Raw genomic sequence first — 879,348 nt, 5'->3', positions numbered from 1 at the left:
ACGGGGACTTCGGACCAATCACCGACGGTAGAGTCCGAGAATTCCAACGGCGCACCAAAATCACCGTTGACGGCCTGGTCGGGCCACAAACCTGGGGATCTCTGTTTCACGATCCAGCTTTGCAGCAGGGTTCTCAGGGTGTGGCAGTGATGCGGCTTCAGCAGCTCCTCAACGAGCGCACTCCGGATTTGGCTCCGATCGCAGTCGACGGGGACTTCGGACCAATCACCGACGGTAGAGTCCGAGAATTCCAACGGCGCACCAAAATCACCGTTGACGGCCTGGTCGGGCCACAAACCTGGGAAGCGCTCACACGGCAGGACGGTACGCCGTGAGAGCCAATCCGACATGGCAGCAGGACGTCTGGCTTGACCCGTCGGCGTTCGAGAGCCTGGACCACGTCTTTCACACGCTCTTCGATGACTTCTGCGACGCCGACGAGCCAGAGCGATACCTCGGTGTCAGTGAGTTCTTTCCAACCCCGCGTGCTAGCTGGGCAGTTGGCCTGACAGGCGAATGAAGCCCCTGGCAGATGGGTTTTCGACCAAGAGAACCGTCTCCACCAGAGGCTTCGCATGCTTGTCTACCCGTCCGGCACCGACGTGTCCAGCTCTGCCCTGCGCTTCCTTGCCGCCCGCCCGAGGGAACACCGCCGCGCTCTCGGAACCAGGTGGCAGCGCCTGAACGCCGGCCGACAGGCTCTGCTCACCCTCGCCCACCTGCGCAACGGCCAGCCCTACGCCCAGCTCGCGGCCGGATTCGGGATCGGCACCACCACCGCCTACCGATACATCACCGAGGCCGTCAACCTCCTGGCCGCCCTCGCCCCCACCCTCACCGAGGCCGTACGAGCGGCGTCGACGAAGGCGTACGTGGTCCTGGACGGGACGCTCTTGCCCATCGACCGGATCGCCGCCGATCGCCCGTTCTACTCGGGCAAACACAAGAAGCACGGCATGAACGTGCAGGTCATAGCCGATCCGAAGGGGCATCTGATGTGGGCTTCACCGGCCTTGGCGGGCGCCGTCCACGACGTCCGGGCCGCGCGCGAGCACGGCATCATCGAGGCACTCGCCGAGGCCGGCGTCCTCTGCTGGGCGGACAAGGGCTACCAGGGTGCAGGCGGCACGGTCCGTCTGCCTTACCGCGGCCGATGGGACAGCCTCTCCACCGGCCAGCAGGCCGTCAATCGCTCCCACGCGAAGATCCGCGCACTGGTCTCGCGCACCGGAGAACTGCTGGCCACCGTGAAGTTCATGCTCCAGGCCCTCGCCGCCGCCGGCGAACTCCAGCGCGACCTCCAACGCGAGCTGACCTACGACGGACTGCGCGCCGCCGAGGCCAAGGGCAACAAAGGCGGACGCCGCCCCGCTGTCGCGGCCACCAAGACCGCCGACGTACGCACCCGCGACCACGGCGTCAGCCGCGGCGCGATCCGCACGGCCGTCGGCGACCTCCTGCCCGACCACATCGCCATCGAGGAAGAGGGTCCAGCGCTGGAGCTGCCGGTCGCCCTCCACATGCCGGGCAAGGTCGCCGACTTCCTCCGCACCGCCGAGCTGGACCCCGTCGAGCGAGCCGCGCTCGACCAGGGTGTGACCGTGCGGCGCGGACCCGAAAGACCTCGGAGCCCCCGCACTGGACGGCCACCCGACGATCACCGCTGCCCGCATCCCGAAGAAACCCGCGCACCCCACGCCCGAAACCCGCGATCAGAGATATCGCCTCAGCCAGTCGGGCATGCTCGGCTCGTCAAGTCCCCAGGACTCCTGGAACGATTCGTCCTCCTGCCAGGTGTTCTCATTGCCGTCGAAGAACTTCTGCCGGTGGCACTTGTACTTGACGACGGTGTCGCCTTCGAGCCTGTACTCGTTCCAGTAGTAGTTCTGCTTCCCGTGGCCTTTCCACTCCCGGGTCTTGTAGATCGTCGTCATGACGTCGGAGGGTAGCCGGGGCGCTGAGGCGGCTTTGCGCCTTGGCTACGGTGTTGGCCGTCCACGGTGCACCCGTAGCCGTGGCCTGCGGAGACAACGTTTGTCAGCCCGTGATCGTTCTCACCGGGATTTCCTGTACCTCAACTACTCACACCCGGACTCCGGGAGCGGGAGGGTGTCTTGCCCCGCCGGGGGCCGTGGGGACGGCACGGCGGCCAGGCCACTGTCCAGGACCTCGATGCGCTGTCCGGGCCGGGCCTGTGCGGCGATGCGCCGCCGCTCCCCTTCGGAGGCGACGAACACCACCAATTGCGCGAGGCGGTCCCGGGCGGCGGCTACCCGACGGGCCACGGGGCAGATGACTCCGTACGGGGTCAGCCCGACGTACACCGGCACGCCCATGGCGAACTCGGCGGCGCCACCGTCCTCTATGAACGGGTGGACGCCGGTCTCCCGGCGCACGAAATCGAAGGCCGGTTTCTCCAGGGCCGCCTGCCGTTCGAGCAGGTCGTGAATGGCCGCCTCGTGATCACCGCGCGCTCTGGCCCGCTCCCGGTCCTCCTGTCGCAGGCGCTCTTGGTACTGCTCCCACCGGACCCGCTCTTCCTCCTGAAGGCGGCGCTGCTCCTCCTGTTCCAGGCGTTTGCGCCGTTCCTCCGCCTCCAGGTGGGTGGCCTCCTGCTGGGCGTACTGCGGGGCCGTCCACACTGTGGGCCGAGCTGACAGGGGGCTGCGTACGGGAGCCCGACGCGGATGCGACACCACCCGCCCGGCGAACACCCACCGCAGGAACTCCGCGAGCGGCACCTGCGGGCCCGCCTCCCACTGCCCACCGGAGAACTTCGCCAGGCCCTCCACCACGACCAGGCCGCCGCCTTCGACGCCCTTCACCCGTACCGAGGGCACCCGCCCGAACCACGTCGGCCGGTACCGGTCGCTAAACCACACCGAGGGCACGCCGTCCGCCTCCATCCGCTCCGTGCGGGCAGCGATGTCGTCCGGCGTGATGGGCGAGAGCTGTGCCTCCAGGGCCATCCGCCAGGCTCCGGCCGGATCGCTCGCCAGCACATCGGCACGCCATGCGCCCTCCGGCCCGCGGACCTCCAGCTCGGCGTGCGCCCCGGCGTCCCGCGCGGCGGCTGCCAGCTCCAGCTTCAGCAGGTGGTGCGCCAGCGTCTCCCCGGCAAGCGCACATTCCGGCGCCTCCGGGGCGTGGGCGAAGAACCGCAGGCCGCTGGGGGACCGCTTGGCGTGCATCGGGTGTTGGCACTCGTCGCAGGTCAGAGGCGCGGGCGGTCTCACCCTCCAGACCTGGTCCCACGAGCGCCCGCAGCCGAGATCGGGTAAGTGCGCGAAGACGGTCCCCCACTGCGCGTGCACGGCCCGGAACGCCATCGGCCCCTCCTGCTTCATCGGCGAGAAGGCCAGTGTGGCGCGGGCCACTGACAACGCATCAGACTGCGATCCGGTCGTACGGCATCACCAGCGGTGGCCGGGCCAGGGCCCTCATCGATAGCGCCTCCGCTCCCTCCTCGTCGACGACTGCAGCGCCATGGCGACGATCCGGTCCGGTGGGACCGGCGGACGACCGGCAGCGCGGCGCACCAACTGATCCAGCTCCTCGCTCAGGACCACCGTGGCCGTAACACGCGGGGGCTTCCACTTGACACCATCACCATATCGGTAACACTGTATCCATTATGAGTACCTGGTCTGAGCCCCAGCCCGATTCCCGGTTCGTCGAGGTGGACGGCCTGCGGATCCACTACAAGCGCGCTGGGCACGGCCCGGCACTCGTGCTGCTGCACGGCAGTGCCTCATCCCTGCAGCACTTCGACCGCGCGACGGATCTGCTGTCGGATTCGTTCGATGTCATCCGTCCCGATCTGCCGGCGTTCGGACTGACGGGCCCGCGCAAGGACCGCGATTACCGCATCCCGGCGTACGCCGCGACGGTGGCGGGCTTCCTGGAGGCGCTGGGCGTGCCGCGCTATGCGTTGGCCGGCAATTCCCTGGGCGGCAACATCGCCTGGAACCTCGCGCTGGATCATCCGGAGCGGCTGACCGGCCTGGTACTGGTCAATGCCACCGGCTACCCGGAGAAGACGGTGCCCGCAGGGATGCGCCTGACCCGCAACCCGCTGCTGCGGCCCCTGCTGAGGCGGGTGATGCCGCGCGGGGCCATCGAGCGCAACCTGCGCGAGACCGTCGGGCCGCATTCGCAGATCGTGGACGACGCGATGGTGGACCGCGCCTACCAGCTCATGAGCCGCCCCGGTAACCGCTCGGCCTTCGTCGACTTCTGCAACACCGACCAGCCGGACCGCTCCGCGCAGATCCCTCGCATCGCGGCGCCCACGCTGGTGCTGCGCAGCGCGAGCATCGACGGCCAGCACTTCGCCCGCGACATCCCCGGCGCTCAGGAGCTCGTCCACCCCCACGGCGGACATCTGCTGCCGGAGGAGGAGCCGCAGTGGGTCGCGGACGCGATCGCGAAGTTCCTCGGCTCCTGCGCCGACACCCCCGCGAACTAGGGCAAGGAGGCCCGTTCCATGAAGTACTTCGTCGCCTCGGGCGAGGACCGCAAGCTCACCGCCGACTCGCGGGCGGCGCTGCGCGGCAGTTTCATCGAGCTGTCCGACGGCGTCACCCACTACGAGTTGACGGGGCCCGAGGGCGGGGATGTGGTCCTGATGGCGGGGTCTCTGACCATCCCGCTGTTCTACTGGGACGGCCTCGTCGGCGAGCTGCACGCCCGCGGGCTGCGCACTCTGGCCTGGAGCGCCTACGGCCGCGGCTACTCCGACCGGGTACAGGCGCGATACGACGAGACGCTGTTCGCGCGGCAGCTGGCCGAGCTGACGGACCGGCTCGGCCTGACGGTGCGGCCCCTGCACCTCGTCGGAACTTCCATGGGCGCGCTGGTCAGCATGACGTACGCCGCCCAGTACCCCGCGTCCGTCTCCACCCTCACCATCGTGGGCCCAGCCGGTCTTGCGAAACCCCGCCTGACCTCCCCCCACCGGCTGTTGCGCAACGACCGGCTGGCCGGCCTCATCGCCCGGCGGCGGGGCCGACAGATCCTTCAAGGACACCTGGGACACAACGTCCGCGACCCCGAGCTCGGCGCGAGGCTGACCGAGATGGTCCTCGACACCTTCCGCTTCGAGGGCTCGCTGTACGCGGTCTTCGACACCCTGCAGCACCTGCCTCTCACCGGCCGTGACGACCTCTTCCGGCGGACGGGGGCACTGGGCATTCCGACGCTGCTGCTGTGGGGCGACGAGGACGACGTCACGCCGCTGGCGCAATGCGACAAGGCGCGCGCTCTGCTGAAGCCTCAGAAACATCATGTAATTAACAAGTGCGGACATATGGCCCCATTCGAACGGCCTCGCGACGTCGCTGATCAGCTCGTCTCATTCGTGTCCGCGCGCACCGAAAGGCTCGACTCATGAACAACCCGCAGGCCATCGACGTACTGATCATCGGTGCCGGCCCCTCGGGCTCCGCCTTGGCCATCGACCTCGTACGCCGCGGACTCGACGTCCGGATCGTCGACAAGTCCCCCCACGCTTTCGACGGCTCGCGCGCCAAGGGCATCCAGCCCCGCAGCCTCGAAGTCCTCGAAGACCTCGGCGCTCTCGACGACGTGCTGGCCGGCGGCGACATCTATCCCAAGCTCGGGCTCCATGCAGGACCCATCGGTGTGCCGTGGAAGATGTTCCCCCACAAAGAGGCAACCCCGGACGTCCCGTATCCGAACACCTGGCTGATCCCGCAGTTCCGCACGGACCGCGCCCTGCACGCCCGGCTCCGTGAACTCGGCCGCGAGGTCGAGTTCGGCAAGGAACTGACCGAGCTGACGCAGGACGAGGACACCGTGGTCGCCAAGGTGGTGGGCGCGGACGGGGCCGAGGAGATCGTCGCCCGCTATGCCGTGGGGGCCGATGGCGGCTCCAGTGCGGTGCGCAAGCAGCTCGGCATCGGTTTCGTGGGGACGACGGACGAGGCCGACCGCGTGCTGATCGTGGATGCTTCCGTGAGTGGCCTGGCCCGTAACCGGTGGCACATGTGGCCCGGCCTCGGCGGCAAGCTCATCGGCGCCTGTCCGATCCCCGACAGCGATATGTTCCAGTGGATGATCCGGCTCACGCCTGACGAGAAGCCGCCCCAGGAGATCGGCGCCATCATCGACCGGATCCACTCCCACACCCGCAACCGGCACATCCAGCTGCACGAGATCCACTGGAAGTCCGTGTTCCGGCCCAACATCCGTCTTGCGGAGCACTACGGCCGCGGACGTGTCTTCCTCGTCGGTGACGCCGCGCACGTCCACACCCCGGCCGGTGCCCAGGGCCTGAACACCGGTATGCAGGACGGCTACAACCTCGGCTGGAAGCTCGGCCAGGTCCTCGCCGGAGCCGATCCGGCCCTGCTTGCCACCTACGAGGCCGAGCGGCAGCCGATCGCCGCCGGGGTCCTGGGCCTGTCCACGGAGAAGTGGGGCGGCATCGCCAAGCTCGACCCCTCCAGCATGAAGCGCGGCAAGGACGAGCAGCAGCTCTCCCTGACCTACTACGGCGGCCCACTCGCCCCTGCCGACGGCGACAGCGGCGACACCAGCACGCTTCACGTGGGCGACCGCGCCCCGGACGCCCAACTGCTCGGCGCCGACGGCGCCGAGACCCGCCTGTTCACTCTCTTCCAGGGACCGCACTTCACCGCCATCGCCTACGGCCCCGGCGCCGCACGGGACCTCGAACTCCTCGACTGGCCGACGACGGGCGCCCAGCTGAAGCGGCTCACCGTCGGCACGCCCGCGGGCTTCTCCGACCCCGAGAACACGCTGCGCAGTGCCTACGGCCTGACCGGCGACACGCTGCTGCTGATCCGTCCCGACGGCTACATCGGACACATCGCCACTCGGGATTTCCTCACCACCACACAAGCCGCCGTGCGGGCCATGACCCCTCAGGCAATGACCCGCACCATGTCCCAGCCGAGCCACACCTCCCCCGGTTCGAGGGCCGCTGAATGAGCCGCATACTGCTGCGCGGGGCGCAGGTCATCACGATGACGCCGGACCGGCCGGACGCCGAGCAGGTCGACATACTCGTCGACGGCGAGACCATCGCCGCCGTGGGCGAAACCATCGAGGCGACCGACGCCGAGGTCGTCGACTTCTCCGGCCGTGTCATCATCCCCGGTCTGGTCAACGCCCATCTGCACACTTGGCAGACCGCGCTGCGCTCCGCGGGCGCCGACTGGACGCTGATGCAGTACCTCACCCACCTGCACGGCGAGTGCGTCGGGCACTACACCCCTGCCGACATGCACATCAGCAACCTGGCAGGCGCCCTGAACCAGCTCAACTGCGGTACGACCACAGTGGGTGACTGGTGCCACAACGCACTCTCCCCCGAGCACGCCGACGCGGCCGTCGAGGGACTGCTCCAGGCCGGGATCCGCGCCGTCTTCCTGCACGGCACGCCCTACCGCTCGCCGGACACACCCCACCCGCTCACCGAGATCGACCGGCTGCTCGACGGCCCCGTCCGTGACCACCCCCTCCTGACCCTGGGCATGGCCCTCCAGGGGCCGCAGTATTCCTCGTCGGAGACCGCGGTGGCCGACTTCCGGGCCGGCGCGGAACGCGGCCTCGTCGTCTCGATGCACCAGAGCGGCGGCGAACCTTCACCCGGCTGGGAAGCCGTGCGCGACGCCGGGCTCTTCAGCCCTCTGACCAACGTCGTGCACGGATCCGACCTGCCCGCGGACTGGCTGAAGACGCTGGTCGAGGCGGGCGTCACCTTCACCATCACCCCGGAGAACGAACTGGGCCAGGGGCACGGCACCCCCATCACCGGGTCCCTGCTGCGCCTGGGCGCGGCGCCCTCCCTGGGCACGGACATCGACACCGCCGTACCCGGATCGGTCCTCACCGCGGCCCGGTTCGCCCTGGCCCACCAGCGCAGCCTGGACCACGCCCACCACCGGCAGACGACCGGCATGTACGCCAACACACCGTCCGTCACCAGCAAACAGGCGCTTGCCTGGGCCACGGTCGAAGGAGCGAAGGCACTGGGCCTGGCCGACAAGGTGGGCCGCATCGAGGCCGGCATGCAGGCCGACCTGGTCGCCGTCGACGCCCGGGCGCTCAACCTGTGGCCGGCGCACGACCCCGTCGCCACGACCCTGCAGGCGGACATCGTCAACATCGAAGCCGTGATGGTCGCCGGCACCTGGCGCAAACGCGATCACGTTCTGCTCGCATCCGGCCTCGACGAGGTCAAGGACCAGCTACGCGAGTCCGGAGAGCGGCTGCTGCACAGCATCAGGCCCGCGGGCTCTCCCGGCTGACACGCCGCAACGGCCCCCACGCATGAACGGCGCCGACGCGCACGCCCCCCGTCCTCGTCGGCGCGATGGCCAAGCGCCCGAAGAGCCGCACGCTGCGGCCTCATTCCCACAGCAAGAAGGAGCCGTGAGCAGCCCCATCCCGACTACCGCGGGGATGCCCCGCGACCCTCTGCACCAAGAGCACATCATCCAGGCGGCCATCGCCCTTCTGGACGAGGGCGGCATCGAGAGTCTGACCATGCGAAGACTCGGCAGCCGTCTCGGCATCACCGCGGCGGCACTCTACTGGCACGTCAAGAGCCGACACGATCTGCTCCTGCTGGCCGCCGACACCGTCTGGGGGCAGACACCCCTTCCCGCTCTCAACGGCCTCGAATGGCGTCCAGCCCTCCTGGCCATGGCCGACAACCTGCGTTCGATGCTTCTCAGGCACCCCTGGCTGCTGGCCGCCATGACCATCCAGCCTCTCGACGGCCCGGCCAGGGACCGCCATGACGAGCACCTGCTCGCGGTCTGCGAGGCGTCCGGCCTCACCAGGCGGGACGCCGAGCAAGCCGCCCAGAGCGTCGTCACGTTCGCGATCGGTGCCGCCCTCGCAGCCAGCCCTCGCCCGTATGTGTCCTTCGGACTGCAGTCGCTTCTCGACGGCGTCGAAGCCGGGCTTGCCGCCCGCATCTGACCCGACCCAGCAGACGAGGCAGACGCTCAGGTCGACCGCCGTCCTCTGAACCTGGATCCACCGCGTGAATTCTGATCTTCGGTATCGGAGCGCGTCCACGGCACATGGCTGATCGCCACGCTCACCGCGATCTGAACATCGAACAGGACCTGGACATTGAGCGCCTGGCAGTTTATGAATACGGTGTAACCGAAATTGGTTAGGCGTGTCACTCACCTTCGCAAGGACGGACTCATGAACCGATCCAACTTCGACGTCGCCGTGATCGGCCTCGGGCCCGTGGGTGAACTGGCAGCGCTGCTGCTCGCCAGAGACGGGTTGAGCGTCTTGGCACTCGAGCGTGAGGCCGTCGTCTACCCCGAACCTCGCGTGGGCGTCCTGGACGGCGAGGCAATGCGGACGCTGCAAAAGGCTGGAGTGTACGAGCGCGCAATTGTTGACATGCTCCCAGGCACCGGTGCGCAGTGGATGTCGCCGCGTGGCAAGGTGGTCGTCACGACCCTTCCGACCGAAAAACCTCAGGGTCATCCGTGGATCACTCCGATCCACCAGCCTGCGCTTGATCGACACCTGCGCTCGGCGCTTGCAGAGTGCGGAGGGGCCGACGTACGCCTCAACCACACTGTCACTCGCCTGATCCAAGACAGTGGCGGTGTCGACCTCGAGTTCCTTGATGCACGCGGCGAACTCGGACAAGCTCGAGCAAGCATCGTCTTGGGGTGTGACGGCGCCAACAGCAAGGTACGTAAGCTCATTGGGGCCACGTTGGTCGGATCCGACTTCACCGACACATGGCTCGTCATCGACGCGAAACTCCCGGAACCGATCCCTCACATCCCCTACTTCCAGATGTGGCTCGATCCTGCGGCGCCGCGTCTGACCGGTCGGCTCGCGTCGGGTTTGCATCGCTGGGAACGCAAACTCATGCCCGGAGAAGACCGCGAGGAGATGTTGTCCGTAGAGGCAGCGCGACGCATCATCGGGCGGGACACAGATCCTGACAAGGCTGAGGTCCGGCGCCACCTCATCTACGACTTCCGAGCCAAGTGCGCAAGTCACTGGCGTGTCGACCGAGTCCTGCTGTGCGGGGACGCGGCCCATCTCATGCCGCCGATGGTCGGACAGGGGTTGAACTCCGGTATCCGCGACGTCACCAACCTCACCTGGAAGGTGGCGGCGGTGTTGCGTTCGGGTGCACCGCTTGAAAGCCTCGATACCTACGAAGCCGAACGGCGACCGCACGCGGAGGCGATCACCAACCTGTCTGTCCGGGCTGGGCAGTTGACCACGCTAAGGTCTGCGAAGGCAGCCGCAGCCCGAGACGTAGTAGCCGGGACGGTCTTGCGGATCCCAGCCCTTCGTACTGCCGCTCGACAGGGCCGATGGCGCAAGCCGGCCCGCTATCGTCGAGGCCTCTTGTCCGGCCGAACCTCACCTCTCTCGCCAGTCGGGCGCTTGTTTCCTCAACCGATCGTCCGGACCTTTGAGGGTGAAGAGCGCCTTCTCGACGACGTTGTCGGCACGGGGTGGCGCATCATCGGCTGGGGCGTCCACCCAGGGCAATCATTGTCGCCTCGTGGTCAGCACCTTGCGGAGACCGTCTTGCGCGCGACTTTCGTGACTTTCGCCGAAGCGGGAAGGCGTCCGACACATCCTGGCGCGAGGTCTGACGTCCTGGAGGACGTTGGAGGTGTCGCCCGCCCCTTGTTTCGGCGCAAGCCCATCCTGCTCGTTCGTCCAGACAACTACGTCTACGCGAGCCTGTCTCGTGAGCGTCTGGAGGAGGTCTTGGATCAGTTGGCGCGGCAGATCGCGCCCGAATGGGGCGGAAAATAGCTAATGTCTGCCTCAGCTCCGCCTGTCCGCAACCGGTTCGCACGGCGCCGCGCCGAGACCCGACAGGCACTCATCCTTGCCGCCCGCCACCGAGCTCTTTGACGCAGCGGTGGCCGACGCCCTTGACCAGTACGGTCAGGCCATCGACGAGCACCTGCGCGGCATCGAGGACCCGGCTGAAGTCATGGCCACCTCTTCGCGGATCGCCGCGCGGCTGGTCAGGACCCATCCGGAAGTGACCCAGGTCCTGCGCCTCGTCCCCCGCGCCCCGCGGGAGGTGGGGACTGAAGTCCGCACGCCCCGATGTCAGCGGGGACGAAGCCGCGGCTGACATGGCGGAAATGATCCTGTGCATGCTCGGTCTCCCCCGCGAGGAAGCACGCGAGGTCGCCCGGCGCCCCCTTCCCGCTCTCGACTGACCGAGCCGGCCTGGCCGTCGAGGCCGGTTCGGCATGTCCGGGGCGATCAGGGCTTTGCCAGGGCCGTTCGCAGAGCGTCGAGGGCGGCAGCGCGGAACGCGGTCATCGAAGGTGCTTTGCCGTCGAGCAGGGCATCAGCAAGGTGGTACATGCCTGGTTCGAGCCGTAGCTCACAGGCGACGCCGGCCTCGTTCAGGCGTCGGGCGTAGTCGACGTCTTCGTCGTGGAACAGGTCGATGTCGCCCACACCGATCCACGCGGGCGGCAGCCCCTCGAGGTTCTTACGCCTTGCCGCCGCAAGATAGGGGCGATCGTCGAGGTCCTGTGGCGGGCGGCCGAGGTAGGAGGTCCAGGCGAAGCGGTTGGAGTCCGGGGTCCACGTATAGATGGCGCTGCTGGGAGGGTCGACGCGTAGAGCCGTGCGGTCGTCCAGCATGGGGTAGATGAGGAGTTGGAACCGGACCGGCACTCCTGAATCGTGGGCGCGCTGGACTACGCAGGCGGCGAGTCCGCCTCCGGCGCTTTCGCCGCCGACGGCGATGCGGGCGGGATCGATGCCGAGGGCGGCTGCGTTGGCGTGAAGCCAGCGGAGCGCACCGAAGCAATCGTCCAAAGCAGCGGGGTACGGATTCTCGGGTGCGAGGCGGTAGTCGACGCTGACGACCAGAACTCCGAGTTCGTCGGCAACCCGGCTGCACCAGGTGTTCTCCTGCCGAGCGGTACCCATGACGGTTCCTCCGCCGTGGATCCAAAGCAGCGCTGCGCGCGGCGCTTGGCCTGATGGGTGGTAGGTGAGCACCTCGACGGGGAGGTCGTCGGTCGTGGCCGGCAGCGTGCGCTGCTCGACGCGGACGCCCGGCCTGGAGGCGGCTCCCGCCAAGGGCACGATGCGGCGAGCGATGGCCAGAGTGACCGGGTTGCCGAAGTTCCGTGGGAGGAAGAGCACTGGGTGCCGCAGCTCGCGGGGGACTGCCGCGAGAGCACGGCGACGTGTGCTGATCGCCGCAGCAACGCCGAGGGTTGCTGCGGAGCCCAGTCCGGCGAGGACTCGTCGGAGTGTCATGTACTGCGCACCTTTCGTTCGGCTGGTCACAGTTCTCGGGTTCAAGCAGTGGCGCCTTGCCGGTCGGCCGCGGTTTCCAGGTCGGGCAGTGGTTGCCGACAGATCTCGTGGGCCTGGTTAGTTCGGTCGGCCGCGGCCTGGATGTCGCGCCGCGTCCACGACCTCGCGGACGACGGTCAGTCCAGGTTGTCGTTCGAGGGTCATGCGCACGGCAAGGCGTGGCAGCAGGGGCTCGTCGTCGACGATCAGCGGGGTGGTCATGGTGCTGGTTCTTTCGTGGGGGACTGGCAGTACGGGCGACTATGGCACTCCCCGAGTACGTCCTACTCGTGTGCGATGTGAGCGCGGTGTTCGGCGAGTACGTCCAGTCCGAAGTCGGAAGTCAGGTCACGCCACACCGAGTGGGCGTGGTTGGCGTACCGCTGTGTGTTGTCGTACTCGATGAGGACGCGAGGGTCCTGCACCCGGTAGTAGTGCGGCTCCCCGCCGTCCGTGCTGCCCGCCCAGCCGAAATGCACCGCGTCGAGGACGGTGTCAGAGGCGTAGTGGGTGTCGTAGGCATCGGCGAGGAACTCGGGTGCCCGTCCGGTGTAGAGGGTGATCAGCCGGTGCAACAGGTGCCGCTGCTCGTCGTTCAGGTCGCGACCACTGATGCCTTTGGGGGGAATCGTGATGGCCACGCGCGCGTGATCGTTCTCGGTGTATCCGCTGCCTGCTTCCGCCCGGCGGTCGATGTCGTTGACGAGCCGGTCCAGCTGGGGGTCGGCGAATTGGCCGCGCCACAGGTCCTGCATGTGCATCCTCGTGTCGCCGTGTCCGACGCGTGGGCGGTTGCCGGAGACGATGTCCGAGACCGCGGACGGGTGGAGCAGGGCGCTTTGGAGTTGGCCCGTGTCCAGACTGCGGACCAGTTGACGGGCCGTCTCCTCAGGGCCTTGCAAGGGCCGCAGGGTGCCTCCGATCAGCTCGGTCGTGGCCGGGTCGGCACCGATGAAGCAGGGGGTCGTGGAGACGAGCCGGCCGGCGACGACGAGGTTGTTCAGAGAGATGTGGTGGCCGCCGAACCGCCACGCCCAGACCCGGTCGCCGGGGCGGCCGAAGATCCTCAGCCAGTACAGGCCGGGGTCCCGTCCGCGCTGCCGGCCCCAGTGGACCCGCCACCCTTCCAGCTGGTCGAGGACGTTCTCCAGCCCCATCACGGTGGTGACCGTGGCGTAGCCCGCGATGGACAGTCCGGTGGCCACCAGCCGCATGGCCAGGCTCTGTTGGCGGGGGTTCTGGTCCCGGACGGCGAGCCCGCCGTGGTCGGTGGGGGTGTAGAACCAGCGCAGCCGCTCGGCCTCCGCATCCGGGTGGAGCGGGGAGCCGTAGGCGGCGAGCGGGAGTTGGTCCTCGCTCAGGCTGTTCAGCCAGGCGGTGGCAGCATCGGCCATGGTGGCCGCCGCCTTCTCCCGCCCGGCTGCCAGGGCGTCGGGCACGGTGCCCTCTCGGTCACCGGTCACGGGTGGACTCCGGGTCCTCGGAGATGTCGAGCATGACCTTGATGGCGTTGCCCCGGCGCTCGGCGTAGGTGTCGAACGCCTCGGCGACGTCGGGCAGCCCGAAATGGTGGGTGATCAGTTCCGCGGTGCGCAGCCGACCCCGGGCGGCCAGGCCCACGGCGCGGGCCACCGAACCGGTGCCCTCTCCGCGGACCGTCTGGATCGAGATGCCGTTCATCACGGCATGGTTCAGGTCGGCCCGTACGGGCTCTTCGAAGAAGCCGACGAGGACCACTTTCCCGGACCGCTTGGCCATGCGCAGCGCGTCGTCCACCGCGCTCGGGGCGCCGGAGCACTCCAGGACGAGGTCGGCGCCGATCCCGTCGGTCGCCTCCCGCACCGCCGCTACGGCGTCCTCCTCTCGGGAGTTGACGACCAGGTCCGCGCCGAAGGACTTGCCCAGGGTGAGCCTGGCTTCCCGCGTGCCGGCCAGGGCTACGGTCCTGGCCCCGAGTTCACGTGCCACCTGTACCGCGAGCAGCCCTATCGGTCCGGGGCCGATCACCGCGACCGTGGATCCGACGAGCAGTGTGTCGAGCACGTCGAGGGCGTGCATCACGGTGCCCACGGTGGTGAGGACGACCGCGGCGTCGAAGTCCACGGTGTCCGGCAACCGGTGGAGGGTCGCTACATGGTTGAGCGCGTACTCCGCGAAGCCCCCGTTGACGGTCATCCCCTGCACGCGGTGCCCGGTGTGCCGCAGGCCGTAGTTGAGGCAGTCCGTGTAGGCCCCGGCCAGACAGTTGGCGCAGCGCATGCAGCCGCGGTGGGCTTCCGTCACCACCCGGTCACCGACCCGGAGCTCGTCCACGGCGCTGCCCACCGCGGCGACGACGCCGGCGTACTCGTGGCCGGGTACGAACTCGCCCGCGGCCGGGCCGCCGTCCTTGAAGAAGTGCCGGCTGCGGATCTTCAGGTCCGTTCCGCACAGGGACGCCCTGCGGACGTGTACCAGAACGTCTTCCGGTCCCACCCGCGGTACGGGCAGCGTCGTGACGGCGAGGGTGCCGGGCTCGCCCAGCACCGCGGCCTGCATTGTTTCCGGCAAGGACATCGGGGCCTCCAGTTACGGCCATGAACATGCGTCGGAAATCGAACCGAAACGGCCCTGTTCCCCACCTCATCTTGCACGCCGACAACGCCTACGCCCCATTCGCGGCGCATAGGCATCCCTTATGCATGTCGCGAGAGATTCTTATTGGAGACCCATCACGACTTCGTGGCAGTGTCGCTTGGAAACGACGAACGGGGCCACCGCCCGAGGAGCAAAGCTGTGGATCTGGGAATTTCGGGCAAGACCGCGCTCGTACTGGGCGGAGGTGGGGGTCTCGGCGGCGCGATCGCCCAGACTCTCGCCGCGGAAGGCGCCGCTGTAGCCGTCGCGGACATCAGCCCACAGGCCGCAGGGCGCACCACCGAGGCGGTGGCCGACGCCGGCGGGAAGGCCGTGCCCCTGGAATGGGATCTCGCGGACCTGGGCGCGATCGACCAGCACATCACGGCAGTCGAAGGGGCGCTCGGTCCCGTGGACATCCTGGTCAACAACACAGGAGGGCCGCCGCCCTCGCCGGTTGCGGGGCAGGACCCTGAACTCTGGCTGAAGCACTTCCAGTCCATGGTGCTGTCCGTCATCGCGATCACGGACAGGGTCGTGCCGCTGATGCGCAGCCGCGGCTGGGGCAGGATCATCACCAGCGCCAGCTCGGGGGTGATCGCCCCCATCCCGAACCTGGGGCTGTCGAACGCCTTGCGGAGCAGCCTGCTCGGCTGGTCCAAGACGCTGGCCCAGGAAGTCGCGGCCGAGGGCGTCACCTGCAACGTGGTCGTTCCGGGACGGATCGGCACCCAGCGGATCAAGTACCTCGACCAGGCCAAGGCCCATCGAGAGGGCAAGTCCGTCGCGGAGACGTCCGCCGAGAGCGTGGCGTCAATCCCCGTGGGCCGCTACGGCGACCCGCAGGAATACGCCGCCGCCGTCGCCTTCCTCGCAAGCGTCCCGGCCTCTTACATCACAGGCTCGGTCATTCGCATCGACGGCGGACTCATCGCCAGCCTCTGAATCTGAAAAAGACATCGGACTTCTGAGGAGGCAGAACAATGGCATCCCTGGACCGCAATACCCATGGTGTTTTCGCCATCGCACCGACGCCCTTCGACGAGGAAGGCGGAATCGATTTCGACTCACTCAGCAGACTCGTCGACTTCTACGGAGACGTCGGCGTCACCGGACTGACCCTCCTGGGCCAGATGGGCGAAGCACCCAAGCTGTCCCACGAGGAAAGCGTGCGCATCGTCCAGCACGTCCTCAAGCGCACCGATCTGCCGATCGTCGTGGGGGTCTCCGCACCCGGCTACGCCGCCATGCGGGCTCTCACGGTCGATGTCATGTCAGCCGGTGCCGACGGCGTCATGATCGCCCCGCCGAACACGCTGCGGACCGACGACCAGATCGTGAGCTACTACGAGGGAGCGGCGGGCGCCATCGGCGCGGACGTGCCGTTCGTGATCCAGGACTATCCGCTGTCGTTCTCCGTGATCATGTCCCCTGCCGTCATCGCCCGCATTGCGAACGCCGTGCCAGGGTGCGTGATGCTCAAGCACGAGGACTGGCCGGGCCTGGAGAAGATCAGCGCGCTCCGGCAGCTCGAAGCCGATGGAGCCATGCCCCGCCTGTCGATCCTGTGCGGAAACGGCGGCCTGTTCCTGGACTTCGAGACCGAACGCGGAGCCGACGGAGCGATGACGGGCTATTGCGTTCCCGAGCTCCTCGTGGACGTGGTGCGCCACACCGCCGTCGGCGATCGTGACGCCGCCCATGACGTCTTCGACGCCCACCTGCCCCTGCTGCGCTACGAACAGCAGCCGGGCATCGGCCTGGCCGTACGCAAGTACGTCATGAAGCGCCGCGGAATCCTGGCCTCCGACACCCAGCGCAAGCCCGGGGGCGTGCTCTCGTCGCGCGCCCGCACCGAGGTCGACTACTTGCTGTCCCGGCTCACCCGCAAGGACAGCAGGGTCACACTCACGGCATGACGCGCAGATAACAGCCCTCGTCGGAGTGGGGTCACGAGGGCAACGCTCGGCCGAGTAACTTGATCACATGCAGCTACGTCAGCTCGAGTACTTCCTCGCGGTCTGGGAGGCGGGCTCCTTCAGCGGAGCGGCTGCGCGGCTCTATGTCACGCAGCCTTCGCTCTCCCAGCAGATCGGGGCCCTGGAGAAGGAGCTGGGCGCGGTGCTCCTGGAGCGCGGCCGGCAAGGGGTGACGCTGACTCCCGCGGGCCGTGTCTTTCTGCCCCGCGCGCAGGACGTCGTCCGTGCGGTTCAGGACGCGCGGGACTCGGTGCGCGAGGTGGTGGAGGGCCGTCAGGGCGACGTCCACGTGCTGACCGTACGGTCCGTCGCCTCGGGGATCCTGCCGCCGTCCGCGGCGCGCTGGCACTCGACGTACCCCTCCACTGTGCTGAGACTGCACGACTACTCCCACCGCCGGGACCTCGAAGAGGCCATGCGCAGTGGCCAGGGCGACATCGCGGTCGGTCCACGGCCCGCCCCCTGGGAGGGGCCCGTCATCTCCCTGGGATACGAGGAGATGGTGGTGACCGGCTCGGCCGAATACCCGGCGGGGACAGCGGCTGATCCGGCCGAACTGGCCGCTGCCGACTGGGTGCTCTACGAGCAGGAACAGGGCATGAGCGAAGTGGTGGACCGCCTGGCAGGGCACCTCGGGTTCACGCCGCGCGCCGTCGCACGCACGGGCCAGGTCTCCGCAGCGCTCCTGTTCGCGGTCGAGGGGATCGGCGTGACGGTGACACCGGAGAACGCGGTGCCGCTGCGCTGGTCGAGGCACGCCCGGCGGATCGGGCCCGGCTATTTCCGGGAACTGGTGGTGTTCAGCAGAAAGCTCCCCTCCCAACTGGCGGAGCGATACCGGGACATGCTCACGACTTTGGAGTTGCCGCTGACCGCGGAGCGAGATCTGCCCGAAGGAGCACTCCGCTTCTAAGGGCCCGTAAAGAATCAACACTTGCTCTGCGATTGAGGGTGCTGTTCCCGCATCTGAGTGATCAGCGCCAACGGCCACTCAGTTCTCCCCGGAATGTCAATCAGCCTGCGGGCCAATACCAAGACGACCGGCTGCGTGAACGTCGTGACGCCCACGACACCGCGAACCCACTCCGAAGCCGACCCTCATAACGGTTACACTGTTTCCGTTATTGCGCTAGACTGAGCCGCTGCGCCCGCCTGGGCGCCGAGCGATGCACCCGGCCGGCAACTCGACCGCGCCCGACGTATCCCATAACGGTCTCGCGACGACCCGCCCGCCATCAGGCCGTCACCCTTGGCGCCCATGCCGCCACGACGCCGACACCCTGGAGATACCTCATGGTCCTCACCATCACCCTCGCCTGCGCCATCACCCTGATCTTCGGGGCGAGCGGAGTGCTCAATACACTCGCATTGCCGAAGGCGCGCGAGCTGGCCGCCGAGACCGGCTTCTCCGTCGCCGCCTACCGCCGCATCGGCGTGCTGCAACTGGCAGGAGTCGCCGGCGTGGTGCTCGGCCTCGCCATGCCGCCGCTCGGCGGCCTCGCGGGGACCGGGCTTCTCCTGCTGCTCGCCGGAGCCGTGGTCGTACACCTGCGCAACGGCGACCCGGTTGCCAAAATCGCGCCCGCCATCGTGTGCGCGGTGCTGGTCGCCTCATACCTCGCGGCCTTGTTCGCCTGAAGCGCTGCGGATGGGCTGGCAAACGGGTATCCGATCGCACACTGGACCCGAACCGGCTAAACGGCTACGTTGTAGCCAATATTGGAGGTCGCAGGAAACGCAGCCACCTGGGCTCAAGGGCGCTCAAACCGCGACCGCGCGGTCCGCCCTGCCTTCACCAGCGCCCCTTCGTCCACCGTGCCCACCCCCGAGGGGTAGACGATGCCCGTCCTGATCGTGATAGCGATCTACGCCATCCGGATCGCACGCGCCCCCTTGGACGCACGCCTGAAGAAGCGCCACGTCGGACCCCTGTCGGTCACGACCGGAGCGGTCATGCTCTATCTGGCCTGGGACTGGCTCAGGCCCGAGGGCCTCAGCGCTGTCTATTTCGTCGGCGAGTTCGCCGGCGTCCTGTCCGTCTACCTGATGTCCTGCACCCTGGTGCTGGCCACCCGCCTGATGTGGCTGGAGCAATGGTTCGGCGGCCTGGACCGCATGTACCGTCAGCACAAGCTGTACGCCGTATGGTCCATTCTCCTGCTCACCCCCCACCTGCTGCTCCACTTCTTCTCCGGTTTCGACGGGAGCCGGTTCGGCTACGCCCACCGGGCCGCGTCGGTAGGGATGGGCCATCTCCTCGGCGCCGTCTCCGCCATCGGCCTGCTGCTGCTCGTCCTCATCTCACTCGGCCAGGTCGGCCGCATCCTCCGACTGCCCTACGAGCGCTGGCTGTTCCTGCATCGCCTCACCGGCCTGCTGCTCCTGTCGGCGCTGGTGCACGGCTGGTTCCTCGATCTCATCATCGACGGATCCGCGCCCCTCCTGGCGATCTACGTCAGCATGGCCACCATCGGCATGACCGCCTACGCCTACGACGAACTGGTGCTACGACACAGGGAACCCCGGGCGGACTACACCGTCCACCGTGTCGAGCGGCCGACACCCGACATCCTCGACCTCACCCTCACGCCCACCGGCGGGACGACGCTTCCCGTGACCGGGGGCCAGTTCGTCTACCTGCGGGCCGGCGGCTGGCACGAACACCCCTTCAGCGTCGCGGGAACGCAGGCCGACGGCTCGGTGCGCCTCACCATCCGCGCCCTGGGCCGCGGTACACGCCGCCTCTACACGGACCTAAGTGAAGGACATCCCGCAACCCTCAAGGGTCCTTACGGCATGTTCGACCACACCCTCGGCGGACCCCGGCAGATATGGATCGCGGGGGGCATCGGTATCGCGCCCTTCCTCGGCTGGCTCACCCACCACGGTGCAGCCCCGCCCCGCACCGACCTCTTCTACTGCACCCCCACCGCCGAAGACGCGCCGTTCCTCCCGGAACTCGCCGCAGCGGCTGCACAGCGCCCCGAGTTCCGGCTCCACCCGACGTTCAGCCGCAGCCACGGCCGTCTGACCGCCGAAAGAATCCAGGCCGAGGCCGGACCGATCACCCCCGACACGCACGTCTTCCTCTGCGGCCCCGCCTCCATGATCGAAAACCTCACTCGCGCCCTCCACCGCCAGGGCGTCCCCCGCCAGCATCTGCACGCCGAGCACTTCGCCTTCCGCTGACGGGCCGCCGCAGGCGGGCGGCCTCAGGTTCGCATCGTCCTGGCTGGTCAGGCGTCGTCGCGCAGGTGGGCAAGCCCGCTGAGAAGGAGTTCGAGTCCGAAGGAGAACTCGTCCTCGATCGGAACGGGCATCGACTCGGCGACGGTGGCTGTTGCCGGGAACAAGGCTGGATCGACGCTCTGAAAGACGGCGGACGCTTGTGCGTCGTCGAGTTGCCCGCCGCCGCCATGACCGTTGACCTGTATGGCGAATCCGAGGACATAGCGGGAGAGGGTGGCAAAGGCGTGTGCGGCCATTCGCGGCGGGAAGCCGCTGTCGAGCAGCGCCGCGACACAGTGCTCCCGCAGCGCCATGGCGTTCGGCCCCAGGGGAATCTCTTCGACCATCAGGCGCGCAGCGTTCCGGTGCCGGGCCAGAGCCTCGAACATGGTGTGCGCGACCGTCCGCAGCGCTTGCTGCCAACCCATCGCAAGGAGTTCGTCACCCTTCAGTTCCACGGCGCCGAACATGCGGTCCACGACATGGGCGACCAACGCTGCCCGGTTGTCGAAATGCCGGTACAGCGTCGCCGTGCCCGAGCCCAGGCGCTGGGCCAGCGTCCGCATCGAGAGAGCGTCGGCCCCTTCCTCGTCCACGATCCGAAGTGCGGTAGAGACGATGCGCTCCAGCGGCACGGGTGGACGCCCTGGGCCCCGACCCGATGCCGTGGTCGCTCGCACAGGACCAGCTGCTGCCACTGAACGTCCACCTCCTCAGCCAGCACCATAACAGCAACACCGTATCCAGTATGAATATCGCCGTTGGGCATGGAGCGGCGGCCCCTTCGATCAGCCCATCGACGACCGCTCGTCAGCGGTCGGCGAACGCTCCGATACCGTCCGCGCCGGCTCCTCCAGCGCGGCTCGCTCTTAGGGAACTGAGCATCGCAGTTGTCCAGCCGGGCCACCTATCGCGCTCAGTCACAGACGGAAGGCGGAGAGCGCGCCGTCACCGAAGACGCCGGCAACAGCGAGCTGCGGCAGCTGAGCAAGGCGGAGCTGTATCAGCGGGCTGCCGAGTCTGACATCACCGGCCGCTCCAAAATGAGCCGGGAGGAGCTCATCGACGCCCTCGCCCGCGCCGGACGTCGCCACAAGAAGAGCGCCACCTGACCCGGCGATCGTGCCGCGCCCGTGTCGTGGACCCTGCCCTCCGCCCTTTTGGCGAGCTGTGGGTCCGCTGGTCAGTGGCCGCTGATGGCGAGTTCGGTGAGGTCGCTGGTGACGTGGGCGGCCATGTAGAGGCGGGAGTAGAGGACTTCGGCTCGCATCCACTCGTAGTCCTCGGCCCGGTGCGGGAAGAGGACGCTGAGGAAGGTGACAGCCGCGGCGGAGCCGGCGGCGTGCCGGGAGGGATAGGAGTAGGGGCCTTGGGCGCCGGGCTTGATGTGCTCGTGATCCAGTCCTGGGTGATCAATGACGGCGGCACCGTCCCGGTGGCGTCCGAGGCCCGCCCCGACCTCTCCCCCGCCGATGTCCCCCACGTGACGACGCCGCCGCGCTGACGGTGGCGCCGCGCAGCCCGCCCTTCGAGGCGAGGGAGATCTCCCTGCCCGCAGGAAGCCTGCTTGCATTGTTCACCGACGGCCTCTTCGCAACCCGGGATCGCGACCCGACAAGGGGCTCTCCGCCCTTCGACGAGCCCTCGCCCAGCCCAGACCCTCACTGGAAGAACTGTGCGACTCTTGGAGACCCTGTGCCCTGAACCAGCGGCCGACGATGTCACTATCGCCTTCCGGGGGCGCAGCACAGTCCCGGACAGCCACCAGACAGGTATGACGACGCAAGCTTCGGCGCCCTTCCCAGGGGCACCGAAGCTTGCGTCGTGCAAAAGGTCAGACGCGTCCGACCGTCATGTGCAGGTCAGGGCTGAAGGACCAGCCTGATCGGATTGCCTTCCTTGGTGTGCAAGCGCTGCACGGCCACCTTCGCCTGTTCCAGGGGCAGCACCTCCGTGACGGAAGCGGAGAAGTCGAGGCGCCCGCCTGCCACCAGGTCCACGAGCCGCGGCACCGAGTCGAGTTCCGTGCCGAAGTGCCCCCTGACCTGGTGCTTCAGGTAGCTGAAGGTGGTGCTGTCGCTGAAGGCGAGGGGACGCCCGGACAGCCCGACCAGGACGCCCCCCCGGCCCCAGAACGGTCAGCGCCTGCTCGTGGACCGCCGAGACACCGGCGAAGTCGAAGGCGGCGTTCAGTCCGCAGCCCTTGGTGATGTCGAGCACCTGCTCGCGGAAGGTGGGGTCCGCGGAGTCCGAGGTCTGCCCCCATCCGCCGAGCGCGCTCACGCGCCGCCGGGGCCGGGTCGGCCGCCACGATCGGGAAGGCGCCGACATAGGCGGCGATCATCCCCGATGCCGTGTCGACTCCTTGGGACGCCATCGTCCGCACCGCGGACATCCGGCCGGGCGAGGCAGCGGGTGTGTGGGGGATCGGAGGTCTGGGCATCCACGCGGTGCAGCTGCTGCGGGCCCCCGGGCCCGGGACAGGTGCTGGTCAAGGTGGGGTCGACTTCGACGGTGGGTGGGCCGAGTACGCCCTGGTGAGCGCGGGGGGCGTCGTCCCCCTGCCCGACTCGATCTCGGAAGGCGGCTCGCGGGACGAGCGCACGCGAATCGGCTGGTATTACTGGGGCATGCAGGAAGAGATTGCACGATCCGCGATCGACACGTTCATCTCCGCGTTCAACGCCTCGGACGACAGCTATGTGACTGCCCTGCTCGCCCAGGCTCTGACCTCAGACGTGGTCTTCTGGGGGCCGCTGGGTCGCAGCGAAGGCATCGCGGCGGTCGAACGGTTCGTGCTGGACATCCGGCGCCACCCGGCAGGGACCGGCACGATGGTGCGCTGCTCGGCGGTGGACATGCCTGACGAGTGGGCCCGGTACCAGTGGGTCTTCACCACGCCGGATGGAGGTCCCCGCCTGGCGGGAACGGACATCGTCCATCTGCGGCGGAGCCTCATCGACCAGATCATCGTCTTCGCGGGGGAGATCGAACCGTCCGCCTCCTGAGTCATCCCGCTGTAGCTGTCCTTCTCCTGAACTTGCCCCTTTCGGCGCTCGGGGCTTCGGTATGTGGTGGGTCAGGCTGCGGTGTTGAGGGGGCCGCCCGCCCCAGCGAATGCCCTTCTCGCTGCGGACGTCGGCGCGTTCGTTGCGAGGGGCGGTGAGTACGTCTGGGTGACGGGCGTTGGTTTTCAGCGCAGTAGCGGTGCAGTGCCTACGGGGCTTCTTTGAGGGGCCGCCGCGACGGCGGCCGCGGTCATCCCTTTCGCCCGGCGACGCGCTACCGCCGGCCGATGCGGGCGTGGTCAACCGGCTCGCGGGGTGTGGCCGCGCGGGGAACGGCACGGCGGACAGAGCGCCGGCGGATGACGTGGCGAACGAGACCGAACAAAGCAGCGTGGTTGTCACCGATGAGGCAAGCGGCTTGTCACCATGCTGATTCAGCGGCCTTCCAGTCACCACTACCGCGACTGGCTCCGTTCACAAGAGCGCTGCCCGGCGGCCACGGCGCTGGTGGTCATTCCACTGTCAGTAGGAAGATCACTGTTCCCAAGAGGAGGAAGAGCCCGCACACGAAGACCACGAGGAAGAGCGTGCCGGCGACACGGGCACTCAGCGTGCCCCAGAACTCTGTCCGCCGACCGTCGGGAGTGTCGGTGCGCCACTTTGACGGGATATCGACGTGTCCCTCGGCGATGGCAGGCGCGGCCCTGCGTACGTCCTCTGGGTGGAAGTGATAGAAGGTCGGCTCCGCCCCCCACGTGCCCCGGCTCGCCCCGCCGGATCTGCGGACGCGGACATCCGCACGATGGGCCGCACCCGGCAGCCAGTCCTTACGCACTGGCCACAGCTTCGCGACCTCGTCACTGCTGAGCCAGGGCTCCTCCTCATGCCCTGCCTCCGGTGTTCCCGGATCCGGCGTGTTCGGCATGGCTCCCCCTCAATGCGGTAGGCATCCAGTACACATCCGCTGCACTGCGTGCCGACAGAGTGCCTCGGCACGGCGCGATATGGGACAGGAACCAGTCCGACGGATACTTGTCGGATGGATGGATCAAGGGCTTCTTGGGTCAACACTACGCACGACTGGGCCGACATCGTGGACGCGGACCATCTCGCTCGGATTCGCCAGGGATCCGCAGAGTTCGCGCCGGGCGGGCCAGAACACCTTGTTCTTGAGATCGTTGCTTACGCCGCTGACGAGGCAGCGAGCCGGGGCGGCGGACGGTGTGTGGTGACGCTGCATGCCGACGGCTCGGTGTCAGTGAAGGATGACGGCCGGGGCACCGACACGCGCGTCGACGAGCATGGCCAAGTCGTGAAGAAGCCGGTCATGGCCACGAAGGATCTTCGGTTCTTCGACATCCCGGAGGCGGAGCGGCTTCCGGACGGACATCCGCGTCGCGGCATGTCCGTCGTCGCAGCGCTCAGCGAGTGGCTGATTCACACCAACCGACGTCTCAACGGATCCTGGAGCCAGCGCTATGAGCACGGCGTCCCGGTGACCGATCTGGAGCCCGTCGAAGCTGACGGAACCACGGGGACCTGCGTCCGCTTCCTGCCGGACAAAGCCCTGCGTTCGCGGTGGTCGTTGACCGCCCGCGATGTGGTGCGGTGGTCCGAGCACTGGCCCCACCTGACTGCCCGCCTCGACGATCAGCGCGACAACGAGGACCAGTCAGGTCGGTGACCACAGGGTGCCGCGAGCGGGCTGCACCGAAGAGAGCAGCCCGGCCAACTCCCAACCTGTGATCCTGGGGCTCGAGCGGGCCACTGATTCACCTGAAGGCGACCGGGCATCCCGGGCATCAAAGACATCTAAGGGGGTTAACAAGTCAAGCCATCTGCCTGGTCGGAGTGACGGCAAGCCGAGGCGTGCTTCAACGATCGGCATACGTCACCATGGTCTGCCGGGCGGAACAGCATGTGGTCGTCCGGTAGGAGCGGTCTGTCGGTGAGGGTGGGTCCGTGGATCAGAGCGAAGACCAGATCTTGGCTGAGGAGCTTGCTGCTCTCGGCGCAGTTGGTGGGGGTAGTGGTCGCTTGGTCCGGATAGTGGCCAAGCTGATGAGGAAGAACGTCCATGAGGTTGATCTGATTGTTCCCTTGCCTTTCGACGATGCGGTGAAGCGCGTCTCCGGTGTGCTCGGGAAGGCGGGCCACGTTATTGAGACCGTGCCAGTTCGCCTTGGTGAGGATGAAACTATCCGCATCATCGCCAGCGGCGGTGCCGGCGGTCTGAACCCCGTAGTGGTGACCGCGCGAGTGCTGAAGGCCGATGGGGACAGCTCGGAGGTCTGGCTTCGTGCAGCTGCCAAAGAGGGTCTGATCAGGCAGCGAGCCGGGGAGAAGACCGCCGTCCGTATCGCCGCCCAGTTGAGCAGGGCAACCGGAGCGGAACAGGCAGGCGGGTGAGTGGCAAGCCGATAGCGGCCCTGACTATGTCTGAGCGCTCGACGCTTCCGGAGACAGAGCCATCGGCGGATGTCGTTACGTCGCTCCCATCGGATCCGCAGGCGGCGAAAACCGTGGAGCCAGGCGATCGTGCGCTCGACCACCCAACGGAAGATGCCCAGGCCAGAGCCATGCTCCACGCCTCGTTCGGCGATGACGGGCCGATGCCGCGAGCAACCGCCGGGATCTTGTCGAGCAGGGGCAGAAGTTGGGTGACGTCGTTGCGGTTTCCGCCGGTCAGCGACACTGCGAGCGGGATGCCCTGAGCGTCGGTGAGGACGTGGTGCTTGCTGCCCGGCCGTGCGCGGTCGACCGGACCGGGGCCGCTTCTGGGCCCCGCCGGGCCGCCCGCACGTGGGAGGAGTCGACCACCGCCCGCGACCAGTCCAGCTTCTTCGCCGTCACGCCAGCCGGTCATCCCGGAGCCGAAGCCCAACTCCTGCGGCAGGTACTCCCACTGGATGCCCGTGTGCAGCACAAACAGGATCCCGCACAAGGCCTGCCGGTCCGGGATCCGCGGCCTGCCCTCGACCAGCTTCGGACCCGGCTCAGGCAGCAACGGCACGAGGAGCGACCACAGTTCGTCCGAGACGATCCAGGGCCGCGACTCCCTCTTCCCCACAACAGGACCAACGAGCCATCCGGAAGGTCTCTATGAGTTTTGACATCTTCGTGTGCCGGTTCGAGAACGGTGAGCCGGCGACGCTGAACATGAAGGCTGCGCACGAGGTCCTCGATCCCTATGCGGTGGTGCGGGATCCCGGGACGGACTTCCTGCTGGTGAGTACGGCGGAGGGGGAGGAGGCGGGTGTGTACTTCAACAACCCGACCGGCATCACCTTCAACCGCTTCGGAGGGGGCGGGATCATGGACCTCTTGGCCGTCCTGCTGCGACGGCTGGATGCCGTTCTCGTCGTCCCGGGCGGGCCGACCATGATCCAGCGGGACGAGGACCGCGAGCTTCTGCCCGCCTCCCTCGGGGAGGAGTGGCCCGTCGTCGTGGCCCGTACCGGCGCGGAGATCGACCGGGCGATCCGGGCTTCCTGAACAAACGGGCGAGGGGCCCGACCCCGGTACGTGTCACAGGGAACGGCTCCGTCGTCTCCGCGCGGGCGCGGCCGTCGGCCAGTACGCCCCCGCCGCAGCAGCCACGCCAAGATCCGATGCATCGGCCAGCAGGCCATGGCCGTGCCGTCTCGGCGAATCGCGCAGTTGCGCGCAGCGAGTGTCGGAAGATTGCGGTGCGGCTGGACGTTGGCCGAAGGTATGAAGATCGGCGAGGCCTCCAGAGTCAGCGGTGTGAGTGCGCGGTCGTTGCGGCATTACGAGGACGAGGGCTTGATTGTCCCTGGGCGTTTCAGTAATGGGTTCCGTGACTACTGCCAGTTCACGATCGATCGGGTGCTCCTCATCCGGTCGCTGCTGGAGTCCGGGTTGCCCGTGAGGTTGATCAGGGAAGTCCTGCCCAGCCTCAGTGACGGATCCGATGCCGGCACCGACGTGGTGTGCGCGGAGTTCCTGCACGAGGTGGAGGGCTATCGCGATCGGCTCGCTGCTCGCATCGCCGTTCTCAGCGGTCAGCAGGCGGCACTCGATGCCTACCTGAGAGAGGCCCGCCGTACTGATCTCTGACGGCCGCTTGACCTTGACATAAGTGTGAGGTTCCTACGTTCAGTTCATGGAGACCAACGAGCAGCAGAACACCGCCGAGCCGACCGTTCGAGCGCTGGTCCAGCACTCGCGCCGTGGGCCGAAGGACCTCACTCTGGTGACGGATCACCGCCGCCCTGCCCCGGAGCCCGGCGAGTACCTGATCCGCGTCGGCGCCGCCGGGGTCAACTTCGCCGATGTCATGCAGAGCCATGGCGCCTACGGAGGAGGCCCGCAGGCTCCCTACGTGGCGGGCTTTGAGGCGGCCGGTGAGATCGTGGGGGTCGGCGCGGACGTCGAGAAGCCGCTGCCACTCGGTACCCATGTCGTCGGAGCCGGCCCGGGCGCCTTCGCGCAATACATGACGATGCCGGCCGCGGGGGTACTTCCCGTGCCTTCCGGCTGGACCGATGCCCAGGCTCTCGGTCTGGTGCTGAACTGGGCCACCGCGTTGGCGGCACTGCAGCCGTTGGGTGAGATCAAGGCGGGTGAGGCGGTGCTCGTTCATGCCGCGGCCGGCGGAGTCGGGCAAGCTGCCGTTCGCCTCGCCCGCCACTACGGTGCGCGGGTGATCGCGACGGCCTCGCCGCAGAAGCACGACACCGTCAAAGCTCTCGGCGCCGACGAGGTGCTGGACAGTCGACGCCCCGATCTGGCTGAGGAGATCACACGCCTGACCGGCGGGGTCGACCTGGTCCTGGAATCGGTGGGCCAGGCCACGTTCGAGACCAGCCTGTCGGTCAGCAAGCCCTTCACCGGACGCATCGTCGTGTTCGGAGCCGCCTCCGGTGACGCCACTCTGACCACGCACGACCTGGTCTTCACCCACCAGGTTCAGATCAAGGGCCTGCACATCGGCGCGCTGGCGGTCGCGGCCCCATCCCTCTACGAGTCGTTGCTCGTCGAGATCGAGGCTCTCATCGCCGACGGCGTCTACCCGCCCGGCACCCCCGACGTGCATCCCCTGGCCGAAGGATCGGCAGTGCTCCAGCAACTCGAAGCGGGCCGGACCCGGGGCAAGCTGGCCCTCGATCCCTGGCGCTAGGAACGCCTGTGCTTCACCGCAATGCTCCGGCGTCCCCCGAGGGACGCCTTCGGCTCGTGCGGCTTTGTCAGCACCGCCCGATCGCCCACGTGGCAGCCGAGATGGGGATCTCCCGTGCCTGCGCGTCGAAATGGGTCAACCGCTACCGTCAGCACGGTGAAATCGGGCTGCTGGACCGCTCCTCCACACCCAGGCGCCAGGCAACGGCGACGAGCTCTGACGTCGTCGTCAGGATCGAGGCACTCCGCCGTGCCGAGAAGTGGTCCGCCTCCCGGATCGCATTCGAGCTCCAGGTCGAAGGGATCGCCACCGGGTACGGCCCAGTGAACGCCGCGTGCTTGACGGTCTTGCGGTGCAGGTTGATCCGGGTCCGGGAGATGACCGCCGCGCGGATGCCCTAGACCATCGCCTTGATCACCGAGACGGCGATCGCCGGCTCGGGGTCGCGCTGGCCAAGCTGCGCGAGCACCCGCCCGGTGAGGGCTGGCGGCCGGGCGAGCCGTGGCGGGCGCTGTCCCGGCCGACGTGGCGGCCGGACCCCCTGGAGGCACACTCACACGTCGCGGCGCCTCACGACGAGCACTGCGAGTGCGACCGTCATCAGCGGCCAGAGCGTGTACACGAGCCAGGAGCCGGGGACCGTGGCGGTGTAGCCCAGGGATCCGGGATCCGGCTCCCAGGGTTGGACCAGACGGTTCCAGGCGGCCGCCACCAGTGTGTGCTTGATGTCCGCCGACCAGCGGTTCCCCTCCGAGAACATGGGGGGCAGCATCAGCAGGGCGAAGACGGCGGTGACCATGGTCCCGGCGGCATGCCGGAGCAGAACGCCGAGGCCCAGACCGACCAGGGCGCAGACCGGGGCCAGCAACGCGGAGGCCACCAGCGCCCGCGACACCCCGGGGTGAGTGATCGGAACGCCGGCGTGGTGCCCGTCCAGGACGGCCTGGGAGACCAGGAAAGAACCGGTGGAGGCGGCCGTGCCGACCGCGGTCCACAGCGCGGCGGTGACGGCCGCCTTGGCCAGCACCACCGAGCCGCGGGCCGGGACGGCCACGGTGGTGGTGCGGATCAGGCCGCTGCTGTACTCGCTCACGACGGTGAGGGCGCCCATGCTGCTGGCGACGAGCATCAGCGTCCAGTAGCCGGCCGCCGGGTAGGCGTCGAAGGGCCGGAACTCAGCGGGGCCGGAGACCGCGCCCTTGTCCGACAGCGAGGCCACGGCGGCGGAGCCGATGACGAACAGGACGGTGAGCGCGAGCGTCCACGGGGTGGAGCGCAGGGACCGCGTCTTGATCCACTCGGAGGCGAGGAGGTCGCGGAAGCGCGCGGGCACCGCGGCGGCGGGGGTGGCCTGGGGGGCGGAGGTGAGTGTGCTCATCGGGGCTGTCCTGCCATGTATTCGGTGCTGTCGGCGGTGAGTTCCATGAAGGCCGCCTCCAGTGAGGCGGTACGGGTGGTCAGTTCGTCCAGCCGGATGCGGTTGTCGAAGGCGAGCGCGCCGATCCGGTCCGCCGGGAGCCCGGTCACGGCGAGCTTCTCGGTGCCCGCCGAGCCCTCCGGCTCGACCGAGGCGCCCGCCGCGGTGAGCACCGCTGCCAGCTCGGCGGCCTGCGGTGTCGCGACCACGACGCTGCGACGGGTGCCGCGGGCCGCGAAGTCCCGTAGCGGCTCGGCGGCGATGAGGCGGCCCCGGCCGATGACGACCAGCTGGTCGGCGGTGTTCTCCATCTCCGACATCAGGTGGCTGGAGAGGAAGACCGTGCGCCCCTCGGCGGCCAGGCGCCGGAAGAGCCGGCGCACCCACAGCACGCCCTCCGGATCCATGCCGTTGATCGGCTCGTCGAACATGAGCACGGGCGGATCGCCGAGCAGGGCGGTGGCGATGCCGAGACGCTGCTTCATGCCGAGGGAGAATCCGCCGATACGGCGGTTGGCCACCTCGGCCAGCCCCACCTCCTGAAGCACCCCTTCCACCCTGCGCCGCGGTATGCCGTTGCTGCGGGCCAGGGCGGACAGATGGGCGGCAGCACTGCGTCCGCCGTGGATATGTCCGGCGTCGAGGAGGGCGCCGACGTGTCGCAGTCCGCGCGGGTGGCGGTGGAAGGGGACGCCGCTGACGGTGGCGGCGCCGGTGGCGGGCGTGTCCAGGCCGAGGATCATCCGCAGGGTGGTGGACTTGCCGGCGCCGTTGGGGCCGAGGAATCCGGTGACCTGGCCCGGCCGCACGGTGAAGGACAGATGGTCGACGGCCGTCTTGCTGCCGTAGCGCTTGGTGAGTTCGCTGACTTCGATCACGGCACCCACACTGCCGAGAGGACCCCCGCCCGGACATGAGGCCGTGGGCGGCAATCGTGCGGGCGGGCCCGCCCCTGGGCGTACGTCCCCGGGCTGATGCCGCGCCAACCGTGGCCGGTTAGTCTCGCGGCGTGAACCCCATGACGATCACTTTGCTGCCTACGCGCGTCGCGGACCGCGGAGTTGTTCCCGGGAGGGAATGCCACCGATGACGAGAACCAAGGCTGTGGCCTGGGCGGGGGGCGCCTCCTACCTCCTCGTGGTGGGTCTGCTGGTGGGGGGCGCGACGCGGGCGTCGGGCACCGTTCACGGTGTCGGGGCACTGCTGGCCGTGAGCCTGCTCGCCGGCGTGGTGCGAGGGATGCCGCTGCTGGCTCTGGCCATGGCACTCTTCGGATCCACCGCTGTGGTGGCGGGCACTCCGAGCTCCGTCCATGAGAGCCTGGCGGTCGCGTATCAGGGCCAGTTCCTGTCGTACCTGTCGGCGGACCTCGTCCTGGGCTTCATCGTCACCACCTGTGCACGGCGCGCTTCGGTGGTGGCCGTAACCGTGTCTGCCGCCGTGCAACTCCTGGTGATCGGCGTCTTCGCGCACGGGGACAACCTGACCATCAACGGGGTGATCGCCCTCCTGGCGCTGGCCGCATCCTGCATGGCCGGTCTGCTCAGTCGCGAGCGCCGCGAGCACGCCGTGGCGCTGCGAGCCCAGGAGGTGGCCGAGGCCGTGACCGCCGAACGGCTGCGGATCGCACGGGAGCTGCACGACATGGTCGCGCACAGCATCGGCATCATCGCCATCCAGGCCGGTGTGGGCAGCCGGGTCATCCAGACCCAGCCGGCACAGGCGCACGAGGCCCTGCGCGCCATCGAGGCCACCAGCAGAGAGACCCTCTCGGGCCTTCGGCGCACGCTGGTCTCGCTCCGCCAGGCCGACCGGGGTACGCCCCCCTCTAAGGAGTCACCGCTCGCACCCTCGCCGGGGCTGGCCGACGTCGAACGGCTGGCGGCAGCGACCGCGGGCGCGGGGGTACACGTCGACGTGCGCCGCAGCGGGGAGCAGCGTCCCCTGCCGACCGACATCGATCTGTCCGCCTACCGCATCGTGCAGGAGGCGCTGACCAACGTGGTCCGGCACGCGGGCACCGGGCGCTGCCGGGTGGCCATCAACTACGGAGACGGGGAACTGTCCGTGGAGGTCGTCGACAACGGGCGCGGCACCCCCGGGAACGGCTCGGCCCGCGGCTTCGGCATCATCGGGATGCGGGAGCGGGTCGGTCTGCTGGGCGGCCACCTCAGCGCCGGGCCCCGCCCGGAGGGCGGCTTCCGGGTGGCGGCCAGGTTGCCGCTGCCCGCACCCGTCGGAGTCCCGGTGGAGACCCGATGACCACCGCGGGCCGTCACCCCGGCTCTCGCCGGCATCTAACCGTGGGCACCTTCTCAGAGCCCGCAGAGAGGAGGGTCCACCAGTGACCGTCCGCGTTGTCCTCGCCGACGACCAGCCCCTGGTGCGGTCCGGTCTACGTGTGCTCATGGCCGATCACAGCGACCTGGAGGTCGTCGGTGAAGCCGCCACCGGCGCCGAGGCCGTCCAACTGGTCAGGGATACCAGCCCCGACGTCGTGGTCATGGACATCCGAATGCCCGGCATGGACGGGATCGAGGCCACCCGCCAGATCACGGCCGGTCCGGCAGCCACACGCGTTCTCGTCCTGACCACCTTCGACGAGGACGACCACGTCTACGGCGCGCTCCGGGCCGGCGCGAGCGGCTTCGTGGTCAAGGACATGGCGCTGGACGACATCCTCGCGGCGATCCGCGTCGTCGCCGGCGGCGACGCACTGATCGCGCCGGGTGTGACACGCCGTCTGATCGCGGACTTCATCGGGCACCCCGCTGCTGCCCCTCAGCGCTTCCCACAGCCGGTCGAGGGCATCACCGAGCGGGAACGGGAAGTGCTGACCCTGGTCGGACGCGGCCGGTCGAACACCGAGATCGCCGAGGACCTCTTCATCACGGTGGCCACCGCCAAGTCGCACGTGTCACGGCTGCTCACCAAACTGGGCGCCCGCGACCGGGTCCAGCTCGTCATCACCGCCTATGAGATGGGGCTCGTCACCCTGCCTCGCTGAAGCATGCGGGTCATGTCGCCGGGGCCTGCTCGTCCTCCAACACGCTGACGTCGACGTCGAGGTGGGTGCCGTAGTCCTCCGAGGCGACCTCTGTCTCGTGGGTGGAATGGACGTCGAACCCAGCGGGTTGGCGAGCGAAGAGGTGAACTTCACGTCCTTCTCCCGCTCGACCGGATCGCTGGCCGCCACCGTGCCACGCCTGCCAGCATGGATCGTGCCCGGCCGCGTGAAGAACGCATGCAGCTCACGCGCGGCGATCAGCGGCTTGAACCGCGGGTACGCGGTCCGCTCGATCGAGGTCATCCCCACCCCACCCGACGCCACCCCTTGGAAGCGCCACACCCGCCCGCGCGATCATCCCCGGCCCCACAACACTGCATGAAGAGAACGCAGGAGCGGTCGAACGCCATCTGGCATGATCGCGCGGTGAGTAATGCAAGGCTGCTGGCCGCGGAAGGCGTGGAGTCACATGTCCGGGCGTTCTTCGCGGGGCATTCCGTGGAGGTCGTCCACTACGACCTCGGGCCGGAACGGCGAGAGGCGGTTCCCGACCTGCGTGTTCTCGTAGTAGGGCCCGGTCCCCGCAGCGACAGCTGGGCCTATGTGACCGCCGGGTGCTGGGCCGCGATGGAGAAACACGGTCATGGGCTTGAGTTCGTCATGACCGCCCACGTCCGCGACCAGCGGTTCATCGACCTCATGGCAATGATCGCCTACTACCACTGCGGAGGGCACCGGCTCGACCTGGAGCACAGCATGCCGATCGGCGAACCGTGGGTGCCGGGCTCGACCTGCGACCACCTGCTCATCAGCCTGCCCTACCTCCACGGCCCCGACCTCGAACACTGCCCCCTGCCCGAGGGGCACGCCCGCATCCTGTGGACCCTGCCGGTGACGACCGCCGAGATCGAGTTCCGCCGACGCCACGGCCACGAAGCATTGGAGCAACGCTTCGACGAGGCAGAGATCATTCCGACGGATCCGTTCAGAGCGTCTGTCGTCTGAGTTCGGGTCCGCACCACTCTCGTGGGGCCGCTGAACGCCAGGCAACCTAACTCCGACTGAGCACCGCGCCGCGAGGTGCTCGGCAGTTCTGCAGGGCGCCCGCGCTGGCCCAGCCCGTCGGCTCATGAGGGAGCGGCCAGGTCCTCATGGGACCTGGCCGCTGTGCTGTGCAGGGGCGGCAGGATTTGAACCTGCGGCATGCGGGTTTGGAGTCCGCTGCTCTGGCCGGGCTGAGCTACACCCCTCCGGTGGATGGAGCCTGACACGGCCGTGATTCTCTCTGCCACCGAATTTCGGCAAGGCGCCCCTCGCCCGATCAGGTGGCAGGGGGCGTACCGGCCTCACTCTGCCATCGGAAGACGCCTGAGGACGGGGCCCGGCGCTCCGCGCCGCGTGTTGCCCTGCCGCCCTCACCACCGGGTCAGGACGAGCTCGATGGCGAAGCCCGGGCCCATCGCGGCGATGAGGCCCGGGGCGCCCGCGGGAGCCGGGGTCTCCATGGCCGCGGACAGTACGTCCAGGACGGATACGGAGGAGAGGTTGCCCTTGTCGGCCCAGGACCGGCGGGTCCAGGCCAGCGAGTCGGGTGGCAGGTCGCATGCCTGCTCGAAGGCGGTCATCACCTTCGGGCCGCCGCCGTGGACGATCCAGGTGGCGATCTCCCCCGGTGTGAGCGCGTGCCGGCCCAGCAGGTCGTAGACGGCCTTGGGAAGGTACTCCGCGGTCAGCGCGGGGACCTCCGGAGCCAGGAGGATGCGCAGACCATGTGAGCCGATGTCCCAGCCGAGGACCTCTTCGCTGTCGGGGACCAGGTAGCTGTGGGAGTCGACGAGTTCCGGTCCGTTTCCGGCGCACGGCCGCTCCGCGCCGACGGCGACGACGGCTGCCGCGCCGTCCCCGAAGAGGCTTCCGGCCACGATGTTCGCCATCGAGGTGTCCTGGATCTGATACGCGAGCGAGCACAGCTCGACCGACAGCAGCATCGCGGTGTGGCTGGGGTGGCCGATCAGGTATTCGCGCAGCCGCGCCAGGCCCGCCGCGCCTCCCGCACAACCGTTGCCGAAGAGCGGGATGCGCCGCACGTCGGGCCGCAGGCCGATCCGGTGCGCGAGCCGTGCCTCGATCGACGGCACGGCCAGCCCGGTCACCGTCGTACTGATCACGGCATCGACGTCCCCAGGACGTACCCCCGCCTTCTTCAGCCCCTCGGTCAGTACCCGTTCGCCGAGCTCCAGCGCGGTCTCGAGCCAGGCCCGGTTGGCGTCGGTGAAGTCGGTGAGGGTGCGCAGCTCGTCGAGCGGCCGCGCGAAGTGACGCGTGGCCACACCGGCGTTCGCCTGGATCCTGCGGAGCATCAACGCGCCGGTCGCGGAACGCCCCAAGGTCGTGCCCGCCAGGCATTCCATGATCTCTTCCTGGGTGAAGCGGTGGGGCGGGAACGCGGTAGCGATGGCGGACACGCGCGGACCCGGTCGGTCCGGCCCCCGGACTCCGGCGTCCGCCGTCGCCTGTCGCGCCGTCGTCTTCTCTGTCGCCACCCGGCGTACGTCCTTTCCACTGTGCGGTGCGTTGTCGTGCGGGGTCCCGCGGGCGGTTAGCCGGCGCTGGTGAACAGCAGGACCGCGTTCTGGCCGCCGAAACCGAAAGAGCAGCTGACGGCCGTGTCGGCGGTTGTCGTACGCGGGTGTCCCGCGACGATGTCCAGCTTGTGATCGCCGTCCTGCCCCTCGAAGTTGGCGACCGGTGGGACGGCCCCGTGGCGCAGGGCGAGAACCGTGTACGCCGCCTCGATCGCCCCGGTCGCCCCCAGCGAGTGACCGATGACGCCCTTGGACGCGGTGACCGGAGGCATGTCGTCGCCGAAGACGCGCGCCAGGGCCGCCGCCTCCGCGGCATCGCCCAACAGGGTGGAGGTGCCGTGCGCGTTCACATGCCCGATGTCGCGAGCCCGGCATCCGGCGTCCGCCAGGGCGGCCATGATGGTCCGGGCGGCACCTTCCCCTTGCGGGTGAGGAGCCACCGGGTGGTGTGCGTCGGAGCCGGCGCCGTAACCGCGCAGCACGGCCAGCGCGGGAGCCCGGCGGACGCGTGCGTGGTCGGCCCGCTCCAGGACGAGGACGGCGGCGCCCTCACCGAGCACCAGCCCGTCGCGCCGGGCATCGAACGGCCTGCTGGCCAGCGCAGGTTCGTCGCGACGCCGCGACAGCGCCCGCATCCGCGTGAAGCACGTGACCGTCATCCGGGAACGGCCCGATTCGCTGCCGCCCGCCAGGACGATGTCGCAGCTGCCGGACCGCAGCAGATCACGCGCCACCCCGAGCGCGGTCGCGCCCGAGGCGCAGGCGCTGGCGGTGGTGAAGTTGGGCCCCTGGGCGCCGAGATCGATCGCGACCTCGCCGGCGGCCATGCTGGGCACGCTGCGCGGCAGCGCGAGCGGCGAGACCCGCTCCGGCCGGCCCGCCCCGAGATGCGTGAACTCGGTGACGTAGGTGCTCAGGCAGTTGGATCCGACGCCGAGGACGACCCCGACGCGTTCGCCGAGCGGCCCGCGGTCGGCGAGACCGGCGTCGGCGACGGCCCGGCGTGCGGCGACGAGCGCGAACCGGATGAACGGGTCCACCCGCCGCGCCAGTGACGGCCCGAGTTCCGCCCCGGCGTCGAAATCGGTGACGTGGCAGGAGAAGTCCACCGGCAGACCGGCGAGCTCGGGGTCGCGACCGGCGAGCGACCGTGCCCTGCACAGCGCCGCCCAGTTCTCCTCCGGGGTGTGCCCGGCCGGGGTGACGAGCCCGAGCCCGGTGACGACGATCTCAGCGGGCATCGGCGAAGGCACGGGCCGCGTCGGCGAGGGTGGCGGACGGGGCGAGGTCCAGCGCCGCCTCGGGCAGCACGATCCCGAACCTTTCCTCCGCCGCCACCACCAGTTCCATCAGGGCCAGCGAATCCATACCGAGACTGTCGAACGTGGCGTCCGGCCGGAGGGGTTCGCGGTCCGACGTGTCCGAGAGGTGCTCGGTGATCAGGGCCACCAGCGGCTCGGGAAGGGTGTCCGGTTCCGTCTGGGACATGTGGGTGCCTCCTGTGGGGGTCAGTAGTCAGTACGCGTTCGTCACGCGGTCGTTCATGCGGTCGAGAGGGCCTTGGCGTTCATGCGTTCGAACAGTTCCTGGGCCCGGGCCGCCCGGGCCGTGAGCTGTTCGACGTGGGCGCCCAGCCGCTCCTGGGCCTGCCGTCCGGCCGGTCCCAGGTCGGGCATGGACAGGGCCTTCAGGGTCCGCAGCAGGGGAGCCACCACGTGCTCCAGGTGGACGTTCAGGTTGTAGATGCCGGCGGCCGCGATGCGCGCCGCCCGGGCCCGGAAGCCGGGGATCGTCGCGCCAGGCATCGCGAAACCGTCCAGCACATCCGCCAGGGAGGTCAGGGTCGCGTCCGGGAACAGGGCGAGCGCGTCGGCGAGCAGCCCGCGGTAGAGGAGCATGTGCAGGTTCTCGTCCGCCGCGATCCGCGCCATCAGCTGTTCGCCGACCACGTCACCGCACGCGGCTCCCGCATTGCGGTGTGCCTGCCGGGTGGCCAACTCCTGGACGGTCACGTATGCCAGCGAGTGCAACAGCGTCGGCAGGCCGGTGTGGTGGCCGACGCCCATGTGGGCCATCCGCAGCTGTTCCAGAGCGACGGGGTCCACCGCGCGTCGGGCGTGGACATAGGCGCGCAGTGCCGAGGCGTGCCGGTCCTCCTCGGCCGTCCACCGGTGCACCCAGGTGCCCCAGGCGCCGTCCCGGCCGAACCGGGTGGCGATCTCGAAGTGGTAGCTCGGCAGGTTGTCCTCGGTCAGCAGGTTGACGACCAGCGCGTCCCGGACGGCCTGGGGCATCGGGGACTGGTCCGGGGTCCAGGCCGTGCCGTGCAGCGGACCGTCGTAGTCCTGTGCCGCGCTCCACGGCACGTACTGGTGAGGGAGCCAGTCACGGGCGGCGGTCAGATGCCGTTCCAGTAGCCGTTCCACCGATGGCTCCAGCTCTCGCAGAACCTGCTCTGTTCGGACGGCGACCTCAGCCATGCACTCCGCTCCTCTCATCGCTCCTGTGCGGCGTATCGCGCGGCGACCTGCGTTCGATGTGCAAACGCCGTCGGAGGAACCGGGAAACGATCATTCACTCATTCCGGTCTGTGGTGCGTACGTGCTCACCGAAGCTCGTTCTTCGGAGGGAAACCCGTTGCTCGCACGGACCGCGAGCCGGAAGCGGCGGGACTGGCGGGATCGGCGGGTTCGGTCACGGCCGGGGCGTACGGACCGATGGCGTCAACATGCGTGCCGTGACACGCGGCATTCGGATCACGGTGGCCACTCGCCATCGAGCCCGCCGGTAGTACTTGCCGGGTGATCGCCTCACTTTCTTCCCCGCCCCGTCCCGCAGGGCCCATGAGCGGAAAGGCCCCCTCCGGAGTCCTGTCCTCCATGTGCCTGGCGGTGGCCCTGGTCACCGCGTCCATGGCCGCCCTCAACCTCGCGCTGCCCGACCTTGCCGTCGGCCTGTCCGCGTCCATCACCTCGCTCACGTGGATCGTCGACGCCTACGTGCTGGCGCTGGCCGGCCTCGTCCTGCCGCTGGGCGCGCTCGGGGACCGGGTGGGGCGCCGGGCCGTGCTGCTCGCCGGTACGGTCGTGTTCGGCGCCGCGTCCCTGGCGGGCTCGTACGCCTCCGATACGACTGCTCTGATCGCCTGGCGTGCGGTGATCGGGGTCGGGGCGGCCATGATCATGCCCGGCACGCTGTCCACGATCACAGCGGTTCTCCCTGCCGACCAGCGCCCCAAGGGCGTGGCCCTGTGGGCCGCCTGTTCGGCGGCTGGGGTCATCCTGGGGATGCTCGTCACGGGCGTGCTCCTGCAGTGGTTCAGCTGGCGGTCGGTCTTCGTCGCCGGCGCGGCGGGCGCACTCGCGGCCGGAGTCGCGGCGCTGCTGCTCGCCCCGGAGACGAGGGACACGCACCGAAGCCCGTTCGACGTCCGAGGCGCGGTGTGCACCGCGCTCGCCCCGGCGGCCCTGGTGTACGCGCTGATCGAGGGCAACGACGGGGGCTGGGGCCGGCCTCAGGTCGTCACCGCTCTGGTCGTGACCGTGCTGGCCCTCGCCGCGTATGTGGTGTTCGGACTGCGCTCACAGCACCCGCTCCTCGACCCGCGTCTCTTTCGCATCGCGGGCTTCCGCACCGGGACCGCGACCATCGCCGTGCAGTTCATGGCGGTGTTCGGCTTCTACTTCGTGGGACTGCAGTACCTGCAACTCGTCCTCGACTACAGCGCCTTGAAGACCGCGGTCGCCCTGGTGCCCGTGGCGGTGGTCATCGTCCTCGTCTCGGAGGCGACCCCCTGGCTCGCCGCACGACTCGGCGAGCGGACCGTGATGATCGGAGGGCTGCTGCTACTCGGTTCCGGGCTGGTCGCCATGTCCCTGCTCGACACCGACTCCGGCTATCTTCCCTTCCTCGGTGGCCTCGTGGTGGCCGGGCTGGGGATCGGTATGACAGGCGTCGTCGGCACCTCGGCGATCACCAGTTCCCTCAGCCGGGACCAGCAGGGTGTCGCCTCGGCGATGAACGACATCACGCGCGAGGTGGGCGCGGCCGTCGGCATCGCCCTGATGGGCTCGGTCTTCGGCAGTCACTACCGCCGCGCCCTGCCCGACGTATCCCCCCTTCCGCCGGCCGCCGCCGACGCCGTACGGCACTCACCGGTGGGTGGTCTCTATGTCGCCGACCGCATCGGCCCCCAAGGCGCGGCGCTCGGGGCCGCCGTCAAGGACGCATTCACGAAGGGCATGTCCGCGGCCCTCATCGCGGTCGCGGTGGTCATCGCCGCAGCGGTCTGCTTCCTCCTGCCGTCCCCGAACAAGCGAAAAAGCACTGCCCTCGCGGAGACCACATCCCCCGAGTGACACGCACCCGCAAGCCTCTCGATCCTGCACCTTTCGGGTGAAGGGCAATGTGAGACGCAAAAGGTTCGCGGTCTGGCGTGCGCGCACCAGCGCCGTCTCCCTCCTTACTGAAGCGCACACTCACTGGAAGGAATAGCCCACCGTGATCCAGCCGGGCACCGTTCACCTGCCCGCAGGACTGGCAGTTCTCCTGGCGGTCATCGCCGGTGAGCGTCTGCTGGAACTCGTGGTGGCCCATCGGCACGCGCGCCGGGCCACGGCTCGTGGAGGCAGGGAGTACGGCCGCGGCCACTATCCCGTGATGGTCGCCCTTCACCTCGGACTCCTCCTCGGCACCCTCGCCGAAGCAGTGTTGGGGCACCACGCGTTCGTCCCCGCCCGGAGCTGGCCCGCCCTGACCGCGGTCATCCTGGCGAACGTCGGGCGCTGGTGGTGCATCCGCTCCCTCGGCCCTCAGTGGAACACCCGCGTCATCATCGTCCCGAACCTGCCCTTGGTCAGCAAAGGCCCCTACCGCTGGATGCGCCACCCCAATTACGTCTTCGTGATCGTGGAAGGCCTGGCGCTGCCGCTGGTCTACGGCGCCTGGCTGACAGCCCTCCTGTTCACGACCACCAACGCGGCACTACTGACGGTACGCCTGAGAGTAGAAAACGAAGCGCTGCAACTGGCCGCGTAGAGGCTGCTGATGGCCGACACTCATGCTCCTACCGCAAGCCGCCGGGGTTGTTGGAACTCGGCAACACCGATCCGCGCCAACTCACGGTGTTGCTGCCGCTAAACGACAGCCCGGGACTCGTAGCGACGGAACATCGCGACGATCATCCCGTCCCGGACCGGCTTGCGACCTTGCCGCCGCTCCCCCAGCGGATCTCCGCGACCGCATCCTCAAACCACGCCAGCGTCTTGTCCCGGGCAAATTCAACTTCGATGTCAGAGGACACCACCGATGGCGTCGCTGAGGATGTGGTGGAGGGCAGGCCCTCGGGCGACGCGAATTCGTTGCCCTCGAGATCCTGCATGGATCAGGCACGTAGCCAAGGGCCTGGGCCCAGACGATCCGCTTTCGCACCTCTGCTGCTCCGTCAGCCTGTAACCCGGCGCCGGCCGCTGTGTCAGCGCAGCGTCGCCTCTCAGCTCTGCTACAGATCGCAGCTGTGATCTCGTATCGCTCCCTTCTGCGCACGGCCGCCGCTCTTGCCTCAGCTGCCGTTCTGGCTGCCTGCGGCACCGCGTCGCTCCCTGCGAAGCCGAAGCCGAAGCCCAAGCCGTCCGCGAGTCCGTCCCGGGCCGAGCCCTACCCAGTGGACTGTCGCAAGGCCAAGTGCGTGGCGTTGACCTTCGATGCCGGCCCGGACCGTTACACGGCCCAGTTGCTGGACATCCTCAAGGCCAAACGCGTCAATGTGACCTTCTTTCTGCTCGGCAAGACTGGCGTCGCCCGCCATCCCGAGCTCGTACGCCGGGAAGCGTCTGAGGGTCATGAGCTGGCCAACCACACCTGGAGTCACCCTCGGCTCACAGAGGTCTCGGAAGCCGAGATCCGTCGCCAACTCACGCGTGTCCAGGAACGGGTGGAACAACTCACTGGTCGCGCACCGTCCCTGATGCGCCCACCGCAAGGGCGTACCGATCAGCGGGTGGCAGAGGTCAGTCGCTCCCTCGGACTCGCCCAGATTCTGTGGAGCGTCACCGCCAGCGACTACCGCGATCACGACCCGAACGTGATCACGCAGCGCGTACTGGCGGGTGCCGAACGCTACGGAATCATTTTGCTGCACGACGTCTACCCGGGCACCGTCCCAGCCGTCCCCGGCATCATCGACGGCCTCCGCAAGCGCGGCCTGACGCCGGTTACCGTCTCGCAGCTCTTCGCCCCCGACAAGCCCCAGCCTGGGCATGCCTACTGGTACGCACCGCAACGGGACAGCCAGAGCAGGGGGCGGGCGCCGGCCCAGAATGATCAGTGAGCCGGCTCCGTGCTCCGGCGAGGCGGATGCGACATCGGAGCCAGGGGCGCTTCAGCTGCATACGGAACCGTCTGGTCGGTCCGGCAGGTAAGCCGACCATTCCGCCGGCGTGAGATCGCGGCGGACGGCCTGGCAGATCTTCTTGATTGCCGCCGATGGCTGGGGGAGGACGACGTTCCACAACCGCGCGGTCTTGTCGGTACTGGCGGTGGCGAGGGCCAGCAGACCGGCCAGGATCGTGTTGAGGCGTCGGCTGCGGGCTCTTCGGTGATCGCCTCGGTCCTGGTGCCCGCGGTCGGCGCCGGAATCTGTAGCATCCGGCGCATGGACGTGGCGACGGGTGCACTGCCCAGAGGGCTTGGGCTGGTGGAACGGGTTGTCCGGGGGGAGCTCGACAGCCGAGGGGGACCCGGGGTGGTCCGGCTGGCGGAGGAGAGCGGGCTGGACAAGGGGCAGGCGTCGCGGTTGCTGCGGGATCTGGTCGGCACCGGGACACTCGCCCGGGACGGGAACGAGTTTCGTGCCGGGGCGGATCTGCTGGCCGTCGCGGCCGAAGCCGGGCCATGGGGCGTGGAGAGCCGGGCGCTGCTGCGGGAGTTGGTGGTCCGGTTCGGGGCGTGCGCGTACGTGGACGTGCTCTGTGAGGCGATGGTGCTCTCGGTGCGGGCCGAGCTGGCGGCCTGGGCCGAGTTCTCCTGGGCGCGGGCGGGGCGGCTGACGCCTGTCTGGTGCACCGGGGCAGGGCGGGCACTGCTCTTCGACCACGCGCGGGCGGAGGTGGCGCAACTCCTGGGCGGTGAGGACTTCATCGGGGCGGGAGGCCCCTACGCGCCGCGGACCGTGGACGATCTGCTGGCGCGGGTCGCCGCGGACGCCGGGCGCGGCGTCGCGGTGTGCGAGAGCGAGTACGACGAGGACGTGCTGGAGGTGGCCGCGCCGGTGCGGGATCCGCGCGGGGACATCGTGGCGGCCGTCAGCGCGGTCGTACCGCACGCGGCGGCCAGGGACGACCGGGGCGAGATCGTCGCCGCGATCGGTGACGCGGCGGCGCGACTGGCCGCCCTTCTCGGCTGAGCTGCGGCTGGGTTACGGCTGCTCAGTCCCCGTCCGTCTCATGGTCCGTTGAGCGCAGCGCCGCAGTCAGCCAGTCGCTCCAGCGGACCACCGATTCCGCACAGGCCGCCGTCGCCGGCTCCAGACGGCGGCGCGGGCCGACGACCTGCACGGCGGCGACGATCTCCCCGCGGAAGTCCCTGACCGGCGCGGCGAGCGAGTACAGACCGGGTTCAGCTTCCTGGTCGACGATCGAGTAGCCCCGCTTGCGGGCCGCGTCCAGGCGGGCCAGGAAGTCGTCCAGGTCGGCGGGGGTATTGGGGCCGTGCCGGACGAAGGCGGTACGGGCGAAAACTGCGGCGACCTCGGTGTCGTCCGCGTCGAACAGCAGGGCCTGTCCGGCGTCGCTGCAATAGGCGGGGTAGGCGCGGCCCACCCAGGAGACGAACGAGGACAGCGCCGCCGGCATCGATTCGAGGATGGTCACCGAACTGGCGCCCCGCAGGACTCCCAGATAGGCGCACTCCCCCGTGTCGGCGGCGACGCCCTCCAGCGCGGTGCGGCCGTCCCGGCGCAGGCGTGCCTCGGTGATCTGCTGGGCGCGCGCGTACAGCTCCCAGGAGACGGAGTAGCGCAGCGACGCGGGATCACGGCGCAGGAACCGGGCCGTCTCGAGGCTGCGCAGGATGCGGGAGACCTGGCTTCGTTCGCGGCCCAGCAGCGCGGCGACCTCGGCGGCGGTGTGGCCGCGCGGGTCCTGCGACGGGTGTTGGGCGAAGAGTCGGAGCACGGCCAGGCCGCGTTTCAGGCTGCTGTCGGTGGTCATCGGGGGCCGAGCATAGCGCCAGGCGGCAGTGCCGCTGCGCCCCCTTCATTGCGGGAACATTGCAGCTTCATGGCGCGATCCGTGCACCATGGGCAACTGGACTTGCCTATTACGCATCCGGGGATAGTCTCCAGCCATCCTTCGCACTTCATGCTCATCAGGAGTTCGCCTTGTCCGCTCTGCGCCCGCTAGTTCTCCTCGGTTCCGCGACGCTGCTTCTGGCGGGCTGCGCCGACCCCTCCCAGTCGGCCGACGCCTCCTCCAGCTCCGAGCCCGGCGCCTCTGCCGCCGCCTCGATCGCGAAGAACGCCGCGCTCGCCGCCAAGGTCTCGGCCACGCTGAAGGCGAACGGGATCAAGATCGCCAGCGATGTCAGCTACCCGCCGATGGACTTCTTCGCCTCCGACAACAAGACGGTCGTCGGCGCCGAGGCCGACCTCGACAAGGCCCTCGGCACGGTCCTCGGCATCAAGGTCACCATCGTCAACGTGCCCTTCGACTCGATCCTGCCCGGCCTGCAGTCGGGCAAGTACCAGGTCGGCGTCTCCTCCTTCACGGACACCGCCGAGCGGGAGAAGGTCGTCGACTTCGTCACCTACTTCGACGCGGGCACGTCCCTGCTGGTCCCGGCCGGCAACCCCAAGGCGCTCAAGCCCGGCGGCGACTCGCTGTGCGGCCGTACCGTCGCCGTCGCCAAGGGATCCACGCAGGCCCTCGAAGACGTGCCGGCCCGCGCCAAGACCTGCAAGACGCCGATCAAGGTCAGCACCTTCCCGGACGGCACCGGCGTGAACCTCGCCGTCACCAGCGGCCGCGCCGACGCCGCCCTCGCCGACTCCCCCGTCGCCGCGTACGCCGCCAAGCAGTCCGGCGGCAAGCTGGAGGTGGCCGGCGACTCGTACGGCAACGCGCCCTTCGGCATCGCCGTACCGAAGAACAGTGAGCTGACCGGGCTGCTCAAGTCGGCTCTGGAGGACCTCAAGGCGAGCGGCGGCTACGAGCAGGTCCTCGCCAAGTGGGGCCTCCAGTCCGGCGCCCTGGACAAGTTCGAGATCAACGCGGCCTCATGAGCGAGGAGTTGCCGGTCTACCGCCGTCGCAGACCGGGCCAGTGGGTGCTGACCCTCGTGGTCGTGCTCCTGGCCGCGAGCCTGCTCCAGTCGCTGATCACCAACCGGCGCTTCGGCTGGGACACGGTCGGCGCCTGGCTGTTCAGCCGGACCGTGATGACGGGTCTGTTGACCACCCTGGAGCTCACCGCGGCCGCCATGGCGATCGGGCTCGTGCTCGGCATCGCCCTGGCGCTCATGCGGCTGTCGGACAACCCCGTGGCCAGGAGCGTCGGTTGGGCGTACATCTGGCTGTTCCGGGGCACCCCGCTCCTCGTCCAACTGCTGTTCTGGGGCTTCATCTCCGCGCTGTACCCGACGCTGTCGCTGCACCTGCCCCTCCTGCCGGCGATCGGTGACGTCCCCGCGAACTCCGTCATCACGACCTTCGCCGCGGCCCTGCTCGGTCTCGGCCTCAACGAGGCCGCCTATCTCGCCGAGATCATCCGGGCCGGGATCGTCTCCGTCGACCCCGGGCAGCTGGAAGCGGCGGACGCGCTGGGCCTGTCGCGGGCCAGAACACTGCGCCGGATCGTGCTGCCGCAGGCGATGCGGGTGATCATCCCGCCCGTCGGCAACGAGACCATCTCCATGCTCAAGACGACCTCCCTGGTGAGCGTGCTGGCCTATGCGGAACTGCTGTACTCCGTGCAGATCGTGTACGCCCGCACCTACCAGACGATCCCGCTGCTGATCGTCGCCAGCATCTGGTACCTGGCCGTCACGACCGTGCTGAACGTCGGCCAGCACTACCTCGAACGGCACTTCGCGAAGGGCGGCAGCCGATGATGATCGAGGCCACCGGAGTCCGCAAGTCCTTCGCCGGGCGTGAAGTGCTGCGCGGCATCGACCTCTCCGTACCGCGTGGGTCGGTCACCTGCGTGATCGGGCCCTCCGGGTCGGGGAAGTCCACCTTCCTGCGGTGCGTGAACCGCCTGGAGCGGCCGGACGGCGGCCGGATCCTGGTGGACGGCGAACCGATCGGGTACGAGCCGTACCGGGACGGGCTGCGCGAACTGCGCCGCCGTGACCTGGCCCGGCAGCGCCGTGACATCGGCATGGTCTTCCAGCGCTTCCACCTCTTCCCGCACCTGACGGCCCTCGCCAACGTCGTCGAGGGCCCGGTCGGCGCGGGCCGCCCGCGCGCCGAGGCCGCCAAGGAGGCGCTGGCGCTCCTGGACCGGGTCGGTCTCGCCGACCGACGCGATGCCTACCCCGCCCAGCTCTCCGGCGGCCAGCAGCAACGGGTCGCCATCGCCCGCGCGTTGGCGATGCGGCCGAAGCTCATGCTGTTCGACGAGCCGACCTCGGCCCTCGACCCGGAACTGGTCGGCGAGGTGCTGGACGTCATGCGTGGCCTCGCCGCCGACGGCATGACGATGCTCGTCGTCACCCACGAGCTGGGCTTCGCCCGCGAGGTCGCCGACGAGATCGTCTTCTTCGACCACGGACAGATCCTGGAATCCGGACCGCCTTCCCGCGTCCTGACCGCGCCCGAACATCCCCGTACCCGCGACTTCGTGACGAGAGTGCTGTGACGACCTTCCGCGACGCCCTGGCCGCCGGTCCCCTCATCCTGGACGGCGGCATGTCCAACGAACTGGAGGACCAGGGCCACGACTTGAGTGGCACTCTCTGGTCCGCCCGCCTGCTCCGCGACGACCCCGACGCGATCGCGGCCGTCCACCGCGCCTACTTCGCGGCAGGCGCACAGGTCGCCATCACGGCCGGCTACCAGGCCACCTACGACGGTTTCGCCCGACTGGGCATCTCCCGCTCCGAGACCACGGCACTACTGCGACGCAGCGTGTCCCTGGCCCGCGAGGCCGCCGACGCTGCCGAGGGCGCTTTCGCCGGGCAGCGCTGGGTCGCGGCATCCGTGGGACCGTACGGCGCGATGCTGGCAGACGGTTCGGAGTACCGGGGCGACTACGGCCTCACTGTCTCCGAGCTGACCCGCTTCCACCGGCCCCGGCTGGAGGCGCTGGCCGAGGCGGCTCCCGACGTCTTCGCCGTCGAGACCATTCCCGACCTGCGGGAGGCTGAGGCCGTGCTGATCGCCCTGGACGGGCTGGGCATCCCGGCCTGGCTCTCGTACAGCATCCGCGGGACGACCACCAGCGCGGGTCAGCCGCTCACCGAGGCCTTCGCCCTGGCCCGCAGCAGCGATGCCGTCGTCGCCACGGGGGTGAACTGCGCCCCCGCCGCCGACGCGAGCGCCGCGCTTGCCCTCGTCTCGGGACTGCCCGGAGTCGTCTACCCGAACGGTGGCGGCATCTGGGACCCCGAGTCCCGCAGCTGGCTGGGGGCGCAGGACGAGATCGCGGACCTCGCGCCCTCCTGGCTCCGCGGCGGCGCTGCACTCGTCGGCGGCTGCTGCCGGGTCGGCCCGGGCGAGATCAAGGAGCTGGCCGACCGCGTAGGCGCTGAGCCGGCAGACCGCTGAGCGGCGTCCCAAGACCGACCGCACGCCCACACGCCCGAGCACCCGCATCCCCGAACACCCCTCCTCCGAACCCGCACCGCCCACAAGGAACGCCACCCATGTCCCACCCCACCTCCCTCCCGGTGATCGACCTCTCCGCCCCCGACCGTGAGGCGCTGCACCGGGCCGCCCGCGACGTCGGCTTCTTCCAGTTGGTCGGTCACGGCGTCACCCCCGCCGAACAGGACCGGCTGCTCAGGACCGCCCGCGACTTCTTCGCCCTGCCCGAGGCCGACCGGCTAGCCCTCGACAACCTCAACTCGCCCCACTTCCGCGGCTACACGCGGATCGGCAACGAGCACACCCAGGGCCGACGGGACTGGCGCGACCAACTCGACATCAGCAACGAGCTGCCCGCTCGCGTCCCGGCCTCGGGCGAGCCGCCCTACTGGTGGCTGGAGGGGCCGAACCAGTGGCCCGCGGCTCTGCCGGTGCTGCGAGAGGTCTCGCTGGAGTGGATGGACCGGCTCAGCTCGGTCGCCCACCGGCTGTTGCACGAACTGCTCGCGGCCGTCGGCGGCCCCGAGGACTTCTACGACGACGCATTCTCCGGCCACCCGCGCAACCACCTCAAGCTGGTCCGCTACCCGGGGCGGGCCCCGCAGGGGGACGACCAGGGCGTCGGCGTGCACAAGGACTACGGCTTCCTGACCCTGCTGCTGACGGACGAGGTGCCCGGCCTCCAGGTGGAGACACCGGACAGGCAGGGCTTCATCGACGTGCCGTACCTGCCGGGCGCGTTCGTGGTGAACCTGGGCGAGCTGCTGGAGGTCGCGACGAACGGCTACCTCAAGGCGACGAACCACCGCGTGGTCTCCCCTCCCGGATCACGCGAGCGCTTCTCCGCGCCGTTCTTCTACAACCCCCGCCTCGACGCCCGGATCGCCCCGCTCCCCTTCCCCGGCGCATCGCACGCGACAGGCGTGACGGAGGACCCGGACAACCCGCTGTTCGCGGAGTTCGGCTGGAATGAACTCAAGGGCTGGGTCCGCGCCCACCCCGCGGTGGTCAGGAAACATCATCCGGAGCTGGTGATCGCATGACGATCAGCGCAACAGGGGCAGCAACTGGTATCCGACACGGCTGATCTCCTGCCAGTAGGGGGTGTCGGAGAGGGCGAAGTGGGTGATGCCGAGCTTGCGGTAGTTCTCCAGCGCCGTGGCGAAGTCGGCGGCGGAGCCGACCAGCCACCTGGTCCCCGCTCCCCCGCCCGCGTCAGCCCGAATTCGAGCGGCCGGCGCCTGCGGCTTGAAGGTGGTCGTCCGGGCCGCCGGCGTGAGGGCGACCGTGAAGGTGGCCGGGCGACCCCGCCCCGTTCCCAGGAGTGCGCCGCCCCACCCGTGTTCCTCGACTGCGCGGGCGAGACCGGTGGAGTACTCGACCGCTGATGGCTGGCCGCAGCCGTTTGTCAGGCGCCGGTCACATTCGGAGCGTGATGGGTCAACGGTCGGACGGATCCAGGTTTTCCATTCGGGAGAGCCAGGCTGTGAGCAGCCCTTCGAGGGCTTCGGTCTCGGCGGGAGTCAGCAGGTCCAGCAGACGGCGTTCGTTGCGCATGTGGTCGGTGAACGCCCGGTCGATCAGTTCGCGTCCGGGTCGGGTGAGAGCGACGATCCGGCCACGCTGGTCGTCGTGGGAACGGCGGCGCGTGACGAGCCCGGCCCGCTCCAGTCGGTCGATTCTCTTCGTCATTGCCCCTGTGGTGACCATGGTGTGCGCGGCGAGTTCGCCGGGTGCCCGCTCGAAGGGCTCACCGGCGCGGCGCAGGGCGCACAGGACGTCGAACTCTCCCTCGGTCAGGCCGTAACGGCCGTAGACGAGACAGAGCTCCTCGGTGAGCTGGTCGGCCAGGCGGTGCAGCCGGCCGATCACGCCTTGCGGCGTGATGTCGACATCGGGCCGCTCACGGCGCCAGTCGGCCTGGATACGGGCTACGCGGTCCAGCGGTCGCGGGTCGTTCATGCGCACATAATAGCTTCCAAGGAAGCTATATTGTCTTCCATGGAAGCTAACATGCGGTGGGTAGCACTGACCGCTGTCGCGCCGGTGGCCTGGGGAGCCAACTACTTCGTCACCCACGAGTTCCTGCCGGCGGACCGCCCTCTCTACGGCGCGGCCCTGCGAGCGCTGCCCGCCGGTCTAGTCCTGCTGGCCCTGTGCAGGCAGCGTCCGCGCGGCGCGTGGTGGTGGCGGTCCGCAGCGCTCGGGCTGCTCAACGTGAGCGTGTTCTTCGTGCTCGTCTACGTCGCCTCCCAGCTGCTTCCGACCAGCATCGCCTCGACCGTCATGGCGGTGTCCCCACTGGCGATGATGCTCATTGCCTGGGCCCTCGTCTCCGAGCGGCCCGGCATCGCGCACCTGGCCGGCGCCACCATCGGGCTCGGCGGGGTCTGTCTCATGCTGCTCACGGGGACGGGAGGAGCGAGCGTGACGGGCGTTCTCGCTTCGGCCGCAGCCATGCTGGTGTCGTCCTTCGGCCATATCCTCACCAAGTGGTGGAGCGCAGGTGCGGACGTACTCGCCTCGACCGCCTGGCAGTTGATCGCCGGAGGCCTGTTCCTTCTCCCGGTCGCCGCAGCCATGGAAGGGCCCCCTCCCGCGCTCTCCACGTCGGCGCTCCTCGCCTTCGGCTACGTCTCGTTGGTCGCCACCGCGCTGGCCTTCACCGCCTGGTTCACCGGTCTGCGGCGCCTTCCCGCGGGAACCGTAGGCCTGATCGGCCTGCTCAACCCGGTCACCGGCGTGCTGCTCGGCACGGCGGTCGCGGGAGAGGTGCTGACCGTCCAGCAACTGTGCGGGCTGGTACTGGTCCTAGCCGGAGTCGTCCTCGGCCGACCCACCCGCGCGGACCAACGCGACAGCAGTCAAGCCCCTTCGCCTCCCTCGTCCGACCGGCGTCCCGCATACGAGTCCTCCGCCGACCATCCGCGGTGAGGCCCAGAGGCGGCCTCATGTCCTTTCCTCTGCGCGTTTGTGTCTGCGGCGCCTCTGCGGAGGGCGCTTTTTCTGATCATGCGGAAGGGGGGAGTTGTTTGCGCACCCATTCGGGATCGGGGTTGGTGTGTGGCCGGCCCGCCACGACGACGGTGGGCACGGTCTCGTTGCCGTCATTGACTGCTCTTACCGCTGCGGCTCCCGCAGGGTCGCGCCAGATGTTGACCCAATGCACCTGGCCGGCGCTACGGCCCAGCCGCATGCGCAGTCGTATGCAGTACGTGCAGCCCGGCCGCCAGAAGACGACCGGCCGGCCGTCGACCGCGTTGCGGCGTTGTGCCTCCTGCACAGCGATCGACCTCGGGAAGATCAGGGGCGAGTTCACGCTGGCCAGCGCCAGGAACGCCAGCAGGACCGCTGCGGCCGTGCCGGGGCTCCCATCGAAGATCTGACCAGCCGCGACGACTGAGCCGCTGAGCACAAACAGCATCGGCAGGATCCAAGCGCGCATCATGGGACGCAGGCTATCGATGAGTCGAAATACTCCTCGAACCAGGCCGCCCACCTGGGCGTTCGCCGGCCACTGTGGCGACCTTCGTCTGATCATGTGCTCCGACCAAGGATGCACGAGACCACGGCGAAGACCGTGAAGGTGAGTTCGCTGCCTGATCAATGTTCCAGGAGAGGTGTTCGCAAAGGCGTCACGCTTCCGGGAGGACTTATCCGACTGTCTGTGGCGGTGGTCGCCGGCCACCAGTCTGAGTGGCGAAGACGTCGACGTGCGCTGGCAGGCGTTCCTGCGTCGCTTCGACCTGGAACACACCTTCCGGCTGATGAAGCAGACCCTGGGGTGGGCCCGCCCGAAGATCCGCGCTCCCCGCGCCGGAGACCGCTGGACGTGGCTCGTGATCGCCGCCCACGCCCAGCTCCGGCTCACTCGTGAGGCCGCCGCCGACCCCCGTCGCCCTGGGAGAAGCCGGCCGAGCCCGCACGGCTCACCCCGGCCCGTGTCCGCCGAGGGTTTCGGAACCACCGTCCGCACCTTCCTGTCCGGCCCTCGCACCGAAACCCTCAACACCAGGACGAGGAAGGCCACTTAGTGGTCGGCTCCGGAAGTCCCTCGGGGGTTGACGTCCAGGGCCGGGTGGTGCGTGTCGCATCGTTGGACGTCCAGGGCGCGGGGTGATGGCTGTCTCAGCTGCCTGCGGAAGGGGGCTCTGGGAGACCCAGGTTGTTTTGGGCCTGGTTGGCCCGAAGGCTGGTAGCGAGGCTGTGGTCATGACCGACAGCAACAGCGATGTGACCGGCTTCCACAACCGTGTCGTACTGATCACCGGCGGAACCAGCGGGATGGGCTTGGCCACCGCGCGTCTGCTCCTGGAAGCCGGCGCCGATATCGTCATCACCGGCCGCGACGATGCCCGCCTCGACCACGCGGCCGAACAACTGGACAAGGTGTCCGACCAGGGTGCCCGGCTGTTCACGGTCCGGGCCGACTCCGCCAGCCTCACCGACCTCGACCGCTTGGCTGCCCTGATCCGTGAACGCCACGGACGTCTGGACGGGGTGTTCGCCAATGCCGGGGTCGGAGTGTTCCAGCGCAGTGGCGAGGTCACTGAGCAGGACTTCGACCTCAGCGTTGACGTCAACTTCAAGGGGGTGTTCTTCACGGTCCAGAAGGTTCTGCCGCTGCTCGAGGCGGCGGGTGGCGGTTCCATCGTGATCAACGCCTCGTGGACACTGCACCGGGGCCTGGCCGTCGCACCGGTGTACGCGGCCACCAAGGCCGCCGTCCACAATCTGGCCCGCACGCTGGGCAGTGACCTCGCCGGGCGCGGCATCCGGGTCAATTCGATCAGCCCGGGCTACATCGTCACCGAGATGTTCGATGCCGCCAACCCGGACCCTGCCTCGCACGATGCCATCCGCTCCCAGGTACCGCTGCGGCGGCTCGGCCAGGCCCAGGACATCGCCGAGACCGTGGCCTTCCTTCTCTCCCCGCGGTCGTCGTACATCACCGCCCAGGACATCGCCGTCGACGGGGGCCTGGTGACCGCCATCCCAGCCTCCTGACAGCGGGTGGTGGCTGCCTGGCCCCGGCAGGGCCAGGCAGCCACCCATCACGACCGGCCACAATCGTCGTATGAGCACAGCGAACAACCTGGGCGAGTTTCTGCGCACCCGCCGCTCCCTCCTGCACCCCGAGGACGTTGCCCTGCCCGACTTCGGAGGTCAGCGCCGGGTCGCGGGCCTGCGCCGCGAGGAGATCGCGCAGCTCGCCGGAGTGAGCGTCGACTACTACACCCGGATGGAACAGGGTCGCGTGCCCAACCCCTCGGGCGCGGTTCTCGACGCCCTTGCCCGCGCACTTCGGCTGGACGGGGAGGCCAGGCGGCACCTGCACCGCCTTGCCCGAGCGCAGTCCGCCGCCCGGCACATTCCCCGGCGCCAGACCCGGCCGCAATGCGTGCGCCCCATGCTCCAGCGGTTGCTGGACGATCTGGTGGACATGCCGGCGATGGTGATGGGCCGGCGCATGGACATACTGGCCTGGAACACGGCAGCGGTCGCCCTCTTCGGCGACTACGCAGCCCTGGACCGAGCCGAGCGCAACATCGCCCGGATCACTTTCCTCGACGAGACGTCCCGGGAACTATATGCAGACTGGACCTCGTGCGCCCGCGAGAACGTGGCCTACCTCCACCTGGAGGCGGGACGGCACCCCGAGGATCCCCAGCTGGCGAGCCTGATCGGCGAACTGTCGATGAAGAGCGAGGACTTCCGTCGCTGGTGGGCTGAGCACCCGGTGCAGGACAAGACCTCGGGGACCAAGCGATTCCGTCATCCGGTGGTCGGCGATCTGGAACTGGCCTACGAGACTCTGCGCGCAGCGGACGACCCCGATCAGGCCTTGATCACGTATGCCGCCGAGCCAGGCAGCCCATCGCACGACGGCCTGCGGATGCTGCTGGCCTGGGCCACTGAGGCCCCCTTCCCCTCGCCGATGCCGGACGACGACCGCGCGCGCTGACCTTCTGGCCAGTCCGGGCCTCACCGCCGGCGACCACACCCGCGTCACACGCGCCATCAATGCCCCGACCAGCACATCGACGAAGCACCGTAGACCGGCAGGCCCGGTCCCGGCGGATTCCATGTTGCGTGGCGAGCCCCGCTCGCCGAGGCGAGTGCAGCACTCGACGGGGTGGCGTGATCCACCTCTCCCGATCAGTCCGCCCACCATGCCTGTTGCCCCGGCCTGCCCGGTGGAAGATGCTGGACGGCACCCTCGCGGGCATCGAGGAGGCGGGCGCCGAGGCACCGGCCGCGATGCGCCGGGTCGTCGGTCTGCTGCGCGACACCGACGACGTGGTCACCACCTCACCCCCCGCCCAGGGCGTGGACCAGCTGACCGAGCTCGCGCTCGGGGCTCGGTGAATGGGCCGGGAGCCGCAGCCGTTCCGTCGACCTGCACATCCACCGCATCCGCCCGCAAGCTCGGCCCCCGTGCCGCGGCTCTGCTGACGATGGAACGCGGCGTCGGCTTCCGCCTGCGGGCGGCACTGGCACCGATCGAGGGAGGCTGACGGTACAGGTCACGACCGTGCCGTGGCCGGATGGCTCCGCCCCCGGAAGGTCCCCCGTCGGCTGCTTTCTCTTCCGTAGGTCAACGCGGCGCGAGAAGCCCTCCCCCGTTCTGCAAGACGTACCGTGCGACGTTCGTGCCGAGCGTGATGCCTGCCTCGTCAGCAGATCGGGTGTGGATGCCGGAGAAGACCCGGGCGTCGACGTTCTCGTCCGAGAGCTGCTTCCAGGCGGTGTAGGTCCGGGTGACCCCGGGCGCGGTGGGGCTGGTGAGCTCGAAGGGGGCGGTGCGCGGCCCGACGAGGGCCGACAGGACGGTCTGCGCGGCGCCCGCGTAGGTGTTGTGGCCGCTCGGGTAGTCCGGATGTGCCGGGGTGGTGTGCAGCGGCGTCCAGTCGGGGTCGGGGTCGATGGTGCCGGTGCGGATCGCGGTGACGGGGCGCCAGCGTTCGTAGGCGTACTTGCTGTCGGAGGTGGCGATCTGCGTGTCCACCAGCGCCGCATGGAACAGCGCGACCAGTCGCGTCTGTCCGGCGATCCCTTGATCCGTTCGGGAGAGCGCCACGCGCAGCGGTTCGGTGTAGAGGGTGAGGGAGGAGCCGAGCCAGAAGGTGGCGGTCTCGGTCTGGTGGGCGCTGCGTGCCGTGCTGTCGACGGACCCGTACGCCCGCACCTCCGCGAGGTCGGCGGCGTAGCGCCGTGAGCCGAGGGCGGGTGGCGGGGCGAGCCGGAACTGGTTCTGCGTCCTGAGCAGGAACGGCTTGGCGAGGCGGTTGCCGGACTGGGCCGCCGGCGCGTACGCGGGCGGCGTCGGCTGCCACACGCCGGGCGCCGCGGGCTTCACCGGATAGGGCGCGTTGACCGAGGCGGGGTCGAGCCCGTCGCCCTGCCTCGACGCGAGGAGCAAGTCGGCCTGCCGTTCTCCCGCCGCGACGCCCCGTTCCTCGGCCGGGCCGTCGGGTATCGCATCGAGGGTCTCCTTGAACGTCGCGTCGAGCTGCTCCGTCCGGCTCGGAGCCAGCGTCACCAGCGCACGGTGGACGGCCCCGGCCAGCGCCGCCCGCTGATACGCGCCGCGCTCGACACCGCTCGGCACGCTTCGGACAGCTCTGGCGGCGGCCAGCCAACTGATGGCCCACGTACGGTTGTTGGTGATCTGGGTGGAGGCTCCGGCCGTCGTGATGGTCTCGGCCGTGGCGTCGTACCAGGCGAGTGCCGTGGACGAACGGCCTGTTGCCGCCGAGGCCTGCGGAACAGTGAGGGACGCGGTGAGCAGCGCCGCCGAGCCCAGGACGATCAGGGCCGGTCGGGTTCTGGTCGAACTCACTTCTTCTCCTTGGGATTTGGTGGAGGTGAGGCGTTGGCTGATGGCGGACCTACGCCACGGGTGGTCAGGTCGTCTCTTTGGAGCGGGGGACCACGACGGTGTGGTGCGCCGACGCGGGTGCTGGCGGGCCGGGTGGGGTTGCGGCATGGCGCCGGAGGGACAGCAGCAGGGCCGTGGTGAGCAGGCCGGCGCAGACGCAGGAGGCGAGCGCGTACCCGGCCTCGGGACGGCTGCCGCCCGGAGGGCCGGACGCGGCGTGCAGGTACACCGCGGGGACGGCGCTGAGGCAGACGGCCGCGGCGATGCGCTGGGCCATCTGCAGGATGCCGCCGCCCACTCCCGCGGCCTCCGCCGGGGCGTGCTGGAGCACCTGCGCCTGGTTCGGCGAGACGGTGAGCCCGCCGGCGACACCGGACATCAGCTGCGTCCCCGCGAGAGCCACCGGCAGCACCGGCGCCGGTACCCACAGGGCGACCGCCGCCGCTGTCAGTGCGGCGCCGATGCCCAGGGTCAGGCCGACGGTCACCGTGTGTGGCCCGATCCGCCCGACCACCCGCCAGGCGAGGGCCGAGGAGATGCCCATCCCGATCGCCCCGGGCAGCGTGACCGCCGCCGTGAGCAGGGCGGATAGGCCGAGCCCGTCCTGGAGGAAGACGGTGAGCACGAGGAACGCGGCCAGGGAGGAGCCGAACTGGGCCATCGCGACAGCCGTGCCGAGCGCGTACGGCTTCGACGAGGTCAGCGTCGGGTGCACCAGCGGCTGACGCCCCCGCCGTACCCGCAGACGCTGGTGCGCGGCGAGGACGGCGGCCAGCGCGCACACGGCGGTGGCCCACAGCAGCGCCTCTCCCCCGGTGTCCGGGGTGCGGATGAAGGGCACCATCAGCGCCAGCGTGCAGCCGCACAGCAGAGTGAGGCCGAGCAGGTCCAGCCGGGCGTCGCGGGCGGTGCGCCGCGGCGGGGGCAGCCAGCGGGCCGCGAGGGCCAGGGTGAGCACGGCGCACGGTCCGCTCAGCAGCAGGCAGCACCGCCAGCCCGCCTCGTGGCCGAGCCCGGCGACGAGCGCACCGCCGAGCGGCGGGCCGAGGGCCGTGGCCACACCGCCGGTGACCGCGTACAGGCCCAGGGCCCGGCCTCGGTCAACACCGTGGAAGACGTCCTGAATGGTGCCGATCACCTGTGAGTTGACGATCCCGGCCGCCGCGCCCTGCACCAGCCGGGCGGCGATCAGGGTTCCCGGCCCGCCACCGGTCGCGGCCGTCACCCCGGCCGCCAGGAAGACCGCCATCCCGGCCAGGAAGAGGCGTTTGCGCCCGTGGAGGTCGCCCAGGCTGCCGCCGGGGATGAGCGCCAGGCCGAAGGCCAGCGAGTAACCGGCCACGATCCACTGGACGTCGGCCCCGCTGGCCCCCAGCGACTGGCGCATGCTGGGCACCGCGATGTTCAGGACGGCCTGGTCGAGCAGGGTCGTGGCACCCGCGGCCATGCACACCAGCAGCACCCGTCGTGCCGCGCGGTCGTCTCCCGGGAGCATCTACGCCTGCCGGGACGGCCGCGGCAGGCCCAGGTGGTCGCGCAGCGTACGGCCCGTGTAGTGGGTGCGGAACAGGCCGCGGCGGCGCAGCTCGGGGATCACGAGCTCGGCGAAGTCGTCCAGGGTGCCCGGCAGATACGGGAAGACCACGTTGAAGCCGTCGGCGGCACGGCCGTGGAACCACTCCTCGATGTGGTCGGCGATCTGCTGGGGCGTGCCGGTGATCGTGCGGTCGTCGTTCGCGACGCGCCGGACGAGGTCGCGGATGGTGAGGTGGTCGCGCCGGGCGTCCTCGTAGATCTGCTGCTGGGCGGTCTGCGACTGGTTGGAGACGGGGAGCTCGGGCAACGGGCCGTCCAGCGGGTAGCCGCTGAGGTCGAAGCCGCCGAGCCAGTACGACAGGTCGGCCAACGCGACCTGCGGGGGGAGGAGTTCGGTGAGGCGGGCCAGTTTGTCGCGGGCCTCGGACTCGGTGGGGGCGGTGACGACGGACAGGGCCGGCAGGACCTTGAGGTGGTCCGGGTCGCGGCCGTGGGCGGCGGCGCGCTCCTTGATCTCCGCGTAGAACTCCTGGGCTCGGCCGAGGTCGTTGATGCCGGAGAAGATCACGTCGGCGATGCGGGAGGCGAGGTTCTTGCCCGCCTCGGAGGCACCGGCCTGCACGATGATGGGGTGACCCTGCGGCGGCCGGGCGATGTTGAGGGGACCGGCGACCTTGAGGTGTTTGCCCTCGTGGTTCAGGGCGTGCAGCTTGGCGGGGTCGAAGTAGACGCCGCTGGCCTGGTCGTGGCGGAAGGCGTCGTCCTCGAAGGAGTCCCACAGCCCGGTGACGACGTCGTGGAACTCCTCGGCGCGGTCGTAGCGGGTGGCGTGGTCGAGGTGGGCGTCGAGGCCGAAGTTCTGGGCCTCTCCGTCGTTGAGGGAGGTCACCACGTTCCAGCCGGCCCGGCCGCCGGAGATGTGGTCGAGCGAGGCCAAGGTGCGGGCCACGTGGTAGGGCTCGTTGTAGCTGGTCGAGGCGGTGGCGATGAGGCCGATGCGGGAGGTGCCGGCGGCGAGCGCGGCCAGCAGGGTCGTCGGTTCGAAGGAGTCGTTGACGACGCTGACCCGGCTGAGGACGTCCTCGCTCGCGAACGGCACGCCGACGAGGTCGGCGAGGAACACCGCGTCGAAGGCGGCCCGTTCGGCGGTCCGCGCGAAGGAGAGGACTTCCCGGATGTTGACGCCCGCGTCGGCTGCGGTGTCCGGGTGCCGCCAGGCGGCCAGGTACTCCCCCGGCGGCTTGAGGAAGGCGTTGAGGTGCAGGTGTCCGGTGCGGCGGCTCATCGTCCGGTCTCCTGGAGGTGTCGGTCACGGACGGCGGGCCGCGGCAGCCCGAGGTTCTCGCGCAGGGTGGTGCCCTCGTACTCGCTGCGCAGCAGCCCGCGTCGCTGAAGCAGGGGCACGACCTGGTCCACGAAGTCCTCGGCGGGGCCGGGCAGATAGGGGAAGGAGATGTTGAAGCCGTCGGCCGCGTAGGAGCGGAACCAGGTCTCGATGTGGTCGGCGATCTGCTCGGGCGTCCCGGCGACGGCGGAGCCCGCCGCGAAACGATGCGCGAGCTGACGTATCGTCAACTTCTCGTCGTGGGCGAGCTTCAGCAGCAGATCGCGGCGCGACTTGCTGCGGTTGGTGTCGGGGATGTCCGGCAGCGGGCCATCCACCGGGTGGTGGGTCAGATCGAGGTCACCGATGTTGTCCTGGACCAGGCGCCGGGCGACGTCGTCGTGGATGAGGTCCTGAAGCTCGGCGAGGCGCCGCCGCGCCTCCGTCTCGGTGGACGCGACGAGCGGGGACAGGCCCGGCCAGACCAGCACGTGAGCGGGGTCGCGGCCGTGGGCGGCGGCCCGTGCCTTGATGTCGGCGTAGAACGCCTGGGCGGCGCCGAGTTCGTGCTGGGTCGTGAAGAGGACCTCACCGTGGCGGGCCGCGAACTCCCGCCCGGTCTCGGAGGATCCGGCCTGGAAGACCACCGGGTGCCCTTGGGGCGGGCGGGAGATGTTCAGGGGGCCGCGGACGGCGAAGTGCTCACCACGGTGGTGCGGGGTGTGCAGTCCCGTGGGGTCGTAGTAGCGGCCGGTCGCCTTGTCCCGGACGACCGCCTCGTCGTCGAAGCTGTCCCACAGCGCCTTGACGACCTGCACGAACTCGTCCGCGCGGTGGTAGCGCAGCTCGTGTTCGAGGTGACGGTCGTAGCCGAAGTTCGCCGCCTCCAGGGGGACTACGGAGGTGACCACGTTCCAGCCCGCGCGGCCGCCCGAGATGTGGTCCAGGGAGGCGAACTTGCGGGCGATGTGGAAGGGGTGGTTGTACGTCGTGGTCGCCGTCGCCGCCAGGCCGATGTGCTCGGTCACCAGCGACAGCGCGGCCAGCAGCGTCAGCGGTTCGAAGTGCTCGGCGCGGCCGGTGCGGGACAGCGAGTCGAGCTGGTGGCCCCAGAGGGCGACGACGTCGGCGACGAACAGCGCGTCGAACCGGCCGCGTTCGAGCGTGCGGGCGAGGTCGGCGTGGAAGGCGAAGTCGAGCTGTCCGTCGGGGCGGGCGTCCGGGTGCCGCCAGCCGGCGATGTGGCCGCCGGAGCCCTGGACGAGGGCCCCGAGGGTGAGTCTGCGTGCGGTGGGGTCGGTCATGTGGTCCTCCCGGTCATGCGGGCAGCCGGGGTACGGCGGCCAACAGACGGCGTGTGTACGGGTGTTGGGGGTCGGCCAACACGGATGCGGCCGAGCCCTGTTCGACGGCGCGGCCGTCCTTCATCACCAGCACGTCGGTACACAGACGCCGTACGACGCCGATGTCGTGGGAGACGAGCAGCAGCGTCAGCCCGTACGCCTCGGCGAGGTCGTCGAGGAGGGCGAGGATCTGGGCGCGCACGGACACGTCGAGGGCGCTGAGCGGTTCGTCGCCGACGAGGACCTTCGGCCCGGGGGCGAGGGCGCGTGCGAGGGCGATGCGCTGCCGCTGTCCGCCGGAGAACTCGTGCGGATACCGGCCGCGCACGGAGGGGTCCAGGCCGACCGCGCGCAGCAGTTCGTCGACCTTGTCGTCGTGGTCGCCGGGCAACCTGAGGCACTCCAGCGGCTCGGCCACGATGTCGCGGACGGTGGCGCGCGGGTCGAGGGAGCCCATCGGGTCCTGGAGGACGACCTGCACCTCGCGCCGGAACCACGGCAGCCTGCCCGGTTTCACCTCGCGCCCGCGGTAGTGCACCGTTCCGGTGTCCGGCCGGTCCAGGGCGAGCAGCAGCCGGGCCAGGGTCGACTTGCCGGAGCCGGACTCCCCCACGATGCCGAGGCTGTCGCCTTCCCGCAGCTCCAGGGACACGTCCTGGACGGCGTGGCGGTGGACGGCCGGCGCGAACAGCGAGGTGCGCGGCAGCCGGAAGCTGCGGCTGAGGCCGGTGCCCTTGAGAAGCTGTGTCATCGAGGGACCTCCTCGGCCCCTGTGGCGCGCGCGGCGGCCACCAGCCGTTGCGTGTAGGGATGTTGGGGACGGCGTACGAGGGTGTCGGTGGCGCCTTCCTCGACGAGCCGGCCGTCCTTGAGCACGGCGGCCCGTGAGCAGAGCTGGGCGACGACGGCGAGGTCGTGGCTGATGAACAGCAGCGCGGTGCCGTGCTCGCGGACCAGTTCGTCGAGGAGCTTGAGCATGTCGGCCTGGACGGTGACGTCGAGGGCGGTGGTGGGTTCGTCGGCGATGAGCAGGGCCGGGCGGGTGGCGAGGGCCATGGCCAGGCCGACGCGCTGGCGCTGGCCGCCGGAGAGCTGGTGCGGCCAGGAGCGGACGATGAGTTCCGGGTCCGGCAGGCCCACCTGTGCGGCGAGTTCGACGGCGGCGGTCCGGGCCTGGCGCCGGTTGAGCCCACGGTGCAGTCGCAACGGCTCGGCGAGCTGCTTGCCGATGCGCATCAAGGGGTTGAGGGCGCTCATGGGTTCCTGGAAGACCATGGCCATGCGCTCGCCGCGCAACCGGGACAGCTCCCGGTCACCGAGGCCGAGCAGTTCCTGACCGCCGAGCCGGATGCTGCCGGTCGCCCTGGCGCCGTCCGGGAGGAGGCCCAGCACGGCCAGTGCGGTGAGCGACTTGCCGGAGCCGGACTCGCCGATCAGGGCGAGGCGTTCACCGGGGTCCATCGACAGGCTCACCTCGTCGACGACGGTCGTCCCGGCGATCCGCACGCTGAGGTCGGTGATCGTCAGCAGGCTCATGACGCCTCCCGCAAACGCAGGCGGGCGTCGGCCGCCTCGCGTACTCGCAGGCGTGCATCAGCCGCCTCGCGCAGCCCGTCGCCGAGCAGGTTGAACCCGAGCACAGAGGCGGCCACGGCGAGCCCCGGCCAGATGACCAGCAGCGGACGGGCCGCGATGTACTGCTGCTGCTCGTGCAGCATGCGCCCCCAGGAGACCGCGGGCGCCGGCGCGCCGAACCCGAGGAAAGACAGGGCCGCCTCGGCGAGCACCGCCACGGACAGCACCAGCGAGAGCTGCACAACCAGGGTGGGCGCGATGTTCGGCAGCAGGTGCTTGCGGACGGTGCGCCAGGTGCCGGACCCGGCGGCGTGCGCGGCCAGTACGTAGTCGGTGTTCAGCACCCGTCCGGCCTCGGCGCGGGCGACCCGGGCGAGGTTGACGCCCGCGCCGACGCCGACCGCGGTGACCACCGTCCACGTGGAGCCGCCGTACACCGCGGTGAGGATCATCGCGATCAGCAGCACTGGGAACGCGATGAGCACGTCGGTGAGCTGGACGACGGCGGCGCCGATCCAGCGCGGCACGAGCACCGCCGCCAGTGCGAGGGCGAGCCCCACGACAGCGGCGATCGCCGCCGCGAGCAGGGCGGTCAGCAGCGTGCCGCGCGCTCCGGCCAGCAGCTGGCTCAGCTCGTCGCGCCCCAGCCGGTCGGTGCCGAGCAGGTGCCCGCCGGAGAACGGCAGCAGCCAGCCGTCCTGCGGACGCGCGAGGGTGGGGTCGTACGGCGTCCAGACGAGGGAGACCAGGGCGGACAGGACAAGGAGGCCGACGAGGACCAGGCCGACCGCGCCGCTGCGGTTCTTCAGGAGCGCTCTGGAGACGGTCATACGGCGCTCCGCAGCCGGGGGTCGATCAGCCGGTGCGCGAGGTCCACGAGGAATCCGATGACCAGGACCGCCCCCGTGAGCAGCAGGATCTCGCCCTGCACCTTGTCCAGGTCCCGGTTGCCGACGTCCGTGATCAGCATCTGGCCGACGCCGGGCAGCACGAACACCTGCTCCACCACGACCGCTCCCGCGACCAGCGCCGCGATCTGGAGGCCGAGCACGGACACCACGGGCACGGCCGCGTTGCGCAGCCCGTGCCGGACCAGTGCGCCGGTGCGCGTGTGGCCCTTGGCGCGGGCGGTGCGCAGCCAGTCCTGGTGCAGGACGTCCAGTACGGCGGAACGCACGAACCGCAGCAGGACGGCGCCCTCGGACAGGGCCAGCGTCAGCCAGGGCAGGACGAGGCTGCGCAGCGCCTGCCCCGGCTCGGCCCAGCCGTCCACGGGGAACCCCTGCGCGGGCAGCCAGCGGACCTGGACGGCGAACACGAGGACGAGCAGCAGCCCCACCCACAGGGTCGGCAACGCGATGCCGAGCTGCCCGAAGGCGTTCACCGCGCCACCGAGGCGCGAGTTCCGGCGCACGGCGGCGACGATGCCCAACGGCACGGCGAAGGCGAGCGCGAGGACGACCGCGCCGGCGGCCAGCGGTCCGGTCACCGCGAACTTCTCGGCGAGCTGCCCCGACACCGACGTACCGTCGAGGACGGACCTCCCGAAGTCGCCGGTGACGACTCCCCCGATCCAGCTGCCGTACTGCGCGGCCAGCGGCCGATCCAGGCCCAAGTCATGGCGTACGGCGGCGACTTGAGCGGGCGTGGCCTTGATGCCGCCGATGGTCTGGGCGATGTCGCCGGGCAGCAGCCGCAGCACCAGGAAGATCAGCACGCTGGCGGCGAGCAGGGACACCATCAGCAGTGCGGCCCGGCGCAGCACATACAGGGTCACGCGGGCCTCACTTCTTCTTCGCCACGGCGAGGTCCGCGAGGTCGTACCGGTTGCTGGTGAAGTTGCGCGGCACGCCGGTGACCCCGCTGCGCACGACGGTGAGGGTCTGGTTGACGAACAGCCAGTCGGCGGCGGCGTCCTGGGAGACCTGCCGGGCGGCCTTCTTCAGCAGCGCGTCCCGCTCGGCGTCGCCGGTGGCGGTCTGCGCGGCGGCGTACCACTTCTGGACGTTCGCGTTGTCGTAGCCGAAGTAGTAGGCGGGGTTGGCGAAGTTGTTGAGGTCGCGGGCTTCGGCGTGGTCGACGAGGCTGAGCTGGTAGTCGTGCTTGGTGTAGACGGCGTCGAGCCAGGTCTGGAACTCCACCTGGCGCACAGTGAGTTGGATGCCCACCTGCTTGAGCTCGGAGGCGAGGTAGTCGCCGATCTCCGTCGGGTAGATGTTGGGGATCTGGACGGTGAGCTTCAGACCGTCGCCGTAACCGGCCTGCTGGAGCAGCTTCTTGGCGGCCGCCGGGTCGTGGGCGTCGATCGCGGTGAGGTCCTCGTAGCCGGGGTCGGTGGCCGGAACGGGGCCGCCGACCGGCTTGGCCGCGCCGCCGAGGGTCTTGATGAGACCGGCGTTGTCGATGGCCCGGCGGATGGCGCGCCGTACCCGCACGTCCTTGGTCGGGCCGGCGGCGTTGTTGAAGGCGAGGGTGAACTTGTCGGTGGTGTCCCCGCGCAGGACGGTGTACTTGCTCTTGTCGGAGAACGGCTGGAGCAGGGTCGCGTCCGCGGCGGTCTCGATGTCGGTCTGGCCCGTCTGCTGGGCGTTGTTGGCCGCGTTGTCGTCCTTGATGTAGTGGAAGACGACCTTGGCGACCTTGGCCTTCTTCCCCCAGTACGCGTCGTTGCGGACGAAGGTGACGGATGAACCACGCTTCCAGCCGGACAGCTTGAAGGGCCCGGTGCCGTTCTCGCTCCCGGCGAGGGAGGCGAAGTCGGTGCCCTTCTTGAAGACGATGCCCGCCCGGCCTGTCAGACCCCAAGTGAAGCCCGTGTCACGGTGCTTGAGGGTGACGACGACGGTGTGGTCGTCGGAGGCGGAGACGCTCTTGACCGAGGCGAGCGCCGCGGCGTCGGGGTTCTTCGAGCCTTTCGCGGTGACCTGTTGCAGGGACCAGACGGCGTCGGCCGCGGTCACCGGCGTGCCGTCGTGGAAGGTGGCGTTCTTCGCGAGGTGGAAGGTGTGGGTGAGCCCGTCCGGCGAGGTCTCGTACGACGTGGCCAGGCTCGACTCGATCTTGTTGTTCTCGTCGCGGGTCAGCAGGCCCTGGTAGACGTTGTCGAGCAGGATCTGGTCGAGGGCAGCGCCCGCCGTGGAGGCGATGTCGAGGCTGGTCGGCTCCAGGACGAGGCGTACGTCGACCGTGGCGCCGGTGTCGATGGCGGCGGGCTGGGCGGCCTGGCTGGTCTGTCCGGCGTTCGCGGGGTCGTCCGTCGAACCGGTGCCGCACGCCGTCGCGGCCAGGCCGGTGAGGACTGCGGTGGCGGCTAGCCGGAGGGCGGTGGTGCGGCGCATGGCGGATCTTGCTCCCTGGGTGTGGGCGGTGGAGGTCATACGGCGGCGGCTGCCCGCCAGCCCGCTTCGCGCGGTGGGCTTCATACGGCGGCCGCCCACAGGCCGGTTTCGAGGTCTGCGATCAGGTCGCCGACGCCTTCCAGGCCGACCGACAGCCGCACGAGGCCGGGCGTGACCCCGGCCGCGGTCTGCTGACGGGGATCCAGCTGGGCGTGGGTGGTCGAAGCGGGGTGGATGACCAGACTGCGGACGTCGCCGATGTTGGCGAGATGGCTGAACAGCCGGACCCCTTCGACGAACCGTTTGCCCGCCTCCAGGCCGCCCGCCAGCTCGAAGGCGAGGACCGCCCCGGCGCCGCGCGGCAGATACCGCTTGGCCGGCACGTGCCAGGGGCTGGAGGACAGTCCGGGGTAGTGCACCCGCGAGACCTGCGGCTGCTGCTCCAGCCATTCGGCGAGCGCCTGGGCGTTGGCGACGTGCCGTTCGATGCGCAGGCTGAGCGTCTCCAGGCCCTGGAGGAGCAGGAAGCTGTTGAAGGGCGAGACGGCAGGTCCCAGGTCCCGCACCAGCCGGGTGCGCAGCCGCAGCGCGTAGGCGAGGCCGAGGTCGGAGAAGGAGTCCCAGAACGACAGCCCGTTGTACGTCGGATCCGGGCGGGTCAGCCCCGGCCAGCGGTCGGGATCGGCGCCGAAGTCGAAGCGGCCGCTGTCCACTACGGCCCCGCCGATACCGGTGCCGTGGCCGGACAGGAACTTGGTGGTGGAGTGCACGACGATGTCGGCGCCGTGCTCGAAGGGCCGCAGCAGGTAGGGCGTGAGCACGGTGTTGTCGACTACGAGCGGCACGCCGGTCTCGTGGGCGATGCCGGCCACTGCCTCGATGTCGAGGACGTTGCCGCGGGGGTTGCCGATGGTCTCGCCGAAGAACGCCTTCGTGGTGGGGCGCACGGCCGTGCGCCAGGCGGCCAGGTCGTCCGGGTCGTCGACGAAGGTGACGTCGATGCCGAAGTCGGCGAACGTGTGCTCCAGGAGGGTGCGGGTGCCGCCGTAAAGGGACGAGGAGGCGACGATGTGGTCGCCCGCGCGGGCGAGGTTGAGCAGGGCGAGGGTGGTCGCGGCCTGGCCGCTGGCCACGGCGACCGCCGCTGTTCCGCCCTCCAGGGCGGCGATGCGCTCCTCGGCCACGGCGGTGGTCGGGTTCGACAGCCGCGTGTAGGCGTGGGTGGTGAGGTCTTCCAGTTCGAATGCCGCGGCGGCGTGCGCGGTGTCTCGGAAGACGTAGCTGGTGGCCGGGTGGATCGGCACCGCCCGCGCGCCGGTGGCCGGGTCGGGGACGGCTCCGGCGTGTACCTGCCGGGTCTCGAAGGCCCAGTTGCTCATCGGCTCTCTCGCTTCTCCAGTACGTCGGACCACCAGCGCTCGGCGACCCGGGGATGGGAGCGCAGCCAGCCGACGACGGCGTTCTCCCCGAAGGCGGCCAGCAACGGGTTGTCCGGGTCGTCCGTGACACCCCGACTCAACGCCGCCAGTTCCGGCGGGAGTTGGAGCGGCTTGACGACCGCGTCGAGGCGCGGACCGAGGAAGAAGGGGATGGAGTAGCGGTGCACACCCGGCTGCGGACTCACGACCCGGTGCTGCGTGGCTTTCAGATAGCCCTGGGTGGCGATCTCCAGCATCTCGCCGATGTTGAACACGAAGGCGTCGGGCACCGGGACCGCATCGATCCACTCGCCGTCCTCGCGCTGCACCTGGAGCCCACCCACCTCGTCCTGCTGGAGCAGCGCGAGATACCCGTAGTCCTTGTGCGCGCCCACCCCCTGGTCGGTGTCCGCGGCGGGGCGCGGCGGATAGTGCACGATCTTCACGTGGACGGCCGCCTCGTCGTCGAACCACTGGTCGAAGTAGTCCTCGTCCTGACCGAGCGCGGCTGCCAGGGCCCGCAGCACCTCACGGCTCACCCGCAGCGCCTCCGCCTGCCAGCGCAGCACGATGTCCCTCAACTCCGGTAGCGCGGAGGGCCATTGGTTGGGGCCGATCAGACGCAGGTAGTCGGGATCGTCGGGGCCGACATCGAGCGCCTCCCGTTCCGGTCCGATGTCGATCTGCTCCCGCCAGTCGGCGCTGCCTGCCGTGTACTCGGTTCCGGTGCGCGTATAGCCGCGGAACTGGGGCGAGTTGAGGTTCTCGATCTCCAGCCGCCGCTCCTCGGGCAGCGCGAAGAAGGCGCGGGCCGCGCTCAGCACCTCGTCGCGCAGGGATGCGGACACGCCGTGCCCGGTGACGTAGAAGAAGCCGACTTCATGAGCGGCGGCGCGGAGTTCGGCGAGGAAGGTGTCACGGTCGGCGTCCGGGGCGCGGAAGCGGGAGATGTCGATGACGGGCAGGGCTGTGGGCTGGGCCATGGGTATTCCTTCGCGGCATGGCAGGCCGACTGCGCATCACAACTGCCCAGCTATGTGGGCTGGTTGAAGGGCAGAAGCGGGCTCAGGCGGAAAGAGGAAGAGAGAGGGTGCGGGTCGCGGGCCGGGGAACGGCGATCAGCAACAGACCTGGTCGAACTGGTCGGCGCGGCGGCTCACCCAGAACGGGTCGAGCAGCACCGTGTGTGCCGTGCCAGTGGTCTCCATGACCGGATCAAAGCACACCCCGGAAGGTGCGTCCACCACACATCCCGCAGGGTGAGACACCGCCGCAATGCTGGTGAATTCCGCCGCCGTTGTGGTTATCTGGCTCCATGACCGTGCTCGTGACCCGCCGCCACGTGGACTACGTGCGTGTCACCACCACGGGTTGTTCCGCCGTGAGCTGACGCCGCGCTCCGGCTTCTGACCAGCATCTTTCTCACCGCTTCACGCTGACCGCGGCCCTTTCGGCGGCGTCTTCCAGCGCTGCGGTTCCTTCACACCTCCCCACCCTCACCCTCCGCACAGGGAGCAGCACCATGAGCCAGCCCATCGACTCCGTCACCGCCGGCCACACCCCCGAGGAGACGCCCGCCGGGCCCGACACCTCGGCCTGGTCGTTCGAGACCAAGCAGATCCACGCCGGTGCCGCGCCCGACCCGACGACCGGAGCCCGGGCGACGCCGATCTACCAGACGACGTCGTTCGTGTTCCGCGACACCCAGCACGCCGCCGACCTGTTCTCGCTGGCCGAGCCCGGCAACATCTACACCCGCATCCACAACCCCACCCAGGACGTCTTCGAGCAGCGGATCGCCGCGCTGGAGGGCGGCGTCGCGGCCGTGGCGCTGTCCTCCGGGCAGGCGGCGGAGACCCTGGCGATCCTGACGCTGGCGAGCGCGGGCGACCACATCGTCTCCAGCACCTCCCTGTACGGCGGCACCTACAACCTGTTCCGGCACACGCTGCCCAAGTTCGGCATCGAGGTGTCGTTCGTCGACGACCCGGACGACGCCGAGGCCTGGCGGGCGGCGATCCGGCCGAACACCAAGGCGCTGTTCGCGGAGACGCTGGGCAATCCGCGCGGCAACGTGCTGGACGTGCGGGCGGTCGCGGACGTGGCGCACGAGGCGGGTGTGCCGCTGATCGTGGACAACACGGTCCCGACTCCCTACCTGCTGCGGCCCATCGAGCACGGCGCGGACATCGTCGTGCACTCGGCGACCAAGTTCCTGGGCGGGCACGGCACCGCGATCGCGGGTGTCGTCGTGGACGGTGGCACCTTCGACTTCGGTGCGCACGCCGAGCGGTTCCCCGACTTCACCGAGCCCGACCCCAGCTACCACGGTCTGCGGTACTGGCCCGCCCTCGGTCCGGGCGCCTTCGCCATCAAGCTGCGAGTGCAGTTGCTGCGCGATCTCGGCCCGGCGCTCTCGCCGCACTCCGCGTTCCTGCTGCTCCAGGGCGTGGAGACGCTGAGCCTGCGCATCGAGCGGCATTCCGCGAACGCCCAGGCTCTGGCCGAGTGGCTGGAGCAGCGCGACGAGGTCGCCGCCGTCCACTACCCGGGACTCGAGTCCAGCCGCTGGTACGAGGCCGGGCAGAAGTACCTGCCGCGCGGTGCCGGTGCCATCGTCTCGTTCGAGTTGCGGGACGGCATCGAGGCGGGCAAGCGGTTCGTGGACGCCGTCGAGCTGTTCAGCCACCTCGCCAACATCGGCGACGTCCGCAGCCTCATCATCCACCCGGCGTCCACCACCCACAGCCAGCTCGACGAGGAGCAGTTGGCGGCCACCGGCACCTCCCCCGGCCTGGTGCGGCTGTCGGTGGGTATCGAGAGCCTGGCCGACCTCAAGGCGGACCTGGAGGCCGGGTTCCGCGCGGCCAAGGGCGCGTCCTGAACACCGTATTGACGCCCTCCGAGGTCCCCCTCCCGCCGGCCACCGGGGCCTGGCGGGAGGGGGACCCGCCCGGGCGTCGCCAGTGGTACGCCCGGGAGAAGCCGCTTGCGTTGGAGGCGGGCGGTGAACTGCCGGGCGCGCGGCTGGCGTTCGAGACGTGGGGGCGGCTCGCGGCGGACGCGTCCAACGCGGTCCTCGTCCTGCACGCCCTCACCGGAGACAGCCACGTGGTCGGCCCTGCCGAGCCCGGGCACCCCACCCCCGGCTGGTGGGACGGCCTCATCGGACCGGGGCGGGCCCTGGACACGGACCGCTGGTTCGTAGTGGCGCCGAACGTGCTCGGCGGCTGCCAAGGCAGTACCGGGCCGTCGTCGCTCACCCCGGACGGCCGCCGCTGGGGCGGCGACTTTCCCTTCCTGACCCAACGTGACCAGGTCGCCGTCGAGGCCGACTTGGCCGACGCGCTGGGCATCGACCGGTGGGCGCTGGTGATCGGCGGCTCGATGGGCGGGATGCGGGCACTGGAATGGGCCGTGTCGTATCCCGAGCGCACCGATGCCCTGCTGCTGCTCGCCTCGCCAGCCGCTGCGAGCGCCGAGCAGATCGCCTGGGCCAACATCCAACTGCACGCCATCCGCGCCGACCCGCACTGGCGCGGCGGCCACTACCACGACACCGGTCAAGGACCGCACGCCGGACTCGGCCTGGCCCGGCGGCTCGCCCACGTCACCTACCGCAGCGAGCCGGAACTCGCCGTCCGCTTCGGCCGTACACCCCAGGGCGCGGAGGACCCTTGGAACGGCGGCCGGTACCAGGTCGAGTCCTATCTCGACCATCACGCCGCCAAGTTGGTGCGCCGCTTCGACGCGGGCAGCTACGTCGTCCTGTCCGAGGCCATGAACAGCCACGACATCGGCCGGGGCCGCGGCGGCACCCGCGCCGCCCTGCGCCGGGTGACGGCCAGAACACTCGTGGCCGGGGTCGACTCCGACCGCCTCTATCCACCCTCACAGCAGGCGGAACTGGCGTCGGGCATCCCCACGGCCGACGACCTGCGGCTGATCGAATCCCCCTACGGCCACGACGGCTTCCTCATCGAGGTGGAGCAGGTCGCCGCGCTCGTGGCAGAGCTCGTCCGCTGAGCGGGTCCGGCGAGTCCCGGCCCGCCGAACGGCTCAGCGGGTACGGGGAGCCCCGGCCCGCCGAGCGGCTCAGCGGGTACGGGGAGCCCACGGCCCGCCGAACGGCTCAGCCGCCGAGTTCCAGCGGCCGCGCCGGGTCCTTGGACCACTCCTCCAGTGAGCCGTCGTACAGCGATACGTCGTCACGCCCGAGCAGCGTGAGCGCGAGCGCCGCACCCGCCGCCGAGATGCCCCCACCGCAGTACAGGACGACCGGCGAGTCGCCGGCGTCCAGCACGGCGCCGACCCTGGCCGCGAGGTCGGCGTCGGGGAGCACGCGGCCCGCGGAGTCCAGCAGTTCACGGCCCGGAAGGCTGCGGCTGCCGGGGATGTGCCCGCGGCGGCTGTAACGGGTGGGAGCGGAGCCGTCGAAACCGCCCACCGGCAGGGCACACACGAGGGCGCCAGGCTGCTCGCCACGGCTGATGGCCGTCACTTCGTCCACGCTCGTCCACATTCCGGGACGTACCACCGGAGTGACGGGAGTCCCGGCAGGCTCGGGAGTCTCCTGGCCGGAAGCGACCGGACGCCCGGCCGCTTCCCACGCCGCCAGCCCTCCGTCCAGCACGGCCGCCGGCACGGAGATCGCCCGCAGCATCCACCACAGCCGGGCCGCCCAGATCCCGCCGCCGTTGTCGTACGCGACCACCGCGCTGCCCTCCCCCACGCCGAGCCGGGCGAGCGCGGCGGCCAGCGCCTCGGGGGTGGGGACGGCGAAGTGGTACGGCGCGTCGTGGTCGGAGAAGTCGCCGGTCAGGTCGGCGTGTCGGGAGCCGGGGACGTGCCGCTCGGCCCAGGCGGCGCGGCCGCTCGCACACCGGTAGTCGCCGTCGTGCCGGGGCGAGGGCAGCAGGGCGGTGGCGTCGAGGACGACCACCCGGGGGTCGTCGAGACGGGCGGCGAGCCAGGTGTCGTCGACCAGGGGGCCGGGCAGCAGGGAGGTCATGGCGGCCGATCGTACGCCTGTGAGCTGGGCGTATCGCCGGTCGAGCCAGATCGTCCCATATTTCGGACTGCGCTTGCGTGGCGTCCCGGGTATGCCGTTATGGTTTCGGCCATCTACGCGGGAGCCCCTACCCGGCTGGGCTGAGAGGGCGTCTGGGATCCGTTCCTTCGAACGCGGTCCCCATGGGGACGCCGACCGCACCAACCACGCCAGCCAGGCGTCCCGCGTAGGAGTTCACGTGTCTGCAGCAGTCGAGCCGAAGCGACCGGTGTCCCACACCCCGGTGCGCTGCTCCTGTTGTTGTCGCTGACGCTCCTCACCCCCCTCTCACCGTTCACCTCGCGCTCTCGCGCACCCTCTTCGGAGTACCGCCATGCCGCACATCCGGGTCATGCTCGATTATTTCCACCCTTGGCCGAATTCAGCAGGTCTGTACGTCTCCCGTGCCCGTGGCTGGTTCGCCGAGGCCGGGCTCGACGTGGAACTGGTCGTCCAGGATCCGGGACGTGGTGACACCCTCGAGTACCTGGCACGGGGCGAGGTGGACTTCGGGATCTTCCCGCCGAACCGGCTGCTCGCTCGCCGCGCCACCCACGGTCAGCCGCTGATCGCGGTGGCGGCCGTCAACCACCGTGGCCTGGAGGCGATCCAGACCACCACCTCGACCGGCATCACCCGCCCCCGCGACCTCGCCGGCCGACGCCTCGCTCTCAACCCGACCCCACGCGGCCGTGCCATGGTCCGCCACCTGGTCGCGGCCGACGGCGGCGACCCCGACGCCGTGCTCCTCGTCGACGCCGGCACCCGCGAGCTGACCGTCGACGACATCGAGGCCGGCGAGGCCGACGCCACCTTCGGCAGCTACTGGTCCTGGGACGCCCTGCGCGGCGACCTGCCCGAGGAACGGCGGCTGACCTGGCCGGTGGACGAGATCGGCGCACCCCGCTACCACAGCTATCTGCTGGGCACGAGCGAGTCCCTGCTCGCCGAACGACCCTCACTCGTCCGGGACTTCCTCGCCGTCACGGCCCGGGGCTATGCCGCCGCCGCACGTGAGCAGGACGACACTCTGACGCTGCTGGAGGGCGTGATCCCGTACTTCCCCCGCCCGCTCATCGCCCGCTCGCTCGCCCTGATCGCCCCCACCTGGACGGATCCGGACGGCCGTTGGGGCGTCATCGACGAGAGCCGGATGGGCCCGTACGCGCACTGGCTCGCGGAGAACGGCGCCATCGCGCACGACCGGGACTGGGACAGGTCCTTCACCAACGGCCTGCTGGACGTGGCCGCGTGACGTTTCTGACCCGGCGGCTCGCCGTCGACTTCAAGCGAGTGGCCAGCGCGCTGTGTCGGGCCTGACCGCCTCGCACAGCCTGCCTGTCTCCCCTCCCTACGAAGGACCCGTCATGCACCGCCGTACCCTGCTGTCCGCCATAGCCGCGACCTCCCTGCTCGCCGTCACCACGGGATGCCAGGCCGACTCCTCGGCCGCCGCGAAGGACGGCACCACGACCGTCACCCTCGCCCTGGACTGGACGCCCAACACCAACCACACCGGCATCTACGTCGCCCAGGCCAAGGGCTGGTTCAAGGACGCCGGGATCGACCTGAAGATCGTGCCGTACGGCTCCACCGCGCCCGAGACGCTACTCGCGAACCACAAGGCCGACTTCGGCATCTCCTACCAGGAGGGCGTGACGACCGCACGGGCGGCCGGCGCGGACATCACCTCCGTGTACGCGGTCACGCAGAAGACGAACGTGACCATCGCCGTACGCGCGAGCCGCACCGACGTCGCCTCTCCCAAGGACCTCGACGGCAAGACGTACGCCGGTTTCGGTGCCCCCTACGAGAAGCCGCTGCTCCAGAAGGTCATCCAGAACGCGGGCGGCAAGGGCGACTTCAAGCAGTTCACCCTCAACACCTCCGCGTACGCCGCCCTTTACGCGGGCAAGGCCGACTTCGCGATGCCGATGCCGACCTGGGAGGGCCTGGAGGCGGAGCTGAGCGGCAAGCCGCTGAAGAACTTCCAGCTGTCGGACTACGGCTTCCCGGCGATCTACTCCACGCTCGTCGCGTCCTCGGACCAGTTCCTGAAGAAGAACCCGGCGGTCGCGAAGAAGTTCGTGGCGGCCCTCGACAAGGGCTACCGCTACGCCGCCGACCACCCCGACCAGGCGGCCGACCTGCTGATCTCCCAGAACAAGAGCGTGCTCACCAACACCGAACTGGTGAAGAAGAGCGAGGCGCTGCTGGCCAAGGAGTACTACAAGGCGGCGGACGGCACGATCGGCACCCAGAGCGCCGAGCGCTGGCAGGCCTTCACCGACTTCGAGTACCAGGCGGGGCTGCTGGTGGACGCCGACGGCAAGAAGCTCACCAAGGCCCCGGACACCTCGGCCTTCTTCAGCAACGACTACCTCCCGGCCGCCAAGTGACCTCGCTGCTGCGGTCGTTGTGGCCGCCGCTGCTGGTGCTGACCGTCGTGGTCGGCGGCTGGCAGCTGTATGTGAGCGCCGCCGGGGTCGATCCGATGACGCTGCCGTCCCCGGCTCGCGTGGTGGAACAGGGCTGGCTGAACCGTGCGGAGCTGTGGACGCAGACCCTGCCCACGCTCCAGGAGACCCTCCTCGGCTTCGCGCTGTCCTTCGCGGCGGCCTGGCTGGTCGCCGTCCTGCTGGACTTCTCCTCGGCGGCCCGCCGGGGCCTGTATCCGCTGCTGGTCGCCTCGCAGACGATCCCGATCGTCGCCGTGGCGCCCCTGCTGATCATCTGGTTCGGTTTCGGGCTGCTGCCGAAGATGCTGGTCGTGACCCTGACGACGTTCTTCCCGCTGGCCGCCAACCTGGCCGCCGGCTTCGCGGCGACCGACCGCGAGGCGATGCGACTGCTGCGTTCCCTGGGCGCGGGCCGGTGGCGGGCCTTCCGTCTGGTGCGCGTCCCGAGCGCGATGCCGTACTTCTTCGCCGGGCTGCGGGTGAGCATCACCTACGCCGTCGTCGGAGCCGTCTTCGCCGAGTACGCGGGCGCCGAGGCGGGCCTCGGGATCTATATGCAGGCGCAGAAGAGCGCGTTCCGTACGGACCTCGTGTTCGCGGCGGTGGGGGTGACGGCGGCGCTGAGCATCGCGCTGTTCGGGGCCACCTATCTGCTGCAACGGCTGGTTCTGCCGTGGGAACGGAAGGTGGGCAAGTGAGTAGTCTGCGGATCGAGGGCGTGGGCAAGTCCTTCGACCAGCTCGAAGTTCTGCGAAACCTCGACCTCACCGTCGAACAGGGCGAGTTCGCGGCGGTCATCGGACCGAGCGGCTCCGGCAAGAGCACCCTGTTCAACCTGATCTCCGGTCTCGACCACCCCACGTCGGGACAGGTCCTGGTGGAGGGCGAACCGGCCTCGGTGGAGTCCGGCAAGGTCGCCTACATGCCGCAGAAGGATCTGCTGTTCCCGTGGCGGACCGTCCTCGACAACACGGCACTGGGCCTTGAGGCCCAGGGGGTGCGGAAGCGGGAGGCGCGGGCGCGGGCCGACGCGCTGTTCGCCGACTTCGGGCTCGACGGCTTCCAGAAGGCGTATCCGTCCCAGCTCAGCGGCGGCATGCGGCAGCGAGCGGCGCTGCTGCGCACGGTGGTGCTGGAGCGGCCGGTCCTGCTGCTGGACGAGCCGTTCGGCGCACTGGACTCGCTCACCCGGACCGACATGCAACTCTGGCTGGCCGACATGTGGCAACGCCACCGCTGGACCGTCGTCCTGGTCACCCACGACATCCGCGAGGCGGTCCTGCTCGCGGACACCGTCCATGTGCTGTCCCCGCGCCCCGCCACGGTCGTGGAGCGCGTCGACGTGCCACTCCCCCGCCCGCGCGGCGCTACGGACTTCACCGCACCCGAGTTCGCGGCGACCGAACGCCGGGTCCTGGAGGCTCTGCGCGGCACAACGGCGGTGAAGACGGCGTGAGTTCACATCTGGCGCACGGCCTGGGCACCGACCCGGTCGAACCCGACTGGACACCGCTCACGGACGCCGAGGTGACCGATGTCGTCGGCCCGGCACGGGTGGTGTGGCGCAGCCCGCGTCCGCTGTCGGCGGCGGCGGTCGTCGAGCGGGACGGGCGGCGCCTGTTCGTGAAACGGCACCACATCACCGTACGAGCCCTTGAAGGGCTGGCCGAGGAGCACGCGTTCCTGCGCCATCTGCGACGCCACGGCGCCCCGGTGGTGGAGGTACTGGACGCGGCGGAGCGCGGTGAGTGGACGTACGAGGTCCACTCGGCCGGCGTCGGCATGGACCTGTACCGGGACGCGCTGTCCTGGTCGCCGTTCCGGTCCGCCGTGCACGCGCGCGCGGCCGGTGAAGCGCTCGCCCGGCTGCACCTGGCGGCGGAGGGATTCGACGCGCCACGCCGCCAAGTGCAGCCGCTGGTCGCTTCGTTCACGGTGTTCGCGTCCAGCGAGCCCCTGCTCGCCCTGGAACACCATGTGGCCGAGCGGCCCGAACTGGCCGCAGCCCTCAAGCAGTTCCCGTGGCGCGAGGACACCGAACGCGTCCTGCTACCACTGCACGAGCGGCTCACCCCACACCTCGACGGACTCGCCCCCCTCTGGACCCACAACGACTGGCACGCCTCCAACCTGCTGTGGGACGCCGACGGCCAGGTGGCCACGGTCCTGGACTTCGGCATGAGCGACCGCACCACCGCCGTGCACGACCTCGCCACGGCCATCGAACGCAACGCCGTCCAATGGCTCCAACCCGGCTACCCGGTACGCGAGGAGGACGCCGTGGCCCTCCTGGACGGCTACCGTTCCGTGCGACCACTGACAGCCGACGAATCGGCCGCACTCCCCGCGCTACTGCCGTTGGTCCACGCGGAGTTCGCGCTCTCCGAGCTCGGCTACTTCCACGGCATCACCCGCTCGGCGCCCAACACCCGCCTGGCCTACGACTATTACGTCGGCCACGCGGAGTGGTTCTCCGGCGCTGAGGGCAAGCGCCTCCTGCGGCGACTGACGAAAGGCTGAACCGTGCTCATCGTCCTGGGCGGCCTGCCCGGCACCGGCAAGACCACCCTCGCCCGTCTCCTGGCGGCCCGGATCGGTGCGGTCCACCTGAGGGTGGACACCATCGAGCAGGCGATCGTCCGCTCCGGACTGGCACAGCACCCCGTCGGCCCGGTGGGTTACGTCGTTGGCTACGCCCTGGCCGAGGAGCATCTGAGGCAGGGACTGACCGTGATCGCCGAGTCGGTGAACCCGCTGAGTGTGACGCGGGACGCCTGGCGGGCCACGGGCATCGGGGTAGGTGTGCCCGTCTTCGAGGTGGAGGTGGTCTGCTCCGACCCGGCAGAACACCGACGCCGCCTGACCTCACGGTCCGTCGACATTCCTGACCTGCCGTTGCCGGATTGGCAGCAGGTCGTCGACCGGGAATACGAGCCATGGGACCGCGAGCGCGTCGTCGTCGACACGGCCGGGCAGGAACCGCGCGAGTCACTGGCCGCGCTGCTCGCCCGCATCCGGTCGGGCTGAAGGGCACCTGGCTGCGGTACGACGCGCGGTGCACAAGCGCCCTTGACATTCGCAGGGGTCAACGACGTACGTTGAACAAGCAAGTTCCTGACCGGTGGAGGCCTTCGATGGACGTACCTGGCGCGGCACCCCAGGGTGCGTGCACGGGTGCGCGGCTGATCACCCGGCGGCATGTCGACTACTGCCGTACCTCCTCCGCCGTCTGTCCTTCCGTACGCGTCTGACCCCTGCCGGCCCGTCCCGCCGGCTGTCTCGTCGTGGCCTCGCGCCGCGTGCCTTACGGCGACGAGTTCGCGTACATCTCGGAAGGAACGCCCCTTGTCCGGTCCTGCCCTGCACCTCGCCGTCGAGCTCGACGGTGACGGCGCCCACCCCGCGGCCTGGCGCCGCGCCGCCCATTCGCCCGACCAGTTGCTCTCCCCGCGCCGCGTGGCCCGGGTCGCCGCCGTGGCCGAGAACGCCGGGTTCACCCTGATCACCCTGAACGACGGCGTGCTGCCGCCCGGGGCCTCGCCCGATCCGGTGGGCCGTATCGGCGCGGTGGAGCGGGCGGCCTTCGTCGCGGCGTCCACGAGCACCATCGGCATCGCGCCCGTCGTCCCGGTCACGTATGCCGAACCCTTCCATGTCTCCAGCCAGTTGGCGTCCCTGGACCACATCTCCGCCGGCCGCGCCGGATGGGTGGTGGCGGAGGAGGAACGTCCCGAGGCAGCCCGTGCCTGGGGGCGGCCGCCGGTCGCCGACGCCGCCGCGCGGGCCCGGGAGTCCCGGGACGGAGTCGAGGTGGCCCGGGCCCTGTGGGACTCGTGGGAGGACGACGCGGTCATCCGTTCCGTGGCCACGAGCCGCTACCTCGACCGCGAACGGCTCCACTACATCGACTTCACCGGCCAGACGTACGCCGTCAAAGGCCCAGCGATCGTGCCGCGCCCGCCGCAGGGCCAGCTCGTCGTTCTGGGCCGGCCGGACCGGGTGCCCGCCGCGCAACTCGACGTCGCTCTCGTCGAGGGCCGCGACCTCTCGGCAGTCGGCGCGGCCGCCGCAGCCGCGGGCACGCCCCGCGTCTTCGCCGAGGTCGAGGTGGCGCTCGACACGCCCGGCGCCTCGGCCGCCGAGCGCGTCGCCGACCTGGAACGGCACGCGCCATGGGCCGACCGGGGAAGGCTGCGCCACGTCGGCTCCGCCGACCAACTGGTCAGGCTTCTTGGCGAGTTGAGTCGTCGCGCGGACGGCGTACGGCTGCATCCGCTGGTGCTGGACGAGGACCTGCCCGTCCTCTCCCGCCTCGTCCTGCCGGCCCTCTCCGAGCAGCGCCTCACCGCCCGCCCGCTGCCCGGTACGTCCCTGCGCTCGACCCTGGGGCTGGAGCGCCCCGCCAACCGCTTCGCCGCCGCAGCCGTGGCCGCCCAGGAGGACGCCCGATGACCCGCACCGATCCCCTCGACGTCCCCCGCCCGGACGCCCAGCTGCACTTCGGGGTGTTCTTCCAGGGGGTGAACCACTGGACGATCTGGTCCGCCCCGGACAGCGGTTCGCAGATCGACCCCGCCTCCTTCCGCAAGGTCGCGCAGACCGCCGAGCGGGGCCTGTTCGACGCGTTCTTCCTCGGTGAGGGGCTGCGGCTGCGCGAGGTCGACGGCAGGATCCACGACCTCGACGTGGCCGGACGGCCGGACGCCATCACCCAGCTCGCGGCGCTGGCCGCAGTCACCCGCCGGATCGGCCTGGTCTCCACCTCCAACTCCACCTTCAACGAGCCCGCCGATCTCGCCCGCCGCCTCTCCGGGCTCGACCTGCTCTCCGAGGGCCGCGCCGGCTGGAACGTCGTGACCACGGACAACGCCTGGACCGGCGCGAACTTCCGCCGCGGCGGCTATCTCGACCACGCCGACCGCTACCACCGCGCCGAGGAGTTCCTCACCGTGGCCCGCGCGATCTGGGACGGCTGGGAGGACGGAGCGATCGCCGACTCCGCGGGCGCACGGAGTTGGTCGGTGCCCGGTGCCGTACGCCAAGTGCGCCACCGCGGACCGCAGTTCGACGTGAACCTCGCCCCGACACTCCCGCGCAGCGCCCAAGGCCACCCGATGATCTTCCAGGCCGGTGACTCGGGTGAGGGACGCGACTTCGCCGCCCGCAACGCCGACGTCATCTTCTCCGCGCACGGCAACGACTTCGACGACGCGCTCGCCTTCGCCGTGGACATCCGCACCCGCCTGCGCGCCGTCGGCCGCCCCGACGACGACCTGCGGATCCTGCCCGGCACCGAGATCATCATCGGTGCCACGGAGGAGGAGGCCCAGGAGAAGAAGCGCTGGATTCGCCTCCAACAGGTCACCCCCGCAACGGCCTTGGGCATCGCCGGGCTCCTGTGGGGCATCGACCTCTCCGACCGCGACGCCGACGGGCCACTGCCCAAGGAGGACCCGGTCGTCGCCGAGAACGACGGCTCCTTCGGTGCCCGGCGCATCGCCGACCCGCGCGCCGTCGTGGCCGAATGGCGGGCCAAGGCGGAGACGCACGGCTGGTCACTGCGCGAGACCGTCATCGCTCTCGGCCCGCAGCGCGGCCACGTGGGCACCCCGTCCGCCCTGGCCGACAAGTTCGCCCACTACGTACGGCACGGCGCGGTCGACGGCTTCAACGTCACGCCCTACCTCATCCCCGACGGCCTCGACGACATCGTCGACCTGCTCGTCCCGGAACTGCAGGAACGGGGCGTCTACCGCACCGACTACACCGGCACCACCCTCCGCGACCACCTCGGCCTGCGCGAACCCCTCACCCACCGATCCGCCCCCGACCGCAGGCAAGCGGGCTGACCGCCTCACATGACCGACATGAAGCTGTCACACACGAACTGGAATGCCGGTTCGCCAAACACCCGTTCTGGCTGACATGACTGTTGGAGTAGCCCTCAACGCGTCCGACGCCCCAAACCAGGTCGACGCCACCGTGCGGCTGGCCCAGGAGGCCGCGGCAGCGGGTCTGCGGTCGGCCTGGTTCGGGCAGACCTTCGGCGCGGACTCACCCCAGCTCGCGGCCATCGTCGGGCGCGAGGTGCCCGCACTGCAGGTGGGCACCTCCGCGATCCCCGTCTTCGGTCGCCACCCGCTGCTCGTCTCCAGCCAGGCCCAGACCGCCCAGGCCGCGACCCACGGCCGCTATCACCTCGGTCTGGCCCTGGGCACGAAACTGCTGACGGAGACCGGCTTCGGCCTGCCCTTCGAACGTCCCATCGCGCGCCTGCGTGAATTCCTCACCGCTCTACGGCAGTTGACCGAGACCGGCACGGCCGACTTCCATGGTGAGCTGCTCACCGCCACCACCCCGATCCCGGCGCGTGTACCGGGCGCGGAGAACGGCGTACCCCTGCTGGTCGCCGCGATGGGGCCGCAAGCACTGCGGGTCAGCGGTGAGCTGGCGGACGGGATCCTGCCCTATCTGGCGGGACCGCGGGCCCTGGACGAACACATCGTCCCCGCCCTGACCGCCGCGGCCGAGGCAGCCGGCCGTCCCTCGCCCCGGATCGTGGCCCTCGTACCGGGCGTGGTCACGGACGACGTGGAGTCGGTGCGGGCGAAGGCCACCGAGAACCTCGCGTTCTACGAACGCATCCCGTCCTACGCACGCGTCATCGAACTCTCCGGCGGCCGACGCGCCGCCGACCTGGCCGTGATCGGCGACGAGAAGGCGGTGGCGGCCGAGGTACGGCGTTACCGCGACGCCGGGGCCACCGAGGTCGTCTTCTCCGGCACCGAGATCGCCGGAGAAGCGGACCGCCGACGCACCTGGGCACTCCTCGGCGAACTGGCCGAATGAGTACGCCTGTCGGGCCACCGGCCCGGCCCAACGCCCTCCACCCTTCAAGGAGAACTCATGACCACCGAGGCCACCGCAACGGATCTCCAGGCCTTCATCGACAACTGGCGGGAGTGGCACGACGCCCACGAGGCCCGGCTCGCCGCCCCGCACGGGTTCCTGGCGATCACCGGCCTGCACTGGCTCGACGACCGGCCGCAGCGCTTCCCCGACGCGCCCGGCACCTGGCGCACCGGCCCCGACGGAGTCGTCGTGAACCTCGCCGACGGTGAGGAACTGGTCGTCGACGGAACGCCGGTGCGGGGCGAACACCACTTCGGTGTGCTTCCCGAACGCGGCGGCGTCGACGCGGTCTGGGGCGACGCCGTCATCGAGGTCGCCAAGCGCGGCGGCAACGACATCGTCCGCCCCCGGCACCCGGACGCGCCGCTGCGTACGGCGTTCACCGGGACACCGGCCTACGCGCCCGATCCCCGGTGGGTCGTGAGCGGCCGCTACCTTCCCTTCGACGAGCCCCGCCCGACCACCGTGGGCGCCGCGGTCGAGGGCCTTGAGCACGTGTACGACGCTCCGGGCAGGATCGAGTTCGAGCTCGACGGACGTCAACTGTCCCTGACCGCGTTCCCCGGACATGGTGCTGGCCGGCTGCTGGTGCTGTTCACGGACGCGACCTCCGGAGTCACCACCTACGCCGCCAACCGCTCCCTGGCCCTCGAACCGCCCGCCGCCGACGGCAGCGTCGTCCTGGACTTCAACCGCGCCACGAACCTGCCGTGCGCCTACACGGACCTGGCCACCTGCCCACTGCCCCCGGCCGAGAACCGCCTTCCGGTGGCGATCGAGGCGGGCCAGAAGATCCCCCGCGAGCGCGGCGGGTCCTGAGCCGCGCTCAGTCCTGCACGGCGTCTCGGGCGGACAGCTCATGGGGAACGCGGCTGAGCCCCGCCCGTGCACGCCCAGGCACGGCTCGTCCCGGTTGCGGCATTGACGCACGACAAGTCCGCTCCGTACGATCAAGAACGGCATTGAGTGTCAGCGTCAAGCCCTGGCTGGCTGACCGGCAACCCTCCCGCGCGGTGGGGTGCTCCAGGTGAAAGCCCGGCGGGATCATCGATGATCCCGCAAGCGCGTGGCCCCCTTGAGCGGGCCCGGAGATGGGGAGGACCGGCATGCGTCGTCACAGCGATGACCTCAGCGCCTCCTTCGCCGTCGCCACGGTGTTCTCCCGGCTCTCGCGCCGCCGGCACATCGACCTGAAGCGCTCGACCAGCTGTCTCTGTCAGGCCTGACGGGCGTTCCCACCGCCGGTCGACGTCCGGCACCGGTCGTCGCCGCACCCGTCTCCGCCTGATCCCGCTCTTCTGCCGGATCCCCGTTTCCCCTGATCCCTGTCTGCACAGCGCTCCCCGCCACCGGCACCGCGCCGGCCGGGGCCGCACAGCCATGCGCGCCCGTGCCTCGTACGGCACCCCGTGCCTGGTGACATGAGGAGGAGAACCACTCCGTGACAGCACTTCCGGATTTCAGATCCCCCCGATGGGCGACGCTGACCGCCCTTCTCACCACCAGCGTGCTGCTGACCGCCTGCGGATCCGGCTCCGACGGCTCCGGCGACAGCAACGGCAAGCCGACGTCCGGCGGCACCCTGACCTTCGCGGTGGGTTCGGACGCCGGCTGCGTGGACCCGCAGCAGGTCGGCAGCAACGAAAGCATCTACTCGGTACGCCAGACCGTGGACTCCCTGACCGACCAGGACCCCGAGACCGGCAAGATCGTGCCGTGGCTGGCCAAGAGCTGGGACATCAACTCCGACGCCACCCAGTTCACGTTCCATCTGCGCCCGGGTGTCACCTTCAGCGACGGCTCCCAGCTGACCGCGCAGGTCGTCAAGGACAACTTCGACGCCGTGCCGAAGCTCGGCGCCCTCGGCGTCCTCGCCCAGGGCTATCTGAGCAGCGTCAAGAGCACCACCGCGGTGGACCCGCTCACCGTCAAGGTGACCTTCAAGGAGCCCAACGCCCAGTTCCTCCAGGCGACTTCGACCCACTCACTGGGCATCGAGTCGTCGGCGAGCGTCAAGAAGACCCCGCAGCAGAAGTGCAGCGACGGCGTCGTCGGGTCGGGGCCGTTCGTGCTGAAGCAGTACGTGCAGAACCAGTCGATCACCCTGGCCAAGCGCACCGGATACGCCTGGGGCTCCTCGCTGTGGTCCAAGAAGGGCGAGGCATACCTGGACAAGCTGGTGTTCAAGGTCGTGCCGGAGGCGGGGGTGCGGGCCGGCAGTCTTCAGTCCGGGCAGGTGGACGCGATCAGCAGCGTCGGCAAGGCCAACGAGGCGGCCCTCAAGGGCGGTCAGGTGACCCTCCTGCGCCGGGCCAACCCGGGCGTGGTGTTCGGGCTGGGGATCAACAACTCGCGGCCCGTCCTGAAGGACGTGAAGGTGCGCCAGGCGATCCTCGCCGCCGTCGACCGCAAGCAGATCGCCGATACCGTGTTCCCTACCGGCACCAAGCCGGCGACCAGTGTCCTGGCGCACACCACGCCCGACTACACCGACCTCTCCACGGACCTCGCCTTCGACGCGGCCAAGGCCAAGTCCCTGCTGGACGCGGCCGGTTGGCAGCCGGGCAGTGACGGCATCCGCGCCAAGGACGGCAAGAAGCTCAGCCTGGCCATCAGCTGGTTCCCCAACGCGGCCACCAACCAGCCCGCACTGGAACTCGTCCAGCAGCAGCTGAAGGCCGTCGGGATCGACGTGACGCTCAAGCAGGGCCAGGTCAGCCAGTTCGCCACCACCCTCCAGGGCGGCGACTTCGACCTGGTGTGGGGCAACGTGACCCGCTCGGACCCGGACATCCTGCGCAGCTCCTTCTCCACGCAGCTGGCCAACTTCTACCGCCTGCCCGCCAGTTCGCTGGACACCACACTGTCCGGGCAGGCCGCGACCACGGACACGGCCAAGCGCAAGCAGCTGGTGGCCGAGGCGCAGAAGCTGATCGTGCAGAACGCGTACAACGTGCCGGTGGTGGAGCTCCAGACCCAGCTGGCCGTGACGAAGAAGGTGCACGATCTCGCCTTCGACTCGGGCAGCCGCATCCAGCTGCACGACACCTGGATCGGCTAGCGCATGCGCCGCTATGTGATCAAGCGACTGGCGCAGGCGGTCGGGGTGCTGTGGGCGGCGTACACGGTGTCGTTCCTGGTGCTGGACTTCCTGCCCGGTGACCCGGTCACCGCGATGGCCGGTGCCGGGATGGACTCGGGGGACGTCGACCCGGCCCGGCTGGCCGCGCTGCGGCACGAGTACGGCTTCGACAAGCCGATCCTGGCGCAGTACGCCGACTATCTGGGCCGGGCGGTGCGCGGGGACTTCGGCGACGCGGTCTCCACGGGCCGCCCGGTGACCTCCACGCTGGCCGACGCGCTACCGCAGACCCTCCAACTGACCGGTGCCGCACTGCTGTTGGCGGTGCTGCTCGGCGGGGGTCTCGCGGTGGTGGCGACGTACACCTCGCGGCGGTGGCTGCGGCAGCTCCTGCTGTCGCTGCCCCCGCTGGGGGTGTCGGTGCCGACGTTCTGGGTGGGGCTGCTGCTCGTCGAGGTGTTCTCCTTCCGGCTGCACTGGTTCCCGGCATTCGGCAACGACGGACTGCGAGGACTGGTGCTGCCCGCCGTCACGCTGGCGATCCCGACCGGCGCGCTGGTCGCCCAGGTGCTGGCCAAGAGCCTGCTCACCGCGCTGGACCAGGCTTACGTGGAGACCGCCCGGGCCAAGGGCGCCGGCCGGTGGCGGGTGCATCTGCGGCACGCGCTGCGCAACGCGTCCCTGCCCGCGCTGACCGTCGTAGGCCTGCTGGTCGGGCAGCTGATCGCCGGTTCGGTGGTCGTCGAGACGGTGTTCTCCCGCGACGGCCTCGGCCGGGTGACCGCGGCGGCGGTCACCGTGCAGGACATCCCGCTGGTCCAGGGGGTGGTGGTGTTCGGGGCGCTGATCTTCGTGGCGACGAATCTGCTCGTCGACCTGATCTATCCGCAGCTCGACCCGCGGATCGTGGTGGCCTCGGACAGAAGGGCGAGCTTCGCATGAGTCAGAGCCTTGTCGACGACATCGACGACCCGGCCGACGCCGCCCTCGGCCTCGCCCGGCCGGTCGAGACAGGACCGAAAACGGCCTCGGCGCCGGGCCGCCGTGCGGACCTACGGCGGTTCCTGCTGCGCCGCCCCGGTCTGCTGCTGTCGGGGACCGTCCTCCTCCTGGTGGTGCTGGCCTCGTTCTGGCCGGACCTGTTCACCTCGCAGGACCCGTTGAAGGGGGTGCCCTCCGAGAACTTCCGTGCTCCGAGCGGCAGTCACTGGTTCGGTACGGACGAACTGGGCCGCGATGTCTTCTCCCGTGTCGTCCATGGTGCCCAACTCTCCCTCAAGGCAACGATCATCGCGGTCCTGGTCGCGTTCGTGGTCGGCGGACTACTCGGCGTGGTCGCCGGGTTCGTCGGCCGCTGGGTGGACGACGTACTGATGCGCTTCGTCGACGTCCTGCTGTCCATTCCCGCGCTCTTCCTGTCGCTCGCCCTGGTCACCGCGCTCGGGTACGGGACGGTGAAGGTGGCGTTCGCGGTCGGCATCGCCAGCGTCGCCTCGTTCGCCCGGGTGGCGCGGGCCGAGGTCCTGCGGGTGCGGCAGGCGGTGTTCGTGGAGGCGTCACGCGCGTGCGGGGCCCGCTGGTACTCGGTGCTGGGCCGGCATGTGCTGCCCAACGCCGCCGGCCCGGTGATCGTCCTGGCCACCCTGGACTTCGGCACCTCCATCCTGGCCGTGTCGGCGCTGAGCTTCCTCGGCTACGGCGCGCCGCCGCCCGCCCCGGAATGGGGGACGTTGATCTCCGACGGCCGCAACTACCTCGCCAACGCCTGGTGGCTGACCGCGCTGCCGGGGCTGACGATCGCCGCGACCGTACTGGCCACCAACCGCATCGCCCGAGCGCTGGACGGCGAATGGTCCCGGCAGCGATGACCGACGAACGTGAGAACGGTGAGGACGTGACCACACCACTGCTGGAGATACGCGGCCTGTCCGTGTCGTACCGCACCCGCGGCGGCACGGTCCCGGCCGTCCGGGGCGTGGACATCGATGTCCTGCCCGGGCAAGTGACCGCCGTGGTCGGCGAATCCGGCTCGGGCAAGAGCACGACCGCCCACGCCGTCACCCGCCTGCTGGCGGCCAACGGCACCATCGACGCGGGCACGGTCCGCTTCGGCCGGCACGACCTGGCCACACTGTCGGAGGCGGAGCTGCGCACCGTGCGCGGCGCGCGGATCGGGCTGGTCCCCCAGGATCCGACGGTCTCCCTGAACCCGGTCAAGCGGATCGGCGACCAGGTCGCCGAGGTGCTGCGCATCCACGGCCTGGCGACCCGCCGCTCAGCCCCGGCCGAGGCGATCGCCGTCCTGGACCGGGCCGGGCTGCCCGACGCGGCCACCCGCGCACGGCAGTACCCGCACGAACTGTCCGGCGGCATGCGCCAACGCGCCCTGATCGCCATCGCCATCGCGGCCAGACCCGAGCTGATCATCGCCGACGAGCCCACCAGCGCGCTCGACGTCACCGTGCAGCGGGTCATCCTCGACCATCTCCAGCGCCTCACCGAGGAGTCGGGCACCGCGGTCCTGCTCGTCACCCACGACCTCGGGGTCGCCGCCGACCGAGCGCAGCGCCTGGTGGTCATGTCCCAGGGCAGGGTCGTGGAAGCGGGCCCGACCCATGACATCCTCGCCAACCCCCAGCATGAGTACACCCGCCGACTGCTGGCCAGCGCACCGAGCTTGACCACCGCCCGGCCCCGCACCCCGGCCTCCGCGCCGAAGGCCGATGCGGTCCCCCTGGTCGAAGTCCGCCATCTCGTCAAAGAGTTCAGGCTGCCCCGCACCGGGGACGGCCCCCAGGTCCTGCGCGCGGTCGACGACGTCAGCTTCACGCTCCATCGCGGTCAAACCCTCGCGTTGGTCGGTGAGTCGGGCTCGGGCAAGTCCACCACCGCCCGCCTGGCCCTCCGGCTCACCGACGCGAGTGCCGGACACATCCTGTTCGACGGCAGCGACGTCACCACCGCGCGCGGCGCCCGGGCCAGAGAGCTGCGCCGCCGCGCCCAGCTCGTCTATCAGAGCCCCTACGCCTCCCTCGATCCCCGCTTCTCCATCGGCGAGGTGATCACCGAGCCGCTGCGCGCCTTCAAGGTCGGCGACCGCACGTCCCGGCTCGCCCGGGCCCGCGAACTGCTCGACCGGGTGGCACTGCCCGCCGCCACGCTGGAGCGCCGTCCTGCGGAGTTGTCGGGCGGGCAGCGGCAGCGGGTGGCGATCGCCCGCGCCCTCGCCCTCTCCCCCGACCTGGTGGTGTGCGACGAGCCGGTCTCCGCGCTCGACGTGTCCGTACAGGCCCAAGTCCTGGACCTGCTCGCCGAGTTGCAGGCCGACACGGGGGTGGCGTACCTCTTCATCTCCCACGACCTGGCCGTCGTACGCCAGATCGCGCACCAGGTCGCCGTCATGCGGTCCGGCCGGATCGTCGAGACAGGCCCGCCGGAGGAACTGTTCACCCGCCCCCGCCACGCGTACACCCGCGAGCTGCTCGCGGCGATCCCCGGCGGCCGCGTCCCCTTCCCCGCCACCGCCGAATCCACTACGAGCTGAGGGCCGCATGAGCACTCCCACCATCACGTCACTGGCCTTCCTCACCCCCGGCAACTTCGCCGACGACGACCCGTACACGGGCCTGGAGGAGACGCTCCAACTCTTCGAGTACGGCGAACGGTTGGGCTTCGACGGCGCCTGGATCAGACAGCGTCACCTCGAACACGGCGTCGGCTCGGCCGCCGTTTTCCTCGCCGCGGCCGGCCAACGCACCGAGCGCATCGAACTGGGCACCGCGGTCATCCCGATCGGCTACGAGAACCCCTTCCGCCTCGCCGAGGACCTGGCCCTGGCCGACGTGCTGTCCCGGGGGCGCCTCCAGATCGGCTTCAGCACCGGCATGCCGCACGCCGACCTGCTCGGCGACCTCGTACACGACGGGAACTGGCGCGACTACGACCTCTCGTACGGCAGGATCGCCCGCGTCCTCGACCACCTGCGCGGCGACTACCTCGGCGGCCCGGACACGGTCATCCACTCACCGGGCAACGTCCAGCGACCGCGCCTGCAACCGCACAACCCCGCTCTGACGCACCGCGTTTGGTACGGCGGCGGAAGCCTGCGCTCGGTCCGCTGGGCCGCCGAGAACGGCCTGAGCCTGCTGACCGGCAACATCGTCACCGGCGAAGGCACCGACGACTTCACCACGGCCCAACTGAGCCTGCTGACCGAGTACCGCCGCACGCTCTCCGCGAGCACTCCGGCCCGAGTCGCGCTCGGCCGGGTCATCGTCCCCTTCGACAGCGCCGACGCGGCCGGCCGGGCCCGCTACCGCGCGTACGCGGCCGGCCGCCACGCACGGACCCTGGCCCCTCAGGGCCCGAAACGCACCCTGTTCGCCCCCGACGTGGTGGGCACCGCCGAGCAGATCCTGGAGCAGCTGACCGCCGATCCCGTCCTCGCGGAGGTGTCGGAGCTGCGCCTGGAACTGCCGTACGAGTTCCATCGGGAGGAGTACGAACAGATCCTGCATGACGTACGACACCTGATCGCACCAGAGCTCGGCTGGCACCCGGCGTCCCTGACGGCGCAGGAGGCAGCCGTCCGATGAGTCCCCTTCCGGAACCGGCCGTGCGACTGGAGGTTCACACCCGCGAGCCGCTCGCGGACGGCCACCGCTTCACCGAGGCGGGGCGGCTACGCCGATGAAAGAGACGCAGGAACGATCGCCGACTTCGTCACCATCGCCGCGACACACGCATCGAGGACCGAGCCGAGTGCCGGTCTCGAGGACCTCCTGGTGAGCGTCGCCGACAAGGTCTGGACCGTTCTCGCCAGGAGTGCCCTGTCCACCATCCAGCCAGTGATCATCACAGCCGACCACGACGTCCGGCTCGCCTTCTGACACGAAATTGTTCGACGCGAGGAGATCTTCCGGGTGCCGGCGGACGGCCCGGCCGTCTATGTCGGCTTGCGCGGGTGATGGAGCTGAGCGGCTCGATCGGCGGCCCCAACGACCTGCCGTAGGGACGGCGCGTCGCCCACACGCGACCCCGACTCCGGCTCGGCGTAGGCCGCCGGACAGGATGATGCGCGGGATGCACCCTCGTGGCGCCAACTGATGTGAGGTATCTGGGGTGTTGGGCAGCTGTTGTTGGCACGATGGCCTTGTGGAGAATCGTGAGAACAGTCAAACCCCGTCTGCAGGCCGGACTTTGAGAGTGCGGGTATCGGCCGAGCAGGGTGTGGAGACAGAGACGTATCTGGTGTCGCTGTCGGATTGGCTGGTTGCGGAAGAAGCGCTGCGCGGCCGGGTGGAGCTGCCGGCCCGGACGCCGCAGCCGGGGCAGATGGGGGCCGCGCTGGGCTCCGGCGGAGCGGGAGCCGTGCTGGCCCGGTCCCTGTCGACCTGGCTGGTGCAACGCCGTGCGGACCTCAGGTCGCCGGGAGTCCAGCCGAACCGACCGGGCGCGCCGCCGGGACGTCCCTGGCACGGACGGCTGCGGGGGCCGGGCACCTCGAGCGCTGCACGCTCGCCGAGGCACCTGTACCAGCCGCCGGGCGCGGCAACTGCTCTGCCCTTTTCCGGAGGGGGGTGCGGTGCCGCCCGAATGCATGCCGGTCGGCGGTGCGGGACGCGGCAGGCGGTCCCAGTGCGCTGCGCGCCCTGCTCCCTCGCTTCGCGCTGCCGACCTCCCTTGCCCTCGGCGCTCTGCGCCTCATGGCCCCGGCTCGCAACCGGGGGGCGCCGCGCAGCTCTGGTGCGGAGCAACGTGATCGCCCAGCTGGCGAACCTGGCGACGCATCCTTGCGTCGGCCGGGGCCTGGCCGCGAAGACGCTCACGCTGCGCGGCTGGGTTTACGGCATTGCCACCGGCGCGGTCGACCAACTCGGCCCCGGCACGGGTTCACCCGCCGCCCTGGCGGCCTGAGCCGTCTTGTCCCTCTCCTCCAGGCCGCCGTCCGGCAGTCTGGTCCCCCGACCGTTCGCGTCCGCTGTGCCCGCCGTGGTGCCGGCGCGTAGGAAAGGAACACCTCATGGTGCACGCCCAGTTCGACCCCGCTGCTCGCCAGGCTCTGGCCGCCGAAGTCGTCGAGGCCAAGACGCGCAAGGACCTGTCCTGGCAACAGCTCGCCGACGCCAGCGGCCTGTCGGTCGCATTCACCACCGCCGCCCTGTTGGGTCAGCATCCCCTGCCGGAGGCCGCGGCGAAGGCGGTCGCCGAACTGCTGGACCTGGATGAGGAGGCGGCCGTACTGCTGCAGACCATCCCGGTCCGCGGCTCCATCCCCGGCGGCGTCCCGACCGACCCGACGATCTACCGCTTCTACGAGATCGTCCAGGTCTACGGCACCACACTCAAGGCCCTGATCCACGAGCAGTTCGGCGACGGCATCATGAGCGCGATCAACTTCAAGCTCGATGTGAAGAAGGTCGCCGACCCCGAGGGCGGCGAGCGCGTGGTGATCACCCTGGACGGCAAGTACCTGCCCACCAAGCCCTTCTGACCCAGCCGAGCGACCAGGGCCGCCACTACGGGCCCCCGCCGCCTCACCGGGCCCCAGCACGGCATGGGGTCGCGGTGAGGCGGCGGGGCCTTGCGCTCACTCCGGCCACGGGATCAGTCAGAACGACAGCCGCTAGGCCATGCCTGGCAGTCGTTAGTGAGCGGGTCGGCGGAGCCAAAGGATGAGTGAGGCGATGTGGAGTCCGGCCCGGTAGCGGGTTGCCAGCTTGTCGAAGCGCGTTGCGATGGCTCGGAATTGCTTGAGGCGGCTGAAGCAGCGCTCGACCACGTTGCGGGCTTTGTAGAGCTCGCGGTCGAAGGCCGGTGGTTTGCCACCCGCTCTGCCGTGGCGCTGCCGATTGGCCCTTCGGTCGGTCCGCTCCGGGATGACTGCGCGGATGCCCCGGCGCCGCAGGTCCTGTCGGACCTCCCGTGACGAGTACGCCATGTCGGCGATGACCGTCTCGGGTCTTCGATCGCCTGGAGCCGCACCGCCCTCATAGACGCCGCCGATACGGCTCTAGGCAATGTCAGTCCCGTGCCTCAAGATGCCGATCCAGACGTCCAGCAGCCGGCTGCATCCGCTGCCGCGTCCGGCACCACCCGGCGCGTCAGCTGGAAGTCCACCATCACGGTCGAAGCAGTCCGCTACTTTGTTCCGTACGAGCTGATCGACAGCCTGGTCTGGGTCGCCCGTCACCGGCGAGGCCGGCACGGCGAACCGGTCTTGGAAAGCGTACTCGGTGAGCCCCATGGGGCGGTGACAAGGTCGACCTCGGCCGATGTTCATCATGGCGCCGCCCGGATCCCCAGGACCCGGGCGGCGTCGTGTGGTCGGCGTGGGTGTCAGGGAGTCAGCTGCCAGCGGGCGATGTAGCCGACGTCGATGGCTGCCCAGTCCTGCACGCGCAGGGTCCAGGTGCCGTTGATCGGTTGCGCGGAGGCGTCGACGGTGAAGGTCTGGTCGACGTTGTCGGCGGAGCCGCCGCTGCGGTTGAGCAGGGAGTAGACGGTGCCGTTGGGGCCGACGAGGTCGACGGTGAGGTCACCGCGGTAGGTGTGGACGATGTTGACGTAGACCGAGGTGGTCGCGGAGGCGTTGCCGTCGCGGCCGGTGATGGTCAGTGGTGACTCCACGGCGGGCCCGACGTCGGGGATGTCGACGCGGGTGTTGCTGGCGTAGACGTAGCCGATCTTCCAGGTGAAGGTGTCCGTGGCGGTCGCCCCGGTGCTGTCGGTCACGGTGATCGTGACGTCACTGGTGCCGACGGTCGTCGGGGTGCCGCTGATCAGACCGGTCGGGCTGATGCTCAGGCCGGCGGGCAGTCCGGTGGCCTCGTAGGTCAAGGCGGCGCCGGTGTTGGTGGTGTAGGCGTCGAGCTGGAGGCTGACGCTCTGGTTGATGCCGCTGATCTGGTCGGCGGTCGGGGCGAGGTTGACGCCGAGGGCGATGCGGTGGCCGACGTTGATCGCGGCCCAGGCGTCGGCGACGGCGAGGTAGGTCGGGCTGTAGGCGCCGAACAGGTCGGTGGCGGCCGACAAGGTGGCGGTGCGGGCGCCGGCGTAGTTGGTCGTGGAGGTCATGTACGTCGTCAGCGCGCGGTACCAGATCGCGGCGGCGTTCTGGATGCCGATGCCGGTGACGGGCTGCCCGTCGTACGTCGGGCTGTCGTAGGCCACGCCATTGACGGTCTTGGCGCCGCTGCCCTCGGAGAGCAGGTAGAAGAAGTGGTTCGCGGGGCCCGAGGAGTAGTGGACGTCGAGGCCGCCGAGGGTGGAGCTCCAACTGTCGCGGGAGGCACCGTCCTTGGAGGGCTTGTCCATGTAACGCAGCGGTGTTCCGTCACCGTTGATGTCGATCTTCTCGCCGACGAGGTAGTCGCCGGGGTCGGCCGGGAGGTTCTCGTAGAACTCGACGGCGGCGGCGAAGATGTCGGAGGTCGCCTCGTTGAGCCCGCCGGACTCCCCCGAGTAGTTCAGGCCCGCGGTGGCGGCCGTGACCCCGTGGCTCATCTCGTGGGCGGCCACGTCGAGCGCGGTCAGCGGATGGGTGTTGCCCGAGCCGTCGCCGTACGTCATGCAGAAGCAGGCGTCCTGCCAGAAGGCGTTGACGTAGTTGTTGCCGTAGTGGGCGCGGCTGTAGGCGGCGACACCGTCGTTGCGGATGCCGTTGCGGCCGTAGGTGTCCTTGTAGTAGTCCCAGGTGGCCGCGGCGCCGAACGCCACGTCGACGCCGGCGGTCTGACGGTTGGACGGAAGTCCATTGCCCCAGACATCGTTGTCGTCCGTGAACAGGGTTCCGGTGCCCGAGGTGCCCTGGTTGAGGTCGTACGTCCGCTGCCCGGCCCGGTCGGGGTCGACGAGCTGGTACGTCGAACCGGACAAGGTGGAGCCGACCGGGACCTCGCCGGCGTACTGGCCGGTGCCGGAGCCGGTGTGGACGTGCTCCGCCGCCAGGAGCTCCTTGCCGGTGTCGGCGTCGGTGACGACCTGGAGTTCGCTGGGGGTGCCGTCCTTCTGGACGCCCTCGACGAGGGTCTCCCAGGCCAGCACGGGCTTGCCGGTCCCGGCCCAGACCACCAGGCGGGGCGCCCGCTCCGTCTCGGCCCCCTTGACCTTGTCCTTCTTCGAGACGCCGAGGGCCTTGGTGGCGGCACCGGCGGCGGTGAGCTTCGGACGGAGCGAGGGGAGTTGGAGTCGGGCGGGGCTCGCCTTGGTGACGGTCGTACGACCGCTCTTGTCGTGGACGACCAGGTCGCCGCCGAGGACGGGCAGCCCGGCGTAGGTGCGCTCGTAGCGGGTGTGCGTGGTGCCGTCGGCGTCCTTGATGACGTCCTTGACGACGAGCTTCTCCTGGGTGCCGAGGCCGATCCGCTGTGCCGTGCGGGGCGCCGCGGACCGGGCGCTCTTCATCAGGGCGGCGCGGCGGGCGGGCGTCAGGGACGACTGGGCGGCGCCGGCCCTGGGGGTGGCGGTGATCTTCGTGGGGCCCGGGTCCGCCGGGACCGCGGTGGCGAGACCGGGGGCGGCGAGGGCGAGCAGGGAGCCTATGGCCGTGAGGGCGAGGGCGGTGGTGTGTCTGCGCCCGACGAGAGCGCGGCGTCGCAGGGACAACGGGTTCTCCTTCGATACAACGGACGGCCCGTGGTGGGGGGTCGTGGAGGTGACGGAGCGGCGGTGTGTGCCGGTCCGGAGTGCTGCACGGCATGCGGGTTGAAGGAGGTGGGGGGTGGAGGGCGGAGGCTTGCTCCGTGTGGGGATTTGGTCAAGGAATGGTGAACTTCCGCAGAAGAGTGGCACTGCGCACACAGTTTTGTCATGGGTGCGCCAAAGCAACGGCTGGAATTGACCTTGCCGGGCGGGCATATCGGCACAGACGGCACCGGTTTTCGGCCGCACGCCAAGGGCAGGGTGAGGGTCGCCATCGGGTGGGTTTGATCTACGGCGCGAAGCCGCCGGCGTGCGGCGCCGCGGCGGGCGTGCCCTCGATGACGGGGTTCGTCGTGCTGTGCTCTGCTCAGTCGTCACCGGCCTCGCTTGTCGCGGTGGATGCTTGGTTGGTGCCGCCTCTATGTCACCGCGATCGAAGATCCTTTCCCGGAGACGGAGTTGGGCAATTGCTGGGAGTGGCTTCGGGAGGAAGCTGGGATGCTGCTGGGACGTCAGCCCCGAGGAGGCTGAGGACGGCCCGCTGGTAGACGGCGTACACCGTGGGGAGTTCGGGAAGGTGGGCGCGTTCGTCGATGCCGTGCAGGCCCTCGTACGGCACGCCGAAGCCGGCGGTGGCGGCGATGCCCTCCCCGGCAGCAGGTTGCCGATGTTGGACGGGCCCGCGCCTGCTGCCCGGCCGGCCGCACGGCCGCCCACGAAGCACAACGGGTCTCACTGCTCTCTGAACCAGCACGGCCTGCCAAGCCTGAGCGCCCGCTACTCGGCCATGATCGAAGTGGTGGCGGACATGCCGCCGATCGTCATCAGCGATCTGTTCGGCGTCAGCTCCCGCACAGCCCACAAGTGGGCCCCCTTCGCACGGGGCAGCTGGGCAGACTACCTCGGCGTCCACCAGAGCGAGGAAGAGATGGTCGGGACTACCAACCCACCGGGAGCGGACCGGAGGTCGCGCTGCAGCTCCGCGCCATTCTAAGGGGACGGTGCGGGGCCGTCGTCAGTCTCCTGCCATGTACTCGTGTCCGGATTCCAGCGCAGGGTCTTTCCACGCACTTGCTCCGAGGAAACATCGAGTTCTATGACGGCGAGTCGGGCCTCCTCGGTGAAATCGTCCGGCAGAACTAGGGTCGTGGAATTGAACGTTTGTGGATCCTCGATCTCCAGATTCCTGGAGGTTCTATTGCGTCTGCGCGTTACCTTAATACGCCCGAGCGCCTGACTGGTGGACTCTCCAAACCTTTCTCCGAGCTTCGTTGCAAACGTTTCGAGGAACGGCCCCAGCAGCTTGACGGCCAGGAACCCGACGACGATCTCCTCAAAGGCCGAAGCGGGCGCCGCATGGACGTCGTCCCACTGGCCTGATGCACCGTCCTGGGTTTCCTTTACTATCTCTGCGGCGCACGGCGACGTTGAATGAGACCGCTCCCGGCTCGGAGAGTCGTCTTCGACCGAGGGTCGGGGCACCAGCGGACCCATTAGGTTCCTGATCCGTCGAGGGAGGGTTTCCCGCTTCCAGAGAGCCGCATTCCTGGCCTGCTCCTGCGTGCCAGCCTTTTGGAATATCCTTGTGGCCTGGCCAAATGCACATCCGGCGCCAGAAAGCGCCCATTCACGTTGCCTGATGATGCCAGCGTTTCGTTCGTCTTTTCCGAACCAATTTCCCCACGTGGTTTCGGGATCACCCCCGGTCTCCGCTAACTCAATGCCGCGCTTCATCAGAATCTCCGCTTGGAACAGTCGGACGTCTGGGCTGGGGGCAGTTTCATCGGCCTGGTCATGGAAAAACCTTGCTTCCTCGATGCGGCCAGCTTCCTCCAGGGCCTGACCGAGCACAGTCAGGGCCAACGCTTCGCCAGCGACATCGCCGCGTTCCCGAGCCTTGGTGACAGCTTCCCAACCAGCATCGACGTCGAACGCGATGTCTGTCCGACGCTGAACTTCGCGGTGAGCGGAACCGCCGCGGTTCCTGAGGGTCGGCTCTGACTCCAAGGCGCCGTCCTGCGGCGATGACTGCCCCGGGACCGGTTGACTGTTCGATCGGCGAGCCGGCTGTGTGGGGCGAGTCTGCTCCGACTCCAACTGGCCATCCTCATCTGCTCTCACCAGAAGCCTCCTTCGGAACTCGACGCAGCAACCAGTGAATCAGTCCGAATAGTTCCCTCCCACACCCTGTTTCAGCGACTCCGGAAGTGACGCGGTGCGGTACGACTGTCCAGTCTTTCGTGAGTCCACCTGCGCTGGTCCGCCGCAGTATCCTCCCCGACATCAGCAGCCATGAAGGCCGCGTGATCCGCGGCGTTCACCCTTGCGGCCTCTGATCCGGCACCGAACTGGCCGCTCAAAACGGGGGCTTCCGCTGCCTGTTTGACGACGGCGGGAAATAGCGCAGGGTCGGAACACTGCCTCCTCACCAGTAGGACGTCGAGGCGAAGGCGCCGTCACGAACCCGGTCGCCGTGCCTTCCTCCGGGGCGACCGACAGCGCGAGCAGCGCTGTACCTACCAGGACCGCGAATCCGAACGCCATGACGACCGCATGCGCCGGATGCGCGGCGGGGGCACTGCCCCGGAGCCTGCTTCCGGCGGTCGGGCGTCAGGGAGCCGTCAAGAGTCGGCGGAGGCCGCGTCCAACGGGGCCCGTGACCAGGCCCGCAACCAAGTACGGCACCCTGTGACGCGTGTCCTCCCTGCCTCGCCCGTCTCAACTCACGCCGCCAAGCAGCCACATGGTCGTCTGCGATGACGACGCGCTCGCCCACCGGCTCGCAGCCGAAATGCAGGAGGTCCGCTGGGAGCGGGTCACGCTCGTCGTTCCCGAAGCCGACGACACAGGCGGAACCGGCCGCACGGGCGCGGAGTCGGCGCACTGCCCGGGCGTGATGACCAGCGAGAGCACCCTGTAGCGGCCGTCCGCGCTCAGGTGGATCTTGGGGCCGAGAGGACGTCTGAGTAATGCCTACTCCCCCTCGCACCCAGGCATTGAACCGAGCGCCGGCGACGTGTTCTGTGACCCGTATGGTTCCCACGGATCGCCTTCTCGCCTTCACGGCCATGTCATTCCTGCTCATCGTGATTCCCGGCCCCAGCGTGCTCTTCGTGATCGGGCGTGCTCTCGCGCAGGGTCGACGGGCCGCCCTGACCACGGTTGTCGGCAACACCCTCGGGGCGTACCTCCTGGTCGTGGCCGTGGCGTGCGGGATCGGATCGATCGTGGAACGGTCGGCCGTGCTGTTCCTGTCGCTGAAACTGGCCGGTGCCGCCTATCTCGTGTACCTGGGGGTGAAGGCACTGCGCACACGACGGTCGATGCGCACTGCGTTCGACGGTCACCAGGCCGGCCGCGGTGGACTGGTCACCCTCTGGGAGGGGTTCGTCGTCGGGGTGTCGAATCCCAAGACGATCGTCTTCTTCGCCGCGGTCCTCCCCCAGTTCGTCGATCGCGACCGGGGGAATGTCGTGACGCAGATACTGCTGCTCGGTCTGGTGTTCAACCTCATGGCGGTCGTCTTCGACAGTCTGTGGGGTCTGACGGCCGCGACGGCCCGGGACTGGTTCGCCCGCTCGCCCCGGCGTCTCGCGGCCATCGGCGGCGTCGGCGGGCTCACGATGATCGGGCTGGGGGTCACCGTGGCCGCGACCGGACACACGGACTGACCGGCTCCCGCGCCGCGACGTGTCGGTCTCAGGAGGAGCCTTCAAGGGCGGTAGCGAGGTGACTGCGGTGGCTGGTGCCCAGCACTCTCCGCTCGGCGGGTGGCAGTCCCTCGGCGACGAGAGCCCGGGAGAATTCGCTGAGCAGCAGCGGTTTGCCTCCGGTGGCCTAGGGCCTGTCCGGCGGATCAGGTCGCAGGATATCGGCGGGACCTCGTCAGCGCAGGTGAGCGGGGCCTGGTGCGGCCAGCTGCAAGGCGGAGGAGCGCGGCGATGCGGAGCATCGGCAAGCGACGACAACGCCGCAGATGGGCGTGCCAGGCCCCGCGTCTGCGGCATGATCCGCCGGACAGGCCCTAGTGGCAGGCGGCGGCGAAGGCCGGGGCGGGTTCCCTGCTGGTCGGACAGCAGCAGGTCGGTCAGATGCTCGGCGGCGGCGCCCTGCTCGCCGAGGCGCGGGGTCACGACGAGCAGGAGCCGCAGGTCCGGCAGGCGCGGCAGCAGATGGGCGAGGAACCGCAGCGATGTCTCGTCGCCCCAGTGCAGCTCGTCGACCGGGTCGCAGAGTGCAGCAGCGGCTCGTAGAGCTGTCGTACGAGTCTCAGCGACGGACGGGGCCGGGCTGATCATGGCCGGACGTCGAGTGTGATGCCGCGGGCTCGGAACGCTCCGGTCAGGTCGTCGGACAGGAAGCGTCGCGCGTCGGTGTCGCCCTTGAGATGCCCGTCCATGTGGGCGGTGCACAGCGCGCGCAGGGTGTCGCCTCCGTGCGCGGCGGGGCACAGTTCCGCGAAGGGCCGCGATGCCTCGGCCAGGGCGACCAGATCCATCCCCGCGATCCTCATCTGTCCGCTCAGCCACATCTCCCGGACCGAGTCGTGCGCCACCTCGGCGTCGTCGTTGAAGTGGGTATGGCCGGCGCCCCGCAGCGCGGCGAACTGTTTGGGGGCGGCGAGGTGTCCGTGGAGGTCGAGCATGTCGTCCACGGAGATGACGGCATCCTGCGCGCCCGCGAGGAGGAGGACGGGCACCGGTCTGCGCCAGGCCGCCGACCTGAGCAGGGAGCCGAGCAGCGGGGACTGCGGAAGTCGGCCGCGACTGCCGGTGGGGACGGCCACCGCGAGGACGGCACCGATGCGGTCCTCCTCCTCGACGACCTTCAGGGCGGTCCACCCGCCCAGGGAGATCCCGCAGATGCCGATCCGCTCGGGGTCGACGAGGTCCGCCACCCGTGTCGGCCCTGCTCCTTTCAGCAGGCTGTCCAGGAGGAAGCGCACGTCGGCACGGCGGTCGCGGAGGGTCTGCGGCAGGCCCGTGTCGAAATCCAGTTCGGCGCTTCCGGCGGCGGTGAGGGCGTTCTGAAGGTCCTCGGCCGTGTCCCCCGTGAAGTCGGGGGCCGCCACGACGTATCCGCGTGCGGCCAGGTGGGTGCACAGGTGGGAGGCGTTGCGGCGGTGCCCCCAGGCGCCGTGGCAGTACACCACGAGCGGGAAGCGGCCCTCGGCCGCGGTGGCGTCCCGTACGGCGTGCTGGGTGGCCGGGGGCAGTCCCGGGGCGGCAACGTAGTGGTCCGCCGTCCGGTCGTCGAGGTCCTGGCCGCGGTGGGCGGCCGTCGCGGGGTACCAGATCTCGACGGGCAGCCGGCGCTCGCGTGACGCGTCGACGAGGTGGGTGGTGATCACGCCCGCCGGGGCCGGACCGCGGGCGAAGGGGTCGTAGGGCATGTCGCTCCTCGAAGCCGTGCCGGAGTGCGTACGGCCGTCAGCCGGCCGGGAGTCCGGACGCCGCCAGTTGGCTGCGTCGGCTGATGCCGAGCTTGCGGTACGCCGCCGACAGGTGGACCTCGACCGTCTTGGGCGTGACGAACAGTTCCTGTGCGATCTGGCGGTTGGTCAGTCCTCTGGTGGCCAGTTCGGCCACTCTGCTCTCGCTCGGAGTGAGGGACTCCGGCCCGCTGACCGCGGAGGTGCGCGGGCGGGCTCCCGCCGCCCGCAGTTCGTGCCGGGCGTGCTCGGCGAGCGGTGCGGCACCGCACCGGTGTGCGAGGTCGAGTCCCTGCGCGAGGTAATCGCGTGCCTCGGCGCGGGAGTTGCCCCGGCGTGCGTCGGCTCCGAGGTCGATCAGGGCCCTGGCGTACTCCAGCCGGGCCGGGGTGTCGCGCAGCACGTCCACGGCCTCGCGCAGGAGTGCGGTGCTCTCGGCGCGGGGCGCGACCAGACCGGCGACGCGCAGGGCGCGGCCCTGGGCGTGGGGAGCGCCCCAGGCGCGCGCCAGGCGCAGTTCGTCCGCCGCGTACCAGCGCGCCTCCTGTTCGCGGCCCAGCGCGCGCAGCACTGTCGCGGCCAGCGAACGCCAGGGCAGGACGGCCGGGTTGCGCCGCCCGTAGATCCCGTAGCGGCGCCCGGCCTCCAGCACGGCCGCCAGGGCTTCCTCGTAGCGGCCTTGCTGGGCCAGGACGACGGCCTGCGCGTACCGCGAGTAGTAGAACGGGCCGACCTCCTTGAGCGCGTCCGCGGGCGGCAGTTGCCCGAGCACCTCTTCCGCCTCGTCCACGCGTCCCTGCTCGGCGAGGGCCTCGGCCAGCCAGGCCAGTGTCGTGGGCCGCGTCATGGACACGTTGACGGCCATCGCGGTCTTCAGCGCGTCCCGCAGGTCGGTCGTGGCCTCCGCGAGGTCCCCTCTCAGCAGCCAGCCCCAGCCCCGGTACGTCTGCGCCGCACTGATCGACAGCAGGGACCCGGTCGCCCGCGCCTGAGCCAGCATGGCGTCGCACGCTTCAAGGCCCTCGTCGAGGTCTGCGGAGAGCAGGCACATGGAGATCGCGACCTGGATGAAGGCCGAGTCGGTGCCGGGCGCCCGGCCGGGGGCGCGGGCCGCGACCCGGCGTGCGCGGTCCCTGCTCGTGGGGTCGCAGCGGTGCATGTCGTAGGCGGCGATCATCGTGTCGAGGGCGCGGGCTCCGGGCGTATGGGCCTCGGGCAGCAGGCGCAGGTGGGTCACCCGCTCCAGGACGCCGTCCCATCCGGTGGCGAACAAGGCGACGACCATCAACGTGGCCTCAAGGCCCCGCTTGAGGTCGTCCTCCTCCTCGGGGAGGGCGTCGACGGCCTGTGTCAGCCGGGACACAGCCTGGTCGGCGTCCTTGAAGGCGAGCAGACGTGCCATTTCCCGTATGCCCGCGTGACGGCCGGCGACCACCGGGTCACCGGACAGCTCGGCGGCGGTGTCCAGGTACTGCACGGCGGAGCGCACGTCGGCCAGGAAGCCCGCCTCGCCCGCCTCGGTGAGGACGCCGACGCGTTCCTCGACGTCGCGGGGAGGCTCGGCGAGGGCGCGGCGCAAGTAGGCGAGCGCGGCTTCCGGGGCGCTGGTACGCACGGCGTCCGCGGCGGCCCTGCGCAGTGCGGTGACGATGTCCGCGTCACCGGCCGGCGGCAGCTGGAGCAGATGAGCGGCGATCTGTTCCGCGCGTGCCCCCTCCTCCGCCAGCCGCGTCGCGGCCCGGCGGTGCAAGCGCGAACGGTCGAAGGCCGCCGTCGATTCGTAGACGGCGGCCCGCACCAGGGGGTGGACGAACTCCAGCCGGGCGCCGCCGGCGAACGCCGTGTCCTCCCCCGGTTCCGGGGACTGCAGGAGGTGGACGGCCTGGAGGTGGGCCACGCACTGCGGCACCTCGCTCATGGCCAGGTCGGCCACCGCTCCGGCGAGCTGCGCGGTCGCGCCCGGGCCGAGGGCGGCCACCGCCCGGGCCAGAGCGGTGGCCTGCGATGACAGTCGGCCCAGTTCCACCGCGACCCGTCGTGACACCGCGCGCGAGCCGATCAGTTCCACGCGCTGCGCGGTCGCCGCGTCGGGTTCGAGCCCCTCGCCGCTCACGGCACGGGACACCTCGTCCAGCAGCAGGGGGTTGCCGCCGGTCGCGGTATGGCAGGCCGCGGTGAATTCCGGGGCCGGCGGTCGCCCGAAGTGGGCGGTGAGCGCCTGGGCCACCGCCTCGGTCCCCAGCGGGACGGGGCGCAGTACGTCCCACTGCTGGTCGGCGAGCAGGACGTTCAGCAGCTGTTCGGGCCCGCCGGGCTCGTCGGGCCGGAGTGCCGCCACGACCAGCAGCGGCAGGCCCGTCAGACGGGGCATGAGGTAGAGCAGGAAGCGCAGGGACGATTCGTCCGCCCAGTGCAGATCGTCCACGAGCAGGGCCAGGGGCTGGTCCTGGGCGATGTTCGACGCCAGCCAGAACAGCGAGTTCAGGAGGGCGAACTCGCCCGGCGGAGTCGTCAGGGAACCGCCGTACCCCAGAGCCGCCCCCGCCGTCGCGGCGGGTCCGGACAGCCAGCGCTCGCGCTCGTCGTCGGGGGCCGTCAGCAGCAGCCGGTCGAACAGCTGGCGGACGAGTCCGAAGGCGTACTCGCGCTCCAGTTCGGAGCCTCGCGCCGAGAGCACGCGCATGCCGGCGTCCCGGGCGAGCGCACCCGCCGCCGTCAGCAGCCGTGTCTTCCCGAGCCCCGCGGGTCCCAGCACCTGCACCGGTCCGCCGTCGCCCGAGCCCACCCCCGCCACGGCGGCGCGCAGCCGCTCCAGCTCCGCCTCACGCTCAAGGAGAACACCTGGCATGCCCTCATTCTGCGCCTGATCCGGTTCCGGTGGGGGTGGGTGCTGTATGGGGCGGGCATGCCCGGGCGCGCGGTAGGTGCTGTTCGCGAACCGTTGGAGCGTGGCTCTCCCACTGAGCCATGCCCCGCTCCGCCGTACGGCAGGTTGAGTAAGAGTTGCTGAACCGGTCCCGCTCCCGCCTGCCTACGTTGGAGGCGACGACGGACGGTAGCCGCCCCGGTCCGGATACTCCAGGCCCCCACGCCCGCGGCCGTCTGCACCTCCGCGCCCCTCAGGAGCAACCCGATGGCCACACATCCCTCAGCATGGCAAAGCGTTCCCCTGCCCCAACGGCACGCCTGGAGCCGACGGCAGATGTGGCTCACCGCCGCCACCGCCGCACAGCTGCCCGACCTGACCGGCATGCGGCTCGCGGCGGCGGTCCACCTCGACATCAAGGCCGCCGTCTTCCTTGAGGCCTTCGCGGACGTCGGCGCCCAGGTCGCCGTCATGCCGGTGAACCCGGCTACCACCAGAGCCGATGTCGCCACGTACCTGAACGGCCGGATGCGGGTGTTCGCCATGGACGTCGCCGACGCTCCGCCCGTCGAGGCATGCCTGGACTGGGGGCCCACCCACACCCTCGAAATGGGCGCCGACCTCACCACGGCCGCGGTGGCGCGCGGCCACGACGGGCTCACGGCCGCCATCGAGGTGACCCGCTCCGGCATCACCCGGCTGCGGGGCCTGGACCTGCCGCATCCGGTGTTCGACCTGGACCGCGTCCCGCTGAAGAACAACGTCCACAACCGCTACGCCGTGGGCATCAGCACCTGGCAGGCGTTCATGAGCCGCACCAACCTCACCCTGCACGGCAGCGTGGTGGTGGTCGTCGGCTACGGCGAGGTCGGCTCCGGTCTGGCGCGTGCCGCCGCCTCCCTGGGCGCACGCGTGCTCGTCGCCGAGGAGTCCGCCGAGCGCCGTCTGATCGCCGAGTACGAGGGCTACGAGACCGGCACCCTCGCTCTCCTCGCGGCACGGGCGGACGTCCTGGTGACCGCCACCGGCCGGGAACGCGTCATCTCCGAGAACGTGCTCCCCCTGCTGACGAGCGGGTGCTTCGTCCTCAACGCGGGCCACTCCGCGGACGAGATCGCACTCGACGTGCTCGGCCCGGGTACCGAGGTGCTGCCCCACGTCACCAGCCACCAGCCCTTCGCCGGCGAGATCCTGCTCCTGTCCGGCGGCCACCTCGTCAATCTCGCGGCCGGGGACGGCGACAGCCTCAACTCCTTCGACCTGACCTCCGCGTTGCTGGTCTCCGCCGTGGGCTGGGCCAGTTCCCGGGCAGTCGGCCACCCGCCCGGCGTCCACCCCCTGCCGCCCGAGGCCTGGGCACCCTCCATCGAAAACTACTGACCCGGCGCCCCCGCCGGACGGGCATGCGCCGGCCCGATCGCAACGGCACGCCCCAACCCGAAGGCCCAAGGGCGCCCCCAAAGCTTGGGGTCCCGCCCCGACGCGGCGGGCACGCCCTGACGGTGTGCTGGTTCCAGCGGGTGCCGCGCGGGTGGGAGCAGCGTCTCACGGCACCCGCCTCCCTCAACTGCCACCCGATCCATTCGATCGACCCCGCCTCTCCCTCTTTGCCTCCGCATCGCGGAGCAAGCCATCTCTTGGAGGAACCATGTCCCCCTACGCTCCCCTCTCGACGGACGGCGGCGCCCCCGGGCCCGAGCCCGGCCCCGCAGGCAGCGCCGCCGAGGCCGGAGGGGCCGCGGGTGCGCGTACCGGCCACGGGCCCTCCGGCCTGAGGCTCGCCGTCGTCCTGGCCTGCGCGCTGGCCATCGTTCAGCTCGTGATCGTCATCGCCTTCGCCTGGCCCAACGCCAGGTCGGGCCCCCATGACGTGCCGGTGGTGCTGGCCGGACCGGGCAAGGCGGTGGCGGCCGTCGAGGACCACATGGCCCGGGCCAAGCCCGGCGCGTTCGACACGTCGAGCGTGGGTGACGAGAAGGCCGCCCGTCAGGCCATCGAGGACCGTGACGCGTACGCGGCCATCGTCGCCGACCCGGCAGGCCCCAAGGTGCTGGTCTCCTCAGCCGCGAGCGCGGCAGTCGCCGCCGCCTTCACGCAGATGGCCGGCGAGATCGAGGAGCAGAGCGGCAAGCCGGTCGCCGTCGAGGACGTCCGGGCCGCCCCCGGGAAGGACCCGCGCGGTGCCGGCTTCGCCTCCTCGCTGCTGCCGCTGGTGCTCACCGGGCTGATCGGCGGAGTCCTCATCACCCTGAAGGTCACGGGTCTGCGCAACCGGCTGGCGGCGGCCGCGACGTTCGCCGTGGCGGCGGGCCTGTGCACCACGGCGGTCGTGCACGGCTGGATCGGCGCGCTCGACGGGAACTACCTGGCCGAGGCGGCGGCGGTGGGACTGGTCGTGTTCACCATCACCGTGACCGTGGCCGGACTGGGCACAGCGCTGGGGCACCAGGGCATCGGACTCGCCCTGGTCACCATCCTGCTGCTGGGCAACCCGCTGTCCGGCGTCTCCACGGCACCGGAGATGCTGCCCCAACCCTGGGGCGCCCTGGGCCAGTTGCTGCCGCCGGGCGCCGGAGCCTCGCTGCTGCGGTCGACGAGCTTCTTCGACGGCGCCGGTTCGGGCGGCCCCCTGGCCGTACTGCTGGCCTGGGCCTCTCTCGGCCTCACCCTCCTCGTGGTGGCCGGCGCCCGGGCGGGACGGGCCAAGCACCTCACCGCCGCCGTCTGAGCCCTCGCACCGCCGCGTGTGCCCGCGTCCCGACCGGACGCGGGCACTTCGCTGTCCGGCTTCCACCGGCGAGGAACCACCGCACCCAAATGCTGGGGTGCCCCTAGGGGACTCTCCCTCATGCTGGGGTCCTCGGGTGTGGCGTTCGCTGGACGGGTCAGTTGCTCCCGACTCCCGAGGTCAAGACCATGTCATCGCTGCTCCATCGACTCGGACGCTCCAGCGCACGGCACCCATGGCGTGTGCTGACACTCTGGCTGCTGGTCATCTGCGCCGTCTTCGGCATCGCAGGCGCGAGCGGAGGGTCCGACTACATCGACCAGTTCAAGGTTCCCGGCAGCGACTCCACGCGCGCCCAGGAAGTCCTGGAGAAGGAGTTCCCCGAGGCGTCCGGGACGTCCGTGATCGTGGTCTACCACGCGGAGAAGGGCCGTCTCGACGAACCCGCCCGCCGCGCGGCCGTCGCCGAGGCCGCCCACCAGGCGCAGTCCCTCGACCACGTCGTGGCCGCACCCGACCCGCTCACCCCCGGCAGCGGTGCCCTCTCCCACGACGGCAGGACCGCCCATACGACGGTCACCTACGACGTCCCCATCGACGAGCTGGGAGAGAAGGACTTCGCGGCCCTCGAAAAGGCCAACGCCGTCGCCGAGCACGCGGACGTCGAACTCTCCTACGAGGGCGCCCTGGTGGACAACTCCACCAAACAGGAGTCGATGTCCGAGCTGATCGGCCTGGTCGCCGCCATGGTCATCCTGCTGGTCTCGTTCGGCACCTTCGTCGCCATGGGGCTGCCGATCCTCACCGCGCTCCTGGGCCTGGCCCTGGGCACCGGCGGCAACATCATCCTGTCGCAGCTGACCACCATCGGCTCGGCCGCCCCCACCGTCGCCACCATGATCGGGCTGGGCGTCGGCATCGACTACGCCCTGTTCCTCGTGACCCGGCACCGCACCAACCTCGACAACGGCATGGACCCCGAGGAGTCCGCGGGACGGTCCCTGGCCACCGCCGGACAGGCGCTGATCTTCGCCGGATTCACCGTCGTCATCGCGCTGATGGGCCTCCAGATCGTCGGCATCCCCTACGTGGGGTCCTTCGGCTACACCTCGGCCGTCGTGGTGACCGTGATGGTGCTCGCCGCCATCACCCTGCTGCCGGCCCTGCTGGGACTGGTCGGCCATCGCATCAACAAGCTGCGGGTGCTGACCGTCCGCCCGGCACCCCACGGCAGCGCCTTCTGGCGCCGCTGGGCCACGGCGGTCACCCGGCGCCCCAAGACGGCGGTCGCGGCCTGCCTGGTCCTGATGGGACTGCTCGCCGTCCCGGCCCTCGACATGCGGCTGGGCCAGCCCGACAACGGCACGAAGAACGAGAACACCACCCAGCGCATCGCCTACGACCACCTGGCCGATGCCTTCGGCCCCGGATTCAACGGACCGCTGACCATCTCGCTCAGCACCCCCGACCCCGCCGCGCTGAAGAGCACGGGAGGGGACGTGGTCGAGGCACTCCGGCAGGACCCTGGCATCGCCACCGTCGGCACGCCCATACCCAACGAGAAGGGCACCACCGCCATCGTCACGGCGGTGCCGAAGACCTCGCCCCAGGACGAGGCCACCTCGAAACTGGTCGACCGCATCCGCGACGACGTCCTGCCCGGCGCCCTCGACGGCGCCCGCGGCCAGGCCCACGTCACCGGACCGACCGCGGCCAACATCGACATGGCCGAGCGCATCAGCGAACGCCTGGTGCTGTTCATCGGCGCGGTGGTCGGCATCTCCCTGCTGTTGCTGGTCTTCGCCTTCCGCTCGGTCTGGGTGCCCGTGAAGGCGGCCGTACTGAACGTGCTGTCCGTGTTCGCGTCCTACGGAGCGGTCGTGACCGTCTTCCAGAACGGCCACGGCAGCAAGCTCATCGGGCTCGACGGAACCGTCCCGATCATCAGCTTCGTGCCGATGATGCTCTTCGCCATCCTCTTCGGTCTGTCGATGGACTACGAGGTCTTCGTCGTCAGCCGGATCCGTGAGGAGTACGCACGGACCAAGGACGCCGCGGCGTCCGTCGTCGAAGGCGTGGCGCACACGGGACGCGTCGTCAGCGCCGCGGCGATCATCATGGTCACCGTCTTCGGCTGCTTCGTGATCGGCGACGACCCGATCATCAAGATGTTCGGTCTCGGTCTCTCCCTGGCCGTGGCCCTGGACGCCTTCGTCATCCGCCTGGTCTTGGTGCCCGCGCTGATGAAGCTCATGGGCGACGCGTCGTGGCGGCTGCCCCGCTGGCTCGACCGCGTCCTGCCGCACATCGACCTGGAAGGCGGCGGCCACGCCCCCAAGGCGCAGCCGCGCCAAGTCCCGCCGCCCATCGGCCCCGACCGGTCCGACGAGCCCACCGACGAGGACTTCGCGCCCGTCGGGTGACCTGCTCGCCGACCGCAGCCCGTGGCCCGGCCCCCGCACAGGGCGCCGGGCCACCGGCACCCCCGTCACATGCCCGGGGAGACACCGATGAACGAACGCAACGCAACCGGCGTGGACGCGGACCGCCCTCGGTCTGGACGAGCGCATCCGGGCGCAGTCCCTGGCCGAGTCCCGGACGGGCCAGCGCACGCGCGACGGCCGTGGCTGTCCCTCATGGACGGCACAGCCCGGGGAAACCCGAACGGCACCGCTGTCATGATCCACCGGACGGCGCTACTGGACACGCTCCCCGCCGCACTCCCCGCCGGCGTCCCGCGCACCGGCGTAGAGGTCTGCCACGCCGACCCGGACGGCCGGGTCCTGCACTCCGAGGCTCCTCCACCGCGGACCTGGTCGTTGGCACGGACGGTATCCGCAGCGTCGTACGGCGCACCCTGTGGCCCGAGGCGCGGGGCCGCGCTGCGCGGGCTACCTGGTATACGCCACCGCACCGGCGCCGCCGGGCGCGCTGACGCCCCCACAGGCGAGTGTCCCGGAGCCCTGGCAAAGGGCTCCGGGACACTCGCCTGTGCGGGTCCGGTCTCCTGGGGCGGACAGTGGTCCAGCCTCAGACGCCGCAGGTCTGAAGCGTGACGGGACTGTCAGTGGTGGCGGGCTTCGTCGTGTCGGGGGCCGGCGGGAGTGCCGTCTCCCGGATGTGGACCACCACGGCCGTGCCGTCCTCACCGGGGACGGGGGCGAGGAAGAGGTCCTCCACCAGCGCGTCCGCAACAGTCAGGCCGTGCTCCGCCACGTACGCGGACAGGTCCGTCGGCCCGGCGGCAGGAGAGGCACTGCGGACGGCCAGCGCGATGAGACCCCGGCCGCGGGCGAGCTCCAGCGCCAGGGGCGGCGCACTGTGCTCGACCGCGCTGGAGACCAGCTCCGCGGCCGCCATCGACGCCAGGGCGGCCACGGCGTCCTCGACCTGCCACAGGCCGAGCAGACGTTCCACGAACCGTGCGGCGGCCGCTGCCGAGCGGGGGTTGGGGCGGACGTACCAGGTGTACGCGGCACCGAGGACTCCGCACATCGGAGGCAGGGCCCACACCAGGTCCTCGTCCCTGACGGTGTACTGGCTGGTGGACTGGTCGGTGGTCATGTCCCACACCCCCTGACTCGGGAACCGGACGTTGCACCTCCCACTGCACCGCCCGGGCCCTCGTCGGACATCGAGGCAACCCCCAAGCCCACCCCCCAAGGTTGTGACCCCACCCCCGGACGCGCGGCGGCCTCCCCGGCCGTCACCGTCACCGTCACCGGCTCGGCCCGCCGAGCCCGTCGAGCTCGCACGGCCCGGCGCACCAGCTCCGTCAGCATCAGCACTCCGGCAGCCGTCGCCTTCGACACCACCACCGCGACCCAGAGCCGGTCGCTGAACACCTGCCCTCCCACGAAGCCGAGCGTCGCCGCCCAGGCCGCCCACAGCGCGGAGGCCAGCAGGGTGAGCCTCAGGAACCGTCCCGGCGGGAACCGCATCGCACCGGCGGCGAAGCTGACCACGGTCCGTCCGCCGGGGACGAACCGGGCCGCGACGAGCACGTGCCCTTGCCGGGCCGTCAGAGCGCGGCGCAGCCGGCGCAGCACGGCGGACTCGCCGCGCGCGCCCGGACGGCGGCCGCGGCGCCGTCCCAGGACCCGTCCGGTGCGGTAGGCCAGCGCGTCGCCTGTCCACGCCCCGACGACGGCCACGGCGATGACCAGGAAGATCTCGACATGACCCGCCGCCGCAAGGACACCGCCGGTGATCACGGACGTCTCGGCGGGCAGAACGGGCACGAACACGTCAAGCAGGGTCACCAGGGCGAGGCCGGCGTAGGCCCAGGACGCGGCGGCGGTCATCGCCACGGGACCGAACACAGTGTTTCTCCTCCCCGCGGGCACCGGATGCCCTGCGGTCGGCGACAGGCCGGAACGGCATCGGAAGCCCCTCGCCTCCGCGCCGCTTCCACCAGACCGTTCGCTCCTACCGCCCGGCGTCGGGGACACCCCCCAAGGTTTGGGCCCCGGCCCCGGTTCCGGCCCGCTTCCCTTACGGGGAGCGAGGCACCGGCGGCGAACGCCGCGCCCAGAGCGCGATCGCCACCTCGCCGAGGGGGGATCCTCGAGCCAGGTGGCGATCACGGTGACGCGGGCGGCCGTGCCTCAGGCGTCGGCCAGGACCGGTTGCCCCTCGGGATCGGCGGCCGGCACGGGCACGGCCCGTCGGCGCCCCGCCATCCGGCACCCCAGGCAGTCGCCGTGCCGCCGCATCGGGTCCCTGACCCGCCAGTCCCACTCGGTGCGGGGACGCGGCCCGCCGGGTTTGCCCCAGCCGGCCAGGTGCAGGACCCAGGTGACGAGCGCGGCCAGCACGACGATCGCCAAGCCGCCGCCCAGGCACAGGGCCGAGCCCAGGCACAGACCCGTGCCCGCGACAGCGCTGCCCAGAACGGCGACGACCGTACCGGTCCATCCCGCCACCGTGTGACCCATGTCGACGTCGCCGTGCGCGCTCATCTTCTCCCGCTCTCTGCTGGGTACTCGGACTGCTCTTCGACGGTTCCAGCCACCCGGACCCGGCACATGAGTAATCCGTGCTCCTTCGGCGACCACCGGGCCGCTCCGGGCGTACGCCGGCCGCCACCGCCCGCACATCGCCGACCCTTACGCCACGCTGCCCCCCGACGGCTTAAGTTCGGGTGGGGGGCCAGGGTCACCACCGAGGCGCCCGGGGTCACCGCCGTCTAGAAACGGAGGTGGGAGAAAGGACATGCCCCGATGAACCACGTGAAGGTCCGCGATCTGATGAGCGACGCGGTCGTCCGCGTCCAGGGCGGCACACCGTTCAAGGAGATCGCCCACCTGCTCCGGGAGTACGACATCACCGCGGTGCCCGTCGTCGACGACCAGGACCGCCCCAGGGGGGTCGTGTCCGAGGCGGACCTCCTGCACAAGATGCGGGACGGCCACGGCGACGACCCGGCCGCCACCGGCAGCCCCTCCGGGCCGGCGAAGGCCGGCGCCACCGACGCGGCCGGACTGATGACGTCACCACCGCTGTGCGCGCGGGAGGACTGGAGCGTCGTCGACGCCGCCCGCGAGATGACCCGGCACGGCGTCAAGCGGCTCCTCGTCGTCGACGACGAGGGCCGTCTGATCGGCGTGGTGAGCAGGAGCGACCTGCTCCGGGTCTTCCTGCGCACCGACCGGGCCATCCGCACGGAGATCCTTGAGGAGGTCCTGGTCAAGACGCTCGGCGAGGCGCCCTCGGCCGTGCAGGTGGACGTGACGCACGGCCACGTCGTGCTCAGTGGACGTCTGTCCTCCCCGGCTGTCGTCACCGACCTGGTGGAGCTGTGCCGCGAGGTCGACGGAGTGGTGGCCGTGGAGTTCCGGCCGGCTGCGGCGGCCGACGCCGAAGCGTCGCGGGAGCTGCCGGCCCGCTCCGCCTGAGTTCACATCCCGGGATCGAAGCCCGTGATCCTCTCACGGGCTCCCGCCCGGGCTTCCCGTCCCAGCGCCACGGCCCGCCGGCCCACCAGATCGAAGTGCACACCGGTCACTACGGTGACCGCACACACCTGGCCGCTGACGGCGTCCTCCATCACGTGGCGGAACCGCAGCGACGTGGTGCCGACGGACAGTACGCCCGAGCGGACCAGCACCACGTCCCCCGCGCGCAGCTCGCGCCGGTAGGAGATCCGCTGATCCACCGCGACCATCCCGCGCCGCTCCTCCCGCAGGCGGGCCGGGGTCAGTCCGATCCCGGCGAAGAGCTGCCAGGTGGCCTCGTCGAACTTCCCCACGTACCACATGACGTTCATGTGACCCATGTGGTCGCAGTGCCAGGGATAGATGGTTCCCCGGTAGGTGATCTCCAGGTCGGACACGGTGACGGGCTCCTCGGGTGCGTTCGCGGATCGTTCACGGGGACAGCAGCCGGCGCAGGTGCCGGCGGTCCGTGGCGCCGACCTTCTGGTAGACGCGGTACAGGGTGTTACTCACGGTGCGCGGTGACACCACCAGCCGGTGGGCGATCTCCTTGTCGGTGAGTCCCTGCGCCGCCAGCCGGGCCACCGTCCGTTCCCGCTCCGACAACTGCGCCGGATCGCCCAGGAAGTGCAAGGCCGGTGTGCTCACGTCGCCGCAGTCGCGCAGCAGTGTGCGCGCCTGCACGGTCGAGGCCGTGGCCGTGCGTCCCTGTCCCGAGCGCCGCTGGAGCCGGGCGAGTTCGGCGTATCCCTCGGCGGCGTACAGGTGCGCGCCCGCGTCCGCGAGAGTCCGGCAGACCCGGGCCAGCAGCTTGGTGTCACCGGTGCGCACGGCTCGCGCGAAATGAAGACGGCTGGTCAAGTAGGTGCCCTGGACGGGCAGTTCCTCCTCGACGGCGGTGTGGGCCGGAAGTCCGAGCCGTGCGGTCTCGTGCAGGAGCACGACGGCGTCACCGTAGGTGCCTGAGTCCAGGGCCGCGTCGATGGCGGTGTGCAGCACCAGCCTCGCTCGGTCCTGCTCGCCTTGCCGATGGGCCTGCCAGGCGCGTGCGACGGCGAGTTCGGCGGCGTACGGGCCCGGTAGGAGACTGTCCGGGAGTCCGGACGCCGTGTCGCGCCCGCCGCCCGGCAGGCAGTGGGCCGCGATCGTGGCGTGGATGGCCGCCCGGATGTTCCAGGGCCGCCAAGCCGCCTGGTAGGCCGGGGTGAAGGAGAAGTACGGCAACGCCTCGCGGATCCTGCCGCGTTCGAGCAGGACGAGACCGACGCCGAGTCCTCGCCGGGCGTCGACACCGACGCGGTCACTCTCCAACGCCGTACGGTACTCGCGCACCAGGATGCCCTCGGCCTCGTCCAGGCGCCCGGCGTAGAGGCGGGCGAGGGCGTGGGCCTCCTCCACGGCGTCCGCCTCGAACAGGCAGCCCTCGTCATTGGAGGTGCGTCCGGGCAGATCCTCGTACAGCCTCAGGGCGTCGTGGGGGCGGCCCAACCGGGCCAGGGCACCGGTCGCGATCAGGGCGGACTCCGCGTGACAGGGGGACGCCGGGTCGCGCAGCACCGCGCGGGCGTGCTCCAGGGCGACCGTGAAGCGTCCCCGGAACGCGGCGGCGAGGGCGAGGTACGCGGAGCGCTCCGTACCCGTCAGCTGCTGGGCGCTCTCCTCCGCCCGGTCCTGCCGGCCCGCGAAGAGGTGGGCGCGGGCCTGGGCCGGGGCGAGGGCACGGAGGTGCTCGGGTTGGCCTGCGGCCACCTTCTCGGCGAAGGCGTGCAGGTCGTCGAAGGCGCCGTCGGCGAAGAGGGCACGGGCGTGCAGCTCGGCCGCCCACGGCGCGCCGTGGCCGTACCAGGCCGCCGCCGACAGCCGGATCGCGGCGGCGGCGTCGTGGGCGCGCAGCGCGCACCGGACGGCGTCCCGCAGCGGTTGCTGTTCCGGGAGGTCCCCGGCGTCGAGGTGCCACTGGGCCACGCGGACCCGCTCGGCCGGTGACAGGAGGGACTCGGGCACGTTGCGCGTCCAGGTCCGCAGGCAGTGCCGGCGGCGCAGGGGGCCGACGTCCTGACGGAGCACCTGCGCGACATAGGGGTGGGCGAGGGCGACCGAGGGGGTTGCGCCCGGCACCGGTTCGGCACGGGGGTGCGAGACACGTACCGCTCCCGCGTCCTCCAGGGCCAGCAGGGTGTCAGGGGCCACGATCCTCTCCAGCACGTCGAGCCGTACGGGTTCGGCGAGCGCGATCAGCTCCAGGGCCCGGCGGTCGTGGTGGGTGACGTCGGCGAGCTGCCGGGCGACCAGGTCCCGCAGTGCACTGGAGACAGGCACGGCGTCGCCGAGCCGCCATGTGCTCCCCTCCGAGGTGATCAGGTTCTGTGCGAGGGCCGCCCGTGCCAGTTCGCGCAGCAGGGCCGGGTTGCCGTGCGACATGGCGGCCAGGCGCACCACGCCGGGCCAGGCGAGCCGGTCCGCGAAGAAGGCGCTCGCCAGGCGCCGTGTGGACAGCACGTCGAGCGGGCCGAGCTCCAGGCGCGCGACGAGCTGGTCCTTCCACAAGGTCTGGAGCCGGGGGTGCCCTTCGGTGCCGTCCATGGCGAGGAGGACCTTGTGCGCACGCCGTCGGGTCAGCTCGCGCAGGCACTCTGCGGCCGGCTCCGGCAGCAGGTGTGCGTCGTCGATCCACAGAGTGCGGGGCCGGGCCGAGCCCGACCGCAGCAGGCGCTGGACGACGGTGGCCACCGCCGCCGGAGCGAGCCGCTGGACACCGCGGGCCGCACCGGGTGACCCGCCCCCGGTGTCGCTGGCACAGGACGTCCTCGCTGCGGCCTCCTCGCCCAGGCGCGTCTTGCCGACACCCGGCGCACCGACGATCAGCACACCGGCGGGTCCCGTGGAGGCGCGCAGCACCTGGAGCGCCGCACTCAGCTCACGGTCGCGCCCCACGAGGGCCGGGGGGTGGAGGGGCAGGAACTCGTCGAGTCCCGCCGGGCCGCCGGGGGCGGCAGGCAGGGCGGGATGTTCGGGAGAGGCCATGGTGATTCCCCAGATCGGACGGTGCGGTGCGGGTGAGGGGGCGCGTGGGGCGCCTGCCACCGATGCTCCGGCTCCGACCGCCTCCTTCGCGTTGGGGGAACGCCCCTAGGTTTTCGCTGCGTCCCGCGCACACGGCGACCGAGGCGCCGCGCTCGCTTCACCGATAACGGATTCCGCGAACCGCGCCCCGTGTGCTGTCAGCCCGGGCGTCACGCCGCCCGCGCCGATCGCACAGAGGGAAGCACACAGGCCGCCGTGCTGATCGCTCTTCGCCCACCGGCCCGGCAGCGTCTCCGCTCAGGACGCCGGGGCCGGGTGGACGAGGAGCCCGCGGTCGGCTTCCCGGGATGCGCCGCGGCCTGGCCGAGCCGTCCCCACGTCTCAGCCACGCACAGTCAACCGCGAACGGCCGCGGCCGCCATGAGCGATGACTACTCTCACCGGCGCTTCTGCGCTCCGGGTCTATGTCCGGTCATGCCGGTGGGTGTGGTTCGCACTGAGCTTGTTCTTTCTGGTCTGAGCCGGTTTCGTTCGGTGATGCTCTCGGGTCGTTTCACGGTTTTGCCGACGTCGTAGAGGGTGGCGGGCCGCCGATTCTTCGAGCCAAGTGGCCTGCCAGGGCTGGGGGTTGATCCGCCTTGCTTCGGCGGTCGGCCGCCCCTGGGGATAGGCCAGGGCGTACTCCTTGAGCGTGGGTGTCGGCCGTCGCATGACGCGGTCGGAGCGCATCCGTACGAGTACCTCGACCGGGAGGCCGGCCAGGAGATGGCCATGCGCAGTGCGTCGTAGCCGGCGTCGAAGACGATGAGGATGTCGCGGTCGCCGACGTGCCAGCGGCTCATCTCGATCAGGTCCTCGACCACGCGGCGGAGCTGGGCGGCGGTGATCTCGGCGACGTCATCCTCGGGTCCGAGACGGACGGCGTCCAAGAGCTGGCACCAGGACGTCCGGCCCGATTCGAGGGCGGCGACGAAGGAGTACGGCCAGCCTGGGATGAACTGGTCCGAGGACCGTCCGCTGCGGCCGTAGACGTGGCCGAACAGGCGGTCCGCGCTGGTCGGTGCCTCCGGCCGGAGCCAGTTGCTGACGTCGACCGCCAGGACCAGGCGGCCGTCAGCGGCCCGCGGATCGGCAGACCGGCCAGTACCTGCGGCAGCCGTGGCACGTCCACACTCCCGCAGTTCAGAGCCTCGTACATCGCGCCGTGTCCGCGGCGGTGCTCGGCCACCAGCGTGAGGCCCGAGCACATGACCAGACGAAGGCCGCTTCAATGTCCGGTGAATGCCCAGGTGAGTGATCCAGTTCGAGATGTCGCTCGACGCCGGAAGCCAGGCACGGGCACTGATGCCTCAGCCAGCGAGCAGTGCATGCATCCACTGGTCTTCGCGTTGTTCGATGTATTCGGCGTCGTTTCGCCAGGCGTCGCCGTGTCCTTCAGCCCACAGCCTTGCCCAGGGTTGAACTCCTTGGGCTGCCTGGTCACGCAGGAAGTCGTGCATGGAACGCGTACGGCGCCCCAGCACAGGGACCAACCGACGACGTTCGGACTCAGCGAGACCGTAGGCGTCGGCGAAGACTCGCAGTCGGTCCGCCGCGTCCGGGCGCTGCCAGTCCGGATGTGCGGACAGCGGGATGAACCCGTGAATGGCATATGCGACATCCCACAGGCGCGAGCCGGGACCTGCAGCGTCCCAGTCGATGAAGGCCCACCGCGCCTCGCCTGCTACCACGAGGTTCCAGGGGGCCAGGTCGTTATGAGCGATGATGTCACTGTCCTCAGCGGGGATCAGCGTCTGCCACTGCGCATCGGACGGCGGCGTGAAGTCCTGCACGGCGTCGTGGAAGTCCCGGATCAGCCGTGCAACGCGCGCCAGCTGTTGAGCGGGTTCCATCAGCGAGAACCGTTCGGGCCAGACCACATCTCCCGGCATGAAGGTCAGGACCTCGCGCCCCTGATCGTCAATGCCGAGTGGGCGAGGCGCCGCGCCGAATCCCGCCTCATGCAGGTGGGCAAGCAGGGCATGCACAGCGGGAGTCCATGGTCCGGCTGGACGGCGAACTGTGTCCCCAACGCGAACGACACCATCGCTGACGTTGCCGCCGGACAAAGGCTCTTCATCATCGTGCCGCATCGAAGCAGTGTGTCGGATCAGCCCGTCATGATCACCCCATTAAGAGGGAGCGTCAGAGTCGGGACGGAGGTTAAAGGACAAGCTGAGTATCTGTTCCTGCAGGAAACATGGCGACGACTCGGTTGATCTGCTGGTCTGCGTAAAAGCGGTCGCACCGGCTGTACTGGGCTGCTGGGGTGGATCAGTCCGCTTCGGCGGGGCCGAGTGTGCGGCGTCGCGGGGTGACGGATGTGGCGGTGCTTTCGCGCAGGGCCGTCGTGCTGGCGGCGGCGTGCTGGTACCGGCGTCCGTTGAGGAGACCGGACACGACCGAGGCCCAGGTGGGCCGAACCAGCCGACGTAGGCCACGGTCGGGCGCCTTGGGTCTGCTTGCGGTCAGGGCGAGCGCGACCGGGACCATGCGGATCACGATCAGACTCAGCACGGCGTATGCGATGATCCGCCAGCTGAGGTGCTCCAGGGCGGGGCCGAGCGGGACGGCGCCGAAGAACAGCAGGCTCAGCATGGCCAGCAGGCCGCCGAGGTCTTCGGCGAGCTCGGTGGTGCGGGTTACCTCGCCGGTGGGCCGCTTGCCGCGGCGCAGAGGGCCGTGGCCAGGGCGCAGGCGCTGGTGGGAGGAGCGGCCAGGCCGGCAGCCATCCGGCGGCGACGGTGAGAACGAGCCCGAGCGACAGCAGCCGCCCGGGCAGCGCGCCGCCGCTGCGCAGGTCCGCGGGGCGCACGGTGGTTGCGTCGGTGAACAGCACCAGGGTCAGGGCGGCTTCCCCCGGGGTGCGCAGGGGCCGTGCCGCAGGCTGACCAGACCTGCCCAGGCCGACGGGTCCGATCGCGATGCCGCAGCCGGTGAAGGCCATGGCGGCGGACACCGGCGAGGCGGCCAGCCGCCGGGAGGTGAGCGCGTAGGCGCCGGTGACCCCGGACACCGCCGCGACCGCTCAGGAGCCGCTACTCACCGCACACCGTGCGTCGGCCCTCCATGGCCGGTGTGCTCCCGGCCGAGGCCCACGGGTGGCCACCTGGGCGCCGGTGTGCCCGTGGCGGGCTCGTGTTCCATCGCCGCAACCGGGCCGCAGAGGCGATGGGAGACCTCACTGTCCCCGTCCGGCGCGTACGCCGCGCTCACTCGTCCGGGCGCCGCCCGCCGCGTCCTGAGCGGCTTCGGCCGGGCTCCGACCTAGATTCGACAGCATCCGTACCGGTCCGCGCGCACACGGCCACGGCGAGGAGCCGCACGGTCCGCAGGCGGCGCGTGGTGAGCGAAGGGCAGTTCGTGACCAGTCGCCCCAACATCCTGCTGATCGTCACCGACGAGGAACGCCTCCGCCTCCCGCGGGCGCAGGGCTACTCGCTGCCCGCCCGGGAGCGGATCGCGGCCCGTGGGACCACCTTCGAGCGCTACTACACCGCCTCCGCGCAGTGCAGCTCCGCCCGGTCGGTGATCTACACCGGCCAGCACCTGCCGATCACCGAGATCTACGACAACGACAACATGCCGTACATCCGCCCCCTGGACCCCGCACTGGGCACACTCGGGACCATGCTGCGCTCAGCCGGCTACTACACGACCTACCAGGGCAAGTGGCACCTGTCCAACTGCTACGTCACGCCCGAGAACCCCGGGCCCACGACCGACGCGCTGGAGCCCTATGGATTCAGCGAGTTCAACGACTGGGGCGACATCGACGGCGGCGCGTGGGCCGGTCTCAAGCTTGACCCGGTCATCGCCGGCCAGGCCGTGAAGTGGCTGCGCAACCGGGCCCCGGTCGTCTCCCAGGACCAGCCGTGGTTCATGGCCGTCAACTTCGTGAACCCGCACGACATCATGAGCTTCGACTACGGCGGCCGCGCCCAGGTCCAGCTCCCGCCCGGACTCGCCCACGCGGTGGTGTCCCGGGCCGCGGCGGACATCCCCGTCTACCGGCGCCGCTGGGACTTCGACCTGCCCGCCAGCCTGCACGACGACCTGTCGGGCGCGGCGCCGGCCATCACCGAGTACGCGCGCGTGACGGACACGGTCTTCGGCCCGGTGGCCGATGAGCAACACTGGTACGACGGCCTGAATTTCTACCTCAACGCCATCCGTGACGTGGACCGCAGCGTCGAGTTCGTCCTCGACGCGCTGGAGGCCTCCGGCCAGGCGGACCGCACCGTCGTCGTCTTCACCTCCGACCACGGCGAGATGGCCGGCGCCCACGGCCTGCGGCAGAAGGGCAACCTCATCTACGACGAGAACTTCCACGTCCCCTTCATGATCACCCACCCCGACGTCCCAGGCGGCGGCCGCACCCAAGCACTCGCCTCCTCCGTCGACATCGCGCCCACCCTGCTGGAGATCGCCGGCCTGGACCCCGCACAGACGGCCACCCGCCACCCGGCCCTGAAGGGCCACTCGCTGATGCCGGTCCTCCACGGACACCCGGTGCGCGAGGGAATCCTGAACGCGGTGGAGTCGATCATGATGCTCGACGCCTCGTTCTGGTTCGAGTTCGCCGACCCCGAGGCACCCAAGCGCGTCGCCTCCGGCGACCTGCGCCCCGACTGGACCAAGCGCGGCTTCCTGCGCGGCTACACCGACGAGCGCTACACCTTCGGCCGCTACTTCTCTCCGCTCAGCCCCAACCGGCCGACCAGCGCCCAAGCCCTGCTAGCGGAGAACGACGTCGTCCTCTACGACCACGAGCAGGACCCGGACGAGATGAACAACCTCGCCGGCGACCCCGCCCACCGCGACCTCGTCGAGCGCTACCGGGCCCTGCTGGAGGACCTCATCGACGCCGAGATCGGCGCCGACACCCGCGCCTGGGTCACCGAGCGGCCCCATCTCCTGGGCTGGCCCACCTGGCACGGCGACGACACGCGCCCTGAGACACTCGCCGCCGCACAGCAAGGACGCTGACCGGAGGGCCGGAACCGCTGGTCCAGAGCCCCCGGGACACCGAGCTCCTGGGACCCCCGACACCAACGTGTCCTCGGGAGAACCAGGGCAGCCAGTGACCGGGGCACGCGAGAGCTACGGCGCCCGGCGGGGGCCGGCACGCTGAGCCAGACCGCCCCGCGCGACGAGCACGTGATCGTCTCGCGACCTTGCGACGGGGGCCAGAGGTAGGACTACGGAGTCAAGAACGACGGTTGCCGCAAGCCGGCATGGAGAACCGGCTGCCGGGCCAAGGACGGTTACAGGCCACCTGGACCCGCTGTGTCACCCTCGCCAGGCTCGCCCACGCACCGTGCACCGGTGATGTCCATCCGGTCCTTCACCAAGCGCCGGCACACCCCCTCGATCACGCCTGTCGCGATCGCCCAGCCCTCCGCCAGCGCGAAGTCATAGCGGGGGTAGGGGAGTTTGGCCCGCAGGTGGCAGACCGCCTTGTCCACGCCGAAGCGCCGCTGCCCGTCCAGTTCCACCGCGTCCGCGTGCGCTTCGAGGGTGTCGGCGACCTTGTCTCACCCGCTCAGTCAACTTGGCCAGTCGGGACGAACGACGAGCCCCACCCAGCCCAGCTGCCGGGTGACCACGAACGAACGAGCGATCATGAACCGGGAGGGGAGGGACGTCACGCCTCCTTCAGAGGTTGTTACGGGCGCGGAAGGCGCTGGGACTCACGCCTCGATGGCGTTTGAAGGCAGCGCTGAAGCCGAAGGCATCGGCGTAGCCGACGGACTTGGCGATCTGAGCGATGGAGGAGTCGGTGTCGGACAGGAGTGCCTCGGCCTCGTCCATACGGCATTCGGTGAGGTAGGTCAGTGGGGGGCGGCCCATCACCTTGGTGAAGTGTTTGGCGAACAGCGCGCGGGAGACAGCGGCTTCGGTGGCGAGCGCCTCTACCGTCCATCTCCTGGACGGCCGGGCGTGGAAGGCTTCGAGAGCGGGGGCGAGGATCGGGTCGGCCAGGCTGCGATACCAGGCGGGAGCCTCCGAGCCTGCCTGCTCGAACCAGGTACGCAGCGTGCACACCAGGGCCCAGTCCAGCAGTCGGTCCATCAGAGCCTGGGAGCCGGCCGAGCGCAGGGCGGCGTCGGCGGCGGCCGTCTCCAGCCAGTCGCAGACCTCCGTGTCCTCGTTGATCACGAGGACCGGCGGCAACGCGCGGAGCAGTCGTTCATGGCGATGGCCCGATGCACGGTACGCGCCCACGATCAGTGCGGTTGCTGCGTCCGGTTCGTTGCCCCAGCGGATGCCGCCGAGGTCTTGGGCAGTGCATTCGGCATCCGCTGCGAAGCACGCGATTTCGTACTCGACACGTGGGCGGTCGGGGGTGGCCGACCGGTCCACGAGGTCAAACGTGTCGGGGCCGCGCACGATGACCGTGTCGCCGACGCCGACCGCTTGTTCGGTGCCGTCGGGCAGCAGCAGAACGCCACCGCCCCGCAGCACGCTGACCATCGTGAGCGGGGCGCCGTCGACGAAGCGGATGGTCCAGGGTGCTTCCAGCACGGCGTGGCATACGACCGAGCCCTCGGCCCGGATGCCACTGAGCAGCGCACTCAAAGGATCCACAGCCGTCATCGTAGACGAACTCCTATGCGGCAGAGCGTTTCCCCTATGGATCGTCTAAAGGATCACGGCTGTACTGGACTGGTCGAACTGACCGAGACCAGCCAGGAGAAGACGTCGTGTCGCACCGCAAAAGCGCTGCCAGGACCGCACTTGTGGTCATCGCACACCACCGGGCCGATTCCCTCACCGCGCACACCGCCCGCCGTACCACCGCGCTACTCGAGACCGCCGGTTACCGCGTCGACCTGCTCGACCTGCACGCCGAAGGGTTCGACCCGCGGATGAACGTGGCGGACCAGCCGGACTGGGGCAACCGGGAAAAGCCGTACTCGGACGAAGTCCAGGCCCATATGCGGCGCGTTCTCGACGCCGACGTCGTCGTCGCCGTGTTCCCCGTGTACTGGCAGAGCGTGCCCGCCCTCCTCAAGGGCTGGATCGACCGCGTGTGGAACTACGGATTCGCCTACGGCCGCAGCAAGCCCCGCCTGGCGGGCAAGCGCATGCTGTGGCTGGGCCTGGCCGGCGCAACCTCCGACGACCCCATCACCGAGGGAATGCAGGCCGTGCTGGAGACCAACCTCAGCGAGGGCATCGCCTATTACTGCGGATTCTCCTACTCCTCCGTAGCCCTGCTCCCCGACGCCGAGGAGCGCCCGCAGCGCATCGACGCCAAGGGCAATCTGCTGGTCGGCGACGCGGTTGCGGGAGTCGAGCGTGAGGCGCAGTATGCCGAGTTCGACCGCCGCGCGCGGAAGGCCGTGGAAGAGTTCCTCGCAGCGGAACGGGCGGCGGCCTGAGGACCAGGAACCTCTAAGGTGCAGCGGGTCATGATGGCGGCTTCGGCGCCACCGACGAGAGCGCGACTGGCGACGGACGGTCCGGGCCCTGGGGACGAGCGCGTCCACGCCCGGAACATCCGCGAAGTGGTCCTGCATCAGCGGCTACGGCGACGCCGCTACGCCCCACCCGCGACCCCCGACTCACGCAGTGCCGTCTCAAGGAGCGCCCCCGCCGCCCAGCGCATGACCTCCTTCGCCTCCTCGGGGCCAAGGCCGCAGACGTCACGTGTGGAGACGAGGGCCTCGACGCCGTAGACGAGCACGACCGCCATGATCAGCCGGCGGTGTGCGGCGGGCGGGAGGGTGTCGGCGAGGGGCTCCAGGGCGGCGCGCGTCAGGTCGAGGCGGGTCCGGTTGCGGATCGGGGTGTCGTCGTCCGGCTGCTCACCCTTGTCGGCGGACTGGGCCCAGCGCTCCAGGCTGACCCGCAGCAGCGCCCGCCACATGGCCTCGTCACCGAACTGGGTGTCGGCGATCCGGGAGACGACCATGTCAAGCCGCTCGGCCGGGTCGGCCGGCAGGTCGGCCAGGACGTCCGGGGTGCGCACGAGGGTCTGCGCCTCCTGCAGCAGCACCGCAGGGCTGGAGAAGTAGCGGTACGCCGTGGCCGTGGAGACCTGCGCCGCCTCCGCGGCGTCGGCGATCGTGACCGTCCGCCCCTGCCGGAGCAGCGTGACGGCGGCGTCGATGAGGGCGCGGCGGGTGCGCAGCTTCTGGTTCCGCCGGCCATCGCCCACGCCGTGCGCTCCCCCTGCCGCCCCCTCCGTACTCCTCACGCCCTGCCCACTCATGAGAATTGCCCCTTGTTATGAGAAAGCTCTTCTCATTACGCTATCACTGTCTCACTACGGGGGCTGCGGCCCGGTCCGGGCGCGCAGCGCGAGAAGAGAGGGGACGCGATGTCCTCCACGACCACACCCGCGGACATGGAAGCTCTGATCCAGGCCCATATGGCGGCCGAGGAGCGCGGCAACCCGGAGGGGTCGGTCGCCGTCTACACCGATGACATCGAGCACGACGTCGTGGGAGAGCCCGGCGGCCCGAAGCACGGCATCCCGGCGGCGCTGGAGTTCTACCGCGGGTTATGCCAGGACTTCCGCGCCGAGAAGGAGGAACGGACCCGCACGTACTACGCGGACGACGCCGTCACCATCGAGAACGTGATGACGGGCACCGTCCCGGGCTCCATGCTCGGCATCCCGGGCAACGGCCGCCGCATCTCCTTCCGGGTCCTGCACGTCTTCGAGTTCCGGGCCGGGAAGATCTCCCGCGAGAACGTCTGGCTGGACAGCGCGGCGATCATCGCCCAGCTGACGGCTCCGGCCCAGGAAGGGCAGCCGTGATGAGGGTCCGCACGGAAGAGACCGAGCACGCGGGCCGCCGGGCGTTCCTGCTGCGGAGTGCCGGCGTGACCGCGGCCATCGCCCTGGCCACGGTCCCCGCGCCCGAAGCCGCCGCCGCCTCGGGGCTCCAGGACCGGTGGCGTTTCTGCACCAAGTGCTACGGGATGTTCTACGACGGCTACATCCTCCCCCCTTCGGGATGCCCCGGCAGCGCCAACGGGCACGAGCCGGCCGGGTACAACTTCACCCTGCCCTACGGCACGGACGAGAACCCCAACGCCCAGCAGAACTGGCGCTACTGCTCACGCTGTTACTGCCTCTTCTACTTCGGCTACCCGAGCGGCGGCTGGTGCCCCCTGGGCGGCTCCCACAGCGCGGCGGGCTACAACTTCGTCATCCCGCACGACGTTGTCGAGACGCCCGGCTCCCAGGCGTACTGGCGTTTCTGCACCAAGTGCTACGTCATGTTCTATTGGGGCTACCCGACCAAGGGCCGCTGCACCGCCGGGGACGCCCACAACGCGGCGGGCTACAACTTCGTCATCCCGCACAAGTAACAGGGGCACAAGCAACGGGACCGGCGGGCGCAGCGGCTCGGGGCTTCTGCCTGGCCGCATCCCCGGCGGGCCGCCGATCTCCTCGGCCATGACGCGGCCCGCCTCGAACTCCGGGTTCTCGCCGGGTCGGTGTCGAGGCCGTCCAGTTCCCCCGTGGAGCAGCGCGGCTGCGTAGGACACGGTCTGCTCGGGCGGGGCGTCCGCGACCGCTGCGGGAGGCTGCTATCTCCGTGCGGCCGCGGCGATACGGCCGGGCTCGGAAGCGGCCAGACCCGCTCCCACACGCGCCGCGGTCTCTCGCAGCCAGATGTGGGCCGCGTCGTGGGTGTGTACCGGGTGCCACCACAGTGCCTCCTGGAGAGGGACCGCACCGTAGGGCGGTTCCATGAGGCGTACGGCGGCCACGCCGCGCATCAGTTTGGCGCTGCTGTACCAGGGCGATCCGGCGGGTGCCGGCGACCAGGAAGGGCAGCGCCTGGAAGCTGTCGACGGAGATCTCCACGCGGGGATCGACGCCGAGCATGCTCAGCTGCCGGGCGGCCGGAGCGTCGTAGGCGCGCTGGTAGACGACCCAGGGCAGCCGTGCCAGGTTGTCCATGGTCAGCCGGTCGCCGACCTCGTCGTTCGTCTCGGCGACCAGGAAGGCCCAGCGGTCGGGGAACAGGTCGACGGCGGGGACCGTCGTCGTCACCGGCGCCGCGCGCGGCCAGGGCGCCGCCGAGGCCGAGGCCCTGACCCGCGAGGGCGCCCACGTCATCGCCACCGACGTGACCGAGGCCCCAGGCTGCCGCCGCCTCGACGTCACCGACGAGGAACACTGGGCGGAACTGGCCGCCGAACTGAGGGAGTCGTACGGCCAGGTGCACGGCCTGGTCAACAACGCGGGCATCACCTGGCGCGCCCGCCTCGGCGAAGTGACCCCCGACGACTTCGCCCGAGTCCACACAGTCAACGTCACCGGCCCACTGCTGGGCATCCAGCACCTGACGCCGCTCATGCCACGAGGCTCGTCCATCGTCAACGTCGGCTCCACCGCCGCGCTCAGCGGCCACTACCCCGTCGCCTACACCACCAGCAAATGGGCCCTGCGCGGCCTGTCGAAGACGGCCGCAACCGAGCTCGGCCCGCGCGGCATCCGCGTCAACACCATCCACCCCGGCTTCATCGAGACCGAGATGACCGCCTCCGCCGCCCCCGCCTTCCGCGAGGCCAACATCCGCGAGACCCCGCTCGGCCGCACCGGCACGGTGGACGAGATCACCCCGCTCGTGATCTTCCTCCTGTCCGACAAGTCCTCCTTCATCACCGGCGCCGAAATCCCGGTCGACGGGGCCTCACCGCCCACGGCGGCGTCAAGTCCATCTCGGACGCACTGAGTTCAGCTGCTGGGAACTCGACGCCTCCGAGTCCGGAGGTGAATTGAAACGGCTGGAAGGAAGACGGCCCTGCTGTCGTCGGCGGCGACCTGCGGCGTGAGCCCGTGCGGAAGAAGGAGCCCCGTACGGCATCCGCGCGAACCGCGTCAGCCCCGTGGGTCATCGACACCGAAGCCACGCGCAGCGACCTGACGACCGGCGACCGAATCCATGCGGACCATCGCCCACCGCATCCCCCTCGGCCGCGGAGGGCTCCCCGAGGAGGTCGCCGCTATCTTCCGCCTCCGACGAGGCGTCCTACATCACCGGCTTCATCCGGTACTTCCTGTGCCGATGTGGGCGAGCAGTGAAGCGGTGCCGTCCTCTGCGGCGATCCCCCGGGCGAGTTCGGCCGCGCGTCGGCGGTGAGCCGGCTCGGAGAGGCTGGCCGTGATCGCGTCGCCAAGGGCTTCCGCGGTGAGGTCCTGGAACGGCACAGGCCGCGGGGCGACTCCCAGCGCACACAGTCGAGATGCCCAGAACGGCTGGTCGGCCATGACGGGAACGGGCACAGCGGGCACGCCGGCGCGCAGTCCGGCCGCGGTGGTGCCTGCCCCGGCATGGTGGACGACGGCGGCGACGCGGCGGAACAGCCAGTCGTGTGGAACGTCTCCGACGACCAGGATGTCGGAGCCGCAGCCGCTCAATTCCGCCCACCCCGCCTGCACCACCGCGCGCACGCGTGCCCGCCTCACCGCCGCGGCCACCAGCTCGCTGAGCCGTTCCCCCTGTCCCGCCGCCATACTGCCGAACCCGATGAACACCGGGGGCGGGCCGGCTTGGAGGAAGTCGACCAGTTCGGCCGGGGGGTGCCAGCCGTCCGGCCGCGCGGGCCACCAGTAGCCCGATACTTCGGCCCAGGACGGCCAGTCCTCGGGGCGCGGCACGACCAGCGGGCTGAAGCCGTGGAAGACCGGCCGGGTGTCCCCCGGCGCCAAGGACGTGCCGGCGGGCAGCCCGAGGCGGGCGCGCAGCCTGGTGACGGCGCCCGCGAAGGCTCCTTCCGCGCGCCTCAGCACATCCCGGCCCGCGGCAAAGTTGTCCTCCGGCCTCAGGCCCTCTGTGCTCCGCGCGTTGGGCAGCGGGAACTGCCTGGTGGCGAAGGCAGGTACGAGGTAGGTGCCGATGACGGGGACGCCGAACGCTTCGCCGGCCGTCCGACTGAGCGGTGCCGGGCCGAAGGCCGTGAGGAGCAGGTCGGCTCCGCCCGCCATGGCCTCCGCCACGCCGTCGGCGAGCCCGTCCGTGTAAGCCCTCGTCAGCGCTTGGACCTCCTCCCGCGACGTCGCTCTGTCCCAGTCCCGGATCAGTCCCTGCGGGTCTCCCGGCACAGGCCGGTAGTCGAGACCACACCCGCGGACGAGTGCCTCGAAGCATGGGTGAGCAGCCACGGAGACCTGATGACCGGCGTCCAACAGTCGCCGCCCGAGGCCCGTGTAGGGCGCGACGTCTCCCCGCGACCCGGCGGTGGTGATCAGAATGCGCATGGAGTGATTCTCCTCGGCGGTCGTCCGACCACGGTCGCCTGCCGCGGAGCTCCCTCGGCCCATCTGACGGCTGCGACGCCGAGTCGATGTGTGCTGTCGTTACTCAGGTGCTGGAAGGGCTGCTGTTTCCATCGGTCGCGGGTGTCGCGGTGCTGTCGGCCGACGTGGACGTTGAGTCGGTGAACGTTCGGATCAAGTCCTTCGTCGAGCGGATCGAAGGGCTGACGCGGCGCCACGGCAGGTGGACCGAGCAGGTACGGGCGGTGCTCGCCGCGGTCGGGCCGGCGATGGCCGGGGCCGTGGGCGGTCTGCCGTCCCCCGACGCCCTGGCCGAGGAGCTGGACCTTCGAGGAGGCGTGGCTCAGGGAACGCGCAACGCACGTGGGATCTGGGAGAGTTGAGGCGGCCCGAGGGGGGAGTCGACGTTCCGGGGACGCCGGACGGGGAGGGGTGGCGGGGCGATGCGGGTACTCGTGGTCGAGGACGACGAGGAGATGGCACAGGTCGTAGCGGTGGGGCTGCGCCGCGCGCACATGGCTGTCGATCTGGCATTCGACGGGACGGAGGCGCTGGAGCGGATGCTTGGCGCCGACCGCGACGCGTACGACGTGGTCGTCCTGGACCGGGACTTGCCCGGGACGCACGGCGACGACGTCTGCGCGTCGCTGATCGCCGCCAGTTGCCGCAGCCGTGTGCTGATGCTCACCGCTGCGGCCACGTCGGACGACATCGTGGACGGGCTGGGCCTAGGGGCCGACGACTATCTGCCGAAGCCCTTTGACTTCCCGGTCCTCGTCGCCCGGATCGCGGCGCTTGCTCGCCGCGCCCACCCGGCCCTGCCGCCCGTGGTTCGCCACGGTGACCTCATGGTCGACACCGCCCGGCGGACCGCCGTCCGGACCGGCCGGCCGTTGGCGCTCACGCCCAAGGAGTTCGGCGTTCTTGAACTGCTCCTGACCGCCGGGGGCCGTGTCGTGTCCGCCGAGGAACTGCTCGAACGGGTCTGGGACGAGAGAGCCGATCCCTTCACCAGCGCTGTGAAGATCACCGTGAGCCGTCTGCGGGCCAAGCTCGGGGCACCGCCAGTCATTGAGACGGTGGCCGGTAGCGGTTACCGGAGGATCTGAGGGGTTGTCCGGCCGCACGTCGTTGTGAGCAGCAGAGGACCCAGCCGAAAGGTCGCCGCGTTCGTATGCCCACCCACATCCGTAGCCTCGTCCGCGGCCTGATCCGCGCCTTTCGCGAACTCCGAGGCCTCGTCACCACCGCCGTCCGCCGGTTCACGGGCCGGAGCGTTCGCGCCGGCTGGCCCCGCCGTACCGTGCGGCTGCGGCTCACTGCCCTGTACGGGGGGCTGTTCCTGGTTTCCGGCGCGGCACTGCTGGCGGTCACCTACGGGCTGGTGGTCGGCGCCGTCGACCGTCCGCCCACCGTCGTCAAGCACGCGGTGGCAGTGGGCGGTCCCAGCCCTGGCGCGGTCAGCGGCCCGGCGCCCCACAGCTGGGAGCCGCCGCGCGCCACGCCCGGCGACCAGGCCGCCACGGAGGACTCCGTGCAGAAGGAGGTACAGCGGACCGTGGACCACCAGAAGTCCGCCATGCTGCACACGCTGCTCGTCCAGTCCGGGTTCGCCCTGGCGCTGATGTCACTGACATCCGTGCTGCTCGGATGGGTGGTGGCCGGCCGTATCCTGCGCCCGCTGCGGACGATCACCTCCACCGCACGGGACATCTCGGCGACCAGCCTGCAACGAAGGCTGGCCCTGAACGGCCCGCGGGACGAACTGCGTGAGCTGGGCGACACGTTCGACGGCTTGCTGGCCAGGCTCGACCGTTCCTTCCAAGCGCAACGGCAGTTCGTCGCCAACGCCTCCCACGAGCTGCGTACGCCGCTGGCACGCCAGCGCGTGCTGGGCCAGGTCGCCCTGGCCGATCCCGAGCCGACCGTCCAGTCCTTGCGGACCGCGCACGAGCGCATACTCGACGCGGGAAACGAGCAGGAACGGCTCATCGAAGCGCTGCTCACCCTCGCCCGCGGCCACGCGGGCATCGACGTGCGGCGACCCTTCGACCTGGCCCGGCTCGTCGAGGAGGGCGTCGCCGGGCGCAGTACGGAGCTGCGGGAACGGCGGGTGACACTGCGCGCTTCGACCGGCGCGGCCGCCACCTCCGGCCATCGGGCGCTCGTCGAACGGCTGGTCGCCAACCTGCTGGACAACGCGATCCGCTACAACGTGCCCGGCGGGCAGGTCGAGGTCACGACTGGTACGGAGGCCGGTCGCGCCGTCCTCACCGTGGCCAACACCGGCCCGGTCGTGCCTGCAGACGCCGTCGAGCGCCTACTCCTGCCCTTCCAGCGACTCGACCCGACCCGCCCTGCCCGCACCAGCCGCACCGCATCGTCCCAAGGGCTCGGCCTGGGCCTGTCCATCGTCTCGGCCATCGCATCCGCCCACGACGCCACGCTCACCGCCGCCGCGCGACCCGAGGGCGGTCTGGTCATCACCGTCGCCCTCCCCGCGGCAGCGACGAAACCGCGCTGAAACCGCCCGCTCTGTAGAACGTCTGTCGGCGCAGCCGCATCCGCAGCGGCGACGCTCCGTCCGTAGGACTGACGCGAGTTCGGGAGCACCCCACATGAGCAACGACATGCCCACTGCCGACATGCCGGCTGAACCAGCCCGGGCCGCACCGGCCGAAGCCCGAGGAACAGCATCCGAAAGGGACGAATCCGGGCTGCTCCGAGCCCTGTTGGCCGACCCCGCGCCGGCGAGCCGGCAGGCCGGCCGCCGCCGGATCCGGATGACCCGACATCGGCGCGCAGTGACCGCGGCCGGCGCGACCGTACTGGCCGGCGGCATTCTCATCGCCGGCAGTGTTCTCGATCTGGACATGGCCGCCTCCGCCGATCCGGCGACCACGACAGGCGCCGTCAGGCCCGCCGCCTGCGTACCGCAGGACCCGACTCGTCCCCAGCCGCCCGCGCAGCAGCCGCTCCCGACATCCGTCAGTACGGTGGGGCAGGCGTACTACTGCCTGTTGGACCACTACTACGGCGGTTCCCGGCTCGACGACCGCGAACTGCTCCAGTACGCCTTCCAGGCCGTGGTGCGGGAGATACGCAGACGCGGGGTCGACCAGCCGAACGCCGTGCTGCCCGCGCTGACCGGCCACCGCGACAAGGACTGGTCGCTCTTCGCCAGGCGGCTCCACAAGGTGCTGGACGCGGTGCCTGGCGACCAAGCGCTGCACTCGTCGCTCGCGGTCGCCGCGGTCCAGGGGATGCTTGCCGCCCTGCACGACAACCACGCCGGGTACCAGGGCCCTGGCGGTCCGGGCGGCCCCCTGCAGGACCCCCACCCGTGGGGCCTGGGCATCGGCCTGAACTACACCCTTCCCCGGGCGGAGACTGCCCCGGACTTCACCGGGCCGCTCTTCCTCAGCACGGTCGGCGCGGGCACCCCCGCCGCCGCTGCCGGGCTCAAGCCGGGCGACATCATCGAGTCGGTGAATGGCGTCCCGGCCTTCACCAACGGAAAGCTCAACTCCGGAATCCTGGACTACCTCCGCCCGCCGTACCCGCAGCGCGCTCCGGTGACCCTTACTGTGCGGCGGCCCGCGACCGGCGAGACCCGGCAGGTGAGCGTCACCCCCGGCGAGCTGGCCCCGCAGCCCAAGCCGCATGTGGACGCCACCCTGGTGAACGGCAGCGTCGCCCGCATCCGCTTCGACGCCTTCTACCCGGGCGTCGCCCAGGATGTCCTCAAGGCCATCGCCGATCTTCAGGCGACAACCAAACTGACCGGCATAATCTTCGATGTGCGCGGCAACCGCGGCGGGGTCGCCGCCGAGGGCAACGTACTGCTGGGTGCTTTCGTCCACGACGCCACGGTCATGTCCTTCTGCGACGCCAACGGCACCTGCGAGCCCCAGCGCGTGGACGACAGCACTCCGCTGCTCCACCTGCCGATGGTCACGCTCACGGACGACGGCTGTGCCTCCGCATGCGACGCGTTCGCGATGGGCGTCAAGGATCTCCACCTGGGCACGCTCGTCGGCACCCGCACCGCGGGGGCGAACTCCGGCCCCGCCCAGCTGTACGCGCTCAACGACAACACGAGCGTGATCCGGTTCCCCTCGCAGCGCGCCATCGGTGCCAACGGCGAGATCATGGACGGCATCGGCGTCCCCCCGGACTTCTACGCGCCACTGACCGCGGCGGACGCGTCCGCGGGCAATGACCCGGCCCTCGCGAAGGCGGCAGCGATCCTCAAGCCGTAACCCCGTCCAGCCCACCTGCCCCTCCCGATGTCCCCGCACGGTCACACGGTGCGGGGACATCTCGTGCCGGCGGCCGTACCGATGAGTTTGGTGCGTATCCGCAGTCGATACCGCTGGGTCCGCCGACAGCGGTGGACCTGTGCTGGAAACGTTCCAGCGCGGGGGAAGCACATGGAGGCAGTGATGAGCGTCGACCACTCCGAGCAGGGGACCCGGGTGAGCGGTCCCAGGGTGTTGGTGGCGGGGGCGAGCGTCGCGGGACCCGCGCTGGCCCACTGGCTGCGCCGGTGGGGGGCCGAGGTGACCGTGGTGGAGCGGGCTCCTGAGCTACGTCCCGGCGGGCAGGCCGTGGACGCGCGCGGGGTCGCCAAGGAGGTCATCGCACGTATGGGGCTGGACGCGGCGGTCCGCGCGGCGTGCACCGACACCGCCGGCGCGCACACCGTGGACGTGGACGGGCGGGTACTGGAGACCTTCCGCGCGGACGACCACGGTGGCGACGGGTTCATCGCGGACATCGAGATCCTGCGCGGGGACCTGTCCCAGGTGCTCTACGACGCCACCCGCGACGGAGTCGAGTACGTCTTCGGAGACCGGATCGCCGTGCTCGCCCAGGACGCGGACGGGGTCGATGTGGTCTTCGCGAGCGGCGACCGGCGGCGCTTCGACCTGGTGGTCGGGGCCGACGGGCTGCACTCGGAGTTGCGGGCGATGGTCTTCGGGCCGCATGAGCGGTTCCTGCGCCACCTCGGGCACATGCTGGCCTTCTACAGCGTGCCCAACGAGTTCGGGCTGGACCGGTGGCTGCTGGAGTACCAGGACCAGGAGTCCGGGCGTTCAGCCCTCCTGCGACCCATCCAGGACGCCACGCGGGCGATGGCCATGTTCTACCTCGCCTCGGCCGACTTCGACGTCGACTACCGTGACGTCGCGGCCCAGAAGCGCCTGCTGCGTGAGCGGATGGCGGGCCTGGGCTGGCTGGCCCCGGACATCCTCGCGCACCTCGACGACACCCCGGACTTCTACCTCGACCAGGTCGCCCAGGTGGTGATGGACCGCTGGTCGAGCGGACGGGTGGGGCTGCTCGGGGACGCGGCGTTCAGCTCGTCGCCGATGTCCGGGCAGGGCACCGGGCTGGCACTGGTCGGCGCCTACGTGCTGGCCGGAGAGCTGGCCGCCGCCGCGTGGGATCCCGACACAGGGTTCACGCGCTACGAGGCGCGGATGCGCTCGTTCGTCGAGGCCAACCAGGAGATCGGCCGGTTGAACGCCCGCAGCCGTGAGGTGCCCGGGCCAGACGCCGAGCCGCTCCCCGATTTCGCCGGCGAATGGTTCACCGATCTGGTCGGGCGCGCGATCAACGGCATCGAGCTGCCCGATTACGCGGGGGCGCCGAGCTCCGCAGCCCCGGCCGGGTCGCCGATCACCTCGTCAGCAAAGCCGTAGGTGTCACAGTAACCGCCCGGCGGCAGCCCGGCTGGGGCCTGGCTCCTCAGGAAGTGCCGTCCGCGGGTACGGGTTCGGTGAGGGAATGCGGCAGGTCGCCGCCGCCTCAGCAGCACTGGCGCAGCCCCGGGGCATCCCGGCACACCTGCCTGTCCACGTCCTGGTCGGCGAACTGGATCCGCTCAACGCCGGACTCACGCTGAGTGACCTGCTCGTCGACCGCTACCGGCAGGCCGGCCTCACCGACATCACGTACCGCGTCTACCCCGGTGCGCGGCACGAGCTGTTCAACGAGACCAACCGCACGGAAGTCGAGAGCGACCTGCTGGCCTGGCTGGAGCGGATACGCCTTCCGACGTGCCCGTGACCGCACGGGTCGTCCAAATCAAGGGCATCACCCAGCGAATGCTCACCTCGGCGGCCTAAGTTGCCGAGGTGATGGCGCAGTTCGAGGCGCGTCTGACTACGCCGCCGTACCGGCTGGTCGCCCACCACGCCTCCACAGAAGCCGGAGTCGTCGCCCCCAACCCTGCGGTCGCGGCCGACCGACGCGCGGAGATCCTGGGCCGCCTCAAGGGACACGGCATCGCGTCGCCTGACGTCCTTTCAACCCCGTAACACCCTCTTGCCGCAGTGCCCTGCTTGGGCGAGACGGGCGGGCTGATGAACCCGTGCTTCCCTTCCGCGTCGAGTCCACCGGGCAGGATCCCTCCCGTACAGCGGAGGCCCAAGCTCTCTGTGGTCTGCCGGAAACTGATTGATCCGTTTACCCTCGGGCAGTGTGTGCAAAGGACTCCTCACAGGCACCGGGCGCATCGCTCCATCCTCCGCCGACTCACTCAGGTGCCAGGCACGTTATGCCGCCCGGTGACCTCCCGGGAACCGCTGTGGCCGGCGGATGACCGATGAGCAGCGCCCGGCGTGGCTGACGCGCAACGTCAAGGTCCTGTGCGGGGTGTCCTTCCTGCAGGACGCGGCCAGCGAACTCCTCTACCCGATCCTGCCGATCTTCCTGACCGTTGTGCTCGGTGCCCCACCCGCCGCGGTCGGCGCCATCGAGGGCCTGGCCGAGGGAGCCGCGTCGGTCACCAAGGTAGCCGCCGGGCGTCTGGCCGACCGATTCACCCGCCGGCCGCTCATCGGCACGGGCTACGGGCTGGCCGCGCTCGGCAAGCTGCTCCTCGCCCTCGCCACCGCCTGGCCCCTTGTCCTGGTGGCCCGGGTGGTCGACCGGCTCGGCAAGGGCATGCGCGGCGCCCCCCGCGACGCCCTCCTTGTCGAAGGCGTCCCACACCGGCAGCGCGGCAAGGTGTTCGGCCTGCACCGGGCCGCCGACACCGCCGGCGCCGTGGTCGGTCCGCTGGTGGGCCTGGCGCTGTATGAGGCCCTCGACCACCATCTGCGGCCCCTGTTCTGGGTCGCCGTCCTCCCGGCCGTCGCGTCCGTCGCCCTGGTCGCCGCTGTCCGTGATCCCCGATCCCGCACGGCCGGCGACGGGACAGCAGCCGTGGACGCCCGTACACCATGGCGTGCCCTGCCCCGTCGCTACTGGCGCGTTCTGACCGTGCTCCTCGTCTTCAACCTGGTCAACTTCCCCGACGCTTTGCTGCTGTTGCGCGCCCACGACCTGGGCCTTTCCACGGCCGGTGTGGTAGGCGCCTACGCGGTATACAACCTCGCCTACGCGGCCTTGTCCTACCCGGCGGGCGCTCTCTCCGACCGGCTGCCCCGGCCTCTGGTCTTCTCCGCCGGCCTGGCCTTCTTCGCGGTCGGCTATCTCGGGCTGGGTCTCATCGGCAACCCGTGGATGGTGTTCGTGGTGCTGCCCTTGTACGGCGGCTTCAACGCCTGCACCGACGGCGTCGGCAAAGCCTGGATCTCCACGCTGGTTCCCGCCCGCCAACAGGGCACCGCCCAAGGCCTCTACCAGGGCGCCACCGGTGCGGCCGTCTTGCTCGCCGGCCTGTGGGCGGGGCTCGCCTGGGGCACCGACGGCCGCCTCCCGCTGCTGGTTTCGGGCGGCGTCGCGCTCGCCCTCGCCATCGCGCTCGCGGCCCGGGCCATCAAGTTGACCCGCCCGCCCAGGAGTTGGTGACAGGTTCCGGTCAAAGATTTGTCCAAGTGCCGGACGTCTTCTGTATGCGGTGGTCGGGTTCTCCACGACGGCCGTACGCCCACCCGTTTTCGGAGGATCTGGTGTCAGCACCAACCCGTAAAAGACGATGGCTCACGATCTGTGCCATCTCCGCATCCGCCGCACTCGTCGCGACACCCGCAGGAGCTGCGGCAGGCAACACAAAGCGCCCGTTCGGGGCCCGCACCCTCGCCCAGCTCGCCGCCGAACGCGCGCACTCCATAGGCGCCATGAGCCCCAGGCTGACGGCCGACGACGGCGGAGACGATGGCAACGAGGCGGACGAGATAGCCGAGGGTGCGGATCAGTACGCCGAGGCCCGCACCTCGCCCGGCATCGTCTCCCCCGGGGCGTACGGCGCCGCCTGGACCAGCCTGACCAAGCTTCCGAGGACCAAGGGCAGTTGGCGCAATGTCACCGACCTGCCCTACAACTCCGACGACTCCCGCTACCGGGACATCGACTCCAACTCCAGCGGCGGCTCGGGCAATGTCACCGGCCGCATGGCCGCGGTCGCGGCCGACGACGACGGATACGTGTACGCGGGCAGCGCCGGCGGCGGTGTGTGGCGCTCCCAGCGGGGCGGCGGGCACTGGAAGCCCATCAGCGACAAGCTGCCCTCGCAGTCGACCGGCGCGCTCGCGCTGGACGGGGCCGGCCGGCTGTGGCTGGGCACCGGCGAGGCGAACACCAACGCTGACGCCTACCTCGGCAGCGGCGTGTACGTGCTGACCGACCCGCACCACGACACCTTCTCCACCCGCAGCCGGGTCGGCGGTGACGAGCTGGAGTCCACCACCATCCGTCAGCTCCGGTTCGGCGGCGGCAAGGTGTGGGCGGCGACCAACGAGGGCGTGTGGAGTCACTCCACCAAGACACTCAAGGGCGCCTGGAAGCTGGAGTACGCGCCCAACCCCGACTATCTGCCGGGCGGTTCGAAGGCGCACGACGACGCGGCCGCCTACAAGAACATCACCAACGACATCGCGATCGACCCCCAGCACCCCTCGAAGGTGATCCTCGCGGTCGGCTGGCGCAACGGAGACGACTACAACGGCTTCTACACCAAGGTGGGCGGTGCCTGGACGCGCGTCACCAGCGGCTTCGGTGACCTGCCCACCGACGCGGACAACGTCGGCACGGTCACCTTCGCCCCGGCCGCCGACGGCTCGCGCTACTACGCCATCGACCAGTCGCCCGAGCAGATGGCCTCCAACCCGGACAGCGGCCTCATGGGCATCTACAGCGCCGCCTCCCCGTTCGGGCCCTGGACGAAGATCGCCGACTACAAACAACTGGCTGCCGACGGCTCGGCGCTGACCTCCAGCGGCTACATGCCCGGCGTGCAGGCCTGGTACAACCAGTTCCTGACCGTCGACCCGAGCGACCCCAAGCACGTGTACGCGGGCCTGGAGGAGGTCTACGAGTCCAAGGACGGCGGCACCACCTGGTCCACCGTCGGCCCGTACTGGAACTTCACCTTCTCCTGCTGGAGCATCGACCCGGCCAAGCAGAGCGGTGACTGCAACCAGACCACCCACTCCGACCAGCACGGCGTCGCCATCGGCCGCTACCACGGCAAGAGCTTCGTGTACGTCGGCAACGACGGCGGCGTCTACAAGCGCCCCGTCAACGGCTCGCAGGACGCCTCCGGCCACGCCACCGACTGGACCTCCCTCAACGACGGCACCATCGACACCCTGCAGTACTACTCGGTCGGCGTCGGCAAGGACCTCGACCACGGCGGAGTCTCCGTCACCGGCGGCCTCCAGGACAACGGCCAGTCCGTGCTGCGTAGCAACGACACCGTGATGGGCTCCAACTTCGGCGGCGACGGCGGCGACACGCTCACCGACCCCGCCAACGGGTGCAACATCGCGGAAGAGTACGTCTACCTCGCCGTCCAGATCACCCAGAACTGCGCGGTCAACGACGGCAGTTGGGTGACGGACCCGAGCAAGGCGACGTCGTACAACGTCGCCCCGGCCGACAACACCACCAGCGAGGCCCGCTTCATCGCCCCGCTCGCCGCGGACGCCAAGGACAGCAACACCTGGATCGCGGGCGGCCGACACATCTGGGTGCAGACCCACGGCTACGCCATCCGCAGCGGTTCCGAGTGGAAGAGCGTGTACGACCTGGGCGCCGGACGCGCCGCGACCGCCGTCGCCGCCTCCGGCGGCAAGGTGTACGCGGCCTGGTGCGGCCCCTGCAACAACCAGGGCTTCGCCCGCGGCATCTCCGTCGGCAACGCGGACGGCACCGGCTGGCACGACATCACCCTGCCGGTGAACGGTACGGTGCCCAACCGTTACCTCAGCGGCTTCGCCGTCGACCCGAGGAACGCCGACCACGTCTACCTCGAGGTCAACGGCTTCTCCCGGCATTGGACCGAGGGTCCGGGAGCGGGCGTCGGCCACGTCTTCGAGTCCACCGACGGCGGCACGACCTGGAAGGACATCTCCGCCAACCTGCCCGACGTGCCGACGAACTCCGCCGTCGTCACGGCGAACGGCGGCCTCGCCGTCGCCACCGACCTGGGTGTCGTCTACCGCGCCCCAGGCCACACCCAGTGGCAGCGCGTCGGCGAGCTCCCGGCCGTCGCCGTGCTCCAGCTCAAGCTGAGCCCTGACGGCCGCACCCTCTACGCGGCCAGCCACGGGCGCGGCATCTACACCACCAAGGTGCGCGACCTGGACTGACGTACCCCGTGAGATGCGGGAGGGGCAACCCGGTCTCTCCGGGTCGCCCCTCCCGCGCTCCTCCACGTACGACGCAGTGACTTCGTTTTGTCGCGGACGGACCGCCGTATGTTCGGCTCACTGCACCGGGTACGCCGCCACACTCAGCCGGAGGGTGAAGAGGGTGGCGCTCTGCGGACCCCAGGTGACGGTCGCTGAGCCGGTGCGCGCGGCCCGCACCGTGACCCTTGCGCCGCCCCTGCTGTCCGTGGTGGCCGAGGTCACCAGCGCGAACATGGGGTTGCTGCTGCGCGGCTGCGGCCAGGCACGCTGGGCCCGGGGCTTGAGGATCACGGTCACTGTCGTACCCGATCGCACACACAGGGTGCGGACGGAGGGATCGTCGACGCCATGGGTGATGGTGACGGGCCCCGCGAGACATCCCGTGGACGCGGAGGATGTCCCCTGAGGGCTCGGAGCCCGCGTCGACTCCGATGCCTGCGGTTGTGCCGTTGCCGACTCCGTCGGGGAGGGCGAGTTGGGGGTGCTCGGCGTGCTGAAGCTGCTCGCCGAGGGCTCGGTCGTGGGCGGGGTCGCGGAAGGGCGCGGCGGGGCTGAGTCCGCCTCTGAGTCACCGCCGCTGCCTCCACAGGCGGTCAGGAGACAGCAGAGGGCGACCAGGACGGCCGCGAGTAGGGGGCGGGTCCGTCGGCCGCGTCTGCTGTCCTCCATCGTCATGACCACTCCCTCGCGCCACTGGACGTCGCGCCACTGGACGTCACTGCGACGTCCGGAGCCGCAGTTCGGTTCCCGTCATCCCTGGCAGCTTCCCGGCACGGCCTTCCGCCCCGACACGGCGGCCGGCTCCACCACCGGCCCCTACTTCTAGGACACCTCGGTGTGCTTCGGCGCCCCGTGCGGACTGGTTCAACCGGGCCAGGTGCCGGTCAGACTGCGGGTGGCGGTGGCGCCGGCGCGGTCGACGGCAGCCTTGACGGCGGCGAAGATCGCGCCCTGAAGGGCGGCGGCCACGACCACTTCGCTCCAGGTCCGTTCCTCGTCGGTGGCGTCGGGGGCGTCCTCGTCGTGGCCGAGCACCTTCCACGCCTGTTTGAACAGGGCGCCGGCGACGACGCCGCTGACGGCACCGAGCGCCAGGCCGACCGGCTTGTAGGCGATCTTCGATGCCTTCACCGCGGTGACTCCCTCCGGCGGTAGGCCAGCCACACCAGCACGGCGGCACCGGCGGTCGCCAGCAGCAGGGCGCGATGCTCCCGAGCCATCCGCGCGCCTTGTGCGGTGGTGTGCAGTACGGGTTCCGGGGCCTTGTCGTGCCACAGCTGTCCGGCCTGGGCCGCCTTGGCGCGGGCTTGCTCAGCTGTGTGGGCGGCTTTGTCCTTGACCGGGTCGGGCAGCTTGTCCTGCGCCTGGTGGGCGAGATCGGTGGCCTTGGTCTTCAGTTCGCCGGCCTTGGCTGTGGCCTGGTCCTTCACCGCGGTCGCCTTTTGCTGGGCGCGGGCCTTGACGTGGGTCTTGGCGGCGAGCGCCTCGACGGTCTCGCCGAGTTCGGCGCGGGTCTGCTCGACCTGCTCGCGCAGCTCTTCCGGGGTGGCGGTGGGATCGTCGTCGGATGCCTGGGTCATCGCTGTACGCTCTCCTTGATCGTGGCCACGTCGGCCTTCACGTCCTCGAACGTCTTCTCAGGTACGGGCGGTGCGGCCTGGCTGACCTGCTTCTTCCCACTGAGGGCCATCACCGCGGCAACCAGCCCCAGCACGGCGGTCACGATCAGCGCCGCAGCCCACACAGGCAGCGGGACGGCCAGGGCCGCGATGGCGGTGGCCACCAGGGCCTGCAGCATCAGGAAGCCGACCACTCCGGCGCCACCGAACAGCCCGCCGCCCTTGCCGTAGCGTTTGCCCTTCTCCTTCATCTCCGCCTGCGCCAAGCGCATTTCCCCGCGCACCAGCTCCGTCAGCTGTTGCGAGGCCCGCTGCACCAGCTCGCTCACCGGCTCCTGGACGGAGTGGTGCGAGCTGGGGTCGGGCCCGGACGCATACGGCTGCGTGCCCGTCACGACGTTCACCTCCCGCTCTCGTTCCAGTCGGCGGGCCGGGCACTCCGGCCTTCGCTCAGCGCGCGAGTACCCCGTATGCCCAGATGGGGTAACGCAGCCGGCCCCGGGAATCGGCTGTGAGATTTTTGGCGCGCCGGGCCTGGTAAAACACTGACCTGTGGGTATCCAGGAGCGCGAACGCAAGGTGTATCGGCCGCTGCGGAGGGCCGGCCTTGAGGTGATCCCGAACGCCGTACCGGACGGCACGATGCCGTTCGTCTTCGGATTTGGTCCCGAGGACATCGTCGGTGGCTTCTCTCACCGGTACGAGACCCCACGGCTTGTCGAGCGTCTCAACGACGACTGGTACGACCTGGCGGTTTCCTCAGGTCTTTTCGACCAGCGGCGCGAGTTCCTCGTCCTGCTTCCGGAGGGCACCCGTACGCACGGCGCCTTCTTGCAGGACTTGCGCTGGGGCCGCCGTGGCGCACCGGCGGTCTGGACGAAGGTCCGGCTCCTCGAGCGCTGGGACATCATGGGCCGGGGTGCGGCATCGGCGTTCCTCGGCATCCGCGCGGGCCATCCGGGCTTCGGCATGATGGCGCTCGACAGCAGTGTGTACATCAGTTGCTCGACGGGTGAAAGGGGCGTCGACGTAGTGGCGGTGAGCCACCCCGACCGCTCGGAGAACATCCTGCGGCATTTGGAATGGCTCGCGTCGCGGAGGGACAGTCCCTACTCCGACCGCGAGTTGCAGGAGCGGATCGCCGTATGGCTCGCGGGCCGCGCACCCAGTGCTGTCAGCTGTTCCGACCGATGACCACGCGGCCCGGTGGACGAGGCCGGCGAGGTTGCCGTTGTCCGGCTGATCATGTGACGCGCCGCTGGGAGCGGCTGCTTCAGCAGGTGAGGGTCATGATTCGTCCAGCCGCCGCACATCCTGTTCCTCCCACTTCCGGGTGTCGCGCGGCTGGGTGTAGGGCTCCTTCTCGGGCGGCATGCCGCCGGCGATCGCCCGCTGCCGCACAGTCTCCGCGTCGAACTCCAGGCCCAGCAGGATCGCCAGGTTGCTGATCCACAGCCACAGCAGGAAGACGATGACGCCGGCCATGGTGCCGTAGGTCTTGTTGTACGAGGCGAACTCGGCGACGTAGAACGCGAAAGCGGCGGACGCGACCAGCCAGATGACCAGGGCGAGGACGCTGCCCGGTGTGACCCACCGAAACCCCTTCACCCGGGCGTTCGGCGCGGCCCAGTACAAAATCGCGATCATGATCGTGACCAGCACCACCAGGACGGGCCACTTGGCGATCGACCACACCGTCAGCGCGGTGTCCCCGATCCCCAGCGTCTTCCCGGCCTCACGGGCCAGAGCGCCGGTGAACACCACGATCAGGGCGCTGACCACGGCCAGCACCAACAGCACCACCGTCAACCCGACCCGCAACGGCAGAATCTTCCACACCGGCCGGCCCTCCGGCATGTCGTAGACGGCGTTGGCAGCGCGGATGAAGGCGGCGACGTATCCGGATGCCGACCACACCGCCAGGACGATGCCGACAAGGGCCATGATCGAGCCGATACCGGCGTTGTTCTGCAGTTGCTGAACGGCACTGGTGATGATGTCCCGGGCTGAGCCGGGAGTGAGATGGCGGAGATTCTTCAGCACCGCGTCCGTGGCGGACTTTCCGGCCAGACCGAGCAGCGACACCAGGACCAGCAGGGCCGGGAACAGTGACAGCACGCCGTAGTAGGTCAGCGCGGCGGCCCGGTCGGTCAGCTCGTCGTCCTTGAACTCCCGCAGGGCACCTTTCAGCACCGCCCCCCACGCCGTCTTCGGCAGCTGCGTCGGCGTATCCGGCGCGCGCCGCTCCACCGCGGGCCCCGGGCCCACCTCCTCGGGCGGCGGGACTTCGCGTTCGGGAGCCTCGTCGCTGCTGTCGTGTGCTGTCCGATGCGGAAGATGCAGCTTCATGGCCGCCGAGTACCCCCACGCTCCCACGACCCAACCAGGCCATAGACGCGGCTGGCGTCGCGTGGGCGGTCCGCGGCCCCTCCCCTTGGGCCTGACCTGCCCGCCCCCGCCGGGCCTGGGCTGCGCCCCCGCCGCACCTGGGCTGATTCCTCTCCAGTGGCGGCCGACGTGGATCTGCGTGCCACTACGCTGATCACCGACGATCGCCAGGCTGCGCGAGAACACCCGCGGCGGTGACTTCGCCTTGGGTGGGCACCGGCAGCTTCCACCTGACCGGCCTCTCCGACCGCGACCCGCGGCACAAACTGCCGGTCGTCGAGCAGCTGGCGGCCGCGCTCTGCACCGCCGCCCTGGTCGCCCTCGCCGCCACGCGCACCTTCCCGGTGAAGCAGCCGCCCTCGGGGACGCTGATGAGCGCCATGCATCTCCGCCCGCGAGGGAGCGAAGGACGAGGTCGCCCGTCTGATCCTCGACTACGCCGAGAAGCTGCGCGAGGAGGAGGGCAACCTCGTCTTCCACGTCCTGACCAAGCAGGCGAATCCGCGTGCTTTCTGGATCTACAAGGTCTACCGGGACGAGGACGCCTTCCAGGCGCACCTCAAGGCTCCTTACGGCGGCCCGTTCAACACCGTGCTCCCCCCTGATCGAGGAGGATGCCTCGGTGCTGACCTTCCTCGTCCCGGTCGGCTGACCTTCGCCCGCTCAGCCGTCGATACGGTGCGTGCTCCAGAAGGACGTGAGATCCGTGCTGGTCGCCGCCTGGGCCGCCGCCTTGAACTCGGCGGTGGTCGAGACGCCGTACCAGTGTGAACTCGCGTAGCTCTTCAGCAGGTTGGTCATCGCCGTGTCGCCGATCAGCCGCCGCAGATCGTGCAGGGCGCACTTGCCGTAGCCGTAGACGACGGTGGAGTACCGGGACGAGTGGGCGTCCCAGTAGGCCATGGAGTTGGTGATCTTCTCCGCCGAGGAGGCCCAGGAGACACTGTTCCAGCAGCTGGTGCCGGTCTTGCCGAGGGCGAGGTCGGTGGCGTAGTCGGTGAACGCCTCGTCCAGCCAGGGGCTGTTGTACTCGTCGTCGCCGACGATGCCGTACCACCACTGGTGGCCGATCTCGTGGGTGAGCGCGGTGGTGCTGACGAGGTCCAGGACGAAGCCCGGGTACTCCATGCCGCCGAACCAGTAGTTGTTGTCGATGACCGCGTCCAACTCGCCGTAGGGGTACGCCCCGAAGCGGCCGGCGTGTGCGTCGACCGCCGTCTTGGCGGTGCTCAGCATCGACTGCGCGTCGGAGGAGCTGATGCCCGAGACGGAGTAGATGTTGATGGCCGTCCCGGCCGCCGAGGTACCGGAGATCTTGCTGAACGGGCCCGCCGCCCAGGCGAAGTCACGCACCTTCGTCGCGGTCGCCGTGGTGACGGTGCGCCCGCTGGATCCGGGGGTGTCGGCCGAGGTGCCGGTGGCCGGGACCAGGAGCGAACTCGGGTGGTCCAGCGTCACCTTGAAGTCGGCGGCCAGGGAGTAGAACGACTCGCCGTTGTTGGTGTACGGGTCCAGGTGCCAGCCCGAGCCGTCCTTCACCGCGAGCACGGGCAGCGCGTTGCCGATGTTGTTGAACGCTCCGTCATGGCCGAACCGGTCGGCGCCGCTGGGCACGGTGATGCCCAGGTCGAAGCCGATCGTGGCGGACTGACCCTGCGTCAGGGGTGTCGGCAGGGTGATCTTGAGCGCCGTGCAGGCGACGGAGAGTGAACCGGCCGTACCGCCGGTGACGTTGGTGACCGTGATCGGCATCGCGTCGCAGGTGCCGTGGTAGTTGTCCCACAGGCGCAGGTACACCTCGCTCAGCGCGGTCGAGGAGGCGTTGGTGAAGGTGGCGCTCTCATGGCCGGTCCAGACGGTGCCGGAGGTGTTGCTGCTCAGGTTCACCGTGTACGAGGGCGCGATCGGCGTCCGGGTCGAGTCCGCCGGCGGGGCGGTGTCGCCGGAGGTGTCGAGGGCGATGTCGTCGAGGACGAAGCTGGTCTGGAGGCTGGAGTCCTCGGTGCCGGTGAAGGCGAGGGTCACGGTCTGCCCCGCGAACGTCGACACGTCCAGGGTCTTCTTCACGTACCCCGTGGCCTTGTCGAGGTTCGAGTACGTCGCCAGCGTGGTGCTGCCGATCTTCGCCGTCAGCTTGTCGTAGGCGGTGGACGAGGTGGTCTCGGTGGTGTCGATGTGCAGCCAGAACGACAGGGTGGCGGTGCTGCATCCGGACGGGATCGTCACGCTCTGGGAGAGCGTGTCGGTGTGCGTGCCGCCGGTGCCGTCGAGCCAGGCGAAGCTGGTGCCGCCGTGCGCGGACTGGCCGGAGCGGCTGGTGATCACGCTCGTGGACGACTGTGTCCAGGGCGAAGTGCCGCTCTCGAAGCCGCCGTTGACGACCGCCTGGGTCGGCGTGCAGGCCGCAGCCGCGTCGGTGGCGGCGGATGCCGGGTGGACGGGGAGCAGGGAAACCCCGGCCAGCGCGGCGACGGCGAGGGCGCGCGCGGCGACAGATCTGTGGGGGGTGGTTCTCACGCGTAACTCCTTTGCGGCGACCGGGATCCCGGTCTGCTCGGCGGCCACCCACCGGCTGGGGTGCGTCGGTGGGTGGTCGTGGGCTGCGTGTATCGATTGACGAGAGCATGCCATATGGGAGGGTGTGATGGGGATGGGCACACCGGTTCGGGCCAATTCACCGGGCGTGGATCTGGTGGGCCGGGATCAGTCGCCGGCGTCGTCCCCCGTGAGATGGCCGCTGCCGTGGCCCGTCGCATGGCCGCTCTCGCCCTGGGCGACCTCGATGCCGTTGTGCAGGTCGGTGGCCGCGTCCAGGGGCGCGTCGGCGACAGGGGCACACAGGCGAGGAGAGGTCCGGTCAAGGCGCCGGGAAGCATGCGGCCGGTGGGGGCAGGCTGATTCAGGAGCGCCTTGACCCGGCAGGGACCGGACCCGGGGTGGCCGTGAGGGTGAGCCGGCTCGCGGGGCCGGTGCCGGTCAGCGACATCGCGAGCGGGATCCCCTGACCGTCGGTGATGATGTGGTGCTTGCTGCCCGGGCGTGCGCGGTCGACCGGGCTGGTCCGCTTAGCTGAGTGCAGGGGTTGAGTACGGGCATTGAGTACACGTACTCATGGCCCAGGCGGTGGTGCGCGGCGAGGATTGACGCAACGGCGCGGGAGAACGCGCCGGGACTACAACGGCACGCCGGGCCAACGGAGTTGGCGCCGACCGCCGCCATCACCCACGGGGGAACCGACCATGTCCCGACGCATCATCCTTTCCGCCACCGCCGCCGTCGCCGTCCTCGGCGCGGCCGGGGCCTTCGCCCTCGCCCAGGCCGGCGAGCAGTCGCTGGCCTTGAAGGACAGTGCCGTCCGCTACACCGCCCCGGCTGCGGGCCACGACGGCTCCTTGTCCTTCACCACGCAGGTCACGGCCCCGTCCGGGCTCAAGAGCCTGAAGGTGCTGGCTTGGCCGAAGGGCGCCTTCGCCGGCAAGCCGCTCACCGAGAAGGACATGAAGAACGTCGAGTCGGCCACGTGCACGCCCACCGGCGACGACACCCTGCGCTGCAGCTACCGGACCCCGGTGACCGCCGCCGACGCAGCTGAGGCCGCCGGGGCCGGGCAGGACACGTGGTACGTCGCGACGCTGGCCACCGGCAAGAACGGCGACACGGCGTTCGCGGACAAGTCGGCCACGTTCAGGACGCGTTGACTGACCCGCGGGGCGGCCCGTCAGCACGGGCCGCGCCGCCGCCACAGACTGGTGGGCCGGGACGGGCCGGTGGGCTGAGGGGTGAACGCGTCGGCGGCGCAGCACCCGGACGGCCAGGCGCAGCAGCCGTTGCCCGCAGAACCGCCGTTCCACCTGACCCTCCTGTCAGACCCTGCTGCGAAGATCACGCCCATGGATCTCGCTGACGCCCTCGCCGACCTCGACGCCCACCCGTGGGCCTCCGTCTCGCACGCCTACGGCCCTGCCGAGGACCTGCCCGACTTGTTGCACGCTCTCGCCGAGGGCGGCGGGGATGCGGAGGAGGCGATCTCCGAGCTGTACTCGTGCATCCTCCACCAGGGCACGGTGTATTCCGCCAGCGTGGACGCAGTCCCGTACCTCGCCCGGATCGCCGCTGCTGCGCGGCCCGGGACGGCTGAAGTCCTCTGCCTGCTCGGCGGGTTGGCCGAGAGCGATGACGAATGGGAGATCGCGCCGGGCGCCGTCCGGGCCGCCGTTGCCGCCCACATCCCGCTGCTGACACCGCTGCTGGCACATGAGGACGTGGATGTTCGGCTGGTCGCGGCCTGGGTGCTCGGCCACACCCGGAATGCCGAGGCCGCCCCGGTCGCCCTGCGAAGCCGGTGGGCGGTCGAGGCCGATCCCGGTGTCCGGGCTGAGCTGCTCATCGCCCTCGGCCGGGTGGACCTCTCCGCCGCCTCCGCCGAGACCCGCGCACTGCTCGGCGCGGACACGCCCGCGCCCCTGCGTCTGGCCGCGCTCCTCGTCGCTCTGGCCGCCGGGGAGCCGTGGACCGACGCCCACCACGATGCCGCGGTCGGCCTGCTGCCCGCCCGCGAATTCACCGTAGACCGGTACAGCATGCACCGCCGAGAGCCGCTGCACGCGATCGTCGACGGCCTGCTGCACCGCGAGACCGAGGCAGACCGCGAGAGCGCCTTCGCCCTGCTGGACGTTGCCCTTCGTGACAGCCGCCCCGAGGTACGAACCGAGGCGCTCTCCGCGGCCGACCACGCCTGCTACCTCTCCCGCAGGGCTCCCCAGCGACTCGTCCCGGCCATCGCCCCACTCGCCGCCGAGTACTCCGCCTCCAGCCTGCTCGGCAAGCTCGGCCCGGCCGCCGCCGAGGCCGTGCCCGTCCTCGCCGAACTCGCCGCCCAACCCGACGACGAAGCCGCTGACCAGGCCTTGGCCGTGCTCGTCCGGGTCGCGCCCCGACAGGCCGCCCCGCTGTTGGCCCAGAACCTCGACCGGCGCCCCCGCGCGCTCGACGCCGCAGGAGACTTCCAGGCCCCCGCCTTCCCCTTCGACCCGGCCCTGCTCACCGCCGTCCGCTCACGCCTGGCCGCAGACGGCCTCGCCAACAACGAGACCGCCGACCTGGTCCACCTGCTGCGCCAGTGGGGCCTGCGGGCCGCTGCCGCCCTGCCCGAGCTCTACGCCGTGCTTCCGCGCTTCCCTTACGCGGCCACCGCCATCACCGCCGTGGCAGCAGCCGGCCCGCAGGCGGAGCGTGAGCGGGCCGGCGCGGTGCTGCGTGCCGCCGCCGGGTCGCTGATGGTGGCGCGCGCCCACCACGACCTGACCGGCGAGACCGACGTCCTGCTCGACGCCGTCACCAAGGCGCTCGCCGCCGGCCCGCGCGAGGCCGCCGAGGCAGCTCAGGCCGCCGCCACCCTGGGCGCGACGGCCGCCGGACTGCTCCCCGCCCTGCGGGCAGCCATCAGCGAGGACGCCGAACCGACCACCCCGCAACTGGACCGCGACATCGCCATCGCGACCGCCCTGTGGCAGATCGACGGCGACGCCGAGGAAGCCGTCAGGATCCTGGCCTCCGTCCTTGACCGCACCACTGGCAACCAGCTCTGGTACCGGTGGACCGCCGTCCGCGCCATCCGCGCCACGGCCCTCCTCGGCGCAGCCGCCCGACCCCTGATCCCGCGACTGGAACAACTGCTCGCCGACCCCCAGATGGCCCCTGCAGCCGCCCTCGCGCTGCTCGCCATCACCGACCCCGACGTCGTCGACCTCGGCCAACTCGCCGAGGCAGCCCTGCACTCCGCCGAAACCGGAGCGGACGTCTCCGGCGCCTGTGAGGCTCTCCAAGCCCTGGGCGCTGCTGCCTTGAGCACCCACCAGCGCCTGCGCGTCGTCGAACTGGCCGAGGGAGACCGGCGCATCGTCGGCTCAGGCCTCGCGAACAACATCATCCGCGAGGACGAGCGGCTGCGGGCCATCCTGACCGGCATCTGATCCCGAGGCCGGGGCGAACGAGCAATCGATCACCGCCCCGGCCCGGCCCGCCGCGGTGGGTGTGCTGCCGGATGGACACGGCCGCTGCACTGCGCGCCGCCAGCGCCGGGAAGGTAGCCGAATGCGGTATTTCTCGGCCCGCCAGGATCTGCGTCCGGCACGCGTCCCGGCGACCGGGCGTCAGTGCTGGTTCACCGGAAAGACGGCCGCCGGATCGCAACGTGCCGGGCAGGCCAGCAGGTAGACCTCGTTGCCGAGGAACAGGAGGTACGCGTCGTCCCGGATGCTGTAGGGCTGCACCGGGGCCCCGGGGTGGACGCCGAACTCCTGGTAGTCGGGTACCTGGCAGAGGAACGCCATCTCCGTGCCGCACGCGCACCGGTACCCCTCGGGCGACTGCGCCCAGGCCGCCGTACCACCCACCTTGAAAGGCGCGCCGAACGGCCCACGCGCGTCCACCAAGGGCCGCAGCGTCAGGGGCAGGGCGCGCACGGCCGGTTCGCGCTCCGCTTCCGGCACCCCCGGGTCACGCTGGAGCAGCACCCGCCAGAACGAGCCCGAAAACGGCGGCTGCGGAGCCTCCCAGAACCGGGGCACGAGGCGGCCGTCGGCCGTCACCGGGTCGGACGCGTCGTGGTGGTGGGCGCAGTGGAAGACCGACAAATGTTCTCCGCCGAAGAATTCGATGTCATCCGGCACGTCCAGTTGGAAGAACAGGGCCATCCGCTCGCCGCAGAAGCAACGCGGCCACTCCTGGTCGTCGTCGAAGTAGGGCCACCCGCCCAACGAGTTCCGGGCCGGCCGAGTCAGCGGTTCGGTGCCGATCTCGACCCTGTACGCGGGCAGCGGCGCCCACATCTCCTCCACTCCGCCGTCGCTCACCGGGCGCTCCCGGCCGTCCGGTCGCTGTCCAGGTCACCTTCGAGGACGGTCCGGGTGATCAGAGGGCGGTCCCACAGGGCGAGGAGCTCGTTGGCGAGGTCGAGGACCGGCAACGGGGGCTGTTCACCCTGCACATCGATGCCGGCGGCCGACAGGCTCCGGGGGACGGCGCCCGCGTCGAGCAGGACGCGCCACTCCTCGGGGCCGAGGCTCAGGTACTCCAGACTCGTCAGCCGGGCGATCTCCAGAGGGTCGGCCAGCGTGCCTGGGGAGGCGGTGAGCGTCCGCAGGCGGGGAAGGCCGGCGACCGGACCGAGGCCGACCGGCTCACCCTGCCGACCACCGATCCGGAGCACCTCCAGCTCGGGCCGGGCGACGGCCGGCATGTCACCCAGGCTGTGGGTGCTCACCTGGGCCACGACCGGCGGACGGTTCCCGGCATCGTCCGAGCGCCAGTCGTCGCGGTGGTTGACCACCATGTCGGTGAGGGAATCGGCGCGCAGTGCGGCCCCGATGCTCCGCTCGTGGTCGATCATGATGACCTGCCCGACGTGCCCGCCCGGGCCTGGTGTCAGGTCCAGGGCCAGCCGGTCGCCGCCGCCGTTGTCGCCGAAGGCGATCCAGCCGGGCGAGCCGACGAGACCCTGCACGGCGGCGTCGGATGCGGTGACCACCGCGTCCATGGCGGCGAACTGCCAAGGGCAGGGACGGGACCGGGCATCCGCGACATAGAGCCCGTCCAGGGGGAAGAGCTCACAGCCGACCGCTTCGCTGACGCGTTCCTGCGCAGCGTAGTCGCCGCTCCAGTCCTGCCACCGCGCACGGGTGACGCGGTAGAGGGCCTTGAGTTCGTCGGGCAGCGTGACACCGAGGCGCGCCTCCGCTGCGGCTATCTCCTCCTCGCTGGCACCGATGGCGTCGGGGAGCCGGTCGCGAAGGGTCCGCTCCAGCAGCGCCGGGTCCGCCGACGGCGCCGGCGCCGCCCCCGGGAACTCCACGGGCAGACGCCGCCAGGGCTCGGGAACGGCGCCCTCCACCAGGAGCAGCGCTCCCACAAAGGGGCTCCTGACGCCGTGCTCCACGGCGGGCCCCGCGTCGATGACATGGAGCACCACCTTCCCGTCCGGCGCCGTCTCGACCATGTACGAAACACCGCTCGCGCCGTCGGCCCTGAGGGCGGCCTGGACCCGTTCCACAGCGTTGAACTGGTCCTGCATGTCCGCCACTTGCAGACCTCGCCCTGGCATCGAGCGCGGCTGCGGCGCGGGCAGGGTCCAACTGCCGAGACTGATCTGGCCCGTGAAGCAACCACCCGGTGCGGCAAGCTGCTCCGCGTGGGAATCCCGCACCAGCCGCAGCAACGGCTCCCAGGTCGCGAAGTCATGTATCGAGGACAACGGCGCTCTCCGCTCGGTCGTTTGGTTGGCAGGCAGACGCCCGATCACTGCGTGCGAAACGATCCTAGGACCGGCCACTGACACTGCCGCTCCGTCTGACGTACCGTCCCCCCGAGGCTCTGCCAGCTCTTCTGCCAGCATCGCCGTCGTGACAGACACACGTGATCAGCGTCCCACCGAAGCCACTCTCGACTTCCTGCGCTCCGCGTTCCCCCCGGAATGGCGCGAGCCGGCGCTCGGGCATGAAGCCGTCGCGGCGTGGGAGGAGGAGAACCGGGTGGTTCTCCCGGAGCCGTACCGGACGTTCATCGCGGAGATCAGCAACGGGTCCAGCCTCGGCCCCGCCGACGACGGCGGTCTCCAGCCGCTCGGCCGACTGCCCGACGCGTGGCCCGACCTCGGCCCGCGACAGCTGGGCGCACCCTTCCCCCTGGAGGCAGCTTGGCCCTGGGAGGACGACGAGAACGTCGACCCCGAAGACCCGCGGATCGACGCCGCGTTCAACAACGGATCCATCGTCCTCGGATCTGAGGACGGGCAGTCGTTCTGGCTTCTGCTGACCACTGGCCCCCGCCGCGGCGAGGTCTGGATGATCGCCGACGTCGGCGCCACCCCGGCGCCCGGCGACCAGGCATGGGGCTTCGAGGAGTGGGTGCAGCGCTGGCACGCCGGCGACGACTGGTGGGACTGAACCCTCCGTACCCCCAGGTGGGGTGGGTGGCCGTCGCTCGTTAGGCATGCTCGGGCCGTCGGTGCGGGGCGTGGTCAGAGGTGGCGGATGGCGTCGGTGCTGGAGCGGCGTGAGCGGGTGGCGTTGGCCCGCCCGGGCGGAGGAGCTGAGGGCCGAGCAGGAACGGCTTCAAGCCGCTGTCGCGGCCGATGAAGCCGCTGTATCCGAGGCGCCGACGGCCGTTCGGGGCTGGACGCGGACGGAGCACGCACGCCACAGTGAAACACCCGGGCCTCCTGATGGTTCGTTGACTCGACATCACCGAACTGTGCGGGAGGCCCTTCTCCTATGCGCCGGCTGCGGAGCGATCAACGAACGAGGCTGATGCGCGCGGAAGTTCGGGCAGCAGCCCATCCCTCGGTTTGGAGATCGCTTCATACACCATCAAGCGCCCTGTCCGGTCATCCCTGGGCATGACGCGGCCTTCTGCCGTGTCCGGCTAACTTCGCGCGGGTTACAAGATCCGTTCGAAACGGGGAGAGTGCATGACCAGCACACTCAAGAAGTTCGCAACCACTGTGTCGGCGTCAGGCCTGCTGGCCACGGGACTGATGTTCGGTGCCACGACCGCGGCCCAGGCCGCCCCCGGTGGCCCGTCCGGCTGCACCGCCTACGTCTCGCAGTCCAACATCCACCAGGCCGTCGGATGGTGCAGGAGCGGCAGCGGCAGCTGGAACGTCCAGGGCCTGTGCGCCGGTCCGGGCAGCGCCCACGGCCCCTACAAGGGAGACCCCGGCTACCGCAGCCGTGGCACGGAGAAGGCGGCCACGCTCAACTGCGGTTCCGGGTACCCGACCAACCTGAAGGTTGTCGACATCAAGTCCTGAGCACGGGGCCGCACGGCCATACGCTGAGGACATCTTGCGGGGTGGCGCACGGCATGACGCCGTACGCCACCCCGCTCCTTCGTGAACGAGGTGCCCCTCCATCGCCTCGGCCGAACTCCTTCAGCCGCAGCACGGCCTCTTCCGATGACCGGGAGGCTTCCGGCACCAGCGACCTCACCTCCCTTCGGGCACAACCATCACGCCTGCCCGCGTGGTGACGTGTTCCCCGACGTCACACCGGCGAGCATGTCCCGACCTGGCCCTCTTCTGGTACCGAGGGGATGCGATGCCCGACCGCGCCGACCGTGCCCTCCCCGCACGCGCCGCACCACAGCAGATCAGGCGGCGACAGCCGCCGGAGCAGTGGCTGTTCAGCGGCATCTACGGACTCGTGCTGGCCAGCGCCATGGTGGCCGCGCTGGACGCCACGGGAGAGAACGCCGATCCCGGTCCGGACGCGCTGTGGGTACTGATCACCGCGCTGGCCTCCAGCGCCGCCCACGGATACGCCCACGTCATCGCCCAACGCGCATCCGCCGACGAGGCGGCCACCACGAGCAGACTCCGATCGGTCCTCGCCGAATGGCCCCTGGTCGCCGCCGTGCTGCCCAGCATCGGGATACTGCTCGCCGCGGTAGCCGGCTGGTGGGCAGAAGCCACCGCCGCGGACGCGGCCCTGCTGTTCAACACCATCGCCCTGTTCGGCCTCGGCACCTGGGCCGCCCGCGCGGCCGGGCACACATGGCCGTCCTCATGCCGGTCAGGCGGCCTCGACATGCTCATCGGCCTAGTGATCATTCTGATGAACACCATGATCCACTAGCACCTGGGTTTGTCGGGAGTAGAGGCGTCCCGACGTAACGCGGAGCCGGCCTCCGGCCGGTGCCGGAGGCCAGCTTTCTGTGGGGGGCGTTGGTCGGGTGTCGGGTGTGGGTTGGTTCAGCCGAGGGTGTTCAGCATCGCTGCTTCGACATGGTTGGCGGCGTTGCGGTGGCCGAGGGCGTTGGGGTGTACGAAGGACAGCTGGTCAGGGGGTGTGAGGAAGCCTTCCACCCACTTGCCGGCGTCGCAGACGCTGTGGTTGCGGGAGGAGTCGTAGAGGTCGACGAAGCTGGCGGCGTCCTGTGTGCCGGTCGACTTCTCGACGGTCTTGTTGAGAGGTTCAAGGACGTCCTGGCGCAGCCAGTCGAGGTCACCTGGGGTGATCGAGCCGAACTGCGTCGGGTCGTTGTAGCGGCACTTGGAGGTGTCGCCGGGGACGATGGCGGGGTAACCGACGGCCAGGATCTTCGCGTGCGGGGCGCGCTCGTGGAGCACGGTGAGCATCCGGTCGTACTCCCGGCTCACCTTGTTCAGCCGGGCCGGGATGCCGGCGGCCAGGGCGTCCTTGCACGGGGTACCAACGCCACCGCTTCCCTCGCCGAGCTTGGGACACTGCATGAGGATGCCGCCGAAGCCGAGGGTGTTGCCGCCAACGCCGACGGTGATCACGTCGGTGCCGGGGCCCACCGCCGCGGACTGGGGCGGCACCGAGGGGAACGGGTAGTCCGGGTCCTCGGGGAAGGGCGGCGGCAGGTGACGGCCGATCGGCTCCTGCGCCTCGTCGGTGACGTTCTCGATGGTGGCGGCCCCGCAGCTGACGTTGGTCAGGTCGAAGAGCGAGCCGAGATCGCGGTCGATGAGCTGGGGGTAGGACTGGTCGGTGCGCTCGCAACCGTCGCGCGGAACCTCGAAGACATCGCCGGCGGCCGGGATGACCCCGGCGGTGTAGGAGTCACCTAGGGCGACCCACTGGAAGTCCGCAGCGGCGGCGGGTTGAGCCCCGGCGAACTGCGCGGGGACCAGAGCCCCGACGGTGAGGGCTGCGGCCGAGCCGAGCAGGGCCAGACGAGTGCGGAAGCGTGCCACGAATCCTCCGTAGATACGTTTTTGGCGGCACTTTGACCATAAAGAGACCGTCACTCCTTGCACTAGATCCAATGCGGACAGTCACCAGCGAGTGGTGGGGTGCGTCTCTGTGGGTGACTGGGACTCGGTGTCCCGACCACTCGCGCGCTACGGGCGACCGCTCTGGTGCGGTACTTGCGCAGCGCAGGGAAGGTTCTTGATCGACTGCAGGATCCCGGCCGACCACTCGTCCCCTCGGCGGCTGTCTTGTTCTCGATCACCGGGAACCTCAGCTGTTTGTATGTCTCGGCGTCGAAAGCTGGTGGCCGACTGCCGGTAAGGCCTCGCCATAGGCGGTGGCGGACCTCGGATGCCGGCCATGACGGCCTCGAAGGCCGGTGCGTCAGGCGCCCCTTTTTCCTGGCTCCCCCGGCGTGCTGGTGGGCTCGGCAGACGGTGGAGTCCACCGACACGGTCCAACCGGGTCATCAGCCACATCGGCCGCTACCAGGAGCGCGGCAAGAATCCGTTCCGGTCCCGGCCACGGCCCACCGGATCACCCGTTTGAGAGCGGTCTGGAACGAGCCCAGCCCCATCGGCCGGCATCAGCGGCTTGATCCGATCCCACATCGCATCAGTGATCACTAACCGAACGGATACGTCCGACCAACTGATGGGCAGTCAAGGCGACCCGCTCCAGCCCTGCATCCGCCCCCGACGGCAGGGCGGTTGGGCGCGCCGGCATCTCGCGCACATACGCACAGGCGCGAGCACGTCCTCAGGCGTACGGCTGCTGCGGCGATACGCCGGGCGAGCGGGGCCGCCCGAACCACTGGATCGCCGAGCGCTGACTGAGCAGAACGACTACGGCGATGGCGCCGCCGAGCGGAACGATGCCCCCGGCATTGTGGTTCGCCGCGCCGCCCACGCCGAGGAGGATCTGCAGGACGGCCAGCACCACGGATGCGATCCGGACGCCGTTGCCCGCCTTCGAGTACAGGAACGCCAGGACGAAAAGCACGAGCGCCGTCAGATACCCCGCGAAGGAACGTCCGGCGGCCTCCGCGCCCGCCACGGCACCCACGACGACAGTGAGCAGCAATCCCAGTCCCGCGATGGCGAAGTTCACCACCTGCGCGCCCCGCACCGAGGCGGGCATGGTGAGCGGGAAGAGCGGAGCGAAAGGCTGGGCGTGCGCACCCCACGTCCCCGGCCCGTACGCTCCGGGAGCGCCGTAAGGACCAGGAGGACCGTAGGGTCCGGGGCCGTACGCGGCCTGCGGCTGTGGGGGGACGGGAGGGGTGCTCGCCGTCTGCTGCGCAGGGGGCTGGGACGGCCAGTACGGGCCCTGTGGGCCGGACTCCGCCGGTTGAGCGTTCGACATGACACGCACTGTAGCGACGAGCGAAGTCAACGCACCTGTCCGGGGATTGGCAGCGGAAGGCGGTGAGGGCGCAGCGAGCAATGCCCAAGGCCTACGGATCGGCCTCGGGAAGTACACGAAGGGCGTACGGAAGAACTTTTCAGCCGCCCCGCGGGACTGTCCGACACGCTCGTCTCCCTCGCCGCGCCCATCACTCGCTCCCCCTCCAGATGTCCGTGAACCGGTCCAACAGTGCGGCCGCCGCCGTCACGTCGTCCGTGAGCGGCCGGTCGGCCTGGTCCTCCTGCAGTACGGACTCGGCGAGCCGGAACGCTCGGCCCACCGGAAGGTCCGGATCGGGCCTGAGGTCGCGCTGGCGCACCGCCCTTACGGCAGCGACGAGTTCACAGCCCACGACGAGCCGGAACGCGCGGCAGGCGCGCACGGTCTGACGTGCGGCGAGCGAGGCGAAGCTGGCCTGTTCCTCGACGCCCCGGGAGAGTACGGCGTGCCCGAGCGATGCGGGAGCGGAGAACGCGCGCAGGTCCCCGAGGGCGGCCCCGGCGGCGTACTCGAGGATCATCACGCCGGAGGAGGCCGGCTCGCGGTCGGCGAGGAAGGGACGCAGACGGGTGTAGGCGGGCTCGTTGAGGGTGGACAGCCGGGAGGTCGACAGACGGGCCACCTGGGTCAGGGCGAGCCTGAAGTGATCCAGGGCGAGGGCCAGTTGGGCCTGGTAGAAGCCTCCGTGATGGTAGGCGGTCATGTCCTCGGGCGAGATGAGGGGGTTCTCGGCGGCCGCGTTGATCTCTATCGCCAGCACCTCCTCCAGGGCGTCGGCGGCGTCGTGCGCCGGGCCGTGGATCTGCGGCAGGCAGCGGAAGCCGTACGGGTCCTGGATACGGCCCAGCGGCGGGGTTGGCCGGTCGGCGGCGCCGATCAGCTCCCGCATGCGTCTCGCGACGCGAGCGCTCCCCCGGTGCGGGCGGGCGGCGTGCACGGGGGCGGCGTACGCCTCGTGCGAGCCGTCGACGGCGAGCAGGGACAGCGCGGCGACGACCTGCGTGGCCTCGATCAGCCCGCGCAGTTCGTGCAGGGCGAGCGCGGACTGCCCGAGGGTGAGGGCGTTGCTGCTGATGAAGGCCAACGCGTCGTTGTTGTCGAGGGGTTGCGGTTCCGGGGCGCCGACAGCGGCGGACCCAGGGGCCCCGACGGCGGTGGCCCCAGGGGCGCCGACAGCGGTGGCCCCAGGGGCGCCGACAGCGGTGAACCCGGTGACACCGACCGCAACGGACCCAGCGGCGCCGACCGCACCGGACCCATGAGCGCCGGCCACCCCGGACCCATGAGCGTCGCTCGACCCGCCGACGGGCCTCTCCCCGAGGCCGCCCGACGGTCCGCCCGCACCCGCGCCGGTCCCGCTCGCTCGCCACGGACGCTCCCCCGCGAGCGCCAGCCCGACCTGCGCCAGGGCCGCGATATCCCCGGTGCCGACCGACCCGAACTCGTTGACGACCGGATACGCCCCGTTCTCCAGAGCCTCGCACAACGCCGTCACTACCGTCGGCCGCAGGCCCGCCCCGCCCGCGAGCAGTTGGTTGGCCCGTACGGCGAGCATGGCGCGCACCTGCCGGGACGGCAGCTCGTCTCCGATCGCGCCGGCGTGGCTGCGCAGCAGCCGCAGTCCGTGTTCGGCGGCCGCCTCGGTGGGCACGTCCTCGTTCCGGTTGGCGCCGACGCCGGTCGAACGGCCGTAGACGCGACCGGTCGCGGCGATCTGCCGGGCCGCGTCCCAGGATGCGGTCACCCGCTTCATCGCGTCGGTCCCCGGGACCGGCCGCGCGGCGCCGTCGGCGAGGCGGACGACGTCCGCGACGCCCAGCCCGATCCCGTCGAGGACCACCAGTCCGGTGTGCGCAGCATCCGGCACGTCCACGATCTGAGACGATATCAAGCCCAAATCCTTCCTGACCGGACATTCAATCTCGCCGTGCGGTCATCCGTTACTCCGGATGAACACCAAGTCGCCGACAAGGTATTCAGCCACAAAGAACTCTGCATGACGATATACAGCCGGGCAAGGGACGTCTCATGATCCGGTTCGATGCGGTCCACAAGCGCTTCCCCAACGGCACGACGGCAGTCCACGATCTCTCCCTCCGCATGCCGGAAGGCGGCATCACGGTCCTCGTCGGATCTTCCGGTTGCGGCAAGACGACGACCCTGCGGATGATCAACGGGATGACAGAGCACACCTCGGGCACCATCCGGGTCGGCGGCAAGGACCTGACCCGGTGGTGCGCACCCAGCTCCAGGACGAACTGCTCCGGCTCCAGAAGGAGTTGAGCAAGACCATCGTCTTCGTCATCCACGACGTGGACGAGGCCGTACGCCTGGGCGACCAGATCGCGATCTTCCGATCCCGACCGGCCGCGCCCTGCGGGCGGTAGATCGGCCGTCTCCACGGCGCCTTGCTCGCCCGCACCCCCGCTCGTTATCGCCCGAACGCTGAACTGGTTGTCCGGTCGATGCCTGGGAGCACTCCTTCATCGGCGACGCACCGAGCGTCACAAGAACGCACCTCGACCGGGTCCCACGAGGTCACAAGCCCCTTGACGCTGGGGAACCGGCGCCCCAGCATGGTCGCTTCCGGCTGTGGCGGGGGCCACCGGACCGGGAGGGGGGACGTTGTGGAGGCGGAGAGCACTCGGTTGACACTGGGGCCGGAACAGACGTGGCGGTTGGCCCAGTTGTGTGCACCATGGCGGTCGGCCGCGGCCCTGGACTGCCCTGTCGACGAGTCCCTTGCCGAATGGGCGTTCGCGGAGCTGTACACGAGCCAGGGGCTGAGGTGTCCACCGGTCGTGTGGGTCGACTCACCGGGAGAAGCCGCCCGAGTGATCAGCGAGGCGGGCGCCCACGTTCGGGACCCGCTGCCGACCCCCGCGGAGTTCGCCAACCAGTGGTCGCCGGGTGGCCCCGTCCAGGTCATGCCGGGCGACCACGGGCTGATCGAGGCCCTCGGCTGGGTCCTCGGAGAGGACGTCGACGAATCGGCGCTCCTGCGGGTCGCGGAGGAACTCGGGCTGGCGCTCCTCAATTGGTACGCCCCGCCCGTGGAGTGCACCGACGGCTGGTCCGTGCACACGCTGCTCTCGGACTCCCTGCGGCTCGCGCTGGAGGCGCGTCCCGAGGTCCCGCAGGGGTGGTACGGGGCGTGGAGCGCGGCGCAATGGGTCGGTTTCTACGACGTGCTGCAGGAGCTCGGGCTACTGAAGGTGGCTCCCTTCCTGAAGCGTCACCTCGCCATCCTGACCGACCTGGCCCGCTCCGGCTGCGGATGGTGGTGGCCCTACCGCGACCTGTGCGTCGTCTCACGGCGGCCGGTGGCGATGCGGACGCAGGAACGGCTGGGGCTGGCCGGGGGGACCCGGCTGCACTGCGCGGACGGCCCCGCGCTGACGTTCGCCGATGGCTGGACCTGCCACGCCTGGCGGGGAGTGGCCGTGCCGGGCGACCTCATCGAGGAGGGCTGGTCGGCCGAGCGGATCCTGGCCGAGCCCAACCCGGACATCTGCCGTTCCGCCGTGGAACGCGTCGGCTGGCCCGAGTTCCTCGACGCGGCCGGGATACCTCCGGCGCACCCGCCCGTGGCTGACCCGGCCGTCCCGGGCGGGACCCTCACGCTGTACAAGATGCCCGAGGGGATGCCGCTGCGGCACACCCGAGTGCTGGTGTTCACCGATGCAAGGGGTGGCCGCCATGGCTGGGAGACATCGTGCCCCTACGACGACCCCGTCGAAGCCGCGGCCTGGAAACTCCGTCTCCAGCGCGAGCAGTATCCCGCCGTGAACCGCGCGACCGGCTGCGAGGCCACCCGGACCCTCACCTTGCCGAACGGGCAGCCGGTGACTGTTCCCGTGCGGCAGGGCCCGCAGCGCCAAGGCGCCGTGGCGGTCGTCCCCGTCGCCATGGTGGTGGGAGGCTATCCGTCCGCCGGTCCCGGCAGCCCCGTCCCGGCGGAGGGCGTCATCGTGCCCGGCGGCCACGAGGGCGGCCCCTACCGGCTCCACGCCGACGGGACGGTCACATGGCACGCGCTCAGACAAGTTGACGCGGACGGCGGTCTCTTCACCGTAGGGCCGGATGCCGTCGGCTACCTGGTGCCGTCAGACGGAACTCCCCTGGCCTGCGCGCCGGGAACGTACCTGATAGCGCATCTGCAGATGCCGATGGACAACGGACTGCAACTGAGGGGCGTTTGGCGCCGACCGGGTGTCGAGCACCACGTGCTGTAGGGGAGACGGCTGTGATCGACTGGCTGGTGTTCGGCGGATGCTTGGCCATGCTGCTCGCTGTGTGTCTGGTCGAGGGGCTCATGGCGGACCGCGTGGCGGCCGGCGCCCGGGATCGCGCGCTGGCCACGGAACGGCGGGAGGCCGAAGCCGGGGACAGGGCGTCCGAGGAACTCGGTCCGGTGGAGGTGGCCATGCTGGCCGGCGGTGAGCTGCGCGCCGAGGACGTCCTGCTGGCGGGGCTGGTCGCCGACGGCGTGCTTCAACGCGTCGCACGGGACGCGGACCCTCCGGAGCGCTGGGTCGCGGCCAGTCCGGTACCCGCGGCGACAGCGGAGCCCGACGGCCTGGAGAGGGAGGTCCGGAATGCCGCCGCGGGACCTGGCCTGTATCTGTGGGAGCTGAGGCATCGCTGTCTGCGTCCTGCCCTGACATCCGTCGAGGAGTCGCTGCTCGCGCGGGGCTTGCTGCGCCCGGCTCGGGGAGCGGGCCCCGCGTCCGCCGGTCGGTCGACCGACCCGCCGTATCCCGTTCCCGAGGTGCGGGGACGGCGCGGGGCCCTCGGGATGGCGGGGGGCATCGCGCTGTTGTGCGGTGCGTTCCTGTCGATCGACGGCGCCTGGGTGCGGGCCACCGTGTCCGTCCTCACCGCAGCCGTAGTCGTCACGGCGTCGTGGCGGGAGCCGGCCCAGCTGGCGTACCGGACCCGCCCTCTGCCCACCGTGACCTGGCGGGGCACTCTCTGTCTTGAGCGCGCCCTGGCCCGTCACGCGGGACTGGATCCCCGCTCACGCACGGCATCGCGGCCGTACGACCCTGCCGAGGCCCGTATGGCCGTCGCCCTCTTCGGCTCGGCGGCTCTGCACCACCTCCACCCCCGCCTGCTCGCCGACCGCACCGAACCCGTCGTGTACGTGGACGGCCCCGGCGAATAGCGCGGCATCCTCACCGACGCCATCGGCCTCATCCTCGCCGGCGCGTGCTCAGTCCGCGTCGGCGACGACCGAGCCGACGCGTTCGGCCAGGGTCGGGTCGCGGCGGGCCAGCAGGGCCGCGTAGCCGACCGCGGTGAGCAGGGCGGCGATCGCCGCGTAGGGGAACCAGTTGTACGGCGCGGGCTGGCCGGGCTTGGCGAGGTAGTACAGCGGGACCAGGATGGCCGCGGTGCCGAGTGCGGGCAGGAGGAGGTGCCGTACCGGCCGGAACTCCTGCGGGCGGTATCTGCGGTAGTACAGCGGCAGGGCGATGTTGGAGGCGAGGTAGACCAGCAGGATCAGGATGGCGCCGAGCGTCGAGGACTCGGTGAAGAAGACCACCGGGTTCATGGAGCCGTCGGCGGAGCCCAGCAGGTGGCCCAGGGCCCAGCCGCCGATGATCAGCAGGGCGGTGGCGGTGAAGGTGACGATCGCCTTGTTCGGCGTACGGCGGGTGGGGTGGACGTAGCCGAGGAAGGACGGCAGAAGCCCCTCACGTCCGGCGTTGAAGACCAGGCGGGCCTGGGAGTTGATGCCGGCGATCAGTACGCCGAGGGTGGAGGTGAGACCGCCGAGGTAGGCGAGGAACGCCAGCGCTCCGAGGGTGTCGTGGGCCACCTCGATGAAGGGGATCCGGGAGTCTCCGAGTCCGGTCACGTCGTAGCCGAAGCCGGTGACGGTGGCGTAGGCGAAGAGGACGTAACTCACCGTCATGATCGCGACGGAGGAGAACACCGCCCGGCCGACGTTGCGCCGCGGATTCTCCGTCTCCTCGGCGAGGGCCGCCGAGTTCTCCCAGCCGATGAACAGGTACACCGCCAGCGGGAATCCCGCCGCCAGCCCGTTCAGGCCGTGGCGGATGTGGCTGGGCAGGAACGGGTCGAAGGACAGGCTGCCGTGGTGTTCCACCAGCGCCGCGACCGAGACCACGACCAGCACCAGCATCTCCGCGCCGAAGAAGTAGCCGGCCCACTTGGTGGAGACCACCACGCCCCGCAGCATCAGGACCACGGCCAGCCCGGTGAGCAGCAGCGTCCAGATGATCCACGGCAGGTCCACGCCGGTGTAGTGGTGCAGGGTGATCTGCACGAACCCGCCGGAGATCGAGATGACGCCGGCCATCGCGATGATGTAGCCCAGCGCCGCCAGCAGGGCCGTGGTCACCGCGCTCACCGGTCCGAAGGTCCTGCCCACGAAGGTGATGAAGCTGCCCGCCGAGGGATGCGCGCGGGAGAACTCCGCCAGCGTGTTGCCGAGGAGCGCGACCGCGATGCCCGCGGCCACGATGGTCAGCGGTGACGCCACGCCCGCGGTGGTGGCCAGGAAGGCGAATCCGAAGAAGAAGCTCATGGCCGGGCCGACGTTGGCCATCGTGGCGGCGGCGATGTCCGCCATGCCGAGGACGCCGCCGCGCAGCCGCTGCGGTGCGCCGTCGACGGGGCCCGGCGGGGACAGCGGACCGGCTCCGGGGCTGGGCATGGCGGCGACTCCTCGTGCGGTGTGGCGGCGGAAAAAGTGCGCGGGCTGTCGGGCGTCGCGCGGGCGCGGACAGGGCGTCAGCGGTGCCGGGAACGCTGGTGTTCCTTCACCGCCTGCACCGCCGGATCGGTCGCGGCCCGCCCGAGTTCGGCGAGCAGTTCGGCGTGGCAGCGGTTCTGCGCCCGTAGCACCGCGGGCTCCGGCGGGGGCATCAGCAGGCACATCCGGCCGAGCAGATCGGCGGCGAACTCGCGGATTCCGGCGCCGCCGAGCGCCTCCGCGAGGTCCAGGTGGAACCGGGTCTCCAACTCGGCCATGCGGGCCGGGTCGTCGGTCAGTTCCGTCTCCTCCACCAGTGCGCGCAGTGCGTCCAGCCGCTCGGCCGGGACCTCTCCCGAACCGTGTGCCACCAGTCCGCATTCGAGCAGCAGATGGAAGGCGTCCAGTGAAGCCGCCTCCTCGGCGTCGTGCATCAGGGCTACGACGGTGTCCCAGCCCTGCGCCACGAAGGTTCCGCCCGCCCGTCCGCGACGACGGTCGAGCAGGCCGTCCTGGCACATACCCTCCAGCGCGCGGCGCACCGTGATCTCGCCGATTCCCAACTCCTCGGCGAGGACCCCGGCATCCGGCAACCGGTCACCGGGCCGCACGGACCGCAGGCGTACCCGCAGTGCGATCCGCGACCGGACGAGATCGGATCCGCTCTGTCCCCCGAGGGGCAGCGCGCGGGCGTGTGCCACGCCGGTGAGCGAGGTCGTAGGAGCCTGGCCTGGCTGGTTGTAAGGCCCGAACTTGCCCGCTGCATTCACCACGACGCCACCCTAACGGCCTGCTGGCCGCGGTAGGGGCCCGCGTCGGCCGCGGCCGGGTGTGCCGCCGGGGCGGGCTCGGAGCGGCCCGCGGCGAGGGGGATGCGCCGCCGGTGGTTCCCGCGACGACGCCACGGTGGGGTGCATGGGGGCTCCCAGGGTGAGGGGAACGTCGGGGGAGGTTCCGAGTCTGCCCGCTTTGCGGAGAGAGTCGGCCCGCGATGCAGAAAAATTAGAGCAAGGTGAACAGTTAAACAAGACCCCTCCGGGAGCCGTCCGGCCGTGCGGGAGAGGGGTAGGCCGACGGGCGGGTCACCGTAGGCCTGAGCAGGGCATTCGCACCTCGGAGCGGACCGTCGCCAGGGTGCCGGGGTGTCCGTGCGGGGTGCGCGTGCCCCTGGGAGTCGGCGCACGGGTGCCGTGCGGCGGACGAGCGGACCCCTTGTTTTATTCGATCGCCCTGAACTATTTTCCTGAGCGTCACCGGCCCGACCGGTCCAGCAGACACCGGGTCCGGAGGCCGTGGTCCACCATGCCTTCCCCGCGGCCATGATCGCCACCCGCTCCGTCACCCGGCACCCGCCACCCGCACGTCCCGCCCGGCGTCATCCATGCGGCCACCCCGACCGATCCCGCCGGAACCTTCCCCCGTCCCCACTTGCTCCCTGGATGTCGACATGACAACACGAGCTCCTCTTCCCTCCCCCGACACGGTGACCACCGGCGCAAGCACCGCAGAAGGATCCGGCCTGCAAGCCGGGCTGAAGAACCGTCACCTGTCGATGATCGCGATCGGTGGCGTCATCGGCGCCGGCCTGTTCGTCGGCTCCGGCTCCGGCATCGCCGCCGCCGGTCCCGGCATCCTGATCTCCTACCTGCTCGTCGGCACCCTCGTCGTCCTCGTCATGCGAATGCTCGGCGAGATGGCCGCGGCCAACCCCACCTCCGGATCCTTCTCCGCCTACGCCGACCGCGCGCTGGGCCGCTGGGCCGGCTTCACCATCGGCTGGCTGTACTGGTTCTTCTGGGTCGTGGTGCTCGCGGTGGAGGCGACCGCGGGGGCCAAGATCCTGTCCGGCTGGATACCGGCGGTGCCGCAGTGGGGCTGGGCCCTGATCGTCATGGTGGTCCTCACTGCCACCAACCTCGCCTCGGTCAGCTCCTACGGCGAGTTCGAGTTCTGGTTCGCCGGCATCAAGGTCGTGGCCATCGCCGCGTTCATCGTGATCGGCGGGCTGGCGATCTTCGGCCTGCTGCCGGGTTCGGACCACCCTGCTTCCGGGTTCTCCAACCTGACCGCGCACGGCGGGTTCCTGCCCAACGGACCCGGCGCGATCCTCACCGGCATCCTGATGGTCGTCTTCTCCTTCATGGGCAGCGAGATCGTCACCCTCGCCGCCGGCGAGACCGCCGACCCGCGCGCAGCGGTCACCAAGGCCACCAACAGCGTCATCTGGCGGATCGCGGTGTTCTACCTCGGTTCGATCCTGGTCGTGGTGTCGCTGCTGCGCTGGGACGACCCGGCGATCCTCAAGGACGGCTCCTACGTCGCCGCGCTGGACTCCATCGGCATCCCCCACGCCGGCCAGATCATGAACGCCATCGTGCTCACCTCCGTGCTGTCCTGCCTCAACTCCGGGCTGTACACCGCGTCCCGGATGGCGTTCTCCCTCGGCCGCCGCAGCGACGCGCCGGCCGCCTTCGCCCGCACCACCCGGCGCGGAGTCCCGCAGGCGGCCATCCTGGCCTCGGTGGTCTTCGGCTTCATCGCCGTCGGCTTCAACTACCTGTGGCCGGACACCGTCTTCCAGTTCTTGCTCAACTCCTCCGGTGCCATCGCCCTGTTCGTCTGGCTGGTGATCTGCTTCTCCCAGCTGCGGATGCGCAAGACGCTGCAGCGGGAGACGCCGGAGAAGCTGGTCGTCAGGATGTGGCTCTACCCGTACCTGACGTGGCTCACCATCGCGATGATCACGTTCGTCCTGGGCTACATGCTCACCGACACCGCCGACGGCGGCGGCCGCGAGCAGGTCGTCCTGTCCACCCTCGTCGCGGTGGGCGTCGTCGCCGTCGCACTCGTCCGCGACCGCCTGGGCCGCAACAAGGCGCACGACACCGTCACCCCGTCCTAGGGACCGGCTCTCCCCAGGGCGACAGCCCACCCTCGACCGGCGGCGGTGCACTCCCCAGCACCGCCGCCGCCCCACATGCCCCGGGCCCGATCCGCAGGCTTTCACGGCGCTTGCGACGGCCGGCAAGCTCCTCAGTGGAGTGACGGGCGTCACTTTCGTGTCCTGTCACGTCGCTGCGCTCGCAGGTGTCTTGGGGGCATGACTGAACACAACACCTCACACAAGATCGTGGTCATCGGCGGCGGGTACGCGGGAACGGTCGCGGCCAACCACCTCAGGCTGCGCGACGACGTCGACATCACCCTGGTCAATCCCCGCTCGACGTTCGTCGAACGGATCCGGCTGCACCAGTTCGTGGCCGGTAACTATGACGCCTCGGTCGACTACGGCACATTGCTCGGCGACGGCATCGAGTTGGTTGTCGACAACGCCACCCGCATCGACACCGCCTCCCGCACGGTGGAGCTGGCCTCGGGCCGCACGCTTGATTACGACTACGTCGTCTACGCGGTCGGCAGCACCGGCGCGGTCCCCTCCTCTGTGCCGGGCGCGGCCGAATTCGCCCACTCCGTCGCCGAGTTCGAATCCGCCCAGCGGCTGCGCGCCAGGTTGGCGGAACTGCCGGCCGATGCCGTGGTCACCGTGGTCGGCGGCGGGTTGACCGGCATCGAGACGGCCGCGGAGCTCGCCGAACAAGGGCGCAAGGTCACTCTGGTCGCCGGGCGAACCCTGGCACCCACGCTCAGCGCTCCCGGCCGCCGATCCGTCGCGAAGTGGCTGTCGGAGAACGGTGTCACCGTGCTGGAGGGGACAACGGCGGCTGAGGTCCGTCAGAACGCGGTCGTCCTCACCGATGGAGCGGTACGGCAGAGCGCGCTCACCATCTGGACGGCCGGTTTCGGCGTGCCGGGTCTGGCGGCGGCCAGTGGGTTGCGCGTGGACGAACTGGGTCGGCTACTCACCGACGAAACGCTCACCAGCATCGACGACGACCGTATTGTCGCGGCGGGTGACGCCGGTTCACCGTCGGGCCGGCCGCTGCGGATGAGCTGCCAGGCCGCGTTACCTCTTGGCGTGCAGGCCGCCGACACCGTGCTCAGCCGCATCGCGGGAACCGCCCCGGCGGTGCTGGATCAGGGCTTCAAAGGGGTGCTCATCAGCCTGGGCCGACACGCCGGCATACAGCAGCTCGTCAGCGCGGACGACACTCCCCTGGACACCTGCTTCGACGGGCAGCAGGGAGCGCAGACGAAGGAGGAGCAGTGCCGCAAGACGCTGATGGGCATCGGGATGGAGGCACGCAAACCGGGCACCATCGTGTGGTCCAAGCCGGGACCGCGACGCGAGCAGATGGCGGCGGCGGCCCGATGACCACCGACGAGCACGCCGAGCGGTTCACCGTACTGCGGCCACTGCTGTTCACGATCGTCTACGAGATCCTCGGCTCGGCGACCGAATCCGACGACGTCCTGCAGGACAGCTACCTGCGATGGGCCCAGGTGGATCTCGCGACGGTACGGGACACCAAGTCGTACCTGGCGCGGCTGGTGACCCGCCAGGCGCTCAACTCCCTGCGTGCCGGCAAGCGCCGCCGCGAGGAGTACATCGGCTCCTGGCTGCCCGAGCCGCTGCTGCTCAGCGAGGACGACGCGTCGGCCGATGTGGTGCTCGCCGAGTCGGTGTCGATGGCGATGCTGGTGCTGCTCGAAACGCTCACCCCCGATGAGCGCGCGGTGTTCGTGCTGCGCGAGGTGTTCGGGTTCGACTACGACGAGATCGCCGCGGCGGTGAGCAAGTCCGTGGTGACGGTGCGCCAGATGGCGCACCGCGCCCGCGGGCACGTGCAGGCACGGCGCAGGCGTTTCGACCCCGTCGACACCGAGACGTCCATGCGGATCACTGAGCAGTTCATGGCCGCGGCGGCGACCGGTGACATGGAGGGACTGCTTTCTCTGCTCGCACCGGATGCCACGTGGACCGCCGACGGCGGCGGCAAGGTCTCCGCGGTACGCCGGCCGGTGGTGGGCGCGGAGAAGGTGGCCGCGCTCGTCAAGGAACTGTTCCGCAGGGGACGGGTGCCGGACCTGCGTATCGAGATGGTCAACTGCAACAACGCGCCCGCGATGGCGGCCTACCGCGGAGACCGGCTGGAGGGTGTCTTCCTGGTCGACGTCGTCGACGGGAAGATCAACTACTTCTACGCCATCCGCAACCCGGACAAACTCGTCGCGCTGACGACTCCGCGTCAGATCAGCAGGTGAGGCATCCTGTGAGTGGTTCAGGTGGCGGGCGAGGATTGCCTCAGCGTGGCCAGGCGTAGCCCTTGTCCGCCCAGCAGGGCAGGCCGGTGTCGGCGAGCGCGTCGATTGCCGCTGTAGGGCGCGTACGGAAGTCGATCAAGCAGGAGGGGCGAGCTCGACGAGGTGACGGGCTGTGCCAGCAGGGTCGATGATCTGATGGAGGTGTGCGCCAGGCAGGTGTGCCACACGCCAGCCGCGTTCGCCCGCCTGGGCCGCGAGGTCGTCATACGGAGGGCCGAACAGCAAGTAGGAGCAGGGATGGTCGTCCCAGCCGTCGGGGACCGGGATGTGCTGCTCGTAGTAGGACAGCGGCAGGGTGGGCTGCTCCTCGATGACTGTCTTCCGCATCGTCGGATCGGTGAACATGGGTGCGACGTCTGCCTCGTCCCACCAGTCGGTCCAGCGCGGCAGCCTGCCGTTCACCGCCATCGGACGGAGGAACTCCAGCAAGTCGGGTGTGGCGACGGGGGTCGGTCCGGTCCGGTCCGGCAGCGCGGCATCCACGAAGATGGAGCCGACCACTGGATGGTCGAGGCCCGAGCGAATCGCCGGGAGAAACAGGCCCGCGTTGCTGTGAGCGACCAACGTGACGGGGCTGTCGGCCGGAACCTGCCGGAGGTCGTCGCGGACGGCGTCGACGATGCGGGGCCAGAAGGGCGGAGCGCCGGCGCCTATGTGCAGCAGCGACGGCACCCGCACCTGGTAGCCCGCCGCCGTCAGATGTTCGGCCACAGGGTGCCAGGTCGAGGGGCCTACGGACGGGCTGTGCACGAGAACGAAGATCGGCTGCATGTGACGATCCTGTCGCTCATGCCTTCGGAGACGCGACAGTCTTGGCTGACAGCAGAACGGCTTCGCTTCGAAGAAGCTCGGCGCGGCGCCTTTTGAGGCGGTTGATGTCGCACTCGACGGCGTGGCGAGCCTTGTAGTCCTGGGGGTCGAACGTCGGCGGCCGGCCGCCGCGCGAGCCGCGCTTCTTGCGGTTGCGGGCCTGGTCGGGGGCTCGAACTGCGGGGGATCGCGGAGACACTCGTCCCCTCTGGGCGAGGGTGAGCAGGAGCTGTCGGCCCGCGCTCAGGCGTCGTCACGAACGCCTCACCCAGCCGGCCAGGCAAGCGGCACCCGCCAACTGCTGAGGTCGCCGCACGGCAGAGCGGGGTCGGCCGGGACCGGCGGGCGCCGGGTGAGAAGACGATCACTCTCCGGAAGGGCACGCCGACGGACGGAAGGCGCTCAGACACCGAAGACTGACGGGCCGACCCCGCCACAGATCATGTTGATGCATCTCAGTTGTTGTTGCAAGTCCTTCGCAATAGAGGCGTAGGCTGTCCCAGGACGATCACTCACGCCGAAAGGGGACGTGCCTGATGAGCGCTTACGCGCTTCCCGACCTGCCCTACGACTACGCCGCACTGGAGCCGGCCATCACCGGGCAGATCCTGGAACTGCACCACGCCAAACACCACGCCGCCTACGTCAAGGGCGCCAACGACACCCTGGAGCAGATCGCCGAAGCCCGCGACAAGGACCAGATCACGCCCACCGGCCTGGTCGGGCTGGAGAAGACCTTCGCCTTCAACCTCTCCGGCCACGTCCTGCACTCGATCTTCTGGCAGAACCTCTCCCCGGACGGCGGCGACCGCCCCGACGGCGCCCTCGCCGACGCCATCGACGAACACCTCGGAGGCTTCGAAGCGTTCAAGAAACAGCTCACCGTTGCCACCGCGTCCGTCCAGGGCTCGGGCTGGGGCGTCCTGGCCTGGGAACCCCTCGGCAAGCGCCTGATCGTCGAGCAGGTCTACGACCACCACGGCAACGTCGGCCAGGGCACCACCCCGCTGCTGGTCTTCGACGCCTGGGAGCACGCCTACTACCTGCAGTACAAGAACGTCCGCCCCGACTACGTCACCAAGCTCTGGGACCTGGTCAACTGGGAAGACGTCGCCGCCCGCTACAGCGCGGCGATCGGCACCTGACCCACCATCACGACATCGCCCGACGGGTCGGGAAGCCACAGCATCCCGACCCGCCAACTCGCTTCAGCGACCGCTCGGTTGGCTGCCTGAGACCTCGGGGATGCTTTCCACGAAGGAGCGGAAACACTCCGGAGGAGGGGCGATGACGCAGGCTCCATCGGCCGAGGTACTCGAGCTCGCCCGGACCCGGAGCCTGGGCTCCCACGTACGGTCGGGGTACCTGCACGCCATGGAGGACGGCGAGATGCGGGCCCTTACGGTCACCGCGACAGCACTCGGCCTCGGCGTGGTGATCACAACCGTCCTCCTGATGCCGCTGCTGATCCCTGCCGCGCTGCTGCTGGCGATCGCGCCCGAGGCAATCCGCCGCTGGCGCCTGCGGCAGCCGAGACCCCGCTTGCACTGTTTCGAGGGCGGCGTGGTGTTCGCAGGAAACCAGCGTGACCAGCGCATCGAGGTGTACGCCTGGCGGGAGCTGCGTCTGGACGTCGTGCGGACCCACTACGACTCCGACTACGTGCCGGGGTTCAACGCGGAAAGCACCCACGTGATCATCCGCACCAAGGTCGGCAACACCACCGTATGTCGCGTCCCGGACTCTCAACTGCGCCACACTGTGCAGACTCTGGCGCACTGAGTGCGTCGACGGCCGCTTCCCGCTTACCCATCGTGTCGCCGACCCCCGCACCACGAGCTGAGCGTTCAACCGAACGGTTGAATCCAAGGGCATCCTACGGACGACGCGGAACGGCGCGGCCGGTCGGCAGACTGGCCGCGCCGCCGCGTACGGAAGGTGGCGGCGGAATCAGGAGGACCCCCCACCATGCCCAGCAACTTCAGCAGGCGTCGGCTGCTCACGACCGGTGCCGGTGTCGCGCTCGGCGGTGCCGCCGCCGTCGCCACGCGGAGCACTGCGAGCGCCGCCCCGGCCGTCGGCTCGTCGCTCACCGGTGTCCGCGAGGAGACCCGCTCTCTCGACGAGCTGTACGAGGCGGCGATCGCCGAGGGCGGCAAGCTCGTCCTGTACCAGGGCGGGGACGTGGACAGCCAGGCGGCCGGGGTGCGTGCCGGGTGGGCCGCGCGCTTCCCGAAGGTCGAGCTGACGGCCGTCGTGGACTACAGCAAGTACCACGACGTCCGCGTCGACAACCAGCTCGCCACCGGCACCCTGGTCCCCGACGTCGTCCAGCTCCAGACGCTCCAGGACTTCACCCGCTGGAAGCGTGAGGGCAAGCTGCTGCGCTACAAGCCCGCCGGGTTCTCCAAGGTCCACCAGGGCTTCAAGGACCAGGACGGCGCATGGACCGCCCTGATGGTCATCGGCTTCAGCTTCATGTACGACATCCAGGGCGCCGGCGCCAACGCGCCGAAGACCCCGCTGGACCTGCTCGATCCGCGCTGGAAGGGCACGATCGCGTCCTCGTACCCGAACGACGACGACGCGGTCCTCTTCCTGTACACCCTCTACCAGCAGCGGTACGGCTGGGACTGGGTGGCGAGGTTCGCGGCGCAGCAGCCGCAGTTCGCGCGGGGCACGAACACCCCCGGCGCCGCGGTCAACGGCGGGACGAAGACCATCGGGGTCGGCGGCTCGGGCAGCCTGCTCTCCTCGTCTACGACGGTCAAGTGGGTCGTGCCCGAGGGCGACCACCCGTTCATGGCGTGGGGCCAGCGTGCCGCCATCCTGAAGCAGGCGGCCCACCCGGCGGCCGCCAAGCTGTACATGAACTGGCAGCTGTCCGAGGAGCGCCAGAAGGCCGCCTTCAACGGCTGGTCGGTGCGCACCGACGTCACCCCGAACCCGAGCCTGAAGCCGGTGTGGGAGTTCCCGAACGCCCACGTCGACGAGTTCCCGAGGTTCATGGAGGACCGGGCGACGGTCGAGCGGATGAAGCAGACGTTCTCCCTGTACTTCGGTGAGGTCCAGGGCGCTCCCTCGCCCGGCTGGCTCGGGCTGCACCCGGGGGCCTGACATCAGCGCGAGCACGGCTTCGCCCGGGCGTTTACAGCGATCACACGGGTCACGGCGTACCATCCGTGCCCTGTTGTCACCGCCGCCCGGCCCGCCCCAGGGAGCCGCAGCCGTGCCCGTCACCGCACTCGCCGTCCGCCGGTCCGCCGTGTCCGCGCGGCACCTGCCGCACCTGGTGTTCCTGGTCGCGGCCGGCGGCACCCTCGTCCGGCTCGTCCAGTTGAACAACGAGCTGTGCTGGCGGGTCGCGCCGCCCACGACGGCCATGGCCCTGCTGTACGCAGTCGGGCTGAGCCGGTGGGACCGGCTCGGCCGGGCCAGGACCCTGCTGCTCGGTGTCCTTCTGCTGCTGTGGGCTTCGGTCGCCTGGACCCTGTGGGGCCCGCTCGCCTCCGGGTACGCGTGGCTGGCGGTGCCCTTCGCGGTCCTGGCGATGCGGATGCCCACGCGCGCGGAGCGGACCGTGGCTCTCGGCGTGATCACGGCCCTGCTGCTGGCCGTCCTGGTGCGGGCGCACGGCGCCGTCGACCCCGAGGTGCTGGCACCGCCGGTCACCGCCGTCTGGGCCACCGCGCTGCTGTACCGCGACCAGCAGCGGCTCACCCAGGAGCTGGCCGGCACCCGCGGGGCGCTCGCGCGACAGCAGCGTGAGGCCGGGCGGCTGGCGGAGCGGGCGCGTATCGCCCGGGACCTGCACGACACGCTCGCGCAGGAGATCGCCGGCAGCCGGATGCTGCTCCAAGCCGCCGAGCGCGACTGGGAGCGCCGTCCGGAAGCGGCCCGCAGGCAGGTGCGGGTGGTCACCGAAGCGCTCGGCGACCATCTCGCGCAGACCCGCGGCATCATCCAGGACCTCACCCCGCCGGTGCTCGCCCAGGACGGTCTGGAGTCGGCGCTGCGCGACCTGTGCGCCCGCACGGACACCACGGCCAGCACGCCCCGGATCTCCTTCCGCACCGAGCACGACGCCCACCCGCTCCCGACCGAGCACGCGGTCGCCCTGCTGCGGGTCACCCAGGGGCTGCTCGCCAACGCGTGCGAGCACGCGAGCGCCGACCAAGTGCAGGTGACCCTGGTGTACGGCGAGGAGGGGGCGGCGGCCGTCGAAGTGCGCGACGACGGGACCGGCTTCGACCCGGACGCCGTGCGATCCGCCGGGGACAGCCGGGGCTTCGGGCTCGGCGGGGCGCGGGAGCGACTGGTCGCGTTGGGCGGTTCGCTCGCCGTCGACAGCGCGCCGGGACGGGGCACACGCGTGCGTGCGTCGCTGCGGAACCCGGCGCACGCGATGGACCGGACCCCGGTGGGCGCCCGATGAGCGAGGCCGTCGAGCCCACGCTGCGAATCCTGATCGTCGACGACCACACCGTCGTACGAGCCGGTCTGCGCGCCCTGTTGGAAGGCGAGCCCGGTTTCGACGTGGTCGGCGAGAGCGGGGACGGGCTCGAAGCGGCACGGCTGGTCAAGCGGCTCGGTCCCGACGTCGTGCTCATGGACCTGCGCCTGACGGAGCCGGGCGCGGCGGGTGACGCCATCGACGGCATCGAGGCGACCCGCCGGATCCTCGACGTCGACGCGCGCGTACGGGTCGTCGTGCTCACCAGCTACGGCAGCCAGGCCGACGTACTCCGGGCCGTGGAGGCGGGGGCACGCGGGTACGTCCTCAAAGCGGGCCCGCCCGAGGAACTGTTCCGCGCGGTGCGGGCCGCGGCCGCCGGGGGTCTGGCGCTGGCCCCGGAGGCCGCCGCCAGTGCCCTGGGGCGCGCGGCCGAACCGCCGCTCAGCGAGCGGGAGATCGAGGTCGTACGGCTCCTCGCGCAGGGGCACAGCAACCGGGCGATCGCCGGTGCGCTCTTCCTGGCCGAGGCGACGGTGAAGACCCACCTCGTCCGCATCTACCGCAAGCTCGGCGCCGAGAACCGCGCGGCCGCGGTCAGCGAGGCCGTCCGCCTCGGGCTGATCGAGCTGGTCTGACGCACCGCCCATGGGCAGGCCTGATTCCAGCGGGCCTGATGCCGGGCGTTGCCCTCTCCCGGGCCGTGATCTGCCACCTCCCCCACCCCTAGACCTGTGACGCGGCAAGCAACTGCAAAGCTTTTTCCTTCAGTTGGGGACTGGCCTCAGCGGCGTTGCCGGAGTGGAAGGGAGGTTGGGGGTCGTATTCGATGGCGAGTTGGATGGCCTTCGCGGTGTCGTCGTCCGCGATCAGGGACGCGAGGTACAGCGCCATGTCCACACCCGCCGACACCCCGGCCGCGGTGACGATCTTGCCGGAACGTACGTAGCGCTGCGGCAGGTAGGTGACATCGAACGTGGACTGCAGGTAGTCGGCGGAGGCCCAGTAGGTCGTCGCCTCCCGGCCGTCCAGCAACCCGGCCGCCGCGAGGACAATGCTGCCGGTGCAGACGGAGGTCGTCCACTGGGTGTGGCGGTGCATCTCGCGGATCCAGCGCAGGAGCGCCTGGTTGTTCATCGCCCCGACGGTGCCGCGGTTGCCCGCGCCCGGGACGAGCAGGACGTCGAGACGGTCGACCTCGGCGATGGAGCGCTCGGCGACCACGGCCACGTCTCCCGTGTCCGTGCGGACGGCCCCGCGTCTCTCGGCGATCATCGTCACGGTGGCGTCCGGCAGCCGGGACAGGACCTCGGCCGGGCCGGTGGGGTCCAGCAGGCTGTAGCCGTCGTACAGCAGGATGCCGATGTTCGGGCCCGTTCCGCCGCCGCGCGGCGCCGCGTACGCCGTTGCGGTCTGGGCGGCTGCAGCCGTGGCCGCGAGCGCGGCGGTGGCCACGGTCCCGCGCAGGACGTTTCTGCGTGTCGTGGAATGGCTCATGGGCCAGGAGTCTTCTGCCTCGGCGCGACACGTGGGGGTGGCATGTCCGGCATCCTGCGAAGTCTGTCCCCCGTGACCCCGTAATGGTCGAGGAACGCCTGCCGCAACGTCTCCGCCGACCCGAAACCGCAGCGCCGGGCGATCGCTGCCATGGACAGTGCGCTGGAGCGAACGAGGTGCGCCGCCGCTTCCGTGCGTGCCGCGCGTACGGCCCGCGCGGGAGTGGTACCGAGGTGCGCGGTGAACAAGCGGGTCAGGTGCCGGGGGCTGACCCCCGCACGGGCTGCCAGGGCCGCGGGGGTGAGGTCTTCGGCCAGGTGGCCGGATATATGGCCCATCAGATCCCGTACCAGCCGGTCCTCCGGCGGTGGGGCGGCAAGGAACATCGATATCTGAGCCTGGTCGGCGGGCCGGTGCAGATGAGTGACGAGTTCACGGGCGACGGTCCGGGCGAGGGTCGGACCGTGGTCGTCCTCGATCAGGGCCAGTGTCAGGTCCAGGGCGCTGGTGACCCCGGCCGAGGTGTAGACGTTGCCGTCGCGGATGTAGAGGGGGCTTACGTCCACGGCCACCGTGGGGTGACGCTCGGCGAGTCGGTCTCCCCATCCCCAGTGGGTCGTCACCCGTCTGTGGTCGAGCAGTCCGGCGGCGGCCAGGACATAAGCGCCGGTGCATACGGAGGCCACACGCCGGCTGTGCGCGGCCAGCCGACGTACCTGGCCCAGTAATCCCTCGTCCGCCGCCGCGTCCTCGCAGCCGATGCCGCCCACGACCATGAGCGTGTCCAGCCGTCCTACGAACGTCTCCAGGCCCTGCCCGGGTCCCAGCAGAATCCCCGCCGAGCTGCGGGCGGCCCGGCGACCGAGGGTGCCCAGTTCGATGGAGTACGGCGGCTGTGCACCGTACCGGTTGGCGATGTCCAAGGCGCCGCTGGGACAGGCGATGTCGAGGATCTGCGCGCCGTCGTAAGCGACGATGAGAACGCGTCGCCGAGGCCTGTGGCCCGTCACCTCTTCGGTGATGCTCGCCGCGCGGTGGCCGCAGCTCATGCGGGACACGGTGCAGGTCTTCTCAGCCATGGTGGTGCTCCTGTTCTCTGTTCTCTGTTCTTCCAGCGGTTGTGCGGGGCTGGGCCGTGTGCAGCGCGGGGCGAACCGGGTCGCTGCCGCCCGGACCACGGCCGAGCGGCAGCAGCGTGCGGGCCGTCAGGCAGCGGCGGGTACCGGGGTGCAGCGTTCGGCGTCGTCCAGCCACTCGATCAGCGAGGTACGGGCGCGGGCGACCCGTGAACGCACCGTGCCCACCGGGCAGTCGCTGACGCCGGCCGCCTCCGCGTAGGGCAGGCCCACCAGTTGGGTGAGGACGAATGCCTCGCGGCGGTCGTCCGGAAGGGTGTCCAGCAGCTCGGCGAGGGCGATGCCGTCGTCGAAGCCGGGCAGATGGCGCGGCTGGGCGCGTTCAGCGGCCGACTGCCAGTCGTCGGTGTCCGACAGGCGGGGGCGGGTGGAGCTGTGGCGGATGCTGTCGATCACCGCGCGGCGGGCGATGGACAGCAGCCAGGTGCGGGCCGAGGAGCGGCCTTCGAAGCGGTGCAGGCTGCCCAGGGCGCGCAGGAACGTGTCCTGGGTCAGGTCCTCCGCACTCTGGGGGTCGGCGCCGAGGAACGTCACATAGCGGCGGACGTCTCGGTGCAGGGCGCGGACGAAGAGGTCGACGGCCTCGGGGTCGCCACCGCGGGCGGCCAGTGCCCAGGCGGTGACCGAATCGTCTCTCGGCCCTTCTGCCGATTCATCGCGCGGGGCGGACAGGGACAGGGCAGGAGTGAGCACCTGGTGTCTCTCCTTCTCAGGAATCCAGGGACCGGTGTCCGGGCCGGCGCGCGCAGAGCATGGCGAGCGGCATGGCGGAACCGGCGAGTGGGTGATGGGGTGATCGGCCGGGCGCGGGTGTGCGCGGCCGATGCCCGAGGCGCGGAAGCCGACGATTCGTCATCTCCGTCTACGGCCTCGGGAAGCCGGCTGTCGTCAGGCGACAGCGGTCCCCAGGGGTGGACCCCGAGAAGTGATCGCGTAGGTGAGAAGAAGCCGCCGCGGCTTTCGCTCCGAACCGCCTCGGCGGGCGCGGACGCGTGGCCGGTGCGGCGGCACGGGCAGCAGGAGGATCAGGCGCAGCGGAGCGACGAGCCAGCCTGCGAGAGCTCGCAGGATGCGGAACGCGGCGCGCTCGCCATGGGCGAGCCACAGGCCGCACAACAGCGCGGCCAGCAGGTGGGCTGCGAGCATGCCGGTCGAGGACATGCCGCCCATGCCGTGGTCCAGAGCGTGCCCGGCCCCCATGTGGCCCATCGACCCCATCGACCCCATGGAGTGCATGGCACCCATCCCGTGATCCATGGGATTCATGGACATCGGCATGGCACCGCGCTCCCCGCCCGAAGGCGAACCGCACAGCAGATGGCCCAACCACTGCTGGACCAGCGACCTACCGCCGGACGTCTGCGGGTGTACGACTGCCTGGGCGAGCGAGAACGACGCGTGGAGTACGGCCTGGGCGGCGACCGTGACGGAGCCGACCGCGACCTGCCCGCGCTCCCGGCCGGCCAGCAGCCAGGCCGTGCCGCCGGTCGCCACCACTCCCGCGGCCATGGCCCACCAGGGCACCGCGGTCCCGGACATCATGACGTGCCCCAGGGAGGCGAGCAGCACGCAGACGGCCGCGAACACGGCGGCCCTGAGCGTGCGAGTACACCCCCCAGCGGTCATAGCGCCTCATCCTCGCAGTCCGGGTCTCACGCGTCACGGGAGGGTACGGAGCCGGCCCCGGTGTCCGGCTCAATCCAGCTGCCGTGATCCACGCCATAGCGACAAGAGGGAACCCGCTGTCGGCTTCGGTGGAGAACTGCTCAACCCCGCAACCTGCGCGGCGCCACCGCAGGCAGCCCCTCCACAGTCGCCGCGAGCACGGACAGCAGCCGGATGAGTTCTCCCTGGTCGTCCACGGCGTCGAGGAGCCGGGCCTGGTCGGCGTGGACGCGTCGGGCGGCGCGGTCGTGGAGCATGCTGCCGCGAGCGGTCAGGTAGAGGAGGACGCGGCGGCGATCGTCGGGGTCGGGACGACGGTAGACCAGGTTGCCGGCGACCATGCGGTCGACGAGTTTGGTCAGACTGGGCGCCGGCATGAGGACGTGCTCGGCTATCTCGGTCATCGGATGGCCCTGCCCGTCGGCGACGGCCGACATGACGCGCCACTCCTCCACCGAGCAGCCCTCCTCCGCCAGCACCCCCGCCAAGCGCTGGACGAGGCGTCGCTCGGCACGGCTGAGCAGCTGGGCGAGGTCCGGCGAGGAGGGTTCGGACGGCATTGCCGGTGTCCTTCCACTAGGTCTACTGTTCCGGCACATTACGAGCCTCTGCGAGGGCGCCGGGGCCCGGACCGGGATCCGTGCACCCCATGCCCTCACGGAGGTGACCTGTGCATCCGGTGCCGCCCAGCAGGAACGGCAACTCGAACACGACGCTGGTCGTGGCTCTGGTCGTACCGTTGCAGGGGCCGGCGGGAGTCTTCGGCCCGTCGTGCGAACTGGCCGCGCAATTGGCCATGGAAGAGCTCAATGCCACGGGCGGCGTACTGGACCGGGAGATCCGGCTCGTCACGGTGGACGGCGGGAGACCGCCCGAACAGGTGGCCGCCGAGGTCGAGGCCCTGGTGTCGCTGGGCGCCGTCGACGGAGTGCTGGGCTGGCACACTTCGGCGGTCCGCCAGGCACTGCTGCCGCGGATCGCCGGCCGTGTGCCCTACGTCTACACCGCCCAGTACGAGGGCGGCGAGCGCACCCCCGGAGTATTCCTGACCGGCGAAACCGACGCCGATCAACTGCTCCCGGCCATGCGGCTGCTGGCCGAGGCGACCGGGACGCGACGTTGGTGCACGGTGGGCAACGACTATGTGTGGCCGCGCGTGACCGCCCGCGCCGCGCGCCGTTACGCCCGGGCCTGCGGAGGCCTGGTGCGGGACGAGGTCTTCGTGCCGCTGGAGACGTACGAGTTCGGGCCGGTGCTGCGCCGGATCGAGCGGAGCGATGCGGACGCGGTGCTGATGCTGCTGCTCGGGGACGACGCGGCCCGCTTCAACCGGGCGTTCGCCGCATACGGCCTGCACCAGCGATGCCTGCGCCTGAGCACCCACATGGACGAGAACATCCTGCTGGCCACCGGCGCCGAGGCCACCGACGGGCTCTGGGCGACGGCCGGCTTCTTCGAGACGCTCGCGACCGCGGAGAGCCTGGACTTCAGCGCCCGTTACGCGGCCCGGTTCGGGGTGCAGGCACCCGTCGTGGGGAGTCTGGGCGAGTCGTGCTTCGAAGGGGTACGGCTGCTTGCAGCGCTGGTCGAGCGGACGCGGTCGCTGGATGTCCAGGCGATGTGCGCCGTCGCGGACACCGTGTCCTACGAGGGCCCGCGGGGCGTGCTGCGACTGGACGGCAACCATCTCACCCAACGGCTGTATCTGGCGCGGGCAGATGCCTTCGACTTCCACATCGTCGCCCAACTCTGATCTCTCGCCCTCCAGTTGGTGCTGGTCAGCGCGCCTCCAGGCTGCTGTCCCGGTGGGCCGTTGACAATACCCCGCCGCAGAAATATTTTCTATGGGAAGTATCAAGCCAAGCAAGTCGCCGCCCCGACCGTACGCAATCGCCCGCCCAGCCGTTCGACAGAGTGCTGCCGGAAATCCGCATGGCACACCCACCCGCACAAACCGGTCCGGCAACAAGTGACCAGCTCAGGGCGCGCATCAAGAAACCCGGAGCGGGTTGCTGAAACCCTTTACGCCCTACTTCTACGCGCGTCACATAAAGGCCGCGTCAAAGAACTTCCTTTTAAAGGACGCGAAACGCTCAAGAAACAGCGGGCCCTGACTCTTCCGTGAAAACACCCGGGGTCATCCGGGTTGTGGCCCTGCGCGCGGAAGAGGGAAGAGTCGTGACGGAGATCGTCGACAAGGAAGCGCCACCGGCGAGTGCGGGCGGACGGACGTACAACACCTGGGCGCAGAACGACACGTTGGAGGACTACTCGCTGCGCTACGCGCCGAAGTCCTTCCGCCGCTGGACCCCCTATGTGGTGGCCACGACGGCGCTGGGCGGCATCGCCTACCTCGCCGACTTCGCCATCGGCGGCTCCATCGCCATCTCCAACGGCTTCTCCAGCGCGATGGTGGCCATCCTGGCCGCGGCGGTGGTCATCTTCCTGACCGGCATCCCGATCTCGTACTACTCGGCGAAGTACTCCATCGACATGGACCTGTTGACCCGGGGCGCGGGCTTCGGCTACCTCGGATCCACGCTCACCTCGGTCATCTACGCCAGCTTCACCTTCATCTTCTTCGCCCTAGAGGGCTCGATCATGGCGCAGGCCCTGGAGCTGGGCCTGCACATCCCGCTCGCCGTCGGCTACTTGATCTGCTCCCTCATCATCCTGCCGCTGGTGATCTACGGCATGACCGCGCTGTCGAAGATGCAGGTGTGGACGCAGCCGGTCTGGCTGGTGCTGATGGTCGCGCCGTTCGTGTCCATCGCGATCCAGGAGCCGGGCAAGTTCTCGCAGTTCACCCACTTCGCCGGCGACTCCCCCACCGGCTCCAGCATCAGCATGCTCGGTGTCGGCGCGGGCGCGGGCGTGGCGCTTTCGCTGATCGCGCAGATCGGTGAGCAGGTCGACTACCTGCGCTTCATGCCCGACAAGACGCCGGAGAACTCGAAGAAGTGGTGGGGTGCTGTGCTCAGCGCGGGCCCGGGCTGGGTGGTGCTCGGCGCGGCGAAGCAGATCGGCGGGGCCTTCCTCGCCTTCTACATCGCCGGCAGCGTGGGCCTGTCCAAGGCCAACGAGCCCATCCAGCAGTACGTCCACGGCTTCAAGACCTTCGCCGCTCCCGTCGCGCTGGGCGTGGCCACCTTCTTCGTGATCCTCTCCCAGATAAAGATCAACTCGACGAACGCGTACTCGGGTTCGCTGTCCTGGTCGAACTTCTTCTCGCGGCTGACCCACCGTCACCCCGGCCGGGTCGTCTACATCTTCCTCAACGTCGGGATCGCCCTGGCCCTGATGGAGGGCGGCGTGTTCGGCTTCCTCAACACGGTGCTCGGCTTCTACTCCAACGTGGCCATCGCCTGGATCGGCGCCGTCGTCGCCGACCTCGTCATCAACAAGCCGCTGGGACTCAGCCCGTCGTACATCGAGTTCAAGCGGGCCCACCTGCACAACTTCAACCCCGTCGGCTTCGGCTCGATGCTCATCGCCTCGGCCGTCTCCATCGCCGCGTACTTCAAGGCCTTCGGTGACTACGGCAAGGCGTACTCCCCGTTCATCGCGCTGTTCCTGGCGATGGCGCTCTCGCCGCTGTTCGCGGTCCTCACCAAGGGCAAGTACTACATCGCCCGCGTCGACGACCTGGAGGAGCCGCTGCTCGGCGCCGACGGTCTGCCGTCGGCGGTCACTCTCACCTGCACCGTGTGCACCACCGACTTCGAACGGCCCGACGTGGCCAACTGCTCCTTCCACTCCGGGGCGATCTGCTCCCTGTGCTGCAGCCTGGAGAAGGACTGCCACGACTCCTGCAAGAGCGGCACCGGACCGGTCGCCCTCGCCATGCCCACGGTCCGAACCGTGGACTGACAACGACGGACGCCTGTGCACCGCATGACGACGGCCCCGCGCGGACTCCGGTGCGGGGCCGCTGCACGACGCCTCAGTATCCCCGAACCACCAGGTCAGTGATCTTGACGGACACCTTCGTTTTCGACGACGCGGTACTGATCGAAGTCGGGTGGTAGTTCAGACTCGTCTGGTCCGACAACTCGGCCGTCTCGATGATCGGGCCGGACTCGTCACCCCGGACCTCGTAAGTGATCTCGTACACCGCATCCGGGTCGATGTCCTCGATACCCACGTAGGTCAGATTCGGCTCCACCGTCACATTGCAGCCAGCTGACCCGAAACACTGCCGTCGGGTGGTCCGCAGCTCCATGGTGAAGTCGTCGACCCCGAGCTCCGCGTACGTCGGCTCCGGGTCCGGTTTCTCCGCGGCGTCAGTCACGACGTCCTTGTTCGAGGCGCTCGGCCCGGCCGTGGTGGCCGGCTTGCTGTCGTCGTTTGCGGCACAGCAGCGGCCGACCCGATGATGATCGCGTTGGTGCGGGACTTCTTCGGCGGTGTCGGCGGTGCAGGCGGGAGTGGCGGCGGAAAGTCGGGCGATGGTGGTGTGGCGTTGGCCATGAGTCCCCCCTTGTGCTGGTGCGTGGGGTGAATCATGCGTGCATGTGAGGCGGCGTGAAGGCGCTGTCATCGGTTCGTGACTCCATACCACCCGAAGGAGCGGCAGCAGCCGAGTGGCGGTGACGCGGGAGGAGGGAGGCGGAGCGCCCCGTGAGGCTGCCGTGAGCCTAGAGAGCGGCTCCTGTCACCCTTCTCTCCGCATGCGGCCCCGTCCGGATGGTCGCCGGACGGGACCGCGCGCCCCGACCTACTCCGGGCTCGGGATGTCCCCGGCGTAGTGCATCTGGACGCCCGGCTCGACGCCCTCCTGCTCGTGGGGTGTTCACCTTGTAGCGGCAGTGCACGCCCGGCGTGTTGGGGTGCGGCAGATGGATCTGGCCGACGCCCTCGGACATCGTGCCGGTGTCGCCCCGGTGCGGGCCGCTCATCACGTAGCGAATCGAATCGCGACAGCCGCGGCGCTCGCGTTGCTGGTCACTCGAACCGAAAGCGGGTCGGGTGACAGGCGAGGGTAAGCGCCGAGCTCAGTACCAGACGGAGAACGTGGCGTCGGCTCTGCCGGTGGTCGTGGAGATCGGGTCGATGCGCAGCGCGTAGTTGAAATGCCTGATGTAGCGGTCCGGGTAGTTGTGGGAGCGGAACGACGACCACGAAGGGTCGGCGAGGCCGGACGTCTTGTGGAAGGTGGCGTCCTGGGCGAACTTCGCGGTGCCGTCGTTGGTGTCCAGTCGCAGCTGGAAGTAGGAGTGCCGCAGATAGCGGGTCGGGTCGGTGACGGACTGGAAGGAGACGCCGGAGGGGTCGGCCAGTCCCGGCACCAGCTTCCATTGCGAGTCGGTGTAGGGGTCGAAGGGGTAGGGGTCGATGCGGCCGAGGGAGTCGACCTGCCGCCAGTATCTGTCCGGGAAGTTGTAGGACTTCAGCCGGTTCCAGGCCGGCCTTCCCCACGTGGCGACCATGTTGTCGTACACCGTCTGGGGAATCTGCTTGATGTCGGCGTGCTTGGAGTTCAACGGCTGGGTGTAGACGCGCCGGTCGGTGGCGGTCCAGGTACCGGTGGAGAGGTCGTTGGTCTGGTAGGCGTAGAAGAGCGCGTTGGCGTCGCCCCACAGGTACCAGGTGCCGGCGGCCTGGGCGAGTATCGGGCCCTCGATGCCTCCCTGCGGCGCCAGGCCCGAGGTGAACTGGGTGAAGCTGCCGGGGGCGAGGGAGGTGGACTTCGCTCCCACCAGGCTGTTGTGGCCTTTGTAGTACAGGTAGTTGACGCCGTTCACGTCCTTGGCCAGGGTGCCGTCGATGATGTCGTAGCCCGGGTCGAAGAAGACCTGCGGTGCCGTCACCGTCTGGAAGTCGGTGGTGTAGTTCACCATGATCACGTTGTGGCCACTGCTGTTGACGGCCGAGTAGGTGATGGCGTACTGGCTGCGGGAGGGGTCCCAGAAGGCGTCGGGCGCCCAGGTGTGGGTGGCCATGTCGTGCAGTTTCAGCAGACGGTAGTTGTCGAAGGAGCGCAGGTCGGCGGAGTCCCAGACATGGATGTACGGGCTCTTCTTGGTCCAGTCGGTGCCCTTCAGGTTGGTCGCCATGACGACGTAGGTGCCGTCCTGCTTGGGCAGGATGAAGGGGTCGCGCAGACCGCCGTCGCCGGCGGTCGGGGTCACGACGGGGTTGTTCTGGTTCAGCGGCATCCATTGCAGCGCGTCGGTGCTGACCGCGAGGTGCAGGCCGTAGTCCGTGCCGAGGTTTCTCGGTGACTGGGTGAAGTAGGCCATAACGAAGGGGGAGGCCGTCGCGGCGCTCGCGGACCGGCTGCCGAGGGTCAGCACGCCGGTCAGGGACAGCGGCACGGCCGCGGCCATGCCGAGGAACAGCCGGCGCGACGGGAGGGGTGTTGCGCTCATCCGGTACCTCCGGGGCGTAGGAAGGTGCGGGCGGATCGAGAACCCGTGGGCGGCCCCGGCCCGGAGCCGCCCACGGGTTCGGTCCCTCGTCAGTTCCAGGGAGCCGCGGTGAGCCAGCTCGTGTCCTGGGCCCATGACTGCGTGTTGTCCCAGGCGTTGGTGCCGCCGTTGGCGGCGATGTAGGCCGTGTAGTTGTAGTGGCGGAGGTACTTGGTCGGGAAGTTGGCGGACTGGAATGAGGTGCCGACGCCGCTGTTGCCCGGGGTGGGGCAGAAGGTGGCGTCCTGCGCGAACGCGCTGCCGCCGTCGTCCGTGTTCAGGTAGAGCTGGTAGTTGAAGTGGCGCAGGAACTGGCCAGGCTTGTCGGCGGACTCGAAGGACCGGCAGGAGGTGTTGGCCAGTCCGGCGCGGACGATCCAGGTGGCGTTGGCCTTGTCGGTGGCCGAACTGGCGGAGTTGATGCTGGAGATGACGACCTTGGTGTCGGCGCTGTTGTGGCGCAGGTAGTGGGAGGTGCAGCAGGGCGAGGTGGTGGCCTGCAGGGAGATCCGGGAGCCGGGGGTGAGGGTTCCGGTGCTGGTCGAGCCGCTGTTGTAGCCGGCGGCGGTGATGTTGGCCTGGACGGCGTTCTCAGTGGCGTCCGAGGGGTAGCCCTGGGTCATGACGCCTTCGTAGAAGGTGCCTTGGCCGGTGTTGCTGTTGTCGCCGCCGATGCCGAGGATGATCGCGCCCTGCTTCTTCATCGGGTTGTAGCCGGTGTCGTTGGGGCGCACGCCGTCGTAGAAGGTGGACAGGCCGCCCGACTGGGCGTTGCCGCCGCGGATGGCCCAGTGGTTCGGGCCGCCCTTGACGATGGCAGTCGTGAACCGGTGGTTGATGGTCGGGTCACCCGCGTTGAGGCCGCGGTTGACCCCGGAGAACAGGCCGTTCTCCAGGTCGGCCATGATCCAGGGGCCGTTGCCGCTGCCCCAGCCCCACCCCTTGCTGGTGCCGAAGTAGATGGCCTCCATGGTGCCGTTGCCGTCGTCGTTGCCGGTCGTCTCGGCGTTGCCGTAGTCGAAGCAGCAGCCGCCGTTGACGTGCGTGCCGTCGAAGATGGCGTACATGCCCTCGGGCTGGTCGCCGGTGGCGATGCCATTGGTGTTGTTGTTGCGGTAGCCGGTGCCGGGGGCCACGTAGACGCCGTACGCCTTGTGCCCGCCGACCGTGACCGGCGCCTCGAAGGCGTTGGCCGCGTTGTCGTTCCCGTTCTCCGCCGGACCGGGCCAGTGGCCCTTGAGCGCCCGGGAGATGTCGTTGTGCTTGGGCGACTGGTCGTAGATGACGGTGATGACACAGCTGGTGTTCGCGCAGAAGGAGTCCTGCTGCGCGGCGTCGGCGTAGCCGCCCGCGCTCAGCAGTCCGATGTCCTTGGTCGCGTTGTCGGAGGCGCGCTTGACCTGGTACAGCGGGCCGTTGTACGTCCCGTACAGGGCGCGGGTGGTGCTGTGCGCGGCGACGCAAGGGGTGTTGCCGGCGGCGTAGATGTCGCACGGCCCCTGGGTGGCGGCCTGTGAAGGGGCGGCCATGGCGGTGAGCAGGCCGGCGGCGAGGGCGGCGGTGGCACCGGCCGCCAGCAGTGCGCGTCTGGCGCGGTGCATCCACTGTTTTTTGATCATGAAGAACTCCTACGCAGAGTGGAGTGGGAGGTGAGGTGGAACTCCCGGCTGAGGCGCTCGGGTCAGTTCGTCACGCGGAAGGTGGCGTCACTGCGGGCGGTCGCGGTGGTGATCGGGTCGAGGCGCAGTTGGTAGGCGTAGTGGCGGATGTAGCGGTCGGGGAAGTTGTACGACTGGAACGACGACCAGGTGGCGTCGGCGAGGCCGGCGACCTTGCGGAAGGTGGCGTCCGCGGCGAACCGGCTGCTGCCGTCGTTGAGGACGAGCTGGAAGTCGTAGTTGGCGTGGCGCAGGAAGTAGCCCGGGTAGTTGACCGACTCGAAGGAGACGGTGCCGGTGCCCGCCAGGCCGGGCCGGAGCCGGAACTGGGAGTCCTCGACGGGGCTGACGTTCGGATCGATGCGCACGTCGAAGTCGAGCTGGCGCACGTACCGGTCCTGGAAGTTGTACGACTGGAGCCGCTGCGCGGGGGTGTTGGGCCAGCGGGCGAGCACGCGGCTCTCCTCGCCAGCCGTGAGGGTCATGATCGCGCCGTGCCGCTTGGCGGTGCCGCCCATGTCGTAGCTGGTCGTCGGCTGCAGCCGGTAGGTGCTGACGTCGAACGGGTTGGTCGTCAGGATCGGCCTGTACTCGCGTACGCCCTGCGGGTTGTTGTAGTCGATGTAGAGGGCCCACTCATTGCGGTCCCTGAACTTCATCCAGACCGGGCCTTCGACCACGTTGCCGGTGAGGCCGATGCTGGAGAGGTTGCCGAGGTTGGTCCACGACCCGAGGATCGAGTTGCTGCCCTCGACGTTGTTCTGGCCGTCACCGGAGACGCGCAGGTAGCGGTAAGGGCCGGTACCCACGGGCACCTCGGTCATCTGGGTGTCGACGACCGGGGTGCTGCCGGGCGGGTCGATCCAGATCTGCGGGGTGGTGATGGTGCGGAAGTCCTTGGTGCGGGCGGAGTAGATGCGGTACTTGAAGACGCCGTTCACCGTGGCGTTCGTCGCCCAGTACAGGACGTAGTCGTTGGTCTCGGGGTTCCAGATCGCCTCCGGCGCCCACGCGTTCTTTCCGCCGGGGATCAGTCCGGCGGCGCCGAGCAGCCACGGCTTCGACCAGGTCACCAGGTCCGTCGACTCCCACACCACGAAGTTGGGGCTGCCGTTTTCGTAGGTCGAGCCGCAGCGGACGCACAGGTCGGTCGCGATGATCCAGTACTTGCTGCCGTCAGCAGAGCGCACCAGTGCGGGGTCGCGCACGCCCTTCGTGCCGATCTTCGAGTTGAGGATCGGCGCTCCGCCGTTGAGGTCGTTCCAGTGCAGGCCGTCCGTGCTGTGCGCGAGGTACAGCATCTGACCGGTCGCGGAGTCGCCAGTGAAGTGCACCATCAGGTAGCCGGGGTCGGCGGCGGCCGCCCGCTGGGGTGTGGTGAGGGCTTGGCCCGTGAAGAGGAGGCAGACGGCGAGCAGTATCACCGTCAGCCGGGCGCGGAGCGCAGACATCGGATCTCCTGTCGGGTGCGGGTGCTATCGCCGAGCGATCGGGGGAGCTGGGTTGCGGGGGAACTTGGTCTCGGAATGGGCGGGACAGGACCCGGACACCCGCGCCGGCCGGAAGGGGGATCCGAACGACGGCGTTTCACCGCTTCGCCCAGGGCCACGTGGTGACGGCGGGTCAGAGCGCGCGAGCACGTGCGTCCGCCCAAGTGGGGCGGATTGCGGCACGGGCCGGCTGTCTGTGCTGCTCAGCGCCCGTGAAGGCGTTTGAGGTGGGCGGCGCTTCGGCCGGAGGCCTTGATAGTCAACTCCCTGTCCGATCAGGCGCGTTGGACGATATATCGAACACTGTTCGCGAAATCGAGCAGAGGCTAAGTCGGGAAAAGAGAGCGCGTCAACACATCCGACACATCCGATTAACCGAACGTACAAATGAGCGATCCGATACTCCCCCGGCCCCCCGGTCCGGCTCCTACGGCCCCGACAGCCGGAAAGAATTTTGTCTGCACACGGCTAGACAGAGGCAACGTCCGTATCCCTTAATCCATCCCATGTGTCACCGAAGACCCGTGTTCCATATGTCGGACAACGTTTGAACAGTCGAACCACGTGAGGTCCCAGCAGTCGCTCTGCCGTCTCGAAAGGCTCAAGATGTCTCCCTCCGTCAGCAGGCGTCGTCTCCTGCAACTGGCCGGGGCCACCGTGGCCGCCTCAACCACCGGATCGTTCCTCGGCGCGTCTTCCGCCCAAGCGGCCATCGCCCCCGCGAGGACCGACATCGGGGTCTTGGCGCATCCCTTCGAACTCGGCCAGGTCCGGCTCACCGCGAGCCGATGGCTGGACAACCAGAACCGCACCCTGAACTACCTGCGGTTCATCGATGTCGACCGGCTGCTGTACAACTTCCGCGCCACCCACAAGCTGTCCACCAACGGCGCGGCCGCCAACGGCGGTTGGGACGCGCCGAACTTCGGCTTCCGCACCCACATCCAGGGGCACTTCCTCACGGCATGGGCACAGTCGTACGCCGTGACCGGGGACACCACCTGCCGGGACAAGGCCACCTACATGGTCGCGGAACTGGCCAAGTGCCAGGCCAACAACAGCGCCGCCGGTTTCAACGCCGGATACCTCTCCGGCTACCCCGAGTCCAACTTCACTGCCCTTGAGCAGGGAACCAGTGGCGAGGTGCTCTACTACACGATCCACAAGACCCTCACCGGCCTGCTGGACGTATGGCGCCACATCGGCAGCACACAAGCCCGGGACGTGCTCCTCGCCCTGGCCGGTTGGGTCGACTGGCGCACCGGCCGGCTGACCACCCAGCAGATGCAGACCATGCTGCGTGTCGAGTTCGGCGGCATGAACGCCGTGCTGACCGATCTCTACCAGCAGACGGGCGACGCGCGGTGGCTCACCGTCGCCCAGCGCTTCGACCACGCCGCGGTGTTCGACCCCCTGGCGGCCAACCAGGACCAACTCAACGGAATCCACGCCAACACCCAGGTCCCCAAGTGGATCGGTGCCGCCCGGGAGTACAAGGCCACCGGCACCACCCGCTACCGCGACATCGCCACCAACGCCTGGAACATCACCGTCAACGCGCACACCTACGCCATCGGCGGCAACAGCCAGGCGGAGCACTTCCGCGCCCCGAACGCCATCGCCGGCTACCTGACCAACGACACGTGCGAAAGCTGCAACACCATCAACATGCTCACCCTCACCCGGGAGCTGTTCACGCTCGACCCGAACCGCGTCGCGCTGTTCGACTACTACGAGCGGGCGTGGCTCAACCAGATCATCGGCCAGCAGAACCCGTCCGACAACCACGGCCACGTCACCTACTTCACCCCCCTCAAGCCAGGAGGCCGGCGCGGTGTCGGCCCGGCGCTGGGCGGCGGCACCTGGAGCACCGACTACGGCACCTTCTGGTGCTGCCAGGGCACGGGCCTGGAGATGCACACCAGGCTGATGGACTCCATCTACTTCCACGACGACACCACGCTGACCGTGAACATGTTCGTGCCGTCGGTGCTCACCTGGACGCAGCGCGGTATCACCGTCACCCAGACGACGACCTTCCCCGTCAGCGACACGACGACCCTTCAGGTCACCGGCAGCGTCAGCGGAACGTGGGCGATGCGCATCCGGATACCGAGCTGGACCACCGGGGCCACCATCAGCGTCAACGGCGTCGCGCAGAACATCACCACCACGCCCGGCAGTTACGCCACCCTCAACCGCTCGTGGACCTCCGGCGACACGGTCACCGTCCGCCTGCCCATGCGGATCGGCGTCCAACCGGCCAACGACAACGCGAACGTCGCCGCGATCACCTACGGCCCGGTCGTCCTCGCGGGCAACTACGGTGACTCCACACTCAGTGCCCTCCCCGCGCTGACCCCGTCCTCGATCAAACGGACCAGCAGCAATTCACTCGCCTTCACCGCCACCTCCAGCGGCTCCACCGTCAACCTGGGCCCGTTCTACGACGCGCACGGCTTCAACTACACCGTCTACTGGAACACCAACGGCACCACCGTCCGTCTCGTCAACGCGAGCAGCGGTCTCCTGCTGGGCATCCAGAACATGTCCACGGCCAACGGCGGCCGCGCGCTGCAATGGACGGACAACGGCACCGCCGACCACAACTGGGAAATGATCACGGACGGAAACGCGGTCCGCTTCCGCAACGCCAACAGCGGCAAGGTGCTCGGCGTCCTGAACATGGACACAGCAGACGGCGCGACCGTTCTGCAGTGGGACGACAACGGCACCGCCGACCACAAATGGACCCTGCTCGACCAGGGCGACGGGACCTACAAGATCCGCAACGTGAACAGCGGCAAGCTGCTCGCCATCGCGGGCAACTCCACCGCCATCGGCGCGTTCGCGGTCCAGGACGCGGACGACGGCACGGCCGACAACCGCTGGCGCATCGTGCAGAACTAGCGCACCGGACAAAGCTTGTGGCGGTGCCTCTCGGACCCGCCACAAGCGGCTTCCGGTGCACGGTCTCGTCGTGGCCTCTCAACGGGGCCGGGAATGGCGGTGACCGCGTACGGGCGATGTCACCGAGGGTTCGCAGTTCCTGCGGCGCGGGGACGGAGACCAACCGCGCCTGGAGTTGGGTGAGGACGGTTGTCGCGACGTCGTCGTCCTCGATCGAGGCCAGGGTGCGGGCACCGTCCAGCCTCTCCAGCTCGCGGGCCGGTGGTGTGGAGCAGGGCAGCCGATCTGTCAGGGCATCGGGCGGACAGCGTTGAGTGCGCGACTTGTACATGGCCGGGGAGTTGGGCGGTACCACAGCAGCAGCGTCGGGGCGTTCCGGCGCCGTCCGCGCTCCTGAAGCACGTCAGCTGCTGCCATGAGCAGACAGAGCCCCGTGAAGAGGATGAACGGTGCCAGGTAATACTTCTTCGGCACCGTGATCGAGTCGGCGATGACACTGACCGCGACCTCGCCGGTCACCGCGATCAGTGCGCTGGCGGCATAGCCCCGGACCCGGCTCATTGGCCTCACCCCCGTCTTCTGGCTCCTGAAGGCGGCCGGGCACACTCGCCGCAGCAAACAAGCCATCCGTCTGACCAATTAACCCAGGGTTGCGGAACTGGCGGTCGATCACTGCCGGCGAGCCGCTAGGATCACGGCATGGTTACGGCTTGGTCGCCTTGGCGTATCGTCAGGACCCGTTCTGGTGCGGGTCCTCTGCTGCGCGCGCTGGCCCTGGCCGTACTTCTGTCCGGCTTCCTCGGGGCGCACGGTATCCACGTGGAGAGTGTCCACGGACACCGCTCCACCAGCGCAACCACCCCCGCCGCACTGCCGGTCGATGGCGTGCGGCACGCAGTCGGCGAGCCCGCACGCCTGTTCGCCACTGACGCGGAAGCGGACCCGGACGCTGACGCGGACGATCATCATGGCGACCATGGGACGTCACACCCTGGCGAGCATTGCCCGTCCGGACAACCTCAACAGGGTTCTGCCTTGGTGTCGCCCTGCTTTGCAGCGTCGGTTCGCGAATCGACCAGTTCCTACGGCGCCTCAACCGTGCGTGGGCCGGCCCCTGGTGGGTTCATGGACGGTGCGTCTCCCGTAGCGCTGAGAGCGGTCGCTGTGGTGCAGCAGGTCTAGGAGCAAGGACTCCTCCAGCTGGCCGACCAGTTGTCACCGGTTCGGCTGGCATCGCGCGACGAGCGTCCTGTCCCGTGCTCATGATGGGTTGTCACGTTCGTCGAAACTGTCCTGCCCTCACCCATGTCTGCGCCACCCTCCGCCCTTACCGGATATGTGGCAGCAGCGCGGAGGACCTGTGCCGACATATTCCCGTACGCACGCGCACCCCCCAGGGGCCTTATACGGCTCGCCCTCATGGCGCCGACTGGTCTGGGCGATTCACGGCGCTTTCGTCATGGCGCTCATTCTGTGCGCCCTCGTGCATGGCGCGTCTGACGAGACGCATGCGTCCGCGTCCGTGCCGACCGGCTTCTCGGCGATCGCTGCGGGCGGGGACTCTCATGACCCCCACGCTCCGCACACTCCCCACGGGGACGAGGACTGTGCGGCGAATGTGATCGTGCGTACCGTGGCTCAGTCGAGTGAGGATCTTCCGCTCGGCGCGCTGATCGTCGTCGCATTCCTCGCTGTGTCCCTGTCGCTGGGACACCCCCTCGTACGGCAGGAATCTCGCAGACGTCGCAGCGCACACTCGGGTCGCGCGGCGCTCGCCCGAACATCGCGGTGGCGGATCTAGAGCACCCGCTCGCAGCCGACACGCTTCCCGGCTGCCGCGTGCCCATGCCCGGGCGCGGACCCTCGGTCTGCCTCATGGCATGACACGCGAGATGAACCCACACCCGGTATTCATCGAGCGAGAGTGAACACACAGACATGCAGTCATTGACCAAGGCCGCAGTCGACCCGAGCCGGTCCGCCCTGTCCGGCCGGTCCACCCTGTCCGGCCTGGTAGGCAAGACCCCGCTGCTGCGGGTGTCCGAGCCGCTGGCCCCGGCAGGACGTGGCTTCTGGGCGAAGCTCGAAGGGTTCAACCCCGGCGGCATCAAGGACCGTCCGGCGCTGCACATGGTGGAGCGGGCCCGCGCGCGGGGTGACCTGCGGCCCGGCGGACGGATCATCGAGTCCACCAGCGGGACCCTGGGTCTCGGGCTGGCGCTGGCCGGGATGGTGTACGGCCACCCGGTCACCCTGGTCACCGACCCAGGGCTGGAGTTGTCCATGACCCGGTTGCTCACTGCGTACGGTGCCCAGGTCAACGTCGTCTCGGAGCCGCATCCCACGGGCGGCTGGCAACAGGCCCGCCGCGAACGCGTGCAGCGGCTGCTGGAGCAGCATCCGGAGTCGTGGTGCCCGGACCAGTACAACAACCCCGACAACGTCGCCGCCTACACCCCGCTGGCCCTCGAACTCGGCTCCGAGCTGGGTCACATCGACGTCCTGGTGTGCAGTGTCGGCACCGGCGGCCACTCCGCCGGCGTCTCCCGGGTGCTGCGCCAGCTCTACCCGGAGTTGACCGTGGTGGGTGTGGACACGACCGGTTCGACGATCTTCGGCCAGCCCGCCCGGCCTCGTCTGATGCGCGGACTGGGCTCCAGCATCTATCCCCGCAACGTCGCCTACGAGCAGTTCTCCGAGGTCCACTGGGTCGCCCCGCACGAAGCCGTGTGGACATGCCGCCAACTGGCCGCCTCCCACTACGCCACCGGCGGATGGAGCGTCGGGGCGGTCGCGCTGGTGGCCGGCTGGCTGGCCCGGACGATGCCCGCCGACGCACGGATCGTCGCGATCTTCCCCGACGGCCCGCAGCGATACCTGGGAACCGTCTACGACGACGACTACTGCTCCGCACACGGCCTGCTGGACTCACCACCGGCGCCCGAACCGGAGCTGATCGGCCGCCTGGACGAGAAGGTGGTCACCCGCTGGACCCGGTGCACCACCGTGGTCGATCCCCTCGTCCTGCGAGGCGCGAAGCACGACGTCGACGAGGCCGCCGCCGCTGCGGAGTCCGACTCCTCCGAGGAGCGTCGGTGATGGGGCTGGTCACCCAGGTCCGGTCGTACGAGCGCAGTGTCCAGCTGCTGATGGTGAACCAGTTCACCATCAACGTCGGCTTCTACATGCTGATGCCGTATCTGGCCGCTCACCTGTCCGGAACGCTGGGACTGGCCGGCTGGGTCGTGGGACTCGTCCTGGGCGTACGGAACTTCAGCCAGCAAGGCATGTTCCTGGTTGGCGGGACGCTCGCCGACAGGATCGGCTACAAGCCGATGATCGTCGCCGGGTGTGTGCTGCGTACTCTCGGCTTCGCGACGCTCGGGCTGGTGGACTCGCTGCCCGCGCTGCTGGCCGCGTCCGCGGCCACCGGGCTGGCCGGGGCGCTGTTCAATCCGGCCGTACGGGCGTATCTCGCGGCCGACGCGGGAGAGCGCAGGGTCGAGGCTTTCGCCCTGTTCAACGTGTTCTACCAGGCCGGGATCCTGCTGGGCCCCCTCGTCGGTATGGTGTTGACCGGGGTCGATTTCCGTGTCACCTGCTTGGTGGCGGCCGGGATCTTCGCCCTGTTGAGCCTCGTACAGATCCGCGCGTTGCCCGCCCGGCGGGCCGAGGACGCCGAGCCGCAGGAGCGCGACGGTGGTCAGGGCGTCCTCGCCCAGTGGCGTGGCATCCTCGCCAACCGGCCGTTCGTCCTGTTCTCCGTCGCCATGATCGGCTCGTACGTCCTGTCCTTCCAGGTCTATCTGGCGCTGCCGCTGGAGGTACGCAGGCTCGGTGGCGACGGGGAGTTCGGCACGGCGGCGGTCGCGGTGCTCTTCGCGGTCTCCGGGCTGAGCACGATTCTCGGCCAGTCGCGGCTGACGGCGTGGTGCAAGGCGCGCTACGAGCCCGGGCAGGCGCTGGTGCGCGGGCTGGTGGCGATGGGCCTGGCCTTCGTGCCCCTGCTGCTGGCCACCGCCGTGCCGGTACCGGAGTCCGGGATCGGGCTGTGGCTGCTCGCGGCCGTGCCGCCGACGCTGGCCGCGTTGCTGCTGGCCGTCGGAACGATGATCGCCTACCCGTTCGAGATGGACACCATCGTCCGCCTCTCCGGTGACCGCCTCGTCGCCACCCACTACGGGCTGTACAACACGATCTGCGGCATCGGCATCACCGTCGGGAACCTCGGCACGGGCGCCGCGCTCGACGCCGCCCGCGCGGCCGGGATGCCCGCCCTGCCGTGGATCACGCTGTGCGCGCTGGGCCTGGCGTGCGCGGCCGCTCTGTACGGCCTGCACCGCACCGGCCGACTGGCGGCGCGGCCCGCTTCCGAGCCGCTCACCGCGACCGTCTGATCCACCGGCCCTCCGGCCCAGGGGTGGGGCACCGCGCGGTGCCCCACCCCTGCTGGGCCTGCCTATCACCGGGAGCTTTCGATGCCCGCCCCTGTCGTTTCCCTGCCCCGGCCGAGCCCATTGCGGCTCCGGCCCTTCCGCGCGGTGCGCTACGACACGGACCGCAGGGCGCCGCCCGCGAACTGGGGCGCCGGCTTCGACGCGGCCGGAGTGCTGTTGCCCCGCAAGTCCACATCGTTCGGTCCCAAGCCGACGGCCGGTCTGGCGATGCGCGTGCTGGGCCTGTCGTAGCGCCGCTCCAGTGATCTCGGGAATACGGATCCGCGTTTGATCTCTGAACTGGTGGCACGGTCCGCGCCGGTCCTCTGGCGCGCGGCCGTACGAGCCTTGTGCCTTGTGCCTTGTCCGAGCGAGAGAGTGCGGTGACACGCGATGCAGGCGGTGCGTTTTCACGAGTACGGCGGGATCGATGTGCTGCGGGTGGAGGAAGTGGAGCGGCCGGTTCCCGGTCCCGGGCAGGTGCTGGTCGAGGTCCGCGCGGCAGGTATCCAACCCGGCGAGGCGCACATCCGCGCGGGGGCGCTGCACGAACGCTGGCCGGCGGTGTTCCCCTCCGGGCAGGGCAGCGATCTGGCCGGTGTCGTGGTGGAGACAGGCCCGCACGTGCGGGGTTTTACCGTGGGTGACGAGGTGTTGGGCTTCACTCACCGGCGGGCCAGTCATGCGCAGTTCGTCGTCGTCGACGACGTGAACCTGGTCTCCCGTCCGGCCGGATTGGCCTGGGACGTGGCCGGGGCCCTGTACGTGGCCGGCACGACCGCCTATGCCGGCGTGTTCGCGGTGGACCCCGGCCCGGACGACACGGTCGTCGTCTCCGGCGCGGCGGGCGGCGTCGGGTCACTTGCCGTACAGCTCGCGCGGCGGCGCGGCGCCACGGTGATCGGACTGGCCAGCGAGCGCAACCACGCCTGGTTGAAGGATCACGGGGTCCTCCCGGTGGCATACGGGCCAGGTGTGGCCGAGCGCATCCGTCAGGCGTCGGACGGCAGGGTCGACGCGTTCATCGACACCATCGGCGAGGGCTACGTGGCACTCGCCGTGGAGCTGGGCGTGCGGCCCGAGCGCATCAACACCATCCGCGACTGGCAGGCCGCCACCAAGATCGGCGCGCGGACCTACGGAGAAGGCGCGGCCGCGTGTGCGGTCGTGCTCGGCGAACTCGCCCGGCTGGCCGCGCGCGGGGACCTGGAGGTGCCGATCGCCCGCACCTACCCGCTGCGACAGGTACGCGACGCCTTCCGCGAGCTGGAACAGCAACACACCCACGGCAAGATCGTGCTCCGACCCTAGCCAGGGCGACGCGACGACCGTACGGCCGCCCCTAGGTCCGTCCCTGGGGGCACCGTCTCAAGCCGATGCAGTCGACGAGATCAACTCTTGCAACTTGTCGAGGCCCTGAGTCCAGCCTTCCTCGTGAAGAGCGCGGCGCCGCTCGGTTGCGAAGTCACCCTGCCTCAGGATCAGTTCCGCCGACGTACCGTCGATATCGCGAAGCGACAGCGTCACGACCGTCTCGCGGTCCTCTGGATCGGGGTCCTCCCACCGGAACGTGTACGACAGGCATTCCGGAGGATCGACCTCAAGGTACTCCCCCACCAGGTAGAACAGGTCGCCTTCCGGAGGCTGCATCGCGATCCGGTAGCCGCCTCCCGGCCGGAGGTCGCTTCGCACGCTCGGGGTGGTGAACCCGTCGGGGCCCCACCACTTGGCCAGTTCCTCAGGTTGGGTCAACGCCCGGAATACGACGGAACTTGGCGCGGTGAGAACACGCTGCATGTGCAGGTGCAGTCCACCCTCGTGCGTCATCGCGAACTCTTCCCCACAAAGGCCCCGAGATCGACCACTACATCCATTTTAGTGCGCATCAAGGACAGAGGTAGGTGAAACCCGCCGTCGCCTCCATCGGGGTCCCCTGGTGGGCGATCCTCAGGCGGGCCGTGCCCTGGAAGCTGCCCGGACCGCGGACCGTCCAGCGCAGGTGCACCCTGACCTGGCGTTCACCGCGGTGGGCGGTGCGGATCAGCTCGCCCGAGTCCTGACCGTCCGCGCGCAGCCACTGGTAGGTGACGGGGCCGCCGTGTCCGTCGGTGGTGACGACACCGACCAGGTCGGCCGTCTGACCGCAGTGCAGCGGCCCGGCGGGAGCCTGGACCTGGACGGAGACGACTTCGGGGACGGGGGCTGGGCGCAGCAGCAGCCAGAGCAGGACGGCGGCGATCGCGACGACGGCGGTGGCGACGATCCAACCTCGCCGTCGGTGCCGCGAGCGGCGGGCGGCGGGAACCGCTGTCTCGGCCCGCCACCGGGCACGCAGCACGTCCTGCTCCTCCTCGGGGATCCCGGGCCCGAACCGGAGCAGGATCTCGCCGGGGTCCTCCCCCGCCACCACGGGAGGCACGGTGACACGGTTGCGCTTGCCGAGGACGGTTGCCTGGGTGTCCGGGGCGGTGGAACGCCCGGTGCGGCCGACCGTGGTGAGCTGGTCGGCGACGGCTGACGGGTGGGGTCCGGTGGCCGTCAGGGGGGCTCGCGGGTCCGTACCCGTGGTGGTGGCGCGGTCCGCCGTGACGGGTTGGCGGGTGGTGGTCGGTGCCGGGGCCTTCGGCGGCGCGAACTCCGGGGTCGACGCCGTCGCCGCGGCGCGGAGCGCGGTGCGGCGCAGGAAGTCCGCCGGGAGCGCCCCGCGTCCGGAGACGAGGGCGGCTCTGGCCGCCGCCAGCCCCTCCGCCTCGGCGATGGCGGAGCAGCGGACGAACAGATCCGCCGCGGGGGTTCCTGGCTGGGTCCAGGCGGTGCCGAGAGTGCGGGCCAGGCTGGCCCAGGCGGCGGTGGCGAGCGCATGGGGGTCGGCGTGCGGGATGGGCGGGGTGTGCGAGGTGGGCGGCGTGTCCCCCGACGCCGGTGCGGCGGCCGCGTCGTCCCGTACCGAGGCCGCATCCTCCGATACGGAGGCCGCATTCTCCGATACGGGGGCCGCATCGCCCAGCACCGTGCTCAGTTCCGCCTCCGCCAGCAGAGCGACTCCGTCCGGGTCGAGTACGACGGTGTCGGGGCCGAGCGAGTCGTGCGTCAGGCCTGCCGTGTGCAGGGCGAGGAGGGTCTGCGCGGTCTCGTTGAGGATGCTGGCCACGCTGCCCGCGTCCGGGCGAGGCCCGTCGACCGACGACAGGACGTCGGCGAGGGTGGGCGCCGGGGGCTGCGCCGTGAGCAACCACACCTCACCGGCCTCGGCCACGAGGTCGACCGTGCGGAGCAGTCCCGGCAGTTTGAGCTTCGCCATGGCGAGCACCGCGGCCGCCAGGCGCTCGCGCGTGCCCTCGGGCGCCAGCAGGGCGCGGTCGATGCGCAGCGCGCCGAGGGTGCGCTCGCCGGACCGGGCGGGGAGCAGGGCGTGCCAAGTGCCGTGGCGGGCGGGCCGTGACCAGCCGGACAGGGGCCGGCCGGCCACTGTGGTGGCTGTCGTCATGTCGATCCGTTCTCGTCGCGGTCTCGAGGGAGGCTGGTCAGCACGGCGGTGCGTCCAGGGAGGCCGTCTGGGGGCCGTTCGTCGGCGTCGGGTCGCTGCTGAGCGTGACCTTCCAGGTGCCGCGGCACGGGTGGTTGGAGAAATCGGCCTCGAAGGTGAGGTCGTACCGCGTACTCCCGGACAGGTGCTCGGCCTGGGAGCCGTACGGCTGGGCGGGTGTGTCGACGTAGTAGTTCGCGGTGACGGTCAGCGGACCGGTGCCTGTCGTGTCGACCGTCACCGCCGCGATGAGCGTGCCGGGTCTCTGTCCACGCTGCCAGGAGCCGATGGTGAGGCTCACCGTTCCGGGGCCGGCCGCGCTCGGGGACGCGGTGGCCGGCGGCTCGGCGGTCGGGGTCGCCGCCGTGGACACGGTCGGCGAGGGCGACGGGCTGTCCGTGGGCGTGATGGAGGGGGACGCGTCGACCGTGGGCGTCGGGGAGTCGGTCGGAGAGAGGGACGGGGAGGGTGAAGGGCCCGGTTTGGTGGGCGAGTCGACCGGCGAAGGCGTTGAACTCGCCACCGTCGTCGACGTCTCGTGCGGGCGGCCCGTCGCGTACGTCGTTCCGCCCGCGACGACGGCCAGCGCGGCCACCCCACCGGTCGCCACCTTCCATCCGCCGCGCTTCAGCCGGCCCAGCAGGGTGAGCGCGGTGGCGGAGCCGTCGAGCGTCGCGGTCGTCATGAAAGGGAACAACAGGGCCAGCAGCGCGGCGAGTTCGGCCAGTCGGCGGCGGCCGCGCTCCTCCCAGCCTGCGCCGTAGCCCTCCGTGGCGGACCGTTCCAGGTCGGCGAGGAATCTCTCGACGCCGGGCCGGTCCGCCGGATTCTTCGCCAGGCCCGCGCGCAGCAGCGCACGCACCGGCGCCGGTACGTCGTCCAGCGGGGCCGGGGCGCGCAGGTGCTGCAGACGCAGCGCGGCCATGTCGTCGCCGGAGAACGGCCGCCCACCGGTCAGGCACTCGAAGAACACCACCGACGCCGCGTAGACGTCGGCCGCAGGGCCGGCGGGCTCGCCGTTCCATTGCTCCGGCGCCATGTAGGCGGGCGTGCCCGCGGTCTCGGCCTCCCGGCCGCCGCGTACCGCGATGCCGAAGTCGGCGAGCGCGCTGGTGCCGTCGGCGCGGACCAGGACGTTCTCCGGTTTGTAGTCGCGGTGCACCACCCCGGCCGTATGGGCCGCGCCCAGCCCCAGCAAGGAGCCCTTGAGCAGGACGAGCGCGGCCTCGGGGCCGGTCGCTCCGTGCCGGCGCAGGAGTTGGCGCAGGCTGACGCCGTCCACCGCCTCCATCACGATGGCGGCTCCGGCGCGTGCCTCGACGTACTCGTACAGCCGCACCACGCACGGGTGCCGCAGCTCGCCGAGCAGCCGAGCCTCGGCGCGGAAGCGAGCCAGGAACTCCCGGTCGGCGCGCAGCCGTTCGCTCAGGTACTTGATGGCGACGGGCACGCCGGTCGCGGTGTGCCGGGCAAGGACGACCCGGCCGCCGGCTCCCTCGCCGAGCGTGCGGACGGTCTCGTAGCCGGGTACGGCCCAGGCCGTCTCATCGGTCATGCCGTCCCCTCCACGGGCGTGGCGATCCCGCCGCTGTACGGTACGTCCTTCGCGTCCCGCCGGCGCCGTACCCTGCGCAGCAGCCAGCGCACGGGCGCGGACCACACCGGGAAGGCGACCAGGGCGACCACGCCCGCCTCGAGCACCGTGGTCCACGGCTCGGCCAGCCGGCCCTCCAGCAGGTCGCCGATGCGCGAGCGCCAGGCCAGCAGGGCGAGGCCGAGGAAGCCGTAGGTGCCGACGACGACCGCGAGGCCGTAGGCGGCCAGGCCGGCCTGCCGGGCGCCGGGCCGTTTGCCCCCGCGCAGGTCCCGCCACATGCCCGTACGGAAGTACGCGCTCGCCTCCTCGCGCAGCCGGGGCACGCGCAGGGCGTCGGTCAGCGCCTGGTAACCGTCCAGCGGCATCAGCGGATTGAAGTTGTACAGCGTGTTCAGGTAGAGGCCGAAGGCCAGATGGTAGAGGACGGCCGAGGCGGGTCCCCCGGGCAGCAGCGCCGCGCCCGTGGCGCACCAGCCGGCGAGCGCCGCCGTGGACAGCGGCCCGGACAGCGCCACCACCACCCGTGACCAGCGGGAGCCGAACCACATGTCGCTGGTGTCCACGAACGCGAACGGCATACCCATCATGAGCAGGAACCCGCCGCGCCTGACCTTGCGGCCGTACGACTTCACGGCCAGCGCGTGCGTGAGTTCGTGGACGAGCAGCGCGCTCACATATCCGGCGGCCAGCAGGACCGGGCCCCAGACGCCCGCCCCGCCGAAGTCCAGCAGATCGTGCCGGCCCTGCGCCACGAAGAACGCGACGAGGCCGCCGACCACGGACAGCCAGGCGAACAGCACCCCGGTCCGGGTGAACAGCCGCCAGCCGAACGCCTGGTAGAGCCGGGAGACCAGCCCATCGAGGCCGGGGACGGAGACTTCCAGTTTCAGCAGCGCCCGGTACACGGCACGCGCCGCCCGCCGCCAGCCCTTCGGCCGTTCCTCCTCCGACCGACCGGGCAGGCCGCGCAGCAGCCCGGCGTCGGCGAACGCGGCGAGCGCGGACTCGATGCGGGGCAGGGCGAGTTCGCCGTAGCGTTCGGCGTAGGCGAACAGCAGATCCCGTACGGTGTTCTCGCCGTCGACGGCGTGCCACAGGAAGACCTGGCGCTCGTCCAGTTCCAGATAGCGGCCGGTACGAGTGGAACTGAGCACCCAGCGGGGTGCGCCGCGTTCGGTGGGGATCTGCTTGAGGGCCCAGCCGGAACGGCGGCGGGGGCGCGCGGTGAGCGGGCCCTGCGCCTCGGGGGCCTCCTCCGGCCCGGCCTGTCCGGCCTGTCCGGCGGTGGGCAGCTCGGTCAGCTCGGTGCCGACGACCATCGTGCGCGAGCCGATACGGGCGTCGCGAGGCTGCTCGAACACCAGGCGTACGTCGCCGACGGACAACTCGGTGCCGTCGGCGAGACCGGCCGCGCCGCCGTACAGGTCGACGCCGCCGACGGCGGTGCCGTTGAAGGAGTCCAGGTCCTCGATCCGGAAGCCCTCAGTAGTGCGGACGATACGGGCATGGCGGCGCGAGACGCTGGTGTCGGACAGGACCAGGTCGTTGTCCTCGCCCCGCCCCAGCGTGGTGACCGGGCCGGTCAGCGCGACGAGCAGCGTGGGGTCGTCGAGGCCGCGCAGCCGGGGTGCGGCGAACGAGGTCGGTGCGGCACCCCGGCGCGGGGTGCCGCAGTGCAGGCAGTACGGGAAGTCGCGCCGCACATGGATGCGGCAGACATGGCAGAGCATGCGGTGACTCAGCCCGCGCCGGAACCGCTGGCGAACGTTCCACCGTCGAAGCCCGCGTCGCCTTCCGCGGCGGGGCCCGACTCCGCCAGGTGCGTGGCGGCGTTTCCTGGGCCGGAGGCGGTCAGGCCGCCCTGGACGATGATGCCGCTGCCGCCTTCGCCCGAGGTCGGCAGGCCGCCCTGGACGATGATGTGATTACTACTGCCGCCCTCGCCCGAGGTGGGCAAGCCGCCCTGGACGATGATGCGGTTACCGCCGCCGGGCTCGCCGAAACCGCCGGGACGCCTACCGACGTTCTCCTGGCTGCCTCCGCCGCTTCCGTCACCACCACCGCCGCCGCCTTCACCGCCGCCGCCGTGGCCACGGCCGCCGCTGGGGCGGTTGGTGTTCTCCGGGTCACCGCCACCTTCACCACCGCCGCCGCCTTCACCGCCGCCGCCGTGGCCACCACCGCCACTGGGGCGGTTGGTGTTCTCCGGGTCACCGCCACCCTCACCACCGCCACCACCGCCGCCTTCACCGCCGCCGCCGTGGCCACCACCGCCGCTCGGACGGTTGGTGTTCTCCGGATCACCACCACCCTCACCACCGCCACCACCGCCGCCTTCACCACCGCCGTGGCCACCACCGCCACTGGGGCGGTTGGTGTTCTCCGGGTCGCCGCCCCCTTCGCCACCGCCACTGCCGCCACCTTCACCACCGCCGCCTTCGCCACCGTCACGGTCGTAGATGCCGCCGTGGCCGAAGTGAGCGGCATCCCCGCCGCCCTCGCCTCCGGCGCCGCCGAAGCCGCCATGGCCCCCGAGGCCGCCGAACCCGCCAGAACCGACGCCACCCTCGCCGAAACCACCGTCGCCAGGGCCGCCCGCGCCAAAGCCGCCGGTGCCAAGTCCCCCATCGCCGAGTCCATCCCCGGCACCGCCACCGAACCCACCATCGGCACCGCCACCGAGCCCGCCGTCACCGAACCCGCCGAAGCCCCCTTCGGCACCGCCGAACCCGCCGTCGCCCCCAACACCGAAGTCCCCGAAGCCGCCCTCCGCGCCACCGCCGACATGCTCCCCGAAGCCGCCGAAGTCCGAACCCGGACCGCCCTCGCCTCCGAGCCCTCCGAAGTCACCGAACCCTCCGAAGTCGCCGAAGTCCCCGACCTGGCCCGGCTCGCCGGCCACCTCGGCCGGGGACCGGTCCAGCAGGGGGCCGCCGAGCAGGCTGTGGGTGCCGGAGTCGGCAGTGTCCAGGCCGCCCGCGGCCTCCTGGCCCACCCCGTGATCCGACAGGTCGTGACCCTGGTCGACGGAAGCCGCAGCACCGGCATCGTGGTCGCCGGAGACCTGCTCCCCCGGGACGGCATGGTCGGCCGTGATGTCGTGATGGGCCAGCGCATGCGCCGCGCTTCCGAAGAACAGGGACGACTTGGACAGCCGTGGGTCGAGAGCGGCCGGTCCGCCTTCGGTGCCGGACTCGACGCGGAGGGAGCGGAGTTCGGCGACCTGGGCGGGCGACAGGCCGAATCTTCGCGCCACCTCGCCGGTGTCGCCGTCGAGTTCGGCACGGAAGGCCGGATCGACGGCCAGGCGGGTCAGGGCAGCGCGATAAGCGTCGTCGGTCATGATTCGGTCTCCGTCGGTCTGCGGGCAGTGATGCCGATCGCGGCGGAGCCGAGGATCCCCCTGGTCGGCGGCAACTGCCCTTTCCGGCCATCCCCGCCGATACCTGCAGAGACGTTATAGAGCCTTGGCCCGGACGACGCAAGATGCAGTGAGCAGGGCGGTTCACGTCCGTATGGCGTGCCGGCCGTGCCGCCGACCACCGATCAGATACAGCCACCGACCCGCCGACCCGCCCACGAAATGTCGAACAGCCGGAGCCGACCCCTGACCTGACCGTCTAGGTGGACGGAGCCAGGGTGCGCACGACATCGAACTCGTTACCCTCGGGATCGGCCATGACCACCCAGCTCTGGCCGGGGTCCTGGCCCACGTCCACCTTGGTGGCGCCGAGACCGAGCAGCCGTGTCACCTCGTCCTCGGTACTGCCGTCGATCGGGCTGACGTCGAGGTGAAGCCGGTTCTTCACGGTCTTGCCCTCGGGCACCCGGATGAACATCAGGGTCGGCGGCATCTGGCGGGCCCGGACCTCCTCGACGGTCGGTACCCAGGAGCTGATCTCGACCTTGTCCTCGCTCCGGTCGATCACCTTGAAGTCCAGGACCTCGCACCAGAAGGTCGCGAGCCTCTCCGGATCGTGGCAGTCAACGACCAACTCGGTGAACCTACTTGTCATGACGCTCCCAGATAGTGCGGACGGGGCTCAGCCTATGAACCGTCGTGCCGCCCGTCCGGCGATTCGGCGATCACTACGACCACCGCCCCCTGGAATCGGCCGACGGCCGCCCGGCCCACCATGACGGAGTCAGTCTCCTGCGGCAGGGGACGCGGGCTTGCGCAGCAGCCACTGCCCGAGGGTTCGGCGCGGGGGCCGCACGACCACGCGACCGTGGACCTTCTGACCGACCAACTCGACTCGCAGAGTGAACGGTACGTCTGGATTCCGGCCGGTCCGAACGTGCTTGATCCTGCTGTGCACCAGTTGCAGACCATCCGTATCGATCACGATGCCCGGCCCCGTGATCAGCGTCAGCGTCTTCCCCGTCATGGCCAGGTCGATCCGCAGGGTGTCGTGCGTGATCACCGCGTCGGTGAAGTCGAGCGTCACCGCGCAGAACGTCACCGCGAGGTCGAGCGTCCGCGGCACCACCCAGCGCCCCACGCGCTCGACCGGACCGCTGTGGATCTGTTCGATGCGGACTACGTCCTTGACCTCGGCGACCGTCATGCCACCCGTAGCCGATACGGGCGGCAGGTCAACGGTGAGCGCGGCCAACTCGCCCAGGGTCCGCGCCGACAGGGCGGTCTCCAGGCGCTCGTCCAACTCGTCCGCGGTCAGCAGGCCGTCCCCCGCCGCGATGCGCAGCACATCCACCACTCGGTCCCGGTCCGCGTGAGAGGCCCGGAGCTCGGGGGACGAGCCCGGGCCGGAGCCCTTCCCGCTGTGCGACACCTCTGCCGACATGCTTCCGCCCCGTCCCGTCGAACGTCGTCGAACACCTCGGCGCAACGCAGGCCCGCGGCGCAAGGAGAAGACTAACGCTATATCGCGACAGGGGTTCCGGTCGGGCGTTCATCGCGGAGAGGCTGCCTGGAAGCGAGGCCAGTCGAGAGCCATCACATGCCCCGTCCGCCCGTCCCGCCCTCCGATGGCGTCGGGTGTCCGCCGACCTGTGCGATGCCCGCCTCGTAGGCGAACACCACCGCCTGGGCGCGGCTGCGGAGGTTCAGCTTGGTCATCAGTCGGTGCAGGTGGGTCTTGACGGTGGACTCGCTGACGGACATGTGCTCGGCGATCTCCTCGTTGGCGAGGCCCTTGGCCACCCAACCGAGCACCTCGACCTCGCGTCCGGTGAGCGGGTTCGTCGCGTCGGCCTCGGTCCGGGACGGCTGCTGCTGCACGACGTGCTGTTCCACGAGGCGACGCACGCGGGCCGGGGCGACGAGGAGGTCGGCGGACAGGGTCGCCCTGACGGCGCTGAGGAGTTGCTCCGGCGGCATGTCCTTCAGCAGGAAGCCGCTGCAGCCGGCGCGCAGGGCCGCGTAGACGAACTCGTCGTCGTCGAAGGTGGTGAGGACGACGATGCGCGGAGCCGGGTCGAGGCCGAGTGCGAGGATGCGTTCGGCGGCGGCGAGGCCGCTGAGCCGGGGCATCTTGATGTCCATCAGGATCAGTTCGGGGTGGTGCTCGCGGGCCGCGGCGACGGCCTCCTCGCCGTCCGATGCCTCTACGACCGTGCCCAGCCCGTCCATCGTGCGCAGCAGGGTGACGATGCCGGAGCGGATGAGGTGCTGGTCGTCCACCACCAGGATGCGGGCCACAGCGCTCCTCGGCCTCGGGGATGTTCAGGTCACGGATCAGCCGCGGGGACGTCCGCCTTCAGAGGAAGACGGAGCCGTACCTGGAATCCACCCCCCGGGCGTGCTTCGGCGGTCAGCGAGCCGTGCCAAATCTTCGCCCGTTCCCGCATTCCGATCAAGCCGTGCCCGGATCCGTGGGCCCGGGCGGCGGGCCGTAGGGCGGTACGTGTGGGCGACAGCGCCGCTCCCTCGTCCATGACGGTCACGCGCAGCTCCTGGTCCCGGTAGTCGACGCCCACCTCGGCGGCCTGCGCCCCGGAGTGTTTGACGACGTTGGTGAGGGCTTCCTGGACGACGCGGTAGGCACACAGTTCGATCCCCGGGTGCAGGGAGCGGCGTTCTCCGGAGAAGCGGACCGTGACGCGCAGGCCGGCTGCTTCCAGACGTTCGGCGAGCGCGGGAATGCGGTCGATGCCGGCGAGCAGGTCGTCGGGCAAGGGGGCGGACGGGTCCTCCGCCACTGCCCGGCCCTCGGCGCCGGTCGCGCCGCCGAGATCGTACGTACGCAGGACGACCAGCAGCCGGCGCAGCTCGTCCAGGGCATCCCGTCCGGCCGTGGCGGCGGCACCGAGGGCCTGGTGCGCGGCGGCGGGGTCGGAGCGGAAGGTGTACTGCGCGAGTCCCGTCTGCAGGGTGACGATGGTCATGTGCTGCGAGATCGTGTCGTGGAGTTCGCGCGCGATGCGGAAACGCTCGTCGAGCACGGCGCGGCGGGCCTCCTGGCGCTGCTGCTCGTCGAGCAGGGCGGTCAGCCGCCGCAGCTCCGCGTTGCGCTGGGCTAGCCGGCGCTGGGTGAGCCCGACGGCGCAGGCGACGGCGGGCACGATCAACGCCTGCACGGCCACCACGGGCCAGGGCAGTCGGCCGCACGCTCCGCTGAGCGCGATGACCGCTGCCAGCAGCACCGCGCCGCCGGCGACCCGGCCGCGCCGTTCCCTGGCGGCGACGGAGACGAACGCGACGGCCGGGCACCAGAAGTTGAGCGAGGGCTGGTAGCCCAGCAGCAGATACCCGGCGAATCCCGTCGCGGAGACCACGAGCACGCCGAACGCACGCTTCTCCCGCAGGGCGAGTGGCAGGGCGGTCAGGAGGGTCAGCAGATAGGCCCCCGGGCCGAACGGCCGCCAGGGCGCCGGGTGGTAGAGCGCGCCGGCCAGGCAACCGGCCACGGCGAAAGCGACGGCGAGGGCCACCTGCGCCGGACGCGGGCGGAGGGCTCGCAGTTCAGGGGCCAGGCGCCGGAGGTGGTAGCTGAGGGTCCCCAACTGATCTGCCCCCACCGCGAGTTGAACGTGATCACCGGCCGGGCCGGATGACAGCCGCTGCGCATCCAGCCAGTACGCCGAGATTAGGGAGCGCGGACGCGGCAGGCATCCCACAGTAGTCCACCAGTCCCGTCAACTTCGGGCCGGATGCGTCAACCTGAGTAGTACGGCGCGAGGTGGAGGCACCTGCGAGATCGGGCGGTGGTTGGCGCGGAAGTTCAACCGTGTGTGGGACGCGGGCCCGATGGGGCGGACCGTACCTTCTGAACACACGACGCCCCGGAGGGACCACCGGCATCGCGTCCGCAGAGCCGTTCCGCATCGCGTGACGGCCGTCGTACCACCGCAGTCAGCCAACCGCACACGGGGGAACCACCATGCGCACCGCACGCCGTACCTGGAAGTCCTACGCGCTGGGAGCCGCGGCCGTCGCCGCGCTCCTGTCCAGCTCCGCCTGCGACACCGACACCGCGACCGACGACGCGCGGACAGCGCCGAGCGGCACCGCGAGCGCGACCCGGTCCGCCACGCCCGGCGGCAGCAACGGCGGCACCGGCTCCGCCACTCCCCGCACCGGCGGCGGCAGTTCGCGGGGCTCGGGCGCCGGAGCCGGGAAATCCGCAGGATCGGGCAGCACCGGCGACGACGCCGAAGGTGATGCCGGGGGCGACGGAGTCCCCGGTACCCCGTGCACCGACGACACCTTCACGATCACCGCGTCGACCTCGCCGCACGACTCGCTCCAGCACGTGCTCCTCACCGCGACCAACACCGGCGACAAGGCATGTGTCCTGGGCGGGTATCCCGCCGTGTTCTTCGAGGACGCGAAGCACCAAGCCCACCTCATGAAGTCCCAGCTCGAAGAGTTCCTGGTCCAGCCGGGCGGGAAGGCGTACGCGGGCATGCGTCTCTTCCGCGTGGACGTGCCGACGTACGCGATGAAGTCGATGGGCGTCAGCCTGCTCCCGGACGGCCACGAGCAGGACGTGCCGCTGCCCGGCGGCGCCGGCTTCGTGAACATCGACGACAGCCCTCAGGTGACGTACTGGACCGGCAGCGAGGACCTGGCTGTGAAGCAGTCGCTCGCCGAGTGATCCGCGTGGGTGGTGCGGCGGCCGAGATCGAGGTGTCAGTGGAGCTCGGCGAGTTCCTCGCTCGGGCATCGAGGCCGCCGCCGCCCCGCTCCGCGCGGAAGCGTGACAGCCGCCGCCCGAAGGCCGCGCGACCGTAGCTCCCGGCTCTTGACATGCCCCGCACACATCCACACACTGCACTACTGGAGAGCGCTCTCCGGCTGCTCTTGCACACTCTCCGCTGCGCGTCCCGCCCAACCGACCGCAAGCGCGCCAGAGGAGCCGCCGCATGCCCGGATCGCAGCCCATACTCCACCGGAGAGCGCCGCTGCGCACTCTGCTCGCCGTCATCACCCTGTTGGCGAGCCTGTCGCTCTCGTTCGCGCACGAACCGACCGCCCACGCCGCCGCCACCCTGCTCTCCCAGGGCCGGCCCGCCACCGCCTCGTCCACCGAGAACGCCGCGACACCCGCGTCCGCCGCCGTCGACGGCGACGCCGGCACCCGCTGGTCCAGCGCCTTCAACGACCCTCAATGGCTGCAGGTCGACCTCGGCGCGAGCGCGTCCGTCAGCCAGGTCATACTCAACTGGGAGTCCGCGTACGCCCGTTCCTTCCAGATCCAGCTCTCCACCGACGGTGCCACCTGGACACCCGCCTACGCGACGACCACCGGCACCGGTGGCACGCAGACCCTGAACGTCACCGGGACCGGTCGCTACGTCCGCCTGTACGGCACCGCACGCGCCACCGGCTACGGCTACTCCCTGTGGGAGTTCCAGGTCTACGGCACGGCCGGCTCCGGCGACGGAACGACCTGCGGGACCGCGGACGCCGCGCTGAACCGGCCCGCCACCGCCTCGTCCAGCGAGAACGCCGCGACACCCGCGTCCGCCGCCGTCGACGGCGACACCGGCACCCGCTGGTCCAGCGCCTTCAGCGACCCGCAGTGGCTGCAAGTGGACCTCGGCAGCAGGCAGAGCGTCTGCAAGGTGGTCCTCCAGTGGGAGACGGCCGCCGCGAAGACGTTCCAGATCCAGGTCTCCGACGACGCCGCCACCTGGACCACCGTCCACTCCGGCGCCGGCAGCGCCGGCGGCAGCCAGACCGTCGACGTCACCGGATCCGGACGCTACATCCGGATGTACGGCACGACGCGCACGACCCAGTACGGCTACTCCCTCTGGGAGTTCCAGGTCTTCACGGCGGGCTCCGCAGGTGGCAGCGACCCGTTCTGGGGCGACACCAGCACCATCCCGCCCGCGCGGAACGTGCTGATGGTCAAGGTGCTCAACCGCACCAACGGCGCCTATCCGGACAGCCAGGTCTACTGGTCCTTCAACGGGCAGACGCACTCGATCGCCGAGCAGCCCTACCTCGACATGCCCGTCAACTCCTCGGGACGGATGTACTTCTTCCTGGGCTCACCGAACAGCCAGTACTACGACTTCATCGAATTCACCGTCGGCCCGGACGTGTTCAACGGCAACACCACCCGTGTCGACGCCTTCGGCCTCCCCATCGCCATGCGGCTGCACGCCGAGGACGGCTACGACGTCCAGGTCGGCGAGACCCAGCAGGTGTTCGACGAGGGCCGCGCCCAGCTCTTCCAGGACTTCATCGACGCCGTGCCGCAGGAATTCAAGGTCCTCGCACAGACCCAGGCCCCCTACCGGATCATCGCCCCGGGCAGCGACCCGAGCTTCCGCGCCGGCGGGGTCAACGCGAACTACTTCTCCTCCTACGCCGGTTCGGTCGGCGTGACCGCGTCCACCTCGGACATCTTCGGCTGCGCCGGGCCGTTGGCCGGTGAGCCCGATCTGTGCGCGGCCCTCAACCGCCATGTCGCGACGCTGCCCCGGGCCCAGTGGTCCGATCCGACGAACTACTACCAGGCGGCACCCGCCAACCACTACGCCAAGTTCTGGCACGACAAGTCCCTGCACAACCTGTCCTACGGCTTCCCCTACGACGACGTCGCCGGCCAGTCCACGTACGTCTCGCACAGCAACCCTCAGTGGCTGGAAGTAGCCGTCGGCTACTGAGTGTTGCCCCGGATGCCCACAGCCCCGGAAGACGTGGCCGACAGCCGCGTCTTCCGGACCTACGCCGAGTCCCTGACCACCAGGACCGGGTCGAAGACCACCGACGTCGGCTCTCCACGCACACCCCGCACCTGCTCGTCCAGGAGCCGTGCCATCTCGGCGGCCATCTCCTCCACCGGCTGGCGGACCGTGGTGAGCCCGGGTCGGCAGGCGGCCGCGGCGCTGGAGTCGTCGAAGCCGACGACCGCGACGTCGTCGGGGATCCGCCGGCCCCGCTCGCGCAGTACCTGGCAGACGCCCTGGGCCATGAGGTCGTTGGCGACGAACACGCCGTCCACGTCCGGATGTCCGGCCAGCAGGTCGGTCATCGCCGCCACACCGCTGTCCAGCGTGAAGCCGCCCTCGGCGACGGGGACGTAGGCATGACCGTGGCGGGCCAGCGTGTCACGAAACCCGGCGAGGCGTTCCTGGCTCGCCAGGACGGCCAACGGGCCGGAGACCGTGGCGAGTCTGCGGCAGCCCCGGGCGAGCAGGTGCTCGGCGGCGAGACGTCCGCCGTCCCGGTGCGCGAGGTCCACATAGCTGAGCGGTACCGGGCGAGGAGGCCGGGCGAACAGCACCGCCGGCAGTCCGGCCTCGGCGAGCAGCGCGGGCAGCGGGTCGTCGGCGTGCGTGGAGACGACGAGCGCACCGTCGGCCCGACCCTGCCGCAGGTAGGTCACCACCTCCTGCCGGGCCTGCGGTGTCTCGGCGAACATCAGCACCGGGTGCATCGAGCGGGGCCGGAGGAAACCGACGACCCCGCCGACCACCCGCCCGAAGAAGGGGTCCGCGAACACCCGTGCGGCGAAGGCGTTCTGGGTCGCCTCGGAGGTGTCGCCCGCCCCGGACACGACGAGCGCGACGGTCTCGGCGCGACGGGTCACGAGCGCGCGGGCGGCCCGGTTGGGTGCGTAGCCGGTCTGCTCGATGGCGCGACGGACCAGCTCCTGGATCGCGGGATCCACGTTGCGCACGCCGTTGACGACGCGGGACACGGTGGCCCGCGAGACGCCGGCCTCCCGGGCGACGTCCTCCAGCGTCGGGGCCTGTCTGCTCATGACCGCACCCTAACGGCAGGGCACAACGGGGCACAGGGCGCTCTTCCGCAGCCCGGCCCCGGGCGCGCCCGGCGCGGTACAGCCGCCTCAGTCCGCCAGCAACGCCGACAACTGCGGGGAGTAGGTGGCGTGCAGGACCAGCGCCGCGCTCCCCACCACCGCCGCGTCCACACCGAGCGGGGAGGCCTCGACCCCGACGACCCGCACGTGGCGGGACAGCGGGCGGCTCGCCAGGGCCGCGGCGACCACCTCGACGTAACGCGATTCGACGTGCTGGATGCCGTGTCCGCCCAGGATGATCAGGTCCACGTCGATGAAGTTCGCGATGTCGACCGCGACCGAGGCGACGTGCTCGGCCGTCTCGTCGATGACCGCCGCGGCGACCGGGTCGCCGGCCGCGGCGGCCAGCTGGATGGCCGCGTGGTCGACCGTTTCGGGGTCCTCGGCGAAGGCGCGTGCCAGCGCGCTGTCCGTGTGCGGTCCGGCGGCGAGCCGCCGGTGCACCTCGGCGACGATCGCCTCGGGGTTGGCGAGCCGCTCCAGGCAGCCCCGGTTGCCGCAGTAGCACTCCGGGCCGTCCGGCAGCACGGAGGAGTGGCCGAACTCGCCCGCATTGAGGGAACCGCCGCGGTACACCTGGTGGTTGAGGATCAGTCCGCCGCCGATACCGGTACCGAAGAAGAAGTAGGCGAAGTCCGCCACGCCTCTGCCCGCGCCGGACCAGCGCTCGCCGACGGCGGCGGCCGTGGCGTCGTTGTCCAGGGTGACCGGCAGGCCCGTCGCCTCGCTGAGCATGTGCTGGACCGGAACCCTGGTCCAGTGGGTGAGCTGGGGCGCGCCGACGATCGCGCCCTGCTTGACGTCGATCGGCCCGGGCGTGGCGAGGCCCAGTCCGAGGACCTTGGCGCGGTCGACACCGGTTTCGGCGAGCACGTCGGCGACGAGCTCGGCCATGGCTTTCACGACCTCGGCCGGGTCGGTGCCCGGATGCATGGGGCGTCGCTTGACGACCAGCGGCCGGCCGAGCAGGTCGACCACGGTGCAGCCGAGTTCCACGGGGTCGAAGTGAAGGCCGACGGCGCTGCCCGCCTCGGCGTTCAGGCGGAGGGTGGTGCGCGGCTTCCCGCCGACGAAGCCCCTGCTGGCGCCGTCCTCCCGCACGATCCCCTCGTCGAGCAGCCGACGCACGATGCCCGAGACCGTCTGCGGGGTGAGCCCCGTGTGCTGGGCAATCTCGACGCGGCTGATGCCGTCGGCGAGCTGGATCTGGTCCAGGACGACGGCCCGGTTGTATCGCCCGACCTTGGGGAGGTTCGTTCCTGCCTGCCGCACGCCGGTCCTCTCTCGTGATCCCCCTACAACATATCCTTCCTCCCCCATTGACTTAGTAAAACAAATGGATTTAGTGTCCCGCCGCAGATGAACCCACCCGGACACGAAGGCACAGCGCAGTGCCATCGGAGGCAAGTTGATGTCCATGGAATGCCTCAGGCCCGACGGCCGGAGGGCGCCTCGGCTCGCTCCCGGCAGCGGGGAGCCGCGCTCATGACTCCCACCGCGACGACGCTGCTGGAGATGCGGTCGATCACCAAGACCTTCCCCGGCGTGACAGCGCTCGCCGACGTGAACCTTCTCGTGCGGGAGGGCGAGATCCACGCCATCTGCGGCGAGAACGGGGCCGGCAAGTCCACGCTGATGAAAGTGCTGAGCGGCGTGCACCCGCACGGCAGTTACACCGGCGAGATCGTCTACTGCGGCCGGCAGGTCCGGTTCCACGACATCCGGGCCAGCGAGCAGGCCGGCATCGTGATCATCCACCAGGAGCTGGCCCTGGTGCCCGGCATGTCGATCACCGAGAACATCTTCCTGGGCAACGAGCCGCGCCGGCGCGGTGCCATCGACTGGAAGACGGCCCAGCGTCGCGCCGTGGAACTGATGGAGCGCGTCGGACTCCGTGAGGATCCCGACACCCTCATCAAGGACATCGGTGTCGGAAAGCAGCAACTAGTCGAGATCGCCAAGGCGTTCGCGAAGGACGTGAAGCTGCTGATCCTCGACGAGCCGACCGCGGCCCTCAACGAGGCCGACTCCCGGCACCTGCTCGACCTGCTGCGCGGCTTCCGCGAGCGGGGCATCACCTCGATCATCATCTCGCACAAGCTGAACGAGATCGAGGCGGTCGCCGACACCATCACGATCCTGCGCGACGGCCGCACCATCGAGAGCCTCGATGTGCGGGCCGACGGCGTCGACGAGGACCGCATCGTCCGGGGCATGGTGGGACGTGAGCTCGGCAGCCGCTTCCCCGAGCGCACGCCCGACATCGGCGAGGTCTTCTTCGAGGTCCGCGACTGGACGGTGCGTCACCCCAGTTCGGACGACCGGCTGGTGTGCAAGGGCGCGTCGTTCCACGTGCGCCGCGGTGAGATCGTCGGCTTCGCGGGGCTCATGGGCGCCGGCCGCACCGAACTCGCGATGAGCCTGTTCGGCCGCTCCTACGGCACCTGGCTGTCCGGCAGGGTCTTCAAGGACGGCGAGGAGGTCCACCTCAAGACGGTGCCGGACGCCATCCGGCACGGACTGGCCTACGTCAGCGAGGACCGCAAGTCGATCGGGCTCAACCTCCTCGACGACATCAAGTCCTCGATGGTCGCCGCCAAGCTGTCCAAGATCGCCCGACGCCGGGTCGTCGACCCGGTGCGGGAGCGCCAGGTCGCCGAGGAGTACCGCGCGAGCCTGCGGATCAAGACGCCCAGCGTCGACGAGGGCGTGGTCAAGCTCTCCGGCGGCAACCAGCAGAAGGTCGTCCTGGCGAAGTGGATGTTCACCGACCCGGACCTGCTGATCCTCGACGAGCCCACCCGGGGCATCGACGTGGGCGCCAAGTTCGAGATCTACGGGATCATCCAGCGGCTCGTCGCCCAGGGCAAGGGGGTCATCGTCATCTCCTCCGAACTGCCCGAGCTGATCGGCCTGTGCGACCGCGTCTACACGGTGTTCGAGGGCACCGTCACCGGCGAGGTCGCACGCGCGGACGCCGACCCCGAACTCCTGATGAAGCAGATGACCGCTACCAAGAAGAGCCCCACTTCATGAGCCGAATAACCGACCTCCAGAAGAACCTCTTCGGAGGCACCACCTCCAACGCCCGCCAGTTCGGCATGATCTCCACACTCGTGGCGATCGTCCTGCTGTTCCAGATCTGGACCGACGGCCTGACGCTCACCTCCGGCAACCTCATCGCGGTCGTCAGCCAGTACTCGTACATCCTCATCCTGGCCATCGGCATGCTGATGGTGATCGTCGCCGGGCACATCGACCTGTCGGTCGGCTCGGTGGCCGCCTTCACCGGCATCGTGGTCGCCAAGGCGATGCAGGAGTACGACCTGCCGTGGCCCCTCGGTATCGCGCTGGGCCTGCTCGTCGGCGCGCTGATCGGCGCCTGGCAGGGCTTCTGGGTCGCCTACGTCGGCGTACCGGCGTTCATCGTGACCCTCGCCGGCATGCTGCTGTTCCGCGGCGGCAACCAGTACATCGGCAACGCCGACACGGTTCCCGTACCCGAGGGCTTCCGCAAGATCGGCGCGGGCTTCCTGCCCGAGGTGGGGCCGGACACCGGATACAACAACCTGACTCTGCTGCTCGGTGCGGCCGCCTGCGCCGGTGTCGTGTGGCGCGAGTGGAAGGCGCGGCAGACCCGCCGCGAGATGCGGGCCGACCTGGCACCGCTGTGGGTCACCGGCATCCGCTTGGCCGTCATGATCGGCGTCATCGTCTTCGCGACGCTGCGCTTCGCCGGCGGACGGATCGGCACCAGCATCCCGATCTCGGGCATCATCCTGATCGTCCTGGTCCTGCTGTACTCGCACTACACCCGCAACACCATCGGGGGACGGCACATCTACGCCGTCGGCGGCAACGCCCGCGCCGCCGAACTGTCCGGAGTGAAGCTCAAGCGGGTCAACTTCCTCGTCATGATGAACATGTCGGTGCTGGCCGCGCTGGCCGGCATGATCTTCGTGGCCCGGTCTTCTGCCTCCGGCCCCCAGGACGGCCTGAGCTGGGAACTGGACGCCATCGCGGCCGTGTTCATCGGCGGCGCGGCGGTCTCCGGCGGTCTCGGCACCGTGAGCGGTTCGATCGTCGGCGGCCTGGTCATGGCACTGCTCAACAACGGCCTCCAACTGGAGGGCGTGGGCTCGGACATGGTGCAGATCATCAAGGGCCTGGTCCTGCTGCTCGCCGTCGCCTTCGACGTCTACAGCAAGAAGCAGGGGCGCTTCTCCGTCATCGGCGCGCTCGCCCGGCAGCTACGCAGCGACACCCCGGCCGCCCCGTCGACACCGGCCGCCGACCCCGACTCCGACTCCGGCAAGGCCAAGGTCGCGGGCTGACACGATCCGCCCACCCCCGACGTCGCACCGGCAACCAGCACCGTACGAAAGGTTCTCCTCCACCATGCGCACACCCCTCCTCAGAAGCATCGCCGCCGTCGGCGCCGCCGCCCTGCTCACCCTGGGCACGGCCTGCTCCAACGAACGCGAGGGTTCCACCGGCAGCGACAACGCCGACGGCAAGGGCTTCGCGAAGGACGCGCTGATCGGCGTGGCCCTCCCGTCCAAGACCTCGGAGAACTGGGTGCTCGCGGGCGACCTGTTCACCAACGGACTCAAGGACGCGGGCTTCAAGTCCGACGTGCAGTACGCGGGCGCCTCGACCACCGTCGCCGACCAGCAGGCGCAGATCTCCTCCATGATCACCAAGGGTGCGAAGGTCATCGTCATCGGCGCGACCGACGCCTCCCAGCTCACCACCCAGGTGAAGCAGGCCAAGGAGGCGGGCGCCACCGTCATCGCCTACGACCGGCTCATCACCAACACCCCCGACGTCGACTACTACATCGCCTTCGACAACTTCAAGGTCGGCCGGCTCCAGGGCCAGGCGCTGATCGACGGCATGAAGGCGAAGAAGGCGAAGGGCCCCTGGACCATCGAGCTGTTCTCCGGCTCCCCGGACGACAACAACTCCAAGGTCTTCTTCGACGGCGCGATGAGTGTGCTGAAGCCCTTGATCGACAAGGGCGACATCGTTGTCGGGTCCGGGCAGACCGATATCAAGCAGACCGCCATCCAGGGCTGGAAGGCGGAGAACGCCCAGCAGCGCATGGACTCTCTGCTGACGTCGGCCTACAGCGGCAAGAAGACCCTCGACGGCGTCCTCTCCCCCAACGACACCCTCGCCCGCGCCATCCTCACCTCGGTGAAGGGCGCCGGCAAGCCGGTCCCGGTCGTCACCGGCCAGGACTCCGAGGTCGAGTCGGTCAAGTCGATCATGGCGGGCGAGCAGTACTCGACCATCAACAAGGACACCCGCAAGCTCGTCGCGGAGACCGTCAACATGGTCAAGTCCCTCCAGACGGGCGGGAAGCCGACCATCAACGACACCACGTCGTACAACAACGGCGTCAAGGTCGTTCCGTCGTTCCTCCTCCCGCCCGTTATCGTGACGAAGGCGAACGCGGCCGAGGCCTACGCGAACGACCCCAAGCTGGCACCGCTCACCAAGTAGCCCCGGCCCGCCACGCCCTCGCCCGTCCCAGCGGGCGAGGGCGCCTGCGCGCGGTGGGGTCAGCCGACCGCCCAGCCGGTCAGTCCGGCGCCGTAGGGGTAGAGCGGATTGCCGTAGGTCGTCGGGACGGTCTGGCCGGCGTCGATCCTGGCCCGGATGTCCGTCCGCTCGGCGTCGGTCGCGCCCAGGTCGTAGGGCAGGTCCCAGGCCTCCTTCGCGTCGGCCTGGTTGTCGCCGCCGCCCGGCTTGAGCACCTGGTCCAGGCTGCGCGGCAGTTGCCACGGCAGCCGACCGTGCGGGGTGTAGTCGCCGAACAGCAGGCTCGCGGTCGCGGGACCGACCTCCTCACCGCCGCGGTAGGTCACCACGATGGCGTCGGCCAGGTTGTTCCAGTCGCTGATCACGATGGGCCTGGGCAGTGTCAGCACGACGACCACCTTGAGGCCCTGGTTCTTGTAGTTCTGGATCAGGGCCGCCTGGTCGGCCGGCAGGTACGGCTGGGTGTCCGGCCAGGCGGTGGCGTGCGTGTACGACGGCTCACCGACGTACACCACCGCCACCTTCGGGTCGGCGGTGCTTCCCTGGGCGACGTTCACCCCGTTCCGCGCGGCTCTCGCCCTCAGGGCGTCCAGCTGGTTCAGCGACCCGTAGTCCGTGTGGAAGTAGCTGGACCAGATGCAGCAGGCGGCGCTGTCGGTCGCCCGGTCGCCGGACACGACGACGGTGTCGCCGGGGTTCAGCTTCAGCGGCAGCACCCCGTCGTTCTTCAGCACGGTGTTGGACTCGCGGGACGCCTGGTTGGCCAGTTCGGCGTACGACGGCTGGTGGAAGCGGTAGGGGCCGTTGACGGGGTCGCCGTACGGGTGCTCGAAGACACCCAGCTCGAACTTGAGCCTGAGGATCCGGGAGACCGCGTCGTTGATCCGCGCCGAGGGCACGTTCTGCTCGAACGCCGCCATGGTGAAGCCCGTGGCGCCCGGGTCGGCGCCGCCCATCACGTCGGAACCGGCGTTCGCCGCGTTGATCCAATTGCCGGGCGGCAGCCAGTCGGTGGTGATCAGACCCCGGTAACCCATGTTCTGCCGCAGGTAGTCGAGGATCTTCGCGCTGTCACCCGCCCCGGGACCGCCCGGGTCGAGGTACGAACTGCCCGCGTAGCCCGGCATGATGTTGACCGCGCCGGCCTCCATCGCCGCCCGGAACGGGATCATGTGGTACTTGATCGTCGTCGCGTCGTAGACGATGCCGGCCTCGCCGCCCGCGCCCTCGCCCGGCCAGTGCTTGACCGTGGCCAGCACCGACGAGGGGTTCAGCTCCGGGCCGCCCTGCAGGCCCGCGACCAGGGCCCGCAGTTGTGCCGCCGCGACGTCGGCGTTCTCGCCGCCGCCTTCCTGGATGCGCGGGTAGAGCACCTTGGTGCCGACCTCGGCGAGCGGCGACAGGGTGCCGCGCGCGCCGACCTCCAGTTGCTCCCTGCGCTGCATGTCGCCGAGCCGGTGGTCGAGCGGGTAGTCCCGGCCGGCGGCGAGGGTGCTCTGCAGCGGGTACGTCGTCTGGTACCCGGCCGTGGTGTCGCCCGCGGTGACGGGTGGGATGCCGAGCCTGGTGGCGGCCGTCGACCTCAGCACGTTGTCGAGGTCGGCGGGCTGCGCGGGGCCGAAGTGCCAGCCGGACATCGGGTAGGTCTGGACGTTGTAGAACATCTGGTACGCCTTCTCCTCCAGCGTCATGCGGCTGAGAAGGTCGGTGACCCGCGTGTCGACCGGCTGCCGCCAGTCCTCGTACGGCTCGATCCGGCCGTTCTTGTCCAGGTCGCGGGCCCCGTCGACGATGCTCACGCCGTCAGCGACCTGCTCCAGGTCCGGCAGGTAGACGCTGAACGTACGGATGGTGGAGGTGCTCTTCGCGCCGGAGCCGGAGACCGCCACCACGAACCACTGGTACGTCCAGCGGTCGGTGATGTCCCAACTGGGCGTGTACGTCGTGCCGGTGGGTTCGGCCACCTTGGTGTACAGGTCCAGCAGGTTGCCGGATGCCGTCCAGTCGTAGTCGGTGCGGCTGATGTTGAGCCACACCTCGTAGTGGGCGGTGCCGGCGACCGCGTTCCAGCTCAGCTGCGGGCGGCGGGTCGTGGTGACCATCGCCTTGTCCGCCGGCGCGGCCAGCTGGAACTGGCCCGTCGTGGCGGGGGCCTTGGTGGGTCCGGACAGCAGCGGCGGGGCCGCGACGGAGGTGTCGAGCGTGCCGTAGACCTGGAACTCCCACAGGGAGTAGCCGTATCCGGTGGCGCGGGCCGTACCGGTGAGCCGCACATAGCGGCCCTTGCCGGTCAGCGGCAGCTTCTCCACACCGCCCCTGCCGGTCGTCGTGGCGTACAGCTGGGTCCACGACGTGCCGTTGTCCGAGACCTCGACGCGGTACCCGCTGCCGTACGCCGCCTCCCAGTCGAGGACGATGCCGCTGAGGGTGCCCGTGGTGCCCAGGTCGACCCGGAGCCATTGGTCGTCGGTGGCGAGACTGGACCAGCGGGTGGTGGTCCGGCCGTCGAGGGCGGCGGCCGGGGCGTTGCCGCCCTCGTACGAGGATGCCGTCACCGGCTTGAAGGCGGAGATCACCGTGCCGGAGAAGTCGCCGCCGGGGTCGGGCGGGGTGGTGCCGCCGCTGGTGTACACCCGGAACTCCCAGAGGGAGTAGCCGTATCCGGTGGCGCGGGCGGTGCCGTACATCCGCACGTAGCGGCCGGTGCCGGTGACGTCGAGCGTCTGGTTGCCGCCGGTTCCGGTGGTGGTGGAGTAGACGTCGGTCCAGGTCTGCGCGTCGTCCGAGACCTGGATCCTGAAGGCGGAGCCGTACGCCGTCTCCCAGTCGAGGCCCACCCGGCAGACCGTCGTGCTCACGCCGAGGTCGACGCGCAGCCACTGCGGGTCGCTCGCGGCGCTGGACCAGCGGGTCGCGGGGTCGCCGTCGACCGCCGCGGAGGCCGGGGTGCCGGCATTCTCGACCGAGGACGCCGTCGCGGTCCTGCCCTGCGCGGCGTTGGAGGTGCCGCAGCCGCCGGCGGTGCCGTAGACCTGGAACTCCCACAGGGAGTAGCCCCATCCGGTGGCGCGGGCGGTGCCGTACATCCGCACGTAGCGGCCGGAGGCGGTGACGGGGATCGACTGCTGCCCGCCGGTGCCGGTGGTGGTGGAGTAGGCGTCGGTCCAGGTCTGGCCGTTGTCGGAGACCTGGATCTTGAACGCTGTGGCGTACGCCGTCTCCCAGTGGAGCGAGACGGAGCTGAGGGCGGCGCTGCCGCCGAGGTCGATCTGCAGCCACTGCGGGTCGCTCGCGGTACTGGACCAGCGGGTCCCGGGGTCGCCGTCGACCGCCGCGGAGGCCGGGGTGCCGGCGTTCTCGGTGGAGGAAGCGGTCGTGGTTCTGCCCTGCGAGAGCAGTGTGGGCGCGGCGTGCGCGGTGTCCGGCGTGGCGGTGAGGGCCCCGGCGACCGCGACCACGGCGGCGACCACGACGGTCGATAAGGGTCTTCTGCGCCGGACGCTCCGCCGAAACGGGGACAGGAGGCTCATCTGCATCTCCCTGAGGGGTTGGGCCCGGTCCTTGGACTCGGAGAGCGCTCTCCGAGCCGGAGTCTCACGGAGGCCCCCCACCGTGTCAATGCCCCGCGCACAGACCGCCGGGACCGGCCCACCCCGGATTGACGGCGCGTCAGACAGGCACGGCGGGCAATGAGCCCCCGCGTCGCGATGTGTGTCATGTCACGTATCGGAAGGAACATCCGAGTTGCCCAGATCACAGCGTAAATGCCCCTTTGGCGTCCATGCTCGAAACGGACACAAGCACTCGAATCGGTGTTCATCGTCATCGACTTGGCTGCGCGGTCGCCGAAGTGACCCGCGAGACAGGGTTCGTGACGTTCCGCCCAATTCCCCGGAGAAAGGTGCCGACCATGGCCGCTTACCTGTGCCCGCCCGCCGTGATCCACGGCGAGCACACCGTGAAGACCAGCCAGATCGTGGCGGAGGTGCGCGACCGGCACCCGCACGCGGCATGGGCGCCGCGCATCGACGGCATCGCGGCCAGTACGGGCATCGAGACCCGTGGCTGGATGCTGCCGCTGGAGACCGCCGTCGCGCCCGGCAACGGGAACGGCCTGCCGGCCGCCGGCATCGGACCCACGAGAGAGGCACTGGCCGACGGCGGGTTCACCGAGCAGGACGTGGATCGTGTGATCGCCGCCCTTGAGTCCATACCCGCGCCGCAGACCGTCCAGGAGCGCACCGCGCCGGCCTGGGCGGCCGTACAGTCCTACGGCGAGCGCGCGGCACGCGGCGCCCTGCAGGCCGCCGGGCTCGACCCCTCCGACGTCGACTGCTTGATCACCAGTCACTCCACCACCCCCGCCCTGCCGGGGCTGGACGTGGCCCTGTCCAACAGGCTCTCGCTGCGCGACGACGTGATGCTGCTGCCGGCCACGCAATGGGCCTGCATCGCCGGAACCCGCTCCCTCGCGCTGGCGGCGGACCTCGTGGCCGCGGACCCCGACCGGGTGGTCCTCGTCGTGATCGCCGAAGCGCTGAGCACGACCTACCAGCCCGCTGACGACACGCTGGAGTCCCTGATCGTCCGGCTGCTGTTCGCGGACACCGCCGTCGCCGCGGTGGTCACCGGCCGCCAAAGGTCCGAGTCGGTACTGCGGCTGGACTCCGCCTGGCACCACACCCTGCCCGACACCCAGGATCTGCACCGGCTGGAGACACGGCAGGACGGCACCCACTTCGTGATGGACCGTCGCGGGCCGCGCGCCGTACAGGAGACCGTCACCGCCATGTGGGAGTGGCTGGGCGCCCGTTACCAGGACGACCCCGACGCCTGGCACCCCGACGTCCTGCTCGCGCACCCCGGCGGGACGCGCGTGCTGGAGTACATGGAGCAGACGATGCCCGACGCGTGGCCGTCGGGGCTGCTGGAGTACAGCCGCGACAGCTACACCAGCGGAAACCGCGGAGGCGCCGCGGTGTTCGACATCATGCGCAGGGCACACGACGCCGGGCAGGAAAGCGGCAGTCGTGCCGTCCTGTACGCGGCGGCCCCGGGCCTCACGGCCACCGCTCTGGAAGGGCAGTGGCTGTAACCCGTACCTCTGGCCCCCGCCCGGCCGCCCGGGGCCGCGTCACCTCTCCACGCACGCCCACACCACCTTGCCGGTGTCCGTCCACCGCACGCCCCACCGGGTGGTGAGGCCATGTACGACGCGCAGGCCCCGGCCGCCGTCGTCGAGCAGCTCCGGGCGGTGCAGCCGCGGCCTGCCGTTGCCGGTGTCGCCCACCTCGCACAGCAGCCCCGGGCCGGACCTGATCAGCCGTACCGTGATGGGTCCCTCGGCGAAGCGGACCGCGTTGGCGACCAGTTCGCCGACCACCAGCAGCACGCTGTCCCGGGTGTCCTCCCTGATGCCCCATCGCGCCAACAGCCCCGAGACAAGCGTGCGGGCCCGGGCGGCCGCGTTGCGGCGCGCGGGCAGGCGCCAGGTCGCGGTGTCGCCCTTGCGGTAACCGATCATGCGCGCGAGCAGCAGGGTCACGTCGTCGCGCGGGCTCGCGGGCGCCAGCGCGGAGACCACGCGCCGCGCGGCCTGCGGCAGGGCGTCCCACGGGTGCACCGTGGACACGGCGTCCGCCAGCCGGTCGATGCCCTCGTCGATCGACAGGGCGGGATCTTCCACCAGTCCGTCGGTGTAGAGGGCGAGCAGCGAGCCCGGCGGTACGGGGAACACGTACACGTCGAACGGCTCCCGCAACGCGAACTCGGCGCCCAGCCCCGGGTGGGGACGGACCGGCACCGGCCCGGCGGGCCCGTCCGGGGGCACCAGGACCGGGGGGAGGTGGCCGGCGCTGGACAGCGCCACGCGGTGGCTGACCGGGTCGTAGACGGCGATGCAGCAGGTCGACCCCAGGGCGCTGTATCCGGCCGCCAGCCCGGACTCCGCGTCGTCCAGCAGTGACACGGTGTCGTCCAGGTGCTCCAGCACCTCGTCGGGCGCCAGCCCCGCGGACAGCAGTGCGCGGGCCTCCATGCTCAGCTGCCCCATGGTCGCCGCGGCTCCCAGGCCGTGCCCGACGACGTCGCCGACCACCAGCGCGGTACGGCCGTCCGGCAGCGGGAAGCTGTTCACCCAGTCACCGCCGACGCCCGCGCTGTCGGGGGTGGCGGGCTGGTAGACGCTGGCCGTCTCGATGGTGTCGCCGCCGGACCGGGGCAGCAGCCGGCGCTGCAACGCCAGCACCTGCGTGTGCTCGCGCTGGTGCTGACGGGCCAGGTCGACGTGATGAGAGGTCCGGGCCACCAGCTCCTGCAGATCGAATAGCTCACCGTCGTCGAAGGGCCGGTCCGCCCGCCGCCAGACCTCCGCCACGCCCAGGACGACGGGCGGGTCGCCGTCCAGGACCAGCGGTATGCACGCCACCGCCGCCGCCCGGTCACCGGGCACCAGAGCACGTACCAGCTGCGGACTGCCGAGCACCCGCTCGATCGTCTCCCGGTCGGGTATGACGATGGCCTGCGCGGCGTCGTCACGCTGTATGGCCTGCGACAGCAGGCGGCTCGCGTCGCCGGGCAGGTCCTCGCCCGGCGTCACGTAGCCGTCGGGCCAGGCCCGGTCCGGCACCAGCGCCGCCCGCCGCAGCCGGATACGGCCCTGCGGCTGCTCGGTGACCACCTCGCCCGTCCACACCGCGAAGTCGAGATCGATGGCGGCGACGTCTCCCCAGGCCAGCAAGGACTCCGCCAGCGACTGCGCGGTCTCACCGATGTCCAACGAGGTGCCGATCGCGGTCTCGGCGGCGTACAGGTGCAGCCGCTTGGCCATGGCGATCAGTGAGACGGTCAGGCCCTCCTCGGGCGGCGCGGCGGCCAGGATGCTCATCGAGACCACCAGCTCCGAACCGTCGCTGCGCCGCAGGCGCTGGACGCGGGCGACGTGCGGCTCACCGGTCTCGACGACCTGCCGCAACCGCCGCGTGACGGTCGGCACGTCCCCGGGCGGCAGCAGATCGACGAAAGGGCTCCCGGTCGCGGCCTCCACCCCCGCGAAGACGGAGGCGTTCAGATTGCAGCGGACGATTCTCAGATCCGGGTCCAGGTTGACCGCGCCGAGAATCTGCTCCTGACGGCCCGGGGGCGGAGCGGCGTGTACGGGCTGCGACGCGGCACGATCGCCCCGCGACTCGCCGGAACCGGCGGCCGCGGACGCTCCGCCCCGTGGGATGTACCGCCCCAAGGCACTGCTGACCATGTCGAACGGCGACGGGGACGAGGGGGAGGATGTGGAGTCCATACGGCTCCCTCAGCTCGCTCACCTGACCCGGTACGGCGCCGGGGCCGTTCCAGAGCCCGGGCGACGGTGTCCCGGCGTTCCCGACCGCACACCTCATTCAATAACACCCCGGACCGCTTCGCCTGCGCCATGAGGGCACCGCTCGAACGCCTCGGAGATCCCTGATCCCCTTCACGCCCCGCCGGTGTCCGCGCCCGGCCCGCCGGTCACACTCGGACGACGCGAGGAGCATCACGGAAGAGGGGTGTGACGATCCCGGCGGTGCCGGACACGAACGGGACATGAGCAACGACGAGATCTTCGCCGCTGCCTATCGCGAGCACTACTGGGCGGTCAGCCGCTATGTCGCGAGACGGCTGCCCGGGCGGGCCGACGAGGTGGAGGAAGTGGTGGCGGAGGTGTTCACGGTCGCCTGGCGGCGCCGTAGCGACCTGCCGGACGAGCCGCTGCCGTGGCTGTACGGCGTGGCACGCAACTGCCTGGCGAACGCGGTACGCGGCCATGGCCGGCGGCGCAGGCTGGTGGACCGGCTGGGCAACGACCAGGCCGCGCACGCCCGGCACATCGTGAACAGCCCCGACGCGGAGTCGCCCGGCGCCTGGGTGCATGACGCCCTGAACCGGCTGTCCCCGGCCGACCAGGAGATACTGCGCCTCGCGGCCTGGGAGGAGCTCGACGTCGAGAGGATCGCCGTCGCCCTGGGTTGCGGCAGGCGCGCGGCGTCGATGCGCCTGCACCGCGCCCGCCGCCGACTGCGCACCGAGATAGAACGCATCCGCCCGGCACCTCGTGGCCGGGGCGGGACCGACCGCATCCGTCTGACTGGCCCGCCGGCTCACGACCAGGGCGAGACCGACCGCATCCATCCCGCCGACCCGGCGCCCCACGCCCAAGGCGGCACACCCCACATCGATCCCACCGACCCGGCGCCCCACGACCAGGGGGGCCGGTCGGCCGACGCGGGTCGCGGGGCCCGGCGGGGCCCGGCTCGCGATGGCGATGGCGATGGCGATGGGATCGGTGAAGGTGAGGCCGACCGGCCGTCGTCGGGTTCCGCTTCCGTCTCCTCCCCCGGCCTCCCCCTCCGCAAGGACCCCCACCATGCCTGACGAACTCGACCTCCTCCGACAGGCCAACCCGGTACCGACCCATGGCCCGCACTTCGGCGACGGTCCGCTGGATCACCGCGCCGAACGACGTCTGGAGTCGCTGCTGGGCGAGGACGATCGCCGGCGCCTCCGGTTTCGGACACCGCGCGCCCGGCTGCTGTGGGGCCTGGCCGCCACCGCCGTCGTCCTGGCCACCACGCTCACAGCGCTGCTCGGCGGCCAGGGTGGACCGCCCGCCGTCGCGGCGCCGCGGCCCCTCGCCGTACGGGCCCACTCCACCGTCGTACCGCTGGATCAGATGTCGGCGTTGGCCGACGCTGCCGCCGCGGACGGTTCGCCCGGCCTGCGCAAGGGAACCCATGTGCAGTCCTGGAGCCTCGGCATGAGCGACGACGAGCCGCCCGTGACCCTCCCCGAGGAGCGCGTGGTGCGGTGGAACGCGGACGACAGCCACACCGAGCTCGTCGTGGCGACCGACCCGCGCCACCCCGGCCGCCCGGTCCTCACCGACGAGGGCGACGCTCCGCGCCTGGTGGCGGACGGTCAGGTGCTGAGCCGGACCACCTACCCGCCGAGCTGGAGCGACGCCCCGCCCGAGGCGCGCCCGCCGCACGACCCGGCCGCGCTGCGGACCTATCTCACCGAGACGGCCCACGCCGGCGCCGACGCCTTGACCACGCCGGAACTGCTGGACTCTGTCCGTGAGTTGCTGGACCACTGGATGCTCGGCGCGCGCGAGTCCGCCGCGCTGGTACGGGTTCTCGTCGGCGCCGAGGGACTCCGCCCGGTCGGCGAGGTGACGGACCGGCTCGGGCGCCCGGGGCAGGCGTACGCGTACGACACCCAGGGCACCCGGCGCATGCTGATCCTCGACCCGGGCACCGGCGCCGTCCTCGGTCTGGAGACCACGTTCACCCGCGACGATCCCCGGTACGGGGTCGAGGCCGGGGAGGTGATGGACTACAGCGCCTGGATGCGCTGAAGCAGGTCCCGGACCGTGTTCGCTTGCCCAGCGCCAGGGCACCGGCCTGCTGGTCTCGGATGGCGCGAAACCGGTCAGATCGGCCACGCCATCTAGAATGAAGCATGTCTGCGGACGGGCTGGTCGGTCGGCGGCCGGTGGTCGAGGCGCTGCGTGCCGCCGTCGACGGCGCGGTCGCGGGTACTGGTCATGTCGTGCTGCTCGTCGGCGATCCGGGGATCGGCAAGACCGCGTCGGCGACCGCGGCGGCCTCGTACGCCAGAGCCCGCGGCGCAGCGGTGGCGTGGGGCTCGTGCTGGGAAGGCGGCGGCGCTCCCGGTTACTGGCCATGGATCCAGGTCGTGCGTTCCCTGGCCGCGGACGCGACCGGGGCGGGCGACGACGGCGCCGAGGAACTCCTCGCCGGGCTGACGGGCGCCGCCCCGTCGGGCGAGGGCGTCCTCGCGGACGATGCCGGGACGCGTTTCCGCATCTATGACCTGACGGCCTCTCACCTCAGGCGCCGCGCCCGGAGCCGGCCGCTCGTGGTGGTCCTCGACGATCTCCACTGGGCCGACCTTTCCTCGGTGCGCCTGCTGCTGTTCCTCGCCCGCCAGCTCCATGACGCCGCTTTGGCGGTCATCTGCACCTACCGTGACATCGAGGTCGCCGCCCCTGACCATCCGTTGCGCCCCCTGCTGGGGGACCTGGCCGGGCAGGCCGAGCTGCTCCCGCTGACCGGATTGGCGGTGGACGAGGTCGGCGAGCTGCTGCGGAACGTGTGCGGCCACACCGCACCCCCAGCGCTCGCCGAGGCCGTGTACGACCGTACGGGTGGCAATCCGTTCTTCGTGCAGCAGATCGGTCGCCTGTTCGCCGTGCGCGGCGGGTCGCTCGATCGGGCGCCGCTCGGCGGTGTGCCACCCGCTGTCGGCGAAGTGCTCGCGCGTCGCCTGGCCCGCCTTCCCCAGGACGTCGTGGACACGCTGGCGGTCGGTGCCGTGGGCGGCAGGTCCTTCGCGATCGCCGATGTCGCCGCGGTCGCCGGCCTGTCCGCGGAGCGGGTGACGGCGGTGACCGACGAGGGGATCCGGGCCGGGGTCGTCGAGCGCGGTGCGATCGGCACCGCTCGCTTCGCCCACGACCTGTTCCGCGAGGTGCTCTACGGGGCTCTGTCCGCCGAGCGCCGTTCCCAGGTGCACCTGGGATTCGCGCAGGTGCTGGAAGGGCGCGGCGATCCGTCGACCTCGGCCGCCGAACTGGCCCACCACTACCTCGCGGCGCTGCCGTTCGGTGACCGGTCCCGGGTGATCGCCACTCTGGTCACCGCGGCGGGAGAGGCAACGGCGCGGACCGCGTTCGACGAGGCGGCCCTTCACCTCGGCCGGGCGGTGGCGGTGGAGGGAGGCCCGAGCGCCGCCGGACTCGACCGGCTGTGCGAGTACGGTGACGCGCTGCGCCGCGCGGGAAACGGCGACGAGGCCCGTGCCGCGTTCCTGACCGCGGCCTCCCGTGCCCGGGTGGCAGGCGACACAGCGTTCCTGGAGCGCGCCGCGTTCGGCGCCCACCGTGTCACGACCGTGACGGACGCCTCGCGGGCGGAGGTCATCGCGGTGCTCGAAGAGGCGCTGGTCGCGGCGGAACGCGACGAGCGCGGCCGGCCGTGGATGCTCACCGCGGCGCTCGCGCGTGAGCTGGCCGACGGCCCGCATGCCGACCGCGATCGGGCCGGAGCGCTCGCCACCGCCGCGGTCGAGGGAGCGAAGGCCGACGGCGACCTCGCCGCGCTCGCCTACGCGCTGTTCGCCCTGTGCGACGTGCAGTGGGCTCCGGGCACGGCGAGCGAGCGGCTGGCCACCGCCGAGGATCTCATCAGCGCGGCGACCGACGTCGGGGAGAGCGAATTGCTCCTCGAAGGCCATCTGGCGAAGCTGGTCGCGGTGCTCGAACTCGGTGATCCGGCGTTCGCCGCCGTGCTCGACGAGTTCACCCGCGTGGCCGATCGTGTCGGCCTGCCCCGCTACGTCTACCTGGCCCGTTCCCGCCGTGCGACCCGGGCGTGTCTGACCGGCCCGGTCCGCCTGGCCGACGAGCTGATCGAGTCGGCCGCGGCCTACGGCGAGCGCGTCGGTGAGCCCGACGCGTGGGGGGTGCAGGCCAGCCAGCTCGTGGGCTTGGCGTCCCTGCGTCACGACTGGACGCGCATCACGGCGTTGGCCCAGGCGCGGGGCCAGGCGCTGGTACCGCCCGAGCTCGCCGCCGTACAGCAGGCGTGGCTGTACTGGGAGCAGGGCGATCGCGCGGCCGCGACAGGCATCGTCGCCGGGTTGCCCGACCGTTCCCAGGTGATCTACCGGTGGCGATGGGGAGCGTTTCTCGCGTGCGAGGCCGAGCTGGCCGCAGCCGTGCGGGACCGGTCCCGATGTGCCGCGTTGTATCGGCAGCTCCTTCCCCTGGCCCACGAGTTCGCTGTCGTCGCTTCGGCCGTCCTCACCACAGGACCGGTGGCCTTCCAGCTCGGGCTGCTCGCCGGCACCCTCGATCGGTGGGACGACGCGGTCGACCACCTCGAGGAGGCGGTGGCACGCTGCGATGGTCTTGCCGCCCGCCTGCATGGCGTGCGCGCCCGGGAGGCACTCGGGCACGCGCTGCTCGCCCGTGGCCGAACGGGCGACCGCGAGGCCGCCGACCGGCTGCTGGCCGAGGCGAGTTCGGCCGCCGCCGAGCTGGGCCTGCCGCCGGTGGCGCAACCGGCGGCCCAGGCCGAAACGAACCGCTTCTCCCGTGACGGCGACACCTGGACACTGCGCTTCGCCGGGCGCACCGTGACCCTGCGTGATGCCAAGGGGCTGCGCGATCTCGCCGTGCTGCTGTCCTCGCCCGGCCGCGAGATCGCCGCCACCGATCTGCTCACCGTCCGCGCGGGGACGGCGCCGGCCGCTGTGCTCGGCGCAGATCCGGTGCTCGACGAGCAGGCCCGCGCCGCTTTCCGTGCCCGGCTGGCGGAGCTCGACGGGGCGCTGGCCGAGGCCGACGCCCGCGACGACAGCGAGCGCTCGGCCCGCGCCGCCGCCGAGCGCGAAGCCCTGATCGAGGAGTTGGCGCGCGCGACGGGCCTCGGCGGTCGTCGGCGCCGTCTCGGCGATCAGGCCGAACGGGCGCGCAGCACGGTCACCGCACGCATCCGCGACAGCATCGTCCACATCGAGCGCGTACATCCCGAACTGGGCCGGCACCTGCGTGCCGCGGTGACGACCGGCACGCGGTGCTCCTACCGTCCCGCCGAGACCGTGAGGTGGACGATCTCACACCTGTGAGCCGCGTTCTCACGCCCTTCGGGTGGATCCCATGAGAGGGAGGACCCGATGGCCATCAACGAGCAGCAAGTGGAAGCGGCGGCAGGCAAGGTGTTCGGCGAGCTGGGCGTGGCCGCTACGGGCCCGCTGATCGTGCTCGGCGACCGACTCGGCCTGTGGGCGGCGCTGGCCGGTGCCGGTCCGCTCACGCCGCGGGACCTGGCGGACAGAACCGGCACCGTGGAGCGCTACGACCGGGAGTGGCTGCGCGGCGTCGCCGTCGCGGGCTACGTCGACTACGACCCGGCCGACGGCACCTTCACGCTCTCCGACGAGATGGCGCTGGTGATCGCCCGTGACGACGGCCCGGCGTCACTGATCGGCGTGTTCTCCGGCTTCATCGCCCTGTGGCACGACCTCGACACCATCGAGGGCTTCTTCCGGACCGGCGGTGGCATGCAGTGGGGCGATCACCACCCCGCGCTCAACGACGCCAACGCGCGGTTCACCCGCCCGCTGTACGTCACCGCGCTGGTCGACGGGTGGATCGCCGCCCTCGACGGCGTCAGTGACCGGTTGGGCGCGGGCGGCCGGGTGGCCGACATCGGCTGCGGGCAGGGCGTGTCGGCGATCTTGATGGCGGAAGCCTTCCCGAACTCCACGATCGTCGGGTTCGACCACAGCGACGCACTGGTGGCCACCGCGCGCAAGGCGGCCGCTGACACGCACGTCGCCGACCGGGTGAGCTTCGAGGTGGCCGACGCCACGTCCTTCCCCGGCCATGACTACGACCTCGTCACGTTCACGGACTGCCTGCACGATCTCGGCGACCCGGTGGCAGCGGCCGGCCACGCCCGTTCGACGCTGGCTCCCGGCGGCGCCGTGATGGTGATCGAACCGCTGGCCGCCGATCGCCTCGAAGACGACTTCACCAACCCCTACGCCCGCATCGGCTACGCGATCTCGACGCTGGTGTGCACCCCCTCGGCCCTGGCCCAGCCGGGTGCCGCCGCACTGGGTGCGATGGCCGGCGAGGCCCGGTTGCGCGAGGTGCTGGCGAGCGCCGGTTACACCAGGGTTCGGCGCGTGGCCCACGACACCGCACCGTTCAACATCGTATTGGAGGCACGATCATGACTACCCGTCAGAACGGTTACCTGGGAGCGATGTACTTCGACGGCGACCCCGACGAGCTGCTGTCCGCCTATCGTCGGCTGCTCGAACGATTCCCGCTCGAGACGCTCGACGCCCACCTGTGCGTGTCACGCGACGACGGCATCATCGTGTTCGACGCCTGCCCGACCAAAGACATCTACGACGCCTTCACCGCCGGAGACACGTTCCTCGACGCGGTGGCCGCGGCGGGCCTGCCGACACCGCGCGTCGAGGGACTGGGCACCGTGCGAACCGCCCACCTGCGCGAGGAGGTCCTCCCATGAGAGACGACCTGTCGTCGCTCGACGCCACCGCCCAGGCCGAGCTGGTGCGCTCGGGCGAGGTGACGGCCGTGGAACTGGTGGAGGCCGCCATCGAACGGATCGAGGCGTTGAACCCGACGCTCAACGCCGTCGTCACGCCGATGTTCGACCAGGCGCTGGCGGCGGCGCGGGCTCGCCCCAGCGGCCCGTTCGCCGGCGTTCCGTACCTCCTCAAGGACCTCATGTGCGAGTGCGCCGGCGTGCGGTTCACCGAGGGCTCCCGGTTCCTCGCCGGCAACGTGTCGGGCTTCGACCAGGAGCTCGTGGTGCGCTTGCGCCGGGCGGGGCTGGTGATACTGGGCAAGACGAACACACCCGAGTTCGGCATGGCCCCCGCCTGCGAGCCGGTGCTGTTCGGACCGACGCGCAACCCGTGGGACCTGGAGCGCTCCACGAGTGGTTCCAGCGGCGGGTCGGCCGCCGCCGTCGCCTCCGGTATGGTGCCGGCCGCGCACGGCAACGACCTGGGCGGCTCCCTGCGCTACCCCGCGTCGGCGTGCGGACTGTTCGCCCTCAAGCCGACCCGGGCCCGCACGCCCCTCGGTCCCCAGTACGGCGACATCGCCGCGGGAGCCGCCGTCGAGCACGCGCTGACCCGCTCGGTGCGTGACAGCGCAGCCCTGCTCGACGCCACGGCCGGGACCGCTCCCGGCGATCCGTACTGGGCGCCGCCGCCGGCGCGCCCCTTCGCGCGGGAAGTCGGAGTGCACCCCGGCCGGCTGCGCATCGGCTACACCGCTCGCACAGTGGAGGGCGATCTCGGCCATCCCGACTGCGTGAGGGCCGTGGAACAGGCCGCCAGGCTGTGCGCGTCGCTCGGCCACGAGGTGGTGGACGCGGAGCTTCCGGGCCTGACGTCCGACGTCGGTTCGGCCATCGGCACCATGATCTACGCGGCGACGGCATGGATCGTCCGGTACTGGATACGCCACACCGGCCGCGAGCCCGGAGCGGACGAGATCGAGCCGCTCACCCGGGCGCTGTGGGAAGCCGGCGAGCGGGTGAGCGCGGCGGACTGGCTGCTGGCCATCGAACAACTCCAGCGTTTCAGCAGGAAGGTGGCCCAGTTCCTCACCACCGTCGATGTCTACCTGACCCCGACGATGTCGACGCCGCCCCTGCCGCTCGGCACGATGGTCTCGACGCCCGATGATCCATGGCAGTCGCTGCGCGTGAGCGGGCAGACCGTCCGCTACGCGGGCGTGGTGGCCAACCTCACCGGCAACCCCGCGATGTCGGTGCCGTTGTGCTGGAACAGCGAGGGCCGGCCCATCGGCGTGCACTTCCTCGGCCGTTTCGGCGACGAGGCGACCCTGCTGCGGCTGGCGTCGCAGCTCGAAGCGGCGCAGCCCTGGTCGGACCGGCTTCCCCCCGTCCACGCCACCACGCTCTTCAGTACCCGAGCGGCCACGTGAGCCAGGACGCGCACGGCGATGTCCCGGAGACGGCGGTCCGGCCGCCTCCGGGACGGCATGGGTCAGGCGACGCCGGGGATCCCCCGGGCCTGGAACGCGGTGCGGACCGCGTCCGCCGCGGCCTTGCCGTACATCTTCTGCGCCGTCGCGACCGTGGTGGTCGCGGCGGCCGCGAAGCTGGTGTCGGGCGCGAAGCCGAACTGGGCGTTGACGATGATCCGGTCGGCGACGCGCGCGCCGAGGGCGGTGCGGATGTCGAACAGCGCGCGGGACCAGATCTCGCCGTCCGCGTGGACCTCACCGACCCGGTCCGCGTACGTCTTGTCGGAGTCGATCCGGCGCAGGCAGTGCGGGGCCTGGCTGTACGTGACGGAGTCCCAGTCGGCGACGCAGGCGACGTCCGTCTTCAGCGGCCAGCCGTACCGGGCGGCGGCGTGCCGGCCGACGGCGACGGCCAGGTAGTCGCCGAAGGCCTCGCCGATGGAGCCGGCCTCCAAGGAGCTGCCGAACCCGGGCACCTGGGCGTTGTGCACGGCGTGGCCGTACTCGTGCACGACGACCTCGGCGTCCTCGGCGTCGTCCACGCCGCCCTTGCCGAAGCGGATCTCGTCCTTCTTGTCGGTGAAGAAGGAGTTGTCGGCACCCCACTGGTTGATCCGGACCGGCTGCACGCGGTCGTTGGCGCCGGGCAGCTCGCTGCCGAAGCCCAGGCTCTGGAGGTACTCCTGCGCCTCGTTGACCCAGAAGTACGCCATGACCTGCTCGAACTGGTCGTCGTGCCGGTCGTACGAGGTGGCGTCGGCGAGGCGTGCCGAGGCGCCGGTGTCGGAGCGGACCGAGACCCAGCGGCCGGAGAGCCCGCCGCTGCCGTCCAGGTTGCGCAACGTGACGGTGGCGTAGGCGCCGGCGGGGACCGCGGCGGCGGCGTCCTTGTCGTCGGTGAGACTCTGGTCGCCCGAGGACTGGACGGGGTTGACCATGAAGACCCGCGCCTGCGGGCCGGACGCGGCCGGGACGGTTCCCGTGGCGGAGGCCGAGCCGGCCGTGACGATCAGGGACACGGTGGCGGTGGCCGCGGCGAGCAGACCGCGGGGTGTGCGGCGAGCCATGTACATCCTCCGTTGGGGATGGCGTGGAAGCGGTGGCGCGGGGGGTGGGCGTGATCTTCGCGCATCAACGCCGCTTTGGCCAGGTCCATGGCAAACCCGACGCCTCCCTGGCGTCCGGACGCCGCGCACAGCAGGGCGCGGCCTCATACGTCGCGGCTGCCCGACCCCCCTTGGCCGAGCGGGTCGGCGCACAGGTACTCCCGCACCGGGGCGGGCAGTTGTCGTCCGGTCACCTCTGGCCAGGTCCGGGCGACGTGGTCCACGCCCAGGTCCCGGGCCAGCCGCCTGAGATGTTCGGGTCCCGTGCCGGTGAGGGGATGCGGTACCTGGTCGAAGAGCGCCACGCATCTGATCGTCCAGCTCAGGGCCTCCGCCGGCCGTCCCCGCTCCTCGGCGAGGAGTCCGAGCTGTGCGTAGGCGATGGCCAGACCGGGACGGTCATCGAGGGATTCCCTGACGGCGAGGGTCTTGCGGTACCAGTCCTCGGCCCGGTCCAGCTCTCCGCGGTCCTGAGCCAGGATGCCGAGCTGGTGACAGCTGTCGGCGAGGCCGCGGCGGTTGTCGAGGGACCGCTGCAGGTCGAGGGCCTTGTGGTACCAGCGCTCGGCGTGGTCCAGGTCTCCCCGGTCCTGATCCACCAGGCCGAGATGGTGATAGGTGGTGGCCTGGCCGTGGCGGTCGCCGAGTTCCTCATAGAGGGAGAGGGATTGGCGGTACCACTCCTCGGCCACGTCCGGCTCCCCTCGTAGCCGAGCGGCGACCGCCAGGCCCTGGAAGGTGTTGGCGAGTCCGGGGCGGTCGTCGACCGCCTTCTGGAGCGCGAGGGCCTTGTGGTACCAGTCCTCCGCCTGGTCCAGGTCACGTCGCATCCGGGCGACGATCCCGAGACCGTAGTAGCACTGGGCGCTGTCCGTACGGTTGTCGAGCTGGGTGCTGAGAGTGAGGGATCGGTGGTACCACTCCTCGGCCTTGTCCAGGTCGCCGCGGTCCTGCGTCACACGGGCGAGCTGGTGGCAGGTGCCGGCCACGCCGTGGTCGTCGCCGAGAGTCTTCTGGAGGGCGAGGGCCTTGTGGTACCAGTCCTCCGCCTCGTCCAGGTCGCTCCGCTTCCGGGCGACGTTGCCGAGATTGCGGTAGGCGGCGGAGAGATCCCCTTGCACCGTGGGTGTCGCCGGCTGCTGTTCCAGGACGCGGAGAACCGCGCGGAAGGCGCGTTCGGCCTGCTCCAGACGACCGGCCTCGGCCAGATGAATGCCGTCGGCGCCGGTCAGGAACAGCCACAGCGCGGCGGCGGGGTCGGAAGGGAGAGAAGCGGTCTCCTCGGGTGGATCCAGGACGGCCAGGGCCCGATCCAGCCATGCCCTGGTCTCCACGGCCCGCCCTCGCGCGTCCCAGTACATGATCAGCAGCGACAGGATGCCCATGGCGCTGAACCACAGCCGCTGTTCCAGGGCGTAGTTGAGCAGATCGCCCAACGTGTGGCGCATGTGGTCGGTGACGGCAAGGGCGAACTCGGCGTCCCGCCCCTTGCTCATCTGTTGGGCCAGCACGAGGCAGAAGGCGGCATGTGCTTCCAGCAGGGCGTGACGTGTCGCGGTGGCGTCCGCCCCGGGCGCGAGGTAGGCGGGCAGAGCGGGGTGGATGCGGTACCAGCCCGCCCCGAGAGGGGTGAGCAGACCGACGCCCGCCGCCCGGTCCAGCACCGCCGCCCATCGCTCGGCGGTCCGGTTCCGGTACTGCTGGGGCACCCCCCGCATCGCGGAGAACGCCGCCAGCACCCAACTGCTGGTCACACCGTGGATCTGCCCGAGTGCGCCGAGCGCCTTCTGGTCGTCCGGGTCCAGATGAGTGAACGAGTAGGCGACGCAGGCGGACAAGGAGCCGGTCCGGCCGCCGTCCCCGGCACCGCCGCTCGGCAACGGAGCCGTTCCGCGCAGCCCGGCCAGCAGCTTCTGCGCGCTGGTGGTCTGCAGGTGCGGCAGGGTCAGCCGCATGCTCAGCGGATGCCCGTCCAGCCACTGCATCAGCTCCGCGAACGCCACGGACTCACGGCGCCGGCGGGCATTCGGATAGGGCGCGAGGAGCTGGTCGGCGTATTCGTTGGCCTCCTCGGGCTCCAGCCCGCCCACCGCCACCCGGGCCACCGCGTCCGGTCCGCCGAGCCAGTCCTCGGTGGTGCGGCTGGTGATCACCACGGCACTGAGCCCCTCGGCCGCGATGCGGTGCAGGAACCGAAGGAATTCGGTGCGCTCCGCCTTATCCAGGGGCGGGGTGGCCTGGTGGGGGTCGGGCATGGTGTGCACGGACTCGAAGTTGTCCCAGATCAGCAGCAGCCGGTGGTCGGCCAGGAGTCGCTCGACCCGGGACCGGCCCTCGTCGCGGTCGAGCGCGGCGAAGCGGTCGCCCCACACGCGCTGTCCGATGGCGTCGATCACCGTGTCGAGGCCGAAGGAGACCAGGCCGGGCTCGAAGGAATACCAGATCACCAGGGACGGGTCGTCCACCGCGCCGGTGTCGCGGTACCAGCGCCCGAACGCCTTGGCCAGCTCGGTCTTGCCCGTCCCCCCGGGGCCGTGCAGCACCACCACCCGCTGCTGCCGGGCGGCGACGTCCAGCAGGTACAACGGCGCGTCCCGGCCGACGAACTCCCCCACCCCGGCGGGCAGTCCGTCATCGGCCGCCGCTGCCACCTCCCCCACCCCGGTCGGCAGGCCGTCACCGCCGGCCGCTGCCACCTTCCGCCGCCGGTCCGCATCGGCCGCGCCTCGACGCATGTGGTCCAGCAGGTCTCCGACCGGTTCCCGGTTGCCGCGTTCGGTGTGCAGGCCGGGGAACCGCACGTCCCCGCGTGCGTACAGCACGGGGACCATCCAGTCGGCCAGCGGCAGCGGTCCCTTGCTGGAGGGCCGCCGGTCCGCCCTCGCCAAGCGGTGACGGCCGGCTGCCACCGCCTCGGCCAGTCGGTCACCGGCGAACAGCCGCTCGTAGAAGGCGGTCATGAACTCGGCCGCCGCCACCGTGTACACGCGGTAGGCCATGGCGACCACGGCGGCCGTGCCCTCCTGCAGCAGACGGGTCGCCACCGCGGCCTCCACCCGTGAACCGACCGTGGCCGACCGGCAGGCGTTGAGCACCACCACCGGTACCCGGGCCGTGGCCAGCACGCGCGCCACCCGTCCGGCCTCCACCCAGTCAGTGCCGCCCGCGGGACCCTCGAAGGCCAGCATCCCCTGCGGGCCGTCCCCGTACGAGCCGGTCCGCTCCCAGCCGAGGCCGCCCGCTGGGCCGGCGGGCCGGCTGAAGTCGCCATGACCGTCGAAGTGCACGATCTGGAACGGCTCGCCCGCCTCCTGCGCCGTGCGCAGCACGTCCTCCAGGTTCTCCAGGGTGGGCGGGCGCAGCACCACCAGCTCCACCCGCCCGCGGACCGCCTCCAGCCGTCGCAGCAGCGGGCGGGCGATCATCCGGTAGCTCACATCCGCGGTGCCCTGCGGCCGTGAAATCACCATCAGCACCCGCAGCCGGGACCCGTCCACCCCGAACACCTGCCGCAGATCGGCAGCGGGCAGGCTGCGGGTGATCGCGGCCCCGTCCAGGACGAGCGGCGTCGGCCGGGCCGGATCGGCCATCAACTCCCAAGGCAGGCCCAGCAGATCCGCCGATGCCGAGCGCACCACGATCTCCACCGGGCCCCCGCCCCGGGCCTCCGCCCGTGCCCGCGCCCGCACCCACGCCTCACGGGCCGCACCGGAGGGAAAGGCCGCGTCGAAGATCTGCGCACCCCACGCGGGCAGCCGCGCCGCCGTCTGCGGGCCGCGCTCGCCGTACACCCCCGACGGCACCCGCAGATACTCCTCCAGATACCAGCGCAGCTCCGCCAGTTCGGCGTCCGTCAACGGCCATGTCAGGGGCACGGGACCACCCACCGTGCTGGGGTACTCGTCGGACGGGCAGCTCTGCAGCGACACCTGGCCATCCGGTAACAGGTCCACCAGCAACCGTTCCGTCGGACGTTCCGCCATATCCGCCCCTCACGTCGGTGGACGCCCCCGCCACCGTGACGCCCGCGCCGCCAACAAGTCCTGTGCGCCTACGTGATGGGCCTTACCCAGAGGACGCGCCTCCAGACGTGACGCCGGGCCTCGTCAAGGTCGCCGTCACGCATACGGGGTGTCAGGACGGGGCGAGGACGCAGAACTCGTGGCCCTCCGGGTCGGTCAGGCACGTCCAGGGGACGTCACCCTGGCCGATGTCGAGGTCGGTGGCGCCGAGGGCCCGCATCCGGGCCACTTCCTCGGCCTTGTCGTCACCGGGGTAGGGCAGCAGGTCGAGATGGACGCGGTCCGGCACCGTCTTCCCGTCGGGCGTGCGGAGGAACTCCAGATACGGGCCGACACCCTTGGCGGAGCGCAGCCGCGCGTGATCGTCGGTCACCTCGTGCAGGGTCCAGTCCAGCGCCTCGTCCCAGAACCGGGCCATGGCCCGCGGGTCCACGCAGTCGACCACCACCGCGGCGACCGGTCCGGTGTCCCGGTAGATCTCCCGGGGTTCCAGTACGCAGAACTCGTTGCCCTCGGGATCGGCGAGGACCGTCCACGGCACCTCGCCCTGGCCCACGTCGACCGGCGTCGCGCCGAGCGCCCGCAGGCGGGCGACCAACTCCGTCCGATGGGCCGCGGAGGTCGTGGCGAGATCGAGGTGCACACGGTTCTTCGTCGCCGTCTTGGGTTCGGGGACGGGAACGACGTCGATACCGACCATGACCGGGTCCGGCCACACGAGACCGCCGGCGGGGCCTACGTAGGTGGTCACGCCGGGACGGTAGGCACTCCAGCCGAGCGCCTCCGCCCAGAACCGGCCGACCGCCGAGGAATCGACCGCCTTGATGTTCACCTGAACAGGTCGCAGCGCCATGCCCGTCATCTTATGCACCCACGAACGACGTGGATACGGCCGTTCATCCGATGTATCCACGACGCCGAGACGTTACGGCGTCGTCGTGGCGTTGGCGTGACATGCATGGTTGGGCAAATACACCCGATGAATCCATTGTCAGCGGCGACATCCGCATCCTAAGGTCGCAGTGCGCCATACCTCCGATGACTGCGCCTGACAGTCGACCTGGCCACCACCTCTCGGATCAACCCCGCGCGCCAAGGGAGCTTGCCCAGTGAAACTGCTACGAGTCGGAGCCCAGGGACAGGAGCGGCCCGCCGTCCGCACCGACGACGGCCGGCTGCTGGACCTGTCCTCCGTGACTCACGACGTCGACGGGGCCTTCCTCGCTTCCGAGGGAGTCGAGCGAGCCCGCGCGGCCGTCATGGCGGGAGAGCTGCCCGAGCTGGACGCGGACGGTCTGCGGATCGGCGCGCCCCTCGCGCGCCCCGGCAAGATCGTCTGCATCGGCCTGAACTACCGCGACCACGCGGCCGAGACCGGCCTTGCGATCCCCGAGCGCCCGGTGGTGTTCATGAAGGACCCGAGCACGGTCGTCGGCCCGTACGACCAGGTCCTGATTCCCCGTCACTCGGCGAAGACCGACTGGGAGGTCGAGCTCGCGGTCGTCATCGGCCGCCGGGCCCGCTACCTGGACGGCCCCGAGGCCGCGCGGGGCGTGATCGCGGGGTATGCGATCAGCCATGACGTCTCCGAGCGGGAGTTCCAGCTGGAGTACTCGTCGCAGTGGGACCTCGGCAAGTCCTGTGAGACCTTCAACCCCCTCGGCCCCTGGCTGGTCACCGCCGACGAGATCGCCGATCCCCAGGACCTCGGCCTGCACCTGAGCGTCAACGGCGTGAAGCGGCAGGACGGCCACACCAGCGACATGATCTTCACGGTGGACCACATCGTGTCGTACCTGAGCCAGTACATGGTTCTGGAGCCGGGCGACGTGATCAACACCGGTACCCCTGCGGGCGTGGCTCTGGGTCTTCCCGGCACCCCCTTCCTGCGCCCCGGCGACACGGTCGAACTCTCCGTCGACGGCCTCGGCAGCCAGCGCCAGACTTTCACCCAAGCGTGAAAGGCAGCACGACCGTGACGGCAACTGGTGCAGCACCTGTCGATGTTCGACTACCTGGCGCTGTCCGGTACGACCGAGAACCGTGTGCTCGAGTTCGTCGACCATCTCCATGAGCGCTTCACCACGCCGGTGGTGATGCGCGACGGCCACTACACCGCGCCGCTCGCCCCCGGCTTCTCCGCCACCATGAAGGAAGACTCCATCACCGCATACCGCTACCCGCACGGCACGTTCTGGGTGGCCGACCGCGCCGCACAGGGTGGGACCGCATGACCGATCTCTCAGGACTCCGAGCCGTCGTCACCGGCGGCGCCTCCGGCATCGGGCTCGCCACGGCCCGCGCACTGGCGCAACGCGGCGCGGCGGTCGCCGTGTTCGACCTCGATCCGGACCAACTCCCCGCACCGCTGCTCGGCATCACCGCCGACGTCACGGACGACGCCTCGGTGCGCGCCGCCGTGGAACAGGCCGCCCATCGGCTCGGTGGCCTGGACATCCTCGTGAACAACGCGGGCATCGGCGCCATCGGCACCGTAGAGGACAACTCGGACGAGGACTGGCACCGCGTTCTGGACGTCAACGTCGTCGGCATGGTCCGCACCACCCGCGCCGCCCTGCCCCATCTGCGGCGCGCTGCCATGGCCCGTCCGGGCACTGCGGCGGTCGTCAACACCTGCTCGATCGGCGCCACCGCGGGCCTGCCGCAGCGCGCCCTGTACTGCGCCAGCAAGGGCGCCGTTCTCTCCCTGACGCTCGCCATGGCCGCCGACCACGTCCGCGAGGGCATCCGCGTCAACTGCGTCAACCCCGGCACCGCCGACACCCCGTGGGTCTCCCGACTCCTCGACGCCGCGGACGACCCCGAGGCCGAGCGCGCCGCCCTCAACGCCCGCCAGCCCATGGGGCGCCTGGTCACCGCCGACGAGGTCGCCGCGGCCATCGTCTACCTCGCGAGTCCGGCCGCCGCGTCCGTCACCGGCACCGCGCTCGCCGTGGACGGCGGCATGCAGGGACTGCGGCTGCGCCCGGTGGACCCGTCATGAGGGCCACCACGCTGGGCGGCAGCGCGGTAGCGGTCTCGGAGCTGGCGCTGGGCTGTGCCGCCCTCGGCAACCTCTACCACCCGGTCTCCGACGAGGCCGCCCACGCCACGGTGGACGCGGCCTGGGACGCCGGCATCCGCACCTTCGACACCGCACCCCACTACGGTCTCGGCCTGTCCGAGCGGCGGCTCGGCGCGGCACTGCGCGACCGCCCCCGGGACACGTACACCGTGTCCACCAAGGTGGGCCGGCTACTCGTGCCACATCCGCAGGGCGACGCCGGTGACGACCTCGCCCAGGGCTTCGCCGTCCCGGCCACCCACCGCCGCGTCTGGGACTTCAGCGCCGACGGGGTCCTGCGCTCCCTGGAGGCGAGCCTGGACCGCCTCGGCCTCGACCGCGTCGACGTGGCCCTCCTGCACGACCCGGACGACCACGCCGACCAGGCGTTGCGCGAGGCGTACCCGGCGCTGGAGCGGCTGCGCGCCGAAGGCGTGATCGGGGCGATCGGCGTCGGGATGAACCAGACCGCGCTGCCCGCCCGGTTCCTGCGCGAGACCGACATCGACGTGGTCCTGCTCGCCGGCCGCTACACCCTCCTGGACCACGACGGGCTGACCGAACTGCTCCCGGAGGCGGCCGCCCGCGGGCGTAGCGTCATCATCGGCGGCGTGTTCAATTCGGGGCTGCTCACCGCGCCCCGGCCCGGCGCCACCTACGACTACGCACCTGTTCAGCAGCCGGTGCTCGACCGGGCGCTGCGGCTGCAGGCGGTCGCCGAACGCCACGGCGTGCCGCTGCGGGCCGCCGCGCTGCGCTTCCCCTTCGGCCACCCCGCGGTGGCGAGCGTCCTGACCGGCGCACGGTCGCCGCAGGAGGTGCACGACACCGTGGAGCAGCTGCGACGCCCCATCCCCCGCGCCCTGTGGAACGAGCTGCGCACCGAGGGCCTGCTCGACGTGGACACCCCCGTTCCGCCGACTACGTCGACCGGGCCGGCCGCATCGCCGAAGGAGCCGTCATGAGGGTGGCCCTGCGGCGCCTGCGCATCGACCTGCCCGCCCCGCCCCGGAAGTCACTGCGCGCCTGGTGGCGCCGTACGAGAACACCCACGCGAGAAGACGGCCGTACAGCGGCGGGAGGGAAGCGATGACGACGAACGACCGCGAGCGGGTCCTGAGCGCGGGCCGGGGAACGCTGTCCGGTGTTCCCGGCTCCGAGCGTCCCGATGACCGGCCACCTGCGCACGGTCGCCGCGCCGACCACGCGGTGGACGACATCGTCGGGCTGTTCGCCGAGCGTGCCGCCGAGTACCGCGCCACGGTCGTCCGGGTTCCGGCGTCCGATGCCGGGGCCGCCATCGTTCGCGCGCGCTCGCCCTTACCGGAGCACGGTCCCTCCCCGACGCTGCTCCCGGACCAGCACATCTGCCTGGTCCGAGCCGATCAGATCGCACCCGACGTGCCCGAGGCGCTCCCCCGCCTCGACCCGTCCCGGCCGCTGACACTGATCTCGGACCCCTCGGCGACGAGCGACCTGGCCGCGCCGCAAAGCCGGCCTTGAACGGACGCGAGCCGCGCTCCGTCAGCGCCCTGCCCATCGGGCGCCACACGGCATGGCGGTGGTCAGCCTCGTAGCCTCGATGTCATGAAGCTCGTGCGTAACGTGATCGTATTCGACGCGGCCGATCTGCCTGCCGAGAGCGCGTTCTGGGCCGGGATCTTCGGCGGGCACGTCGTAGAGGACGAGGCATGGCACAGCGTTGTCGACGCCGATGGGCAGTGGCGGATCGGCGTACAGCTGGCACCCGACCACGTTCCTCCTGAGTGGCCGCACGGAGTCCCTCAACAAGTGCATCTCGACCTGCACGTCGAGGACCCACGAGCCGCGCACGAAGAGGCGATCGCCCTCGGTGCCCGCCTGCTCCAGCCGGCTCCTGACCTGGACAGCGAGGAAGGCCATCAGGTGTACGCCGATCCGGCCGGACACCCGTTCTGCATCGGCTGGGGGCACCCGTCCCAAGAGGCGCTCGCCGCATTCGTCGCCGACAGGTTCCAGCGAAAGAACCACGCTCGCGGGTAGGGCTTCTTTCTACGCCTCGGCAGCCCCGCGACCAGCGGCGGCCTGGGAACCGAACCCGAGCTATCCGAACAGGCGCCGCTGGATCTCCCGCCGGTAGTCCTCCAGCGTTCTGTCGAGATGGGCCGCCGTGGCCTCGGCCGCCTCATCGGGCCGGCCGTCCCGAATGGCCCGGTAGATCACCTCATGCTCCACGACGGCGGACTCGGTGCCTTCACCGAGGTGGTCATGGATCCCGATCGCGCTGGACTGCCGCTGAAGGCGTCGCGCGTCACGCACCGCGCTGACGAGGAAGGCATTGTGCGAGGCCGCGGCCACGGCCCCGTGGAAGTCCTCGTCCGCCTGGTTGAACTCCTCGACCTGACCGTGGACGAAGCCGTGCCGGCACCGCTGCATGGCCACCTCGATGGTCCGCAGCTCGGCGGGCGTGGCACGGGTGGCGGCCAGACTGCTCGCGGCCATCTCCTGAACCCTGCGGAACTCGAACAGCATGAACACGTGATCGAGGTCGACCGGGCGGAAGAAGCCGCCCCAGCGGCTGGTGACGAGCATGCCCTCGTCGTCCGCGACGAACAGTCCGCGCCCTTTGTGTGCCCGGACCCGGCCGAGCGCCGAAAGGATCTTCACGGCCTCCCGTACCACGGCCCTGCTGGTGTTCAGCCTCTGGGCCAGGTCGTTCTCCGTGGGCAGCCGGTCACCCGGCACCAGACGCGACTCGGCGATGAACTCGAGAATCCGCTCCGCCACGACCTCGTAGCCGGGCCGGTACTCGGGCCGCGCGTCCGCGCCGTTCACCGTCGCTGCCGCAGCGGGAGGGGCCTGCGGCGGCGAGGCGGCTTCGGTCGCGGGTGTGTCGTTCATCTGTCCTGCCTTCGGGATGACTGCTGCGAGGGCGGTTGATCGATGTGGAGCCGTGCTCATCGTACCCCAACTCCATAATGAGTCGTACTCATCCTGCGAAGGGCTCTACCGCAGAGTTGCGGTACGAATACACCGCATACGCGACATGTAGGGCTCTATCTCATGCCGGTACGGGGTACCAGCCGTAGATCGCAAGGAAAAGGGCTGCTCACACCCTTGACGGATCCCTTGATAAGGCGCCTAATTTTTTCCGCGACGGCAAGCGGCACGGCCGTCCGCGGTCCCCGACGCCCGACCGGTACGGCCCGGCGTCGCCCAACCACGCGCCACCTACCCGCCTGCTCGTGGCGCCCTGTGAAACCAGTGGAGTCGCACATGACCGTCAACAAGCCTTCGACCGGCCAGGAGAGAGCGTCCAGCAAGAGGCGTGCGACGTTGCTGGCCGGCTGCGCGGCCACCGTGTTGCTGACCGTGACGGCCTGTGGTGGCGGCGCCACGGGTACGACGAACAAGGACGGCTTCGCCCAGGTGCCGCAGAAGGACGGCGCGCTGACCGTCTGGGTGGACGCCACCCGCGTGGCGGCCGCGAAGCTGTACCAGAAGCAGCACCCGGACGTGAAGCTGAACATCGTCACCTACGACGGCGACGCCAACGGCTCCAACTACCTCCAGACCAAGGTCCAGCTGTTCAACCGCACCGGCAAGGGCTGGCCGGATGTCGTCTTCAGTTCCCAGAACAACGAGGCTTCCTGGGCGGTCGACCAGAACTTCGCCGCTCCGCTCAACAAGGGCCTGTTCCCGCAGGCGACCCTGGGGCAGTTCGCCCAGGGCGCCAACGACGTCTGCACCGTCAACGGCACCCTCTACTGCCTGCGCAACGACCTCTCCCAGGCCGTGCTCTGGTACAACGCGCCGCTGCTGAAGCAGTTCGGCTACACGGTGCCGACGACGTGGGAGGAGTACCAGGCGCTCGGCGAGAAGGTGGCCAAGGAGCACCCCGGCTACCTGGTGGGCGACGCGGGCGACTCCTTCACCCCCGAGATCTACCTGTGGGCGAGCAAGTGCGGCGCCAACCACATCACCGGCCCGAAGGCTGTGTCCGTGAACACCAGCAGCGAGGCCTGCACCAAGATGGCCAAGCTGATGGACGTACTGATCCAGAACAAGTCCATGTCCATCACCGGGGTGTTCAGCACCGACTTCGGCAAGAACAAGGCCAACAAGGTCCTGCTCATGCCGGGCCCCGCCTGGTACGGCGGCGCGCTGTTCGAGGGCACCTTCAAGACGCCGGCCAAGCAGATCGCGGCCGCGCCCATCCCGCAGTGGAAGGGCGAGACCGCGCCGTCCACCGGCAACGTCGGCGGCGGCACCTGGCTGCTGTCCCAGCACTCCCCGCACATCAAGGCGGCCACCGACTTCCTGAAGTGGGTCACCACCGACAACGCCTACCAGGGCGAGAAGGCGCCGGGCTTCCCCGCCTACGCTCCGGCCGCCGAGGTCTGGCTGAAGGGGCAGAACGCCTCCGGCTACTACGCCAGTGACCTCAGCGCCCTCAAGGACGCCTCCTCCCAGGTCTGGAACGGCTGGGGCTCGGGCCAGTTCAGCCAGGAGGCCATCTGGGCCGCCACCGTCAAGCCCGGCCTGACCCAGGGCAAGAGCGTCGTCTCGATGCTGCCCGCCTGGCAGGACTCCATCGTCAAGTACGCCAAGTCCAACGGATACAAGGTCTCCCAGTGACCCCCACCCACGCCCCGGCCGGCTCCGCCACCCGGCGCCCTCGCGGCACCGCACGGCAGAGCCGGGCCGGTATGGTCTTCGTCGCCGCCTACGTGGTCCTGCTGGTCGCCTTCGGCGTCCTTCCGACCGCCTACGCGATCTACTTCGCCTTCACCGAGGCCGGGGGCAAATTCACCGGCTTCGGCAACTTCGTCACCACGGCACAGGACTTCCGCTTCGCGGACGCCGTGGGCCACGTCGCCGTCTACCTCGCCTTCTGGCTGCTGTCCCTGGTGGTGTTCGTGGTGGCCCTGGCGCTGCTGCTGCACCGCCTGACCTCGGCTCCCGCCAGCAAGGCGCTGCGTTTCCTCTACTACATCCCGGGAGCGCTCGCCGGCGCCGCGAGCGTGCTGGTGTGGCTGTTCATGCTCGACCCGACGGTCAGCCCCGTCAGTTCCCTGCTGGACGCGCTGGGCTTCGACACGTTCGGCGAGGTGATCGCGCCGGGCAACCTGCCCGTGCTGTTCACGATCATCGCGTTCTGGACCGGCGCGGGCGGGTGGATCGTCGTCATGTACGGGGCGCTCAACAACATCCCCAGTGATGTCATGGAGGCCGCGCGCATCGACGGCGCGGGCGCCTGGCAGACCGCCTGGCACATACAGATCCCCATGCTGCGCAAGTGGATCGTGTACATGGTGATCCTGGCGTTCGCGGGCGGCGCCCAGCTCTTCGTGGAGCCGCAGCTGCTGTCCCTCGCCAGCGTGGGGGTGGCCGGACGCGACTACTCGCTCAACCAGCTGACGTTCGACTTCGCCTTCCAGATGAACAACATCAACGGCGCCGCCGCGGTCTCGGTGGAGCTCCTGGTCGTCAGCGTGTCGGCCGCCGCAGTATTCGTCGCACGGTCGGGGTTCTTCGATGCCGAATAAGTCCTCTGCCCTCCCGGTCGCCGCCACCCGACGTGCGGAAGGGGAATCACGCGGCACGAGCCGCACGCACCACCCGGCTCCGGAGCGGCGGCGCCCCCGTCCCCAGCGGCGCGTGGCGTCCCGGCTGCTGACCGGCACCGTACTGGCCGTGTTCGCGGTGTTCTTCGTCCTGCCGGTGCTCTGGCTCGTCCTCGCGGCGACCAAGACCGACCAGCAACTGGTCCACGGCAACCCGCTCTCCTTCGGCTCCTGGCACGCGCTGAAAGCCAACTGGCACGCGCTCACGGCGTTCCAGGACGACGCCGTCATGCAGTGGCTGGGCAACTCGGCCCTCTACGCGGTGATCTCGCTGGTCATCACGCTCGCCGTCGCCGTACCCGCGGGATACGCGCTGGCGATGACCGAGTTCCGCGGCCGGCACACCCTGCTGATCGCGACCCTGGTCGTGATGCTCATGCCGAACGCCACCCTGGTGGTGCCGCTGTTCCTGGAGATCAACGCGGTGCATCTGATCGGCACCATGTGGTCGATCATCCTGCCGTACTCGTTCTACCCGTTCGGCGTGTATCTGACGTACATCTACTTCACCACCGCCGTCCCCAAGGACCTGCTGGCGGCGGCACGGATCGACGGCTGCTCGGAGTTCCGCGTCTTCTGGCACGTCGCGCTGCCGCTGGCGACGCCGGTCATCGCGCTCGTGGGCTTCTTCAGCTTCGTCGCCAACTGGACCAACTACTTCCTGCCGTACGTCATGCTCCCCGAGAGCGACCAGATGCCCATCCAGGTGGGCGTCGGCACCCTGCTCAGCAACGTGCCGTCCTTCAACCCGGCCGTCGGCGACCTGGCGATCGAGCGCCCGCAGCTGGCTCTGGCGACGCTCGTGGCGATCACGCCCGTGCTGATCGTCTTCCTCTTCGCCCAGCGCTTCCTGGTCAGCGGGATGCTCGCCGGCGCCACGAAGGAATGACACCGGCCTCGCCCGCCCGGCCGTCGTCCCCGGCGTGCGCCGCCCATGCCGCCCGCCCCGAACGGAGATCTCCCATGCCCTTCAGCCCCGCCGACCGCACGTCGGCCGATGACGCCCCCAGCGACCAGCCGGTCGCGCCACCCGAGATCGAGGCGGGGGTGCCGCTGCTCGAACCACCCGGCTGGGCCGTCGCCCAGCGCGCCCTGTTCGACCTCCTCGACCACGCCTGGCGGCGCTTCGCCCGCGACTTCACCGGCCCGGACGGACGCCTGAACTACGACGGCCCGCTGACCACCCGCGACGGCGTCGACGACTTCTATGAGGTGTTCTTCAACTGGCCCCAGCTGTACCTCCTCGGCGGCGCCGACGACCTGCTGCCCGCCAGCGAGAAGCACTGGGAGGGCGTCACCCGGCAGCTCACCGAACTGAACATGCTGCGCGACGAGTACGAGCGCGGCTACGACTGGTTCCACCAGGGCGAGAGCCTGCTGCTGCTCTACTTCCTGTGCATGGCCGCCCCCGACCGCTGGCGTGAGCGCGCCCTGCGCTTCGCCGAGCTGTACGTCGACCCGGCCAAGGGCAACTACGACCCCGCCCACCGCATCATCACCCGCCCGCACAACGGCAGCGACCCCGACCGCACCGGCCTGTTCGACGGAGACGTCTACCCCTGGCTGCTGAAGGAGGCCGAGACCTACGGCTTCCCGCTCGACTGGATCCCCGAGGCCGCGAACGGCCCCTTCCCCCTGTCGGCGGACCCGCGCCTGGGCGACCAGATGCGCGACCGGATGGGCGTCGGCGACACCGCGGTGAACCTCGCCGCGGCCGGGCTGGTCCTCAACGCCTGGATCCTGTCCGGCGAGGAGCGCTACCGCGACTGGATCGTCGAGTACGTGGGCGCGTGGCGGGAGCGCACCGAGGCGAACGGCGGTCTCGTCCCGGACAACGTCGGCCCGGACGGCGGCGTCGGCAGCCTGCTGGAGGGCCGCTGGTACGGCGGCCACTACGGCTGGTCCTGGCCGCACGGCTGGCACAGCGTGGGCCACGCGGCCTGTGTGGCGGCGCTCGCGGCGGCCACGGTCACCGGCGACGACGACTACCTCTCCATGGTGGCGACCTCGCTCGACACCCTCATCGGCCACGCCAAGGTGATGCCCTACACCGAGGCGGACTCCAGCCTGCCCTCCAAGTGGGCGGTCGAACTCGGCCCCGACGACGTCCACACCCCCACCCCGCACCTGCCGTTCCGGCACAACGACTCGGGCTGGTTCGACTACAACCCGGCCACCCCGCCGGTCCCGGTCGCCCTGTGGCACCACACGGCCTCCGACGCCGACCGCGCCCGGCTGGAGCGGCTGCGCGAGGCCGACGGCATCGACTGGCGCACCCTCCGGCCCTTCCGCGCCAAGGAGGAGTCCGGGCACGAGAAGGCGTGGTTCGCCTTCCTCGCCGGTGACGACCCCGGCTACCCCGAGCGCATCCTCGCCACCGCCCAGGCCCAGGTCCGCCACCGCCTGCGGCGCATCGACCGCTACCGCGACCTGGACGTGCCCGAGGCCGACATCCACGTCTGGCAGCTGTGCAATCCGGTGGTCACCGAGGCCCTCGTCCAGCTGACCTGGGGCGGCCCCCAGGTGCTCTACAACGGCGGTCTCCAGCAGGCCCGGCTGCGCTACCACGACGCCGAGGCCCGCCGCGCCGGTCTGCCTCCGGAGGTGGCCGCCCTGGTCACCTCCATCGACCCCGAGGCCACCACCGTCGAACTGGTGAACCTCTCCCCCGAGACGGACCGCACGGTGATCGTCCAGGCGGGCGCCTTCGCCGAGCACACCATCACCGCCGTCCGCTACACGACCTGCGAGGACGACGGCTGGATCGGCGACATGTACGACTACGGCCACACCGAGCCCGTCGTCACCGAGGCGGAGCGGAGCTGCGACAGCGCCTTCCTGACGGTCCGGCTGCCCGCCTCCACCCGCATCCGGCTCACCCTGAGCCTGCGGCTGCGCGCCCACACCCCCAGCTACCGGACCCCCTTCACCCCTCAGGAGGGTGCGTGATGGAACGCATCGCCCAGACCATCAGACTCCGGCCCGAGCACCGGGAGAAGTACCTCGACCTCCACTCGGCCGTCTGGCCGGGCGTCGAGGCCGCCCTGCACCGGGCGAACATCCGCAACTACAGCATCTTCCTGCACGGCGATGTGCTGTTCGCCTACTTCGAGTACCACGGCGACGACTTCGCGGCCGACATGGCCGTCCTGGAAGCCGACCCCGAGACCCAGGAGTGGTGGAAGCTCACCGACCCCTGCCAGGAGCCCTGGCCCGACCAGGGCGACTCCCGCCAGTGGACGCCCCTCACCGAGATCTGGCACCTGAGCCCGCCCCCCGGGACCCCGTCATGACCGCCACCCCCGTCCCCGGCATCGTCGACGCCCACCACCACCTGTGGGACCTCGACCAGCGTCCGCAGTCCTGGCTCGACGACCCCGACCTGACCACGATCCGCCGCACCTTCACCCCCGACGACCTGCGCACCACCGCCACCCGCACCATCGCCGGCCGCCGTCTGCACAGCACGGTGGCCGTGCAGTGCATCCCGGACGTGGCCGAGACGGAGGACCTGCTCGCCCTCGCCGAGCACGAGCCGCTGATCGGGGCGGTGGTCGGCTGGGCGGACCTGACATCGCCGGCGATCGGCGAGGTGCTGGACCGGTTGCTCGCCGGGCCGGGCGGGACGTATCTGCGGTCCCTGCGCCACCTCGTCCAGGGCGAGACGGACCCGGGGTGGCTGCAACGCCCTGATGTGGAGCGGGGGTTGGCGGCCGCCGGGGACCGCGGGCTCTGCTACGACGTGCTCGTCCGCAGCCACCAGCTCGACCAGGCGATCCGGCTGGCGGAGCGTTTCCCCGAGCTGCCCCAGGTGCTCGACCACGCGGGCAAGCCGTCGATCGCCGACGGTGACCTGGACGACTGGGCAGGCCGCATACGTCTGCTGGCCGCACATCCGCACGTGGTCTGCAAGGTGTCGGGGCTGATCACCGAGGCCGACCACGAGAAGTGGACCATCGCCGACATCCGCCCGGTGTGGGACGTCCTGCTGTCGGCCTTCGGCCCCGACCGCCTGATGTTCGGCTCGGACTGGCCGGTCGCGAACCTCGCGGGCGGCTGGAACCGCTGGGCCGCCACCGTGGACGACCTGCTCGACGGTTGTTCCGCCACCGAGATCGACGCGGTGCTGGCCGCCACCGCGACCGCCTTCTACCGCCTCCCCGCCCGCGGCTGACCCTGACCTTCGACGCTCGTGCTGAAGACCGTGTCACCCCACTGACAACACCCCCGGAGCCGCCGCATGAACGCATTCCCGACTGCCCGCGCCCACCACAGGAGGGGCAGACGATGAAGCCCGCCGCCTCCACCCGCCGCACGATGTCAGCAGCGCTCACGACCGCTCTCTCCGCGGCCCTGCTGACCTCCCTCACGACGCCGACCCCGGCCTCGGCCGCGACCCAGGCGACCTACTACGTCGCCCCCGACGGAAGCGACGCCAACCCCGGGACGATCACCGCGCCGTTCAAGACCCTGCAGCACGCCCGGGACGTCGTGCGCACGGTCAACGACAACATGACCGGAGACATCACCGTCTATCTCCGCGGCGGCACCTACCCGGTGAGCAGCACCATCGGCTTCACGTCGGCCGACTCCGGGACGAACGGCCACCATGTCGTGTACGCCGCCTACCAGAACGAGAAGCCGGTGCTGAACGGCGGCGTCCAGGTGTCCGGTTGGACCCAGCACAGCGGGAACATCTGGAAGGCCACGCTGGACCGCGACGACAAGCTCCGCGCGCTCTACGTCAACGGCAAGCGCGCCCAGATGGCCTCCAAGACTATCAACTCGGCCGGATGCTACGGGACTTACTCCATCACGGCGGGCCAGGCTCCCTGGGCCTGGGAGTCGGGTTCGCAGTGCGACGGAGCCAAGTACAGCCTCTCCGACCTGCCCGCCGTCGCCTCCAACCAGGACGACGTCGAGATCAAGTCGATGAGCACCTGGAACACGGCCATCGTCGGAGTCCGCCAGATCACCACGAGCTCGGACGGCGCCAACCGCGTGGCCCTGTTCCAGCAACCTGGCGCGGCCATGGCCCAGGGGTCGGCGTACGCGGGCTTCGTCGCCGGCAGCGGCAGCCACACGATCATGAACGCGTTCGAGTTCCTGGATCAGCCCGGCGAGTTCTACTTCGACAAGGCGAAGCACACGGTCTACTACTACAAGTCCGGCTCCGAGGACATGTCGACGGCGCAGGTCTTCGCGCCGAACCACGTGTCCACCCTCATCAGGATCGGCGGCACGTCCACGACCGACCACGCGCGGAACATCACGTTCTCCGGGCTCACGATCGAGCACTCCGACTGGAACCTGGTCAACGTCGCGGGCTCCGTCTTCCGGCAGGGCCAGCAGGGCAACGCCAGCACCAACGTGTACGCCAGGAAGAACTTCCACGCGTACACCTACCGCAACGTCGACCTGCCACCGGCCGCCGTCCAGATCGAGAACGCCGACGGGATCGTCCTGTCGCGCAACACCGTTCAGCACACCGGCGCCGACGGCATCACCCTGGCCAACGACGTGACGGACTCGCAGCTGACCGGCAACGTCACGAACGACATAGCCGGATCCGCCCTCACGGTGGGGCACCCGCAGCACGTGTACATCGGTGACTACACCTCGACCAACAACGAGAAGTACCCGGTGAACGTCGAGGGCGTCTGCAAGAACATATCGATCACGGACAACTACCTCGACGACAGCGCCGTGTTGTTCCAGGGATCGAGCGCCGTGTCGGCGTACTTCGTGGACTCCCTGTCCGTGCAGCACAACCGGATCGAGAAGTCCCCTTGGGCGGGCATCACCCTCGGCTGGGGATGGTGGAACTTCGACGGATCGACGAGCTCCGTCAATCCCGGGAACCCCACCACCACGGCCAGGAACAACACCGTCAAGTACAACGAGCTCGTCGACACCATGCAGGTGCTCGGCGACTCCGCTCCGATCTACACGCTGGGCAGCCAGCCGGACACCGAGATCAGCAACAACTACATCCAGGGTGTGCCGGCCGGCCACAAGTACGGAATGCACCCGGATGAGGGTTCCGCCTTCCTCAACGAGCACGACAACGTCCTCGACGTGGACCCGAAGGTCGCGTACACCATCAACTCCGGCACCTGGGGGCGGCAGCACGACCTCACCATCACCAACACCTACGGCACCCTCAACAAGATCTTCAGCAAGAGCGTCCCGAACAGCACCATTCAGGACGTGCGGGCGTACCCGGACAAGGTGTGGCCGTCGCAGGCGTACAGCATCGCCGTGAACGCGGGCCTCGAGGACGCCTACAAGGACCTCGTCCCCCGCAGCAGTGTGGCTCTGCAGGACTACGCCCTGCCCGCCGGCACGTTCACCGGCAACGGCATCTCGTCCATCCCCGTCCGCCCCCTCGGTGACGCGACCAGGACGCTGTGGCTGGCCCCCTCCGGTACGACGACGTTCGCCGTCGGCCCCACCATGACGAAGGCGGCCGGAACCGCGACGACCATCGCCGTCCCGGCGAAGCCCGGCGACTACCGCCTCTACGTCGTGGACGCCCAGGGCAACGCGTCCGCCGCGTCGAAGGCGCTCGTCCGGCAGCGATGGACCTACGTCGACGACAAGGACTCCGGCCTCACCTACTCCACCAGCTGGTCGAACTGGAACGACTCCAAGGACTTCAACGGATCCGAGAATTACACCAACAGGGCGGGCGACTCCGTCCAGTACGCGTTCACCGGCTCGGGAGTGCGCTACCTCAGCATGAAGCAGCCCAACATGGGCAAGGTCGATGTCTACCTGGACGGCACCCTGGCGCAGTCCGGCATCGACGCCTATGCCTCGACGGTGACCAAGCAGGTGCTGCTGTTCGAGAAGACGGATCTCGCCGTGGGTCCCCACACGATCAAGGTCGTGTGCACCGGAACGAAGAACACGGCCTCTTCCAACACCGTCTGCGCCCTGGACGCGTTCGCCTCCCTCTCCTTCCCCACCCCGAGCGTGCTCTACAAGGTCGTCAACAAGAACAGCGGCAAGGTGATCGACGTCTCGGGCGCATCCACCGCCGCAGCGGCGAACGTCATCCAGTGGAACGACACCGCAGGGCAGAACCAGCGCTGGCTGTGGGTCCCGGTCGGTGGCGGCAGCTACGAGATCGTCAACGAGAACAGCGGTCAACTCCTGGACGTCACCGGCGGGTCCACCGCGGACGACGCGACGATCATCCAGCAGCCCGACAACAACGCCGCGAGCCAGCACTGGACCCTGACCGCCGCCGGAAACGGCTACTACAAGATCAAGAACGCGAACAGCGGCAAGCTGCTCGCGGTGTCCGGCTCCTCGACATCGGTCGGCGCCCAGCTCGTGCAGACGACGGACACCAACGCCAACAGCCAGCTGTGGCAAGCCGTGGGCTCGGACTGACTCCCTGGAAGGAGGGACATCGTGGACATCACCAGAAGACAGCTCGGCCGGCTCGCCGCAGTCGGCACCGGGGCCCTCCTGCTGCCGGGTCTGCTGCCCGCCGGCAGGGCCGCGGCGGCCACACCTCCCGCCGGCACGTGGGGGGACCAGGGCGACGGCACGTACGTCAACCCCGTCCTCCCGGGCGACTTCAGCGACTGGGACTGCATCCGGGTCGGCACCGACTACTACGGCATCACCAGCACGTTCGGGTACTCGCCCGGCGTGGCCGTCCTGCACTCGAAGGACCTGGTCAACTGGCAGACGCTCGGCGGCGCGGTCAGTGATGTGACCCAGATCGGCCCCTTGCTCAACTGGGACAAGATGAACCGCTACGGCCGTGGCGTGTGGGCCGGAGCCATCCGCTACCACGCGGGTCGGTACTGGGTGTACTTCAACACCCCCGACGAAGGCTTCTTCATGACGTCGGCCGCGTCGCCGGAAGGGCCGTGGGACCCGCTGACGGCGGTGTGGCGGACCTCCGGCTGGGACGACCCGTGCCCGTTCTGGGACGACGACGGCCAGGGCTATCTGGTCACCTCGCACTACTCGGACGGCTACAAGATCAACCTGTTCAAGCTGTCCGAGGACGGCAAGTCACTGGTCGGCTCGCCCACGGTCATCCACCAGTCGTCGGGCAGCGAGGCCAACAAGCTGTACAAGATCAACGGCCTCTACTACCACCTGTACAGCGAGGTGAAGTCCGAGGGCCGGGTGCTGATGATGAACCGCGGCTCCAGCCTCTACGGCCCGTTCGAGACCAAGCAGCTGGAACACGTCAACGCCTCCGTGGACCGCGAACCCAACCAGGGCGGGCTCGTGCAAACCCCGGACGGCGCCTGGTACTTCGTGACCCACCACGGCCACGGCGCCTGGGAGGGGCGGCCGCTGTCCCTGCTCCCGGTGACCTGGGTCGACGGCTGGCCCATCCTGGGCCAGGTGGGCACGGACGGCATCGGCACCATGGTGTGGACGGGCAAGGTGCCCGCCGGCGGCACACCCGGCCTGCCCGTCGACGCACTGCCCCCCGTGGTGACCAGCGACCTGTTCACCGACACCCGCATCAAGCCTCAGTGGGAGTGGTACTACCAGCCGCGCGCGGGCTATTGGTCGCTCACCGAGCGCCCTGGCTATCTGCGGCTGAAGGCGTTCGCCCCGCTGGCGACCGACAATCTGACCAAGGTCGGCAACACCCTCACCCAGCGAGTACTGCGTACCGCGGGCGGCGCGACGGTGACCGTCCGCCTCGAACTGGCCGGCCTCGCCGACGGCCAGCACGCCGGACTGTGCCACTACGCCGCCACCTACGCCGGGTTGGGAGTCCGGCGCTCGGGGACCACCACCACGATCGCGCACAACGCCGGCGGAACCCTGACCGACGGACCGGTGGTCACGCAGAACGCCCTGTGGCTACGCACCACTTGGGACGTCAACGGGGTCAGTCAGTTCTCCTACAGCCTCGACGGAACGACGTTCACCTCGTTCGGCGCCACCTACCAGCTCACCTGGGGCGGTTACCGCGGTGACCGGGTCGGCCTCTACACCTACAACCCCAACAACACCGGTTACGTCGACGTGGACTCGGTGCAGTACACCGTCGCGCCCACCAGGGCCTACAGGTGCGTCAGTGTGCGCAGCGGCAAGGTCGCCGACGTCTCCGGCGGCTCCAAGACGGACGGCGCCTCCGTGATCCAATACACCGACAAGGGCGTACCGAACCAGCAGTGGGCCTTCCAGTCCACCGGCGACGGCTACCACACCATCATGTGCGTCAACAGCGGCAAGGTCCTCGACGTGGCGGGGTCCTCGACGGCGGACGGCGCGCGGGTCGTGCAGATGCCCGCCGACGGCCGGACCAGCCAGCAGTGGCTGCTGCGTCCCGTGACCGGTGGCGTGTTCGTCGTGGTCAACCGCAACAGCGGCAAGGTCCTTGACGTCAGCGGAGGCAGTACGGCCGACGGTGCCGCGCTGATCCAGTACTCCGACAGGGGCAGCACCAACCAGCAGTGGACCTTCTCCCGCGTCACCGGCTAGTGCACAGGCGGCGGGGCCGGAAAGCCATGGCTTTCCGGCCCCGCTGTCTTGTGCCCGGCGTCGGGTCACCCGGTCACTGAATCGTCCAGGTCTGGTTGGACTGGTTCAGGGGCATGTACTGGCTGATGGTGGCTCCGTTGGCCGTCGATCCGCCGCCGACCTCCAGGACCTGCCTGCTCTCGAAGTTGCGGATGACGTACCCACCGCTGACCGGCTCGAAGTACCACAGCTGGTTGCTGCCGCCGTTGTAGCCGTACTGCTGCACCGCGGTCTCCCTCCAGTGGCTGGCCCAGCCGAAGTCGAGGACCTTGCCGCTGTTGCGGTTCACGATCCTGAAGAGCTGACCGCTGACCGGGACGATGCTCCACTGCTGGTTGGCTCCACCGGTGCTCGGCCACTGGATGACGCTCCCGCCGTCGGCGGTGGACCCGCCGGAGACGTCCATCAGCAGTCCGCTGTTGACGTTCTTGATCGTGTAGTACGTCGACGGGTTGGTGTTCGGCGTAGCGGTCGCGTCCTCCAACGCGCCGCCGGCCTGCTGCACGCTGAAGTCCGCGATGAAGAAGTACGCGCCGTCGGTCTTGGCGACCCGCACGTAGCGGAACTTCTGGCGGACGTCGATGTCGCCGGTGAGTGTCGAGGCGAGCGGCAGGTTGTCCGTCTGGCGTCCTATGACGGTGTAGGTGCCGAAGGACGGGTCGTTGGAGGCCCGGATCTCGAAGTGGCCGCGGGTCTCGGACTGGTCCAGGTCCTGCCGGGTGGTCAGGGAGAACTGTCCGAGCTGGTAGGCCTGCCCGAGGTCGACCTGCCACCAGGCCGAGGTGTCGCTGCCGGTCGGCGACCAGCCGGTCGAGCCGTTGTTGTCGTCGGCGTTCGCCGCCGTCCAGCCCGAGCCGTACACCGAGGACGAGGACGCCGGCTTGTTGTAGGCGAGGTTGAGCTTCGCGGCCAGCCCCTGGTAGGCGGGCTCGAGACCGGAGGCCTTGATCACCGAGTCGCCGGAGGTCGTGTTGTTGGTGAGCGTGACGTGGGTGCCGTTGCGGTTCTGGTTGATGAATCCGTCCGTGCGCGACAGCACGTTGTTCGACAGGGTCATGTTGTCCGACCCCTCGTCCGTGTAGAGGCCGGCCACCGCCGATCCGCAGGCGGCCGGCGTACGCAGCACGTCGTGGATGTAGTTGCCGTTGAAGACCGTGCCCGGGTCGTTGGAGAGGTGATAGATACCGGCGGAGTCGCACAGCCGGTTCATCACGTTGCCGATCCGGTTGTAGCTGACGCTGTTGTTGCCTTCGGCGTTGGCCGCCGACTGCCAGCCCCAGCCCAGCGAGATGGCGGCCCATGGGGCGTCGGAGATGTCGTTGTGGTCGATGGTGGTGCTGTTGACGAAGCCCGCGTCGATGCCGGCGGTGCCCAGGTAGTCCTCGCCGATCCGGGTGATCAGGTTGTTCTTCACGGTGACGTTCTTGACCACCTCCCGGGCGTCCTCACCGGCCGGTGAGGTGGGCGGGTCGTAGACGGTGTGGTACTCGACGGTCGGGTCGGAGAACTTGCCGACCATGATTCCGTTGCCGGCGATGTCGTGGACGAGGTTGCCGGTCACGGTGCTGCCGTGCACGCCGTGGTGCAGGTCGAGGGCGGTGGCACCCATCTGGGTGAAGGTGTTGCCGGTGAAGGAGACGCGGTCGGCGTCGGCGACCTGGACTCCGGCCGGCGGCCTGCCTACGTACTGGTTGTTGGAGGTGTCGGCGGAGAGGTTGTAGTTGCCGCCCTGGCCGTTGAGGTAGCCATTGTTCGTCGCCTCCATCCAGGTGGTCTGGGCGAAGGTGATGCCGGAGAAGCGCAGGTCGTGGGCGGGACTGTCGAGGTTCGTGCCCTTGATGTCGAAGAGCGTCTTGAGCGTCGGCGCCTGCACCGTGGCCGTGGACATGTCCTCGCCGGGGCGGGGCTTGTAGTAGACGGTCTGCGCGGCCGTGTCGACGTAGAACTCGCCCGGTTCGTTGAGGAATTCGTGGGCGTTCTCGAAATGCAGGGGAGAGCCGCTGGAGAGGACCGGGAAGGGGCGCGGGAACAGGATGCCCGCCTCGTGGTCCTGGATCGACACGTCGGCGATGCCGTTGGCGGAGCTGATCGACTTCAGCCGCAGGTAGCTCTCGCCCCACTGGGTTTCCAGCATCAACTCGACCTGGCTCAGGTGGTTCCAGTTGGAGACCTGCGAACTGAGCACCTTGAGCAGCTTGTTGGTCTTGTCGCTGCCCTGCAACTGGAAGTCCGAGCCGACGTCGGGGAAGCGGGCCCGGTTGGCGCGGACCCCGTTGACGTACAACTGCCGGAAGTCGAGGCTGCCCACGGACGCCTTGTACTCGCCGTTCGCGGCCGCGGTCCAGCCGGTGATCGCCTTGCCGCCGCTGATCACGGGCGTCTCGCCGTTGTACGCCTGGTAGACGACCGTGTGGCCGTTCGTGCCCGAGTCACTGGTGCCGAAGGTGATCGGTGCGGTGAGGGGGTAAGTGCCTCCACGCAGGTTCACGACGATGTCGTCGGACATGTTCGCATTCACCGCTCGGACCGCGGCCTGGGCGGCCTGGATGGTCTTGAACGCTGCGGCGGTGCTGGTGCCCGAGTTGCTGTCACTGCCATTGACAGGGTCGACGTAGAAGTTCGTCGTGGCCGCGTAGGCGGGTTGAGCGGGCAGCACGGCCGCGAAGACGACAGCCGCCGCTGCGAGCGCTTTGACCGTCCCCGCGCCGATGCGTAGGGGTCTCATCTGTGGTGTCCCTCCTCCAAGCCCTGGCTTCCTGTGAGTTGCATTTATCAATGCGAGAGGGCACACCCGTCAAGACAATAGGCAGACTTATTTTCAACTGGAGCAACATGGATGACACACGGACATGGCAGGCGCGACGCTGTGCGCTCCGCCTACGACAGCCAATCAATGCAGGTAGCAGGCCTGTGACGATCGCCCCCCGACCGCATCCCACTCAACCTGCACAACGAAACAGCCTTCCCAAATGAGTAGTACTCATTTCCCGGGGGCCGCTGCCGGGGGCGCTGCGTGTGCGCGCGGTTGGGCAGCGGCCCCGAGCCTCTGCCGGAGCCTTCAGCGGTCCGCCGTGGGACGGGCCGGCGTCACTTCGCCAGGAAGGCGAGGAGCGCGGAGTTGACCTCCTGGGCGTGGGTCCAGAGCAGTCCGTGCGGGGCGCCCTCGATCTCGACGTAGTCGGCGGCGGAGAGCGCCTTGTGGAAGGGGCGCCCGGTGCCCTCGATGGGGAGGATGCGGTCGCCGGTGCCGTGCAGGATGAGGGCGGGCACGTCGATCGCGGGGATGTCGGCACGGAAGTCCGTGTACCAGGTGGACGGCGCCGCCGACGCCGCGAAGGCGCCGCCTCCGGCGGCGGTGTTCCAGCTGTTGCGGACCGCCTCCTCGCTGATGCGGCCGCCCAGGTTCTCGTCGAGGTTGTAGAAGTCCTTGAAGAACGCCGTGTAGTAGGCGTAGCGGTCCGCCTTCACCGCCGCGACGATGCCGTCGAAGAACTCCTTCGGCGCGACGCCGTTGGGGTTGTCGTCGCTCTTGAGCAGGCACGGCTCGAGCGAGGCCAGGAAGGCCACCTTGGAGACCCGGGCGGAGCCGTACCTGGCGACGTAACGGGCGACCTCGCCGGTGCCCATCGAGAAGCCGACCAGGACGGCGTCGGTCAGGTCGAGCGTTTCCATGACGGAGTTCAGGTCGGCGGCGAAGGTGTCGTAGTCGTAGCCGGTGGTGGGCTGGGAGGACTGGCCGAAGCCGCGGCGGTCGTAGGTGATGACCCGGTAGCCGGCGTCGAGCAGCGCGGCGCTCTGGAGTTCCCACGAGTGCCCGTCGAGGGGGAAACCGTGGATGAGGACGACCGGCTGCCCGGTGCCGTGGTCCTCGTAGTAGAGGTCGATGCTGGTGGAGTTCTCCTGGCCCACGGTGATGTACGGCATGGGTGCGTTCCTTCGTTCGCGGTGGTACGGATGGCACCACGCTAGGTGCGAAGGGCCGGTGCCGCTTGTCCGGCAGCGCACCGGTCGTGGTCCGGAAGTGTCCGGCGCCCGCGACGCGTCCGGGACGCCCGACCTCCACGACCGGGCGGGGCCGGCCCTCAGTCCGGTCGGGGCACGGGGCCGAGCACGTCGCGCAGCTGGGCGCGGCCGGTGATGCCGAGTTTCGGGAAGATCTTGTGCAGGTGGAAGCCGATGGTGCGCGGGGACAGGTAGAGCCGGGCGCCGATGTCGCGGTTGGTCAGGCCGCCCGCCGCCAGCTGGGCGATCTGCAGCTCCTGCGGCGTCAGGTCGGCGACGGCTTCCGGTGCGGCCGCGTCCGCCGTCGTCACGCCGACCGCCCGTAGTTCGGCCGTGGTGCGCTCGATCCACGGGCGCGCGTCGAGCCGTTCGAAGGTGTCCAGGGCGGCGACGAGCAGGGGGCGGGCCTCGGCGGCCCTGCGACGGCGGCGCAGCCACTCGCCGAAGTCCAGCTGGGCCAGGGCGTGTTCGAAGGGCCACCGGGCGCCCGCCGGGTCGGCGACCGAGGCGCGGAAATGCGGCTCGGCCGCGTCGGGATCGCTCAGCAGGGCGCGGGCACGGTGGACGATGGCGTCGAGCCGTGCCGAACGGGGTGTGTCCAGGGTCGTCACGGCGGCCTGGAGCACCGCCCGGGCGTCGTCGGTCCGCCCCGCCCGGACGGCGGCCGCGGCCAGGTCGGCGAGGTGGTAGAGCGAGGCGTGGTGGTGCACGGGGGCGGCGCGGACGTCCCGGGTGAAGGCGCGGCGCAGATGCTCGTAGGCCGTGGCGTGGTCCGCCTGCGCCGACGCGGCGAGGGCGAGCGCGTGGCAGTGTCGGACGAAGAGGCTGCGGGAGGCGCGCAGGTCGCGGCCCTGGACGGCCGCGGCGGCCTGGGCACGGGCGCCCTCGTGGTCGCCGCGGGCGGCGCGCAGCGTGGCGTGCAGGATCGGCGCGCCGACGACGACGTTGTCCGCGCCGGCCTCGGACGCCACGCGGAACGCCTCCTCGGCCGCGGCACCGGCCGCCGTCCAGGCCCCGCTCTCGAACAGGGCGAGCGCGAGGGCCTGGAGCACGGTGCAGTTGGTACCGGCCGTGGCGGCGCGACGATGGTGGTCCACGGCCTGGCCGAGGAGCCGTACGGCGAGGTCGGTCTCGTCCAGGATCCACGCGCCCGCCCCGAGCACCACGAACTCGGAGAGGGTGGCGTCGGCGAGCGCGTCGACCAGCCGCGTCAGCTGCTTCACCGACGCCTCCCGGTCCGCGAACGGATCCGCGACGAGCCGGGTCCACAGTCCCCCGGTCCGGTCCGGCTGCGGCGGTATCAGGCCGCTGATACGGCGGAGTTCGGCGCGGTGGGAGGCAGCGCCGGAGTTGTAGGCCGGGGTGGCCGCGGTGCTCAGGGCGTCCATCGCCAGGGCGGGTGCCGCAGTGGCCATGGACGCGGCGACGGGCAGCAGGAACCCGAGGGCGTCGTCGTGCCGCAGGGTGACGGCCAGCGACCAGCCGCCCCGCAGGGACGCCTCGGCGAGCATCCTCGGGTCGTCCGTCAGGGTGGTCACGCGCGCGGCGATCTCACCGACCCACTGCGGGTGCCCCGCGTACATCGCGGACTCGGCGGCGGCGAGCAGCCGGCCGGCGCGGCGTTCGGTGTCCGGGGTCAGGTCGGCGGCGCGTTCCAGGGCCGTGGCGGCGGCCGCGTATCCGCCGCGGCGCCGGGAGCGTTCCGCGCTCTCGGCGAGGGCCTCGGCGACCTCCTCGTCGGGGCCGGGCGCGGCCGCCGCCAGGTGCCAGGCGCGCCGGTCGGGTTCGTGTACGAGGGCGGCGGCGAGCGCCAGATGGGCCGCACGGCGTTCGGTGTAGGAGGCGGCACGGTAGATCGCGGAGCGGACGAGGGGGTGGCGCAGGTGGACATGGCCGTGCTCGACCCGTACGAGCCCGGCTCGTTCGGCCGGCTCCCACACTCCTGGATCGTCGACCGCCGGGGCGGCGCGCCGCACGTCGGAGAGGCGTTCGGTGCAGGCGGCCGCCACCATGAGCAGCGCGCGGCGGGTGGCTTCGGGCAGGGCGGACAGGTCGGCGGCGAACAGGCGCTCCAGGCGGGCGGTGAGCGGGAGCGCGTCGACCGGTCCCGCCCCGTCGGACGCCGGGGTGCGGGCCGCGGCCCGGGCGAGTTCGATGAGGGCGAGAGGGTTTCCGGCCGCCTGTTCGAGGATCAGGGCGCGGGTCCTGCCCTGGGGCGGGTGCGGTTGGGCGTCGAGGAGGAGTCCGGCCGCCACCCGGTCCAGCGGGGCGACGGTCAGATGGTGGAAGTCGTGGTCGAAGCGGGCCGGCACCGCGTCGTCCCGTGCCGCGAGCAGCAGGGCGACACGTTCGCCTTCGAGCCGCCGGGCGACGAAGGCGAGGACGTCGAGCGAGCCCACGTCGAGCCACTGGGCGTCGTCGACGGCGATGAGCAGGGGGCGTTCGGTGGCCGCGTCGGAGAGAAGGGTGAGCACACCGACGCGGATCATCAAGGGGTCCGGGTCCGGGTCCGGGGCAGGAGCGGCGGTGCCGTCCTCGCCCGCACCGAACAGGCAGCCCAGGGCCTCCCGTTGCCGTACGGGCAGCCGCTCCACGCCGTCGAGGACCGGCAGCAGGAGCTGGTGGACCCCGGCGAAGCCGAGTTCCCGCTCTCCCTCGCTGCCCCGCACCCGCAGTACGTGCAGTCCACGCGCCGATGCCTCGCCGACCGCCCGGTCCACGAGCGTGCTCTTGCCCGCGCCGGGTTCCCCGGTCAGCACGAGGACCTTCGGACAAGTGCCGTCGGGCTCGCCCGTGACCTCGGGGCCGGTGCCCTCCGCGTCCGCCGCGGCGGCGATCAGCCGCCTGATCGAATCGAGTTCGCGGTCCCTGCCCCGGATATGGCGCGTGGGTGCCCCTGCTCGGCCGAGGTCCATGTTCTCCCTTGTCCGTCCGGCGCCCGAGCCCGGCCCGCCCAGCGGATCGGAAACGACGAAACGCCAGTTCACAGCTTCGCCGTCATGATGCCAGGCGCGTGCGCGGCATGACTGGTCACATGACAGAAGCGCGCCCGCCGACCGACTTGGAAGCATGCGCCGGGAGGCGGGAGAGTTCCGCCTCTCGCGGGGAGTCGGAGTGCGATGACGTGGGACGAAGCGGCGGGCGCGGCCCCACCGACGGGCGAGGACACGGCCGTCTCGTCGGGCCGGGGTGCGGCCGTGCCGATCGGCAGGGAGACCGAGGCCGAACGCATTCTGCGGGTCCTCGATGGCGAGAGCGGACCGCGGGCGCTGGTGCTGCTCGGGGCGACCGGCATCGGAAAGTCCCGGCTCCTGCGCTTCGCCGAGGAGTCGGCGGCGGGCCGGGGCACCAGGGTGCTCTCGGTCAGCGGCTGGGGCGGCGAAGAGCGTCAGGCGTACGCGTCACTGCACCGCCTGCTCCGACCCGTGCGGGCCGACCGCGTACCGCCGTTTGGTGAGCCCGACACCGGTGCCCGGGAGCGGGACGCACGCTGTGCCCTCGTAGGGGAACTGCTGGGCGGGCTCGCCCGGTCCGGGCCGGTTCTGCTGACCGTGGACGACGCCCAGGACTGCGACCCGGCGTCTCTGGACGTACTGTGCGCGGCGGGGCGACGGCTCGACGACCCGAACGTGACCCTGCTGTTCGCCGTACGGGGCGGCGCGCTGCCCGCCGCGATGCCCGCGGACCTTCCGGTGCTGTCGCTCGACCCGCTCTCCCCCGCCGCCGCGGCTCGGCTGCTCGACGCACAGCCGGGGGCTCCCACGGGCGGGGCGCGGCTCGCCGTGCTGCGGCGCGCCGAGGGCAATCCGCTGGCCGTGCTGGAGTTCGGGCGGGCGGCGGCTCCCGGCCCTACCGGACCGGTGCCCTTGGCGGGCGAGCCGGGCGACCGGGCCTGGCGGATCCGGGAGATGTTCGCCGCGCCTGTGGACGCGCTGCCCGGGGTGGCGCGGCGGGCGCTGCTGTACGCCGCGGCCGCGTTGCCCGAGGACGGGCTCCGTGGGGTGATGGCTGCTCTGGGGACCGACGACCTCTCGGTGTGGACACCCGCAGAGGAGGCGGGGCTGATCGGCGTCAGCGGCGGCCGTATCGCTTTCGGCCATCCGCTGATCCGCGCCTCGGTGTACCTCCGGCACCCCGTCCGGTCGCGGCAGCAGGCGCACCGCGACCTGGCGGACGTGACGGGTCAGGACCGGGTCCGGCGGGCCCTGCACCTGGCCTCGGCGGCGATCGGTCCCGACGAGCGGGTGGCCAAGGCTCTGGAGGAGGCCGCCGCCCTGGCCGGTGAGGCCGGTGAGCTCTTCGTCGCGGCTCGGGCGTGGGAGGACGCCGCGCGGCTGAGCACCGGCGACGACGACCGGGCGCGGCGTCTGGCCCGGGCCCTGGAGGCCGCGGGCGACTTGGGCGACCCGCAGTGGGTCCGTGAGCTGTACGCGCGGTTCCGCCAGGTGAACCGAGACCCAGAGCTGGACTGTGCTGCCGCCTGCGTCATGGCGGGCGCGTTGTCGCTGCTCTCCTTCCAGCGGGAGGCATTCGGCCTGCTCCTCGACGTCCGGCGCCGCTCGGCCCCGCGCACGGCCGCCGTGTCCTTCGCGCTCGCGGCGACCGCGACGGCGATCGCCCGCCAGTCCGGACTCGCGGAGCACCGGCGGGAGTTGCCGTCGCTGCTCGCCCCTGCGGTGAGGACGGTGACGGTCGGGACGGACGCGCCCTCGGAGGTGTGCGCCGAAGAGACCGGGGACCGTGCACGGTCGAGCAGGCCCCCCGTAGGCCGGCATCTCGGCTTCCCCGGGCTGGCGGAGGCCGGAGACCTGGTGTCCCTGGATGCCTTCGTGACGACCGGCCTGGACGCGCCGTCCGGTGGGATGGACCCCGCCGCGCTCGCCGAGGCCCTGGACGTTCCGGGCGGCGTGGCTGCGCCGGTCCGGCTGCTCGCCGCCGCCTCCGTGGCGTACCGCACCGACGAGTCGGAGCTCTGCGCCGAGCTGTACCGGCGGGCGGACGCGGCACGCGGTGGGCGCGGGCACCGTGGGTGGACGCTGCCGGCCCGGGTGGACGCTCTGATCGCGATCGGCCGGTGGCCGCTGGCGGAGGCGCTGATCGAGGAGGGGCGCCGCGACGCGCTAGTGCACCGGCTGCCGCGCCTCGACATGGACCTGGAGTCCCTGGAGGTGACCCTGGGCGCGCTGCGCGGCGACAGGGTGCCGGAGATCCCGTTCACCGGGCCGTACTGGCGCTCGGTCGGCCTGGACGAGAACCGGTCCACGCGGGCCCGGATGCTGCGCGCCTGCGGTCTCGCGGCGCTGGCCCTGGGCGACGCGGACCGCGCGTACCGTCATCTGCGGGATCTGTTCGGAGCGGACGGCTCGCCGCTCGATCCGTTCCTCTCGCCGCGCTCCGTGGCCGACCTCGCCGCCGCCGCGCAGCGGGTCGGCAGGCGGGCGGAGGCGGCGCGGGTCCTCGACGCGGTGCGGGAGCGTCTGGGCGAGCGTCCGACGCCCCGGATGAACCTCCTGACGCATCACGCGGCGGCCCTCGTCGACGAGCGCTCGGACCCCGAGCGTTATTTCCGGCTCGCGCTGGTCGACCCCGCCGGTGAGACCTGGCCGCTGGAACGCGCCCGGGCCCGCCTGCACTACGCGATCTGGCTGCGCCGGCGCAGAAGACCTCTCGACGCGCGGGCCCAGCTGGCCGCGGTGCTGGAGACAGCGGCCCGGTTCGACGCCCGGCAGCTCGCGGAAGCGGCCCGCGGCGAGCTGCGGGCGGCCGGCGCGGCGCGGGCCCCGGTGTCGGCGGCGGCCGGCCGACTGGCCGAACTGACCGCGCAGCAGCGGCAGATCGCTCGTCTCGCCGCGTCGGGTCTGTCGAATCGAGAGATCGGTCAGCGGCTGTTCCTCTCGCCGCGTACCGTGGGCTCGCATCTGTACAACGTCTATCCGAAGCTGGGTATCAGCAGCCGCCATCAGCTCAAGGACCTGCTGCGCGACGCGTGACGGCGCGTGGAGACGGAACCAGGCAGGGCGTGAGCGAGAGGCGGACCGCATGCGACCGGACCCGGACGGGCCGTCGGGCGGCACGCCGTCGCCCGTGGTGCTCGACCCCGTGGTGCAGCGGCTCGTGGACGCGTCGGCGATGCCGCCCCATCTGCACGAACTCGGCCCCGACGACGGCCGGATCGCCCTGCGGGAGTCGCAGGTCCACCGGATCGAGGACATCGACGTGGACGCCGCGTTCCACACGGCGCCGGTCGGGCCCACCGGTCTGGTGGGCTTCTGGCTGCTGCGGCCGCGGGGCGCCGCGGGGCCGTTGCCGTTCGTGTTCTACGTGCACGGGGGCCGCTGGATGCTGGGCGACGCCCACACCCATGCGCGGCTGGTCGGCGAACTCGTACGGGGTTCGGGCGCGGCGGCGGTCGTACCGGAGTACAGCCGTACGCCGGAAGCACGCCATCCCGTGGCGCTGGAGGAATGCCGCGCCCTGCTGGACTGGACGGTCGGCCGGTCCGCCGAGCTCGGCCTGGACGGAGCCCGCGTGGCGGTCGCGGGCGACTGTGCCGGGGCCACCCTGGCCACGGCGCTGACCATGCCGACCAAGGAGCTCGGGGGCCCGCGCGTCCGCGCCCAACTGCTGTACTACCCGCTGCTGGACCCGCGCTGCGACAGCGACTCCCAGCGGCGCTTCGCCCACGGGTACCTGCTGACGCGGGAGGCCCTGCGTGCCTACTGGAAGCTGTACGCCCCCGATCCCGCCGTACGCGACCATCCCACCGTCGCTCCCCTGCGCGCGAGCCGGGCCGTGCTGGCGGGGCTGCCGCCCGCGCTGCTGGTCACGGCGGAGGCCGACGTGGCGCGGGACGAGGCCGAGGAGTACGCGCGGCGGCTGCGCGGGGCCGGCGTCGAGGCGACCGCCGTCCGGTTCCGGGGCACCGTGCACGACTTCGTCACCCTGCACGCCCTGCGCACCAGCGCACCGACGCGGGCGGCACTCCGCCTGGGCGCCACGTTCCTGCGTCGTTTCCTGGCCTAGCGGAAGAGCCGGTGCCACGGCTCACCAGACGGCGGTACGTCCGCCCGCTGGGGGTAGTCCCCACGCACGGGCATGAACATGTCCCGTCGCTCCGGTTTCCGACACGGCACAATGGGATCATGAACGCCGGATCGAGCGACCCCGAGTTGGAGCAGATCCTCGACGGCATCGGGGGCCGGCTGCGCAGGCTGCGTCGGGAACGGGGACTCACGCTGGAGGCACTCGCCGCCACGACCGGCATCTCGGTCAGCACCCTGTCCCGGGTGGAGTCGGGCAAGCGGCGCCCGACGCTCGACCTGCTCATCCCCCTCGCCCGGGCACACCGCGTCGCCCTCGACCAACTCGTGGCGGCGCCGGCCAGCGGTGACCCTCGGGTGCACCTGCGCCCCCTGCACAAGCAGCGCGGCAGCGTCCTCGTACCGCTGACGCAGTACCCGGGCCGCGTGCAGGTCTTCAAGCAGGTGCTGGCACCCCGCGATCCGGAACTGGTCACCCACGAGGGCTACGAATGGCTCTACGTTCTCGCCGGCCGGCTCCGTCTCGTCCTCGGGGAGCGGGACTTCACGCTGAACCCCGGCGAAGTGGCCGAGTTCGACACCACCGAACCCCACTGGTTCGGCCCCGCGGACACCAACGCCGTAGAGATCCTGCACCTGTTCGGCCCCCGAGGAGACCAGGCCGTCGTGCGCGCCGGACCGTCCACGACGGATCCGGCCACGCCGAACCCACCGTCGGCGACGACATGATCCCGCGACAACCGGGCGGTCACCGCGGCCGGTCGGACCAGTCGGCCGACTGATGCGTGCCGGTCCGGTGCGGCGGCAGGCTGGCGTCATGTCGAGCGATGTCGATGAGGTTCCCGCGTCCGGCCGCGGGCGGGGCCGGGTGCTGTCCACCAGGACCGTTCCCGCCGGCGAGAGCCTGGCGTACTGGCACGACGCCGTACTCGCCGAACTGGTGGGCATGGAGATCGCCACGCCGGGCGGCACGTACGACGCCATGATGCGCACCGACCACCTGGGCGAGCTGCGGATCGCCACGGTCGAGTGCGAGCCGGGCACGGTCCACCGGGCGCCGAGATGCATCGCCCGCGGCGACGGCCGGGAGGTGTTCGCCGCGGTCCTCTCCAGTGGTCGCGCCCATGTCGAACAGGACGGCAGGACCACCGAGATGCGGCCCGGCGACGTCGTCTTCTTCGAGACGGTCCGCCCGTTCCGTACGCATTTCCCGCGGCGCTTCCGGCTGGACATCTTCGCCGTGCGGCGGGACCGGCTCGGCGTGTCGGAGGGCGATCTCGGGCGGATCACGGCGTGTCCGCTGCGCCGCACGGACGGCGTGGGCACCGTGCTCGCTCCCTTCATGACGCGGTTGGCCGACACCTCCGAGTCGTACGACCGAGCCCTCGCCGAGCGGCTCGCCGACAGCGCCGTGGATCTGCTCGCCGCCGCGGCGGCCCATCAGGCGGGCGCCGAGCTGGCCGAACTCCCCGGCGCCGATCGGGTTCTCCTGCTGCGCGTGCGGCGCTTCGTACGCTGGCATCTGGCCGACCCCGAGCTCACGCCCGAGGTGATCGCCCGGGCCCACGGCATCTCGGTGCGGTATCTGCACCGGCTGTTCGAGGGCGAGGGCACCACCGTCGGCCGCTGGATCCGTGAGCTGCGTCTGGAGGAGTGCCGCCGGGAGCTGGCGGCGACCGCGCCGGGCGGGGGCGTGGCCGGTGTCGCCCGGCGCTGGGGATTCGCCGGCTCCTCGCACTTCGGGCGGGCCTTCCGACGTGCGTACGGGGTCTCGCCCAGCACCTGGCTGCGCGACGAGCGCCCGCGGCAGGGGGTCAACTGATATGCGGGAACGTGCTTCCCTGGCCGCTGTCGAGCCACGGCTGTCCCTGTCCACGGCGTCGGTGCCGCCGCAGGAGCGGGCGGCGTACTGGCGGCGGGCGCTCTCCCGGGCGTATGTGGAGGTGGACGCCCTCGTGCGGCAGGATCCTCGGACGTGGGGCGCGACCCTCACCGCGTACCGGACGGGCACGCTCCAGGTCACGGCCGAGGAGTCCGGTCCGGTGCGGATCACCCGCACCACGGCGGGGACGACGGCGGACGGACGCGGCTATCTCCTCGCGCGGGTGCAGCGGGAGGGGTCGGCCGTGCTGGTCCAGGACGGCCGCTCGGTGCGGCTGACGCCGGGCGTGCTCGCCTTCCACGACGCGAGCCGCCCGTTCACTCTGACCCTGCCCGAGCCCCAGCGGGCCCTCGTGCTCATGGTGCCCCGGCCCCTGCTGCGTCTGGACGACCCGGAGGTGCGGTGCGTCACGGCGTCGCCGTTGGCCGACGACGCAGACGGGCCGGCCGGACTGCTCCTGCCGCTGCTGCTGGGCCTGGCGGCGGACATCGGGACGACGTCCGCGCAGGCGCGCGAGCGGCTGGCCCGTTCGATGACGGGTGTGCTGGCGACGCTGGCGGCGCACCGCGTCGAGGTGACGGCCCGGCATGGATCCGAGGCGGGTTCCGCCGGCGTGCTCGACCGGATCAAGGCCTGTGCGGAGTCCCGTCTCGGGGAGCCGGAGCTCTCGCCGCGGTCGCTGGCCGCGGAGCACCGCATCTCGCCGCGCTATCTGCACAAGCTGTTCCACGCCGAGGGCACGACGTTCGGCGGCTGGGTACGGGCGCGGCGCCTCGCCGCATGCAGGGCGGAACTCGCCCACCCCGACACGGCCGGACTGCCGATCGCCGCGGTGGCGGCCCGCTGGGGCTTCCCGAGCGCGGCCCATTTCAGCACCGTCTTCCGCCAGGCGTACGGGATGTCGCCGAGCCGGTGGCGGCGGAGCGTCCAGGAGGGGTGAGTCGGGAACTCCGCCTGGACGACGGGCCGTTCATCTCGTGCGAAGGGAAAAGCGTTTGAGCGGCCCCGTGAGGCGCTGCTATGTTCGCGGTGGACCGTCAATCGTCGTAGGGAGGTGAGCCCCGTGAACACAGTCACCCGTGGGTGCTCCCTCTCTCCGTCACGGTCCGACGGCTGACCATCGGTGTCGCCAGGAGCGCCTGAGATCGAGGCACTCCTGAGAGGAGACTCCGATGAACACAAAGCCCTTCACATCCGGCCGGAGCGAGAACGCCGTGGTGATCACGCGCGTCGCGGACCGGCAATGGCACGCACTGGACGACGACCTGGTGGTCGGTCGCGGATATGCGGCGGAACGGCCCGACGGGCGCCTGTTCGTCAGCGTCGACGCCTGGCACGACGCCGCCTTCGACCGGCTCGCCGAGGCGCTGCTGACGGAACTTCCGGCACCGCTGTACACGATGGTGGACGAGGCCGACGTCGAGCTGACGGCCCGCTGGCGGCGGGCGGGTTTCACGGTCCGGCGCCGCGAGTGGGAGTACGTCGTGCCGACCAACCCACGGGTCACCGGGCTGGAAACGGTCCTGCCGCCTTCGGGCGTGACCATCGTGCCCGCCGGTCGGGCGGAGGAGGGTCTGCTGCGGGCGGTGGATCGCGCGATCCGTGACGAGGTCGAGGCGAGCGTCGGATGGCAGTCGATGCCGGCGGAGGTGATTCCGCTCCCCGCGGGCGACACCATCGTCGATCCGTCGATCTACGCGGTGGCCGCGACGCCGGACCACTACCTGGGTCTGATCAGGGTGGTGAGGGTGAAACGGCCGCGCATCGGGCTGCTCGCGGTCCGGGCCGGGGAGCGGCGCCGCGGCATCGCGCGGGCGCTGCTGGCCCATGCGCTGGGCACGCTGCACCGCGCCGGGTCCGACGCCGCCTGGGCCGAGGTCCAGGAGTCCAACCAAGCGGCCTTGGCACTGTTCGAGGGCATCGGCGCCCGGCCGGTCGGCAGCAACCTGGAGCTGGTGCGATGACGAAGCACAAGAACGTCATCGAGGTCGAGGGCAAGGTCGTCGAGTGCCTGCGCAGCGCCATGTTCACCGTGGAGCTCGAGAACGGCCATCAGGTGCTCGCCCACATCAGCGGGAAGATCCGCAAGAACTACATCAAGATCATGCTGGAGGACCGGGTACTGGTGGAACTCCCGCCGTACGACCTGACGCGCGGCCGGATCGTGTTCCGCTACCGGAACTAGGGCCTTTCTTTCGGATCTAGCCGGCTCCGAGCGACGGCTCTTCCCGGCCGAGCCGAGCGGGGTCTGGTGCGTGCAGCTGCAAGGCGGAGGAGGGCGGCAACGCGGAGCGTTGACAACCGACGACAACGCCGCAGATGTGCGTGCCAGACCCCGTGACCCCGGCAAGATCCGAAAGAGAGGCCCTTGCGGCGCCCGGCACCTTCCCGGGTAGCTGATCCCGGGCTCCGGTCATGGCGTTACCGTGACCGGAGCCCCTCGCCCAGCGGCCGCTGAGACCGCTCACCTTGGGGACTTCGCGGCCAGGGAGTTCAGAAGCGCGGCGCCCCGTTCGGCGTCGTCCACGCTGACGGCGAAGTCCTTGCCCTTGGCTCGGATAACGAGGCACTCACCGCGGCGCAGCATCACGGTGGTCCCCAACCCGCTCAGCCGGTACCCCCATCCCCCCACCTGCGCCGGTGTGCGGTGCTCGACGCGGGCCGATTCGATGTCCTCGACGGCCCAGCGTCGCGCCGGCAGGCCGAGCGGACCGAAGGACACCTTCAACCCCTCCTCGCTGACCCGGGCCTGCACCGAGGCGCAGCCGAGCACCACGACAGACGTCAGCGCGAACGGTGTCATCAGCGTCAGTGCCGGAACGAGACCGGCCAGGCCCCCAACGGCGGCCACGACAGCGGCCAGGGCCACCAGCCCCGTGACGGCGGAGGTCATCTGCAGCCACGGGTTGGACGTGCGGGAGAGCCACACCAGCCGCTGGCCTTCAGGGATGTCCATCGTCGGACCGTCCGCCACCCGGTCGTGCGGCGCGGGCCGCTGACGGGACGCCAGCCAGGCGAGCGCACCCGCCGTGACCGCCACCCCGACGGTCGCCACGACCCAGCCCGTCACCGAGCCGGCCTCCCGCCCATCGGACCGGTCGAGGTTCGCCCGTACGACCGACGCCTGCCCGCCCACCAGAAGGGACCCCCCTGCCACCAGCGTGACAGCCGTCCACCCCCGCCCCCGACCCGTGCGCCTCGATCCGATGACCACCCCGGTGACCAACACCGCCCAGATCAGAGCGGGGAAAGCCGCTGCCGCCCACAGCGGCATGAATCCGTCGGGCCTCCCCGCCGCGTTCCAGTGCGTGGCCGGCCTCTCCGGCAGCCGTCCCCGCGCGGCGAGAGGCATGCCCACCAGGAGCAGCAGGACCCCGGTGCACCACCCGGCGAGTCCCCACCTGGTTCCGCTGCCGCTACCCGAGTGCTCGGTCACGGAATCCCCCTGATCATTTCGATGAGATCGGTCTTGCTGTAGCCCAGGCGTGCCGCGTCGGCCACCAGATCGCCCAGGCGGTCCAGCAGTACCGAGCGCTGGTCCGCCCCCTCGGCCACCGTCACACCCCGGCCGCGCCGGAACTCCAACACACCCTCGTCACGCAGGGCCCGTAGGCCGCGCAGCACGGTGTTGACGTTGATGCCCAACGCCTGGGACAGGTCTCGCGCCGGAGGCAGCCGCTCCCCCGGACCGCACTCCCCCTCAGCGATTGCGCGCCGGATCGCGCCTGCCACCTGCTCGTGCAGGGGGCGATGGTCCGCGACATCCAGTCTCAGCAGCATGGTGCTATTGACACTAGCACCATTGGCTCCATGTGGCGCTCCCTTGGCTTCCTGGGTTCCTTGGCTTCCTGGGCTTCCTTGGCACCGCACATGCCCCCGCCCGCCATGCCCCACCCGCCCGTCCTGAATACTGCTGCGATGCCGCAGACGCAGCCCGCCGTGCTACCCGAGCCCATATCGGCCGACCCACCCCACCGCACGGACCGCACCCTGCTCACCCAGTCCTGGCTCGACCTGGCCTTCCTGCACTGGCCCGTGGATCCCGCCGAGGTGGCCCCGCTCCTTCCGGCCGGGACCGTGCCCGACACGCTGGACGGCCTCACCTACGTCGGCCTCGTCGCCTTCCGGATGCACCGCGTCGGATGGTTCCGCCTTCCCGGGTTCCCGTACCTGGGGAGCTTCCCGGAGACCAATGTGCGCCTGTACTCCGTGGACGGTCACGGCCGCCGGGGTGTGGTGTTCCGCTCACTCGACGCGTCCCGCCTCCTGCCCGTGGCGATCGGCCGGTGGGGGGTCGGCATCCCGTACGTGTGGTCCAAGATGACCATCCGCAGCGACGGCTCGACGATGACGTACACCAGCCGGCGGCGGTGGCCGGGGCCGCGCGGGGCGCACAGCGCGATCAGTGTGGAGGTCGGCGAGCGGGTCGAGGAGCCCACCGCGCTCGAACACTTCCTGACCGCCCGCTGGGGCATGCACAGCTCCTTCCACGGGCGCCCCCTCTACCTCCCGAACACCCATCCCCGCTGGCCACTGCACCGCGCCCGGCTCCTGTCCTGCGACGAGACCCTCCTCACCGCGGCCGGCCTGCGCCGCCCCGAGGGAGACCCCGTGAGCGTGCTCTACTCCCCAGGCGTCCCCGTACGCTTCACCGGCCCACCCCCACTCCCCCGACCCGCGTCATCGGTACCGCACCCGAGAACCGCCAGCGACTGACGCCTCCGGACATCAGCTGGCGGTTCTCTTCACTGCCTCACCCGAGACCAACTCGCGGCCCCGGCACCGTCATGCGTACCGGGGCCCGTTGGAGCGTCCGCTTGAAGGAACGAAACGTGTCGGCCTACCGCACGTAGAGACTCGGGCTGCCGGTGGTGCTGTAACCCGTCGGGCACTCCACCCTGTTGTAGTTCAGCCGCCAGGTCGCGTAGGGCTGGCCAGGGCCGCCGCTCCAGTAGGAGTTGCCGTCGGTGCAGTGGATACCGATGCGGACGCGGAAGCCGTCGCACCGGTAGTGCGCGCGGCCCTTGCCACCGACCCAGTCGGCCCAGTAGCTGCCACCGTTCGGGCAGGGGTCGGCGGTGATCGCCGACGCCTGCGTCGACTGGACGGATCCGTCGGCAACGGCCTGGGCGGGCACGGACACGGCCCCGAGCACGAGCGCGGCGCCGAGCCCCGTGGACGCCAGGAGATTACGCATACGCATGGCTTGCTCCTTGTCTGGAGGGGATCTTCGGGTGACCCCCGCTTCGGTGGTGGAACGACCATGCATGACCGGGTTTGTGAGTAACCTTCCAAAAACCTTGAATCAGCTGGTGACAGCCCATGCTGTCGCTTGCCGCATCCGGGGCCGCGAAACAATCATGGCTGTCATGGAACGACCGAGTTCGATCATCGAGTGTGGAGACTTCGCCCTGCAACGTTGGCGGGGGGAGGACGACTTCGTTCGCGCGTTCACGCTGATCGAGGAGTCTCTGGACCACCTGCGGCCATGGATGGCATGGGTGGCCGGTCACAGTGAGGAGAGGACCCGGGACTTTCTCACGAAGTCCGAGGCGAATTGGGCGAGCGGCGAGGTATACAACTACGCCATCGCCAAGGGCGGTTCACTTGTCGGTATGTGCCAGGCCTACCGTGGAGCCGAGCCCCGGGGCTGGAGAATGGGGTACTGGCTGCATCCCGCGGCCACCGGACAGGGCATCGCCACGCGGGCCACGGCGGCCATGGTCGCAGAGTTGTTCGCCCTTCCGAACGTGGAGTACGTGGAAATAACGCATGACCTGGCCAACGTCTCCAGCAGCGCCGTGCCCCGCCGACTGGGTTTCACCGAGATCCGGCGAGAAAAGGCAACCCCGCCGACGGCACCCGCAGGCAGCGGCATCGACGTGGTCTGGCGCCTGGACCGCCCGACAGCGACTCGGGACGATCTCTGATCCAAGCGATGATCCGCTGTCGGTGGCTTACACGCGGAAAATCGCCACGCCGTCATGGGCGCGCACGGACATACGATCGCGATGTGACCATCACGTACGAATGGCGAGGCGACTTCGACAACGCCTCCCTCAACGCGTTGCACGCCGACGGCTTCGGCCCGCCTGTCGCGGAGACCGACTGGCGAGCACGACTTGAGCGCCACAGCCTCGGCTGGGTCTGCGCATGGGAAGACGGCTCCCTGATCGGCTTCGTCAACGTGGCCTGGGACGGCGGTGTTCACGCCTTCGTCCTGGACACGGTCGTCGCGCGGCATTGCCGCTCAAGAGGAGTCGGAGCGGCGCTCGTAGCAACCGCAGCCGAAGAAGCCCGCGCCGCGACGTGCGAGTGGCTTCACGTCGACTTCGAAGAGCACCTGCGCTCCTTCTATTTCGACGCCTGCGGCTTCAAGGAGACAACAGCCGGCCTGATCGCCCTATAACGCCGTGGGCCAAACTCTCGGTCGGCTACAGGGAATTCAGCGTCACGCAGACCTGCCGCCCCGCAGCCCAGACCGACCGGACGCCGGCAAGCCCACCTCTCGGTCCCGTTCCTCTTCGCCGGCTCCCACACCCCGGACGACGTGACACCGCGCCGACGACCATGAAGGCGGTCCACCGCCCGTGGTACGGCCTCGCCGTGGTGCGCTATCAGCCCCCGTCGACCGGCGACAGCACCATGGACCAGGTCGACCTGCCGTGGACCCCCGACTTCGCGGCGTGGACCGGCGTGGTGCGACGGCCGGCCGCGGCCTACGGTCACCGCGTGCGTCTGCTCGTGACCGAACACGACCGCGTGCCCTCGCCGGTGGTGCGCGCCGAACGGATCGTGTTCGTCGGCATCATCGACCTTTGAGATGCCGACCGGAGGCCGACCTCCCGGTCCCCCGGCCGGGAGGTCGGCCCCCGTCTCCCGATGGGGCTGATCAGGCGTGCGGGTGGGCGTTGTACAGCGTCGTGCAGTGGCTGCTGCCCCCGAGGGTCATCCAGTGCCACTTGAGCGCGTCGCGGGTCTGCGGGCCGTAGATGCCGTCGGCGGACAGGCCGAGGCTCGCCTGCACGCGGGCCAGGGCGGCCGCGGTCCTCGAGCCGAAGATGCCGTCGATCTCGCCGAGGTCCTGGCCGTAGCAGTAGTTGAGGGTGTCCTGGAGGTAGTACACCTGGTCTCCCCGGGCCCCGGAGCGCAGGGTGCAGAAGTTGGTGCCGCCGGTGCCGATCGTGGGGATCTTCGCGTAGAAGTCGCCGCTGAAGTACGTCGTGTAGGTCGTGCAGCCGGCGATGGCGGCCTGCGCGGGCGGGCTGATGGTGAACATACCGCCGGTGATCGCGGCGGCGGCGCCGAGAGTGGCGAGCGTGCGCTTGAGGTTCATGGTGGGTCGTCCCCCGGGAATGCGGTCCGGTGCGAGCGGAACTCGATCGGACGCGAACGGATGTGGTCGATGCGGTCGGCGAGTCGCCGTCCGACGCCGAGAAACCTAGCAACGGCCCGCCAGACCGGATTGCGCCAATCTTCGGCGTCCCAGGCAGGGTCGGCGTCCCGGGAAGGGGCGCCGGGACGACCACGGCGGCGGGCGCGGGGGCCCCGATCGCCCCATGGACCGCCGCGCACCCGGCCCGTCCCACGGCGTCCCAGGAACGTCCCGCATACGTCCCGACACGTCCCCGCGGACGTCGGCCCACGGCGGCCCGTGCGACGAGCACCTCGCCGGCACCGCGCCCGACCCCGTTGTCAGTGGTGGGCGGCAGGATGCCGGTCATGACAACACCTGCAGCAGTGATCGTGGATGCCGCCGCCTACGCGCGGGCGGTCGAGGACGCCGTACGGGCGGCGGCCGCCTATTACGCGGGCGGCACCTCGCCGCTGGACGACGATTCCTACGACCGCCTGGTGCGCGGGATCGCCGCGTACGAGGCGGAGCACCCCGATCAGCTGCTGCCCGACTCCCCCAGCGGAAAGGTGGCCGGCGGCGCGGTGGAGGGCGATGTCCCGCACTCGGTGGCGATGCTGAGCCTGGACAACGTCTTCTCCGCGGAGGAGTTCACCGCCTGGACGGCGTCCCTGGCCCGTCGTATCGGGCATGAGGTCACCCGCTACCACGTCGGGCCGAAACTGGACGGGCTCGCGATCGCCGCCCGCTACACCCACGGCCGCCTCACCCAGCTGATCACCCGTGGGGACGGAACCGCCGGGGAGGACGTCTCGCACGCGATCGGCACCATCGAGGGACTGCCCGAGCGACTCGCCGAACCGGTCACCGTGGAGATACGCGGCGAAGTCCTCATGACCACGGCCCAGTTCGAGCACGCCAACGAGGTCCGCACCGGCCACGGCGGGCAGCCGTTCGCCAACCCGCGCAACGCCGCGGCGGGCACCCTGCGGGCCAAGGAGCGCCTCTACACGGTGCCGATGACGTTCTTCGGCTACGGCCTGCTGCCCCTGCCCGGCACCGACCGGGCCCTGGCCGAACGCCTGGACGCGTCCGCCCACAGCTCCCTCATGGACCTGACGGCCGAACTCGGCGTGCACACCAGCGCCCGCACCGCGGTCCCGGACACCGTCGCCGAGACCGTCCAGCAGGTCCTGGACCGGGTCCAGGAGATCGCCGCCCTCCGCGCCGGGCTGCCGTTCGGCATCGACGGCATCGTCATCAAGGCCGACCTCGCCGCCGACCAGCGGGCCGCCGGGTCCGGCTCCCGCGCGCCCCGTTGGGCCATCGCCTACAAACTCCCCGCCGTGGAGAAGATCACCCGGCTGCTGGAGGTGGAGTGGAACGTCGGCCGTACCGGGATCATCGCTCCGCGCGGCGTCCTCGAACCGGTCGTCATCGACGGCTCCACCATCACCTACGCCACCCTGCACAACCCGGCCGACATCACCCGGCGCGACCTCCGGCTGGGCGACCAGGTGATGGTCCACCGCGCCGGTGACGTCATCCCCCGCATCGAGGCCCCGGTCGCCCACCTGCGCACCGGTGACGAACGGCCCATCGTCTTCCCCGAGCAGTGCCCGCGCTGCGGGTCCGACATCGACAGGAGCGAGGAACGCTGGCGTTGCGCCCAGGGCCGCAACTGCCACCTGGTCGCCTCCCTCTCCTACGCCGCCGGCCGCGACCAGCTCGACATCGAGGGGCTCGGCGGCACCCGCGTCGTCCAGCTCGTCGACGCCGGGCTGGTCACGGATCTCGCCGACCTGTTCGCCCTCACCCGTACGGCACTGCTCGGCCTGGACCGGATGGGCGACACCAGCACCGACAATCTGCTGGCCGCGATCGAGAAGGCCAAACGGCAGCCGCTGTCCCGGGTGCTGTGCGCGCTCGGCGTACGCGGAACCGGCCGCTCCATGTCGCGGCGCATCGCCCGCCACTTCGCCACCATGGACGCCATTCGGGCAGCCGACGCCGAGGCGATGCAGCAGGTCGAGGGCATCGGCCCGGAGAAGGCTCCCTCGATCGTCGCGGAACTGGCCGAACTCGGGCCGCTCATCGACAAGCTGGTCGCCGCGGGCCTGACCATGACGGAGCCGGGTGCCACCCCGCCGCCGCCCCGGGCGGCCGACGACGCGGACCCCGGCGACGGAGTCTCCTCGGCGGAGAATGGTCCGCTGGCCGGGATGGCGGTGGTCGTCACCGGCGCGATGACCGGGCCCCTGGAGAAGCTGTCCCGCAATGAGATGAACGAACTCGTCGAGCGGGCCGGCGGGCGCTCCTCCTCCAGCGTCTCCAAGAGAACGACCCTCGTCGTCGCGGGCGAGGGGGCGGGCTCCAAGCGTGCCAAGGCCGAACAGCTCGGCATCCGGCTCGTCACCCCCGACGAGTTCGCGGACCTCGTCGCCGACCTGCTGCCCTGAGCCACCGAGCACGGACGCGGGGGTCCGCCCCCGCGTCCGTGGCTCAGCAGGGAACGTCCACAGGTCAGGCCGTGGCTCAGACGGGAGCGACGCCCCGCACCGGCGAGCGAGGCGGTGCCCGTCAGCGGTTGACGGTGCGCATGCCCGCCTCGTCGTAGCGCTCGCCCGCCGCCTCGGGCAGCTCGGCGTCGATGCGGGCCAGGTCGTCCTTGGTCAGCGTGACGTCGACCGCGGCGGCGTTCTGCTCCAGGTAGGTGCGGCGCTTGGTGCCCGGGATCGGCACCAGGTCCTCGCCCTGGGCCAGCACCCAGGCGATGGCCAGCTGGGCCGGGGTCACGTCCTTCTCGGCGGCGATCTCCTTGACCGTCGCCGCCAGCCGCAGGTTCGCCTCCAGGTTGGTGTCCTTGAAGCGCGGGTTCTCGCGACGCCAGTCGTTGGCGTCCAGCTCGTCCGGCGAGGAGAACCGCCCCGCGAGGAAACCGCGGCCGAGCGGCGAGTACGGCACGAAGCCGATGCCCAACTCGCGGCAGGCGGGCAGCACCTCGGCCTCGACGTCGCGCGACCACAGCGAGTACTCGCTCTGCACGGCGGTGATCGGATGCACGGCATGGGCGCGCCGGATGGTCGAGGCGCTCGCCTCGCTCAGCCCGATGTGCCGCACCTTGCCCTCGGCGACCAGCTCGCCCAGCGCGCCGACCGTCTCCTCGATGGGCACGTTCGGGTCGACCCGGTGCTGGTAGTACAGGTCGATGTGGTCGGTGCCCAGACGCTCCAGGGAGCCGTGGACCGAACTCCGGACGTGCTCGGCCGAGCCGTCCTGCGCGCCGACCGTGCTCATGTCGCCGGGTACGGCCTTGTCCATCCGGTAGTTGAACTTCGTCGCGACGACGTACTCGTCGCGCCGGCCCCGGATCGCCTCGCCGACGAGCGACTCGTTGGTGAGCGGCCCGTACACCTGCGCGGTGTCGAGGAAGTTCACGCCGAGGTCCAGCGCGCGCCGGATGGTCGCGATGCCCTCCTCCCGGTCGGTAGATCCGTAGAACGCGGACATGCCCATGCACCCGAGGCCGACGGCCGATACCCGCAGATCTCGCAGACTACGCTTCCGCATGCTGTGTCCCAGCCCTTCTCGCCACTCGTTCATCATCCGCACGCCACGGCAGCCCCTCGTCCATCCAACGACGGATTCCGCCGTCCGGCATCCCGCGCGGGCACCCCGCACGGGTCCGAACCCGGCCGCCACGGCATCTGCGACGCTACGACCTGGAGCGCGCTCCAACGCAAGTCGACGTGGGTACGCGGAGGCGCGCGATCGCCTCCCTGGAGATCCTCCCGGTCGGTACTCTGCTGGGCGTTCGGCTCGGCGTGCGTTCAAGGGCGGGGGACGGCATGACAGTGAGTGGACGGGACGACGCGCTGCGCCTGATCGACGAGTGCCGGCGGAACGGGTCGGACGTTCTCGACATCGGCCGTCTCGATCTCGACGAAGTGCCCGAGGAGATCGGCGAGCTGACCGGACTGACCAGGCTGCACCTCAACGCCAACCGGCTCACCCGGCTACCGGAGGTCATGGCCCGGCTCACCGGCCTCACCACGCTGCATCTGGAGGACAACGGTCTCGTCGAACTGCCGGACTGGCTGGGCCGGCTGAAGAAGCTCAGCTTTCTCTACCTGAGTCGCAACCACCTCACCGATCTCCCCGCCTCCCTCGGCGCCCTCAGACGGCTGGTCGTCCTGGAGGTCGACGACAATCCGCTGGTCACCCCGCCGCCCGAGATCGTCGCCGGCGGCCGGTCCGCCATCCTGGCCTTCCTCGCCTCACAGGCCCAGGGCTCCGAGCGGCAGTGGACGTCCAAGGTGCTCCTGGTCGGCCAGGGGCGGGCCGGCAAGACCTCACTGCTCAAGGCGCTGCGCGGTGAGCCGTTCGACCTCGGCGAGAACAGCACCCATGGACTTGAGGTCTCCCGGCTGCGGCTGCGCCATCCCGACCCGCCGACGCCCCACGCCGACATCACCATGGACCTCACCACATGGGACTTCGGCGGCCAGGACATCTACCACGCCACGCACCAGTTCTTCCTGACCGACCGCTCCCTGTTCCTGCTGCTGTGGGACGCCCAGGTGGGCTGGCAGGAGAGCAAGCTGTACTACTGGCTCGACCTGATCAAGGCACGTGCCCCGCAGGCACCGGTGATCCTGGTCGCCACCCACCTCGACCCCCGCCCCGCCGACTTACCGCTGTCCTCCATCCGGGCCGACTACCCGGGCATGATCGTCGCCAGCCTGTCGGCCGACTCCGCCACCGGCGAGGGCATCGCGGCGGTCCGCGAACGCATCGCCGTCGAAGCCGCACGTCTCCCGCTCATGGGGGTGCGCTGGCCCAGCAACTGGCTGAAGGCCGCCGACGCGGTGCGCGCCCGCTCCGAACGGTATGTCACACCGTCTCAGCTGTACGACTTCATGGCCGAGAAGAACGTCACGGACCGACTCCAGCAGACCGAACTGGCCTCGGCCCTGCACAGTCTCGGGGACATCCTGATGTACTCCGACGACGAGGAGCTCAAGGACCTCGTCGTACTCCACCCGCAGTGGCTGACCTCGTACATCAGCCGCGTTCTCGACGCCCGGCAAGTCCGCGAGAACCACGGGGTGTTCACCCCCGCTCACCGCAGGGAGCTGTGGGCCGACCTCGATGTGGCCCTGCACCAGCACTTCATCAGCATGATGGAACGCTTCGACCTGTCCTACCGCACGACCGACCGCCACAGCAGCCTGGTCGTGGAACTGCTCCCCTGGGAACCACCCGCCTACTCCTCCGAGTGGGAGTCGGCGCTGCGGCGCTACCGCCGCGTCATCCGCTTGCGCTACCGCCTGAACACCGTCCCGCCCGGCATCCCCACCTGGTTCATCGCCCGCGAGCACCGGTTCACCACGGGGCTGCACTGGCGCAGCGGTGCGCTGTTACGGGACCACGACGGCGCGCATCTGGGACTGGTCACCGTCGACCGGCACACCAGGACGGCCGAGATCGCGACGTGCGGACCGTACCCGCACGACTTCTTCGCCGTCCTCAAGAACGGCTTCGAGCAGACCCTGCGCCGCTACCCGGGCCTGGACGTGGTCCGGCTGGTGCCGTGTCCCGAAACCGTTGAGGGAAGGCCGTGCCCGCACGAGTTCCCCCACGAACAGCTCCTGCGCAGGCTCACCCTCTCCCCGCCCCGCGAGGTCGTGGAGTGCCCGGTCCACCTGGAGGACCTCGATGTGCGCACCCTGCTCCTGGGCACGGGCACGTCCGCGCCGGACCGGATGACCGAGCTGGCCTTCTCCCTCCAGCAACGGGTGTCCGACCTCAGCAGCACGATCGAGGGGCGGCTGGCGCAGATCGAGAGCCGCGGCGACGACATCCTCGACGAACTGCGCGAAGCCCGGGTCCAGCAAGCCGCCATCGCGGCGGACCAGCAGCGCACCTTCCTCGCCTCCCTGCGGCAGCGCAACTCACAGGAGTCGGCGATCTGTCCGAGCATCATCTCCGTGGCCAAGGTGCCCCGGCGCCGGATGCTCGGGATGCTGCCGGGCCATGTGCTGAGGCTGCGCCTGTACTGCGAGGCACCCGGAGCCTGGCATCGTATGCCCGCGGCCGAGGGCTACGAGGTCAGGGTCACCTCGCAGATGGAGTCCATGCTGCTCTCGCACGCGGAGCGCGTGTTGAAGGTGCTTCGGTACGCCGTTCCGCTGGCCGGCCCCGTACTCGGCGTGGCCGCGGCCGACCTCGGGGAGATGCTGAAGGACGACCTGGAGCTGATGAAGGCCGTGCTCGACGCCGTACCCGCCGAGGGGCCCTCCGTGCACCGCGCGCCCGACGGCTCCGAACTGCGCATGAGCACGCGGCTTCGCGGCGACCGCCACGCCGATTACCGCGCGCTCTACACGCTGCTGAAGGAGCTGGACCCCGAGGAGCGGTGGGCCGGACTCGACAAGGTCACCACCCCGGAGGGCGAGACCTACTGGCTGTGCAAGGACCACTCCCTGCCCTATCGCAGGGCGCTCGGCACCCCCCTGCCGGACGCCTTCCTCCTGCCGGGCCAGCAGATCGCGGGCCGCCGCGTCCCACCCGAACTCACTCCCTGACCGCGCTCCCGCCGACGCGCGGTGCATGGCGGACGACGGCGGGCGAGACTTGAGGGGAGCGATCACCCGGGAGGCGGTGCGCCGTGAGTCGGATTCTGGTGACCGGTTCCGCGGACGGCCTTGGCCGTGCCGCGGCGGACGCTCTGCTGTCCGCGGGCCACGATGTCGTGGTGCACGCACGGAACCCGCGGCGCGCGGCGGCCCTCGAAGCGTTGCTCGACCGCGGGGCCCACCTCGTGGTGGGCGACTTCACGGAACGCGACGCCGTACGACGCGTCGCGGCCGAACTGAACGACGCGGAGCCCTTCGACGCGGTCATCCACAACGCCGGTGTGTGGAGCGGGCCGGCGGTCATGCCGGTCAACATCGTCGCGCCGTACCTGCTCACGGCACTGCTCCCCGAGCCGCGCCGACTGGTGTACCTGAGCAGCGGCTCGCACTTCAGCGGCCGCCCCTCCCTCGCCGGCGTCGACTGGCGAGGGCGGAGCGCGGGCTCGTACGCCGACAGCAAACTGTTCGTCACCACGCTCGCGGCGGCGGTGGCCCGGCTGCGCCCCGGAGTGCTGAGCAACGCCGTGGATCCGGGCTGGGTGCCTACGAAGATGGGCGGCCCGGGCGCGCCGGACGATCTGGAGCTCGGCCATCGGACCCAGGAGTGGCTCGCCTCCAGCGACGATCCCCAGGCGCTGACCACCGGAGGCTACTGGTACCACCGCCAACGACAGGAACCGCACAGCAGCGTGCACGACGAGACATTCCAGGACCACCTCCTGGCCACGCTGAGGGAGGAGACCGGCGCCGCCCTGTGAGAGCGGCTCGGTACGCCGTCCGCTCCCGGAGATCAGAAGGGTTCAGCGGCCTCCAGGATGTCCTTCGGGAGGTAGGGGGACTCCACGCGGACGGTCCAGCCCCGGCGGCGGGCGTGGCAGGTCAGGGCGAGGATGTCGAGGTTGAGGGAGGCGTCGGGGTCGTCGGCGCGGTCGGCGACCCGGTAGTGGTCGCGGTGGGCTTCGAGCGCGTCGGCCAGGGCGAGGTTGAAGCTCTCCTCGTCGCCCTCCACGAGCTGCGACAGCAGCACGGCCGGCGGCATGGCGAAGCCCCAGTCCTTGGCCTTCTCGTCCTGTCGCAGTGCTCGCTGCGCGGCCGCTTCGGCGTCGGTGCCCTTCAGATAGGCGTGGAGGGCTTCGCGGTACGGGGCGAAGGCGGAGCCGTCCGGGCGGGCGAAGGTGGGACCGGTGAGGACCAGCGGGGCGAGGTCCTCCCGTGCGCCGGTGACGAGGGCGAGGGCCGTGGCCTTGTGCCAGTTGCCGGGGCCGGCCTCCTCGCCCCGCTCGGCCGGGTAGCGCAGCGTACGCCCGTCGATGGCCACCTCGACGTCCGTGCCCGGCTCCGCCCGCGCGATACGGAACACGGCCGCCCCCATCTGCGAGGCCAGCCGGAGGTTCGCCGACCGGGCGTCCGGGACGCTGCTCGGGTCCTCCGCGCGCCATGCGAAGAGTCGCTGCTGGTCTTCCATGACGCTGCCGAGCCGCCAGAGGGCGAGGGGCTTGCCGTCGACCGGGGTGAGCGCCTCCCGGAGGTGTTCCTCGTACATGGCCTCGAGCTGCGGGGGCACGGTCCGGTCGCGGGCGGGCCGCTCCACCACGAGCGGGCCCGCCGCGAGCGCGGCGACCGCGTCGGGACGCCGGTCCTGGCCGAACCCCCCGACGCGCGGACCACGCGCCTCGAAGCCGGTGATCAGCGCGTGCGGGAGGTAGTCGGTGCGGACGGACGGCTCCCAGCCCAGCGTCCGGTACGCGAGCGCGGCGAGGGCGTTGGGGACGAGCGGGAGGAGCGTCCTCGGGGAGGCCCCGGGGCCGTGCAGGGTGGTGTGCCTGACCAGAAGGTCGGCCAGCGCGGCGTCGAAGGCCTCCCGGTCCTCGGCGGCCAGGGCGCGCAGCGCGTGCAGCGCCACGCCGGCCGGCCGGTCCAGCAGAGGCTCGCCGGACTCCTGGGCGCGGGTACGGACGCGGTCCAGGGCCGCGTCGACGGCGGCGAGCTTGGCCCGCGCGCTCGGCGGATACTCCTCGTCGTCGCCGGTGTCGTCCAGGACCACGGCCATCATTCCCGTGGCCAGCTCACCGACGGGCGTCCCCAGTGCCTGCTCGGCGAACTTCTCCCGGGCGAAGTGGAAGGCCTCACCGTGCCACTTGGCCTTGTCCCTGAGGACCGCCAGGCACAGCGCGTCGATCCACTCCCCCGGCGTGACACTCTCCTCGGGGGCGTCCGCACCCGGGTCGTAGCTCATGCCGAAGTTCACGTAGTCCAGGAAGATCTGGAAGCTGCAGTGCGGGTGGTACGCGGCGTACGCGACGGCGCCCGCCGCGGCCTCGGAGGCGTCTTTCAGGGCGGCCTTGGCCTCGGGCGTGTGCAGGTCGGGTGTCTCGACGGAGAGGGCGCCCAGGTAGTCGAGGAACTCGTCGGCGATCGACTGCCATTCGTAGGTGGCCATCCGGTCGGCCCGCGACATGGACCGCACCTGCCCCCCGATGCGGTTCGTGAAGTCCTCACGTGCCGCCGACACGGCCGCCCCGCCCACCTGATGACGCTCAATCCGCATGACCCCGCTCCTTGATCGACTCTCTGCGACAGCCTAGGCGCAGGGTCTGACAGGCCGACGGCCGCAGCTGTGGTGGTCGCGCTCAGGCACGCGTTCACGGTCGGTCCACCGTGTCGCGACTGGCCCTGTCCCGGCCCCCGGGGCACCCTCTGGAATGGAACCGACCCACCTCCGCCGACAGGCGGACGCGCCGCGTCCGCCGTCGCCTCCGCGCTCCACGGGAAGGCCCATGACCATGCCGCGTTCACGCTCATTCATGCAGGTCGACGTGTTCTCCGCGCTCCCCTGCCTCGGCAACCCGGTCGCGGTCGTCCTGGACGCGACGGGCCTGACCGACGAGGCCATGCGGCGCCTGGCACGCTGGACGAATCTGTCCGAGACCACGTTCGTGCTGCCGCCCGTCTCACCGGAGGCGGACTACCGGCTCCGGATCTTCACGCCACAGGCCGAGCTGCCCTTCGCCGGGCACCCCACGCTGGGATCCGCGCGCGCCTGGCTGGACGGCGGTGGCACGCCCCGGCACGCCGACCGACTCGTGCAGGAGTGCGCCGCGGGTCTGATCACCGTGCGCCGCGGCGAGGACACGCTGTCCTTCGCGGCCCCGCCGCGCCTGCGCGAGGGTGCGCTCGACGACGCCTATCTGGATCAGATCGTGGCCGCGTTCGGGATCACACGTGAGCGGGTTCTGGACCACCAGTGGGTGGACAACGGGCCCGGCTGGGCCGTGATCCGGCTGGCCACCGCCGATGAGGTCCTCGCCCTCGAACCCGACCTGTCCCTCATCCCGACCGCGATGGTCGGCGCGATCGGGGCCTACCCGGAGGGCGCCGAGCACCACTTCGAGATGCGCACCTTCGCCCCCGGCGTGGGTGTGCCGGAGGACCCCGCCTGCGGCAGCATGAACGCCGGCGTCGGGCAGTGGCTCACCGGCACCGGCGCCGCACCCTCCACCTACCGGGTGTTCCAGGGCGCGAGGGTGGGACGGGCCGCCACCATCGAGATCAGCGCCGACCCGGACGGCACCGTCTGGGTCAGCGGCGCGGCCACGGTCCGCGTCCGCGGCACCATCACCCTCTGACCACGTCGCCGCACGGCCCTCTCGGGGGGCGATCTTTCGGGGCCGAACCGAGAATGGCCCTGGGGACCTGCCCACGGGAGCGGACGCTGATGTCGGAGGAGAGAGCCGAGCACGTCGCGGAGGTCATGCTGCCTGCGCGGGTGACGCCGGGTGCGAAGGAGAAGCAGCCCGGCGGCTTCGGCCTGGCCGGCTTCGGCAGCGAGCGGTTCACGGCCCGCCGGGCGGAGGGCGCGGGCGGGCGTCCGTGACCGGCCCGCGCGGCATCCACGGCGTGTCGGCCCGGCTGCGTGCCGTTCCCGGGGTGCGTGCCGCGTCCTCGTACCGGCGCGAGTGGCTGGTCAAGGACCTCGTCGCGGGCGTCGTCCTCACCACCCTGCTGGTGCCGCAGGGCATGGCCTACGCCGAACTCGCGGGTCTGCCGACCATCACCGGCCTCTACACCACGATCCTCTGCCTGCTCGGCTACGCGGTGTGCGGGCCGTCACGGATCCTGGTGCTGGGCCCCGACTCCTCCCTGGGCCCGATGATCGCCGCCACGGTGCTGCCCCTGGTCGCGGCGGACGGCGACCCCGATCGGGCGGTCGCCCTGGGCTCGATGCTGGCGATCATGGTGGCGGCCATCATGATCCTCGCCTCGGTGGCGCGGCTCGGCTTCATCGCCGACCTGATCTCCAAGCCCACGATGATCGGGTACATGAACGGCCTCGCCCTGACCATCCTGATCGGGCAACTGCCCAAGCTGCTCGGCTTCAAGGTCGACGCCGACAACCTGATCGGGGAGTGCGTCGGGCTCGTGGAGAAGCTCGCGGACGGGGCCCTCGTGCCGGCCGCCGCCGCGGTCGGCGTCGGCGGGATCGTACTGATCCTGGTACTGCAACGGCTGGCGCCCAAGATCCCCGCCGTGCTCGTCATGGTCGTCCTGGCGATCGCCGTGGCCGCACTCCTCGACCTGGATGAACACGGTGTCAGTCTGGTCGGGGAACTGCCTGAGGGCTTCCCGCCGTTCACGATCCCCGACGTCCACGCCTCCGATCTCGCCCCGCTGTGCGGGGGCGCCCTGGGCATCGCCCTGGTGTCCCTGGCGGACACGATCTCCAACGCGTCCGCGTTCGCCGCCCGCACCGGCCAGGAGGTCCGCGGCAACCAGGAGATGGCGGGAGTGGGAGTCGCGAACCTGGCGGCCGGTCTCTTCCAGGGCTTCCCCGTCAGCACCAGCGGTTCCCGCACGGCGGTGGCGGAGCGCGCCGGCGCCAGGAGCCAGCTCACGGGTGTGGTGGGAGCGGCGCTGATCGTGCTCATGCTGCTGCTGGCCCCGGGCATGTTCCGCAACCTTCCCCAGCCCGCCCTCGCCGCCGTCGTCATCACCGCCTCGCTGTCCCTGGCCGACCCGGCGGGGACCGTACGGCTGTGGCGGCAGCGCCGGACGGAGTTCCTGCTGTCGGTCACCGCGTTCCTCGGCGTGGCGCTGCTCGGCGTGCTGCCGGGGATCGCTCTCGCCGTCGCCCTGTCGGTGCTCAATGTCTTCCGGCGCGCCTGGTGGCCGTACAACACCGTGCTGGGCCGGGTGCCAGGGCTGGAGGGCTACCACGACATCCGGTCCTACCCGACGGCCGAGCAGCTGCCGGGACTGGTCATCTACCGGTTCGACGCACCGCTGTTCTTCGCCAACGCCAAGACCTTCCGCGACGAGGTGCGGCGGCTGGCCGGCGCCGAGCCCCGGCCCGAGTGGATCGTCGTCGCGGCGGAACCGATGACCGACGTGGACACCACCGCCGCCGACGTACTGGTGGACCTCGACGAGACGCTCAACGCCCAGCACATCCACCTGGTCTTCGCCGAGCTCAAGGATCCCGTACGGCGCAAGATCGAGCGGTACGAGCTGACCCGCACCGTCGACCCGCGCCACTTCTTCCCGACCGTGGAGGCGGCGGTGGCGGCGTACCGCCGGCGCGCCGAGGGCGACCGGCGGGGGCAGGGGATGTAGGTCGCGGCAGGCCGGCAGCACGTGCTTCCGGTCCGCCGGCAGCGCGGCCGCCGTCGTCAGGACGACTCGTGCCCCGCCGCCACCCGGCGCATCGTCAGGGCCAGGCGCCGTACCCGGCGCCAGTCCATCGGGGGTGCGCCGCGCGGGACACCGGGTCGTTTGCGGGGCACGCGGACGCGCAGCGCGCCGGGTTCCACACGGCAGCGCACCGGCACGGGCAGCAGCAGGGCCTCGCCGTCGACCCCGACCGGGACGACGGGCGTGTCGGCGTCGATGACGGCTTCCCGGGCGACAGTGGCGGTCAGTCCGCGGCCCTGTCGGCCGCGCAGCAGCAGGTCCGTCGCCTCGGCGGCCCCGCCGACCTGGACGCCCAGCACGCCCAGTTCCCCGGAGTCCAGCCGCTCGCGGCGCCCCAGTCCCGCCGAGTCGCCGGTCCGGTAGGGGTTGTTGCTCACCAGCACGGCCTGCGGCCCGTCCAGGGTCTGGGCGCCGACCCGGACGGTCAGCCGGGCGCCGCTGTGGTGGGTGAGCAGATCGGGCAGCATCTCCAGGATGGTGCCGGCCTTGTCGTCACGGTAGGCGGGACTCTGCACCACGGCCGCGTAGACGCCGAACGAGGCGTTGTTGACGAAGACGCGCGGAGTGGGTGCGTCCTCGGGCCGCCCCGCCTCGATGTACCCGAGGTCGCACCGCAGTTCCACGCCGTCGGACAGTGCGTCGAGACAGGTCGAGGGGTCCTGCCGGTCCAGGCCGAGATCCATGGCGAAGTGGTTGCGCGTGCCGGCGCTGATCACCATGAAGGGCACGTCGTGCTCCGCGGCGACACCGGCCACCAGCGCCTGCGTGCCGTCACCGCCCGCGACGCCGAGCAGATCGGCTCCGTCGCGTACGGCCCGCCGGGCCAGCGCGGCCACGTCCTCGTGATGGCCCGGGTCGAGGACGACGACCTCGGCGCCCAGCTCCCTGGCCCGTTCCACCAGGTGGAACTTCTCGACCTTCCCGCCGCCGGAGCGCGGATTCATGATCAGGAAGGGGTGCCGCGGCGGATCGACGGACCGCTCCGGCATGCCGGCCGGGGCGCCCTCGACCAGAGCGGACCGGCCCGCGGTGACGGCGAGGGCCCACAGGCCGAGCGAGACCAGCACGACCCACAACAGCCCCGCGAGCACGTACAGCACGATGACGGTGACCGGCGCGGCGACGACCAGCAGCGCGGCCAGCGCCCGGATCCAGCCCCGGTTCGCGAGGGCCCACCAGGCAGCGGCGGCCGTCAGTACGATGCCGGCCAGCCCGACCGCCACCAGCGCGACCCCGCCGGCGAATCCGGCGAAGACCAGCAGTACGACGATCGCCGCCAGGCCCGAGACCAGCGCCAGGCGCGCGGTCCAGCGTCCGCCCATGGGGCACACCTCCCGCTCGGCTTCAGGGTACGAGCGGCCGTTCGGAACGGCATGTCCGCCGCTTCCCGGGCGTTCGGCTGGCGGGACCCGCCCCGCGGGGTGATGCTGACCCCGGAGCACGTCATGCCGTTCGACCCGCCCGAAACCCCGCCGCGCGAACCGCCGTCACGAAGAGACGTGGACGGAGGTGGCGGACCCGGCGGTCCCGAAGCCGCCCCCGCCGAGCCGTCCCCCGGCCGCGGGAAGGCGCGCCGCATCTTCCATGTCACCGTGCCCGGCTGCTGGGGCGCCCTCGTCTTCGCGTGTCTGTCCTTCACGCCGTCGCTGCTGCCCCGCGGAGGTGTGCTCCAGGGGCTGATCTGCGGCATCGCCGCGGCGATCGGGTACGGCGTCGGCGTCGTCCTGGCCCTGATCGGGCGGGCGTTCGCCGACCGCGAGACCCGCCCCGCGGCGCGCCGGTCCTGGTGGATCCTGCTCGGCGCCGCGATCGTACTGTTCGGCGTGTCGTTCGGTTTCGGGCAGTACTGGCAGCACGAGATCCGCCGCATCATGGGCGTCACGGACTACAACGTGCTCACGGCCGTCGCCTGCCCCTTCATCGCCGCCGCCGTGTTCTGGATCCTGCTGCTGACCGGTCGAGGCATCCGGCGCGGGTACCACTGGACGGCCCGGCTGCTCGGGCGGTGGATCGGCCCTCGGGCGGCGGCAGCGGTCGGCTGGCTCCTGGTCACGGCCCTGGTGTGGTCCGCGTTCAACGGCCTCCTGCTGAACGGATTCGTCAACGCGGCCAACGAGGCGTTCTCCGTGCGTGACACCGAGACGCCGGCGGGCGTGCACCAGCCGACCACGACCCTGCGCTCGGGCGGTCCCGGTTCCCTCGTGCCGTGGGACTCGCTGGGCAGGGAGGGCCGCGCGTTCATCGGCGGCGGACCATCGGCCACGGACATCGGCGCGTTCACGCACCGCCCGGCGCTGGAGCCGGTCCGCGCCTACGCCGGCCTCGCGACCGCCGACGACACGGAGACCCGTGCGGCGCGCGCCGTCGCGGACCTCCAGCGGGCGGGCGGCTTCTCGCGGGCCAATCTCCTGGTGGTGACGACCACGGGGAGCGGCTGGGTCGACCCGGCCGCCGTTGATTCCTTCGAGTATCTCGGCGGCGGCGACTGCGCCACCGTGGCGATCCAGTACTCGTACCTGCCGTCCTGGTTGTCGTACCTGGTCGACCAGTCCAAGGCGCGCGCGGCCGGCCGTGACCTCTTCGACGCCGTCTACGACACCTGGTCCAAGCTGCCCCACGACTCCCGCCCCCGGCTGTTCGTCGCGGGCGAGAGCCTGGGGTCCTTCGGCGGGGAGACGGCGTTCAGCGGGGAGTACGACCTGCGCAACCGCACCGCCGGCACGCTCTTCGCGGGACCGCCCAACTTCAACGCCCTGTTCCGTGAGTTCAGCGACGATCGCGACCCGGGAAGCCCCGAGATCCAGCCGGTGTACAAGGACGGACGGACCGTACGGTTCACCGAGGACCCCGCCACCGCACTGCCCCCTGCGGGCGAACCGTGGAACGGCACCCGGGTGCTCTACCTCATGCACCCCTCGGATCCGATCGTCTGGTGGAGCCCTCACCTGGTCCTGTCCGAACCCGACTGGATCGGCCAGGCACCCGGCGACGACGTCCTGGAGGAGATGGTGTGGATCCCCTTCGTGACGTTCTGGCAAGTCACCGCGGACCTGCCCTTCTCCACCGACGTACCGGACGGCCACGGCCACAAGTACAAGGCGGCCTACGTCGACGCCTGGAACGCCGTCATGCGGCCCAGCGGGTTCACGGCGGCGGACCTGGACCGGTTGAGGGAGATCGTGTGGCCGCAGCGATGAACGCTTGTCAAGACCGTTCCCTTGAGCCGCTCGGGCAACCCACGTACGCCCCGTCCCACCAGGGGTGCCTGTTTTTCGCCCCAAGGCTTGCGACCTTCTGATCCGTCGGATCGGGCCGGTCGTTGGGCGGGGGCTCCGCCTTGCTCCCGGGTGTTCGCTGATGGTCGTGATCAACAGTCTCTGTGTGCCGTCCAGTCCATGCCCGGCATCGGCCCCGTCCTGGGCGCCGAATTCCTCGTCGCCGCAGGCGACCTGGCCGCCTACACATTGACCGGGCGTCCTCTCGTGGGAGGCACCCCTCGTCACCCTTGGGACGCACTCCGCTTGCCGCCCACTGGCACGCAGCGCAGGGTGATCTAGGCACTCGGTATCACCCGCTGGGATCTCCATTCCCATCGAATGATGTGCCTGGCCCGAAACCCAGTGAGAGTGAAGCGATTCATGGCCCCCACGGACGCCAATGGCGACGCCAAGAGGATCTGCCCGAGCGCTCATCCCGAAATGGCTGGAGGCTCTGTCATCGGGGTGGTCGGCGGCTCCGTCGACGAGCCACGAGTCCTCTATCTGACGGAACCACAACCTCCCAGTGACCGCCTCTTGTCCCTGGCGGAACCAGTCGATCCCCAAGAAGTATTCCGCTTCGCGGCGGACTGCGCCGGTCGTGGCTGCCAGAACTTCGACGGGACCGACTGCACTTTGGCGACACGCATTACGCGAACGCTTCCTGTCGTCGTCGACAGCCTTCCGCAGTGCCACGTCCGAGCACACTGCCGCTGGTGGCACCAAGAGGGCAGAGAGGCGTGCCTGCGCTGCCCGCAGGTCGTCACCAAGGTCTGGGGGCCGTCGGAAGTACAGCAACGAGTCGCACAGCCACCCCAGGAAGGAGTGCGCGATGGCAGTAAGTGAGAAGCCCGGCCAGGTCGACTTCGGAGAGTTGATCGAGGCAACAACGCGCGCCGTGCAGCGCGCACAGGTCATCCAGGACCACCGGCCACCGTTCAACGTGACTCTCGGCGTCATCTTCGAGCCCACATTTCCCGGCCCATCCGGGAACGGCACCCAAGACGGCGGAGTCCTCCGTAGAGGCGAAAACATCGTAGTGACCCAGGAATTCCTGCGCGCCTGGGCTCGCTCGGCCGGGGAACTGCACAACAAAATGGTCGAGTTGGCCCTGAAGAACGGGATGTCGCGGGCCGAGAGAAGCCGAATGTATCTGGAGAGGATGCAGAAGGTCGGCGTGCTGACCGAGGCGGAAACGCGTGGCCTGACGGAAATGCTCGACGTGGTCCGCAACGGCGGATCTTCTTCGGAAATCGCAGAAGAAACGCGAAGGATCTACACCGAGCAGTTCAGCGACGCACAGGCCGGCCTGGTGGGTCAGGGCATCGCCGGCGTCATCGCCGCGAGCGCCGATCAAGTCCACGCCAAGGCCGACGGAGAGCCGAGGGTGGCCATGAGAGCCAAGGGCGTCGCGAGCGCGGATGCGGACGGGGCGGTCGAGGGCGGTGGACTCGGCGCCATCGCCGGCGCGGAAGTCGGCGGTGCCCCGACTGTAGGCGCCGGAGCCCTCCCCGGAGCCATCGTCGGCGGCCTGATCGGCGGTGTCCTGGGAGGCGGCATCAAGTCCGTCGGCGCCTGGCTCGACAGCTAGCCGGACACCCGTCGAGGCCCCAGTGCTCCTGCTGGGGCTGGCGCGGACCTCTCCCCGAAGCAACTTCGGTGGGCGTCCGAAACGACAGAGGCCCCGGATTTCTCCGGGGCCTCTGTGCTTGCGACGCGGCAGGATGCGAACCGGCAACCTTCTGATCCGTAGGACCGGGCGGGCCGTTGGGTGGGAGCTCCGCCTTTCTCACGCGTGATCGCTGACGGTCGCGATCGGCGTTATCTGAAGGGCTGACTCGCCAGGACCCAGCTCGTCCAAAACCCACTCACACCGAGGCTTCTAGCCCTGACATGCTGGCATGTCCGAGTATCAGACCGCAGCCCCAGGGGGACAGCTTGATCGTGAACCGGCGTATCGGCAGCGAACAGCCTGATGAGTACGACGAGCTGGAACAGCACCTCACCCAGAAGCTCAACGTCCCTCTCGGCTGGCCCGAAGACAGCGGCCTCGCTGTCAGCCACGTTGCCGAAATCGCTGCTGCTGCAACCTGTGACACCGCGTACAACCAAGCTGCCAACGGTCACTTGATCGACCTGTTCGCGGCGCTTCCGTTGCCGGGAACCACAGAAGGGAAGGACTTCTGGGAGCGCATCCGCGACACCGGAGGCAGCGCAGCCTGGAACATCCGCCCTGCCAACATGGGCGGGCCCTTCTTCGACCGTATCCAGGACGGCAACGAGGGCGGCATCGCCTCCCGCGTCCTGAGCTTCTTGGAGGAGCTGACGCCAGCTCAGCGCACCGCTGTGGCAGAAGCCATCGGTTCAGTCCTCGACAACGGCACCATTGGCGTTAGCGGTCGCTACGGGGGCGAGCTGTGGCTACGGGACGCAGAGATAAGCGCATGGCGTGTCGCGCTGGCCAGTCGACGGGAGTCCGAAACGGCACAGGACCGTGAGCGATTCTTCGAAGCATGGCGCCGCGCCTGACCGCCTGGCGCACCTCAGGTCGCGTACAGCAGAGAAGTACCGCAACGACAGCAACAGCAACCCACCCCGTCTAACAGGATCCACCCATGGCTCCTCAACGACCGGTCTGACCCTCACTGACCGATCCACATAGAGCTATTGATCAGAAGGGGTGTCGCTGTCTGTGGGCGTCGAGAGCATCGGTGTAGCACCGTAGCTTCGCCCCGAGTTCCTCCTAGAGGAGGCTTGCCGCTTGGCGGGCCTCCTCCAGATCACCGGCTGCGCAGAGTTCGACGAGTTCGGCTGCGTCGGCGGAGAGAATCCTGAGGGTGTCGCCCTGGACCAGGACTCCAGGAAAGCGACGGCCAGGCAGGCGCACCACAGCGTCGTGGCCAGCATCGGTGAACAGCTCGGCTTCCACTCGTTCCATCGGGTCCCCGTCTCAGTTTCGGTCTCATTCAGCTTGGTTCAGGGCCGTTCGCAGCGGACCCGAGGCCGATGCCAGTGGCACTCTCGGAAAGGGGTGAACGCAGCTGAACGCCCCTGAACGACGCCCACCATCCCACCAACACAGTTGGAAAGCGTGTTGGCGGTGCGAGGCTGCAGCGGGTGTCCGGTGGTGCCGCGCCCAGTTGGGATCGGCGGACGCCAATGCACGCCACCAGCGTGCCGCCGTGATCGGTCACGGCCCTGATGCCGTGGTCTTTCTCAAGCTTCTCGTTGATCGCGTGGACACAAGCCGCGTAATGGGTGCCACCACGCGCGCCCCCACTCGCCGCGCCCATCTGCGCGGAGAACAACACGGCAATGCAATGTGCCCTCACCTGCATGCCTTTGGGGGGATCATGCATATTCGCACCACCGTAGCCGGGCTCGCGTTCGTCGGAGCGCTGTTGGTCGGCTGCAACTCCACCAGCTCGACCGACACCTCGTCGAGCACATCGCCGAAGAGCACGAGCTCCGTGGACGCAGCCTCGACCGAGAAGTCAGACTCAATGAGCGCACAGCAAGCCCTGGCTGCGCTGGGGAAGTCCATCCCGGAGTTGAAGCTCGTCCGGGTCTATACCGAGGCCAACGACCCGAACCGCCTGCTCGGGCGGCCGGGCGGCTACACCAGCAAGGCCGCCTTCTCTGACAGCGTCGAAGTCTTCAAGACCGAGGACGAGGCAAAGGCTCGGGCGAAGTACATCGAGACGATCGCCAAGTCCATGTCCGGCGCAACTGAGTACCACTACATCGTCGGCGGCATCCTCATCCGTGTTTCGAACCTGCTGACACCCACTCAAGCAAGGGACTACGCGGCGGGGGCCAAGAGCCTCTGACTTGCGTAGTACGAAGCGCTCCCCCTTGGGTTTGTCGGACTACCCCGCATGGATCGCAATGGGCCACTCTCTCGCAGATGCGGTTCAGTGATGGAGTGCTCGTCGCGTATCCCGCCTAAAGCCGTGCTCGGCTGGCTGTGGACTATCCGTGGACTCACCTTGCCCGATCTGCCGCGTGTAGGCCCGTGACTTGCTGCGTTGTCCAGGACCCAACTGGCCCCCGGAGACGTGTGCAAGAGGCATTCTCCGCGTCCTCGGTTGCGACTGCCGAAGCCGGGCGTGCGGCTAGACCGCGGGCTGATGGAGTTGAGCTATGACGCTGCTGTCAGGCGTCAGGGATGCCTTGTTCTATGCCGAAGTGGCGGGACACCTCTTCGATCGTGAATCGGGCGCGGAGCTTACAGGCGGAGTTCTGGTTGGCGAAGAAGCCCGTACGCCACAGTGCCTCTTCGCGCGGCACGGCCCGCTCCCAGGTAACCGGGACTATCCACTCACGAGGATCTTCCCCATCCGTCGCTGCCTCCTCAGAGCGTCGATACGTTCCCTCCAGCGGGAGATCAGCCAGCCGTCGGCTTTCACCGTCGATGCTGAGGACGGCGGCCTCGAACGGTTGCGGTTCGCCCGCGACCGTGCCGACCCCCACATAGCCCACCTTGGGGATATGCGTGAACACCCGCGCTCCAAGCGGCAGGGACCGAAGCGTCCGTGAGAACCACTCTCCCCCACCGGCCGAAACGAATCCGTAGTTGAGGGCGTCGCCCCAGTTCCGACCGCCGGGCTCATCGCCGAAGGACACGTACCAATCCGTCCCGTTCCACGGCTCCTGCTTCCCGCGTCCCTTCGACCCGGCCGAGGGCGCCACGGCCTCAACCTCGTCGATCAACCAGGTGCGTGCCAGGTAGGAACGCCCCTCGTCCTCAAAGTAGCGAAAGAAGAGCACGTTGACCGGAACCTGGAACCCAGACGCCAGGTAGGTGACGATCCGCTCCGTCGCCGCATCGATCTCACTCGCGACGATAGTGAGAGCGTGAGTCGAGTTGAGGGCTTCCGGCGGAGTGCCGCCGAACCGCAGCGCGAACGCCTCATCCAGTTGCTCAGCCAGTCCCCGACTGCGGGCATAGGACGCATAGATGTCGCGTATCTGGTCGTTGGTGAGCTCCTGGACCCAGGAACCGTAGTCGAGAACCTGAGCCACCACCTCACGAGGCGTGCGATCCCGCTTGAGCTCCAGAACGTGCAGGCTTCCCTCGGCATCCATGCCCAGCAGGTCGACGACCTTGCCATGCTGCGTGAGCACCTGCCGGCCGATCAGCAGCAGCGGATGCCCCAGGATGCCGGGATCGGCCTCGATGAGTTCCTCGAGCCGAGACTCCAAGGGCATCGGCCGCGTAGCGACTCGCACTGGCTTGTCGTCTACCCTCCACAGTCCGAACTCCAGCGGCATCGCCGTTTCCCCCTCCGCTCAGACGACAGAGCCCAGCTGCCTAGGCGTGGCGACAGAGCGTATGACGCCGAAGCACCGATGACCAGTTAACGACCGGTGGACCAGTAGTACGTGATGGCCGTTGCGGTACAGCAGCGAAGTACAGCAACCATCGTGACCACAGGCGACCGCAACAGCTATCAATGGCCGACTGACCAGCTCACCAGGCCCCGATGCCTCCCAGCCGAGAGCGCGTGGGACGAAGAGGTCGTGCCAGATCGTGCGGGGAACCAGGGGGAATGGCGGGGACCAGGTCATCGGAGAGTCAGGTCCCGTAGTCGGTCCACCGGAGGTCAGCGTGGCAGCCATGCCAGAGAACCCAAGCTTCCCAAGCTGAGGGCTCGTTGACGTGATCGGAGTGAGAGCGTGAAGTCGGCTGCCAGCGTCGCGCAAAACTCATGGTTCCCCTGGAATGCGACAGTAAAGTGGCGCCAGGTAACGGGAGTTAGGGAACAAAGTGGACTTCTCTGACCAGATTAGCCGACTGAAGCGAGCGCATCAGCTCGGAGCGGAGCTGTCGGCCGACATCCAGGCATGGGGCAGCAGTAGTTCTTGTGGTGCACGAGCAAGTGTCGCCGAAGATCGGCTTAGCTGGGAGCTGCAACTCCAGGTGTCTCAGCCTCCGCCACTCGCCGATTGGGGCTTCCGCTTCGGTGAAGCCGTTAACCACCTTCGGGCCGCCGTCGACAATCTGGTCGTGGCCATCACCCGACAATCTGGCATGACGGATGAGAAGCAGCTCAAAGCGCTCATGTTTCCTATTTGCGGCACACCCAAGGAGTGGAAGAGCCGGCAGAAGGCGCTCGCTTGCTTGCCCGACTGGTGTCGCGACGCTCTGGAGCAGGTGCAACCGTTCCAGCGACCTGAGCAAGGCGGCGCCCTCGAAGAAGACCTCCTGCTGGCTCTGCGCGACCTAGATAACAGCACCAAGCACCACCTGCAGGTCAAGCCGGATCTGGCACCACAGACCATCGAGCACGCGCCAGCGGTCGAGTTCGAAACCGAAGAAGGGGCAGCCGCTAGCGTGCCGCCAGACACCGAGGTGATGGTTGCTCCCTTTGAAGACGGTGCCGTCTTGCTCCGGCATCGGACCAATGGCCGCATCAAGTCCGTCCAGGGACAGTACAGCTTCGCGGCTCAGGTTCAGGCCGTCTTGCCCGACGGCCGCATTTTCGGCGTCACGGACCTGCTGGCAGCCATGTGGGAGTACACGCGAGTCGTTATGGAGCACGTGATCGGCGCGGCCGAGCAAGCCGAAGGCAAGTCTGTAGGCTAGCTCGGCGGTCCATCCCAGTTTCCGTCTCATTCAGCCCGTTCACGGCCGTTCAGGCGAGGCCCGGAGCCGTTCCCCCACCATCCGCCAGCCGCGCCTGCACGCAGGTGGAAGCTCCTGCACCCAGCCCAAACCCCCACCACCACAGTTGGAAAGCGTGTGGTGAGGGAAATCCACCTTCCTCCGGCTGGCCGCTGATGATCGTGAGCAACGGCCTCTGTGTGCCGCCGTGGCGATCGGGGTCGCCGTCACCGCAACCTCAAGAGGCCAGCCGAGATACGGCCGATCACGGTGCTCCAGGAAGTGGCGGATCCGGAGTCGCTGCGTGTGGTGCATCGGCAGTTGATCAATCTCGTCTGCCCGGACGAAACGCAGCTCCGTGGACTCGTCCGAGATCGCGATTCGGCCGCCGACCACGCTGGCGGTGAAGCAGATGTTGAACTGTCTGCGCACCGAAGAAGACCTTAAGACGTCTCCCACATTCGCCCTGCTCGCCGACAGCGTCGATCAGAACCTTCGCCTGTCGCACGCTGCGCCGGCCACAGCATCGCGGTTCTGTTCCGCTTCTACGCCAAAGCCCTTCACCGCAACCAGCAGCACTCAAACGAACGCGTCGAGCGAGCCTTGGACGCAAGCGACTGAGTTCTGCCACCACACGGAGAAGGCCCTCACCCCTGGAATCCGCCCAGGGGAGTGAGGGCCTTCTTCACGTCGTGGGAGCGTCAGCTGTGTGCGCCCCACCAGACCCAGCGGTGTGAGTCGATGCCGGCTTCGCCGATGTAGTTGGTGGTGTAGACGGCTGCACCATTGCCCGAGGTGCGGAGAAACACCCCGTTTCCGGTGTCGCATTCCAGGTAGTTGCCATCGTTACTCCACCACTGCCCAGGGGCGTTCCCGCAGTCGCTCATCCAGACGGCGTTGACCGAGGTCTTGTTGTCCGTGGTGAGGCACATGCCGTTGGCCTTGCTCACCAGTCGGCGGAACACAACGCCGTCGTAGTTGCGGGTGTAAGAAGACGCACCCCAGTACCAGTTCCGGGTGGAGAGCGAGTCGTTGCAGGTGTCCGACCAGACCTTGTCACTCACGGTCGAGGAGACCAGGCACTGGCCCTCGTAGTCGTTCATGTACGTCCAGTACGTCGTCGCCGAGGCGGTGGACATCGCGCCTGCCACGGTGAGCATGAGGGCGGCGAGTCCCATGGGCACAGCCAGTTTCAGGGTCTTCATGATCGGCAGGATTGAGGGCAGAGAAGGTTCCCACGCAAATCAAGCGTGAACATGCCATGTCATTTTGGTCATGTCCGTGCGCCAGATGTTGATCCACGTCTGGTCCACACCCAGTGATCCACAGCGCGACAGGGTTGCGTCAAGGTGAGACTGCCTCACGCTGGACGGGCGCCTCCCAGGGAGAACCACCCCTTCTGACCTGTAACACTTCCACTTGCGCGGAGACAGTGGGATTTGAACCCACGGCGACATCGCTGCCACGACGGTTTTCAAGACCGTTCCCTGACCGCCCTTCACCACCCCCCGCTGCCCCGAACAGCGACCACCACGGCCGCACGACCCAAGGCAGCCGCAAGGCCTCAAAATAAAGTGCAGCCACCAAATGGGGGGTGCCATGAGTCCGCCGCGATCACTTGGACGTTGCGTCACCACGGCTGGGCGTTTTGCAAGGTAGCCGATGACTAGGGCGAGGCAGAGGTGATCAGGAGCTGGCTCGAAGAAGGTCAGTGATCTCGGACCTAGTGACGCAACAGCCGGAGTTCTAGGAGATCCGCTAACGCACCGTGCCAGGGACTTCCTGACCAGTAGCACTCCACACGCGGCACGCAGTCTCGGTACCGTCAAGGGTAAAAGCCCGACGGATGGAGCACGATGCCTCGCCGCCTGCCGTACTGCCGGCGCCTCACCGACCGGGGGGCGCGCTGATGCTGGAAGAAGCCGAAGAGATCGGCCGTCGCGCACGCCGTGCACGGCTCCGCCTCGGCATGACGCAAGCTGACCTCGCTGCCGCCCTGGGCAAGACTCAGGGGTGGGTCTCGAAGATGGAAGGCGGGCTCATCGAGCTGGACCGCGTCGGCCTGCTCAGCCTGCTTGCCTCGGAGCTGCATGTACACCCGAACGACTTGATCGGGCGGCCGTACAACAGCTCCCCGGCAGAGAATCAGTGGCAGGTATCCGCCGCCGCGATCATGCGTGAGCTGCGCCGCTACGACCTCGCACCCGTCTTCGACGGAACCCCCCGGCCTGCCCGCCAGCTCTGGCTGGAAACCACCCGCCTGCACCGCCTGCGTGACGCCGCTGCCAACGTGGCGATCATGGAAGTGCTCCCCGATATTTTCCGTGAGGCACGCGCCCTCGCCGAAGTCTCCTCGGGACACGAGCGGGAAGAGGCGTTCGCTATCTACGCCGTATGCTGCAAGTTCGCCCACACGGCCGCGCATGCCCTTGGACACCCTGAGCTGATCGCCATGGCGTGTGAGCGGGCCGCCTGGTCTGCCCGACAGTCCGGCGACCCTGTTATGCCTGCTGTCGCCGACTGGATGCGGGTCTGGGACATGTGGGCCACGGCGGACTGGGACGACTCCATCGCCCTGTCCGACAAGGCGATTCGCAGCGTCCAGCAGGAGTACGACCGGGGTGATCCGCTGGCCGTACGGGCGTGGGGAACGCTGCAACTGCGCGCGGCTGTCTCGGCTGCGCGGGGCGGTCGCAAGGCGGAAGCGAAGGACCGGATCAAGCACGCCCGGAGTGCAGCCATGAGGATCGCGGACGCCGCCGGGCCTCCGGTCTACGACCGTCACAGCTTGACCTTCTCGCCGGGCAACGTGCAGATCCATGCGATCAGCGTCGCTCTGGAGATGCATGAGCAACGTGAGGCCCTGTCGATAAACCGGCGCACGAGCAAGGAGTTGGTTGAGGCGCTGCCCAACTCCCGTCAGGGACACCATCACATGGACCTGGCCCGCGCTTGGTTGTGGGATGGGAACCGCGACAAGGCGCTGAAGGAACTGGAGAAGGCCGAGCGCATCGCTCCCCAGCTCGTCCGCAACCACCCCATCGCCCGGTCAACCCTGCGCAGCATCGTGTACGCCGAGCGGGCGAGTACTCGTGAGAAGCTGCGGCGCATGTCAGACCGCTTCCATCTCGACGGGTGAGGATCGTATTCCTGCGGTTCATATTGGGCCCCGGAGATATTCCTAGCTTCGGAGCATGGCCGAACGAACCGCGAAGCAACTTCCCGCACATGGCGCCGAGTTAAGCACTGGCGCCCCGTTCCACCCCCGCCTCGGCGACCTGGCGCTCGACCTCGCCAAGGGCGGAAAGATCGGCGTATGCGTCGCCTTGCCGAGCGACACCTCGGCGTCGTACCACCTGCGCCCGCCGGGCGGGGGTGAAGACTGGCGTGCCAAGTCGGACGGGACCACCCTGCGCCCCGTGCCGGTCCCGGTCACGCACGTCACGCCAATGCGGCGAGACGCCGTCTACGACCGCCGCGCCCAGCAGGCCGCCCTGCCCGTAACCGTCCACTACGAAGACGGCGGCACCTGTGAGACGGTGCTCGTGCTCACCCCGGCGCAGGTTGAGCTGTACTCCATCCAGTTCACACAGCTCATCGCCGCCAGGGAATCGGCTAGGGAGCATGCGCGGTGAGTCGGGCCGTGCTGATGCTCGCTCCGTCGGCCTCTGCACGTCCTCCGATGCGGTCGCCCATCGCCTTCCGCTGTGAGGCGACCGCCCACGACCTCAGCGGCACCCGCGAGATTCTGCTCGCCAACCACCGCGGCCGGTCCCCGCGCCTCGCCGCCCGCTGGCTTCGCGTCCAGGCATTTCGCCTCGCCTGGCTGCTGTCCCCGGACCCTGGAGCCGTATGCCTCCGGGATGCACCGCTCGCCACCGCAGGGCCGGACGTACCCCGCCCTGATGTCGAACTGCGCGCATGGGCCGACAGCGAGCAGGCATACGAGCACGCACTGCGCGCCCTCGCCGCAGGCCGCCCGTTCCTGTTCACCGTGACGGACTGCGACGCCCGGTACTCCCTCCGGGTGTATCCGCTGCCCACGCACCGCCCGGTGCCCCCGCCAGCCCCCGTCCCCGCCCGGTGCGCACCCCACTTCCCGGCGGGGTCGGGCCGGCATCGCACACCGAGAGGGCGGGGCATGTCCCGATGACCCCCGCCCCCGCGTCGTTCCTGGTTCCCCCGGCGCGGGGGCGTGTCCACTCAACCGGAGCTCTACCGCTGAACGTACACCCGCCGCTCTGCGGCGCAGTCCTGCCCACCCATCGAGGGGAAGACGCGGTGACCACCTATCCCGTATCGCCGAACACCGTGCTGGCCAACGCGCTCACGCACGCTGAGGACCTGCTCAGGCCGCACATCGTCAACGCGGTTCCTGAGCGGATCGTGTTCGTGGTGGGAACGCAGATCAACGGAGCCCCGCACGTCGGAACGTCCCTGGTTCAGTCGCTCACGTTCGCCACCGCAGCCCGGATCCGGGAGAAGTTCGGTGTCCCGGTCGAAGTCCAGTTCGGCGCCCTCGACAACGCGCCGTACGCCATCGTCACCGACAAGGAGACCGGTCACCGCTACCAGCGGGCCTACGCGCACGCCTTGGGTGCCACCGGCATCTCGGAACAGGTCGACAAGCTGTACCGCCCGCTGTTCACGGCCCTGTCCGAGCGTTTGCACGTGTCGTACTCCGTCGAGACCTACAGCGAGCAGCAGGCGGGCGAGCACTTCCGCCGTACCTGGCTGCGCGTGCTGCCCCGCATGGACACTGCCCGCTGGTTCCTATCCCCATCGTCCGGCGTCCCGCACGTCCGTGTCCCCTGCCCACGCCCCGGCTGCGGGTGGGCCGAGAAGTACGCGGAGCGAACCCGTGTCTGTGACAACGGCTTCGAGCGGGCAACCGTCTCGGCGATGTGCCTGCACCACGGCGCATACGAGGTCGTCATCGAACCGGCCAACGGTGGCTACCTGGACCTGGCCACGCTGTATCGGAACCTGGTCAAAGAGCTGGCCATCACGGGAGCGGTCGGCACGCTTCACATCATGGTCAAGGGCGGCGACTGGATGCCCGGCTGCCTCCTCGTCGACGGCGCCCTACAGGCTGTCGGCCTTACCGGCGGGCAACTGCCTGCCCGGCTCTTCTGCCCTCAGATTGTCACGGACACGGGCGCGAAGCTGTCCAAGTCCCTTATCCGGGAGGGGCGATCGCCCTTGCCCGACGGTGCGGCCCCGTGGATGCTCGACACCCGAGAGTGGCCGGGCTCGTTGGCTGAATACGTCGACCGCTTGCTCGGTCTGACGGACGTGTTACTCGCCGACCCCCGCCACTTCTTCCGCTCGTACTCAGCCGGTGAACTCGGCCGACTCATGACCACTGCAACAGCTAGGAGCGTTCCCGCCCCATGACGGAGACTGCCGCCGCGCGCGTCCGCGAACTGAACCTCTATCGCCGGTATTTCGACCTGGTGGCCGCCGGTCAGAAGACGATCGAGGTGCGGGTGAAGTACCCCCACCTCGAAGACCTGGCCGCCGGAGACGTCATCCGCTTCCGCATCAAGGGCACGGACGAGACGTGTGATGTCCTGGTGAAGCGGGTCGCGGAGTACAAGACGTTCGGGGAACTGCTCGACGGGGAGGGGCCGGCGAACGTCAACCCGACCTCCACCCGTGAGCAGCAGCTCGCCAACATCCGCGAGATCTACCCAGCGGAGAAGGAAGCGCTCGGCGCGCTCGCCGTCGAAATCGAGCTCCTGCCGCAGTAGCCCGCCGCGCGGCCCCCGCCCCCCGGGGGGAGGGGACACGCGGCTTCCTCGGTGCCGTCGTTCGTCGCCCGTGCTGCGAGCGGAGGGCGCCAACCATGAGACCGGACCACCCCTCAGCCTGGACAGCGATCCAGGCCGGTCGGCGTGCTCGAATGCGGGGGCGACTCCCCCCGAGTTCAACGCAGCAAGTAGCCCACAAGATAGCCAAGCGCGTTGACCGCCCAGTGCAGCCCCATCGGAGGCAGGAGGCTGTCGCTGCGGCGGCGTAGTTCGCAGAAGAGGACGCCGGCCGCGCCGGTGAACAGGACGGCCCCCAGCACGGCGACGGCGGCGCCGAGCGCGGAGTCGCCCAAGGCGCCGGTGAGCGCGGGTTTCGCGGTCGCCAGGTGCAGGGACGGCAGGACGTGCCAGAGCCCGAACAGCACACTGGACACGGCGGTCGCCCATACAGTGCCCCGGGCCCGGCGCACCAGGCCATAGAGCACGCCGCGGAAGGCGGTCTCCTCCAGCAGGACCGTCCCGACGGGGACCAGCACGAAGGCCCGCAGGAGTACGTCGGCGCCGGTGAGCCGGTCGTACCGCTCGTCCTCGAAGAGCGTGCGGGTGGCCGGCAGCAGGGCACCGGCCAGGTAGACGACGCCGACCAGTCCGATCAGGGTCAGGGCCCATCGGGCGCCGCGGGCCAGGGTGGCTCGGGCGAGACCCGCGTCCGCCCATGTCCCGCCGGCCGCGCGCAGGACACCGAGCAGCAGGGCGCTGCCCACGACCGCCGTCACCAGCGTGGCCGGACCGCTCCAGCGGTGTACGGCGAAGTTGGCCGCGACGAGGATCGCGATGGTGAGCGCCACGGCCGGCCCGATGCCGAGGGTGCGGCGCCGTCGTACGTCGGGCCGTGGAGCCGGGTCGGGTTCGGGGCGGGCCATGGCGAGTCCTCCGGTGCCCCGAGGGAGCGGGCGCCCTCGCGCCGGCGTCCCACGGAACGGGTACCCCACCAGCAGACCAGACGTCCGGGCCACCGCGCATGTCGCCGCGACCGCGGCCACCGGCCGGCCGCTCGGCCCCTTCAGGCGCTGGAGCGGTGGACCAGGTGCGTGGGCAGGATCAGCGGGGTGGGGTCCTGGCCGTTGACGAGGGCGACGAGCATGCGCGCCATCTCGCGCCCGAGGGCCGTTATGGGCTGGTGCACGGTGGTGAGCGGGGGATCGGCGACCTGGGCGACGGTGAGGTCGTCGAAGCCGACCACGGCGATGTCGCCGGGTACCCGGCGGCCGGCCTCACGCAGGGTGCGCAGTGCCCCCGCCCCCATGTTGTCGTTGGCGGCGAACACCCCGTCCACCTCGGGGCGGTTCGCCAGCAGCGCGGCCATGGCGGCGGCTCCACCGGGCTCGGTGAAGTCCCCCTCCTCCGGGGGATACGGCTGGAGGCCGGCCGCGAGCATGGCGTCCTGGTAGCCGCGGTACCGGGCGCGCCCGACCTCGGTGTCCATCCGCCCGCAGATCGTGACCACCCGGGTCCGGCCGAGCGAGAGCAGGTACTCGGTGGCCTCGCGCGCCCCGCCGACGTTGTCCACGTCCACGTACCACCGGGGAGCGGAACCGACCGGCCGGCCGCCGAACACCACGGGCATCCCCGCCTCCTGTGCCATACGGGTCAGCGGATCGCCCTCGCGCAGGGCCATCAGCATGACTCCGTCGACGCCCCTGGAGCGAAAGAGCTCGGCCACCCTTTTGCGGCCCCGGTCGGAGGCGGCCAGACACAGCATCAGATGCAGATCGGCCTCTTCCAGCGCGGTCGACGCCCCCACGATCACCTGGGCGAAGAAGGGGTCCGCGAAGATCGACGGATCCTCTCCGGCGATGACCAGGGCGGCCGCTCCCGTCTGGCGGGTGGCCAGAGCGCGTGCGGTCGGGTCGGGCACGTAACCGAGCTGCTCCACGGCCCGTTCGACCGCCTCGCGTTTGGCGCGGCTGACGTGCGGGGCCTTGTTCAGGACGCGGGAGGCCACCGAGCGGGAGACTCCGGCGCGTTCGGCCACCTCGGCGAGGGTCGACTTCCCGCGCGGCACATCATCTGCCATGAACCATGAGCCCCTCTCTCGGCCTGCCGGAAGGCTTCCCTCCGCTGGCTGGAACCGCTTCCGGTTTTCGTGACTCTAGAGCCTCGTTCTCGCCCTGTGAAGGCATGGGAAGCGCCCATTGCGCATCGACTCTTGACAGTTGAACCAGGGAGCAACACGCTATCGACCACATCCCAAGAGTCCTCAGCACTATTGGGAGCGCTTCCAGTGGGAGCGCTCCCAAGATCCGTCGCCGGGCTCCCGGGAGTGCGCCCCCGCCGGACCCCGGCCAGGCACGCGGGGGCGTCGTACCACCCGCACTCCCTCAGCGCGTCGCACGCTCCCGGACGAGAGCGCGCGGCGCATCCCTGCCAGGAAATCGAGGTTTCTTCATGCGCCGCAGCCTCCGCGCCCTCGCCACGGGGCTCCTCGCCCTGCCGCTCGCGCTCGCCGTCGCCCCCTCCGCCCACGCGGCCGACCCGACCACCATGACCAGCGGCTTCTACGTGGATCCCGACTCCTCCGTGAAGCGGTGGACCGCTGCCAATCCCGGCGACGGCCGGACAGCCGCGATCAACGCCTCCATCGCCAACACCCCGATGGCCCACTGGTTCGGCTCCTGGAGCGGCTCCATCGGCACCGCCACGGGTGCGTACGCGGGCGCGGCCGACCAGCGGGACAAGCTGCCCATCCTCGTCGCGTACAACGTCTACAACCGCGATTACTGCGGCGGGCACTCCGCCGGCGGCGCCTCCTCGCCGTCCGCCTACGCGACCTGGATCGCCCAGTTCGCCGGCGGGATCGCGAACCGCCCCGCCGTGGTCCTCCTTGAACCGGACTCCCTCGCCGACTACGGCTGCATGACCCAGGCACAGATCGACGAACGCAGGGGCATGATCTCCGGCGCTGTCTCCCAGTTCAGCCGCCAGGCCCCCAACACCTGGGTCTACCTCGACGCCGGAAACCCGGGCTGGGCGAGCCCGGCGACCATGGCCCAGCGCCTCGACGGAGCCGGCCTGCGGCAGGCCCACGGCTTCTCGCTCAGCATCTCCAACTACTTCACCACGGCCGAGAACACCGCCTACGGCAACGCCGTCAACAACGAGCTCAGCGCCCGCTACGGCTACACCAAGCCGTTCGTCGTGGACACCAGCCGCAACGGCAACGGCTCCAACGGCCAGTGGTGCAACCCCTCCGGCCGCCGTATCGGCACTCCCACCCGGACGGGCGGAGGCGCCGAGATGCTGCTGTGGATCAAGACGCCGGGCGAGTCCGACGGCAACTGCGGCGTCGGAAGCGGCTCTTCGGCCGGACAGTTCCTCCCCGAGGTCGCCTACAAGATGATCTACGGCTACTGATCCGGGACGGCCCGGCGCCGCGCGGGCACCCCGCCTCGCGACCGGGCAGCGCACACCCCTCCACCCCTCATCGACCAGGAACAGCCTTGAAACCACGCACCTTCCGACGCACGACGGCCTCCCTCTTCGCGGCACTCACCGCCTGCGCCGCCCTCACCGCGCCCCAGGCACACGCCACGCCCACACGGGACGCGAGCACCCCCTCCACCCGGTTCTACGTCGACCCGCACAGCAAGGCCGCGCGGCAGGCCCTCGTCGACCTCAGGAACGGGGACCTCCAAAACGCCACCAACATGGCCAAGGTGGCGAGTTGGCCCCAGGCCGACTGGTTCACCGAGGGCACACCCCAGGAGGTGCGCGTCAAGGTGAACAAGCTCGTCCGGCGCGCCCACGCGGTCGACCGGACCCCGATCCTGGTCGCCTACGACATCCCCGGGCGGGACTGCTCCCAGTACTCCAGCGGCGGAGCCTCCTCCTCCGCCGCGTACCGCCAGTGGATCGACGCCTTCGCCGCCGGCATCGGGAACAGCAAGGCGGAGGTCGTCCTCGAACCCGACGGACTGGCCCTCCTCCCCCGGGAGTGCGGGCCCGCCGTGGACCCCACCGGCGAGCTCACGGCCGCCCGTATCGCCGACCTGGCCTACGCCGTGAAGACCCTGAAGGCCCGGCCGCACACCGCCGTCTACCTGGACGCCGGCAACGTCCAGTGGCGGTCGGTCGGCGACATGGCCCGGCGGCTGCTGGACGCCGGCGTCCAGTACAGCGACGGCTTCTCCCTGAACGTGTCCAACACCCACCCCACCGACCACAACACCCGGTACGGCACCTGGATCGCCCGGTGCATGTGGTTCGCCACCCGGGGCCCCGAGCAGGCACGCGGCCACACCGACTGGTGCGCCAGCCAGTACTACTCGTCCGCCGCTCCCAACGACGGCGCTCCCGGCAACGCCGTGTCCTCCACCGACCCCACGACCTGGCGGTGGACGGACGCCTGGTTCGACCAGAACGTGGGCGCGGCACCGGCCGACGAGCTGCGTCACTTCGTGATCGACACCAGCCGCAACGGATTGGGCGCCTGGTCGCCGGAGCCGGGCAAGTACAGCGGGGACCCGGAGATCTGGTGCAACGCGCCCGGCCGCGGTCTCGGCCTGCGTCCGACCGCCGACACGGGCGTCCCGCTCGTCGACGCCTACCTGTGGATCAAGATCCCCGGTGAGTCGGACGGCAGCTGCACGCGCAACACCGGCGGCACGATCGACCCCGAGTACGGCATCGTCGACCCACCCGCCGGCACCTGGTGGCCCGACCAGGCCCACACCCTGGCCCGCAACGCGGCGCCGCGCCTGACGTTCAACCGCTGAACACCGTGGGCACCGGTACCCGACCGGTGCCCACACAGGTCACTCCGGGTGCCTCAGCCGGTAGGCGCGGGACGCCGTGCCGCCGAAGACCTCGGCGCGCTCGGTGTCCGTGAGGCCCGCGGTCAGCTCCTCGGCCACGGTGACGACCTCCTCGTACGAGGCGGCCAGCAGGCACACCGGCCAGTCGGAGCCGAACATCACCCGCTCCGGGCCGAAGGCGTCCAACGCGACGTCGGCGTACGGGCGCAGGGCGGATGTGCTCCAGTGCTCCCGCTCGGCCTCGGTGACCATGCCGGACAATTTGCAGAACACGTTGGGATGCGCCGCCAGTTCGCGGATCAGGGACGCCCACGGCTGGAGGTCGCCCCCGGCGATGGGGGGCTTGGACAGATGGTCGAGGACGAAGGTCAGCTCGGGCAGCGCCCGTACGGTGGCGATGGCGGCGGGCAGTTGGTGCGGCAGGGTGAGCAGGTCGTAGGCGAGGCCCGCGGCGCCGACCGCGCGCAGGCCCTGACGTACGTCGGGCCGGTTCAGCCAGTCCGGGTCCGGTTCGCCCTGCACCAAGTGGCGTATGCCCACCAGGAGTTCACCGCCGGGCCCGGATCGCAGGGCGGCCAGGGTGTCGGGGAGGCGGTCCGAGGTGAGGTCGGCCCAGCCGACGACGCCCGCCACCTGGTCGGATCGGCCGGCCAGGGCCAGGAACTCCGCCGTCTCGTCCGTCTCGGGCAGCACCTGGACCAGGACCGTACGGTCGATGCCCGCGGCGGCGGTCTCCCGCGCGAGGTCCGCCAGGGTGAAGTCCCGCCGCACGGACGCCATGTCGGGTGCGTCGAGCCAGTGGTGCGCGCGGCGGCGGGGGCCGGAGTCCGCCGTCGGCTCGGTGGCGGACGCCGGCTCGGTGGCGGACGCCGGCCGCCAGATGTGATGGTGCGCGTCGATCCTGGTCACGGTCTCTCCGGTCCGGGGGATGCGGCTGAGGGGCGTGCGGAGCGGTGTCGGCGTACGCGCCGGTCAGCTCGACGCCGTGCCGAAGGGCAGGGCCTCGCCCGAGCGCAGGTGTTCTTTCAGCCACTGCTCGGTGTTGCTCACGTGCAGCAGCGCGGCCGCCTGGCTGAGGGCGGCGTCGCGGGTGCACAGGGCGTTGAAGATCGCCTCGTGCTCGGCGAGGGTGCGGCCCCCGGCCTTGTCGTCGACCAGGCCGCGCCAGATGCGGGCGCGCAGGGTGCGGCCGGAGATGCCTTCCAGGAGCGTGAGGAGGGTCTCGTTGCCGGTGGCCGAGACGACGGCGCGGTGGAAGGCCGCGTCGTGGGCGTTCAGCTGCTCCACGTCGTCGCGGGCCTCGCGCATGGCGTCCAAGTGCCGCTTGACTTCGGCGAGTTGCTCATCGGAGATACGGAGGGCGGCCAGGGCCGTGGCGACCGGTTCGAGGAGCCGCCGTACCTCCATGAGGTCCCGCAGCGCCACCGAGTCGCCTTGCAGCAGCTCCACCGCGCCGCCGACGCCGGCCAGCAGCAGGCTCGGCTGCAGGCTGGTCACGTAGGTGCCGTCGCCCCGGCGGACCTCCAGGACCCGCGCGACGGCCAGCGCCTTGACGGCTTCGCGGGCGAGGTTGCGCGAGAGCCCCAGCTGGGCGGCCAGGTCCGGTTCCGGTGGCAGCTTCGACCCCGGCGGCAGGGCACCGGTCCGGATCAGCTCACGGATCTGCTCGATGGCCTTGTCCGTCAAAGACACCGCGCGTCCCCTTCCCCACGGTGCTCCGCGAGCACGTCCGGCCTGATCAGCCCCTGAGCGCGGAGATCGTCCCAGAGACCGTCCGGGACGCGCTGATCATGGAGTTCCACGTTCCGTCCGACCTGTTCCGGGGTCCGCATGCCGAGGGTGACGTTGATGATACTGGGATGCGTGTACGGGAAGGCGATCGCGGCGGCGGGCAGGGTCGTCCCGTACGCCTCGCAGACCTCGGCGATCGCCCGCGCGCGGGCGACCAGCGCCGGCGGGGCGTCCTGGTAGTCGTACTTCATGCCGTCGGCGGGCCGGTCCTGGGAGAGCAGTCCCGAGTTGAACACGCCCACCGCCACCACGCTCTTTCCGAGTTCCCGCGCGGCGGGCAGGACGTCGTCGAGGGCCGACTGGTCCAGGAGCGTGTAGCGCCCGGCGAGCATGACCACGTCGGCGGCGGTCTCGCGCAGGAACCGGGCGAGCATCGCCGACTGGTTCATGCCGGCGCCGATCGCGCCGACCACGCCCTGGTCGCGCAGTTCGGCGAGGGCGGGCATGGCCTCCTCGGCGGCCTGCCGCCAGTGGTCGTCCGGATCGTGCAGATAGACGATGTCGAGGCGGTCCAGGCCGGTGCGCTCCAAAGTCGCCTCGATGGAGCGCAGAACGCCGTCCCGGCTGAAGTCCCACTGGCGTCGCAGGTCGTCGGGGACGACGAAGCCCTCGGTGTCGACGCCTCGCGGCTCCTCGTTGGGCACCAGCAGCCTGCCCACCTTGGAGGAGACGACGTACTCCTCGCGGGGGCGGCCGCGCAGGGCGGCGCCCAGACGGCGCTCGGAGAGGCCGAGGCCGTAGTGCGGCGCGGTGTCGAAGTACCGCAGGCCGGCCTCCCAGGCCGCGTCGACGGCGGCTGTCGCCTCGGCGGCGGGCGTGACGCGGTAGAGGTTGCCGATCACGGAGGCCCCGAAGCCGAGCTCGGTGAGCGAGACGGACGTGTTGTGGATCTTCCGCTGGTGCAAGTCGTGCTCCTGGGATACGTGCGGTGGGGTGCCGGTCAGCGTCTGACGTGGGGGGAACCGCCCGCGATGAGCGCCTCGACCTCGGCGAGCGAGGCCATGGAGACGTCTCCGGGCGTGGTCATGGTGAGCGCGCCGTGGGCGGTGCCGTAGGCCAGGGCCCGCTCCAGGCCGGCGCCGGTGAGCAGTCCGTGGATGAGGCCGGCGGCGAAGGCGTCGCCGGAGCCGACGCGGTCCAGGACGTGCAGGCCGGTCATCCGGGGGCCGGTGACGACGCCGGTGTCGGCGGACCAGGCGGCCGAGGACCAGTCGTTGACCCCGGCCGAGGGCACCTCGCGCAGCGTCGTGGCCACGACGCCGACCTGGGGCAGCAGGCCGGCGACCTCGGTGAGGACGTCCGTCACCTCGTCGGCGGCGATGCGCGTCTGTCCTGGGTGTGTCCCGGCCAGGCCGAGGGCGCCCACCACGACGTCGGCGTGCCGGGCGAGCCGCAGGTCGGTCTCGCGGGCCCGGTCGGCGCCGCCCCGGCCGGCCCAGAGGCTGGGGCGGTAGTTGGGGTCGTAGGAGACGGTGACCCCGTGCCGGCGGGCCGCCGCCATGGCTTCGTCGGCGACGTCCACCGTGGTGTCGGACAGGCCGGCGAAGATACCGCCGGTGTGGAACCAGCGCACCCCGGCCGAGAAGACCGCATCCCAGTCGACGTCCCCTTTGCGCAGCTGGGAGACGGCGGTGTGGGCGCGGTCGCTGACGCCGAGCGCGCCCCGGATGCCGTAGCCGCGTTCGACGAAGTTGAGGCCGTTGCGGGCGGTGCGGCCGATGCCGTCGTCGGGCACCCAGCGGATCAGTGAGGTGTCGACACCGCCCTGGAGGATCAGGTCCTCGACGAGCCGACCCACGGCGTTGTCGGCGAGAGCGGTCACGACGGCGGTGCGGTGTCCGAAGCAGCGGCGCAGGCCGCGTACGACGTTGTACTCGCCGCCGCCCTCCCAGACCTGGAAGGTGCGGGCGGTGCGGATACGCCCCTCGCCCGGGTCGAACCGCAGCATCACCTCGCCGAGGGCCACCACGTCGGTCACGTCCCGCTCCTCTCCACGGCGTCGGCGGTCAGCCGGCGGATCTCCGCGTAGTCACCGCGGCGAAGGTGGTCGGGGGTGGCCATCCAGCTGCCGCCGACGGCGAGGACCGCCGGGTCGGCGAGGTAGGCGGCCATGCGGTACGCGTCGATCCCGCCGGTCGGCACGAACCGCGTCCCGGGGAAGGGAGCCGCGAGCGCTCGCAGCGTCCGCAGGCCGCCGAGCGACTCGGCGGGGAAGAGCTTCACGGTGTCCAGGCCCGCCTTCAGGGCGCGCATGAGCTCGGTGGCGGTGGCGATGCCGGGCACCACGGGCACGCCGAGCTCACGGCATTTCGCGACGACCTCCTCGTCGAAGCCGGGCGAGACCACGAAGCGGGCCCCGGCCGCCACGGCCCGCTCCGCCTGCTCGGCCGTGAGGATCGTGCCGGCGCCGACGGCCAGGCGAGGGTGCGCGGCCATCGCCTTGACCACCTGTTCGGCGTCGGGCGTGCGGAAGGTGACCTCGGCGCACCGGGCGCCGCCCGCCGCGAGGGCTTCGGCCAGCGGGCTCGCGGTGTCGACGCGGGGCACGGTCAGGACCGGCATCACCCGGGCACCGGCCAGCACGGAGGCCAGATCGGTGCCGCTCATCGGCCGAGCCATCCGCCGTCGACGGGCAGGACGACGCCGTGCACGTAGGCGGCGGCGTCCGAGGCGAGGAACACGGTGGCGCCCGCGATGTCGTCGGCGTCGCCCCAGCGGGCGGCCGGGATGCGGTCCAGGATCGCCTTGCTGCGCACCGGGTCGTCCCGCAGCGCCTGGGTGTTGTCGGTGGCGATGTAGCCGGGGGCGATGGCGTTGACGTTGACGCCGTGCGGGGCCCACTCGTTGGCCAGCGCCTTGGTCAGACCCGCGATGCCGTGCTTGGCGGCGGTGTAGCCGGGGACGGTGATGCCGCCCTGGAAGCTGAGCAGCGACGCCGTGAAGATGATCTTTCCCTGGCGGCGTGCCACCATCGGCGCGCCCACCGCGCGGGTCAGCGCGAACTGCGCGCTCAGGTTGACCTGGAGCACCAACTCCCAGTCGGCGTCGGAGTGTTCGGCGGCCGGAGTACGGCGGATCGTGCCCGCGTTGTTGACCAGGATGTCCACCGGCCGCTCGCGTGCGGCGAGGTCCGCGCCCAGGGCCCGTACGGCCTCGGGATCGGCGAAGTCGGTCCGGATCGCCTCGAAGGTGCGGCCCGCGGCGAGGACGTCCTTCTCGACCGCGCTGCCGGACTCCTCCAGTGATGCGCTGACCCCGATGACGTCCGCGCCGGCCTCGGCGAGGGCGCGGGCCATGGCCCGGCCGATGCCGCGCCGGGCCCCGGTGACGACGGCGAGCTTCCCGGTGAGGTCGAAGGCGGTCATACGGCGTCTCCGTCGGCGTCGGTGGTGCAGTCCACGAGGATCTTCATCACGTCGCCGCCGCCCTCCAGGGCCTCGAAGGCGGCGGGGGCCTGGGTGAGCGGCACGACCTTGCTGATCAGTCGGCCGGCCGGGATCGTGCCGTCGGCCACCAGGGTCACCGCCTTCTCGAAGTCGCCGCGGTCGTACAACCGGGCGCCGACCAGGGTGAGTTCGCGCCAGAAGAAGCGGTGCAGGTTCACTTCGCGGGGGCGCGGATGGATGGCGACCAGGCACAACCGGCCGCGCACACCCAGCACCTCGACGGCCGTGTCCACGCCGCCCGCCGCGCCGGACACCTCGAAGGCGACGTCCGCGCCCGCGTCGCCGGTCCACTCCCCCACCAGCGCCGGCACGTCGTCGGCGGCCGGGTCCCAGGTCGCCAGGCCCAGCTCCTCGGCAAGCAGCCGCCGGTGGGCGCTCAGCTCGACGACCCGCACATCGGCGCCCGCGGCCCGCGCCACCAGCGCGATGAGGATGCCGACCGGGCCACCGCCGACCACCACGACGCGCTCGCCGTCGCGGACCTGGGCCCGGCCCACGTCGTGCACGGCGACCGCCGTGGGCTCGACGAGTGCGGCGTGGTCCAGGGCGAGGGTGCCGGGCAGCCGGATGAGCGTCGAGGCGGGTACGGTCCAGCGCTGCTGCATCGCGCCCGGGGAGTCGATGCCGATGAAGTCCAGGTGCTGGCAGATGTGCTGATGCCCGGAGCGGCAGGCCGGGCAGGTGTCGTCCCAGCGCAGCGGCATCACGGTGACCGCGTCGCCGGGCGCCCAGCCCTCCACGCCCGGCCCCACCTGCGTGACCAGGCCGGACATCTCGTGTCCCAGGACGGCGGGCGTGTGGACCCGGGCGTCCATGTCGCCGTGGAAGATGTGCAGATCGGTGCCGCAGATGCCGACGTAGGCGGGGGCCAGCTCCACCTCGCCGGGTCCGGGCGGCGTACGGGTTGCGGGCGCCGTGTCCAGGGTGCGGGCGGCCGTGTAGCGGACGGCGAGTGTCATCGTGTCGTCAGGGTCCCTTCAGCGCGGACGCCGATGGTCAGCAGCAGGTTGGCGTAGGTGCGGATGTCGGCGGTGACGATCGCCAGCGCCAGGTCGGGCGAGCGGGCGGCGTCGTAGAAGTCGAAGCGGCCGAGCGTGTCGACCGGGACGGGCGCCAGCATCGAGCGGTACTCGGCGATGGCCGGTGGCTCGGGCTCGCCCTCGGGCGGGACCATCACGTGGGCCGACTCGACGGGCAGGGCGCGCAGCAGGACGTCGAGCACGGTGGTGACGTCGAGGAGGCCGGGGGCCAGGTTGAGGTGGACGGTCCGGGCGCGCGGGCCGGTGGCGGTGCTGGCCGGGTAGTGGCCGTCGGCGAGCAGGACGCGGGCGCCGTGACCGGCTCCGGCCAGGGATTCGAGGATGCCGGGGTGCAGTAGTTCGGTCAGGAGCAAGGGAGTTCGCTCTCCTTCTTGTCGGCGCCGGACAAGGCGGAAAAGGTCTATACCTGTCCGGCGCCCGGTGCAAGGGCTCTTGCTGACAACCGGCGCAAGGGCCTGTCAGGCCTGTTCCTGTCAAGCCGCCGGAGGGAGGCGGGAGGACCAGACCGGGCCGTCGGGGTACGCGTACTCCTTGAGGGACTCGGGGTGCATCTGCGCGCTCAGTCCCGGCAGCGTCGGCGCCAGGTAGTGGCCGTCGACGATGCGCACCGGGTCGACGAAGTGCTCGTGCAGGTGGTCGACGTACTCGATGACGCGGTCCTCGGTCGTGCCGGAGACGGCGACGTAGTCGAACATCGACAGGTGCTGGACCATCTCGCACAGTCCGACGCCGCCCGCGTGCGGGCAGACCGGGACGCCGTACTTCGCGGCGAGCAGCAGGATCGCGATGTTCTCGTTGACGCCGCCGACCCGCGCGGAGTCGATCTGCACGATGTCCACCGCGCCGGCCTGGAGGAGCTGTTTGAAGACGACCCGGTTGGCGATGTGCTCGCCGGTGGCGACCTTGATGGGGCCGACGGCCCGGCGTACGGCGGCGTGGCCGAGGATGTCGTCGGGCGAGGTGGGCTCCTCGATCCAGTACGGCTGGTAGGGGGCCAGGGCGCGCATCCAGTCGATCGCGTCCTGGACGTCCCATCTCTGGTTGGCGTCCACCGCGATGCGGATGTCGTCGCCGACCGCCTCGCGGGCGGTGCGCAGGCGCCGTATGTCGTCCCCCAGGGACGCGCCGACCTTCAGCTTGATCTGGGTGAAGCCGTCCGCGACGGCCTCGCGGGACAGGCGGGCCAGCTTCTCGTCGGAGTAGCCGAGCCAGCCGGGTGTGGTCGTATAGGCGGGATAGCCGGTGTCGAGCAGGTGGGCGATGCGCTGTGCGCGGCCGGGTTCGGCGCGGCGGAGGATCTCCAGGGCGTCCTCCGGGGTGAGGGCGTCGCTCAGCCAGCGGAAGTCGACCTGGGCGACCAGGTCCTCCGGGGACATCTCGCCGAGGAACCGCCAGACGGGCTTGCCCGCCCGCTTGGCGGCCAGGTCCCAGGCGGCGTTGACGACCGCGCCGGTGGCCATGTGGATGGCGCCCTTCTCCGGCCCCAGCCAGCGCAGTTGGGGGTCGTGGACCAGGCTGCGGGAGAACGCGCCGAGGTCGGCGCAGACCTCCTCGACCGGGCGGCCCACCACGTGCGGTGCGAGCGCCGCGATGGCGGCGGCCTGCACATCGTTGCCGCGGCCGGTGGTGAACGCCAGGGCGTGGCCCTCCAGTCCGTCTCCGGCGTCGGTGCGCAGGACGACGTAGGCGGCGGAGTAGTCGGGTTCCGGGTTCATCGCGTCCGACCCGTCCAGGTGCTCGGACGTCGGGAAACGCACGTCCAGCACGTCCAGGGCGGTGATACGGGCAGCGGCCGGGGAGGCGGACAGGGCGGATGGCATGACGGCGACTCCTGTGAGAGCAGGGGCGGTTCGGCCCGTGCGACGAGAGGTGGGGCGGCGGAGGGGGCGGGCGGCCGGGCGGCCGCCCGGCTCACTCCTGGACCTTGCCGCCCGTGATGCGGGAGATCGTCAGCGCGACCAGGATGATCAGGCCGTTCAGGGCGCCGATCCACTGGGCGGGGACGCCTCCGAGGGTGAGCACGTTCTGGATCATGAAGAGCAGCAGGATGCCGCTGAAGGCGCCGAACATGGTGCCCTTGCCGCCGTTGAGGCTGATCCCGCCGATGACGGCGGCGGCGAAGACGGTGAAGATGTAGCCGTTGCCCTGCGCGGAGGCGACGGAGGCCAGCCGTCCGGAGAGCATCAGCCCGGCGAGGGCGGCGAGCACACTGCCGGTGACGATGACGATCCACAGCACCCGGTCGGTGCGGATGCCGGCCGCCTTCGCGGCGTCGACGTTGCCGCCGATGGCGTAGAGCGAGCGGCCGAAGCTGGTCCAGCCGAGGACGACGATGGCGACGGCGAACAGCAGCAGGCAGATCCAGATGGACGCGGGCATCCCGAACCATTCGGCGGTGCCGAGGTAGAGCATCGACTCCGGCAGCTGGAAGAAGGTCTGACCGCCCGATATGCCGGTCAGGACACCGCGTACGACGATCAGCATGCCGAGGGTCACGATGAAGCCGTTGAGGCCGAAGCGGATGATCAGCAGTGCGTTGATCACTCCGATGAGGGCGCCCACGGCGAGCGTGACCGGGATCGCCCAGGCGCCGGACAGCAGCCCGAGGCCGTGTCCCGCACCCGTCGGCACCACGAACCAGGCCGCCACACCGGGCGCGAGGCCCATGGTGGACTCCAGCGACAGATCCATCTTCTTGACGATCAGGATCATCGACTCGGCGAGAACCAGCAGCGCCATTTCCGACATGGTCTGCAGGACGTTGATGAGGTTGTCCGTCTGAAGGAAGACGGGGTTGATGATCTGGCCGACGACGGCGATGACCACGATCGCCGGTACGAGTGCCAGATCGCGCAGTCGGGCCAGGGGTATCCGTCCGCCGAGCAGGGCCGTCCGCCTGGCCCGCGGCTCGCCGGACGGGGCGGCGGCGGTGTCCGCGCGGGCGGTCTCGGGCATCACCTCAGGCATGCAGGTCCACTCCTTCCATCGCGGCCACGAGGTCGTGGTCGTGCCAGCCGCGGGCGATCTCCGTTGTCACACGGCCCTGGAACATCACCAGGACCCGGTCGCACATGCGCAGGTCGTCCAGTTCGTCGGAGGCGATGAGCACTCCGGTGCCGGTCTGCGCGATCTCCTCGACCTTGCCGAGGAGGAACTCCTTGGAGCGCACGTCCACGCCCGCGGTCGGGTTGATCAGCACCAGCAGGCGCGGGTCGTCCGCCAGGGCGCGGGCCATGACGACCTTCTGCTGGTTGCCTCCGGACAGGGCGGAGACGGGCAGGTCGGGGCCCGGTGTCTTGATCGCGAGCTTCTCGATCATGCCCTCGGCGAGCCGGTCCCGGCGGGCACGGCTCAGGAGTCCGTAGGGGCCGAGCCGTCTCGGCACGGACAGCGTGGCGTTGTCGGCGATCGACATGTCGGGAACGAAGCCCTGGTGGTGCCGGTCCTCGGGAACGAACCCGGCGCCGGCGGCGAGCGCCGCGGGCACACTGCCCGGCCGTGGCCGCTTCCCGGCGATCTCCACCTCGCCCGCCGCCGGCGCCCGCAGTCCTACGACGGTCTCCGCGACCTCCGTGCGCCCGCTGCCGGCGGCGCCCGCGAGCCCGACGATCTCGCCGGCCCCGACATGGAGGCTGACGTCGTCGTACCCGTCGCCTCGCAGAGCGCTGACGCGCAACGCTGCGGTGGCGCCCGGATCGAGGGTGGTGGCCCGTTCCTCGCGCCGGTCGGCGGCCGCCTCGCCGGTCATGGCGGCGACGAGGTCGGCACGGGGCAGTTCCGCGACCGGCGCGGTCACGATGTGCCGGGCGTCGCGGAAGACCGTCACCACGTCGCAGATCTCGTAGATCTCCTGGAGATGGTGGCTGATGAACAGGAAGGTCACACCCTGGCGTTGCAGGTCCCGGATGCGGCCGAAGAGACGGTTGATGGCGGCGCCGTCGAGCTGTGCGGTCGGCTCGTCGAGGATGATGAACCGCGCCCCGAAGGACAGCGCACGGGCGATCTCGACGAACTGCCTCTGCTCGACGCTCAGTTCACCGGCCAGGGTCTGCGGGTCGACCTCCACCGACCACGTCGACAGCAGGTCCCGCGCGCGGCGACGGGTGTCCTGCCAGCTGATGAGCCGGTTGCGACCGTGGTCGTGCCGGTTGAGGAACAGGTTCTCGGCCACGGTCAGGGTGGGGATGATCGTCGACTTCTGGTAGACGCAGGCCACGCGCTGCCGCCAGGCGTCGCGGTCGCTGGGCCGGGGGGCGGGCTCGCCGCCGAAGGTCACCGTTCCCTCGTCGGGGGTCTGCAGACCGGTGAGGACCGACACCAGGGTCGACTTGCCCGCTCCGTTGCGGCCGACGAGCGCGTGGGTCTCGCCGGGCCGGATGGTGATCCGGGCGCCGTTCAGGGCCACCGTCGGACCGAATCGTTTGACTATGCCCGTCGCCTCGACGACGGGCGGGTCCGCCGGGACCCGTCCGTCGTCCGCCGGGGCGGGCGCGGGGGTGATCGCTCGCTCCCCGTCGCTCATCTCAACCGCCTTGTGTTCGTGAGCCGTTGGATACCGGAAGGCATCAAGGGATCAGCCGAGGTTGTTGCCCCACAGGGACTTGTCGTCGCTCTTCAGGCTCGGGACCCCGCCGTAGGTGGCGCCGTCCGCCGTCACGAGCGGGGCGGAGAGCTGGTCCTCCAGCAGGTCGTCGCGGACCTTGATGATGGTGCTGCCGTGGTCGGTCTTGCCGGGCTGGAACGTCTTTCCGTCGATGGCGGCCTTCAGGTAGTACAGGGCGTACTTGGCGTAGAGGTCGGCCGGCTGGGAGACGGTGGCGTCGATCTTGTTGGCGGCGATGTCCTTCAGTTCCTCGGGGATGCCGTCGTTGGACACGACGAAGACGTGCTTCTTGTCCTCCGGGCCGACCAACAGGCCCTTCTGCTTGAGCACTTGGAGCGTGCCGGACAGGGCGAAACTGGACTGCATGTAGATGCCCTTGATGTCCGGGTTGGCCGTCAGATCGGTCTGCAGCTTCTGCGCCGCGACCGCCCCGTCCCAGTTGGTGGCCTCGCCGAACACCTTGATGCCCGGGTAGTTCTTCTTCATGCAGTCGTTGAACGCCTCGGTGCGGTCGCGGCCGTTGATGGAGGCGAGATCGCCCTGGAGCATGACGACCTTGCCCTTGCCGCCGAGCTTGGTGCCGAGGAACTGGCAGGCCTTCTCGCCGTAGGCGCGGTTGTCGGCGCGCACGACCATGTAGACCTTGCCGGTGTCGGGGCGGGTGTCGACGGTGACGACCGGTATCTTCTTCGCCTCCATCTGCGCCAGGGTGGGCGCGATGGCGGCGGTGTCCTGCGGTGCCATCGCGACGCCCTTCACGCCCTGACTGATGAAGGTCTGGGCGTTGGCGGTCAACTTGGCCACGTCGTTCTGCGAGTTGGTGGTCTTCAGCTCCAGGCCCAGCTCCTTGGCGGACTGGGGCGTGTACTTGATGTAGGAGTTCCAGAAGTCGGTGTCGGAGCGCGGGTAGTCGACACCGACCAGCGGTGCGCCACCCGACGACCCCGCGCTGGTGGAGCCACTGCCGCACGCGCTGAGCAACGCGAGTGCGGACAGCGTGGTGACGGCGGAACAGAGGGCGTTTCTGACTCTCATCGGTGCTTCCTCGCGCCGGTCCCGTAGCGGGAGTTGTTGCGCCTCGGCGACATCTGCGGCTCGCCGTGCGCTAGAGATGGGATGTTTATAGAGGCGTTCCGGGCCGCCTGTCCACCCTCTGAACAAAGAAACCATGAAAAGCCAGTTCAGGCGGCCACCTGGCGAGTACGGGTGACGCACCAGGACGGCCATCCATCCCATCAATCTCGCCCGCTTGATGAATCGAACCGGCCATGAGGCATCACGAGACATGCCATGTTTACGCAACCGTAAAACCCGAGGAGAGCTATCAAACAGGGACAACTCGCCCATGGATACAGCCACTTTCATCCCTGCACACCGATTGACATCCCCGGGAGACATGGCGGACCTTCATATCCGTCTCCCCTGCCCCCTTCGCACCAGGGATGTCTCCATGTCGAGTTCGATCAACAGACGCCACTTCCTCGCCGGTGCCACCCTCGTGGCCGCGGCGGCCGTTGCCGGAGGTGTCTTCGGCTCCGGCGTCGCCCAGGCGGCGCCCAGCACGTACACACCGGACTGGAACTCGGTCGACCAGCACCCGCCGGCCCCGGAGTGGTTCCAGGACGCCAAGTTCGGGATCTACTTCCACTGGGGCGTCTTCAGCGTTCCCGCCTTCGGCAGCGAGTGGTACCCGCGCAACATGTACCGGTCCGGAGACAGCGTCAATCAGCACCACATCGCGACCTACGGCCAGCCCTCCGCATGGCCGTACCACAACTTCATCAACGGTGCTCAGGACCTGGCGGGCAACTTCGTGAAGTTCGCGCCGAAGCTGAAGTCGGCCGGCGGGAAGTTCGACCCCGACGAGTGGGCGCAGCTGTTCGTCGACGCCGGCGCCCGGTTCGCCGGGCCGGTGGCCGAGCACCACGACGGCTTCTCCATGTGGGACAGCCAGGTCAACGAGTGGAACTCGGTGAAGAAGGGCCCAGGTCTCGACCTGCTGAAGCTCTTCTCCACGTCCATCCGCGCCAAGGGCCTGAAGCTCCTGGTGGCCATGCACCACGCGTACAACTTCACCGGCTTCTACGAGTACGCCCCCGCCCAGACGGACCCCAGCCTCAAGAAGCTGTACGGGCAGCTGGGCTCGACCGCGCAGAACCAGCTCTGGTTCGACAAGCTCAAGGAGGTCATCGACCGCGCCCAGCCCGACATCCTGTGGCAGGACTTCAAGCTGGACGCCGTCGACGAGACCCAGCGCCTGAACTTCCTGTCGTACTACTACAACCAGGCCAACAGCTGGGGCCGTGAGGTCGTCGCCACCTACAAGGACGGGTTCAACGGCAAGGGCGAGGTCTTCGACTACGAGCGCGGCGGCCCGGCCGACATCACCAGCCCGTACTGGCTGACCGACGACAGCATCTCCAGCTCCAGCTGGTGCTACACCCAGGGCATCGGCTACTACAGCACCCAGCAGATGCTGCACGCGTTCATCGACCGGGTCAGCAAGAACGGCAACATGCTGCTGAACATCGCGCCGATGGCCGACGGCACCATCCCGCAGGCGCAGAAGGACATCCTGCTCGGCATCGGCGACCACCTGAAGCGCTTCGGCGAGTCCATCTACTCGACCCGCGCCTGGACACAGTACGGCGAGGGCCCGACGAAGATGGGCGGCGGCGCCTTCACCAATCCGACGGCCGGCACCGCACAGGACATCCGCTTCACCCGCAACAAGACCAACAACGTCCTGTACGCCACCGTCCTGGGCTGGCCCGGCAGCTCCCTGACGATCAAGACGCTCAGCTCGGACCGGATCAACCTCTCGTCGCTGACGTCGGTCAAACTGCTCGGCTCCACCTCCGGCACGTACATCGACCTGCCCGCGCCGGCGCAGAGCTCCTCCGGCCTCACGGTCACCCTGCCCTCCTCCGCGCCGTACAGCGCGAACGCCTACGTCCTCAAGCTCTCCTTCTCCGGCACCATCCCGACCCTGGCACCCCTCGCCGGCGCCGTCGCCTTCGCGGACGTCAACTACACCGGCAACTCCGCCTTGTTCGCCCTCGGCGACTACACCGCGGCCGACCTGACCGCGGCCGGGCTGGGCGCCCGCACCATCTCCTCCCTCCGTCCGAGCCCCGGCTACCAGGTGATCGGCTACTCCGGAGACAACTTCACCGGCACCGCCTGGACCTTCACCGCCGACAACCCCGACCTGCGAAACACCGGCAACAACGACCAGATCACCTCGCTGAAGGTCCAGTTCAACCCGTCGACGTACTTCCGGCTCACCAACGTCACCGACGGCCTCGCCCTGGACAGCGGCGGCAATGTCGCCTCCGGTGCCAACCTCAAGCAGTGGACCTGGGACGGCAGCCCCAACCTCCAGTGGCAGGCGGTCGACGTGGGCGGCGGCTACTACCGGCTGGTCAACCGCACCAACGGCATGGTCGCCGACGGCTGGGGCGCCACCGCGGACGGCTCCCCTGCCCAGCAGGCGCCGTGGAACGGCGGCCCGAACCAGCAGTGGAAGATCACCCCCAGGGGCGGCAACACCTACTCGATCGCCAACCGCACCACCGGCCTGGTCCTCGACGGCGGCGGCAACGTCGCATCGGGCTCCGTCACCAAGCAGTGGACCTACGGCAGCAGCACCAACCTGTTGTGGACCTTCACCGCGCAGTAGCCGGCGAAGCCTGCCACCCCCGCGGCGACCGGACGGGGACACCGTACACACGGGTGGCATGCATATGACACACCACTGCCGCGGTGGCGGGGCGCCCGGACGCCCCCGTTTCACCGCGGCAGCCGGTCGTCCGGGTGGTACCGGCCGGGGAGCCGTGGGGCGGAAGCGGATCTAGCCTGGAAGCTGTCGCTGGGAACGGCTGGGCTCGCCCTGCCGGGCACATCCATCCGGACGGAGGTGTCGCGCGTGGACATGGCCGGTGAACGCGATGCCCCCGTCGCCGCCGTCGTGGTGGACCCGGATGGCGTAGTGAGCGGCTGGAGCGAGGGGGGACGGCTGCTGCTGGGCTGGACGGCGCAGGAGGTGGTCGGGCGCCCCGTGACCGACCTGCTCGCCGGTCCCCCGCCACCCGGCTTCACCGAGAGCGACGACACCGCCCAGGGCCACCCGGGACCCGTCCCCCTGCGCCACCGGAACGGATCCACCCTGGACGCCGTGGTGACGCGCCAGCCACTGTCCGGCCCCGACGGCCGCTCCCTGGGCCACGTGGTGACCGTCCAGCGCTGGGGACGCCGCCCGGTGATCGCCGACCGGGCCTTCGAGCAGTGCCCCTTCGCTCTCGGCGTCTACGACCCCGAGCTGCACTTCCTGTGGATCAACGCCTCCTCGGGCCGGGTGATCGCACACTCCGAGGAGCAAGTGCTGGGGAAGAAGTACCGCGAGGTGCTCCCCGAATTCGACCGCTCGCTGTTTCCCGAGAGGGACGACAGGCCGTACACCGACAAGCTCGCCGAGGTGGCGAGGACGGGCGTGCCCGCCCGCCTCATCACCGTCTTCCAGCCGCGGGGCAGCGACTACGCCAACGCCTGGGCCACCAGCATCTGGCCCGTCCGGGATGCCGAGGGCCGGGTCCGCGCGATCGCCAACTGGGGCTTCGACATGAGCGCCGAGTACTGGGCCCGCCAGCGCCTGCTCCTGCTCAACGAGGCCGGCGGCGGCATCGGCCGGACCCTCGATGTGATCGGCACCGCCCGAGAGCTGGCCACGACCCCGGTGCCGGGATTCGTCGACCTCGTCACCGTAGATCTGTTCGACGAGGTGCTGCGCGGAGAGGAACCGCCCCGGTCTCCCGCGTTCACTCCCGGCGAGACCGTCGCGCTGTGCCGGGCCGCCCGGCACAGCGCGCGGGACGACACCGGCCGGGCTCCCGAGCCCCCCGTGCCGATCGATCACGCCCCCGAGTCCGTCGCCGCCCGCTGCATGGCCACCGGCCGGTCCACGGTCCAGCTCTCCGCCGAAGCCAGCCAGGGCGGCGAATGGGCCTTCGGGCCCGGGCTCGCCGCCGACCCGGCCCACTGGCCGCCCGGCAACCCGGTGATCGACGAGTCCCTGGCCGAGGAAGGGCTGACGGGCCGGATCACCGTGCCGCTGCGCGCCCGCGGCACGCTGCTCGGCGTCGTGGCGTTCTCCCGCAACGACCGGCCCGAGGCCTTCACCGCCGACGATCTGATCCTCGCCGAGGAACTGGCCGCGAAGGCGGCCGTCGCCATCGACAACGCCCGCCGCTACTCACGCGAGCGCACGACCGCGCTGACGCTGCAACGCAGCCTGCTGCCGCAGCGGCTGCCGAACCAGGAAGCCCTCGAGGTGGCGTCCCGCTACCTGCCCGCCGGGACGGGCGCGGAAGTCGGCGGCGACTGGTTCGACGTCATCCCGCTCTCCGGCGCCCGGGTCGCCCTGGTCGTCGGCGATGTCGTCGGCCACGGGCTGCACGCCTCGGCCAGCATGGGCCGGCTGCGCACCGCGGTACGCACCCTGGCCGATGTGGACCTGCCGCCGGACGAGCTGCTGACCCACCTCGACGACCTGGTCATCCATCTCGCCAGCGACCTCCAGCCGGCCGGCCCCTTCCAGCCGACCGGCGAGTTCGGGGCCACCTGCCTGTACACCGTCTACGACCCGGTCTCCCGCCGCTTCACGATGGCGAGCGCCGGCCATCCGCTGCCGCTGATCATCTCGCCGGACAGCAGCGGGCCCCCGCAGTCCGTACAGCCCGGACCACCGCTCGGCATCGGTGGGCTGCCCTTCGAGGCGACCGAGATCGAGCTGCCCGAGGGCAGCCTGCTCGCCCTCTACACCGACGGGCTGGTGGGCAGCCAGGAGCGCGACGTCGAGCAGGGCGTCGACGAACTGCTGCGGGTCCTGGACCACTCGACCGCCTCGCTGGAGAGCCTGTGCGACACGGTGACGGACGCCCTGCTCCCCGAACGCCGCACCGACGACGCCGCGCTGCTGCTCGCCCGCACCCACGCGCTGGATCCCCAGCACGTCGCCGACTGGGAGGTCGAACCCGACCCCGCGCAGGTGCCGCTCGCCAGGAAGTTCACCCTCGACCAACTGGACGCCTGGGGGCTGGAGGAGGCCGCGTTCGTCACCGAACTGGTCGTCAGCGAGCTGGTCACCAACGCCATCCGGTACGGCACACCCCCGATCAGGCTGCGGCTGATCCGTGACACCTCCCTGATCTGCGAGGTCTCGGACGGCAGCAACACCGCCCCGCATCTGCGCCGGGCGCGCGCCTTCGACGAGGGCGGCCGGGGCCTGCTGCTCGTCGCTCAGCTCACCCAGGGGTGGGGCACCCGGCACACCACCTACGGCAAGACGATCTGGTGCGCGCAGGCCCTCACCGAGTGAACTCCGCCGGGCGCGGCCCTGTCGAAACGACGTCGAACGAACCCCATGAGACATGGGATGTCGTCGCGTCGACGCCCGTGATCGGGCAGCCGCCATTCGGCCATTTCAGCGGCTGACGCAGGACGAATCGGCCCAGAAACCGCCCTCCCGGCGCGCCGCTCCGAAATCCCCCACTCATGGGATGTCCGCCCGCGGATCTCCGTGCTATCTGTACGAGTGCTGAGGGGCCGTCACTGCCGGCGCCCCCTTCACTCAGCACCCACTCATAGCGGAGGACGCCGCATGAAAAGATCTTGGCTTCGCCCCCTGATCACGCTTGCCGCTGCCGCGCTCGGGGTGGCGGCGGCAGGTGTGAGCCCTGCTTCCGCAGCCCCCAACACCCCTTTACGGGTCATGCCGTTGGGCGACTCCATCACCTGGGGCGTGGGCAGCAGCACGGGCAACGGGTACCGGGGTCCGCTCTGGGACCGCCTCGCGGCGGACGGCCACGCCCCGGACTTCGTCGGCACAGTGCGGGGCGGTTCGATGTCCGACCCCGACAACGAAGGCCACTCCGGATACCGCATCGACCAGATCGCCGCCCTGGCCGACGCCTCCCTGACCCGCTACCGGCCCAACGTCGTGACGCTGCACATCGGTACCAACGACCTCCAAGGGGCCTCCGAGGTCAACACCGCCATCTCCCATCTGAGGTCGCTGGTCGGCCAGATCACCGCCGACGTCCCCGACGCGACCGTCCTCGTCGCCTCGCTGGTCGTGTCCACCAGCAGCTCGGAGGAGCAGTTCCGGGGCGCGTACAACCAGGCCACCCGGCAGATCGTCAGCGACGCCCAGGCCGCGGGCAAACACGTCGCCTTCGTCGACATGAGCGGCCTGACCACGGCCGACCTCGCCGACCCCCTGCATCCCAACGACGCGGGCTACCAGAAGATGGCCGACGCCTTCCACCGCGGCATCCAGTCCGCGGACGGCGCCGGCTGGTTGAGGAACCCCGCGCCGGCCCCCGCCCGCGTGCAGTCCGGCATCGCCGGCAAGTGCCTGGATGTCAACGGCGCCAACACGGCCGACGGGACCGCCGTCCAGATTTGGAGCTGCGGCGACAGCGCCAACCAGTTCTGGTCCGCCTACACCGACGGCACCCTGCGCTCCCTGGGCAAGTGCCTCGACGCAGCCGGCGGGGCCACCGCCAACGGCACCAAGGTGCAGCTCTGGGCCTGCCACGGCGGCGGCAACCAGGTCTGGCAGGCCTACAACGGCGGCTATCGCAACCCCGTCTCCGGCCGCTGCCTCGACGATCCGGGCAGCTCCACGACCGACGGCACGCAGCTCGTGCTGTGGGACTGCAACGGCGGCGCCAACCAGAAGTGGACCGCCCTGACCCCCGGCTGACCTCCACGCATGGCACCGCCGGTGCTCCGGGGCGGAACCGGCCCGTCGGAATCCGCCCCGGAGCCGCTTGCCGGTCGGGTCAGGTCACGGTGCAGGGGCTGCCGTTGAGGGTGAAGGCGGTGGGTGCCGAGGTGTCGCCGGTGTGGGTGGCCTGGAATCCGATGCCCACGGACGCGCCCGGCGCGAGGGTCGCGTTGTGGGACACGTTCCTGGCCGTCACCGTGCCGGAGGCGGGCGAGTAGTCCGCGTTCCAGCCGGAGGTGATGGTCTGGCCGCCGGGCAGGGTGAAGGCCAGGGACCAGCCGTCGATCGTCGTCGTGCCGGTGTTGGTGACGGTGATGTTCGAGGTCAGGCCGGTGTTCCAGGCGCTGACGGCGTCGGTGATCCGGCAGGACGCCGACTGCGGCGGCGGGGTGGAGGTCTGGAACTGGGTGAAGAACTTCCACACCTCCGCCGGCACCCATGTCCGGCCGCTGTCACCGGGAGCCCCGTCCTGCGGTGCGGCGATGTGGCCCTCGTCGAACGCGGCCCAGGCGACCGGGTGTCCGGCCGAGCAGCCCGAGTAGGTGGTGAGCCGGTGCGTCAGGCTGCCCTGGGCCGGTTCCGGCGGATTCTGGGCCGTGCAGCCGTTGTTCCTGACGAACCTGTCCCGCATCGCGCGTCCGCCGGCGATGCCGAGGACGTTGTCCCTGAGGCCGTGCACCCCGAGGTAGGCGATGGGCTGGGTGCCGCCGTTGCATCCGCTGAGCTCCCCGCCGCTCTGGATCGCGACCGCCCGGAAGACGGTCGCCCTGCTGCAGGCGAGCGCGTACGACATGCCGGCGCCGTAGCTGAAGCCGAGGGCGAAGCGCTGGGTGGTGTCGACGCACAGGTCCGACTCGATCCGCCGGATCATGTCGTCGACGAAGGTGACGTCCTCGCCGCCGGAGTTGGCCCAGCCGTTGTTGAAGCCCTGGGGCGCGACGAAGATGGTGCTGTTGCCGGCCAGTCGCTGCAGTCCGTAGTAGGCCCAGGTGCCCGTCTCCACGGTACGGCCCGTGGAGACGTCGTCGGCCGTGCCGCCCAGCCAGTGGAAGCCGAAGATCAGCCGGTACGGGTGGTTGCGGTCGTAGCCGTCCGGGATCCTCAGGTTGAAGGTCCGGGTCTTGCCGCTGCTCTGGATCGTATGGGTACCGCTGGTCAGGGTGGGGGTCTTCCCGCATCCGGCGGTCGGCGCGGCCGCGCCGGTGAGCGGGGTGCTCCCGCCGTGGCCGGCGGCGAGTGCCGTGCCTCCCGAGGCCAGCACCAGCAGCACCGCGAGCACCGCCCGCCATAAGGGGAACCATGTCCCCGCCCTTGCCGTTGCCCTTGTCATCGTGCGACTCCCTTCTGTGGGCGGCGAGATGTGCCTCGCCGCAGGGCTAGCGGGCGAACTGCCACCAGTTCATGTTGAGCAGGTAGCCGCTGCCGCCGGTGAACCGCAGGTACAGATCCTGGGTTCCGGTGGCACCGCTGACCGGGCAGGTCACCGTCGTCCAGGTCTGCCAGCCGCCGGTGCCCGGTACAGTGCAACGGCCCACGACCGTCCCGCTCGGGGAGCCGAGGCGCAGTTCGACGGTGCCGCCGCCGCTGCCCGAGGCCACCCGGGCGGCGAAGGAGGAGGCGCCCGTGCCGAAGGCCACGCCCTTGACCTTGACGTAGTCGCCGTTGTCGATCCAGCCGATGTTCATGCCGCCCTCGCTGGACGGTTCGGTCTCGATCCCGGAGCCCCAGGCGATCGTCTCGGCCTCCTGGCGTACGTACGGGTCGAGCGTGCCGGCCTGGGGTGCGCCGGTGCTGGTCATGTTGATCGTCGGGATGGTGCCGTCGGCGTTGTAGGAGAACTTCTCCACCGCGACCGAGCGGGTGTAACCGCCGCCTCCCGGCAGTGCGCCGTTGTGGTAGAAGAAGTACGAGTTGCCCTTGAAGTCCACGAGCCCCGGGTGGTTGGTGAAACTGCTGCCCTGGGTGGGCATGACCGTGCCCCGATAGGTCCAGGGTCCGGTGGGGCCGGGCGCCGTGGAGTAGGCGATGAACTCCGAGCAGCACTTGGCCGCGAACACCAGGTAGTACAGGCCGCCCCGCTTGTACACCCAGGGGCCCTCCTCGTACAGCGTGGGGCGGTTGGGGTCGCCGGTGCGGGTGCCGAATCCGGCCGTGGTGAGCGGGATCCTGGTGACGCCGCCCGTGTAGGAGGTCATGTCGGCGTTGAGCCTGACGTAGGACAGATTCGGGTTGCCCCAGTACAGGTAGGCCTGGCCGTCGTCGTCGATGAAGACGGTCGGGTCGATCTCGCCGTTCTCCACGAGCGGGTGGCCGAGGGCGTCCCGGAAGGGTCCGGTGGGGCTGTCCGACACCGCGACGCCGATGGCCATGCGGCCGGTCGAGCGGTTCTTCACCGGCACGTACCAGTAGAAGTGTCCGTTGCGCTCCACGGCCTGTCCGGCCCACGCGTCGGCGGACGCCCAGCTGAAGGTGGTCAGGCTGAGCGGGGAGCCGTGGTCGGTCCAGTTGACCATGTCGGCGGTGGACCACACCCGCCAGTCCTTCATGGTGAAGTAGGTGGAGCCGTCCTCGTCGTGCCCGGTGTAGAGGTAGACCCGTCCGTTGTGCACCAGCGGGGCCGGGTCGGCGGTGTAGACGTGCTGAACGATGGGGTTGTCGGCGCGAGCCGCGGTGGGGTGCACGACGGCGGGAACGGCGGCGAACGCCAGCAGCAGACCCACCACCCAGGCGGCCGCCCGGGCGGGCCTCACGCCCATCACGCCCGGCTCCACTTCTGGTTGTTCTGGCCGTTGCAGCTCCACAGCACCAGCGGGGTTCCGTTGGCGGTGGCGGCCCCGTTGGCGTCGAGGCACAGTCCGGCGTGGACGTTGCGGATCGTCCCGTCGGAGCCGACGGTCCACTTCTGGTTGTCCTGGCCGTTGCAGGGCCAGGTGATGACCCGGGTGCCGTTGGTGGTGCCCTGGTTGTAGGCGTCGAGGCACTTGTCGCCGTAGACGCGGATCTCGCCGCCGGCCCAGGTGGTCCACAGCTGGTTGGCGGCGGTGTGGCAGTCCCAGAGCAGCGTCGTGGCCCCGGCCGCCGTGGAGGCGTTGTCGACGTCCACGCAGCGGCCGGAGGCGGTGCCGCGCAGGCGAGAGGTGGTGGCGGTCAGCGGGCTGCCGCCGGTCACCCGGAACACGGCGACACCGTGCGCGGGGACGCTCGCCGAGATCTGGCCGGAGGTGCTGGAGGTGCCGCCGGTCCACAGGTCGGTGAGGGTGAACGAGCCGCCGGACAGGCCGACTTGGGCGGGCGTCGTGCTGATGGTCGCGGTGCTGTCGCCGCGGTTGAACAGGCCCACGGCGACCGAGCCGTCGGCGAGGGGCTTGGCGAAGACCTCGGTGGCGCCGTCGTCGCGCACCCGGCGTCCGCCCGCGCCCAGCGAGTCCTGGTTCACCGCCAGCAGGCGCGGGTTGCGCAGGATGGCGCTGACGTCGGCGGACATGGTGCGGATGTCGTTGCCCGCCATGAGCGGGGCGCTCATGAGGGCCCACAGGGCGAAGTGGGAGCGGGACTCGGTCAGCGACAGTCCGGGTCGGCCGACGACGAGCATGTCGGGGTCGTTCCAGTGGCCCGGGCCGGACTGCGCGGCCAGCGGCGCGGTGATGTCCAGGACGTTGCCGACGCCCATCGGGTAGCTGTTGGTGTTGCCGTTCTGCCAGATGTCGAGCAGGTCCTCGGTCGTCCGCCACAGGTCGGCGACCTCGCCCCAGTTGTACGTGGAGCCGGTGATGGCGTGGAAGCTGTTGGGGTTGATGCTGTAGACGATCGGCCGCCCGGTGGCGCGCAGGGCGTCGCGCATGATCGTGAACCGTGCGACCTGCTCGTCACGGGTGCCGCTGGAGGAACACCAGTCGTACTTGAGGTAGTCGACGCCCCACGAGGCGAATGTGGCGGCGTCCTGGGCCTCGTGGCCCTGGCTGCCCGTCGACCCGGGGTAGGCGCCGGTGCCCTGGGCGCAGGTGCGCTCGCTGGGCACCTCGTAGATGCCGAACTTCAGGCCCTTGCTGTGGATGTAGTCCCCGAGGGCCTTCATCCCGCTGGGGAACTTGGTCGGGTTGCCGCGCAGGTTGCCCGCGGCGTCGCGCTGCGGGTCGAACCAGCAGTCGTCGACGACGACGTACCGGTAGCCGGCGTCCCGCATGCCGGAGGAGACCATCGCGTCGGCGGCCTGGCGGACCTGTGTCTCGGTGATCCCGCAGCCGAAGCTGTTCCAGCTGTTCCAGCCGAGCGGCGGGGTGAGGGCGGGGCTGCCGGGGGCGGCCGAGGCGGTGATCTGGGCGGAGGCCGTGAGGGAGGCGGTGACCGCCAGCGCGGCGGCCGCGACGACGCGGAGCAGTCGTCTGCCTGAGGGTCGGGGCACCGTGGGCTCCATTCGGGAGGAGGGATCGGCGAGCGACGCGTTCGTCGGCCGCCCAGGGACAGACTGCGGATGACACAGGAGCGGGACCGGCCCAGGTCACGTCCACCGCACACACGGGCAGTTCGAAATTTCGGTCCGGTTTCCGGAGCGCGGCCTCTCACGGATGCTAGAGAGAGTCCTGGGCATGTCAACACCACTTGGCCGGTCAGCTGTATACCGGTCATCCCCGTCGACCGTCAATGACGGGCCGTCAGAACGCGCTTGAACAGTGCGTTCACTACGGGGGACTTCGAAATATTTCGAAGTCAACACCGAATCATGCGAAACATATTGACGGGATGTGTCAGCCCCATATCATCCTGGTTATTCGACAGCTCAGTCAGCGTTCACACTCTCGAACGAGCAGCCCCGCCCCCACAGCAGCCCTCCTCGGAGAGAACGACACATGGATCTGTCATGCCCTCGCCAATTCCCGACTCGCCGGCAGGCGCTGACCGCCGCCGGCGGCCTGGTCACCGGCGCCTTCCTCTCGCTGGCGGGACCCGCCCCCACCGCCGCATCCGCTCCCGCCCGGGCACCGGCCCTCGCCACCGGCACGACGTACACGAACCCGGTGATCTGGCAGGACTTCGCGGACATCGACGTCATCCGCGTCGGTGACACCTACTACGCCTCGGCCTCGACGATGCACTACTCGCCGGGCGCCCCCGTCCTGCGCTCCTACGACCTGGTGAACTGGGAGATCGCGGGCCACTCGGTACCCGTCCTCGACTTCGGCGCCAAGTACGACCTCAACGGCGGCCGAGGCTACGTCCGGGGCATCTGGGCGTCGTCGCTGGCCTACCGCCCGAGCAACAGGACGTTCTACTGGCTCGGCCAGATCGACTTCGCCAAGACGTACGTCTACACCGCCCCCGCCGCCGAGGGCCCCTGGAACAGACTGACCACGATCGGCACCCCCTACTACGACGCGGGGCTGCTCGTCGACAGCGACGACACCCTCTACGTGGCGTACGGGAACACCACCCTCAACGTGGCCCAGCTCTCGCCCGACGGTCGCAACCAGGTCCGCACCCAGCAGGTGTTCACCACGCCGTCCAGCGTCGGCACCCTCGAGGGCTCCCGCTTCTACAAGATCAACGGCCAGTACTACATCTTCGTGACCCGCCCGGCCAACGGCCAGTACGTCCTGAAGTCCACCAGCGGACCCTTCGGCCCGTACACGATGCGTCAGGTCCTCCTCGACCTGCGCGGGCCGATCCCCGGCGGCGGCGTCCCGCACCAGGGCGGACTGGTGCAGACCCAGGGCGGCGCCTGGTACTACATGGCCTTCGTCGACGCGTATCCCGGCGGCCGGGTACCGGTCCTCGCGCCCGTCACCTGGACCTCGGACGGCTGGCCCGTCGTACAACTCGTCAACGGCGCCTGGGGCACCTCGTACCCCAGCCCGGCCGTGCCCGCTCCGCCCCGCCCGGTCACCCCCATGACCGGCGTCGACACCTTCGACACCCCCGCCCTGAAGCCGCGATGGGAGTGGAACCACAACCCGGACAACACCAAGTGGTCGGCCGGCGACGGACTGACCCTGCGCACCGCGACCGTCACCCGCGACCTGTACGCGGCCCGCAACACGCTCACGCACCGCATCCAGGGGCCCACCTCCACGGCCACGGTCCTCCTCGACCACTCGGCGATGCGTGACGGCGACCGGGCCGGGCTCGCGCTGCTGCGCGACTCCTCCGCGTGGATCGGCGTCCAACGCGACGGCGGGGTGACGCGCGTGACGATGGTCAGCGGGCTGACCATGGACGGCAATTGGAACACCACGGGCACCGGGACCGAACTGGCGAGCGCGACCGTCCCCGGCGGCCGGATCTGGCTGCGCGCGGCCGCGGACATCCGCCCCGGCGCGGCCCGCCCCGGAACCTTCTCCTACAGCACCGACGGCACCACCTTCACGCGCCTCGGGCCCGCCTTCTCCATGGGCAACGACTGGCGCTTCTTCATGGGCTACCGATTCGCCCTCTTCAACCACGCCACGCAGACCCTCGGCGGCGCGGTCCGTGTCCTGCGGTTCGAGCTGTCGACTCCCTGACCCCATCCCATCGAGCGCACGGCGCAACCCCCCACCCCCCACCGTACGAGGAGAACGATGAACCCGCTGAAACGGCTCGGCCGACGCCGAGCCTCGGTCCTCTCGCTCCTGGCTGTGGCCGCCCTGGCGACGCCCGTCGCCGCGGCCGCCGCACCCGGCGCCGCACCGACCGCACCGGACGCCGTCCGGGCCTCCACCCTCGGCGCCCAAGCGGCCCAGTCGGGACGGTACTTCGGAACCGCCGTGGCCGCCGGAAGGCTCGGCGACGGCACGTACTCCGGCATCCTGGACCGCGAGTTCAACGCGATCACGCCGGAGAACGAGATGAAGTGGGACACCACCGAACCGTCCCGCGGCTCGTTCAACTTCGGCCCCGGCGACCAGATCGTCAACCACGCGACGGCGCACGGTCAGCGCATGCGCGGCCACACACTCGTCTGGCACTCCCAACTGCCCGGCTGGGTCGGCTCCATCAGGGACGCCAACACCCTGCGCACGGTGATGAACAACCACATCACCACGGTGATGAACCACTACAAGGGCAAGATCTACGCCTGGGACGTGGTCAACGAGGCCTTCGCCGACGGCGGAAGCGGCCAGCAGCGCGGTTCGGTGTTCCACGACGTGCTGGGCAACGGCTTCATCGAGCAGGCCTTCCGCACCGCGCGGGCCGCCGACCCGGCCGCCAAGCTCTGCTACAACGACTACAGCATCGAGGACTGGAACTCCGCCAAGACCCAGGGCGTCTACCGCATGGTCCGCGACTTCAAGTCGCGCGGCGTGCCCATCGACTGCGTCGGCTTCCAGTCCCACTTCGGCACCGGCGGCCCGCCCGCCAACTTCCAGACCACGCTGTCGAACTTCGCCGCGCTCGGCGTGGACGTCCAGATCACCGAGCTGGACATCGCGCAGGCGCCGACGAACGCCTACGCGAACACCGTGCGGGCCTGCCTGAACGTGGCGCGCTGCAACGGCATCACCGTGTGGGGCATCCGCGACAGCGACTCCTGGCGCAGCGGTGAGAACCCGCTGCTGTTCGACCGGAACGGCAACAAGAAGCCCGCCTACCAGTCGACGCTCACCGCGCTGGGCGGCAGGGCCGCGGCAGCGCGGACGGACGCCGGACCGGCCCGGGCCGCCGCCGCGCTCCCCTCCTCCTTCCGGTGGAGCTCCAGCGGAGTGCTGATCTCCCCGAAGCCGGACGCGACCCACCGGATCGCCGGGATCAAGGACCCGTCGGTCGTCTACTACAACGGCAAGTACCACGTGTTCGCGAGCGTCGCCAGCTCCTCCGGGTACAACCTGGTGTACCTGAGCTTCAGCGACTGGTCGCAGGCCGGGTCGGCCACCCACTACTACCTCGACCGCACCGCCATCGGCAGCGGGTACCGGGCCGCGCCCCAGGTCTTCTACAACACCCAGCAGCGCCTGTGGTACCTCGTCTACCAGACCGGCAACGCGTCGTACTCCACCAACGCCGACATCAGCAACCCCAACGGGTGGAGCGCGCCGCGCAACTTCTTCGCGTCGATGCCGGACATCATCCGCCGCAACATCGGCAACGGCGCCTGGGTCGACATGTGGGTGATCTGCGACAGCGCCAACTGCTACCTGTTCTCCTCCGACGACAACGGGCACCTGTACCGGTCGCAGACGTCGCTGAGCCAGTTCCCGAACGGTTTCACCAACACCGTCATCGTGGCCCAGGACTCCAACAGGTTCGCGCTGTTCGAGGCGAGCAACGTCTACAAGGTGCAGGGCAGCAACCAGTACCTGCTGCTGGTCGAGGCCATCGGCGGCGACGGCCGGCGCTACTTCCGCTCCTGGACGGCGAGCAGCCTCGCCGGCTCGTGGACGCCCCTGGCCGCGTCCGAGGGCAACCCGTTCGCCAAGTCGGGCAACGTGACGTTCCCCGCCGGTACGTGGAGCCGGGACATCAGCCACGGTGAGATGATCCGCGCGGGCTACGACCAGACGCTCACGATCCCGGCCTGCAAGCAGCAGTACCTGTACCAGGGCAAGGACCCCAACGCCGGCGGTGACTACAACCTCCTGCCGTGGCGACTTGGTCTGCTGACCCAGACCAATTCACCCTGCTGAACCGCACGGCACCGCGGGCGGGGAGTTCTCGGGACTCCCCGCCCGCTCATGACGTGACGCGCTCGCGGCGGCGCCGGAGGCGCGGGGTGGGTACGGAGGGGGCGGCGGTGCCGCGGACCGCCGCGCGCGCGGGGCCGTCGGGGACGGTGAAGGCGAAGGCCGCCGTCACCGCCGCGATCGCGGCCAGGACGAGAAACGTGTGCTGGTACGCGATGGTGGGTGGATCCGCTGCGGCCGCCGCCGGGGTGCCGAGCACGAGGACCGTGGTCACCACCGCCGGGGCGAGCGCGCCGCCGGTCTGGCGTACGACGGTGTTCAGCATCATCGCCTGGGACACGTCCTTCCGGTCGACGGTGGCGAGCGAGGCGACGGTCGTCGGCATGAAGAAGCAGCCGATGGCGACGCCGAAGAGGAACATCCAGGCGCGGAAGGTCCACAGGCTCGTGCCGGTGTCGGAGGTGGCCAGGACCAGCAGGACCGCGGTGACCCCGGTCAGCCCGAAGCCGACGATCAGGCGCGGACCGACCCTGCCGTAGAGAAGGCCGGTGATCTGGACGGTCAGCAGGACGCCGAACGCCTCCGGGAACGTGGTCAGACCGGACTCCAGCGCCGTACGGTGCTGCCCCTGCTGCAGGAACAGAGGGCTCAGGTACAGGGCGCCCAGGATGGGGATCAGGCCGACGAGGTTGATCAGGTTGGTGTCCCTGAAGAGCCGGTCCGTGAACAGGCGCAACCGCAGCAGGGGGCGGGCCGTGCGCAGCTCGACGACGACGGTCGCCGCCAGCAGCACCGCGCCGAGTCCGAGGGAGAGCAGGACCTCGGGTGAGGACCAGCCGCGGTTGGGTCCCTCGCAGACCCCGAACATCGCCGCGCCCAGCGCCCCCGCGCTCAGCAGCAGCCCGGGCACGTCGAAACGTCCCGGCCGGCCGCCGCGGTCGGTCACCAGGAACAGCGCGCCGAAGACGACCGCGGGCAGACCGATGGGCAGATTGACGTAGAAGACCCATCGCCAGGACAGATGGTCCACCAGCAGGCCGCCGAGGACGGGGGCCGCGGCCGGGGCCATCTGCTGGGGAATGATCAGGTGACGCGAGATGCGCAGCTGCTCGGCCGAGGTGAAGGTGCCGAAGAGCAGGGCGCTGGAGGCGGGGAAGAGGACTCCGGCGGACAGCCCCTGTACGGCGCGGTAGGCGACGAGTTGGCCGAGTCCGGCCGCCGTCCCGCACAGCAGGGACGAGACGAGGAATCCGGCCAGGGCCGTCAGCAGGACGCGTTTGCCGCCGAACCGTTCGACCAGCCATGCCGAGGCCGGGATGGCCATGGCCAGACACACCGGGTAGACCACGACCACCCCGTCCAAGGCCGCGGTGGTCAGCCCGAACTGACGGGCGATCGAGGGCAGCGCCACGGTGGTGATCGCTCCGTCCACGATCGCTACGAAGGTCACGCTGACGCACACGACGGGGACGACCAGACGTTGGCTGAGACGCGACCGCAGGGCGGAGAGTGTCAACTGACGGCGAGGCATATACTGAGCATACTCACTATGTGCATCCTCAGCGTACGGTTTCTTGACGAGGACAAGGCAGACTGGGCGCATGGCAGTACAGGGCAGCAGCGACGTCCTCATCGACGAGCTGTACGAGACGACCAACCAGCTACGGCAGTTCGTGGAGGCCCGGCTGCGGGAGAAGGGGGCGTCCGTGGCCCGACTGCGGGCCCTGCGCATGCTGGCCCGGGCCGAACAGCCGCTGCGCATGCGGGACTTGAGCGACATGGCGGGCATCGCGGCCCGTACCGCCACCACGATCGTGGACAGCCTGGAACGCGACGGCCTCGTGGAACGGGTGCCCCACCCGCAGGACCGCCGGGCCCTCCTGCTCCGGCTCACCGAGGAGGGACGGCGCTGTCACCGCGAGGCGGAGGAGACCGACCGCCGGGCCCTGGCCGAGGCCACCGCCGCCCTCGACACGGCCGACCGGGCACAACTGCGGGCCCTGCTCGCCCTCATCCGCGACAGCACCGCCTGACTGCTCCTCCTACGTCCTCGGGATCAGCAGGGGAAGGTGCCGCTGTAGAGGGCGTGTCCGTAGGAGGAGCTCCCGGAGCCGAAGCCGTAGCTGCCGTCGTCGCTCCAGACCGCTTCGCGCAGGCCGTTGGCGCAGGTCGAGGCCGGGGCGATGGCGAAGCCCTCCAGGTTGTCGACCGGCATGACGGCGGGATTCGTGTAGGTCGCGTCCGCAACGATCGCACCGCCGGCGTCGACCTTGAGGAAGGTGTGCGTCTCGCCGCAGGTGTTGTCGCAGGTCGCGATGACGCGCTGGGTTCCGGCGTCGAAGGACACGTCCATGACGGACGCCTTGCCGGTCGGGATCGCGCCGAACGTGGTGAACGTACCGTCGGAGTTCAGGCCGTAGACGTGCAGCGTGCCGTCCCACTCCAGACCGGCGAAGAACAGGCCCGCCCCGTGCGACGGGTAGTCCGCCGGGTCGTAGACGGCCCCGGTGAGCGGGTCGACCCAGCCGTTCGCGGTCAGCCAGCTGTCGGGTACGTAGCCCACGCCCTCGAAGCCGAGATTGGCGTCGTCCTTGCTGCCGGTGTCGAGCTGTGGGAACTGCGCGGTCATGTCCCACTGGCGGACCGGCGTCAGGGTCGAGCCGGGCGCGGCCGGGTCGAACTCCATGATCGTGTCCTTGGGGACCGTGTTGGTGGCGTTGTCGCGCTCGGAGGTCACGTAGATGTGGCCGTTGCCGCCGACCGTCAGACCCTCGGAGTCCGGCTGGCCGACACCGCCCGCGAAACGGATCTGCTTGCCGGTGGAGCTCCACGACGCGTCCGGGATCCACATGCCGTTGCTCTTGACCAGCTTGTACAGCCAGTTCTTGTTCTTGGCGGCCCACAGCACCGACGAATTCGCCGGGTCGAACGCCAGACCGCTCAGGTCCCGGCCCTCCGGGCCGGTGGACGTGGTGAACGCGCAGACGTGGTCGGCGATCGTGACGTCCAGCCCGCCCGGCCACGCCAGGGTGCCCGCCGGGGCGGACCCCGCACCGGAGGGCGCCTCGGGGGTGCAGCCGCTGGTCAACGAGCCGCCGCCACCCAGCAACCGCCCGGTCTGGCCGCCACCGCCGCCGCTGCCCGAGCAGGAGTTCGCGCCGCCGAGCGTCGCGGTCGTGGAGGTCCGGAACCAGCCGGTGCCATTGGCGCAGCGCTCGTCGGACGGCTTGGCGCCGTCGGTCGCCCAGGTCACCGAGTCGACGGTGGTGCCGTTGCCGTCGAGGACGACGACCGAGTCGTTGTCGCCGAGACCGAGAGCGGCGTCGAAGGTGACATGGCCGCCCGCGGGGATGCTGGTCGCGCTCGGCGAAGAGGACGAGATCGAGACCGGGGAGTGACTGGTGTCGTTGTCGACGTACTTCCACGACGCGATGCTGACCGCGCTCGTGCCGCCGTTGTACAGCTCCACGGTGTCGGCGCCGTTCGAGGTGACCTCGTTGACCCGTACACGGCTCGCGGCGGGTACGGACGACGGGCAGCCCGAGGCGTTCCCGGCGCCGAAGGTGGCCGCCGTGGTCGTGGTCACCCACGCCCCGGTGCCGTCGCCGCCGCACCGCGCCATCGCCGGCTTCGCCCCGTTGGCGGCCCACTCGACGCGGTCGACCACGATGCCGTCGGACGCGTAGATCACCAGCTTGTCCGCGTCACCGAGCCCCTTGGGCGAGTTGAAGGTGACGAAGCCTCCGGCCGGGACGGTGCCGGCGGACGGGCTGAACGACTGCGGCGAGAAGCTGTCGTCGGACATCCTCCAGCCGCTGAGACTCACCGCCGTCGAGCCGGCGTTGTACAGCTCCACGGTGTCGTTGTTGGACGACGTGACCTCGTTGATCCGGACGTTCTGGTAGCCGACCGCGGTCGTGGCGGCCGCGGGCCGCGCGGCGACCACCCCGGTGACGACCAGTCCTGACAGCGTCAGAGCCGCGGCGCACACGGAGGCGACACCGGCACGCGAGTGTGAGATAGGCACGAGGCCGAACTCTGATCACGTGATCTTGAAACGGCGTGTACGCCGGCTGAACACCACCTGCTGACCTCCGGAACGCCGGGCGCGGGGGCGGACGGCGGTCGGCGTCCCGCGCCTACGCCGCGAAGCCGATGGTGGTGACGTACTCGTACTGGCCCCACTGCGAGCCGAGGTCCACGACGGCGTCGTTGACCCACGCGTCGTCGAGAGCCGCCGGGTCGTTGTCTGCCCACGCCTGGACGATACGGTCCCAGCGGCGGACGTTGAGGGTGCGGTACTCCACCACGCGTTGGCGGGGCCGGTCCACCTGGGACTGGTTGAGGGGGTGGAACTCCACGCGGGTGCCGCGGCCCTCGCGGTTCAGGCGGGCGAGGAGATAGCGGGCCACGTTGTGCCGGCGCACCGTGCGGTAGGCCTCCTCGACCCGTTCGAGGTTCCGCTTCGACGGGCTGCGCCTGCCCTCCAGCCACGCCTTCAGGGTGCGGTCGGTGACCGTCAGACCCGCCGCACGGGCCGCGGCGCGGGCGTGTTCGGTGCGGGTGAGGTAGTGCAGACGGGCGAGGAGACCGCGGCCGGTGGTGATGGGGGTGGCGACGAACCCGGCGAGCGCGTCGAGCTGACGGGCCACCGCCTCATGCCCCTTGACGCCCCGGGCGCCGTACTTCCCGAAGTCGATGTTGCGTTCCGGCATGCCCGCCTCCTCCTGACCGCTCCCAATCTATCGGTTCCGACCGGCGCGAAACCCTTCATTGATCAAGGTCCGGTACCCCCATCCGCACAGGCGTTGACCATTCTTTACCCGGCCGATGAGTGGATTGTCGGCCATTGCCGCTCGCGGGAGCCGCAGGCCGGGGAGATCGGGAACCTGGCATTCCGGGGCGTGTCGGCCATGTCCGTCTCGCCCTGTCACTGATGTCCACGGCCGACCCCGTTCAGTCGAGCAACCATTGCTGGGGCGGGAGATCGCTCAGGGGAAACGGCAGGCGGAGGAGGTGGACAGGAAAGATGTGCCATGCGGCGGCCACCCCGCCCGGTGCGACCGGACGGCCGCGCCGCGCTGTCGTCATATGCGGATGTGAAGTGCGGCGGCCGCGCGCCGGCGCACCGGCGCGCGGGCCGGCCCGCCCGACTCCCCTGCACGCCCGCACGCTCCTGACCAGTCGGTCCTCGGCCACATGTCCCGCTCTCGCGGCGACGATTGCGCACCGTGCGGCCCTTGTCGCCGCAGAGCCGCCATGGCTAGGCTCCCGCTCACTTTCACGCTTCACGCACATTTCCGACACTTGAGGCCGGCCTCAGCGGCGCGGCCTCACTGCCGTACGGGGGGGGTGGGGAACGTCGACGCGTCACCGATGCGCGAGCCGTCAGGCCCGCCCGTCACCTCCTACGGCGAGCACTCCCCCACCGCCGAGCGGCCGCGCGCAGAGGAGCGGTCGGGCCCGGCGCCCTCTCGAACACACCGCGACCTCAGGATCCTGTGGTGGGTCAACGCGGTCGACGGGCTCGGCAGCCAGGCTTCCGGGCTGGTCCTCCCGCTGCTGCTCCTGGAGCTCGGGCACAGCCCCGGCACGGCCGGTTCGCTGGCCACCGTCGCCGCGCTGACCGGTGTCGTCCTCGGGCCGCTCGTCGCGGTACCGGCGGACCGGGGACGGCGGCGGCGCCTGATGACGGGGTCGGCGGCACTCGCCTCGCTGGGAACGGGGGTACTGGCCCTGACCTGTCTGGGCCGCCCCACGTTATGGGTCGTGGTGGCCCTGGCCCTGACGGAGCGGCTGTGCGCCATCACCTATGAGGCCGCCTCACGCGGAACCCTCGCCCATCTGGCCACCGTCGACGAACTGCCCCGGGCGGCCGCCGGGATGCAGGTGGGCGACCAGGTCGCCCTCGTCGTGGGACCCGCGCTCGGCGGCGCCCTGTTCCAACTCGCCCGGCCCGTGCCCTTCCTGGCCGACGCCCTCTCCTACGCGGTGGCCGCCGTGGGCGTACGGGCGATCCGCACCCCCCTCGACACTCCCGCCGCCCCGCACAGCGCACCGGCCGCCCCCGGTCCGCGCCGCCGCCGGATGGTGCCCGAGCTGCTGGTCAGCGCCAGGGCCGGCGTGGCCACGGTGGCCGGGTCCCCGGTACTGCGGCTCGTCCTGGTCTGGACGTCGACGGCCGGGGGCGCCTTGACGCTGCTGTTCTACACCGCGCTGTTCCGGCTGGGCGCCGACGCACGCGGCGCGGCGGCCGGTCTGGTCCTGGCCGCGTCGGGCGCCGCCGGCCTGGTCGGCTCGCTGATCGCGGCCCCGGTCGTCCGACGCCTCGGGGCGACGCGGCTGCTGACCCTGGCCGCCTGGTTCCTGCCCGTGCCGTGCGGCTCCCTGCTGTGGGCGGACGGGGCGGTCGGCTGGGGGGTGGCGTTCGCGGGGCTGTCCTTGCTGGTGCCACTGATCACCGTCGTCCTGTCCAGCGTCGCCATCGCGTGCACACCGGCGCGGTTGCAGTCGCGGACCGCGAGCGTGCTCGGCTCGGTGTCCGCGCTGGCCGCGGCCGGGGCACCGGCGCTCGCCGCGGTCCTGGTGACCGCCTGGAGTCCGCGTACGCCCGCACTGCTGTGCACCGCGCTGTTCGCCGCACTGGCCCTCTACACCCAGGTGAGAGCCCCCGGCGTCCTGCGGGCGGGCGCAGCGGCGGCGGCTGCGACAGCGACCGCGACCGCCGCTTCCCCGTCCGCGCCCGATGCCGACGGCACGGGAGGCAGCCGTGAGTGACGCCTTCAAGGTCTTCCTCAGCGCCCTGCCGGAGGTGTGCCCGCGCGATCCGCGTCGCATGGTGCTGACCGCCGACGCCGACGGCCGGTGCGAGGTGTTCACGTGGGACGCGGCCACCGGCACGGCCCGCCAGGTCACCGACCGGCCCGAGGGCACGGTGCACTGTGCCGTCGACGCCGACGCGTATGTGTGGTGGTTCGACGAGGACGCCGAGGGCCGAGGGCGCTGGTGGTTCGAGCCGTTCGGCGGGGGGTGCCGACTGCCCGGGCTGCCGGGGGCGCCGGCCGGGCTGCCGCGCGGTCTGGCGGTGACGGCCGACGGGACGGTCGCCGCGGCGCTCGCGCTGCGCGACGGCGGGACGGCCGTGCTCGTGGGACGGCGTGGGCGTGCCCCGCGCGAGGTCGTGCGCGTCGCCGGGGAGGGCCGGCTCGGCGGCATCACACCGGAAGGCGATCTGGTGGCCCTGGCGACGGTGTCCGACGGCGAGGCGACCGTCACCGTCGCCACCTCCGCCGGCCGGATCGTCGCCACGCTGCCCCACCCCGACGGCCCCGGTGACCCCGATGGTTCCGCCGGCAGGCTCTGGTGCCGGGGCTTCTCTCCGCGTCCGGGCCGGTCCGAACTGCTGCTGGTGCACGAGCTTCAGGACCGCTACCAGCTGGCGACATGGACGCCGCGCCGCGGTCTGGTCACCCACTCCTGGTGCCGTTTCGACACGGAGATCACCGCGCGCTGGTACCCCGACACCGACGAGGTGCTGGTGCGTCAGGAACGCCACGCCCGTTCGCTGTTGCACCGCGTCTCCCTGCGCGACCGCACCCGACGCGTTCTGCCCACTCCCGCCGGCAGCCTGCTCGACGCCGCCCCGCGTCAAGGAGGGGCCCTGCACTATCTCTGGACGGACACCGCCCACCCGCCCGTCCTGTGCGCGACCGACGGGATCGCCCTGCCGACGAACGGCCCCCTGCCCCAGGTGCCCGGCCGGCACACCGAGCTGTGGACCCCGACGCCCGATGGCCCGGTCCACACCCTGCTCAGCCTGCCCCGCGCCGAGGACAGCGGCCACGCCGGCGCGGCCACCGCTCCCCCGCCGGCCGTGTTCCTGGTGCACGGCGGACCCGCCGACCACGACCGGGACGCCTACGACGCCACCGTGCACTCGCTGGTGGCCTCCGGCTACGCCGTGGCCCGGGTCAACTACCGCGGTTCGACCGGCTACGGCCCCCGCTGGCGGCGGACGCTGGCGGCCGGCGTAGGCCATCCCCAAGTGGACGACCTGGCCGCCGTACGAGCCGATCTCGTCCGTCGCGGACTCGTCGACGACCGGGCCACCGCCCTGTGGGGGGTGTCCTGGGGCGCCTATCTGGTGCTGCTGGCCCTCGGTACCCGACCGCGGCTGTGGCAGGCCGGTGTCGCGGTGAAACCGGTCGCCGACTGGGTGACCGCCCACCGGATGACCACACCGGCGCTGCGCGCCCTGGACGTGCGCTGGTTCGGCGGCACCCCCGAGCAGGTGCCGGAACGATACGCCCGCAGCTCGCCGCTCACCTTCGCGGACCGGGTGAGCGCACCCCTGCTCGTGGTCGGCGCGGACCGGGACGTCAAGTGCCCGCCCGAGCAGATCCGCAGCTACCTCGACGCGCTGACCGCCGCGGGCGTGGCCCATGAGCAGATGTGGCTCGACACCGGACACGACGGCTACGACGGCGCGACGCACGTCGCCGTCCTGCGCCGCTCCCTGACCTTCCTGCACCGGCACCTGCCCGCCCCGGCGCCCGCCGCCCCCTCGCGTCCCCCGGCCCGTCCGGGAGGACCCCGGCCCCGCTGACGAACACAGCGGGGCCGGGTCGTGCACAGCACCACCCGCCCGAAGAACACGCCATGAACCCGAGAAGGAGGACAACCGTGCAGAAGGACATCATCCACAACGACCCGCTCGCCGGCGACGAGGAGAACCGCAAGCCCGGCATCGGCATCACCATCACGATCCCGTTCCGCAACGCCGCCGAGAGCGACGACGAGGAGTGACCCGCGGCCCGGCCGGCCCGACCCGACAGGGGCCGGCCGGGCTCCCTCCGCCCGCGTCTCCCGTCCGCCAGCCGCCCGTGCGCAAGGAGCCCACCGTGCGCGTTCTTCTCGTCAACATGCCCTGGTCACCGATCGACCTGCCCTCCCTGGCGCTCGGCATCCTGAAACGGAGCGTGGACGAACACGTCCAGGACGCCACGTGCGAGGTGCTGCACGCCAACCTGGAATTCACCGACTGGATCACCAGCCGCACCGAGTTCACGGCCGAGGACTACGACTACTACGCCCTGTCCTCCTACTTCCTCGGCTGCGGCGACTGGGTGTTCTCCTCGGCGCTCTACGACGACCCCGAGTGGCGGGAGTCGGAGTTCGTCGAGGTGATGGCGTCGAAGCTGCGCCGGTCCCGGATGCGCATGACCCGCGAACTGCACCGCCTCGTACCGGAGTTCGTCACCGAGGTGGCCCGCCGCGTGGTGGATCTGGCGCCCGACGTGGTCGGCTTCACCTCCACCTTCCAGCAGAACACCGCGGCGCTCGCCGCGGCCCGGCAGATCAAGCGCCTCGCCCCGGACATCGTGACCGTCATGGGCGGCGCCAACTGCGACGCCGAACAGGGCGCCGCGGTCCACCGCAACTTCCCCTTCGTGGACTACGTGGTCCGCGGCGAGGGCGAGGACGCCTTCCCCCGTCTGCTGACCGCGCTGCGCGACGGCGACCCGGCCGCCGCGGCCTCCATCCCCGGACTGTGCCATCGCACACCTGAGGCCGCGCACATCGCCAACCCCATGCCGACGGGCCCGTTGCCGCCCGCGGCGATCCTGCCCCCCGACTACAGCGGCTACTTCGAGCGTCTCGCCGCGTCCGTGGCGCGCAACTGGGTCGAGCCGAAACTGGTCGTCGAGGGCGCGCGCGGCTGCTGGTGGGGCGAGAAGCACCACTGCACCTTCTGCGGGCTGAACGGCTCCTTCATGGAGTTCCGCAGCAAGAGCCCCGACACCTTCTACCGCGAGATCATGGACCTGGCGGAGCGCCATCAGGTGCTGGACATGTACGTCGTCGACAACATCCTGGACATGCGCTACCTGACCAGCGTCCTGCCCCGGATCATCGACAGCGGCTACGACCTGCGCATGCACATCGAGATCAAGGCCAACATGCGGCGCCCGCAGCTCCAGGTGCTGGCGGACGCCGGGCTCATCTACGTGCAGCCCGGCATCGAGAGCCTCAACAGCCGCGTCCTCGACCTCATGGACAAGGGCGTGAGCGGCTGCCAGAACGTCCGCATGCTGCGCGACGCGGCGGAGACCGGACTGTCGGTGTCGTGGAACTACCTGCACGGCTTCCCCGGCGAGACCCCGGAGGACTACGAACCGGTCATCCGCCAACTCCCCGCCCTGGAGCACCTCAACCCGCCGGTCGACCTGTCCGCCCGCATCGCCATCGAACGCTTCAGCCCGTACTTCAAACGCCCCGAGCTGGGCTTCACCGGGCTGCGGCCCGAGGAGCACTACCTGTTCACGTACGACCTGCCCGAGGCGGAACTCCACGACCTGGCCTACGTCTTCCAGGCCCCGGAGCGCGGCATCTCCGAGCCGACGGTGACGCTCCTCAACGACGGCATCGCCGCCTGGAAGAAGCACCACGCCGACGCCCGCCTCACCCACACCGACCTGGGTGACCGGATCGTGCTGGTCAGCAGGCGACCGTCGTTCGACTGGCGGACCATGCAGCTCACCGGCCCGTTGGAGACGGCTCTCTTCCGGCTCCTGGACCAGCCGCACACCGTCGTGGCGCTGCACCGCAAGCTGGCGTCCACCGGCGAGGGCACGCGGTGCACGCCTCAGGACATCGAGGCCCTCCTCAAGGAGTGGGTCGCGTACGGCGTGGTGTTCACCGACGCGGGCCAGTACGTCCACATCGCCCCCGCCGCCGTGAACCAGGACCTGCTGCGGCTGGACTACATGCGCCACGCCCACGCACGCGGCGAGGCCACGACCGAGGCCATGGCCGGGACCGGGGCGGGGGCGGAGCCCGCGCCCGCCCTGTCCTGAGCGCCGCCGCCCGCCTCCCGACCCGGACGAAGGACCGCACATGACCGTCACCGCACCGGCCCTCGCGATACGTGCCTGGCGCGACCTCGACCCGCAGGCCCGTGACCTGCCCGGCATGTCACTGGGAACCCTGCCCGTGGCACCCGGGGCCCAGGAGGCCGACCGGCTCTGGGACCTGGGCGTGCGCCACGCCGAACTGGACCTGGCCGTCGACCTGTCCTCCGACGACCCCGCGACCCATCGAAGGGCCGTCGACCGGCTCTGCCTGGTCCGCGATCTCACGGCACGCGCCGTCTCCGTCGACTGGGACCTGCGCCTCGCGCCCGAGGAATCCGCACACCAGTGGAAGGTGCTGTCCCACCTTCAGCCGCCTCGCACGATCACCGGTCTCCAGGAGGACGGGCAGGGCGGGGAGGCGCTGTACGCGTGGCGGACCCGGCACTACCTCTGCAAGCTGGTCTGGCGCCAGGGGCCCGGTTTCATCCAGATCCGTGACCGCCGCTGGGGGGACCTGCGCCGCTTCACCGCCGACGAACCGCGCTACCGGGAGGCCATCGCCCTGCTCGACGCGGGGGTGCGCCACACCGCCCTGCCCGGCGACGTACTGGAGGAGTTCACCGCCGAACACCTCGTCCTGCGCGTCGGCGAGCTGGCGTGGTGGCTGCCCTACCGGGTCTCCCGCTGGCTCCAGGAAGCCATGGCCGTGTGACGTCCCCGATGCGCGGCCGCCGGTGACCATCTGCCCCGGCGACCGCGCCCGCGAAGGCGTGCGGTGGGGGCGATCAGAAGAAGCGGCGGACGAAGACGTCCGATCGGCCGTTGGTGTCGCCGGGCACGAGGTCGTCGGCCGTCGACTGGAAGACCACGTCGCGCCCACCGGCGCTGACCGAGTCGGTCCCGGCCGAGGCGGGCCGGTCCGAGACGATCTCCTCGGTGCCCGTCTCCAGGTCGCGCAGGACGAGCGACGGCCCGCTCGTGTCGTACGGGGCGTACAGCAGGTGGCGGCCGGTGGGATCGATGGCCAGGCCCTGTACGTCCGTCAGCAGTTGATCGGTGCCGGATGCCTCGTCGTGGACGTAGGTGTCGGTGCCCGAGAGGTAGACGACCTTGCTGCCGTCCTTGCTGAGCTGGACGAGGGTCGCCGCCTTGGCCGGGCCCTCGACGGGGCCCGAGGTGGTGCCGTCGGTCCGGTCCCACACGAAGACGTCCGCCGCCTGGCCGTCCTGGTAGGCGACGAAGCGGCCGTCGCCGCTGATGGACGGCCGGGCCGGGACGGTGTGGGCGAACTCGGCGACGGTCCGGGCGGTGTCGGTGTGCCAGTCCCGCACCTCGACGCGCTGCCGGGACGGCGGTCGATTGAAGGTGGCGGCCTGGGCGATGGAGCGACCGTCGGTGCTCAGCGACGGCTGACCGCAGCTGAGGCCCGGGCAGTTGATGCCGATCGTGCTTGCCGAGCTCACCTGGGACAGGAACGTCTTGGTGTCCCTGAACAACTGCCCCCACAGGGCGACGTACTGCCCGTCGCCGCTGATCACCGGGTGCTGGATCGGTGAGGTGAGGGTGCTCATCTGCGTGGTCGTACTCGTCGCCCGGTCACGGACGAACACCCTTTCCCCCGTGGCCGAGTTGGGGGGTGTGAGGTTCTTCGCGAATGACGAGAAGGCGATACGCCCGCCGTCGGCCGTGATCGTGGCGCCGGCGGAGTCGCCGTCGCCCTGGGTGCCGTCGGACGCGACACTGATCCGCTCGACTCCGGCTCCGCTGTCGCCCGCGACGCCCGCCACGGCCCTGGGCCCGGCCGAAGCGGCTCCGGGCAGCGCCAGCGTCACCGCGCAGACCACGACCGTGGCGCCTAAGGCGGCCCGGACACGTCTGGCGGCGCTCCGCTGCGTGTTCCCCCTCATGTTCCCCCCAAGACAGGACATGGCCCTGCGTCCCGGTTCCCCACCGGAGGGCCATCAGCATGCAAGCGCGCCGACGCGGTGGGGTCAATGTGTCGCACGGCCAGGGAGAGGCACGGTTCCGGTCAGATACGGCGGGGGCGCGCTCTACGGTGTGCCGGAGGCCTCCAGGAGGCGCTGGAGCACAGCCGCCTCCGCGTGAAGGCGCGCGACGTGGTCGGCGTGGGCGGGTGCCGTGAGCTGTGCCGCGGCGTCCAGCCGTTCGTCGGCCTCGGCTCGTACGATGTCCGCCACCTCGCGCTCGCTCAGTTCGCGCCGCGCCGCTTCGGTGGCACCGGCGCCGACAGGTGACGCTTCGAGGGCCACGCCGCGCGACGCGACGTCGTCCACCGGCACCGCCTCGGCGTTGTCCAGCGCGGCGAGCGTCGCCCGCAAGGCGCTCACCGCGGCCTTGTCACGGGCGCGCATCGCATCGGGAAGGGCTTGGCGCATACGCGTACGAAGAGACATGCCCGGACCCTATGGCCGTATCGCCGACCCCTCCAACGAGATATCCCTCCGGCGACAGCGACAGCCGCTCTTACTCCGCGGCCGCTTTGATCAACAGGTCGTACAGCGTGGTCAGTTCGTCCGGGGAGAGCCGGCCCAGGGACGCGGCCAGCACCCCCTCCACGAGGTCCGCGCCCTTGCCGTACGCCGCTTCGCCCTCCTCGGTGAGGCGGTGCCGCACGACCCGCCCGGGTCCCTCCTGGCGGGCGATCAGGCCGCGGTCGACCATCCGGCGGGCCAGCTCACCCATGGACTGGTCGGTCTGGAAGGTGAGTTGGGCCAGGGCGTGGAGCGAGGTGTCGGGCTGCCGGTGGAGGTGGCGCAGCACGTCCCACTGGACGAGCGACAGCCCCGCGGCCGCGCTCAGGGCCTTGTTGGTCTGGCGGTGATGGCGCCACTGGAGTCGTTTGACGGCGAGGCCCACATCCTGCAACGACGGTGTCATGCGCCCATTCTATCAAGGCTCCTTATATAAGGACCCTTGCATGAGCGAGTGGCGCAATCTAAGGTTCCTTACATAGGGAGCCGCGACCGGCTTCCGTCCGTCGGCACGCGCCCGGGAAACGGAGCCCCACATGACCACCGTCCTCACCCTCCACGACACCCCCGTCACCTTCACCGACCACGGAACGGGCCGTCCCGTCCTCCTGCTGCACGGCGGCGGCGGACCCCTGACCGTCGAGCCCTGGGCGAACCGCCTGGCCGCCTCCCGCGCGGCACGGGTCATCACCCCCACGCACCCCGGCTTCAACGGCACGACACGCCCCGACTCCCTGACGTCGGTCACCGGCCTCGCGACCCTCTACGCCGGCCTGTTGGAGCAGCTCGACCTGCGTGACGTCACCGTCGTCGGCAACTCGGTCGGAGGCTGGATCGCCGCCGAGATGGCCGTACGCGCCCCCGCCCGCGCCACCGGCTACGTCATCGTCGACGGAGTCGGGGCCCAGGTCCCCGGCCACCCGGTCGCCGACTTCTTCTCCCTCACCCCCGCCGAGGTGGCCGCGCTCGCCTACGCCGACCCCGCGGCCCACTTCACCCACCCCGACAGCCTGCCGCCCGCCGCGCGCGAGGCGATACCCGGGAACCGGGCCGCGCTGGCCCTCTACGCCGGACGCGCCATGAGCGACGCCACGCTCCTGGACCGGCTCGCCGGCGTCACCGATCCGACGCTGGTCGCCTGGGGCGAGGCCGACCGCATCTGCTCCCCCGACTACGGGCGCGCCATCGCCGACGCCATACCCGGCGCCGCGTACACCCTGATCAAGGGCGCGGGCCACCTCCCCCAGATCGAACAGCCCGACCAACTCATCGACCTCGTATGGAACTTCATCACCCAGCACACGGACGCGTGATCACCACGTTCCCCCGCTGACCCCGAGCGCGGAAACCGCGTGGCTGCCGTGTCAGCGGTGCCGGTAGGGTCCGGTCTCCCGGCCTGCCCTCCCCGTGGCGGCCACGTACGGAGGGCGATACGGATGACCAGTCGGCGACCCACGACGACCCTGTGGCGCCCGACCGGACCCACGGAGCTGGACCTGGTCCGGGAGCTGAACTGGCGTGCCTGGCCGCCCCGGCTGCCCGAGCAGCCGATCTTCTACCCGGTCCTCAACGAGGACTACGCGATCAGGATCGCCCGGGACTGGAACGTGAAGCACGACGGCGCCGGCTTCGTCACCCGGTTCGAGGTCGAGTCGGAATTCTTGAGCCGGTATCCCGTCCAGCGGGCGGGCGGACGGACGATCCTCGAACTCTGGGTCCCGGCAGAGGAGTTGGACGACTTCAACGCCCACATCGTCGGCGAGATCCAGGTGGTCCACGAGTTCCGCTGAGTTCCGCTGGTCAGCGTGACACGCGGTAGCGGACATATACGACGTTCGACCGGCTGAAGGTGCGGTTCTCGACGAGTTCCAGGTTCACGCGGCGCTCATGCCGGGGGAAGAACGGGATGCCGCCGCCGACCAGCACCGGGTAGATCCTGGCCGCGTACTCGTCGATCAGGTCCGCCGCGGCCGCCTCGGCGGCGAGCGTGGCGCCGCCGATCGCGATGCTCCCCTCGCCCGGTTCCGCGCGCAGCCGCTCGATCTCCTCGGTCAGGCCACCGGAGGCCAGACGGGCGTTGCCCCGCACCGAGGACAGCGTGGTGGAGAACACCACCTTGGGCAGCGGCTTCCAGAGGGCGGCCCACTCCAGCATCGTCTCGTCCAGCGTCGGATCCTGGTCGGCGGTCTCCCAGTACAGCATCGTCTCGTACAGCCGTCGTCCCAGCAGATGGACGCCGACCTCTCGGAACTCGTCGGTGACGAAGCGGAACACCTCCTCGTCGGGCTCCGTCCAGTCGAAGCCTCCGTCCGGTCCGACGATGTAGCCGTCGAGCGAGACGCCCATCGAATAGGTCACGCTGCGCATCGGAAGTCCTCCTCGGGGCGGGATTCGACAGTACGGCCGCCGGACGCCGCGGGCCCCTCACGGCTCGCGGGACCGCCCGTCCGGACGTCCACCGCCACCCCCGCAATTCCCCGGAAGGGTGACACACCCTCACACGGGTGGTTCGAACATGGCATTGCGGCCCGATTCTCAAGCGGCGTCCGGGCCGCGCCGGTCAACTCGCACATACGACCGACGCTTCGCCCGCGCCGACCCGTTACACGCGGTTGATCAGGGACGTTGTCGGGGCACTCAGCGTTTTTTCCGTCGAGTCGAGGAGGACTCATGCATACTCGGCCTGCCCCCACCACCCTTTGCCCCGCGTTCGAATCCCGCCCTCTCGGCGCCACCGGCCCCACCGGCCTCGGGCTCACGGTTGACGGCGCGCGCCACGCCTCCGCCTCCTCCTCGCGCGCATCATCAAGGGGGCGAGCATGAACGAGGCGACGCGGCACTTGGCCGAAGAGCCGCAGGACGCCTCGCCGTCCGCCGTCGTGGTCCCGGGGGCGCGGCAGGCCGTTCCCCGGCCGTCACCGCCGCCGGAGCTCGACTACAAGGGCCGCCGGCACCGCAGGGCGATGGAGGACGCCGGTCTGTGGGAGATGGCCCGCCGGATCCCGCAGGCCCTCGCCCAGACGGCCCGGCTGGCCTGGTCGGTGGACCGCCGCATGGTGATCACGATCGTGGTGTGCCAGCTGCTGTCCGGCGTCGGCACGTACCTCATGCTGACCTCGGTCTCCGCCGCGCTGGGCCGGTTGCTGGGCGCCGACGACCCGCGTGCCGGGCTGGAGCAGGCGCTGCCGGCGCTGACGGTGGCGGTGACGGCGATGGCAGGAGGTTCCGCGGCGTGGATCCTGGCGGACTGGGCCACCCGGCGCCTCAACCCGCAGGTCGCCTCAGCCGCCGACCTCACCATGATCGATCTGCACATGCGGGTCGAGCTGTCCGCGTACGACCAGGAGGGGTTCAAGGACGCCAGTCAGGCCGCGGAGATCGGGGCGATGCGGGCCGTCGACCTGGCCGACGACGCCAAGACGCTCACCCAGGGGTTCGTCCAGCTGGTCTCCGCCGCGAGCGTGCTCACGAGTCTGCATCCGCTGCTGCTCGGCGTGCTGCTGCTGTCCGTCGTCCCGCGCGGCCTGGGCGGTGTCATCGCCGCGCGCATCGACTACCGGGTGCACGACCGGACCATCTCCGCGCGCAACGTCCGCGGGATGATGCGGTGGTGGCTGACAACGGCCGAGCTGGCCGACGAGCTGCGCGCCAACACCATGCGGCCGTACCTCCATTACTGGTACCGCACGATGTGCGAGCGGGTCGAAGGACGCGAACTCGCCGGGGCCCGGCCCTACTTGCTGGTCACCCTGCTCGCCGCCTCGCTCTCGGGGATCTTCACGCTCGGCATGTGGGCCTCCCTGGCGGGCCTGGTCCTGGCCGGCTCGATGAGCACGGCCGTCGCCGGGACGGCCGTCGTCGCCTCCCAGACCTCCGGAAGAGCCCTCAACAGCATCGTCCGCTACGGGGCCGTCATGTTCCACCACGGCCTCTACCTCCACGACTACGTGGAGTTCATCGACACCTACCGGTCCTCGGCCGTGCGACGCGGCGACACCCGGGCCGACGCGCCCCACGAGGTCCGGCTGGAGGAGGCCTCGTACACCTATCCCGGCAAGGACACCCCCGCGCTGCATCCCCTCTCCCTGACCTTCCGGCGGGGCGAGGTGGTCGCGGTGGTCGGCGAGAACGGCGCCGGCAAGTCCACGCTCGTACGGCTGCTCACCGGACTGACCGTGGCCGGCGGCGGCACGGTCAGGTGGGACGACACGGATCTGGCCACCGCCGACGCGGAGTCGGTGTGGGCGCACGTCGGTCTCGTCCCCCAGCGGTACGGCCGCTGGCCCCTGGCCGCCCGCGAGAACATCAACCTGGGCCAGCCACGGGAGCACGGCGACGAGAGGGTCTGGGAGGCGGCCGAACGGGTCGGCATGGCCGAGGTGCTGCGCGCGGCGCCCGACCAGCTCGACACCCTGCTCGCCCGCTCGGTGTGGGGCGGGCACGAGTTGTCCGGCGGGCAATGGCAGCGACTGGCCTGTGCCCGCGCCCTGTACCGGGAGCCGGCCGTGCTCGTCCTCGACGAGCCGACCAGCGAGATGGACCCCCGCGGTGAGCACCGGATCTTCCACCAGCTCAAACAGCAGGCGGCCGACCGGATCACCATCGTCGTGACCCATCGGCTCGACAATGTGCGCCTCGCCGACCGGATCATCGTTCTCGACCGGGGACGCGTCCGCGAACAGGGCACCTTCGACGAGCTGATCGCCACGGAGGGCGGCCTCCTGCGGGAGCTGTACGCCTTGGCCAAGGACCGCTGAGATGCCTCGGCGGGGCCGCACCGACCGCGGCCCCGCCGGTGGCGGACCGGGGGCCGTCCAGCTCACCAGAACTCTCAGGGCACCTCCGGGCCGCCGTACTCGCTCATCGCGTCGATGAGCCAGCGGGCGAGGTGGTCGGCGAACGAGGAGCGCGGGAACAGGCGGTAGGTCGGTGCTTCGTCGGTCTGCCAGAGCAGTACCCCGATCGGGCCCACCGTGGTCGACACCGCGCGGCCGGGGCCGAAGGCGCGGGGGTGGAGATCCGCCGGGCAGCCCTTCTCCAGCACCTGCCGGGCGGCCGGGCCGCTCAGTTCCAGGGTGGTGCGGTTCGCGGAGACGTCCACCACCGAGCCCGGGGCGCCGCCCAGCGCCTCCGTCAACTCCGCGGTCAGGGAGGCTGGTTCGGCCCGGGACACGACGAGCCACTCGTCGGGGCCGAGCCAGACCGCCGTGTGCGGTCCGGACGTGCCGGTGCCGCCGCACTGCCGGGGCAGCGGCGCCCCCAAGGTCTTCCCGACGCGGTCCGCCGCCTCGGACGCGGGATCGACGCGCACGTTCACCATGGTGAGGAACGGCCGCTCGGTCAGCGTGACGCCGCGCGCCCCGGTGACCGTGGCGGCGCGCATCCGCTCGTCCAGATGCGCCAGGGGGCTCACCCGCAGGTCGGTCGTCGGCTCAGCCATCGCGTTTGGTCCCTTCGGGGTCGTAGAGGACGGGGTCGGTCACCGCGACGGGCACCAGTTCCTCGCCCACCGGCGCGAGCAGCGTCTCGCCGATCCTGTCCCGCCCGCCGGCGACGAGGGCGAGGGCGAAGGGCCGGCCGAGGGCCGGGCTGTGGTAGCTGGAGGTGACGTGGCCGAGCATCGGCACGGGCACGGTGTCCAAGGAGGCGTCCGGAGCGACGAGTTGCGTGCCCTCGGGCAGTCGGGTCGTACGGTCGCTCGGGAGCAGGCCGACGAGGTGCCTGCGGTCGGAACGGGAGGTGTCGGCGCGGGAGTGGGACCGCTTGCCGATGAAGTCCTTGTGGGGAGAGACCGCCCAGCTCATGCCCGCGTCCTGCGGGGTGACCGTGCCGTCGGTGTCCTGGCCGACGATGATGTAGCCCTTCTCGGCCCGCAGGACGTGCATGGTCTCGGTGCCGTACGGGGTGATGCCGTACGGCTGCCCGGCCGCGTACACCTGCTCCCAGACCGCCAGGCCGTACCAGGCCGATACGTTGATCTCGTAGGCGAGTTCGCCGGAGAAGGAGATCCGGCAGACGCGGGCCGGGATGCCGGAGGCGAGGGTGGTCTCGCGGAAGGCCATGAAGGGGAAGGCCTCCGCCGACAGGTCGATGCCGGGGGCGAGTCGGGCGAGGACCTGGCGGGACTTCGGGCCGACGACGGCGATCGTGGCCCACTGTTCGGTCACCGAGGTGCAGTGCACGTCGAGTTCGGGCCACTCGGTCTGCAGCCACTCCTCCAGCCAGTCCAGGACGGCGGCGGCGCCGCCGGTCGTGGTGGTCATGAAGTAGCGGTTGTCGTCGAGGCGCAGCGTCACCCCGTCGTCGAAGATCATCCCGTCGGGCTTGCACATCACGCCGTAGCGGGCCGTGCCGGGCTTGAGCCTCTTGAAGGCGTTGGTGTAGATCCGGTTGAGGAACTCGCCCGCGTCCGCGCCCCAGATCTCGATCTTGCCGAGGGTGGAGGCGTCCATGAAGGCGACCCCTTCGCGGGCCGCCCGGCACTCGCGGGCCACGGCGGTGTCCCTGTCCTCGCCGGGCCGGGGGTAGTACCAGGGGCGCTTCCACTGGCCGACGTCCTCGAACTCCGCGCCGTGGGCGACGTGCCAGCGGTGGATCGACGTCGTCCGCTCGGGATCGAACAGCTCACCGCGCTCCCGCCCGGCGAGAGCGGCGAAGGCGACCGGGGTGTACGGCGCCCGGTAGGCCGTGGTGCCGATCTCTCCCGGTGAGCCGCCGAGGAGGGCTGCGATGACGCCGATGGCGTTGACGCCGGACGTCTTGCCCTGGTCGTTGGCCGTACCGAGCGAGGTGTAGCGCTTGACGTGCTCCACGCCGCGCATCCCGGCGCCGGTGGAGCGCCGGATGTCGGCGACGGTGACATCGCGCTGGAGGTCGACGAAGTGGGTGTCCCAGCCGTCGTCGGGACCCGGCACCAGCCACAGGGCGCGCACCTCGGGCCGTGCGTCCGGGTGGGCGACCGCGGGCACCGGCACCGGGAACCCGGCCTCCGTCGCCGCCAGCGCACCGGCGCGCGCCCCCTCGGCCACACAGGCGTCGAGGTCGTACGTCCCCCGTGCCGCGCCCACGACCTGCTGGTCCCGTACGGTCCCGTCCGGGACGAACGCGGCGAGTCCGGTGTCCCAGCGCAGCCGTCCCTGGCGCTGGCTGTGCAGATGGACGACCGGACTCCAGCCGCCCGAGACGGCGAGCAGGTCGCAGTCGAACCGCTCGGGGGAGCCGGCGAGTTCACCATCGGCGTCGAGGCGCCTTACGGTGACGCCGGTGAGCCGGGCGTCGCCCGAGGTGTCGACGACCGCGCTGCCCGCCAGCACCCGCACGCCGGTCGCCGCGGCGGCCTCGGCGGCCCGCCGGGACAGTTCGGCGCGCGCGTCCACGACGGCGGCCACCGCGACGCCCGCGGCGTACAGGTCGGCGACGGTGTCGTAGGCGCTGTCGTTGGTCGTGGCGACGACGGCCCGCGAACCCGGGGCCACCGCGTACCGGTTGACGTAGGTGCGCACCGCGCCGGCGAGCATCACGCCGGGCCGGTCGTTGCCGGCGAAGACCAGCGGACGCTCGTGCGCGCCGGTCGCCAGGACGACCTGGCGGGCGCGGATGTGCCACAGCCGCTGCCGCGAGACGCCCTGGGGGGCCTGCGCGCCGAGGTGGTCGGTGCGCCGTTGCAGGGCCAGCACGTAGTTGTCGTCGTATGAGCCGAAGGCCGTGGTGCGGTGGAGGACGATCGCCTCGGGGGCGGCTTCGAGAGCCGCGCGCGGCTCGGCGGCCCACTCCCCGTCGTCGGGCTCGGGCCGCTCGTCGACGAGGATCACGCGCGCGCCGGCGCGTGCGGCAGCGGCGGCGGCCGTGAGTCCGGCGGGGCCGGCTCCGACGACCAGGACGTCGGTGTGGACGTACTTCTTGTCGTAGACGGCCGGGTCGGGGGTCGGGTCGAGCCGGCCCAGGCCGCGGAGCGTGGTCGCGGACAGGCCGTCGTACAGCTCCACGGTCGTGGCCGGGAGCATGCCCTCCGAGCACGAACCGTGCAGCTGGATCAGGGCGTTGGGCTCTTCGACGCCGGCGGCGACGATGCCGCGCGGGCGGCCGCGGTAGAGCGAGGGCGCGACCTGGACGAGGCCGTTCGCCAGCATCGCCGAGGCGACGGTGTCGCCGGGGTGGCCGGTCAGTTCCCGTCCGTCGACGGTGAACCGCAGGACGGTGTCGCGGTCGATACGGCCGCCCTGCGCGAGCCGGTGGGGCTGGTCGGTCATCGGTCGCCTCCGGGGCGGGGCTCGTCGAGCCGGTAGGAGGTCAGCACCTCGTGGGTGGCGGTGTCGCGCAGGACGTTGAACCAGCGCCGGCAGCCGGTGCTGTGCACCCAGCGCTCGGCGAAGGGGCCCTTGGGGTTGTCGCGGTAGAAGACGTACGCGGCCCACTGGTCGTCGGTGAGGCCGGCGGGGTTCTCGGGGTAGGGAACGTGGGCCTGTCCGCCGTAGTGGTACTCGGTCTCGTCCCGGGGGCCGCACCACGGGCAGGTGATGAGCAGCACGGGGTCCTCCTCAGTGGGCCACGGCTGCGGCGCCGTGCTCGTCTATCAGCGCGCCCGTCCGGAAGCGGTCGAGGGCGAAGGGGGCGTTCAGCGGATGCGGCCGGCCGGTCGCGAGGGTGTGCGCGAAGGTCCAGCCGGCGGCGGGGGTGGCCTTGAAACCGCCGGTTCCCCAGCCGCAGTTGACGTACAGGTTCTCCACCGGGGTGGCGCCGATGATCGGGGAGGCGTCCGGGGTGACGTCGACGATGCCGCCCCAGGTGCGCAGCACGTGCGCCCGTGCGAAGACGGGGAACAGCTCGACGGCGGCGGCCATCTGCTGCTCGATGACGTGGAAGGAGCCGCGCTGGCCGTAGCCGTTGTACGCGTCGACGCCCGCGCCCATCACCAGCTCGCCCTTGTGGGCCTGGGAGACGTAGACGTGTACGTGGTTGGACATGACGACGGTCGGGTGCACCGGTTCGTGCAGTTCGGAGACGAGTGCTTGCAGCGGGTGGGACTGCACCGGAAGCCGTACGCCCGCCCGCTCGGCGAGCACGCTGCTGTGCCCGGCCGCCGCGAGGCCGACCCGGCCGGCGTGGATGCGGCCGCGGTCGGTCTCGACGCCCACGACCCGGTCGCCGTCCTTGAGGAAGCCGGTGACCTCGCAGCCCTGGATCAGGTCCACGCCCAGCTCGTCGGCGCGGCGGGCCAGCGCCCAGGCGACGTGGTCGTGCTTGGCGATGCCGGCGCGGGGCTGGAAGGTGGCGCCGAGGACCGGGTAGCGGGTGCGCGGCGAGACGTTGAGGATGGGGCAGACCTCGGCGACCTGGTCCGGCTCCAGCCACTCGGCGTCGACGCCGTTGAGGCGGTTGGCGTTGACGCGGCGCCTGCCCTCGCGGACGTCCTGGAGGGTGTGCGCGAGGTTGAGGACGCCGCGCTGGCTGAACAGGAAGTCGTAGTCCAGCTCCTCGGGGAGCCGCTCCCACAGTTTGAGGGCGTGTTCGTAGATCGCGGCGCTCTCGTCCCACAGGTAGTTGGAGCGGATGATCGTGGTGTTGCGGGCCATGTTGCCGCCGGCCAGCCAGCCCTTCTCCAGGACGGCGACGCGGGTGATGCCGTGGTTCTTGGCGAGGTAGTAGGCGGTGGCCAGGCCGTGGCCGCCCGCGCCGACGATGACGACGTCGTAGGAGGAGCGCGGCTCGGGGTTGCGCCAGAGGAAGTCCGGGTGTTCCGGGAGGGGTTGGGTGCTCATGCCGTGGCTCCGTCGGCGTAGAGGGGGAAGGCGGACGTCAGTTTCCCGACGCGGGCGCGCAGTTCGTCGTCCGGCCGTTCGCCCTTGAGGGCCTCGGCGATGATGTCGGCGACCTCGCGGAACTCCGGCGCGCCGAAGCCGCGGGTGGCGAGGGCGGGGGTGCCGATCCGCAGCCCCGAGGAGATCATCGGCGGGCGGGGGTCGAAGGGCACGGCGTTGCGGTTGACGGTGATGCCGACGCGGTGCAGCAGGTCCTCGGCCTGCCGTCCGTCGAGCGCGGACCCGCGCAGGTCGACGAGGACGAGGTGGACTTCGGTGCCGCCGGTCAGCACGCTGATCCCGGCCTCGGCCACGTCGTCGGCGAGGAGCCGTCCGGCGAGGATGCGGGCGCCGTCCAGGGTGCGCCGCTGGCGTTCCTTGAACTCCTCTCCCGCCGCGACCTTGAAGGCGACCGCCTTCGCCGCGATGACGTGCTGCAGCGGGCCGCCCTGCTGGCCGGGGAAGACGGCCGAGTCGATCTTCTTGGCGAGGTCCGCGCGGCTGAGGATCACCCCGCCGCGCGGGCCGCCGAGGGTCTTGTGGGTGGTGGTCGTGACGACGTCGGCGTAGGGCACCGGGTTCGGGTGGAGCCCCGCTGCCACGAGTCCGGCGAAGTGCGCCATGTCCACGAGGAGGTACGCGCCCACCGCGTCGGCGATCCGGCGGAACGCGGCGAAGTCCAGCCGGCGCGGGTACGCCGACCAGCCGGCGACGATCATCTTCGGGCGGTGCGCGAGGGCGAGCCGCTCGACCTCGTCCATGTCGACGCGCAGGTCGGACGGGCGCACGTGGTACGGCACGACGTCGTACAGCTTGCCGGAGTAGTTCAGGCGCATGCCGTGGGTGAGGTGACCGCCGTGCGCGAGGTCGAGGCCGAGGATCGTGTCGCCGGGCTTCAGCAGCGCGAACATGGCGGCCGCGTTGGCCTGCGCGCCCGAGTGCGGCTGCACGTTGGCGGCCTCGGCGCCGAAGAGCTCCTTCACGCGGGCGATGGCCAACCGCTCGATCACGTCGACGTGTTCGCAGCCGCCGTAGTAGCGGCGGCCGGGGTAGCCCTCGGCGTACTTGTTGGTCAGGACGGAGCCCTGCGCCTGGAGGACGGCGGCCGGGACGAAGTTCTCCGAGGCGATCATCTCAAGGGTGGCCTGCTGGCGGTGCAGTTCGGCGTCGACGGCGAGGGCGATGTCCGGGTCGAGGTCGCGGAGCGGGCTGGAGAGGGACGAGGTGGGCGAGGTGTTCGCTGCCATCTGTGCACCATCCTGGGGGACGACATCCTGGGGCCCAACTAGTGCGCAACTGATATATCAGACTCTGCGGTACGGTATGGGAGCTCGCCGGAGAGGTCAAGGGGGCATCCATGCATCAGGTGGCGACCGAGTCGGCCGGCGAGGAGCCGACCCTCGCCGAACGCGCCTACCGCGCCATCCGCGACCGGCTCGTCATGCTCGACATCCGCCCCGGCGCGCCGATCAACGAGGAACAGCTGGGGCAGTCCCTGGGCGTGGGGCGCACGCCCGTGCGCGAGGCCCTCAAGCGGCTCCAGTACGAGCGGCTGATCACCACGTATCCCCGGCGCGGCACCTTCGCCACCGAGGTCAACATCACCGACCTCGCCCATATCTCCGAGGTGCGGCAGGAACTGGAGCCGCTGGCCGCGGCGCAGGCCGCGCGGCGCGCGACGGCGGCCGACCGGGCGGCCCTCACCGCCCTGCGGCGGGAACTGCAGAGTGCGGACCACGGCCGGCGGGACGCCGCCGCGCTGATGCACCTGGACCTCCAGGTCCACCGCGCCATCTACACCGCCGCGCACAACCCGTACCTGGAGGACACCCTCGTCCGTCACGACAACCTGGCCACCCGCATCTGGTGCCTGTTCATCGACCGCCTGTCCGACATGGCCGGCCATGTCGAGGAGCACGGGCCGCTGATCGACGCGATCGTCGCCGGTGAGCCCGAGAAGGCGGCGCGGCTGGCCCGCAGCCACGTGGAGGAGTTCGAGCGGGCGATCCGCGCCGCGATCTGAGGCGCGAAGGGCTCGACCGGCTCGGGCTTGTGCCCGTCGTTCAGCGCACCGGGAAGCCGAACGAGTAGCCCTGCTGCTTGAGCCAGGGGAGGATCCGGCGCAGGGCGGCGACGGTCTGGGCGCGGTCGCCGCCCGCGTCGTGGAAGAGGATCGTCGGCCCGTTGGGCACCTCACGCTCGACGGTGGCGACGATGGCGTCCGCGCCCGGCCGCTCGAAGTCCTTGGAGTCCACGTTCCAGCCCAGCGGGCGCATGCCCCGCGAGGCGGCGAGCTGACGGCTGTAGGGGGTGAAGGCGCCGCCGGGCGCCCGGTAGTACATCGGCCGCACGCCCCCGGACGCCTCGGTGATCATGCGCTCGGCGTCGAGTATCTGCTGCGACTGGTAGGCCTGGGACTTCTTGTCCATGGCGGTGTCGTGGGACACGGAATGGTCGCACAGCCGGTGCCCGGCCGCCACGACCTGCTTCACGAGGTCCGGGTGGGCCTGCGCCTGCGTCCCCACCATGCAGAACGTGGCCTTCACGCCGAACTCCCGCAGCACGTCGAGCACCTGGGGCGTCCAGACGGGGTCGGGGCCGTCGTCGATGGTGATGTTGACGCCGTGCGCCCCCTGGTCCGAGGCGTGCACGATCGTCACGGCCACCGGCTTGATGGCGCTGCCCGGCGTGGCGGACGCGGACGCCCGGGGCGAGGCGCCGCCCACGACATCGGCCTGCGCGGTCCACACCGCGGCGCCGGCGGCCAGCACCGTCACCCCGAGCGCCGACCCGACCACCTTGCCGTACCAGCCCCGCCCGCCGTGCCGCGCCATGTCCGCCCCGCTTTCCCGCAGTTGCTCGCCATCCCTGGTCGCCTTCCGACCACCAGGCAGGACGAGCGACGGCGGCCCGGGGATCCGTCCGTTACGGATCACGGACAATTCCGTGGGTGTTCACGGACAACTCGGCGGCGTCACCCGGTCGGAGCAGCGCACGGTGCCGGAGGTGGGCCGCGCGGCTAGCGTGGTCGGTATGTCCCGGAATCGCCGGTTGATCCTGAGCTCGCCCTCCAAGGTCTGGGGCTTGCTGTCCGACGGCCATCGCTACGGAGAATGGGTCTCCGGAACGCAACGCGTCATCACCGCGGACCCGCACTGGCCGGAGGTGGGCGCCCGCCTTCAGGTCCGCGTCGGCGTCGGCCCGCTCGTCCTCGACGACACCTGTGTCGTACGGATCTGTGAGCCGCAACGCCGTCTGGAGCTGGAAGCGAAGGCAGGTCCCTTCGGTGCGGCCCGCATCGCCATGAACCTGATCCCCTGGGGCGAGAACACCCTGTTCGTTCTCGACTGGCATCCCCTGCGGGGCCCCGGCATCCGGATGCACGGGCTCCCCGTGGACTACGTCGTATCGATCCGCAACGGCATGATGCTCACCAAGCTGGCCCGGATCGCGTTGCGCGAGGAGCACGGCATCTCCTGAAAGCGCGCCCGCGATGCCGTGAGTATCCCTATTCTGCTGCCATTTGAGGCGTGCTCATGGGGGGAACGGCGTGGCAGCAGCATCTCCGACGGCGGACGCGTGCCGCGACGCCGTCGTCGTCCTTCCCGGGATCATGGGCAGTGAAATCGTGGAGACGTCGACCGGGCGCGTCCTGTGGGGTGCCTCGGACGCCCGTTGGTACGCCGATGCGTGGACGACCGGGAACGCGCTGGCCGCGCTGCACGTCACCGACGACGAGCGCGACGGACGCACCGACCGCGTCACGGCCACCCGGCCACTGCGCTTCCCCGCCTTCGCGCCGATGCTCCGCGGCTTCGAGCCCTACACGAGGCTGCTCTCCGCCGTCCGCCGGACGGTGGCCCACCCCGACGCCGTACTGCCCTTCCCTTACGACTGGCGGCTGTCCGTGTCGCACGCGGCGGCCCGGCTGGCGGATGCGGCCGACGATCACCTGAGGGCGTGGCAGGCGCACCCTCGGGGCGGCCGCGAGGCTCGGCTCGTCCTGGTCGGCCACTCCCTGGGCGGGCTGGTCGCCCACGCGTTCATGACCGACCTGGGCGGCGCCCGGGACGTGCGGATGTCGATCACGCTGGGCACGCCGTTCTCCGGCTCGGTGCTGGCCGCCGGCCTGCTGGGCTCGGGGCGGGGCGGCCCCCTGCCGCTGCCGCGACGCCGGTTGCACGCCCTGGCCCGGACCCTGCCGGGGCTCCATGAACTGCTGCCCGGATACCGCTGTGTCAGGGAACCCGGCGGCACCTTCAGAAGGTTCACCGCCGACGACGCCGCGGCGCTCGGCGGCGATCGCGAGCTGGCCCGGCAGGCGCTCGACCGCCAGGACAGGATCCGGGCGCGTCCGCTGCCGCAGCTGCGCGCGGTCGTCGGCGTCGGCCAGCGCACCGGCCAGAGCCTGACACTGTCGGCGGGCACGGCGGAGCTGCACGAATGCGTACCCGACGGGACGGGGGTCACCGACCGGCGCGGTGACGGGACCGTCTACCGGGACGCGGCCGCTCCGCCGGGCGAACGCCCCTTCCACGTCCCCCAGAGCCATGGAGCCCTCGCGCGCAGCGACGAGACGCTCGCGCAGGTCGGCGCGCTGCTGACGGAACGCCCGCTCGGGCCGCCCCTCGGGGCCGCCGAGCCCGGTCTGCACGTGCCGGACATGGTGTCGGCGGGGCAGCCCTTACCGATCGAGGTCGACGTGGCGGGCGGCCCGGGAGCGGCGGTCTGCCAGGTGTTCGACGCCGCCACGCAGTTGGAGACCGACCGACCCCGGCTCGCCGCCCGCGACGGCCGGTTGTGGGGCGAGACCCGGCCGACCCGTCCCGGGCTGTACCGGATCGAGGCCACCTCGGGCGGCTTCTCGGCGGTACGGCAGCACGTCCTGGTGGTGGCGCATGGGTGACTTCTCCTTCGTCCCCGTGACGATCGACCGCTACGACCACTTCTCCGCCCTCGACGCGGGCCAAGAGGCCGACCGCATCGCCGAGTTGCTCGAACCGTTCGGTGGACGCCAGGACCGGTGGCAGGCGGAGGGGCGTGATCTGTCCTCGGTCGGCCGGCGGCTGCGGTCGTGGGCGCATCCGCCGGCGCCCCGCAGTTCGCTGCTGTACTGGGCCGGGCACGGGGAGGCCCGGCCGGGCGCCGCATGGCTGGCGGCGCAGGACTCCCCGTCACCGATGACCGACGGCGCGGTCAACCCCGAGTCCTTCGCCGAGTACGTGGCCTCGGAGTGGCGCTCCCGCTCAGCGGACGAGAACGCCTGGGCACTGATCGTCGTGGAGGCCTGCGGAGCACAGCGGTTCATGGAACTGCTGTACTCCCGGCTCCTCAAGACCGAGGGCATCGACCGTCTCGCAGTCATCGGCGCGGCGGGGTACGGAGCGGCCTACCTGGGCCTTTTCCGTCAGGCGCTGAAGGCGGCGCTGGCCGGCTACTCCGACAACGACCCCACCGTTCCGCTGCGCGACCTGGTGGGCCGGGTGGAGCGCCGGCTCGGCGACCAGGGGTGGGTGCAGGACCGCGGGCTGTTCCGGGCCGCGCCGCTGATCCGCCGTCCCCTGGCCGGGCCGGTCACCGCGCCGCTCGACGTCCACGCGGAGTTGCGGGCCTTCCTCACCACCCTGTCGCCGGACGAGCGCGGCCACTTCCTGCCCAAGGCCCAGGGCGCCGAACAGGGCGAGCTCGCCTGGTACTTCGTGGGGCGCCGGGAGGAGAGCGGACATATCGCCGACTGGCTGCGCGCGCGGCGCACCGGTCTGCTCGTCGTGACCGGCGAGGCGGGTACGGGGAAGTCGGCACTGCTCGGCCATCTGCTCATGCGGTCGCGCCCCGAACTGAGCACGCTTCTGGAACGCGCCGGGATGATCGAGCCCGCCGACGCCGCGGGCGCTCCCCCACCGCATGTCTTCGACACGGTCCTGCACCTGACCGGGGCGACCACCGCCGAGGTGGTGCGGCGCCTCGCGGACGCGCTGGCGCTGCCGGCCGAGGTCGACACCATGGAGACGATCCTCGCGGCGCTGCGGCGGCGGACCGAGCCGTACACCGTCCTGGCCGACGCCCTCGACGAGGCCCAGGAGCCGACGGCCATCGCCCGGGAGGTGCTGGCGTGCCTCGCCGGGGTCGACGGGGTCCGCGTGGTCGTGGGTACCCGCGCCTCCACCAAGGAGGGTCCTGACGCGCCCGCCCCGCTGGACACGGACCTCCTGGACGCCCTCGGCGACGACGCCGACCACCCGGTCACCCGGATCACGGTGGGCCGGGACGGCGCCGCGGCCGCCGCGTACGTCCGCCGCCGCCTCGACGCCGCCTTCCCCGACGCCGGATCCGAGCACCAGGCGGTGAGCGAGGAGATCGGCAAGCGGGACCGGCCCTTCCTCTACGCCCGGCTGGCCGTCCACGAGCTCATCGCCCAGCCGGAGTTGCTCTCCCCCGCCCGCCGCGACCGCCGTACGCGGCTCCTCGCCCATGAGTACCGGGACCTGTTCGCCTTCGCCGCCGAGCGGATCGCCCGGCGCGGGCCCGCGTTCGGGCCGCTGCTGGAGGCGCTCGCGTGCGCGGCCGGCCGCGGTCTGCCCCGCGCGGACGGGATCTGGCTCACCGCGGCGCGGGCGCTGGCCCCGAACCACTCCGCCCGCGCCGCCGTCGGCGAGGAGTCCCTCGACGCCCTGCTGGAGGAAGCGGCACCCTACGTGATGCTCGACGCCGAGCACGGCCAGAGCGTCTACCGGCTGGCCCACCGCACGTTCGAGGAGCACTACGCCGCCGCGAAGGGAGCGCGGCCCGCCCGTCGGCACCGCCGCATCGCCGAGGCGCTGGCCGGGACCGCCGAGGCCGCTCTGCCCGCCCCGCCCAACCCCTACCTCGTCCACCACCTGGCCACCCATGTCGCCAGAGCCGACGCCTGGCAGTCGCTGGCGGACCGCCCGCACCTGCTCGACCAGTTGGATCCCGGCGCGGTGGCCGTCCAGGCCGTACGGTCCCGGGCACGGGGCGCGGCCCTGCCCGGCGCCATCGCCGCCGTGTGCGCCGCGCACCCCCGCCTCGCGGGCGCGGCCCCGGCCGAACGCGGGGCCCTGCGGGCGCTCGTCGAAGCGCGGCAGAACGGCTCTCTGCCCGACCCGTCCGGATGGCGCGCAGCGGGTCTCCCCTGGCAGCCGCTGTGGGCCGAGTTCACGCGTCTGCAGAGCCGCGGCACACGGGTGTTCACGGTCGACTGCGGCAGACTGACCGCGCTGGCCACGCTGAGGTGGAGCGACGGCCGCACGGTGGTGGCTCTGCTGGACGACGGTCACCCACCCCGGGTCCATCTCTGGGACCCGGTCGCCCTGGAGCCGGTCGCCGATCCGCACGTCCTGCCCCGCCAGGTGAACTCCCGCCGGCTGCTCACCGTTCCGAACGGGCGGGGGCACGACTGGCTGGCCCTGCCCGAGTGGCCGCGCTGGGAGATCTGGGATCCGACGACGTGGCAGCGCGTCGACGTGGTGGACGCTCCCGTCGGCACAGAGGTTCACCTCCGCGTCGCGGCGATGTGCACCGGCGACGGGGACACGCTCATCGTCCAGTGCCTTCCTCGTGAAGGGCCGCTCGTCTTCCAGAACCTGCGCACCGGGGCACGCACCATGGTCCACCTCCCCAGCGGCGGATGCACCGGTCTCAGCGTCTACGAACAAGAGGACGGATCGCCCGGCCTCATCGCGGCCGTGGACAGCCGCACGGCGTCGGATCGGCGTTTCGTCTCCGACGCCCCCGTTCCCGTCCGCCTGTTGGGCGCCAGGATGTACGGCAGGGCGGTGGCGGTGCCGGGGTTGCCGGGCCACCTGGTGCTGTCCCCCGCGCACGGACACCGGGGCACCCTGGATCTCTGGCGCGCGGCGACGGGCCTGCGGACGGCGCTGTTGAGCGTCGCCGACGTCCCGCCCCACGGCAGTGACGGCGGTCTCGGCGTCGCCCGCGGAACGGGCGACGAGTTGCTGCTCATGTCCCTGACGGGCAAGGACAGTACGGTCACGATCACCGGGGTGACCGACCTCGGCCACCAGCCGGAATACAGCGGCTCGCCCCGCGGCCACAATGTATGGGCCGTCCGGACGCCGGATCACGGCGACGCCTTCGCCTTCCATACGGCCCGCCACGTGGGCTTGTACCACGCCACGACAGGAGAGCTGCTCGCCGAGGAGGAGGCCTGGCGGCTTCACCTGCACGGGATGAGCGCCCCTGACCCGGAGATCTCGCCCATGTGGTCGGAGACGGAGGAACTGAGACACCTGGTGCAGGAGATCACCGCATCCGCAACCAAGGTGCCGTTTCGCGGACCGGACGGCACCACGTTGTCCGCGCAGTGGACCCGCGGGGACATCAGCTGTCCGGTCGACCCCCGCCACGTGGCCTGGTGGCGCCGGTGGGGTGTGGTCCGCGACGGCGTCCGGACCTGGCGACTCGGCCACCGTACCCATCTCGACGCCGTGCTGGCGAAGCCCGGCGGAGGTGCCCTGGTCCTGGCGACCCGGATCCGGATCAGGCGGCATCGGGGCATCGAGCGCCTGGAGCAGGTCACGTTCCTCCTCGACACCGACCGCCCTCGGCGGGTGTGGAGAATGCCGCACACGGGGCTCTACCCGAGCCTCGGCGCGGCGCTCCTCCAACTGCCCGAGCCCGTCCTGGCGCTCTGTGACCATAGGTCCGTCACGTTGTGGGACGTGGCCGGTCGCAGGCGTGGTGGCACGCTCGGCGACGGCGGTCAGGAGCCCATCGCGCGGATGACGCCCCTGCGGGTCGGCTCCGCCGGAGCGACGCGGGATCTGTTGGCCGTCTCACACACGGACGGGGTCCTGCGGTTGTGGGACCCGACGACCCCTCAGGATCCCCTCGCCGTACTGGACCTGGACTTCCAGGCCGAGGCCATGGCGGCGTCAGGAGCCCTGATCTGCCTCCTCAACGCGGATGGCGCCATCTGCCTCGACGTGGACGGCTGCACGCGGCCCTGAGCTACGCGATTCAGCCGGCGTGGGAGGGAAAGTTCCCGTTCCGCAGCAGGGCGTCGAGGGAGTCCAGGATCCAGAGCCAGGACGCCTGGGAGTCGACCGGGGTGTGGCTGAAGCCTCCGGCCGACTCCAGGCTGACGTAACCGTGGAAGACGCTGCCCAGCATCCGGACCGCGTGTGTCTGGTCCGGCTCGGTCAGGTCGTAGCCCCGCAGGATGGCGCGCGTCATCTGTGCGTGCCGGACGCCCGCGCTGGCGGCCGCCGTCTCGGTGTCGAGTCGCAGCCGGGCGGCGTCGTAGCGGCCGGGGTGCTCCCGGGCGTAGTCGCGGTAGGCGTTCGCGAAGGCGGCCAGCGCGTCCTTGCCGGCCCGCCCGGCGACGGCGTCGGCGGCCCGGTCGGCGAGTTCCTCCAGGGCGAGCAGGGCGATCCTGGTCTTGAGGTCCTGCGTGCTCTTGATGTGCGAGTACAGGCTCGCGACCTTGACGTCGAACCGCCGGGCGAGCGCCGAGACGGTGACCTGCTCGAAGCCGACCTCATCGGCGAGTTCCGCCCCCGCCCGGGTCAGCCGTTCCGGAGTCAGCCCCACTCGAACCATGATCTCTCTCCCATCCAGCTACAGCCAGTATGGAGTTGCCTAAACACTTTAGGCAAATTAGCGTGCTGCTCATGAGGCCACTGACCGAACAAGAGATCCGCGGCGCGTTCGTGAACTGCACGAAGGGCGAGGCGAAGCGCCTGAACGTCCCCCGCGACCTGGCCGAGCAACCCTGGGACGACCTCGACTTCCTCGGCTGGCGGGACCCCCAGGCCCCCGACCGGGCCTACCTGGTCACCGAGCTCGACGGCCGCCCGACCGCGCTCGCCCTGCGCAGCACGGGCGCCGCGTCCTGGCAGACGCGGCGCAGCATGTGCTCGATCTGCATGACCACCCACACCGGCGGCGTCTCCCTCATGGTCGCCCCGAGAGCGGGCAAGGCCGGTCAGCAGGGCAACACCGTGGGCGCCTACATGTGCGCGGACCTCGCCTGCCCGCTGTACGTGCGCGGCAAGAGGGACGCGGGCATGGGCGCCCGGCTCCACGAGACGCTCACCCTGGAGGAGAAGATCCGGCGCACCACAGGGAACCTCGCCGCGTTCATCGCCAAGGTCACCGCCTGAGGCGACCGGCCACGCCGGGCCCGGTCCGCCGCCGGGGCGCTCAGTCGAGGCAGAACTCGTTGCCCTCGATGTCCCGCATCACGATGCAGGACTCGTTCTCCTCATCGGCGAGCAGCACGCGCTCGCACTCCGCGCCGAGCGCGACCAGTCGATCGCACTCGGCCTGGAGCGTGGCGAGGCGCTCCTCACCCACGAGCCCGGTGCCGGCCCGGACGTCCAGGTGGACCCGGTTCTTGACGACCTTGCCCTCGGGGACGCGCTGGAAGTAGAGCCGCGGGCCCTCGCCCGAGGGATCGCTGCACGAGAACCAGGCCCCCCGCTGCTCGGGAGGCAGCGAGCGCCAGTAATCGTCCCACGTGGCGAATCCCTCCGGCGGCGCCGGTGCGACGTACCCCAGCACCTCGCACCAGAAGCGAGCGACGCGCTCGGGGTCCGCGCAGTCGAAGGTGACCTGGATTTTCTTGATCAACGACATCGGCGCACCCTAGCAGGGGGCGATCCGGCGCTCGTCTCCCGGTGCGGACGGACGTCTTCGTGCGCGGGGGCTCAGATCGGGAGCGTGCCCGGGAAGGCGCCGTGGCCGACGCCCGGTGCCGTGAGGGCGAGCCAGCCGTGGCCGCGTACCGCCGTGTCCGGTCCGACCTCGCCGGGGTCGACCGAGAGGTACCGGCAGGCGGACCGGGCGCCCGCGGTGCCCGCGTTGGGCGGGGCTTCGTCGTACTCGGGGTCGAAGTCGGGGTCGTCGGCCGCGAGGGTCTCCCACGGCAGCGGATCGCCCTCCCATTCGGGGTCGCTCTCCGCCGCGTACCGACGGATCACCGTGCCGTTCTCCGCGACCATCCACACGTCGGAGCCGCCGGCGTCGTCGAGGAAGAAGAGCTGGGCCTGGCCGCAGTGCGCGCTGAGCCGCTCGACCGTCTCGATCATGCCGTCCCAGGGGTCGTCGCCGACCAGCAGGTCGAAGGGGCCGAAGACCAGGCGCCAGCCGTCCAGTTCCGGGGTGACGAAGACCCGCCCGACGCTGTGGCCCGTGCCGTCCGGCCCGGGTATCCGGATCTCCCGGCTCTCCGTCGCCTCGACACCGGCGACGACCGTGACGGGCCGCCGGTCGTGCAGGTCCAGGGCCTCGAAGACGCCCTCGTACGACGCCCCGGGCACGGCCATCCACCAACCGCTGAGGGTCGACGCGGGGAGCCTCGGAATCTCGTGCGGGATCTTCACCCGGATCAGCCGCTCGATCGCCGCGCGGTCACGCTCGTCCAGCGCGTCGACGCCACCGCCCGCCACCAGCGCCGCCATCGCGCCCCGTCGTGTCCTCGGGGACGCGGCGGGGTCGCGGCGCAGGGCACGCAGCCGGGGCCCGAAGGAGTCGTGCAGCAGGCGGGCGTAGTCGACTGCCTTGTACGGGACGAGGCGGCCACGGGCGTAGCTCTCCACCAGGGCCCGCAGCCCCGCCTCGGAGTCCGTCCGCAGTCTGACCAGTCCCTGGAAGCCGTTGCCGGACGCGCCGTAGTTCGGGTCGGCCGCCAGGGCCGCGTACTGGTCGGCGGAGCGCTCGTCGAACACCCCGAGGAACCGCCCCGCCTGCCAGTCCGCCACTTCCTTGCGGCGCCAGGCCGCCAGCAGGGCGTCGAAGGCGGGCGGCCCGATGTGCCTCAACACCCGCATGACCGGCTGCAGATCGGTGGTCCGCCGCACACCGGCCACTTCCCGCAGCAGCGTGGGCACCACGACGTCGGCCTGCTCCGCCAGGCGTGCGGCTGCGGCCTGGACGCGCGTGGTGTCGTCGCTCTCCAGGTCCTCAAGAAGTGATTCGATCTTCATGCGGCTGCACAGTAGCCCGGGCCACTGACGATGCGGGGTGCCCTCGGAGCTGAGCCGGACCCGGGCCGGACGATCATTCAACTGTGTACAACCCATGGCGAGTTCCGAGGGTCATAGCTTCCAAGACGACGAATGGGACTTCTCGTCCACCAGGGGGCTCGCATGACCACGCGCGCGATCAGACACACCTCGCTCACGATCGGAACCGCCGTCGCGCTGGCTGTCGGCGGACTCGGCCTCTCCCCCGGCCCCGCGGCGGCCGCGCCGCGAGCGGCCGACGACGAGATCGTGTTCCCGCTCGGCACCAGGGGCGACCTCAACGGCTATATCGAGACCCTCGCGCTGGGCGGCGGGAAGCTGAGCGTGCTGGGAACGGCCGACCCCGAGGAGAAACGCGGCCTGTGGGAGTTCGACCTCCCGGCCGTCGGCACCCCGCAGCCGGGGCCGCGGCACCTCGCGGCCTCCCAGGTCTGGACGGACTACCCCTGCGAGAACGTCGACCCCGCCGAGTACACGTGCAGCGGGTTCTACTCCGATCTGTGGGCGCTGGGCGACGGCCGGGTCGCCTACATGACGCCGTTCGGCGGCCAGGACGCCATCGGCGGCGGCGCTCCCAAGAGCGAGCTCGGACTCGGCCCGTTCTCCTGGGAGTCTCCGGACCGCGTGGTGGCGGCCGGCGGTTCGTACGTCGCCGTCAACGACCGGGACACCCAGCGCATCGGCTCCTTCGACCCGGCCGTGCCCTACCCGGGGCAGATCCACACCCGCCCGGTCACCGCCGTGTCCATCTGGGGCACGAAGATCTGGAAGCCGGGCAGCACCGCCGGCACGGTCAACTCCTACGACCTGGTCACCAAGGCCGACTCGGCGAACGTGACACTCGGCTCCGGCTGTGTCCCCGACGACCTCCAGGCGGTCGGGCGGTGGCTGTACTGGCGCTGCTCCGCGTCGGGCAAGGCCGGGGTGTGGGACCACACCACCGGCAAGAACATCCCCGTGCCGGGCGCGCTGCCCGCCAAGGTCGGCGACGGCTACCTGATCCAGCGGTCCCAGGACGGGCGCACGGTGACCCTCACCGACTTCCACCTCGGCGGCGGCGCCCCGGCCACCACCACCCCCTTCTTCACGGTCCCCGAGGGGGCGTGGATCGGCATGCTGACCGTCGACCGGTACGGCGGCCATGTGGCCTACGCCGACGGCGAGCGGCTGATCCACATCCGCCCGGTGACGGTGCCGCGGTCGCGGATCAGCCTGTTCGACTGGCGCGCGGACCCCACCGTGGACCTGCGCCAGGCCGGCGACCACCTGTGGGAGGGCACCTGGCGGCTCACCCGCCCGCCCGCGTCCTGGAAGCTCACCCTCAAGGACGCGTACGGCACCACCGTGCGCACCCTGACCGGCACCTCCCACGAGGGCGCCGCCGTCCGCGCCACCTGGGACGGCAAAAGCGACGCGGGCGAGAAGGTGGTGAGCGGCCGCTACCACTGGACCATGACCGTGGACCCGGGCGACGGCGGCGCCGTCCGCACCCTCCCGGCCGGGAGCCTGTGGCTCTCCGGTGGCCGCTCCGCCGTCCGCGACGCCGACACCGACGGATACGGCGAGCTGTACACGATGACCGACTCCGGTCTGCTGGAGGCCCATCGGTTCTCCGACGGCACGCTGTCCAGCTCCCGCGGCTGGTCGGGCTGGAGTCCGGGCACCCGCCTCGTCCCCGTCGGCGACATGACCGGCGACAGCTGCTCCGACCTGCTCGGCAGGACCACCGACGGCAACCTCTACCGGTACTCCGGCGGCTGCACGGGCGTCTACCTGCCGGACGCCGAGCGCACGCTGGTCGGCTCCGGCTGGGGCGGCTTCGACGCCGTCGTCGCCGCCGACGACTTCACCGGCGACCACCGCCCCGACCTGCTGGCCCGCCAGGCCGCGACCGGCTACCTCTATCTGTACAAGTCCAACGCCTACGGCCGTTTCGACGCGGGGGTGCGCGTCGGCAGCGGCTGGAAGGGCTACACGATCGTCGGCGCCGCCGATGTGACCGGCGACGGCATCGGCGACCTCATCGCGCGGGACGCCGGCGGCGAGCTGTGGCGCTACGACGGCAACGGCACCGGGGGCTTCAAGCCGCGGACGCTGGTGTTCCGGGACTGGGGCGCCGGCCGCAACGCGATCATCGCGGTCGGCGATGTGACCGGCGACGGCTTCCCCGACCTCGTCTCCCGTACGACCGACGGCAAGCTCCTGCGGAACAAGGGCTGGGGCGACGGCACATTCGGCTCCACCTACACCCTCGCCTCGGATTGGCAGACGTATCGCGCGCTGTTCTAGACGACTAGTTCCGATGTGAAGCAATGAGCGAGCGTGTGATCGGTGCGCTGGTCTGATTCGCCGGGCCACCAGGATCGCGACGCCCTCGACTTGGACGTGATGCAGTTCACGGGGAAAAGGTGACAGGGTGTTGTCGCAGACAGCTGCGACTGTCGACGCATGACGATCACAGATGAGGACTGCCTCGCCGAGACCCTGACCTTCAACGCCCAGTTCGAGGCTACTGCCGCGAGCCGTCCACCTCGTGGGCAAGCGGTGGATGCAGACGTGCTGGCGCTTCTGCGGCGCAACCGGCTCGGTGGCGACACGCCACCCGTGCGACTGCCGCAGGGCCAGAACCGCGTCGTCGCGGGCGGGGTGAAGGTCCGGGCGTTCGTGCCGGATCACGTCGACGGCGTGTATCTGCACATCCACGGCGGTGGCTGGGCGTTCGGCTCCGCGGACGGGCAGGACGAGAAGCTGTGGCGGCTTGCCGTGGAAGCCCGGCTGGCCGTGATGAGCGTGGACTACCGCCTGGCGCCGGAGCACCCGTTCCCCGCCGGCCCCGACGACTGCGAATCGGCCGCCCGGTGGCTGGTGGACCACACCGAGACCGAGTTCGGTACGGGGCGGCTGTTGATCGGTGGTGAGTCGGCCGGTGCCCACCTGAGTGTCCTGACCCTGCTGCGGCTTCGCGACCGGCACGGCATCACCGGCATGTTCCGTGCGGCCCACCTGGCCTTCGGCCCGTACGACCTGTCGATGACACCGAGCCAGCGGCTGTTCGGCTCCCGGCGGTTGCTGAGCAACTCCGACTCGCTGCGGGGAAGTTACGAGCTCCTCACGCCGGGAATGGGCCCGGAGGAGCGCCGCAACCCGGAGGTCTCGCCGCTGTACGCCGATCTGACCGGCCTGCCGCCCGCCCGGATCGTCGTCGGCACCCAAGACCCGCTGCTGGACGACTCACTCTTCCTGGCTCAGCGGTGGCAGGCGGCCGGGGCGCCCGTGCAACTCGGCGTCGTCGCGGGCGCGATGCACGGCTTCACCCTGTTCCCGTTGACCATCACCGCCCGCGAACAGCAGCGGGAGCGGGACTTCCTGGTCGGCGCGTGACGGTAGCGTCGGGCCCATGAACCGCACTCCTCGGCTCTACGCACTGGTGGAAGAGTTGCGCGCGGCGGCGCCGCGATCGTTGACGGTCGCCGCGCTCGCCGCGCGGTTCGAGGTGAGCACGCGCACGGTGCAGCGCGATCTCCAGGCGCTGATGGAGGCGGGTGTCCCGGTGCGCACCACAACCGGGCGGGGCGGCGGCTGGTCGATCGACCAGGCGATGACTCTCCCGCCGATCCGTTTCACTGCCGAAGAGGCCGCGGCGCTGGTCGCAGCGCTCGCCGTCGCCGACGCCTCCGCCCTCTACGCCGGCGCGGTCCGTACGGCGTCCCAGAAGATCGCGGCCTCGATGACCGGCCCCGCCACGACGGCTGCCGAAGAACTCGCCGCCCGGATCGTCGTGCTGCCGACGCGGACCGCGGAGTCGGTCCGGACCGCGGTGGAGCAGGCTCTCAGCGACGGCACGGTGCTGCGGCTGTCCTACGTCGACGCGGCGGGGCAGGAGAGCGACCGCGACGTTGAACCGGCCGGGCTGCTCACCGCCGACGGCAAGTGGTACCTCATCGCCTGGTGCCGCACGCGGCAGGCGGGTCGAGGCTTCCGACTGGACCGAATAACCACGGCGGCTCCGACCGGTGAGCAGGCGCGCCCCCATGGACTGGCCGACCTGCTGCTCGGCTCGGCCGCCGCCAGCGCGGTGCCGCCCACCGCACTGGCCGCACTCATCCCCCCGTCGTGACCATCGGAACCACTCGTCCGGGAGTCGACGGTCGCTGTCACACGGTCGCGGCCATCCATCCGAAGTAGTTGGTCACGAAGCGGGGGATCTTCTGCCAGCCCCGCTTGGCGCTGCCCCAGGTCCATACGTCGATGTCGAGCCAACTCCCGTTGTCCGACGGGACGAAGGGCCCGGTCATGAGGACGTAGTGGTCGGGGAACGCGATGCCCGGGAACGGGAGGACGTCCGGGCCGGGGCCGGGCTCGAGGTCGTAGATCGCGTTGGCGTTGACGAACAGGACGATGTCGACGTCGCTGGTGGGGATCAGGTTCAGGAGGGGGCCGAGGTCGCCCGGTCCCGCGAGGGCCGTGTTGTCGGCCACCGACGAGTAGAGGTTCGTCGCGCTGAGCCAGCCGGCCAGGGTCCCGGGGAGCGTCAGGCCGGCGACCGAGTCCCCCAGGGTGAAGGGCTGTCCCAGATAGTCGAAGAAGACGTTCTCCGAGTCCCGCAGGGCGCTGAGCAGCATCCAGTCGGTACATTCCGGCATGGCGTTGGGGTGCTGCCCGTTGGTGTTCGAGCGCAGGGAGTTGTAGTCCTGCTCCCGCAGGTCCGTGTCCGGCGCGACCACCAGGGAACCGATGGACGCCGAGCCGCTGCGGAGCATCTCGCACGCGAAGGACGCGGCGGCGACGGGGTCGCGGGCCAGCCAGATACGGAAGAACACGGCGGGCGCGCAGGCGTTGAGGCCACGCTGGTCGAGCAGATCCGGGTTCTGCACCAGTTGCTTGAGCCGCTGGATGACATCCTCCCGGTCGAGCCCCCAGGCGACCGATCGATCCGCTTCCGCGCGGAACGCGTCGACATTGGCCAGAGCCGTGAGGACGTCAGCCATACGGCCACCTTCCATCGAGACCACCCACTCGAAGATGCCCCAAATTACCGCCCTCCATCACGCCTTGCCGGGTTTTCCCCCAAGGCACCGCGCGCCAATTGGTTCGTGTCGGACTATGGTCCTGGCCACATACCGGCCGGTATACAAGCGCAGTCGAACAAGTGCGGGACGTGTCCGGGGTGCGGGCGCGGAGCGTGCCATGACCCGATCCCAGGGGGAGGACTGCGATGGTGCAGAGCACGGCCGGAGCCGGCGGACCGATACGGCGTCGGCGGGCCATCACGCTGGCCGCGGCACTGGGGGCGTGCGCTCTCGTCGCCGCCTCGCCCACGCCCGCGGCGGCCCACGGCACGGGCCATCGCACCGACTACGTCGCGCTCGGCGACTCCTACACCTCCGGCCCCCTGATCCCGCGCCAGGTGGACCCCACCTGCGGGCGCTCGGACCACAACTACCCGTCGGTCGTCGCCGCCTCCCTGCCGTCGATCTCCTTGACCGACGTCAGCTGCGGCGGCGCGACGACCGCCGAGATGTGGCAGCCCCAGGGCACCCACGGCCCCCAGCTCGACGCCGTGAACCGCGACACCGATCTGGTGACCGTGCAGATCGGTGGCAACGACGTCGGATTCGGGTCGATCATCTCCACCTGCGCGGGCGTCGCCGCGCAGGACCCGACCGGCGATCCGTGCCGACGCCACTACGGCGCGTCCGGTGTGGACCAGCTCGCCGTCGCCATCGCCCGGACCGCGCCCAAGGTCGCCCGCGTCCTCAGCGCCGTACACGCTCGCGCGCCGCACGCGCGCGTGCTCGTCGTCGGCTATCCGTCCCTGCTCCCGGACGACGGGATCGGCTGCTTCCCCACGGTGCCGTTCGCCGCCGGCGACTTCACCTATCTGCGCGACACCGAGAAGCGCCTGAATCTGATGCTCCAGCTGGTGGCCCTCTGGAACCGCGCCGAGTACGTCGACACCTACGGACCCACCGTCGGCCACGACATGTGCAAGGCCCCCGAGGACCGCTGGATCGAGCCGCTGCGACCGGCCTCCCCCGCCGCTCCCGCCCACCCGAACGCCAAGGGCGAGGAGGTCATGGCCGGTGCCGTGCTGAAGCGGGTGAGCAAGGGTCGCGGGCCCCGCTGACCGGGGTGCTCGGGGGCGGGGGCACGGGGGTGGCGCGACCGCGCGACGCCGAACACGTGCCCCTGCCGTCACGGGCCGGCCGCTCGACGATAGGTTGACCCGTATGAGCGACAATGTTTATTTCGATATCACCATCAACGACGAGCCGGCCGGACGCATCGAGTTCCAGCTGTTCGACGACGTGGTCCCCCAGACCGCCAGGAACTTCCGTGAGCTGGCCACCGGCCAGCACGGCTTCGGCTACGCCGGCTCCTCGTTCCACCGGGTCATCCCGCAGTTCATGCTCCAGGGCGGCGACTTCACCGCGGGCAACGGCACCGGCGGCAAGAGCATCTACGGCGAGAAGTTCGCGGACGAGAACTTCACGCTCAAGCACGACCGCCCGTACCTGCTGAGCATGGCGAACGCCGGCCGGAACACCAACGGCTCGCAGTTCTTCATCACCACGATCGTCACGGACTGGCTGGACGGCAAGCACGTCGTCTTCGGCGAGGTCGTCAGCGGCCAGGACGTCGTCGACCGGATCGAGTCCCTCGGCAGCCGCAGTGGCTCGACCAGCGCGAAGATCACGATCGCCGCGAGCGGCACGGTCTGACACACCTGCCGGAGCCCCTCGGCGGACGCCGGGGGGCTCCGGGGCACGGGTCCTCAGCGTCCGGTCGGGTCGGCGGGGCCGCCCGGGAGGGGCGGGAGGCGATCGGGGTCGTCGAAGAGGATGGCCAAGTGACGGCCGATGTGGTTGTCCCCGTCGGGGGAGCTGGAGGCCAGGGCCTGGCGGCGCAAGTGCATGACGCGCTCGGCCAGGCCGTCCATGCCGTCCTCCAGGAGCTCGGCGACCGCTGCTCGGAAGGCGGGGTCCGTGCAGTCCTGGTGGTGCCAGATCATCACGGGGACACCGGCGCGTAGTCCGGCCAGCAGCTCGCGGAGGCCGTCACCGGACGGATCCCACGGCGGCCGGCTGAGGATCAGGCACACCACGTCCGGGTCCTCCCTCAGTTCGCGCTCCAGGCGGAACGCGTACTCGGCGTCCTCACGCGGCTCGCTCCAGTGAACGCGACTCTCCCGGGGGTGTGCCTCCAGCTGACGCCACCTGTTGCGCCAGGACCGGTGCCAGGCGGCGCGCCGCAGGCGCTCGAAGCTGCGCACCACGACCGGGTAGTCCAGGGCCAGCGGGATCGCGGCGGCGAAATCGGACTCCCTCACCCACCACTCGACGGGCTCGTTGAGCAACTCCCACGGCAGAACGAACTCGAGTTTCATCGGCTGGCGCAGATCGGCCCACTGCGCCTCGACATCCTCGATCAGCCGCGCCACCGCACCCGGCAGTTCCTCCCGCCTCAGGAACAGCGTCTCGCCGGGTGTGGGATGCCAGCCTCCGGTGTCGGACTGACGCCAGTGCGAGACCACGTAGTGGTCCGCCTGGACGGGGTCCGGCTCGAACTGGATGAGTACATAGGCGGGTGCCATGGAGGGTGCCGGCCCCCAGGGATCCATCTGGCCCCAGACCGCGATTGTTTCGGCCTCCAGGCCCATTTGTAGGGCGCAGGCGATGCTGAACCGGCGCAGCACCTCGGCGGAGTCGGCCTGGCCCTCGTCCACCAGCCGGTCGGTGGCCAGCTTGAGGAAGGCCAGGCTGGGCGGCAGCTCACCTGCCGCGAAGTACATGCCGGCCAGACGCAGGAAGACCTGCCACCCCGTCCGGCACCACGTGGGCAGTTCCTGGACGCGGGACTGGGTAGCGCGGCGGGTCATGACGGCCAGGTCCGAGGGCGGCAGGGAGGACAGCGCGGGCCGCAGGCTGCCGAGGTCGGCGGTGCCGAAGAGGGCGACGGCGTCCCACTCGTCCACCAGTGGCCACAGGGCGGCGAGTACGGACGACTCCCCCTCGATGTACTCCAGGGACCGGGCCAGGCAGGCGAGCCCCTCCGGGACCTCGGTGCAAGTCCTGACCACCTTCCACAGCCAGACACGGTGTGGCTCCGAACCGGGTGGCTCGACACGGAAGCCGAGTTCACGCGAGAGCAAATGGAGCCAGAGGTCCCGTGAGGCGGGATCCCGCGTCGTGGCCGATTCCGTGAGCACTTCCGCCACCTCGGCCAGCAGAGCGTGGCGTACCCCCACCGGACGGTCCGTCGTCCGGGTCGGGGTCTGCGGGGGTCCGGTCTCGGGTTCCGCGGGTTCCGGGTGGCTCGTAGGCGGTTCAGGGCGAGGGTCCGAGCGGGAGCCGTCCGCCGTGCCGCGCAGGGCGATCTCCGCGAAGGGCCGGCCCGGACCGGCCACGGGGACGCCTTCGTCGCCGGTGGGCAGCACGGCGAGGGCCTGGGTGTCCCGGGCATCGCCGGCGTGGGCCGCGAGATAGGCGGAGACCTCGTCGTGGACGCGGTGGGAGTCGGAGCGCCGCAGCGTGCTCAGCAGGATCTCCCGGACGCCGTCGGCGAATTCGTACTCGGGGGTGGCGGAGGTCGGGTCGGTGTGGTGGACGAGGCCGCTGAGAAGGACCTCGGCCAGGTGGGCGGGGCGGGCGTCACGGAGCATGACGCGCTGTACGAGGCGCATGACGGGGAGCGTGAGGGGTGCCGCGGCCAGGCAGCCGGCGAGGCGGTAGGCCTCGGGGGAGGCGTGGGCGCGAAAGGCACGGACCAGGCTGCGTGGGTCGTCGGGAAGGGGTTCGGCGGCGGGCGGGCCGCCCTCGGAGGGGCCGTCGGACGCGCGCGACGCATCGGTCGTCGTGACCATCGCCGGGATGCCGCCGGGCGCGTTCGCGGTAACCAGGTGCACCCAGAGGGCCAGCCAGGAGGGGTGGAGTTCGAGGACGGGTACGGGAACGCCGGCGGCGGGGCCGCTCTGGAGGACGGACAGGTCGGACGAACTCACGCGGAGCAGGGAGTTGGCGCGGCCGGGCGTGTCGGTGTGCAGGCGGACGGGTTCGGGACGCAGCCCGGTGCGCCGCCAGAGCCGTTGCGGGAGGGGCTGGATGATCGCCAAAGGGCCGGCGTGGCCCCAGAGTTCGAGGAGGCGGTCGGCGCGGCCGTCGTACCAGAGGGCCGAGACGCAGTCGCTGACGCACCAGATCGCCTGCCGCCCGGTCGGATCGAGGATCTCGCGAGGGCTGTGCGGTGCGCCGGTGGGTGCGGCCTGGGGCAGCAGACCCGGCGAGCCGTCGAGGGCGGTGTGCAGGTACCAGAGGCGGATGTCGCGGAAGGCGCCGGTGCGTCGGAGCAGGGCCATGAGTTCGCCCACGAGGGGGTGCCAGACGTTCATGGTGGGCCCGGCTTCCACGATGAGCGCGAGACTGAGCCAGCGCTCGGGCTCGGGGCGGGTCGCGGGCAGGAACAGCCGTTCCTCCGCGCTGCGTTCGGCGGTGGCGGTCTCGTCGAGGACGACCCCGTGGCGGGAGGGGACCCGCCGCTTGAGCGGACGCAGAGCGCGCAGGAGGTCGAGCTCGTGGGTGAGCGCCGGTGCGTCGGCGACGCGGACGGAGACGGCCCGTACGGGGCTCGGGCCGTCCGCCGGGGCGGACGCGGTGGCCGTGGTGGGGGCGTGCAGGGTGGCGGGCGTGACGGCCTTGGCGGGTCTGGGGCGGCGAGGCACCCGGCGGGTACGCTCGACGGATTCGGAGGCCGGCGGGTCCACGGGCTCGTGCGGGCTCGTGCCCGGCGCCCCGGCGATATGGGTGGCGAGCCAGAGCGCTTCCGCCGCCTCGCGAGCGGTGGGTTCGACGCCGATCGCGTCGAGAGCGGCGAGGATGTTCTCGAAGTCGGGGTTCATGTCGCGGGCGGGCGGAGCCGGCCGAAGAGCTGATGGGCGAGGTGGTGGCGGTCTCCTCCGCCGCGGGCGGCGTGGAAGGTGAGGTAGAGGGCGTTCAGCAGGTGGTCGGTGGCCAGGTCGTCGGCGTCCCGCCGGTGCAGGAACTCCGTCACCAGGCCGTCCGCCTCCGCACCGATCTCGGCGTCGAGCCTTGCCTCGACGATGCCCATCAGTTCGTCGTGGTCAGGGGGCAGGATCTGTAGCGGGACACAACGGCGGAGGAAGGCGGGCGGGAATTCCCTCTCCTGGTTGCTGGTGAGGACGACGAAGGGAAACGCCCGGCAGCGGACGCGCCCACCGTGGACGACCACACCGTCGGGATCGCGGTCGGCGGTGGACACATGGACCCGCGTCTGTTCGCCCCGGGCGGCGCGCTCCAGTTCGGGGACGGTGAACTCGCCCTCCTCGAAGACGTGGAGCAGGTCGTTGGGAAGGTCGATGTCGCTCTTGTCGATCTCGTCGATCAGCAGCACACGGGGCCGCTCGCGGGGAAGCAGGGCGGTGCCGAGGGGGCCGAGGGTGATGTAGCGGCCGATGTCGGTCTCGGCGTCGTCCTGGTCCCGGGCGGTGGAGACGTCGTGCAGGCGCCGGATGGCGTCGTAGGTGTACAGGCCGTCCTTGAGCGTGGTGCGGCTGGTGACGGGCCAGCGCAGCACCGGGCCGAGGCCCAGTTCGTGGGCGACGGCCAGGGCGAGGGTGGACTTGCCGACGCCGGGCTTGCCGGTCACGAGCAGGGGCCGGCGCAGGTACAGGGCCGCGTTGACGAGGTCGAGGATCTCCGGGTCGGCCTGGTAGCGCGAGGCGCGCACGATGTCGACGGCTGACCACTCGGGCAGTTCGGCGGTGATCGGCGGTCCGCCGTCGAAGGCACGCCATTCCTGCGGTGCCGGGAGTCGTGTGATCCCGTCGTGCGGTGTGCTGGTTCCGCGGAAGATCCGCCAGTCGGTCAACTCGGCTGCCCTCCTTGGGCGGTGTGCTGGGGGTTCCGCAGGGCCGGGGCGGTGTGCTGGGGGCTCCACAGGGCGGGGGCGGTGTGCTGGGGGATCCGCAGGGCGGGGCCGTCGCCGGGCAGTTTGCGGGCGGCGTCGTCCCACAGCAGGACGACGTTCTCCCCGCAGTGGCCGGGGTCGGCGGCGGTGACGGCGTCGATCCGCAATTTCATGATCAGTTCGGGCAGGTCGGCGAAGTCGACGCGGGCGAGTTCCGCGTCGACGGCGGCGCGAAATGTCCCGCCGGCGCAGGCGTCGGCAGTGTCGCCGCATACGGGGGCGGCTGCCTGTCGCCGGCCCGGCGCCGGTCTGAGGCGGCACTGCGCCGGGCACCCGGCGCGGGTCCACACGGCCACCGGGATGCCCGCGTACAGGGCCGTCTCGATGACCTGTTGACGTGCCGTGGTGTCCGGGCTGAAGGGGAGCGCCAGCACGGACAGGGCCGGCTGCTGCTGCAGCCACGCGTAGAACCGTTCGGGGATGACGTCCTCATGACAGTCGACCCAGTCCATCGTCGCCGCGACCCCGTCCGGGGAGCCGTGGCACAGGCGTCGCCAGCGTGCCGTCCAGGACGGGTAGGTCTCCGGTTTCCGGTCCAGGACGCGGAGCACCACGGGGTACTGCCGGCTGACCGGCGCCCACGCCTGGGACAGGTACCAGGTGTCGACGTCGACGGCGCTCAACTCGGCGGTGGGCAGGGCGAATTCCATGAGCACCGTGCTGCTGATCTCGGCCAGTTCCCCCACCGCCCGGGGCACCACGGCCCGGAACTCCTCCTGGGCCTCGGCGAGGGTGAGCGGCCGGTCGTCGCACAGCACCGCGTACGGCGGCTCGGTCACGTCGGGGTACTTCCAGACGCGAAGGAGATAGCGGTCGCCGTCAAGACCTTGGGTGTCCAGATGCACGCTGATCGCCGCGACGCGGTCGGAGGCGGGCCCGGACGGTTCGGCGGCCGGGGGTGGAACCGGCACCCCCAGCCGCTCCGCCACCAGCGCGACCAGCCGGGTGAGGAACGTGGCGTCCCGCCGCGGTACCGCGTCGGCGACCTGCTGGATGAACCGGAGGAGGGGGTGCGGCCCGTCGGGCAGGGGCGGCGCGTCCGCGACTTCGCGGAGGACGTCGGTCATGGTGTCGAGGCGGGAGGCCGGCTCGCCGTAGTCGCGGTGGACCGAGCGCCAGTACAGGGCGGCCGGCGCCAGCCCGGAGCGTTGCGCCGCGCGCAGCAGCGCGGCCTCCTCACGCAGGGACAGCACGCTGCCCGCGGCGTACTCGTGCTGCAGTGCGGCACGCAGCATCCACAGCGGCGTGTCCGGGGGGTTCGGGGCCTTGTTGGCCTTCCACAGCTCGGGAAACTCGTCCCGTAGGACGGACACGTCGAGGGCCAGACCGCCCATCGGCAGGTTCTGGCGGCGGGCGGCGGTCACGACCCCGCACACCTCGCCCCGTTCCAGGTCGAGCACGGGTCCGCCGGACCCCCCGGGCGCCAGCTCACCGTCCCTCATCCGCAGGAGGACCTGTCCCACTCCCGGGATCTCCTGGGGCCCCTCGTACTCCACGGCGCTGACCCCGAGTCCGGGGACCGGGCCGTAGACCGTGCTGAAGCCGACGGCGTAGAGGCGCCGGCCCGGCTGCGGTGGCTCTTCGGCCATCGGGATCCACGGGTGGTCCGGCAGCGGCTCGTCCAGCGTGATCACCGCCACGTCCGGCGGCGTCCACAGACCCTCCCCGCTGTGCGCCGGCGGCAGCGCGACCACCGATCCCTCGGCGCGGCCGTGCGACCAGATGACCTCGGCCCGCCCGGCGGTGGCCCGGCGACCGCCCTCGGACGGCTGTGCGACGACATGGGCGCAGGTGACGACCAGGCCACGGCCGGCGAAGAATCCGGTGCCCCCGCGCAGGCCGGGTCCGGCCACTCTGACGACGAAGCCGCCCAGCAGCTCGAAGACTTCGCGCGGTCCGGCGCCTCTGCGCGTCATCGGCTGCCGGAGACCGAGCCGTTCTGCCATTCCAGCCGTACGCGCAAGGTGGCCGTGGCCTCCCCGTCGACCAGCAGGCACATCACCTGGGAGCCCTTCAGGGCGAATTCGAGCCCGAACTCGGCCTCCACCACATCGGGTCTCACCGACTGCAGGGCGTCCTGCACGGTGGTCGCCACGCCGCGCAGCGCGGCGCTGACCGCGGTGAAGGACAGCGCCTCGCGCAGCCCGACGTTCACCGGCCCGCCGTCATCGAGTCCCGGATCGTCCTCGCCGGCCGCAAGGGGCAGCGCCCTCACCAACACCGCGCCGCCGTCCGGCAGTTGGAGTTCGACGACCTCCGGCTCCGCCATGTGTCCCCCCGCGCGTGCGTGCTGCCGGCCGGAGGACATCGTGGCACGAACGGTCCCCGTGACGACGCGTGTTCCCGCGAATCCGATGAGGGTGGGGGATGCCTGACCCACGGCGCTCCCCCACCCCGGCCGCCGTCAGTGAGCCTGGATCTCCCGCTTGAGGATCTTGCCGCTCGGGCCCATCGGCAGGGCGTCCACCAGCCAGACGTGGCGGGGGTACTTGTAGGCGGCGACCCGCTCGCGGACGAATTCCTGGAGTTCCTCGGGCGTCGCGACGGCGCCGGGCCGCAGGACGACCGCCGCGGCCACCTCCTCGCCGAGCCGCTCGTCGGGCACACCGAGGACCGCGGCGAGGGCGACGGCCGGGTGCTCGTGCAGGACCTCCTCGATCTCGCGCGGGTAGACGTTGTAGCCGCCGCGGATGACCATGTCCTTCTTGCGGTCGACGATGTAGAGGTAGCCGTCCTCGTCCTGGCGGGCCAGGTCGCCGGTGCGCAGCCAGCCGTCGGGGACGGCGGCGGCGGTCTCCTCCGGGAGGTTCCAGTAACCCTTCATCAGGTTCGGTCCGCGCACGGCGAGTTCCCCGATCGCGCCGGGCGCCACGTCCTGTCCCTTGTCGTCGACGAGCCGTACCTCCACGTCCCGGATGGGGGTGCCGATGGAGCCCGGCTTGCGGGGCCGGTCGGGGTGGTTGAAGGAGACGACGGGGCTCGTCTCCGACATGCCGAAGCCCTCCAGGATCACGCAGCCGAAGCGCTCCTCGAAGCCGTGCAGGACCTCCACCGGCAGCGAGGCGCCGCCGGAGACGCACATGCGCAGGCTGGAGACATCGGCCTCGGTGGCGGCCGGGTGCTGGAGCAGCGCCGCGTACATCGTGGGCACCCCCTCGAAGATCGTGGCCCGGTGCTCGGCGATGGCGTCCAGCACCGTCTGCGGGTCGAACCGCGGCACCAATATGAGGGAGGCGCCGCTGCGCACGGCGACGTTCATGGTGCAGGTCTGGCCGAAGATGTGGAACAGCGGCAGACATCCGACGACGACGTCGTCGGGCGTGATCCGCTGCACTTCGGTGACGTTGACGTCGGTGTTGTGGCGCAGCCCGGCGTGGGTGAGGGCCGCGCCCTTGGGGCGGCCGGTGGTGCCGGAGGTGTACAGCAGTACGGCGACGTCGTCGCCGTCCACGGCCGCGGTCTCCGGCAGCGGCTCCCGCTCGGCCAGCACCGCGGCGAAGGCCGCCGGCTCGACACCGATCCGCCGCACCCCGGCGGCGTCCGCTCCCCCGGTTCCCTCGCCGGGCGCCGCGTGCCACTCGAAGAGCAGCACGGCGCCGGAATCACGCAGGTGGTACTCGGTCTCCCGGGTCTTCAGCAGCGGATTGAGCGGTACGACGATCCCGCCGGCGCGGAGGATGCCGTAGTACAGGACGACGAACTCGGGCACGTTCGGCAGCATCAGGGCGACCCGATCGCCGTCGCGCAGGCCCTCGGCCCGCAGCAGCGCGGCGGCCTGTGCGCTCAGCCGGTCCAGCTCCGCGTAGGTGAGGGTCGTCGTCCCCTGCCGCAGCGCGGGGCGCTCGGGCTGCCGACGTGCCGTCTCCACCAGGAATTGAGCCAGATTGGCCATGCTTGCCTCCTCGCATGCATGATCGCGGCGCTTCCGACGCCGCCGATGCTCACGGCATGGTGGCCGCCGGGTCGGCGGTCGTCCATGGCCGGGCACACAGCGCTCGCCGGGGAGGAATTGTGCCGGGGAACAATTCCTCCCCTCTATGCTGCGACGATGGATCTTTCCGAGGTGGGCGGGGCGCTGCGCGAACGCCTGCCCGAACTGGGTGAGCGCATGGCTGAGCGCATCCGCACGGAGGTCGAGTCCTATGCGAACGAGTCGCTGATCCCGTTCGCGTCGCTCAAGGAGTCCTGCCAGGGCAACGCCGACCTGATCCTGCGGCACTTCGCGCTCGGCACGGACGCCGACGTGCGGCCGGCACAGGACACGGGGCGGCTGCGCGCCGAGCAGGGCGTGCCCCTGGCCGACACCCTGCACGCCTACCGGGTCGGCTTCGAGTTCCTGTGGTCGCAGATGGTGGCGGAGGCGCCCCGGCATCCCCAGGTCACCGACACGCATCTGGTGGCCGGATCCTCGGAGATCTGGGCGCTGTTCGGCCGCTACGCGGAGGCCGTGGCCGCCGCCTACCGGGAGTCCAGCGCCGAGCTGGCGCTGCGGCGCGAGGCCCGGCGGTCCGCGCTGGTGGAGGCGCTGTTCACCGGTGCCCTGGCCGGCTCGACCACGCTGTGGGAGGTGGCGCAGCAGCTCGGCCTGCCGGAGCGGGGGCCCTACGCCGTGGTCGCGGCGTCCGTCCCGGATCCGGGCGAGGAGCCGCTGCCCGGCATCGAGGCGGCGCTGCGCGAGGCGCGGCTGCCGTCGGCCTGGCGGTTGCTGCCCGAGGAGCAGATCGGCCTGGTGGCGCTGACCCGGCCCGACGCGGAGGCGGTGGCCCTGAGGGCGCTACGAGGTCGGCGCGCGCGAGTCGGGGTCAGCCCGCGGTTCGACTCGCTGCGGGACACCCCGCAGGCCCTGCGTTTCGCCCGGCTGGCGCTGGCCGGACTGGGCGGCGACGGGCCGGGGGTGGCCTTCTTCGACGACTCCCCGCTCGCCATGGTGGTCGCCGCGGCGCCCGCGGAGGCGGCCCGTCTCGTGCGGGTCGCGCTGGGGCCGCTGCTCGATCTGCCCGAGGCGGAGCGGGCCCGGCTGCTGTGGACCCTGGGGCACTGGTTCGCCGCGGGCGGCCTGACCGCGGAGGCGGCCGAGCGGCTCTACGTGCACCCGAACACGGTTCGTTACCGGCTGCGCCGGATCGAGCGACTGACGCGGCGTTCGCTGACCGATCCGGCGGCCGTCGCCGACATGGGCGCCGCACTGCACGCGCTGCGGCAGATGCCGCGATGACACCGATCGCGGCGAGCGCGGATCTTGCCGCGTCGGCCGGGGGGCGTGGTCAGCTCCCGCCGACCTCCAGTGCGGCCAGCAGCACCAGGACCAGGGTCGTGGCCCCCAGGAGGCCGTGGGCGACGACCACGGGGACCGGCAGATGCCGCTCGGGCGGTGCCGTGGCGCCCGGTGTCGTCGGTGGGGCGGTGCGCCGTACGGGCAGCCAGCGGGCGAAGAGCGTGAAGCCGAGCAGGGCGACGACGACGAGGACTGCGAAGGACGTCCAGGCCAGGCCGTCCTTGTCGGCGGCGAGGTAGACGATCCAGAGGACCAGTCCGGCCGCCGCGAGCAGGAAGTGACCGAAGACGACCGGGGCCGGGAAGTGGGTCCGACCGGTCTCCCGGCCGTGCAGAGCGCCGCCCCCGATCCAGCGGGCGAGCAGGACGAAGCCGCCGAGAGCGGTGATCACCCAGGCGACGAGAGCGGCGATCTCCATGTCGGGCTCCAGCGATGGGGAGGGGAGGGAGGAGCGGCGTCAGGGGGGCGGAGCGGCGCGGAACCCCTCGGCCTGCACGGACTCGTCGGCCACGCGCACGCCGTAGCGATAGGCGAGCTTGCCGCCGAGGTAGCCGGAGACGCCGAGGAAGGCGAGGGACACGGCGGAGAGCGTCAACTGCCCGGCCCCCACGCCCCGTCCCTCGGCGTAGCCGTCGCTCTGGCGCCAGGCGAAGCCGATCGCGTAGGCGATGGTGACGGCCAGGTTCAGCGCCATGTGCACCAGCGCCGTACGGAAGGCGGGGGTGCGGGCGGGGATGGCGAACAGATCGAGGAAGCCGACGCAGGCCGCGGCCAGCGCGCCGAGCACGCCGATAGCGATCAGCCAGGCGGACCCGTGGGCCAGGAAGCCGGGCCGGTCCACGATCTTGGAGGAGATGTCGAAGAGCAGGCTCGACACCCAGGCTCCGATCGGCACGGTGACCATGATCGGATGGAACGGATGCCCGTACGGGCCCGCCAGGGCGCCGCTCACCGGTTCTTTCGCCCGATGAGGATCGTGTAGCTCACTGTGTACCGTCATACGGCACCTCACCTGCGAGTAATTTCACCAACAATTGTTGGTCTTATCCGGACACCGGTCAAGCCCGCTCCGAGTACCCCGCGGGCTGGGCTACGGCTGCTGCTTCCGCTCTCCCTGCGCGGCCTTCAGGTCGGCCAGCAGCTCGGCCTGTCCGGCCAGGACGCCGGAGAGGATGGTGCGGGCGACCCGGAGCAGCTCGGCGACATGGGGGCTGGTGAGCGAGTAGTACACCGTCGAGCCCTCCTTCCGGGTCACCACGAGGTTGGCCCGCCGCAGGACGGCCAGCTGCTGGGAGAGGTGCGCGGGCTCGATACCCACCTGCGGCAGCATCTCCGCGACCGCGTGCTCGCGCTCGCTCAGCAGCTCCAGGACCCGGATGCGGGCCGGATGGCCGAGCGTCTTGAAGAACTCGGCCTTCAGTTGGTACAGCGGCTTGCTCATCGTGCCGTCGCCTCCCCGGCACGACACCGCGACGGCCCCGTCGGCCCGGCCACGGCGCCTGGCATCCACACACTCGTCAACAGCATGCGGCCATCCTCGCGCGCGGCACCGGGAACACCGAATCCGGCGGTGACGCCGCCGTACAACGTCGGGGCCGGCTCACAGGGGCAGGGTGATCCAGATGCTCTTGCCCGAGCCGTCGGCGTCGGCGCGGACCACGGCGGTGCCGCCCAGGGCGAGGACGAGTTCCATGACGGTGGCCAGGCCCCGGTGGCCGGTGCGGTCGGCCGTGCCGTTCAGCGACGGCCGGTGGGGGTGGCGGTCGTGGACGGCGAAGGCCAGGCAGTCCGCGCCCGCCGCGTAGATCACCGTCACCGTCGGAGAGACGGCGGCGGCGTGCCGGACGCTGTTGGTGACCAGCTCGCTCAGGACAGCAGCGCCGGGTCCACGGCGGGATGCCGCAACCCGATCCCCCACTCGGTCAGGGCCTGCTCGGCCGTCTCACGGGCGATGCGTACCGCGGACGGTTCGGTGGGCAGGGTGAGCACGTGCCGGTAGGGCAGGACGTCGAGCTGGAGGGACATCACGCCTCCACGCGGCCGGGCGCGGAGCCGGGACGCGACGGGGTGGCGTACGGGCCGCGCGCCCGTCCGGTGGGGGTCCGTCGGCACGGGGCGGCAGGCGGGGTGCTCATCGCAGGGCTTCCTCGGCGGAGGTTCGGGAGGTGGGGGCGGGCAGCACTCCGGCGGTCTCCAGATGCCGGCGGGCGGCACGGATCGCCTCGGGGGTGGTGGCGTACTCGCGGCCCTCGTCGCGCAGCAGGTCCAGCGCGCCGACGGAGTCCAGGGCCTGGCGCTGGCCGGCGCGTATCCCCGAGGCGAGGACCGTGATGCCCCGGCGCCGCAGCTTCCGCACCGCGTCCTTCAGGACGAGGGCGCCGGTCGCGTCCATGGTCGACACCCGGGACATGCGCAGGATGACCACGCGGACGTCGGCCACCTCGGTCAGCTCCAGCAGGAAGCGGTGGGCGGCGGCGAAGAACAGCGGGCCGTCGATGCGGTACGCCACGATGTGCTCGGCGAGCAGTGTGTGCTCCTCGGCGCTGTGATCGCCGCGGTCCAGGGGCACCTGGTCGAAACGGGCCTGCTTGGCCACCGCGCGCAGCGCCAGGGCGCCGGCGACGACCAGCCCGATGACGACCGCGTAGACGAGGTCGAGGGCGAGCGTCGCGGCGGCGGTCAGGACGAGGATCAGCGCGTCGGAGCGGGTGGCCTTGGCCATCGCCTTGAGCGAGCCGACCTCGACCATGCGGATCGCCGTGGCCAGCAGGACCCCCGCCAACGCCGCGAGCGGGATCTTCGAGACCAGGGGCGCCGCCGCGAAGACGATCGCCGCGAGGATCACGGCATGGGTGAGGGCGGCCAGCCGCGAGCTCGCGCCGGTACGGACGTTGACCGCCGTACGCGCGATCGCGCCGGTCGCCGGTACGCCGCCGAACAGCGGGGCGGCGATGTTGGCGAGGCCCTGGCCGAGCAACTCCCGGTCGGGGTCGTGTTTCTGACCGACCGTCATGCCGTCGGCGACGGACGCCGAGAGCAGGGACTCCAGGGCGGCCAGGGCGGCGACGGCCACGGCGGGGGCGAGCAGGGTGCCCAGCGAGCCGAGGTCGAGGAAGGCCAGCGAGGGCGCGGGCAGGCCGGAGGGCAGGTCGCCGATCGGCTTCGCCGCGTCCAGCCCGGCCGTCCGGGCGACGGCCGTCGCGGCGATCACGGCCAGGATGGAGAAGGGGACCGTGGGCCGCAGCCGGGCGCCGATGAGCATGACCGCGGCCACGGCGACCGCGAGGACGAGAGCGGTCCCGTTCGGGTGCCGAGCGAACTCCTCGATCGCCCGCCAGGTGACGACGAGGACCCGGTCGCCCTCGGGTTTGGGCACGCCGAGCGCGTTCGGGATCTGCTGCAGCCCGATCACGCAGGCGATGCCGAGGGTGAAGCCCTCGACCACGGGGGCCGGAACGTACTGCATGTAGCGGCCGGCCTTCAGCGCGGCCAGTGCCACCAGCATCACGCCGGCCATCAGACCGACGGTGAGGACGCCGGTGGGGCCGTGCTCGGCCGCGATGGGCACGAGGACGACCGTCATGGCTCCGGTCGGCCCCGACACCTGGAGATTCGATCCGCCGAAGAGCGCGGCGAGCGCGCCCGCGACCACGGCGGTCGCCAGGCCCGCCTCGGCGCCCAGTCCGGAGGAGACGCCGAAGCCGAGCGCGAGGGGCAGCGCCACGATCGCCACGGTCAGACCGGCGAGGAGATCCCGGCGCGGGTCGCGGCGCATCTCGGTGAGATCGGTGCGGGTGGGCAGCAGGGCCGTGGTCCGGGCCAGGAGCCGGCTCATCCGCGAGGTCATCGGGCGGTGACCTCCGCTTCCCGCAGTTCGGCCAGCAGCTCGTTCCGCCCGGCGAGCATCTCGGTGAGGATCCGGCGCGCGGCCTTCATCAGCTCGGCCACATCGCCGCCGGCCGGCTCGTAGACGACGGTGGTGCCCTCGCGGGTCGCGGTGACGATGCCCGAGCGGCGCAGCACGGCCAGTTGCTGGGAGAGGGCGGAGGGCTCCACCTCGATAGCGGCGAGCAGGTCGCGCACCGGCATCGGTCCGTCCTGGAGGAGCTCCAGCACCCGTATCCGTACGGGATGGCCCAGCATCCGGAAGAACTCGGCCTTGGCCTGGTACAGCGGAACGGACACGACCCTCGGCCTCCCTGCGGGTCCCGCCCCGGAGGGCGGACGCGTGAGGCTGTGCCCGCGGCTACCTGCGAGCACAGCCAACGTAGCATCTAACCAATTGCGAAATTTAGCAATTCCGCAGCGGACTGCCGCGCCGGGTTCCGGCCCTCGGCGGGGCCGGCGGGTCGGGCCCGTACGGCCCGTCAGCCCTTCTTGACGACGCTGGACTTCAGCTGCATCGCCCCGAAGCCGTCGACCTTGCAGTCGATGTCATGGCCGTCGACACCGTCGACCAGACGGATGTTGCGCACCTTGGTACCGGCCTTGATGCCCGACGGGCTGCCCTTGACCTTCAGCGCCTTGACGACGACCACGGTGTCGCCGTCCTGGAGCACATTGCCCACGGCGTCCTTGACGACGCGCACCCCGGGGGCACCGCCGCCTTCCGCGCCGCTCTCGGCGGGCACCCACTCATGGCCGCACTCCGGGCAGACCACGAGGGCGTTCATCTCGTACGTGTACTCACAGGAGCACCGGGGACAGGGGGGAGGATTCTCGATCACGGGGCCAGGGTAACGGCCCTCCGATCCGCGCGGCCGCGCCACAGCCGGGCGTCGGGCGCCGAGCTGTGCTACTGTTGTGGTGTTGCAGTTGTGGTACCCATGAACCTATGTGCGCCTGACGGGAATGTTTATCCTTCGGGCGCATTATTTGTTTTTCCGGCATCTCCGGATGGGGCCTCTGCCTACAGAAGGAGAAGGTCATGGCACAGGGAACCGTGAAGTGGTTCAACGCCGAAAAGGGTTTCGGCTTCATCGAGCAGGACGGCGGCGGCCCCGACGTCTTCGCCCACTACTCGAACATCGCGGCCCAGGGCTTCCGTGAGCTTCACGAGGGCCAGCGGGTCAGCTTCGACGTCACGCAGGGCCAGAAGGGCCCGCAGGCGGAGAACATCGTCCCCGCCTGATCGCCGGACGCGTATCCACTCACCGGGGTCCGCACCGTCATGGTGCGGACCCCGGTTTGTGCTGTTTTCAGGAAGGCAGATAGCTGCATGTCCCGCAGGTCCCAGAAGCCGAACCGGCGCGCCTCTTCGCCCCGACCGTCCGCCTCGTCGCCCGGATCGTCCGCGCCGTCGACGAGGGAATTCCGGTTGCCGGAAAGCACGACACCCGCACTTCCCCCCGTCGAGGACTTCGCCGGTATGGACATGCCCGCGGGACTGCTGAAGACCCTCACCGCGCAGGGCGTCACCACCCCCTTCCCCATCCAGGCCGCCACCCTGCCCAACTCACTGGCCGGCCGCGACCTGCTGGGGCGCGGACGCACCGGCTCCGGCAAGACGCTGGCGTTCGGACTGGCGCTCCTGGCCCGTACGGCCGGTCGGCGCGCCGAGCCCAAGGCCCCCCTCGCTCTCGTCCTGGTGCCCACCCGGGAACTCGCCCAGCAGGTGGCGGACGCGCTGACCCCCTACGCGACGGCCGTGAACCTGCGGCTGGCCACCGTGGTCGGCGGACTGTCCATCACCAAGCAGGCCGGTACGCTCCGGCGCGGCGCCGATGTGCTCGTCGCGACGCCCGGCAGGCTCAACGACCTCGTGGAACGCGGCGACTGCGTGCTCGACCAGGTCCGCATCACGGTGCTGGACGAGGCCGACCAGATGACCGACATGGGCTTCCTGCCGCAGATCACCAAGCTGATCCAGCAGGTGCGGCCGGACGGCCAGCGCATGCTCTTCTCGGCCACCCTGGACCGCAACATCGACCGCCTGGTGCAGCGGTTCCTGACCGACCCCGTGGTGCACTCCGTGGACCCCTCCGCGGGTGCGGTGACCACCATGGAGCACCATGTGCTCCACCTCTTGGACGAGACCGACAAGAAGGCCGTCACCACGCGCATCGCGGCCCGCGACGGCCGGGTCATCCTCTTCCTCGACACCAAGCGATCCGCCGACCGGCTCGCCAAGCGGCTCCTGGCCGTCGGTGTCCGCGCGGCGGCACTGCACGGAGGCCGCTCCCAGCCGCAGCGCAACCGCACCCTGGAGCAGTTCAAGAACGGCCAGGTCACCGCGCTGGTCGCGACGAACGTCGCGGCGCGGGGCATCCACGTCGACGACCTCGACCTCGTCGTGAACGTCGATCCCCCCACCGATCACAAGGACTACCTCCACCGGGGCGGCCGCACGGCCCGGGCCGGCGGTTCCGGCAGCGTGGTCACGCTGGTCCTGCCCGACCAGAAGCGGGACGTCACCCGCCTCATGTCCGACGCGGGCATCCGGCCCCGGACGGCCCGGGTCACGTCGAGCGACGCGGAACTGGCCACCATCACCGGTGCCCGCGAGCCGTCCGGCGTGGCCATCACCATCGAGGTCCCCCAGCCGGCGGCGCCCCGTGAGGACCAGAAGACCGACGCCAAGCCCGGTAGGCGATCCAGCCGCCGACGCCGCAACGGCGGCGGGACGGACTCGGCGGCGGGCACCGCCACGAGGACCGGCAACCGGGACTCCGGTGGTCGTGATTCCGCCCGCCAGGCAGGAGCGGGTGGTCGTGGCTCCGCCCGCCAGGCGGGATCCGGCGGGGCGACGGGCGGGGCCGGTGCGGCAGGCGGCCGCGGCTCCGACCGCCGGTCCACTGGCGGTGCGGCGACCGGTGCGGCCTCCGGCAAGCCTGCCCGCGGATCCGGCGCCCGGACGACGGCCGGCGGATCCCGCGGCGGCGCCGCCGGAACCGGCGGGAGCAACCCGAACCGCCGAGGCGGCCGCCGCACGGCCTCGAAGTAGCGCCCGACGAAGGATGGACCGGCCGGACCCCGACTGGCGACGGCTTCGGGGACGGTCGCCTGACGCCCGGGCCGGTTCGCCCCGTCCCCCGGGGGTCCGTCGCCTTCGCGACCGGTCCGCCCAGCCCCGTCCCCGGGAGTCCGTCGCCTTTGCAGCCGCGACGCCCACCCCGGGGGGTCACTCGCCTTCACGACCGCGCCGCTCAGCGCCCCCCGCGATCACAAGCGGGCGACGCCACGCGACCCGGTCATGCCACCGTCAGGACGATCTTGCCGGTCGTGCGGCCCTGTTCGCCGAGCTCGTGGGCCTTCGCGGCCTGGGCCAGGGGCAGGACCGTCTCGACCACCGGCTTCAGCTCGCCCCGGTCCACGAGGGCCGCGATCTCGCGCAGGCCCAGGTGGTCCGGCTCGACCAGGACCCACTGGGCCCGTACCCCCGCGTGGGCGGTGGGGAGGTCGTCGGGACCGGGCAGGGTGATCAGGCGGCCGCCGGGCCTGAGCACCTTCAGTGAGCGCTCGGCGGTCTCCCCGCCGAGCCCGTCCAGCACCACGTCGATGTCGGACACGACGTCCTCGAACCGCACCGCGCGGTAGTCGACCATCTCGTCCGCGCCGAGCTCCCGCACCAGGTCGTGCTTGCCCGCGCTGGCCGTGCCGATGACGTACGCACCGCGCGCCTTGGCGATCTGCACCGCGAGGTGGCCGACGCCGCCGGCCGCCGCGTGCACCAGCACCCGCTCCCCGGGGCGCACGTCCGCCGCGTCCACCAGGGCCTGCCAGGCGGTCAGCGCGGCGAGCGGCAGCGCGGCCGCCTCCACGTGCGTCAGCCCCGCCGGCTTCGGGGCGAGGTGCCGGGCCGGCGCCACCACGTACTCGGCGTACGCGCCCGCCTGGCGCGGGAACAGCGGCATCCCGTAGACCTCGTCACCGGGCCGGAAGATCCCGACGCCGGGCCCTACGGCCTCGACGGTGCCGGACACGTCCCAGCCGACCGTCGGGGCCGGGCCCCACTCGATGAGGGCGCCGCTCGCGCGGGTCTTCCAGTCCACCGGGTTCACTCCGGCCGCGTGGACCCGGACCAGGACCTCGTTCAGTCCCGGCTCGGGGCGGTCGACCTCGCGTTCGACCAGGTTCTCGGGTCCGCCCCACTGCTCCACGACCACCGCGCGCATGCTCTCTGCCTCGTTTCCGTACGTCGATTTCGATCGGATCGTCGCCGGGAGGTGCCCGGGCGACGTGCTCCACGATCCGGTAGGCGGGCCCGCCACGGTGTTGGCCGTCCGGCCACCATGTGACAGGATCTGGCCATGAGCGAGATGTGTCGGCCGGTACGGGGGCAGAACGAGGCGGGCCGGACGGCTCCGGCGGGGCGGGCCGACCGCGCGGTCCGGCGGCATCGGATCGCCGTGCTCGCCCTGCCCGGGGTCCCGCCGTTCGAGCTCGGCATCCCGTCCCGTGTCTTCGGCAGCGTGCAGGACGCCGAGGGCCGCCCGCTCTACGAGGTCACCGTCTGCACCGCAGACGGCGAGCCCGTGCTCACCGACGCCGGTTTCAGCCTGCAACCCGCGGCCGGCCCCGAGGCCCTGTCCGCCGCGGACACCGTGATCGTGCCGCCCACGCACGCCATGCCCGAGCTGGGCCGCGGCGGTCCACTGCCGCCCGAGGTCACCGCCGCCATCGCCGGCATCCGGCCCGGCACCCGGCTGGTGTCCATCTGCTCCGGCTCCTACGTGCTCGCCGCGGCCGGACTGCTCGACGGCCGGCCGGCCACCACCCACTGGAACCTGGCCCCGGAGTTCCGCCGGGCCTACCCCGGCGTCAAGGTCGACGAGGAGGTCCTCTTCGTCGACGACGGCGACGTACTGACCTCCGCGGGCGTGGCCGCCGGTGTCGACCTGTGTCTGCACATGATCCGCCGCGACCACGGCGCGGCCGCCGCCAACCGGGCCGCCCGCATGTGTGTCGTGCCGCCGTGGCGGGACGGCGGACAGGCCCAGTTCATCGACCGCCCGGTCCCCGCGCCCACCGTCGCCAGCACCACCGCCACCCGGGCCTGGGCCCTGGAGCACCTCGGTGAACCGCTGTCCCTCGCCCAGCTCGCCGAGCACGCCCGGATGAGCCTGCGCTCCTTCACCCGGCGTTTCCGGGACGAGGTCGGCATGACCCCGGTGCAGTGGCTCACCGCTCAACGCCTCGAACTGGCCAAGCAGTTGCTGGAGACCACCGATCTGCCGATCGACCTGGTGGCGCACCGGTCCGGCTTCGGCTCCGGCAACTCCCTGCGGGCGCACATGAGATCGTCCTTCGGCGTCTCCCCCGCCGCCTACCGCCGCACCTTCAGCCCCCATGACAGGCCTGAGGCCTCACCCGTGGCCGCCGGTCACGGGTGAGGCGCGAAGAGACGGTCAGGCCATGCCCTGGAGGCGCCAGATCTGGTTCTTCTTGGTGCTCAGCGCGCTCGCCGGGTCACAGGTCCACTGGTGGACCAGCGCGCCTGCCGTCTTCGAGACACCGCTGACGTCGACGCATTTGCCGCTGTGCGCGGCGACCAGCTGGTAGTCCTGGCTGATGCCGAGCGCGGTGACCGGGTTCAGGGTGAACATCTGGTTGGCGGCGCCGTTGCAGGTGTACTGGATGACGGCGGCGCCGTCGGCGGTGGAACCGCTCGCGACGTCCAGGCACTTACCGCTGTGCTCATTGACGACGGTGTAGGTGTTCGGCCGCCCGGGGACCGGCTTGAGGTCGAGCATCTGCTGGTAGCCGCCCTCGCAGTAGTACTGCTGGTACTGGGTGCCGTTGGCGGTGCTGAGGTTGGTGTCGTCCAGGCACTGGAGGCTGTTCTCGCTGAGGGCGACCGTGGAGATCGTGGTGCTGGACGGCGGGAGCAGGGTGATGGTGTAGCCGTCCGTGGCGTTGGTGTAGGGCAGGGTCACCGAGGCGGCGTTGTCGCTGACGGTCAGGTCGGAGTCGGAGACGGTGGTGGGTCCGGCGACGCCGTTGCTGTTGGGGAGGCGCTGGATGACGGCTCGGACCCGGCCGTTCTCCACGACCGAGGTGGTGTCGAGCCGGTTGAGGTGGACGGTGACGGTGCCCGTGTTGCCGTTGCTGCCCAGGAGGATCTTGGCGTTCTTGGCGGTGTTGTCCTTGGTGGCGAAGCCGTCGATGTTGGTGCCGGGCACGAGGTTGACGACGTTGCCCGTCTGGGAGCCGTAGTAGCGGTACGTGAACCACTCGCCGCGCGGCAGGTACTGGCCGGAGCTGTTCTTGGTGAGCAGGTTGGCCTCGTAGTCGTGCAGTGCGGTGCCCGACCCCCAGTTGCCGCGCAGGCCGTCGGCGCCGGCCCGCTCCAGGCGGCTGATGTACCAGGCGCCGCCGCCGGGGCTCTGCAGGGCCTTCCTGGCGTATTCGTTGATCTGGTACGGCCGGTGGTTGGTGAGGCCGTAGGTGGCGAGCAGACTGTTCATGGCGCCGGCGTCGGCGACCGGGTCACCGTCCTCGGCGTGCCAGCTCCAGATGTCGGGGACGGCGTTGTTGGCCTTGACGTAAGGCATGTACGCCTGCCACCAGGTGTTGTTCTCGGGGTTCTGGGAGTAGCTGGGGCCGACGATGAGCTGGCCGGGGAATTCGGCGCGGACGGCGGCGTAGAACCGGGACCACATCTGGAGGTACTGGCTCTCGGGCCGCGGCCAGAATCCCTGGCCGTTGGGCTCGTTCCACAGGTCCCACTGGACCGTCATGTTGTTGGCCTTGACGTCGGAGAAGAGTTGGTGGACGAAGTTGTCGAACTGGGTCCAGTCGCCGTTGTCACCGGGGAAGGGCTGGGTCGTGGTGCTGTCGGAGCCCCACAGGTCGTGAGGCAGGAGGATGAAGGTGCCGCCGAGCGCCTTGGTGCGCTGGTACTGGGCGAGGGTGGAATTCCAGCGGGTCCGGTAGGCGGCGAGGCTGGTGCCGTAGCCGCCGCTGTTGAGCTGGGCGCCGCCGGCCCGCTCGAACTTCCACTTGATGTCCTTGAAGAAGTGGTCCTGCGGCAGCGAGCCGTCGGGGGTCATCCCGTACAGGGTGCCCGAGGCGCGGTAGGTGGGGGCGCCTCCGGCGGTGGCGAAGTCGACGGTGACGGCGGTGTCCGCGGCCTGGGAGGGGGTGGCGGGGAGCAGGGTCGTGGCCAAGGCGGCCAGGAGGACGGCGACGGCCGAGGCGGCTCGGCGTCCGGTGCGGGTGGCGGGCCGGGGAGGTGCCCAGGGCGATGTCATGGTGCGGCTCCTGTGTGAGCGGGGAGGGGGGTCCGGGCGGACCGGGCGGGGGCTGTCTGCCGTGCCGGCAGCCCCCGCCCGGGAAGAGGTCAGCGCATGCCCTGGAGGCGCCAGATCTGGTTCCGCTTGTTGTTCAGCGCGCTCGCCGGGTCGCAGGTCCACTGGTGGATCTGCGCGCCCGGTGAGGTCGAGACACCGCTGACGTCCACGCACTTGCCGCTGTGCACCGCCACCAGCTGGTAGTCCTTGCTGTAGCCGAGCGCGGTGACAGGGCTGAGGGTGAACATCTGGTTCGTGGTGCCGCTGCAGGTCCACTGGATGACGGCGGCGCCGTCGGCCGAGGAAGCCCCCGAGACGTCCAGGCACTTGCCGCTGTACTCGTTCACGACGGTGTACGTGTTCGCCCGTCCGGCGACCGGCTTGAGGTCGAGCATCTGCTGGTAACCGCCCTCGCAGAGGTACTGCTGGTACTGGGTGCCGTCGGCGGTGGAGAGGTTGGTGTCGTCCAGGCACTGACCGCTGTGCTGTACCACCGCGACCGTGGAGACGGTCGTGTTGGACGGCGGCAGCAGCGTGACGGTGTAGCCGTCCGCGGCATCCGTCCATGGCACGCTCACCGAGGCGGCGTTGTTGCTGACGGTCAGGGTCTGGTCGGAGACGGTCACGGGACCTGTCACCGCGCCGCCGCCGTTGTTCGGTATGCGCTGGACGATCGCGCGCACCCGGCTGTTCTCCACGACCGACGTGGTGTCGAGGCGGTTGAGGTTGACGGTGACGTTGCCTGTGTTGCCGTTGGTGCCCAGAAGGATCTTGGCGTTGCGGGCGTTGTTGTCCTTGGTCGCCAGGCCGTCGGTGTTCGCACCGGGCGTGAGGTTCACGATGTTGCCGGTCTGGGAGCCGTAGTACCGGTAGAGGAACCACTCGCCCTTCGGCAGGTACTGACCGGAGCTGTTCTTGGTCAGCAGATCGGCCGCGTAGTCGTGCAGGCTGGGGCCCCCTCCCCAGTTGGAGCGCAGGCCGTCGGCGCCGGCCCGCTCCAGGCGGCTGATGAACCAGCCGCCGCCACCGGGGTTCTGCTGCTCGCGCCCGGCGTACTCGTTGATCTGGTACGGCCGGGTGTTGGTCAGGCCCGCGGCGGCGAGCGTCGAGTTGGCGTTGTTGACGGCCGTGACGGGGTCGTGCGGGATGGCGTGCCAGCTGTAGATGTCGGGGGCGACGTTGTTGGCCTTGACGTGGTTCAGGAAGGTGGTCCACCAACTGTTGGAGGAACTGGGCGGGTTGGCGATGCTGGGGCCGACGATGAGCTGCCCGGGCAGGTTGGCCCGCACGGCGGCATGGAAGCGGGACCACATCTGGAGGTACTGGCTCTGGGACCGGCCCCAGAAGCCGCTGAGGTCCGGCTCGTTCCACAGGTCCCACTCCACCGTCATGTTGTTGGCCTTGACGTCGGAGATGAGCTGGTTGACGAAGTTGTCGAACTGCGTCCAGCTGCCGTTGTCGCCGGGAAAGCCCGTGTTGGTGGTGCCGTCGGCGCCCCACAGGTCGTGCGGCAGGATGACGAAGGTTCCGCCGAGCGCCTTGGTGCGCTTGTACTGGGCGAGGGTGGCGTTCCAGCGGGTCCGGTACTCGGCGAGGCTGCTGGCGTAGCCGCCCCCGTTGAGCTGCGCGCCGCCGGCCCGTTCGAGGTGCCACTTGATGTCTGTGAAGAAGTGGTCCGGTGGCTGGGACCCGTCGGCGGTCAGTCCGTAGATCATGCCGGAGGCGCGGTAGGTGGGGGCGCCTCCGGCGGTGGCGAAGTCGACGGTGACGGCGGTGTCCGCGGCCTGGGAGGGGGTGGCGGGGAGCAGGGTCGTGGCCAGGGCGGCCAGGAGGACGGCGAGGGAGGCGGTGGACCGGCGTCGGGATCTGCGGGGTGTGCGGGGTGATGTCATGGTGCGGCTCCTGCAAGGGTGGGGGTGGGCCCCGGGCCCGGTCGGACCCGGGGTAGGTGCAGGAGGCGACCGGTCAGCGGCCGCCTCGGTGTGTGTGGGCTTCGGCGAGGAAGAGGTAGGCGGCCGCCGTCCAGGTGTAGGCGCGGTCGCGCAGGCCCGTCCCGGTGAGGGCGTCGAAGTTCTCGGCGAAGCCGTGGGTTTCGCACAGGGCCCGGAAGCGGGCGCTGATGTCGTCGGCGAGCCGGTGGTGGCCGGCCCGGCGCAGGCCGTCCTCGACGAGGACGGTGGCGGGGGCCCAGATGGGGCCGCGCCAGTAGCCGTCGGGGCGGTAGTGGGGTGAGGTGGGCAGTTCGGTGGCCAGCCCGTGGGGGGTCAGATGGTCCTCGATGCGGGCCGCCAGCACGGCGGAGACCTTCTCCGGCAGGTGCTCGCCGAGGGCGATCGGCATCAGGTCGAGCAGGCTGGAGCTGCTCCAGGTGCGGCCGCTCTCGACGCCACGGGCGACGAAGCGCTCTCCCGTCCACAGCTCCCGGAGCAGCGCGGCCTGGGTCTCCTCGGCCGTACGCGTCCAGCGGCTCGCCTCGTCGGGGAGGTCCAACGCGGCTGCCAGGGAGGCGAGTTCACGGAGTTGGAGGGTGAGGAACACGGCCAGGTCGGCGGTGACGACGAGCCGCTCGGGGTCGAAGGTGGTGGCATTGTCCCAGCCGCTGTCGTTGCCGTGCTGGTAGTGGGGCAGGGCGGCGCCGGGTGCGCGGCGCGCGGTGAGCCAGAAGTCCGTCCAGCGCACCAACCGCCCGTAGATCTCGGCGAGTTCGGCCCGTAGGAGAGGTTCGGGGAGGCGCCGGCGCAGGTGGCCCAGGGTCCAGCCGTGGATGGGGGGTTTGACGAAGTTGTAGAGGACCTCCGAGTGGGTCACCGAGTCGGGCAGGGCGCCGCTCTCGTCCTGGTGGTCGAACGGCAGGGAGAACTGGTCCAGGGCGAGGGCGGGCGATCCGGGTGCCAGGGCGAGGGCGTTGAAGCAGTGGTCCCAGCTCCACACCTTGTCCATCCAGTGCTTGGACATCAGCACGGCGGGACGGGTGACCAGGGACCGGGGGCGGACGGTCGCCGACCACAGGACGTACGCGGCGAGTTCGGCGGCCGGGGTGTCGGGCGAACGCCAGGGGGCCACGGTGTCGACGAAGGCGGCGAAGGCACGCTCGGCGCTCTCCACGGCCTCGGCGAAGCTCCGGGACGGGGTGAACGGACGCCGTGCGCTGTCCAGTTCCTCCAGCGCCGCCTCCCATACGCCGTTCCCGTCGCCGGTGAGGGTGAGGCCGCGGTCGGCCCGGCCCAGGGCCTGGCTCCCGGACACCTCGGCCACGGATCCGGACAGCACGGTGAGCCGGTAGCGGCGGCCCGTCTCGTACGAGGTGAAGGTGTGAGCGCCGGTCACCGGGTCGCGCAGGGAGTACGTGCCCGTGAAGGGGGTCAGTTCCTCGGCGGCGGCGGCGACGCGCAGTCCGATCCCCTCGCCTCGGAGGCGGACGGTGTCCGGGGTGTCGTAGACGCACGCGATGCGGCCGCCGGGCGCGGTCCAGGTGAGCAGGCTCGGGGTGGTCTCGACGCGGGTGTCGGCCCGGGTGCCCGTCGAGGTGTCGAAGGGGATGAGTCGGAGCACGGCGTGCATGCCGTTCTGGTGGGAGACCAGGTGGAGGTCCTCGGCGCGGGTCCGCTCCGCCGTGACGGGCGAGATGCCGAACCAGGAGCCGTGGGTGCTGAACGGGATGTCGTGGACGGAGAAGGCCGGGCCGGATCGGGCGGCGGTCATGTGGTGGGACTCGTTTCTTCAGCGGGGGTGGCCGACGGGTCGCGCGGTGATCAGTCCTTCACGGCTCCGGCCGTCACGCCGGCGGCGACATAGCGCTGGGCGAGGACCAGGATCACGGTGGCGGGAAGTGAGGCCACGACGGCGGTCGCCATGATGGCGTTCCACTCCTGGTTGTTGTTGCCGATGTAGTGGTAGATGCCGAGGGTGATCGGCTCGTGGGCGCCGCCGTTCGCGAGGGTGGCGGCGAAGACGAAGTCGGACCAGGACCACAGGAACGCGAACAGGGAGACCGTGACGACGGCGTTGCGGCTCATGGGCAGCACCACCGACCAGAAGGTGCGCAGGGGGCCGGCTCCGTCGGTCTTCGCGGCCTGGAGCAGCTCGTTCGGGATGCCGGACATGAAGGCGGTGAAGATCAGGACCGCGAACGGGACGGCCAGCGTGGAGTCCGCGACGATCAGGCCGGGGACGGACTGGAGCAGGTCGAGTTGGAGGTAGATGGCGTAGAAGCCCATCGCCATGATGATGCCGGGGATCATCTGGGCGACGAGGAGCAGGAAGCTGACCGCCCCGCCGCCGCGGGGGCGGAGTTTGGCGAGCGCGTATCCGGCGGGCGCGGCCAGCGCCACGGTGAGGGCGACGGTGCCGAGGCCGATGACGAAACTGGTGCCGAGGTAGGGCAGTTGCTGGTCGAACACGGCCCGGTAGCCGGCCAGCGTGCCGTGCACGGGGAGCAGGTCGGGCGGGGACTTGCGCATGTCCTGGTCGCGGGTGAAGGACACGTTGAGCATCCAGTAGACCGGGAAGAGCATGACGGCGGTGAGGGCGAGGCCGATGGCCGTCTTCCACCAGGTGCGGGCGGTCCCGGTCATGACAGTGCCTGCTTTCGCTGGACCCTCAGATACACCAGGCCGAAGACCAGCGCGGCGGCGACGAGCAGGTTGCCGACGGCCGCGCCGGGGCCGAAGGCGGGCAGCATATTGCCGAAGCCGAGCTGGTAGGACCAGGTGGCGAAGGTGGTGGACGCGTCGGCCGGGCCGCCCTTGGTCATGATCCAGATGATGTCGAAGACCTTGAGCGTGTAGACCAGGCCGAGCAGGAGGGTGACGGCGGACACCGGGCGCAGCAGCGGGAAGGTGATGTGCCGGAAGCGCTGCCAGGCGTTCGCGCCGTCGAGGGCCGCGGCCTCGTAGAGACTGCGGGGGATGGACTGCAGGCCGCTGTGGAGCACGACCAGGTTGAAGGGCACGCCGATCCAGATGTTGGCGATGATCACCGAGGTCAGCGACCAGGACGGCGAGGTCAGCCAGTTGATCCCGTCCAGGCCCACGGCGCGCAGGGCCGCGTTGACGACGCCGGAGTCGCTGTTGAGCATCCACGACCAGGTGGACGCCGACACGATGAGCGGCAGCAGCCAGGGCACCAGGAACAGGGCGCGCAGGGTGGCGGAGAGCCGGAAGTGCTGGTTGAAGAAGACCGCGAGCGCCAGGCCGATGACGTACTGGAAGAACAGGCAGACGGCGGTGAACACCACGGTGTGCGTCAGGGCGGGGCCGAAGGTCGGGTCGTCGAAGACCGTCCGGTAGTTCTTCAGGCCGGTGAACGGCGCGTCGCCCTGGACGAAGGAGCGCACGGTGTAGTGGCGCAGGCTCAGGTCGAGGTTGCGGTAGAGGGGGTAGGCGTAGAAGAGGACGAGGTAGAGGGTGACCGGGGTGAGGAAGGCCCAGGCGGCCCACTGCGGGGAGGCCGGGCGGCGGCGGGGCGCGGGGCGGGACGGGCGCGGGGTGGGGGTGTCCGCCCCGGGCCGGTCGGGGTGCGTCCGGCGGCCCGGTGGATAGGTGGTCTGCTTCATCGGGTCCACGTCACTTGACGGAGGACTGCGCCGAAGTGAGCGCGTCCTGGGGGGACTTGGCTCCGCTGAGGGCGGACTGGACCGCCTTCCACATCTGCTCGGAGATCTTCGGGTACCGGGTGCCGAGGTCGTCGCTGGTGCGGCCCCTGGCCGCCTTGACCGCCGCGACCCAGGGGGTGAGCTTCGGGTCGGCCGCGACCTGCTTGTCCCGCACCTCGGCGGTGGGGGCGACGTAGGAGAGGGTGGTGTCGGTGGCGTAGAGGTTCTCGGTGCTGGTCAGGCAGGTCACCAGCTTCTGCGCCGTGGTGTAGCGGTCGGTGTCGCCCTGGACGGGGAGGGTGACGAACTCGCCCCCGGTCGGGGCGGCCGCGTCGCCTCCGCCCGAGGCGGGGATGGGCAGGACGCCGTAGTCGAAGCCGGCCTTCTGCGCGTTCGCGAGCTGCCAGGTGCCGTTCTCGGCGAAGGCGTAGTCGCCGCCGGCGAACTCCTGCCAGCTGGTGGTCTGGGTGTTGTTGATCACCGAGTTCGGGGCATAGCCCTTCTTCAGCCAGTCGGTCCACAGCGACAGCGCCGACACGCCCTGAGCGGAGTCGAGTCGGGTGAGCTGCGCGCCCGATCCCCAGAACCACGGCAGGAACTGGAAGCTGCCCTCCTCGGTGCCGATGGCGGAGAAGGTGATGCCCTTCTTGCCGGCCTTCTTCACCTTCTCCAGCGCCGCCGTGAGCGACGGCCAGTCCTTGACCGAGGCGATGTCGACGCCGGCGTCCTTCAGGACCTTCTTGTTGTAGTAGAGGGCGAGGGTGTTGGCGCCGATGGGTGTGCCGTAGGTCTTGCCGCCCGACTGGCCCGCGGCGAGCAGATTGGGGTCCGCCTTGGAGGTGTCCAGTTTGTTGTCGTCGGTGGTGGTGAGGACGCCGGCCTCGGCCAGGGTCGACACGACCGGGTTGTCGACGATGAGGACGTCCGGGGAGTTGTCCTGCTGCGCCGCCAGGAGCACCTTGTTCGTCAGGTCGCTGGTGTCGAACGCGGTGCGCTTGATCTTCACGCCGGCCTTGCTGCCGCAGCCGTCGATCAGCTTCGCCCAGGCGGAGTCCTTGGCGAACTGCGGGTACGGGTCCCAGACGGTGTACGTGCCGCTGTCCTCGCTCTTCGCGGAGGAACTCCCGCCGGAGGAGCAGGCGGTGGTGCCGGTGGCGAGGGCTGCGACGGTCAGGGCCAGTGCGGTGAGCCGTCGTCCGCTGGTTCTGTTCATGGGGTGTTCCTTTGTGATCACGGCGGGTTGGTCGGGGCAGCCCTGCTGTATGGCATGGGCATGCCAATGAAGCAATGACTCGGCCCGACCCGAAGCCGGGCCGGTGAAGGGGCGGCCGACCTCGGCGAGGGCCGAAGGACGGACGTGCGTCGGTGTCAGGCGTGGGTGTCGGTGTCAGGCGTCGGTATCGGTGCGCAGGTGGGCGGGGCCCGTGCTGGCACGGAGGGAGATGGGGGGCGTCAGCAGGTGGTGACGCGGTGACGCGTCGGGATTGTCGAGGCGCTCGACGAGCAGGTCGACGGCGAGACGCCCCAGTTGCTCGGCCGGTACGTCCGCCGAGGTGAGCTGGGGGGTCACCGTCTCCGCCCAGCGGGCGGCCGCGACCCCGGTGATGGAGACGTCGCGCGGCACATGGCGGCCCGCGGCGGCCAGGCCCCGGTAGAGGCCCCCGAGCGCGGCCTCGTTCAGGGTGACGAGTGCCGTGGTGTCCGGGTCGTCGTGCAGGATCCGTTCCACACACGCCTGGCCCGAGGGCGCGTCGTCGCCGCAGCAGTACGTCGCCACGGTGAGCCCGCGCTCGGCCGCCGCCTTGGTGAAGCCGTCGAGGCCGCGGTGCGCCGACTCGTATCCGGCCCGCAACAGGTGCTCCGGCCGGTTCACGAAGGCGACCCGGCGATGTCCCAGGTCGGCGAGGTGGTTGACGCACGCCTCCACCAGCGCGGTGTGGTCCACCCCGACCCACCAGTCCCCGTCGGAGTGGGCGGTGCGGCCGATGCAGACGGCGGGGAAGTTCTCCTGGCCCAGGTGGTCGACCCGGTCGTCCCGGAGCCTGATCTCCATGAGGATGGCGCCGTCGACCCTCCGCTCAGCCAGCAGACGCTGGAACGAGCGGTCGCTGTCCGCGCCGCTCGGGGAGAGCAGCACGTCGTAGTCGTAGGCCGCCGCGGCCTCCACCACACTTCCGATGAAGTCGAGCTGCATACCGGTGTAGTGGTTGCCGGCCGGCGGGAAGACCAGGCCGATCGTGCTGGTCCGGCCGTTGGCCAGGGCACGCGCGCTGGCGTTGGGCCGGTAGCCCAGCTCGTCGATGACCTGCTGGATCCTGCGCCGGGTCTCCTCGGACACCGTGCGCTTGCCGCTCAGGGCATACGACACGGTGCTCCGCGAGACACCCGCCCGCCGGGCGATCTCACCGATGTTCACGCGACTCCTTCGTCGAACCGGTTCGAACGCGACCCGGTTGTCGAACCGGTTCGCGAGAAGGGAAGTTAGGAGGAGGCGAAGTAACTGTCAATGCCTCGCGCACACTTCGCCGGAACACAGGGTCAATCCGTGCCACGGGTATTGCTGGGCGATTTGCGGCGGTGCTAGCTTCCGGCGGACAGCTGTCGAACCGGTTCGCATCAGGGGGGTGGCGAAGGAGGCGCCGAGGCGGGCGACGCCGGCCTCCCAGCGGTCGCAGGAGAAGGCGGCGGGCATGCGCTGCTGTGCGCCGCCCGGCGGGCGGGCACAATCGGGCGTCGTACGGCCTTGACCGCCCCCCTCGATCAGGAGTTTCCGGTGGACATCTCGCCCGGCGCGCCGCACCGTATGGATCCCTCGGGCGGCTGTCCGCACGCCGTCAACGCCCGACTGCTGGCGCGGGACGCGGTCGCGTCCGTCGTGCTGCCCGGCGAGGTGGAGGGGATGGCCGTACTGGGACACGAGGCGCTGCGGGAGTTCCTGGGGCATCCCGATGTCGCCAAGGACGCACGGCACTTCACCGCGTTGCGCGAGGGGCGGATCGGGAAGGGCTGGCCGCTGCTGACCTTCGCGACCGTGCAGGGGATGACCACCGCCGACGGGGAGGATCACCGGCGGCTGCGGTCCCTGGTCAGCCGGGCCTTCACCGCGCGACGGGTCGAGGAACTACGGCCCCGGATAGAGGAGTTGACCGAGGAACTGCTCGACGGTCTCGCCCGTGCGGGCGAGTCCGGTGGTGGAGTCGCCGATCTGCGGCGGCACTTCGCGCTGCCGCTGCCGATGGGCGTCATCAGTGAGCTGCTCGGCGTGGCGGAACACTACCGGGAGCGGCTGCACCACCTGTCCAACCAGGTCGTCGCCACCGACATCGCACCCGAGGAGGTCGTCGCCGCCAACCGGGACCTCGTGACCGTCCTCGGCGAGATCGCCGCCGCCAAGGCCCGGCAGCCCGGCGACGATCTCACCAGCGCCCTCATCGCGGCGCGCGACGAGGACGGGGACCGGCTCAGCCAGCAGGAGCTGATCGGCACGCTGATATTGATGATCATCGCCGGGCACGAGACCACTCTCAACCTGATCACCAACGCGGTACGGGCGCTGTGCGGCCATCCCGACCAGCTCGACCTCGTCCGCGCGGGCGAGGTGAGCTGGGGTGACGTCGTGGAGGAGACGCTGCGCTGGGACGCGCCCGTGAGTTACTTCCCGTTCCGTTATCCCGTACGGGATCTGGTCGTCGGCGACACCGTGATCCCCAAGGGCACGCCCGTCCTCGCGGGGTACTCCGCCGCCGGGCGGGATCCCGACGCGCACGGCCCGGACGCCGACCGGTTCGACGTCACCCGACCCGAACGGTCCGGAGCCGTACGCCATCTGTCCCTCGGGTTCGGCGCCCACTACTGCCTCGGCGCTCCCCTGGCCCGGCTGGAGGCGACGATCGCCCTGGAGCGCCTGTTCACCCGCTTCCCGAAGCTGGAGCTCGCGACGCCCGATGACGAACTCCCGCGGCACTCCAGCTTCGTGGGCAACAGCGTGCGGGCACTTCCCGTCAGGCTCGGTCGGGCGGCGACGCCGCGTCCGTCGTGACGGCCGCGGTGGCCCCCTTGGCCGCCGCCGAGGCCAGTGTCCTGATGGTGGGCAGTGCGGCGTAGAGCTGGTCGCCCGGGCACTGGGTGTTGAAGCCGTCGCGGTGGCCGTGGATGGTCGGGAAGGTCAACTGGGCGCCCAGTTTCCAGGACTTGCGGAAGTAGTTGGTGCCGTCGGCACCCGCGGTGAGCGTGGTGGTCCCGGCCGGGTCGATCCCGTAGAGGCCGAGCTTCCAGGCGGCGAGCCGGGCCACCCCGGCCACGGCCGCCTCGCTGGGGACCGTGTCGGTGAAGTTGCCGAGGACGGCGATGCCGGTGGTCTGGGAGTTGAAGCCGTAGGCGTGAGCGCCCTGCACGGCGCGGTCGACACCGCCCTTGCGGCCCTCGTAGAGCGTGCCGCACTTGTCGACGAGGAAGTTGTAGCCGATGTCCCGCCAGCCCAACTGCAGGACGTGGTACGCGAAGATCCCCCGGATGACCGAGGGCGCCTCCGCGCAGGTGTAGCTGTTGGAATCGGCGGTGTGATGCACGACGGCCGCCTTGATCTTCCCGCTCGCCACGTAGACGGCCGAGGCGGGGCTGATCGATTCGTCCGCGCCCCAGCCGGCGCGGGAGACGATCGTCGGCCGGGGAGCGGTCGCGCTGCCCGGCGCGCCGGGGGACCGTGGGATCGGGGACGCGGAGACCTCACCGCGGCCGGGGTCGATCAGGTCCAGGCGCAGTCCCTCGGGCAGGGCGGACACCTTGTCCGCCGTCACGGCGACACGGACCTCGGCGCCGTCCGAAGGGCCCACCCAGAGGGGATCGGTGCCACCCCGCAGGGCCGACTCCTCCCCGTGGCCTTCCTCGCTGTCCAGACGCGACCAGCCCGACCACAAGCCGGTGCCGACGGACCGTGTACGGACCTCCACCGTCCCGATCAGCGGTGACCGCGGATCGTCCCAGGTGACACCGAGCAGGCTGAACGGCTCAGTGCCCTCGGCCCGCAGCGCCGCACCGCGCCCGTCCGGAGCGACCCGGACGGCACGCTGCTGACTTCGTGGCCCCGCCGGCGCCGATGGCCCCGGATCGCCCGAGCCATGCGCGGACGGCACGACAGCGACCTGGAGCGCCGCCATTCCGACCACCGCCACCGAGACCAGGCGCGTTCTGCTCCACACGTGTGAACTCCCTTGCCGACCGTGAACCTTGTGCGAACGGCGGTCAGCGTGCCAGCCGGAATACGATCATCGACAAATCGACACGGGAGACTCCCGGGCTATACCTCTCGCGAGCGACAGCGACTCGACCGAACGGCATGGCTCGGGAGTTCGCTCGTCTTTCCGAAATTACAAACCGAGAGCGCCCGTCGAAGGGCGGGGCGGCTCAGTGGTGGGTGGTGGTCAGGGCGGTCAGGACGCGGCGGGTCTTGTTCTCGGGGTTGTCGGAGATCGCCACGCCACGGTCGCGTACCGCCGCTTCGAGCTTCTTCTGCTTGCGTTCGACCCGCGCCTCGAACGCGTCGGGCTTCTCGTCGTCCTTGGGCCTGACCCGGATCGACACCTCCAGGAAGTCCAGGCCGGCGACCGACCACCGCTCCAGGTCGACCCGCAGGTCGTCGAGCGGCACATCGCTGAACTTCATCGAGTCGATCGGCCCCAGGGCGACGAGTTCGGTGAGGTGCGCCGCGGGTGCGCAGTCCTGGACGAACCGCAGCTGCCGGGGATCGAGCGGTGCGGCGGCGTCGGCTCCTTCCGCCACCGCGTCCAGCAGGGCGCCCTGGGGGTGGCTGCTCGTGGCGGACGCGGCGAGTACGTGCCGGCTGCCCGACCAGTCCTCCTCGATCTTGTACTCGAACGAGTCGTCGTCGAAGGGGCGGGAGAACTGGCCGACCAACTGGTCCCGGGTGCAGGGACGCAGCTTGACGGTCAGTTCGTCCGGCGTGTCGCCGCTCCTGAGCCGCACCACCACGCCGCTGTCCAGCAGCAGCCGCCCCTCCGCGAGACCCTCGCGGTCCTCGGCGAACCAGATGAGACGCTTCTGCGCCGGGGGCTGTGTCCCGGCCAGCGCGGCGACGGCGTCCTGGACACCGCCCTCGATGTTCACCTTGATCTCGACCGGAAAGTCCACCGCATCGCTCCCGTCACCGCCCGGCTCTCACCGAGTGTGGTCATATGTCTACTGACAGTACTCATTCCCTTGCCCGGGCGGGGAGGTTCGGCCGTCCGGGTGGACCCGTAGCGGTGAGTTCCGGCGAGTGTCGAGAAACGCGGCGCGGCATCGACGTCTCCTGTGCGAGGACCCCCACCGGGGGTACGGCAGACACGAGGAGAGACGTCATGAAGTACCTGGTGATGGTGCAGGGCTCACAGGCCGACTACGACGCCATGAACGGCAAGGCCTCCGCACAGCACCCGGCGTGGAGCGAGCAGGACCTCAGGGCGATGTTCGCCTACATGAACTCGATCAACGACGACCTGGCGGAGACCGGGGAGTTCATCGACGGGCAGGGGCTCGTCGAGCCGGCGCGGACCCGTTTCGTGACCGCTGACGCGCAGGGCCGGCCGGTCGTCACGGACGGCCCGTACGCGGAGACGAAGGAGGTGCTCGCCGGGTACTGGGTGCTCGACTGCGAGAGCCTGGAGAGGGTGACCGAGATCGCGGCACGGGTCGCGCAGTGCCCGGCGCCGGCCGGTTCGCCGGTCTACCCGGTCGTGGTCCGGCCGATCGACGAGAGCGGCGGGAGCGATCTCGGGGGAGGTGAGATCGGTTGACCGTACCCGTACCCGCCGAGCGGGACATCGAGGACCTGCTGCGCCTGCACGCGCCGCAGGTTCTCGGCGCGCTCGTGCGCCGGTACGGGCACTTCGACGCCGCCGAGGACGCCGTACAGGAGGCGCTGCTCGCCGCCGCCGGGCAGTGGCCCGGGGACGGTGTGCCGGCCAATCCGCGCGGCTGGCTGATCCGCGTGGCGTCCCGGCGTCTGACCGACGAGCTGCGGGCCCGGGCGGCGCGGGCCCGGCGGGAGCGGGCCGCGGCACGGCTCGAACCGCGCGAGGTGCGGGCCGCGCCCGCCGAGGACGACACACTCACCCTGCTCTTCCTGTGCTGCCACCCGATGCTGCCGCCCGCCGCCCGCACCGCGCTCACGCTGCGCGCGGTGGGCGGGCTGACCACGGCGGAGATCGCCCGCGCCCATCTCGTCCCGGAGGCGACGATCGCCCAGCGCATCAGCCGGGCCAAGGCGAAGCTGCGCGCGGCCGGCGCCGACCGGCCCTTCCGTCCGCCCGGCGAGCACGAGTTCGAGGCGCGCCTCGCGTCCGTCCTGACGGTGCTGTACCTGATCTTCAACGAGGGCCACACCGCCACCTCGGGGCCCGCCCTGCACCGCGCCGACCTCGCCCGCGAGGCGATCCGGCTGACCCGCGCGGTGCGCCGGCTGCTGCCCCGGGAGGGGGCGGTGACGGGCCTGCTCGCCCTGATGCTGCTCACCCAGGCCCGCAGCGCGGCCCGCACGGGACCGCACGGGGAACTGATCCCGCTCGGCGAACAGGACCGCACCCGCTGGGACCGCACGGCGATCGCCGAGGGCACCGCCCTGGTCGAGGAGGCCCTCGGCGAGGGCCCGCCCGGCCCGTACCAGCTCCAGGCCGCGATCGCCGCCCTCCACGACGAGGCCTCCGGCCCCGACAGCACGGACTGGCCGCAGATCCTCGCCCTCTACGACGTCCTGATCGCCCGCTCTCCCGTCCCCGACCCGATGGCGGAACTCGGCCGCGCGGTCGCCCTCGCCATGGTCGAGGGCCCCGAGGCCGGTCTGGCGGCCCTGACCGCCCTGGAGCCCCGCCTCACGCACACCCACCGTCTGCACGCCGTCCGCGCCCACCTCCTCGAACGCACCGGCGCTCACCAGGCCGCGGCCGACGCCTACCGCGCCGCCGCCCGCGCCACCCATAACGTCCCCGAACGCCGCTACCTCCAGACCCGAGCCGCCCGCCTCGACCCCTGAGCCGGACTCTCAGCGGCCGACGAGCGCGAGGAAGCCGATGAGACGGGGCCGCGGTGAGCGCGTGGCGTCAGAGGATGGGGAAGGTGCCCGTGCCGTAGCACTCCTGTGGCAGGGGGTCCCGGGTCGCGTCGGGGTCGAGGAGGTGGGCTACGGCGGACGCGGCGGTGCGGTGCCAGAAGCCGTTGCGGCGCAGCATGGCGTGGTCCCCGCCCGCGACGACGGCCATGCCGGCGCGGGCCGCCGTGCCGCTCGCCCGGCGTACGCAGTCGGCGGTCTCGGCGGGTGAGGTGATGCGGTCGCGGTCGCCGTGCAGCGCGACGACATGCCGCCCCGTCAGCTGCTCCACCGGCTCGCCCGGCGGCCACCACGGGGCCAGGGCGACGATCCCGCACACCTGGGGGTGGCCGGCGGCGCGCAGGGCGGCCCGGCCGCCCATGGAGTGGCCGACCAGCACCGTGGGCAGCGGGCCGGCGAGTCCGGTGAGCTGGTCGAGGGCGTCCTCGGTGTCCCGGGCGGGGTCGGCCAGCGGGCCGTTCCAGCCGCGCAGGCGGTAGCGGACCTGGGCGATCAGGACGTCCTCGCCGGGCAGCGCGGCGGCCACCGACCGCACGAAGGGCTCCATGCGCAGGGCGGTGAGCTGCCAGGGCCGGGTGGGGCGTCGGCTCGTCTCCTGGCCGCCGTGCAGCACCAGGACGGCCGCCCGGGGCCTGGGCGGGCATCGCCGGGGCAGCAGCGCGCCCCCGGGCCGTGCAACGGATCCGGTCGTCTCCTGCCGCGCCATGTGGCCGCTCCCCTTCGCTGTCGCCGTCGTTCCAGTCCTACCCGGCTGTTCGTGTCGTACCTGTCGTTCCGGTCACGCCCGGTGCCGGGGCGGGCGCGGGAAGAAGCCGCTCGTGCGCGCCTGGTACGCCGCGTAGCCCGGCCGGCCGGCCATGTGCTTCTCCAGCAGCCGTTTGCCGCTGCCCCGCGTCAGCAGCAGGCTCATCACCACCGGTGAGACGACGCACACCGCGGCCGCCGCCGGGGATCCGCACGCCAGCAGGAACAGGCCCCACCACACGCAGAAGTCCCCGAAGTAGTTCGGATGCCGGGTCCACGCCCACAGCCCCCGGTCCATGATCTTCCCCCGGTTGGCGGGGTCGGCCCGGAACCGGGCGAGCTGGGCGTCCCCGACGGCCTCGAAGGCGAGGCCGACGGCCCACAGCGCCACACCGGCCCCGTCGAGGACCGACAGCGGGCCGGGCACGTACTGCGCGGCCTGTACCGGCAGCGACACGAGCCAGACGAGCGCGCCCTGGAGCAGATAGACCATGCGCAGGGCGTACGCGTTCCGGTTGCCGGGCGCCTTGGCCAGCATCGCCTCGTAGCGCGGGTCCTCGCCGTGGCCCCGGCCCCGGCGGGCGATGTGCGCGGCGAGCCGCAGCCCCCAGACCGCCGTGAGCGACGTGACCAGCAGCCGCCGTACGAGATCCCCGTGCCCGGCGGAGGCGGCGAGGGTGGCCGCCGCCACCGCCGTGAAGCCGACGCCCCAGGCGGCGTCGACGATCCGGTGCACGCCCGCGCGCAACGCGATGGCGAAGGTGACGAGCATGACGGCGAGGGCCGCGGCCGCGCCCCAGGCCAGGTTGACCGCGAACGCGCCCCACGGGAAGTCGCTCACGGCCGCTCCAGGCCCTCGTACCACGCCTGCGTGGTCGCCGGCAGTCCGCTGTCGCCGCCGGGGCCGGGCCGCACGCTCAGGATCTGGTCCACGCCCATCCGGCCCTCCTCGAACGCGAGCGCGCCGCCGACCAGGTACAGCCGCCACACTCGCGCGGTCTCCTCGCCCACCAGTGCGACGAACCGCTGCCAGTTCTCCTCCAGGGTGCGGTGCCAGGCCTCGATCGTGCGGACGTAGTGCTCGCGCAGCGATTCGACGTGCCGGACCTCCAGACCCGCCTCCTCCAGCAGGGTCACGGTCTCGCCCAGCGGCCGCATGTGCATGTCGGGGGCGATGTACGCCTCGATGAAGGGCCCGCCGCCGGGGGCGTTGCGGCCGCGGGACATCTGCTGCACGAGCACCCGGCCGCGTGGGCGGACGAGCCGGTGCAGGGCGGCGGCGAACGCCGGGTACTCGGCGTCGCCGACGTGCTCGCCCATCTCGACGGTGGCGACGGCGTCGTACGCGTCGCCCGCGATGTCGCGGTAGTCCTGGCAGACCACCTCCACCAGGTCGCTGAGTCCGCGCTCGCGCACCTGTGCGCGCACGTGCGCCGCCTGCTCGCGGGCGAGCGTGACGGCGGTGACCCGGACGCCGTGCCACTCGGCGGCGTACAGGGTGAGCGAGCCCCAGCCGCAGCCGATGTCCAGCAGCCGGGAGCCGGGCGCCAGGGCGAGTTTGCGGCAGATCAGCTCCAGCTTGGCCCGTTGGGCGTCGGCCGGTCCGCAGTCGTCGCTCGCCCAGTAGCCGCAGGAGTAGGCCATGGTGTCGTCGAGCAGGAGGCGGTAGAAGTCGTTGGACAGGTCGTAGTGGTGGCTGATGGCGGCGCGGTCGCGGGCGCGGCTGTGCAGGCCGCCGCGCAGCCGGGCCTGGGAGGCGGGGGCGGGCGGGGGCGGGCCGACGACGCCCAGGCGTACGGCCGTGGCGAGCGCGCGGGCCCGGTCGGCGGCGGTGAGCCGGGGCGGGCGCAGGCCGTGTTCGCGCTGCGCCGCCCATACCGTGCGCAGTCCGTGCGCGAGATCGCCCTCGACGTCGAGTTCGCCGGTGACGTACGCCTGGGCGAGGCCCAGTTCCCCGGGCTGCCACAGCAGCCGGCGCAGCGCGCGCCGGGAGCGCAGGACGACCACGGGGGCTCCGGCCGGACCGGCCTCGCTGCCGTCCCAGGCGCGCAGCCGGACGGGCAGGGGGCCGCCGAGCGCCTCCTCGGCCAGGGCGGTCAGCCGGTGGGCGGCACCGGTGCGGGCGGCGGTGGGAGTGCTCGTCATCGGTCCGCGTTCTCCTTGGTGAACAGGTACTGCTGGACGTCCAGGTAGCCGGACCGGAACCCCGCCTCGGAGTAGGCGAGATAGAAGGTCCACAGCCGGCGGAAGACCTCGTCGAATCCGAGCGCGTCGACCTCCTCGGCGCGTTCGGTGAAGCGTTCGCGCCACAGCCGCAGGGTCTCGGCGTAGTGGGCGCCGAAGGCGTCCCGGCGGGCCAGGCGCAGCCGGGTGTGGTCGCGGACGGTCTCCTCGACGGCCCGCGTGGACGGCAGGAGGCCGCCGGGGAAGACGTACTTGTGGATCCAGGTGAAGGTGTCGCGGCTGGCGAGCATGCGCTCGTGCGGCATGGTGATGGCCTGGAGCGCGACGCGGCCGCCCGGTACCAGCCGCTCGTCCAGGACGCGGAAGTACACGGGCCAGAACTCGGCGCCGACCGCCTCGATCATCTCCACGCTGACCACGGCGTCGTACTGGCCGCTCGACTCGCGGTAGTCGCACAGCTCGATCGAGACCCGCTCATCGAGCCCCGCCGCGCGCACCCGTTCCAGGGCCAGGGCGCGCTGCTCCCGGGAGAGGGTGAGGGAGGTGACCCGGGCGCCGCGGGCGGCGGCCCGCAGGGCCAGTTCGCCCCAGCCGGTGCCGATCTCCAGGAGCCGGGTGCCCTCGCCCACGCCGGCCAGATCGAGGAGCCGGTCGATCTTGCGGTGCTGGGCGGCGGCGAGCAGGTCCCAGTCGGCCGGGAGGTCCTGGAAGACGGCGGAGGAGTACGTGAGGGTGTCGTCGAGGAAGAGCGCGAACAGGTCGTTGGACAGGTCGTAGTGGCGGCTGATGTTGGCGCGGGAGCCGTCGGGCGTGTTGCGCTCCTCGTGCGGCTGGCGGGGCGCCCACAGTCCGCGCAGCCGTTGCAGCGGGGCCGGTATCAGGTCGGCGGCGTGGCCGGCGAGCACGGTGAGCGCGGCGACCAGGTCGGGCGCGTCCCACTCGCCGGCCATGTACGACTCGCCGAACCCGACCAGGCCGCCGGTGCCGACACGCGCGTGGAAGGCGGCCGGGTCACGCACCTCCAGGAGCGGCCCGCCGAGCCCGATCGTGGCGCCGCCGGAGAAGCGGGCCCGCAGGGGCAGTCCGCGCAGGGCCCGGCGGACGAGGGCCGCGGTCACGGCGGTGCGGGGCCGGGAGGAGGCCGGTACGGCGGCGATGTCGGGCCATCGGGCGGGGTCGACGGGGATGGCGCGGGCGTCAGGGGTGGCGCGGGCGTGTGCTGTCCTCATGTCTGTTCTCCGGGGTGGGTCGGTGGGGTCGGGGCTGGACGGGCAGTCCCCGCAGGTACAGGCGGATGCCGTGGACCCGGATGGCGGCCGACACGGCGAGGGTGGACCAGGGGTGGCGCAGCGCCAGCCGCAGCAGGGCCGTGGCGGTCGCCTCGCGCCGGGTGCCCCGGACGGTGGCGGTGAGGGTTCTGCCGCCCTCGCGGTCCAGGTGGACGGCGAGGTCCAGCCGCTGCCCCGGCAGGGGGAGCCGCATGCGGTAGCGGCCGTCGACGGGGAGGAACGGGGAGACGTAGAACTCCTTGGCGGCGCGGTAGGTGCTGTCCGCGTCGCGGGGCTCGGGGTCCGTCCCGGCCTCCTGCGGGCCGAGCAGGTAGGAGTGCCGTCCGCCGTAGGTGTTGTGGACCTCCGCGACCACGCAGCGCAGTGCGCCGTCCGGGCCGTGGCACCAGTACAGGGTCAGCGGGTTGAACACGTATCCGAAGACGCGGGCGTGGGTGAGCATCACGACGCGGCCGCCGTCCAGACGCACGCCCCGCTCGGCGAGGAAGGCGTCCAGCGCGGCGCGGATCGAGGGCTGGTCCCCGGTGAAGTGGTCGCGCGGGTCGAACCGGGCCAGCGGCCGCAGCGGGAGCGGCAGCCGGGGCGGGCGGTCGGGGTCGACGAGCCACAGGTAGGTGCGGTGCCGCAGCGCGTAGCGCCAGGGAGTGGTCCGTACGTGGGCGACCGTGCAGGAGTACAGCGCGGGCAGCCCGTTCACCAGTGCGCTCCCAGCGCCGCCGCGGCCTGGACGCCGGAGCGGCAGCCGTCCTCGTGGAAGCCCCAGCCGTGGTAGGCGCCCGCGAACGCGCAGACGGGGCCGTTCAGTTCGGGCAGGCGTCGCTGCGCGGCGACCGACTCGGGGGTGTAGACGGGGTGTTCGTAGACCATGCGGGCCAGCACCCGGCCGGGGTCGACGCGGTCCTCGCCGCCCAGGGTGACCACGAACGTCTCCTGGGCGTCGAGGCGTTGCAGCCGGTTCATGTCGTAGCTGACGCGCACCCGGTCGGCGCCGGCGGCGCAGGACGGCATGAGGTAGTTCCATGAGGAGCGGGCGCCCCGGGCGCGCGGCAGCAGCCGGGTGTCGGTGTGCAGGAGGGTGGCGTTGCGGGAGTAGCGGAACGCGCCCAGCAGCTGCCGTTCCCGCTCGCTGGGGTCGGCCAGCAGCCGCAGCGCCTGGTCCGGGTGGGTGGCGATCACGACCGCGTCGTACGTGTGGGTGGTGCCGTCGTCGGTCGTCACGTCGGCGCCGTCGGCGTGGCGTCGTACGGCGCGTACGGGCGTGTCGGCGCGTATCTCGTCCACGTGCTTGGCGACCTGCTCGACGTAGGCGCGCGAACCGCCGCTCACCGTGCGCCAGACCGGCGAGCCGGTCACCGAGAGCATGCCGTGGTGCGCCAGGAAGCGGAACAGGTAGGCGGCCGGGTAGAGCTGGGCGGTGGCGGCGTCGCAGGACCACACGGCCGACACCACCGGGGTCATGAAGTGGGAGCGGAAGTAGGCGGAGAAGCCCTCGCGGTCCAGGAACTCCCCCAGCGTGAGCGCCTCCTGGCCGCCCTCGGCGAGCAGGCGCCGGGCCGCGCGGTGGAAGGCGGGCACCTCCCTCAGCAGGCGCAGATAGGGGCCGTTCAGGAGGTTGCGGGGCTGGGCGAAGAGTCCGGCCGGTCCGCGGGCGCCGGCGTATTCCAGCCCGCACCCCTCGCACCGCACCGACATGCTCATCTCGGACTCCTGTGTGGCGACGCCGAGTTCGTCGAAGAGCCGGAGCAGATGCGGGTAGGTACGCCGGTTGTGCACGATGAACCCGGAGTCGACCGCGTGCACCCGGCCGTCGTGGGACGACGTCAATTGATGGGTGTGGGCGTGTCCGCCGAGCCGGTCGTCGGCCTCGTACAGGGTGACGGCGCGGCCGGCCCGGCTCAGGACGTACGCGGCGGTCAGCCCCGCCACCCCGGAACCCACCACGGCCGTCCGCCGCCGGTGGCGTGTCGTGCGCTCCGGGTCGTGCCGGGCGTCTGTCGACGTCCGTTCCATCGCCTGTCCTCCCGCCGTCGTGATCAGACTTCCGCGGCTTATCCGTAGCAGGCCGGGCGGTGGATTGGCGGGTCAAAGGATCACCCGGGGCCGGGAGTGACCAGCGGCTCCGCGTGTCGCGGCTGAAACCATTCGCCCGCGACACTCCCGGTGGGGCGCGGGGTCGGTTTTCGGCACGGGACGGGCGGGGCTCGCGGGGGTGCCCGAGGGGGTGGGGCGGGGCACGCGAGAGGCTCGTCGCGGCCCGGGCGTCACGACCGGCGCGTCACGGCCCGTGCGTCAACCGGCGCGTCACGCCCCGCGCCTCACGCCCCGTCAGCGGTCAGAAGGGCCTGCACGGCCGGTGCGTAGCGCTCCACCACGGCGTCCAGCTCCGCCCCGCGCAGCGCCTCGCTCCGGGCGATGCCGTACATCACGCCGAGGCCGAGCAGCATGCCGACGGCGAGGTCGGCGCGCAGGGCGGCGTCCGGCCCCTCCAGACGGGACGCGAGCCGGTCGCCGACCTGGGTGCGGAAGTTCTCGCGCAGGACGTCGCCCTGGCCTCCGTGGAGGGGGGCGAAGACGACCCTCAGCAGCGGGTCGATGCCCTGTTCGATGTGGCTGCGCAGCACGTGGGTGACCATGTGCCGCCCGAGGTCCGCCGTGGGCGCGTCCAGCAGGGCCGCCGCGTCCTCCTCGAAGGACATGACGTGCGCGAAGAGGCGGTCCTTGTTGCCGAAGTACTTCATGATCAGGGGCGGGCTGACGCCCGCGCGCTCGGCCACGTCCTTGAGCGTGATGTCGGCGTGCGCGGACCTGGCCAGGAAGTAGCGGGCGGCTCGCACAATGGCCGCCTTGGTCGCCTCGGCGTCCCTCTTCATGTCCTCGCGGTTTCCGGCTGCTTCCTCGCTCAGGGCGGTCATGCGCGGCGCCGCACGGTGGGGGCCGGCCCGTCGTCACCGGGTATGAGGAGGGCTGTCGCGCATCCGACCAGGGCAACTGTACCCGCCAGGGCGAAGGCCACGAGGTAGCCGTGGAGGGTGGGGAAGGGGGCGCCGGACCGGTCGCTGACGTGGTGTGCCAGGACGGCGGCCACGGCCGCGCTGCACAGCGCCTGACCGATCGTCCGCATGAGGACGTTGACGCCGTTGGCGGAGGCGGTCTGCGTGGCGGGGACGCTCCGCAGGATCAGGGCGGGCAGCGCCGAGTAGGCCAGCGCGGTGCCGGCGGAGACGATGGCACCGCCGAGGATGATCACCCACAAGTGGCGGCTGTCCAGCATGCGGATGACGTATCCGAAGGCGTTCACGCCGGCCCCGACCGCCAGCGTGACGCGCGGGCCCCGGACGGTCGACATCCGGGCGGAGAGCGGCGCCAGTACGAGCATCAGGAGGCCGCCCGGGAGGAGGCACAGGCCCGCGGCGACGATCGACAGGCCCAGTCCGTAGCCCGTACCGGCGGGAGCCTGCACGAGTTGGGCGGTCACGAGCGAGTTGGCGTAGAACGCGAACCCGACGAACAGCGCGGCGATGTGCGGCAGGGCGACACGCGGACGCCTGGCCAGGTCCAGGTCGACGAGGGGCTGACGGGCGCGCGACTGCTGCCAGGTCCACAGGCCGCCCGCCACGACGCCGGCGACGAGCAGTCCGAGCGTCCGCCCGCTCCCCCAGCCCCACTCCCCGCCCTGGGAGACGGCGAGCAGCAGGCACACCAGGGCCGTCGTGAGGCCGAGCGCTCCGAGGGTGTCGAACCGGCCGGGCTGCCGTACGGGTGACTCCGGTACGGCCCACACGGCGAGCAGCAGTCCAGCGGCGCCCAGGCCGCCGGAGACCCAGAACATCATGTGCCAGTCCGCGTACTGGACGATGAGGGCCGCCATGGGCAGGCCGAGTGCCGCGCCGATTCCGACGGTGGAGCTCATGAAGGCGACGGCGGAGGTCCTGCGTTCGGGCGGCAGTTCGTCCCGCAGGATGCTGATCGACAGCGGAACGACGGCCGCCGCGGCTCCTTGCAGCGCCCGTGCCGCGATGAGGACGCCGATGGCGGACGTCGTGGCGGACAGGAAGGAGCCGGCGGTCATCAGGGCCAGTGCGAGCAGGAGCACCCGCCTCTTGCCGTACATGTCGCCGGCGCGGCCGAGCACCGGGGTGAGGACCGCGCCGCTCAGCAGGGTCGCGGTGACCGTCCACGACACCGTGGCGGCGGAGGCGCCAGTGAGCCGGGGCAGGTCGGGCAGCAGGGGCACGACGGCGGTCTGCATGACCGCCATGAGGATGCCCCCGAAGGCGAGGACCGGCACGGTGAGCCGGCCCCGCAGCCGCTCCGCCGCTCCCGGCGGGCCAGGCACCGCGACCTCGGTCACGACGCGCGCGCCCTCCGGCTCCAGGTCGGTCTCACGCGGATCAGGCACACGGACTCCCTGGCCAGACGGATGATCGAGGCGTCACATCACCGAGTGAATTCCCATTCACTCCGTTTGGATGCTCCATTTATAGTACAGGTGAATGGTTATTCACCAACCTGCGCCGTCGCGCCTGGGAACCGCCCGTCCTCCCCGAGGAACAGCCGCCGCCCGGCGGACCGATCCGGGTCGGTCCGCCGGGCGGCGGGGAGACTGCTGCCCCGGGTGGGGCCTGGGGTGTCAGCCGCGCAGTGCGGAGGCGAAGATCCTCGGCAGGGCGGACCAGCGCGGGGCGGCCGCGAAGTCCGTGAGGAGCCGGCCCGTCGTGGCCGCGGTGCGGTTGGTGACGAACCACGGGGGCTTGGGCGTCATCGCCAGTTCCCCGTTCAGGACCGACCGGGGCGCGGGACGGAACGGGCCCCGTACGACCGTGCGTTCCGGCCCGTCCAGCAGCAGGGCGTTGTGCACCACGCCGATGCCGCTCTGCACGTCGTCGAGCGTGTGACCGGGGAAGGCGCCCCAGGTGGCGGTCGCGGTGAGGTAGCCGACGGCCGTCCAGGCGTTCAACGCGACCGTGCCGTACCGGAGTTCGGCGATGGCCTCGTCGAGCGCGGCGCCGAGCGCGGCGATCGTGCGCGGGTGCGCGACGAGGTTCGCGCCCAGCGTGCCGGTCAGCTTCTCGTTGGCGGTGCGGACCGCCTCGTCGAGGAATGTGCGGGCGTTGCCGGGCAGTTCGAGGACGGCGAGCACCGGGCCGAAGTACTCGGTCGTCAGGGCCGGACCCGACTCGGTGGCGCCGAGGTCGCCGATCAGCACCCGGCCGCCGTCGAGGTGTTCCGCGCCGTCGTACGCCTTGAGCGCCCCCGTCACCCTGTCGTCGCTGCCGGGGTAGTAGGCGGGGCGATGGGGCGCCCTGGACAGTGCCGTGCGCAGATGGGCCAGGAAGCGGTCCTTCTGCGGCCACGCGGAGCTGACGACGACCACCTGGCTCGCGACGCAGTTGTAGCCGCCGTTGTGCAGTTTCTGGGTGGCGATGTGCTCGGCCTGGAACCGCAGGTCCGCCTCGGACCAGTCGCCCGGCAGGACGATCGTCGGGGAGACCCCGCCCAGTTCGCTGGTGACCGGCTTGTCGAGCAGGGGTGTGCCCGCCTTCTTGCGGGCGGCGCCCTCCGCACCGGGACCGAAGACGATCGCGTCATGGGTGATCGCGCTGCCGGTCATGTGGACGTGGCGGACCTTCGGGTGGTGCACGAGGTACGTGCCGACGTCGGCGCCGCCGGTCAGGATGCGGACCGCGCCGAGGTCGACGAGGGGGGCCAGCACGCGGCTGAAGACGTCGCGGAGGCCGTCGGTGACCGGGTTGAGCTTGAGGGCCACCACACGGTTGTTCGCGTACAGCTCGTAGAGCACGTCCAGGACGGGGATCGAGGTGATGTTCCCGGCGCCGAGCACGACGCCCACTCCCCCGGTGTCGGCCGGGCGGCGCAGGGCGAGGCCCGCTCGGTCGCGTACCGTCTCCTCGCTCGTGCCGGGCGGCATCCAGACCTCGGCGGTGAAGCCGCTGAGCAGCAGCCGGTCCCAGACGCTGTGCGGCAGGACGCGCACCGCGAGGCGTCCACCGGGTGCCCGGCCGACGGAGAAGCCGTCGACGGGGCTGCGGCCCTGCTCCAGGGCGGTGATGGTGGTGGCGAGCGCGCCCGCGGAGGTCTGCACCGCGTACGGGCCGCTGATCCACTCCTCGCCGACCAGCGGGCTGTCCAGCGGCAGGCGCTTGTAGGCGGCGGCCGCGCGCACCCACGCCTCGGCCTGCGCGGTGATGGCCGCGGACACCTGCTCCAGCAGTTCCCGGCGCCGGGCCAGTCCGCAGGCGGCCCAGGCGGACTCGCCGGCGGTCAGGTCGTCGAGCGCCCGGTCGATCGCCGCCGTGCGGTCGGCGGTCAGGGATTGCGTCATCGCGAGGTCTCCTCGGTGGTGTCGCCGCCCGCCGTGATGAGGTCGGCGGCCTTCTCCGCGGCCATGATCGTGGGTGCGTTGGTGTTGCCGCGCGGGACCGTCGGGAACACCGAGGCGTCGACGACGCGCAGGCCCGCCACGTCGAACACGCGCAGCTCGGGGTCGACCACAGCGCCGATGGCGCAGGTCGACGTCGGGTGGTACAGCGTCTGCCCGGTCCTGCGGGCCCAGGCGAGGAGGTCCGCGTCGGAGTCCGTGGGCGCGGGCGCGTCGCCGAACGGTGCCGTGACCAGGTCGGCCACCGAGCGCTGTACCGCGATGTCGAGGGCGATCCGGGTTCCGGCGACGATGCAGTCCCGGTCCTCCGCCGTCGTCAGGTAGTTGTGCACGATGCGGGGCGCGGTGTCGGGTCGCGGGGAGCGCAGGGTGACCGCGCCGCGGCTGGTCGGGGCGAGCACACAGGGCCCGAAGGCCATGCCGTGCTCGGCGACGGGGCCGAGCCCCTCCTGGTGGAAGATCGCCGGGGCGGCGTGGAACTGGACGTCCGGGGCGGCCAGCCCGTCGCGGCTGTGGAAGAAGCCGCCGGCCTCGCCGATGTTGGAGGTCAGGGGGCCGCGTCCCTCGCTCTGCAGCAGCGCGGCGTTCTCCGGGGTCGCCGCGCCGATCAGCGACTCGGCGTCGGTGCGGAAGTTCAGCAGGGTCATGTAGTGGTCCTGGAGACCCTGGCCGACGGGCAGATCGCGTAACACCTCGATGCCGAAGGCGGCCAGGGCGGCGGCGGGCCCGATCCCGGACAGCATCAGCAGCTTCGGGGACTCGTAGGCGCCCGCGGACAGGATCACCTCGCGTTCGGCGCGGACGACCTCCACTGTGCCGCCCCGCTCCACCTCCACGCCGGTCGCCCGGCCGCCCTCGATCACCACGCGGTGTGCGCGGGTCGCGGCGAGCACGGTCAGGTTCGGCCGTTCGAGTGCGGGGTGCAGGTAGGCGACGGCGGCGCTGCAGCGCAGGCCGCCGCGCTGCGTGAGCTGGTAGCGGCCGACGCCCGACTGGGTCGCGCCGTTGAAGTCGTCGTTCGCCTTGTGTCCGGCCTCCACGGCGGCCTGTACGAAGGCCGTCGTGAGCGGGTGGACGGATCTGCCGTCGCTGACCGTCAGCGGCCCGCCGACGCCGTGGAAGGCGTCCTCGCCGCGCTCGTTGTCCTCCGAGCGGCGGAAGTACGGCAGCACCTCGTCGTACGACCAGCCGGTGGCCCCGGTCGCGGCCCAGCCGTCGTAGTCGGCGCGGTGGCCGCGGATGTAGATCATCGCGTTCATCGAGCTGGAGCCGCCGAACATCCGGCCCCGGGGCAGATAGGTCCGCCGTCCGTCGAGGCCGGGCTCCGGGTCGGTGTCGAGGTCCCAGTCCAGGGCGGACTTGAAGAGTTGCGGGAACGCGGCCGGGATGTGGATCTCCTGGGCGGTGTCGGGACCGCCCGCCTCGATCACCGCCACCCGGACGTCGGGATCCTGCGACAGCCGGGCCGCGAGGACACAGCCCGCGGATCCGGCGCCGACTATGACGTAGTCGTACGTGCTCAATTCCATCCCCTTTGAAGGAAGTTCGAAGGAATGCGGTGCGACGCGCCGCGCCGGGGCGCGACACGGTCGAACGTTCGACCCGCACCAGAATCGAGCACGCCGGGCCTCCCGCGCAGGCGACAGGCCGATTCCGGCCGATCGTCATGGGGCCCGCGAGCGGGGTGGGGGGGTTACCGCGCGGGCCGCGCCCGCAGACAGCGTCGTAGTTCCTCGGCGTACGGGGCGACGACGCCCGCGCCGATCACGGCGGCGAGCCCGGCGAGGTACCCGGCCGACAGGGGGCGTTCCTTGCGGCGCAGGCGCCAGTCCTCGGGATGCGGACCGCCGCGCAGTGTCGAGCGGACCTGGTCCGGGTGGAGGCAGGCGGTGAACGCCAGAGCGGTGAGCGGCAGCACTTCGAGGAAGCTGTGGATGTGCTGCTCGACAGGCCGGATCTCGCGCTCGCCGGTGGCCAGCGACACGTCGTACAGGGCGGTCGCACCGTGCGCCACGGCGGCGGCGCCCATCGTGGTGAGCACCAGGGGATTGATCCGGGCGAGCAGCCCCATGACGACCGGGACGCCGGCCTCGGTCATCATCAGCGCGTGGACCGCGGACTCCTTGGTCCCGCTGGTGTGCTCGATGCCCGTCCTGCGGTGCATCCACCAGTCCGCGAGGCCGGGGACCACCCACAGGGGGAGGATCCCGAGCAGCAGGAACCGGCGGGCCGCGGTCTCGACGTCGTCCGTGCCCTGGCCGGGCCACGGTTCGTCCACGCGCCGCCACTGACGCCGGACCTTCCGGGGAAGAAAGCGCACTGCTCCCATGACACCTCCTGTGATCCCCCGCCCAGTACCCTCCCCCACGGCCCGGACACGCGCATGTCCGACGCCGTTAGGGGCGCCGGATCATCGGGTACCCGGCAGCGCCGACCCGGGGGTGTACGGCTGACGCAAGGTGTACTGAGCATGGACCGGCGGACAGGTTCGACGGGGCTCGCTCTCATCGTGGTCGACATGATCAACACGTACGACCACGAGGACGCCGAGCTGCTCGTACCGTCCGCCCGGCGTGTCGTGCCCGTCCTGGCGGAGCTGATCGGGCGGGCCCGTGCGGCGGACGTGCCGGTGATCTACGCGAACGACAACTTCGGGCTGTGGCGCTCCCACCAGGACGAACTCGTCGACACCGCGCTGGCCCGGCCGCACGCCGACCTGGTCGAGCCGATACGGCCCGACGAGGAGTCGCTCTTCGTGGTGAAGGCCCGCCATTCCGTCTTCTACGAGACGCCCCTGTCCTACCTCCTGTGGCGGCTGGGCGCCGGCCATGTGGTGCTGACCGGCCAGGTCACCGAACAGTGCGTCCTCTACTCCGCCCTGGACGCCCACATCCGCCACCTGGAGGTCACGGTGCCCAGGGACGCCGTCGCCTCCATCCACCCGCATCTGGCCCGGGCCGCCCTGGAGATGATGGAACGCAACATGGGCGCCGACATCCTCACGGCACGGGAGATCGCCTTTCCCGGCCCGGAGTGACGTCCCGGGAGTGCCTAGAGGGCCAGGACCGCCTCCGGGAACGCCGCCGGTCCGCTCTCGCCCAGCTCCGCCCAGACCGTCTTGCCGTTGCGGGCGTGGCGCGTTCCCCAGTGTTCGGCGAACCGGGCCACGAGGAGCAGCCCGCGCCCGCCCTCGTCGAAGGTGCGGGCCCGGCGCAGATGGGGCGTGGTGCCGCCGGCGTCGGACACCTCGCACAGCAGGGCGCGGTCGTGGATGAGGCGCAACCGGATGGGCGGCCGTCCGTAGCGGATGGCGTTGGTGACCAGTTCGCTCACCACCAGTTCCGCGGTGAAGTCGAGTTCCTCCAGTCCCCACTCGCTCAGCTGCCGGGCCACGCTCGCCCGGGCCCGGCCGACGGCTTCCGGAGCGGCGTCCACGTCCCAGCCCGCGACCTGGCGTTCCCCGAGCGCGCGGGTGCGGGCCAGCAGCAGGGCGACGTCGTCGGGCGGCCGCTCGGGCAGCATCGCCGTCAGTACGGTGTCGCAGGCGGCCTCCAGGGAGTCGGTGGGCTGGGCGAGCGCCTCGCGCAGGAGGGCGAGGCCCGTCTCGACGTCGTGGTCGCGGGCCTCGACCAGGCCGTCGGTGAACAGGGCCAGCACGGTGCCGTCGGGCAGGTCGACCTCCGTCGCCTCGAACGGCAGGCCGCCCAGACCCAGCGGCGGGCCGGGCGGCAGATCCAGGAGGTCGACGGTTCCGTCGCCGTGCACCACGGCGGGCGGCACATGGCCCGCCCGGGCCAGGCAGCAACGCCCGGAGACGGGGTCGTGGACGGCGTACAGGCAGGTGGCGCCGATGTCCCCGGCCGCCTCCATGTCGGGATCCGCGGAGGCTTCGGCGGACAGCCTGATGACGACGTCGTCGAGGTGGGTCAGCAGTTCGTCGGGGGGCAGGTCGATGTCGGCGAGGGTGCGCACCGCCGTCCGCAGGCGGCCCATGGTGGCGGCGGCGTGGATGCCGTGGCCGACGACGTCGCCCACCACGAGGGCGACCCGGGCGCCGGACAGCGGGATCACGTCGTACCAGTCGCCGCCCACGCCGGCCAGGCCGCCGGCGGGCAGGTAGCGGAAGGCGACCTCGACGGCGGACTGCTGCGGTGTGTGCCGCGGGAGCAGACTGCGTTGCAGGGCGAGGGCCGTGGCGCGGGCGTGCGTGTAGCGGCGGGCGTTGTCCACGGCGACGGCGGCCCTGGCCGCGATCTCCTGGGCGAGGAGCAGGTCCTCGCCGTCGAAGGGGTCCGTGTCGCCGTCGCGGGAGAACCGCGCGACGCCGAGGGTGGCGCCGCGGGCGCTCAGCGGGACCACCAGGAGGGAATGGGCGGGGTCGGTGGCGGTGGGAGCCACCGTGTGGCGGGAGGGCTGCCCGGTGGCGAGGGCGCGCGCCGACGGCGATCCGGGCGGGCAGACGCGAGGCTCCTGCGACACGACCGCCGACGCCTCACCCTCACCGGCCCCTCCGGCGTCACCGGCCCCCACAGCCTGACCCGAGGCCCCGCCCTCCCCCGCCGGCGCCCGGGCGACCCTGCGCAGTACGAAGGGGCCTTCCTCGGGGAGGTCGTGGCCCTGGACGACGGCGTCGAGCATGTCGACGGTGACGGTGTCGGCGAAGTGCTCGGTGGCGAGGTCGGCCAGCTCCTGAGCGGTGCGGGTGATGTCCAGGGTGGTGCCGACGCGCATCCCGGCCTCGTTGACCACGGACAGCCGCCACCGCAGCCGTCGGTCCCGTTCCTCCTGGAAGGCCATGACGCCCCGCTCGGAGGTGCGGTCCACGTATCCGCTGCCGACCGCGAGCAGCCGGCGTGTGGCCGCGCCGACCAGGCGGGCGTCGCTCGTCAGCCGCGGCATCTGTGCGAGCAGCGCGTCGAGGACGACGCTCTGCCCGAGCCGGTACGCCCGCAGTATCTCGGTGACGGACGTACCGTGCCGGGCGAGCCGCCGGGCGCGTTCCACGTCGGCGGTCGGCGAGGGGATCCGGCCGGCCCCGAAGCCGTTCTCCAGGCCGGCCAGCACGCCGCGGATGTGGTCGGCGACGCTTTCCTCGCTGATCCGCGCGAGCTCCGGGTCGGCCCACAGATCGGGAACCTCGCGGCGCAGGCATCGCACGACCTCGGCGGTCAGCTCGTCCGCTCTCGGCACCAGCTCACGCGCGGCGCGGGAGACAAGGCCCTCGGCCGTGGAGTCCACACTGTCGACGGTACGCCGGATCGGCCCGCCGCTCCGCCCGCGGCCGTCGACCGGCCCCGGCGGCCGGTGGTCCGCCCGGGGCGCGACGGGCTCTTGCCTGGTCCGAGTCGTCCTGTGGTGCGACGCTGGGAGGGTGAGGGGGTCCGCGCAGGACGACCCTGGAGGGCCCATGGGACGGGACGTCCCGGCGCTGGTCTTCACCCGTGAGGACCGCCGCCGGTACCGGATCAAGATGCAGGAATGCCTCGACGCCCTCGCGCAGATGCTGCGCGAGGCACGGTTCGAGACCGAACGGCCCCATGTGGGGCTGGAGATCGAGCTGAACCTGGTCGACGGCACGGCGGAGCCGGCCATGCGCAACAGCGACGCCCTGGCGGCCATCACCGATCCCGCGTGGTCCACCGAGCTGGGCCGGTTCAATCTGGAGATCAACATCCCGCCCCGCCGGCTGATCGCGGGCGGCCCCGACGCGTGGGAGTCCGAGATCCGCGCCGCGCTCAACCACGCCGAGGAGCGCGCCAGGTCGGTCGGGGTCCATCTGATCATGGTCGGCATCCTGCCCACGCTGCGTCAGGAGGACGTGGGCGAGGGCTCGCTCTCGGAGAACCCGCGCTACCGCCTGCTCAACGACCAGATCTTCGCGGCCCGCGGCGAGGACCTGCTCATCGAGGTGAACGGGGAGGACCGGCTGCGCACCTACGCGGACACGATCACCCCGGAGGCCGCGTGCACCAGTACGCAGTTCCATCTCCAGGTCTCCCCCCAGGAGTTCGCCGGCTACTGGAACGCGGCGCAGGCGATCGCCGGGGTCCAGGTGGCACTGGCCGCGAACGCGCCGTTCCTGTTCGGCAGGGAGCTGTGGCACGAGACCCGGATCCCGCTGTTCGAGCAGGCCACGGACACCCGCCCGCAGGAGATCAAGGTGCAGGGGGTACGGCCCCGGGTGTGGTTCGGCGAGCGGTGGATCAACAGCGTCTTCGACCTCTTCGAGGAGAACCTGCGCTACTTCCCGGCCCTGCTGCCCCTGTGCGACGACCAGGACCCCCTGGAGACCCTGAACCGCGGCGACATCCCGGAGCTGTCCGAACTCACCCTCCACAACGGCACCATCTACCGCTGGAACCGCCCGGTCTACGCCGTCGCCCACGACCGGCCGCACGTGCGGGTGGAGAACCGGGTGCTGCCGGCCGGCCCCACCGTCGCCGACACTCTCGCCAACGGCGCCTTCTACTACGGCCTCACCCGGGCGCTCGTGGAGGAGAACCGCCCGGTGTGGTCACGCATGTCCTTCGCCGTCGCCGAGGACAATCTGCACGCCGCCGCACGGCACGGCATCGAGGCGAACCTGTACTGGCCCGGGGTGGGCGAGGTCCCCGTGCCCGAACTCGTCCTGCGGCGCCTGCTGCCCCTGGCGCACCGGGGCCTGGAGCACTCCGGCATGGACGCGGCCTGGCGGGAGCCGCTGCTCGGCGTCATCGAGCAGCGGTGCGTCACCGCGCGCAACGGGGCGGTCTGGCAGAAGGAGACGGTCCACCACATCGAGGAGCGCGACCACTGCGACCGCCATGAGGCCCTGCGGCGCATGACCAGGCAGTACATCGACTACATGCACCTCAACGCCCCGGTGCACACCTGGCCCGTCGAATGAGGCGTCGCGCGCGACGGGGTCGACGTGGCCGTCAGGGTCCGAGCGCGGTGGCCTTCAGGAGCCCAGGTCGTCGGCGAAGTGGCGGAAGCCGTGCCGGTCGCGGTGCATGGCCCACAGCGTCTCCGCGAGCGCGGCCGGGTCCTTGCGGGGGTGGCCGGGGGTGATCGCACCGGGGACCACGAGCTGTCCGACGTGGATGCCCTCGCCGGCCAGTGTGTCGTGCAGCAGGTGGCCGTAGGCGCTCTCGGCGGCGAACGCGATCGACGTGCCCGCGCGGTCGGGGTGCGGGACGACGGCGGTGCCGCCGTTGACGAAGAGGATCGTGCCCCGGCCGAGGGCGCGCATGCCGGGGAGCACCTGGCGTACGGCGGCGACGGGGCCGTAGACGGAGAACTCGATCGGTCCGCGCAGGTCCGCGGGGGACGTGTCCAGGACCGGCCGCATGAAGTCCCGGTGCGGTACGGGGCTGTACTGCAGGATCTCGACGGGGCCGAGGGTCGCGTGCGCCGCGTCCAGGGCCGCTTCCAGCGCCTTCGTGTCGCGGACGTCGGCGGCGAATCCCCGGGCGGTGACGCCCGCGCCGGACAGGTCCGCGGCGAGGGCGTCCAGCCGGGCCCGGTCACGGGCGACGAGGGCGACGTCGTGCCCCTCCCGCCCGAACCGCCGGGCGACGGCGGCGCCGAGGCCGGGACCCGCTCCGATGACGGCGATGGTGGTCATGGTTCAGTAACCGTGCGGTGCGCGTTTCGGGTCCGCCTGTTGGACGCGGGCCGCGAAATTGGACCCCGCGTGATTCACCCCGTACCGATCCCGCACATAGTTGACGGTGGCGCACATGTCGGCGACGACGTCGTAGGGCGTGGTGGCCGTTCCCGCCTGATGGTAGGCGGCGAAGGTGGACGGAATGCACTGGGTGGCGCCACGGGAGCAGTTCTGCGGATGGCCGTCGGGCATCTTGCGGCCGTGCGCATTGGAGTCCACCGTGTTGACCCGCCATCTCCGGGCGTTGTAGGCGGATTCCCGCCCGCTGATGGTGACGAGGGCCGGCACGCCGAAGCGCGGGTCCATTCCCGTCAGTTCGCACGCCTTCCGCGCATAACCCTCCATGGCCGCTTTCCCCGCGTGGTCGCCGGGGTCGGTGTACGTGACCTGGTCGAGCGTGATCCGCCCGGGACGGGCCGCCGCACCTGCGGCGCCGTGGCAGTCGACGGAGAATCCGGCGTGCCGGCCGAGTTCCGTCAGGGACGTGCAGCCGGGCACGCCGTCGGCGTCGGCACCTTTGAAACCCTGGGCCCGTTGCTCGGCCGCGTAGGCCGCCTTGGTCTGTTCGCCGAAGAATCCGGTGGGGCCGCCGGGAATCGGATGGCCGCGCGCTATCAGAGCCCGCTGAACCTTACGGATGTCTTCGTTCGTCTTGCCGAATTTGATGTTCTGCAACAGCACCATCGGTCGTCGCCTCCTCCGTCGCGCGAACTCCTTCCGGTGCGGCGAACTCCCTTTATCGTGGCACTCCCCCGATACCTCTGTAAATGCGCGCATTCGCCCACTTTCCCCATAGCACAACTCCGGTGGCCGGGCACGCGGACGGAGTCTACGATGCGTAGCAGAAGGGTTTCCACCGGTGCGGCGGTGTGGGTAATTCAGCCTCGGTAATTCCGCCCCGGAAGGCGTGGTGTCGACCATGGTGAAACTCGTCAATGTCCAGATCGGAAAGACCAATGAGGACGTGCGGGCGGTGCAGCGCGCGCTGATCTCGCGCGGCCATCCGCTTCCGGGCGGCGCCACCGGGTTCTTCGGGCCCCAGACCAAAGCGGCCTACGCGGCCGAGCAGCGGGCCCAGGGTTTCAAGGGGGCGGACGCGGACGGCGTGCCCGGCTGCACGTCGCTGACGGCGCTGGGGCACAAGTGCGGCTTCGCGGTCGACTGTGCCGGCCGACCGGCCGCCACGCCGGCCGGTAAACCGCCCGCCGGCCACCAGCGGGTGCCGTCGCCGGTCCCCGGACACGGGGTGACGTTCCCCTTCTTCTCCAAGGGCCCCTACGCCTGGAAGCCCGACGGCGTGGGACGGCACACGGGACACGACTTCGCCGCGCCGACCGGCGCCCCGGTCGTGGCGGTACGCAAGGGAACCATCGCCTGGTCCAACGGCCAGGGCGGCGCCTATGGCAACTGGATCGGCCTCAGTGCCGACAACGGCCACATCTACACCTACTGCCATCTGTCCGCGCTCCAGGTCAAGGCCGGCCAGAGCGTCCACGCCGGTCAGCAGCTGGGCAAGGTGGGCGCCACGGGCAACTCCACCGGCCCCCATCTGCACTTCGAGATGTCCAAGGGGCACACCTGGTCGTACGGCAACGTGCAGAAGCCCGAGTGGTGAGCCCGGCGGACCGTGGCCGCGCCAACCCCGTTGTCGGACCCCGCTGTTACGGTCCCTGGCCATGGCAGACAACGATGGAAACGATGGAATCGCATGGCTCGGCGAGCGATGGCCGCGCGGCTCCGACCCCGTCCTCGGCGAGCAGTCCGGTCTCGTGTTCGCGCAGGGCATCGCCCCACAGGACCTGGCCGTCGTCTTCGGCGCCGTGCCCTGGGAGCTCCCCGAGCCGGTCGGCGCGGAGGCCAAGGCCGTCTACGACCGCACCCACCCCGCGACACGCGTCCCCGACGACCCCTATGTGACCGTCTACGGCAAGGAGGGCGACTGGTCCTTCCTCGCCGGTGACTTCGACTACCTGCTCCACTTCCACGAGGGCTTCGCGCTGCCGCGGGGAACCGGCCGGGTCGTCCTGCTCTACCGCATCGCCGCCAAGGGCATGTACTGCATGGCCTACTACGAGAACGGCCGGCCCGTGTGGAAGGGCGAGATCTACGGCTACTTCGACCAGGAGACCACCCGGGACGGCGGGCACTATTTCGACTTCGCCCCGCGGATGGCCTTCCTCAACTGGGCGATGCACGAGGCGCGTTGCCGCCCCGACGTGCGCTACGTCGACGGACGGCCGGTCTTCGCCGACGACGGCTGGATACCCGACTGGCAGCAGCGCTTCCTCAAGGGCCTGGAGATCGCCTTCGGCATCTCGGTCTCCCGGGAGACCTTCGACGCGGGCGGATACCCCTTGGCCGCCGTCCACTGGACCTGACTCCTGCCGGACGACGGAGACATCCTAGGATCCCGGGATGAGCGACGAGCCCTTCACCCTCACGGTCCTGGGGTGCGCGACCCCGTATCCGAGCGCGGACAACCCGTGTTCCGGCTATCTGGTGTCGAGCGGGGCGACCCGCGTCTGGATGGACGCGGGCACGGGAACGCTCGGTCCGCTCCAGCGGCACGTGCGCCTGGACGAGCTGGACGCGATCTGGATCTCGCATCTGCACGCCGACCACTGCGCGGACCTGCTCACCGCCTACTACGGCGCCCTCTACGCGGACATCCGGCTCGCGGCGCCGATCCCGCTCTACGGGCCGCCCGGCATCGCCGACCGGCTGGCCGGCTTCCTCACCAACACAGCGGCCCGCAGTCCGATCGAATCCGCCTTCGCCGTCACCGAGTTGTACGACGGGCACCGGGCGGCCGTCGGCTCGCTGCGGCTGACCAGCCGGGCGGTGGCGCACGGCCTTCCGGCGTTCGGCGTGCGCGTCGAGGCGGCCGACGCGTCGCTGGTGTACTCCGGGGACACGGCACCGTGCCCGAGCCTCACCGAACTGGCCCGCGGCTGCGACGTACTGCTGTGCGAGGCCGAGAGCGCCCAGGCGCCGGACGACGGGGAACAGGTGCACCACACGCCCGAGGACGCCGGCGAGACGGCCCGTGCGGCCGGGGCGGGCCGGCTGATCGTGACGCATGTCGGTCGCTTCCTCACCCCGGTGCAGGCGGCGGCCCGCGCGGCGACCCGCTTCGACGGCCCCGTCACCCACGCCACCCCGGACGCCACCTTCCCGATCGGCTGACCACCGGCACGGCACTGCCCTCCCTCACCGTTCGGCGGCCAGGGTGCATCCAGGAATCGTCCAGTTTGGGCTGTCATATTCATCACCGGCGGGACGAGTGCCTGTATGGGGCACTCGGCGCCCCACCCCGTCACGCGCCAACCCGCCCCGCCCCGGACCGTCTGACGACCGGCCCTGCACCTCCACGCCCCAGCACGCGCGGCCACGAGCCGCTGCGCACCGGACGGAGACAGACCGCATGACGACGCAACAGACCACCTCCCTCCTCGTCGGCCTGGCCGTCATGGTGCTGCTCGCGCGGCTCCTCGGCGCGCTGGCCCGGCGTCTGGGCCAGCCCGCGGTGATCGGTGAGGTCCTCGCCGGTATCGCGCTGGGGCCGACCTTCTTCCACGGGGCGATCTCCGACTCCCTGTTACCTCAGGACATCCGGCCCCTGCTCGGCGCCCTGGCCGCGGTGGGTGTGGCCGTGTTCATGTTCATCGTCGGGCTGGAGTGGGACGCGGCCCTGATCCGGGGCAGCGGGGCCATCGCGCCCAGCGTCTCGTTGAGTTCGATCCTGCTGCCGTTCGGCCTCGGCACCCTGCTGGCGCTCTACCTGATGGACGATCACGGCACCCACGACAAGACGGCGTTCATGCTCTTCATGGGCATCGCCATGTCGATCACGGCGTTCCCGGTGCTGGCCCGGATCCTCACCGACCGGGACATGGCCCGTACCCCGCTGGGCGTGGTGGCGCTGGCCTGCGCGTCCATCGACGACGTCCTCGCCTGGTCGCTGCTCGCCGCCGTGGTCGCCATCAGCGGCTCGGCGGGTCCCGACCAGTGGCGGATCCTGCTCGCCGTCCCCTATCTGCTGGGCATGCTGTTCCTGGTGCGTCCCGTGCTGCGCCGCCTGGTGGAGCGCAGGCCCGCGCCGCGGCTCACGCCGACCGTGTTCGCCTGCATCCTCGCAGGTCTGCTGCTGTCCGCCGCCGCCACCGAGTGGGTGGGCCTGCACTACATCTTCGGCGCGTTCCTCTTCGGCGTCGTCCTGCCGCGGTCCGGCACCGAGCGGCTCCGCCATGAAGTGCACGAGCGGCTCGGCCAGATGAGCGGAACCCTGCTTCTGCCGGTGTTCTTCCTGGTCGCCGGCCTCAAGGTCGACCTCTCGGGGCTCGACGCGAGCGGGCTCGGGGACCTCGGGCTCATCCTGCTGGTGGCCGTGGGCGGCAAGTTCCTCGGCGCGTTCGCCGCCGCCCGTCTGAACCGGATGCCGGTCCGGCAGTCGGCCGCGCTGGCCACCCTGATGAACACCCGCGGCCTCACCGAACTCATCGTCCTGAACGTGGGTCTGCAACTGGGCTTCCTCAAGCAGGAGTTGTACTCCCTGATGGTCGTCATGGCCGTGGTGACGACGGCGATGGCGGGTCCGCTGCTGACCTGGCTGCTGGGACGGCCCGCCGGCAAGGACGGCGCCGAGGCCCCCTCCGCCGACGTCTCCGAACTCACCGGCTCCCACGAGCGCGCGTGAGCGCCACCACGCGGACCACGTCCCTCAGCCTCGTCGTACGACGAGGCTGAGGGCGTTGGCGGCCACGACGGCGCCGATGCCCGCCCACTCCGGACCGCCCAGCTCCTGGCCCAGTCCGATCCGGCCGACGAGGGCGGCGAGGAGCGGATTGACGCTCATGAACAGCCCGAACGCCTGGGCGGGCACCCGGCGCAGGGTGAACAGGTCGGCGAGGTAGGGCACCGCGGAGGAGAGCACACCGGCGGCGACGGCACAGCCGACGGCCCCGGCGGTCGGCGGCTGCCTCAGTGCGAGGACGACGCCGACCGGAAGGAACATCAGCGCGGAGATCCCGGCCGCCGCGGCGGAGCCCTGCGCGCCGGGGATACGGCGGCCGACGCTGCGATTGAGCAGGATGTACGACGCCCAGCAGCACGCGGCCAGCAGGCCCAGACCCAGGCCCACGTAGTCGGTCGAGGGCCGGGGACGCATCAGAGTGACGACGCCCGCCGCGGCGACGGCCGCACAGCAGGCGTCGACGCGGCGCCGGGCGGCGGTGAGGGCGATCGTGAGCGGGCCGAGGAACTCCAGCGTGACCGCCAGGCCCAGACCGACGCGGTCGATGGCGCTGTAGAGCGACAGGTTCATGGTGCCGAACACCACGGCCAGCGCGAGCACCGGCCGCCACTGCTCGCGGGTGAAGTCCCGGGGTCGGGGGCGGCCGACGGCGAGCAGGACCAAGGCGGCGACGTACTGGCGGACCGCGACCACGCCCAGCGGCCCGAGGACGGGGAAGGCGAGCGAGCCGAGCGCCGCGCCGACCTGGTTCGACAGACCGCTGCCGGCCATCGTGGCCACGCCGGCGAGCCGCGCGCCCGACGTCACGGGGGCGGTCGTCCGCGAGGACGGCACGGAGGACACGGGAACCGTGGCGGGAGCGCGACGCATGCCCCGATCGTGCGCCGCGCCGACGCTTGCACAAAATGCGTCGACACCGCGATCCATACACTTCAGTCATGGATGTGGAGCTACGGCAGCTGCGCTGTCTCGTGGCCATCGTCGAGGAGGGCACCTTCACCGACGCGGCCATCGCCCTCGGCGTCTCCCAGGCGGCGGTCTCCCGGACCCTCGCCTCACTCGAACGGGCCCTGGGCGTACGGCTGTTGCGCCGCACCTCGCGCTCGGTGACGCCGACCGCCGCCGGGCTGCGGGTGGTGGACCGGGCCCGGCGGGTCCTCGGCGAGGTGAACGACCTGGTGCGGGAGGCCACCTCGGGCCACACCAGCCTGCGGATCGGCTACGCCTGGTCGGCGCTCGGCCGGCACACCCCGGCGTTCCAGCGCCGCTGGGCCCAGGCGCACCCCGGGACGGATCTGCACCTGGTCCGGGTCAACTCCGCCACCGCCGGGCTGGCGGAGGGCTCCTGCGATCTCGCCGTCGTCCGCAAGCCCCTGGACGACCGCCGCTTCGACACGGCCATCATCGGCCTGGAGCGGCGCCTGTGCGCCCTGTCCGCCGACGATCCGCTGGCCGCACGCCGTTCGCTGCGGCTCGCCGACCTCGGCGAGCGCACGCTGCTGATCGACCGGCGGACCGGAACCACCACCCCCGAGCTGTGGCCGCCGGGCTCCCGGCCGGCCACCGAGGAGACCCATGACGTCGACGACTGGCTGACCGTCATCTCCAGCGGGCGCTGCGTCGGTATGACGGCGGAGTCCACCGCGCACCAGTACCCCCGGCCCGGCGTGGTCTACCGGCCGGTGCGCGACGCCGAACCCATCGCCGTACGCCTCGCGTGGTGGCGCGACGACCCGCACCCCCTCACCCAGGCGGCGATCGAACTGCTCACCGCTCTCTACCGGGGCGACTGACGGCCCGAGGCCCGCCGGCTCGACCGAGCCGGCGTTCCCTTGCGCCCCTTGCGCTGTGCCGGGGACTACTTCCAGAGGTGCGGCCACGGGAGGTGGCCGGGCAGATGGGCGAGGAGGAGGTTCGGGTCCCGCCCGGTGAAGTAGGCGGCGCTCGGCACATAGACGGAGTGGTCGCGTACGGCCACGGAGGTCGGGTTGGACAGGCCGTCCTGCTGGGTGAGGACGACGACACGGCTGCCGTCGGGGCGGATCCGGATCACCTGGTTGGCCTGGATCAGGGCGGCCAGCACGGTGTCGCCGCGGCCGGTGAACGCGAAGTCGTCGATCGCGCCGAGTCCGCTCGCCCGGGTGGCGATCAGGCCGGCGGACCCGTCGGGGCGCACCGGGATGCGCAGCAGTGTCCCGCGATCGGTGTTGGACACCCACACGGCGTCGCCGTGGAACTTGAGGCCGTTGGCGCCGAAGCCGCTGGCGGGGGGTGCCGGGAGCGGGTCGAGCGCGGTGCCCGTCGCCCAGGCCGTGGGCCTGCCGCCCCGCTGGGGGATGCGCCAGACCGTGCCCCGTACGGAGTCGGCGGCGTAGAGCACGCCCCGGCGTTCGTCCAGGGCCAGGCCGTTGGGCAGGCCGTCGGCCGGCAGCTGGGCGATCTGGCGGGGGGCGCTGCCGTCGGGGGCGAGGCGCCAGACGCCGGTCCTGGGGGTACCGGTGGCGTAGTTGACGTAGAGCGTGCCGTCGTGGGCGCGGGCGATGCCGGTCACGATCGCGTTGTGGATGATCGGCGTGTTCGGGTTCGCTACGGCGGGGAGGGTCGCGAGGATCCGGGTGTCGCCCTGCCGGGTGACGTTCGCGATCTGGCGGGCGAAGGCGAACGTCAGATCGGCGGAGCCGTCGGGCTCCAGGGCGATGTTCTCCGGGGTCTGCCCGGCGGACAGGTCGAAGTGGGCGATGATGCGGGTGATCTGCGCGGTCGACTCGCCACTGGCCGCGGGAACCGCGGTGAGCAGGCCGAGGGCGAGAGCGGCCGTGGCGGCACCGGCCAGGCGGGACGGTCTGGGCATGCGGACCTCTTCTCGAACGGGGCATGAGGCACCGGCGGCGCGGCGCCCGAAAGAGAATTGACGGCAGTCCGGGGGCCCGGAACGGTAACCGTGGCCGGGGATTCGCCCGAGCGGGCCACGCCAGGGGCCCGGTTGCCGCGCATGCGGGTGACCGTCGAGGGTGGTCCATCACGGGGGGGGAGCGTCTCGCCCCGTGCCTGCGCGGGGGCCGATCAGCCTCGGCGGTGCGGGGTCGTCTCGCGGTGGTGCGACAGCAAGCGGGTCATGACGGCAGGGGGCAAGGACGGGTTGCTCGCGGCGGCCTCGGCGACCTCGTCGTCGGCGTCGGTGTCGGTGAGGAGGTCCACGACGGTGGCCGGCGGCAGCGCCGGATGGGCCGCGGCCAGGGGGCGGGCCCGTACGTCCGCCAGGCAAGCAAGCAGCGCGGGGGCCGCAGCGCGCGGGTGCCGGGCTATTTCGCGCAGCGCCCTGGGCACGGGAGGCCGCTGCCGGGCCAGATCGTTCAGCAGCGCCGGTGAGGCGTCGGGGTTGGCCGCCACTCGGGCGACGACCCGGGTGCCGTGCCGCTCGGTCATGGCGCGCAGCAGGGCGTCGGAGAGGCCGGGGTGCGACGCGATGGCGGCGACGACCTTCGCGTCGGGGTCCACGGCCAGCCGGTCGCGGATCGCGGGCGGCAGATCGCGCCGCACGGCCAGCAGCATCCGCAGCGTCGGATCCGGGGAGGCGGCGAGCTCCGCGACCTCGGCGGGGGACGCGGCGGCCACCCGAGGCAGCAGCGTCGGACCGATCCTGGTGACGGCGGCCACGTCGGCGAGCACGTCGAACGGCAGGCGCGGATTGTGCGCGAGAGCCCGCCGGACGTCCGGGTCGGGATCGGCGGCCAGCGTGCGCGCCACGGTCTCGTCGATCGCCGGATTCTCCGCGAGGTCGGCGCGCACCCCCGGAACGGGATCCCGGGCGAGCCGCCGGTACACGGCCGGGGGCAGGTCCGGGCGGGCCGCCAGCGGAAAGCGGAGCAGCATCGAGGGGTGGCCGGCGAAGCCGGCGACGGCCGCGGCTGGTGTGGCCGGGTTGCCCAACGCCCTCGCGTACATGGTGTGCGTGGTGGACTCGTGGGAGCCGTCGCAGGAGGCACCGGGCGGCAGCGTGCAGTCGAGGCGCGGGCAGTCCGGGGCGTGCGTGAAGGGAGTCGGCTCGCGGTCGCAGACCAGGCACGCCCGGGCCGGCTCCAGCCCCTCCCCTGTGATCAGCGTCGCCAGCACGGCCGGCGGCGTCGCCTCGTTGACCGCCACCGCGCCGCGCACCTCCGCGTGCGGATGCCGCGCGAGCCGGGCGGCCGTCTCCGGGCCCGCCCACAGGGCCAGCTCGGCGACGACCTCCGCGTCCGCGTCGGCGGCGAGCGTCTCCACGACATCGGGGGGCAGACCGGGGCAGGCCGCCAGCTTCTCCCGGTGCTCGACGACCGGATCGACCGCGAAACGGCGGGCCCAGTCCGGGTGGCCGGCCCCCTCGTCCAGGAGGGCCAGCGCGGCACGCGGTTGCGTCACGGGGTCGACATCGGCGACGGTCAGCCTGCGGTCGTAGGCGAGGCGCACCGCCAGGTCCGGGAACCGCCGGACGAGGGCGACGGCCTGGTCCCGGCCGAGATCCACGCGGCAGGAGAGGACCTCGGCGAGATCGTCGTCCGCGAGGCCGATCAGCTCGTCGACGAGCTCGGTCGGCAGGGCCGGGTTGGCGGCGAGCCCGCGCAGCACAGGGGTCACGGGAGCATTCTGCCGGGCGGGGTTCCTGCGCCGCCGCCCGGTTTTCGCCCGGGCCGGCGGCGGGCGAGATGGGGACGCCGCGCCCAACTGCGCCGTACGGATGAATTCGACACTCCGTCAGAGGTCAGCCCCGGCGCGGCGCGGAAGGCTCGCATGCATGACCGGTAACGCACACCCCCCGTACCGCGCCGGGTTACAGCGAAGTTCCCGGCCGCGGCGACCGCGCACACCGTCGGCCGCGGTCGTCGCCGTCGTGTCGCTGATCGCCGCGCTCCTCCTCGGCGGGGCGGCGCCCGCCGCCGCTCTGGTCAAGCCGGTCGTCAACGGCCCCGTGTTCAACGATCCGCTGGGTGCTCCGGCGCAGCAGAAGGCGATCTTCACTCAGCTCGTCCAGCTGATCGACGCCACGCCGGCCGGGGAGCAGATCCGCGGTTCGGTGTTCGAGTTCGCCGACCAGGAGGTCGCCGACGCGCTCCTCGCCGCTCACCGCCGGGGCGTCGACGTCCGGCTCGTCGTCGACGACTCGACGTATGTCGGCAGCGACGGCGCCGAGTACGCCAACGCGCCCTTCCGGTCCCTGCGGGCCGGGCTGGGGACCGATGACACCGCGCGCTCGTGGATCGTGGTCTGCGACGACCGGTTCGAGGACGCCGACGGCGTGGACGACGTGCGGCGCGGCTGTCTGAGCGTCGCCCCGCCCCAACCGGCGTACAACCACAACAAGTTCTTCCTCTTTTCGAGGATCGGGCCGTTCGCCGACGGCACCCGCTACTCGAAAGTCGTCTTCCAGACCTCCTCCAATCTTTCCGACTGGTACAAGGTCGAGTCGTTCAACGACGCCGTCACCTTCTCCAACAGCACCGTCTACGACGGCTACGCCGCGTACCACGAGATGCAGCGCCGCGGCCGGACGCTCGCCGGGGGCGACAACCGGGCCCACTTCTCCACGGCGAGCAGCGCCGGCTTCCGCGCCTCCTTCTTCCCGCGCGGCGACAGCTCGTACCACAACAAGGCGACCGACAACATGGTCGCCGCGCTGAACGAGATCGGCTGCGCTCACACCGGCGCGGACGGCAAGCGGCACCAGACCGACATCCGCATCGTGACGCACAGCTTCTTCGGCTCACGCGTCCAGGTCGCCGACAAACTGGCCCAACTGCGCGGCCGGGGCTGCTGGATCGACATCCTCTACGCCGAGAGCGACAGCACCGTCACCGCCAAGCTGACCGCCGCCGGCATCCAGCACCGCAGATGCCGCATCCCTCACGGCCCGGGCATCGACGTGCGCCCGCACAACAAGGAGATGCTGGTCGACGGCGATCACGGCGGTGACATCACCCCGCTCGTCTACACCGGCAGCGCCAATCTCACCGGGTCGTCGCTGCGGTCGGCCGACGAGGCGCTCGTACGGATCACCAGCGCGGCCTACCACGCGAAGTATCTGAGCGCCTTCTACAAGATCCGCACCGCCTGCGGCGGTTGACTACGCCGGCTCGGCGCGGGTGTCCGGGCGGAAGAACACGGCTGACGAGAGTCCCACCTTCGATCCGGGGGTGAGGAGTTCCACCGTCTCGGGCCAGACGGCCGGTTCGGGGAGGTCGAGTGCGGCGGACAGACGGGCGGCGAAGCGGGGCATCACCGGCGCGGCGGTCGCCGCCAGCAGTCGGGCGGCGGCGAGTTCGAGCGCGAGGGAGGTGCGGTTCTCGTCGCCCCACGCGTCGTCGTCGGCGACCGGTCGCTCCGCGGCGCTGAACCGCACCACGTCGTCGACGATGCCGTCCAGTTCGGCGGCGGCCCGGCGCAGGGAGAACCCGCCGGGGCCCAGGCTCCGGGTGAGCGCGGCGAGCCGGCCGCCCAGGAGGCCGAGGAAGGCGGAGTGTTCTGGCGTCCAGTTGCCGGCGTCGGGCGCGGTGCCGCCGTGGTGTGCGTCGATCCGCCGGCCCAGGTCGGTCAGCCAGGCCTGCCAGGTGCCGATGAGGACGTCGTGCAGGACTCTCTCGTAGGCGGCGGGGGTGAAGTCGGTGCGGGTACCCTCCGGCCGGGTGCGGGAGAGGAAGTAGCGCACGGCGTCGACGCTGTCGGGGGTGAGGATGTCCTTGCCCCACACGGCGTGCCGGCGGCTGGTGGAGAACTTGCCGCCGTCCAGGAGGTAGAACTCGTTGACGTGGTAGTCGATGTCGGGGGTCCAGTGCGGGAACGCCAGCCGGTAGAGCGCCGGGTAGAGCACGGAGTGGTAGAAGCTGTTGTCGTAGCCGAAGAAGTGGACGATCTTCCAGTCGGGTTGCGGGGTGAGCGCCTCCCATGACTCGCCGAGCCGCCGGCCGAGGGCTTCGATGCCGTGCAGGAAGCCGTAGGACATCTCCGGCCACACCCAGATGACCTGGTCCGCGAGGGTGGTCTCGGCGGGGGTGACGCCCCAGGTGGAGGGGTGGGTGAGCGGCAGGTCCAGCCGGGGCCGGTCGAAGACGCGGCGCGCCAGGTCCCGCAGCCGGGCGGGCACGCGTCCCAGCCGGTGGTGGTCGGCCACCGCCGTGCGCAGTTCGTGGAGCGGCAGGGAGTAGCGGCTGACGGGGGCCCGCCGGGGCGCGGCCGGGCTCAACGCGGAGTCCGGGGCCCTGAGGTCGGTGACGAGGTTGGGTTCTCCGCACTCCTCGCAGATGTTGCCGCCCGTGCCGGCCGCGCAGTGCGGGCAGCCGCCGCTGACGTCCCCCTCGTAGAGGTAGTCGTCGGTGGTCGCGTCGAACAGCGCGTCGTCCTGCCGTACGGTCACCGGGCCGGATTCCAGGAGGCGGGTGAAGAACCGGCGCAGGCCGTCGGGATAGGTTCCGTCGGTGCTGGTCACGGTGTACTGGTCGGGATGGATGTCCATCAGCCGCAGGGTCTCGGCGATCTCGTCGCTGTAGTGGGCGGCGGTCCGCGCGGGGTCGCGGCCTTCCTTCCGGCTCGCGGCGAGGACGTAGCTCTGGTAGTCGTCGCTGCCGGTCAGGTGCCAGGCGCGGGCGCCGTTCATGCGCTGGAACCGTACGTAGGCGTCGGCGCCGAGGTAGGGGCCGGACAGGTGTCCGAGGTGGAGGTCCCCGTTGGGGGTGGGCGGGGTGGAGAAGACGAAGACGGGGCGTTCTCCGGCGGCCCTGCGGTCGGCTTCGGTGACCGCGGCCAGTGCCCGCCGCGCGTCGCGCCAGTACTGGGTGAGGAAGACCAGGTCCGTGTCGCCGCGGTTCTCCAGCACATGGGACTCGAAGGGCTCGCACACGACGACGGTGCCGGGCTCCAGCGGGTGGCTGTGGTCGTCGGTGACGAGGGCGCCCCGGCCCGCGACGATCACGAAGCACTCGGTCTCGTCGTGATGGTGGCTCCGCGTGCTGCCGCCCGGGGGGATCCTGCCCCAGGCGGCGCCCACGTCCAGCCCCTCGACGTCGCTCATCCCGATGCCGAACGCCTCGTGCAGCCGGTCCCGGTCGTACCTGTCGATGATCACGTGTGAGTCCCCGTCCTGTGGTGAAGAGGCGGAAGCAGCCCCACGGCCTCGGCGGCCATGGCGGGTGCGAGGCGATAGCCGGAACCGTTGGCGGCGCCGACGAAGACCGTGCGGCGGTGCTCGTCCAGGGCGGCGACCACGGGCTCCCTGGTGGGGCTGTAGGCGTCGCAGAAGACACGGCCGGAAGTGCACCGCTCGACGAGTCGCGGCGCGTAGCGCGCCAGTACGGTCCGCGCCTGGTGCAGGTCCCGTGCGGAGATGCCGCGTGCGACCGTGTCCGGATCGACGTCCCACTCCTGGCAGGTGTAGCTGAACAGCCAGTGCCCGCGGTGGTGCAGGGGCAGCAGGAAGGCGTCCTCGTCGTGGAAGACGAGGGCGGGGTCGTCCCGGTCCGGGGCGATGTCCAGGTGCAGTGCGACGACCTTCTTCACGCGCAGGCCCAGCGGGGCGACGAGCTGCCGCCACGCGGGCGCCGCGAGCCAGGGGCCGGGGGCGAGCACGGCACAACTCGCCGTCACCGTAAGGCCGTTGGTCAGGTCGAGTGCCACGGCGTCCCGGGACGGCCGGACCGCGACCACGCCGACGCCCTCGTGCCAGGCGGCCCGGTCGCGCAGGGTGCGGACGAGGTCGTGGGTGAGCCGGGGCACGTCCGCGTACTGGCAGCCGTCGCCCTGCCACACCGCGCAGCCCGCGGGGACGCGCAGCCAGTCGCGCGGCGGCCGGGGGACGCGCCGCAGGGCGGCACGGTCCAGATACGCCTCGCGCAGCTCGTGCTCCGCGTCCTCGGCGGCGATCACCGTCATGGCCAGCGGGCGGATGGGCGCGTCGGGGCGCTCCCGGCGCAGTCCTCGGTAGAAGTCCTGGCTGTAGGCGGACATGCGGCGCACGCGTTCGGTGGCGCCACGGGGGAAGTGCAGTCCAGCCGACCGGCGGGTGGCGCCGGAGGCGACGGTGTCCCGGTCGAGGACCAGTAGCGCGCTGTCCGGGTGCCGGGTCAGGATCTCCCGTGCGGTCATGGTCCCGATCACCCCCGCGCCGACGACGGCGACGTCGACGTGGGTGCCGGCCGCCGTGGTCATGAGGCCGGCCAGGGGTTGCGCGGAGCGGCCTTGGACGACCACTCGATGAAGGACGGCAGTTGGTCGTTGCCGCGCAGTCCGCGCAGCCGGTCGGCGATGCGCCGGCTGCGCCAGGCGTTCAGGCTGAGATTGGGATCGGCCAGGCCGCGCTGTCGGCGCGCGGCGTTCTGCAGGAAGATGTCGCGGTGCGGCGGGCCGTCCCAGTACACGGCGAAGTCCTGGTCGATGCGGGGTTCGTCGTGCTCCACCTCCAGCCGGTGGGCCAGCGGGGCGAGGAAGTCCATCGGCGCGGGCCGGAAGCCGGTCGCCCAGACGACGACGTCGGCCTCGTGCTGTTCCGTCGCGTGCGGATGGTCGTTGTGCCGGGCCGTGACGACCCAGCCGCCCGCGATGCCCCGGGTGATGGCGGTGACCTCGCGGTTGGGGTACAGGCCGACGAGGTCGGGCAGTTGGTCGATGAACCGGCGAACGTACAGCTGCTGGTAGATCGACCGCAGCGTGTCCTCGGAGATCCCGTCGCTGGTCAGGACGTGCCGTTCGTTGAACTCGTGCCGGGCGTGCGGCGGCAGGCCGTAGAAGTAGTCCGAGTGGCTCGGCGTGTAGAAGTCGTTGGTGAAGGGCGAGTCGTCGATCGGGAAGTAGTTGCGTCGCCGGGACAGCCAGCTCACCCGCCGGGGCATGTCGGCGGCCGGCCGGGACACCAGGTCGAGGAACGCCTCGGCGCCCGACTGGCCTCCGCCGATGACCACGATCCGCTTGCCGCCCATGTGTTGGGCGCGGTCCAGGAACTCGCTGACGTGGAAGCTGGTGGGCCCGAGGGACGCCCGTGCCTCCGGCGGGAGATGGGGGCGGCTGCCGACGCCGACGACGATGTTGTCGGCGGTCACGGTCCGGTGGGCGGTGCGCACCCGGAAGACGCCGTCGAAGGCGACCTCCCGGACCTCCTCCCCGAAGGCGAGGTTCGGGTTGCGACGGCAGGCCCAGGCCAGGTAGTTGCGGAACTCCTGGCGCGGCACGCTGGAGAACTGGGCGTTGAGGAAGTGGTAGACGCGCCCCTGGTCGTGCAGGTAGGAGAGGAACGAGAAGGGGCTGCCGGGATCGGCGAGGCTCACCAGGTCCTTGAACAGGGAGACCTGGAGCGTGGTGCCGGGGATCTGCTGGCCGTCGTGCCAGTCGAAGGAGTCCTTGCGGTCGAGGAAGAGGCTGGACACCTCCGGGTCGCCGCACAGGAGCGAGGCGAGGCTGAGATTCGCCGGCCCGGCTCCCACTCCGACGCAGCGGTAGTGCGCCGCGGTGCCGCCGCCGGGACTGTCATGCGCCATGTCGTGACCTCTCTTGGATAGGCGTCGGCCGGTGCGGGGCCGCCGCGGGCCGCGGGCGGCTCCTCACGGGGCCGCGGAGCAGGCGGGCGTCAGGGATGCCGGGCGCGGGGCGTGCGACTCCCACCACTTCCGGCCCTCCGGGGGGAGCGTGTAGAGGGGGTCGTAGTACTCGTGCAGCCGGGTCAGGTCCTCCGGTTTTCCCTCGTCGAGGGAGGTGCGGTAGTTCTTGGACCAGTAGGAGATGCCCCGCACGCGGTCGTAGGCGGACAGCTGGTGGACCCAGCGTTTGCCGACCATGGGCACGTCGCAGACGATGCGCGGGGTAGCGAAGCCCGGCAGGTATCCCATGATGGCGTGCTGGAGTTCCTGCGCCTCCGCGACGGAGGTCCGCCAGTGCTCGCTGTGCGGGATCATGTCGCACAGGTAGAAGTAGTACGGAATGACGCCCGCCGAATCGAGCAGGGCGAAGCACAGGTCGAGCAGGGCGGCCGGGGTGTCGTTGACCGTGCGCAGCAGGACGGCCTGGTTGCGTACGTCGCGCAGGCCGGCCTCGATGAGCTGCCGGGCCGCGCGGGACACGCTCTCGGTGACCTGCTGGGCAGCGTTGGCGTGGGTGTGCAGCGCGATCTGGACGCCACGGGAGCGGGCGGTGGCGGTCAGTCGCGCGATGCCGTCCAGGACGCGCGGGTCCGTCCAGTGCTGGGGCAGGCCGATCAGTGCCTTGCTGGCCAGGCGGATGTCCCGGACGGAGCCGACGTCCAGCAGGGCCTGGACGAACGCCTCGACGCGGGGCCAGGGCACGTTGGCGAGGTCGCCGCCGGACACGACGACGTCCCGCACGCCGGGGGTCTTGCGCAGGTATTCGATCATGGCCTGGAGCCGCGCCTGGGGGGTGAGGGCGAACCGTGTCTTGGTCACCGACGGCGTCGAGTTGCCCACCAGGTCCATCCGGGTGCAGTGCCCGCAGTACTGCGGGCAGGTGGCCACCAGTTCCGCCAGCACCTTGGTGGGGTAGCGGTGGGTGAGGCCCTCGGCCACCCACATGTCGCGCTCGTGCAGGGAGTCCCGCTCCGCGTACGGGTGGGAGGGGAAGTCGGCGCGGCGGTCGGAGAAGACCGGCAGCATGTACCGGCGCACGGGGTCGGCGTAGAAGGCGTCGGTCAGGCTCCCGGGTCCGCGCGGGGGTGTGCCGGGCGCCATGGTGTTGATCATGTGCGGGGTGACGAGCAGGGACATCGTCGCGCGTTCGCGTCCGTCGCGCTCCAGGTCGGCGAAGAAGGTGTCGTCGACCAGGTCCCCCAGGACGGCGCGCAGTTGCCGGACGTTCTTGACGCAGTGCGCGCGCTGCCACTGGGGGGAGTTCCACTCGGCGGCGGAGACGTCGCGCCATCCCGGTAATCGCCGCGGGTCGGGCTCGCCGGCCTCGCGGTACTGGTACGCGTAGGGCTGCAGGACGTCGGACATGTGAATCCTCTCGGCTGCCCGTGGCAGCGGGCTCGGGCCGTGGCGTACGGGGTGGCCGGCCGCCACGGCCCGGGCCGCCGATGCCGGGACGTGCGCCCGGCCGGCTGTCACCGGGTGATGAAGGCGGGCGCGCACACGCTCGCGCCGGTCGAGACCTGCTCCAGGCGGGTCGATCCGCCGAGGATGCGGCGGTAGGGCTCGCTCAGCCCCACGAGGACGTCCCGCAGCGGCTGGTCGGTGGTGGCGACCCAGGGCAGCGCCGCCTCGATCCGTTCGCGCCAGTCGCGCCGGATGCCCGGGTCGGCGCCCTGCTCGGTGGTGACCTGTCCGCGGCAGCGGGGGCTGCGGCAGCGGCATCGCATGCTCCAGCCGCTGTCCTCGACGAAGGTGGCGTAGTCGCAGGTGATCTCCTGGCCGGGGGCGATGTCCCGCACGGCCAGGCCGAAGTCGAGGCCGAAGTCCAGCACGTTGGCCTCGCAGGAGTGGTTCATCAGATAGGCGCCGAGGCACGGCAGGAGCAGGCTGCCGTCGGCCAGCAGGTGTCCGTAGGTGTCGAGCGCGGTGAAGCGGTCCGGGGGCAGGGCCGCGACCTCGTCCTTGTCCCACCGTGAGCACTTGGTGCACGGCAGCCAGACCACCGTCCCGGTGGGGACGGTCTCGGTCGCGAACAGTCCCACGTTGTGCGTGGTGCTGGCACGGACGTCGATTCCGCTCGTCAGCATGGCCTCAGTCCAGCTTCAGCGCGTCGGTCAGGCGTGACTCCAGCTCGTCGACGTGTTCATGGCTCGTCCCGAGCACGAGATAGCGCCACTTCCCGTCGAAGGCGAGGGTGTCGGAGGTCAGGACGACGCCGGCCTCGGCCCCGGGCGTGAAGTCCAGGCCCGCCTGCCGCAGCCGGGCCAGGCCCGCCGTCAGGTCCGGTTGTGTCCCGCCGGTCCGGGAGTCGGCGATCCACACCGAGCGCCCGGCGCGTTCCTCCCCGAGCAGCCGCCCGACCAGCAGGTCCAGGTAAGTGCAGCCGGTCTTGCGGACGTTGCTCTCGGTCGAGTAGAGGACGTCCGCGTCGGTGATGCCCCCGTCGATGTCGAAGGGGCCCCGGTATCCCCGCCGCCGCAGGTGCTCTCCGAGGGCCAGGCCGCCGCGCACGAGTTCCTCGGTCGCGGACGAGCTCGCCACCAGGGGGGTGACCTGGCCGCTGAAGCTGCCCTTGGGGGTGCGCATCTCGCCGACGTGCATCACGCGCGGGCCGGCGTCGTGGACCTCCATCTCGACGGTGACCACGCGGGTGAAGTCGAGGCGCTCCTCGACCACCCAGCCGGGCGGCTGTTCGGTGACGGTCGCCAGATAGGCGTCGAGCTTCGTCCGGAGCGCGGGGAGGTCGGCCGACTCCCAGAAGCTGACGCCGTAGCCGTTGGAGCCACGGGCGGGTTTGACGACCGCCGCCCCGCGGTCCGTCAGCACCTTGCCCAGCGCGGTGTGCAGTGCGTCGGGGTCGGCGCAGCTGAATCCGTGCGGGACGCGGATCCCCAGCTCGCCCGCCAGTTCCCGGAAACCGGGCTTGGTGTTGACGTCGTAGACGGCGTCGACGGCGGACGCGGGGGGCTGTCCGTCCGCGTAGCCTTCGACGGGTACGCCGATGTCGGCGGCGGCCGCGAGCGCCGGGCGGTCCTGGGCGAACGCCTGGAGCCGGATGCCGGGACGTTTCCGCGCCTCGCCGCGCAGGGTGTCGAGCAGCCCGTTGCGGCGGACCGCCTCCGTGAGGGTGGCCAGACCGTCGGTGGGCGCCTCGACGACCGTCACCTCGTCGGGGGAGAAGCCGAGCAGTTCGCAGGCGTAGTCCCGCAGGGGCTCGGACATCGCCTTGGGGATCACCAGGACGTCACCGGGCTGGGTCAGCCAGATCTTGCGCGGGGAGACGGCGACCAGGGCGTCGGCGTGGCGGTGCACCGGCACGCTGGTCATCAGTTCGTTCACGAAGTTGCCGAAGACCATCAAGGGGTAGTCGCGCCGCACGTGGCTTCTCCTCACTTTCCGGGCTTCACGCCGCCGTAGATGGCGTGACCCGCCCTCATCCAGTAGGTGTCCACCTCGTCGAATCCCGCCTCGCGCAGCCAGCCCAGCTGATCGAAGAGCGGCGAGGGCTTGTCCAGCTCGTCGGGGTATTCGAAGCAACTCCATTGCAGGTCGTGGAACTTCTGGTACGGCTTGAGGTCGCCGTATCCCGTGAGGCTCTGCTCGCGCACGGCCTCGTTCCACGCCCGGCGCGCGAGGGCCACTCCCCTGTCGCCCACCGGCTGGACCAGATCGGCGAGCAGCAGGACGCCACCGGGCCGCAGCAGGGCGAACACATCGGCGAACAGCTCGCGTTTGCCGTCGCCGTCCAGGTGGTGCACGGCGAGGGAGGAGACCACCGCCGCGGGTGCCGTCTCCCGCCGCCGCCAGTCCTTGTCCGCCAGATCGAACCGTTCGGTGCGGAAGCGGCCCTGGTACGCCTTGAGTTCCCGCTCCGCCGCGGTGAGCATCGTGGGGCTCAGGTCCAGGCCGACCACGGTCGCCGACGGGAACGCCACCAGGAGCGCCTCGCTCAGCCTGCCCTGGCCGCAGCACAGGTCCAGCATCTCGACCGGTTCCCGCGGTTCGGGTATCAGGGAAACGATCGTGTCCATCTGCCTCTTGCGATCGGGAACGAAATATTCCCCGAACTCGACGAAGTCGCTGGAGTCCTCTTCCTGCCAGTCCTGCTGAACGGTCACACCACAGCCTTTCGTCAGGGTGAATTGGTCGGGCCGAGCACTCGGTGAGCACCGGGGAATTCCGGGCGTCGGCATGGCGAAGGCACACACCGAACACACATCAGAATTCAATGCACAAAGGCCGGAACAACGCCGCGGGAGCGCGCTCCGAGAAATTGCCCGCTGTACGGACGGGCCGGTTGAGCTGCTCGGACCTGATGATCCTGGGAGGTGGGGGGCTACTTCTGACACATACCGTTGGTGGTGCCATGTAACGCCATCTTGTCACAGCATCAACGACCATGGAATCGTGCCCGATAGGACAGGCGAGAAAACAGCGGTTCCTTGACCTTCTCCCGCAGCGAAGGACAGCATGAAACCCCCTGGTCTCCCCGGCATCCCGCCTCAGCCGCGCCCCACTTGGCCCACGGATCGTATACAGACACTTTCCCGGATGTCCGAAACGACTCTGCCGATCGAACGCCGGATGCGTTATCCGCGCACACCGAATCCGGTCCGGTATCGAGAACCTGGAGCAGCCGTACGTGTTGACTGAATCGACGTCCTCACCGTCCACGCCGCGCGACCGTCACGCCGCCCACCCCCTGGATCCGGTCACCGCGGAGGAGATCACGACCACCCGCGAGGTGCTGGCCGACGCCGGCAAGGTGAGCGGGACGACCCGCTTCACGGTGATGCAGCTCAGAGAGCCCGCCAAGTCCGAGGTCCTGGCCCACCGCCCCGGTGACCGGGTCGAACGGGCCTTGGACGCCGTCCTGCTGGACACGGCGACCGGCGCGGTGCACGAGGCCACCGTCTCCGTGACCCGGCGGGAGCTGCTCTCCTGGCGGCCGGTCGACACCAGCCACCACCCCTATGGACAGCCGCCCCTGGTGATGGAGGAGGGCGAGACGGTCACCCGGGCCGTCAAGTCCGACCCCCGCTGGCAGGCGGCCATGGCCGAACGCGGCATCCACGACACCGAGTTGTGCGTGATCCTCTGCCTGCCACCCGGCAACTTCGGCCATCCCGGCGAGCGGGGGCGCCGCGTCCTGCGGGCGCTGACCTTCTGGCGCGCCCACGAGCAGGACAGCCCGTGGGCGCACCCGGTGGAGGGGCTGGTCGTCAGCGTCGACGTCATCGAGCGGCGCGTCATCGCGGTCCACGACCACGGCAGCGCCCCGCTGCCCCGGGAACACGGCAACTTCCGCGAGGGCGACTGGGGTCCGCCCCGCACCGATCTGCGCCCCCTGGAGATCACCCAGCCGGAGGGGCCGAGCTTCCGGGTCGACGGGCGGTGCGTGACCTGGCAGAACTGGAGCTTCCGGGTCGGTTTCGACCAGCGCGACGGGCTGGTGCTCCACCAGCTCGCCTACCGCGACGGCGACCGGGAGCGGCCGATCCTGTACCGGGCGTCCCTGGCCGAGTTGGTGGTCCCCTACGCCGATCCGCACCCGGCCCGCTACTGGGTGACGTACTTCGACGAGGGCGAGGACCTCCTGGGCCGGGTCGCGGGCTCGCTGACCCTCGGCTGCGACTGCCTCGGGGTCATCCACTACTTCGACGCCGTGCTGCCGGACGACCACGGGCGCCCCTACACCGTGCCGAACGTCGTCTGCATGCACGAAGAGGACTACGGCGTGCTGTGGAAGCACGACGACTACTTCACCGGGGTCAGCGAGACCCGGCGTTCCCGGCGGCTCGTCCTGTCGTCCTTCACCGCGATCGGCAACTACGACTACGGCTTCTTCTGGTACCTGTACCAGGACGGGACCATCCAGTTCGAGGCGAAACTGACCGGCGTCGTCTTCGCCAACGCCCAGCGCGACGGCACCGCGAACGCGCACGCCACCCCGGTGGCCCCGGGTGTCGTCGCCCCCTTCCACCAGCACCTGTTCAACATGCGTCTGGACATGACGGTCGACGGGGTCCACAACTCCGTGGAGGAGGTGGACGTCGTCCCGCTGCCCCTGGGCGAGCACAACCCGCGGGGCAACGCCTTCACCGTCTCCAGCACACCGCTGCGGCGCGAGTCCGAGGCGGCGCGCCTGGCCGACGCCTCGGTCGGCCGGGTGTGGAAGGTGGTCAACCACGAGTCCCGCAACCGGCTCGGCGAGCCCGTGGCCTACAAGCTGGTGCCGAACCAGTCCCCCGTGCTGCTGGCGCAGCCGGGCTCCCCCCTGGCCGAGCGCGCCGCCTTCGCGACCAAACACCTGTGGGTCACCCGGTACGACCCCGCCCAGCGGTACGCGGCGGGCGACTATCCCAACCAGCACGCCGGAGGCGCCGGACTGCCCCAATGGCAGGCGGCGGACCGGGAGTTGACCGGGCAGGACGTGGTGCTGTGGCACACCTTCGGCACCACGCACATCCCGCGTCCCGAGGAATGGCCGGTCATGCCGGTGGAGTACACGGGGTTCACGCTCAAACCGGTCGGCTTCTTCGACCGCAACCCCAGCCTGGACCTGCCGCGTTCACCGCGCCCCGGCGAGGGCGGCGGATCCTGCCACGCCCCGGCCGACGCCGCGAGGAGGACCGCGTGAAATATGGCATCTACGTGCCCAACTGCTGGTCGTTCGGATCCGTGGCCGCGCTGACGCGCCTGGCCCGCGAGGCCGAGGCGGCGGGCTGGGACGGCTTCTTCGTCTGGGACCACCTCTTCGTCGCCGACGACATCCCGGTGGTGGACCCGCAGATCGCGCTGGCGGCGGTGGCGGCCGCCACCGCGCCCGACGGGCTGCGGCACCTGGGCGCGCTCGTCACCCCACTGGCGCGGCGCCGCCCCTGGAAGGTCGCCCGGGAGACCGCCGCGCTCCAGGAGCTGTCCGGGGGCCGGCTGGTGGTCGGCGTGGGTCTCGGCAGGCCGCCCGAGTACGACTTCGCGACGTCGGAACCGGCCACGTCGGCCGAGCGCGCCGCGGCGCTCGACGACGGCCTGGAGCTGTTGCGACGCTTCTGGGAGGGCAAGCCGGTGCACTGGCGCCGCCCCTCGGGCACGGACGGGCCGGAGGTCGACGCCCCGGCCTTCCTGCCCGTCCCCTCCCCCACCCCGCCCATCTGGGTGGCGGGAGCGATCCAGTACGACGAGCCGGACGCGGAGCGGGCGGCCACCGGTCCCTCGGCGGGCGGCGGCGGCCGCAGGTCCACGGAGCGCCGGGTGCGGCAGCCGGGGCGGCCCTTCCGGCGCGCCGCGGCCCACGACGGGCTCTTCCCGGTCCGGATGCCGTGGGACAACACCCGTCCCCTCAGCCCCGAGGACCTGGACCGGGCCGTACGCCTCGTGTTCCCCTCCGGGGCGCCGCCGGCGGGCTACGACATCGTCGTCACCGGCCGCACCGGGGGCCCGGACGCCCCCGTCCCGCTGAGCGCCCTCGACGCCTACGAGGCGCGGGGCGCCACCTGGTGGCTGGAGGCTCCCCCCGACCTGGCCACGCTCGACCAGGCACGCGCACTGATCACCGCCGGGCCGCCTCGGCGCTAGTGCCTCTCGGGCGAAGACGCGAGGAGACCGAAGGCAATTGAAGGAAACGAACCAGCAGGCAGGAGCGAGTGTGAGTGCCATCCAGCTTCTCTCCCTGGCCGAGGCGCAGCGGTCACCGGACTGGGCGGACCTGTGCGGCTCGGCGGACCTTTTCGCGCACCCCACATGGCTCGCCGTCGAGCGCGCCGAGGCCGGCCCCTGGATCCCCACCCGCAACGGGTGCCTGGCCGTGTCCGAGGAGGGGCGTGCGACGGCGGGGGTGACGCTGCAACAGTTCGGCCCGGGCGTCGACGACGTGATCGTACGGGCGGACAAGATGATGCGGTCGCATCCCGCGTGGAGCGGGCTCGGCGAGGAGGAGCTGCAAAGCGCCCTGCTGCCGAATCTGATGTGCGGGGGGTGGTTCAACTCCCGGATCCTCCAGGCGGACGACGTGTCGCCGGAGCGGGCCCGGGCCGACCGGCGCGCCCTCATCGCCGAGAGCGTCGAGGTGGGCCACCGCTGGGGCTGTGCCTCCGTGGTCTACCCGTATCTCGACGCCGGCCGCACGGAGCTGCGCGCGGATCTGCGCGCCGCGGGCTTCGTGGAGATACCCGCGCCGAACCGGCACGTCTTCCACAGTGACTACCCGAGCTACGAGGAGTACTTCGACCATGTCATCCGGAAGAAGACCCGGAACCAGATACGCCGTGAGCTCAAGCGGTTCGACGAGGCCGGGGTGCGGACCGCGCACGAGCTGATGGACGACTCCAACGTGGAGAAGCTGGCGCAGCTCGCGCACAACCTGGAGCTCAAGTACGGGCAGAAGTCGACGTATGAGCAGATGGCCGAGTGGTTCTCCGCCATCGCGCGGCACACCCGCACATCCGCGTTCACGGCGGAGCTGGAGGGCCGGCTGTTCGCCATGAGCATGTGGGTGCACCACGCGGGCCGTATGTACGGCTTCCACTGCGGCTTCGACTACGAGGTCGGCGACCGGCTGCACACCTATTCCGTCGTCGTCTACCGCCTGCCCATCGCCTTCGCCTGCGCCGATCCCGGCACACGGCACCTGGAGTACGGCGTGGGCGGTGACCACGCGAAACTGACCCGGGGCACGGAGGCCGTGCCGCAGGTGCTGAGCGTCAAGCCGCTGACCGACCGCGCGGAAGCCGTCGTAGCGCGCCTGCGAGAGGTCCCGGAAGGGGCGGCGGGGCCGGTGGGGACGTGGGTATGAGCACGCGGACCGCGTCGCCCTCCCCGCCCGCCGGGACGCTGATCGGTCATCACGTCCACGGACCGGCCGGGGGCGACCGGCCGACGGTGCTGCTGGTGCACGGCTGGTCCTGCTCCCGCCGCCAGTGGAAACACCTGCTTCCGGCGCTGTCCCGGCGCCACCGCACCGTGGAACTCGACCTGCCCGGCCACGGGGACACCCCGGCCGGGGTACTGTCCGGACCGCCGAGCGTCGAGGCGCTGGCCGACTGCGTCGTCGCCCTCCTGCGGGCCCGGATCCCGGACGGGCCCGTGGTGATCGTCGCGCACTCGCTCGGATCCGCCGTGGCACTCGAAGTGGCCCGCCGGTGCCCCGGCCGCGTGACGCACATCGTCTGCCTCGACGGGCTCGTCCATCTGGGGGTCTACGAGAAGCAGGACGCGACCGCCGAAGCCGCGCTGCTGGAGCCGCTGGTGAGGGACTTCCGCGACTGCGGGGACTTCGGTGCCGCCGCCCTGCGCATGCTCGACGGTTTCGTCCTGGCCCGCGAGCGGCTGCCGCGTGACGAGCTGGCGGCGGCGGTCACCTCGCTGGACGCCGGCTTCGGACTGGCTCTGTACCGGTCGCTGCTCGCCTGGGACATGGCCGAGGCGCTGGCCGCCACGACGGTCCCGGTGACCGTGGTCTGCGCCGCGGCCACCTTGTCACCCGAGGTACGTCGGCGGTACGGCACCCGGCTCGCCCTCGTCCCGGTCGCGGGCGTCGGTCACTTCCCGCACCTGGAGGCTCCCGAGGCCGTCACCCCGCTGGTCCAGGGGCTGGTCGACACGGTCGCCGGATAGGACGGGCGGGACGGGCGGCTCCTGGCGCGTGGCCGCGGATCGCGTCGCCGGTCCGCGGCCGGCGGTCGTGAAGGCCACGTAGCACGCGGCGGCCAGGAGCTCGAAGCCCGCCGCGATCAGCAGGGAGCCGGGCAGCGACCAGGACGCCAGCGGTCCGCCGAGGGCCGCCCCCACGGAATAGCCGGTGATCTTCAGGCTCGCGCCGGTGGTGAAGATCTGCCCGCGCAGCCGCTCGGGCGCCTCCCGGTGGCGGATCGCGAACAGCGCGGTCAGCTGGGGCCCGGCGCCCACGCCGGCCAGGACCAGCGCGCCGAACAGGGCGACCGGCGACACCGTGGCGGCGAGGAGGAGGGACACGGCGAGCACCAGGGTGCTGGCGAGGACGGCCTGGTCGGGGCGCAGGGTGTCGGGGCGCTTGGCCACCACGGCGTTGGCGGCGAGCGACGCCCCCGCGAAGACCGCCAGCAGGAAGGTGCCGGAGTTCGCCGAGCCGAGGGTCTCCTCGCCGAGCACGGGGCTGCACGAGACGAGCATGCCGACGCCGATGAAGGAGAGCACGGAGGTCGCGGTGGCGCGGGCCAGTCGCCGGGCCCGCACGATGGCGACGAAGCCGTCGACGAGGTCGCCGGCGACCGAGGTCCGGGGTCCTTGGCGGGAGGCCGTGGGTTGCGCGGGCAGCGTCCAGGCGGCGGGCAGGGCGAGCAGGATCAGGGCGATGGCCGCGGCGACGGCGGCGGGCGCGCCGGCGAGCAGGGCGATCGCGCCGGCGAGGGCGGGGCCCGCCAGGCTGGCGAGGTTGTAGGTCATGGCGTCGAGCGCGTTGGCCCGGGGCAGCCGGCCGGGGTCCACGACCCGGGCGAGCTGCGAGGTCCATCCGCCGGCCAGGGCGGGACCGACCAGGCCGCCCAGCACGGCGGTGGCGATGACCAGGGGCAGCGGCAGTCGCCCGAGGCCGAGCAGGATGATCGCGAGAGCGACGGAGTAGGCGGCCAACGCGCCGGTCAGTAATCTCCCGGGCCGCGCCACCCGGTCGAGCAGCGCGCCGAACACGGGCCCGCCGACCGCGGCCGAGATGGTGATGCCGGACAGCAGCGCGGAGCCGGTCGAGGGCGAGTCGGTGACTTCGACGCCCACCAGCAGGAGAGCGGGTCCGGAGATCTCGTCACCGGTGCGCGCCGCGGCGGCCCCGGCGACGTAGAGCGGCAGTCCGTAACGTCCCTTCATGCTTTGCACGTTACAGGGTAACGGATATATTTCATATACGCGTTACCAGCAACCCGCGGGACACCGACCCCGCGGCACCGAGAGCGGGCGGGACAAGGACGTATATGAAGAACACGGACGACTGGGACACGCGCCACTCCGTCCTGCGGATCGCGCAGCGCGCCGCGGCGCTCGTCAACGTCCTGGGCGAGCGGGAGGCCGGACCGGGGGACATCGAGGCGGTGCTGCACCGCTTCGGCGAGGTCGGCGGGCTGGACGTCTCCGCCGACGACGTCCGGGAGATGCGCGCGGTCGCCGAGTCCCTGCGGAGCGTGTTCGCCGCGGCCGACGTCGACGAGGCGGCGACCCGGCTGAACGGGCTCCTGGCCGAGGGATCCGGGCCCGCGCGGCTGACGTCCCACGGGGGCCTCACGCCGTGGCACATCCACCTCGACAGCGACGACGCGGCGCCGTGGGCGGAGTGGCTCCTCGCCTCGTCCTGCATGGCCCTGGCCGTGCTCATCTGGGACCGCCAGCGCCTGCCGGGAGGCGTCTGCGCCTCCCCCAGCTGCTCCAACGTGTACGTCGCGGCGGCCGGCGGCACGGCCCGTCGGTACTGCTCACCGCGCTGCGCCACACGGGAGCGGGTGGCCAGCCACCGTTCCGCACGCAGACACGCGGAGGCGGACGCGCCGTAGGGGCACTACGGGGGTCCCGAGGCGTCAGGCCGGCGCGAGGAGGGCCAGGTCACAGCGTCGGAGAGGGCAAGGTCACAGCCGCCCCCTCTGCTGTCCCTTTAGCGCTCTGCCCTAGCATCCGAGCATGACGGTCCTGCCTGACGACGGGCTTGAGCTGGCCGGCGAGTTCCCTGACGTGCCCCACGAGCAGTGGCAGCGCCTTGTGGCGGGTGTCCTGCGCAAGGCGGGCAAGGACGTCGAGGGCGCCGAGGCCGAGAAAGCCCTGTCCACCGCCCTGGAGGACGGGCTCACCACCCGGCCTCTCTACACCGCGCGCGACGCCGCGCCCGAGCCCGGCCTGCCCGGGTTCGCACCCTTTGTCCGGGGTGCCCGGGCCGAGGGGAACACCCTGGGCGGCTGGGACATCCGGCAGCGGCACACGGTGGCCGACGGCCCCGCGGTGCTCGCGGACCTGGAGAACGGCGTCACCTCGCTGTGGCTGGCCGTCGGCGACGGCGGCATCCCGGTGTCCTCCCTCGGCCGGGTCCTCGACGGCGTCTACCTCGACCTCGCCCCCGTCGTCCTCGACGCGGGCGCCGAACTCGTGCCCGCCGCACAGGAGTTGCTGCGCCTGTACGAGGAGCGGGGCGTCGCCGGGGAGGCCGCGCGCGGCAATCTGGGCGCCGATCCCCTCGGCCACGAGGCCCGCACCGGACAGGCGCAGGACATCGCACCGGTGCTCGAACTCGCCCGCCGGTGCGCCGAGGAGTATCCCGGGCTGCGGGCCCTGACCGTGGACGCGCTGCCGTATCACGAGGCCGGGGGTTCGGCCGCACAGGAGCTGGGCGCCTCGCTCGCCACCGGCGTGGCCTATCTGCGGGAGCTGACCGGGGCCGGGCTGAGCGTTGAACAGGCTTGTGCGCAGCTGGAGTTCCGGTACGCGGCGACCGCCGACCAGTTCCTGACCATCGCCAAGCTGCGGGCCGCGCGCCGGCTGTGGGCCCGGGTCGCCGAGGCCAGTGGCGCACCGGGCGCCGGAGCGCAGGTCCAGCACGCGGTCACCTCGCCGGTGATGATGTCGCGCCGCGACCCGTGGGTGAACATGCTGCGGGCGACCGTCGCCACGCTGGCGGCCGGGGCGGGCGGCGCCGACTCCGTCACCGTGCTGCCCTTCGACCACGCGCTGGGGCTGCCGGACGCGTTCGCGCGGCGCATCGCCCGCAACACCTCGACGATCCTCATCGAGGAGTCGCACCTGGCCCGGGTGATCGACCCGGCGGGCGGCTCCTGGTACGTGGAGCGGCTCACCGACGAACTCGCCCACGCGGGCTGGCAGTTCTTCCGGACGATCGAGCGGGACGGCGGCCAGGCGGCCGTGCTGCGCTCGGGCCGGATCCGCACCGACCTGGCGACGACCTGGGCGGAGCGCTCCAAGAAGCTCGCCAAGCGGCGCGAACCCATCACCGGGGTCAGCGAGTTCCCGCATCTGGCGGAGAAGCCGGTCGTCCGCGCCGCCGCCCCCGAGCCGCCGTCCGGCGGTCTGCCCCGGGTGCGCCGGGACGAGGCCTACGAGGAGCTGCGCGCCCGCTCCGACGCCCACCTCGCCGCGACCGGCTCCCGCCCGCGCGTCTACCTGGCCGCGCTCGGCCCGGCCGCCGCGCACACCGCCCGTCTGACGTTCGCCTCGAACCTGTTCCAGGCCGGCGGCATCGACCCGGTCACCGAGGGGAGCTTCGAGGACAGCGGCGCCACCGAGGCGGTGCTGTGCTCCAGCGACGCCGTGTACGAGGAGCAGGCCGAATCCGTGGCCGCGCGGCTGAAGGCCGCCGGTGCCACGCATGTGTTCCTCGCCGGCCGGGGCGAGTACACCGGCGTCGACGCGTACGTGTTCGCGGGCTGCGACGCCGTCACCCTTCTGTCCGCCACCCTCGACCGCATGGGAGTGTCCTGATGACCGCCCCTTCCGGCCCCTCCATCCCCGACTTCTCCGGGATCGAGCTGGGGACCCCGGCCGCAGCCGGTGACGCCGACGAGTGGCGTGCGGCCGTGAAGAAGGCGGCCGGCGGGGACGACCTGCTGTGGGAGACCCCGGAGGGCATCCCGGTCAAACCGCTGTACACCGGGCAGGACCTGGAGGGCCTGGACTTCCTGGGCACCTACCCGGGCGCCACGCCGTATCTGCGCGGCCCGTACCCGACGATGTACGTCAACCAGCCCTGGACGATCCGCCAGTACGCCGGCTTCTCGACGGCCGAGGAGTCCAACGCCTTCTACCGGCGCAACCTGGCGGCCGGCCAGAAGGGCCTGTCGGTCGCCTTCGACCTGCCCACGCACCGGGGTTACGACAGCGACCACCCGCGCGTGACCGGTGACGTCGGCATGGCCGGCGTGGCCATCGACTCGATCTACGACATGCGGCAGCTGTTCGACGGCATCCCGCTGGACAAGATGACCGTGTCGATGACGATGAACGGCGCCGTGCTGCCGGTGCTGGCGCTGTACATCGTCGCCGCCGAGGAACAGGGCGTGCCGCCCGAGAAGCTGGCCGGGACCATCCAGAACGACATCCTCAAGGAGTTCATGGTCCGCAACACCTACATCTATCCGCCGAAGCCGTCGATGCGGATCATCTCCGACATCTTCGCCTTCACCTCGCAGCGGATGCCGCGGTACAACTCCATCTCGATCTCCGGCTATCACATCCAGGAGGCCGGAGCGACGGCCGATCTGGAGCTGGCGTACACGCTCGCGGACGGCGTGGAGTACATCCGGGCGGGCCGTGAGGCCGGCCTGGACGTCGACGCGTTCGCGCCCCGGCTGTCGTTCTTCTGGGCGATCGGCATGAACTTCTTCATGGAGATCGCCAAGCTGCGGGCGGCGCGCCTGCTGTGGGCGAAGCTGGTCAAGCAGTTCGACCCGCAGAACTCCAAGTCCCTCTCCCTGCGCACCCATTCGCAGACCTCCGGCTGGTCGCTGACCGCGCAGGACGTGTTCAACAACGTCACGCGCACGTGTGTCGAGGCGATGGCCGCGACCCAGGGGCACACCCAGTCGCTGCACACCAACGCCCTCGACGAGGCGCTGGCGCTGCCCACCGACTTCTCCGCGCGCATCGCCCGCAACACCCAGCTGCTGATCCAGCAGGAGTCCGGCACCACCCGGGTGATCGACCCGTGGGGCGGCAGCGCGTACGTGGAGAAGCTGACGTACGACCTGGCGCGCCGGGCCTGGCAGCACATCCAGGAGGTCGAGCAGGCGGGCGGCATGGCCAAGGCGATCGACGCCGGCATTCCCAAGCTGCGCATCGAGGAGGCCGCGGCCCGCACCCAGGCCCGGATCGACTCCGGCCGCCAGCCGGTCATCGGCGTGAACAAGTACCGCGTCGACAGCGACGAGCAGATCGAGGTGCTCAAGGTCGACAACTCCTCCGTGCGCGCCCAGCAGATCGAGAAGCTGCGCCGGCTGCGCGCGGAGCGGGACGAGCAGGCGTGCCAGGACTCGCTGGACGCGCTCACCCGGGCCGCCGGGGGCGAGGGCAATCTGCTGGAGCTGGCGGTGCGCGCGGCCCGCGCCAAGGCGACCGTCGGTGAGATCTCCGACGCCCTGGAGAAGGTGTACGGCCGGCACGCGAGCCAGATCCGTACGATCTCCGGTGTGTACCGCAACGAAGCAGGCGAGTCCCCGTCCGTGGACCGCACGCGCACCCTGGTGTCCGCCTTCGCGGAGGCCGAGGGCCGGCGCCCGCGCATCCTGGTCGCCAAGATGGGCCAGGACGGCCATGACCGCGGCCAGAAGGTGATCGCCACCGCCTTCGCCGACCTCGGCTTCGACGTGGACGTCGGCCCGCTGTTCCAGACCCCGGCCGAGGTGGCCCGCCAGGCCGTCGAGGCGGACGTGCACATCGTCGGGGTCTCCTCGCTGGCCGCCGGTCACCTCACCCTCGTACCGGCGCTGAAGGAGCAACTGGCCGAGGAGGGGCGCGAGGACATCATGATCGTGGTCGGCGGGGTGATCCCGCCGCAGGACGTGCCGACGCTGCTGGAGATGGGCGCGGCGGCCGTCTTCCCGCCCGGGACGGTGATCCCGGACGCGGCGTACGACCTGGTGGGACGGTTGTCGGCGGACCTCGGGCACGAGCTGTGATCGATGTCGACGCCTATGTGAAGGGTGTGCTCGACGGGAAGCGGGCGGTCATCGCCCGCGCCATCACCCTCGTCGAGTCCACCCGCCCGCAGCACCGGGCGCTGGCGCAGCGGTTGCTCACCGAGCTGCTGCCGCACAGCGGCAGGGCCCGGCGGATCGGCGTCAGCGGGGTGCCGGGGGTCGGGAAGTCGACCTTCATCGACGCGTTCGGCACCCTGCTGACCGGGCTGGGCCACCGGGTGGCCGTCCTGGCCGTGGACCCGTCGTCCAGCCGTACCGGCGGCTCGATCCTCGGCGACAAGACGCGGATGGAGCGTCTCGCCGTGGATCCGGCGGCCTTCGTACGGCCGTCCCCCACCGCGGGCACGCTGGGCGGTGTCGCCAAGGCGACCCGTGAGTCGATCGTGGTGATGGAGGCGGCCGGCTACGACGTGATCCTGGTGGAGACGGTCGGCGTCGGCCAGTCCGAGACCGCGGTCGCGAACATGGTCGACTCCTTCCTGCTGCTCACCCTCGCCCGCACCGGAGACCAGCTGCAGGGCATCAAGAAGGGTGTGCTGGAGCTGGCCGACGTGATCGCCGTCAACAAGGCGGACGGGCCGCACGAGCGCGACGCCCGCGCGGCCGCGCGTGAACTGGCGGGCGCGCTTCGGCTGATGCACGGCGGGGACGCGATCTGGACCCCGCCGGTGCTGAGTTGCAGCGCGCGCGAGTCGACCGGTCTGGACAGTGTCTGGGAGCGCCTGGAACAGCATCGCACCCTGCTGGACTCGACGGGACGGCTCACCGCCAAGCGCCGCGACCAGCAGGTCGACTGGACATGGACCATGGTCCGCGACGAACTCCTCGACCGCCTGCACGCCGACCCGTCGGTCAGGGCGCTCGCGCCGGCCCTCGAACAGCGCGTCCGGGACGGCGAGTTGACACCCACGCTGGCGGCGGAGCGCATCCTGGGCGCCCTGCCGGGCTGGACCGACGGGGCCGGGTCGTCCTGACGCGGTCGAGGGCTCACGCTCTCAGGTAGGCCAGGACCGCCAGCACCCGGCGGTGGGTCTCGTCGGTCTGCGGCAGGTCCAGCTTGGTGAGGATGCCGCTGATGTGCTTGCCGACCGCCGCCTCGGTCACCACCAGGGCGCGGGCGACCGCCCCGTTCGACCGGCCCTCGGCGATCAGCGCCAGCACCTCGCGTTCGCGCGGGGTGAGCCGCTCCAGCGGATCCCGGCGGCGGCGCAGCAACTGGCGTACCACCTCGGGGTCGACGACCGTGCCGCCGTCCGCGACCTCGCACAGCGCGTCCACGAACTCCTCGACCTGTCCCACGCGTTCTTTCAGCAGATAGCCGACGCCTGATCCGTCGCCGGAGTCGAGCAGGTCCGCGGCGTACCTCCGCTGCACGTACTGGCTGAGGACCAGCACCGGCAAGGCGGGCCGGCTCTCCCGCAGCCGCACGGCCGCGTGCAGCCCCTCGTCCTGGAACGCGGGCGGCATGCGCACGTCCGTCACGACGACGTCGGGGGCGTGTTCCGCGACCGCGGCGATCAGCGCCTCGGCGTCGCCGACGGCCGCGACGACCTCGTGACCGCATCGCTGGAGCAGCCCGACGAGCCCCTCGCGCAGCAGCACGCTGTCCTCGGCCAGCACTACGCGCAGCGATCGGTCCACTCGCAAGGAAACTCCATACGCAACAGGGTCGGTCCGCCCGGCGGGCTGGTCAGGGAGAGTCTGCCATCGAGCGCCGACACCCGGTCCGCGAGTCCGGTCAGCCCGCTGCCCGCCGCGGGGTCCGCTCCGCCGCGCCCGTCGTCGCGCACCCGCACCACCAGACGGCCGTCGCGGTGCTCGCCGCTCACCTGGGCCCGGCTCGCCCCGCTGTGCCTGCCGACGTTGGCGAGCGCCTCGCAGACCACGAAGTAGGCGGCGGCCTCGACCGCTCGGGGCAGGCGCCCCGGGAGTTCCAGATCGACGTCCACGGGGACGGCCGAGCGGTCGGCGGCGTCGGCGACGGCCGCCGCGAGGCCGTAGTCGGCGAGGACCTTGGGGTGGATGCCGTGGATGAGTTCGCGCAGCTCCGCCAGGGCCTTGCCGGCCTCGTCGTGCGCGGTGGCGAGCCGATCGGCGAGCGGTCCGGGCGGTGCGTCGAGGCGCGCCAGGCCGAGCGCCATCGTCAGCGCGACGAGCCGCTGCTGGGCCCCGTCGTGCAGATCCCGCTCGATACGCTGGCGTTCGGCCTCGAAGGCGTCCACCAACCGGACGCGGGAGCGCGTGAGTTCGACGACCCTGTCCCCCAGCTCGGCCTCGCGCGAGGCCACCAGCAGGCGGGTCAGTGCGGCACGGGCCCCGGCGGCGACGCCCAGGACGTAGGCGCACAGCGCCATGAGGACGAGCCCGAGCAGGGCGACACCGACGGCGGCCGGCCAGCTGGTGACCGTCCACACCTTGAGCACCTTCGTCTCCCGGCCGTCGCCCACCGTGGCCATCAGCAGCGGGGCCGCGACCAGGGACAGCGGGAGGAGCAGGGCGACCGTGACGGCCAGGGCGTCGACCGGCCACAGCAGCAGCGCGAACAGCAGGGCGTAGCCCAACTCCCGCCAGGTGGCCCGCTCGTGCAGCCGGGTCGTCACCCAGGACCGCAGTCCCGCTCCGGCGGGCGCCCGGTGCTGAGCGGGCGTCGGCTCCCGGTCGACGAGGCGCAGCCGATGACGCTCGGCCCAGCCCACCGGGAGTCCGGCGAGCGCCGTGAGGGCGAGCAGCGGCAGGCCGACGAGCACGACCGTGAGGACCCCGCCGACGACGGCCAAGGTCAGCAGCGACACGAGGACCAGCACGCCGGCGACCGCACCGGTCAGCAGATAGCCGGCCGACCGCCACGGCCACGACGACAGGGGGTAGCCCGGCCGGGACATGGCCTGCCACACATTCCGAGGGTGCATGCGGATCACCGTAGAAGGGCCGCCCCGGCCGGGGCCATCGGGCCCGGGCGAGCATCGGGGTAGGCCTGGCCCTACCCCCAGGACTCGGCCCAGGCGCAATGTGCCCGCCGGTCCTGTCGCGGTTTCGTGGAGCCACGATCACCGGCACCTACCGAGGCGGGGACACATGAACCGGGGACGGATGAACGCGTGTTGCGGATGGACAGTTCGCGGATGGGCTGGTTGCGGAGGAACTCGTCGCGGACGAACTCCGGGCAGCTCGACGTCGGGTGCACGACCTCCGCGCGGACGGGCGGCGACGCGATCCGGTTGCGTTCCGTCAGCAGGCGGTACGGTTCGGGCAACAGCGCGGTCACGGCACTCGACCGGGTCTCGCTCTCCTTCGCCCAGGGGACGTTCACCGCCGTCATGGGCCCCTCCGGTTCGGGCAAGTCGACCCTGCTGCAGTGCGCCGCCGGCCTCGACCGGCCCACCTCGGGGTCGATCACCCTGGGCGGCACCGAGCTGACCGAACTCAGTGAGACCCGGCTGACCCTGCTGCGCCGCGAGCGCGTCGGCTTCGTCTTCCAGGCCTTCAACCTGCTGCCGTCCCTGACCGCCGAACAGAACGTGGCCCTGCCGCTGCGCCTGGCCGGCCGCCGCCCCTCCCGGTCCCGGGTCCGCGAGGTCCTGCGGCAGGTCGGCCTCGCCGAGCGCGCACGGCACCGTCCGGCCGAGCTGTCCGGCGGCCAGCAGCAGCGGGTCGCCCTGGCCCGCGCGCTGATCACCCGCCCCGAGGTGCTCTTCGGCGACGAGCCGACCGGTGCGCTGGACTCCGGGACCGGCCGTGAGGTGCTCACGCTGCTGCGCGGCATGGCCGACGGCGACGGAACGACGATCATCATGGTCACGCACGACCCGGTCGCCGCCGCCTACGCCGACCGCGTGGTCTTCCTCGCCGACGGCCGGGTCCACGGCGAACTGACCGGCGCGGACGCCGAGACGATCGCCGCCCGTATGACCGGTCTGGAGGCCGCGCCGCCCAGCGGGCAGCGGTCCGTCGGAGCGGAGGCCGTGTCGTGCTGAGGATCGCCGTGCGGACCCTGCGGACCCGCTGGGTCGCCTTCGTCGGCAGTTTCGTCGCGCTGTCGCTCGGTGTGGCGCTGATCGCCGTCATGGGTCTGGTGCTCGCGTCCTCCCTGGACGCACCGCCCCGGGCACCGGAGCGGTTCGCCGCCGCGCCGGTCGTGGTCAAGGGGGCGGACACCCTGCGCGTGCCCACACCGGCCGGCGACCGGGTGCGGCCGCTCACGCACCCGCGGGCCGTGCCCGCCGCGACCGTAGCCCGGCTGAGGAGGCTCGGCACCGTCGTCGAGGACCGCTCCTTCGCCGTGCGGGCGCAGGGCGCACCCGGCGCTCTGATCGGCCACCCCTGGTCCACCGCCGCCTTCGCGCCGTACGAGATCACTGCGGGCCGGGCGCCGCGCGCGGCCGACGAGGTCGTCGTGAGCGGCGGCTGGGCCCGGCCCGGCGAACGCGTCCGGACGGACCACGGCACCGTACGGGTCGTCGGCACCGTCGCCGGGCGCGGATCCCCGCCCTTCGAGAACGCCGTGTTCTACGACGACCAGCGCGCCGCCGCCCTGCAACCGGCCGTCCTCCAGCTCGTCGTGGACGCCGACCCGGCTGCCGTACGCGAGGCCGTGCGCGGCGCCGACGGCGTACGGGTGCTCACCGGTGCGGCGCGCCGGCTCGCGGACGCCGCTCCGGAGCGGGACGGGCAGGCCATGACCGCGATGAACGCCCTGTTCGGCACGGCCGGCGGCGTCACCGCCTTCGTCTCGGTGTTCGTGGTGGCCTCCACCTTCGCCTTCGCGGTCGCCCAACGCCGCCGTGAGTTCGGGCTGTTGCGCGCCTCGGGGGCGGCCCCCGGGCAGATCCGCCGGATGGTGTTGGCCGAGGCCCTGCTGGTCGGCGTGCTCGCCTCGGCCGCGGGCTGCGTGCTGGGGGCCGTCGGTGCGCCCCGGCTGGCCGCGTGGGCGGTCGACGGCGATCTGGCTCCGCGGTGGTTCACCGTGGGCGGCCATCTGTGGCCGTATCACCTGGCGTTCGGGGCGGGGCTGCTCGTCGCGCTGTCCGGTGCGGTGGCCGCGTCCTGGCGGGCGGGACGCACCGGCCCCGCGCAGGCGCTGCGCGAGGCATCCGTGGACGGCGCGGCGATGACCCGGGGCCGCCTGCTGGCGGGCGCGGCCCTGCTGCTGACGGCCGCCGTGACCCTGACGACGGCCCTTCTGCGCGATCCGGGCGACCTGCTGCACCGCAAGACGTACGTGAGCCGGCCCATGCTGCTGATCACGGCGGTGGCGCTGCTCGCACCGGTGCTGGCGCCTCCGCTGACCCGGCTGCTCGGCCGGCTGCCCGGGGCCGGCGGCATGCTGGTGCGCGAGAGCGCGGCCGCCGGTGTGCGGCGCACCGCCGCCGTGGCGGCGCCCGTCCTGGTCACGGTCGCTCTCGCGGGCTCGCTCCTGGGCGCCACCGCGACCCTGAACGAGGCGAGGGCCGCCGAGGCACGCGAGCGGACGGCCGCCGACTTCGTGGTCGTACCCGCCGGTGGTACGGGATTCGACGCGGCGACGCTGCGCAGGCTGCGCGCGGTGCCCGGCATCGAGGTGTCGGCGACCGCGTCGAGCGCCGTCCATGTCCTGGAGGACGGCGGGGCGCTCGTCACGTCCGAGGCCCGTGCCGCGGAACCGGGGCCGCTCGCCGCCACCACCCGGCTCCCGCTGGCCGCCGGACGGACGGGCGACCTCGACGACGGCTCGATCATCGTCAACGAGGAGTGGCAGCGGCACACGGTGGGTCAGTACGTCGACGTGTGGCTCGGCGACGGCACGAGGAGGTCGCTGCGGATCGCCGCGGTGATGACCACCGGCACGGGAGACAACGGCGTCTACGTCACCCCGCGCAACGCCCCGGGCGCGCCCGTCGACCGGGTCGACGTCACCCTCACCGACGGGGCCGACGAGGGCCGGGTGGCCCAGGAGCTGCGCACGGCGACGGACGGGCAGGTCCTCACCAAGGAGCAGTGGATACGGGCGAGTCGTCCCGGGACCGACCGGACGACCGGGCTGGGGGTGCTGCTGGTCCTCGGCATCGCCCTGCTCTACACCGGGATCTCGCTGGCCAACACCACGGTCATGGCGACGTCCGACCGGGTCCGCGAGCTGGCCGCGCTGCGCCTGGCCGGGGCGACGCGATGGCAGGTGGTGCGGCTGGTGGGCGCCGAGGCGGTGCTGGTGGTCGCGGTCGGCGCGGTGCTGGGCACCGTGGTCGCCGGGATCGACCTGGCGGGGATGTGGGGCGCGTTGGGCCTGCTGTCGGTGCGGACGTCGGTCGAGATGCCGTGGCCGGCGCTGGGCGCCGTCACGGGTGGGTGCGCGGTGCTCGCCGTGGTCCCGTCGACGGTGTCCGCCGCCGCGGCCCTGCGCCGGGGGGTGGTGGAGCTGGCGGGCGTACGGGAATGAGGGCGCCATGTTGGTAATGGGATCCATTTTCATGTAGCGTCCTCGTGTCCCTCACCCCTCCCAGGAGAACCTCATGGCCGTCCCCAAGCGGAAGATGTCCCGCAGCAACACCCGCCACCGCCGCGCCCAGTGGAAGGCGAGCACGCCACAGCTGGTGCCGGTCACCGTGGACGGCGTACGGCATCTGGTGCCGCAGCGGCTCGCCAAGGCGTACGAGCGCGGTCTGCTGCGGCCCGAGGGCTGACGCCCGATGCCCGACCACCGACTGCCCGTCACCGTCCTGTCCGGCTTCCTGGGCGCGGGCAAGACCACCCTGCTGAACCATGTCCTCGCCAACCGCGAGGGACTGCGCGTCGCGGTCGTCGTCAACGACATGAGCGAGGTCAACATCGACGCCGCCCTCGTCCGGGGCGGCGAGGCGGCGCTCTCGCGCACCGAGGAACGTCTGGTCGAGATGACCAACGGATGCATCTGCTGCACCCTGCGCGACGACCTGCTGCTGGAGGTCGACCGACTGGCCCGCGAGGGCCGCTTCGACTATCTGCTCATCGAGTCGAGCGGTGTCTCCGAGCCCATGCCGGTCGCGGCCACCTTCGCCTTCGCCCGCGACGACGGCGCCACCCTCGGCGACGTCGCCCGCCTCGACACCATGGTCACGGTCGTCGACGCGGCCGGCTTCCTGCCCGAGCTGGCCGGCGGCGACGAACTCGCCGAGCGCGGCCTCGACCAGTACGAGGACGACGGGCGCACGGTCAGCGATCTGCTCATGGACCAGATCGAGTTCGCCGACGTCCTCGTGCTCAACAAGCTCGACCTGGTCGACACCGGTACGGCCGAGCGGCTGCGGGCGACCCTCGCCCGTCTCAACCCGGCCGCCCGTGTCGTACCGGCGACGCACGGGCGGGTGCGGGCCGCCGACGTCCTGGGCACCCGCCTGTTCGATCTCGAACGGGCCCAGCAGGCCCCGGGCTGGGTGAGGGAGCTCAACGGCGACCACGTGCCCGAGACGGAGGAGTACGGCATCTCCTCGACCGTCTTCCGCTCCCCCGTGCCCTTCCATCCCGGGCGGTTGTGGACGTTCGTCAGCGACCGGCTCGGCAGCGGCGTCTTCGGGCACGTACTGCGCTCCAAGGGGTTCTTCACCCTGGCGAGCCGTCCCCGGGTGACGGGGCTGTGGTCGCAGGCCGGGTCGGTCGCCCGCTTCGAGCCCTCGGCCGTCCGCGACCCCGCCGACCCGGCCGCCCAGGAACTGGTCTTCATCGGCACCGATCTGGACCCGGAGTCCCTACGAGCCGCCCTCGCCGCCTGCCTCATGACAGCCGGCGAGGACCTCCCGCCCGACGACCCGTTCCCCGCGTGGGACACCTACGGCGTGGACGACGTCTGCGTACACGAGGACACGGATCATGCGGATCATGCGGCGCTCGTGACGAACGGCTGAGGCTGCGGACCGCCTCGGCGCCCCTCGAACGCTCGGGTAGCCCTCGGGGTCACCGCTCCGGGGGCAGCGAGACGTACAGACGCGTGCCCTGCGGCCGGAAGCCCACGCGCTCGTAGACGCGCCGGGATCCCTCTCCGGAGTACTCCAGCCAGACCGATCCGGCGCCCTGGCCGAACATCGCCTCGGTCACCGCGGCCGTCACCGCTCCGGCGATGCCGCGGCCGCGGTGGTCGGGGCGGGTGCCGACGCCGGACAGCTCGGCGGTGCCCTCGGCCGGCGGGGAGCAGGACGCCCCTCCGGCACAGCCGCCCCGCGCATCGGCGACACAGCGGACGGCTCCGCCGCTCTCCTGGATGCGGCGGAGCCGGTCCACGCCCTCCGGGGAGGAGGCGAAGGCGCCGCCGAACGCCTCGGACAGCGCGGCGTCGAGCGCGGCGTACTCCGCGTCGGAGGCAGGAGTCCGCACGCGAGGCGCGTCGGCGGACCGGGGAACGGTCAGCCAGTCGGGGGTGCACACGAGGTAGGTGTGCACCGCCTCGGTGGTGAAGCCCGCCGCCCGCAGCGCCGGTTCCACTCCGGGGGCGGCCTCGGGGACGAACTCCAGCCGGGGCAGCAGGCCGCGCTCCCTGAAGGCGCCGATCAGGGCCGCGACATCCCGCTCGCTCGGCTCGGCGCCGGGCAGCGGGGTGGCGTAATTGAGGTAGGGGCTGTCGGTGCCGGGGGTGAAGCCCACGACGAAACCACCGGTCTCGACGGCCGACGGGCGGCGGCGGAGGTGGGTGACGGCAAAGCTCTGGACCTGGGTGTCCATGACGGGTGATGACCTCACGAAGTCTCAAAGGGAGTCGCTGAAGGCCCCGGGGAATCCGGCGGGGGATCCGGGGAGTTCAGGGCACGACCGAGTGGCGATGCGTCAGGCATCGCGTCGTGGGGCCGCCGTGGAGCACGACGTGGCAGGCTGAGGCCGCTCGAACGCGCGGGCTCAGTTCCTACGGCGGCCGCTGGGGGACGCCGAGTTCATTGGCTTTCGTTCCTCACCGTGAAGGCGCCCGCACGGTCGCGGGCCCGGCAGACTCTGCCACGGCCGGCCGGAGCGGGCAAGCCGTTTTCCGACGCGGCCGATCCGCCGCCCGGCCTCCGGGCGGCGGATCGCGGGGTCCGGTACGGATCCCTGTCAGACGAGGTGGGCGCGGGCCACCCAGTGATGGTCGCGGGGCGGGCACAGCCGCTCGGGCGGAGTCGGCAGCCACGCGCAGGAGCCCGCCGCGAGTTCCCGCAACGTGTACGCCTCCGCCTGCCAGCCCCGGTGGCGCAGGAAGCCGCCGAAGTCGTCCAGGCCGAGTTGGAACGCGGATCCCCGGGACTTCATGAAGGCCAGGAACTCCGCGTTGGCCGGATCCGTGAAGTAGTCGGCGTGCGGGGCGTCGATGAGCAGAACGGAACCACTGCTCGACAGCTTCTTCACGTTCTCGATCAGCTCGGTGAAATGTTCGAGCTGCAAGTACGGCAGCAGACCCTCGATGATCCAGACGGTGGGCTGGTCGGAGTCATGGCCGGCGGCTTCCAGGCGCCGCGGCCAGGTGTCCCCGCGCAGGTCCTCGCTGAGCGCGACCCGACGGCAGGTCAACTGGTCCTCGACGGGCGCGAGAAGCAGCTCCTTCGCTTCCAACTGGCCCGGCAGATCGACTTCGAAGAACAGGGTCCCAGGAGGAAGGCCGAGACGCCAGGCACGTGTGTCGCTGCCCGCCGCGAGACAGACCACCTGGGTGATGCCCCCGGCGACGGCCTGGTCGAGCGCGAGGTCGCCGAAACGGCCGCGCACGATCACGGACCCGACCGTGCCCCCGGCGCCGAGCGCCTCCTCCGCCATCCTTCTCGACCGGGGCGTGCTCAGCAGTTCCGCGTGCCGATCCACCAGATACGCGTCGGGGCGGTCGTTCTCCATGGCCCTGATGACCGCGGTGATGAAACTGGTCTCCTTCACGGCCTCGGACTTGTCGTCCCGCCGGGTCGTCTCTGTCACTCTGCACTCCGGTTGTTGAGCCGCACGGTCGGCCGATGACGACGGCCGACGGACAGCGAGGGCCGTGAATTGACCCAGTCCTGATCGAACTTCCCTGTGACCGCGTAGCTGCGGGAGATCTCTTCGAGTTCCTCCTCGCTGAAGATGTCCGACACGTCGGCGAATCCCTGCGGGGCGCGCTCATGAGCCAGGTTGAGCACTCTTTCCGGCCCCATGGAGCGATTGCTCTTCTGAAGATCCGTCATCTGCGGTCGGCGCTCGTCCTCATAAGCGCGCAAGGCGTCGCCCACGGTCGCGTGCGTCGCGAGATGCCGTGCGAGCACGCGACCGTCGATGATGGCCTGCGTCGCCCCATTGGAGCCCGCCGGGTACATCGCGTGGGCGGCGTCGCCGAGAAGCGTCACCTTGTTGAACGTCCACTGCGGGAGAGGATCCCTGTCGATCATCGGATACTGCTGAATGTCCGGCGTGGCGTCGAGGAGAACCGACAGGTCCAGACCAGGAGGGGACCAATGGCCCAACCGGTCCAGAATGGCCTTGCGTTTCTCGGCGGCGTCGTGCGAGGTCCGCAGGCGCTCGTCGTCCTCGCCGCCGGGAAATGCGGCCACCCAGTTGACGAGCGTTCTGTCCGTGGTCTCGTCCCACTCGATGGGATAGAGGACGAGCCGCCTCCGGTCGTCGCCGAGAACGGCCATCGAGCTTCCGGTGAGGAATTTCTCCGACCAGGCGGTTCCTCGGTACAGGGTCATTCCGTTGGTGACCGGCGGGCCCTCGGTGGGATACAGCGTCGCTCTCACGGTCGAGTGAATGCCGTCCGCGCCGATCAGCAGGTCGGTCTCGACGGTCCGCGGGGAACCGCCCTGGTCCGCGAACGTCGCGGTCGTCCTGCCCGGGTCCGTGGTCAGGCCGACGAGACGGGCATCATTGACGACGGCGTCGTTCCCGAGGCGGCGGCGCACCTCGGCCGCCAGGGTCAGGACGAGATGGGAGCGCGATATCGACAACTGGGGCCAGATGTAACCGGCCGAAACTCCGCGATCCTCCCGCCAGACGAGATTGCCGTGCGGGTTGTACATGGCCAATTCACGGGTCCGTACGGCCCGCTCCTCCAGCGCGTCCAGCAGCCCCAGTTCGGCGAGTTCACGTACGGCATTGGGCAAGATATTCAGTCCAAGACCGACCGGCCGGAGCTGACGATCGGCCTCGAAGACGGTGACGTCGTCGAAGCCCGCCTCGTGAAGACTGATCGCCGTGGCGAGTCCACCCACTCCGGACCCAACGATCGTGATGTTCATCGACTGCACATAACCCCTTCGGATCGCACGCGAAAACTCTTTTCCTCACCGCTCCGCCGCTTCATTGCACCGCCGGGCGGCCCATCATCGAGCCGTTCTGCCGGGTGAGGGCGAGGATCTCTTCGAGGAGATCCACGCTGCCTCCGCCACTGCCGAGTTCATAGAGCCGGACCTCTTCGTGGTAGGCGCGGCGCGCCATCACCAGATGCTTTCCGCGGAACGAGGTGAGTGATCTGAGGGCTTCCCGCAGACACTTCGCACTGGACCGCACATGCTCGTTCGCGGACGACGCGCGGGAGTCGTCGAGGGCCTCCGCGATGCGAGAGGTCAGGGACGGCATCCCCGACCACTCGGAATAACGTTCCTGCCAGTCGGGAAGGGTGTGCAGAGCGACTTCGTCGCAGAAGTCCAGGTACCCGCGGCTGCCGCGGTCGGAGGCCCAGAGCAGGACGTCGATGAGGAAGAGGGGGACATGGGCCGCCGCCGGCCCCATGTAGTTCTGGCCCGCTATGTCGATGTCCTCGAAGTACGGTCTGAGCACCTGGGCGAAGAATTCGGGGGTGACCTTCTCCAGTACCCCGCGCATCGCCCGGTCGGCTCCCGTGATGTAGGTGGCGAGGGAGGCCAGCTTCTCGGCGTGGGCGGGACTGCCCAGCTCCTCGCCCTGGAGAGCGCAGCCGACGTCGATGGCGTTGGCCAGATCCGGGATGCAGGTGCGCACCGCGTTGATCAGGTCGCGCTCCATCTGGTGCCCGCTGTAGAGGCGCTCGCGCTCGCCCACCGGATTCCAGCACGTGTAGTGGTACACGGTGTCCCGTGGGATCATCCGGGTGCGCTGCCCGAGGAGTTGGAAGGATCTGGTCGCCCCCGGAATGATGTCGAAGGCGGACACCCCGTGTCTTTTCAGACTCCCGAGATACATGCCGAGGTCACGCATGGCGGCGAGACACTCGGGTGGACTGAGCGCGGCTATGCACTCCTCGGAGGGAAGCGCCTGGCCGAGAATGCAGGCCAGCGCGGCGACGTCCGCGGCGTCATTCATTTTGGGCAGCGCCCGGATTTCCTGGTCCAGTCTCAGGGGGTCGAGCTGCCTGACCTTCTCGTTCCGTTCCTCGGAGGTCACATCTAAGTGCGCACTGCAGTGCATATGAACCAACCCTTCCGGCAGGATCCATTACCACGTGACGTCGGAGAAGCAGAGAATGAGCCATCGCACGAAAGGTGAAAGGGCCTACTCCGGGAGCGGAGTGGTGGGGCCGATCGTCCGCCAGCACCAAGGTAGGCCTAATCGGCCAATGGCTTCCTTGGTAGAAGCCGACAAGATTCCCCGTCCGCCCGACCTGAATCCTGACAAGGTGTTTTTCATGACCCGGGACATCCCCGCCCCATTCCCCCAAGGCGCGCCTATCAGTGCAGAGCAGGCCATCGAAATCGTCCGCGCCCGCTACGCCACACCCCGGCTCCCGGACGGCACCGCCGCCGAACTGCACGTCCATGAATTCGACATCGGGTACCTGGTCCACGCGGTTTTCCCACGCCACACCGAGGTGTCCCACCCGAGCCGGCCGGCCCCGCCCGGCGGAGCCAAAGTGGTGGTGTCGAAGGAGACGGGCGCCACGGTCACCGTCCCCAACTACCCGACGGACCAGGCCATCGCCGTTTACCGAAAGACCGTCACCCGCACGACGTGACTGACCGAACAGCGGCCCCTTGGGCCCCAGGGAATGCGGTTTTACGGAATCCGAAATTCCCACCTTGACCGTCACGCACGGTAGGTCCATTCTTGCAGCACGTTGATCCGAATACGGGTTATTTGTCTGCTCTATGCACGTAGGGGCGACTCGCTCATCGGGCCGCACGGGATCATCAGCGCGACGGGGGGCGGGCCCATCCATGTGCAGTGACGTCGGCAGGCGCGTGCCGGGCTTCGACCCGCTCGGCGTCGATCCCGAACGATTCCCCCGGTTACCGCGGCTACCGCGACTGCCCGTGGATCCACGGCTCCCCATCGACCCTCGCCTGCCGAAGGTCCTGCCCAGGAAGACGCTGCCCCCGTGGGCGCGCCCGCGCCGCGTCCCGTGGGACGAGATCGTCGTCTGGCCCTGGCCCTGGTCCGGCATCGTCCTCAGCCGCTTCGAGCTGACCGTCCCCATCGCCCCCGGGGGCACCCCGACCGACGCCGATGTCTTCGAGAGCCCGGACGGCACCGTCCGTATGGCACTCCCCCGCTACGCGCTCGTCTTCGAGCGCTTCGGCGCCGTCGACGAGCCGCGTATCGCCCTCGGCGCCCGCGACGGTGTCGACACCCTCCTCGTCACCCTGACCCGTACCGCCTCCCCCGCCGACGGCCCCGCCATCGGCCAACTGCCGCACACCCTGGCGGTGTCGATGAAGTACCGGCTGCCCGTCCTCGAAGGCGGAGAGGTCGTCCACGAGCTGGCCTTCCCCACCGTCATCCCGAACGGCGCGACGGTGACCGCCGAGATGCCCCTCGCCGCACCCGGACTGCGCGAGCAGGTGCTCGCCGCCCTGTCGTCGCTGAGCGCGAGCGTGTCGCTGACCGTCGGCCGCGGCATCACCGTCGGCGTGCCCACGGGAACAGCGACCCCCGCCGGACTGCCCGGTTACGAGCAGCAGTCACTGCGGCTGGACTGGGCCGCTCCGCCGACCCCGCTGGTGATCTCGCCGGCCCAGCGCGACCGGCTCGGCGGCGGGGACGCCGGCGTCGCCCCGATGAGGCGGCTGCGGATCCCCTACGAGGGGCACGGTCACTCGTACTGGCAGGACCCGGTGTGGCCGCAGCGCTTCTTCTTCGTACCCGACCGCTTCCGGCTGGCCCGCTCCGCCTCCGGACCGGCGCTGCGGGTGCGCGCCGCCGACGCGGACACCGAGGAGGACATCCAGGTCACCCTGGAGTTCCTCGCCCGAGCGGTGACCGACCCGCGCCGGCTGGAGAGCGCCCGGCCGACGCTGGAGGAGCAGGCCCGGGCGCGCGGCGCGAGCGCACCGATCGAGGTGAGCGTCCTGCCCGAGGCGCAACCGGTGCTCCGCCTCGCCCTCCCGCGCGACGGCGCCCCGTCCACGGCCCTCACCGACCGGCCCGGCGCGCTGATCGACCTGGAGTTCGGGCTGACCCACGCCGAGACGCTGAGGCTGGACGACTTCCGACTCGTCTACGAGGCCCTGTTCGGCGCCTCGCTCAGTCTGCTGCGCGGCGAGATCCGGATCGGCGCGGGCGGCGACCAGGCCGAGGACCTGCCCCTGGAACTGCGGCTGGAGACCATGGTGGGCGATGTCCTCGCCCTCGCCCTGACCGAGGTGAAGCCGGACCGGATCGCCGCCACCCTCACCAACGCCGCCGAGAGCCCGGCCCGCGTCGACCGGCTCTCCGCGACCGCGCTGCTCGGCGACCGCGAAGTGCCGCTGCGCCTCGACGGCCTCCCGCCCGCGCACCGGCTCGCGCCGGGCGAGCGTCTGGACATCGCCCTGGTGCCCGCCGAGACCCTCCCCGCGGCCGGACCGGACCGGATCGTGCTCGACCAGAGCGGAGTGGTCAGCGAGCCGGACCGACAGGCCGTCTGGGAGCGCGTCTTCGACCGCACGGCGAACCCTCACCTCACCCAGGTGGTCCACGTGGAGGCGCTGCCCGCCCAGTTCACCGGCCCGGACCGGCCGGACGACCGGGTGGTGGCCTTCGTCGTGGTCGTCGAGAACGGCGGCACGGTACGGCTCACCGAGGCCGAGCCGACGGCGAGCACCACCATCCGGCTGCCGATCCAGCCGATCCTGACGGGTGCTCCGGTTCCGCCGCTGCGCTACCGGACCGAGACCTGGTGGCAGTCCGGCGGCGTCGGGGAGAGCGCCTGGCGGGTGACGCCCGGGACGATCCTGCTGCCCGTCAGGACGGCGCCGCAGCCATGACGAGCCTCGCCGGACTGCCGGACCTGGGCCGACCGCTGTCCGCCCTCCCCGGGGACGTGTACCAGGCGTACGACCGCCCCGGTCTCGGGGTGGCCCTGCCGTCCGTGCTCGACCTGGCCCGCCAGGACGACGGCACGGCGGCGCTGCTCGTCACCCTGCTGCGGGAAGGGCCCACCCCCGTCAGCCGGTTCGAGGCCGGATTCGCCCTCGACACCCCGCTGACGCCGGCCGGTGAGGCAGCCGCTACGCGCGGGCTGCCCCTGCTGCTGGCGGCGGCCGAACCGCTGGGCGGCGTCCTCGTGGTCACGGCCCGGTTCCGTCCCCCGGGCCGTACGCCGATCCCGCCCCTGGTCCTCGGACCGGAGGAGCTGACGACGGCCCGGGTCGTCGCGGAACTGCCGGCCGACGAGGCGACGCTCGCCGCCGACCTCGTACGCGAGGCGGTCCTGCCGGTGGAGGCGGCCCTGCGGCTCACGTTCCGGGCCGTGGCCCCGACCGTGCCGGCCACGGCGACCGTCGATCCGCCGGCGCTGCTGGCCGCGCTGGCCCACCGCTTCGGCGCCACCGCGGTCCTCTCCTTCGACCGGCTCACCGCCGCCCTCGACGAGATCGTCTTCGGCGCCCCGACGGACCCCGCCCGGGCGCTGGCCCTCGGGCTGCGGCTGCGCGCCGTCGTGTCCGAGCCCGAGCAGGTCGCCGAGCCCCTGCACCGGCTGCTCGCCGAGGTGCCCGCGGGGACGCGCACCCTCGATCTGGCCGAGCCGGAGCCGGTCGTCGTGGAGCGGATCCTCACCCTCGCCCCGGACGCGGCGGAGCGCGCGTTCGCCGGGAGCGACCCCCAGCGGTATGTGCGCCTGGTCGACGCGCCGGGCGTGCCCACGGGCCGGACCAGGGTGACGTTCGCCGCCAACCTGCCCGCTCCCGTCGCCGGTCTGGCCGCCCTCTTCGCCGACCTGCGGGTCCCCGCGTCACCCGTACGCCCGCAGGAGGTCACCGTGAGCGTCGCGCTGACCGCGCCCGCCGGGGTGGCCGACGCCCGGATCGCCCTCGCGCCCGGCGAACGCCTGCGGGGCGAGGTGCGGCTGCGCGCCGTCCTGGAGGGAGCCGGTGAGGTGGAGGGACCCTGGCGGCCCGCCGACACCACCCTGCTGCTGCTTCCTCCCGAGGCGTTCCCCACCCCGCTGGCCGTGGTCCGCGCGACCCCGGCGCTGACCGCGCTCGCCGTCGCCGAGGTGCGCACCGCGCGGGGCGACGTGGTCGGCCGGGTCGACGCGGGCCGTCCGGTGCTCGCCGTGCCGATCACCGGGGACGCCCCGCCCACCGGAGTGACCGTCAGGCCGCTCGGCCCCGGCAGCCCCGTCGAACTGCCCCTGGACGGACGGCGGATCGACCTGGACCCGGCCGTCCTGCCCGGCTTCGGGGCGCACCGCGCCCGGCTGCGGCACGCGCCGGCCGGCGGCCCGCTCGTCGTGGAGTGGCGGGCCGAGGGCGACCCCGGAGCGGAGCCGCGGTCGGTGCGGCTGAGCGCGGACCGGCCGCAGACGGACATCGGCTGGATCGCCACCTCGCCCTTCCAACCGGGACTCGTCTGGCGGACCGTGCCCGGCGACTGGTCCGACCCGGTGCCGCCCGGGGAGCGCCTGGTCGTCGACGTGGACCCGTCGGTCACCGTCGACGGAGTCGAGCTGCGGCCCGACCCGGGGCGGCCCGGCACCTGGACCTACCTGCCACCCGGCCCCTTCCTGAACGGCCCGGACGCGATCGGCCTCATCGAGGCGGGGCCAGTCGCGTTCCTCCAGCTGACCAGCCGTATCGATGTGCCGGACGAGCGGCGGGCCGCGCTGCTGTCCGCGCTCGGCCGGGACGCGGCCGAGGTGCGGCCGGTCGACGTCCGGGTCACCCGGGTCGCCGTGGAGACGAGGGCCCCGGACGGCGGCTGGACGGCCGTGGCCGAGGGCACCAGCTCGGGCATCCCGCCGTGGATCACCGCCCTGTCCGCCTCCCTCACCGCCGATCAGGGCGGCGCCGCCCGCGACGCGCTGAAGGGCGTCGCCGGGCGTATGCGCCTGGTCGCCGAACTGACCGCCGCCGGACGCCCTGTGACGCGCATCCGGGACGTCACCGACCTCATCACGCCGCCCGACCACTGAGGAGACCACCATGCTGCAGTTCCTCGGGGCGCTGGATCTGCCCGACGCCACCGTGTACCTGGACGACGCCGACGAGCTGCTGGGGTACGTCCTGCCGAAGAACGTGGTGCTGCGCCGGGACGCCGGCAACAAGGCGATGTTCAGCCTGCTCAAGTACCGCACCCTCAACCCGCTGCCCAACGGCGACTTCGGCGCCGGGCTGGTGTTCATGGACGTCGAGCTGTCGCTCACCACCGTCCAGGAACAGGCCGTCCGGGCACGGCTGGCGGAGCTGGTGACCGCGCGCCGCGGCCAGGGCGCGCCGCCGGTCTCCCCGGAGCAGATCGCGCTGGCCAAGCCGCCGGTCACCAAGGCGGCCGTCACCGTCGACATCCTGGCGGCCGGCGACACCCTGGTGCAGCGGATCAACCACGCCGGCACCCCGTCGATGTACGGCAACAACGTCGTCGCGATCTCGGGGGAGCTGACCCAGCTCGGCGTGGCCGTGTTCGAGGCGGCGATGAGCGGCCAGGGCGCCGGCGGTGTACGCGTCGAGTACGCACTGCACTTCGCCGGCCGGGTGCCGCCGGTCACGATCACCGGCAGGTGGAACGCGACCAAGTTCTACGGCTTCGTGCAGGACGTCGACTTCAATGAACGCTGGTACCACGAAGGCGACTTCAGCGAGCGGATCTCCGAGATCTTCATCAACTCCGAGTCCCGCCACATCCATACGGACGCGGGCACCCTGGAGACGGCCGATCCCGACGTCGCCAAGATGCTGACCACGCTGGAGACGGCGGTGGGCCAGCAGCTGGACGACGCCGTGAAGCGGAATCTGCTGGAGACGATCCCGCCGGCGAACCGCGACTTCTCCACGATCCATGACAAGGACATCGAGAACATCCGCCGGGAGGCGACCACCCACAAGATCAGCGATGTGTCGGTCGACGTCACCCACAACCAGGTCCTCGGCATCGAGGTGCACCCGCAGAGCAACATGGCGTCCCTGACCAGCCAGGGCTTCAAGTGGGTGGAGTACGCGCACGAGGTGGACACCGACCAGGCGTTCTTCCGCCGGCTCGATCTGCGGCTCAGGGTGAACGCCGACTTCGAACACCTGCCGATCCACAGCGTGGAGGTGAAGATCGACTATCCGCCGCACACCGCGTCCCACGGCATCGAGACGTTCATCTTCCGCACGGCCGACGACACCGCCAGGTTCACCGCCTTCACCGACGGCGGACCGACCGACTTCACGTACCAGTACGTGGTCAACTACATCGGTGACGCCCGCCGGTTCACCTCGCGGCCGAAGACCGACAACACCACCGAGCTGACCATCGACGTCGACGAACTCGGGCTGTGGCTGGTCGACATCGAGATCGGCGACATGAACTTCGACCAGGTGTCCCGGGCTGTGCTGACCCTGGAGCACCCGCCCGTCAACGGCACCCCCCTGATCGCCCGGTTCCAGATCGACCAGCACACCACGAAGCTCTCCGTCCAGGAACCGCTGCTCGAACCGGTCCGGCCCTACAGCGGATCGATCAAGTACTTCATGAAGGACGGCCGGGAGTTCCTCAAGTCCCTCAAGGACCTGACCGGCCGGCGTTTCTACGTGGACGACCCGTTCTCCGCCAACAGGGAGGTACGGGTGCGCACCCGCGGCGACTTCGACCACCTGGTGGAGAGCATCTTCCTGGAGCTGGCCTACGAGGACCCGGACAACGACGGCTACCGGCAGACCACCTCGATCACGCTGTCGAAGGACAAGCGTTTCCTGGACTGGAAGTTCCCGGTGATCGACGAGCGCAAGGGCAAGGTGACCTGGCGGGCCGTCACCACCTACTTCGGAAACGAGGAGGGGGAGGACTCGGACGAGCAGACCCTGATCGGCTCACTGCTGCTGCTCGGGCCGGCCTCCGACACCCTCACCGTCACCGTCATCCCCGACCTGGTCGACTGGTCCACCTACAAGCTCGTCGACCTCACCCTCCACTACACCGACCCCGGCCACCACATCGACGACACGAAGGACCTCGTCTTCCGCAAGGGCGACCCGGAGAAGACGTACGAGAGGTTCATCCGGGACCGGGAGAAGAGGCAGTACGCCTGGACCGCCCGTTTCTTCCCCCTGGCCGGCGGGCGCCCGACGACGGTCGAGGGAGTCGGCACCGACGAGGTCCTGGTCCTCACCGATACCGTCTGAGGAGGACCCGATGCTCCAGGAGAAACCGCCCTACTACCGGATCGACGACAAGCTGATCCTGGGCGACCACGCCGACCCGCGGCAGTTCTACTGCATGCCGCTGGCCCCGCGGTTCGTCACCCGGACGGACGGCGCGCTCGACGTACCGGCGTTCCAGCTCGTCAAGTTCCGCTCCGAGAGCCGCAGTGGCGGCCTCGCCGACTTCGACGTGCACCTCGGCATGACGGCGGAGGAACTGGCCGAGGTGAGCGCCGCGTTGAAGTCGCTGGCCGGGCTCGCGCAGACACCCCTGCTGGCCCCGCTGCCGGTCGTGGACGGATCCGTCTCGCTGATGCTGTTCGGCCGCGCCGACGCCGACGGCGGCGCCGGCTTCGTCCGCACCGCCCGGCACCCGGCCAAACCCTCGCTGTACGGCGACAACCGGGCCGCGTTCTCGGTGGAGCTCGACGAGCGCGGCACCACCGTCCTCGACCGGGCGATACGCGGCGAACTCTCCCCCATCGGGATCGTCTACAGCCTCGACTACCTGGCGCTGCGCCCGGCCTACCACGTACGGCTGTCCATCGACTGGAACCGGGTGCAGGAGATCCTCGACGAGTCGTTCGGCCACGAGGGCATGTTCGACTCGCTCCAGATCCAGAACGTGATGGAGCGGCTGGAGGAGCGGCGCGCGATCGTCTACGAGGTGGACACGTTCGTCCCGGAGGACGACGACACCGGCACGTTCGCCCAGCGCCGCGACGCGGCCGCCGCACGCGCCCGCGACGTGATCACCGACGCGTTCTTCGAGTGCTCCCTCGACCCGCTGCGCCGGCCGCCCGACGGCTGGGACCGGGCCCACGACGTCATCACCTCGTTCGCCCCGAACCGGACCACCCCGGCCGGGGTGTTCACGTACAAGAGGACCCACTACGCGCGGGTGGACCGCAAGCGCCTCGACGTCGACCTGTCGGAGCGGACCACGGTCCGCCGCACGATCTATCCGCAGGGTCATCTCGACGGCCTGTTCCGGGTGTTCGGCGCCGGACTCGACCCCCACCGGCTGATCGTCGAGGTCGACGCCGACGACCCGTGGTTCAAGCGGCGCCGCCTCAAGGTCCTCTCCCAGGCTGACTTCACCCGTGATCCGGTGCGCTCGATCACCGCGGCCCTGACGTACGGCGGCACCGTCCAGACCGTGCGCCTGGACCCGCAGCACCTGGACGGCGAGGCGACCTGGCCGTCCGACGTGCGGGACGGGGTGATGATCCAGCCGGTGGACCTCACCTACACCGTGGACCTGTCGCCGGCGGAGGGCGGTGAACGGCCCGGCACACTCGTGTCCGAGCCGGTGAAGGTCCTCGGCGAGGTCACGGCCGTCGAACCGCGCGAGCTGTTCGGCCTGGAGACGATCCCCCTGCTCACCCGCCCCGGCTTCCCCTTCGACCGCTACCCGCGCGTCGACGTACGCCTGCGCTACGACGACCCCGCCCACCGCGTCCGCCAGGACGACCTGATCCGGCTGACCGCCGAGCGGCCCGAGGCCACCTGGCGGCGTTTCCTCGTGGGCGAACCCGCCGGGCCGGTGTTCGTCGAGATCACCTACCGGGGAGCGGACCGGCGGGACCACGTCCTGCCGTCCACGCCGCTCGCCGCACCCCAGGTCGACGTGGGCGACCCGTTCCCCCAGCGGCTGCGCGTGGACGTGATCGCGGCACTGGACTTCCACCAGGTCGACAAGGCGTGGGTGGACCTCTCCTACGAGGACCCGGCGCACGGCATCCACATCGAGGAGACCGTCGAGCTCACCGAGGACGCCAGGGCCCGGCCGTTCCTCGTGGACTTGGTCGACCGGCGGGCCGCGCTGGTCCGATACCGGGTCACCCTGCTGATGCGCGACTCCACCGTGTTCGAGGGACCGTGGTCGACGACACTGCGTCCACGCGTCCTCGTCCGGGCCGACCTGCGCGGCCATCGCTCGGTGACGCTGCGCTCCCCCGCGGACTTCACGACGAAGGGCCTGGAGCGCATCCACATCGAGGCGCGCGCGGAGGATCCGCTCGCCGGGCTGTCGTTCGCCGACTCCTTCGACTTCACCGCCGCCGGCACGAGCGGAGTGTTCGAGTTCGACTTCGTCGACCCGGCCCGCGACTCCTACGAGCTGAGGGTGCGGCGGTTCTTCGGCAACGGCATGTCCACCGAGCAGGACTGGCTCCGCTACGACGACGACACGGTCACCGTCCCCGCGACCACCTGACCCTCGGGAGGAACCATGCTGCAACTCGGCTCCGACACCTTCGAGGTGGACGGCGTCCAGGTGTACCGGGACGCCTTCGACCCCGCCCAGTTCTGGTACCTGGCCACCCAGGTCCGCCTGGGCACGCGCCCGGACGGGGCACCGGCGTTCACGTTCATCCGCTACCGGCCGAACGTCAACGACGCGGGCGTCAGCGGCGGCGGGTTCCTCATGTTCGCGTCCGTGGTCGCGCTGCCCGCGCCCACCCGCGCGAAGATCCTCGCCCGCGCGGCGGGGCTGACCCATGGCGACGATCCGAAACTGGCACCGGCGCCGCTGGACACCGGCACCGTGCGGTGCGTCGCGCTGAACCTGTCGGGCTCCGGGCAGGTGGCGGCGACCGAGCCACCGCCCGGCGCGTTCGTCCCGGTCACCACGATCCTCGGGGCGACCACACCGTCCCTGGTGGGCGACGAGACCGCCATCTTCTCGCTGTCGCTGTCCCAGGAGGGCGCGGTCATCCTCGGCCAGGCCTTCGAGAAGGGCACCGCGCCCGTCGGGGTGATCTACGACCTCTGGTACTCGGCGCTGACCCCCGACCTGCATGTGGAGATCACCGCCGACCTCCAGCGGGTCTACACGCACTTCTCGGCCGCGGTGGACGCGCAGATCTACTGGCTGCGGGCGGGGATCGACGCCGGGTTCGAGAAGCTGGTCGAGGACCGCGCGATACGCATCGAGGTCATCGACTTCGACAACGCCGAGGACCGCCAGGAGAAGGAGAAGTGGGCCCTCGACTTCTTCAAGAACGACCTGCTGGCCAAGTGGTTCGAACCGTCCCTGAATCTGGGGCAGTTGAAGGGCGCGAATCCGCCGGAGGGGCTGGACGCGGTCCTCGATCGGTTGAAGAAGCTGCGAGGGGGTGGGGCGGGGGGCGGTGCTTCTGGGGGCGGTGCTCCGGCGGGGGGCGCTGGTGGCTCAGGGGGTGCGGGGAAGCCGGGCGGTGCGGACGGTGCTGGGGGTGCCGGCGGGGCGCCCGGGGGAAGCGGGGCTTCCGGGGCGCTGCCCGCCGCCGCGCTGATCACCCTCGCGACCGAGCCCGGCCCGCTCCCCACCGGATACGCACTCGCCCTCGTTCCCGGAGCCACCGGCACCACCGAGACACTGCGGGTGCAGGGTCCGGCCGGGGCCGTGATCACCGTGGACGGTCTGCCCCGCCCCGCCGACGCCTCCGGCAGGGTCACGGTCGAGGTGCAGCCGGGCAGCATCCATCCGGTCACCGTCAACTGGCCCGCGCCACCCCCGGTGACCGAGACGTTCAAGCTGCTGTTCACCTTCGATCAGCCGCACGGACAGGGCTTCTCCGCCACCCCCGGCAACCCGGTCTACGGCTCGTATCTCCTCGACTCCCCGCTCCCCCCGGACCCGCGGTTCACCCAGAGCGCGGCACCCGGCCACAGCCCGCCCCCCGGCGGGGCAGCGGCCCTGCACGCCTGGCTGGACCGGCTGGCCGAGCCGAAGCAGGTGACGATCACCGCGCACGCCAGCTTCGAGGGCAGGACCGAGCCCGACATCGTGGCGCTCAACCAGCGGCTGTCCGAGCGCCGGCTGGCCGTGGCCCGGGGCATCGTCGCCAACCGGGCCACCATCACCTCGGCGCAGGCGACCGGGTTCAGCCGGGCGCGGGCCGAGGGCGCGGTCAAACCGGAGGACGAACGCGCGAACGACCGGGTCACCGAGATCACCGGATCGGTGGCCGCGCCGGGCCGGGCCGTCGCCCTCCAGGCGACCCTGTCCCGCCCCGCCCGCCCGGTCACCCCCGCACCCGACCCGAAGCCCACGCCCACGGGCACACCCGCACCGGCCCCGGATTCCGACCAGGGCACCGGCACCGGTTCCGCCACCTCCACCCCCGCCCTGGTCTCCTTCCGGCTGAAGTTCGTCCACCAGGAGGAGCTCAGGACGCTGAAGCTGGTCTACGACCGCAAGAAGGCCGTCCAGCGGACGTATGCCCCACAGGGCTTCCTCGGGCTGCTGCTCGACCAACTGCCCGACAAGAGCAAGCACTTGATCGACGTCGATCTGGACGATCCGTTCTTCCGCAGGCTCAGCGTGGACGTCGTCTCCCCCACCGACTTCCAGCGGATCGGCCTGTTCTCCACCGACGTGGCCATCGACTACGGCGATCCGGCCCACGCGGCGGCCCACCGTCACCAGGAGTTCCGTCTCACGGGGGCGGACCCCGGCCCGAGACGCTTCGACGCCTTCCTCAACTCCGCCCACGAGCTGGACTTCCGGGTCGGGGTGCAGCACCACTTCGACGCCAACTCCGACTGGATCGGCGAGAAACTCACCTACGAGCTGCCGGAACGCCGCAGCACCGACCGTACGCTCAGCGTGGATCCGGGCGAGGACCTGGGCTTCCTGACCGTACAGGTCTTCCCGGGCCGGATCGACGCGGGCATCGTGGAGGCGATCGACGTGCGGCTCGACTACGACGACGGGTCCACTTTCCGGCGCGCCGACACCTTCAGGATGGTGCCCGGCGGCGACACCCGGCTGTGGCGGCTCCGGCTGAGCGACCCGACGCACCGCGCCTGGACCGCCCGACTGACCCACCGTCTCAGGAACGGCACCACCCGGACCGGCGAGCCGTTCACCGGCGAGACCTCGTTCCTGCCGGTGGACGACCCGTTCACCGACGCGTTGGACATCCGTGCCGTGCCGATGTTCGGCGCGGGCGAGATCCGGGTCGCGTTCCTCGACGTCGAGTACCACGATCCGGCGCACTCCTACGACCGGTTGGAGCGGCTGGAGATCCCGGGCACCGCGACGGAGCCGGTCCGTTTGCGCATCGCCCTGCTCGACGCCGCGCCGCGCACCTTCCGGCACCAGGTCACCCTGGTCACCACCGACGGCCGGCTGGTCCAGCGGGAGCCGGTGGACGGGGAGACCACCATCATCGGCATCGGCCTGCCATGACACCGGACGCCCGCCTCCGCGACCGTGTCGAGGCACTGCTGGCTCCCCTGAACGCCCACCCACCCGGACCGGGCCGGACGGCCGTCGCACCGGCCGTCCGGCTCCCCGTGCAGCTCGACGCGGCGCTGGCCCGGCTGGAGGCGAGCGTCTGGCCGGAGGTGGTCGCCTCCTGGAGCCGGCTCACCCCGTCCGGTTTCCCGCTCGAAGTGACGGTGCTGCCGGACGGTTCATGGCAGTGGACCGCCGAGGTCGCCGGCCCGGAACTGCCGGAGGCCGCCCGGCTGCCCCGCGTACTCGCCCTGCTCGACGAGGCGGGCCGACCGGTCGCCCCGGCCACCCGCCGAGCCCTCCTGACCGGACAGGCCGGCCGGGAGCTGCGCTTCGGCGCGTGGCTCGGCGGCCGAGGCCACCTGCTCAAGCTCTACGCCGAAGTCGGCGCGGACCCGCCCGAGTCATCGCTCGTCGGCCGACTGGGCGGCCTGGTACTGCCCGACCCGGTGTCCGCCGCCCTGAGCCGACTGCCGTACGGCACGCTGCCCCGGATGTACGGCGTGACGCCGGGCCGGGGGACGTCGGAGCTGTATCTCCGGCTGCCGGACATCGAGCCCGTCGACCTGCTGCCCTTCCTCCACACCACCGGACACGCGCGCTTCCTGGACGCGCTGCGGGACGGCCTGCCGGACGGGCTGCGCCGGCTGTCGGGCCGCCGGCTGGGCCTGAGCCTCACCTGGACCACCGACGGCGTGACCGTACCGGCCCTGTTCGTCTCCGCACGCACCCTGTTCCCGGCCCACCCGGCGGGGTTGCTACGGCTGGCCCCACAACTCACGCTTCTAGCTGCGGAGTTCGGAGGATGGCATCCCTGCGGTGTCACCCTGACACCGGGTCCCTCGCGCGCCGCCCCGCTGATCGCGGTGGGACTCTGCCCGTCCCGGTGCTGAGTGGCCCCGCCGTAGCAGACGGTTCCCGCTTCAGTCCCCGACGAACACGAGGTGACCGCCGGGGGTTTGCGCGCATTCCCGCGGAGTGCGGCTTCCGCCTCCTGCTCGTTGAATGTCGTGTCCCGGTAGGGGTCGACCGTCGTGAGCCTGCCCGGCGCGTCGGCGGGAAGGCCCGCGAGGACCCGCGCCAGCGCCTCGCCGTGCGCGTGGGACTCACGGATCAGAGTCGGCTTGCGCTTCGAGCGTCGCTTGGGCCAGTACGGGCGCCCGTCGTGCAGTTGGAGGTCGATTCCCATGACACAAGTCTCCCGTGCCCGCTCGGCGTCGCGGATGAACGCGCTGCCGCGGTGGACCCGATGGTTTGCGATCTTCCCGATTCGGCGCGACGCTGGCGTCACCACCCTCGTAACGCCGGAGGCGACATGCCGAGTGACTTCGGAGCGGACGACGGCGGACTTCCCCCGGGCGGCGCCCCCGAGCAGCAGCCCTGTTTCGCCGGACCGTGTCCCGCGTGCAGCGAGGACCGCCAGGTCTCGTCCCCCTGCGTTGCCCTGCTGGGGCACGACGGTTACCACCAGTGCCCCCAGGGGGACTACTGGGAGCAGGCGGCACCGGATGCGACACCCGAACGCAAGTACTGCGGCGGGCCGTGTCCCGAGCCGGCCTGCGGCAAGACATGCACCCGCGCGTTCATCCACGAACCTCCCCACATGTGCCCGCTGGGCCACACGTGGTAGCGCACAACACAAAGGCAAGGAGTCTCGGTCACGCACTCCTTGCCACTCTCAACGTATAGCGCACTGGGGGGCTTGCGGCAAGGCCCCCGTCGTACCGCAGAATCGCCGCCTCAGGCACGAATCCGCGGACAGGGGAGTCACTCAGTGCGGGTGTTGTTGTCGACCTACGGGTCGCGGGGGGACGTCCAGCCGATGGCGGGACTCGCGGTGGCCCTTCGGGCACTTGGCGCCGACGTACGGGTGTGCGCGCCGTCGGACGAGGAGTTCGCGAAGCTGCTGGCCGACATCGGCGTGGAACTGGTCCCCGCCGCCGATCCGGTGCGCGCGATGGTGACCGGTACGACGCCGCTGCCGCCGGAGGGCCTGCCCCGGCGCGCGGCCGCGATGCTCGCCGCGCAGTACGAGACGGTCGCCGCGGCGGCCGAGGACTGTGACGCGGTGGTGGCGACCGGCCTCTTCCCCGCCGCGGCCGGCGCACGGCTGGCGGCCGAGACACGGGGCCTGCCCTATGTCTTCGTGGCGTTCTTCCCGTCCTACCTGCCGTCGCCGTACCACCCGCCGCTCGCCCGGCCGGGCCAGACGTTCCCCCCGGGCGTGACCGACAACCGGGTGCTGCACGACCTGGACGTGACGTTCATGAACGAGGCGTTCGGCCCGGGGCTCGCCCGCCGGCGGACGGCGCTCGGCCTGCCCCCGGTGGACGACTTCCGCGCCTACGTCCTCACCGACCGGCCGTGGCTGGCGGCGGACCCGGTCCTCGGGCCATGGCAGCGGCCGGCCGATCTCGACGTCGTACAGACCGGGGCGTGGATCCTGCCGGACGAACGCGCGTTGCCCGCCGACCTCCAGGCGTTCCTGGAGGCCGGTGAGCCGCCCGTGTACGTGGGCTTCGGCAGCATGGCCCTGCACGGCTCGGGCGACATGGCCAGGGCGGCCGTGGAGGCGGTGCGCGCGCGGGGCCGCCGCGTGGTCGTGGGGCGTGGCTGGGCGGACCTGGGGGCGGCCGGTGACCAGGACGGCTGCTTCGCCGTCGGCGAGGCGAACCATCAGGCGCTGTTCCGCCGGGTGGCCGCCGTCGTGCACCACGGCGGCGCCGGCACCACGACGACGGCCGCGCTGGCGGGTGTGCCCCAGGTGGTGGTGCCGCAGATGGCGGACCAGCCGTACTGGGCGGCCCGGGTGGCCGAGCTGGGCATCGGCGCCGCGTCCGACGGACCGGCCCCCGGCCCCGCGTCCCTGTCGACGGCGCTCGACACGGCCTTGTCGGCCCAGACACGCGCCCGTGCGGCGGCCGTGGCGGACACGATGCGCACCGACGGGGCGGCGGTGGCCGCACGCCTGCTGCTCGACCGCATCGCCGGAGCCGACACACCGCATCCCTCATCGCCCTGAACCGACGACCGACCACCGACCACCGACCCGGCAACGCCACCTCACCGGCCCCCACACACAGACCCCGTAATCCCACCCCACCGGTCCCCATACACTGACCTGCACCCCACCGGCCCCCAGCCGACCCCGACCGGCAAACCCGTCTCGCGGCCGCGCGCGGAGCCTCATCCCGGAGCTGATCACGTGAATTCGCGCACCACCAGTGCGTTCGCCCTTCCCGACCGTCTCTCCCCCAAGGCCGATCCGGCGCTGATCGGGGGCGACGAGGCGCACTTCGCGGCGCTCGCGGAGTGCCTGGAGCGGTCGGTCGCCGAGCTGACCGCCCAGCTCGAAGCCGCCCGCAAGGCGCCCGGCGGCATCGGCCGGCAGGCGCTGGACCGGGACCTGGAGATCCACCGGCTGACCGCTCGCCTGCGCACCCTGCGCCGCTACGGCCTGGACCTGTGCCTCGGGCGCATGGTGGGCGCCGACGACCCCGAGCCCGTCTACGTCGGTCGGCTCGGCCTGACGGACGGCGAGGGCCGCCGGCTGCTGGTCGACTGGCGCTCCCCGGCGGCCGAACCGTTCTTCGCGGCCACCCACGCCCACCCGATGGGCCTGGCGAGCCGCCGCAGATACCGCTGGACCGGCGGCCGGATCGGCGACTACTGGGACGAGGTGTTCACCCCGGACGGCCTGGTCGGGCATGCCGCGCTCGACGACCAGTCGGCGTTCATCGCAAGCCTGGGCAGCGACCGTTCGCCCCGGATGCGGGACGTGCTCGGCACCATCCAGGCCGACCAGGACGCCATCATCCGCGCGGAGTCCCGGGGCGCCCTCGTCGTCGACGGCGGCCCCGGCACCGGGAAGACGGTCGTGGCCCTGCACCGCTCGGCCTACCTCCTGCACGCCGACCCCCGTCTCGGTCACCGGCGCGGCGGCGTGCTGTTCGTCGGTCCGCACCGGCCGTATCTGACGTATGTCTCGGACGTTCTGCCGAGCCTCGGCGAGGAGGGGGTGCAGACCTGCGTCCTGAGGGATCTCGTCGCCGAGGGAGCGACCGCGCAGGCCGAGACCGACCCGGAGGTGGCCCGCCTGAAGTCGTCCGTGGGGCTGGTGCGGGCGATCGAGAAGGCCGTCAGGTTCTACGAGGAGCCGCCCACCGAGGGGATGATCGTGACGACCCCCTGGTCGGACATCCCGCTCGGCGCCGCCGACTGGGCCGAGGCGTTCGACGCGGCGGAAGGCGCGCCGCACAACGAGGCGCGCGGCCAGGTCTGGGAGGAGCTGCTCACGATCCTGGTGGACCGGCACGACGGCGACGCCCCGGAGAACCTGCTCCGCAAGTGGCTGCGCCAGCACCGGGAGTTGCTCACCGCCTTCAACCGGGCCTGGCCGCTGCTCGAAGCGGCCGATGTCGTCGGCGACCTGTGGTCCGTACCCGCCTATCTGCGGATGTGCGCCCCCTGGCTCGGCCCGGACGACGTCCGCAGGCTGCAGCGCGCGGAGCCGCAGCGCTGGACGGTGTCCGATCTGCCGATCCTGGACGCGGCCCGGCAGCGGCTCGGCGACCCGGAGGCGGCGCGCCGCAAGAGCCGGCACGACGCCACGGTCGCCGCCGAACGCGAGCGCATGACCAAGGTCGTGGACGATCTGATCGCGGTCGCGGACGACGAGTACGGCATGGGCCTGGTGACCATGCTGCGCGGCGAGGACTTCCAGGACGCGCTGGTCGACGAGACCGCGTTGCCGAGCGCGGACCCGGACCGGCTCGCCGGCCCGTTCGCGCACATCGTGGTGGACGAGGCGCAGGAACTGACCGACGCGGAGTGGCAGATGCTGCTGCTGCGGTGTCCGTCCCGGAGCTTCACCATCGTCGGGGACCGTGCCCAGGCCAGGCACGGTTTCACGGAGTCGTGGCGGGAGCGGCTGGAGCGGGTCGGGTTCGACCGGATCGAGCTGGCCTCGCTGAGCGTCAACTACCGGACGCCGGAGGAGATCATGGCGGCGGCCGAGCCGGTCATCCGGGCGGCCCTGCCGGACGCGAACGTGCCGGCGTCCATCCGCAGCGGCGGCGTCCCCGTGGTCCACGGGCCGGTCTCCGATCTGGCCTCGGTCCTCGACGGCTGGCTCGCCGCGCATCCCGAGGGGACGGCGTGCGTGATCGGCGATCCCGCGTTCCGGTCGACGTCCCGGGTACGGTCCCTGCCCCCGGAGCTGTCGAAGGGCCTCGAATTCGATCTGGTCGTCCTGGTGGATCCGGAGAGGTTCGGCGAGGGGGTCACGGGGGCGGTCGACCGCTATGTGGCGATGACCCGGGCGACCCAGCAGCTCGTCGTCCTCACCCGTTCCTGACCTGCCCGCACCGACGCGCGTCGGCGGCCCGGGGATGGTCATCCGCCGCCGGGCAGGCGGGCGCTCGCCAGGAGGGTGCCCGTCCCGGTGGTGAGGGTCGTGGTGCTCGCGGTGCCGGGGTCGACCGGGGCGGGGGCGGCCCAGTAGCCGTAGCCGTCCCTGAGGGTGAAGGAGCCCAGGGTGACCTGGGTGCCGTCGGGCCGGCTGAGCCGGCAGGTGACCTCGGCCGTGGTGCCGTCGTCCAGGTCGACGGACATGTACAGCCAGCCCTCGGGGCCGGGGTGGGCGTAGACGGTGCCGGCCCGCTGGTGGTCCGGGGTGGTGAGGGCCGCCGACACCAGGGCGGGGCCGGACGGGCGGTCCGTGCCGTACCGGCCGGCCGTCCAGCCGGCGAACACGGACACGACGGCCAGCGCGAGAGCGACGGCGGCCAGGCGCAGTCGTGTGAAGGGGCGGCGGCGGGGCGGGGAGAGCCGCAGCCGGTCCAGGACCCGGGTCTCGAATCCCGCGGGGGGCTCGCTGCCGGGCAGCAGCCCCAGCAGGCCGTCGCCGACCGGGGTGAGCTGTTCGACCCGCGCGCGGCATCCCGCGCAGTGGTCCAGGTGGGCGATGGCGCGCGCCCGCTCCCGGGCGGGCAGGACGCCCAGGGCCAGCTCGGCTTCGAGCTCCCGGAGCTCCTCGCAGGTCAGGGCCTCAGACATGACGGCCTCGCTCGGTTCCCAGGGCGGTCCGCAGTTTGATCGTCGCGGCCCGGATGCGTGTCTTGGCTGTGCCCAGCGGGATGCCCTCGCGCTCGGCGACCTGCTGGGCGGTCATACCGTAGATCCCGGCCATCACCAGCGCGCGGCCCTGTCCCCTCGGCAGCTCGGCCAGCGCCGCCCGCAGCCGGGCTGCCGACTCCCCGGCCACCGCCCGCTGCTCCGGGGTGTCGGTCATGGCGTCGAGGAGGGCGTCCAGCTCCTCGGGGGTGACGGGGGTGGGGCGGTGGGCGCGCGCGGTGTCGACGGCGAGGTTGTGGGCGATCGTTGTCATCCAGGTCCGCACCGAGCCGCGCCGCGAGTCGTACATCTGGGCGTGCCGCCACGCCCGTTCGAACGCCTGCTGCGCCACGTCCTCGGCGAGCTGGAGGTCGCCGAGGACGGCGAGGGCCACGCCGAAGACGGTGTGCTGGAACCGGCGCACGAAGGCCACCGCGATCGCGGGATCGCCCGTGGCGAGCCCGGCCAGCAGTGCTTCGTCGGTGGCCCGGTCCAGGGACGCACCCATGTGCCGCATACCTCTCCTACGGTCGGACCCCGCCGCAGGGATTGCAATCCGTCCCGGTCGCTTCGCCGTACCTGATGCAGAACGGCATCAGCGGAGGAAGCGGTGAGGAGGTCCCGCCATGAGCGTGACGGGAAGGATCAGCGGGAGCGGGGCGGCGGCCGGGGTGTGCGCGGTGGCGCTGGCCGCCGTGCTCGCGGGGTGCGGGGGCTCGGGCGGCGGTTCGGGAAACGCGTCCCCCACGGAGAAGGGCGGCGGTGCGGCGGGGGCGAAGGTGGTGACCGTGCGGATGACCGACTACCGGCTCACCCTGTCGTCGACGACGTTCACCGCCGGTGACTACACCTTCGAGGCGCACAACGACGGGCACACCAAACACTCGCTGGAGGTCGAGGGCAAGGACGGCGAGAAGCGGCTGCCGAACGACCTCCAGCCCGGGCAGTCGGGGAAGCTGACCATCACCCTCAAGGACGGCGACTACGAGCTGTACTGCCCCGTGGACGACCACAAGGGCCTCGGCATGAAGACCGAGATCACGGTGGGCGGCGGAGGCGGGGGCGGGAGCGAGACCACCTCCCCGGGGAACGGCTACTGAGCGCCTTCTCCGGCCGCCCCGTGGGCAGGCCTCCGGAGCACGGCGGCCTGCCCACCAGGGCTGACGCGGGTCCGGCCTAGACCCTGGGCGCTGCGCAGGCGCCCGACGCGCACGCCGTGAGCCAGGCGTCGAAGTCGGCGTCGTAGGAGGTGCCGATGTCCTGGGCGTAGACGGCGTGGCCGCCCGGGTAGTCGCCGACGCGGAAGCGGGCGAGCATCGCGGCCACATCGTCCGGGTGCCGTTCGATCATGTAGCGCGCCGCGAGGTAGCCCCACGGGTAGGTGCGGACGACGTCGCTGTTGGCGTACGTGCTCTGGAAGAGGGTGCTCAGGGTGTAGGTGTGCTTGCCGGCTTCCTCGACCGCCTGGGTGTCGGTGAGGCCCCGGTAGCTGTAGGAGACGTACTCGGCGATGCCCTCGATCCACCACACGTCCGGAACGGAGATCTGCGCCGAGAAGTCGCCCTTCATGTCGTCCCGGGCGTCGAGATAGTGCGTGTACTCGTGGTTGAGGTTCCAGATCCGTGCCGGGAAGCCGTCGTCGTAGGCCTTCTGGTACATGATCGACACGGGGGTGTTGGCGGGGTCGGCCGGGTTCCCGACCAGGGTGATGCCGCCGTTGTCGGTGTCGACGTCGAAGATCCTTCCGGCGTACGTCTGGTAGTCGGCGCGGCTGGCGAACACCACCAGCTCGATGGTCGATTCGTACTGTCCGGGGATGGGGCCGGTGTCCTTCACGATGCCGTGGACGTACGCGTCCTGGCCCAGCACACTCGCGCAGGCGGCGTCCATCTCCTCGGCGGTCAGCGACTGGGCCCTGAGGGTGTGGGTCGCGTCGCAGGAGTGGGTGAGGGGCAGGGCGGCCTTGAGCAGCTTCGCGCGCAGACCGCACACGCCGTACCAGGAGCAGCGGGCCTGGTCGTAGTAGTCGGCCTGGGACGCCACGGTGACCCAGAGCGGCGCGGTCGGGCCGGTGATCCGCGAGGCCGTGAGGAGCCTGCGGACGTACGGCCGGACGGTGGTCCGCAGCGCGGGGTGTTCGAGGTAACGGCCCACGATCAGACCGGCGTTGGAGACGAGGTAGGACTGGGGGCCGCCCAGCATGTCGCGATGGGCGAGCGCGAAGCGGAAGAGGGTGTCGGCGATGCGCGGGTCGACGGTGACCGCGTCGACGTAGGCGGGGTTCCAATTGCCGCGCCACAGCGGGGTGTAGACGGCGTTGACCGCGGCGAGCATGCTCGGGATCGCGTCGTAGGAGGGGTCGTAGGCGGTGATGATCCGCCGGTACACGCCCAGGTAGCGCGCTTGCTCGTCGGCGCTGTCGGTGAGGATCACCACCTCGCCGAGGACGTCCCCGTTGCCCGAAGTCACTTGCCGGGACCGCCGGTTGGCGAAGAAGCGGTCGAGTCCGCGCCGGGTGGCCGTGGCGAGTGCGGGGCCGTAGGGGCCGACGTCGGTGGGGTGGTTGGACTGCACGTAGTAGCCGGCGCGCAGGAAGAGGACCAGTTGCCAGGTGCGGGCCGAGTTGTCGCCGGGGTACGTCGTGGCCCCGTCGGCGAAGGCGTCGGCCACGGTGACCATCTGCTCCTCGCGGAAGACGTCGTGCGCGGTGCCGCCGGAGACGCCGAACAGTGTGTTCATGCAGCCCGTGGTCGCCGCCTCGACGAAGGCGACCAGCTCCGGCCCGGTGCGGCGGCCGAAGTCGGCGGGATCGCAGTCCGCGCCGGCCTGCGCTGTGCCGCGCGACGGCCGTAACGCGGCGTCGGACCGCGTCGCGTCGAGCGGCGGGAGCCGGTCGGGGCCGACCGGCTCGCGCCGTAGCGCGGGTCGCTCGTCGGGGACGGTGGATGTCGCGGCCCGCAGGGCCGGGCGGGGGGTGGCCTCGGATGTCACGGCCGGGGGCCGGGGGCCGGCCGGGGTGCGCGGGGCGGCCGCGGCCGGTGCGGCGAGGAGTCCGGCCACCGTGACGCACACGGCGAGGCCGCCGACGGCGCGTCCGGGCAGGGTGAGGCGATAACGCATCCGTGCTCCTTCGTGGCAGCTGCGCCTCGGGGGGTGGGGCTGAGACGCGAGTGCACCTTCGCAGCGGGGCACGGCGCGGACAATGCGATGTGACATAGCACTTGCCGACGGTCGGCCATAACGCCGGTGCGCCGAGGGCCGGTTGGCTGTCGGTGGCGTCCGCTAGGGCCTGTCCGGCGGATCAGGTCGCAGGATATCGGCGGGACCTCGTCAGCGCAGGTGAGCGGGGCCTGGTGCGGCCAGCTGCAAGGCGGAGGAGCGCGGCGATGCGGAGCATCGGCAAGCGACGACAACGCCGCAGATGGGCGTGCCAGGCCCCGCGTCTGCGGCATGATCCGCCGGACAGGCCCTAGGGCCGGCTGATGCTCCATGTGCGGGTGGCCCACGCGCGGAAGTGGGGTGACTGGGCGATGAGTGCCCGGTAGGAGGCGGTGGCGCAGGAGAACAGGGTGTCGGCCGCCGCGTCGGCGGGGCCGGTGCGGCGCCAGGTCAGCACGTAACGGCACCACAGGGGGACGCCGGTGAGCGGTTTGACGATGACTCCGGCGGACGGGCGGAGGGTCGCCTGGACGATGGAGACCCCGAGTCCGTCGGCGATCATCGTCTGCAACTGCTGGGGGTCGCCCAGGTATTCATGGACGGTGGCGGGGACGAAGCCGGCCGTCTCGCACGCCGCGTAGAACACCCCCGGCCATCCCGCCCCGTCGTCCGGCGTCACGAACCACGCGTCGTCGGCGAGGTCGGCCAGCGCGACCTCCTGCTCCCGCCGCAGCCGGTGCCCGGCGGCGAGCGCCACGAACGACGGCTCGGTGGCGATGCCGCGATGGGCCAGGGCGGGCGAGTGCCGCAGTTCGCGCCCGGGGTAGTCGGCGGCTATCCCGGCGTCCACCTCGCCGTTCTCCAGGAGCTCGATGATGTCCGAGGTCGCGTAGACGCTGGTCACCGTGACCGCGAGGTCGGGCCTGCGGCCGCGCAGCCGGGCGAGCAGGCCGGGCAGGACGGGCGAGTTGGTCGCGGCCAGCCGCAGGGGACGGCTCGGCTGCGCGTCGGCGGCGGGCCCGCGCCCGATCGCAGCCACACGGGCGAGCACGTCGCGCGCCTGGGCCACCACGTCCGTGCCGTACGGTGTCGGCTCGACGCCGGATGCCCCCCGCTCGAACAGCGGCCGGCCCAGGTGCCCCTCGATGCGCCGGAGCTGACTGCTCAGCGCGGGCTGCGTGTACCCGAGGTCGGCGGCGGCGCGGCCGATGCTGCCGGCGTCGGCGATCGCGCAGAGCACCTTGAGGTGCCGAAGTTCCAGCTCCATGGCGCGGATCGTATGGAGCGGGGGCGGTGCCCCGGAAGGGGGGCCGGGCGTGAGGGCGCGCACGAGCGCGCTTCCAGCGGTCGGCACGGCGGCCGTGGCACGGGCGTGGACGCGACCGGCCTGTGCGTCGGGGGCGCACCCACGGGCGTGAACGCGACCGGCCCGTACGGCGGGGAGCTCACCCCCGATGCCCCGCATGGGTGATCGCCTCACCGTTCGGCGGGCCTTCGCGTGGCGCCGGTACATGACATACGGCGTGCATCACCCGAGGCACCCGGCGTGAGGCCGTGCCGCCGACACGGCGAAACCGGACGGTTGAGCGGGTGAAGCCTGGGCCGTCGCCGTACGGGCGGGGCATGGATAGGTCCCGGCCGTACCCGGCCGGTCCACCGACATGACGCGCTGGAGGCGAGTGATGACCCCAAGAGCCGATAGAGCCGATTCCACCGACGACACAGTCCACCGAGTGCCCGTACTGATCGTGGGCGGTTCCCTGGTCGGCCTGTCCACCTCGCTGTTCCTGGGCCGGCTGGGGGTGCGTCACACCCTGGTGGAGCGCCACGCCGGCACCTCCATCCATCCGCGCGGCCGCGGCAACAACGTCCGCACGATGGAGCTGTTCCGGGTGGCCGGCGCCGAGCCGGGGATCCGGCAGGCCGCCGCGACGCTGGCCGACAACCACGGCATCCTGCAGACGCCCACCCTGGTCGGCGACGCGGGCGAGTGGCTGTTCCGGGACATCGACCCGGGCGGCGGGCTGGCCCGGTTCAGTCCCAGCTCCTGGTGCCTGTGCAGCCAGAACGACCTGGAGCCGGTCCTGCTCGACCAGGCCGTACGGCAGGGCGGCGACCTGCGCTACGCCACCGAGCTGATGTCCTTCGACGCCGACGCCGACGGTGTCACCGCACGAGTCAAGAGCCGGGAGACCGGCGAGCACACCACGATCCGCGCCGACTACCTCGTCGCCGCCGACGGCCCCCGCAGCCCGGTGCGCGAGCAGCTCGGCATCGGGCAGAGCGGCCCCGGCGACCTCTTCCACAACGTCAGCGTCACCTTCCGCTCCCGGCGCCTCGCCGACCTCGTGGGCGACCGCCGGTTCATCGTCTGCTACCTGACCACCCCGGACGCCGACGGCGCGCTGCTGCCCGTGGACAACCGGGAGAACTGGGTCTTCCACGCCCCGTGGCACCCCGAACACGGCGAGAGCCTGGAGGAGTTCACGGACGAGCGGTGCGCCGACCACATCCGCCGTGCGGTCGGGGACATGGGCCTGGACGTGGAGATCACCGGCCGGGCGCCCTGGCACGCCGCCCAGCGCGTCGCCCGCGCCTACCGGTCGGGGCGGGTCTTCCTGGCCGGCGACTCGGCCCACGAGATGTCGCCCACCGGGGCCTTCGGCTCCAACACCGGCATCCAGGACGCGCACAACCTCGCCTGGAAGCTGACGGCCGTGCTCGGCGGCTGGGCCGGCGAGGGGCTCCTCGACACCTACGACGCCGAGCGCCGCCCGGTGGCGGAGGCGACCAGCGCGCGGGCCGCCGCGCGGTCGGTCGAGCACAGCCACCCCGGTTTCGCCCCGCCTCCCGGAGCGGGCGGCGGGGGTCCCCAGCGCGGCATCCTCAACGTGGCCCTCGGCTACCGGTATCCGCAGGGCGCCGTCGTCGGCGGTGACCCGGAGGGCCCGGTCGTCCCGGACGGCCTCGATCTGAGCGGCCGGCCCGGCACCCGGGCGCCCCACATGTGGCTGTCGCACCGCGGGGAGCGGGTCTCCACCCTCGACCTCTACGAGCGCTCGCTCGTCCTGCTCAGCGACGCCGGCGAGGCGGCCGGCTGGCACGAGGCCGCCCTCCGTCTCGCCGAGGAGCTGTCCGTCCCCCTGACGTCGTACCGGATCGGCACCGGATCCGACGCCGAGCTGACGCCCGAGGACGACGCGGACTGGGCGGCCTGTCACAGCACCGCTCCCGGGGGCGCCGTGCTCGTGCGGCCCGACGGGTTCGTCGCATGGCGGTCGGAGGGTGCCGTCCCGGATGCCGTGGCGGAGCTGCGCCGGGTGCTGACGACGGTACTGGCCATGACCTGACCCCGGGACGCGCCGGGCGGCCCAGGGCCGGCGCGCGCCCCGTCCACGGCACCGTCCGCTGTCCGCGTCCGCGCGGCAGCGGACGGTGCCGTTCGTTTTCCGGCCTCAGTTGTCTTGTCGCGGCACCGAATTGACGGCGTGGGAGTTCCGCCATCCGCACCGCGGCGTCACCCGAGCGATCGCCCTGAGTGGCGGCGGGCCGCGTCCTGGCTGACGGTGAATCACGTCGAGGGCGGGTCACCTCAGCTGACAACGCGACAGCTGCCCGTCATCGGCGGAAGGAATGTCAGATGCGCTCTGCTCGCACGATCATGGTCACCGCGGCGGCCTCGGCCGTCCTGGTTCTCGGCGCTCCCGGCGCCTACGCCGCCGGAGGCGACTGGAACCCCGACGACTCCTCCTCTTCCTCCTCGTCCTCTTCTTCCTCCTCGTCCTCCTCGTCCGGCAAGGAGCACGGCAAGGAACACGGCAAGGAGCACGAGGCCGACAGCGGACACGACTCCCCGCACGGCGGCGTGCACACCGGCGGCGGTGCGCTGACCGCGGTCACCCAGGACGCCGGCGGCAGCGCGCGCGACCCGAAGGACCCGGAGACCTACAAGGACCACGGCTCCCAGAAGGACAGCGGCTGGCAGAAGGACGACAGCGGCTCCCAGAAGGACGACAGCGGCTGGCAGAAGGAGGACAGCGGCTCCCAGAAGGACTCCTCGGACTCCTGGAGCGGCGGCGACCACGAGAAGCCGCACGGCGGGATGCACACGGGCGGCGGCGCGCTCGCCTCGCCGACGATGACCGCGGGCGGTCTGGCCGTCCTGGCGGTCGCCGGAACCGGCCTGTACGCGGCGCGTCGTCGCAGGGCCGCCGGAAGCGTGGCCTGACCCATGCCGGATGACATAGCCGCTGCGGCCGCCACGCGCGTGCCGCGTGGCGGCCCGGCCGGCTACCCCGGTGTCCCGGCCGGTCCTCCCGGTGCCCCCTCCGGCACCGCCGGAGTCCCGGCCGGTCCCTCTGCTTCTCCCGGTGCCCCCTCCGGTCCTCCCGGTGTCCCGTCCCTTCCGCTGCCGTGTCCTCGTGAGGTGGTGTCCGATGGCAGCTCGTCCTTCTTCCCCCACCGACAACGAACCGGATCCGGCCCGTTCGGGATCCCGCGCCAACTGGATGATGACGGGGGGCGTGGCCCTCCTGGTGGTGGCCGTGAGCCTGGTCGGCGGCCACGACGAGTCGTCCGACGGCAACTCCCGCCCGGCGCGCCCCGCGACCGTCACCGCGGCCGCACCGCCCGCCGGACAGCCCGTGCGCAAGGGCCTGCCGCGCTCGAAGCCGGTGCGTCTGATCATCCCGAGGATCTCGGTCGACGCCCCGTTCACGCAGCTGTCCCTCGGCTCCACCGGGCATCTGAACCCCCCGCCCGCCGCCGACGTCAACCTCGTCGGCTGGTACGCCGGGGGCGCCTCGCCCGGGGAGGCGGGCACGGCGATCATCGCCGGGCACGTCGACACGGCGACGTCCGCGGCCGTGTTCGCGAACCTCGGGGAGCTCCGCAAGGGTGACGTCTTCCGCGTCGAGCGCGCCGACGGACGTACGGCCTCCTTCGTGGTCGACGACACGGAGACGTTCGCCAAGGACGACTTCCCCGACCAGCGCGTGTACGCCGATACGGCGCAGCCCCAGGTCCGTCTCATCACCTGTGCGGGTGACTACGACCGGTCGGTGAAGGACTACACCGACAACCTGGTGGTCTTCGCACACCTCGCCTGAGCCGTCACCCGCGCAGTTCATACGAGTCGCGCGCCGGTGGGGACGGGCACAGGATCGAGGAACGCTGACGTCGCATCACCGCGGCCGGCGTTCACCTCTGCCCCGCGAAGGAGATGTGCCCGGATGACCACTACGTCCGAACGAGTTGAGACGTCACGCACGCACCATGTGTCGCAGCGGGTCTCCCAGTCCGTGTTCGACGGCTCCCGGCTCCGTGTCGTCCTGCTGGTGGACGTCCACGACGGAGCCCAGCAGCAGTTCCTGGAGGCGTACGAGCAGCTGTGCAACCAGGTCGCGTCCGTGCCCGGGCACGTCAGCGACCAGCTCTGCCAGTCCATCGAGAACCCCTCCCAGTGGCTGATCACCAGTGAGTGGGAGAGCGCCCCGCCGTTCCTCACCTGGGTGAACAGCGAGGAGCACGTGCGGATGGTGCAGCCGCTGCACTCCTGCGTGCGCGACACCCGGTCGCTGCGCTTCCACATCGTCCGTGAGACGGGCGGCGCGGCGGTGGGCGCCGCGCCCGGCGACCGCCGGCTCCAGACGGCGCCCCGGATCGGGGACGGCCTGATCCGGCACGCGCTGACCTTCACGGTCAAGCCGGGCCACGAGGAGACCGTCGCAAAGATCCTCGCCGACTACGCGTCCCCCGAGCCGAAGGTCGACGACACCACCCGGCTGTGCCGCACCTCCCTGTTCATGCACGGCAACCGGGTGGTGCGCGCCATCGAGGTGCGGGGCGACCTGCTCGCCGCGCTGCGCCACGTCGCCCGGCAGCCCGAGGTGCGGGCCGTCGAGGAGGCCATCAACCCCCATCTGGAGCAGGACCGGGACCTCAACGATCCGGAGTCCGCCCGGGTCTTCTTCACCCGTGCGGCCCTGCCCGCCGTCCACCATGTGACGTCGGGCCAGGACAGCGCGCACGCCGAGCGGCACGCGCTGTACTACCCGGCCCGGGAGGGCTGCGGCATGCGGCTGGCCGAGCTGCTCGCCGAGCAGGACTCCGCGGCGGCGGACGACCCGAACGGCCCCGTCCTGCGCAGCACGATCTTCCAGCGGGACGATGTCGTGGTCCGGCTGATCGACGTACGCGGCGGGCTGGAGGCCGCTCCCGGCCCGGCGTTCGGGCTGCGGGACCGCGAACGGGCCGCCGAGCTGGCCGGCCTCCTGGACATGGCGGCCCTCGGTGCGGACGCCTCCGCGCTGAAGGACGGCGCCGCCGACCGTCTCCTCACGCTCGCCCGCATGGACTTCATCACCGACCGCCAGGCTCCCGACGCCTGATGCCGGCGCGCCCGCCGCGGCGGCCCCGTCCCCATGTCATGCAGCACCTGATCGGAGGAACGTCGTGACCAAGCCCCACCCGAGAATCGTGGATCTCAGCGAGGTCGAGCCCAACACCCGCCGCGGCGGCGATCTGCGCGCCCTGCTCACTCCCACCACGGTCGGCTCCACCAGCGGTTTCATGGGCGTGGCCATCGTGCAGCCGGGCGACCGCATCGGTGAGCACTACCACCCGCACTCCGAGGAGTTCATCTACGTGCTGTGCGGGCAGCTGGAGGTGGACCTGGACGGCGAGCCGTACCCGCTCCAGCCCGAGCAGGGTCTGCTGATCCCCGCCTTCATGCGCCACCGCTTCCGCAACGTCGGGAAGGTGGAGGCCCGTATGGTCTTCCACCTCGGTCCGCTGGCCCCGACGCCGCCGGAGGGCCATGTCGACACCGAGGAGACCCCTGCCGTCGCCGAGGTCCGTTCATGACGCGGCGCGTGGCGGTCACCGGCATAGGTGTCGTCGCCCCGGGCGGCATAGGTGTCCCCGCGTTCTGGGATCTGCTGGCGGGCGGGCGCACCGCGACGCGGGGCATCACCTTCTTCGACCCGTCCGGACTGCGCTCCCAGATCGCCGCGGAGTGCGACTTCGACCCGGCGGCCCACGGACTGGACGCGGACCAGATCGCCCGCTGCGACCGGTACATCCAGTTCGCTCTGGTCGCCGGCGAGGAGGCGGTCCGGGACTCCGGCCTCGACCTGGCCCGGGAGAACCCCTGGCGGGTCGGGGTCAGTCTGGGCACCGCCGTCGGCGGCACCACCCGGCTGGAGCACGACTATGTGCTGGTCAGTCACCGGGGCGAGCGCTGGGACGTGGACCACCGGAAGGCGGGCCCGCATCTGCACCGCGCGTTCTCGCCCAGCACGCTCGCCTCCACGGTGGCGGAGCGGTTCGAGGCGCGCGGGCCGGTGCAGTCGGTCTCCACCGGCTGCACCTCGGGGCTCGACGCGGTCGGGTACGCCTTCCACACCATCGAGGAGGGCAGGGCGGACGTCTGCATAGCGGGCGCGTCGGACTCGCCGATCTCCCCGATCACGATGGCCTGCTTCGACGCGATCAAGGCCACGTCCCCGAACAACGACGACCCCGCGCACGCCTCGCGTCCCTTCGACGCCGACCGCGACGGGTTCGTGATGGGCGAGGGCGGCGCGGTGCTCGTCCTGGAGGAGCTCGAACACGCCCGGGCACGCGGGGCGCATGTGTACTGCGAGATCGGCGGGTACGCGACGTTCGGCAACGCCTATCACATGACCGGTCTGACCACCGAGGGCCTGGAGATGGCCCGGGCCATCGAGGTCGCCCTCGACCACGCCCGGCTCGACCCCACGGCGATCGACTACGTCAACGCGCACGGGTCGGGCACCAAGCAGAACGACCGCCATGAGACCGCCGCGGTGAAACGGGCCCTGGGACAGCACGCCTACGCGACGCCCATGAGCTCCATCAAGTCCATGGTGGGTCACTCCCTCGGCGCGATCGGGGCGATCGAGGTCGCCGCCTGTGTGCTGGCGCTGGTCCACCAGGTGGTACCGCCCACCGCGAACTACGAGACTCCGGACCCCGAGTGCGACCTGGACTACGTCCCGCGCGTCGCCCGCGAGCGAGCGCTGGACAGCGTGCTCTCCGTGGGCAGCGGGTTCGGCGGGTTCCAGTCCGCGGTGGTCCTGACCGGGCCGAGGGAGAAGGCACGATGAGCGAACCCCATCCACGGCGCGCGGCCGTCACCGGAATCGGCGTGGTCGCGCCCAACGGAACCAGCACCGAGACCTTCTGGAAGTCCACCAAGGAGGGCATCAGCGTCCTCGACCGGGTCACCCGCGAGGGATGCGAGCAGCTGCCGCTGCGGGTGGCCGGTGAGATCCGCCAGTTCGACCCGTCCGGAGCGATCGAGGAGCGCTTCCTCATCCAGACGGACCGGTTCACGCACTTCGCGATGGCGGCGGCCGACCAGGCGCTGGACGACGCCGGCCTCGGCCGCCGCGAGACGGACGCGGCGCCGTTCTCCGTGGGCGTGGTGACGGCTGCCGGGTCCGGCGGCGGCGAGTTCGGCCAGCGCGAGCTCCAGCAGCTGTGGAGCAAGGGCAGCCGCTATGTCGGCCCGTACCAGTCCATCGCCTGGTTCTACGCCGCCAGCACCGGCCAGGTGTCCATCCGCCGGGGCTTCAAGGGCCCCTGCAGTGTGGTCGCCTCCGACGAGGCCGGCGGTCTGGACGCCCTGGCGCATGCCGCGCGTGCCGTCCTGCGCGGCACCGACATCCTCGTGGCCGGTGCGACCGAGGCACCGCTGGCCCCCTACTCGGGGGTGTGCCAGCTCGGCTACGAGGAGCTGAGCACCGTCGCCGAACCGGACCGGGCCTACCGCCCGTTCACCTCGGCCGCCTGCGGTTTCGTACCCGCCGAGGGCGGCGCCATGTTCGTCGTGGAGGACGAGGCCACGGCCCGGGCGCGGGGCGCGACCGTACGGGCCGTCGTCGCGGGGCACGCGGCGACGTTCACCGGCGCCTCGCGCTGGGAGGAGTCCCGCGAGGGCCTCGTCCAGGCCGTCCGGGGCGCCCTGGACGAGGCCGGCTGCTCCCCCGAGGAGATCGACGTGGTCTTCGCGGACGCGCTCGGCGTGCCCGCGGCGGACCGCGCCGAGGCGCTGGCGATCGCCGACGTCCTCGGCACCCGCGTGCCCGTCACGGCGCCCAAGACCGGCATCGGGCGGAGCTACGCGGCCGCGCCCGTGCTGGACACCGCGGCGGCGGTGCTGGCGATGGAGCACGGCCTGATCCCACCCACCCCCCATGTCTTCGACATCTGCCATGACCTCGACCTCGTGACCGGCCGGGCCCGTGCCGCCGAACTGCGCACGGCGCTGGTCCTGAGCCGGGGGCTCATGGGGTCGAACTCGGCCCTGGTGCTGCGGGCACCGGCCGTGACGGAAAGTCCCTGAAGGAGAGGCACCGCATGAGTGACCGAATCACCGTGGAAGAGCTGTCCGAACTGATGAAGAAGGCCGCCGGCATCGCCGTCGACCCGGACGAGCTCCAGGACCAGTGCGACTCCGGCTTCGATGTCTTCGGCATCGACTCGCTCGGGCTGCTCGGCGTCGTCAGCGAGCTGGAGAAGCGCTACGGGACGGCGATGCCGCCCGACGCGGAGCGTTCCAAGACGCCCCGGCAGTTCCTCGACCTCGTCAACTCCGCTCTGATGGCGGGAGCCTGAGATGTCCGGACACACCCAGAACGAGATCACCATCGGCGCGCCGGTCGACCTGGTGTGGGACATGACGAACGACGTGGCGAACTGGCCGCGGCTGTTCAGCGAGTACGCCTCCGCCGAGATCCTCTCCCAGGAGGGGAACAAGACGACGTTCCGGCTGACCATGCACCCCGACGACAACGGCACGGTGTGGAGCTGGGTGTCGGAGCGGGAGACGGACCGCGACACGCTCACCGTCAAGGCCCGCCGCGTCGAGACCGGGCCCTTCGCCCACATGAACATCCGCTGGGAGTACGAGCCGGTGCCCGAAGGCACCCGGATGGTGTGGACGCAGGACTTCGCGATGAAGCCGGAGGCACCCGTCGACGACGCGTGGATGACGGACAACATCAACCGGAACTCCAAGGTCCAGATGGCTCTGATCCGGGACCGCGTCGAGAAGGCGGCCGCCGAGCAGGGCTACGCGCCCGGCCTGACCGACTGAGCCCTACGGAGGACAGTCCCCATGCATCAAGCCCTGATCGTCGCCCGTATGGCCCCGGGATCGGCCCCCGACATCGCCAAGCTGTTCGAGGAGTCCGACCGGGGCGAGCTGCCCCACCTCGTCGGGGTGGCGCGGCGCAGCCTCTTCCAGTTCGGCGACGTGTACCTGCACCTCATCGAGTCCGAGCGGGACCCCGGGCCGGCCATCGCCAAGGTGGCCGGGCATCCCGAGTTCCGGGACATCAGCGAGCGGCTGACGGCGTACGTCAGCGCCTACGACCCCGCGACCTGGCGTTCCCCGAAGGACGCGATGGCGCACTGCTTCTACCGGTGGGAGCGGGACGCCGCCCCCTGAGCCGTCGCGAGCCGTCGGTCGCCGGGCCCGCGCGCCGTGCGGGCCCGGCGGTGTGTGCCGGTCCGTCAGGAGACGGGGTTCACCGGGACGATGCAGTCGAAGGCGTGGAGGTAGGGGTTGACCGGACGGATCTCGTCGATGACGAGGCCCGCGGCGGTCAGCCGGCGGACCATGCTCTCGGTGGTGTGCTTCGCGCCGCCGACGTTGAGCAGCAGCAACAGGTCCATGGCGGTGCTGAACCGCATCGACGGCGTGTCGTCGACGAGGTTCTCGATGACCACGACCCGTGTGCCGGGGCCGCCCGCCCCGATGACGTTGGCCAGGGTGCGGGCCGTGGAGTCGTCGTCCCACTCCAGGATGTTCTTGATGATGTACACATCGGCCTCGACGGGGATGGCCGCGCGGCAGTCGCCGGGCACGATGCGCACGCGGTCGGCGAGCTCGCCTCCCGGGCGCAGCCGGGGGTCGGCGTTCTCCACGACCTGCGGCAGGTCGAGCAGGGTGCCGCGCATCGACGGGTACTTCTCCAGCAGGCTGGCCACGACGTGCCCCTGGCCGCCGCCGATGTCGGCCACCGAGGAGCTGCCCGACAGGTCGAGGAACTCCGCGACGTCGCGGGCGGACTGGCGGCTGGAGGTCGTCATGGCCCGGTTGAAGACGTCCGCCGACTCGGGGGCGTCCTCGTTGAGGTAGGTGAAGAACTCCTTGCCGTACAGGTCCTCGACGACGTTGCGGCCGGTGCGCACCGCCTCGTCCAGCATCGGCCAGGCGTCCCAGGTCCACGGCTCGGTGCACCACAGGGAGATGTAGCGCAGGCTGTGCGGGTCGTCCTCACGCAGCAGGCGGGACATGTCGGTGTGCTCGAACGTCCCGTCCGGCCGCTCGGCGAACACGCCGTAGCAGGACAGGGCCCGCAGCAGCCGTCGTAGCGGCTGGGGTTCGGTCTTCACCGCCGCCGCGAGGTCCTCCACGGCGAGGGGGCTGTCGCCGAGGGCGTCGGCGACGCCCAGCCGGGCGGCGGCGCGGAGGGCGGCGGCGCACGCCGCCCCGAACACGAGCTCCCTCAGCCGCATGGACGGCGGCGGGGCGGTCTGAGCGGTCGTCATGGCCGCTTCCTTCCTACGAGGTTGGCGGTTCGTGAGCGCACTGACGGGAGTGCGCGGAGGGGGACGGCCGGGGCGGCGGTCAGCACAGTCCCGCGGGCCTGGACGCCCGGCAGGTGTTGCCGTCGAAGGTGTTGCCCTGGCCGGTGTCGGCGTTGACGAGGTCGGCCGGGGAGTTGCCGGACAGCCGGTTGCCGGTGATCCGGTTCTTGTCGCTGGTGGCGCCGACCAGACTCTTGAACAGGACGATGCCGCCCGACATGGGCGAGGTGCCGACGTTGTCGGTGATCACGTTCCGGGTGATCAGGGTGTCCTCGGCGCCGGTCAGGACGATGCCCGAGCCCTGGATGGCGTCCAGGCGGGCGGTCTTGGGGCAGGACTTGTTGTTGCGCGCGATGCGGTTGTCGCGCACGGTCAGAGCGCCGGCCTTGGGCTTGTTCTCGTCCCCGACGACGAAGACGCCCGCGCAGTTGCCGGTCATACGGTTGTCCGCGACGGTGAGGTTGCGCAGGCGGCGGACGGTGACGCCGATCCGGTTGCCTTCCAGGCGGTTGCGCGCGACCACCGTTCCCTGGGTGTCGGCGGCGCCCGCCTCGGCCTTGATGGTGTTGGCGAGGAACAGGCCCGCGTCGCCGTTGTCCCGGGCGGTGTTGCCCCGGAACACGCCGCGCACGGAGTGCTCCTGGGCGATGCCCCACACGCCGTTGCGCACGGCGGCCACGTTGCGCACGGTGAGCCGGTCGGTGTCCGTGGCGTACACGCCGGTCCGGGTGAAGCCGGTCACGGTCAGGGAGGCGACGGTGACGCCCTCGACGGGGTGGTCCTTCGTGCCCACCACGCAGATGCCGTTGCCGCCCTCCGCGCACGTGCCGGCGGCCTTGGTCGCGGACGGTTCGATCACGGTGCTGCGGCCCATGCCCCGCAGGGTCACGCCGGACGTGCTCACCGTGACGCTCTCGTGGAACGTGCCGGAGGTCAGCAGCACGATGTCGCCGGGTCGGGCGGCGTCCACCGCCCGCTGGATGGATTCGCCCGGGGTGACCACATCGATCATGGGGGCGGAGACCGGCGCGGCGGCGCCGATCCCGCTCCCCATGAGCGCCGCGGCGCACGCCATGTAGGCGATATGACATTTCTTCATATTCCGCACGATATGACCCGACCCCTCGCGGACCGGGCGCATCGCCCATCCGGGGGCGTGTCACGGGAGACCTCGACACTCCCGCCCCGGCGGGACACCGGCGCACACTGGAGGGGCACTGGAGGGCTCACACCCGGGAGGAGCCATGGCCCACCTGCGCCGCCACCGCTCCCCCATCGCGGGCCCGCCCCGGGCCGCCCAGCTCAGGGCGCTGCTGGCCGTCCTGGACGAGGCCGTCGCCGCCCAGCGGTCCGCCGACGCCGCGGTGGCCGCCTGCGGCGCCCCGGACGGGGTGAGCGGGCGGGAGGCCCAGGACTGCGGCCGCGCCGGGAGACGGTTCCACACCCTCCAGGGCCGCCTCCGCGAGGTGCCCCTCACCGATGCCGACCTGGTCGAGACCCGGGCGCTCGCCGGACGGCTGCTGGCCTACGACCAGTGGATGCTCCGCCAGGCCATGGACCTGGCCTTCACGGCCCAGCCGGACGCCCGTATCGAGGCCGCGCGCCTCCAGCTCAACGGCCTGGGCCGCCCCGCGGACGACCTGCGGCGGCTGCGGGACGCCCTGCGCCGCGCGAACGCGCAGGTCCTCGGGGCCGGATCCGAGGGCCCACCGGGGATCGCGGCGAGCGACGCGAAACAGAACTGAGTGAGCTCAATTCGAACGGGTACTCGCGCCTCGCATCCCCGTTAAGAGCCCCGCATCCACGTAAGAGGTGATATCGCCCTCATGGAGATCTCAGGCGTTCTCAGTGCCATCGTCATAGGCATTGTCATCGGCGTGCTCGGACGGCTCGTCGTTCCCGGCCGTCAGCGCATCGGCATTCTGTGGACGATCGTGATCGGCATCGTCGCCGCGTTCATCGGAACCGCCGTCGCGTCCGGTCTGGGCGTCGCCGACACCAAGGGCGTCGACTGGGTCGAATGGCTCATCCAGATCGCTCTGGCGGCCTTCGGCGTGGCCGCACTCAGCAAGGTGAAGCTGCGCCGCTGAACGGGCCCGACCAGGGCGCCGACCGAACAAGGATCAAGAGAAGGTGACCGACCACGAGTGACAGCGAGCCACGCAAGGCACCACGCAAGGAACGTTCCTCGTCGCGGCAGGAGTCGTCCGACCAACGCGTGTCCGCCCCCGAGGCGATGCGCTCGGCCATCGAGCAGCTGAGCCAGCTGCTGGGACGGGCCCCGGAGTCGGTCTCCTCGCTGAAACCGACGGAAGAGGGCTGGGAAGCCGAGGTCGAGGTCGTGGAGCTGGAGCGCGTACCGGAGACCACCAGCGTCATGGCGAGCTACCAGGTCGTCCTGGACCCCGAGGGGAAGCTGCTGGCGTACGAACGAGGGCGCCGCTACTCGCGAGCGCAGATCGACAAGCAGGACGGCCGCAGGTAGAGGGCCGTCCCACACCGGAAGGAAAGACACCGTGACCGTGGTACCGCAGGGCAACGGTGGCGCAGTGCCCGGAACCGCCGGCGGCGGTTCGGGGAATCTCTACGACGTCCTGGAGCTCGTCCTGGACCGGGGGCTGGTCATCGATGCCTTCGCCCGGGTGTCCCTGGTGGGCATCGAACTGGTGAAGATCGACGCACGCGTCGTCGTGGCCAGTGTCGACACCTACCTCCGCTTCGCCGAGGCGTGCAACCGGCTGGACCTGGAGTCCGGCCGCAAGGCGCCCGCGCAACTGTCCGACATCGTCGAGGGCACCACCGAGAGCGGCGCCCATGGCAAGGCCAAGGGGGCACTGACCGGCGCGGTTCAGGCCGTCACGGAGTCCCTCGGGAAGAAGCGCGACGACGAGGACGACGACCGTGAACGGCGGCCGAAGCATGCCGAACGGAGCTCCAGCCGCCGCTCCTCAAGGGACCGGGAGGAGTGAGCCAGTCCATGTCCCTCTACATCTACGCGATCACCAAGGACACCCACCCGCTGCGCCTGGACGGTCTGGAGACCGTCGGGGGCACGGACACCAAGCTGCGCGCCATACACAGCGGCTCCCTCTGCGCCGTCGTCAGCGAGGCCCCCGCGGACCTCTCCGTCGCGCGCCACGACCTGGAGGCGCATCACGAGGTGCAGCGGCGGCTCTGGGAGGACGGCCCCACCCTGCCGCTGGGCTTCGGTTACGTGGCCGAGGACGAGGACGGCGTCCGTGCCGTGCTGGACGAACGGGCCGAGGCGTTCGAGCAGCGCCTCGACGAGCTCGCCGGGCGCGTGGAATTCAACGTCAAGGCGATTCCGGACGAGGACACCGTCCTGCGCACCATCCTTCAGGAGAACCCGCAGGCCCAGGAGCTCAACGAGCGAACCCGTGAGGGCGGCAGCTACGAGGACCGAATGGCGCTCGGCCAGCTGGTGTCCGAGGAGATCCAGCGCCGCCAGGCGGCGCTCGCCGAGGAGGTACGGGCGGCGCTCCAGCCGCTCACCCTCGCCGAGAAGCTCGCGTCCCCGTCCCAGTCGTACGCCCTGAACGCCGCCTTCCTGGTCGACGACGACAAGTCCGAGGAGTTCGCCCGGGCCGGACAGGAACTGGCCGACCGCTACGGCGAGGCGGTCGAGCTGCGGATGCGCGGACCGCTGCCGCCGTACAGCTTCGTGTGAGGGCCTCATGGGACTGATCACCGAGATCCTGGCGCTGCCCGCCGCTCCTGTGCGGGGCGTCCGCTGGGTCCTCGACAAGGTCGTCCGGGCGGCCGAGGAGGAGTACTACGATCCCGCGCCCGTGCAGGAGGCGCTCGTGGAGCTGGAGCGGGCGCGGCAGGAGGGCCAGGTCGACGACGAGGAATTCGCACGCCGTGAAGAGCAACTGCTGCACCGCCTGCAGGAGATCAGCGCCTATCAGGCGCAGCGCCGAGGATGACAGCGCGGTCTCCGAGGCCGGGCAAGGAAGGAAAGAAGACGTGTCATGAACAACGCCAAAGTCGGCGCAGCTGTCCTGGGTGGATATGTGCTGGGCCGGACGAAGAAGGCCAAACTCGCGCTGAGCCTGGGCGCCCTGCTGGCCGGCTCGCGGATCAAGCCCGGGCAGCTCGGCAAGGTTCTCCAGGAGTCGCCCTTCCTGAACACCATCACCCAGCAGGTGCGTACGGAGCTGACGGACGCGGGCAAGGCCGCCGCGACGTCCGTGATGGACGCCAAGGCGGACACGCTGGCCGGCGCCCTGCACGAGCGCACCGCCCGGCTGTCGGAGAAGGCGCATCCCGACGGCGAACGCGAGGCCGACGCCGAGGAAGAGGACGACGCGGCAGCGGAAAAGGAAGAGACGGACGCGGACGAGGACACCGGACCGGACGAGGAAGCCGCCCAGGAGTCCCCCAAGGCGCGGCGCACCACGGGCGCGAAGGGCGGACGGTCCGGCGGCCGGAAGACCTCCACCACCTCCCGCTCGCGCAGCGGCGCCTCACGATCGAGGAGTACCGACGATGGCTGAGCGCAAGGCGAGCGCGCGCGGCTCCTCCGCCCCCGCCAAGGCGGACGGCGCAGCGCGCCAGGCGAAGAGTTCGAGCACCGATCGGCTGAAGGAAGAGCTGGAGCACTACATCGAGGCCCGGCTCCAGGTGATGCTGGAGGGGGTGGGCCGGCGCATGGGCGAGGGCGCACGCCGGCTGGGGGAGGCGCACCTCCCCAGCGCCCAGGGGCTGGCCACCGCCGTGGCCGGGGGCGGCAAGATGCTCCGCGAGCACCTCCCGTCGGGGGCGGATGTGCTGAAGGCGACCGCGTCGCAGACCAAGGACGCTGTGCTCCAGAAGGCGCAGGACGTCACCGGGAAGGGAGAGGGCCACAGCGGCGAGAAGGCTCCCGACGCCGCGGGCAAGGGGCTGACCATCATCGAGGACATCGACGTGGGCGTCCCCGTCCGCGAGGCGTACAACCAGTGGACCCAGTTCCAGGACTTCGCCCGGTTCTCCAAGGGGGTGGTCCAAGTCGAGCAGGAGGACGAGACCACCACCAAGTGGCATGTGAAGGTCGCCAAGGCGAGCCGCCGCTGGCAGGGCGTCATCACCGAGCAGATCCCCGACGAGCGGATCGCCTGGACGTCCGAGGGCGAGAAGGCGACCACCAAGGGCGTCGTCACCTTCCACCCGCTCGGCGACAACCTCACCAAGGTGCTGCTCGTCCTGCGGTACTTCCCCAAGGGCATCGTCGAGCGGACGGGCAGCCTGGTGCGGGCGCAGGGCCGGCGCGCCCGGCTCGACCTGAAGCTCTACCGCACCTTCGTGATGCTGCGCGGCGAGGCCACCGGCGGCTGGCGCGGCGAGATCCGCGACGGCGAAGTGGTCGACGAGGCCGAGGACGCCCAGGACGAAGCGGAGGAAGAGGAGCCGGAGGAGGCCGACGAGCGGTACGACGACAAGGCTCGCGCCGAGGACGAAGACGAAGAAGCGGGCGAAGAGGGCGAGGAAGAGGACGAGAACGAGGCCCGCGACGAAGACGAAGAAGCGGGCGAGGAAGAGGACGAGGACGAGGCTCGCGCCGAATACGAAGACGACGAGGACGAGGCTCGCGACGAGGACGAAGAGGAAGACGAGGAAGACCGGGAAGACGACGAAGACGAAGAGGACCGGGACTGGGAGGAGGACGAGGAGCAGACGCCCGACGACACCGAGGAAGCACCCCCGAGGTCCCGCCGACGCCGTGGGTGACCGCCGACGCCCGACGCAGTGTGAATCGAGGTCGAGTGTGCCGTGACCGAATCCGACTCCGCCGTCCCCACTCGGGCCTTCTCCCCCTACGGTCAGGAGACCGGCGCGAATCTCGCCGACATCCTCGAACGCGTGCTCGACAAGGGCATCGTCATCGTCGGTGACATCAAGATCAACCTTCTCGACATCGAGCTGCTGACGATCAAACTCCGTCTGCTGGTGGCCTCGGTCGACAAGGCCAGGGAGATCGGTATCGACTGGTGGGAGCACGACCCCGCCCTGTCCTCGCGCGCCGACGGCGACCGGCACACGCTCGAAGAGCAGAACCGGCGTCTGCGGGCCGAGGTGAAGGAGCTGCGCGAGCGCGTCGCGCACTCTCCCGCCGAACTCCCCGAACGCGAGGCGAGCGACCGTCGCTCCCGCTCGTCCAAACGCGACCCCGACGCCCCGCCGAAGCGTGCCACCGACGCGGCACCCAAACGCGCCCGGCGCAAGGCGGCCGATGACGAGGACGGAGGCACGGAGTCGTGAACGAGCGGCTGAGCTACGCCTACGCCGTGCTGCCGGCCACCGCCCCGGTGGAGCCGCAGGCGCTGGCGGAGGTCCGAGGGGTGGCGCAGGCACCCGTGCGGCTGGTCACCGCGGGCGAGGTGGCCGCCGCGGTCAGTCCGGTGCCCGGTGAGGAGTTCTCCGAGGCGGCCCTGCGGACGCGCCTGGAGGACCTCCAGTGGCTGGAGACGACCGCCAGGGCGCACCACCTGGTCATCGAGACCCTGGCCGCCCACACCACGGTCCTCCCCCTGCGGCTGGCGACGGTCTACCTGGGCGAGGACCGGGTCCGCGGGATGCTGAACGAGCGCCGGGAGGAGTTCGCCGCCCTGCTGGATCGGCTCGCCGGCCATGTGGAGTGGGGTGTGAAGGTGTACGCCGAGGTACCGGCCTCCTCCTCCGCTCTCCCGCCGTCGGGCGATCCGGCCGGCGACCCCGATCCCGGACGCGCCTATCTGCGGCAGCGCAGGCGCCAGCACCAGTCCCGCGAGGACGTCCGGCGGGCCGCCGAGGAAGCCGTACGGCGCACGGAACTGGAGGCCAGGGGCCTCGCGGTGGAGCGTGCCCGGCACCGCCCGCAGCAGGGCAACCTCGCCCCCGTCCCCGGCGAGAACGTCGCCAATGACGCCTATCTGGTCCCCAGCGGTCTGGGCGAGCGGTTCCGCGAGCGGATGGAGCACGCCGCCGAGGGCCTTCCGGGGGTACGGGTCGAGGTCACCGGCCCGTGGGCGCCGTACTCCTTCGCCCTGCCTCCCGTACGGCCGGGGGCGACGCAGCGGTGACCGACTTCGGCATGGACGTCGACCGCCCGATCAGCCAGCGGCAGGTGGCGCTGATCGACCTGCTGGACCGGCTGCTGAGCGGAGGAGTCGTGATCACCGGTGATCTGGTCCTGTCGATCGCCGACATCGACCTGGTGCGGGTCTCGTTGCGGGCGGTCGTGGAAGGCGTACGCGAGCGGGCGGAGGAGCAGTGGGAGCCCCTCGCGCCCGCGCGGACGACGAGGGGATACGGCGGCGCCCATGACGTATCCGGCTGACCGGCGACCTCCCGACCGGCTGAGGGAAGTGGCCGACGCCGCGTCCCGCGCGTTCTCGTTGCTGCCCGCCCGCCCCGACGACATCGCCGCGCCGCCCGCGGGCCGGGGCGCGGCACGGCGTCTGCGCACGGACCCGGAGACGGTGGAGCGGGACCTGGTCAGACTGGTTCTCACGGTCGTCGAGCTGTTGCGCCAGCTCATGGAGCGGCAGGCGCTGCACCGGGTGGACGAGGGCGATCTGACCGAGGAGCAGGAGGAGCAGCTGGGCCGGACCCTGCTGGCCCTCCATGACGCCATGACCGACCTGTGCGGGCGCTACGGCCTCACCCTGGAGGACCTCAACATCGACCTGGGGCCGCTGGGCCCGTTGCTGCCTCCGTGAGGGCGTCACCTCCTGCCGGACGCGGAGCCGCGGCCGGCGAGGTGGTTCAGGTGTGCGGTGGCGTCCTCGGCGTGCTTGCGGGCCTCGCGGAGCGTCCGGTCGGCGGCGCGTGCGCGGTCGACCGCCTCCTGGGCGGCGGTCCGGGCCTGCTCGTACTCGCCGTCGAGGCGCTTCAGCTCCTCGGTGAGCTCGGTGCGCCGGCGGCGCAGCCGCTCGACGGGCCGCTCGGCGTCCTCGGCGTCCCGGCGGGCGCTCGCCGCCTCGGCCTGCGCGTCACGGAGCTTCCGGTCGGCCTCCGTGGCCTTGCGCCGGGCCTGTGCGAGCCGGCGCCGACGCTCTTCGTCGGCCGGCCCGGGTCGTGTGGCGGTCGCGGTGGACGCGCGAGGCGTCTCGGAGCGGCGCGGGACGGCGGCCGCGGTGGCCGGGAAGCCATGGCTTCGGGTGAGGGGCTTGACCAGTCGGCCGGTGGCCCACTCCTCGGCGGCCGCGGGGTCGGCGAGCACCGCGCGCAGCGTGCTCTCCACCTCGTACTGGGCGGCGTCGCCGATGGGGTGGCCCGCCGACCGCGCGAGCTGACCGGCCTGCCGGGCGAGGGCGCTGACCAGACGGTGCTGGCGGTGGCTGAGTTCGCGCAGCTGGGCCTTGTCGAGGTCGTGGTGCGCCTCGCGCAGAGCCTGGCCGAGCTGGAGCAGGGACACGGTCTCGGCGTGCCGCTCACGGACCAGGAGATTGCCGGCCCAGGCGGACAGGGTGGGCCGTCGGAGCGCGCCGATCCGCTCGGCCAGGGCACGGTCGCCGGCGGCCCGGGCCTCGGCCGCGCGCGCGTCACGGGCGGCGGTGAAGTCCTCCGGCCGCAGCCCGTAGAGCTCGTCGGCGACAGCGTCCAGATCCACCAGCGCCCCCTTCCGCTCTCAGCCCTTTATGACCCGCCCACCGCGCCACCGCAAGCGGGGCCCGGCGGGCACGGCTCACCCACCACCGCTCCTCGAGCGGGACCACTCGTCCGCTAGGGCCTGTCCGGCGGATCATGCCGCAGACGCGGGGACTGGCACGCCCATCTGGGCTGACGGGGCGCCGTCACTTTCCTACGACCTGATCCGCCGGACAGGCCCTAGTGCTCCGTGGGTGCGGGCACCCGGTCGGGCCGGGGCTCGTTCGTGGAGTCGACGTGAGGGGTCTTCGGTGGTGTGGCCGTCCGGGGGGTCGTGAAGCGGCGTACGCCCGGTACCGCCGCGGTTCCCGCGCAGGCCAGGCCCACGGCGACGGCGGCGGCCCACAGGGGCGCCTGGGTGCCCCAGGCGTTCGCGGCGAGCGGGGCGAGGACGTACCCGAGGGGCATGGCGCCCAGGGAGAGCAGCCAGTCGTACGAGGTGACGCGGGCGAGGACGCCGGGCGGGATGGCGGCCTGGACGGCGGTCTCCCAGACGGGGTTGAGGAAGCCGAGGCCGGCCAGGGCGAGGCCGTAGGCGGCGATGACGGCGACGGCGGGGGCGTCGGCGGCGAGGAGGGCGAGCGGCAGCGCGTACGCCGCCAGGCCGAGGTTGGCCACGAGGATGGGGTGGCGGGGGCGGGCGCGGCCGGCGAGCAGGGAGCCGAGCAGCAGTCCGACCGCGCCGGCCTGGAGGATCGCCACCCAGATCTCCTCGCCGCCCATGCGCTGTACGGCCAGGGCGGGGCCGAGCGTCATCAGTACGGCCGCCGCGCCGTTCCAGACGCCGTGCGCGAGGAGGCTCGTCCAGTACCAGTCACGGGCGCGGACCTCCCGCCAGCCCTCCACGAGATCGGCGCGCAGGGAGCGGGACTCGGCCGGGACGTGCTCGACGCGCAGGGGGACGAGCAGGGCCGCGCTGACCGCGAAGGACACCCCGTCCAGGACGAACGCCCAGCCGGGTCCCGCGACGAGGATCAGCACACCGGCCAGCGCCGGGCCGCCGAGGCGGGTGGCGCTTCTGACGACGCCGAGCGCGGAGTTGGCGGCGTGCCGGTCGTCGCCGGGCACCGACCCGGTGATCAGCCGCGGCAGGGTGGGCATGGCGAACGCGGAGGCGGCCCCGCCGATGGCCTCGGCGACGGCGATCTGCCACAACTGCGGCGCACCGCCGAGGAGTTGGACGCCCACGCAGAGCTGCGCGGCACAGCGCACCACGTCGGTGGCGAGGGCCACGGTGCGGGCGTCGAACCGGTCTCCGACGACACCGCCGAGAGGCAGCAGCACCAGCCTGGGCACCATCGCGCACCCCAGGACGAGCGCGAGCGCGGACGTGGATCCGGTGGCGCGCAGCACGGCGAGAGCCAGCGCCGCGGGGACGACGGCGTCGCCGATGAGGGAGAGCGACTGCCCCAGGAAGAGCAGCCGGAAGGCGCGGTTGCGCACGAGTCGGTGTGGCATGGCGCCGAATCTATTTCGGCACCGAACTTTCGTCAACGAAATATATGGTGCCGAATTATCAGAGGCCGAAGCTCCGACGCGTAGGGTGGGGCCATGGAGCGCACGGAGCCCGGGGGCCGCGACTGGACGGACGAGCACGTCACCCGGTGGATGGCGGTGCTGCCCGACCTCGATCCGGACATCGAGGGCGCGGTGACCCGCATGCAGCGGATCACCCGGCATCTGAGCAGGGTGCGCGAACAGTCGCTGGCCGACTACGACCTCGAACGCCATGAGTTCGACACCCTGCACAAGCTCGCCGCCCGCCAGGGCCGGGCGACGCCGTCCGAGCTCGCGGCCGACCTCGACCTCGCCCCGGCCTCGGTCACCGGCCGCCTCGACGCCCTGGAGCGCCGCGGCTTCGTACGCCGTACGCCGTCCACGACGGACCGGCGCCGCGTCGACGTCGAGCTGACCGGACCCGGGCGCACGACCTGGCTGGGCGCGATGGACGTGATGGGCGACGAGGAGTCCCGGCTGCTCGGCGTCCTCTCCCAGGACGAGCGCCGCACGCTGTCCGCCCTGCTGCGCCGCGTCGCCCTCGCCGCGGAGAGGCACGACGACGCCTCCTGAGGGGCGAGGCGCAGACGACGCCGCCCGACGGTCCCGTCACGGCCAGGGCTCGGTGGGCCGGACCGTGTCGAAGGCCAGGCCGCTGGAGCTCTCCCCCGTGCCGGGGGACTTCTCCCTGCGGACCCAGCTGTGCCAGGAGCCGTCGTACCAGCGGGCGAGGACCGGGCGGCGGAGCACGTTCGCCCCGTCGCGCGGCACCTCCTCCTCGTACACCGTGAGACCGGGCGTGATCAGCCGGCCCTCCGGGCGCGCGTCGAGGCCGGGGCCGGTCAGCTCCGCCAGGCGGAACCGGATGACCGCGGGCCGCACCTGCTCCGGGACCAGCGGGAACCAGTAGTCGGGGACCAGCGTCTGCACGCCGTACGCGGGCAGCTCGCCGGCGGTGACCGGCTCGGGGGGTGCGAGGCGCGCCCACCGGTCCCGGCGGTCCACCGGTTCGCCCCGGTCGTCGGTGTAGCGGTGCTGCACGGCCCAGGCCAGGTTCGCCAGTTCGTCGCGGGCCAGCGTCACCTGTTCCAGCGGCTCTCCCGTGTGGCCCCGGCCCCCGGGCAGCATGAGCAGACCGGCCGCCGCCGGGTGGTCGGGGTCCTCGCTGTGCAGGGTGAACATCGACCACGACGGATCGTCCCGGCCGGCCCGCTGCACCAGGTGATGGCGGCCGAACACATCGCGCACCAGCAACTGGTCGAGCGCGGTCAGCGAGGCGGCCGGCACCTCCAGCGGCACCAGGAACCAGTCGTTGCCGTACACGGTGGCGAAGGAGATCAGCAGCAGCCGGCCGGTGTCCAGGGCGGACACCTCCGCCGAGCCGAGGTCGACGCGCGCGTCCTCCATCTCCCAGAAACGGTCGGCGGGCAGACCGCCGTAACGCACCGTCGTGGGCAGTCCCTCGGCCAGGAACTCCCGCCGCGGCCCCGGCGGAGCGGCCTGGACGTCGGGATCGGGGTGCACGTCGGCGACGTACCAGTCCAGCCCGTCGCCCAGGTACTCCTCGGCTCGCAGCACCGAGCCGCCGGTGGACAGCTCCGCCGCGTACTCGAAGCGGTGCGGGTCGAAGCAGTCCGGACCGCGCTCGGCGAGCTGCCCGGCCCACCAGCTCCGCCAGCGGGCGGCCACCGCGCCGAGCGCCGGGTCCGCTCCCGCGTCGAACGTGCCCGCGTCCAGGGCGGCCGCCACCGACGCGGCGTCCGGCACCCGCCCCTGGAGCAGGCCGACCAGGTCGACGGCGGGCTGCCCCGCGGGGAGCGGGTGGGGGGCCAGTGCCGTCAGGGCGGCGGTGAGCAGTCCGGCGTCGTCGGCCATCCGCAGCAGCGCGGCACCGCCCTCCGCGCGCAGCCGCTCGTCGACGCGTACGGGCTCGTCCTCGACCTGGGTGTCCAGCGGCCCGGCGCCGGGGTCGTAGCGCACCCAGTCGGGCGACCCGGCCGGCCGCCAGGCGTCGACGGGAGCGCTGGCGCCGGTCATCCGGACGACGGCCGGGGAACCGGCGTCCTGGGCGGCGAACTCGCCGAACTGCCACTGCCGGGTGAGCAGCCACAGGGGGTCGTGCACCCGGGCGGCCAGGCCGGACTCGACATCGCCCGACCGGTACCCGGGCTCCAGCCGGAAGGGCCCGTCCGGGTCGGTGTTCGGGCGGCGGGTCTCGATCCTGGCGAGGGCCTGCCCGGTCGCGCCCTGCTGGGGGATCCGGATCGCCGGCAGCAGATCGTCGAGGCGGGGCAGGTCGGCGATGTCGACGGCGCGCAGCTTGGCCAGTTCGAGGGTCTCCCGCAGGACCTGGACCAGGCCGTCGGAGGTCCAGCCGCGCGTGAGATCGGGGGGCACGGCGACGAGCACGCTGTGCGGGGCCTTGGCGTCCGGGCGGTCGTAGTGGAAGGCGACGCCGGTCAGTTCGGTCTCCGGCGCGTCCTCGGCCGGACGCGGCTGGTCCGAGCCGGGCAGCAGCTCGATCCACTCGTCCAGCAGCAGACCGGTCACGGCGGCGCCGGGCGGGGTGTCGGCCGGCGCGTGCCAGACCAGGTGGGCCGTGGCCGCCGGGCGCCGCCCGGCCGGGAAGGTGCCGCCGATCCACGCGTCGGCGTCGGCGCTCGGGCTCTGCGCGGCGCGCAGCCGTTCCGGGCGACCGGCCCGGGCCCCGGCCAGCAGCAGCGACTCGTGCAGGGCGCGGACCACCGGGCGTACGGCCGCGTTGCGCCGCAGCCAGTCCTCGACATCGGCGCCGGGCAGGCCGTCCCGCCCGGCCGGCACCGCCGCGGCGAGGTCGGGCAGCAGCGGGATCTCCGCGCCGAGCACCTCGGCGAGCGCGGCCCGGGCCCGCGACAGCCAGCCCTCGATCGCGTCGGGACCGACCGCCTCCACGGCCAGCGCGCGCAGGGCGGGAGCGCCGGGGTGCGCGGTGAGCAGCGGATCGTCCGCGAAGCCGGCCAGCCGGGCCTGGAGGTCGGCCGTCGCGGCCGCGGCCGGGCTGTCGGCGAGGTGCGCCGGCAGCAGCGGCTGGGCGGTGGCCAGCAGCGAACGGATCCGCACGGCCCGGCCGCGCAGCCCGGCCCAGCCGGGACCGGTGAGGGCGAGCGGTGTGTCGGGCGGGAGGCCGTGCGCGTCGAGGAACGCGCGGCGCAGCCGGGCCGGTTCCGCGGCGGCCAGGTCGAGTACGGTGCTCAGCGCGCCCAGTCCGGCGCGGTCGGCGGTGAGTTCGACGGCCTGGCCGTCGCCCGGCGTGCCGGTCAGCGTCCAGGCGGCCGCCGGGCCGAGCAGGTGCGCCACCCACGCCTCCACCGCCGGTTGCAGCCGGGCGAGCGGGTCGGCGGGCCATCCGGTCGGGCCGGACGGCTGGGCCGGCAGCAGCGCGGCCACCCGGTGCGTCAGGGCGCGCGCCCGGTACGGCGAGCGCAGCACATGGAAGGTGTCCGGTACGTCCTCCCCGCGGCCCAGGGTGTCGGCGGTCAGCCCGGCCCGGATGGGGTTGCCGCCCACCAGCTGGTGGACGCTCTCCGCGAGCACCAGGTCGCCCACCGCGTCGAGGGCGTCGGCGACGTCCTCCAGCAGCGCCAGCGCCGCGTCGTGGTCGGCCGGGGGCGCCACCGGCGCGCCGTCGATGACGCTCGGCTGGTCCAGGGCGCCGGTACCGGCCCGTACGAGGGCCATGCCGTCGACGACGTTGCGCGCGGCGATCGCCTCCGCGCTGCGCGCCCACAGCTCCTGGTCGGTCTCCTGCCCTTCGGGTTCGGGCACCACCGGGAGGGGGAACTGGCGGCGGAACCGCTCGACGAGATGGTCCAGTCCGGCGTCATGCAGGGCCCGTTCGAAACGGTAGCCCAGCAGGGCTCCCAGGTTCTGCCCGTGGCGCACTCCGCCGAGCAGCCAGCGGGCGACGCGGGCACGGCGCGAGGTGAGACCGACGGCGTAGGTCCGCTCGCCGGGGTGGCCGAGGAAGCCCGAGCGCAGGACCGCCGCGGTGGCCGCGTGCTGGAGCGACGGTGCGTGGATGTAGCCGTCCTGCGCGGACATCTCGACCGTGGTGGTCTCGTCGTCCAGTTCGATGTCGACCTGTTCCCTGGCCACGGGCGGGCGCAGGTTCTCCACCCAGCCGTAGCAGCCGTAGCGGACGCCGTGGACGCCGGCGGTCCGCAGCTCGGCGAGCCGGCGGGACGCGAGGGAGGTGACCCAGGCGTCGAGGCGGTGCGCGTAGCCGTCGATGACTTCGAGGAGCAGTTCGGGCAGTCGGGTCACCGGCGTGGCGGCGAGCGTGCGCAGCGCCTGTTCCAGCCGGGGCAGCGCGGCCGCGGCGCGGGTGGCGGCCGCGACGCGTTCGGCGCGTTCGCCCTCGTTCAGGCCTTCCAGTACGTCGGCCACCAGCTGGTCCACGTCGCTGGTGACGGCCAGCGCCCGGCGCAGGGGGTCGTCCTCGCCGTCGTCGCCTTCGAAGAACGCCCAGTTGGGCAGGAGCAGCAGCGCGTCGAGGACACCGCGGGCGTCCGGCGGGGGCTCGGGCGGGAACTCCTGGGGCTCGCCGTCGTCCTGGGGCTGCTCCCCTCCCTCGCCCGGTGTGTCGCCGGAGGGCTCCTCCTCGGGGACGCCGGGCAGGTCGAAGAACGTGCTGGGCCGGGGCGGGGTCTCCCGGCCGTCGGACAGCTGCACCGGCCAGGCCCGGTCGTAGGCCGCGGCGTCCAGCTCGCCGGCCAGGAAGGCCCGCACCGCGTGCAGATAGTCCGCCGTGGCCGCCGCCCGTGCCGGGAAGGCGACCGGGTCGGGGGCGAGCCGCTGCACGAATCCCGGGACGCCGGTCGTCTCGTCCAGGCCCCACCCGAGATCGGTCCAGCCGTCGCCCCTCGTGGTCCAGCGCAACGCGCCCTGGGGCGACAGACCGGGCAGGCCCGGTTCGGCGGGAGGCTCGTCGCGCGGGGTCTTCGGCACCGCGAACCCGGGGCCGTCCATGCGGCGCATGGCCAGGCCGGTGGCGACGGGCAGGCGCTGCAACGCGTCCACCGCGACCTGGTCGACCGGCTGGTCGGGACGTACCCGGGGGATGGTGTCCTCTTCGGCGAGCACCTCGCGCCAGCGTTCCCGCAGCCGGAGCAGCCAGGGCGCCAGCAGGCCGTCCACGTCCCGGTCGCGGTCGGCCCGCCAGTCGCCCAGCGCGGTGACGGGCAGCACCCCGTACGGCTGGCGGCCGACCCGCAGCATGGGCAGCGGGCCGCGGCTGCGGACGTGCTCGGCGAGGTGGTCGCGGATCGCGCGCCAGGGCCGGGCCGGGGCGACCTCGCTGACCGCCCGGGTGCCCAGGTCCAGTTCGGTCACCGCGGCCTCGGCGAAGCCCTTGCCCAGGGTCGGCCAGGTGAGCAGGGCCAGCGCGGCGACCGCCGAGGGCTCCGCGTCGGCGGCGCCGGGGCAGCCGCGCAGGAAGCCGGCGTCCGGCAGGCCGAGGGCGTCGGCCAGCGCGTCGGCGACCGGACGCTCACCGGCACCCGGGACCGGCTCCGGCCCCGGGTAGGCGGGGGCGGAGGACCAGCCGGAGCGGGCGCGCGGGGTGTTGTTGGTCGCGGTGCCGGGCGGCAGCAGGCCGAGCCCGCCGGCGAACCGGTGGCCGTGCAGCAGGTCGCGCAGCCGGGCCGCGCCGTCCGCCGGCGAGTCGCCCCGTACGCCTACGACGATCAGCTCGTCGAGGTGGTCGATGCCGTCGGGGAGGTTCAACTCGACGCCCATACCGGCCTTGAGCGCCTCGAACCAGTCGGTCTCCCAGCCCTCCTCGTCGGCGCGCAGCAGGCCGATCGGCAGCGGGTCGGGCACCGGGCGGCCCGGTTTGTCGACCACGATCTGGCCGTCGATCAGGCCGAGGAAGCGCCAGCGCTTCGGCATCGCGACGACCCGCCGGCGGTGTTCGCCCGGGTCGTCGGGGCGCACCACGGGCGGCGGGGAGCCGGGGCGGCAGGCGTCGACCGCCCAGGCGGCCCGGGCCGGGCGCAGAGCGCCGAGCACCTTCTCCCAGGCCCGCGGGCTCGGGTCCTGCCAGTACTCGGCGGCGGCGGCCGCCTCCGCTGGCGTGAGGTCGGGGTCGAAGTGGGAGAGCAGGATGTCGTCCGGGTAGACCCGTACGCGCAGGGTGCTCGGCTCCCACCAGATGGTCTCCACCCGGACCGGCAGGAGCGCGATCGGAGCGGTGTTGTCGTCGGGGAACAGCGCGGGGGCGGCGTCCAGGGCCTGCGTCAGCTCGTCCTGGGCGCCGCGGACGAAGCCGTTCAGCTGCTCGGCCGTGCGTTGCAGTTCCGCCTGGGCGGACTCGGCGGCGGCGAGGAGCTCGGGGGTGGCCCGCTCGTCGCCGGCCCGGATGGCGTCCTGCAGCCTGCGCACCACGGCCAGCTGCTCGTCCGCGCGGGCCTGCGCGGTGTCCGCGTCGGTACGGGCCCGGTCGAGCTGCGCGCGGGCGGCGAACGCGTCGGTCATGTCCGGTGTGCTCCTGTGTTCAGCGGCCTGGCGGTGAGCGGTCGGTCGGCCCGGCGGTTGTGTTCAGTGGGCGGGCGGTTCGGTGGTCGTGTTCAGCGGCCGAGCAAGGTGGCGGCGCGGAAGGCGAGTTGGAAGGGCTGTTGGAAGGCGATGCGGGCCATGTCGGCCGCGTCCCGGGCCCACACCGCCGCGTCGCCCGGCGGCAGCGCGCTCGGGGTGGCGGGCGGCGGGCTGAGGCGGACGAACCGTCCGGAGTCCACGGTGACGCCGCTCCAGGTGAGGTCGGCCCAGGTGCTCAGCTCGATCGGCCCGCCGGAGTCGAATCCGAACTGGGTGCCCCGCATGGGCTCGCGGAAGACGAAGAACCAGTCCTCCGCGACGGCCCGCTCCTCGTCGATCCCGGAGAACAGGTAGAGCACGGTGGACTCGTCGAGGGGGAGCGGTGTGGCCGGTACTCCCCCGAAGTCGGCGGGCAGCCTGCCGTTCTCCCCGCGCACGGCGAGCAGCGCGGTGCTGGGGAAGCGGTGCAGCAGTTCACCGCGCACCAGCAGGGCCAGGCTGCCCTCGCCGCCGGTGCGCATCTGGCTGCCCAGCGGGGCGTCCGAGGGCCAGCCGGCGATCTCGTCGATGTCGGCCTCGTCACCGGGCCAGAACCGCGCGAACGGCGTGCCGCGCTGGTCGGTCGGGAACTCCCGCCACAGCAGCTCCCGGTTGAACTCCTGGTTGAGCCCGACGAGCAGGGCCGCGGCAAACTCCGGGTTGGTCTCCAGGAGCGTGACCGTGTCCGGCGGGAGCGTGCTGATCCCCGGGATCGCCCACTCCGGCCAGCGGGTGAGGAGTTCCCGGGCCATCGGCACGGTGAACGTGGGGTGGGCCATGACCGGCCGCAGCGGGCGGGCCTCGGTGTCGCTGCGGCGCGCCCAGAACGCGGCGGGGATCCGGTCGGTCAGCCGCAGGACCTGCAACCTCGGCGGGCTGATCCCGGCGCGCAGTTCGCCCGGCAGCCCGGCTTCGGGCGCGTCGGCGTCGAACATGCCCATCTCGCCGAGCTTCTGCTCGATGACCGGCGCGGGCGCCTGCCCGTCGGGGGCCTGGCCGGTCGCGACACGGTCGGCGCGGCGGGCCAGCGCGCCGGTGCGGCGGGTCAGCCGGACGAAGGAGGTGCTGGCCGTTCCGGTGGGAAGGGGCGACGCGGCGAGCAGGCCGGCCAGGGTGGTCGGGGCCGCGACCGGTCCGGTGGCGGCCAGCGGCATACGGGCGCTCACCGGTGCCATGACGGTGACGAGGTCGGCCACGCTCAACGGGTCGAGGTGCTTGCGCTGGGCCTGTTCGGCAGCGGCGGCGGCCAGCTCACCGACGGCGAGCAGCCGGTTCGCCCGCCGGATCTCGCCGACCTGCTCCCAGGCCCGCGCCATCAGGAACTCCTGCTCCAGCTGCACGTAACGGGCCCCGAGCGCGGCGGCGACCCGGCGCCGTACCTCCAGATTGAGCGTGCTCATCCAGGCGTCGGGGTCGGTGGGCACGGTCTGCTGCCCGGTGTGGTGACTGCCGTACAGCGGCGGCGCCACGGCGACGAGGTCCCGGTCGTCGACCGGCTGCCCGGCACCCGCGCCTGGCTCCTCCCCCGGCTGTCCGGTCTCGGCGCGGCGCCGGGCCGGGGCGTCGAGGCGTCGGCGGAGCAGGTCGCGGAAGTGGTCCTGGGCGGCGGGGTCCGACCAGGTCTCGGGCCCCGTCGGCCCCGGCACCCGCAGCGCGCCGTCCATCGCCACCGTGGCCCGCCCCACCGGTGTTTCGGCGGGCCAGGGGCGGCTGACGTCGATGGTCCTGGTGCCGAGTCCGGCGTCGGCGGCCGGCTGGAAGTGCAGTCGCCGCGCCAGTTCCTCGAAGGTGCCCGCCGCCCCGGTGCGGAAGGTCCACCAGTGGTAGACGGGCAGGTCGACGGTGTCCCCGGCGCCGGCCGGCCAGGCGTCGGCCCCTCCCGCCGCGTCCACCGCGGCGTTCAGTCCCGCGGCGCGCCCCGCCGCGGTGGCCGGTACGACGGCGGCGATCCAGCCCCGGTCGGGCTCCAGCCTGCGCGGGCACACCAGGCGTGCGACGACGTCGGCCGAGTGGGTGCGCAGCCCCTGCTCGGTGAGCTGCTGGGCGGCGCCGAGGTCGGTGACGGTGTCGGGCAGGCGGGCCTCCACATGCGCCCAGGCCCAGCGCTCGGCCAGCGGGGGCAGCGCGGCGACCGGGGCGGTGAGCACGGGCAGCGGGTTGCCGTCGCGCGGTGGGGCCGCCTCGTCCTCGGCCAGGACGATCAGCACGAGCCATGGCTGCGGGGTCGGCCCCGAGAGGGTGCCGGCCGAGCCCGGGGACAACAGCCAGGGCAGGTCGGCGTGGGCGAACTCGACGGCGGCCAGAGTGTTCTCGGCCGCCTGGGCGGTGTCGCGGGGCGGTTCCTCGCGCAGCACCATCGTGCGGTCGAAGCCGAGCACGTGCCCGGGGCCGATCAGCGACAGGGTGGGGCCCGGCGCCGGCTGTTCCTCGTGCCGGCCGCCGATCTCGCGGGCGAACGTCACGCCCGTCGGCAGGGCCGGGCCCGTCGTCGAGGCGGCCGCGCCGAGCCGCGCGGAGGAGAAGAACCATCGCGTACTCATGTCACGCTCCCGCTGCGGCCGGGGTCCGGTTCCCCGAGGGGTTCATGCGCCGTGCTCCCAGCTCTCGACGAGCCGAACGGCGGCGTGCGGATCGTCGAGGCGCAGGCGCGTCGCCTCCCAGGCGTCCGCGGTGGCGTCGACGAGGGACACGTCGGCGAGCAGGGGGCTCAGGTCGCCGGCGGCCACCACGCTGAGCGTCGGCGGGCGCACCTGGACGGCCGCTTCGGGGACGCGCCAGCGCTCCAGCCGTTCGGCGGCGCTGAGCGCGTAGGACGCCTCGCGGTGGAAGAGCCCCGGCCAGGCGGTGAACTCCGGTGCGTGCAGGGGCGGTTCGTAGCCCGTCTCGTAGCCGTCGTCGACGCGGTGGCCGGTGCCGAGCCGGGCGCCGTCGGTGCCCGCGCGGACCCCGCCGGCGTGGCTGACGAACGCGGGGGTGCTGAGCTGCTGGTCCTCGGTGAGGTCGAAGAACTCGCCGGGCACGAACCGCTCGGGCAGCGACGGAAGGCCCTGGGCGGGGCGGGGCGTACCGAGCGTGATCTCCTTGATCGTCCACGTCTGCGCGGGCACGGGCCGGCGCTCGAAGCGGGAGATCGGCACGCCCAGCGGGAGCACTTCCTGGGTGACGCGCAGGGTGGCGTCCGGGTGGACGAGCTCTCCCCTGGCCAGTTTCTCGTTCGCCGCGGGCGTGAACACCAGGGCGGTGCGTTCGACGGCCGGGCGTTCGGCCACCCATGCCTTCGGCTGGGCGACGGCGAAGCGCAGCGGTTCCAGCGGGTCGCGTCCGGCACGCGGGGCGACCGCGGGCGGGGAGCCCCAGCGGATGTCGAAGTCCAGGTCGACGTCCCAGAACAGCACGGAGATGCTGCCGGTGCCGAAGGCGTGCCAGGGGGCGGGGCCCTCCAGAGTGAAGTCCAGGCCGATCCCGGCCAGCCGGTGGCCGAACGCGCGCACCGCCACCCCGGCCCGTACGTGCACGGCGAAGGCGAACACCGGGTCGAAGACGAACAGGGCGTCCAGGCCGAGCCAGCCCTGTACGCCGCAGCCCGCGATCGTCGCGTCCAGTTGCACCTGGCCGCCGAACATCACCGCGTTGGACGTGACCGCGAAATAGGCCTCCATGCGCAGCCCGAAGCCGCCGCCGGGGGCCAGGTCGATCTGGAGCCGGCGCAGCGCGGGGACGCCGGCGGGGCGCGGGTAGCGGGGGTGGAAGCCGCCGGCGGACAGTACGAACTCCGGCTCCTGACCGCCCCGTACGAGCAGGTACATCTCGCCGCGCACGGCCAGTCCGACGATCCAGGAGCCGGCCAGCGACACCAGCAGCTCCACCACGGGAACCGCCGGGTCGATACGGCCGACGACACTGGCCTGAAGCCGGATCAGGGGGACGACCGGATCGGGCACGCCGACCAGGAGGCGCCCCACCAGGACGGCGCGCGCCGGGGCGGGCAGGTCGAGGATGAGGGCGCCGGACAGCTGCACCATCCGCCCGCCCCAGGTGATGCGCACCATGGGCCCGACCAGGAACCGCCCGGCGGCCACCGGGTACGCCGAGCCCAGCGCGTCGACGATCTGTCCGGCGCGCTCCACCGCGTGGTCGGGGAAGAGCACGCGGTCGGCGTTGCCGTCGCAGACGAGCTGCTGGAGCGCGGTGACGTCGACGCGCCGGTTGACGCCGACGAGCCCGCCGATCGCGTCGAGGGCGAAGCCCAGCCCCAGTTCGATGCCGGGTGGCGGGAACTGGGCGGCGAGCAGCACCAGGAAGCTGGTGGGGGTCGCTCCGGCCGGTGGCCGGAAGAGGGCGACGGCCTGCAGGCGCAGCACGCCGAGGTCGATCGAGATCAGCCCGGCGTAGCCCTGGTCCGGTGTGCGGCGGACCAGGCCGCCGCCGGACACCGGGGGCAGGGTGAGTTCGGTACCGATGCCGTCGGGGAACAGCTCGCGCAGCCGGGTGGGGTCGAGGCCGGGCCTGCTCGCCGGGGACAGCGCCACGGGCAGGTCGATCCCGGCTCCGTCGAGGAAGACGCGCAGGGGCAGCCCCGGCAGTCCGGCGGTGAGCGACACGGACAGGGCCAGCCGGGGCTGTCCTGTCTCCGCGGTCAGCTCCAGGGCGGCTCCTCGGGTGCGTACGCCGGGAGCGTTCAGCCGTAGCGGCAGTACGACGCGCAGCGCGCCCGTGGTGGTGAAGCGCAGCCCACCGGCCCGGTCCGCGCGCAGGTCGACGGTGACCGACCCGGATCCGCCGGTCAGGGGCGCGGCCCCGCCGGCGCCGACGAGCCGGGCCAGGGCGGCAGGCAGGACGGCGGCGTCGAGTTCGCGTAGCTGGATGTCAACGGCCGGCGGCGCGGCCGGGGCGGCGGTGACGGTGAGCGCGATGCCGTTGACGCTGACGCCGGGGCCGTCGGTCATGCCGGCGGTCAGTCGGCCGGTGCGCTGGAGGCGGACGGTCGCGGTGCCGGCGGGTGGCGCGGGCGGCAGGCCGGGGCCGACCGCGGCGTCCCAGCCGTCCGGCGCGGCGATGTCCGCCTGGGCGCTCCAGGGCCCGGTGGCCGTCGGCGGCAGGGACAGCACGGCCCCGGGGGTGACCACGATGTCGAACACCGGTCCGTCCGGGGTGATCCCGAGCACCGCGCGCCCGGCGGCGGGCCCGGCCGGTTCGGTCAGTACGAGGGCCACGCCGAGGGGTGCCCCGGGGGCTCGCCGCCAGCCGTGCAGCCGTACCGGCGCGCCGGCGCCGAGGTCGCCGAGCATCTCGCGGACGAGCTCCACGAGAGAGTTGCCGGCGGGCAGCCGGTCGTGGACCGCGAGGAGCCGTCCGGCCAGGACGGTACCGGCGGCCGAGGGCTCGTCGCCGACCTGGGGCAGCTGGTGGACCAGCCCGTCGACCGCGTCCCGGACCAGGGCGCGCAGCTGGTCGGCCACCTGGTGCAGCAGCTCCTGCGGATTCATGGCACCTCACCCGTGTGGCCGGGTTCGCCGTTGTCGATCACCAGGGCGCGGCCGAAGGTGCCGATGCCCAGCCAGCGTCCGTCCGGGCTGAACCCCATCGCCAGGACCTCTTCGGTGGAGACCGTGTAGTACTCCTTGCCGTCGAGGTGGAACACGCGCACCACGTTGTCGATGGAGGCGCTGGCGGCGAGCTTGCCGCCGGGGTGGAAGGCGACGTGGGTGACGGCCCCGAACTCCGCCTCGGGCCCCCCGGGTGGCTGGCGGGGTGCCCGGCCCTTCTCCACCCCGGACGCCGCTTCCAGAACCCGCGCGAACCCGTCGGCACCGCCCACGACGGTCCAGCGGCCCTTGGGGTCGAAGGCGAGGCAGTTAGGGGCGGTGACCTGGTCGTCGACGTCGTCCTCGGTCGGCCAGACCTGTGCTCCGCCGTCGGCGTCGAACAGCCGGGTGGTGTCGTCGGCGGCGCAGCACAGCACCTGGGAGGCGTCGGGGCTGAACGCGACCGCGAACACGGCGTTGTCCGGCGTCAGCCTCCCGGTCTCGGTGCCGGTGGCCAGATCCAGCACCCGGGCGGATCCGGCGAAGCGGTGGTCGCCGCCGTGGCGTTCGTCGATGGCGAGCGCGATGCGGGTGCCGTCGCGGCTCAGGTCGGCGTCGGCGATCAGCGGCTTGTCGACGGGGATCCGCTGGACCGTGGCGCCGCTCGCCCCGTCGAGGACGAAGACGGCCGTGTCGGTGGTCGCGACGACTTTGCCGTCCGGCGTGAAGGCCACGGTGTTCACCGAGTTGCCCGGCTGGAGCGGCCCCTGCCAGAGGACCGCTCCGGTCGCGGCGGAGCGCAGGAACACCTGCTCGAAGTCGGCCACCGCGAACGCGGCGCCGTCGGGCCGGAAGGCGATGGCGGACACGGAACCGTCACTGGCCACGTCCAGCGGGGCGCCGACGCCGATGGTGCGCACCCGCAGCACGGAGTCGTCGCCCCCGCTGGCGAACCGGGTGCTGTCGGGGCTGAAGGCGAGGGCCTGGACCGAGCCCTCGTGTTCGACGGTGAGCGCCACGGTGCCCGGCCGACTCGTCTGCATTCCGCAACCGTAGCGTCACGCATGGTGCCCGGCGTAGAGGCGGGCCGGAGGTCTTCGCGGCTTTTCCACGGGCCTTCCGGGGAGGGCCATGATCCTTCTCCGTTGGCCGAAACATGACGTACCGCGACCGGCTTCGCTCGGTTCACCGGAGTTTTTCGTACGCGTGCCATAAATTGTCTTCCGATGTCGAGGTGGGTCGTCAGGGGGACGGCTCCACTGCAACGGGGGTGCACTCATGCAGGTGCTTGTGGTGGAAGACGACACTCGGATCGCGGAGGCGCTGACGGAGGCCCTGCAGCGATTCGGACACGACGTCGACTGGGTGGACAGCGGCGTCGAGGCACTGGAAGCGGCACAGCGCAGCGAGTTCGTGCTGCTGGATCTGGGGCTGCCCGACCTGGACGGTCAGGAGGTGTGCCGGCGCGTGCGCGAGCAGTCGGCCGTGCCGATCATCGCGGTGACGGCCCGGGCCGAGGAACTGGACCGGGTGCTGCTGCTCCAGGCGGGCGCGGACGACTACCTGGTCAAGCCGTACAGCATGCGCGAGCTGCTGGCGCGCATGGAGGCGGTCGCCCGCCGGGTGCACGCCCCGTCGCCGACCCGGTCGGCCGGCGGCGGCGAGGCCGAGGAACGGTGGGTGTTCGGGCCGCTGACGGTGGACCCGCGGGCGCGGCAGGTGGAAGTGGACGGCGCCGCCGTGCATGTGACGCGCCGTGAGTTCGATCTGCTGGCCGCCCTGCTCGCCGACGCGGGCGCGGTACGGCAGCGGGAAGACCTGATCAACGAGGTGTGGGACCCGAACTGGCACGGCTCGACCCGCACGCTGGACGTGCACATCGGCTCGCTCCGGTCCAAGCTCGGCGGCCGGGAATGGATACAAGCGGTGCGGGGGGTGGGATTCCGTCTGGTGCTGCCGGGGCAGGTGTGACCGGGGCGAGAGCGACGATCGCCACATACGTGCGCCGCGCGGTGCCGCGGCCACGCCATATCGGGGGAGATATCGTGCGGCATCATCTGATCGCGGCACTGGTGGCCCTGCCGGCGGCGGTCATCGCCGTCCTGGGGCTGCCACTGGCGATGCAACGAGGCGACGAGGCACTGCGCCACCTGGTGCACACCCGCGTCGAACAGGCCCGGGAGCTGTCACCGGTCGCGGCCAGGGCGCTGCGCGACGGGGACGAGCGGGGGGTCCTGCGGGACCACATCGCGCAGCTCCAGGACCATACGGGCGGCTGCGCCCATGTCCTCGACGCCCACGGCCGGTACGTGGAGGGCGCGCTGTGTCTGCTCGCGCCCGAGGAGCTGGCCCGGCAGAAGGTGGTCCAGGACGCGCTGCGCGGCCGGTTCACCGACTCGGCCGACGGGGAGACGACGAGACTCGCCGACGAACTGGTGGTGGCGGTGCCCGTCATCGACGACGGGCGGCTCATCGGCGTCGTCGCGGTGTGCTCGTCCCTCGACGATCTGCACGTCGAGCAGGTGACCACCTGGACGCTGGTCGCGGTGATCTCCGCGCTGGCGCTGGCGGCCAGCGGCTTCCTCGCCGAGCCGCTGGCCCGGTGGATCCTGCGCCCGGTGCGCTACCTGGAGGCGGCCGCCCGCCGGTTCGCGTCCGGCGACCACGACGCCCGCGTCCCCGTCCATCTGGGGCCGCCGGACCTGCGGGTGCTGGCGGAGACCTTCAACCACCTGGCCGAACAGGTCCAGCAACAGGTGAAGGTGCAGAAGGCGTTCGTCTCCGACGCCTCCCACCAGCTGCGCTCGCCCCTGGTCGCGCTGCGGCTGCGGCTGGAGAACCTGGAGCCGCACATGCGGACGCAGGGAGCCCGCAGCCTGGACCAGGCGCTCACGGAGGTCGACCGGATGACCGGCATCCTCAACGCGCTGCTGCTCCTGGCCCGCGCGGAGGCCGGTACCGACCCCGCGCGGGCGGTGGACGCGCGGGCGGTGACCGAGGAGCGGGTCGCCACCTGGCGGCTGAGCGCGGAGGGCAAGGGCATCACCCTGGCCGTCGAGAGCGAGAGCGAACCCGAGGTACGGGCCGTGCCGGGCACGGTGGACCAGATCCTGGACGTCTTCCTGGACAACGCCCTGCGCGAGGCACCGGCCGGCAGCACCATCCGGGTGCGGCTGATCGAGGACGCCGCCACCGTGGCCATCCAGTGCGTCGACAACGGCCCCGGCATGAGCGCGGAGGAGCGGGCGCGCGCCTGTGACCGCTTCTGGCGGGGCCCTCGGGCGGTGGCCGGCCAGGGCACGGGGCTGGGCCTGGCGATCGCCGCCAGCCTCGCCCGGGCGAGCGGCGGCCAGCTGCTGCTCCAGGAGGCACCCGAGGGAGGGCTGCACGCCGAGGTACGGCTGCCGGCCTGGGCCCCCGCGGCAACCGCCCCACCGGCGGACGCCGCCCTGCACTGCTAGGGGATGTGAATCGGTCGCTCCCCTGCACTGCCAGGGGAGGTGAATTCCCGGTCGTTCCCCTGCACTGCTCGGGGAGATGAATCTCCGGTCGCTCCCCTGCACGCCCGCTGCATCTGCACTGCCCGAGTGCTGCAGCCGGCGTTCCTAGGCTGACGCCCCGGAGGTGCCGCCCGCCCGCACGCGCCCGTGCGGGCGTCGGCCCCAGGGCGCCGGCCGGCCCTCCGGTCCTCCGGCTCTTCGTCCCGGCGGCCGCGTGCGCGTGGGCGCCTCTACTCACCTCCAAGGAGGCGGCGTGGGTTCCCCATCCACCGTGCGCAGTGAGACCCCGCCCGGCGTCGTACCGCCCGTCCCCGCCCGGGGGTTGGCCGCACTGGGCCGCTGGCTGGCCCGCCGTCGGCTGATGGTCCTGCTGCTCACCCTCGTGGCGCTGATCGTCGCGGTCCCGTTCGGGTCGGACGTGGAGAGCCGCCTGTCGGAGGGCGGCATCACCGTCCCGTCCTCGGAGGCGGCCCAGGCCGACGAGCTGCTCAACTCCCGCTTCGCGAGCGGCTCCCCGCACCTGGTCTTCGTCGTCGAGGCCGACGCCGACATCGACAGCCCGCCGGTCAGCCGTGAGGGCACGGCGCTCACCGAACGGCTGGCCCACGAACGGGGGGTGGTGCAGGCCGCCTCGTACTGGACGCTGGACAAGGCGTCCACGCTGCGTTCCCGGGACGGCCGCACCGGTCTGATCATGGTGCGGCTGGCCGGTGACGAGGACCAGATCCGCAGGACCGCCGCGCGGATCGTGCCGGACGTGGTCGGGCGACAGGGCGGGCTGGAGGTCACCGCGACCGGGGTGACCGGCGTGCGGATGGAGATCGAGAAGCTCAGCGAGGAGGACCTGACCAAGGCCGAGCTGCTGTCCGGGCCGCTGGTGCTGATCATCCTGCTGCTGGTGTTCGGCAGCGCCGTCGCCGCCGGGACCCCGCTGGCCGTCGGCGTCCTCGCCGTCATCGGCTCCTTCGTCATCCTGCGCCTGCTGGACATGGTGGTGCAGGTCTCGGTGTTCTCCGTCAACATCACCACGGCCCTCGGCCTGGGCCTGGCCATCGACTACAGCCTGTTCATCGTCACGCGGTACCGCGAGGAACTCGCCCGGGGCCGTGACGTGCCCGAGGCGATCGCCGAGTCGGTGCGCACCGCCGGCCGGACGGTGCTGTTCTCCGCGCTGACGGTGGCGCTGTCGCTGTCGGCGATGCTCGTCTTCCCCATGTACCACCTGCGATCCTTCGCCTATTCCGGCATCGCGGTGGTGGCGCTGGCCGCGCTGGGCTCGGTGGTGGTCCTGCCGGCCCTGCTGGCCGTCCTCGGCCGCCGGATCGACGCCCTCAACGTACGGCGCCTCGTCCGCCGGGGTGCCTCGACGGCCGCCGCGCGCAGCGACCGGGAGGGGTTCTGGCACCGGCTGGCGATGGCGGTGATGCGCCGCCCGCTGCCGTTCGCCCTCGCGGTCGCCGCGCTGCTCGTGTTGCTCGGACTGCCGTTCATGCGGGCGGAGTTCGGGGACAGCGACGACCGGGTGCTGCCCGCCGGCTCCCCGGCGTACCAGGGCGCGCAGGTGCTGCGCGAGGAGTTCGACAACCGCGAGGGCTCGCCGCTGAACGTGGTCCTGCCCGACGCCGATCCGGCCGCGGACGCCTCCAGGATCAGTGCCTACGCCCTGCGGCTGTCGCGGCTGCCCGGCATCACCCGGGTGGACGCGCTGACCGGTTCGTTCAGCTCGGGACGGCTGGTCGCCCCACCCGGCAGGGCGTCCGAGCGCTTCCGCGCCGAGAAGGGCACCTGGCTGTCCGTGGTCTCCGACACCGAGCCGTACTCCCAGCGCGGCATGGACCTCGTCGACACCCTGCGCCGACATCCCGCCCCGGGCAAGGTCCTGGTCGGGGGGCAGGCGGCCCTGCTGGTGGACTCCAAGGCCACGCTGGGCGACAAGCTGCCGTGGGCGCTGGGGATCATCGCGCTGTCCACGATGGTGCTGCTGTTCCTGTTCACCGGCAGCCTGCTCATCCCGCTGAAGGCCATCGTCCTCAACCTGCTGTCGCTGACGGCCACGTTCGGCGCCATGGTCTACATCTTCCAGGACGGTCATCTGCGCTGGCTGGTCGGCGACTTCACGGTCACCGGACTGCTCGACATCGACACCCCGATCCTGATGTTCTGCGTCGCCTTCGGGCTGTCCATGGACTACGAGGTGTTCCTGCTCTCGCGGATCAAGGAGGAGTACCGCCGCACCGGCGACAACGTCTCCGCCGTGGCCTGGGGGCTGGAGCGCACCGGCCGGCTGGTCACCGCGGCGGCCGCGCTCGTCGCCACCGTGCTGCTGGCGTTCGCCACGTCGTCGCTGACGCCGCTCAAGCTCCTCGGGGTCGGCCTCGCGCTCGCCGTCATCGTGGACGCCACGCTGGTACGCGGCGTCCTGGTGCCGGCCTTCATGCGGCTGGCGGGACGCGCCAACTGGTGGGCCCCGGGCCCCTTGCGCCGCCTCCACCAGAGGATCGGCCTCGACGACTGACCACCTCCCACCGCGCACCTCTCCACGGCCGCCCCGGTCCCACCGACCGGGGCGGCCGTCGTCGTCGGCGGCTGCCGCGGTCGGTGGTGTGCGGGAGATCCGGCGGCGCGCCATACAGGGCACCTCACAGCACCTCATGTCGAACTGATAGGCGAAAGCTGCATCTTCATTGCACGGCCGCTGCATGGGCGACTCGTAGCGTGGTGCGTGCCGTCGGGGCCTTCCGCCCGCGATCCGAACCACGGGCGCCACGACGGTGGATACATGTCAGGCAACCAGGTGGGGGGACCCGGTCCATGCGGTATCTGCAGCGTGAACGTGCCATCGTCGAGGAAATGCTGCCCGGGCTGGACGAACGCCTGGCCGCCACCGCGCTGCCGGAGCTGGAGGCTCCCGGCTCCCCCGGGATCCGGCTGTTCACCGAGGCCGGCGGGCCGGGTCTGCTCGTACCCGCCGAACACGGCGGCCGCGGCGCGGACCTGCTCACCGCGATCCGGGTCCAGCGCGCGCTCGGCTCCCGCTCGCCCTCGCTGGCGGTCGCGACCACCATGCACCACTTCTCGGTGGCCTCCCTCGTCGAGGCGGCGGCCGTCAGCAGCGGAATGGAGTGGCTGCTGCTCGCCGCGATCGCCAAGGACAACCTGCTGCTGGCCTCCGGCTTCGCCGAGGGCCGCACCGGCCAGGGCATCCTCAACCCGTCGCTGACGGCCCGCACCGAGGGCGACAAGGTGTTCCTCAGCGGGTCGAAGAAGCCGTGCAGCCTGGCCCGTTCGATGAACCTGCTCACCGCCTCGCTGCCGCTGCCCGCCCCCGACGGCACCGAGCGGCTCGCCATCGCGCTGATCCCGGCCGAGGCGCCGGGGCTGTCGGTGAAGCCGTTCTGGGGCAGCCCGGTGCTGGCCGGGGCCGAGAGCGAGGAAGTCGTCCTCGACGATGTCGAGGTGCCCGGTGAGCTGCTGGTGCGGACGGACGTCACCGACGACGGCCGCCTGGACCAGTTGCAGACCGTCGGCTTCGTCTGGTTCGAGGCCCTGATGACGGCGAGTTACCTCGGCGCTGCCTCGGCGCTCGTCGAGCGCACCCTGGCCAACGACCGCGTCGAGGCGGCCGTACGCGCCGACGCCGTCACGACCGTCGAGGCCGCCGCGCTCACCCTGGAGGGACTGGCCGCCGACGTCGCCGCGACCGGCGTCGACGAGCACACGCTGGCCCGTTCGCTGATGTGCCGGTATGCCGTCCAGGACGCGATCGGCCACGTGCTGTCGGTGTGTGTGGAGGCGCTGGGCGGCATGGCCTTCATCGGCTCGCCCGACATCGCCTATCTGCACTCCGCGTGTCGCGCGCTGGCCTTCCACCCGCCGTCCCGGGCCCGTATGGCCGCCCCGCTGGCCGAGTACTTCACCGGCCGGGCACCCCTGCGGATCCCCTAGCGGATCCCCTGGCGGATCCCCTGGCGGATCCCTTGGCGGATTCCTGAGGGACCGCCGCCGGGACGCGTCCCACGGCACCGGGCCGCACCCCGGCCCGCCCGGCCGCAGTCCACGCCCGCTCGACCGGGCTCACCCGGATGACGATGGCCGGGGCCCGTCCGGCCCGTCGTTCTCTTTCACCGCTTGCCCCCGTCCCGGCCCGCCGCCGTGCCGGGCGGGCTCGCCGGTGCGGCCCTCGGCTGCCGTCTTCCATCGACTCCTGTACGCCCGCTGACCCGTCCGTGAGGTGCTCGATCGTGCCCTGCCATCGAACCGTTCTGCTCACCGGGGCCTCCGGTGTCCTCGGCAGCGCGCTGCTGCCCCGACTCGGCGACTGCCATGTCATCGCCCTGACCCACCGGGCCGAGGTGCCCGGCGCCGACGAGCGGCTCGCCGGGGACCTGACCGCGCCCCGGCTGGGTCTCGACCCGGCCGCCTACCGGCACCTCGCCTCCCGGCTGGACGCGATCGTGCACTGCGCCGCCATCACCGGCTTCTCCCACGGCCCCGAGGCCACCAACGCGCTGAACGAGGCGGGCACCCGGCAGATCGCGCGACTGGCCGCCGACGCCGATGCCGTGCTGTACCACGTGTCCACCGCGTTCGTGGACCGCACCGACCTCACCCGCGCCAGCATGGGCCAGGACCACGGGGACGCCACCGCACGCCCCGAGGACTACCTGGACTCCAAGCGGGCCGGTGAGCGGGTGGTGCGCGACGCCGGGGTGCCGGCGGTGATCATCCGCCCGTCGGTCGTCATCGGGGACGCGGCCACCGGCGCCATCTCCTCCTTCCAGGGCATGCACGGCATCATCCACGGCCTGCTCAGGGGCCTGCTGCCGCTCGTGCCGCTCCCGGCCGACTCGCCCGTCGACTTCGTCCCGCAGGACGCCGTGGCCGCGACCGTCGCCGCCCTGATCCGGCAGGACCGCCGCGAGGGCGAGGTGTGGGTGACCGCCGGCCCCCAGGCGCTGACCGCCGAACGCGCCCTCGACGTGATCCTCGGGACCGCCCGCGAGCTGGGCCTCAGCCCCGTCGCGCCCCGCATGGTGGGCCCGGAGATGGTGGACCGTCTGATCCGCCCGGTGTTCATCTCGGGCCTGCATCCCCGGGCGCGGCGCCGGTTCGACGACATGCTCGCCATGACCGCCCTGTTCGCCCACGGACACGTCTTCCCCACCACACTCGGCGAATTGCCGGGGCTACCCGGCGCGCCGAGCGGCGAGGATCTCGAAGCCGCGCTGCGCACCTCGGTCGCCTACATGGCCCGGGCGAAGGGCATGGTCCGGGCCGCCGCGACACCGCGAAGCGCGCAGGTGCCGGCATGAGCGAGCTGACCCTCCCTTCCGCGGCCCTCCCTTCCGCCGCCGTCCCTTCCGCGGCCCTGCCCCCCGTCGCCTCGTCCGCCGAGGTCCTGGCCCTCTACCGGCGGCACCTCAGCACCGGGCGGGCCCGGCTCGCCTCGCTGACCGGTGCCGCGCTGGAGGTCGCCTCCGACGGCAGTCGGGTGTGGGACGCGGACGCCACGGAGTATCTGGACCTGGGCGGCTACGGGGTGTTCCTGCTGGGCCACCGCCACCCCCGGGTCGTACAGGCCGTCATCGAGCAGATCCAGCGCCACCCCATGGCCACCCGGCTGCTGCTGGAGCCGGTCGCCGCGACCGCCGCCGCCGAGCTGGCCGGCGTCACCCCGCCGGGACTGGAGCGGGTGCACTTCGTCAACTCCGGCGCGGAGGCCACCGAGACGGCCATCAAACTGGCCCGCGCCCATGGCAGGCACCGGCTGATCTCCGCCACGGGCGGCTACCACGGCAAGACCACCGGCGCCCTCGCCGTCACCGCCAAGCCCCTCTACCAGGACCCGTTCCGCCCGCTGCTGCCCGCCGAGCACATCCCCTACGGCGACGCCGACGCCCTGGCACAGGCGCTCGCCTCGGGTGACCCGGCCTGCGTGATCCTGGAACCGGTCCAGGGCGAGGGCGGTGTGGTCGTACCGCCGCCCGGCTATCTCACCGACGTGCGGCGCCTGTGCGCCGAGCACGGGGCGTTCTTCGTGCTCGACGAGATCCAGACCGGGCTCGGCCGGCTGGGCACCTGGTGGGGCGCCGACGCCGAGGACGTGCGGCCGGACGTCCTGCTGGTCGGCAAGAACCTCAGCGGCGGGGTGATCCCGGTCGCCGCCGCCGTGGCGACGGCCGAGGCGTACGCCCCGTTCGACAAGGACCCGTTCCTGCACACCTCCACGTTCGCCGCCGCACCCGTGGCGATGGCCGCCGCGGCGGCGGCCGTCGCCGCCATCCGCGACGAACAGCTCGTCGAGCGCGCCCGCGTCCTCGGCGGTGAACTGATGGACCTCCTGCGGCGGACGCTGGCGCCGCTCGTCGGCGGACCCGTCGTCGACATCCGCGGCCGCGGCCTGCTGATCGGCATCGAGCTGTGCGACGAGCACGCCGCGGGTGAGCTCGTGCTCCATCTGATGGAGGCCGGGCTGCTGGTGAACCACTCCCTGAACGCCCACCGCGTGGTGCGTCTGACGCCGCCCGCCGTGCTCACCGGTGCCGACCTGGACCGGATCGGCAGCGCCTTCACCACCGCCGCCCACGCCCTTGCCCGCTCGACCGCCTCCCGGAAGGAGACGCGCTGACATGCCCGAGGTGATCCTCGACGCCCACGTGCCCGACACGGCCCCGAGTGAGGTCTTCGACCGGCTGCGGGACTTCGCCGCCTACCCCAAGTACACCGACGCGGTCCGGGAGGTGACCGTCACCGCCACCGACACCGACGTCGTGGACTCGCAGTGGTCGGTCAACTTCCGAAACGGCGTGCTGTGCTGGTCCGAGCGCGACCGCATCGACCTCGACCAGCTGACCATCGACTTCGTGCAGACCGACGGCGACTTCGACCGCTTCGAGGGCAGCTGGCGGGTCCAGCCCGGCGAGGACGCGGTCGTGGTGCGCTTCACCGCCGTCTTCGACCTCGGTATGCCGAGCCTCGCGGCGATCATCGACCCGATCGCCTGCGACGCGCTGGTGGAGGCCATCGGGCTGATCCTGCGGGGCCTGCTGGGCGAGGACATCGTCCTCACCACACCCGAGCCGGTCCCGGCCGCGGCCGCCGCGGGGGACGCATGAGCGTCAGCGGCTTCCTCACCCTGCGCTCCGCCGCGCCGCCCGCCGCCGGTGAGGCCGCGCCCGACGCGGTCGACGACCGGGCGTTCAAGGACCTGTTCGCCCAGGTGCCGAGCGGCGTCACGGTCATCACCACCAGCGCACCCGACGGGACGGCTCCCGCGGGGATGACCGCCAGCGCGGTGTGCTCGCTGTCCCTGGACCCGCCGCTGCTGCTGGTGTGCGCGGCCAACCACAGCCGTACGCTCGCCGCGATCCGCTCCCGTGGGGCCTTCGCCGTCAACATCCTGCGCCACGACCAGGCCGGCGTCGCCGAGCGGTTCGCCGACCCCGGCCTGGACCAGGCGGCCCGGTTCGCCGACGGCTCCGCCTGTCATCGCGTCGACGAACTGCCCGTCCTCGACGAGGCGCTGGCCTGGCTGACCTGCCAGGTCGAACGCGCCTACCCCGGAGGGGACCACACCGTCCTGATCGCGGCCGTCCACCGCCTCCACCATCAGGGCGGCGAACCGCTGATCTGGCACGACCGCACATTCCGCACGCTCACCTGACCGATCCGGCCGCGTCCGGCACACCGCATCACTCGGGAGGACCCTGAATGGCCAGGGACATCAGCAACAAGGTCATCGCCATCACCGGCGGCAGCCGCGGCATCGGCCGGGCCACCGCAGAGCTGTTCATCAGCCAGGGCGCCAAGGTCGCCATCGGCGCCCGCAACCTGGACTTCGCCGCCAAGGTCGCCGCCGACATCGGCGCCCGCGCCTACGAGCTGGACGTCACCGATCCGGCGAGCGTCCGGAAGTTCTGGGCGGCCGTCGAGGCGGACCTCGGCGAGATCGACATCTTCGTCAACAACGCCGGCGAGATGATCGTCAGCCGCTTCGAGGACGAGTCCGACGAGGACACCGCCCACCAGGTGGGCGTCAACTTCCTCGGCACCCTCAACGGCATGAAGACGGCGATCGGCCCGATGCGCCGGCGCGGCCGCGGCCACATCATCAACATGGTGTCGGCGGTCGGCATGGTCGGCCTGCCCGGCTGCGCCACCTACTCCGGTGCCAAGCACGCCGTGGTCGGCCTGTCCGAGGGGGTCCGCGCCGAACTGCGGGGCTCCGGCGTCGATCTGTCCATCGTGCTGCCCATCCCCGCGCAGACCGAGCTGACCTCCGGTGTCGGCAAGGGCCGTTTCGTGCCGCTGCTCACGCCGCAGGACATCGCGAAGGCCGTGCTGCGCACCGCCCGCCGTCCCGTCTACAACCGCTACGTGCCCGGCTGGACCAACCCGGTCACCCGCTCCCTGTTCCTGCTGCCGCAGCCCTGGCGGGACGCGATGGGCCGGCTGCTGAAGGCCGACCAGCTGCTGCGCACCACCGACTACCAGGCCCGTATCGCCTACGAGACGCGGGTGAAGACGGCGAACGCGGAGGGGGCCGGACTGTGAACGCCCCCACTCCCGCCCGTAGTTCCTCGCGCTACAAGGGCGTCGTCCGCCGCGGGAACGCGCCCGCGGTGGTCGGCTGGGCCTGGCTGGACAACATGATCCACATCCATCCGGCCGTGACCGCCCTGCTGTTCACTCCGGTCGCCGTGGCCGCCACGGTGCTGGCCGTCGGTGACGCCTCCGGGCTCGCGCTGGCGGGCTGGGCGGGCGCCGGGTATCTGGCGTGGACGCTGTCGGAGTACTGGGGTCACCGGATCGTGCTGCACTACGAGCCCGAGCGCGGCTTCGGCGCCAAGCTGCACTACATCCTGCACGGCATCCATCACGACTATCCGCAGGACGCCCGCCGTTCCATCCTCAGCCCGCTGCTGAGCATCCCCATGGTGGGGCTCACGTTCTACCTCTCCAGCGGTCTGGGCGGGCTGCCGCTCACCTTCGGCGCCGGGTACACGATCGGCTATCTCGCGTACGACCTGTTCCATCTCTACCTGCACCACGGCAAGCCCACGAACCGGCTGCTGCGCACGCTGCGCGAGTACCACATGCGCCATCACTACCGGGACGACACCAGGGGGTTCGGCATCAGCGCCCCGTACTGGGACGAGGTGTTCGGCACCTCGATCGCCCGGCAGCAGCGGACCCGGGAACCCGGTGGTGCTGCCACGGGCTGACCGGCCCGCCCTTCGCGCGTGGGCGCCCGCGGACGAACTCCCGGGCCGGCCCCTGCCCCCGTCGATGCCCGTCGAAGGGGCCGTCCCGGCCGGGCCCGCGGGCGCCCACGCAATCCACGGCAGCCCTGGAAAGAGGCGCATGCCGCCCAGCCGTGAGCCTCACCCGCGCACTCCGAAGGACACGCCATGACCTCGCACACGCTTCCGGCGCCCGCTCCCCTTTCCGCCTCCGCCCCGGTGCCGCCCGGGCCGTACGACCCGGACCTGGACGCCGTCCTCGACGAGGCCGAGGACTTCCTCGCCCAGTACCACGCGGAACACCCCGACCAGCCGCGGTCGTTGAGCGGCCGGCTGGACGAGGTCCGCCGCGAGCTGAAGGACACCGGCACCTATCGGCAGACGACGGCCGAGCTCACCTTCGGCGCCCGCGTGGCGTGGCGCAACAGCAGCCGCTGCATCGGCCGGCTGTACTGGAACAGCCTCCAGGTCCTGGACCAACGCGACGCCACGACCCCCGAAGCCATCCACCGCCATCTGATCGACCATCTGCGGCGGGCCACCAACGGCGGCCGTATCCGCCCGACCCTCTCCGTCTTCGCCCCGAACGCCCCGGGCCGCCCCGGGCCCCGCGTCTGGAACGACCAGCTGATCCGCTACGCCGGTCACCGCGGCGCCGACGGGGCCGTGATCGGCGACGGCGCCTACGTCGAGTTCACCGACGTCGTGCGGCGGATGGGCTGGAACCCGCCCGGTACGGCCTTCGACGTGCTGCCGCTGGTCATCGAGACCCACGACAGCAAACCCCAGCTCTTCGACCTGCCGCCCGAGGACGTCCTGGAGGTCGAGCTCCACCACCCCGACCACGCCTGGTTCGCCGACCTGGGCCTGCGCTGGCACGCCGTCCCGGCCATCTCCAACATGCGGCTGCGCGTCGGCGGCATCGACTACCCCCTCGCCCCGTTCAACGGCTGGTACATGGGCACCGAAATCGGCGCGCGCAACCTCGTCGACGAGGACCGCTACCACCTGCTGCCGCTCATCGCCGAACGTCTCGGCCTCGACACCGGCAACGAGGCGACCCTGTGGCGCGACCGGGCCCTGGTCGAGATCAACATCGCCGTGCTGCACTCCTTCGCGGCCGCGGGCGTGCGCATCAGCGACCACCACACCGAGTCGCGGCACTTCCTCACCCATCTGGACAAGGAGGAGCGCAACGGCCGTATCGTCCCCGCCGACTGGACGTGGATCGTGCCGCCCGTGTCCGGTGGCATCACTCCGGTGTACCACCGCTACTACGACGAGGCCGACCAGCGCCCCAACTTCTATCTCGACGACCACGCCAAGGCCCTCGGCCGCGGCCAGTGCCCCTTCGGCCACGGCTGACGCGGGGAGGGCCGGCCATCAGGGCGCGGGCGGGCGCAGGCCGTCGAGGGCGGTCCGGAGGATCGGTTCGACGTAGTCGGGGTCGCCGTGGATCGCGGCGATGGCGATGACCATGTCGCAGATCTGCTCCAGCGTGAGGTCGTCGCGGACCTCGTGGGCCCGCTGCGCGGCGACGAGGAGCGGGCGGCCGGCGGCCAGCACCCGCCGGCGGTTGTCGCTGAAGACGGGGCTCTCGCTGTCGGTGTGCGTCAGCAGTTCGGCGGCGATGTCGTGCTTGCTGGTGAAGAAGCCGAAGAAGCGGTGCAGCCAGGCCGCGAGCACCGCTCCCGGCGTCTCGCCGCCGACGGTCCGCGCGGCCTCGCAGACGGCGTCCACCTCGTCGGTGTAGAGGGCTTCGAGGAGCTCGCGGCGGCCGGGGAAGTTGCGGTAGAGGGTCGCCATGCCGACCCCGGCGCGGCGCGCGATCTCGGCCATGGAGACGGGTGTGCCGGGTTCGTCGAAGGCGGCGCGGGCGACCGCGAGGATCTTGTCGCGATTGCGCTCGGCGTCGGCGCGCCGGGAGGGTGCGGGCGGCTGGTCCGTGGTCATGACTTCCTAAGTGGACAGGCTATCCGTTACGGTGAAGTGGACAGGCTCTCCACTTCTTCGGGGAGCCCGATTCTACCCATGCCCGCGACCGCTGCGCGGCCTGTGAGAAGGAAGCTCCATGGACTACCGCCCCCTGGGACGCACCGGCGTCTCGGTCAGCCACCTGACCCTCGGCGCGATGATGTTCGGCGCCTTCGGCAACACCGATCACGACGACTCGATCAAGATCGTCCGGACCGCCCTCGACGCCGGGATCAACGTCGTCGACACCGCCGACTTCTACTCCGGCGGGGAGTCGGAGGAGATCGTGGGCAAGGCCCTCGCCGGCGGGCGACGCGAGCACGTGGTGCTGGCCACCAAGGGCGGCCTGCCCTTCGGCACCGACCCCAACCAGCGCGGGGGCTCCCGGCGGTGGATCACCCAGGCGGTCGAGGGCTCACTGCGCCGGCTCGGGACCGACTGGATCGACCTCTACCAGATCCACCGCCTCGACCCGGCCGTCGACATCGACGAGACCCTGGGCGTCCTGTCCGACCTGGTGCGCGCCGGGAAGATCCGTATGTTCGGCGCGTCGACGGTCCCCGCCTCGGAGATCGTCGAGGGGCAGTGGACCGCCGAGCGCCGGGGCCGTGAGCGCTTCCGCACCGAGCAGCCGCCGTACAACCTGCTGACCCGCGCCGTGGAGTACGACGTGCTGCCGACCTGCCGCCGGTACGGCATGGGCGTGCTCGTCTACAGCCCCCTGGCGGGCGGCTGGCTGACGGGCCGCTACCGCAAGGGACAGGCGGCGACCGGCCCCGGTTCGGCGGTCCGGCAGAGCCGTTTCGCCGCCCACTACGACGCCGCCTCCCCGGCGAACGCGGCGAAGCTCGACGCCGCCGACGCCCTCGCGGCGCTCGCCGACGAGGCCGGCCTGACGCTGATCCAGCTGGCCCTCGCGTTCGCCACCCGCCACCCGGCGGTCACCTCGGCGATCGTCGGCCCGCGCACGATGGACCACCTCGACTCGTACCTCACGGCCGACGGCATCGACCTCTCCGACGACCTGCTCGACCGCGTGGACGAGATCGTCCCGCCCGGTCACACGATCAACATCACCGACAACATGTGGCACACCGGCACCACGGCGTTGGACGCCGTGTCCCGCCGCCGGTAAGGACGCTCCGGCCGATCAGCGACGGGACGCGGCGGCGGCCGCATCCCGGCTCTGCTTCTGCCAGAACAGCACCAGGAAGAGGGCGAGCAGCAGCCCGTCGGTCAGGGTGTCGCCCTCGCCGTGCAACCGTGCCCGGATGGGCCGGCTGCCGTGCCGGTCGTAGAGGATCTCCAGCGGTCCGACCCCGCGCACCCGGCTCCCGTGCCGGTCGTAGGTCAGCTCATAGGGGCCGAGCCGCAGCATGCGCGCACCGAATCTGCTGTGTTCGCAGGTCCAGGGCCCGACCGAGACCGGTGTGGCGCTCCATCGCCGATAGGTGATCGGGGCACCGCCGACCGCGCGCAGCCGCGTACCGCCGAGTGAGTCGTAGTCGAGCGACCACGCACCGAGCGTCTGCGGCAGCCCGGTCCAGCGGCGATACGTGATCCTCGCGTCACCGATCGCGCACAGCCGGCTCCCCCACTTCTCGTACGTCAGCTCGATGTCCATGCCTCGGCTCATCCCGTCCGCGCACCCGGGGCTCTTCCAGGCTAGGAGGCGTGCGGGGCCCGCGCATCCGTGCGGCGGGGCGCCTCTCGCGCGTGGCCCCGACCTGCCTACCGTAGAAGGAGATCAGCACCTGCCCGGGAGTGCGCATGGCCGGTAGACGTCGGAAGTCACCCCCCGACACGCTCGGGGCGATCCAGCCGCCCGGCGACGTCGAGCTGGTCGTCGGCGTCGTGTCGGTGACGGTGCTCGTGGAGGTGCTGGGTGTGCTGTCCGGGTCCGAGGTGTGGCTCCTCGGGCTGCTGGTCTTCCTGCCGGGGACGGCCTCCGCGTTGTGCACGGTCCGGCAGACGGCGTTCGTCGCCGTCTGGACCACCCTTTTCGTCGGCGTCACCGTGCTGGTGCGGGCCGGCGACAGGGGGGACTGGCTCGACCGTTCCCTGCTGGTCCTGCTCACCCTCGCCCTCGGCGCGGCCTCCGTCTACGCCTGCCACCGGCGCGTGAAGGGCGAGCGCGAGATGCTGCGGCTGCGCTCCACCGCGGCGGCCATGCAGCGGCACATCCTCCACCCTCTCCCCCTCGTCACCGACGACGTGCTGGTCAACGGCGTCTACGAACCGGTGCACGAGGACCGGCTCGTGGGCGGCGACATCTACGACGTCGTCGCCTCGCCCTGGGGGACGCGCGTGCTGATCGGCGACGTGCAGGGCAAGGGGCTGGCCGCGGTGGGCGCCGCGTTCGCCGTCATCGGCGCCTTCCGGGAGGCCGCCCACCGCGAGCCCACCCTCACCGCCCTCGTCGACGCCCTGGACGCCGCCGTCGTACGCCACAACGCCTACGCCGAACAGTCCGGCGAGGACGATCGGTTCGTCACCGCGCTCATCGTCGGGGTCGACGCGGGCGAGGAGGCGCAGATCGTCAACTGCGGGCACGTCCCGCCCCGGTTGATGGACGACGAGACCGTCGGCACACCGCCCCTGGAGTCGGGCGTCCCGCTGGGGCTCGGTGAGCTGGCCGCCGAGCCCACGACGGTGAACTGGTGCGACTTCCCCGCCGGTTCGACCCTGCTGCTCACCACCGACGGCCTCACCGACACCCGGGCCGCCGACGGCACGTTCTACCCGCTGGACGAACGGCTGACGAAGCACCTCGGCCTCTCCCCCACCGAACTGCCCCGGGCGCTGCACCAGGACGTCCGGGCGTTCGCGCGGGAGGGCCGCCACCAGGACGACATCGCCGTGCTGACCGTGCGCCGGTCGCCGCGCCTGTGAGCACCAGCGGCCCGGGTCAGCCTCGGGTGGTCCGCACGACGTCGGCGAGGGGGGTGGCGGGGTGGCCGGTGAGGCGGGGCACGGCGTCGCTGACGCCGTCGAGTTCGCCCGCGGCGATGGCGGTGTAGGTGGACACCCAGGCGTCCAGCTGCCACTGCGGGGCGTCGTAGGAGGCGCGGGAGGCGTACGCCTCGTCGATCGTCTGCTGCTGGTAGGTGACGGTACGTCCGAGCTGCTCGGAGACGATCGCGGCGGCCTCGTCCAGGGTGAGGGACTCCGGTCCGGTCAGGTCGTAGGTGGCGCCGGCGTGGTCGCCGGGCCGGGTCAGGACCGCGACGGCGGCGTCGGCGATGTCCTCCTGGCCGACGAACGCGGCGCGCCCCTGGCCGCCCGGGCCGCGGATGACACCGTCCTCACCGGCGAGCAGGGGCACGAACTCGGCGTACATGTTGTCCCGGAGGAACGTGTACGCCAGGCCGCTCGCGCGGATGTGCTCCTCGGTGTGGAAGTGGTCGCGCGCCAGGGTGAACGTGGCGTCGGGGGCCGCGCCGAAGAAGGAGATGTACACCAGGTGGCGCACCCCGGCGGCCGCGGCGGCGTCCACGCACGCCCTGTGCCGGGCGAGCCGGTCGGCGCTCTCGGAGGCGGACACCATGAGGACCGTGTGCGCGCCGGCGAGGGCCCGCTCCATGGCGGCGCCGTCGCCGTACTCGCCCCGCACGGCGGTCGCCCCGGGCAGGTCGGGGGCGCGTTCGGGACGGCGGGCGATCAGCCGCTGGGGGATGCCCCGGTCCGCCAGGCGGCGGGCGATGTGCCCGCCGAGACGGCCGGTCGAGCCGGTGACGGCGATCGGGGGGACGGATACCTCGGACATCGTGGGCGTCGCTTTCTGTGGTCGGGGCCGGCCGGCCCGGCTCAGGCCGGGCGAGGCGAGTCCCTGCCACGGGACGTGCTCCACCGGCGGCCGGTCCCCACCGTACGAGGTGAACCGCCCGGGGGCCCGATACGCTCCCGACCGCCGATGGCCGGAATCGGACAGGTTTCCCCGGGCGGGCGCCAGGAGTCCGGACCGCGGTGTTCTAGGTCGTGGCCACCAGCAGTTCCTCCGCGCTGGACGGGCGCAGGCCGTCCGAGCGGTCGGCGAAGTAGCGCTGGGCGAGGCTCGCGGCCGAGACGTGCCGGGTCGTGCGGAAGCCGGCCTCCTGGGCCAGCTCCAGCATCTCGGGCGGGGAGAAGTAGCTGATGAAGGGCGTGCCGGCCGCCCGGGCGGCGGTCTCCGTCGCCTCGAACACCGGGCGCTCCTCCGGTGCGACCCAGTCCAGCGGCACCATGAACGTCATGGCCAGCGTGGAGCCGGGCGCGAGCCGCGCGACCTGGCGGAGCGTGGCCGCGACGGTCTCCTTGGTGAGGTACATGGTGACGCCGGTGGAGGACACCACGGCCGGCCGGTCCGGATCGAAGCCGGCCCCCACCAGCCGCTCCCACCAGGACCTGCCCGCCTCGAAGTCGACCGGTACGAGCCGGAGCCAGTCGGGGACGCCGAAGCCGAGCTCGATCAGTCGCCGCCGCTTCCAGGTCTGCGGACCGGGCTGGTCGACCTCGAACACCCGCAGGCCGGAGGCGATCTCGGGGCGGCGCTGGGCGAAGGTGTCCAGCCCGGCCCCCAGCGCCACGTACTGGGCGACCCCGACCCGGGCCTGCTCCTCGACGAGATCCTCGATGAAGCGGGCGCGGCCCACCATGGATGCCCGCCAGTGGCTCGTCGTCCGCTCGTCCATGTCCGGTCGGCGGCTCCAGCCGTCGTCGAGCGCCGCCAGTTGCAAGCCGACCTCGTCCTCCAGCACATGCGGCGGTGGATCGACCCGGACGTGCATGGCCCGCCACAGGGCGACCCGCAGGGCGGTGTCGTCCACCGCTGCAGCTCGCTCGTCAGGCATGGTGTGTCCCCTCTCGTTGCACGGCTCTCCCCGGCGCGTCACACGCCGAGGAAGGACAATCGCGACAGTTCTCGGTTATCGCCCTTTCGATCATGACCTCGAGGCCCCCGGGCGAAACGCGGCACGCGGGGACACTCAGCGGATCCCAAGAAAAGGACTGTCACCCCGTTCGAAGTTCCCAGAAGTCGCACCGCCACGATCAAAATCACTCCCGGCGGCGACACTTGAGGCGAAGACCGGGCATCTTCGGCCACTCCTTGCCCCCTCCGACACCCCTTCACTACGGTCCGTGACGGGCCGGTCGCCAGCGGCCCGCCCTACGACGCAGGGGAGGCCACTCCGTGACCGAGCGCTCCCGTCCCACCGCTCCGAGCGTTCCCGTGGAGCGGCTGCGGCCGGGCGACCACTCGTGCATGAACTTCACCGACGTGGAGGCCCGTTGGCAGGTGCTCACCGCGTACACCCGCTCCGGGCTGGCCCGCGGCGAGAAGGTGCTGCTGGTGCTCGACACCGACGACCTCGACGACGAGACGGCCACCGCGCGCCTCGACGGCGGCGAGGGCCATGCGCGGGCCGCGCGGGCGAGCGGTCAACTGGAGCTGCGCCGCAACGCGGCCGTCTACGTCCCCGACGGCCGCTTCTCGGGGGAACGGCAGTTCAACGCGTACGACACGGAGGTCAGACGGGCCCGCGGCGAGGGCTACCGGGGGCTGCGGGTCGGGGCCGACATGGCCTGGGCGGCACGGGCGGACGTGCACGAGGAACAGCTGCTCGACTACGAGACGTTCGTGGAGCCGCTCTTCGCCGACCGGCTGCTCACGGCGATCTGCTGGTACAACCGGGACCTGTTCACCGACCATCTGGTGACCGCGCTGCGCAGGATCCATCCGCTCCAGGTGCTGGAGCGGCTCGACGCGCTCGACGTCACCCCCGTCCCGGGCGGCGCGCGCATCACGGGGTCGGCGGAGCTCGGCACCCGCGAGGACTTCTCCGCCGCGCTGCGCGACATGCTGCGCGGCCGGTCCGGCCGGTCCGCGTACCGCTTCGAACTCGATCTGACCGACCTGGGCTACATGGAGGCCCACTGCGCCTGGGAGTTGATCCGCTTCGCCGGGACGCTGCCGGAGACGGGCAGGCTCGTCGTGCGGTGCGGTCCGATCCTGGAGACCGTGCTGCGGGGGCTCGGCTCCGACGACGTAGGGCAGTTGGAGCTGCGCACCGAGGGCGAGGGGTACGACATGGCGGCGACGCGCGCGACGGGGCGCGGGCGATGAGCGGGAGCCCGCCGGGGAACCATCTGCTGCACCGCGAGTTCACCCGCGCCGATCTGCCGCTGCTGCGGCTCACCCTCACCGAGACGCTGGAGCGGGCCGGGCTGCCCACGGCGGCGCGCGACCGGTTCGTCCAGGCCGTGCTGGAGATCGTGACCAACGCCGTCCTGCACGGTGGGGGCCGTGGCACGCTGGCCGTGCTCGACGAGGACGGCACGGTCCGATGCGTGGTGAGCGACTCCGGTCCCGGCTTCTTCGCCGCGCTGCGCGGTCCCGCGCGCGACCGGGAGGCGGCGGCGGGCGGGCACGGACTGCTGCTCGCCCGGACCCTCGCCGACCATCTCGACGTGCTCCCGGGCCCCGGCAACCGGGGCACCACCGTGATGCTCGACGTGCCGCGGACGAGCGCTACGCTCCGGGCCGTCCACTGACCCAGGCGGCCACCTGGCTGCGCCGGGAGCAGCCCAGCTTGGCCAGGATGCGCTCCACATGCCCCTCGGCCGTGCGCCGCGAGATCACCAGGGCCTCGGCGATCTGCCGGTTGGTCATCCCCTGGGCGATCAGTTCGGCGACCTGGAGTTCCCGCGCGGTCAGCCCCACCGGCGGCGGCACGGCGGCCCGGTCCGGGCCGGCGGGCGCGGGAGCGGATCCCTCCCCGGGGCCGGCGGCGAGGCCGTCACGGGCGGGCAGGCCGGGCCGTTCGCGCAGGGCATGGTCGACGGCTTCCCGGGCGGTGAGCGCGTACCCGAGCCCGTGGGCCTCCTCGTAGCCGCGGTCGCCCAGGGCCCGGCGCGCCTGCCGCTCGCTGACCGGGACGCGTCCGGTCCGGCGCCGACCGCTGAGCGGGTCGTGGCCGATGTCGTACCAGATCCGGTCGGCGGCGCCCCGCAGCACGGCGGCCTGCTCCGGCTCGCCCCGGGCCGCCATGATCGCGGCGAGCACCTCCAGGGTGCGGCCGATCGCGTGCGGTTCGCGGGCCACGTACTCCAGGCGCAGGCACTGCCGCGCGCTCTCCAGGGCACCGTCCTGGTCGCCCAGCGCCCACCGGGCGGTCGCGAGGGTGCGCAGGGCGTAGGAGCGGATCCAGGACTCGCCGTGCGCCTCGCACACGTCGAGGGCCTCGACGCACAGCGGCACGGCGCTCTCGGGACGGCCGTGGAGGACGAGCGTGCAGGCGACCTCCACCCGGTTCAGGAGGTGGAAGGTCAGCAGCCGCTCCCCCGGCTCGCGCCGGGTGGCGAGGACCTCGGCCAGCGGTCTGAGCGGCGGGATCTCGTCCGGCCGCAACGTCGCGGCGGCGGGGACGCCGTCGAGGAGGACGGCGTTGCCGCGGCTGCGGATCACGGGGATCGCGGCGGCCACCCAGTTCGCCCTGGCCAGCGCCTCCGAGGGGCGGGCGCCCTCCCGTTCGACCAGGCGCTGCCACCAGTGCCGCATCTCCGCCCAGGCGCCGCGGGCGACCCAGTAGAACCACAGGTCGCCCACGAGACGCAGGCCGCGGCGCGCCTCGCCCGGCACGGTCAGGCAGAAGTCGAGGGCCGCGCGCAGGTTGTCGTGCTCGGCGCGCAGCCGGGCGACGATGGCGGGCTGGTCCGGGCCGAACCACCGCTCCTCGTACGCCTCGGCGAGGTCCTGGAAGTGGTCGCAGAGCCGACGCCGGGCCGCGGTGGTCTCCCCCAGGGTCGCCAGGCGCTGCTCGCCGTACTGGCGCAGTGTCTCCAGCATCCGGTACCGGGCGACGCCGTCCCGGTCGTCGCGGACCAGGACGGACTTGTCCACGAGCCCGCCCACGGCGTCCAGGACCCACTCCCGGTCCTCGGCCGGGTCCGCGCAGACCGCCTCGGCGGCGCGCAGGTCGAAGCTGCCGGGGAACACCGACAGACGGGCCCAGGCCAGCCGCTCCCGCGAGGTGCACAGCGCGTGGCTCCAGTCCACGGCGGCGCGCAGGGTGCGGTGGCGCGGGGGTGCGGCGGGGCTGCCGGTGGTGAGCAGCCGGTAGCTGTCGTCCAGCCGCTCGTCGAGCTGCCGGGCGTCGAGCACCCGCATCCGGGCGGCCGCCAGTTCGATCGCGAGCGGCAGGCCGTCCAGCCGGCGGCACAGCCGGGCGACGGCCGCCCTGTTGTCGTCGGTGATCTCGAAGCCGGGGGCCACGGAGGCGGCCCGGTCGGCGAACAGCTGGAGCGCCGGGAACTGGGCCAGGGTCGTCCCGGACAGCCGCGCGCGGGGCGAGGGCACCCGGAGCGGGGGCACGGGCAGCACCTGTTCCTCGGTGAGGCCGAGCCGGTGGCGGCTGGTGGCGAGCACCCGTACACCCTCGGCCGCGGCGAGCAGGCTGCCGACGAGGGTGGCGCACAGGTCCGGCAGATGCTCGCAGTTGTCGAGGAGCAGCAGGAGCCGTCTGCTGCGCAGATGCGCGATCAGCGCCTCCTGGGGGGAACCGCCCGTCTCGTCGCGGATGCCGAGCGCGTCGGCGACGGCCTGGGCGACGAGGCGGGCGTCCCGCACCGCGGCCAGCGGGGCCAGCCACACGCCGTCGGGGAAGGCCCGGGTCACCTGGCGGGCCAGCTGGCCGGCGAGGCGGGTCTTGCCGACCCCGCCCGGGCCCGTGAGCGTCACCAGGCGGGAGCCGGACAGCAGCCGCTTCGCCTCGGCCAGCTCCTGCCGCCGGCCCACGAAACTGGTGGCCTCGGCCGGCAGACCGACAGGAGTCCGTGCCCCGGCTCCGCCCACGATTCGGCCACGCCCCCGGTGAGTTGTGCAGAAACGAGATGGCACGAGTCACCGCGCGCCACGGCGACCCGAGCCAGGCTCAAAAGGCTAGTCCTTCGGGCTCACCCCGTGGCGCGCTCGTCGAAGTACACCCGTTCGGGTGACGAACCTACGACGCGTCGGACGGGCTCCGGCGCGGCTCCCCGGAGCCCGTCGCGAGCAGTCCGTTGACCACGAGGGTGGCCAGGGCCTCGGCGGTGGCCGCGAGCTGGTGCGGCGAGGCGTGCTCGGCCCGGCCCAGGCGGCGCGCCAGCGGCAGGTCGAGCATGCCCGAGACGGGCGGGATCACGGCGAAGAACAGTACGTCCAGCGGGACGGGCGCCATGCGTCCGGCGGCGACGAGCCGCTCGACGCTGGGCGTCATGAGCCGCAGCGTCGGGGTGAGGTAGTGCTCGTAGAGGTAGTCCAGCCGCTCGGTGTCCCGGCAGAACTCGCCGACGAAGACCTGCCCGACGAGCGGAGTGTCGGCCGCAGTCCGGTAGAAGCCGGCGAGGAACAGGCGCAGTTGCTCGGCGTCGTCGAGCGAGGGGTCCACCTGCGGCAGCCGTGCCATCTGCGCACTGAGGGCGTAGTCCACAGCCGCGCGCCAGAAGGCCGCCTTGGACCCGTACCGGTCGTTGATGAAGTTGTGGCTGACGCCCAGCCGGCGGGCGAGTTCACGCGCCGAGGCGCGGTCGTACCCGAGTTCCGCGAAGGCCTCCAGACCGCGCCACAGGATGCTCTCCTCCTCGGGGACGGCGGGCGTGTCCGCGCCGGGGCGCCCCGGGCGGCGGGCGGATTCGGCTCGTGCTCCCACGTGTGCCTCCCTGACTGCTGGCCGGTCCGTCCCGCGATCATCCCAGGGTCCAGGAACCAGCTTACTTGACACCTGTCAGGTTATGGCTAATCTGACAGGTGTCAGATGAACCTCGGTGTGCTTCGGAGAACGGCCTGACCGGCTGTTTCCCCCTTCGGGCCGAACCGAGCGGGTCACGACCATCTCTGGAGCATCCGTCATGCCACACGCCCCCACCGGCGCGCCGGACACGGCCGCCGTCTCCCACCTCCCGTCCGGCGACGCGCCGCCGCGCCACCGCTGGTGGATCCTCGCCGTCATCGGCATCGCCCAGCTGATGGTGGTGCTCGACGGCACGATCGTGAACATCGCCCTCCCCTCGGCCCAGCGCGACCTGGGCTTCTCCGACGGGGACCGGCAGTGGATCGTGACCGCCTACGCCCTCGCCTTCGGCAGCCTGCTGCTGCTCGGAGGCCGTCTGGCCGACCTGTTCGGCCGCAAGATCACGTTCCTGGTCGGCCTGGTCGGCTTCGCCGGAGCCTCCGCGCTCGGCGGCGCCGCCGGGAGCTTCGAGGTGCTCGTCACCGCCCGCGCCGTCCAGGGCCTGTTCGGCGCCCTGCTCGCGCCGGCCGCCCTGTCGCTGCTCACCACGACGTTCACCGACGCCCGGGAACGCGCCAAGGCCTTCGGCGTGTACGGCGCCATCGCCGGCGCCGGCGGTGCCATCGGCCTGCTCCTCGGCGGGGTGCTGACGGAGCACCTCGACTGGCGCTGGACCCTCTACGTCAACCTGTTCTTCGCCGCCGTCGCCTTCGCCGGAGGCGCCTTGCTGCTGCGCCGCACCGCCCGCGACAGGTCCGCCGCCCTCGACATACCCGGCGCCGCCCTGGTCTCCGCCGGACTGTTCTGCCTCGTCTACGGCTTCTCCAACGCCGAGAGTCACGACTGGGGTTCACCGGCCACCTGGGGCTTCCTGGTCGCCGCCGTCGTCCTGCTCGCCGCGTTCGCCGTCCGGCAGACCCGCGCCACGCACCCGCTGCTGCCCCTGCGCGTCCTGCTCGACCGCAACCGCGGCGCGTCCTTCCTCTCCGTACTGCTCCTGGGCGCCGGCATGTTCGGTGTCTTCCTCTTCCTCACCTACTACCTTCAGCAGAGCCTGGGCTACACGCCCGTCAAGACCGGGTTGGCCTTCCTGCCGATGGTCGGCGGGCTCATGCTGGCCTCCACGCTCGCCTCGACCGCGCTCCTGCCCCGGGTCGGTCCCAAGCCGGTGGTACCGCTGGGCATGGGGACCGCCGCGGCCGCCATGGTCTGGCTGACCGGCCTCGACCTGAACAGCTCGTACACCAGGGACATCCTGCCGCCGCTGGTCGTCGCGGGGCTCGGCCTCGGCCTGGTGATGGCTACGGCCATGAGCCTGGCCACGGCGGGCGTGCGGCCCGAGGACTCGGGTGCCGCCTCCGCCACCGTCAACGCGATGCAGCAGATCGGCGGCTCCCTCGGCACGGCCCTGCTCAACACCCTCTCCACCAGCGCCGCCGCCGACTACCTGGCCGGCCGGAACCCCAGGGACCCCGCCGTCCTCGCCCGGGCCGGCCTGGAGGCCTACTCCACCGCCTACTGGTGGTCCGCCGTCTTCTTCGTCGCCGGCCTGGCCGCCAGCTTCCTCCTCTACCGGCGCGGGGTGCCCGAGCAGGACGCCGACGCCGCACCGGTGGTGCACATGTGACGTCACATCAGGGTTCGACGTGACCCCGATGACCCGCTCCCGGCCGGCCACGCGCCAGGGGCGGGCATATCGCTCGCCCCGGGGACCGGGCGCTGTTAGCTTGCGGGCGTGGACCTCTTCTCGCGCTCATGGGCGGCGCTGCGCGCTGCGGTCGCCGCGCTCTCCGACGAGGACTTCGCTCGGCCGTCGGGCTGCGCCGGCTGGCTCGTACGGGACCTGGTGTGCCACCTGGTCATCGACGCGCAGGACGTCCTGATCACCCTCGTCACCCCGGCCGACGCGGAACCGACCCGGGACGCGGTGACGTACTGGGAGATCGTCGAACCCCCGACCGGCGACGATCCGCTGGACGCGCTGATCGTCCGGCTCGCCGCCGCGTACGAGGAGCCGTGGCTGCTCCGGTTCCATCTGGACGACGTGGGTTCCGCCGCCGGCCGGGCCGCCGGGCTCGCCGATCCCGCGCTCCGCGTGAGCACCCGCGACATGGTGCTCACGGCGGGCGACTACCTCTCCGCGTACGTCCTGGAATGGACGCTGCACCACCTCGATCTGATCGCCCATCTCCCCCACGTCGCGGGGCCGCCCGCCGAGGGGCTGGCCCACGCGCGCGATCTGCTGGAGAGGATCGCCGGTACGGCGCTGCCCGCGTCGTTCTCCGACGCGGACACGCTGCTGATCGGCACCGGGCGGCGTGCGCCGACCGATGCCGAGAAGGCCGAACTGGGCGAGCGGGCACAGAGGTTCCCGCTCGCCCTCGGCTGATGTGCCGTCCGGTCAGCCGGCGGCGAGCAGGGTGAGGGTGTCGATCACCCGGTTGGAGAAGCCCCACTCGTTGTCGTACCAGGCGACCACCTTGACGTGGCGGCCGTCGACCCGGGTGAGCGCCGAGTCGAAGATCGACGAGGCGGGGTTGCCGGTGATGTCGGCGGACACCAGCGGGTCCTCCGAGTACTCGAGGATGCCGGCCAGCGGACCCTCGGCGGCCGCGCGGTAGGCGGCGAGCACGTCGTCGCGGGTCACGTCGCGGGCGACGGTCGTGTTCAGCTCGACGATCGAGCCCACCGGCACGGGGACGCGGATCGAGTCGCCGGACAGCTTGCCGTCGAGGTTCGGCAGCACGAGGCCGATCGCCTTGGCGGCGCCGGTCGTGGTGGGCACGATGTTGACGCCGGCGGCCCGGGCGCGGCGCGGGTCGCGGTGCGGGCCGTCCTGGAGGTTCTGCTCCTGCGTGTAGGCGTGCACCGTCGTCATGAAGCCGTGCTCGATGCCCGCGAGGTCGTCGAGGACCGCGGCCAGCGGCGCGAGCGCGTTGGTCGTGCACGAGGCGTTCGAGACGATCGTGTGCAGCTCGGCGTCGTAGGCGTCGGTGTTGACGCCGTAGGCGAGCGTGACGTCAGCGCCGTCGGACGGGGCGCTGACGAGCACCTTGCGCGCCCCCGCGTCGAGGTGGGCGCGGGCCGCCTTGGCCGAGGTGAAGCGGCCGGTGGCCTCCAGCACGATGTCGACGCCGAGCGCCGCCCACGGCAGCTGCGCGGGCTCCCGCTCGGCGAGCACCTGGATGCGCCGGCCGTCGACGACGAGGACGTCGCCGTCGACGGAGACCGGGCGGCCGAGCCGGCCGGCCGTGGAGTCGAAGGCGAGCAGCCGGGCAAGCGTGGCGGGCTCGGTGAGGTCGTTGACGGCGACGATCTCCAGGTCGGTGTCGCGTTCGAGAAGAGCGCGCAGCACGTTGCGTCCGATGCGGCCGAATCCGTTGATGGCGATGCGAGTCATGAGAGATGTCCCTTAGCGGTGCGAGTGCGCCTTCGGTGTCGGAACCAGCCTCTCGTGCGGCGTCCGCCGGTGACCTGGGCGCGAGCGCCATGGTTCGCAAGGATCTCGCCAGGGCCGGGCCCCCGGGACGCGCCTACTCGCCGCGGGTGAAGGTGCGCCGGTACTCGCTCGGCGTGGTGCCGAGGATCTGCTGGAAGTGCATCCGCAGGTTCGCGCCGGTGCCGAGGCCGACGTCGCCCGCGATCTGCTCGACGCTGCGCGCGGAGCGCTCCAGCAGCTCCCGGGCGAGGTCGATACGGGCCCGCATGACCCACTGCATGGGCGTGTAGCCGGTGTCCTCGACGAAGCGACGCGAGAAGGTGCGCGGTGAGACGGCGGCGTGCCGGGCGAGCACATCGAGGGTGAGGGGCTCGTCGAGCCGGTGCAGCGCCCACTCGCGGGTGGCGGCGAACCGCTCGCCCATCGGCTCCGGCACGCTGCGCGGCACGTACTGCGCCTGGCCGCCGCTGCGGTAGGGGGCGGCGACCAGGCGCCGGGCCGCGTGGTTGGAGGCGGCCACGCCGAGGTCGGCGCGCAGGATGTGCAGGCACAGGTCGATGCCCGAGGCGGCGCCGGCCGACGTCAGCACGCTGCCCTCGTCGACGAACAGGACGTTCTCGTCGACCTGGACGAGGGGGTGCCGGGCCGCCAGCGCGCGGGAGTAGTGCCAGTGCGTGGTGGCGCGCCGGCCGTCGAGCAGTCCGGTGGCGGCGAGCGCGAAGGCGCCGGTGGAGATGGCGGCCAGCCGGGCGCCCCGGGTGTGCGCGGTGAGCAGCGCGTCGACGACCGCGCGCGGCGGGTCCTCGCGGTCCGGGAAGCGGTAGCCGGGGATGAAGACGATGTCGGCCCAGGCGAGCGCCTCCAGACCGTGGGCGACGTGGTACGACAGCCCGTCACCGCCGGTCACCAGGCCCGGCGCCGGGCCGCACACCCGCACCTCGTACGGCATGCTCGCGCGGGTCGTGAACACCTGCGCGGGGATTCCGACGTCGAGGGGTTTGGCCCCTTCGAGGACGAGGACGGCGACGCGTCGCAGGCGGGAGGTCGGCACGGGGACAGCGTACGGAACGGGCGGCGGTGCCCTTTCCCCGGAGCCGGCGGTCCCCTTCCCCCGGACGCCAGGTCAGCTCCTGGTCGCGACGTAGTAGACGTTGATCGGATCGCCCTCGACGGACTTGGTGTCGACGGTGTCGAACCCGGCCTCGCCGAGCATCCGGACGGCCGTCTCCTGCCCCCAGGCGGTGCCGAGGCCGGCTCCGCCGGTGCTGAGGGAGGTCGTCATGCAGTAGAAGACGGAGAAGCCGAACAGCGCGGGCCCGAAGGGGTGGTCGACGTTCTGCTCCAGCTCGCTGGAGGCGGCGATGTCGCCCATGAGGAAGACGCCACCGGGGCGCAGCGCGCGGGCGATCGCCGTGAGCGTCTCGGCGGGCCGGGCCAGGTCGTGGATCACGTCGAAGGCGGTGACGAGGTCGTACCGGCCGGTGATGTCGGTCGAATCCGCCACGGTGTAGCCCACGTTGGGGACACCGGTGCGTGCCGCCTCGGCGCGGGCGACCTCGATGGCGGACTCCGACTGGTCCAGGCCGTGGAAGCGGCTGGCGGGGAAGGCGCGGGCGAGGACGAGGGGCGCGTGGCCCTGCCCGGTGCCCACGTCGAGGGCGTCGATGCCGTCCCGGAGGCGGTCGGTCAGCCCCGGCACCAAGGGCACGATCGCGTCCACGAGGGCCAGGTCGTAGACGCGCGCGGTCTCCTGGGCCTGGAGCGCCTGGAAGCGCGGGTAGGCCGAGTACGGCACTCCGCCGCCGTCGCGGAAGCAGCGGACGACCTGCTGTTCCACCTCTCCCATGAGCGCGATGTACGGCATCATGCCGGCCAGGTTGTCCGGGCCGGCGGCGCTGGTCAGCGACGCCGCGTGCTCCGGCGGCAGGTGGTAGGTCCGCCCCTCGGGTTCGTACGTGACGAAGCCGCCGACGACCATGCCGCCGAGCCATTCGCGTACGTACCGCTCGTCCAGGTCGGCCGCCTTGGCGATGTCGGCGCTGGACGACGGGGGAAGGCCGGCCAGGGTGTCGAAGAGACCGCACTGGTGGCCGACGCTGATGAGCAGCGCCAGGGCCGCCTTGTTGAGCACGTCGACGACCTCGCCGGCGAACGCCTCCCGCGCCGCCTCGTCCAGCGGCGCCTGCTGTGCTTCGGGACTCGACATGATCGCTCCTTGGGACGGCTGCTGACCGGACATAACCGGCTAATTGACTGTTTCCACACTATTTCGGATCGAGGGTGGCAGCCCTTACGAAACGAGGACGCCGCGAGGCGGCCTACGCAGTGGGGCCGGTGGGGCGCAGCAGGAGGATCGTGATGTCGTCGGTGGGCTGGGCGTCGGGCCAGGCCCGGTGGACGAGGCTGTCGGTCAGGGCGTCCAAAGGTTCGTCGGTGTCGGCGAGGTGGCGGGCGAGCGCCTCCGTGGTCAGGGCCGCGTCGGCGCCCGGGATCTCGGTGAGGCCGTCGGTGTAGAGGGCCAGGACGGCTCCGGGCGGCAGGGGTGCGGTGGTGACGGGACAGCGGGCGTCGGTGTCGATGCCCAGCAGCGGTCCCGATTCGATGTCCAGCACCCGGGCATGGTCCGGCGCCTCGCGCAGCAGGGGCGGTACATGCCCGGCGCTGGCCACGGTGAGACGGCCACGGGCCAGGTCGACGTGGGCGTAGAGGCAGGAGACGAGGAGCTCGGAGTCCATCTCGGTGAGCAGCCGGTTGGTGTGGGCGAGCACCTGGTCGGGAGGCGCCCCGGCCCTCGCGTGGGCGTGGAGGGCGGTGCGGACCTGACCCATGAGCGCGGCCGCGGCGATGCTGTGGCCCTCGACGTCGCCGATCACGGCCGCGGCGGTCGTGTCGTCGAGGCGGAGCACGTCGTAGAAGTCGCCGCCGACCTGGAGGCCGTGGGTGGCGGGCAGATAGCGGGCCGCGATGTCGAGGCCGGCCACCGTCGGCAGCGTCCGTGGCAGCAGGGCGTCCTGGAGGCACTGGACGAGGGAGTGCTGGGCGTCGTGGAGGCGGGCGCGGTCCAGCGCCTGGGCGATGAGTCCCGCCAGGGAGGTCAGCACGGCGCGTTCGTCGGCGGTGAAGGGGTGGGGACGGTCGTAGGAGAGGACGCAGCAGCCGACCGGGCGGCCCGTGATGATCAGCGGGAGGAACGCCCAGGCCTGCTTGCCGCTGATCCGGGGAGCGCCCGGATAGGCCTCGGCCATGTCGGCCGGTTCGGCGAAGAACGCGGGGACTCCGGTGGCGAGGACCTGTCCGGCGGGGGTGAGGCCGGTGTCCAGGGGCAGGCCGTCGAGGCGCCGGATGACGTCGGGGTCGTACCCGTGCGAGCCGATGATCTTCAGCCGGCCGGCGTCCGCGGCGGACAGCACCAGGCCCTGGGCGGCGAACGCGGGCAGGACCTCTCCGGCGATCAGCTCGACGAGGTCGCGCACGCTGACCACCTCCGTGAGCATGGCCGCGAGATGGACCAACTGGTAGAGGCGTCCGGTGGCGGCGGTGGCGGAGTCGCGGGAGCCGGTCGGCGGCGGGGCGGCCGCGGTCTGCTCCTGCCCCGGGGTGATGCGTACGCTGATGCCGCTGGCGTCCGGATAGAGCTGGAAGGTGAGCCAGTGGTCCGGGGGGCGCAGGGCGATGAAGGAGACGGGGGCGCGGCTGACGACCGCGGTGCGGTAGCGGTCCTCGTAGCCGGGGTCGTCCAGCCACGGCAGGGCCTGCCAGGGGCGCGTGCCCAGCAGCCGGCCGGTGTCCCGGCCGAGGAGTCGGGCGGCGGTGCTGGTGAGGAAGGTGATCCTGCCTTCGAGGTCGAGGGCGACGGCGCCTTCGGGGAGTCGTTCGGCGTAGTCGGCGGCCGCCGGTCCGGTCTGCGGGGGGCGCGGGGTGGTTCTGCCGGGGACGACGCGCGGCCGGTCGGGCAGGGAGGGCGGGCGGGCGGTGCCGTCCAGGATCCGGGCGAGGGCGGTGGCGTTCGTCGTGATGTGGGCGCGTTCGCGGGCCGTGAGGTCCCGGGGATGGTCGGCGGGCCACATCAGGACGACGCCGCCCCAGCGGCGGCGCACGCCGGTCACGGGGAACGCGGCGAGGGTGAAGCGGTACGGCAGGACCACGGCGGCGCGCGGATAGCGGCGGGCCATCTCGTCCTGGCCGCCGACCCAGACGAGCCGGTCGTCCCGGATCGCGTCGGCGACCGGCACGGGGGCGGTCAGCGGCAGCCGCTGCCAGGGGACGGTGAACTCCACGGGCAGCCCGCACACGGCCACCAGGCGCAGCGTGCCCTCCGCCTCGTCGATCAGGTAGAGGGCGCCCACCGAGGCGCCGGTGCGGTGCACGGTGCCGCCGAGCACCTCGTCGAGGGCGTCGTCCGGCGTCCCGATGAGACCCGGTGGCTCCTCGAACCCGGCCATCCCGACCTCCGCACGCCGCGCCGCGGTGCTGCTCTGACCGGCCCCGCGCGGCCGGCCCCACGGTCCCCATTGTCGTGCGCCGGGCGGGCTCGGGCATGTGCCGCGGCGGGCGGCGTCGCGGCACACGCCCGTGGTCAGTGCAGTTCGGCGGCCTCAGGAGTGTCGTCGAGGAAGCCGCCCGACTGGTGCTGCCAGAGCTTGGCGTAGGCGCCGTCCGTCGCGAGCAGCTCCTGGTGGGTGCCCTGCTCGACGATCCGTCCTCGGTCGAGGACCACGAGCTGGTCCATGCCGGCGACCGTGCTCAGCCGGTGCGCGACGACGAGCGCGGTCCGCCCCTCCATCAGCCGCCACAGCGCCTCCTGGACCAGGAGCTCGCTCTCGGAGTCCAGGGCGCTGGTCGCCTCGTCGAGCAGGAGGATCGGCGCGTCGCGCAGGATGGCCCGGGCGAGGGCTACGCGCTGCCGCTGACCGCCGGAGAGCTTGATCCCCCGCTCGCCCACGAGGGTCTCGAAGCCGTCCGGCAGCGTCTCGGCGAACTCGACGACGTGCGCCGCCTCGGCCGCGCGGCGGATCTCGGCGTCGGTGGCGTCCGGCCGGGCGAAGGCGATGTTGTCGCGCAGCGTGCGGTGGAACATGGCGGGCTCCTGCGGCACGTAGGCGATCAGTCCGCGCAGATCGGCCTGGCGCATGCGGCTGATGTCCTGGCCGCCGATCAGGATGCGGCCGGAGTCGATGTCGGTCATCCGCAGCAGCAGCCGGGTGAGGGTGGTCTTGCCGCCGCCGGAGCGGCCGACGAGCCCGATCTTCGTCCCGCTGGGCACGGCCAGGTCGAGGCCGTCGAACAGCCGCTCCGCACCCGCGTGGGTGAAGGTGACCTGTTCGAAGCGGACGTCGGCGGCCCGCAAGCCGAGCGGCTCCGGCGCCGGCGGGTCGACCACGGTCGGCCCGGTCAGCAGCAGTTCGGTGAACTGCGCGGCCTCCGTCATCGAGCTCTCCAGACGGCGGTAGATCTGGTTGAACTCGAACATGATCCGGGTCGCGTTGGAGTAGTACGTGAAGGCGACCACGACCGCCTCCACGCCGTGCCCCCTCCCGGCGAGCGCGACCGCGAGGACCAGCCCGAGCGCGCTGGTCAGCACGGACATCGGCGCGATGAAGGTGTCGATGCGCAGGTTCTGGTAGTCCCAGGAGCGCAGCGTGAGCCGCCGTGACGCCGCGACGCGGGACCGGTGTTCCGCGGCCTCGCGGGCCTCCGCGGCGAACGCCCGGACCGTGTCCATGTTCATCAGGACGTCGGCGACATGGCCCGACACCCGGGCGATGGCCTCCTCGCGCCGGTCGACCAGGGCCTGACGGCGACGGATCAGCGGCACCGCGCCCAGCGCGGTCACCACGATCATCGCCAGGAGCCCCACGACGAGCAGCGGGTCGTAGCGCCAGAGCATCACCGAGCCGAACGCCAGCGGCACGAAACTGCCCACGATCTGGAACGCCAGTGTGTCGGCGAACTCCTCGAAGCGGGAGGCGAAGCCGAGGACCCGCTTGGTCAGCGATCCGGCGAAGTTGTCGTGGAAGAACGCGGCGTCCTTGGCGAACAGTTCGTCCATGCCGATGACGTACAACTGCTCGATGCCGAGGGCGTCGAGGCGGTTCAGGCAGTGCATGCCGATGCGCCACAGCGTCTCCGCGAACAGCAGGACGCCGGTGAAGCCGAGGACGTACGGCCAGGTCGTACCGACGCCGATGTCCTGCTCGTCGGCGATCCGGGCGACGAGCTTCGCCACGATCAGCGGCGCGATATAGCTGATGCCGATGTTTCCGAGCGCGGGCAGCAGCAGTCCGGGCAGTGTGAGGCGTCGGAGCCGGGCCAACTCCCTTCCGTAGTAGCGCAGCGCGAGGAGCACGGAGCCCTTGCGCACCGATTCACTGGACGATTGAGGCGATCCCATCCCAGCCCTGTGTTCTCGTACGGCAGTTCGCCACATGGCTCACGTCGGACCGCTCGCGCGACGCACGGCGGCACCAACGTGTGAATCCGGGCCAATCAGACATCGCAGTGTCCCGCGAGGGCGCCATCGGAGTCCACGCGTTTTTCCGCCCGCCGAGGGGGGCGCGGCGGGCGCCGCTCGTTCAACTGCGCAGATATGAAGCCCCGTTGAGGTCGAGGATGGTTCCCGAGGACCATTCGGCGGCGGGTGAGGCGAGCCAGTGGACGGCCTCCGCGATCTCCTCGGGGGTGGCCACCCGGTTGAAGGGGCTCTGGGCGCGGATCGCGGCGCCCTCCTCCCCTTCGAGGCGGGAGGAGACGCGTTCGGAGGTGAAGAATCCGGGGGCGACCGAGGCGACGGCGATGCCGTAGGGCGCGAGGGAGACCGCGAGCGACTGGCCCAGGGAGTGCACCGCGGCCTTCGTCGCCCCGTAGGCGGGGTGGTCGGGCTCGCCCCGGAAGGCGCCCCGGGAGCCGATGTTGACGATCCTGCCGCCGGTGCCCTGGTCGATCATCCGCCGCGCGGCGAGGTGGCTGAGGTTGGCCGTGGCGAGCAGATTCACGGCCACGTGCTGCTGCCAGACGGCGACCCACTCGTCGTAGGGCGTCTCCGGCAAGGGGTGGCGGAAGCCGACGGCCGCGTTGTTCACGAGGACGTCGATCCCGCCGAGCGTCTCCGCCGCCTCGTCCACGACCGCGGCCGCACCGCGCGGGTCGGCGAGGTCGCCGCCGACCAGGATGTGGCCCGTTCCGGCGAGGGAGGCGAGGGTGTCGCGGGCGTCCTCGGCGCGCGAGCCGTAGTGGACGGCGACCCGGTCACCGCCCGCCGCGAACGCCTGTGCCACGGCGCGGCCGAGACCCCGGGACGCGCCGCTGACGAGGACGCGCCGGCCGGAAGCGGGCAGTTGCATGCGGATGCCTTTCGATCGGACGAGGGCGACCGCCGGGACCTCACGGCCCCGGCGGCGAACAGGCGTTCCTTGCCGCCGTCAGAATACGGTTCGGCTCCTCGTGAAGATCATCCGGCGTGGGCGCGCGCGGCCCGACGGCGAGGGCGCCCGCGGCCTCGCCGGTCCGGCGCGGGCATGCGCGGCCCGACGGCCAGGGCACCTGCGGCCTCACCCCGTCCGGCGCGGGCGTGCACGGCCCGACGGCCAGGGCGCCCGCAGCCTCACCCGTCCGGCACAGGCGCGGGCGGTCCGGCCGCCAGGGCGCCCGCGGCCTCACCCGTCCGGCTCAGGCGCGTCAGGCGCGGCCGACGAGCTCGTATCCGGCCTCGTCGACGGCGGCCCGGACGGCCTCCTCGTCGAGCGGGGCGGCGGAGACGACGGTCACCTCGCCGGAACTGGCGACGGCCGTGACGGAGGTGACGCCGTCGAGCGCGGAGATCTCCCCGGACACCGCGCCCTCGCAGTGGCCGCAGGTCATGCCGGAGACCTTGTAGACGGTGGTGACGCCCGGAGCCTGGATCCGGAGCTCGGACGAGGCACCGGAGCCGCACGAGCCGCCGCAGCAGGAGCCGGTGGTGGTCGTGGTGTTCGCCTCAGTGGTCATGGCGTGATCCTCGCTATGGGTACGGGCATGGACTGCCGGAGGGCCACGGGAACGCCGCCCTCACACACCCGGACTATACCCCCAGGGGGTATGGAAGGGAAGCGGCGCCCGGGAGAGCGCGGCGGTCAGTGGGCGTGCGGCACGCCGGTCGGCTGCGGCCTGGTGTGCGGTACGAGGACCAGGCACACCAGGGCGGCCAGCGCGGCCACGGCCGCGCTGAGCGCGAAGGCGTCCCGGAACCCGTCGGCCGAGCCCCGCTCGATGCCGGAGGCGGCGACGGTGGACAGCACCGCGACACCGATCGACCCGCCCACCTCGTGGAAGGTGTTCACGACGCCGGAGGCGAGACCGGCCTCCTCGGGGGCGACGAGGGCGAGCGCGGTGGTGGTGGCGGTGACGAAGACGGCGCCGACCCCGAGCGAGGCGACGGCCAGCCCCGGCAGCAGCCGCGCGTAGACGCTGCCGTCCGCCGGGAGCCAGGCCAGCGGAAGCGTCCCGGCCGCCGCCAGCGCGAGCCCCGCCACCGCGGTGACCCGGCTGCCGATCCGGCCGACGAGCCGCGAGCCGAGGTGCGCGCCGACGCCGGTGGCCACGGCGACGGGAAGGAAGACCAGCCCGGTCCGCAGCGGGCTGAAGCCGCGCAGGTGCTGGAGGTAGACCGAGCCGAGGAAGAAGAACCCGATGAGCAGGGCGGTGGCGACGAGCATCAGGAACGCGCCGGCCACCACGGGGCGCCGGGTGAGCATCCGCAGGTCCATCAGCGGGGCCCGGCTCGCCCGCTCGACGGCGGCGAACGCGGCGTAGAGCACCAGGGCGCCGAGCAGGGGCAGGACGGCGGTCGCACTCCCCCAGCCCGCGTCGCCCGCCTCGACCAGGCCGTAGATGAGCGCCCCTGTGCCGGAGGTGACCAGCAGGGCGCCGGGCAGGTCGAGGCGCGCGGGCCGGGGTGCGCGGCGCGGGAGCAGTGCGGGCAGCGTCACGAGCGCGAGGACGCCGACGGGGACGTTGACGAAGAAGACCCACTCCCAGCCGGGGCCGTCGGTCAGCGCGCCGCCGACCAGGACACCGACGGCCGAGCCGGTGCCGCCGAGGGCCGCCCAGACGCCGAGGGCCTTGTTGCGCTCGGGCCCGTGGAAGGTGGTCGTGACGAGGGAGAGCGCGGCCGGGGACAGCAGCGCGGCCCCTATGCCTTGCAGAACGCGGCCGGTCAGCAGCAGGGGTGCGCCGTCGGCGAGCCCGGTGACGAGGGACGCGCCGGTGAACACCGCCAGGCCGGCGAGGACGGTGCGATGGGCGCCCAGCGCGTCGGCGAGCCGTCCGCCGAGCAGCATCAGTCCGCCGAAGCACAGGGTGTAGGCGGTCACGACCCAGGTGAGGGCCTCACGGCCGAGGTGGAGGTCGGCGGCCATGTCGGGCAGGGCCACGTTCACCACCGTGACGTCCAGGACCAGCATGAACTGGGCCAGGCAGAGCACGGCGAGCAGGGTCCAGCGGCGCGGTACGGGCGGGGGCGCCGGGGCGTGTTCCGCGGGCAGGGTGTGCGGGGCGTGGCTCATGACGATTCCTCCGTACGGCCTTGAGGGGGCGTGGCGCGGCGCGGCGGCCGGAGGGACGGCGGCCCGGTTCTCTCCGCCACCCTCATCAAGTGAACTGTACGGCTCAGTTCATATGAACTCAACCGTTCAGTTCAGATGCTGGGTAGACTGCCGTCATGACCGCACCGAACGCCGCCCCGTCCGCCAGACAGCGCCCCGCCGGCCCGCGTGCCGAGGCCAAGCGGCAGGCGATCGTGACGGCGGCCCGCGAGCTGTTCCTGCGGGAGGGCTTCGAGGTGAGCGTGGACGCGATCGCGGCGGCCGCCGGAGTGTCCAAGGTGACCGTCTACAACCACTTCGGCAGCAAGGAGGCCCTGTTCATCGGGGTCATCAAGGACGCGCTCGACGCCCCGCTCGGCGCCGCCCCGGTCGACGCCCTCGGCCGTCTCACCGAGAGCGACGACCTGCGCGGGGCCTTCGTGGCGGTGGCCCGGGCCTGGGTGGACGGCATCCGCGCCAACCCGGACATCATCACCCTGCGCAATGTCGTCGCCCGCGAACTGCACCGCTTCCCCGAACTCGGCACGGTCTGGCACGGCTCCGGACCCGAGCACCATCACCCCGCCGTGGCCGGGGCGTTGCAGCACCTGGTGGATCAGGGGCGGCTGGACATCCCCGACCTGGAGGTCGCCATCCTCCAGCTGTACGCGCTGCTGCTCTACCCCCACCTGGTGTTCGGCGCGTACGGAACGTCCCTGGAGGACGACCTCAGCGAGCGACTGATCAGCGGCGGCGTCGACATGTTCCTCGGCCGGTACGCGCCGGGCCACGACCGGGACTGACGGCCGCCGCCCCGAGGCCGGCGCTCCGCCGCGTCGGGAGGGTGTGACATACCCCCTGGGGGATACTCACCCCCAGACCGTCCGGCACGGCGAAGGGTCCCCATGATGGAGGCGATCACAGACGCCCTGTTCATCGCCGGCTCGATGACCTGGGAAGTCACCTGGGCGCTGATCCTCGGCTTCACGCTGTCGGCCGTGGTGCAGGCGGTGGTGCGCCGCGCGACCGTCGTACGGCTGCTCGGCGACGACCGCCCCCGCACCCTCGCGGTGTCCGCGGGGCTCGGCGCGGCCTCGTCGTCCTGCTCCTACGCGGCCGTCGCCCTCGCCCGCTCCCTGTTCCGCAAGGGCGCGGACTTCACGGCGGCCATGGCCTTCGAGATCGCGTCGACCAACCTGGTGATCGAACTGGGCGTCATCCTGGCCCTGTTGATGGGCTGGCAGTTCACCGCCGCGGAGTTCACCGGCGGCCCGGTCATGATCGTCGTCCTCGCCGTGCTGTTCCGGGTGTTCCTGCGCGAGCGGCTGCTGCGCCAGGCGCGGGAACAGGCCGAACGCGGGATCGCGGGGTCGATGGAGGGGCACGCGGCGATGGACATGTCGGTGCGCGGCGAGGGGGGCTTCGCCCGCCGGCTGCTGTCCCGCGACGGCTTCACGTCGGTGTCGCACATCTTCGTCATGGAGTGGGCGGCGATCGTGCGCGACCTGGTGGCCGGACTGCTGATCGCGGGCGCGATCGCCGCGTGGGTGCCCGACGACTTCTGGCGCGCCTTCTTCCTGGAGGGCCACCCGCTGGCGGCCAAGGTGGTCGGGCCGCTGATCGGACCGCTCGTGGCGATCGCCGCGTTCGTGTGCTCCATCGGCAACGTCCCGCTCGCGGTCGTGCTGTGGAAGGGCGGCATCAGCTTCGGCGGGGTGATCTCCTTCATCTACGCGGACCTGCTGATCCTGCCGATCCTGAACATCTACCGGAAGTACTACGGGGCCCGCATGGCGGTGTTCCTGCTGGGGACGTTCTTCGCCGCGGCGGCGGTGGCCGGGTACGCGGTCGAGTTCGTGTTCGGGGGCCTCGGCCTGGTGCCCGACCAGGCGGACGCGACGATCCCCGAGGAGGGCGTCGGCTGGAACTACACCACGTGGCTCAACATCGCGTTCCTCCTGCTGGCCGCGGCCCTGGTCGTACGGTTCCTGCGCACCGGCGGCCCCGCGATGCTCCGCATGATGGGCGACGCGCCCGCCCACGAGCCCGCCCACGAGCACGAGCCCCATCATCACTGACGGCCGGCACACCACCGCCGGTACCGCCGGTCCGCACATCGCCGCCGCGCGGAGTTACGGTGATCGTGTGACGTCCGATGCAACGCCGGCCGCCTCCCCGCCGCCGACCGGCGTCGACGCGATGGCCGCGCTCGCCGTCCTGGGCGACGAGTCGAGGCGACGGCTGCTGGAGTTCGTGCGGCGCGCCCCACGCCCGGTGACCCGCGAGGAGGCGTCCGCCGCGGTGGGCATCTCGCGCAAGCTGGCCGCCTTCCACCTGGAGAAACTGGTGGCGTCGGGGCTGCTCCAGGCCCGGCACGGACACGCCGGTGCGCGCCGCGTGGGCCGTACGCCGAAGGTATACGTGGCCAATCCCCACACGGTCGCGATCAGCCTTCCACCCCGCCGTCACGAACTGCTCGCCTCGGTCCTGGCCGAGGCGGTGACCAGCCAGCGCCCCGGCGAGAGCGCACGTGACGCGGCCCTCAGGGTGGCCGGGGAACGCGGCGCGGCCATGGGAGCCGAGGCCCACACCGGCGATGTCACCGCGTTCCTGGAGATGCTGGGCTTCGACCCGGCGGACGCCGGGGGCGGGCGGACCGTGCTGCACAACTGCCCGTTCCACCCCGTCGCCGAGCAGGCGCCCGAGCTGGTCTGCGGCATGAACCACGCCTTCCTGTGCGGCTATCTCGCCGCCTCGGGCAACACGGGGACCACGACCGCCGTCCTCACCCCTCACCGGGAGACCTGCTGCGTCGAACTGCGGACGGGTGAATCCCCCGAGTAGCGGGTCTCCACAGGGCATTTACACACCCCTTGAGGGGCATTGCCCGATTTGAGCCCGTATGGAGGAATGCGGAACTCCTATGGCGCACTTCACAAGTCGGGCCAGGATTTCCTCAACCTCGCCCCAGCACATACGCAATTGAGAACACCAGGGCCTCTTGAACCCGCCCTCGCGGTATCTCCGACGGTTGCGATCAGGAATTGACTCGCGCAAAAGTCCACTCCCGTTCGGGCCATTCCCGACACGACCACCATCGGACTGCGGGGAAAGGTCCAGCACCACATGCACATGCCCCATGGAAAACGACGCCGCCCCCGACGCACCCTGGCCCGGAAGGCGGCGCCCCTCGTACTCGCCGGCGCGATCATCGCCGCCGGAAGCACGGCGATGGCGACCCAGTCGACGTCGACATCGACGTCGGCCGATGTGATCGTCGACTCCCTCTCCGTGTCGCCGGTGTCCGGCGGACAATTCGCGGCCACCGCGACCCTGCATTCCGCTCGCACGATCAAGGTGCAGGAACTGGCGGTCAAGGCGCGGTCCGCGAGCGGTTCGACCGTCGATTTCCCCGGTGCCACGGCGGCGAGGGTGGATGCCGTCCCCAGCACCTACACCTCGGGGAGCCGTACGTTCCCCACCGGCACGTACACCTACTTCGTGGCGTACAAGACCCACGGCATCTGGCACGACCTGTCTCCGGTGAAGACGTTCGCCTCCGGCACCGCGTCCACGACCACGTCACCGAGCCCGACCGCCGCGCCCAGCACCTCCGCGACACCGACGCCCACGCCGACGCAGACGCAGACGCAGACGGCGACACCGGCGCCCACCTCGACCGCCCCGACCGGCTCGGGCGCGCCGCTGGGCATCCCCGGCACCTGGCACCAGGTGTTCGGTGACGAGTTCAGCGGCACCACGCTCGACTCCACCAAGTGGAACCCGAACTGGCTGGGCTGCCCCACCTGCATCACCAAGCCGGTCAACTCCGCCGAGCAGGGCGCCTACGCGCCCTCCCAGGTCAGCGTGAACGGCGGCGCACTGCATCTGACGGCCATTCAGCAGCAGACCACGGCGAACAACGGCACGACGTACCCGTACCGTTCGGGTCTGGTCGAGAGCAACGGCAAGGCCCAGTTCACCTATGGCGCCTTCGAGGCGAGGATCTACTCGCCGGGCTCCAACTCCCAGATCTCCAACTGGCCGGCATTCTGGACCGACGGTCAGCAATGGCCCACCGACGGTGAATTGGACGTCATGGAAGGGCTGAGCGGTCACGCCTGCTATCACTTCCATTCCGACGCGGGCGGCCCCGGCGGCTGCGCCTCCGGCGATTTCACCGGGTGGCACACCTACGGCGCCGAATGGAAAGCGGGCTCCGTCACGTACTACTACGACGGAAAGCAGGTCGGACAGATCACCACCGGAATCACCTCGCAGCCGATGTACCTGATCCTCAACAACGGGGTCGGCACTCAGAACGGCGGTCCGACGGTCACTCCGGCCGACATGATGGTCGACTACGTGAGGGTCTGGCAGCACTGACCCGACGAGGCGTCCGCGTGGCCTCCTCGCTCCCCCGTGAATGGCGCGTACAGGTCGTGCGGCGGCTTCCGTGGCCGCCGTACCGTCGCCGAGGGAACCCCCACGGGCGGGTGAGGAGGCCACGACATGCCGCGTCGGGCGGAGGTCGCCGTCATCGGCGGCGGAAGTGCCGGGATCAGCGTCGCCGCCCGGCTGCGCCGCGCCGGCGTCATGGACATCACCGTCGTCGAGCCGTCCGACACCCACTGGTACCAGCCGCTGTGGACCCTGGTGGGCGGCGGCCAGGCGCCCCTGCGCAGCTCGCGCCGCCCCGAAGGGTCCGTGATGCCGGACGGCGTGCGCTGGATCCGCCGGCGCGCCCTCGCCGTCGACCCCGACGCCCGCACGGTGACCCTCTCGGGCGGCGCCCGGCTCCCCTTCACGCACCTGGTGATGGCGCCGGGCCTGCAGCTCGACTGGGACGGCGTCCCCGGTCTCGCCGAGGCGATCGGCCACGACCGGGTGAGCAGCAACTACGCGCCGGAGTACGCCCCGCGCACCTGGCGGCTCATCCAGAGGATGCGCTCGGGCACCGCCGTCTTCACCCATCCGGCCACCCCGCTGAAGTGCGGCGGCGCCCCGCAGAAGATCGCCTACCTGGCCGCCGACCACTGGCGCCGCCAGAAGGTCCTGGACCGCATCCGCGTCGTCCTGGTCATCCCCGACCCCGCGCTGTTCAAGGTGCCCGCGTGGTCCCGGGTGCTGGAACGGGCGGCCGAGCGCTACGGCATCGAGGTCCGCCTGAACTCCGAGGTGACCGCCGTCGACGGCGCGAACCGCCGGGTCACCGTCACCGACCGCGCGCACGGCACCGAGGAGACCATCGGCTACGACCTCCTGCACGCCGTACCGCCGCAGAGCGCGCCCGACTGGGTGAAGGCGAGCCCGCTCGCCGATCCGGCGAGCCCGCAGGGATTCGTCGCCGCCGACCGGCACACCCTCCAGCACCCCCGGCACGGCCATGTCTTCGCCCTCGGCGACGTGGCCCACCTGCCCACGTCCAAGACCGGAGCCGCCGTCCGCAAGCAGGCGCCGGTGGTCGCCGCCAACCTGCTGGACGTCCTCAACGGCCGCGCGCCCTCACGCCGGTACGACGGCTACACCTCCTGTCCCCTGGTCACCGCCCGCGACCGGATGGTGCTCGCCGAGTTCGACTACGACCTGCGTCCCGCACCGACGTTCCCGCTGATCGACACCTTCAAGGAACGGCGGGACATGTGGCTGTTCAAGCGGTACGTGCTGCCGCCGGTGTACTGGCACGGGATGCTCACCGGCCGCCTGTGAGGGCCTGATTGGCACGGTCTCCCAGTGGCGCGCCGCTCAGGTGAGGAGTTCGGCGAGTCGCGCCATCTCGGTGGGCGGGTCGATCACCGGTTGGATGAGGAGTTCGTCGACGCCCGCCTTCTCCAGGGCGGCGACGCGGGTGCGGAGGTCGTCGCGGGTGCCGACGAGGGCCACGCTGTTCATCAGCGACGGCAGGACCAGATCCCGGTCCCGGGGTGCGATGCGTCCGAGGTAGTTGGGGTAGAGCCTGGTGTACCGGTCCGGCGCGGTGGCGGTGGTGCCACGCCGGTCGAGGAGTTGTCGCACCGCCTCCCGCAGTTCGGGGCCGAGTTGTTCGGCGAAGGCGGGTGTGTCGGCGGCGAAGCCCAGCAGCGACAGGACGAGGTGATCGGTCGCGTCCCGGGCCGCGTCGCTGTCGGCGTCCTCGTCGTCGCCCAGCAGATGGAGCGCGGTGACCACGTAGGAGTACGCGGAGGAGCCGGGGTCGCCGAGCGTGCCGTGGGCCGCCCGACGGCGGGTGTCGTGAAGGGCCTGCCAGGCGGTGGGATCGAGCAGGCCGAACGAGATGAGGCCGGCACCGCGGCGGCCGGCCACGGCCGCGGCCTTGGGTCCGTGCAGCGCGGCCACGACGAACTCGATCGGATCGGTGGTGTTCACCTGCGCCCCGGCGTGCAGGAACCGGATGTCGCGGACCCGCTCTCCTTCGCGGTACTCGGTCGAGCGCCCGGCGCACAGATCCTGCAGCGCCGCGGTGAAGCTCTCCAGCTCGGCCGAGGTGGTCGGCCGCATGCCCAGGGTGCGCCGGGCGGTGTTCCCGGTACCGACCCCGCAGATGATCCGGCCCGGTGCCAGGGCGTTGAGGCTGGCGAACCCGCTCGCCGCGGCCGGGGCCGAGCGCAACGCCGGTGAGGTCACGCCGATCCCGAGCCGGATGCGACGGGTGGCCTTCGCGCACAGGCTCAAGGCGACGAAAGGGTCACCGTGGACCATCGGCGTGTCGTTGACCCAGAAGCTGCGCAAGCCCAACTCCTCGGCCCGTACGGCGAGTTCCTCCACACCGGGGTGCGCGGCGACGACGACACCTGCACGCATCGAGCCTCCAGGGCAGAGGGATCGGATCGAGCTCGCTCATGCTGGCAGGTTCCCGGGTCGAAGCCCAATCTCAGTTGATCCGGCCCCTGGCGTAGAAGAGCATGTGAGAGATGACCATGCACGCCGACCAGGTGGACGTGACCACCGAAACCGTTGCGGCCCTGATCCGGGAACAGTTCCCTCAGTGGAGCGACGAGCCGATCCGCCGTCTGTCGTCGACCGGGACGGTCAACGCCATCTTCCGCATCGGGGGCGACCTCGCGGCGCGTTTCCCGCTGCGTGCGGCCGATCCCGTCGAAGCGCTGGCGGCTCTGCGGCAGGAAGCCCGGGCGAGCGCGGAGCTGGCGCGGGTGTCCCGCTTCCCCGTCCCGGAACCCGTCGCCCTGGGAGAGCCGGGAGCGGGTTACCCCCTGCCGTGGTCGGTCCAGACCTGGCTGCCGGGCACCGTCGCCTCCGATGCGGACCCGAGTGGGTCGAACGCCTTCGCCGAGGACCTCGCGGCCTTCATCGCCGGCCTCCGGACGGCCGAGACACGGGGGCGGCTCTTCGACGGCGAGGGTCGCGGCGGTGTTCTCCCCGACCACGACGACTGGATGGCGCAATGCTTCGAGAAGAGCGAGGGGATGCTCGACGTTCCCCGGCTGCGCCGGGTGTGGAGCCGCTTTCGCGAGTTGCCGCGCACCGGTGCCGACGTGATGAGCCATCGTGACCTGATCCCCGGCAATGTCCTCGTCGCGGGAGACCGGCTCACCGGCGTACTCGACACCGGCGGCTTCGGCCCGGCCGACCCCGCGCTGGATCTGGTCGGCGCCTGGCACCTCTTGCAGCCGGGTCCTCGGGAGGTGCTGCGGCGGGCACTGGGCTGTGACGATCTGGAGTGGGAGCGCGGCAAGGCCTGGGCGTTCGAACAGGCGATGGGTGTGGTCTGGTACTACGTCGACAGCAATCCGGCGATGAGCGCGATGGGGCGCCGGACGCTCGACCGCCTCCTGGAGTCGATGGAGTGAGGCGGCGCCGGCGCCCGTGCGCACCCTCGGGCTGAAGCCGGCTCCGGCCGTCAGGAACAATTCGGGCACGGCCGGCGCTGTTCCTGACGCCCCGCCCGGTGGGACGGGGGCGGGTGGATCGGACCGGCGTAGGAGCGGGAGAGAGAAATGGCGACGGCAGGACGTGAGTGGGCCCGTGCGGCCGAGGACGGCGCTGTGGTGACCAGGTGCGGACGGAAGATCGCCGTCCGCTGTCTGCGGATCGCGCCCGCCGACCGACCGATCACCCGGCTCGCCCTGGACGTGGGCCGCGACCGGGGCGACGAGCCCGGGGCGTGGGCCGCGCTCACCCCCGACGAGGCACGCGACCTGGCCCACCTGCTGCTGCGCCAGGCGGGGGCTGCCGAACACGGCGGCGAGGCGGCCTGACGACGGCCGCTCAATAGGCTTCCGGGCGGCCGCTCGCGCTCGACCCACCGGTCGACCCTCAGCCTCGCCTGGGTCGTGCTCAGGACGCGTCAGGCTCACCACCCATCCGGCGAATGCTCAGCGGTCGCGCAGTGTCGCCAGTGTGGCGGCGAGGGCGGCCGGGCGGGGGCGGTTGTGAGGGAGTCCGGCGAGCAGGGCCGCCATGCCGCAGGTGTCGGTCAGGGCCGAGAAGACCAAGCCGCCCGCGATGCCCGCCGAGAGCAGCTGGAAGGCCGGATGCACGAGCAGACCGAGGGCGAGGCCGAGGAGCACCACCGTGCCCGCCGTGAACCGGACTTGGCGTTCCATGCTCCAGCGGACCCGCGTCTCGCAGGCCGCCGGCCGGTGCAGATCGTGTCCCCCGGCGGCCCACGCGCCGGTGCCGCCCGCGAGGGTGGCGGTCACGATGCCCTGCTCGGCCAGGAGCGCGCACGCCTTCTCGGAGCGGACGCCGGACGCGCACACGACGAGGACGTCTCCGCGTTCCGCCGCGTGCCGGATCTCGGGCAGCGCGCGGCGCAGCTGGTCCAGGGGGATGTTCAGGGCGCCGGGCAGATGGCCGGAGGCGTACTCGCCGGGCGTGCGCACATCGATGACGGTGAGCTCGTCGAGCCGGGTGCGGGCCTGCTCGGTGTCGAGGGTGACGGGGGCGAGGGGGGCGGTCATGTCGGTGGGTGATCCTTCGTCGTCGACGCCGTCCCGAAGCGGGACGTACAGTACCCCTAGGGGTATTTTTCAAGGAGTGATCGTGCAACTGGAGCTAGAGGGCAACGACCTGAAGGCCGTGCTGAACCGACTGCGGCGCGCGCAGGGACAGATCTCCGGGGTGATCCGGATGATCGAGGAGGGGCGCGACTGCGAGGAGGTCGTCACCCAGCTCGCGGCGGCGTCCCGCGCGCTCGACCGCGCCGGGTTCGCGATCATCGCCACCGGTCTGCAGAAGTGCGTGATCGATATCGAGTCCGGCCGCGCGAACGGCGAGGACCCGGCCGCGATGCGGGCCCGCCTGGAGAAGCTGTTCCTGTCGCTGGCCTGATCGCCCAGCCGTCGGGTTGCTCCCGGGTCGCCGCATGCCGCATGCCTCACATCACCGCGTCGATCAGCATCGCGGCGGCCACCGTGAGCAGGACCATCGCGAAGATCCGCTGAAGGCCGCGCCCGGACAGCTTCGCGGCGAGCCGCTTGCCGTCCCACGCGCCGAGGACCGCCGCACCGGCGAACGGGCCGATCACCGCCCAGTCCAGGCCGTCGACCGTGCCGGCGCGGGCCGTCAGCGCGGCCAGCGAGTTGACGGTGATGACGAGGAGGCTGGTGCCCACGGCGGCCCGCATCCGCAGGCCGAGCACTCCGACCAGGGCCGGTACGGCGAGAAATCCGCCGCCGACACCGAGGATCCCGGTGACCGCGCCGAGGCCGGCGCCGGCCGTCGCGGCGCGGCCCGCCCGTACCGGCGCGGCGGAGTCGTCCGCCGCGGGGCGCGCGCGGAGCATCCGTACGGCGGCCGCGCCCGCCACCACGGCGAAGGCCGCCGTCATCGCGGCCTGCGGCAGCCGGCCGGCGAGCGCGCCGCCCAGCAGTGCCGGGCCGATGCCCGCGGCGGCGAACAGCAGTCCGGTACGCCAGCGCACATGACCGTCGCGGGCGTGTGCGGACAGTGCGGTCGCCGAGGTCGCGGTCACGATGACCAGGCTCGCGGTGGTGGCCGCGACGGGGCTGAAGCCGAGCAGATAGATCAGGGCGGGGACGGCCAGGACGCTGCCGCCGCCCCCGAGCGCGCCGAGCGCCAGACCGATGACGGCCCCGGCGGCCAGGGCGAGTATCAGAGCGCTCACGCGACGGTGCCGTTCCGGCCGCGCCCGTCGATCACGGGCAGTCCCGCCGCGACCCAGTCCAGCATGCCGCCGACGACGTCCACGGCGTCGGCGCTCCGGTCGGCCAGCAGTGCCGCGGCCTGCTGGGAGCGGTTGCCGGACCGGCAGATCACGACCAGCGGCCGCGCCTGCGCCTCGGCGGGCAGCCCGGCACCGGCGACGAGCGCGGAAAAGGGCAGCGACACGGCACCGGGCGCGTGCCCGGCGTGCCACTCGTACGGCTCCCGCACATCGAGCAGTACGGCGTCGGGGAGACCGGCGGTGCTGTCGCGGTCCGCCGAGCTGTCATGGTCGTCGTTCCGCTCCTGAGCGGTGATGCCGCCGGGGCCTGCGGCCCGGTACGTGGCAGGTGCGTGGCCCGTGTGGGCGGCCGCTTCGTGGATGTTCAGCCGGGCCGGGGCGGCGGCCCGTTCCCGTCGGGTGATGCTCATCGCGGGGGCTCGTTCCTGTTTCTGGTGGGGGTGCCGGCGGGCGTCAGGGGACGCGGACGGTCAGTCCGGCCTGCTCGGCCGCGCCGAAGGAGTCGTCGACGGCGACGACGTCCCGGCCCGCGGCGTCCAGCAGTGACGCCGCGATCGCGGCACGCATCCCGCCCGCGCAGTGCACCCACACCTCACCGGCGGGGACCTCGTCGAGGCGCCGGTGCAGGGAGTGGAGCGGAATGTGGATCGACCCGTCGATGAATCCGCCGGCGCGTTCGGCGGTACGGCGGACGTCCACGACGACGACCCCGTCCCCGGAGCGCTCGGCGAGGCCGGCGAACGTGGCACGTCGGAAGGAGGCGAGGTCCTCGCCGTCCCGCACCCAGCTCGCCGCCTCCCCGGTGGCCGCGGCGGCCGGGCGGTCGATGCCCACCCGCACCAACTCACGCTGGGCGGCGGTGAGTTGTTCGGCCGACTCGGCGAGGAGCGTGACGGGCCTGCCCCACGGGATCAGCCAGGCCAGATAGACGGCGAGCTGCCCCTCGGCCTCGATGTTGAACGAGCCCCGCACATGGCCCGCGGCGAAGGCGACGCGGTTGCGCAAGTCCACCACCCACTCCCCCGCGGCCAGCCGGGCGGCGATCTCGTCGGCGTCGGCCACGGCGGGCGGCGTCAGGTCGACCGGCGCCGGTCCCGTGGCGTTGGCGGGTCCCATGTGGGCGTAGTAGGCGGGAATGTCGTCGAGCCCGGCGAGCAGATCGGCGACGAAGGTGTCGACGTCCCGCAGGAGTGCCTGGTTGGACGTCTTCTCCTTGCCGATCGTCGTGTCGGCGCCGCCGCCGGCCCGCGCGGAGGAGCAGAAGCTGCCGAAGCCGTGCGTGGGCAACACCGCGGTCTCGTCGGGGAGTTCGGTGGCGAGGCGGTGTGCGGAGGCGTGCTGGGCGCGGGCGAGCCGCTCGGTCAGGCGCGGCTCGACGAGGTCGGGGCGCCCGACGGTGCCGATCAGCAGCGAGCCCCCGGTGAACACCGCCACCGGGGTGCCGCGCTCCTCCAGCACGTACGACGTGTGGTGCGGGGTGTGGCCGGGGGTCGCCACGGCGCGCAGGTCCAGCCCGGCGGCGGCGTCCACCTCGGTCCGGTCGCCGTCGGAGACGGGGGTCCGCTCGTAGGAGACGCGGGCGGCGGCCGGCACCAGGTAGGCGGCGCCGGTGATCCGGGCCAGCTCCAGGCCGCCGGTGACGTAATCGTTGTGCAGGTGTGTCTCCACGACGTACGCGATCCGCACCCCGCGCCGGGCCGCCGCCGCGATCACCCGGTCGATGTCCCGCGGCGGATCCACCACGACCGCGGTGTCCCCGCCGCCGGCGAGATAGCTGCGATTGCCGAGGCCGGACACCTCGATCGTGTCGACGAAGAACACGAGGACTCCCTTCCAGCGAAGCATTACCCCCGGGGGTATGTATCGACGGTAGCACGAGTACCCCCGGGGGTATTTTCGGCGGCAGGGAGCGCCCCGACAAGAAGGGTCAAAGCCATGTCATCGGGTCATCGCGGCCCGCAGTGCCTCGTAGTCCTCCAGGGCCAGCGGGACGAGGCCGAAGCGCAGGCCGTAGCCCCAGCCGCGCTGCTGGGTCAGCAGGAGGTCGCCGGTGACGCCGGACAGATCGACGGGGTGCGCGGGCACGAAGTCGACGGCGCGCCGCCAGGGCCGTATCACCCCCTTCGCGCCCATCTGCATGGGCTGCTCGGCGAGGTACGGCTCGTCGTCGGCGATGACGCCGAGCGCCGTGAACGCGCGGAGCCTGGCCTTGTCCCCCCTGCGCTCGGTCGGCGAGTAGAAGACGAAGCCGTCGCCCCGGCTCATCCTGGCCAGGTTGCGCCGATCACCGTGATTGAGCTGGATCCACCCTTGCCCGGCCGCCCGCCGGGCGTGCTCGGCCGACACCACACCGAGCCAGGCGCGGGCGGTCTCGACGAGGGTGGGGGGTTCGCTGGTCATGCCATCTCCTGAAGGTATGGGAAGCCCTGCCGAAGGTCTGTGATCCCTGCTGAAGGACTGTGATCCCCTGCGGACGCGCACAGCCTCCCGGCCATACCTGACACTTTCCGTCAGGTATGCGTCATGCGTCGCCCCTGGCGGGAGCGGTCCAGCATGAGCGCCGTCGTACCCGCGGTGGCGGCCAGCAGTGCGGCGGCGAGGGCGAAGGCCACCCCGGCGCCGTGGCCCGGGCCGCCCCGGGAGTGGAGGAACGCGGTGCCGAGGACGGCGATGCCGAGCGTCGCGCCCCACTGCTGGACGGCGTTGAGCAGTCCGGCGGCGGAGCCCGTCTCATGGGGCCGGACGCGGGACAGGGCGGTGGTGAAGAAGGGGACCGTGAACAGGCCGTTCCCGGTGCCGACGGCGGCGAGCGCGACGAGGAGCGGCCAGGGGAGGCTGCCGGGGCCCTCCGTGGCGTAGACGGCGATGGCACCGAGCAGGCCCGCTAGCATCACGGCCAGCCCGGCGAACATCAGCCGTGGTCCGCAGCGCGGCACCAGCCGGGCACCGGACACCCAGGAGGCGACGGCCATCGCGGCGGACCAGGGCACCAGGGTGAACCCGGCGGTCAGCACATCGCGGCCGAGGCCGAGTTGGACCTGGAGCACGACGACCACCATCAGCCCGTTCGTCACGGCGAAGAACAGCGTGGACGTCACGAGGGCGGCTGGAAAGCCGCGGTCACGGAAGAGGCCGGGCTCGATCAGCGGAGTGCGGCCCGTCCGGTCGCGATGGCGCTGGTGGAAGCCGAACAGCGTCAGCAGCGCGCAGCCCGCGGCGAACGCGTACCAGCGCCAGGCCGGACCGCCCCCGTCGCCGCCCTGGACGAGCGGCCAGACGATCAGGGTGGCGGCGAGCACCGCCAGGCCGGTTCCCATGAGGTCCAGGCGCCGGAGCCGGCCGCGCGGTTCGGCCGCGCGGGCGGGCAGCCGGGGCGTCAGGACGAGCACGACGACCGCCAGGGGGACGTTGATGAGGAACACGGCCCGCCAGGAGGAGCCGAACAGGTCGGCGTGGGTGAGCCCGGCCCCCAGCACCGGTCCCACGATCGCCGCGAGGCCCATCACCGGGCCGATCATGCCCATGGCCCGGGCCAGTTCGGCGCCGTCGAACAGGGTGCGGATCAGGCCGATGGTCTGCGGGACGACCAGGGCGGCCGCCGCCCCCTGCACCGCCCGGGCGCCGATGAGCGGACCGGCCGCGGGCGCGAGCGCGCACAGCACGGAGGCCAGCGTGAAGCCGACGACTCCCACGGTGAACACCCGGCGCCGTCCGAGCAGATCGCCCAGCCGGCCACCGGTGATCAGCAGCACGGCGAACGGCAGGGTGTAGGCGGCGCCGAACCACTGGATGTCGGCCCGGCCGCCGCCGAGATCGTCGTGGATCACCGGCGCCGCGACCGTCACGACCGTCGCGTCCAGCAGGTTCATCGCCTCGGCGATCAGCAGCGCGGCCAGCGCTGTCCAACGCCCTCCATGGGCCCGGGTGACCTGGGCACTCTTCTCCAGCAGCACGGCTCTCCCTCGATCCGGTGGTCGACTCGGGACCAGAGTCGGGCCGCGCCGGGTCGCGTTCCATCCACGGCGGCTGATTCGAGGGTTTCTTCCGTCAACCCGGCCTGGATGAAAGAGTGTTCCCATGCTGGACGATCTGGAGCGGGGTCTGGTCCACGCCCTGCACATCGACGGCCGGGCTCCGTTCAGCCGGATCGCCGACGTCCTGGGCGTGTCCACGCAGACGGTGACGCGCCGCTACCAGAAGCTGCGGGCCGAGTCGGGGCTCCGGGTGGTCGGCCTCACCGATCGCGATCGCGCGGGCGAGACCCAGTGGATGGTCCGGATCACCACCACCCCCGCCGCCTCCCAGGCGCTCGCCCATTCCCTCGCCCGGCGCCCCGACACCTCCTGGGTCAAGCTGACCTCGGCCGGCACGGAGATCTTCACCCTCGCGCACGCCCGACAGGCCGCACAGCCACCGCTGCTGGGTGACGTGCCGCGCAGAGCGGGCATCACCGCGGTCTCCGCGCACTGCCTGCTGCACACCTATCTGGGCGGCCCCACGACATGGCGCGGCCGGCTCCGCACCCTCACCGAGGAGCAGCGGGAGCGGCTCCGGCCCGTGCCGTCCGGCACGTCGGCCCCACGGCCGCTGACCCCGGCCGACCACGCCCTGGTCGACGCGTTGCGTCACGACGGCCGGGCCTCGTACGCCCGGCTCGCCGCGGTCACCGGCTGGTCCCAGGCCACCGTGGCGCGCCGCCTCGCGCAACTGCGGGCCGGCGGGACCGTCTTCCTCGACGTGGAGATCGACGACGCCGCCTTCGGCGTCACCACCCAGACACTGCTGTGGATGGCGGTGGCGCCCGCCCATCTCGACCACGTCGCCAGGACGCTCGCCGGCCATGACGAACTCGCCGTGGTCGTCGCCACCACCGGGCGCACCAACCTCCTCGCCCAGGCCCTGTCCTCCGACCCCGCCGATCTGCACCGCTATCTGACCCGACGGCTCGGCGCGCTCGACCAGATCCACACGCTGGAGACCGCCCCCGTACTGCGCACCCTCAAGGCAGCGGGCCCGGCGAGGGCACCGGGCCCCGGTTGACCCTCCCCCTGCGTCAGGCCCGAGGCTGAGGGCCGACGAAAGGGCGGATGATGAGTTACTCCGTGGGACAGGTATCGGCTTTCGCCGGGGTCACGGTGCGCACCCTGCACCACTACGACAAGGCGGGGCTGCTCTCCCCCAGCGAGCGCACCCACGCCGGATACCGGCTCTACACCGACGCCGACCTGACCCGGCTGCAACAGATCCTCTTCTACCGTGAACTCGGCTTCTCCCTCGACGGGATCGCCTCGATCCTCAAGGACCCGCAGGCCAACGCCTTGGAGCAACTACAGGCCCGGCAGCGGCAGTTGAACGAGGAGATCGCGCGGCTGCGACGGCTGGCCGAGGTGGCGGAACGGGCCATCGAGGTCCAGCGGACCGGCGTGTCGCTGACCCCTGAGGAGCGCTTCGAGGTGTTCGGGGAGATCACCTTCGACCTGAGCTACGCCACCGAGGCGGAGCTGAAGTGGGCGCGCTCCAAGGGGCGGCGCGAGGCGATGGCGCGGGCGGCCGCGCACACCAAGGAGGACTGGCGGCGGCTCATGGGTGAGGCCGCCGCCTGGCGCGGGGAGCTGCTCGCGGCCTTCGACGAGGGCGAACCCTGCGACGGCGAGCGGGCGATGGACCTCGCCGAGGAGCACCGCCTGCACGTGTCGCGCTGGTTCACGTCCTGCCCGCCGGACATGCATCGGCGGATCGCGGACGACTTCGCCGATCCGCGCGCCTTCGCACTGGTCGTGCCTCCGTCGCAGCAGCGCCCCGGCCTCGCCGCGTATCTGCGCAAGGCCGTCCACGCGAACGCGGCCCGCCACGACGGTCATCGCGCCGACGCCGTGACGGAGGGCGACCGATGAGGATCCTGATCGCGGCGGCCGGCTCGCGCGGCGACGTCGCGCCCTACACCGGCCTGGGCGTGGCACTGCGCCGCGCCGGGTACGACGTCGCCCTCGCCACCACCGACTCCTACGCCCCCCTCGTGCACGCCGCCGGTCTGGAGCACCGCTCCCTGCCCGGCGACCCCCGCGCGCGGGGCGACGTCACGGACCGGCGTCACCTGCTGCGCAGCGCCGCCGCGTTCGTCACGGACCTCGGCCAGGGCTTCGCCGACGCCGTGGACGCCGGCACGGATCTGCTGCTGTTGTCGGCCACGACCGCCCCGCTGGGCTGGCACCTCGCCGAGGCCACCGACGTCCCCGCCCTCGGCGTGTACCTCCAACCCACCGCGCCGACCGGCGACTTCCCGCCCGTGGTCACCGGCTCCCGCTCGCTGGGCCGCCTCGGCAACCGCGCCGCCGGACGCTTCGCGCTGCGCATGACCGACCGGGTCTACGAGCGGGCGGTGTCGGAGCTGCGGCAGCGCCTCGGGCTGCCCCCGCTCTCCCCCTCCGCAATGCGCCGGCGCCAGGAGCGGGCCAACTGGCCCGTGCTGTACGGCGTCAGCACGGCGCTGGTGCCGCGCCCCGCCGACTGGCGCGACGGCCTGGAGGTCGTGGGCACCTGGTGGCCCCACTACGACACGGCCGAACCGTTGCCGACGCGGCTGGAGGAGTTCCTGCGCGCCGGGCCCCGGCCCGTCCTGATCGGCTTCGGAAGCATGGCGTCGGGGGACGGGGAGCGGCTGAGCGAGATCGCCGTGGCCGCCCTGCGCCGCAGGGGGCTGCGCGGCATCCTCCAGTCCGGCGCCGCGGGGCTCGCCGCCGACGGTGACGACGTGCTGACCATCGGGGACGTGCCGCACGCCCCGCTGTTCCCCCGGCTGGCCGGGGTCGTGCACCACGCCGGGGCCGGCACGTCGGCCGCCGCGTTGCGGGCGGGAGTTCCGGCGGTCACGGTGCCGGTGACGGCGGACCAGCCGTTCTGGGCGCGGCGGCTCGCCGCCCTGGGCGCCGCGGCCGAGCCGATCCCCTTCCGCTCCCTCACCGGCGAACGGCTCGCCGAGGCGCTCGATCTGATCGTGAGTCGGCAGACCTACGCCCGGGCCGCCGCGCGGGCCGCCCGGCACATGACGGGGGAGGACGGCACGGAGCAGGTCCTCAGGGCCGTCCGGAACCTGGTTCGTCGGCCCGCAGAAATGTGACCGTGCTCACAGCAGGGGTTCGGCAACCTTTTCCCTCCCGGCGGCCACTGGAGGGTGCATGATCGCCCCGAGCCTCCGAACGGATGGGCATGAAGGAAACACGAACGAGAGTGGCCGCAGGGCGCCGCAGGCGCCGGATCCGGCTGATGACGGTCTCTCCCCTGGCGCTGGCCGCCGTGGCCGTCCTCGCCTACCTGCTGGTGGCGCTCCCCGCCGACGACCAGAAGTCCGAGGCGGGCCACAGCGCGTCGGCGCCCGCTCCCACCTCCGCGCCCACGTCCGCCTCCGCGTCGGCACCCACGCCCGCCCGATCGGCCGTGGCGACCCCGACGCGTTCCGCGACGCCGTCCCCGAGTGCGAGCTCCGCGGCTCCGTCCCCCTCGGCCACGCGCGCCCCCCGCGCGGCGTCCGCCGGGCCGGGGCTCGCGGGACGCATCCGGCCGGGGTCGAGCCACAGCGGAGTGGCCACCGCCTACGACGCCGGTTCCGGCGACGGCGCGTGTCTCTTCGGCCCGAGCGACGACCTCATGATCGCGGCGATGAACACGACCGACTACGAGGGCTCGAAGGCGTGCGGGGCCTACGTGCTCGTCCGCGCGTCCAACGGCAGGTCACTGACGGTCCGGATCACCAACGAGTGCCCGGCACCCTGCGCGCCCGGTCAACTCGACCTGAGCACCCAGGCGTTCGCGAAGCTCGCCGACCTCTCGGTCGGCCGGATCCCGATCACCTGGAAGCTGCTGAGCCCGGGCTCCGTGGGCACGCTGTCGATCCGCTACAAGACCGGGTCCAGCCAGTGGTGGTGCGGCATCCAGGTCATCGGCCACCGCAACCCCGTGGCCCGGCTGGAGGTCCGCGCCGGCGGCACCTGGCGCAGGCTGCCCCGCACCGACTACAACTACTTCCTCTCCGAGGACGGCGGCGGGTGCGGCGGCGCGATCAGGATCACCGACATCTACGGGGAGCGCCTGACCGCCGAGGGGATCGCGGTACGGCCCGACGTCGTCCAGCGGACCGGACTCCAGTTCGCCCAGCACTGACGGCGCGATCTGAGTACGCGTGCTCAGGTCCACGGCACGGGGCCGGGCGATGATGAGGTGAACGTCCTCGCGCCCTCGGGCGCCCCGTGCCCAGGAGAAGCCGATGCTCAGCCCGCTCGCCCACGCGCTCGTCCCCGCGGCCGGGCAGCTGACCGTCAGCGCGGACCCCGGCGCGGACTTCCCGCCGGGGTGCGTCATCGCCGCCAACCACACCTCGCTCGCCGACCCTGCGGTCGTCCTGGCGGCGCTGCACCGTCTCGGCGTCCGGCCGACCGTGATGGCCGCGGCCGGCCTGTGGCGCGTGCCCGTGCTCAGCGCCCTGCTGGCCCGGGGAGGGCACATACCCGTGCACCGTCGGGACCGGCGGGCGGCCGACGCGCTGCGCCTCGCCGCCGAGACGCTGGAACAGGGCGGGCGCCTGCTCATCTACCCCGAGGGCGGCCTGCCCGATCGCACCGACGCCGGCGAGAGCGCGCCCCGCGCCTTCCGCAGCGGTCTGTCCCGGCTCACCGAGGCCACCGGCGCCCCGGTCGTCCCCCTCGGTCAGGCGGGCGCCCGCCGCATCACCTCCGGCCGGCCCGCCAAACAGCTGGCCGGCCTGCTCACCGCGCCCGTGCGCCGTCCCCGGCTGCACGTCCACGCCGGCCCGCCGCTCACCCTGGAGGGCGACCGCCGCTCCCGCACCGCCCAGGCCCACACAGCGGTCACGGCGGCGTGGAACGCGGCGACGGAGCGGCTGGGCCGGGCGGCGGAGTGAGGCGGCGCGGCAGCGCTGCCGGGCCGAAGGCTACGACTTCGGTTGCTGGTTGATGCGCACCATGTTGCCCGACGGGTCGCGGAACGCGCAGTCGCGCGGGCCCCAGGGCTGGTCGATGGGCTCCTGGAGCACCTCCGCGCCGGAGGCCCGCAGCCTTTCGAAGGTGGCGTCGAGATCGTCGGTGCGGAACACCGTCGACGGCAGCACCCCCTTGGTGAGCAGCTCCTGGAGGGCGTCTCCGTCGGCCTGCGACCGGCCCGCGTGCGGCTCCGAGAGGACGATCTCCAGGCCCTCCTGGGTCGAGCTGCCGAGGGTGACCCAGCGGAAGTCGCCCGAGGCGACGTCGTTGCGCAGTTCGAGGCCGAGGGCGTCGCGGTAGAAGGCGAGCGCCTCGTCCACGTCGTTGACGGTGATGTGGCAGTACTGGAGTGCGATGGTCATGCGGGCAACGCTAGGCGGCGGTCTCGCCCCCCGCTTCTCGAATCCTGCTCGGTGTGATCCTGGTCGGCCGGGTGCGCACCTTCGCCACGCACGGAGGCATCGCCTCCACGGCGTGATGCTCCCGGGCCCGGTACGCGCTCGGGGTCTCCCCCACGATCTCGGAGAAGCGGGAGCTGAAGGACCCGAGCGACGTACACCCCACGGCCATGCACGCGTCGGTGACGCTGACCCCGGCGCGCAGCAGCGCCATCGCACGCTCTATCCGGCGGGTCATCAGATAGCTGTACGGCGTCTCGCCGTAGGCCGCGCGGAACTGGCGGGAGAAGTGCGCGGGCGACATCAGGGCGTGCCGGGCCATCGCCGGAACGTCGAGCGGGCGGGCGTACTCCCGGTCGATGAGATCCCGCGCCCGGCGCAGGAGGGTGAGGTTGGCCAGCTCTTCCGGGGTCATGCCAGCAACGTACCACCGCCCTCCGACAACGCCGCCGGCCTGCGAGGACGCCGGGGTGCGGTTCCACCGGCCCACCCTCTTCGGCGACCATGGGGCAGACCCCGCCGGCCACCCGAAGGAGCCTCACCCGTGGGACACCCCGCACCCCAGTGGGACGCGTACGACACGAGCGGCCGGTCCTTCCGGCGTCTCGGTGACGCCGAGCGCGAGCTGTTCGCCACGCGTCTGCCGGCACCGGCCGGCGGGCTGGCGCTGGACATCGGCTGCGGGCTCGGGGAGCTCGCCGGGTTTCTCGCCGACAGCGGGTACGAGGTCGACGCCGTCGACCGCAGCCTCGCCGCCCTGGACCGGGCCCCCGGCCACGACGCCGTCAGCTACCGGGAGTTCGACATCGAGCGGGACGATCCGGACGGCCTGCCGCATCCGTCGTACGACCTGATCACCTTCCGTATCGGCTGGGCCTTCCTGCGCGACCGCACCCGGGTCATGAACCGGCTGCGGGAGCGGCTGCGGCCCGGCGGGGCGGTGTGCGTCATCACCCCCGCCGCCTCCACCGTGCCTAAGGGAGAGCGGGGTATCGCCCTGGACGAGGACGAGCTGGCTCTGCTGGGTGCGGGGTGGGGGGTCGTCGAGCGCCACGACGCGGACGGCCTGGCGTTCGTCGTGCTGCGCGATCCCGTCGCGGTACGGCCTTCGTACGCCGGGCGGGGCAAGCCCTCGCCGCATGCGCTGACCGGCGCCGGCGTCGTCGTCACCGACCCGGCGGGGCGCGTCCTGCTGGGCTGGTCGGTGCGCGGGGTCTGGGAGCTGCCCGGCGGCAAGACCGATCCCGGCGAGGGTTTCCTGGAAGCCGGTGTACGGGAGTTGGCGGAGGAGACCGGGCTGCGCGTCGAAGCCGGTGACGCGCGGGTCGTGGCGCTCCTCATGGACTCCGTGCACGGCATCCCCCGTGTGACGGCCGCCGTCCGGGTCAGCGCGTTCAGCGGTGAACCGGCCGTCAGGGAGCCGCACTTGGTCCACCGGTGGGAGTGGCACGAGATCACCGACCTGCCCGCCCTCGCCCAGCCGCTGTTCACGCCGAGCGCGCACGTCCTGGACACGGTCCGGCCCGGCCTGCTCACCGGCCTCCCACCGGTGCACCGCTACCCGGTCGCCGACGACTTCACCGCGCTCTAGGAGCCGGTCCGGCCGTCGGCCATCTCGCGCAGGATGTCGAGATGGCCGTTGTGGCGGGCCGTCTCCTCGATGAGGTGCAGCAGGATCCAGCGCAGGTCCACCGCGCTGCCGTCCCTCCGCGTCCGCTGCGCCTTGGTGTCCAGGTCGTGCGCGGCCACCAACGCGTCGTAGCGGGCGGACTGTTCGGCGTACTCGGCGAGGAGCTGCGAGACCGGGAAGTCGACCGCGATCCGCATCTCGCGGTCGGGGTCCTCCTCGGTCCACGGGCCCTCGTCCTCCTCGCCGAGGAAGACGACCTGGAACCACCAGTACTCCACCCAGCGCAGATGGTTGATCACTCCGCTGAGGGTCATCAGGGGCGAGCCGGGCAGGTGCGCCTTGCGGGCGTCCGTATCGGACAGTTCCTCGCACTTCGCGCGTGCGGTGGCGCGGACGTAGTTGAGGAAGGTGGTCAGCTGGGTGCGCTCGTCCCAGGCGGGAGGCGTATCGGTGCGTGTCATCGACGCGAGCATGCCGGGCCGTACGCGGCCGTGTCGAGCGGATTTACGCGGCCTCACGGGACGACGCCGTCGGCGCGCAGGGTCCGGATCTCGTCGGGGCCGTAGCCCAGTTCGGCGAGGACGGTGTCGGTGTGCTCGCCGGCGCCCGGCACGGCGCCCATGCGCGGGGTCACGCCCGCCAGGTCCACCGGCGGGAGCAGGGACGGGACCCGGGCTCCTCCGGGCAGGACCACGTCCCGCCATCGGTCCCGGGCCGCGAGCACCGGATGGTCGAGGAAGGCGGCGATGTCGTTGACGCCGGCGTTGGCGATGCCCGCCTCGTCCAGTGCCTTCATCACCTCGGCGCTGTCCGCAGCGGCGCACCGCTCGGCGACGATCGCGTTGAGCGCGTCGCGGTGGGCCACCCGGGCGGAGCCGGTCTCGAAACGGGGGTCATCGGCAAGGCCGGGGGCGTCGAGGAACCGATCGCACAGGCGGACCCATTCGCGTTCGTTCTGCACGGAGAACAGGACGTCCTTGCCGTCGGCGCAGGTGAAGGCGCCGTAGGGGGCGATGGTGGCGTGCTGGGTGCCGATCCTCGGGGGCTGGGTGCCGCCGAACCGCGTGTAGTAGGCGGGCTGGGCCATCCATTCGGCGAGGGCCTCGAACAGCGACACCTCCACCGCGCGTACGGCCCCGGAGGTCGCCCGCGTGAACAGGGCCGTGAGGATGCCCGAGTACGCGTACATGCCGGCGGCGATGTCGGCGACGGAGATACCGACGCGGGCGGGCGTGTCGGGGCTGCCGGTGAGCGAGACCAGGCCGGTCTGGCACTGCACCAGCAGGTCGTAGGCCTTGCGGTCGGCCCAGGGGCCGGTGGTGCCGTACCCGGAGATCGTGCAGGGGATCAGCGACGGGAAGCGTTCGCGCAGCGCGTCCGCGCCGAGGCCCAGTCGTTCGGCCGCCCCGGGCGCGAGGTTCTGCACGAACACATCCGCGCGGGCCAGCAGCCGTTCCAGGACCTGACGTCCGGCCTGCGCCTTCAGGTCGAGGGTCACGGACTCCTTCGAACGGTTCAGCCAGACGAAATAGCTGGACTCGCCGTGCACGGTCGTGTCGTAGCGGCGGGCGAAGTCGCCGCCGCCCGGGCGCTCCACCTTGATCACCCGGGCGCCGAGGTCGGCGAGCTGACGGGTCGCGAAGGGGGCGGCGGCCGCTTGTTCGAGGCTGACGACGGTGATGCCGGAGAGGGGCAGGGCCTCGCCGTGCTCCGGCTCGGGCCAGCCTTCCGCGTGCTCGGGCATGTGCTGGCCTCCGGGGGTGGGCTCGACCGGCTGGAGTACCATCATGAGCACTCAAGACGGCTTGAGCGAAACTCCTGTTGATGGAATCAGGCCCGGTGCGCTGGCGGTGCGGAGCGATCAACCCCGCTGGGCCCCGCAGCCCCCGGAGACCCGATGACCCGCCTCGTTGGACACACCGTCGCCCGTGCCCAGGACGGCACCGGCCTGGCCTGCCGGCGCGAGGGGGACGGGCCGCCGCTCGTCCTGCTCGCCGGGCAGGCGAACAACCACCACTGGTGGGACGGCGTCCGGACCGACTTCCATGGCACGCACAGCATCGTCACCCTGGACTACCGGGGCACCGGGGCCAGCGACAAGCCCCACGGGACGTACTCCACCCGGCAGTTCGCCGCCGATGTGATCGCCGTCCTCGACGAGCTGGGCATCGAGCGGGCCGACGTGTACGGCACGTCCATGGGCGGCCGGGTCGCCCAGTGGGTCGCCGCCGACTTTCCGCACCGGGTGCGGCGGCTCGTCCTCGGCTGCACCTCGCCGGGCGGCACGCACGCCGTGGAGCGGGACGACGCGGTGCGGCGGTCCCTGGCCCAGCCCGACCCGGAGGCCGTACGGCGAGCGCTGACCGACCTCATGTACACCCCGGCCTGGCGCGCCGCCCACCCCGGCCCGTACACGACCCTCGGCGACCCCGACATGCCGCCGCACGCCCGGTTCGGCCACCTGTGGGCCAGCAACCGCCACGACGCCTGGGACGCGCTGCCCAGGATCGGCGCCCCGACCCTGATCCTCCACGGCGACCAGGACCGGCTCACCCCCGTCGACAACGTCGCCCTGCTCGCCGCCCGCGTCCCCGACGCCCGCACGCATGTCTTCCCCGGCGCCCGGCACGCGTACTTCCAGGAGTGCCGCGCCGAGGCGAGCGCGCTGGTCACGGCGTTTCTCAGCGAAGCGGCGTGACCGCGGACGCCGTCCCGCACGACGCCTCGACCCGGCCGAATTAAGATTTCGGTCTCGGGCCTCCAAAGTCCTTGGAGTAGACGTATGAGCGATGTGGGCCGCGGCCCCGGCAGAGTGGTCGTGAACAGGGCGATGTCGCTCGACGGGTTCATCGCCGGTCCCGGCCACGCGATGGACTGGGTCTTCGAGTACCTGGCCCCGGATGCGTTCCCGGAGGTCATGGCGGCCACGGGCGCCATGCTCGTCGGCCGGGGCACGTACGAGGTGGCCCAGCGCATGGCCGGCCAGGACACCTCCTACGAGGGGGGACCGCAGTTCGTCCTCACCCATGAGCCTCCCGACGAGCCGGACCCCACCGTCACGTTCCTCACCTGCGACATCGAGGAGGCCGTCGCCACGGCGCGCGGCGCCGCGGGCGGCAAGAACCTGGAGATCCTCGGTGCTGACGTGGCCGCCCAGTGCCTGGAGCGCGGGCTCGTCGACGAGATCCTGGTGTATGTCGTTCCGGTGCTGCTCGGCGACGGTGTCCGCTTCTCGCCCCCGGGCCTCGGCAGGATCGACCTGGACCCTATCGGCAACACCCAGTCGGGCGCCGTCACGATGCTCCGCTTCCGCGTGCGGAAGTAGGCGTCCCGCAGTCGGTGTCGAAGCGCTGGCGGGGCCGGGGGGCGGCGGCCGTCGTGAGGGCCTCGGCGGTGGTCCGGTCCGCGGGCAGGAACGCCTCCAGCTTCAGCTCGGCGAGGGTCACGTCGACGGCGGTCGCGAAGGTCGTGATCGTCGTCATCAGGTTCAGCTCACCGTACGAGGAGCCCAGCCGGAGCGGCACGGCGAAGCCGAGCTGTCCGGCCCCCGGCCCCAACTCAGGGACGTACGCGGCCAGTTCGTCGCGCAGCTCGGGCAGGTGGTCGAGGCGGGCCAGGATGTGGCGGGCCCACTCGGCCAGATTGCGGATGCGGGGGGCCAGGCCGTCGGGGTGCAGTGCGAGGCGGTAGACGTTGGCGCCCGTGCCGACCAGCTCGGCGGCCGCGCCCTCGGTGATCAGGTCGAAGGCGGTGTTCGCCGCGATCAGGGCGCCGCCCCGGTCCACGACCAGCGCGGGATACGGCAGATGGCCGCGCAGGATGTGGTCGATCGCCGTGCGCACGGGAGCCAGCAGGGGGTCGTCGAGGGAGCTCTCGGGGTACGCGGGCGCGTATCCGGCGGCCAGCAGCAGCTCGTTGCGCTCCCGCAGCGGCAGTTCCAGCGACTCGGCCAGCCGGACGACCATGTTCCGGCCGGGCACGGATCTGCCGGACTCGATGAAGCTGAGGTGCCGCTGGGTGGTGCCCGCCCGGAGTGCCAGGTCGAGCTGGCTGAGATGACGTCGGGTCCGGCGGTCGCGCAGGGCGCTGGGGAAGTCCACGGCCCTGTTGTAACGGGAAGGACGGGTGCCGGGCCATTCCCCGCGGGGAATTGTCGATCAGCACACCCGGTCGCGACGATCGGCGGCATGGACATCGGCGTACTGCTTCCGACCGGAGCCGCCCAGTGGGGCCCGGCCGACGACCCCCGCGAACTCGTGGACTTCGGCCGCCGGGCCGAACGCTCCGGCTTCTCCTCGCTCTTCGTCAACGACTCCCTGATCAGCCCGCGCATCGAGGCCCTCACGATGCTCGCCGCGCTCGCCCCGGCGACCGGAACCGCGACCCTGGGGACGGCGGCCCTGCTGCCCTTCCTGCGCCGGCCCGTCCAGACCGCGCAGTCGCTGGCCTCCATCGACCTGCTGTCCGGTGGCCGGCTCGCCGTGACGGTCGGCGCGGGCTTCCCGGGCCGCTTCGGCAGACCCTTCTACACCCTGTCCGAGGTGCCGTGGGAGCGGCGCTTCGCGCGTCTCGACGAGACCGTCGCGCTGTGGCGGGCCCTGTGGGACGGCGCCGACTCCTTCCACGGCGAGATCCTCCACTTCACCGACATCCCGCCCGCGACCAGGCCGTTCCGGGCCGGCGGGCCGCCCGTCTGGCTCGGCGGGGCGACCCCCGCGGCGCTGGCCCGCACCGGCCGGATGTACGACGGATGGCTGCCGTATCCGCCCGACCCCGGCGACTACGCGTCCGGCCTGCACGCCGTCCACGAGGCGGCGGCCGGGGCCGGACGGGAGGCCGGGGACATCACCCCCGCTCTCTTCGTCACCGTGCGGATCGACGACGACGTCGACAGCGGCCGCCGGGCCCTGAACGCCTACGCCCACGCGACCTACGGCATGCCGCTCGCGGAGCTGGAGAGGATCCAGGCCGTGGTCACCGGCACCCCGGCCCAGGTGGTCGAGGGCCTCGGACGCTACGTCGCCGCCGGGGCCCGGCACATCGTCACCCGCCTCGCCGCCCTGGACCTGACCTCCCAGCGCGAGCAGCTCGAACGCCTCGGGGACCTTCTCCCCACCGTACGGGCCCTCGCTCCGGAGAGCTCGACGGTCGGCCTTCGGAGCGAGCCGGGGAGGATCGTCCCCAGGTAGCCGGCCTTCTGCCCGGTCCGGTCAGGACGGCTGCGACGGCGGTCCCTCCACCGCGTAACCGGGTACGGACGGCCAGCGGACGGTCAGGACGACGGACTCCTCCTCGGCGAACCAGGAGTGGTCGACCCCGCGTCCCCACACGACGTAGTCCCCCTGCCGTTCCAGAAGGACGCTGCGCCCGGGGAGTTCGACGCGGAAGCGGCCGCTGACGAGGAGCAGCAGGGCCGTTCGCTCCTCGCCCGTCACCCACTGAGTCCGCTCGTCACCGCGCGGGTGCACACCCCATTTGATCTCCACGGCCTCGCTGTGCCGGGGATCCCCGGCGTCCTTGAAGTGGCCGAGGAGCCATCCCCGGTCCAGTGCCGCGTCCTGCCCCGCGTTGCCCACGTACACGCTCTCGTTCACGGGGCGGGACGCTAGCAGCAGCGCCGGCCGTCGCCTTGGGAGCTCAGTGCCCGGCGGGCGGCTCGAAGCAGCCGCTCTCCGGGTACAGGCCGTTGGTCCGCACGACGTAGTTCGACTTCTGCAGGTAGGCCGTGACGCACGCGTCGTCGTGCACGCGCACCGCGATGAGCGAACCCTCCGGCGTGACATAGCCGTTGTTCTCGAAGCGCGGGTACATTCCCCGGACGGTGAGCGTCCCACCGAGCCGCTTGCCGTCCCGCGTGTCGCGCTCCTCCTCGTAGCCGAGGCCGACCAGGGCCGCGCGCACGGACGCCGGGTCCCATTTCTTCTGCTCCCACAGCCGCTTGACGACCGGCCTGATGCGTTCGGCCTCCCGCTCCGCCTCCCGCTCGTGCGCGGGGGTCATCTCACCCTCACGGCGGTAGCCGTTGTTCTCGTTGTAGTGCGGCGCGCCGTCACCGGCCCCCGGCTCCACGTAGGGGGTGCCGGGAGAGGTGTGCGTAGCGGGCTCCGGGGCGGTCGGCGTGCCGGGCGAGGCGCTCGTAGCGGGATCCGGGGCGGTCGGTGTGCCGGGCGAGGCGCTCGTGGCGGGGCCCGCTGGGCCCGCGGCCACCGGGTCCGACGCGCGCTCGTGACCGCAGGCGGTGAGCGTCAGCGCGGCGAGGAGGGTGAGGGCGGCACCGGCGAGCGGCACGCGACGGACCGACGTTGAGGTGGACATGATTCCGATCCTGCCCTACCCGTCCCGCCCCTTGTATCGGGGGTCGCACGAGGGACACTTGAGTACGCGTACTCATGACGGCGCCGCGGCCCGTGTGCCAGGCCGCTGGAGGGGCGCAGGAGGCAGCCATGATCGGCGAACACCCGGCTCCGCGCCCTCGCGGGCGCGCCCTCGTCACACTCACCGCGGCCCTGTCGCTGGCGCTCCTGTCCGCCGGGGGCTGCGACTCCAACGGCGGGAGCGCGTCGGACCGCTCCGCCCGCCCGTCGGAATCCGCCGGTACATCGGTGACGCCGGGCGGCACCACGTCCGGCGCCGCCCCGTCGGAGACGGACACCGGCCGGCCGACGACACCGGCGGTTCCCGCGCCGTCCCCCACGACCAGCCCGCCCGGCGCCACCACGACCCGCCGGGTGACCGCCGCCGTGTACTTCCTGCACGGCGAGCACGTCTCGCCCGCGCCGCGCACCGTGACCGCTCCGGGCACCGTCACCGGCGCCGTCCGCGCCCTGCTGGCGGGCCCCAGCGGCTACGAGGGGCGGCACGGGCGCACCACGGCCATTCCGTCGGGCACGACCCTGCGCTCACTGGCCGTGCGCGACCGTGTCGCGACCGTCGACCTCTCCGGCCGGTACGACGACGGCGGCGGCACCGCCTCCCTGCGCGCCCGGCTCGCCCAGGTGGTGTTCACCGTGACCCGCTCCCCCGCCGTGCGCACGGTGCGCTTCGAACTGGACGGCAGGCCCGTCACGTCCTTCGGCAGCGCGGGCGTCCCCCTCGACCACCCCGTGGGACGGGCGGACTTCGAGGATGTCGCGCCGGCCGTCCTGGTCGAGTCGCCGCTCATCGGCGACACCGTCCGCACCCCGGTCCGGGTGTGGGGCAGCGCCAACACCTTCGAGGCGGAGTTCCGGCTGAAGCTCACGGACGCGTCCGGGCACACGGCCGCCGATGTGCGGGTCCTGGCGTCGTCCGGCTCCGGCACCCGCGGCACGTTCGACGTGATCTTCCCGTACCAGGCGGCCCGCGGCGGTCCCGGTGTGCTCACGGCGTACTACGTCTCCCCCAGGGACGGCAGGGCGGTGACCGTCGACACCGTGCCGCTGACGGTCGGCCGCTGACCGGGAACCGGCCGCGCTGGACGCGCCCTCGGCGGGGACGCAGCCTGATAAGTGGGGGAATCCGCTCACGGAGGCGATGACAGTGGAAGCCAAGCAGTGGATCGTGGAGATCTACATCACCGAGGAGGGCGACGACACGCGGGCGCACGCCGTGCTGACCACGCCCGAGACATCGACCCTGACCGGGCGGGGTGCCGCGCGGCGCAATCCGATCGACCGGCCGATCCCCGAGATCGGCGACGAACTCGCCGTCAGCCGCGCCCTGGAGGACCTCGCCATCCGCCTTCATGACGTGGCCGCCGACGACATCGTGGAAATGGCGGGCCCCATCCGCTGGTGAGGACGTCGGCCCGCCGACGGGTGACCGGTGCGCGGGCGGACCCCGCGCACCGCCCACCGTCCGCGCCGGCTCTACGATGGCTCCCGTGTCCGGAGCAGCGGAGGGGAACGGCGGTGGCCCGGCCGTCACCATCGTGCGGGCGTGTGCGCGCGAGGGGCGGGGCGGCAGCCCGACGGCCGTGCTGGACGAGACGGGTCTGAGCGACGAGGAGCGCCGGTCGCTGCCGGGCCGGCTGGGCACCTCGCACGTCGTGTTCGTCGCCGCCGGGGAGCGCGGGACCGATGTCTCGCTGCGCTTCTTCACCGCCACCGGAGAACTGCCCGCCTGCGGACACGGAACGGTCGCGGCACTCGCCTACCTCGCCGAGCGCATCGAACGCACCGGACACGGCGAACGCAGCGAACACCGCGAAGGCAGCGAGCCCCCCAGGGGCACCGAACGCCCCGCCAACCGCCCGTACACCGTGGCCCTGCGCACCGCGAGGCGCGCCTTCACCGGCGAGGTGACCCGGCTGGACGGCCGCCTGCTGGCCTCCTTCGACCCGGGCCCCGTCGAACTGCACCCACCCGCCCCGGACGGCACCCACGCGCCGGTCTTCGACGCCCTCGGTCTGCCCCCGGCCGCCGTCCGGGTCGCCTCGATCGGGCGGCCCCGTCTGCTGGTGCCGGTGGCCACGCGCGCGGCGCTCGCCGCGCTGGCCCCCGATCACGACCGGCTGCGGGCCGCCTGCGACCGGCTCGGGCTGCTGGGCTGTTACGCGTACCACGTCGACCCGTCCGACGGACGCGTCACGGCCCGGATGTTCGCGCCGTCCATCGGTGTCCCGGAGGACGTCGCCAACGCCAACAGCACGGCCTGTCTGGCCGCGCATCTCGCGCGCGAGGGCCGGCCGGACCTCACCGTCGACATGGGCGACTCCCTCGGCGCCCCGTCCACCATCACCGCCGGCCTGCGCGACACCGGCGCCGGCCCCGTCCCGTACGTCGGTGGCGCGGCGATCGTCACCGGGGTCGTACGGCTCTGAACGGAAGGCAGGGAGATGACCGATCCCACGCGCGAGCCGACCACCGGCACACCGCGGCCCGCACCGCAGGGGTTGTTCGACGCGGAGCGCTCCGCGGAGATCGTCGCCGCCGCCCTCGCCGGAACTCCCGACGAACGCCTGCGCGAGATCCTCACGTCCCTGGTGCGGCACACCCACGCCTTCGTGAAGGACGTGGGGCTCACCGTGGAGGAGTGGGCCGCGGGCATCCGGTTCCTCACCGAGACCGGGCACAAGTGCGACGCCACCCGGCAGGAGTTCATCCTGCTCTCGGATGTGCTGGGCGTGTCGATGCTGGTGCAGGCCCTCGCCGACCCGGCCGACGGCACCTTCACCGAGTCCACCGTGGAGGGCCCCTTCCACGGGGTGGACTCGCCGCCGCGCGCGCTCGGCGACAGCATCGACGAGGCCGCGGCGGGCGGGGAGCCGTGCCTGGTCACCGGCCGGGTCACCGACGCCGAGGGGCGACCCGTGGCCGGGGCGGGCGTCGACGTGTGGCAGGCCGACGCGGACGGCTTCTACGACGTGCAGCGGCCCGGCGAGGTCCCGGACCGCAATCTGCGCGGCCTGTTCACGGCCGACGACGACGGCCGGTTCTGGTTCCGCACCGTCGTGCCGCGCTTCTACCCCATCCCCACCGACGGACCGGTCGGCGGCCTGCTGAAGGCCACCGGACGCCATCCCTTCCGCACCGCGCACATCCATGTCCAGGTGTCCGCGCCCGGCTTCCGCACCCTCACCACCCATGTGTACGTCGACGGCTCCCCCTATCTGGACTCCGACGCCGTGTTCGGCGTCAGGGAGAGCCTGATCCGCACCTTCGCCCGCGTCGACGACCCCGCCCGGGCCGCCGAACACGGGCTGCCCAACCCCTTCCGCCACGTCGACTTCCCCGTCACCGTCCAGCGAGGTGCCCCCGCGTGATCGTGCACGAGACGCCGCCCTCCCGGGTGCTCCTGGGTCCGGGCGCGCGCCACGCCGTACCGGAGGAGACCGAACGGCTCGGCTCCCGCCGGGTGTTGCTCGTCGCCACGCGATCGGCCCGATCCGCCGCCGACGCGCTGGCCGCGGCCCTCGGCGACCGCCTGGCGGCGCGCTTCGACGGGCCGGTGGCGCACACTCCGGTCGCCGTCACCGCGCGGGCGCTCACGCTCCTCGAGGACCGGCGGGCCGACAGTGTCGTCGCGCTCGGCGGCGGTTCGGCCGTCGGCCTGGCCAAGGCGCTGTCCGTGCGGACCGGGCTGCCGCAGATCGCCGTCCCCACCACGTACGCCGGCTCGGAGGTCACCCCCGTCCTCGGTGAGACGAGGGACGGGGTGAAGACGACCCGCCGCGATCCGGCCATCGCCCCGGGCACGGTCGTCTACGACCCGGAGCTGACCGTCGGCATGCCGGCCGGGCTCACCCTCACCAGCGCCCTCAACGCGCTGGCGCACGCGGTCGAGGCGCTGTGGGCGCCGGACGCGACGGCCGCGAGCGACGCCCTGGCGACCGAGGCCGCCGACGGCATCCTCACCGTGCTGCCGCCGGTGCTCGCCGACCTCGCGGGCCTGCCCGGCCGGGAGCGTCTCCAGCAGGCCGCCTGGCTCGCCGGACTGTGCCTGGCGCAGACCCGGATGGGCCTGCACCACCAGCTCGCCCACGCCCTCGGCGGCTCCTACGACCTTCCGCACGCCGAACTCCACGCCCTCCTCCTCGCCCACGTCATGGCCTTCAATCTGCCGTCGGCGCCGAAGGCGGCGGCCCGGCTGGAGCGGATCACCGGCGGCGACCCGGTGACCGTGGTCGGCGACCTGGCCCGGCGGCACGCGGGCCCGACCACGCTCCGCGCTCTCGGGGTGCCGCGCGACGGGCTGCGGGCCGTCGCCGAACGCGTCGTCGCCCAGCCCTACCCGAACCCGCGGGCGCCCGAAGCGGACGCGGTGACGCGGCTGTTGGAGGCCGCCTGGTAGGACGGCGCGGGCGGGCGCGGGCCGCGCACAGGAGGCGTACAAGTGCTGCCGTGAACTCTGTATGCGCCCCTGCCGGCCCGGGAAGAATGCGGGACGCCGGAGATCACGCTCCGGGTCGCGGGGCCGCCTCGTCCGCCGCGGCCCTTCGAGGAAAGCAGGTCGGCTGTCGTGCTGTTGCGTCTGCCCACGTCCGTGTCCGGGATACAGAGCTGCGTGGCCGAGGGAGCGGTGCCGATCGGCGGCGCGACACTGCTGTGGGCGACCTTCCAGCGGGAGGGGTTCCCCGAGCAGGTCGTGTCGCTGCGCCAGGTGCCGGAGGCCACCGTGGTCGGGCCCGAGGTGCTGGGCGCGGCCACGCTGCTCAGCGAGGTCGACGACCGGGTCCCGGAGGTGCTGCGGCGCGCGGCCGGCGGCGTGGGCACGGGCGCCGTGCGCCGCACGGCCACCGTCGGCGGCAACCTGGTGGGCAGCAGTCTGCGCTGTCTGCTGCCGCCGGCCCTCGTCCTCGACGCGCGGGCGACGGTGCTGGAGCGCAGCGGCGTCCACGAGACGGACCTGGCCGAGGTCGTGGCGAAGCGCCCGGTGCTGCTGGACCTGCGCTGGCGCGCGCCGCTGGCCAGCAACTACTACAAGGAGGCCGGTGACGCGGGCGGGCCGCCGCCGCTGGTGGTCGCCGCCGCCGTCCACGCGCAGGACGGCACGCGCCGGCTGCGGGTCGCGGTCCGCGACGGCTACGACGTCCTCACCGCGACGACCCCGTGCGACGCCGTCGACCAGGCCCTCGGCGCCCTGGAGCACTCGGACCTCGCCGCCCTGCCCGCGACCGCCCGCACGGTGGTCCGCACCCGGGTCACCGAGCTGCTGTCCGGTTTGTGAGCAGCTCAGCGGGTCGACGGATCAGCGGGCCCACTCCATGACGACGGGGACGCACTTCCGCGCGAAGTACGTGTAGTCGTCGGGGGTGTTGTAGACGTGGGCCGACAGCCGCAGGTAGCCCACTCCGCCGAAGCTGGTGAAGGCCGCCTCCACGTCGAGTTCGGCGCCCGCCCGGTCCCGCAGGGCGTCAGCCTCCACCCGGGTGCGGCCCAGGCCCTCCGGAAGCCGGACCAGCCGCATCCCCGGCACGGGCATCCCCACGTCGACGCCGTCCGCTGTGTCGTCCGGCGCCCCGAACGCCTCGCCGATCACCCGGGCGCCGAAGTCGGCCAGTTCGTCCATGTAGCGGCGGGCGGTGTCCCAGCCCCAGGCGCGGTCGACGAACTCCCAGGCGGTGGGGGCGGCGAGACAGCCGGTGGCGTCGAGGGTGCCCTGCTGGTCGAAGCGGTCCGGGAAGGGCTCGGCGGCGCTCCAGGAGTCGATGAGCGGGTACAGCTCCTCGCGCAGCGGGCCCCGGGCGAGCAGGGCGGCCGTGCCGCGGGGGGCGCAGCCCCACTTGTGCAGATTGCCGACCCACGCGTCGCACACGAGCCCCTCCAGCGGGGCGGCGAGCAGACCGGGGGCGTGGGCGCCGTCGACGAGCAGCGGGATGCCGCGCCGGGCCGCCTCGGCTCCGACGCGTTCCACCGGCATCCGACGGGCCGTGGCCGAGGTGATCTGGTCGAGGACGATCAGGGCGACCCGCTCGTCCACCTCGGCCATCACCGCCTCGTACGCCTGTTCCTCGTCGGCGGCCAGGGGGACACGGGCGATGCGCACCCGGGTGCCCCAGCGCCGGGCGAGACGCTCGGCTCCCATGGTGACGGCGCCGTAGCCGTGGTCGGTGACCACGATGTCCCCGCCGGGCCGGGCCGCGAGCGCCGCGTAGACGACGCTGGCGCCGGCGCTGGCGTTGGGCACCAGGGCGAGGTCCCCGGCGTCGACCCGCAGGTGCTCGGCGATCGCCGCCCGGGTGGCGGCCAGCCGTGCGGGCAGCGCCGGGAACCACACCACGGGGGCGCGTTCCATCTCCTCCCGCAGCGCGTTCTGCCGTTCCTGCGCCGCGCGCGGGACGGCGCCGAAGGAGCCGTGGTTGAGGTGGCGCATCCCGGGGTCGAGCGTCCAGGCCGCCGCCGCGGGCCGCCCGTCGGGGAGCAGCAGCGGCTGGGGGACGGTGACGACCTCGGTGTGGTTCACGTGACTCCTCGCCCGCGGTCGGGCCCTGTGACGACGTCGATGGCGCGCTCACGATACCCAGCGCGCCGGGGCGGCCGTCCGACCAGGGGCGGCCCGGGCGAGAGCGTCCATCTCTTGAACGCCGCCGGGGCCGACGCGCGGGGCCCGTGGTCAGGATTTCAAAAGAATCCTGCTGCCGACGTCTTGCCGCGGCAGACCGGTCATCAGTTAAATCAAGCCGTGAACTAAGCCATGTGCCGCAGCGATCCGGCTTGTCACACGCTCCCCCACCCCACGTTCGTCGCACCCGCAGGGACATTCATGAGAATCAGAGCCCTGGGTGTCGCGCTCGCCGCCACGGCCGCGCTGATCACCCTTCCTCTCACCCAGCCGTCGGCCGCAGCAGCCGACAGCCCCTTGTCACAGGGCCGCACGACCACCGCCTCCTCGACGGAGAACGCCGGCACCGCCGCCGCCTACGCCGTGGACGGCTCGACCACGACCCGCTGGTCCTCGGCCGCCTCCGACGACCAGTGGCTCCAGGTCGACCTCGGTGCCACGGCGTCCGTCGACCGGATCGTCCTGAACTGGGAGACCGCCTACGGCAAGGACTACCAGGTCCAGATCTCGGCGGACGGCGCGACCTGGACCGACCTCACGTCCGTCACCGGCGGCGACGGCGGCACGGACACCCTCACCGTGTCCGGACAGGGCCGTTACGTCCGTATGCAGGGCGTACACCGCGCCACCTCCTGGGGCTACTCCCTCTGGGAGTTCCAGGTCTTCGGCTCACTCGGCGGCTCCGGTACCACCTGCGGCACCGCCAACGCCGCCCAGGGCAGGCCGGCTTCGGCGTCCAGCGTGGAGAACGCCGGCACCCCCGCGTCCGCCGCCTTCGACGGAGACCCGGCGACCCGCTGGTCCAGCCAGTTCGCCGACCCCCAGTGGGTGCGGGTCGACCTGGGTTCGGTCCAGGACGTGTGCGGGGTCGATCTGAACTGGGAGGCCGCGTACGCCCGCGAGTTCCAGATCCAGGTCTCCTCCGACGGGCAGACCTGGACCACCCTCCAGAGCGTCACGGGTGCGACCGGCGGCCGGTCGTCGTACGACGTCAGCGGCTCGGGCCGCTATGTGCGCGTCAACGGGACCGTGCGCGGCAGCGCTTACGGATACTCCCTGTGGGAGGTCGCCGTGCACACCGGCACCTCCGGCACCGGCCCGATCCAGGGCGGCGGCGACCTCGGTCCGAACGTCATCGTCGTCGACCCGTCGACGCCGAACCTCCAGCAGAAGTTCGACCAGGTCTTCGCCCAGCAGGAGTCGGCCCAGTTCGGCAGCGGCCGCTACCAGTTCCTGCTGAAGCCGGGCACGTACAACGGCATCAACGCCCAACTGGGCTTCTACACCTCGATCTCCGGGCTCGGGCTGAACCCGGACGACACCCGGATCAACGGTGACATCACCGTCGACGCCGGCTGGTTCAACGGCAACGCCACGCAGAACTTCTGGCGTTCGGCGGAGAACCTCGCCCTGAAGCCCGTCAGCGGCGACGACCGGTGGGCGGTCGCCCAGGCCGCGCCGTTCCGCCGGATCCACGTCCAGGGCGGCCTCAACCTGGCGCCCAACGGCTACGGCTGGGCCTCCGGCGGCTACATCGCCGACTCGAAGATCGACGGCACGGTCGGACCGTACTCCCAGCAGCAGTGGTACACCCGCGACAGCTCCGTCGGCGGCTGGACCAACGGCGTGTGGAACATGACGTTCACCGGGGTGCAGGGCGCCCCGGCGACGAACTTCGACAGCGGCCCGTACACCACGCTGGACACGACCCCCGTCTCGCGCGAGAAGCCCTTCCTGTACCTGGACGGCGGCGACTACAAGGTGTTCGTGCCCGCCAAGCGCACCAACGCGCGCGGGGTGTCCTGGCCGGCCAACGCCGGCGGTACGTCGCTGCCGCTGAGCCAGTTCTACGTGGTCAAGCCCGGCGCGACGGCCACCACCATCAACGCGGCGCTCGCCCAGGGGCTGAACCTGCTGTTCACGCCCGGCGTCTACCACCTGGACCGGGCCATCGAGGTGACCCGCGCCGACACCGTGGTCCTCGGCCTGGGCCTGGCCACCCTGGTGCCGGACGGCGGCGTGGACGCCCTGCACGTGGCGGACGTGGACGGTGTGCGGCTGGCGGGCTTCCTGATCGACGCCGGCCAGGTCAACTCCGACACCCTGCTGCGGATCGGCCCGGCAGACGCGAGCGCGGACCACTCGGCCGACCCGACCACCATGCAGGACGTGTTCGTCCGCGTCGGCGGGGCGGGCGCGGGCCGGGCCACCAACTCGGTCGTGGTCAACAGCGACGACGTGATCATCGACCACACGTGGCTGTGGCGCGCCGACCACGGCGACGGCGTCGGCTGGGACACCAACCGCGCGGACTACGGTCTGCGGGTCAACGGCGACGACGTCCTCGCCACCGGCCTGTTCGTCGAGCACTTCAACAAGTACGACGTGTACTGGGCCGGTGAGCGCGGTCGGACGATCTTCTTCCAGAACGAGAAGGCGTACGACGCGCCGAACGCCGCCGCCATCACCCACGACGGCATCGTCGGCTACGCCGCCTACAAGGTGGCCGACACGGTGACCACGCACGAGGCGTGGGGGCTCGGCAGCTACTGCAACTACACGAGCGATCCGACGATCGTGCAGCACCACGGCTTCCAGGTGCCGGTGAAGCCGGGCGTCAGGTTGCACGATCTGCTGGTGATCTCGCTGGGCGGGAAGGGCCAGTACGCGCACGTCGTCAACGACACGGGCGCGCCGACGTCGGGCACGGACACCGTCCCGTCCAAGGTGACGCAGTTCCCGTAGGGCCTGTCAGGGGCCGGTGGGGCGCGGGCTGTCGGCCCGCGCCCCTTCGGTGCGTCAGGCCAGCTCGACGAGCAGGTCGCCGCCCTCCACCTGCTGGATCGTGTTGATGGCCAGCCGGGTCACCCGCCCGGCCTTCGGCGCGGTGATGGCGGCCTCCATCTTCATGGCCTCGATGGTGGCGACGGTGGCCCCGGCCTCCACCTGGTCGCCCTCGGCGACCGCGAGCGTGACCACGCCCGCGAAGGGCGCCGCCACATGACCGGGGTTGGTCCGGTCGGCCTTCTCCGTCACCGGGACGTCGGAGGCGGCCGCCCGGTCGCGCACCTGGATGGGCCTCAACTGGCCGTTGAGCGTGGCCATCACGGTGCGCATGCCGCGCGCGTCGGCCTCGCCGACGGCCTGGAGCTCGATCAGCAGGCGCACGCCCGGCTCCAGGTCGACGGAGTACTCCTTGGCGGGCCGCAGACCGTAGAAGAAGTCCTTGCTGTCCAGCACGCTGGTGTCGCCGAAGGCGTGGCGGTGCGTCTCGAAGTCGCGGGTCGGGCCCGGGAACAGCAGCCGGTTGAGGGTCGCCCGGCGCTCCTTGTCCAGGCCCTCCCGGTCCTCGGCGGTCAGTTCCCGGTCGGGCTTGGCCTCGGCGCGGCCGCGCAGCGCCCGGGTGCGGAACGGCTCGGGCCAGCCGCCGGGCGGGGTGCCCAGCTCGCCGCGCAGGAAGCCCACGACCGAGTCGGGGATGTCGAACCGCTCCGGGGTCGCCTCGAAGTCCTCCGGCGCGACGCCGGCGCCCACCAGGTGCAGGGCGAGGTCGCCGACGACCTTCGACGAGGGGGTGACCTTCACCAGCCGGCCGAGGATGCGGTCGGCGGCGGCGTACATGGTCTCGATCTCCTCGAAGCGGTCGCCGAGGCCCAGCGCGACCGCCTGGGTGCGCAGGTTGGACAGCTGGCCGCCGGGGATCTCGTGGTGGTAGACGCGGCCGGTGGGCGAGGCCAGACCGGCCTCGAAGGGGGCGTAGATCTTGCGGACGCTCTCCCAGTACGGCTCCAGGTCGCCGACGGCCCGCAGGTCCAGGCCGGTCGGGCGGGCGGAGTGGTCGGTCGCGGCGACGATCGCCGACAGCGACGGCTGGGAGGTCGTGCCGGCCATGGAGGCCACCGCGCCGTCGACGGCGTCCGCGCCGGCCTGGATCGCGGCGAGGTAGGTGGCGAGCTGCCCGCCCGCCGTGTCGTGGGTGTGCAGATGCACCGGCAGGTCGAACTCGCGGCGCAGCGCGGCCACCAGGGTCGCGGCGGCGGGGGCGCGCAGCAGTCCGGCCATGTCCTTGACGGCGAGGACGTGGGCGCCGGCGGCGACGATCCGCTCGGCCAGGCGCAGATAGTAGTCCAGGGTGTACAGCCGCTCGGACGGGTCGGACAGGTCGCCGGTGTAGCACAGGGCGACCTCGGCGACGGCCGTGCCGGTGGCGCGCACGGCGTCGATGGCGGGGCGCATCTGGTCGACGTCGTTGAGGGCGTCGAAGACGCGGAAGATGTCGATGCCGGTGGCGGCGGCCTCCTGCACGAAGGCGTCGGTCACCTCGGTCGGGTAGGGCGTGTAGCCCACGGTGTTGCGGCCGCGCAGCAGCATCTGGAGGCAGATGTTGGGGACGGCCTCGCGCAGGGCGGCCAGCCGCTCCCAGGGGTCCTCGGCGAGGAAGCGCAGGGCGACGTCGTAGGTGGCGCCGCCCCAGCACTCCAGGGACAGCAGCTGGGGCAGGGTGCGGGCGACGACGGGGGCGACGGCGAGGAGGTCCTTGGTGCGCACCCGGGTGGCGAGCAGGGACTGGTGGGCGTCGCGGAAGGTGGTGTCGGTGATCCCGATCGTCGGCGACGCGCGCAGATGGCGGGCGAACCCCTCGGGGCCGAGGTCGACGAGCAGCTGCCGGGATCCGGCGGGCGCCTCGCCGTCGGGCAGCGGGGGCAGTTTGGTGACCGGTTCGAGCAGGTCGGGCCGCTCGCCGTGCGGCTTGTTCACGGTGACGTCGGCGAGATAGGTGAGCAGCTTGGTGCCGCGGTCGGCGGACGTGCGCGCGGTGAGCAGGTGCGGGCGTTCCTCGATGAAGGAGGTGGTGACGCGCCCGGCCTGGAAGTCGGAGTCGTCCAGGACGGCCTGGAGGAACGGGATGTTGGTGGCGACGCCGCGAATGCGGAACTCGGCGACGGCGCGCCGGGCCCGGCCGATCGCGGCACTGAAGTCCCGCCCCCGGCAGGTGAGTTTGACCAGCATCGAGTCGAAGTGGGCGCTGATCTCGGTGCCCGCGTGGGTGGTTCCGCCGTCGAGACGGATGCCGGAGCCGCCCGGGGAACGGTAGGCGCTGATGCGGCCGGTGTCGGGGCGGAAGCCGTTGGCGGGGTCCTCGGTGGTGATACGGCACTGCAGGGCGGCCCCGCGCAGGGTGATCGTGTCCTGGGACAGACCGAGGTCGGCGAGGGTCTCGCCGGCGGCGATGCGCAGCTGGGCCTGGACCAGATCGACGTCGGTGACCTCCTCGGTGACCGTGTGCTCGACCTGGATGCGGGGGTTCATCTCGATGAAGACGTGGCGGCCGGCGCGGTCGAGGAGGAACTCGACGGTGCCCGCGTTGCGGTAGCCGATGGTCCGGGCGAACCGTACGGCGTCGGCGCAGATGCGGTCGCGCACGGCGGGGTCCAGGTTCGGTGCGGGGGCCAGCTCGATGACCTTCTGGTGGCGGCGCTGCACCGAGCAGTCGCGTTCGAAGAGGTGGATGACGCCGCCCTGGCCGTCGGCGAGGATCTGCACCTCGATGTGGCGGGGGTCGACGACGGCCTTCTCCAGGAAGACGGTGGGGTCGCCGAACGCGGAGGCCGCCTCGCGGGACGCGGCCTCGATCGCCTCGCGCAGGTGGACGGGGTCCTCGACGCGGCGCATGCCGCGCCCGCCGCCGCCCGCGACGGCCTTGACGAAGACGGGGAAGCCGATGCCGTCGGCGGCGCGGACCAGTTCGTCGACGTCGGTGGAGGGCGCGCTGGAGCCGAGCACCGGGACGCCCGCCTCGCGGGCGGCGGCCACCGCGCGGGCCTTGTTGCCGGTCAGTTCGAGGGTGTCGGCGCTGGGGCCGACGAAGGTGATGCCCGCCTCCTCGCAGGCGCGGGCCAGTTCGGGGTTCTCGGAGAGGAATCCGTAGCCCGGGTAGACCGCGTCGGCGCCCGCCCGGCGCGCGGCGCCGACGATCTCCTCGACGGAGAGGTAGGCCCGCACCGGGTGTCCCGGCTCGCCGATCTCGTACGCCTCGTCGGCCTTGAGGCGGTGGAGCGAGTTGCGGTCCTCGTGGGGGAAGACGGCGACGGTGCGCGCGCCCAGTTCGTAGCCCGCGCGGAACGCCCGGATCGCGATCTCGCCTCGGTTGGCGACCAGCACCTTGCGGAACATGCGGATCCCTTCAGCCTGCCGGTGACGGGACCATGGTGTCGGTGTCGCCCCCGGAGTGCCATGTGAGCCGGGCCACTCGACCGGTCGGGCCCCTTCTTCGCTGATACGTGTCTCCCACGACCGGCGTTCACACCCCGTTACATTACTGAAACGTAACCTACCGACCAGTACCGCCGGTAACACTTCGGCCGTTACCGTCCTGACACTCCGTCCAACAGCGGTGCGCGGCCCGGTGGGACGACCGGTGCCGTGTGCCGTCGTACGGCCCTGCCCCACAGGGCCGTTGTCGTCACCGAGCCGCAGACGCGGGCTCGGCCTCCCCACTCGTTCGGAGGTCCGTCATGCCCACCCCTGTCCGCCTCCTGGCGACGGCCGTCACCGCCGCCGCCTGTCTCGGCGCCACGGCCGTCCCCGCCACCGCGACGACCGGCACCCAGGCCGTCGTCTCACGCGGTGTCACCATCCCCGACTTCTACACCCCACCGGCCGAGCTGCCCGCCGCCGACGGAACGCCGGTGCGCAGCGAGCCGCTGCCGCTGGCGCTGAGCCTGCCGGGCCTCGACGGGCCGCTGCCCGGCACGGCGACCCGCCTGATGTACAAGTCCACCGACGCCGGCGGCCGTCCCATGGCCGTCACCGGCGCCTACATCGAGCCCGCCGCCGCCTGGCGGGGCAGCGGCGCGCGACCGCTCGTCGCGGTGGCGCCCGGCACGATGGGGCAGGGCGACCAGTGCTCCGCCTCCCTCGGCCTGGAGCACCCGCTGTCGCTCAGCTTCGAGACGCTCTCGGTCGGATACGAGGACCTGGCGATCTACCGTCTGCTCGCGCGGGGCATCGCCGTGGTGGTCACCGACTACGCCGGCCTCGGCTCGACGGACCGCCTGCACACCTACGTCAACCGGGTGGACGAGGCCCACGCCGTCCTGGACGCCGTCCGCGCGGCGCGCGCCCTGCCCGGCACATCCCTCACCGCCGCCTCGCGCGTGGGCCTCTACGGCTACAGCCAGGGCGGCGGGGCCACCGCGGCCGCCGCCGAACTGCAGCCGGCCTACGCCCCGGACGTCCGCCTCGCGGGCACCTACGCCGGTGCTCCCCCGGCCGACCTCACCGAGGTCACCAGGGCGATCGACGGCAGCGAGCTCGCCGGCGCCCTGGGCTGGTCGGTCAACGGGTTCCTGCAGACCGACCCCGAGCTGAAGCCGATCGCCGACGCGCACCTCAACGCGGCGGGCCGGAACGCGCTCCAGGATCTGTCGACGATGTGCGTGGGCGACGCGATCCTGCACTATCCCTGGGCCCGCAGTACGTCCTGGACGACGGACGGCCGCTCCCTCGGCGACATCGTCGCCTCCGAGCCGAAGCTGAAGGCGTTCCTGGACGGGCAGCGCATCGGCACGCTGAAGCCGGCCTCGCCCGTGCGGCTGGCGACCGGGACGGCCGACAACCTGGTCCCGCACGGACAGGCCCGCGCCCTCGCCGCCGCCTGGTGCGCCAAGGGCGCCGACGTGACGTACAAGCCGGTCGTGCTGCCGGGCGTGGGCAGCGCGCTCATCAATCACGTCACGCCGCTGCTCGCCGACCAGACCTCGGCCATCTCCTGGCTCACCGACCGGCTCGACGGCGAGCCCGCCGCGTCCACCTGCGCCTGGCTGCCACTGCAGCCGTAGGGGCGCGGGAAGGGCGGGGAGCCGCCGGGAAAACCCCTCCCGGCGGCTCCGCTGCGCGGTCAGCCGATGTGATAGCTGTCGCCGTAGACCTTCCAGTCCAGCGGCGTGTTCAGATCGAGGTTGCCGTTGCGCAGGAAGACCCGCTGGGCGGTGTCGACCCGGCTGGTGTCGCTGTGCGCCTCCTCCTGCTTCATCGCCCATACGCGCGCGTCGAGGAAGGCGTTGAGATACGTGGTCTCGTTGCCGCCCTGCGACGGCGGCTTGGCCCGGCCCAGCGCGCGCCGCCGGATGTTGCGGAAGCTGGTGGAGTCGTCGCCGTCGCCGTGCATGACGATCGCGTCGTAGTAGGCGAACTGGCCGAGGGCGCGCAGGCCGTCCGTCTTGCCCTGGCGGACGGCGGGGTTGAAGTAGACGCGGTCGCGCTCGTCGTTCTGCGCCTGCTGGAACGCGCTGTCCTGGGCCGCCTTGCGCCAGTCCCGGGGGAAGTTCGGGTCCAGGCCGTCGTGGGAGTCGGAGCCGTTGACCCGGCGCAGCGCCGGGAGGTACTTGGCGAGGACGTTGCCGGGCTTGCGGTCGGTGTAGAGCTGGACGAGGTCGAGCATGTCGCCGGTGCCGGAGCAGAAGCCGATGATGCCGGCGGTGTAGCCGCGTCCGTCGCCTATGTCCTCGATGTACTTGTACTGGGCCTTCCAGTCGAGCGAGGAGTTCTCCGCGCTCGACACCAGCTTCATGGCGATCTCCTTCTTCGCCGGGTCGTCGAGGCCGACGGCGGCCAGCGGAACGGGGGTGGCCGCCGCGCGCGGGGAGGTGAGCAGCGGGGTGGCGGCCAGGGCGCCCATCAGGGCGAGGGCCGTGCGCCGCGTCGTGCGGGTCGATCCTGCGGTTTCGCGGGGTGTTCGCGCCACGGATGCTCCTGAGGATGGTGGGGGGTGGGTGGGGGCGGAGGTACTGCATGGAACTGATAGGAAGGTTTACTATCAGGCGCGGGGCTCCGTAACCCTTCCACTCCAGATTCGTACGATCGAACAAATAGCGGCTGCCGGGGGCACCTTGCTCCGCCCGAGTGGTCGCCACCGCCCGGGCGTCGTAGCGTCGGCTGTGGAGCGTCTTCGGGGAGCGGGCATGCGCACACACACGACGGCATCGGTGATCACCTTCTGCGCCGCACTGGGGCTCGTCGCCTCTCTGGGCGCGGCGACAGCGGCACCCGCGGCGTCACCGCCCACGGCCGCCCCCGGCGTGTCGCGGCAGGTCACCGAGCCCGTCCTCGTCGACTGCCTGTGGCATCCCCAGGTGCGGCCCAGCCAGTTCGTCCTCGCCTGCGGCGACGGCAACAGCCGACTGACCTCGCTGCACTGGAAGCGGTGGGACGACCGGGCGGCGGTGGCCACGGGGGTGAACTGGGTCAACGACTGCGACCCGTACTGCGCCGCCGGCACCTTCCACGCCTACCCGGTGGTCGTCCGCCTGGACCGCCCGCAGCCCTGGAAGAAGCACCCGGCGGAGCAGCGCTACGGACGCATCAGCCTCACCTACCCCGGCGCGCGTCCTGAGCAGTTCGCGCGGGTCATGACCTACCCGCTGTGGGACTGACAGGCAACCTTCCGATCGCCCGGAACGACAAGGAGACGACAAGGAGCACGACAAGGAGCCTTCCTGTCAGTCCATCAGGCCCGCCGCCAGCGTCGCCCCCAGCTCCCAGCACGCCTCCACGTCGGCCTTCGCGGGCTCCCCCGTCACCGTCACCGGCTCGGCCGCGCGGCGCCAGCCCAGGCCCGTCGTGATCGCCTCGATGCCGCGCACCGCGCCCGTGACGTCGTTGCCGCCGTGCACGCAGTAGCCGAAGGGCCGCCCGCGCGTGGTGTCCAGGCACGGGTAGTAGACCTGGTCGAAGAAGTGCTTGAGCGCTCCGGACATGTAGCCCAGGTTGGCCGGGGTGGCCAGCAGGTATCCGTCGGCCGACAGGACGTCGGACGCGGTGGCGGCGAGGGCCGCCCGGCGCACCACCCGCACCCCCTCGATCTCCGGCGCGGTCGCGCCCGACAGCATCGCCTCGAACAGCGTCTGGCAGTTGGGCGAGGGCGTGTGATGGACGATCAGCAAGGTGGCCACGGCACGGAACCCTAAAGGCACCTCACCGTAAAGGCACCTGACAGATCCGACGGGCGTGGCTATGCTCGCCGCGATGACGACTCCTTCTCTCCGCAGATTGGGGGAACCGTCCGCGCAAGGTGAGTGCTGATGCTCCCTCACTGCGCGGATGACGATTCCCGCCTGTCCTTCTGGCCGCGCGTGCGTGCCTTCGCCGTGCCGCCCTCCATGATCGAGACCGCGACCGCCCGCCGCCACGCCGGTGACTGGGCGGCGGCCTGCACCGCCGCGGGCATCGACGTCGACCTCCATCTCCGTGCCGTGGCACGCACCCATGGCCGGGACCTCACCACCCGGGTCCGGGCCGACCTGCGCCACCTGGCACCCGACCTCCTGCGCTGGCATCTGCCGAGAATCGCTCCCGACGGCCTGCTGCGCCCGGGCCTGACCATCACCCTGGCCCGGTACGAGCGCGCGGGACGGGACGGCAGAAGCCCGGTCCACCTCGTCGTGCGCACCCCGCCCGCCTGGGCGGACGCCGGCCAGCGGATCAGCCTCGCGCTGTGGGACGGCTCCGACCCCGACGCCGGCCCCGCACAGCATCCGCACCGCCGGCCGCACCGGCGGTACCGCCTCGATCTGCACCGCCATCTGTGGGATGCCCGGCGCGCGGCCGAGCTGCGGGTGCGCAGCGGGGCCGATCTGCCGGGTGAGGGCTCGTTCGGCCCCGCTGTCGGTTCCTCGGACGGTCTCGGTGCGGACGGTGTGCCGGACGGGTACCGCTGCGCCATGGGCCGGTGGGCCGCCGAGGCGGAGATCCTGCTGCGCTCCGAGGGCCGGTCCGCCGGTGCCGTCGCCGTACGTCTGAGCTCACGGGACCGGCTGGTCCTGGAACTCGGCACGGGCGGGCAGCCGCCGCGGATCACCCGGGGCCGGGGCACCGGTCTGCCCGTCCTGCCCGACGCGGCGACCTGGATCCTGCCCGACCTGGAGCTGCTGCGCGCGGGGGCGATCGACGCCCACCGGTTGCATCCGCTGGTCGCACCGGCCCTCGTACCCGGCTACGCGCCGCCCGACGACCCGCCCCGCGCGGACACCCCGTCGGCGGCCCAGCCGCGGCTCGTCGAGTGCCGGGGCGCCCAGCACCGGATCGGACTCGTCGACGGAGCCCTGGCCCCGCTGGACCACGCTCCCGACGAGGTCCGGCGCGAGGAGCTGCTGGTCGCCCTGACCGGCACCCCGCTGCCCTGCCTCCAGGCCATCGACGAGGCCCATCGCCGCCCCGAGTGCCTCACCGGCGTCCGCGAACGGCTGGTCCACGGTGACATCGCCGGCGCCCTGGCCGTCGTAGAGGGGCTGCTGGGGCCCGAGGCCGTGCTGCGCGGCGGGCCGCTGCGCGACGAGCTGGAGGCGGCCGCTCAGCGCCGGATCACATACGGGCTGTTCCGTGCGGGTCTCGCCGGGCCCGGGCCTCGGCGGCTCCCGCCGGATCCGCGTCCGCCGCGGACCGGACGGCGTCCCCGCCCACGGCGTCACTCCTCGCCCAACTGACCTTGTCCAACTGACCCGGCTCCACGCCCTGTTGTACCCCTCCACACCCCAAGGTGATCCCTTATGCCCTCCTACGCGCCTTCTGTCACTCAACTCGACGTCGCCGGCGAGCTGTTGAGCCTGCTGCGTACATCCACCACCGAACCGCGCGCCGATCTCCAACTGGAGGCCCTGACCCTGGCCGTGGCCGCCGATCTGCCCGTACTGCTGTGGGGTGAGCCCGGGATCGGCAAGACCGCGGCGCTCACGCAGCTGGCCGAGGCCCTCGACCTGCCGCTGACCACGGTGATCGCCAGCGTGCACGAACCGTCCGACTTCTCCGGGCTGCCCGTCGTGGGCGACGACCCCGCCGCGCAGGGGGTGCCGATGGCGCCGCCGGACTGGGCGGTGCGGCTGGTGCGGGCCGGGCGGGGGCTGCTGTTCCTGGACGAGCTGTCCACGGCGCCGCCCGCGGTGCAGGCCGCGCTGCTGCGGCTCGTGCTGGAGCGGCGGATCGGCGCGCTGCGGCTGCCGCCCGGCGTACGGATCGTGGCCGCCGCCAATCCGCGCTCCTCGGCCGCCGACGGATGGGAACTGAGCCCGCCGCTGGCCAACCGCTTCGTCCATCTCCAGTGGACCCACGACCACGAGGTCGTCGTCCGCGGGCTCGGCGGTACCTGGCCACGGGCCACCCTGCCGCTGCTCGACCCGGAGAGGCTGCCCGAGGCCGTCGACTTCGCCCGCCGCGCGGTGTGCGGGCTGCTGACCGCGCGGCCCACGCTGGTGCACCGGCTGCCCTCCGGGGAGACGCGCCGGGGCGGGCCCTGGCCCTCGCCGCGCAGCTGGGAGATGACGCTGGGCCTGATCGCCTTCGCGACCGCCGCCGGATCCTCCCGGGACGTTCTGTCCCTGCTGGTCAGGGGAACCGTGGGGGACGGTCCCGGACTTGAGCTGCTGGCCGCCATGGACCGGATGGACCTGCCCGACCCCGAGGACCTCCTCGCCGACCCCGCCGGGGCCGTGCTGCCCGAGCGCGGGGATCTGCGGCAGGCCGTGCTGGACGGGGTGGTGGAGGCGGTGCGGGGCCGTCCGGAGCGGTCGCGGTGGGACGCGGCGTGGGCGTTGCTGGCGCGGGCGGCGGAGACGGGCGCCCCGGATCTGGTGGTGGTCCCCGCGACCACCCTCGCCTCGCTGCGCCGTGAGGACTGGGACGTACCGGAGTCGATCGAACGGCTGACCGGGGCCGTGGCCCTGTCCCGACGAGCGGACCGCACGGTGGCCCGCGCCACGGCGACCACAAGGGCGGCACGATGAACGCGGCCACGGCCGGGGCGCCGGACGAGAAGCCGAACGGCGACCGGCCGAATGCCGACCAGTTCGACCAGCTCGACCAGTTCGACCAGTTCGACCGCGAGAAGCTCTACGCCGCCCGGCTGCACGCCGCCCGGGTCCGGCCGTATCTCGCGTCCGCGCTGTTCGCGCTGCACGCCGTCGCGTCGCGGCACGTGCCCACCATGGCCGTCGACCGGTACTGGCGGTGCTATGTCTCGCCGGCGTTCGTGGCCCGAACGCCGGTGGAGGAACTGGCCGGGGTGTGGGTGCACGAGGTGTCGCACCTGCTGCGCGACCACCACGAGCGCGGCGACCGGCTGGCGCGCGAGCAGGGGCTGACCGGGCCCGGCGACCGGCTGCGGATGAACATCGCGGCCGATCTGGAGATCAACGACGACGTGTACGGCGACGGGCTGGAGGAGCCACGGGGCGCCGTCCGGCCCGACATGCTGCTGCTGCCCCGGATGGACCTCATGGAGGACTATCTGCGCGCCTTCCGGCTCGGGCCGCGCACCCAGGACTTCGCCTGGCTGGACTGCGGCAGCGGCGCCGACGGGCTGGAACGGGAGTGGGACCTGGGGCCGGACGGCGCCCACGGGCTGAGCGACCAGGAGCGGGACGCCGTCCGCTTCCGGGTGGCACAGGGCATCAACGCGGCGCCGGGCGACGCGCCACGGGGCTGGCGGCGGTGGGCGGAGGAGGCGTTCCATCCGCCGCAGCCCTGGCGGGAGCTGCTGGGCGCGGCGGTCCGCTCGGCCGCGTCCGCCGGCGGGGCGGGCGACGACTACACCTACGGCCGCCCCGCGCGGCGCTCGGCCTCCGTCCCCGGCGTCGTCCTGCCGAGCCTGCGGCGGCGGCCCCCGACGGTCTCCGTCGTCATCGACACCTCCGGCTCGGTCAGCGACGCGGAACTGGGCAGCGCGCTCCTCGAAGTGGCCGCGATCTCCCGCGCCCTGGGCGGCCGCCGCGACCTGGTGACCGTCCTGCCGTGCGACGCGGCGGCGCCCGTCGCCCACTCGCTGTGCCGGGCCGAGGGGATCCCGCTGGTGGGCGGCGGCGGTACGGATCTGCGGACGGCGTTCGCCAGGGCCCTGGCGTCCCGCCCGCGGCCGGACGTGATCGTGGCCCTGACCGACGGCCAGACCCCCTGGCCCGGGACCCGCCCGCCGTGCCGCACGGTGGTGGGCCTGTTCCCCCGCGAGCGGACCCGGCGGGTCGACGAGAACAACCCCGCGTACGTGCGCAGGTCGCCCCCGGAGTGGGCCAGGGTGGTGACGATCGGCTAGACCGGACCGATCACCGCTCGGCGCGGGCCCTCAGCGCCTCCAGCATCAGGTCCACCGCCTCCTCGAAGGAGCTGTGGGCCATGCTGGGCAGTGCGTCGCGGGCCGCGGTCAGGACGGGGTGGGCCTCGGGGTCCAGGGTCTGGTAGACCTCGCGCCAGGCCCGTTCGTCGGCCTCGCGCCGCGCCCGCGGCAGGGCCTGGAACGCCGCCTCCGTGGCGGCGTGGCTGAGCACGGTGTCGATGAAGGCCAGGTAGAGACGCGTGGCGCTCGCCGTGTCGAAGCCGGCGGACAGGAGCAGGCCGACGCCCGTCTCCACGGCCTGGATCTCGTTCTCGCGGCGGGTCACCCGGTGTGCGGCGAGGGCGGCGGCGCGGGGGTGGGCGAGGTAGCCGGCGCGCACCCGCAGGGCCATGTCGCGCAGCGAGGCCACCCAGTCGCCGGACGGGACGAAGCCCGCCATCGCGTCGCCGATCAGCCGGTCGGAGAGGGCGAGCACCAGGTCGTCGGTGTCGTGGAAGTAGCGGTACAGCGCGGTGGGATCGCAGCCCAGGGCGGCGCCGAGACGGCGGACGCTCAGCGCCTCGGGGCCGTGTTCGCCGATCAGCCGCAGGGCCGTGTCCACGATCAGCTCCTCGGACAGCAGGACGCCCGAGCGGGTGGGCCGCCGGCGCCGGCGCTCCTCCGGGACACGGGTCGGCATACCGGTGCTCCTCTCGTGTGTGCGTGCTCGCAGTGAACGACGTGCGCCAGCACTACGTCAACAGGGTTGACGCAATATGGCGGCCGGTTGTTCCATCACAGTCCCCGTGCGGCTGTCTCCCCCCTCGCCTCCCCCGCCCCGGTCTCGTGAGGAGCCTCCATGCCTGCCATGCCGTCCCCGTCCTCCGCCCCGCCTCCCGCCCTGCGCCGTTCCCTCGGCGTCGTCGACGGCGTCGCGATCGCCGCGTCCAGCACCGCCGCGACCACCAGCATCGGCATCGGCATGGGCGCGATCGCGTCCGTCGTCGGCCTCCAGGCCCCGGCCCTGCTGCTGCTCGCGTTCCTGCCGGTGCTCGGCATCGCCACCGCCTACGCCCGCCTCAACCGCTCCGAGCCCAACTGCGGCAGCGGCTATGTGTGGGTGGGCAAGTCCCTCGGTCCCTGGCCGGGCTTTCTGACCGGCTGGGTCACCCTGGTCGGCTCGATCGTCTTCTGCGCCTACACCAGCGCCGTCATGGGCTCGGTCGTGCTCATCCTGGCCAACAAGGCGGGCCTGCACACGCTCGCCGGCGTCGCCCTCGATCCCACGTCCACCGGCGTCAGTACGGCCGTCGGGCTGGTGATCCTCCTCGCCCTGACCTCGGTGACGGTCACCGGGGTGCGCGCCGCCACCCGGTTCCAGTTCGGCCTGCTGGTCTTCGAGTACACCGTGCTGCTGGCGTTCTGCGGGTGGGCTCTGGTCAGCGGCAGCCACGCCTTCTCCCTGTCGTGGTTCAACCCCTTGGAGATCCCGGACGGCACCGCCTTCGCGCAGGGCATGGTCCTCGCGGTGTTCTTCTTCTGGGGCTGGGACGCCGCCTTCAGCGTCACCGAGGAGACCAGGAGCCCGGGCGACGCCGCCCGGGGCGGTTTCATCGCCCTGTTCACCATGCTCGGCCTGTTCCTGTTCTGCTCGGTCGCCTTCCAGCGGGAGATGAGCCTCGCCGAACTCGTCCGCAATGGCCCCCAGGCCCTGCCGTACCTCGGCGCGAAGCTCGCCGCCGAGCCCTGGGCCACGCTGCCGCTGCTGGCCCTGATGTTCTCCGCCGTGGCGTCCGTCCAGGCCACGCTGATCCCCACGGCGCGCGGCCTGTTCGCCATGGGCCGGGACCGCACGATGGGGCCCGTGTGGACGCGGATCCACCCCCGGTACGGCACTCCGGCCGTCGGCACGGTGATCGTCCTGGCCGTCTCCGCAGCGATCGCCCTGCTCGCCGTCGCACTGCCCCAGCTGAGCGACATGCTGCTGGCCGCCGTCAACGCCATCGGCCTGGTCGTCGCGCTCTACTACGGCCTCACCGCGCTCGCCTGCGCCGTCCGCTTCCGCTCCGCCCTCAGCGAGGGCCCGCGCCGGGCGCTGCTCGCCGTCGGTGTGCCCGCCGTCTCCGGAGTGGCCCTGCTGGGCCTGGGCGGCTACCTCGGATACTCGTATCTGACCATGAGCGATCACTTCGAACTCAGCCCGGACAACGGCTGGTTCATGTTCAGCCTGCCCGCGGCGATCGTCCTCGCCGGCCTCGTCATGGCGGCCGTCGCCAAGTACGTCCGCCGCTCGCCGTACTTCACCACCGGGCGCGGCACCGACGCCGACGCCCTCACCCTTCCGATGGACCGCACCGCGGCCTGAAGCCGACGCACCGTCACTTTCCCTTCCCATCAACGGAGTTACCGCGCATGACGCATCCCCCGGCCACCGGGCCCGCCGACCTCGTCCTGACCGGCGGCCCCGTCCACACCGTCGATCCGGCCCGCGCCCGCGCCACCTCGGTGGCCGTGCGCGGCGGGCGGATCGCCGCCGTCGGCCACGACGAGGTGCTCGAACTGATCGGTCCGCGCACCGAGGTCGTGGACCTCACCGGCAGGCTGCTGCTGCCGGGCTTCCAGGACGCCCATGTCCATCCGCAGGGCGCGGGCCTCGAACTGGGCCTGTGCCATCTCGCCGACGTCACCGACGCGGACGCCTACCTGCGCAGGATCCGCGCGTACGCCGACGCCCACCCGGACGCCGAGTGGATCACCGGCGGCGGCTGGTCCCTGGAGGCGTTCCCGGGCGGCTCCCCCACGGCCGCCGCCCTGGACGCGATCGTGCCGGACCGGCCGGTCTTCCTGCCCAACCGCGACCACCACGGCGCCTGGGTCAACAGCCGCGCGCTGGAGCTGGCCGGCATCGACGCCGGCACCCCCGATCCGGCGGACGGCCGGATCGAGCGGGACGCCACCGGCCGCCCCACCGGCATGCTCCAGGAGGGCGCGGCCCATCTGGTGAGCCGGCTGGTGCCGGATCCGACGCCGGACGAGCAGCTGGCCGCGCTGCTGCGCGCGCAGGCCGTGCTGCACTCCCACGGTGTCACGGCGTGGCAGGACGCCATCGTCGGCGCCTACGCCACCATGACGGACCCGGCGCCCTCCTACCACGCGGCCCTGGACCGGGGCCTGCTGACCGCGCGGGTCGTCGGGGCCCTGTGGTGGGACCGGGAGCGGGGCGCCGAGCAGATTCCCGAACTCGTCGCCCGGCGGGAGGAGTTGAGCAGAGACCGGTTCCGGGCCGGCACGGTGAAGATCATGCAGGACGGCATCGCGGAGAACCACACCGCCGCCCTGCTCGACCCCTATCTCACGGGGTGCGGCTGCGCCTCCGACAACAGCGGCATCAGCTTCGTCGAGCCGGGCGATCTGCGGAAGTACGTCACCGAGCTCGACGCGCTGGGCTTCCAGGTCCACTTCCACGCGCTCGGCGACCGCGCGGTGCGCGAGGCGCTGGACTCCGTGGAGGCCGCCCGGGCGGCCAATGGATGGTGTGACACCCGGCACCACCTGGCGCATCTTCAGGTGGTGCATCCCCAGGACGTCCCGCGCTTTCGCGCGCTGGGCGCGAGCGCCAACCTCCAGATGCTGTGGGCCGCCCACGAGCCACAGATGGACGAGCTGACCCTGCCCTTCCTCGGCGCGGAACGCGGGACCCGCCAGTACCCGTTCGGGGATCTGGTGCGCACGGGCGCCACGGTGGCGGCCGGCAGCGACTGGCCGGTGAGCAGCCCCGATCCGCTCCAGGCGATCCATGTCGCGGTCAATCGCGTCACGCCGGAGGCGCCGGAGGGGACCCCGGTGTTCCTGCCCGGACAGCGGCTCGACCTCGGGACCGCGATCGCCGCGTACACGGCGGGCAGCGCCTATGTGAACCACCTCGACGCCGTCAGCGGCAGCATCACCGTGGGCAAGGCGGCCGATCTGGTCGTCCTGGACCGCGACCCGTTCGCCGGGCCGTCCGAGGAGATCGCCGCGACCCGCGTTCTGCAGACGTTCGTCGACGGCCGCCGCGTGTACGCGGCCCCCGACGCCTGAGCACGGCGGACCCGGGCACCGCAGCAGTCGTCGTCCTGCGGGCCCGGGCGCCAGGGCCGGCCGATCCGGCCGTCGTGCTGCCTGGTGAGCGCGGTCGGCCGCCGGTCTGTCCGGTGAGGGGCGGGGTCAGCCGCCGTTCAGCCGGGCGCGCAGCAGGTCCTTGCCGAGTTCGGCGCCCTTGCGGCTGTCCGCCTGGGCCTTGCGGAACAGGTCGGCGACCTCGGTGTCCTTGTCGCGTACGGCGTCCTGGATGTAGGTCTCCAGGCGCAGCGCGTTCTGCAGACACGCCTCCACGTACCAGATCAGGTTGTAGTCCTTGTCCCGAGTACCGGTCACCTCGCCGGTCTCCATGCCGGTGGCCATGCCGGCCTCCTCCCTGCGTACGGAACTGTCCTCTGAGCGCCGGACGAGTACCCCGGGGCGCCCCGGACACACCGAGCGGGCGGGCGGGCCGAACAGGGGCGCGGTGATCGAACGAAACAGGGTGAAACGCCAGGTCACGCCACCCCTTCCGCCACGTAGAAATATCTACCAGCATGCATATGCCGGGTCGGTGCGCCGCCGACGGCCCGTGCGGGGGCGGTTCCCCCTGCCGGCTCGGTGCGCGCGATCGGCCCTCACGGACGTCTTACGGAGCCGGACATGAGCGATGCGATGTGGACCCGCGGCGTGGAGTGGCTGGCCGCCGCCGCGAAGGACCCGCGGGCCTGCAAGCGGGACTGGGACCAGGGCGACGGCATCGCCCTGCTGGAGGCCGGCCGGTACTGGGACCTGCTCAGCGTCCCCGACCGGCTGGGCCTGCTCACCCTCGACCTGCTGTGGCAGCCCGCGCTGCCCCTGCCGGGGCCGACGCTCGTCGACACCGCCGCCCACCGGGTCGGTTTCCTGCTGCCGCCCGACCCGCGGAGCCGGTGGATCGGCGCCGGGGTGCGGCACGCCGGTCGGGGGTCCTGGGTCGCGGTGCCGCCGCCGTACCGGGCCGCCCGGTACATGGAGTGGCTCGTGCCGCCGGACGGCAGCGGTTCGCTGCACCCGCCCGCCACTCTGGAACTGGCGCTCCGGCGGGCCAACGGCACGCTCGCGGTGCTGACGCAGCCGCACGAGATCTGAGGGGTCAGCCGCGCCCGGTCGTCCCGCCGGGCGGGAGCGAGGCGAGGGACACCCACTCGACGTCGGGCCGGCCCGGCACGGTCCGCCCCCGTGCGCGCCACTCGCGGACGAGGCCGGCGTAGATCGGCGCGCGGCTCCAGGATCCGCTGCCGAGATCGGCGCGGGAGGCGGGGCCCGGGTCACCGCCGAGCCGGCGTCCGGGGGCGGGGGAGATCTGGTCCATGCCGGGGCAACGGTCCGAGGGCGCCGGCGGTACGCGCGGGGCTCCGGCGGTCACCGGCGCGGGTGAGCGAAGTCCCCGATCGGAGTCCCGGTTCCATGTGATGGTCCTACCGGCGTTCCCCGCGATCGTCGTACCGCATGATGTGATCCCAACTCCCCGAAGGTGTACGGCAATTCGGTCAGTCGGCGCAGAAGTGAACAGAAGACGGTCGCTTTCCGGGCCAAGTCTCGCTCGACCGTGCGAGACCGGTCGATGACGGTGTGTACTGTGCTCCGGAGCGCCTCACGGAAAGAATCTTGAGCACTCCCCTGCCCGATTCCCGCACCGGACCGCCCGACCCCCTGGAACCCCTTCGATGATCGAATTACCGGACCTCGCCCTGGGCGGTCTCGCCCTCGGCACCCTGTCCGCGCTCGCCCTGAGCGGCGGGCTGCTGCGATCGCGGCGGCAACAGGCCCGGCAGCGCGCGGAGATCGCCGCACTGCGCACCCAACTCGACGGCTCATTGCGGGCGTTCACCGCCGAGGTGGAGCACCTGGCCGCACGGCGCGTCCCCGCCGCCGGCCGCCGGGTCACGCATCCGCACGTCGACGTTCCCGGCACCCTCCAGCCGTTGACCGTGGGCACCCCGCTGGGCATCGCCCTGGAGAACGTGCTGCTGGCCGTGCAGAGCGAGGTGGCCGAGCAGCGCACCCGGGTCGACGCCGCGGCCCAGGCCGGCATGCGCGGCGCGACCCGCGAGATCCAGGCGGCTCTCTACCGCCTCCAGGACGCCCTGCGCGGACTGCAACAGCGCTACGACGACCCCGAGTTGGCCCAGACCCTCTTCCAGCTCGACCACGAGAACGAGCAGTCGCTGCGGCGCGCCCAGGTCGCCGCCGTGGTGTGCGGGGCCTGGGTGGGTCTCGCCCGCGAGGAGTCCCACGTGGTGGACGCGGTGACGGGCGGTCAGGCCCGGCTCGCGGGCTACCACCGGGTCAAGGTCCACCACCATCTCGAACCCGGCACCGCGCTCGTCTCGCACGCGGTGGAGCCCGTCGCCATCATCGTCGCCGAGCTCCTCGACAACGCGCTGCGCCACTCCGCGCCCGACACCGACGTCCTGGTCAGTCTCGAACACGTCCACCACGGCGTGTGCGTGACCATCGACGACGCCGGTCTCGGCATGACCGAGGACGAACGCGACCGCGCCCAGCGGCTGGTGGCCGGCGACGACCCGATCCTGCTGACCGACCTGGGGGATCCGCCGCGCATGGGGCTGGCCGCGATCGGCCGGCTCACCCGCCAGTTCGACCTGCGGGTCGACGTCTCCTCGGCCTCGCCGTACGGCGGGGTGCGGGCGGTGCTGCGGATCGACAGCCATCTGCTCAGCCGGATCGACCCGGTCGCCCAGCCGCCGGCGGCCAGCACCCCGCGCACCACCCGCACGGCGGAGCCGGCCCGGCCGCCCGCCGCCACCAGCGGCGTCCCGGCCCACGGCTACGGCGGCGAGGCGGCGCCCCCGGAGGCCGCCGCCGAACACGCCGCGGCGGTCGACGCCGACGGCCTGCCGCAGCGCCGCCGCCGCAGCCGCGACGGGGACCCCGCCCGGAGCGCCGTGCCCCAGGCCCCCGCGCCGCTGCGACCGGCCCCCCGGCCCGAGCAGGCCGCCGCGGCACTGGGCGCCCTGCAGTCCGGCACGGCGGCGGCACGCTCCGAGGCGGCGGCCGTGCGGGACGACGCCGCGCACGCTGACGCGGCCTCCGAGGCCGCCGAACGCACCGAACCGACCGAACTCACCGACCACGAAGGAGACATCTCCCGATGACCAGCCGCAACGCGGGCGACACGGCTTGGGTGCTGGAACCGATCCTGCAGGTGCCGCATGTCGTGGCGGCCGTCATGCTGACCCGCGACGGGCTCGTGACGGGCTACACCGACGCGCTGTCCCAGCCGTCGGCCGAGCGGGTGGCCGCGATCACCAGCACCGTGCAGGGCGCGTGCCGGACGGCGGCCGCCGCGTTCGCCGACGCCGACCGCGCCGAGGTGCGGCAGATCGTCATCGAGTCCGACCACGGATACGTCCTGATCGTGCCGACCGCCCACGGCACCTGCGTGGCGGCGTACGGGGACGCCGAGGTGCGGCTGGACCTGCTGGCGCACCGAGTGCACTCGCAGGTGGCGCGGATGGGCGAGAAGGCCATGGTGGCCGCGCCCCGAGGAGCCGACGACCCCGCGACGCCGTGACCGCTCGCCCGGCCGGGCGTCCCCTGGTCCCCGCGTATCTGTCGACCGGCGGGGTGGCCCGGCCGAGCCGCCCCCATCTGGAGCGGCTGTCGGTGCTGACGCGCGGCGACGCCCCCGTGCCGGCCGGGCTGCCGGCCGCCGAACTCGCCCTGCTGGACATCCTGTCGGGCGGTGCGCTGGCGCTGGTGGAGGCGGCGGCCCTGCTGCGGCTGCCGGTCTCCGCGGTGCGCGTGCTGGCGGCCGGACTGGCCGACCGGGACCTGGTCCTCACCCGCGCGCCGATCCCGTCCGCCGACCGCTTCGAACCCGACCTGCTGAAGAGAGTGGCCGATGGCCTCCGCGCCCTCAAGCACTAGCGGCTCCCCCGCCGACGGCATCCATCTGCCCGACACGGCCCGCGACCTGGTGAAGATCCTGGTCGCGGGGCCGTTCGGGGTGGGCAAGACGACCCTGATCGACTCCGTGTCGGAGATCCGGCCGCTGCACACCGAGGAGCTGCTCACCGAGGCGTCCGCGCGGGTGGACGACCTGGCCGGGGTGCGGGACAAGGCGACGACGACGGTCGCCATCGACTTCGGCCGGATCAGCCTGCCCGGCGGGATCGTGCTGTACCTGTTCGGCACGCCCGGCCAGGAGCGGTTCCGTTCGCTGTGGGACGACATCGCCTACGGGGCGCTCGGTGCGCTCGTCCTCGTCGACAGCCGCCGTATCGACGCCTCGTTCGACGTGCTGGGGCTGGTGGAGGACACCGGGCTGCCGTACGCGGTCGCCTTCAACGCCTTCCCCGACGCGCCCCGCCACTACGGCGAGGAGCAGCTGCGGCGCGCGCTGGACCTGGAGCCGGGGACACCGATGGTCACCTGCGACGCGCGGGACGCCAACTCCTCCATCGACGCGCTGCTCGCCCTCGTCGACCATCTGATCGCCGCGGAGGCCCGGTGACCCCCTATCCCCCGGACCAGCACGACTTCTCGCGCTCCGCGCCGGTACGGCTGTGGGAGGACGCGTTCGCGGTTGACCCGGACCGCTACTACGCGGCGCTGCGCGCCCAGGGCCCGATCGGCTGGGCGGAGCTGGCGCCCGGCGTCCCGGCGTACGTCGTCACCCACCGGCGCGCCGCGCTGGAGGTGCTGCACGACACGGACCGGTTCTCGCACGACCCGCGCGCGTGGGAGACGACCGTGCCCGCGGACACGCCCGTGCTCGGCATGATGCGCTGGCGGCCCAACGCGCTGTTCGCCGACGGCGGCGCGCATGTGCGCTACCGCGCCACGCTGCTCGACGTGTTCGACCTGGTGGAGCCGCACGACCTGCGGGCCCGCGTGCACCGCGCGGTGCGGCTGCTGGTCGGCCGGATCGGGCCACGGGGCGAGGCGGACCTGGTCGGGGAGTTCTCCCGGCCGCTGATGGCGCTGGTCTTCAACGACCTGTTCGGGCTGCCGGACAGCCAGGGCGACCGGCTCAACGAGGGCCTGCTGCGGATGATGGAGGGCGGTGCGCAGGCGGCCGAGGGCGAGGCGGAGTTCGCCCGGTACGTGCTGGAGCTGATCGCCGCGAAGGCCGAGCGGCGCGGTGACGACCTGCCCAGCTGGCTGCTGGACCATCCGGCCGGGCTGACGCCGGAGGAGGTCACCTGGCAGGTGTTCCTCACCCTCGGCGCCGGGTACGAACCCACGGCCAACCTGCTGTCCAACACCCTGTCGAGGATCCTCGGCAACCCGGCGTACTACTCGACGCTCACCAGCGGTGCCCGGCCCGTGATGGACGCGGTGGTGGAGGTGCTGCACCACGAGACGCCGCTGACCAACTACGGCATCTACTACGCCCGCAAGCCCCTGGCCTTCCACGGGGTGTGGCTCAGGGACGCGGTGCCGGTCGTGGTGTCCTTCGGAGCGCTCGCCAACGCCGCCGAGGACGGCGCGGCCGGCCCGCGTCATCCGAACGACGCCTCGCACCTGTCGTGGGGCGCGGGCCCGCACGCCTGCCCGGTCAAGCAGCACACCCTCCTCATCGTCACCGAGGCGATCGAGCGGCTCACCCAGTGGCTGCCCGATCTCGACCCGGTGCTGCCGCGCGAGCGGCTGGGCTGGCGGCCCGGACCGTTCCACCGGTCCCTGACCGCCCTGCCCGCCCGTTTCACCCCTCGCACCCCCGACCAGCCAGGAGTCCCGTCGTGACCGTGTCCGACCGCATCGCCCTCGACCCGTTCGGCGCCGACATCCCGGCCGAGAGCGCCCGGCTGCGCGCCCTCGGAGCCGTGGTGCCCGTCGAGCTGCCCGGCGGCATCCCCGCCTGGGCGCCCACCGGGTACGACACGCTCAAGCAGCTCATTCTCGATCCGCGGGTCAGCAAGGATCCGCGCAAACACTGGCGGCTGTTCCCGCAGATCGGCGAACACCCCTCCTGGGGCTGGATCCTGGGCTGGGTCGGCGTGACCAACATGCTCACCACCTACGGCGGCGACCACACCCGGCTGCGCAAGCTGGTCGCGCCCAGCTTCACCCAGCGGCGCACCGAGGCGCTGCGGACGCGGGTCGAGGAGATCACCGAGGAGCTGCTGGACGCGCTCGACAAGGGCGGGGACCCGGTCGATGTGAAGGCCGGTTTCGCCCACCCGCTGCCGATGCGGATCATCTGCGAACTCTTCGGCGTGCCCGAGGAGTTGCGGGAGGCGACCGCACGGCTCATCGCGGCGATCATGGACACCTCCGACCCGAGTCCGGAACACGCGGCGTTCGTGCAGGAGCAGATCGTCACGGTGCTGGGCTCGCTCATCGCCCACAAGAGCGAGCACCCCGGCGACGACATGACGACCGAGCTGATCCGGGTGCGGGACGAGGACGGGGACCGGCTCAGTGACGAGGAGCTGCTGCACACGCTGCTGCTGGTCATCGGGGCGGGCTTCGAGACCACGGTCAACCTGATCGGGAACGCGGTGGTGGCGCTGCTGAACCGGCCCGAGCAGCTCGCCGCGGTGCGGCGCGGGGACCTGACCTGGGACGCCGTGGTGGACGAGACGCTGCGGGTGCATCCGTCGATCGCCTCGCTGCCGCTGCGGTTCGCGGTCTCCGACCTGACGGTGGGCGACGTGACCATCCCCGCCGGGGACGCCATCATCACGACGTACGCCGCCGCCGGGCTGGACCCGGCGCACTACGGGGAGGAGGCGGACGTGTTCGACGCGACCCGTGGCGCCGACGACCACATGGCGTTCGGGATCGGTGTGCACCGCTGCGTCGGCGCGCCGCTGGCCCGGATGGAGGCGCTGACGGCGCTGCCCGCCCTGTTCGACCGGTTCCCCGAGCTGCGACTGGACACCGCGGAGGAGTTGCGGCAGGTGCCGTCGTTCATCGCCTTCGGCTGGCAGGAGATACCGGTACGGCTGCGGGGCTGAGGCACGGCGGGCGGGCGACCGGTCCCCCGTTCCGGTCGCGCGCCCGCACCGCGTCGAACATACGTGCCGGGGAGCGTGCGGGTGAACCGTCGCGGTGCCCACTCGGGGCCTCGCGGGACTCACCTGTGCACAGATGCGTCCGGAAGGCCCGCTTCCGCCGGGGTGAGGGCGGGTTCGTCGAGGTCGCGCACGGCCAGATGGGCGAGCACGACCTCGTAGAGATCGCTGCCGGCGGCCAGCAGCTGGCGTTCGAGGACGGGTTCGGCGCTGCGTACGTGGTCACGCACGGTCTGGGCGTGCACCCCGAGCCGCTGGGCGGCGCGTTCGGCGTTGCCGCCGGCCGCGATCCAGGTGCGCAGGGTGCGGCGCAGATCGCGGGTGTCGGTGTCCAGCCGGGCCAGCAGGCCGTGCGCCCAGGTGCGCAGGGCGACTCCGGCCAGCAGGTCCCCGAGGCGGGCCGGGGCCGTCGTACCGGCCGGGGCCGGGGCGGTCTCGGCCAGCGCGACCTGGGCGTTCAGGGCGAGATGGACGGTGGCGCGCACGGTGAGGTCGGAGAAGTCGGTGCGCAGCAGGGCCTCGACGCGCTCCATGCGGGCCCGCACGGTGTTGCGGCTGACGCCGAGCACCTTGGCCGCGCTGACCGCGGTGAACTCCAGGCCGAGACGCGTGGTGGCGAGGAGTTCGGCCCGGGTGTGGTGGGCGAGGCTGTCGAGCGGGCGCAGCAGCCGGGTGCTCCAGGTGTGCAGCACGGCCGGGTCCATCAGGCGTTCGGGGTGGGTGCGTTCGGCGTAGACGGCCGACTGGTCGGTCCGGAAGCGGGCGACGGCGAGGGCGCTCACGGCCTGTCCGTACGCGGTGGCGGTGCGGGCCAGGCTCTGGCGGGCGCTGCCGCCGAGGAAGGTGCCGGGGTGGTGGTCGAGGACGGTGCGCAGGCGGGTGACCACGGTGTCGTCGGGAGCCACGACGATGACATGGCCGTCCATCGCGGGGCAGCGGACGACGAGCGCGCGGCCGTCGGTGGCGCTCACGCACTCCTCGGCGAGCCGGTCGCGTTCCCCGGGGCTGCTCTCGACGACGTAGACGCAGGTGGTGTCCGTGTCGAGCAGGCCGGGCCAGAAGCCGGAGGCGACCCGGCGGGCGGCGACGGTGTCCTCCACCATCAGCAGCTGCAGGATGGCCAGGCGCAGATCGGCGGTGGCCCGTTCCAGGCGGTGCCCGGCGGCGGTCGACTCCCGGGCGCGCAGCAGGAGTTCGAGGACGGACGCGGTGCGGTGGACGATGTCGGCGGTGTGCCGGTCGAAGGGCGCGGTGCGGGCCACGGCCAGCACCCCGGCCACGGCGGGTGGGGGGAGGTCCACCTTGAGGAGGCGGATGTGCCGCCCCCGGTCCTCCCAGGCGGCGGAGGCGAGCCGGCCGGCGACGATGGACGCGACGAGGTCCTGGTCGAGGGGGACGGGCGGTCCGGACAGGACGGTGCCCGACTCGTCGACGAGGGCCACGCCGGCCTCGACGGTGGCCGCGAGCCAGTCGAGGATCCGGCGGGTGTCGCCGCCGGCGAGCCGCAGGTGATCGAGGAGCTGCTCGGCCCATGTCGCCCCCGCACCACCCCGCGCACCCTCCCGGTCAGCCACCTCGCCGCCCCCTTCGTCCCGGTCCCGAACCCCGATGTTCCGGCGGGACGTTACCGCACCCCGCGACGGGCGCCCAGGGGGCGAAAGCGCAGGTGAGGGGGGTGTATGGCAAGTGACTTCCAGGGATGGGGAGTTGACCGCGAGCACGGGGGTCGGCGTGGGGGGTGACGAGCGGACCGGGGGGCACACCCCGCACCCCGCCGCCGCCCCCTGAGCCGGCACCCCGCACCCGCCCTCTCGCCCCGCGTCCGCGCCCCGCCGCCCTCGCCCCCCGACCCGCCCCCGATACCTGGGCAGCGGCCCCGTCCCCTCCCCCACGCGACCTCTCCCGTGCGCGCCGGACGGTGATCACGGCATAAGCTCGGCAGATGGCGAAGTACTACGACGTGCACCCCGACAACCCCCAGCCGCGCACCATCGCGCAGGTCGCGGCCGCCATCCGGGCGGACGCGCTCATCGCGTACCCGACGGATTCCTGTTACGCGCTGGGCTGCCGGCTGGGCAGCCGGGACGGCATCGAGCGGATCCGGACCATCCGGCAGTTGGACGACCGGCACCACTTCACCCTCGTGTGCCAGGACTTCGCCCAGCTCGGCCAGTTCGTGCGGGTCGACAACGACGTGTTCCGGGCGGTCAAGGCGTCCACGCCCGGCAGCTACACCTTCATCCTCCCGGCGACGAAGGAGGTGCCGCGCATGCTCCAGCACCCGAGGAAGAAGACGGTGGGCGTGCGCATCCCGGACCATGTCGCCACCCAGGCCCTGCTCGCCGAACTCGGCGAGCCGCTGCTGTCCAGCACCCTCCTGCTGCCCGGCGAGGACGAGCCGATGACCCAGGGCTGGGAGATCAAGGACCGGCTCGACCACGTGGTGGACGGGGTCCTGGACTCCGGCGACTGCGGCACCGAACCGACGACGGTCATCGACTTCTCGGCGGGCGAGGCGGAGATCGTCCGCCGGGGAGCGGGGGACACCTCACGGTTCGAGTGAGGACCGACCTTCACGGATCGACGTTCAAGCGTCAACGTCATTGACATGTACACCACTCAGTGCGACGTTGAGAGCGCTCTCAACAGGTACGGACCAACCCCACAGGCCTACCCGCACGGAGGTGAAGGGTGCTCACCCGGATCACCACGGCACTGCTCGGCACGGTCGCGCTCATCGGCGCGCTGCTCACCCTGGGACCAGCGGCCGACGCCGCCGTCCCCGACACGATCCCCCTGAAGATCACCAACAACTCGGGCCGCGGCGAGGCCCTCTACGTCTACGACCTCGGCACCCTCCTGGCGACCGGCCAGCAGGGCTGGGCGGACGCGAACGGCACCTTCCACGCCTGGCCCGCCGGGGGCAACCCGCCCACCCCGGCCCCGGACGCCTCGATCCCCGGCCCCGCGGCCGGGCAGTCGACGACCATCCGGATCCCCAGGTTCTCCGGCCGGCTGTACTTCTCCTACGGCCAGAAACTCGTGTTCAAGCTGACCACCGGCGGCCTGGTGCAGCCCGCCGTGCAGAACCCGAGCGACCCCAACCGGAACATCCTGTTCAACTGGTCGGAGTACACGCTCAACGACGGGGGGCTGTGGCTGAACAGCACCCAGGTCGACATGTTCTCCGCGCCGTACGCGGTCGGCGTGCAGCGCGCCGACGGCAGCACGGTCAGCACCGGGCACCTCAAGGCGGGCGGCTACAACGGCGTGCTCAACGCCCTGCGGGGCCGGGCCGGTGGCTGGGCGAACCTGATCCAGACCCGCTCCGATGGCACCGTCCTGCGCGCGCTGTCGCCGCTGTACGGGGTGGAGACCGGCGCCCTTCCGGCGAACGTCATGGACGACTACGTCAACCGCGTCTGGCAGAAGTACGCGACGACGACACTGACCGTGACACCGTTCGCCGACCAGCCCGGCACCAGGTACTACGGCCGGGTCTCGGGCGGTGTCCTGAACTTCACCAACGCCTCCGGCGCGGTCGTCACCAGCTTCCAGAAGCCGGACGCGGCCAGCGTCTTCGGCTGCCACAAGCTGCTGGACGCGCCGAACGACGCGGTGCGCGGACCCATCTCCCGCACCCTGTGCGCGGGCTTCAACCGGTCGACGCTCCTGGTGAACCCCAGCCAGCCGGACACCACGACGGCGCAGTTCTACCAGGACCCGGTGACCAACCACTACGCCCGCGCGATCCACGCGCAGATGGCGGACGGGAAGGCCTACGCGTTCGCCTTCGACGACGTCGGTCAGCAGGAGTCGCTCGTCCACGACGGCTCTCCGCGCCAGGCGTATCTGACGCTGGATCCGCTCAGCTGAACGCGACGACGTCCCGCACACGGAGCCCGTGTGCGGGACGTCGGTCGGTCGGTGCGGATCAGCCGGTCGTCACGGCGGTGTCGTCGACGACGAAGCTGGTCTGGAGCGAGGAGTCCTCGACACCGGTGAACTTCAGGGTCACCGTGGAGCCCGCGTAGGAGCCGAGGCTGAAGGACTTCTGCACGTAGCCGGAGGCCGCGTTCAGGTTGGAGTAGGTGGCCAGGGTGGTGGACCCGGCGGTGACCGTCAGCTTGTCGTACTGGGTGCTGGTGGTGGTCTCGGCCGTGTCGATGTGGAGGTAGAAGGTGAACCTGGTGTTGGTGCAGCCGCTCGGGATCGTCACCGACTGCGACAGGGTGTCGGTGTGGGTCGACCCGTAGCCGTCCAGCCAGGCCTTGTAGGAGCCGGTCCGGGCCGCCTCGCTGCTGGAGTTGGTGATGACGCCGCTGGAGGCGGTCCAGGTGGTGTTGCCCGACTCGAAGCCCGGGTTGCCCAGGAGCTGGGTGACGGTGCAGGAGCCGCCGCCGCTGGAGCTGACCGTCCAGCTGAAGGTCGCGGTCCCGGTCGCACCGGTCGAGTCGGTCACCGTGACGGTGGTGCTGGAGGTGCCGGCGGTGGTCGGGGTGCCGGAGATCAGACCCGTGGAGCTGTTGATCGACAGACCGGCGGGCAGGCCGGACGCGGCGTACGTGAGCGAGCCGCTGTTGGTGCTGCTGGCGGAGATCTGCAGGCTCACGGCGGTGCCGACGGTCGAGGACTGGCTGCCGGGGTTGGTGACCGTGACGCCCGTGCTGGGCACGGTGATGTGGCTGCCGACGTTGATGCCGGCGAACGCGTTGCCGACGCCCGCGTACTGCGCGGAGCCGGAGCCGTACAGGGCGGCGGCCGCGTTGAGCGCGGCGGTGCGGGCGCCCGCGTAGGTGGTGCTGGACGTCATGTACGTCGTCAGCGCCTTGTACCAGATCTGCAGGGCGGCGGCGCGGCCGATGCCGGCGACGGCGACGCCGTCCGAGGTCGGGCTGTTGTAGGTGACGCCGTTGATGGTCTTGGTGCCGCTGCCCTCGGAGAGCAGGTAGAACATGTGGTTCGCCGGGCCCGAGGAGTAGTGCACGTCGAGGTTGCCGACGCCCGAGTACCAGCTGTCGGCGGAGCCACCGTCCTTGCTGGGCTTGTCCATGTAGCGCAGCGGGGTGCCGTCGCCGTTGATGTCGATCTTCTCGCCGATGAGGTAGTCGCCGACGTCGGAGGGGTTGTTGGCGTAGAACTCCACGCCGGTGCCGAAGATGTCGGAGGTCGCCTCGTTCAGGCCGCCCGACTCGTCGCTGTAGTTGAGCCCCGCCGTGTTGGACGTGACGCCGTGGCTCATCTCGTGGCCGGCCACGTCGAGCGAGGTCAGGGCGTGGGTGCCGCCGGTGCCGTCGCCGTAGGTCATGCAGAAGCAGTCGTCGTCCCAGAAGGCGTTGACGTACGCCGAGCTGTAGTGGACGCGGGAGTACGCGGCGACGCCGTCGTTCTTGATGCCGCTGCGGCCGAAGGTGTTCTTGTAGAAGTCCCAGGTCTCCTGGGCGCCGTAGGCGGCGTCGGCGCCGGCGGTCTGGGTGTTGGACCCGGATCCGGTGCCCCAGACGTCGTCCGCGTCCGTCATCAGGGTGCCGGTGCCCGAGGTGCCGTTGTTGAGGCTGTACGTCTTGTGGCCGCCGCGCGTGGTGTCGTACAGCTGGTACGTCGATCCCGACAGGGTCGTGCTCAGGCTGACGCTGCCGCTGTACTGGGTGTTGCCGGTGCCCGTCTTGATGTCCTGGAAGCGGTGCAGCTCGGCGCCCGTGGTGGCGTCGGTGATGACGTGCAGCCGGCTCGGGGTGCCGTCGTCCTGGAGGCCGCGGATCACCGTCTCCCAGGCGAGCTTCGGGGTGCCGCTGCCGGCCCAGATCACCTTGCGCACGCTGTCGGCGGTGGCCTGCCGGGCGTCGAGCGCCCGCGCGGCCTTCAGCGCCTTGGTCTCGGCGGCGTCCTTGGCGAAGGTGGCGGTGGTGGAGGCGACCGACACGGTACGGCGGTTGTTGTTGAAGGTCGTGCTGACGGTGCCGGAGGCCGCGGAGGCCGGGGGCGTGTGCACGACGAGGTCGCCGCCGAGGACGGGCAGACCGGCGAAGGTGCGCTCGTAGCGGGTGTGGACGGTGCCGTCGTTGTCCTTGACGACGTCCTTGACGACCAGCTTCTCCTGGGCGCCGAGGCCGAGACCGGCGGCCGTCTGCGCGGTCCTCGCCTGGGCTCCCTTGACGAGCGCGGCGTGCTGCGCGGGCGTGAGGTCGGCGGGCAGGGCGCCGGTGCGCAGGGGGGTGGGGTGGGGTGCCGCGGGCTGTGCGGACGCGGGGCCGGACTGGAGGCCGACGGCGAGAAGGGCGGCGGTGGAGAGCAGGGCTGCTCCGGCCGCGCTCCGCTTGCGGGGGATGCGTCTCACGCGTACTCCTACTGCGACGGCCGTGGGGAACGGCCGGTGACAGACCGGGCAGACGGATGTGCTGTCCGGAACGAGCTGAGCTGTGCGGGACCGATCTGCGGGGAGAACGTGCCGCCGCTGCGCGGTGGCTGGGAGGGAGGATGACAGTATTGACCGGTCCATGTCAGTGCGAGCCGGGGGGTTCAAGGGTTATCCCTCGGTACCGGGCGCCGAAGGCGAGGGGGAGCCCCGTGTCCCTGTGAGCGGACTGTCCGGACGCTGTGCGACCCGGCCGGTTCCCGGAAGTCCACCGCGTCAACACCGGGTGGGCGCGGGCCCCTTGCCGCCCTCACCTGGCCGATTGCTACGGTTCCCCGGTGTCTGAATCCTCACGCGACACCGCGGAAGGCGCCGGCTGGGGCGGCGCGGAACGCGGCGCGTACCTGAAGCTGATGCCGTCCCGGGTCGAGAAGATCTCCTGGCTCGACCCCCGCATGCTCTGGGCGGCCCGCAACGGCGTACTGGCGTCCTGGTTCGGCGATCCCACGGGCCGCACCCGCAGCCGCTGGGTGGCCCGGCGGGCGGCGGCCGGCGCACCCGCCGACAAGGTGATCCGGCGCGACGACCCGGACCGCTTCTCCTTCCTGGTGATCGGCGACACCGGAGAGGGCGACGAGCCTCAGTACGCCGTCGTGCCAGGGCTTCTGAAGGTGGGTCAGGACACCCGCTTCGCGGTCCTCGCGAGCGATGTGATCTACCCGGTCGGCAGCGCCGACGACTACGCGACCAAGTTCTTCCGCCCGTACCGCGACTATCCGGCGCCGATCTACGCGATACCCGGCAACCACGACTGGTACGAGGACCTCGGCGCCTTCATGCGGGTGTTCTGCGACGACACCGCGGCCCTGCCCGCCGAGCCCGCGCCGCGCCCGCTCACCCGGGCCTGGCTGCGGTCCCTGCTGTGGCACCGACCGCGCCCCGGCGACGGCGAACACCTCGCGCAGGCGCGGGCGTTGCGGCCGCTGTCGTCCCAACAGGCCGTGCAGCCGGGGCCGTACTGGGCGATCGACTCCGGACCGCTGCGGATCATCGGCATCGACACCGGTCTGCTGGGCACCCTCGACGCCGAACAGGGCGCGTGGCTGCGGGAGGTGTCGCGCGGACCCCGCCCGAAGATCCTCATCACGGGCTCACCGCTGTACGTCGACGGCGAGCACCACCCGTGCCCCATCGAGGGCGGCGGCACCGTCGACGACATCGTGCGCGATCCCGGACACCACTACGTCGCGGCGATCGGCGGCGACATCCACAACTACCAGCGCTACCCGGTGACGCTGCCCGACGGGCGCACCCTCCAGTACGTCGTCGCGGGCGGCGGCGGGGCCTTCATGCACGCCACGCACACCATCCCGCGCGTCTCCGTCGCCGGGGTCGACGAGCGGGACTTCCGCTGCTATCCGCTGCGCGGCGACTCCCTCGCCTTCTACAGCCGCCTCTACGGCCGCCGGCTGCGTCTGCGCCGCTTCTTCACCCTCACCGAGGCCGAGGCGACGGCGGTGATCGCCGAGCGGCTGGGCATCCCCCCGACCCGGACCCCGGGCGCCGGCACCCGCGTCACCCGGCGTGTCCGCCTGGTCGCGAGCCTGCTGGGCGCGGGCGGGCGACCCGAGCGGACCTCGCGGTTCCGGCTGCCCGTGCGCAAGATCTACACGCAGCTGTTCTCGCCGGGCTCCGCGACGTACAGCCCGCCCTTCTTCAAGTGCTTCCTGCGTCTGGACGTCTCGCCGGAGGCGGTCCGGCTGCGCTGCCACGCGGCCACCGGCAACCGCGCGCAGGAGATCGACCCGCCGGTCGAGGACGAGGTCGTCATCCCGCTGAACTGATCACACTCCCGCAATGTTCGCCTGCCACCATGGGGGCAGAACGCACGTACGACCGCTGGAGGAGCCCGTGCCGTCCACCCCACGCCCCCTGCGCAAGCTGGGCTTTCTCACCATCGGGCTGTTCGACGGGGCCGATCCGCGTCAGGGGCACGAGTCCACGCTGGAGATCATCGAGCTGGGCGAGCGGCTGGGCTTCGACAGCGCGTGGGTGCGCCACCGGCACCTCCAGTACGGCATCTCCTCGCCGGTCGCGGTCCTCGCGGCCGCCTCGCAGCGCACCCGCCGGATCGAGCTCGGCACCGCGGTGATCCCGCTGGGCTGGGAGAACCCGCTGCGGCTGGCCGAGGACCTGGCGACCGTCGACATCCTGTCCGGCGGCCGCCTCAACCCCGGCGTGAGCGTGGGGCCGCCGATGCACTACGAGCAGGTCAAGGGCGCCCTGTATCCCGACACGGCCGACGCGGAGGACTTCGGGTACGAGCGGGTGCGGCGGCTGCTCGACCTCGTGCGGGGCAAGCCGGCCACCGACTTCAGCGGGGTCGAGGGCTTCGAGGTGTTCAGCGATGTCGTGCAGCCGCACTCCCCCGGCCTGGGCCGGCGCCTGTGGTACGGCGGCGGCAGTCTGCGCTCGGCCCGGTGGGCCGGTGAGCACGGCATGAACCTGCTGACCAGCAGCGTGGTCAAGGCGGAGGGGGAGGCGGCCGACTTCGCCGAGATCCAGCTGTCCCACATCCGTGCCTTCCGTGCCGCCCACCCCGACGGGGAGGCCGCCCGTGTCTCCCAGGGGCTCGTGGTCGTCCCGACGGACTCGGCGACGCCCGGGCAGCGCGCCAAGTACGAGGAGTACGCGGCCCAGCGCCTCCCCCGTACCGCCTCCCCGCAGGGCCCGGCGCGGCTGCTGTTCGCGCCGGACCTGGTGGGCACCTCCGAGGAGATCGCGGAGCGGCTGCACGCGCACGCCGCCTTCCGGGAGATCGACGAGGTCGCCTTCGCGCTGCCGTTCGCCTTCGAGCACGAGGACTACGTCCAGATCCTCACCGACATGGCGACGAAGCTCGGACCGGCGCTCGGCTGGACACCATCGGCGGGCTGACGCCCTGGCCGGCCCGGACGCGGCCCGCCCGACGTCTCACCAGCGCCCGGGCTCGCTGCCGGTGATCGCCTCCGACGGTCTGCCGTCCACACCGACCGGCCTCGCCGGCCACTGGTTCCAGGTGTCCGCCTACGCCTACCTCCCCGCCGGCGACACCCTTCACACGGTGAACTCCCGTATCACCGTGTTCCGGAAGACCGCCGGGCCGTCGATGGTGAAGAGGGCGAGGCCGGTGTCGACGAGGTACGGGAACACCTCCGACGAGTGGACGTACCGGCCGTCGTCGACGAACATCTCCACGCTCGTGCGGTCGACGAGGATCCGCAGCCTCACCCGGCGCGCGGCGGGGTCGAAGGGGCTGTGGCTCTCCTGCCAGCGGCCGGACGCGTCGGGGTTCACGGTGGGGCGGCGGTTGAGGAAGGCGTAGTCGCCGTAGACGCCGGCGTCGATGTGCCGGCTCCCGTCGGCGGAGCGGCGCAGTTGGAGGCCCGCGCCGGTCAGCCGGTCCCAGGTGATCTCGCAGGAGATCTCGTAGGCGGTGCCCGTGTAGTCCAGCAGCCGTGTACCGTCGACGGTCAGGTCGCCCAGGCGCACGGTGCGGGAGACGTAGGCGTCGAGCGCGGCGACGGGCCGGGAGGCCAGGTAGTAGGTGCCGTTCGCGGCGCGGTTCAGCGTGATCTCGCGGACGATCGAGTCGGTGCCGTTGAAGCCGTCGCAGTCGATGGTCGGCGTGATGCCCGCGTAGTCCCAGTTGTTGAGCCAGCCGATCGCGTGGCGGGCGGACGGATCGACCGCGCCGCGGGCGTCCCGCTTCTCGAAGGTGACGGCCCCGTACCAGTCCCAGCCGTGATCCAGCCACTGCGGATCGCTCGCGTCGGCGGTGAAGGCGGTGCCGTCGAAGGACCCGGTCCAGTAGGCGTACGTGTTGGGCAGCCCGGCGCCCTTCCCGTTGGCGCTCACGCCCAGCACCCACTTGACCGTGCCGTCCCCGGCGGTGAGGCGGAAGAGGTCGGGGCACTCCAGGACGCCGATCCCCTCCTTGACGAAGCCGCCCACGTACGTCCACGACGTGAGGTCGTCGGAGTGGTAGAAGCCGACCTTGGTGTTCTCGGCGAGGGCCATCACCCAGCGGCCGCGTTCCTCGTCGCGGATCACCTTGGGATCGCGGAAGTCGGCCACCCCGGGGTTCGGCAGGACCGGTGCGGTGCCGCCGGGCGCGAAGGTGCGGCCACCGTCGGTCGAGTAGTACAGGAACTGCTCCTGGTGGTCGGTGCCGCCGCCGGGCGACATCGTGACCAGGACGATCACCGCGCCCGCGCCGAAGCCCGCGGTGTTGTGGGTGTCGACGACCGCGGAGCCCGACCAGACGTCGCCGTTGACCGTGGTGTCCTTGGGCACGGCGATCCCCCGGTCGGTGAAGGAGATCAGGTCGCGGCTGGTGGCCAGCCGCCAGGCGGTACCGGCCTCGGTGCCGCCCGTGAGGTAGTCCGCGTTGTACAGGTAGTAGTAGTGGTACTCGCCGTCGATCCAGACGGGCCGCTGCGGGTCGTTCTTCCACTGGTCGGGCACCGTGAAGTGGTAGCGGGCCCGGTAACTCGCGCAGGCCGCGGCCGACTTGGGCCTCGCGGCGGCCGGCACCGGCAGCAGCGTGCCCGCCGCCCCGGCGGCCGACGCACCGAAGAGCGCTCTCCTGGACAGTCCGCGCATCACACATCGTTCCTCTCGTCGTCGAGGTCACAACGGCGGCTCATGTGACTCAGGACTGTGCGACCTAACTCGTTAAAGGTCAAGTCGTTCACCACTCTTGACAGGCACGTAACGCGCTTCACATCATCTGGGGCATCAGACTTCGACTAACACGAGTTAGGCCCGTCGATGACCGACTCGCACCTCACCAGGCGCACCCTGCTGCGGTACGGCGCCTACGGCGCGGGGGCCGCCGCCCTGGCCGGTACCGCCACGCAGTGGGACCGGCTCACCGGAGCCGACATCCCCGGCCGCGACGACGGCTCCCTCGTCGTCGCCACCCTCGGCCCCGCCTACGGCCCCGAGGCCGTCCGCACCCTCACCGAGGGCTTCCGCGCGCAGCGCCCCGACATCAAGCTGCGGATCAACGCGGTGCAGGCCGTCGACTGGTCGGACTTCTTCGCGAAGATCCTCACCCAGATCGCGGCGGGCACCGCCCCCGACCTCGTCTACGTCGCCACCGAGGGCGTGCAGCTGTTCGCCGAGCGCCTCGGGGTCGCCCTCGATCACTGGGTGAAGCGGGACGCCGCGGAGCTGCGCGAGTACTTCGCCGACGTCCACCCCTCGCTGGTGGAGTCGATGATGTACGAGGGGAGCCTCTATCAGCTGCCGGTCGAGTTCAACGCGGCCGACATGTACCTCAACCGCCGGGTCCTGGCCCGGGCGGGCGCGAGCCTCCCCGCCGCCGACTGGACACGCGACGACTTCACCGCCCTGCTGCGGGACATGAAGAAGTCCAGCGGCGGCCAGTTCACGCCCTACTTCTGGACCAACCGGCTGTGGGGCGGCGTGGTGCCCTGGCTGTTCGCCAACGGCACCAATCTGCTCACCGAGTCCAAGGCGCCCGGCGGCGCGTGGCTGTGGGACACCTTCTACCCCGCCGCCGACCGGCGGGGCCGCGGCGGCGGCTACCGCTGGACCACCCCGCAGGCCACCGACGCGCGCGTGGAGGAGGCCTACGACTATCTCGCCTCCCTCATCCAGGAGGGCCTGTGCACCCGCCCCGAGGGCGGCAACGGCCAGAACCTGGTCGGCGTGTTCTCCACCGGCCGGGTCGGCGTCACGCCCGCCGGCGGCTTCTGGGCCGGCGGCCTGCACCAGGCCGGCCTGCGGGCGGACGGCTACGACGTGCAGTACTTCCCGCGCTGGCGCACCCAGCGCATGCAGTACGGCGCGGCCGGCTACGCGCTGCTGCGCACCTCGAAGCGGCAGGACGAGGCGTGGGAGTTCATCAAGTACGCCGCCCGCCGGGACACCCTGATGCGGCTGTTCACCACCAACCAGACGACCCCGGCCCGCCGTTCGATGCTGACCGCCGACCGCTACCAGGAGACCGGCCCGCGCAACTGGCAGGTCTTCTACGACACCCTCGACCGGTTCCCGGACACCGGGCCGATCCCCGCGCCGCCGCAGGTCGCCGAGGTCGAACAGGTCCTGCTGAAGCACACCGGCACCGCCCTGGCCTCCCGGCGCGCGGTGGGTCCCGCGCTGCGCCGGATGCAGGGCGATCTGGAGAAGGCCATGGAGCGTGAGCTGTGACGAACACCCAAGTCCCCCTCGCCGCACGGACGAAGGCCGCCCCGGCGCAGCCGCCCGTCCCGGCGCGCCGCCCGGGCCGGGAGCGCGGCACGCGGCTGCTGGCCGCGCTGTTCCTGGCGCCGACCGTCGTCGGCATCGTCGTCTTCACGGTCGTGCCGATCGTCGGCTCGGTCGTCCTCAGCCTCTTCCACTGGAACGTGATCGACTCGCCGAGCTGGGCGGGCGTCTCCAACTACCGTGAGGTGTTCGGGGACTCGACCGTGCTGGTGTCCTTCCGCAACACGCTGCTCTTCATGGTGTTCGCGGTCGCGCTCCAGCTGCTGATCGCCCTGCTGCTGGCCATCGTGGTGAGCGGGCGGATGCCGGGGTGGCTGCGGTCGGTGTTCCGCTCGGCGTTCTTCTTCCCGCTGGTGCTGTCCGCCGCGTCCATCTCGGTGGTGATGAAGTACCTCTTCAACCAGGACTTCGGGGTGGTGAACTGGCTGCTCGGCCAGGTCGGTATCGCCCCGGTGCCCTGGCTGACGTCGGAGAACGCGGCGATGGCGACGGTCGTCCTGGTGTACGTCTGGCAGCAGTTCGGCTTCTCGTTCCTGCTGTTCGTCGGCGGGCTGAACAACATCCCCAAGGAGGTCCACGAGGCGGCCTCCCTGGACGGCGCGACCGGCCTGCGCAAGCACCTGCACATCACGCTGCCGCTGCTGTCGCCGACACTGCTGGTGGCGACCGTGGTCGGCGTCATCAACGCCCTCCAGGTCTTCGAGCAGCCCTACGTGCTGACCAACGGCGGGCCCGGCGACTCCACCCGCACCGTCGTGATGGTCATCTACGAGAACGCCTTCGAGCAGCTGCGCTTCGGCGAGGCGTCCGCGGTGGGCGTGCTGCTCTTCGTGCTGATCATGGCCGTCACCGCCCTCCAGTTCCGGCTCAGCCGGCGTTTCGTCCACTACCAGTGAGCCGGGTGAACTCCCCATGAGCCAAGCGACCCTGACCTTCAGCCGGGCACGGCACACCCTCGGCCCCTGGGCCCGGATCGCGGGCCTGACGGTGTGCGCGCTGCTCACCCTCGGCCCGGTGATCTGGACCGTCTCGACGTCTCTGCGCACCCCCGCCGAGTCCCTCGACCTGCCGCCCAGGATCATCCCGACGCATCCCACCGCCGACGCCTACCACGGGGTGTTCGACCAGCTCGACGTCTGGCTGCTCGCCCTGAACTCCACCCTGGTGACCGCGCTGATCGCGGCCGGGCAGATGATCACCGCGGGGCTGGCGGGCTACGCCTTCGCACGCCTCGAATTCCGGTTCAAGAAGCCGCTGTTCGCGCTGGTGCTGGCCACCATGATGGTGCCGCTCCAGGTGACGATCGTGCCGGTGTTCCTGGTGCTGAAGTCGATGAGCCTGACGGACACCCTCCTCGGTCTGATCGTGCCCGCCTTCCCGACCGCCTTCGGCACCTTCCTCATGCGCCAGTACTTCCTCGGCATGCCCAAGGACCTCGGCGAGGCGGCGATGCTCGACGGCGCGGGGCCCTGGCGCACCTTCCGCTCGGTGTACGCGCCCCTCGCCACCCCCGGCCTCGCGATCGTCGGCGTGCTCGCCTTCAACTACCACTGGAACGAGTTCTTCCGGCCGCTGATCCTGGAGACGTCCAGCCAGAACTACACGCTTCCGCTGGGCCTCGTCTCCCTCCAGGGCAACCTCGGCACCGGGTCGATCTCCGTGGTGCTCGCCGGAGTCGTCCTGTCCATGCTGCCCGCCATCGCCGTCTTCCTCGTCGGCCAGCGCCCTCTGCGCGAGGGCATCACCTCCGCTGGAGTCAACCGTTGAGCACCACCCCCGACGCGCCCCGCTTCCGGGTCCGCCCGCCCGCCCACTGGATCAACGACCCCAACGGGCCGTTCCGTTGGCGGGACCGCTACCACCTCTTCTACCAGCACAACCCGGACGCGCCCGTCCACACCAACATCCACTGGGGCCATGTCTCCAGCGCCGACCTCGCCCACTGGGAACACCATCCGATCGCGCTCGCCCCGACGCCGGGCGGACCGGACGAGGGGGGCTGCTGGTCCGGCTGTGTGGTCGACGACGACGGGGTGCCGACGGCCGTGTACACGGGCGTCGACCGCCACCACACCGGCCTCGGCGCGATCTGCCTGGCCAGGGCGGTGGTCCCGGACGACGAGACGCTGACCGACTGGAAGCCGCTGCCCACCCCCGTGGTGACGGGTCCGCCCGACGAGCTGGACGTGGTGATGTTCCGCGACCCGTTCGTGTTCCGCCACGGCGGGCGGCGCTGGGCCCTGGTCGGCGCCGGCCACGAGGACGGTACGCCGTCGGTCCTGCTGTACGACTGCGACGACCTCACCGACTGGCGGTTCGCCGGGATCCTGCTGGACGGCTCCGACCCCGTCGCCGCCGCGGCGTTCGGTGACCACGCGGTCGGCTGGGAGTGCCCGCAGCTGTACACGGCGGCGAGCGGTGACGCGGTGCTCGTGCTCTCGCTGTGGGACGGGGACCCGTGCGGCACGGGATATCTGACGGGGCGTCTACAGCCGTACGGTGAGGGCGGATTGCGTTTCGAGGCGCGCACCGGCGGGCCGCTCGACCACGGACGGGACTTCTACGCCCCCGCCGTGCTCCAGGAGCCGGACCGGGCGCTGATGTGGGGCTGGTCCTGGGAGGCGCGGGGGCGTCAGGAGGTCGACCGCGCGGGATGGGCGGGCGTCCTCACCGCGCCGAGGGTCGTGGGCGTCCACGCCGACGGCACGCCGAGCGTCGTACCGGCTCCGGAGCTCGACGCGCTGCGGGCGGCCGAGCCGTTCGTCACCGCGCCCGGCCGGACCCCGCTCCCGGTGTCGTACGACCTGACGGTCACCGCGCACGGCCCGACCACCGTGAGCCTGCTGCGGTCCTCCTCCGGAGCCGAGCTGACGGTGCGGCTGGACCCGGACGCCGGCACGGTGACCCTCGACCGCGCCGGCTGGCCGCGGACCGGCCCCGGGGACCCGGCGCCGATCGTGGTGCGGACGCCCGCCCGGCGCGTGCGGATCCTCGTCGACGGCTCCCTGATCGAGGTGTTCGCCGACCACCGGATCACCATCACGGAACGCGTGTACCGGCGCCCGGCCGACGTGCCCGAGCTGGTGGTGGCGGGGGACGCGGAGGTGTCCGGCTGGGAGCACGTCCCGCCGGCGGGGGACTGATCAGGGGCCGGTCGCCGGCGCCGCCCGGCCGCTCACCGGCCCGGAGCCGGTCCCAGGGACGCCCGGGTGATCACCGGGCAGGCGAGGCGTCGTACCGTCGCGGGCGGGGTCCTGCCCGTGTCGATGGCGTCGAGCAGCAGCGTCGCGGCGGCCTCGCCCATCGCGTGGTGGGGCAGCGCGACCGTGGTGAGGGGCGGGGCGAGGAACGCCGCCATGTGCTCCTGGTCGTCGTAGCCGACCACCGACAGCTCGGCGGGGACGTCGATGCCGAGCCGGGTCGCGGCGTGCAGGACGCCCGCCGCGACCCGGTCGTTGTAGCAGAACAGGCCGGTGGGGCGCCGGTCGGCGGGGACGCCGTCGAGGATGCTCAGCGCGCCCTCGTAGCCGCCGGAGATCTCGCCGCCGGTGCGGACCACCCACTCCTTCGGGACGGCGATGCCCTCGGCGCGCAGGGCGTCCCGGAAGCCGCGCAGCCGGTCGACGGAGGCGATGTCGTCCTGGCCGCCGACCATCGCGACCCTGCGGTGCCCCTCGTCCAGCAGCAGCCGGGCCGCCGTGCGTCCCCCGGCGCGCTCCGCGGGGATGACGGCGGGCAGCGAGTCGTCCTCGGGCAGGCAGTTGGCGAGGACGGAGTGCGTGCGGTGCAGGCCCTCCGGGACGCGGACCCGGCGCAGGGACATCGCGGCGTAGATGATGCCGTCCACCCGGCGGTCGAGGAGTTCGGCGACGGCCGCGTCCTCCTTGGCGGGGTCGCCGCCGGAGTCGATCGTCAGGACGAGGTGTTCACTGGCCCAGGCCGTCTCCATCGCACCGCGCAGCAGCCGGCCCGCGAACGGCGAGGAGGCGATCTCGTCGGTGACCAGCCCGATCACGGCCGTACGGCGGCGGCGCAGGCCACGGGCGACGGGGTCGGGACGGTAGCCCAGCTCGGCGGCGGCCCGGCGGATGCGCTCCTGGGTGGCGGGCGAGAGATTGCCCTCGGCCCGGCCGTTGAAGACGAAGGAGACGGCGGTGTGCGACACCCCGGCGAGCCGGGCCACGTCCCGTGACGTGGGACGCCCGGAAACCGTCGTCTGCCGCTCCTCGGCGCTGCCCATGCCGTCCGCCGCCCTCATCCCCGCCCGTCCGCTTGATCACTGCTCACCCTATCCGTGAGGCTGGTGGCAGGACACAGTCGAGGGAAGGTCCCGCAGTGATCAGCATCCCGACGCACACGCTGAACGACGGCACGACGATCCCCGCGATCGGCCTCGGCACCTGGCCGCTGGACGACGCGCAGGCGGAGGAGGCGGTCCGCGACGCCCTGGAGGCGGGCTACCGCCTGGTCGACACGGCGACGAACTACCGCAACGAGACCGGGGTGGGCCGCGGGGTGGCCCGCAGCGGGGTCCCCCGCGAGGAGCTGGTGGTCACCACGAAGCTCCCCGGCCGCCACCACGGCTACGAGGAGACGCTGGCCTCCTTCGAGGAGTCCCGGCGCCGGCTCGACCTGGAGTACGTGGACCTGTATCTCATCCACTGGCCGCTCCCCCGTGTCGACCGGTACGTCGACGCGTGGAAGGCCATGATCAAGCTGCGGGAGGACGGTCTGGTCCGCTCGATCGGCGTCTCCAACTTCACGGCGGAGCACATCGAGCGGCTGGAGAAGGAGACCGGGGTCCTCCCCTCGGTGAACCAGATCGAGCTCCACCCGGCCTTCCCGCAGGACGATCTGCGCGCCTTCCACGCCGCGAAGGGCATCCTCACCGAGAGCTGGAGCCCGCTGGGCCTGGGCGCGGCGCTCCTGGACGACCCGGTCATCAACTCCGTCGCCGGAGCGCACGGGGTGACCCCCGGCCAGGTGGTCCTGCGCTGGCACACCCAGCTGTCCGCCCTGCCCATCCCGAAGTCCGCCGACCCGCGGCGCCGACGCGAGAACCTGGACCTCTTCGGCTTCTCCCTCACCCCGACCGAGATGACGGCGATCGCCGACCGGACCCACCGCAGGATCGGCGGGGACCCGGAGGTGCACGAGGAGTTCTGAGGGCGGCCCCGGGTACCCGGGCGGGGCGCGGAAGGAGGCGCCGATGGGTGGGCGTGACCGGTTGCGGGACTATCGCGGCAAGCGGGACTTCGGACGGAGCGGCGAGCCCGAGGGGCGCGCGGCCGGCTCGGACGGCACGGCGCGGTTCGTCGTACAGATCCATGACGCGAGCAGCCTGCACTTCGACTTCCGCCTCCAGGTCGACGACGTGCTCCGCTCCTGGTCCGTGCCCAAGGGCCCGTCGGGCGATCCGCAGGACAAGCGGCTCGCCCTGCCGACCGAGGACCATCCGCTGGAGTACGAGGACTTCGAGGGCGTGATCCCCGAGGGCGAGTACGGCGGCGGGACCGTCATCGTCTGGGACCGCGGCACGTACGAACCCCTCAGCCACGACCGCCGGGGACACCCCGTCGACTTCGGGGAGTCCCTGGAGCGCGGGCACGCCACCTTCCGGCTGCACGGGGCCAAACTCCACGGCGAGTACGCCCTCACCCGCATCCGCGGTGACGCCGACCGCGAGGCATGGCTGCTGGTCAAGGCCGGACACGGGCACGGTCCCGGCACCCCTGACCCGCGCCGGGCCCGCTCCGTGCGCAGCGGACGCACCCTCGGCCAGGTGGCCGCCGAGGGGTGAGCGAGCGGTGTCGCCGTGACGTACCGCGTCTTCGGCGTCAGGGAGGTCCGGTCACCTCGGCGGTGCGTCGTCCGGCAGTTGCTGCTCCGCCCAGATCGTCTTGCCGCCGCCGGTCTGCCGGCTGCCCCAGCGCCGGGTGAGCTGGGCGACCAGCAGGAGGCCGCGGCCGCCCTCGTCGAAGGCGTGGGCGCGGCGCAGGTGCGGGGAGGTCGAACTGCCGTCGGAGACCTCGCAGATGAGGTTGCGGTCGCGGATGAGACGCAGCCGGACGGGCGGTGCGCCGTAGCGGATGGCGTTGGTGACCAGTTCGCTGACGACGAGCTCGGTGACGAAGGCGGCCTCCTCCAGTCCCCAGGCGGCGAGCTGCTCGGTGGCGGCCTGCCGGGCGGTGGCCACCTGGGCGGGGTCGAGCGGGATGTCCCAGGTGGCGACCTGGTCGGCGCCGAGGGCGCGGGTGCGGGCGAGCAGCAGGGCCACGTCGTCGCCGGGCTCCTCCGGCAGCACCGCCTTCAGGACGGTGTCGCACAGGGCGTCGAGGGAGGCGGCGGGGGCGGTGAGGGCGGCGCGGAGTTCGGCGGTGGCGCGGTCGACGTCCCGGTCGCGGTCCTCGATCAGACCGTCGGTGTACAGGGCGACGACCGTGCCCTCGGGCAGCTGGAGTTCCGTGGCCTCGAAGGGCAGTCCGCCGACGCCGAGCGGGGGCCCGGGGGCCATCTCGACGAGGTCGGCGGTGCCGTCGGGGCGGACCAGTGCGGGCGCCGGATGGCCGGCCGCGGCGAGGCACAGCCGGCGGTCGACGGGGTCGTAGACGGCGTACAGGCAGGTGGCGCCCAGCTCGGCGACCTCCTGCCCGCTGTCGTACGAGGCGAGGTGGGTGACCAGGTCGTCGAGGTGGGTGAGGAGCTCGTCGGGCGGCAGGTCGACGTCGGCGAGGGTGCGCACGGCCATGCACAGACGTCCCATGGTCGCCGAGGAGGGGATGCCGTGGCCGACGACGTCCCCGACGACGAGGGCGACCCGGCTGCCGGACAGGGGGATCACGTCGAACCAGTCGCCGCCGATGCCGGCCGTGGAGCCGCAGGGCAGATAGCGGTGGGCGACCTCCACGGCGGCCTGGCCGCCCAGGCCCCGCGGGAGGAGGCTGTGCTGGAGGGCGAGGGCGGTGGTGCGTTCGCGGGCGAAGCGGCGGGCGTTGTCGACGCAGACGGCGGCGCGGCTGGCCAGCTCCTCGGCGAGGACCGCGTCGTCGGCGCCGTAGTCGTCGGGGTTGTGGATGCGGACGCCGACGGCGACGCCCAGCGTCGTGCCACGGGCGCGCAGCGGCACGGCGAGCATCGAGTGGACGCCCCTGCGGTAGGGGCGTCCCGCCGGGGCCCGCGCGTTGCGCTCGGCGACCCAGCGCGTGAAGTCCGGCTCACCGGCATGGCCGAGGACGGCCCGCCCGGTCCGCAGGGCCTTCGCGGGCGGGGAGTACGACGGATAGCTGTCGGCCGCGCCCACGTGCACGGCGGCCTCGGGGGTGCCCTCGGTGACGGATCCGTGGGCGACGCGGCGCAGCACGATGTCGTCATCGGGCAGCGCGGGCTGTTCCTCCGCCCCGAGGACCCAGTCGAGCAGGTCCACGCTGGCGAAGTCGGCGTAGCGGGGCACCATGAGGGCGACCAGCTCCTCGGCGGTGCGTGCCACGTCCAGGGTGGTGCCGATGCGGGCCGCCGCCTCGTTCAGCAGCGCCAGCCGCTCCCGGGCCCAGTACTGCTCGGTGCTGTCGAACGCCGCCAGGGCGACCGCGACCGGCTCGCCAGAGGTGTCCGTGAGCGGCCACATCTCGATGCTGCAGGCGTGGTCCCGGCTCAGGGCGGGCGCGCCGGTGAAGTTCTCGTAGCGGACCGGCCGGCCCGTCTCGGCCACCTGGCGCAGCTGGGCGAGGAGGCCCTGGTTGTGCTCGGCGTCCTCCACGGTGTCCAGGAAGAAACGGCCCAGCAGGGCGTCCTCGGGCGCGCCCATGATCCGGCAGGCCGCGTCGTTGAGCCGCAGACAGCGCTGCCGGTTGTCGAAGACCGACATGGGCATCGACGCCTGCTGGAAGGCGCGGGCGGCCAGGTCCTGGTCGGGCGCCGGGGGCGGCCCCGCGGTGATCACATACCCGGCGTCCGCGCCGTCCGGTCCGTGGACCGGGCAGGCCGTGAGCGTGAGGGGGACGGTGTGGCCGTCGCGGTGGCGCAGCACGACGGGACCGGTCAGGGCGCCGACGGCGCCCGGCGGCGGCCGCTCCGCGAACAGATCGGCCGCCGGCCGCCCCACGGCCTCGTCGGCCGGGTAGCCGGTCAGCAGCCGGGCGCCTTCGCTCCAGCCGGTCACGACACCCCTGGCGTCGACGACGACCGCGGCGACGACTCGCTCCATACCACCCAGCATGGGCCGTACGGGGTGGGCCATCAAGCGGATACCGGGACCGCCGGGGCCGTACCGGGCGGGCCATCGAGCGGGTGTCGAGGCCGCCGGGGCCGTACCGGGTGGGCCATCGAGCGGGTGTCGAGGCCGCCGGGGCCGTACCGGGCGGGCCATCGAGCGGGTGCCGAGACCCCGGGGCCATACCGGGCGGGCCATCGAGCGGGTGCCGGACCGGGTGGCCGCCACGCGGATACCGAGACCCCGGGGCCGTACCGGGTGGCCGCCACGCGGGTGCCGAGGCCACCGGGACCGCCGGGGCTAGTGGGTGGGTCGGGCCTTCAGTGCCGCGAGGGCGCGGTCCGCGTGCGTGTTCATGCGCAGCTCGCTGCGGACGACCTCCAGCACCCTGCGGTCCTGCCCGATGACGAAGGTGACCCGCTTGGTGGGTGCCAGCGAGAAGCCCCGCTTCACGCCGAACCGCTCCCGTACGCTGCCGTCCTCGTCGGACAGCAGCGGCATGCCGAGCGTGTGCCGCCCGGCGAACTCCTGCTGCCGGTCCACGGAGTCACCGCTGATCCCGACGGGCCGCGCCCCGGCCTCGGCGAACTCGGCCGCCAGGTCCCGGAAGTGGCACGCCTCGGCGGTGCAGCCGGGGGTGAGGGCGGCGGGGTAGAAGAACAGGACCACCGGACCCTCGGCGAGCAGCTCGCTCAGCCTGCGCACGGTCCCGGTCTCGTCCGGCAGGGCGAAGTCCTCGACGAGGTCACCCGTCTGCAGCGCGCGGCTCATGCCCGGCCCTCCCCTCGGGCGGCCACACCGCGCGCCCACAGCACGAGCGGCACCTGAAGCGGCAGCCGTCCGATGGCGGCCGCCTTCTGCGGGGTGGGACGGTCCCGCCAGTCCAGGGCCATCTTCACGTTCGCGGGGAACACCCCGACGAAGAAGGCCGCGGCGGCGAGCGCGGCGGTGCGCCGGGTGCGCGGCAGGGCCACTCCGGCGGCGAGGGCGAGCTCGGCGGCGCCACTGGCGTACGTCCAGGTGCGGGGCGAGCCGGGCAGGACGCGCGGGATGGTCGCGTCGAACGACTTGGGTACGGCGAAGTGGGCGACGCCCGCGGTGGCCAGCAGGCCGGCGAGCAGCAGGGGTGAGCGTTCGGACCGTGGCACGGTTTCTCCTCCGACGACCGGACGGGACGACCAGGCGGGACGGCCGGGTATGGTGTCCAGACGCGCGCGATATTACTTGAGGGTATGCACGGGGCCGGAGGCACCCCCCGGTGTCAACTGGTCCGGCGCGCCGGGTCGTTGTGGTGGGCGGGGTGGGGTGCAGGCGTCAGGGGGACGGGACGCCCGGGGCGTGAGGCGACTGCCCCCGTTCAGGGGAAAGCACCCGTCCGCGCGCGTGCCGGGACCCCGGCCGGTCGACATCTGACCCGTGGACCTGCCCCTGATCGCCCCCATGCTCGCCACGCCCGGCGCCCTGCCGCCCGCCGCCCAGGACGAGCGGTGGGCCTATGAGACCAAGCAGGACGGCCAGCGCGCCGTGGTCTATCTGCCCGGGGACGGGACCCTGCGGCTGCGCGCCCGCTCCGGGGAGGACATCACCGCCGCCTACCCCGAACTGCAACCGCTCGCCGACGCGCTCGGCACCACCCCGGCCGTGCTCGACGGGGAGGTCCTCGCCCTGGACGAGGGCGGCCGGGCCGACTTCCAGCTGCTGCAGTCGCGGATGGGCCTGGCCCACTCCCCCGCCCGCGCGGCCCGGATGGCGGCGACGCTCCCGGTGCACCTCGTGCTGTTCGACGTGATGCACCTGGGCGGTCGCTCCCTGCTGCGGCTTCCCTATGCGCGCCGGCGCGCCGAGCTGACCGGACTCGCCCTGACCGGCCCCTTCTGGTCGACCCCGGCCGCCCTCGTCGGGCACGGCCGGCAGGCCCTGGAGGCGACCCGGGCGCACGGCCTGGAGGGCCTGGTGTGCAAGCGGCTGGACTCGGTGTACGAGCCGGGGGTGCGCTCCCGGAACTGGATCAAGATCCGCAATATGCGGGGCGTGGACGTCCTGGTCGGCGGCTGGGCGCCCGGCAAGGGCCGTCTCACGGGCCGCTTCGGCGCCCTGCTGCTGGGACAGCGCGCCGGAGGGCGGCTGCGGTACGTCGGCGGCGTGGGCACCGGCTGGAGCGAGTCCGAGCGGGACGAACTGACCGTGCTGCTGCGGGACCTGGCGACCGACACCTGCCCCTTCGATCCGGTGCCGGCGGTGCCGGGAGCGCACTGGGTGCTGCCCCGGCTGGTCGGCGAGGTCCGGCACAGCACCCGCACCCGGGCGGGTCTGCTGCGCCAGCCGTCCTGGCTGCGGCTGCGCCCGGACCTCACCCCGGAGGAGTCGGCGGCCGACGTCCCCGACGACCTCGTCTGACCCCCACCAGACGCCCCTTCGGCCCGCCCTGACGCACCGTCAGTGATCAATTGTTGGGCCGCACTTCACCACCGCTCCGCCTGGGACTCTTGGCGCGGACGGGAAACGGGTGGAAGCTTCACTCCCGAACTTCCGCCACCCCCACAGCCGTTGGGCTGCGCCCGGACTCCGAGGAGGACGCAGTGTCGTCACCGTCGTTCAAGGCACACCGCAGAAGATGGCTCACCGGACTCGCCGGTGCCGCCGCGCTCGTCCTGGCCGTCCCCACGGTGGCCTACGCCGCCCCGCCCCAGGCCCTGCCGCAGAACGCCGAGGCAGGCGAGCTGACGTACCAGCCCGCGTTCGACTACGACACCGACGGCTGCTACTCGACCCCGGCCATCGGTCCCGACGGCACGATCAACGGCGGTCTGAAGCCGACCGGCGCACTCAACGGCAGCTGCCGGGACGCCTCCGACCTGGACAACACCAACAGCTACTCGCGCTCCAAGTGCAACAACGGCTGGTGCGCCTACCTGTACGGCCTGTACTTCGAGAAGGACCAGGCGATCCCGGGCAGCAGCATCGGCGGGCACCGGCACGACTGGGAGCACGTCGTGGTGTGGGTGCAGAACGGCGCGATCCAGTACGTGTCGACGTCCAACCACGGCTCGTTCACCGTGCACGCCGTCTCCGAGGTCCGCTTCGAGGGCACGCACGCGAAGATCGTCTACCACAAGGACGGCATCCGCACGCACTGCTTCCGCCTGGCCAACAGCAATGACGAGCCGCCGGAGAACCACAAGGCCACCTGGCAGTACCCGCCGCTGGTCGGCTGGAACGGCTACCCGGCGGGTCTGCGCGACAAGCTCAGCGCCTACGACTTCGGCAGCGCCAACTTCGGCCTGAAGGACGCCAACTTCGCCTCCCACCTGGCGTCGGCGAAGCCGTCCGGGATCGCCTTCGACCCCAACGCCTGACCCACGGCGGGATCGGGCGCGAGACCTAGGACCGCCGGTGTCCACGGTTCCGCCCCGCGCCCGATCCCGGCCCGCCGGTGCCCGGCATAACGTCCCGTCCATGGAGACGATCGACACGAGCGACACGACCGCCACGACCCGCACGACGGCCACCAGCGGCACGAACGACACCGGCGGACGGCTCGAAGAAGCCCTGGAACGGGTCCACGCCTCCGGTCCGGAGCGGGACGGCTGGCTGTCGAACCACGCGCCCATGGTCGTCGAGGCGCTGGCCGCCCACGGACACGCGGCGGACGTGCACCGCTGGCTGGACCTCTACCGGGACAAGCTGGAGGACTTCCCCGATCGCGTGGCCCCCGTCACGGACGACAACTGGCGTGCCGCGCTGGGGGATCCGCGCCGGATAGCGGACTGGACCGACCACTTCTCCCGCACGCTCGCCGAGCGCCCCTGGCGGGACGTCCTCGCCGAGTGGTGGCCGCGGCTGCTGTCCGGCCTGTACGGCGGTGCCACGCACACGATCATCAGGGTCGGTCACGCCGTGCGTGCCGTGGAGGCCGACGAGAACGGCCCGCGCGTCACCGAGCTCGCGCACGCGCTGGGCTACTGGGCGGCGCGCCACCAGCCCGTGACGGGGATCGCGGACCTGCCGGGCGCGTCGTCGGCCGGCGACACCCTGGACGCCGTGCCGTCGATCGGCCCGGGCCATCTGGGCTTCCGCGACCGCCTGGCCGCCGTGCGCCGGCTGCCCGTCTGGGCGGACGACGTCACCGATCCGGACACGGCACGCGAACGGCTCACCGAACTCGTCCGCGCCGCGACCCACCGCTACGCCACCCACGGCCACGGCGAGCCGACCATGCTGGTCCACTCGGCGACCGCCCCCAACGCCGTGCTGCGCAGCCTCGACTCGCTGCCACGGGAGCTGTGGGCGCCCAGCCTGCGCGCGGCGTGGACGGCCTCCGCGGCGGTCACCGCGATGTACGCTCCGGCCGAACCGGTCGCCTACGCCGCCCCCGCCCGTCTCGCCCCCGAAGAGGTCCTGGACCGCGCGCTGGCACATGGCGACGAGCACGTCATCAAGCTGGCCGACACGGCGCTGGACGTCGGCGACGAGCGGGCCCTGGCCGCCGCCCTGCGCGCGATCGAGCTCAGCGAGCCCTTGGCCTGACGATCGCCGCGGCCCATGATGACGGGATGGATCATGACAAGGAACTCCCGTCCGCGGTGGACACGCCGGCGCTGCCCGCCCTCGCCGAGGGGGCCGTGCGATGAGCGACGCGCCCGCGATCCGGCACGCGACGCGCGCCGATCTGCCCCGGGTGGCCGAACTGGCCTTCCTGCACGCCGAGTACGAGCGTTCCGCGCCACCGGTGCCCGACCTGGCACAGCGACTCGACGTCCTGCTGTTCGGCACCCCGGAACCGCGGCTGCGCTGTCTGGTCGCCGAGACGCCCGACGGCGAGGTCGTCGGCTACGCCACCTGCGCGCCCGAGATCTCCACCTGGGACGGCCGTGAATACCTGCACATGGACTGCCTGTTCCTGCTCTCCGGCCACCGCGGGCTCGGACTCGGCGCGCGGCTGATGGACGCGGTCGCCGAGGAGGCCCGCACGCTGGGCCTGACCGAGGTGCAGTGGCAGACGCCGGCCTGGAACGAGGGCGCGATCCGCTTCTACGACCGGCTCGGCGCCCGGGCGAAGGAGAAGCTGCGCTACTTCCTGGAGGTGGGCCGGTGACCCTCGCGGAGGGTCTATCGTGTCCCGCATGTCCGTTCCCGAACTGATCCGCATCGTCTCCCGCGACTCCCCCATGGCCCTGGCCCAAGTGGAGCGGGTGCGCGGCGAGTTGGCGGTGCTGCACCCCGGTGTGCGCACCGAGGTCGTGCCCGTGAGGACCACCGGCGACAAGTGGCTGGGCGATCTGTCCCAGGTGGAGGGCAAGGGCGCCTTCACCAAGGAGGTCGACGCGGCGCTGCTGGCCGGTGAGGCGGATCTGGCGGTGCACTGCGTCAAGGACGTCCCGGCCGACCGGCCGCTGCCCGCGGGCACGGTGTTCGCCGCCTTCCTGAAGCGGGACGACATCCGCGACGCGCTCGTGCACCCGGAGGGGCTCACCCTCGACGAGCTGCCGGCGGGGACCCGGGTCGGCACCTCCTCGGTGCGCCGGATCGCCCAGCTGGCGGCCACGCATCCGCACCTCGACTGCGTGCCGTTCCGTGGCAACGCCAACCGGCGCCTGGAGAAGCTGGCCGCCGGGGAGGCGGACGCGCTGCTGCTCGCGGTGTCCGGTCTGGAGCGCATCGGCCGGCGGGACGTGATCAGCGAGGTGCTGTCGCCGGAGACGATGATGCCGCCGATCGGGGCGGGCATCCTCGCCCTTCAGTGCCGGGAGGACGACGCCGATCTGATCGACGCCGTCAGCGGGCTCGGCGATCCGGCCACGCACCGGGAGGCCACGGCGGAGCGCATGTTCCTGCATGTGCTGCAGGGGCACTGCAACAGCCCGATCGCGGGGTTCGCCCAGGTCGACCGGCGCGGTGAACTGTCGCTGCGGGCCTGTGTGTTCACGCCCGACGGCAAGACCCGGCTCAACGCCCACGAGTGGGCGGGTCCGCTCGACCCGGCGACGCTCGGCACGTCGGTGGCGGTGGCGCTGCTCCGGCAGGGCGCCCGGGAGCTCATCGACGGCATCGCGCACTGACCCGGGGAGGGTCAGGCGGTGCCCTCCTCGGCCTGGCTGCGCAGATAGCTGCTCACCTGGTGGGCGAGCCCGTCGTGGGCCGTGCCGCCCGCGCAGGCGCCGACGGGCTCGTCGGTGAGGCAGAGGCCGCCGGTCCACAGCCGGCGGTCGGCCCACTCGTCGTCGACGCGCAGCTGGACCTGCACGTCCACCTGACCGAGCGCGGCCTCCGGTCCGGCCGCGTAGAGCACGGCGGTGGCGCGGCGCAGCGGGTACACCTCGAAGCCCTCGATGAACTGCGTGTTGCGCCAGTCGACGAAGGCGCTCTCCCCGTCGGGCCCGATCCGCACGTCGATCTGGCCGTCCTCCAGGTGCACACAGCAGGGCCGGTCGCCGCGGTTCTCCACGGTGATCCGTAGACGGAAGTACGTCAGCCCCTCGGCGGCGTCGTCCCGGCCGCGCGGCGGCTCGCCGGGCTCCAGTCGGTGGACGCGCAGACGCAGACCGGCATGCTCGTCGTACTCCTGCCAGTCCCCGACCACGTTCGGCTCGTACACAATCCGCCCTCTCGCCTGCTCCGGGCTGCTTCCTATCCGTGTGCTCAGCGCACTGTCAAATGAGCGGAATACGCTGTGGCCAGGGGAATCACCCCTTTTGATCGCTGATCAAGCCGTGCGCAGCAGGAATCCGTCCGCGGGCCGCGCGGGGCCGCGCGCGGGCGTGCCGTAATTCACGTCGCCGGGCAAGATCAGCGGGCGGTCGAGGATCTCCCCCACGCGCGTACGACCATGCGGTCGCACACTCGGGCAATGCGCGCAATTGTTTCAAACCACCCGGTCGGGGGAATCGGACTCTCAGTGCTTCGGACCGGAGGCACCTCCGTGGGACCCGCGTAGCCGGGCCCCGGAAACCCTCCCTCGTCCGAGCGCGTGCTTCCCACGGTGTCCGTCCCACGGCACTCCCTCAGGGAGGCGCGCACGATGCGTCCCACCGTAAGAACGCGACCCCACCCGCACGACGACGCCCCGGACACGACCTCGGACTTCGCCCGGCTCGCCGGCCTTCCCGAGGGCCCCGAACGGCAGGCGCTCAAGGACGAACTGGTGCGGGTGTGGCTGCCGATGGCCGAGCGGATCGCCGTCCGCTTCCGGGGCCGCGGCGAAGCGCTGGAAGACCTCTACCAGGTGGCGGCGCTGGGCCTGGTCAAAGCGGTGGAGCACTACGATCCCGAGCGCGGTCGCGCCTTCGAGGCGTACGCGGTACCGACGATCACCGGCGAGATCAAGCGCCACTTCCGTGACCACCTGTGGACGCTGCATGTGCCGCGCCGGGTCCAGGACCTGCGCAATCGCGTACGGCAGGCCGTGAAGGAACTCTCCCAGACGACCGAGGGCCGCGCGCCGACGGTCGCCGAGATCGCGGTCTGCGCCCAGCTGACCGAGGACGAGGTGCGCACCGGCATGGAGGCCCTGGACTGCTTCTCCGCGCTGTCGCTGGAGGCCGAGCTGCCCGGGACCGACGGGTACGCCCTCCAGGACACGCTCGGCGAGCGCGACGCCGGCTACGACACGGTCGTGGACCGGGTGGCCGTGGCGCCGCGTCTGCGCGCCCTGCCGGAGCGCGAGCGGACCATCCTCTATCTGCGGTTCTTCGACGGGATGACGCAGAGCGCGATCGCCGAACAGCTGGGTATCTCGCAGATGCACGTGTCCCGTCTGCTCAGCAGCTGCTTCGCCCGGCTGCGCGAGGACATCCTGGCCGGGACCGGCTGAGGCGGGCGGGAACAGCGCCCACCCCGGGCGCGCCGGTCACTCCGTGCCGGGCGCGCCCGGGATCTGTGTGGGGCCGTGGCGGTCCAGCGCCTCTTCCAGCTCGACGCGGATCTCCTGCGGCATCCGGTCGGTGCGCCCCCAGATGAGGATCAGCTCGGCGACGTTGCGCAGCTTGATGTTGGTGTGCTGGGAGACCTCCTTGAGCACCGCCCAGCCCTGCTCCGGGGTGAGCCGGCCGAGGGCGAGGACCATGCCGATCGCCTGGTCCACGACGGCATGCGAGGTCACCGCCTCCCTCAGCTGGTCGACCTCTTGCTGGAGCTCCTCCGAACGGGCCGTTTCGTCCGGGGGCCGCTGCGGTACTCGTCCCACTTCTCCATCGTGCCACCGACCTCGCTCGACAGGCGCCTTCGGCGGTTTGCGGCAGACACTGGTAAGAGACCGCCGGGGTCACCCGCCCTCGGCCGACGAGAGCAGGACGCCAGGTCATGAACGACCACCCGACTTCCGTTCCCGGCGCGACCGGGGTCGTCTCCACGCACTCCGTCTTCGGGGCACCCTGCTGGGTCAGTCTGACCAGCCGCGACCTGGAGGCCACCCAGGACTTCTACGGAGCCGTGCTGGGCTGGCGGTGGCGCAAGAACCGGCTCGGCGACCACTTCCGTATCGCGCTCGTCGGCGACGTGCCGGTCGCGGGCATCGCCGCCGTCGCCTCGATGTGGCAGATGGCGGTGGCCTGGACGCCGTACTTCGCGGTGCCCAGCGCGGACGAGGCGGCGGCGCGGGTGCGCGAGCGCGGCGGCACGGCGGCCGTGGGGCCGATCTCCCTGCCGCCCGGCCGGGCCGCCCTGCTGGCCGACCGGGACGGCGCGACCTTCGGGGTGTGGGAGGGCGAGCTGGTCGGCAGCTGGGAGGTCTGGCGGCGCGCGGCGCCCGCGTTCATCCGGCTGCACACCCGTGACGCGTTCGCCGCCGCGATCTTCTACGGCGAGATCCTCGACTGGGCGACGGACGTGCCCGGTTGCTGCGAGGTGCACTACGAGGGCGACGAGGTGGTGCTGCGCAGCGGCGGCGACGTGGTGGCGCGGATCGTCTCGGGCGCGCTGGAGGCGGCGCCCGATCCGACGATCCGGCCGCACTGGCAGGTCCACTTCGCCGTGCGGGACGTGGAGGCGTGTGCGCGGGCGGCGGAGAAGCACGGGGGGAGCGTGCTGAGTCTGGACGCCGATGAGGCGATTCTGCGGGATCCGGACGGGGCGCAGTTCACGGTGACGTCTCGGCCGTTGCGCTGACGCGGGCGCCGTCTCCGTTCGGGTGCGGCGCCGTCGTGGCTGGTCGCGCAGTTCCCCGCGCCCCTTTCGGGCTGCGCCCGTCCGTCACCCCCCGGCGCGTGGCGGGCGGGACAGGACCATCAGGCTTCGGGGGATCAGGCGTACTCGGGCGCCCGCCTTGTACTCCGTCTCGTCGGGGCCGCCGTCCGGTTCCGCCGTGTCGACGCAGACCGTCCAGCGCTCGCCGTAGGCCGTCGGCGGCAGCCGGAAGTCCGCCGGCTCCCAGTGGCCGTTGAAGAGCAGCAGGAACGAGTCGTCCACGACGCGCTGTCCCCGGCGGTCGGCTTCGGCGATGGCGTCGCCGTTGAGGAAGGCGGCGAGGCAGTGCGCGTCGGGCTCCAGCCAGTCGGCCTCGGTCATCTCCCGCCCGTCCGGCAGCAGCCACACCAGGTCGGGCAGCGGCTGGTCGGCGTGCGTGACGGTCTCGCCGAGGAAGAAGCGGCGCCGGCGCAGGCCGGGATGGGCCGCGCGCAGGGCGAGCAGGCGGCGGGTGAAGTCCACGAGGCCGCGCTGCTCGTCGGTCAGGCGCCAGTCGACCCAGGAGATGTCGCTGTCCTGGCAGTAGGCGTTGTTGTTGCCCCGCTGGGTGCGCCCGAGCTCGTCGCCGTGCAGCAGCATGGGGATGCCCTGTGACAGCAGCAGCGTGGCCAGGAGGTTGCGCTGCTGGCGGGCGCGCAGGGCGCGGACGGCCCGGTCGCGGGTCTCGCCCTCGATCCCGCAGTTCCAGGACCGGTTGACGCTCTCGCCGTCCCGGTTGCCCTCCCCGTTGGCCTCGTTGTGCTTGTCGTTGTACGAGACCAGGTCACGCAGGGTGAAGCCGTCGTGCGCGGTGACGAAGTTGACGCTGGCGCGCGGCCGGCGCCTGCTGCGGGCGTAGAGGTCGGCGGAGCCGGTCAGCCGGGAGGCGAACTCGCCCAGCGAGCCGGGCTGGGCCCGCCAGAAGTCGCGCACGGCGTCCCGGTAGCGGCCGTTCCACTCCGACCACAGGGGCGGGAAGTTGCCCACCTGGTAGCCGCCCTCGCCGACGTCCCAAGGTTCGGCGATCAGCTTGACGCGGCTGATCACCGGGTCCTGCTGGATGAGGTCGAAGAACGCCGACAGCCGGTCCACCTCGTGGAACTGCCGGGCCAGGGTGGCCGCGAGGTCGAAGCGGAAGCCGTCGACGTGCATCTCGGTCACCCAGTACCGCAGCGAGTCCATGATCAGCTGGAGGACGTAGGGGTGGCGCATGAGCAGGCTGTTGCCGGTGCCGGTGGTGTCGTAGTAGTGCGCCCAGTCGCCGTCCACCAGGCGGTAGTACGAGGCGTTGTCGATGCCCCGGAAGGAGAGCGTGGGCCCGTTCTCGTTGCCCTCGGCGGTGTGGTTGTAGACGACGTCGAGGATGACCTCCAGGCCGGCCGCGTGCAGCGCCTTCACCATCGCCTTGAACTCGGTGACCTGCTGGCCCCGGGTGCCGTGGGCGGCGTAGGCGTTGTGCGGGGCGAAGAAGCCGATGGTGTTGTAGCCCCAGTAGTTCGACAGACCGCGGTCCGTCAGGACGCCGTCCTGCACAAACTGGTGGACCGGCATCAGCTCCACCGCGGTGACGCCGAGTCCCACGAGGTGTTCGATCACCGCCGGGTGCGCGAGGCCGGCGTAGGTGCCGCGCAGCTCGGGCGGGACGTCGGGGTGGGTGCGGGTCAGGCCGCGGACATGGGCCTCGTAGATGACCGTGTCGGCGTACGACTGCCGGGGCGGGCGGTCGTCGCCCCAGTCGAAGGCGGGATCGGTGACCACGCCGAGCAGGGTGTGCCCCGCGCTGTCGGCCGGGTCGGGGCGGTCGCCGGCCCGTTCGAAGAGGGAGGGGTGGTTGTCGATCTGCCCGTCGACCGCCCGGGCGTACGGGTCCAGGAGCAGCTTCGCCGGATTGCACCGGTGTCCCCCGGCCGGGGCCCAGGGGCCGTGCACCCGGTAGCCGTAGCGCTGCCCGGGGCCGACACCGGGGACGTAGCCGTGCCAGACGAATCCGTCGACCTCGGTGAGCGGAACCTCGCGGCCTCGCCCCGCCTCGTCCACGAGGACCAGGTCGACCCGCTCGGCGACCTCGCTGAACAGCGCGAAGTTGGTGCCCTCGCCGTCGAAGTCCGCGCCCAACGGGTAGGGGTGCCCGCTCCACACGGGCACCCCTGCCTTGCGGCGCTTGCTCGCCGTCACCGGGCGGCCCCCGCCGGAGCGGCCAGCACGGCGACCGGTACCTCGCGCGGCACCTGGCGCACCGCGCGCAGGCTCGGCGCGGGCGCGACGGGCACCAGCGGGGCGCGCTCGTCGGCGCGGACGCGCTGCGAGAACCAGATGACCTTGCCGCCGCCGTCGGTGGCGCAGCAGCCCCAGCCGTCGCTCATCGCGGCGATGCGCTCCAGGCAGAAGCGCAGGTCCTGGTCCGGGCGCAGATCCCGGTCGTGGCCCCCGACGGCCGTGATGACGTGCTGGCCGTTCCACCACATCTCGATCGAGGTGTTCTTGTCCGTCGCGTGCTCGTCGATCGCCTTCAGCAGCATCTGGGCGCCGTGGCACACGGGCTCGACCAGGGTTTCGAGGTCCCAGAACCTGAGGTGAGCGGCCAGGATGCGCCTGACCTGGCCGACCCGTTCGGGGCTGACTTCCACGTCGAGGTGGTAGTAGCAGGGCACTGCGGTCTTCATCTCGTTGGCTCCTCACCGGCGAGGCTCCCGCTCCTCGGAGGGCCCCGTCGGGCGGGGTTCCGGTACGGAGGGTGAGCATCGATCGCGTCTGAGTCACCTCCACGGTGCGACTGTTAGTCCATTCGTGCAACACGAGCGAGTGGCGTGACGGATGAGGCGGGTCGCCCCCCGCATGATGTTGAAGATCCAACAGGACGCTGGGTCGCACTCCATGCACCATGAGTAGCCATGGAAGCTCGCGAGCCCTGGAAGGCGGTGGGCGTGATGCTGCTGCCTGCCAAAGCCGAAGTCCTCCGGCAGTTGCGGCGGTATCGGACTTGGGAGCAGATGATGCTCGCCTCACCCGCCGACCGGGCGGTGCGAGCGGCTTTCGAGGACGCGGGCTACACCTTGTGCGTGCTGATGGGGAAGCGGTGCGCGCGCGAGGCCGCCGACGCCGCCGAGCGCTACGTCGGTGCGCACCGGCCGCCCACCCGGCGGAGCACCCCGGCCGGCCGCTCGCGGCCCGGCCCCCCGCCGATACGGCGTTCCCCGGATTCCCGGACGGGCAGGTAGCCCCGTCCGGCGCAGGACTCCGTCCCGATCCCGGGCCGGAGGCGAGCACGGCGGAGGTGACCCATGAGTTCGACCCCGGCCATCGGCCGCATCCCGGTCCGAGACGTCCGGCCCGCGGTGGACTGCGGCAGACGCCCGGCCAAGGCGGTCGTCGGAGAAACGTTCCAGGTCACCGCGACCGTGTTCCGCGAGGGCCATGACGCCGTCGCCGCCAATGTCGTCCTCACGGCCCCCGACGGCCGCCACGGCCCCTGGACGCCGATGCGCGAACTCGCCCCGGGCTCCGACCATTGGGGCGCCGACGTCACCCCGGACACGGAGGGCCGCTGGACCTACCGGGTGGAGGCGTGGAGCGATCCGCTGGCCACCTGGCGCCACCACGCCCGCATCAAGATCCCGGCCGGCATCGACACGGGCCTGGTCCTGGAGGAGGGCGCCGACCTGTACGAGCGGGCCGCCGCCGGGGTGCCCAAGGGTCCGGAGCGCACCGCGCTGCTGAAGGCCGCGGAGACCCTCCGCGACGATGCTCTGCCCGTCGCGGTGCGCCTGGCGGGTGCGCTGGTCCCGGAGGTCGACGAGGTACTGGCCCGCCACCCCTTGCGGGAGCTGATCACCGCGTCGGAGCCGCTGCCGCTGCTGGTGGAGCGGGAACGGGCGTTGTACGGCGCGTGGTACGAGTTCTTCCCGCGGTCGGAGGGCACGCCGAAGCGCCCGCACGGCACGTTCCGCACGGCGGCGCGACGGCTGCCGGCGATCGCGGAGATGGGCTTCGACGTGGTCTATCTGCCGCCCATCCATCCCATCGGCACGACGTTCCGCAAGGGCCGCAACAACTCGCTGAACGCGACTCCGGCCGATGTCGGCGTGCCGTGGGCGATCGGCTCGCCCGAGGGCGGGCATGACGCCGTGCACCCCGAGCTGGGCACGCTGGACGACTTCGTGTGGTTCGTGAAACAGGCGGTCGCGCTGGGCCTGGAGATCGCGCTGGACTTCGCGTTGCAGTGCTCGCCGGACCATCCCTGGGTGCACAAGCATCCGGAGTGGTTCCATCACCGGCCGGACGGCACGATCGCCTACGCGGAGAACCCGCCGAAGAAGTACCAGGACATCTACCCCATCGCGTTCGACGCCGACATGGACGGGCTGGTCGCGGAGACGGTGCGGGTGCTGCGGCACTGGATGGCGTGCGGGGTGCGGATCTTCCGCGTCGACAACCCGCACACCAAGCCGGTCGTCTTCTGGGAGCGGGTCATCGCCGAGATCAACGGCACGGACCCGGACGTGATCTTCCTGGCCGAGGCGTTCACCCGTCCCGCGATGATGCGCACCCTGGCCGAGATCGGCTTCCAGCAGTCGTACACCTACTTCACCTGGCGCAACACGAAGCAGGAACTCACCGACTACCTCACCGAGCTGTCCGGTGAGTCGGCCGCCGCGATGCGGCCGAATCTCTTCGCCAACACGCCCGACATCCTGCACGCCTACCTCCAGCACGGTGGCCGGCCGGCGTTCGAGGCGCGGGCCGTGCTGGCCGCCACGCTGTCCCCGACGTGGGGCGTCTACAGCGGCTACGAACTGTGCGAGAACACCCCGCTGAGGGAGGGCGGCGAGGAATACCTCGACTCGGAGAAGTACCAGCTCAGGCCCCGCGACTGGGACACCGCCGACACCATCGCCCCCCTCATCACCCGGCTCAACGAGATCCGCCGGGCCCACCCGGCGCTCCGGCGCCTGAGAAACCTGCGCTTCCACTCCACCGACAACGACGCGCTCCTGGCGTACAGCAAACGGGACGGCGAGGACACGGTTCTGGTGGTCGCGAACCTCGACCCCCACCACACCCAGGAGGCCACGGTCTCGTTGGACATGCCGCAACTCGGCCTGGATCACGACGCTTCCCTGTCCGTGCGCGACGAACTGACGGGTGAGACCTACACCTGGGGCAGGTCCAACTATGTGCGCCTGGAGCCCGGCCGGGCCCCGGCCCATGTGTTCCACGTCGTGCCGCCCGCATCGCCGATCGGAGGGTCCAGCCCGTCATGACCGTCAACTCTCCCGTTCCGGACACCTTCGAGGACACCCCCGCCAAGGACCGCGACCCCGACTGGTTCAAACGCGCCGTCTTCTACGAGGTGCTCGTCCGTTCCTTCCAGGACAGCAACGGTGACGGCGTCGGCGACCTGAAGGGCCTGACGGCGAGGCTCGACTATCTCCAGTGGCTCGGCGTGGACTGCCTGTGGCTGCCGCCGTTCTTCAAGTCGCCGCTGCGGGACGGCGGTTACGACGTCTCCGACTACACCTCGGTGCTGCCCGAGTTCGGCGACCTCGCCGACTTCGTGGAGTTCGTCGACGCCGCCCATCAGCGCGGCATGCGCGTCATCATCGACTTCGTCATGAACCACACCAGCGACCAGCACCCGTGGTTCCAGGAGTCCCGCAAGAATCCGGACGGCCCGTACGGCGACTACTACATGTGGGCCGACGACGACAAGCAGTACGCCGACGCGCGGATCATCTTCGTGGACACCGAGGTCTCCAACTGGACCTTCGACCCGGTGCGGGGGCAGTACTTCTTCCACCGCTTCTTCTCCCACCAGCCGGACCTCAACTACGAGAACCCGGCCGTGCAGGAGGAGATCCTCGCCGCCCTGCGGTTCTGGCTGGACCTGGGCATCGACGGCTTCCGCCTCGACGCCGTGCCCTATCTCTTCGCGGCCGAGGACACCAACTGCGAAAACCTTCCGGCGACACACGAGTTCCTGCGCCGGGTGCGCCGCGAGATCGACGCGATGTACCCGGACACGGTGATCCTCGCCGAGGCCAACCAGTGGCCCGAGGACGTGGTCGACTACTTCGGCGACTACGCCTCCGGCGGCGACGAGTGCCACATGGCGTTCCACTTCCCTGTCATGCCCCGCATCTTCATGGCGGTGCGCCGGGAATCGCGCTACCCCGTCTCGGAGATCCTCGCCAAGACCCCCGCGATCCCGTCCGGCTGCCAGTGGGGCATCTTCCTGCGCAACCACGACGAGCTGACCCTGGAGATGGTCACCGACGAGGAACGCGACTACATGTACGCGGAGTACGCCAAGGACCCGCGTATGCGCGCCAACATCGGGATCAGGCGGCGCCTCGCCCCGCTGCTGGACAACGACACCAACCAGATCGAGCTGTTCACCGCCCTGCTGCTGTCCCTGCCCGGCTCGCCGATCCTCTACTACGGCGACGAGATCGGCATGGGCGACAACATCTGGCTCGGTGACCGCGACGCCGTACGCACGCCGATGCAGTGGACCCCCGACCGCAACGCCGGCTTCTCCACGTGCGACCCCGGCCGACTGTATCTGCCGACCATCATGGACCCCGTCTACGGCTACCAGGTCACCAACGTCGAGGCCTCGATGGCGTCGCCCTCGTCGCTGCTGCACTGGACCCGCCGCATGATCGAGATCCGCAAGCAGAACCCCGCCTTCGGTCTCGGCAGCTTCACCGAGCTTCCCGCGTCGAACCCGGCCGTCCTCGCTTTTCTGCGCGAGTACGAGGACGACCTGGTGCTGTGTGTGCACAACTTCTCCCGGTTCGCCCAGCCCACGGAGTTGGACCTGCGCCGCTTCGACGGCCGCCACCCGGTCGAGCTGTTCGGCGGGGTCCGCTTCCCCGCCATCGGCGAACTGCCGTACCTGCTCACCCTCGCGGGCCACGGCTTCTACTGGTTCCGGCTCGCCCGGGTCGCATCCCGCACCGGCCGGCGCGCATGAGCGTGCGATGGGGAAAGGACGCGTCATCATGCCCAAGAGCGCTGTGATCCCCCGGAGAACGGCCGATCCCCGCGCCGTCGGGGCGCTCGGCACGCTGCTGAGCGAATGGCTGCCGCGCCAGCGCTGGTTCGCCGGCAAGGACGGGCCCGTCACGGATCTGCGGCTGCTGTCCATGACGGAGCTGTACCGGGGCTGTCTGCACGTCCTGCTCCAGGCGGGCCACGCGGGTGTCCCGGCGCCCGTCGGCGCGGCCCCCTCGGGCGACTGCTACCAGCTGCTGCTGGGCATCCAGGAGCATGTGTCGCCGCGCCTGGGCCGCGCGCTGATCGGGCGCGTCGAGGAGGGCCCGCTGGCCGGGCGGATGGTGTACGACGCGCTCCAGGATCCACGCTCCGCCCAGCTGCTCCTGGAGCGGATGCGGCATCCTGGCTCCCTCGGGCCGCTGGTCTTCGAGTCGGACCCGGACGCGCCGCCAGTGCCCGCCGGTCTCGCCCCGCGGCTGCTGGAGGCCGAGCAGTCCAACACGTCGCTGGTGTACGGGGACGCGTTCATCCTCAAGGTGTTCCGGCGCATCCAGCCGGGCGTCAACCCCGACCTGGAGGTGCCGGTCGCGCTCTCCGGCCAGGGGTGCGCCCGGGTGCCCGCGCCCGTCGCCTGGTTCCGGACCACGCATCCGCAGGAGGCGACGCTGGGCGTGCTCCAGCCGTTCCTGCCCAACGCCTCGGACGGCTGGACGCTCGCCCTGGACGCCCTCGGGCGCGGGGAGGACTTCACGACCGAGGCGCATGCCCTCGGGCGGGCCACGGCCGAGGTGCATCTGGCCCTGGCCGCGGCCTTCCCGGCCGGCCCGCACGGTGGCAACGGGCCCCTGGCGGCCGCGATGGCGGACCGGCTGGAGGCCGCGGCGCGCCATGTGCCCGCGCTGCGCCCGTTCGTGCCGGGGCTGCGGACCGCCTTCGGCGCGCTGGACTCCTGCGACCCGGGGCCGCCCGCCCAGCGCATCCACGGCGACCTGCATCTGGGGCAGGTGCTGCGCGCGGGGCGCGAGTGGTTCGTCATCGACTTCGAGGGCGAGCCGTCCCGTCCGCTGACCGAGCGGTGCAGCCCGCACTCCCCCGTGCGGGACATCGCCGGCATGCTGCGCTCCTTCGACTACGCCGCCCGCCAGCGCCGTCCCTGGCGTCCGGAGTGGGCGCGCCGCTGCCGGGAGGCGTACTGCGCGGGTTACGCCGCACGGGCGGGCTGGGATCCGCGCAAGAAACACGCCCTGCTGCGCGCGCACGAGACCGACCGCGCGGTGTACGAAGTGCTGTACGAGGCCCGGCACCGGCCCGACTGGCTGGCGGTGCCGATGGCCGCGATCGAACGACTCGCCGTCCGAGGAGGCTGACCCCGTGGCCCTGCGTGACACGTCGCTGCCCGAGAGGGCCCGTCCGGTGCCGTCCCGGACCGCGCCACCCCTGGATCCCGCCGACCGCGCGCGACTGCTCGCGGGCGAGCACCACGACCCGCACGCGCTGCTGGGCGCCCATCCGGTGCCGGGCGGCATCGCCGTGCGGGCACTGCGCCCGTTCGCCCGGTCGGTGGCGATCGTGGTCGACGGCCGGCGCGTCCCGCTGGTGTCGGAGGGCGACGGCCTGTTCTCCGTCGTCCTGCCCCGCAAGCGGAAGATCCCCGCGTACACGCTGCTGGTGGCCTACGACGGCGACGAGAGCGAGACGCACGACCCGTACCGTTTCCTGCCGGCCCTGGGCGAGCTGGATCTGCACCTGATCCGGGAGGGCCGGCACGAGCGGCTGTGGACGGCGCTGGGCGCCGAGCCGATGACCCACCAGGGGGTGACGGGCACCCGCTTCACCGTGTGGGCGCCGAACGCGCGGGGCGTGCGGGTCGCCGGGGACTTCTGCTGCTGGGACGGGACCGCCTTCCCGATGCGCTCGCTCGGCGCGTCCGGCGTGTGGGAGCTGTTCCTGCCCGGCATCGGCGAGGGGACCCGCTACAAGTTCGAGATCACCTCCCGTCACGGCCAACGGTTCCTCAAGGCGGACCCGATGGCGCGCCGGGCGGAGGTGCCGCCGGACACGGCCTCGATCGTGACCGCCTCGGCCTACGAGTGGGGCGACGCGGAGTGGCTGGCGCACCGGGGCGACGTCCCGGTGCACGAGGCCCCGTTCTCGGTGTACGAGGTCCATCTGCCGTCGTGGCGGCCCGGCGCGACGTACCGGCAGCTCGCCGAGGAGCTGCCCGCGTACGTGCGGGACATGGGCTTCACGCACGTGGAGTTCATGCCGGTCGCCCATCACCCCTTCAGCGGCTCCTGGGGCTACCAGGTCACCGGTTTCTACGCGCCGACGGCCCGGCTCGGCTCGCCGGACGACCTGAAGTATCTGATCGACGCCCTGCACCGGGCCGGGATCGGCGTGATCATGGACTGGGTGCCGGCGCACTTCCCCAAGGACGACTGGGCGCTGGGCCGCTTCGACGGCGATCCGCTGTACGAGCCCGGGGACGCCCGGCGGGCCGAGCATCCGGACTGGGGCACGTTCGAGTTCGACTTCGGGCGCGTGGAGGTGCGCAACTTCCTCGTCGCCAACGCGGTGTACTGGTGCGAGGAGTTCCACATCGACGGCCTGCGGGTGGACGCGGTCGCCTCGATGCTCTACCTGGACTACTCGCGCGACTCCGGCCAGTGGACGCCGAACGTCTTCGGCGGCAACGAGGACCTGGACGCGAAGGCGTTCCTCCAGGAGATGAACGCGACGGTGTACCGCCGCTGCCCGGGCGTGGTGACCATCGCCGAGGAGTCCACCGCCTGGGACGGGGTGACCCGCCCCACCGATGCCGGAGGGCTGGGCTTCGGCCTGAAGTGGAACATGGGCTGGATGCACGACTCGCTCCAGTACATGAGCCATGAGCCGGTGCACCGCAAGTACCACCACCACGAGATGACCTTCTCGATGGTGTACGCGTACAGCGAGAACTACATCCTGCCGATCAGCCACGACGAGGTGGTCCACGGCAAGCGGTCACTGGTGTCGAAGATGCCCGGCGACTGGTGGCAGCAGCGCGCCAACCACCGCGCCTACCTCGGCTTCATGTGGTCCCACCCGGGCAAGCAACTCCTCTTCATGGGACAGGAGTTCGCCCAGGGCGCCGAGTGGTCCGAGCCCGACGGCCCCGACTGGTGGCTGCTCGACCCCGCCTACTCCGCCGAGCCCGACCACCGCGGCGTACGCGACCTGGTCCGCGACCTCAACGCGCTCTATCGCGCCACTCCGGCGCTGTGGGAGCGCGACACCGACCCGGCCGGCTTCCGGTGGGTCCTGTGCGACGCCGCCGACGACAACGTCTACGCCTTCCTGCGCCACGCCGCCGACGGCACCCCGCTGCTGTCGGTGAGCAACCTCTCCCCCGTGGTCCGCCACGACTACGCCCTCGGCGTCGGCGACGACATCGTGGCCTGGGACGAGGTGCTCAACACCGACGCGGCCCGGTACGGCGGCGGCGACATCACCAACCCCGATCCGGTGAAGCCCGAGAACGGACTGATCAGGATCACGCTGCCGCCGCTGGCCACGGTCTGGCTGACGCCGTCGGTGTGAACCGGCCCCGGACGGGGCAGTCGGGTGCGTACCACCCGTACAGAAAGGGATCCCCGTGCGCACCGTCGGAGTGGAGGAAGAGCTTCTCCTGGTCCACCCGGAGACCGGCGAGCCCCGCGCGCTGGCAGCCGCCGTGCTGGCTCGTGCCGCGCGGGACGACAACGGCGAGCGGGGCGTGTTCGAGAAGGAACTCCACAACCAGATGCTGGAGTTCGCCACCCACCCGCAGTCCAAGATGGACGAACTGGCGGCGGAGATCGTGCGCTGCCGGGCGGAGGCGGCCCGGCACGCGGCGGAGACCGGCTGCGCCGTGGCCGCGCTGGCCACGTCGCCGCTGCCGGTCTGCCCCTCGGTGGGCCGACACTGGCGCTATCAGTGGCTGGCCCGCCAGTACGGCATCGCGACCGGCGAGGAGCAGCTGGTGTGCGGCTGCCATGTCCATGTGTGCGTCGACTCCGACGACGAGGGCGTGGCGATCGTGGACCGGATGCGTCCGTGGCTGCCGGTGCTGGTGGCACTGAGCGCCAATTCGCCCTTCTGGCAGGGCCGGGACACCGGGTACAGCAGCTATCGCGCCCGGGTGTGGGAGCGGTGGCCGTCGGCGGGCCCGACGGAGGTGTTCGGGTCGGCGGAGCGCTATCACCGGCGCGTGGCGGAGATGGTCGCCACGGGGACGATCCTCGACGAGGCGATGGTCTACTTCGACGCCCGGCTGTCCCCGCGCTATCCGACGGTGGAGGTGCGGGTGGCGGACGTGTGCCTGCACGCCGACACCGCGGTGCTGATCGCCGCGCTGGTCCGGGGGCTGGCGGAGACCGCCGCGCGGGACTGGGAGGCGGGCGTCCCCCCGCTGGACCACAGCGTGAGCCTGCTGCGGCTGGCCGACTGGCAGGCCGCCCGCGCGGGGCTCACCGGGGAGCTGCTGCATCCGGTGACGATGCGTCCGGCGCCCGCCGAGACCGTCGTAGGGGACCTGCTGGACCATGTCGAGCGGGCCGTCGCCGACTGCGGCGATCTGGACCGGGTCCGCACGTCCTGCGCCGAGTTGCTCGCCCGGGGCAACGGGGCCCGGGTGCAGCGCGAGGTGTTGCAGCGCACGGGCAGCCTGCGCGAGGTCGTCAACGCGTGCGTGCGGCACACCCAGGGCTGACCGGACGTTTCGAGGCATTCGACGGCGCGAGCCGCCCGCCGAGATCATCAAGGCGGATTACTAATCCGTTCCCGGACACAATCGGTCCGACCTCGGCTAGATTCGACCACCGCCGATAACGGTTCTCGTCGGCGGAGTCACAGCCCGTACACGTCAGGAGCAGCGCATGCGCGACGTCGCGATCGCTCCCCCGTCCGCCCCGCCCCTGACCGCCGGCCTCGCCGACAGCGTCTTCGACACCGCCCTTCACCGGCCGACCCTGCCGGTCCTCGCCCGGCGCCGCGCGGACACCTGGGAGGAGGTGACCGCCGTCGAGCTGCGCGACCAGGTCGTCGACCTCGCCAAGGGGCTCGTCGCCTCCGGGATCTCCCCGGGCCACCGCGTCGCGATCATGGCGCGCACCCGCTACGAGTGGACCGTGCTCAGCTACGCGCTGTGGGCGGTGGGCGCGGAGATCGTCCCGATCTACCCGACGTCCTCGCGCGACCAGGTCGCGTGGATCCTGCGGGACGCCGGCTGTGTCGGAGTGGTCGTCGAGGACGAGCAGAGCGTGATGACGGTCGGCTCGGTGTGCGCCACGCTGCCCGCGCTGCGGCACGTGTGGCAGCTGGACGCGGGGGCCCTGGAGGAGCTGGCGCGGCTGGGCGAGCCGATCCCGGTCACCACGGTGGACTCGCTGCGCCGGATCGTGCTGCCGGACTCCACGGCGGTGATCGCCTACACCTCGGGCACCACGGGCCGCCCCCTGGGCTGCGCGCTGAGCCACCGGGGTCTGGCCAGCCCCTGTGACACGCTGCTGGCCGGCTGGGGCCACACCGCGGCGCTCCCGGGCGAGCAGCCGGCGGTCCTCGCCTTCCTGCCCTTCTCGCATGTGTACGGCCTGATGGTGCAGGGGCTGTGCGTCCGCGGCGGCGTCCTGATGGGCCACGAGCCCGATCTGAGCCAGGAGGCGCTGTCGTCGGCCCTGCTGACGTTCCGTCCGACGTATCTGCACGCCGTGCCGTCGGTCTTCGAGAAGATCTACAAGACCTTCCTGCGCGTGGCCCAGCAGTCGGGCCGCGGCGCCGTGTTCGACCGGGCCGCCGAGACCGCCCGCGCCTTCGCGGCGGCGAGCGAGCGCCAGCGGATGGGGCGCGGCCCGGGGCCGGGCCTCGATCTGCGGCTCCAGCACGCGCTGTTCGAGCGGACGGTGTACCGCAAGCTGCGGGCGGCGCTGGGCGGCCGGGTGCGCCGCGCCACGTCGGGCGGCTCCCCGCTCAACCGCGACCTGTCGCTGTTCTACGAGGGCATCGGCATCTACGTCCACGACGGCTACGGCCTGACGGAGACCAGCGGCGGCATCACCATGCAGCCGCTGGGCCGCGAGCGGTCGGGGACCGTGGGACAGGCCCTGCCGGGCACGGACATCCGGGTCGCCGACGACGGGGAGATCCTGGTGCGCGGCCCGTCGGTCTTCCAGGGCTACGTGGGCGACGAGGCCGCCACCCGGGCCGCGCTGCACGGCGGCTGGCTGGCCACCGGCGACCTGGGGTCGCTGGACTCCGACGGGTATCTCACGATCACCGGCCGCAAGAAGGACGTCATCATCACCAGCAGCGGCAAGAGCGTCTCCCCGGCGCTGCTGGAGCAGCGGCTGCGCATCCACCCGCTGGTGCACCAAGCGGTGGTGGTGGGCGACAACCGGCCCTGCGTGGGCGCGCTGATCACCCTGGACCCGGACTTCCTCGCGCACTGGCGCGGCGGTCTGGGCCTGCACGGCGACGCCTCCAACCGGGAGGCGCGGGAGGAGAACGCGCTGCGGGAGGAGATCGGCCGGGCCGTGGCCGCGGCCAACAGCGCGGTGTCCCGGTCGGAGTCCATCCGGGTCTTCCGGGTGCTGCCGCAACCGTTCGACCAGGCCAGCGGGCTGCTGACGCCGTCGATGAAGCTGCGCCGCGACTCGATCGTGGAGCGCTACGCGGCCGAGATCGAGGCCATGTACACCGCCCGTCGCCCGCTGCCCCGGCAAGGTGCCGTGGAGGAGGTCCTCGGCTGGGACGACACGGACGACGTTTTCCGTTGAGCCGGCCGACCGTGCGTAGTCCTCTTCATCGGGGGGAACCCGGACGCACGGCGGCGCGAAAGATCCGTACGAGAAAGGGACACGGCCCGCGCCCGTGCGGGCCGCACGATGTCATGGCCGGCAAGTCGCGCAGGAGAGAGTCATTGGCTGCCTCGGGCCCCCCGAGCCGTAGAGTCCGTTTCGCGGGTGATCCGCACGACGTGACGGGAGCGCGGCTCGCCGCGGAGGAGTTCCTGCGGGAACTCTCGCGCCGGGTGCCCCCGACGAGCGCCGAGTGCTGGCACGACATCCTGCTGATCGTCGCGGAGCTGGCCTCCAACGCCGTGCAGTACGCGCCGGGCCCGTTCGAGCTGCGCCTGCGCCGTACCTTCGACGGGGTGCACGTCACCGTGCACGACACCAGCCCCGAGGAGCCGGCGCCCCGGCCGTTCCGGCCCGACAGCGGCGGCGGGGGCATCGGCTGGTACCTGGTGCACACGCTGTGCCGTCAGGTCAGCGTGGTGAGGACGGAGCAGGGCAAGGACGTCCACGCGTTCCTGCCCTGGTGAGCCGTGCGGGGGTCAGCCGGCGGCCGTGCGCGGGGCGAGTCGCAGGTAGTGGTCGCCGACGGTCGTCAGATAGGCGGGGTCCAGGGTCTCGCTGTCGGTGCGGAACCGGGGCGCCGTCTTCACCGCGTTCCGGGTGCACGTCAGCCGGACTCTGCGGGCCGCCGCGTCGACGGACGCGACCACGCCGGCCGGGACGACGGCGCTGCGCCCGAACACCCATATACCGGTGTCCACGACGAGGTGGCGCATGCCGTGCGGACCGGCCTCGCGGTCGACATGGCCGACGGTGCCGTCGGCGGCCACCACCGCGTAGCCCGTGAGATCGTGTCCGTCGGTGAGGCCGACGCCCCGCGCGTACGACCAGATGCCGTCGGTGGTCACCATGGCTCCCCCTCCCGGCGAGCGGGTCACGGGGTGGCGCCCCCGCGGGCGGGCGGCCGGGGCCCGCCGTGCTCGCTCCACAGCACCCTTACCCGGCCGGGACCGCCGCGACGCGGGACACGGACGTGGGCTGCGTCGCATCAAAACGGCCCATCTGGGTAGCCGCCGGGCACGGCGAGCCATCGGAGGTGCCCGTGTCCACCGCCAGCAGCCCCTTGTCCGTCGAGGTCGCGCTGCCCCGCCGGGACGTCGTCCTGGTCACGGTGGCAGGGCATCTGGACCTCGGCACCGTCACGGAGTTCGAGGCCCGCCTGGCCGACGAGCTCCGGCACGGCCGCCGCCACTTCCTGCTGGATCTGTCCGCGGTCCCGTTCATGGACTCATCCGGGATGAACATCATCCTGCGGACGTACCAGGTGGCCCGCGACCGCCCCGGCAGCGTGCATGTCATCGACCCGACCCCCGCCGTCCGCCGCATCCTGGACCTGACCGGCGTCAGCCTCACCGTGCCGGTCTCCGACACCGTCGAGGAGGCGCTGGCCCTGATCGATGGCGGAGCCGATCGTTCCGAAAGCTAGGCGTATCCACGCGCGGTGGGGGAAAGTTCGTCTGCATGCCTCGTCCGGCTGGCGCGCGCGGCCCGGGCGCGGTGGGATCGTCGGTGTGCGACACCGCGCGCGGGCGGGGCAGGTGCCGGAGGTCGAGGCGGACCGTCCGCAGCCGCAGAGAGGGAGATCAACGTGACACGACCCAGGATCCTGGTGGTGGGTGCGGGCTTCGCGGGAGTGGAGTGCGTCCGGCGTCTGGAACGCGTGCTGTCCCCCGACGAGGCCGATGTCACGCTTGTGACACCGTTCGCCTACCAGCTCTATCTGCCGCTGCTGCCGCAGGTCGCCTCGGGGGTGCTGACGCCCCAGTCGATCGCCCTGTCGCTGCGCCGCAGCCGCCGGTACCGCACCCGGATCATCCCGGGCGGCGCGATCGGGGTGGACCTCGCGGCGAAGGTGTGCGTCATCCGCACGATCACCGACCGCATCGTCAACGAGCCCTACGACTACATCGTGCTGGCGCCCGGCAGCGTGACCCGGACCTTCGACATCCCCGGCCTGACCGACAACGCGTTCGGCCTGAAGACGCTCGCCGAGGCGGCGTACATCCGTGACCATGTGATCTCCCAGCTCGATCTGGCGGACGCCAGCCAGGATCCGGCCGAGCGGGCCGCCCGGCTGCAGTTCGTGGTCGTCGGCGGCGGCTACGCGGGCACCGAGACGGCGGCCTGCCTGCAGAAGCTGACGCACGGCGCGGTCAAGCGCTATCCCCGGATCGACCCGCACCTGATCAAGTGGCACCTCATCGACATCGCCCCGAAGCTGATGCCGGAGCTCGGTGACAAGCTCGGGCGCAGCGCCCAGGAGATCCTGCGCCGGCGCGGCATCGAGATCTCGCTGGGTGTGTCGATCGCCAAGGCGGGCCCGGAGGAGGTCACCTTCACCGACGGCCGGGTGATCCCGACCCGCACGCTGATCTGGACGGCCGGCGTGGTGGCGAGCCCGCTGATCGCCACCCTCGGTGCGGAAACGATTCGCGGGCGGCTCGCGGTCACCGCCGAGATGACTCTGCCCGGCCACGACGGGGTGTTCGCGCTCGGCGACGCCGCCGCCGTGCCCGACGTGGTCAAGGGCGACGAGAGCGCGATCTGCCCGCCGACCGCCCAGCACGCCTCCCGCCAGGGCAAGGCCGTGGCCGCGAACGTCATCGCCACGCTGCGCAACCAGCCGCTGCGGCCGTACGAGCACAAGGACCTGGGTCTCGTCGTCGACCTCGGCGGCCGGGACGCCGTCTCCAAGCCGCTCGGCCTCGAACTGCACGGTCTGCCCGCCCAGGTCGCGGCGCGCGGCTACCACTGGTGGGCGCTGCGCACCAACGTGGCCAAGGTGCGCGTGGCGACCAACTGGACGCTGAACGCGATCGCGGGCGACGACTTCGTCCGCACGGGCTTCCAGGCCCGCCGGCCCGCCAAGCTGAAGGACTTCGAGTACACGGACACGTACATGACGCCCGAGCAGGTGCGGGCGCACGTCGAGGGAACGGATCCGCGGAACGGCTGACGGGCCCGCGGGGACACTCCGGGAGTACGGGGCGGCGTGCGGGCGTCGGGGCGGCCGGCCGGGATGCCGGCCGAGGCGGGAACGGTGGCGCGGCCGGCCGCGGTGAGACGGGCCGGGCAGTCGGCCGCGGCGCGGCTGCGTGATCGTGTCGCGGCGTCCGACCCGGGCCTGCTGCGGCTGGCGGCGGGACTGCGCACGGTCGGCGCCATCGCCCTCACCCTGGCCGTGCTCGCCCCGCTGGGCGCCGATGTCACCCATCTGGTCGCCGGGGCGATCACGGCGATGGTCGCCACCTTCGCCCCGCGCGAGAAGCAGCGCGGCGCGCAGGCCGTCACCCTCGCTCTGGGCCTGCCGGTCGCGCTCGCCTCCGTGTCGCTGGCCGCGCTGCTGCACGCGCGCGTGGTGCTGGGCGACGTCGTGTTCGTGCTGCTCATCTTCTGCGCGGTCTACGGCCGCCGGTTCGGTGACCGGGGCACCGCGCTCGGGCTGATCGCCTTCCAGCTCTACTTCGCGTCCCTCTTCGTCGCGGCGACCCCGGCGACCCTGCCGGGGTTCGCCGCGACGGTCGCCGTGGCCTTCGCGTGCAGCGCGGTGTCCCGGTTCGCGCTGGTGCCGCAGACGCCCACGGGCATCCTGCGGCGGCTGCGGACGGCCTTCCGCGCCCGGCTCGCCCAGCTCCTCGACGCCCAGCTGGACCTGCTGGACGCGGGACCGGAGGAGCTGGCCAGGGCCCTGGACCGGGTGCGGGAGGGCACGGCGCGGCTGCACGAGACGGCCCTGATGATCCAGAGCCGGCTGGAGGAGGGCACCCCGGACGCCTCGGTGGCGCGGGTGCTCCAGCGCCGGATCGCCGACGCGGAACTCACCGCCGAGCGCCTGGGCCTGCTGCTGCTGACCGCGCGCAGCGCCGAGCGGGCCGACACGCTCACCCTGCACCTGCCGGGCGCGCCCCCGCCCGACAGCGACCCGCTGCCGGCCCGGGACCCGGCCACCGACCTCCTGCGCCGCGACCTCACCGCCCTCCGCACGCTGGTGCGGCCCGAGGCGGTGGCGACGGGCGCCGGACTGGCGGCGGTGCGCAACCGGCTGCTGGGCTACCGGGACGAGGAGCGGCTGCCGGACGCCCCGGACGCCGTGCAGGACGTCTTCCGGGGCATCGGCGAGGCGGCCCGCGCCGTGCTGGGCCTCAGGATCGCCCTCGACGGGCCGCGCGACGACGCCGACGACAGCCCGGAGGCGGCCAGGTCACGGGAGGAGCTGGACGCGGAGGACGCGGCGATCGGCGGCGCCGAACAGGAGGAGGAGCAGACGGCGGCGGCCGGGGAACCGACGGGGCTCGGCCGGCCCACCACGCGGGCGGCCGTACAGGTCGCCGTCGGGTCGTCGCTGGCCATCGTCGGCGGCGAACTGCTGTCGTCGCACCGCTGGTACTGGGCGGTGCTGACCTGCTGGATCGTGTTCCTCAACACCGCCTCCACCGGCGAGATCCTGGTCAAGGGCTCCCGGCGGCTGCTGGGCACGGTCCTCGGGGTCGTCGCGGGCGTCGCGCTCGCCGGGCTGGTCGGGCATCACACGTGGACGGCGTTCGGGGTGGTGCTGCTGTGCGTGTTCGCCATGTTCTACACGGCGCCGCTGTCGTACACGCTGATGTCGTTCTTCGTGACGGCGGCTCTCGGCGTGCTGTACACGCTGCTGCACACCTACAGCCTGTCGGTGCTGGTGCTGCGGGTGGAGGAGACGGCGCTGGGCGCGGCCTGCGGGGTGGTCGCCGCGGCGCTGGTGCTGCCGGTGCACACGGACCGCCGGACGAACGAGCTGCTGACGACCGTCCTCGACCGGTTGACGGACGTGACCGCGGCGGCCCTGGAGCAGCTCAGCGGCGGTCCCCCGGCGGATCTGCTGGACCGGGCGCGCGACCTCGACCAGGCGCTGGCGGACCTCATGGCCGCGACCCAGCCGCTGACCCACCCGGTCACACCGCTGCGCACGCGCCGGGACACCGCCCGTTATGTGGTGGCCCTCCTGGAGACGTGCGCCTACCACGCGCGGTCACTGGCGGCCACGGCCGAGCTGCTGCCCACGCATCCGTCGATCGCGGCGGACCCGCGGCTGCGCGGCGCCGGTGAGCGCATCCTGCACAACATCGGGGCGATCGCCGCGCGGGTGGCGGGCGAGCGCGTCGCGCAGGTGCGCACCGGGCCGAGCATCGCCGCGCTGCTGAAGCCCGGCCGCCCCGGCACGCCCCGCTACGGCCGGGTGACGGACCGGGTGCTGCGACACCTCCAGCGCCTGGACGAGGCCGTACTGGGCCTGGCCCGGCCGCTGGAGGTGCCGGTGAGCACGGTGAGGTGAGGAACGGCGGCGAGGTGCGGGAGGTCGCCGAGCCCCGAAGGTCGGGTCAGAAGTCCGATGGCAGGCCGCTCGCCTCGGCGATGCCGCGGAGTTCCTCGGTGTCGTGGTGGCGCCGGCGGATGTAGTCGGCGATGGCCGCGAGCCGCTCCGGGTCGTCGGCGGTGGCCGCGTCGGTCACCACCCTCACCGGGCCGGTCTCCTCGATGTCCAGTTCGACGAGCCGGTTGTCCAGGCGCCCGGTGACGGCGGTGGCGATGACGAGGGCGGCCTCGTCGCGGACCTCCTGCGGCAGGGGCTCCGTGTCGCTGGGGTCCAGGACGAGGTCGAGGGCGTCCGCCGGCCGCTCGTCCAGGGTGCGCAGAGCCGGCTCGACGACCCTGAGCAGAAGCCGGTAGTCGTCGCCGTCCATGCGTCCGCGCAGGCGATCGAGGTACAGGTCCACGGGGCGTCCGTCCGGCGGGTTCGGGGATTCCGTCATCCGTTACGGGTTCCTCCCTGACTCGGGCGTACACGCGCGAGGGCGTACACGCTCACACGGGGACGCGGGGGCCGGCCGCGGTCCCCTCGGGGGGTGCCGTGCCGCCCTGGTCCAGCCAGCTGCGGGCGATGACCAGGGCGTCCGCCACGTCGCGGGTGCCGGTGGACACGCACAGGGTGTAGGCCAGGTCCTGGGCCCGGCGGATCCGCCGGGCCGCTCTTCCGGGAGCCTCGGCGGTTGGTTCTCGTGTCGTCCGCTGTACCGTCAGCTCCTCGTATTCCGCGAGAAGCCTGCGCAGCACGGCGGGGCTGGGCCTCATCATCGGTTCGCTCCTCGTCGGCTTCGGCGGGCGGTACGGCCGGGGGTGCGGGAGCTCGTACGAGGGGCCGTACGCGGGGTGTCGGGGTGGCCGCCACCGAGGGCCTCCTCGCGGACCCGGGCGCAACTGCGGCTGATCAGCCGGGAGACGTGCATCTGGGAGATGCCGAGGCGGTCGGCGATGCGGCTCTGGGTCATGTCCTCGAAGAAGCGCATGTACAGGATGGCCCGTTCGCGCTCGGGCAGCCGGCGCAGGCACTGCTTGGCGGACTCGCGGTCCACGACGACGTCGAAGGAGCCGTCGGTGTCACCGAGGGTGTCGGCGAGGCTGTGACCGTCCTCGCCGGCCGGGAACTCGGCGTCCAGGGAGAGGGTGCTGAAACTGTCCAGCGCCTCCAGGCCCGCGCCGACCTCCTCCTCGGTGAGTCCGGTGTGCGCGGCGAGGTCGGCGACGGACGGCTCGGGGGCGCCGGGGCGCTGGCTGAGCTCGCGGCGGGCGAGCCGTACCTTGGTGCGCAGTTCCTGGACGCGGCGCGGCACCCGCAGGGCCCACATGCGGTCCCTGAAGTGCCGCTTGATCTCGCCGGTGATCGTGGGCACGGCGTAGCTCTCGAAGGCGCCGCGGGACGGGTCGAAGCGGTCCACGGCCTTGACCAGGCCGAGGGCCGCGACCTGCCGCAGGTCCTCGATGGACTCGCCGCGGTCGCGGAAGCGGCCGGCGATCCGGTGGGCCATGGGCAGCCAGGCGGTGACCAGTTCTTCGCGCAGGGTGTCCCGCTCGGGTCCTTCGTCCAGCGCGGCCAGCCGGGCGAACGCGGCGCCGGTGTCCGGGGCGTCGTCGTGCGGGCGCCGGCGGGGCGCGGTGCGATCGGTGTCGGTTCCGTGGGTCGACAAGTCGGCAGTCATACGGTTCCGCTTCCTGAGCAAGGGAGGGGTTCAGGGACTACCGCGGGAGGGATCGGTGCCGGTCGTGCGGGGCCCCGGGCAGCTCGATACTCCCGTCGGCGCGCCTCCGGTCCGAAGCACGAATGTGCGTCTGCCCCTCCCTCGCGGGGCCAAACGCCCCGCCGCGCGCGGGCTTCAGAGGAGCGGGACGACGGCGGTGATGCGTTTGCCGCCGGACGGCAGGTCGGCGACGCGCACCTCGCGGGCCAGGCGGCAGACGATCGGCCAGCCCCGGCCACCGGTGCGGCGCCCCGTGCGTTCGTCGAGCGGGTCGAGGACGACCGGCAAGCGGTCGCTGCGGTCGCAGACCGACACCCGCACGGCCGGTCCGTCGAGGTCGACGTCGTACTCCGTGACGCCGCCGCCGTGCAGGATGGCGTTGGTCGTGAGCTCCGAGGCGACGAGCAGCGCGTCGCCGAGGGCTTCCTCGTCGTACGGCGGTCCGGTCGCCCCGCATCGTCCGGTGACCACGCGCTGTACCGCGCGGCGGACGTCGGCCGGACGGCAGGGCCCGCGCCCGCGCTGCCGCGGGCAGCCGGGCGCGCCGACGGGGTGGAACGTGGGCTCGCTGGACATCCTCTCTCGCTCCTCGGCTCGTGCGATGGGCCACACTGTTCGGCTCGCCCCTGCCGCCCCGCTCAAACCTGTCGGGGGTCATCTCCCGGCCGGATCGGGGTACGCGTGGGACATGCCCGATGTCGTGTACTCGGACGAACTGCTGCGGCGTATCCAGCGCGCCAGGGCGTGCGCTCGCGAGGAGCTGAGAGCGTGGCGCGCCCGCGCGGACTCCGGTCTCGCGGAGGCCCGCGTCCGGCAGCTGGCCTACGAGGCGGTGGTTCGCACCCTGGACGAGATCCTGACCCCCGGCCGGCATGGTCCGGAGCCCGCCCAGGAGCAGGACGCCGAGTGAAACAGGTCACGTGACCGGCTTCTGTGTACGCATGAGCTCCCTGAATGGTTTACGGTTCATCCATACCTGGTGAACGGGGTCGACGGTCCGCCTCCCCCGCACGCCACCCACAGCGGCCCTGGCTGGCTTCCCCCGTCCAGCCAGGGCATTTCTCTGTCCGGGCATGGTCTCCCGAACTGTCCGAAAACCACCTTCCCGGCGAAACCCCCGCCGCCGAGGTGCCCGGTGCGGTGGCAGCGGCTGAAATGGGCATAGGGAAAGCACCCCCACCCCACCCCCGGCGAGGAGCCCCGCGCCATGACCAAAGCGACCAAACTCCTGACCGCTCTGCCCCCGCCGCAGCGCCAGCGCCTGATGACCCTCGCCCAGGAGGTGTCCTTCCCGGAGGACGCCCGCATCTTCGAGGCCGGCGGCACGGCCGACCGGTTCTGGGTCATCCGCTCCGGCTCGGTCTCCCTGGACCAGCGCGTCACCTCCCTGCAGAAGGTCACCGTCGCCAGCCTCGCCGCCGGGGACCTGCTCGGCTGGTCCTGGCTCTTCCCGCCGTACCAGTGGGACTTCGGCGCGGAGGCCTTCAGCCCCGTACGCGCCTACGAGTTCGAGGCGCGGGCCGTGCTCAAGCTGTGCGAGGAGGATCCCGCACTCGGCATGTCGCTGGTGCGGATCGTGGCCGAGATCCTCGCCCACCGGCTGGAGATGACCCGCGGCAAACTCATGGAGCAGTACGGCATGAACCGGCGGGGCGTGATCTGACCCCCGCCCCCTCCCGGGCGGGCTCAGCTTCCGGCGATGAGGGTGACGCCGAGGGCGATCATCGTCGTCGCGACCAGTCCGTCCAGCGCGCGCCAGGCGGCGGGCCGGGCCAGGAAGCGGCCGAGCAGCCGGGCGCCGAAGCCGAGGGCGGCGAACCAGCAGACGCTGGCGAGCGCGGCGCCGAGCCCGAAGGTCCAGCGCAGCGGGCCGCGGTCGGCGGCGATCGAGCCGAGCAGGAAGACGGTGTCCAGGTAGACGTGCGGGTTGAGCCAGGTCATCGCGAGACAGGTGAGCACGGCCCGGCGGCGCGAGCCCGCCGCCTCGCCGTCCGCCCGCAGCGCCTCGCCGCCCGGCCGCAGCACCCGGCGGGCGGCGAGCGCGCCGTAGCAGAGCAGGAACGCGCCGCCGATCCAGCCGACCGCCGTCAGCGCCCCCGGCCAGGTCACCACCAGCGCGCCCACCCCGCCCACGCCGAGGGCGATGAGCAGGGCGTCGGACAGGGCGCAGATCCCGACGACGGCGAGGACGGCGTCGCGGCGGATCCCCTGACGCAGGACGAAGGCGTTCTGGGCGCCGATGGCGACGATGAGCGACAGACCGGTGCCGAAACCGGCCGCCGCGGCGGTGAGAGCGTTGGACATGCCGTCCACGCTAGAGAGCGGATCAGTGCCGGTACAGCTAAACATTCTTACGTATCATTAGCGCACATGAAGACAAGCGCGGGCATGCCGGACCTCCCCCTCGACCAGGTGCGGACGCTGCTGGCGGTGGTCGACGAGGGCACGTTCGACGCGGCGGCGGCCGCGCTGCACCTCACCCCCTCGGCGGTCAGCCAGCGCGTGAAGGCGCTGGAGCAGCGCACCGGCCGGGTCCTGCTGCTGCGCACCAAGCCGGTGCGGCCGACCGAGTCCGGCGAGATCGTCGTACGGTTCGCCCGCCAGCTGGCCCGGCTGGAGCGCGACACGCGGGCCGAGCTGGGCATGCGGGGCGCGGGCGAGGCGACCCGGGTGTCGATCGCGGTGAATGCGGACTCGCTGGCCACCTGGTTCCTGCCCGCCCTCACCCGCGTCCCGCGCGAGCCGCCGCTCTGCTTCGAACTGCATCGCGAGGACGAGACGCGCACCGCCGAACTCCTGCGGGAGGGAGTGGTGATGGCCGCGGTGACCTCCTCGGCGGAGGCGGTGACGGGCTGTTCGGTGCGGCGCCTGGGACCGATGCGGTACGTCGCGGCGGCGACCCCTGAGTTCGTCGCGCGCCATCTCGACGGGCCGCTGGACGAGACGCTGGCCGACGCGCCCGTCGTGACCTTCGACCGGTCGGACGACCTCCAGGACGCGTTCGTACGGCGGCTGCGGCAGGGCCGGGCCGGCGCCGCAGCGGTGCGACACGCCGTACCGACCTCGGAGGGCTTCGTGGACGCGGTCGCCGCCGGGCTCGGGTGGGGCATGGTGCCGGAGGTCCAGGCGGGCGAGCTGCTGCGCCGGGGCCGGCTGGTGTCCCTGGCGCCGGAGCGGCCGATGGACGTTCCGCTGTACTGGCAGCAGTGGAAGCTGGACTCCCCCGCGCTGGCGGCCGTGGCCGAGGCGGTGGCGGCTACCGCCGCCGAGGAGCTGGGCGGGTGAGCGCGCCGCGGCGTCGCTCCGACGTCCAGGGCTGCCGCTCGGACCGCGTGACGGACGCCTTCGGCTGAACCGGACTACGACTCCCCCGCCCGTACCTGCGCCAGGCGCGTCTCCGCGCTGTCCAGGAGCATCGTCAGGGCCGTCGGATAGGCGCTGGTCAACATGCGGGTCGTCAGGAGCGGGGCCGCCTCGGCGATCCTCGGGTGGGTCGCGGCGGGGAGGCGGGCGTAGGTCGAGCGCCACATGGCCTCGTCGGCGCGCTGGGAGGCCCGGGGCAGCGCGAGGGAGGCCGCGTCGAGGGCGGCGAAGGCCAGGGTCTGGTCGATGAAGGCGTGGTAGATGCGCACGGTGTCCGCCAGCGGGAAGCCGGCCCCGCGCAGCACGTCCAGCACCGTCTCGTCGGCGGCCAGTTCGTTCGCCCGGCCGGTGACCCGGCTCGCGGTGAGCTGGGCCGCCTGCGGATGGGCGACGTACGCGGCGTGGATGCGCAGCCCGATGGCGTGCAGATCCGCCCGCCATCCGCCGGTCGGCTCCCAGCCGCGCAGCGCCTGTCCGATGAGCGCGTCACCGATGGCCAGCGTCAGCTCGTCCATGCCCCGGAAGTAGCGGTACAGGGTGCTGGGGTCGCAGTCGAGGGCCAGGCCCAGACGGCGGGCGGTGAGGCCGGTGCTGCCGTGCTCGCGCAGCAGCCGCAGGGCGGTGTCCACGATCAGCCGCTCGGACAGCACGGTGCCGCTCTTGGTGGGCCGGCGCCGGCGCCGCTTCTCCTCGGGCACGACCGGTTTCGGCACGACGCCTCCCGCACGCTCGCCCGCTCTTATGCCAACGCCATTGACCTTACGTGCCGGGGGCGGGTTGTATCCACCGCGAGGCGCGCCATCGCATTCACCGACAAGTCGATACATGTGTAGATCGACAAGGAGTTCCGTCATGCGTGTACTGCTCGTGGGAGCCGGCGGCGTGGGCACCGCCATCACCCGGATCGCGGCCCGGCGGCCGTTCTTCGAGGCCATGGTGGTCGCCGACTACGACCCGGCCCGCGCGGCCGCGGCCGTCGCGGCGCTGGACGGCGACGACCGGTTCACGGCCGGACGCGTCGACGCCGGTGACGAGGCCGCGGTGACGGAGCTGCTGGCCCGGCACCGCTGCGACGTGCTGCTCAACGCGACCGACCCGCGCTTCGTGATGCCGCTGTTCCGCGCGGCGCGCACGGCCGGCGCCACCTACGTCGACATGGCGATGTCCCTGTCCCGGCCGCACGCCCAGCGCCCCTACGAGGAGTGCGGGGTCAAGCTCGGCGACGCGCAGTTCGCGCAGGCCGCCGAGTGGGAGGCGGCCGGGGCGCTCGCCCTCGTCGGCATGGGCGTGGAGCCGGGCCTGTCGGACGTCTTCGCCCGGTACGCCGCGGACGAACTCTTCGACGAGATCGAGGAGATCGGCGTCCGCGACGGCGCCAACCTGACCGTCGACGGCCTGGACTTCGCGCCGTCCTTCAGCATCTGGACCACGATCGAGGAGTGCCTGAACCCTCCGGTGGTCTACGAGGCCGGACGCGGCTGGTTCACCACCGAGCCCTTCAGCGAGCCGGAGGTGTTCGACTTCCCGGAGGGCATCGGCCCGGTCGAGTGCGTCAACGTCGAGCACGAGGAGGTGCTGCTCGTCCCCCGCTGGGTGGACGCGCGCCGGGTCACGTTCAAGTACGGGCTGGGCCGGGACTTCGTCGACACGCTGAAGACGCTGCACCGTCTGGAGCTGGACCGCACCGCCCCGGTGACCGTGCCCGGCGCGGACGGGCCGGTGGCGGTCTCGCCGCGCGACGTGGTCGCCGCCTGTCTGCCCGACCCGGCGACGCTCGGCGAGCGGATGCGCGGCAAGACGTGCGCGGGCACCTGGGTGCGGGGCGTGAAGGACGGCGCGCCGCGCGAGGTGTATCTCTACCACGTCGTCGACAACGAGTGGTCCATGGCGGAGTACGGCAGTCAGGCGGTCGTCTGGCAGACCGCCATCAACCCGGTCGTCGCCCTGGAACTCCTCGCCACGCGCGCGTGGAGCGGCGCCGGCGTGCTGGGCCCCGAGGCGTTCCCGGCCCGCCCGTTCCTGGACCTGCTGACCGAGTACGGCTCGCCGTGGGGCCTTCGGGAGCAGTGACCGCGCGGGACCGACGTCAGGTGTCCTCGGGTGGCCCGGCCGGGGGCAGGCGCAGGGTGAAGACGCTGCCGGTGCCGGGCTCGCTGGCGGCCTCGGCCGTGCCGCCGTGCGCGGCGATCAGCTGGCGGACGATCGCCAGGCCGAGGCCGCTGCCCCCGGTGCGGCGGCTGCGGGACTTCTCGGCGCGCCAGAAGCGGTCGAAGACACGCGGCAGGTCCTCGGCGGCGATGCCGGTGCCGGTGTCGGCGACCGCCAGGACGACCTGCTCGCCGTCGCGCCGGGCGATCAGGGTGACCGTGCCGCCGGGCGGGGTGTGCCGCACGGCGTTGGTGACGAGGTTGCCGAGCGCCTGCCGCAGCCGGACCGGGTCGGCGTCCAGCCACGGGGTGCCGTCCGCCTCCGCGCGCAGGGCGACGCCCGCGGTGTCGGCGGCGACCCGGTGGGCGGCGGCGACCTGGGCGATCAGGTCGTCGGCGGCCACGGGTTCCCGGTGCAGCCGCAGGGTCCCGGCGTCGGCGTCGGCGAGGTCGCGCAGGTCGTCGATGACGCGCTGCAGGAGCAGGGCCTCCTCGTGCAGCGCGGTCAGCAGGGCGGTGTCGGGCTCGACGAGGCCGTCGCGGGTGACCTCCAGCCAGCCGCGGATGTTGGTGAGCGGGCTGCGCAGCTCGTGGGCGATGTCGCTGACCAGCGCCTTGCGCTGGGCTTCCAGGCGTTCGCGGCGCTCGGCGAGGTCGTTGAACGCCTCCGCGAGGATCCCGGTCTCGTCGCGGGTGGTGACGGGCACCCGCGCGTGCGTCTGCGGCGGCTGCTGCGCGGCCACCGTCAGGGCGCGCAGGGGCCGTACGAGACGGGTGGCGACGACGGCGGTCACGGCGACGGTGACGGCGAGCACCAGGCCGGCCGCGCCGACGACCTTCGCCTTGTTGGCCGGGGACATGTCGAAGCGGGAGGTGCCACCGCTCGCGCCGCCGCCGAGGAACAGCTCCGCGACCGGCGCGACAGAGGGGTCGAGCTGGGCGCGCCGGGCGTCGTCGAGGCACCGCTGCGCCGACCGCAGCGCCTTGGCGTCGCCCCGGGCGAACTTCGCGGTGACCGCCGGGGTGAACCCTCTGCCGCCGGTCAGGTCGACCAGCAGGAACAGGGGGAGTTGTGCGAAGTCCTCGCCGAATCCGAGCCCGCTCAGACAGCCGTGGGCGAGCTCCTGGAGGGCGTTGAGGGCCTTCTGCTCCGTGGCGGTCGGCTCGTTGAGCTTGCCGTCGGCGCACGCGTCCGGGACGTATCCGCTCTCGACGGAGCCGTTGTCGTCGGTGAGCACGGGGCGGCCGCTCGGGGTGCGGACGATGGTGGTCTGCAGGTCGAAGCGGGCGAAGCACTTCTGGCGTACGCGGGCCAGCTCCTCCAGCCGGGTGCGTTCGGCGGCCGGGAGTCGGTAGGGGCCGACGGCTCGGGGGTCGATGCCGCTGCGCTGGGCGCCGCGTTCGGTGGAGGTGTCGGTGTGCAGGGGGTCGACGGTGGCGGCGGCGTGCGGCGGGAGGTCGGTGCCCGGCGGGGCGGAGTCGGCGATCGGAGTGCGGTCGGTGGTGGTCAGGGCGATGCGCCGGCCGGTTCTCGCGGACAGGGCCCGGACGGTGGCGCCGACGCCTTTCCAGTCGGGGTGGGTGGCGGCGTAGCCGCTGAGCCGGGCGAGGATGTCCATGTCGTCGGCGAGGGCCTGTCCCTGTTCCGCCTTCAGGGCGCGGGTGGTGGTCTCCACCGCCAGCCAGGCGGTCGCGGCGACCGAGCACACGGCGATCAGGACGGAGGCGACCAGCAGTCGCAGCAGCAGCCGCTTGCGCAGGGGGATGCGGTTCACGGACGGCCGCCGCTGAGCTTGTAGCCGACGCCGAAGACGGTGAGCAGCCGCACCGGCCGGCGCGGGTCGGCCTCGATCTTGCGGCGCAGGTTCATGATGTGGACGTCGACGGCCCGTTCGGTGGAGGCCCGGTCGAAGCCGCGGGTGCGGTGCAGCAACTGCCGCCGGGTGAAGACCCGTTCGGGTTCGCCGACGAGGGCGAGCAGGATCTGGAACTCGGCCGGTGTGCACTCCACCGGCGTGCCGTCGCACCGCACCTCGTGCCGCTCCGGGTCGACGGCGAGGCCCGCGGCGCGCACCACGGGGTCGTCGCGCCGTGCCGCGTCCCGTCCGCCGCGCCGCAGCACCGTGCGGATGCGGGCCATCAGCTCGCGCGGGCTGTACGGCTTGGTCATGTAGTCGTCGGCGCCGAGGTCGAGGCCGAGCAGGAGGTCGTCCTCGGCGGTGCGCGCGGTGAGCATCAGCACGGGCAGGTCGTCGTCGCGGCGCAGCGCCCGGCACACCTCGAAGCCGTCCAGGCCGGGCAGCATCACGTCGAGGACGACGAGGTCGGGTCCGAGGCGGCGGGCCGCGTCGAGCGCGGCGGGCCCGTCGTGGACGACGGTGGCGGTGTGGCCCTCGGCGATGAGGGTGCGGCGGATGAGTTCGGCCTGCATCGCGTCGTCCTCGGCGACGAGTACATGTGCGCACACGCGGCGGCTCCCCCTCCTTCTCGCTTCTTTCACGGTGGACCGAAGAGTCCGCTCTTTCTCGGTGGACCGAAGAGTCCGTCAGCGGCCCAGAGAGGCATGGTCGCCCATGACGACGACCGGCCGTAGTGCGGGGTCGAGGGTGCGCAGCAGCTCTTTCATGCGCGACGCGGCGATGCTCACGCATCCCTGGGTGGGCCCGCCGTGGTCGACGTGCAGCCAGATCCCGCCGCCGCGCCGCGCGCCCATCGGGCGGGTCCAGTCGAGCGGCGTGGTGCCCGGTACGCGGTTGTAGTCGACGGCGATCACGTAGTCGAAGGAGCCGGCCAGCGGCTCGCCGCCGACTCCGGTGCCGTGGGCGGTGAAGCCGATGCCGTGGTCGTACGGCAGTTTCGTGCCGGGGTCGCGCAGCAGGCCGCCGGCGTCGGTGAGGCCGTAGACGCCGATGGGTGAGCGCAGGTCGCCGGCCATGTGGTGGTCGCTCCAGCCGTGCAGCGCGTTGTGCGCGGGCCAGCTCTGCCCGGCCTGCCAGCCGGTCTCGGTGCGCCGGTACAGGACGACCGTGGAGAGCGGGGAGTCCTTGTCGCGGCCGGTCACCACGACGACCTGCCACGACTTCTCGGGCACCTGGGCCCAGGTCTTCGGCCCGAGGCCGGGTATCCGCCGCGGCGCCGTCCGCGCCTCGACCACGGGGGCGGGGGCGCTCGGCGCGACCGTGTCCATGTCCGTGTCCGTGGGGGCGGAGGCCGCGGCACCGCCGCCGCATCCGGTGAGCAGGAGGGACGCGGCGAGCAGTGCGACACGGGGACGGCGCGTGATCATGGGTCGACCTTGGCCGACACATGTGAGGAACTCGTCAGGTTCTACGCCCGGTTCGGCTTGCCCTGCTGGTACAGCCAGGTCTGGAACAGCGTGCCCAGGTCCTTGCCGGACTCCCGCTCGGCGAGCGCGCGGAAGTCGGCGGTGGTGCCGTTGCCGTGGCGGTGCTGCTGCGCCCAGGCGCGCAGGACGCGCAGGAAGGCCGGGTCACCGACGGCGGTGCGCAGGGCGTGCAGGGCCATGGCGCCGCGGGCGTAGACGGGTGTGCCGAAGATGCGGGCGCCGCTGCCGGGGTCGCCGGGCGGGTAGGCCCACAGGCCGTCGGTCGCGGGGCGGGCGTAGAGCGCGTCGAAGGTCTTCTGGGCGCTGTCGCCGCCGTGCTGCTCGTCGTAGAGCCACTCGGCGTAGGTGGCGAAGCCCTCGTTGAGCCAGATGTCCTTCCAGGTGGTGAGGGAGACGGAGTCGCCGAACCACTGGTGGGCGTTCTCGTGGACGAGGGTGCTCAGGTCGGGGGCGCTGTCGTAGACGGGGCGGCTCTGGGTCTCCAGGGCGTATCCGACGTTCGGGGCGCGGTCGACGATCGATCCGGCGGCGCGGAAGGGGTAGCGGCCGAAGAGCTTGCTCTCCCACTCCAGTACGGAGGGAAGCTGCTGGAGCACGGGTGCGGCGGCACGGGCCTCGCGGGGGTCGACGGCGTCGTAGATCTGGATGCCGTCGCGGGTGGTGGTGCGCCGGACCTGGAAGGTGCCGACGGTTGCGGTGGCGAGGTAGGCGGCCATGGGCTCGGGCTGGTGCCAGCGGAAGGTGGTCGTGCCGTGGCTGGTGCGCTGTGCGACGAGGACGCCGTTGGCGACGGCGGTGCGGCCCTGGGGGACGGTGATGGTGAAGTCGTACGCGGACTTGTCGGTGGGGTGGTTGTTGGCGGGGAACCAGGTCATGGCGCCCTGGGGTTCGCCCGCGACGAAGGCGCCGTCGTCGGTGGGGATCCAGCCGTCGGGCGAGCCGTCCGGGTCGGTGACGGGGGCGGGGGTGCCGTTGTAGGTGACGACGACGCGGAAGAACCGGCCCTTGCTCAGGGGCTGGCGCGGGGTGACGACGAGTTCCTGGCCGTCGCGCCGGTGGGCGGCCGGGGCGTGGTCGACGGTCACGCCGGTGACCTTCAGGCCCTTGAGGTCGAGGTCGAAGCGGGTGAGGGGCTGGGTGGCGCGGGCGATGAGGACCGCTCTGCCGTCGAGGTGCCGGGTGGCTGGGTCGTAACGGAGTGTCAGGTCGTAGTGGGCGACGTGGTATCCGCCGTTGCCGGCGAGCGGGAAGTAGGGGTCGCCCGCGCCGGACGTGCCGACGGGGCCGGCGGCGGCGGGTGACGCGGTCAGCGCCAGGGCAGCGACGGTCAGCGGTGCGACCGCCAGTCTGCGGAGGTGGGTCACGTGCGCTCCTTGGGGGGTGGCGTGGTGATCAACCTCCTCAGGGTAGAGACCGGTTGCCGCTGAATCGCCCTCGTTCAGGTCAAGTCCGGCCGCGCCGTCCGCCGGTCCGCGCGGCGGGCGGCAGTACGCTCCCCCGGACCCCTGCCGCCGGGAGAGAGGCCGCCCCGTGAGTGTCCGTGTGCGCCGTGTCTACGATCCGCCCGAGCCCGACGACGGTGTGCGCGTCCTGGTCGACCGGCTGTGGCCGCGCGGCCTGGCCAAGGAAGCGGCCCGCGTGGACGAGTGGCCCAAGGGCCTCACCCCGTCGACCGAGCTGCGCCGCTGGTACCACGCGGGCGAGGGCTCGTACGAGGAGTTCGCCCGCCGCTACGAGGCGGAGCTGGCCACCCCCGAGGCGACCGAACTCCTCGACCGGGTCCGGGAGTTGGCGAGGCAGGGAGAGGTGACGCTCCTGACCGCCTCCAAGACCCCCGAACAGAGCCACGCAACAGTGCTGGTTCGGCTTCTGGGGGAGGGAGGGGGCGGGGTGGCCGGGTGACGGCGTGACGGGGTCAGGGGTGCCGGGAGCGGGGGTGACGAGGCGTTGCGGCGCGGCCGGCCCGGGGCAGGGCCCGATGCCCGACGGCCGGCCGTCCCGGTGCGCCGACCGGGCTGGGCCCGCCGGTCCACCCCGCCACTCGCCAGGCCGCCCGGAGCAGCTCCCGCCACGCTCTCCACACCGCCGATCTCCCGCCGCACGCCCGGCGGGCCGGTCGCCCGGTGCAGTCGGCCGGTGCGGTGCCGGTCCGCCCCGCCGACGCGCCCTCCCTTCGCCCTTCCACTCCCCCGCCGCTCGCCCGGAGGGCCTCAGCTCGTCCGGCTCGCCGCCGCTCGGCCCGCCGCGCGGCCGGAGAAGAGGCAGCCGCCGAGGAAGGTGCCCTCCAGCGCGTTGTAGCCGTGCACCCCGCCGCCGCCGAAGCCGGCGACCTCGCCGGCCGCGTACAGGCCCTCGACGGGCTGTCCGTCGACGCCGAGGGCGCGGGAGTCGAGGTCGGTCTGGATGCCGCCGAGGGTCTTGCGGGTCAGGACGTGCAGTTTGACACCGATCAGCGGGCCGGCCGCCGGGTCGAGGAGGCGGTGCGGGGTGGCGACCCGGCCGAGGCGGTCGCCGATGTAGCGGCGGGCGTTGCGGATGCCCTGCACCTGGGCGTCCTTGCTGTAGGGGTTGGCCATCTGCAGGTCACGGGCCTCGATCTGACGGCGGATCGTCGCGGCGTCCAGCAGCGGCTTGTCGGTGAGTCCGTTCATCTTCTCGACGAGCCGCTCCAGGGTGTCGGCGATCACGAAGTCCGCACCCCGGTCGAGGAACGCCCGCACCGGCGCGGGCGCACCCTTGCCGAGGAGCCGGTCGCGCAGCACGGCCTTCTTGTCCTTGGCGGTGATGTCGGGGTTCTGCTCGGATCCGGAGAGCGCGAACTCCTTCTCGACGATCTTCTGGCTGAGGACGAACCAGGAGTGGCCGTATCCGGCGATGTCCTCGGTGGTGCGCAGGTACTTGAGGGTGCTCAGGGTGTCGTAGCCCGGCAGGCACGGGTCGGGCAGCCGGCGGCCCAGGGCGTCGAACCACAGGGAGGACGGGCCGGGCAGGATGCGGATGCCGTGGCCGGGCCAGATGGGGTCCCAGTTCTGGATGCCCTCCGTGTAGTGCCACATCCGGTCGCGGTTGACCAGGCGGGCCCCCGCCTCCGCGCTGATGTCGAGCATCCGGCCGTCGACGTAGGCGGGGACGCCGGTGACCATCTCGGCGGGCGGGGTGCCGAGGCGTTCGGGCCAGTAGCGGCGGACGATGTCGTGGTTGGCGCCGATGCCGCCGCTGCTGACCACCACGGCCTGGGCGGTCAGCTCGAAGTCACCGATCCGCTCGCGGTTGGAGGCGACGCCGCGCGGCGCGTCGTCGGGGGCGAGGACCGTGCCGCGCACGCCGCGGGCGGCGCCGCCCTCCATGACCAGCTCGTCCACCCGGTGGCGGTGGTGGAAGGTGAGCAGCCCGTCCTTGGCGGCCTGTCGGGCGTAGCGGACGAAGGGCTCGACGACGCCGGTGCCGGTGCCCCAGGCGACATGGAAGCGGGGCACGGAGTTGCCATGACCGTCGGCGCGCAGATCGCCGCGCTCGGCCCAACCGACGGTCGGCACGAAGGAGATCCCGTGCCCGGTGAGCCAGTCCCGCTTCTCCCCCGCCGCCCACTCGACGTAGGCGCGCGCCCAGCGCACCGCCCAGGAGTCCTCGTCGTCGACGCGGTCGAACCGGGCGCTGCCCTGCCAGTCGCTCCAGGCGAGGTCGAAGGAGTCCTTGACGCCGAGGCGGCGCTGCTCCGGGGAGTCGACGAGGAAGAGCCCGCCGAAGGACCAGAACGCCTGTCCGCCGAGGTTGGCGGCGTTCTCCTGGTCGACCAGGGCGACCCGCCTGCCCCTGCTGGTGAGTTCGTGCGCCGCGACGAGGCCCGCGAGGCCCGCTCCGACGACGATGACGTCCGCGTCCATGGCGACCGTTGCCTTTCTCATTCGGGTTGGCCGCTGCCGTCGGTCAGCAGCGCGGTGAGCAGTTGCCCCAGCCAGGCGCGGGCGCCCGCCACGTCCTTGTCGAGCAGCAGCTGGGTGGTGACCCCGTCGTAGGCGGCGACCACCGCGTGGGCGGCGGAGTCGGTGTCGCCGAGGACGGCGGGCAGGGCGGTGTGGCCGCGGGCCCGGGCCAGCCGGTCGGCGATGGCCTCGCGCAGCCTGGCCCGGTGCTCCAGCAGCGTCTCGGCCACGTCCGGGTGGCGGGCGGCGTGCACCAGGAAGTCCGTCTTCACCAGCAGCCAGTCCCGGTCGAGGAGCAGCACCTCGGTGACGCGGTCGACGGAGGCCGGTACGTCGAGGTCGGGACCGTCGCCGGCGAGGGCGTCGGCGACCTGCCGGGCGATCAGCTCGGCGCGCTCCCGGTAGAGCGCGAAGAACAGCTCGTCGAGGCTGTCGAAGTTGGAGTAGAAGGCGCCCCGGCTGTAGCCGGCGGCCTCGCAGACCTCCTCGATGGAGACCCGCCCGAAGCCCTTGGCCGCGAACACGGCGAAGGCGGCGTCGAGCAGGTTGGCCCGTGTGCGGACCCGCCGCCGGGTGACGCGTCCTGTCGTCTGCTGCACGACCATGGGCACCTCCGTTTGATACGCGAATGTATCGGATACATCGATGTATCGAAAGAGCCGGGATGAGACCCTCCCGCCCCCATCGACGAACATATTTTCGATTGCGGCGTACGCTGGACCCATGACCGCGCACCACCTCCAGGGCTCCCTCTTCGACCAGACCGAGGAACCACGCCTCGGCCCCCTGGCCGGCCTCGGCCGCACCCACCTCGGGGCGGGCGCCTGGATCGACGTGCTCCCGGGCTGGCTGACCGGCTCGGACGCGCTCTTCGAACACCTGGTCAGCGAGGTCCCGTGGCGCGCGGAGCGCCGGAAGATGTACGACAACGTCGTCGCCGTACCGCGCCTGCTGGCCTTCTACGACGCGGACGACACGCTGCCCCACCCGGTGCTGGAGGAGGCCCGCAGGGAGCTGTCCGCGCACTACGCCGACGAGCTGGGTGAGCCCTTCGTGACCTCGGGACTGTGCTACTACCGCGACGGGCGGGACAGCGTGGCCTGGCACGGCGACCGGATCGGGCGGGGATCCCGTGAGGACACCATGGTCGCGATCCTGTCGGTCGGCGAGCCCCGCGATCTGCTGCTGCGCCCCGCGCACGGCGGCGGCCACACCGTGCGGCGCCCGCTGGGGCACGGCGACCTCATCGTGATGGGCGGCTCCTGCCAGCGGACCTGGGAGCACAGCATCCCGAAGACGACCCGAGCCGCCGGCCCGCGCGTCAGCGTCCAGTTCCGGCCACGCGGCGTGCGCTGACGGCGGCCCCCCGCTGCCCCACCGGGCGCCGTCTGGTTTGCTGTCCCCGACAATCGCCGACCACACCCATGGGACGAACATGCGGGCAGATGTGCAGCACGTCGCCGACGGCATCCACCTGGTGCACGGGAGCAACACCAACTGGGTGATCCTCACCGAGGGGGACGCCGTCACCCTCGTCGACACCGGGTACCCGGGCGATCGCGAGCTGCTGCTCGCCTCCCTCGCGCAGGTAGGGAGTTCACCGGAGGCGGTGACGGCGGTGCTGATCACCCACGCGCACAACGACCACCTCGGCTCGGCCGAGTTCCTGCGGGCCTCGTACGGCACGCCGGTCTATCTGCACGAGGCCGAAGTCCCGCACGCCCGCCGGGAGTTCCTGCACCAGGTGACCGTCGGGGCGGTCCTGCGGAACGGATTGCGGCCCGGCGTGCTCCCATGGGCGGTGCACGCGATCCGGTCCGGCGGGACCGCGAAGGTGCCCGTCGCCGATCCGGCGCCCTTCCCCACCACGGGCGCCCTCGACCTGCCGGGACGGCCCGTGCCCGTGCACACCCCCGGACACACCCTCGGCCACTGCGCCTTCCACCTGCCCGACGCCGGCGTGGTGCTCTCCGGCGACGCCCTGGTCAGCGGCCATCCGACGTCCCCCGTCGAGGGACCCCAGCTGCTGCTCGACATGTTCCACCACGAGCGCGAACGCGCGCTCGCCTCCCTCGCGCTGTTCGACGGGCTGGACGCGGACGTGATGCTGCCGGGCCACGGCCCCGTGCACCGCGGTCCGGTCCGTGAGGCCGCGCTCCGCGCCAGGGAGCTCGCCGCCTAGAGTTCGGGCCATGGCCCTGCAGATCAACGCCACCAACCCGGAGCACCCGGCCCTCCTGCTGGAGCTGCCGTGGCATCTGCCCCTGGAGGAGTGGCCGGAGGACGTCCTCGTCCCGCTGCCGCGCGGCATCTCCCGCCACGTGGTGCGCTACGCCCGCGCGGGCGAGGAGGTCATCGCCGTCAAGGAGCTCGCCGAGCGCCCCGCCCTGCGCGAGTACGAGCTGCTGCGCGACCTCGACCGGCTCGGCATCCCGGCCGTCGACCCGCTCGCCGTGGTCACCGGCCGCGCCGACACCGCCGGTGAACCGCTGGAGCCGGTGCTCGTCACCCGGCACCTGGGCGGCTCGATGCCGTACCGCTCGATGTTCGAGACGACGATGCGGCCCGCCACCATGCACCGTCTGATGGACGCCCTCGCCGCCCTGCTGGTGCGGCTGCACCTGGCCGGCTTCGCGTGGGGCGACTGCTCGCTGTCCAACACCCTCTTCCGGCGCGACGCGGGCGCCTACGCCGCCTATCTCGTCGACGCGGAGACCGGCGACCTGCACCCCCGGCTGAGCGACGGCCAGCGCGACTACGACCTCGATCTCGCGCGCGTCAACATCAGCGGCGAGCTGCTCGACCTGGAGGCGTCCGGGGCGCTGCACCCGTCCGTGGACCCGATCGAGTTCGGCAGGGAGATCTGCGCCCGCTACGGCGGGCTGTGGAAGGAGCTGACCCGCACCTCCGTCTACCCGGCCGGCAAGTACCACTACATCGAGCGCCGCATACGCCGCCTCAACGACCTCGGCTTCGACGTGGCCGAGATGCAGATCGAGCACTCCTCCAACGGGGACACCGTCACCTTCGTGCCGAAGGTCGTCGACGCGGGCCACCACCAGCGCCAGTTGCTGCGGCTGACCGGCCTGGACACCGAGGAGAACCAGGCCCGGCGGCTGCTGAACGACCTGGAGAGCTGGATGGCCACCCAGGACGACTACGCGCCCGGGGACCCCCTCGCCGCCCGGCCCGAGGTGCTCGCCCACCGCTGGGTGCGGGACGTGTTCCGGCCCACCGTGCGGGCCGTCCCCCTCGACCTGCGCGGCGCGATGGACCCGGCGGAGATCTACCACGAGCTCCTGGAGCACCGCTGGTACCTCTCCGAGCACGCTCAGCACGACATCGGGCTGGACACGGCCGTGGCGGACTACATCGAGAACATCCTGCCCAAGGCGCGCGAGTCCCTGGAGCCGACCGTCCCCGGGGAGTGACCCCGGCGCCGGTCAGCCGTGCGGGACGACGGCCACCGGGCAGCCCGCGTGGTGCAGCACCCCGTGCGCGACCGAGCCGATCCGGGCACCCACGGCCGTGCGGTGCGCGCGCCGCCCGACGACCACCAGCTGGGCCCGGCCGGCCACCGACAGCAGCACCTGCCCCGCGCTGCCCAGCTCCACGTGCTCGACGACATGCACGTCCGGGAACCGCTCCCGCCACGGCCCCACCGCGTCGGCGAGCGCCTTCTTCTCGTACTGCTCCAGGCCGCCGGCGTCGTCGAGCAGCCTCATCGAGGCGGGGCTGTAGGCGAACACCGGGGGCAGCGTCCAGGCCCGTACGGCGCGCACGGTGGCGCCGCGCGCGGCCGCCGTCTCGAACGCGAACCGCAGGACGGCCTCGCTGTCCTGCGGGTCGCCCTGCTCGCCGACGACGATCTCGTGCCCGGCGACCTCGTCGGACGGCTTGTCCCCGGCGCGCACCAGGACGACGGGCCGGGGGGACGCGGCGATCACCTGCTGGCCCACGGAGCCCAGCAGGAAGCCGACGACGGCGCCGTGCCCGCCCGAGCCGAGCACCAGCATCTCGGCGTCCGCGGCGGCCCCGACCAGGGTCTCGACGGCCCCACCCGCGAGGACGTCGGTGGTGACCTCCAGCCCCGGGTGCCGTTCGGTGACCGCGCGCACCGCGCCCTCCACGCCGTCGCGCACCCACTGCTCCTGGGTGCCGGGGTCGGCCACGGCGGCCGCGCCGTCGGGCTGGTACCACCAGGCGCGCACGACGCGCAGCGGCACGTCCCGTCGTACGGCCTCCCGGGCCGCCCAGGCGAGCGCCGCCAGGCTCTCGTCCGTCCCGTCGACCCCTGCCGTGATCGGGCCCGTCATCCCGCCGCCTCCCTGCGTCGATCCAGATGCGTCCCGTCCAGTCTTCACTACGCTGCCGACATGACCTTGGAATGGGAGCAAGTGGTCGTCGACGCGGCGGATCCGGCGGCGCTCGGGGCGTGGTGGGCCGAGGCGTTGCGCTGGGTGGTGGTGAACGACGACCCCGAGGAGTACGAGATCCGGCCGGCCGCGGACCGGCTGCCGGGGCTGCTGTTCGTGCGGGTCCCGGAGGGCAAGACGGTCAAGAACCGGCTGCACCCGGACTTCCGCCCCGACGACCAGCGGGCCGAGGTGGACCGGCTGCTCGCCCTCGGGGCGCGGCGCGCGGACGTCGGACAGGGCGACGACGTGCCCTGGGTGACGCTCACCGACCCGGAGGGCAACGAGTTCTGTGTCCTCGGGGCCCACGGGCAATCCTGAGCGAAGCGGGTCGATCGAACATACGATGGCCGGGAACCGGCGCGGCCGGCCGTCTCCCCGGGGGCCGCCCGGCCGTGTCACCGATCGCTCGGGGTGGGAGACGCATGACACAGGCCGCCGAAACAGCGCGGACCGTCATCCTGACCGTGGACGACGACCCGGGGGTCTCCCGGGCCGTCGCCCGTGACCTGCGGCGCCGCTACGGCGCCGGGTACCGCATCGTGCGCGCGGAGTCCGGCGAGTCGGCGCTGGAGGCGCTGCGCGAGCTCAAACTGCGTGGCGACCTCGTGGCGGTGATCCTCGCCGACTACCGGATGCCGCAGATGAACGGCATCGAGTTCCTGGAACAGGCCCTGGACGTCTATCCGGGCGCGCGCCGGGTGCTGCTGACCGCGTACGCGGACACCAACGCGGCGATCGACGCGATCAACGTCGTGGACCTCGACCACTATCTGCTCAAGCCGTGGGACCCGCCGGAGGAGAAGCTCTATCCGGTCCTGGACGACCTGCTGGAGGCGTGGCGCACCAGCGACCACCGCGCGGTGCCCAGCATCAAGGTCGTCGGGCACCGCTGGTCGGCGCGCTCCTCCGAGGTGCGTGAGTTCCTGGCCCGCAACCAGGTGCCGTACCGCTGGTACTCCTCCGACGAGCCGGAGGGGCAGCGGCTGCTGAAGGCCGCCGGGCAGGACGGGCAGCGGCTGCCGCTGGTCGTCACCGCGGAGGGCACCGCGCTCGTGGAGCCCGACGCGGCACAGATCGCCTCCCAGGTGGGCCTGGCCACGAACCCGGCCGCCGACTTCTACGACCTGATCGTGATCGGCGGCGGGCCGGCCGGGCTGGGCGCCGCGGTGTACGGGGCGTCGGAGGGCCTGAGGACGGTGCTGGTGGAGCGGTCGGCCACCGGCGGCCAGGCCGGGCAGAGTTCACGGATCGAGAACTACCTCGGCTTCCCGGACGGCGTCTCCGGCGCCCAGCTCACCGAGCGGGCGCGGCGGCAGGCGACCAAGTTCGGCGCCGAGGTGCTCACCGCGCGCGAGGTCACGGGACTGGAGATCAACGGGGCCGCCCGGGTCGTACGGTTCTCGGACGGCTCGGCGATCGCCGCGCACAGCGTGATCCTGGCGACGGGCGTGTCCTACCGGCAGCTCGCGGCGCCCGGCACCGAGGACCTCACGGGCTGCGGGGTGTACTACGGCTCCGCGCTGACCGAGGCGTCCGCCTGCCAGGGCCACGACATCTACATCGTCGGCGGCGCCAACTCGGCGGGCCAGGCGGCGATGTACCTGTCCCGGCACGCCAAGTCGGTGACGCTGCTGGTGCGCGGCCCGGACCTGACGGCGTCGATGTCGTACTACCTGATCCAGCAGATCAACGAGGCCCCGAACATCTTCGTGCGCACCGGGACGGTCGTGGAGTCCGCGCACGGCAGCGGGCGCCTGGAGCAGCTGACGCTGCGTCAGATAACGTCGGGGGACGCCGAACTGGTCGACGCGCAGTGGATGTTCGTGTTCATCGGCGCGGCTCCGCTGACCGACTGGCTGGACGGCACGGTGCTGCGCGACGAGCGCGGGTTCATCCTGGCCGGACCCGACCTCACTCCGGACGGGCGGCCGCCCGCGGGCTGGGAGCTGGACCGGCCGCCGTACCACCTGGAGACCAACGTCCCCGGCGTGTTCGTGGCGGGCGACGCGCGCGCCGAGTCCGCCAAGCGCGTCGCGTCCGCCGTCGGAGAGGGAGCCATGGCCGTGATGCTCGTCCACCGATACCTGGAGCAGTCGTGAGCGGGCAGCTGATGCCGTGCAGCCCGGCGGAGATCGGCTCGCTGTTCCTGTTCGAGAAGCTCTCCCCCGAACAGCTCGGGCGGCTGTGCGCCGAGGGCCGGGTGGAGAGGTTCGAACCCGGGCCGGTGTACACCGAGGGCGAGCCGGCGACCTGCTTCTTCGTCATGATCGAGGGCACTGTGGTGCTCTCCCGCCGGGTCGGCGCCGACGACGTCGAGGTCACCCGGACCTCGCAGAGCGGCGTGTACGCCGGGTCCATGCAGGCGTACATCGGGGACCGGGTGCGCCAGGTCTACACCAACTCCATGCGGGTGACCGAGCCGACCCGCTTCTTCGTGCTGCCCGCCGACACCTTCGCGGCGATCATGCGCGAGTGGTTCCCGATGGCGGTTCACCTGCTGGAGGGGCTCTTCTTCGGTTCCAAGCGCAGCCAGAGCGCCATCGGCCAGCGCGAACGCCTGCTCGCCCTGGGCTCGTTGTCCGCCGGCCTCACCCATGAGCTCAACAACCCGGCCGCGGCGGCCGTACGGGCCACGGCGACCCTGCGGGAGCGGGTGGCGAAGATGCGGCACAAGCTCGCCGTGATCGCCTCCGGCGACTTCGACCGGGAGGCGCTGGCCCGGCTGATCGAGATCCAGGAACGCACCGCCGAACGGGTGCCCAAGGCACCGGTGCTGAGCCCGCTGGAGGCCTCCGACCGGGAGGACGCGCTCACCGACTGGCTCGACGACCACGGCATCCCGGAGGGCTGGCGGATCGCTCCGACCTTCGTCCAGGCGGGACTTGACGTCGACTGGCTGGAGCAGGTCGCGGGCGCGGTCGACGAGGACATCCTCCCGGGCGCCGTCGGATGGCTCAACTACACCGTCGAGACCGAGCTGTTGATGTGCGAGATCGAGGACTCCACGACGCGCATCTCGCACCTCGTCGACGCGGCCAAGCAGTACTCCCAGCTCGACCGCGCCCCCTATCGCTCGGTGGACGTCCACGAACTCCTCGACAGCACCCTGGTGATGCTCTCGGGCAAGATCGGGCAGCGCGTCGAGATCGTCAAGGAGTACGACCGTACGCTCCCGGAGGTGCCCGCCTACCCGGCGGAACTCAACCAGGTCTGGACGAACCTCATCGACAACGCGGTCTTCGCCATGAACGGCGACGGCGGCACGCTGACCGTGCGCACCGCGCGGGACGGCGACCGGCTGCTGGTGGAGTTCCGCGACACCGGGCCCGGGGTGCCGCCGGAGATCCGGGACCGGATCTTCGACCCGTTCTTCACCACCAAGCCGGTCGGCGAGGGCACCGGGCTGGGTCTGGACATCTCGTGGCGGATCGTCGTCAACAAGCACCACGGCAGCCTCCACGTGGAGTCCGTGCCGGGCGACACCCGTTTCCAGGTGCTGCTGCCGCTGACCGCGCCGGAACCCGACAGCGAGATCCTGATCGACGCCGACCTCGACGCCGACATCGCGGAGGAGACCGTATGACCGACGGCAGGGGAATCGACCCGAGCGTGCCGCCCAGCGGCGAGGGGTGCGTGGAGTGCGACGAGGTGGGGGGCTGGTGGTTCCATCTGCGGCGGTGCGCGCAGTGCGGGCACATAGGGTGCTGCGACTCGTCCCCGGCGCAGCACGCGTCCGCGCACTTCAAGGAGACCGGGCATCGGGTGATGCGGAGTTTCGAGCCGGGCGAGGAGTGGTTCTGGGACTTCGAGAGCGGGGAGCTGTACGAGTCGGGGCCGGAGTTGGCGCCGCCGGTCAGCCATCCGGAGTCGCAGCCCGCGCCTGGGCCGGCGGGGCGGGTGCCGGCTGATTGGGCTCGGGCGTTGCATCGTTGAGTGGCCCAGGGGCCCGCGCCCCTTTGCGTCGGAGCGGTTCCCCGGTACCCAGAAGTGACGTCAGTTTCGCGTGACAGGATGGGAGTGTGTCTCGTGCTTCCTTTGTCGCCCCGCTGATCGGCCGGGACGAGGAGATAGATCGGCTCGTCGGTGTGCTTGAGCTTGCCCGGAAGGGGGACGCCCGGGCCGTCCTCGTGGCCGGGGACGCGGGGGTCGGGAAGACGCGTGTCCTCGGTGAGGTCGCCGACCGGGCCGCCGACGCCGGGATGACCGTGCTCGTCGGGCACTGTGTCGATCTCGGGGACGTCGGTCTGCCCTATCTGCCGTTCACCGAGATTCTCGGTCTGCTCGCCGCCGACGAGCGGTTCGCCGCCGCTCTGGCGGCACATCCCGAGGTCGACCGGCTGCTCGGCGGGGCGGGCGACGCCGAGCGGGACGCCGGGGGGCGGCTGCGGTTGTTCGAGGGGATGGCCGGGCTGCTCGCCGAGCTGTCCGACGTGGCTCCCGTGCTGCTCGTCCTGGAGGACCTGCACTGGGCCGACCAGTCCTCCCGGGACCTGCTGCGCTTCCTGCTCACCCGCGGGGTCCTCCAGCGGCCCGCGCACCGGCTGGCGGTGCTGGCCTCCTACCGCTCGGACGATCTGCACCGCCGGCATCCCCTGCGGCCGCTGCTCGCCGAACTGGTGCGGCTGCCGGCGGTGGAACGGCTGGAGCTGCGGCCCCTGGCGGACGGCGAGGTGACACGGCTCGTGCGGGCCCTTCAGGAGCGGCCGCTGCCGGACGCCGCCGTGCGCGGGATCGTGGAACGGGCCGAGGGCAACGCCTTCTACGCGGAGGAGCTGGTCGCCGCCACCGATCTGGCCGCCGGCGGGGTGCCCAGCGGGCTCGCCGACGTGCTGCTGATCCGGGTCGAGCAGCTCTCCGACACCGCCCAGCAGGTGCTGCGCACGGCGGCCGTGGCCGGGCGGCGGGTGGAGCACGACCTGCTGCGGGACGCCGTGGGACTCACCGAGGACGCGCTGGAGTCGGCGCTGCGCGAGGCCGTCGGACGGCAACTGCTGGTCGCCGCCGACGGCGACACGTACGCCTTCCGGCACGCCCTCGCCCGCGAGGCGGTCTACGCGGACCTGCTGCCCGGCGAACGGGCCCGGCTGCACGGCGTGTTCGCGCGGCTGCTCACCGGCCGGGGACACCGGGGCGAGCGCGCGGCGGAGCGCGCGCATCACTTCCGCGAGAGCCACGACCCGGCCGCCGCGCTCACCGCCTCCCTGGAGGCCGCCGACCACGCCCGCAGGGTCGGTGCGCCCGCCGAGGAGCTGCGCCACCTGGAGGCCGTCCTCGACCTGTGGCCGGCGGTCGACGAGCCGCAGCGTCCCACCGGTGAGGGCGTCGACCCGGTCGACCTCACCCTGCGGGCCTCTGCGGCCGCCGCGCACGCCGGAGAGGCGCACCGGGCGGTCGCGCTGACCCGGTCCGCGCTGGCGGGGGTCGCCCAGAACGCCGACTTCGAACTCGCCGCCCGCGTGCGGTACACGCTCGCCGGGAACCTCCTCGACGTCGACAGCCTGACCGCGGCCTTCGCCTACAGCAGCGAGGCCCTGGAGATGATCCCCGCCGATCCGCCGACGCCGACCTGGGTGTGGGCCGCGGCCACGCACGCCCTGGCCGCACGGCAGATCGGTGACCGCGACACCGCGCTGCGGATGGCGCGCCGAGGGCTCGCGGCCGCCGAGCGGCTGGACATGACCGACGCGCGGGCGGACCTGCTGGTGTCCCTGGCCGTCCTGGAGGGCGACGGCCGCCGCTCCCCCGAGGCCCGGGCGCGGCTGCGCGAGGCCCGCGACCTGGCCCGGCGCGCGGGCAACGCCCCGGTGGAGCTGCGCGCGCTGTACAACCTGGCCGTCGGCGCCTACGAGTCCGGGGAGCTGGAGGAGTGTCTGCCCGTGCTCGCCGAGGGCCTCGAACGCGCCCGGCGCGCCGGCCTGCTGTCGGCGCCGTACCCCATGGAGATGCGGTACCTGGAGTCCCTCGTGCTGTACACGCTGGGCCGCTGGGACGAGTGCGTGCGCGCGGCGGCCACCGACTCCGACGTGCTGCCCGCGACCGGCTACACGGGCGGGCCCGCGCTGTACGTCGCCCTCGCGCGCGGCGAGCTGGACACCGCGGTGGAACGGGCCGGGGCGCTGATGGCGGGACGGTTCGACTGGCTGGCCACGCTCATCGCGGGGATCGTGCTGACCGACGCGGCCGCGCTGCGCGGCGACGCGGAGGCAGCGGTGGAGCGGGTGCGGTCCATGGTGTCCGTGCTCACCGACGAGGCGGGCACCCGTCCGGACGTGACCGTGCGGCTCGCGGCCCTCGCCCTCGACGCGGTCGCCGACGCTGCCGCCGAGGCCCGCCTCGCGGGCGACGCGGCCACGCTCCGGCGCTGGACGACCGTCGCCGGTGAACTGGTGGGCCTGGCCCGGGAGTCGGCGCTGCACAGCGCGGCGGGGCGGCCGCAGGGACCGGAGGGGATGGCCTGGCTGGCCCGCGCCGAGGCGCAGTGGACGCGCGCGACGACCGGGCCGGACGCGGCGGCCTGGGAAAAGGCGGTCGCGGCGTTCGGCTACGGCGATCCCTACGAGCGGACGCGCTGCCGGCTGCGGTACGCGGAGGCCCTGCTGGTCGCCGGGCGGCGCGAGGAGGCGGTGGCCGAGGCCCGCGCGGTGCGCGAGACGGCCGTACGCCTAGGGGCGGCGCCGCTGCTGGAGCGGGTGGACGCGCTGGTGCGGCGCGGGCGGCTCTCCGATGCCCCGGCGCTCCAGGAGCGGTCGGCCGCTCTGACGGCCCGTGAGCAGGACGTGCTGCGGCTGCTGGCGCGCGGCCGCAGCAACCGGCAGATCGGCGAGGAGCTGTTCATCAGCGGCAAGACGGCGAGCGTGCACGTGTCGAACATCCTGGCCAAGCTGGGCGCCGGGAGCCGTACGGAGGCGGTGGCGATCGCCTATCGGGAGGGGCTGATCGCCCCCGAGGTCGGGGCGTCCGGCTGACAGCGGGCGGCGCGGGGGAAGGGGCGTACGCCCCCCGCCGCTCCCGCGCGCCCCTGGCGGAGCCGATGAACCTCCACGTGGGCATACAAGCGGCCCCTACGCTCACGGAGCTCGATCGTCGCCGCACCGCAGGCCCCGGGAGTCCCGTGAACCACCGCTCGACCGCAGCCGCCCTGGCGTGCTGCGCCGCCCTCGCCGTCGCCACGCTCACCGCCTGCGGCGCGGGGCATCAGGCCGCCGGAGCACAGCACCCCTCGACGCCCGTCGCCCGCGCCGGCGCGGACACCGCTCCCCTGGCCGCGGCCACCGCTCCCTCCGCCACGGCCGGCGCGGGCCGCGCCCCGAAGGCCGGGGGCGGGGGGCCGGCGGGTGAGGCGAGCGGTGCCGCCGGACTGCCGCCCCGCCCCGACGCGGCCGGCGAGGCCGCCTATGTGCGGGCGCTGACGGCGATCGACCCGGACATCGTGCACGACCGGGAGGACGAGGCGGTGGACCGGGGACGCGACCAGTGCCGCACCCTGCACGACTTCCCCGCCGACCGGGAACGGCAGATCACCACCGCCACCCAGCGCTTCGTCTCCCCCGGCCACCCGACCGGCTTCGGCCGGACGACCGGCGCCCGCATCGTGGACGCCGTCCACGCGAACCTGTGCCCCGACTACTGACCCGGGTCCGCGGGGGCTACGGGCGCGGGGCCGGGGTGTTCTCGGCCGTGACGTCGACCGCCGCCCAGGCGCGGTCCACCGTCGCGTACTCCGGGCTGGTCGCGCCGTAGAGGTCCGTCGCCGCCTTGAGGGTGGCCACGCGCGCGTCGTGGAAGTCGGTCGTGGAGACCATGTAGCGGGTCAGGGCGCGGTAGAAGATCGCCGTGGCCTTGGCGCGGCCGATGCCCGTCACCGGAAGGCCGTCAATGGTCGGGGAGTTGTAGGTGGTCCCGCCGATCCGCTTGCGGCCGCTGCCCTCCGCGAGGAGGTAGTACGCGTGCGAGGAGACGCCGGAGCCGGCGTGCACCTCGGCGTCGTACGTCTGCGGCGTCCAGTAGTCGATGGTGTGCTCCATGACGTCCATGGAGGGCTTGTCGAGGCGGCGCAGGAAGGTCTGGGCGAGGCCCAGCTTCTCGCCGATGAGGTAGTTCGGCGGGTTCTTGGGGTTGTTGGCGCTGAACTCGACGTTGGAGCCGAAGATGTCGGCGAGGGACTCATTGAGGGCGCCGGGCTCGCCGTACTGGTTGCCGAGGTTGTCGAAGTGGGTCGGCTCCAGCTTGGCGGTGGCGTCGACGACGCCGTGGGTGAGCTCGTGGCCGGTCACGTCGAGGACGACGAGCGGCTTCCTGATCTCGCGGCCGTCGCCGTCGCCGTAGAGCATGCAGCCGCACGCCGAGTCCCAGAACGCGTTGTCCACCTTCTTGCCGAAGTGGACCATGGCGAGGGCGCCCTTGCCGTTGTTCGCGATGCCCTTGCGCCCGAAGGTCTTGCGGTAGAAGTCGAGGGTCTGGACGACGCCGTACTGGGCGTCGACGGCGGCGCTCGTGCGGTTGGTGAGCGCCCCGTTGCCCCAGGTGTTGGTGGTGCTGGTGAACTTCCGGCCGCGGGCGAAGCTCTCCAGTTCCAGGTTGCGCGCGTCACGGGTCTCGGTGCCCCCGTGGGTGGGGTCCTTGAGCAGGTAGCTCGTGCGCGCGGTGCGGGTGGTGGTCAGCGCGACCTTGCCGGAGAAGAGGCCGGTGCCGGTGCCCGTGGCGGTGGACGGGTAGCGGACCGCGGCGCCGAGGGAGGCGGGCGCGACGCCGGTCGCGGGGTCGATGCTCTCGCCGCGGGCGGCCAGGGTGGCGAGCAGGCGGGGCGAGAGGAACTCGTCGCTGTCGGGCGTGTTGCTGCGCACCGCGCCGGTGACGGCGTCGACGACGACCGTGCGGGATCCGGTCTCCGTGGTGTCGCTGCCGGTGACCCGGACCTGGTAGGCGAGGGCGGAGGCACCGCCGCGGGCGTCGACGACGAGGGCGGCGTCCTGGGCCTCGCCCTGGGCGACGGCGGCGGCCTTCTGCTCGGCCTGGCGGGCGGTCAGCCTGGCCTCGGTGGTGGCGGGGTCGACGGTGTGGTCGGCGGCCCGGGTGACGCCGGCGTAGGCGAGGCGAGCGGTGAGGTGGACGACGAGGTCGCCGCCGAGGACGGGCATGCCCTGGTGCGTGCGCTGGAACCGGACATGCCGTCCGCCCTCGGGGTCGAGCAGCACGTCCTGGACCACCAGACCGTCGTCGGGGCCGACGCCGGTGGCCGAGGCGTGCGCCGTGGCGGCGGCGCGGGCGGCCTGGACCACGGACGCGGTTCCCGGGGCCGCCGCCGCGGGGCGGGTCCGGTCGGCGGACGGGCCCGCGAAGGCCGTGCCGCCCGTCAGGCCGGTGGCGGCCGTCGTCACGGCGACCGCGACCGCGAGGGTGCGAAGGTGTGCTCTGCCTATGTGAGCCGTGCGCACGATTCAGGATTCCCGTCCGTGTGAAGCCGGAAATGACCGGCTTGTCCGCATATCGCAGCGATACTGGGCGCATTCGCGTCGCACGGTGATCGAGAGTGATCAACTGTGCGTCGGCTGTGGAGATGTGACGGGACGGAAGAAGGTTGCCTCACGTGCATGTGACCCATCTCGCACCAGGTACGGACCGGCCAGGACGGCGCGCCGCACCGGCCGCACTGCTGCGCGGCACGGCCCTCGGACTGGCGCTGCTGTCCCTGCTGACGGGCCCGGCCCACGCCGTCGAGCGGGAACCGCGGCCCGCCCAGGCGGTCGAGCGGGAGCCGCAGCCCGACCTCGCCGGTCTGCGCGCGGTGCTGCGGACGGCCCGGACGCAGGGCGCCCCGGGGGCGATGGCCCGCATCGACGACCACGGCACGGTCCGCCGGGTCGCGGTGGGCGTCGCCGACCGGCGCACCGGGCGGGCGCTCGCCGACACCGACCGCTTCCGCATCGGCAGCGTCACCAAGACCTTCTCGGCGGTCGTCCTGCTCCAGCTCGTCGACGAGGGCCGGCTGAGCCTGGACGCCCCGGTGAACCGCTATCTGCCGGGACTCCTGCCCGACGACCGGATCACTGTGCGGCATGTCCTCAGCCATCGCAGCGGGCTGTACGACTACACCAACGACATGTTCGCCGGCACGGTCCCCGGCTTCGAGGCGGTCCGCACCAAGGTCTTCACCTACCGGCAGCTCGTCGACCGCTCCCTGCGCCACGCGCGCACCACCGCGCCCGGCGGCGCCTACACGTTGACCGGCCATGACGTGGGTACCGCGTACCGCAGCCGGATCATCGGACCGCTGGGGCTGAACGACACCTTCTACGTCCACCCCGGCACCCGGCTGCCGGGCACCTACGCGCGCGGCTACCTCACCCCGGACGACGCCGGCGCACCGCTCGTCGACGCCACCGAGCAGACCGTGTCATGGGCGCAGAGCGCGGGCGCGCTCATCTCCAGCACCCGCGACCTCAACACCTTCCTGTCGGCACTGCTCCAGGGACGGCTGACCTCGGCGCGGAGCCTGACCGAGATGCGGCGCTGGGTGCCGGCCGGCACCGGGCAGCGCTACGGGCTCGGGCTGCGGCGGCGCGATCTGTCCTGCGGGGTGTCGGTGTACGGCCACACAGGCGCCGTACAGGGCTACTACACCTACGCGTTCACCTCGAAGGACGGCAGGCGCAGCCTCACCGCGCTCGCCAACACCTCCAACAGCGCCCCGGTGCACAACACGATGCTGCGCACCCTGGAGGCCGCGTTCTGCGGCACGAGCGCGACGACCCGGGCGGGCGGCACGGTGTTCGAACGGCACGAGGACATCGCGCCGCAGGTCGCCCTGGACCGACCCTGATCCCCCTGCCCCCGGCCGCGCCACGCCGTGATCTTGGCGGAGGAGAAGCCTCCGGGCCAGGATGCCCGCATGAAGGGTTCCCTCTTTTCCAGTGAGCACATGGTCCAGCCCGCCACCGAGGCGGGCATGACCGTCGAGAACGCCAAATGCATCAAGTACGCCGTGAACGGCGAGATGCACGCCCGGCAGGGCGCGATGATCGCCTACCGCGGCAACCTCCAGTTCGAGCGCAAGGGCCAGGGCGTGGGCGGCATGCTCAAGCGCGCGGTCACCGGCGAGGGCCTGCCGCTCATGGCGGTGCGCGGACAGGGCGAGGCATGGTTCGCGCACGAGGCGCAGAACTGTTTCGTCGTCGAGGTCGACCCGGGCGACGAGTTCACCGTCAACGGCCGCAACGTCCTGTGTTTCGACGCCTCGTTGTCGTACCGGATCGCGACGGTGAAGGGCGCGGGCATAGCCGGCGGCGGCCTGTTCAACAGCGTCTTCACGGGACAGGGCAGGCTGGGCCTGGTGTGCGAGGGCAATCCGCTGGTCATCCCGGTCTCGTCGCAGTACCCGGTGTACGTCGACACGGACGCGGTGGTCGGCTGGACGGGCGGTCTGCGGACCTCGCTGCACCGCTCGCAGTCCATCGGCTCGATGCTGCGCGGCGGTTCCGGGGAGGCCGTACAACTGATGCTCCAGGGCGACGGGTACGTCGTCGTACGACCGAGCGAGGCGACGCCGCAGAAGGCTCAGCAGCACTGAGACAGCGCGCGGTGATCTGCGTCGCACGAGCAACCTCCGCGGCGGCGGTGACGTCTTGATCCCCAACAGGTGACGCCCTGACCCTCGGGTCAGGGCCCATTTTTCGACGCTCTATACACGCCATGTATACACACTGCGTATAGACCGCGTGTATAGACCGTGCGAAGAGAAGAAGAGAAAGGGACTCATGTACGGCAAGGCATTCGCCCCGGAGTACCAGGGCGCCCTCACCACCCTGTCCGTGAACTCCTCGCTGACCGACGTACTGGCCGCCGGAACCCGGGAGTTGAAGGCCGCCGAGCGGGCGGGGCGGCCCGAGGAGGCGGCGCGTTCCGGACTCGCGGTCGCGGAGGCGCATCGCCGGCTCGGGCAGATCGGCGACGCGGACCGGGCGTGGAAGGCGAGTTATCGCGCGGCCCGGGAGGCCGGGGACACGGCGGCGATGGCCTGGGCCCTGTGGAGCGGTGGCACCCTGGCCCGCCAGCGCGGCGCCTTCCCGCTGGCCCGGCGGCTGCTGGGCCTCGCGGCCGACCTCGGGGAGCGCGGCGGCGACATCGTCGTACGGGGCTACTCGCTGGCCGGGCTCGCGGAGACCGGTCGCATCCAGGGCGACTACGAGGCCGTGGGCCGGCTGCACGAGCAACTGCTGGCCGAGGCCCGCCGGCGGGGCGAGGCCCGGCACACGGTGTGGGCGCTGGAGGGCATCGCGCAGATGCACCGCAACTCCGGTGCGTACGACACGGCGTACGGCCTGTTCGAGGAGGCCGCCGAGATAGCGGCCCGCGCCGACGACCGGCGGGGCCACGCCTGGGCGCTGCGCGGCCTCGCCGATATCGTGTCGGTGCGGGACGGGGACGTGGAGCGGGCGCTCGGGCTGCTGTCCGAGGCGGAGTCGACGTGCCGCGCGATGAAGCTGTCCAGCGCGCTGGCCTACAACCACAAGATGCGCGGCAACGTCCTGTACCGCGCCGGGCGTTACCGCGAGGCACGGGAGTGCTACGCGCAGGCCCTCGCGGAGTTCCGCGCGATGCGCGAACCGCGCGGCGAGGCCCTGGCCCGCCTCGGCCTCGCCAAGTCCCGCGCCCGCCTCGGTCACGACCGCGCCGACACGGCGGAGGAACTGGCCGATCTGGCGCGGACGTTGGAGCGCATCGGACTGCGTCACGCCCGGGAGATGGTGACCCGGGCCCAGGAGGAACTCGGCCTGCTCGACACGTCGGCCCCGGCCGAGGCCGGCCGGTGACCGCGCTCGGCTCGATGCCCTCCGCGCCCGCGCTGCCCGAATCCGCCCCCCAAGTACTGGACCGCTGCCGGGTGTTGGTCCGACCCGCGCTGGAGGCGGCGGTCGGCGAACTGCATCCGTGGGTGCGGGAGATGGCGTCGTACGCGTTCGGCTGGTGCGACATCGGAGGCGTGCCCGCCGCTCGCCCCGGGCTCGGGGGCAAGGGGATGCGGCAGGCGCTCGCGGTGCTCGGCGCCGAGGCCGTGGGGGCTCCCGCGCGGGCCGGGGTCGCGGGGGCCGTCGCCGTGGAGCTGGTGCACGTCTTCTCGCTGCTGCACGACGACATCATGGACGGCGACCGCACCCGCCGCGGACGTCCGGCCGTGTGGGCGGCGTACGGCACAGGACCGGCGGTCCTGGCGGGCGACGCCCTGTTCGCGCTGGCGGTCGGCACCCTCGCCGGACAGCCCGGCCCCGGCGGACCGGCGGTCGGACTGCTGTCCGCCGCCCTCACCGACCTGGTGCGCGGACAGGCCGACGACCTGCTGTTCGCCGGCCGCCCCTGGGCGGGCCCGGACCGGGTGCGGCCGGAGGAGTACCGGTCGATGGCCGAGGGCAAGACGGGCGCCCTGCTGGGCTGCGCGGCCGCGCTGGGCGCCGTGCTCGGCGGTGCTCCCCCGGCGACGGCCGCCGCGCTGGACCTGGCCGGCCGGCACCTCGGAGTCGCCTTCCAGGTGGCCGACGACCTCCTCGGGATCTGGGGCGATCCGGCCGTCACCGGCAAGCCCGTCCACGGCGATCTGCGGGAGCGCAAGAAGACGTTCCCCGTCCTGGCCGCCCTGGCGGCGCCCGTCCCCGCCGCCCGCCGTCTGGCCGCGCTGCTGGAGGAGGGCGGCGATCCCGCCGAGGCGGCCGCGCTCGTCGACCGGGCCGGGGGACGCGCGGCGGCCCGCGCGGAGGCGCACCGGCAGCTGGCCGCCGCGCGGACCGCGCTGGCGGACCTGCCGCTGCGGCCGGAGCCGCTGCGCGCCCTCGCGGACCTCGCGGGATTCGCCGTGCGCCGCCTACGATGATCTGCGCGGCCGAGCCGGGTCGACCCGTACCCCGCCAGGGAGTCGAGGTGCGCGACGGCGCGGATCACCGCCCGCCCCGGAAGGATGGATCGTCGTGATCGGCATCTCCGACATCGAAGCCGCGGCCGTGCGCATCGCCGGCCATGTCGTGCACACCCCCACCGTCGCGAGCCCGGGCCTCACCGCGCTGCTCGGCGCCCCGGTGACGGCGAAGCTCGAACTGCTCCAGCGCACCGGCTCGTTCAAGGCGCGCGGCGCGACGGCGAAACTGCTGTCGCTGAGCGACGCCGAGCGGGCCGCGGGCGTCGTCGCGGTCAGCGGCGGCAATCACGGTATCGCCGTCGCGCACATGGCCGGCGCCCTCGATGTGAAGGCCACGGTCGTCATGCCGCGCTCGGCGCCCGCACGGGCGATCGAGACCGCCGGGGCCGCGGGGGCGGCGGTGCGGGTGACCGACACCATGGACGAGGCGTTCGACACGGTGGGCCGGTTGCGGGACGAGGGTCTCACGCTGGTCCACCCGTTCGACGATCCGGTGGTCGTCGCCGGGCAGGGGACGGTCGGTCTGGAGTTCGCCGCGGACGCCGGCGAGCTGACCGACGTCCTGGTGAGCATCGGCGGTGGCGGACTGATCGCCGGCGTGGCCACGGCGCTGCGCGCCCGCCGACCGGGGCTGCGGATCTGGGGGGTGGAGACGGAGGGCGCGCAGGCGATGTCCGAGGCGCTGGCGGCGGGCGGGCCGGTGCCGGTCGCGTTGACGTCGATCGTCTCCACGCTCAGCGCGCCGACGGTCTCGCGGCTGACCTACGACCATGTCGTCGCGCTGGTCGACGAGGTGCTCGTGGTGCCCGACCGGGAGGCGGTGCGGGGCTGTCTGGAGCTGGCCGAGCACGCGAAACTGTGGACCGAGCCGGCCGCGGGCTGTCTGCTGCCGGCGGCCCGCCGGGTCCTGGAACGGGTCGGCGAGGGCGCCCGCCTGGGGCTGGTGGTGTGCGGCGGCAACGCGACCACGACGGACGTCGCGGAATGGGCGCAGCGTTTCGGACTCCACTGAGCCGGTCTCTTCAGGTTCTTCAGCACGGAGAGCTCCGCCGATTTCATTTCCCGTTCGGCCACCTTGCCGCATTTCGTTCGCACATCTGCTCGCCGAATTTGAATGAAGGACAGGAATCCTCCTGGATATGCGGTTCCTTTGAACGCCCGCCGTCGTATCGGTCGTACCACTGGGAAAGGAGAGCTCCGGGGGTTCAGCGAGGGATGACCATGGTCAAGACGCATGTCTCCACGCCCGAGTGGGTGGCCGGGAGATACCGGCTTCTGGACGTCGTCCACCGGGAGACGAACCGCGTCAGTTGGTACGGGGAGGACGCCGACGAGTCGCGCCCTTGTCTGGTGACCCGCGTCGGGCTTCCGGAGGACACCGGCGAGGAGGACATGCTCCGGGCCGCCGACCGGGTGCTGCGGATGTCGCAGACGATGGCCCGGCTGTGCCCCGGCCGGATCGCCGCCGTGCTGGACGCGGTGGCGCAGGACGGCGCGCTGTGGACCGTGACGGAGTGGATCGACGGCCGGCCGCTCGGTCAACTCCTCGGCCAGAAGGGGGTGTTCCACCCGACGCGGGCGGCCAGGATCGGGCTGGAGCTGCTGGACGTCCTGGAGGCCGCGCACGGCGAGGGCATCACCCATGGCGAGTTGAGCCCCGGTCAGGTGTTCGTGCGCGAGCGCGGACCGGTCGTGCTCACCGGGTTCGGGCTGGCGGGCGCGACCCTCGTCCCTCGCGTGGCCGCGCCGTCGTACGCCTCCCCCGAACAGGCCCGGGACGAGCGGATCGGGCCCGCCGCCGACCTGTGGGCGCTGGGCGCCCTGCTGTACACGATGGTGGAGGGCCGGCCGGCGTTCCGGGACCGGGACCGGCCGGAGGCGACGCTCAGGGCCGTCGACCGGCTGCCGTTGCGCACGCCCCTGCGCGCGGGTCCCCTCGCCCCGACCGTGCAGGGTCTGCTGCGCAAGGACTCCCGGGAGCGGCCGACCCGTTCGGTGCTGCGCGAGGCGCTGGCCCGGGTCGTGGACGAGGACCCGGACGCGACGGCGGCGCACGGGCCGCGGCGGGGGTACGTGGCGGCGCGGTGGGTCGGGCCGCGGTGGAGCGGGCGGACCATGGCCGCCGGAACCGCGCTGGCCGTGGTCACCGTGGCCGTCGCCACGCTCGCCGTGACCCATCTGCTGCCCGGCACGGACGACGAGCCGACCGGCAGCGCCCAGACCCTCCCCTCCGCGCCCGCGTCCGCCTCCGCGACGGCCACGGCTCCGGAGAGCGGCCCCGGCACCGCCCCGGCCACCACCGCCCCACCGGACCCGACGCCCGCCCGGCCCGCGAGCACGACCCCGGCCCCCTCGGCCACGGCGACCGGCAACGGCCTCCCGCGGGGCTTCCACGTCTACCGCGCCCCCGAGGGGTTCTCCATCGCCCTGCCCGACGGCTGGCGGCGGCTGACCACCTCGCGCCAGTCGGACCTCGCCTACCGGGTGACCTTCGGCGCGCACGGCGACCCGCGCACGCTCGCGGTGACATACAGCGCGGCGCTGGGCCCGGACCCGGTCGCCGTCTGGCGCGACGACGTCCAGCCCCGGCTGCGGCAGGACGACGGGTTCGCGCGGATCGGCGCGATCCGCGCGACCACGTACCAGGGGCACCCGGCGGCCGACATGGAGTGGCTCGTCGACGAGGACGGCACGTCGCTGCGGACGTTCGGGCGCGGTTTCCTGCTGGGCGGCTCCCGCGGCTTCTCCTTGCGCTGGACGACACCCGCCGCGGACTGGGACGAGCCCGCCAACCGGCAGGCCCTGGACACCTTCCTGAAGACCTTCCACCCGGGCACGGCCTAGCCAGGGCCTGAACGCCCCGGCGCGGCCCGGGCCCGGCCCTCAGTCCGGCGCGCGCATCCGGCGCAGCGGACCGCCGTGCAGCGGGACGGTGTCCCAGCGGGCGGTGAACGTGCGGTCGGCCAGCGAACAGGTCACCCGCAGACGGTGCGGGGTCTCCAGGAACAGGACGTCCACGGCGAGGCCGTCGCCGTCCGTCCAGCCGCCGCTGACCGCCACCGGCACGGGTTCCTCCGTGACCGTCCAGCCGCCCGCGCCGAGCCCGAGCTCCAGCGGGTGTCCCCCCTCGACCAGGGTCAGCGCCCAGCCGTCCGAGCCCTGCCTGACCGTGGCGCGGGTGAGCCCGGGCTGGCCGGCACAGACACCGCCGTACGGGGTGAAGGCCGCACCCGACCAGGCCCCGGCGCGCTCCGGCGGCGCGGACTTGCCGCCGGCGGGCGGCAGCGCGAGCCGCGCCAGCCGCTCGGCGAGGACCGCCTCGGCGCCCTCGCGCCCGGTGACGGGCGAGGGGCGGAACGCGGGCAGCAGATGCTCCCATACGAGGTTCAGCAGGGCCTGCATGTCCCCGGTGGCGGCGGTCAGCGCGACCACGGCGTCCTGCGCGGGCAGCACGAGCGCGAACTGGCCGTAGAGCCCGTCGGCCCGGTAGCCGTGCCGCGACATCCAGAACTGGAAGCCGTAGCCGCGGTCCCAGTCCTGCCGCTCGGCCTCCGTGAGGGTGCCGCCCGTCGAGATCTGCGCGCGCGTGGCCTCGGCGACCCACGCGCGCGACAGCAGCCGCCGGCCGTCCCACACACCGTCGTTCAGATAGAGCCGGCCGAGCCGGGCCAGCGCGTCGGTGGTGGTGTGCAGTCCGCTGAAGCCCAGCTCACGACCGGAGCGGTCGCTCAGCCAGGCCACGCCCCCGATGCCCAGCGGGTCCAGCAGCCGGGGTCGCAGATAGGCGGTGAGCCGCAGGCCGGTGACGCGCTGGACGATCGCCGCGAGCGCGAACGTGGCGGGCTGGTTGTAGGCGAACACGGTGCCCGGGTCGCGCTCCGGCGGCACCAGCAGGAGGCCGCGCAGGAGGTCGCCGGCGCCGCGGGCGCGGGCCCGGTCGATGGTCTCGGCCTCATGGCCGGTGGACATCGACGCCACGTGCCGCACCAGCAGGGCACGGCTGCGCGGATCGGTGATCTCGGCGTCGAGCTCCGGGAAGTACGACAGCACCGGGTCGTCGAGGCGGATGAGCCCCTCGTCGACGGCGATACCGGCGGCGGTGGCCGTGAAGGCCTTGCTCACCGAGTACACGAGCCCTCGGCGGTCCGGGGTGTACGGCACCCACCAGCCGGAGGCGACGAGCCGGCCCTGTCTGAGGATCATCAGGCTGTGCGGCTCGATGTCGGAGGCCGCTTCCACGGCGTCCAGGAAGGCGAGCACGCCGCTGGCGTCGACGCCCTCGGCGGCGGGGGTGCTCAGGGGCAGCGTCATGTCCGCCATCCTCGCGCGCGTGCGCATCGGTTTTCGAGAGGGGGATCGGCCCGTTTGCGGCACGGCTCGCCGTTCCCGAATGGTGGCCAACGGGTGCATATAGGCTGCCGGTCGGTACCCCCGTACGCCCCTTCGTACGCCCCGCAGCCTTCCGAGGAGAGCATCCGTGACCCTGGCGATCGACCTGCCCCAGACGCCCGCCGAGGACGGCCCCGCGCCGCTGTCCGACCTCGTGGCGCGTGACGCGCGGGAGTTCGGAGTCTACGCGCGCACCGGGGGCTGGACCTTCGGCCTGATGGTGGCGCGCAGTGTCCGGCCGGGCGGACAGGGCGCGGAGGGGACGCCGAAGGTGTCGGCGAGGGAATTCGCCGAGCTGGCGGGCTGCTCGCCGGAGCGCGTGATGCGCTACTACAAGGCGTGGGACCGGGCCGCCGACGACGGTCTCGTGCCGCACTTCGAGGCGCTGGCCCCGGGCCAGGAGGTGGAACTGCCGGACGCCGACGTGTGGCTGAGCTACTACGTCTCCCGCAACAGCGCCACGTCCGACCGCGGCGTCGCCATCGCCGAGGCCGCCGAGGCGGAGGGGATCCGGCCGACGAAGGCGCTGGAGGTCGCGGAGAACCCGACCGCGCTGCGCGCCGCGATCCTCGCCGACCCGTCCACCGCGCGGGCGGCCCGCGCCGCCCTGCTGGACCGCGTCAAGGAGGACCCGGAGCTCCAGGCCGAGCTGGCCCGGGACGTGGTGCGCACCGACGACCTGAAGAAGGCGGTGGCCACCGAGAGCCGCTCCCACGACCGCATCGGGTACGTCCGCCAGATCGCCGAGTCCGGGCAGATCAGGACGCCCGCCGGGCAGACCGTCGAGGCGCCCGCAGAACTGCGTCAGGAGGCCGAGCGGCATCTGTCGCTGATCGACGAGCTGGACGAGCACGAGGACGCCGGCGAGTGGGCGAGCGAGGCGTACGACACGCTGAAGGGCCTCGTCGTGGAGGCCGTGGAGGCCGACCCGGAGCTGCGTGTCCAGGAGCGGCGCACCAAGTTCTACAGCAGCCTGCAGAAGGCGACGAGGGCGTTCGAGGAACTGACGTTCGACGACGCGCAGGACTTCTACGAGGACGACATGGTGCAGCGCCTGGAGGAGCTCCAGCAGGCGATCGGCAGCTGTCTGACGGCGCTGCGCGGGGCGCGCGGGGACGCCGGGGCGGCGGGCTGAGTAGACGCCGGGGCGGTCGCTGAGTAGGCGTACTCATGCCGGCGCGGCGGACACCCGGCGACGATGAGGGCTCACCGTTCAGGAGTCCTCAAGGAGCCCTCCGATGTCCCTCGCGCTTCCGGCCGCCCCGCGCCGCACCCTGCCCGCTCTGTGTGCGGGCCTGGTCGTCGCGGGCCTGGCCCTGTCCGCCTGGAACGCCTACGACCCCACCACCTGGCTCCTGGAGACGGTGTGGGCGCTCGTCGGGCTGCCGGTGGTGGTCCTGGCGTGGCGGCGCTTCCCGCTGACCGGGCTGCTGTGCGCGCTGCTCGCCTTCCACGCGCTGGTGCTCGCCCTCGGCGGGCACTACACGTACGCGCGTGTGCCGCTCGGCGACTGGGTGCGCGACACCTTCGGCCTGGCCCGCAACCCCTACGACCGGTTCGGCCACCTCATGCAGGGCTTCGTGCCCGCGATCCTGGTCCGCGAGCTGCTCAGCCGCACCTCGCCGCTGCGCGGCAGCCGGTGGCTGGCGCCGCTGACGGTGTGCGCCTGCCTGGCGTTCAGCGCGCTCTTCGAGATGTTCGAGTGGGCGGCCGCGGTGATCGGCGGACAGGCCGCGGACGCCTTCCTCGCCACCCAGGGCGATGTGTGGGACACCCAGTGGGACATGTTCTGCGCCCTGATCGGCGCGATCACCTCACTCCTCCTGCTCAGCCGCGCCCACGACCGACAGCTGCAGCGGCTGGAGGCCTAGTCGTCCGAGCGCGACGTGTGGTGGGTGCGGGTCCACAGGGGGAGGGCGAACCAGCACAGGGCGTACCAGAGGACGACCGCCGCGACCAGCCAGGGGACGAAGGCGTTGTGGGTGGCCACGCGCAGGATCAGCAGCAGCGCGGCGGTCATGGTCGCCAGCAGCAGGACCAGGCCGACGAAGGTCAGGCGGCTCGCCCACCGCACCGCCTGCGGCTTGATCCGGCGGCCGGAGACCAGCCGGTGCAGGGAGACCGGGCCGATCAGGGCGCCCGTGGCGCAGGCGCCCAGGACCACGGTCACGATGTAGATCGTGCGGTCGGTCTGCGCCAGGTGGGCGTAGCGCGGGGTGAACACGACGGTGAGCAGGAAACCGAAGAGGATCTGCACGCCGGTCTGGGCCACCCGGACCTCCTGGATGAGCTCGCCCCACATCCGGTCGGCCCGCTCCTCCTGGGTCTCGTCACGCCCTGTGCGTTCGGCTTCCTTGCCGGTGACGGCCACCTTTCCTCCTCGGTACGCGCGTCTGCCCCACTGGTGCGCGAGTACCCCGCTGGCGGCGACCGTCCACCCGGAGTCGCCCGGTCGCTCTACCAGCGTCCCTCGACCTGGTCCGCGATCCGCCGCTCGTACAGGTCCCGGATCGCGGTGAGCGTCGCGTCGGACAGCTCGGGCAGCTTGGCGGCGGCCGCGTTGGCGCGGGCCTGCTCGGGCGAGCGGGCGCCGGGGATCACGGTGGTCACGCCGGGCTGCTGGACGATCCAGCGCAGCGCGAGCTGGGCCGGGGTGTATCCCTCGGGGGCGAGGGCGGCGAACTCGACGGCGGCCTCGACACCGGTGTCGTAGTCCACGCCGGAGAAGGTCTCGCCCTGGTCGAAGGACTCGCCGTGCCGGTTGTAGGTGCGGTGGTCGTTCGCCGGGAAGACGGTGTCCTTGGTGTACTTGCCGGACAGCAGGCCGGAGGCGAGCGGCACGCGCGCGATGATGCCGACGCCGGCCTCGCGGGCGGCGGGGAGGACCTCGTACAGCGGCTTCATGCGGAACGGGTTGAGGATGATCTGCACGCTCGCCACGCCCGGCCGCCGGATCGCGGTGAGGGCCTCGGCGCAGGTCTCCACGCTGACGCCGTAGGCGGCGACGCGCTCCTCCTCGACGAGGGTGTCGAGGGCGTCGAAGACCTCGTCGCTGGAGTAGACGGGGGTGGGCGGGCAGTGCAGCTGCACCAGGTCGAGCCGGTCGACGCCGAGGTTGCGGCGGGAGCGGTCGTTCCAGGCGCGGAAGTTGTCCAGGACGTAGTTCTCGGGGATCTGCTCGACGCGGCGGCCCATCTTCGTCGCGACCAGGACATGCAGATCGGGCCGGCCGCGCAGGAACGTGGCGATGGTCTGCTCGCTGCGGCCGTCCCCGTAGACGTCGGCGGTGTCGAAGAACGTCACCCCCGACTCGGCGGCCGTCTCCAGGACCGCGAGGGCCTCCTTGTCGTCGACGTCGCCCCAGTCGGCGCCGAGCTGCCAGGTGCCGAGGCCGACGACCGACGCGTGCTGACCCGACCTGTCGAATGCGCGTTCTTCCATGGGGCCAGTCTGTCATCTGCGGCGGGGCGGCGCCGGGTCCGCCGGCCCGGGCGGTGCGTGGTCAGCGCTTACCACTTGCCGACCGCTTCCTGTGAATCCGTCACCCGTAGGAGTGAACGGCGGTGCAGCGCCGGTGATGTGTGTCCGTCCCGTACCTAGCGTGACCGCGTGACCGATCGCCAGGAGAGCCCCGAGAACCCGCAGAGTCCGCAAAGTCCGCAGAACACCGTGCCCTTCAGCCGCCGCGGCTTCCTGCGCTCCGCCGCCGCGCTGGCCGCCGCCGGCCCCGTGCTGCTCGCGGCCGACCCCGTGCGGGCCGCCGAGGAGCTGCCCGGCTTCCCCACGGGCGTCGCCCTGTACCGCACCGGCTACCGCAACTGGGACGGCGAGATCACCGCCACCGGCCTGTGGGCCTACGCCCCGGACGGCGCCGGACAGGCCGCCGACGTCGTCAACTGGGCCTGGCGCGGCGGCTGGACGGTCCGCGCCCGGGGCGCCTCGCACGGCTGGTCCCCCCTCACGCTCGCGGCCGGTACGGCGCCCGACGCGCGCGTCCTCCTCGTCGACACCGCCACCCACCTCACGGGCCTGTCCCTGGACTCGCCCTCCGCCGTGCGCGCGGGTACCGGCGTCACCCTGGAGGCGCTGCTCACCTTCCTGGAGGAGCACGGGCTGGGAGTGACGGCCGCCCCCGCACCCGGCGACCTCACGCTGGGCGGCGCCCTGGCGATCGACGCGCACGGCACCGCCGTACCGGCGCGCGGCGAGGAGCGGCCGGCGGGGCACACGTACGGCTCGCTCAGCAATCTCGTGCTGTCGCTGACGGCGATCGTGTGGGACGAGGCCCAAGGCGCCTACGCGGCCCGGACGTTCACGCGCGACGAGGCGGACTGCGCCGCGCTGCTCACGCACCTCGGTCGGTCGCTGGTGACCGAGGTGGTGCTGCGGGTGGGCGCGAACAGCTCGCTGCGCTGCGTCAGCCGTACGGACATCCCGGCCGCGGAGCTGTTCGCGGCGCCGGGGTCGGCGGGACGGACGCTGGCGGGCTTCCTGGAGTCCTCGGGACGGGTGGAGGCGATCTGGTTCGCGTTCACCGAGCAGCCCTGGCTGAAGGTGTGGAGCGTGGCGCCGACGAAGCCGCTCACCTCGCGCCGGGTGTCGTCACCGTACAACTACCCGTTCTCCGACAACGTGCCGACGCCGGTGGCGGATCTGGTCGGGCGGATCGTCGCGGACGGGGCCTGGTCCCTGGCGCCGGTGCTGGGGGCCGCGCAGCTGGAGGCGGCGACGCTGGGGCTGGCGGCGACGCTGTCGTCGGACCTGTGGGGGCCGTCGAAGAACACGCTGCTGTATGTGCGGCCGACGACGCTGCGGGTGCACGCCAACGGGTACGCCGTGCTGACGAGCCGGTCCCAAGTGCAGCGCGTGGTCGCGGAGTTCGCCGACTTCTACCGCGAGCGGCTGCACGCGTACGCGGCGGAGGGCCGCTTCCCGGTGAACGGGTCGGTGGAGATCCGGGTCACCGGCCTCGACGACCCCGGGGACGCGGGACTTCCGGGCGCGCGGCCGCCGTCGCTGTCGGCACTGCGGCCGGTTCCCGGTCGCCCCGAGTGGGACACGGCGGTGTGGCTGGACGTGCTCACGCTGCCCGGCACGCCGGACGCGGAGGCGTTCTACCGGGAGCTGGAGCAGTGGCTGCTGACGGCGTACGACGGGTCGGGGTACGCGCTGGCCCGGGCGGAGTGGTCCAAGGGCTGGGGGTACACCGAGCGGGCCGCGTGGAGCGACGCGGCGGTGCTGGGGACGGCCGTACCGGCGTCGTACGGCGCCGCCTGGGACGAGGCGGCGGCCGTGCTCGAACGGCTCGATCCGCGGCGGGTGTTCACCTCCCCGCTGCTGGACCGGCTGCTGCCGTAGATCCGCGGGGCGGTCAGTCGCGGGAGGCGAGCGTCCGGGCGTGGGCGGTCCGGGCGAGCCTCGGGCCGAGCCAGCGCTTGAGGCGGCGCAGGGCGTCGAGGCGGCCGGCGGCGCGGTCGAGGCGGTAGTACAGCTGCGGCGGGACGTAGGGCAGCAGGGGCGAGTGGCGCTGGCCGAGGAGGGCGAACATCCGCTCCGGCGGGAGGTGGATGTAGCGGGTGAGGTTCTCGTACCACTGGGCGCTGTAGCGGGCCGCGCTCTGGGCGGACAGCAGCTCGGCCTTGCGGACGCGCTCGTACTCGGCGAGGGCCGCCGGCAGTTCGGCGTGGGTGCGCAGAGCGTCGGCGAGGGCCATCGCGTCCTCCAGGGCGAGCGTGGTGCCGGCGCCGATGGAGTAGTGGGTGGTGTGGGCGGCGTCGCCCAGCAGGACGAGGCGGTCGTGGTGCCAGGTGCGGTTGGTGAGGGTGCGGAAGGTCGGCCACCGGACGGCGCCGGCGGTGGTGGCGCGGCCGATGAGGGGGTGGCCGTCGAGGATGTGCGCGAAGAGCTTCTCCAGGTGGGCGAGTGCGTCGGCCTCGCTCCCCCGGTCGAGGCCGAGGCCGGTGAGGGTCTCCGGGGCGCACTCGATGACGCAGGTGCTGCGCTCGGGGCTGAAGGGGTAGCCGTAGCACCAGATCCAGCCGTGCTCGGTCTCGACGAAGGCGAAGGTGAAGGAGTCGAAGACCTGGGTGGTGCCGAGCCAGAGGTAGTGGTTGCGGCCGGGCGTGAGGTCGGCGCCGAAGTGGTCGGCGTGCCGGCCGCGCAGGGCGCTGTGGACCCCGTCGCCCGCGACGACGAGGTCGGCGTCGGGGAGGTCGTCCGGCGTGACCTCGTGCTCGAACTCCAGGCGGACGCCGAGGGAGCGGGCGCGGTCGGCGAGGATCTCCAGCAGTCGGTGGCGGCCGATGCCGTGCCCCTCGTCGCCGGGCTGCCGGGTGACGCGGTCGCGCACATGGGCGACGCCCGCGGTCCAGCGGACGGAGCTCTCGTCGATGAGGCGGGCGGACACGGGGTCGTAGTGGTGGAGCCGGTCGAGCAGTTCGCGCCAGTAGGTGACACCCCAGCCGTACGTCGAGCCCTCGGGGTCGCGCTCGTGGACGGTGATGTCGTGGGACGGGTCCTGCAGCTTGAGCAGGATCGAGAGATACAGGCCGGCGGGCCCGCCGCCGACGCAGGCGACCTTCACGCGCTTCACCCCTGGGAGTTACGAAATGTGGCCATGTGACGACGCAGGGTAGCAGTACCTTCGCGTCAGCTTTGGCACGTGACCCGCGCCACGAAGATCGCGGACCCCGGCGAAAGATCACCGAAGACAGCGCTTCCGGCGGAAGGATCTTCCCGTTCCGCCCTGAGCGCGCGGTCGGTGCGACAAGATCACCCTTGTTCAAGATTCCACGACATCTGGGCACTTGTCCGGATCACAGCCAACCGTTTCCGGCAGATTTCCCCCGCTGTGCACCGGGCCGATAGGCATGCGGAGTCGTCGTTCGAACATCCACTCGCGTTCGAACACTCCCTCACGGAGGTCCCGTATGCCGGAACTCAGCCGTCGTCGCGCGCTCACCGCGGCGGCCGCCCTCACCGCGACCGCTGGTGTCGCCGGAACGCTCGCCGCCCCCGCCGCCTCGGCCGCCGAACACCCGCACGACGAGCCCGCGTCCTTCGACGAGGTCTACAAGGGCCGCCGGATACAGGGCGGCCCGGACACCGGGGGCGGCCACCACGGCGGCGGGGGCGGCCACCACGGCCACGGCGGCGGCTACCGCGTGTCGATCGACGGCGTGGAGCTGCATGTGATGCGCAACGCCGACGGCACCTGGATCAGCGTCGTCAGCCACTACGACCCGGTGCCCACCCCGCGGGCCGCCGCACGCGCCGCGGTCGACGAGCTGCAGGGCGCGCGCCTGCTGCCCTTCCCCGCCAACTGACCGCCCCGCACGCCCACTTGGAGCATCCGCACATGACCGTCCGCAAGAACCAGGCGTCCCTGACCAGCGACGAGAAGCGCCGATTCGTGAACGCCGTCCTGGAGCTGAAGCGCAGCGGCCGCTACGACGCGTTCGTCACCACGCACAACGGCTTCATCATGGCCGACACCGACAACGGCGAGCGCACGGGCCACCGTTCACCGTCGTTCCTGCCCTGGCACCGCAGATTCCTGCTGGAGTTCGAGCGGGCCCTGCAGTCCGTCGACGCCTCGGTGGCGCTGCCGTACTGGGACTGGTCCGCCGACCGCTCGGCCCGCTCCTCGCTGTGGGCGCCGGACTTCCTCGGCGGCACCGGGCGCAGCCGCGACGGCAAGGTGATGGACGGACCGTTCGCCGAGTCCACCGGCAACTGGACGATCAACGTGCGCGTCGACGGCCGTACGTATCTGCGGCGGGCGCTGGGCACGGGCGTGCGCGAGCTGCCGACACGGGCCGAGGTCGACTCCGTGCTCGCGATGGGGACGTACGACATGGCGCCCTGGAACAGCGCCTCGGACGGCTTCCGCAACCACCTGGAGGGCTGGCGGGGCGTGAACCTGCACAACAGGGTGCATGTGTGGGTCGGCGGCCAGATGGCCACCGGGGTCTCCCCCAACGACCCGGTGTTCTGGCTGCACCACGCCTATGTCGACAAGCTGTGGTCCGAGTGGCAGCGCCGGCACCCGGGCGCGGCCTATCTGCCGACTGCCGGGACGCCGGACGTCGTCGATCTGCGCGAGACGATGAAGCCCTGGCACGACACGACCCCGGCGGACCTGATCGACCACAAGCCGCACTACACGTTCGACACCGACTGAGCCGTGTCGCGCCGGCCGGTCAGCCGGCGGCCGCCGTGCGGCACTCGGGGTGGCCCCAGCCCTGGTCGTTCTTGGCGATCTGCTCACCGGCCGCGTAGGGGCGTCCGCACACGCAGCGGCCCGGGAACTTGGCCTTGATCGTCCGCGCCGAGCCGCCGGACCCGCCGCGCTGCCGAGACGCCGTGGCTCCCGCGGTGCGGCGCCGCGGCGCCGCCGACTTCGGGGTGTCCGGGGAGGGCGGCGGCTCCGGGGAGCCGAGGGCGCTGCCCGCGGCCTGCTGGACGCTCGCCGCCTGGCTCGCGGCGCGGTCGGCGAAGTCGTTGAGCCGGTCCCCGTCGACCTGGTGGGCGGGGACGTACCGGAACTCCACGGAGCGGCCGTCCAGGAGCTCGTCGATGCGGACGACCAGCTCCTGGTTGGCGACCGGCTTGCCCGCGGCCGTCTTCCAGCCGTTGCGCTTCCAGCCGGGCAGCCAGGTGGTGACGGCCTTCATCGCGTACTGGGAGTCCATCCGGACCTCCAGCGGCACGACCGGGTCGACGGCCTCCAGCAGGCGCTCCAGCGCGGTCAGTTCGGCCACGTTGTTGGTGGTCCGGCCGAGCGGCCCCGACTCCCAGCGGTCCGGGGTCTCGGAGTCGTCGCCGATCACCCAGGCCCAGCCCGCCGGTCCGGGGTTCCCCTTCGAAGCCCCGTCGCACGCGGCCACAACACGTTCACGCATGTGCTCGATCATGCCATGGACCGCCTCGGGCAGGCTCAGACCGCCTCGGTCTTCGGAATCTCGCCCTCGGTCCTCGCGATGTCGATCACCGAGAAGACCGCGCCCTGCGGGTCGCTCACCGTGGCGAAGCGGCCGAAGGGACTGTCCATCGGGCCGAAGCGCACGGTGCCACCCAGCTTGGTCGCCTTGGCGAGGGCGTCGTCGCAGTCCCCGACGACGAAGTACACGTTGATGTGCGGCGGCACCTCGGGCGGGAAGTCGTCGGTCATCTTCATCCGGCCGAGGACCGTGGCGTCACCGACGTTGAACATGCGGTAGTCGACCGCGTCGTCCTGCATCTGCCGCGCGGTGTAGGGGAAGACGGAGGCGAAGAAGCGGTCCGCCTTCTCCGGCTCGCGGGTGTAGACCTCGGCCCAGCCGTACGCGCCCGGCACGGCCTGCGCCTCGAAGCCCTCGTGGGTGCCCGCCTGCCACACCCCGAACACGGCACCGCTGGGCTCACGGGCCAGACACATCGTGCCGAACTCGCCGACCTGCATGGGCTCCATCAGCACCTCGCCGCCGCTCGCGCGGATCTTGGCGGCGGTGGCGGCGGCGTCCGGCGAGGCGAAGTACACGCACCACTGCGACTGCCCCTCCTGGCCCGGCATCGGCGGTACGACGGCGGCCACCGCCTTGCCGTCCGCGTAGGCCTGCGTGTAGTTGCCGTACTCCGACGACGCCTCGCCGAACGTCCAGCCGAGGACCTCGCCGTAGAAGCTCTTGGCTCCTTCGAGGTCGGTGAACATCGCGTCGGCCCAACAGGGGGTTCCTTCAGCTTGCACGGCCATGACGGCGGCCCTTCCGCTCACGGGGATTGTCCGCTTCCTCACGCTAGTCACCCCGGGTGCGGCCCGCGCGCCGGGCGCCGCCATCCGTTACAGACTGGGGTGGGAGGGTCACCGCGGACAGGACGGGGGCGGTATGACGGACGGGACGATGCGCGCGTGGTCGGTGGTGGCGCCCGGCCCGGTGGAGGGCGAGCCGCTGCGGCTGGTGACCAGGCCGGTGCCCGTGCCCGGGGACGACGAGCTGCTGGTGCGGGTGCGCGCCTGCGGGGTGTGCCGCACCGACCTGCACATCACGGAGGGTGACCTCGCGCCGCGCCGGAGCGGGGTGACGCCCGGGCACGAGGTGGTCGGGGAGGTCGTGGCGCGGGGCGCGGCGGTGGCCGGCTTCGCGCCGGGCGACCGGGTGGGGGTGGCGTGGCTGCGCCGCACCTGCGGAAGCTGTACCTGGTGTGCGCGCGGCGCCGAGAATCTCTGCCCTCGCTCCCGCTACACGGGCTGGGACGCGGACGGCGGATACGCGCAGTACACGACCGTGCCGGCCGCGTTCGCGCATCCGCTGCCCGAGGGCGTCGACGACGTGGCGCTCGCGCCGCTGCTGTGCGCGGGCATCATCGGCTACCGCGCGCTGCGCCGCGCCGGACTGCCGCCGGGCGGACGGCTCGGCCTGTACGGCTTCGGCGGCAGCGCCCACCTCTGCGCCCAGGTGGCTCTCGCGCAGGGCGCCACCGTGCACGTCCTGACCCGGGGCGCGGGCGCGCGGCGGCTCGCGCTGGAGCTGGGCGCGGCGTCGGCGCGCGACGCGTACGCGATGCCGCCGGAACCGCTGGACAGCGCGATCCTGTTCGCGCCGGTCGGCGATCTGGTGCCGGTGGCCCTGCGCGCCCTGGACCGCGGAGGGGTACTGTCCATCGCCGGGATCCACCTCAGCGACATCCCGCCACTGCGCTACGAGAGCGACCTCTTCTACGAGAAGGAGGTGCGCAGCGTCACCTCCAACACCCGTGCGGACGCACGGGAGTTCCTGGCGCTGGCGGCCCGGTACGGGGTGCGCGCGACGACGCGTCCCTATCCGCTGTCCGAGGCCGCGCGGGCCCTGCGGGACCTGAAGGCGGGGCGGTTCGACGGGGCGGCGGTCCTCGTCGACGACCTGTCGTAGAGGGCGTGTTCGGCGGGCGCTCGGAGGCGGCTACGGGACACAGCACCGCTCACGGTGCGCCGTTTGCCCCAACCGGCGCGTTTATCCCCCAGATGGAGCTAACCCGCCCCTTTCACGCCGTACCCGCCCGTCACTCCGGATGTTTGGCTGGTGCACGCGCAACGACCTTGCGGTACGCCACCGTTCACTTCCCGGGGAGGGAATGTGTCCACACCGGACAGCGCCACCGGTCCCGCCATCGACGAACCCGCTCCCGACTCCCCCGCAGACGCCACCCCCACCAGCCTCAGCACCCAGGCCGCGCGCCGGCTCACCACGACCACCAAGTCCGAACCCCAGATGCAGGCCATCAGCTCGCGCTGGCTGCTGCGGATGCTGCCCTGGGTCGACGTCAGGGGCGGCACCTACCGCGTCAACCGCCGGCTCCAGCTCCGGGTGGGCCGCGGCCGGGTGCAGTTCGACCAGAACGGCGCGGACGACATCCGGGTCATCCCGGAGACCCTCACCGAGCTGCCCGTGCTGCGCGGCTACCACGACACCGAGGTCCTCTCGGAGATCGCCGCCCGCTTCCACGTGCGGGAGGTGCGCGCGGGCCAGGTGCTGTTCGAGGCCGGTCAGCCGGTGACCGAGGCCTATCTCGTCGCCCACGGGCGCTTCACCCGCTTCACCACCGGGCCCTACGGCGAGGAGGAGATCATCGGGGTCGTCTCCGGCGGCGACCAGCTCGGCGACGAGGCCATCGGCCAGGACGACCCGCTGTGGCTGACGTCGGTGCGGGCGGAGACGGCCGGCGTGCTGCTCGTCCTGCCCTGGGACGTCGTACGGGAGCTGGTGGGGCGGGTGCCGTCGCTGGGCGAGCATCTTCAGGCGTACGCCGAGCGGCAGCAGCGGCCGATGAACCGCAAGGGCGAGGCGGATGTGCCCCTGCAGGCCGGACACGTGGGCGAGCCGACCCTGTCCGGCGGCTACGTCGACTACGAACTCTCCCCCCGCGAGTACGAGTTGTCGCTCACCCAGACCGTGCTGAGCGTCCACACCCGGGTCGCCGACCTCTACAACCACCCCATGAACCAGACCGAGCAGCAACTGCGGCTCACCATCGAGGAGATCCGCGAGCGGCAGGAGTGGGAGCTGGTCAACAACCGTGAGTTCGGGCTGCTGCACAACGCCGACTACGGGCAGCGGGTGAGCACCTTCACCGGGCCGCCGACCCCGGACGACCTGGACGAGCTGCTGTCGATGCGGCGCAAGACCCGGCTGTTCCTCGCGCATCCCAAGGCGATCGCGGCCTTCTTCCGGCAGTGCAACCGGCGGGGGCTGGTGCCGGGCACCGCGACCGTGGAGGGGCATGAGATCCCCGCCTGGCGAGGGGTGCCGATCTTCCCCTGCAACAAGATCCCGATCAGTGGGGGGCACACCAGCAGCATCCTGGCCCTGCGCACCGGCGAGTCGGACCAGGGGGTGATCGGGCTGTACCAGACGGGCATCCCCGAGGAGTACCAGCCGGGGCTGAACGTGCGGTTCATGGGGATCGGGAGCAACGCGATCATCCGCTACCTGGTCACCGCGTACTACTCGATGGCGATCCTCGTCCCGGACGCGGTCGGCGTCCTGGAGAACGTCCAGATCGGCCGGACGGCCGAGTGACCCCGATGAGCACACCCGGACCGTCCCTGCCGGGGCCCCCGTCACTCGCCGCGCTGCTCTCCCCGCTCCCCCTGCCCGACCCCGACCCCCCGTCACCGCCCGCCCCGCTCTCGCTGCCCGGCCCGCCCGGCCTCCCCGCCGGTCTGCGACCCGGGGCTCGCGGCCGCCGTACCGGCGCCGTCCCCGGCCTGCACTACCGTCCCGTCGCGCCCGCCGACCCCGAGAAGGTCCAGGAGGTCGACCGCAGGCTGGAGCACTGGGCCCGCGAGCTCGACCTGTTCCCGCCCGCCTGGCACGGGGACTTCGCCGGGTTCGCGTTCGGGCGGGCCGTCGTGCTCCAGCATCCCGGCGCGCTCGACCTGGAGCGCCTGACCGTGGCCGGCAAACTGCTGCTCGCCGAGAACATCGTCGACAACTGCTACTGCGAGGAGGACGAGGACAAGGGCGGCTCGCACCGCGGCCTCGGCGGCCGGCTGATCCTCGCCCAGTCCGCGCTCGACCCCTACCACGGCCCCGCCGCCGTCCAGGAGCGCTGGCGGCACGGCATGGACGCGGACGGCCCGCTGCGCTCGTACCACGAGGCGCTCAAGGACTACGCCGCCATCGCCACGCCCAGCCAGACGGACCGCTTCGTGCACGACATCGCCCGGCTGCACCTCGGCTATCTCGCCGAGGCCGCCTGGGCCGAGACCCGCCACACGCCCCGGGTGTGGGAGTACCTGGTGATGCGGCAGTTCAACAACTTCCGGCCCTGTCTGTCGGTGGTCGACGCCGTCGACGGCTACGAACTGCCCGAGGCGGTCTACGCCCGGCCGGAGATCCAGCGCATCACCGCGCTCGCGGGCAACGCCACCACGCTCGTCAACGACCTGTACTCCTTCACCAAGGAGCTCGCCGATCCGGACCATCTCAATCTGCCGCGGGTCATCGCCGCCGAGGAGCGGTGCGGGCTGAAGGCCGCCTATCTGAAGGCCGTCGAGATCCACAACGAGATCATGGCGGCGTTCGAGGAGGAGTCGGCGCTGCTGGCCGCCGGTTCACCCCTCGTGGCGCGCTACGCGCAGAGCCTGTCCGACTGGGTGGCCGGCAATCACGAGTGGCACGCGACCAACACCCACCGCTATCACCTGCCCGACTACTGGTAGCCGGCACCCCACTGCCTGCCGCCGCCCGACGCACCGTCACACGTCACACGCAGCTTCACGAGGGAGCCACCGTTGATCACATCCCCCCACGCCGGCACCGCCGCCGCGTTCCTGCCGACCCAGTCGACGTACCAGAACCGCGTCGCGGACTACTGGAACGCCGAGGAGAACCCCGTCAACCTCGAACTCGGCCAGATCGACGACCTCTACCACCACCACTACGGCATCGGCGCGGCCGACACGTCCGTCCTCGACGAACCCGACCCCGCGCTGCGCCGCGAGCGGATCACCGCCGAACTGCACCGGCTGGAACACGCCCAGGCCGAGCTGCTCGCCTCCTGGCTCGGCCCGCTCACCCCGGGCGACCGGGTCTTCGACGCGGGCTGCGGACGCGGCGGCGGCAGCGTGGTGGCGCATCTGCGCTACGGCTGCCACGCCGACGGCGTCACGATCTCCGCCAAGCAGGCGGAGTTCGCCAACGAGCAGGCGCGCAAACGGGAGATCGACGACAAGGTCCGCTACCACCACCGCAACATGCTGGACACCGGCTTTCCGGCCGGCACCTACGCGGCGTCCTGGAACAACGAGTCCACCATGTACGTCGAGCTGGACCTGCTGTTCGCCGAGCACGCCCGGCTGCTGCGCCGCGGCGGACGATATGTGGTGATCACCGGCTGCTACAACGACACCTACGGGCGGGCCTCGCGCGAGGTGTCGCTCATCAACGCCCACTACATCTGCGACATCCATCCGCGCTCGGAGTACTTCCGGGCGATGGCCCGCAACCGGCTCGTACCCGTGCACGTGGAGGACCTGACGGCGGCCACCGTGCCGTACTGGGAGCTGCGCAGCCAGGCCGAGCATCTGGTGACCGGCATCGAGGAAACCTTCCTCACGGCCTACCGCAACGGCAGCTTCCAGTATCTGCTGATCGCCGCCGACCGCGTCTGAGACCGGCCGGCGGGCGGTGCGGCCGACCCCGCTCCGCCCGCCGGCCGCACGGTCACTCCCCGTCGTACGCCTCGCGCAGGGCGGCGAGGTCGAGCTTGCCCATGGCGAGCATCGCCTTCATGGCGCGGGTGGACCTCTCGGTGTCCGTGCTCTGGATCATGTCCATGAGGGCCTTGGGGACGACCTGCCAGGACACGCCGTACCGGTCCTTGAGCCAGCCGCAGGGGCCCGGCTCGCCGCCGCCCTCGGTGAGCTTGGTCCAGTAGTAGTCGATCTCCTCCTGGTCGTCGCACATGATCTGGAAGGAGATCGCCTCGTTGAACGTGAAGTCGGGTCCGCCGTTGAGCGCGACGAAGCGCTGGCCGTTGGCCGTGAAGTCGACGGTCAGCACGGTGCCGGCGGGGCGGGGGGAGCCCTCCAGGTAGTGGGTGACGTTCCCGATGCTGGAGTTCTTGAAGATCGAGACGTAGTAGTGGGCGGCTTCCTCGGCCTCGGTGTCGAACCAGAGACACGTGGTGAATCCGTCGGCGGTCATGTCCTGCCTCCTCGGGTGGCACACGCCGTGCGTACGGCGTGGGGAACTCGCTCATCTGTATCGACCGATCCGGCGCCCGGAACTCATCGGCCGGACCCGTGTTCATCCGTCCGGCCGCTCTGCCCGTGGCGAATCTGCCGCGGGCAGAGAAAACCCGTCGGTGCCCCGCCCCGGGCCGACAGTGGAGTCCACGGCATCCGCCGTGACCGTCCCGCCCCGACGAGGAGGACCGATGACTCCGCTGACCGCGCCGCTGCCCCGGGCCGAGGAGGGCGACACCCCGCCCACCCGGTTCGACGACCATCTGGCCGCCCAACTCCTCGCCCAGCGCATCGTGTTGCTCGGCACCCAGGTCGACGAGGTCTCCGCCAACCGGGTCTGCGCCCAGCTGCTGATCCTGTCGGCGGAGGACCCGCGCACCGACATCGGCCTGTTCATCAACAGCCCGGGCGGCTCGGTCCACGCCGGGCTGGCCATCTACGACACGATGCGGCTGATCCCGAACGACGTCGCCACGCTCGCGATGGGCTTCGCCGCCAGCATGGGCCAGTTCCTGCTGAGCGTCGGCACCGCGGGCAAGCGGTTCGCGCTGCCCAACGCGCGCATCATGATGCACCAGCCGTCGGCCGGTATCGGCGGCACCACCGCGGACATCGAGATCCAGGCGGAGAACCTGGACTTCACCAAGCGGACCATCGAGCGGATCACCGCCGAGCACACCGGGCAGAGCCCGGAGACCATCTCCCGGGACGGCGACCGCGACCGCTGGTTCACCGCCGAGGAGGCCCGGGAGTACGGCATGGTGGACCGCGTCGTCGCGTCGTTCGCCGATGTCCGCCCGGCCGCCTCGAAGCGACGGATGGGGCTGTGACATGGGGACCTACACGATTCCGAACGTCGTCGAGCGCACCCCGCAGGGCGAGCGGTCCTACGACGTGTTCAGCCGCCTGCTGTCGGAGCGGATCATCTTCCTCGGCACCGAGATCGACGACGGCGTCGCCAACGTCGTCATCGCGCAACTGCTCCATCTGGAGTCGGCGGCCCCCGAGCAGGAGATCGCGGTCTACATCAACTCGCCCGGCGGATCGTTCACTTCGCTGATGGCGATCTACGACACGATGACGTACGTGCAGGCGCCCATCTCGACGTTCTGCGTCGGCCAGGCGGCCTCCACGGCGGCCGTCCTGCTGGCGGGCGGGGATCCGGGACGCCGGTTCGTGCTGGAGCACGCGCGTGTGCTGCTCGGCCAGCCCGCCAGCGGCGGCAGCCGGGGCACGGTCTCCGACCTCTCCCTCCAGGCCAAGGAGATGGTCCGGATCCGGGGCCAGGTGGAGGAGGTGCTGGCCCGGCACACCCACCACGACGTGGCGACCCTGCGCGCCGACATGGACCGCGACAAGGTGTTCACCGCCCAGGAGGCGGTGGCGTACGGCCTGGCGGACGAGGTGGTGACCCGGCGCCTCGCCGGGGTGTGAGGCGCCGGGTCGCGCTCAGGCGGCCAGGCAGAGACCGTCGTACGACGACGCGGGCGCCCGGCGAGCACCCACCGCGTGCCTGCTCGTGACCCGGACCAGCTCGTCCTGGGCCCGGGCGAGCAGGTCGCCGAGACCGAGGCCGAGGGCGCGGGCGGCGGCCGCGAGGACCTCCGACGAGGCTTCCTTGCGGCCCCGTTCCACCTCCGACAGGTACGGCATGGAGATCCGGGCCGCGTCGGCGACGTCCTTCAACGTGCGCTCCTGGTCGAGACGTTCGCGGCGCAGGACATCGCCGACCAGGTCCCGCCACAGGGGCTCCTTGGCGGCGGGTGCGGCGGCAGGCGCGGCAACGGGCGGACGCAGCGGGATGACGCGGGCTTGGTTCGGCGCTTCGTTGGTCACCTCCCCAGCCTAGAAGCCGGGGCCGCGCCGGGAGGGCTCCGGCGTTGCGCTCTCGGTGAATTCCGGCGGATCACCGTACGGGGCAGTCGAGTTGGGCATGTGCCGGGCGACGGTGGGTAGGCGCCGGTCGTGGCTATCGTGGGAGAGGACAGGATGAGCCCCGTATCCCTGCCGGCAATCGAGGATCCGCGCGGTGTGGCCCCGCACGACGCCCGGGAGCTGACCCGCCAGTTCTTGCGGCGGCTCGCGGAGCTGGAGGAGGGCACACACGCCCACCAGTACGCGCGCAACACGCTGATCGAGATGAACCTCTCGCTGGTGCGGTTCGCGGCCGGGCGGTTCCGGGGGCGCGGGGACGACATGGAGGACATCGTCCAGACGGGGGTGGTGGGGCTGATCAAGGCCATCGACCGGTTCGATCTGTCCCGGGAGGTGGAGTTCACGTCGTTCGCGCTGCCGTACATCGTCGGGGAGATCAAGCGGTTCTTCCGGGACACCACCTGGGCGGTGCATGTGCCGCGGCGGCTGCAGGAGCTGCGGGTGGAGCTGGCGAAGGCGCGCGACGAGCTGGCCGGCCGGCTCGACCGGGAGCCCACCGTGGCGGAGCTGGCGACGCTGCTGGACCTGTCTCCGGCCGAGGTGGTCGAGGCGCAGGTCGCGGCGAACGGCTATACGAGCGCCTCGCTGGACGCCGCGCTCACCGGGGACGGCCCGGACGGCGGCGAGACGGTGCTGGCGGACTTCCTCGGCGTGGAGGAGGACGGGCTGCGGCTCGTCGAGGAGTTCCAGTCGCTCGCCCCGCTCATGGCGGAGCTGAGCGAGCGCGACCGGCACATCCTCCATCTGCGGTTCGTGCAGGAGGCCACCCAGGCGGAGATCGGGGAGCGGCTCGGGTGCTCCCAGATGCATGTGTCCCGGCTCATCAAGCGGATCATCACCCGGTTGCGCGAGGGCCTGGTGGAGGTGCCGGCCAGGGCCTGAGCCTCAGGGCGCCCCGAGCGGCACCACGGCCGTCACCCGCTTGCCGACGGGGACGCGCTCGACGCCGACCCGGGCGGCGAGGGCGTGCACGATCTCCAGACCGTGTCCGCCGACCCGCTCGGGGTCCCTGGGGTAGCGCAGGGGCAGGGCGTCGCTGCTGTCGTAGACGGACACCGTGACGGCGGCGTCGGTGCCCTCGAGTTCGAGGATGTAGGGCCCGTTGCTGTGCCGGTCGGCGTTGGTGACGAGTTCGCTGACCACCAGCATCAGCCCCTCGCACGCTCGGTCGTCGATGCCGGCGCACCACTCGGTGCGGAGCTGGTCGACGAAGTGGGCGGCGAACGCGCGCGCCTCGGCGATGCATCCGGGTTCGCCGGTGTAGTGCTCCGCCCGCCGCAGCGGTTGCACGGGAATGTCGAAACCAGTGGTCACCACTGCCCCGTCCAGGTGTTCGATCATGCGTTTCTCTCTCGGAGGCCGGGCCGGCCTGACGCTGTCGCACCTGTGCTCGTACCCCGTACCGCGCCGCGCACTCCCGGTGCGCGGCGTGGCGTGGGGGTCCTCAGAGAGTGGACGTGGTGTCGGCCGGTCCGGGCTCCACGGGCAGCGAGGCGGCCGAGCTGTCCGGCTCGGGCGACGGTGTCGACGGGCTCGGCGGCGAGGGCGACGGACTGCTCGGGGACGCCGAGGACGGCGAGGACGGCGGCGGGCTCGACGAGGAGGCCGGCGGGCAGGGCGAGCCCGCGGGGCTGGGCGAGCCGGTCGGTGGGCCGGAGGGCGGCGAGACGCAGGGCCGCGGGGACGGGGAACTCGGCGAGACGGACGTCGACGGGCCGGTCGGTCCGCTCGGCGAGGTCGACAGGGAGACGCTCACCGACGGGGCGACGATGTTCGCGGGCGGCTTGGCCGGCTTGTCCTTGTCGCCGTCGTCGCCGCGGTGGCGGCCGAACCAGCGGTCGTCGTCGGGGTCGTAGAGGACGAAGACGTTGATGATCGTCGTCGAGGGAGCCACCACGACCACGTTCGACGTGCGGTACCCCGGCCAGGTCTGGCCGGTGTGCTTCACGGTGCCCTGGAGCTGGGTCGGCGGGGTCAGGGGGTTGCCGCAGGCGCAGCGCACGCGGGGCAGGCCGTGGCCGTCGACGAGGACGGCGGTGCCGGTCTGGAGGACCGCCTGGAAGCTGGTGGCGGAGCCGTCGCGGTAGCCGTGGTTGGTGACGCGGGTGTCCCAGCGCAGTTGTACGGGGGTCAGTGCGCGCAGGTAGGCGGGGACGGCGGCGGGGTCGATCCCGGCGACGGAGGCGAACGCGGCGTTCTTGTCGGGGGCCGCCTGGAGGTATCTGATCTGCTTCTCGATGTCGCAGCTCGACACCTTGCGGCTGCCGCCGTAGAGGCCGGCCGAGCCGCCGTAGACGCCGCGGAGGGCGTTCGAGGACGAGGACGACTCGCCGGGGACGGGGACGGTCTGGCTCGCGGAGGCCGGGGGGAGGGAGCTGTCCACCGAGGTGTCCTCGGTGAAGGCGTCCGGGCCGGCCTGGCCCGCGGGCTGCATGAACAGCTCGCCTGCGGCCTGGTTGCCGCTGGACCCGCCCTCGGAGCGGGTGAGGACGACGGCGATGGCCGCCGCGGCCACGACGGCCGCGGTGAGCAGGGCCACCCGGGGTGCGGACTTCCACCAGGGTGGGCGCGGTTCGGGCGTGCCGCCGCCCGGGGGTATGCCACCGCCGGGCGGCGTTCCGCCACCGCCGGTGGGTGGGCCGCCGCCGGTGGGTGGGCCGCTGCCGTCCCAGCCTCCGGTCGGTGGTGGGGGCGGCCCCGCGGGGGGCCGGCCGGGGCCCGACAGCGGGCCGGAGGGCGGACCGGTGGGGCCGCCGGTGGTGGGCGGTTCGGCGCTCACGAGCACTCCTGTGGGGATGCCTGCGGATTTTTGTACTGAATTGCTCCGCTTTGTTCCACAACGCCTCATTGTGTGCTCCGGTCCCGCGCCCTTCGCAAACGCAGACCGCACGGACCTCGCGCACCCGTTCCCGCCAACGGACCTTCCGGCGGGCGGTCCGGGACAGGGCTGCTTAGCGTGGCAGGGTGAGTCTGCGCAGCGTCTCCGCCCCCGTCGTCGCCCGTCATGGCTGGACGCAGGCGGTCGCCACGGCCCTCGCCGGGCTGATCGCCATGGGCGTCGTGGCCGCGCTCGGGCTGTGGGCGGCCGGGGCGGCGGATCTGCCGGACCACGCCTTCCCCCGCGTCGTCGCCGCGACCGTCGTGACCGCGGTCGGCGGCACGGTGAAGCTGTCCGGGGACGTGGGCGCGATCGCCGGCACCCGGGCCGGACTCACCGTGATCCCGCTGTCGGTCACCCTCACCGGGGCCCTGGTCGTCGCCGCCGGCTTCCTGCACCCGCTGCGCCACCGCGCGGTCGCCGGTGCCGCCGAGCTGACCGGCTGGGCCGCCCGCGTCGCCGTGGTCTGGTTCCTCGGGCTGCTCGGCGTGTCGTACGCGGCCCGGCAGACGTTCGAGCTCTCCGTCGGCCAGGACGAACTGGGCGATCTGGCCGACGCGTTGGGGATCCACCCGAAGGTCGGCTTCACCACGGACGTGCCGCTCACGCTGTTCGTCGGGACGGTGTGGCTGGCCGGTGTGCTGGCGCTCGCGCTGGTGGTCTCACCCGGCGCCCCGCTCCCGCCCCGGCTGCTGCGCTTCCAGCAGTCGGTGCGCCCGGCCGCGCACGCCATGCTGGTGCTGCTGCTCGCGTGCGTCGCGCTGGGCCTGGTGATCGCCGTGGTCGTGGCGGCGACGCGCGGGCACGCGCCCGAGACGCTCGCGGTGGTCCTGCTCGGGCTGCCCAACCTGGTGTGGCTCGCCTTCACCCTCGGCCTCGGCGCCACCTGGGAGGGCCGGGTGGACGGCCCGTTCGGCCTGCCGATGCCGCATGTGCTGGACGAGGTGCTGCGCGGCTCCGACACGGCCACCCTCAACGTCCGCAGCCTCGCCGCGTACGACGGCCGGGTGTGGTGGCTCGTCGCGGTCGACTCGGTGCTGGTGCTGGCGGCGGCGTTCCTGATGGCGGCCCGCTCACCCGCCGGCACGCGCGCGTGGCGGCACGCCCTGCACATGGCGGTCGCGATGGTGCTGACGGTCCTGATGATCTGCCTGGTCTGCCGGATCACCGCGCACTTCGGCCTGTCGGTGCTCGGCATCGGCGACCTCGGCGGCGATCTGTCCGGGGAACTGTTCCTGCGCCCCGTCCTGTGGACGGCCCTGGGCCTGGCCGCGCTGTGGGGACTGGTCGCCGGCTTCCTGGGTGGGCTGCTGGCCGGCGGCGTACCGCGTCCCTGACCGCTCCCGCTACCACCGCGCGCGGAACACCGGTGCCGCCCAGCGCGGCGGCGGCTTCGGCGCGGGTTCCCCCTCCCGTACGACCCCGGCGTCGTCCCACTCCAGGACGACCCCGATGTCGTCCTCCTCCGGTACGACCCGGAGGTCCAGCTCCGTCGGAGGGTGCCCGGCGTCCCGGACCTCGCGGGCGGCCGCGCGCAGCTCGGCGACGAAGGCGAGGCAGGTGTCCTGGCGGGCGTCGGGGCTCTTGGCCAGGGCCCGGGCGAGGACGGCGTCGATGCGGGCCGGCAGGTCGGGGCGGGCGTCGGTGAGCGGGGGCGGGTCGTCGTACTGGTGGGCCCACAGCAGCGCCATGTCGTCCTCGCGGCTGAAGGGCGGGCCGCCCGCCAGGCACTCGTAGACCACGCAGCCGAAGCCGTAGACGTCGCAGCGGGCGTCGACCGGCTTGCCGGAGATCTGCTCGGGGGCGACGTAGTCGAGGGTGCCGACGAACTGGCCGACGCTGGTGAGGCCGGTCAGGGACAGCGACTTCTTCGTCAGGCCGAAGTCGGTGAGGTAGGCGTGCTCGGGGTGGTCGCTGTCGGTACCGCGCGCGACGAGGATGTTGCCGGGCTTGACGTCCCGGTGGACCAGTCCGTGCTCGTGGGCGGCGTCCAGCGCGGAGGCGACCTGGGCGGCGATCCGCAGGGCCATGGGCAGCGGCAGCGGGCCCTCGCGGTCGAGGAGGTGGCGCAGGTCGCTGCCGTCGACGTAGCGCATGGCGATGTACAGGACGCCGTCGGTCTCGTCCGCCTCGTAGACCGGGACGATGTGCGGGTGGTCGATCGCTGCGGCGGCCCGGGACTCGTGGGTGAAGCGCCGTCGGAATGTGTCGTTGCGGGCCAGTTCGGGCGCGAGCAGCTTCAGCGCGACGGTGCGGTCCAGGCGCAGGTCGCGGGCGCGGTAGACGACGGCCATGCCGCCCCGGCCGATCTCGCGCTCGATGCGGTAGCCGGCGACCCGCCGGCCGATCAGCTCGGAGGCCCGGCCGGAGAAGAGGCTCGTGTCACCGGCCATCAGCAGTCACCCGCCATCAGGAGGCTCGGTCGTCGGGAATCTCGGTCATCAGGAGTCTCGGTCGTCGGGAATCTCGGCCATCAGGGGTCTCGGCCACTGGGAATCCCGGCCATCAGGGGGCTCGGGCATCGGGAATCCCGGCCACCGGGGATCTCGGCCACCGGGAATCCCGGCCATCTGGGCTCTCGCTCGTCGGGCGTGTCGGTCATCGGGATCATCGGCCGTCAGTAGTCGCCCTCGACCACCTGGGTCGGGGCGTAGCCGCCGTCCTGGACGGCGGGTCGCTCGGCGGAGCGGTGGCCGTGCGGCGGTCCGTCGGTGGCGTAGGTGCTCATGCGGGTGCCGTCGCCGTACACCCACCGTCCGTGTGTGGCGTCGTAGAGCCACATGGACTCGCCGTCGACGACCAGGCCGATGCGCAGGCCCTGGGTGCGCTGCCGGAAGGACTCGGCGTCGAGTCCGCCGCGGGCGAGGTCCTCGACCGCCGCCCGGTAGCGGGCCAGGGCCTGTTCCGCGCGGGCGAGCAGGGGGCCGGGGTGGTCGGTGGCGGCGAGGGCGCCGCCGGGCTGCGGCGGGTCCTGCGCCACGGCGATCAGATGGCGGCCGTCGACCCAGGCCGACCAGCCGTTGGAGCACAGCACATGCCCCCAGTCGCCGCGCCGCTCGATCAGCTGGACCGGCAGCAGCGCGTCCAGCGGGGCGGCCGGGCGCGCCGGATCGGGGGCCTCCCAGGCGGGCATGCCGTGCCGGGGGACGACGTGCGTGGGCCGGAATCCGGGAGTCGTCATGGCAGGACCTACTTCCGCATGACGGCCGGTTCGTGCCGGCGCAGCAGCAGGGAGACGACCCAGCCGAACAGCACCGAGAGCACGACGAGCATGCCCACGTCGAGCAGCCACACGCCCGCCGAGTGCTCGAACAGCGGGTCGGAGGTCAGGTCGCCGGGCACGATCCGGGCCAGGTCGAGCGTGCCGGCCATCGCCCCGAGCGCCCAGCGGGAGGGGATGAGCCACGCCAGCTGTTCGAGGACGAGCACGCCGTGCAGCTCCAGCAGGGCGCCGCAGAACACCACTTGGACGATGGCGAGCAGCACCAGCAGCGGCATGGTGACCTCTTCCTTGGTGACCAGCGCGGAGACCACCAGGCCGAGCATCATCGCGGTGAAGGCCAGCAGGGCGACGGCGACGGTGATCTCGATCAGGGGCGGCATCAGCACCCCTTTGCCGTCGGGCGCGTGGAGGTCGACGCCGAGCAGGGCGACCAGGGTCAGCACCACGGCCTGGACGACGGTCACCGTGCCGAGCACCACCACCTTCGACATCAGGTACGCCGATCTGGACAGGCCCACGGCGCGCTCCCGCCGGTAGATGACCCGTTCCTTGACCAGCTCGCGCACCGCGTTGGCGGCGCCGGTGAGGACCCCGCCGACGCACAGGATCAGCAGTGCGTTCATCGCGGTCTCCCGGGTGAGCTCGCGGCCGGCCAGGGCGCGGGCCATCGCGCCCATCACGAACGGCAGGGCGATCATGATGACGAGGAAGGTGCGGTCGGCGCCCAGGGCGGCCGTGTAGCGGCGCACCAGCGTGCCGAGCTGGGCGGTGCGGCTGCGCGGGCGGGGCGGGGGCGGAATGTCCAGCGGGCCCTCGCTGGGCAGCCGGGGCTGGGCGCTGGCCTCGACGACGTAGTGCTGGTGGAGCGGCGAGTCGCGGTACTGGCCCGCCCAGTCCCGGTCGCGGTCCCGTTCGAACGCCTCGAACGCCTCCGGCCACTGGGTGAAGCCGAAGTAGTCGAGGGCCTCGTCGGGCGGGCCGTAGTAGGCGATCCGGCCGCCGGGGGCGAGGACCAGGAGCCGGTCGCACACATCGAGGCTGAGCACACTGTGGGTGACGACGATGACCGTGCGTCCGTCGTCGGCGAGGCCGCGCAGCATGTGCATCACGGAGCGGTCCATGCCGGGGTCGAGGCCGGAGGTCGGCTCGTCGAGGAAGAGCAGGGAGGGCTTGGTCAGCAGCTCCAGGGCGACGCTGACCCGCTTGCGCTGGCCGCCGGAGAGGCTGTGCACGGGCTGGTCGGCGCGCTGTTCGAGACCCAGTTCGAGGATGACCTCCTCGACGCGGGCGCGGCGCTCGGCCGGCGCGGTGTCCTGCGGGAAGCGCAGCTCGGCGGCGTAGGAGAGGGCGCTGCGTACGGTGAGCTGGGCGTGCAGGATGTCGTCCTGGGGGACGAGTCCGATGCGCTGGCGCAGTTCGGCGTAGTCGCGGTAGAGGTCGCGGCCGTCGTAGACGACCGTGCCGTGTTCGGCGGGGCGCTGTCCGGTGAGCGCGCCGAGCAGGGTGGACTTGCCGGCGCCGCTCGGTCCGACGACGGCGAGCAGGCACTTCTCCCCCACCGGGAAGGACACGTGGTCCAGGAGCCGCTTGCGGCCGCGGTCGACGGCGACGGTGAGGTCCTGCACGTCGAGGGAGACCTCGCCGGTGTCGACGTACTCCTGGAGTTCGTCGCCGACCAGGCAGAACCCGGAGTGGCCGATGCCGAGGATGTCTCCGGGCAGCAGGGGGGCGCCGGTGACCGGGCTGCCGTTGACGTAGGTGCCGTTGTGGCTGCCGAGGTCGACGATCTCGTAGCCGCCTTCGGGCAGGGCGCGCAGTTCGGCGTGGTGGCGGGAGACGGTCAGGTCGTCGACGACGAGGTCGTTGTCGGGGGCGCGGCCGATGCGCACGGTCCGGGTGGGCAGCCGGCGGACCGCGGTGGGCTGCCGGAAGGTGCCGGTGAGCGCGGGCATGGAGACGCCCGAGGGGCGCTCGGGGGCGGGGCGGGGGCGGCGGCGTCCCACGAGGACGGCGCGGGGGCCGTCGGCGGCGCTGCCGAAGTGGATCACGCTGCCCGGCCCGACGTCCCAGGCGTGGACGCGCCGGCCGTCCGCGTACGTTCCGTTGGTGCTGTGCTCGTCCTCCAGCGTCCAGTGGTCGCCGTCGGGGCGCAGCACGGCGTGGTGCCAGGAGACGCGGGTGTCGTCGAGGACGATGTCGCTCAGCGGGTCGCGCCCCACGTGGTAGGCGTGGCTCGGGATCATCACCGTCGAGCCCGACTCGGTCTCCAGCACGAGTTCGGGCGCGGTCGAGGCGAACTGCCGCTCCACCATGCCGGAATTCTATCGATTCGCCCCTGTCTGCGCGCAACGAGCGACAGCCGACCGCTCACCGGCCGCCTCAGGCGACCGGCACCACCAGCGCGGGGACGGTGCGCTGCATGCGCAGGGCGTCGACGGACTCGGCGAGCAGCTCGTACTCCGTGGTGTCGTCGCTGGCGGCGATCCGCACCAGCCGCCCGCCGGCCAGCTCGTCGGCGACCAGCTCCTGCTGGGCCACGTCCGCGCACCAGGAGCGCAGGACGCCCGGCACATCGGGCACGGTGTCGGAGACCGGGACCAGCGCCCCGGCCGGGAAGCGCGCGCTCTCGGGCAGCGGGTCGAGCCGTTCGGCGATCCAGGAGGCCCGGTCGCGCAGCCACCACAGGGCGAGCGCCAGGGTGGGCGCCCGGTATGTGCCGAGCGGTACGCCGATGCGCCGGCCGTCGCACATGCCGTACGCGGTGACATGGCACAGGAATTCGTCGTGCACGTCTCACTCCCCCGTCGTTGGTGGGCGACCGGGCCTCGCTTTCCCTGCGGCTCATGCGTGGCGAAGGGGCTCATGCGTGGCGAACTGCCCCTGACGTTCGAGTATGTTCACTTCTAAAACACTGTCACCACGACTTTCCGGCCACTCTCCTGGCATATTCACGGCCGTTCCTGGCCGAAATCCGATGGCGTCGTGAGTCCGCCGCATTACCCGGGAGGTAATCGACCCGGCCCGGGGGGTGCGGGCAGGCTGGTCGCACCGGATCGGGAAAGCCGCGATCCGTTTCCCGACCAGCACGAACGACCCGATGGGGGCTGATTTCCGCATGTCCGAGAACACCGCACGCCACGAGAACGCCGTCGCCCGCTACTTCGAGGCCTGGAACGCCCGCGAGCCGGAGGCTTTGGCCAAGGCTGTTGCCGCGGCGTGGGCCGAGGACGGCACCTACACCGACCCCCTGGCCGACGTCGCCGGGCACGACTCCGTCGCCGCGGTGATCGCGGCCGCGCACGGCCAGTTCCCGGGCTTCGCCTTCCGGCTCACGGGCACCGTCGACGGTCACCACGACACAGCGCGCTTCTCCTGGGAACTCGTGAACGAGAGGGACGGCTCCGCGCCCGTGGCCGGTTTCGACGTGATCACCCTGGACGCCGAGGACCGGATCACGGCCGTCCTCGGATTCCTGGACCGGGTGCCCGCCGGGGCCTGAGGCGGCGGCCGAAACGGTACGCGCGGCGGCGCCCGCGATGAATTCCCGCACGCGGCGGTCCACCCCTGTCATGGATCGCCGCGAGCGCAGGAAAAGAATCATGGGCGGGGAAGAGGAATCATGGGCGGGGAAGAAGAACGGGACGCGGAATTCTCCGCCGTCCTGATCAGAGCCCGGCCAAAGGCGCCTGGAAAAGGCGGAGGGCGACCGGGTCGCCGTCCGCCTGATCGAACGACTCAGCCGTTGACGATCGCGTCGATACGGGCCAGCTCGTCCGCGTCGAAGTCCAGGTTCGTCAGCGCGCCGACACTGTCCTCGATCTGGCGCGCGCTGCTCGCGCCGACCAGGGCCGAGGTGACCCGGCCACCGCGCAGCACCCAGGCCAGGGCCAGCTGGGCGAGCGACTGACCGCGCGACTTCGCGATGTCGTCCAGCGCCCGCAGCCTGCCCACCAGCTCCTCGGTGAGGGCGTCCGAGTTCAGGAAGGGGCTGTCGCTCGCGGCGCGCGAGTCCTCCGGGATGCCGTCGAGGTAACGCGAGGTCAGCAGGCCCTGCTCCAGCGGGGAGAAGACGATGGAGCCGACCTGGAGCTCGTCCAGCGCGTCCAGCAGGCCCTCGCTCTCGGGGCGCCGGTCGAGCATCGAGTAGCGCGGCTGGTGGATCAGCAACGGGGTGCCGAGCTCGCCCAGGATGCGGGCGGCCTCACGGGTCTGCTCGGCGGAGTAGTTGGAGACGCCCACGTAGAGCGCCTTGCCCTGCTGCACCGCGGAGTGCAGGGCGCCCATCGTCTCCTCCAGCGGAGTGTCCGGGTCGGGGCGGTGCGAGTAGAAGATGTCGACGTAGTCCAGGCCCATCCGGCTCAGGCTCTGGTCCAGCGAGGACAGCAGGTACTTGCGGGAGCCCCACTCGCCGTAGGGGCCGGGCCACATCAGATAGCCGGCCTTGGTGGAGATGATCAGCTCGTCGCGGTAGCGCGCGAAGTCCCGCTTCAGGAACTGACCGAGCGCGGACTCCGCCGCGCCGGGCGGCGGGCCGTAGTTGTTGGCCAGGTCGAAGTGGGTGACGCCCAGGTCGAAGGCGCGGCGCAGGATGGCCCGCTGGGTCTCGACCGGCCGGTCCGGACCGAAGTTGTGCCACAGGCCGAGGGACAGCGCGGGAAGCTTCAGGCCGCTGCGCCCGCTGCGCCGGTAGGGCATCTCGGCGTAACGGTCGGGGTGTGCGGTGTACAACGCGACTCCATGAGGGGTGGGACACGGTGATCGGGCTGCTCCCACTCTCGCGTGACCTCGGAGCAGTGGTCCAACAGAAGAATCCGATGGGATTCAGCGACTAGGCTGCTCAATCGTGGAACTGCGTCATCTCCAGCATTTCGTCGCGGTCGCCGAGGACCAGCACTTCACCCGGGCGGCCGAACGCCTGATGGTGTCCCAGTCCGGCCTGTCGGCGTCGATCAGGGCCCTGGAGCGGGAACTGCGGGCGCCCCTGTTCGTACGGACCACGCGGCGGGTGACGCTCACCGAGGCGGGCCGGGCCCTGCTCGGCGAGGCCGAGCGCGTCCTGGCCCAGGTGCGCGCCGCGCACGAGGCCGTCGCCGCCGTGCAGGGCGTGCTGCGGGGCACGCTCACGCTGGGCGCCGAGCAGTGCGTCGCCGGGGTGCATCCGCCCCGGCTCCTCGCCGCGTTCCGGCGCCGCCACCCGGACGTGGAGATCCGGCTGCGGCAGCACGGCTCGGGCACGCTCGCCGAGGAGGTCGCGGCCGGCCGGCTCGACCTGGCCTTCGCCTACCGGACCGAACCGGACAGCGACCAGCTGCGCACGGTGTCCCTGGCCGACGAGCCGATGTACGTGCTGTGCCATCCCGACCACCGCCTCGTCGGCACCGCGGCCGCGCTCACCCCGCGGGACATCGCGGGCGAGGTGTTCGTCGACTTCCACCCCGACTGGGGGCCGCGCCGGGCGACCGACACCGCCTTCGCCGAGGCGGGTCTGCGCCGCACGGTCGCCCTGGAGGTCAACGACGTGCACAGCCTCCTCGACCTGATCGACGAGAACCTGGGCATCGCCGTCGTACCGCGCCACTTCCGCCACAAGCGGGCGGCGCTCACCGCCCTGCCCCTCAGGGGCACCGGCGACGCGGCGTACGAGACCGTCGCCCTGCTGCCGCCGCCACAGGCCACCAGCCCGGCGGCGCGGGCACTCATGGCGCTCCTGGAAACCGGGGGCGCGTGACCGCCGACTGCGCGATGGTGGTCGTATGCATGCGAAGGACATCCTCATCGACGGATACGACCGCATCCGGGAAGAAGTCCACGCGGCGGTCGAGGGACTCGACGCCGACGACCTCAACGCCCGGCCCACCGCCGAGACCAACTCGGTGACCTGGCTGATCTGGCATCTCACCCGGGTCCAGGACGACCACGTCGCCGACGCCTTCGGGCTCGACCAGGTGTGGCTCGACCAGGACTGGGAGAAGCGGTTCGGGCTCGACCTGCCGCGCCATGACACCGGGTACGGGCACAGCGCGGCGAAGGTCGCGAAGGTGCGGGTCGACTCGGCCGACCTGCTGACCGGGTACTACGACGCCGTCCACGCGCAGACCCTCCAGGCGCTGCGCTCGGTGACCGCGGCGGACCTGGAACGCGTCGTGGACGAACGCTGGGATCCGCCGGTCACCCTCGGCGTACGGCTGGTGAGCGTCCTGTCCGACGATCTCCAGCACGTCGGACAGGCCGCCTATGTGCGCGGGCTGCTTCAGAGCGCCGCGGCGTAGCCCGGCAGCACGACGTCCTCGATGAGGGCCTTGCGCTCGTCGAACGGGATGAACGCGCTCTTCAGGGCGTTCACCGTGACCGTGCGCAGGTCCTCGACGCCCCAGCCGGCCTCCTCGACCAGCAGGGACATCTCCCGGGTCATCGTGGTGCCGGAGACCAGGCGGTTGTCGGTGTTGAGGGTGACCCGGAAGCCGAGGTCCTTCAGCGCGGTGATCGGGTGCTCCGCGATGGAGGTAGCGGCGCCGGTCTGGAGGTTGGACGTCGGGCACATCTCCAGGGCGATACGGCGGTCACGCACCCAGCCGGCCAGGCGGCCGAGCTTGCCGTCGACGATGTCGTCGGTGATGCGCACGCCGTGGCCGATGCGCTGGGCGCCGCAGATCTGGAGCGCCTGGTGGATGCTGGACAGGCCGTCGGCCTCACCGGCGTGGATGGTGAAGGGCACGCTCTCGCGGCGCAGGTGCTCGAAGGCGGCGAGGTGGTCGGCGGCCGGGAAGCCCGCCTCGGCACCGGCGATGTCGAAGCCGACGACACCGGCGTCACGGAAGGCGACGGCCAGGTCGGCGGCCTCGCGCACCCGGTCGAACATGCGCATGCCGCACAGCAGGGTGCCGACCCGGACCGGGGTGCCGGCCGCGGCCGCCTTCGCCATGCCCGCGGCGAGTCCCTCCTGGACCGTCTCCACGACCTCGGCGAGGGTCAGTCCGCCGTTGGTGTTCAGCTCGGGGGCGTAGCGCACCTCGCCGTAGACGACGCCGTCGGCGGCGAGGTCCAGGACGTACTCCTCCGCCGTGCGCAGCAGGCCCTCGCGGCTCTGCATGACGGCGAGGGTGTGCTCGAAGGTGGCGATGTAGCGCACCAGGTCGCCGGAGTTGGCGGCCTCGAAGTACCAGGCGGCCAGCTCGTCGGGGTCGGTGGTGGGCAGGGTGTGACCGACCGCCTCGGCGAGCTCGACGACGGTGGCGGGACGCAGGCCGCCGTCGAGGTGGTCGTGCAGGACGGCCTTGGGGAGGCGGCGGATCACATCGGCGTCTACGCGCGTAGCAGTCATGGTGGGTGCGGTCTTTCCTTGAAGCGGGCGAGGCGGAGCGGGGGGGTGGTTCGGGGCGCGGGAGCCGGTTCAGCCGGCGGGCTGGAGGAGGTCCCAGCGGTTGCCGTAGAGGTCCTGGAAGACGGCGACCGAGCCGTAGGCCTCGTGGCGGGGCTCCTCCAGGAAGGTCACACCGGCGGCGAGCATCCGGGCGTGGTCGCGGGCGAAGTCGTCCGTGTGCAGGAAGAACCCGACGCGCCCGCCGGTCTGGTCGCCGACGCGGGCGCGCTGGCCGTCGCCCTTGGCGCGGGCGAGCAGCAGCCCGCTGCCCTCGTCGACCTGGACGACCACCCAGCGGGAGCCGTCGGGGCGCGGGGTGTCCTCCACGAGCGTGAATCCGAGGGCCTCGGTGTAGAAGCGGATCGCCTCGTCGTAGTCGTCGACGACGAGGGTGACCAGGGCGACGCGTCTCATCAGGGCCTTTCGGGGAGTACCGAGTACTGGTCAGCGCCTTTCGGGAGGGCTGATTAGCGGAAGAGGTTATACGTAAAACGTCACGCGCGCCAGTCGCTTTCGGTGGACCTAGGGCCAGGGATGGAGGCGGGCCGGTCCGCACGCCCGAGGCGAGGCGGTCACGCGCCCGGATAGCGTCCCCGCCATGAAGATCAACGAGTCGCCGCGCGGCCCCCAGGAGCGCAAGCAGGACGTCCTGAGCCGGCTGGAGCGGGAGACGGACGTCTGGGTGGCCACGGCGGACGCCGAGGGGCTGCCCTGTCTGGTCGCGCTGTGGTTCGTGTGGGACGGCGAGCACCTGTGGGCGTCCACCCGCCTCACCAACCCCACCGGCCGCAATCTGCGCGACGGCGCGCGGGCGCGGCTGGCGTTCGGGGACACGCGGGACGTCGTCCTCATCGACGGCGACGTCACCATGTACCCGGCCCGGGAGGCGCCGGAGGCGGCCGTCGGCGCGTTCGTCGCGAAGACGGGCTGGGATCCACGCCGGGACAGCGCCTCCTACGCCTTCTTCCGCGTGCGCCCGCGAGCGGTGCAGGCGTGGTGCGGGGTGCACGAGCTGGCGGGGCGGCATCTGATGCGGGACGGGGTGTGGGTGGGGGACGGGACGGGCGTGGAGTAGAGGGGCGGCGGGGCATCGTCTTCACCCCGCTGCATGGTGGACGCCACGCCACGCCACGCGGCGGCCGGCTCGTACCGACCGGCCGCCTCCGCGAGGTCGCCGGGGGCGGGCTCAGCAGGCCACCGTCTCCTCGCACCGGCGCAGGGCCTCCTGGACGTCGCGGCTCCAGTGGCGGGGGGTGCGCGGGGAGGCCGAGGAGACGGTGTGCACGGCCGGGTCCCTGCGCTCGGGCAGGGAACCGGGGTGCGGGCGGTGCCCCGGGCGGGCCGGGGGCTGCCCCTGGCCCGCGACCTCGTCGAGCAGGTCGGCGAGGTCGCCGTCCGGCAGGGGCAGTTCCAGGTCGTCGTCGACGAAGCCGATCACGGCCGGGACGTACTCCACCAGGGCGCGCAGGGGCTGGGGCAGCCCGCGTCCCCCGCGCCGCAGGCCCCGCAGCACGTGCAGGGCGGTGGCGATCTCCAGTTCGGTCGCCTCCCGGCTCAGGGTGGCCGGGGTGATCTCGGTGTGGCGCAGCCACCAGTCGGCCTCCGCGTCCTCGCCGAGGGCGCGGTGGTGGAGGTAGAGGCAGTACGAGGAGACGGTGTCGGAGGCTCCGGCGCCGTACTGCCACCAGAAACGGGCGCTGTCCTCGCAGCCGGCGAGGTGGAGCAGGGCGCCGAGGATCCGGGCGCCGGAGGGCTCGGGCAGCGCGCTGCCGTGGAAGGCGCCGAGGCCCCGCAGCGCGCCGGGCCTGGTCAGCAGCGCCTCGCACAGGGCGCGCAGGTCGCGGGCGGCCGGGTGGACCTCCCGGCGGCGGCCCGCGGCGGCGGGACGGGGATCGTCGGGGTGGGCGGCGACCCTCGCGGCGATGCGCGCCTCGGCGGCCTCGATGTCCGCGCGGGTGTAGGGGGCGGTGGGCACCAGCCGCGCCCCGGCGAGCAGGGCGTCCACGTCGTTCACGGTGTCGAAGCTCATGAACCGTCCCCTTCCTCCTCGGCGCACGACGCGTAGATCTCCCGCAGCCGGCGCTTGGCGTAGCGCTCGGTGGAGCGCACTGTCGCCTCGGCGATGCCGAGGTGGAAGGCCACCTCGGCGGTGCTGTACCCCTCGCAGTAGCGCAGCCGGATGACGTCGCGCTGGCGCTCGGGGAGGGTGGAGATCGCGCGGAACAGGCGCAGGTTCTGCTCGATCACCTCGAAGGCGTCCTCGGCGCCCTGCAGGGTGACGGTCTCGAAGACCGCGGTGTCCATGAGGGTGGCGCGCCGGCCGCGGGCCCGGGCGTGGTCGATGACCCGGTTCTTCACGACCCGCCAGGCGTAGGCGGCGGGATTGTCGGTGCTGAGTATCTGCGGCCATTCCCGGTGGAGTTGGACGAACGCCTCGTCGACGGCCTCCTCCGCGTCGGCGCGGCAGCGCAGACAGCGCTCGGCCTCGCGCACATAGCGCGGCCGGTGCATCTGGTGGAAGGCCGAGAAGTCCAGGGGCAGCTTCTCGGGCACCCGCTGGGGTCCGCCCGCGCGCGCCTTCGACTCCCCCCGGGTCACCGATCGCCCCCCGGCAGCCGGTGGTCCATCTCCCGGACGCCCACGCGGACGAGGGCGGCGGCGACCCGGCGTGCGCAGGCGAGCACGCCGGGTCCGAAGACCCGCAGGGTGAGCAGGGACAACGCCAGGTCCCGGGCGAGCTGTTCGAACTGGTCGTTCACGGACCCTTCGGTCCTCTCCGTGGGGCGGTCGGGGCCCAGGAGCCCCGGAAGGCGTATGTCACACCTTCTGCCCCCCACGGCGTCCGGCGGCGGGGTTTCGTGCAAGCCGGGTTCGAATGCCCGGCGGATTTGGCCGGTTCGGACTACGGACCGAGCCGTTCCGGACTAACTGCCGTGGCTTTGCTGTCACTTGCCGGACTACTTGCGCCCGCTCCTGCCCGCTTCGGCCGAATGGCCCGCCCGGCTCAGCCCAGCGGCTTGTCCAGGACCGCCTTGCGGTGGCTGAACGTCTCGATGGAGTAGCGGCCGTGGTAGCTGCCCATGCCGCTCTCGCCGACGCCGCCGAACGGCAGGTCGGAGACGGTGAGATGAGCGAGGGGAAGGCCGTATCCGAGGCCGCCGGAGGAGGTCTCCGCGGCGATCCGGCGGCGGGTGTCGTCGGATGCGGAGAAGACGTAGAGGGCGAGCGGCTTGTCCCGGTCGTTGATGAAGCCGATCGCCTCGTCGAGGCCGGCGACGGTCACGATGGGCAGGATCGGGCCGAAGATCTCCTCGCGCATCACGGGCGACGCGGGGTCGACGTCGGCGAGGACGGTCGGCGCGATGTACTTGTCCGCGCGGTCGCCGCGCCCGCCGACGACGACCCGGCCGGAGCCGAGCAGGGCGGTGAGCCGGTCGAAGTGGCGCTCGTTGACGATCCGGCCGTACTCGCCGTCGGTCTGCGGGTCGTCCCCGTAGACCGACCGCACGGCGTCGGCGAGGGCGGCTTCGAGGTCGACGGCGGTCTCGGGGTCGGTCAGGACGTAGTCGGGGGCGACGCAGGTCTGGCCGGCGTTGAGGAACTTGCCGCGGGCCAGCCGGTCGGCGACCACCTTGAGGTCGGCGTCGCGGTCGACGAACGCCGGTGACTTGCCGCCGAGTTCGAGGGTGACCGGGGTGAGGTGCTCGGCGGCGGCGCGCATCACGACCCGGCCGACGGTGCCGTTGCCGGTGTAGAAGATGTGGTCGAAGCGCTCGGCGAGCAGGGCCGTGGTCTCGGGGACGCCGCCCTCGACGACGGCGACCGCCTCGGTGTCGAGGTACGCGGGCAGCAGACGGGCGAGCGCGGCGGAGGTGGCGGGGGCCAGCTCGCTGGGCTTGACGACGACCGCGTTGCCCGCGGCGAGGGCGCCGACGAGCGGGGCGAGCAGGAGCTGGGCCGGGTAGTTCCAGGGGGCGATGACGAGGACGACACCGAGGGGGTCGTACTGCGTCCAGGCGGTGGCGTCGGCGCCGAGGTGGGCCGGGACGGGGGCGGGCTCGGGGCGCAGCCAGTCGTCCAGGTGGTCCAGGGTGTGGTCGATCTCGCGGACGGTGAAGCCGATCTCGGTGCGGTGGGCCTCGGTGGCGCTCTTGCCGAGGTCCGCGTGGAGGGCGGCGGCGAGGTCGTCGCCCCGGTCCGTGAGCATCTCCCGCAGCCGGCGGAGCTGGCCGGTGCGCCATGCGACGGGCTGGGTACGGCCGGTGCGGAAGGCGGCGCGCAGCCGGGCGACGACGTCGGCGGGCTGCTCGGGGGTGGCGGTGGTCACGGTGCCTCGCTGGGGTGCGGGGGCCTGGGCGGCCCTGGGGCGTGGCGAGCCGGGCGGCTCGATGTATATGCCAACCTTTCATACACCGAAATACATTCCCGCGGCGCCGAGCGTCGCTCCGGGCCTTGCGATCGGCGCGCACAGCGTGGGTGGTCGCGTGGGTCAGGGGGTGTGGAGCAGTTGCCGGCGTCGGCGTTCCAGGTAGGTGCGCTCCGCCCGGCTCGGGGTGCGTTCGATCGCCGCCTCGTACGCCCGTACCGCCTCCGTGTGGCGGCCCAGGCGGCGCAGCAGGTCGGCGCGGACCGCGTGGAAGACGTGGTAGCCGTCGAGGTCGAGCGCGTCCACGGCGGCGAGGGCGGGGCGCGGCCCCTCGACCTCGGCGAGGGCGACGGCCCGGTTCAGGGCGACGACGGGGCTCGGGGCCACGGCCATGAGCTGGTCGTACAGCCGCAGGATCTGCCCCCAGTCGGTGGCGTCGGCGCTCGGCGCGTCGCTGTGCACGGCGTTGACGGCGGCCTGGATCTGGTACGGCCCCGGCCGCCCCAGGCGCAGACAGCGGCGGACGAGCGCCTGACCCTCGGCGATCAGATCGCCGTCCCACCGGGTGCGGTCCTGCTCGGGCAGCGGCACGAGCGTGCCGTCGGCGTCCTCCCGCGCGGGCCGGCGCGACTCGGCCAGCAGCATCAGCGCCAGCAGCCCGGTGACCTCGGGTTCGTCCGGCATGAGCTCGGCGAGGAGACGGCCGAGGCGGACGGCCTCGGCGCACAGTCCGGGGTCGCCGGTGTAGCCCTCGTTGAAGATCAGGTAGACGACGGCGAGGACGCCCTTCAGCCGGTCCGGGAGGTCGGCGTCGCGGGGCACGCGGTACGGGATGCGCGCGTCCCGGATCTTGGCCTTGGCCCGGACGAGGCGCTGGGCCATGGTCGGCTCGGGCACCAGGAAGGCCTGCGCGATCTGCGCCGTGGTGAGACCGCCGAGCAGGCGCAGGGTGAGGGCGACCTGGGCCTGGGGGGCGAGCGCGGGATGGCAGCAGGTGAAGATCAGCCGGAGTCGGTCGTCCTGCACGGGTCCCTCCTCGGCCGGTGCGTCGGATGCCTGGAGCAGGGCGGCCTGCGCCTGGCGTTCGTCGCGTTTCGCCTCGCGGCGCAGCACGTCGACGGCGCGGTGCCGCGCGGTGGTGATGATCCAGCCCGCCGGGCTCGGCGGCACCCCGGTCTGCGGCCAGCGCCGCAGCGCCGTGGTGAAGGCGTCCTGGACCGCTTCCTCGGCGAGGTCGATGTCGCCGAGGTAGCGGACGAGGACGGCGACGGCGCGGCCGTATTCCGCTCGGAAGACGGCCTCGACGTCGATGGTGTCCGTCATCGGTGCTGGTCGATGAAGGGCATCAGTGCTGGTCCATGAAGGGCCGCACCTCGATGGGCAGGGTGGTGGCCAGGGCGGCCTTGCGGCCCCAGGCGAGGGCCTCGTCGAGGTCGGCGGCGCGGATCAGGCACAGCCCGCCGAGGTACTCCTTGCCCTCGGCGTACGGCCCGTCGGTGACGAGGACGTCGCCGTCCTTCGGGCGCAGCACGGTGGCGGTCTCCGGGCCGTGCAGGCCGCCGGCGAAGACCCAGGCCCCGGCGGCGCGCAGCTCGTCGTTGTACTCCTTGACGCGGCGCATGATCTCGGCCATCTCGTCGGGGGCGGGCGGCTGGCCGTCGGCGGGCTGGACCACGCTGAGCAGGTAGTGCTTCATGACGTCCTCCTTGGCGTCGTGCCGTTTCTCTCATCCCCTACACGAACGGCGGTCCCCCCGATCGACACCCCGCACCGGGAAACCGGAAGAATTCCCCGTATGACCGCGCCGCACCCGCCGGACCCGTCGCAGCCGACCGACCCACCGCACCCGCCGCAGCCGCCGGACCCGCCCCACCCCCTCGTCGCCCGTGCCCGCCGCCTCGCCGACGACCTCCTCGCCCCGGACGCCGAACGGGTCGACCAGGAGGGCGTGCCGGTGAGCCACATCGAGGCGATCAGACGGTCGGGGCTGCTCGGGGTGAGCGCGCCCCGGGAGTACGGCGGGGCGGCGGCCCCGGCGTCCGTGGCCCGGGAGATCGCGGAGATCCTGGCCGGGGCGTGCTGCTCCACGTGGTTCGTGCAGACCCAGCACCACACCCCGGTGCAGCTCCTGGCGTCCGCCGAACTCCCCGTCCGGGAGCGGCTGTTGGGGCGGCTGGCGACGGGCGGGCTGATGGCCGGGATCGCGTACGCGCAGGTGCGGGCCTTCCCGCGCGTCCCGGTGCGGGCCACCGCCGAGCGCGGCGGCTGGCGCTTCGACGGGAGGGTGCCCTGGTACACCGGCTGGGGGCTGAACGACGTGATGCTGCTGGCCGGGGTGGACGAGGGGGGCGAGGTGGTGTTCGTGGCCGTGGAGGCGCGCGAGCAGCCGGGCCTCACCGCGTCGGCGCCGCTGCGGCTCGCGGCCCTGTCGGCCGCCCGGACGGTCGCCCTGGAGCTGGAGGGCCTGTGGCTGCCCGGGGAGGCCCTGGTGCTGCGCACCCCGTACGAGCGGTTCGCCCTCGTCGACCGGCCCCGGGCGACCAACGCCTCCCCGGCCGTCTTCGGGGTGGCGTCGGCCGCGCTCGACCTGCTGGCGGCGGCCCCCGAGGCGGAGGAGACCGCCCTCGCCCTGCGCGCACGGCTCGACGAGGTGCGGCGGCAGGCGTACGCGCTCGCCGACCATCCGGTGCCGCACGAACACCTCGAGGAGCGGCTGGAGTGCAAGACCCGGGCCTACGACGTGCTGCGCGCGGCCACGACCGCCGCGATCGTCGCCGGTGGCGGCCGGGCCATGGACCTGGGCAGCCGCGCGCAACGACTCGCGCGCGAGGGCCTGTTCCTGCTCGTCCAGGGCCAGACGGCCGACGTGCGCCGGGCGCACCTCGGCGCGCTGGCGGACCCAGGTCACCGCGCGAACGGCACCTGAGCGCGGACCGGTGACCACGGGGAGGTCGGCCGGCGGCCCCTCACCAGGACCGTGCCGCGCCAAGCAGCAGCTCACTCACCCGGTCCACGTCGGGGTTGTCCGAGACGCCCGGCCGCCGCACCAGGAAGCCGGTGTTGATCGGCGGGTCGTCCGGCTCGTGAAGGGGGACGAGGGCGCCTGAGGCCAGTTCGTCGAGGCAGAGGTAGCGCGGCAGGACGGTGAAGCCGGCGCCCGCGACGACGGCGGACAGCACGCCGCGCAGATCGGGCACGGTCACGGCGGCGGGGCAGGACAGCCGCCGCCCGAAGACGTGCCGCCAGTAACGGCGGGCGATCGGCAGGTCCTCGGCGTACGTGATCAGCGGCACGGAGTGCAGGGCGGCGGGCCCCTCGGCGGCCAGGGGCTCTCTGAGCCGCCGTGCCCAGACGGGGGCGGCGACCAGCACGAACTCCTCGTCCGTGAGCGCGGCCGAGACCAGTGCCCGGCCCCGGGGCCGGGAGGTGGCGATGACCAGGTCGTGACGTCCGGTCCGCAGTTCCTCCAGCAGCGGGTCGGTCAGCCCGGTGGCCACCCGCAGCCGTACGCCGTCGGCGACGAGCGGGGCCAGGGCGGGCAGCACGCGGGTGCACAGCAGTTCGGCCGGTCCGGCGAGGTGCACGGGCTCGGCGGGCCGGTCGCCCGCCGCCGGGTCGGCACCGGCGACCGCGGCGAGGTCGTCGAGCGGCCCGGCGACCCGGGCGGCCAGCGCGTCGGCGACCGGGGTGGGCGCGACGCCTCGGGGCAGCCGCTGGAAGAGTTCGCGTCCGGTCTGCCTCTCCAGGGCCCGCATCTGGGTGGTCACCGTGGGCTGGGACAGGCCCAGCAGATGGGCCGCGCCGGTGAAGGATCCCGAGCGGTACACCGCGAGGAAGGTGCGCAGGAGGTTCAGGTCGAGGGGCGCGTGCGTCGTCGTAGGGCCGTCCACCCCGCCAGTATTCCTTTGTCGGCCATTGAGATTCCAATGGCTGACATAGGGATCTTCATTGGCAGCCTATGGGTGGGCGGGCCTACCGTCGAAGTCAGTCAATCTCTACGAGACCGGGGAACCACCATGGCCAAGATCCTCTTCGTGATGACCGGCGTCGACTTCTGGACGCTCAACGACGGCACCAAGCACCCCACCGGCTTCTGGGCCGAGGAGGCCGTCGCCCCCTACCGGGCCTTCAAGGCGGCGGGCCACGAGATCGTCGTGGCCACCCCCGGCGGCGTGGTGCCGACCGCGGACAAGGGGAGCCTGGCCCCCGAGTTCAACGGCGGTCCGGAGGGCGCCGAGGCGATCGCGCGGGAGCTCGCCGCGATGAGCGAACTGCGGCATCCGGTACGCCTGGAGGACGTGGACCTCGCCGACTTCGCCGCCGTCTTCTACCCGGGCGGACACGGCCCGATGGAGGACCTGGCGGTCAACGCGGCGTCCGGCCGGCTACTGGTGGACGCGCTGGCCGCGGGCACGCCGCTGGGCGTGGTCTGCCACGGGCCCGCCGCGATGCTGGCCGCCGTCGGGGAGGACGGCTCCAACGCCTTCGCGGGCTACCGGGTCGCGGCGTTCACCAACGCCGAGGAGATCCAGGGCGGCCTGGCCGACAAGGCTCCCTGGCTGCTCCAGGACCGGCTGACGCAGGCGGGCGTGGACGTGCGGCCGGCCGAGCCGTGGGCGCCGCACGTGATCGTGGACCGCACGCTCGTCACCGGTCAGAACCCGGCCTCCTCGGCGCCCCTCGCCGAGGAGCTGCTGAAGCTGCTGGGCTGAGCGCCGCCGGCCCGGGCCCTGCGGTCCCCGCACAGCGCCGATCTCTGCACATAAAGCCGATCTCTACACATAAAGGTGAAATAAGCGCAGAATGAACTGCGCGGCGCTTACCGCACACCGCGCCAGACGCGGTTGGGCCTGCAAGTCAAAGGAGACGAGTCATGGCCGACGTCTCGCACACCAGAGGTGACATCACGACTCACCCTGATGCCTCCGAAATGCGGGCACGCTACGCCCGCATGCTCCAAGGCCGTGATGTGGCACTCGTGGACGGGCCCGTGTTCCTGCTGGGCCTGTACTGCGCCGTATCCCCCTGGATACTCCACTACACGACCAGCCAGCCCTCGCTGGTGACCCACAACCTCGTCATCGGGATCGCGATCGGTCTGCTGGCCCTGGGGTTCACCCGGGCTCCCGAGCGCATGTACGGCCTGAGCTGGGCCATGTGCGCGCTCGGCGTATGGATGATCATCGCGCCGTGGGTCGTGGGCGACAACCCGGACACGGGCGTCGCGCTGAACAACATCATCATCGGTGCTCTCGCGGTGATCCTGGGCTTGATGTGCGCCGCCACGGCGGCGAGGAGCACACCCAGGCCGTAGCACCTCGCCCCGGCACGGGGAACGGACGGGGCCCGGGGCGTGTTCGCCCCGGGCCCCGGGGGTTCAGCTCACGTCGAGCGCGGTGTCGTCGAGGACGAACGACGTCTGCAGCGTGGAGCCCTCGGTGCCGGTGAACTTGATCGTGACCGTCTGGCCGGCGTAACCGGCCAGGCTGAAGCTGCGCCGGGTATAGCCGCTCGCCGCATTGAGGTTCGAGTAGGTCGCGAGCGTCGACAGCACCGTGCCACCGCTGTTGAGCACCTGCGCCTTCAGGGTGTCGTACGCCGTCGAGGTGGTCGTCTCGGCGGTGTCGACGTGGAGGTAGAAGCTCAGGGTGGCGCTCGTGCAGCCGGACGGGATGGTCACCGACTGGGCGAGGGTGTCGGTGTGCGCGGAGCCGTAGCCGTTGAGCCAGGCCTTGTAGGAGCCGGTGCGGGCGGCTTCGCCGGAGTCGGTGGTGATGACACCGCTGCTCGCGGTCCACGAGGTGCTGCCGGACTCGAAGCCGGGGTTGGCCAGGAGCTGGGCGGCCGTGCAGGTGCCGCCGCCTCCCCCGCCGCCGCCGCTGCCGCTCGCGCCGGCCAGCCACTCGGTGGCGTTCAGGGCGAGCGCTGCGTTGGTGGCGCCGGAGTCGTTCCAGCCGTCGTAGAGGGTGTTGCCGGACTGGCCGGTGCCGTCGTCGATGGGTGAGCTGTCGCCCCAGAAGGCGACGCGGCCGCTGCCGAAGGTGCTGGTGGCGAAGAACGCGCCGGTGTTGCCGGAGTAACCGGTGCGGTAGAGCAGGCCCTTGACGGCGGCGTTGTCGGCGGGCTTGAGCGTGGCCGTCGTACCGCTGGCGATGAGGCTCTTGCCGACGGTGCCGAAGGAGCCGTGCAGGACGGGATTCGTGCTGTCGCCGATGGCCGACGGATAGTCGGAGCCGATGCTCAGCGAGTCGACGGAGAAGCCGAACGGGTCGGTGGAGTCGACGCTGTTGTTCGTCATCAGGTCGTTGAGGATCTCGACCGCGTCGTAGCCGTCGTTGTTGCGGTCGGCGCCCGTGTGGTCGGAGATCATGAACAGGCCGCCGCCGTTCTTCACGAAGGTCATGATGGCCGTCTTCTCGGCCGTCGTGAACAGCGTGTTGGGCTCCGGCAGCACCAGCGTGTCGAAGTTCGACAGGTCGGTGGTCGAGGAACCGCCGTAGGTGAGGGCGCTCGTGGCGGTCTTGAGGCTGTAGGCGCCCGTCTTCTGCAGGGCGACGCCCCACGACGAGAGGGCCCCGGTCCAGTCCGTCTCGGCGGACGGGGTGGAGTCCTGGGCGAGCGGGTCCGGCTTGCTGGTGGAGACGATCCAGTCCGCGTTGCCCGCCTCCTCGGCGTGGCCGTCGTCGAACAGGATGCGGTGGGGGGTGGCCGCCCGCGCCTCGGGGGCGGCGACCGCGACCTGGAAGGCCGCCGCGCTCATGAGCAGCCCGAGGCCGGCGAGGACGGCGGGGAGTGTGCGGCGGGATCTGCTGGATCCGGGCATCCGACGAACCTCCATGAGGAGTGGGGAGAGAGGAGCGGGTGCGAGCGCCGATCTTCGCGCGTAGACCGGGAACCGAGGGTTCTCCACGCGGGGAGCGTCTGAAAGGTACATGACATAGCTGTGAAGTGAACATCGGACGACGGCTTTCTCCGGCGGCGTCCCTTCCTCAACCGGAAGCGAGTGTCCCGCCGTTGACGGGGCAGACGTTCGGCAAGGCTCGCGCCAAGCGGAGGAGGGGGCCGGGAGATGGAGATCGGCGGCATCTTCAGTGCCATCGTCATCGGCATCGTGATCGGCGTGCTGGGACGGCTCGTCGTCCCCGGCCGCCAGCGGATCGGTGTGCTGTGGACCATCGTGGTGGGCATCGCGGCCGCGCTCGTCGGCTCCGCGATCGCCTCCGCCGTCGGCGTGGCCGACACCGACGGCGTCGACTGGATCGAGTGGCTCATCCAGATCGGTCTCGCGGCGGTCGGAGTGACCCTGCTGGACCGGAGGAGGGCAGGCCGCTGACGGAGAGCGCGCCCGTCGCGTCGCGCCTACGGCGTAGGCGCAGGGCGTCATCGTGGTCAGCGGAGATGCCTACGGCGTCCAGACGTAGGGCGTCGTCGTAGTCGGCGGGGGCGCCTACGGCGTGTAGACGTAGGGCGTCGTCGTGGTCAGCGGGGCGAAGCCGAGGCGTTCGAGGATCGGGCGGCTCTGGTCGGAGGCGTCCACCTGGAGGTAGCGGTAGCCGCGCTCGGCGGCGATGCGGGCGCGGTGGGCGATCAGGGCGCGGTAGACGCCCCGGCCGCGCCACTTCTCCGCGGTGCCGCCGCCCCACAGGCCCGCGAAGTCGGTCCCCGGGACGAACTCGATCCGCGCGGAGCTGACCGGCTCGTCCCCGGCCAGGGCGACGAGGGCGACCATCGTGCCGTCGTCCTCGGCGAGGCGCTGGAGCACCAGGTCCCCGAGCCAGGAACCGTCGCGGCCGAAGGCCCTCGTGTTCGCCTCGACCATGAGGTCGACGCCCGCCCGGTCGGTGACGGGGACGATCCGGACGCCCTCGGGCGGGTCTCCGGCGTCGAGCATCCGCTCGGTCTCGCCGATCATCAGCGTCTCCTCGGGCTCCGCCGTGAATCCGGCGGCCGCCAGCCGGGTCCCGAGGTCGGCCGGCCGGTCGTGCGCGTAGGTCTTCCACTCGAACTCGCGGCCGACAGCGGTGAAGCGGGCGATCTGCTCGGCGATCGCCGCGTCGGCGTCGGCGTCGTCGAGGGCGGACCACAGCACGCCGTTCCACCCCTCGGCGGAGGCGACCTGGCGGACCACCGACCCGGTGCGTTCGATGCGGGCGTCCGCGCTGTCGGGGCGGGCGCCCTCACGCACGGTGCGGTCGTAGAGGGCGAGTACGGCGGCGAGATCCATGCGGCCACCCCACCACCCCGGTCCGCCCCGCCTCAACTGAATTAGCCCTCCTCAGGGCCTGGGCGTGATGCGGTCGGCGGGGTGGTCGCGGGGCGTCGGGCGAGCGGTGTTCAGCGGGACGCCGCGCGCCGCGAGCGGCGGTAGAGGATCGCCCCGCCCAGCACCAGGGCCGTACCGCCGGCGAGGCCCGACAGGGTGGTGCCGGCGCCCGTCTCGGCCAGGGAGACCCCCGGGCGGGAGTGCGCCACGGCGGCCGTCACCGGGGCCGTGTGGTGGTGCGGCGGGGTGGACGCGGGGCGGGTCGAGGGCGACGGGGGCCGGGGGGCGGCCGGTTCGTCGGCGGTGGTCCCGGAGCCCTCGTTCGCGCAGGTCGTGCCCAGCGCCGGGTTCAGCAGGCCGATGACGTCGACCGTGTTCCCGCAGAGGTTCACCGGCACGCTCCCGGGGAGCTGGATGCTGTCGCCGGAGATCGCACCAGGCGAGTCCGCGGCGGTTCCGTCCGCCGAGGAGGTCGCGTGGGCCTCCAGGGCCGGCAGCGTCACCGCCATCGCACCCGAGGCGGCGAGGGCGATCATCCCGTTCAGGGCAGCCCGTCTCATAGGTCCCTGCCTTCCAGACATGGTCGCGGGCACTCACCCGCACCGGATAGAACGCAGGCGATCTCCGCGAGTTATGGCCTACCGGCCATTCACCCCATTGGGCGTCATCGGAGTCGAACAAGTGGCAAAACCGTCGAAAGCCCTGAATGCGCCGCGAAAGCACCCGGTCGGACGGCATCGGGGCGGCCCGCCGTCCGGAGGCGGGCCGGAGAACGGCCCCCTATCGTGAGCGGGGGCGCCTGTCCCGATCGATCGCTGGGCGTCCCGGGAGGCACCGATGCTGGCCATGCTGTCGACGCTGCCCGCGCTGCGACGCTGCGCGCTCGCCGGGGCGTGCGCGCTGGCCCTGGTGGGCGCCGGGCTCCCGGCGGCGACGGCCCGGCACCCCGCCGACGACCGGCCCGGGCTGTCCCGCTTCTACGACCAGAAGCTCACCTGGTCCAAGTGCCAGGGCGACGGGATGCCCCGCGACCTGCAGTGCTCCAAGGCGACCGTCCCGCTCGACTACGACCATCCCGCGCGCGGCTCGCTGCAGCTGGCGCTCGCCCGCTACCGGGCGACGGGCGACAAGCACGGCTCGGTGCTGCTGAACTTCGGCGGCCCCGGCGGCGCGGGGATACCCGAACTCGCCTACGGCGGCAAGGAGTTCATGGACCTCACCGACCACTACGACGTGGTCACCTTCGACCCGCGGGGCGTCGGACGGTCCTCGCCGGTCAGCTGCGGGGACGGCGAGGAGGACGTCTTCGCGACCATCGAGGGCGGCAGCGCCGACATCGCCGACCCGCGGGGCCTGCTGGAACGGCTGCGGCACGCGGCCGCCGCCTGCGCCGAGCACTCCGGTCCGGTGCTGCCGTACATCGGCACGGTCCACGCCGCCCGCGACCTCGATGTGCTGCGGGCCGCGCTCGGCGACAAGAAGCTCAACTACCTCGGCTTCTCCTACGGCACCCGGCTCGGCGCGGTGTACGCGGCCCAGTTCCCGCACCGGGTGGGCCGGCTGGCGCTGGACGGCGTGGACACCCTCACCGAGCCGCTCACCGAGCAGGGCGTCGCCGGCGCCGCGGGGCAGCAGGTGGCGCTGGAGGACTTCGTCGCCTGGTGCGTGAAGGACATCGCGTGTCCGCTGGGCACCGATGCGCGCATGGCCCGCGACCAGGTCGTACGGCTGGTGCGGTCCCTCGACGAGGATCCGGTGCCGTCGGACTTCGGCGCGCCGTTCACCGGGCAGGACCTGGTCGGGGCGCTCGGGCAGGCGCTCTACAGCGAGGAGTGGTGGCCCTCCCTGGAGCGGGCGCTCGCGAAGCTCGTCGAGGACGGCGACACCAGCGGGATCATGGCCTTCGCGACCGGCGGCGCGGCCCTGCCGGTGAAGCAGGGGCCCTCCGGCGACGGGGACCCGGACCCGGACGCGACACCGAGCCCGGGGACGCTGGTCGACGACGAGGACGTGCCGCTCGACAATCTTCCGGCGGCGCTGATGGCGATCAACTGCGCGGACGATCCCGACCGCCCCTCCGCCCAGCGGATCACCGCGGATCTCCAGCGGCTGCGCGCCCGGTACGAGGCGGTGTCGCCGGTGTTCGGCCAGTACCGCCTGACCGAAGTGCTGCTGTGCTACGGCCGGCCGAAGGGCACCGACTTCATCCGGGAGCAGGTCCAGGACCTGCACACGCCGAAGATGCTGCTCATCGGCACCCGAGGGGACCCGGCGACGCCGTACCGCTGGACCGTGGAGACGGCCGAGCGGCTCGGGTCGTCGGCCGTCGTGCTGGACAACAAGGGTGAGGGGCACACCGGGTACGGCTCCTCCAAGTGCGTGCACCGCAAGGTGAACGACTTCCTGCTGTACGGCTCCCTGCCGCCCAGCGGAAGCTCCTGCGGGCCCGAGCGCGAGGAGTGACAGCGGGGCCGGTCAGGCTCCCTGGGTGACGAACACGTCGATGGCGGCGGTCAGTTCGGCCGGCTTCTCCACGGGCAGCTCATGGCCGGCGTCCAGGATGCGCACGGTGGCGTCCGGGTAGGCCTTGGCCATCCGCAGCATCTGCTTCACCGGGAGCTGGATGTCGTAGTAGCCGTGGATCATCAGGGTCGGCGTGCGGATCTCGCCGACGCGGTCGAGGACGTCGAAGGCCCGCATCGCGCCGTACAGCGTCATGACGACCTCGCGCGGGGTGTCCGCGGAGGACTTGATGTACGCGCGGATCTCCTCGCGCGGGTAGCCCGGGGCGAAGGCGCGCTGGATGTTGGCGGCGACGAACAGCTTGAACGGGACGAGCGTGGAGACCGCCATGAGCAGGCCCCGGCCCCGGCTGAAGGCCATGCGGGCGATGGAGTTCACCAGGACCAGGCGCTCGACCCGCTCGGGGTGGGAGAGCGCGACGGTCTGCGAGATCATCCCGCCCATCGAGTGGCCGATCAGTACGCACCGCTCGATCTTGAGGTGGTCGAGGAGGGCGATCAGGTCCTTCGCCAGCTCCTCGACCGTCCGCACGCCCGCCCCGCTGCTCTCGCCGTGCCCGCGCAGGTCGAGGCGGATCACCCGCCGCGTCGCGGAGAAGTGGGCGATCTGGTGGTCCCAGCGGTGCCGGTTCGCCGTCCAGCCGTGCACGAAGACCAGGGGCACCCCGCCGCCGTCGCGCGGGCCCTCGTCGTCGTACGTCAGGCTCGCTCCGTCGACGTCGAGCTGCGGCATGGGTGCCTCCTGCGGTGCGGTCCGGTTACTGCCGCGTACGGTAACCGGCGGCCGGGTGTTTCGTCACCGTCGTTCGCCGAGGAAATCGAGGATGTGACCGAACACGTCCAGGGCGGCGCCCCGGCCGAGGAAGGTGTCCAGGTGGCCGTAGCCCGGGATCTCCGTGTAGCGCACGTCGAGCTGGGGCTGCCGGTGGGCGAGGACCTCGTGGCAGAGCCGCTGGGAGTCCAGCCACAGGCCGTTCTCGCTGCCGGCCAGCAGCAGCACCGGGGTGTCGATGCGGGCGGCCGCGTCCAGGGCGTTGGGCGGCAGCGCGCGGTAGCGGTGGTCGGTGTCGTGCCAGCGCACGACGCTGCGGGCCAGCTCGATGCGGCGCAGATGGGGCAGGATCCACAGCGGCGCCGGACCGAGCAGCTCGGCGAGCCGGTCGTGGGTGGCGTCGGCCAGGTTCTCGTGGACGAAGAGCGAAGCGCCGGTGCCCCAGGCGGAGTTGTGCAGGATCTGGCAGGTCGGGTCGGGGCAGCTCGCGCGGCGCGAGGCGAGCGCGAACAGCGGGGTGTACTTGGACCACAGACCGACCTTGCGGAAGTCGACCGGGATGTGGTCGATGCGGGTCTTGAGCAACTCCCCCGCCACGGACATCCGCAGCGAGGTGCGGCCCGCCAACTTCGGGGTGAGGAAGACGCCTTGGGACACCACACCGGCGAGTCCGGGCACGAGTCCGGCGGTCATGCTCAGGGAGAGGGTGAGCGAGCCGATGCAGTGGGCGACCACGAACAGCGGGCGCTCGCCGATGCGTTCGCGGATGTGGGAGACGGCGGCGGGGATGTCGTACAGGGCCACGTCGTCGTACGTGTAGCGCTGTCCCGTCTCGTTGTACGGCAGCCGGCAGCTGCCCCGCCAGTCGAGGAGCCAGGGCTCGTAGCCCTCGTCGAGGAGGGTGTCGACGAGGTTGCGGGTCTCGGGCAGCAGGAACATGTCGGCGGACGCGGTGTGGCCGTGCAGCAGGAGCACGGCCGGGCGGCCCGGCTCGCCGGGGTCGACCCGGGTGAGGCCGAGCCGGACCCCGTCGCCGGCGTGGAAGTGGATCTCCTCCACGCGGGCCGGGTCGAGGCGGTGGCGCAGCGGACGCGGGGCGGTGGTGGTGCGGACCCTGCGCAGCGGCCGGCGTGCGGCGGGAGTCGTCCTGAAGATCATCGGTGGTGCTCCGTGAGGGTGGGGGTGCGGCGCAGATCGAGGAGGTCCGCGGCGGCACGGGCGAACGGGCCGATGAGCCCGCGGCCCATCTCCAGGCCGAACCAGGCGAGCCAGGTCAGCTTGGCGGCGCGCTTCTCCTGGCCGGTGAGGTGCGGGGCGACCTGGATGCCGTCGATCTGGTCCCGTACGTAGGAGTCGGCGGGGACGACGACCTCGCCCGCGAGGGTGGCCGGCTCGCCGGCCCGGCCGATCTCGATCGTCAGCGCTCGGGTCTGGCGCCACAGGTCGCGGCGGGCGCGGGCGTACTTGTGACCCTCCAGCCACCATTTTCCGCCGTCGTCGTCGCGCAACACCAGCCGGTAGCGCAGCAGTTGATGCCGCATGCCGTGCTGGTGCGGGATGCCCTCGTCGGGGCGGACCCACAGGTCGCCGCGCTCGACGGTGAGCGGTGCGGCGTGCAGGGCGGGGCAGGTGACCTCGCCGGTGACGTCGACGCGGCGCTCCTTGACGAGTTGATGCATGCTCGCGATGGACAGGGTGAGGGCCATCGAGCAGGGGGTGCCGGCGGTGGCGTTGCCGACGGGGTGGACATCGCCCTCGGTCGTCTCGGAGAACCAGAGGTAGGGCTGGTCGTCCTTCTGCGGCAGCCGGGCCAGACCGTCCTCGGCGAGCTTCTCGAAGGTCTTCAGCTGGGCGCGGGCGTCGTAGCGGGCGGCGGGCGGCAGGCCGAGGGCGTCGACGAGCGCGTCGGTGCGCTCGGCGCTCGCGGCCGGACCCCTGAGGGTCGCCTCGCAGAGCTTCAGCGCGGTGGGGCTCTTCAACACGCGGGTGAGGAAGGCGAGTTCGGGCACCGGTTCGGCCTCCAGACGGGCCAGGGCGTCGGCGCGCCACTCGTCCCAGTCCTGTACGCGCACATGCATGCCGCCGAACGCCATGTCCCGGACGACGTCGTCGAGGGTGTTGGGGACACCGGTCAGGTTGTAGTCGAAGCCCCAGGCATCGGGCTCGCAGACCACGGCGACCGCGACCCGGCTGACCCAGTCGACGGGGGCCGCGTTGAGGTAGCGGAACGCCGGGACGGTGCGGAAGCGGCCGAAGGCCGAGATCAGGCCGCTGCTGAGGTCCTGCGGGTTGTAGGCGCCCGTCTTGGTGTGGCCGCCGATGCCGCCGGGGCGCAGGGCCGTCACGACGAGCCCGTGGTCGCGGGCGCGGCGCAGGGCGGCCTCCGCGGCCCACTTGGACTGGTCGTATCCGGCGACGAGCCGGTCGACGTGCGCGAACGGGTCGTCCTCGCCCATGGACGGGATGCCGACCTCGTTGAAGACGGCGATCGAGGAGATGTGGTGCAGGGGCTTGGGGCGGCCGGTCGCGGCGAGTTCGGCGAGGGTGAGCGTACCGAGGACGTTGCTGGCGCGCAGGGAACGGTAGCCGCGCAGGAAGTCCACGGCGGCGGCCACGCCGACGATGCTGTCGAGTTCCTGGGCGAGGGTGTTCCACCGCTCGTCGGACAGGCCGAGGCGGGGGGCGCGGATGTCGCCGGGGAGCACGGTCACCCGGCGGCGGACCTCGGCGTTCCAGGGCAGCCGGTAGCCGCGGAGCTGCTCGGCGAGGCGTGCGGTCGCGGCCTCCTCGTCGGCGGCGCGGACCAGGCAGTACACGTGGGCGTCGCTGTGCCGCAGCAGGTCGAGCAGCATATGGCTGCCGAGGAATCCGGTGGCGCCGGTGAGCAGGATCCGGCGGGGCGGAAGCGGCTCGGGCGAGCGGACGAAGGGCAGCCGGTCGGCGAGGGCGAGATCGGCGAGGATCTGGGAGAGGTCCTCGGGGCGGGCGGTGGAGCCGGGGGCGAGGGTAGTGGTGCCGATGGGGGTCAGGGCGGGTGCCGGGGTGGGTTCCGGAAGGGGGATGTCGGTGACGGAACGTGCGGGCATGGGCATGGGCGTCGTGGCCGTGATCGTCGCTCCGGCCGCCAGGCAGTGGCGGGCCAGGGTGATCGGCCGTGCGTCCGCGAACACGTCGTCGAGGTCCAGCTCGACACCCAGGTCCCGCTCCAGATCGGCGGCGAGTTCGACGGCCTGTACGGAGGTGCCGCCGGCGTCGAAGAAGTCGGCGTCGGGGGCGAGGCGGCCCTCGGGGAGGTAACGGCCGGCGGCGGTGGCGATGAGGACGCTCAGGGCGTCGAGGTCCGCGACGGCCTGCGGCGGGCGGGCCGGCTCAGGGGCTCCCTGAGAGGGCTGGGCGTCCGAGCTGTGGCTCACCACGGGCACGCCCGAGGCCCGGCCCGAGTCGCCGCTCGCCCCGGACTCCTCCGGCGCCGCCAGGTCCGTGACCGCACCCGGCCCCGGCGCCCGCGTGTCGCCCATCACCTGGGTCAGCAGTTGCTCCACTCCGAGGGGGCCGGTGCCGCGTTCGATCGATCGTTCGGTCTCCCGTCGGCCGCCGCCGTACGCCGTCACGTCCTCGTTCACGTCACGCATGAGTGCCTTTCACCATCTGCACGGTCCTTTCCGTCACTTCGGCCTTCTCCCTCACCGCTGCCACGACCGGAACGCCCTGAGGTGCTCCGGGGTGGCCACGGTCTCCAGGAGTTCGTCGTCCGGGTCTCCCCCGCCCAGCGCGGCGACGATCCGGCGGGCCGGGGCGTTGCGCGGGGTGCGCCGGGCCGTCAACCGGACCTTGGAGCAGCCGAGTTCGTCGGCCCGGTCGGCGAGCCAGTCCAGCAGGCGTTCCTCGACGCCCCGGCCGAGGGCGCGGCAGCTCATCAGCCAGCCGAGGACGTCGAGCTGGTCGCCGTCGGCCCGTACGGCGAGCAGCCCGATCTGCCCGTAGTCGCCGAACCGGTCCCGGGCGGCGGCCGTCCACACCTCGCCCTGGCTCCGCCACCGCTCCAGGTCACCGCCGTCGGCGGAGCGGGCGGCGAGCGTGAACTGGTTGGTGCGGCGCACGAGTTGTTCGGCGCGCCGCACATCGCCCTCGGCCAGTTCGCGGATCTCGACGACGAGGTCGAGCTGGGCGAGGAACTCCTCGAATCCGGTCTGCTCCGCGCGCACCGCGTCCCGTTCCCGCTCCTGGGCGTAGAAGCGGGCCCGCAGCGCGTCCTCGGCGGTGGCGGCGGCCGGCACGAGGGGCCACAACCGGCCGAGGAACGCGTCCAGTTCGGCGGCCGGCGGGCAGGTCACCGACAGCACCCGCGGCAGCGCGGCCCGCATCTTCGCGATCTCGGCGGGGTTGTCGTCGAGGAAGAGGAAGCTGTCGACGCCCAGATTGAGGGTGCGCGCGGCCTCCGCCACCCGCTCCGGCTTGGGTCCCCACGCGGCGGACACCACGCTGAAGTGCTCGGCCTTCAGCAGGCTGTCGGGCCGGTCGAGCACGGCGCGGACGGTGTCCTCGTCGTTGTTGCTGACCAGCGCGAGCAGCGCCCCGGCAGCGCGCCATTGCAGGAGCCTGCGGGCGAGCCGGGCACGCGGTCCGGACAGGTCGACGGCCTCGGGGCCGATCTCGCCGGCCACCCCGCCCCACAGGGTCTCGTCGCCGTCGACGGCGATCACCTTGGGCGCGGGGCGCAGTGCCGCACGCACGGTGTCGGCGAGGCACAGGGCGACCGCCGCCTGGAAGGACGGGGTGAAGGGCAGATGGGCGAGCCGTTCGGTGCGCTCGTCGAAGGGCTCCTCGACGGAGTGGTGGCGGGTGAGGTCGTCGGGCCCGAGCACCGCGATGCCGGGCAGGCCGGCCAGCTCGGCGGCGACCTCGTGTTCCCAGCGCGCCAGCCTCTCGTCGGCGCCGGCCGACGGCGGGAAGGCGACGATCAGCGGCGTGCGGGTGCGCTCGGCGAGGGCGCGCAGCGCGGCCGGGTACTCCGTGCGCAGCTCGGCGAGGAGGGCGTCGTCCACGGGGCCGAAGCGCTCCAGGTCGCCCGCCCGCAGCAGGACGACGACGGCGGCCGCGGCCGGGTCGGCGAGCACGCCCGAGGGGTCGCGCAGGGCGGCCAGGACCTGATGGTACGGCGCTTCGTCGACCGTCAGACCGCTCCCGTCGAGCGCCCCCGCGCACAGCGCCGGCAGATGGCCGAGGGCGAAGGTGGCGGCGAGGGCGAGCGTCCGGCGCGGCAGGGCGACGGCGGTCGCCGCACTGTCGGCCAACTCCCCGAGCAGGCGCAGGAATTCATCGCCCAGTCGGGTGGTGGCCGCCCGGTCCAGGATGTCGAGGTTGTGGTCGAGCCGGACGCGTCCGGCGTCCGGGGTGAGGGTGATCATCAGGTCGAGGTCGGAGTAGCCCGTCCCGGCGGGCAGCACCTCCAGGGCGTTCAGGGCGCCGCCGTGGCGTACGTAGTTGAAGTACACCTCGACGAGCGGCGCGTTGTCCCGGTGCAGTCCCTGCCGGGCGAGGGTGGCGAGCACGTCGGAGAACATGGCGCCCTTGGTGAGCAGCCGCTCCAGCCGGGCGTCGGTGCGGCGCAGCACGTCGGCCACGGGTTCGCCGGTCCGGGCCTCGGCCGGGAAGGGCACGGGGACGCCGTAGAAGCCCACCGCGCCGTACGCGTCGGCGTGGACGCGGGTGTCGACGGGCACGGCGAGGGCGAACCGTTCCTTGTGCCGCAGCCGGGCCAGCAGCACGGTCAGGGTGCCGAGGCAGAAGGCCGCCGGGGTGATCGCGAGGCCGCTCGCGGCGGCCGCGACGCGTTCCATGAGCCCGTCGGGCAGGGGCACGGTGACGCTTCCGGCCCGGTACGTCCGCTCGGCCGGGCGGGGGTGGGACAGGGTCAGGTCGAGCCGCTCGGCGCCCTCGAAGGCGGCGCGCCAGTCGGCCGTGGCGGTGCCCTCGCCGCTGTGCTGGGCCTCGACAAGGAGGCGCACGTCCCGGTTGGTGACGTCGGATCCCAGTGCCGTGCCGGTGAGTTCGCCGTCGATCTCGCCGGCGACGAGCAGCAGGGACTGGAGGTCGGAGACGGCGTGGTGGGCGCCGAAGAGGAGGATCTGGCCGTTCGCGCCGGTGTCGAGCAGTTCGAACCGCCACAGCGGGGCGGCCGTCAGGTCGAACGGCGGCTCCAGCAGCTCCCGCAGCCGGTCGGCCGGGTCGGCGTCGAGGGTGCCGTCGGTCCACCGCAGCGGCGGCTCGGGCAGCTCGCGGTCGACGCGCAGCCGCCGTACGCCGTCGGGGCCGTCCACGATCGCCGTGCGCAGGGCCGCGTGGCGGGCGACGAGCCGGGTGACGATCCCGGTGAGCGCGGGCCGGGTGGTGGGGGTGGTGAGGCGGACGGCGAGGCCGACGCCGTGGGCCGCCTGGGGCATGCCGGGCCGGGCGCTGCGCAGCAGCCGGACCACGTCCCGGGTGGCGGGGTGCAGCTCGCTCTCCGGCACGTCCTCGGCGGCGGCCTCCGGTCGCGGTGCCGTCGTGCGCCGCTCGGGCAGCAGTGCGGCGAGGGAGCGGGCGAGGCCGCGGACGTCGGCGGCGGCGAAGACCTCGGCGGTGGGCAGTTCGGCGCCGAGGTCGCGGGCGAAGGCGTTGCGCAGCCGGACCAGCATCAGGGAGTCCAGGCCGAGTTCCTTCAGCGCGGTGCTCGCCGCGACGTCCACGACGCCTCCCGAGACCTCGGCGACGCGGGCCCGGACGTAGGCCTCCAGCCAGGTGAGGCGGTCCTCGTCGCCGGTGGCCGCGAAGATCCTGGCGACCAGTCCGTCGGAATCCGCGGTGCCGGTGGGCGCGGTGACGAGGCCGGCGAGGAGCGGCCGGGTGCGCACGGCGTCCGGGTCGAGGGAGAGCATCTCCCAGTCGAGCGCGAGGGGTGCGAGCTGGCGGCGGGAGGTGGCGAGCACGCGGTCGAAGAGTTCGCCGCCCTCCCGGGGGGTGAAGGCGAGCAGTCCGGAGCGTCCGGTCTCGGCGGCGCGGGTGTCGGATCCGGCGACCATGCCGACACCGGACCAGGCGCCCCAGTCGAGGCTGAGCGCCCGCCGTCCGGTGGCGGACAGATGGTGGGCCCAGGCGTCGAGGAAGGCGTTGGCGGCGGCGTACGGACTCTGTCCGGCCGAGCCGAGCAGTCCGGCGGCCGAGGCGAAGAGCACCAACTGGCGGGCCTCCGGGACCAGTTCGGTGAGCAGGGCGGTGCCCAGCACCTTGGGGGCGAGGACCCGGCGCACGCGCTCGTCGGTGAGGTTCGTCAGGGTGGCGTCGTCGAGGACGCCGGCCGCGTGCACGACGCCGGCGATCGGACCGGCCGCCTCGCGCAGGGCGTCCAGGGCGGCGGTGAGGCCGTCCCGGTCGGCGACGTCGGCGCGGGCCAGGTGGACCGCGATCCCGCGGTCCTCCAGCCCGGCGATCCAGCGGGTGGCCTCCGCGTCGGGGGCGCCCCGGCTCATCAGGGCGAGGCGGGTGACCCCTCGGCCCACGAGCCGCTCGGCGACGACCCGGCCGAGCCCGCCCAGACCGCCGGTGACGAGGTGGACGCCGTCGGGTGCGGGGGCGCCGCCGTCGGCGTCGGGGCGGGTGCGGGTGAGGCGGGGCACCAGGCGGCCCGACTCCCGCAGGGCGACGAGGCGTTCGTCGTCGGCGTGCCGCAGCTGGGTCCACAGGGCGTCCGCGCCGCCGGTGGGCGGCAGGTCGACGAGGGTGGTCGCCAGTTCGGGGTGCTCCTGCGCCACGGTGAGCCCGAAGCCCCACGCGAGCGCCTGCTCGGGGTGGATCACCTCGGTGCTCTCACCGGCGGCCTGGGTGCCGCGCACGACGACGAAGAGGCGCGGGGCGCGGCCGTGCGGCCGGTCGGCGAGGGCCCGGACGAGGTGGAGGGTGCTGAGGCAGCACAGCCGGGCCGCCTCCTCGGCGGTTCGGCCGTCGGTGACGGTCGGAGCGTCCAGCGCCGTCAACTGGACGACGTACGTGGGGAGTTCGATCTCGTCGAGCAGGCGGGCGAGCTGGGCCGGGTCGGCGGGGTCGAGGACGTACCGGCCGGGGCCCTCCGGCGCGAACGTCTCTCCGGCGCGGGCGACGACGGCCGTCGGGCCGAGCCGGGCGGCGAGGTCGTCGGCGACCCCGGTGCGGTCGGCGAGGATCAGCCAGGTGCCGTCGGCGGGCGGCTCCTGGGCGGCCGGGCGGGGCTGCCAGCGGGTCTCGAAGAGGGCGCCGTCCAGCGGGGACAGCGCGGCGAGGGTGAACTCCTCGGCCTCCAGGACGAGTTGTTCGTCGGCGTCCCACAGCCGCAGATCGAAGGTGGCGGTGTCCCCGGCGGCGGAGCGCAGGGCGCACGACACCCAGGCGGGTGCGGTGCGGCGCCCGGTCCAGCGGACCGTGCCGAACCCGGCGGGCACGAACGCGCGTCCCTCGGGCGCCTCGCCCGGCAGGGCGGCGGCGTGCAGGGCGGCGTCGAGGACGGCGGGATGCAGCAGATGTCCGGCGGCGGGCCGCTCGGCCAGCCGGCCGACGGCGGCGGTGCCCGAGCGGCTGCCCGACTCCAGGTTGCGGAAGGCGGGGCCGTACTCGATGCCGAGGGCGGCCAGACGGGCGTAGAGCGGCGGCAGGTCGACGGGGTCGGCGCACTCCTCGCGGAGGTCGGCGAGGCGCGGTTCCCCGGCGGGGGCCGCGGCGGGGACGAGCTCTCCGGTGACGTGCGGTTCCCAGCGCGGCGGCCGTTCCCCGATCACCGACGAGGAGACGGTGAACGCGCGGACCCCGTCCTCCCGCGCCGGCCGCAGCACGAGCTGGAGGCGTACGGCGGTGTCGTCCCGCAGCCGCAGGGGCTGAAGGAAGCGCACATCGGCCAGGCGGACGTCGTCGGCCACGGCGGCCGCGGCCTCCAGCGCCATGCCGACGAAGGCGGCGCCGGGCAGCCAGATCTCGCCGGTGACCCGGTGGTCGGCGAGATAGGCGAACCGGCGGTCGCGCAGGTCGAGTTCGGTCTGGAAGAGGTGCCGGTCGGGTTCGTCGCTGGCCTGCACATGGGTGCCGAGCAGCGGGGAGGCGCCGGTCGCGGTGGCCGGCGCGGGGGCGAGCCAGTGGCGTTCCCGGGCGAAGGCGTAGGTGGGCAGGTCGAGACGGCGGCCGTGGGGGAAGAGGGCGGTCCAGTCGGGGGTGTGCCCGGCGGTGTGGAGGTCGCCGAACCGGCGTAGCAGGGTGTCGTGGCCGTCCTGTTCGCGGCGCAGCGAACCGACGCCGACCGCGTCGACGCCGGCCTCGGCGGCGACCGACTCGATGGCGGACAGGAGCGAGGGGTGCGGGCTGAGCTCGACGAAGTAGCGGTAGCCGTCGTCGAGCATGCGGCGGATCGTGTCCGCGAACCGGACCGGCCGGCGCAGGTTGGCGAACCAGTAGGCGGCGTCGAGCCGGTCGCCGGGGACGGGCTCGGCCAGCACGGCCGAGTAGACCGGGACGGACGCGGGGGCGCCCGCGACGGCGGAGAAACGGTCGAGGAGTTCCGCGCGCAGCGGCTCCATCAGCGGGCTGTGCGAGGCGAACGGCGTCGACAGGGGCCGTACGGAGACGCCTCGTTCCTCCAGTGTGCGGCGCAGCCCGGCGAGCGCGTCCGCGTCGCCCGAGACGGCCGTCGAGCGGGGGCCGTTGAGGGCGCCGATGAAAAGGCCCTCGGAGAGGAGGGGTTCCACCTCGGCGGGCGGGAGTTCGACGGCGAGCATGCCGCCGTGTCCGACGAGGGGAACGACGGAGCGGGCCCGCCCGGTCACCACGGTGACCGCCTCGTCGAGGGTGAGGGCGCCCGCGCTGTAGGCGGCGGCGATCTCGCCCAGGCTGTGGCCGACGACCGCGTCCGGGGTGACGCCGAGCGCGCGCCAGGCGGCGGCCAGCGCGGCGTTGACGGCGAACAGCGTCGGCTGGAGGTACTCGGTGCGCTCCAGCGGGGAGAACTCCTCGGCCATCCGCAGGGCGTTGAGCACGGACCAGCCGGCATGCCGCTGGACGGCCTCGTCGATGCGGGTCAGTTCCTCGCGGAACGCCCGCGACTCGGCGGCGAGCCGCAGCCCCATGCCGGGCCACTGCCCGCCGTGCCCGGCGAAGACGAAGGCGGTCTTCCCGGTGCGGTCCTCGCGGGGCGCGGCGATCGGGGCCCGCCCGGACGCCAACGCGTCGAGCACGGACCGCAGTTCGTCCCGGTCGCCGGCCACGACGGCGGCGCGCCGCTCGAAGTGGCTGCGGTGGTGGGCCAGGGTGTACGCGAGGTCGGGCAGCGAGGTGTCCTCGGTGAGATGCCGGGACAGCCGCGCCGCCTGGGCCCGCAGGGCGGACTCGCCACGCCCGGACAGCACGAACAGCCGCTTGCCGGGGGCGCCTTCGGCCGGGAGGTCGGCCGGAGCTGCCGGTACAGCGGCCGGAGTGCCCGGTGCGTCGACGGGAGTACCTGGGGCTTCCTCCACGATCACATGGGCGTTGGTGCCGCTGATACCGAAGGCGCTGACGCCCGCGCGCCGCACCCGCCCCCGCGCCGACGGCCAGGGGGCCGCCTCGTGGAGAAGGCGCAGCCCGCCGCCGTCCCAGTCGACGTGGCGGCTGGGGGTGTCCGCGTGCAGGGTGGCCGGGAGGGTGCCGTGCCGCAGGGACTGCACCACCTTGATGAGCCCGGCGACGCCCGAAGCGGCCTGCGCGTGGCCGATGTTGGACTTCAGGGAGCCCAGCAGCAGGGGGCGGTCCACGGGCCGGCCGGTGCCGTAGACCTCGCTGAGCGCGTTCGCCTCGATGGGGTCGCCGAGGGTCGTTCCGGTGCCGTGCGCCTCGACGTAGTCGATGTCGGCCGGGCCGAGTCCGGACAGCTCCAGGGCACGGCGCAGCACCCGCACCTGCGCGGGGCCGTTGGGGGCGGACAGGCCCTGGCTGCGGCCGTCCTGGTTGACGGCGGTGCCGCGCAGCACCGCCAGCACCTCGTCGCCGTCGCGGCGCGCGTCGCTCAGCCGCTTCAGTACGAGCATGCCGGCGCCCTCGGCCCAGATCGCGCCGTCGGCGTCGTCGGAGAAGGAACGGCAGCGGCCGGTGGGCGACAGGCCGCGCAGCCGGCTGAACTCCACGAAGGTCTGCGGGGTGACCATCAGCGTCACACCGCCCGCCAGCGCCAGATCGCACTCGCCGGAGCGCAGCGCCTGCGCGGCGAGGTGGGTGGCGACGAGCGACGAGGAGCAGGCCGTGTCGACGGTGAGCGCGGGCCCGTGCAGGCCGAGCGTGTAGGCGAGGCGTCCGGAGGCCACGCTCAGCGCGGAGCCGGTGCCGACGTGGCCGTCGAGTTCGTCGAGGCGGGTGCCGGCCAGATACTCGCTGCCGAACATGCCGACGTAGACGCCGGTCGTGCTCCCCGCGAGGGAGGCGGGCACGATCCCGGCGCGCTCCAGGGCCTCCCAGGCGGTCTCCAGCAGCAGCCGCTGCTGGGGATCCATGGCGGCGGCCTCCTTCGGGGTGATGCCGAAGAAACCCGCGTCGAAGGACTCGATGTCGTCGAGGAAGCCGCCTTCGCGGGCGTAGGACTTGCCGGGGGCGTCGGGGTCGGGGTCGTAGAGGGCGTCGACGTCCCAGCGCCCGGCGGGGAACGGGCCGACGGCGTCCCGGCCCTCCGCGACCAGCCGCCACAGGCCGTCGGGGTCGTCGGCGCCGCCGGGCAGTCGGCAGGCCATGGCCACGACGGCGATCGGCTCGTCGGTGAACGCTGCGGGGCGCGCGACCGGTCGGGGATCGTGGGCGGTACGGCCACCGGTCGCCAGGGTGGTGGCGAGCAGGTGCTCGGCGAGCCGGGCCGGCGTCGGGTGGTCGAAGAGCAGGGTGGCGGGGAGCTTGGCGTCGAGGCGGGTGGCGATGCGGTTGCGCAGGTCGACGGCGGTCACCGAGTCCATGCCGAGGTCGCGCAGCGGCTGGTCGGGGCGGACGGCGTCGGCCGAGCGCAGTCCGAGGGCGCGGGATGCCTCCTCGCGCACGAGGGCGAGGACACGGTCGGCGCGGTCCGCCTCCGGCAGGTCCGCGAGGCGGCGCGCGAGGCCGCCGGCGGGTCCGGCGGCGGCCGGGCGGGGCGCGGGCAGCAGGGTGCGCCAGAGGGCGGCCCCGCCGGTGGTCTCCCGCAGCCGGGGCAGGTCGAGGGCCCAGGCGATCTGGTGCGGGGCGTCCCGGCGGACGGCGAGTTCGACGAGGTCGCGGCCCTGTTCGGGGGTGAGGGCGCGGTGGCCCAGGCGGGCCATGCGGTCCAGGTCGGCGTGGGCCGCGGCGAGCCCCTCCCCCGCCCAGGCGCCGAAGGAGACGGACACGGCGGGCAGGCCCTGGGCCCGCCGGTGGTGGGCGAGCTGGTCCAGGAAGGCGTTGGCGGCCGCGTAGTTGCCCTGCCCCGGGCTGCCGGCGACGCCGGCGGCGGAGGACAGGAGCAGGAACAGCTCCAGGGGCCGCCCGGCGGTGAGCCGGTGCAGATGGGCGGCGCCGTCGGCCTTGGGGCGCAGGACGCGGGCGAGGCGGTCGGGGGTCAGCTCGGCGATCACCCCGTCGTCGAGGACGCCGGCACAGTGCACGACACCGCGCAGATCGTCCCCGGCGCGGGCGAGGACGGCGGCCAGGGCATCGGCGTCGCCGACGTCACAGGCCACGACGTCGGCGTGGGCGCCGAGGACGGCCAGTTCGGCGACGGTTTCGGCGGCGCGGGGGTCCGATTCTCCCTGACGGGAGGTCAGGAGGAGGCGGGGGACGCCACGTTCGGCGAGGAGGCGGGCGATGTGGCGCCCGATGGCTCCGAGGCCGCCGGTGATGAGGACGGTGCCGGGGGTGGGGAGAGTGCCTTCAGCGGACGCGGATGCGGCACCTTCGGCCGGCGTGGTGTCTTCGGCCGGCGTGGTGTCCTCTGCGGCCGGGAGTGAAGTGGCCGTCGCGCGAGCGCGGATGAGTCGCGATGCCAGCAATTGCCCGTCCCTGACCGCCAGTTCGGGCTCGCCGGGGACGCCGCGCAGCTGCGCCTCGGTCTCCGTGCCGTCGGTGTCGATCAGGGTCAGCCCGAGGTCCGGGTGCTCGGCGCGGGCGCTGCGGGCGAGTCCCCACAGCACCGACTGCGCCAGCCCCGGCACCCGGTCGCCGTCGGCCGCCGCGACGGCACCCCGGGTCACCCACACGGTCCGCGCGGGCGCCTCACCGGGCGGCAGGGCGATCAGCGTCTGCAGCTCGGCCAGCGCGGTAGCGGCCAACTCCTGTGCGGCAGCGCCGGGTTCGGCGTCCGGCGCGGGGTCCGTCCAGTGTCGTACGACCGTGTCGGCACCGGAGTGGTACGGCTCGGCGTCGACGGCCGTCCAGGCCAGCTCGTAGAGGTGCCGGGCGTTCTCCGGGCCGCCGCCGAGGTCGGCCGGGCCGGCGGTGCGCAGCCGGACGTCCGTCAGGCGGCCGGCCGGGAAGCCGTCGGCGTCCCACAGGTCGATGTCGAGGGTGAGGTCGTGCGCGGAGCCGCCGGTGCGGCGCACGCGGGCCGTGAGCTCGGTGGCCCCGCCCGCCGGCAGGGTGCAGCGGCCGACGGCGACGGGCAGCAGCACCCGCTCGTCGGCCGGGTCGAGGGCGGCGGCCACGTGCAGGGCGGCGTCGAGGAGCGCGGGGTGGACCGGGTAGGGGTCGGTCACGTCCCGGGCTGCCGGGGGCAGCGACAGCCGCGCGAGCAGCTCTCCGTCGCCGGTCGGGACCGCCTCGCGCACGCCCCGGAAGGCGGGGCCGTAGCCGAGGCCGACGCCGGTGAGCCGCTCGTACGTCTCCGGAGTCCAGGCCGGTGCGGCGCCCTCGGGCCGGACCGGGGGCCGGGAGTCGGCCGCCTCGGCGGTGTCGGCGGTTTCGGCGCCCGAGGCGGTGGCGTGCAGGGTCCAGCCCAGGTCCGCGACACCGCGCGGGCGGCTGTGCACGGTCACCTCGGGCGTGGGGCCGTCGGTGACGACGTCCACGGAGACCTCGACCGTGCCCGAGGCCGGCAGGATGAGCGGGGCGAGCAGCAGCAGGCCGGTGACATCGGTGGGCCGGCCGGGCCCGGCGGCGGTGAGGGCGGCGCGGCACAGTTCGAGCAGGGTGGTGCCGGAGACGACGGTGCGGCCGAAGACGGCGTGGTCGGGCAGCCAGTCGGCGGTGGCCGGCGACCACTCGCCCCGGAAGGTCCAGCGGGTCGCGTCGGCCGACTGGAGCTGGACGCCGAGGAGCGGGTGGGCGGAACGGTCGAACAGGCCTGTGCCGCCGGTCGCGCCCTCGGGTTCGGTCCAGTGGCGCTGCTCGTCCCAGGCGTACGTCGGCAGGTCGGCCGGGGTGGCGGCGGGCACGAGGCGGCGCCAGTCGACCGGGCGTCCGTGGACGTGGAGTTCGGCGGCGGCCCGGTCCAGGCAGGCGGGGCCGTCCGCGTCGCGGCGCAGGGAGCCCACGGCGACCAGGTCCTCGTCCACCGTGCGCAGGGCGGTGAGCAGCGAGGGGTGCGGGCTGAGCTCGACGAAGTGGCGGTGGCCGTCGGCGACCATGCGGGCGACGGTGTCGGCGAAGCGGACGGGCTCGCGCAGGTTGGCGTACCAGTAGCCGGCGTCCAGTTCCTCGGTGACGGGCTCGCCGGTGACCGTGGAGTACCAGGTGACGGACGACGGGGAGGCGATCACCCCGTCGAGTTCGTCGAGGATCCCGGTACGCACGGGCTCGACCTGCGCGCTGTGGGAGGCGTAGTCGACGTCGAGGCGGCGGACGAAGACCTGTTCGCGGTCGAGGTCGTCGAGGAGGGCCTGGAGCGGCTCGGTCTCGCCCGCGATCACCGTGGCGCGGCCGCTGTTGACGGCGGCGACGGCCACCCGGCCGTCGAGGGCGGTGAGGCGGGCCTCGACGTCGGTGTGGGGCAGCGCGACGACGGCCATGGCGCCGGTGCCGGACAGCGCGGTGAGCGCCTGGCTGCGCAGGGCGACGACGGCGGCCGCGTCATGGATGCTCAGGGCTCCCGCGACGCAGGCGGCGGCGACCTCGCCCTGGCTGTGCCCGATCACCGCGTCCGGCCGGACTCCCCGGGCCTGCCACACGGCGGCCAGGGACACCATCACGGCGAACAGCACCGGCTGGACGACGTCCACCCGCTCCAGGGAGGGCGCGCCCGCGTCACCGCGCAGCACGGAGGTGACCGACCACTCGGTGAAGGGGCGCAACGCGCCGTCGCAGCGGTCGAGTTCGTCGGCGAAGACGGGGTCGCGGTCGAGCAGGTCGCGGGCCATGCCGGCCCACTGGGAGCCCTGACCGGGAAAGACGAAGGCCACCTTGCCGGGCGGGAGGGCCTGCGCGGGCCCCGCGGTGCGGTCGGGGTCGGGACGGTCCTCGGCGAGGGCGCGCAGGGCGGCCCGGAGGGCGTCGGGGTCGGCCGCCTGGAGGACGGCGCGGTGGGGGAAGTGGGTGCGGTGCCGGGCGAGGGTCGCGGCGACGGAGGGCAGCGCCGTATCGGGCCGCTCGTCGAGGGCCTCCGCGAGCCGGAGCGCTTGGCGCCGGAGGGCGGCGGGGGTACGGGCGGAGAGCGGGAAGAGCATCTCCCGCGCGACGGGGTCACCGACACCGGTGACGCCCTCCAAGCCACGATCCGGCTCCGCGGCGGCCCCAGCACCCGCGACGCCCCCGGAATCACGGACCGGTGCCTCCTCCAGGATCACGTGGGCGTTGGTGCCGCTGATGCCGAAGGCGCTCACGCCGGCGCGGCGGACGCGGTCGGTGGCGCGGGGCCAGGCCATGGGTGTGCGGTGGACGTGGAGCCCGCTGTCGGCCCAGTCGATGTGCTCGGTGAGGGTGTCGGCGTGCAGGGAGGCGGGGATCCGCTCGTGCCGGAGGGACAGCACCGTCTTGATGACGCCGCCGATGCCCGCCGCGGCCTGCGTGTGACCGACGTTGGACTTCAACGAGCCCACGCCCAGGGGCCGTTCGGCGGTCCGGCCGGGGCCGAAGACGGCGGCGAGCGCGTTGCCCTCGATCGGGTCGCCGAGCCGGGTGCCGGTGCCGTGCGCCTCCACGTGGTCGATGTCCTCGGGGCGCAGCCCGGCCGCGTCGAGGGCGGCCCGCAGCACCCGCTCCTGCGCGAGGCCGTTGGGCGCGCTCAGGCCCTGGCTGCGGCCGTCCTGGTTGATCGCCGAGCCCTTGACGACGGCGAGGACCCGGTCGCCGTCCCGGTGCGCGTCGCCGAGCCGCTTGAGCAGCACCAGGCCGCAGCCCTCGCCCCACACCACCCCGTCGGCGTCGGCGGAGAAGGGGCTGCACCGGCCGCTCGGCGACAGCCCGCGCAGCCTGCTGAACTCGACGTGGCCGCGCGGGGTGACGAGCAGGGTCGCGCCCCCGGCGAGGGCGAGGTCGCACTCGCCGGCCGTCAGGGCGCGGGCGGCCAGGTGCAGGGCGACGAGGGAGGAGGAGCAGGCGGTGTCGACGGTGACGGCGGGCCCCTGGAGGCCGAGGGTGTAGGCGATGCGTCCGGAGGCGACGCTGGACGCGGTGCCGGTGCCGACGTGCCCGTCGAGCTGGTCCAAGGAGGCGGCGGCGAGGTATCCGCTGTCGTAGAGGCCGAGGTAGACGCCGGTGGAGCTGCCGTTCAGGGTGTCCGGGACGATGCCGGCGCGTTCCAGGGTCTCCCAGGCGGTGCGCAGGAGCAGCCGCTGCTGCGGGTCCATCGCGGCGGCCTCGCGCGGGGAGACGCCGAAGAAGGCGGCGTCGAAGCGGTCGATGCCGTCGAGGTAGCCGCCGCGCAGGGTGTACGCGGTGCCGGTGGCGTCGGGGTCGGGGTCGTACAGGCCCTGGACGGGCCAACGCCCCGCCGGGGGTTCGGAGATGACGTCGCGTCCGGCGTCGAGGAGCCGCCACAGGCCCTCGGGGTCGTCGGCGCCGCCGGGGAAGCGGCAGGCCATGGAGACGATGGCGATGTCGTCGAGCCTCCCGGGAGACCCTGCCGGCGGCTGACCCCCGGTCAAGTCCGGTTCAGGCGTCGGCCGTCGTTCCTCGAAGAGCGCGGCCGCGACGGCTGCGATCGTCGGGTGGTTGAAGACGAGGGACGGGTCGACGGAACGCCCGGCGCGCTCCGCCAGCTCGGCCCCGAGGGAGACCAGCCGGCGGGATCCCAGGCCGAGTTCGGCGATCGGCCGGTGCGGGTCGACGGCGAGGGGGTCGAGTCCGGCCGCCTCGGCGACGGCCGAGGCGAGCCAGTCCCGCGCCTCGTCGGCGTTCGTCACGGACGGTTCGGGGGCGTGGTTCGGCGACGCGTTCACAGGCATCTGGTCGGGTGTCCTCGGGAACGGGGGCTCGGGCGGGGTCCGTACGCCTCGGCGACGGCGGCGAAACGGAGTGCCGGCCGGGACGGGCATACGGGATGACGGCCGGGACGGGAGAGTCCGGCCTGCGGAGTACGGCGGGGGCGCCGCCGGTCGTGGCACGACGGCGCCCGCGGTGGTCAGGCGGTGGGCGACTCGACCACGGCGAGGGTGCCGTCGAGGTAGGCGGTGCGGGACGCGCGGCGCTGGATCTTGCCGCTGGACGTCTTGGGGATCGTCCCCGGCTGGACCAGGACGACCTCGTGCACGGAGACCCCGTGGGCGTCGCCGATGGCCGCCCGCACGGCGTCGGTGATCTTCTCGCGTTCGCCGGCCGCGTCGGGTGCGATCTCGGCGACCAGGACGGGCCGTTCGCCGTCGACGCCGCTGTCGACGGAGAAGGCGGCGGTGCAGCCGGGCCGCAGCGCGGGGTGGGCCGTCTCGGCGGCCAGCTCCAGGTCCTGGGGGTAGTGGTTGCGTCCGTCGATGACCATGAGGTCCTTGAGCCGGCCGGTGACGAACAGCTCTCCGTCCCGCAGGAAGCCGAGGTCACCGGTGCGCAGGAAGCGGCCTTCCCGCCCGGCGAGGGTGGCGCGGAAGGTCTCGCGGGTGGCGAGGGTGTTGCGCCAGTACCCCCGGGCGACGCTGTCGCCCCGCACCCAGATCTCGCCGACCTCCCCCTCGGGCAGCTCCCGCCCCTGTTCGGGGTCGGCGATGACGACGGTGACACCGTCGCCGGGCCGGCCGCAGCCGACGGCGGCCGTGTCGGTGAGGGTGCCGTCGGAGGCGTACAGGACGGGGGGCGTGGCGGGCGAGCCGCCGCTGACCATGAGGGTGGCCTCGGCGAGGCCGTAGCAGGGGTAGAGGGCCTCGCGGCGGAAGCCGGCGGGGGCGAAGGTGTCGGCGAAGCGGCGCAGGGTGGCGGCGCGTACGGGTTCGGCGCCGTTGAAGGCGACCTTCCAGGCGCTCAGGTCGAGGCTGTCGAGGAGTTCGGGGGTGGCGTGCTTGAGGCAGAGTTCGTAGGCGAAGTTGGGGGCGCCGCTGGTGTGCGGGCGGTAGCGGCTGACGGCGATCGGCCAGCGCTCGGGCTTCTGCAGGAAGTGCAGGGGCGAGAAGAGGGTGGCGGTGGCGCCGAGGTGGAGGGTGTTGAGGACCGGACCGATCAGGCCCATGTCGTGATAGACGGGCAGCCAGCTGACGAAGAGTTCGTGGCCGTACTCCGCGATGACGTCCGGGGTGTGCCCCATCTGGGCGGCGATGACGCGCTCGTTGTCGAGCAGGTTGCCGTGGGTGACGACGACGCCGCGCGGGGCGGAGGTGGAGCCGGAGGTGTACTGGAGGAAGGCGACGGAGTCGGGGGTGAGGTCGGGTTCGCGCCAGGCGGCGGCCGCCTCGTCGGGTATGTCCTCGGTGGCCACGCGGGTGATGTGGGCCAGTTCGGGAAGGTCCTCGGCGAAGGCGGCGAGGGCGGCGATCACCTCGCGGCCGCCGAGGATGACCTGGGCGTCGGCGTCGGCGATCAGGCGCTTCATCCGGGTCAGCGCCCGGTGGTTGCGCGCCCGCCCCTGCGGGGGGACGCCGGGGACGGCGATGGCTCCGGCGGACAGGCAGCCGAGGAATCCGGAGACGAACTCCAGCCCCGCCGGGTAGAGCAACAGGGCGCGCGCGCCGGCGAGTCCGCGTTCCTGTAACCAGGCGGCGACGGCGCGGGAGCGGGTGGCGAGCCGTGCGTAGGAGATCTCCTGGATCTCTCCGTCGCAGTCCCCCGTGACGAGGTGGCGGTAGGCGGTTCGGTCGGGCTGGTGCGAGGCGTGCGTGGTCAGCTGGTCGACCAGGGAACGTGCCATGGCGTGGAGTCTCACCTGTCCGGATACGACGACGGGGAACTGGAGTTCGACATTCAGGCAGTCTTGCTACCGGCGAGTAACACCCTAGCAAGGCCACTCGCTCGAAATGTCGAACACAGGTAAACCCTACGTGTCCAACAGAGTCGAACCATCCCTCAACAGCCGCACGCCGGACGCCCGTTCGCCCGCGAACGTTCAGAACCCCACGGGATCGCGCACGACAGGACAGCCCGGGCGCCTCGCCGGCGCCGACGATCACCCAAACCACCCGCGCTCGATGAAGTTCCCCCAAATGCCCCTTAAGGGAAATCGACCTATCGTGCTGTCTATGGAGCACGCACTCAGCCCAGCGGTCCTGTCCGAGTTGCGCCGCCCGCGCCCCTATCCGGCGGTGTCCGTGCTGACGCCGACACACCGCCGTGAACCGGAGAACGCCCAGGATCCGGTCCGGCTGCGCAATGTCGTGGCCGAGGCCAAGAAGCAGCTGGAGGCCGACCCCTCGGTGACCCGTGAGCGCCGCGTCGACGTCGCCCACGAACTCGACCGGGCGCTGGCGGAGGTCGATCTCGCGCACGCGGAGGACGGTCTGGTGATCTTCGCCGCCCCGGGCGAGCACCAGGTGTGGTCCCTCTCCCGCGAGGTGCCCGAACGCGTCGTCCTGTCGGACACCTTCCTCACCCGCAACCTGGTCTCCGCACAGGCCGCCGAGCGGCCGTTCTGGGTGCTGTCGGTCTCGCCCGACCGGATCACCCTGTGGAACGGCGGCCCCGACCGCGTGACCGAGGCCCGCACCGGCGGCTTCCCGCTCACCCGGGACACCCGGGCGAACTTCGACGCCGAGCGGCAGGAGCAGATCGGCGACATGCCGAGCACCTTCCGCGACGAGGACACCCGACACTTCCTGCGCGACGCCGACACCGCGCTGACCAAGCTCCTGCGCGACGAACCGCGACCGCTGTACGTCACCGGTGAGCAGGCCGCGCTGTCCGCGCTGGACGACGTCGGCACCGCCGTGCGCGACGCCGTCCACATCCCGCACGGCGGCCTGGCCCGCGGCACGCCGCAGGCCGTGTGGCAGGCGATCCAGCCGGTCATCGCCGCCCGGGCCCGGGAGGACACCGACGCGGTGGCCCGGGAGCTGGTCTCCGCCCTCGGCCGCAAGGAGTTCGCGGCCGGCGTCGACGAGGTCTGGCGCACCTCCCGCGAGGGCCGGGTGCGGCTGCTCGCCGTCGAGGAGAACTACCGCGTCACCGTGCGCGACTCCGGCGACCATCTGGTGCCGGCCGAGAGCGGCGACCTCGACGCCCGCGAGGACATCGTGGACGAGATCGTCGAGCAGTGCCTGGAGACGGGCGCCGAGGTGCGCTTCGTCCCGGACGGCACGCTCGGGGAGGCACAGGGAATCGCGGGCGTCCTGCGCTACTGACGGGGCTGCCGCGCCCCGGACGACGTCCTCCGCGACCCCGGCGCCGACCGCGCCCTCTCCCGGCGGCATACGCTACGGCGTGATCGCCGACCGGGAGGAGGGCGCGTGAGTGACCTGCTGGGCGTGGCCGTGCTGGGCGCCGGCCACATGGGTGCCGACCACATACGACGTCTCGACCGCGTAGTGAGCGGAGCCAGGGTGGCCGCGGTGGCCGACCCCGACGCCGACCGGGCGAAGGAGGCGGCCGCCGGGATCGCCGGTGTCTCCCTGCACACGGAGACCGAGGCCGCGCTGGACGCGCCCGGCGTGGCGGCCGTGCTGATCGCCTCCCCCGGCCCCGCGCACGAGGACGCCCTGCTCGCCGCCTTCGCGCGCGGCCTGCCGGTGCTGTGCGAGAAGCCGATGGTGCCGGACTCGGCGGGCGCGCTGCGCGTGGTGGAGGCGGAGGCACGGCTCGGACGGCGCCTCGCGCAGATCGGTTTCATGCGGCGCTACGACGCCGGGTACCGCAGGCTGAAGCAGGTGCTGGACGACGGTGAGCTGGGACGCCCGCTGATGCTGCACTGCGTCCACCGCAACGTCTCCTCACCGGCCGACTTCACCAGCGCGATGCTCATCAACAGCTCGGTGTCGCACGAGATCGACGCGGCCCGCTGGCTGCTCGGCCAGGAGCTGACCGCGGTGACCGTGCTGCGGCCCCGCGCCTCAGCCGGCGCCCCCGAGGGGCTGCTGGACCCGCAGTTCGTGCTGTTCGAGACGGACGGGGGCGCCCTCGTCGACGTCGAGGTCTTCGTCAACTGCGGCTTCGGCTACCAGGTGCGCTGCGAGGCGGTGTGCGAGGCGGGCAGCGCCCGGACCGGCGAGGAGCACGGCACGCTGGTCACCGCGCGCGGCACGGCCGGCCGGGACGTCCCGCAGGACTACCTGGTGCGCTTCGCCGACGCCTACGACCGCGAGGTGCAGGCGTGGGTCGACGCCACCCGGCGGGGCCGGGTCACCGGCCCCGGCGCCTGGGACGGCTACGCCGCCTCGGTGGTCGCCGAGGCCGGGGTCCGGGCGCTGGAGACCGGCACCCGCACGGGTGTCGACCTCGCCCCGCGCCCGGACCTGTACGCGCCCGAGGTCAGCCGCTGACGCTGGGCGCGCCCGTCTCCAGATGCCCGGTGAACCGGCGCGACCAGGTCGCGTCGGAGTCGACGGTCACCGTGAAGTCGTACCAGCCGTTCTGGTACGCGACGGCGTTGAACCAGTCCTCCGCCGAGGCTCCCGCGGCGACGGTGTAGGTCCAGGGACCGTCGGTGCGGTAGTGGGTGGAGGTGATGGTGAACGTCACCGAGGACGCGCCCGAGTTGGCCATCCTGAAGTAGATCGCGAGCTTGCCCGTGCCGGGCTCGACGGCGTAACGGGTGCTCACCTCGGCCGACTTGCCCGCCTTGGTGGCGTCCCCCTTGAAGCGGCGCAGGAAGCGGTTGGGGCCGATCATGGTCAGGTCGTACTTGCCGCCGCCGAAACCCGTGCCGATGTTGAAGGAGTCGGTGACGGTGCCGCCCGCGTCGACCGTGTACTGGTACGGCGTGGTGTCGCGGTAGGCGTTGGGGTGGACGGAGAAGTGCGCGGCCCTGGCCGCCGGGCCGCCCTGGTTGGTCATGGTGAACCAGGCGAGGATCTTGCCGGCGGCCCCGAACTCCAGGCGGTCCAGGTATCCGCCCAGCTGGTACGGCAGCGCGCGGGCCGGACGGGTGCCGGGCTCCTGGGCGGGCAGGGCGTTGTCCGTCGGCACCGGGTTGGGCAGCGGCCCGCAGGCGGCCATGCCGATGACGCTCGTCGCGGGCAGCGGGACCGGACCGTGGACCGGGTTGGCGAAGTCGAAGACGCCGGTCAGGTCGCCGCTCACCCTGCGCCGCCAGTCGCTGATGTGGGGGCACCTGGCCGGCGTGCCGAGCGCTGCCGTCCAGGTCTCCAGGAAACGCAGCACCGAGGTGTGTTCGAAGACCTCCGAGGACACCCAGCCGCCGCGCGTCCACGGCGAGACGACGATCACCGGGACCCGGAAACCGAAGCCGTACGGCACCCCGTTGAGGAACTCGCCCGGGGTTCCCGCGGGCGGGGCCGGGGGCGGGACGTGGTCGAAGCAGCCGTCGTTCTCGTCGTAGTTGAGGAACAGGACGGTGCTGTCGAACACGTCCTGGTCGGCGGCGAGGGCCTGGTATACGAGGCTGACGAAGTGGGCGCCGTCGCCGGGCGGGGCGTAGGGGTGCTCGGAGAAGGCCTGGTTGGGGACCACCCAGGAGACCTGCGGGAGGGTGCCGGCGAGGACGTCGGCCTTGATGGCGGCGGCGATGTCGTCGGGGGTCGAGCCGGTCACCTTCGGCACGGAGGACATGCCCCGGTCGTGGAGGGGGTTGCCCGCCGGGGCGTTCGCGAAGTTCTTGAAGTAGGCGCAGCCGTTGTCGCCGTAGTTGTCCGCCGCGTTCTGGTAGACCTTCCAGGTCACCCCGGCGGCCTGAAGCGCCTCGGCGTAGTTCTGCCAGGTCAGGCCCGACTCGTCGCCGCCGTCGTAGCTGGTGGCGTCGACCTTGCCGCTCCACAGATAGGTGCGGTTGGGGCCGGTCGCGCTGAGCGTGGAGCAGAAGTAGGCGTCGCAGATCGTGTAGTTGTCGGCGAGCGCGTAGTGGAAGGGTATGTCGCGGCGGTCCAGGTAGCCGAGCGAGCGGACGTTGCCGACGCCCGCGACCCAGTTGTCGAGGCGGCCCTTGTTCCAGGCCGCGTGCTGGGAGGACCAGGAGTGCGGGAGGTCGCCGTTGCACTGGGCGAGGGTCTCGCCGTCCGCGCCGCCGGCGGCGGGGGTGGCGCCGAGCCGCCACGGATACTGGCGGCCGGAGCCGTTCGGCTGGTCGAAGACCGAGTGCCCGCCGGCGAGGGTGATGCCGCTGCGGTCGTCGAAGCCGCGCACACCCTTCATCCGCCCGAAGTAGTGGTCGAAGCTGCGGTTCTCCTGCATGAGGATCACCACGTGCCGCACGTCGGCGATCGTGCCCGTCGCGGTGGTCGCCGCCGCGGCCGGGCGCGTGCCCGCCCCCGCGGAGATGCCCGCCGCCACGGATGCGCCGAGCCCCACGAACCCTCTTCGGCTGATCGGTGTCATTCGCCCCGCCCTCGTCCAGGAGGGTGCCCCTGCGGCACGCCGCGCGCCAGGGTGCCCGCGAGGGCCGTCACGGTCCATACCCGCGCGGTGAGACGGAGATGAACAGAAGCCGAAGCCCGCGCCGGTCCGGCGGCCCGTGCGCTCAGACCCCGTCGAACAGGGCGGCGAGGCCCCGGTCGACGACCGCGCCCACGTCCTCCTGACCGGCGGCGACCACGGCGTAGCTGCGCAGCAGGAAGCGGCGCAGGGCGGCGGTGTCGAACTGGAGCAGGGCCAGCCCGTTCGGCGAGTGGAATTCCAGGACCGTACGGGCCCGGCCGCAGGGCCAGAGCTGTACGTCACCGCTGCCGGCCGGGCCGCGCAGTCCGTCCTCCAGCAGGGAGCGGGCGAAGCTCCAGGTGACGCCCTCGCCGTCGAGGCAGACGTCCGCCGGGAAGTCGACGTGCACGGCCAGCGGGTCGGCGGAGCCGTAGCGGAGGGTGGCGGGAACGGGCAGTTCCTGCTCTCCGTCGGTGATCAGTCGGGCGCGGACGGGCTGTTCCAGCGTGATGTCCATGCTTGTAGGACCCCGATGGCACCGGTCCCCGTACAGGGAACCGACCCTCAATTCCTGTGAGCTGCGTCACAGCTCACAGCGCACGAACGGACGTCCACCGAACAGCCGACCGGAGGGCCGAACACACGTCCCACGGGTCCCTCAAGTCGCGTACGTCACCTACGATTTGATCCCATGAACGGGCGCGCCGAGGGTACAGGCGGAACCACCCTTGAAGACTCTGGCATATGCCAGATGCACCACCGTATCGTGTGTTGCCAAATCCCTTACACGGCGTCGCGGGCTGTGCAACAGTCGTAACGGTCCCCGTCCGTCCCCTCCCCGGATCGTCCCCGCATCGGAGTGCGTCATGCCGTCCCATCTGTCTGCGGATCACCCGGCCGCCCAGCCGCCCGGACGCGGCTCGGTCGACGCGCTGATAACGCAGACGCGACGGCTCAAGGGCGACGTGGACGCCGTACGACAGGACACCCGGGGCGACGGATCGGACCCGCAGGAACGCTGGCAGCGCGCCCTGTGCGACCTGGCACTGCATCAACTCAACGACCTCGACGAGCACTTGGCGCAGCTGCGGGACGGCCCGCCCACGCCGGCCGCCGCCCCCGACAGCGCACCTCCCGCCGCTGCCGCGCCGGCCGCTCCCCGGCGCGGCTCCCTGCTCAGCCGCGTCGGCAGCGCGGAGTGGAACCTGCTGACCGACGAGGCCGTGTGGTCCGGCGAGCTCTACCAGATCCTCGGCCGGGACCCCGACGCGGCCCCGCTCACCCTCGACGAACTCCCCGCCCTCGTCCTGGAGGAGGACCGGCGCAAGCTGACGGCGATGGTCACGGACTGTCTCGTCGACGCACGGCCCATCGACGGGGAGTTCCGGGTGGTCCACCCGGACGGCGAGATCCGCACCGTGCACATGATGGGCGAACCCGTGCTCGACACCGACGGCAGCACCGCCTCGATGTGGGCCGTGCTGCGGGACGTGAGCGAACTGCGCCGCAGCGAACGGGTGGTGAGCGAGACCCGTGACTCGCTCCAGCGCCAGCACCACCGCGCGCAGACCGAGCACCGGGTCGCGGTCGAGCTGCAGGAAGCCGTGCTGCCCACATGGCGTGGCTCCCTGCGGCTCCCGCACGCCGGCCCCGGCCCCCTCGATGTAGCCGCCCGCTATCTGCCCGCCGCCACCGCGTCCCTGATCGGCGGCGACTGGTACGACGCGCTCGAACTGCCCGACGGCGACACCCTGCTCAGCGTCGGCGACCTCACCGGCCACGGCCCCACCGTCACCTCGAACATGGCGATGCTGCTGGGCGCCCTGCGGGGCATGGCGCTGGCCGGGACCCGGCCCGGTCACTTGATGAGTCTGCTCAACCAGTTACTCGACGCCACCGCCCAGCCCGCGCTCGGCAGCGCCGTCTGCTGCCGCTACCAGCCCGAACAGCGCACCCTCACCTGGGCGCAGGCCGGACACCCCGCCCCGCTGCTGTTCCGCGACGGGACGGGGCGCCGGCTGGGCGCGCCCGACGGAGTCCTCCTCGGCGCCACCCCGGGCGCCGTCTACGGGCAGGCCGAGGAGATCCTCCGGGCAGGCGATCTGTTGCTCCTGCACACCGACGGACTGATGCCCGGGCATGTGGGAGCGACATCGGTGAACCGCCTCTTCGACCTCGCCGCCCGCCTGGAGGACGCACCCACCGCACAGGACTGCGTGAGGCTGGTCGTGGAGGAGTTCGAGGAGGGCGAACGGGAGGACGACGCCTGCGTCCTCGTGGCCCGCGTGACGGATGGAGACGGGCCGCGCGAGTAAGGGCTCCAGTGACGGCTTGAGCCAGGCCGCGCCGCGTCACGGCGCGGGACACACCACCCCGGGTGGCTTCCTGCGAAGCCGCCCGCTCATGTCTGCGCACTCATGTCTGCGCCGTGCCGCCCTTGCCTCCCCTCGGCTTCGGCAGCGCCAGCCTGATCTCCTCGCGCAGCTCGCTGATCCTCGGGTAGTCGGCGTACTCCGCGGTGAGCCGGTACATCTGGCGCAGCCGGTCCCAGGTGCGGCGGGAGGAGTTCTGCCCCATCGACACCAGGGCGAGCCGGGCGAAGCTGTCCGCCTGTTCGGGGTCGTCGGCGATGAAGCAGGCCGAGGCCATGGACAGGAAGTCGAAGATCTTCGACCGCTCCTGCGCGTCGACCCTCAGGGCGAGCGCCTTGTCCGCGTAGTACCGGGCGTGGACGGCGGCGCCCGGCTCGAACTCGGCCAGCGTGCGATAGGCGAGGGCCTGCATGCCGTACAGATCCGCCTCGTTGAACAGCTGCATCCAGCTCGGCGGCGGCACGTCCCCGTCCCCGGTGACGAAGAGGTCCTCCGCCTGGCCGAGGGTGCGGCGCATGGCCTGCCCCTTGCCCATCGACGCCTGAGCCCAGGCCTCGATGGTGTGGAACATGGCCCGGGTGCGCGGCAGGACCGCGTCCCCGGAGCCGGACTGGGCGAGCTTCATCAGGTCGAGGGCCTCGTCGGGACGGCCCAGGTGCACCATCTGGCGGGCGGCCCGGGAGAGCGCCTCGCTCGCCCGGGGCCGGTCGCCGCCCTCGCGGGCCGCGTGGGCGGCGATGACGAAGTACTTCTGGGCCGTGGGCTCCAGGCCGACGTCGTGCGACATCCAGCCCGCGAGAACGGCCAGGTTGGCGGCGACGCCCCACAGGCGCCGCTGGAGATGGTCGGGATGTCGGTAGGCGAGCATGCCGCCCACCTCGTTGAGCTGTCCCACGACGGCCTTGCGCTGCAGCCCGCCGCCGCGGGCCGCGTCCCAGGCTCGGAACACCTCGACAGAGCGCTCCAGTTCCTCGATCTCCTCGTGCCCGATGGGGGCGGCCTCGTACCGGTCGAACCCAGCGGGGTCGGCATTGAGGGGATGGTCGATGACGGGAGCGTCGGCGGAGAGGGTGGGGTCGGTGTGCAGCCAGTCGTGCATGGCGCTGCTGAGTGCTGATCCCGCGGCGAGCGCGGCACCCGCGCCCACCAAGCCGCGTCGGTTGAGCATGAGGTCCATTCCCGTGAATTCGGTGAGGACCGCGGCGGTCCGCTCGGGCGCCCACGGCACACCGTCGGGATGCTCCTGACTCCCGTCGCCCTGCCGTTTCCCCGTACGCCCGTGCCGGACCAGACCGAGGTCCTCGATGGTCACGACACGGCCGAGACGCTCGGTGAACAGAGCCGCCAGCACCCGCGGTACGGGATCGCGCGGGATCTCTCCCATGTCGATCCACCGCCGCACCCGCGAGGTGTCGGTCGCCAGCTGGGGGTGGCCCATGGCCGCCGCCTGCCGGTTGACCAGCCTCGCGAGCTCCCCCTTCGACCAGCCGGCCAGGCCGAACAGGTCACAGAGGCGGGTGTTGGGTTGTCCGGTCACGTCAAGCCCCCAGGTTCTCGGCTGAGTTGACAGTAGCCCCGGGCGAGTTGCCGGGCGACTATTCGCCAGGGTTCGCCAGGGTGCGCCAGATGGTGTGCCACTGGGCGATGGGTGTCAGGTAGGAACGCGCCACCCCGACCCGGTCGCCAGGGGACACTCCCCAGGGTGCACCCGGGAGACCGGGCCGGGTTGCGCTTTGACGTCGCAGGCACACGAAGGGATCTGTTTCGCCCATGTACGCAGCATCGTCCTCCGTGTCCGCACCGCCCCGGTCGCTGCGCCCCCGCCCGGGTGGCGGCCCCTACCTCGACCCCTCCGCGCGGTCGGCGTCCCCCGCCCCCGCCCTCGGCGTCGGCCGGCCGCGCCGCGCGCCGGGACCCGGCGCTCAGCCGCTCAGCGGGAGACTCGACCTGTCCGGCCCCCAGGGCGCCCAGCTGCGCACCGCGATCGCGTCGGTGCACCGGATCTGCCCGGAGTTCGCCCCGGTGCAGGTGCTGCGCCGCAGTGGGCGCTCCGTCCTGCTGGTCGGCACGACCGGACGCAGCACGGCCGTCGCCAAGTGTTTACTGGACCACTCCCCCGCGTGGGCCGAGCGGATCCGGCACGAGATAGCGGCATACCGCACGTTCGTCCGGCACCGCCCCCCGGTGCGGGTGCCGAGGCTGATCGCGGCGGACCCGGACAACTGCACACTGGTCATCGAGCGGATGCCGGGACGGGCGGCGGCCCTGCTGCGTCACCCCGTCGAGGCCCCGCCCCGGGCCGACATCCGGACGGCGCTGGGGGCGATCTGCCGGCTGAACGCCTGGCGGCCGCCCGCGGGCACGTTCGACGCCCCGCTCGACTACGCGGCCCGGATCTCCCGGTACCACGAGCTCGGTCTGCTGACCGATCGGGACCTGGGCGACCTGCAGAAGCTGCTGCGGGGCATCGCGGCGAGCGCGGGCCGTCAGGGCATGGGCCAGTTCTGCCACGGCGACGCCCTCCTGTCGAACATCCTGCTGTCCCCGGCCGGTCCGGTGCTGGTGGACTGGGAGCACGCGGGCTGGTATCTGCCGGGGTACGACCTGGCGACGCTGTGGTCGGTCCTGGGTGACGCGCCGGCGGCGCGGCAGCACATCAGCAAGATCGCGCAGTCGGCGGGCCCCGCCTCGCGGGACGCCTTCCTGGTGAATCTGATGCTGGTCCTGACCCGGGAGATCCGTACCTACGAGACGGCCGTGCAGCGTTCGATGCACGACACGACCCCGACGGCCCCGGGCACGGCCCACCCGGGTGCCGCGCCGTCCGGCGAGGAACAGCGGCTGCTGCTGAGGCGGCTGCACGACGACTGCCAGCTGGCCCGACGGGCCGTACGCGCGGCGGTCGGCACTCGCTGAGGGGAGGAGAGGCCCGCGGTGCGCCAGAACGGCGGCGCCCGCGGGCCCTCGCTTTTCCCGGATTCCCTCCGGCTTTTTCCGAATTCCCCGCGGCGCGCCGCGCCCGCCACTGGAGTACGCCACTGACGCCCCGCAGGCCCCGCGCCCGCCGTCGCGAAACTCGCCGAAGCCTCGCGTGACGAGGGAATTCGTCCACCTCTGGGCATGATTGACGGATCGTCGGCCAGCCGGTACCACTGACCCAGCCCGGCCCCGCACGCACCCCCCACGCTCCCCTGCCCCAGGAGGCCGCATTGCGAGGATCCGTCAGCGTCCCCAGGCTTCTCCCCCGTCGCGGACGCACCCGAGGAGCCCTCGGCGCGGTGGCGTCGGCGGCGCTCGTCCTGCCCCTGATCGGGGCGGCCCCGTCGCCCGCCCGCCCCTCGTCCGGCGAGCTGCAGCGGGCGTTCGCCGCCGCGGCCGCCGAGTACCACGTCCCGCAGAGCGTCCTGCTGGGCGTCTCCTATCTGCAGTCCCGGTGGGACACGCACGGCGGCGCGCCCAGCGTCACCGGCGGCTACGGGCCGATGCACCTCACCGACGCCCGCACGGCCCTGGCCACTGTCCCGCACCGCAGCGAGGCCGCCGGGGACCCCCGCGGCGACAGCGCCCGCGCGGCGCTCCACCCCGACCGGGAGATCCCGCCGGACGCCGAACTGCCCGCCCGTCTCACGACGCTGCGCAAGGCCGCCGAGCTGACCGGGCTGAGCGCCGGCGCGCTGCGCGGCGACCCGGCCGCCAACATCGCCGGCGGCGCGGCCCTCCTGGCCGCCGCCCAGCGGCGGCTGGGCGAGCCGCTCAGCGGCGACCCGGCCGACTGGTACGGGGCGGTGGCCCGCTTCTCCGGCGCCGACGACACGGCGACGGCCGCCGCGTACGCGCGGGACGTCTACGACGTGATCCGCACCGGCGAGCGGCGCACCACGGACTCCGGCCAGCGCGTCGACCTGCCGGCGCTCCCGGACCTGGTGCCGGACACGGCCCAGTTGGCGCTGACCGGTCTGCGGGTCTCCTCGGCCACGGGCACCGAATGCCCGGCGACCGTGTCCTGCGAGTGGATCCCCGCGCCCTACGAGGAGTTCGGGGACAACGACTACGGCAACCACGACCTGGGCGACCGCCCGGCCTCCCAGCACATCCGGTACATCGTCGTGCACGACACGGAGGGCGGCTGGGAAGGCGTCCTCAACATGGTGCAGGACCCGACGTATGTGTCCTGGCAGTACACCCTGCGCTCCACCGACGGCCACATCGCCCAGCATGTGAAGGCGAAGGACGTGGCCTGGCACGCGGGCAACTGGTACGTGAACGCCACGTCGATCGGCCTGGAGCACGAGGGGTTCCTCGCCCAGCCGGACTCCTGGTACACGGAGGCCATGTACCGCGCGTCGGCCCGGCTGGTGACGTATCTGGCGGCGCAGTACGGCATCCCGCTGGACCGGCAGCACATCCTGGGCCACGACACGGTGCCCGGTCCGACCGCCTCGACGGTCGCCGGGATGCACACCGACCCGGGGCCGTACTGGGACTGGCGGCACTACTTCGAACTGCTGGGCCACCCGCTCAAGCGGACGGCCGGCAAGAGCGGCGGCATGGTGACGATCCGCCCGGACTACGCGGCCAACCAGCCGGTGTTCACGGGCTGTACGACGGGGGGCGCGCCCTGCGCGGCGCACGGTTCCAGCGAGGTGCGGCTGTACACCGACCACGACGAGAACGCGCCGCTGATCAAGGACATCGGCCTGGGCTCGGCCCCGACGACCGACGTCAACGACCTGTCCTCACGCGTGTCCACCGGACAGCAGTACGCGGTCGCCGACCGGTGGGGCGACTGGACGGCGATCTGGTACCTGGGGCAGAAGGCGTGGTTCCGGAACCCGGCGAAGCAGCCGACGGCGGTGCCCGCGTCGGGCCTGGTGGTCACGCCCAAGGACGGCGTGGACAGCGTCCCGGTGTACGGGCGCGCCTACCCCGAGGCGTCGGCGTATCCGCAGGGCGTGCCCGCGCAGTCGGTCTCGCCGCTGCCGTACACCCTGCCGAAGGGCCAGCGGTACGTCCTCGGCGACACGGTGCCCGGTGAGTACTACTACGCGGTGACCTTCTCGGCCGACTCGCACCGGGTGGTCGTGGGCAAGGACCTGTACTACGAGATCCAGTACGGCCACCGGGTGGCGTTCGTGCGGGCCGCGGATGTGCGGCTGGTGACGTCGGCGTCCTAGCGACGCTGTGTCGCGGGGGCCGTCAGCCCTGCTGGAAAAGCTCCGCAGGGAGCGGCTTCAGCAGGGCGTACAGGTCGTCGGTGATGGGGCGGTCCCAGGCGGCGATGGTGACCAGCACCTGGTCGCTGCGGTCGAACTGCACACAGGAGATACGGCTCTCGGAGAGCTTGAGGCGCCGCACGATCAGAAGGTTGTCGCCCTGCATGACCGGCATGTCCTCGACGCCGACGACGGTCACCTCCTCGTCGTTCTCCAGGGCGATCAGCAGCTGGGCCACCTCGAAGGGGATCTCGCCGTCGGCGACCTCGCGGGCCGGGGAGCCCTCGGGCAGATTGCCGATGATCATCGCGGGGCCGCGGCCACCGAAGAGGTCGTAGCGCAGGAAGACGCCCTGGCAGCTGCCGTCGGGGGCGGGCAGCAGCCCGGCGCCGAGATTGCCGGGCCAGTCGCCCGGATCCATGGCCAGTACGTCGAAGTCGGGCCCGGCGGGGGTGGCGCTGCGGCGGCGGAGGAACGACATGTCGCCATGGTACGTGCCCGGGACCCTTCGGCGCCGTGCGGGAGGGCGGGGTCGGCGGGGGGCCCTCGCAACCGGCCGGGAGAGGTCCTCAGTCCTCCCCCGGCGCGGGTGGCACCACGACCACCGGGCTCGCGGCGTGCAGGAGGACGGCGTGGGTGACGGACCCCAGCAGCCGGGCGAGGGCGGGCAGACGGCGGCGGTGGCGGCCGATCACCACCAGCTCGGCGTCCCGGGAGGCGGCGACCAGGTGTGCGGCCGCGTCCCCGGGCAGCGGGGACGGCGCGGCCGTGACACCGGGGTGCCGCTCGCGGTGGGGGGCGAGGAAGACCTCGGCGAGGGTGCGGATCTCGCTCTCGACGGCCTCCTGGTCGACGGCCTGCGGGACCATCTCGGCGGGGGCCGCCCAGGTCGGGACCGGCCAGGGGTAGGCGGCGACCACCTGGACGCGCGCGTCGCGCCGTGCGGCCTCGGTGAAGGCGAGGTCGAGGACGGCGTCGTCCGGGCTGTCCACGTCGAGGCCGGCGACCACGCGGGGGCCGGGCGCGACGGGGGCGGCGGTGTCGACCCGGCGGCCGGGCCGGGGCACCACCACGACCGGGCACTCGGCGTCGCGGGCAGCGGTCAGCCCGTTGGAGCCGAGGATCAGACCGGCGAAGCCGCCCCGGCCGCGTGAGCCGAGGACCAGCAGCTGGGCCTCGGTGCCGAGGCCGGGCAGCAGGACGCGGGGCGCGCCGTCGAGGCCGACGTACTCCGTCTCCGCCGGCGGCGTCCCGCTCTCCACGCGTGCGCGCGCGCCGGTGAGGACGGGGTCCTCCTCGGGGACGGGCGGCACCACGAGCGGGGTGCCGGGCTGGGTCCAGGCGGCGTACTGGCGTACGTGCGCCACCCGCAGCGGTGCCTCACGCCGGCGTGCGGCGTCGGCGGCCCAGTCGAGGGCGCGCAGGCTGTCCTCGGAACCGTCGACGGCCGCGACGACCGGCAGGCTGCTCATGGTCCACCTCCAGGCCCGACGGCCGGGTCAGGTGAGGTCGAACTCCCCCTCCCGGGCGCCCGACACGAAGGCGCCCCACTCCGCGGAGGTGAAGATCAGGGAAGGGCTCTCGGGACGGCCGCTGTTGCGCATCGCGATGAATCCCTCGACGAAGGCGATCTGGACATCCCCCCGGCCCCTGCTGCTGGACTGCCACTCGGCGTTGCTGAGGTCCAGCTCAGGCTTGTCCCAGCCCGTGAGCGGCTGCTGCTGGATGGTGCTCTCGGCCACGTCCGTGCTCCTCCCGGTTCCGTCGTCCGCGGCCAGCCTAGCGATCGGTCCGGGGTGCCGACAGAGCACGTGAGCGGGACCTTTCCGTGGACCTCGGAGGACTCCCGGGGGACGTTTCGGGAGTCGTTCAGGAGTCCGGGGGCTCGCTGCCCACGAGCCACATGGAGAAGAACTGCGCGCCGCCGCCGTAGGCGTGCCCGAGGACCCGGCGGGCCCGCTCCAGCTGGTGTTCCCCGGCCTGCCCGCGCACCTGGAGCGCGGCTTCGGCGAAGCGGATCATGCCGGAGGCGCCGATGGGGTTGGTGGAGAGCACCCCGCCCGACATGTTGACCGGGAGGTCGCCGTCGAGCTCGGTCACCCCGGACTCGGTGAGCTTCCAGCCCTCGCCCTCGGCGGCGAAGCCGAGGTTCTCCAGCCACATGGGCTCGTACCAGGAGAACGGCACATACATCTCGACGGCGTCGATGTCCCGGCGGGGGTCGGCGATGCCGGCCTGGCGGTAGACGTCGGCCGCGCAGTCCTTGCCGGCCCGCGGGGAGACGAAGTCCTTGCCGGCGAAGAGCGTGGGCTCGCTGCGCATCGCGCCGCCCAGCATCCAGGCGGGCGGCCGGGGTGCGCGGGCGGCTCCGGCGCGGTCGGTGAGGACCATCGCGCAGGCGCCGTCGGAGGAGGGACAGGTCTCGGAGTAGCGGATCGGGTCCCACAGCATGGGCGACGCCTGGACCTTGGCCAGGGTGATGTCGTGCTCGTGGAGGTGCGCGTAGGGGTTCTTCAGCGCGTTGCGCCGGTCCTTGTAGGCGACGAGGGAACCGACGGTGTCGGGTGCCCCGCTGCGCCGCATGTACGCGCGCACGTGCGGGGCGAAGAAGCCGCCGGCGCCGGCCAGCAGGGGCTGCTGGAAGGGGATGGGCAGGGACAGTCCCCACATGGCGTTGGACTCGGACTGCTTCTCGAAGGCGAGGGTGAGGACGGTGCCGTGCACCCGGGCGGCGACGAGGTTGGCCGCCACGAGGGCGGTGGATCCGCCGACCGATCCGGCGGTGTGCACGCGCAGCAGGGGTTTGCCGACGGCGCCGAGCGCGTCGGCGAGGTACAGCTCGGGCATCATGACGCCCTCGAAGAAGTCGGGCGCCTTGCCGATGACCACGGCGTCGATGTCCGCCCAGGTCAACTCGGCGTCGTTCAGAGCCCGTTGGGCCGCCTCCCGGACCAGCCCGGCGATGGAGACGTCCCGCCGTGCCGCCACGTGCTTGGTCTGGCCGACGCCTACGACGGCCACGGGTTCCTTGCTCATCGCGGATCCCCTTCGAGTACGGCGACCAGGTTCTGTTGCAGACACGGGCCGGACGTGGCGTGGGCGAGGGCGCGGTCGGAGGCGCCCCGGTGGACGCGGGCGGCGGCCTCGCCGATGCGGGTCAGACCGGCGGCCATGACGGGGTTGGCGGCGAGGGCGCCGCCGGAGAGGTTCACGCGGACGCTGTCGTCGAGCCGCAGCGCCTTGCGCAGGACGACCTCCTGGGACGCGAAGGGGGCGTGCAACTCGGCGGTGTCGACGGGTCGTTCGAACGCGCCGGCGCGTTCGGCGGCGAGGCGGGTCGAGGGCGAGTCGGTGAGGTCGCGCACGCCGAGGGAGTGGGCCTCGACGCGGTGGTCGATGCCTCGGATCCAGGCGGGCCGCTCGCACAGTTCGCGGGCGCGTTCCCCCGCCGCGAGGATCACTGCGGCGGCGCCGTCGCCGATGGGCGGGCAGTCGCCGGTGCGCAGCGGCCGTACGACATAGTCGCCGCGCGGGACCGAACCCCTCAGCTGGGCGTGGGGGTTGAGGGTCGCGGCCCGTCGGCTGCGGGCGCCGATCGCGGCGAGTTCGGCCTCGTCGGTGTCGCCGGCGTCGATCAGGGCCTGGGCCTGGAGGGCGGCGAGGGCGACGGAGTCGGGCCACAGCGGGGCGACGTAGTACGGGTCGAGCTGGCGGGTCAGCACATCGCGCAGGGGGCCGGGTGAGGACTTGCCGTAGGCGTAGACGAGCGCGGTGTCCGCGTCGCCGGTGCGCAGCTTGGTCCAGGCCTCGTACAGCGCCCAGGCGCCGTCCATCTCGACGTGGGACTCGGAGATCGGGGGCCAGGCGCCGACGCCGTCGAGGGCGAGGGTGAAGGAGAAGGCGCGGCCGGCCAGGTAGTCGCTGGAGCCGGAGCAGGTGAAGCCGATGTCGGCGGCCCGCAGGCCGGTGCGGGCGAGCACCTCGTGCAGGACGGGCATGAGCATCTCCACCTCGGAGAGCTCGTCGGTGGTGCGCAGGGTGTCGGACTGCGCGAAGGCGACGACCGCGATGTCCCGCGTCACAGCAGCTCCTTGTAGGTGTCGTAGTCCGCGTCGGGTTCGCCGGTCGGCCGGTAGTGGTCGGGGTGGCGGGCGCCCTCGGTCCACACGGGTTCGACGCGCAGGCCCATGCGGACCTGGTCGTAGGGGATGCCGCCGATGCGTCCGTGCAGGGCGAGGTCGGCGCCGTCGAGGGCGATGTGCGCGTAGACGTAGGGAACGTCGATGTCGAGGTTCTTGGCCTTGATGTTGACGATGCAGAAGGTGGTGACGGTGCCGCGGGGGCCCACCTCGACCTGTTCCTCCGTGGCGACGCCGCAGGTGGGGCAGGCGCCCCTCGGTGGCACGTACACCTTGCGGCAGGACGGGCAGCGCTCGCCGACCGTCCGGCGTTCGGCGAGCGCGGTGAGGTGGGCGGACTGGGCGCGGCCGGGGGCGTAGGTGTAGTCGAGGCGGGCGGGGGCGACGATCCCGGTGACGGGGTCGGTGAACTCCCCGGTGTGGCCGGTGACATGGTCCGGCTCTCCGTCGTACGGCTCGAAGCAGGCGATGTCGGTGATGGCGCCGGTGCGCCGCTCGGCCCAGCGGACGCGTACCCGCAGGCCGGTGCGCACGGTGTCGGGGCCGGGGGCGTCGAGGGCGTGCAGGAGGGCGGTGTCGGCGCCGTCGAGGCGGACCAGCACCCAGGCGAAGGGGGTGGTGAGGGGCTGGCCCGGGCGGGGCTGGTGGTTCCAGGCCCAGGTGGTGACGGTGCCGGTCGGGGACACCTCGGTGAGGTCGCGCAGTTCCTCGGCGGTGACGGGGTCGTACTCGACGGGCGGTACGAGGGTGCGGCCGTCGGTGGTCCGCACGCCGAGCACGACCCGTTCGCGCAGTCCGGTCAGGAAGGCGCTCTGGACGGGGCCGAGGGAGCGGGTGAAGGGGAACTCGACGACGAGGGGGGCGGTGAGCACTTCGGACACGGGGACTCCTCAGGCGCGCTTGTAGACGGGCGGTCGTTTCTCCGCGAAGGCGCGGGCGCCCTCCTTGGCGTCGGCGGTGTCGAAGACGGGCCAGCCACGGGTGAGTTCGGCGGCGAGGCCGTCGGCCTCGGTCATCTCGGCGGTGGCGTAGACGGACGCCTTGACGGCCTCGACGGCGAGCGGGCCGCAGGCGTTGACCTGTTCGGCGATCTCCAGGGCCCGGTCGAGGGCGGTGCCGTCGGGGACGACGTGTCCGATCAGGCCGATGGCCGCGGCTTCCGTCGCGGTGTAGGGGCGTCCGGTGAGCAGCATCTCCAGGGCGTGGGTGCGCGGGATCTGGCGCTGGAGGCGGACGGTGGAGCCGCCGATCGGGAAGAGGCCGCGCCGGACCTCGAAGAGACCGAAGGTGGCGGACGCGCCGGCGACGCGGATGTCGGTGCCCTGGAGCATCTCGGTGCCGCCGGCGACGCAGTACCCCTCGACGGCGGCGATCACCGGTTTGCGGGGGCGGTGGTGGCGCAGCATGGCCTTCCAGTGCAGGTCGGGATCGGCCTTGAGGCGGTCGCGGTACTCCTCGCCGGCCATGCCCTGTCCGGCGAGGGCCTTGAGGTCCATGCCGGCGCAGAAGTCGCCGCCGGCGCCCGTGAACACGATGGAGCGGATCGCGTCGTCGGCGTCGGCCTCCAGCCAGCCGTCGTACAGGCCGACGAGCATCGGCAGCGAGAGCGCGTTCCTGGCGTCGGGCCTGTCGAGGGTGAGCACGAGTGTGGCGCCTTCGCGCCGCACGGTCAGGTGTTCCGTCCCGCTCATCGCCGTCTCCCGTCTGCGTGCGCCTCAGAACGAGAACAGGTTGCAGGAGGCGCCGGTGCACTTCAAGGGTTTTCTGACAGGTAGTCAGATTTCTTGTGCGCGGCCCCTTCACAGTCGTGCGGCCCTTTGCTCTGATGACCGGCAGCCGGTGCCGCGCGCGGTCAGGAGGAACGGTGGAGTACAACCTTGCCGACCTGTTCGAGTCGGTCGTCGATGTGGTCCCGGAGCGCGAGGCGCTCGTGTACGTCGACCATCCGGGCACCGGCGCCGAGCGCCGGCTGACGTACGCCGAGCTGGACGCGGCCGCGAACCGCGTCGGCCACCATCTCCTGGACGCCGGGATCCGCCCGGGCGAGCACGTCGGGCTGCACTTGTACAACGGCGTCGAGTACCTCCAGACGGTCCTCGGCTGCCTGAAGGCGCGGCTCGTCCCGGTCAACGTCAACTACCGGTACGTAGAGGACGAGTTGGTGTATCTGTACCGGGACGCCGATCTGGCCGCCCTGGTCTTCGACGGGGAGTTCGCGGACCGGGTCGCGGCGGCGCTGCCGAAGGCCCCGAAGCTGCGGCGGCTGATCCGGGTCGGGGCGGGAGAGCTGGGGACGGCCTTCGCGCAGGCCGAGGCCGAGGCATCACCGGAGCGCGGCTTCGCGGCCCGGTCGGGCGACGACCTGTTCATCATCTACACCGGCGGCACCACCGGACTGCCCAAGGGCGTGATGTGGCGTCAGGAGGACCTGTTCTTCGCCGGGTTGGGCGGCGGGGCGCCGACCGGGGTGCCGGTCGCCAAGCCCGAGGAGCTGGCCGAGCGGGTGGCGGCGGGCGGGGCGGGCATCACCTTCTTCCCCACGCCCCCGCTGATGCACGGCACGTCCACCCTGACGGCGTTCATCGGCCTCAACTTCGGCCAACGGGTGGTGCTGCACCGCAAGTTCGTGCCGGAGGAGGTGCTGCGGACCATCGAGAAGGAGAAGGTCACCAGCATCTCCCTGGTCGGCGACGCGATGCTGCGGCCGCTGATCGACGCGCTCGCGGGGCCGCTGAACGGCACGGACTGCTCGTCGGTGTTCAGCGTGTCGTCGTCCGGGGCGATCATGTCGGAGACGGTCCGGCGGCAGTTCCAGCAGCTGATGCCGAACGCGATGCTGCTCAACAACTTCGGCTCCTCCGAGTCCGGCTTCAACGGCACCGCGACCGAGGACGCCGGCCCCGAGCGCGGCTTCCGCATCCGGGTCAACTCCCGTACCCGTGTGGTCGATCCGGCCACGCGCGCGCCGCTCGCCGCGGGCGGGATCGGCCGCGTCGCCCAGCGCGGCCATGTGCCGCTCGGCTACTACAACGACCCCGTGAAGACCGCCGAGACCTTCTTCGAGCAGGACGGCGAACGCTGGGTGCTGCTCGGCGACATGGCCACGGTCGACGAGGACGGCGTGGTGACCGTCCTCGGGCGCGGCTCGCAGTGCATCAACACCGGGGGCGAGAAGGTGTACCCGGAGGAGGTCGAGCAGGCGCTGAAGGCGCATCCGGACGTGTACGACGCGCTCGTCGCCGGGGTGCCTGACCCCCGCTGGGGCAACCATGTGGCCGCCGTCGTCCAGCTCCGCCCGGGCGCGCCGCATCCGACCCTGGAGGACATCCAGGTCCACTGCCGCGGCAGTCTCGCCGGGTACAAGATCCCGCGCCAGCTGGTGATCACGGACGCGATCCGCCGCTCGCCCAGCGGCAAGGCGGACTACCGGTGGGCGCGGGAGGTGGCGGTGGCGGCGGACGCCTGAGAGCCGCATCCGCCTCACCTGTCACACCGTAAGAAAGCCTTCCACGTGCGCCAGGAACTCCTCCGGCCGCGTCTCGTGCACGAGATGTCCCGCGTCGACGGTCACCTGCCGGGCGTCCTGCAGGAGTCCGGCGAGCGCGGCGATCTGCTCCTGCGGGATCGAGCTGGCGGGCCCGCCGCCGATCAGCAGGGCCGGCGCGGCGATCTCGCGCAGGGCGTCGAACCACGCGGGGTCGGGGGCGTTGCGCTGCGCGTCGGTGGCCGGGATGAGCGGCCAGTCGTAGGGCAGCTCGCCGGCGGGCCGTTCGGCGGGCGGTCGCGGCGGGTCGAGGGGGAAGGGCGCGGGTACGTCCTCCAGGACGAGCCGTCGGACGTCCCCGGGGTGACGCACGGCGAGCAGGCAGGCCACCATGCCGCCCAGCGAATGGCCCACGACGTCGGGCCGGACGATGCCGAGGGCGTGGAGGAAGGCGTGGACGTCGTCGCTCATCGCCTCGTACGCGTAGGCGCCCGGCGTCTCGCCGAACCACTCGCTGCGGCCGTGTCCGCGCAGGTCGAGGGCGTACACCCGGCGCGGGCCGGCCGCCAGTCGCACCGCGACGTCCGCCCAGTCGGCGCCGTCGGCGCCCCGGGCGTGCAGCAGGAGGACGGGAGCGGCGCCCTCGGGGCCCCAGACCCGGTAGGCGAGCGTGACGCCGTCGGCCTGGACGGTCTGCGGTGCGGTGTCCATGACGGGCACCTTAGGAGGCGGACGGACGGAACGGGTCTCTGATCTGCCGACAGCAGAACACCCCCGGCCCCGGGCCGGGGGCACAGCCACCCGGCCCACCTCCACCTACGACAGCACCCCACCCTTCGCCGGCGGCGCCACCGCACCATTCAGGAAAGCGGAGACGCGCGCGACGAACCAGGACGGGTCGTCCAGCCACGGGTAGTGGCCGGCGTCGGGCTGGACGGCGAGGACGGCGTTCGGGAAGGCCTCGGCGGTGCGCCGGGCCAGCTCGGGGCGGGGCCCTCCGTCGAGCCCACCGGCGAGGAGCAGCACCGGAGCGGTGAGCCGGGCCAGGCCGGCCCGGACCTCGGCCGGGTCGACGACGACCTCGACGTCGGCGTAGTAGCGGTCGCTCGCGTCCTCGTTGGTCTCCTCGAGTTCCGCCGCCGCGTGCGCCCGCGCGGTGGCGTCCCAGCGCCCGTAGAAGAAGGGGGTGATGGCGTCGTCGTACTCGCCGCCGGCCAGCCACTCCTCCAGCAGGGGGTACGCCGTCCCGAACCAGGGCTCCCCCTCCCGCAGCCGCGCGGCCGCGCGCCGGTCCTCCGGCGTGGCCCGCAGGCCGAGGGGCCGCACGGCGGTGGTGATCAGCGCGAGCCGGGCCACCCGGTGCGGGTACCGCGCGGCGTAGAGCACGGCGAGGCTGCCGCCCGCCGAGTGCCCGAGCAGGTCCATCCGCTCCAGCCCCAGGTGGGCCCGCAGCGCCTCCACGTCGTCGACCAGCCGGTCGCAGCGGTACGTCGCCGGGTCCGCCGGCACCGCCGAGTCACCGGTGCCGCGCAGGTCGAGCAGGATCAGTCGGCGGTGGGCCGTGAGGCCGCCGAGGTCGCCGCAGTACGCCGAGGCCCGCATGGGGCCGCCCGGGATCACGACAAGGGGGTCGCCCGCACCCCTGACGTGGTAGGCGAGCTCGGTTCCGTCGGGTGCGGTGAAGATCGGCATGCCCGTGATGATCGCGGACCGGACCGCGCTCGGACAACGGAGTTTCCCGGTGCGGGAGAAACACCGCACGCCCCTCTTGCCACCGGCCCGGCCGCCTGAATTACTGATCCCGAAGGGCTCGACCGAATGATCGGTTGACCGGAATGGCACGGTTGGTGAGGGAGAGAGCGCCCATGGCGGAGGCGAGGGACCTGCTGGACTCGGGAGAGCGGCTCGACGCGAACGCGCTGCGGGCGTTGCAGCTGGAGCGGCTGCGCTCGTCGCTGCGGCACGCGTACACCGATGTGCCGTTCTACCGGGAGTCCTTCGACAAGGCCGGCGTCCACCCCGACGACTGCCGCTCCCTCGACGACCTGGCCCGCTTCCCCTTCACCACGAAGGCGGACCTGCGGGAGAACTACCCGTACGGGATGTTCGCCGTCCCCCGCGAGCGCATCCGCCGGATCCACGCCTCCAGCGGCACCACCGGCCGCCCGACGGTCGTCGGCTACACGGACGCCGACCTGTCGATGTGGTCCGACATGATGGCCCGCTCGATCCGCGCGGCGGGCGGCCGTCCCGGCGACACGGTCCATGTGGCGTACGGATACGGCCTGTTCACCGGCGGCCTCGGCGCGCACTACGGCGCCGAACGGCTCGGCTGTACGGTCGTCCCCGCGTCCGGCGGCATGACGAGCCGTCAGGTGCAGCTGATCCAGGACCTCAAGCCCCGCGTCATCATGGTGACGCCGTCCTACATGCTCACCCTCCTCGACGAGTTCGAACGCCAGGGCGTGGACCCGCGGGCCACCTCGCTGGAGGTCGGGGTGTTCGGGGCGGAGCCCTGGACGGAGGAGATGCGACGGGAGATCGAGGAGCGGTTCGCGATCGACGCGGTCGACATCTACGGACTGTCGGAGGTGATCGGCCCGGGCGTGGCGCAGGAGTGCGTGGAGACCAAGGACGGGCTGCACATCTGGGAGGACCACTTCTTCCCGGAGGTCGTCGACCCGATCACCGGCGAGGTGCTGCCGGAGGGCGAGGAGGGCGAGCTGGTCTTCACCTCGCTCACCAAGGAGGCCATGCCGATCGTCCGTTACCGCACCCGCGACCTGACCCGGCTGCTGCCCGGCACGGCCCGGGTGTTCCGCCGGATGCGGAAGGTGACCGGGCGCAGCGACGACATGGTGATCCTGCGCGGGGTGAACCTGTTCCCGACGCAGATCGAGGAGATCGTGCTGCGCACGCCGGCCGTGGCCCCGCACTTCCAGCTGCGGCTCACCCGGGAGGGCCGCCTGGACGCGCTGACGGTCCGCGCGGAGGCCCGGCCGGACGCGACGCCCGAGGACCGGGAGACGGCCGCGCGGGCGATCGCCGCGGCGGTGAAGGACGGGATCGGGGTGTCGGTGGGCGTGGAGATCGTCGACCCGGAATCCCTGGAGCGGTCGATGGGCAAGCTGCGGCGGATCGTGGACGAGCGGCCGCGCTGACGGTGTCAGGGGCGGGTGGCCGACTCGGGTTCGAGAGCTCGGCGGGCCGAGTCAGCCGAAGCGCTCCCGCAGTTCCCGCTTGAGGATCTTCCCGCTGGCGTTGCGGGGCAGCTCGTCCACGAAGACCACCCGCTTGGGCGCCTTGAAGGCGGCGAGCTTCTCCCGCGCGTGGGCGACGAGTTGCTCCTCGGTGACCTCGCCGCGCGGCACGACGACCGCGGTGATCGCCTCGATCCACTTGTCGTCGGGCAGCCCGATCACGGCCACCTCGGCGACCGCGTCATGGGTGTAGAGGACGTCCTCGACCTGGCGGGAGGCGACCAGAACGCCACCGGAGTTGATGACGTCCTTGACCCGGTCGACGATGGTGAAGTAGCCGTGCGCGTCGCGCACCGCGAGGTCGCCGGAGTGGAACCAGCCGTCGCGGAAGGCCTCGGCGGTCTCCTCGGGCTTGTCCCAGTAGCCCTCGCACAGCTGCGGCGAGCGGTAGACGATCTCGCCGGGTGTGCCGTCGGGCACGTCCTTGCCGTCCTCGTCGACCACGCGCGCGTCCACGAACAGCACGGTCCGGCCGCAGGAGTCCATGCGGCCCTTGTGCTCGTCGGGTGCGAGAACCGTGGCCAGCGGGCCGATCTCGCTCTGGCCGAAGCAGTTGTAGAAGGCCAGCTTCGGCAGGCGTTCGCGCAGCCGCTCCAGCACGGGCACCGGCATGATCGACGCGCCGTAGTACGCCTTGCGCAGTCCGCTCAGGTCGCGGGTGGCGAAGTCGGGGCGGTTGGCCAGGCCGATCCACACGGTGGGCGGGGCGAACAGGCTGTCGACGCGGCCCTGTTCGACCAGGTCGAAGAGCACGTCGCCGTCGGGTGCGTCGAGGACGATGTTCGTGGCGCCCACCGCGAGGTACGGCAGCAGGAACACATGCATCTGGGCCGAGTGGTAGAGCGGCAGCGAGTGCGCCGGGCGGTCGCCTGCGCTGAGGTCGAGGGCGGTGATCGCGCTCAGGTATTCGTGCACCAGCGCGCGGTGGGTCATCATCGCGCCCTTGGGCAGGGCGGTGGTGCCCGAGGTGTAGAGCAGCTGGACGAGGTCCTCGCCGCGCGCCTCCGGCCCGTCGTACGGCCGTGCGTCGGCGAGCCGGGCGAGCAGCGCGTCGTCGGTGTCGCGCAGCGCCAACGTCCGGACGCCGTCCGGGAGCCGGCCGGCGAGGTCGGGGTCGGCGAGGACCAGGGTGCTGCCGGACTGGCCGACGATGTAGGCGAGGTCGTCACCGGTGAGGTTCTGGTTGACCGGTACGTGGACCAGGCCGGCGCGGGCGCAGGCGAGGAAGGCGATGAGGTAGGCGTCGGAGTTGTGGCCGTAGGCGCCGACCCGGTCCCCGGGGGCGAGGCCCTGCGCGAGCAGGACCGTCGCCGCGCGGGAGACGGCGTCGTCGAGTTCCTCGTAGGTCCAGGTGCGGTCGCGGTACTCGACCGCAAGGCGGGCCGGGGTGCGCCGGGCGCTGCGCCGCAGCACCCCGTCGACCGTACTGCCGTGTCCGGGCGTCATGCTCCCTGATCCTCGGCCCGGCCCCGGACCAGGTCAAGTCGCCCCCGCCCCGAAAGCGACCAGGGCCGGTCCCCTCAGAGAGGGCGGGTGCGGCCCTCCCAGTACGGATCCCGCAGTCGTCGCTTGTACAGCTTGCCGTTGGGGTCGCGGGGCATCTCGGCGACGAAGTCGACGCTCCTCGGGCACTTGAACCCGGCGAGCCGGCCGGCGCAGTGGGCGAGGAGTTCGGCCGCCAGGTCCGGCCCCGCCTCACGGCCCGGGGCGGGCTCCACCACGGCCTTGACCTCCTCGCCCCAGTCGTCGTGCGGGATGCCGAAGGCGGCGGCGTCGGCGACGGCCGGGTGGGCGAGCAGCGCGGACTCGATCTCGGCGGGGTAGATGTTCACCCCGCCCGAGATGATCATGTCGATCTTGCGGTCGCGCAGGAAGAGATAGCCGTCCTCGTCGAGATAGCCGAGGTCACCGACGGTGAAGAAGTCACCGATGCGGTTCTTGCGGGTCTTGTCCTCGTCCTTGTGGTACGCGAAGCCGCCGGTGCTCATCTTCAGGTAGACCGTGCCGAGTTCACCGGGCGCGAGCCGGTTGCCGTCGTCGTCGAAGACCGCGAGTTCGCTGATGGGCCACGCCTTGCCGACCGTACCCGGCTTCTTTAGCCAGTCCTCGGCCGTCGCGAAGGCTCCGCCGCCCTCGCTGGCCGCGTAGTACTCCTCGACGCAGTTCCCCCACCAGTCGATCATCGCCCGCTTGACGTGGTCGGGGCAGGGGGCGGCGCCGTGGATGGCGTGCCGCATCGAGGAGACGTCGTAGGACCGCCGGACGGACTCGGGCAGGGCCAGCAGCCGATGGAACTGGGTGGGGACCATGTGGGTGTGCGTGCAGCGGTGGGTGTCGATGAGGCGGAGCATCTCCTCGGGCGTCCACTTGTCCATGAGGACCAGCCGGTGCCCGATGTGCAGGGAGGCGCCCGCGAACTGGAGGACGGCCGTGTGGTAGAGCGGCGAGCAGACCAGGTGGACGTTGTCGTCGAACGGACGGATGCCGAAGATGCCGAGGAAGCCGCCGAGGTACGCCTCCTCGGGAAGCCTGCCGGGCAGGGGGCGCCGGATGCCGCGCGGGCGGCCCGTGGTGCCGGAGGTGTAGTTCATGACCCAGCCGAGCGTGCGGTCGGCGGGCGCCGACTCCGGCTGCCCGTCCAGGAGTTGGGCGTACGGCCGGAAGCCCTCGACCGCGCCGACCGCGTACCGCTGCCCGGCGGGCAGGCCGGCCTCGTCGGCGGCCCGGCGTGCCGCGTCGCCGTAGCGTTCGTGGGCGATGAGGACCTTGGCGCCGGAGTCGGCGACGATCCAGGCGATCTCGGGGGCCACGAAGTGGTGGTTGACGGGCACCAGGTAGAACCCGGCCTGGGTGGCGGCGAGATAGGCGGTGAGGAACTCGGGGCCGTTCGGCAGGACGACGGCGAAGGCGTCGCCCCGTTCCAGGCCGGCCGCGCGCAGTGCGTGGACGAGGCGGTTGACGTCCGCGTGCAGCCGGCCGGCGCTCCACTCCTCGCCGTCGGGGGCGACGAGGACCGTGCGGGCGGGGTCGGCGGTGGCCTGGGCCCAGAAGCCCGTGGGGGGCGCGCTCGTCACTTTCCGCTCCTTCCGGCGATGCGGTTGATCCGGTCGACGGCCTCCGCGAAGCCGCGGGTGAGGTCGTCGACGACGGCCTGGACGCCGCGGACCTCGTTCATCCGGCCGACGATCTGACCGACGGGCGTGCCGAGCAGCGGGTCGACCTCGTACCGCTGGATACGGGACAGGGCCTCGGCGACCAGCAGACCCTGCAACGGCATCGGCAGGGTGCCGGGGCCGTTCGGGTCGTCCCAGGCGTCGGTCCACTCGGTACGCAGCTGGCGGGCGGGCTTGCCGGTCAGGGCGCGGGAGCGGACGGTGTCGCCGGAGCCCGCGGCGAGCAGTTTGCGGGTCAGGGCGGGCGAGCTGAGGTCGGCCTCGGCGGTGGTCAGCCACACCGAGCCGAGCCAGACGCCCTGGGCGCCGAGGGCGAGCGCGGCCGCGACCTGGCGGCCGGTGCCGATGCCGCCGGCGGACAGCACGGGCAGCGGGGCGACGGCGTCGACGATCTCCGGGGTGAGCACCATGGAGGCGATGTCGCCGGTGTGGCCGCCGGCCTCGTAGCCCTGGGCGACGACGATGTCGATGCCCGCGTCCCGGTGTTTGCGGGCGTGCCGGGCGCTGCCGGCCAGGGCGGCGACGAGGACGCCCCGGTCGTGCGCGCGGGCGATCACATCGGCGGGCGGGGAGCCGAGCGCGTTGGCGAGCAGCTTGATCGGGTAGTCGAAGGCGACGTCGAGCTGGGTGCGGGCGACCTGTTCCATCCAGCCGGTGATGCGCCAGCCGGACGCCTCGCCCTCCGGCAGGTCCGGCACGCCGTACCGGGCGAGGGTGTCCCGGACGAACGCTCGATGGCCGTCGGGGATCATCGCCTCGACGTCGGCCTCGCTGACGCCCTCGACCTTCTTCGCCGGCATGACGACATCGAGGCCGTACGGGCGGCCGTCGGTGTGCGCGTCGAGCCAGTCGAGGTCGCGCTTGAGGTCGTCGGGGTCGGTGTAGCGGACCGCGCCGAGCACGCCGAAGCCGCCGGCCCTGCTGATGGCGGCGGCGACGGCGGGGAACGGCGTGAAGCCGAAGAGGGCGTGCTCGACTCCCAGGTGCTTGCTCAGCTCCGTCTGCATGGGCGCAGGATGCCGCAGCGGCCCGGCCGACGGAAGAGGCTTTCTGATAGACCGTCAGATTTCTTGGGCGCCCGGCCGCCGGAGGAGGGCTCCCGCCGCGCCGGTCACTCCCCCGCCTCCAGCACCGCCATCGCCGCGTTGTGTCCGGGCACTCCGCTCACGCCTCCGCCGCGTACCGCGCCCGCGCCGCACAGCAGGATGTTCGGGTGCCGGGTCTCCACGCCCCAGCGGCCGGTGCCCTCCTGGGTGTACGGCCAGGACAGCGCGCGGTGGAAGATGTTGCCGCCGGGCAGCCCGAGGTCGCGCTCCAGGTCGAGCGGGGTCCTCGCCTCGACGCAGGGGCGGCCGTCCGCGTCGGTGGCCAGGCAGTCGGCGAGCGGCTCGGCCAGATGGGCGTCCAGTTGGGCGAGGGTCAGCTTCAGCAGCTCCTCGCGCACGCCGTCGTTGTCCCGTTCGAAGAGCCGGGCCGGGGTGTGCAGGCCGAACAGGGTGAGCGTCTGGTAGCCCTGGGCCACGAGATCGGGGCCGAGGATCGTCGGGTCGGTCAGCGAGTGGCAGTAGATCTCCGAGGGCGGCGCGGCGGGCAGTTCACCGGCGGCGGCCTGGGCGTGGGCGGTGGCCAGCTGCTCGTAGCCCTCGGCGATGTGGAAGGTGCCGGAGAACGCCTCGCGCGGGTCGACGGAGCTGTCCCGCAGCCTCGGCAGCCGCTTGAGCAGCATGTTCACCTTGAGCTGGGCGCCCTCGGCGGGGGCGGGCGGGGTGTCGCCGGTGAGGGCGGCGAGGGCCTGGGGGGAGGCGCCGACCAGGACGTGCCGGGCGGCGGCGACGCCCTCGCCGTCGGCGGTGCGGAAGGCGACCTCGGCGGTTCGGCCGTCCGTGTCGACGCGCAGGGCCTCGTGGCCGGTGGCGAGGACCGCGCCGGCGTCGCGGGCCGCCCGGGCGAGCGCGTCGGTGAGGGCGCCCATGCCCCCGACGGGCACGTCCCAGGCGCCGGTGCCGCCGCCGATCACGTGGTACAGGAAGCAGCGGTTCTGGGCGAGGGTGGGGTCGTGGGCGTCGGCGAAGGTGCCGATGAGGGCGTCGGTGAGGACCACGCCCCGGACCAGGTCGTCGGCGAAGCGGTCCTCGATGGCGGTGCCGATGGGTTCCTCGAAGAGCATCCGCCAGGCTTCCTCGTCGTCGACGCGGCGGCGGAGTTCGTCACGCGTGGGCAGGGGCTCGGTGAGCGTGGGGAAGACCTTCTCGGCGACCCGGGTGGTCGTGGCGTAGAAGCGCCGCCAGGCCGCGTACTCGCGCTCGCCGCCGGTCAGCCGTGCGAACGCCTCCCGGGTGCGGCGCTCCCCGCCGCCGACGAGCAGGCCGGTCGGCCGGCCGTCGCGCTCCACGGGGGTGTACGACGAGATGTCCCGGGCCCGGACCCGGAAGTCCAGGCCGAGATCGCGCACGATCTTCTTCGGCAGCAGGCTGACCAGGTAGGAGTAGCGCGAGAGGCGGGCGTCGACGCCGGCGAAGGGCCGGGTGGAGACGGCGGCGCCCCCGGTGTGGTCCAGCCGCTCCAGCACCAGCACGGACCGCCCGGCCCGGGCCAGGTAGGCGGCGGCGACCAGCCCGTTGTGCCCTCCGCCGACGATCACGACGTCGTAGGTGCGGGATCCCTCGTGTGCGGACATGGTTCTTGGTAACACGGGGTGATCCACATCAGCCAGAGGTGTGCGGAGTGGCGGCTCGTCCCAACAGGGGGTGCTCGGTGGCCCCTCACGCCCCGCCCACCGCTCTGCCCGCCCGTAGGGCCGCCACCCTGCGGTACAGATCGGCCGCCTCCGCGCGTCGGCCCAGTCGCTCCAGGCAGTGGGCCTCGTCGGTGCGGCTGGCGAGGGTGTCGGGGTGGTCGGCGCCCAGGACGCGCTCGCGGGCGGCGGCGACCCCGCGGTACTCGGTGAGGGCGTCGGACCAGCGGGCCAGCCAGCCCAGGCCGACGGCCACCTCGCGGCGGCTGACGAGGGTGTCGGGGTGCTCGGGGCCGAGGACGCGCTCGCGGATGGCGTACACGTCGCGGGACTCGGCGAGGGCCTCCTCCCAGCGGCCGAGGCGGCCGAGGTTCACCCCGAGGCCGTGCCGGGCGCGCAGGGTCTCCGGGTGGGTCGGGCCGTGGACGCGGGTGCGGTCGTCGATCAGCTCGCGGTAGAGCTGGAGCGCCTCCGCGCTGCGGCCCAGGCGCCCGAGGCAGATGCCGGTCTCGTAGCGGGCGGCGAGGGTGTCGGGGTGGTCGGGGCCGAGGGCGCGGACCCGGGCCGCGGCGACCTCCCAATAGGTCCGCAGCGCGTCCGCCCAGCGCCCCAACTGGCCGAGCGTGTACGCCACTTCGTACCGTGTGACGAGGGTGTCGGGGTGCTCGGGCCCGAGCACGCGGGCGCGGGCCCCGGCGACCTCGCAGGCCATGCGGTACGACTCCTCGGGGCGGCCGAGCCGGCTGAGGTTGAAGGCGAGGTTGTGGCGGCAGCGCAGGGTGTCGGGGTGGTCGGGGCCCGCCGTGCGCTCCCGGGCGGCCAGGACCGACGTGTAGACCTGGTGGGCGTCGAAGGGCCGGCCCAACTGGCCCAGCACGTACGCCATTTCCTGCCGGGCGGCCAGGGTGTCCGGATGGTCGGCGCCGAGCACCCGGGCGCGGGTGGCGGCCACCTCCTGGTAGGCGCGCAGGGCGTCGACCGTGCGGCCGGTGCGGGCCAGGGCGAAGGCGGCCTCGTAGCGGCTGGCGAGGGTGTCGGGGTGGTCCGGGCCGAGCAGCCGGGCCCGTTCGGCGGCGACGGCTCGGTGCACCTCCCCCGCCTCGGTCCACCGCCCGAGCCGGCCCAGGCCGAGTCCGGTGCGGTGGCGCGCGGCGAGTGCGGCGAGCGCCTCCGGGGCGGGCCCGGCGCTGACCGCGGTGGCGGCCGGAGCGGCTGTCCAGGAACCGGTCAGCGCGGCCCCCGCGTCCGGCGGGACGGCCCTCAGTCCGGCGCCGGTGGCCTTGTGCCCGGTCGTCATGCCGCGCGTCCAGGACGGCAGCCTGGGCTCCGGCAGGGCGGGGCGCGGGCCGTCGGGCGGGGGCGGGCGCAGCTCGGGGCGGGGTGTCACCAGGGTGGGCACGTACACCGGAGTGGTCCGGCCCGCTCCGATCCGCCGGCCCAATTCCCGTGCGTCGGGGGGCCGTTGCTCGGGCCGTTTGGCCAGCAGGTCCAGGATGATCCGGTCGAGGTAGTCGGGCAGGTCGGGGCGGTGGGCGCGGGGCGGCCGGGGTTCGGTGTCGCGGTGCCCGACGAGGATCGCCCAGGGGTCGTCGAGGTCGAACGGGGGCGCCCCGGTGGCGATCTCGTAGAGGACGCACCCCAGCGAGTACAGGTCGCTGCGGCTGTCGACCTCGGTCCCGGCGATCTGCTCCGGGGACATGTAGTGCGGGGTGCCCATGGCGATGCCGGTGCCGGTGAGGCGGGAGGTCAGCCCGATGTCGTGGCCGAGGCGGGCGATGCCGAAGTCGCAGATCTTCACGGTGCCGTCGCCGAGCCGCACGATGTTCGCCGGTTTGAGGTCGCGGTGGACGATGCCCTGCCGGTGCGTGTAGGCGAGGGCGGAGGCGACCTGGTCGGCGATCTCCACCACGTCCGGGACGGGCAGCGGCCGGTTCCCGCCGTCCTCCAGGAGCTGGGAGAGGTTGCGCCCGTCCAGCAGCTCCATGACGAGGAAGAGCACGCCGTCGCTCTCCCCGAAGTCGTGGACGACGGTCACCCCCCGGTGCTGGAGTGCGGCGGCCACCCGGGCCTCGCGCCGGAACCGCTCCCGCAGCACCCGGGTGAAGGCCGCGTCGTGCTGCGGGCCCAGCGGGTTGAGGCACTTGACGGCGACCTGCCGGCCGAGCGACTCGTCCCGGGCCCGCCACACCTCGCCCATGCCGCCCCGTCCGATCAGATCGAGCAGCCGGTACCGGCCCTGGATCAGCCTGCTGTCCCCCATCGTGCGCCGTCGCCCCCGTTCGCCCGGCCCTCCGCTGGCTCGTCCAGTATGGCGGGCTATCGCCCCACTTTGTACGGCGCGGGACGGGCGTCCGGGCCGAGCCGCGCCATGGCCCGCAGAATGTGCTTCGGCGGCAGCTGCCAGCGCAGACGTGCGGGAACGCGGCGCAACAGGGCACCCGTGGCCCGCAGTTCGCGGGTCACCACGGCGGGTTCGGGGGCCCGTCTGCCGTACAGCTCGTGGGCGTACGGGGGCAGGGAGGCGTACGCCAGGTGGGCCACGCGCCGCCACAGCACCTCGCGCGCCGGAACGAGCAGGGGGTGCGTCGGCGGTCGCCGCAGGAACTCGTCCACCACGCGCGCCTCGTCGCCGGCGGCCAGTTCGGGCCGCACCTTCTCGAAGTAGGCCGCCATCTGCGCCCGGTCGGCGGGTACGGCGTCGGGGTCCAGGCCCACCAGCCGCGCGCTGACGCGGTGTTCGGCGAGATAGCGGTCGGCCGCCGCGTCGCTCAGGGGATAGCCGGAGCGGCACAGGACCTGCAGATAGGAGTCGATCTCGGCGCAGTGCACCCACAGCAGCAGTTCGGGTTCGTCGACGCGGTACACCTCGCCCGTGTCCGGATCGGTCGCGGTCAGCATCCGGTGGATCTTCCGGACCCGGGCGCCGGCCTTCTCGGCGGCCTCGGTGGTGCCGTAGGTCGTGGTGCCGACGAAGGAGGCGGTGCGCATCAGCCGGCCCCAGGCGTCGCGCCGGAAGTCGGAGTTCTGCAGGACGCCGCGTACGGCGCGGGGATGGAGGGCCTGGAGGTAGAGCGCGCGCACTCCGGCGACCCACATCATGGGGTCGCCGTGCACCTGCCAGGTCACCGAGTTCGGAGTGAACAGCCCGGGGTCGCCCATACCGGCAGGCTAACGCCGCACCCTCGGCATCCCCAGCCCGATCCACGAGATGATCTCCCGCTGGATCTCGTTGTTGCCGCCGCCGAAGGTGAAGATGACCGCCGAGCGGTAGCCGCGCTCCAGTTCGCCGTGGAGCACGGCGCCCGCCGAGCCCTCCTGGAGGGCGCCCGGGGCCGCGACGACCTCCAGGAGCCAGGCGTAGGCGTCGCGGCGGGCCTCGGAGCCGTAGACCTTGACGGCGGAGGCGTCCTGCGGGGTCAGGGTGCCGTTCTGGAGGGCGCCCACCATCTGCCAGTTGAGGAGTTTCAGCGCGTCGAGGCGGACGTGGGTCTGCGCGAGCCGGCGGCGCACCCAGGGCAGGTCCACCACGCGGCGGCCGTCGGCGAGCTTGGTCTCCATGGCCCAGCGCTGGACGTCGTGCAGGGCGCGGACGGCCATCGTGCCGTGTGCGGCGAGGGTGACGCGCTCGTGGTTGAGCTGGTTGGTGATCAGCCGCCAGCCCTGGTTCTCGGCGCCGACGCGGTGGGCGACGGGGACGCGGACGTTCTCGTAGTAGCTCGCGGTGGTGTCGTGCGAGGCGAGGGTGTGGATGACGGTGCAGGAGTAGCCGGGGTCGGTGGTCGGGACGAGGAGCATGGTGATGCCCTGGTGGGGCGGGGCGTCGGGGTCGGTGCGGACGGCCAGCCAGACCCAGTCGGCCGTGTCGCCGTTGGTGGTCCAGATCTTCTGGCCGTCGACCACGTACTCGTCGCCGTCCCGTACCGCGCGTGTCCTCAGGGACGCCAGATCGGTGCCCGCCTCGGGCTCGCTGTAGCCGATGGCGAAGTCGATCTCGCCGGAGAGGATCTTCGGCAGGAAGTACGCCTTCTGCTCTTCCGTGCCGTACCGCATGATCGTCGGGCCGACGGTGTTGAGGGCCATCAGGGGCAGCGGTACGCCGGCCTGGGCGGCCTCGTCGAAGAAGATGAACTGCTCGATGGGGGTGAGGCCGCGGCCGCCGTACTCCTCGGGCCAGCCGACGCCGAGCCAGCGGTCCGCGCCGAGCCGGCGGATCGTCTCGCGGTAGAAGCGCTTCGCGGCGACCGGGTCGGCGTGCCGGGCATAGGCGTTGTCGGGCACCAACGCGGCGAAGTAGGCGCGCAGTTCGGCGCGCAGCCGCTGCTGCTCGGGGGTGTGGTCGAGGTGCACGGCGCCTCCTGGCTTCCCAAGGCCGGTCTCCTGACGGCGCACACCGTAGAACGTGTTTCAGAAATAGGGAATGGCGGTGCGCCCTCGACCGCGGCGGTGCGCCCTCGGCTGGGGGCGGCGCACACGCGAAGGCCTCCGGTGCCCGAGGGCGCCGGAGGCCTTCCGCTGGGTACGGGCAAGTGATCAGCGAGGAACCGGAGTTGGCTGCGGAACCGTCCGCTCGCGCACGGTCCGGGGTGCCAGCACCCGCTCCGCCAACTCCCCGAAGACCAGCCCGAAGGAGGTCCACAGGGTCGCCTGGACGGCGAGTGCCGCGAGACGGAACTGCCACAGCAGGGTGCCGGGGAAGTCCTTCGGCACCTCGTTGAAGGACGGCAGGAAGGCGTACGACAGGCCGATCACGAGGAGGAAGAACGCGCCGGCCGCGACGGTCGCGTTCCAGTTGCCCAGGCGCGGCGCGAGACGCTTGCCGAGGATCACGGTGGCGACGGCCAGCAGCACGCTCAACGCCACCATCAGGAAGAACAGCGAGGTGCGCTTGCCGATGGTGTCGGGGTCGCCGACGGACGGCGGGTTGGCGGGGTACTTCAGGAAGGGGACGACGTAGACGGCGATCAGGCCGGCGGCCGCCAGGAGCAGCGCGCTCGCGCGCGGCCCGAAGCGTCCGATGCGGCCGAGCGCGAAGCAGTACGCGAGGGCGGCGATGCCGCCGAACGCGACGCCGTAGACGAGCACACCGGTCGACAGACCGGCGGTGGACTGCATCGTGCGGCTGACGACTTCGACCTCGTGCTCATGGGCGTGGGCATGCGCCTCCTCGTAGGCGATGGCCGCGTCCACGCGCGGTTCACCGAGGAAGTAGGCGACGACCAGGGCGAGCAGGCCCGCGGCGAGACCCGCGAGCATGCCACGCACCAGGAGTTGACGGACGGTTGCCGAATTCATGGACGGGTCGGTTCCTCGCCGGTCAGTGGCAGGGGAAACCGAGCAGGTGGCGGGCGTCGTGCACCCACTCGTGGACGTCCTCGCCGGACATCACGGAGGTGGCGCCCTGTTCGGCGCCGACGAAGTAGAGCAGGACCAGCATCAGGATGCCGAAGAAGACCGCCCAGGGGGCGATCGCCGAGATCGGCAGCTTCTCCGGAACGGCGGTGGGCGTAGCGCTGGGCTGAACGGCGGACTGCGCCATGGCAGGACCTCCTGGGGGAACTCGCGTCCCGTCTCGGTGGTGCACAGGACGACGGCCCCGGGTCTGACTCACCCGTCCCGCACACGAGGTGCGGGCCGGGCACACAGTGGCGCGACCGTGCCGGAGTCCCACCGGCTTCCGCGTGTCCGTCGTCGATTTCGTCCGTGACCGTACCGCGAAAGCGCAGATCCGGCCAAGGGCGCATCCGAGGGGCGGGGGCGCCCGCGACCTGCGGCCCGGTGCCGCGACGGGCGTCCGGCTCCGGCAGGATGGGCCCTCGTGACGCGTCGGAGAGACCAACTGAGGGACCGCCTGGGGCGGATGGGGCTGGAGATCGCCGGGCCGTGGGGCACCGACGACGTCCCGCCGCCCCGCACGGCATGGCGCCTGCTCGGCTCCCCCGACGCCCGGCCCGCGGTGGTCGTGAGCGGCGACCGACGTGACGAAGTCGACACGCTGTGGCGGCTACCGGAGTTCGTCGCCATGGCCGAGGGCGGCGACACCGTACTCGGCGTCACCACCGACGCCGACGGCACAAGGATCACGGTCGTGGACTGCAAGGGGGGCGCAACGCCGTCGGGGGCTCTGCGGAGGCTGTGGGCCGAGGGGCCGCTGGACGACCCGGAGTCGCGGGTGCGTGGCGCGGCGGTCCGTAACCCCCGGCTTCCCGCGCGCACACTCGTCGGGCTGCTCCAGGACACGGACACGGCACAGGACGCCGCCCGCCACCCGGAACTACCCGCCCCCGTCATCCACGCCCTGCTCCGGGCCGTCCAGAAGGGAGGCGGGCGATGACGGCACGGCTGGTGCTGGTTGCTCCCGCGCTCAGTGCGGCCCTGCGTGAGGCGCGGTTCGACGACGGATGTCCGGTGGACGAGGCCGGTCTGCGGCGGGCGCGGGCGGCAGGCGGTGGGCTGGCCGGCGCGGAACGGGCCCTCGTCTCCCCGACCGTGCGCTGCCGCGAGACGGCCGTCGCGCTGGGCCTGGACGCCGTGGACGCGCCGGAGCTCACGGCCCTGGACGCGGGCCGCTGGCGCGGCCGGACCCTCGCCGAGGTGGGCGCGCGGGAGCCGGAGGCGCTGGCCGCGTGGCTGGCCGACCCCGCGGCCGCGCCCCATGGCGGGGAGTCGGTGCGGGCGGTCTGCGACCGGGTGGCGGCCTGGCTGGAGACGGTGGCGCGGTCCTCCGGGCGGACGGCCGCCGTGGTCGAGCCCGAGCTGGTCCGGGCGGCGGTGGTACGGGCCCTGGGTGCCCCGGAGGAGGCGTTCTGGCGTGTGGACGTACCGCCCCTCGGCGCTGTGGAGCTGAGCGGGCGGTCGGGGCGGTGGAACGTGCGGGTCGGACGGGTTCTGGGTGACGGGACAGAGTGAGAGACGGGGGCGCGCGTGGTGCGTGCGTGGCGTGGGCCGGCGCGCCCTCGGCTCACGCCAGCGTGTCGATGAAGTCCGTGCACGCCTGTGCGCAGGCCCGGCAGGACCGGGCGGCCGGTTGTGCGCCGGGGTCCTCGTCGAACACGTGGGCGCTGTCCAGGCACACCGTCCGGCACCACTCCAGCTGGACGCGCAGCCCCTGCTCGTCCAGGCGGTTCTGCTCGGAGAGCACACGGCAGGTGGCGTCGCACGCCTCGGCGCAGATGATCCCCTTGCGCCGGGCGGGTTCGTAGCGGCCCGTCCCGTGCGGGTCGACAAGGCTCGCACGCATCGCGCAGACCCGCGCACACTCGGTGCACGCCTGCGCGCACGCGAAGCGCTCCTCCAGGAACCGGAAGAGTTCCTGCTGGGAAGGCGAGGTAGTCACACCATGCGGGTAGCCGCCGCGGCCGGGACCAAACGCGGCGGAGCCCCACGGCCCGCGTCGGTTCGGCGACCGTCCGTGAGGGCAGGCCGAACACGGTTCGCTTGCCCCATTGAGGGGGTATTCGCCTGATATGAGTACCGCAACTGTGCAACTGGCCGCCGCGAGCGGCCTGCTCAGCCTGGCACTTTTCGCGGTCGCCCTGGCCGTCCTGGCCATCTTGGGCGGCGCCTTCTGGCTGGGCTCCCGTAACAAGCTGCGCGAGCTTCCCCGGCCGCGCCCCGAGGAGCAGCCGCATCTGCCGCCGGACGGCCCGGTGCGCGAGATCCGGGAGAACCGGGAACCCGACGAGGTACCCAAGACACCCCCGGGCGGTCGCCCCCTCACCCCGTACGAACTGACCAATATGCAGACCCGGCCGAGCACGTCGAAGGACCGCCCGCGGTGGAGCAAGGGCTCCAGCGGTTCCTTCGGCGGCGGAGGGCTGGGCGCGCACTGACCCGGCACGACCCCGGCCCGGGGGCGGTGCCTCGAAGCACCGCCCCCGGGGTGCGGGTCACCGGCTGTCGCTGGTGCCCGTCGTGTCCGCCAGGGCGGCGCGGCCGGCCTCCAGACGGGCGGCGGGGACGCGGAAGGGCGAGCAGGAGACGTAGTCCAGGCCCGCCTGGTGGAAGAAGTGGATCGACGCGGGGTCTCCGCCGTGCTCGCCGCACACCCCGGTCTCCAGGTCCGGGTTGACCGAGCGTCCGGCCCCGACGGCCAGTTCGACCAGCCGGCCCACGCCCTCCCGGTCGATCGTCTCGAACGGTGACACCTCGAACACGCCCTTCTCCAGGTACAGCGGGAAGAAGGACGCCTCGGCGTCGTCGCGGGACAGGCCCCAGGTGGTCTGGGTGAGGTCGTTGGTGCCGAAGGAGAAGAAGTCGGCGGCCCGGGCGATGCGGCCGGCGGTGAGCGCGGCCCGCGGCAGCTCGATCATCGTGCCGATCGGGCAGTCCAGGGCGATGCCGGTCTCCTCCGCCACCTCGGCGAGGACGCGCTCGGCCTCGGCACGCGCCAGCCGCAGCTCCTCCACGGTCCCGACCAGCGGGATCATGATCTCGGCGCGCGGCCGGCCGCCGTCCCGCAGCCGCCGGACCACCGCTTCGGCGACGGCCCGCACCTGCATGGCCGTCAGCCCGGGCACGGCGAGTCCGAGCCGGACCCCGCGCAGGCCGAGCATCGGGTTCTGCTCATGGGTGCGCTCGACGGCGTCGAGGAGGGCCCGGTCGTGCGGGTCCGGGTGGTCGGCCCTGGCCAGGCGGACGGCGAGTTCGGTGCGGTCGGGCAGGAACTCGTGCAGCGGCGGGTCGATGAGGCGGATGGTCACGGGCAGGCCGTCCATCGCCTCCAGGATGCCGGTGAAGTCGTCCCGCTGCAGCGGCAGAAGCGCGGCCAGGGCCTTCTGACGGGCCACGTCGTCGCGGGCCAGGATCATCGCCTCGACCAGTGCGCGCCGCTCCCCGAGGAACATGTGCTCGGTGCGGCACAGCCCGATGCCCCGGGCGCCGAGGGCGCGGGCGCGGACGGCGTCCTCGGGGGTGTCGGCGTTGGCGCGGACCTCCAGCCGGCGCACGGTGTCGGCGTGGTCGAGGGAGCCCAGGACGGCCGAGGTGAGCGCGTCGGTCGCCGTGCCGCTCTCCAGGGCCGCGGCCACGTCGGAGGCGGTGAGCGGGAGGGCGCCGAGGCGGACGGTGCCGGCGGTGCCGTCGACGGAGACGGTGTCGCCCTCGCGGACCACGGTCCCGGAGCCGGTGGTGAACCGGCGGGCCTCGGTGTCGACGGCGAGGTCCTCGGCGCCGCAGACACAGACCTTGCCCATGCCGCGGGCGACCACGGCGGCGTGGCTGGTCTTGCCGCCCCGGCTGGTCAGCACCGCCTGGGCGGCGATCATGCCGGGCAGGTCGTCGGGGGTGGTCTCGCGGCGCACCAGCACCGTGTCCTCGCCGGCCGCGGCCCGTCGTACGGCCTCCGCGGAGTCGAAGACGACGACGCCGACCGCCGCGCCGGGCGAGGCGGGCACGCCGTGGGCGAGCGGCTCGTCGGCGGAGGTGGTGTCGAAGCGGGGGAACATCAGCCGGGTCAGTTCGGTGCCGTCGACGCGCATCAGGGCCTCGTCGGCGCTGATGGTGTCCTCCTCGCGCAGGTCGTGGGCGATACGGAAGGCGGCCTCGGCGGTGCGCTTGCCGACGCGGGTCTGCAGGATCCACAGCCTTCCGCGTTCGACGGTGAACTCCACGTCGCACAGGTCCCGGTAGTGGTTCTCCAGCGTGCGCAGGTGGTCGACGAGTTCGGCGTAGGAGCGCGGGTCGAGTTCCTTCAGCGCGTGCAGGGGCAGCGCGTCGCGGACGCCCGCGACGACGTCCTCGCCCTGGGCGTCCGGGAGGTAGTCGCCGTACACGCCGCGTTCGCCGGTGGCGGGGTCGCGGGTGAAGGCGACGCCGGTGCCGGAGTCGTGGCCGAGGTTGCCGAAGACCATCGCCTGGACGTTGACGGCGGTGCCGAGGTCGTCGGGGATGTGTTCGCGGCGGCGGTAGACGCGGGCGCGTTCGACGTTCCAGGACGCGAAGACGGAGCGGATGGCGCGGGAGAGCTGCTCGGCCGGGTCCTGCGGGAAGTCCGCACCGGTCTCGCGGCGGACGATCTCCTTGAACTCCTCGGTGAGCAGGACGAGTTCCTCGGTGTCGAGTTCGTCGTCGCCGGCCGCGCCGCGCCGGGCCTTGTGGGCGGCGAGGGCGTGCTCGAACAGGTCGCCGTCCACCCCCATCACCGTACGGCCGAACATCTGCACGAGACGCCGGTAGGAGTCCCAGGCGAAGCGCTCGTCGCCGGACGCCTTGGCCAGGCCGTGGACGGAGGCGTCGTTGAGGCCGATGTCGAGGATGGTCTCCATCATCCCGGGCATGGAGAAGCGGGCGCCGGAGCGGACGGACACCAGCAGGGGGTCGCCGGCCGCGCCGAGGGTGCGGCCCATGGCGTGCTCCAGGCCGGCGAGCGCCCGGGCGGTCTGGGAGCCCAGCTCGGGCGGCTCCGCGCCGGTCGCGAGGTAGACGCGGCAGGCCTCGGTGGTGACGGTGAACCCGTGCGGGACGGGGAGGCCCAGGCGGGTCATCTCGGCCAGGCCGGCTCCCTTGCCGCCGAGCAGGGCGGCCATGTCCCGGCTGCCCTGGGCGAAGGTGTACACGTACTGGGTGGGCGTGGTCATCGGGACTCGGCCTCTCATGCGTGCGGGACGACGGCCACGGGGCAGCCGGCGTGGTGGATGACGGCGTGGGTGACGGGTCCGGTGCGCGGTCCCGCGGGGCGTTCGGTGAGACGGCGGCCGACGACGAGCAGGCCCGCCGAGGAGGCGGCGCGGATCAGCGGCGACGGGGCGCGGCCCTCGGTGAGGGTCTCCAGGACCTCGACGCCGGGGTACTTGTCCCGCCACGGCAGCAGGACGGCGCTGAGGAAGCCCTGCCACTCCTCCGCCCGCCCGCGCCCGTCGGCCAGGTCGATCTCGCCGGGCCCGAGGCCGAGCCCGGAGTCCGGCCGGCAGGCGTGCACCACGCGCAGCCGCGCGTCCCGCGTACGGGCGGTCTCGAAGGCGAAGTCGATCAGCTCGTCGCACGGGTCGGCGAGGTCCAGGCCGAGCACGACGTCCCGGTGGCGGGTGCGGACGGAGGAGCCGCCGTCGGGGGCCGGGACGTGTTCGTCGGACTCCTCCTCCCCCGCCCGGACCAGGACGACGGGTACCTCGGCCCGTCCCACGACCCCGAGGGCGACCGATCCGACGAGGAAGCCGGTGAATCCGCTGAGGCCGCGTGAGCCCAGCACCATCAGGTCGGCGTCCTTGGCCGCGGTCAGCAGGGCGGCGACGGCCGGTCCCTCGACCTGGTCGTCGGCCAGGTCGGTGACGCCCGGGCAGGAGCGGCGGATCCGCTCCTCGGCCTGGCGCAGGGCCCGCCGTGCGAGGTGCCGGGCGGCGGCGGTGGCGGGTTCGCCGTCCTGGCGGGGATGCCAGTTCCAGGCGTGCAGCAGGCGCAGCGGCCTGCCTCGGCGTACGGCCTCGCGGGCGGCCCACTCGGCGGCGGCGAGACTTTCCGGTGATCCGTCGACCCCGGCGATGACGGGCGGCAGCATGTGCGCACCTCCTGCGCTCGGTCTGCTCCTCGCTCTTGAGCCTCGTCCGCCGGCCTACCGGCGGGTATGGGCCGCCAGGGCTCGGGCGGGGTCCGTTCGGCCCCCAGCGGGCCCCGTTCGTCGGCGGAGGGGACCGGCCGCTCGCCGGAGTCCGTGGACGCGCCGGGCGAGGGCCGGCTACGGCAGGGTGCGGGCCACCGTGAGCGCCTGCTCGGCGTACGACCGTCCGAACAGCACCGTGTGGACGAGGAGCGGGAAGAGCTGGTGCAGGCCGACGCGGTCCTGCCAGCCGTCGGCCAGCGGTGCGGCCTGCTGGTAGCCGTCGAGGACATGTTCCAGGTGGGCGCAGCCGAACAGGCGCAGCATCGCGAGGTCGGTCTCTCGGTGACCGCCGTGCGCCGCCGGATCGATGAGCCAGGCCCGCCCGTCGCCGCCCCACAGCACGTTGCCGTTCCACAGGTCGCCGTGCAGCCGGGCGGGCGGCTCGGCGGGCCCGGCCAGCTCGGGCAGCCGTGCGCAGAGCCGCTCCAGTACGGAAGCCTCGCCGGACCGCAGGGTGCGGGCGTCGACCGCGGCGCGGACGTAGGGCAGCACCCGGTGGGCGGCGTACCAGGTGGGCCAGTCGTCCCCGGGGACGTTGCGCATCGGGGCGAGCCCGATGTACGCCTCGCGGGGCCCGTCCGGTGGCGGCGCGCCGAACGCGGGGGCGCCGGCGGCGTGCAGGGCAGCGAGCTCGCGTCCGAACCGCAGCGCGGCCCCGGGGGTCGGCCGGCCGCTCGGCACCCGGTCGGTGACCAGCCACCGCTCGTCGTGGCCGTGCACGGCCGGTACGGGCACCGCGCGGGCGTCGGCCAGCCAGCGCAGCCCGGCCGCCTCGGCCCGCGCCGCGCCGGGGGCGTCCCCGCGCTTGACGATCACCGTCCGGCCGTCGCCGAGGGTGACTTCCGCGAGGGCGGCGGACAGGGGGCGGTGGCGCACGGCGGGACGTCCGGTGAAGCGGGTGGCGGCAGCGGCCGGGCCGTCGCGGTCGCCGGCCGCCGCGTCGGGCGGCAGTCCTCGGTGCACGGTCGCCAGCGTACGGGCCGCCGAGGGCACTTCAGCCCCCGCTCGCGGGTCCTTCGGCCCCTGTGGGGCCGGCGCGGGACGGCACAGGCTGGAGGTACGAGGGCCCTGGAGGTCGTGATGACTGAATCCCCGTACACCGTGAGCGACGTGATGACGCACACCGTCGTCGCCGTGGGGCGCGACGCGCACTTCAAGGAGATCGTCGAGCTGTTCGACCAGTGGAAGGTCAGCGCCCTGCCGGTCCTGGAGGGCGAGGGCCGGGTCGTGGGAGTGGTGTCCGAGGCGGACCTGCTCGCCAAGGAGGAGTTCCGGGACGCCGCCGACGGTCTCGCGGGCGACCCGGTCGAACTGGCGGCACGGGCCAAGGCGGGCGCGACGACGGCCGGGGACCTGATGAGCGCCCCCGCCGTGACCGTGCACGCCGACGCCTCGCTCGCCGAGGCGGCACGCATCATGGCCCGTCGGCGCGTCAAGCGACTGCCCGTGGTGGACGCCGTGGGTCTGCTGCAGGGCGTGGTCAGCCGGGGCGACCTGCTGAAGGTCTTCCTGCGCTCCGACGACGACATCGCCGACGAGGTCCGGCACGCCGTCCTGACCAAGCTGCCCCTGACCGCCACCCCGACGGTGGCGGTGTCCGAGGGCGTGGTCACCGTGGGCGGCGTCATGCCCGACCGCACCCTGGTCCCGGTGGTGGCCCGGGCGGTACGAGCCGTGGAGGGCGTCGTGGACGTCCGGATGGATCTGGCGCCCCGGTGAGGTGCGGGCGGCCGGTGGAACGGCCCGGTGAAGCACCGCCCGGTGGAGCACGGCCACCCGGTGGAGCACGTCCGCTCCGCGAAGCCCGTGCCCCGTGAAGCACGGGCGCCCGGTGGAGCACCGCCACCCCGCGCAACACCGCCGCGCCGGTGAAATACCGCCACCCCGTGCAACACCCCCACCCTGATAGGGCACACGCCACCCCGGGGGAGGCACCGCGGCCGACTTCGCCGTCCCCCGTTCTGGGTTCCCCCGGCTTCACCCAGGCGCGGTTCCCCGGCCGGGTTCAGGGCTTCGGGGGCTCGTCGAAGCTGGCGAAGTACGCGGCGGCCATGTCCTCGTCGGCGTGGCCCTGGGCCGCGGCGCGTTCCAGGCGTTGCGCGCTCGCGGCGGCCACGTCCAGGCGGACGCCGTGCTGTTCGCCGGCGCGGACGATCAGCCGGGCGTCCTTCGCCGCGGTCGTCACCGCGAACTGCGGCGGGGTGAGCCGGTCGTCGAGGACGAGCTCGGCCTTGGCGTGCAGATAGCCCATGTCGAGCGGGCCGCCCGCGATGGCGTCGAAGAAGCCCTGCGGGTCGACGCCGAGCGCCCGCGCGAGGGCGAGCGTCTCGCCGACCGCCGCGGTGGTCGCGATGACCCAGCTGTTGGCGACGAGCTTCAGCCGGGTCGCGCTGCCGGCGGCGCCGTCCTCCCCGGTCCACACGGTGCGGGCGCCGACCGCGTCGAAGACCGGGGTCACCGCGGCGCGCGCGTCGGCCGGACCGGCGGCCAGGACGAGCAGCTGACCGGCCTCGGCGGGCCGGCGGGTGCCCAGCACGGGGGCGTCGAAGAAGACCAGGCCGTGGTCGCGGGCGAACCCGGCCAGCTCGTCGAGGCCCTCGATGCCGGCCGTGGTCGACTGCACCCAGGCGGTCCCCTCCCGCAGGGCGGGTGCGGCCTCGCGCATCACTTCGAGGGCGGCGTGACCGTCGTAGAGCACGGTCAGGACGACATCGGCGCCCTCGACGGCCTCGGCGGGCGTGCCGGCGACGAACGCGCCGTCCTCGGCGAGCGGTTCGGCCTTGGCGCGGGTGCGGTTCCAGACCCGGACGGTGTGTCCGGCGCGGGCGAGGTTGCGGGCCATCGCGGCGCCCATGATGCCGGTGCCCAGAACGCTCACGGTGAGTGTGTCGGTCATGAGGTCAACTTCCCTGTCCGTGCGGTGCGGTCAGGAACCGATCCTGCCGGAGTCGGCCCGGATCGGCCCGCCCAGCCACGCGCCCGGTGACCGTCGAGCGGTCGCGGGGGGCCGATGACGCGGTGTCAGAGGGGATGGTGTCCTCGTCCCGTCCGGGCGTGGGCCGCCGCCGCGCCGAGGAACAGCGTGAGCACCGCGGCCGGCGCGGCGGCCGCCGTCAGCCAGTCCGCCGTGTTCTCGGGGCCGGCGGCCAGTCCCAGCAGGGCGGTCGCCGTCGCCGTGGTCAGGCCGGTGGCGACCAGGACCGCCACGACGTGCCGGGAGGCGGCGGCGCCGCGCGGCAGCGGGCCCGCCCCCAGCCGGGCCCACTGGTGCTCCGACTCGCGCCGCTCGTACCGGCGTCGGACGGCGGCCCACACCCGCAGGGCGAGTGCGGCGGCGGCCCCCGAGGCGGCCGCGGTGCCGTGGATCCACCAGGCGTCGGCCACCAGCAGGAGGGCGACGAGCGCGGCGGCCGTCCCCCAGGCCGTCACACAGGCCGCGGCGGCGGTGCGGCCGGAGAGCGGGCGGTCGGCTCCCGCGCGCAGCTCGGCCAGCGCCGGCAGATACCAGACGCAGCCCGAGGCGGTCAGTACGGCGGCTCCCAGGGCGAGGACGGCGTGGGCCATGGCTACCGCGCCGCCGCTTCGAGCTCGGCGAGCTCGGGGTGGTGCAGGTCGAACGCGGGGGATTCGCTGCGGATCCGGGGCAGGGACGCGAAGTTGTGCCGGGGCGGCGGGCAGGAGGTCGCCCATTCCAGGGAGCGGCCGTAGCCCCAGGGGTCGTCGACGGTGATCTTCTCGCCGTACTTGGCGGTCTTCCAGACGTTGTAGAGGAACGGCAGGATCGACAGGCCCAGCAGGAACGACCCGATGGTGGAGAGGGTGTTGAGGGCGGTGAAGCCGTCGGAGGCGAGATAGTCGGCGTAGCGCCGGGGCATGCCCTCCACGCCCAGCCAGTGCTGGACGAGGAAGGTGAGGTGGAAGCCCGCCGTCAGCGTCCAGAAGGTGATCTTTCCGAGGCGTTCGTCGAGCATCTTTCCGGTGAACTTGGGCCACCAGAAGTGGAATCCGGCGAACATCGCGTACACGACCGTGCCGAACAGCGTGTAGTGGAAGTGCGCGACGACGAAGTACGAGTCCGAGGTGTGGAAGTCGAGCGGCGGCGAGGCGAGGATGACGCCGGTCAGGCCGCCGAAGGTGAAGGTGATCAGGAAGCCCGTCGCCCAGAGCATCGGTGTCTCGAAGGACAGCGAGCCCTTCCACATCGTGCCGATCCAGTTGAAGAACTTCACACCGGTCGGGACGGCGATGAGGAACGTCATGAACGAGAAGAACGGCAGCAGCACCCCGCCGGTGACGTACATGTGGTGCGCCCACACCGTCACGGACAGACCGGCGATCGCGATGGTCGCGCCGATCAGGCCCATGTAGCCGAACATCGGCTTGCGCGAGAAGACCGGGATCACCTCGGAGACGATCCCGAAGAACGGCAGGGCGAGGATGTACACCTCGGGATGGCCGAAGAACCAGAACAGGTGCTGCCACAGCAGGGCGCCGCCGTTGGCCGCGTCGAAGATGTGCGAGCCGAACTTGCGGTCGCATTCGAGCGCGAAGAGGGCCGCGGCCAGGACCGGGAAGACGATCAGGATCAGGACGCCGGTCAGCAGCACGTTCCAGGTGAAGATCGGCATGCGGAACATGGTCATGCCGGGCGCGCGCATGCAGACGATCGTGGTGATGAAGTTGACCGCGCCGAGGATGCTCCCGAAACCCGAGAGCGCCACGCCCATGATCCACATGTCGGCCCCGACGCCTGGCGAGTGCACCGCGTCGGACAGCGGGGCGTACAGGAACCAGCCGAAGTCGGCGGCCCCGCCGGGGGTGAGGAAGCCGGCCGCGGCGATCGAGGAGCCGAAGAGGAAGAGCCAGTAGGCGAGCATGTTCAGCCGCGGGAAGGCCACGTCCGGGGCGCCGATCTGCAGCGGCATGATCCAGTTCGCGAAGCCGGTGAACAGCGGCATGGCGAACAGCAGCAGCATGATCGAGCCGTGCATGGTGAACGCCTGGTTGAACTGCTCGTTGGACATGATCTGCAGTCCGGGCCGGGCGAGTTCGGCGCGCATGAGCAGTGCCAGCGCGCCGCCGACGATGAAGAACACGAACGCCGAGACCAGGTACATCGTCCCGATCCTCTTGTGGTCCGTGGTGGTCAGCCAGTCCGTCCACGCCGGCCTGGCGGTGCGTACGGGTGCGCTGACCGGTGACGCCTCGATGACGGCGTCCTGACTCTGAACCTCGTCCACCGGACGATGCCCTCCCCTGGGTGTCGCTGTTCTGTGCGGGCGCCTCATGATCGTCGGAGGGGCCCCTGGTCCCGGTAGGGCCGCGGGGCCCGCGCCCGGGGACCAACGGCCCCATCGGCCGGGGCCCTTCAGCAGGGCGCCCGCGATGGCCGGGAGGAGGCCCCCGTCACGTGGTCAGCGAGTCGGCGATCTCCCGCGCCCACTGCTCGATCGCCGCGAAGTCACGGAAGTCACCCCCTTTGCCCTGTTTCAGAATCATGCGGGCGATACGGCCCTTGGCGCCCTCCTCCAGACAGCCGCCGAAGGTGATGTGCCCGCGGGCCCCCAGGCGGCCCATCGCGCGGCGCACGCCCGGCACGGGCGGGATGTCCCGCTCGGCGGCCGAGGCGTCCAACGGGCCGCTGCTGAACAGCCACACCGGGCGAGTGGAGAGGTCGCTGCGGTGCCGGCGGACGAAGCGGCGGGCGTCCTTCTGCCAGCGCCCTGCGTAGAGCCCGCCGCCGATCACGACGGCGTCGTACGGCGTGACGTCCTCGACGCGTCCACCGGACACCGCCTCGGCGGTGAGGCCCTCCTTGCGCAGGACCCCGGCCACGGCCTCGGCGATCTCTGCGGTCGAACCGTTGGTGGAGCCGTGGGCGACCAGTACGTTCGCGGTCATGGCGATCCACCTCCTCGTGCTTCAGATGCGGCGCAGCCAGTCGTCGGCGACGCCGTGCAGGGCCTGTTCCTCCGGCCGGACACGGGCGTCGTCGACGCGGTGGGTCAACCGGTCGACGACCGCGACGACACCGTCGATCTGGCGGGTCATGGAGACGGCGATCCCCGTCTCGCTCTTGCGCTCCAGCTGCCCGGTGAGCGTGACCACGCCGTCGGTGACGGAGACGTCGACGGCGCGCGGGGTCAGCCACAGGGCCCGTACCAGGACCTCGTCGATCACCTCGGCGCGGATCTCCGCGTCGGGCCGCAGGAAGAGCTTGAGCAGGTCGCGCCGGGTGACGATGCCGACGAGCCGGTTGTCCTCGTCGAGGACGGGCAGCCGCTCCACGCGGTTGCGGGCCATCGTGCGGGCGGCCTCGACGATCGTGTCGTCGGCGTGGACCGTGATGGCCGGCTCGGTCATCAGCCGGCCCGCGGTGAGCCCGTTCGCCTTGGCGGAGCGCCGGCGGGCGGCCGGGGTCAGCGCGAGGCGGGCGCGCCGCCTCGGCTCGTAGGGGTCGGGCAGTTCGGCCTGGTGGGCCATCAGATCGGTCTCGGACACCACACCGAGCACCCGCCCGGCGTCGTCGACCACGGGCAGTCCGCTGATGCGGTGCTCGCCGAGCAGCCGTGCCACCTCCTTGAACGGGGTGCTGTGTCCGGCTCGGACGACCTCCGTGGTCATCACGGAGCCGACCTTGTTGTGCTTCATGGTGTTCCTCCTCAGCGGAGTCGGCGCAGACAGGGGTCCTGGGGCCGGCGCGGCAGCAGCCGCACGCGCGTGTCCAGCACGGTCACTCGTTCGGTCGTGGCGAGTACGGGGTCGAGGTCGGCCTCCGCGAGCTGCGGCAGGTCGCTCGCCATCCGGGACAGCCGCAGCAGCACCTGCTCCAGGCCCTCCAGGTCGACGGGGCCCCCACCCTGGGCGCCGAGCAGGAGCGGGGCGCAGCGGGGGGACGTGATCAGGTCGGAGGGTGCCGACGCCGCGGTGGTGGAGGCCGTCGGCGACCGCGACGGAGATGTCCGCGGCCGTGCCGTCACCGGCGCCCGCGGTGTCGTACTCGGCGAGCCCGATGATCCGGCCGTGCGTCTCGGCCACCAGCGCCCGGTGGCCGGTGTGCGGGGGCGCGCAGGCCCGGTCGGCGGCCAGGCCGGCGGAGCGGCGGCTGGTCGAGAAGAACCGCAGGCGCAGGTTCTCCGGGGACATCTCCCCGCAGAACCCCTCCACCTGGGCGTGGTCGCCCCGGCGCGCGGCGCGGACGCACACGGTGGTGCCGTCGGCGAGCAGCGCGTGCACCGGGGGGCGGGTGATGAGCGGATCGTCCGGCATCGCGGATCTCCTCCTGCGGTATCTACACTTCGAGCGTCCAGCGGAACGCGGCGGGATCCCATGGGCTGTCCGGCGGTGGCCGGGGGGCCGGTCGGCCCTCGGCTCCGCGACCTCGGCGAGGGGAGTCAGGGCGGCATGGCCGGCAACAAGACGGAGAAGCTGTCGCGCAAGGTCTACGAGGACGAACTGCTGCGCCTGCAGACCGAGTTGGCCAAGCTCCAGGAGTGGGTGCGGGCCGAGGGCGCGCGACTGGTCGTGATCTTCGAGGGACGGGACGCGGCGGGCAAGGGCGGCACGATCAAGCGGGTCTCCGAGCACCTCAACCCGCGGGTCGCCCGGATCGTGGCCCTGCCCAAGCCTACGGAGCGGGAGCGGAGCCAGTGGTACTTCCAGCGGTACGTGGAGCATCTCCCGGCCGCCGGGGAGATCGCGCTGTTCGACCGGTCCTGGTACAACCGGGCCGGAGTCGAGCACGTCATGGGTTTCTGCACGAAGGAGGAGCACCAGCTGTTTCTGCGGCAGTGCCCGATCTTCGAGCGGATGCTGGTGGAGGACGGGATCCTGCTGCGCAAGTACTGGTTCTCGGTGAGCGACACCGAGCAGCAGGACCGCTTCCGCAAGCGCCTCGACGATCCTCTGCGCCGCTGGAAGCTGTCGCCGATGGACCTGGAGTCCATCACCCACTGGGAGGCGTACTCGCGGGCCAAGGACGAGATGATGGTCCACACCGACATTCCCGAGGCGCCGTGGTACGTCGTGGAGAGCGACGACAAGAAGCGGGCCCGGCTGAACATGATCGCCCACCTGCTGGACTCGGTGCCCTACCACGACGTGCCGCCGCCGGTGCTGGAGCTGCCGGACCGGCCGAACTCCACCGGCTATGTGCGCACGCCGCGCGATCTGCAGAACTACGTGCCCGACCACGCGGCAAGCCTGTGACTCACCCCGGGTGCGGTACGACGGCCACCGGGCACCCGGAGTGGTGCAGTGCCGCGTGCGCGACCCGGCCCAGCTGGAGGCCGCGGTGGCCCTCGCGCCGCTCGGCGCCCACGATCAGCAGGTCGGCGTGGTGCGAGAGGTCCACCAGGGCCCGCTGGGGGTGGCCCTCGACGGTGCGGCGGTACAGCTCGACGTCCGGCGGGGCGTCCTTCAGCGCCGCGTCCAGGGCCTCGGCGGCCCGTTCCTCGTGGAGCTTGGCGGCGTCCCCGGCGAGCAGGGGATGCCCGGCCCGCTCATGGGCGGGGTACCGCCAGACGCGCACGGCCTCCAGGACCGCGCCGCGCCGCCGCGCCTCGTCGTAGGCGAAGCGCAGGACCGCGCTGTCGTCGGGGTCCTCGCCGACGCCGACGAGCACGCGGCCGTGGACCGGGCGCGCGGCCTGGTTGTCCTGGCCGCCGCGGAGCACGACCACGGGGCAGGGGGCGTGCGCGGCCACGGTCAGGCTGACCGAGCCGAGCAGCGCGTTGGCGATGCCGCTGCGGCCACGGCTGCCGAGGACGAGCAGCGAGGCGTGCCGGCCCTCGCGGACCAGCGCGTACTCGGGCTCCTCGGCGACTACGTCGGCGGCGACCGTGAGGTCGGGGTGGCGGGCGCGGGCACGCCGGGCGGCGGTGGCGACGATGTCGTCGGCGCGCACCTCCTCGGGCGTCCCGCCGTGGTCCTGGGCGAGCGAGGCGCCCTCGTAGTGCTCCCAGAGGGAGGCGTACAGGACCCGCAGCGGCATCCGGCGCAGGGCGGCCTCGTCGGCCGCCCAGTCGACGGCGCGCAGGCTCGGTGCGGAGCCGTCCACGCCGACGACCAGGGGGGCGTCCATCGCCGTCACCGTCCCGCGCCGAGGTCGAAGACGATGCGTGCCTTGACCTGGCCGCGCAGGACCTCGTCGATGGAGTCGTTGACGGAGGCCAGCGGGCGGGTCTCGTAGATGACCCGGGTGCGGCCGGCCGCGTGCAGCTGGAAGACCTCGGCGAGGTCCTGGCGGGTGCCGACGATGGAGCCGATCACGGAGGTGCCGTTCAGGACGGTGTCGAAGATCGGCACCTGGATCGTGCCGTGCGCGGGCAGGGCGACCATGACCAGCTTGCCGCCGCGCCGCAGCCCGGCGTTGGCGGCGGCGAACGCGGCCTCGTTCACGGCGAGGGCGATCGCCGCGTGGGCTCCGCCGTGGCGCTTGAGGACCGCGCCGACGTCCTCCTTGCGGGCGTCGATGACGAGGTCGGCGCCGAGTTCGGCGGCCAGTTCGAGCTTCTCGTCGGTGACGTCGATCGCGGCGACGGTCGCACCGGCGATCTTGGCGTACTGCACGGCGAGATGGCCGAGTCCGCCGACGCCGGAGATCGCGACGAGCTGGGCGGGCCGCACGTCGGCGACCTTCAGCGCCTTGTACGTGGTGACGCCGGCGCAGGTCAGCGGGGCGGCGTCGAAGGCGGTGACGCCGTCGGGCACCGGCTGGGCGAAGTCGGCCCGGGCGAGCATCTTCTCGGCGTACCCGCCGTCGCGGCCGTAGCCGGTGTTGATCTGCCGCTCGCACAGCGTCTCCCAGCCGGACAGGCAGTGCTCGCAGCGCCCGCACGCCTCGCCGAGCCAGGGCACGGCGACCCGCTGCCCGACGCTCAGGTGGGTGACGCCCTCGCCGAGCTCCTCGACCAGGCCGACGCCCTCGTGGCCGGGGACGAACGGGGGGCTGGGCCTGACGGGCCAGTCGCCGTGGGCGGCGTGGATGTCGGTGTGGCACAGCCCGGAGGCCTCGACGCGGACGCGGACCTGGCCGGGGCCGGGCACGGGGTCGGGGCGCTCCTCGATGACCAGGGGCTCGCCGAAGGCTCGTACGACGGCTGCCTTCATGGGGTCAACTCCTCTTGCAGTCAGGGTGGTTCGGCCGGTGCGTCAGCTGTGGGCGACGACGGCGACGGGGGCGGTGGCGTGGTGCAGGACGGCGTGGGTGACCGGGCCGGTGTGCGTGCCCAGGGGGCTGCGGCGGACCCGGCGGCCGACGACGACCAGGGAGGCCTCACGGGAGGCGGAGATCAGGTGCTGGGCGGCGCTGCCGGAGCGGGTCTCCTGCAGCACCTCGACGGACGGGTACTTGGCCCGCCAGGGGGCGAGGATCTCGGCGAGGGCGGCGGACTGCTGCCCGGCCAGCTCCTCGTACAGATCGGCGTCGGCGCTGAGGCCGTACACGTAGTACGGCGGCAGGTTCCAGCCGTGGACGACGCGCAGGGCGGTGTCCCGGCTCGCGGCGGCCTCGAAGGCGAACGCGAGGACCGTGTCGTCGGGGCCGGCCGGGTCGAGTCCCAGGACGACGGGCCGGTAGGGGGTGGCGGCGGACGGGATGCCCGCCGGGTCGCTCTCGTGCTCGTCGGCGGCCTGTTCGCCGGCCCGGACGAGGACGACGGGCCGCTGGGTGTGGGCGACCACGGACAGGCCGACGGAGCCGACTACGAAGCCGCCGAGCCCGCTCAGCCCGCGCGATCCCAGCACCAGCAGCTCGGCGTCCTTCGCCGCCTCGGCGAGGACGTCGGCCGGCGTGCCGTGCCGGACCTCGGTGGTGATCTCGACGCCCGGGTGGCGCAGCCGAAGGCCTTCCGCGCTCTCCCTCGGGACGCGCTCGGTCCAGTGCGCCTGGGTCTCGACGCCGAGCAGCGGGGCCTGGGCCATCGGGGCGGGGAGGGGCTCCCAGACCTGGAGCAGGGTCAGCGGCAGACCGCGCAGCTTCGCCTCGCGGGCCGCCCATTCGGCGGCGGCCCTGCTCTCGGGGGAGCCGTCGAGACCGGTGACGACGGTGCGGACCATGATGTCTGCCTCCTGAAGGGGGACGGGTCGATCGACGATCGGTCGATCCGTCGATCGGATGTCTGATTCCAGCCTCGTGAGGAGGCGGTGGGTGGGGCAGGGGCCGGTCTTCCCGCGCGGGGGGCCGGACCGCCCGGGCCGGGGGCCGACCGGCCCGGGCGAGGTGTCCCGCGGCGGGCCGGTTCACCGCAGCCAGGTGTGCCGGTTCACGTAGGGCAGCCGGGCCCAGAGGCGGCCCAGTCCCCAGGTGGCGCCGGCGCCCGCGACCGCGAGGGCGATCAGGGCGGCGGCGTAGATCACGTGGTAGTCGACGAACGGGTTCGTCGACATGCTGGGCGACCCGTCGGACAGGTGCTTCGCGGGCGGCCACTCGGCGATCCACATCAGCGCCATCATGGCCGTGCCGGCGACGGCGGCCGCCCGCAGCGCGACGCCGCTCATCACGGCGACGCCGATGCCGAGCAGACCCAGCATGAACAGCCAGTCCGCCCAGGTGTCCCCGGCCCAGCCGTGGAAGGTGGACTCCATCGGTCCGGCGGCGACGCCGCTGAGGAAGCCCTTGGTGGGCGAGCCGCCGTCGATCCAGCCCTTGCCGGACGGGGTGGCGTACCCGAACCCGAACGTCTTGTCCAGGAAGGCCCACAGGAAGACGAACCCGGTCAGCAGACGCAGACCGGCGAAGACATACGCGCTCACCGCCGGTACGGCCGTGTCGGTGACGGCGTCGGCCGTCGCCGCCCGGCGCGCGGAGGGGAAGCGGAACCCCAGGTGACGGTGCGGGTGTTCGTGAACGGCCATGCTCGTGTTCCCTTCGGGGAGTCGGTGTCCGCGGGGTCGTGCTGCGCGTTCTGGCACCGCTCAATCTGGCCGCCCCGGCCACCGGCCGCCGGATGCCGAAGGGCGGCGCGCGGGGGCTGAACGGCCCCTTCCACGGGACCTGTCGGGCCGACGAGGCTGACAATGCCGACAGACGGCGGAGGGAGTCCTATGGCGCACGGGTCGGGATGGCGGGACCACCTGCCCGGGATCGCCGTGGTGCTCGGCTACCGCCGGGCGTGGCTGCGCGGGGATGTGCTCGCCGGGGTGACCGTCGCCGCGTATCTCGTGCCGCAGGTGATGGCGTACGCGGAGGTCGCCGGGCTGCCCCCGGTCGCGGGGCTGTGGGCGATCCTGCCCGCGATCGGCCTGTACGCCCTGCTGGGCTCCTCGCGGCTGCTGTCGGTGGGACCGGAGTCGACGACGGCGCTGATGACGGCGACGGTGGTGGCGCCGCTGGCCGGCGGCAGTCCCGTCCGGTACGCCGAACTGGCCGCCGCGCTCGCCCTGACGGTGGGTCTGCTGTGCGTGGCCGCCCGGGTGCTGCGGCTGGGCTTCCTCGCGGACCTGCTGTCGCGGCCGGTGCTGATCGGCTATCTGGCGGGCGTGGCGCTGATCATGGTGGTCGACCAGCTGCCCAAGCTGACGGGCGTCCCGACGACGGGGTCGCTGTTCTTCGCCCAGCTGTGGTCCTTCCTCGGCAATCTGGGGCAGGCGCACCCGGCGACCGTGCTGTTCGCCGCCGCCCTGCTGACGTTCCTGTTCGCGTCGGCCCGGTGGCTGCCGATGATCCCGGGGCCGCTGTGCGCCCTCGTCCTGGGCACCGGCGCGGTGGTCGTCCTCGACCTCGACGAGCGGTACGGCGTCAAGGTCATCGGAGACATCCCGGCCGGCCTGCCCGGCCTCGGCCTCCCCGGCCCGGGCGACCTGCCGCAGCTGGTGCTGCCCGCGCTGGGCGTACTCCTCGTCGCCTACACGGACTTCATCCTCACCGCGCGCGGCTTCGCCGCCCCCGACGACCGCACCGGCCCGGACGCCGACCAGGAGTTCCTGGCGTTGGGCGCGGCCAACCTGGGCGCGGGCGTGCTGCACGGGTTCCCGGTCAGCAGCAGCGCCAGCCGCACGGCGCTCGCCGCGTCGGCGGGGGCGCGCAGTCAGGTCTACTCCCTGGTCGCGGGGGCGGTGGTGCTGGCGGTGCTGCTGTTCCTCAGCCCGCTGCTGACCCGGACGCCGTCGGTGGTGCTGGGCGCGCTGGTGGTCTACGCGGCCGTCCGCATGGTCGACGTGGCGGGCTTCCGCCGCCTCGCCTCCTTCCGCCGCCGCGAACTCCTGCTCGCGCTCGGCTGCCTGGCCGGAGTGCTCGCCCTGGACATCCTCTACGGCGTGCTGGTGGCCGTCGGTCTGTCGGTGGCCGAGCTGCTCACCCGGGTGGCCCGTCCGCACGACGCGGTGGAGGGGCTGGTGCCCGGGCTGGCCGGCATGCACGACGTGGACGACTATCCGACCGCCCGGACCATCCCGGGCCTGCTGGTCTACCGCTACGACTCGCCGCTGTTCTTCGCCAACGCCGAGGACTTCCGGCGCCGAGCGCTGGCCGCCGTCGACGAACAGACCGGCCCGGTGCGGTGGTTCGTCCTGAACACCGAGGCCAATGTGGAGGTCGACATCACCGCGCTGGACGCGGTCGAGGCCCTGCGCGGCGAACTCGCCCGTCGCGGTGTCGTGTTCGCCCTGGCCCGGGTCAAACAGGACCTGTACGGCGACCTGGAGGCGTACGGCCTGGTCGACGCGGTCGGCCGGGACCTGATCTTCCCGACCCTGCCGACCGCGGTCGCGGCCTACCGGGCGCGGTCGGGGGACGCGTGACGACGAGCGACCGCATCACACGCCGAGCTCGGGCCGGACCAGGGTGCCCGAGCGACCGTGGACGATCTCGTGGGCCGCGTCGAGGGCGCCGATCGCGGCCAGGCCGCCGGTGTGCTCGACGAAGCGGGCCGCCGCCTCGGCCTTCGGACCCATCGAGGCATGCGGGTAGTGGCCGCCGCGCAGCGCGCCGGGGGTGACGTCCAGGACCGGGCTCTGACGGCCGGTGCCGTACGCGGCGTACACATTCGGCACGTCGGTGAGGATGAGCAGGAAGTCCGCCCGGAGGTCCTCGGCGAGCCGGGCCGCCGCGAGGTCCTTGTCGACGACGGCCTCCACGCAGCGCAGGGTGCCGGTGACCCGGTCGGCGACCACGGGGACGCCTCCCCCGCCGCCGCACACCACGACGGTGCCCAGATCGAGCAGGTCGCGAACCGTGTCGGTCTCCACGATCCGCTCCGGGTCCGGGGAGGGCACGACGCGGCGCCAGCCGTCGGTGTCCTCGGCGACGTACCAGCCGTGCCGGGCCGCGAGCGTCCGGGCCTGTTCGCGGCTGTGGGCCGGGCCCACGAAGGCGGCCGGGCGGTCGAAGGCCCGGTCGTCGCCGCGCACCTCGGTGTGGGTGACCAGCGCGGCGATCCGGCGCCCGGGCAGGGCGGCGCGCAGGGCCCGTACCAGCAGGGTGGCCATCACCCCCTGGGCCCGGGCGCCGGCCAGGTCGAGCGGGCAGGAGTCGTCGGACGGGCCGAGCGGGGGTCCGTCGCCGTGGGTGATGACGAGGTCGTGGTCGTGGGCGAGCGCGGCGAGCGCGGTGGCCACCCGGACGGCGCCGGTCCGCCCGAGGCCGGCGTCGGGGGGCTCGCCCGGGATCGCCAGGGCGTTGTCACCGAGGGCGACGACGATACGCATGGCCGGTTCCTCCAGAGAGGCGGGGTCACCTGACGTCCTCCATCGAAGCGGCCGGCGCGGCACGGCACAGGGTCCCGAGGGGCTCCCCGGCGACGCCGGCCGGCCCCCGGTCCCGGGCCGGGCGGCCCATGGACCCAGCAGGCGGCGGTGCCCACGCTGGAGGGTGGTTCCTTCCGACGCGCCGCCTGGAGGCACGCCATGAACGCTCCCCCCACCACGAGCATGCCGAGGGCGCTGTCCGCGGAACACCGCCATCGGCTGATGGAGGTCGCCGCCGAGGTGGCGTTCCCGCAGGGCACCCGCCTGTTCGAGGAGGGCGGCCCGGCCGACCGGTTCTGGATCGTGCGCACCGGCACGGTCGAACTGGACCTGCGGGTACCCGGCCGCAGCCCCGCCGTCATCGAGTCCCTCGGGCACAACGACCTCATCGGCTGGTCCTGGCTGTTCCCGCCGCACATCTGGCACCTCGGCGCCGAGGCGGCGACCCCGGTGCGGGCCCACCAGTTCGACGCGGTCGCCGTACGGGCCCTGTGCCAGGACGATCCCGCGTTCGGGCAGGCCCTGGCCGTCTGGGTCGGCGGAGTCGTCGCCCACCGGTTGCACGCGGCCCGGACCCGGCTGCTCGACCTGTACGGCCCCTACGGCAGCGGGAGCGCGCGCTGACCGGTGCCGTCGTGGACGCTGCGTGCGAACCGGTGGATACGGGCACCCCGGCGGACGTGCGCGGAGCACAATGAGGGCATGGGTCGCGTACGGCGGGTCCACGGGGCGGCCGGGGCCGGTCGGCCCTAGTGCGCACGGCACTGTCAGGTGATGATCGTCGGCAGGGGCGGCCCGCAGTCCGCCAGGCACGGGACGAGGGGTCCACATGACCGAGGCACGCACCTTCACGGCACAGGATCCGATCCGTGTCTTCCTGCTGGACGACCACGAGGTCGTCCGACGCGGTCTGGCGGACCTGCTGGACGCGGAGGAGGACATCAGCGTCGTCGGCGACGCCGAGAACGTGGAGCACGCCCTGGTACGCGCCCCCGCGGTACGCCCGCACGTGGCGGTGCTGGACGTCCGCCTGCCCGACGGCGACGGCATCACCGTCTGCCGGGAGCTGCGCAGCCGGATGCCGGAACTGGCCGTGCTGATGCTGACGTCGTTCGACGACGAGGACGCCCTGCTGGACGCGATCATGGCCGGCGCCTCCGGCTATGTGCTCAAGCAGATCCGGGGCTCGGACCTCGTCTCGGCGGTGCGCACGGTCGCCTCCGGGCAGTCGATGCTCGACCCGGCGACCACCGCCCGGCTGATGCGCTCACTGCGCGCCGAACCCGCCGAGACGCCCGAGGTGGCCCCGGAGCTGGCGAGCCTGTCGCCGCGCGAGCGGGAGATCCTCGCGCTCATCGGGGACGGCCTGACCAACCGCGAGATCGGCAAGCGGCTCTACCTGTCGGAGAAGACCGTCAAGAACCACATCTCCCGCCTGCTCGCCAAGCTGGGCGTCCAGCGCCGGGTCCAGGCGGCGGTCCTCGCCTCGCAGCTGGACCAGCCGGAGCCGGCGGACCGCACTCCGCGCTGAGCGCCGTCCCCGGTCGCGCCGGGGAGGGCCGTCCGGGCCCCTTGGGCACCCCGTCCGGCCCTCCCCGTACGGGCCGGCGTCGGCCAGCCTGGGAAGGGGGCCAGGAAGGGGAGGGGAGGCGTGTGAGGGGGCGGGGGCCCGTCCCCTCACACGCCTGGACGACACCGGAGGTGCGCCATGACCGGACCTGTCGTCGTCGGGCTCGACGGCTCCCCCGCGAGCCTGACCGCCGCGTGGTGGGCGGCCCGTGAGGCGGTGGACCGGCGCCTGCCGCTGCGGATGCTGCACTCCTGGACCACCCAGCCGGTCCCCGCGTCCATCGCCCAGGAGGCGCTGGGCAAGCAGAGCTACGGTGAGCGGGTGCTGCACCACGTCCAGGCCGAACTGCTGGACCGGTACGGGGCGTTGACCGTGACCACGGAACTGGTGTCCGCCCCCGCCTCCCAAGCGCTGGTCGACCTGAGCGAGACGGCCTCCATGCTGGTGCTGGGGTCGCGCGGGCACGGCTCGGTGTCGAGCTTCCTGCTCGGCTCGATCAGCCTGCATGTGCTGGGGGTCAGCCACTGCCCGGCCGTCATCGTGCGCACGGGCGACGTGGCCGTGGAGAACGGCTCCGGGCATCCGGCGGTGGCCGGCCGGGACGAGATCGTGGTCGGGACGCAGGAGGCCGCGTCGGCCGCCGACCCGCTGCTGGAGTTCGCCTTCACCACGGCCGACCTGCGGGGTGTCCCGCTGCGCGCGGTCCGGGCCGTTCCGCTGTCGTCCCTGATGACGCATCCGCACGCCGCCGGGGGCGCCGATCTGGACGAGGAGCAGGAGCGGCTGACCGCCGAGCTGACGCCGTGGCGGAAGAAGTTTCCCTCCGTCGACGTCGTGGAGCACACCGCGCACGGTTCCGCCTCGCAGGTGCTGCTGGCCGCCTGCTCGCGCGCACGGCTGGTCGTGGTGGGCCGGCGCCGCAACCCGTCGCCGCTGACCTGGAAGCTGGGGCCCGTCGCCCACGCGGCCCTGCACCATGTGCCGTGCCCCGTCGCCGTCGTCCCGCACGACTGAGGCACATCACGGCTGAGGCGCATCCCGTTGCCGGGGACGGCGGGCGCTCGGACGACCTCCGCTCAGACGATCTCCAGGACCTCCGTCACCGGGCGGCGGGGCGTCGCCGTACCCGCAGGGCCGTGGCCGAGGCGGAGCACCATCTGGACGTGGCCCATGTCCGACGCGGGGTCGCGGGCGAGTTCGCGCAGGTCCTGGCGTTCCAGGGCGTGGGAGGACAGGGCCGTGGCCAGCCCGAGCCCGGTGGCGAGGAGCAGGACCCGTTCCATCGCCTGGCCGCCCGTCAGCCAGTCCGTGGGGCGGTCGTGGGCGGTGCCGAGGAGCACGAGGTTCGGCGAGGACTCGAAGACCGCCGCGGGCCGGTTCGGCATGGGCCGCCGGCCTGCGAAGTCCCTGGCCGGGGCGCGGCCGTCGTGCTTGGCCGGGCCGAAGGCGTAGTCCGGGATCCCGTCCACGGCCTGGTCGGACCGCTCCGGCCCGACGCGGGTCCAGCCGGTCATCTCCTCGATCCGCTCCGGCTCCATCAGGTCGCGTCCCTCGGCGTCCCGGACGTGGTCCAGGAGCACCTCCACGTGCCAGGCGTCGGGGAAGACGAGCTGGGCGCCCTCGCGCCGGGCGGCCTCGCACAGCGCGTCCTGGACGTCGGCCGGCACCTTCTCGTCCCGGAAGGGGTGACGGCTGGTGTGCCGCCGGGCGATCGCCGGGTACAGCGGGGCGAGTTCGGCGTCCGGCCGGTCGGTGCCGGAGAGCCGCACGGCGGCCAGCAGCAGGGGTTCGGCGGGGTCGGGCAGCAGCCGGGTGTCCGCGTCCAGGCCGTGGTGGGCGGCGGCGACGCGAAGGTTGAACAGGGCCGCTCCGCAGCCCAGGTGCAGGGCCCGGTGGTCCGGGTCGGCGCGCGGCATGGATCGGGACGGGTCGGCGCGCAGCTCCAGGGAGCGGCTGTCGACGAGGTACCGGAACCGCCACGGCTGCGCGTTGTGCAGCGAGGGGGCGGCCGTGGCGGCCGTCACCAGGGCACGCGGGATCAGGGGATCGAGTGGTCGCGCCGGCATGGCACACCTCCCGTCGGGGATCCGTCAAGACCAGCCTCGCCCCGCGGACCGCCGTCGGACATGGGCCGCCAGGACCGTTGCGCGGGGCCGTCCGGCCCGGCATCGGACTGGCGGGACGGCGGTCCGTCAGTCGGGGAGCGTCAGGCGCGCGGTCTCCCCCGGCTGCAGGCACACCGTCCGGTCCGGCAGGCGTATGTCGATGGGCGACTCGTCGGAGGACGGTACGGCGATCTCCAGCAGGCCGCGTTCCAGGCGCAGCCGTACGCCCCAGTGCCCCCGGTAGCGCAGGGAGAAGCCGTACGAGGACAGCTCGGGCAGCGGGACCGGGTCCAGCCACAGGGCGCCGTCCCGGGTCTCCAGGCCGGTCAGCCCGCGCTGGACGAGGTCCAGGGTGCCGGCCATGGCGCCCAGGTGGATGCCCTCGCCGGTGGTGCCGCCCTGCACGTCGGCGATGTCGCCCTGGAGTGCCTCCTGGCAGAACGTCCACGCCTCGGCGCGGCGGGCCCGGGCCAGCACCCAGCCGTGCACCAGGCCGCTGAGGGTGGAGCCGTGGCTGGTGCGGTGGAGGTAGTGGTCGACGGTGCGCCGCCAGGTGTCGTCGTCCAGCTTCAGGTCCAGCCTGCGGAAGAGCCCGGCGAGTTCGGCCGGTGAGAAGAGATAGCCGAGCATGAGCACGTCGGCCTGTTTGGACGCCCGGTATCGGTTGACGGTGTCTCCCTCGGCCTCCAGGATCCGGTCCAGGCGGCGGATGTCGCCGTACCGCGCCCGGTAGCCGGCCCAGTCGAGTTCGGCGAGTCGGCCGTAGCCCTCGAACTGGCTGATCACGCCCTCGTGGAAGGGCACGTGGAGGGTGCGCGAGACGTCCTCCCACTGGTCCAGTTCGCCGCCGTCGAGACCGGTGCGCTCGACGAGTTCGCGGCGGCGCGGCGCGGGCAGCGCGCTGATCAGTTCCAGGGCGCGGGCGAGCACCCAGGCGGCGGTGACGTTGGTGTACGCGTTGTCGTCCAGTCCGGGTACCGACGCGCCGGGGTAGGCGTCGTGGTACTCGTCGGGGCCGACGACGCCCTTGATGCGGTGCCGGCCGAGCTGGGGGTCGTAGACGGCCGAGTCGGCCCAGAAGCGGGCGATCTGCAGCAGCATCTCGGCGCCCTTGGTGTGCAGGAACTCGGTGTCGCCGCTGGCCTCGCAGTAGCGCCAGACGTTGTAGGCGATCGCCGAGCCGACGTGGTGCTGGAGATGGGAGTGGTCCGGCAGCCAGCGCCCGGAGCGCGGGTTGAGATGGAGCTGCTGGGTCTCCTCGCGGCCGTCGCTGCCGCTCTGCCACGGGTACAGCGCGCCCCGGCGGCCGGCCTCCCGGGCGGCGGTGCGGGCCCGTTCGAGGCGGCGGTGGCGGTAGCGCAGCAGAGCGCGGGAGACCTCGGGGAAGTGCAGGTCCAGGTAGGGCAGGACGAACAGCTCGTCCCAGAACACATGGCCTCGGTAGGCCTCGCCGTGCAGTCCTCGGGCGGGGACGCCGACGTCGTGGTCGGCGGTGTGCGGGGAGAGCGTCTGCAGGACGTGGAAGAGGTGCAGGCGCAGGATGCGGCCGGACTCGCCGGGCACGTCGAGGTCGGCGCGGCGCCACAGCAGCGCCCAGGCGGTGAGATGGGACTCCAGCAGGGCGTCGAAGCCGGGGGCGTGGCGGACCCGGTCGACCGCCGCGTACAGGGGGTCGCTGATGGCGGGGTCGCGCGAGGTGTGCAGGGCGACCGTCTTGTCGACGACGGCCGTCCGGCCGGCGGTGAGCTCCAGGCGCAGGTGCTGGATCGCGCGCGGGGGCTCGTGCCGCGCGGTGACGGGCGCGTCGGCGGTCAGCCGGGCCGCCATGCCGACCTCGATGTCGGAGGTGCGGGTGCGGCAGCGCAGCCACACCGTGTCCGGGGCGGCGTCCGCGGTGTGCGCCCGAGTGAGGTGGCGGCCGTCCAGCTCGCGGTAGCGGGCCACCCCGGCGTTGGTGACCCCGCCGTCCAGGGCGGCCTCGACCTCCAGCTCGCCAGAGAAGCCCTCGGCGGTGAACTCGGTGCGCAGGGCGGCCAAATGGGGATCACCCATGTGCACGAGCCGCAGTTGACGCACCGTCAATCCCCTGCCGTCGCCCAGGTCGTAGTGGGTCGTACGCTCCAACAGGCCCGAGGACAGGTGCAGTAGCTGGCGGTGGTCGACGACGGGGGTCGAGTCGGGGCCGATCCACTCCCCCGGCGGCAGGCGGAAGCGCAGCGGCAGCCAGTTGGGCATGTTGACCATGTCCTCGTTCTCGACCCGGCGGCCGGAGACCTCCGAGGTGAGCCGGTTGTAGCAGCCGGCGACGTAGGTGCCGGGGTAGTGGATCTCGTCCGCGGTGCACTCGGGGAAGGCCCCCCGGGTCGCGAGGTACCCGTTGCCCAGCGTGCACAGGGATTCCCTCAGCCGTTCGTCCGCGGGGTCGTAGCCCTCGTACTCCCAGGTCCAGCCCGTCACTGCGTCGCTCCTCCTGTCGGCGATCGGACCGGGTTCCCCGGCGGCGCCCCGTTCACGCCGGCTCATATCCCTTGCGGCACGATCGCCACGGGGCACGGGGCGTGGTGCAGCAGGACGTGAGCCACCCGGCCCAGCTGGAGGCCCGTGTGGCCAGTGCGGCGCCGGGCCCCGACGATCACGAGGTCGGCGGCGGCCGCCCGGTCGAGCAGGACCCGCCGGGCCGGCCCCTCGACCACGGCCCGGCGCACCCGGACCTCCGGATGCTCCTCCGTCATGTCCTTCAGCAGGTCGTCGAGGACGGCGGACGCCTGCTGCTCGTACGGCTGGGCCGGGTCCCCGGCGAGCAGGGGGTGGCCGGCGGACTCGTGCGCGGGGCGGCGCCAGGCCCGGACGGCGTCGAGGACGCAGCCACGCGCGCGGGCCTCCCGGAAGGCGAACCGGACCGCCTCCCCACCACTGTCGGAATCACCCGCACCGAGCAGGATCCGCGCATGGGAGCCGGCCAGGCCGGCCCGGTCGCCTCGGACCACGACGACCGGGCAGTGGGCGCGGGCCGCGACGGCCAGGCCGACCGAGCCGAGCAGCAGGCCCCGCAGCTCGCCACGGCCGCGCGAGCCGGTGACCAGGGCGAAGGCGTTGCGGCCCGCGTGCAGCAGGGCGTCGACCGCGTCCTCGGGAACGACGTCCGTGTCCGTCTTCACCTCGGGGTCGCGCAACCGGGCGCGGTCCGCGGCGGCCGCGACGATGCCCCGCACCGCCTGCTCCTCCCGTTCGTCCGTCGACGGCAGGCCGCCCTCGTAGCGCTCCCACAGGGAGGCGTGGAGCAGCCGCAACGGCACGCCGTGCCGGGCCGCCTCGTCCACCGCCCAGTCGACCGCCGTGAGCGCGGCCGCCGATCCGTCGACCCCTACGACCAGGGGCAGCTCCATCGCCTTCACCGCCTTGCGTCGCGCCGCACGCCGTACGGCATCCCACTCCACCGTCACCGTCGCAGCGCCGGCGGGCAACCGACAGGGGCGATACGGCCCCGGGCCGGGCCGTTCGGCCCCTGGGGCGCCCTGGCGGCGGATTCGACGCTGTAAGGGAGACATCGGACGCGCGGCTCCCCCCGGGAAGACGCCCAGGAACCACCGCGTGGGCGCCCTCCCGGTGAGCGGCCGTCGCCGCTGCGGGCATCGACCCGCGCCCAGGAGGTTCGTCACCGTGAACACCGCCGCCGCACCCCCGCGTCAGCCGGTCCGGCTGACCGCCGAGCTCGACCGGCCGCTGTCCCGCCGGCGCCGTCAGGCGGACACCGTCGGACGGTGCGGGCGCGGTACGTCGCGCGTCGAGGGGGGCGGCGGGCCGGGCGGGGTCTGTGCGCGCCGGAGCGCGCGGCGGCGGCGCGCGAGGCGCAGGGCGAGGGCGTCCAGTGCCGCGCTCAGCACGAAGGTCACGCCCATCGCCGCGAACAGCAGCACGGCGAAGCGCTGCCAGAACTCCGGTGTGAGAGTCGTACCCACGGTTCTCCTCCTTACCGATCGGGCGCGGTGCGGCTACGCCCGCTTCTTCTTCTCTCACCTCCAGCCAACTCCCTTGCGGTGCGGCCCGCGTGAGCCGACCGGCCCGGCACAGGTCCCGGCCGCGAGGACGGGAAGGCCCGGACGATCGCGGCGGCAGCACCGGTGCGGGACGGTTCGGCGGACTCCTGGGCGTTCGGATGCGGGCCGGTCGGCCCTGGCGGAGGCACGATCCGTGTGATGTGCTGGACGGGACGGGAAGGACCGCACGAAATGACGCGGAGAAGCGGCCGCCTGATGACCGCGCACCGCGCAATCAGGATCTGCGAGAAGCAGATGGTCCTTCCCGCCGTCACGTCGTGCATCACCTCGCCGCCCGTGCTGCGTGCCTTCGGCGGGCGGGGTGGGACGGGGTCCTGACCCCCGGCATGGACCGAAGAAGTCCGCCCCTGGGGCCCGGAGGGCCGGTCGACCCTGTCGGACCCGCCCGTGCGGGAGTCCAATGGAGGAGAGGGAGGGCGGTTCTCGCCTCGGTGACGGGGTGCGCGGAGCAGGAGGTGACTCATGCGGTACGCGGACCGGAGGGAGGCGGGGCGCCTGCTGGCCCGGCACCTGGCACATCTGCGCGGACAGGACGTGCTGGTCCTGGGGCTGCCGCGCGGCGGCGTGCCCGTGGCCTTCGAGGTGGCCCGGGAGCTCGACGCACCCCTCGATCTCCTCGTGGTGCGCAAGCTGGGTGTGCCCTGGCAGCCGGAACTGGCCTTCGGCGCGATCGGGGAGCACGGGGTGCGCGTCCTGAACGCCGACGTGATCCGGGAGGTCAGGCTGACCGAGGCCGACCGGCGGAGGGTGGAGGACGCCGAGCGGGCCGAACTCTCCCGCCGCGAACGCGACTACCGGCGGGGCCGCCCGGCTGCCCCGGTGGCCGGGCGGACGGTCGTCGTGGTCGACGACGGTCTGGCGACCGGCGCCACCGCACAGGCGGCCTGCCAGGTGGTACGGGAGCTGGGCGCGGCCCGTGTCCTGCTCGCCGTCCCGCTGGGCCAGGAGCACACCCTGGACCGGCTGCGCGCGGTGGCCGACCAGGTGATCTGCCCCGAGCCGCTACGCCATCTCGGCTCGGTCGGCGCCTGGTACCGCGACTTCGCGCAGGTCGAGGACGCGGAGGTGAACGAGCTGCTGGCCCGTGCCCGGCGGGCATCGGCGCCTCCGAGGCCCGCCGACACGCCGCCTACGCACCGTGAGGTGGAGGTACCCGTCGGCCGGCTGCGCCTGGGCGCGCGGCTGGTGGTGCCCGGTGCCGCGCCGGCCGTGGTGGTCTTCGCGCACGGCAGCGGAAGCAGCCGGCACAGTCCGCGCAACCGGCGGGTCGCCGACGTACTGACCGAGGCACGGCTGGGCACGCTGCTGCTGGATCTGCTCGCCGGGGACGAGGAGCGCGACCGACACAACGTCTTCGACATCGGGCTGCTCGCCGGCCGGCTGCGGGCCGCCGCGCAGTGGGTGCGGCGCGAGACCGGGCTGCCGGTGGCCTACTTCGGGGCGAGCACCGGGGCGGCCGCGGCGCTGGAGGCCGCCGTGGAGGACCCGGAGATCCTGGCGATCGTCAGCCGCGGCGGGCGCCCCGACCTGGCCGCGCCCGCCTCGCTGGCCGCCGTGCGCGCGCCGACGCTGCTGATCGTCGGCTCCCTGGACACACAGGTGCTCAGCCTCAACCAGCTGGCCGCCGACTGGATGCGCTGCGAGCACCGCGTCGCCGTGGTGCCGGGGGCGACCCACCTCTTCGAGGAGCCGGGCACCCTGGACACGGCCGCCGAGCTGGCCCGCGACTGGTTCACCGGGCATCTGGCCCCCGGAGGCGTGGGAACACCCCCGGTCCGACCGACGTGACACGGGCACCCCCGTCCGCTCCGGCCGTATACGGGACACCGAGCGACGGCGGGCCGTCGTGCGGGCGGTCGGGGTCGGGCGGGTCAGCCCCGGGCCCCGCTGCCGTAGGGGGCGTACAGGTCGAGCAGACGGGTGCGGGCGGCCTGCAGCCGGCGCACCACGGCCTCCCCGGCCCACTCGGTGATGGCCTGGGCGAACCCGGGATCGGCCTCGCCGAGCTGTCGTACGGCCCTGGCGTCGAACTCGTAGGCCCGCACCGGACCCACCGTCCGGGCCCCGAAGCGCCACCGGTACGGCGCGAACCTCCAGGAGCAGCCGAGCAGTTCACCGCTGCCGAGGGTGTCGATCACGGCCGGGCGACGGCCGGGCACCCGCATGTCGAGCGCCACGGTGCCGGCCTCGACGATCCAGAAGCGGTCGGCGCGTCCGCCCTCCTCGAACAGCCGGATACCGGCCGGGTAGCGCACCTCGTGCGCCAGACTCATCAGCATGCCCCGGTACGCGGCGGGCAGGCCTCTGGTCGGGCGGGGCGTGATCGTGGTGGTCATGACGCGCCTCCTTGTGACCGGCGGACGCGGGAGCGTCGGTGCCGCCTTGTGCTCCCAGCGTCCGGCACGGGCGGGCGCGGCACATGGGCCGATCGGTCCCCGTCGAGGAGACGGGTGGGGCAAGGTGATGGCGGCCCGGTCGCCGACAAGTGCGGTCCCCTGGCCCACAATCGAAGTCGGGGGCCGGGGGCCGGGGGTCGCGCCGGACGGCGGGAGGTGCGAGGGATCATGGCCGTCACGCTCGCCCTGGCCGGTGACACGATGCTGGGCCGCGGGGTCGCCGAGGTCCTGGAGCGCAGCCGGCCGCAGCCTCTGTTCTCCCCCGCCGTGCACGCGGCCGTCCGGGACGCGGACCTGTTCCTGGTGAACCTCGAATGCTGCGTCTCGGGCCGCGGAACGCCCATCGACCTGCCGGGCAAGCCGTTCTTCTTCCGCGCCCCGCCGCACGCCGCGGACGTGCTGGCCGCTCTCGGCGTGGACGCGGTGTCCCTGGCCAACAACCACGCCCTCGACTACGGCCCCGAGGCCCTCCTCGACACCCGCGCCCACCTCGCCCGCGCGGGCGTACGCAGCCTCGGTGCCGGGGCGACCAGGGCCGAGGCCCGCGCCCCGCTGGTCGTGGAGACCGGCGGCCTGCGCATCGGCCTCCTCGCCCTCACCGACCACCCCGCCGAGTACGCCGCCACCCCCGACCGCCCGGGTGTGGCCTACGCGAACCTGTGGGACGAGGACGTCCCCGAGTGGACGCTGGTCGCGCTGAGTGACCTGCGCGAGAGCACGGATCTGACCCTCGTGACGGTCCACTGGGGCCCGAACATGACCGCGCGCCCCGTCCCCCACGTCCGGCGCGCCGCGCTCGCGCTCGTCGCGGCCGGGGCCGACCTGGTCGTGGGCCACTCCGCGCACGTGTTCCACGGCTTCACCCGGAACGTGCTGTTCGACCTCGGTGACTTCATCGACGACTACGCCGTCCACCCGGCCCTGCGCAACGACCTCGGCCTGCTCTGGCTGGTCACCCTCGACGCGGACGGGCCGCGCCGCACCGAGGCGGTCCCGCTCGCCCTGGACTTCTGCCACACCCGCCTCGCCACCCGGGACGAGTACGACTGGGTCGCCGACCGCCTCACGCGCGCCTGCGCGGAGCTGGGCACTCCCGTCGCCGACGAGGGCGACCGCCTCACGGCCACCTGGCCGCGCCCGGGGGCCCGGGCGGGCTGACCGCCGTACGGACCCGGACCCGGACGGGGACGGGGACGGGGACGGCCGGCCCCGGCCCCCGGGTCATGCGGTCCCTGGTCCGCCCGACGGCCGCCGGGGACACTGCGAGGAGGAGCCCGCCGCACCGCGTGCGGACAGCGATCCGAGGAGGTGGCGGCAGTGCCGCGCCCGATTGTCGTAGGACTGGACGGTTCGCGGGAGAGTCTCGCCGCCGCCGACTGGGCGGCCCGGGAGGCACTGCGGCGGGGGCTGCCCCTGCGCCTCCTCCACGCGTACGAGGGGCCGCCCTCCACCCCGTCCGACCTGCCGGAACCCGAGGGGCCCCGGTACTGGTCGGACCGCGTCGTGCGCGGCGCCGTGGACCGGCTCGGGGAGAGCCTGCCGCAGGTGCCGCTGACCAGCGAGCAGTCGGCCCGGCCGCCCACCGAGGCCCTGGTGGCCGCCGGGGCCGGGGCCGAGCTGCTGGTGCTGGGCAGCAGGGCGTTCAGTGGGTTCGGCGGGTTCATGGCCGGTTCGGTGGCGCTCGCCACGGTCGCCCACGCGACGCGGCCCGTGGTGCTGGTGCGGGTGCGGGCCGATGAGCCGGGCGCCCACGGGGACCGTGCCGTGGTGGTGGGCGTGGACGCGACGCGGCCGTGCGAGGAGGTCCTGGCGTTCGCCTTCGAGAGCGCGGCCCTGCGCACGGTCCCGCTGCGGGTCGTGCACACCTGGCGGCAGCCCCTGGCACTGCGCTCGTCCCCGGACGAAGTGCTGGCGGTGGAGCAGGAGGACGCCGAGCGGCTGCTGGCGCGGGTCCTCGAACCGTGGCGGGAGAAGTTCCCCGCCCTCGACGTGCGGGCGCTGGTGGCGCCGGGCCATCCGGCCCAGGAGCTGCTGGACGCCTCGGTGGACGCGGCCCTGCTCGTCGTGGGCCGCCGCACCAGCGCCTCCCCCCTGGTGCCGCACACGGGTCCGGTCACCCACGCGGTGATCCACCACGCGCACTGCCCGGTCGCGATCGTCCCGCACCGCTGACACGGCGACGGCAGCGCCCCCGCTCGGCCCCCTCCCCGGGGACGCCACGGCGACCCACGGCCGCCCACCGGCCCTCGGCTACCGCTGCTCCACCGGCGCCCGCCACACCAGCGTGCTCCCGCCCCCGTCCGGGCAGTCCACCGTCAGCTCTCCCCCGAACTGCTCCGCCCGCTCCGCCATGTTGCGCAGTCCGCTGCGCCGCCCGGCCGCCGGAATGCCCACGCCGTTGTCGGACACGGTCAACCGCACCTCCCGGCCGTCGGTCACCAGCGCGACGTCGGCGCGGTCGGCGTGGGCGTGGCGGGCGACGTTGGTGAGCGACTCGGAGAGCACGGCCACCACGTGGTCGGCGATCTCGCGGGGTACGTCCGTGTCGACCAGGCCCTCCATCCGGACGCTGGGGGCGAAGCCGAGCACCGGGGCGGCCTCCCCGGCCACCCGGACGACGCGCGAGCGCAGACCGCTGCCCGCGCCGCCGGCCTCGCGGGCGCGCAGACCGAAGATGGTCGACCGGATGATCTTGATGGTCTCGTCCAGGTCGTCGACCGCCCGCACCACGCGCTCCGCGGCCTCGGGGTGCTCGATGAAGCGGCCCGCGCTCTGCAGCGTCATGCCGGTCGCGAACAACCGCTGGATCGCGAGATCGTGCAGGTCCCGGGCGATGCGGTCGCGCTCCTTGAGCACCGCGATCTGCTCGGCGTCCTGACGGTGCTCGGCCAGCTCCATCGCCACCGCCGCCTGCGCGGCGAAGCCCTGGAGCGGTTCGATCTCCTTCTCGGTGAAGGGGGTGCGGCCCTGTTCCCGCACCAGCAGCACCACACCGCTGACGACGTCGGCGCCCGATCCGATGGGCACGGCGACGGCCGGGCCGAGGCCGGCGAAACGCGGCGGCCCGGTCCTGACCCGTTCGTCGGTGGAGGCGTCGGCGCTGGTCACCGGGGTGGCGGTGGTGAACGCCTCGCCGATCAGACTGCCGTCCACGGGCAGCACCAGGCCCCGGTGCTTCTCCGCGTCCGCGCCGAGCGCGATCTCGACTCCCAGCGAGTCGGTGTCCTCCATGGGCGTCGCCACGACGGCCAGGGCGGCACCGGTGATCTCCCGGGCCCGGTCGGCGATCAGGCGCAGCACCTCGGCGCGCTCACCGCCCGACATCAGATCGTGGGTGATCTCCGCGGTCGCCCGCAGCCAGCGCTCGCGCAGCCGCGACTCCTCGTACAGCCGGGCGTTGTCGATGGCGACTCCGGCCGCGACGGCCAGCGTCGACAGCACCGACTCGTCGTCCTCGTCGAACTGCGACCCGCCGCGCTTCTCGGTGAGATACAGGTTGCCGAAGACCTGGTCGCGCACCCGGATCGGGACGCCGAGGAAGGTGTTCATCGGCGGGTGGTGCGGCGGGAAGCCGTACGAGGCCGGGTGCTGGGAGAGCTTCGTCAGCCGCAGCGGTTCGGGATGGCGGATCAGTTCGCCCAGGATGCCGTGCCCCTCGGGGAACGGGCCGATCTTGCGGATCCGCGCCTCGCTGACCCCGACGGTGTGGAAGGCGGACAGCCGCCTGCCGTCGGGGCCGATCACGCCCAGCGCCGCGTACTCGGCGTCGACCAGGACGGCCGCCGCCTCCACGATGCTGTGCAGCGCCTGTTCGAGGTCCAGCTCGCGGCCGACCGACAGGACCGCCTCCAGCAGGCTGTGCACCCGGTCCCGGGTGCCGCGGGCCGCGTCGAGGCGGGCCTGCAGCTCCTCCAGCAGCTCGTCCAGCCTCAGCTGCGGCAACCGAACGCGGGCCTCCCCGGCGCCCTCGGTGCTTGCCACCCGTCCTCCCGATCCCCTCACCGTGCCGACCGCGGCCTGCGGTCATGTGCCACGGTAACTGTCCAGGGCAGGGGACGATACGGGATCGGCCCGCACGGGCCGGTCCAGGGGTGCGGCTCCGGTCCGCGGGCGGCTCAGCCCAGCCGGGCCGCCACGTACTCCGTGAGGTCGAGGAGCCGGTTGGTGTAGCCCCATTCGTTGTCGTACCAGCCGAAGACCTTCACGAGGTCGCCGTGCGCCTGGGTGAGCGGGGCGTCGAGGACGCAGGAGGCCGGGTCGCCGACGACGTCCCGGGAGACGATCGGGGCGTCGGAGACCCTCAGGACACCCTTGAGCGGCCCGTCGGCGGCCTCCCGGAACGCCGCGTTGACCTCGTCGGCGGTGACCGGGCGGTCCAGCACCAGGCTGAGGTCGGTGAGCGAGCCGTCCTCGACGGGCACGCGCACGGCGATGCCGTCGAGGGTGCCGGACAGCTCCGGCAGGACCAGGCCGACGGCGCGGGCGGCGCCGGTGGACGTCGGGATGATGTTGACGGCGGCGCTGCGGCCGCGCCGCGGGTCCTTGTGCGGGCCGTCCAGGACGACCTGGTCGTTGGTGTAGCCGTGGATGGTGGTCATCAGGCCCTTGACGATGCCGAAGTGCTCGTCGAGGACCTTGACCATGGGGGCGACGCAGTTGGTGGTGCAGGAGGCGTTCGAGATCACGTCGTGGCGCTCGGGGTCGTAGGCGCCCTCGTTGACGCCCATCACGACGGTGGCGTCGACGTCCTTCCCGGGCACGGACAGCAGGACCTTGCGCGCACCGCCCGCCAGGTGCGCCCCGGCGGTGCCGCGGGTGCGGAAGCGGCCGGTGGAATCGATGACGATGTCCACCCCGAGCTCGCCCCAGGCCAGGACGGCCGGGTCGCGTTCGGCGGTGACGGCGATCCGGTGCCCGCCCACGGTCAGTGAGGTGTCGTCGTGGGTGACGTCGCGGCCCAGGCGGCCGTACGTCGAGTCGTACGCCAGGAGGTGGGCCAGCGCCTCGGGCGAGGTGACGTCGTTGATCGCGACCACCTCGACGGGGGTGCCCTCGGCGGTGCCGTCCCCCGCCCGCTCCAGCACACAGCGCAGGTAGTTGCGCCCGATGCGACCGAATCCGTTGATGCCCACGCGCACGGTCATGTCCGTCGTCCTTAGGTCGAGGGTCCGGGGTGTTCCCGGTGCGCTGCCAGCCTCCGGCTCACGGCGGGCGCGGGGCATGGGCCGTACGGGGGCGGTGTGCGGGTCGTCCGGCCCCCGTACGGCTCAGGACCGGCGCAGGCGGTCCTCGGCCTGGGTGGCGATGACCGCGGCCTGGATGCGGCGCTCCACGCCCAGCTTGGCCAGCAGGCGGGAGATGTGGTTCTTCACCGTCTTCTCGGCGAGGAAGAGCCGCTGGCCGATCTGCCGGTTGGTGAGGCCCTCGCCGATCAGGGTGAGAATCTCCCGCTCGCGGGCGGTGAGGCCGGGCAGCGCGTCCGGCTCCTCCTCCTGGCGCCGGTCGTGGCGCAGTCGGGCCATCAGCTTGGCGGTGGCGCTCGGGTCCAGCAGGGACTGGCCGGCGGCGACCGTGCGGACGGCCGAGACCAGGTCGGAGCCCTGGATCTGCTTGAGCACATAGCCGCTGGCCCCGGCCATGATCGAGTCCAGCAGGGCCTCCTCGTCGTCGAAGGAGGTCAGCATCAGGCAGGACAGGTCCGGCATGCGCGAGCGCAGCTCGCGGCAGACGGTGACGCCGTCGCCGTCGGGCAGCCGGACGTCGAGGACCGCCACGTCGGGGCGGAGCGCGGGCACGCGCACGAGGGCCTGCTGCACCGTGGCGGCCTCGCCGACCACGGTGATGTCCGGCTCGTCGTTCAGCAGATCGTGCACTCCGCGCCGTACCACTTCGTGGTCGTCCAGCAGGAAGACCCTGATCGGTGCGTCGGGGTCCGGCCGCCGGCTCTCCGCCATGGGTTCGCTCCTCGTCATCTCTCGCTCATGTGTTCGTCAACAGGTCAAGGGGTCGATTCCCCTGCCGATCGTCGTCCGCACGCGGGACCCGGGGCCAGGGCCGGTCGGCCCTGGTCGCGCGGCACTCGGCCCCCGTCGGCCGATCGCAGGACCGACGGCCCCGGTCCCCGGGCCGGGCGGCCCCTGGGGGGCGGGTGCCCGGGAGGTGACCCTGGAACGGCCGACGAACGATCGAAGGAGTGGAGCAGATGACCCCCAGGGACACCGCCGCCCAGGACACCACCACCGTGCGGGTACGGGTGCGGGCCGAGGGCGATGTGCGCGAGGACGATCTCGACTACATGCGGGCCAAGGTGAACGCGGCCCTGGAGCGGCCGGGCCTGCCCCCCGTGTCCGGCGAGGTGCGCGTCACCCACGCCCCGGCGCGGCACGCCGGCCGGCCGTGGTCGGCGGTCGGCGAGATCCGGGTCGGCGGCGACCTCGTGCTGGTGCACGCCGGCGAGGCGAGCGCCCATGAGCTCGCCGACCGCCTTCAGGACCGGCTGCGCGGCCAGGTGGACCGCGTGGTCCACCGCGGCGAGACGGCCCGCAGGGCCACCACCCCACCCCCGTGGCGCGGCGGTCCGGGCGATGACGGACAGGGCTAGGGCCTCTCTTTCGGATCTTGCCGGGGTCGCGGGGTCTGGCACGCACATCTGCGGCGTTGTCGTCGGTTGCCGACTCCCCCACGCTCGGCTTCGCTCGCGCGGGGGGACCCCCATCGCGTCGCCGCCCTCCTCCGCCTTGCAGCTGCACGCACCAGACCCCGCTCGGCTTGCCCGGAAGGCCCCGCCGCTCGGAGCCGGCCAGATCCGAAAGAAAGGCCCTAGAGGCCGCTCCCGGTACGGGTCGGGCGGGGTGGGTCCGGTGGTCCGGGCCCCGCACCGCCCGGGCCCGGTGGAAAGGCGAAGGAGGAGTGCCGTGGCACCGCGCACCGTCGGCGAGGTGATGACCCGCGAGGTCGTCCACGCCCGCAGTACGACAGCGTTCAAGGAGCTGGTGCGGCTGCTGCACCGGCACGGCATCAGCGGCCTGCCCGTGGTCGACCACGACGACAAGGTGCTCGGCGTGGTGTCGGGCACCGACCTGGTGCACGCCCAGGCGTCCCGGGGCGGACGCGACCGGGACCGTCGGGTGACCGCCGGAGAACTGATGTCGACGCCCGCGGTCACCGTGCATCCGGAGCAGCTCGTGCCGGACGCGGCGCGGGTGATGGAGCGGCACGGTGTGGAGCGGCTGCCGGTGGTGGACGAGGAGGACCGTCTGATCGGCATCGCCACCCGCCGTGACCTGCTGCGGGTCTTCCTGCGCACCGACGAGGCGATACGCCGCGACGTGCTGGAGATCATCCTGGCCGACGCCCCGGACCTGCCGGCCGACGCCGTCGACGTCTCCGTACGGGACGGCATGGTCACGCTCGCCGGACGGGTCGCGCACCGGGACGACGCAGCGTCGGCGGTGTGGGTGGCCTGGCGGGTGGAGGGGGTCGTCGGCGTGGTCAACGGACTGTCGTACGACGCCGAGGGCGCCTCCCGTGCCTGATCCGGGCGGATCCGGGCGCCGCCGGCCGGGCCGAACCGTTCCGGGGTCGGTCCGCCCGCCCGGCAGGGCCGAAAGGCCCTACCGGGTGCAACACCCGCCCGGTTCCAATGATCAGATCGAACCGAACCGTCACCGACCACGTACGGACCACCACCATGCCTCTGGACCACGCCCGGCCGGCGCCCCTCGGCCCGCGTCGAAGCATCGACCTCGACGCCGTCGAGGCGCTCCGGCTGCTGGGCAGCGTCTCCTACGGGAGGATCGTCTACACCCGCCACGCGCTGCCGACCATCCGCCCCGTCAACCACGTCCTGGTCGACGGGGACATCGTCATCCGCACCCATGAGGGCGCGGCGCTGACCGGGCACACCCGGCAGGCCGGCGGCCCGGGCGTCGTCGTCGCCTACGAGGCCGACGCGATCGACCCCGCGACCCACCTGGGCTGGAGCGTGGTGGTGACCGGCTACGCCCACCTGGTCCGCGACCCGGTTCAACTGGCCCGCTACCAGGCGCTGTTGCTGCCGTGGGTGGACCGGACCATGGACTACGCCGTCCGTATCCGCCCGGACCTGGTCACCGGCATCCGGCTGACCCCCGCCGACGGCGTGGCGAGCGCCAACGGCCGGGTGAGCGGCTGAGCACGCACCCCGAGGCCGCCCCGGCGCGCCCGCAGGGCCCTGCGCGACGACCGCGCTCAGCCCTCCACGACGGCGGCCCCGAGCCCCCTCACGATTTCCATCGCGTCCTCCCCCGCGTCCCGCACGACGAAGAGCCTCCGCCGACGCACGATCGGCGGAGGCTCTCGCCGTCCCCGTGGCCCTGGTCAGTCGTGCGGCACCACGGCGACCGGAGCCTCGGCGCGCCGCAGCAGTTCGTCGAGGACGGGGCCGATGTGCGGGCCGACCGGTGCCTGGCGGGTGCGGCGGCCGATGACGATCAGGGAGGCGTCCCGGGAGGTGTCGGCGAGGTGAGGGCCCGGGCTGCCGACGACGGTCTCCTCGACGACGTCGACGTCCGGATACTTCTCGCGCCAGGGGCGCAGCGCCGCGGCGCAGGTCCCGTCGTCGCCGGTGGCGAGCGCGTCCGCGGTCGTGAGGTCGCCGGCGGCCACCGGGTCCGGTACCGAGCCGTGCACCACGCGCAGTGCGGCGGCGCGGCGGGAGGCGGCGTCGAAGGCGTACTCCAGGAGGGTGTCGGCGGGCTTCTCGCGCAGTTGCAGTCCGAGGACGACGTCCTGCCGCGGTTCGCCGGTGGCGCCGGCGCGCACGAGGACCACGGGGTGCCGTGCGTGGGCCACGACGGCCGCCCCGACCGATCCGAGCAGGTATCCGGTCGTGCGGCCCAGCCCCCGGGAGCCGATCACCAGCAGGTCCACGCGGCGCGCCAGGCCCGGCAGGGTCTGCGCGGGGCGTCCGGGGAGCCGCTCGGCGGTGACGTCCAGGCCCGGGTGGCGCCGCGCCAGCGAGGCCGCGACCTCGGCGAGCATGCGCGCGCCGCGGTCGACGCCGGGGGCCGGCACCGCCTCCGAGCCGAACGGGACGTAGGCGTACGGCGGTTGCTCCCCGGCGTGGACGAGGCGCAGCGGCGCCGCGTGCAGCAGGGCCTCCGCCGCGGCCCAGTCGGCGGCGGCGATGCTCTCGGGCGAACCGTCCAGGGCGACGGTGACGGTACGGGACATGAGGGGCCTCCTTGGGGATCCGGACCCACTCTGGCCCGGGTGACGCGTGGGGCAGGAGGGTCCGCAGGTCCCGAAGCGACCCCCCGTTCGGCCCGTACGGGGCAGGCCGGCGCAGGGGCGGAGCGCGGTGGATGCGCTCCGCCCGAGTGCGCCCCGCCCGAGGGGGGTCAGCGGGGCGACAGCGACCCGTCGCTGCCGACGGCCGTGCGCGGCGGGGGAACCGGCCCGGCCAGGGCGAGCGCGTCGAGGTGCGCCTGGACGTACGGCACCGCGACGGTGGTGAGTTCGCCGTCGACGAAGGCCGGCTGGACGTTGACCTCGAAGACCACCCCGCCGTTCTCGATCGCCAGGTCGACCCCGGCGAAGGGCAGCCCGACCGACGCGGCGGCGGCGACGGCGAGTTCGGTGAGGCGGGGATGCAGATCGGGCGGGTCGATGTGCACCGGGGTGGCGCCCTGGCAGGTGTTGCAGGGGGTGTCGAGCGCGGGCTGGAGATGTTCGCGGGCGTGGACGACCTCGCCGTGAAGGACGAAGACGCGGAACTGGTGGCGCAGTCCGTCGGCGGTGAAGTTGCCCGCGTCGCGCGAGAGCAGCCAGTCGGTGTCCCGCTCGGCGTAGAAGGCGACGGCGTGGTCGAGCTGTGCCGTGCTGGTGACGTGGAAGGTGTCGTTGCCGCCGGTGCCGACGACGGGCCGGGCCCAGGTGTCGCGGCCGAGCCGCTCGAAGGCGTCCGCCGCCTCGCGCGGGGTGGGCCGGGACAGCACGGCGGTCTCCATGTGGGCGATGCCGTCGCGGCGGAAGCGTTCGACGGTGAGGTTCTTCTCGGTGGCCGTGCGCCATGCCTCGGGGCCGGTGGCGAGGGTCACCACGTCGTGTTCTTCGAGGAGTCGCTGGAACGCGGCGAGGGATTCCCGCCGGTGCGGCGGGATTTCGTAGAGCAGCACGACGTCGGGTGCGAAGTCCAGTCCCTCCTCGGGTACGTGGAGCCGTAACCGGCCGCTCTCGCGGACGGCGTGCCCGGTTCCGCCGGTCGCGAAGTGCCGGGAGTCGACCCGGACCGGTGGGGCGCCGGTGAGCAGGTACGCCGCCTCGGCGAGGTACTCCCGGCAGCCTTCGGGCGACGTGGGGTCGGCGATCAGGGCGATGCACGGTCGGGACACAGCGGCCTCCTGGGCTCTGGACGCGCGCTCGTGCCGCGGGCACCGGTCCGTACGGCCCGAGCGGTGTCACGGTTGGTGCCTGTCGCGCGGGTGTCGCGGGCGTCCGTCGCGCGGGGCCGGGACGGCCGGCGGGGCGGACGGTGACCTGAGGGGGTGCTGGGGCGTGCCCCGCGGATCCGCGGCGCAGGGATTGGGCGCCACACTGTAAGGGCGGGGCGGGACCCCTCACCAGGGCGCACGGCGCGGGACGTCCTGCCCCCGCCTCTGCGCCGCCCGCCCCCGTGCGTGCGCCCCGGCCGGGGGGGCCGACTCAGTCCTGAGCGCTGGGCGTGAGCCGCGCGCCGTGGCGGTCGCGTCCGCCGACCAGTTCGCGCCCGGTGACGAGTTCGCGCCCGGTGACGAGTTCGGGTTCGATGCGTACGAAGATCTCGTGCGGCGAGGGGATCCAGGAGCGGGGGCCGGTGCGCACGAGCCGGCTGTGCTCGGCGGGGTCGGTGACGACGGTCGCCGGACCGGTCACGACGACGCTCCAGCCGGACCGGGTGCCCGCGTCGACCTCGTCGGCCTCGAAGGCGACCACGGCCCCGTCGACCGCCCGCACCAGCTCCGACGCCGCCGAGGCGCACAGCACGATCGCGCCGTCGTCGTCCAGACGGAAGTTGACGGGCAGCACCGCGGGCAGGGCGTGGCGGGTGTGCACGATGCGGCCGAAGGGGACCTGCGCCAGCAGCCGCAGGCACTCCTGCGGCCGCAGCTCTCTGAATCCGTCGTTGGGGTACATCGGCTCGTCCGTCTTCCGCCGCGTACGGCGTCGGGGGTGCGGTACGGGTTCCATCGTTCGCGGGGCAGGTGCCCCGGGCCAGGGCCATGGGTCCCGGCGGTGACGGACGACAGCCCTTTTCCCGGCGGGCGTCACACGCTGATACGGCGCCCGGTGATCTTCCGCGGCACGATCCGCACCCACAGGTCGCGTGGTCCGCCCGCCCACGGCGCGGGGTGGGCGAGCTCGGCGAGCCGCTCCACCTCGTCGAGGTCCGTGACGTACTCGGCGTGGCCCCGGACGAGGACGCTCCAGCCCTGGCTGAGGGCGTCGTCGACGCGGTCGACCTCGAAGGCCACACGTCGGCCCGCGGCCCGGGCGGGCGTGGCGCCGGGCGCGGTGCGGAAGAGGATCGCGCCGCCCACCACCGCGTAGTTGACGGGGACCGCGACCGGGCCGTCGGGCAGGGCCAGCGCCAGCCGGCCCACGCCGTGCGTGGCGAGCAGGGCACGGCACTGGGTCTCGGAGAGCTCGGAGAATCCCGGGTGCGCCGCCGCCAGACCGGGGCCGGGCGGCATCTCGACGCTGCCGCCGCTGAGTTCGTTGACCGTGGTCTCCAGGGCCTCCGCCAGCCGCAGCAGCACGCCCGTGCCCGGTGCTGCGCCGGGTCGCTCCTCCAGGTAGGTCAGATAGGCGGGGGCCACACCGGCCCGGGCCGCCACCTCTCCCGCCGTGAGGCCCAGCCGGGCGCGGCGCTCGGCGAGGCGCCGCCCCAGGTCGCCCGGCGCATGCTTGCCCAGGGCGTTCCGCACGACCTGCTCGGCCATGACCGTCACCTTCCTCCGTCCTGGTATCCGCCTTCCCCGTGCGGGCCGCCTCAGCCGGCCCGGACCGCGACCTCCTCGTGGGACGGACCGCCGAGCACCACCTTGAGGGCGCCGGTGGTGGCGGCGTGGGAGAAGACGTCGTAGGCCTCCGCCATGCGGTCCAGTTCTAACGTGTGGGTGACCAGCGATGCCGTGGGCAGCCGCCCGGCCGCGGCCATGCGCAGCAGGGTGGGTGTGGAGTGGGTGTCGACCAGGCCGGTGGTGAGGGTCAGGTTCTTGATCCACAGGTCTTCGAGGTGCAGCGTCGCGGGGCGGCCGTGCACGCCGACGTTGGCGACGTGACCGCCGGGCCGCACGATGCGCGTGCACAGCTCGAAGCTCTCCGGGATGCCGACCGCCTCGATGACCACATCGGCGCCGAGCCCGTCGGTGAGATCGGCGCCCAGCTGCTCGGGGGCCTCGCCGGGGTCGGCGACGGCGTCCGCGCCCAGCCGCCGGGCCGCGTCCAGGCGGGCGGCGGCCGGGTCGATCGCGACGATCCGCTCGGGCGAGTACAGGCGGGCGGTGGCGACGGCGGCCAGCCCGATCGGCCCGGCGCCCACGACGGCGACGGTGTCCCCGGGCCGCACCCGGCCGTTGAGGACGCCGACCTCGTAGGCGGTCGGGAAGATGTCGGCGAGCAGCACGGCCTCCTTGGCGTCCAGGGTGCCGGGCAGCGCGTGCACGGAGAGGTCTGCGTGGGGCACCCGGACGTACTCGGCCTGGGTGCCGTCGATGCGATGGCCGAGGATCCAGCCCCCGCCGCCGCGGCACTGGCCGTACATCGCCCGGCGGCAGTACGCGCAGCGGCCGCAGGCGGTGATGCACGAGACGAGGACCCGGTCGCCGGGCCGTACGGTGCGCACGTCGGCGCCCGTCTCCACGATCTCGCCGACCGCCTCGTGCCCGAGTACCGTGCCGGGCTCCACCTCGGGCACGTCGCCCTTGAGGATGTGCAGGTCCGTGCCACAGATGGTGACGGCCTCGACGCGCACGATCGCGTCCGTCGCGTCCCGCACCTCCGGGTCCGGGACCTCGTCCCAGGATGCCTTGCCGGGTCCGTGGAAGACGTAGCCCTTCATGACGATCCTTCCCTCTCGGTCCGCCCGCGCCCGCGGGGGGCGATGCCTGGTTTGCGCGGCAGATCCAGCTTGTCCGATTCCGTCCGGGGGCGCTTGGGCCGGACGGCCCCCGGCGCACGGCCGGTCGGTCGCGCGCGCCGATGGGGTCCGTTCGGCCCTTGCCCGGACGCACACCGGGACCATCCGGCCCTTCCGCGCGGTGACGCGGCCCGCTTGGCTGTCGCCATGTCCGACATGCACACCGGGTCCGCCGCGAACCTCTCGGAACCGGTCGCCGACGGGCCGACCGTTGTCACCCTGCGCGGCGAGATCGACCTGGCGGCGACCCAGTCCCTGACGGAGCGTCTGGACGCGCTGACCTCGGGACACCACCCCGACCTCGTGCTCGATCTGCGGGACGTCTCCTTCATCGACTGCGCGGGCCTGAGCGTGCTGTGCCGGGCGCACAACCGGGCCCTCGCCCGGGCGGGCCGACTGCGACTGGTCACGGACAGCCCGGGCTTCTGGCGGATCGTGCGCGGGGTGCGCCTCTCGGGTGTCCTGGAGATACACCCCCAGCTGGCGGAGGCCCTGGTCGCCGATGATCAGGGGACGCCCTCCTCGCGCGCGGCACGGACAGTGCCGTCCTACGATGGTGGGCATCGGGACACCTCGTGGTGAGGGTCCGCTGGTCCCCCGCCACGGTCCTGGCAGCCCCACGACGTCCACCGGCGCCCCCGGAGGGCTGAACGGCCCGCTCTCCGGCTCGACCGGGACCCCGTTCGGTCCTGCTCGGGCGTCCGCCCGGCCTCTGTCGGCCCCGCCGCCCGGCTGCCACCGTCGAGACGATGACGGCGAGGAGGAGGTGCGGACCGATGAGCGGCGGCAGCGGGACGAAGCAGCGTCTGTGGAGGTGGCGGGAGAACCCGCTGCGGCGGCGCGACGACGTCATCGAGGCATGGATCGTGCTGGCGGTGTGGGTGTTCGTGCTGCTCGGAGGCTCCCTCGCCGGGGTGGTGACCGCCCTGGCCGCCGACGAACTGTTCGCCCAGCAGCGCGCGGAACGCTACGCCGTACAGGCCGCGCTGGTCAGGAACGCGCCGCCGCTGGGCTCGGGGGTGAGCGGATCGAGCGGCCGCGTCGTCGGCAAGGTCCGCTGGACGAGCGCGCAGGGTGTCGTCCACACCGACATGACCCTGGTCGACGCCGGGCTGAAGGCCGGCACCCATGTGAAGGTCTGGCTGGACAGGGACGGCCTGCTCAGCACCGAACCGCCGAAGGCCTCGGAGGCGGCCGTCGAGGCGGCCGTCCTGGGCGCGGGCGCGGCCACGACGGCGGCGGGCGCGGTGGTGGGTGTGGGCGCGCTCCTGCGGTGGCGCCTCGACCGACGCCGCCTCGACGCCTGGGGCCGCGAGTGGGCGCTGGTCGGCCCACGCTGGGGCCACAAGACGAGCTGAACGGTCGAGACCGGGCGTCCGGTGACTCCGTGACTCAGTGGCTCGTGCCGTGACTCGGTGGCTCGCCCTGCGGCTACGGCAGAGCCCCCCTCCTCGGCTCGTCCATGCGGTCGACGCGCGCCACGTTCTCCCGGTCCTCCGGGTCCCGCGTCGGCTCGCCCGTGAACCAGGCGTCGAGGATCTCCTTCAGCAGAGGGCCCGAGGTCAGGCGGAGGCTGAGGGCGAGGACGTTGGCGTCGTTCCAGCGTCGGGCGCCGTCCGCCGAGTAGGCGTCCGTGCACAGGGCGGCACGCACGCCGGGCACCTTGTTGGCGGCGATCGACGCACCGGTGCCGGTCCAGCAGCACACGATCGCCTGGTCGGCGCGGCCCTCGGCCACGTCCCGGGCGGCGGCCGCCGAGCACGCCGCCCACTGCGGGTCGTCGCCGGGCCGCAGCGCCCCGTGGGTCAGCACGTCGTGCCCGCGGCCGCGCAGCTCCTGGACCAGGAGGCGGGCGACGGATTCGTCCATGTCCGAGGAAACCGAGATCCGCATGTCCCGGAGCCTACTCGCCGGGTACCGCTCGACGGACGCCGTGCGCGGGGACCGGTTTCCTGCCCCCGGCCCACCCCTCTACGGCCGCCCCCGCGTCGGTGTGGGGAGGCCGACCGGGTTGCCCGCCGGGATCATCCCGGAAGTGCGCACGGTGTCGGCCAGCGGCTCCAGGAGGTCGGCGAGGCGCGCGCCGGCCTCGGCGCCGAGCACCCGCCAGGGCCTCGCCGCCGCCGCGTCCGTCGCCGTCTCCACCTCGGTCCGCACGGCCGCCCCGGCCGCGGTGATCCGTCCGTCCGCGTCGAGCAGGCCGCGCTCGCGCAGCTCCTCCTTGCCCGCCGCCCACTCCTCGGGGCTCCACCTGCGGGTCTGCCGCAGCACCTCCTCGTCGGCCTCGGCCGCGGCGGCCTTGAGCACCATCGCCTCGACGGGCCCGAGGCCCTGGTGGAGGAGGGCGGCCATGTGCCCGTCCCCCCGGTGCTCGCGCAGGGTGGTCACGGCCTGCCAGAGCCGCAGATGGGGAGCGTCGGGGCGGTCCAGGGCCTGGTTGGCGGCGCCCAGCACCCGGCCCACGGTGTCGGCGGCCTCGGCGGCCCGCCAGGCCAGGTCGGCGGCTTCCGCCAGGGCGGCGGACGCGACACCGTCCGCGCCGTAGAGCCGGGTCATCACCGCGTCCATGGCCTCTTGCCGGGCGGCGATCACCTTCGCCGGGTCGGCGAACGTCCAGGCGTCCGGTACGGCGCGGGCGACCCGGTCGGGGTGGAAGACGTAGAAGGAGCTGGTCACCACGGAGGCGGGGACGGGGCCCAGGGGTGCGGCGCGCAGCGCGAAGTAGCCCATCCAGAAGCCGCGCAGCCCGATGTCCTGGGCGGCCTGGTGCGCCTCGGGCGCGAAGTAGACCAGGCTGTGCACCGGTTCGTACCGCTCCCACATCGCCCGTGCGACGACGTCGCTCACGCCCTGCCCCTTCCGCCGGTCGGCCGTTACCGGGAAGTAGCATCCACCATGACGGCAGTCATAACAAGGGACAGGTGCCCGGACAGCGTGGAGGGGCGGCCCGTGCGGGCCGCCCCTCCAGCCTTATGGGCTGATCAGACCAGGTCGAACCGGTCGAGGTTCATGACCTTGACCCAGGCGTCGACGAAGTCCTTCACGAACTTCTCCTTCGCGTCGTCGCTCGCGTACACCTCGGCGAGGGCGCGCAGCTCGGAGTTGGATCCGAAGACCAGGTCGGCACGGGTGCCGGTCCACTTGACCTGGCCCGAGGCGTCCCGGCCCTCGAACGTGGACTGGTCCTCGGACGTGGCCGTCCAGGTCGTCCCGAGGTCGAGCAGGTTGACGAAGAAGTCGTTCGTCAGCTTGCCCGGGGTCTCGGTGAGGACGCCGTGCTTCGAACCGGCGTGGTTCGCGCCCAGCACCCGCAGACCGCCGACCAGGACGGTCGTCTCGGGGGCGGTCAGCGTGAGCAGGTTGGCGCGGTCGATGAGCAGGTACTCGGCCGGCAGCCGGTTGCCCTTGCCGACGTAGTTGCGGAACCCGTCGGACGACGGCTCCAGCGCGGCGAACGACTCGGCGTCGGTGTGCTCCTCGGTCGCGTCGACACGGCCCGGGGCGAACGGCACCTCGACGTCGAAACCGGCGTCCTTGGCGGCCTTCTCCACCGCGGCGGAGCCGCCGAGGACGATCAGGTCGGCAAGCGAGACCTTCTTCGCGCCGGTGTTGAACTCGCTCTGGACGGCCTCCAGCGCGCGCAGGACCTGGGCGAGGTCGTCCGGGTTGTTGACGTCCCAGCCGACCTGCGGCTGGAGGCGGATCCGGGCGCCGTTGGCGCCACCGCGCTTGTCGCTGCCGCGGAAGGTGGACGCCGAGGCCCAGGCGGCGCCGACCAGCTGCGAGACGGTCAGACCGGAGTCGAGGATGCGGGCCTTGAGCGCCGTCACGTCGGCGGCGTCGATCGGCTCGCCCTCGGCGGCGGGCAGCGGGTCCTGCCAGATCAGGGTCTCCTCGGGCACCTCCGGGCCGAGGTACAGCGACTTCGGACCCATGTCACGGTGGGTCAGCTTGTACCAGGCGCGGGCGAAGGCGTCCGCGAACTCCTGCGGGTTCTCGTAGAACCGGCGGGCGATCGGCTCGTAGATCGGGTCGAAGCGCAGCGACAGGTCGGTGGTGAGCATCCGCGGGCGGTGCTTCTTCTCCGGGTCGAAGGCGTCCGGGACGATCTCCGGGGCGTCCTTGGCGATCCACTGGTGGGCGCCGGCCGGGCTGCGGTCGGGCTCGTACTCGTACTCGAAGAGGTTCTTGAAGAACCCGTTGCTCCACTGGGTCGGGGTGGTGGTCCAGATGACCTCCAGGCCGGACGTGATCGCGTCCTTGCCCACGCCCGTGCCGTAGGTGTTCTTCCAGCCGAGGCCCTGCTGCTCCATCTCGGCGCCCTCGGGGGCCTCGCCGACGTGCTCGGCCGGTCCGGCGCCGTGGGTCTTGCCGAAGGTGTGACCACCGGCGATGAGGGCGACGGTCTCCTCGTCGTTCATCGCCATGCGGCGGAACGTCTCACGGATGTCGCGGGCGGCGGCGATCGGGTCCGGGTTGCCGTTGGGGCCCTCGGGGTTGACGTAGATCAGGCCCATCTGGACGGCGCCGAGCGGGTTCTCCAGCTCGCGGTCGCCGGAGTAGCGCTGGTCGTCGAGCCAGGTGGTCTCGGGACCCCAGTAGACGTCCTCGTCGGCCTCCCAGACGTCCTCGCGGCCACCGCCGAAGCCGAACGTCTCGAAGCCCATCTGCTCCAGGGCGACGTTGCCGGTGAGGATCATGAGGTCGGCCCAGGAGATGGACTGGCCGTACTTCTTCTTCACGGGCCACAGCAGACGGCGGGCCTTGTCCAGGTTGCCGTTGTCGGGCCAGCTGTTGAGCGGGGCGAAGCGCTGCTGGCCGGCACCGGCGCCGCCGCGGCCGTCGCTGATGCGGTAGGTGCCCGCGCTGTGCCAGGCCATACGGATCATCAGCGGGCCGTAGTGGCCGAAGTCGGCGGGCCACCAGTCCTGCGAGGTGGTGAGCACCTCGGCGATGTCCCGCTTCACGGCGGCGAGGTCCAGGTTCTGGAACGCCTCCGCGTAGTCGAACTCCTCGCCCAGCGGGTTCGTCGCGGGCGGGTTCGAGGCAAGGATCTTCAGATTGAGCCGCTCCGGCCACCACTGGCGGTTTCCGCCACCCTGTGTCGGGTGCGGCGCGCGCCCGTGCGCGACCGGGCAGCCACCCGTGCCCTCGGCCTTGGGGTCGGTGACGATGGCATCAGGGTTCTCAGCCATGGGAGTCCCTCCGGACTAGTTGGATCATGAAGCTCATGAACTGCGGGCGGTGGAACAGTCGGGGCACAGGCCCCAGTAGATGACCTCCGCCTCGTCGATCGCGAAGCCGCGGTCGTCGGAGGCGGTGAGGCACGGAGCGTGACCGACGGCGCAGTCGACGTCGAAGACGGCGCCGCACGAGCGGCAGACCAGGTGGTGATGGTTGTCGCCGACGCGCCCCTCGAAGCGGGCGGGACTGCCCGGCGGCTCGATACGGCGTATGAGTCCTGCCCCGGTGAGGGCGTGCAGGGCCTCGTAGACGGCCTGCACCGAGATGTGGCCCACCCGCTCGCGGACCCCGGCGGCGATCGCCTCGACCCCGAGGTGGTCGCCGCCGCGCACGGTTTCGAGCAGGGCCACACGGGCGGCCGTCACCCGCAGGCCGGCACCGCGCAAATCCTCGGCGGTGGACGGAGTCCGGGATGCGGTCATGCGGCACAACCTACCCTCAAAAACACGAACGGTTCAAGAAAACGAGAGGTTAAAGCTTGGTGCCGCGACGAGACGGGCGCGGCGAATCGACCCCCTGGACACCTTTCAGGACAAACAGGTTAATCCGGGAATGTACGAAAAGCAGGGGCCCGGGACAGCCGTTCGGCGTGGTCAGCGGTGCTCCGGGTTCTGGGCGTCGGGGCGGCAGCCCGCGTCCCACTCCGTGCGCTGGTTGCCGTGGGCGGGGATGCCGCCGGAGCGCTTGAGGAGCGCGGCGAGGTGCATGAGGTTCCAGGTCATGAAGGCGGTGTTGCGGTTGGTGAAGTCGTTCTCCGGGCCGCCGGAGCCGGGGTCCAGGTACGACGGTCCGGGGCCCGCGGGACCGATCCAGCCGGCGTCCGCCTGGGGCGGGATGCTGTAGCCGAGGTGCTGGAGGCTGTAGAGGACGTTCATGGCGCAGTGCTTGACGCCGTCCTCGTTGCCGGTGATGAGACACCCGCCGACCCGGCCGTAGTAGGCGTACTGCCCCTGCTCGTTGAGCAGGCCCGAGCAGCCGTAGAGGCGCTCGATCACCTTCTTCGTCACCGAACTGTTGTCCCCCAGCCAGATCGGCCCGCACAGCACCAGGATGTCGGCGGCCATCACCTGCTCGTACAGCGCGGGCCATTCGTCCCGCGCGAAGCCGTGCTCGGTCATGTCCGGGTACACACCCGGCGCGATGTCGTGGTCGACGGCGCGGATCTCGGAGGTGGTGACCCCGCGCGCCATCATGATCTCCGCGCTCTTGTCGATCAGCCCTTGGGTGTGGCTGAGCTGCGGGGACGGTTTGAGCGTGCAGTTGATGAACAGGGCCGTGAGGTCGTCGAAGCGGTAGGCGGTGTCGGGGGCGGACGAGGGCGGTACGGCCATGGCGGACTCCCTGGGTGGCGCGAGCGGCGACTGTGCGTCGCAGCGTCTCGCGCGCGACCGGCTCCGCCGCGCTGCGACACGGGTCGCCGCCGGGTGGTGAGGGCGCGCGGATCGGCGGACGCTGAGGGCATGAGGATCGACGTGACGGCCGGAGCGAGGACGGCATGGCGTACGACGAGGGGCTGGCGCAGCGGATCAGGGAGCGGTTCGCCGCGGATCCGGAGGTCGCCGAGAAGCACATGTTCGGCGGGGTGGCCTTCCTGTACCGGGGCAACATGGCCGTCGGCGTCACCGGTGACGACCTGATGGTCCGGGTCGGCCCCGACGCGACGGAGGCGGCCCTGGCCCGTCCGGGCACCCGCGTCTTCGACATGACGGGCCGCCCGATGCGCGGCTGGATCGTGGTGGGCGGCGCGGCCGTCGCGGAGGACGCCGTACTGGACTCCTGGATCGCCGAGGGCCACGCCTTCGCCGCCACGCTGCCGCCGAAATGAGCGTCGACGTCCGTACGATTCCGGCGCGCCGGGCCGAGCGGCGCCCGCCGGCCGGACCCTCCCGCCCCGCCCGGACCGCGTCGGCGGGGTGACCTTCGCCGCCGCAGGACCGATACTGCCGACAGCGCTCCTCACACCCGAACACCGCCCGAAGACCGCCGCGCCAGGCTCACCCGGAGGTACCCATGCGGATGTTGATCAACGTGCCCGAGACCGTGGTAGCCGACGCGCTGCGAGGGATGGCGGCCGCCCATCCCGAACTGACCGTCGACGTCGAGAACCGGGTGATCGTACGACGGGACGCGCCCGTCTCCGGGAAGGTGGCCCTGGTCTCCGGCGGCGGCTCGGGGCACGAGCCGCTGCACGGCGGTTTCGTCGGCCCCGGCATGCTCTCGGCGGCCTGTCCCGGCGAGGTGTTCACCTCCCCCGTGCCCGACCAGATGGTGCGGGCCGCGGCGGCCGTGGACAGCGGGGCCGGCGTGCTCTTCGTGGTGAAGAACTACACCGGCGACGTACTGAACTTCGACATGGCGGCCGAACTCGCCGAGGACGAGGGCATCCAGATCGCCAAGGTCCTCGTCGACGACGACGTGGCCGTCACCGACAGCCTCTACACGGCGGGGCGGCGCGGCACCGGCGCGACCCTCTTCGTGGAGAAGATCGCGGGCGCCGCGGCCGACGAGGGGCAGCCGCTGGAGCGGGTCCAGGCCATCGCCCGGCAGGTCAACGAGAACTCCCGCAGCTTCGGCGTCGCCCTGAGCGCCTGCACCACCCCCGCCAAGGGCAGCCCCACCTTCGAGCTGCCGGAGGGCGAGCTGGAGCTCGGCATCGGCATCCACGGCGAGCCGGGACGCGAGCGGCGGCCGATGATGACCTCCGGGGAGATCGCCGACTTCGCCGTCAACGCGATCGTCGAGGACATGCCGCCGCGCAACCCGGTCCTCGTCCTGGTCAACGGCATGGGCGCGACGCCCCTGCTGGAGCTGTACGGCTTCAACGCCGAGGTGCAGCGGGTGCTCCGCGAGCGCGGGGTGGCCGTCGCCCGCACCCTCGTCGGCAACTACGTCACCTCCCTCGACATGGCCGGCGCCTCGGTCACCCTCTGCCAGATCGACGAGGAACTGCTGCGGCTGTGGGACGCGCCGGTGCGGACCCCGGGGCTGCGCTGGGGCATGTGAGCCGGCGCCCACCCCACCCGACACGCAAGGAGAACCCGTGCTCGACGCCGACTTCTTCCGCCGTTGGATGACGGCCACCGCCGCGTCCGTGGACCGTGAGGCGGAGCGGCTCACCGCGCTCGACTCGCCGATCGGCGACGCCGACCACGGCAGCAACCTCCAGCGGGGCTTCGCCGCGGTGCGCGCCGTCCTGGAGAAGGAGGCGCCCGCCACACCGGGCGCCGTCCTCGTCCTCGCGGGACGCCAGCTCATCTCCACCGTGGGCGGCGCCTCGGGGCCGCTCTACGGCACCCTGCTGCGGCGCACCGGCAAGGCGCTCGGCGAGGCCGCGGAGGTGGACGCGGAGGAGCTGGCCCGGGCGCTGCGCACCGGGGTGGACGCGGTGATGCAACTCGGCGGGGCCGCACCGGGCGACAAGACGATGATCGACGCGCTGGTGCCGGCGGTCGACGCCCTGCCCGCCGGCTTCTCCGCCGCCCGGACCGCCGCCGAGCAGGGCGCCGAGGCGACGATCCCGCTCCAGGCCCGCAAGGGCCGGGCCAGCTATCTGGGCGAGCGCAGCATCGGGCACCAGGATCCCGGCGCCACGTCCTCGGCCCTGCTGATCGCCGGGCTCGCCGAGGCGAACGGAGAGTGAGGCGCCGATGAGCGAGGAGAAGCGGGTCGGGATCGTGCTGGTCTCGCACAGCGCGGAGGTGGCGGCGTCGGTGGCCGACCTGGCCCGCGGGCTCGCGGGCGGCGGGGCGGCGGTGCCTGTCGCCGCGGCCGGCGGCACGGAGGGCGGCGGGCTCGGCACCAGCGCCGAACTGATCGCCGCGGCGGCCGCGTCGGTGGACCGAGGCGCCGGGGTCGCCGTCCTCACGGACCTCGGCAGCGCGGTCCTCACGGTCAAGGCACTGCTCGCCGAGGGCGACGAACTCCCCGACGGCACCCGCCTGCTGGACGCTCCGTTCGTGGAGGGCGCGGTGGCGGCGGTGGTCACGGCGGCGGCGGGCGCCGACCTGGACGCGGTGGAGGCGGCGGCGAGGGAGGCGTACGACTACCGCAAGGTGTGAGGTGACCGGAGGGGCCGTCCATGGCCAGGGTCTGCGGTGACCGGGCCGCGCGCCTCGATGGGCCCCGTCCCACCGAGGCGGAGGAACGGGCTCGCCGCCACCGGCTTCCGTACCCCCACGAGGGCGGCGGCCCCGTCGGCGTCCCGCGACGGCGCTCCCGCCCCCTCACCCCTCGCCATCCTCCGCATACACCGTCGCCCGCGCGTCCCGCAGCCCCGGCCGCCCCGCTGAGGCTCCCCCGGCCGGGTGTCGCAGACCCGGACGCCCCGCCGGAGCCCCCGCCTGCCCCGCCACAGCTCCCGTCTCCTCTGTCTCCTCCGCCTCCTCCACGAACTGGCGTGCCAGTCGTTCCCCCGTGGCGGCCGCTTTCGCGTGGTCCTCGATCGGGTCGATCGCGGAGTTCGTGAAGACGATGTACGTGACGCCGGACGGGGTGCCGCCGCCGTGGGGGTCGGGGCGGATGCCGAGGGCCTCGGCGGTGGCGTAGGAGGCCTCGCCGATGATGTCGTACGGGCCCGTGTCGCCGACGACCGCGTACTGCACCCGGTCGCGGTAGACGACGGCGGCCACCGAACCGCCCCGCACGCCCGCCGCGCGGTGGTCCCACAGCGGGCTCGCGGCCGGGACGACGATGTACGGCAGGTGCTCCGCGCTGAGGTAGCGGCCGCCGGACTCCTGGTAGGCGGTGCTGGCGGAGAACAGCGGGTCGGTGCGGGCGTTGCAGCGGGTGGTCGGGCGGCCGTCGCAGTCGATGTCCATGTCGGCCGTCCAGAAGACCGCGCCCCGGGTGCCGCACACCGGAATGGTCGCGGGGGCGCCCTCGTCGGTGCGGTAGCGCCCGTGCGAGACCGGAACGCAGTCCCGCACCCGGGCCAGCAGATCGGCCGCCCGCACCGAGCCCTCCTGCCGCAGCCCGGGCCCGCGCGGCACCTCCGCGGACTGGGGAGCGGTGGCGGGCAGCGAGGTCGGGGCCAGCAGGACGAGGCCGGCCGCGGCCAGGGTCAGCGACGGGGCGCGCACGATACGGGACCCTCTCGTGGGGGACTTGACGGACACTCAGCCCACCCTGGTGCCGCCCGCTTTTCCGGGCCACCCGAGGGGGGCCGTACGGTGCACCGCTTCTGACGAGCCGCCAGGCACCGGGCGCCGGCACCCGACTCGGCACCGGCCGCCCGGCCACCCCGCAGGCGCGGGACCAGCGACGACAGCGTTCCGCGCGCTCGGCGTGAACTCCCCGTCCGTCACGGGGAGTTCGGCCGTGAGGGCTTCAGCATACGTAACCCTTCCGGGGGACGGCCAACTTCCCCTCCCGTCCCCTACGGCCTCTTGATGCGTCCGCATCGGCGCGCCATATTGGTCCGGACCATTGCCGCGAGGGCCGGGCCGGGAGGCGACGCCGTGCGACGACGCTTGGTGCTCTACGGGGCCGCACTGGCGCTCTGCTGCGGCTGCGCCGGCGGGGCGAGCGGCGACGAGGGGCGGGCGCCCGGCGCCCCGACCGGCGTGACCGCCGCCGCGGGCAGCGCGACCAGCGTGCACGTCATGTGGAACGCCGTCGGTTCCGGCTCCCGCGTCACCGGCTACGAGGTCTATCGGGGCGGCGAGAAGGTCCGGGACGTGCCGGGCTCCGCCCACATGGTGGACGTCGTGCGTCTCACGCCGGCGACGACCTATGTCTTCACCGTGCGCGGCCGTGACGCCGACGGCCGTCTCGGCCCGCCCAGCCGCGAGGTGCGCGCCACGACCCCGGCCGCCGTCGCCGCCGACCGCTCCGCCCCGACCCGGCCGGGCGGTCTCGGCGGCCGCGCGGTCGGGCCCACGGCGGTCCAGCTGACGTGGTCCGCCGCCCGGGACGACCGCGGGGTGGTCTCGTACGACGTCTGCCAGGGCGGTACGAGGATCCATACCGTCGGCGGCGCGCAGACGGCGACCGTGGTCACGGGGCTGCGGCCGGGCACCGCCTACTCCTTCACCGTCCGCGCGCGCGACGCCGCCGACAATCTCTCCCCCGCGAGCGCGCCGCTCCGGCTGACCACCGCGCCGGGCGCGGAGCCGGGGCAGGACACCGCGCCGGGCGGCTTCCGGGCGACGACCCATCGCGCCGGCGGGGCGTACTACATCGACCTGTCCTGGGTGCCCCCACGCGTCGACGGCGTGGTCACGGAGTACGACGTCCGGCTGGACGGGCTGACGGCCACCTCGCTGGTCTGGGGCGGGACCGCGCCGCGCGACCGCGCGTCGTACAGCTTCTACGCGGGGCGGGAGGCCGGCGTCACCCATCGGGTGCGGCTGCGGGCCCGGCTGCCCGACGGCACCTGGGGCGCCCTGTCGGCGGAGCGCGCGGTGACCACCGGGACGGACCGCTAGCGGCCCCGGCCCTCGGCCGTCCGAAGGAATCCGTCACCTGCCCGGTCGCCGTGCGGGTGCGGGCCCGGCCGGGGGCGCGTTGGCTGCCCTTGAGGGCGCACGGGCGTACCCGATCCCCGGCGGCGCAAGGGATGTACCGCCGACCGTGCCGCCGGAGGACCGCCCATGCGCAACGCTCGTACTCTCGTCCGTTCGGGACTCACCGCGGCGGCCGCCGCCGCGCTCCCCCTCGCCCTGACCGGCCATCCGGCCGCCGCTCAGACGGGGATCTCGGTGAGTACCACCGGCTCCACCGTGTCGGTGGTGACCAGCGCCTGCTCGCAGATCAACGGCTCCTGGGGCACCGCGTCGCTGCTCAACGGCAGCCAGGCGAACTTCGCCCAGGGCCGTCAGGTCGCCCTGTCGGGGACGGCCGTCAGCCAGTCCGCCGCCTGGTCGGGCGTCAGCCCGGGCACCTACACGGTCGTCGTGATGTGCTCCAACGGGATCGTCGCCGGCACCCAGTCGGTGATCGTCTCCAGTGCCCCCACCCCGACGATCACCCCGACGGCCTCGGCCTCGCGCGGTGTGATGGGCGGCGCGGGCGGCGCGATCAAGGACTACGGGACGGTCACGATGGCGGCGGGCGGTGCGCTGGTCGGCGCGGGCGTCATCGCGGCGGCCTGGTTCCTGCGCCGCCGCTCGAAGCCGTACCGCCTCTGACCGATCGGCGGCCGCCCACGCCGTGCCGGTCGTCCACGACCGTCAGTCCTCCAGTGCGGCGAACTCCTCCAGGGCGTGGGTCAGCCACCGGGTCCAGAAGGTCTCCAGGTCGATGCCCGCCCGCAGCACGAGATGCCGCAGCCGGTCCTCGCGGGTGTCCCGGCCGGGCGGGAAGTCGCGCTGCTCGATCTCCTGATACTCGGCCAACTGCCGCAGGTGCAGGTCGAGATGGCGTCGCAGATCGGCTTCGAGCCCGGTGCCGCCGACCACGGCCGCGGCGCGCAGCCTGAGCAGCAGCGGGTCGCGGTGCGGCTTGGGGTCCTGCGCCGCGGAGGTCCAGCGCTCCAGCTCCGCCCGGCCCGCGGGCAGGACCTCGTAGCTCTTCTTCTGCCCGCGGGCCGGCTGCTCGCCCGGCAGCGCCCGGATGAGGCCGTCGGCCTCCAGTTTTCCCAGCTCGCGATAGATCTGCTGGTGCGTCGCCGACCAGAAGTACCCGATCGACCGGTCGAACCGGCGGGTCAGCTCCAGCCCCGACGACGGCTTTTCGAGCAGGGCGGTGAGGATCGCGTGCGGGAGTGACATGCGCTCATCCTAGGGAGGGCGGTCAGAGGGCGGCCGCGACCTCGGTGCCCTGCTTGATGGCGCGCTTGGCGTCCAGTTCGGCGGCCACGTCGGCGCCTCCGACGAGGTGGACGTCGCGGCCGGCGGCGACCAGCTCCTCGTAGAGGTCGCGGCGCGGCTCCTGCCCGGTGCACAGCACGATGGTGTCGACCTCCAGGACCGTGCTCTCGCCGCCGACGGTGATGTGCAGTCCGGCGTCGTCGATCCGGTCGTAGCTGACGCCCGGGACCATGGTGACGCCGCGGTGCTTGAGTTCGGTGCGGTGGATCCAGCCGGTGGTCTTGCCGAGTCCGGCGCCGACCTTGCTGGTCTTGCGCTGGAGCAGATGGACGGTGCGCGGCGGGGCGGGCCGCTCGGGGGCGGTGAGGCCGCCCGGCGCGGTGTAGTCCATGTCGACGCCCCAGGCGCGGAAGTACGTGGCGGGGTCCTCGCTCGCCTTGTCGCCGCTGTCGGTGAGGTACTCGGCGACGTCGAAGCCGATGCCGCCGGCGCCGAGGACGGCCACGCGTTCGCCGACGGGGGCGCCGTCGCGCAGGACGTCGAGGTAGCCGACGACGCTCGGGTGGTCCACCCCCGGGATGTCGGGGGTGCGCGGGGTGACGCCGGTGGCGACGACGACCTCGTCGTAGTCGGCCAGATCCCCCGCTTCCACGAAGATGTCCAGGCGTACGTCGACACCGTGGGCGGTGAGCTGGTGGCGGAAGTAGCGCAGGGTCTCGTCGAACTCCTGCTTGCCGGGGACCTTGCGGGCGACGTTGAGCTGGCCGCCGATCTCGCTCGCGGCGTCGAACAGGGTGACGTCGTGGCCGCGTTCGGCGGCGGCGACCGCGCAGGCGAGGCCGGCCGGTCCGGCGCCGACGACGGCGACGCGCTTCTTGCGCCGGGTCGGGGAGAGCACCAGCTCGGTCTCGTGGCAGGCGCGCGGGTTGACCAGGCAGGAGGTGATCTGAAGGCTGAAGGTGTGGTCCAGGCAGGCCTGGTTGCAGCCGATGCAGGTGTTGATGGCCTCGGGGCGGCCCTCGGCGGCCTTGTTGACGAACGCGGCGTCGGCCAGCATCGGGCGGGCCATCGACACCATGTCCGCGGTGCCCTCGGCGAGCAACTGCTCGGCCAGTTCGGGGGTGTTGATGCGGTTGGTGGTCACCAGCGGGATGGCCACCTCGCCCATCAGCCGCTTGGTGACCCAGGTGTAGGCGCCGCGCGGCACGGAGGTGGCGATGGTGGGGATACGGGCCTCGTGCCAGCCGATGCCGGTGTTGATGATGGTGGCGCCGGCCGCCTCGACCGCCCGGGCGAGGGTGATCACCTCGTCGAGAGTGGAGCCGCCGGGCACGAGGTCGAGCATGGACAGCCGGTAGATGATGATGAAGTCCTCACCGACGGCCTCGCGGACCCGCCGCACGATCTCCACCGGGAAGCGCATGCGGTTCTCGTAGGAGCCGCCCCAGCGGTCGGTGCGCTGGTTGGTCTGCAGGGCGATGAACTCGTTGATGAGGTAGCCCTCGGAGCCCATGATCTCGACGCCGTCGTAGCCGGCGGAGCGGGCGAGGCGGGCGGCGTTCGCGTAGTCGTCGATGGTGCGCTCGACCTCGGCGTCGGTCAGCTCCCGGGGCGGGAAGGGACTGATCGGCGCCTGGAGGGGGCTGGGGGCGACCAGGTCCTGGTGGTAGGCGTACCGGCCGAAGTGCAGGATCTGCATCGCGATGCGGCCGCCCTCGCGGTGCACGGCGTCGGTGACCTGCCGGTGCTGCTCGGCCTCCGCCTCGGTGGTCATCCGGGCGCCGCCCGGGTAGGGCCGGCCCTCGTCGTTCGGCGCGATGCCGCCGGTGACGATGAGGCCCACGCCGCCGCGCGCCCGTTCGGCGTAGAAGGCCGCCATCCGCTCGAAGCCCCGCTCGGCCTCCTCCAGGCCGACGTGCATCGAGCCCATGAGGACGCGGTTGGGCAGCGTGGTGAAGCCCAGGTCGAGTGGGCTCAGCAGGTGGGGGTAACGGCTCATCGGGGCAGCCCTCCGTGCGCGGCGGTCGTCACCTCCTGTTCTAGAGGACCGCACACGGTTTATGCAACTAGTTGCAAAAGGGCATCGGGGAATTCAGGGGTGATGTGCCGCACTCACCTGCTCTCACCTGCTCTCCAGGAGCACATGCAGCTCCCGCTCCTGGTCCCCGGAGGCCGAGGAGAGGTCACGCACGGTGAACAGGGAGTCGAGGGTGGTGCGCAGCCGCTCGATCGCCCAGTAGCCGCCCTGCGCGTCGGCCTCGACGGAGGCGGAGAGGCGGGCGGGCGGCGGGCAGGCGTGGGCGTCGGTGACCTCGAAGGTGCCGAGCCACACCATCGGCCGGGTCTCGTGAAGCTGTTGCGGCACCTCGTCGGGGCCCCGGTCGGACTCGAAGCACGTGCACAGCGCGTCGAACACGATCCGGGCGTCCTCCTTGCTGCATCCGCTGATCTCCAGGGAGACGGGCTCCTCGTGCAGACGCTCACGGTCCATCCTGATCGCTCCTCTCGTGGCGGTCGGCGCGGCGCCGCCCAGGCGGCGACACCGTGCCACTACCCCAGAAAAGCACCACTATCCGGACAGGACCAGCGACGGTCAGCTCTCGGTGAACCGGTACGTCTTGCTGTCGGTCAGCACGCAGAAGCCCGGCGAGATCACGATCACGCGCAGGGTGCCGGAGCGGCGGTCGTAGTCGATGCCCTCCGCCTCGAACGTGCCCGAGCAGCCGCTGCGCAGGGGCAGCTGGCGCAGGGCGGTGACATGGCCGGTGACGTCGGCGGTGCCGTTCGGCGCGGCGGACAGGTCGATCCGGAGCAGGGGCTTGGTGAGGCCGAAGAGGCTGCCCTCCGGGTCGTCGGAGGAGCACAGCAGGGTGGTCGGGCCGGAGAAGTCGCAGCCCTGGACGTCGCGCACGGCGTGGTCGAGGCGGACGTTCGCGACCTGCGGCAGGTTCGCCGACGGCGAGGTGCTCTTGTTGGCGCCGGGGGTCGGGAAGACCTGGAACCGGGTCATGGTGCCCCACTCCCCCGCCAGCATCCACTGGCTGTCCGGGGAGACGGCCACCCAGGAGTTGTTCAGCGCCTCGCCGGAGCCGAGCGCGTGGACGTACTCCGACCAGGCGCCGCCGGGCGCCTGCACGCGGAACATCTTGGCGCTGCCGGAGTCCCGCTGGTACGGCTCGACGTAGTAGCCGTCGTAGGTGGCGTCGGGGTCGCCGACGTGGTTCCAGCCGCGCATCGAGACCCCGATCGGGATGGTACCGATGCCGGTGTAGTGGTTGGGGCTGCCCGCCGGGACCTCGACGGAGGCCAGGCCCTGGCTCTCGGTCAGCGGATCGGCGCGGTCGGAGCCGACCTCGGTCCAGGTGCCGGCCGCGGCGGCGGGGGGTGCCGCGGTGAGGGCGGCGGCCGCGGCGGTGGCCAGCGCGAGGAGGGCGGCACGGGCCGTGTGGCGACGGCGGCGGGCGGGGCGCAGGGGCATGGGCGGACTCCTCGTCGGGGGGGGTGGTGGACGCGCTCGGCGGACAGTCTGGACCGATCGAGTGGTCATGTACAGACCAATCGAAGGACGGGTGATGTCCGGTCGGGGAACGGCGGGCTCCGCCACGCCGGGGCAGGATGGGAACCGGCGCGCAAGGCATGGGAGGAGAAGGTTGAGCGCGGTAGAACAGGGGGAGTCGGCACGGGGGACGTCGTGCCGCGGCAACGTGCGGAGGCGGTGCGCAGCATGAGTTCAGCCGAGGCGGCGCCCGAGAGCGGCGGCCCGATACGGCCCGGCGGCCTGCTGGACGTCCTGAACGTGGCCTCCGTGGTCCTGGACGCCGAGGGGCGCATCGCGCTGTGGAGCCCGCAGGCCGAGGAACTGTTCGGCTACCCCGCGCGCGAGGCGCTCGGCCGGTTCGCGGCGCACGTCATGGTGCACGAGCGGCACGTCGATCTCGTGGTCAAGCTCTTCGCCGACGTCATGGAGACCGGGCAGGGCTGGGCCGGGGCGTTCCCGATCCGCCGCAAGGACGGCACCACCCGTTTGGTCGAGTTCCGCAACATGCGCCTCATGGACGACCGCGGCAACGTCTACGCCCTCGGACTCGCCGCCGACCGGCCCACCCTGCGCCGGGTGGAGCAGGACCTGGCGCTGTCCACGCGGTTGATCTCCCAGTCCCCGGTCGGGCTGGCCGTGCTCAACACCGATCTGCGGTACGTGTCCGTCAACCCCGCGCTGGAGCGCATCGACGGCGTCCCGGCGGCCCGGCACCTCGGGCGGACACTGCGCGAGGTGGTCCCCCTGCTGGACGCCGACGCGCTCCACGAGGCGGCCCGGCGGGTGCTGCGCACGGGGGTGCCGCTGATCGACCGGTCCACGGTGGGCCGCACACCGGCGGACCCCGACGAGGACCACGCCTGTTCGGTGTCGCTGTACCGGCTGGAGGACGCCCGGGGCACCGTGCTGGGCGTGGCCGTCTCCGTCGTGGACGTGACCGACGAGTACCGGGCAGGCGTCGAGGCCGAGGCCGCGCGCCGCCGCCTGGCCCTGATCGCGGACGCCTCGACCCGTATCGGCACCACTCTCGACCTGGAGCGCACGGCTCGTGAGCTGGCCGATGTCGCCGTGCCGGAGCTGGCGGACATCGCCGCGGTGGATCTGCTGGACGCGGTGGTGGCGGGACGGCCGGTGACGCTCGGGCCCTCCTCGCCCGCCGTGATCCGCGCCCTCGCCGTCCGCTCGTACGCGGCGCCGGACGCCCTGGCCGCGGCCGATCCGCCGGGCCAGGTCGCCCGCTACGGGCCCGACCGGCTGGTCACCGAGTGCGTACGGGCGGGGCGGCCCGTCATGGTGCCCGAGGTCACCCACGAGGACCTCCAGCGCATCGCCCGGTCACCGGAGGCGGCGGGGCTGCTGGCCCGCGCGGGCGTCCACTCGTATCTGGCGGTCCCGCTCATCGCGCGCGGCGAGGTGCTCGGTGCCCTCGACCTCAAGCGGACGGGCAATCCGGAACCCTTCGCCCGGGACGATCTGCTGCTGGCCCGGGAACTGGCGGCCCGCGCCGCGGTGCAGATCGACAACGCGCGCTGGTACCAGAACGCCCGCACGGCCGCGCTCACCCTCCAGCGCAGCCTGCTGCCCAGCCATCCGCCGGTGACCGGCGGCCTGGAGGTGGCCTCCCGCTATCAGCCGGCCGGCGCGACCACCGAGGTGGGCGGTGACTGGTTCGACGTGATCCCGCTGGAGGGCGAGCGCACCGCGCTGGTCGTCGGCGACGTGATGGGCAGCGGCATCGACGCGGCCGCGACGATGGGGCGGCTGCGCACCGCGACGACCACGCTGGCCTCCCTCGGCCTGGACCCGGCCGTGCTCCTGGAGCACCTGGACCGCATCACCTCCGGCCTCGACCACTCCATCGCCACCTGCGTCTACGTCGTCCACGACCCCGAGGCGGCCCAGTGCCGGATCGCCAACGCGGGACATCTGCCGCCGGTGCGGCTGCGGCCGGGGCGGCCCCCCGAGCTGCTCGACCTGCCCACCGGGGCACCGCTCGGCGTCGGCGGGGTGCCGTTCTCCACGACGACCGTCGACTTCGCTCCCGGCGACCGGCTGGTGCTCTACACCGACGGGCTGGTGGAGACGCGCCGGCACTCCCTGGACGAGCGGCTGGACGCCCTGCTCGCCCTCCTGGACGGCCCGGCGCGCCCGCTGGAGGAGCTGTGCGACCTCCTGCTGCGCACCCTGCACCACCCCGACAACCACGACGACGTGGCCCTGCTGGTGGCCCGGGCCCGCGACTGACCCGATTCACAGGCTTTCGTTATCGGTTCCTTACCGCGCCTTTCGGACAATCACAGAGAGGCGTGCAGCCCTGCCGCCGGGCGCCGAGGAGAGTGAGCCCGATGCACGGACCGGAGCAGCGACACCAGGGGGACGGCATCCCGCCCGGGACGGGCGAGATCCTCAGCGGGCCCGGCGGGCCCGAACGCGAGCGGGCCACCGTGCGCGAGCTGTGGCGGCGCCGCTCGGCCCGCGGCAGAGCCGTCGTCGCGGCGACGACGGTCGCCGTGCTGGCCCTGGGCGGCACCGTCGCCTACGCCGCGACCTCGGGGAACTCCGGCAGCGGCACACCGTCGGCGCCCGCCTCCCCTTCGGCGCCCACCTCCCCGGACGACGGGCCCGGCTTCCGGCACGGGCCCGGGATGTGGTTCGGCCTGGGCGGCGCCGGGGTGCACGGCGAGGCCACCATGAAGGACCCCGACTCGGGCGACTGGATCGTACGGACGTGGCAGCGCGGCACCGTCGAGAAGGCGGACGGCGACCAGGTCACCGTCAAGAGCGAGGACGGCGCCTCGTGGACCTGGACGGTGGGCCCGGACACCCCCGTCCGCACCGACGGCGGCCGGGACTCCGGCGCGGACGCCCTCAAGAAGGGCGACACGGTCCTGCTCGCGGGCACCCGCTCCGGCGACACCAGGACGGCCGACCGCGTGCTCTCCGGCGACTTCGACAAGTCCGACCGCTGGGCGCCCGACGAGCACGACGGCCGCCCCGGCCCGGATCACCGGCACCACTGGTGGAACGAGGACGGCACACCCTCGCCCGCCCCGTCCGGCAGCGGCGCCCGGACCTGAGCAGCGGTCAGCTCCTGGTGCCGATCACGACCTGGGCGCCCAGCTCCTCGTCGACGGCGAGCGTCGCGGCGAGACCGGCGCGGGTGAACTCCTCGACGGCGTACGGCGCCTGACGCTCACTCGTCTCGACGAGGAGGCAGCCGCCCGGCGCCAGCCACCGCGGCGCCCCGGCGGCCACCCGGCGCAGGGCGTCCAGGCCGTCGTCGCCGCCGTCCAGGGCGGTCAGCGGTTCGTGGTCGCGGGCCTCGGGCGGCAGCAGGGCGACCTCGCGGGTGGGGACGTACGGCACATTGGCGGCGAGGAGGTCGATCCGGCCGCGCAGCCGCTCCGGAAGCGCGGCGAAGAGGTCACCGGCGTGCACCTGGCCGCCGTAGGGGGCGAGGTTGCCGCGGGCGCAGCGCACGGCGGCCGGGTCGAGGTCGGCGGCGTGCAGTTCGGCCGGGGCGAGCGCGGCACCCAGGGCGGCGCCGACCGCGCCCGAGCCGCAGCACAGGTCCACGACGACGGACGCGTGCGGGGCGCGGGCGAGGGCGTTGTCGACGAGGAACTCCGTGCGGCGGCGGGGCACGAAGACACCGGGCCCGACGGTGATGCGCAGACCGTGGAACGCGGCCCAGCCGACGACGTGTTCGAGCGGCAGACCGCCCGCGCGGCGCTCGACCATGGCGGTGAGCTCGTCGGGCGTACGCGCGGCGGCGAGGATCAGCTCCGCCTCGTCCTCGGCGAAGACACAGCCGGCGGCCCGCAGGGCGGCGACGACGGCGTCCCGTGACGGCGACGACGGGGAGGACGGCAGAGGCGACGACGAAGTCGACGCGGAAGGGCACGGGGAGGACGCGGCGGGGGGCCGGAAGGACGACGAGTACGGCGAAGGCTGCGAAGAGGGCGAAGACTGCGAAGACATCGAAGGCATGGAGAACCGAGGGCCTTATCCGAGGGCGATGGGCGCTCGTGGCCGCCTACGGGCGGCGGTCCGCGCCGACCCGAGGTGAGAGCACCCGACCTGACACTGCGGTAATGGGTCCCACCTCCTCGGTCGTACACGACGGCGGCACGTCCGCGGTCGGATCGTCACCCTACCCCAGCGGCTCAGACACCGACGGTCTCCTCGACCTCCTCCTCGGCCTCCTCCGCCTCCCGGGACGCGGGGACGGGCGCGGCGGCGGCGCGGGAGCGCTCGTGGAGGGCGGCGATCGCGGTCGTGGCGAGGCCGAGCACGAGCCAGACGAGCAGGGTCGCGGTGCTGCGGCCGAGGCCGTCACCGCCGAAGTAGAGCAGGCCGCGGGCGCCCTCGACGAAGCCGGCGCCGTTCCAGAAGGCGTGCAGGGTGCCGAAGAAGCCGTTCTGCAGCTCGGGGCGGAACAGCCCGCCGGAGCTGGTGAAGTTGAGCATCACGAACAGCACCATCAGGGTGAGGGTGGTCCAGCGCTTGAGGAAGGTGTGCAGGCCGACGCCGAGGAAGAGGATGCCCGCGGAGTAGAGCCAGGCCAGGCCCCACACCCCGGCGAGGTCGTGGTGGGCGAGGTGGAACACGGGGCCGGCGAGCAGCGCGCCGATGCCGCTGACGACGACGGAGACGCCGAGGGTGAGCAGGGCGCGCGACCGCATCGGCAGTTCGCCGCCGGCGGCGCCGAGGACGGCGACGGAGGCGTAGGAGCCGATGCTGACGGCGATCAGCAGGAAGAACAGGCCCTGTCCGGTGGGGTCGTCGGCGACGGGCCGGGCCACGTCGGTGACCTCCAGGGGGACGCCCTGCCGCTCGGCGACGGGCGTGAAGACCCTCTCCACGGCCGTGGCCCCCATGTCGGAGGCGGCGGTGGCGACGACGAGCTCGGGGTGGGCGCCGGGCACGTAGGCGCCGGTGATGTGACGGGACGTCAGCAGGTCGACCGCGTCGGCGCGGGTGGCGACGGTACGGACGTCGAGGCCGTCCCCGGCCGCGTCCTTGAGGGTCTGCGCGAGGACCTTGGCCTCGGGGCCGGCGCCGACGACGGCGACGGGCAGGTGGTTCGGCTCCGGGGTCACGAACGCCCCCATGTACGCGAGGCCCATGCCGAGGCACATCAGCAGCGGGGTGATCAGGTGCGTGAGCACATGACGCAGCGCCGGGGACTTCATCGGGGTCTCCCATCCGAGCAGTTGCCAGTAGTTGGCATATACAACTTTCACTTCAAGTTGTACTATACAACTAGCAGCGCGGAGGAGGCCCCATGAGGACGGACGAGGTGACCGAGGAGACAGCGGGCGAGGAGCCGGCGGTGGAGGTCATCCAGCGCGAGATGACGGCCTTCGCCCGGCGGGCGCGCGCGTCGGCGGGGCGACTGCACCCCGAGCTGTCCCTGGTGTCGTACACGCTCCTCGGCCACCTGGAGGAGAGCGGCGGCTGCCGGGCCACCGACCTGGCCGCGCACTACGCCCTGGACAAGTCGACGGTCAGCCGTCAGGTCGCCGCGCTGGAGCGCACCGGCCTGATCGAGCGGCGCGTGGACCCCGAGGACCACCGGGTCCACGTCCTGCACCTCACCGGCGCGGGCCGCCGCATCCTCGCCCAGGTCACCGAGAGCCGCCGCGCGGCGTTCCGGGAGAGGCTCGCCGACTGGTCGGCGGAGGATCTGGAGCGGTTCGCCGCGTATCTCGTGCGCTACAACGCGTGGGCGGCCGACGACGACTGACCGGGCCGGCCCGGTCAGGCCACGCCGACCGCTTCCCTCCCCTCCCCCAGCCGCTGCGGCGTCCGGGCCGCCAGGAAGGCGGTTCTGCGGCGCAGGCGGAAGCCGAGGGACTCATAGAGGCGGATGGCGCCCGTGTTGGTGGCGGAGGCGTGCAGGAAGGGGGTCTCGCCGCGGGCGCGGATGCCATGGGCCACGGCGAGGATCAGCCGGGTGGCCAGGCCCTCGCCGCGATGGGCCGGGTCGGTGCAGACCGCGCTGATCTCGGTGAAGCCCGGCGGGTGGAGGCGTTCGCCGGCCATGGCGATCAGCCTGCCGTCACGGCGCAGGCCCAGATAGGTGCCCATGTCGACGGTGCGGGGCAGGAAGGGGCCGGGGCGGGTGCGTTCGACCAGGTCGAGCATCTCGGGGACGTCCGCGGGCCCGAGGAGCACCGCCTCCGGATCGGGCGCGGCGGCCAGACCGGCGTCGACGAGCTGCACGCCCTCCATCCGGAAGGTGACCTCCCAGCCCTCCGGCACCTCACCCCGGAACCCCGGCAGCGGCACCTCGGCGCCGGGCCCGGCGAGCGCCGCCAGATCGGCCCAGTCCCGCGCGTCCGGCGCGTCGGGAAGGGCGAGCCACGGGGACATGTCGAGCGGGTACCGCAGCACCCGCCCCCGCCGCTCGGCGAAACGCGCGTGCGGACCGGTGAGACTGGCGAGGGCGGGATTGTCCAGCACGCTCTCGGCATCAGGGGGCGACGGGGCTTCGCCGCGCGCCGGCCCCGGAGCGGCCGGCAGCCCGCTCACCCCACCGTGACCCCCACCGCTCGCCGCTGTCACGACCTCTCCGCCTTCCCCGCGCTCCACGTCCACGCGCCCTCTCTCCTCGCTCCCGGTCAAGCTGCCGCCACCACCCTCGCTCGCGCTCATGCCGCTGTCGCCACCTCGATCACGATCTTGCCGCGGGCGTGGCCCGCCTCGACCTCGCGGAGGGCCTCGCCGGCTCGTTCCAGGGGGTACGTGCCCGTCACCAGCGGGTCCAGGTCGCCGCGCACCACGAGCCGCGCCACCGCCTCCAGGACGGCCGCGGTGCGGGCGCGGGCCACCCGCGCGCCGCCGAGCCGTTCCACCGCGTTCTGCGGGGCGCCGGCGGTGACCAGCTTCGCGCGGTCGGTCAGCAGGTCGGCGGCAGCCGTGAGCACCGCGCCGCCGACCAGGTCGTACACCCCGTCGATCCCGTCCGGAGCGGCCGCCGAGCGGGCTCGTCGCGCCCAGTCGGGCCCGGACAGCACATGGACGGCGCCCAGCGACTCCACGAGGTCCTTCTTCGCCACGCTCGTCACGCCGAGCACGCGCAGCCCCGCGCTGCGGGCGATCTGGAGCGCGGCGACGCCGACCCCGCCGCCCGCTCCGGTGACCAGCAGCGTCGCCCCGGCGGGCAGATCCAGCTGGCGGATCCCGTCGTAGGCGGTCGCGGCGGCGACGGGCAGGGTCGCCGCGTCGATGAAGGACAGCCCGGCCGGCTTGTGGGCGGCGATGCCCGCGGGGAGCAGCGCGTACTCGGCGTACGCACCGGACACCGCCGTACCGAAGACCTCGTCACCGGGGGCGAAGCCCGTGACGCCCGCGCCGATCTCCTCGACGACCCCCGCGACCTCGTTGCCGAGCACCGACGGGAACACCCGGTCCCCGCTCTCGCCGGGGCGCCGGTAGCCCGTGCGCTGCTTCCAGTCGACGGGGTTCACCCCTGCCGCGCGGACGGCGACCAGCAGCCTGCCGGGGCCCGGGCGGGGCCGGTCGACGTCGATCAGCCTCTCGGTCTCCGGTCCGCCGTACCGCGTGAACACGTACGCCTTGGGCATCGCTCCGCCTCTCCTCATCGCTCACGCCGGCCCCTCATCGCTCACGCCGGGCTCGCGAGCGGCCGTCATCACAGGCCAAGGGGCGCGCGCGGGACGCTATTCCCGGCCCGCCGGAGAGTTCATACGGCTGTCACGATCGCGGAGCCCTGCTGGTCGGGGCACCTCGCACGGGCACGTACGGTGGAACGCGTCAGCAATCACCCCCGTCCGGCTGGATCGACATGAACGTCACCCGAGGCTTCACCGGGCGCCCCCGCGTCCCCGACCCGGGCCTGCCGCCCGGCCAGTACGACGCGGGCGACGACTGGCCCGTCCTGTCCGCGGAGGTGACGCCCGAGCTGACGCCCGACGACTGGACCTTCCGCGTCGACGGCCTTGTCGAGCAGCCGCAGACCTGGACCTGGGAGCAGGCGCGCGCGCTGCCCGCGTCGGCGTACGAGGGCGACATCCACTGCGTGACCAGCTGGTCGAAGTTCGGGGTGCGGTTCGGGGGCGTGTCGCTGGACGCGTTCCTGGCGGCGGTGCGGCCCGAGGCGTCCGCCACCCACGCCGTGGCGTACGCGCACACCGGCTACACCACGAACCTCCCGCTCGCGGACCTCACCGGCGGCCGCGCCTGGATCGCGTTCGAGTACGACGGCCGCCCGCTGCCGCCCGAGCACGGCGGCCCGGCACGGCTGCTGGTGCCGCACCTGTACTTCTGGAAGAGCGCCAAGTGGATCGCCGGCATCCGGATCCTCGACCATGACGAGCCGGGTTTCTGGGAGCAGAACGGCTATCACGCGCGGGGCAACCCCTGGGAGGAGCAGAGGTACTCCGGTGACTGACACCTTCACGCCCCCGACCCGGTTCGCCGTGCCCGGCCGCATCGCCGTGAGCGAGCCGACGGCGACGGTGTGGCAGACGGCCACGGTCACCGAGATCCGTCGTGAGACCCCGCGCGCGGCCACCTTCCGCCTGGCGGTGCCCGGGTGGCCCGGGCATGTGCCCGGCCAGCATCTGATGCTGCGGCTGACCGCCGAGGACGGCTACACCGCCCAGCGGCACTACTCGATCGCCTCCGCGCCGGACGACTCCGGACACATCGAACTGACCCTGGACCACGTCGACGGGGGCGAGGTCTCCGGCTGGTTCCACGAGGTCGCCCGGCCCGGCGACCGGGTCGAGGTACGGGGGCCGGTGAGCGGCTTCTTCGCGTGGCCCGGGGACCGCCCCGCGCTGCTGATCGGCGCGGGCTCCGGGGTCGTCCCCCTGATGTCGATGGTCCGCGCCCACCGCGCCCGCGGCCTGGACATACCCCTGCGCCTGCTGGTGTCCGCGCGCAGCCCGGAGGACCTGATCTACGCGAGGGAGTACGGCACGGAGACCACCCCGGTCTACACCCGCCACGCCCCCGAGGGCACCCCGGTCGGCCGCCTCTCCCCCACCCACCTGACCCCCCTGTTCACCACCCCGCCGAAGACCGGCTGGGAGGCCTACATCTGCGGCTCCAACGCTTTCGCGGAACACGCGTCCCGCCTCTTGGTGGCAGCCGGCCAGCCGGTGAACCGCATCAGAATCGAACGCTTCGGCTGAGGGGGCGGGGGTCCGGGCCGACCCCACCCCCCTCACGCGCCCCCAACTCCGCCCACCCACCATGAACGACCACCGCGATTCGGGGTACCCAAAGACCGTGGCACTCCTTGTGCGGCGAGGAGGTCGGCATGCGTACCCGCGTACGGGGCTGGCGCTGGCGGAACAGCCCGCTCAGGCGCCGCTCGGATGTCGTCGAGGCCTGGACGGCACTGGTGGTGACCGTCCTGCTCCTGGTGGGGGCGCCGCTGGCCGGCGCACTGGCCGGGCGCTGGGCCCACGAGGACGCCCGCTCGGTGGCCGTGGCCCAGCGGGCGGACCGCCACAAGGTGCGGGCCGAGGTCGTCGGCCGTGTCCCCACCCCACCGCCCACGGTGCAGGGCGGCCGTGAGCAGACGGTCCCGGTGACCGTGCGCTGGCACGAGCCGGGCGGGGCCGCGCGCACGGCGACGGCCCCGGTGCCGACGGGCACCCGGACGGGCGCGACGGTGGACGTGTGGATCGATGGCCAGGGCCGCGGGGCTGCCCCGCC

Annotated in this window: 752 protein-coding genes, 1 tRNA gene, 21 pseudogenes and 1 riboswitch (1 of these 775 cut by a window edge); of the genes and pseudogenes, 409 read left to right on the top strand and 365 right to left on the bottom strand. The window is 72.0% G+C overall.

Annotated features, from left to right (window positions below; genetic code table 11):
• Positions 1–17 precede the first annotated feature (17 nt).
• The gene (locus ACZ5NW_RS08485) at positions 18–335 is read left to right on the top strand and encodes a peptidoglycan-binding domain-containing protein (protein WP_468743020.1); all 318 of its coding nucleotides are present in this window, start codon (positions 18–20) and stop codon (positions 333–335) included.
• 240 nt (positions 336–575) lie between these two features.
• Positions 576–1,253 (top strand): annotated as a pseudogene (locus ACZ5NW_RS08480) (transposase family protein); the annotation flags it as partial.
• 825 nt (positions 1,254–2,078) lie between these two features.
• Here ACZ5NW_RS08480 and ACZ5NW_RS08475 read toward each other — a convergent pair.
• A complete protein-coding gene (locus ACZ5NW_RS08475; protein WP_468742943.1) occupies positions 2,079–3,191 on the bottom strand; it encodes a competence protein CoiA family protein in 1,113 nt (370 codons plus the stop codon).
• A 443-nt stretch (positions 3,192–3,634) separates the two neighbouring features.
• On the opposite strand from ACZ5NW_RS08475, the gene ACZ5NW_RS08470 reads away from it, so the two are divergent.
• From ACZ5NW_RS08470 to ACZ5NW_RS08440, 7 genes are all read left to right on the top strand, one after another.
• Positions 3,635–4,468 carry an alpha/beta fold hydrolase gene (locus ACZ5NW_RS08470; RefSeq protein WP_468742942.1) on the top strand — a complete coding sequence of 278 codons (834 nt, stop codon included), beginning with the start codon at positions 3,635–3,637 and terminating at the stop codon, positions 4,466–4,468.
• 18 nt (positions 4,469–4,486) lie between these two features.
• Positions 4,487–5,392 (top strand): alpha/beta fold hydrolase, encoded by a 906-nt coding sequence (locus ACZ5NW_RS08465; protein WP_468742941.1) that lies wholly within the window; start codon positions 4,487–4,489, stop codon positions 5,390–5,392.
• Positions 5,389–6,975 (top strand): FAD-dependent oxidoreductase, encoded by a 1,587-nt coding sequence (locus tag ACZ5NW_RS08460; protein WP_468742940.1) that lies wholly within the window; start codon positions 5,389–5,391, stop codon positions 6,973–6,975. Before ACZ5NW_RS08465 ends, ACZ5NW_RS08460 begins: the two co-directional genes overlap by 4 nt.
• Positions 6,972–8,297, top strand: coding sequence for an amidohydrolase family protein (locus ACZ5NW_RS08455; RefSeq protein ID WP_468742939.1), 1,326 nt, complete (start codon positions 6,972–6,974; stop codon positions 8,295–8,297). The genes ACZ5NW_RS08460 and ACZ5NW_RS08455 overlap by 4 nt, the downstream gene beginning before the upstream one ends.
• Positions 8,298–8,421: 124 nt before the next feature.
• Positions 8,422–8,976 carry a TetR/AcrR family transcriptional regulator C-terminal domain-containing protein gene (locus ACZ5NW_RS08450; RefSeq protein ID WP_468742938.1) on the top strand — a complete coding sequence of 185 codons (555 nt, stop codon included), beginning with the start codon at positions 8,422–8,424 and terminating at the stop codon, positions 8,974–8,976.
• Between the two features lie 234 nt (positions 8,977–9,210).
• Positions 9,211–10,812: a bifunctional 3-(3-hydroxy-phenyl)propionate/3-hydroxycinnamic acid hydroxylase gene (locus ACZ5NW_RS08445; protein ID WP_468742937.1), complete on the top strand. Its 1,602-nt coding sequence runs from the start codon at positions 9,211–9,213 to the stop codon at positions 10,810–10,812.
• A 76-nt stretch (positions 10,813–10,888) separates the two neighbouring features.
• Positions 10,889–11,143, top strand: coding sequence for a hypothetical protein (locus ACZ5NW_RS08440; RefSeq protein ID WP_468742936.1), 255 nt, complete (start codon positions 10,889–10,891; stop codon positions 11,141–11,143).
• Between the two features lie 134 nt (positions 11,144–11,277).
• Here ACZ5NW_RS08440 and ACZ5NW_RS08435 read toward each other — a convergent pair whose 3' ends face one another.
• From ACZ5NW_RS08435 to ACZ5NW_RS08420, 4 genes are all read right to left on the bottom strand, one after another.
• Positions 11,278–12,294 (bottom strand): alpha/beta hydrolase, encoded by a 1,017-nt coding sequence (locus ACZ5NW_RS08435; protein ID WP_468742935.1) that lies wholly within the window; start codon positions 12,292–12,294, stop codon positions 11,278–11,280.
• A 117-nt stretch (positions 12,295–12,411) separates the two neighbouring features.
• Positions 12,412–12,555 carry a hypothetical protein gene (locus tag ACZ5NW_RS08430; RefSeq protein WP_468742934.1) on the bottom strand — a complete coding sequence of 48 codons (144 nt, stop codon included), beginning with the start codon at positions 12,553–12,555 and terminating at the stop codon, positions 12,412–12,414.
• A gap of 62 nt (positions 12,556–12,617) precedes the next feature.
• Positions 12,618–13,796: a DUF3500 domain-containing protein gene (locus tag ACZ5NW_RS08425; RefSeq protein ID WP_468742933.1), complete on the bottom strand. Its 1,179-nt coding sequence runs from the start codon at positions 13,794–13,796 to the stop codon at positions 12,618–12,620.
• Positions 13,786–14,889, bottom strand: coding sequence for a zinc-dependent alcohol dehydrogenase (locus tag ACZ5NW_RS08420; RefSeq protein ID WP_468742932.1), 1,104 nt, complete (start codon positions 14,887–14,889; stop codon positions 13,786–13,788). Before ACZ5NW_RS08420 ends, ACZ5NW_RS08425 begins: the two co-directional genes overlap by 11 nt.
• 144 nt (positions 14,890–15,033) lie before the next feature.
• On the opposite strand from ACZ5NW_RS08420, the gene ACZ5NW_RS08415 reads away from it, so the two are divergent.
• The 5 genes from ACZ5NW_RS08415 (at position 15,034) to ACZ5NW_RS08395 (ending at position 20,117) form a co-directional block, all read left to right on the top strand.
• On the top strand, positions 15,034–15,894 hold the full coding sequence (locus ACZ5NW_RS08415) for an SDR family oxidoreductase (protein ID WP_468742931.1): 861 nt from the start codon (positions 15,034–15,036) through the stop codon (positions 15,892–15,894).
• A 38-nt stretch (positions 15,895–15,932) separates the two neighbouring features.
• Positions 15,933–16,868, top strand: coding sequence for a dihydrodipicolinate synthase family protein (locus tag ACZ5NW_RS08410; RefSeq protein ID WP_468742930.1), 936 nt, complete (start codon positions 15,933–15,935; stop codon positions 16,866–16,868).
• A gap of 67 nt (positions 16,869–16,935) precedes the next feature.
• Positions 16,936–17,841, top strand: coding sequence for a LysR family transcriptional regulator (locus tag ACZ5NW_RS08405; protein WP_468742929.1), 906 nt, complete (start codon positions 16,936–16,938; stop codon positions 17,839–17,841).
• Positions 17,842–18,221: 380 nt separating this feature from the next.
• A complete protein-coding gene (locus ACZ5NW_RS08400; protein ID WP_468742928.1) occupies positions 18,222–18,566 on the top strand; it encodes a DoxX family protein in 345 nt (114 codons plus the stop codon).
• 201 nt (positions 18,567–18,767) lie between these two features.
• A complete protein-coding gene (locus tag ACZ5NW_RS08395) occupies positions 18,768–20,117 on the top strand; it encodes a ferredoxin reductase family protein (protein WP_468742927.1) in 1,350 nt (449 codons plus the stop codon).
• Positions 20,118–20,164: 47 nt separating this feature from the next.
• Here the strand turns inward: ACZ5NW_RS08395 and ACZ5NW_RS08390 are convergent, their stop codons facing one another.
• Entirely contained in the window at positions 20,165–20,791 is a 627-nt protein-coding gene (locus tag ACZ5NW_RS08390; RefSeq protein ID WP_468742926.1) for a TetR/AcrR family transcriptional regulator, read from the bottom strand.
• A 255-nt stretch (positions 20,792–21,046) separates the two neighbouring features.
• Between ACZ5NW_RS08390 and ACZ5NW_RS08385 the strand changes: the two genes are divergently transcribed.
• A complete protein-coding gene (locus ACZ5NW_RS08385) occupies positions 21,047–21,268 on the top strand; it encodes a hypothetical protein (RefSeq protein WP_468742925.1) in 222 nt (73 codons plus the stop codon).
• Between the two features lie 71 nt (positions 21,269–21,339).
• Here ACZ5NW_RS08385 and ACZ5NW_RS08380 read toward each other — a convergent pair whose 3' ends face one another.
• A complete protein-coding gene (locus ACZ5NW_RS08380; RefSeq protein WP_468742924.1) occupies positions 21,340–21,639 on the bottom strand; it encodes a phosphatase PAP2 family protein in 300 nt (99 codons plus the stop codon).
• Between the two features lie 379 nt (positions 21,640–22,018).
• Positions 22,019–22,168 carry a hypothetical protein gene (locus ACZ5NW_RS08375; RefSeq protein ID WP_468742923.1) on the bottom strand — a complete coding sequence of 50 codons (150 nt, stop codon included), beginning with the start codon at positions 22,166–22,168 and terminating at the stop codon, positions 22,019–22,021.
• A gap of 321 nt (positions 22,169–22,489) precedes the next feature.
• Between ACZ5NW_RS08375 and ACZ5NW_RS08370 the strand changes: the two are divergent.
• Together ACZ5NW_RS08370 and ACZ5NW_RS08365 are read left to right on the top strand one after the other, a co-directional pair.
• Positions 22,490–22,630 (top strand): annotated as a pseudogene (locus ACZ5NW_RS08370) (zinc-binding dehydrogenase); the annotation flags it as partial.
• A gap of 156 nt (positions 22,631–22,786) precedes the next feature.
• On the top strand, positions 22,787–23,164 hold the full coding sequence (locus ACZ5NW_RS08365) for a nuclear transport factor 2 family protein (RefSeq protein WP_468743019.1): 378 nt from the start codon (positions 22,787–22,789) through the stop codon (positions 23,162–23,164).
• A gap of 511 nt (positions 23,165–23,675) precedes the next feature.
• Here the strand turns inward: ACZ5NW_RS08365 and ACZ5NW_RS08360 are convergent.
• Positions 23,676–24,089 (bottom strand): hypothetical protein, encoded by a 414-nt coding sequence (locus ACZ5NW_RS08360; RefSeq protein ID WP_468742922.1) that lies wholly within the window; start codon positions 24,087–24,089, stop codon positions 23,676–23,678.
• Between the two features lie 300 nt (positions 24,090–24,389).
• On the opposite strand from ACZ5NW_RS08360, the gene ACZ5NW_RS08355 reads away from it, so the two are divergent.
• On the top strand, positions 24,390–24,848 hold the full coding sequence (locus ACZ5NW_RS08355; protein WP_468742921.1) for a hypothetical protein: 459 nt from the start codon (positions 24,390–24,392) through the stop codon (positions 24,846–24,848).
• Positions 24,849–25,126: 278 nt separating this feature from the next.
• A complete protein-coding gene (locus tag ACZ5NW_RS08350) occupies positions 25,127–25,573 on the top strand; it encodes a hypothetical protein (RefSeq protein ID WP_468742920.1) in 447 nt (148 codons plus the stop codon).
• 68 nt (positions 25,574–25,641) lie between these two features.
• On the opposite strand, the pseudogene ACZ5NW_RS08345 reads toward ACZ5NW_RS08350, so the two are convergent.
• Positions 25,642–26,234, bottom strand: a pseudogene (locus ACZ5NW_RS08345) (transposase); the annotation flags it as partial.
• Between the two features lie 32 nt (positions 26,235–26,266).
• Here ACZ5NW_RS08345 and ACZ5NW_RS08340 point away from each other — a divergent pair.
• The 4 genes and pseudogenes from ACZ5NW_RS08340 to ACZ5NW_RS08325 form a co-directional block, all read left to right on the top strand.
• Positions 26,267–26,659, top strand: a complete 393-nt coding sequence (locus ACZ5NW_RS08340; RefSeq protein ID WP_468742919.1) for a hypothetical protein — start codon at positions 26,267–26,269, stop codon at positions 26,657–26,659.
• Positions 26,660–26,878: 219 nt separating this feature from the next.
• Positions 26,879–27,244 carry a MerR family transcriptional regulator gene (locus ACZ5NW_RS08335; protein ID WP_468742918.1) on the top strand — a complete coding sequence of 122 codons (366 nt, stop codon included), beginning with the start codon at positions 26,879–26,881 and terminating at the stop codon, positions 27,242–27,244.
• Between the two features lie 46 nt (positions 27,245–27,290).
• On the top strand, positions 27,291–28,307 hold the full coding sequence (locus ACZ5NW_RS08330; RefSeq protein ID WP_468742917.1) for an NADPH:quinone oxidoreductase family protein: 1,017 nt from the start codon (positions 27,291–27,293) through the stop codon (positions 28,305–28,307).
• An 8-nt stretch (positions 28,308–28,315) separates the two neighbouring features.
• Positions 28,316–28,543 (top strand): annotated as a pseudogene (locus tag ACZ5NW_RS08325) (helix-turn-helix domain-containing protein); the annotation flags it as partial.
• Between the two features lie 317 nt (positions 28,544–28,860).
• Here ACZ5NW_RS08325 and ACZ5NW_RS08320 read toward each other — a convergent pair.
• Entirely contained in the window at positions 28,861–29,685 is an 825-nt protein-coding gene (locus ACZ5NW_RS08320) for an ABC transporter permease (protein ID WP_468742916.1), read from the bottom strand.
• On the bottom strand, positions 29,682–30,602 hold the full coding sequence (locus tag ACZ5NW_RS08315) for an ATP-binding cassette domain-containing protein (RefSeq protein ID WP_468742915.1): 921 nt from the start codon (positions 30,600–30,602) through the stop codon (positions 29,682–29,684). The genes ACZ5NW_RS08320 and ACZ5NW_RS08315 overlap by 4 nt, the downstream gene beginning before the upstream one ends.
• 208 nt (positions 30,603–30,810) lie before the next feature.
• Between ACZ5NW_RS08315 and ACZ5NW_RS08310 the strand changes: the two genes are divergently transcribed.
• The 4 genes from ACZ5NW_RS08310 to ACZ5NW_RS08295 all read left to right on the top strand — a co-directional run bounded on the left by ACZ5NW_RS08310 (position 30,811) and on the right by ACZ5NW_RS08295 (position 33,736).
• A complete protein-coding gene (locus ACZ5NW_RS08310; RefSeq protein WP_468742914.1) occupies positions 30,811–31,986 on the top strand; it encodes a sensor histidine kinase in 1,176 nt (391 codons plus the stop codon).
• A gap of 82 nt (positions 31,987–32,068) precedes the next feature.
• On the top strand, positions 32,069–32,731 hold the full coding sequence (locus ACZ5NW_RS08305; protein ID WP_468742913.1) for a response regulator: 663 nt from the start codon (positions 32,069–32,071) through the stop codon (positions 32,729–32,731).
• Positions 32,732–32,837: 106 nt separating this feature from the next.
• Positions 32,838–33,113 carry a hypothetical protein gene (locus tag ACZ5NW_RS08300; RefSeq protein WP_468742912.1) on the top strand — a complete coding sequence of 92 codons (276 nt, stop codon included), beginning with the start codon at positions 32,838–32,840 and terminating at the stop codon, positions 33,111–33,113.
• 44 nt (positions 33,114–33,157) lie between these two features.
• The gene (locus ACZ5NW_RS08295) at positions 33,158–33,736 is read left to right on the top strand and encodes a suppressor of fused domain protein (protein ID WP_468742911.1); all 579 of its coding nucleotides are present in this window, start codon (positions 33,158–33,160) and stop codon (positions 33,734–33,736) included.
• A gap of 170 nt (positions 33,737–33,906) precedes the next feature.
• Here ACZ5NW_RS08295 and ACZ5NW_RS08290 read toward each other — a convergent pair.
• From ACZ5NW_RS08290 to ACZ5NW_RS08270, 5 genes are all read right to left on the bottom strand, one after another.
• Positions 33,907–33,981 (bottom strand) — tRNA-Trp (locus ACZ5NW_RS08290).
• Positions 33,982–34,146: 165 nt separating this feature from the next.
• On the bottom strand, positions 34,147–35,196 hold the full coding sequence (locus tag ACZ5NW_RS08285) for a type III polyketide synthase (protein WP_468742910.1): 1,050 nt from the start codon (positions 35,194–35,196) through the stop codon (positions 34,147–34,149).
• A gap of 134 nt (positions 35,197–35,330) precedes the next feature.
• Positions 35,331–36,557 (bottom strand): beta-ketoacyl-[acyl-carrier-protein] synthase family protein, encoded by a 1,227-nt coding sequence (locus ACZ5NW_RS08280; protein ID WP_468742909.1) that lies wholly within the window; start codon positions 36,555–36,557, stop codon positions 35,331–35,333.
• Positions 36,547–36,804 carry an acyl carrier protein gene (locus ACZ5NW_RS08275; protein ID WP_468742908.1) on the bottom strand — a complete coding sequence of 86 codons (258 nt, stop codon included), beginning with the start codon at positions 36,802–36,804 and terminating at the stop codon, positions 36,547–36,549. The genes ACZ5NW_RS08280 and ACZ5NW_RS08275 overlap by 11 nt, the downstream gene beginning before the upstream one ends.
• Positions 36,805–36,857: 53 nt before the next feature.
• Positions 36,858–37,796, bottom strand: a complete 939-nt coding sequence (locus ACZ5NW_RS08270; RefSeq protein WP_468742907.1) for an acyl-ACP desaturase — start codon at positions 37,794–37,796, stop codon at positions 36,858–36,860.
• A gap of 363 nt (positions 37,797–38,159) precedes the next feature.
• Here ACZ5NW_RS08270 and ACZ5NW_RS08265 point away from each other — a divergent pair, with 363 nt between their 5' ends.
• Positions 38,160–39,674, top strand: coding sequence for an MFS transporter (locus tag ACZ5NW_RS08265; protein ID WP_468742906.1), 1,515 nt, complete (start codon positions 38,160–38,162; stop codon positions 39,672–39,674).
• A gap of 142 nt (positions 39,675–39,816) precedes the next feature.
• Complete coding sequence (locus ACZ5NW_RS08260; RefSeq protein ID WP_468742905.1) at positions 39,817–40,353, top strand: isoprenylcysteine carboxyl methyltransferase family protein; 537 nt, start codon at positions 39,817–39,819, stop codon at positions 40,351–40,353.
• A 142-nt stretch (positions 40,354–40,495) separates the two neighbouring features.
• On the opposite strand, the gene ACZ5NW_RS08255 is transcribed toward ACZ5NW_RS08260, so the two are convergent.
• The gene (locus ACZ5NW_RS08255) at positions 40,496–40,696 is read right to left on the bottom strand and encodes a hypothetical protein (RefSeq protein WP_468742904.1); all 201 of its coding nucleotides are present in this window, start codon (positions 40,694–40,696) and stop codon (positions 40,496–40,498) included.
• Between the two features lie 135 nt (positions 40,697–40,831).
• On the opposite strand from ACZ5NW_RS08255, the gene ACZ5NW_RS08250 reads away from it, so the two are divergent.
• Together ACZ5NW_RS08250 and ACZ5NW_RS08245 are read left to right on the top strand one after the other, a co-directional pair.
• Positions 40,832–41,644 (top strand): polysaccharide deacetylase family protein, encoded by an 813-nt coding sequence (locus tag ACZ5NW_RS08250; RefSeq protein ID WP_468742903.1) that lies wholly within the window; start codon positions 40,832–40,834, stop codon positions 41,642–41,644.
• A gap of 324 nt (positions 41,645–41,968) precedes the next feature.
• Positions 41,969–42,718, top strand: a complete 750-nt coding sequence (locus ACZ5NW_RS08245) for an IclR family transcriptional regulator domain-containing protein (RefSeq protein WP_468742902.1) — start codon at positions 41,969–41,971, stop codon at positions 42,716–42,718.
• 22 nt (positions 42,719–42,740) lie between these two features.
• Here the strand turns inward: ACZ5NW_RS08245 and ACZ5NW_RS08240 are convergent, their stop codons facing one another.
• Positions 42,741–43,523 carry an IclR family transcriptional regulator gene (locus ACZ5NW_RS08240; protein WP_468742901.1) on the bottom strand — a complete coding sequence of 261 codons (783 nt, stop codon included), beginning with the start codon at positions 43,521–43,523 and terminating at the stop codon, positions 42,741–42,743.
• A 170-nt stretch (positions 43,524–43,693) separates the two neighbouring features.
• Here ACZ5NW_RS08240 and ACZ5NW_RS08235 point away from each other — a divergent pair, with 170 nt between their 5' ends.
• The 5 genes from ACZ5NW_RS08235 (at position 43,694) to ACZ5NW_RS08215 (ending at position 48,159) form a co-directional block, all read left to right on the top strand.
• Complete coding sequence (locus ACZ5NW_RS08235) at positions 43,694–44,593, top strand: ABC transporter substrate-binding protein (protein WP_468742900.1); 900 nt, start codon at positions 43,694–43,696, stop codon at positions 44,591–44,593.
• Positions 44,590–45,420, top strand: a complete 831-nt coding sequence (locus tag ACZ5NW_RS08230) for an amino acid ABC transporter permease (RefSeq protein WP_468742899.1) — start codon at positions 44,590–44,592, stop codon at positions 45,418–45,420. Before ACZ5NW_RS08235 ends, ACZ5NW_RS08230 begins: the two co-directional genes overlap by 4 nt.
• Positions 45,420–46,169: an amino acid ABC transporter ATP-binding protein gene (locus tag ACZ5NW_RS08225; RefSeq protein WP_468743018.1), complete on the top strand. Its 750-nt coding sequence runs from the start codon at positions 45,420–45,422 to the stop codon at positions 46,167–46,169. Before ACZ5NW_RS08230 ends, ACZ5NW_RS08225 begins: the two co-directional genes overlap by 1 nt.
• The gene (mmuM, locus tag ACZ5NW_RS08220) at positions 46,166–47,077 is read left to right on the top strand and encodes a homocysteine S-methyltransferase (RefSeq protein WP_468742898.1); all 912 of its coding nucleotides are present in this window, start codon (positions 46,166–46,168) and stop codon (positions 47,075–47,077) included. The genes ACZ5NW_RS08225 and mmuM overlap by 4 nt, the downstream gene beginning before the upstream one ends.
• A 98-nt stretch (positions 47,078–47,175) precedes the next feature.
• Positions 47,176–48,159 carry an isopenicillin N synthase family dioxygenase gene (locus tag ACZ5NW_RS08215; RefSeq protein ID WP_468742897.1) on the top strand — a complete coding sequence of 328 codons (984 nt, stop codon included), beginning with the start codon at positions 47,176–47,178 and terminating at the stop codon, positions 48,157–48,159.
• A 397-nt stretch (positions 48,160–48,556) separates the two neighbouring features.
• Here the strand turns inward: ACZ5NW_RS08215 and ACZ5NW_RS08210 are convergent, their stop codons facing one another.
• A complete protein-coding gene (locus ACZ5NW_RS08210; protein ID WP_468742896.1) occupies positions 48,557–49,078 on the bottom strand; it encodes a MarR family winged helix-turn-helix transcriptional regulator in 522 nt (173 codons plus the stop codon).
• Positions 49,079–49,129: 51 nt separating this feature from the next.
• On the opposite strand from ACZ5NW_RS08210, the gene ACZ5NW_RS08205 reads away from it, so the two are divergent.
• Positions 49,130–50,050: an EamA family transporter gene (locus tag ACZ5NW_RS08205; RefSeq protein WP_468742895.1), complete on the top strand. Its 921-nt coding sequence runs from the start codon at positions 49,130–49,132 to the stop codon at positions 50,048–50,050.
• A gap of 76 nt (positions 50,051–50,126) precedes the next feature.
• Here the strand turns inward: ACZ5NW_RS08205 and ACZ5NW_RS08200 are convergent, their stop codons facing one another.
• Positions 50,127–50,564, bottom strand: a complete 438-nt coding sequence (locus ACZ5NW_RS08200; protein ID WP_468742894.1) for a glutaredoxin domain-containing protein — start codon at positions 50,562–50,564, stop codon at positions 50,127–50,129.
• A 217-nt stretch (positions 50,565–50,781) separates the two neighbouring features.
• On the opposite strand from ACZ5NW_RS08200, the pseudogene ACZ5NW_RS08195 reads away from it, so the two are divergent.
• From ACZ5NW_RS08195 to ACZ5NW_RS08180, 4 genes and pseudogenes are all read left to right on the top strand, one after another.
• A pseudogene (locus ACZ5NW_RS08195) lies at positions 50,782–51,163 on the top strand (NF041680 family putative transposase); the annotation flags it as partial.
• Positions 51,164–51,328: 165 nt separating this feature from the next.
• Entirely contained in the window at positions 51,329–52,123 is a 795-nt protein-coding gene (locus ACZ5NW_RS08190; protein WP_468743017.1) for an SDR family NAD(P)-dependent oxidoreductase, read from the top strand.
• Positions 52,124–52,193: 70 nt separating this feature from the next.
• Positions 52,194–53,081: a helix-turn-helix transcriptional regulator gene (locus ACZ5NW_RS08185; RefSeq protein ID WP_468742893.1), complete on the top strand. Its 888-nt coding sequence runs from the start codon at positions 52,194–52,196 to the stop codon at positions 53,079–53,081.
• Between the two features lie 239 nt (positions 53,082–53,320).
• Positions 53,321–53,485 carry a hypothetical protein gene (locus tag ACZ5NW_RS08180; RefSeq protein WP_468742892.1) on the top strand — a complete coding sequence of 55 codons (165 nt, stop codon included), beginning with the start codon at positions 53,321–53,323 and terminating at the stop codon, positions 53,483–53,485.
• Positions 53,486–53,714: 229 nt separating this feature from the next.
• On the opposite strand, the gene ACZ5NW_RS08175 is transcribed toward ACZ5NW_RS08180, so the two are convergent.
• From ACZ5NW_RS08175 to ACZ5NW_RS08125, 11 genes are all read right to left on the bottom strand, one after another.
• On the bottom strand, positions 53,715–54,959 hold the full coding sequence (locus ACZ5NW_RS08175; RefSeq protein ID WP_468742891.1) for a vanadium-dependent haloperoxidase: 1,245 nt from the start codon (positions 54,957–54,959) through the stop codon (positions 53,715–53,717).
• A gap of 64 nt (positions 54,960–55,023) precedes the next feature.
• The gene (locus tag ACZ5NW_RS08170) at positions 55,024–56,493 is read right to left on the bottom strand and encodes an MFS transporter (RefSeq protein ID WP_468742890.1); all 1,470 of its coding nucleotides are present in this window, start codon (positions 56,491–56,493) and stop codon (positions 55,024–55,026) included.
• Positions 56,494–57,819 (bottom strand): LLM class flavin-dependent oxidoreductase, encoded by a 1,326-nt coding sequence (locus tag ACZ5NW_RS08165; protein ID WP_468742889.1) that lies wholly within the window; start codon positions 57,817–57,819, stop codon positions 56,494–56,496.
• Positions 57,816–59,162: an LLM class flavin-dependent oxidoreductase gene (locus ACZ5NW_RS08160; RefSeq protein ID WP_468742888.1), complete on the bottom strand. Its 1,347-nt coding sequence runs from the start codon at positions 59,160–59,162 to the stop codon at positions 57,816–57,818. Before ACZ5NW_RS08160 ends, ACZ5NW_RS08165 begins: the two co-directional genes overlap by 4 nt.
• Positions 59,163–59,175: 13 nt before the next feature.
• Positions 59,176–59,952, bottom strand: a complete 777-nt coding sequence (locus tag ACZ5NW_RS08155; protein WP_468742887.1) for an ATP-binding cassette domain-containing protein — start codon at positions 59,950–59,952, stop codon at positions 59,176–59,178.
• Positions 59,949–60,737 carry an ATP-binding cassette domain-containing protein gene (locus tag ACZ5NW_RS08150; RefSeq protein ID WP_468742886.1) on the bottom strand — a complete coding sequence of 263 codons (789 nt, stop codon included), beginning with the start codon at positions 60,735–60,737 and terminating at the stop codon, positions 59,949–59,951. The genes ACZ5NW_RS08155 and ACZ5NW_RS08150 overlap by 4 nt, the downstream gene beginning before the upstream one ends.
• Positions 60,734–61,606, bottom strand: coding sequence for an ABC transporter permease (locus tag ACZ5NW_RS08145; protein ID WP_468742885.1), 873 nt, complete (start codon positions 61,604–61,606; stop codon positions 60,734–60,736). The genes ACZ5NW_RS08150 and ACZ5NW_RS08145 overlap by 4 nt, the downstream gene beginning before the upstream one ends.
• Positions 61,603–62,553 carry an ABC transporter permease gene (locus ACZ5NW_RS08140; protein WP_468742884.1) on the bottom strand — a complete coding sequence of 317 codons (951 nt, stop codon included), beginning with the start codon at positions 62,551–62,553 and terminating at the stop codon, positions 61,603–61,605. The genes ACZ5NW_RS08145 and ACZ5NW_RS08140 overlap by 4 nt, the downstream gene beginning before the upstream one ends.
• Positions 62,554–62,560: 7 nt before the next feature.
• Positions 62,561–64,114, bottom strand: a complete 1,554-nt coding sequence (locus ACZ5NW_RS08135) for an ABC transporter substrate-binding protein (RefSeq protein WP_468742883.1) — start codon at positions 64,112–64,114, stop codon at positions 62,561–62,563.
• 80 nt (positions 64,115–64,194) lie between these two features.
• Complete coding sequence (locus ACZ5NW_RS08130) at positions 64,195–65,493, bottom strand: bifunctional o-acetylhomoserine/o-acetylserine sulfhydrylase (protein WP_468742882.1); 1,299 nt, start codon at positions 65,491–65,493, stop codon at positions 64,195–64,197.
• On the bottom strand, positions 65,490–66,515 hold the full coding sequence (locus ACZ5NW_RS08125; RefSeq protein ID WP_468742881.1) for an isopenicillin N synthase family dioxygenase: 1,026 nt from the start codon (positions 66,513–66,515) through the stop codon (positions 65,490–65,492). Before ACZ5NW_RS08125 ends, ACZ5NW_RS08130 begins: the two co-directional genes overlap by 4 nt.
• Before the next feature lie 539 nt (positions 66,516–67,054).
• Between ACZ5NW_RS08125 and ACZ5NW_RS08120 the strand changes: the two genes are divergently transcribed.
• Both ACZ5NW_RS08120 and metX read left to right on the top strand, forming a co-directional pair.
• Positions 67,055–68,416: a bifunctional o-acetylhomoserine/o-acetylserine sulfhydrylase gene (locus ACZ5NW_RS08120; RefSeq protein ID WP_468742880.1), complete on the top strand. Its 1,362-nt coding sequence runs from the start codon at positions 67,055–67,057 to the stop codon at positions 68,414–68,416.
• A gap of 8 nt (positions 68,417–68,424) precedes the next feature.
• Positions 68,425–69,558, top strand: a complete 1,134-nt coding sequence (gene metX / locus ACZ5NW_RS08115) for a homoserine O-acetyltransferase MetX (RefSeq protein ID WP_468742879.1) — start codon at positions 68,425–68,427, stop codon at positions 69,556–69,558.
• 106 nt (positions 69,559–69,664) lie between these two features.
• Here metX and ACZ5NW_RS08110 read toward each other — a convergent pair whose 3' ends face one another.
• Positions 69,665–70,543 (bottom strand): sulfurtransferase, encoded by an 879-nt coding sequence (locus tag ACZ5NW_RS08110; protein ID WP_468742878.1) that lies wholly within the window; start codon positions 70,541–70,543, stop codon positions 69,665–69,667.
• Positions 70,544–70,916: 373 nt separating this feature from the next.
• Between ACZ5NW_RS08110 and ACZ5NW_RS08105 the strand changes: the two genes are divergently transcribed.
• The 18 genes from ACZ5NW_RS08105 to cynS all read left to right on the top strand — a co-directional run bounded on the left by ACZ5NW_RS08105 (position 70,917) and on the right by cynS (position 89,528).
• Positions 70,917–71,837 carry an ABC transporter substrate-binding protein gene (locus ACZ5NW_RS08105; RefSeq protein WP_468742877.1) on the top strand — a complete coding sequence of 307 codons (921 nt, stop codon included), beginning with the start codon at positions 70,917–70,919 and terminating at the stop codon, positions 71,835–71,837.
• A 112-nt stretch (positions 71,838–71,949) separates the two neighbouring features.
• Complete coding sequence (locus ACZ5NW_RS08100) at positions 71,950–72,981, top strand: ABC transporter substrate-binding protein (RefSeq protein WP_468742876.1); 1,032 nt, start codon at positions 71,950–71,952, stop codon at positions 72,979–72,981.
• Positions 72,978–73,739, top strand: a complete 762-nt coding sequence (locus ACZ5NW_RS08095; RefSeq protein ID WP_468742875.1) for an ABC transporter permease — start codon at positions 72,978–72,980, stop codon at positions 73,737–73,739. The genes ACZ5NW_RS08100 and ACZ5NW_RS08095 overlap by 4 nt, the downstream gene beginning before the upstream one ends.
• A complete protein-coding gene (locus tag ACZ5NW_RS08090) occupies positions 73,736–74,497 on the top strand; it encodes an ABC transporter ATP-binding protein (protein WP_468742874.1) in 762 nt (253 codons plus the stop codon). The genes ACZ5NW_RS08095 and ACZ5NW_RS08090 overlap by 4 nt, the downstream gene beginning before the upstream one ends.
• Entirely contained in the window at positions 74,494–75,561 is a 1,068-nt protein-coding gene (locus tag ACZ5NW_RS08085; protein ID WP_468742873.1) for a phosphotransferase enzyme family protein, read from the top strand. The genes ACZ5NW_RS08090 and ACZ5NW_RS08085 overlap by 4 nt, the downstream gene beginning before the upstream one ends.
• 3 nt (positions 75,562–75,564) lie before the next feature.
• Entirely contained in the window at positions 75,565–76,068 is a 504-nt protein-coding gene (locus ACZ5NW_RS08080) for a P-loop nucleotide/nucleoside kinase family protein (RefSeq protein ID WP_468742872.1), read from the top strand.
• A 318-nt stretch (positions 76,069–76,386) separates the two neighbouring features.
• Entirely contained in the window at positions 76,387–77,493 is a 1,107-nt protein-coding gene (locus ACZ5NW_RS08075; RefSeq protein WP_468742871.1) for an LLM class flavin-dependent oxidoreductase, read from the top strand.
• On the top strand, positions 77,490–78,890 hold the full coding sequence (locus ACZ5NW_RS08070; RefSeq protein WP_468742870.1) for an NtaA/DmoA family FMN-dependent monooxygenase: 1,401 nt from the start codon (positions 77,490–77,492) through the stop codon (positions 78,888–78,890). The genes ACZ5NW_RS08075 and ACZ5NW_RS08070 overlap by 4 nt, the downstream gene beginning before the upstream one ends.
• Positions 78,891–78,966: 76 nt before the next feature.
• On the top strand, positions 78,967–79,890 hold the full coding sequence (locus ACZ5NW_RS08065; protein ID WP_468742869.1) for an LLM class F420-dependent oxidoreductase: 924 nt from the start codon (positions 78,967–78,969) through the stop codon (positions 79,888–79,890).
• Positions 79,891–79,947: 57 nt separating this feature from the next.
• Positions 79,948–80,772: a DUF1684 domain-containing protein gene (locus tag ACZ5NW_RS08060; RefSeq protein WP_468742868.1), complete on the top strand. Its 825-nt coding sequence runs from the start codon at positions 79,948–79,950 to the stop codon at positions 80,770–80,772.
• A 139-nt stretch (positions 80,773–80,911) separates the two neighbouring features.
• Positions 80,912–81,024: riboswitch (SAM riboswitch) on the top strand.
• Positions 81,025–81,059: 35 nt separating this feature from the next.
• Positions 81,060–81,179, top strand: a complete 120-nt coding sequence (locus ACZ5NW_RS08055) for a putative leader peptide (protein WP_468742867.1) — start codon at positions 81,060–81,062, stop codon at positions 81,177–81,179.
• Between the two features lie 215 nt (positions 81,180–81,394).
• Positions 81,395–83,014 carry an ABC transporter substrate-binding protein gene (locus ACZ5NW_RS08050; protein WP_468742866.1) on the top strand — a complete coding sequence of 540 codons (1,620 nt, stop codon included), beginning with the start codon at positions 81,395–81,397 and terminating at the stop codon, positions 83,012–83,014.
• Between the two features lie 3 nt (positions 83,015–83,017).
• Positions 83,018–83,977, top strand: a complete 960-nt coding sequence (locus ACZ5NW_RS08045; RefSeq protein ID WP_468742865.1) for an ABC transporter permease — start codon at positions 83,018–83,020, stop codon at positions 83,975–83,977.
• Positions 83,974–84,903: an ABC transporter permease gene (locus ACZ5NW_RS08040; protein WP_468742864.1), complete on the top strand. Its 930-nt coding sequence runs from the start codon at positions 83,974–83,976 to the stop codon at positions 84,901–84,903. Before ACZ5NW_RS08045 ends, ACZ5NW_RS08040 begins: the two co-directional genes overlap by 4 nt.
• Positions 84,900–86,579, top strand: a complete 1,680-nt coding sequence (locus ACZ5NW_RS08035) for a dipeptide ABC transporter ATP-binding protein (protein WP_468742863.1) — start codon at positions 84,900–84,902, stop codon at positions 86,577–86,579. The genes ACZ5NW_RS08040 and ACZ5NW_RS08035 overlap by 4 nt, the downstream gene beginning before the upstream one ends.
• 7 nt (positions 86,580–86,586) lie before the next feature.
• Entirely contained in the window at positions 86,587–87,630 is a 1,044-nt protein-coding gene (locus tag ACZ5NW_RS08030; RefSeq protein WP_468742862.1) for an LLM class flavin-dependent oxidoreductase, read from the top strand.
• A 526-nt stretch (positions 87,631–88,156) separates the two neighbouring features.
• Positions 88,157–88,951 (top strand): effector-associated constant component EACC1, encoded by a 795-nt coding sequence (locus tag ACZ5NW_RS08025; RefSeq protein ID WP_468742861.1) that lies wholly within the window; start codon positions 88,157–88,159, stop codon positions 88,949–88,951.
• Between the two features lie 106 nt (positions 88,952–89,057).
• On the top strand, positions 89,058–89,528 hold the full coding sequence (gene cynS / locus ACZ5NW_RS08020) for a cyanase (protein WP_468742860.1): 471 nt from the start codon (positions 89,058–89,060) through the stop codon (positions 89,526–89,528).
• A gap of 153 nt (positions 89,529–89,681) precedes the next feature.
• Here cynS and ACZ5NW_RS08015 read toward each other — a convergent pair.
• From ACZ5NW_RS08015 to ACZ5NW_RS08000, 4 genes and pseudogenes are all read right to left on the bottom strand, one after another.
• Positions 89,682–90,032 (bottom strand): annotated as a pseudogene (locus tag ACZ5NW_RS08015) (transposase); the annotation flags it as partial.
• 341 nt (positions 90,033–90,373) lie between these two features.
• A complete protein-coding gene (locus ACZ5NW_RS08010) occupies positions 90,374–92,641 on the bottom strand; it encodes a M4 family metallopeptidase (RefSeq protein WP_468742859.1) in 2,268 nt (755 codons plus the stop codon).
• Between the two features lie 460 nt (positions 92,642–93,101).
• Positions 93,102–93,373: pseudogene (locus tag ACZ5NW_RS08005) on the bottom strand (M20 family peptidase); the annotation flags it as partial.
• 294 nt (positions 93,374–93,667) lie between these two features.
• Positions 93,668–94,411 carry a hypothetical protein gene (locus ACZ5NW_RS08000; protein WP_468742858.1) on the bottom strand — a complete coding sequence of 248 codons (744 nt, stop codon included), beginning with the start codon at positions 94,409–94,411 and terminating at the stop codon, positions 93,668–93,670.
• Between the two features lie 12 nt (positions 94,412–94,423).
• Here ACZ5NW_RS08000 and ACZ5NW_RS07995 point away from each other — a divergent pair, with 12 nt between their 5' ends.
• The 4 genes from ACZ5NW_RS07995 to ACZ5NW_RS07980 all read left to right on the top strand — a co-directional run bounded on the left by ACZ5NW_RS07995 (position 94,424) and on the right by ACZ5NW_RS07980 (position 96,930).
• Entirely contained in the window at positions 94,424–94,678 is a 255-nt protein-coding gene (locus ACZ5NW_RS07995) for a hypothetical protein (RefSeq protein ID WP_468742857.1), read from the top strand.
• 742 nt (positions 94,679–95,420) lie between these two features.
• Positions 95,421–95,597, top strand: a complete 177-nt coding sequence (locus ACZ5NW_RS07990; RefSeq protein WP_468742856.1) for a hypothetical protein — start codon at positions 95,421–95,423, stop codon at positions 95,595–95,597.
• 112 nt (positions 95,598–95,709) lie between these two features.
• Positions 95,710–96,348: a LysE family translocator gene (locus tag ACZ5NW_RS07985; RefSeq protein ID WP_468742855.1), complete on the top strand. Its 639-nt coding sequence runs from the start codon at positions 95,710–95,712 to the stop codon at positions 96,346–96,348.
• A 420-nt stretch (positions 96,349–96,768) separates the two neighbouring features.
• The gene (locus tag ACZ5NW_RS07980) at positions 96,769–96,930 is read left to right on the top strand and encodes a hypothetical protein (protein WP_468742854.1); all 162 of its coding nucleotides are present in this window, start codon (positions 96,769–96,771) and stop codon (positions 96,928–96,930) included.
• Between the two features lie 41 nt (positions 96,931–96,971).
• Here ACZ5NW_RS07980 and ACZ5NW_RS07975 read toward each other — a convergent pair whose 3' ends face one another.
• On the bottom strand, positions 96,972–98,069 hold the full coding sequence (locus tag ACZ5NW_RS07975; RefSeq protein ID WP_468742853.1) for an alpha/beta hydrolase family protein: 1,098 nt from the start codon (positions 98,067–98,069) through the stop codon (positions 96,972–96,974).
• A gap of 37 nt (positions 98,070–98,106) precedes the next feature.
• Entirely contained in the window at positions 98,107–100,956 is a 2,850-nt protein-coding gene (locus ACZ5NW_RS07970; RefSeq protein WP_468742852.1) for a helix-turn-helix transcriptional regulator, read from the bottom strand.
• A gap of 285 nt (positions 100,957–101,241) precedes the next feature.
• On the opposite strand from ACZ5NW_RS07970, the gene ACZ5NW_RS07965 reads away from it, so the two are divergent.
• The 3 genes from ACZ5NW_RS07965 (at position 101,242) to ACZ5NW_RS07955 (ending at position 106,125) form a co-directional block, all read left to right on the top strand.
• Positions 101,242–102,354 (top strand): NAD(P)-dependent oxidoreductase, encoded by a 1,113-nt coding sequence (locus ACZ5NW_RS07965; RefSeq protein ID WP_468742851.1) that lies wholly within the window; start codon positions 101,242–101,244, stop codon positions 102,352–102,354.
• A 268-nt stretch (positions 102,355–102,622) separates the two neighbouring features.
• Positions 102,623–103,702 carry an ABC transporter permease gene (locus tag ACZ5NW_RS07960; RefSeq protein WP_468742850.1) on the top strand — a complete coding sequence of 360 codons (1,080 nt, stop codon included), beginning with the start codon at positions 102,623–102,625 and terminating at the stop codon, positions 103,700–103,702.
• A 242-nt stretch (positions 103,703–103,944) separates the two neighbouring features.
• Positions 103,945–106,125: an MMPL family transporter gene (locus tag ACZ5NW_RS07955; protein WP_468742849.1), complete on the top strand. Its 2,181-nt coding sequence runs from the start codon at positions 103,945–103,947 to the stop codon at positions 106,123–106,125.
• Between the two features lie 607 nt (positions 106,126–106,732).
• On the opposite strand, the gene ACZ5NW_RS07950 is transcribed toward ACZ5NW_RS07955, so the two are convergent.
• From ACZ5NW_RS07950 to ACZ5NW_RS07940, 3 genes are all read right to left on the bottom strand, one after another.
• Positions 106,733–107,266 carry a hypothetical protein gene (locus ACZ5NW_RS07950; RefSeq protein WP_468742848.1) on the bottom strand — a complete coding sequence of 178 codons (534 nt, stop codon included), beginning with the start codon at positions 107,264–107,266 and terminating at the stop codon, positions 106,733–106,735.
• A complete protein-coding gene (locus ACZ5NW_RS07945; protein WP_468742847.1) occupies positions 107,263–108,024 on the bottom strand; it encodes a DedA family protein in 762 nt (253 codons plus the stop codon). The genes ACZ5NW_RS07950 and ACZ5NW_RS07945 overlap by 4 nt, the downstream gene beginning before the upstream one ends.
• Positions 108,025–108,309: 285 nt before the next feature.
• Positions 108,310–108,663 carry an HGxxPAAW family protein gene (locus ACZ5NW_RS07940; RefSeq protein WP_468742846.1) on the bottom strand — a complete coding sequence of 118 codons (354 nt, stop codon included), beginning with the start codon at positions 108,661–108,663 and terminating at the stop codon, positions 108,310–108,312.
• A 261-nt stretch (positions 108,664–108,924) separates the two neighbouring features.
• Between ACZ5NW_RS07940 and ACZ5NW_RS07935 the strand changes: the two genes are divergently transcribed.
• Entirely contained in the window at positions 108,925–109,599 is a 675-nt protein-coding gene (locus ACZ5NW_RS07935) for a CBS domain-containing protein (RefSeq protein WP_468742845.1), read from the top strand.
• A 2-nt stretch (positions 109,600–109,601) separates the two neighbouring features.
• On the opposite strand, the gene ACZ5NW_RS07930 is transcribed toward ACZ5NW_RS07935, so the two are convergent.
• The 5 genes from ACZ5NW_RS07930 to ACZ5NW_RS07910 all read right to left on the bottom strand — a co-directional run bounded on the left by ACZ5NW_RS07930 (position 109,602) and on the right by ACZ5NW_RS07910 (position 115,299).
• Positions 109,602–110,036 (bottom strand): acyl-CoA thioesterase, encoded by a 435-nt coding sequence (locus ACZ5NW_RS07930; protein ID WP_468742844.1) that lies wholly within the window; start codon positions 110,034–110,036, stop codon positions 109,602–109,604.
• Between the two features lie 34 nt (positions 110,037–110,070).
• On the bottom strand, positions 110,071–112,662 hold the full coding sequence (locus tag ACZ5NW_RS07925; RefSeq protein ID WP_468742843.1) for a LuxR C-terminal-related transcriptional regulator: 2,592 nt from the start codon (positions 112,660–112,662) through the stop codon (positions 110,071–110,073).
• 437 nt (positions 112,663–113,099) lie between these two features.
• On the bottom strand, positions 113,100–113,909 hold the full coding sequence (locus ACZ5NW_RS07920; protein WP_468742842.1) for a transposase: 810 nt from the start codon (positions 113,907–113,909) through the stop codon (positions 113,100–113,102).
• Positions 113,910–114,011: 102 nt separating this feature from the next.
• Positions 114,012–114,794 carry a phosphotransferase enzyme family protein gene (locus ACZ5NW_RS07915; RefSeq protein ID WP_468742841.1) on the bottom strand — a complete coding sequence of 261 codons (783 nt, stop codon included), beginning with the start codon at positions 114,792–114,794 and terminating at the stop codon, positions 114,012–114,014.
• A 181-nt stretch (positions 114,795–114,975) separates the two neighbouring features.
• The gene (locus ACZ5NW_RS07910; RefSeq protein ID WP_468742840.1) at positions 114,976–115,299 is read right to left on the bottom strand and encodes a hypothetical protein; all 324 of its coding nucleotides are present in this window, start codon (positions 115,297–115,299) and stop codon (positions 114,976–114,978) included.
• Between the two features lie 765 nt (positions 115,300–116,064).
• On the opposite strand from ACZ5NW_RS07910, the gene ACZ5NW_RS07905 reads away from it, so the two are divergent.
• Positions 116,065–117,690 carry a sulfatase-like hydrolase/transferase gene (locus tag ACZ5NW_RS07905; RefSeq protein ID WP_468742839.1) on the top strand — a complete coding sequence of 542 codons (1,626 nt, stop codon included), beginning with the start codon at positions 116,065–116,067 and terminating at the stop codon, positions 117,688–117,690.
• 278 nt (positions 117,691–117,968) lie between these two features.
• Here the strand turns inward: ACZ5NW_RS07905 and ACZ5NW_RS07900 are convergent, their stop codons facing one another.
• Complete coding sequence (locus ACZ5NW_RS07900) at positions 117,969–118,199, bottom strand: hypothetical protein (protein WP_468743021.1); 231 nt, start codon at positions 118,197–118,199, stop codon at positions 117,969–117,971.
• Positions 118,200–118,359: 160 nt separating this feature from the next.
• Entirely contained in the window at positions 118,360–119,292 is a 933-nt protein-coding gene (locus ACZ5NW_RS07895) for an AraC family transcriptional regulator (protein ID WP_468743016.1), read from the bottom strand.
• Between the two features lie 116 nt (positions 119,293–119,408).
• Between ACZ5NW_RS07895 and ACZ5NW_RS07890 the strand changes: the two genes are divergently transcribed.
• Complete coding sequence (locus ACZ5NW_RS07890) at positions 119,409–120,089, top strand: NAD(P)H oxidoreductase (protein WP_468742838.1); 681 nt, start codon at positions 119,409–119,411, stop codon at positions 120,087–120,089.
• A 158-nt stretch (positions 120,090–120,247) separates the two neighbouring features.
• Here ACZ5NW_RS07890 and ACZ5NW_RS07885 read toward each other — a convergent pair whose 3' ends face one another.
• Positions 120,248–120,868 (bottom strand): TetR/AcrR family transcriptional regulator, encoded by a 621-nt coding sequence (locus tag ACZ5NW_RS07885; protein WP_468742837.1) that lies wholly within the window; start codon positions 120,866–120,868, stop codon positions 120,248–120,250.
• A gap of 189 nt (positions 120,869–121,057) precedes the next feature.
• On the opposite strand from ACZ5NW_RS07885, the gene ACZ5NW_RS07880 reads away from it, so the two are divergent.
• Together ACZ5NW_RS07880 and ACZ5NW_RS07875 are read left to right on the top strand one after the other, a co-directional pair.
• Positions 121,058–121,474 carry a nuclear transport factor 2 family protein gene (locus ACZ5NW_RS07880; protein ID WP_468742836.1) on the top strand — a complete coding sequence of 139 codons (417 nt, stop codon included), beginning with the start codon at positions 121,058–121,060 and terminating at the stop codon, positions 121,472–121,474.
• The gene (locus ACZ5NW_RS07875) at positions 121,474–122,031 is read left to right on the top strand and encodes a hypothetical protein (RefSeq protein WP_468742835.1); all 558 of its coding nucleotides are present in this window, start codon (positions 121,474–121,476) and stop codon (positions 122,029–122,031) included. Before ACZ5NW_RS07880 ends, ACZ5NW_RS07875 begins: the two co-directional genes overlap by 1 nt.
• Before the next feature lie 222 nt (positions 122,032–122,253).
• Here the strand turns inward: ACZ5NW_RS07875 and ACZ5NW_RS07870 are convergent.
• A pseudogene (locus ACZ5NW_RS07870) lies at positions 122,254–122,722 on the bottom strand (LysR substrate-binding domain-containing protein); the annotation flags it as partial.
• Between ACZ5NW_RS07870 and ACZ5NW_RS07865 the strand changes: the two are divergent.
• A pseudogene (locus tag ACZ5NW_RS07865) lies at positions 122,712–123,454 on the top strand (SDR family NAD(P)-dependent oxidoreductase); the annotation flags it as partial. The pseudogenes ACZ5NW_RS07870 and ACZ5NW_RS07865 sit on opposite strands and share 11 nt — an antisense overlap.
• A 264-nt stretch (positions 123,455–123,718) precedes the next feature.
• Here ACZ5NW_RS07865 and ACZ5NW_RS07860 read toward each other — a convergent pair.
• Positions 123,719–124,933, bottom strand: a complete 1,215-nt coding sequence (locus ACZ5NW_RS07860; protein ID WP_468742834.1) for a glycosyltransferase — start codon at positions 124,931–124,933, stop codon at positions 123,719–123,721.
• Positions 124,934–125,040: 107 nt separating this feature from the next.
• On the opposite strand from ACZ5NW_RS07860, the gene ACZ5NW_RS07855 reads away from it, so the two are divergent.
• From ACZ5NW_RS07855 to ACZ5NW_RS07820, 8 genes are all read left to right on the top strand, one after another.
• On the top strand, positions 125,041–125,334 hold the full coding sequence (locus ACZ5NW_RS07855) for a hypothetical protein (RefSeq protein WP_468742833.1): 294 nt from the start codon (positions 125,041–125,043) through the stop codon (positions 125,332–125,334).
• A 60-nt stretch (positions 125,335–125,394) separates the two neighbouring features.
• Entirely contained in the window at positions 125,395–126,060 is a 666-nt protein-coding gene (locus ACZ5NW_RS07850) for a response regulator transcription factor (protein ID WP_468742832.1), read from the top strand.
• 65 nt (positions 126,061–126,125) lie between these two features.
• Positions 126,126–127,475: a sensor histidine kinase gene (locus ACZ5NW_RS07845; protein ID WP_468742831.1), complete on the top strand. Its 1,350-nt coding sequence runs from the start codon at positions 126,126–126,128 to the stop codon at positions 127,473–127,475.
• A 280-nt stretch (positions 127,476–127,755) separates the two neighbouring features.
• On the top strand, positions 127,756–129,213 hold the full coding sequence (locus tag ACZ5NW_RS07840) for a S41 family peptidase (protein ID WP_468742830.1): 1,458 nt from the start codon (positions 127,756–127,758) through the stop codon (positions 129,211–129,213).
• 183 nt (positions 129,214–129,396) lie between these two features.
• Positions 129,397–130,659 (top strand): FAD-dependent monooxygenase, encoded by a 1,263-nt coding sequence (locus ACZ5NW_RS07835; protein WP_468742829.1) that lies wholly within the window; start codon positions 129,397–129,399, stop codon positions 130,657–130,659.
• Between the two features lie 85 nt (positions 130,660–130,744).
• A complete protein-coding gene (locus ACZ5NW_RS07830; protein WP_468742828.1) occupies positions 130,745–131,026 on the top strand; it encodes an alpha/beta hydrolase in 282 nt (93 codons plus the stop codon).
• 531 nt (positions 131,027–131,557) lie between these two features.
• A complete protein-coding gene (locus ACZ5NW_RS07825; protein ID WP_468742827.1) occupies positions 131,558–132,754 on the top strand; it encodes an MFS transporter in 1,197 nt (398 codons plus the stop codon).
• A gap of 101 nt (positions 132,755–132,855) precedes the next feature.
• Positions 132,856–135,495 (top strand): WD40/YVTN/BNR-like repeat-containing protein, encoded by a 2,640-nt coding sequence (locus ACZ5NW_RS07820; RefSeq protein WP_468742826.1) that lies wholly within the window; start codon positions 132,856–132,858, stop codon positions 135,493–135,495.
• A gap of 117 nt (positions 135,496–135,612) precedes the next feature.
• Here ACZ5NW_RS07820 and ACZ5NW_RS07815 read toward each other — a convergent pair whose 3' ends face one another.
• A complete protein-coding gene (locus ACZ5NW_RS07815) occupies positions 135,613–135,828 on the bottom strand; it encodes a hypothetical protein (RefSeq protein WP_468742825.1) in 216 nt (71 codons plus the stop codon).
• Between the two features lie 382 nt (positions 135,829–136,210).
• Here ACZ5NW_RS07815 and ACZ5NW_RS07810 point away from each other — a divergent pair, with 382 nt between their 5' ends.
• Complete coding sequence (locus tag ACZ5NW_RS07810; RefSeq protein WP_468742824.1) at positions 136,211–136,363, top strand: hypothetical protein; 153 nt, start codon at positions 136,211–136,213, stop codon at positions 136,361–136,363.
• A gap of 38 nt (positions 136,364–136,401) precedes the next feature.
• Here the strand turns inward: ACZ5NW_RS07810 and ACZ5NW_RS07805 are convergent, their stop codons facing one another.
• The 3 genes from ACZ5NW_RS07805 to ACZ5NW_RS07795 are packed head-to-tail and all read right to left on the bottom strand — an operon-like array spanning position 136,402 to position 137,485.
• Complete coding sequence (locus tag ACZ5NW_RS07805; protein WP_468742823.1) at positions 136,402–136,668, bottom strand: DUF4235 domain-containing protein; 267 nt, start codon at positions 136,666–136,668, stop codon at positions 136,402–136,404.
• Positions 136,665–137,117: a DUF3618 domain-containing protein gene (locus ACZ5NW_RS07800; protein WP_468742822.1), complete on the bottom strand. Its 453-nt coding sequence runs from the start codon at positions 137,115–137,117 to the stop codon at positions 136,665–136,667. The genes ACZ5NW_RS07805 and ACZ5NW_RS07800 overlap by 4 nt, the downstream gene beginning before the upstream one ends.
• Positions 137,114–137,485 (bottom strand): phage holin family protein, encoded by a 372-nt coding sequence (locus tag ACZ5NW_RS07795; RefSeq protein ID WP_468742821.1) that lies wholly within the window; start codon positions 137,483–137,485, stop codon positions 137,114–137,116. Before ACZ5NW_RS07795 ends, ACZ5NW_RS07800 begins: the two co-directional genes overlap by 4 nt.
• Before the next feature lie 223 nt (positions 137,486–137,708).
• Between ACZ5NW_RS07795 and ACZ5NW_RS07790 the strand changes: the two genes are divergently transcribed.
• Positions 137,709–138,350 (top strand): hypothetical protein, encoded by a 642-nt coding sequence (locus tag ACZ5NW_RS07790; protein ID WP_468742820.1) that lies wholly within the window; start codon positions 137,709–137,711, stop codon positions 138,348–138,350.
• Positions 138,351–138,443: 93 nt separating this feature from the next.
• Here ACZ5NW_RS07790 and ACZ5NW_RS07785 read toward each other — a convergent pair whose 3' ends face one another.
• Positions 138,444–139,505, bottom strand: a complete 1,062-nt coding sequence (locus ACZ5NW_RS07785; protein ID WP_468742819.1) for a YihY/virulence factor BrkB family protein — start codon at positions 139,503–139,505, stop codon at positions 138,444–138,446.
• A 423-nt stretch (positions 139,506–139,928) separates the two neighbouring features.
• Between ACZ5NW_RS07785 and ACZ5NW_RS07780 the strand changes: the two are divergent.
• Positions 139,929–140,196: pseudogene (locus ACZ5NW_RS07780) on the top strand (putative quinol monooxygenase).
• An 11-nt stretch (positions 140,197–140,207) separates the two neighbouring features.
• Here the strand turns inward: ACZ5NW_RS07780 and ACZ5NW_RS07775 are convergent.
• On the bottom strand, positions 140,208–142,061 hold the full coding sequence (locus tag ACZ5NW_RS07775) for a M1 family metallopeptidase (protein ID WP_468742818.1): 1,854 nt from the start codon (positions 142,059–142,061) through the stop codon (positions 140,208–140,210).
• 454 nt (positions 142,062–142,515) lie between these two features.
• Positions 142,516–142,602: pseudogene (locus tag ACZ5NW_RS07770) on the bottom strand (IS5/IS1182 family transposase); the annotation flags it as partial.
• Between the two features lie 181 nt (positions 142,603–142,783).
• On the opposite strand from ACZ5NW_RS07770, the gene ACZ5NW_RS07765 reads away from it, so the two are divergent.
• Positions 142,784–143,242, top strand: a complete 459-nt coding sequence (locus ACZ5NW_RS07765) for a DUF5707 domain-containing protein (protein WP_468742817.1) — start codon at positions 142,784–142,786, stop codon at positions 143,240–143,242.
• Positions 143,243–143,434: 192 nt separating this feature from the next.
• On the top strand, positions 143,435–145,516 hold the full coding sequence (locus ACZ5NW_RS07760; protein WP_468742816.1) for a hypothetical protein: 2,082 nt from the start codon (positions 143,435–143,437) through the stop codon (positions 145,514–145,516).
• A gap of 180 nt (positions 145,517–145,696) precedes the next feature.
• Here ACZ5NW_RS07760 and ACZ5NW_RS07755 read toward each other — a convergent pair whose 3' ends face one another.
• Positions 145,697–146,398: a hypothetical protein gene (locus ACZ5NW_RS07755; RefSeq protein WP_468742815.1), complete on the bottom strand. Its 702-nt coding sequence runs from the start codon at positions 146,396–146,398 to the stop codon at positions 145,697–145,699.
• Complete coding sequence (locus tag ACZ5NW_RS07750) at positions 146,395–147,795, bottom strand: SMI1/KNR4 family protein (protein WP_468742814.1); 1,401 nt, start codon at positions 147,793–147,795, stop codon at positions 146,395–146,397. Before ACZ5NW_RS07750 ends, ACZ5NW_RS07755 begins: the two co-directional genes overlap by 4 nt.
• A gap of 148 nt (positions 147,796–147,943) precedes the next feature.
• Here ACZ5NW_RS07750 and ACZ5NW_RS07745 point away from each other — a divergent pair, with 148 nt between their 5' ends.
• The 3 genes from ACZ5NW_RS07745 (at position 147,944) to ACZ5NW_RS07735 (ending at position 150,175) form a co-directional block, all read left to right on the top strand.
• Entirely contained in the window at positions 147,944–148,486 is a 543-nt protein-coding gene (locus ACZ5NW_RS07745; protein ID WP_468742813.1) for an SMI1/KNR4 family protein, read from the top strand.
• 524 nt (positions 148,487–149,010) lie between these two features.
• The gene (locus tag ACZ5NW_RS07740; RefSeq protein WP_468742812.1) at positions 149,011–149,352 is read left to right on the top strand and encodes a hypothetical protein; all 342 of its coding nucleotides are present in this window, start codon (positions 149,011–149,013) and stop codon (positions 149,350–149,352) included.
• Positions 149,353–149,638: 286 nt separating this feature from the next.
• Complete coding sequence (locus ACZ5NW_RS07735; RefSeq protein WP_468742811.1) at positions 149,639–150,175, top strand: hypothetical protein; 537 nt, start codon at positions 149,639–149,641, stop codon at positions 150,173–150,175.
• A gap of 116 nt (positions 150,176–150,291) precedes the next feature.
• Here ACZ5NW_RS07735 and ACZ5NW_RS07730 read toward each other — a convergent pair whose 3' ends face one another.
• The 4 genes and pseudogenes from ACZ5NW_RS07730 to ACZ5NW_RS07715 all read right to left on the bottom strand — a co-directional run bounded on the left by ACZ5NW_RS07730 (position 150,292) and on the right by ACZ5NW_RS07715 (position 154,553).
• A complete protein-coding gene (locus ACZ5NW_RS07730) occupies positions 150,292–151,260 on the bottom strand; it encodes an SGNH/GDSL hydrolase family protein (protein ID WP_468742810.1) in 969 nt (322 codons plus the stop codon).
• 383 nt (positions 151,261–151,643) lie between these two features.
• Positions 151,644–151,869: pseudogene (locus ACZ5NW_RS07725) on the bottom strand (IS5/IS1182 family transposase); the annotation flags it as partial.
• A gap of 148 nt (positions 151,870–152,017) precedes the next feature.
• Complete coding sequence (locus tag ACZ5NW_RS07720; RefSeq protein WP_468742809.1) at positions 152,018–152,398, bottom strand: hypothetical protein; 381 nt, start codon at positions 152,396–152,398, stop codon at positions 152,018–152,020.
• Positions 152,399–152,813: 415 nt separating this feature from the next.
• Positions 152,814–154,553 carry an aromatic amino acid ammonia-lyase gene (locus ACZ5NW_RS07715; RefSeq protein WP_468743015.1) on the bottom strand — a complete coding sequence of 580 codons (1,740 nt, stop codon included), beginning with the start codon at positions 154,551–154,553 and terminating at the stop codon, positions 152,814–152,816.
• 140 nt (positions 154,554–154,693) lie between these two features.
• Between ACZ5NW_RS07715 and ACZ5NW_RS07710 the strand changes: the two are divergent.
• From ACZ5NW_RS07710 to ACZ5NW_RS07700, 3 genes and pseudogenes are all read left to right on the top strand, one after another.
• A pseudogene (locus ACZ5NW_RS07710) lies at positions 154,694–155,025 on the top strand (ATP-binding cassette domain-containing protein); the annotation flags it as partial.
• A 474-nt stretch (positions 155,026–155,499) separates the two neighbouring features.
• Positions 155,500–156,900 (top strand): DUF6745 domain-containing protein, encoded by a 1,401-nt coding sequence (locus tag ACZ5NW_RS07705; RefSeq protein ID WP_468742808.1) that lies wholly within the window; start codon positions 155,500–155,502, stop codon positions 156,898–156,900.
• 11 nt (positions 156,901–156,911) lie between these two features.
• Entirely contained in the window at positions 156,912–157,832 is a 921-nt protein-coding gene (locus ACZ5NW_RS07700) for a TIGR04222 domain-containing membrane protein (protein WP_468742807.1), read from the top strand.
• Positions 157,833–157,880: 48 nt separating this feature from the next.
• On the opposite strand, the gene ACZ5NW_RS07695 is transcribed toward ACZ5NW_RS07700, so the two are convergent.
• Together ACZ5NW_RS07695 and ACZ5NW_RS07690 are read right to left on the bottom strand one after the other, a co-directional pair.
• Positions 157,881–159,350, bottom strand: a complete 1,470-nt coding sequence (locus ACZ5NW_RS07695) for an APC family permease (RefSeq protein WP_468742806.1) — start codon at positions 159,348–159,350, stop codon at positions 157,881–157,883.
• 77 nt (positions 159,351–159,427) lie between these two features.
• Positions 159,428–160,162: a FadR/GntR family transcriptional regulator gene (locus ACZ5NW_RS07690; RefSeq protein WP_468742805.1), complete on the bottom strand. Its 735-nt coding sequence runs from the start codon at positions 160,160–160,162 to the stop codon at positions 159,428–159,430.
• A 674-nt stretch (positions 160,163–160,836) separates the two neighbouring features.
• Here ACZ5NW_RS07690 and ACZ5NW_RS07685 point away from each other — a divergent pair.
• The 3 genes from ACZ5NW_RS07685 (at position 160,837) to ACZ5NW_RS07675 (ending at position 164,552) form a co-directional block, all read left to right on the top strand.
• Entirely contained in the window at positions 160,837–162,291 is a 1,455-nt protein-coding gene (locus tag ACZ5NW_RS07685; protein ID WP_468742804.1) for an amino acid permease, read from the top strand.
• Between the two features lie 198 nt (positions 162,292–162,489).
• Complete coding sequence (locus ACZ5NW_RS07680) at positions 162,490–163,662, top strand: NAD(P)/FAD-dependent oxidoreductase (protein WP_468742803.1); 1,173 nt, start codon at positions 162,490–162,492, stop codon at positions 163,660–163,662.
• A complete protein-coding gene (locus tag ACZ5NW_RS07675; protein ID WP_468742802.1) occupies positions 163,659–164,552 on the top strand; it encodes an RNA polymerase sigma-70 factor in 894 nt (297 codons plus the stop codon). The genes ACZ5NW_RS07680 and ACZ5NW_RS07675 overlap by 4 nt, the downstream gene beginning before the upstream one ends.
• A gap of 135 nt (positions 164,553–164,687) precedes the next feature.
• On the opposite strand, the gene ACZ5NW_RS07670 is transcribed toward ACZ5NW_RS07675, so the two are convergent.
• Positions 164,688–165,383 (bottom strand): alpha/beta fold hydrolase, encoded by a 696-nt coding sequence (locus ACZ5NW_RS07670; protein ID WP_468742801.1) that lies wholly within the window; start codon positions 165,381–165,383, stop codon positions 164,688–164,690.
• A 575-nt stretch (positions 165,384–165,958) separates the two neighbouring features.
• Between ACZ5NW_RS07670 and ACZ5NW_RS07665 the strand changes: the two genes are divergently transcribed.
• From ACZ5NW_RS07665 to ACZ5NW_RS07645, 5 genes are all read left to right on the top strand, one after another.
• A complete protein-coding gene (locus ACZ5NW_RS07665) occupies positions 165,959–166,567 on the top strand; it encodes a superoxide dismutase (RefSeq protein ID WP_468742800.1) in 609 nt (202 codons plus the stop codon).
• A 229-nt stretch (positions 166,568–166,796) separates the two neighbouring features.
• Positions 166,797–167,204, top strand: a complete 408-nt coding sequence (locus tag ACZ5NW_RS07660; protein ID WP_468742799.1) for a hypothetical protein — start codon at positions 166,797–166,799, stop codon at positions 167,202–167,204.
• Between the two features lie 186 nt (positions 167,205–167,390).
• Positions 167,391–168,539, top strand: coding sequence for an ABC transporter substrate-binding protein (locus ACZ5NW_RS07655; RefSeq protein WP_468742798.1), 1,149 nt, complete (start codon positions 167,391–167,393; stop codon positions 168,537–168,539).
• Positions 168,540–168,651: 112 nt separating this feature from the next.
• Entirely contained in the window at positions 168,652–169,857 is a 1,206-nt protein-coding gene (locus ACZ5NW_RS07650; RefSeq protein ID WP_468742797.1) for a sensor histidine kinase, read from the top strand.
• On the top strand, positions 169,854–170,513 hold the full coding sequence (locus ACZ5NW_RS07645) for a response regulator transcription factor (RefSeq protein ID WP_468742796.1): 660 nt from the start codon (positions 169,854–169,856) through the stop codon (positions 170,511–170,513). The genes ACZ5NW_RS07650 and ACZ5NW_RS07645 overlap by 4 nt, the downstream gene beginning before the upstream one ends.
• A gap of 88 nt (positions 170,514–170,601) precedes the next feature.
• On the opposite strand, the gene ACZ5NW_RS07640 is transcribed toward ACZ5NW_RS07645, so the two are convergent.
• From ACZ5NW_RS07640 to ACZ5NW_RS07620, 5 genes are all read right to left on the bottom strand, one after another.
• Positions 170,602–171,372, bottom strand: coding sequence for a DJ-1/PfpI family protein (locus tag ACZ5NW_RS07640; protein ID WP_468742795.1), 771 nt, complete (start codon positions 171,370–171,372; stop codon positions 170,602–170,604).
• Complete coding sequence (locus tag ACZ5NW_RS07635; protein ID WP_468743014.1) at positions 171,369–172,421, bottom strand: GlxA family transcriptional regulator; 1,053 nt, start codon at positions 172,419–172,421, stop codon at positions 171,369–171,371. Before ACZ5NW_RS07635 ends, ACZ5NW_RS07640 begins: the two co-directional genes overlap by 4 nt.
• Positions 172,422–172,577: 156 nt before the next feature.
• The gene (locus ACZ5NW_RS07630; RefSeq protein ID WP_468742794.1) at positions 172,578–173,201 is read right to left on the bottom strand and encodes a sigma-70 family RNA polymerase sigma factor; all 624 of its coding nucleotides are present in this window, start codon (positions 173,199–173,201) and stop codon (positions 172,578–172,580) included.
• Positions 173,202–173,396: 195 nt separating this feature from the next.
• Complete coding sequence (locus ACZ5NW_RS07625) at positions 173,397–174,134, bottom strand: hypothetical protein (RefSeq protein ID WP_468742793.1); 738 nt, start codon at positions 174,132–174,134, stop codon at positions 173,397–173,399.
• 140 nt (positions 174,135–174,274) lie between these two features.
• Complete coding sequence (locus ACZ5NW_RS07620) at positions 174,275–174,733, bottom strand: MarR family winged helix-turn-helix transcriptional regulator (RefSeq protein WP_468742792.1); 459 nt, start codon at positions 174,731–174,733, stop codon at positions 174,275–174,277.
• Positions 174,734–174,843: 110 nt separating this feature from the next.
• On the opposite strand from ACZ5NW_RS07620, the gene ACZ5NW_RS07615 reads away from it, so the two are divergent.
• Together ACZ5NW_RS07615 and ACZ5NW_RS07610 are read left to right on the top strand one after the other, a co-directional pair.
• Positions 174,844–175,926 (top strand): substrate-binding domain-containing protein, encoded by a 1,083-nt coding sequence (locus ACZ5NW_RS07615; RefSeq protein WP_468742791.1) that lies wholly within the window; start codon positions 174,844–174,846, stop codon positions 175,924–175,926.
• A gap of 425 nt (positions 175,927–176,351) precedes the next feature.
• A complete protein-coding gene (locus ACZ5NW_RS07610; protein WP_468742790.1) occupies positions 176,352–178,043 on the top strand; it encodes a purine-cytosine permease family protein in 1,692 nt (563 codons plus the stop codon).
• Between the two features lie 73 nt (positions 178,044–178,116).
• Here the strand turns inward: ACZ5NW_RS07610 and ACZ5NW_RS07605 are convergent, their stop codons facing one another.
• The 4 genes from ACZ5NW_RS07605 to ACZ5NW_RS07590 form a co-directional block, all read right to left on the bottom strand.
• Positions 178,117–178,713, bottom strand: a complete 597-nt coding sequence (locus ACZ5NW_RS07605) for a hypothetical protein (protein WP_468742789.1) — start codon at positions 178,711–178,713, stop codon at positions 178,117–178,119.
• A 454-nt stretch (positions 178,714–179,167) separates the two neighbouring features.
• Positions 179,168–180,544, bottom strand: a complete 1,377-nt coding sequence (locus ACZ5NW_RS07600; protein ID WP_468742788.1) for a glycoside hydrolase family 43 protein — start codon at positions 180,542–180,544, stop codon at positions 179,168–179,170.
• 89 nt (positions 180,545–180,633) lie between these two features.
• Positions 180,634–182,202, bottom strand: a complete 1,569-nt coding sequence (locus ACZ5NW_RS07595; protein WP_468742787.1) for an alpha-L-arabinofuranosidase B — start codon at positions 182,200–182,202, stop codon at positions 180,634–180,636.
• Between the two features lie 62 nt (positions 182,203–182,264).
• The gene (locus ACZ5NW_RS07590) at positions 182,265–183,692 is read right to left on the bottom strand and encodes a glycoside hydrolase family 43 protein (RefSeq protein ID WP_468742786.1); all 1,428 of its coding nucleotides are present in this window, start codon (positions 183,690–183,692) and stop codon (positions 182,265–182,267) included.
• A 645-nt stretch (positions 183,693–184,337) separates the two neighbouring features.
• Here ACZ5NW_RS07590 and ACZ5NW_RS07585 point away from each other — a divergent pair.
• On the top strand, positions 184,338–186,641 hold the full coding sequence (locus tag ACZ5NW_RS07585; RefSeq protein WP_468742785.1) for a beta-L-arabinofuranosidase domain-containing protein: 2,304 nt from the start codon (positions 184,338–184,340) through the stop codon (positions 186,639–186,641).
• Between the two features lie 112 nt (positions 186,642–186,753).
• On the opposite strand, the pseudogene ACZ5NW_RS07580 reads toward ACZ5NW_RS07585, so the two are convergent.
• Positions 186,754–186,891: pseudogene (locus tag ACZ5NW_RS07580) on the bottom strand (hydroxyurea phosphotransferase); the annotation flags it as partial.
• A gap of 38 nt (positions 186,892–186,929) precedes the next feature.
• A complete protein-coding gene (locus ACZ5NW_RS07575; RefSeq protein ID WP_468742784.1) occupies positions 186,930–187,202 on the bottom strand; it encodes a hypothetical protein in 273 nt (90 codons plus the stop codon).
• A 1,377-nt stretch (positions 187,203–188,579) separates the two neighbouring features.
• On the opposite strand from ACZ5NW_RS07575, the gene ACZ5NW_RS07570 reads away from it, so the two are divergent.
• From ACZ5NW_RS07570 to ACZ5NW_RS07555, 4 genes are all read left to right on the top strand, one after another.
• A complete protein-coding gene (locus ACZ5NW_RS07570; protein WP_468742783.1) occupies positions 188,580–189,740 on the top strand; it encodes a PLP-dependent cysteine synthase family protein in 1,161 nt (386 codons plus the stop codon).
• Positions 189,740–191,038 carry an MFS transporter gene (locus tag ACZ5NW_RS07565; protein ID WP_468742782.1) on the top strand — a complete coding sequence of 433 codons (1,299 nt, stop codon included), beginning with the start codon at positions 189,740–189,742 and terminating at the stop codon, positions 191,036–191,038. The genes ACZ5NW_RS07570 and ACZ5NW_RS07565 overlap by 1 nt, the downstream gene beginning before the upstream one ends.
• A gap of 81 nt (positions 191,039–191,119) precedes the next feature.
• Positions 191,120–191,329 carry a hypothetical protein gene (locus tag ACZ5NW_RS07560; RefSeq protein WP_468742781.1) on the top strand — a complete coding sequence of 70 codons (210 nt, stop codon included), beginning with the start codon at positions 191,120–191,122 and terminating at the stop codon, positions 191,327–191,329.
• A 141-nt stretch (positions 191,330–191,470) separates the two neighbouring features.
• Complete coding sequence (locus ACZ5NW_RS07555) at positions 191,471–192,388, top strand: NADP-dependent oxidoreductase (protein ID WP_468742780.1); 918 nt, start codon at positions 191,471–191,473, stop codon at positions 192,386–192,388.
• A gap of 57 nt (positions 192,389–192,445) precedes the next feature.
• On the opposite strand, the gene ACZ5NW_RS07550 is transcribed toward ACZ5NW_RS07555, so the two are convergent.
• The 5 genes from ACZ5NW_RS07550 to ACZ5NW_RS07530 are packed head-to-tail and all read right to left on the bottom strand — an operon-like array spanning position 192,446 to position 198,157.
• Entirely contained in the window at positions 192,446–192,904 is a 459-nt protein-coding gene (locus tag ACZ5NW_RS07550) for an SRPBCC family protein (protein WP_468742779.1), read from the bottom strand.
• Between the two features lie 58 nt (positions 192,905–192,962).
• Complete coding sequence (locus ACZ5NW_RS07545) at positions 192,963–194,564, bottom strand: hypothetical protein (RefSeq protein WP_468742778.1); 1,602 nt, start codon at positions 194,562–194,564, stop codon at positions 192,963–192,965.
• 37 nt (positions 194,565–194,601) lie between these two features.
• Positions 194,602–196,158, bottom strand: coding sequence for a serine/threonine-protein kinase (locus ACZ5NW_RS07540; protein ID WP_468742777.1), 1,557 nt, complete (start codon positions 196,156–196,158; stop codon positions 194,602–194,604).
• Positions 196,155–197,930, bottom strand: coding sequence for an FHA domain-containing protein (locus ACZ5NW_RS07535; protein WP_468742776.1), 1,776 nt, complete (start codon positions 197,928–197,930; stop codon positions 196,155–196,157). Before ACZ5NW_RS07535 ends, ACZ5NW_RS07540 begins: the two co-directional genes overlap by 4 nt.
• An 8-nt stretch (positions 197,931–197,938) precedes the next feature.
• The gene (locus ACZ5NW_RS07530; RefSeq protein ID WP_468742775.1) at positions 197,939–198,157 is read right to left on the bottom strand and encodes a hypothetical protein; all 219 of its coding nucleotides are present in this window, start codon (positions 198,155–198,157) and stop codon (positions 197,939–197,941) included.
• Positions 198,158–198,286: 129 nt separating this feature from the next.
• Between ACZ5NW_RS07530 and ACZ5NW_RS07525 the strand changes: the two genes are divergently transcribed.
• On the top strand, positions 198,287–199,663 hold the full coding sequence (locus tag ACZ5NW_RS07525) for a hypothetical protein (RefSeq protein ID WP_468742774.1): 1,377 nt from the start codon (positions 198,287–198,289) through the stop codon (positions 199,661–199,663).
• 157 nt (positions 199,664–199,820) lie between these two features.
• Here the strand turns inward: ACZ5NW_RS07525 and ACZ5NW_RS07520 are convergent, their stop codons facing one another.
• The 4 genes from ACZ5NW_RS07520 to ACZ5NW_RS07505 all read right to left on the bottom strand — a co-directional run bounded on the left by ACZ5NW_RS07520 (position 199,821) and on the right by ACZ5NW_RS07505 (position 203,070).
• Positions 199,821–200,216, bottom strand: coding sequence for a VOC family protein (locus ACZ5NW_RS07520; protein WP_468742773.1), 396 nt, complete (start codon positions 200,214–200,216; stop codon positions 199,821–199,823).
• 129 nt (positions 200,217–200,345) lie between these two features.
• Positions 200,346–201,005: a DUF1707 SHOCT-like domain-containing protein gene (locus tag ACZ5NW_RS07515; protein WP_468742772.1), complete on the bottom strand. Its 660-nt coding sequence runs from the start codon at positions 201,003–201,005 to the stop codon at positions 200,346–200,348.
• Between the two features lie 152 nt (positions 201,006–201,157).
• A complete protein-coding gene (locus ACZ5NW_RS07510; protein ID WP_468742771.1) occupies positions 201,158–201,862 on the bottom strand; it encodes a response regulator in 705 nt (234 codons plus the stop codon).
• A 29-nt stretch (positions 201,863–201,891) separates the two neighbouring features.
• A complete protein-coding gene (locus ACZ5NW_RS07505) occupies positions 201,892–203,070 on the bottom strand; it encodes a sensor histidine kinase (RefSeq protein WP_468742770.1) in 1,179 nt (392 codons plus the stop codon).
• A gap of 473 nt (positions 203,071–203,543) precedes the next feature.
• On the opposite strand from ACZ5NW_RS07505, the gene ACZ5NW_RS07500 reads away from it, so the two are divergent.
• A complete protein-coding gene (locus tag ACZ5NW_RS07500) occupies positions 203,544–204,260 on the top strand; it encodes a DUF4232 domain-containing protein (protein ID WP_468742769.1) in 717 nt (238 codons plus the stop codon).
• Between the two features lie 268 nt (positions 204,261–204,528).
• The gene (locus ACZ5NW_RS07495) at positions 204,529–206,283 is read left to right on the top strand and encodes a discoidin domain-containing protein (protein WP_468742768.1); all 1,755 of its coding nucleotides are present in this window, start codon (positions 204,529–204,531) and stop codon (positions 206,281–206,283) included.
• A gap of 59 nt (positions 206,284–206,342) precedes the next feature.
• Here the strand turns inward: ACZ5NW_RS07495 and ACZ5NW_RS07490 are convergent, their stop codons facing one another.
• The gene (locus ACZ5NW_RS07490; RefSeq protein ID WP_468742767.1) at positions 206,343–207,383 is read right to left on the bottom strand and encodes a LacI family DNA-binding transcriptional regulator; all 1,041 of its coding nucleotides are present in this window, start codon (positions 207,381–207,383) and stop codon (positions 206,343–206,345) included.
• A gap of 87 nt (positions 207,384–207,470) precedes the next feature.
• Positions 207,471–208,715: an ROK family transcriptional regulator gene (locus ACZ5NW_RS07485; RefSeq protein WP_468742766.1), complete on the bottom strand. Its 1,245-nt coding sequence runs from the start codon at positions 208,713–208,715 to the stop codon at positions 207,471–207,473.
• A gap of 213 nt (positions 208,716–208,928) precedes the next feature.
• Between ACZ5NW_RS07485 and mmsA the strand changes: the two genes are divergently transcribed.
• The 3 genes from mmsA (at position 208,929) to ACZ5NW_RS07470 (ending at position 212,951) form a co-directional block, all read left to right on the top strand.
• Positions 208,929–210,479: a multiple monosaccharide ABC transporter ATP-binding protein gene (gene mmsA / locus ACZ5NW_RS07480; RefSeq protein ID WP_468742765.1), complete on the top strand. Its 1,551-nt coding sequence runs from the start codon at positions 208,929–208,931 to the stop codon at positions 210,477–210,479.
• On the top strand, positions 210,476–211,777 hold the full coding sequence (gene mmsB / locus ACZ5NW_RS07475; RefSeq protein WP_468742764.1) for a multiple monosaccharide ABC transporter permease: 1,302 nt from the start codon (positions 210,476–210,478) through the stop codon (positions 211,775–211,777). Before mmsA ends, mmsB begins: the two co-directional genes overlap by 4 nt.
• Before the next feature lie 64 nt (positions 211,778–211,841).
• Complete coding sequence (locus tag ACZ5NW_RS07470; RefSeq protein WP_468742763.1) at positions 211,842–212,951, top strand: substrate-binding domain-containing protein; 1,110 nt, start codon at positions 211,842–211,844, stop codon at positions 212,949–212,951.
• A gap of 59 nt (positions 212,952–213,010) precedes the next feature.
• On the opposite strand, the gene ACZ5NW_RS07465 is transcribed toward ACZ5NW_RS07470, so the two are convergent.
• On the bottom strand, positions 213,011–216,520 hold the full coding sequence (locus tag ACZ5NW_RS07465) for a discoidin domain-containing protein (protein ID WP_468742762.1): 3,510 nt from the start codon (positions 216,518–216,520) through the stop codon (positions 213,011–213,013).
• A gap of 380 nt (positions 216,521–216,900) precedes the next feature.
• On the opposite strand from ACZ5NW_RS07465, the gene ACZ5NW_RS07460 reads away from it, so the two are divergent.
• Entirely contained in the window at positions 216,901–218,085 is a 1,185-nt protein-coding gene (locus ACZ5NW_RS07460) for a beta-ketoacyl-[acyl-carrier-protein] synthase family protein (RefSeq protein ID WP_468742761.1), read from the top strand.
• 39 nt (positions 218,086–218,124) lie between these two features.
• On the opposite strand, the gene ACZ5NW_RS07455 is transcribed toward ACZ5NW_RS07460, so the two are convergent.
• A complete protein-coding gene (locus ACZ5NW_RS07455) occupies positions 218,125–220,287 on the bottom strand; it encodes an ATP-binding SpoIIE family protein phosphatase (RefSeq protein WP_468742760.1) in 2,163 nt (720 codons plus the stop codon).
• A gap of 281 nt (positions 220,288–220,568) precedes the next feature.
• Here ACZ5NW_RS07455 and ACZ5NW_RS07450 point away from each other — a divergent pair.
• The 6 genes and pseudogenes from ACZ5NW_RS07450 to ACZ5NW_RS07425 form a co-directional block, all read left to right on the top strand.
• Positions 220,569–221,069, top strand: a pseudogene (locus ACZ5NW_RS07450) (RNA polymerase sigma factor); the annotation flags it as partial.
• 319 nt (positions 221,070–221,388) lie between these two features.
• The gene (locus tag ACZ5NW_RS07445; RefSeq protein ID WP_468742759.1) at positions 221,389–222,378 is read left to right on the top strand and encodes a CU044_5270 family protein; all 990 of its coding nucleotides are present in this window, start codon (positions 221,389–221,391) and stop codon (positions 222,376–222,378) included.
• Between the two features lie 104 nt (positions 222,379–222,482).
• Positions 222,483–225,674, top strand: a complete 3,192-nt coding sequence (locus ACZ5NW_RS07440) for an ATP-binding protein (protein WP_468742758.1) — start codon at positions 222,483–222,485, stop codon at positions 225,672–225,674.
• Positions 225,675–225,722: 48 nt separating this feature from the next.
• Positions 225,723–226,790, top strand: a complete 1,068-nt coding sequence (locus tag ACZ5NW_RS07435; RefSeq protein WP_468742757.1) for a class I SAM-dependent methyltransferase — start codon at positions 225,723–225,725, stop codon at positions 226,788–226,790.
• Positions 226,787–227,092 (top strand): hypothetical protein, encoded by a 306-nt coding sequence (locus ACZ5NW_RS07430; RefSeq protein ID WP_468742756.1) that lies wholly within the window; start codon positions 226,787–226,789, stop codon positions 227,090–227,092. The genes ACZ5NW_RS07435 and ACZ5NW_RS07430 overlap by 4 nt, the downstream gene beginning before the upstream one ends.
• Positions 227,089–228,546: an amidase gene (locus ACZ5NW_RS07425; RefSeq protein WP_468742755.1), complete on the top strand. Its 1,458-nt coding sequence runs from the start codon at positions 227,089–227,091 to the stop codon at positions 228,544–228,546. Before ACZ5NW_RS07430 ends, ACZ5NW_RS07425 begins: the two co-directional genes overlap by 4 nt.
• Positions 228,547–228,608: 62 nt before the next feature.
• Here the strand turns inward: ACZ5NW_RS07425 and ACZ5NW_RS07420 are convergent, their stop codons facing one another.
• The 3 genes from ACZ5NW_RS07420 to ACZ5NW_RS07410 form a co-directional block, all read right to left on the bottom strand.
• The gene (locus ACZ5NW_RS07420; RefSeq protein ID WP_468742754.1) at positions 228,609–229,655 is read right to left on the bottom strand and encodes a M4 family metallopeptidase; all 1,047 of its coding nucleotides are present in this window, start codon (positions 229,653–229,655) and stop codon (positions 228,609–228,611) included.
• A gap of 143 nt (positions 229,656–229,798) precedes the next feature.
• On the bottom strand, positions 229,799–233,677 hold the full coding sequence (locus ACZ5NW_RS07415; protein ID WP_468742753.1) for a tetratricopeptide repeat protein: 3,879 nt from the start codon (positions 233,675–233,677) through the stop codon (positions 229,799–229,801).
• A 151-nt stretch (positions 233,678–233,828) separates the two neighbouring features.
• Complete coding sequence (locus tag ACZ5NW_RS07410) at positions 233,829–234,569, bottom strand: VOC family protein (RefSeq protein ID WP_468742752.1); 741 nt, start codon at positions 234,567–234,569, stop codon at positions 233,829–233,831.
• A 256-nt stretch (positions 234,570–234,825) separates the two neighbouring features.
• Here ACZ5NW_RS07410 and ACZ5NW_RS07405 point away from each other — a divergent pair, with 256 nt between their 5' ends.
• The 6 genes and pseudogenes from ACZ5NW_RS07405 to ACZ5NW_RS07380 all read left to right on the top strand — a co-directional run bounded on the left by ACZ5NW_RS07405 (position 234,826) and on the right by ACZ5NW_RS07380 (position 238,802).
• Positions 234,826–235,677 carry a fumarylacetoacetate hydrolase family protein gene (locus ACZ5NW_RS07405; protein ID WP_468742751.1) on the top strand — a complete coding sequence of 284 codons (852 nt, stop codon included), beginning with the start codon at positions 234,826–234,828 and terminating at the stop codon, positions 235,675–235,677.
• A gap of 21 nt (positions 235,678–235,698) precedes the next feature.
• Positions 235,699–235,950 (top strand): annotated as a pseudogene (locus ACZ5NW_RS07400) (fuconate dehydratase); the annotation flags it as partial.
• Entirely contained in the window at positions 235,947–236,720 is a 774-nt protein-coding gene (locus ACZ5NW_RS07395) for an SDR family NAD(P)-dependent oxidoreductase (protein ID WP_468742750.1), read from the top strand. The pseudogene ACZ5NW_RS07400 and the gene ACZ5NW_RS07395, both read left to right, overlap by 4 nt.
• A complete protein-coding gene (locus tag ACZ5NW_RS07390; protein ID WP_468742749.1) occupies positions 236,717–237,745 on the top strand; it encodes an aldo/keto reductase in 1,029 nt (342 codons plus the stop codon). The genes ACZ5NW_RS07395 and ACZ5NW_RS07390 overlap by 4 nt, the downstream gene beginning before the upstream one ends.
• Before the next feature lie 124 nt (positions 237,746–237,869).
• Positions 237,870–238,283 carry a hypothetical protein gene (locus ACZ5NW_RS07385; RefSeq protein WP_468742748.1) on the top strand — a complete coding sequence of 138 codons (414 nt, stop codon included), beginning with the start codon at positions 237,870–237,872 and terminating at the stop codon, positions 238,281–238,283.
• A gap of 84 nt (positions 238,284–238,367) precedes the next feature.
• Complete coding sequence (locus ACZ5NW_RS07380) at positions 238,368–238,802, top strand: VOC family protein (protein WP_468742747.1); 435 nt, start codon at positions 238,368–238,370, stop codon at positions 238,800–238,802.
• Positions 238,803–238,862: 60 nt separating this feature from the next.
• Here ACZ5NW_RS07380 and ACZ5NW_RS07375 read toward each other — a convergent pair whose 3' ends face one another.
• Positions 238,863–239,660, bottom strand: coding sequence for a FadR/GntR family transcriptional regulator (locus ACZ5NW_RS07375; RefSeq protein WP_468742746.1), 798 nt, complete (start codon positions 239,658–239,660; stop codon positions 238,863–238,865).
• Positions 239,661–240,035: 375 nt separating this feature from the next.
• Between ACZ5NW_RS07375 and ACZ5NW_RS07370 the strand changes: the two genes are divergently transcribed.
• The 8 genes from ACZ5NW_RS07370 to ACZ5NW_RS07335 all read left to right on the top strand — a co-directional run bounded on the left by ACZ5NW_RS07370 (position 240,036) and on the right by ACZ5NW_RS07335 (position 251,860).
• The gene (locus ACZ5NW_RS07370; RefSeq protein WP_468742745.1) at positions 240,036–241,397 is read left to right on the top strand and encodes an ABC transporter substrate-binding protein; all 1,362 of its coding nucleotides are present in this window, start codon (positions 240,036–240,038) and stop codon (positions 241,395–241,397) included.
• Positions 241,394–242,308: a carbohydrate ABC transporter permease gene (locus tag ACZ5NW_RS07365; RefSeq protein WP_468742744.1), complete on the top strand. Its 915-nt coding sequence runs from the start codon at positions 241,394–241,396 to the stop codon at positions 242,306–242,308. The genes ACZ5NW_RS07370 and ACZ5NW_RS07365 overlap by 4 nt, the downstream gene beginning before the upstream one ends.
• A 112-nt stretch (positions 242,309–242,420) precedes the next feature.
• A complete protein-coding gene (locus tag ACZ5NW_RS07360) occupies positions 242,421–243,275 on the top strand; it encodes a carbohydrate ABC transporter permease (RefSeq protein ID WP_468742743.1) in 855 nt (284 codons plus the stop codon).
• 74 nt (positions 243,276–243,349) lie between these two features.
• Complete coding sequence (locus ACZ5NW_RS07355; RefSeq protein ID WP_468742742.1) at positions 243,350–245,335, top strand: DUF8034 domain-containing protein; 1,986 nt, start codon at positions 243,350–243,352, stop codon at positions 245,333–245,335.
• The gene (locus ACZ5NW_RS07350) at positions 245,335–245,679 is read left to right on the top strand and encodes an L-rhamnose mutarotase (RefSeq protein ID WP_468742741.1); all 345 of its coding nucleotides are present in this window, start codon (positions 245,335–245,337) and stop codon (positions 245,677–245,679) included. The genes ACZ5NW_RS07355 and ACZ5NW_RS07350 overlap by 1 nt, the downstream gene beginning before the upstream one ends.
• Positions 245,676–246,560, top strand: coding sequence for an amidohydrolase family protein (locus ACZ5NW_RS07345; RefSeq protein WP_468742740.1), 885 nt, complete (start codon positions 245,676–245,678; stop codon positions 246,558–246,560). Before ACZ5NW_RS07350 ends, ACZ5NW_RS07345 begins: the two co-directional genes overlap by 4 nt.
• 113 nt (positions 246,561–246,673) lie before the next feature.
• Entirely contained in the window at positions 246,674–249,787 is a 3,114-nt protein-coding gene (locus tag ACZ5NW_RS07340) for an RICIN domain-containing protein (protein ID WP_468742739.1), read from the top strand.
• 21 nt (positions 249,788–249,808) lie between these two features.
• Positions 249,809–251,860, top strand: a complete 2,052-nt coding sequence (locus tag ACZ5NW_RS07335) for a family 43 glycosylhydrolase (protein ID WP_468742738.1) — start codon at positions 249,809–249,811, stop codon at positions 251,858–251,860.
• A gap of 73 nt (positions 251,861–251,933) precedes the next feature.
• On the opposite strand, the gene ACZ5NW_RS07330 is transcribed toward ACZ5NW_RS07335, so the two are convergent.
• From ACZ5NW_RS07330 to ACZ5NW_RS07320, 3 genes are all read right to left on the bottom strand, one after another.
• Positions 251,934–254,624, bottom strand: coding sequence for an RICIN domain-containing protein (locus tag ACZ5NW_RS07330; protein ID WP_468742737.1), 2,691 nt, complete (start codon positions 254,622–254,624; stop codon positions 251,934–251,936).
• Between the two features lie 362 nt (positions 254,625–254,986).
• Entirely contained in the window at positions 254,987–255,823 is an 837-nt protein-coding gene (locus tag ACZ5NW_RS07325) for an alpha/beta fold hydrolase (RefSeq protein WP_468742736.1), read from the bottom strand.
• A 158-nt stretch (positions 255,824–255,981) separates the two neighbouring features.
• The gene (locus tag ACZ5NW_RS07320) at positions 255,982–258,816 is read right to left on the bottom strand and encodes an ATP-binding protein (protein ID WP_468742735.1); all 2,835 of its coding nucleotides are present in this window, start codon (positions 258,814–258,816) and stop codon (positions 255,982–255,984) included.
• Positions 258,817–259,020: 204 nt separating this feature from the next.
• Between ACZ5NW_RS07320 and ACZ5NW_RS07315 the strand changes: the two genes are divergently transcribed.
• From ACZ5NW_RS07315 to infA, 7 genes are all read left to right on the top strand, one after another.
• The gene (locus tag ACZ5NW_RS07315) at positions 259,021–261,891 is read left to right on the top strand and encodes a helix-turn-helix transcriptional regulator (RefSeq protein WP_468742734.1); all 2,871 of its coding nucleotides are present in this window, start codon (positions 259,021–259,023) and stop codon (positions 261,889–261,891) included.
• Between the two features lie 49 nt (positions 261,892–261,940).
• The gene (locus tag ACZ5NW_RS07310; protein WP_468742733.1) at positions 261,941–262,924 is read left to right on the top strand and encodes an alpha/beta hydrolase; all 984 of its coding nucleotides are present in this window, start codon (positions 261,941–261,943) and stop codon (positions 262,922–262,924) included.
• A gap of 119 nt (positions 262,925–263,043) precedes the next feature.
• Positions 263,044–263,670 (top strand): helix-turn-helix domain-containing protein, encoded by a 627-nt coding sequence (locus ACZ5NW_RS07305; protein ID WP_468742732.1) that lies wholly within the window; start codon positions 263,044–263,046, stop codon positions 263,668–263,670.
• 88 nt (positions 263,671–263,758) lie between these two features.
• Entirely contained in the window at positions 263,759–264,763 is a 1,005-nt protein-coding gene (locus tag ACZ5NW_RS07300; RefSeq protein ID WP_468742731.1) for a helix-turn-helix domain-containing protein, read from the top strand.
• Between the two features lies 1 nt (position 264,764).
• A complete protein-coding gene (locus ACZ5NW_RS07295) occupies positions 264,765–265,763 on the top strand; it encodes a helix-turn-helix domain-containing protein (RefSeq protein WP_468742730.1) in 999 nt (332 codons plus the stop codon).
• A 232-nt stretch (positions 265,764–265,995) separates the two neighbouring features.
• Positions 265,996–266,787: a GNAT family N-acetyltransferase gene (locus ACZ5NW_RS07290; RefSeq protein ID WP_468742729.1), complete on the top strand. Its 792-nt coding sequence runs from the start codon at positions 265,996–265,998 to the stop codon at positions 266,785–266,787.
• A complete protein-coding gene (gene infA, locus ACZ5NW_RS07285; RefSeq protein WP_069759925.1) occupies positions 266,784–267,008 on the top strand; it encodes a translation initiation factor IF-1 in 225 nt (74 codons plus the stop codon). Before ACZ5NW_RS07290 ends, infA begins: the two co-directional genes overlap by 4 nt.
• Before the next feature lie 279 nt (positions 267,009–267,287).
• Here infA and ACZ5NW_RS07280 read toward each other — a convergent pair whose 3' ends face one another.
• Positions 267,288–268,259: a DUF1648 domain-containing protein gene (locus ACZ5NW_RS07280; RefSeq protein ID WP_468742728.1), complete on the bottom strand. Its 972-nt coding sequence runs from the start codon at positions 268,257–268,259 to the stop codon at positions 267,288–267,290.
• On the bottom strand, positions 268,256–268,603 hold the full coding sequence (locus tag ACZ5NW_RS07275) for a GntR family transcriptional regulator (RefSeq protein ID WP_468742727.1): 348 nt from the start codon (positions 268,601–268,603) through the stop codon (positions 268,256–268,258). The genes ACZ5NW_RS07280 and ACZ5NW_RS07275 overlap by 4 nt, the downstream gene beginning before the upstream one ends.
• Positions 268,604–268,741: 138 nt before the next feature.
• On the opposite strand from ACZ5NW_RS07275, the gene ACZ5NW_RS07270 reads away from it, so the two are divergent.
• Positions 268,742–269,539 (top strand): YqjF family protein, encoded by a 798-nt coding sequence (locus ACZ5NW_RS07270; protein ID WP_468742726.1) that lies wholly within the window; start codon positions 268,742–268,744, stop codon positions 269,537–269,539.
• A 124-nt stretch (positions 269,540–269,663) separates the two neighbouring features.
• On the opposite strand, the gene ACZ5NW_RS07265 is transcribed toward ACZ5NW_RS07270, so the two are convergent.
• Positions 269,664–270,026, bottom strand: coding sequence for a hypothetical protein (locus ACZ5NW_RS07265; RefSeq protein ID WP_468742725.1), 363 nt, complete (start codon positions 270,024–270,026; stop codon positions 269,664–269,666).
• 166 nt (positions 270,027–270,192) lie between these two features.
• Between ACZ5NW_RS07265 and ACZ5NW_RS07260 the strand changes: the two genes are divergently transcribed.
• The 3 genes from ACZ5NW_RS07260 (at position 270,193) to ACZ5NW_RS07250 (ending at position 271,645) form a co-directional block, all read left to right on the top strand.
• Positions 270,193–270,753, top strand: a complete 561-nt coding sequence (locus ACZ5NW_RS07260; RefSeq protein ID WP_468742724.1) for a GNAT family N-acetyltransferase — start codon at positions 270,193–270,195, stop codon at positions 270,751–270,753.
• An 83-nt stretch (positions 270,754–270,836) separates the two neighbouring features.
• Entirely contained in the window at positions 270,837–271,232 is a 396-nt protein-coding gene (locus tag ACZ5NW_RS07255) for a GNAT family N-acetyltransferase (protein WP_468742723.1), read from the top strand.
• A 161-nt stretch (positions 271,233–271,393) separates the two neighbouring features.
• Positions 271,394–271,645 carry a hypothetical protein gene (locus ACZ5NW_RS07250; protein ID WP_468742722.1) on the top strand — a complete coding sequence of 84 codons (252 nt, stop codon included), beginning with the start codon at positions 271,394–271,396 and terminating at the stop codon, positions 271,643–271,645.
• A 70-nt stretch (positions 271,646–271,715) separates the two neighbouring features.
• Here the strand turns inward: ACZ5NW_RS07250 and ACZ5NW_RS07245 are convergent, their stop codons facing one another.
• Entirely contained in the window at positions 271,716–272,159 is a 444-nt protein-coding gene (locus tag ACZ5NW_RS07245; protein WP_468742721.1) for a peptidoglycan-binding domain-containing protein, read from the bottom strand.
• A gap of 377 nt (positions 272,160–272,536) precedes the next feature.
• On the opposite strand from ACZ5NW_RS07245, the gene ligA reads away from it, so the two are divergent.
• A complete protein-coding gene (gene ligA / locus ACZ5NW_RS07240) occupies positions 272,537–274,636 on the top strand; it encodes an NAD-dependent DNA ligase LigA (RefSeq protein ID WP_468742720.1) in 2,100 nt (699 codons plus the stop codon).
• A 121-nt stretch (positions 274,637–274,757) separates the two neighbouring features.
• On the opposite strand, the gene ACZ5NW_RS07235 is transcribed toward ligA, so the two are convergent.
• Entirely contained in the window at positions 274,758–275,747 is a 990-nt protein-coding gene (locus ACZ5NW_RS07235) for an aldo/keto reductase (protein ID WP_468742719.1), read from the bottom strand.
• 278 nt (positions 275,748–276,025) lie between these two features.
• Here ACZ5NW_RS07235 and ACZ5NW_RS07230 point away from each other — a divergent pair, with 278 nt between their 5' ends.
• Together ACZ5NW_RS07230 and ACZ5NW_RS07225 are read left to right on the top strand one after the other, a co-directional pair.
• A complete protein-coding gene (locus tag ACZ5NW_RS07230; RefSeq protein ID WP_468742718.1) occupies positions 276,026–278,764 on the top strand; it encodes a COR domain-containing protein in 2,739 nt (912 codons plus the stop codon).
• 83 nt (positions 278,765–278,847) lie between these two features.
• Positions 278,848–279,573: an SDR family NAD(P)-dependent oxidoreductase gene (locus ACZ5NW_RS07225; protein ID WP_468742717.1), complete on the top strand. Its 726-nt coding sequence runs from the start codon at positions 278,848–278,850 to the stop codon at positions 279,571–279,573.
• Between the two features lie 32 nt (positions 279,574–279,605).
• Here the strand turns inward: ACZ5NW_RS07225 and ACZ5NW_RS07220 are convergent, their stop codons facing one another.
• On the bottom strand, positions 279,606–281,363 hold the full coding sequence (locus ACZ5NW_RS07220; RefSeq protein ID WP_468742716.1) for an immunity 49 family protein: 1,758 nt from the start codon (positions 281,361–281,363) through the stop codon (positions 279,606–279,608).
• 256 nt (positions 281,364–281,619) lie between these two features.
• Here ACZ5NW_RS07220 and ACZ5NW_RS07215 point away from each other — a divergent pair, with 256 nt between their 5' ends.
• From ACZ5NW_RS07215 to ACZ5NW_RS07205, 3 genes are all read left to right on the top strand, one after another.
• Positions 281,620–282,441 carry a PhzF family phenazine biosynthesis protein gene (locus ACZ5NW_RS07215; protein WP_468742715.1) on the top strand — a complete coding sequence of 274 codons (822 nt, stop codon included), beginning with the start codon at positions 281,620–281,622 and terminating at the stop codon, positions 282,439–282,441.
• An 89-nt stretch (positions 282,442–282,530) separates the two neighbouring features.
• A complete protein-coding gene (locus tag ACZ5NW_RS07210) occupies positions 282,531–282,689 on the top strand; it encodes a hypothetical protein (RefSeq protein ID WP_468742714.1) in 159 nt (52 codons plus the stop codon).
• Entirely contained in the window at positions 282,686–284,425 is a 1,740-nt protein-coding gene (locus tag ACZ5NW_RS07205) for a SulP family inorganic anion transporter (protein WP_468742713.1), read from the top strand. The genes ACZ5NW_RS07210 and ACZ5NW_RS07205 overlap by 4 nt, the downstream gene beginning before the upstream one ends.
• Before the next feature lie 56 nt (positions 284,426–284,481).
• On the opposite strand, the gene ACZ5NW_RS07200 is transcribed toward ACZ5NW_RS07205, so the two are convergent.
• Positions 284,482–285,825: a diacylglycerol/lipid kinase family protein gene (locus tag ACZ5NW_RS07200; protein ID WP_468742712.1), complete on the bottom strand. Its 1,344-nt coding sequence runs from the start codon at positions 285,823–285,825 to the stop codon at positions 284,482–284,484.
• A 51-nt stretch (positions 285,826–285,876) separates the two neighbouring features.
• On the opposite strand from ACZ5NW_RS07200, the gene ACZ5NW_RS07195 reads away from it, so the two are divergent.
• From ACZ5NW_RS07195 to ACZ5NW_RS07185, 3 genes are all read left to right on the top strand, one after another.
• Complete coding sequence (locus ACZ5NW_RS07195) at positions 285,877–287,700, top strand: alpha/beta hydrolase (protein ID WP_468742711.1); 1,824 nt, start codon at positions 285,877–285,879, stop codon at positions 287,698–287,700.
• Positions 287,701–288,592: 892 nt separating this feature from the next.
• Complete coding sequence (locus ACZ5NW_RS07190; protein ID WP_468742710.1) at positions 288,593–289,351, top strand: hypothetical protein; 759 nt, start codon at positions 288,593–288,595, stop codon at positions 289,349–289,351.
• 353 nt (positions 289,352–289,704) lie between these two features.
• Positions 289,705–290,289, top strand: a complete 585-nt coding sequence (locus tag ACZ5NW_RS07185) for a hypothetical protein (protein WP_468742709.1) — start codon at positions 289,705–289,707, stop codon at positions 290,287–290,289.
• A 214-nt stretch (positions 290,290–290,503) separates the two neighbouring features.
• Here ACZ5NW_RS07185 and ACZ5NW_RS07180 read toward each other — a convergent pair whose 3' ends face one another.
• On the bottom strand, positions 290,504–290,698 hold the full coding sequence (locus ACZ5NW_RS07180; protein ID WP_468742708.1) for a DUF6959 family protein: 195 nt from the start codon (positions 290,696–290,698) through the stop codon (positions 290,504–290,506).
• Between the two features lie 244 nt (positions 290,699–290,942).
• Between ACZ5NW_RS07180 and ACZ5NW_RS07175 the strand changes: the two genes are divergently transcribed.
• The gene (locus ACZ5NW_RS07175) at positions 290,943–291,590 is read left to right on the top strand and encodes a hypothetical protein (protein WP_468742707.1); all 648 of its coding nucleotides are present in this window, start codon (positions 290,943–290,945) and stop codon (positions 291,588–291,590) included.
• A gap of 325 nt (positions 291,591–291,915) precedes the next feature.
• Here the strand turns inward: ACZ5NW_RS07175 and ACZ5NW_RS07170 are convergent, their stop codons facing one another.
• A complete protein-coding gene (locus ACZ5NW_RS07170; protein ID WP_468742706.1) occupies positions 291,916–293,034 on the bottom strand; it encodes an endonuclease NucS domain-containing protein in 1,119 nt (372 codons plus the stop codon).
• 496 nt (positions 293,035–293,530) lie between these two features.
• Between ACZ5NW_RS07170 and ACZ5NW_RS07165 the strand changes: the two genes are divergently transcribed.
• Positions 293,531–294,349: a hypothetical protein gene (locus ACZ5NW_RS07165; protein ID WP_468742705.1), complete on the top strand. Its 819-nt coding sequence runs from the start codon at positions 293,531–293,533 to the stop codon at positions 294,347–294,349.
• A gap of 267 nt (positions 294,350–294,616) precedes the next feature.
• Here ACZ5NW_RS07165 and ACZ5NW_RS07160 read toward each other — a convergent pair.
• Positions 294,617–294,799: pseudogene (locus ACZ5NW_RS07160) on the bottom strand (DNA mismatch repair protein MutT); the annotation flags it as partial.
• A gap of 269 nt (positions 294,800–295,068) precedes the next feature.
• Positions 295,069–295,572, bottom strand: a complete 504-nt coding sequence (locus ACZ5NW_RS07155; protein WP_468742704.1) for a hypothetical protein — start codon at positions 295,570–295,572, stop codon at positions 295,069–295,071.
• A gap of 704 nt (positions 295,573–296,276) precedes the next feature.
• Between ACZ5NW_RS07155 and ACZ5NW_RS07150 the strand changes: the two genes are divergently transcribed.
• The 5 genes from ACZ5NW_RS07150 to ACZ5NW_RS07130 all read left to right on the top strand — a co-directional run bounded on the left by ACZ5NW_RS07150 (position 296,277) and on the right by ACZ5NW_RS07130 (position 300,120).
• Positions 296,277–297,506: a helix-turn-helix domain-containing protein gene (locus ACZ5NW_RS07150; protein ID WP_468742703.1), complete on the top strand. Its 1,230-nt coding sequence runs from the start codon at positions 296,277–296,279 to the stop codon at positions 297,504–297,506.
• A 55-nt stretch (positions 297,507–297,561) separates the two neighbouring features.
• Positions 297,562–298,002, top strand: coding sequence for a hypothetical protein (locus ACZ5NW_RS07145; RefSeq protein WP_468742702.1), 441 nt, complete (start codon positions 297,562–297,564; stop codon positions 298,000–298,002).
• A gap of 47 nt (positions 298,003–298,049) precedes the next feature.
• Complete coding sequence (locus ACZ5NW_RS07140) at positions 298,050–298,520, top strand: hypothetical protein (protein ID WP_468742701.1); 471 nt, start codon at positions 298,050–298,052, stop codon at positions 298,518–298,520.
• A gap of 128 nt (positions 298,521–298,648) precedes the next feature.
• Complete coding sequence (locus ACZ5NW_RS07135; protein WP_468742700.1) at positions 298,649–299,764, top strand: hypothetical protein; 1,116 nt, start codon at positions 298,649–298,651, stop codon at positions 299,762–299,764.
• Positions 299,761–300,120 (top strand): ASCH domain-containing protein, encoded by a 360-nt coding sequence (locus tag ACZ5NW_RS07130; RefSeq protein WP_468742699.1) that lies wholly within the window; start codon positions 299,761–299,763, stop codon positions 300,118–300,120. The genes ACZ5NW_RS07135 and ACZ5NW_RS07130 overlap by 4 nt, the downstream gene beginning before the upstream one ends.
• Before the next feature lie 176 nt (positions 300,121–300,296).
• Here ACZ5NW_RS07130 and ACZ5NW_RS07125 read toward each other — a convergent pair whose 3' ends face one another.
• Together ACZ5NW_RS07125 and ACZ5NW_RS07120 are read right to left on the bottom strand one after the other, a co-directional pair.
• Positions 300,297–301,043: a lysostaphin resistance A-like protein gene (locus ACZ5NW_RS07125; RefSeq protein WP_468742698.1), complete on the bottom strand. Its 747-nt coding sequence runs from the start codon at positions 301,041–301,043 to the stop codon at positions 300,297–300,299.
• 140 nt (positions 301,044–301,183) lie between these two features.
• Positions 301,184–302,197, bottom strand: coding sequence for a LacI family DNA-binding transcriptional regulator (locus ACZ5NW_RS07120; protein WP_468742697.1), 1,014 nt, complete (start codon positions 302,195–302,197; stop codon positions 301,184–301,186).
• A gap of 371 nt (positions 302,198–302,568) precedes the next feature.
• Between ACZ5NW_RS07120 and ACZ5NW_RS07115 the strand changes: the two genes are divergently transcribed.
• A complete protein-coding gene (locus ACZ5NW_RS07115) occupies positions 302,569–303,534 on the top strand; it encodes a glycoside hydrolase family 6 protein (RefSeq protein ID WP_468742696.1) in 966 nt (321 codons plus the stop codon).
• Positions 303,535–303,620: 86 nt separating this feature from the next.
• Positions 303,621–304,895 carry a glycoside hydrolase family 6 protein gene (locus ACZ5NW_RS07110; protein ID WP_468742695.1) on the top strand — a complete coding sequence of 425 codons (1,275 nt, stop codon included), beginning with the start codon at positions 303,621–303,623 and terminating at the stop codon, positions 304,893–304,895.
• 39 nt (positions 304,896–304,934) lie between these two features.
• Here the strand turns inward: ACZ5NW_RS07110 and ACZ5NW_RS07105 are convergent, their stop codons facing one another.
• From ACZ5NW_RS07105 to ACZ5NW_RS07050, 12 genes are all read right to left on the bottom strand, one after another.
• Positions 304,935–305,843, bottom strand: coding sequence for an amidohydrolase family protein (locus ACZ5NW_RS07105; RefSeq protein WP_468742694.1), 909 nt, complete (start codon positions 305,841–305,843; stop codon positions 304,935–304,937).
• A 63-nt stretch (positions 305,844–305,906) separates the two neighbouring features.
• Positions 305,907–306,626, bottom strand: a complete 720-nt coding sequence (locus ACZ5NW_RS07100) for a FadR/GntR family transcriptional regulator (RefSeq protein WP_468742693.1) — start codon at positions 306,624–306,626, stop codon at positions 305,907–305,909.
• Positions 306,617–307,630, bottom strand: a complete 1,014-nt coding sequence (locus tag ACZ5NW_RS07095) for an aldo/keto reductase (protein WP_468742692.1) — start codon at positions 307,628–307,630, stop codon at positions 306,617–306,619. Before ACZ5NW_RS07095 ends, ACZ5NW_RS07100 begins: the two co-directional genes overlap by 10 nt.
• Positions 307,631–307,665: 35 nt before the next feature.
• Positions 307,666–308,703 (bottom strand): PfkB family carbohydrate kinase, encoded by a 1,038-nt coding sequence (locus ACZ5NW_RS07090; RefSeq protein ID WP_468742691.1) that lies wholly within the window; start codon positions 308,701–308,703, stop codon positions 307,666–307,668.
• A complete protein-coding gene (locus tag ACZ5NW_RS07085) occupies positions 308,700–309,332 on the bottom strand; it encodes a bifunctional 4-hydroxy-2-oxoglutarate aldolase/2-dehydro-3-deoxy-phosphogluconate aldolase (RefSeq protein ID WP_468742690.1) in 633 nt (210 codons plus the stop codon). The genes ACZ5NW_RS07090 and ACZ5NW_RS07085 overlap by 4 nt, the downstream gene beginning before the upstream one ends.
• Positions 309,329–310,090, bottom strand: a complete 762-nt coding sequence (locus ACZ5NW_RS07080) for an SDR family oxidoreductase (protein WP_468742689.1) — start codon at positions 310,088–310,090, stop codon at positions 309,329–309,331. Before ACZ5NW_RS07080 ends, ACZ5NW_RS07085 begins: the two co-directional genes overlap by 4 nt.
• Positions 310,087–311,130, bottom strand: a complete 1,044-nt coding sequence (locus ACZ5NW_RS07075; RefSeq protein WP_468742688.1) for a zinc-dependent alcohol dehydrogenase — start codon at positions 311,128–311,130, stop codon at positions 310,087–310,089. Before ACZ5NW_RS07075 ends, ACZ5NW_RS07080 begins: the two co-directional genes overlap by 4 nt.
• On the bottom strand, positions 311,127–311,564 hold the full coding sequence (locus ACZ5NW_RS07070) for an RbsD/FucU domain-containing protein (RefSeq protein WP_468742687.1): 438 nt from the start codon (positions 311,562–311,564) through the stop codon (positions 311,127–311,129). Before ACZ5NW_RS07070 ends, ACZ5NW_RS07075 begins: the two co-directional genes overlap by 4 nt.
• Before the next feature lie 120 nt (positions 311,565–311,684).
• The gene (locus ACZ5NW_RS07065) at positions 311,685–313,031 is read right to left on the bottom strand and encodes an L-fuconate dehydratase (protein WP_468742686.1); all 1,347 of its coding nucleotides are present in this window, start codon (positions 313,029–313,031) and stop codon (positions 311,685–311,687) included.
• Between the two features lie 91 nt (positions 313,032–313,122).
• Positions 313,123–314,166, bottom strand: a complete 1,044-nt coding sequence (locus ACZ5NW_RS07060) for an ABC transporter permease (protein WP_468743013.1) — start codon at positions 314,164–314,166, stop codon at positions 313,123–313,125.
• Positions 314,167–314,170: 4 nt separating this feature from the next.
• Positions 314,171–315,733 carry a sugar ABC transporter ATP-binding protein gene (locus tag ACZ5NW_RS07055; protein WP_468742685.1) on the bottom strand — a complete coding sequence of 521 codons (1,563 nt, stop codon included), beginning with the start codon at positions 315,731–315,733 and terminating at the stop codon, positions 314,171–314,173.
• A 51-nt stretch (positions 315,734–315,784) separates the two neighbouring features.
• Positions 315,785–316,849 (bottom strand): sugar ABC transporter substrate-binding protein, encoded by a 1,065-nt coding sequence (locus tag ACZ5NW_RS07050; RefSeq protein ID WP_468742684.1) that lies wholly within the window; start codon positions 316,847–316,849, stop codon positions 315,785–315,787.
• Positions 316,850–317,264: 415 nt separating this feature from the next.
• Between ACZ5NW_RS07050 and ACZ5NW_RS07045 the strand changes: the two genes are divergently transcribed.
• The 3 genes from ACZ5NW_RS07045 to ACZ5NW_RS07035 all read left to right on the top strand — a co-directional run bounded on the left by ACZ5NW_RS07045 (position 317,265) and on the right by ACZ5NW_RS07035 (position 323,579).
• Positions 317,265–319,496 carry an alpha-L-fucosidase gene (locus ACZ5NW_RS07045; RefSeq protein WP_468742683.1) on the top strand — a complete coding sequence of 744 codons (2,232 nt, stop codon included), beginning with the start codon at positions 317,265–317,267 and terminating at the stop codon, positions 319,494–319,496.
• A gap of 252 nt (positions 319,497–319,748) precedes the next feature.
• A complete protein-coding gene (locus ACZ5NW_RS07040; RefSeq protein ID WP_468743012.1) occupies positions 319,749–322,190 on the top strand; it encodes an ATP-binding SpoIIE family protein phosphatase in 2,442 nt (813 codons plus the stop codon).
• A gap of 282 nt (positions 322,191–322,472) precedes the next feature.
• Positions 322,473–323,579, top strand: a complete 1,107-nt coding sequence (locus tag ACZ5NW_RS07035) for a ricin-type beta-trefoil lectin domain protein (RefSeq protein WP_468742682.1) — start codon at positions 322,473–322,475, stop codon at positions 323,577–323,579.
• 79 nt (positions 323,580–323,658) lie between these two features.
• Here the strand turns inward: ACZ5NW_RS07035 and ACZ5NW_RS07030 are convergent, their stop codons facing one another.
• Genes ACZ5NW_RS07030 through ACZ5NW_RS07020 form a run of 3 tightly spaced genes read right to left on the bottom strand, consistent with a single transcriptional unit; the run spans position 323,659 to position 328,017 of the window.
• The gene (locus ACZ5NW_RS07030; protein WP_468742681.1) at positions 323,659–324,933 is read right to left on the bottom strand and encodes a CE1 family esterase; all 1,275 of its coding nucleotides are present in this window, start codon (positions 324,931–324,933) and stop codon (positions 323,659–323,661) included.
• Positions 324,934–324,979: 46 nt separating this feature from the next.
• Positions 324,980–326,359, bottom strand: coding sequence for a glycoside hydrolase family 43 protein (locus ACZ5NW_RS07025; RefSeq protein ID WP_468742680.1), 1,380 nt, complete (start codon positions 326,357–326,359; stop codon positions 324,980–324,982).
• Complete coding sequence (locus tag ACZ5NW_RS07020; protein ID WP_468742679.1) at positions 326,359–328,017, bottom strand: glycoside hydrolase family 27 protein; 1,659 nt, start codon at positions 328,015–328,017, stop codon at positions 326,359–326,361. The genes ACZ5NW_RS07025 and ACZ5NW_RS07020 overlap by 1 nt, the downstream gene beginning before the upstream one ends.
• A 433-nt stretch (positions 328,018–328,450) precedes the next feature.
• Here ACZ5NW_RS07020 and ACZ5NW_RS07015 point away from each other — a divergent pair, with 433 nt between their 5' ends.
• A complete protein-coding gene (locus ACZ5NW_RS07015) occupies positions 328,451–330,100 on the top strand; it encodes a glycoside hydrolase family 43 protein (RefSeq protein WP_468742678.1) in 1,650 nt (549 codons plus the stop codon).
• 57 nt (positions 330,101–330,157) lie between these two features.
• Positions 330,158–332,200, top strand: a complete 2,043-nt coding sequence (locus ACZ5NW_RS07010; protein WP_468742677.1) for a glycoside hydrolase — start codon at positions 330,158–330,160, stop codon at positions 332,198–332,200.
• Positions 332,201–332,246: 46 nt separating this feature from the next.
• Here the strand turns inward: ACZ5NW_RS07010 and ACZ5NW_RS07005 are convergent, their stop codons facing one another.
• Positions 332,247–333,647, bottom strand: a complete 1,401-nt coding sequence (locus ACZ5NW_RS07005) for a DHA2 family efflux MFS transporter permease subunit (RefSeq protein WP_468743011.1) — start codon at positions 333,645–333,647, stop codon at positions 332,247–332,249.
• A 151-nt stretch (positions 333,648–333,798) separates the two neighbouring features.
• Here ACZ5NW_RS07005 and ACZ5NW_RS07000 point away from each other — a divergent pair, with 151 nt between their 5' ends.
• On the top strand, positions 333,799–334,230 hold the full coding sequence (locus ACZ5NW_RS07000) for a MarR family winged helix-turn-helix transcriptional regulator (RefSeq protein WP_468742676.1): 432 nt from the start codon (positions 333,799–333,801) through the stop codon (positions 334,228–334,230).
• A gap of 23 nt (positions 334,231–334,253) precedes the next feature.
• On the opposite strand, the gene ACZ5NW_RS06995 is transcribed toward ACZ5NW_RS07000, so the two are convergent.
• Together ACZ5NW_RS06995 and ACZ5NW_RS06990 are read right to left on the bottom strand one after the other, a co-directional pair.
• Positions 334,254–336,224: a lamin tail domain-containing protein gene (locus ACZ5NW_RS06995; protein ID WP_468742675.1), complete on the bottom strand. Its 1,971-nt coding sequence runs from the start codon at positions 336,222–336,224 to the stop codon at positions 334,254–334,256.
• A 112-nt stretch (positions 336,225–336,336) separates the two neighbouring features.
• Positions 336,337–336,912: a transcriptional regulator gene (locus ACZ5NW_RS06990; RefSeq protein WP_468742674.1), complete on the bottom strand. Its 576-nt coding sequence runs from the start codon at positions 336,910–336,912 to the stop codon at positions 336,337–336,339.
• A gap of 661 nt (positions 336,913–337,573) precedes the next feature.
• Between ACZ5NW_RS06990 and ACZ5NW_RS06985 the strand changes: the two genes are divergently transcribed.
• The 5 genes from ACZ5NW_RS06985 to ACZ5NW_RS06965 all read left to right on the top strand — a co-directional run bounded on the left by ACZ5NW_RS06985 (position 337,574) and on the right by ACZ5NW_RS06965 (position 343,762).
• The gene (locus ACZ5NW_RS06985) at positions 337,574–338,974 is read left to right on the top strand and encodes an MFS transporter (RefSeq protein WP_468742673.1); all 1,401 of its coding nucleotides are present in this window, start codon (positions 337,574–337,576) and stop codon (positions 338,972–338,974) included.
• The gene (locus ACZ5NW_RS06980) at positions 338,967–340,802 is read left to right on the top strand and encodes a S9 family peptidase (protein ID WP_468742672.1); all 1,836 of its coding nucleotides are present in this window, start codon (positions 338,967–338,969) and stop codon (positions 340,800–340,802) included. Before ACZ5NW_RS06985 ends, ACZ5NW_RS06980 begins: the two co-directional genes overlap by 8 nt.
• A 77-nt stretch (positions 340,803–340,879) precedes the next feature.
• Positions 340,880–341,002: a hypothetical protein gene (locus tag ACZ5NW_RS06975; protein ID WP_266720057.1), complete on the top strand. Its 123-nt coding sequence runs from the start codon at positions 340,880–340,882 to the stop codon at positions 341,000–341,002.
• Between the two features lie 95 nt (positions 341,003–341,097).
• A complete protein-coding gene (locus ACZ5NW_RS06970; protein WP_468742671.1) occupies positions 341,098–343,053 on the top strand; it encodes a RiPP maturation radical SAM C-methyltransferase in 1,956 nt (651 codons plus the stop codon).
• Positions 343,054–343,093: 40 nt separating this feature from the next.
• Entirely contained in the window at positions 343,094–343,762 is a 669-nt protein-coding gene (locus tag ACZ5NW_RS06965; RefSeq protein ID WP_468742670.1) for a DUF5825 family protein, read from the top strand.
• 73 nt (positions 343,763–343,835) lie between these two features.
• Here ACZ5NW_RS06965 and ACZ5NW_RS06960 read toward each other — a convergent pair whose 3' ends face one another.
• The 3 genes from ACZ5NW_RS06960 to ACZ5NW_RS06950 all read right to left on the bottom strand — a co-directional run bounded on the left by ACZ5NW_RS06960 (position 343,836) and on the right by ACZ5NW_RS06950 (position 345,948).
• Positions 343,836–344,894: a hypothetical protein gene (locus ACZ5NW_RS06960; protein ID WP_468742669.1), complete on the bottom strand. Its 1,059-nt coding sequence runs from the start codon at positions 344,892–344,894 to the stop codon at positions 343,836–343,838.
• 207 nt (positions 344,895–345,101) lie between these two features.
• A complete protein-coding gene (locus tag ACZ5NW_RS06955) occupies positions 345,102–345,422 on the bottom strand; it encodes a GatB/YqeY domain-containing protein (protein ID WP_468743010.1) in 321 nt (106 codons plus the stop codon).
• Positions 345,423–345,534: 112 nt separating this feature from the next.
• Positions 345,535–345,948: a MarR family winged helix-turn-helix transcriptional regulator gene (locus tag ACZ5NW_RS06950; protein ID WP_468742668.1), complete on the bottom strand. Its 414-nt coding sequence runs from the start codon at positions 345,946–345,948 to the stop codon at positions 345,535–345,537.
• Positions 345,949–346,078: 130 nt separating this feature from the next.
• On the opposite strand from ACZ5NW_RS06950, the gene ACZ5NW_RS06945 reads away from it, so the two are divergent.
• Together ACZ5NW_RS06945 and ACZ5NW_RS06940 are read left to right on the top strand one after the other, a co-directional pair.
• The gene (locus ACZ5NW_RS06945; RefSeq protein ID WP_468742667.1) at positions 346,079–346,855 is read left to right on the top strand and encodes an alpha/beta fold hydrolase; all 777 of its coding nucleotides are present in this window, start codon (positions 346,079–346,081) and stop codon (positions 346,853–346,855) included.
• A 123-nt stretch (positions 346,856–346,978) separates the two neighbouring features.
• On the top strand, positions 346,979–347,332 hold the full coding sequence (locus ACZ5NW_RS06940; protein WP_468742666.1) for a hypothetical protein: 354 nt from the start codon (positions 346,979–346,981) through the stop codon (positions 347,330–347,332).
• Between the two features lie 10 nt (positions 347,333–347,342).
• On the opposite strand, the gene ACZ5NW_RS06935 is transcribed toward ACZ5NW_RS06940, so the two are convergent.
• Positions 347,343–347,909, bottom strand: a complete 567-nt coding sequence (locus tag ACZ5NW_RS06935) for a dihydrofolate reductase family protein (RefSeq protein WP_468742665.1) — start codon at positions 347,907–347,909, stop codon at positions 347,343–347,345.
• Between the two features lie 452 nt (positions 347,910–348,361).
• On the opposite strand from ACZ5NW_RS06935, the gene ACZ5NW_RS06930 reads away from it, so the two are divergent.
• Positions 348,362–350,299: an ATP-binding cassette domain-containing protein gene (locus ACZ5NW_RS06930; protein ID WP_468742664.1), complete on the top strand. Its 1,938-nt coding sequence runs from the start codon at positions 348,362–348,364 to the stop codon at positions 350,297–350,299.
• A 74-nt stretch (positions 350,300–350,373) separates the two neighbouring features.
• Here the strand turns inward: ACZ5NW_RS06930 and ACZ5NW_RS06925 are convergent, their stop codons facing one another.
• Genes ACZ5NW_RS06925 through glyA form a run of 5 tightly spaced genes read right to left on the bottom strand, consistent with a single transcriptional unit; the run spans position 350,374 to position 356,586 of the window.
• Positions 350,374–350,982: a sarcosine oxidase subunit gamma gene (locus ACZ5NW_RS06925; RefSeq protein WP_468742663.1), complete on the bottom strand. Its 609-nt coding sequence runs from the start codon at positions 350,980–350,982 to the stop codon at positions 350,374–350,376.
• Complete coding sequence (locus ACZ5NW_RS06920) at positions 350,975–353,791, bottom strand: sarcosine oxidase subunit alpha family protein (protein WP_468742662.1); 2,817 nt, start codon at positions 353,789–353,791, stop codon at positions 350,975–350,977. The genes ACZ5NW_RS06925 and ACZ5NW_RS06920 overlap by 8 nt, the downstream gene beginning before the upstream one ends.
• A complete protein-coding gene (locus ACZ5NW_RS06915) occupies positions 353,788–354,069 on the bottom strand; it encodes a sarcosine oxidase subunit delta (protein ID WP_468742661.1) in 282 nt (93 codons plus the stop codon). Before ACZ5NW_RS06915 ends, ACZ5NW_RS06920 begins: the two co-directional genes overlap by 4 nt.
• A 10-nt stretch (positions 354,070–354,079) precedes the next feature.
• Entirely contained in the window at positions 354,080–355,300 is a 1,221-nt protein-coding gene (locus ACZ5NW_RS06910) for a sarcosine oxidase subunit beta family protein (protein WP_468742660.1), read from the bottom strand.
• Positions 355,297–356,586 carry a serine hydroxymethyltransferase gene (glyA, locus tag ACZ5NW_RS06905; protein WP_468742659.1) on the bottom strand — a complete coding sequence of 430 codons (1,290 nt, stop codon included), beginning with the start codon at positions 356,584–356,586 and terminating at the stop codon, positions 355,297–355,299. The genes ACZ5NW_RS06910 and glyA overlap by 4 nt, the downstream gene beginning before the upstream one ends.
• A gap of 110 nt (positions 356,587–356,696) precedes the next feature.
• Here glyA and ACZ5NW_RS06900 point away from each other — a divergent pair, with 110 nt between their 5' ends.
• Positions 356,697–357,362 (top strand): GntR family transcriptional regulator, encoded by a 666-nt coding sequence (locus ACZ5NW_RS06900; RefSeq protein WP_468742658.1) that lies wholly within the window; start codon positions 356,697–356,699, stop codon positions 357,360–357,362.
• 40 nt (positions 357,363–357,402) lie between these two features.
• Here the strand turns inward: ACZ5NW_RS06900 and ACZ5NW_RS06895 are convergent, their stop codons facing one another.
• Entirely contained in the window at positions 357,403–358,173 is a 771-nt protein-coding gene (locus tag ACZ5NW_RS06895; protein ID WP_468743009.1) for a polysaccharide deacetylase family protein, read from the bottom strand.
• 199 nt (positions 358,174–358,372) lie between these two features.
• On the opposite strand from ACZ5NW_RS06895, the gene ACZ5NW_RS06890 reads away from it, so the two are divergent.
• From ACZ5NW_RS06890 to ACZ5NW_RS06880, 3 genes are all read left to right on the top strand, one after another.
• Positions 358,373–358,819, top strand: coding sequence for an SRPBCC family protein (locus tag ACZ5NW_RS06890; RefSeq protein ID WP_468742657.1), 447 nt, complete (start codon positions 358,373–358,375; stop codon positions 358,817–358,819).
• A gap of 70 nt (positions 358,820–358,889) precedes the next feature.
• Positions 358,890–360,245 (top strand): esterase/lipase family protein, encoded by a 1,356-nt coding sequence (locus ACZ5NW_RS06885; RefSeq protein ID WP_468742656.1) that lies wholly within the window; start codon positions 358,890–358,892, stop codon positions 360,243–360,245.
• Positions 360,238–364,329 carry a hypothetical protein gene (locus tag ACZ5NW_RS06880; RefSeq protein ID WP_468742655.1) on the top strand — a complete coding sequence of 1,364 codons (4,092 nt, stop codon included), beginning with the start codon at positions 360,238–360,240 and terminating at the stop codon, positions 364,327–364,329. The genes ACZ5NW_RS06885 and ACZ5NW_RS06880 overlap by 8 nt, the downstream gene beginning before the upstream one ends.
• 10 nt (positions 364,330–364,339) lie before the next feature.
• Here ACZ5NW_RS06880 and ACZ5NW_RS06875 read toward each other — a convergent pair whose 3' ends face one another.
• Positions 364,340–364,921 carry a TetR/AcrR family transcriptional regulator gene (locus tag ACZ5NW_RS06875; protein ID WP_468742654.1) on the bottom strand — a complete coding sequence of 194 codons (582 nt, stop codon included), beginning with the start codon at positions 364,919–364,921 and terminating at the stop codon, positions 364,340–364,342.
• A gap of 71 nt (positions 364,922–364,992) precedes the next feature.
• Here ACZ5NW_RS06875 and ACZ5NW_RS06870 point away from each other — a divergent pair, with 71 nt between their 5' ends.
• On the top strand, positions 364,993–365,484 hold the full coding sequence (locus ACZ5NW_RS06870; protein WP_468742653.1) for an FBP domain-containing protein: 492 nt from the start codon (positions 364,993–364,995) through the stop codon (positions 365,482–365,484).
• 40 nt (positions 365,485–365,524) lie between these two features.
• On the opposite strand, the gene ACZ5NW_RS06865 is transcribed toward ACZ5NW_RS06870, so the two are convergent.
• Complete coding sequence (locus ACZ5NW_RS06865) at positions 365,525–365,959, bottom strand: VOC family protein (RefSeq protein WP_468742652.1); 435 nt, start codon at positions 365,957–365,959, stop codon at positions 365,525–365,527.
• Positions 365,960–366,030: 71 nt separating this feature from the next.
• On the bottom strand, positions 366,031–367,308 hold the full coding sequence (locus ACZ5NW_RS06860; protein ID WP_468742651.1) for a hypothetical protein: 1,278 nt from the start codon (positions 367,306–367,308) through the stop codon (positions 366,031–366,033).
• 162 nt (positions 367,309–367,470) lie between these two features.
• Between ACZ5NW_RS06860 and ACZ5NW_RS06855 the strand changes: the two genes are divergently transcribed.
• The 3 genes from ACZ5NW_RS06855 (at position 367,471) to ACZ5NW_RS06845 (ending at position 371,464) form a co-directional block, all read left to right on the top strand.
• Positions 367,471–369,636: an FG-GAP repeat domain-containing protein gene (locus ACZ5NW_RS06855; RefSeq protein ID WP_468742650.1), complete on the top strand. Its 2,166-nt coding sequence runs from the start codon at positions 367,471–367,473 to the stop codon at positions 369,634–369,636.
• A 159-nt stretch (positions 369,637–369,795) separates the two neighbouring features.
• On the top strand, positions 369,796–370,728 hold the full coding sequence (locus ACZ5NW_RS06850; RefSeq protein WP_468742649.1) for an alpha/beta hydrolase: 933 nt from the start codon (positions 369,796–369,798) through the stop codon (positions 370,726–370,728).
• Between the two features lie 16 nt (positions 370,729–370,744).
• Positions 370,745–371,464, top strand: a complete 720-nt coding sequence (locus tag ACZ5NW_RS06845; RefSeq protein ID WP_468742648.1) for a helix-turn-helix transcriptional regulator — start codon at positions 370,745–370,747, stop codon at positions 371,462–371,464.
• A 37-nt stretch (positions 371,465–371,501) separates the two neighbouring features.
• Here the strand turns inward: ACZ5NW_RS06845 and ACZ5NW_RS06840 are convergent, their stop codons facing one another.
• Positions 371,502–372,335: a hypothetical protein gene (locus ACZ5NW_RS06840; protein ID WP_468742647.1), complete on the bottom strand. Its 834-nt coding sequence runs from the start codon at positions 372,333–372,335 to the stop codon at positions 371,502–371,504.
• 227 nt (positions 372,336–372,562) lie between these two features.
• Between ACZ5NW_RS06840 and ACZ5NW_RS06835 the strand changes: the two genes are divergently transcribed.
• Both ACZ5NW_RS06835 and ACZ5NW_RS06830 read left to right on the top strand, forming a co-directional pair.
• Positions 372,563–373,474: an SGNH/GDSL hydrolase family protein gene (locus ACZ5NW_RS06835; protein ID WP_468742646.1), complete on the top strand. Its 912-nt coding sequence runs from the start codon at positions 372,563–372,565 to the stop codon at positions 373,472–373,474.
• 103 nt (positions 373,475–373,577) lie between these two features.
• Positions 373,578–374,069 (top strand): peptidylprolyl isomerase, encoded by a 492-nt coding sequence (locus tag ACZ5NW_RS06830; protein ID WP_468742645.1) that lies wholly within the window; start codon positions 373,578–373,580, stop codon positions 374,067–374,069.
• Between the two features lie 53 nt (positions 374,070–374,122).
• Here ACZ5NW_RS06830 and ACZ5NW_RS06825 read toward each other — a convergent pair whose 3' ends face one another.
• The 5 genes from ACZ5NW_RS06825 to ACZ5NW_RS06805 form a co-directional block, all read right to left on the bottom strand.
• Positions 374,123–377,242, bottom strand: a complete 3,120-nt coding sequence (locus ACZ5NW_RS06825; RefSeq protein WP_468742644.1) for an SAV_2336 N-terminal domain-related protein — start codon at positions 377,240–377,242, stop codon at positions 374,123–374,125.
• Entirely contained in the window at positions 377,239–378,231 is a 993-nt protein-coding gene (locus ACZ5NW_RS06820; protein WP_468742643.1) for an AAA family ATPase, read from the bottom strand. The genes ACZ5NW_RS06825 and ACZ5NW_RS06820 overlap by 4 nt, the downstream gene beginning before the upstream one ends.
• Positions 378,228–380,246 (bottom strand): VMAP-related conflict system protein, encoded by a 2,019-nt coding sequence (locus ACZ5NW_RS06815; RefSeq protein ID WP_468742642.1) that lies wholly within the window; start codon positions 380,244–380,246, stop codon positions 378,228–378,230. The genes ACZ5NW_RS06820 and ACZ5NW_RS06815 overlap by 4 nt, the downstream gene beginning before the upstream one ends.
• Positions 380,243–380,599, bottom strand: coding sequence for a CU044_2847 family protein (locus ACZ5NW_RS06810; protein ID WP_468742641.1), 357 nt, complete (start codon positions 380,597–380,599; stop codon positions 380,243–380,245). Before ACZ5NW_RS06810 ends, ACZ5NW_RS06815 begins: the two co-directional genes overlap by 4 nt.
• Positions 380,600–380,734: 135 nt before the next feature.
• Positions 380,735–382,222 (bottom strand): long-chain-fatty-acid--CoA ligase, encoded by a 1,488-nt coding sequence (locus ACZ5NW_RS06805; RefSeq protein ID WP_468742640.1) that lies wholly within the window; start codon positions 382,220–382,222, stop codon positions 380,735–380,737.
• 156 nt (positions 382,223–382,378) lie between these two features.
• Between ACZ5NW_RS06805 and ACZ5NW_RS06800 the strand changes: the two genes are divergently transcribed.
• Positions 382,379–383,545: a PucR family transcriptional regulator gene (locus ACZ5NW_RS06800; protein ID WP_468742639.1), complete on the top strand. Its 1,167-nt coding sequence runs from the start codon at positions 382,379–382,381 to the stop codon at positions 383,543–383,545.
• Positions 383,546–383,594: 49 nt separating this feature from the next.
• Here ACZ5NW_RS06800 and ACZ5NW_RS06795 read toward each other — a convergent pair whose 3' ends face one another.
• From ACZ5NW_RS06795 to ACZ5NW_RS06765, 7 genes and pseudogenes are all read right to left on the bottom strand, one after another.
• Positions 383,595–384,023: a hypothetical protein gene (locus ACZ5NW_RS06795; RefSeq protein ID WP_468742638.1), complete on the bottom strand. Its 429-nt coding sequence runs from the start codon at positions 384,021–384,023 to the stop codon at positions 383,595–383,597.
• Between the two features lie 39 nt (positions 384,024–384,062).
• Positions 384,063–384,605: a DUF2231 domain-containing protein gene (locus ACZ5NW_RS06790; RefSeq protein ID WP_468742637.1), complete on the bottom strand. Its 543-nt coding sequence runs from the start codon at positions 384,603–384,605 to the stop codon at positions 384,063–384,065.
• Positions 384,606–384,695: 90 nt separating this feature from the next.
• Positions 384,696–385,046, bottom strand: a complete 351-nt coding sequence (locus tag ACZ5NW_RS06785; RefSeq protein WP_468742636.1) for an ArsR/SmtB family transcription factor — start codon at positions 385,044–385,046, stop codon at positions 384,696–384,698.
• Between the two features lie 159 nt (positions 385,047–385,205).
• Positions 385,206–385,630 (bottom strand): annotated as a pseudogene (locus ACZ5NW_RS06780) (ATP-binding protein).
• Positions 385,631–385,736: 106 nt separating this feature from the next.
• Positions 385,737–387,452, bottom strand: coding sequence for a SulP family inorganic anion transporter (locus ACZ5NW_RS06775; RefSeq protein WP_468742635.1), 1,716 nt, complete (start codon positions 387,450–387,452; stop codon positions 385,737–385,739).
• Positions 387,449–387,790: an ArsR/SmtB family transcription factor gene (locus tag ACZ5NW_RS06770; protein WP_468742634.1), complete on the bottom strand. Its 342-nt coding sequence runs from the start codon at positions 387,788–387,790 to the stop codon at positions 387,449–387,451. Before ACZ5NW_RS06770 ends, ACZ5NW_RS06775 begins: the two co-directional genes overlap by 4 nt.
• 182 nt (positions 387,791–387,972) lie before the next feature.
• The gene (locus ACZ5NW_RS06765) at positions 387,973–388,332 is read right to left on the bottom strand and encodes a zinc ribbon domain-containing protein YjdM (RefSeq protein WP_468742633.1); all 360 of its coding nucleotides are present in this window, start codon (positions 388,330–388,332) and stop codon (positions 387,973–387,975) included.
• Positions 388,333–388,532: 200 nt separating this feature from the next.
• On the opposite strand from ACZ5NW_RS06765, the gene ACZ5NW_RS06760 reads away from it, so the two are divergent.
• Together ACZ5NW_RS06760 and ACZ5NW_RS06755 are read left to right on the top strand one after the other, a co-directional pair.
• On the top strand, positions 388,533–388,736 hold the full coding sequence (locus ACZ5NW_RS06760; protein WP_468742632.1) for a cold-shock protein: 204 nt from the start codon (positions 388,533–388,535) through the stop codon (positions 388,734–388,736).
• Positions 388,737–388,823: 87 nt separating this feature from the next.
• The gene (locus ACZ5NW_RS06755; RefSeq protein ID WP_468742631.1) at positions 388,824–390,548 is read left to right on the top strand and encodes a DEAD/DEAH box helicase; all 1,725 of its coding nucleotides are present in this window, start codon (positions 388,824–388,826) and stop codon (positions 390,546–390,548) included.
• A gap of 247 nt (positions 390,549–390,795) precedes the next feature.
• Here the strand turns inward: ACZ5NW_RS06755 and ACZ5NW_RS06750 are convergent, their stop codons facing one another.
• Positions 390,796–391,719 carry an NADP-dependent oxidoreductase gene (locus tag ACZ5NW_RS06750; RefSeq protein ID WP_468742630.1) on the bottom strand — a complete coding sequence of 308 codons (924 nt, stop codon included), beginning with the start codon at positions 391,717–391,719 and terminating at the stop codon, positions 390,796–390,798.
• Positions 391,720–391,854: 135 nt separating this feature from the next.
• Here ACZ5NW_RS06750 and ACZ5NW_RS06745 point away from each other — a divergent pair, with 135 nt between their 5' ends.
• The gene (locus ACZ5NW_RS06745; RefSeq protein ID WP_468742629.1) at positions 391,855–392,937 is read left to right on the top strand and encodes a GlxA family transcriptional regulator; all 1,083 of its coding nucleotides are present in this window, start codon (positions 391,855–391,857) and stop codon (positions 392,935–392,937) included.
• 15 nt (positions 392,938–392,952) lie between these two features.
• Here the strand turns inward: ACZ5NW_RS06745 and ACZ5NW_RS06740 are convergent, their stop codons facing one another.
• From ACZ5NW_RS06740 to ACZ5NW_RS06710, 7 genes are all read right to left on the bottom strand, one after another.
• Positions 392,953–394,797 (bottom strand): RICIN domain-containing protein, encoded by a 1,845-nt coding sequence (locus ACZ5NW_RS06740; protein WP_468742628.1) that lies wholly within the window; start codon positions 394,795–394,797, stop codon positions 392,953–392,955.
• 89 nt (positions 394,798–394,886) lie between these two features.
• Positions 394,887–396,728, bottom strand: coding sequence for an RICIN domain-containing protein (locus ACZ5NW_RS06735; protein WP_468742627.1), 1,842 nt, complete (start codon positions 396,726–396,728; stop codon positions 394,887–394,889).
• Positions 396,729–396,801: 73 nt separating this feature from the next.
• Entirely contained in the window at positions 396,802–398,538 is a 1,737-nt protein-coding gene (locus ACZ5NW_RS06730; RefSeq protein WP_468742626.1) for an amylo-alpha-1,6-glucosidase, read from the bottom strand.
• Positions 398,539–398,588: 50 nt separating this feature from the next.
• Positions 398,589–399,410, bottom strand: a complete 822-nt coding sequence (locus tag ACZ5NW_RS06725) for a carbohydrate ABC transporter permease (protein ID WP_468742625.1) — start codon at positions 399,408–399,410, stop codon at positions 398,589–398,591.
• Entirely contained in the window at positions 399,407–400,390 is a 984-nt protein-coding gene (locus tag ACZ5NW_RS06720) for a carbohydrate ABC transporter permease (protein ID WP_468742624.1), read from the bottom strand. Before ACZ5NW_RS06720 ends, ACZ5NW_RS06725 begins: the two co-directional genes overlap by 4 nt.
• A 10-nt stretch (positions 400,391–400,400) precedes the next feature.
• A complete protein-coding gene (locus ACZ5NW_RS06715; protein WP_468742623.1) occupies positions 400,401–401,642 on the bottom strand; it encodes a sugar ABC transporter substrate-binding protein in 1,242 nt (413 codons plus the stop codon).
• A 174-nt stretch (positions 401,643–401,816) separates the two neighbouring features.
• Complete coding sequence (locus ACZ5NW_RS06710) at positions 401,817–402,845, bottom strand: LacI family DNA-binding transcriptional regulator (RefSeq protein ID WP_468742622.1); 1,029 nt, start codon at positions 402,843–402,845, stop codon at positions 401,817–401,819.
• A 387-nt stretch (positions 402,846–403,232) separates the two neighbouring features.
• Here ACZ5NW_RS06710 and ACZ5NW_RS06705 point away from each other — a divergent pair, with 387 nt between their 5' ends.
• The gene (locus ACZ5NW_RS06705) at positions 403,233–404,468 is read left to right on the top strand and encodes a cytochrome P450 family protein (protein WP_468743008.1); all 1,236 of its coding nucleotides are present in this window, start codon (positions 403,233–403,235) and stop codon (positions 404,466–404,468) included.
• Here the strand turns inward: ACZ5NW_RS06705 and ACZ5NW_RS06700 are convergent.
• Positions 404,431–405,627 carry a peptidoglycan recognition protein family protein gene (locus ACZ5NW_RS06700; protein ID WP_468742621.1) on the bottom strand — a complete coding sequence of 399 codons (1,197 nt, stop codon included), beginning with the start codon at positions 405,625–405,627 and terminating at the stop codon, positions 404,431–404,433. The genes ACZ5NW_RS06705 and ACZ5NW_RS06700 overlap by 38 nt on opposite strands.
• A gap of 205 nt (positions 405,628–405,832) precedes the next feature.
• Complete coding sequence (locus ACZ5NW_RS06695) at positions 405,833–406,576, bottom strand: hypothetical protein (protein WP_468742620.1); 744 nt, start codon at positions 406,574–406,576, stop codon at positions 405,833–405,835.
• Positions 406,577–406,785: 209 nt separating this feature from the next.
• Here ACZ5NW_RS06695 and ACZ5NW_RS06690 point away from each other — a divergent pair, with 209 nt between their 5' ends.
• Positions 406,786–407,220 (top strand): YciI family protein, encoded by a 435-nt coding sequence (locus ACZ5NW_RS06690; protein ID WP_468742619.1) that lies wholly within the window; start codon positions 406,786–406,788, stop codon positions 407,218–407,220.
• Positions 407,217–408,455 carry an RNA polymerase sigma factor gene (locus ACZ5NW_RS06685; protein WP_468742618.1) on the top strand — a complete coding sequence of 413 codons (1,239 nt, stop codon included), beginning with the start codon at positions 407,217–407,219 and terminating at the stop codon, positions 408,453–408,455. The genes ACZ5NW_RS06690 and ACZ5NW_RS06685 overlap by 4 nt, the downstream gene beginning before the upstream one ends.
• A gap of 67 nt (positions 408,456–408,522) precedes the next feature.
• Here the strand turns inward: ACZ5NW_RS06685 and ACZ5NW_RS06680 are convergent, their stop codons facing one another.
• From ACZ5NW_RS06680 to ACZ5NW_RS06630, 11 genes are all read right to left on the bottom strand, one after another.
• Positions 408,523–409,236 (bottom strand): alpha/beta hydrolase, encoded by a 714-nt coding sequence (locus tag ACZ5NW_RS06680; protein WP_468742617.1) that lies wholly within the window; start codon positions 409,234–409,236, stop codon positions 408,523–408,525.
• Between the two features lie 72 nt (positions 409,237–409,308).
• Positions 409,309–410,115 (bottom strand): DUF1295 domain-containing protein, encoded by an 807-nt coding sequence (locus tag ACZ5NW_RS06675; RefSeq protein ID WP_468742616.1) that lies wholly within the window; start codon positions 410,113–410,115, stop codon positions 409,309–409,311.
• The gene (locus tag ACZ5NW_RS06670; RefSeq protein WP_468742615.1) at positions 410,112–411,419 is read right to left on the bottom strand and encodes a class I SAM-dependent methyltransferase; all 1,308 of its coding nucleotides are present in this window, start codon (positions 411,417–411,419) and stop codon (positions 410,112–410,114) included. The genes ACZ5NW_RS06675 and ACZ5NW_RS06670 overlap by 4 nt, the downstream gene beginning before the upstream one ends.
• Positions 411,416–412,687, bottom strand: a complete 1,272-nt coding sequence (locus ACZ5NW_RS06665; RefSeq protein ID WP_468742614.1) for a class I SAM-dependent methyltransferase — start codon at positions 412,685–412,687, stop codon at positions 411,416–411,418. The genes ACZ5NW_RS06670 and ACZ5NW_RS06665 overlap by 4 nt, the downstream gene beginning before the upstream one ends.
• Positions 412,656–413,444 (bottom strand): DUF1365 domain-containing protein, encoded by a 789-nt coding sequence (locus ACZ5NW_RS06660; RefSeq protein WP_468742613.1) that lies wholly within the window; start codon positions 413,442–413,444, stop codon positions 412,656–412,658. Before ACZ5NW_RS06660 ends, ACZ5NW_RS06665 begins: the two co-directional genes overlap by 32 nt.
• Positions 413,441–414,757, bottom strand: coding sequence for an NAD(P)/FAD-dependent oxidoreductase (locus tag ACZ5NW_RS06655; protein ID WP_468742612.1), 1,317 nt, complete (start codon positions 414,755–414,757; stop codon positions 413,441–413,443). The genes ACZ5NW_RS06660 and ACZ5NW_RS06655 overlap by 4 nt, the downstream gene beginning before the upstream one ends.
• A 305-nt stretch (positions 414,758–415,062) precedes the next feature.
• Positions 415,063–415,659: a TetR/AcrR family transcriptional regulator gene (locus tag ACZ5NW_RS06650; RefSeq protein WP_468742611.1), complete on the bottom strand. Its 597-nt coding sequence runs from the start codon at positions 415,657–415,659 to the stop codon at positions 415,063–415,065.
• Positions 415,656–417,098 carry an MFS transporter gene (locus ACZ5NW_RS06645; RefSeq protein ID WP_468743007.1) on the bottom strand — a complete coding sequence of 481 codons (1,443 nt, stop codon included), beginning with the start codon at positions 417,096–417,098 and terminating at the stop codon, positions 415,656–415,658. The genes ACZ5NW_RS06650 and ACZ5NW_RS06645 overlap by 4 nt, the downstream gene beginning before the upstream one ends.
• A 279-nt stretch (positions 417,099–417,377) precedes the next feature.
• Positions 417,378–419,090, bottom strand: a complete 1,713-nt coding sequence (locus ACZ5NW_RS06640; protein WP_468742610.1) for an aldehyde dehydrogenase family protein — start codon at positions 419,088–419,090, stop codon at positions 417,378–417,380.
• A complete protein-coding gene (locus ACZ5NW_RS06635; protein ID WP_468742609.1) occupies positions 419,087–420,670 on the bottom strand; it encodes a GMC family oxidoreductase in 1,584 nt (527 codons plus the stop codon). The genes ACZ5NW_RS06640 and ACZ5NW_RS06635 overlap by 4 nt, the downstream gene beginning before the upstream one ends.
• A 170-nt stretch (positions 420,671–420,840) precedes the next feature.
• On the bottom strand, positions 420,841–421,476 hold the full coding sequence (locus ACZ5NW_RS06630) for a diguanylate cyclase (protein WP_468742608.1): 636 nt from the start codon (positions 421,474–421,476) through the stop codon (positions 420,841–420,843).
• Between the two features lie 141 nt (positions 421,477–421,617).
• On the opposite strand from ACZ5NW_RS06630, the gene ACZ5NW_RS06625 reads away from it, so the two are divergent.
• A complete protein-coding gene (locus ACZ5NW_RS06625; protein WP_468742607.1) occupies positions 421,618–422,184 on the top strand; it encodes a cysteine hydrolase family protein in 567 nt (188 codons plus the stop codon).
• 14 nt (positions 422,185–422,198) lie between these two features.
• On the opposite strand, the gene ACZ5NW_RS06620 is transcribed toward ACZ5NW_RS06625, so the two are convergent.
• Positions 422,199–424,385 carry an ATP-binding SpoIIE family protein phosphatase gene (locus ACZ5NW_RS06620; protein ID WP_468742606.1) on the bottom strand — a complete coding sequence of 729 codons (2,187 nt, stop codon included), beginning with the start codon at positions 424,383–424,385 and terminating at the stop codon, positions 422,199–422,201.
• Between the two features lie 169 nt (positions 424,386–424,554).
• Between ACZ5NW_RS06620 and ACZ5NW_RS06615 the strand changes: the two genes are divergently transcribed.
• Positions 424,555–426,033, top strand: coding sequence for a glutamate-cysteine ligase family protein (locus ACZ5NW_RS06615; protein ID WP_468742605.1), 1,479 nt, complete (start codon positions 424,555–424,557; stop codon positions 426,031–426,033).
• Positions 426,034–426,087: 54 nt separating this feature from the next.
• On the opposite strand, the gene ACZ5NW_RS06610 is transcribed toward ACZ5NW_RS06615, so the two are convergent.
• Both ACZ5NW_RS06610 and ACZ5NW_RS06605 read right to left on the bottom strand, forming a co-directional pair.
• Positions 426,088–426,753 carry an SDR family NAD(P)-dependent oxidoreductase gene (locus ACZ5NW_RS06610; protein ID WP_468742604.1) on the bottom strand — a complete coding sequence of 222 codons (666 nt, stop codon included), beginning with the start codon at positions 426,751–426,753 and terminating at the stop codon, positions 426,088–426,090.
• 3 nt (positions 426,754–426,756) lie between these two features.
• A complete protein-coding gene (locus ACZ5NW_RS06605) occupies positions 426,757–427,479 on the bottom strand; it encodes a peptidoglycan-binding domain-containing protein (protein ID WP_468742603.1) in 723 nt (240 codons plus the stop codon).
• Positions 427,480–427,714: 235 nt separating this feature from the next.
• On the opposite strand from ACZ5NW_RS06605, the gene ACZ5NW_RS06600 reads away from it, so the two are divergent.
• The 4 genes from ACZ5NW_RS06600 to ACZ5NW_RS06585 all read left to right on the top strand — a co-directional run bounded on the left by ACZ5NW_RS06600 (position 427,715) and on the right by ACZ5NW_RS06585 (position 431,491).
• Positions 427,715–428,410 carry a peptidoglycan DD-metalloendopeptidase family protein gene (locus ACZ5NW_RS06600; protein WP_468742602.1) on the top strand — a complete coding sequence of 232 codons (696 nt, stop codon included), beginning with the start codon at positions 427,715–427,717 and terminating at the stop codon, positions 428,408–428,410.
• Positions 428,411–428,471: 61 nt separating this feature from the next.
• Positions 428,472–429,173 (top strand): hypothetical protein, encoded by a 702-nt coding sequence (locus tag ACZ5NW_RS06595; RefSeq protein ID WP_468742601.1) that lies wholly within the window; start codon positions 428,472–428,474, stop codon positions 429,171–429,173.
• Between the two features lie 37 nt (positions 429,174–429,210).
• Positions 429,211–429,981 carry an MBL fold metallo-hydrolase gene (locus ACZ5NW_RS06590; RefSeq protein ID WP_468742600.1) on the top strand — a complete coding sequence of 257 codons (771 nt, stop codon included), beginning with the start codon at positions 429,211–429,213 and terminating at the stop codon, positions 429,979–429,981.
• A gap of 238 nt (positions 429,982–430,219) precedes the next feature.
• Entirely contained in the window at positions 430,220–431,491 is a 1,272-nt protein-coding gene (locus ACZ5NW_RS06585; protein WP_468742599.1) for a cation:proton antiporter domain-containing protein, read from the top strand.
• A 24-nt stretch (positions 431,492–431,515) separates the two neighbouring features.
• Here ACZ5NW_RS06585 and ACZ5NW_RS06580 read toward each other — a convergent pair whose 3' ends face one another.
• Positions 431,516–432,418, bottom strand: coding sequence for an EamA family transporter (locus ACZ5NW_RS06580; protein ID WP_468742598.1), 903 nt, complete (start codon positions 432,416–432,418; stop codon positions 431,516–431,518).
• Between the two features lie 68 nt (positions 432,419–432,486).
• On the opposite strand from ACZ5NW_RS06580, the gene ACZ5NW_RS06575 reads away from it, so the two are divergent.
• Positions 432,487–433,341: a LysR family transcriptional regulator gene (locus ACZ5NW_RS06575; protein ID WP_468742597.1), complete on the top strand. Its 855-nt coding sequence runs from the start codon at positions 432,487–432,489 to the stop codon at positions 433,339–433,341.
• Between the two features lie 65 nt (positions 433,342–433,406).
• Here the strand turns inward: ACZ5NW_RS06575 and ACZ5NW_RS06570 are convergent, their stop codons facing one another.
• Both ACZ5NW_RS06570 and ACZ5NW_RS06565 read right to left on the bottom strand, forming a co-directional pair.
• Entirely contained in the window at positions 433,407–434,399 is a 993-nt protein-coding gene (locus tag ACZ5NW_RS06570) for an SMP-30/gluconolactonase/LRE family protein (protein WP_468742596.1), read from the bottom strand.
• A gap of 212 nt (positions 434,400–434,611) precedes the next feature.
• Complete coding sequence (locus tag ACZ5NW_RS06565; protein WP_468742595.1) at positions 434,612–436,162, bottom strand: hypothetical protein; 1,551 nt, start codon at positions 436,160–436,162, stop codon at positions 434,612–434,614.
• A gap of 157 nt (positions 436,163–436,319) precedes the next feature.
• On the opposite strand from ACZ5NW_RS06565, the gene ACZ5NW_RS06560 reads away from it, so the two are divergent.
• Entirely contained in the window at positions 436,320–437,645 is a 1,326-nt protein-coding gene (locus ACZ5NW_RS06560; RefSeq protein ID WP_468742594.1) for a phospholipase D-like domain-containing protein, read from the top strand.
• On the opposite strand, the gene ACZ5NW_RS06555 is transcribed toward ACZ5NW_RS06560, so the two are convergent.
• The 7 genes from ACZ5NW_RS06555 to ACZ5NW_RS06525 all read right to left on the bottom strand — a co-directional run bounded on the left by ACZ5NW_RS06555 (position 437,646) and on the right by ACZ5NW_RS06525 (position 446,258).
• Positions 437,646–439,640: a class I tRNA ligase family protein gene (locus ACZ5NW_RS06555; RefSeq protein WP_468742593.1), complete on the bottom strand. Its 1,995-nt coding sequence runs from the start codon at positions 439,638–439,640 to the stop codon at positions 437,646–437,648.
• Positions 439,637–440,719, bottom strand: coding sequence for an NAD(P)/FAD-dependent oxidoreductase (locus ACZ5NW_RS06550; protein ID WP_468742592.1), 1,083 nt, complete (start codon positions 440,717–440,719; stop codon positions 439,637–439,639). The genes ACZ5NW_RS06555 and ACZ5NW_RS06550 overlap by 4 nt, the downstream gene beginning before the upstream one ends.
• Positions 440,716–442,041, bottom strand: a complete 1,326-nt coding sequence (locus ACZ5NW_RS06545) for a lysine N(6)-hydroxylase/L-ornithine N(5)-oxygenase family protein (RefSeq protein ID WP_468742591.1) — start codon at positions 442,039–442,041, stop codon at positions 440,716–440,718. The genes ACZ5NW_RS06550 and ACZ5NW_RS06545 overlap by 4 nt, the downstream gene beginning before the upstream one ends.
• Before the next feature lie 63 nt (positions 442,042–442,104).
• A complete protein-coding gene (locus ACZ5NW_RS06540; RefSeq protein WP_468742590.1) occupies positions 442,105–443,505 on the bottom strand; it encodes a KamA family radical SAM protein in 1,401 nt (466 codons plus the stop codon).
• Between the two features lie 107 nt (positions 443,506–443,612).
• Positions 443,613–444,227, bottom strand: coding sequence for an SET domain-containing protein (locus ACZ5NW_RS06535; RefSeq protein ID WP_468742589.1), 615 nt, complete (start codon positions 444,225–444,227; stop codon positions 443,613–443,615).
• Positions 444,228–444,231: 4 nt separating this feature from the next.
• Positions 444,232–445,518: a preATP grasp domain-containing protein gene (locus tag ACZ5NW_RS06530; RefSeq protein ID WP_468742588.1), complete on the bottom strand. Its 1,287-nt coding sequence runs from the start codon at positions 445,516–445,518 to the stop codon at positions 444,232–444,234.
• An 11-nt stretch (positions 445,519–445,529) separates the two neighbouring features.
• Positions 445,530–446,258, bottom strand: a complete 729-nt coding sequence (locus tag ACZ5NW_RS06525) for a class I SAM-dependent methyltransferase (RefSeq protein WP_468742587.1) — start codon at positions 446,256–446,258, stop codon at positions 445,530–445,532.
• Between the two features lie 527 nt (positions 446,259–446,785).
• On the opposite strand from ACZ5NW_RS06525, the gene ACZ5NW_RS06520 reads away from it, so the two are divergent.
• The 4 genes and pseudogenes from ACZ5NW_RS06520 to ACZ5NW_RS06505 all read left to right on the top strand — a co-directional run.
• Positions 446,786–448,780 (top strand): primary-amine oxidase, encoded by a 1,995-nt coding sequence (locus ACZ5NW_RS06520; RefSeq protein ID WP_468742586.1) that lies wholly within the window; start codon positions 446,786–446,788, stop codon positions 448,778–448,780.
• Positions 448,777–449,718 (top strand): LLM class flavin-dependent oxidoreductase, encoded by a 942-nt coding sequence (locus tag ACZ5NW_RS06515; RefSeq protein WP_468742585.1) that lies wholly within the window; start codon positions 448,777–448,779, stop codon positions 449,716–449,718. The genes ACZ5NW_RS06520 and ACZ5NW_RS06515 overlap by 4 nt, the downstream gene beginning before the upstream one ends.
• A gap of 70 nt (positions 449,719–449,788) precedes the next feature.
• The gene (locus ACZ5NW_RS06510) at positions 449,789–450,934 is read left to right on the top strand and encodes a GNAT family N-acetyltransferase (RefSeq protein WP_468742584.1); all 1,146 of its coding nucleotides are present in this window, start codon (positions 449,789–449,791) and stop codon (positions 450,932–450,934) included.
• Positions 450,931–451,653 (top strand): annotated as a pseudogene (locus ACZ5NW_RS06505) (alpha/beta fold hydrolase); the annotation flags it as partial. The gene ACZ5NW_RS06510 and the pseudogene ACZ5NW_RS06505, both read left to right, overlap by 4 nt.
• Here ACZ5NW_RS06505 and ACZ5NW_RS06500 read toward each other — a convergent pair.
• Positions 451,618–452,979, bottom strand: coding sequence for an MFS transporter (locus ACZ5NW_RS06500; RefSeq protein WP_468742583.1), 1,362 nt, complete (start codon positions 452,977–452,979; stop codon positions 451,618–451,620). The pseudogene ACZ5NW_RS06505 and the gene ACZ5NW_RS06500 overlap by 36 nt on opposite strands.
• A gap of 104 nt (positions 452,980–453,083) precedes the next feature.
• Here ACZ5NW_RS06500 and ACZ5NW_RS06495 point away from each other — a divergent pair, with 104 nt between their 5' ends.
• From ACZ5NW_RS06495 to meaB, 4 genes are all read left to right on the top strand, one after another.
• Positions 453,084–453,656, top strand: coding sequence for a CGNR zinc finger domain-containing protein (locus ACZ5NW_RS06495; protein ID WP_468742582.1), 573 nt, complete (start codon positions 453,084–453,086; stop codon positions 453,654–453,656).
• 124 nt (positions 453,657–453,780) lie between these two features.
• Positions 453,781–455,586, top strand: coding sequence for a methylmalonyl-CoA mutase family protein (locus tag ACZ5NW_RS06490; RefSeq protein WP_468742581.1), 1,806 nt, complete (start codon positions 453,781–453,783; stop codon positions 455,584–455,586).
• Positions 455,586–457,778, top strand: a complete 2,193-nt coding sequence (gene scpA / locus ACZ5NW_RS06485; RefSeq protein ID WP_468742580.1) for a methylmalonyl-CoA mutase — start codon at positions 455,586–455,588, stop codon at positions 457,776–457,778. The genes ACZ5NW_RS06490 and scpA overlap by 1 nt, the downstream gene beginning before the upstream one ends.
• Entirely contained in the window at positions 457,775–458,773 is a 999-nt protein-coding gene (meaB, locus tag ACZ5NW_RS06480) for a methylmalonyl Co-A mutase-associated GTPase MeaB (protein WP_468742579.1), read from the top strand. The genes scpA and meaB overlap by 4 nt, the downstream gene beginning before the upstream one ends.
• Before the next feature lie 13 nt (positions 458,774–458,786).
• Here the strand turns inward: meaB and ACZ5NW_RS06475 are convergent, their stop codons facing one another.
• Entirely contained in the window at positions 458,787–459,446 is a 660-nt protein-coding gene (locus tag ACZ5NW_RS06475; RefSeq protein ID WP_468742578.1) for a response regulator, read from the bottom strand.
• The gene (locus tag ACZ5NW_RS06470) at positions 459,419–460,681 is read right to left on the bottom strand and encodes a sensor histidine kinase (protein ID WP_468743006.1); all 1,263 of its coding nucleotides are present in this window, start codon (positions 460,679–460,681) and stop codon (positions 459,419–459,421) included. Before ACZ5NW_RS06470 ends, ACZ5NW_RS06475 begins: the two co-directional genes overlap by 28 nt.
• Positions 460,682–460,921: 240 nt before the next feature.
• Between ACZ5NW_RS06470 and ACZ5NW_RS06465 the strand changes: the two genes are divergently transcribed.
• From ACZ5NW_RS06465 to ACZ5NW_RS06450, 4 genes are all read left to right on the top strand, one after another.
• Positions 460,922–461,773: an ABC transporter ATP-binding protein gene (locus tag ACZ5NW_RS06465; RefSeq protein WP_468742577.1), complete on the top strand. Its 852-nt coding sequence runs from the start codon at positions 460,922–460,924 to the stop codon at positions 461,771–461,773.
• Positions 461,767–464,211, top strand: a complete 2,445-nt coding sequence (locus tag ACZ5NW_RS06460) for an FtsX-like permease family protein (protein ID WP_468742576.1) — start codon at positions 461,767–461,769, stop codon at positions 464,209–464,211. Before ACZ5NW_RS06465 ends, ACZ5NW_RS06460 begins: the two co-directional genes overlap by 7 nt.
• 73 nt (positions 464,212–464,284) lie before the next feature.
• Positions 464,285–464,455, top strand: a complete 171-nt coding sequence (gene rpmF, locus ACZ5NW_RS06455; RefSeq protein ID WP_468742575.1) for a 50S ribosomal protein L32 — start codon at positions 464,285–464,287, stop codon at positions 464,453–464,455.
• A gap of 6 nt (positions 464,456–464,461) precedes the next feature.
• A complete protein-coding gene (locus tag ACZ5NW_RS06450) occupies positions 464,462–465,652 on the top strand; it encodes a GTP-binding protein (protein WP_468742574.1) in 1,191 nt (396 codons plus the stop codon).
• Between the two features lie 49 nt (positions 465,653–465,701).
• Here ACZ5NW_RS06450 and ACZ5NW_RS06445 read toward each other — a convergent pair whose 3' ends face one another.
• From ACZ5NW_RS06445 to ACZ5NW_RS06430, 4 genes are all read right to left on the bottom strand, one after another.
• Entirely contained in the window at positions 465,702–466,463 is a 762-nt protein-coding gene (locus ACZ5NW_RS06445; RefSeq protein WP_468742573.1) for a GNAT family N-acetyltransferase, read from the bottom strand.
• A 363-nt stretch (positions 466,464–466,826) separates the two neighbouring features.
• Entirely contained in the window at positions 466,827–467,675 is an 849-nt protein-coding gene (locus tag ACZ5NW_RS06440) for a class I SAM-dependent methyltransferase (RefSeq protein ID WP_468742572.1), read from the bottom strand.
• Positions 467,672–468,970, bottom strand: a complete 1,299-nt coding sequence (locus ACZ5NW_RS06435) for a flavin-dependent oxidoreductase (RefSeq protein ID WP_468742571.1) — start codon at positions 468,968–468,970, stop codon at positions 467,672–467,674. Before ACZ5NW_RS06435 ends, ACZ5NW_RS06440 begins: the two co-directional genes overlap by 4 nt.
• A gap of 61 nt (positions 468,971–469,031) precedes the next feature.
• Entirely contained in the window at positions 469,032–470,012 is a 981-nt protein-coding gene (locus tag ACZ5NW_RS06430) for a monodechloroaminopyrrolnitrin synthase PrnB family protein (RefSeq protein WP_468742570.1), read from the bottom strand.
• Positions 470,013–470,334: 322 nt separating this feature from the next.
• Between ACZ5NW_RS06430 and ACZ5NW_RS06425 the strand changes: the two genes are divergently transcribed.
• From ACZ5NW_RS06425 to helR, 9 genes are all read left to right on the top strand, one after another.
• Complete coding sequence (locus ACZ5NW_RS06425; protein WP_468742569.1) at positions 470,335–470,661, top strand: hypothetical protein; 327 nt, start codon at positions 470,335–470,337, stop codon at positions 470,659–470,661.
• Positions 470,662–470,959: 298 nt separating this feature from the next.
• Positions 470,960–472,891 (top strand): hypothetical protein, encoded by a 1,932-nt coding sequence (locus ACZ5NW_RS06420; protein WP_468742568.1) that lies wholly within the window; start codon positions 470,960–470,962, stop codon positions 472,889–472,891.
• Positions 472,888–475,041, top strand: a complete 2,154-nt coding sequence (locus ACZ5NW_RS06415; RefSeq protein WP_468742567.1) for a hypothetical protein — start codon at positions 472,888–472,890, stop codon at positions 475,039–475,041. Before ACZ5NW_RS06420 ends, ACZ5NW_RS06415 begins: the two co-directional genes overlap by 4 nt.
• 10 nt (positions 475,042–475,051) lie before the next feature.
• The gene (locus tag ACZ5NW_RS06410; RefSeq protein ID WP_468742566.1) at positions 475,052–477,232 is read left to right on the top strand and encodes a hypothetical protein; all 2,181 of its coding nucleotides are present in this window, start codon (positions 475,052–475,054) and stop codon (positions 477,230–477,232) included.
• A gap of 10 nt (positions 477,233–477,242) precedes the next feature.
• Positions 477,243–479,468 carry a hypothetical protein gene (locus ACZ5NW_RS06405; RefSeq protein ID WP_468742565.1) on the top strand — a complete coding sequence of 742 codons (2,226 nt, stop codon included), beginning with the start codon at positions 477,243–477,245 and terminating at the stop codon, positions 479,466–479,468.
• 15 nt (positions 479,469–479,483) lie between these two features.
• Positions 479,484–482,429: a hypothetical protein gene (locus ACZ5NW_RS06400; RefSeq protein ID WP_468742564.1), complete on the top strand. Its 2,946-nt coding sequence runs from the start codon at positions 479,484–479,486 to the stop codon at positions 482,427–482,429.
• Positions 482,426–483,370, top strand: a complete 945-nt coding sequence (locus tag ACZ5NW_RS06395) for a hypothetical protein (RefSeq protein WP_468742563.1) — start codon at positions 482,426–482,428, stop codon at positions 483,368–483,370. Before ACZ5NW_RS06400 ends, ACZ5NW_RS06395 begins: the two co-directional genes overlap by 4 nt.
• An 881-nt stretch (positions 483,371–484,251) precedes the next feature.
• A complete protein-coding gene (locus ACZ5NW_RS06390; RefSeq protein ID WP_468742562.1) occupies positions 484,252–485,499 on the top strand; it encodes a glycosyltransferase in 1,248 nt (415 codons plus the stop codon).
• Between the two features lie 183 nt (positions 485,500–485,682).
• Complete coding sequence (helR, locus tag ACZ5NW_RS06385) at positions 485,683–487,833, top strand: RNA polymerase recycling motor ATPase HelR (RefSeq protein WP_468742561.1); 2,151 nt, start codon at positions 485,683–485,685, stop codon at positions 487,831–487,833.
• 38 nt (positions 487,834–487,871) lie between these two features.
• On the opposite strand, the gene ACZ5NW_RS06380 is transcribed toward helR, so the two are convergent.
• Together ACZ5NW_RS06380 and ACZ5NW_RS06375 are read right to left on the bottom strand one after the other, a co-directional pair.
• A complete protein-coding gene (locus ACZ5NW_RS06380; RefSeq protein WP_468742560.1) occupies positions 487,872–488,534 on the bottom strand; it encodes a zf-HC2 domain-containing protein in 663 nt (220 codons plus the stop codon).
• Positions 488,527–489,108, bottom strand: coding sequence for an RNA polymerase sigma factor (locus ACZ5NW_RS06375; protein WP_468742559.1), 582 nt, complete (start codon positions 489,106–489,108; stop codon positions 488,527–488,529). The genes ACZ5NW_RS06380 and ACZ5NW_RS06375 overlap by 8 nt, the downstream gene beginning before the upstream one ends.
• Before the next feature lie 109 nt (positions 489,109–489,217).
• On the opposite strand from ACZ5NW_RS06375, the gene ACZ5NW_RS06370 reads away from it, so the two are divergent.
• Complete coding sequence (locus ACZ5NW_RS06370; protein ID WP_468742558.1) at positions 489,218–489,691, top strand: cupredoxin domain-containing protein; 474 nt, start codon at positions 489,218–489,220, stop codon at positions 489,689–489,691.
• A gap of 76 nt (positions 489,692–489,767) precedes the next feature.
• On the opposite strand, the gene ACZ5NW_RS06365 is transcribed toward ACZ5NW_RS06370, so the two are convergent.
• Both ACZ5NW_RS06365 and ACZ5NW_RS06360 read right to left on the bottom strand, forming a co-directional pair.
• A complete protein-coding gene (locus ACZ5NW_RS06365) occupies positions 489,768–491,711 on the bottom strand; it encodes a collagenase (RefSeq protein WP_468742557.1) in 1,944 nt (647 codons plus the stop codon).
• A gap of 349 nt (positions 491,712–492,060) precedes the next feature.
• Entirely contained in the window at positions 492,061–493,017 is a 957-nt protein-coding gene (locus ACZ5NW_RS06360) for a LysR family transcriptional regulator (RefSeq protein ID WP_468742556.1), read from the bottom strand.
• Positions 493,018–493,432: 415 nt separating this feature from the next.
• On the opposite strand from ACZ5NW_RS06360, the gene ACZ5NW_RS06355 reads away from it, so the two are divergent.
• The 10 genes from ACZ5NW_RS06355 to ACZ5NW_RS06310 all read left to right on the top strand — a co-directional run bounded on the left by ACZ5NW_RS06355 (position 493,433) and on the right by ACZ5NW_RS06310 (position 502,227).
• Positions 493,433–495,100 carry an FAD-dependent oxidoreductase gene (locus ACZ5NW_RS06355; protein ID WP_468742555.1) on the top strand — a complete coding sequence of 556 codons (1,668 nt, stop codon included), beginning with the start codon at positions 493,433–493,435 and terminating at the stop codon, positions 495,098–495,100.
• A 290-nt stretch (positions 495,101–495,390) separates the two neighbouring features.
• A complete protein-coding gene (locus ACZ5NW_RS06350; protein WP_468742554.1) occupies positions 495,391–495,978 on the top strand; it encodes a hypothetical protein in 588 nt (195 codons plus the stop codon).
• A 208-nt stretch (positions 495,979–496,186) separates the two neighbouring features.
• Positions 496,187–496,858 carry a class F sortase gene (locus ACZ5NW_RS06345; protein ID WP_468742553.1) on the top strand — a complete coding sequence of 224 codons (672 nt, stop codon included), beginning with the start codon at positions 496,187–496,189 and terminating at the stop codon, positions 496,856–496,858.
• Between the two features lie 123 nt (positions 496,859–496,981).
• Positions 496,982–498,139, top strand: coding sequence for a SchA/CurD-like domain-containing protein (locus ACZ5NW_RS06340; RefSeq protein ID WP_468742552.1), 1,158 nt, complete (start codon positions 496,982–496,984; stop codon positions 498,137–498,139).
• A gap of 88 nt (positions 498,140–498,227) precedes the next feature.
• The gene (locus tag ACZ5NW_RS06335) at positions 498,228–498,614 is read left to right on the top strand and encodes a cupin domain-containing protein (protein WP_468743005.1); all 387 of its coding nucleotides are present in this window, start codon (positions 498,228–498,230) and stop codon (positions 498,612–498,614) included.
• The gene (locus tag ACZ5NW_RS06330) at positions 498,611–499,879 is read left to right on the top strand and encodes a beta-ketoacyl-[acyl-carrier-protein] synthase family protein (RefSeq protein ID WP_468742551.1); all 1,269 of its coding nucleotides are present in this window, start codon (positions 498,611–498,613) and stop codon (positions 499,877–499,879) included. Before ACZ5NW_RS06335 ends, ACZ5NW_RS06330 begins: the two co-directional genes overlap by 4 nt.
• A complete protein-coding gene (locus ACZ5NW_RS06325; protein ID WP_468742550.1) occupies positions 499,876–501,120 on the top strand; it encodes a ketosynthase chain-length factor in 1,245 nt (414 codons plus the stop codon). Before ACZ5NW_RS06330 ends, ACZ5NW_RS06325 begins: the two co-directional genes overlap by 4 nt.
• Positions 501,121–501,134: 14 nt before the next feature.
• The gene (locus tag ACZ5NW_RS06320; RefSeq protein WP_468742549.1) at positions 501,135–501,392 is read left to right on the top strand and encodes an acyl carrier protein; all 258 of its coding nucleotides are present in this window, start codon (positions 501,135–501,137) and stop codon (positions 501,390–501,392) included.
• 1 nt (position 501,393) lies between these two features.
• The gene (locus ACZ5NW_RS06315; protein WP_468742548.1) at positions 501,394–501,873 is read left to right on the top strand and encodes an SRPBCC family protein; all 480 of its coding nucleotides are present in this window, start codon (positions 501,394–501,396) and stop codon (positions 501,871–501,873) included.
• A 21-nt stretch (positions 501,874–501,894) separates the two neighbouring features.
• The gene (locus tag ACZ5NW_RS06310; RefSeq protein ID WP_468742547.1) at positions 501,895–502,227 is read left to right on the top strand and encodes a TcmI family type II polyketide cyclase; all 333 of its coding nucleotides are present in this window, start codon (positions 501,895–501,897) and stop codon (positions 502,225–502,227) included.
• Between the two features lie 65 nt (positions 502,228–502,292).
• Here the strand turns inward: ACZ5NW_RS06310 and ACZ5NW_RS06305 are convergent, their stop codons facing one another.
• Positions 502,293–503,333, bottom strand: a complete 1,041-nt coding sequence (locus tag ACZ5NW_RS06305) for a methyltransferase (RefSeq protein ID WP_468742546.1) — start codon at positions 503,331–503,333, stop codon at positions 502,293–502,295.
• A 79-nt stretch (positions 503,334–503,412) separates the two neighbouring features.
• Positions 503,413–504,471: a right-handed parallel beta-helix repeat-containing protein gene (locus tag ACZ5NW_RS06300; protein WP_468742545.1), complete on the bottom strand. Its 1,059-nt coding sequence runs from the start codon at positions 504,469–504,471 to the stop codon at positions 503,413–503,415.
• Between the two features lie 145 nt (positions 504,472–504,616).
• On the opposite strand from ACZ5NW_RS06300, the gene ACZ5NW_RS06295 reads away from it, so the two are divergent.
• The 12 genes and pseudogenes from ACZ5NW_RS06295 (at position 504,617) to ACZ5NW_RS06240 (ending at position 511,072) form a co-directional block, all read left to right on the top strand.
• Positions 504,617–505,117, top strand: a complete 501-nt coding sequence (locus ACZ5NW_RS06295) for a hypothetical protein (protein ID WP_468742544.1) — start codon at positions 504,617–504,619, stop codon at positions 505,115–505,117.
• Between the two features lie 81 nt (positions 505,118–505,198).
• Positions 505,199–505,462 carry a GlsB/YeaQ/YmgE family stress response membrane protein gene (locus ACZ5NW_RS06290; RefSeq protein WP_468742543.1) on the top strand — a complete coding sequence of 88 codons (264 nt, stop codon included), beginning with the start codon at positions 505,199–505,201 and terminating at the stop codon, positions 505,460–505,462.
• Between the two features lie 86 nt (positions 505,463–505,548).
• A pseudogene (gene gvpO, locus ACZ5NW_RS06285) lies at positions 505,549–505,857 on the top strand (gas vesicle protein GvpO); the annotation flags it as partial.
• Between the two features lie 37 nt (positions 505,858–505,894).
• Complete coding sequence (locus ACZ5NW_RS06280) at positions 505,895–506,341, top strand: gas vesicle structural protein GvpA (RefSeq protein WP_468743004.1); 447 nt, start codon at positions 505,895–505,897, stop codon at positions 506,339–506,341.
• 8 nt (positions 506,342–506,349) lie between these two features.
• Positions 506,350–507,060 carry a GvpL/GvpF family gas vesicle protein gene (locus ACZ5NW_RS06275; RefSeq protein ID WP_468742542.1) on the top strand — a complete coding sequence of 237 codons (711 nt, stop codon included), beginning with the start codon at positions 506,350–506,352 and terminating at the stop codon, positions 507,058–507,060.
• A 7-nt stretch (positions 507,061–507,067) separates the two neighbouring features.
• The gene (locus tag ACZ5NW_RS06270; protein ID WP_468742541.1) at positions 507,068–507,319 is read left to right on the top strand and encodes a gas vesicle protein GvpG; all 252 of its coding nucleotides are present in this window, start codon (positions 507,068–507,070) and stop codon (positions 507,317–507,319) included.
• 45 nt (positions 507,320–507,364) lie between these two features.
• Positions 507,365–507,889 (top strand): ABC transporter substrate-binding protein, encoded by a 525-nt coding sequence (locus tag ACZ5NW_RS06265; protein ID WP_468742540.1) that lies wholly within the window; start codon positions 507,365–507,367, stop codon positions 507,887–507,889.
• Positions 507,882–509,102, top strand: a complete 1,221-nt coding sequence (locus ACZ5NW_RS06260; protein ID WP_468742539.1) for an SRPBCC family protein — start codon at positions 507,882–507,884, stop codon at positions 509,100–509,102. The genes ACZ5NW_RS06265 and ACZ5NW_RS06260 overlap by 8 nt, the downstream gene beginning before the upstream one ends.
• A gap of 42 nt (positions 509,103–509,144) precedes the next feature.
• Positions 509,145–509,633 (top strand): gas vesicle protein, encoded by a 489-nt coding sequence (locus tag ACZ5NW_RS06255; RefSeq protein ID WP_468742538.1) that lies wholly within the window; start codon positions 509,145–509,147, stop codon positions 509,631–509,633.
• Positions 509,630–510,433: a GvpL/GvpF family gas vesicle protein gene (locus ACZ5NW_RS06250; protein ID WP_468742537.1), complete on the top strand. Its 804-nt coding sequence runs from the start codon at positions 509,630–509,632 to the stop codon at positions 510,431–510,433. Before ACZ5NW_RS06255 ends, ACZ5NW_RS06250 begins: the two co-directional genes overlap by 4 nt.
• 11 nt (positions 510,434–510,444) lie before the next feature.
• Positions 510,445–510,690, top strand: a complete 246-nt coding sequence (locus ACZ5NW_RS06245) for a gas vesicle protein (RefSeq protein WP_468743003.1) — start codon at positions 510,445–510,447, stop codon at positions 510,688–510,690.
• Complete coding sequence (locus ACZ5NW_RS06240) at positions 510,674–511,072, top strand: gas vesicle protein K (RefSeq protein WP_468742536.1); 399 nt, start codon at positions 510,674–510,676, stop codon at positions 511,070–511,072. The genes ACZ5NW_RS06245 and ACZ5NW_RS06240 overlap by 17 nt, the downstream gene beginning before the upstream one ends.
• 5 nt (positions 511,073–511,077) lie before the next feature.
• Here ACZ5NW_RS06240 and ACZ5NW_RS06235 read toward each other — a convergent pair whose 3' ends face one another.
• Both ACZ5NW_RS06235 and ACZ5NW_RS06230 read right to left on the bottom strand, forming a co-directional pair.
• Positions 511,078–511,965, bottom strand: coding sequence for a hypothetical protein (locus ACZ5NW_RS06235; RefSeq protein WP_468742535.1), 888 nt, complete (start codon positions 511,963–511,965; stop codon positions 511,078–511,080).
• Between the two features lie 218 nt (positions 511,966–512,183).
• Positions 512,184–513,461, bottom strand: coding sequence for an MFS transporter (locus ACZ5NW_RS06230; protein WP_468742534.1), 1,278 nt, complete (start codon positions 513,459–513,461; stop codon positions 512,184–512,186).
• Between the two features lie 93 nt (positions 513,462–513,554).
• Between ACZ5NW_RS06230 and ACZ5NW_RS06225 the strand changes: the two genes are divergently transcribed.
• Complete coding sequence (locus ACZ5NW_RS06225) at positions 513,555–514,073, top strand: MarR family winged helix-turn-helix transcriptional regulator (RefSeq protein WP_468742533.1); 519 nt, start codon at positions 513,555–513,557, stop codon at positions 514,071–514,073.
• A 36-nt stretch (positions 514,074–514,109) separates the two neighbouring features.
• On the opposite strand, the gene ACZ5NW_RS06220 is transcribed toward ACZ5NW_RS06225, so the two are convergent.
• The 4 genes from ACZ5NW_RS06220 to ACZ5NW_RS06205 form a co-directional block, all read right to left on the bottom strand.
• Positions 514,110–520,013, bottom strand: coding sequence for a hypothetical protein (locus ACZ5NW_RS06220; protein ID WP_468742532.1), 5,904 nt, complete (start codon positions 520,011–520,013; stop codon positions 514,110–514,112).
• Between the two features lie 92 nt (positions 520,014–520,105).
• The gene (locus ACZ5NW_RS06215) at positions 520,106–522,652 is read right to left on the bottom strand and encodes a hypothetical protein (RefSeq protein WP_468742531.1); all 2,547 of its coding nucleotides are present in this window, start codon (positions 522,650–522,652) and stop codon (positions 520,106–520,108) included.
• Positions 522,653–522,694: 42 nt separating this feature from the next.
• Entirely contained in the window at positions 522,695–525,598 is a 2,904-nt protein-coding gene (locus ACZ5NW_RS06210; RefSeq protein WP_468742530.1) for a DUF6603 domain-containing protein, read from the bottom strand.
• Positions 525,595–526,680: a WD40 repeat domain-containing protein gene (locus tag ACZ5NW_RS06205; protein ID WP_468742529.1), complete on the bottom strand. Its 1,086-nt coding sequence runs from the start codon at positions 526,678–526,680 to the stop codon at positions 525,595–525,597. Before ACZ5NW_RS06205 ends, ACZ5NW_RS06210 begins: the two co-directional genes overlap by 4 nt.
• A 250-nt stretch (positions 526,681–526,930) precedes the next feature.
• Between ACZ5NW_RS06205 and ACZ5NW_RS06200 the strand changes: the two genes are divergently transcribed.
• The 11 genes from ACZ5NW_RS06200 (at position 526,931) to ACZ5NW_RS06150 (ending at position 539,744) form a co-directional block, all read left to right on the top strand.
• A complete protein-coding gene (locus ACZ5NW_RS06200) occupies positions 526,931–527,608 on the top strand; it encodes a response regulator transcription factor (protein WP_468742528.1) in 678 nt (225 codons plus the stop codon).
• Between the two features lie 74 nt (positions 527,609–527,682).
• The gene (locus ACZ5NW_RS06195) at positions 527,683–529,098 is read left to right on the top strand and encodes a sensor histidine kinase (protein WP_468742527.1); all 1,416 of its coding nucleotides are present in this window, start codon (positions 527,683–527,685) and stop codon (positions 529,096–529,098) included.
• Between the two features lie 292 nt (positions 529,099–529,390).
• Positions 529,391–531,652 carry an MMPL family transporter gene (locus ACZ5NW_RS06190; protein ID WP_468742526.1) on the top strand — a complete coding sequence of 754 codons (2,262 nt, stop codon included), beginning with the start codon at positions 529,391–529,393 and terminating at the stop codon, positions 531,650–531,652.
• A gap of 296 nt (positions 531,653–531,948) precedes the next feature.
• A complete protein-coding gene (locus tag ACZ5NW_RS06185; protein WP_468742525.1) occupies positions 531,949–533,082 on the top strand; it encodes an acyl-CoA dehydrogenase in 1,134 nt (377 codons plus the stop codon).
• Positions 533,083–533,378: 296 nt separating this feature from the next.
• A complete protein-coding gene (locus ACZ5NW_RS06180; protein ID WP_468742524.1) occupies positions 533,379–534,449 on the top strand; it encodes an SDR family oxidoreductase in 1,071 nt (356 codons plus the stop codon).
• A complete protein-coding gene (locus ACZ5NW_RS06175) occupies positions 534,446–535,765 on the top strand; it encodes an aspartate aminotransferase family protein (protein WP_468742523.1) in 1,320 nt (439 codons plus the stop codon). Before ACZ5NW_RS06180 ends, ACZ5NW_RS06175 begins: the two co-directional genes overlap by 4 nt.
• A gap of 1 nt (position 535,766) precedes the next feature.
• A complete protein-coding gene (locus ACZ5NW_RS06170) occupies positions 535,767–536,252 on the top strand; it encodes a type II toxin-antitoxin system RatA family toxin (RefSeq protein WP_468742522.1) in 486 nt (161 codons plus the stop codon).
• The gene (locus ACZ5NW_RS06165) at positions 536,249–536,800 is read left to right on the top strand and encodes a flavin reductase family protein (protein WP_468742521.1); all 552 of its coding nucleotides are present in this window, start codon (positions 536,249–536,251) and stop codon (positions 536,798–536,800) included. Before ACZ5NW_RS06170 ends, ACZ5NW_RS06165 begins: the two co-directional genes overlap by 4 nt.
• 47 nt (positions 536,801–536,847) lie before the next feature.
• The gene (locus ACZ5NW_RS06160; protein ID WP_468742520.1) at positions 536,848–537,690 is read left to right on the top strand and encodes an SDR family oxidoreductase; all 843 of its coding nucleotides are present in this window, start codon (positions 536,848–536,850) and stop codon (positions 537,688–537,690) included.
• Complete coding sequence (locus ACZ5NW_RS06155) at positions 537,687–538,361, top strand: sterol desaturase family protein (protein WP_468742519.1); 675 nt, start codon at positions 537,687–537,689, stop codon at positions 538,359–538,361. The genes ACZ5NW_RS06160 and ACZ5NW_RS06155 overlap by 4 nt, the downstream gene beginning before the upstream one ends.
• 186 nt (positions 538,362–538,547) lie before the next feature.
• A complete protein-coding gene (locus ACZ5NW_RS06150; protein ID WP_468742518.1) occupies positions 538,548–539,744 on the top strand; it encodes a nitric oxide synthase oxygenase in 1,197 nt (398 codons plus the stop codon).
• 18 nt (positions 539,745–539,762) lie between these two features.
• Here ACZ5NW_RS06150 and ACZ5NW_RS06145 read toward each other — a convergent pair whose 3' ends face one another.
• Complete coding sequence (locus ACZ5NW_RS06145; protein WP_468742517.1) at positions 539,763–540,332, bottom strand: TetR/AcrR family transcriptional regulator; 570 nt, start codon at positions 540,330–540,332, stop codon at positions 539,763–539,765.
• A gap of 118 nt (positions 540,333–540,450) precedes the next feature.
• Between ACZ5NW_RS06145 and ACZ5NW_RS06140 the strand changes: the two genes are divergently transcribed.
• Positions 540,451–541,488, top strand: coding sequence for an aldo/keto reductase (locus ACZ5NW_RS06140; RefSeq protein ID WP_468742516.1), 1,038 nt, complete (start codon positions 540,451–540,453; stop codon positions 541,486–541,488).
• 15 nt (positions 541,489–541,503) lie between these two features.
• Here the strand turns inward: ACZ5NW_RS06140 and ACZ5NW_RS06135 are convergent, their stop codons facing one another.
• Positions 541,504–541,977: a hypothetical protein gene (locus tag ACZ5NW_RS06135; RefSeq protein WP_468742515.1), complete on the bottom strand. Its 474-nt coding sequence runs from the start codon at positions 541,975–541,977 to the stop codon at positions 541,504–541,506.
• Positions 541,978–542,123: 146 nt separating this feature from the next.
• Here ACZ5NW_RS06135 and ACZ5NW_RS06130 point away from each other — a divergent pair, with 146 nt between their 5' ends.
• Positions 542,124–543,245, top strand: coding sequence for a PP2C family protein-serine/threonine phosphatase (locus ACZ5NW_RS06130; protein WP_468742514.1), 1,122 nt, complete (start codon positions 542,124–542,126; stop codon positions 543,243–543,245).
• Between the two features lie 16 nt (positions 543,246–543,261).
• Here ACZ5NW_RS06130 and ACZ5NW_RS06125 read toward each other — a convergent pair whose 3' ends face one another.
• A complete protein-coding gene (locus ACZ5NW_RS06125) occupies positions 543,262–544,119 on the bottom strand; it encodes an SDR family oxidoreductase (RefSeq protein WP_468742513.1) in 858 nt (285 codons plus the stop codon).
• A 205-nt stretch (positions 544,120–544,324) separates the two neighbouring features.
• The gene (locus ACZ5NW_RS06120; RefSeq protein WP_468742512.1) at positions 544,325–545,182 is read right to left on the bottom strand and encodes a class I SAM-dependent methyltransferase; all 858 of its coding nucleotides are present in this window, start codon (positions 545,180–545,182) and stop codon (positions 544,325–544,327) included.
• Between the two features lie 341 nt (positions 545,183–545,523).
• On the opposite strand from ACZ5NW_RS06120, the gene ACZ5NW_RS06115 reads away from it, so the two are divergent.
• A complete protein-coding gene (locus ACZ5NW_RS06115) occupies positions 545,524–546,456 on the top strand; it encodes an MEDS domain-containing protein (protein WP_468742511.1) in 933 nt (310 codons plus the stop codon).
• A complete protein-coding gene (locus ACZ5NW_RS06110) occupies positions 546,453–546,884 on the top strand; it encodes an ATP-binding protein (protein WP_468742510.1) in 432 nt (143 codons plus the stop codon). Before ACZ5NW_RS06115 ends, ACZ5NW_RS06110 begins: the two co-directional genes overlap by 4 nt.
• On the opposite strand, the gene ACZ5NW_RS06105 is transcribed toward ACZ5NW_RS06110, so the two are convergent.
• Together ACZ5NW_RS06105 and ACZ5NW_RS06100 are read right to left on the bottom strand one after the other, a co-directional pair.
• Positions 546,862–549,126 carry an ATP-binding protein gene (locus ACZ5NW_RS06105; RefSeq protein ID WP_468742509.1) on the bottom strand — a complete coding sequence of 755 codons (2,265 nt, stop codon included), beginning with the start codon at positions 549,124–549,126 and terminating at the stop codon, positions 546,862–546,864. The two genes, ACZ5NW_RS06110 and ACZ5NW_RS06105, sit on opposite strands and share 23 nt — an antisense overlap.
• Before the next feature lie 205 nt (positions 549,127–549,331).
• The gene (locus ACZ5NW_RS06100) at positions 549,332–550,018 is read right to left on the bottom strand and encodes a TetR/AcrR family transcriptional regulator (RefSeq protein WP_468742508.1); all 687 of its coding nucleotides are present in this window, start codon (positions 550,016–550,018) and stop codon (positions 549,332–549,334) included.
• 199 nt (positions 550,019–550,217) lie between these two features.
• On the opposite strand from ACZ5NW_RS06100, the gene ACZ5NW_RS06095 reads away from it, so the two are divergent.
• A complete protein-coding gene (locus ACZ5NW_RS06095; protein ID WP_468742507.1) occupies positions 550,218–551,726 on the top strand; it encodes an MFS transporter in 1,509 nt (502 codons plus the stop codon).
• A 108-nt stretch (positions 551,727–551,834) separates the two neighbouring features.
• Positions 551,835–552,488, top strand: a complete 654-nt coding sequence (locus tag ACZ5NW_RS06090) for a maleylpyruvate isomerase N-terminal domain-containing protein (protein ID WP_468742506.1) — start codon at positions 551,835–551,837, stop codon at positions 552,486–552,488.
• Positions 552,489–552,500: 12 nt separating this feature from the next.
• On the opposite strand, the gene gap (ACZ5NW_RS06085) is transcribed toward ACZ5NW_RS06090, so the two are convergent.
• The 8 genes from gap (ACZ5NW_RS06085) to ACZ5NW_RS06050 all read right to left on the bottom strand — a co-directional run bounded on the left by gap (ACZ5NW_RS06085) (position 552,501) and on the right by ACZ5NW_RS06050 (position 563,077).
• Positions 552,501–553,499: a type I glyceraldehyde-3-phosphate dehydrogenase gene (gene gap / locus ACZ5NW_RS06085; RefSeq protein WP_468742505.1), complete on the bottom strand. Its 999-nt coding sequence runs from the start codon at positions 553,497–553,499 to the stop codon at positions 552,501–552,503.
• 133 nt (positions 553,500–553,632) lie between these two features.
• Entirely contained in the window at positions 553,633–554,589 is a 957-nt protein-coding gene (locus ACZ5NW_RS06080; protein ID WP_468742504.1) for a GlxA family transcriptional regulator, read from the bottom strand.
• Positions 554,590–554,661: 72 nt separating this feature from the next.
• Complete coding sequence (locus tag ACZ5NW_RS06075; protein ID WP_468742503.1) at positions 554,662–555,744, bottom strand: methyltransferase domain-containing protein; 1,083 nt, start codon at positions 555,742–555,744, stop codon at positions 554,662–554,664.
• A 112-nt stretch (positions 555,745–555,856) separates the two neighbouring features.
• The gene (locus ACZ5NW_RS06070) at positions 555,857–557,980 is read right to left on the bottom strand and encodes a SpoIIE family protein phosphatase (RefSeq protein ID WP_468742502.1); all 2,124 of its coding nucleotides are present in this window, start codon (positions 557,978–557,980) and stop codon (positions 555,857–555,859) included.
• Positions 557,981–558,114: 134 nt separating this feature from the next.
• On the bottom strand, positions 558,115–559,929 hold the full coding sequence (locus ACZ5NW_RS06065) for an ABC transporter ATP-binding protein (protein WP_468742501.1): 1,815 nt from the start codon (positions 559,927–559,929) through the stop codon (positions 558,115–558,117).
• Positions 559,930–560,110: 181 nt separating this feature from the next.
• Complete coding sequence (locus ACZ5NW_RS06060; RefSeq protein WP_468742500.1) at positions 560,111–560,878, bottom strand: SDR family NAD(P)-dependent oxidoreductase; 768 nt, start codon at positions 560,876–560,878, stop codon at positions 560,111–560,113.
• A 334-nt stretch (positions 560,879–561,212) separates the two neighbouring features.
• Positions 561,213–561,521 (bottom strand): heavy-metal-associated domain-containing protein, encoded by a 309-nt coding sequence (locus ACZ5NW_RS06055; RefSeq protein ID WP_468742499.1) that lies wholly within the window; start codon positions 561,519–561,521, stop codon positions 561,213–561,215.
• A gap of 125 nt (positions 561,522–561,646) precedes the next feature.
• The gene (locus ACZ5NW_RS06050) at positions 561,647–563,077 is read right to left on the bottom strand and encodes an MFS transporter (RefSeq protein ID WP_468742498.1); all 1,431 of its coding nucleotides are present in this window, start codon (positions 563,075–563,077) and stop codon (positions 561,647–561,649) included.
• 155 nt (positions 563,078–563,232) lie between these two features.
• On the opposite strand from ACZ5NW_RS06050, the gene ACZ5NW_RS06045 reads away from it, so the two are divergent.
• The 5 genes from ACZ5NW_RS06045 (at position 563,233) to ACZ5NW_RS06025 (ending at position 568,804) form a co-directional block, all read left to right on the top strand.
• A complete protein-coding gene (locus ACZ5NW_RS06045; RefSeq protein WP_468742497.1) occupies positions 563,233–563,898 on the top strand; it encodes a TetR/AcrR family transcriptional regulator in 666 nt (221 codons plus the stop codon).
• Positions 563,899–564,003: 105 nt separating this feature from the next.
• On the top strand, positions 564,004–565,173 hold the full coding sequence (locus ACZ5NW_RS06040) for a permease (protein WP_468742496.1): 1,170 nt from the start codon (positions 564,004–564,006) through the stop codon (positions 565,171–565,173).
• A gap of 67 nt (positions 565,174–565,240) precedes the next feature.
• Positions 565,241–565,939 carry a helix-turn-helix transcriptional regulator gene (locus ACZ5NW_RS06035; protein WP_468742495.1) on the top strand — a complete coding sequence of 233 codons (699 nt, stop codon included), beginning with the start codon at positions 565,241–565,243 and terminating at the stop codon, positions 565,937–565,939.
• A 282-nt stretch (positions 565,940–566,221) separates the two neighbouring features.
• Positions 566,222–567,481 (top strand): glycoside hydrolase family 16 protein, encoded by a 1,260-nt coding sequence (locus tag ACZ5NW_RS06030; RefSeq protein ID WP_468742494.1) that lies wholly within the window; start codon positions 566,222–566,224, stop codon positions 567,479–567,481.
• A gap of 126 nt (positions 567,482–567,607) precedes the next feature.
• Positions 567,608–568,804, top strand: a complete 1,197-nt coding sequence (locus ACZ5NW_RS06025) for an NAD(P)/FAD-dependent oxidoreductase (protein WP_468742493.1) — start codon at positions 567,608–567,610, stop codon at positions 568,802–568,804.
• A gap of 36 nt (positions 568,805–568,840) precedes the next feature.
• Here the strand turns inward: ACZ5NW_RS06025 and ACZ5NW_RS06020 are convergent, their stop codons facing one another.
• The gene (locus ACZ5NW_RS06020; protein WP_468742492.1) at positions 568,841–569,896 is read right to left on the bottom strand and encodes an LLM class flavin-dependent oxidoreductase; all 1,056 of its coding nucleotides are present in this window, start codon (positions 569,894–569,896) and stop codon (positions 568,841–568,843) included.
• A 110-nt stretch (positions 569,897–570,006) separates the two neighbouring features.
• Here ACZ5NW_RS06020 and ACZ5NW_RS06015 point away from each other — a divergent pair, with 110 nt between their 5' ends.
• Both ACZ5NW_RS06015 and ACZ5NW_RS06010 read left to right on the top strand, forming a co-directional pair.
• Positions 570,007–570,903 (top strand): aminoglycoside phosphotransferase family protein, encoded by an 897-nt coding sequence (locus tag ACZ5NW_RS06015; protein ID WP_468742491.1) that lies wholly within the window; start codon positions 570,007–570,009, stop codon positions 570,901–570,903.
• A gap of 147 nt (positions 570,904–571,050) precedes the next feature.
• Positions 571,051–571,311: a hypothetical protein gene (locus ACZ5NW_RS06010; RefSeq protein ID WP_468742490.1), complete on the top strand. Its 261-nt coding sequence runs from the start codon at positions 571,051–571,053 to the stop codon at positions 571,309–571,311.
• 117 nt (positions 571,312–571,428) lie between these two features.
• Here the strand turns inward: ACZ5NW_RS06010 and ACZ5NW_RS06005 are convergent, their stop codons facing one another.
• The gene (locus ACZ5NW_RS06005) at positions 571,429–572,016 is read right to left on the bottom strand and encodes a rhodanese-like domain-containing protein (RefSeq protein ID WP_468742489.1); all 588 of its coding nucleotides are present in this window, start codon (positions 572,014–572,016) and stop codon (positions 571,429–571,431) included.
• Positions 572,017–572,098: 82 nt separating this feature from the next.
• Here ACZ5NW_RS06005 and ACZ5NW_RS06000 point away from each other — a divergent pair, with 82 nt between their 5' ends.
• Positions 572,099–572,386, top strand: coding sequence for a metal-sensitive transcriptional regulator (locus tag ACZ5NW_RS06000; protein ID WP_468742488.1), 288 nt, complete (start codon positions 572,099–572,101; stop codon positions 572,384–572,386).
• A 46-nt stretch (positions 572,387–572,432) separates the two neighbouring features.
• On the opposite strand, the gene ACZ5NW_RS05995 is transcribed toward ACZ5NW_RS06000, so the two are convergent.
• From ACZ5NW_RS05995 to ACZ5NW_RS05975, 5 genes are all read right to left on the bottom strand, one after another.
• On the bottom strand, positions 572,433–573,182 hold the full coding sequence (locus tag ACZ5NW_RS05995; RefSeq protein WP_468742487.1) for a sulfite exporter TauE/SafE family protein: 750 nt from the start codon (positions 573,180–573,182) through the stop codon (positions 572,433–572,435).
• Positions 573,179–573,610, bottom strand: a complete 432-nt coding sequence (locus ACZ5NW_RS05990) for a rhodanese-like domain-containing protein (RefSeq protein ID WP_468743002.1) — start codon at positions 573,608–573,610, stop codon at positions 573,179–573,181. The genes ACZ5NW_RS05995 and ACZ5NW_RS05990 overlap by 4 nt, the downstream gene beginning before the upstream one ends.
• Positions 573,611–573,695: 85 nt before the next feature.
• The gene (locus tag ACZ5NW_RS05985) at positions 573,696–575,063 is read right to left on the bottom strand and encodes a rhodanese-like domain-containing protein (RefSeq protein WP_468742486.1); all 1,368 of its coding nucleotides are present in this window, start codon (positions 575,061–575,063) and stop codon (positions 573,696–573,698) included.
• A 117-nt stretch (positions 575,064–575,180) separates the two neighbouring features.
• Positions 575,181–575,642, bottom strand: coding sequence for an EVE domain-containing protein (locus tag ACZ5NW_RS05980; RefSeq protein WP_468742485.1), 462 nt, complete (start codon positions 575,640–575,642; stop codon positions 575,181–575,183).
• Positions 575,643–575,752: 110 nt separating this feature from the next.
• Positions 575,753–577,195: an MFS transporter gene (locus ACZ5NW_RS05975; RefSeq protein WP_468742484.1), complete on the bottom strand. Its 1,443-nt coding sequence runs from the start codon at positions 577,193–577,195 to the stop codon at positions 575,753–575,755.
• Between the two features lie 124 nt (positions 577,196–577,319).
• On the opposite strand from ACZ5NW_RS05975, the gene ACZ5NW_RS05970 reads away from it, so the two are divergent.
• The 5 genes from ACZ5NW_RS05970 (at position 577,320) to ACZ5NW_RS05950 (ending at position 582,156) form a co-directional block, all read left to right on the top strand.
• Positions 577,320–578,282, top strand: a complete 963-nt coding sequence (locus ACZ5NW_RS05970) for an Lrp/AsnC family transcriptional regulator (protein ID WP_468742483.1) — start codon at positions 577,320–577,322, stop codon at positions 578,280–578,282.
• A 50-nt stretch (positions 578,283–578,332) separates the two neighbouring features.
• Entirely contained in the window at positions 578,333–579,136 is an 804-nt protein-coding gene (locus ACZ5NW_RS05965; RefSeq protein WP_468742482.1) for a MerR family transcriptional regulator, read from the top strand.
• Complete coding sequence (locus ACZ5NW_RS05960; protein WP_468742481.1) at positions 579,133–580,359, top strand: glycosyltransferase; 1,227 nt, start codon at positions 579,133–579,135, stop codon at positions 580,357–580,359. The genes ACZ5NW_RS05965 and ACZ5NW_RS05960 overlap by 4 nt, the downstream gene beginning before the upstream one ends.
• A gap of 146 nt (positions 580,360–580,505) precedes the next feature.
• Positions 580,506–581,399 carry an expansin EXLX1 family cellulose-binding protein gene (locus ACZ5NW_RS05955; protein ID WP_468742480.1) on the top strand — a complete coding sequence of 298 codons (894 nt, stop codon included), beginning with the start codon at positions 580,506–580,508 and terminating at the stop codon, positions 581,397–581,399.
• Between the two features lie 103 nt (positions 581,400–581,502).
• Complete coding sequence (locus tag ACZ5NW_RS05950; RefSeq protein ID WP_468742479.1) at positions 581,503–582,156, top strand: lysophospholipid acyltransferase family protein; 654 nt, start codon at positions 581,503–581,505, stop codon at positions 582,154–582,156.
• Between the two features lie 30 nt (positions 582,157–582,186).
• Here ACZ5NW_RS05950 and ACZ5NW_RS05945 read toward each other — a convergent pair whose 3' ends face one another.
• Both ACZ5NW_RS05945 and ACZ5NW_RS05940 read right to left on the bottom strand, forming a co-directional pair.
• Entirely contained in the window at positions 582,187–582,597 is a 411-nt protein-coding gene (locus ACZ5NW_RS05945) for a VOC family protein (RefSeq protein ID WP_468742478.1), read from the bottom strand.
• A gap of 10 nt (positions 582,598–582,607) precedes the next feature.
• Positions 582,608–583,048, bottom strand: coding sequence for a helix-turn-helix transcriptional regulator (locus tag ACZ5NW_RS05940; RefSeq protein WP_468742477.1), 441 nt, complete (start codon positions 583,046–583,048; stop codon positions 582,608–582,610).
• Positions 583,049–583,177: 129 nt separating this feature from the next.
• Here ACZ5NW_RS05940 and ACZ5NW_RS05935 point away from each other — a divergent pair, with 129 nt between their 5' ends.
• Complete coding sequence (locus ACZ5NW_RS05935; RefSeq protein ID WP_468742476.1) at positions 583,178–584,224, top strand: bifunctional class I SAM-dependent methyltransferase/NUDIX hydrolase; 1,047 nt, start codon at positions 583,178–583,180, stop codon at positions 584,222–584,224.
• On the opposite strand, the gene ACZ5NW_RS05930 is transcribed toward ACZ5NW_RS05935, so the two are convergent.
• Both ACZ5NW_RS05930 and ACZ5NW_RS05925 read right to left on the bottom strand, forming a co-directional pair.
• Positions 584,221–584,724, bottom strand: coding sequence for a DinB family protein (locus ACZ5NW_RS05930; RefSeq protein WP_468742475.1), 504 nt, complete (start codon positions 584,722–584,724; stop codon positions 584,221–584,223). The genes ACZ5NW_RS05935 and ACZ5NW_RS05930 overlap by 4 nt on opposite strands.
• 53 nt (positions 584,725–584,777) lie before the next feature.
• Positions 584,778–586,007 carry a CaiB/BaiF CoA transferase family protein gene (locus tag ACZ5NW_RS05925; RefSeq protein WP_468742474.1) on the bottom strand — a complete coding sequence of 410 codons (1,230 nt, stop codon included), beginning with the start codon at positions 586,005–586,007 and terminating at the stop codon, positions 584,778–584,780.
• Positions 586,008–586,160: 153 nt separating this feature from the next.
• Here ACZ5NW_RS05925 and ACZ5NW_RS05920 point away from each other — a divergent pair, with 153 nt between their 5' ends.
• Both ACZ5NW_RS05920 and ACZ5NW_RS05915 read left to right on the top strand, forming a co-directional pair.
• Positions 586,161–586,961 carry an alpha/beta fold hydrolase gene (locus ACZ5NW_RS05920; RefSeq protein WP_468742473.1) on the top strand — a complete coding sequence of 267 codons (801 nt, stop codon included), beginning with the start codon at positions 586,161–586,163 and terminating at the stop codon, positions 586,959–586,961.
• A gap of 84 nt (positions 586,962–587,045) precedes the next feature.
• Positions 587,046–587,588, top strand: a complete 543-nt coding sequence (locus ACZ5NW_RS05915) for a dihydrofolate reductase family protein (RefSeq protein WP_468742472.1) — start codon at positions 587,046–587,048, stop codon at positions 587,586–587,588.
• Here the strand turns inward: ACZ5NW_RS05915 and ACZ5NW_RS05910 are convergent.
• Positions 587,557–588,363, bottom strand: coding sequence for a helix-turn-helix domain-containing protein (locus ACZ5NW_RS05910; protein ID WP_468742471.1), 807 nt, complete (start codon positions 588,361–588,363; stop codon positions 587,557–587,559). The genes ACZ5NW_RS05915 and ACZ5NW_RS05910 overlap by 32 nt on opposite strands.
• 87 nt (positions 588,364–588,450) lie before the next feature.
• Between ACZ5NW_RS05910 and ACZ5NW_RS05905 the strand changes: the two genes are divergently transcribed.
• The gene (locus ACZ5NW_RS05905; RefSeq protein WP_468742470.1) at positions 588,451–589,452 is read left to right on the top strand and encodes an LLM class flavin-dependent oxidoreductase; all 1,002 of its coding nucleotides are present in this window, start codon (positions 588,451–588,453) and stop codon (positions 589,450–589,452) included.
• 21 nt (positions 589,453–589,473) lie between these two features.
• On the opposite strand, the gene ACZ5NW_RS05900 is transcribed toward ACZ5NW_RS05905, so the two are convergent.
• Positions 589,474–589,857, bottom strand: coding sequence for a cupin domain-containing protein (locus tag ACZ5NW_RS05900; protein ID WP_468742469.1), 384 nt, complete (start codon positions 589,855–589,857; stop codon positions 589,474–589,476).
• 43 nt (positions 589,858–589,900) lie between these two features.
• Positions 589,901–590,578, bottom strand: a complete 678-nt coding sequence (locus ACZ5NW_RS05895; protein WP_468742468.1) for a hypothetical protein — start codon at positions 590,576–590,578, stop codon at positions 589,901–589,903.
• Between the two features lie 128 nt (positions 590,579–590,706).
• On the opposite strand from ACZ5NW_RS05895, the gene ACZ5NW_RS05890 reads away from it, so the two are divergent.
• The 6 genes from ACZ5NW_RS05890 (at position 590,707) to ACZ5NW_RS05865 (ending at position 595,909) form a co-directional block, all read left to right on the top strand.
• Positions 590,707–591,699: a GerMN domain-containing protein gene (locus ACZ5NW_RS05890; protein WP_468742467.1), complete on the top strand. Its 993-nt coding sequence runs from the start codon at positions 590,707–590,709 to the stop codon at positions 591,697–591,699.
• A 76-nt stretch (positions 591,700–591,775) separates the two neighbouring features.
• Positions 591,776–592,039 carry a DUF1876 domain-containing protein gene (locus ACZ5NW_RS05885; RefSeq protein ID WP_468742466.1) on the top strand — a complete coding sequence of 88 codons (264 nt, stop codon included), beginning with the start codon at positions 591,776–591,778 and terminating at the stop codon, positions 592,037–592,039.
• An 85-nt stretch (positions 592,040–592,124) separates the two neighbouring features.
• Positions 592,125–593,063, top strand: a complete 939-nt coding sequence (locus tag ACZ5NW_RS05880; protein ID WP_468742465.1) for a PhzF family phenazine biosynthesis protein — start codon at positions 592,125–592,127, stop codon at positions 593,061–593,063.
• A gap of 15 nt (positions 593,064–593,078) precedes the next feature.
• On the top strand, positions 593,079–594,005 hold the full coding sequence (locus ACZ5NW_RS05875; RefSeq protein WP_468742464.1) for a dioxygenase family protein: 927 nt from the start codon (positions 593,079–593,081) through the stop codon (positions 594,003–594,005).
• On the top strand, positions 594,002–595,033 hold the full coding sequence (locus ACZ5NW_RS05870) for a maleylacetate reductase (RefSeq protein ID WP_468742463.1): 1,032 nt from the start codon (positions 594,002–594,004) through the stop codon (positions 595,031–595,033). The genes ACZ5NW_RS05875 and ACZ5NW_RS05870 overlap by 4 nt, the downstream gene beginning before the upstream one ends.
• A gap of 168 nt (positions 595,034–595,201) precedes the next feature.
• Positions 595,202–595,909 (top strand): FAD binding domain-containing protein, encoded by a 708-nt coding sequence (locus tag ACZ5NW_RS05865; protein ID WP_468742462.1) that lies wholly within the window; start codon positions 595,202–595,204, stop codon positions 595,907–595,909.
• A gap of 21 nt (positions 595,910–595,930) precedes the next feature.
• Here ACZ5NW_RS05865 and ACZ5NW_RS05860 read toward each other — a convergent pair whose 3' ends face one another.
• Positions 595,931–597,145, bottom strand: coding sequence for an aminotransferase class V-fold PLP-dependent enzyme (locus ACZ5NW_RS05860; RefSeq protein ID WP_468742461.1), 1,215 nt, complete (start codon positions 597,143–597,145; stop codon positions 595,931–595,933).
• 300 nt (positions 597,146–597,445) lie between these two features.
• On the opposite strand from ACZ5NW_RS05860, the gene ACZ5NW_RS05855 reads away from it, so the two are divergent.
• Positions 597,446–599,989 carry a discoidin domain-containing protein gene (locus ACZ5NW_RS05855; RefSeq protein ID WP_468742460.1) on the top strand — a complete coding sequence of 848 codons (2,544 nt, stop codon included), beginning with the start codon at positions 597,446–597,448 and terminating at the stop codon, positions 599,987–599,989.
• 54 nt (positions 599,990–600,043) lie between these two features.
• Here ACZ5NW_RS05855 and ACZ5NW_RS05850 read toward each other — a convergent pair whose 3' ends face one another.
• Positions 600,044–603,418, bottom strand: a complete 3,375-nt coding sequence (locus ACZ5NW_RS05850; RefSeq protein ID WP_468742459.1) for a pyruvate carboxylase — start codon at positions 603,416–603,418, stop codon at positions 600,044–600,046.
• A gap of 341 nt (positions 603,419–603,759) precedes the next feature.
• Between ACZ5NW_RS05850 and ACZ5NW_RS05845 the strand changes: the two genes are divergently transcribed.
• Positions 603,760–605,085 (top strand): lipase family protein, encoded by a 1,326-nt coding sequence (locus ACZ5NW_RS05845; RefSeq protein ID WP_468742458.1) that lies wholly within the window; start codon positions 603,760–603,762, stop codon positions 605,083–605,085.
• 59 nt (positions 605,086–605,144) lie between these two features.
• On the opposite strand, the gene ACZ5NW_RS05840 is transcribed toward ACZ5NW_RS05845, so the two are convergent.
• Positions 605,145–605,924, bottom strand: a complete 780-nt coding sequence (locus ACZ5NW_RS05840; RefSeq protein WP_468743001.1) for a chitosanase — start codon at positions 605,922–605,924, stop codon at positions 605,145–605,147.
• Positions 605,925–606,207: 283 nt separating this feature from the next.
• Here ACZ5NW_RS05840 and ACZ5NW_RS05835 point away from each other — a divergent pair, with 283 nt between their 5' ends.
• A complete protein-coding gene (locus ACZ5NW_RS05835) occupies positions 606,208–606,678 on the top strand; it encodes a hypothetical protein (protein WP_468742457.1) in 471 nt (156 codons plus the stop codon).
• 66 nt (positions 606,679–606,744) lie between these two features.
• Here ACZ5NW_RS05835 and ACZ5NW_RS05830 read toward each other — a convergent pair whose 3' ends face one another.
• Positions 606,745–607,197, bottom strand: a complete 453-nt coding sequence (locus ACZ5NW_RS05830) for a flavodoxin family protein (protein ID WP_468742456.1) — start codon at positions 607,195–607,197, stop codon at positions 606,745–606,747.
• A 129-nt stretch (positions 607,198–607,326) separates the two neighbouring features.
• On the opposite strand from ACZ5NW_RS05830, the gene ACZ5NW_RS05825 reads away from it, so the two are divergent.
• The 3 genes from ACZ5NW_RS05825 to ACZ5NW_RS05815 all read left to right on the top strand — a co-directional run bounded on the left by ACZ5NW_RS05825 (position 607,327) and on the right by ACZ5NW_RS05815 (position 611,324).
• Complete coding sequence (locus tag ACZ5NW_RS05825) at positions 607,327–608,727, top strand: hypothetical protein (protein WP_468742455.1); 1,401 nt, start codon at positions 607,327–607,329, stop codon at positions 608,725–608,727.
• 63 nt (positions 608,728–608,790) lie between these two features.
• The gene (locus tag ACZ5NW_RS05820) at positions 608,791–610,020 is read left to right on the top strand and encodes an AAA family ATPase (protein WP_468742454.1); all 1,230 of its coding nucleotides are present in this window, start codon (positions 608,791–608,793) and stop codon (positions 610,018–610,020) included.
• Complete coding sequence (locus ACZ5NW_RS05815) at positions 610,017–611,324, top strand: vWA domain-containing protein (protein ID WP_468742453.1); 1,308 nt, start codon at positions 610,017–610,019, stop codon at positions 611,322–611,324. The genes ACZ5NW_RS05820 and ACZ5NW_RS05815 overlap by 4 nt, the downstream gene beginning before the upstream one ends.
• Positions 611,325–611,334: 10 nt before the next feature.
• Here the strand turns inward: ACZ5NW_RS05815 and ACZ5NW_RS05810 are convergent, their stop codons facing one another.
• Positions 611,335–612,024: a TetR/AcrR family transcriptional regulator gene (locus ACZ5NW_RS05810; protein ID WP_468742452.1), complete on the bottom strand. Its 690-nt coding sequence runs from the start codon at positions 612,022–612,024 to the stop codon at positions 611,335–611,337.
• Between the two features lie 168 nt (positions 612,025–612,192).
• Here ACZ5NW_RS05810 and ACZ5NW_RS05805 point away from each other — a divergent pair, with 168 nt between their 5' ends.
• Together ACZ5NW_RS05805 and ACZ5NW_RS05800 are read left to right on the top strand one after the other, a co-directional pair.
• Positions 612,193–613,689 carry an APC family permease gene (locus tag ACZ5NW_RS05805; RefSeq protein WP_468743000.1) on the top strand — a complete coding sequence of 499 codons (1,497 nt, stop codon included), beginning with the start codon at positions 612,193–612,195 and terminating at the stop codon, positions 613,687–613,689.
• A 47-nt stretch (positions 613,690–613,736) separates the two neighbouring features.
• Positions 613,737–615,404 carry an amidohydrolase gene (locus ACZ5NW_RS05800; RefSeq protein ID WP_468742451.1) on the top strand — a complete coding sequence of 556 codons (1,668 nt, stop codon included), beginning with the start codon at positions 613,737–613,739 and terminating at the stop codon, positions 615,402–615,404.
• 126 nt (positions 615,405–615,530) lie between these two features.
• On the opposite strand, the gene ACZ5NW_RS05795 is transcribed toward ACZ5NW_RS05800, so the two are convergent.
• Entirely contained in the window at positions 615,531–615,767 is a 237-nt protein-coding gene (locus ACZ5NW_RS05795) for a hypothetical protein (RefSeq protein WP_468742450.1), read from the bottom strand.
• A gap of 279 nt (positions 615,768–616,046) precedes the next feature.
• On the opposite strand from ACZ5NW_RS05795, the gene ACZ5NW_RS05790 reads away from it, so the two are divergent.
• Positions 616,047–616,514 carry a hypothetical protein gene (locus ACZ5NW_RS05790; RefSeq protein ID WP_468742449.1) on the top strand — a complete coding sequence of 156 codons (468 nt, stop codon included), beginning with the start codon at positions 616,047–616,049 and terminating at the stop codon, positions 616,512–616,514.
• A gap of 4 nt (positions 616,515–616,518) precedes the next feature.
• Here the strand turns inward: ACZ5NW_RS05790 and ACZ5NW_RS05785 are convergent, their stop codons facing one another.
• Entirely contained in the window at positions 616,519–616,737 is a 219-nt protein-coding gene (locus tag ACZ5NW_RS05785) for a hypothetical protein (protein ID WP_468742448.1), read from the bottom strand.
• Positions 616,738–617,092: 355 nt separating this feature from the next.
• Between ACZ5NW_RS05785 and ACZ5NW_RS05780 the strand changes: the two genes are divergently transcribed.
• The 6 genes from ACZ5NW_RS05780 to ACZ5NW_RS05755 are packed head-to-tail and all read left to right on the top strand — an operon-like array spanning position 617,093 to position 622,357.
• Positions 617,093–618,544, top strand: coding sequence for an ATP-binding protein (locus tag ACZ5NW_RS05780; RefSeq protein ID WP_468742447.1), 1,452 nt, complete (start codon positions 617,093–617,095; stop codon positions 618,542–618,544).
• Positions 618,541–618,963 (top strand): roadblock/LC7 domain-containing protein, encoded by a 423-nt coding sequence (locus tag ACZ5NW_RS05775; RefSeq protein WP_468742446.1) that lies wholly within the window; start codon positions 618,541–618,543, stop codon positions 618,961–618,963. The genes ACZ5NW_RS05780 and ACZ5NW_RS05775 overlap by 4 nt, the downstream gene beginning before the upstream one ends.
• Positions 618,960–619,319, top strand: a complete 360-nt coding sequence (locus tag ACZ5NW_RS05770) for a DUF742 domain-containing protein (protein WP_468742445.1) — start codon at positions 618,960–618,962, stop codon at positions 619,317–619,319. The genes ACZ5NW_RS05775 and ACZ5NW_RS05770 overlap by 4 nt, the downstream gene beginning before the upstream one ends.
• On the top strand, positions 619,294–619,905 hold the full coding sequence (locus tag ACZ5NW_RS05765; RefSeq protein WP_468742444.1) for a GTP-binding protein: 612 nt from the start codon (positions 619,294–619,296) through the stop codon (positions 619,903–619,905). The genes ACZ5NW_RS05770 and ACZ5NW_RS05765 overlap by 26 nt, the downstream gene beginning before the upstream one ends.
• A complete protein-coding gene (locus ACZ5NW_RS05760) occupies positions 619,902–621,140 on the top strand; it encodes a cytochrome P450 family protein (protein ID WP_468742443.1) in 1,239 nt (412 codons plus the stop codon). Before ACZ5NW_RS05765 ends, ACZ5NW_RS05760 begins: the two co-directional genes overlap by 4 nt.
• Entirely contained in the window at positions 621,137–622,357 is a 1,221-nt protein-coding gene (locus ACZ5NW_RS05755; protein WP_468742442.1) for a cytochrome P450 family protein, read from the top strand. The genes ACZ5NW_RS05760 and ACZ5NW_RS05755 overlap by 4 nt, the downstream gene beginning before the upstream one ends.
• A 119-nt stretch (positions 622,358–622,476) precedes the next feature.
• On the opposite strand, the gene ACZ5NW_RS05750 is transcribed toward ACZ5NW_RS05755, so the two are convergent.
• Positions 622,477–623,988, bottom strand: coding sequence for a helix-turn-helix domain-containing protein (locus tag ACZ5NW_RS05750; protein ID WP_468742441.1), 1,512 nt, complete (start codon positions 623,986–623,988; stop codon positions 622,477–622,479).
• 368 nt (positions 623,989–624,356) lie between these two features.
• On the opposite strand from ACZ5NW_RS05750, the gene ACZ5NW_RS05745 reads away from it, so the two are divergent.
• Together ACZ5NW_RS05745 and ACZ5NW_RS05740 are read left to right on the top strand one after the other, a co-directional pair.
• Positions 624,357–624,977, top strand: coding sequence for an L-threonylcarbamoyladenylate synthase (locus tag ACZ5NW_RS05745; protein WP_468742440.1), 621 nt, complete (start codon positions 624,357–624,359; stop codon positions 624,975–624,977).
• A 128-nt stretch (positions 624,978–625,105) separates the two neighbouring features.
• Positions 625,106–626,290, top strand: coding sequence for a glycoside hydrolase family 64 protein (locus ACZ5NW_RS05740; protein ID WP_468742439.1), 1,185 nt, complete (start codon positions 625,106–625,108; stop codon positions 626,288–626,290).
• 58 nt (positions 626,291–626,348) lie between these two features.
• Here the strand turns inward: ACZ5NW_RS05740 and ACZ5NW_RS05735 are convergent, their stop codons facing one another.
• Positions 626,349–628,751 carry a M4 family metallopeptidase gene (locus ACZ5NW_RS05735; RefSeq protein WP_468742438.1) on the bottom strand — a complete coding sequence of 801 codons (2,403 nt, stop codon included), beginning with the start codon at positions 628,749–628,751 and terminating at the stop codon, positions 626,349–626,351.
• A gap of 356 nt (positions 628,752–629,107) precedes the next feature.
• Here ACZ5NW_RS05735 and ACZ5NW_RS05730 point away from each other — a divergent pair, with 356 nt between their 5' ends.
• Together ACZ5NW_RS05730 and ACZ5NW_RS05725 are read left to right on the top strand one after the other, a co-directional pair.
• The gene (locus ACZ5NW_RS05730) at positions 629,108–630,613 is read left to right on the top strand and encodes a metallophosphoesterase family protein (protein WP_468742437.1); all 1,506 of its coding nucleotides are present in this window, start codon (positions 629,108–629,110) and stop codon (positions 630,611–630,613) included.
• A gap of 67 nt (positions 630,614–630,680) precedes the next feature.
• Entirely contained in the window at positions 630,681–631,706 is a 1,026-nt protein-coding gene (locus ACZ5NW_RS05725; RefSeq protein ID WP_468742436.1) for an LLM class flavin-dependent oxidoreductase, read from the top strand.
• A 159-nt stretch (positions 631,707–631,865) separates the two neighbouring features.
• Here ACZ5NW_RS05725 and ACZ5NW_RS05720 read toward each other — a convergent pair whose 3' ends face one another.
• Positions 631,866–633,413, bottom strand: coding sequence for a glycoside hydrolase family 32 protein (locus ACZ5NW_RS05720; protein ID WP_468742435.1), 1,548 nt, complete (start codon positions 633,411–633,413; stop codon positions 631,866–631,868).
• 168 nt (positions 633,414–633,581) lie between these two features.
• Between ACZ5NW_RS05720 and ACZ5NW_RS05715 the strand changes: the two genes are divergently transcribed.
• Genes ACZ5NW_RS05715 through ACZ5NW_RS05700 form a run of 4 tightly spaced genes read left to right on the top strand, consistent with a single transcriptional unit; the run spans position 633,582 to position 638,191 of the window.
• Positions 633,582–634,991, top strand: coding sequence for an extracellular solute-binding protein (locus tag ACZ5NW_RS05715; protein WP_468742434.1), 1,410 nt, complete (start codon positions 633,582–633,584; stop codon positions 634,989–634,991).
• Positions 634,988–635,944: a carbohydrate ABC transporter permease gene (locus tag ACZ5NW_RS05710; RefSeq protein ID WP_468742433.1), complete on the top strand. Its 957-nt coding sequence runs from the start codon at positions 634,988–634,990 to the stop codon at positions 635,942–635,944. The genes ACZ5NW_RS05715 and ACZ5NW_RS05710 overlap by 4 nt, the downstream gene beginning before the upstream one ends.
• Before the next feature lie 16 nt (positions 635,945–635,960).
• Positions 635,961–636,815 carry a carbohydrate ABC transporter permease gene (locus tag ACZ5NW_RS05705; RefSeq protein WP_468742432.1) on the top strand — a complete coding sequence of 285 codons (855 nt, stop codon included), beginning with the start codon at positions 635,961–635,963 and terminating at the stop codon, positions 636,813–636,815.
• Positions 636,812–638,191 carry a glycoside hydrolase family 32 protein gene (locus ACZ5NW_RS05700; RefSeq protein WP_468742431.1) on the top strand — a complete coding sequence of 460 codons (1,380 nt, stop codon included), beginning with the start codon at positions 636,812–636,814 and terminating at the stop codon, positions 638,189–638,191. Before ACZ5NW_RS05705 ends, ACZ5NW_RS05700 begins: the two co-directional genes overlap by 4 nt.
• A 32-nt stretch (positions 638,192–638,223) precedes the next feature.
• Here the strand turns inward: ACZ5NW_RS05700 and ACZ5NW_RS05695 are convergent, their stop codons facing one another.
• Positions 638,224–639,288 carry a LacI family DNA-binding transcriptional regulator gene (locus tag ACZ5NW_RS05695; RefSeq protein ID WP_468742999.1) on the bottom strand — a complete coding sequence of 355 codons (1,065 nt, stop codon included), beginning with the start codon at positions 639,286–639,288 and terminating at the stop codon, positions 638,224–638,226.
• A gap of 95 nt (positions 639,289–639,383) precedes the next feature.
• Here ACZ5NW_RS05695 and ACZ5NW_RS05690 point away from each other — a divergent pair, with 95 nt between their 5' ends.
• Together ACZ5NW_RS05690 and ACZ5NW_RS05685 are read left to right on the top strand one after the other, a co-directional pair.
• Positions 639,384–640,214: an aldo/keto reductase gene (locus ACZ5NW_RS05690; RefSeq protein WP_468742430.1), complete on the top strand. Its 831-nt coding sequence runs from the start codon at positions 639,384–639,386 to the stop codon at positions 640,212–640,214.
• A 43-nt stretch (positions 640,215–640,257) separates the two neighbouring features.
• The gene (locus tag ACZ5NW_RS05685; protein ID WP_468742429.1) at positions 640,258–640,848 is read left to right on the top strand and encodes a DNA polymerase ligase N-terminal domain-containing protein; all 591 of its coding nucleotides are present in this window, start codon (positions 640,258–640,260) and stop codon (positions 640,846–640,848) included.
• A 51-nt stretch (positions 640,849–640,899) separates the two neighbouring features.
• Here ACZ5NW_RS05685 and ACZ5NW_RS05680 read toward each other — a convergent pair whose 3' ends face one another.
• The 3 genes from ACZ5NW_RS05680 to ACZ5NW_RS05670 form a co-directional block, all read right to left on the bottom strand.
• The gene (locus ACZ5NW_RS05680) at positions 640,900–643,251 is read right to left on the bottom strand and encodes a SpoIIE family protein phosphatase (RefSeq protein WP_468742428.1); all 2,352 of its coding nucleotides are present in this window, start codon (positions 643,249–643,251) and stop codon (positions 640,900–640,902) included.
• Between the two features lie 306 nt (positions 643,252–643,557).
• A complete protein-coding gene (locus tag ACZ5NW_RS05675) occupies positions 643,558–644,028 on the bottom strand; it encodes a peroxiredoxin (protein WP_468742427.1) in 471 nt (156 codons plus the stop codon).
• A complete protein-coding gene (locus ACZ5NW_RS05670; RefSeq protein ID WP_468742426.1) occupies positions 644,025–644,405 on the bottom strand; it encodes a DoxX family protein in 381 nt (126 codons plus the stop codon). The genes ACZ5NW_RS05675 and ACZ5NW_RS05670 overlap by 4 nt, the downstream gene beginning before the upstream one ends.
• Before the next feature lie 268 nt (positions 644,406–644,673).
• On the opposite strand from ACZ5NW_RS05670, the gene ligD reads away from it, so the two are divergent.
• The 5 genes from ligD to hemC all read left to right on the top strand — a co-directional run bounded on the left by ligD (position 644,674) and on the right by hemC (position 649,316).
• On the top strand, positions 644,674–645,654 hold the full coding sequence (gene ligD, locus ACZ5NW_RS05665) for a non-homologous end-joining DNA ligase (protein WP_468742425.1): 981 nt from the start codon (positions 644,674–644,676) through the stop codon (positions 645,652–645,654).
• Between the two features lie 182 nt (positions 645,655–645,836).
• Positions 645,837–646,613 (top strand): NPP1 family protein, encoded by a 777-nt coding sequence (locus ACZ5NW_RS05660; RefSeq protein ID WP_468742424.1) that lies wholly within the window; start codon positions 645,837–645,839, stop codon positions 646,611–646,613.
• Positions 646,614–646,713: 100 nt separating this feature from the next.
• Complete coding sequence (locus ACZ5NW_RS05655) at positions 646,714–647,784, top strand: questin oxidase family protein (protein WP_468742423.1); 1,071 nt, start codon at positions 646,714–646,716, stop codon at positions 647,782–647,784.
• Positions 647,785–647,884: 100 nt separating this feature from the next.
• Positions 647,885–648,352: a GNAT family N-acetyltransferase gene (locus ACZ5NW_RS05650; protein ID WP_468742422.1), complete on the top strand. Its 468-nt coding sequence runs from the start codon at positions 647,885–647,887 to the stop codon at positions 648,350–648,352.
• Between the two features lie 28 nt (positions 648,353–648,380).
• Positions 648,381–649,316 (top strand): hydroxymethylbilane synthase, encoded by a 936-nt coding sequence (gene hemC, locus ACZ5NW_RS05645; protein WP_468742421.1) that lies wholly within the window; start codon positions 648,381–648,383, stop codon positions 649,314–649,316.
• Between the two features lie 11 nt (positions 649,317–649,327).
• On the opposite strand, the gene ACZ5NW_RS05640 is transcribed toward hemC, so the two are convergent.
• Complete coding sequence (locus ACZ5NW_RS05640; protein ID WP_468742420.1) at positions 649,328–649,852, bottom strand: hypothetical protein; 525 nt, start codon at positions 649,850–649,852, stop codon at positions 649,328–649,330.
• A gap of 423 nt (positions 649,853–650,275) precedes the next feature.
• Here ACZ5NW_RS05640 and ACZ5NW_RS05635 point away from each other — a divergent pair, with 423 nt between their 5' ends.
• A complete protein-coding gene (locus ACZ5NW_RS05635; RefSeq protein WP_468742419.1) occupies positions 650,276–651,067 on the top strand; it encodes a SigB/SigF/SigG family RNA polymerase sigma factor in 792 nt (263 codons plus the stop codon).
• A gap of 36 nt (positions 651,068–651,103) precedes the next feature.
• On the opposite strand, the gene ACZ5NW_RS05630 is transcribed toward ACZ5NW_RS05635, so the two are convergent.
• Positions 651,104–651,439, bottom strand: a complete 336-nt coding sequence (locus ACZ5NW_RS05630; protein WP_468742418.1) for an ANTAR domain-containing protein — start codon at positions 651,437–651,439, stop codon at positions 651,104–651,106.
• A 116-nt stretch (positions 651,440–651,555) separates the two neighbouring features.
• Here ACZ5NW_RS05630 and ACZ5NW_RS05625 point away from each other — a divergent pair, with 116 nt between their 5' ends.
• Positions 651,556–652,359 (top strand): VOC family protein, encoded by an 804-nt coding sequence (locus ACZ5NW_RS05625; protein ID WP_468742417.1) that lies wholly within the window; start codon positions 651,556–651,558, stop codon positions 652,357–652,359.
• 84 nt (positions 652,360–652,443) lie between these two features.
• On the opposite strand, the gene glgX is transcribed toward ACZ5NW_RS05625, so the two are convergent.
• Both glgX and ACZ5NW_RS05615 read right to left on the bottom strand, forming a co-directional pair.
• On the bottom strand, positions 652,444–654,561 hold the full coding sequence (glgX, locus tag ACZ5NW_RS05620; protein ID WP_468742998.1) for a glycogen debranching protein GlgX: 2,118 nt from the start codon (positions 654,559–654,561) through the stop codon (positions 652,444–652,446).
• 26 nt (positions 654,562–654,587) lie between these two features.
• Positions 654,588–655,079 (bottom strand): pep a2, encoded by a 492-nt coding sequence (locus ACZ5NW_RS05615; RefSeq protein ID WP_468742416.1) that lies wholly within the window; start codon positions 655,077–655,079, stop codon positions 654,588–654,590.
• A 264-nt stretch (positions 655,080–655,343) separates the two neighbouring features.
• Between ACZ5NW_RS05615 and ACZ5NW_RS05610 the strand changes: the two genes are divergently transcribed.
• The 8 genes from ACZ5NW_RS05610 (at position 655,344) to ACZ5NW_RS05575 (ending at position 666,754) form a co-directional block, all read left to right on the top strand.
• On the top strand, positions 655,344–655,634 hold the full coding sequence (locus ACZ5NW_RS05610; protein WP_468742997.1) for a DUF5133 domain-containing protein: 291 nt from the start codon (positions 655,344–655,346) through the stop codon (positions 655,632–655,634).
• Between the two features lie 63 nt (positions 655,635–655,697).
• Entirely contained in the window at positions 655,698–657,677 is a 1,980-nt protein-coding gene (locus ACZ5NW_RS05605; RefSeq protein WP_468742415.1) for an alpha-1,4-glucan--maltose-1-phosphate maltosyltransferase, read from the top strand.
• Complete coding sequence (treS, locus tag ACZ5NW_RS05600; RefSeq protein WP_468742414.1) at positions 657,674–659,392, top strand: maltose alpha-D-glucosyltransferase; 1,719 nt, start codon at positions 657,674–657,676, stop codon at positions 659,390–659,392. Before ACZ5NW_RS05605 ends, treS begins: the two co-directional genes overlap by 4 nt.
• 28 nt (positions 659,393–659,420) lie before the next feature.
• Positions 659,421–660,782 (top strand): maltokinase N-terminal cap-like domain-containing protein, encoded by a 1,362-nt coding sequence (locus ACZ5NW_RS05595; RefSeq protein ID WP_468742413.1) that lies wholly within the window; start codon positions 659,421–659,423, stop codon positions 660,780–660,782.
• A 4-nt stretch (positions 660,783–660,786) separates the two neighbouring features.
• Positions 660,787–662,994 (top strand): 1,4-alpha-glucan branching enzyme, encoded by a 2,208-nt coding sequence (glgB, locus tag ACZ5NW_RS05590; protein ID WP_468742412.1) that lies wholly within the window; start codon positions 660,787–660,789, stop codon positions 662,992–662,994.
• A 55-nt stretch (positions 662,995–663,049) separates the two neighbouring features.
• The gene (locus tag ACZ5NW_RS05585) at positions 663,050–664,144 is read left to right on the top strand and encodes a glutamate--cysteine ligase 2 (RefSeq protein WP_468742411.1); all 1,095 of its coding nucleotides are present in this window, start codon (positions 663,050–663,052) and stop codon (positions 664,142–664,144) included.
• A gap of 166 nt (positions 664,145–664,310) precedes the next feature.
• Positions 664,311–666,206, top strand: coding sequence for an AMP-dependent synthetase/ligase (locus ACZ5NW_RS05580; protein WP_468742410.1), 1,896 nt, complete (start codon positions 664,311–664,313; stop codon positions 666,204–666,206).
• 113 nt (positions 666,207–666,319) lie between these two features.
• Complete coding sequence (locus ACZ5NW_RS05575) at positions 666,320–666,754, top strand: ATP-binding protein (RefSeq protein WP_468742409.1); 435 nt, start codon at positions 666,320–666,322, stop codon at positions 666,752–666,754.
• 12 nt (positions 666,755–666,766) lie between these two features.
• Here the strand turns inward: ACZ5NW_RS05575 and ACZ5NW_RS05570 are convergent, their stop codons facing one another.
• Positions 666,767–667,135 (bottom strand): PRC-barrel domain containing protein, encoded by a 369-nt coding sequence (locus ACZ5NW_RS05570; RefSeq protein ID WP_468742996.1) that lies wholly within the window; start codon positions 667,133–667,135, stop codon positions 666,767–666,769.
• A 194-nt stretch (positions 667,136–667,329) separates the two neighbouring features.
• Between ACZ5NW_RS05570 and ACZ5NW_RS05565 the strand changes: the two genes are divergently transcribed.
• The 3 genes from ACZ5NW_RS05565 (at position 667,330) to ACZ5NW_RS05555 (ending at position 671,595) form a co-directional block, all read left to right on the top strand.
• Entirely contained in the window at positions 667,330–667,713 is a 384-nt protein-coding gene (locus ACZ5NW_RS05565; RefSeq protein WP_468742408.1) for an STAS domain-containing protein, read from the top strand.
• Between the two features lie 156 nt (positions 667,714–667,869).
• Positions 667,870–669,243, top strand: a complete 1,374-nt coding sequence (locus tag ACZ5NW_RS05560; RefSeq protein ID WP_468742995.1) for an NAD(P)/FAD-dependent oxidoreductase — start codon at positions 667,870–667,872, stop codon at positions 669,241–669,243.
• Positions 669,244–669,306: 63 nt separating this feature from the next.
• A complete protein-coding gene (locus ACZ5NW_RS05555) occupies positions 669,307–671,595 on the top strand; it encodes an FUSC family protein (protein ID WP_468742994.1) in 2,289 nt (762 codons plus the stop codon).
• Positions 671,596–671,641: 46 nt separating this feature from the next.
• Here the strand turns inward: ACZ5NW_RS05555 and ACZ5NW_RS05550 are convergent, their stop codons facing one another.
• The 4 genes from ACZ5NW_RS05550 to ACZ5NW_RS05535 all read right to left on the bottom strand — a co-directional run bounded on the left by ACZ5NW_RS05550 (position 671,642) and on the right by ACZ5NW_RS05535 (position 673,912).
• Positions 671,642–672,073, bottom strand: coding sequence for a hypothetical protein (locus ACZ5NW_RS05550; protein ID WP_468742407.1), 432 nt, complete (start codon positions 672,071–672,073; stop codon positions 671,642–671,644).
• Positions 672,074–672,125: 52 nt separating this feature from the next.
• The gene (locus ACZ5NW_RS05545) at positions 672,126–672,395 is read right to left on the bottom strand and encodes a DUF5133 domain-containing protein (protein ID WP_468742406.1); all 270 of its coding nucleotides are present in this window, start codon (positions 672,393–672,395) and stop codon (positions 672,126–672,128) included.
• A complete protein-coding gene (locus tag ACZ5NW_RS05540; RefSeq protein ID WP_468742405.1) occupies positions 672,392–673,297 on the bottom strand; it encodes a SigB/SigF/SigG family RNA polymerase sigma factor in 906 nt (301 codons plus the stop codon). The genes ACZ5NW_RS05545 and ACZ5NW_RS05540 overlap by 4 nt, the downstream gene beginning before the upstream one ends.
• Positions 673,298–673,471: 174 nt before the next feature.
• Positions 673,472–673,912: an ATP-binding protein gene (locus ACZ5NW_RS05535; RefSeq protein ID WP_468742404.1), complete on the bottom strand. Its 441-nt coding sequence runs from the start codon at positions 673,910–673,912 to the stop codon at positions 673,472–673,474.
• 112 nt (positions 673,913–674,024) lie between these two features.
• On the opposite strand from ACZ5NW_RS05535, the gene ACZ5NW_RS05530 reads away from it, so the two are divergent.
• Both ACZ5NW_RS05530 and ACZ5NW_RS05525 read left to right on the top strand, forming a co-directional pair.
• Entirely contained in the window at positions 674,025–674,246 is a 222-nt protein-coding gene (locus ACZ5NW_RS05530; RefSeq protein WP_468742403.1) for a hypothetical protein, read from the top strand.
• Positions 674,247–674,543: 297 nt separating this feature from the next.
• A complete protein-coding gene (locus ACZ5NW_RS05525; protein WP_468742402.1) occupies positions 674,544–674,999 on the top strand; it encodes a cyclic nucleotide-binding domain-containing protein in 456 nt (151 codons plus the stop codon).
• A gap of 23 nt (positions 675,000–675,022) precedes the next feature.
• Here the strand turns inward: ACZ5NW_RS05525 and ACZ5NW_RS05520 are convergent, their stop codons facing one another.
• The gene (locus ACZ5NW_RS05520) at positions 675,023–675,640 is read right to left on the bottom strand and encodes a LysE/ArgO family amino acid transporter (RefSeq protein WP_468742401.1); all 618 of its coding nucleotides are present in this window, start codon (positions 675,638–675,640) and stop codon (positions 675,023–675,025) included.
• A gap of 66 nt (positions 675,641–675,706) precedes the next feature.
• On the opposite strand from ACZ5NW_RS05520, the gene ACZ5NW_RS05515 reads away from it, so the two are divergent.
• Positions 675,707–676,621: a LysR family transcriptional regulator ArgP gene (locus ACZ5NW_RS05515; RefSeq protein ID WP_468742400.1), complete on the top strand. Its 915-nt coding sequence runs from the start codon at positions 675,707–675,709 to the stop codon at positions 676,619–676,621.
• 74 nt (positions 676,622–676,695) lie between these two features.
• On the opposite strand, the gene ACZ5NW_RS05510 is transcribed toward ACZ5NW_RS05515, so the two are convergent.
• The gene (locus ACZ5NW_RS05510) at positions 676,696–677,412 is read right to left on the bottom strand and encodes a TetR/AcrR family transcriptional regulator (RefSeq protein ID WP_468742399.1); all 717 of its coding nucleotides are present in this window, start codon (positions 677,410–677,412) and stop codon (positions 676,696–676,698) included.
• Between the two features lie 139 nt (positions 677,413–677,551).
• Here ACZ5NW_RS05510 and ACZ5NW_RS05505 point away from each other — a divergent pair, with 139 nt between their 5' ends.
• Positions 677,552–678,769 (top strand): saccharopine dehydrogenase family protein, encoded by a 1,218-nt coding sequence (locus ACZ5NW_RS05505; protein WP_468742398.1) that lies wholly within the window; start codon positions 677,552–677,554, stop codon positions 678,767–678,769.
• Between the two features lie 16 nt (positions 678,770–678,785).
• Here the strand turns inward: ACZ5NW_RS05505 and ACZ5NW_RS05500 are convergent, their stop codons facing one another.
• From ACZ5NW_RS05500 to ACZ5NW_RS05485, 4 genes are all read right to left on the bottom strand, one after another.
• A complete protein-coding gene (locus ACZ5NW_RS05500; RefSeq protein ID WP_468742397.1) occupies positions 678,786–680,621 on the bottom strand; it encodes a sensor histidine kinase in 1,836 nt (611 codons plus the stop codon).
• Entirely contained in the window at positions 680,618–681,313 is a 696-nt protein-coding gene (locus ACZ5NW_RS05495; RefSeq protein ID WP_468742396.1) for a response regulator transcription factor, read from the bottom strand. The genes ACZ5NW_RS05500 and ACZ5NW_RS05495 overlap by 4 nt, the downstream gene beginning before the upstream one ends.
• A gap of 78 nt (positions 681,314–681,391) precedes the next feature.
• Entirely contained in the window at positions 681,392–682,132 is a 741-nt protein-coding gene (locus tag ACZ5NW_RS05490; RefSeq protein WP_468742395.1) for a hypothetical protein, read from the bottom strand.
• Between the two features lie 41 nt (positions 682,133–682,173).
• Entirely contained in the window at positions 682,174–683,556 is a 1,383-nt protein-coding gene (locus ACZ5NW_RS05485; protein ID WP_468742394.1) for a M1 family metallopeptidase, read from the bottom strand.
• 166 nt (positions 683,557–683,722) lie between these two features.
• Here ACZ5NW_RS05485 and ACZ5NW_RS05480 point away from each other — a divergent pair, with 166 nt between their 5' ends.
• Positions 683,723–684,094 (top strand): DUF488 domain-containing protein, encoded by a 372-nt coding sequence (locus ACZ5NW_RS05480; protein WP_468742393.1) that lies wholly within the window; start codon positions 683,723–683,725, stop codon positions 684,092–684,094.
• 308 nt (positions 684,095–684,402) lie between these two features.
• Here ACZ5NW_RS05480 and ACZ5NW_RS05475 read toward each other — a convergent pair whose 3' ends face one another.
• A complete protein-coding gene (locus ACZ5NW_RS05475; RefSeq protein WP_468742993.1) occupies positions 684,403–686,076 on the bottom strand; it encodes an FAD-binding dehydrogenase in 1,674 nt (557 codons plus the stop codon).
• Between the two features lie 17 nt (positions 686,077–686,093).
• Positions 686,094–686,720 carry a TetR/AcrR family transcriptional regulator gene (locus tag ACZ5NW_RS05470; protein ID WP_468742392.1) on the bottom strand — a complete coding sequence of 209 codons (627 nt, stop codon included), beginning with the start codon at positions 686,718–686,720 and terminating at the stop codon, positions 686,094–686,096.
• A gap of 118 nt (positions 686,721–686,838) precedes the next feature.
• On the opposite strand from ACZ5NW_RS05470, the gene ACZ5NW_RS05465 reads away from it, so the two are divergent.
• The 3 genes from ACZ5NW_RS05465 to ACZ5NW_RS05455 all read left to right on the top strand — a co-directional run bounded on the left by ACZ5NW_RS05465 (position 686,839) and on the right by ACZ5NW_RS05455 (position 689,546).
• On the top strand, positions 686,839–687,471 hold the full coding sequence (locus ACZ5NW_RS05465; RefSeq protein ID WP_468742391.1) for an alpha-ketoglutarate-dependent dioxygenase AlkB: 633 nt from the start codon (positions 686,839–686,841) through the stop codon (positions 687,469–687,471).
• A gap of 79 nt (positions 687,472–687,550) precedes the next feature.
• On the top strand, positions 687,551–688,297 hold the full coding sequence (locus ACZ5NW_RS05460) for an MBL fold metallo-hydrolase (RefSeq protein ID WP_468742390.1): 747 nt from the start codon (positions 687,551–687,553) through the stop codon (positions 688,295–688,297).
• 10 nt (positions 688,298–688,307) lie between these two features.
• The gene (locus tag ACZ5NW_RS05455) at positions 688,308–689,546 is read left to right on the top strand and encodes a DUF4032 domain-containing protein (protein ID WP_468742389.1); all 1,239 of its coding nucleotides are present in this window, start codon (positions 688,308–688,310) and stop codon (positions 689,544–689,546) included.
• A gap of 12 nt (positions 689,547–689,558) precedes the next feature.
• Here ACZ5NW_RS05455 and ACZ5NW_RS05450 read toward each other — a convergent pair whose 3' ends face one another.
• On the bottom strand, positions 689,559–690,431 hold the full coding sequence (locus tag ACZ5NW_RS05450; RefSeq protein WP_468742388.1) for a universal stress protein: 873 nt from the start codon (positions 690,429–690,431) through the stop codon (positions 689,559–689,561).
• 60 nt (positions 690,432–690,491) lie between these two features.
• On the opposite strand from ACZ5NW_RS05450, the gene ACZ5NW_RS05445 reads away from it, so the two are divergent.
• The 6 genes from ACZ5NW_RS05445 to ACZ5NW_RS05420 all read left to right on the top strand — a co-directional run bounded on the left by ACZ5NW_RS05445 (position 690,492) and on the right by ACZ5NW_RS05420 (position 698,163).
• Entirely contained in the window at positions 690,492–690,851 is a 360-nt protein-coding gene (locus ACZ5NW_RS05445) for a VOC family protein (protein WP_468742387.1), read from the top strand.
• Positions 690,852–690,955: 104 nt separating this feature from the next.
• On the top strand, positions 690,956–692,632 hold the full coding sequence (locus tag ACZ5NW_RS05440; RefSeq protein WP_468742386.1) for an NAD(P)/FAD-dependent oxidoreductase: 1,677 nt from the start codon (positions 690,956–690,958) through the stop codon (positions 692,630–692,632).
• An 11-nt stretch (positions 692,633–692,643) separates the two neighbouring features.
• Entirely contained in the window at positions 692,644–694,116 is a 1,473-nt protein-coding gene (locus ACZ5NW_RS05435) for an ATP-binding protein (protein ID WP_468742992.1), read from the top strand.
• Positions 694,113–694,466, top strand: a complete 354-nt coding sequence (locus tag ACZ5NW_RS05430) for a UBP-type zinc finger domain-containing protein (RefSeq protein ID WP_468742385.1) — start codon at positions 694,113–694,115, stop codon at positions 694,464–694,466. Before ACZ5NW_RS05435 ends, ACZ5NW_RS05430 begins: the two co-directional genes overlap by 4 nt.
• 86 nt (positions 694,467–694,552) lie before the next feature.
• The gene (locus ACZ5NW_RS05425) at positions 694,553–697,498 is read left to right on the top strand and encodes a helix-turn-helix transcriptional regulator (protein WP_468742384.1); all 2,946 of its coding nucleotides are present in this window, start codon (positions 694,553–694,555) and stop codon (positions 697,496–697,498) included.
• 146 nt (positions 697,499–697,644) lie between these two features.
• A complete protein-coding gene (locus ACZ5NW_RS05420) occupies positions 697,645–698,163 on the top strand; it encodes a DUF732 domain-containing protein (protein WP_468742383.1) in 519 nt (172 codons plus the stop codon).
• A 16-nt stretch (positions 698,164–698,179) separates the two neighbouring features.
• On the opposite strand, the gene ACZ5NW_RS05415 is transcribed toward ACZ5NW_RS05420, so the two are convergent.
• Entirely contained in the window at positions 698,180–699,967 is a 1,788-nt protein-coding gene (locus tag ACZ5NW_RS05415; protein WP_468742382.1) for a M4 family metallopeptidase, read from the bottom strand.
• 215 nt (positions 699,968–700,182) lie between these two features.
• Here ACZ5NW_RS05415 and ACZ5NW_RS05410 point away from each other — a divergent pair, with 215 nt between their 5' ends.
• The 6 genes from ACZ5NW_RS05410 to ACZ5NW_RS05385 all read left to right on the top strand — a co-directional run bounded on the left by ACZ5NW_RS05410 (position 700,183) and on the right by ACZ5NW_RS05385 (position 707,280).
• On the top strand, positions 700,183–701,352 hold the full coding sequence (locus ACZ5NW_RS05410; protein ID WP_468742991.1) for a serine hydrolase domain-containing protein: 1,170 nt from the start codon (positions 700,183–700,185) through the stop codon (positions 701,350–701,352).
• 69 nt (positions 701,353–701,421) lie between these two features.
• A complete protein-coding gene (locus ACZ5NW_RS05405; RefSeq protein ID WP_468742381.1) occupies positions 701,422–702,099 on the top strand; it encodes an AIM24 family protein in 678 nt (225 codons plus the stop codon).
• Positions 702,100–702,286: 187 nt separating this feature from the next.
• The gene (locus ACZ5NW_RS05400) at positions 702,287–703,342 is read left to right on the top strand and encodes a tetratricopeptide repeat protein (RefSeq protein ID WP_468742380.1); all 1,056 of its coding nucleotides are present in this window, start codon (positions 702,287–702,289) and stop codon (positions 703,340–703,342) included.
• Between the two features lie 14 nt (positions 703,343–703,356).
• Positions 703,357–704,394, top strand: a complete 1,038-nt coding sequence (locus ACZ5NW_RS05395) for a polyprenyl synthetase family protein (RefSeq protein WP_468742990.1) — start codon at positions 703,357–703,359, stop codon at positions 704,392–704,394.
• A 94-nt stretch (positions 704,395–704,488) separates the two neighbouring features.
• The gene (locus ACZ5NW_RS05390) at positions 704,489–705,448 is read left to right on the top strand and encodes a threonine/serine dehydratase (RefSeq protein WP_468742379.1); all 960 of its coding nucleotides are present in this window, start codon (positions 704,489–704,491) and stop codon (positions 705,446–705,448) included.
• 203 nt (positions 705,449–705,651) lie between these two features.
• Positions 705,652–707,280, top strand: coding sequence for a serine/threonine protein kinase (locus ACZ5NW_RS05385; RefSeq protein ID WP_468742378.1), 1,629 nt, complete (start codon positions 705,652–705,654; stop codon positions 707,278–707,280).
• 39 nt (positions 707,281–707,319) lie between these two features.
• Here ACZ5NW_RS05385 and ACZ5NW_RS05380 read toward each other — a convergent pair whose 3' ends face one another.
• On the bottom strand, positions 707,320–708,756 hold the full coding sequence (locus ACZ5NW_RS05380) for a serine hydrolase domain-containing protein (protein ID WP_468742377.1): 1,437 nt from the start codon (positions 708,754–708,756) through the stop codon (positions 707,320–707,322).
• 157 nt (positions 708,757–708,913) lie between these two features.
• Between ACZ5NW_RS05380 and ACZ5NW_RS05375 the strand changes: the two genes are divergently transcribed.
• Together ACZ5NW_RS05375 and ACZ5NW_RS05370 are read left to right on the top strand one after the other, a co-directional pair.
• Positions 708,914–709,960 carry a hypothetical protein gene (locus tag ACZ5NW_RS05375; RefSeq protein WP_468742376.1) on the top strand — a complete coding sequence of 349 codons (1,047 nt, stop codon included), beginning with the start codon at positions 708,914–708,916 and terminating at the stop codon, positions 709,958–709,960.
• A 103-nt stretch (positions 709,961–710,063) separates the two neighbouring features.
• A complete protein-coding gene (locus ACZ5NW_RS05370) occupies positions 710,064–710,696 on the top strand; it encodes a DUF2238 domain-containing protein (RefSeq protein ID WP_468742375.1) in 633 nt (210 codons plus the stop codon).
• Here ACZ5NW_RS05370 and ACZ5NW_RS05365 read toward each other — a convergent pair.
• Both ACZ5NW_RS05365 and ACZ5NW_RS05360 read right to left on the bottom strand, forming a co-directional pair.
• On the bottom strand, positions 710,693–711,127 hold the full coding sequence (locus tag ACZ5NW_RS05365) for a DUF6328 family protein (RefSeq protein WP_468742989.1): 435 nt from the start codon (positions 711,125–711,127) through the stop codon (positions 710,693–710,695). The genes ACZ5NW_RS05370 and ACZ5NW_RS05365 overlap by 4 nt on opposite strands.
• Positions 711,128–711,282: 155 nt before the next feature.
• Positions 711,283–712,266, bottom strand: a complete 984-nt coding sequence (locus tag ACZ5NW_RS05360; protein ID WP_468742374.1) for an aldo/keto reductase — start codon at positions 712,264–712,266, stop codon at positions 711,283–711,285.
• A gap of 228 nt (positions 712,267–712,494) precedes the next feature.
• On the opposite strand from ACZ5NW_RS05360, the gene ACZ5NW_RS05355 reads away from it, so the two are divergent.
• A complete protein-coding gene (locus tag ACZ5NW_RS05355) occupies positions 712,495–714,183 on the top strand; it encodes a cholesterol oxidase substrate-binding domain-containing protein (RefSeq protein WP_468742988.1) in 1,689 nt (562 codons plus the stop codon).
• Between the two features lie 13 nt (positions 714,184–714,196).
• On the opposite strand, the gene ACZ5NW_RS05350 is transcribed toward ACZ5NW_RS05355, so the two are convergent.
• Complete coding sequence (locus ACZ5NW_RS05350) at positions 714,197–715,408, bottom strand: FAD-dependent monooxygenase (RefSeq protein WP_468742373.1); 1,212 nt, start codon at positions 715,406–715,408, stop codon at positions 714,197–714,199.
• A gap of 346 nt (positions 715,409–715,754) precedes the next feature.
• On the opposite strand from ACZ5NW_RS05350, the gene melC1 reads away from it, so the two are divergent.
• Complete coding sequence (gene melC1, locus ACZ5NW_RS05345) at positions 715,755–716,150, top strand: apotyrosinase chaperone MelC1 (RefSeq protein WP_468742372.1); 396 nt, start codon at positions 715,755–715,757, stop codon at positions 716,148–716,150.
• Between the two features lie 32 nt (positions 716,151–716,182).
• On the top strand, positions 716,183–717,007 hold the full coding sequence (gene melC2, locus ACZ5NW_RS05340) for a tyrosinase MelC2 (protein ID WP_468742371.1): 825 nt from the start codon (positions 716,183–716,185) through the stop codon (positions 717,005–717,007).
• A 19-nt stretch (positions 717,008–717,026) separates the two neighbouring features.
• Here melC2 and ACZ5NW_RS05335 read toward each other — a convergent pair whose 3' ends face one another.
• Positions 717,027–717,740, bottom strand: coding sequence for a ribonuclease H family protein (locus tag ACZ5NW_RS05335; protein WP_468742370.1), 714 nt, complete (start codon positions 717,738–717,740; stop codon positions 717,027–717,029).
• 23 nt (positions 717,741–717,763) lie between these two features.
• Positions 717,764–718,558: a VOC family protein gene (locus ACZ5NW_RS05330; protein WP_468742369.1), complete on the bottom strand. Its 795-nt coding sequence runs from the start codon at positions 718,556–718,558 to the stop codon at positions 717,764–717,766.
• 148 nt (positions 718,559–718,706) lie between these two features.
• On the opposite strand from ACZ5NW_RS05330, the gene ACZ5NW_RS05325 reads away from it, so the two are divergent.
• The 4 genes from ACZ5NW_RS05325 (at position 718,707) to ACZ5NW_RS05310 (ending at position 723,457) form a co-directional block, all read left to right on the top strand.
• A complete protein-coding gene (locus tag ACZ5NW_RS05325; RefSeq protein WP_468742987.1) occupies positions 718,707–719,714 on the top strand; it encodes a zinc-binding alcohol dehydrogenase family protein in 1,008 nt (335 codons plus the stop codon).
• Between the two features lie 204 nt (positions 719,715–719,918).
• Positions 719,919–721,361 carry a family 2B encapsulin nanocompartment shell protein gene (locus ACZ5NW_RS05320; protein WP_468742368.1) on the top strand — a complete coding sequence of 481 codons (1,443 nt, stop codon included), beginning with the start codon at positions 719,919–719,921 and terminating at the stop codon, positions 721,359–721,361.
• Between the two features lie 5 nt (positions 721,362–721,366).
• Positions 721,367–722,506 (top strand): family 2 encapsulin nanocompartment cargo protein terpene cyclase, encoded by a 1,140-nt coding sequence (locus tag ACZ5NW_RS05315; RefSeq protein WP_468742367.1) that lies wholly within the window; start codon positions 721,367–721,369, stop codon positions 722,504–722,506.
• Between the two features lie 75 nt (positions 722,507–722,581).
• Positions 722,582–723,457, top strand: a complete 876-nt coding sequence (locus ACZ5NW_RS05310) for a geranyl diphosphate 2-C-methyltransferase (protein ID WP_468742986.1) — start codon at positions 722,582–722,584, stop codon at positions 723,455–723,457.
• Positions 723,458–723,509: 52 nt separating this feature from the next.
• On the opposite strand, the gene ACZ5NW_RS05305 is transcribed toward ACZ5NW_RS05310, so the two are convergent.
• Positions 723,510–723,992, bottom strand: coding sequence for a VOC family protein (locus tag ACZ5NW_RS05305; RefSeq protein WP_468742366.1), 483 nt, complete (start codon positions 723,990–723,992; stop codon positions 723,510–723,512).
• 232 nt (positions 723,993–724,224) lie between these two features.
• On the opposite strand from ACZ5NW_RS05305, the gene ACZ5NW_RS05300 reads away from it, so the two are divergent.
• Positions 724,225–724,863 (top strand): ATP-dependent Clp protease proteolytic subunit, encoded by a 639-nt coding sequence (locus ACZ5NW_RS05300; RefSeq protein WP_468742365.1) that lies wholly within the window; start codon positions 724,225–724,227, stop codon positions 724,861–724,863.
• Between the two features lies 1 nt (position 724,864).
• A complete protein-coding gene (locus ACZ5NW_RS05295) occupies positions 724,865–725,467 on the top strand; it encodes a ClpP family protease (RefSeq protein ID WP_468742364.1) in 603 nt (200 codons plus the stop codon).
• 15 nt (positions 725,468–725,482) lie between these two features.
• On the opposite strand, the gene ACZ5NW_RS05290 is transcribed toward ACZ5NW_RS05295, so the two are convergent.
• Positions 725,483–725,869, bottom strand: coding sequence for a helix-turn-helix domain-containing protein (locus ACZ5NW_RS05290; RefSeq protein WP_468742363.1), 387 nt, complete (start codon positions 725,867–725,869; stop codon positions 725,483–725,485).
• 153 nt (positions 725,870–726,022) lie between these two features.
• Between ACZ5NW_RS05290 and ACZ5NW_RS05285 the strand changes: the two genes are divergently transcribed.
• Positions 726,023–726,850, top strand: coding sequence for an RNA polymerase sigma factor SigF (locus tag ACZ5NW_RS05285; RefSeq protein WP_468742362.1), 828 nt, complete (start codon positions 726,023–726,025; stop codon positions 726,848–726,850).
• A 3-nt stretch (positions 726,851–726,853) separates the two neighbouring features.
• On the opposite strand, the gene ACZ5NW_RS05280 is transcribed toward ACZ5NW_RS05285, so the two are convergent.
• A complete protein-coding gene (locus tag ACZ5NW_RS05280) occupies positions 726,854–727,309 on the bottom strand; it encodes an ATP-binding protein (protein WP_468742361.1) in 456 nt (151 codons plus the stop codon).
• 103 nt (positions 727,310–727,412) lie between these two features.
• Positions 727,413–728,747 carry a DUF6777 domain-containing protein gene (locus tag ACZ5NW_RS05275; protein WP_468742360.1) on the bottom strand — a complete coding sequence of 445 codons (1,335 nt, stop codon included), beginning with the start codon at positions 728,745–728,747 and terminating at the stop codon, positions 727,413–727,415.
• Between the two features lie 185 nt (positions 728,748–728,932).
• Here ACZ5NW_RS05275 and ACZ5NW_RS05270 point away from each other — a divergent pair, with 185 nt between their 5' ends.
• Positions 728,933–730,183 carry a streptophobe family protein gene (locus ACZ5NW_RS05270; protein WP_468742359.1) on the top strand — a complete coding sequence of 417 codons (1,251 nt, stop codon included), beginning with the start codon at positions 728,933–728,935 and terminating at the stop codon, positions 730,181–730,183.
• A 9-nt stretch (positions 730,184–730,192) separates the two neighbouring features.
• On the opposite strand, the gene ACZ5NW_RS05265 is transcribed toward ACZ5NW_RS05270, so the two are convergent.
• From ACZ5NW_RS05265 to ACZ5NW_RS05250, 4 genes are all read right to left on the bottom strand, one after another.
• The gene (locus tag ACZ5NW_RS05265; protein ID WP_468742358.1) at positions 730,193–731,239 is read right to left on the bottom strand and encodes a serine/threonine-protein kinase; all 1,047 of its coding nucleotides are present in this window, start codon (positions 731,237–731,239) and stop codon (positions 730,193–730,195) included.
• A gap of 224 nt (positions 731,240–731,463) precedes the next feature.
• A complete protein-coding gene (locus tag ACZ5NW_RS05260) occupies positions 731,464–732,027 on the bottom strand; it encodes a hypothetical protein (RefSeq protein ID WP_468742357.1) in 564 nt (187 codons plus the stop codon).
• A gap of 8 nt (positions 732,028–732,035) precedes the next feature.
• Positions 732,036–734,381: an FHA domain-containing protein gene (locus ACZ5NW_RS05255; protein WP_468742356.1), complete on the bottom strand. Its 2,346-nt coding sequence runs from the start codon at positions 734,379–734,381 to the stop codon at positions 732,036–732,038.
• A 67-nt stretch (positions 734,382–734,448) separates the two neighbouring features.
• The gene (locus ACZ5NW_RS05250) at positions 734,449–734,859 is read right to left on the bottom strand and encodes a hypothetical protein (protein ID WP_468742355.1); all 411 of its coding nucleotides are present in this window, start codon (positions 734,857–734,859) and stop codon (positions 734,449–734,451) included.
• Positions 734,860–735,184: 325 nt separating this feature from the next.
• Here ACZ5NW_RS05250 and ACZ5NW_RS05245 point away from each other — a divergent pair, with 325 nt between their 5' ends.
• Entirely contained in the window at positions 735,185–735,568 is a 384-nt protein-coding gene (locus ACZ5NW_RS05245) for a nuclear transport factor 2 family protein (protein ID WP_468742354.1), read from the top strand.
• 236 nt (positions 735,569–735,804) lie between these two features.
• Here ACZ5NW_RS05245 and mgrA read toward each other — a convergent pair whose 3' ends face one another.
• Positions 735,805–736,797, bottom strand: coding sequence for an L-glyceraldehyde 3-phosphate reductase (mgrA, locus tag ACZ5NW_RS05240; RefSeq protein ID WP_468742353.1), 993 nt, complete (start codon positions 736,795–736,797; stop codon positions 735,805–735,807).
• Positions 736,798–736,912: 115 nt separating this feature from the next.
• Between mgrA and ACZ5NW_RS05235 the strand changes: the two genes are divergently transcribed.
• The gene (locus ACZ5NW_RS05235; protein WP_468742352.1) at positions 736,913–737,797 is read left to right on the top strand and encodes a LysR family transcriptional regulator; all 885 of its coding nucleotides are present in this window, start codon (positions 736,913–736,915) and stop codon (positions 737,795–737,797) included.
• Between the two features lie 25 nt (positions 737,798–737,822).
• A complete protein-coding gene (locus tag ACZ5NW_RS05230; RefSeq protein ID WP_468742351.1) occupies positions 737,823–738,338 on the top strand; it encodes a mycothiol transferase in 516 nt (171 codons plus the stop codon).
• On the opposite strand, the gene ACZ5NW_RS05225 is transcribed toward ACZ5NW_RS05230, so the two are convergent.
• Entirely contained in the window at positions 738,320–739,390 is a 1,071-nt protein-coding gene (locus ACZ5NW_RS05225; protein ID WP_468742350.1) for an adenosine deaminase, read from the bottom strand. The genes ACZ5NW_RS05230 and ACZ5NW_RS05225 overlap by 19 nt on opposite strands.
• Before the next feature lie 69 nt (positions 739,391–739,459).
• Positions 739,460–739,843 (bottom strand): VOC family protein, encoded by a 384-nt coding sequence (locus ACZ5NW_RS05220; protein ID WP_468742349.1) that lies wholly within the window; start codon positions 739,841–739,843, stop codon positions 739,460–739,462.
• Between the two features lie 184 nt (positions 739,844–740,027).
• On the opposite strand from ACZ5NW_RS05220, the gene ACZ5NW_RS05215 reads away from it, so the two are divergent.
• The gene (locus ACZ5NW_RS05215) at positions 740,028–740,504 is read left to right on the top strand and encodes a pyridoxamine 5'-phosphate oxidase family protein (RefSeq protein ID WP_468742348.1); all 477 of its coding nucleotides are present in this window, start codon (positions 740,028–740,030) and stop codon (positions 740,502–740,504) included.
• A 111-nt stretch (positions 740,505–740,615) separates the two neighbouring features.
• Here the strand turns inward: ACZ5NW_RS05215 and ACZ5NW_RS05210 are convergent, their stop codons facing one another.
• The 6 genes from ACZ5NW_RS05210 to ACZ5NW_RS05185 form a co-directional block, all read right to left on the bottom strand.
• Positions 740,616–741,458: a hypothetical protein gene (locus tag ACZ5NW_RS05210; protein WP_468742347.1), complete on the bottom strand. Its 843-nt coding sequence runs from the start codon at positions 741,456–741,458 to the stop codon at positions 740,616–740,618.
• Positions 741,455–742,027, bottom strand: a complete 573-nt coding sequence (locus ACZ5NW_RS05205; protein ID WP_468742346.1) for an RNA polymerase sigma factor — start codon at positions 742,025–742,027, stop codon at positions 741,455–741,457. Before ACZ5NW_RS05205 ends, ACZ5NW_RS05210 begins: the two co-directional genes overlap by 4 nt.
• Positions 742,024–742,188 carry a hypothetical protein gene (locus ACZ5NW_RS05200; RefSeq protein WP_468742345.1) on the bottom strand — a complete coding sequence of 55 codons (165 nt, stop codon included), beginning with the start codon at positions 742,186–742,188 and terminating at the stop codon, positions 742,024–742,026. The genes ACZ5NW_RS05205 and ACZ5NW_RS05200 overlap by 4 nt, the downstream gene beginning before the upstream one ends.
• Before the next feature lie 245 nt (positions 742,189–742,433).
• Positions 742,434–743,756: an aldehyde dehydrogenase family protein gene (locus tag ACZ5NW_RS05195; protein ID WP_468742344.1), complete on the bottom strand. Its 1,323-nt coding sequence runs from the start codon at positions 743,754–743,756 to the stop codon at positions 742,434–742,436.
• A gap of 162 nt (positions 743,757–743,918) precedes the next feature.
• Positions 743,919–745,118 carry an RNA polymerase sigma factor gene (locus tag ACZ5NW_RS05190; protein ID WP_468742343.1) on the bottom strand — a complete coding sequence of 400 codons (1,200 nt, stop codon included), beginning with the start codon at positions 745,116–745,118 and terminating at the stop codon, positions 743,919–743,921.
• A 22-nt stretch (positions 745,119–745,140) separates the two neighbouring features.
• On the bottom strand, positions 745,141–745,491 hold the full coding sequence (locus tag ACZ5NW_RS05185) for a YciI family protein (RefSeq protein WP_468742342.1): 351 nt from the start codon (positions 745,489–745,491) through the stop codon (positions 745,141–745,143).
• A 99-nt stretch (positions 745,492–745,590) separates the two neighbouring features.
• Between ACZ5NW_RS05185 and ACZ5NW_RS05180 the strand changes: the two genes are divergently transcribed.
• Positions 745,591–746,721: an acyl-CoA dehydrogenase family protein gene (locus ACZ5NW_RS05180; RefSeq protein ID WP_468742341.1), complete on the top strand. Its 1,131-nt coding sequence runs from the start codon at positions 745,591–745,593 to the stop codon at positions 746,719–746,721.
• A gap of 40 nt (positions 746,722–746,761) precedes the next feature.
• Here ACZ5NW_RS05180 and ACZ5NW_RS05175 read toward each other — a convergent pair whose 3' ends face one another.
• The gene (locus ACZ5NW_RS05175) at positions 746,762–747,685 is read right to left on the bottom strand and encodes a LysR family transcriptional regulator (protein WP_468742340.1); all 924 of its coding nucleotides are present in this window, start codon (positions 747,683–747,685) and stop codon (positions 746,762–746,764) included.
• 126 nt (positions 747,686–747,811) lie between these two features.
• Between ACZ5NW_RS05175 and ACZ5NW_RS05170 the strand changes: the two genes are divergently transcribed.
• Positions 747,812–748,507 (top strand): type 1 glutamine amidotransferase domain-containing protein, encoded by a 696-nt coding sequence (locus ACZ5NW_RS05170; RefSeq protein WP_468742339.1) that lies wholly within the window; start codon positions 747,812–747,814, stop codon positions 748,505–748,507.
• Positions 748,508–748,668: 161 nt separating this feature from the next.
• Positions 748,669–749,109, top strand: a complete 441-nt coding sequence (locus tag ACZ5NW_RS05165; RefSeq protein ID WP_468742338.1) for an SPW repeat protein — start codon at positions 748,669–748,671, stop codon at positions 749,107–749,109.
• 63 nt (positions 749,110–749,172) lie between these two features.
• Here the strand turns inward: ACZ5NW_RS05165 and ACZ5NW_RS05160 are convergent, their stop codons facing one another.
• Positions 749,173–750,618: a hydrolase gene (locus tag ACZ5NW_RS05160; protein WP_468742337.1), complete on the bottom strand. Its 1,446-nt coding sequence runs from the start codon at positions 750,616–750,618 to the stop codon at positions 749,173–749,175.
• A 246-nt stretch (positions 750,619–750,864) separates the two neighbouring features.
• Between ACZ5NW_RS05160 and ACZ5NW_RS05155 the strand changes: the two genes are divergently transcribed.
• Positions 750,865–751,128, top strand: a complete 264-nt coding sequence (locus tag ACZ5NW_RS05155) for a GlsB/YeaQ/YmgE family stress response membrane protein (RefSeq protein WP_468742336.1) — start codon at positions 750,865–750,867, stop codon at positions 751,126–751,128.
• A 114-nt stretch (positions 751,129–751,242) separates the two neighbouring features.
• On the opposite strand, the gene ACZ5NW_RS05150 is transcribed toward ACZ5NW_RS05155, so the two are convergent.
• The gene (locus tag ACZ5NW_RS05150; RefSeq protein WP_468742335.1) at positions 751,243–752,019 is read right to left on the bottom strand and encodes a GNAT family N-acetyltransferase; all 777 of its coding nucleotides are present in this window, start codon (positions 752,017–752,019) and stop codon (positions 751,243–751,245) included.
• A gap of 110 nt (positions 752,020–752,129) precedes the next feature.
• On the bottom strand, positions 752,130–752,618 hold the full coding sequence (locus tag ACZ5NW_RS05145; RefSeq protein WP_468742334.1) for a chaplin: 489 nt from the start codon (positions 752,616–752,618) through the stop codon (positions 752,130–752,132).
• 277 nt (positions 752,619–752,895) lie between these two features.
• Between ACZ5NW_RS05145 and ACZ5NW_RS05140 the strand changes: the two genes are divergently transcribed.
• Positions 752,896–754,521, top strand: a complete 1,626-nt coding sequence (locus ACZ5NW_RS05140) for an alpha/beta hydrolase (RefSeq protein WP_468742333.1) — start codon at positions 752,896–752,898, stop codon at positions 754,519–754,521.
• Positions 754,522–754,533: 12 nt separating this feature from the next.
• On the opposite strand, the gene ACZ5NW_RS05135 is transcribed toward ACZ5NW_RS05140, so the two are convergent.
• The 5 genes from ACZ5NW_RS05135 to ACZ5NW_RS05115 form a co-directional block, all read right to left on the bottom strand.
• On the bottom strand, positions 754,534–755,313 hold the full coding sequence (locus tag ACZ5NW_RS05135; protein ID WP_468742332.1) for an alpha/beta fold hydrolase: 780 nt from the start codon (positions 755,311–755,313) through the stop codon (positions 754,534–754,536).
• Positions 755,314–755,376: 63 nt separating this feature from the next.
• Positions 755,377–756,510 carry an alpha/beta hydrolase gene (locus ACZ5NW_RS05130; RefSeq protein ID WP_468742331.1) on the bottom strand — a complete coding sequence of 378 codons (1,134 nt, stop codon included), beginning with the start codon at positions 756,508–756,510 and terminating at the stop codon, positions 755,377–755,379.
• On the bottom strand, positions 756,507–758,984 hold the full coding sequence (locus ACZ5NW_RS05125; RefSeq protein WP_468742330.1) for a thioester reductase domain-containing protein: 2,478 nt from the start codon (positions 758,982–758,984) through the stop codon (positions 756,507–756,509). The genes ACZ5NW_RS05130 and ACZ5NW_RS05125 overlap by 4 nt, the downstream gene beginning before the upstream one ends.
• Before the next feature lie 51 nt (positions 758,985–759,035).
• Positions 759,036–772,688 (bottom strand): SDR family NAD(P)-dependent oxidoreductase, encoded by a 13,653-nt coding sequence (locus ACZ5NW_RS05120; RefSeq protein WP_468742329.1) that lies wholly within the window; start codon positions 772,686–772,688, stop codon positions 759,036–759,038.
• 176 nt (positions 772,689–772,864) lie between these two features.
• Positions 772,865–774,571 (bottom strand): fatty acyl-AMP ligase, encoded by a 1,707-nt coding sequence (locus tag ACZ5NW_RS05115; protein WP_468742328.1) that lies wholly within the window; start codon positions 774,569–774,571, stop codon positions 772,865–772,867.
• Between the two features lie 328 nt (positions 774,572–774,899).
• On the opposite strand from ACZ5NW_RS05115, the gene ACZ5NW_RS05110 reads away from it, so the two are divergent.
• Both ACZ5NW_RS05110 and ACZ5NW_RS05105 read left to right on the top strand, forming a co-directional pair.
• Positions 774,900–775,997 (top strand): baeRF3 domain-containing protein, encoded by a 1,098-nt coding sequence (locus ACZ5NW_RS05110; protein WP_468742327.1) that lies wholly within the window; start codon positions 774,900–774,902, stop codon positions 775,995–775,997.
• Between the two features lie 105 nt (positions 775,998–776,102).
• Entirely contained in the window at positions 776,103–777,131 is a 1,029-nt protein-coding gene (locus ACZ5NW_RS05105; protein WP_468742326.1) for a Gfo/Idh/MocA family protein, read from the top strand.
• On the opposite strand, the gene ACZ5NW_RS05100 is transcribed toward ACZ5NW_RS05105, so the two are convergent.
• Together ACZ5NW_RS05100 and ACZ5NW_RS05095 are read right to left on the bottom strand one after the other, a co-directional pair.
• Positions 777,121–779,142, bottom strand: a complete 2,022-nt coding sequence (locus ACZ5NW_RS05100) for a phosphocholine-specific phospholipase C (RefSeq protein ID WP_468742325.1) — start codon at positions 779,140–779,142, stop codon at positions 777,121–777,123. The genes ACZ5NW_RS05105 and ACZ5NW_RS05100 overlap by 11 nt on opposite strands.
• Positions 779,143–779,284: 142 nt before the next feature.
• Positions 779,285–779,698: an SsgA family sporulation/cell division regulator gene (locus ACZ5NW_RS05095; protein WP_468742324.1), complete on the bottom strand. Its 414-nt coding sequence runs from the start codon at positions 779,696–779,698 to the stop codon at positions 779,285–779,287.
• A gap of 349 nt (positions 779,699–780,047) precedes the next feature.
• On the opposite strand from ACZ5NW_RS05095, the gene ACZ5NW_RS05090 reads away from it, so the two are divergent.
• The gene (locus ACZ5NW_RS05090) at positions 780,048–781,496 is read left to right on the top strand and encodes a PP2C family protein-serine/threonine phosphatase (protein ID WP_468742323.1); all 1,449 of its coding nucleotides are present in this window, start codon (positions 780,048–780,050) and stop codon (positions 781,494–781,496) included.
• A gap of 100 nt (positions 781,497–781,596) precedes the next feature.
• Here ACZ5NW_RS05090 and ACZ5NW_RS05085 read toward each other — a convergent pair whose 3' ends face one another.
• The gene (locus ACZ5NW_RS05085) at positions 781,597–783,090 is read right to left on the bottom strand and encodes a DNA-binding protein NsdB (protein ID WP_468742322.1); all 1,494 of its coding nucleotides are present in this window, start codon (positions 783,088–783,090) and stop codon (positions 781,597–781,599) included.
• Positions 783,091–783,323: 233 nt separating this feature from the next.
• On the opposite strand from ACZ5NW_RS05085, the gene ACZ5NW_RS05080 reads away from it, so the two are divergent.
• Together ACZ5NW_RS05080 and ACZ5NW_RS05075 are read left to right on the top strand one after the other, a co-directional pair.
• On the top strand, positions 783,324–784,469 hold the full coding sequence (locus tag ACZ5NW_RS05080) for an aminoglycoside phosphotransferase family protein (RefSeq protein ID WP_468742321.1): 1,146 nt from the start codon (positions 783,324–783,326) through the stop codon (positions 784,467–784,469).
• 293 nt (positions 784,470–784,762) lie between these two features.
• Positions 784,763–786,727: an N-acetylmuramoyl-L-alanine amidase gene (locus ACZ5NW_RS05075; RefSeq protein ID WP_468742320.1), complete on the top strand. Its 1,965-nt coding sequence runs from the start codon at positions 784,763–784,765 to the stop codon at positions 786,725–786,727.
• 22 nt (positions 786,728–786,749) lie between these two features.
• Here the strand turns inward: ACZ5NW_RS05075 and ACZ5NW_RS05070 are convergent, their stop codons facing one another.
• The 7 genes from ACZ5NW_RS05070 to ACZ5NW_RS05040 all read right to left on the bottom strand — a co-directional run bounded on the left by ACZ5NW_RS05070 (position 786,750) and on the right by ACZ5NW_RS05040 (position 792,596).
• A complete protein-coding gene (locus tag ACZ5NW_RS05070; RefSeq protein WP_468742319.1) occupies positions 786,750–787,247 on the bottom strand; it encodes a hypothetical protein in 498 nt (165 codons plus the stop codon).
• 88 nt (positions 787,248–787,335) lie between these two features.
• Entirely contained in the window at positions 787,336–788,238 is a 903-nt protein-coding gene (locus ACZ5NW_RS05065; RefSeq protein WP_468742318.1) for a universal stress protein, read from the bottom strand.
• 27 nt (positions 788,239–788,265) lie between these two features.
• Positions 788,266–788,508 carry a DUF397 domain-containing protein gene (locus ACZ5NW_RS05060; protein WP_468742317.1) on the bottom strand — a complete coding sequence of 81 codons (243 nt, stop codon included), beginning with the start codon at positions 788,506–788,508 and terminating at the stop codon, positions 788,266–788,268.
• 127 nt (positions 788,509–788,635) lie between these two features.
• Entirely contained in the window at positions 788,636–789,802 is a 1,167-nt protein-coding gene (locus ACZ5NW_RS05055; RefSeq protein WP_468742316.1) for a thiolase domain-containing protein, read from the bottom strand.
• Entirely contained in the window at positions 789,799–790,848 is a 1,050-nt protein-coding gene (locus tag ACZ5NW_RS05050) for a thiolase domain-containing protein (protein ID WP_468742315.1), read from the bottom strand. The genes ACZ5NW_RS05055 and ACZ5NW_RS05050 overlap by 4 nt, the downstream gene beginning before the upstream one ends.
• The gene (locus ACZ5NW_RS05045; RefSeq protein ID WP_468742314.1) at positions 790,845–791,786 is read right to left on the bottom strand and encodes a Zn-ribbon domain-containing OB-fold protein; all 942 of its coding nucleotides are present in this window, start codon (positions 791,784–791,786) and stop codon (positions 790,845–790,847) included. The genes ACZ5NW_RS05050 and ACZ5NW_RS05045 overlap by 4 nt, the downstream gene beginning before the upstream one ends.
• A gap of 9 nt (positions 791,787–791,795) precedes the next feature.
• Positions 791,796–792,596, bottom strand: coding sequence for a crotonase/enoyl-CoA hydratase family protein (locus ACZ5NW_RS05040; RefSeq protein WP_468742313.1), 801 nt, complete (start codon positions 792,594–792,596; stop codon positions 791,796–791,798).
• Positions 792,597–792,769: 173 nt separating this feature from the next.
• On the opposite strand from ACZ5NW_RS05040, the gene ACZ5NW_RS05035 reads away from it, so the two are divergent.
• On the top strand, positions 792,770–794,371 hold the full coding sequence (locus ACZ5NW_RS05035; RefSeq protein WP_468742312.1) for an acyl-CoA synthetase: 1,602 nt from the start codon (positions 792,770–792,772) through the stop codon (positions 794,369–794,371).
• 21 nt (positions 794,372–794,392) lie between these two features.
• Here ACZ5NW_RS05035 and ACZ5NW_RS05030 read toward each other — a convergent pair whose 3' ends face one another.
• On the bottom strand, positions 794,393–795,100 hold the full coding sequence (locus ACZ5NW_RS05030; RefSeq protein ID WP_468742311.1) for an alpha/beta fold hydrolase: 708 nt from the start codon (positions 795,098–795,100) through the stop codon (positions 794,393–794,395).
• Positions 795,101–795,205: 105 nt separating this feature from the next.
• A complete protein-coding gene (locus ACZ5NW_RS05025) occupies positions 795,206–796,081 on the bottom strand; it encodes an alpha/beta fold hydrolase (RefSeq protein WP_468742310.1) in 876 nt (291 codons plus the stop codon).
• A 173-nt stretch (positions 796,082–796,254) separates the two neighbouring features.
• On the opposite strand from ACZ5NW_RS05025, the gene paaK reads away from it, so the two are divergent.
• On the top strand, positions 796,255–797,550 hold the full coding sequence (paaK, locus tag ACZ5NW_RS05020) for a phenylacetate--CoA ligase PaaK (protein ID WP_468742309.1): 1,296 nt from the start codon (positions 796,255–796,257) through the stop codon (positions 797,548–797,550).
• 51 nt (positions 797,551–797,601) lie between these two features.
• Here paaK and ACZ5NW_RS05015 read toward each other — a convergent pair whose 3' ends face one another.
• The 9 genes from ACZ5NW_RS05015 to ACZ5NW_RS04975 all read right to left on the bottom strand — a co-directional run bounded on the left by ACZ5NW_RS05015 (position 797,602) and on the right by ACZ5NW_RS04975 (position 809,092).
• Entirely contained in the window at positions 797,602–799,095 is a 1,494-nt protein-coding gene (locus ACZ5NW_RS05015; RefSeq protein WP_468742308.1) for an acyl-CoA synthetase, read from the bottom strand.
• Between the two features lie 74 nt (positions 799,096–799,169).
• The gene (locus tag ACZ5NW_RS05010) at positions 799,170–800,723 is read right to left on the bottom strand and encodes an acyl-CoA synthetase (protein WP_468742307.1); all 1,554 of its coding nucleotides are present in this window, start codon (positions 800,721–800,723) and stop codon (positions 799,170–799,172) included.
• Positions 800,720–801,829 carry an NAD(P)H-dependent flavin oxidoreductase gene (locus tag ACZ5NW_RS05005; protein ID WP_468742306.1) on the bottom strand — a complete coding sequence of 370 codons (1,110 nt, stop codon included), beginning with the start codon at positions 801,827–801,829 and terminating at the stop codon, positions 800,720–800,722. Before ACZ5NW_RS05005 ends, ACZ5NW_RS05010 begins: the two co-directional genes overlap by 4 nt.
• Before the next feature lie 104 nt (positions 801,830–801,933).
• Positions 801,934–803,499, bottom strand: coding sequence for a phytoene desaturase family protein (locus ACZ5NW_RS05000; protein ID WP_468742305.1), 1,566 nt, complete (start codon positions 803,497–803,499; stop codon positions 801,934–801,936).
• 85 nt (positions 803,500–803,584) lie between these two features.
• Complete coding sequence (locus ACZ5NW_RS04995) at positions 803,585–805,816, bottom strand: serine/threonine-protein kinase (RefSeq protein WP_468742304.1); 2,232 nt, start codon at positions 805,814–805,816, stop codon at positions 803,585–803,587.
• 56 nt (positions 805,817–805,872) lie between these two features.
• Positions 805,873–806,715 carry an oxygenase MpaB family protein gene (locus ACZ5NW_RS04990; RefSeq protein WP_468742303.1) on the bottom strand — a complete coding sequence of 281 codons (843 nt, stop codon included), beginning with the start codon at positions 806,713–806,715 and terminating at the stop codon, positions 805,873–805,875.
• A 9-nt stretch (positions 806,716–806,724) separates the two neighbouring features.
• Positions 806,725–807,903 (bottom strand): acyl-CoA dehydrogenase family protein, encoded by a 1,179-nt coding sequence (locus tag ACZ5NW_RS04985; protein WP_468742302.1) that lies wholly within the window; start codon positions 807,901–807,903, stop codon positions 806,725–806,727.
• A 183-nt stretch (positions 807,904–808,086) separates the two neighbouring features.
• Entirely contained in the window at positions 808,087–808,848 is a 762-nt protein-coding gene (locus ACZ5NW_RS04980) for a CbtA family protein (protein ID WP_468742301.1), read from the bottom strand.
• A gap of 22 nt (positions 808,849–808,870) precedes the next feature.
• Complete coding sequence (locus ACZ5NW_RS04975; protein ID WP_468742300.1) at positions 808,871–809,092, bottom strand: CbtB domain-containing protein; 222 nt, start codon at positions 809,090–809,092, stop codon at positions 808,871–808,873.
• 279 nt (positions 809,093–809,371) lie between these two features.
• Between ACZ5NW_RS04975 and ACZ5NW_RS04970 the strand changes: the two genes are divergently transcribed.
• On the top strand, positions 809,372–809,887 hold the full coding sequence (locus ACZ5NW_RS04970; protein WP_468742299.1) for a hypothetical protein: 516 nt from the start codon (positions 809,372–809,374) through the stop codon (positions 809,885–809,887).
• Positions 809,884–810,462, top strand: coding sequence for a histidine phosphatase family protein (locus ACZ5NW_RS04965; RefSeq protein ID WP_468742298.1), 579 nt, complete (start codon positions 809,884–809,886; stop codon positions 810,460–810,462). Before ACZ5NW_RS04970 ends, ACZ5NW_RS04965 begins: the two co-directional genes overlap by 4 nt.
• A gap of 52 nt (positions 810,463–810,514) precedes the next feature.
• On the opposite strand, the gene ACZ5NW_RS04960 is transcribed toward ACZ5NW_RS04965, so the two are convergent.
• Entirely contained in the window at positions 810,515–810,889 is a 375-nt protein-coding gene (locus tag ACZ5NW_RS04960; protein ID WP_468742297.1) for a four-helix bundle copper-binding protein, read from the bottom strand.
• A gap of 130 nt (positions 810,890–811,019) precedes the next feature.
• Between ACZ5NW_RS04960 and ACZ5NW_RS04955 the strand changes: the two genes are divergently transcribed.
• Positions 811,020–811,385 carry a DUF6479 family protein gene (locus ACZ5NW_RS04955; RefSeq protein WP_468742296.1) on the top strand — a complete coding sequence of 122 codons (366 nt, stop codon included), beginning with the start codon at positions 811,020–811,022 and terminating at the stop codon, positions 811,383–811,385.
• A gap of 57 nt (positions 811,386–811,442) precedes the next feature.
• Here the strand turns inward: ACZ5NW_RS04955 and ppdK are convergent, their stop codons facing one another.
• The 3 genes from ppdK to ACZ5NW_RS04940 form a co-directional block, all read right to left on the bottom strand.
• Positions 811,443–814,130, bottom strand: coding sequence for a pyruvate, phosphate dikinase (ppdK, locus tag ACZ5NW_RS04950; protein WP_468742295.1), 2,688 nt, complete (start codon positions 814,128–814,130; stop codon positions 811,443–811,445).
• Between the two features lie 14 nt (positions 814,131–814,144).
• Positions 814,145–815,047, bottom strand: a complete 903-nt coding sequence (locus ACZ5NW_RS04945; protein ID WP_468742294.1) for a universal stress protein — start codon at positions 815,045–815,047, stop codon at positions 814,145–814,147.
• 177 nt (positions 815,048–815,224) lie between these two features.
• A complete protein-coding gene (locus tag ACZ5NW_RS04940; RefSeq protein ID WP_468742293.1) occupies positions 815,225–816,112 on the bottom strand; it encodes a fructosamine kinase family protein in 888 nt (295 codons plus the stop codon).
• A gap of 117 nt (positions 816,113–816,229) precedes the next feature.
• Here ACZ5NW_RS04940 and ACZ5NW_RS04935 point away from each other — a divergent pair, with 117 nt between their 5' ends.
• A complete protein-coding gene (locus tag ACZ5NW_RS04935) occupies positions 816,230–816,868 on the top strand; it encodes a CBS domain-containing protein (protein ID WP_468742292.1) in 639 nt (212 codons plus the stop codon).
• 286 nt (positions 816,869–817,154) lie between these two features.
• Here ACZ5NW_RS04935 and ACZ5NW_RS04930 read toward each other — a convergent pair whose 3' ends face one another.
• The 6 genes from ACZ5NW_RS04930 to ACZ5NW_RS04905 form a co-directional block, all read right to left on the bottom strand.
• Positions 817,155–818,045: an NAD(P)-dependent oxidoreductase gene (locus ACZ5NW_RS04930; RefSeq protein ID WP_468742291.1), complete on the bottom strand. Its 891-nt coding sequence runs from the start codon at positions 818,043–818,045 to the stop codon at positions 817,155–817,157.
• A 125-nt stretch (positions 818,046–818,170) separates the two neighbouring features.
• Complete coding sequence (locus ACZ5NW_RS04925) at positions 818,171–818,713, bottom strand: hypothetical protein (RefSeq protein ID WP_468742290.1); 543 nt, start codon at positions 818,711–818,713, stop codon at positions 818,171–818,173.
• 2 nt (positions 818,714–818,715) lie between these two features.
• Positions 818,716–820,437 carry an aa3-type cytochrome oxidase subunit I gene (ctaD, locus tag ACZ5NW_RS04920; RefSeq protein ID WP_468742289.1) on the bottom strand — a complete coding sequence of 574 codons (1,722 nt, stop codon included), beginning with the start codon at positions 820,435–820,437 and terminating at the stop codon, positions 818,716–818,718.
• Positions 820,438–820,555: 118 nt separating this feature from the next.
• Positions 820,556–821,050 carry a flavodoxin domain-containing protein gene (locus ACZ5NW_RS04915; protein ID WP_468742288.1) on the bottom strand — a complete coding sequence of 165 codons (495 nt, stop codon included), beginning with the start codon at positions 821,048–821,050 and terminating at the stop codon, positions 820,556–820,558.
• A 21-nt stretch (positions 821,051–821,071) separates the two neighbouring features.
• Positions 821,072–821,800, bottom strand: coding sequence for a CBS domain-containing protein (locus tag ACZ5NW_RS04910; RefSeq protein WP_468742287.1), 729 nt, complete (start codon positions 821,798–821,800; stop codon positions 821,072–821,074).
• Between the two features lie 11 nt (positions 821,801–821,811).
• Positions 821,812–822,129: an acetate--CoA ligase family protein gene (locus tag ACZ5NW_RS04905; protein ID WP_468742286.1), complete on the bottom strand. Its 318-nt coding sequence runs from the start codon at positions 822,127–822,129 to the stop codon at positions 821,812–821,814.
• Positions 822,130–822,553: 424 nt separating this feature from the next.
• Between ACZ5NW_RS04905 and ppk2 the strand changes: the two genes are divergently transcribed.
• Positions 822,554–823,357 carry a polyphosphate kinase 2 gene (ppk2, locus tag ACZ5NW_RS04900; protein WP_468742285.1) on the top strand — a complete coding sequence of 268 codons (804 nt, stop codon included), beginning with the start codon at positions 822,554–822,556 and terminating at the stop codon, positions 823,355–823,357.
• A gap of 1 nt (position 823,358) precedes the next feature.
• Here ppk2 and ACZ5NW_RS04895 read toward each other — a convergent pair whose 3' ends face one another.
• From ACZ5NW_RS04895 to ACZ5NW_RS04880, 4 genes are all read right to left on the bottom strand, one after another.
• Entirely contained in the window at positions 823,359–824,231 is an 873-nt protein-coding gene (locus tag ACZ5NW_RS04895; protein WP_468742284.1) for a universal stress protein, read from the bottom strand.
• A 5-nt stretch (positions 824,232–824,236) separates the two neighbouring features.
• Positions 824,237–825,259 carry an alcohol dehydrogenase AdhP gene (gene adhP / locus ACZ5NW_RS04890; RefSeq protein WP_468742283.1) on the bottom strand — a complete coding sequence of 341 codons (1,023 nt, stop codon included), beginning with the start codon at positions 825,257–825,259 and terminating at the stop codon, positions 824,237–824,239.
• Between the two features lie 42 nt (positions 825,260–825,301).
• Complete coding sequence (locus ACZ5NW_RS04885; protein WP_468742282.1) at positions 825,302–826,207, bottom strand: universal stress protein; 906 nt, start codon at positions 826,205–826,207, stop codon at positions 825,302–825,304.
• Between the two features lie 183 nt (positions 826,208–826,390).
• A complete protein-coding gene (locus tag ACZ5NW_RS04880; protein ID WP_468742281.1) occupies positions 826,391–827,005 on the bottom strand; it encodes a hypothetical protein in 615 nt (204 codons plus the stop codon).
• Positions 827,006–827,194: 189 nt separating this feature from the next.
• On the opposite strand from ACZ5NW_RS04880, the gene ACZ5NW_RS04875 reads away from it, so the two are divergent.
• Entirely contained in the window at positions 827,195–828,889 is a 1,695-nt protein-coding gene (locus ACZ5NW_RS04875; RefSeq protein WP_468742280.1) for a SulP family inorganic anion transporter, read from the top strand.
• Between the two features lie 15 nt (positions 828,890–828,904).
• Here the strand turns inward: ACZ5NW_RS04875 and ACZ5NW_RS04870 are convergent, their stop codons facing one another.
• Positions 828,905–829,795 carry an amino acid kinase family protein gene (locus ACZ5NW_RS04870; protein WP_468742279.1) on the bottom strand — a complete coding sequence of 297 codons (891 nt, stop codon included), beginning with the start codon at positions 829,793–829,795 and terminating at the stop codon, positions 828,905–828,907.
• 198 nt (positions 829,796–829,993) lie between these two features.
• On the opposite strand from ACZ5NW_RS04870, the gene ACZ5NW_RS04865 reads away from it, so the two are divergent.
• From ACZ5NW_RS04865 to ACZ5NW_RS04855, 3 genes are all read left to right on the top strand, one after another.
• Positions 829,994–830,458, top strand: a complete 465-nt coding sequence (locus ACZ5NW_RS04865; RefSeq protein WP_468742278.1) for a cyclic nucleotide-binding domain-containing protein — start codon at positions 829,994–829,996, stop codon at positions 830,456–830,458.
• A gap of 205 nt (positions 830,459–830,663) precedes the next feature.
• Positions 830,664–831,365, top strand: coding sequence for a response regulator (locus ACZ5NW_RS04860; protein WP_468742277.1), 702 nt, complete (start codon positions 830,664–830,666; stop codon positions 831,363–831,365).
• A 177-nt stretch (positions 831,366–831,542) separates the two neighbouring features.
• Entirely contained in the window at positions 831,543–832,418 is an 876-nt protein-coding gene (locus tag ACZ5NW_RS04855) for a universal stress protein (RefSeq protein WP_468742276.1), read from the top strand.
• 62 nt (positions 832,419–832,480) lie between these two features.
• Here ACZ5NW_RS04855 and ACZ5NW_RS04850 read toward each other — a convergent pair whose 3' ends face one another.
• From ACZ5NW_RS04850 to ACZ5NW_RS04835, 4 genes are all read right to left on the bottom strand, one after another.
• On the bottom strand, positions 832,481–833,470 hold the full coding sequence (locus ACZ5NW_RS04850) for an Acg family FMN-binding oxidoreductase (RefSeq protein ID WP_468742275.1): 990 nt from the start codon (positions 833,468–833,470) through the stop codon (positions 832,481–832,483).
• 126 nt (positions 833,471–833,596) lie between these two features.
• Complete coding sequence (locus tag ACZ5NW_RS04845; RefSeq protein WP_468742274.1) at positions 833,597–835,966, bottom strand: glycoside hydrolase family 65 protein; 2,370 nt, start codon at positions 835,964–835,966, stop codon at positions 833,597–833,599.
• A gap of 62 nt (positions 835,967–836,028) precedes the next feature.
• Positions 836,029–836,895: a universal stress protein gene (locus ACZ5NW_RS04840; protein ID WP_468742985.1), complete on the bottom strand. Its 867-nt coding sequence runs from the start codon at positions 836,893–836,895 to the stop codon at positions 836,029–836,031.
• Between the two features lie 354 nt (positions 836,896–837,249).
• Positions 837,250–837,468, bottom strand: coding sequence for a hypothetical protein (locus ACZ5NW_RS04835; RefSeq protein WP_468742273.1), 219 nt, complete (start codon positions 837,466–837,468; stop codon positions 837,250–837,252).
• Between the two features lie 561 nt (positions 837,469–838,029).
• Here ACZ5NW_RS04835 and ACZ5NW_RS04830 point away from each other — a divergent pair.
• On the top strand, positions 838,030–839,355 hold the full coding sequence (locus ACZ5NW_RS04830) for a phosphoribosyltransferase family protein (RefSeq protein WP_468742272.1): 1,326 nt from the start codon (positions 838,030–838,032) through the stop codon (positions 839,353–839,355).
• Between the two features lie 83 nt (positions 839,356–839,438).
• Here the strand turns inward: ACZ5NW_RS04830 and ACZ5NW_RS04825 are convergent, their stop codons facing one another.
• Positions 839,439–839,903, bottom strand: a complete 465-nt coding sequence (locus ACZ5NW_RS04825; protein ID WP_468742271.1) for a Crp/Fnr family transcriptional regulator — start codon at positions 839,901–839,903, stop codon at positions 839,439–839,441.
• Positions 839,904–840,131: 228 nt separating this feature from the next.
• Between ACZ5NW_RS04825 and ACZ5NW_RS04820 the strand changes: the two genes are divergently transcribed.
• Together ACZ5NW_RS04820 and ACZ5NW_RS04815 are read left to right on the top strand one after the other, a co-directional pair.
• The gene (locus ACZ5NW_RS04820; protein WP_468742270.1) at positions 840,132–841,121 is read left to right on the top strand and encodes a CapA family protein; all 990 of its coding nucleotides are present in this window, start codon (positions 840,132–840,134) and stop codon (positions 841,119–841,121) included.
• Between the two features lie 159 nt (positions 841,122–841,280).
• A complete protein-coding gene (locus ACZ5NW_RS04815) occupies positions 841,281–842,135 on the top strand; it encodes a universal stress protein (protein ID WP_468742269.1) in 855 nt (284 codons plus the stop codon).
• A 78-nt stretch (positions 842,136–842,213) separates the two neighbouring features.
• Here the strand turns inward: ACZ5NW_RS04815 and ACZ5NW_RS04810 are convergent, their stop codons facing one another.
• From ACZ5NW_RS04810 to ACZ5NW_RS04800, 3 genes are all read right to left on the bottom strand, one after another.
• Positions 842,214–843,944: a sensor histidine kinase gene (locus tag ACZ5NW_RS04810; RefSeq protein ID WP_468742268.1), complete on the bottom strand. Its 1,731-nt coding sequence runs from the start codon at positions 843,942–843,944 to the stop codon at positions 842,214–842,216.
• A 134-nt stretch (positions 843,945–844,078) separates the two neighbouring features.
• Entirely contained in the window at positions 844,079–845,107 is a 1,029-nt protein-coding gene (gap, locus tag ACZ5NW_RS04805) for a type I glyceraldehyde-3-phosphate dehydrogenase (protein WP_468742267.1), read from the bottom strand.
• 123 nt (positions 845,108–845,230) lie between these two features.
• On the bottom strand, positions 845,231–845,917 hold the full coding sequence (locus tag ACZ5NW_RS04800) for a response regulator (RefSeq protein ID WP_468742266.1): 687 nt from the start codon (positions 845,915–845,917) through the stop codon (positions 845,231–845,233).
• A gap of 248 nt (positions 845,918–846,165) precedes the next feature.
• Between ACZ5NW_RS04800 and ACZ5NW_RS04795 the strand changes: the two genes are divergently transcribed.
• The 3 genes from ACZ5NW_RS04795 to ACZ5NW_RS04785 all read left to right on the top strand — a co-directional run bounded on the left by ACZ5NW_RS04795 (position 846,166) and on the right by ACZ5NW_RS04785 (position 848,136).
• Positions 846,166–846,564, top strand: a complete 399-nt coding sequence (locus tag ACZ5NW_RS04795; protein ID WP_468742265.1) for a hypothetical protein — start codon at positions 846,166–846,168, stop codon at positions 846,562–846,564.
• Positions 846,565–846,877: 313 nt separating this feature from the next.
• Positions 846,878–847,498, top strand: a complete 621-nt coding sequence (locus ACZ5NW_RS04790; RefSeq protein ID WP_468742264.1) for a CBS domain-containing protein — start codon at positions 846,878–846,880, stop codon at positions 847,496–847,498.
• A gap of 155 nt (positions 847,499–847,653) precedes the next feature.
• Positions 847,654–848,136, top strand: coding sequence for a pyridoxamine 5'-phosphate oxidase family protein (locus tag ACZ5NW_RS04785; protein ID WP_468742263.1), 483 nt, complete (start codon positions 847,654–847,656; stop codon positions 848,134–848,136).
• Between the two features lie 185 nt (positions 848,137–848,321).
• Here the strand turns inward: ACZ5NW_RS04785 and ACZ5NW_RS04780 are convergent, their stop codons facing one another.
• From ACZ5NW_RS04780 to ACZ5NW_RS04760, 5 genes are all read right to left on the bottom strand, one after another.
• Positions 848,322–849,176 carry a universal stress protein gene (locus tag ACZ5NW_RS04780; protein ID WP_468742262.1) on the bottom strand — a complete coding sequence of 285 codons (855 nt, stop codon included), beginning with the start codon at positions 849,174–849,176 and terminating at the stop codon, positions 848,322–848,324.
• 167 nt (positions 849,177–849,343) lie between these two features.
• Positions 849,344–850,336: an ATP-grasp domain-containing protein gene (locus ACZ5NW_RS04775; protein WP_468742261.1), complete on the bottom strand. Its 993-nt coding sequence runs from the start codon at positions 850,334–850,336 to the stop codon at positions 849,344–849,346.
• A gap of 310 nt (positions 850,337–850,646) precedes the next feature.
• Positions 850,647–851,117: a pyridoxamine 5'-phosphate oxidase family protein gene (locus ACZ5NW_RS04770; RefSeq protein ID WP_468742260.1), complete on the bottom strand. Its 471-nt coding sequence runs from the start codon at positions 851,115–851,117 to the stop codon at positions 850,647–850,649.
• Positions 851,118–851,248: 131 nt separating this feature from the next.
• A complete protein-coding gene (locus ACZ5NW_RS04765) occupies positions 851,249–851,923 on the bottom strand; it encodes a helix-turn-helix domain-containing protein (RefSeq protein ID WP_468742259.1) in 675 nt (224 codons plus the stop codon).
• A gap of 50 nt (positions 851,924–851,973) precedes the next feature.
• Positions 851,974–853,044 (bottom strand): zinc-dependent alcohol dehydrogenase family protein, encoded by a 1,071-nt coding sequence (locus tag ACZ5NW_RS04760; RefSeq protein ID WP_468742258.1) that lies wholly within the window; start codon positions 853,042–853,044, stop codon positions 851,974–851,976.
• A gap of 225 nt (positions 853,045–853,269) precedes the next feature.
• Between ACZ5NW_RS04760 and ACZ5NW_RS04755 the strand changes: the two genes are divergently transcribed.
• Positions 853,270–853,704 carry an STAS domain-containing protein gene (locus ACZ5NW_RS04755; protein ID WP_468742257.1) on the top strand — a complete coding sequence of 145 codons (435 nt, stop codon included), beginning with the start codon at positions 853,270–853,272 and terminating at the stop codon, positions 853,702–853,704.
• Positions 853,705–853,898: 194 nt separating this feature from the next.
• A complete protein-coding gene (locus ACZ5NW_RS04750) occupies positions 853,899–854,480 on the top strand; it encodes an Rv1733c family protein (protein WP_468742256.1) in 582 nt (193 codons plus the stop codon).
• A 73-nt stretch (positions 854,481–854,553) separates the two neighbouring features.
• Here ACZ5NW_RS04750 and ACZ5NW_RS04745 read toward each other — a convergent pair whose 3' ends face one another.
• The 5 genes from ACZ5NW_RS04745 to ACZ5NW_RS04725 form a co-directional block, all read right to left on the bottom strand.
• The gene (locus ACZ5NW_RS04745; protein WP_468742255.1) at positions 854,554–855,015 is read right to left on the bottom strand and encodes an RpiB/LacA/LacB family sugar-phosphate isomerase; all 462 of its coding nucleotides are present in this window, start codon (positions 855,013–855,015) and stop codon (positions 854,554–854,556) included.
• A gap of 78 nt (positions 855,016–855,093) precedes the next feature.
• Positions 855,094–855,969, bottom strand: a complete 876-nt coding sequence (locus ACZ5NW_RS04740) for an SCO6745 family protein (RefSeq protein WP_468742254.1) — start codon at positions 855,967–855,969, stop codon at positions 855,094–855,096.
• A gap of 134 nt (positions 855,970–856,103) precedes the next feature.
• Positions 856,104–858,317: a catalase/peroxidase HPI gene (katG, locus tag ACZ5NW_RS04735; RefSeq protein WP_468742253.1), complete on the bottom strand. Its 2,214-nt coding sequence runs from the start codon at positions 858,315–858,317 to the stop codon at positions 856,104–856,106.
• Between the two features lie 33 nt (positions 858,318–858,350).
• On the bottom strand, positions 858,351–858,788 hold the full coding sequence (locus ACZ5NW_RS04730; RefSeq protein WP_468742252.1) for a Fur family transcriptional regulator: 438 nt from the start codon (positions 858,786–858,788) through the stop codon (positions 858,351–858,353).
• Positions 858,789–858,959: 171 nt separating this feature from the next.
• Positions 858,960–859,697, bottom strand: a complete 738-nt coding sequence (locus ACZ5NW_RS04725) for a flavodoxin family protein (RefSeq protein WP_468742251.1) — start codon at positions 859,695–859,697, stop codon at positions 858,960–858,962.
• Between the two features lie 164 nt (positions 859,698–859,861).
• On the opposite strand from ACZ5NW_RS04725, the gene ACZ5NW_RS04720 reads away from it, so the two are divergent.
• The 4 genes from ACZ5NW_RS04720 to ACZ5NW_RS04705 all read left to right on the top strand — a co-directional run bounded on the left by ACZ5NW_RS04720 (position 859,862) and on the right by ACZ5NW_RS04705 (position 862,424).
• On the top strand, positions 859,862–860,191 hold the full coding sequence (locus ACZ5NW_RS04720; RefSeq protein WP_468742250.1) for a TfoX/Sxy family protein: 330 nt from the start codon (positions 859,862–859,864) through the stop codon (positions 860,189–860,191).
• A gap of 185 nt (positions 860,192–860,376) precedes the next feature.
• Positions 860,377–861,369, top strand: coding sequence for a dihydroxyacetone kinase subunit DhaK (gene dhaK, locus ACZ5NW_RS04715; RefSeq protein WP_468742249.1), 993 nt, complete (start codon positions 860,377–860,379; stop codon positions 861,367–861,369).
• Between the two features lie 37 nt (positions 861,370–861,406).
• Positions 861,407–862,006, top strand: a complete 600-nt coding sequence (gene dhaL / locus ACZ5NW_RS04710; RefSeq protein ID WP_468742248.1) for a dihydroxyacetone kinase subunit DhaL — start codon at positions 861,407–861,409, stop codon at positions 862,004–862,006.
• 7 nt (positions 862,007–862,013) lie between these two features.
• The gene (locus ACZ5NW_RS04705) at positions 862,014–862,424 is read left to right on the top strand and encodes a PTS sugar transporter subunit IIA domain-containing protein (protein WP_468742247.1); all 411 of its coding nucleotides are present in this window, start codon (positions 862,014–862,016) and stop codon (positions 862,422–862,424) included.
• Between the two features lie 318 nt (positions 862,425–862,742).
• Here the strand turns inward: ACZ5NW_RS04705 and ACZ5NW_RS04700 are convergent.
• Positions 862,743–863,444, bottom strand: a pseudogene (locus ACZ5NW_RS04700) (glycoside hydrolase family 75 protein); the annotation flags it as partial.
• A gap of 378 nt (positions 863,445–863,822) precedes the next feature.
• Between ACZ5NW_RS04700 and ACZ5NW_RS04695 the strand changes: the two are divergent.
• Entirely contained in the window at positions 863,823–864,791 is a 969-nt protein-coding gene (locus tag ACZ5NW_RS04695; protein ID WP_468742246.1) for a fibronectin type III domain-containing protein, read from the top strand.
• A 165-nt stretch (positions 864,792–864,956) separates the two neighbouring features.
• A complete protein-coding gene (locus ACZ5NW_RS04690; RefSeq protein ID WP_468742245.1) occupies positions 864,957–865,493 on the top strand; it encodes a hypothetical protein in 537 nt (178 codons plus the stop codon).
• A 42-nt stretch (positions 865,494–865,535) separates the two neighbouring features.
• Here ACZ5NW_RS04690 and ACZ5NW_RS04685 read toward each other — a convergent pair whose 3' ends face one another.
• The 4 genes from ACZ5NW_RS04685 to ACZ5NW_RS04670 form a co-directional block, all read right to left on the bottom strand.
• Positions 865,536–866,075 (bottom strand): PadR family transcriptional regulator, encoded by a 540-nt coding sequence (locus tag ACZ5NW_RS04685; protein ID WP_468742244.1) that lies wholly within the window; start codon positions 866,073–866,075, stop codon positions 865,536–865,538.
• Positions 866,076–866,097: 22 nt separating this feature from the next.
• Complete coding sequence (locus ACZ5NW_RS04680; RefSeq protein ID WP_468742243.1) at positions 866,098–868,113, bottom strand: FAD-dependent oxidoreductase; 2,016 nt, start codon at positions 868,111–868,113, stop codon at positions 866,098–866,100.
• Between the two features lie 123 nt (positions 868,114–868,236).
• Positions 868,237–868,605 carry a hypothetical protein gene (locus tag ACZ5NW_RS04675; RefSeq protein ID WP_468742242.1) on the bottom strand — a complete coding sequence of 123 codons (369 nt, stop codon included), beginning with the start codon at positions 868,603–868,605 and terminating at the stop codon, positions 868,237–868,239.
• A gap of 102 nt (positions 868,606–868,707) precedes the next feature.
• The gene (locus ACZ5NW_RS04670) at positions 868,708–869,592 is read right to left on the bottom strand and encodes a hypothetical protein (RefSeq protein ID WP_468742241.1); all 885 of its coding nucleotides are present in this window, start codon (positions 869,590–869,592) and stop codon (positions 868,708–868,710) included.
• 246 nt (positions 869,593–869,838) lie between these two features.
• Here ACZ5NW_RS04670 and ACZ5NW_RS04665 point away from each other — a divergent pair, with 246 nt between their 5' ends.
• Together ACZ5NW_RS04665 and ACZ5NW_RS04660 are read left to right on the top strand one after the other, a co-directional pair.
• Positions 869,839–871,896: a SpoIIE family protein phosphatase gene (locus ACZ5NW_RS04665; RefSeq protein WP_468742240.1), complete on the top strand. Its 2,058-nt coding sequence runs from the start codon at positions 869,839–869,841 to the stop codon at positions 871,894–871,896.
• 101 nt (positions 871,897–871,997) lie between these two features.
• Positions 871,998–872,729, top strand: a complete 732-nt coding sequence (locus ACZ5NW_RS04660) for a hypothetical protein (protein WP_468742239.1) — start codon at positions 871,998–872,000, stop codon at positions 872,727–872,729.
• 7 nt (positions 872,730–872,736) lie between these two features.
• Here the strand turns inward: ACZ5NW_RS04660 and ACZ5NW_RS04655 are convergent, their stop codons facing one another.
• The gene (locus ACZ5NW_RS04655; RefSeq protein WP_468742238.1) at positions 872,737–873,633 is read right to left on the bottom strand and encodes a putative protein N(5)-glutamine methyltransferase; all 897 of its coding nucleotides are present in this window, start codon (positions 873,631–873,633) and stop codon (positions 872,737–872,739) included.
• A gap of 185 nt (positions 873,634–873,818) precedes the next feature.
• The gene (locus ACZ5NW_RS04650; RefSeq protein ID WP_468742984.1) at positions 873,819–874,847 is read right to left on the bottom strand and encodes an ABC-2 transporter permease; all 1,029 of its coding nucleotides are present in this window, start codon (positions 874,845–874,847) and stop codon (positions 873,819–873,821) included.
• A 92-nt stretch (positions 874,848–874,939) separates the two neighbouring features.
• Between ACZ5NW_RS04650 and ACZ5NW_RS04645 the strand changes: the two genes are divergently transcribed.
• Complete coding sequence (locus ACZ5NW_RS04645; RefSeq protein WP_468742237.1) at positions 874,940–875,401, top strand: MarR family winged helix-turn-helix transcriptional regulator; 462 nt, start codon at positions 874,940–874,942, stop codon at positions 875,399–875,401.
• A 14-nt stretch (positions 875,402–875,415) separates the two neighbouring features.
• Here the strand turns inward: ACZ5NW_RS04645 and ACZ5NW_RS04640 are convergent, their stop codons facing one another.
• Entirely contained in the window at positions 875,416–876,120 is a 705-nt protein-coding gene (locus ACZ5NW_RS04640; RefSeq protein WP_468742236.1) for a GNAT family N-acetyltransferase, read from the bottom strand.
• 188 nt (positions 876,121–876,308) lie between these two features.
• Complete coding sequence (locus ACZ5NW_RS04635) at positions 876,309–877,244, bottom strand: NADP-dependent oxidoreductase (RefSeq protein ID WP_468742235.1); 936 nt, start codon at positions 877,242–877,244, stop codon at positions 876,309–876,311.
• Positions 877,245–877,465: 221 nt separating this feature from the next.
• Here ACZ5NW_RS04635 and ACZ5NW_RS04630 point away from each other — a divergent pair, with 221 nt between their 5' ends.
• From ACZ5NW_RS04630 to ACZ5NW_RS04620, 3 genes are all read left to right on the top strand, one after another.
• On the top strand, positions 877,466–878,071 hold the full coding sequence (locus ACZ5NW_RS04630) for a sulfite oxidase-like oxidoreductase (RefSeq protein WP_468742234.1): 606 nt from the start codon (positions 877,466–877,468) through the stop codon (positions 878,069–878,071).
• Positions 878,064–878,819 carry a ferredoxin reductase gene (locus tag ACZ5NW_RS04625; RefSeq protein ID WP_468742233.1) on the top strand — a complete coding sequence of 252 codons (756 nt, stop codon included), beginning with the start codon at positions 878,064–878,066 and terminating at the stop codon, positions 878,817–878,819. The genes ACZ5NW_RS04630 and ACZ5NW_RS04625 overlap by 8 nt, the downstream gene beginning before the upstream one ends.
• A 128-nt stretch (positions 878,820–878,947) precedes the next feature.
• Positions 878,948–879,348 carry the 5' portion of an Rv1733c family protein gene (locus tag ACZ5NW_RS04620; RefSeq protein ID WP_468742232.1) on the top strand. It continues 187 nt past the right edge of the window, so only the first 401 of its 588 coding nucleotides appear in the window; its start codon is at positions 878,948–878,950; the stop codon falls past the right edge of the window.

Source organism: Streptomyces sp. NPDC032126, from assembly GCF_055580085.1.
Note: the sequence above shows the minus strand (reverse complement) of the source record. Positions and strands in the feature narration are given on the sequence as shown.

What these genes read in the sequence shown, in the direction of transcription:
- ACZ5NW_RS08475 (WP_468742943.1), bottom strand. Translation starts at nt 3,191, where the DNA reads ATGCACGCCAAGCGGTCCCCCAGCGGCCTGCGGTTCTTCGCCCACGCC.
- ACZ5NW_RS08470 (WP_468742942.1), top strand. Translation starts at nt 3,635, where the DNA reads ATGAGTACCTGGTCTGAGCCCCAGCCCGATTCCCGGTTCGTCGAGGTG.
- ACZ5NW_RS08465 (WP_468742941.1), top strand. Translation starts at nt 4,487, where the DNA reads ATGAAGTACTTCGTCGCCTCGGGCGAGGACCGCAAGCTCACCGCCGAC.
- ACZ5NW_RS08460 (WP_468742940.1), top strand. Translation starts at nt 5,389, where the DNA reads ATGAACAACCCGCAGGCCATCGACGTACTGATCATCGGTGCCGGCCCC.
- ACZ5NW_RS08455 (WP_468742939.1), top strand. Translation starts at nt 6,972, where the DNA reads ATGAGCCGCATACTGCTGCGCGGGGCGCAGGTCATCACGATGACGCCG.
- ACZ5NW_RS08445 (WP_468742937.1), top strand. Translation starts at nt 9,211, where the DNA reads ATGAACCGATCCAACTTCGACGTCGCCGTGATCGGCCTCGGGCCCGTG.
- ACZ5NW_RS08435 (WP_468742935.1), bottom strand. Translation starts at nt 12,294, where the DNA reads ATGACACTCCGACGAGTCCTCGCCGGACTGGGCTCCGCAGCAACCCTC.
- ACZ5NW_RS08430 (WP_468742934.1), bottom strand. Translation starts at nt 12,555, where the DNA reads ATGACCACCCCGCTGATCGTCGACGACGAGCCCCTGCTGCCACGCCTT.
- ACZ5NW_RS08420 (WP_468742932.1), bottom strand. Translation starts at nt 14,889, where the DNA reads ATGTCCTTGCCGGAAACAATGCAGGCCGCGGTGCTGGGCGAGCCCGGC.
- ACZ5NW_RS08410 (WP_468742930.1), top strand. Translation starts at nt 15,933, where the DNA reads ATGGCATCCCTGGACCGCAATACCCATGGTGTTTTCGCCATCGCACCG.
- ACZ5NW_RS08405 (WP_468742929.1), top strand. Translation starts at nt 16,936, where the DNA reads ATGCAGCTACGTCAGCTCGAGTACTTCCTCGCGGTCTGGGAGGCGGGC.
- ACZ5NW_RS08400 (WP_468742928.1), top strand. Translation starts at nt 18,222, where the DNA reads ATGGTCCTCACCATCACCCTCGCCTGCGCCATCACCCTGATCTTCGGG.
- ACZ5NW_RS08395 (WP_468742927.1), top strand. Translation starts at nt 18,768, where the DNA reads ATGCCCGTCCTGATCGTGATAGCGATCTACGCCATCCGGATCGCACGC.
- ACZ5NW_RS08365 (WP_468743019.1), top strand. Translation starts at nt 22,787, where the DNA reads ATGCAGGAAGAGATTGCACGATCCGCGATCGACACGTTCATCTCCGCG.
- ACZ5NW_RS08360 (WP_468742922.1), bottom strand. Translation starts at nt 24,089, where the DNA reads ATGCCGAACACGCCGGATCCGGGAACACCGGAGGCAGGGCATGAGGAG.
- ACZ5NW_RS08340 (WP_468742919.1), top strand. Translation starts at nt 26,267, where the DNA reads ATGAGTTTTGACATCTTCGTGTGCCGGTTCGAGAACGGTGAGCCGGCG.
- ACZ5NW_RS08335 (WP_468742918.1), top strand. Translation starts at nt 26,879, where the DNA reads ATGAAGATCGGCGAGGCCTCCAGAGTCAGCGGTGTGAGTGCGCGGTCG.
- ACZ5NW_RS08330 (WP_468742917.1), top strand. Translation starts at nt 27,291, where the DNA reads ATGGAGACCAACGAGCAGCAGAACACCGCCGAGCCGACCGTTCGAGCG.
- ACZ5NW_RS08320 (WP_468742916.1), bottom strand. Translation starts at nt 29,685, where the DNA reads ATGAGCACACTCACCTCCGCCCCCCAGGCCACCCCCGCCGCCGCGGTG.
- ACZ5NW_RS08310 (WP_468742914.1), top strand. Translation starts at nt 30,811, where the DNA reads ATGACGAGAACCAAGGCTGTGGCCTGGGCGGGGGGCGCCTCCTACCTC.
- ACZ5NW_RS08300 (WP_468742912.1), top strand. Translation starts at nt 32,838, where the DNA reads ATGGACGTCGAACCCAGCGGGTTGGCGAGCGAAGAGGTGAACTTCACG.
- ACZ5NW_RS08280 (WP_468742909.1), bottom strand. Translation starts at nt 36,557, where the DNA reads ATGCCCGCTGAGATCGTCGTCACCGGGCTCGGGCTCGTCACCCCGGCC.
- ACZ5NW_RS08275 (WP_468742908.1), bottom strand. Translation starts at nt 36,804, where the DNA reads ATGTCCCAGACGGAACCGGACACCCTTCCCGAGCCGCTGGTGGCCCTG.
- ACZ5NW_RS08270 (WP_468742907.1), bottom strand. Translation starts at nt 37,796, where the DNA reads ATGGCTGAGGTCGCCGTCCGAACAGAGCAGGTTCTGCGAGAGCTGGAG.
- ACZ5NW_RS08265 (WP_468742906.1), top strand. Translation starts at nt 38,160, where the DNA reads ATGAGCGGAAAGGCCCCCTCCGGAGTCCTGTCCTCCATGTGCCTGGCG.
- ACZ5NW_RS08255 (WP_468742904.1), bottom strand. Translation starts at nt 40,696, where the DNA reads ATGCAGGATCTCGAGGGCAACGAATTCGCGTCGCCCGAGGGCCTGCCC.
- ACZ5NW_RS08245 (WP_468742902.1), top strand. Translation starts at nt 41,969, where the DNA reads ATGGACGTGGCGACGGGTGCACTGCCCAGAGGGCTTGGGCTGGTGGAA.
- ACZ5NW_RS08240 (WP_468742901.1), bottom strand. Translation starts at nt 43,523, where the DNA reads ATGACCACCGACAGCAGCCTGAAACGCGGCCTGGCCGTGCTCCGACTC.
- ACZ5NW_RS08230 (WP_468742899.1), top strand. Translation starts at nt 44,590, where the DNA reads ATGAGCGAGGAGTTGCCGGTCTACCGCCGTCGCAGACCGGGCCAGTGG.
- ACZ5NW_RS08225 (WP_468743018.1), top strand. Translation starts at nt 45,420, where the DNA reads ATGATCGAGGCCACCGGAGTCCGCAAGTCCTTCGCCGGGCGTGAAGTG.
- ACZ5NW_RS08215 (WP_468742897.1), top strand. Translation starts at nt 47,176, where the DNA reads ATGTCCCACCCCACCTCCCTCCCGGTGATCGACCTCTCCGCCCCCGAC.
- ACZ5NW_RS08210 (WP_468742896.1), bottom strand. Translation starts at nt 49,078, where the DNA reads ATGAACGACCCGCGACCGCTGGACCGCGTAGCCCGTATCCAGGCCGAC.
- ACZ5NW_RS08205 (WP_468742895.1), top strand. Translation starts at nt 49,130, where the DNA reads ATGCGGTGGGTAGCACTGACCGCTGTCGCGCCGGTGGCCTGGGGAGCC.
- ACZ5NW_RS08200 (WP_468742894.1), bottom strand. Translation starts at nt 50,564, where the DNA reads ATGATGCGCGCTTGGATCCTGCCGATGCTGTTTGTGCTCAGCGGCTCA.
- ACZ5NW_RS08190 (WP_468743017.1), top strand. Translation starts at nt 51,329, where the DNA reads ATGACCGACAGCAACAGCGATGTGACCGGCTTCCACAACCGTGTCGTA.
- ACZ5NW_RS08185 (WP_468742893.1), top strand. Translation starts at nt 52,194, where the DNA reads ATGAGCACAGCGAACAACCTGGGCGAGTTTCTGCGCACCCGCCGCTCC.
- ACZ5NW_RS08180 (WP_468742892.1), top strand. Translation starts at nt 53,321, where the DNA reads ATGCTGGACGGCACCCTCGCGGGCATCGAGGAGGCGGGCGCCGAGGCA.
- ACZ5NW_RS08170 (WP_468742890.1), bottom strand. Translation starts at nt 56,493, where the DNA reads ATGCTCCCGGGAGACGACCGCGCGGCACGACGGGTGCTGCTGGTGTGC.
- ACZ5NW_RS08165 (WP_468742889.1), bottom strand. Translation starts at nt 57,819, where the DNA reads ATGAGCCGCCGCACCGGACACCTGCACCTCAACGCCTTCCTCAAGCCG.
- ACZ5NW_RS08160 (WP_468742888.1), bottom strand. Translation starts at nt 59,162, where the DNA reads ATGACCGACCCCACCGCACGCAGACTCACCCTCGGGGCCCTCGTCCAG.
- ACZ5NW_RS08155 (WP_468742887.1), bottom strand. Translation starts at nt 59,952, where the DNA reads ATGACACAGCTTCTCAAGGGCACCGGCCTCAGCCGCAGCTTCCGGCTG.
- ACZ5NW_RS08150 (WP_468742886.1), bottom strand. Translation starts at nt 60,737, where the DNA reads ATGAGCCTGCTGACGATCACCGACCTCAGCGTGCGGATCGCCGGGACG.
- ACZ5NW_RS08145 (WP_468742885.1), bottom strand. Translation starts at nt 61,606, where the DNA reads ATGACCGTCTCCAGAGCGCTCCTGAAGAACCGCAGCGGCGCGGTCGGC.
- ACZ5NW_RS08135 (WP_468742883.1), bottom strand. Translation starts at nt 64,114, where the DNA reads ATGCGCCGCACCACCGCCCTCCGGCTAGCCGCCACCGCAGTCCTCACC.
- ACZ5NW_RS08130 (WP_468742882.1), bottom strand. Translation starts at nt 65,493, where the DNA reads ATGAGCAACTGGGCCTTCGAGACCCGGCAGGTACACGCCGGAGCCGTC.
- ACZ5NW_RS08125 (WP_468742881.1), bottom strand. Translation starts at nt 66,515, where the DNA reads ATGGCCCAGCCCACAGCCCTGCCCGTCATCGACATCTCCCGCTTCCGC.
- ACZ5NW_RS08120 (WP_468742880.1), top strand. Translation starts at nt 67,055, where the DNA reads ATGAGCCAGCCCATCGACTCCGTCACCGCCGGCCACACCCCCGAGGAG.
- ACZ5NW_RS08110 (WP_468742878.1), bottom strand. Translation starts at nt 70,543, where the DNA reads ATGACCTCCCTGCTGCCCGGCCCCCTGGTCGACGACACCTGGCTCGCC.
- ACZ5NW_RS08105 (WP_468742877.1), top strand. Translation starts at nt 70,917, where the DNA reads ATGCCGCACATCCGGGTCATGCTCGATTATTTCCACCCTTGGCCGAAT.
- ACZ5NW_RS08100 (WP_468742876.1), top strand. Translation starts at nt 71,950, where the DNA reads ATGCACCGCCGTACCCTGCTGTCCGCCATAGCCGCGACCTCCCTGCTC.
- ACZ5NW_RS08070 (WP_468742870.1), top strand. Translation starts at nt 77,490, where the DNA reads ATGACCCGCACCGATCCCCTCGACGTCCCCCGCCCGGACGCCCAGCTG.
- ACZ5NW_RS08065 (WP_468742869.1), top strand. Translation starts at nt 78,967, where the DNA reads ATGACTGTTGGAGTAGCCCTCAACGCGTCCGACGCCCCAAACCAGGTC.
- ACZ5NW_RS08060 (WP_468742868.1), top strand. Translation starts at nt 79,948, where the DNA reads ATGACCACCGAGGCCACCGCAACGGATCTCCAGGCCTTCATCGACAAC.
- ACZ5NW_RS08055 (WP_468742867.1), top strand. Translation starts at nt 81,060, where the DNA reads ATGCGTCGTCACAGCGATGACCTCAGCGCCTCCTTCGCCGTCGCCACG.
- ACZ5NW_RS08045 (WP_468742865.1), top strand. Translation starts at nt 83,018, where the DNA reads ATGCGCCGCTATGTGATCAAGCGACTGGCGCAGGCGGTCGGGGTGCTG.
- ACZ5NW_RS08040 (WP_468742864.1), top strand. Translation starts at nt 83,974, where the DNA reads ATGAGTCAGAGCCTTGTCGACGACATCGACGACCCGGCCGACGCCGCC.
- ACZ5NW_RS08035 (WP_468742863.1), top strand. Translation starts at nt 84,900, where the DNA reads ATGACCGACGAACGTGAGAACGGTGAGGACGTGACCACACCACTGCTG.
- ACZ5NW_RS08030 (WP_468742862.1), top strand. Translation starts at nt 86,587, where the DNA reads ATGAGCACTCCCACCATCACGTCACTGGCCTTCCTCACCCCCGGCAAC.
- cynS (WP_468742860.1), top strand. Translation starts at nt 89,058, where the DNA reads ATGGTGCACGCCCAGTTCGACCCCGCTGCTCGCCAGGCTCTGGCCGCC.
- ACZ5NW_RS08000 (WP_468742858.1), bottom strand. Translation starts at nt 94,411, where the DNA reads ATGAAGCGCGGCATTGAGTTAGCGGAGACCGGGGGTGATCCCGAAACC.
- ACZ5NW_RS07990 (WP_468742856.1), top strand. Translation starts at nt 95,421, where the DNA reads ATGGTCGTCTGCGATGACGACGCGCTCGCCCACCGGCTCGCAGCCGAA.
- ACZ5NW_RS07985 (WP_468742855.1), top strand. Translation starts at nt 95,710, where the DNA reads ATGGTTCCCACGGATCGCCTTCTCGCCTTCACGGCCATGTCATTCCTG.
- ACZ5NW_RS07980 (WP_468742854.1), top strand. Translation starts at nt 96,769, where the DNA reads ATGCTCGGCGGCGGCGCCCTGCTCGCCGAGGCGCGGGGTCACGACGAG.
- ACZ5NW_RS07975 (WP_468742853.1), bottom strand. Translation starts at nt 98,069, where the DNA reads ATGCCCTACGACCCCTTCGCCCGCGGTCCGGCCCCGGCGGGCGTGATC.
- ACZ5NW_RS07970 (WP_468742852.1), bottom strand. Translation starts at nt 100,956, where the DNA reads ATGCCAGGTGTTCTCCTTGAGCGTGAGGCGGAGCTGGAGCGGCTGCGC.
- ACZ5NW_RS07965 (WP_468742851.1), top strand. Translation starts at nt 101,242, where the DNA reads ATGGCCACACATCCCTCAGCATGGCAAAGCGTTCCCCTGCCCCAACGG.
- ACZ5NW_RS07960 (WP_468742850.1), top strand. Translation starts at nt 102,623, where the DNA reads ATGTCCCCCTACGCTCCCCTCTCGACGGACGGCGGCGCCCCCGGGCCC.
- ACZ5NW_RS07950 (WP_468742848.1), bottom strand. Translation starts at nt 107,266, where the DNA reads ATGACCACCGACCAGTCCACCAGCCAGTACACCGTCAGGGACGAGGAC.
- ACZ5NW_RS07940 (WP_468742846.1), bottom strand. Translation starts at nt 108,663, where the DNA reads ATGAGCGCGCACGGCGACGTCGACATGGGTCACACGGTGGCGGGATGG.
- ACZ5NW_RS07935 (WP_468742845.1), top strand. Translation starts at nt 108,925, where the DNA reads ATGAACCACGTGAAGGTCCGCGATCTGATGAGCGACGCGGTCGTCCGC.
- ACZ5NW_RS07925 (WP_468742843.1), bottom strand. Translation starts at nt 112,662, where the DNA reads ATGGCCTCTCCCGAACATCCCGCCCTGCCTGCCGCCCCCGGCGGCCCG.
- ACZ5NW_RS07915 (WP_468742841.1), bottom strand. Translation starts at nt 114,794, where the DNA reads ATGCGGCACGATGATGAAGAGCCTTTGTCCGGCGGCAACGTCAGCGAT.
- ACZ5NW_RS07910 (WP_468742840.1), bottom strand. Translation starts at nt 115,299, where the DNA reads ATGCTGAGCCTGCTGTTCTTCGGCGCCGTCCCGCTCGGCCCCGCCCTG.
- ACZ5NW_RS07880 (WP_468742836.1), top strand. Translation starts at nt 121,058, where the DNA reads ATGGAAGCTCTGATCCAGGCCCATATGGCGGCCGAGGAGCGCGGCAAC.
- ACZ5NW_RS07875 (WP_468742835.1), top strand. Translation starts at nt 121,474, where the DNA reads ATGAGGGTCCGCACGGAAGAGACCGAGCACGCGGGCCGCCGGGCGTTC.
- ACZ5NW_RS07860 (WP_468742834.1), bottom strand. Translation starts at nt 124,933, where the DNA reads ATGCGCATTCTGATCACCACCGCCGGGTCGCGGGGAGACGTCGCGCCC.
- ACZ5NW_RS07850 (WP_468742832.1), top strand. Translation starts at nt 125,395, where the DNA reads ATGCGGGTACTCGTGGTCGAGGACGACGAGGAGATGGCACAGGTCGTA.
- ACZ5NW_RS07845 (WP_468742831.1), top strand. Translation starts at nt 126,126, where the DNA reads ATGCCCACCCACATCCGTAGCCTCGTCCGCGGCCTGATCCGCGCCTTT.
- ACZ5NW_RS07835 (WP_468742829.1), top strand. Translation starts at nt 129,397, where the DNA reads ATGAGCGTCGACCACTCCGAGCAGGGGACCCGGGTGAGCGGTCCCAGG.
- ACZ5NW_RS07830 (WP_468742828.1), top strand. Translation starts at nt 130,745, where the DNA reads ATGCGGCAGGTCGCCGCCGCCTCAGCAGCACTGGCGCAGCCCCGGGGC.
- ACZ5NW_RS07825 (WP_468742827.1), top strand. Translation starts at nt 131,558, where the DNA reads ATGACCGATGAGCAGCGCCCGGCGTGGCTGACGCGCAACGTCAAGGTC.
- ACZ5NW_RS07810 (WP_468742824.1), top strand. Translation starts at nt 136,211, where the DNA reads ATGACCACTCCCTCGCGCCACTGGACGTCGCGCCACTGGACGTCACTG.
- ACZ5NW_RS07800 (WP_468742822.1), bottom strand. Translation starts at nt 137,117, where the DNA reads ATGACCCAGGCATCCGACGACGATCCCACCGCCACCCCGGAAGAGCTG.
- ACZ5NW_RS07785 (WP_468742819.1), bottom strand. Translation starts at nt 139,505, where the DNA reads ATGAAGCTGCATCTTCCGCATCGGACAGCACACGACAGCAGCGACGAG.
- ACZ5NW_RS07765 (WP_468742817.1), top strand. Translation starts at nt 142,784, where the DNA reads ATGTCCCGACGCATCATCCTTTCCGCCACCGCCGCCGTCGCCGTCCTC.
- ACZ5NW_RS07760 (WP_468742816.1), top strand. Translation starts at nt 143,435, where the DNA reads ATGGATCTCGCTGACGCCCTCGCCGACCTCGACGCCCACCCGTGGGCC.
- ACZ5NW_RS07740 (WP_468742812.1), top strand. Translation starts at nt 149,011, where the DNA reads ATGACCAGCACACTCAAGAAGTTCGCAACCACTGTGTCGGCGTCAGGC.
- ACZ5NW_RS07735 (WP_468742811.1), top strand. Translation starts at nt 149,639, where the DNA reads ATGCCCGACCGCGCCGACCGTGCCCTCCCCGCACGCGCCGCACCACAG.
- ACZ5NW_RS07720 (WP_468742809.1), bottom strand. Translation starts at nt 152,398, where the DNA reads ATGCCCGCCTCGGTGCGGGGCGCGCAGGTGGTGAACTTCGCCATCGCG.
- ACZ5NW_RS07695 (WP_468742806.1), bottom strand. Translation starts at nt 159,350, where the DNA reads ATGCCCAGCCCCGGAGCCGGTCCGCTGTCCCCGCCGGGCCCCGTCGAC.
- ACZ5NW_RS07685 (WP_468742804.1), top strand. Translation starts at nt 160,837, where the DNA reads ATGACAACACGAGCTCCTCTTCCCTCCCCCGACACGGTGACCACCGGC.
- ACZ5NW_RS07680 (WP_468742803.1), top strand. Translation starts at nt 162,490, where the DNA reads ATGACTGAACACAACACCTCACACAAGATCGTGGTCATCGGCGGCGGG.
- ACZ5NW_RS07675 (WP_468742802.1), top strand. Translation starts at nt 163,659, where the DNA reads ATGACCACCGACGAGCACGCCGAGCGGTTCACCGTACTGCGGCCACTG.
- ACZ5NW_RS07670 (WP_468742801.1), bottom strand. Translation starts at nt 165,383, where the DNA reads ATGCAGCCGATCTTCGTTCTCGTGCACAGCCCGTCCGTAGGCCCCTCG.
- ACZ5NW_RS07665 (WP_468742800.1), top strand. Translation starts at nt 165,959, where the DNA reads ATGAGCGCTTACGCGCTTCCCGACCTGCCCTACGACTACGCCGCACTG.
- ACZ5NW_RS07660 (WP_468742799.1), top strand. Translation starts at nt 166,797, where the DNA reads ATGGAGGACGGCGAGATGCGGGCCCTTACGGTCACCGCGACAGCACTC.
- ACZ5NW_RS07655 (WP_468742798.1), top strand. Translation starts at nt 167,391, where the DNA reads ATGCCCAGCAACTTCAGCAGGCGTCGGCTGCTCACGACCGGTGCCGGT.
- ACZ5NW_RS07645 (WP_468742796.1), top strand. Translation starts at nt 169,854, where the DNA reads ATGAGCGAGGCCGTCGAGCCCACGCTGCGAATCCTGATCGTCGACGAC.
- ACZ5NW_RS07640 (WP_468742795.1), bottom strand. Translation starts at nt 171,372, where the DNA reads ATGAGCCATTCCACGACACGCAGAAACGTCCTGCGCGGGACCGTGGCC.
- ACZ5NW_RS07635 (WP_468743014.1), bottom strand. Translation starts at nt 172,421, where the DNA reads ATGAGCTGCGGCCACCGCGCGGCGAGCATCACCGAAGAGGTGACGGGC.
- ACZ5NW_RS07625 (WP_468742793.1), bottom strand. Translation starts at nt 174,134, where the DNA reads ATGACCGCTGGGGGGTGTACTCGCACGCTCAGGGCCGCCGTGTTCGCG.
- ACZ5NW_RS07620 (WP_468742792.1), bottom strand. Translation starts at nt 174,733, where the DNA reads ATGCCGTCCGAACCCTCCTCGCCGGACCTCGCCCAGCTGCTCAGCCGT.
- ACZ5NW_RS07605 (WP_468742789.1), bottom strand. Translation starts at nt 178,713, where the DNA reads ATGACAGCGCCTTCACGCCGCCTCACATGCACGCATGATTCACCCCAC.
- ACZ5NW_RS07600 (WP_468742788.1), bottom strand. Translation starts at nt 180,544, where the DNA reads ATGAGCGCAACACCCCTCCCGTCGCGCCGGCTGTTCCTCGGCATGGCC.
- ACZ5NW_RS07595 (WP_468742787.1), bottom strand. Translation starts at nt 182,202, where the DNA reads ATGATCAAAAAACAGTGGATGCACCGCGCCAGACGCGCACTGCTGGCG.
- ACZ5NW_RS07590 (WP_468742786.1), bottom strand. Translation starts at nt 183,692, where the DNA reads ATGTCTGCGCTCCGCGCCCGGCTGACGGTGATACTGCTCGCCGTCTGC.
- ACZ5NW_RS07585 (WP_468742785.1), top strand. Translation starts at nt 184,338, where the DNA reads ATGTCTCCCTCCGTCAGCAGGCGTCGTCTCCTGCAACTGGCCGGGGCC.
- ACZ5NW_RS07575 (WP_468742784.1), bottom strand. Translation starts at nt 187,202, where the DNA reads ATGAGCCGGGTCCGGGGCTATGCCGCCAGCGCACTGATCGCGGTGACC.
- ACZ5NW_RS07570 (WP_468742783.1), top strand. Translation starts at nt 188,580, where the DNA reads ATGCAGTCATTGACCAAGGCCGCAGTCGACCCGAGCCGGTCCGCCCTG.
- ACZ5NW_RS07565 (WP_468742782.1), top strand. Translation starts at nt 189,740, where the DNA reads ATGGGGCTGGTCACCCAGGTCCGGTCGTACGAGCGCAGTGTCCAGCTG.
- ACZ5NW_RS07560 (WP_468742781.1), top strand. Translation starts at nt 191,120, where the DNA reads ATGCCCGCCCCTGTCGTTTCCCTGCCCCGGCCGAGCCCATTGCGGCTC.
- ACZ5NW_RS07555 (WP_468742780.1), top strand. Translation starts at nt 191,471, where the DNA reads ATGCAGGCGGTGCGTTTTCACGAGTACGGCGGGATCGATGTGCTGCGG.
- ACZ5NW_RS07550 (WP_468742779.1), bottom strand. Translation starts at nt 192,904, where the DNA reads ATGACGCACGAGGGTGGACTGCACCTGCACATGCAGCGTGTTCTCACC.
- ACZ5NW_RS07545 (WP_468742778.1), bottom strand. Translation starts at nt 194,564, where the DNA reads ATGACGACAGCCACCACAGTGGCCGGCCGGCCCCTGTCCGGCTGGTCA.
- ACZ5NW_RS07540 (WP_468742777.1), bottom strand. Translation starts at nt 196,158, where the DNA reads ATGACCGATGAGACGGCCTGGGCCGTACCCGGCTACGAGACCGTCCGC.
- ACZ5NW_RS07535 (WP_468742776.1), bottom strand. Translation starts at nt 197,930, where the DNA reads ATGCTCTGCCATGTCTGCCGCATCCATGTGCGGCGCGACTTCCCGTAC.
- ACZ5NW_RS07520 (WP_468742773.1), bottom strand. Translation starts at nt 200,216, where the DNA reads ATGACAAGTAGGTTCACCGAGTTGGTCGTTGACTGCCACGATCCGGAG.
- ACZ5NW_RS07515 (WP_468742772.1), bottom strand. Translation starts at nt 201,005, where the DNA reads ATGTCGGCAGAGGTGTCGCACAGCGGGAAGGGCTCCGGCCCGGGCTCG.
- ACZ5NW_RS07500 (WP_468742769.1), top strand. Translation starts at nt 203,544, where the DNA reads ATGCGCACCGCACGCCGTACCTGGAAGTCCTACGCGCTGGGAGCCGCG.
- ACZ5NW_RS07495 (WP_468742768.1), top strand. Translation starts at nt 204,529, where the DNA reads ATGCCCGGATCGCAGCCCATACTCCACCGGAGAGCGCCGCTGCGCACT.
- ACZ5NW_RS07490 (WP_468742767.1), bottom strand. Translation starts at nt 207,383, where the DNA reads ATGAGCAGACAGGCCCCGACGCTGGAGGACGTCGCCCGGGAGGCCGGC.
- mmsA (WP_468742765.1), top strand. Translation starts at nt 208,929, where the DNA reads ATGACTCCCACCGCGACGACGCTGCTGGAGATGCGGTCGATCACCAAG.
- mmsB (WP_468742764.1), top strand. Translation starts at nt 210,476, where the DNA reads ATGAGCCGAATAACCGACCTCCAGAAGAACCTCTTCGGAGGCACCACC.
- ACZ5NW_RS07470 (WP_468742763.1), top strand. Translation starts at nt 211,842, where the DNA reads ATGCGCACACCCCTCCTCAGAAGCATCGCCGCCGTCGGCGCCGCCGCC.
- ACZ5NW_RS07465 (WP_468742762.1), bottom strand. Translation starts at nt 216,520, where the DNA reads ATGAGCCTCCTGTCCCCGTTTCGGCGGAGCGTCCGGCGCAGAAGACCC.
- ACZ5NW_RS07460 (WP_468742761.1), top strand. Translation starts at nt 216,901, where the DNA reads ATGGCCGCTTACCTGTGCCCGCCCGCCGTGATCCACGGCGAGCACACC.
- ACZ5NW_RS07455 (WP_468742760.1), bottom strand. Translation starts at nt 220,287, where the DNA reads ATGGACTCCACATCCTCCCCCTCGTCCCCGTCGCCGTTCGACATGGTC.
- ACZ5NW_RS07445 (WP_468742759.1), top strand. Translation starts at nt 221,389, where the DNA reads ATGCCTGACGAACTCGACCTCCTCCGACAGGCCAACCCGGTACCGACC.
- ACZ5NW_RS07440 (WP_468742758.1), top strand. Translation starts at nt 222,483, where the DNA reads ATGTCTGCGGACGGGCTGGTCGGTCGGCGGCCGGTGGTCGAGGCGCTG.
- ACZ5NW_RS07435 (WP_468742757.1), top strand. Translation starts at nt 225,723, where the DNA reads ATGGCCATCAACGAGCAGCAAGTGGAAGCGGCGGCAGGCAAGGTGTTC.
- ACZ5NW_RS07430 (WP_468742756.1), top strand. Translation starts at nt 226,787, where the DNA reads ATGACTACCCGTCAGAACGGTTACCTGGGAGCGATGTACTTCGACGGC.
- ACZ5NW_RS07425 (WP_468742755.1), top strand. Translation starts at nt 227,089, where the DNA reads ATGAGAGACGACCTGTCGTCGCTCGACGCCACCGCCCAGGCCGAGCTG.
- ACZ5NW_RS07420 (WP_468742754.1), bottom strand. Translation starts at nt 229,655, where the DNA reads ATGGCTCGCCGCACACCCCGCGGTCTGCTCGCCGCGGCCACCGCCACC.
- ACZ5NW_RS07415 (WP_468742753.1), bottom strand. Translation starts at nt 233,677, where the DNA reads ATGGCGGAACGTCCGACGGAACGGTTGCTGGTGGACCTGTTACCGGAT.
- ACZ5NW_RS07410 (WP_468742752.1), bottom strand. Translation starts at nt 234,569, where the DNA reads ATGGCGCTGCGACCTGTTCAGGTGAACATCAAGGCGGTCGATTCCTCG.
- ACZ5NW_RS07395 (WP_468742750.1), top strand. Translation starts at nt 235,947, where the DNA reads ATGACCGATCTCTCAGGACTCCGAGCCGTCGTCACCGGCGGCGCCTCC.
- ACZ5NW_RS07390 (WP_468742749.1), top strand. Translation starts at nt 236,717, where the DNA reads ATGAGGGCCACCACGCTGGGCGGCAGCGCGGTAGCGGTCTCGGAGCTG.
- ACZ5NW_RS07385 (WP_468742748.1), top strand. Translation starts at nt 237,870, where the DNA reads ATGACGACGAACGACCGCGAGCGGGTCCTGAGCGCGGGCCGGGGAACG.
- ACZ5NW_RS07380 (WP_468742747.1), top strand. Translation starts at nt 238,368, where the DNA reads ATGAAGCTCGTGCGTAACGTGATCGTATTCGACGCGGCCGATCTGCCT.
- ACZ5NW_RS07375 (WP_468742746.1), bottom strand. Translation starts at nt 239,660, where the DNA reads ATGAACGACACACCCGCGACCGAAGCCGCCTCGCCGCCGCAGGCCCCT.
- ACZ5NW_RS07370 (WP_468742745.1), top strand. Translation starts at nt 240,036, where the DNA reads ATGACCGTCAACAAGCCTTCGACCGGCCAGGAGAGAGCGTCCAGCAAG.
- ACZ5NW_RS07355 (WP_468742742.1), top strand. Translation starts at nt 243,350, where the DNA reads ATGCCCTTCAGCCCCGCCGACCGCACGTCGGCCGATGACGCCCCCAGC.
- ACZ5NW_RS07350 (WP_468742741.1), top strand. Translation starts at nt 245,335, where the DNA reads ATGGAACGCATCGCCCAGACCATCAGACTCCGGCCCGAGCACCGGGAG.
- ACZ5NW_RS07345 (WP_468742740.1), top strand. Translation starts at nt 245,676, where the DNA reads ATGACCGCCACCCCCGTCCCCGGCATCGTCGACGCCCACCACCACCTG.
- ACZ5NW_RS07340 (WP_468742739.1), top strand. Translation starts at nt 246,674, where the DNA reads ATGAAGCCCGCCGCCTCCACCCGCCGCACGATGTCAGCAGCGCTCACG.
- ACZ5NW_RS07330 (WP_468742737.1), bottom strand. Translation starts at nt 254,624, where the DNA reads ATGAGACCCCTACGCATCGGCGCGGGGACGGTCAAAGCGCTCGCAGCG.
- ACZ5NW_RS07325 (WP_468742736.1), bottom strand. Translation starts at nt 255,823, where the DNA reads ATGCCGTACATCACCGTGGGCCAGGAGAACTCCACCAGCATCGACCTC.
- ACZ5NW_RS07320 (WP_468742735.1), bottom strand. Translation starts at nt 258,816, where the DNA reads ATGGACCTCGGCCGAGCAGGGGCACCCACGCGCCATATCCGGGGCAGG.
- ACZ5NW_RS07315 (WP_468742734.1), top strand. Translation starts at nt 259,021, where the DNA reads ATGACGTGGGACGAAGCGGCGGGCGCGGCCCCACCGACGGGCGAGGAC.
- ACZ5NW_RS07310 (WP_468742733.1), top strand. Translation starts at nt 261,941, where the DNA reads ATGCGACCGGACCCGGACGGGCCGTCGGGCGGCACGCCGTCGCCCGTG.
- ACZ5NW_RS07305 (WP_468742732.1), top strand. Translation starts at nt 263,044, where the DNA reads ATGAACGCCGGATCGAGCGACCCCGAGTTGGAGCAGATCCTCGACGGC.
- ACZ5NW_RS07300 (WP_468742731.1), top strand. Translation starts at nt 263,759, where the DNA reads ATGTCGAGCGATGTCGATGAGGTTCCCGCGTCCGGCCGCGGGCGGGGC.
- ACZ5NW_RS07295 (WP_468742730.1), top strand. Translation starts at nt 264,765, where the DNA reads ATGCGGGAACGTGCTTCCCTGGCCGCTGTCGAGCCACGGCTGTCCCTG.
- ACZ5NW_RS07290 (WP_468742729.1), top strand. Translation starts at nt 265,996, where the DNA reads ATGAACACAAAGCCCTTCACATCCGGCCGGAGCGAGAACGCCGTGGTG.
- infA (WP_069759925.1), top strand. Translation starts at nt 266,784, where the DNA reads ATGACGAAGCACAAGAACGTCATCGAGGTCGAGGGCAAGGTCGTCGAG.
- ACZ5NW_RS07275 (WP_468742727.1), bottom strand. Translation starts at nt 268,603, where the DNA reads ATGCTGCTGAGACTGGATGTCGCGGACCATCGCCCCCTGCACGAGCAG.
- ACZ5NW_RS07270 (WP_468742726.1), top strand. Translation starts at nt 268,742, where the DNA reads ATGCCGCAGACGCAGCCCGCCGTGCTACCCGAGCCCATATCGGCCGAC.
- ACZ5NW_RS07265 (WP_468742725.1), bottom strand. Translation starts at nt 270,026, where the DNA reads ATGCGTATGCGTAATCTCCTGGCGTCCACGGGGCTCGGCGCCGCGCTC.
- ACZ5NW_RS07260 (WP_468742724.1), top strand. Translation starts at nt 270,193, where the DNA reads ATGGAACGACCGAGTTCGATCATCGAGTGTGGAGACTTCGCCCTGCAA.
- ACZ5NW_RS07250 (WP_468742722.1), top strand. Translation starts at nt 271,394, where the DNA reads ATGAAGGCGGTCCACCGCCCGTGGTACGGCCTCGCCGTGGTGCGCTAT.
- ACZ5NW_RS07245 (WP_468742721.1), bottom strand. Translation starts at nt 272,159, where the DNA reads ATGAACCTCAAGCGCACGCTCGCCACTCTCGGCGCCGCCGCCGCGATC.
- ligA (WP_468742720.1), top strand. Translation starts at nt 272,537, where the DNA reads ATGCCGGTCATGACAACACCTGCAGCAGTGATCGTGGATGCCGCCGCC.
- ACZ5NW_RS07235 (WP_468742719.1), bottom strand. Translation starts at nt 275,747, where the DNA reads ATGCGGAAGCGTAGTCTGCGAGATCTGCGGGTATCGGCCGTCGGCCTC.
- ACZ5NW_RS07230 (WP_468742718.1), top strand. Translation starts at nt 276,026, where the DNA reads ATGACAGTGAGTGGACGGGACGACGCGCTGCGCCTGATCGACGAGTGC.
- ACZ5NW_RS07220 (WP_468742716.1), bottom strand. Translation starts at nt 281,363, where the DNA reads ATGCGGATTGAGCGTCATCAGGTGGGCGGGGCGGCCGTGTCGGCGGCA.
- ACZ5NW_RS07215 (WP_468742715.1), top strand. Translation starts at nt 281,620, where the DNA reads ATGCAGGTCGACGTGTTCTCCGCGCTCCCCTGCCTCGGCAACCCGGTC.
- ACZ5NW_RS07210 (WP_468742714.1), top strand. Translation starts at nt 282,531, where the DNA reads ATGTCGGAGGAGAGAGCCGAGCACGTCGCGGAGGTCATGCTGCCTGCG.
- ACZ5NW_RS07200 (WP_468742712.1), bottom strand. Translation starts at nt 285,825, where the DNA reads ATGGGCGGACGCTGGACCGCGCGCCTGGCGCTGGTCTCGGGCCTGGCG.
- ACZ5NW_RS07195 (WP_468742711.1), top strand. Translation starts at nt 285,877, where the DNA reads ATGTCCGCCGCTTCCCGGGCGTTCGGCTGGCGGGACCCGCCCCGCGGG.
- ACZ5NW_RS07190 (WP_468742710.1), top strand. Translation starts at nt 288,593, where the DNA reads ATGGCAGTAAGTGAGAAGCCCGGCCAGGTCGACTTCGGAGAGTTGATC.
- ACZ5NW_RS07180 (WP_468742708.1), bottom strand. Translation starts at nt 290,698, where the DNA reads ATGGAACGAGTGGAAGCCGAGCTGTTCACCGATGCTGGCCACGACGCT.
- ACZ5NW_RS07170 (WP_468742706.1), bottom strand. Translation starts at nt 293,034, where the DNA reads ATGCCGCTGGAGTTCGGACTGTGGAGGGTAGACGACAAGCCAGTGCGA.
- ACZ5NW_RS07155 (WP_468742704.1), bottom strand. Translation starts at nt 295,572, where the DNA reads ATGAAGACCCTGAAACTGGCTGTGCCCATGGGACTCGCCGCCCTCATG.
- ACZ5NW_RS07150 (WP_468742703.1), top strand. Translation starts at nt 296,277, where the DNA reads ATGCTGGAAGAAGCCGAAGAGATCGGCCGTCGCGCACGCCGTGCACGG.
- ACZ5NW_RS07145 (WP_468742702.1), top strand. Translation starts at nt 297,562, where the DNA reads ATGGCCGAACGAACCGCGAAGCAACTTCCCGCACATGGCGCCGAGTTA.
- ACZ5NW_RS07140 (WP_468742701.1), top strand. Translation starts at nt 298,050, where the DNA reads ATGCGGTCGCCCATCGCCTTCCGCTGTGAGGCGACCGCCCACGACCTC.
- ACZ5NW_RS07130 (WP_468742699.1), top strand. Translation starts at nt 299,761, where the DNA reads ATGACGGAGACTGCCGCCGCGCGCGTCCGCGAACTGAACCTCTATCGC.
- ACZ5NW_RS07125 (WP_468742698.1), bottom strand. Translation starts at nt 301,043, where the DNA reads ATGGCCCGCCCCGAACCCGACCCGGCTCCACGGCCCGACGTACGACGG.
- ACZ5NW_RS07120 (WP_468742697.1), bottom strand. Translation starts at nt 302,197, where the DNA reads ATGGCAGATGATGTGCCGCGCGGGAAGTCGACCCTCGCCGAGGTGGCC.
- ACZ5NW_RS07115 (WP_468742696.1), top strand. Translation starts at nt 302,569, where the DNA reads ATGCGCCGCAGCCTCCGCGCCCTCGCCACGGGGCTCCTCGCCCTGCCG.
- ACZ5NW_RS07085 (WP_468742690.1), bottom strand. Translation starts at nt 309,332, where the DNA reads ATGAGCGGCACCGATCTGGCCTCCGTGCTGGCCGGTGCCCGGGTGATG.
- ACZ5NW_RS07080 (WP_468742689.1), bottom strand. Translation starts at nt 310,090, where the DNA reads ATGACCGCCTTCGACCTCACCGGGAAGCTCGCCGTCGTCACCGGGGCC.
- ACZ5NW_RS07075 (WP_468742688.1), bottom strand. Translation starts at nt 311,130, where the DNA reads ATGACACTCGCCGTCCGCTACACGGCCGCCCGCACCCTGGACACGGCG.
- ACZ5NW_RS07065 (WP_468742686.1), bottom strand. Translation starts at nt 313,031, where the DNA reads ATGCCATCCGCCCTGTCCGCCTCCCCGGCCGCTGCCCGTATCACCGCC.
- ACZ5NW_RS07060 (WP_468743013.1), bottom strand. Translation starts at nt 314,166, where the DNA reads ATGCCCGAGACCGCCCGCGCGGACACCGCCGCCGCCCCGTCCGGCGAG.
- ACZ5NW_RS07055 (WP_468742685.1), bottom strand. Translation starts at nt 315,733, where the DNA reads ATGAGCGACGGGGAGCGAGCGATCACCCCCGCGCCCGCCCCGGCGGAC.
- ACZ5NW_RS07050 (WP_468742684.1), bottom strand. Translation starts at nt 316,849, where the DNA reads ATGAGAGTCAGAAACGCCCTCTGTTCCGCCGTCACCACGCTGTCCGCA.
- ACZ5NW_RS07045 (WP_468742683.1), top strand. Translation starts at nt 317,265, where the DNA reads ATGTCGAGTTCGATCAACAGACGCCACTTCCTCGCCGGTGCCACCCTC.
- ACZ5NW_RS07040 (WP_468743012.1), top strand. Translation starts at nt 319,749, where the DNA reads ATGGCCGGTGAACGCGATGCCCCCGTCGCCGCCGTCGTGGTGGACCCG.
- ACZ5NW_RS07035 (WP_468742682.1), top strand. Translation starts at nt 322,473, where the DNA reads ATGAAAAGATCTTGGCTTCGCCCCCTGATCACGCTTGCCGCTGCCGCG.
- ACZ5NW_RS07030 (WP_468742681.1), bottom strand. Translation starts at nt 324,933, where the DNA reads ATGACAAGGGCAACGGCAAGGGCGGGGACATGGTTCCCCTTATGGCGG.
- ACZ5NW_RS07025 (WP_468742680.1), bottom strand. Translation starts at nt 326,359, where the DNA reads ATGGGCGTGAGGCCCGCCCGGGCGGCCGCCTGGGTGGTGGGTCTGCTG.
- ACZ5NW_RS07020 (WP_468742679.1), bottom strand. Translation starts at nt 328,017, where the DNA reads ATGGAGCCCACGGTGCCCCGACCCTCAGGCAGACGACTGCTCCGCGTC.
- ACZ5NW_RS07015 (WP_468742678.1), top strand. Translation starts at nt 328,451, where the DNA reads ATGGATCTGTCATGCCCTCGCCAATTCCCGACTCGCCGGCAGGCGCTG.
- ACZ5NW_RS07010 (WP_468742677.1), top strand. Translation starts at nt 330,158, where the DNA reads ATGAACCCGCTGAAACGGCTCGGCCGACGCCGAGCCTCGGTCCTCTCG.
- ACZ5NW_RS07000 (WP_468742676.1), top strand. Translation starts at nt 333,799, where the DNA reads ATGGCAGTACAGGGCAGCAGCGACGTCCTCATCGACGAGCTGTACGAG.
- ACZ5NW_RS06990 (WP_468742674.1), bottom strand. Translation starts at nt 336,912, where the DNA reads ATGCCGGAACGCAACATCGACTTCGGGAAGTACGGCGCCCGGGGCGTC.
- ACZ5NW_RS06985 (WP_468742673.1), top strand. Translation starts at nt 337,574, where the DNA reads ATGCGCGAGCCGTCAGGCCCGCCCGTCACCTCCTACGGCGAGCACTCC.
- ACZ5NW_RS06965 (WP_468742670.1), top strand. Translation starts at nt 343,094, where the DNA reads ATGACCGTCACCGCACCGGCCCTCGCGATACGTGCCTGGCGCGACCTC.
- ACZ5NW_RS06955 (WP_468743010.1), bottom strand. Translation starts at nt 345,422, where the DNA reads ATGCGCGCCCGTGACAAGGCCGCGGTGAGCGCCTTGCGGGCGACGCTC.
- ACZ5NW_RS06950 (WP_468742668.1), bottom strand. Translation starts at nt 345,948, where the DNA reads ATGACACCGTCGTTGCAGGATGTGGGCCTCGCCGTCAAACGACTCCAG.
- ACZ5NW_RS06945 (WP_468742667.1), top strand. Translation starts at nt 346,079, where the DNA reads ATGACCACCGTCCTCACCCTCCACGACACCCCCGTCACCTTCACCGAC.
- ACZ5NW_RS06940 (WP_468742666.1), top strand. Translation starts at nt 346,979, where the DNA reads ATGACCAGTCGGCGACCCACGACGACCCTGTGGCGCCCGACCGGACCC.
- ACZ5NW_RS06935 (WP_468742665.1), bottom strand. Translation starts at nt 347,909, where the DNA reads ATGCGCAGCGTGACCTATTCGATGGGCGTCTCGCTCGACGGCTACATC.
- ACZ5NW_RS06930 (WP_468742664.1), top strand. Translation starts at nt 348,362, where the DNA reads ATGAACGAGGCGACGCGGCACTTGGCCGAAGAGCCGCAGGACGCCTCG.
- ACZ5NW_RS06925 (WP_468742663.1), bottom strand. Translation starts at nt 350,982, where the DNA reads ATGGCTGAGCCGACGACCGACCTGCGGGTGAGCCCCCTGGCGCATCTG.
- ACZ5NW_RS06920 (WP_468742662.1), bottom strand. Translation starts at nt 353,791, where the DNA reads ATGACCGACCAGCCCCACCGGCTCGCGCAGGGCGGCCGTATCGACCGC.
- ACZ5NW_RS06910 (WP_468742660.1), bottom strand. Translation starts at nt 355,300, where the DNA reads ATGAGCACCCAACCCCTCCCGGAACACCCGGACTTCCTCTGGCGCAAC.
- glyA (WP_468742659.1), bottom strand. Translation starts at nt 356,586, where the DNA reads ATGGCAGCGAACACCTCGCCCACCTCGTCCCTCTCCAGCCCGCTCCGC.
- ACZ5NW_RS06900 (WP_468742658.1), top strand. Translation starts at nt 356,697, where the DNA reads ATGCATCAGGTGGCGACCGAGTCGGCCGGCGAGGAGCCGACCCTCGCC.
- ACZ5NW_RS06895 (WP_468743009.1), bottom strand. Translation starts at nt 358,173, where the DNA reads ATGGCGCGGCACGGCGGGCGGGGCTGGTACGGCAAGGTGGTCGGGTCG.
- ACZ5NW_RS06890 (WP_468742657.1), top strand. Translation starts at nt 358,373, where the DNA reads ATGTCCCGGAATCGCCGGTTGATCCTGAGCTCGCCCTCCAAGGTCTGG.
- ACZ5NW_RS06880 (WP_468742655.1), top strand. Translation starts at nt 360,238, where the DNA reads ATGGGTGACTTCTCCTTCGTCCCCGTGACGATCGACCGCTACGACCAC.
- ACZ5NW_RS06875 (WP_468742654.1), bottom strand. Translation starts at nt 364,921, where the DNA reads ATGGTTCGAGTGGGGCTGACTCCGGAACGGCTGACCCGGGCGGGGGCG.
- ACZ5NW_RS06870 (WP_468742653.1), top strand. Translation starts at nt 364,993, where the DNA reads ATGAGGCCACTGACCGAACAAGAGATCCGCGGCGCGTTCGTGAACTGC.
- ACZ5NW_RS06865 (WP_468742652.1), bottom strand. Translation starts at nt 365,959, where the DNA reads ATGTCGTTGATCAAGAAAATCCAGGTCACCTTCGACTGCGCGGACCCC.
- ACZ5NW_RS06860 (WP_468742651.1), bottom strand. Translation starts at nt 367,308, where the DNA reads ATGAAGATCGAATCACTTCTTGAGGACCTGGAGAGCGACGACACCACG.
- ACZ5NW_RS06855 (WP_468742650.1), top strand. Translation starts at nt 367,471, where the DNA reads ATGACCACGCGCGCGATCAGACACACCTCGCTCACGATCGGAACCGCC.
- ACZ5NW_RS06850 (WP_468742649.1), top strand. Translation starts at nt 369,796, where the DNA reads ATGACGATCACAGATGAGGACTGCCTCGCCGAGACCCTGACCTTCAAC.
- ACZ5NW_RS06845 (WP_468742648.1), top strand. Translation starts at nt 370,745, where the DNA reads ATGAACCGCACTCCTCGGCTCTACGCACTGGTGGAAGAGTTGCGCGCG.
- ACZ5NW_RS06840 (WP_468742647.1), bottom strand. Translation starts at nt 372,335, where the DNA reads ATGGCTGACGTCCTCACGGCTCTGGCCAATGTCGACGCGTTCCGCGCG.
- ACZ5NW_RS06835 (WP_468742646.1), top strand. Translation starts at nt 372,563, where the DNA reads ATGGTGCAGAGCACGGCCGGAGCCGGCGGACCGATACGGCGTCGGCGG.
- ACZ5NW_RS06830 (WP_468742645.1), top strand. Translation starts at nt 373,578, where the DNA reads ATGAGCGACAATGTTTATTTCGATATCACCATCAACGACGAGCCGGCC.
- ACZ5NW_RS06825 (WP_468742644.1), bottom strand. Translation starts at nt 377,242, where the DNA reads ATGAACCCCGACTTCGAGAACATCCTCGCCGCTCTCGACGCGATCGGC.
- ACZ5NW_RS06815 (WP_468742642.1), bottom strand. Translation starts at nt 380,246, where the DNA reads ATGACGCGCAGAGGCGCCGGACCGCGCGAAGTCTTCGAGCTGCTGGGC.
- ACZ5NW_RS06810 (WP_468742641.1), bottom strand. Translation starts at nt 380,599, where the DNA reads ATGGCGGAGCCGGAGGTCGTCGAACTCCAACTGCCGGACGGCGGCGCG.
- ACZ5NW_RS06805 (WP_468742640.1), bottom strand. Translation starts at nt 382,222, where the DNA reads ATGGCCAATCTGGCTCAATTCCTGGTGGAGACGGCACGTCGGCAGCCC.
- ACZ5NW_RS06800 (WP_468742639.1), top strand. Translation starts at nt 382,379, where the DNA reads ATGGATCTTTCCGAGGTGGGCGGGGCGCTGCGCGAACGCCTGCCCGAA.
- ACZ5NW_RS06795 (WP_468742638.1), bottom strand. Translation starts at nt 384,023, where the DNA reads ATGGAGATCGCCGCTCTCGTCGCCTGGGTGATCACCGCTCTCGGCGGC.
- ACZ5NW_RS06790 (WP_468742637.1), bottom strand. Translation starts at nt 384,605, where the DNA reads ATGACGGTACACAGTGAGCTACACGATCCTCATCGGGCGAAAGAACCG.
- ACZ5NW_RS06785 (WP_468742636.1), bottom strand. Translation starts at nt 385,046, where the DNA reads ATGAGCAAGCCGCTGTACCAACTGAAGGCCGAGTTCTTCAAGACGCTC.
- ACZ5NW_RS06775 (WP_468742635.1), bottom strand. Translation starts at nt 387,452, where the DNA reads ATGACCTCGCGGATGAGCCGGCTCCTGGCCCGGACCACGGCCCTGCTG.
- ACZ5NW_RS06760 (WP_468742632.1), top strand. Translation starts at nt 388,533, where the DNA reads ATGGCACAGGGAACCGTGAAGTGGTTCAACGCCGAAAAGGGTTTCGGC.
- ACZ5NW_RS06755 (WP_468742631.1), top strand. Translation starts at nt 388,824, where the DNA reads ATGTCCCGCAGGTCCCAGAAGCCGAACCGGCGCGCCTCTTCGCCCCGA.
- ACZ5NW_RS06750 (WP_468742630.1), bottom strand. Translation starts at nt 391,719, where the DNA reads ATGCGCGCGGTGGTCGTGGAGCAGTGGGGCGGACCCGAGAACCTGGTC.
- ACZ5NW_RS06745 (WP_468742629.1), top strand. Translation starts at nt 391,855, where the DNA reads ATGAGCGAGATGTGTCGGCCGGTACGGGGGCAGAACGAGGCGGGCCGG.
- ACZ5NW_RS06740 (WP_468742628.1), bottom strand. Translation starts at nt 394,797, where the DNA reads ATGACATCGCCCTGGGCACCTCCCCGGCCCGCCACCCGCACCGGACGC.
- ACZ5NW_RS06735 (WP_468742627.1), bottom strand. Translation starts at nt 396,728, where the DNA reads ATGACATCACCCCGCACACCCCGCAGATCCCGACGCCGGTCCACCGCC.
- ACZ5NW_RS06730 (WP_468742626.1), bottom strand. Translation starts at nt 398,538, where the DNA reads ATGACCGCCGCCCGATCCGGCCCGGCCTTCTCCGTCCACGACATCCCG.
- ACZ5NW_RS06725 (WP_468742625.1), bottom strand. Translation starts at nt 399,410, where the DNA reads ATGACCGGGACCGCCCGCACCTGGTGGAAGACGGCCATCGGCCTCGCC.
- ACZ5NW_RS06720 (WP_468742624.1), bottom strand. Translation starts at nt 400,390, where the DNA reads ATGAAGCAGACCACCTATCCACCGGGCCGCCGGACGCACCCCGACCGG.
- ACZ5NW_RS06715 (WP_468742623.1), bottom strand. Translation starts at nt 401,642, where the DNA reads ATGAACAGAACCAGCGGACGACGGCTCACCGCACTGGCCCTGACCGTC.
- ACZ5NW_RS06705 (WP_468743008.1), top strand. Translation starts at nt 403,233, where the DNA reads ATGGATCCCTCGGGCGGCTGTCCGCACGCCGTCAACGCCCGACTGCTG.
- ACZ5NW_RS06690 (WP_468742619.1), top strand. Translation starts at nt 406,786, where the DNA reads ATGAAGTACCTGGTGATGGTGCAGGGCTCACAGGCCGACTACGACGCC.
- ACZ5NW_RS06680 (WP_468742617.1), bottom strand. Translation starts at nt 409,236, where the DNA reads ATGGCGCGGCAGGAGACGACCGGATCCGTTGCACGGCCCGGGGGCGCG.
- ACZ5NW_RS06670 (WP_468742615.1), bottom strand. Translation starts at nt 411,419, where the DNA reads ATGACGAGCACTCCCACCGCCGCCCGCACCGGTGCCGCCCACCGGCTG.
- ACZ5NW_RS06665 (WP_468742614.1), bottom strand. Translation starts at nt 412,687, where the DNA reads ATGAGGACAGCACACGCCCGCGCCACCCCTGACGCCCGCGCCATCCCC.
- ACZ5NW_RS06655 (WP_468742612.1), bottom strand. Translation starts at nt 414,757, where the DNA reads ATGGAACGGACGTCGACAGACGCCCGGCACGACCCGGAGCGCACGACA.
- ACZ5NW_RS06650 (WP_468742611.1), bottom strand. Translation starts at nt 415,659, where the DNA reads ATGACCGCCCTGAGCGAGGAAGCAGCCGGAAACCGCGAGGACATGAAG.
- ACZ5NW_RS06640 (WP_468742610.1), bottom strand. Translation starts at nt 419,090, where the DNA reads ATGACGCAATCCCTGACCGCCGACCGCACGGCGGCGATCGACCGGGCG.
- ACZ5NW_RS06630 (WP_468742608.1), bottom strand. Translation starts at nt 421,476, where the DNA reads ATGGGAGCAGTGCGCTTTCTTCCCCGGAAGGTCCGGCGTCAGTGGCGG.
- ACZ5NW_RS06625 (WP_468742607.1), top strand. Translation starts at nt 421,618, where the DNA reads ATGGACCGGCGGACAGGTTCGACGGGGCTCGCTCTCATCGTGGTCGAC.
- ACZ5NW_RS06615 (WP_468742605.1), top strand. Translation starts at nt 424,555, where the DNA reads ATGGGACGGGACGTCCCGGCGCTGGTCTTCACCCGTGAGGACCGCCGC.
- ACZ5NW_RS06610 (WP_468742604.1), bottom strand. Translation starts at nt 426,753, where the DNA reads ATGACCACCATCGCCGTCATCGGAGCGGGTCCCGGCCTCGGCGCCGCC.
- ACZ5NW_RS06605 (WP_468742603.1), bottom strand. Translation starts at nt 427,479, where the DNA reads ATGGTGCTGTTGCAGAACATCAAATTCGGCAAGACGAACGAAGACATC.
- ACZ5NW_RS06600 (WP_468742602.1), top strand. Translation starts at nt 427,715, where the DNA reads ATGGTGAAACTCGTCAATGTCCAGATCGGAAAGACCAATGAGGACGTG.
- ACZ5NW_RS06595 (WP_468742601.1), top strand. Translation starts at nt 428,472, where the DNA reads ATGGCAGACAACGATGGAAACGATGGAATCGCATGGCTCGGCGAGCGA.
- ACZ5NW_RS06590 (WP_468742600.1), top strand. Translation starts at nt 429,211, where the DNA reads ATGAGCGACGAGCCCTTCACCCTCACGGTCCTGGGGTGCGCGACCCCG.
- ACZ5NW_RS06585 (WP_468742599.1), top strand. Translation starts at nt 430,220, where the DNA reads ATGACGACGCAACAGACCACCTCCCTCCTCGTCGGCCTGGCCGTCATG.
- ACZ5NW_RS06580 (WP_468742598.1), bottom strand. Translation starts at nt 432,418, where the DNA reads ATGCGTCGCGCTCCCGCCACGGTTCCCGTGTCCTCCGTGCCGTCCTCG.
- ACZ5NW_RS06575 (WP_468742597.1), top strand. Translation starts at nt 432,487, where the DNA reads ATGGATGTGGAGCTACGGCAGCTGCGCTGTCTCGTGGCCATCGTCGAG.
- ACZ5NW_RS06570 (WP_468742596.1), bottom strand. Translation starts at nt 434,399, where the DNA reads ATGCCCAGACCGTCCCGCCTGGCCGGTGCCGCCACGGCCGCTCTCGCC.
- ACZ5NW_RS06560 (WP_468742594.1), top strand. Translation starts at nt 436,320, where the DNA reads ATGACCGGTAACGCACACCCCCCGTACCGCGCCGGGTTACAGCGAAGT.
- ACZ5NW_RS06550 (WP_468742592.1), bottom strand. Translation starts at nt 440,719, where the DNA reads ATGACCACGGCGGCCGGCACCCACGTCGACGTCGCCGTCGTCGGCGCG.
- ACZ5NW_RS06545 (WP_468742591.1), bottom strand. Translation starts at nt 442,041, where the DNA reads ATGGCGCATGACAGTCCCGGCGGCGGCACCGCGGCGCACTACCGCTGC.
- ACZ5NW_RS06540 (WP_468742590.1), bottom strand. Translation starts at nt 443,505, where the DNA reads ATGTCCGACGTCCTGCAGCCCTACGCGTACCAGTACCGCGAGGCCGGC.
- ACZ5NW_RS06535 (WP_468742589.1), bottom strand. Translation starts at nt 444,227, where the DNA reads ATGCTGACGAGCGGAATCGACGTCCGTGCCAGCACCACGCACAACGTG.
- ACZ5NW_RS06500 (WP_468742583.1), bottom strand. Translation starts at nt 452,979, where the DNA reads ATGAAGGGACGTTACGGACTGCCGCTCTACGTCGCCGGGGCCGCCGCG.
- ACZ5NW_RS06495 (WP_468742582.1), top strand. Translation starts at nt 453,084, where the DNA reads ATGAAGAACACGGACGACTGGGACACGCGCCACTCCGTCCTGCGGATC.
- ACZ5NW_RS06490 (WP_468742581.1), top strand. Translation starts at nt 453,781, where the DNA reads ATGACGGTCCTGCCTGACGACGGGCTTGAGCTGGCCGGCGAGTTCCCT.
- scpA (WP_468742580.1), top strand. Translation starts at nt 455,586, where the DNA reads ATGACCGCCCCTTCCGGCCCCTCCATCCCCGACTTCTCCGGGATCGAG.
- ACZ5NW_RS06470 (WP_468743006.1), bottom strand. Translation starts at nt 460,681, where the DNA reads ATGTCCCGGCCGGGCTACCCCCTGTCGTCGTGGCCGTGGCGGTCGGCC.
- ACZ5NW_RS06465 (WP_468742577.1), top strand. Translation starts at nt 460,922, where the DNA reads ATGGGCTGGTTGCGGAGGAACTCGTCGCGGACGAACTCCGGGCAGCTC.
- rpmF (WP_468742575.1), top strand. Translation starts at nt 464,285, where the DNA reads ATGGCCGTCCCCAAGCGGAAGATGTCCCGCAGCAACACCCGCCACCGC.
- ACZ5NW_RS06450 (WP_468742574.1), top strand. Translation starts at nt 464,462, where the DNA reads ATGCCCGACCACCGACTGCCCGTCACCGTCCTGTCCGGCTTCCTGGGC.
- ACZ5NW_RS06445 (WP_468742573.1), bottom strand. Translation starts at nt 466,463, where the DNA reads ATGGACACCCAGGTCCAGAGCTTTGCCGTCACCCACCTCCGCCGCCGC.
- ACZ5NW_RS06435 (WP_468742571.1), bottom strand. Translation starts at nt 468,970, where the DNA reads ATGAACATCACGATCGTTGGGTCCGGAGTGGGTGGACTCGCCACGGCG.
- ACZ5NW_RS06430 (WP_468742570.1), bottom strand. Translation starts at nt 470,012, where the DNA reads ATGAATGACGCCGCGGACGTCGCCGCGCTGGCCTGCATTCTCGGCCAG.
- ACZ5NW_RS06425 (WP_468742569.1), top strand. Translation starts at nt 470,335, where the DNA reads ATGACCCGGGACATCCCCGCCCCATTCCCCCAAGGCGCGCCTATCAGT.
- ACZ5NW_RS06415 (WP_468742567.1), top strand. Translation starts at nt 472,888, where the DNA reads ATGACGAGCCTCGCCGGACTGCCGGACCTGGGCCGACCGCTGTCCGCC.
- ACZ5NW_RS06410 (WP_468742566.1), top strand. Translation starts at nt 475,052, where the DNA reads ATGCTGCAGTTCCTCGGGGCGCTGGATCTGCCCGACGCCACCGTGTAC.
- ACZ5NW_RS06405 (WP_468742565.1), top strand. Translation starts at nt 477,243, where the DNA reads ATGCTCCAGGAGAAACCGCCCTACTACCGGATCGACGACAAGCTGATC.
- ACZ5NW_RS06400 (WP_468742564.1), top strand. Translation starts at nt 479,484, where the DNA reads ATGCTGCAACTCGGCTCCGACACCTTCGAGGTGGACGGCGTCCAGGTG.
- ACZ5NW_RS06395 (WP_468742563.1), top strand. Translation starts at nt 482,426, where the DNA reads ATGACACCGGACGCCCGCCTCCGCGACCGTGTCGAGGCACTGCTGGCT.
- ACZ5NW_RS06380 (WP_468742560.1), bottom strand. Translation starts at nt 488,534, where the DNA reads ATGTCTGAGGCCCTGACCTGCGAGGAGCTCCGGGAGCTCGAAGCCGAG.
- ACZ5NW_RS06375 (WP_468742559.1), bottom strand. Translation starts at nt 489,108, where the DNA reads ATGCGGCACATGGGTGCGTCCCTGGACCGGGCCACCGACGAAGCACTG.
- ACZ5NW_RS06370 (WP_468742558.1), top strand. Translation starts at nt 489,218, where the DNA reads ATGAGCGTGACGGGAAGGATCAGCGGGAGCGGGGCGGCGGCCGGGGTG.
- ACZ5NW_RS06365 (WP_468742557.1), bottom strand. Translation starts at nt 491,711, where the DNA reads ATGCGTTATCGCCTCACCCTGCCCGGACGCGCCGTCGGCGGCCTCGCC.
- ACZ5NW_RS06360 (WP_468742556.1), bottom strand. Translation starts at nt 493,017, where the DNA reads ATGGAGCTGGAACTTCGGCACCTCAAGGTGCTCTGCGCGATCGCCGAC.
- ACZ5NW_RS06355 (WP_468742555.1), top strand. Translation starts at nt 493,433, where the DNA reads ATGACCCCAAGAGCCGATAGAGCCGATTCCACCGACGACACAGTCCAC.
- ACZ5NW_RS06350 (WP_468742554.1), top strand. Translation starts at nt 495,391, where the DNA reads ATGCGCTCTGCTCGCACGATCATGGTCACCGCGGCGGCCTCGGCCGTC.
- ACZ5NW_RS06345 (WP_468742553.1), top strand. Translation starts at nt 496,187, where the DNA reads ATGGCAGCTCGTCCTTCTTCCCCCACCGACAACGAACCGGATCCGGCC.
- ACZ5NW_RS06340 (WP_468742552.1), top strand. Translation starts at nt 496,982, where the DNA reads ATGACCACTACGTCCGAACGAGTTGAGACGTCACGCACGCACCATGTG.
- ACZ5NW_RS06330 (WP_468742551.1), top strand. Translation starts at nt 498,611, where the DNA reads ATGACGCGGCGCGTGGCGGTCACCGGCATAGGTGTCGTCGCCCCGGGC.
- ACZ5NW_RS06325 (WP_468742550.1), top strand. Translation starts at nt 499,876, where the DNA reads ATGAGCGAACCCCATCCACGGCGCGCGGCCGTCACCGGAATCGGCGTG.
- ACZ5NW_RS06320 (WP_468742549.1), top strand. Translation starts at nt 501,135, where the DNA reads ATGAGTGACCGAATCACCGTGGAAGAGCTGTCCGAACTGATGAAGAAG.
- ACZ5NW_RS06315 (WP_468742548.1), top strand. Translation starts at nt 501,394, where the DNA reads ATGTCCGGACACACCCAGAACGAGATCACCATCGGCGCGCCGGTCGAC.
- ACZ5NW_RS06310 (WP_468742547.1), top strand. Translation starts at nt 501,895, where the DNA reads ATGCATCAAGCCCTGATCGTCGCCCGTATGGCCCCGGGATCGGCCCCC.
- ACZ5NW_RS06305 (WP_468742546.1), bottom strand. Translation starts at nt 503,333, where the DNA reads ATGACGACCGCTCAGACCGCCCCGCCGCCGTCCATGCGGCTGAGGGAG.
- ACZ5NW_RS06300 (WP_468742545.1), bottom strand. Translation starts at nt 504,471, where the DNA reads ATGAAGAAATGTCATATCGCCTACATGGCGTGCGCCGCGGCGCTCATG.
- ACZ5NW_RS06295 (WP_468742544.1), top strand. Translation starts at nt 504,617, where the DNA reads ATGGCCCACCTGCGCCGCCACCGCTCCCCCATCGCGGGCCCGCCCCGG.
- ACZ5NW_RS06290 (WP_468742543.1), top strand. Translation starts at nt 505,199, where the DNA reads ATGGAGATCTCAGGCGTTCTCAGTGCCATCGTCATAGGCATTGTCATC.
- ACZ5NW_RS06275 (WP_468742542.1), top strand. Translation starts at nt 506,350, where the DNA reads ATGTCCCTCTACATCTACGCGATCACCAAGGACACCCACCCGCTGCGC.
- ACZ5NW_RS06270 (WP_468742541.1), top strand. Translation starts at nt 507,068, where the DNA reads ATGGGACTGATCACCGAGATCCTGGCGCTGCCCGCCGCTCCTGTGCGG.
- ACZ5NW_RS06265 (WP_468742540.1), top strand. Translation starts at nt 507,365, where the DNA reads ATGAACAACGCCAAAGTCGGCGCAGCTGTCCTGGGTGGATATGTGCTG.
- ACZ5NW_RS06260 (WP_468742539.1), top strand. Translation starts at nt 507,882, where the DNA reads ATGGCTGAGCGCAAGGCGAGCGCGCGCGGCTCCTCCGCCCCCGCCAAG.
- ACZ5NW_RS06245 (WP_468743003.1), top strand. Translation starts at nt 510,445, where the DNA reads ATGGACGTCGACCGCCCGATCAGCCAGCGGCAGGTGGCGCTGATCGAC.
- ACZ5NW_RS06240 (WP_468742536.1), top strand. Translation starts at nt 510,674, where the DNA reads ATGACGTATCCGGCTGACCGGCGACCTCCCGACCGGCTGAGGGAAGTG.
- ACZ5NW_RS06230 (WP_468742534.1), bottom strand. Translation starts at nt 513,461, where the DNA reads ATGCCACACCGACTCGTGCGCAACCGCGCCTTCCGGCTGCTCTTCCTG.
- ACZ5NW_RS06225 (WP_468742533.1), top strand. Translation starts at nt 513,555, where the DNA reads ATGGAGCGCACGGAGCCCGGGGGCCGCGACTGGACGGACGAGCACGTC.
- ACZ5NW_RS06220 (WP_468742532.1), bottom strand. Translation starts at nt 520,013, where the DNA reads ATGACCGACGCGTTCGCCGCCCGCGCGCAGCTCGACCGGGCCCGTACC.
- ACZ5NW_RS06215 (WP_468742531.1), bottom strand. Translation starts at nt 522,652, where the DNA reads ATGAGTACGCGATGGTTCTTCTCCTCCGCGCGGCTCGGCGCGGCCGCC.
- ACZ5NW_RS06210 (WP_468742530.1), bottom strand. Translation starts at nt 525,598, where the DNA reads ATGAATCCGCAGGAGCTGCTGCACCAGGTGGCCGACCAGCTGCGCGCC.
- ACZ5NW_RS06205 (WP_468742529.1), bottom strand. Translation starts at nt 526,680, where the DNA reads ATGCAGACGAGTCGGCCGGGCACCGTGGCGCTCACCGTCGAACACGAG.
- ACZ5NW_RS06185 (WP_468742525.1), top strand. Translation starts at nt 531,949, where the DNA reads ATGCGGTATCTGCAGCGTGAACGTGCCATCGTCGAGGAAATGCTGCCC.
- ACZ5NW_RS06175 (WP_468742523.1), top strand. Translation starts at nt 534,446, where the DNA reads ATGAGCGAGCTGACCCTCCCTTCCGCGGCCCTCCCTTCCGCCGCCGTC.
- ACZ5NW_RS06170 (WP_468742522.1), top strand. Translation starts at nt 535,767, where the DNA reads ATGCCCGAGGTGATCCTCGACGCCCACGTGCCCGACACGGCCCCGAGT.
- ACZ5NW_RS06165 (WP_468742521.1), top strand. Translation starts at nt 536,249, where the DNA reads ATGAGCGTCAGCGGCTTCCTCACCCTGCGCTCCGCCGCGCCGCCCGCC.
- ACZ5NW_RS06160 (WP_468742520.1), top strand. Translation starts at nt 536,848, where the DNA reads ATGGCCAGGGACATCAGCAACAAGGTCATCGCCATCACCGGCGGCAGC.
- ACZ5NW_RS06150 (WP_468742518.1), top strand. Translation starts at nt 538,548, where the DNA reads ATGACCTCGCACACGCTTCCGGCGCCCGCTCCCCTTTCCGCCTCCGCC.
- ACZ5NW_RS06145 (WP_468742517.1), bottom strand. Translation starts at nt 540,332, where the DNA reads ATGACCACGGACCAGCCGCCCGCACCCTCCCGGCGCGCCGACGCCGAG.
- ACZ5NW_RS06140 (WP_468742516.1), top strand. Translation starts at nt 540,451, where the DNA reads ATGGACTACCGCCCCCTGGGACGCACCGGCGTCTCGGTCAGCCACCTG.
- ACZ5NW_RS06135 (WP_468742515.1), bottom strand. Translation starts at nt 541,977, where the DNA reads ATGGACATCGAGCTGACGTACGAGAAGTGGGGGAGCCGGCTGTGCGCG.
- ACZ5NW_RS06130 (WP_468742514.1), top strand. Translation starts at nt 542,124, where the DNA reads ATGGCCGGTAGACGTCGGAAGTCACCCCCCGACACGCTCGGGGCGATC.
- ACZ5NW_RS06125 (WP_468742513.1), bottom strand. Translation starts at nt 544,119, where the DNA reads ATGTCCGAGGTATCCGTCCCCCCGATCGCCGTCACCGGCTCGACCGGC.
- ACZ5NW_RS06120 (WP_468742512.1), bottom strand. Translation starts at nt 545,182, where the DNA reads ATGCCTGACGAGCGAGCTGCAGCGGTGGACGACACCGCCCTGCGGGTC.
- ACZ5NW_RS06110 (WP_468742510.1), top strand. Translation starts at nt 546,453, where the DNA reads ATGAGCGGGAGCCCGCCGGGGAACCATCTGCTGCACCGCGAGTTCACC.
- ACZ5NW_RS06095 (WP_468742507.1), top strand. Translation starts at nt 550,218, where the DNA reads ATGCCACACGCCCCCACCGGCGCGCCGGACACGGCCGCCGTCTCCCAC.
- gap (WP_468742505.1), bottom strand. Translation starts at nt 553,499, where the DNA reads ATGACTCGCATCGCCATCAACGGATTCGGCCGCATCGGACGCAACGTG.
- ACZ5NW_RS06075 (WP_468742503.1), bottom strand. Translation starts at nt 555,744, where the DNA reads ATGTCGAGTCCCGAAGCACAGCAGGCGCCGCTGGACGAGGCGGCGCGG.
- ACZ5NW_RS06070 (WP_468742502.1), bottom strand. Translation starts at nt 557,980, where the DNA reads ATGGCCGGGTTCGAGGAGCCACCGGGTCTCATCGGGACGCCGGACGAC.
- ACZ5NW_RS06065 (WP_468742501.1), bottom strand. Translation starts at nt 559,929, where the DNA reads ATGGGATCGCCTCAATCGTCCAGTGAATCGGTGCGCAAGGGCTCCGTG.
- ACZ5NW_RS06060 (WP_468742500.1), bottom strand. Translation starts at nt 560,878, where the DNA reads ATGCAACTGCCCGCTTCCGGCCGGCGCGTCCTCGTCAGCGGCGCGTCC.
- ACZ5NW_RS06055 (WP_468742499.1), bottom strand. Translation starts at nt 561,521, where the DNA reads ATGACCACTGAGGCGAACACCACGACCACCACCGGCTCCTGCTGCGGC.
- ACZ5NW_RS06050 (WP_468742498.1), bottom strand. Translation starts at nt 563,077, where the DNA reads ATGAGCCACGCCCCGCACACCCTGCCCGCGGAACACGCCCCGGCGCCC.
- ACZ5NW_RS06045 (WP_468742497.1), top strand. Translation starts at nt 563,233, where the DNA reads ATGACCGCACCGAACGCCGCCCCGTCCGCCAGACAGCGCCCCGCCGGC.
- ACZ5NW_RS06040 (WP_468742496.1), top strand. Translation starts at nt 564,004, where the DNA reads ATGGAGGCGATCACAGACGCCCTGTTCATCGCCGGCTCGATGACCTGG.
- ACZ5NW_RS06030 (WP_468742494.1), top strand. Translation starts at nt 566,222, where the DNA reads ATGCACATGCCCCATGGAAAACGACGCCGCCCCCGACGCACCCTGGCC.
- ACZ5NW_RS06025 (WP_468742493.1), top strand. Translation starts at nt 567,608, where the DNA reads ATGCCGCGTCGGGCGGAGGTCGCCGTCATCGGCGGCGGAAGTGCCGGG.
- ACZ5NW_RS06020 (WP_468742492.1), bottom strand. Translation starts at nt 569,896, where the DNA reads ATGCGTGCAGGTGTCGTCGTCGCCGCGCACCCCGGTGTGGAGGAACTC.
- ACZ5NW_RS06015 (WP_468742491.1), top strand. Translation starts at nt 570,007, where the DNA reads ATGACCATGCACGCCGACCAGGTGGACGTGACCACCGAAACCGTTGCG.
- ACZ5NW_RS06010 (WP_468742490.1), top strand. Translation starts at nt 571,051, where the DNA reads ATGGCGACGGCAGGACGTGAGTGGGCCCGTGCGGCCGAGGACGGCGCT.
- ACZ5NW_RS06005 (WP_468742489.1), bottom strand. Translation starts at nt 572,016, where the DNA reads ATGACCGCCCCCCTCGCCCCCGTCACCCTCGACACCGAGCAGGCCCGC.
- ACZ5NW_RS05980 (WP_468742485.1), bottom strand. Translation starts at nt 575,642, where the DNA reads ATGACCAGCGAACCCCCCACCCTCGTCGAGACCGCCCGCGCCTGGCTC.
- ACZ5NW_RS05970 (WP_468742483.1), top strand. Translation starts at nt 577,320, where the DNA reads ATGCTGGACGATCTGGAGCGGGGTCTGGTCCACGCCCTGCACATCGAC.
- ACZ5NW_RS05965 (WP_468742482.1), top strand. Translation starts at nt 578,333, where the DNA reads ATGAGTTACTCCGTGGGACAGGTATCGGCTTTCGCCGGGGTCACGGTG.
- ACZ5NW_RS05960 (WP_468742481.1), top strand. Translation starts at nt 579,133, where the DNA reads ATGAGGATCCTGATCGCGGCGGCCGGCTCGCGCGGCGACGTCGCGCCC.
- ACZ5NW_RS05955 (WP_468742480.1), top strand. Translation starts at nt 580,506, where the DNA reads ATGACGGTCTCTCCCCTGGCGCTGGCCGCCGTGGCCGTCCTCGCCTAC.
- ACZ5NW_RS05950 (WP_468742479.1), top strand. Translation starts at nt 581,503, where the DNA reads ATGCTCAGCCCGCTCGCCCACGCGCTCGTCCCCGCGGCCGGGCAGCTG.
- ACZ5NW_RS05945 (WP_468742478.1), bottom strand. Translation starts at nt 582,597, where the DNA reads ATGACCATCGCACTCCAGTACTGCCACATCACCGTCAACGACGTGGAC.
- ACZ5NW_RS05940 (WP_468742477.1), bottom strand. Translation starts at nt 583,048, where the DNA reads ATGACCCCGGAAGAGCTGGCCAACCTCACCCTCCTGCGCCGGGCGCGG.
- ACZ5NW_RS05930 (WP_468742475.1), bottom strand. Translation starts at nt 584,724, where the DNA reads ATGACACGCACCGATACGCCTCCCGCCTGGGACGAGCGCACCCAGCTG.
- ACZ5NW_RS05925 (WP_468742474.1), bottom strand. Translation starts at nt 586,007, where the DNA reads ATGCCCGAGCACGCGGAAGGCTGGCCCGAGCCGGAGCACGGCGAGGCC.
- ACZ5NW_RS05920 (WP_468742473.1), top strand. Translation starts at nt 586,161, where the DNA reads ATGACCCGCCTCGTTGGACACACCGTCGCCCGTGCCCAGGACGGCACC.
- ACZ5NW_RS05915 (WP_468742472.1), top strand. Translation starts at nt 587,046, where the DNA reads ATGAGCGATGTGGGCCGCGGCCCCGGCAGAGTGGTCGTGAACAGGGCG.
- ACZ5NW_RS05905 (WP_468742470.1), top strand. Translation starts at nt 588,451, where the DNA reads ATGGACATCGGCGTACTGCTTCCGACCGGAGCCGCCCAGTGGGGCCCG.
- ACZ5NW_RS05895 (WP_468742468.1), bottom strand. Translation starts at nt 590,578, where the DNA reads ATGTCCACCTCAACGTCGGTCCGTCGCGTGCCGCTCGCCGGTGCCGCC.
- ACZ5NW_RS05890 (WP_468742467.1), top strand. Translation starts at nt 590,707, where the DNA reads ATGATCGGCGAACACCCGGCTCCGCGCCCTCGCGGGCGCGCCCTCGTC.
- ACZ5NW_RS05885 (WP_468742466.1), top strand. Translation starts at nt 591,776, where the DNA reads ATGACAGTGGAAGCCAAGCAGTGGATCGTGGAGATCTACATCACCGAG.
- ACZ5NW_RS05875 (WP_468742464.1), top strand. Translation starts at nt 593,079, where the DNA reads ATGACCGATCCCACGCGCGAGCCGACCACCGGCACACCGCGGCCCGCA.
- ACZ5NW_RS05855 (WP_468742460.1), top strand. Translation starts at nt 597,446, where the DNA reads ATGAGAATCAGAGCCCTGGGTGTCGCGCTCGCCGCCACGGCCGCGCTG.
- ACZ5NW_RS05850 (WP_468742459.1), bottom strand. Translation starts at nt 603,418, where the DNA reads ATGTTCCGCAAGGTGCTGGTCGCCAACCGAGGCGAGATCGCGATCCGG.
- ACZ5NW_RS05845 (WP_468742458.1), top strand. Translation starts at nt 603,760, where the DNA reads ATGCCCACCCCTGTCCGCCTCCTGGCGACGGCCGTCACCGCCGCCGCC.
- ACZ5NW_RS05840 (WP_468743001.1), bottom strand. Translation starts at nt 605,924, where the DNA reads ATGGGCGCCCTGGCCGCCACCCCGCTGCTCACCTCCCCGCGCGCGGCG.
- ACZ5NW_RS05835 (WP_468742457.1), top strand. Translation starts at nt 606,208, where the DNA reads ATGCGCACACACACGACGGCATCGGTGATCACCTTCTGCGCCGCACTG.
- ACZ5NW_RS05825 (WP_468742455.1), top strand. Translation starts at nt 607,327, where the DNA reads ATGCTCCCTCACTGCGCGGATGACGATTCCCGCCTGTCCTTCTGGCCG.
- ACZ5NW_RS05820 (WP_468742454.1), top strand. Translation starts at nt 608,791, where the DNA reads ATGCCCTCCTACGCGCCTTCTGTCACTCAACTCGACGTCGCCGGCGAG.
- ACZ5NW_RS05815 (WP_468742453.1), top strand. Translation starts at nt 610,017, where the DNA reads ATGAACGCGGCCACGGCCGGGGCGCCGGACGAGAAGCCGAACGGCGAC.
- ACZ5NW_RS05810 (WP_468742452.1), bottom strand. Translation starts at nt 612,024, where the DNA reads ATGCCGACCCGTGTCCCGGAGGAGCGCCGGCGCCGGCGGCCCACCCGC.
- ACZ5NW_RS05805 (WP_468743000.1), top strand. Translation starts at nt 612,193, where the DNA reads ATGCCGTCCCCGTCCTCCGCCCCGCCTCCCGCCCTGCGCCGTTCCCTC.
- ACZ5NW_RS05800 (WP_468742451.1), top strand. Translation starts at nt 613,737, where the DNA reads ATGACGCATCCCCCGGCCACCGGGCCCGCCGACCTCGTCCTGACCGGC.
- ACZ5NW_RS05795 (WP_468742450.1), bottom strand. Translation starts at nt 615,767, where the DNA reads ATGGCCACCGGCATGGAGACCGGCGAGGTGACCGGTACTCGGGACAAG.
- ACZ5NW_RS05790 (WP_468742449.1), top strand. Translation starts at nt 616,047, where the DNA reads ATGAGCGATGCGATGTGGACCCGCGGCGTGGAGTGGCTGGCCGCCGCC.
- ACZ5NW_RS05785 (WP_468742448.1), bottom strand. Translation starts at nt 616,737, where the DNA reads ATGGACCAGATCTCCCCCGCCCCCGGACGCCGGCTCGGCGGTGACCCG.
- ACZ5NW_RS05780 (WP_468742447.1), top strand. Translation starts at nt 617,093, where the DNA reads ATGATCGAATTACCGGACCTCGCCCTGGGCGGTCTCGCCCTCGGCACC.
- ACZ5NW_RS05775 (WP_468742446.1), top strand. Translation starts at nt 618,541, where the DNA reads ATGACCAGCCGCAACGCGGGCGACACGGCTTGGGTGCTGGAACCGATC.
- ACZ5NW_RS05765 (WP_468742444.1), top strand. Translation starts at nt 619,294, where the DNA reads ATGGCCTCCGCGCCCTCAAGCACTAGCGGCTCCCCCGCCGACGGCATC.
- ACZ5NW_RS05745 (WP_468742440.1), top strand. Translation starts at nt 624,357, where the DNA reads ATGGCGAAGTACTACGACGTGCACCCCGACAACCCCCAGCCGCGCACC.
- ACZ5NW_RS05720 (WP_468742435.1), bottom strand. Translation starts at nt 633,413, where the DNA reads ATGCGCGGACTGTCCAGGAGAGCGCTCTTCGGTGCGTCGGCCGCCGGG.
- ACZ5NW_RS05715 (WP_468742434.1), top strand. Translation starts at nt 633,582, where the DNA reads ATGACCGACTCGCACCTCACCAGGCGCACCCTGCTGCGGTACGGCGCC.
- ACZ5NW_RS05705 (WP_468742432.1), top strand. Translation starts at nt 635,961, where the DNA reads ATGAGCCAAGCGACCCTGACCTTCAGCCGGGCACGGCACACCCTCGGC.
- ACZ5NW_RS05695 (WP_468742999.1), bottom strand. Translation starts at nt 639,288, where the DNA reads ATGGGCAGCGCCGAGGAGCGGCAGACGACGGTTTCCGGGCGTCCCACG.
- ACZ5NW_RS05685 (WP_468742429.1), top strand. Translation starts at nt 640,258, where the DNA reads ATGGGTGGGCGTGACCGGTTGCGGGACTATCGCGGCAAGCGGGACTTC.
- ACZ5NW_RS05680 (WP_468742428.1), bottom strand. Translation starts at nt 643,251, where the DNA reads ATGGAGCGAGTCGTCGCCGCGGTCGTCGTCGACGCCAGGGGTGTCGTG.
- ACZ5NW_RS05675 (WP_468742427.1), bottom strand. Translation starts at nt 644,028, where the DNA reads ATGAGCCGCGCGCTGCAGACGGGTGACCTCGTCGAGGACTTCGCCCTG.
- ACZ5NW_RS05655 (WP_468742423.1), top strand. Translation starts at nt 646,714, where the DNA reads ATGGAGACGATCGACACGAGCGACACGACCGCCACGACCCGCACGACG.
- ACZ5NW_RS05650 (WP_468742422.1), top strand. Translation starts at nt 647,885, where the DNA reads ATGAGCGACGCGCCCGCGATCCGGCACGCGACGCGCGCCGATCTGCCC.
- hemC (WP_468742421.1), top strand. Translation starts at nt 648,381, where the DNA reads ATGTCCGTTCCCGAACTGATCCGCATCGTCTCCCGCGACTCCCCCATG.
- ACZ5NW_RS05635 (WP_468742419.1), top strand. Translation starts at nt 650,276, where the DNA reads ATGCGTCCCACCGTAAGAACGCGACCCCACCCGCACGACGACGCCCCG.
- ACZ5NW_RS05625 (WP_468742417.1), top strand. Translation starts at nt 651,556, where the DNA reads ATGAACGACCACCCGACTTCCGTTCCCGGCGCGACCGGGGTCGTCTCC.
- ACZ5NW_RS05615 (WP_468742416.1), bottom strand. Translation starts at nt 655,079, where the DNA reads ATGAAGACCGCAGTGCCCTGCTACTACCACCTCGACGTGGAAGTCAGC.
- ACZ5NW_RS05610 (WP_468742997.1), top strand. Translation starts at nt 655,344, where the DNA reads ATGCTGCTGCCTGCCAAAGCCGAAGTCCTCCGGCAGTTGCGGCGGTAT.
- ACZ5NW_RS05605 (WP_468742415.1), top strand. Translation starts at nt 655,698, where the DNA reads ATGAGTTCGACCCCGGCCATCGGCCGCATCCCGGTCCGAGACGTCCGG.
- treS (WP_468742414.1), top strand. Translation starts at nt 657,674, where the DNA reads ATGACCGTCAACTCTCCCGTTCCGGACACCTTCGAGGACACCCCCGCC.
- ACZ5NW_RS05595 (WP_468742413.1), top strand. Translation starts at nt 659,421, where the DNA reads ATGCCCAAGAGCGCTGTGATCCCCCGGAGAACGGCCGATCCCCGCGCC.
- ACZ5NW_RS05580 (WP_468742410.1), top strand. Translation starts at nt 664,311, where the DNA reads ATGCGCGACGTCGCGATCGCTCCCCCGTCCGCCCCGCCCCTGACCGCC.
- ACZ5NW_RS05575 (WP_468742409.1), top strand. Translation starts at nt 666,320, where the DNA reads ATGGCCGGCAAGTCGCGCAGGAGAGAGTCATTGGCTGCCTCGGGCCCC.
- ACZ5NW_RS05555 (WP_468742994.1), top strand. Translation starts at nt 669,307, where the DNA reads ATGCCGGCCGAGGCGGGAACGGTGGCGCGGCCGGCCGCGGTGAGACGG.
- ACZ5NW_RS05550 (WP_468742407.1), bottom strand. Translation starts at nt 672,073, where the DNA reads ATGACGGAATCCCCGAACCCGCCGGACGGACGCCCCGTGGACCTGTAC.
- ACZ5NW_RS05545 (WP_468742406.1), bottom strand. Translation starts at nt 672,395, where the DNA reads ATGATGAGGCCCAGCCCCGCCGTGCTGCGCAGGCTTCTCGCGGAATAC.
- ACZ5NW_RS05540 (WP_468742405.1), bottom strand. Translation starts at nt 673,297, where the DNA reads ATGACTGCCGACTTGTCGACCCACGGAACCGACACCGATCGCACCGCG.
- ACZ5NW_RS05535 (WP_468742404.1), bottom strand. Translation starts at nt 673,912, where the DNA reads ATGTCCAGCGAGCCCACGTTCCACCCCGTCGGCGCGCCCGGCTGCCCG.
- ACZ5NW_RS05530 (WP_468742403.1), top strand. Translation starts at nt 674,025, where the DNA reads ATGCCCGATGTCGTGTACTCGGACGAACTGCTGCGGCGTATCCAGCGC.
- ACZ5NW_RS05525 (WP_468742402.1), top strand. Translation starts at nt 674,544, where the DNA reads ATGACCAAAGCGACCAAACTCCTGACCGCTCTGCCCCCGCCGCAGCGC.
- ACZ5NW_RS05520 (WP_468742401.1), bottom strand. Translation starts at nt 675,640, where the DNA reads ATGTCCAACGCTCTCACCGCCGCGGCGGCCGGTTTCGGCACCGGTCTG.
- ACZ5NW_RS05515 (WP_468742400.1), top strand. Translation starts at nt 675,707, where the DNA reads ATGAAGACAAGCGCGGGCATGCCGGACCTCCCCCTCGACCAGGTGCGG.
- ACZ5NW_RS05505 (WP_468742398.1), top strand. Translation starts at nt 677,552, where the DNA reads ATGCGTGTACTGCTCGTGGGAGCCGGCGGCGTGGGCACCGCCATCACC.
- ACZ5NW_RS05490 (WP_468742395.1), bottom strand. Translation starts at nt 682,132, where the DNA reads ATGATCACGCGCCGTCCCCGTGTCGCACTGCTCGCCGCGTCCCTCCTG.
- ACZ5NW_RS05475 (WP_468742993.1), bottom strand. Translation starts at nt 686,076, where the DNA reads ATGGACGCGGACGTCATCGTCGTCGGAGCGGGCCTCGCGGGCCTCGTC.
- ACZ5NW_RS05470 (WP_468742392.1), bottom strand. Translation starts at nt 686,720, where the DNA reads ATGGTCGTGCAGCAGACGACAGGACGCGTCACCCGGCGGCGGGTCCGC.
- ACZ5NW_RS05465 (WP_468742391.1), top strand. Translation starts at nt 686,839, where the DNA reads ATGACCGCGCACCACCTCCAGGGCTCCCTCTTCGACCAGACCGAGGAA.
- ACZ5NW_RS05460 (WP_468742390.1), top strand. Translation starts at nt 687,551, where the DNA reads ATGCGGGCAGATGTGCAGCACGTCGCCGACGGCATCCACCTGGTGCAC.
- ACZ5NW_RS05455 (WP_468742389.1), top strand. Translation starts at nt 688,308, where the DNA reads ATGGCCCTGCAGATCAACGCCACCAACCCGGAGCACCCGGCCCTCCTG.
- ACZ5NW_RS05450 (WP_468742388.1), bottom strand. Translation starts at nt 690,431, where the DNA reads ATGACGGGCCCGATCACGGCAGGGGTCGACGGGACGGACGAGAGCCTG.
- ACZ5NW_RS05445 (WP_468742387.1), top strand. Translation starts at nt 690,492, where the DNA reads ATGACCTTGGAATGGGAGCAAGTGGTCGTCGACGCGGCGGATCCGGCG.
- ACZ5NW_RS05440 (WP_468742386.1), top strand. Translation starts at nt 690,956, where the DNA reads ATGACACAGGCCGCCGAAACAGCGCGGACCGTCATCCTGACCGTGGAC.
- ACZ5NW_RS05435 (WP_468742992.1), top strand. Translation starts at nt 692,644, where the DNA reads ATGCCGTGCAGCCCGGCGGAGATCGGCTCGCTGTTCCTGTTCGAGAAG.
- ACZ5NW_RS05430 (WP_468742385.1), top strand. Translation starts at nt 694,113, where the DNA reads ATGACCGACGGCAGGGGAATCGACCCGAGCGTGCCGCCCAGCGGCGAG.
- ACZ5NW_RS05405 (WP_468742381.1), top strand. Translation starts at nt 701,422, where the DNA reads ATGAAGGGTTCCCTCTTTTCCAGTGAGCACATGGTCCAGCCCGCCACC.
- ACZ5NW_RS05400 (WP_468742380.1), top strand. Translation starts at nt 702,287, where the DNA reads ATGTACGGCAAGGCATTCGCCCCGGAGTACCAGGGCGCCCTCACCACC.
- ACZ5NW_RS05395 (WP_468742990.1), top strand. Translation starts at nt 703,357, where the DNA reads ATGCCCTCCGCGCCCGCGCTGCCCGAATCCGCCCCCCAAGTACTGGAC.
- ACZ5NW_RS05385 (WP_468742378.1), top strand. Translation starts at nt 705,652, where the DNA reads ATGACCATGGTCAAGACGCATGTCTCCACGCCCGAGTGGGTGGCCGGG.
- ACZ5NW_RS05380 (WP_468742377.1), bottom strand. Translation starts at nt 708,756, where the DNA reads ATGGCGGACATGACGCTGCCCCTGAGCACCCCCGCCGCCGAGGGCGTC.
- ACZ5NW_RS05370 (WP_468742375.1), top strand. Translation starts at nt 710,064, where the DNA reads ATGTCCCTCGCGCTTCCGGCCGCCCCGCGCCGCACCCTGCCCGCTCTG.
- ACZ5NW_RS05365 (WP_468742989.1), bottom strand. Translation starts at nt 711,127, where the DNA reads ATGTGGGGCGAGCTCATCCAGGAGGTCCGGGTGGCCCAGACCGGCGTG.
- ACZ5NW_RS05360 (WP_468742374.1), bottom strand. Translation starts at nt 712,266, where the DNA reads ATGGAAGAACGCGCATTCGACAGGTCGGGTCAGCACGCGTCGGTCGTC.
- melC1 (WP_468742372.1), top strand. Translation starts at nt 715,755, where the DNA reads ATGCCGGAACTCAGCCGTCGTCGCGCGCTCACCGCGGCGGCCGCCCTC.
- melC2 (WP_468742371.1), top strand. Translation starts at nt 716,183, where the DNA reads ATGACCGTCCGCAAGAACCAGGCGTCCCTGACCAGCGACGAGAAGCGC.
- ACZ5NW_RS05335 (WP_468742370.1), bottom strand. Translation starts at nt 717,740, where the DNA reads ATGATCGAGCACATGCGTGAACGTGTTGTGGCCGCGTGCGACGGGGCT.
- ACZ5NW_RS05330 (WP_468742369.1), bottom strand. Translation starts at nt 718,558, where the DNA reads ATGGCCGTGCAAGCTGAAGGAACCCCCTGTTGGGCCGACGCGATGTTC.
- ACZ5NW_RS05325 (WP_468742987.1), top strand. Translation starts at nt 718,707, where the DNA reads ATGCGCGCGTGGTCGGTGGTGGCGCCCGGCCCGGTGGAGGGCGAGCCG.
- ACZ5NW_RS05315 (WP_468742367.1), top strand. Translation starts at nt 721,367, where the DNA reads ATGAGCACACCCGGACCGTCCCTGCCGGGGCCCCCGTCACTCGCCGCG.
- ACZ5NW_RS05305 (WP_468742366.1), bottom strand. Translation starts at nt 723,992, where the DNA reads ATGACCGCCGACGGATTCACCACGTGTCTCTGGTTCGACACCGAGGCC.
- ACZ5NW_RS05300 (WP_468742365.1), top strand. Translation starts at nt 724,225, where the DNA reads ATGACTCCGCTGACCGCGCCGCTGCCCCGGGCCGAGGAGGGCGACACC.
- ACZ5NW_RS05295 (WP_468742364.1), top strand. Translation starts at nt 724,865, where the DNA reads ATGGGGACCTACACGATTCCGAACGTCGTCGAGCGCACCCCGCAGGGC.
- ACZ5NW_RS05285 (WP_468742362.1), top strand. Translation starts at nt 726,023, where the DNA reads ATGAGCCCCGTATCCCTGCCGGCAATCGAGGATCCGCGCGGTGTGGCC.
- ACZ5NW_RS05280 (WP_468742361.1), bottom strand. Translation starts at nt 727,309, where the DNA reads ATGATCGAACACCTGGACGGGGCAGTGGTGACCACTGGTTTCGACATT.
- ACZ5NW_RS05265 (WP_468742358.1), bottom strand. Translation starts at nt 731,239, where the DNA reads ATGGCCGGTGACACGAGCCTCTTCTCCGGCCGGGCCTCCGAGCTGATC.
- ACZ5NW_RS05260 (WP_468742357.1), bottom strand. Translation starts at nt 732,027, where the DNA reads ATGACGACTCCCGGATTCCGGCCCACGCACGTCGTCCCCCGGCACGGC.
- ACZ5NW_RS05255 (WP_468742356.1), bottom strand. Translation starts at nt 734,381, where the DNA reads ATGGTGGAGCGGCAGTTCGCCTCGACCGCGCCCGAACTCGTGCTGGAG.
- ACZ5NW_RS05245 (WP_468742354.1), top strand. Translation starts at nt 735,185, where the DNA reads ATGTCCGAGAACACCGCACGCCACGAGAACGCCGTCGCCCGCTACTTC.
- ACZ5NW_RS05230 (WP_468742351.1), top strand. Translation starts at nt 737,823, where the DNA reads ATGCATGCGAAGGACATCCTCATCGACGGATACGACCGCATCCGGGAA.
- ACZ5NW_RS05225 (WP_468742350.1), bottom strand. Translation starts at nt 739,390, where the DNA reads ATGACTGCTACGCGCGTAGACGCCGATGTGATCCGCCGCCTCCCCAAG.
- ACZ5NW_RS05220 (WP_468742349.1), bottom strand. Translation starts at nt 739,843, where the DNA reads ATGAGACGCGTCGCCCTGGTCACCCTCGTCGTCGACGACTACGACGAG.
- ACZ5NW_RS05215 (WP_468742348.1), top strand. Translation starts at nt 740,028, where the DNA reads ATGAAGATCAACGAGTCGCCGCGCGGCCCCCAGGAGCGCAAGCAGGAC.
- ACZ5NW_RS05210 (WP_468742347.1), bottom strand. Translation starts at nt 741,458, where the DNA reads ATGAGCTTCGACACCGTGAACGACGTGGACGCCCTGCTCGCCGGGGCG.
- ACZ5NW_RS05190 (WP_468742343.1), bottom strand. Translation starts at nt 745,118, where the DNA reads ATGACGGACACCATCGACGTCGAGGCCGTCTTCCGAGCGGAATACGGC.
- ACZ5NW_RS05185 (WP_468742342.1), bottom strand. Translation starts at nt 745,491, where the DNA reads ATGAAGCACTACCTGCTCAGCGTGGTCCAGCCCGCCGACGGCCAGCCG.
- ACZ5NW_RS05180 (WP_468742341.1), top strand. Translation starts at nt 745,591, where the DNA reads ATGACCGCGCCGCACCCGCCGGACCCGTCGCAGCCGACCGACCCACCG.
- ACZ5NW_RS05170 (WP_468742339.1), top strand. Translation starts at nt 747,812, where the DNA reads ATGGCCAAGATCCTCTTCGTGATGACCGGCGTCGACTTCTGGACGCTC.
- ACZ5NW_RS05165 (WP_468742338.1), top strand. Translation starts at nt 748,669, where the DNA reads ATGGCCGACGTCTCGCACACCAGAGGTGACATCACGACTCACCCTGAT.
- ACZ5NW_RS05160 (WP_468742337.1), bottom strand. Translation starts at nt 750,618, where the DNA reads ATGCCCGGATCCAGCAGATCCCGCCGCACACTCCCCGCCGTCCTCGCC.
- ACZ5NW_RS05155 (WP_468742336.1), top strand. Translation starts at nt 750,865, where the DNA reads ATGGAGATCGGCGGCATCTTCAGTGCCATCGTCATCGGCATCGTGATC.
- ACZ5NW_RS05150 (WP_468742335.1), bottom strand. Translation starts at nt 752,019, where the DNA reads ATGGATCTCGCCGCCGTACTCGCCCTCTACGACCGCACCGTGCGTGAG.
- ACZ5NW_RS05145 (WP_468742334.1), bottom strand. Translation starts at nt 752,618, where the DNA reads ATGAGACGGGCTGCCCTGAACGGGATGATCGCCCTCGCCGCCTCGGGT.
- ACZ5NW_RS05140 (WP_468742333.1), top strand. Translation starts at nt 752,896, where the DNA reads ATGCTGGCCATGCTGTCGACGCTGCCCGCGCTGCGACGCTGCGCGCTC.
- ACZ5NW_RS05135 (WP_468742332.1), bottom strand. Translation starts at nt 755,313, where the DNA reads ATGCCGCAGCTCGACGTCGACGGAGCGAGCCTGACGTACGACGACGAG.
- ACZ5NW_RS05130 (WP_468742331.1), bottom strand. Translation starts at nt 756,510, where the DNA reads ATGATCTTCAGGACGACTCCCGCCGCACGCCGGCCGCTGCGCAGGGTC.
- ACZ5NW_RS05125 (WP_468742330.1), bottom strand. Translation starts at nt 758,984, where the DNA reads ATGCGTGACGTGAACGAGGACGTGACGGCGTACGGCGGCGGCCGACGG.
- ACZ5NW_RS05120 (WP_468742329.1), bottom strand. Translation starts at nt 772,688, where the DNA reads ATGCCTGTGAACGCGTCGCCGAACCACGCCCCCGAACCGTCCGTGACG.
- ACZ5NW_RS05115 (WP_468742328.1), bottom strand. Translation starts at nt 774,571, where the DNA reads ATGGCACGTTCCCTGGTCGACCAGCTGACCACGCACGCCTCGCACCAG.
- ACZ5NW_RS05110 (WP_468742327.1), top strand. Translation starts at nt 774,900, where the DNA reads ATGGAGCACGCACTCAGCCCAGCGGTCCTGTCCGAGTTGCGCCGCCCG.
- ACZ5NW_RS05100 (WP_468742325.1), bottom strand. Translation starts at nt 779,142, where the DNA reads ATGACACCGATCAGCCGAAGAGGGTTCGTGGGGCTCGGCGCATCCGTG.
- ACZ5NW_RS05095 (WP_468742324.1), bottom strand. Translation starts at nt 779,698, where the DNA reads ATGGACATCACGCTGGAACAGCCCGTCCGCGCCCGACTGATCACCGAC.
- ACZ5NW_RS05090 (WP_468742323.1), top strand. Translation starts at nt 780,048, where the DNA reads ATGCCGTCCCATCTGTCTGCGGATCACCCGGCCGCCCAGCCGCCCGGA.
- ACZ5NW_RS05080 (WP_468742321.1), top strand. Translation starts at nt 783,324, where the DNA reads ATGTACGCAGCATCGTCCTCCGTGTCCGCACCGCCCCGGTCGCTGCGC.
- ACZ5NW_RS05070 (WP_468742319.1), bottom strand. Translation starts at nt 787,247, where the DNA reads ATGTCGTTCCTCCGCCGCCGCAGCGCCACCCCCGCCGGGCCCGACTTC.
- ACZ5NW_RS05065 (WP_468742318.1), bottom strand. Translation starts at nt 788,238, where the DNA reads ATGAGCAGCCTGCCGGTCGTCGCGGCCGTCGACGGTTCCGAGGACAGC.
- ACZ5NW_RS05055 (WP_468742316.1), bottom strand. Translation starts at nt 789,802, where the DNA reads ATGAGCAAGGAACCCGTGGCCGTCGTAGGCGTCGGCCAGACCAAGCAC.
- ACZ5NW_RS05040 (WP_468742313.1), bottom strand. Translation starts at nt 792,596, where the DNA reads ATGAGCGGGACGGAACACCTGACCGTGCGGCGCGAAGGCGCCACACTC.
- ACZ5NW_RS05030 (WP_468742311.1), bottom strand. Translation starts at nt 795,100, where the DNA reads ATGGACACCGCACCGCAGACCGTCCAGGCCGACGGCGTCACGCTCGCC.
- ACZ5NW_RS05025 (WP_468742310.1), bottom strand. Translation starts at nt 796,081, where the DNA reads ATGCCGATCTTCACCGCACCCGACGGAACCGAGCTCGCCTACCACGTC.
- paaK (WP_468742309.1), top strand. Translation starts at nt 796,255, where the DNA reads ATGGCGGAGGCGAGGGACCTGCTGGACTCGGGAGAGCGGCTCGACGCG.
- ACZ5NW_RS05015 (WP_468742308.1), bottom strand. Translation starts at nt 799,095, where the DNA reads ATGACGCCCGGACACGGCAGTACGGTCGACGGGGTGCTGCGGCGCAGC.
- ACZ5NW_RS05005 (WP_468742306.1), bottom strand. Translation starts at nt 801,829, where the DNA reads ATGCAGACGGAGCTGAGCAAGCACCTGGGAGTCGAGCACGCCCTCTTC.
- ACZ5NW_RS05000 (WP_468742305.1), bottom strand. Translation starts at nt 803,499, where the DNA reads ATGTCCGCACACGAGGGATCCCGCACCTACGACGTCGTGATCGTCGGC.
- ACZ5NW_RS04995 (WP_468742304.1), bottom strand. Translation starts at nt 805,816, where the DNA reads ATGGGGGACAGCAGGCTGATCCAGGGCCGGTACCGGCTGCTCGATCTG.
- ACZ5NW_RS04990 (WP_468742303.1), bottom strand. Translation starts at nt 806,715, where the DNA reads ATGGGCGACCCCGGGCTGTTCACTCCGAACTCGGTGACCTGGCAGGTG.
- ACZ5NW_RS04980 (WP_468742301.1), bottom strand. Translation starts at nt 808,848, where the DNA reads ATGAATTCGGCAACCGTCCGTCAACTCCTGGTGCGTGGCATGCTCGCG.
- ACZ5NW_RS04975 (WP_468742300.1), bottom strand. Translation starts at nt 809,092, where the DNA reads ATGGCGCAGTCCGCCGTTCAGCCCAGCGCTACGCCCACCGCCGTTCCG.
- ACZ5NW_RS04965 (WP_468742298.1), top strand. Translation starts at nt 809,884, where the DNA reads ATGACGGCACGGCTGGTGCTGGTTGCTCCCGCGCTCAGTGCGGCCCTG.
- ACZ5NW_RS04955 (WP_468742296.1), top strand. Translation starts at nt 811,020, where the DNA reads ATGAGTACCGCAACTGTGCAACTGGCCGCCGCGAGCGGCCTGCTCAGC.
- ppdK (WP_468742295.1), bottom strand. Translation starts at nt 814,130, where the DNA reads ATGACCACGCCCACCCAGTACGTGTACACCTTCGCCCAGGGCAGCCGG.
- ACZ5NW_RS04945 (WP_468742294.1), bottom strand. Translation starts at nt 815,047, where the DNA reads ATGCTGCCGCCCGTCATCGCCGGGGTCGACGGATCACCGGAAAGTCTC.
- ACZ5NW_RS04935 (WP_468742292.1), top strand. Translation starts at nt 816,230, where the DNA reads ATGACTGAATCCCCGTACACCGTGAGCGACGTGATGACGCACACCGTC.
- ACZ5NW_RS04930 (WP_468742291.1), bottom strand. Translation starts at nt 818,045, where the DNA reads ATGACCGACACACTCACCGTGAGCGTTCTGGGCACCGGCATCATGGGC.
- ACZ5NW_RS04925 (WP_468742290.1), bottom strand. Translation starts at nt 818,713, where the DNA reads ATGGCCCACGCCGTCCTCGCCCTGGGAGCCGCCGTACTGACCGCCTCG.
- ctaD (WP_468742289.1), bottom strand. Translation starts at nt 820,437, where the DNA reads ATGAGGCGCCCGCACAGAACAGCGACACCCAGGGGAGGGCATCGTCCG.
- ACZ5NW_RS04915 (WP_468742288.1), bottom strand. Translation starts at nt 821,050, where the DNA reads ATGACCGCGAACGTACTGGTCGCCCACGGCTCCACCAACGGTTCGACC.
- ACZ5NW_RS04910 (WP_468742287.1), bottom strand. Translation starts at nt 821,800, where the DNA reads ATGAAGCACAACAAGGTCGGCTCCGTGATGACCACGGAGGTCGTCCGA.
- ppk2 (WP_468742285.1), top strand. Translation starts at nt 822,554, where the DNA reads ATGGCCGGCAACAAGACGGAGAAGCTGTCGCGCAAGGTCTACGAGGAC.
- ACZ5NW_RS04895 (WP_468742284.1), bottom strand. Translation starts at nt 824,231, where the DNA reads ATGGACGCCCCCCTGGTCGTCGGCGTGGACGGCTCCGCACCGAGCCTG.
- adhP (WP_468742283.1), bottom strand. Translation starts at nt 825,259, where the DNA reads ATGAAGGCAGCCGTCGTACGAGCCTTCGGCGAGCCCCTGGTCATCGAG.
- ACZ5NW_RS04885 (WP_468742282.1), bottom strand. Translation starts at nt 826,207, where the DNA reads ATGGTCCGCACCGTCGTCACCGGTCTCGACGGCTCCCCCGAGAGCAGG.
- ACZ5NW_RS04880 (WP_468742281.1), bottom strand. Translation starts at nt 827,005, where the DNA reads ATGGCCGTTCACGAACACCCGCACCGTCACCTGGGGTTCCGCTTCCCC.
- ACZ5NW_RS04875 (WP_468742280.1), top strand. Translation starts at nt 827,195, where the DNA reads ATGGCGCACGGGTCGGGATGGCGGGACCACCTGCCCGGGATCGCCGTG.
- ACZ5NW_RS04870 (WP_468742279.1), bottom strand. Translation starts at nt 829,795, where the DNA reads ATGCGTATCGTCGTCGCCCTCGGTGACAACGCCCTGGCGATCCCGGGC.
- ACZ5NW_RS04865 (WP_468742278.1), top strand. Translation starts at nt 829,994, where the DNA reads ATGAACGCTCCCCCCACCACGAGCATGCCGAGGGCGCTGTCCGCGGAA.
- ACZ5NW_RS04860 (WP_468742277.1), top strand. Translation starts at nt 830,664, where the DNA reads ATGACCGAGGCACGCACCTTCACGGCACAGGATCCGATCCGTGTCTTC.
- ACZ5NW_RS04855 (WP_468742276.1), top strand. Translation starts at nt 831,543, where the DNA reads ATGACCGGACCTGTCGTCGTCGGGCTCGACGGCTCCCCCGCGAGCCTG.
- ACZ5NW_RS04850 (WP_468742275.1), bottom strand. Translation starts at nt 833,470, where the DNA reads ATGCCGGCGCGACCACTCGATCCCCTGATCCCGCGTGCCCTGGTGACG.
- ACZ5NW_RS04840 (WP_468742985.1), bottom strand. Translation starts at nt 836,895, where the DNA reads ATGGAGCTGCCCCTGGTCGTAGGGGTCGACGGATCGGCGGCCGCGCTC.
- ACZ5NW_RS04830 (WP_468742272.1), top strand. Translation starts at nt 838,030, where the DNA reads ATGCGGTACGCGGACCGGAGGGAGGCGGGGCGCCTGCTGGCCCGGCAC.
- ACZ5NW_RS04825 (WP_468742271.1), bottom strand. Translation starts at nt 839,903, where the DNA reads ATGACCACCACGATCACGCCCCGCCCGACCAGAGGCCTGCCCGCCGCG.
- ACZ5NW_RS04820 (WP_468742270.1), top strand. Translation starts at nt 840,132, where the DNA reads ATGGCCGTCACGCTCGCCCTGGCCGGTGACACGATGCTGGGCCGCGGG.
- gap (WP_468742267.1), bottom strand. Translation starts at nt 845,107, where the DNA reads ATGACCGTGCGCGTGGGCATCAACGGATTCGGTCGCATCGGGCGCAAC.
- ACZ5NW_RS04800 (WP_468742266.1), bottom strand. Translation starts at nt 845,917, where the DNA reads ATGGCGGAGAGCCGGCGGCCGGACCCCGACGCACCGATCAGGGTCTTC.
- ACZ5NW_RS04795 (WP_468742265.1), top strand. Translation starts at nt 846,166, where the DNA reads ATGACCCCCAGGGACACCGCCGCCCAGGACACCACCACCGTGCGGGTA.
- ACZ5NW_RS04785 (WP_468742263.1), top strand. Translation starts at nt 847,654, where the DNA reads ATGCCTCTGGACCACGCCCGGCCGGCGCCCCTCGGCCCGCGTCGAAGC.
- ACZ5NW_RS04780 (WP_468742262.1), bottom strand. Translation starts at nt 849,176, where the DNA reads ATGTCCCGTACCGTCACCGTCGCCCTGGACGGTTCGCCCGAGAGCATC.
- ACZ5NW_RS04770 (WP_468742260.1), bottom strand. Translation starts at nt 851,117, where the DNA reads ATGTACCCCAACGACGGATTCAGAGAGCTGCGGCCGCAGGAGTGCCTG.
- ACZ5NW_RS04765 (WP_468742259.1), bottom strand. Translation starts at nt 851,923, where the DNA reads ATGGCCGAGCAGGTCGTGCGGAACGCCCTGGGCAAGCATGCGCCGGGC.
- ACZ5NW_RS04760 (WP_468742258.1), bottom strand. Translation starts at nt 853,044, where the DNA reads ATGAAGGGCTACGTCTTCCACGGACCCGGCAAGGCATCCTGGGACGAG.
- ACZ5NW_RS04755 (WP_468742257.1), top strand. Translation starts at nt 853,270, where the DNA reads ATGTCCGACATGCACACCGGGTCCGCCGCGAACCTCTCGGAACCGGTC.
- ACZ5NW_RS04750 (WP_468742256.1), top strand. Translation starts at nt 853,899, where the DNA reads ATGAGCGGCGGCAGCGGGACGAAGCAGCGTCTGTGGAGGTGGCGGGAG.
- ACZ5NW_RS04745 (WP_468742255.1), bottom strand. Translation starts at nt 855,015, where the DNA reads ATGCGGATCTCGGTTTCCTCGGACATGGACGAATCCGTCGCCCGCCTC.
- katG (WP_468742253.1), bottom strand. Translation starts at nt 858,317, where the DNA reads ATGGCTGAGAACCCTGATGCCATCGTCACCGACCCCAAGGCCGAGGGC.
- ACZ5NW_RS04730 (WP_468742252.1), bottom strand. Translation starts at nt 858,788, where the DNA reads ATGACCGCATCCCGGACTCCGTCCACCGCCGAGGATTTGCGCGGTGCC.
- ACZ5NW_RS04725 (WP_468742251.1), bottom strand. Translation starts at nt 859,697, where the DNA reads ATGGCCGTACCGCCCTCGTCCGCCCCCGACACCGCCTACCGCTTCGAC.
- ACZ5NW_RS04720 (WP_468742250.1), top strand. Translation starts at nt 859,862, where the DNA reads ATGGCGTACGACGAGGGGCTGGCGCAGCGGATCAGGGAGCGGTTCGCC.
- dhaK (WP_468742249.1), top strand. Translation starts at nt 860,377, where the DNA reads ATGCGGATGTTGATCAACGTGCCCGAGACCGTGGTAGCCGACGCGCTG.
- ACZ5NW_RS04705 (WP_468742247.1), top strand. Translation starts at nt 862,014, where the DNA reads ATGAGCGAGGAGAAGCGGGTCGGGATCGTGCTGGTCTCGCACAGCGCG.
- ACZ5NW_RS04690 (WP_468742245.1), top strand. Translation starts at nt 864,957, where the DNA reads ATGCGCAACGCTCGTACTCTCGTCCGTTCGGGACTCACCGCGGCGGCC.
- ACZ5NW_RS04685 (WP_468742244.1), bottom strand. Translation starts at nt 866,075, where the DNA reads ATGTCACTCCCGCACGCGATCCTCACCGCCCTGCTCGAAAAGCCGTCG.
- ACZ5NW_RS04680 (WP_468742243.1), bottom strand. Translation starts at nt 868,113, where the DNA reads ATGAGCCGTTACCCCCACCTGCTGAGCCCACTCGACCTGGGCTTCACC.
- ACZ5NW_RS04675 (WP_468742242.1), bottom strand. Translation starts at nt 868,605, where the DNA reads ATGGACCGTGAGCGTCTGCACGAGGAGCCCGTCTCCCTGGAGATCAGC.
- ACZ5NW_RS04670 (WP_468742241.1), bottom strand. Translation starts at nt 869,592, where the DNA reads ATGCCCCTGCGCCCCGCCCGCCGCCGTCGCCACACGGCCCGTGCCGCC.
- ACZ5NW_RS04665 (WP_468742240.1), top strand. Translation starts at nt 869,839, where the DNA reads ATGAGTTCAGCCGAGGCGGCGCCCGAGAGCGGCGGCCCGATACGGCCC.
- ACZ5NW_RS04660 (WP_468742239.1), top strand. Translation starts at nt 871,998, where the DNA reads ATGCACGGACCGGAGCAGCGACACCAGGGGGACGGCATCCCGCCCGGG.
- ACZ5NW_RS04655 (WP_468742238.1), bottom strand. Translation starts at nt 873,633, where the DNA reads ATGTCTTCGCAGTCTTCGCCCTCTTCGCAGCCTTCGCCGTACTCGTCG.
- ACZ5NW_RS04650 (WP_468742984.1), bottom strand. Translation starts at nt 874,847, where the DNA reads ATGAAGTCCCCGGCGCTGCGTCATGTGCTCACGCACCTGATCACCCCG.
- ACZ5NW_RS04645 (WP_468742237.1), top strand. Translation starts at nt 874,940, where the DNA reads ATGAGGACGGACGAGGTGACCGAGGAGACAGCGGGCGAGGAGCCGGCG.
- ACZ5NW_RS04635 (WP_468742235.1), bottom strand. Translation starts at nt 877,244, where the DNA reads ATGCCCAAGGCGTACGTGTTCACGCGGTACGGCGGACCGGAGACCGAG.
- ACZ5NW_RS04630 (WP_468742234.1), top strand. Translation starts at nt 877,466, where the DNA reads ATGAACGTCACCCGAGGCTTCACCGGGCGCCCCCGCGTCCCCGACCCG.